The 770,499-nt window shown below is 65.8% G+C and carries 724 protein-coding genes, 8 tRNA genes, 2 rRNA genes, 4 pseudogenes and 2 riboswitches (2 of these 740 running past the window's edge); of the genes and pseudogenes, 378 read left to right on the top strand and 360 right to left on the bottom strand.

Features of this window, described 5'->3' with window-relative positions; translation table 11 throughout:
* Together ACN9MV_RS29195 and rrf are read left to right on the top strand one after the other, a co-directional pair.
* Positions 1-1,264 (top strand): 23S ribosomal RNA (locus ACN9MV_RS29195); it begins 1,609 nt to the left of the window's first position.
* Positions 1,265-1,391: 127 nt separating this feature from the next.
* A 5S ribosomal RNA gene (gene rrf, locus ACN9MV_RS29190) occupies positions 1,392-1,504 on the top strand.
* A gap of 74 nt (positions 1,505-1,578) precedes the next feature.
* Here rrf and ACN9MV_RS29185 read toward each other — a convergent pair.
* From ACN9MV_RS29185 to hppD, 5 genes are all read right to left on the bottom strand, one after another.
* On the bottom strand, positions 1,579-2,511 hold the full coding sequence (locus tag ACN9MV_RS29185; protein WP_426390559.1) for an MBL fold metallo-hydrolase: 933 nt from the start codon (positions 2,509-2,511) through the stop codon (positions 1,579-1,581).
* Positions 2,512-4,206 (bottom strand): AMP-binding protein, encoded by a 1,695-nt coding sequence (locus ACN9MV_RS29180; RefSeq protein ID WP_426390558.1) that lies wholly within the window; start codon positions 4,204-4,206, stop codon positions 2,512-2,514.
* A gap of 126 nt (positions 4,207-4,332) precedes the next feature.
* Positions 4,333-5,205 carry a phenylalanine 4-monooxygenase gene (phhA, locus tag ACN9MV_RS29175; protein WP_093078303.1) on the bottom strand — a complete coding sequence of 291 codons (873 nt, stop codon included), beginning with the start codon at positions 5,203-5,205 and terminating at the stop codon, positions 4,333-4,335.
* A 15-nt stretch (positions 5,206-5,220) separates the two neighbouring features.
* Positions 5,221-6,024 (bottom strand): transporter substrate-binding domain-containing protein, encoded by an 804-nt coding sequence (locus tag ACN9MV_RS29170; protein WP_093059824.1) that lies wholly within the window; start codon positions 6,022-6,024, stop codon positions 5,221-5,223.
* 32 nt (positions 6,025-6,056) lie between these two features.
* Positions 6,057-7,184, bottom strand: a complete 1,128-nt coding sequence (gene hppD / locus ACN9MV_RS29165; RefSeq protein WP_093059826.1) for a 4-hydroxyphenylpyruvate dioxygenase — start codon at positions 7,182-7,184, stop codon at positions 6,057-6,059.
* Positions 7,185-7,328: 144 nt separating this feature from the next.
* Here hppD and ACN9MV_RS29160 point away from each other — a divergent pair, with 144 nt between their 5' ends.
* The 4 genes from ACN9MV_RS29160 (at position 7,329) to lnt (ending at position 11,182) form a co-directional block, all read left to right on the top strand.
* Positions 7,329-7,802, top strand: coding sequence for an Lrp/AsnC family transcriptional regulator (locus tag ACN9MV_RS29160; protein ID WP_093059828.1), 474 nt, complete (start codon positions 7,329-7,331; stop codon positions 7,800-7,802).
* A gap of 108 nt (positions 7,803-7,910) precedes the next feature.
* On the top strand, positions 7,911-8,639 hold the full coding sequence (locus ACN9MV_RS29155; protein ID WP_093059830.1) for a GNAT family N-acetyltransferase: 729 nt from the start codon (positions 7,911-7,913) through the stop codon (positions 8,637-8,639).
* Positions 8,640-8,738: 99 nt separating this feature from the next.
* Positions 8,739-9,617, top strand: a complete 879-nt coding sequence (locus ACN9MV_RS29150; protein ID WP_007836122.1) for an HlyC/CorC family transporter — start codon at positions 8,739-8,741, stop codon at positions 9,615-9,617.
* Positions 9,617-11,182, top strand: a complete 1,566-nt coding sequence (lnt, locus tag ACN9MV_RS29145; RefSeq protein ID WP_426390557.1) for an apolipoprotein N-acyltransferase — start codon at positions 9,617-9,619, stop codon at positions 11,180-11,182. Before ACN9MV_RS29150 ends, lnt begins: the two co-directional genes overlap by 1 nt.
* A gap of 3 nt (positions 11,183-11,185) precedes the next feature.
* On the opposite strand, the gene ACN9MV_RS29140 is transcribed toward lnt, so the two are convergent.
* The 7 genes from ACN9MV_RS29140 to ACN9MV_RS29110 all read right to left on the bottom strand — a co-directional run bounded on the left by ACN9MV_RS29140 (position 11,186) and on the right by ACN9MV_RS29110 (position 18,051).
* Positions 11,186-12,568, bottom strand: a complete 1,383-nt coding sequence (locus ACN9MV_RS29140) for an FAD-binding oxidoreductase (protein ID WP_426390556.1) — start codon at positions 12,566-12,568, stop codon at positions 11,186-11,188.
* Positions 12,569-12,577: 9 nt separating this feature from the next.
* Complete coding sequence (locus ACN9MV_RS29135; protein ID WP_177142370.1) at positions 12,578-13,390, bottom strand: ABC transporter permease; 813 nt, start codon at positions 13,388-13,390, stop codon at positions 12,578-12,580.
* Positions 13,387-14,217 (bottom strand): ABC transporter ATP-binding protein, encoded by an 831-nt coding sequence (locus ACN9MV_RS29130; RefSeq protein WP_093078308.1) that lies wholly within the window; start codon positions 14,215-14,217, stop codon positions 13,387-13,389. Before ACN9MV_RS29130 ends, ACN9MV_RS29135 begins: the two co-directional genes overlap by 4 nt.
* Positions 14,218-14,233: 16 nt before the next feature.
* The gene (locus ACN9MV_RS29125) at positions 14,234-15,217 is read right to left on the bottom strand and encodes an ABC transporter substrate-binding protein (protein WP_093059838.1); all 984 of its coding nucleotides are present in this window, start codon (positions 15,215-15,217) and stop codon (positions 14,234-14,236) included.
* 87 nt (positions 15,218-15,304) lie between these two features.
* On the bottom strand, positions 15,305-16,168 hold the full coding sequence (locus tag ACN9MV_RS29120) for a creatininase family protein (RefSeq protein ID WP_093059840.1): 864 nt from the start codon (positions 16,166-16,168) through the stop codon (positions 15,305-15,307).
* Positions 16,169-16,192: 24 nt separating this feature from the next.
* A complete protein-coding gene (locus ACN9MV_RS29115) occupies positions 16,193-17,467 on the bottom strand; it encodes an amidohydrolase family protein (protein ID WP_426390555.1) in 1,275 nt (424 codons plus the stop codon).
* A complete protein-coding gene (locus ACN9MV_RS29110; RefSeq protein WP_093059844.1) occupies positions 17,464-18,051 on the bottom strand; it encodes an NAD(P)H-dependent oxidoreductase in 588 nt (195 codons plus the stop codon). The genes ACN9MV_RS29115 and ACN9MV_RS29110 overlap by 4 nt, the downstream gene beginning before the upstream one ends.
* A gap of 328 nt (positions 18,052-18,379) precedes the next feature.
* Between ACN9MV_RS29110 and ACN9MV_RS29105 the strand changes: the two genes are divergently transcribed.
* From ACN9MV_RS29105 to ACN9MV_RS29080, 6 genes are all read left to right on the top strand, one after another.
* Positions 18,380-18,895, top strand: a complete 516-nt coding sequence (locus ACN9MV_RS29105; protein ID WP_426390554.1) for a Csu type fimbrial protein — start codon at positions 18,380-18,382, stop codon at positions 18,893-18,895.
* A 13-nt stretch (positions 18,896-18,908) separates the two neighbouring features.
* On the top strand, positions 18,909-19,646 hold the full coding sequence (locus ACN9MV_RS29100; protein ID WP_426390553.1) for a fimbrial biogenesis chaperone: 738 nt from the start codon (positions 18,909-18,911) through the stop codon (positions 19,644-19,646).
* The gene (locus ACN9MV_RS29095) at positions 19,597-22,008 is read left to right on the top strand and encodes a fimbria/pilus outer membrane usher protein (RefSeq protein WP_426390552.1); all 2,412 of its coding nucleotides are present in this window, start codon (positions 19,597-19,599) and stop codon (positions 22,006-22,008) included. The genes ACN9MV_RS29100 and ACN9MV_RS29095 overlap by 50 nt, the downstream gene beginning before the upstream one ends.
* Entirely contained in the window at positions 22,005-23,024 is a 1,020-nt protein-coding gene (locus ACN9MV_RS29090) for a Csu type fimbrial protein (protein WP_354338736.1), read from the top strand. Before ACN9MV_RS29095 ends, ACN9MV_RS29090 begins: the two co-directional genes overlap by 4 nt.
* Positions 23,025-23,187: 163 nt before the next feature.
* Positions 23,188-23,661 (top strand): hypothetical protein, encoded by a 474-nt coding sequence (locus ACN9MV_RS29085; protein WP_426390551.1) that lies wholly within the window; start codon positions 23,188-23,190, stop codon positions 23,659-23,661.
* Between the two features lie 153 nt (positions 23,662-23,814).
* Positions 23,815-24,129, top strand: coding sequence for a hypothetical protein (locus tag ACN9MV_RS29080; protein ID WP_093078316.1), 315 nt, complete (start codon positions 23,815-23,817; stop codon positions 24,127-24,129).
* Between the two features lie 26 nt (positions 24,130-24,155).
* Here the strand turns inward: ACN9MV_RS29080 and ACN9MV_RS29075 are convergent, their stop codons facing one another.
* The gene (locus tag ACN9MV_RS29075; RefSeq protein ID WP_426390550.1) at positions 24,156-25,766 is read right to left on the bottom strand and encodes a carboxypeptidase regulatory-like domain-containing protein; all 1,611 of its coding nucleotides are present in this window, start codon (positions 25,764-25,766) and stop codon (positions 24,156-24,158) included.
* A gap of 155 nt (positions 25,767-25,921) precedes the next feature.
* Positions 25,922-26,599, bottom strand: a complete 678-nt coding sequence (locus ACN9MV_RS29070) for a TetR/AcrR family transcriptional regulator (protein ID WP_176929073.1) — start codon at positions 26,597-26,599, stop codon at positions 25,922-25,924.
* Positions 26,600-26,776: 177 nt separating this feature from the next.
* On the opposite strand from ACN9MV_RS29070, the gene ACN9MV_RS29065 reads away from it, so the two are divergent.
* On the top strand, positions 26,777-27,847 hold the full coding sequence (locus ACN9MV_RS29065) for an asparaginase (RefSeq protein WP_093059858.1): 1,071 nt from the start codon (positions 26,777-26,779) through the stop codon (positions 27,845-27,847).
* Positions 27,848-27,917: 70 nt separating this feature from the next.
* On the opposite strand, the gene ACN9MV_RS29060 is transcribed toward ACN9MV_RS29065, so the two are convergent.
* Entirely contained in the window at positions 27,918-28,733 is an 816-nt protein-coding gene (locus tag ACN9MV_RS29060; RefSeq protein ID WP_426390549.1) for a phosphatase PAP2 family protein, read from the bottom strand.
* 172 nt (positions 28,734-28,905) lie between these two features.
* On the opposite strand from ACN9MV_RS29060, the gene glyQ reads away from it, so the two are divergent.
* The 5 genes from glyQ to ACN9MV_RS29035 are packed head-to-tail and all read left to right on the top strand — an operon-like array spanning position 28,906 to position 34,343.
* Positions 28,906-29,829, top strand: coding sequence for a glycine--tRNA ligase subunit alpha (glyQ, locus tag ACN9MV_RS29055; protein ID WP_093059862.1), 924 nt, complete (start codon positions 28,906-28,908; stop codon positions 29,827-29,829).
* 15 nt (positions 29,830-29,844) lie between these two features.
* Positions 29,845-31,977, top strand: coding sequence for a glycine--tRNA ligase subunit beta (gene glyS / locus ACN9MV_RS29050; RefSeq protein ID WP_426390548.1), 2,133 nt, complete (start codon positions 29,845-29,847; stop codon positions 31,975-31,977).
* A gap of 37 nt (positions 31,978-32,014) precedes the next feature.
* Positions 32,015-32,593 (top strand): D-glycero-beta-D-manno-heptose 1,7-bisphosphate 7-phosphatase, encoded by a 579-nt coding sequence (gmhB, locus tag ACN9MV_RS29045; protein WP_093059864.1) that lies wholly within the window; start codon positions 32,015-32,017, stop codon positions 32,591-32,593.
* Positions 32,593-33,363, top strand: coding sequence for a lysophospholipid acyltransferase family protein (locus tag ACN9MV_RS29040; RefSeq protein WP_093059866.1), 771 nt, complete (start codon positions 32,593-32,595; stop codon positions 33,361-33,363). The genes gmhB and ACN9MV_RS29040 overlap by 1 nt, the downstream gene beginning before the upstream one ends.
* A gap of 41 nt (positions 33,364-33,404) precedes the next feature.
* The gene (locus ACN9MV_RS29035) at positions 33,405-34,343 is read left to right on the top strand and encodes a M48 family metallopeptidase (protein ID WP_426393211.1); all 939 of its coding nucleotides are present in this window, start codon (positions 33,405-33,407) and stop codon (positions 34,341-34,343) included.
* A gap of 595 nt (positions 34,344-34,938) precedes the next feature.
* On the opposite strand, the gene ACN9MV_RS29030 is transcribed toward ACN9MV_RS29035, so the two are convergent.
* From ACN9MV_RS29030 to ACN9MV_RS29015, 4 genes are all read right to left on the bottom strand, one after another.
* Positions 34,939-35,709, bottom strand: a complete 771-nt coding sequence (locus ACN9MV_RS29030; protein WP_093056769.1) for an SDR family oxidoreductase — start codon at positions 35,707-35,709, stop codon at positions 34,939-34,941.
* 79 nt (positions 35,710-35,788) lie between these two features.
* The gene (locus ACN9MV_RS29025) at positions 35,789-36,709 is read right to left on the bottom strand and encodes a pseudouridine synthase (protein WP_426390547.1); all 921 of its coding nucleotides are present in this window, start codon (positions 36,707-36,709) and stop codon (positions 35,789-35,791) included.
* Positions 36,706-38,016: a leucine-rich repeat-containing protein kinase family protein gene (locus tag ACN9MV_RS29020; protein WP_426390546.1), complete on the bottom strand. Its 1,311-nt coding sequence runs from the start codon at positions 38,014-38,016 to the stop codon at positions 36,706-36,708. The genes ACN9MV_RS29025 and ACN9MV_RS29020 overlap by 4 nt, the downstream gene beginning before the upstream one ends.
* A gap of 10 nt (positions 38,017-38,026) precedes the next feature.
* On the bottom strand, positions 38,027-39,091 hold the full coding sequence (locus tag ACN9MV_RS29015) for an MBL fold metallo-hydrolase (RefSeq protein ID WP_093056766.1): 1,065 nt from the start codon (positions 39,089-39,091) through the stop codon (positions 38,027-38,029).
* Between the two features lie 106 nt (positions 39,092-39,197).
* Here ACN9MV_RS29015 and ACN9MV_RS29010 point away from each other — a divergent pair, with 106 nt between their 5' ends.
* From ACN9MV_RS29010 to iaaH, 7 genes are all read left to right on the top strand, one after another.
* Positions 39,198-39,626 carry a MerR family transcriptional regulator gene (locus ACN9MV_RS29010; protein WP_426390545.1) on the top strand — a complete coding sequence of 143 codons (429 nt, stop codon included), beginning with the start codon at positions 39,198-39,200 and terminating at the stop codon, positions 39,624-39,626.
* A 29-nt stretch (positions 39,627-39,655) separates the two neighbouring features.
* Entirely contained in the window at positions 39,656-40,444 is a 789-nt protein-coding gene (gene can, locus ACN9MV_RS29005; protein ID WP_093056764.1) for a carbonate dehydratase, read from the top strand.
* A 33-nt stretch (positions 40,445-40,477) separates the two neighbouring features.
* Complete coding sequence (aceK, locus tag ACN9MV_RS29000) at positions 40,478-42,298, top strand: bifunctional isocitrate dehydrogenase kinase/phosphatase (RefSeq protein WP_093078329.1); 1,821 nt, start codon at positions 40,478-40,480, stop codon at positions 42,296-42,298.
* Positions 42,299-42,344: 46 nt separating this feature from the next.
* Positions 42,345-43,529 (top strand): acetyl-CoA C-acyltransferase, encoded by a 1,185-nt coding sequence (locus ACN9MV_RS28995; RefSeq protein ID WP_426390544.1) that lies wholly within the window; start codon positions 42,345-42,347, stop codon positions 43,527-43,529.
* 86 nt (positions 43,530-43,615) lie between these two features.
* Entirely contained in the window at positions 43,616-44,863 is a 1,248-nt protein-coding gene (locus ACN9MV_RS28990; protein WP_093056761.1) for a glutamate carboxypeptidase, read from the top strand.
* A 33-nt stretch (positions 44,864-44,896) separates the two neighbouring features.
* Positions 44,897-46,027 (top strand): acyl-CoA dehydrogenase family protein, encoded by a 1,131-nt coding sequence (locus ACN9MV_RS28985; protein WP_426390543.1) that lies wholly within the window; start codon positions 44,897-44,899, stop codon positions 46,025-46,027.
* 130 nt (positions 46,028-46,157) lie between these two features.
* Entirely contained in the window at positions 46,158-47,669 is a 1,512-nt protein-coding gene (iaaH, locus tag ACN9MV_RS28980) for an indoleacetamide hydrolase (protein ID WP_426390542.1), read from the top strand.
* Here iaaH and ACN9MV_RS28975 read toward each other — a convergent pair.
* On the bottom strand, positions 47,662-48,408 hold the full coding sequence (locus tag ACN9MV_RS28975) for a helix-turn-helix transcriptional regulator (RefSeq protein WP_354338716.1): 747 nt from the start codon (positions 48,406-48,408) through the stop codon (positions 47,662-47,664). The two genes, iaaH and ACN9MV_RS28975, sit on opposite strands and share 8 nt — an antisense overlap.
* A gap of 179 nt (positions 48,409-48,587) precedes the next feature.
* Between ACN9MV_RS28975 and ACN9MV_RS28970 the strand changes: the two genes are divergently transcribed.
* The 5 genes from ACN9MV_RS28970 to ACN9MV_RS28950 all read left to right on the top strand — a co-directional run bounded on the left by ACN9MV_RS28970 (position 48,588) and on the right by ACN9MV_RS28950 (position 54,091).
* A complete protein-coding gene (locus ACN9MV_RS28970; protein ID WP_426390541.1) occupies positions 48,588-50,360 on the top strand; it encodes a hybrid sensor histidine kinase/response regulator in 1,773 nt (590 codons plus the stop codon).
* Positions 50,361-50,416: 56 nt separating this feature from the next.
* The gene (locus ACN9MV_RS28965) at positions 50,417-50,851 is read left to right on the top strand and encodes a YchJ family protein (RefSeq protein WP_093177258.1); all 435 of its coding nucleotides are present in this window, start codon (positions 50,417-50,419) and stop codon (positions 50,849-50,851) included.
* A gap of 26 nt (positions 50,852-50,877) precedes the next feature.
* Positions 50,878-50,983: riboswitch (TPP riboswitch) on the top strand.
* Between the two features lie 90 nt (positions 50,984-51,073).
* A complete protein-coding gene (thiC, locus tag ACN9MV_RS28960; protein WP_426390540.1) occupies positions 51,074-52,957 on the top strand; it encodes a phosphomethylpyrimidine synthase ThiC in 1,884 nt (627 codons plus the stop codon).
* Between the two features lie 63 nt (positions 52,958-53,020).
* Positions 53,021-53,713: an HAD family hydrolase gene (locus tag ACN9MV_RS28955; RefSeq protein WP_093056755.1), complete on the top strand. Its 693-nt coding sequence runs from the start codon at positions 53,021-53,023 to the stop codon at positions 53,711-53,713.
* Positions 53,714-53,764: 51 nt separating this feature from the next.
* Complete coding sequence (locus ACN9MV_RS28950) at positions 53,765-54,091, top strand: thioredoxin family protein (protein WP_426390539.1); 327 nt, start codon at positions 53,765-53,767, stop codon at positions 54,089-54,091.
* Between the two features lie 70 nt (positions 54,092-54,161).
* On the opposite strand, the gene ACN9MV_RS28945 is transcribed toward ACN9MV_RS28950, so the two are convergent.
* Positions 54,162-55,190, bottom strand: coding sequence for an AraC family transcriptional regulator (locus ACN9MV_RS28945; protein ID WP_426390538.1), 1,029 nt, complete (start codon positions 55,188-55,190; stop codon positions 54,162-54,164).
* Between the two features lie 142 nt (positions 55,191-55,332).
* On the opposite strand from ACN9MV_RS28945, the gene ACN9MV_RS28940 reads away from it, so the two are divergent.
* From ACN9MV_RS28940 to yfcF, 10 genes are all read left to right on the top strand, one after another.
* Entirely contained in the window at positions 55,333-56,505 is a 1,173-nt protein-coding gene (locus ACN9MV_RS28940; RefSeq protein ID WP_093056752.1) for an isovaleryl-CoA dehydrogenase, read from the top strand.
* A 17-nt stretch (positions 56,506-56,522) separates the two neighbouring features.
* Entirely contained in the window at positions 56,523-58,193 is a 1,671-nt protein-coding gene (locus ACN9MV_RS28935; RefSeq protein ID WP_426390537.1) for an AMP-binding protein, read from the top strand.
* Entirely contained in the window at positions 58,190-59,812 is a 1,623-nt protein-coding gene (locus ACN9MV_RS28930; RefSeq protein ID WP_307615962.1) for a carboxyl transferase domain-containing protein, read from the top strand. The genes ACN9MV_RS28935 and ACN9MV_RS28930 overlap by 4 nt, the downstream gene beginning before the upstream one ends.
* Positions 59,813-59,834: 22 nt before the next feature.
* On the top strand, positions 59,835-60,698 hold the full coding sequence (locus ACN9MV_RS28925; RefSeq protein ID WP_426390536.1) for an alpha/beta hydrolase family protein: 864 nt from the start codon (positions 59,835-59,837) through the stop codon (positions 60,696-60,698).
* Positions 60,699-60,715: 17 nt separating this feature from the next.
* Positions 60,716-61,531 carry an enoyl-CoA hydratase/isomerase family protein gene (locus ACN9MV_RS28920; RefSeq protein WP_426390535.1) on the top strand — a complete coding sequence of 272 codons (816 nt, stop codon included), beginning with the start codon at positions 60,716-60,718 and terminating at the stop codon, positions 61,529-61,531.
* Positions 61,521-62,024: an SMI1/KNR4 family protein gene (locus ACN9MV_RS28915; RefSeq protein ID WP_093177268.1), complete on the top strand. Its 504-nt coding sequence runs from the start codon at positions 61,521-61,523 to the stop codon at positions 62,022-62,024. The genes ACN9MV_RS28920 and ACN9MV_RS28915 overlap by 11 nt, the downstream gene beginning before the upstream one ends.
* A 12-nt stretch (positions 62,025-62,036) precedes the next feature.
* Positions 62,037-62,711 (top strand): DUF4126 domain-containing protein, encoded by a 675-nt coding sequence (locus ACN9MV_RS28910; protein ID WP_093177270.1) that lies wholly within the window; start codon positions 62,037-62,039, stop codon positions 62,709-62,711.
* Positions 62,704-64,707 carry an acetyl-CoA carboxylase biotin carboxylase subunit gene (locus ACN9MV_RS28905; protein WP_426390534.1) on the top strand — a complete coding sequence of 668 codons (2,004 nt, stop codon included), beginning with the start codon at positions 62,704-62,706 and terminating at the stop codon, positions 64,705-64,707. The genes ACN9MV_RS28910 and ACN9MV_RS28905 overlap by 8 nt, the downstream gene beginning before the upstream one ends.
* 70 nt (positions 64,708-64,777) lie before the next feature.
* The gene (locus tag ACN9MV_RS28900; protein WP_426390533.1) at positions 64,778-65,761 is read left to right on the top strand and encodes a DUF4349 domain-containing protein; all 984 of its coding nucleotides are present in this window, start codon (positions 64,778-64,780) and stop codon (positions 65,759-65,761) included.
* Between the two features lie 57 nt (positions 65,762-65,818).
* Positions 65,819-66,451 carry a glutathione transferase gene (gene yfcF, locus ACN9MV_RS28895; RefSeq protein ID WP_307615955.1) on the top strand — a complete coding sequence of 211 codons (633 nt, stop codon included), beginning with the start codon at positions 65,819-65,821 and terminating at the stop codon, positions 66,449-66,451.
* Positions 66,452-66,466: 15 nt separating this feature from the next.
* On the opposite strand, the gene ACN9MV_RS28890 is transcribed toward yfcF, so the two are convergent.
* The gene (locus tag ACN9MV_RS28890; protein ID WP_093056743.1) at positions 66,467-66,781 is read right to left on the bottom strand and encodes an EthD family reductase; all 315 of its coding nucleotides are present in this window, start codon (positions 66,779-66,781) and stop codon (positions 66,467-66,469) included.
* Positions 66,782-66,875: 94 nt separating this feature from the next.
* Between ACN9MV_RS28890 and ACN9MV_RS28885 the strand changes: the two genes are divergently transcribed.
* The 14 genes from ACN9MV_RS28885 to ACN9MV_RS28820 all read left to right on the top strand — a co-directional run bounded on the left by ACN9MV_RS28885 (position 66,876) and on the right by ACN9MV_RS28820 (position 78,081).
* Complete coding sequence (locus ACN9MV_RS28885; protein ID WP_097197900.1) at positions 66,876-67,796, top strand: 2-hydroxyacid dehydrogenase; 921 nt, start codon at positions 66,876-66,878, stop codon at positions 67,794-67,796.
* An 89-nt stretch (positions 67,797-67,885) separates the two neighbouring features.
* Positions 67,886-68,635 (top strand): IclR family transcriptional regulator, encoded by a 750-nt coding sequence (locus tag ACN9MV_RS28880; protein WP_307615953.1) that lies wholly within the window; start codon positions 67,886-67,888, stop codon positions 68,633-68,635.
* Entirely contained in the window at positions 68,632-69,027 is a 396-nt protein-coding gene (locus ACN9MV_RS28875; protein ID WP_426390532.1) for a cupin domain-containing protein, read from the top strand. The genes ACN9MV_RS28880 and ACN9MV_RS28875 overlap by 4 nt, the downstream gene beginning before the upstream one ends.
* Positions 69,028-69,055: 28 nt before the next feature.
* Positions 69,056-70,072, top strand: a complete 1,017-nt coding sequence (locus ACN9MV_RS28870; RefSeq protein ID WP_093056739.1) for a Bug family tripartite tricarboxylate transporter substrate binding protein — start codon at positions 69,056-69,058, stop codon at positions 70,070-70,072.
* Positions 70,069-71,298: a CaiB/BaiF CoA transferase family protein gene (locus ACN9MV_RS28865; protein ID WP_426390531.1), complete on the top strand. Its 1,230-nt coding sequence runs from the start codon at positions 70,069-70,071 to the stop codon at positions 71,296-71,298. Before ACN9MV_RS28870 ends, ACN9MV_RS28865 begins: the two co-directional genes overlap by 4 nt.
* Positions 71,295-72,464 carry an acyl-CoA dehydrogenase family protein gene (locus ACN9MV_RS28860; RefSeq protein ID WP_426390530.1) on the top strand — a complete coding sequence of 390 codons (1,170 nt, stop codon included), beginning with the start codon at positions 71,295-71,297 and terminating at the stop codon, positions 72,462-72,464. The genes ACN9MV_RS28865 and ACN9MV_RS28860 overlap by 4 nt, the downstream gene beginning before the upstream one ends.
* 16 nt (positions 72,465-72,480) lie before the next feature.
* Positions 72,481-72,774, top strand: coding sequence for an acylphosphatase (locus tag ACN9MV_RS28855; protein WP_426390529.1), 294 nt, complete (start codon positions 72,481-72,483; stop codon positions 72,772-72,774).
* 138 nt (positions 72,775-72,912) lie between these two features.
* Positions 72,913-73,833: a hydroxymethylglutaryl-CoA lyase gene (locus ACN9MV_RS28850; protein WP_426390528.1), complete on the top strand. Its 921-nt coding sequence runs from the start codon at positions 72,913-72,915 to the stop codon at positions 73,831-73,833.
* 3 nt (positions 73,834-73,836) lie between these two features.
* Positions 73,837-74,475, top strand: coding sequence for a homoserine/homoserine lactone efflux protein (rhtB, locus tag ACN9MV_RS28845; protein ID WP_093056734.1), 639 nt, complete (start codon positions 73,837-73,839; stop codon positions 74,473-74,475).
* Positions 74,476-74,540: 65 nt separating this feature from the next.
* Entirely contained in the window at positions 74,541-75,029 is a 489-nt protein-coding gene (locus tag ACN9MV_RS28840) for a YbaK/EbsC family protein (RefSeq protein ID WP_093056785.1), read from the top strand.
* On the top strand, positions 75,026-75,292 hold the full coding sequence (locus tag ACN9MV_RS28835) for a DUF1289 domain-containing protein (protein WP_093056733.1): 267 nt from the start codon (positions 75,026-75,028) through the stop codon (positions 75,290-75,292). The genes ACN9MV_RS28840 and ACN9MV_RS28835 overlap by 4 nt, the downstream gene beginning before the upstream one ends.
* Entirely contained in the window at positions 75,289-75,945 is a 657-nt protein-coding gene (locus ACN9MV_RS28830) for a 2-hydroxychromene-2-carboxylate isomerase (RefSeq protein ID WP_093078364.1), read from the top strand. Before ACN9MV_RS28835 ends, ACN9MV_RS28830 begins: the two co-directional genes overlap by 4 nt.
* A gap of 172 nt (positions 75,946-76,117) precedes the next feature.
* Positions 76,118-77,812: an MFS transporter gene (locus ACN9MV_RS28825; protein WP_093056731.1), complete on the top strand. Its 1,695-nt coding sequence runs from the start codon at positions 76,118-76,120 to the stop codon at positions 77,810-77,812.
* 119 nt (positions 77,813-77,931) lie between these two features.
* Complete coding sequence (locus tag ACN9MV_RS28820) at positions 77,932-78,081, top strand: hypothetical protein (RefSeq protein ID WP_019656389.1); 150 nt, start codon at positions 77,932-77,934, stop codon at positions 78,079-78,081.
* 9 nt (positions 78,082-78,090) lie between these two features.
* Here ACN9MV_RS28820 and ACN9MV_RS28815 read toward each other — a convergent pair whose 3' ends face one another.
* Both ACN9MV_RS28815 and ACN9MV_RS28810 read right to left on the bottom strand, forming a co-directional pair.
* Entirely contained in the window at positions 78,091-79,203 is a 1,113-nt protein-coding gene (locus tag ACN9MV_RS28815) for an ABC transporter substrate-binding protein (RefSeq protein WP_426390527.1), read from the bottom strand.
* Positions 79,204-79,387: 184 nt separating this feature from the next.
* The gene (locus ACN9MV_RS28810) at positions 79,388-80,500 is read right to left on the bottom strand and encodes an ABC transporter substrate-binding protein (RefSeq protein ID WP_093078365.1); all 1,113 of its coding nucleotides are present in this window, start codon (positions 80,498-80,500) and stop codon (positions 79,388-79,390) included.
* Positions 80,501-80,686: 186 nt separating this feature from the next.
* Here ACN9MV_RS28810 and uvrA point away from each other — a divergent pair, with 186 nt between their 5' ends.
* Complete coding sequence (gene uvrA, locus ACN9MV_RS28805) at positions 80,687-86,437, top strand: excinuclease ABC subunit UvrA (protein WP_426390526.1); 5,751 nt, start codon at positions 80,687-80,689, stop codon at positions 86,435-86,437.
* Positions 86,438-86,480: 43 nt separating this feature from the next.
* Here the strand turns inward: uvrA and ACN9MV_RS28800 are convergent, their stop codons facing one another.
* The 7 genes from ACN9MV_RS28800 to gabT all read right to left on the bottom strand — a co-directional run bounded on the left by ACN9MV_RS28800 (position 86,481) and on the right by gabT (position 94,641).
* On the bottom strand, positions 86,481-87,959 hold the full coding sequence (locus tag ACN9MV_RS28800; RefSeq protein WP_426390525.1) for an NAD-dependent succinate-semialdehyde dehydrogenase: 1,479 nt from the start codon (positions 87,957-87,959) through the stop codon (positions 86,481-86,483).
* A gap of 50 nt (positions 87,960-88,009) precedes the next feature.
* Positions 88,010-88,969, bottom strand: coding sequence for an agmatinase (speB, locus tag ACN9MV_RS28795; RefSeq protein WP_093078370.1), 960 nt, complete (start codon positions 88,967-88,969; stop codon positions 88,010-88,012).
* A gap of 15 nt (positions 88,970-88,984) precedes the next feature.
* The gene (locus tag ACN9MV_RS28790; protein ID WP_093056725.1) at positions 88,985-89,803 is read right to left on the bottom strand and encodes an ABC transporter permease; all 819 of its coding nucleotides are present in this window, start codon (positions 89,801-89,803) and stop codon (positions 88,985-88,987) included.
* A gap of 34 nt (positions 89,804-89,837) precedes the next feature.
* Positions 89,838-91,094, bottom strand: a complete 1,257-nt coding sequence (locus tag ACN9MV_RS28785; protein ID WP_426390524.1) for an ABC transporter permease — start codon at positions 91,092-91,094, stop codon at positions 89,838-89,840.
* Between the two features lie 30 nt (positions 91,095-91,124).
* Positions 91,125-92,153, bottom strand: a complete 1,029-nt coding sequence (locus tag ACN9MV_RS28780; protein ID WP_093056723.1) for an ABC transporter substrate-binding protein — start codon at positions 92,151-92,153, stop codon at positions 91,125-91,127.
* A 61-nt stretch (positions 92,154-92,214) separates the two neighbouring features.
* Positions 92,215-93,318 carry an ABC transporter ATP-binding protein gene (locus ACN9MV_RS28775; RefSeq protein ID WP_097197911.1) on the bottom strand — a complete coding sequence of 368 codons (1,104 nt, stop codon included), beginning with the start codon at positions 93,316-93,318 and terminating at the stop codon, positions 92,215-92,217.
* A gap of 30 nt (positions 93,319-93,348) precedes the next feature.
* Positions 93,349-94,641, bottom strand: a complete 1,293-nt coding sequence (gene gabT / locus ACN9MV_RS28770; protein WP_093056721.1) for a 4-aminobutyrate--2-oxoglutarate transaminase — start codon at positions 94,639-94,641, stop codon at positions 93,349-93,351.
* Between the two features lie 170 nt (positions 94,642-94,811).
* On the opposite strand from gabT, the gene ACN9MV_RS28765 reads away from it, so the two are divergent.
* The 4 genes from ACN9MV_RS28765 to ACN9MV_RS28750 all read left to right on the top strand — a co-directional run bounded on the left by ACN9MV_RS28765 (position 94,812) and on the right by ACN9MV_RS28750 (position 99,623).
* Positions 94,812-96,221 carry a PLP-dependent aminotransferase family protein gene (locus ACN9MV_RS28765; protein WP_426390523.1) on the top strand — a complete coding sequence of 470 codons (1,410 nt, stop codon included), beginning with the start codon at positions 94,812-94,814 and terminating at the stop codon, positions 96,219-96,221.
* 149 nt (positions 96,222-96,370) lie between these two features.
* A complete protein-coding gene (locus ACN9MV_RS28760) occupies positions 96,371-97,420 on the top strand; it encodes an ornithine cyclodeaminase (protein WP_093056783.1) in 1,050 nt (349 codons plus the stop codon).
* Positions 97,421-97,456: 36 nt separating this feature from the next.
* Positions 97,457-98,497: a histone deacetylase family protein gene (locus ACN9MV_RS28755; RefSeq protein ID WP_176928824.1), complete on the top strand. Its 1,041-nt coding sequence runs from the start codon at positions 97,457-97,459 to the stop codon at positions 98,495-98,497.
* A 142-nt stretch (positions 98,498-98,639) separates the two neighbouring features.
* A complete protein-coding gene (locus tag ACN9MV_RS28750; protein WP_093056719.1) occupies positions 98,640-99,623 on the top strand; it encodes a Bug family tripartite tricarboxylate transporter substrate binding protein in 984 nt (327 codons plus the stop codon).
* Here ACN9MV_RS28750 and ACN9MV_RS28745 read toward each other — a convergent pair.
* A complete protein-coding gene (locus ACN9MV_RS28745; RefSeq protein WP_426390522.1) occupies positions 99,610-100,179 on the bottom strand; it encodes a TetR/AcrR family transcriptional regulator in 570 nt (189 codons plus the stop codon). The two genes, ACN9MV_RS28750 and ACN9MV_RS28745, sit on opposite strands and share 14 nt — an antisense overlap.
* A gap of 88 nt (positions 100,180-100,267) precedes the next feature.
* Between ACN9MV_RS28745 and ACN9MV_RS28740 the strand changes: the two genes are divergently transcribed.
* Positions 100,268-101,515 carry an MFS transporter gene (locus ACN9MV_RS28740; protein ID WP_426390521.1) on the top strand — a complete coding sequence of 416 codons (1,248 nt, stop codon included), beginning with the start codon at positions 100,268-100,270 and terminating at the stop codon, positions 101,513-101,515.
* A gap of 197 nt (positions 101,516-101,712) precedes the next feature.
* On the top strand, positions 101,713-102,924 hold the full coding sequence (locus ACN9MV_RS28735; RefSeq protein ID WP_426390520.1) for a porin: 1,212 nt from the start codon (positions 101,713-101,715) through the stop codon (positions 102,922-102,924).
* 53 nt (positions 102,925-102,977) lie between these two features.
* Here ACN9MV_RS28735 and ACN9MV_RS28730 read toward each other — a convergent pair whose 3' ends face one another.
* Complete coding sequence (locus ACN9MV_RS28730) at positions 102,978-103,835, bottom strand: HAD-IIB family hydrolase (RefSeq protein ID WP_426390519.1); 858 nt, start codon at positions 103,833-103,835, stop codon at positions 102,978-102,980.
* Positions 103,836-103,932: 97 nt separating this feature from the next.
* On the opposite strand from ACN9MV_RS28730, the gene ACN9MV_RS28725 reads away from it, so the two are divergent.
* The 3 genes from ACN9MV_RS28725 to ACN9MV_RS28715 are packed head-to-tail and all read left to right on the top strand — an operon-like array spanning position 103,933 to position 106,585.
* Positions 103,933-104,928 carry an ABC transporter ATP-binding protein gene (locus ACN9MV_RS28725; protein WP_426390518.1) on the top strand — a complete coding sequence of 332 codons (996 nt, stop codon included), beginning with the start codon at positions 103,933-103,935 and terminating at the stop codon, positions 104,926-104,928.
* On the top strand, positions 104,925-105,776 hold the full coding sequence (locus tag ACN9MV_RS28720) for an ABC transporter permease (protein WP_426390517.1): 852 nt from the start codon (positions 104,925-104,927) through the stop codon (positions 105,774-105,776). The genes ACN9MV_RS28725 and ACN9MV_RS28720 overlap by 4 nt, the downstream gene beginning before the upstream one ends.
* A 5-nt stretch (positions 105,777-105,781) precedes the next feature.
* Positions 105,782-106,585 (top strand): ABC transporter permease, encoded by an 804-nt coding sequence (locus ACN9MV_RS28715; protein ID WP_426390516.1) that lies wholly within the window; start codon positions 105,782-105,784, stop codon positions 106,583-106,585.
* A gap of 7 nt (positions 106,586-106,592) precedes the next feature.
* Here ACN9MV_RS28715 and ACN9MV_RS28710 read toward each other — a convergent pair whose 3' ends face one another.
* The 8 genes from ACN9MV_RS28710 to ACN9MV_RS28675 all read right to left on the bottom strand — a co-directional run bounded on the left by ACN9MV_RS28710 (position 106,593) and on the right by ACN9MV_RS28675 (position 114,879).
* Entirely contained in the window at positions 106,593-108,221 is a 1,629-nt protein-coding gene (locus tag ACN9MV_RS28710) for a peptide chain release factor 3 (protein WP_093056711.1), read from the bottom strand.
* 97 nt (positions 108,222-108,318) lie between these two features.
* Complete coding sequence (locus ACN9MV_RS28705; RefSeq protein ID WP_426390515.1) at positions 108,319-108,933, bottom strand: GNAT family N-acetyltransferase; 615 nt, start codon at positions 108,931-108,933, stop codon at positions 108,319-108,321.
* The gene (locus ACN9MV_RS28700) at positions 108,930-110,003 is read right to left on the bottom strand and encodes an alpha/beta fold hydrolase (RefSeq protein ID WP_426390514.1); all 1,074 of its coding nucleotides are present in this window, start codon (positions 110,001-110,003) and stop codon (positions 108,930-108,932) included. The genes ACN9MV_RS28705 and ACN9MV_RS28700 overlap by 4 nt, the downstream gene beginning before the upstream one ends.
* A complete protein-coding gene (locus tag ACN9MV_RS28695) occupies positions 110,000-110,425 on the bottom strand; it encodes a hypothetical protein (RefSeq protein WP_426390513.1) in 426 nt (141 codons plus the stop codon). Before ACN9MV_RS28695 ends, ACN9MV_RS28700 begins: the two co-directional genes overlap by 4 nt.
* A gap of 31 nt (positions 110,426-110,456) precedes the next feature.
* The gene (locus ACN9MV_RS28690; protein ID WP_426390512.1) at positions 110,457-111,386 is read right to left on the bottom strand and encodes an alpha/beta fold hydrolase; all 930 of its coding nucleotides are present in this window, start codon (positions 111,384-111,386) and stop codon (positions 110,457-110,459) included.
* 14 nt (positions 111,387-111,400) lie between these two features.
* A complete protein-coding gene (phaP, locus tag ACN9MV_RS28685) occupies positions 111,401-111,895 on the bottom strand; it encodes a TIGR01841 family phasin (protein WP_093056706.1) in 495 nt (164 codons plus the stop codon).
* A 152-nt stretch (positions 111,896-112,047) separates the two neighbouring features.
* Entirely contained in the window at positions 112,048-112,698 is a 651-nt protein-coding gene (locus ACN9MV_RS28680) for a hypothetical protein (protein ID WP_426390511.1), read from the bottom strand.
* A 147-nt stretch (positions 112,699-112,845) separates the two neighbouring features.
* Positions 112,846-114,879, bottom strand: coding sequence for a hypothetical protein (locus ACN9MV_RS28675; protein WP_426390510.1), 2,034 nt, complete (start codon positions 114,877-114,879; stop codon positions 112,846-112,848).
* 194 nt (positions 114,880-115,073) lie between these two features.
* Positions 115,074-115,144: riboswitch (S-adenosyl-L-homocysteine riboswitch) on the top strand.
* A gap of 66 nt (positions 115,145-115,210) precedes the next feature.
* Between ACN9MV_RS28675 and ahcY the strand changes: the two genes are divergently transcribed.
* The 4 genes from ahcY (at position 115,211) to ACN9MV_RS28655 (ending at position 118,958) form a co-directional block, all read left to right on the top strand.
* Positions 115,211-116,650, top strand: a complete 1,440-nt coding sequence (ahcY, locus tag ACN9MV_RS28670; protein ID WP_093078405.1) for an adenosylhomocysteinase — start codon at positions 115,211-115,213, stop codon at positions 116,648-116,650.
* A 10-nt stretch (positions 116,651-116,660) separates the two neighbouring features.
* Positions 116,661-117,443 (top strand): TlyA family RNA methyltransferase, encoded by a 783-nt coding sequence (locus tag ACN9MV_RS28665; RefSeq protein WP_093056702.1) that lies wholly within the window; start codon positions 116,661-116,663, stop codon positions 117,441-117,443.
* A 10-nt stretch (positions 117,444-117,453) separates the two neighbouring features.
* Positions 117,454-118,278, top strand: coding sequence for a methylenetetrahydrofolate reductase [NAD(P)H] (metF, locus tag ACN9MV_RS28660; protein ID WP_093056701.1), 825 nt, complete (start codon positions 117,454-117,456; stop codon positions 118,276-118,278).
* A 62-nt stretch (positions 118,279-118,340) separates the two neighbouring features.
* A complete protein-coding gene (locus tag ACN9MV_RS28655; RefSeq protein WP_093078408.1) occupies positions 118,341-118,958 on the top strand; it encodes a septal ring lytic transglycosylase RlpA family protein in 618 nt (205 codons plus the stop codon).
* A 19-nt stretch (positions 118,959-118,977) separates the two neighbouring features.
* Here ACN9MV_RS28655 and ACN9MV_RS28650 read toward each other — a convergent pair whose 3' ends face one another.
* Complete coding sequence (locus ACN9MV_RS28650) at positions 118,978-119,928, bottom strand: 23S rRNA (adenine(2030)-N(6))-methyltransferase RlmJ (RefSeq protein ID WP_093078409.1); 951 nt, start codon at positions 119,926-119,928, stop codon at positions 118,978-118,980.
* 197 nt (positions 119,929-120,125) lie between these two features.
* Between ACN9MV_RS28650 and rplM the strand changes: the two genes are divergently transcribed.
* The 4 genes from rplM (at position 120,126) to mdtD (ending at position 123,022) form a co-directional block, all read left to right on the top strand.
* Positions 120,126-120,557, top strand: coding sequence for a 50S ribosomal protein L13 (gene rplM, locus ACN9MV_RS28645; protein WP_028259766.1), 432 nt, complete (start codon positions 120,126-120,128; stop codon positions 120,555-120,557).
* 12 nt (positions 120,558-120,569) lie between these two features.
* On the top strand, positions 120,570-120,962 hold the full coding sequence (gene rpsI / locus ACN9MV_RS28640) for a 30S ribosomal protein S9 (RefSeq protein WP_093056698.1): 393 nt from the start codon (positions 120,570-120,572) through the stop codon (positions 120,960-120,962).
* A gap of 188 nt (positions 120,963-121,150) precedes the next feature.
* Positions 121,151-121,516: an iron-sulfur cluster insertion protein ErpA gene (erpA, locus tag ACN9MV_RS28635; protein WP_007827949.1), complete on the top strand. Its 366-nt coding sequence runs from the start codon at positions 121,151-121,153 to the stop codon at positions 121,514-121,516.
* Between the two features lie 81 nt (positions 121,517-121,597).
* A complete protein-coding gene (gene mdtD, locus ACN9MV_RS28630) occupies positions 121,598-123,022 on the top strand; it encodes a multidrug transporter subunit MdtD (RefSeq protein ID WP_093056697.1) in 1,425 nt (474 codons plus the stop codon).
* Positions 123,023-123,029: 7 nt separating this feature from the next.
* On the opposite strand, the gene ACN9MV_RS28625 is transcribed toward mdtD, so the two are convergent.
* On the bottom strand, positions 123,030-124,154 hold the full coding sequence (locus ACN9MV_RS28625) for an anhydro-N-acetylmuramic acid kinase (RefSeq protein WP_426390509.1): 1,125 nt from the start codon (positions 124,152-124,154) through the stop codon (positions 123,030-123,032).
* 39 nt (positions 124,155-124,193) lie between these two features.
* Positions 124,194-125,540 carry a peptidoglycan DD-metalloendopeptidase family protein gene (locus tag ACN9MV_RS28620; RefSeq protein ID WP_426390508.1) on the bottom strand — a complete coding sequence of 449 codons (1,347 nt, stop codon included), beginning with the start codon at positions 125,538-125,540 and terminating at the stop codon, positions 124,194-124,196.
* 184 nt (positions 125,541-125,724) lie between these two features.
* Between ACN9MV_RS28620 and tyrS the strand changes: the two genes are divergently transcribed.
* A complete protein-coding gene (tyrS, locus tag ACN9MV_RS28615) occupies positions 125,725-126,933 on the top strand; it encodes a tyrosine--tRNA ligase (RefSeq protein ID WP_426390507.1) in 1,209 nt (402 codons plus the stop codon).
* A 7-nt stretch (positions 126,934-126,940) separates the two neighbouring features.
* Here tyrS and ACN9MV_RS28610 read toward each other — a convergent pair whose 3' ends face one another.
* Together ACN9MV_RS28610 and ACN9MV_RS28605 are read right to left on the bottom strand one after the other, a co-directional pair.
* Positions 126,941-127,570: an OmpA family protein gene (locus tag ACN9MV_RS28610; protein WP_426390506.1), complete on the bottom strand. Its 630-nt coding sequence runs from the start codon at positions 127,568-127,570 to the stop codon at positions 126,941-126,943.
* Positions 127,567-128,112, bottom strand: coding sequence for a FecR family protein (locus tag ACN9MV_RS28605; protein ID WP_093078414.1), 546 nt, complete (start codon positions 128,110-128,112; stop codon positions 127,567-127,569). Before ACN9MV_RS28605 ends, ACN9MV_RS28610 begins: the two co-directional genes overlap by 4 nt.
* A gap of 150 nt (positions 128,113-128,262) precedes the next feature.
* Here ACN9MV_RS28605 and ACN9MV_RS28600 point away from each other — a divergent pair, with 150 nt between their 5' ends.
* Both ACN9MV_RS28600 and dtd read left to right on the top strand, forming a co-directional pair.
* On the top strand, positions 128,263-129,180 hold the full coding sequence (locus ACN9MV_RS28600; RefSeq protein ID WP_093177331.1) for a cation diffusion facilitator family transporter: 918 nt from the start codon (positions 128,263-128,265) through the stop codon (positions 129,178-129,180).
* Positions 129,177-129,620, top strand: coding sequence for a D-aminoacyl-tRNA deacylase (gene dtd / locus ACN9MV_RS28595; RefSeq protein ID WP_426390505.1), 444 nt, complete (start codon positions 129,177-129,179; stop codon positions 129,618-129,620). The genes ACN9MV_RS28600 and dtd overlap by 4 nt, the downstream gene beginning before the upstream one ends.
* A 17-nt stretch (positions 129,621-129,637) precedes the next feature.
* On the opposite strand, the gene ybeY is transcribed toward dtd, so the two are convergent.
* Entirely contained in the window at positions 129,638-130,105 is a 468-nt protein-coding gene (gene ybeY, locus ACN9MV_RS28590; protein ID WP_093056690.1) for an rRNA maturation RNase YbeY, read from the bottom strand.
* A gap of 1 nt (position 130,106) precedes the next feature.
* Positions 130,107-131,063, bottom strand: coding sequence for a PhoH family protein (locus ACN9MV_RS28585; RefSeq protein ID WP_426390504.1), 957 nt, complete (start codon positions 131,061-131,063; stop codon positions 130,107-130,109).
* A 20-nt stretch (positions 131,064-131,083) separates the two neighbouring features.
* On the opposite strand from ACN9MV_RS28585, the gene ruvA reads away from it, so the two are divergent.
* Positions 131,084-131,656 (top strand): Holliday junction branch migration protein RuvA, encoded by a 573-nt coding sequence (gene ruvA / locus ACN9MV_RS28580; RefSeq protein ID WP_093056689.1) that lies wholly within the window; start codon positions 131,084-131,086, stop codon positions 131,654-131,656.
* Between the two features lie 26 nt (positions 131,657-131,682).
* Positions 131,683-132,303, top strand: coding sequence for a hypothetical protein (locus ACN9MV_RS28575; protein WP_426390503.1), 621 nt, complete (start codon positions 131,683-131,685; stop codon positions 132,301-132,303).
* A gap of 12 nt (positions 132,304-132,315) precedes the next feature.
* On the opposite strand, the gene ACN9MV_RS28570 is transcribed toward ACN9MV_RS28575, so the two are convergent.
* From ACN9MV_RS28570 to ACN9MV_RS28540, 7 genes are read right to left on the bottom strand one after another with little or no spacing between them, the layout of a single operon-like run.
* Positions 132,316-132,912: a YdeI/OmpD-associated family protein gene (locus ACN9MV_RS28570; RefSeq protein WP_426390502.1), complete on the bottom strand. Its 597-nt coding sequence runs from the start codon at positions 132,910-132,912 to the stop codon at positions 132,316-132,318.
* Positions 132,909-133,865 (bottom strand): phosphatidate cytidylyltransferase, encoded by a 957-nt coding sequence (locus ACN9MV_RS28565; protein WP_093056687.1) that lies wholly within the window; start codon positions 133,863-133,865, stop codon positions 132,909-132,911. Before ACN9MV_RS28565 ends, ACN9MV_RS28570 begins: the two co-directional genes overlap by 4 nt.
* A complete protein-coding gene (locus ACN9MV_RS28560) occupies positions 133,862-134,587 on the bottom strand; it encodes a lysophospholipid acyltransferase family protein (protein ID WP_371127381.1) in 726 nt (241 codons plus the stop codon). Before ACN9MV_RS28560 ends, ACN9MV_RS28565 begins: the two co-directional genes overlap by 4 nt.
* Positions 134,584-135,033, bottom strand: coding sequence for a hypothetical protein (locus ACN9MV_RS28555; RefSeq protein ID WP_426390501.1), 450 nt, complete (start codon positions 135,031-135,033; stop codon positions 134,584-134,586). Before ACN9MV_RS28555 ends, ACN9MV_RS28560 begins: the two co-directional genes overlap by 4 nt.
* Positions 135,023-136,372: a phosphatase PAP2/dual specificity phosphatase family protein gene (locus ACN9MV_RS28550; RefSeq protein WP_426390500.1), complete on the bottom strand. Its 1,350-nt coding sequence runs from the start codon at positions 136,370-136,372 to the stop codon at positions 135,023-135,025. The genes ACN9MV_RS28555 and ACN9MV_RS28550 overlap by 11 nt, the downstream gene beginning before the upstream one ends.
* The gene (locus tag ACN9MV_RS28545; RefSeq protein ID WP_093056684.1) at positions 136,369-138,135 is read right to left on the bottom strand and encodes a bifunctional alpha/beta hydrolase/class I SAM-dependent methyltransferase; all 1,767 of its coding nucleotides are present in this window, start codon (positions 138,133-138,135) and stop codon (positions 136,369-136,371) included. The genes ACN9MV_RS28550 and ACN9MV_RS28545 overlap by 4 nt, the downstream gene beginning before the upstream one ends.
* Positions 138,136-138,166: 31 nt before the next feature.
* Positions 138,167-138,784, bottom strand: coding sequence for a CDP-alcohol phosphatidyltransferase family protein (locus ACN9MV_RS28540; RefSeq protein WP_426390499.1), 618 nt, complete (start codon positions 138,782-138,784; stop codon positions 138,167-138,169).
* Between the two features lie 87 nt (positions 138,785-138,871).
* On the opposite strand from ACN9MV_RS28540, the gene ruvB reads away from it, so the two are divergent.
* Positions 138,872-139,936, top strand: coding sequence for a Holliday junction branch migration DNA helicase RuvB (gene ruvB, locus ACN9MV_RS28535; protein WP_093056682.1), 1,065 nt, complete (start codon positions 138,872-138,874; stop codon positions 139,934-139,936).
* Between the two features lie 6 nt (positions 139,937-139,942).
* Positions 139,943-140,884 carry a CDF family Co(II)/Ni(II) efflux transporter DmeF gene (gene dmeF, locus ACN9MV_RS28530; protein WP_426390498.1) on the top strand — a complete coding sequence of 314 codons (942 nt, stop codon included), beginning with the start codon at positions 139,943-139,945 and terminating at the stop codon, positions 140,882-140,884.
* On the opposite strand, the gene ACN9MV_RS28525 is transcribed toward dmeF, so the two are convergent.
* The gene (locus ACN9MV_RS28525) at positions 140,881-142,635 is read right to left on the bottom strand and encodes a lysoplasmalogenase family protein (protein ID WP_426390497.1); all 1,755 of its coding nucleotides are present in this window, start codon (positions 142,633-142,635) and stop codon (positions 140,881-140,883) included. The genes dmeF and ACN9MV_RS28525 overlap by 4 nt on opposite strands.
* A 94-nt stretch (positions 142,636-142,729) precedes the next feature.
* On the opposite strand from ACN9MV_RS28525, the gene ACN9MV_RS28520 reads away from it, so the two are divergent.
* Positions 142,730-143,599 carry a UDP-2,3-diacylglucosamine diphosphatase gene (locus ACN9MV_RS28520; RefSeq protein ID WP_093056679.1) on the top strand — a complete coding sequence of 290 codons (870 nt, stop codon included), beginning with the start codon at positions 142,730-142,732 and terminating at the stop codon, positions 143,597-143,599.
* Between the two features lie 19 nt (positions 143,600-143,618).
* Here the strand turns inward: ACN9MV_RS28520 and ACN9MV_RS28515 are convergent, their stop codons facing one another.
* Positions 143,619-143,855 (bottom strand): hypothetical protein, encoded by a 237-nt coding sequence (locus ACN9MV_RS28515; RefSeq protein WP_093056678.1) that lies wholly within the window; start codon positions 143,853-143,855, stop codon positions 143,619-143,621.
* Between the two features lie 246 nt (positions 143,856-144,101).
* Here ACN9MV_RS28515 and ACN9MV_RS28510 point away from each other — a divergent pair, with 246 nt between their 5' ends.
* The 5 genes from ACN9MV_RS28510 (at position 144,102) to ACN9MV_RS28490 (ending at position 150,412) form a co-directional block, all read left to right on the top strand.
* A complete protein-coding gene (locus ACN9MV_RS28510) occupies positions 144,102-145,298 on the top strand; it encodes an acyl-CoA dehydrogenase family protein (RefSeq protein WP_426390496.1) in 1,197 nt (398 codons plus the stop codon).
* A gap of 9 nt (positions 145,299-145,307) precedes the next feature.
* Entirely contained in the window at positions 145,308-146,441 is a 1,134-nt protein-coding gene (locus ACN9MV_RS28505) for an acyl-CoA dehydrogenase family protein (protein WP_426390495.1), read from the top strand.
* An 85-nt stretch (positions 146,442-146,526) separates the two neighbouring features.
* The gene (locus ACN9MV_RS28500) at positions 146,527-147,639 is read left to right on the top strand and encodes a CaiB/BaiF CoA transferase family protein (protein WP_426390494.1); all 1,113 of its coding nucleotides are present in this window, start codon (positions 146,527-146,529) and stop codon (positions 147,637-147,639) included.
* A gap of 11 nt (positions 147,640-147,650) precedes the next feature.
* Complete coding sequence (locus ACN9MV_RS28495; RefSeq protein ID WP_426390493.1) at positions 147,651-149,210, top strand: long-chain-fatty-acid--CoA ligase; 1,560 nt, start codon at positions 147,651-147,653, stop codon at positions 149,208-149,210.
* A 41-nt stretch (positions 149,211-149,251) separates the two neighbouring features.
* Positions 149,252-150,412 (top strand): acyl-CoA dehydrogenase family protein, encoded by a 1,161-nt coding sequence (locus tag ACN9MV_RS28490; RefSeq protein ID WP_093056674.1) that lies wholly within the window; start codon positions 149,252-149,254, stop codon positions 150,410-150,412.
* Positions 150,413-150,428: 16 nt separating this feature from the next.
* Here ACN9MV_RS28490 and ACN9MV_RS28485 read toward each other — a convergent pair whose 3' ends face one another.
* The 4 genes from ACN9MV_RS28485 to ACN9MV_RS28470 form a co-directional block, all read right to left on the bottom strand.
* A complete protein-coding gene (locus tag ACN9MV_RS28485) occupies positions 150,429-150,809 on the bottom strand; it encodes a hypothetical protein (protein WP_093056673.1) in 381 nt (126 codons plus the stop codon).
* Positions 150,810-150,882: 73 nt separating this feature from the next.
* A complete protein-coding gene (locus tag ACN9MV_RS28480; protein WP_426390492.1) occupies positions 150,883-151,692 on the bottom strand; it encodes an AP2 domain-containing protein in 810 nt (269 codons plus the stop codon).
* 196 nt (positions 151,693-151,888) lie between these two features.
* Entirely contained in the window at positions 151,889-152,719 is an 831-nt protein-coding gene (locus ACN9MV_RS28475; RefSeq protein WP_093177351.1) for an AP2 domain-containing protein, read from the bottom strand.
* A gap of 180 nt (positions 152,720-152,899) precedes the next feature.
* On the bottom strand, positions 152,900-155,578 hold the full coding sequence (locus ACN9MV_RS28470) for a LuxR C-terminal-related transcriptional regulator (RefSeq protein ID WP_426390491.1): 2,679 nt from the start codon (positions 155,576-155,578) through the stop codon (positions 152,900-152,902).
* 105 nt (positions 155,579-155,683) lie between these two features.
* On the opposite strand from ACN9MV_RS28470, the gene ACN9MV_RS28465 reads away from it, so the two are divergent.
* The 4 genes from ACN9MV_RS28465 to ACN9MV_RS28450 all read left to right on the top strand — a co-directional run bounded on the left by ACN9MV_RS28465 (position 155,684) and on the right by ACN9MV_RS28450 (position 162,916).
* Positions 155,684-156,466, top strand: coding sequence for an SDR family NAD(P)-dependent oxidoreductase (locus tag ACN9MV_RS28465; RefSeq protein ID WP_093056669.1), 783 nt, complete (start codon positions 155,684-155,686; stop codon positions 156,464-156,466).
* 145 nt (positions 156,467-156,611) lie between these two features.
* Positions 156,612-160,406: a patatin-like phospholipase family protein gene (locus ACN9MV_RS28460; RefSeq protein WP_426390490.1), complete on the top strand. Its 3,795-nt coding sequence runs from the start codon at positions 156,612-156,614 to the stop codon at positions 160,404-160,406.
* Positions 160,407-160,508: 102 nt separating this feature from the next.
* Complete coding sequence (locus ACN9MV_RS28455) at positions 160,509-161,687, top strand: acetyl-CoA C-acetyltransferase (RefSeq protein WP_093177357.1); 1,179 nt, start codon at positions 160,509-160,511, stop codon at positions 161,685-161,687.
* Between the two features lie 59 nt (positions 161,688-161,746).
* On the top strand, positions 161,747-162,916 hold the full coding sequence (locus tag ACN9MV_RS28450) for a GGDEF domain-containing protein (RefSeq protein WP_426390489.1): 1,170 nt from the start codon (positions 161,747-161,749) through the stop codon (positions 162,914-162,916).
* 9 nt (positions 162,917-162,925) lie between these two features.
* Here ACN9MV_RS28450 and ACN9MV_RS28445 read toward each other — a convergent pair whose 3' ends face one another.
* The 5 genes from ACN9MV_RS28445 to ACN9MV_RS28425 form a co-directional block, all read right to left on the bottom strand.
* Positions 162,926-163,804 (bottom strand): DMT family transporter, encoded by an 879-nt coding sequence (locus ACN9MV_RS28445; RefSeq protein ID WP_426390488.1) that lies wholly within the window; start codon positions 163,802-163,804, stop codon positions 162,926-162,928.
* 36 nt (positions 163,805-163,840) lie between these two features.
* Positions 163,841-164,620, bottom strand: coding sequence for a helix-turn-helix domain-containing protein (locus tag ACN9MV_RS28440; protein ID WP_426390487.1), 780 nt, complete (start codon positions 164,618-164,620; stop codon positions 163,841-163,843).
* A 17-nt stretch (positions 164,621-164,637) separates the two neighbouring features.
* Positions 164,638-164,883 carry a hypothetical protein gene (locus tag ACN9MV_RS28435; protein WP_097197945.1) on the bottom strand — a complete coding sequence of 82 codons (246 nt, stop codon included), beginning with the start codon at positions 164,881-164,883 and terminating at the stop codon, positions 164,638-164,640.
* A gap of 64 nt (positions 164,884-164,947) precedes the next feature.
* A complete protein-coding gene (locus tag ACN9MV_RS28430) occupies positions 164,948-165,742 on the bottom strand; it encodes a phosphodiesterase (protein ID WP_426390486.1) in 795 nt (264 codons plus the stop codon).
* Positions 165,743-165,780: 38 nt separating this feature from the next.
* Positions 165,781-166,452, bottom strand: a complete 672-nt coding sequence (locus tag ACN9MV_RS28425; protein ID WP_426390485.1) for a nitroreductase — start codon at positions 166,450-166,452, stop codon at positions 165,781-165,783.
* A gap of 122 nt (positions 166,453-166,574) precedes the next feature.
* On the opposite strand from ACN9MV_RS28425, the gene ACN9MV_RS28420 reads away from it, so the two are divergent.
* Positions 166,575-168,215 (top strand): 3-(methylthio)propionyl-CoA ligase, encoded by a 1,641-nt coding sequence (locus tag ACN9MV_RS28420; RefSeq protein WP_426390484.1) that lies wholly within the window; start codon positions 166,575-166,577, stop codon positions 168,213-168,215.
* A gap of 218 nt (positions 168,216-168,433) precedes the next feature.
* Here ACN9MV_RS28420 and ACN9MV_RS28415 read toward each other — a convergent pair whose 3' ends face one another.
* The 4 genes from ACN9MV_RS28415 to ACN9MV_RS28400 all read right to left on the bottom strand — a co-directional run bounded on the left by ACN9MV_RS28415 (position 168,434) and on the right by ACN9MV_RS28400 (position 170,869).
* Positions 168,434-168,886: a hypothetical protein gene (locus tag ACN9MV_RS28415; RefSeq protein ID WP_426390483.1), complete on the bottom strand. Its 453-nt coding sequence runs from the start codon at positions 168,884-168,886 to the stop codon at positions 168,434-168,436.
* 335 nt (positions 168,887-169,221) lie between these two features.
* Positions 169,222-169,698 carry a copper chaperone PCu(A)C gene (locus ACN9MV_RS28410; RefSeq protein WP_093056659.1) on the bottom strand — a complete coding sequence of 159 codons (477 nt, stop codon included), beginning with the start codon at positions 169,696-169,698 and terminating at the stop codon, positions 169,222-169,224.
* Between the two features lie 33 nt (positions 169,699-169,731).
* Positions 169,732-170,349: an SCO family protein gene (locus ACN9MV_RS28405; RefSeq protein ID WP_426390482.1), complete on the bottom strand. Its 618-nt coding sequence runs from the start codon at positions 170,347-170,349 to the stop codon at positions 169,732-169,734.
* Positions 170,350-170,464: 115 nt separating this feature from the next.
* Positions 170,465-170,869, bottom strand: coding sequence for a DUF2946 family protein (locus ACN9MV_RS28400; RefSeq protein WP_426390481.1), 405 nt, complete (start codon positions 170,867-170,869; stop codon positions 170,465-170,467).
* A 191-nt stretch (positions 170,870-171,060) separates the two neighbouring features.
* On the opposite strand from ACN9MV_RS28400, the gene ACN9MV_RS28395 reads away from it, so the two are divergent.
* From ACN9MV_RS28395 to ACN9MV_RS28355, 9 genes are all read left to right on the top strand, one after another.
* On the top strand, positions 171,061-172,347 hold the full coding sequence (locus tag ACN9MV_RS28395) for a tyrosine-type recombinase/integrase (RefSeq protein ID WP_426390480.1): 1,287 nt from the start codon (positions 171,061-171,063) through the stop codon (positions 172,345-172,347).
* A gap of 269 nt (positions 172,348-172,616) precedes the next feature.
* On the top strand, positions 172,617-172,979 hold the full coding sequence (locus ACN9MV_RS28390) for a hypothetical protein (protein WP_426390479.1): 363 nt from the start codon (positions 172,617-172,619) through the stop codon (positions 172,977-172,979).
* On the top strand, positions 172,948-173,331 hold the full coding sequence (locus ACN9MV_RS28385) for a helix-turn-helix transcriptional regulator (RefSeq protein WP_426390478.1): 384 nt from the start codon (positions 172,948-172,950) through the stop codon (positions 173,329-173,331). The genes ACN9MV_RS28390 and ACN9MV_RS28385 overlap by 32 nt, the downstream gene beginning before the upstream one ends.
* 5 nt (positions 173,332-173,336) lie before the next feature.
* A complete protein-coding gene (locus ACN9MV_RS28380; protein ID WP_426390477.1) occupies positions 173,337-174,308 on the top strand; it encodes a hypothetical protein in 972 nt (323 codons plus the stop codon).
* Positions 174,309-174,379: 71 nt separating this feature from the next.
* Positions 174,380-174,646 (top strand): helix-turn-helix transcriptional regulator, encoded by a 267-nt coding sequence (locus ACN9MV_RS28375; protein WP_426390476.1) that lies wholly within the window; start codon positions 174,380-174,382, stop codon positions 174,644-174,646.
* Between the two features lie 66 nt (positions 174,647-174,712).
* A complete protein-coding gene (locus ACN9MV_RS28370) occupies positions 174,713-175,561 on the top strand; it encodes a hypothetical protein (protein ID WP_426390475.1) in 849 nt (282 codons plus the stop codon).
* A 544-nt stretch (positions 175,562-176,105) separates the two neighbouring features.
* Positions 176,106-178,361, top strand: a complete 2,256-nt coding sequence (locus ACN9MV_RS28365; protein ID WP_426390474.1) for a type I secretion system permease/ATPase — start codon at positions 176,106-176,108, stop codon at positions 178,359-178,361.
* Entirely contained in the window at positions 178,358-179,833 is a 1,476-nt protein-coding gene (locus tag ACN9MV_RS28360; protein WP_426390473.1) for an HlyD family type I secretion periplasmic adaptor subunit, read from the top strand. Before ACN9MV_RS28365 ends, ACN9MV_RS28360 begins: the two co-directional genes overlap by 4 nt.
* Positions 179,830-180,882: a hypothetical protein gene (locus tag ACN9MV_RS28355; protein WP_426390472.1), complete on the top strand. Its 1,053-nt coding sequence runs from the start codon at positions 179,830-179,832 to the stop codon at positions 180,880-180,882. Before ACN9MV_RS28360 ends, ACN9MV_RS28355 begins: the two co-directional genes overlap by 4 nt.
* A gap of 548 nt (positions 180,883-181,430) precedes the next feature.
* Here ACN9MV_RS28355 and ACN9MV_RS28350 read toward each other — a convergent pair.
* Positions 181,431-181,895, bottom strand: a complete 465-nt coding sequence (locus ACN9MV_RS28350; protein WP_426390471.1) for a hypothetical protein — start codon at positions 181,893-181,895, stop codon at positions 181,431-181,433.
* A gap of 132 nt (positions 181,896-182,027) precedes the next feature.
* On the opposite strand from ACN9MV_RS28350, the gene ACN9MV_RS28345 reads away from it, so the two are divergent.
* Positions 182,028-189,953, top strand: a complete 7,926-nt coding sequence (locus ACN9MV_RS28345; protein ID WP_426390470.1) for a calcium-binding protein — start codon at positions 182,028-182,030, stop codon at positions 189,951-189,953.
* 374 nt (positions 189,954-190,327) lie between these two features.
* On the opposite strand, the gene ACN9MV_RS28340 is transcribed toward ACN9MV_RS28345, so the two are convergent.
* Positions 190,328-190,816, bottom strand: a complete 489-nt coding sequence (locus tag ACN9MV_RS28340; protein ID WP_426390469.1) for an AbiV family abortive infection protein — start codon at positions 190,814-190,816, stop codon at positions 190,328-190,330.
* Positions 190,817-191,101: 285 nt separating this feature from the next.
* On the opposite strand from ACN9MV_RS28340, the gene ACN9MV_RS28335 reads away from it, so the two are divergent.
* Entirely contained in the window at positions 191,102-191,485 is a 384-nt protein-coding gene (locus tag ACN9MV_RS28335; RefSeq protein WP_426390468.1) for a hypothetical protein, read from the top strand.
* A gap of 89 nt (positions 191,486-191,574) precedes the next feature.
* Positions 191,575-192,129 carry a hypothetical protein gene (locus ACN9MV_RS28330; RefSeq protein ID WP_426390467.1) on the top strand — a complete coding sequence of 185 codons (555 nt, stop codon included), beginning with the start codon at positions 191,575-191,577 and terminating at the stop codon, positions 192,127-192,129.
* Between the two features lie 20 nt (positions 192,130-192,149).
* Here the strand turns inward: ACN9MV_RS28330 and ACN9MV_RS28325 are convergent, their stop codons facing one another.
* Positions 192,150-193,310, bottom strand: coding sequence for an IS30 family transposase (locus ACN9MV_RS28325; RefSeq protein ID WP_354339586.1), 1,161 nt, complete (start codon positions 193,308-193,310; stop codon positions 192,150-192,152).
* Positions 193,311-193,534: 224 nt separating this feature from the next.
* Here ACN9MV_RS28325 and ACN9MV_RS28320 point away from each other — a divergent pair, with 224 nt between their 5' ends.
* The 4 genes from ACN9MV_RS28320 to ACN9MV_RS28305 all read left to right on the top strand — a co-directional run bounded on the left by ACN9MV_RS28320 (position 193,535) and on the right by ACN9MV_RS28305 (position 196,088).
* A complete protein-coding gene (locus tag ACN9MV_RS28320; RefSeq protein ID WP_426390466.1) occupies positions 193,535-193,750 on the top strand; it encodes a hypothetical protein in 216 nt (71 codons plus the stop codon).
* Between the two features lie 172 nt (positions 193,751-193,922).
* A complete protein-coding gene (locus ACN9MV_RS28315) occupies positions 193,923-194,666 on the top strand; it encodes a hypothetical protein (protein WP_426390465.1) in 744 nt (247 codons plus the stop codon).
* A 120-nt stretch (positions 194,667-194,786) separates the two neighbouring features.
* On the top strand, positions 194,787-195,482 hold the full coding sequence (locus ACN9MV_RS28310) for a hypothetical protein (RefSeq protein WP_426393226.1): 696 nt from the start codon (positions 194,787-194,789) through the stop codon (positions 195,480-195,482).
* A 93-nt stretch (positions 195,483-195,575) separates the two neighbouring features.
* Positions 195,576-196,088, top strand: a complete 513-nt coding sequence (locus ACN9MV_RS28305; protein ID WP_426390464.1) for a hypothetical protein — start codon at positions 195,576-195,578, stop codon at positions 196,086-196,088.
* A 219-nt stretch (positions 196,089-196,307) separates the two neighbouring features.
* Here the strand turns inward: ACN9MV_RS28305 and ACN9MV_RS28300 are convergent, their stop codons facing one another.
* On the bottom strand, positions 196,308-196,805 hold the full coding sequence (locus ACN9MV_RS28300) for a hypothetical protein (protein ID WP_426390463.1): 498 nt from the start codon (positions 196,803-196,805) through the stop codon (positions 196,308-196,310).
* A 558-nt stretch (positions 196,806-197,363) separates the two neighbouring features.
* On the bottom strand, positions 197,364-197,738 hold the full coding sequence (locus tag ACN9MV_RS28295) for a hypothetical protein (protein WP_426390462.1): 375 nt from the start codon (positions 197,736-197,738) through the stop codon (positions 197,364-197,366).
* Between the two features lie 737 nt (positions 197,739-198,475).
* Between ACN9MV_RS28295 and ACN9MV_RS28290 the strand changes: the two genes are divergently transcribed.
* Entirely contained in the window at positions 198,476-198,868 is a 393-nt protein-coding gene (locus tag ACN9MV_RS28290) for an Imm7 family immunity protein (RefSeq protein ID WP_426390461.1), read from the top strand.
* A gap of 100 nt (positions 198,869-198,968) precedes the next feature.
* Here the strand turns inward: ACN9MV_RS28290 and ACN9MV_RS28285 are convergent, their stop codons facing one another.
* From ACN9MV_RS28285 to ACN9MV_RS28250, 8 genes are all read right to left on the bottom strand, one after another.
* Positions 198,969-199,298 (bottom strand): hypothetical protein, encoded by a 330-nt coding sequence (locus ACN9MV_RS28285; RefSeq protein WP_426390460.1) that lies wholly within the window; start codon positions 199,296-199,298, stop codon positions 198,969-198,971.
* Positions 199,299-199,376: 78 nt separating this feature from the next.
* Positions 199,377-199,670 (bottom strand): hypothetical protein, encoded by a 294-nt coding sequence (locus ACN9MV_RS28280; RefSeq protein WP_426390459.1) that lies wholly within the window; start codon positions 199,668-199,670, stop codon positions 199,377-199,379.
* Positions 199,671-199,819: 149 nt separating this feature from the next.
* Positions 199,820-200,392, bottom strand: coding sequence for a hypothetical protein (locus tag ACN9MV_RS28275; protein ID WP_426390458.1), 573 nt, complete (start codon positions 200,390-200,392; stop codon positions 199,820-199,822).
* 111 nt (positions 200,393-200,503) lie between these two features.
* Complete coding sequence (locus ACN9MV_RS28270) at positions 200,504-200,824, bottom strand: hypothetical protein (protein ID WP_426390457.1); 321 nt, start codon at positions 200,822-200,824, stop codon at positions 200,504-200,506.
* Between the two features lie 7 nt (positions 200,825-200,831).
* The gene (locus ACN9MV_RS28265; protein ID WP_426390456.1) at positions 200,832-201,035 is read right to left on the bottom strand and encodes a hypothetical protein; all 204 of its coding nucleotides are present in this window, start codon (positions 201,033-201,035) and stop codon (positions 200,832-200,834) included.
* A 685-nt stretch (positions 201,036-201,720) separates the two neighbouring features.
* Positions 201,721-201,936, bottom strand: a complete 216-nt coding sequence (locus ACN9MV_RS28260; protein ID WP_426390455.1) for a hypothetical protein — start codon at positions 201,934-201,936, stop codon at positions 201,721-201,723.
* 758 nt (positions 201,937-202,694) lie between these two features.
* Positions 202,695-203,096 (bottom strand): hypothetical protein, encoded by a 402-nt coding sequence (locus ACN9MV_RS28255; protein WP_426390454.1) that lies wholly within the window; start codon positions 203,094-203,096, stop codon positions 202,695-202,697.
* Between the two features lie 48 nt (positions 203,097-203,144).
* Positions 203,145-203,429: a hypothetical protein gene (locus ACN9MV_RS28250; RefSeq protein ID WP_426390453.1), complete on the bottom strand. Its 285-nt coding sequence runs from the start codon at positions 203,427-203,429 to the stop codon at positions 203,145-203,147.
* 501 nt (positions 203,430-203,930) lie between these two features.
* On the opposite strand from ACN9MV_RS28250, the gene ACN9MV_RS28245 reads away from it, so the two are divergent.
* Entirely contained in the window at positions 203,931-204,200 is a 270-nt protein-coding gene (locus ACN9MV_RS28245; RefSeq protein WP_426390452.1) for a hypothetical protein, read from the top strand.
* Positions 204,201-204,238: 38 nt separating this feature from the next.
* Here ACN9MV_RS28245 and ACN9MV_RS28240 read toward each other — a convergent pair whose 3' ends face one another.
* The 3 genes from ACN9MV_RS28240 to ACN9MV_RS28230 all read right to left on the bottom strand — a co-directional run bounded on the left by ACN9MV_RS28240 (position 204,239) and on the right by ACN9MV_RS28230 (position 205,826).
* Positions 204,239-204,745: a tyrosine-protein phosphatase gene (locus ACN9MV_RS28240; protein ID WP_426390451.1), complete on the bottom strand. Its 507-nt coding sequence runs from the start codon at positions 204,743-204,745 to the stop codon at positions 204,239-204,241.
* Positions 204,746-204,882: 137 nt separating this feature from the next.
* The gene (locus ACN9MV_RS28235) at positions 204,883-205,260 is read right to left on the bottom strand and encodes a DUF4288 domain-containing protein (RefSeq protein ID WP_426390450.1); all 378 of its coding nucleotides are present in this window, start codon (positions 205,258-205,260) and stop codon (positions 204,883-204,885) included.
* A gap of 173 nt (positions 205,261-205,433) precedes the next feature.
* Positions 205,434-205,826 (bottom strand): DUF5071 domain-containing protein, encoded by a 393-nt coding sequence (locus ACN9MV_RS28230; protein ID WP_426390449.1) that lies wholly within the window; start codon positions 205,824-205,826, stop codon positions 205,434-205,436.
* Between the two features lie 527 nt (positions 205,827-206,353).
* Here ACN9MV_RS28230 and ACN9MV_RS28225 point away from each other — a divergent pair.
* Positions 206,354-206,977, top strand: a pseudogene (locus ACN9MV_RS28225) (tyrosine-type recombinase/integrase).
* Between the two features lie 415 nt (positions 206,978-207,392).
* On the opposite strand, the gene ACN9MV_RS28220 reads toward ACN9MV_RS28225, so the two are convergent.
* Both ACN9MV_RS28220 and ACN9MV_RS28215 read right to left on the bottom strand, forming a co-directional pair.
* Positions 207,393-207,469, bottom strand: a tRNA-Met gene (locus ACN9MV_RS28220).
* 54 nt (positions 207,470-207,523) lie between these two features.
* The gene (locus ACN9MV_RS28215; protein WP_426390448.1) at positions 207,524-209,023 is read right to left on the bottom strand and encodes a VWA domain-containing protein; all 1,500 of its coding nucleotides are present in this window, start codon (positions 209,021-209,023) and stop codon (positions 207,524-207,526) included.
* A 135-nt stretch (positions 209,024-209,158) separates the two neighbouring features.
* On the opposite strand from ACN9MV_RS28215, the gene ACN9MV_RS28210 reads away from it, so the two are divergent.
* The gene (locus ACN9MV_RS28210) at positions 209,159-209,824 is read left to right on the top strand and encodes a sigma-70 family RNA polymerase sigma factor (protein ID WP_426390447.1); all 666 of its coding nucleotides are present in this window, start codon (positions 209,159-209,161) and stop codon (positions 209,822-209,824) included.
* A complete protein-coding gene (locus tag ACN9MV_RS28205; protein ID WP_426390446.1) occupies positions 209,821-211,053 on the top strand; it encodes a hypothetical protein in 1,233 nt (410 codons plus the stop codon). Before ACN9MV_RS28210 ends, ACN9MV_RS28205 begins: the two co-directional genes overlap by 4 nt.
* A 5-nt stretch (positions 211,054-211,058) precedes the next feature.
* Here the strand turns inward: ACN9MV_RS28205 and ACN9MV_RS28200 are convergent, their stop codons facing one another.
* Complete coding sequence (locus tag ACN9MV_RS28200; protein ID WP_426390445.1) at positions 211,059-211,838, bottom strand: enoyl-CoA hydratase; 780 nt, start codon at positions 211,836-211,838, stop codon at positions 211,059-211,061.
* A gap of 98 nt (positions 211,839-211,936) precedes the next feature.
* Here ACN9MV_RS28200 and ACN9MV_RS28195 point away from each other — a divergent pair, with 98 nt between their 5' ends.
* Both ACN9MV_RS28195 and ACN9MV_RS28190 read left to right on the top strand, forming a co-directional pair.
* Complete coding sequence (locus ACN9MV_RS28195; protein ID WP_426390444.1) at positions 211,937-212,272, top strand: SMR family transporter; 336 nt, start codon at positions 211,937-211,939, stop codon at positions 212,270-212,272.
* A gap of 73 nt (positions 212,273-212,345) precedes the next feature.
* Positions 212,346-212,930 carry a DUF2325 domain-containing protein gene (locus ACN9MV_RS28190; protein ID WP_426390443.1) on the top strand — a complete coding sequence of 195 codons (585 nt, stop codon included), beginning with the start codon at positions 212,346-212,348 and terminating at the stop codon, positions 212,928-212,930.
* Here ACN9MV_RS28190 and ACN9MV_RS28185 read toward each other — a convergent pair.
* From ACN9MV_RS28185 to ACN9MV_RS28175, 3 genes are read right to left on the bottom strand one after another with little or no spacing between them, the layout of a single operon-like run.
* The gene (locus tag ACN9MV_RS28185) at positions 212,927-214,774 is read right to left on the bottom strand and encodes a M61 family metallopeptidase (RefSeq protein WP_426390442.1); all 1,848 of its coding nucleotides are present in this window, start codon (positions 214,772-214,774) and stop codon (positions 212,927-212,929) included. The two genes, ACN9MV_RS28190 and ACN9MV_RS28185, sit on opposite strands and share 4 nt — an antisense overlap.
* Entirely contained in the window at positions 214,774-215,496 is a 723-nt protein-coding gene (locus tag ACN9MV_RS28180) for a DsbC family protein (RefSeq protein WP_093078462.1), read from the bottom strand. Before ACN9MV_RS28180 ends, ACN9MV_RS28185 begins: the two co-directional genes overlap by 1 nt.
* A 41-nt stretch (positions 215,497-215,537) precedes the next feature.
* Positions 215,538-216,665, bottom strand: a complete 1,128-nt coding sequence (locus tag ACN9MV_RS28175) for an FAD-dependent monooxygenase (RefSeq protein ID WP_426390441.1) — start codon at positions 216,663-216,665, stop codon at positions 215,538-215,540.
* Between the two features lie 118 nt (positions 216,666-216,783).
* On the opposite strand from ACN9MV_RS28175, the gene ACN9MV_RS28170 reads away from it, so the two are divergent.
* A complete protein-coding gene (locus ACN9MV_RS28170) occupies positions 216,784-217,665 on the top strand; it encodes an MOSC domain-containing protein (protein WP_426390440.1) in 882 nt (293 codons plus the stop codon).
* A 19-nt stretch (positions 217,666-217,684) separates the two neighbouring features.
* Here ACN9MV_RS28170 and rbsD read toward each other — a convergent pair whose 3' ends face one another.
* From rbsD to ACN9MV_RS28140, 6 genes are read right to left on the bottom strand one after another with little or no spacing between them, the layout of a single operon-like run.
* Positions 217,685-218,077: a D-ribose pyranase gene (gene rbsD / locus ACN9MV_RS28165; protein ID WP_307615869.1), complete on the bottom strand. Its 393-nt coding sequence runs from the start codon at positions 218,075-218,077 to the stop codon at positions 217,685-217,687.
* Entirely contained in the window at positions 218,074-219,042 is a 969-nt protein-coding gene (gene rbsK / locus ACN9MV_RS28160) for a ribokinase (RefSeq protein WP_426390439.1), read from the bottom strand. The genes rbsD and rbsK (ACN9MV_RS28160) overlap by 4 nt, the downstream gene beginning before the upstream one ends.
* Positions 219,039-220,130 (bottom strand): LacI family DNA-binding transcriptional regulator, encoded by a 1,092-nt coding sequence (locus ACN9MV_RS28155; protein ID WP_093056646.1) that lies wholly within the window; start codon positions 220,128-220,130, stop codon positions 219,039-219,041. The genes rbsK (ACN9MV_RS28160) and ACN9MV_RS28155 overlap by 4 nt, the downstream gene beginning before the upstream one ends.
* Positions 220,131-220,166: 36 nt before the next feature.
* Complete coding sequence (locus ACN9MV_RS28150; protein WP_093177402.1) at positions 220,167-221,162, bottom strand: ABC transporter permease; 996 nt, start codon at positions 221,160-221,162, stop codon at positions 220,167-220,169.
* A complete protein-coding gene (locus tag ACN9MV_RS28145; protein ID WP_307615866.1) occupies positions 221,159-222,751 on the bottom strand; it encodes a sugar ABC transporter ATP-binding protein in 1,593 nt (530 codons plus the stop codon). Before ACN9MV_RS28145 ends, ACN9MV_RS28150 begins: the two co-directional genes overlap by 4 nt.
* Positions 222,752-222,795: 44 nt before the next feature.
* Positions 222,796-223,749, bottom strand: coding sequence for a sugar ABC transporter substrate-binding protein (locus ACN9MV_RS28140; protein ID WP_093056643.1), 954 nt, complete (start codon positions 223,747-223,749; stop codon positions 222,796-222,798).
* A 208-nt stretch (positions 223,750-223,957) separates the two neighbouring features.
* Between ACN9MV_RS28140 and ychF the strand changes: the two genes are divergently transcribed.
* Together ychF and ACN9MV_RS28130 are read left to right on the top strand one after the other, a co-directional pair.
* Positions 223,958-225,049, top strand: a complete 1,092-nt coding sequence (gene ychF / locus ACN9MV_RS28135) for a redox-regulated ATPase YchF (RefSeq protein ID WP_093056642.1) — start codon at positions 223,958-223,960, stop codon at positions 225,047-225,049.
* A gap of 122 nt (positions 225,050-225,171) precedes the next feature.
* On the top strand, positions 225,172-225,846 hold the full coding sequence (locus tag ACN9MV_RS28130; protein ID WP_093056639.1) for a glutathione S-transferase: 675 nt from the start codon (positions 225,172-225,174) through the stop codon (positions 225,844-225,846).
* Here the strand turns inward: ACN9MV_RS28130 and ACN9MV_RS28125 are convergent, their stop codons facing one another.
* Positions 225,847-226,311 (bottom strand): YqaA family protein, encoded by a 465-nt coding sequence (locus tag ACN9MV_RS28125; protein WP_093056638.1) that lies wholly within the window; start codon positions 226,309-226,311, stop codon positions 225,847-225,849. It lies immediately after the preceding gene.
* A gap of 174 nt (positions 226,312-226,485) precedes the next feature.
* Between ACN9MV_RS28125 and dusB the strand changes: the two genes are divergently transcribed.
* Genes dusB through purH form a run of 3 tightly spaced genes read left to right on the top strand, consistent with a single transcriptional unit; the run spans position 226,486 to position 229,428 of the window.
* Complete coding sequence (dusB, locus tag ACN9MV_RS28120; protein ID WP_426390438.1) at positions 226,486-227,550, top strand: tRNA dihydrouridine synthase DusB; 1,065 nt, start codon at positions 226,486-226,488, stop codon at positions 227,548-227,550.
* 17 nt (positions 227,551-227,567) lie between these two features.
* The gene (locus tag ACN9MV_RS28115; protein ID WP_007838304.1) at positions 227,568-227,804 is read left to right on the top strand and encodes a Fis family transcriptional regulator; all 237 of its coding nucleotides are present in this window, start codon (positions 227,568-227,570) and stop codon (positions 227,802-227,804) included.
* A 16-nt stretch (positions 227,805-227,820) separates the two neighbouring features.
* Positions 227,821-229,428 carry a bifunctional phosphoribosylaminoimidazolecarboxamide formyltransferase/IMP cyclohydrolase gene (gene purH / locus ACN9MV_RS28110; protein WP_426390437.1) on the top strand — a complete coding sequence of 536 codons (1,608 nt, stop codon included), beginning with the start codon at positions 227,821-227,823 and terminating at the stop codon, positions 229,426-229,428.
* A gap of 33 nt (positions 229,429-229,461) precedes the next feature.
* Here purH and ACN9MV_RS28105 read toward each other — a convergent pair whose 3' ends face one another.
* Genes ACN9MV_RS28105 through thiD form a run of 3 tightly spaced genes read right to left on the bottom strand, consistent with a single transcriptional unit; the run spans position 229,462 to position 232,199 of the window.
* Entirely contained in the window at positions 229,462-229,953 is a 492-nt protein-coding gene (locus tag ACN9MV_RS28105; protein WP_426390436.1) for a hypothetical protein, read from the bottom strand.
* Positions 229,954-229,956: 3 nt separating this feature from the next.
* Positions 229,957-231,237, bottom strand: coding sequence for a glutamate-1-semialdehyde 2,1-aminomutase (hemL, locus tag ACN9MV_RS28100; protein ID WP_093078479.1), 1,281 nt, complete (start codon positions 231,235-231,237; stop codon positions 229,957-229,959).
* The gene (thiD, locus tag ACN9MV_RS28095; protein ID WP_093056633.1) at positions 231,237-232,199 is read right to left on the bottom strand and encodes a bifunctional hydroxymethylpyrimidine kinase/phosphomethylpyrimidine kinase; all 963 of its coding nucleotides are present in this window, start codon (positions 232,197-232,199) and stop codon (positions 231,237-231,239) included. The genes hemL and thiD overlap by 1 nt, the downstream gene beginning before the upstream one ends.
* 111 nt (positions 232,200-232,310) lie before the next feature.
* Between thiD and ACN9MV_RS28090 the strand changes: the two genes are divergently transcribed.
* From ACN9MV_RS28090 to ACN9MV_RS28065, 6 genes are all read left to right on the top strand, one after another.
* Positions 232,311-232,481 (top strand): rubredoxin, encoded by a 171-nt coding sequence (locus ACN9MV_RS28090; protein ID WP_007838397.1) that lies wholly within the window; start codon positions 232,311-232,313, stop codon positions 232,479-232,481.
* An 84-nt stretch (positions 232,482-232,565) separates the two neighbouring features.
* Positions 232,566-232,964 carry a response regulator gene (locus ACN9MV_RS28085; RefSeq protein ID WP_021012487.1) on the top strand — a complete coding sequence of 133 codons (399 nt, stop codon included), beginning with the start codon at positions 232,566-232,568 and terminating at the stop codon, positions 232,962-232,964.
* A complete protein-coding gene (locus ACN9MV_RS28080; RefSeq protein WP_093056632.1) occupies positions 232,964-233,329 on the top strand; it encodes a response regulator in 366 nt (121 codons plus the stop codon). The genes ACN9MV_RS28085 and ACN9MV_RS28080 overlap by 1 nt, the downstream gene beginning before the upstream one ends.
* Positions 233,330-233,348: 19 nt before the next feature.
* Positions 233,349-233,882 (top strand): chemotaxis protein CheW, encoded by a 534-nt coding sequence (locus tag ACN9MV_RS28075; RefSeq protein ID WP_093056631.1) that lies wholly within the window; start codon positions 233,349-233,351, stop codon positions 233,880-233,882.
* A gap of 42 nt (positions 233,883-233,924) precedes the next feature.
* The gene (locus tag ACN9MV_RS28070; RefSeq protein WP_093056630.1) at positions 233,925-236,240 is read left to right on the top strand and encodes a methyl-accepting chemotaxis protein; all 2,316 of its coding nucleotides are present in this window, start codon (positions 233,925-233,927) and stop codon (positions 236,238-236,240) included.
* 34 nt (positions 236,241-236,274) lie between these two features.
* Positions 236,275-242,388 carry an Hpt domain-containing protein gene (locus tag ACN9MV_RS28065; RefSeq protein WP_426390435.1) on the top strand — a complete coding sequence of 2,038 codons (6,114 nt, stop codon included), beginning with the start codon at positions 236,275-236,277 and terminating at the stop codon, positions 242,386-242,388.
* 54 nt (positions 242,389-242,442) lie between these two features.
* Here the strand turns inward: ACN9MV_RS28065 and ACN9MV_RS28060 are convergent, their stop codons facing one another.
* A complete protein-coding gene (locus tag ACN9MV_RS28060; protein WP_426390434.1) occupies positions 242,443-243,942 on the bottom strand; it encodes a cryptochrome/photolyase family protein in 1,500 nt (499 codons plus the stop codon).
* On the opposite strand from ACN9MV_RS28060, the gene ACN9MV_RS28055 reads away from it, so the two are divergent.
* The 6 genes from ACN9MV_RS28055 (at position 243,943) to ACN9MV_RS28030 (ending at position 248,656) form a co-directional block, all read left to right on the top strand.
* Positions 243,943-244,542: a YqgE/AlgH family protein gene (locus ACN9MV_RS28055; protein ID WP_093056627.1), complete on the top strand. Its 600-nt coding sequence runs from the start codon at positions 243,943-243,945 to the stop codon at positions 244,540-244,542.
* Between the two features lie 11 nt (positions 244,543-244,553).
* Positions 244,554-245,003 carry a Holliday junction resolvase RuvX gene (gene ruvX / locus ACN9MV_RS28050; protein WP_093056775.1) on the top strand — a complete coding sequence of 150 codons (450 nt, stop codon included), beginning with the start codon at positions 244,554-244,556 and terminating at the stop codon, positions 245,001-245,003.
* Positions 245,000-245,497: a bifunctional pyr operon transcriptional regulator/uracil phosphoribosyltransferase PyrR gene (gene pyrR, locus ACN9MV_RS28045; protein WP_426390433.1), complete on the top strand. Its 498-nt coding sequence runs from the start codon at positions 245,000-245,002 to the stop codon at positions 245,495-245,497. The genes ruvX and pyrR overlap by 4 nt, the downstream gene beginning before the upstream one ends.
* Positions 245,497-246,459 carry an aspartate carbamoyltransferase catalytic subunit gene (locus tag ACN9MV_RS28040; protein ID WP_093056625.1) on the top strand — a complete coding sequence of 321 codons (963 nt, stop codon included), beginning with the start codon at positions 245,497-245,499 and terminating at the stop codon, positions 246,457-246,459. The genes pyrR and ACN9MV_RS28040 overlap by 1 nt, the downstream gene beginning before the upstream one ends.
* 139 nt (positions 246,460-246,598) lie before the next feature.
* Positions 246,599-247,882 (top strand): dihydroorotase, encoded by a 1,284-nt coding sequence (locus ACN9MV_RS28035; protein ID WP_426390432.1) that lies wholly within the window; start codon positions 246,599-246,601, stop codon positions 247,880-247,882.
* A gap of 27 nt (positions 247,883-247,909) precedes the next feature.
* Complete coding sequence (locus ACN9MV_RS28030; RefSeq protein WP_093177416.1) at positions 247,910-248,656, top strand: lysophospholipid acyltransferase family protein; 747 nt, start codon at positions 247,910-247,912, stop codon at positions 248,654-248,656.
* A 180-nt stretch (positions 248,657-248,836) separates the two neighbouring features.
* On the opposite strand, the gene ACN9MV_RS28025 is transcribed toward ACN9MV_RS28030, so the two are convergent.
* Positions 248,837-251,773, bottom strand: a complete 2,937-nt coding sequence (locus tag ACN9MV_RS28025) for a hypothetical protein (RefSeq protein WP_426390431.1) — start codon at positions 251,771-251,773, stop codon at positions 248,837-248,839.
* 739 nt (positions 251,774-252,512) lie between these two features.
* Positions 252,513-252,884 (bottom strand): hypothetical protein, encoded by a 372-nt coding sequence (locus ACN9MV_RS28020; protein WP_426390430.1) that lies wholly within the window; start codon positions 252,882-252,884, stop codon positions 252,513-252,515.
* 216 nt (positions 252,885-253,100) lie between these two features.
* Between ACN9MV_RS28020 and ACN9MV_RS28015 the strand changes: the two are divergent.
* Positions 253,101-253,358 (top strand): annotated as a pseudogene (locus ACN9MV_RS28015) (helix-turn-helix domain-containing protein); the annotation flags it as partial.
* A 199-nt stretch (positions 253,359-253,557) separates the two neighbouring features.
* Here the strand turns inward: ACN9MV_RS28015 and ACN9MV_RS28010 are convergent.
* A tRNA-Arg gene (locus tag ACN9MV_RS28010) sits at positions 253,558-253,632 on the bottom strand.
* Positions 253,633-253,862: 230 nt separating this feature from the next.
* Here ACN9MV_RS28010 and ACN9MV_RS28005 point away from each other — a divergent pair.
* The 4 genes from ACN9MV_RS28005 (at position 253,863) to ACN9MV_RS27990 (ending at position 257,947) form a co-directional block, all read left to right on the top strand.
* Complete coding sequence (locus ACN9MV_RS28005; protein ID WP_093057507.1) at positions 253,863-254,882, top strand: Bug family tripartite tricarboxylate transporter substrate binding protein; 1,020 nt, start codon at positions 253,863-253,865, stop codon at positions 254,880-254,882.
* A gap of 124 nt (positions 254,883-255,006) precedes the next feature.
* Complete coding sequence (locus ACN9MV_RS28000; protein ID WP_426390429.1) at positions 255,007-255,528, top strand: tripartite tricarboxylate transporter TctB family protein; 522 nt, start codon at positions 255,007-255,009, stop codon at positions 255,526-255,528.
* Positions 255,529-255,552: 24 nt separating this feature from the next.
* Positions 255,553-257,088 carry a tripartite tricarboxylate transporter permease gene (locus tag ACN9MV_RS27995; protein WP_093057509.1) on the top strand — a complete coding sequence of 512 codons (1,536 nt, stop codon included), beginning with the start codon at positions 255,553-255,555 and terminating at the stop codon, positions 257,086-257,088.
* Between the two features lie 22 nt (positions 257,089-257,110).
* Positions 257,111-257,947 (top strand): cytidylate kinase family protein, encoded by an 837-nt coding sequence (locus tag ACN9MV_RS27990; RefSeq protein WP_426390428.1) that lies wholly within the window; start codon positions 257,111-257,113, stop codon positions 257,945-257,947.
* 291 nt (positions 257,948-258,238) lie between these two features.
* On the opposite strand, the gene ACN9MV_RS27985 is transcribed toward ACN9MV_RS27990, so the two are convergent.
* The gene (locus tag ACN9MV_RS27985; RefSeq protein ID WP_093057638.1) at positions 258,239-258,847 is read right to left on the bottom strand and encodes a Crp/Fnr family transcriptional regulator; all 609 of its coding nucleotides are present in this window, start codon (positions 258,845-258,847) and stop codon (positions 258,239-258,241) included.
* A 153-nt stretch (positions 258,848-259,000) separates the two neighbouring features.
* On the opposite strand from ACN9MV_RS27985, the gene oxc reads away from it, so the two are divergent.
* The 11 genes from oxc to ACN9MV_RS27930 all read left to right on the top strand — a co-directional run bounded on the left by oxc (position 259,001) and on the right by ACN9MV_RS27930 (position 271,102).
* Entirely contained in the window at positions 259,001-260,827 is a 1,827-nt protein-coding gene (gene oxc, locus ACN9MV_RS27980) for an oxalyl-CoA decarboxylase (protein ID WP_093177422.1), read from the top strand.
* Between the two features lie 31 nt (positions 260,828-260,858).
* Entirely contained in the window at positions 260,859-262,121 is a 1,263-nt protein-coding gene (frc, locus tag ACN9MV_RS27975) for a formyl-CoA transferase (RefSeq protein ID WP_093177424.1), read from the top strand.
* A 75-nt stretch (positions 262,122-262,196) separates the two neighbouring features.
* A complete protein-coding gene (locus ACN9MV_RS27970; protein WP_093079768.1) occupies positions 262,197-262,643 on the top strand; it encodes a PAS domain-containing protein in 447 nt (148 codons plus the stop codon).
* Positions 262,640-263,887, top strand: a complete 1,248-nt coding sequence (gene frc / locus ACN9MV_RS27965; RefSeq protein WP_093057514.1) for a formyl-CoA transferase — start codon at positions 262,640-262,642, stop codon at positions 263,885-263,887. Before ACN9MV_RS27970 ends, frc (ACN9MV_RS27965) begins: the two co-directional genes overlap by 4 nt.
* Before the next feature lie 238 nt (positions 263,888-264,125).
* A complete protein-coding gene (locus ACN9MV_RS27960; RefSeq protein WP_093057515.1) occupies positions 264,126-264,443 on the top strand; it encodes a hypothetical protein in 318 nt (105 codons plus the stop codon).
* Between the two features lie 32 nt (positions 264,444-264,475).
* Positions 264,476-265,648 (top strand): ADP-forming succinate--CoA ligase subunit beta, encoded by a 1,173-nt coding sequence (gene sucC, locus ACN9MV_RS27955; RefSeq protein WP_426390427.1) that lies wholly within the window; start codon positions 264,476-264,478, stop codon positions 265,646-265,648.
* Between the two features lie 220 nt (positions 265,649-265,868).
* Positions 265,869-266,768: a succinate--CoA ligase subunit alpha gene (gene sucD, locus ACN9MV_RS27950; RefSeq protein ID WP_093177427.1), complete on the top strand. Its 900-nt coding sequence runs from the start codon at positions 265,869-265,871 to the stop codon at positions 266,766-266,768.
* A gap of 51 nt (positions 266,769-266,819) precedes the next feature.
* Entirely contained in the window at positions 266,820-267,596 is a 777-nt protein-coding gene (locus ACN9MV_RS27945; RefSeq protein WP_426390426.1) for a fumarylacetoacetate hydrolase family protein, read from the top strand.
* Positions 267,597-267,643: 47 nt separating this feature from the next.
* Positions 267,644-268,660 (top strand): 2-dehydropantoate 2-reductase, encoded by a 1,017-nt coding sequence (locus ACN9MV_RS27940; protein WP_097198010.1) that lies wholly within the window; start codon positions 267,644-267,646, stop codon positions 268,658-268,660.
* Positions 268,657-270,075 carry a pyruvate kinase gene (gene pyk, locus ACN9MV_RS27935; protein WP_426390425.1) on the top strand — a complete coding sequence of 473 codons (1,419 nt, stop codon included), beginning with the start codon at positions 268,657-268,659 and terminating at the stop codon, positions 270,073-270,075. Before ACN9MV_RS27940 ends, pyk begins: the two co-directional genes overlap by 4 nt.
* A 79-nt stretch (positions 270,076-270,154) precedes the next feature.
* The gene (locus tag ACN9MV_RS27930; protein WP_354337969.1) at positions 270,155-271,102 is read left to right on the top strand and encodes a LysR family transcriptional regulator; all 948 of its coding nucleotides are present in this window, start codon (positions 270,155-270,157) and stop codon (positions 271,100-271,102) included.
* A gap of 42 nt (positions 271,103-271,144) precedes the next feature.
* Here ACN9MV_RS27930 and ACN9MV_RS27925 read toward each other — a convergent pair whose 3' ends face one another.
* A complete protein-coding gene (locus ACN9MV_RS27925; RefSeq protein ID WP_176928890.1) occupies positions 271,145-271,309 on the bottom strand; it encodes a hypothetical protein in 165 nt (54 codons plus the stop codon).
* A 208-nt stretch (positions 271,310-271,517) separates the two neighbouring features.
* On the opposite strand from ACN9MV_RS27925, the gene ACN9MV_RS27920 reads away from it, so the two are divergent.
* The 8 genes from ACN9MV_RS27920 (at position 271,518) to ACN9MV_RS27885 (ending at position 280,300) form a co-directional block, all read left to right on the top strand.
* Complete coding sequence (locus tag ACN9MV_RS27920; protein WP_426390424.1) at positions 271,518-271,772, top strand: hypothetical protein; 255 nt, start codon at positions 271,518-271,520, stop codon at positions 271,770-271,772.
* Positions 271,773-271,994: 222 nt separating this feature from the next.
* Entirely contained in the window at positions 271,995-273,278 is a 1,284-nt protein-coding gene (gene oxlT, locus ACN9MV_RS27915) for an oxalate/formate MFS antiporter (protein ID WP_371127396.1), read from the top strand.
* A gap of 108 nt (positions 273,279-273,386) precedes the next feature.
* Entirely contained in the window at positions 273,387-273,884 is a 498-nt protein-coding gene (locus ACN9MV_RS27910) for a gamma carbonic anhydrase family protein (RefSeq protein WP_426390423.1), read from the top strand.
* Positions 273,885-274,147: 263 nt separating this feature from the next.
* Positions 274,148-274,681, top strand: coding sequence for a formate dehydrogenase subunit gamma (locus ACN9MV_RS27905; protein ID WP_097198013.1), 534 nt, complete (start codon positions 274,148-274,150; stop codon positions 274,679-274,681).
* Positions 274,678-276,237, top strand: coding sequence for a formate dehydrogenase beta subunit (locus tag ACN9MV_RS27900; RefSeq protein ID WP_093177433.1), 1,560 nt, complete (start codon positions 274,678-274,680; stop codon positions 276,235-276,237). Before ACN9MV_RS27905 ends, ACN9MV_RS27900 begins: the two co-directional genes overlap by 4 nt.
* Positions 276,238-276,271: 34 nt before the next feature.
* Positions 276,272-279,145, top strand: a complete 2,874-nt coding sequence (gene fdhF, locus ACN9MV_RS27895) for a formate dehydrogenase subunit alpha (RefSeq protein WP_093079747.1) — start codon at positions 276,272-276,274, stop codon at positions 279,143-279,145.
* A 13-nt stretch (positions 279,146-279,158) separates the two neighbouring features.
* Positions 279,159-280,010 carry a formate dehydrogenase accessory sulfurtransferase FdhD gene (gene fdhD, locus ACN9MV_RS27890; protein WP_426390422.1) on the top strand — a complete coding sequence of 284 codons (852 nt, stop codon included), beginning with the start codon at positions 279,159-279,161 and terminating at the stop codon, positions 280,008-280,010.
* Between the two features lie 38 nt (positions 280,011-280,048).
* Positions 280,049-280,300: a formate dehydrogenase subunit delta gene (locus tag ACN9MV_RS27885; protein WP_093057526.1), complete on the top strand. Its 252-nt coding sequence runs from the start codon at positions 280,049-280,051 to the stop codon at positions 280,298-280,300.
* On the opposite strand, the gene ACN9MV_RS27880 is transcribed toward ACN9MV_RS27885, so the two are convergent.
* From ACN9MV_RS27880 to ACN9MV_RS27850, 7 genes are all read right to left on the bottom strand, one after another.
* Entirely contained in the window at positions 280,242-280,559 is a 318-nt protein-coding gene (locus ACN9MV_RS27880) for a hypothetical protein (RefSeq protein WP_307617011.1), read from the bottom strand. The genes ACN9MV_RS27885 and ACN9MV_RS27880 overlap by 59 nt on opposite strands.
* A 95-nt stretch (positions 280,560-280,654) precedes the next feature.
* Positions 280,655-284,716 (bottom strand): translocation/assembly module TamB domain-containing protein, encoded by a 4,062-nt coding sequence (locus ACN9MV_RS27875; protein WP_426390421.1) that lies wholly within the window; start codon positions 284,714-284,716, stop codon positions 280,655-280,657.
* An 8-nt stretch (positions 284,717-284,724) separates the two neighbouring features.
* On the bottom strand, positions 284,725-286,665 hold the full coding sequence (locus tag ACN9MV_RS27870; RefSeq protein ID WP_426390420.1) for an autotransporter assembly complex protein TamA: 1,941 nt from the start codon (positions 286,663-286,665) through the stop codon (positions 284,725-284,727).
* A 62-nt stretch (positions 286,666-286,727) separates the two neighbouring features.
* Complete coding sequence (locus tag ACN9MV_RS27865; RefSeq protein ID WP_093057530.1) at positions 286,728-287,915, bottom strand: vWA domain-containing protein; 1,188 nt, start codon at positions 287,913-287,915, stop codon at positions 286,728-286,730.
* Positions 287,916-287,931: 16 nt separating this feature from the next.
* Complete coding sequence (locus ACN9MV_RS27860; RefSeq protein ID WP_426390419.1) at positions 287,932-288,519, bottom strand: GNAT family N-acetyltransferase; 588 nt, start codon at positions 288,517-288,519, stop codon at positions 287,932-287,934.
* Between the two features lie 19 nt (positions 288,520-288,538).
* Positions 288,539-288,784, bottom strand: a complete 246-nt coding sequence (locus ACN9MV_RS27855) for a hypothetical protein (protein WP_093057533.1) — start codon at positions 288,782-288,784, stop codon at positions 288,539-288,541.
* Between the two features lie 4 nt (positions 288,785-288,788).
* Positions 288,789-289,643: an AAA family ATPase gene (locus ACN9MV_RS27850; protein WP_093057534.1), complete on the bottom strand. Its 855-nt coding sequence runs from the start codon at positions 289,641-289,643 to the stop codon at positions 288,789-288,791.
* A gap of 161 nt (positions 289,644-289,804) precedes the next feature.
* Here ACN9MV_RS27850 and ACN9MV_RS27845 point away from each other — a divergent pair, with 161 nt between their 5' ends.
* The gene (locus ACN9MV_RS27845; RefSeq protein WP_093057535.1) at positions 289,805-290,497 is read left to right on the top strand and encodes a c-type cytochrome; all 693 of its coding nucleotides are present in this window, start codon (positions 289,805-289,807) and stop codon (positions 290,495-290,497) included.
* Between the two features lie 66 nt (positions 290,498-290,563).
* Here the strand turns inward: ACN9MV_RS27845 and pcaG are convergent, their stop codons facing one another.
* Positions 290,564-291,172, bottom strand: a complete 609-nt coding sequence (gene pcaG / locus ACN9MV_RS27840; RefSeq protein WP_093079733.1) for a protocatechuate 3,4-dioxygenase subunit alpha — start codon at positions 291,170-291,172, stop codon at positions 290,564-290,566.
* A gap of 17 nt (positions 291,173-291,189) precedes the next feature.
* On the bottom strand, positions 291,190-291,915 hold the full coding sequence (gene pcaH, locus ACN9MV_RS27835) for a protocatechuate 3,4-dioxygenase subunit beta (RefSeq protein ID WP_093057537.1): 726 nt from the start codon (positions 291,913-291,915) through the stop codon (positions 291,190-291,192).
* A 104-nt stretch (positions 291,916-292,019) separates the two neighbouring features.
* Here pcaH and ACN9MV_RS27830 point away from each other — a divergent pair, with 104 nt between their 5' ends.
* The gene (locus ACN9MV_RS27830) at positions 292,020-293,009 is read left to right on the top strand and encodes a LysR substrate-binding domain-containing protein (RefSeq protein ID WP_426390418.1); all 990 of its coding nucleotides are present in this window, start codon (positions 292,020-292,022) and stop codon (positions 293,007-293,009) included.
* A 4-nt stretch (positions 293,010-293,013) separates the two neighbouring features.
* Here the strand turns inward: ACN9MV_RS27830 and ACN9MV_RS27825 are convergent, their stop codons facing one another.
* A complete protein-coding gene (locus ACN9MV_RS27825; RefSeq protein ID WP_093057539.1) occupies positions 293,014-293,448 on the bottom strand; it encodes a DUF1841 family protein in 435 nt (144 codons plus the stop codon).
* A gap of 314 nt (positions 293,449-293,762) precedes the next feature.
* On the opposite strand from ACN9MV_RS27825, the gene ACN9MV_RS27820 reads away from it, so the two are divergent.
* The 6 genes from ACN9MV_RS27820 to ACN9MV_RS27795 all read left to right on the top strand — a co-directional run bounded on the left by ACN9MV_RS27820 (position 293,763) and on the right by ACN9MV_RS27795 (position 307,023).
* Positions 293,763-298,100, top strand: a complete 4,338-nt coding sequence (locus ACN9MV_RS27820; protein ID WP_426390417.1) for a hypothetical protein — start codon at positions 293,763-293,765, stop codon at positions 298,098-298,100.
* A gap of 94 nt (positions 298,101-298,194) precedes the next feature.
* Positions 298,195-298,698: a peptidoglycan-associated lipoprotein Pal gene (gene pal / locus ACN9MV_RS27815; protein ID WP_426390416.1), complete on the top strand. Its 504-nt coding sequence runs from the start codon at positions 298,195-298,197 to the stop codon at positions 298,696-298,698.
* A 111-nt stretch (positions 298,699-298,809) separates the two neighbouring features.
* Positions 298,810-301,926: a glutamate ligase domain-containing protein gene (locus ACN9MV_RS27810; RefSeq protein WP_426390415.1), complete on the top strand. Its 3,117-nt coding sequence runs from the start codon at positions 298,810-298,812 to the stop codon at positions 301,924-301,926.
* 357 nt (positions 301,927-302,283) lie between these two features.
* Entirely contained in the window at positions 302,284-304,104 is a 1,821-nt protein-coding gene (locus ACN9MV_RS27805) for a peptidase domain-containing ABC transporter (RefSeq protein ID WP_258352953.1), read from the top strand.
* A gap of 31 nt (positions 304,105-304,135) precedes the next feature.
* Entirely contained in the window at positions 304,136-305,452 is a 1,317-nt protein-coding gene (locus tag ACN9MV_RS27800; RefSeq protein ID WP_093079720.1) for an HlyD family type I secretion periplasmic adaptor subunit, read from the top strand.
* A complete protein-coding gene (locus ACN9MV_RS27795) occupies positions 305,449-307,023 on the top strand; it encodes a TolC family protein (protein WP_426390414.1) in 1,575 nt (524 codons plus the stop codon). Before ACN9MV_RS27800 ends, ACN9MV_RS27795 begins: the two co-directional genes overlap by 4 nt.
* A gap of 15 nt (positions 307,024-307,038) precedes the next feature.
* Here the strand turns inward: ACN9MV_RS27795 and ACN9MV_RS27790 are convergent, their stop codons facing one another.
* From ACN9MV_RS27790 to ACN9MV_RS27715, 16 genes are all read right to left on the bottom strand, one after another.
* Positions 307,039-308,478: a sigma 54-interacting transcriptional regulator gene (locus ACN9MV_RS27790; RefSeq protein WP_093079715.1), complete on the bottom strand. Its 1,440-nt coding sequence runs from the start codon at positions 308,476-308,478 to the stop codon at positions 307,039-307,041.
* A 13-nt stretch (positions 308,479-308,491) separates the two neighbouring features.
* Positions 308,492-310,534, bottom strand: coding sequence for a TadG family pilus assembly protein (locus ACN9MV_RS27785; protein WP_426390413.1), 2,043 nt, complete (start codon positions 310,532-310,534; stop codon positions 308,492-308,494).
* Between the two features lie 16 nt (positions 310,535-310,550).
* A complete protein-coding gene (locus ACN9MV_RS27780; protein WP_426390412.1) occupies positions 310,551-311,060 on the bottom strand; it encodes a TadE/TadG family type IV pilus assembly protein in 510 nt (169 codons plus the stop codon).
* Positions 311,057-311,530 (bottom strand): TadE/TadG family type IV pilus assembly protein, encoded by a 474-nt coding sequence (locus ACN9MV_RS27775; protein WP_426390411.1) that lies wholly within the window; start codon positions 311,528-311,530, stop codon positions 311,057-311,059. Before ACN9MV_RS27775 ends, ACN9MV_RS27780 begins: the two co-directional genes overlap by 4 nt.
* Positions 311,531-311,557: 27 nt before the next feature.
* Positions 311,558-311,968 (bottom strand): DUF3613 domain-containing protein, encoded by a 411-nt coding sequence (locus tag ACN9MV_RS27770; protein ID WP_426390410.1) that lies wholly within the window; start codon positions 311,966-311,968, stop codon positions 311,558-311,560.
* Positions 311,965-312,939, bottom strand: a complete 975-nt coding sequence (locus ACN9MV_RS27765; protein WP_426390409.1) for a tetratricopeptide repeat protein — start codon at positions 312,937-312,939, stop codon at positions 311,965-311,967. The genes ACN9MV_RS27770 and ACN9MV_RS27765 overlap by 4 nt, the downstream gene beginning before the upstream one ends.
* Positions 312,936-313,895, bottom strand: coding sequence for a type II secretion system F family protein (locus ACN9MV_RS27760; RefSeq protein WP_426390408.1), 960 nt, complete (start codon positions 313,893-313,895; stop codon positions 312,936-312,938). The genes ACN9MV_RS27765 and ACN9MV_RS27760 overlap by 4 nt, the downstream gene beginning before the upstream one ends.
* The gene (locus tag ACN9MV_RS27755; RefSeq protein WP_426390407.1) at positions 313,892-314,890 is read right to left on the bottom strand and encodes a type II secretion system F family protein; all 999 of its coding nucleotides are present in this window, start codon (positions 314,888-314,890) and stop codon (positions 313,892-313,894) included. Before ACN9MV_RS27755 ends, ACN9MV_RS27760 begins: the two co-directional genes overlap by 4 nt.
* Entirely contained in the window at positions 314,883-316,205 is a 1,323-nt protein-coding gene (locus ACN9MV_RS27750; protein ID WP_093079695.1) for a CpaF family protein, read from the bottom strand. Before ACN9MV_RS27750 ends, ACN9MV_RS27755 begins: the two co-directional genes overlap by 8 nt.
* Positions 316,206-316,209: 4 nt before the next feature.
* Complete coding sequence (locus ACN9MV_RS27745; RefSeq protein ID WP_258352964.1) at positions 316,210-317,493, bottom strand: AAA family ATPase; 1,284 nt, start codon at positions 317,491-317,493, stop codon at positions 316,210-316,212.
* A gap of 43 nt (positions 317,494-317,536) precedes the next feature.
* Entirely contained in the window at positions 317,537-318,928 is a 1,392-nt protein-coding gene (locus ACN9MV_RS27740; RefSeq protein WP_426390406.1) for a type II and III secretion system protein family protein, read from the bottom strand.
* A gap of 39 nt (positions 318,929-318,967) precedes the next feature.
* On the bottom strand, positions 318,968-319,963 hold the full coding sequence (cpaB, locus tag ACN9MV_RS27735; protein ID WP_426390405.1) for a Flp pilus assembly protein CpaB: 996 nt from the start codon (positions 319,961-319,963) through the stop codon (positions 318,968-318,970).
* Between the two features lie 81 nt (positions 319,964-320,044).
* The gene (locus ACN9MV_RS27730; protein ID WP_426390404.1) at positions 320,045-320,479 is read right to left on the bottom strand and encodes an A24 family peptidase; all 435 of its coding nucleotides are present in this window, start codon (positions 320,477-320,479) and stop codon (positions 320,045-320,047) included.
* Positions 320,480-320,551: 72 nt separating this feature from the next.
* Positions 320,552-320,740, bottom strand: coding sequence for a Flp family type IVb pilin (locus tag ACN9MV_RS27725; protein ID WP_258352968.1), 189 nt, complete (start codon positions 320,738-320,740; stop codon positions 320,552-320,554).
* 425 nt (positions 320,741-321,165) lie between these two features.
* Positions 321,166-322,650, bottom strand: a complete 1,485-nt coding sequence (locus ACN9MV_RS27720) for a L,D-transpeptidase family protein (protein ID WP_426390403.1) — start codon at positions 322,648-322,650, stop codon at positions 321,166-321,168.
* Positions 322,617-323,720 (bottom strand): L,D-transpeptidase Cds6 family protein, encoded by a 1,104-nt coding sequence (locus ACN9MV_RS27715; protein WP_426390402.1) that lies wholly within the window; start codon positions 323,718-323,720, stop codon positions 322,617-322,619. Before ACN9MV_RS27715 ends, ACN9MV_RS27720 begins: the two co-directional genes overlap by 34 nt.
* Before the next feature lie 157 nt (positions 323,721-323,877).
* Between ACN9MV_RS27715 and ACN9MV_RS27710 the strand changes: the two genes are divergently transcribed.
* From ACN9MV_RS27710 to ACN9MV_RS27665, 10 genes are all read left to right on the top strand, one after another.
* A complete protein-coding gene (locus ACN9MV_RS27710) occupies positions 323,878-324,840 on the top strand; it encodes a LysR family transcriptional regulator (RefSeq protein ID WP_093057559.1) in 963 nt (320 codons plus the stop codon).
* A 130-nt stretch (positions 324,841-324,970) separates the two neighbouring features.
* Positions 324,971-325,492, top strand: coding sequence for a hydroxyquinol 1,2-dioxygenase (locus ACN9MV_RS27705; protein ID WP_093057560.1), 522 nt, complete (start codon positions 324,971-324,973; stop codon positions 325,490-325,492).
* A 36-nt stretch (positions 325,493-325,528) separates the two neighbouring features.
* Positions 325,529-326,536 carry a hydroxyquinol 1,2-dioxygenase gene (locus ACN9MV_RS27700; protein ID WP_093057561.1) on the top strand — a complete coding sequence of 336 codons (1,008 nt, stop codon included), beginning with the start codon at positions 325,529-325,531 and terminating at the stop codon, positions 326,534-326,536.
* Between the two features lie 83 nt (positions 326,537-326,619).
* A complete protein-coding gene (locus tag ACN9MV_RS27695; RefSeq protein WP_307617075.1) occupies positions 326,620-328,083 on the top strand; it encodes an aldehyde dehydrogenase family protein in 1,464 nt (487 codons plus the stop codon).
* A gap of 44 nt (positions 328,084-328,127) precedes the next feature.
* On the top strand, positions 328,128-329,381 hold the full coding sequence (locus ACN9MV_RS27690; protein WP_093079672.1) for an ABC transporter substrate-binding protein: 1,254 nt from the start codon (positions 328,128-328,130) through the stop codon (positions 329,379-329,381).
* Between the two features lie 5 nt (positions 329,382-329,386).
* Positions 329,387-330,106 (top strand): ABC transporter ATP-binding protein, encoded by a 720-nt coding sequence (locus ACN9MV_RS27685; RefSeq protein ID WP_426390401.1) that lies wholly within the window; start codon positions 329,387-329,389, stop codon positions 330,104-330,106.
* Complete coding sequence (locus ACN9MV_RS27680) at positions 330,103-330,819, top strand: ABC transporter ATP-binding protein (protein WP_426390400.1); 717 nt, start codon at positions 330,103-330,105, stop codon at positions 330,817-330,819. The genes ACN9MV_RS27685 and ACN9MV_RS27680 overlap by 4 nt, the downstream gene beginning before the upstream one ends.
* On the top strand, positions 330,812-331,675 hold the full coding sequence (locus ACN9MV_RS27675; RefSeq protein WP_426390399.1) for a branched-chain amino acid ABC transporter permease: 864 nt from the start codon (positions 330,812-330,814) through the stop codon (positions 331,673-331,675). The genes ACN9MV_RS27680 and ACN9MV_RS27675 overlap by 8 nt, the downstream gene beginning before the upstream one ends.
* Positions 331,676-331,689: 14 nt before the next feature.
* A complete protein-coding gene (locus tag ACN9MV_RS27670) occupies positions 331,690-332,697 on the top strand; it encodes a branched-chain amino acid ABC transporter permease (protein WP_426390398.1) in 1,008 nt (335 codons plus the stop codon).
* Between the two features lie 134 nt (positions 332,698-332,831).
* Complete coding sequence (locus ACN9MV_RS27665; RefSeq protein ID WP_426390397.1) at positions 332,832-333,839, top strand: Bug family tripartite tricarboxylate transporter substrate binding protein; 1,008 nt, start codon at positions 332,832-332,834, stop codon at positions 333,837-333,839.
* Between the two features lie 22 nt (positions 333,840-333,861).
* On the opposite strand, the gene ACN9MV_RS27660 is transcribed toward ACN9MV_RS27665, so the two are convergent.
* Together ACN9MV_RS27660 and ACN9MV_RS27655 are read right to left on the bottom strand one after the other, a co-directional pair.
* Positions 333,862-335,130: an esterase-like activity of phytase family protein gene (locus ACN9MV_RS27660; RefSeq protein WP_426390396.1), complete on the bottom strand. Its 1,269-nt coding sequence runs from the start codon at positions 335,128-335,130 to the stop codon at positions 333,862-333,864.
* Between the two features lie 268 nt (positions 335,131-335,398).
* Entirely contained in the window at positions 335,399-336,184 is a 786-nt protein-coding gene (locus tag ACN9MV_RS27655) for an IclR family transcriptional regulator domain-containing protein (protein ID WP_093057569.1), read from the bottom strand.
* A gap of 138 nt (positions 336,185-336,322) precedes the next feature.
* Here ACN9MV_RS27655 and ACN9MV_RS27650 point away from each other — a divergent pair, with 138 nt between their 5' ends.
* From ACN9MV_RS27650 to ACN9MV_RS27635, 4 genes are all read left to right on the top strand, one after another.
* On the top strand, positions 336,323-337,024 hold the full coding sequence (locus ACN9MV_RS27650) for a 3-oxoacid CoA-transferase subunit A (RefSeq protein ID WP_093177477.1): 702 nt from the start codon (positions 336,323-336,325) through the stop codon (positions 337,022-337,024).
* Positions 337,025-337,084: 60 nt separating this feature from the next.
* Positions 337,085-337,726, top strand: coding sequence for a 3-oxoacid CoA-transferase subunit B (locus tag ACN9MV_RS27645; protein WP_093057571.1), 642 nt, complete (start codon positions 337,085-337,087; stop codon positions 337,724-337,726).
* Between the two features lie 35 nt (positions 337,727-337,761).
* Entirely contained in the window at positions 337,762-338,967 is a 1,206-nt protein-coding gene (gene pcaF / locus ACN9MV_RS27640; protein ID WP_093057572.1) for a 3-oxoadipyl-CoA thiolase, read from the top strand.
* Between the two features lie 130 nt (positions 338,968-339,097).
* Complete coding sequence (locus ACN9MV_RS27635) at positions 339,098-340,102, top strand: Bug family tripartite tricarboxylate transporter substrate binding protein (RefSeq protein ID WP_093177480.1); 1,005 nt, start codon at positions 339,098-339,100, stop codon at positions 340,100-340,102.
* Between the two features lie 81 nt (positions 340,103-340,183).
* Here ACN9MV_RS27635 and ACN9MV_RS27630 read toward each other — a convergent pair whose 3' ends face one another.
* From ACN9MV_RS27630 to ACN9MV_RS27620, 3 genes are all read right to left on the bottom strand, one after another.
* Complete coding sequence (locus ACN9MV_RS27630) at positions 340,184-342,040, bottom strand: ATP-binding protein (protein ID WP_426390395.1); 1,857 nt, start codon at positions 342,038-342,040, stop codon at positions 340,184-340,186.
* Positions 342,037-342,645 (bottom strand): response regulator transcription factor, encoded by a 609-nt coding sequence (locus tag ACN9MV_RS27625; RefSeq protein WP_093079647.1) that lies wholly within the window; start codon positions 342,643-342,645, stop codon positions 342,037-342,039. Before ACN9MV_RS27625 ends, ACN9MV_RS27630 begins: the two co-directional genes overlap by 4 nt.
* Positions 342,646-342,746: 101 nt before the next feature.
* A complete protein-coding gene (locus tag ACN9MV_RS27620; RefSeq protein WP_093079644.1) occupies positions 342,747-343,148 on the bottom strand; it encodes a hypothetical protein in 402 nt (133 codons plus the stop codon).
* A 204-nt stretch (positions 343,149-343,352) separates the two neighbouring features.
* On the opposite strand from ACN9MV_RS27620, the gene ACN9MV_RS27615 reads away from it, so the two are divergent.
* The gene (locus ACN9MV_RS27615) at positions 343,353-345,032 is read left to right on the top strand and encodes an InlB B-repeat-containing protein (RefSeq protein ID WP_354338012.1); all 1,680 of its coding nucleotides are present in this window, start codon (positions 343,353-343,355) and stop codon (positions 345,030-345,032) included.
* 40 nt (positions 345,033-345,072) lie between these two features.
* Here ACN9MV_RS27615 and ACN9MV_RS27610 read toward each other — a convergent pair whose 3' ends face one another.
* Both ACN9MV_RS27610 and ACN9MV_RS27605 read right to left on the bottom strand, forming a co-directional pair.
* Positions 345,073-345,495, bottom strand: a complete 423-nt coding sequence (locus ACN9MV_RS27610; protein ID WP_256216909.1) for a ribbon-helix-helix domain-containing protein — start codon at positions 345,493-345,495, stop codon at positions 345,073-345,075.
* A 77-nt stretch (positions 345,496-345,572) separates the two neighbouring features.
* Positions 345,573-346,151, bottom strand: coding sequence for a DJ-1/PfpI family protein (locus ACN9MV_RS27605; RefSeq protein ID WP_426390394.1), 579 nt, complete (start codon positions 346,149-346,151; stop codon positions 345,573-345,575).
* Positions 346,152-346,508: 357 nt separating this feature from the next.
* Between ACN9MV_RS27605 and ACN9MV_RS27600 the strand changes: the two genes are divergently transcribed.
* A complete protein-coding gene (locus ACN9MV_RS27600; protein WP_093057575.1) occupies positions 346,509-346,925 on the top strand; it encodes a hypothetical protein in 417 nt (138 codons plus the stop codon).
* Between the two features lie 22 nt (positions 346,926-346,947).
* Here ACN9MV_RS27600 and ACN9MV_RS27595 read toward each other — a convergent pair whose 3' ends face one another.
* The gene (locus ACN9MV_RS27595) at positions 346,948-347,463 is read right to left on the bottom strand and encodes a DinB family protein (protein WP_097198038.1); all 516 of its coding nucleotides are present in this window, start codon (positions 347,461-347,463) and stop codon (positions 346,948-346,950) included.
* A gap of 124 nt (positions 347,464-347,587) precedes the next feature.
* Between ACN9MV_RS27595 and ACN9MV_RS27590 the strand changes: the two genes are divergently transcribed.
* Positions 347,588-348,190: a TetR/AcrR family transcriptional regulator gene (locus ACN9MV_RS27590; protein ID WP_426390393.1), complete on the top strand. Its 603-nt coding sequence runs from the start codon at positions 347,588-347,590 to the stop codon at positions 348,188-348,190.
* Between the two features lie 4 nt (positions 348,191-348,194).
* Here the strand turns inward: ACN9MV_RS27590 and ACN9MV_RS27585 are convergent, their stop codons facing one another.
* From ACN9MV_RS27585 to rtcR, 7 genes are all read right to left on the bottom strand, one after another.
* Positions 348,195-348,425 carry a hypothetical protein gene (locus tag ACN9MV_RS27585; RefSeq protein WP_093079631.1) on the bottom strand — a complete coding sequence of 77 codons (231 nt, stop codon included), beginning with the start codon at positions 348,423-348,425 and terminating at the stop codon, positions 348,195-348,197.
* Positions 348,426-348,565: 140 nt separating this feature from the next.
* Positions 348,566-349,516 carry an ornithine cyclodeaminase family protein gene (locus tag ACN9MV_RS27580; protein ID WP_426390392.1) on the bottom strand — a complete coding sequence of 317 codons (951 nt, stop codon included), beginning with the start codon at positions 349,514-349,516 and terminating at the stop codon, positions 348,566-348,568.
* Positions 349,517-349,524: 8 nt separating this feature from the next.
* Positions 349,525-350,385: an alpha/beta hydrolase gene (locus ACN9MV_RS27575; protein WP_093057579.1), complete on the bottom strand. Its 861-nt coding sequence runs from the start codon at positions 350,383-350,385 to the stop codon at positions 349,525-349,527.
* Complete coding sequence (locus ACN9MV_RS27570) at positions 350,382-350,957, bottom strand: exonuclease (RefSeq protein ID WP_426390391.1); 576 nt, start codon at positions 350,955-350,957, stop codon at positions 350,382-350,384. Before ACN9MV_RS27570 ends, ACN9MV_RS27575 begins: the two co-directional genes overlap by 4 nt.
* Positions 350,958-351,001: 44 nt before the next feature.
* A complete protein-coding gene (locus ACN9MV_RS27565; RefSeq protein WP_426390390.1) occupies positions 351,002-352,303 on the bottom strand; it encodes an SMI1/KNR4 family protein in 1,302 nt (433 codons plus the stop codon).
* A 23-nt stretch (positions 352,304-352,326) separates the two neighbouring features.
* Entirely contained in the window at positions 352,327-353,187 is an 861-nt protein-coding gene (locus tag ACN9MV_RS27560) for a 2'-5' RNA ligase family protein (protein WP_426390389.1), read from the bottom strand.
* A 16-nt stretch (positions 353,188-353,203) separates the two neighbouring features.
* Positions 353,204-354,811, bottom strand: a complete 1,608-nt coding sequence (gene rtcR / locus ACN9MV_RS27555) for an RNA repair transcriptional activator RtcR (RefSeq protein WP_093177499.1) — start codon at positions 354,809-354,811, stop codon at positions 353,204-353,206.
* A gap of 212 nt (positions 354,812-355,023) precedes the next feature.
* Here rtcR and ACN9MV_RS27550 point away from each other — a divergent pair, with 212 nt between their 5' ends.
* The 6 genes from ACN9MV_RS27550 to rtcA all read left to right on the top strand — a co-directional run bounded on the left by ACN9MV_RS27550 (position 355,024) and on the right by rtcA (position 362,179).
* Complete coding sequence (locus tag ACN9MV_RS27550) at positions 355,024-356,577, top strand: vWA domain-containing protein (protein ID WP_426390388.1); 1,554 nt, start codon at positions 355,024-355,026, stop codon at positions 356,575-356,577.
* Positions 356,578-357,362: 785 nt separating this feature from the next.
* Positions 357,363-358,586 (top strand): RtcB family protein, encoded by a 1,224-nt coding sequence (locus ACN9MV_RS27545; protein WP_093079613.1) that lies wholly within the window; start codon positions 357,363-357,365, stop codon positions 358,584-358,586.
* A gap of 81 nt (positions 358,587-358,667) precedes the next feature.
* Positions 358,668-359,318 carry a zinc-ribbon domain containing protein gene (locus ACN9MV_RS27540; protein WP_426390387.1) on the top strand — a complete coding sequence of 217 codons (651 nt, stop codon included), beginning with the start codon at positions 358,668-358,670 and terminating at the stop codon, positions 359,316-359,318.
* Positions 359,318-360,274: a ribonuclease Z gene (locus ACN9MV_RS27535; protein ID WP_426390386.1), complete on the top strand. Its 957-nt coding sequence runs from the start codon at positions 359,318-359,320 to the stop codon at positions 360,272-360,274. The genes ACN9MV_RS27540 and ACN9MV_RS27535 overlap by 1 nt, the downstream gene beginning before the upstream one ends.
* Before the next feature lie 26 nt (positions 360,275-360,300).
* Positions 360,301-361,149: a nucleotidyltransferase domain-containing protein gene (locus ACN9MV_RS27530; RefSeq protein ID WP_093079782.1), complete on the top strand. Its 849-nt coding sequence runs from the start codon at positions 360,301-360,303 to the stop codon at positions 361,147-361,149.
* Positions 361,142-362,179, top strand: coding sequence for an RNA 3'-terminal phosphate cyclase (rtcA, locus tag ACN9MV_RS27525; protein WP_426390385.1), 1,038 nt, complete (start codon positions 361,142-361,144; stop codon positions 362,177-362,179). The genes ACN9MV_RS27530 and rtcA overlap by 8 nt, the downstream gene beginning before the upstream one ends.
* A gap of 1 nt (position 362,180) precedes the next feature.
* On the opposite strand, the gene ACN9MV_RS27520 is transcribed toward rtcA, so the two are convergent.
* Positions 362,181-362,630 carry a MarR family winged helix-turn-helix transcriptional regulator gene (locus tag ACN9MV_RS27520; RefSeq protein ID WP_093079603.1) on the bottom strand — a complete coding sequence of 150 codons (450 nt, stop codon included), beginning with the start codon at positions 362,628-362,630 and terminating at the stop codon, positions 362,181-362,183.
* 140 nt (positions 362,631-362,770) lie between these two features.
* Here ACN9MV_RS27520 and ACN9MV_RS27515 point away from each other — a divergent pair, with 140 nt between their 5' ends.
* The 5 genes from ACN9MV_RS27515 (at position 362,771) to ACN9MV_RS27495 (ending at position 367,519) form a co-directional block, all read left to right on the top strand.
* Positions 362,771-363,700, top strand: a complete 930-nt coding sequence (locus ACN9MV_RS27515; protein WP_258353006.1) for a Bug family tripartite tricarboxylate transporter substrate binding protein — start codon at positions 362,771-362,773, stop codon at positions 363,698-363,700.
* Positions 363,701-363,707: 7 nt separating this feature from the next.
* Entirely contained in the window at positions 363,708-364,679 is a 972-nt protein-coding gene (locus ACN9MV_RS27510) for an amidohydrolase family protein (RefSeq protein WP_426390384.1), read from the top strand.
* A gap of 1 nt (position 364,680) precedes the next feature.
* Positions 364,681-365,895 (top strand): 3-hydroxybenzoate 6-monooxygenase, encoded by a 1,215-nt coding sequence (locus ACN9MV_RS27505; protein ID WP_426390383.1) that lies wholly within the window; start codon positions 364,681-364,683, stop codon positions 365,893-365,895.
* Between the two features lie 16 nt (positions 365,896-365,911).
* Positions 365,912-366,322, top strand: a complete 411-nt coding sequence (locus ACN9MV_RS27500) for a DoxX family protein (RefSeq protein WP_426390382.1) — start codon at positions 365,912-365,914, stop codon at positions 366,320-366,322.
* A 135-nt stretch (positions 366,323-366,457) separates the two neighbouring features.
* Positions 366,458-367,519, top strand: coding sequence for a maleylacetate reductase (locus tag ACN9MV_RS27495; RefSeq protein WP_426390381.1), 1,062 nt, complete (start codon positions 366,458-366,460; stop codon positions 367,517-367,519).
* Between the two features lie 24 nt (positions 367,520-367,543).
* Here ACN9MV_RS27495 and ACN9MV_RS27490 read toward each other — a convergent pair whose 3' ends face one another.
* Complete coding sequence (locus ACN9MV_RS27490) at positions 367,544-367,900, bottom strand: alpha/beta hydrolase (RefSeq protein WP_426390380.1); 357 nt, start codon at positions 367,898-367,900, stop codon at positions 367,544-367,546.
* 114 nt (positions 367,901-368,014) lie between these two features.
* Positions 368,015-369,679 carry an adenylate/guanylate cyclase domain-containing protein gene (locus ACN9MV_RS27485; protein ID WP_426390379.1) on the bottom strand — a complete coding sequence of 555 codons (1,665 nt, stop codon included), beginning with the start codon at positions 369,677-369,679 and terminating at the stop codon, positions 368,015-368,017.
* A 56-nt stretch (positions 369,680-369,735) separates the two neighbouring features.
* Between ACN9MV_RS27485 and ACN9MV_RS27480 the strand changes: the two genes are divergently transcribed.
* Positions 369,736-370,455, top strand: coding sequence for a Crp/Fnr family transcriptional regulator (locus ACN9MV_RS27480; RefSeq protein WP_426390378.1), 720 nt, complete (start codon positions 369,736-369,738; stop codon positions 370,453-370,455).
* Positions 370,456-370,467: 12 nt separating this feature from the next.
* Here the strand turns inward: ACN9MV_RS27480 and ACN9MV_RS27475 are convergent, their stop codons facing one another.
* Together ACN9MV_RS27475 and ACN9MV_RS27470 are read right to left on the bottom strand one after the other, a co-directional pair.
* The gene (locus tag ACN9MV_RS27475) at positions 370,468-370,941 is read right to left on the bottom strand and encodes a DoxX family protein (protein WP_093079583.1); all 474 of its coding nucleotides are present in this window, start codon (positions 370,939-370,941) and stop codon (positions 370,468-370,470) included.
* A gap of 131 nt (positions 370,942-371,072) precedes the next feature.
* Positions 371,073-372,002 carry a LysR family transcriptional regulator gene (locus ACN9MV_RS27470; RefSeq protein WP_093079581.1) on the bottom strand — a complete coding sequence of 310 codons (930 nt, stop codon included), beginning with the start codon at positions 372,000-372,002 and terminating at the stop codon, positions 371,073-371,075.
* Between the two features lie 157 nt (positions 372,003-372,159).
* On the opposite strand from ACN9MV_RS27470, the gene ACN9MV_RS27465 reads away from it, so the two are divergent.
* The 4 genes from ACN9MV_RS27465 (at position 372,160) to ACN9MV_RS27450 (ending at position 375,732) form a co-directional block, all read left to right on the top strand.
* On the top strand, positions 372,160-372,999 hold the full coding sequence (locus tag ACN9MV_RS27465; protein ID WP_426390377.1) for an intradiol ring-cleavage dioxygenase: 840 nt from the start codon (positions 372,160-372,162) through the stop codon (positions 372,997-372,999).
* A gap of 33 nt (positions 373,000-373,032) precedes the next feature.
* The gene (locus tag ACN9MV_RS27460; RefSeq protein WP_426390376.1) at positions 373,033-373,638 is read left to right on the top strand and encodes a nuclear transport factor 2 family protein; all 606 of its coding nucleotides are present in this window, start codon (positions 373,033-373,035) and stop codon (positions 373,636-373,638) included.
* A gap of 6 nt (positions 373,639-373,644) precedes the next feature.
* Entirely contained in the window at positions 373,645-374,625 is a 981-nt protein-coding gene (locus ACN9MV_RS27455) for a Bug family tripartite tricarboxylate transporter substrate binding protein (RefSeq protein ID WP_426390375.1), read from the top strand.
* Between the two features lie 348 nt (positions 374,626-374,973).
* Positions 374,974-375,732: a sulfite exporter TauE/SafE family protein gene (locus ACN9MV_RS27450; protein WP_093079571.1), complete on the top strand. Its 759-nt coding sequence runs from the start codon at positions 374,974-374,976 to the stop codon at positions 375,730-375,732.
* A gap of 15 nt (positions 375,733-375,747) precedes the next feature.
* Here the strand turns inward: ACN9MV_RS27450 and ACN9MV_RS27445 are convergent, their stop codons facing one another.
* The 5 genes from ACN9MV_RS27445 to ACN9MV_RS27425 form a co-directional block, all read right to left on the bottom strand.
* The gene (locus ACN9MV_RS27445) at positions 375,748-376,107 is read right to left on the bottom strand and encodes a DUF1428 domain-containing protein (protein WP_093057602.1); all 360 of its coding nucleotides are present in this window, start codon (positions 376,105-376,107) and stop codon (positions 375,748-375,750) included.
* Positions 376,108-376,177: 70 nt separating this feature from the next.
* A complete protein-coding gene (locus ACN9MV_RS27440; protein WP_093057603.1) occupies positions 376,178-377,650 on the bottom strand; it encodes a DHA2 family efflux MFS transporter permease subunit in 1,473 nt (490 codons plus the stop codon).
* Between the two features lie 37 nt (positions 377,651-377,687).
* Entirely contained in the window at positions 377,688-378,107 is a 420-nt protein-coding gene (locus ACN9MV_RS27435; protein ID WP_093057604.1) for a VOC family protein, read from the bottom strand.
* A gap of 17 nt (positions 378,108-378,124) precedes the next feature.
* Positions 378,125-378,652: an SRPBCC family protein gene (locus ACN9MV_RS27430; protein WP_093177530.1), complete on the bottom strand. Its 528-nt coding sequence runs from the start codon at positions 378,650-378,652 to the stop codon at positions 378,125-378,127.
* 40 nt (positions 378,653-378,692) lie between these two features.
* Entirely contained in the window at positions 378,693-379,130 is a 438-nt protein-coding gene (locus ACN9MV_RS27425; RefSeq protein ID WP_426390374.1) for a VOC family protein, read from the bottom strand.
* Between the two features lie 131 nt (positions 379,131-379,261).
* Between ACN9MV_RS27425 and ACN9MV_RS27420 the strand changes: the two genes are divergently transcribed.
* The gene (locus ACN9MV_RS27420; protein ID WP_426390373.1) at positions 379,262-379,915 is read left to right on the top strand and encodes a TetR/AcrR family transcriptional regulator; all 654 of its coding nucleotides are present in this window, start codon (positions 379,262-379,264) and stop codon (positions 379,913-379,915) included.
* A 15-nt stretch (positions 379,916-379,930) separates the two neighbouring features.
* Here ACN9MV_RS27420 and ACN9MV_RS27415 read toward each other — a convergent pair whose 3' ends face one another.
* The 10 genes from ACN9MV_RS27415 to ACN9MV_RS27370 are packed head-to-tail and all read right to left on the bottom strand — an operon-like array spanning position 379,931 to position 392,265.
* The gene (locus ACN9MV_RS27415) at positions 379,931-380,422 is read right to left on the bottom strand and encodes a MarR family winged helix-turn-helix transcriptional regulator (RefSeq protein ID WP_093079558.1); all 492 of its coding nucleotides are present in this window, start codon (positions 380,420-380,422) and stop codon (positions 379,931-379,933) included.
* 46 nt (positions 380,423-380,468) lie between these two features.
* Positions 380,469-382,226 (bottom strand): acyl-CoA dehydrogenase family protein, encoded by a 1,758-nt coding sequence (locus ACN9MV_RS27410; RefSeq protein ID WP_426390372.1) that lies wholly within the window; start codon positions 382,224-382,226, stop codon positions 380,469-380,471.
* Between the two features lie 21 nt (positions 382,227-382,247).
* Positions 382,248-383,993: a tannase/feruloyl esterase family alpha/beta hydrolase gene (locus ACN9MV_RS27405; protein WP_426390371.1), complete on the bottom strand. Its 1,746-nt coding sequence runs from the start codon at positions 383,991-383,993 to the stop codon at positions 382,248-382,250.
* 46 nt (positions 383,994-384,039) lie between these two features.
* Positions 384,040-384,774, bottom strand: a complete 735-nt coding sequence (locus tag ACN9MV_RS27400; RefSeq protein ID WP_426390370.1) for an ABC transporter ATP-binding protein — start codon at positions 384,772-384,774, stop codon at positions 384,040-384,042.
* A 1-nt stretch (position 384,775) separates the two neighbouring features.
* Positions 384,776-386,590 carry an ABC transporter permease subunit gene (locus ACN9MV_RS27395; protein ID WP_426390369.1) on the bottom strand — a complete coding sequence of 605 codons (1,815 nt, stop codon included), beginning with the start codon at positions 386,588-386,590 and terminating at the stop codon, positions 384,776-384,778.
* 1 nt (position 386,591) lies between these two features.
* Positions 386,592-387,632 (bottom strand): branched-chain amino acid ABC transporter permease, encoded by a 1,041-nt coding sequence (locus ACN9MV_RS27390; RefSeq protein WP_093079547.1) that lies wholly within the window; start codon positions 387,630-387,632, stop codon positions 386,592-386,594.
* Between the two features lie 22 nt (positions 387,633-387,654).
* On the bottom strand, positions 387,655-388,800 hold the full coding sequence (locus tag ACN9MV_RS27385; RefSeq protein WP_093057614.1) for an ABC transporter substrate-binding protein: 1,146 nt from the start codon (positions 388,798-388,800) through the stop codon (positions 387,655-387,657).
* Between the two features lie 55 nt (positions 388,801-388,855).
* Positions 388,856-389,620: an SDR family NAD(P)-dependent oxidoreductase gene (locus ACN9MV_RS27380; RefSeq protein ID WP_093057615.1), complete on the bottom strand. Its 765-nt coding sequence runs from the start codon at positions 389,618-389,620 to the stop codon at positions 388,856-388,858.
* 21 nt (positions 389,621-389,641) lie between these two features.
* A complete protein-coding gene (locus tag ACN9MV_RS27375; protein ID WP_426390368.1) occupies positions 389,642-391,495 on the bottom strand; it encodes a feruloyl-CoA synthase in 1,854 nt (617 codons plus the stop codon).
* A complete protein-coding gene (locus tag ACN9MV_RS27370) occupies positions 391,492-392,265 on the bottom strand; it encodes a crotonase/enoyl-CoA hydratase family protein (protein WP_093057617.1) in 774 nt (257 codons plus the stop codon). The genes ACN9MV_RS27375 and ACN9MV_RS27370 overlap by 4 nt, the downstream gene beginning before the upstream one ends.
* A gap of 104 nt (positions 392,266-392,369) precedes the next feature.
* Here ACN9MV_RS27370 and ACN9MV_RS27365 point away from each other — a divergent pair, with 104 nt between their 5' ends.
* On the top strand, positions 392,370-393,236 hold the full coding sequence (locus tag ACN9MV_RS27365; RefSeq protein WP_093177541.1) for an amidohydrolase family protein: 867 nt from the start codon (positions 392,370-392,372) through the stop codon (positions 393,234-393,236).
* Positions 393,237-393,251: 15 nt separating this feature from the next.
* On the opposite strand, the gene kefC is transcribed toward ACN9MV_RS27365, so the two are convergent.
* Both kefC and ACN9MV_RS27355 read right to left on the bottom strand, forming a co-directional pair.
* Positions 393,252-395,117, bottom strand: coding sequence for a glutathione-regulated potassium-efflux system protein KefC (gene kefC / locus ACN9MV_RS27360; RefSeq protein WP_093057619.1), 1,866 nt, complete (start codon positions 395,115-395,117; stop codon positions 393,252-393,254).
* A 2-nt stretch (positions 395,118-395,119) separates the two neighbouring features.
* Positions 395,120-395,869, bottom strand: a complete 750-nt coding sequence (locus ACN9MV_RS27355; RefSeq protein ID WP_307617067.1) for an NAD(P)H-dependent oxidoreductase — start codon at positions 395,867-395,869, stop codon at positions 395,120-395,122.
* 92 nt (positions 395,870-395,961) lie between these two features.
* On the opposite strand from ACN9MV_RS27355, the gene ACN9MV_RS27350 reads away from it, so the two are divergent.
* A complete protein-coding gene (locus tag ACN9MV_RS27350) occupies positions 395,962-396,582 on the top strand; it encodes a ParA family protein (RefSeq protein WP_093177544.1) in 621 nt (206 codons plus the stop codon).
* Between the two features lie 78 nt (positions 396,583-396,660).
* Positions 396,661-397,131 (top strand): MaoC family dehydratase, encoded by a 471-nt coding sequence (locus ACN9MV_RS27345; RefSeq protein WP_093057622.1) that lies wholly within the window; start codon positions 396,661-396,663, stop codon positions 397,129-397,131.
* Between the two features lie 27 nt (positions 397,132-397,158).
* On the opposite strand, the gene ACN9MV_RS27340 is transcribed toward ACN9MV_RS27345, so the two are convergent.
* The 3 genes from ACN9MV_RS27340 to ACN9MV_RS27330 form a co-directional block, all read right to left on the bottom strand.
* Entirely contained in the window at positions 397,159-397,455 is a 297-nt protein-coding gene (locus tag ACN9MV_RS27340) for a DUF4148 domain-containing protein (protein WP_307617068.1), read from the bottom strand.
* A gap of 125 nt (positions 397,456-397,580) precedes the next feature.
* Positions 397,581-398,042 (bottom strand): tRNA (uridine(34)/cytosine(34)/5-carboxymethylaminomethyluridine(34)-2'-O)-methyltransferase TrmL, encoded by a 462-nt coding sequence (gene trmL, locus ACN9MV_RS27335; protein ID WP_307617069.1) that lies wholly within the window; start codon positions 398,040-398,042, stop codon positions 397,581-397,583.
* Between the two features lie 31 nt (positions 398,043-398,073).
* Positions 398,074-398,817, bottom strand: a complete 744-nt coding sequence (locus tag ACN9MV_RS27330; protein ID WP_426390367.1) for a phosphoribosyltransferase family protein — start codon at positions 398,815-398,817, stop codon at positions 398,074-398,076.
* A 23-nt stretch (positions 398,818-398,840) separates the two neighbouring features.
* Between ACN9MV_RS27330 and ACN9MV_RS27325 the strand changes: the two genes are divergently transcribed.
* From ACN9MV_RS27325 to ACN9MV_RS27290, 8 genes are all read left to right on the top strand, one after another.
* On the top strand, positions 398,841-399,755 hold the full coding sequence (locus tag ACN9MV_RS27325) for a biotin synthase (RefSeq protein ID WP_093177548.1): 915 nt from the start codon (positions 398,841-398,843) through the stop codon (positions 399,753-399,755).
* Positions 399,756-399,991: 236 nt separating this feature from the next.
* Entirely contained in the window at positions 399,992-400,468 is a 477-nt protein-coding gene (locus ACN9MV_RS27320; protein ID WP_093057649.1) for a DUF2244 domain-containing protein, read from the top strand.
* Positions 400,469-400,529: 61 nt separating this feature from the next.
* A complete protein-coding gene (gene coxB / locus ACN9MV_RS27315; RefSeq protein ID WP_093079525.1) occupies positions 400,530-401,708 on the top strand; it encodes a cytochrome c oxidase subunit II in 1,179 nt (392 codons plus the stop codon).
* 46 nt (positions 401,709-401,754) lie between these two features.
* Complete coding sequence (gene ctaD / locus ACN9MV_RS27310) at positions 401,755-403,395, top strand: cytochrome c oxidase subunit I (RefSeq protein WP_093057627.1); 1,641 nt, start codon at positions 401,755-401,757, stop codon at positions 403,393-403,395.
* Positions 403,396-403,422: 27 nt separating this feature from the next.
* Entirely contained in the window at positions 403,423-403,536 is a 114-nt protein-coding gene (locus ACN9MV_RS27305; protein ID WP_019656111.1) for a cytochrome oxidase small assembly protein, read from the top strand.
* A gap of 33 nt (positions 403,537-403,569) precedes the next feature.
* Positions 403,570-404,196 carry a cytochrome c oxidase assembly protein gene (locus ACN9MV_RS27300; protein ID WP_093057628.1) on the top strand — a complete coding sequence of 209 codons (627 nt, stop codon included), beginning with the start codon at positions 403,570-403,572 and terminating at the stop codon, positions 404,194-404,196.
* Complete coding sequence (locus ACN9MV_RS27295; RefSeq protein ID WP_426390366.1) at positions 404,193-404,423, top strand: DUF2970 domain-containing protein; 231 nt, start codon at positions 404,193-404,195, stop codon at positions 404,421-404,423. Before ACN9MV_RS27300 ends, ACN9MV_RS27295 begins: the two co-directional genes overlap by 4 nt.
* Before the next feature lie 73 nt (positions 404,424-404,496).
* The gene (locus ACN9MV_RS27290) at positions 404,497-405,378 is read left to right on the top strand and encodes a cytochrome c oxidase subunit 3 (RefSeq protein WP_093057630.1); all 882 of its coding nucleotides are present in this window, start codon (positions 404,497-404,499) and stop codon (positions 405,376-405,378) included.
* A 77-nt stretch (positions 405,379-405,455) separates the two neighbouring features.
* On the opposite strand, the gene ACN9MV_RS27285 is transcribed toward ACN9MV_RS27290, so the two are convergent.
* The gene (locus ACN9MV_RS27285; protein WP_093057631.1) at positions 405,456-405,686 is read right to left on the bottom strand and encodes a twin transmembrane helix small protein; all 231 of its coding nucleotides are present in this window, start codon (positions 405,684-405,686) and stop codon (positions 405,456-405,458) included.
* A 27-nt stretch (positions 405,687-405,713) separates the two neighbouring features.
* On the opposite strand from ACN9MV_RS27285, the gene ACN9MV_RS27280 reads away from it, so the two are divergent.
* From ACN9MV_RS27280 to ACN9MV_RS27255, 6 genes are read left to right on the top strand one after another with little or no spacing between them, the layout of a single operon-like run.
* Positions 405,714-406,565, top strand: coding sequence for an SURF1 family protein (locus tag ACN9MV_RS27280; protein ID WP_426390365.1), 852 nt, complete (start codon positions 405,714-405,716; stop codon positions 406,563-406,565).
* Complete coding sequence (locus ACN9MV_RS27275; protein WP_093057633.1) at positions 406,552-407,232, top strand: hypothetical protein; 681 nt, start codon at positions 406,552-406,554, stop codon at positions 407,230-407,232. Before ACN9MV_RS27280 ends, ACN9MV_RS27275 begins: the two co-directional genes overlap by 14 nt.
* A gap of 8 nt (positions 407,233-407,240) precedes the next feature.
* Positions 407,241-408,473, top strand: a complete 1,233-nt coding sequence (locus ACN9MV_RS27270) for a COX15/CtaA family protein (RefSeq protein ID WP_097198070.1) — start codon at positions 407,241-407,243, stop codon at positions 408,471-408,473.
* Complete coding sequence (gene cyoE, locus ACN9MV_RS27265; protein ID WP_093057635.1) at positions 408,470-409,375, top strand: heme o synthase; 906 nt, start codon at positions 408,470-408,472, stop codon at positions 409,373-409,375. The genes ACN9MV_RS27270 and cyoE overlap by 4 nt, the downstream gene beginning before the upstream one ends.
* Before the next feature lie 10 nt (positions 409,376-409,385).
* Positions 409,386-410,003, top strand: a complete 618-nt coding sequence (locus tag ACN9MV_RS27260; RefSeq protein ID WP_093057636.1) for an SCO family protein — start codon at positions 409,386-409,388, stop codon at positions 410,001-410,003.
* A 16-nt stretch (positions 410,004-410,019) separates the two neighbouring features.
* Positions 410,020-410,841, top strand: a complete 822-nt coding sequence (locus ACN9MV_RS27255; RefSeq protein WP_426390363.1) for a DNA alkylation repair protein — start codon at positions 410,020-410,022, stop codon at positions 410,839-410,841.
* A 44-nt stretch (positions 410,842-410,885) separates the two neighbouring features.
* Here ACN9MV_RS27255 and rpoH read toward each other — a convergent pair whose 3' ends face one another.
* Positions 410,886-411,827, bottom strand: a complete 942-nt coding sequence (gene rpoH / locus ACN9MV_RS27250) for an RNA polymerase sigma factor RpoH (protein WP_093079510.1) — start codon at positions 411,825-411,827, stop codon at positions 410,886-410,888.
* Positions 411,828-412,165: 338 nt separating this feature from the next.
* A complete protein-coding gene (locus tag ACN9MV_RS27245) occupies positions 412,166-413,047 on the bottom strand; it encodes a competence protein CoiA family protein (RefSeq protein ID WP_426390361.1) in 882 nt (293 codons plus the stop codon).
* Between the two features lie 35 nt (positions 413,048-413,082).
* On the opposite strand from ACN9MV_RS27245, the gene ACN9MV_RS27240 reads away from it, so the two are divergent.
* Positions 413,083-414,123, top strand: coding sequence for a hypothetical protein (locus ACN9MV_RS27240; protein ID WP_426390359.1), 1,041 nt, complete (start codon positions 413,083-413,085; stop codon positions 414,121-414,123).
* 317 nt (positions 414,124-414,440) lie between these two features.
* Here the strand turns inward: ACN9MV_RS27240 and ACN9MV_RS27235 are convergent, their stop codons facing one another.
* Positions 414,441-415,373: a hypothetical protein gene (locus ACN9MV_RS27235; protein WP_426390357.1), complete on the bottom strand. Its 933-nt coding sequence runs from the start codon at positions 415,371-415,373 to the stop codon at positions 414,441-414,443.
* 129 nt (positions 415,374-415,502) lie between these two features.
* Here ACN9MV_RS27235 and ACN9MV_RS27230 point away from each other — a divergent pair, with 129 nt between their 5' ends.
* Positions 415,503-416,672, top strand: a complete 1,170-nt coding sequence (locus tag ACN9MV_RS27230) for an HNH endonuclease signature motif containing protein (RefSeq protein ID WP_426390355.1) — start codon at positions 415,503-415,505, stop codon at positions 416,670-416,672.
* A 28-nt stretch (positions 416,673-416,700) separates the two neighbouring features.
* On the opposite strand, the gene ACN9MV_RS27225 is transcribed toward ACN9MV_RS27230, so the two are convergent.
* Positions 416,701-418,128, bottom strand: coding sequence for a UvrD-helicase domain-containing protein (locus ACN9MV_RS27225; RefSeq protein ID WP_426390353.1), 1,428 nt, complete (start codon positions 418,126-418,128; stop codon positions 416,701-416,703).
* A complete protein-coding gene (locus ACN9MV_RS27220) occupies positions 418,118-419,848 on the bottom strand; it encodes an ATP-dependent nuclease (protein ID WP_426390351.1) in 1,731 nt (576 codons plus the stop codon). Before ACN9MV_RS27220 ends, ACN9MV_RS27225 begins: the two co-directional genes overlap by 11 nt.
* A gap of 439 nt (positions 419,849-420,287) precedes the next feature.
* On the opposite strand from ACN9MV_RS27220, the gene ACN9MV_RS27215 reads away from it, so the two are divergent.
* Both ACN9MV_RS27215 and ACN9MV_RS27210 read left to right on the top strand, forming a co-directional pair.
* Entirely contained in the window at positions 420,288-424,628 is a 4,341-nt protein-coding gene (locus ACN9MV_RS27215; RefSeq protein ID WP_426390349.1) for an AAA family ATPase, read from the top strand.
* Between the two features lie 36 nt (positions 424,629-424,664).
* Positions 424,665-425,639 (top strand): DUF4238 domain-containing protein, encoded by a 975-nt coding sequence (locus ACN9MV_RS27210; protein ID WP_426390347.1) that lies wholly within the window; start codon positions 424,665-424,667, stop codon positions 425,637-425,639.
* Between the two features lie 872 nt (positions 425,640-426,511).
* Here the strand turns inward: ACN9MV_RS27210 and ACN9MV_RS27205 are convergent.
* On the bottom strand, positions 426,512-426,859 hold the full coding sequence (locus ACN9MV_RS27205) for a hypothetical protein (RefSeq protein ID WP_426390345.1): 348 nt from the start codon (positions 426,857-426,859) through the stop codon (positions 426,512-426,514).
* Here ACN9MV_RS27205 and ACN9MV_RS27200 point away from each other — a divergent pair.
* The 6 genes from ACN9MV_RS27200 (at position 426,858) to ACN9MV_RS27175 (ending at position 432,535) form a co-directional block, all read left to right on the top strand.
* Positions 426,858-427,538: a TnsA endonuclease N-terminal domain-containing protein gene (locus ACN9MV_RS27200; RefSeq protein ID WP_426390343.1), complete on the top strand. Its 681-nt coding sequence runs from the start codon at positions 426,858-426,860 to the stop codon at positions 427,536-427,538. The two genes, ACN9MV_RS27205 and ACN9MV_RS27200, sit on opposite strands and share 2 nt — an antisense overlap.
* Positions 427,495-429,471 (top strand): integrase catalytic domain-containing protein, encoded by a 1,977-nt coding sequence (locus ACN9MV_RS27195; RefSeq protein ID WP_426390341.1) that lies wholly within the window; start codon positions 427,495-427,497, stop codon positions 429,469-429,471. The genes ACN9MV_RS27200 and ACN9MV_RS27195 overlap by 44 nt, the downstream gene beginning before the upstream one ends.
* Positions 429,468-430,424, top strand: coding sequence for a TniB family NTP-binding protein (locus tag ACN9MV_RS27190; protein WP_426390339.1), 957 nt, complete (start codon positions 429,468-429,470; stop codon positions 430,422-430,424). Before ACN9MV_RS27195 ends, ACN9MV_RS27190 begins: the two co-directional genes overlap by 4 nt.
* Positions 430,414-431,415 carry a TniQ family protein gene (locus ACN9MV_RS27185; protein ID WP_426390337.1) on the top strand — a complete coding sequence of 334 codons (1,002 nt, stop codon included), beginning with the start codon at positions 430,414-430,416 and terminating at the stop codon, positions 431,413-431,415. The genes ACN9MV_RS27190 and ACN9MV_RS27185 overlap by 11 nt, the downstream gene beginning before the upstream one ends.
* Positions 431,402-432,184 (top strand): TniQ family protein, encoded by a 783-nt coding sequence (locus ACN9MV_RS27180; protein ID WP_426393210.1) that lies wholly within the window; start codon positions 431,402-431,404, stop codon positions 432,182-432,184. The genes ACN9MV_RS27185 and ACN9MV_RS27180 overlap by 14 nt, the downstream gene beginning before the upstream one ends.
* Before the next feature lie 135 nt (positions 432,185-432,319).
* Positions 432,320-432,535, top strand: a complete 216-nt coding sequence (locus tag ACN9MV_RS27175) for a hypothetical protein (protein WP_426390335.1) — start codon at positions 432,320-432,322, stop codon at positions 432,533-432,535.
* Positions 432,536-432,695: 160 nt separating this feature from the next.
* Here ACN9MV_RS27175 and ACN9MV_RS27170 read toward each other — a convergent pair whose 3' ends face one another.
* Positions 432,696-433,457 (bottom strand): glycoside hydrolase family 75 protein, encoded by a 762-nt coding sequence (locus ACN9MV_RS27170; protein WP_426390333.1) that lies wholly within the window; start codon positions 433,455-433,457, stop codon positions 432,696-432,698.
* 622 nt (positions 433,458-434,079) lie between these two features.
* Between ACN9MV_RS27170 and ACN9MV_RS27165 the strand changes: the two genes are divergently transcribed.
* The 6 genes from ACN9MV_RS27165 to ACN9MV_RS27140 all read left to right on the top strand — a co-directional run bounded on the left by ACN9MV_RS27165 (position 434,080) and on the right by ACN9MV_RS27140 (position 440,570).
* A complete protein-coding gene (locus ACN9MV_RS27165) occupies positions 434,080-434,970 on the top strand; it encodes a M15 family metallopeptidase (protein WP_426390331.1) in 891 nt (296 codons plus the stop codon).
* Positions 434,971-435,000: 30 nt separating this feature from the next.
* Positions 435,001-435,801, top strand: a complete 801-nt coding sequence (locus ACN9MV_RS27160; protein ID WP_426390329.1) for a hypothetical protein — start codon at positions 435,001-435,003, stop codon at positions 435,799-435,801.
* 161 nt (positions 435,802-435,962) lie between these two features.
* Positions 435,963-437,924 carry an AAA family ATPase gene (locus tag ACN9MV_RS27155; RefSeq protein ID WP_426390327.1) on the top strand — a complete coding sequence of 654 codons (1,962 nt, stop codon included), beginning with the start codon at positions 435,963-435,965 and terminating at the stop codon, positions 437,922-437,924.
* 404 nt (positions 437,925-438,328) lie between these two features.
* Positions 438,329-438,811, top strand: coding sequence for a hypothetical protein (locus ACN9MV_RS27150; RefSeq protein WP_426390325.1), 483 nt, complete (start codon positions 438,329-438,331; stop codon positions 438,809-438,811).
* A 65-nt stretch (positions 438,812-438,876) separates the two neighbouring features.
* Positions 438,877-439,758, top strand: coding sequence for an AAA family ATPase (locus ACN9MV_RS27145; protein WP_426390323.1), 882 nt, complete (start codon positions 438,877-438,879; stop codon positions 439,756-439,758).
* A gap of 5 nt (positions 439,759-439,763) precedes the next feature.
* Positions 439,764-440,570 (top strand): HNH endonuclease, encoded by an 807-nt coding sequence (locus ACN9MV_RS27140; protein WP_426390321.1) that lies wholly within the window; start codon positions 439,764-439,766, stop codon positions 440,568-440,570.
* A 394-nt stretch (positions 440,571-440,964) separates the two neighbouring features.
* On the opposite strand, the gene ACN9MV_RS27135 is transcribed toward ACN9MV_RS27140, so the two are convergent.
* The 5 genes and pseudogenes from ACN9MV_RS27135 to ACN9MV_RS27115 form a co-directional block, all read right to left on the bottom strand.
* A complete protein-coding gene (locus ACN9MV_RS27135) occupies positions 440,965-443,031 on the bottom strand; it encodes a hypothetical protein (RefSeq protein WP_426390319.1) in 2,067 nt (688 codons plus the stop codon).
* Between the two features lie 370 nt (positions 443,032-443,401).
* Positions 443,402-444,504, bottom strand: a protein-coding gene (locus tag ACN9MV_RS27130; RefSeq protein WP_426390317.1) for an IS3 family transposase whose coding sequence is annotated in 2 segments (ribosomal slippage) — positions 443,402-444,246 and positions 444,246-444,504 — 1,104 coding nt in all. Because the reading frame shifts where the segments join, the coding sequence is not laid out codon by codon here.
* A 66-nt stretch (positions 444,505-444,570) separates the two neighbouring features.
* Positions 444,571-444,860 (bottom strand): annotated as a pseudogene (locus ACN9MV_RS27125) (transposase); the annotation flags it as partial.
* A 96-nt stretch (positions 444,861-444,956) separates the two neighbouring features.
* Positions 444,957-445,403, bottom strand: a complete 447-nt coding sequence (locus ACN9MV_RS27120) for a DUF6386 family protein (protein ID WP_426390315.1) — start codon at positions 445,401-445,403, stop codon at positions 444,957-444,959.
* Positions 445,404-445,534: 131 nt separating this feature from the next.
* Positions 445,535-446,314, bottom strand: a complete 780-nt coding sequence (locus ACN9MV_RS27115) for a hypothetical protein (protein WP_093180218.1) — start codon at positions 446,312-446,314, stop codon at positions 445,535-445,537.
* Positions 446,315-446,890: 576 nt separating this feature from the next.
* Here ACN9MV_RS27115 and ACN9MV_RS27110 point away from each other — a divergent pair.
* The gene (locus ACN9MV_RS27110; protein WP_426390313.1) at positions 446,891-447,937 is read left to right on the top strand and encodes a putative phage abortive infection protein; all 1,047 of its coding nucleotides are present in this window, start codon (positions 446,891-446,893) and stop codon (positions 447,935-447,937) included.
* A gap of 41 nt (positions 447,938-447,978) precedes the next feature.
* Here ACN9MV_RS27110 and ACN9MV_RS27105 read toward each other — a convergent pair whose 3' ends face one another.
* The 4 genes from ACN9MV_RS27105 to ACN9MV_RS27090 form a co-directional block, all read right to left on the bottom strand.
* Positions 447,979-448,548, bottom strand: a complete 570-nt coding sequence (locus ACN9MV_RS27105) for a TetR/AcrR family transcriptional regulator (protein ID WP_426390311.1) — start codon at positions 448,546-448,548, stop codon at positions 447,979-447,981.
* A gap of 75 nt (positions 448,549-448,623) precedes the next feature.
* On the bottom strand, positions 448,624-449,115 hold the full coding sequence (locus tag ACN9MV_RS27100) for a DUF302 domain-containing protein (protein WP_426390309.1): 492 nt from the start codon (positions 449,113-449,115) through the stop codon (positions 448,624-448,626).
* A 70-nt stretch (positions 449,116-449,185) separates the two neighbouring features.
* On the bottom strand, positions 449,186-450,640 hold the full coding sequence (locus ACN9MV_RS27095; RefSeq protein ID WP_426390307.1) for an amidase family protein: 1,455 nt from the start codon (positions 450,638-450,640) through the stop codon (positions 449,186-449,188).
* A 1,299-nt stretch (positions 450,641-451,939) separates the two neighbouring features.
* On the bottom strand, positions 451,940-452,404 hold the full coding sequence (locus tag ACN9MV_RS27090) for a DUF962 domain-containing protein (protein ID WP_426390305.1): 465 nt from the start codon (positions 452,402-452,404) through the stop codon (positions 451,940-451,942).
* 185 nt (positions 452,405-452,589) lie between these two features.
* Here ACN9MV_RS27090 and ACN9MV_RS27085 point away from each other — a divergent pair, with 185 nt between their 5' ends.
* Together ACN9MV_RS27085 and ACN9MV_RS27080 are read left to right on the top strand one after the other, a co-directional pair.
* A complete protein-coding gene (locus ACN9MV_RS27085) occupies positions 452,590-453,300 on the top strand; it encodes a response regulator transcription factor (protein ID WP_307616573.1) in 711 nt (236 codons plus the stop codon).
* Between the two features lie 2 nt (positions 453,301-453,302).
* On the top strand, positions 453,303-455,105 hold the full coding sequence (locus ACN9MV_RS27080; RefSeq protein ID WP_426393209.1) for an ATP-binding response regulator: 1,803 nt from the start codon (positions 453,303-453,305) through the stop codon (positions 455,103-455,105).
* Between the two features lie 132 nt (positions 455,106-455,237).
* Here ACN9MV_RS27080 and ftsY read toward each other — a convergent pair whose 3' ends face one another.
* The gene (gene ftsY / locus ACN9MV_RS27075) at positions 455,238-456,461 is read right to left on the bottom strand and encodes a signal recognition particle-docking protein FtsY (RefSeq protein WP_093079503.1); all 1,224 of its coding nucleotides are present in this window, start codon (positions 456,459-456,461) and stop codon (positions 455,238-455,240) included.
* 77 nt (positions 456,462-456,538) lie between these two features.
* Here ftsY and ACN9MV_RS27070 point away from each other — a divergent pair, with 77 nt between their 5' ends.
* Together ACN9MV_RS27070 and ACN9MV_RS27065 are read left to right on the top strand one after the other, a co-directional pair.
* Entirely contained in the window at positions 456,539-457,930 is a 1,392-nt protein-coding gene (locus ACN9MV_RS27070) for a M16 family metallopeptidase (RefSeq protein ID WP_371127429.1), read from the top strand.
* A gap of 17 nt (positions 457,931-457,947) precedes the next feature.
* Complete coding sequence (locus ACN9MV_RS27065) at positions 457,948-459,324, top strand: M16 family metallopeptidase (RefSeq protein ID WP_093059920.1); 1,377 nt, start codon at positions 457,948-457,950, stop codon at positions 459,322-459,324.
* A gap of 7 nt (positions 459,325-459,331) precedes the next feature.
* On the opposite strand, the gene ACN9MV_RS27060 is transcribed toward ACN9MV_RS27065, so the two are convergent.
* Positions 459,332-460,249: a LysR family transcriptional regulator ArgP gene (locus tag ACN9MV_RS27060; RefSeq protein ID WP_093059918.1), complete on the bottom strand. Its 918-nt coding sequence runs from the start codon at positions 460,247-460,249 to the stop codon at positions 459,332-459,334.
* Positions 460,250-460,324: 75 nt separating this feature from the next.
* Here ACN9MV_RS27060 and ACN9MV_RS27055 point away from each other — a divergent pair, with 75 nt between their 5' ends.
* Genes ACN9MV_RS27055 through pcp form a run of 7 tightly spaced genes read left to right on the top strand, consistent with a single transcriptional unit; the run spans position 460,325 to position 465,324 of the window.
* Positions 460,325-460,960 (top strand): LysE/ArgO family amino acid transporter, encoded by a 636-nt coding sequence (locus ACN9MV_RS27055; protein ID WP_093059916.1) that lies wholly within the window; start codon positions 460,325-460,327, stop codon positions 460,958-460,960.
* A gap of 33 nt (positions 460,961-460,993) precedes the next feature.
* Positions 460,994-461,644: an RsmD family RNA methyltransferase gene (locus ACN9MV_RS27050; protein WP_426390301.1), complete on the top strand. Its 651-nt coding sequence runs from the start codon at positions 460,994-460,996 to the stop codon at positions 461,642-461,644.
* 43 nt (positions 461,645-461,687) lie between these two features.
* The gene (gene coaD, locus ACN9MV_RS27045; RefSeq protein WP_081269908.1) at positions 461,688-462,191 is read left to right on the top strand and encodes a pantetheine-phosphate adenylyltransferase; all 504 of its coding nucleotides are present in this window, start codon (positions 461,688-461,690) and stop codon (positions 462,189-462,191) included.
* Positions 462,192-462,197: 6 nt separating this feature from the next.
* Positions 462,198-462,860, top strand: coding sequence for a 5-oxoprolinase subunit PxpB (gene pxpB, locus ACN9MV_RS27040; RefSeq protein ID WP_093079491.1), 663 nt, complete (start codon positions 462,198-462,200; stop codon positions 462,858-462,860).
* Positions 462,857-463,855 (top strand): biotin-dependent carboxyltransferase family protein, encoded by a 999-nt coding sequence (locus tag ACN9MV_RS27035; RefSeq protein WP_093079489.1) that lies wholly within the window; start codon positions 462,857-462,859, stop codon positions 463,853-463,855. The genes pxpB (ACN9MV_RS27040) and ACN9MV_RS27035 overlap by 4 nt, the downstream gene beginning before the upstream one ends.
* 34 nt (positions 463,856-463,889) lie before the next feature.
* The gene (pxpA, locus tag ACN9MV_RS27030) at positions 463,890-464,630 is read left to right on the top strand and encodes a 5-oxoprolinase subunit PxpA (RefSeq protein ID WP_093059908.1); all 741 of its coding nucleotides are present in this window, start codon (positions 463,890-463,892) and stop codon (positions 464,628-464,630) included.
* A gap of 31 nt (positions 464,631-464,661) precedes the next feature.
* Positions 464,662-465,324: a pyroglutamyl-peptidase I gene (pcp, locus tag ACN9MV_RS27025; protein ID WP_426390297.1), complete on the top strand. Its 663-nt coding sequence runs from the start codon at positions 464,662-464,664 to the stop codon at positions 465,322-465,324.
* An 18-nt stretch (positions 465,325-465,342) separates the two neighbouring features.
* Here the strand turns inward: pcp and ACN9MV_RS27020 are convergent, their stop codons facing one another.
* Complete coding sequence (locus tag ACN9MV_RS27020; protein ID WP_426390295.1) at positions 465,343-466,056, bottom strand: alpha/beta fold hydrolase; 714 nt, start codon at positions 466,054-466,056, stop codon at positions 465,343-465,345.
* 125 nt (positions 466,057-466,181) lie between these two features.
* On the opposite strand from ACN9MV_RS27020, the gene ACN9MV_RS27015 reads away from it, so the two are divergent.
* The gene (locus ACN9MV_RS27015; RefSeq protein ID WP_097198082.1) at positions 466,182-466,763 is read left to right on the top strand and encodes a Yip1 family protein; all 582 of its coding nucleotides are present in this window, start codon (positions 466,182-466,184) and stop codon (positions 466,761-466,763) included.
* A gap of 76 nt (positions 466,764-466,839) precedes the next feature.
* On the top strand, positions 466,840-467,538 hold the full coding sequence (locus ACN9MV_RS27010) for a histidine phosphatase family protein (protein ID WP_426390293.1): 699 nt from the start codon (positions 466,840-466,842) through the stop codon (positions 467,536-467,538).
* Positions 467,539-467,554: 16 nt separating this feature from the next.
* Here the strand turns inward: ACN9MV_RS27010 and ACN9MV_RS27005 are convergent, their stop codons facing one another.
* The 3 genes from ACN9MV_RS27005 to ACN9MV_RS26995 form a co-directional block, all read right to left on the bottom strand.
* A complete protein-coding gene (locus ACN9MV_RS27005) occupies positions 467,555-469,150 on the bottom strand; it encodes an N-acyl-D-amino-acid deacylase family protein (protein ID WP_426390291.1) in 1,596 nt (531 codons plus the stop codon).
* 138 nt (positions 469,151-469,288) lie between these two features.
* Positions 469,289-470,647, bottom strand: coding sequence for a tetratricopeptide repeat protein (locus ACN9MV_RS27000; RefSeq protein WP_426390289.1), 1,359 nt, complete (start codon positions 470,645-470,647; stop codon positions 469,289-469,291).
* Between the two features lie 39 nt (positions 470,648-470,686).
* The gene (locus ACN9MV_RS26995) at positions 470,687-471,085 is read right to left on the bottom strand and encodes a tautomerase family protein (RefSeq protein WP_093059894.1); all 399 of its coding nucleotides are present in this window, start codon (positions 471,083-471,085) and stop codon (positions 470,687-470,689) included.
* A 111-nt stretch (positions 471,086-471,196) separates the two neighbouring features.
* Here ACN9MV_RS26995 and ACN9MV_RS26990 point away from each other — a divergent pair, with 111 nt between their 5' ends.
* Together ACN9MV_RS26990 and ACN9MV_RS26985 are read left to right on the top strand one after the other, a co-directional pair.
* Positions 471,197-472,057: a LysR family transcriptional regulator gene (locus tag ACN9MV_RS26990; RefSeq protein ID WP_093059892.1), complete on the top strand. Its 861-nt coding sequence runs from the start codon at positions 471,197-471,199 to the stop codon at positions 472,055-472,057.
* Positions 472,058-472,097: 40 nt separating this feature from the next.
* The gene (locus ACN9MV_RS26985) at positions 472,098-472,724 is read left to right on the top strand and encodes a YitT family protein (RefSeq protein ID WP_093059890.1); all 627 of its coding nucleotides are present in this window, start codon (positions 472,098-472,100) and stop codon (positions 472,722-472,724) included.
* 69 nt (positions 472,725-472,793) lie between these two features.
* On the opposite strand, the gene ACN9MV_RS26980 is transcribed toward ACN9MV_RS26985, so the two are convergent.
* The 7 genes from ACN9MV_RS26980 to ACN9MV_RS26950 form a co-directional block, all read right to left on the bottom strand.
* Complete coding sequence (locus tag ACN9MV_RS26980; protein WP_426390286.1) at positions 472,794-474,188, bottom strand: amidase; 1,395 nt, start codon at positions 474,186-474,188, stop codon at positions 472,794-472,796.
* Entirely contained in the window at positions 474,179-475,666 is a 1,488-nt protein-coding gene (locus ACN9MV_RS26975) for an ABC transporter substrate-binding protein (protein ID WP_354338065.1), read from the bottom strand. The genes ACN9MV_RS26980 and ACN9MV_RS26975 overlap by 10 nt, the downstream gene beginning before the upstream one ends.
* 217 nt (positions 475,667-475,883) lie before the next feature.
* Positions 475,884-477,377 carry an ABC transporter substrate-binding protein gene (locus ACN9MV_RS26970; protein WP_093059884.1) on the bottom strand — a complete coding sequence of 498 codons (1,494 nt, stop codon included), beginning with the start codon at positions 477,375-477,377 and terminating at the stop codon, positions 475,884-475,886.
* A 111-nt stretch (positions 477,378-477,488) separates the two neighbouring features.
* Positions 477,489-478,316 carry an ATP-binding cassette domain-containing protein gene (locus tag ACN9MV_RS26965; RefSeq protein WP_426390283.1) on the bottom strand — a complete coding sequence of 276 codons (828 nt, stop codon included), beginning with the start codon at positions 478,314-478,316 and terminating at the stop codon, positions 477,489-477,491.
* Positions 478,313-479,302 carry an ABC transporter ATP-binding protein gene (locus tag ACN9MV_RS26960; protein ID WP_426390281.1) on the bottom strand — a complete coding sequence of 330 codons (990 nt, stop codon included), beginning with the start codon at positions 479,300-479,302 and terminating at the stop codon, positions 478,313-478,315. Before ACN9MV_RS26960 ends, ACN9MV_RS26965 begins: the two co-directional genes overlap by 4 nt.
* Positions 479,303-479,307: 5 nt before the next feature.
* The gene (locus ACN9MV_RS26955; protein ID WP_426390279.1) at positions 479,308-480,183 is read right to left on the bottom strand and encodes an ABC transporter permease; all 876 of its coding nucleotides are present in this window, start codon (positions 480,181-480,183) and stop codon (positions 479,308-479,310) included.
* The gene (locus ACN9MV_RS26950) at positions 480,180-481,130 is read right to left on the bottom strand and encodes an ABC transporter permease (protein ID WP_093179297.1); all 951 of its coding nucleotides are present in this window, start codon (positions 481,128-481,130) and stop codon (positions 480,180-480,182) included. The genes ACN9MV_RS26955 and ACN9MV_RS26950 overlap by 4 nt, the downstream gene beginning before the upstream one ends.
* Before the next feature lie 103 nt (positions 481,131-481,233).
* Here ACN9MV_RS26950 and ACN9MV_RS26945 point away from each other — a divergent pair, with 103 nt between their 5' ends.
* Complete coding sequence (locus tag ACN9MV_RS26945; protein WP_093059717.1) at positions 481,234-481,509, top strand: YfhL family 4Fe-4S dicluster ferredoxin; 276 nt, start codon at positions 481,234-481,236, stop codon at positions 481,507-481,509.
* Here ACN9MV_RS26945 and ACN9MV_RS26940 read toward each other — a convergent pair.
* From ACN9MV_RS26940 to ACN9MV_RS26905, 8 genes are all read right to left on the bottom strand, one after another.
* Positions 481,506-482,003, bottom strand: coding sequence for a hypothetical protein (locus ACN9MV_RS26940; RefSeq protein WP_426390277.1), 498 nt, complete (start codon positions 482,001-482,003; stop codon positions 481,506-481,508). The two genes, ACN9MV_RS26945 and ACN9MV_RS26940, sit on opposite strands and share 4 nt — an antisense overlap.
* A gap of 36 nt (positions 482,004-482,039) precedes the next feature.
* Entirely contained in the window at positions 482,040-482,672 is a 633-nt protein-coding gene (pth, locus tag ACN9MV_RS26935; RefSeq protein ID WP_426390275.1) for an aminoacyl-tRNA hydrolase, read from the bottom strand.
* A gap of 82 nt (positions 482,673-482,754) precedes the next feature.
* Positions 482,755-483,441, bottom strand: coding sequence for a 50S ribosomal protein L25/general stress protein Ctc (locus ACN9MV_RS26930; RefSeq protein WP_093059712.1), 687 nt, complete (start codon positions 483,439-483,441; stop codon positions 482,755-482,757).
* Positions 483,442-483,526: 85 nt separating this feature from the next.
* A complete protein-coding gene (locus ACN9MV_RS26925; RefSeq protein ID WP_081269883.1) occupies positions 483,527-484,501 on the bottom strand; it encodes a ribose-phosphate pyrophosphokinase in 975 nt (324 codons plus the stop codon).
* A 140-nt stretch (positions 484,502-484,641) separates the two neighbouring features.
* Positions 484,642-484,718 (bottom strand) — tRNA-Gln (locus ACN9MV_RS26920).
* A gap of 70 nt (positions 484,719-484,788) precedes the next feature.
* Positions 484,789-485,670 (bottom strand): 4-(cytidine 5'-diphospho)-2-C-methyl-D-erythritol kinase, encoded by an 882-nt coding sequence (gene ispE / locus ACN9MV_RS26915; protein ID WP_426390273.1) that lies wholly within the window; start codon positions 485,668-485,670, stop codon positions 484,789-484,791.
* The gene (locus tag ACN9MV_RS26910) at positions 485,667-486,200 is read right to left on the bottom strand and encodes a lipoprotein insertase outer membrane protein LolB (protein WP_093059709.1); all 534 of its coding nucleotides are present in this window, start codon (positions 486,198-486,200) and stop codon (positions 485,667-485,669) included. The genes ispE and ACN9MV_RS26910 overlap by 4 nt, the downstream gene beginning before the upstream one ends.
* Before the next feature lies 1 nt (position 486,201).
* On the bottom strand, positions 486,202-488,067 hold the full coding sequence (locus ACN9MV_RS26905) for a tetratricopeptide repeat protein (RefSeq protein ID WP_426390271.1): 1,866 nt from the start codon (positions 488,065-488,067) through the stop codon (positions 486,202-486,204).
* 80 nt (positions 488,068-488,147) lie between these two features.
* Here ACN9MV_RS26905 and mutM point away from each other — a divergent pair, with 80 nt between their 5' ends.
* From mutM to mutY, 3 genes are all read left to right on the top strand, one after another.
* Positions 488,148-488,960, top strand: a complete 813-nt coding sequence (gene mutM / locus ACN9MV_RS26900) for a bifunctional DNA-formamidopyrimidine glycosylase/DNA-(apurinic or apyrimidinic site) lyase (RefSeq protein ID WP_093081828.1) — start codon at positions 488,148-488,150, stop codon at positions 488,958-488,960.
* 112 nt (positions 488,961-489,072) lie between these two features.
* Positions 489,073-491,034, top strand: coding sequence for a dynamin family protein (locus tag ACN9MV_RS26895; RefSeq protein ID WP_093059704.1), 1,962 nt, complete (start codon positions 489,073-489,075; stop codon positions 491,032-491,034).
* Positions 491,035-491,068: 34 nt separating this feature from the next.
* The gene (gene mutY, locus ACN9MV_RS26890) at positions 491,069-492,103 is read left to right on the top strand and encodes an A/G-specific adenine glycosylase (protein WP_093081834.1); all 1,035 of its coding nucleotides are present in this window, start codon (positions 491,069-491,071) and stop codon (positions 492,101-492,103) included.
* A 27-nt stretch (positions 492,104-492,130) separates the two neighbouring features.
* Here the strand turns inward: mutY and rapZ are convergent, their stop codons facing one another.
* From rapZ to ACN9MV_RS26875, 3 genes are read right to left on the bottom strand one after another with little or no spacing between them, the layout of a single operon-like run.
* Positions 492,131-493,009, bottom strand: coding sequence for an RNase adapter RapZ (gene rapZ, locus ACN9MV_RS26885; protein ID WP_097198094.1), 879 nt, complete (start codon positions 493,007-493,009; stop codon positions 492,131-492,133).
* Positions 493,006-494,688, bottom strand: coding sequence for a DNA repair protein RecN (recN, locus tag ACN9MV_RS26880; protein WP_093081836.1), 1,683 nt, complete (start codon positions 494,686-494,688; stop codon positions 493,006-493,008). Before recN ends, rapZ begins: the two co-directional genes overlap by 4 nt.
* Before the next feature lies 1 nt (position 494,689).
* The gene (locus ACN9MV_RS26875) at positions 494,690-495,601 is read right to left on the bottom strand and encodes an NAD kinase (RefSeq protein WP_093059696.1); all 912 of its coding nucleotides are present in this window, start codon (positions 495,599-495,601) and stop codon (positions 494,690-494,692) included.
* Positions 495,602-495,632: 31 nt separating this feature from the next.
* On the opposite strand from ACN9MV_RS26875, the gene hrcA reads away from it, so the two are divergent.
* The 5 genes from hrcA (at position 495,633) to greB (ending at position 497,714) form a co-directional block, all read left to right on the top strand.
* Positions 495,633-496,640, top strand: coding sequence for a heat-inducible transcriptional repressor HrcA (hrcA, locus tag ACN9MV_RS26870; RefSeq protein WP_093059694.1), 1,008 nt, complete (start codon positions 495,633-495,635; stop codon positions 496,638-496,640).
* Between the two features lie 31 nt (positions 496,641-496,671).
* Positions 496,672-496,748: transfer RNA gene (locus ACN9MV_RS26865), tRNA-Ile, on the top strand.
* 62 nt (positions 496,749-496,810) lie between these two features.
* A tRNA-Arg gene (locus ACN9MV_RS26860) sits at positions 496,811-496,887 on the top strand.
* A 117-nt stretch (positions 496,888-497,004) separates the two neighbouring features.
* Positions 497,005-497,081: transfer RNA gene (locus ACN9MV_RS26855), tRNA-Arg, on the top strand.
* A 57-nt stretch (positions 497,082-497,138) separates the two neighbouring features.
* Positions 497,139-497,714: a transcription elongation factor GreB gene (greB, locus tag ACN9MV_RS26850; protein ID WP_426390267.1), complete on the top strand. Its 576-nt coding sequence runs from the start codon at positions 497,139-497,141 to the stop codon at positions 497,712-497,714.
* Positions 497,715-497,721: 7 nt separating this feature from the next.
* Here the strand turns inward: greB and ACN9MV_RS26845 are convergent, their stop codons facing one another.
* The 4 genes from ACN9MV_RS26845 to ACN9MV_RS26830 all read right to left on the bottom strand — a co-directional run bounded on the left by ACN9MV_RS26845 (position 497,722) and on the right by ACN9MV_RS26830 (position 501,873).
* The gene (locus ACN9MV_RS26845) at positions 497,722-499,977 is read right to left on the bottom strand and encodes a RelA/SpoT family protein (protein WP_093081838.1); all 2,256 of its coding nucleotides are present in this window, start codon (positions 499,975-499,977) and stop codon (positions 497,722-497,724) included.
* A gap of 93 nt (positions 499,978-500,070) precedes the next feature.
* On the bottom strand, positions 500,071-500,274 hold the full coding sequence (gene rpoZ / locus ACN9MV_RS26840) for a DNA-directed RNA polymerase subunit omega (RefSeq protein WP_007835875.1): 204 nt from the start codon (positions 500,272-500,274) through the stop codon (positions 500,071-500,073).
* Between the two features lie 40 nt (positions 500,275-500,314).
* Positions 500,315-500,935, bottom strand: a complete 621-nt coding sequence (gmk, locus tag ACN9MV_RS26835; protein WP_093059689.1) for a guanylate kinase — start codon at positions 500,933-500,935, stop codon at positions 500,315-500,317.
* A gap of 14 nt (positions 500,936-500,949) precedes the next feature.
* A complete protein-coding gene (locus tag ACN9MV_RS26830; RefSeq protein ID WP_093059687.1) occupies positions 500,950-501,873 on the bottom strand; it encodes a YicC/YloC family endoribonuclease in 924 nt (307 codons plus the stop codon).
* A gap of 91 nt (positions 501,874-501,964) precedes the next feature.
* Between ACN9MV_RS26830 and ACN9MV_RS26825 the strand changes: the two genes are divergently transcribed.
* From ACN9MV_RS26825 to ACN9MV_RS26790, 8 genes are all read left to right on the top strand, one after another.
* A complete protein-coding gene (locus tag ACN9MV_RS26825; RefSeq protein ID WP_042673779.1) occupies positions 501,965-502,972 on the top strand; it encodes a serine/threonine protein kinase in 1,008 nt (335 codons plus the stop codon).
* A 4-nt stretch (positions 502,973-502,976) separates the two neighbouring features.
* Entirely contained in the window at positions 502,977-503,885 is a 909-nt protein-coding gene (locus tag ACN9MV_RS26820) for a PP2C family protein-serine/threonine phosphatase (protein WP_093059685.1), read from the top strand.
* Between the two features lie 40 nt (positions 503,886-503,925).
* Complete coding sequence (gene rph / locus ACN9MV_RS26815) at positions 503,926-504,660, top strand: ribonuclease PH (protein WP_093059683.1); 735 nt, start codon at positions 503,926-503,928, stop codon at positions 504,658-504,660.
* 53 nt (positions 504,661-504,713) lie between these two features.
* Positions 504,714-505,313: a non-canonical purine NTP pyrophosphatase gene (locus tag ACN9MV_RS26810; RefSeq protein WP_093081840.1), complete on the top strand. Its 600-nt coding sequence runs from the start codon at positions 504,714-504,716 to the stop codon at positions 505,311-505,313.
* The gene (hemW, locus tag ACN9MV_RS26805) at positions 505,313-506,575 is read left to right on the top strand and encodes a radical SAM family heme chaperone HemW (RefSeq protein ID WP_426390262.1); all 1,263 of its coding nucleotides are present in this window, start codon (positions 505,313-505,315) and stop codon (positions 506,573-506,575) included. The genes ACN9MV_RS26810 and hemW overlap by 1 nt, the downstream gene beginning before the upstream one ends.
* Positions 506,576-506,607: 32 nt before the next feature.
* A tRNA-Ser gene (locus ACN9MV_RS26800) sits at positions 506,608-506,695 on the top strand.
* A 66-nt stretch (positions 506,696-506,761) separates the two neighbouring features.
* Complete coding sequence (locus ACN9MV_RS26795; protein WP_426390261.1) at positions 506,762-507,052, top strand: Arm DNA-binding domain-containing protein; 291 nt, start codon at positions 506,762-506,764, stop codon at positions 507,050-507,052.
* Positions 506,965-507,267, top strand: coding sequence for a Mor transcription activator family protein (locus tag ACN9MV_RS26790; RefSeq protein ID WP_426390260.1), 303 nt, complete (start codon positions 506,965-506,967; stop codon positions 507,265-507,267). Before ACN9MV_RS26795 ends, ACN9MV_RS26790 begins: the two co-directional genes overlap by 88 nt.
* 61 nt (positions 507,268-507,328) lie before the next feature.
* Here the strand turns inward: ACN9MV_RS26790 and ACN9MV_RS26785 are convergent, their stop codons facing one another.
* Entirely contained in the window at positions 507,329-509,143 is a 1,815-nt protein-coding gene (locus ACN9MV_RS26785) for an NACHT domain-containing protein (RefSeq protein WP_426390258.1), read from the bottom strand.
* 217 nt (positions 509,144-509,360) lie between these two features.
* Between ACN9MV_RS26785 and ACN9MV_RS26780 the strand changes: the two genes are divergently transcribed.
* The 3 genes from ACN9MV_RS26780 (at position 509,361) to ACN9MV_RS26770 (ending at position 510,572) form a co-directional block, all read left to right on the top strand.
* Positions 509,361-509,906, top strand: a complete 546-nt coding sequence (locus ACN9MV_RS26780; protein ID WP_426390256.1) for a hypothetical protein — start codon at positions 509,361-509,363, stop codon at positions 509,904-509,906.
* Positions 509,903-510,067, top strand: a complete 165-nt coding sequence (locus ACN9MV_RS26775) for a hypothetical protein (protein WP_426390254.1) — start codon at positions 509,903-509,905, stop codon at positions 510,065-510,067. The genes ACN9MV_RS26780 and ACN9MV_RS26775 overlap by 4 nt, the downstream gene beginning before the upstream one ends.
* Positions 510,068-510,128: 61 nt before the next feature.
* Positions 510,129-510,572 carry a hypothetical protein gene (locus ACN9MV_RS26770; protein ID WP_426390252.1) on the top strand — a complete coding sequence of 148 codons (444 nt, stop codon included), beginning with the start codon at positions 510,129-510,131 and terminating at the stop codon, positions 510,570-510,572.
* A gap of 271 nt (positions 510,573-510,843) precedes the next feature.
* On the opposite strand, the gene ACN9MV_RS26765 is transcribed toward ACN9MV_RS26770, so the two are convergent.
* Positions 510,844-511,812, bottom strand: a complete 969-nt coding sequence (locus ACN9MV_RS26765; protein WP_426390250.1) for a hypothetical protein — start codon at positions 511,810-511,812, stop codon at positions 510,844-510,846.
* An 816-nt stretch (positions 511,813-512,628) separates the two neighbouring features.
* Between ACN9MV_RS26765 and ACN9MV_RS26760 the strand changes: the two genes are divergently transcribed.
* Genes ACN9MV_RS26760 through ACN9MV_RS26750 form a run of 3 tightly spaced genes read left to right on the top strand, consistent with a single transcriptional unit; the run spans position 512,629 to position 516,866 of the window.
* Positions 512,629-515,022: a DNA polymerase II gene (locus ACN9MV_RS26760; RefSeq protein WP_426390248.1), complete on the top strand. Its 2,394-nt coding sequence runs from the start codon at positions 512,629-512,631 to the stop codon at positions 515,020-515,022.
* A 9-nt stretch (positions 515,023-515,031) separates the two neighbouring features.
* Positions 515,032-516,108 carry an ABC transporter ATP-binding protein gene (locus ACN9MV_RS26755; RefSeq protein ID WP_426390246.1) on the top strand — a complete coding sequence of 359 codons (1,077 nt, stop codon included), beginning with the start codon at positions 515,032-515,034 and terminating at the stop codon, positions 516,106-516,108.
* Positions 516,105-516,866 (top strand): ABC transporter permease, encoded by a 762-nt coding sequence (locus ACN9MV_RS26750; protein ID WP_093059616.1) that lies wholly within the window; start codon positions 516,105-516,107, stop codon positions 516,864-516,866. Before ACN9MV_RS26755 ends, ACN9MV_RS26750 begins: the two co-directional genes overlap by 4 nt.
* On the opposite strand, the gene ACN9MV_RS26745 is transcribed toward ACN9MV_RS26750, so the two are convergent.
* On the bottom strand, positions 516,867-518,573 hold the full coding sequence (locus ACN9MV_RS26745) for a tannase/feruloyl esterase family alpha/beta hydrolase (RefSeq protein ID WP_426390243.1): 1,707 nt from the start codon (positions 518,571-518,573) through the stop codon (positions 516,867-516,869).
* A 379-nt stretch (positions 518,574-518,952) separates the two neighbouring features.
* Here ACN9MV_RS26745 and ACN9MV_RS26740 point away from each other — a divergent pair, with 379 nt between their 5' ends.
* Complete coding sequence (locus ACN9MV_RS26740) at positions 518,953-519,855, top strand: helix-turn-helix domain-containing protein (protein WP_426390241.1); 903 nt, start codon at positions 518,953-518,955, stop codon at positions 519,853-519,855.
* 26 nt (positions 519,856-519,881) lie between these two features.
* Here the strand turns inward: ACN9MV_RS26740 and ACN9MV_RS26735 are convergent, their stop codons facing one another.
* On the bottom strand, positions 519,882-520,151 hold the full coding sequence (locus tag ACN9MV_RS26735; protein ID WP_093059610.1) for a hypothetical protein: 270 nt from the start codon (positions 520,149-520,151) through the stop codon (positions 519,882-519,884).
* Positions 520,152-520,309: 158 nt separating this feature from the next.
* On the opposite strand from ACN9MV_RS26735, the gene ACN9MV_RS26730 reads away from it, so the two are divergent.
* Together ACN9MV_RS26730 and ACN9MV_RS26725 are read left to right on the top strand one after the other, a co-directional pair.
* Complete coding sequence (locus ACN9MV_RS26730; protein ID WP_426390239.1) at positions 520,310-521,593, top strand: amidohydrolase family protein; 1,284 nt, start codon at positions 520,310-520,312, stop codon at positions 521,591-521,593.
* On the top strand, positions 521,590-522,975 hold the full coding sequence (locus ACN9MV_RS26725; RefSeq protein ID WP_426390237.1) for an MFS transporter: 1,386 nt from the start codon (positions 521,590-521,592) through the stop codon (positions 522,973-522,975). The genes ACN9MV_RS26730 and ACN9MV_RS26725 overlap by 4 nt, the downstream gene beginning before the upstream one ends.
* 76 nt (positions 522,976-523,051) lie before the next feature.
* Here the strand turns inward: ACN9MV_RS26725 and ACN9MV_RS26720 are convergent, their stop codons facing one another.
* The 8 genes from ACN9MV_RS26720 to deoC form a co-directional block, all read right to left on the bottom strand.
* On the bottom strand, positions 523,052-524,095 hold the full coding sequence (locus ACN9MV_RS26720; protein ID WP_093059604.1) for an ABC transporter permease: 1,044 nt from the start codon (positions 524,093-524,095) through the stop codon (positions 523,052-523,054).
* The gene (locus tag ACN9MV_RS26715) at positions 524,092-525,681 is read right to left on the bottom strand and encodes a sugar ABC transporter ATP-binding protein (RefSeq protein WP_426390235.1); all 1,590 of its coding nucleotides are present in this window, start codon (positions 525,679-525,681) and stop codon (positions 524,092-524,094) included. Before ACN9MV_RS26715 ends, ACN9MV_RS26720 begins: the two co-directional genes overlap by 4 nt.
* An 11-nt stretch (positions 525,682-525,692) precedes the next feature.
* Positions 525,693-526,697: a substrate-binding domain-containing protein gene (locus tag ACN9MV_RS26710; protein WP_093059600.1), complete on the bottom strand. Its 1,005-nt coding sequence runs from the start codon at positions 526,695-526,697 to the stop codon at positions 525,693-525,695.
* Between the two features lie 8 nt (positions 526,698-526,705).
* Positions 526,706-527,758, bottom strand: a complete 1,053-nt coding sequence (locus tag ACN9MV_RS26705) for an ABC transporter permease (RefSeq protein ID WP_177192888.1) — start codon at positions 527,756-527,758, stop codon at positions 526,706-526,708.
* Positions 527,759-527,771: 13 nt separating this feature from the next.
* Positions 527,772-528,716, bottom strand: a complete 945-nt coding sequence (gene rbsK, locus ACN9MV_RS26700) for a ribokinase (RefSeq protein WP_093081843.1) — start codon at positions 528,714-528,716, stop codon at positions 527,772-527,774.
* Between the two features lie 4 nt (positions 528,717-528,720).
* Positions 528,721-529,173 (bottom strand): RbsD/FucU family protein, encoded by a 453-nt coding sequence (locus ACN9MV_RS26695; protein ID WP_093059596.1) that lies wholly within the window; start codon positions 529,171-529,173, stop codon positions 528,721-528,723.
* 123 nt (positions 529,174-529,296) lie between these two features.
* Positions 529,297-531,705, bottom strand: coding sequence for an aldehyde dehydrogenase family protein (locus ACN9MV_RS26690; protein WP_426390232.1), 2,409 nt, complete (start codon positions 531,703-531,705; stop codon positions 529,297-529,299).
* Between the two features lie 4 nt (positions 531,706-531,709).
* Positions 531,710-532,684, bottom strand: coding sequence for a deoxyribose-phosphate aldolase (gene deoC, locus ACN9MV_RS26685; protein WP_426393208.1), 975 nt, complete (start codon positions 532,682-532,684; stop codon positions 531,710-531,712).
* A 317-nt stretch (positions 532,685-533,001) separates the two neighbouring features.
* Here deoC and ACN9MV_RS26680 point away from each other — a divergent pair, with 317 nt between their 5' ends.
* From ACN9MV_RS26680 to ACN9MV_RS26650, 7 genes are all read left to right on the top strand, one after another.
* Positions 533,002-533,790, top strand: coding sequence for a DeoR/GlpR family DNA-binding transcription regulator (locus tag ACN9MV_RS26680; RefSeq protein WP_097200694.1), 789 nt, complete (start codon positions 533,002-533,004; stop codon positions 533,788-533,790).
* Between the two features lie 168 nt (positions 533,791-533,958).
* On the top strand, positions 533,959-535,170 hold the full coding sequence (locus ACN9MV_RS26675; RefSeq protein WP_093081849.1) for an MFS transporter: 1,212 nt from the start codon (positions 533,959-533,961) through the stop codon (positions 535,168-535,170).
* Between the two features lie 557 nt (positions 535,171-535,727).
* On the top strand, positions 535,728-538,184 hold the full coding sequence (locus tag ACN9MV_RS26670) for a phosphoesterase (protein ID WP_426390230.1): 2,457 nt from the start codon (positions 535,728-535,730) through the stop codon (positions 538,182-538,184).
* 157 nt (positions 538,185-538,341) lie between these two features.
* Positions 538,342-539,745 (top strand): cytochrome-c peroxidase, encoded by a 1,404-nt coding sequence (locus ACN9MV_RS26665; protein WP_426390228.1) that lies wholly within the window; start codon positions 538,342-538,344, stop codon positions 539,743-539,745.
* The gene (locus ACN9MV_RS26660) at positions 539,742-540,395 is read left to right on the top strand and encodes a hypothetical protein (RefSeq protein ID WP_426390227.1); all 654 of its coding nucleotides are present in this window, start codon (positions 539,742-539,744) and stop codon (positions 540,393-540,395) included. Before ACN9MV_RS26665 ends, ACN9MV_RS26660 begins: the two co-directional genes overlap by 4 nt.
* Positions 540,396-540,446: 51 nt before the next feature.
* The gene (locus ACN9MV_RS26655) at positions 540,447-541,118 is read left to right on the top strand and encodes a hypothetical protein (protein WP_426390225.1); all 672 of its coding nucleotides are present in this window, start codon (positions 540,447-540,449) and stop codon (positions 541,116-541,118) included.
* Between the two features lie 19 nt (positions 541,119-541,137).
* Positions 541,138-542,043: a 2OG-Fe(II) oxygenase gene (locus ACN9MV_RS26650; RefSeq protein WP_426390223.1), complete on the top strand. Its 906-nt coding sequence runs from the start codon at positions 541,138-541,140 to the stop codon at positions 542,041-542,043.
* 34 nt (positions 542,044-542,077) lie between these two features.
* Here ACN9MV_RS26650 and ACN9MV_RS26645 read toward each other — a convergent pair whose 3' ends face one another.
* Both ACN9MV_RS26645 and ACN9MV_RS26640 read right to left on the bottom strand, forming a co-directional pair.
* Positions 542,078-543,193, bottom strand: a complete 1,116-nt coding sequence (locus ACN9MV_RS26645; protein WP_426393207.1) for an ABC transporter substrate-binding protein — start codon at positions 543,191-543,193, stop codon at positions 542,078-542,080.
* A gap of 41 nt (positions 543,194-543,234) precedes the next feature.
* Complete coding sequence (locus ACN9MV_RS26640; RefSeq protein WP_426390221.1) at positions 543,235-544,941, bottom strand: tannase/feruloyl esterase family alpha/beta hydrolase; 1,707 nt, start codon at positions 544,939-544,941, stop codon at positions 543,235-543,237.
* Between the two features lie 213 nt (positions 544,942-545,154).
* Between ACN9MV_RS26640 and ACN9MV_RS26635 the strand changes: the two genes are divergently transcribed.
* Positions 545,155-545,781: a TetR/AcrR family transcriptional regulator gene (locus ACN9MV_RS26635; protein WP_093059564.1), complete on the top strand. Its 627-nt coding sequence runs from the start codon at positions 545,155-545,157 to the stop codon at positions 545,779-545,781.
* A 79-nt stretch (positions 545,782-545,860) separates the two neighbouring features.
* Here the strand turns inward: ACN9MV_RS26635 and ACN9MV_RS26630 are convergent, their stop codons facing one another.
* From ACN9MV_RS26630 to ACN9MV_RS26620, 3 genes are all read right to left on the bottom strand, one after another.
* Complete coding sequence (locus ACN9MV_RS26630) at positions 545,861-548,425, bottom strand: PepSY domain-containing protein (protein WP_426390219.1); 2,565 nt, start codon at positions 548,423-548,425, stop codon at positions 545,861-545,863.
* Positions 548,426-548,477: 52 nt separating this feature from the next.
* Positions 548,478-550,598 carry a TonB-dependent siderophore receptor gene (locus ACN9MV_RS26625; RefSeq protein ID WP_426390217.1) on the bottom strand — a complete coding sequence of 707 codons (2,121 nt, stop codon included), beginning with the start codon at positions 550,596-550,598 and terminating at the stop codon, positions 548,478-548,480.
* 130 nt (positions 550,599-550,728) lie between these two features.
* On the bottom strand, positions 550,729-551,760 hold the full coding sequence (locus ACN9MV_RS26620) for an MBL fold metallo-hydrolase (RefSeq protein WP_426390215.1): 1,032 nt from the start codon (positions 551,758-551,760) through the stop codon (positions 550,729-550,731).
* 109 nt (positions 551,761-551,869) lie between these two features.
* Here ACN9MV_RS26620 and ACN9MV_RS26615 point away from each other — a divergent pair, with 109 nt between their 5' ends.
* Both ACN9MV_RS26615 and ACN9MV_RS26610 read left to right on the top strand, forming a co-directional pair.
* Positions 551,870-552,478, top strand: a complete 609-nt coding sequence (locus ACN9MV_RS26615; protein ID WP_093059556.1) for a TetR/AcrR family transcriptional regulator — start codon at positions 551,870-551,872, stop codon at positions 552,476-552,478.
* Positions 552,479-552,747: 269 nt separating this feature from the next.
* Entirely contained in the window at positions 552,748-553,539 is a 792-nt protein-coding gene (locus tag ACN9MV_RS26610) for an alpha/beta hydrolase (RefSeq protein WP_426390213.1), read from the top strand.
* A gap of 46 nt (positions 553,540-553,585) precedes the next feature.
* On the opposite strand, the gene ACN9MV_RS26605 is transcribed toward ACN9MV_RS26610, so the two are convergent.
* Both ACN9MV_RS26605 and ACN9MV_RS26600 read right to left on the bottom strand, forming a co-directional pair.
* Complete coding sequence (locus ACN9MV_RS26605) at positions 553,586-553,798, bottom strand: hypothetical protein (RefSeq protein WP_093081869.1); 213 nt, start codon at positions 553,796-553,798, stop codon at positions 553,586-553,588.
* Positions 553,799-553,819: 21 nt separating this feature from the next.
* Complete coding sequence (locus ACN9MV_RS26600; protein ID WP_093059554.1) at positions 553,820-554,074, bottom strand: hypothetical protein; 255 nt, start codon at positions 554,072-554,074, stop codon at positions 553,820-553,822.
* Between the two features lie 337 nt (positions 554,075-554,411).
* Here ACN9MV_RS26600 and kdpF point away from each other — a divergent pair, with 337 nt between their 5' ends.
* From kdpF to ACN9MV_RS26550, 10 genes are all read left to right on the top strand, one after another.
* Entirely contained in the window at positions 554,412-554,510 is a 99-nt protein-coding gene (gene kdpF / locus ACN9MV_RS26595; protein WP_093059552.1) for a K(+)-transporting ATPase subunit F, read from the top strand.
* A 2-nt stretch (positions 554,511-554,512) separates the two neighbouring features.
* Positions 554,513-556,318: a potassium-transporting ATPase subunit KdpA gene (gene kdpA / locus ACN9MV_RS26590; protein ID WP_426390211.1), complete on the top strand. Its 1,806-nt coding sequence runs from the start codon at positions 554,513-554,515 to the stop codon at positions 556,316-556,318.
* 10 nt (positions 556,319-556,328) lie between these two features.
* Positions 556,329-558,431 carry a potassium-transporting ATPase subunit KdpB gene (kdpB, locus tag ACN9MV_RS26585; protein WP_093081877.1) on the top strand — a complete coding sequence of 701 codons (2,103 nt, stop codon included), beginning with the start codon at positions 556,329-556,331 and terminating at the stop codon, positions 558,429-558,431.
* Between the two features lie 13 nt (positions 558,432-558,444).
* The gene (kdpC, locus tag ACN9MV_RS26580; protein WP_093059546.1) at positions 558,445-559,026 is read left to right on the top strand and encodes a potassium-transporting ATPase subunit KdpC; all 582 of its coding nucleotides are present in this window, start codon (positions 558,445-558,447) and stop codon (positions 559,024-559,026) included.
* A gap of 217 nt (positions 559,027-559,243) precedes the next feature.
* Positions 559,244-561,988 (top strand): DUF4118 domain-containing protein, encoded by a 2,745-nt coding sequence (locus ACN9MV_RS26575; RefSeq protein WP_426390210.1) that lies wholly within the window; start codon positions 559,244-559,246, stop codon positions 561,986-561,988.
* Between the two features lie 5 nt (positions 561,989-561,993).
* Complete coding sequence (gene kdpE, locus ACN9MV_RS26570; protein WP_093179898.1) at positions 561,994-562,686, top strand: two-component system response regulator KdpE; 693 nt, start codon at positions 561,994-561,996, stop codon at positions 562,684-562,686.
* 125 nt (positions 562,687-562,811) lie between these two features.
* Entirely contained in the window at positions 562,812-563,711 is a 900-nt protein-coding gene (locus tag ACN9MV_RS26565; RefSeq protein ID WP_426390209.1) for a TorF family putative porin, read from the top strand.
* 427 nt (positions 563,712-564,138) lie between these two features.
* The gene (locus ACN9MV_RS26560) at positions 564,139-564,483 is read left to right on the top strand and encodes a hypothetical protein (protein ID WP_093057336.1); all 345 of its coding nucleotides are present in this window, start codon (positions 564,139-564,141) and stop codon (positions 564,481-564,483) included.
* Positions 564,473-565,183 carry a DUF1826 domain-containing protein gene (locus ACN9MV_RS26555; RefSeq protein WP_426390207.1) on the top strand — a complete coding sequence of 237 codons (711 nt, stop codon included), beginning with the start codon at positions 564,473-564,475 and terminating at the stop codon, positions 565,181-565,183. The genes ACN9MV_RS26560 and ACN9MV_RS26555 overlap by 11 nt, the downstream gene beginning before the upstream one ends.
* 25 nt (positions 565,184-565,208) lie before the next feature.
* The gene (locus ACN9MV_RS26550; RefSeq protein ID WP_426390205.1) at positions 565,209-565,724 is read left to right on the top strand and encodes a PTS sugar transporter subunit IIA; all 516 of its coding nucleotides are present in this window, start codon (positions 565,209-565,211) and stop codon (positions 565,722-565,724) included.
* Positions 565,725-565,760: 36 nt separating this feature from the next.
* On the opposite strand, the gene hpaI is transcribed toward ACN9MV_RS26550, so the two are convergent.
* Genes hpaI through ACN9MV_RS26530 form a run of 4 tightly spaced genes read right to left on the bottom strand, consistent with a single transcriptional unit; the run spans position 565,761 to position 570,690 of the window.
* Complete coding sequence (gene hpaI / locus ACN9MV_RS26545; RefSeq protein WP_426390203.1) at positions 565,761-566,570, bottom strand: 4-hydroxy-2-oxoheptanedioate aldolase; 810 nt, start codon at positions 566,568-566,570, stop codon at positions 565,761-565,763.
* 41 nt (positions 566,571-566,611) lie between these two features.
* Positions 566,612-568,084 carry an NAD-dependent succinate-semialdehyde dehydrogenase gene (locus ACN9MV_RS26540; RefSeq protein WP_426390201.1) on the bottom strand — a complete coding sequence of 491 codons (1,473 nt, stop codon included), beginning with the start codon at positions 568,082-568,084 and terminating at the stop codon, positions 566,612-566,614.
* Between the two features lie 31 nt (positions 568,085-568,115).
* On the bottom strand, positions 568,116-569,639 hold the full coding sequence (locus ACN9MV_RS26535) for a UxaA family hydrolase (protein ID WP_426390200.1): 1,524 nt from the start codon (positions 569,637-569,639) through the stop codon (positions 568,116-568,118).
* Positions 569,640-569,694: 55 nt separating this feature from the next.
* Positions 569,695-570,690, bottom strand: a complete 996-nt coding sequence (locus ACN9MV_RS26530) for a tripartite tricarboxylate transporter substrate binding protein (protein WP_093057342.1) — start codon at positions 570,688-570,690, stop codon at positions 569,695-569,697.
* Between the two features lie 130 nt (positions 570,691-570,820).
* On the opposite strand from ACN9MV_RS26530, the gene ACN9MV_RS26525 reads away from it, so the two are divergent.
* A complete protein-coding gene (locus ACN9MV_RS26525) occupies positions 570,821-571,753 on the top strand; it encodes a LysR substrate-binding domain-containing protein (RefSeq protein WP_093179277.1) in 933 nt (310 codons plus the stop codon).
* On the opposite strand, the gene ACN9MV_RS26520 is transcribed toward ACN9MV_RS26525, so the two are convergent.
* Positions 571,750-572,196, bottom strand: coding sequence for a universal stress protein (locus ACN9MV_RS26520; RefSeq protein WP_093057489.1), 447 nt, complete (start codon positions 572,194-572,196; stop codon positions 571,750-571,752). The two genes, ACN9MV_RS26525 and ACN9MV_RS26520, sit on opposite strands and share 4 nt — an antisense overlap.
* A gap of 132 nt (positions 572,197-572,328) precedes the next feature.
* On the opposite strand from ACN9MV_RS26520, the gene ACN9MV_RS26515 reads away from it, so the two are divergent.
* Positions 572,329-572,673: a FlxA-like family protein gene (locus tag ACN9MV_RS26515; protein ID WP_426390197.1), complete on the top strand. Its 345-nt coding sequence runs from the start codon at positions 572,329-572,331 to the stop codon at positions 572,671-572,673.
* A gap of 1 nt (position 572,674) precedes the next feature.
* Here ACN9MV_RS26515 and ACN9MV_RS26510 read toward each other — a convergent pair whose 3' ends face one another.
* Positions 572,675-573,223, bottom strand: coding sequence for a MarR family winged helix-turn-helix transcriptional regulator (locus tag ACN9MV_RS26510; protein WP_093057345.1), 549 nt, complete (start codon positions 573,221-573,223; stop codon positions 572,675-572,677).
* Between the two features lie 188 nt (positions 573,224-573,411).
* Here ACN9MV_RS26510 and ACN9MV_RS26505 point away from each other — a divergent pair, with 188 nt between their 5' ends.
* The gene (locus ACN9MV_RS26505; RefSeq protein ID WP_093057346.1) at positions 573,412-574,389 is read left to right on the top strand and encodes a tripartite tricarboxylate transporter substrate-binding protein; all 978 of its coding nucleotides are present in this window, start codon (positions 573,412-573,414) and stop codon (positions 574,387-574,389) included.
* Positions 574,390-574,401: 12 nt separating this feature from the next.
* Here the strand turns inward: ACN9MV_RS26505 and ACN9MV_RS26500 are convergent, their stop codons facing one another.
* Genes ACN9MV_RS26500 through ACN9MV_RS26485 form a run of 4 tightly spaced genes read right to left on the bottom strand, consistent with a single transcriptional unit; the run spans position 574,402 to position 578,264 of the window.
* Positions 574,402-575,568, bottom strand: coding sequence for a mandelate racemase/muconate lactonizing enzyme family protein (locus tag ACN9MV_RS26500; RefSeq protein WP_093057347.1), 1,167 nt, complete (start codon positions 575,566-575,568; stop codon positions 574,402-574,404).
* A gap of 35 nt (positions 575,569-575,603) precedes the next feature.
* Positions 575,604-576,305, bottom strand: a complete 702-nt coding sequence (locus ACN9MV_RS26495; RefSeq protein WP_426390196.1) for an SDR family NAD(P)-dependent oxidoreductase — start codon at positions 576,303-576,305, stop codon at positions 575,604-575,606.
* Entirely contained in the window at positions 576,295-577,266 is a 972-nt protein-coding gene (locus ACN9MV_RS26490) for a Bug family tripartite tricarboxylate transporter substrate binding protein (protein WP_426390195.1), read from the bottom strand. Before ACN9MV_RS26490 ends, ACN9MV_RS26495 begins: the two co-directional genes overlap by 11 nt.
* 59 nt (positions 577,267-577,325) lie before the next feature.
* Positions 577,326-578,264 (bottom strand): dihydrodipicolinate synthase family protein, encoded by a 939-nt coding sequence (locus ACN9MV_RS26485; RefSeq protein ID WP_426390193.1) that lies wholly within the window; start codon positions 578,262-578,264, stop codon positions 577,326-577,328.
* A gap of 108 nt (positions 578,265-578,372) precedes the next feature.
* Here ACN9MV_RS26485 and ACN9MV_RS26480 point away from each other — a divergent pair, with 108 nt between their 5' ends.
* Positions 578,373-579,308, top strand: coding sequence for a LysR family transcriptional regulator (locus ACN9MV_RS26480; RefSeq protein WP_093077630.1), 936 nt, complete (start codon positions 578,373-578,375; stop codon positions 579,306-579,308).
* A 5-nt stretch (positions 579,309-579,313) separates the two neighbouring features.
* Here ACN9MV_RS26480 and ACN9MV_RS26475 read toward each other — a convergent pair whose 3' ends face one another.
* Positions 579,314-579,985 carry an RraA family protein gene (locus ACN9MV_RS26475; protein ID WP_097198134.1) on the bottom strand — a complete coding sequence of 224 codons (672 nt, stop codon included), beginning with the start codon at positions 579,983-579,985 and terminating at the stop codon, positions 579,314-579,316.
* A gap of 30 nt (positions 579,986-580,015) precedes the next feature.
* Positions 580,016-581,224: an aspartate transaminase gene (locus ACN9MV_RS26470; RefSeq protein ID WP_426390190.1), complete on the bottom strand. Its 1,209-nt coding sequence runs from the start codon at positions 581,222-581,224 to the stop codon at positions 580,016-580,018.
* A 171-nt stretch (positions 581,225-581,395) separates the two neighbouring features.
* On the opposite strand from ACN9MV_RS26470, the gene nac reads away from it, so the two are divergent.
* The 12 genes from nac (at position 581,396) to ACN9MV_RS26410 (ending at position 591,365) form a co-directional block, all read left to right on the top strand.
* A complete protein-coding gene (gene nac, locus ACN9MV_RS26465; protein ID WP_176928866.1) occupies positions 581,396-582,334 on the top strand; it encodes a nitrogen assimilation transcriptional regulator NAC in 939 nt (312 codons plus the stop codon).
* A 136-nt stretch (positions 582,335-582,470) separates the two neighbouring features.
* Entirely contained in the window at positions 582,471-582,899 is a 429-nt protein-coding gene (locus tag ACN9MV_RS26460) for an acetyl-CoA carboxylase biotin carboxyl carrier protein (protein WP_426390189.1), read from the top strand.
* A gap of 13 nt (positions 582,900-582,912) precedes the next feature.
* Positions 582,913-584,265 carry an acetyl-CoA carboxylase biotin carboxylase subunit gene (gene accC / locus ACN9MV_RS26455; RefSeq protein ID WP_093057355.1) on the top strand — a complete coding sequence of 451 codons (1,353 nt, stop codon included), beginning with the start codon at positions 582,913-582,915 and terminating at the stop codon, positions 584,263-584,265.
* Complete coding sequence (gene pxpB, locus ACN9MV_RS26450; RefSeq protein ID WP_093077576.1) at positions 584,262-584,933, top strand: 5-oxoprolinase subunit PxpB; 672 nt, start codon at positions 584,262-584,264, stop codon at positions 584,931-584,933. The genes accC and pxpB (ACN9MV_RS26450) overlap by 4 nt, the downstream gene beginning before the upstream one ends.
* Entirely contained in the window at positions 584,930-585,913 is a 984-nt protein-coding gene (locus tag ACN9MV_RS26445) for a biotin-dependent carboxyltransferase family protein (RefSeq protein ID WP_426390187.1), read from the top strand. Before pxpB (ACN9MV_RS26450) ends, ACN9MV_RS26445 begins: the two co-directional genes overlap by 4 nt.
* A gap of 164 nt (positions 585,914-586,077) precedes the next feature.
* Entirely contained in the window at positions 586,078-586,473 is a 396-nt protein-coding gene (locus tag ACN9MV_RS26440; RefSeq protein ID WP_426390185.1) for an acetyl-CoA carboxylase biotin carboxyl carrier protein, read from the top strand.
* Positions 586,474-586,494: 21 nt separating this feature from the next.
* Positions 586,495-587,259: a LamB/YcsF family protein gene (locus tag ACN9MV_RS26435; protein ID WP_426390183.1), complete on the top strand. Its 765-nt coding sequence runs from the start codon at positions 586,495-586,497 to the stop codon at positions 587,257-587,259.
* A gap of 165 nt (positions 587,260-587,424) precedes the next feature.
* Positions 587,425-588,177, top strand: a complete 753-nt coding sequence (locus ACN9MV_RS26430) for an SDR family oxidoreductase (protein WP_093057360.1) — start codon at positions 587,425-587,427, stop codon at positions 588,175-588,177.
* Between the two features lie 37 nt (positions 588,178-588,214).
* Positions 588,215-588,916 carry an amino acid ABC transporter permease gene (locus ACN9MV_RS26425; RefSeq protein WP_093057361.1) on the top strand — a complete coding sequence of 234 codons (702 nt, stop codon included), beginning with the start codon at positions 588,215-588,217 and terminating at the stop codon, positions 588,914-588,916.
* Positions 588,917-588,928: 12 nt separating this feature from the next.
* Positions 588,929-589,687 (top strand): amino acid ABC transporter permease, encoded by a 759-nt coding sequence (locus ACN9MV_RS26420; protein WP_093057362.1) that lies wholly within the window; start codon positions 588,929-588,931, stop codon positions 589,685-589,687.
* Positions 589,688-589,740: 53 nt separating this feature from the next.
* A complete protein-coding gene (locus ACN9MV_RS26415) occupies positions 589,741-590,475 on the top strand; it encodes an amino acid ABC transporter ATP-binding protein (protein ID WP_093077570.1) in 735 nt (244 codons plus the stop codon).
* Positions 590,476-590,522: 47 nt separating this feature from the next.
* Positions 590,523-591,365 carry an ABC transporter substrate-binding protein gene (locus ACN9MV_RS26410; protein ID WP_093057363.1) on the top strand — a complete coding sequence of 281 codons (843 nt, stop codon included), beginning with the start codon at positions 590,523-590,525 and terminating at the stop codon, positions 591,363-591,365.
* A gap of 16 nt (positions 591,366-591,381) precedes the next feature.
* On the opposite strand, the gene ACN9MV_RS26405 is transcribed toward ACN9MV_RS26410, so the two are convergent.
* The 4 genes from ACN9MV_RS26405 to ACN9MV_RS26390 are packed head-to-tail and all read right to left on the bottom strand — an operon-like array spanning position 591,382 to position 596,298.
* The gene (locus ACN9MV_RS26405; RefSeq protein ID WP_093077567.1) at positions 591,382-593,766 is read right to left on the bottom strand and encodes an LPS-assembly protein LptD; all 2,385 of its coding nucleotides are present in this window, start codon (positions 593,764-593,766) and stop codon (positions 591,382-591,384) included.
* Between the two features lie 35 nt (positions 593,767-593,801).
* Entirely contained in the window at positions 593,802-594,491 is a 690-nt protein-coding gene (locus tag ACN9MV_RS26400) for a response regulator (RefSeq protein WP_093057365.1), read from the bottom strand.
* 4 nt (positions 594,492-594,495) lie between these two features.
* Positions 594,496-595,257, bottom strand: a complete 762-nt coding sequence (locus ACN9MV_RS26395) for a nuclease-related domain-containing protein (protein ID WP_307616688.1) — start codon at positions 595,255-595,257, stop codon at positions 594,496-594,498.
* Positions 595,258-595,275: 18 nt separating this feature from the next.
* Positions 595,276-596,298: a hypothetical protein gene (locus tag ACN9MV_RS26390; RefSeq protein WP_426390179.1), complete on the bottom strand. Its 1,023-nt coding sequence runs from the start codon at positions 596,296-596,298 to the stop codon at positions 595,276-595,278.
* A 306-nt stretch (positions 596,299-596,604) separates the two neighbouring features.
* On the opposite strand from ACN9MV_RS26390, the gene ACN9MV_RS26385 reads away from it, so the two are divergent.
* Entirely contained in the window at positions 596,605-597,765 is a 1,161-nt protein-coding gene (locus ACN9MV_RS26385; protein WP_426390178.1) for a porin, read from the top strand.
* Positions 597,766-597,921: 156 nt separating this feature from the next.
* Entirely contained in the window at positions 597,922-600,048 is a 2,127-nt protein-coding gene (pilQ, locus tag ACN9MV_RS26380) for a type IV pilus secretin family protein (protein ID WP_093057369.1), read from the top strand.
* Between the two features lie 21 nt (positions 600,049-600,069).
* On the opposite strand, the gene ACN9MV_RS26375 is transcribed toward pilQ, so the two are convergent.
* From ACN9MV_RS26375 to ACN9MV_RS26335, 9 genes are all read right to left on the bottom strand, one after another.
* Entirely contained in the window at positions 600,070-600,618 is a 549-nt protein-coding gene (locus ACN9MV_RS26375) for a hypothetical protein (protein ID WP_426390176.1), read from the bottom strand.
* A gap of 307 nt (positions 600,619-600,925) precedes the next feature.
* Positions 600,926-601,189, bottom strand: a complete 264-nt coding sequence (locus ACN9MV_RS26370; protein ID WP_143042626.1) for a hypothetical protein — start codon at positions 601,187-601,189, stop codon at positions 600,926-600,928.
* A gap of 113 nt (positions 601,190-601,302) precedes the next feature.
* The gene (locus ACN9MV_RS26365; RefSeq protein ID WP_426390175.1) at positions 601,303-605,361 is read right to left on the bottom strand and encodes a pilus assembly protein; all 4,059 of its coding nucleotides are present in this window, start codon (positions 605,359-605,361) and stop codon (positions 601,303-601,305) included.
* Entirely contained in the window at positions 605,358-605,972 is a 615-nt protein-coding gene (locus ACN9MV_RS26360; protein ID WP_354339494.1) for a pilus assembly PilX family protein, read from the bottom strand. The genes ACN9MV_RS26365 and ACN9MV_RS26360 overlap by 4 nt, the downstream gene beginning before the upstream one ends.
* Positions 605,966-607,150: a PilW family protein gene (locus tag ACN9MV_RS26355; protein WP_426390174.1), complete on the bottom strand. Its 1,185-nt coding sequence runs from the start codon at positions 607,148-607,150 to the stop codon at positions 605,966-605,968. The genes ACN9MV_RS26360 and ACN9MV_RS26355 overlap by 7 nt, the downstream gene beginning before the upstream one ends.
* Positions 607,151-607,158: 8 nt before the next feature.
* Positions 607,159-607,617, bottom strand: coding sequence for a type IV pilus modification protein PilV (pilV, locus tag ACN9MV_RS26350; protein WP_097198149.1), 459 nt, complete (start codon positions 607,615-607,617; stop codon positions 607,159-607,161).
* A gap of 2 nt (positions 607,618-607,619) precedes the next feature.
* Positions 607,620-608,294: a GspH/FimT family pseudopilin gene (locus ACN9MV_RS26345; RefSeq protein WP_426390172.1), complete on the bottom strand. Its 675-nt coding sequence runs from the start codon at positions 608,292-608,294 to the stop codon at positions 607,620-607,622.
* Positions 608,240-608,710 carry a type IV pilin protein gene (locus ACN9MV_RS26340; protein ID WP_093057377.1) on the bottom strand — a complete coding sequence of 157 codons (471 nt, stop codon included), beginning with the start codon at positions 608,708-608,710 and terminating at the stop codon, positions 608,240-608,242. The genes ACN9MV_RS26345 and ACN9MV_RS26340 overlap by 55 nt, the downstream gene beginning before the upstream one ends.
* A 179-nt stretch (positions 608,711-608,889) precedes the next feature.
* Complete coding sequence (locus ACN9MV_RS26335) at positions 608,890-609,120, bottom strand: hypothetical protein (protein ID WP_143042628.1); 231 nt, start codon at positions 609,118-609,120, stop codon at positions 608,890-608,892.
* A gap of 147 nt (positions 609,121-609,267) precedes the next feature.
* Between ACN9MV_RS26335 and ACN9MV_RS26330 the strand changes: the two genes are divergently transcribed.
* Together ACN9MV_RS26330 and ACN9MV_RS26325 are read left to right on the top strand one after the other, a co-directional pair.
* Positions 609,268-609,777: a hypothetical protein gene (locus tag ACN9MV_RS26330; protein WP_426393206.1), complete on the top strand. Its 510-nt coding sequence runs from the start codon at positions 609,268-609,270 to the stop codon at positions 609,775-609,777.
* 125 nt (positions 609,778-609,902) lie between these two features.
* On the top strand, positions 609,903-610,130 hold the full coding sequence (locus ACN9MV_RS26325) for a hypothetical protein (protein ID WP_426390170.1): 228 nt from the start codon (positions 609,903-609,905) through the stop codon (positions 610,128-610,130).
* A gap of 54 nt (positions 610,131-610,184) precedes the next feature.
* Here ACN9MV_RS26325 and ACN9MV_RS26320 read toward each other — a convergent pair whose 3' ends face one another.
* Both ACN9MV_RS26320 and ACN9MV_RS26315 read right to left on the bottom strand, forming a co-directional pair.
* Positions 610,185-610,673 (bottom strand): pilin, encoded by a 489-nt coding sequence (locus tag ACN9MV_RS26320; RefSeq protein ID WP_093057381.1) that lies wholly within the window; start codon positions 610,671-610,673, stop codon positions 610,185-610,187.
* A 225-nt stretch (positions 610,674-610,898) separates the two neighbouring features.
* Positions 610,899-613,118, bottom strand: a complete 2,220-nt coding sequence (locus ACN9MV_RS26315; protein ID WP_426390168.1) for an ATP-binding protein — start codon at positions 613,116-613,118, stop codon at positions 610,899-610,901.
* Between the two features lie 222 nt (positions 613,119-613,340).
* On the opposite strand from ACN9MV_RS26315, the gene ACN9MV_RS26310 reads away from it, so the two are divergent.
* A complete protein-coding gene (locus ACN9MV_RS26310) occupies positions 613,341-614,147 on the top strand; it encodes a response regulator (protein ID WP_426390167.1) in 807 nt (268 codons plus the stop codon).
* 20 nt (positions 614,148-614,167) lie between these two features.
* Positions 614,168-614,467 carry a hypothetical protein gene (locus tag ACN9MV_RS26305; protein WP_426390166.1) on the top strand — a complete coding sequence of 100 codons (300 nt, stop codon included), beginning with the start codon at positions 614,168-614,170 and terminating at the stop codon, positions 614,465-614,467.
* Here ACN9MV_RS26305 and ACN9MV_RS26300 read toward each other — a convergent pair.
* The 13 genes from ACN9MV_RS26300 to ACN9MV_RS26240 all read right to left on the bottom strand — a co-directional run bounded on the left by ACN9MV_RS26300 (position 614,412) and on the right by ACN9MV_RS26240 (position 626,732).
* Positions 614,412-615,008, bottom strand: coding sequence for a response regulator (locus tag ACN9MV_RS26300; protein WP_426390165.1), 597 nt, complete (start codon positions 615,006-615,008; stop codon positions 614,412-614,414). The genes ACN9MV_RS26305 and ACN9MV_RS26300 overlap by 56 nt on opposite strands.
* Before the next feature lie 42 nt (positions 615,009-615,050).
* Positions 615,051-615,449, bottom strand: coding sequence for a hypothetical protein (locus tag ACN9MV_RS26295; RefSeq protein WP_426390163.1), 399 nt, complete (start codon positions 615,447-615,449; stop codon positions 615,051-615,053).
* 139 nt (positions 615,450-615,588) lie between these two features.
* A complete protein-coding gene (locus tag ACN9MV_RS26290) occupies positions 615,589-617,724 on the bottom strand; it encodes a TonB-dependent siderophore receptor (protein WP_426393205.1) in 2,136 nt (711 codons plus the stop codon).
* A 148-nt stretch (positions 617,725-617,872) separates the two neighbouring features.
* A complete protein-coding gene (locus tag ACN9MV_RS26285) occupies positions 617,873-618,145 on the bottom strand; it encodes a hypothetical protein (RefSeq protein ID WP_093057387.1) in 273 nt (90 codons plus the stop codon).
* A 77-nt stretch (positions 618,146-618,222) separates the two neighbouring features.
* Entirely contained in the window at positions 618,223-619,014 is a 792-nt protein-coding gene (locus ACN9MV_RS26280; RefSeq protein ID WP_426390161.1) for a fumarylacetoacetate hydrolase family protein, read from the bottom strand.
* A gap of 165 nt (positions 619,015-619,179) precedes the next feature.
* Positions 619,180-620,556, bottom strand: a complete 1,377-nt coding sequence (locus ACN9MV_RS26275) for an amidase (RefSeq protein ID WP_426390160.1) — start codon at positions 620,554-620,556, stop codon at positions 619,180-619,182.
* A 21-nt stretch (positions 620,557-620,577) separates the two neighbouring features.
* Positions 620,578-621,330, bottom strand: a complete 753-nt coding sequence (locus tag ACN9MV_RS26270; RefSeq protein WP_426390158.1) for an SDR family NAD(P)-dependent oxidoreductase — start codon at positions 621,328-621,330, stop codon at positions 620,578-620,580.
* Positions 621,331-621,343: 13 nt separating this feature from the next.
* Positions 621,344-622,093: an SDR family NAD(P)-dependent oxidoreductase gene (locus ACN9MV_RS26265; protein ID WP_426390157.1), complete on the bottom strand. Its 750-nt coding sequence runs from the start codon at positions 622,091-622,093 to the stop codon at positions 621,344-621,346.
* On the bottom strand, positions 622,090-622,914 hold the full coding sequence (locus tag ACN9MV_RS26260; RefSeq protein ID WP_093057392.1) for a polysaccharide deacetylase family protein: 825 nt from the start codon (positions 622,912-622,914) through the stop codon (positions 622,090-622,092). Before ACN9MV_RS26260 ends, ACN9MV_RS26265 begins: the two co-directional genes overlap by 4 nt.
* A gap of 39 nt (positions 622,915-622,953) precedes the next feature.
* Complete coding sequence (locus ACN9MV_RS26255; protein WP_093057393.1) at positions 622,954-623,745, bottom strand: ABC transporter permease; 792 nt, start codon at positions 623,743-623,745, stop codon at positions 622,954-622,956.
* Positions 623,742-624,593, bottom strand: a complete 852-nt coding sequence (locus ACN9MV_RS26250) for an ABC transporter permease (protein WP_093057394.1) — start codon at positions 624,591-624,593, stop codon at positions 623,742-623,744. Before ACN9MV_RS26250 ends, ACN9MV_RS26255 begins: the two co-directional genes overlap by 4 nt.
* On the bottom strand, positions 624,590-625,678 hold the full coding sequence (locus ACN9MV_RS26245) for an ABC transporter ATP-binding protein (RefSeq protein ID WP_426390155.1): 1,089 nt from the start codon (positions 625,676-625,678) through the stop codon (positions 624,590-624,592). Before ACN9MV_RS26245 ends, ACN9MV_RS26250 begins: the two co-directional genes overlap by 4 nt.
* Positions 625,679-625,706: 28 nt before the next feature.
* Entirely contained in the window at positions 625,707-626,732 is a 1,026-nt protein-coding gene (locus tag ACN9MV_RS26240; protein ID WP_093179234.1) for an ABC transporter substrate-binding protein, read from the bottom strand.
* A 171-nt stretch (positions 626,733-626,903) separates the two neighbouring features.
* Between ACN9MV_RS26240 and ACN9MV_RS26235 the strand changes: the two genes are divergently transcribed.
* The gene (locus tag ACN9MV_RS26235; RefSeq protein WP_426390153.1) at positions 626,904-627,566 is read left to right on the top strand and encodes a MarR family winged helix-turn-helix transcriptional regulator; all 663 of its coding nucleotides are present in this window, start codon (positions 626,904-626,906) and stop codon (positions 627,564-627,566) included.
* Between the two features lie 7 nt (positions 627,567-627,573).
* Here ACN9MV_RS26235 and ACN9MV_RS26230 read toward each other — a convergent pair whose 3' ends face one another.
* Positions 627,574-628,800: an ABA4-like family protein gene (locus tag ACN9MV_RS26230; protein WP_426390151.1), complete on the bottom strand. Its 1,227-nt coding sequence runs from the start codon at positions 628,798-628,800 to the stop codon at positions 627,574-627,576.
* 133 nt (positions 628,801-628,933) lie between these two features.
* Here ACN9MV_RS26230 and ACN9MV_RS26225 point away from each other — a divergent pair, with 133 nt between their 5' ends.
* Positions 628,934-629,560 carry a TetR/AcrR family transcriptional regulator gene (locus ACN9MV_RS26225; RefSeq protein ID WP_426390150.1) on the top strand — a complete coding sequence of 209 codons (627 nt, stop codon included), beginning with the start codon at positions 628,934-628,936 and terminating at the stop codon, positions 629,558-629,560.
* 3 nt (positions 629,561-629,563) lie between these two features.
* Here the strand turns inward: ACN9MV_RS26225 and ACN9MV_RS26220 are convergent, their stop codons facing one another.
* Positions 629,564-630,007 (bottom strand): Lrp/AsnC family transcriptional regulator, encoded by a 444-nt coding sequence (locus ACN9MV_RS26220; RefSeq protein ID WP_426390149.1) that lies wholly within the window; start codon positions 630,005-630,007, stop codon positions 629,564-629,566.
* Between the two features lie 136 nt (positions 630,008-630,143).
* Between ACN9MV_RS26220 and ACN9MV_RS26215 the strand changes: the two genes are divergently transcribed.
* Positions 630,144-631,046: a DMT family transporter gene (locus ACN9MV_RS26215; RefSeq protein WP_426390147.1), complete on the top strand. Its 903-nt coding sequence runs from the start codon at positions 630,144-630,146 to the stop codon at positions 631,044-631,046.
* Between the two features lie 69 nt (positions 631,047-631,115).
* On the opposite strand, the gene ACN9MV_RS26210 is transcribed toward ACN9MV_RS26215, so the two are convergent.
* The 5 genes from ACN9MV_RS26210 to ACN9MV_RS26190 all read right to left on the bottom strand — a co-directional run bounded on the left by ACN9MV_RS26210 (position 631,116) and on the right by ACN9MV_RS26190 (position 636,621).
* Positions 631,116-631,658 carry an Rrf2 family transcriptional regulator gene (locus ACN9MV_RS26210; RefSeq protein WP_093057401.1) on the bottom strand — a complete coding sequence of 181 codons (543 nt, stop codon included), beginning with the start codon at positions 631,656-631,658 and terminating at the stop codon, positions 631,116-631,118.
* Between the two features lie 30 nt (positions 631,659-631,688).
* Entirely contained in the window at positions 631,689-632,387 is a 699-nt protein-coding gene (locus ACN9MV_RS26205) for a Bax inhibitor-1/YccA family protein (RefSeq protein WP_093057402.1), read from the bottom strand.
* 175 nt (positions 632,388-632,562) lie between these two features.
* The gene (locus tag ACN9MV_RS26200) at positions 632,563-632,928 is read right to left on the bottom strand and encodes a hypothetical protein (RefSeq protein WP_426390144.1); all 366 of its coding nucleotides are present in this window, start codon (positions 632,926-632,928) and stop codon (positions 632,563-632,565) included.
* Between the two features lie 79 nt (positions 632,929-633,007).
* On the bottom strand, positions 633,008-635,236 hold the full coding sequence (gene yccS, locus ACN9MV_RS26195; protein WP_426390143.1) for a YccS family putative transporter: 2,229 nt from the start codon (positions 635,234-635,236) through the stop codon (positions 633,008-633,010).
* A gap of 47 nt (positions 635,237-635,283) precedes the next feature.
* A complete protein-coding gene (locus ACN9MV_RS26190; RefSeq protein ID WP_426390142.1) occupies positions 635,284-636,621 on the bottom strand; it encodes an NUDIX domain-containing protein in 1,338 nt (445 codons plus the stop codon).
* Positions 636,622-636,752: 131 nt separating this feature from the next.
* On the opposite strand from ACN9MV_RS26190, the gene ACN9MV_RS26185 reads away from it, so the two are divergent.
* A complete protein-coding gene (locus ACN9MV_RS26185; protein WP_093057406.1) occupies positions 636,753-637,970 on the top strand; it encodes an acyl-CoA dehydrogenase family protein in 1,218 nt (405 codons plus the stop codon).
* Between the two features lie 36 nt (positions 637,971-638,006).
* On the opposite strand, the gene ACN9MV_RS26180 is transcribed toward ACN9MV_RS26185, so the two are convergent.
* Together ACN9MV_RS26180 and ACN9MV_RS26175 are read right to left on the bottom strand one after the other, a co-directional pair.
* Positions 638,007-638,867: a PhzF family phenazine biosynthesis protein gene (locus ACN9MV_RS26180; protein WP_426390140.1), complete on the bottom strand. Its 861-nt coding sequence runs from the start codon at positions 638,865-638,867 to the stop codon at positions 638,007-638,009.
* A gap of 2 nt (positions 638,868-638,869) precedes the next feature.
* Positions 638,870-639,850 carry a Bug family tripartite tricarboxylate transporter substrate binding protein gene (locus ACN9MV_RS26175; protein WP_176928876.1) on the bottom strand — a complete coding sequence of 327 codons (981 nt, stop codon included), beginning with the start codon at positions 639,848-639,850 and terminating at the stop codon, positions 638,870-638,872.
* Between the two features lie 103 nt (positions 639,851-639,953).
* Between ACN9MV_RS26175 and ACN9MV_RS26170 the strand changes: the two genes are divergently transcribed.
* Positions 639,954-640,811 carry a helix-turn-helix domain-containing protein gene (locus ACN9MV_RS26170; RefSeq protein WP_426390139.1) on the top strand — a complete coding sequence of 286 codons (858 nt, stop codon included), beginning with the start codon at positions 639,954-639,956 and terminating at the stop codon, positions 640,809-640,811.
* Here ACN9MV_RS26170 and ACN9MV_RS26165 read toward each other — a convergent pair.
* The 3 genes from ACN9MV_RS26165 to ACN9MV_RS26155 are packed head-to-tail and all read right to left on the bottom strand — an operon-like array spanning position 640,784 to position 643,507.
* Positions 640,784-641,521 carry an SDR family NAD(P)-dependent oxidoreductase gene (locus tag ACN9MV_RS26165; protein WP_097198176.1) on the bottom strand — a complete coding sequence of 246 codons (738 nt, stop codon included), beginning with the start codon at positions 641,519-641,521 and terminating at the stop codon, positions 640,784-640,786. The genes ACN9MV_RS26170 and ACN9MV_RS26165 overlap by 28 nt on opposite strands.
* A 15-nt stretch (positions 641,522-641,536) precedes the next feature.
* Positions 641,537-642,652 carry an enolase C-terminal domain-like protein gene (locus tag ACN9MV_RS26160; protein ID WP_426390138.1) on the bottom strand — a complete coding sequence of 372 codons (1,116 nt, stop codon included), beginning with the start codon at positions 642,650-642,652 and terminating at the stop codon, positions 641,537-641,539.
* 24 nt (positions 642,653-642,676) lie between these two features.
* A complete protein-coding gene (locus tag ACN9MV_RS26155) occupies positions 642,677-643,507 on the bottom strand; it encodes a transporter substrate-binding domain-containing protein (RefSeq protein WP_218137545.1) in 831 nt (276 codons plus the stop codon).
* Between the two features lie 318 nt (positions 643,508-643,825).
* Here ACN9MV_RS26155 and ACN9MV_RS26150 point away from each other — a divergent pair, with 318 nt between their 5' ends.
* Positions 643,826-644,197, top strand: a complete 372-nt coding sequence (locus ACN9MV_RS26150) for a glutaredoxin domain-containing protein (RefSeq protein WP_426390136.1) — start codon at positions 643,826-643,828, stop codon at positions 644,195-644,197.
* A gap of 7 nt (positions 644,198-644,204) precedes the next feature.
* Here the strand turns inward: ACN9MV_RS26150 and ACN9MV_RS26145 are convergent, their stop codons facing one another.
* Together ACN9MV_RS26145 and ACN9MV_RS26140 are read right to left on the bottom strand one after the other, a co-directional pair.
* Entirely contained in the window at positions 644,205-644,894 is a 690-nt protein-coding gene (locus tag ACN9MV_RS26145; protein WP_093057410.1) for a response regulator, read from the bottom strand.
* Positions 644,891-646,510, bottom strand: a complete 1,620-nt coding sequence (locus ACN9MV_RS26140; protein ID WP_093057495.1) for an ATP-binding protein — start codon at positions 646,508-646,510, stop codon at positions 644,891-644,893. The genes ACN9MV_RS26145 and ACN9MV_RS26140 overlap by 4 nt, the downstream gene beginning before the upstream one ends.
* A gap of 158 nt (positions 646,511-646,668) precedes the next feature.
* On the opposite strand from ACN9MV_RS26140, the gene ACN9MV_RS26135 reads away from it, so the two are divergent.
* Both ACN9MV_RS26135 and ACN9MV_RS26130 read left to right on the top strand, forming a co-directional pair.
* Complete coding sequence (locus ACN9MV_RS26135; RefSeq protein ID WP_426390135.1) at positions 646,669-646,830, top strand: hypothetical protein; 162 nt, start codon at positions 646,669-646,671, stop codon at positions 646,828-646,830.
* Positions 646,827-647,678, top strand: a complete 852-nt coding sequence (locus ACN9MV_RS26130; RefSeq protein ID WP_426390134.1) for an intradiol ring-cleavage dioxygenase — start codon at positions 646,827-646,829, stop codon at positions 647,676-647,678. The genes ACN9MV_RS26135 and ACN9MV_RS26130 overlap by 4 nt, the downstream gene beginning before the upstream one ends.
* 35 nt (positions 647,679-647,713) lie before the next feature.
* Here the strand turns inward: ACN9MV_RS26130 and ACN9MV_RS26125 are convergent, their stop codons facing one another.
* The 3 genes from ACN9MV_RS26125 to ACN9MV_RS26115 form a co-directional block, all read right to left on the bottom strand.
* Positions 647,714-648,400: a response regulator gene (locus tag ACN9MV_RS26125; protein ID WP_093057412.1), complete on the bottom strand. Its 687-nt coding sequence runs from the start codon at positions 648,398-648,400 to the stop codon at positions 647,714-647,716.
* Positions 648,401-648,416: 16 nt separating this feature from the next.
* Positions 648,417-650,831, bottom strand: a complete 2,415-nt coding sequence (bamA, locus tag ACN9MV_RS26120; protein WP_426390132.1) for an outer membrane protein assembly factor BamA — start codon at positions 650,829-650,831, stop codon at positions 648,417-648,419.
* Positions 650,832-650,920: 89 nt separating this feature from the next.
* The gene (locus ACN9MV_RS26115) at positions 650,921-651,589 is read right to left on the bottom strand and encodes a nuclease-related domain-containing protein (RefSeq protein WP_354339465.1); all 669 of its coding nucleotides are present in this window, start codon (positions 651,587-651,589) and stop codon (positions 650,921-650,923) included.
* Between the two features lie 211 nt (positions 651,590-651,800).
* Here ACN9MV_RS26115 and ACN9MV_RS26110 point away from each other — a divergent pair, with 211 nt between their 5' ends.
* The 4 genes from ACN9MV_RS26110 to ACN9MV_RS26095 all read left to right on the top strand — a co-directional run bounded on the left by ACN9MV_RS26110 (position 651,801) and on the right by ACN9MV_RS26095 (position 654,528).
* Entirely contained in the window at positions 651,801-652,961 is a 1,161-nt protein-coding gene (locus ACN9MV_RS26110) for a porin (protein ID WP_093057368.1), read from the top strand.
* Positions 652,962-653,054: 93 nt separating this feature from the next.
* On the top strand, positions 653,055-653,306 hold the full coding sequence (locus ACN9MV_RS26105; protein ID WP_101952286.1) for a hypothetical protein: 252 nt from the start codon (positions 653,055-653,057) through the stop codon (positions 653,304-653,306).
* Positions 653,306-653,917 (top strand): ATP-binding protein, encoded by a 612-nt coding sequence (locus tag ACN9MV_RS26100; RefSeq protein ID WP_177142459.1) that lies wholly within the window; start codon positions 653,306-653,308, stop codon positions 653,915-653,917. Before ACN9MV_RS26105 ends, ACN9MV_RS26100 begins: the two co-directional genes overlap by 1 nt.
* 80 nt (positions 653,918-653,997) lie before the next feature.
* The gene (locus tag ACN9MV_RS26095) at positions 653,998-654,528 is read left to right on the top strand and encodes a hypothetical protein (protein ID WP_093077511.1); all 531 of its coding nucleotides are present in this window, start codon (positions 653,998-654,000) and stop codon (positions 654,526-654,528) included.
* 10 nt (positions 654,529-654,538) lie between these two features.
* On the opposite strand, the gene ACN9MV_RS26090 is transcribed toward ACN9MV_RS26095, so the two are convergent.
* Complete coding sequence (locus ACN9MV_RS26090) at positions 654,539-656,119, bottom strand: hybrid sensor histidine kinase/response regulator (RefSeq protein ID WP_426390130.1); 1,581 nt, start codon at positions 656,117-656,119, stop codon at positions 654,539-654,541.
* Positions 656,116-657,597 (bottom strand): ATPase domain-containing protein, encoded by a 1,482-nt coding sequence (locus tag ACN9MV_RS26085; RefSeq protein WP_426390128.1) that lies wholly within the window; start codon positions 657,595-657,597, stop codon positions 656,116-656,118. The genes ACN9MV_RS26090 and ACN9MV_RS26085 overlap by 4 nt, the downstream gene beginning before the upstream one ends.
* 229 nt (positions 657,598-657,826) lie before the next feature.
* On the opposite strand from ACN9MV_RS26085, the gene ACN9MV_RS26080 reads away from it, so the two are divergent.
* On the top strand, positions 657,827-658,006 hold the full coding sequence (locus ACN9MV_RS26080) for a DUF3606 domain-containing protein (protein ID WP_093057417.1): 180 nt from the start codon (positions 657,827-657,829) through the stop codon (positions 658,004-658,006).
* 15 nt (positions 658,007-658,021) lie between these two features.
* Here the strand turns inward: ACN9MV_RS26080 and ureG are convergent, their stop codons facing one another.
* The 7 genes from ureG to ACN9MV_RS26045 form a co-directional block, all read right to left on the bottom strand.
* Positions 658,022-658,672, bottom strand: a complete 651-nt coding sequence (gene ureG / locus ACN9MV_RS26075) for an urease accessory protein UreG (RefSeq protein WP_093057418.1) — start codon at positions 658,670-658,672, stop codon at positions 658,022-658,024.
* A gap of 16 nt (positions 658,673-658,688) precedes the next feature.
* The gene (locus ACN9MV_RS26070; protein WP_426390126.1) at positions 658,689-659,366 is read right to left on the bottom strand and encodes an urease accessory protein UreF; all 678 of its coding nucleotides are present in this window, start codon (positions 659,364-659,366) and stop codon (positions 658,689-658,691) included.
* Positions 659,367-659,575: 209 nt separating this feature from the next.
* Complete coding sequence (gene ureE / locus ACN9MV_RS26065; protein ID WP_426390125.1) at positions 659,576-660,178, bottom strand: urease accessory protein UreE; 603 nt, start codon at positions 660,176-660,178, stop codon at positions 659,576-659,578.
* Between the two features lie 88 nt (positions 660,179-660,266).
* Positions 660,267-661,985: an urease subunit alpha gene (ureC, locus tag ACN9MV_RS26060; protein WP_093057421.1), complete on the bottom strand. Its 1,719-nt coding sequence runs from the start codon at positions 661,983-661,985 to the stop codon at positions 660,267-660,269.
* Between the two features lie 3 nt (positions 661,986-661,988).
* The gene (locus tag ACN9MV_RS26055; RefSeq protein ID WP_093057422.1) at positions 661,989-662,294 is read right to left on the bottom strand and encodes an urease subunit beta; all 306 of its coding nucleotides are present in this window, start codon (positions 662,292-662,294) and stop codon (positions 661,989-661,991) included.
* 8 nt (positions 662,295-662,302) lie between these two features.
* Positions 662,303-662,902, bottom strand: coding sequence for a HupE/UreJ family protein (locus ACN9MV_RS26050; protein ID WP_093057423.1), 600 nt, complete (start codon positions 662,900-662,902; stop codon positions 662,303-662,305).
* A 25-nt stretch (positions 662,903-662,927) separates the two neighbouring features.
* Entirely contained in the window at positions 662,928-663,230 is a 303-nt protein-coding gene (locus ACN9MV_RS26045; protein WP_093057424.1) for an urease subunit gamma, read from the bottom strand.
* Between the two features lie 196 nt (positions 663,231-663,426).
* Between ACN9MV_RS26045 and ACN9MV_RS26040 the strand changes: the two genes are divergently transcribed.
* From ACN9MV_RS26040 to ACN9MV_RS26030, 3 genes are all read left to right on the top strand, one after another.
* The gene (locus ACN9MV_RS26040; RefSeq protein WP_426390123.1) at positions 663,427-667,041 is read left to right on the top strand and encodes a hybrid sensor histidine kinase/response regulator; all 3,615 of its coding nucleotides are present in this window, start codon (positions 663,427-663,429) and stop codon (positions 667,039-667,041) included.
* A 23-nt stretch (positions 667,042-667,064) separates the two neighbouring features.
* Positions 667,065-668,072, top strand: coding sequence for a response regulator transcription factor (locus ACN9MV_RS26035; RefSeq protein WP_093057426.1), 1,008 nt, complete (start codon positions 667,065-667,067; stop codon positions 668,070-668,072).
* Between the two features lie 146 nt (positions 668,073-668,218).
* The gene (locus tag ACN9MV_RS26030; protein ID WP_426390122.1) at positions 668,219-668,887 is read left to right on the top strand and encodes a hypothetical protein; all 669 of its coding nucleotides are present in this window, start codon (positions 668,219-668,221) and stop codon (positions 668,885-668,887) included.
* A gap of 12 nt (positions 668,888-668,899) precedes the next feature.
* Here the strand turns inward: ACN9MV_RS26030 and ACN9MV_RS26025 are convergent, their stop codons facing one another.
* On the bottom strand, positions 668,900-669,820 hold the full coding sequence (locus ACN9MV_RS26025) for a LysR substrate-binding domain-containing protein (RefSeq protein WP_093057427.1): 921 nt from the start codon (positions 669,818-669,820) through the stop codon (positions 668,900-668,902).
* Positions 669,821-669,911: 91 nt separating this feature from the next.
* Between ACN9MV_RS26025 and ACN9MV_RS26020 the strand changes: the two genes are divergently transcribed.
* Together ACN9MV_RS26020 and ACN9MV_RS26015 are read left to right on the top strand one after the other, a co-directional pair.
* Positions 669,912-671,141, top strand: coding sequence for a threonine synthase (locus tag ACN9MV_RS26020; RefSeq protein ID WP_426390120.1), 1,230 nt, complete (start codon positions 669,912-669,914; stop codon positions 671,139-671,141).
* Positions 671,142-671,160: 19 nt separating this feature from the next.
* Positions 671,161-672,144: a Bug family tripartite tricarboxylate transporter substrate binding protein gene (locus ACN9MV_RS26015; protein ID WP_426390118.1), complete on the top strand. Its 984-nt coding sequence runs from the start codon at positions 671,161-671,163 to the stop codon at positions 672,142-672,144.
* A gap of 21 nt (positions 672,145-672,165) precedes the next feature.
* On the opposite strand, the gene ACN9MV_RS26010 is transcribed toward ACN9MV_RS26015, so the two are convergent.
* On the bottom strand, positions 672,166-672,792 hold the full coding sequence (locus tag ACN9MV_RS26010; protein ID WP_093057430.1) for a helix-turn-helix transcriptional regulator: 627 nt from the start codon (positions 672,790-672,792) through the stop codon (positions 672,166-672,168).
* 93 nt (positions 672,793-672,885) lie between these two features.
* Between ACN9MV_RS26010 and ACN9MV_RS26005 the strand changes: the two genes are divergently transcribed.
* Positions 672,886-674,040, top strand: a complete 1,155-nt coding sequence (locus tag ACN9MV_RS26005) for a threonine synthase (protein WP_426390115.1) — start codon at positions 672,886-672,888, stop codon at positions 674,038-674,040.
* Between the two features lie 56 nt (positions 674,041-674,096).
* On the opposite strand, the gene ACN9MV_RS26000 is transcribed toward ACN9MV_RS26005, so the two are convergent.
* From ACN9MV_RS26000 to ACN9MV_RS25985, 4 genes and pseudogenes are all read right to left on the bottom strand, one after another.
* Positions 674,097-675,641, bottom strand: a complete 1,545-nt coding sequence (locus ACN9MV_RS26000) for a YadA family autotransporter adhesin (protein ID WP_426393204.1) — start codon at positions 675,639-675,641, stop codon at positions 674,097-674,099.
* 15 nt (positions 675,642-675,656) lie between these two features.
* A pseudogene (locus ACN9MV_RS25995) lies at positions 675,657-676,298 on the bottom strand (ESPR-type extended signal peptide-containing protein); the annotation flags it as partial.
* Positions 676,299-676,814: 516 nt separating this feature from the next.
* Positions 676,815-677,801, bottom strand: coding sequence for an ornithine cyclodeaminase family protein (locus ACN9MV_RS25990; protein ID WP_426390114.1), 987 nt, complete (start codon positions 677,799-677,801; stop codon positions 676,815-676,817).
* A gap of 55 nt (positions 677,802-677,856) precedes the next feature.
* The gene (locus ACN9MV_RS25985; protein WP_093077492.1) at positions 677,857-678,165 is read right to left on the bottom strand and encodes a hypothetical protein; all 309 of its coding nucleotides are present in this window, start codon (positions 678,163-678,165) and stop codon (positions 677,857-677,859) included.
* 168 nt (positions 678,166-678,333) lie between these two features.
* Between ACN9MV_RS25985 and secA the strand changes: the two genes are divergently transcribed.
* Genes secA through ACN9MV_RS25955 form a run of 6 tightly spaced genes read left to right on the top strand, consistent with a single transcriptional unit; the run spans position 678,334 to position 687,656 of the window.
* Positions 678,334-681,120 (top strand): preprotein translocase subunit SecA, encoded by a 2,787-nt coding sequence (secA, locus tag ACN9MV_RS25980; protein WP_426390112.1) that lies wholly within the window; start codon positions 678,334-678,336, stop codon positions 681,118-681,120.
* Positions 681,121-681,151: 31 nt separating this feature from the next.
* On the top strand, positions 681,152-682,381 hold the full coding sequence (gene argJ, locus ACN9MV_RS25975; protein WP_426390111.1) for a bifunctional glutamate N-acetyltransferase/amino-acid acetyltransferase ArgJ: 1,230 nt from the start codon (positions 681,152-681,154) through the stop codon (positions 682,379-682,381).
* The gene (locus tag ACN9MV_RS25970) at positions 682,378-683,253 is read left to right on the top strand and encodes an ATP-binding protein (protein WP_093057437.1); all 876 of its coding nucleotides are present in this window, start codon (positions 682,378-682,380) and stop codon (positions 683,251-683,253) included. Before argJ ends, ACN9MV_RS25970 begins: the two co-directional genes overlap by 4 nt.
* Positions 683,250-683,705 (top strand): NUDIX domain-containing protein, encoded by a 456-nt coding sequence (locus ACN9MV_RS25965; RefSeq protein ID WP_093179193.1) that lies wholly within the window; start codon positions 683,250-683,252, stop codon positions 683,703-683,705. The genes ACN9MV_RS25970 and ACN9MV_RS25965 overlap by 4 nt, the downstream gene beginning before the upstream one ends.
* A 7-nt stretch (positions 683,706-683,712) precedes the next feature.
* Entirely contained in the window at positions 683,713-685,671 is a 1,959-nt protein-coding gene (locus ACN9MV_RS25960; RefSeq protein WP_097198194.1) for an acyltransferase family protein, read from the top strand.
* Between the two features lie 17 nt (positions 685,672-685,688).
* A complete protein-coding gene (locus tag ACN9MV_RS25955) occupies positions 685,689-687,656 on the top strand; it encodes an acyltransferase family protein (RefSeq protein WP_426390110.1) in 1,968 nt (655 codons plus the stop codon).
* A gap of 24 nt (positions 687,657-687,680) precedes the next feature.
* Here ACN9MV_RS25955 and ACN9MV_RS25950 read toward each other — a convergent pair whose 3' ends face one another.
* The 10 genes from ACN9MV_RS25950 to ACN9MV_RS25905 form a co-directional block, all read right to left on the bottom strand.
* On the bottom strand, positions 687,681-687,896 hold the full coding sequence (locus ACN9MV_RS25950) for a DNA gyrase inhibitor YacG (RefSeq protein ID WP_426390108.1): 216 nt from the start codon (positions 687,894-687,896) through the stop codon (positions 687,681-687,683).
* The gene (gene zapD, locus ACN9MV_RS25945; protein WP_093057441.1) at positions 687,893-688,648 is read right to left on the bottom strand and encodes a cell division protein ZapD; all 756 of its coding nucleotides are present in this window, start codon (positions 688,646-688,648) and stop codon (positions 687,893-687,895) included. The genes ACN9MV_RS25950 and zapD overlap by 4 nt, the downstream gene beginning before the upstream one ends.
* Positions 688,649-688,678: 30 nt before the next feature.
* The gene (locus tag ACN9MV_RS25940; protein ID WP_093057442.1) at positions 688,679-689,713 is read right to left on the bottom strand and encodes a hypothetical protein; all 1,035 of its coding nucleotides are present in this window, start codon (positions 689,711-689,713) and stop codon (positions 688,679-688,681) included.
* 1 nt (position 689,714) lies between these two features.
* The gene (locus ACN9MV_RS25935; protein ID WP_097198197.1) at positions 689,715-691,208 is read right to left on the bottom strand and encodes an MBOAT family O-acyltransferase; all 1,494 of its coding nucleotides are present in this window, start codon (positions 691,206-691,208) and stop codon (positions 689,715-689,717) included.
* Between the two features lie 69 nt (positions 691,209-691,277).
* On the bottom strand, positions 691,278-691,886 hold the full coding sequence (coaE, locus tag ACN9MV_RS25930) for a dephospho-CoA kinase (RefSeq protein ID WP_426390106.1): 609 nt from the start codon (positions 691,884-691,886) through the stop codon (positions 691,278-691,280).
* An 8-nt stretch (positions 691,887-691,894) separates the two neighbouring features.
* Positions 691,895-692,860 (bottom strand): prepilin peptidase, encoded by a 966-nt coding sequence (locus tag ACN9MV_RS25925; RefSeq protein ID WP_426390105.1) that lies wholly within the window; start codon positions 692,858-692,860, stop codon positions 691,895-691,897.
* The gene (locus tag ACN9MV_RS25920; protein WP_093077476.1) at positions 692,860-694,089 is read right to left on the bottom strand and encodes a type II secretion system F family protein; all 1,230 of its coding nucleotides are present in this window, start codon (positions 694,087-694,089) and stop codon (positions 692,860-692,862) included. The genes ACN9MV_RS25925 and ACN9MV_RS25920 overlap by 1 nt, the downstream gene beginning before the upstream one ends.
* Before the next feature lie 26 nt (positions 694,090-694,115).
* Positions 694,116-695,849, bottom strand: coding sequence for a type IV-A pilus assembly ATPase PilB (gene pilB / locus ACN9MV_RS25915; RefSeq protein ID WP_097198199.1), 1,734 nt, complete (start codon positions 695,847-695,849; stop codon positions 694,116-694,118).
* A gap of 113 nt (positions 695,850-695,962) precedes the next feature.
* Positions 695,963-696,039 (bottom strand) — tRNA-Pro (locus tag ACN9MV_RS25910).
* A 51-nt stretch (positions 696,040-696,090) separates the two neighbouring features.
* The gene (locus ACN9MV_RS25905; RefSeq protein WP_093057447.1) at positions 696,091-697,083 is read right to left on the bottom strand and encodes a polyprenyl synthetase family protein; all 993 of its coding nucleotides are present in this window, start codon (positions 697,081-697,083) and stop codon (positions 696,091-696,093) included.
* A gap of 191 nt (positions 697,084-697,274) precedes the next feature.
* On the opposite strand from ACN9MV_RS25905, the gene rplU reads away from it, so the two are divergent.
* The 4 genes from rplU to proB all read left to right on the top strand — a co-directional run bounded on the left by rplU (position 697,275) and on the right by proB (position 700,236).
* On the top strand, positions 697,275-697,586 hold the full coding sequence (gene rplU, locus ACN9MV_RS25900; RefSeq protein WP_007833243.1) for a 50S ribosomal protein L21: 312 nt from the start codon (positions 697,275-697,277) through the stop codon (positions 697,584-697,586).
* 12 nt (positions 697,587-697,598) lie between these two features.
* The gene (gene rpmA / locus ACN9MV_RS25895) at positions 697,599-697,859 is read left to right on the top strand and encodes a 50S ribosomal protein L27 (RefSeq protein ID WP_093057448.1); all 261 of its coding nucleotides are present in this window, start codon (positions 697,599-697,601) and stop codon (positions 697,857-697,859) included.
* Positions 697,860-697,930: 71 nt separating this feature from the next.
* A complete protein-coding gene (gene cgtA / locus ACN9MV_RS25890; protein WP_093057449.1) occupies positions 697,931-699,007 on the top strand; it encodes an Obg family GTPase CgtA in 1,077 nt (358 codons plus the stop codon).
* An 89-nt stretch (positions 699,008-699,096) separates the two neighbouring features.
* On the top strand, positions 699,097-700,236 hold the full coding sequence (gene proB / locus ACN9MV_RS25885; protein ID WP_093057450.1) for a glutamate 5-kinase: 1,140 nt from the start codon (positions 699,097-699,099) through the stop codon (positions 700,234-700,236).
* A gap of 44 nt (positions 700,237-700,280) precedes the next feature.
* On the opposite strand, the gene ACN9MV_RS25880 is transcribed toward proB, so the two are convergent.
* Positions 700,281-700,874, bottom strand: a complete 594-nt coding sequence (locus ACN9MV_RS25880) for a CNP1-like family protein (protein ID WP_177142457.1) — start codon at positions 700,872-700,874, stop codon at positions 700,281-700,283.
* The gene (locus ACN9MV_RS25875; protein WP_093057451.1) at positions 700,822-701,490 is read right to left on the bottom strand and encodes an RNA pyrophosphohydrolase; all 669 of its coding nucleotides are present in this window, start codon (positions 701,488-701,490) and stop codon (positions 700,822-700,824) included. The genes ACN9MV_RS25880 and ACN9MV_RS25875 overlap by 53 nt, the downstream gene beginning before the upstream one ends.
* 147 nt (positions 701,491-701,637) lie before the next feature.
* On the opposite strand from ACN9MV_RS25875, the gene ACN9MV_RS25870 reads away from it, so the two are divergent.
* The gene (locus ACN9MV_RS25870) at positions 701,638-703,383 is read left to right on the top strand and encodes a proline--tRNA ligase (protein ID WP_426390102.1); all 1,746 of its coding nucleotides are present in this window, start codon (positions 701,638-701,640) and stop codon (positions 703,381-703,383) included.
* Complete coding sequence (locus ACN9MV_RS25865; RefSeq protein WP_093057453.1) at positions 703,380-704,060, top strand: lytic transglycosylase domain-containing protein; 681 nt, start codon at positions 703,380-703,382, stop codon at positions 704,058-704,060. Before ACN9MV_RS25870 ends, ACN9MV_RS25865 begins: the two co-directional genes overlap by 4 nt.
* 22 nt (positions 704,061-704,082) lie before the next feature.
* On the opposite strand, the gene ACN9MV_RS25860 is transcribed toward ACN9MV_RS25865, so the two are convergent.
* From ACN9MV_RS25860 to hemA, 6 genes are all read right to left on the bottom strand, one after another.
* Positions 704,083-705,393: a hemolysin family protein gene (locus ACN9MV_RS25860; protein ID WP_093057454.1), complete on the bottom strand. Its 1,311-nt coding sequence runs from the start codon at positions 705,391-705,393 to the stop codon at positions 704,083-704,085.
* 55 nt (positions 705,394-705,448) lie between these two features.
* Complete coding sequence (locus ACN9MV_RS25855; protein ID WP_426390099.1) at positions 705,449-705,970, bottom strand: cupin domain-containing protein; 522 nt, start codon at positions 705,968-705,970, stop codon at positions 705,449-705,451.
* Positions 705,971-705,986: 16 nt separating this feature from the next.
* A complete protein-coding gene (grxD, locus tag ACN9MV_RS25850; protein WP_093057456.1) occupies positions 705,987-706,313 on the bottom strand; it encodes a Grx4 family monothiol glutaredoxin in 327 nt (108 codons plus the stop codon).
* A 30-nt stretch (positions 706,314-706,343) separates the two neighbouring features.
* Positions 706,344-707,198 carry a peptide chain release factor N(5)-glutamine methyltransferase gene (gene prmC / locus ACN9MV_RS25845; RefSeq protein WP_426393203.1) on the bottom strand — a complete coding sequence of 285 codons (855 nt, stop codon included), beginning with the start codon at positions 707,196-707,198 and terminating at the stop codon, positions 706,344-706,346.
* Positions 707,198-708,286, bottom strand: coding sequence for a peptide chain release factor 1 (prfA, locus tag ACN9MV_RS25840; protein ID WP_093057458.1), 1,089 nt, complete (start codon positions 708,284-708,286; stop codon positions 707,198-707,200). Before prfA ends, prmC begins: the two co-directional genes overlap by 1 nt.
* A 98-nt stretch (positions 708,287-708,384) precedes the next feature.
* The gene (gene hemA, locus ACN9MV_RS25835; protein ID WP_426390098.1) at positions 708,385-709,656 is read right to left on the bottom strand and encodes a glutamyl-tRNA reductase; all 1,272 of its coding nucleotides are present in this window, start codon (positions 709,654-709,656) and stop codon (positions 708,385-708,387) included.
* Between the two features lie 112 nt (positions 709,657-709,768).
* Here hemA and ACN9MV_RS25830 point away from each other — a divergent pair, with 112 nt between their 5' ends.
* Positions 709,769-710,047 (top strand): hypothetical protein, encoded by a 279-nt coding sequence (locus tag ACN9MV_RS25830; protein ID WP_426390097.1) that lies wholly within the window; start codon positions 709,769-709,771, stop codon positions 710,045-710,047.
* Between the two features lie 7 nt (positions 710,048-710,054).
* On the opposite strand, the gene ACN9MV_RS25825 is transcribed toward ACN9MV_RS25830, so the two are convergent.
* Genes ACN9MV_RS25825 through ACN9MV_RS25810 form a run of 4 tightly spaced genes read right to left on the bottom strand, consistent with a single transcriptional unit; the run spans position 710,055 to position 713,205 of the window.
* Entirely contained in the window at positions 710,055-710,567 is a 513-nt protein-coding gene (locus ACN9MV_RS25825; protein ID WP_426390096.1) for a GNAT family N-acetyltransferase, read from the bottom strand.
* Positions 710,567-711,361, bottom strand: a complete 795-nt coding sequence (locus ACN9MV_RS25820) for an ABC transporter ATP-binding protein (RefSeq protein ID WP_093077463.1) — start codon at positions 711,359-711,361, stop codon at positions 710,567-710,569. The genes ACN9MV_RS25825 and ACN9MV_RS25820 overlap by 1 nt, the downstream gene beginning before the upstream one ends.
* The gene (locus tag ACN9MV_RS25815; protein ID WP_093057463.1) at positions 711,361-712,257 is read right to left on the bottom strand and encodes an ABC transporter permease; all 897 of its coding nucleotides are present in this window, start codon (positions 712,255-712,257) and stop codon (positions 711,361-711,363) included. The genes ACN9MV_RS25820 and ACN9MV_RS25815 overlap by 1 nt, the downstream gene beginning before the upstream one ends.
* A 21-nt stretch (positions 712,258-712,278) precedes the next feature.
* Positions 712,279-713,205 (bottom strand): ABC transporter substrate-binding protein, encoded by a 927-nt coding sequence (locus tag ACN9MV_RS25810; protein WP_426393202.1) that lies wholly within the window; start codon positions 713,203-713,205, stop codon positions 712,279-712,281.
* 264 nt (positions 713,206-713,469) lie between these two features.
* On the opposite strand from ACN9MV_RS25810, the gene ACN9MV_RS25805 reads away from it, so the two are divergent.
* Positions 713,470-713,940: an Lrp/AsnC family transcriptional regulator gene (locus ACN9MV_RS25805; protein WP_093057502.1), complete on the top strand. Its 471-nt coding sequence runs from the start codon at positions 713,470-713,472 to the stop codon at positions 713,938-713,940.
* A 12-nt stretch (positions 713,941-713,952) separates the two neighbouring features.
* Here the strand turns inward: ACN9MV_RS25805 and ACN9MV_RS25800 are convergent, their stop codons facing one another.
* The 6 genes from ACN9MV_RS25800 to ugpB form a co-directional block, all read right to left on the bottom strand.
* A complete protein-coding gene (locus tag ACN9MV_RS25800) occupies positions 713,953-716,385 on the bottom strand; it encodes a DUF3772 domain-containing protein (RefSeq protein ID WP_307616269.1) in 2,433 nt (810 codons plus the stop codon).
* A gap of 77 nt (positions 716,386-716,462) precedes the next feature.
* A complete protein-coding gene (ugpQ, locus tag ACN9MV_RS25795; RefSeq protein WP_426390095.1) occupies positions 716,463-717,209 on the bottom strand; it encodes a glycerophosphodiester phosphodiesterase in 747 nt (248 codons plus the stop codon).
* A 3-nt stretch (positions 717,210-717,212) separates the two neighbouring features.
* On the bottom strand, positions 717,213-718,220 hold the full coding sequence (ugpC, locus tag ACN9MV_RS25790; RefSeq protein WP_093057466.1) for a sn-glycerol-3-phosphate ABC transporter ATP-binding protein UgpC: 1,008 nt from the start codon (positions 718,218-718,220) through the stop codon (positions 717,213-717,215).
* Between the two features lie 3 nt (positions 718,221-718,223).
* Positions 718,224-719,075, bottom strand: a complete 852-nt coding sequence (gene ugpE, locus ACN9MV_RS25785) for a sn-glycerol-3-phosphate ABC transporter permease UgpE (RefSeq protein ID WP_093057467.1) — start codon at positions 719,073-719,075, stop codon at positions 718,224-718,226.
* A gap of 1 nt (position 719,076) precedes the next feature.
* Positions 719,077-719,958 carry a sn-glycerol-3-phosphate ABC transporter permease UgpA gene (gene ugpA, locus ACN9MV_RS25780; RefSeq protein ID WP_093057468.1) on the bottom strand — a complete coding sequence of 294 codons (882 nt, stop codon included), beginning with the start codon at positions 719,956-719,958 and terminating at the stop codon, positions 719,077-719,079.
* Positions 719,959-720,057: 99 nt separating this feature from the next.
* Complete coding sequence (gene ugpB, locus ACN9MV_RS25775) at positions 720,058-721,368, bottom strand: sn-glycerol-3-phosphate ABC transporter substrate-binding protein UgpB (protein ID WP_093057469.1); 1,311 nt, start codon at positions 721,366-721,368, stop codon at positions 720,058-720,060.
* A gap of 236 nt (positions 721,369-721,604) precedes the next feature.
* Here ugpB and serA point away from each other — a divergent pair, with 236 nt between their 5' ends.
* From serA to ACN9MV_RS25675, 20 genes are all read left to right on the top strand, one after another.
* Complete coding sequence (gene serA / locus ACN9MV_RS25770; RefSeq protein ID WP_093077456.1) at positions 721,605-722,837, top strand: phosphoglycerate dehydrogenase; 1,233 nt, start codon at positions 721,605-721,607, stop codon at positions 722,835-722,837.
* Positions 722,838-722,984: 147 nt separating this feature from the next.
* A complete protein-coding gene (locus ACN9MV_RS25765) occupies positions 722,985-726,863 on the top strand; it encodes a DUF3683 domain-containing protein (RefSeq protein ID WP_426390093.1) in 3,879 nt (1,292 codons plus the stop codon).
* Complete coding sequence (locus tag ACN9MV_RS25760) at positions 726,860-727,300, top strand: HIT family protein (protein ID WP_426390091.1); 441 nt, start codon at positions 726,860-726,862, stop codon at positions 727,298-727,300. The genes ACN9MV_RS25765 and ACN9MV_RS25760 overlap by 4 nt, the downstream gene beginning before the upstream one ends.
* On the top strand, positions 727,300-727,713 hold the full coding sequence (locus tag ACN9MV_RS25755; protein ID WP_093057472.1) for a gamma-butyrobetaine hydroxylase-like domain-containing protein: 414 nt from the start codon (positions 727,300-727,302) through the stop codon (positions 727,711-727,713). The genes ACN9MV_RS25760 and ACN9MV_RS25755 overlap by 1 nt, the downstream gene beginning before the upstream one ends.
* A gap of 148 nt (positions 727,714-727,861) precedes the next feature.
* Positions 727,862-728,593, top strand: a complete 732-nt coding sequence (gene ubiE / locus ACN9MV_RS25750) for a bifunctional demethylmenaquinone methyltransferase/2-methoxy-6-polyprenyl-1,4-benzoquinol methylase UbiE (protein WP_093057473.1) — start codon at positions 727,862-727,864, stop codon at positions 728,591-728,593.
* A 41-nt stretch (positions 728,594-728,634) separates the two neighbouring features.
* Positions 728,635-729,657: a Tim44 domain-containing protein gene (locus tag ACN9MV_RS25745; RefSeq protein ID WP_258353249.1), complete on the top strand. Its 1,023-nt coding sequence runs from the start codon at positions 728,635-728,637 to the stop codon at positions 729,655-729,657.
* A 160-nt stretch (positions 729,658-729,817) separates the two neighbouring features.
* Positions 729,818-730,387: a ubiquinone biosynthesis accessory factor UbiJ gene (locus ACN9MV_RS25740; RefSeq protein ID WP_093057475.1), complete on the top strand. Its 570-nt coding sequence runs from the start codon at positions 729,818-729,820 to the stop codon at positions 730,385-730,387.
* Positions 730,384-731,949: a ubiquinone biosynthesis regulatory protein kinase UbiB gene (ubiB, locus tag ACN9MV_RS25735; RefSeq protein ID WP_093057476.1), complete on the top strand. Its 1,566-nt coding sequence runs from the start codon at positions 730,384-730,386 to the stop codon at positions 731,947-731,949. Before ACN9MV_RS25740 ends, ubiB begins: the two co-directional genes overlap by 4 nt.
* A gap of 13 nt (positions 731,950-731,962) precedes the next feature.
* On the top strand, positions 731,963-733,411 hold the full coding sequence (locus tag ACN9MV_RS25730; protein WP_093077449.1) for a sodium:solute symporter family protein: 1,449 nt from the start codon (positions 731,963-731,965) through the stop codon (positions 733,409-733,411).
* Positions 733,412-733,513: 102 nt separating this feature from the next.
* A complete protein-coding gene (locus tag ACN9MV_RS25725; RefSeq protein WP_093057478.1) occupies positions 733,514-733,849 on the top strand; it encodes an FmdB family zinc ribbon protein in 336 nt (111 codons plus the stop codon).
* A 9-nt stretch (positions 733,850-733,858) separates the two neighbouring features.
* A complete protein-coding gene (locus ACN9MV_RS25720; protein WP_093057479.1) occupies positions 733,859-734,491 on the top strand; it encodes a DUF502 domain-containing protein in 633 nt (210 codons plus the stop codon).
* Positions 734,492-734,529: 38 nt separating this feature from the next.
* The gene (aspS, locus tag ACN9MV_RS25715; RefSeq protein WP_093057480.1) at positions 734,530-736,335 is read left to right on the top strand and encodes an aspartate--tRNA ligase; all 1,806 of its coding nucleotides are present in this window, start codon (positions 734,530-734,532) and stop codon (positions 736,333-736,335) included.
* A gap of 15 nt (positions 736,336-736,350) precedes the next feature.
* Positions 736,351-736,827, top strand: coding sequence for a dihydroneopterin triphosphate diphosphatase (gene nudB / locus ACN9MV_RS25710; RefSeq protein WP_093057481.1), 477 nt, complete (start codon positions 736,351-736,353; stop codon positions 736,825-736,827).
* Complete coding sequence (locus tag ACN9MV_RS25705) at positions 736,824-737,597, top strand: endonuclease/exonuclease/phosphatase family protein (RefSeq protein ID WP_093178726.1); 774 nt, start codon at positions 736,824-736,826, stop codon at positions 737,595-737,597. Before nudB ends, ACN9MV_RS25705 begins: the two co-directional genes overlap by 4 nt.
* Positions 737,598-737,670: 73 nt before the next feature.
* Entirely contained in the window at positions 737,671-738,402 is a 732-nt protein-coding gene (gene folE, locus ACN9MV_RS25700) for a GTP cyclohydrolase I (protein WP_093057483.1), read from the top strand.
* A gap of 3 nt (positions 738,403-738,405) precedes the next feature.
* Complete coding sequence (locus ACN9MV_RS25695; protein ID WP_093057484.1) at positions 738,406-738,828, top strand: BLUF domain-containing protein; 423 nt, start codon at positions 738,406-738,408, stop codon at positions 738,826-738,828.
* Positions 738,829-738,838: 10 nt separating this feature from the next.
* A complete protein-coding gene (locus tag ACN9MV_RS25690) occupies positions 738,839-739,720 on the top strand; it encodes an EamA family transporter (protein WP_426390087.1) in 882 nt (293 codons plus the stop codon).
* A gap of 4 nt (positions 739,721-739,724) precedes the next feature.
* Positions 739,725-740,549 (top strand): DUF429 domain-containing protein, encoded by an 825-nt coding sequence (locus ACN9MV_RS25685; protein WP_426390085.1) that lies wholly within the window; start codon positions 739,725-739,727, stop codon positions 740,547-740,549.
* A 125-nt stretch (positions 740,550-740,674) separates the two neighbouring features.
* Positions 740,675-740,872, top strand: coding sequence for a CsbD family protein (locus tag ACN9MV_RS25680; RefSeq protein ID WP_093057487.1), 198 nt, complete (start codon positions 740,675-740,677; stop codon positions 740,870-740,872).
* A gap of 65 nt (positions 740,873-740,937) precedes the next feature.
* Entirely contained in the window at positions 740,938-741,456 is a 519-nt protein-coding gene (locus ACN9MV_RS25675; RefSeq protein WP_093057488.1) for a BON domain-containing protein, read from the top strand.
* Between the two features lie 98 nt (positions 741,457-741,554).
* Here ACN9MV_RS25675 and ACN9MV_RS25670 read toward each other — a convergent pair whose 3' ends face one another.
* The 6 genes from ACN9MV_RS25670 to ACN9MV_RS25645 form a co-directional block, all read right to left on the bottom strand.
* Entirely contained in the window at positions 741,555-742,109 is a 555-nt protein-coding gene (locus tag ACN9MV_RS25670) for a ferritin-like domain-containing protein (RefSeq protein ID WP_093058056.1), read from the bottom strand.
* On the bottom strand, positions 742,106-742,615 hold the full coding sequence (locus ACN9MV_RS25665) for a hypothetical protein (protein WP_426390082.1): 510 nt from the start codon (positions 742,613-742,615) through the stop codon (positions 742,106-742,108). The genes ACN9MV_RS25670 and ACN9MV_RS25665 overlap by 4 nt, the downstream gene beginning before the upstream one ends.
* On the bottom strand, positions 742,602-742,985 hold the full coding sequence (locus ACN9MV_RS25660) for a hypothetical protein (protein ID WP_426390081.1): 384 nt from the start codon (positions 742,983-742,985) through the stop codon (positions 742,602-742,604). The genes ACN9MV_RS25665 and ACN9MV_RS25660 overlap by 14 nt, the downstream gene beginning before the upstream one ends.
* A gap of 41 nt (positions 742,986-743,026) precedes the next feature.
* Entirely contained in the window at positions 743,027-743,404 is a 378-nt protein-coding gene (locus tag ACN9MV_RS25655; RefSeq protein WP_093058053.1) for a hypothetical protein, read from the bottom strand.
* A 53-nt stretch (positions 743,405-743,457) separates the two neighbouring features.
* Complete coding sequence (locus ACN9MV_RS25650; RefSeq protein WP_007837165.1) at positions 743,458-743,622, bottom strand: DUF1328 domain-containing protein; 165 nt, start codon at positions 743,620-743,622, stop codon at positions 743,458-743,460.
* A 199-nt stretch (positions 743,623-743,821) separates the two neighbouring features.
* Entirely contained in the window at positions 743,822-745,141 is a 1,320-nt protein-coding gene (locus ACN9MV_RS25645) for a CHASE3 domain-containing protein (RefSeq protein WP_093178720.1), read from the bottom strand.
* A gap of 131 nt (positions 745,142-745,272) precedes the next feature.
* Here ACN9MV_RS25645 and ACN9MV_RS25640 point away from each other — a divergent pair, with 131 nt between their 5' ends.
* On the top strand, positions 745,273-745,905 hold the full coding sequence (locus ACN9MV_RS25640; protein ID WP_007837167.1) for a response regulator: 633 nt from the start codon (positions 745,273-745,275) through the stop codon (positions 745,903-745,905).
* 52 nt (positions 745,906-745,957) lie between these two features.
* On the opposite strand, the gene ACN9MV_RS25635 is transcribed toward ACN9MV_RS25640, so the two are convergent.
* On the bottom strand, positions 745,958-746,371 hold the full coding sequence (locus tag ACN9MV_RS25635) for a response regulator (RefSeq protein WP_093077435.1): 414 nt from the start codon (positions 746,369-746,371) through the stop codon (positions 745,958-745,960).
* Positions 746,372-746,618: 247 nt separating this feature from the next.
* On the opposite strand from ACN9MV_RS25635, the gene ACN9MV_RS25630 reads away from it, so the two are divergent.
* Complete coding sequence (locus ACN9MV_RS25630; protein ID WP_426390076.1) at positions 746,619-748,637, top strand: AsmA family protein; 2,019 nt, start codon at positions 746,619-746,621, stop codon at positions 748,635-748,637.
* On the opposite strand, the gene ACN9MV_RS25625 is transcribed toward ACN9MV_RS25630, so the two are convergent.
* The 3 genes from ACN9MV_RS25625 to gpmA form a co-directional block, all read right to left on the bottom strand.
* Positions 748,634-749,398, bottom strand: a complete 765-nt coding sequence (locus tag ACN9MV_RS25625; RefSeq protein WP_097198215.1) for a HesA/MoeB/ThiF family protein — start codon at positions 749,396-749,398, stop codon at positions 748,634-748,636. The two genes, ACN9MV_RS25630 and ACN9MV_RS25625, sit on opposite strands and share 4 nt — an antisense overlap.
* Positions 749,399-749,411: 13 nt before the next feature.
* Entirely contained in the window at positions 749,412-750,854 is a 1,443-nt protein-coding gene (locus tag ACN9MV_RS25620) for a S41 family peptidase (protein WP_093058069.1), read from the bottom strand.
* Positions 750,855-750,979: 125 nt separating this feature from the next.
* Complete coding sequence (gpmA, locus tag ACN9MV_RS25615) at positions 750,980-751,723, bottom strand: 2,3-diphosphoglycerate-dependent phosphoglycerate mutase (protein ID WP_093058049.1); 744 nt, start codon at positions 751,721-751,723, stop codon at positions 750,980-750,982.
* A 105-nt stretch (positions 751,724-751,828) separates the two neighbouring features.
* Between gpmA and ACN9MV_RS25610 the strand changes: the two genes are divergently transcribed.
* The 6 genes from ACN9MV_RS25610 to nadA all read left to right on the top strand — a co-directional run bounded on the left by ACN9MV_RS25610 (position 751,829) and on the right by nadA (position 756,191).
* Entirely contained in the window at positions 751,829-752,212 is a 384-nt protein-coding gene (locus ACN9MV_RS25610; protein WP_371127403.1) for a rhodanese-like domain-containing protein, read from the top strand.
* A gap of 21 nt (positions 752,213-752,233) precedes the next feature.
* A complete protein-coding gene (gene grxC, locus ACN9MV_RS25605; RefSeq protein WP_093058047.1) occupies positions 752,234-752,494 on the top strand; it encodes a glutaredoxin 3 in 261 nt (86 codons plus the stop codon).
* 127 nt (positions 752,495-752,621) lie between these two features.
* Positions 752,622-753,086: a protein-export chaperone SecB gene (gene secB / locus ACN9MV_RS25600; RefSeq protein WP_093058046.1), complete on the top strand. Its 465-nt coding sequence runs from the start codon at positions 752,622-752,624 to the stop codon at positions 753,084-753,086.
* Positions 753,087-753,120: 34 nt separating this feature from the next.
* On the top strand, positions 753,121-754,161 hold the full coding sequence (locus tag ACN9MV_RS25595) for an NAD(P)H-dependent glycerol-3-phosphate dehydrogenase (protein WP_426390074.1): 1,041 nt from the start codon (positions 753,121-753,123) through the stop codon (positions 754,159-754,161).
* 25 nt (positions 754,162-754,186) lie between these two features.
* Positions 754,187-755,065, top strand: coding sequence for a carboxylating nicotinate-nucleotide diphosphorylase (gene nadC, locus ACN9MV_RS25590; RefSeq protein ID WP_093058044.1), 879 nt, complete (start codon positions 754,187-754,189; stop codon positions 755,063-755,065).
* A 7-nt stretch (positions 755,066-755,072) separates the two neighbouring features.
* Positions 755,073-756,191, top strand: a complete 1,119-nt coding sequence (gene nadA, locus ACN9MV_RS25585; RefSeq protein ID WP_426390072.1) for a quinolinate synthase NadA — start codon at positions 755,073-755,075, stop codon at positions 756,189-756,191.
* 33 nt (positions 756,192-756,224) lie between these two features.
* On the opposite strand, the gene ACN9MV_RS25580 is transcribed toward nadA, so the two are convergent.
* The 7 genes from ACN9MV_RS25580 to ACN9MV_RS25550 form a co-directional block, all read right to left on the bottom strand.
* Positions 756,225-756,587, bottom strand: coding sequence for a 6-carboxytetrahydropterin synthase (locus ACN9MV_RS25580; RefSeq protein ID WP_093077429.1), 363 nt, complete (start codon positions 756,585-756,587; stop codon positions 756,225-756,227).
* A gap of 38 nt (positions 756,588-756,625) precedes the next feature.
* Positions 756,626-757,264 (bottom strand): 7-carboxy-7-deazaguanine synthase, encoded by a 639-nt coding sequence (gene queE / locus ACN9MV_RS25575; RefSeq protein WP_426390069.1) that lies wholly within the window; start codon positions 757,262-757,264, stop codon positions 756,626-756,628.
* A complete protein-coding gene (gene panC, locus ACN9MV_RS25570; protein WP_307616252.1) occupies positions 757,261-758,100 on the bottom strand; it encodes a pantoate--beta-alanine ligase in 840 nt (279 codons plus the stop codon). Before panC ends, queE begins: the two co-directional genes overlap by 4 nt.
* 14 nt (positions 758,101-758,114) lie before the next feature.
* The gene (panB, locus tag ACN9MV_RS25565) at positions 758,115-759,011 is read right to left on the bottom strand and encodes a 3-methyl-2-oxobutanoate hydroxymethyltransferase (protein ID WP_426390067.1); all 897 of its coding nucleotides are present in this window, start codon (positions 759,009-759,011) and stop codon (positions 758,115-758,117) included.
* Between the two features lie 68 nt (positions 759,012-759,079).
* A complete protein-coding gene (gene nadB / locus ACN9MV_RS25560; RefSeq protein ID WP_426393201.1) occupies positions 759,080-760,654 on the bottom strand; it encodes an L-aspartate oxidase in 1,575 nt (524 codons plus the stop codon).
* A gap of 33 nt (positions 760,655-760,687) precedes the next feature.
* Positions 760,688-761,524, bottom strand: coding sequence for a segregation and condensation protein A (locus ACN9MV_RS25555; RefSeq protein ID WP_093058037.1), 837 nt, complete (start codon positions 761,522-761,524; stop codon positions 760,688-760,690).
* An 89-nt stretch (positions 761,525-761,613) separates the two neighbouring features.
* The gene (locus ACN9MV_RS25550) at positions 761,614-761,820 is read right to left on the bottom strand and encodes a DUF3460 family protein (RefSeq protein ID WP_093058036.1); all 207 of its coding nucleotides are present in this window, start codon (positions 761,818-761,820) and stop codon (positions 761,614-761,616) included.
* Between the two features lie 69 nt (positions 761,821-761,889).
* On the opposite strand from ACN9MV_RS25550, the gene ACN9MV_RS25545 reads away from it, so the two are divergent.
* Positions 761,890-762,366: an outer membrane protein assembly factor BamE gene (locus ACN9MV_RS25545; RefSeq protein ID WP_426390064.1), complete on the top strand. Its 477-nt coding sequence runs from the start codon at positions 761,890-761,892 to the stop codon at positions 762,364-762,366.
* Positions 762,367-762,378: 12 nt separating this feature from the next.
* On the opposite strand, the gene ACN9MV_RS25540 is transcribed toward ACN9MV_RS25545, so the two are convergent.
* Complete coding sequence (locus ACN9MV_RS25540; protein ID WP_093058035.1) at positions 762,379-764,058, bottom strand: SulP family inorganic anion transporter; 1,680 nt, start codon at positions 764,056-764,058, stop codon at positions 762,379-762,381.
* Between the two features lie 158 nt (positions 764,059-764,216).
* Here ACN9MV_RS25540 and ACN9MV_RS25535 point away from each other — a divergent pair, with 158 nt between their 5' ends.
* On the top strand, positions 764,217-765,935 hold the full coding sequence (locus tag ACN9MV_RS25535; protein WP_426390062.1) for an enoyl-CoA hydratase-related protein: 1,719 nt from the start codon (positions 764,217-764,219) through the stop codon (positions 765,933-765,935).
* Between the two features lie 27 nt (positions 765,936-765,962).
* On the opposite strand, the gene ACN9MV_RS25530 is transcribed toward ACN9MV_RS25535, so the two are convergent.
* From ACN9MV_RS25530 to ACN9MV_RS25520, 3 genes are read right to left on the bottom strand one after another with little or no spacing between them, the layout of a single operon-like run.
* Entirely contained in the window at positions 765,963-767,153 is a 1,191-nt protein-coding gene (locus ACN9MV_RS25530) for a CaiB/BaiF CoA transferase family protein (RefSeq protein WP_426390060.1), read from the bottom strand.
* Positions 767,153-768,127 (bottom strand): Bug family tripartite tricarboxylate transporter substrate binding protein, encoded by a 975-nt coding sequence (locus ACN9MV_RS25525; RefSeq protein ID WP_093058033.1) that lies wholly within the window; start codon positions 768,125-768,127, stop codon positions 767,153-767,155. Before ACN9MV_RS25525 ends, ACN9MV_RS25530 begins: the two co-directional genes overlap by 1 nt.
* A gap of 49 nt (positions 768,128-768,176) precedes the next feature.
* A complete protein-coding gene (locus ACN9MV_RS25520) occupies positions 768,177-768,932 on the bottom strand; it encodes an enoyl-CoA hydratase/isomerase family protein (protein ID WP_093058032.1) in 756 nt (251 codons plus the stop codon).
* A gap of 58 nt (positions 768,933-768,990) precedes the next feature.
* Here ACN9MV_RS25520 and ACN9MV_RS25515 point away from each other — a divergent pair, with 58 nt between their 5' ends.
* Positions 768,991-769,662, top strand: coding sequence for a GntR family transcriptional regulator (locus ACN9MV_RS25515; protein WP_093058031.1), 672 nt, complete (start codon positions 768,991-768,993; stop codon positions 769,660-769,662).
* Positions 769,663-769,710: 48 nt separating this feature from the next.
* Here ACN9MV_RS25515 and metG read toward each other — a convergent pair whose 3' ends face one another.
* Positions 769,711-770,499: the 3' portion of a methionine--tRNA ligase gene (gene metG, locus ACN9MV_RS25510; RefSeq protein ID WP_093178691.1), read on the bottom strand. It continues 1,302 nt past the right edge of the window; 789 of the gene's 2,091 nt are visible here — the last part of the coding sequence; its start codon lies off the right edge, out of view; its stop codon occupies positions 769,711-769,713.

Here is a 770,499-nt window from a genome sequence, read left to right as displayed (position 1 = left end):
GAGATGAGTATTCTAAGGCGCTTGAGAGAACTCAGGAGAAGGAACTCGGCAAATTGACACCGTAACTTCGGAAGAAGGTGTGCCCTATTAGTGTGAAGTGAACAACGGAGCATGAATGGGTTGCAAAAAATCGGTGGCTGCGACTGTTTATTAAAAACACAGCACTCTGCAAACACGAAAGTGGACGTATAGGGTGTGACGCCTGCCCGGTGCTGGAAGATTAAATGATGGGGTGCAAGCTCTTGATTGAAGTCCCAGTAAACGGCGGCCGTAACTATAACGGTCCTAAGGTAGCGAAATTCCTTGTCGGGTAAGTTCCGACCTGCACGAATGGCGTAACGATGGCCACACTGTCTCCTCCTGAGACTCAGCGAAGTTGAAATGTTTGTGATGATGCAATCTCCCCGCGGAAAGACGGAAAGACCCCATGAACCTTTACTGTAGCTTTGTATTGGACTTTGAACAGATCTGTGTAGGATAGGTGGGAGGCTTTGAAGCAGGGTCGCTAGATCTTGTGGAGCCAACGTTGAAATACCACCCTGGTGTGTTTGAGGTTCTAACCTAGGTCCATTATCTGGATCGGGGACAGTGCATGGTAGGCAGTTTGACTGGGGCGGTCTCCTCCCAAAGCGTAACGGAGGAGTTCGAAGGTACGCTAGTTACGGTCGGACATCGTGACGATAGTGCAATGGCATAAGCGTGCTTAACTGCGAGACTGACAAGTCGAGCAGATGCGAAAGCAGGACATAGTGATCCGGTGGTTCTGTATGGAAGGGCCATCGCTCAACGGATAAAAGGTACTCTGGGGATAACAGGCTGATACCGCCCAAGAGTTCATATCGACGGCGGTGTTTGGCACCTCGATGTCGGCTCATCTCATCCTGGGGCTGTAGCCGGTCCCAAGGGTATGGCTGTTCGCCATTTAAAGAGGTACGTGAGCTGGGTTTAAAACGTCGTGAGACAGTTTGGTCCCTATCTTCCGTGGGCGCTGCAGATTTGAGGAAGCCTGCTCCTAGTACGAGAGGACCGGAGTGGACACACCTCTGGTGTATCGGTTGTCACGCCAGTGGCATTGCCGAGTAGCTAAGTGTGGAAGAGATAACCGCTGAAAGCATCTAAGCGGGAAACTCGTTTCAAGATGAGATCTGCCGGGGCCTTGAGCCCCCTAAAGAGTCGTTCAAGACCAGGACGTTGATAGGTCAGGTGTGGAAGCGCAGTAATGCGTTAAGCTAACTGATACTAATTGCTCGTGCGGCTTGACCCTATAACTTTGATCAGTCTGATCAAGGTGTTATGCCAAGTTGACGCATTCAAAACAATTCGCCAAAGCTGATTCCAAACTCTATGAATTCGTTTGATTGATCGCGTGATCAGTCAGACAACCCTTTATGCCTGATGACCATAGCGACGTGGTACCACTCCTTCCCATCCCGAACAGGACAGTGAAACGCGTCAGCGCCGATGATAGTGCGGGTTCCCGTGTGAAAGTAGGTCATCGTCAGGCTCTTACAGCCCAGAAACCCCCAGTCAGAAATGACTGGGGGTTTTTGCTTTGGAGGGGCTCAATCAGGAAGCGAATTAGGTATTGCGAATACCTGGAGTGCTCATCTCAGCTGCGCCTGCAGCAACCAATTCCGCCAAGATCTCCTTAGTCAATTGATCTAAATCGACAACGCCGAAAAAGCGTGATCGAATGGCTTCGAGATAAGCGGTGCTTTGCAACCAGGCATTCCAATCCGCGGCAGAGATCGATTGCACCTCCAGCAGCTTGAACTTCATCAACACCTTGATGGCGTGCCGTGCGTGCTTCACGGGATCGCGCTGCAAGCCATCGAGCCGCCGACGCGCGACGGACAAGGCCTTATCGACGTCATCGAAAACAGCGCCATGCCCCGGAATCACCTGCTTCGGTGCAAGTTCCCCTATCAGATTCAGCGTCGCGCCCACTTCTTCGAACGACGGTTCGCCGGCCAGTTCGGGAAACGCAATGCCAAATCCGTTCTCCCACAGGGCATCCGCTGAAATCAGCGTCCGTGATTCCGCGTCGAACAGAATGACCGAATGAGGATCGTGGCCTGGTGCGGCATGCACCTGCCACGGCCTGTCCCCGAGCACGCATTCCGTCCCAGGCTGCAGCAACCCCGTAAAGCCAAATCGTGGACACGTCTGCCCCGTAGCCAAGAAACTCAACCCGCGTTGATCCCAACGCTCCACCAGTGCAGCCTCGCCTGGCGGAATGTCCGTGCGAGCCAATGGATAGCGCGCCTGCAGCGCCGCGTTCCCCCCGCAATGGTCGCTGTGAAGATGCGTATTCAGGATGCGATCGAGCGGCCGCTCCTTCAGTACCGATTCGACCAAGGCCAAGGTCTGATCGGCATGCGTCGCATACCCGGTATCGACCATGGCCGTCTCTTCATCGCCCACGAACAGAACATTGTTCGAAGACAACCATCCTCGCTCGAACACCATGACATTCGCCGGCAGCCCGGCGCTCGCCGACGAATGACTCATTCAGGCGACTGCAGCGGTGCGAAGCTCACGGCGCAGGATCTTCCCCACATTGGTTTTCGGCAGCGATTCCCGGAACTCGATGTGCTTCGGCCGCTTGTAGCCCGTGAGCTGCGAGTGACAGTACTGGAGCACGGCATCTTCGGTCAGCGTCGGATCCCTGCGGACCACGAAGACCTTGATGGCCTCGCCCTGCTTCTCATCAGGCACACCCACCGCCGCGCACTCCACAACGCCAGGGCACAACGAAATCACGTTCTCGAGCTCGTTCGGGAACACGTTGAAACCGCTCACCAGAATCATGTCTTTCTTGCGGTCGACGATGCGGCTGTAGCCGTCTTCCTGCATCACGGCGATATCCCCGGTGCGCATGAAGCCGTCCGTGGTGAACGCTGCTGCAGTCTCGGCGGGCTGGTTGTAGTAGCCCGTCATCACGTTCGGCCCCTTGATGCAGAGCTCGCCAGACTGGCCGATCGGCAGCGAATTTCCGTCATCGTCCTTGATCGCGATCTCAATGCTGGGCAACGGTAGCCCAATCGTCCCGGTGAACCTGGTGTTCGATACCGGATTGTTCGTCCCGATCGCGCAGGTCTCACTCATGCCCCAGCCTTCGATCATCGGACAGCCGGTGGCCTCGAACCACTTGCGCGCCGTACCTTCCGAGGCGGCCATGCCGCCCGCCTGCGAAACGAACAGCGTCGAGAAGTCGATCGATTTGAACTCTGGGTGCATCAATAGCGCATTGAACAGCGTGTTCACCGCCGGCAGCATGTGGAACGGCCGCTTCTTGAGCACAGCAATGAACTTGTTGAAGTCCCGCGGGTTCGGAATCAGCGTCATGTGCGAGCCCTGGCGGATCACCAGCAGGCACAGCGTCAGCGCGAAGATGTGATACAGCGGCAGCGCCGCGATGCTGTTGACCTTCGCTAGATCGCCGGCGCGCGACAGCGCCGGCGTGAACCAAGCCTCGGCCTGCAGCGTTGCCGCGACGATGTTGCGATGGGTCAGCACCGCGCCTTTCGACAGGCCGGTCGTGCCGCCCGTGTACTGCAGGAACGCGATCGAATCGAGCGTGCTTTGATTGGGGCCCAGCGTGCGGCCGCGTCCTTCGGAAATGGCCTGGGTGAAGGGCGTCACCGTGCGCCCATCGCTCAACGGCAACTTGTAGGCCGGCACGAGCTTCGCCAGATGGCGCACCGCCACAGTGATCCACGCGCCGTACAACCCACCCAGCAGGTCGCCCATCGACGTCATGACCACATGCTTCACGGGCGTACGCTCGATCACCTTTTCAAGCGTTGCCGCGAAGTTCTCGAGGATGACGATGGCCGTTGCCCCGGAGTCCTTCAGCTGGTGCTCCAGCTCCCGCGCCGTGTACAGCGGATTGACGTTGACGCAGGTGTAGCCCGCACGAAGCACGCCGCACATGGTGACCGCAAACTGCGGAATGTTGGGCAGCATGATCGCCACGCGCGCCCCAGGCTCGAGCCCGCGCGACTGAAGCCAGGCGCCCATTGCCTTCGACAGCGTGTCGAGCTCCCCGTAGGACATCCAGCGCTCCATGCAGACTGAGAACGGCCGGTCGGCATAACGGCCGAAGGCCTCGTCGAACATGTGAGGCAACGACCGGTACTGCTCGGGATTGATTTCGTGCGGTACGCCGGCCGGATAGTTTTGTTGCGCGGATGTTGTCTGCATGCAAGCTCCTTTGGCGCGGATTGTGGGAGGCAGTGCGCCTCCGCCGCCAGCGGGCTTGTCCTAGGGAGCGGACGTGTGCTGTCGCGCGCGCGATAGCTGCGCGGCTGCAATCATCCCTTCAGGAATTCAGGCCTTGCCCGATTCGCCCGGCAGCAGCACCCCAGCCTCGATGTCGGACTCGACCTTCAGCGACTCGTACAACGGCGTGAAGTCGGGTGCCGTGAAGTCGAACAGCTGCGCAAAGCTGTCGATCACGAAGTAGTTGGCCTGGTAGGTGTCGATCTTGTAGCGCGTGCGCATGGTGCGCAGCAGGTCCAGCGGCAGCCGGCGCGGCTCGTCGCTGAGCACCGCGTGCTTCAGCTCGCCCACCGAGCTCAGGATGCCGGCGCCGTAAGCGCGCAGGCCGTCTGGCTGGCGGATCAGCCCGAACTCCACCGTGTACCAGTAGAGCCGCGCGAGCTTCTCGCCAGCGCCCAGTTCGTGCGCCTTGATGCCGCCTGCGCCGTAGCGCTGCACGTAGTCGGCGAAGGTCGGGTCGAACAGCATCGGCACGTGGCCGAACAGGTCATGGAACACGTCGGGCTCGACGATGTAGTCGAACTCTTCGGGCTTGCGGATCCAGTCGGTCACCGGAAACTTGCGGTTCGCGAGCAGCGTGAAGAACGGCAGCTCCGGAATCAGCCCCGGCACCGCCACGATCTCCCAGCCCGTTGCGCGGTGCAGCCGTTCGTTGAGTTCCTCGAAGCGCGGGATGCGGTCCTTCACGCCGAGCGAAGGCAGTGCCTTGATGAAGGCGTCGCAGGCCAGCCCCGGCAACTGCGCTGCCTGGCGCTCATAGAGCCGGCGGTACGTGTCGTGATCGGCCTCTGTATAGCTGGCCCAGTCCTGCGGGCAGGTGTAGTCGGCCAGCACCGCGCCGCCGCGCGAGTAGTCGCCGCGGGGCGGGCGGTCCGAGGCGCCGTAGACGGCAGGGGTGACAACAGCGGCAGGGGTTTCCATGAGATCGGTCTTGAGTTACTTGAGCCAGCGGTCCATCGTGCGCTGGAAGTCGCCGCCGGCTTGCTGCAGGTGCAGCCATTGGTCGACATACGACTTGAAGGCCACGTCGTCGCGCGGCAGCATCCAGGCCATTTCGCCGTACTGCAGCGGCTTGTCGGGGTTGATCGCGCACAGGCCCGGCTTGAGCTTTTGCTGCGTGATGGCCTCGGCCGCTTCGGTCACGAACACGTCGGCGCGGTTGGCGAGGATCTCGTCGAAGATCGTCACGTTCTCGCCGTGCAGCGTGAGCTTGGCCTGCTTGAAATTGGTCCGGGCGAAGCGTTCGTTGCTGCCGCCCGGGTTGAAGATGACGCGCACCGACGGCTTGTCGATGGCGGCCACGCTCTGGTACTTGGACACGTCCGCGCAGCGCGCAATGGGCGTCTTGCCGTTGACCATGTAGGGGGCGCTGAAGAAGGCGCGCTTCTGCCTGTCGGTGGTGACCGACACGCCGCCCACGGCGATGTCGCACTTGCCGGCGCTCAGGTCGGGCAGCAGGTTGGCCCAGGTGGTCTTGACCCACTCGGGCTTCGCGCCGAGGCTGGCGCTGAAGCCAGTCATCAGGTCGACGTCGATGCCCTCGAAGGCGCCGTCCGTCTTCTGGAAGCTGAAGGGCTTGTAATCGCCCGGCGTGCAGATGCGCAGCACCGCGGCCTTCTGCACCGCATCGAGGTGCGAGCCGGCCACCGGCGCGGCCGCCGGAGCCATGGCACAACCCGAAAGAACGGCGGCAGCTGCCGCGATGAAGGTCAAACCGATTGAAGACGTAAAGCTGCGCATGCGGGCTCCAGAAGCAATAAGGGAAGGGGCCCTTATTTTGCGGCGCTCAGCACGCCGCGGCGCATCTGGTCAAGCTCGATGCTTTCGAACAGCGCCTTGAAGTTGCCGTTGCCGAAGCCGTCGTCGCCCTTGCGCTGGATGAACTCGAAGAAGATCGGGCCCAGTTGGTTCTCGCTGAAGATCTGCAGCAGCAGCGCGTCCTTCTTGCCGTCGATCAGGATCTTGCGCTTTTGCAGCTCTTCCACGCTCTCGCCGTGGCCAGGGATGCGCTTGTCGACCAGCTCGTAGTACGTGTCGATGGTGTCGAGCAGCGTCACGCCGTTGGTGCGCAGCGCGTCGACCGTGCTGTAGAGATCGTCCGAGCCCATCGCGATGTGCTGGATGCCTTCGCCTCGGTACATGTCCAGATACTCCTGGATCTGGCCAGCCTGTTCCTTGCCCTCTTCGTTGATCGGAATGCGGATCTTGCCGCAGGGGCTGGTCATGGCTTTGCTCTTCACGCCCGTCACCTGGCCTTCGATGTCGAAGTATTTGATCTCGCGGAAGTTGAAGAGCTTTTCGTAGAAGCCGGCCCAGACGTTCATGCGGCCGCGATACACGTTGTGCGTCAGGTGGTCGATGTAGGTCAGGCCGTTGCCGAACGGCGAAAGCGCCTGTTCCGGCGCAACGCCTGGCAATGCCTCGAAGTCGACGTCGTAGAAGCCGATGTTGCCGATGTCGCCGGGCTTCGCGCCGTTCTTGCCGGGCCAGCGGTCCACCAGATAGATCAGGCTGTCGCCGATGCCCTTGATGGCGGGAATGTTCAGTTCGCCGGGACCGGCCTTATCGGCAAAACCCCATGCGCCGAGTGCCGTGGCGCGTTCGTAGGCTTGCTTGGCATCCTGCACGCGGAAGGCGATGGCGCACACGCTCGGACCGTGCTCGCGAGCGAACTTCTGCGCGAAGGAATCGGGCTCCGCGTTCAGGATGAAGTTGATCGTGCCCTGGCGGTACAGCAGCACGTTCTTGTGGCGGTGCTTGGCCACGGCCTTGAAGCCCATGCGTTCGAACACCTTGCCCATGGCGACCGGATCGGGTGCCGCGTACTCGATGAATTCGAAGCCGTCGGTGCCCATGGGGTTCTCCCAGGGCGTGAAGGCGGGTGCGTCGGCTTGGCTCATGTGCGGTCTCCGGTGGGGTGGGGATTGAATGAATAAGGCGCTAAATCGGCCGGTCATGCAATGTAGGGTGGATGCCTCTCAGGTTTTCTGCGTTTCCGGGCGCTCATGGTGGCTCTTGCGCAGTAAAACTGCAAGAATGATGAAATGGAAGCTCTGGACAAGATTGATAGGATGATTCTGCGCACGCTGCAAGCAGACGGGCGCGCAACCTACGACCAGATCGCGGAGCAGGTGAGCCTGTCGCCCAGCGCCGTGCTGCGGCGGGTCAAGCGCCTGGAAGAACACCGCGTGATCGACCGCTACGTGGCCCTGGTCCAGCCCGAAGCCATCGGCCTGGGGCTGACCGCCTACCTCAACGTGCGGCTCGAAAAGCACACCGAGACCCACAAGCGCAACCCGATGGACCTGTTTCGCGCCAGCGTGCAGACCTGGCCGGAGGTGGTCGAATGCGCCGCGCTCACCGGCGACATGGACTACCTGCTGCGCGTCGTGGTGGCCGACATGGCCCACTACAGCCGCTTCATCATGGACACCCTGCTCAAGCACCCCAGCGTGGAGGATTGCAAGACCAGCTTCGTGCTGGACCGTGTCAAAGCCACAACAGCTGTTCCGGTTTAGCTACATCTGGTTGCGTGAGCGCCACGTCCCTCGGTACTGGTTCACGAATGTGTCCCGCGATTGACCCTGTGGACTTGTTGTTTAAGGGAAAACCCTTACATTTGAGCCATGCTTACCGCCAAGACCCTTCTCAAAGCGTCTCTCGGCCTCGGCTCTTTCCTGAAAGCGCCGATGGTTGAAGCGCAACCACGCGCCGTCAGCGCGCCTCAACCCGTCATGGTGCCGATCCGCTCGATCGGCCCGCGCGAACGGGAGCGCATCGCCCGCCACCTGCTCGAACTCACCCCGCACGACCGCTACCTGCGCTTCGGCTACGCGGCGGCCGACGAACAGGTCCAGCGCTACGTCGACAGCCTCGATTTCGAGCGCGACGAACTCTTCGGCATCTACAACCGCCGCCTCGACCTGATCGCGATGGCGCACCTGGCCTTCGCGCCCGGCGACGAGCACAGCGACTGCGCCGAATTCGGCGTGTCGGTTTCGGCGCACGCTCGTGGCCGGGGCTACGGCGCCCGCCTGTTCGAGCGCGCCGTGGTCGTGGCCCGCAACGAAGGCGTGGGCATGCTCTTCATCCATGCGCTGAGCGAAAACGCCGCCATGCTGAAGATCGCCCGCAACGCCGGCGCCACCGTGGTGCGCAGCGGCTCCGAAGCCGAAGCCCACCTGGAGCTGCCCAGCGCCACCTTCGACAGCCGCATGAGCGAAATCGCCCTGGAGCATTACGCCGCGGTCGACTTCGCGCTCAAGAGCCGCGCCAAGCAGTTCTGGGCCTTCCTGGCCAGCCTGCAGGAAGTGCGCAGCGGCATGCGCGACGCCCGAAAAAAATCGGCTCCCTGAGGGAACGCGGCGCCCCCAACCGGCTTATGCCGGCCGTGGGGTAGAGCGTGTCACACGCAATCCGGTATCCTTGTCCCTCCTCAACTAAGCCCTCCCGCAGTGGCCGACCCTCACCCTGAACGCGCTCCCGTTGAACGGGAAGACAAGCGCGGCTTTCTCCAGAAGCTCGCCGAATTCATCCACCCCGGTCCCGACTCGCGCGACGAGCTGATCGAAACCCTGGCGGACGCCGAGGACAACGAGGTGATCGGCGCAGAGTCGCGCGTGATGCTCGAAGGCGTGCTGCGCATGGCCGACATGACCGCCGGCGACGTGATGGTCGCCGCGCCGCGCATGGACCTGGTGAACATCGACGCGCCGTTCGATGCACTGCTGCACCTCATCATCGACACCGCGCACTCGCGCTTCCCGGTGTACGAGGGCGAAAAAGAAAACATCATCGGCATCCTGCTGGCGAAAGACCTGCTCAAGCTGCAGCGCGCGCCGGGCCTGAACATCCGCGCGCTGCTGCGCCCGGCCACCTTCGTGCCCGAGAGCAAGGGCCTGAACGACCTGCTGCGCGAGTTCCGCGGCAATCGCAACCATCTGGCCATCGTCATCGACGAGTTTGGCCGCGTGGCTGGGCTCATCACCATCGAGGACGTGCTCGAGCAGATCGTCGGCGAGATCGAGGACGAGTTCGACATTGCGGAAGATGAGGGCGACATCTTCGGCCTTGCCGACCACACCTACCGTGTTTCGGGCGACACGCCCATCGAGCGCGTGGCCGAGGCCTTCGGCATCGTCTTCGACGAAGAACAGCTCAGCGAAGACTTCGACACCATCGGCGGCCTGATCGCGCACGAGATGGGCCACGTGCCCAAGCGCGGCGAGCACCATGCGATCGGCGGCTTCGACTTCGTGGTGCTGCACACCAAGGGCGGCGCGGTGCGCTGGTTCAAGGTGTCCCCGGCCCGCGGCGGCGACGCGGCCGACTGATGCGCGGCGCGCCGGCTTCCTCTTCCGCCAACCTGTTCCGCCTGCTCGGCTTCGGTGTCGCCGGGCTCGCGCAGGCGCTTTCGATGGCTTCGCCCGTGGGCGGCAAGCCGCTGTGGTGGCTGCAGCTGCTGTCGCTCGGTGCGTTCGTGTGGCTGCTCGACGGCCTGCGGGCGCAGGGCGCGGGCTGGCGTCGGGCCGGCCTGCATGGCTGGCTGTTCTCCACCGCCTGGCTCACCGGCAGCTTCTGGTGGCTCTTCATTTCGATGCACACCTACGGCGGGCTGCCGGCGCCGCTCGCGGCCATCGCCGTGCTGGCGCTGGCCGCAGCGCTCGGGCTGTACTACGCCGTGGCTGCTGCCTGGTTCGTGGTGCGCGGTCCGAAGGGGCGGGTAACGGGCGCGCTCGTCTTCACTGCGCTGTGGACGTTGGCCGAGCTTGTGCGCGGCAGCTGGTTCACGGGCTTTCCGTGGGGCGCTGGCGGCTATGCGCATGTCGAAGGTCCGCTGGCCGCGCTCGCGCCGTGGGTCGGTGTCTACGGCATTGGTGCCGCGGCTGCGCTGGTCGTTGCGCTGGTCGCGCTGCATCGACCCGTTCGCGGCCTGGAGCTTGCGCAGGGGCTGGTGCTGATCGCGCTGGTGTTCGCGGTGCCGCATCTGGTGCCATCACTGAATGGCGACGTTCAGGGCGCCAAGGGTTCGACCGGCAAGCTTCAGGTCGCGCTCCTGCAGGGCAACATCCCGCAAGACGAGAAATTCATCCCCGGCGGCGGCATCGAAACTGCGCTGCGCTGGTACGGCGAACAGTTGCGCGATGCCAGGGCCTCGCTCGTCGTGACGCCCGAAACCGCCTTGCCGCTGCTGCCGCAGCAGTTGCCGGCCGGCTACCTCGATGCGATCCAGGCGCGCTACAGCCAGGGCACGCAAGCCGCCATCGTCGGCCTGCCGATGGGCGGGCAAGGCAGCTACAGCAACTCGGTGCTCGGCTTCCAGCCCGGCGCTGCGCAGCCCTACACGTACAGCAAGCACCACCTTGTGCCTTTCGGCGAGTTCATTCCACTGGGCTTCCGCTGGTTCATCCAGATGATGAACATCCCGCTCGGCGACTTCGAGCGCGGCGGGCTCGCGCAGGCGCCTTTCGTCTGGCAGGGCCAACGCATTGCGCCGAACATCTGCTACGAAGACTTGTTCGGCGATGAGATCGGCGCGAACTTCCGCAACGAGGCCACTGCGCCCACCATCCTGCTCAACGTGAGCAACATCGCGTGGTTCGGCGACTCGGTCGCCATCGACGAGCACCTGTCGATCTCGCGCATGCGCGCCCTCGAATTCGCGCGGCCGATGGTGCGGTCCACCAATACCGGCGCCACGGTCGTGATCGATGCCGAAGGTCGCGTGACGCACGAGCTGCCGCGCCTCACGCGCGGCGTGCTCGAAGCGAGCGTCGAAGGCCGGCGCGGGCTCACGCCCTATGCGCGCTGGGTGGCGCCATTCGGCCTCTGGCCGCTGTGGATATTGGCGATGGCCATCGTGGCAGCAGCCTTCGTGCAAGGCCGCCGCCGGCGCTGAATCTCAGGCGGCGGGCGCAGCCTTCACCGGCCAGTCGCGCAGCTTGCCCGGGTTCAGCAGGCCCATCGGGTCGAAGCGCTTCTTCACTGCGATGACTTCGGGCGGCAACGGCCCGCCGGCCTTGCCGTCTTCCACGATGTTCACGTGCGGGTTGTTGATGTGCACCTGATGCGCGCGGTGGATATCGATGATCTCGTTCAACCGCTCTTCAGTGCTGAAGCGCACCAGCTGCAGCCCGCTGCAGGTCATGAGCCCCGCCACGTTGCGCAGGAACTCGATGTGCATCATCACCTCGCCGCCCAGCAGCCTCTCCATCTCGATGACCTGTTCGACATGCTTGCCGGGAATGAACCCGCTCTGCAGGTAGGTCAGCGTCGGGTCGACCTTCAGCGCGTGCAGCGTCGTGTGGTTCCAGGTGAACTCCATCAGCGTGCGGTTGCTCTTCTGCACCTCGTCCGCCGTCTTGCGGTAGCTCACGGTGCCGCCGGACGCCTCCACCAGCAGCATCATTGCCGGCTCGCTCGACTCGGCCACCAGCGACAGCACCGTGTGGCAGCCCTTCGGCAGGTGCGCGGCCAGCTGCGCGAGGTGGTCGGAGATCGGCGCTGCGAAGAAGGAGATGCCGCGCTTGATGATGCCCGGCGCGTGCGCGAGCTTGTCCGCGAAGTTCAGCGCGTTCTCGAAGTCGTCGAAAGTCACCAGCGTTTCGAGCCATGGATGCGCGGGCGCCAGCGCAATTTCCAGCTCCAGCACGAGGCCGTTGGTGCCCCACAGGTGGTGCATGCGCATCGCCTCGGCGCCGCGCAGCTCGACCACCTGCGGCTCGGCCTCGATGGTCATCGCGCGAATGCCGAGCACATTGCCCGGCGCACCCAGCGGCCCATAGTTGATCGAGCCCACGCCGCCGAAGCCGCCGCCGAACAGGCCGCCCAGCGTCGCACTGCGGTAGGTCGAGGGCACGCAGCGCATCTCCTGCCCCGTGGGCTTCGTCTGCTTTTCCAGTTCGCCCAGTCGGATGCCGGCCTGCGCCCGCGCCACGCCGGGCCGCACCCACAGGCAGGTGTTGTAGCCCGTCATGTCGAGCACCACGCCGCCGGCCAGCGGCGTGGTCTGGCCGTAATTGCCGGTGCCGCTTCCGCGGATGGTGATCGGCACGCAGCGGCGCGCGCAGGCACCGACCACCGCGCGGATCTCTTCCTCGGTGCGCGGGCGCACGACCACGTCGGCGCGTTTGTCTTTCAGCTGGCGCGTGAGGACGGGGCTGAACCAGGAGAAGTCTTGCGACAGCCGCGTGACGCGGCTTTCATCGGTGATCCAGTCGAGATCGGGCAGTTCGAGCAGCAACTGCTCGATGGCGCTGTCGAGCGTGAGGGTAGGAGCATTCATGGTCAAGGTTCAATCCTGGGAAAGTTCGCTCGCATGCCACGAGCCCAGCGCCAGCTTGGTCAGCCAGGCCATCAGTACGAAGAGCGCGACACCGGTCAGAGAAATGAGCAGCAGGGCCGCGAACATGCGCGGAATGTTCAGCTGGAAGCCCGCCTGCAAGATCTGGTACGCGAGCCCCGCGCCCGAGCCACCTGTGCCGGCCACGAACTCCGCTACCACCGCGCCGATCAGCGCAAGGCCGCTTGAAATGCGCAGCCCGCCGAAGAAGTACGGCAGCGCGCTCGGAATGCGCAGCCGCACCAGCTGCTGCCAGCGCGTCGCGCGGTTCAGCTTGAAGTAGCTCTGCAGATCGGGGTCGATGCTGCGCAGGCCCAGCGTGGTGTTGCTGATGATCGGGAACAGCGCCACCAGCGCCGCGCACACCGTCATGGCCGCCACCGGGTTCTTCACCCAGATGATGATCAGCGGCGCCACCGCCACGATAGGCGTCACCTGCAGCAGCACCGCGTACGGAAAGAGCGCGGTCTCGATGCGCTTGCTCTGCACGAACAGGAACGAGATCAGCACCCCCGCCACGGTGGCCAGCAGGAACGACAGCACCGTGATCTTCAGCGTGACCAGCAGCGCATTGCCCAGCGGCGCCCAGTCGGTCACCAGCGTCTGCATCATCAGGTAGGGCGAGGGCACGAGGTAGGGCGGCAGCTCCATCGCCACCACCATCCATTGCCACAGCGCGACCAGCACCACGCCGATCAGCACTGGGTAAAGCACGCGTTGCACGCGCGGCTGGTTCAGCAGGGGCGTGGCTTTCACTTTCGTCATCGCGAGGTCTCCTCGTCGGTGCTGCTGGCGCGCAGCAGGCTGTCCTGCAGCCGCTTGGCGTAGCGCGCGAACTCGGGCGTCACCATGAAATCGGCGCTGCGCGGATAGGGTTCGTCGATGCGGAACTCTTCCACCACGCGGCCCGGCCGCGCGGCCATCATCACCACGCGGCTCGACAGGAACACCGCCTCGTGAATCGAGTGCGTCACGAAGATCACCGTGAGCTTCTTCTTGCGCCACAGCTCCAGCAGATCGGCATCGAGCTTGTGGCGCGTGATTTCGTCGAGTGCACCGAAGGGCTCGTCCATCAACAGCAGGTCGGGCTGCGTGACGAGGCCGCGCGCAATCGACACGCGCATCTGCATGCCGCCCGAGAGCGCACGCGGCAGCGCATCGGCAAACTTCTCGAGCCCCACCAGCGCGAGCGATTCCATCACCCGCGCATCGGCCTCCTTGCGCGGCACGCCGGCCAGGTCAAGCGGCAGGCGCACGTTGGTCCGCACGCTGGCCCACGGCATCAGCGTGGGCGACTGGAACACGAAGGAAAGCTTGTGCGGGCAATCGTGAAGCTGCGCCACGGGCCTGCGCCACACCAGCAGCCGGCCGTCGCTGGGTTCGAGCATGCCCGCCACCATCTTCAGCAGCGTGCTCTTGCCGCAGCCCGAGGGGCCCAGCAGCGTGACGAATTCGCCCTCGGCGATCGACAGGTCCACCGGCAGCAGCGCCTGCGTGCCGTTGGGGTACGTCTTCTCGGCCGAGAGCACTTCCACCGCGGGCATGGCAGGCGCCGTTGGCGGCGCGAGGGTGTGAGGTTCGATGCGATTCATGAAAGGCTGAGGCTTGTCAGGGCAGGACCTTGGCGTCTTTCACGAACTCGGTCGTGTAGGTCTTCGCCAGTTCGACCTTGGCCGGGTCGAGCAGCTTCGCAGTCACGAGGAAGTCGTAGCTCGCCTTGGATCGCGCATCCGTCATCACGCCGATGCCGAGCTTGGCCGCGTCTCCGCCGGTGACCATGCCCATCTCCTTGAGCTTGGCCACGCTGTAGGCCAGCTGGTCGTCGGTCATGTTGGGGTTGTCTTTCTTGATGAGCGCGTTGGCGGGCGCCGGGTCGGCGAGGTAGCTCTTCCAGCCCTCGGCCGAGGCCTTCACGAACGCGGCGACCTGCTTGCTGCGCTCCTTCACCGTCTTATCCATGCACGACACGGTGGTCGCGTACGCGGGGAAGCCGTGGTCGCTGAACATCAGCACCGTGCTCTTCACGCCTGCTTTCTGGATGGCGTAGGGCTCGGAGGTCAGGTAGCCCTGCTGCGCGGTGTTCTTGTCCGCCACGAAGGGCTGGATGTTGAAGGTGTAGGGCCGCGTCTGTTCGTCGGTGAAGCCGAACTTGGCCTTCAGCCAGGGCCAGTAGCCGCGCTGGGCCTGCGCGCCGATCAGCAGCGTCTTGCCCTTCAGGTCTTCGAATTTCTTCACGTCGTCGTGGGCGATCAGCACCTGCGGATCTTTCTGGAAGAAGGCCGCCACGTTGACCACCGGCACGCCGCCTTCGCGCACCTGCATCATCTGGATGTCGCTCGAACCCATGATGCAGTCGGCCTGGCCGGCGGCCATCATCTGCGTGATGTTGACCTGCGGGCCGCCCATCTTGATGGTCACGTCGAGGCCGTACTTCTTGTAGATGCCCTGCGCCACTGCCTGGTAGAAGCCGCCGTGCTCGGCCTGCGCGTACCAGTTGGTCATGTAGGTGAACTTGTCCTCGGCCTGCGCGGGCGCGGCGGCGAGGAAGGCGATGGCGGCGGCGCCGGCCAGGGACAGTGCGAAGGAGCGCATGGTGGAAACCTCTAGAGGGCAGGGAGTTGAAGGAAGAAGAAGCGAGAAAGCGAAGTGGCCGTTGCAAGAAGCGGGCTCAGGCCCACCTCAGGCCGGTTGGAAGCTCTGCTGGATGAAGCCCTGCTGATGGCCGCGCTCCCAGGTGGCTTCTTCGCGCACGACCCAGCGCAGCGCGTACAGCTCGGTCAGCGCCTGCACCCAGCTGTCGGAGAGCGTGTCGAGAATGGCTTCGCCCTGCTCGCGCGTGGCCGTGGTCGGGTCGCCGATCACGCCGCTGGGGCCGAAGTCGCGCGCGGTCCATGCGCAGGCCGGGCGGCCGTCGGCCGACAGCAGCTTGATCGGGAAGGGCGGCGGAAAGTTGGCGACCGCGCGCTCCATGTGCACCGTGTCGGGCGCGAGCGCGAGCATCAGCGCGGTTTCGGAATGGCCGGCGTGCATCGCGAGCTTTTTCTCCTGCTCGCTCACCTGTTTGCTCGCCGCACTCGGCAGGCGCGACACGCCATGCGGCACGATCACGAAGTCGCCGTGACGCAGGCGCAGTTCGCGCGCCGCCATTTCCAGCACCTGTGGCTGGCCGCCGTGGCCGTTGGCGAACAGCAGCTTGCGAAAGCCCGAGCGGTACACCGACTCGCCGATCTCGATCACCGTCGACAGCAGCGTGGTGCCCGTGAGCGTCATGGTGCCGGGGAAGTGCAGGTGCTCTTCCGACTTGCCATAAGTGATGGTCGGCAGCGCGAAGGCGCGCACCTCGGCGGGCAGCTTCTCCAGTGCCTTGCCCATCACGCCCGAGCAGATCACGCTGTCGACCGAGCACGGCAGGTGCGGCCCGTGCTGCTCGATGGCACCGCAGGGCAGCACGATGACGGTGTTCTCGCGGTCGGGCAGCGCGGCGATTTCAGTCCAGCTCAGGTAGGGCAGGAAGCGGTGGGGCGGGATGTAGCCGTGGAGCATGGGGAATCCTTGTGCGTTCGTTCGTTACCGGGGAAGGAAGGGCGTCGCGTCGCCGTGCGTCACGCGGCCATCGCGCAGCACCACGCGGGTGGCGGTGCGCGAAGGCCAGCCATGGCGGTCGGCCTGCGTGAACAGCACCAGGTCGGCGGCGCGGCCCACCAGCGTGGGCGTGGCGGGCGCTGGTGCGCGCTGCAGCCAGTCGCTGCGGCACAGCGCCTGCGACCAGGTGTCGAAGGGCTCGTCGAGCTGCGCCACCAGCGCGGCCGTGCCCAGCGCTTCGACAGGGTCGAAGCTGCCGAGCCGGCAGAAGGGGTCTTGCACGTTGTCGCTGGCAAACAGCAGCGGAATGCCGCGCTCGCGGGCTTCCTTCACCAGCGTGATGCCGCGCTGGCGCGGCGTGCGGCCGGTAACGGCGTCCTGCAGCAGCAGGTTGGTGGCGGGCAGCGAGACGACCGTGATCGGCGCACGCGCCACCGCATCGAGCGTGGCGAAGGCCTGCGCCTCGGGCTGGGCAGCGAGCGCGCAGATGTGTCCGCAGACCACGCGGCCTTCGTAGCCGATCTCGCGCAGGATGCGCGCCGTGGTCTGCAGGCCGAGCGCCGAGGCGTTGAGTTCTTCGTCGACATGCAGGTCGATGTCGAGATCGCAGGCCTGCGCCGACACCAGCAGGTTGCGCAGCGCGTTCTCGCTCCAGTTGGTGGAGTGAACGAAGCCGCCGAGCAACGCATGCGGCCCCGTGGCCTTCACCTGCTTTGCGAGGCGCATCGCCTGCGCCGCGTCTTCGAACAGCGGCAGCTTGATGAGGCTCACCTGTTCGAGCCGCACCCTGCCGGCCCATTCCTGCGCCAGTTCGGCCATCACGGGCCAGGCCATCGCCACCGAGTCGGGCTCCCACCAGTCGACGTGCGTGCGCACGTGCGTGGTGCCGCACTCCCATGCCCACTGCAGCCCGCGCGCGGCGCGCTCGCGCACGTCGTCGGGCGTCCAGTGCACGCGGTCGCTCAGCATCGCGTCGATGGCGCCGAGCAGGCCGGGCTGCACCTGTTTCATGCGCGGCAGGGTGAAGGCCTTGTCGAGGTGGGTGTGGGCGTCGACGAAGCCGGGCAGGGCCAGTGTGCCGGCAAGGTTCCAGGCTGACGGTGACGACGGCGCTGCGGACGTGGCGGGTTGCACCGATTGCACGCGGCCGGCTTCGATCGCAATGCGCGCCAGCATGGGAACGCCGTCGCGCTGCGGCCAGCCCGTGGGCAGCAGCCAGCGCGGCAGCCGCACGTTGTCGAGGAGCGAGGGCGCGTTCATGCGAAACGCGCCATGGCTTGCCCCACGCGCGCCATGAAGCGCTTGAGTTGGGGCTCGGTCGCGATGTTCATGTGGTAGTGGGCGTGGTAGTCCACCTTCGCGCGCTGCCCGGTCAGCCGCTTCATGTATCGCGTGACGATCTTGCGCGGCGGATCGCCCATGTAGATCGCCATCCAGCGCGGCCGGCCGTAGGTAACGACGGCGCTGATGCGCTTGATGTGCGTGAGCATCGGCTTCACGTTCGCCGGGTCGCTGATGTCGAAGGCCACGCCCGGCATGAAGAGCCGGTCGAAGTAGCCCTTGAGCATCGCCGGCAGGCCGAAGCACCAGGTCGGAAAGCAGAAAACGATGCCCTCGGCCCACTGCAGCCGCTCCACATAGGGCTTCAGCGGCAGCTGGTTGGCCGGCACGTCGTGGTAGCCCAGCCGCTCCTCTCGCGACAGCACCGGGTTGAAGCCCTCGGCGTAAAGGTCGCAGTCGTCCACCTCGTGCCCGGCGGCGCGCAGGTTCTTCAGCACCTCCTGGTGCAGGGCGGCGTGGAAGCTGGTTTCGACCGGATGGCAGTAGACGACGAGCACGCGCATGGTGTGTTTGACCGCTTAATCAGAGCAAGTGGTCAGGTTATGCAAGCGACGTGCCAGTGTGGATGCACCGGTTTGGTTCTACGTGGCGATCAGGCGACGTTAGGTCGAAAGGCCGCCTCCGAGGTCGATCGGATTCCGTAACAAAAGTCACGGAAGTCTGCAAAAACACAACGAGAAGAGCGAAGGCTCCACGCTTTACGTAACACTTGCACACCCATTCTTCTAATTGTTAACTAAAATTCACATTTCCAAGGTTGTGAACTTTGGACTTCATTTTCCGTTCGATTCACCAAGAGCTCCGTCTTACTTACACCTGTAGGCATTCCTCATGAAAAAACCTTCCCTCATCGTTGCAGCCGTCCTTGCCGCCATGGCCACCAGCGCGGCGGTAGCCGCAACGGCCACCTCCACGTTCCAGGTCCTCATCACCGTGACCAAGGCCTGTTCGGTCACGGCAGGTACGGCATCGAACATCGACTTCGGCTCGCAGCTTTCCTCCGCCACCGCCCTGTCGGCCAGCAGCAACATCAGCGTGACCTGCTCCAAGTCGACGCCCTACAACATCGGCCTGCTGCCCGCGAGCACCGCCGCCACTGGCACCTCCGGCGCCGGCTTTATGAGTCCCGTCGTGGCTGGCCCGGACACCATTGCCTACCAGCTTCGCTCGGTGAGCGCGACAGGTCCCATCTGGGGCAACACCGCCACGCCCACTGCGGTTGGCAATGGTGTGGCCGGCACCGGCACCGGCGCGGCCCAGTCGATCCCCGTGTTTGCGACGGTCGCGAGCGTCAACGTGACGCCTGGCGACTACCGCGACACCGTGACCGTCCAGGTCAACTACTGATCGATTGCCGACTGTGCACCGCTTGCTGCGCCGCACCCTTGTCCTCGCGTTCGCCTTGCTGGCGCACGCGGCCGCTTCGGCGAGCGGGCTGCAGGTTTCTCCTGTCACGCTGACCCTCCAGGCCACCCAGAACGCGGATGGCCTCTGGCTCAGCAACACTGGTGAAGACGTGGTGCACGCACAGGTGCGGGTCTATCAGTGGTCGCAGGAGAATGGTGGCGAAAAGCTGACGCCCTCGCGCGAGCTCCTCGTGAGCCCGCCGATGGTGCAGCTCGCCCCGTCCGAGCGGCAGTTGATTCGCGTCATCCGCACCGGGGTTCCCGCCGGCGCGGTCGAGAACTCGTACCGGGTCATCATCGACGAGCTGCCGGTCGAGATGAAGGAAAAGAAGGGCCTGCAGCTCGTGCTGCGCTATTCGGTGCCCATCTTCATCGCAGCCGCAGCCGCTGGCGCACAGCCGGCCGCGCCCCAACTCACGTGGTCGCTGCGCCGCGAAGGCAATCAGGCGGTGCTCGAAGTCGCCAACGGCGGCGGGATGCACGCCCAGCTTGCCGATCTGGATTTTGTCGATACCGCCGGCCGGCGCACCGCAGTGCAGGCCGGCCTGATGGGCTACGTCCTGCCGGGTGCGAGCATGCGTTGGCCTTTGAAGACACCCGCGGAAGCCTTTGCTGGCGGCGGCGTTCTGGAAACGAAGATCAATGGCAACGCGACGCAGGAAAAAATCCCGCCGCTTCAACGCGTCCGCTGAGCGCCTGTTGCCACTGCTGCTGCTGCCCGGTCTGATGCCGTTTGCTGCTCAGGCCGAGGGCGCCGCAGCCGGCCCGAGCTCATGGCTGGTCGCGTCCGCCGCGGAAAGTGACCTTACCGGCCCGACCGGCAGCGACCTCTATCTGGAGCTGAGCCTTAACGGCAACCCGCAGGGGCTGGTGCATTTCGGCCTGCGCGGCCAGGAGCTCTGGGCCAGTGCCACCACGCTGCGGCAACTGGGCTTCATCTTGCCGGCGGGCGCGTCCGATCCCGTGCGGCTCAAGAGCCTTCCCGGGGTGCAGGTGTCGTACGACACCGCAAGGCAGACCCTTTCGATCAACGCCCCCGACGACGTGCTGCGCCTGCCCAGGACCGTGGTCAACACGTCGACGGTCGTCTCGCCGAAGGCCAGCGCCTCGCCCGGCCTGCTGCTCAACTACGACCTTTATGGCACGCAGGGCCGGGGCAACAACTCCAGCCTCAACGCGCTCGCCGAAGTGCGCGCGTTCAGCGGAACCAGCGTGTTCAGCAGCACGATGATGTCGCGCGCGACCCGCGTCGACAGCGAAGGCTGGCAGCACGATTCGGTCCGGCTCGACACCACCTGGAGCCAGTCGTTCCCCGACGACATGCTGACGCTGCGCGTGGGCGACACCACCACCGCATCGTTGCCGTGGTCGCGCTCCACCCGGATCGGCGGCATCCAGCTTTCGCGCAATTTTTCGCTGCAACCCTATCGCACCACCACCCCGCTGCCGGCGTTCCTGGGGTCGGCCACGCTGCCTTCGCAGGTGGAGCTCTATATCAACGGCCTGCGCCAATACACCGGCCAGGTCCCGGCGGGGCCCTTCCAGCTCAACACGGTTCCGAGCATCAACGGCGCGGGCAACGCCCAGGTGGTTCTCACCGACGCCTTCGGCCGTGCCACGACACTCGATTTCTCGCTGTACGACACGCAGCGGCTGCTGGGGGAGGGCCTGTCCGACTGGTCCGTCGATCTCGGCGTGGTGCGCAAGAACTACGGCCTGCGCTCGAACGACTACGGCAGCGACCCCGCCGCCACCGGCGTCTGGCGCTACGGCGTGAGCAACAGCTTCACGCTGGAGGCGCACGGCGAGGCCACCAGGGGGCTGGTCAAGGGCGGCGTCGGCGGCGCATGGCTGCTCGGGCAGAGCGGCGTGTTCACTGGCGCCGTGGCGCGCAGCAGCTATCGCGGGGAGGGGGGCTCGCTGCTCAGCATGGGCTACAGCTGGCGCGACAACCAGTTCAATTTCGCGGTCGAGGGCACGCGCACGCGCGGCGAGTACCGCGACGTCGCATCCCTGTACGGCAGCGCGCCGCCGAGCGGTTCGGGCCGGGCGTCGATCGGCTACACCACCAAGGACTTCGGCAGCTTCGGCCTCAGCTACCTCTATCTGCGCTATCCGGCGCAGGAGGCGACGCGCTTGGCCAGTGTCTATTGGTTCAGGGCGATCGGATCCAGTGCCTCGATGAACGTGAGCCTCAACCAGAACCTGGACAACCGCCGGGAACGCAGCCTTTTCGTCGGCTTTACCTGGGCGCTGGACGGCAAGGTCACGGCCAGCGCCGGCATCCAGCGCGACCGCGGCCAGACCGTCTACACCGCCGATGCGCAGAGCTCCATGCCGGGCGACGGCGGCATCGGCTGGCGCGCCGGCCTGCGCCAGGGCGGCGGCCAGAACGGCGGACAGGCCGAGATCGACTACCTGGGCCGCTACGGCCGCGCCATGGCCGGCATCAGCGTGCTCGGCGACAACCGTTACGCCTACGCCGGCGCCACCGGTTCGATCGCGTTCATGGGCGGCCAGCCCTTCGCGGCCCGGCGCATCGACGATGCCTTTGCGGTGGTCTCCACCGACGGCATTGCCGGCGTGCCCGTGAGGCTGGAGAACCGGGACATCGGCACCACGGACGACAAGGGCATGCTGCTGGTGGCGCCGCTGCGGTCCTACCAGAGCAACCAGCTGTCCATCGATCCGATGCAGTTGCCCGCCGACGTGAAGATCGAGCGCGTGAAAACGGTCGCCACGCCGAGCGACCGCTCCGGCACGATGGTGCGATTCGGCATCACGCCGGTCAGCGCGGCCGCGCTGCTGCTGGTGGACGAGGCGGGCAAGCCCCTGCCGCTGGGCAGCCGCGTGCGCGCCAATGGGCAGGATGGCGAGCCGGCGCTGGTCGGCTTCGATGGCGCGGTGTATCTCGAATCGCTCCAGGCCCACAACACGCTCGATGTGCAGACGCCCGGCGGCGCCTGCCGGACCAGCTTCGACTATCGCAAGGACGGCGTGGCAATCCCGCAGATCGGGCCGCTGCGCTGCGCCAGGGAGGCCAAGACGCCATGAGTCTTCTGACCAGTACTTTGCGCGCCCTGCGCCTGCCTCTGTTCTGCGCACTGCTGTGGCTGCTGTCGGCGGGCAGCGCGCAGGCGTCAATCAATTGCACCGCGACGATGACGGCCGTGGCTTTCGGCACGGTCGACCTGGTCGCCGGCGGCACGCCCACGCCCGCCACCGCCACGCTGAGCTACACCTGCACCAAGACCGGCAACACCAACACTACCGAGTACGCGAGGGTCTGCTTCAACATCGGCGATGGCAACGAAGGTCTCACGAACTTCAATCCGCGCGTCATGAAGAGCGGCGCGGGCGACTCCTTGAAGTTCCAGCTCTACCAGGGGACGACCAGCACGATCTGGGGCTCGAGCGGCAACGCCGCGGTGCCGAACCCGTACACCATCAACATCGCCATTCCTGCCCGGTCCACCACCTCCTCGGGAAGCACCACGATGCGAGGGGAGCTGATTGCCCTGCAGACCACCGTGCCTCCGGGCGCGTACCAGGACAACTTCGCCGGAATCCATACCTCGATCACGCTGACGTCGAGCACGAACGCCCCGCCGACGACATGCGGCACAGCGGTGGCGGACCAGTTCGCCTTCATCGTCAGCGCGACCATCGCCAAGAGCTGCCTGGTCACGGCCGATCCGCTGAACTTCGGCTCCGTCGCGGGCCTCCCGGGCGGGGCCAACATCGACCAGATCAGCACCATCAACGTCACCTGCACGACGCCCACGGCCTACACGGTCGCGCTGACGCCATCCAACAACGCGACCACCGGTGCAGGGGCGATGACGCCGACCGGAGGCGTGCCCGGCAACACCGACACGGTGGCCTACCGGCTCTACAGCAATGCCGCCCGCACGAGTCCCTGGGGCGGCGTCACGGGAACCAACACCGTCGCGGGCACGGGCACCGGCCAGGTCCAGGCGCTGACCTTGTATGGCCGCGTTCTGGGCGCCAGCGTCAACGTGCGGCCGGACAGCTACCTTGACGTCGTGACGGTCGGCGTGACCTACTGAGCTGCACCGGCGGCTTTGCCGACACGGAAAAGCCTGCTGGCAAATTGCAGGCAATGCGCGAAGAATAGCGCCCGGACTGCCTTCATTTTCCCGAGACTCTGCCGATAAACCGGGTTGGGCATCGATGCGATGCCTCCCATCCAGGTTGCGAGGAGGAGTTCCCATGTCCGGAAACAGGCGCTTTGCAAGGGCGGCTGCGCTGCAATCACCGCGAACGGTGCCACCGCTGGCCGCCGTCGGCGTGCTGCTGCTCCTGCTGCCATTGCCGCTGCAGCTCAGTTCCGCGGAGCCGACGCGCGGCATGAACAGCGCCACGGGCCGCTTCGACTTGACGATAGTCGTTCTCCCGACTTTCAAGGTGCTCGAGGTCACGCCCGTGAAGGGAGGGCATGAATACCGTGTCTGGACCAACATGAAGTCGGTGCTCATCAAGGGGCGCGAGTACCGGTTCGACAAGGTCGGAGAAACGACGTTCATGGTGGCTGGCACCGATGCCGATGGCCGCGACAGCCTCGGCTCCGCCTGGCGCGGCGCGATCGGTGCGATGGCGGCGACCACGGGCGGCGCTGCGCCGCAGGCCGCAGCCGCTCCGGCCGGCGACGGCAGCAACGCGACGCGGGTGACGGTGACTTACTAGGGGCCTTGCCCTGGATGTCGCCTTCCGGGTCCGGAAGGACCGCTGAGAAAAAAGCCGCCTGAGCCCTGCACTTCTTCCCGTTTCCGCCGATATCCGGAGGTCGGGCGCCGATGCAGCGCCCGAAGCTCATGTTCTTCGGACGGATCGGGCCTTATGACGGGAAATTGGCTTCAATCGGCGCGCTGCGCGCTGGCCGCGTCGTTGCTGCTCGCGCCGATGCTGTGCGTGGCGGAGAGCGGCTTCGGCAGCAATTCCGCGACGGCGCGGGTGCGCATCACAGTAGTCGTGCTGCCGGTGTTCCGCGTGCTGCAAGTCACGCCGACCGCCGAGGGGTATGACTACCGCGTCTGGACCAACATGAAGTCGATCGTGCTCGGCGGGCACGAGTACCGCTTTGCGCGCGTCGGCGAGAACACGCTGCGCGTGCCTACAGCGCCGGGCGACACCTGGGTCGTGCACGGGCTGTAGGACGGGCGCGTGCTCGCGCCGTCGCGTCAGTTGCAATACTGCGCGTTGCCGCTCGTATCGAGCGACACCGGCGGATCGGCCAGGAACTGCTGCACTGGAACGATCGACGCATTGCAGGCTTCATCCGTACGCACGTCGAAGACATGCCAGTAGTCCGTGCTGCTGCTTTCACCGGCGGGTGGCGAAAACACCGTCTGCGCACCCCGGTTGCTCACCTCGACCCGCGCAGGAGAGCCGGTCTGTCCCGGATCGAAGGTGCCGGAGAAGTTGCGGATGTAGAAGCGGTAGGTGCGGTTCTTGGCCAGCTTGGCGAAGGTCGTCACTTCGGGGCCGAAGCTGTCGACGTCGTCCACGTCGAGCGCGATGAAAGGCGCGGCCGCGAGGCTGCCCTTGTCGCTGTAGTAAACGTGTTCGTCGGCGTTGGCGCCCAGCGTGTGCGAGTCGAGGTCGCGCGGGCGCTCGCCCCAGGTCAGCTTGATCGACAGCGCGGAGCGCGTGAGTTCGAGGCAACTGCCCAGCGGCACGTCCTCGTCCGCGACGTTCACCGTCGGCGCATTGGAGATCTCGCTGGCGGTGGTGGCGACCACGAAGGCCGAACTGGTGCGCTTCACGGCCACCGAGAACTCGCCGTTCGCATTGGTCAGCGCAGTTGCCTGGCCGGTGTACGACTTGCCTTCGGAAGCCACCAGTGCGCCTGCGACTCGCGCACCCGTCGCATCCTGCACGCAGCCATTGATTCGCACGGTGTTGTAGATCTGGTCCGCGTTCCAGGTGGTGAAGTGCGTCACCGTGCCTTCGTAGTACTGGTTGGGCGCGGTGCCTTGCAGCGTGGCCGAGCCTTCCTGCACCCACAGCCCCGTGGCCGTGTTGTAGAAGAACAGCGGCACCGACGGCGGCAGCGTGCCGGCGCGCGAGGACGGGGCGATGCGCACCGTCGCGCTGGTGCCCGCGGCCAGGTTCAGCGGCGTGCCGTCGGCATCCGTGAAGCTGGCGTCGAGCGCGCCGAAGCTCTCCATCGGCGCGCTGCCGCCGTCCGTGGCGGCGAGGTAGTTGCCGGGCATCACGTTGACGTCGCTGGCCGGCGCGATGGGCGTCACCCGTGCGGTCACCAGTCCGCCAGGCGCGCTGCCGTCGGGGCGGCGAAGCGAGTTGGCGCTCAGGCGGACCATCGCGGTCGAGCCCGGAACGACAACGTCGTGCGCCGATTGCCCGTCGAAGGTCTCGGTCACCGCCACGGGCAGCATCGGCACGTTGACGACCGTCGATGCGCCCGAGCCGCTCAGCGCGGCCGTGGCTCGGCTCTGCGGCACCATGCCGGCCTTCGAGAAGCTCAGCAGCACCGACGCATTCGGCGGAATCTCGGCGAGCGAATAGCTGCCGTCGTCGCCTGTGACGGCGGAGACGCCGGCGGCCGCGACCGTGACCTGCGCGACGCCCTGGCCGTCGAGTGCATTCGTCACGCGGCCGCTGACCTTCGCGTTGGTCTGCTGCGGCGGTGGTGGAGGCGGTGGCGGCGGCGGCGGTGCGTTCTGGTCGGGTGGGGGCAGGGTGACGAAGCCCGCGCCTCCGTCGCTTCCGCCGCAGGCCACCAGTGCCACTGCTGCCGCAAGCGCGGCAAAAAACATCCTCGTTTTCATGATCCCTCTCTCCTTTGTGTTCGTGATTCGCCGCAACCGGACAACCCGGGCAGCGAGCGTGCGAAGGTAGGCGCGCAGGCGCGGCGTCGCCAGTGCCGAAAGTCACCGCGTCGCGGGAGTAAGAAGAAAGGATTGGCCCAGACAGGGCCGCTTGCTCAGGCCTTGATGCCGCAGCCGTTGAGCACGAAGGCTACGAGCTCGCGCGCGATCGGTTCGCGATCGATGGGCGCGTCGGGCGGCAGGCCGAGCATCACGCGCGTCTGGATCGCGTAGTCGGCATAGCTCTGGGTCATGGCCCAGATGTGCATCAGCAGGATGCGCGCGTCGAGCGGGCGCATCAGCCCGCGCGCGATCCAGCCGTTGATGATGTCCACCTTCTTCTGCGTCCAGGCCCGTGCGTTGGGCCAGTAGCGGTCGAGGTTGCGGCCGCCGTCGAGGATCTCGCGCGTGAAGATGCGCGACATCTCGGGGCTGTCGATGGCGTGGTCGAGCTTCTTGCGGATGTAGTCGCCGAGCACCGTGGCAGGGTCGTTCGCGTCCTCGAACGAGAACACCACCTTCCACGCATGCAGCACCTGCATCAGCAGCTCTTCGTAGAGCTCTTCCTTGCCGGCGATGTAGTAATGAAGCTGGGGCTTGGTGAGGCCCGCGCGCGCCGCGATGGCCTGGGTCGAGGTGCCCTTCAGGCCGTGCAGGCTGAACTCGGCGACCGCCGCGGTGCGGATCGCCGCCATGATGCGTTCGCGCCCGGGCCGCGCGCGCGACAGCGGGCCGTCGGGGGCGGGCATTTCCTGGGCGGTCGAGACGGGGAGGGCGGCGGGATCGGCGTTCATGATGGCGGTGGGCGGCAGGGCGCGCGGTCGATGGTAATACCTCGCCCTTGTCCGGGCCGTCCCGGCCCTCGTGCATGACCGCATGCCATGCCGGCATGGGCAGGCAGGGCATGCGGGCACGGTTCATGTATCTTCCTCGCCGCCCCGAAAAATTCCACCTCAACACAGGAGTTCTCCATGTACCTCTCTCCCCGTTTCCGTGCCTTCGCGGCCGGCGCCGCTTTGCTGGCTGCCAGCGCGCTTGCGCAGGCGCAGCAGGCACTGCCCAACGTGGTGATCCTCGCCACTGGCGGCACCATCGCCGGTGCCGGTGCCTCGGCCGTCAACAGCGCCACGTACGCGGCCGCCAAGGTCGGCGTCGAGAAGCTGATCGCAGGCCTGCCGGAGCTCTCCAAGGTGGCCAACGTGCGCGGCGAACAGGTGTTCCAGGTCGCATCGGAAAGCCTGACCAACGACAACCTGCTGACGCTGGCCAAGCGCGTATCGGCACTGTCGAAGCAAGCGGACGTGGACGGCATCGTCATCACCCACGGCACCGACACGCTTGAAGAAACCGCCTACTTCCTGACCCTGACCGTGCACACCAACAAGCCGATCGTCGTGGTCGGCTCGATGCGTCCGGGCACTGCGCTGTCGGCCGACGGCGCGCTCAACCTGTACGACGCCGTGAACGTGGCGGGCAGCAAGGACGCGATGGGCAAGGGCGTGCTGGTGACGATGAACGACAACATCGACAGCGGCCGCGACGTGAGCAAGAACGTCAACATCAAGACCAATGCGTTCTCCAGCCAGTGGGGCCCGCTGGGCATGATCGTCGAGGGCAAGAACTACTGGTTCCGCGCACCGGTCAAGCGCCACACCATGAACTCGGAATTCGACATCGACAGCATCACCGCGCTGCCGCCGGTCGAGATCGCGATGGGCTACGAGGGCGTGTCGTCGGTGGCCATCGACGCCATCGCCAAGAGCGGTGCCAAGGCGCTGATCCACGGCGGCACGGGCAATGGCTCGGTGGCCGACCGCATCGTTCCGAACCTGCAGAAGGCGCGCTCCGACGGCGTGATCGTGATTCGCAGCGCGCGCGTGCCCGACGGCTTCGTCATTCGCAACGCCGAGCAGCCCGACGACAAGTACGACTGGGTGGTTGCGCACGACCTGCGCCCGCAGAAGGCGCGCATCCTGGCCATGGTTGCCCTGACCAAGACCAACAACACCAAGGAACTGCAGCGCATCTTCTGGGAGTACTGATCTCCCCTCGGGTGCATTCGGCACCCTTCCCGGATCGGGCCGCAGCGGTGCAAGCCGCTGCGGCCTTTTTTCATGTGCGTGTGCCGCGATGGTGCCGTGCGTACTCGATGCTCGCGATGCAGATCGCCAGCCAGGCACCGCCCGAGCACAGTCCCGCGAGCACGTCGCTAGGAAAGTGCGCCCGCACGAAGATGCGGCTGCAGGCCACGGTGACGACCACCGCCGTTGCCGCCATCACCGACGGCACCCGCCAGCGCGGCGGCAGCATGCGCAGCCCCAAATAGCCCAGCATGCCGTAGAGCACCATCGAGCCCGAGCTGTGGCCGCTCGGAAAGGAATAGCCCGACACCTGCGCGAAGCCGAAGTCGTGCACCGGCCGAGCGCGCTCGAAGATGAGCTTGAGCACGTGGTTCAGCACCCCGTTGCCGGCGATGGCTGCGACCCAGCCAGCCGCGAAACCGCGGTGCCCGCGAAGCCACAGCGCCACCGCCACGCCGACGCATAGCAGCACTGCGACGATCGGGTCGGCCATGTGGGTGAGCCATGAGAACGCCTCCCTCACGACCAGCGGCGTGTGCGCGCCCACGGCGCGGCTGATCGTCTCGTCCAGCAGGCCCATTGGCCGACCGTCGCCGAGGCCTTCCGCCACTTCGGCGAACAGCCAGGCCAGTGCGACCACCGACGCAGCACCGATGGCCAGTCCGCCGAACAGCAGTCCGGCGCCTGGCTCGGGCTGCGCCGCATGCCGGCGCCGCAGGTGCTCGAAGCCCCAGGCCGCGAGGCCGGCGGCCGCGGTCAACGCGACGAGAAGAATCAGGAATCCGGGCCAGGCCTGGGCGCCGAGGCGCTCTCCCAGGGCGATCAATGCGGCATCTTCAACGGGCATGGGCGAGGCGGGCGGACGGCAGGAGCAGGCGAATCACGGCGTGTCGGCAGGAGTTCCAAAAGGGGAGGCCGAGCATAGCGGCCCGTTCCTGACCGCCCGCTGCCTCGTAAAATAGCCGGTTCGTTGCGCCGCGGGTTCTTCTCCCACCGGGCGGCCGCCTTCACGCAGAGCCATGCTGACCTTCCAACAAATCATTCTCAAACTGCAGTCGTACTGGGCCGACAAGGGCTGCGCGCTGCTGCAACCGTACGACATGGAAGTGGGCGCGGGCACCTCGCACACCGCCACCTTCCTGCGCGCGCTCGGCCCCGAACCCTGGAAAGCCGCCTACGTGCAGCCCAGCCGCCGGCCCAAGGACGGCCGCTATGGCGAGAACCCCAATCGTGGCCAGCACTACTACCAGTACCAGGTGGTGCTCAAGCCGGCGCCCTCGAACATCCTCGAGCTCTACCTCGGCAGTCTCGAAGCCCTGGGCTTCGACCTGAAGAAGAACGACATCCGCTTCGTGGAAGATGACTGGGAGAACCCCACGCTCGGCGCTTGGGGCCTAGGCTGGGAGGTCTGGCTCAACGGCATGGAAGTGACCCAGTTCACCTACTTCCAGCAGGTCGGCGGCCTCGACTGCAAGCCGATCACCGGCGAAATTACCTACGGCCTCGAGCGGCTGGCCATGTACCTGCAGGGCGTGGAAAACATGTACGACCTGGTGTGGACCGAAGGCCATGGCGGCAACAAGCTCACCTATGGCGACGTGTTCAAGCAGAACGAAGTCGAACAGTCGGCCTACAACTTCGAGCACAGCGACGCCGAGTTCCTGTTCACCGCCTTCAACGCGCACGAAAAGCAGGCCAAGCACCTCATGACCGAACAGCTCGCGCTGCCGGCCTACGAACAGGTGCTGAAGGCCGCGCACAGCTTCAACCTGCTGGACGCGCGCGGCGCAATCAGCGTGACCGAGCGCGCGGCCTACATCGGCCGCATCCGCAACCTGGCGCGCAGCGTGGCGCAGAGCTACTACGACAGCCGCGAGCGCCTGGGCTTCCCGATGGCGCCGCGCGAATGGGTCGCGCAGATCCCCCCGAAGAAGGCCGCCTGAGCGATGACGACCCCCATGAACAAGAACTCCCTGCTGGTCGAACTGTTTGTCGAAGAACTGCCGCCGAAGGCACTGAAGAAGCTCGGCGATGCTTTCGCGGGTGTGCTGCGCGAACAACTGGTGGCGCAAGGCCTGGCCGAAGCCGGCTCGGTGCTCACCGCCTACGCCTCGCCGCGCCGCCTGGCCGCGCACCTCACGCACGTGGCCGAGCGCGCCGCCGACAAGGCCGTGTCGCAAAAGCTCATGCCCGTGGCCGTGGGCATCGACGCCTCGGGCCAGCCCACGCCCGCGCTGCTCAAGCGCCTGGGCGCGCTCGGCGCCGACGCCTCGGCCGTGCCTGGCCTGAAGCGCGCGATGGACGGCAAGGCCGAAGCCCTGTTCTACGAAAGCACCGCCAAGGGCGCCACGCTGGCCGAAGGCCTGCAGAAGGCGCTGGCCGAGGCGATTGCCAAGCTGCCGATTCCCAAGGTCATGAGCTACCAGCTCGAAAGCGGTTGCGAAATGCCGGGCTGGAGCAGCGTGAGCTTCGTGCGCCCCGCGCACGGCCTCGTGGCGCTGTATGGCGACGCCGTGGTGCCCATCGAAGCGCTGGGCCTGAAGGCCGGCCGCGAAACGCACGGCCATCGCTTCGAGGCGGCGGTCGATCCGGTCGTGCTGCGCGACGCCAACAGCTATGCGCTGCAGATGCAGGAAGACGGCGCCGTCATCGCGAGCTTCGAAGCCCGCCGCGCCGAAATCTCGCGCCAGCTTGCAGCGGCCGCGGTGAAGGTCGGCGGCGGCTCGGTGCCCATCCACGACGACGCGCTGCTCGACGAAGTGACCGCGCTGGTCGAGCGCCCCAACGTGCTGGTCTGCAGCTTCGAGCGCGAGTTCCTCGAAGTGCCGCAAGAGTGCCTGATCCTCACGATGAAGGCCAACCAGAAATACTTTCCGCTGCTCGACGCATCGAGCAGGCTCACAAACAGGTTCCTGGTCGTCAGCAACATCAGCCCCGACGACGCGAGCGCGGTCATCGGAGGCAACGAGCGCGTGGTGCGCCCGCGCCTGGCCGACGCCAAGTTCTTCTTCGACCAGGACCGCAAGAAGTCGCTGGCCTCGCGCGTCGAGTCGCTGGGCAAGGTGGTCTATCACAACAAGCTGGGCACGCAGGGCGAGCGCGTGGAGCGCGTGATGCGCATCGCGCGCGGCATTGCGGAGAAGATCGGCGACACCGCGCTGGCCGCGCACGCCACGCAGGCCGCCCAACTCGCCAAGGCCGACCTCGTGACCGACATGGTCGGCGAGTTCCCCGAGCTGCAGGGCACCATGGGCCGCTACTACGCGCTGCACGACGGGCTCGACGCATCGGTGGCCGACGCCATCGAAGACCACTACAAGCCGCGTTTTGCCGGCGACGAGCTGCCGCGCAACAGCGTGGGCCTCGTGGTCGCGCTGGCCGACAAGCTCGAAACGCTGGTCGGCATGTTCGGCATCGGCAACCTGCCCACCGGCGACCGCGACCCGTTCGCGCTGCGCCGCCACGCGCTGGGCGTGATCCGCATGCTGATCGAGAAAGACCTGCCGCTGGGCCTCGACGCCTTGCTGCAGGACACGGCCGCGCAGTTCAGCGGTATCGCCGGTTTCGAAAGCAGCCGCGCCACGGGCGAGTTGCAGGACTTCATCCTCGATCGCCTCGCCGGCAGCCTGCGCGAGCAGGGCGCCAGCGCACAGGAAGTCGATGCCGTGCTGGCCCCGCGCCCGCAGCGCCTGGGCGAAGTGCCCAAGCTGCTGGCCGCCGTGCGCGCCTTTGCCGCCTTGCCCGCCGCCGCCGCACTGGCAGCTGCGAACAAGCGCATCGGCAACATCCTCAAGAAGGCCCCCGAAGCCGACGCGCACGTCAGCGAGCTGCTGCTGCAGGAGCCGGCCGAAAAGGCGCTGCACGCAGCCATGGCGCAAGTCGTGCCTGCTGCCAACGCCCAGTTCGAAGCTGGCGACTACACCGCCTCGCTGCAGACGCTGGCCGTGCTGCGCGAGCCGGTCGACGCCTTCTTCGACGGCGTCATGGTCAACGCCGAACAGGCCGACCTGCGGCTCAACCGCCTGGGCCTGCTGATGTCGCTGCACACTGCGATGAACCGCGTGGCGCAGCTCGAACGGCTGGCCGTCTGAGCTCATTCACGACGCCTCCCCCAGGAGTGGCACCACCATGAAACTCGTCATCCTCGACCGCAACGGCACGATCAACGTGCACCGCGAAGACTTCGTGAAGAGCGACATCGAGTGGACGCCGCTGCCCGGTGCGCTCGAGGCCGTGGCGCGGCTCAACCATGCGGGCTGGCACGTGGTGATTGCATCCAACCAGTCGGGGCTGGGCCGGGGGCTGTTCGACATGGCTTCGCTCAACGCGATGCACGCCAAGATGCACAAGATGCTCGCGGCCGTGGGCGGCAAGGTCGATGCGGTGTTCTATTGCCCGCACAGCCCCGACGAGGGCTGCGAGTGCCGCAAGCCCAGGCCCGGCCTGTTCCTGCAGATCGGCGACCGCTACGGCATCGACCTCAAGGGCACCCCGACCTGCGGCGACAGCCTGCGCGACCTGCAGGCGGGCGCGGCTGCCGGCTGCGAGCCGCACCTGCTGCTCACGGGCATGGGCGCGGCCTGCCGCGGCGTCGATCCGCTGCCTTCCGAATACCCGGCGAACACGTTGGTCCACGACGATCTCGCCGCCTTTGTCGACTTTCTGCTCGCGCGCGAAGCGCGGGCCGCACTGCAGGTGGCTGTCTGATGGCGTTTTTCCGTTCCGTTCTCCACGCGCTGTGGATGCTCGTCACCGTGATCCCCTGGGGCATCATCATGTGCGTCAGCTCGCTCTGGAAGCGCGGCATTCCGCTCTACTGGATGGCGGAGCAATGGCTCAGCTGGGCCATCGGCGGCGCGCGCGTGCTGCTGGGCATCAAGACCCGCGTGAGCGGCATGGAGAACCTGCCGACCGACAAGCTCGCCGGCGCGGTCCTGCTGGTGAAGCACCAGTCCACGCTCGAGACCTTCCTGATGCCCACGCTGATGCCGCACCCGCTGGCCTACGTGTTCAAGAAGGAGCTGATCTACATCCCCTTCTTCGGCTGGGCGATGGCGCGGCTGGACATGATCCACATCGACCGCAGCCAGCGTGCGCAGGCCTTCAACAAGGTGGTGAACCAGGGCCGCAAGCTGCTCGCGCAGGGCATCTGGATCATCATGTTCCCCGAGGGCACGCGCATTCCGCGTGGGCAGAAGGGCACCTACAAGAGCGGCGGTACGAGGCTCGCCTGCGAGACCGGCGTGCCGGTGATCCCCATTGCCGTGACCTCGGCCAAGGTGTGGCCGCGCAAGGCCTTCATCAAGCGCCCGGGCGTGGTCGATGTGTCCATCGGCCCGGCGATTCCGAGCGTGGGCCGCAAGCCTGATGAGTTGATGCGCGAGGTCGAGGCCTGGATCGAGGCCGAGATGCGCCGCCTCGACCCCGAGGCGTATGTCGACAGCCCTCTGCAGCCCACGCAAGAAGCGGTGAGCTGAAGAGGAAAAGAGAGCCCGTCATGGGATTGCTTCGGTTCACGATGGATCTTTTCGAGGGGCTGGGCAGCGAGTTTGCGCCGCCAGCGCCCGCACCTGCGCGGCCGCGCAGGGTGAAGAAGCCGAAGCTGGTGGCACCGCCGGCCGTGCCTTTGGCTCCGCCCGCACCCGTCGACCCGCATGCGCCACCCGCGGTGCCGCTGGCCGACACGCTGACGCTTGCGAACTTCGCGCATCCGCAGGCCACGCGCGAAGTGGTGCTCGGCTCCGCGCGCGTGGCCTATGAATTCAAGCGCGGCAAGCGCAAGACGATCGGCTTTCTCGTCGGGGCCGAAGGGCTGTCGGTGCGCGCGCCGCGCTGGGTGGCGCTGCGCGATGTCGATGCGGCCATTCATGAGAAGTCGGACTGGATCCTGCGCAAGCTGACGGAAACGCAGCAGCGCCATGCGCGCGTCGAGGCCACTCGCATCGAATGGAAGGATGGGGCCGGATTTCCGTTCTTGGGCGAGCCGGTTGTGATGCGGCTTGATCCGAAGCATGGCTTTGCGAGTGTTGGCGGCACGCTTGACGACGTTGTTGAAGAAGGTGGGCCGCGGGTGCTGCGGCTGGCTGTGGCGCAGAACGCCGAGCCTTCGCAGATTCGTGATGCGGCGCAGGCGTGGTTGATGCGGCAGGCGCGCAAGCTGTTCATCGAGCGGTTGGATCACTTTGCGCCGCTGCTTGGGGTGCAGTGGCAGAAGCTGTCGCTGTCGAATGCTTCGACGCGCTGGGGTAGTGCCAGTGCGGATGGGTCGATTCGGCTGAACTGGCGGTTGATTCACTTTCGGCTGTCGGTGATCGATTACGTTGTTGCGCATGAGTTGGCGCATCTGCGGGTTATGGATCACTCGCATCGGTTCTGGGAGACGGTTGAGAGTGTTGTGCCTGACTACGACTTGCTGCGGCGGCAACTGAAGGATGAAGCGGTTCCTCGCTGGGGCTGAATTTGTCGTTGGTATGGGTTTGCTTCCCGGGGCCGGGACTCGCCCCGGCGGGCGACCTACTTTTCTTTGCTTCGCCAAAGAAAAGTAGGCAAAAGAAAGGCGACCCCACTGTCTGCGACCCTTCGCTTCGCTACGGGCAACCTGCGGTGCTCGCGTTTCGCGGGGTCTCGCCCAAACTCGCTTCGCTCAGACAAGGGCGAGCCCTGATCCGCGAAACGCTGCGCTCCTCGGCGCAGCCAGAGGGGAGGGGAGACGGAACGGGCCTTTGCTTCGCTCGGCCCCGGTGCCACTGCAGGCGCGCAGCGCCTGCAGTGGTTGGTATTGGATATTCGGCCGAGCGAAGCGAAGGCCTGTTGGGTTCCCCATCCCTTCTGGCTGCGCCGAGGAGCGCAGACGTAGACGGGATCAGGGCCGCAGCTGTTTGAGCGAAGCGAGTTCTGCGGACCCCCGTCTACGTCGAGCACCGCAGGTTGCCCGTAGCGAAGCGGAGGGACGCAGACAGCAGGGTCGCCTTTTCTTTGCTTACTTTCTTTTGGCGAAGCAAAAGAAAGTGAGTCGGCCGCCGGGCCGAGACCCGGCCCCGGAAAGAAAAAACTCAACGAGCGTGAGTAACCCCCCCATCCACAACCAACGTAGACCCCATCACATAGTCCCCTGCACGCGAGGCCAAGTAGATAGCCGCCCCAGCCATATCTTCAGGCACCCCGATGCGCCCAGCCGGAATCCGCCCCTTCACCTCATCCCCATGGTCCCGCGCCAACTTGTTCATGTCAGAAGCAAACGCACCAGGCGCAATAGCACTAACCACGATCCGATCCTGCGCCAACCGCAGCGCCATCCGCCGAGTCAACTGAATCAGCCCAGCCTTGCTCGCCGCATACGAATAAGTCTCCTGCGGATTGACCGAAATCCCGTCGATAGAAGCGATGTTGATCACCTTCGCCAGATGGTCCGTCGCCGCCTTCTTCAGCATCGGCGTCAACGCCTTGGTCAGAAAGAACGGCGTCTTCAGGTTCAGGTCCACCACCTTGTCCCATCCACTCTCGGGAAACTCTTCATAAGGCGCGCCCCAGGCCGCACCGGCGTTGTTCACGAGGATGTCCAGCGAGCCTTCGTGCTTCGAATAGGCATCGACCAGCGCCTGCGCACCTTCGAGCGTCGACACGTCCGCAGGCAGCGACACGCAATGCCCAAAGGCCGACAGCTCCTTCGCGGTTTCGTCGCAGGCTGCGGCCTTGCGAGCCGAGATGTACACGCGCGCGCCTTGGGCCAGGAAGCCCTCTGCGATCATGCGGCCGATGCCGCGCGAGCCGCCGGTGATCAGCGCCGTGCGGCCCTTCAGCGAGAAGAGTTGGGTGGTGTCCATGGTGCGGGTGTCTCCTGAATGAAAGATCGGCAATGCAAGTTCAGGAAACGAGCTTAGTGCGCGCCGCGCCGCGCGCGCGTCACCTCGGTGTCAGCGACAGGCTCCGGGGGCTCGTGAAGCTGCGCAGGTCGCCGGTCACCGGATCGAGGAAGGCCAGCGACCGGGCCAGCAGCTGCAAGGGCTTGCCGAAGTCGTCCGCGCCCTCGGGCAGCAGTACGGGGTAGATCGGGTCGTTCACGATCGGCATGCCCAGTGCCATGCAGTGCACGCGCAGCTGGTGCTTGCGGCCCGTCACCGGCGAGAGCTTCAGCAGTGCATGGCCGTCGCGCACCTCCTGTACCTCGATGCGGGTTTCGGAGTTGGGTTCACCGGGCTCTTCCCGCACGCGCATGAAATGTTCGTCGTCGACCAGACGGCTGCGATAGACCTCGGGCACAGACGACACGCCCTCGCGCCACGGCACGACGGCCTCGTAGTGCTTGGCGATGCGGCGCTCGGGAAACATCGCCTGGTACGCGCCGCGCGTGGCGTGCCGCACCGAGAACAGCACCAGCCCCGAGGTGCTGCGATCGATGCGGTGCATCGGCACGAGGTCGTCGAGCTTCAGCTTGCGCTTGAGGCGTACCAGCAGGCTTTCCTGCAGGTACTTGCCGGTGGGCGTGACGGGCACGAAGGGGGGCTTGTCCACGACCAGCAGATCGTCGTCCTGGAACACGATCTGCTCTTCGAAGGGGATGGGCACTTCGTCGTCGAGCGTGCGGTAGTAGTACACGCGCAGCGGCGACTGGTAGCGTCGCGTCGCGGTCACGGGCACGCCATGCTCGTCGATGACGTCGTTCGCTTCGATGCGCTCGAGCCAGGCCTGGCGCGTGATCGCGGGAAAACGCTCGATCAGGAATTCGGCAATGGTCGGCCAGGGGCCGGAAGACAGGCCGACGCAGCTCGGGCCTACGCCGTCGCGCGTGGGTAGCGGCAGCTGCGGCGGTCGGCGCCGGGTCATGGCGATGAAGATGCCTGCTGCAGCAACGACAGCGCTTGGGCGAAGGTCGGGCGCGCGGCGGCGTCGGGCTGCAGGCAGCGGTCTTTCAGCGTGGTCACCGATGCGGGCACCGCGTCGGTGCAGCGTTCGAGCAGTTCTTCCAGCAGGCAGCCGAAGGCGCGCATTTCCAGCGCCTGGAACGCGCGCGTCTGTGCCGCGTCGAGCGCGCCGGTCATCCAGGCCGCGCCGAAGTCGCCGAGCCGGCCGCCGCGCTGTGCGTGCCACAGGATGTTGTGCGCGTAGAGGTCGCCGTGAAGAATCCCTCGCGCATGCAGGTGCTGCATGGCGGAGGCGATGTCGCGTGCGATGCGCAGCGCCACGCCGGACGTCCAACGCGCTTCCTCGGCATAGACGTCGCGCGTGCATGAAGCGAGGCTCGGTGGCCCCGCGAGGGTGACGAATGACGGATCGACCAGCCACATCACCAGGCCTTCCGTGCCTTCGGGGTGCCCGTCGATGCGGCTCTGCGCAGCGATCAGCGTGGGGTGCACGCCGGCCGCGATGCAGGCGGCCATTTCACTGTGCGGCCAGCCATCGCTGGTGACTGCACCCTTGAAGAGCTTGACCGCCACCTGCTGTGCTTTGCCGAGCGTGGCTTGATGGATCACACCCGACGCGCCTTCGCCGAGCTTCCTGCCCAGCGCCAGTTCGCGCCAGTCGATGTGCGGCACCGACTGCGCGGTGATCGCCGCGTCTTCGGCCTGCGTGTCGAAGGGATTGCCCGCGCAGGCGAGCCACGACAGGCGCGGCAGCGAGGGCAGCCATGCGGGCAGCGTCTCGAAGCGGTTGGCCGAGATGCGCAGCAGTTCGAGCTGCTTGAACGCGGTCATCGACTGCGGCAGCGCGCGCAGGCGGTTGCCCGCCAGCATGAGCTTCTGCATCCGCGTGCATTCGCCGAGGGAGTCGGGCAGTTCTTCGATCTGGTTGTCGGTGAGGATCAGCCAGCGCAACGAGGCCGGCAACGCTGCGGCCGGCACCGTGCGGATCTGGTTGGCCTTGAAGCCGACGATGTCGAGGTCGTGGCACCGGCCGATCGACTCGGGCAGCGTGGTGAAGCGGTTGTCCGAGCAGAACAGCACGCGCAGCCTGTGCAGGCGGTTCAGGTCGTCGGGCAGCGTGTCGAGCGCATTGCCCGACAGGTTCAGCACCTCGAGCGAATCCGCGAGGTCGAAAAGCTCGCGCGGAAACTCGGTGAGTCCGCACGAGAGATCGATTCTTTTTGCGCCTGCCAGCCGGCCCGCGCGCAGCTGAGCCAGCATGTCGTCCATCCGGGGGAGTTTAGGCGGCCTTCGCGCCGAAGCGGTAGATGCCGTCCTTGCCCAGTTCGCGCTTCACCTGGCCGGAGAACCACAGCAGGTGCAGGTGGGCCACCGTTTCGCCCATGGCGAAGGTCATCTGGTGCAGGTCGAGCTCGCGCTTGAACAGAATCGGCAGGCCTTCGGCCGCCGTCAGCGCGCGTGCCGTACAGGCTTCGAGCAGCTCTGCCAGCCGGTCGCGGTGGTGCTCCTGCAGCTGGTCTACGCGTCGGTGGATGCCTCGGAAGGGCTTGCCATGCGAAGGCAGGCCCAGCGTGTCGGCCGGCAGGGCCTTGAACTTGTCGATGCTGTCGAGAAAAAGGCGCAGCGAGTTCGCCTCGGGTTCGCCCGCGTGCACGCTCACGTTGGTGGAAATGCGCGGCAGCATCATGTCGCCGCCCAGCAGCAGCTTCAGGTCGTCGCAGTACAGTGCGATGTGCTCGGGTGCGTGGCCGTAGCCGCTGATGCAGCGCCAGTCGTGGCCGCCGATGGTGACGATGTCGCCGTCGAGCATGCGCACGAAGCTCTCGGGCACCGAGGGAACCATGTTCGCGTAGTAGTTGGTGCGCGCGCGGATCTTGGCGATGGATTCGGGGTCGGTCAGGCCGTGCGAGGCAAAGAAGCGCGCCGCCGGTTCGCCGCCCGCCAGGGTGTCGCCGGCGGTGCTGAGCACGCGGGCCACGTGGTAGTCGGTCGAGCTGATCCACAGCGGTGCGTTCCAGCGCGTGCAGAGCCAGTCGGCCAGTCCGATGTGGTCGGGATGCATGTGCGTGACGATGACGCGCAGGATCGGCATGCCCTGCAGCTGCGTCTCGAACACCTGCTCCCACTGCGCGCGCGCCTCGTCGCGGGCGATGCAGCAGTCGACCACCGTCCAGCCCTCGACGCCGTCGAGGGTGTCGCGCAGCAGCCAGAGGTTGATGTGGTCGAGCGCAAAGGGCAGCCGCATTCGAATCCAGCGCACGCCGGGCGCCACTTCCAGGGTTTCACCGGGCTCGGGGAGCGTGTCGCCGAGGGGGTAGTGGAGTTCGCGTTCGAGGAGGTTCATGTAAGATTGACGTTTACGTAAACGTCATGGAGTAGTGGCACCATTGTAGGGATCGCGGCGCAAACCTGCTGTCGCGCCCGTAACGCCCCTTCTCCAGACCCCCGCCATGCCTGCGCAAACCTTCACCATCAGCCAGCTCGCGAAGGAATTCGACCTCACGACGCGGGCCATCCGCTTCTACGAGGACATGGGCCTGCTCACGCCCGAGCGGGCCGGCCTGCAGCGCATCTACAGCGCACGCGACCGCGCCCGGCTCACGCTCACGCTGCGCGCCAAGCGCCTCGGCCTGAGCCTGACGGAGGCAAAAGACATCCTCGACATGTACGACAGCCCGCGCGACACCGTGCCGCAGCTGGAAAAATTCCTCGGCGTGCTGGGCGCCCACCGGGCCCAGCTCGAGGCGCAGCTGGCCGAGCTGCAAGCCAATCTCGTGGAGGTGCGGGAGCACGAAAAGAAGGGGCGGGCCACCCTTGCCAAGGCGCAAAAAGCGAAAGAGACAAACAAGACGCGCAAGCCCGCCGAAGCCAGAGCCTGAAAAACACGACTCATCGACAATAGCCGCCTATGCCCGACAACACCGATAACCTCGACGACCTCTTTGCCCACAACCGCGCCTGGTCTGCCCAGATGGAGCGCGACCGGCCCGGTTTCTTCACCAGCCTGGTGAAGCAGCAGACGCCGCGCTACATGTGGATCGGCTGTTCCGACAGCCGCGTGCCCGCCAACCAGATCACCGGCCTGGAGCCGGGTGAAGTGTTCGTGCACCGCAACGTCGCCAACATCGTGGTGCACTCCGACCTCAATGCGCTCTCGGCGATCCAGTTCGCGGTGGAGCACCTGAAGGTCGAGCACATCATGGTGGTCGGCCATTACGGCTGCGCCGGCGTCAAGGCCGCGCTCAGCGGCAAGCGCATCGGCCTGGCAGACAACTGGATCCGCCACATTCAGGACGTGCGCGACCGCCACAGCGTGATGCTCGAAAGCCTGCCCGAAGAAGCGCGCGTCGATGCGCTGTGCGAGCTCAACGTGGCCGAGCAGGTGGTCAACGTGGCCGTCAGCACCGTCATGGTCGACGCCTGGGCGCGCGGCCAGAAGGTGCGCATCCACGGCTGGACCTTCGGCGTGCACGACGGCCTGCTGCAGGACCTGGGCCTGAGCGTCGACGGTGCCAAGCCGCTCGACGCGGTGTACAAGGCTGCGGTGCAGCGCATCCGCTACAAGTGGAGCAAGCCCGGCGAGGTGATCCAGTCGCTGACGCTGCAGGGCACGCAGGTGAACCAGTCGGTGCAGGAGGCGCAGGCCATGACGCCGCAGCCCGAGGCTGACGGCACGACAGACGCCGCCGCTGCCTGAGCGGCCCGGGCGCCTCCAATTGCCTGCCCGCCCATGTTCCCGCAGCGCCTCGATTCGCCGCTGGCCTACGACATCGCGAAGGCGATGATGGACGGCTTCAACCGGCACTACCGGCTGTTCCGCGCCGAGTCGGCGCGCGCCAAGCACCGTTTCGAAACCGCTGACTGGCACGGCCAGCAGCGGGCGCAGCGCGAGCGCATCGAGTTCTACGACCTGCGCGTGAGCGAGGCCGTGGCCCGGCTCGAAAAAGAGTTCAAGGCCGGCGACCAGCCCATGGACGTGTGGCACCAGATCAAGCTGCACTACATCGGGCTGCTGGTGGACCACCACCAGCCCGAGCTGGCCGAGAGCTTCTTCAACTCGGTGACCACGAAGATCCTGCACCGCGCGTACTTCCAGAACGACTTCATCTTCGTGCGCCCGGCCATCAGCACCGAGTACATCGAGCCGCGCGGCGCGCCCACCTACCGGCCGTATTACCCGGAGCCCGACACGCTGGCCGACACCCTCGAGCAGATGCTCGACGACTTCGCTCTGCTCGGCAGCTTTGCCAACAAGCGGCGCGATGCGGAGCGCGTGGCGCACGTCATCCTGAACCGCTTCCACCAGGTCAAGCTGCGCGCCAACTTCCAGCTGCAGGTGCTGTCGGGCCTGTTCTTTCGCAACAAGGGCGCGTACGTGGTCGGCAAGATCATGAACGGCTTCACCGAGATTCCGTTCTCGCTGCCGATCCTGCACGACAGCCACGGCAAGTTCTACATCGACGCGGCGCTGTTCGGCGAAGACGACCTGCAGATGCTGTTCAGCTTTGCGCGCGCGTACTTCATGGTCGACATGGAGGTGCCCTCGGCCTGGGTGCAGTTTTTGCGCTCGCTCATGCCGCGCAAGCCGCGCGCCGAGATCTACAACGCGCTCGGCCTTGCCAAGCAGGGCAAGACGCTGTTCTACCGAGACTTCCTCTCGCACCTGAACTATTCGAGCGACCGCTTCCGCATCGCGCCCGGCATCAAGGGCATGGTGATGCTGGTGTTCGACCTGCCGTCGTTCCCCTTCGTGTTCAAGGTCATCAAGGACTTCTATCCGCCGCAGAAAGACACCACGCGCGAGCAGATCAAGGGCAAGTACATGCTCGTGAAGCAGCACGACCGCGTGGGCCGCATGGCCGACACGCTGGAGTACAGCGACGTGGGTTTTCCGCTCGATCGCTTCGAGCCCGAGCTGATCGAGGAAATCCGCAAGTTCGCGCCCAGCCAGCTCGAGATCGGCGACCGCGACGGCAACGGGGAAATGGAAGTCGTGGTCAAGCACGTCTACATCGAGCGGCGGATGATCCCGCTCAACATCTACCTGCAGGAAGCCTTCGACACGCTGGCCCACCCCGAGAGCCCGGCGCATGCCAGGCGCGCGAAAGACCAGCTGGAGCACGCGGTGATCGAGTACGGCAACGCCATCAAGGACATGGTCGCAGCCAACATCTTCCCCGGCGACATGCTGTGGAAGAACTTCGGCGTCACGCGCGGCGGCAAGGTCGTGTTCTACGACTACGACGAAATCGAATACGTCACCGACTGCAAGTTCCGCAAGGTGCCCACGCCGCGCAACGAAGAAGACGAGATGAGCGGCGAGGTCTGGTACTCGGTGGGGCCGAAGGACGTGTTTCCCGAAACCTTCGAGCCCTTTTTGCTGGGCAACAAGGACGTGCGCGAAGCCTTCATGGCGCACCACGCCGACTTGCTCGACGCCGCTTTCTGGCAGCACCACAAGGAACGCATCCAGGCCGGGCAGATGCTCGATGTGTTCCCGTACGAAGAATCGCAGCGCTTCCAGCACGAAGGGCACGCGACGCATTTCTGACCGATCGCTTCTTGATTCCGCTTTCACACTTCTGAAGGAGACCTCCATGTCCGAATCCATCGTCATCGTCGGCGCCGCCCGCACCCCCATGGGCAGCTTCCAGGGCGACTTCTCGTCCCTCTCCGCGCACGACCTCGGCGGCGCAGCCATCAAGGCCGCCGTCGAGCGCGCCGGCATCGCGCCCGAGAGCGTGGGCGAAGTGCTGTTCGGCAACTGCCTGATGGCAGGCCAGGGCCAGGCCCCGGCGCGCCAGGCGGCCTACAAGGGCGGCCTGCCCGACAGCGCAGGGGCAGTCACGCTCAGCAAGATGTGCGGATCGGCCATGAAGGCCGCGATGCTCGCGCACGACCTGCTGCTGGCCGGCACGCACGACGTGATGGTGGCCGGCGGTATGGAAAGCATGACCAACGCGCCCTACCTCATGCTCAAGGGCCGCGGCGGCTACCGCATGGGCCACGACCGCATCTTCGACCACATGATGCTCGACGGCCTCGAAGACGCCTACCAGCCGGGCCGCTCGATGGGTACCTTCGGCGAAGACTGCGCGGCCAAGTACAAGTTCACGCGCGAGCAGCAGGATGCGTTTGCCATCGCCAGCGTCGAGCGCGCCAAGAAGGCCACCGACACCGGCCTCTTCAAGGACGAGATCGTGCCCGTCACGGTCAAGGGCCGCGGCGGCGACACCGTCATTTCGATCGACGAAGGCCCGGGCAAGGTCAAGCTCGACAAGATTCCCACGCTGAAGCCCGCGTTCAAGAAAGAAAACGGCACTATCACCGCCGCATCGAGCTCGTCGATCAACGACGGTGCGGCCGCGCTGATCATGATGACCGAGTCGCACGCGAAGAAGATCGGCGCCAGGCCCATCGCCCGCATCGTCGGCCACGCCACGCACGCGCAGCAGCCCGAGTGGTTCTCGACCGCGCCCGTCGGTGCCGTCGCCAAGCTGTTCCAGAAGACCGGCTGGAAGGTGAAGGACGTCGACCTGTGGGAAGTGAACGAAGCCTTCGCCGTGGTGCCGATGGCACTGATGCACGAGCTCGACGTGTCGCACGAGATCGTCAACGTGCACGGCGGCGCCTGCGCGCTGGGCCACCCGATCGGCGCCAGCGGCGCTCGAATCATGGTCACGCTGATCCATGCGCTGAAGGCGCGCGGCAAGACGCGCGGCGTGGCGACGCTTTGCATCGGTGGGGGCGAAGGCACCGCGGTGGCACTCGAATTGCTATAAAAACAATGGCCGGGGCGTCCGAGGGATGGGCGTTTGCCGGCTTTTTCATTCAGACACTTCAAACAATGCGTAGAGCAGGAGATTTCATGCGCCCATCCATCCACCGTACCGCCATCGCCGCCGTGCTGGCCACCGCCTTCGTGGCGGGCGCCACCTGGGCCCAGAAGCGCGACAACGTGCTGTTCCAGGCTGCCACCGACGAGCAGCCCGCGGTGATCAAGACGCTGGAAAAGCTGGTCAACATCGAGACCGGCACCGGTGACGCCGAAGGCATCGCCGCCGCCGGCAGCTACCTCGAGGGCGAACTCAAGAACCTGGGCTTCACCGTCACGCGCAGCAAGTCGGCCGGCATCGTGGTGGGCGACAACATCGTGGGCAAGATCAAGGGCCGCGGCGGCAAGAACCTGCTGCTGCTCTCGCACATGGACACCGTGTACCTGAAGGGCATCCTCGCGAAGGCGCCGTTCAAGATCGAAGGCGACAAGGCCTACGGCCCCGGCATTGCCGACGACAAGGGCGGCAACGCCGTCATCCTGCACACGCTCAAGCTGCTGAAGGACTACGGCGTGCGCGACTACGGCACCATCACCGTGCTGTTCAACACTGATGAAGAAAAAGGCTCCTTCGGCTCGCGCGACCTGATCCAGGAAGAAGCCAAGCTGGCCGACTACGTGCTCTCCTTCGAGCCCACCAGCGCCGGCGACGAGAAGCTCTCGCTCGGTACCTCGGGCATCGCCTATGTGCAGGTCAACATCACCGGCAAGGCCTCGCATGCGGGCGCGGCGCCCGAGCTGGGCGTGAACGCGCTGGTCGAGGCTTCCGACCTCGTGCTGCGCACCATGAGCATCGACGACAAGTCGAAGAACCTGCGCTTCAACTGGACCATTGCCAAGGCCGGCAACGTGTCGAACATCATTCCCGCCAGCGCCACGCTGAATGCCGACGTGCGCTATGCGCGCAACGAAGACTTCGATGCCGCGATGAAGACGCTGGAAGAACGCGCGCAGCAGAAGAAACTGCCCGAGGCCGACGTCAAGGTGATCGTCACGCGCGGCCGCCCGGCCTTCAATGCCGGCGAAGGCGGCAAGAAGCTGGTCGACAAGGCCGTGGGCTACTACAAGGAAGCCGGCGGCACGCTGGGCGTGGAAGAGCGCACCGGCGGCGGCACCGACGCAGCCTATGCGGCGCTCTCGGGCAAGCCCGTGATCGAGAGCCTGGGCCTGCCGGGCTTCGGCTACCACAGCGACAAGGCCGAGTACGTGGACATCAGCGCCATTCCGCGCCGCCTGTACATGGCCGCTCGCCTGATCATGGATCTGGGCGCCGGCAAGTAAGCACGAACAGAAGAAAAGACAGGAGACAACGCCATGCTGCTCAGCACCGACCAGGAAGCCATCCGCGACGCGGTGCGCGATTTCTCGCAAGCCGAACTCTGGCCCAACGCGCCCAAGTGGGACCGCGAGCACAGCTTTCCGAAGGAGGCCCACCAGGGCCTCGCGGCGCTGGGCGCCTACGGCATCTGCGTGCCCGAAGAGAACGGCGGCGCCGGCCTCGACTACCTCACTCTCGCGCTGGTGCTGGAGGAAATCGCGGCCGGCGACGGCGGCACCAGCACCGCCATCAGCGTGACCAACTGCCCGGTCAACGCCATCCTCATGCGCTACGGCAACGCGCAGCAGAAGAAGCAGTGGCTCGAACCGCTGGCGCAGGGCCAGATGCTCGGCGCCTTCTGTCTCACCGAGCCGCAGGCAGGCAGCGATGCCTCGAGCCTGCGCACCACGGCGCGCAAGGACGGCGACGCCTACGTGATCGACGGTGTGAAGCAGTTCATCACCAGCGGCAAGAACGGCCAGGTGGCCATCGTCATCGCGGTAACGGACAAGGGCGCGGGCAAGCGCGGCATGAGCGCGTTCATCGTGCCGACCGATGCGGCGGGCTACAACGTCGCGCGCCTCGAAGACAAGCTGGGCCAGCACAGCAGCGACACAGCGCAGATCAACTTCGACGGCTGCCGCATCCCGCGCGAGAACCTGATCGGCGCGGAAGGCGAGGGCTACAAGATCGCGCTCGGCGCGCTCGAAGGCGGCCGCATCGGCATTGCCGCGCAGAGCGTGGGCATGGCACGCAGCGCCTTCGACGTGGCGCTGGCCTATGCCAAGGAACGCCAGGCCTTTGGCGGCTCGATCTTCGAGCAGCAGGCCGTGGGCTTTCGCCTGGCCGAATGCGCGACGCAGATCGAGGCCGCGCGCCAGTTGATCTGGCATGCCGCGAGCCTGCGCGACGCCGGCTTGCCCTGCCTGAAGGAAGCCGCCATGGCCAAGCTGTTCGCCAGCGAGATGGCCGAGCGCGTGTGCAGCGCGGCCATCCAGACGCTGGGCGGCTACGGCTACGTGAACGACTTTCCGCTGGAGCGCATCTACCGCGACGTGCGCGTGTGCCAGATCTATGAAGGCACTTCGGACATACAGAAGCTGCTGATTCAACGCGCGCTGGCGTGAGCGACATGCGGCCGGGGCGGGTGATGTTCCGGTAGCGCCGCAACCCCCACCCGTCTGTCATCGGTTTGGATGACAGACAGATACGCGCAGCAGGCGCAGCATGGTGGCCTCTTTGTCGGAGGTCTTTGCCATGTCCATCTTCAGAACCGCTTCCCCCGCATTGGCACTCCTGTGCATCGGTGCCGTGGCCCTGCCGGCGCGCGCGCAGCTCGCAGCCCCTGATATTTCCACTCTGAGCGCGACCGAAGCCGTGCAGCAACTGTGCGCCGGCACCGTCACCAGCGAGCAGTTGGTGACGGCGTATCTCGCCCAAGCCAGGGCCAAAGCCAACCTCAACGCCTTCATCACGCTAGACGAAGCCGGCGCGCTGAAGGCCGCGCGCGCCGCCGATGCACTGCGCAAGCGCGGTGGCGCCTGCAAGCCGCTGGCCGGCCTGCCGGTGGCCATCAAGGACAACATCCAGGTGCAGGGCCTGCCCGCGACGGCCGGCACACCCGCGCTCAAGGGCTTCGTGCCCTCCGCCGACGCCCCGGTGGTGGCCAGGCTGCGTGCGGCCGGTGCGGTGGTGCTCGGCAAGACGAACATGCACGAACTGGCCTTCGGTGTCACCGGCTACAACCCCGCGTTCCAGACCGGCCCCGAGGTGGGCGTGCGCAATGCCTACGACGCGACGCGCATCGCGGGCGGCTCGTCGTCGGGCAACGGCACCGCGCTGGGTGCGCGCATGGCGCCGGCCGCGCTGGGCACCGACACGGGCGGGTCGGTGCGCATTCCGTGTGCGTTCAACGGCTGTGCGTCGCTGCGTCCGACAGTGGGGCGCTATCCGCAGCAGGGCATTGCGCCGATCTCGCACACGCGCGACACGGCGGGGCCGATGGCGCAATCGATGGCCGACGTGGCGCTGCTCGACGGCGTCATCGCGGGCGGCAAGCCGCTCAAGCCTGCCGACTTGAAGCGCCTGCGCCTTGGCGTGGTGCCGGCCATGCAGGCCAATCTCGACGCCGACACGCGCGCCGCCACCGATGCCGCGTTTGCGAAACTGCGCGCGGCCGGCGTCACGCTGGTCGATGTGGAGATGCCGAAGCTGATGGAGCTCAACGGCGCGGTCGGCTTTCCGCTGGCGCTCTACGAGGCGCACGACGACATGGTGACCTACCTCGCGAAGTACCGCACGGGCATCGACATTGCGCAGCTCACGGCCGGCATCGCCAGCCCCGACGTCAAGGGCACCTTCGAGACCTTCGTCATCCCGCGCAAGCTGCCCGCAGCCAGTGGCGTGGTCGATGCGAAGCCGGTCTACGAGAACGCGATGCGCGTCGCGCGCCCCGCTCTGCAGAAGCTCTACCGCGACACCTTCGCGAAGAACAGGCTCGACGCACTGGTGTTCCCGACGGTGCCGCGCGTGGCACTGGCCGCGGGGGCCGAAGCCAGCAGCCCCAAGAACTTCGACTCGCTGATCCAGAACACCGACCCGGGCAGCAACGCCGGCATACCGGGCGTGCAGTTGCCATCGGGCCTCGGCGCAACCAGCGGCCTGCCCGTGGGCCTGGAGCTGGACGGCTCTGCCGGCAGCGACCGCAAGCTGCTGGCCGTGGGCATGGCGGTGGAGCAGGTGCTCGGCCGGCTGCCGGCGCCTAAGTGAGCGCGAGCGGCATGGCCCAGCCTGCGAGCGCCGAGCGGCGCTCGATGCCCAGCTTGTCGAAGATGCGCCGCAGGTAGGTGCGCACGGTGGGCACGCCCACCGCGAGGCGCCGCGCGATCTCCTTGTCGGTGAGCCCTTCGCGCACGCAGCGGGCCACTTCCTGCTCGCGCACGCTCAGCAAGGCCCACGCGGCTTCGCGCGCCCCGGACGCCGGAGCAGTCGCGCGCTGCGCCCGTTGCAGGGCGCCCGCGAACGCCGGCTCGATCAGGTCGAGCAACGCCTTCTCGTGATCGCCGAAATCGCTGCGCCCCTTGCGGCGCCAGATGCGCAGGTCTCCCAGCGCGCGTTCGCCCTCGAAGGCATGCAGGTTCATGCCCCAGTGCAGCCCGTCGCGCGCGAGAAAGTCGTTGAAGAAGGCGGTGCGCATCAGCTCGCGCTGCGGCATCACTTCGGTCACGCGTGTGGCGCGGCGCCGCGACTGCAGCACGAATGTGATCGGGTCGTGGTGCTGGTGCCACTGCGCATAGCTGTCGAGATTCGCGGGGTCCATGTGCAGCGCCACGCGCGCGCCGAAGCTGCCGCTGGCGGCGTCCCACACGAACGAGGCGAACTGGTCCGCATGCAGCAGGTCGAGCAGCGCCCAGCCCAGGCGCTCGCGGATCTCCTGCTCGCCGCGGTCTTCCGCCAGCAGCGTGAAAACGCCGCGCAGTGCGTGCTGTTCAGAGCCTGTGAGGTACATACATCGCCGACTTTCTCGAGGGAGCCGTTGTAACGCTAACGTTTAGCAAGCGCCGCGCCAAGGGTGGATGCCCGCAGGGGATGCGCTCTGGCAGGCAATGCGCGCAGAATCGAAAGCCGGTTTCTTCGCCCATGCAGTCGTCTTCCTCCAGCTCCAGCCGCCCCCCTTTTCCGGGGCAAATGCTGCGCCGCCTGCGCGACTACTGGGTCGAGTCGCCCAACCCCAATCCACTGGTCGACCAGAGCCTCGCGCGGGCCTACGTGGACGACACCTACGACACACCGCTGATGGCAGCCACCGTCGCGGCCATCTTCTGGATTACTTTTCTCGTACTCACGCGCAACCCCGGTGCGATGGTGTGGGGCCTGCTGGTGCACACCTCGCAGTGGCAGCGGCACCGCCACCTTCGCCGCGTGGATCCGGCCAGCATCGACGTGGCCACGGCAGTGCGCACGCGCCGGCGGCTGGAGGTGCGCATGCTGGTGCCGGGGCTGATCTGGGGGCTGGCGCCGTGGCTCTTCTTTCCGCACGACAACCTCACGCTGATTTTGCTGATGTATTTCTTCATCAGCGGTGTATCGAGCGTCGTCATCGCGGCGCTCGCGCAGTGGTGGCTGGCCGCGCTGTGCTTCAGCGTGCCGATGTTCCTCGGCATGGCGCTGCGGCTGGTGGTGGAGCCGGGCAGCGTGACCATCCTCATGGGCTGCCTGGTGGTCTCGCAGATGTTTGCCGCGCTGTACTACGCGCGCAAGCAGAACCGGCTGATCGTGCGTTCCATCGAGCACGGCTTCGAGAACGCGCGTCTGGCCGATGCGCTCGCGCGCCAGCTCGACCACGTGGCGCAGCTCGCGGCGCAGCGCGCGCGCATCTTCGCGGCAGCCAACCACGACCTGCGCCAGCCGATGCATGCGCTGGCGATCTTCGTCGACGCGCTCAACACCCGCAGCGCGCCGAGCGCCGACAACCTGCGCTTCATGCGCGACAGCGTCGATGCATTGCGCGCTTCGGTCGATGCCCTGCTCGACATCGCGCAGCTCGACGGCGGCGTGGCCCCGGTGCGGCTGGAGCCCCTGCACCTGGACCCGATCTTCGAGGCGCTGAACGGCCGCTTCGCCGCGCTGGCCGATGCCAAGGGGCTCGATCTGCGCGTTCGCCCGACCGAGGCCGTCGTGCGCGCCGATGCGCGCATGCTCGCGCGGCTGCTCGGCAACTTGGTGGACAACGCCATCAAGTACACGCCGGCGGGCACCGTCTTCGTCTTCGCGCGGCGGCTGCAGCGCCCGCCCAGCGGTGTGCCCGCGTGGCGCATCGAGGTGCGCGACTCGGGCGTGGGCATCGAGGCGCAGCACCAGACGCATGTGTTCGAGGAGTTCTTCCAGGTCGACAACCCGGGCCGCGACCGCAGCCGCGGCCTCGGGCTGGGCCTGTCGCTGGTGGCGAGCATGGCGCACGTGATGGGTTCGCGCATCGAGGTGCGCACCGCGCCGGGCCGCGGCAGCACCTTCTCGCTGGTACTGGAAGAGGCGGCCGCGCCGCCGGGATCCGAGGTACAGGCCGGCGAGGCGCTGCCGGAGCCTGTCGGCAATGCACCGCTGGCGCCGATCCGCATCCTCGTGCTCGACGACGAGCAGCCCGTGCGCGAAGCCATGCGTTCGCTGCTCGTCGGCTGGGGCCACGAGGTTGCGGTGGCCGCAAACCCGCGCGAGGCGCTGCAGCACGGCGGCATGTTCGACCTGATGCTGAGCGACCTGCGCCTGGGCAGCGGCCTCTCGGGCCTGGCCGCCGCGCAAGCCCTGCAGGCGGTCGGCAAGGCGCGCAACGTCGTCATCCTCACCGGCGAAACCGCGCATGCGACGCGGGCCGAGGTCGAGCGCGCGGGCTATGCGCTGATCTACAAGCCGGCGGGCGCGCAGGCCCTGCAGGAAGCCATTGCCGCAAGCCGGCCTGCCTAGCCTCGGGGCTTGCCCTGTCCGCGCCCGGCCCGCAAGGTGTTCCAATAGCGGTCTTCATGAGCGCCAACGATCCCACCACCGGACCTTGCCCCTGCGGCCGTACAGACCGCCGCGACAAGCCCATCGGCTACGCCCTGTGCTGTGGCCGCTATCTCGACGATTTCGGGAACACGCCCGCGCCCGACGCCGAATCGCTGATGCGTTCGCGCTATTCGGCCTTCGTGCTGGAGCGCGGCGAATACCTGCTCGCCACCTGGCACGCGTCGAAGCGGCCGGCCTCGATCGAGTTCGAGCCGGGCGTCAAGTGGCTGGGGCTGGACATCCGCTCGCGCTCGGTGCTCGACGCGGACCATGCCGAAATCGAGTTCGTCGCGCGTCAGCGCAGCGCGGCCACGGGTGCCGCCACGCGCCTGCACGAGCGCAGCCGCTTCGTGCGCGAAGGCGACCGCTGGTACTACCTGGACGGCGACCTGCAAGTACCCCTGGGTTGACGCACCGGGCCGAGGCCCGCACAATCGGCCCCGCTCCGGGGTGCACGCATGTGGCGTGCTGAGATGGCAAAGCAGCCGACCCGCGAACTTGATCCGGGTCATACCGGCGTAAGAAGAGCTGCACTCCCTGACTTCGGTCCGTCACTCCCCCTTCCGTGACGGGCTTCCCGAAGCCCACCGAGCGATTGCGGAGCACCCTTTCCTCAACAAGGAGTGCCTCCGATGAATGCCCCCGACAAGTTCACCACGCTGCTTTCGCTGACGCGCGAGCCTTTTCCCGCGTCGCACAAGTGCGTCATTCCGGGCAGCCGGCCCGACCTGTTCGTGCCCGTGCGCGACGTTGCGCTGACCAACGGCGAGACCGTGTCGCTCTACGACACCTCGGGCCCGTACACAGACCCGAAGGTCGAGATCGACGTGCGCCGCGGCCTGCCCGACGTGCGCGGCGCCTGGGTGCTGGAGCGCAACGACACCGAAAGTTACGAAGGCCGCACGCATCACGCGCTTGACGACGGCGCCAAGAACGAAGACCGCGACGCGCAACGCCTGGCCGAACTGCGCGCCGGCGCCTCGGCACTGCAGCGCACGCCGCGCCGCGCGAAGTCGGGCGCCAACGTCACGCAGATGCACTACGCGCGCCGCGGCATCGTCACGCCCGAAATGGAGTACGTGGCCTTGCGCGAGAACGGCAAGCGCGAGTGGATGGCCGAGTACCTCGCCAACGAAGAGCGCGCCAGGCGCGTGATGGGCAACCCGATGGGCGCGACCATTCCGCGCATCATCACGCCCGAGTTCGTGCGCGACGAAGTGGCCCGCGGCCGCGCGATCATTCCCGCGAACATCAACCACCCCGAAGTCGAGCCGATGGCCATCGGCCGCAACTTCAAGGTGAAGATCAACGCCAACATCGGCAACTCGGCCGTCACCTCGAGCATCGAGGAAGAGGTCGAGAAGCTGGTGTGGGCCATTCGCTGGGGCGCCGACAACGTGATGGACCTGTCGACCGGCAAGAACATCCACACCACGCGCGACTGGATCGTGCGCAACTCGCCGGTGCCCATCGGCACGGTGCCCATCTACCAGGCGCTCGAGAAGGTGGGCGGCGTGGCCGAAGACCTGACCTGGGAGATCTATCGCGACACGCTGATCGAGCAGGCGGAGCAGGGCGTCGACTACTTCACCATCCACGCCGGGCTGCGCCTGCCGTTCATCCACCTCACGGCCGACCGCATGACGGGCATCGTGTCGCGCGGCGGATCGATCATGGCCAAGTGGTGCATCGCGCACCACAAGGAGAGCTTTCTCTACACGCACTTCGAAGACATCTGCGACATCATGAAGGCCTACGACGTGAGCTTCTCGCTCGGCGATGGCCTGCGTCCCGGCTCGGGCGCCGACGCCAACGACGAAGCGCAGTTCGCCGAGTTGCGCACGCTGGGCGAACTCACGCAGATCGCATGGAAGCACGACGTGCAGACCATGATCGAAGGGCCGGGCCACGTGCCGATGCACATGATCCAATCGAACATGGACGAGCAGCTCAAGCACTGCCACGAGGCGCCGTTCTACACGCTCGGGCCGCTGACCATCGACATCGCGCCGGGCTACGACCACATTGCCAGTGCTATCGGCGCGGCCATGATCGGCTGGGCCGGCACCGCGATGCTTTGCTACGTGACTCCGAAGGAGCACCTGGGGCTGCCGGACCGCGACGACGTGAAGCAGGGGATCATTGCCTACAAGATCGCCGCGCATGCGGCGGATGTGGCCAAGGGGCACCCTGGGGCCCGCTCGCGCGACGATGCGCTGAGCAAGGCGCGCTTCGAATTCCGCTGGCAGGACCAGTTCAACCTGGGCCTCGACCCCGACACCGCGCGCGAATTCCATGACGAGACGCTTCCGAAGGATTCGAGCAAGGTGGCGCATTTCTGTTCGATGTGCGGGCCCAAGTTCTGCTCGATGAAGATCACGCAGGAAGTGCGCGAATACGCAGCGAAGAAGGGCGTGGCCGAGGCAGCCGCCATGGCCGAGGGCATGGAAGAGAAGTCGAAGGAATTCATGGCCGGTGGCGGCGAGATGTACATCCCGATCCGTCCGATAGCCTGAGCTTCCTCCTGCGAAAAGGGGGCGTTGCTACCATGGGGCCAATCACCGAACTCCGGCACCGCAATGACCCCCTTTCCTTTTTCCGCCGTTCTCTTCGACTGCGACGGCGTGCTCGTCGACTCCGAACCCATCACCAACCGCGTGCTCGCCGAAATGCTCGGCGAGCTCGGCTGGCACATCACGACCGAGGAATCGATGAACACCTTCACCGGCAAGGCGGTGAAGGACGAGGCGGCGCTCATCGAGACGAAGACCGGCGTCAGGATCACCGACGACTGGCTCAAGACCTTCCGCGCCCGCCGCAATGAGGCGCTGGAGCGCGACCTCGTCGCCATTCCCCACGCGCCCGCCGCCATCCGCGAAATCCATTCAAGGCTCAAGGGCCGCATCGCCTGCGCTTCCGGTGCCGACCGCCACAAGGTCGAACTGCAGCTTGCGAAGGTCGGCATGCTCGACTATTTCCAGGGCCGCATCTTCAGCGGACACGAGATGCCGCGCTCCAAGCCGCACCCCGACGTGTATCTCGCTGCGGCGGAAGCCCTCGGCGTCGACCCGAAGCGCTGCGCCATCGTCGAAGACACCGTCACCGGCGCAATGGCCGGCGTGGCTGCAGGAGCCACTGTGTTCGGCTACAGCACCGGCGAATCGGGCCACAGCGGCCCCGGCCCTCTGCTCAGCGTGGGCGCGGTGAAAGTGTTCAGCGACATGGCCGAACTGCCGGCGCTGCTTTCGGGCTACGGGCTGCAGGCGGCCTGAGTTTCTGGTGGAATGCAGGGCGCAACTCCCGAGCAGCAGGAACCACTTCCCATGACTTCCGAATACAAAACCGAGCAGCCCGACCGCAGCGAGATCGACGCGCTCACCGGCCCTGCCGTGGTCGAGTTCGGCACCAACTGGTGCGGCATCTGCAAGGCCGCCCAGCCGAACATCGCCGAGGCCTTTGCCAAGTACCCGGACATTCGCCGCATCAAGGTCGAAGACGGCAGCGGGCGTCCGCTGGGTCGTTCGTTCAACGTGCGGCTCTGGCCTACGCTGGTGTTCATGCGTGACGGCAAGCAGGTTGCGAAGCTGGTGCGGCCTGAGGACAGTCAGTCGATTGCCGACGCGCTTGAGTTGATCGCGCAGCCTAGCTGACGCGTCATTCCCGGAGGGGAGTACCCGGTGTCATTCGCACGCACCCCGAACGTGCCCCAAACGCCCTCCGCTACAGCCCCTGCTGCCGAAAGTCGCGAGGCGCATACCCCGTCCACTGCAGGAACGCCCGCGAAAAACTCTTCTCGTTGCGAAACCCCACGGCCAGCGCCACCTGCTTGACAGGCCGCGTGGTGCGGCGCAACAGGTCGACAGCCATCTCGTGGCGCACCTCGTTCTTCAGCGCCTGCAGCGAAGTGCCTTCCTCGTGCAGTTGCCGGTGCAGCGTGCGGCTCGACACGTTGAGCAGCCCGGCCAGCGCCTCGGCGGTGGTGGCCTCGCTGGCGCGCGAACGCAGCAGTTCGCGCACGCGCTGGCCCAGCAGGCGGTCGCGCCGGTACTGCAGGATTGTGAGCGGCAGTGCGCGCCTGAGCATGGTGCGCAGCGCGCGTTCGTCTCGCTGCAAGGGCAGGGCGAGATAGCGCTCGTCGAAACTGATGCCCGCCTGCGGCGCGTCGAAGCGCACGTCTGGCGTGAACATCAGCGGATAGGCGTCGCTGTGCGGTGGCGCGGCAAACGGAAAGCTCGCGTGTCGCAGCGAGATGCGCGAGTCGATGGCCCAGCACATGTAGCCGTGCACGAAGCGCAGGGTGGTCACCAGGCAGAACTCGCGGAAGGCGTCGTCCAGCGGGACGTTCTCGGCGATGCGCAGCGTGGCCACGCCGCCGGCCACTTCGAGCGACAGGCCGATGTCCTCGGTCAGCAGCCGGTGGTGGCGGCACCAGCGCTTGATGGCCACGCCCAGGTCGGGCGAGCTCAGTGAGGCGCGGCACAGCAGGCCGTAGGTGCCCCAGGGCAGGCGCCGCGAGAACCAGCCGAGTGTTTCGTCGTCGAGCTCCTGCATGGCGTGGCCCGACAGCACCTCGAACTGCGCGGCCGTCACCCGCGCGCCCGGCCGGGCCAGTTCGCGCGGCGTGATCTGTGCCGCCTTCAGCGCCTCGGCGGGGTCCATGCCGTAGCGCTCGTAGCCCTGCACGATAGCTCTCACGAAGGCCATCGGCGTGACGGCGCGGGCGGGTCTGAGGAACGACGGGGGCGACATGGCTCGACGGATCGGTCGTGGCGTAATTTGCAACCATTGTGGCGCCAATTGCGGCACGACGAGGCGTAAGCTGCGATCTTTCGCAAGCGCCACCCAGCGCGGGTGGCATTGCGCGCAGACCCCTTCAGAGGAGACAAACCCCATGCACGATCCCGGCCTGAACTTCGACCTGGGCGACACCATCGACTCGCTGCGCAGCGCCATCCAGGACTTCGCCGCCAACGAAATCGCTCCCCGCGCCGCCGACATCGATCGCGACAACCTGTTCCCGCACGACCTGTGGAAGAAGCTCGGCGACCTCGGCCTGCACGGCATGACGGTGAAAGAGGAATTCGGCGGCACCGAGCTGGGCTACCTGGCGCATATCGTGGCCATGGAAGAAGTCTCGCGCGCCTCAGCCTCGGTGGGCCTGTCTTACGGCGCGCACTCCAACCTGTGCGTGAACCAGATCCACCGCAACGGCAGCGACGCACAGAAGAAGAAATACCTGCCCAAGCTGGTGAGCGGCGAGCACGTCGGCGCGCTGGCCATGAGCGAGCCCAACGCCGGCTCCGACGTGGTGAGCATGAAGCTCAAGGCCGAGAAGAAGAACGGCTACTACGTGCTCAACGGCGGCAAGATGTGGATCACCAACGGCGGCGACGCCGACACGCTGGTCATCTACGCCAAGACCGAGCCCGAGATGGGCGCGCGCGGCATGACGGCCTTCATCGTCGAGAAGAACTTCAAGGGCTTTTCCGCCGGCACCAAGCTCGACAAGCTCGGCATGCGCGGCTCCAACACCTTCCCGCTGTTCTTCGACAACTGCGAAGTGCCGGAAGAGAACGTGCTCGGCGGAGAAGGCCAGGGCGCAAGGGTGCTGATGAGCGGCCTCGACTACGAACGCGCAGTGCTCTCGGGTGGCCCGCTCGGAATCATGGCTGCGTGCATGGACGCGGTGCTGCCCTTCATCCACGAGCGCAAGCAGTTCGGCCAGAGCATCGGCGAGTTCCAGCTCATGCAGGGCAAGCTGGCTGACATGTATTCGACCTGGCAGGCCACGCGTGCTTATGTGTACGCCGTGGGCAAGGCCTGCGACCGCAACGACCATGCACGCACTTTCCGCAAGGATGCGGCCGGCGCCATCCTGTACTCGGCCGAGAAGGCGACGTGGATGGCCGGCGAGGCAATCCAGGCGCTGGGCGGCGTTGGCTACACGAAGGACTTTCCGGTCGAGCGGCTGTGGCGCGATGCCAAGCTGTACGAGATCGGCGCGGGCACCAGCGAAATCCGCCGCATGCTGATCGGCCGCGAGCTGTTCTCCGAAACCGCCTGAAGGAAGGACGCATCGCCATGGCGCTCTTGACCCAAAGCATGGCGCAAGGCGCCACCGATGTCCCCCTCATCGAACAACCCATCGGCGACTTCTTCGACGACATGGTCGGCAAGCAGCCCGACCGCGAGGCGCTCGTCAGTCGCCACGAAGGCCAGCGCTACACCTACCGCGAGCTGCAGGCCGAATCGAACAAACTCGCCAGCGCGTTGCTGAACCTCGGCCTTGCGCCCGGCGATCGCGTCGGCATCTGGTCGCACAACAACGTGGCGTGGGTGCTGATGCAGATCGCCACCGCCAAGGTCGGCCTGATCCTCGTCAACATCAATCCCGCTTACCGCACTTCAGAGCTCGAGTACGCGCTCAACAAGGTCGGCTGCAAGGCGCTGGTGACGATGGCGCAGTTCAAGACCAGCGACTACCTCGGCATGCTGCGCGAACTGGGCCCGAAGCGTGTGCCACAACTGGCCCATACCTTCTGGATCGACAAGGCCGGGCAGGGGGGGGAGCAGCCTGGCATGCAGCGCTTCTCGCAACTGCTCGCAAGCGGCGATGCCAGCGATCCCCGCATCGCCAAAGTCCAGAAGACGCTGAAGGCCACCGACCCCATCAACATCCAGTTCACCAGCGGCACCACGGGCTTTCCCAAGGGCGCGACGCTCACGCACCGCAACATCCTGAACAACGGCTTCTTCATCGGCGAGTGCATGAAGCTCTCGCCCGCCGACAGGCTGTGCATTCCAGTGCCGCTGTATCACTGCTTCGGCATGGTGCTGGGCAACCTGGCCTGCCTCACGCACGGCTCGGCCATCGTGTACCCGAACGACGGCTTCGACCCGCTCACCGTGCTCGAGACCGTGCAGGCAGAGAAGTGCACCGGCCTGCACGGCGTGCCCACCATGTTCATCGCCGAGCTCGACCATCCGCGCTTCAAGGAGTTCGACCTGTCGACGCTGCGCACCGGCATCATGGCCGGCTCGCCTTGCCCTATCGAGGTGATGAAGCGCGTGGTCAGCGAGATGCACCTGAGCGAGATCACCATCGCCTACGGCATGACCGAGACCAGCCCCGTGAGCTGCCAGAGCAGCACCGACACGCCGCTGGACCGCCGCGTGTCGACCGTGGGCACGGTGCAGCCGCACCTCGAAGTGAAGATCGTCGACCCCGAGACCGGTGCCGTTATGCCGGCCGGCCAGTCGGGCGAGCTGTGCACGCGCGGCTACTCCGTCATGCACGGCTACTGGGACGACGAGGTCAAGACCCGCGAAGCCATCGACGCCGAGCACTGGATGCACACCGGCGACCTCGCGACCATGGACGGCGAGGGTTACGTCAACATCGTCGGCCGCATCAAGGACATGGTGATCCGCGGCGGCGAGAACATCTACCCGCGCGAGATCGAAGAATTTCTGTACCGCCACCCGAAGGTGCAGGACGTGCAGGTCGTCGGCCTGCCCGACAAGAAATACGGCGAAGAGCTTTGCGCCTGGATCATCGTCAAGCCCGGCCAGAGCGCCACCGAAGAAGAAGTGCGCGAGTTCTGCAAGGGCCAGATCGCGCACTACAAGGTGCCCAAGTACATCCGCTTCGTCAGCGAGTTCCCGATGACGGTGACCGGCAAGATCCAGAAATTCAAGATCCGCGATGCCATGACCGAGCAACTCGGCCTTAGCCAAGAAAAAACAGCATGAGCCAACTCGAAACCAAACTCAACGCCCGCTCGGCGGACTTCCAGGCCAATGCAGCAGCCATGCGCGCGCTGGTCGATGACCTGCGCACGCAGTTCGCGAAAGTGGAGCAGGGCGGCGGCGAGGCAGCGCGTGCCAAGCACACCGCGCGCGGCAAGCTGCTGCCGCGCGATCGCGTGGCCGAGCTGCTCGATCCGGGCACGCCCTTCCTCGAGATCGCACCGCTGGCCGCGCATGCGATGTACCTCGATGCCAAGGGGGCCGAGTCGGCGCCGGGCGCCGGCATCATCGCGGGCATCGGCCGCGTGAATGGCGTCGACTGCATGATCGTGTGCAACGATGCGACGGTGAAGGGCGGCACCTACTATCCGATGACGGTGAAGAAGCACCTGCGCGCGCAGGAGATCGCCGAGCAGAATCGCCTGCCCTGCATCTACCTCGTCGACTCGGGCGGCGCCAACCTGCCGAACCAGGACGAGGTGTTTCCCGACCGCGAGCACTTCGGCCGCATCTTCTACAACCAGGCCAACATGAGCGCCCAGGGCATTCCGCAGATCGCGGTGGTCATGGGCTCGTGCACGGCTGGCGGCGCGTACGTGCCGGCGATGAGCGACGAATCGATCATCGTGAAGAACCAGGGCACCATCTTCCTGGGCGGCCCGCCGCTCGTGAAGGCGGCCACGGGCGAGGTCGTGACGGCTGAAGACCTGGGCGGTGGCGACGTGCACACGCGCCTGTCGGGCGTGGTCGACCACCTCGCGCAGAACGACCTGCATGCGCTGGCGCTCGCGCGCTCGGCGGTGGCCAACCTCAATGCGAAGGCGGCCGATGCCCCGGCCAAGGCCGAGGTGCGCGCGCCGGCGTTCCCGCGCGAGGAGCTCTACGGCGTGATCCCCACCGACACGCGCAAGCCCTTCGACGTGCGCGAGATCATCGCGCGCGTTGTCGACGGCAGCGAGTTCCACGAGTTCAAGGCGCGCTTCGGCGCCACGCTGGTCTGCGGTTTTGCCGAGATCGAGGGCATGCCCGTGGGCATCGTCGCCAACAACGGCATCCTGTTCAGCGAGTCGGCGCAGAAGGGCGCGCACTTCATCGAGCTGTGCTGCCAGCGCAAGATTCCGCTGGTGTTCCTGCAGAACATCACCGGCTTCATGGTGGGCCGCAAGTACGAGAACGAGGGTATCGCGCGCCACGGCGCCAAGATGGTGACGGCAGTGGCTACCGCCAACGTGCCCAAGTTCACCATCATCATCGGCGGCAGCTTCGGCGCCGGCAACTACGGCATGTGCGGCCGCGCGTACAGCCCGCGCTTCCTCTGGATGTGGCCCAACGCACGCATCAGCGTGATGGGCGGCGAGCAGGCCGCAAGCGTGCTGGCCACGGTGAAGCGCGACGGCATCGAACTGAAGGGCGGCAGCTGGAGCAAGGAAGAGGAAGAAGCCTTCAAGGCGCCGATCCGCCAGCAGTACGAAGACCAGGGGCACCCTTACTACGCCACCGCGCGGATCTGGGATGACGGGATCATCGATCCGGCGGATACGCGGCGCGTGCTGGCGCTGGGGTTGGCTGCGGCACGGAATGCGCCGATTCCAGAGCCGAAGTTCGGCATCTTCCGCATGTAAGGCTCGGGACGGAAACGCTCTCATGACGCTGCGCCGACTCACACTCATCGCCGCCTTGCTTTGCTCAGCGTTGGGCGCGCACGCGCAAAGCGTGGCGCGCCGCGACATCGAGATACCGATGACGGTCAAGGGCTTCTTCGGCGAGTCGCACATCAAGCTGGCCGCCACCGAATACAGGCCCGAGGGCGACGGACCGTTCCCGGTGCTGGTGATCAACCACGGCACGCCGCGCTCGCCCGCCGACTTTCCCAAGACGCAGGACCGTTACGCGCGGCAGGCCGAGATGTTCGCGAAGCACGGCTTCCTGGTCATCAATCCGCTGCGGCGCGGCTACGGCAAGTCCGATGGGCCGTGGGCCGAGAACTACTTCAGCTGCGCCAACCCCGACTACGTGCAGGCGGGCCTCGAAACTGCGAAGGACATCAGCGCCGCGCTCGACTACGCGCGCACGCTGCCGTATGCCGACGTGCAGCACATGGTGCTGCTCGGCAAATCGGCCGGTGGCTTCGGTGTGCTGGCGTTGTCGAGCCTGAACCCCGAGGGCGTGGTCGGCACCATCAACTTTGCAGGCGGGCGCGGCTCGCGCGGGCCGGACGACGTATGCAACGAAGCGAAGCTGGTCGATGCCTTCGGCCGCTACGCATCGACCACCAAGGTGCCGATGTTGTGGGTCTATTCGGAGAACGACCACTTCTTCGGCCCCGCATTGGCGAAGCGGCTGCTGGAGGCCTACAAAGCCAAGGGCGTCGACGTGCGTTTCGAGGGCGTGCCGCCCTACGGCAGTGACGGCCATGCCTTCTTCGAAGGCCGCGACAACGCCGCCATCTGGGTGCCGATGGTGGATCAGTTCCTCGCGAAGCTCGGCCTGCCCCGGCACTTGCAATGAACGAAAAGACAAGCAACATGAGCGCATACACCAAGCTGAAACTGACCCTCGAAGGCGCCATCGCCCGCATCTGGCTCGACCAGCCCGACGCACGCAACGCTTTCGACGACGCCGTCATCGCCGAGCTGACGCAGGCCTTCACCGAAGCCGGCGCCGCGCCACAAGTAAAAGCCATCGTGCTCGGTGCCAACGGCCCGGCCTTCTGCGCGGGCGCGAATCTCAACTGGATGCGCCGCATGGCCGACTACACGCGCGACGAGAACGTCGCCGACGCGGGCAAGCTGGCCGCCATGCTGCGCACGATTGCCGAGTGCCCCAAGCCCACCATCGCGCGCGTGCAGGGCGATGTGTATGCGGGTGGCATGGGGCTGGTGGCCGCGTGCGACATGGCCGTGAGCGTGGACACCGCGTGGTACTGCCTGAGCGAAGTGAAGATCGGCCTGGTGCCCGCGACCATCAGCCCGTACGTGTTGCGCGCGATGGGCACGCGCGCCTCGCAGCGCTACTTCCTCACGGCCGAGCGTTTCACGGCCGCCGAGGCGCACCGCGTCGGCTTCGTGCATGAAGTGGTCGCAGCCGATGCGCTCGATGCCAAGGTCGACGAACTCTTGAAGGCGCTGACCGGTGCGAGCCCTGCTGCCGTGCGCGCCTGCAAGCAGCTGATTGCCGACGTTGCCGGCCGCGAGATCGACGACGCGCTGATCGCGAAGACCGTCGAGGGCATTGCCGACATTCGTGCGAGCGACGAAGGCCGCGAGGGCGTGCAGGCCTTCCTGCAGAAGCGCAAGCCCTCGTGGCTGGAAACGACAAGGCCTGAACACCATGACGCATGACGCCCTCATCGAACGCATGGACGCGTGGCTGGCTGCCCATCGCGCGGACTACCACGCGGTGCTGCAACCCGGTGTGAGCGACGCTGACCTCGATGCCTTCGAGGCGAAGTTCTCGCTGAAGCTGCCGGAAGCCTTTCGCGCGCTCTACCGCTGGCGCAACGGCCAGCCGAACAGCAGCTTCGACAGCCTGCAGGACAACCGCATGTTCAGCGCGCTCGAGGACATCGCCGACACCAAGGAGATGCTCGACGACATGATCGGCTCCGACTTCGAAGACCCGTCCACGTGGCGGCGCGGCTGGGTGCCGTTTCTGTCGAACGGCGGCGGCAGCCACTTGTGCGTGGACATCGATGCCGAGGGCGGCGGCGAGCCGGGCCAGCTGATCGCCTTCTGGAAGGCGGACGAAGACCGCCCCGTCGAACATGCGTCCGTCGAGGCATGGCTTGCGGACCTCGTCGCTTCCATGGAAGCCGGCACCATCGAATTCGACTGAGGACTGATCGCCATGAACACCAGCCTCGACATGCCCCAGCTGATCGCACTGGCCGCCGCCATCGGCTGGGCCAGCGGCGTGCGGCTCTACCTGGTCGTGCTGCTGACCGGCGTGGTGGGCTATTTCGGCTGGGTGCCCCTGCCGAGCGGGCTGCAATTGCTGGCGCATCCGGTCGTGATCGCGGCCAGCGGCTTCATGGTGTTCATCGAGTTCTTCGCGGACAAGATCCCGGGCCTGGATTCGCTGTGGGACGTGGTGCACACCGCCATTCGCATTCCCGCGGGCGCGGCGCTCGCGGCCAGCGTCTTCGGCGCCGACCACGGCGCGATGGCCGTCGTCGCGGCGCTGGTGGGCGGCAGCTTCGCGGCCACGGCGCATGCGGCCAAGGCCACGACGCGCGCGGCCATCAACACATCGCCCGAGCCGTTTTCTAACGTAGGCGCTTCGCTGGTCGAAGACACGATGGTGCCGGCGGGCCTGTGGCTCGCGGTGGCGCATCCCTTCGTCTTTCTCGTGCTGTTCGTGCTGGTGCTTGTGCTGAGCGTGTGGCTCATCCGCAAGAGCTGGCGTTTCCTCAAGGCGCTGTTCGCCCGCGTGGCCCGCATCTTCAGCGGCCGACCCGATCCGGGCGTGGTGCCCGCGTTCCAACTGAAAAAGAATCCTCCGGGAGACACTCCGAATGTTTAAGAAGATCCTGATCGCCAATCGCGGCGAAATCGCTTGCCGGGTTGCCGCGACGGCGCGCCGCATGGCCATTCGCACGGTCGCCGTGTACTCCGATGCCGACGCGCATGCCAACCACGTTCGCGCCTGCGACGAGTCGGTGCACCTCGGCGGCAGCGCCCCGAAGGACAGCTACCTGCGCTGGGAAAAGATCCTCGAAGCCGCCAAGGCCACGGGCGCCGAGGCCGTGCATCCGGGCTACGGTTTCCTCAGCGAGAACGAAGAGTTCGCGCAGGCCTGCGCCGACGCGGGCCTGGTCTTCATCGGCCCGCCGCCTTCGGCCATCAAGGCCATGGGCCTGAAGGCCGAGTCGAAGCAGCTGATGGAAAAGGCCGGCGTGCCGCTGGTGCCGGGCTATCACGGCCATGACCAGAACCCGCAGCTGCTGCAGCGCGAGGCCGATCGCATCGGCTACCCGGTGCTCATCAAGGCCAGCGCGGGTGGCGGCGGCAAGGGCATGCGCGCGGTCGACAAGGCCGAAGACTTCGCCGCCGCGTTGGCCTCGTGCCAGCGCGAGGCCATCAACAGCTTCGGCGACGATGCGGTGCTGATCGAAAAGTACGTGCAGCGCCCGCGCCACATCGAGATCCAGGTGTTCGGCGACACACACGGCAACTACGTCTACCTGTTCGAGCGCGACTGCTCGGTGCAGCGGCGCCACCAGAAGGTGCTCGAAGAAGCGCCCGCGCCCGGCATGACCGAGGCGATGCGCAAGCAGATGGGCGATGCCGCCGTGGCTGCGGCGCGCGCCGTGAACTACGTGGGCGCTGGCACGGTGGAGTTCATCGTCGAGCAGCGCGAGGGCGGCGAGATGAACTTCTTCTTCATGGAGATGAATACGCGCCTGCAGGTTGAACACCCTGTGACCGAAGCAATCACCGGCCTCGACCTCGTCGAATGGCAACTGCGCGTGGCATCGGGCGAGACGCTACCCGCGAAGCAGCAAGAGCTGCAGATCCACGGCCATGCCATCGAGGCACGCATCTGCGCCGAGAACCCCGACAACAACTTCCTGCCCGCCACCGGCACTCTGCGCGTGTACCGCAAGCCGCAGGCGACGGCCTTCCAGCGCAGTCGCGTGCGCATCGACGATGGCGTGCGCGAGGGCGGCGAAATCTCGCCCTTCTACGACTCGATGATCGCCAAGCTCATCGTGCACGGCACCACGCGCGAAGAGGCGCTGGCCCGGCTCGACGCCGCGCTGGCGCAGGTGCAGATCGTGGGCGTGTCGACCAACGTGCAGTTCCTGCGCGGCATTCTGGCGACGGAGTCGTTCTCGAAGGCCAACCTCGACACCGCGCTGATCGAGCGCGAGCGCGCCGTGCTGTTCGACCGCGAAGCTCTGGGCCTGCCACTGGCGGCCGCTGCCGCGATCACGCGTACGCTGGTCACCGAACGGCCGGTTGGGGTGCCCGACCCGTTCGAACGCCGCGACGGCTGGCGCTCGCACGGCGAATACCTGCGCCGCTTCGACTTCGAATTTCGCGGCGCCGAACAGATCGCCCTGCTGACCTACAAGCGCGACGGCAGCCTGTGGCTCCAAGCCGGCGGCGCCGAAGGCCCGCTGGTGGTCGGGCAGTTCCCGTCGGGTGAGTTCGAGGTCGAGTTCGCGGGCAACCGCCAGACGCTGGATGTGCACCTCGACGGTGCCACGGCCCACGTGTTCGCTTCGAAGGGCGCCACGAAGATCACCGCCATCGATCGCCTCGCCCACGCCGGCGACACGCAGGCCGAAGGCGGCCGGCTCACTGCGCCTATGCCGGGCAAGGTCGTGTCCTTCGCGGTCAAGGCCGGCGACAAGGTCAGCCGCGGCCAGCCGCTGGCGGTAATGGAGGCCATGAAAATGGAGCACACCATCGCAGCGCCGGCCGACGGCACGGTGGAAGAGCTGATGTTCGCGCCGGGCGAGCAGGTGGCCGAAGGCGACGAGTTGTTGCGAATGGGTGCCGCGGCCGCCTGAAAAAACTTAACCCCGTTCCGGGCGCCTGCCCGTATCAGCTGCGGTAGTCATCATTCAAGGGAAACTCTCCATGACCTATCGCACGCCTTCCGGTTCGCCCCGTTTCCTCTCTGCCCGCCACCGCGCGGGCATCGTCCTGTTGGCCCTGGCGGCCGCGCTGTCGCTCGCCGGTTGCGACCGCAGGAACAACGAGACTGCCACGCTCGCCGAGCCGGCCTCGCCGCCGCCCGCGCCCATGCAGGCTGCAGCTGGCTATGCCGGTGGCATGGCCATGAGGAAGGAGGCGCGGATGCGTTCTGCCGAGCCGGCCTCCGCACCGTCGGCCACCGACCAGTCGCAGGACAACACGCCGCTGCAGCGCTTCCTGGCCGTGCGGCAGGACTTGAACGTCGAAGTGCCGGCCGAGCAGTTGGCCGATGCCTGGGGCAAGGTGCGCGACCTGTGCGGTTCGCTGAAGTGCGAGCTGCTGTCGTCTTCCCTGTTGCGCGAGACGCCGCAACAGCCCGGCAGCGCCATGCTCGAGATGCGCGTGGAACCCGCCGATGTCGACAAGCTGCTCGGCGGCCTGGCCGGCGTGGCGAACGTGGTCTCGCACACCACCACCAGCGAGGACAAGACCGCCGAGGTGATCGACGTCGAGGCCCGCATCAGGAACCGCACCGAGTTCCGCGACAGCCTGCGCACGATGCTGCGCGACACCGTCACCAAGCGCACCATGGCCGACCTGCTGGCCATCCAGCGCACGCTGTCGGACACGCAGGCCGAGCTCGACGCCGTCGCCACGCAGCGCAAGGTGCTGGCGCAGCAGACCAGCAAGCAGCACATCCAGATCCAGTTCACGCCCAGGCGCGCGCTGGTGAGTGGCAGCGATGGGTACAGCCCGATGGGGCATGCGCTGCGTAACGCGGGCTCGGTGCTGGCGGAAAGCGTGGGCTCGCTGATCACCTTCATCGCGGCGGTGCTGCCGTGGCTGGTGCTGGTGGTGCTGCCGATGGGATGGCTGGTGCGCGTGCTGTGGCGTCGTCGCCGCGCCACAGCCAGGGAAGCCAAGTAAGTAAGATCGCGGGAGGGTCGTTTTGAGGCCCTTTTTCTTACGCAGGAGCCTTTCTCGATGCCGGATCCGCTACGTCTCTACGTGGATGCCCAGTTCACCAGCCCCTATGCCATGTCGGTGTTCGTGGCGCTGCATGAAAAGCAGCTGGACTTCGACTTGTCCCCCGTCGACCTTGGGGCGCTGGAGCACCGGGCGGCCGGCTTCTCGCAGCTCTCGCTGACGCAGCGCGTGCCGACGCTGGTTCACGGCAACTTCTCCCTGTCGGAGTCGTCCGCGATCACCGAGTACATCGACGAGACCTTCGCGCAGGGAACGGCGCTGTACCCGGCCGAGCCGCGTGCCCGAGCCCGCGCTCGCCAGCTGCAGGCCTGGCTTCGCAGCGACCTGATGCCGATCCGCCAGGAGCGCTCGACCGAGGTGATCTTCTACGGCCCGGCGAGCGCACCGCTGTCGGCGGTGGCGCATCAGTCGGCGAAGACGCTCTTCCAGGTGGCGCAGGCGCTGCTTCCCGATGACGCGGAGAACCTGTTCGGCGAGTGGTCCATCGCCGACGTCGACCTGGCGCTGATGCTGAATCGCCTGGTCATGAACGGAGACGCCGTGCCGCAGCGGCTGGCGTCGTACGCGGACCGGCAGTGGCAGCGGCCGTCCGTCCAGAGTTGGGTGGCGCTGGAGCGGCCGCTGCGCTGAGGGCGAGGCGGCCCGTCAGCCCACCACCACTTCGCTGATCTGTATCACCGGCGCGATGTCGGTGTAGTTCTTCACGTCGCCCCTGATCTCCTTCGCGTGCGGACCGAACGCATTCTGGAAGGCCTCGACCGATTCGGCGAACACGTGGCACATGGCGACATAGGTGGGCGCGGAGTCCGGTGCGCCGCCGGTAAGGCCCTTGTCGATGGTGTACGAGAGGCATGCGTCGCCCATGCGGGCCTTGATCAGGGGCATGTGCTTTTCGCGGTAATAGTCGTGATCGAACCGTGCGCCGGGGGCGTGGGGATACATCACGCTGAATTTGATCATTTAGGGGTCTCCTGAGGTGAGCGTTCGAGGATAGGAGATGGCCAGTGCCCGCACAAGCCGAGGGCGACGCGGGCGCGACCTAAGATGCGTGCCCATGCGAATCACCGTCTACCTCACCGACAACCGCCCAGACCCCTGGATCGAAGGCCTGAAGGCCGAACTCCCCGACGCCGTCATCGAAGCATGGAAGCCCGGCGCGCCGCAAGCCGACCATGCCGTGGTCTGGGCGCCGCCGCAGGAGTTTCTCGATGAGCAGCCCAAGCTGCGCGGCATCTTCAACATCGGCGCGGGCGTCGACGCGCTGCTCAAGCTCAAGGTGCCGGCGCACACGCGCATCGTGCGGCTCGACGACGCGGGCATGTCGGTGCAGATGGCCGAGTACGTCTGCCACACGCTCATTCGCCATTTCCGCGAGTTCGACGCCTACGAGGCCGATGCACGCGAAGGCAAGTGGAGCTACCGCAAGCCGAAGCTGCGGCGCGACTTTCCGGTCGGCATCATGGGCCTGGGCGTGCTCGGCGAGCGCGTGGCCAAGGCCGTGGCGCAGTTCGAGTTTCCGGTGCTGGGCTGGAGCCGTTCGCCAAAAGAGATCGACGGCGTGCGCGTGTTCAGCGGCGAGGCGCAGTTCGACGAGTTCCTGTCGTCCACGCGCGTGCTGGTCAACCTGCTGCCGCTGACCGAGGCGACGCGCGGCATCCTCAATCGCAACACGCTGGGCAAGCTGCGGCCCGAGGGCTATCTCATCAGCATCGCGCGCGGTGGCCATCTGGTGGAGGACGACCTCATTCCGATGCTCGACGCGGGCCAGCTCGCGGGCGCGACGCTCGATGTGTTCCAGGTCGAGCCGCTGCCGGCGGAGCATGCCTTCTGGCGGCATCCCAAGATCACCGTGACACCGCACGGCTCGGCGCGCACGCTGCGCGAGGAGTCCATCACCCAGATCGCCGGGAAGATCCGTGCGATGGAGCAGGGCCTGCCGGTCGCCGGCGTGGTCGATCCCGCGCGCGGCTACTGACGGCACAAGCTGCGTCGGGCCCGCCGGAATAGGGTGCGGGCAGGGGAAACCCCGAAGCGCAAGTTTTTCACAAGTATGAAAATCTTTTCATGACTGTGAAAACCGCGTTTCGGGTGATCGAGATCGTCGAGCTCTTCGCCCGCGAGAAGCAGCCGCTGGCGTTGTCCGAGATGGCGCGCCTGCTCGACATGCCGGTGTCGAGCTGCCTGGGCCTGATCCGCACGCTCGAAGAGCAGGGCTACATGTACGAAACCGGCCGCCGCCAGGGCTACTACCCGACCGGCCGCCTGCTTGCGATGGCGCAGGTCATCGCCGCCCACGACCCGGTGCTCGACCGGGTGAAGTCCACGCTCGAAGAGCTGCGCGACGCGGCGCGCGAGACGGTGGTCTTCGCCAAGTTCCGCGATGCAGGCCTGGTGGTCTACCTGGAGGTGCTGAGCGCGCCGCAGAGCATCCGCTACACGGCCGAATCGGGCGAAACGCGCCCGGCCTACGCCAATTCGCTGGGCCGCGCGCTGCTGTCCACGCTCGACGCCGAAGCGCGCCGCAAGCTGCTGGGCGGCATGACGCTCGCGCCGCTGACCGAGGCCACGCTCACCACCGCCGACGCCATCGAGGCCGAGCTGCAGCGCTCCGCCGCGCGCGGCTGGTACGGCAACCTCGGCGAAAGCATTCCCGACCTGATTGGCCTGGCCTGGCCGCTGCGCATCGGCGGCGAGGCCTATGCCATCTCGGTTGCAGGCCCGCGCTACCGCATGGAGGCGCGCATCGAGGAGATCGCCGCAATGCTGCGCTCGGCCTGCCTCGCCATCGAACCCAAGACAGAAAGCCCCCGATGACTGCAACGACCGCTGCCCCACGCTACTTCATCCGCGAGGACGAGATCGCCGGCTACCACCCCGCCAACCACACCGGCACGCTGAACAAGCGCCTGATCGGCCCCGAGACCGTGGGCGCCAGGCAGCTCGAAGTGCTGGTCGGCCACATCCAGAAGGGCAAGGGCGCGCTGCCGCATGCGCACCCGGGCATCGAGCAGGTCTGCTACATGCTCGAAGGCCGCGCGGTCGCCGAGGTGGGCGGCCAGCGGCAGGAGCTGCACCCCGGCGACAGCTGCTTTTTTCCGGCCGACGCGATGCACACCTTCATGGTGGTGAGCGACGAGCCGGTGCGCGTGCTGGTGATCTACAGCCCGCCGTACGAGGAATCGCCGGAGCGCGTGATCCGGCCCTGAACCGACACAACAACCGGAGACAAACCACATGCAGACGACGAAGAACGCGACAGGTCAAACGGTCGCGGTGGCGAACCGCCGCCGTTTCATTTCCATCGGCGCGGCCGCGGGGCTTGCCGGCACCGTGCCATGGGCCTTCGCGCAGGACGGCTACCCGAAGCAGCCGATCAGGCTCGTCGTGCCCTTCGCGGCCGGCAGCGGCACCGATGCAGTGGCGCGCATCACCGGGCAGATGCTCGGCGAGGCGCTCAAGGCTTCGGTCATCGTCGACAACAAGGCCGGCGCCAATGGCGTGATCGCGGCCGAGTTCGTCGCCAAGGCGCCGCCCGACGGCTACACGCTGTTCATGACGACCAACACCACGCACTCGGCCAACCCGAGCCTGATGAAGTCGCTGCCCTACGACCCGGTGAAAGACTTCGCGCCCGTCAGCCGCATGGGCAACCTGCCGTTCATGCTGGTGGTCAACAACGACCTGCCCGTCAAAAGCGTGGCCGAGCTGCTGGCCTGGGGCCGCGCGCACCCCGGCAAGCTGACCTATGCGAGCGGCAACAGCACCGGCATCGTGAGCGGCGCCACGCTGTCGCGAATGAGCGGCGTGCCGATGCTGCACGTGCCCTACAAGAGCACGCCACCAGCCATTGCCGACCTGATCGGCGGTCAGGTGTCGATGATGGTGGTCGACCTCGCAGCGGGCCTTGCCACGGTGAAGGCCGGCAAGATGCGCGCGATTGCCGTCACCACGCAGGAGCGCACCAAGCTCTTTCCCGAGCTGCCGCCGCTGGCCGACACGCCGGAGCTGAAAGGCTTCGACATCACTTCGTGGAACGGCGTGTTCGCACCGGCCGGCACGCCGCGCGACATCGTGCTGAAGCTCAACAAGGCGCTGTCCGAGATGGCCAATGGCGCGGCCTTCCGGGAGCGCGTGGCGAAGCTGGGCTTCGATGCCTTCGGCAGCACGCCGGAAGAGCTGGGCGCGTTCACCGTGTCGGAGCTTGCGAAGTGGAAGAAGCTGATCCAGGCCGCGGGGATCCAGCCCGAATGAGTGCGACCGGACCTCTGGAGGGCATCCGCATCCTCGACCTCACGGCCGTGGTGATGGGGCCGTATGCGACGCAGACGCTCGGCGACCTTGGCGCCGACATCATCAAGGTCGAGCCGCCCGGCGGCGACAACCTGCGTGCCGTCGGCCCGATGCGCCACCCGGGCATGGGCGCGATGGCGATGCACCTCAACCGCAACAAGCGCTCCATCGTGCTCGACCTCAAGCAGCCCGAGGGGCGCGAGGCCTGCCTGAAGCTGGCGGCGGGGTGCGATGCGCTGATCTACAACACGCGGCCGCAGGCGATGGCGCGGCTCGGGCTGGGCTACGAAGCCGTGGCTGCGGTCAACCCGAAGATCGTCTACCTTGGCGCCTTCGGCTATGGCGAGCAGGGGCCCTATGCCGGCAAGCCCGCCTACGACGACCTCATCCAAGGTGCAGCAGGCGTCGCCTCGCTGTTCGCGCAGCAAAGCGGCGGCGCGCCGCGCTACGCACCCGTCACGCTGGCCGACCGCGCCGTCGGCCTGCAAGCCGCCATCGCATTGCTCGCCGCCGTGCTGCACGCCCAACGCACCGGCAAGGGCCAGGCCGTCGAAGTGCCCATGTTCGAAGCCCTGTCGCAGTTCGTCATGGGCGACCATCTCGGCGGCCACAGCTTCGAGCCGCCGCTCGGCCCCACCGGCTATGCGCGCCTGCTCGCACCGCATCGCAAGCCCTACGCCACGGCCGACGGCTACCTCAGCGTGCTCATCTACAACGACAAGCACTGGCAGGCCTTCTTCGACGTGATCGGCCGGCCCGAGCTGCGCAGCTCGCCGATGTTCGGCACGCACACCGCGCGCGCCGCGAACATCGGCGCGGTCTATGCCTTCGTGGCCGAGGTGATGGCCACGCGCACCAGCGACGAATGGTTTGCCGCGCTCGATGCCGCGGACATTCCCGTCGCGCGCCTGCACAGCACCGACAGCCTGCTCGACGACCCGCACCTGCGCGCCGTCGGTTTCTACCCCGAACTCGACCATCCGACCGAGGGCCGCATCCGCACCCTCGCGCCGGTCGGTCGCTACAGCGCCACGCCCACCGCCATCCGCCGCCCCACGCCGCGCATCGGCGAGCAGAGCGTGGAGTTGCTGCGCGAAGCGGGCTACGGCGACGAAGCCATCGAACGCATGCTCGAAAGCGGCGTCACGCTGCAACCGGACCCATTGAAGAAAGACGGCGAAGAATGAATTTCTCCCTGAACGAAGACCAGCGCTCGCTCGTCGCGGCCATCGAACGCCTTTGCGAAGACTTTCCCGCCGACTACTGGCGCGACCACGACGACCGTGCCGTGTTCCCGCACGAGTTCCACCGCGCCGTGGCCGAGAGCGGCTGGCTCGGCATCGCCATGCCCGAGGCGCAGGGCGGCGCGGGGCTCGGCATTACCGAGGCGGCGCTGATGATGCGCGCCATCAGTGCCTCGGGCGCGGGCATGTCGGGCGCGTCGTCGGTGCACATGAACATCTTCGGGCTCAACCCGGTGGTGGTGTTCGGCAGCGAGGAGCAGCGCCAGCGCTTCCTGCCGCCGCTGATCGCCGGCAAGGAGAAGGCCTGCTTCGCCGTGACCGAGCCCGATGCGGGGCTCGACACCACCAGCCTCAAGACGCAGGCGGTGCGCCAGCCGAACGGCAGCTACCTGCTGCACGGCCGCAAGATCTGGATATCGACCGCGCAGGTGGCCGACCGCATGCTGATCCTCACGCGCACCACGCCGCTCGACCAGGTGAAGAAGCCCACGCAGGGCCTCACGTTGTTCTACACGCCGCTGGACCGCAGCAAGGTCGAGGTGCGCGAGATCCACAAGCTGGGCCGTGCGGCAGTCGACTCGAACATGCTCTTCATCGACGGGCTCGCAGTGCCGGAAGAAGACCGCATCGGCGAGGAAGGGCGGGGCTTCGAGTACATCCTGCACGGCCTCAACCCCGAGCGCATATTGATCGCGGCGGAAGCCATCGGCATCGGCCGCGCGGCGCTGCGCATCGCTTCGCAGTACGCACAGGAGCGCGTCGTGTTCGGCCGGCCCATCGGCCAGAACCAGGGCGTGGCGCATCCGCTGGCGCGTGCGTGGGCCAACCTGGAAGCGGCAGATCTGATGATGCTCAAGGCCGCCACGCTGTACGACGCGGGCGAGCCCTGCGGCATCGAAGCCAATGCCGCCAAGTACCTCGCGGCAGAAGCGGCGCACGACGCCTGCCAGAACGCCGTGCTTACGCTGGGCGGCATGGGCTATGCGAAGGAATATCACGTTGAGCGCCTGCTGCGCGAGAGCTACATTCCGCGCATCGCACCCGTGAGCCCGCAGATGATCCTGAACTTCATCGCCGAGAAAGCGCTCGGGCTGCCCAAGTCGTACTGATCTGCACCACCACGCCATGAACAACGACGCCATCGTCACCCGCCACCTCGGCATCCGCGGCCGCGTGCAGGGCGTGGGTTACCGCTGGTCGATGGTGCAGGCGGCGAAGCGGCTCGGCGTGCGCGGCTGGGTGCGCAACCGGCGCGACGGCAGCGTGGAGGCGCTCGCGGCTGGCGAGGCTGCGGCGGTGGAGGCGTTGATCCGCTGGGCGCACCAGGGGCCGGACGGTGCGCGCGTGGATGCGGTCGACGTGAGCGATGCGGCTACGCACGGCGTGCCCGAGGGCTTCGAGCAGCGCGAAACCGCCTAGTACCCGCCGGCTGGCGCCATTTGCAACCCCGCAGGCGGGCATTGCTACCTTCCGCGGCTTGTGTACCAAGCAGGGCCATTGCATGTGTCGGACAATCGAAGGCGGTTTCTCATCCTCCCGCGACACAAGAGACATCCCATGAAACTCCCCACCAAAGTCAAGATCGTCGACGTCGGCCCGCGCGACGGCCTGCAGAACGAAAAGCAGCCGGTCTCCGCTGAGGTCAAGATCGGCCTCGTGCACCGCCTGCAGGACGCGGGGCTCAAGGAGATCGAGGTCACCAGCTTCGTCAGCCCCAAGTGGGTGCCGCAGATGGCAGACAACGCCGAGGTGATGCACGGCATCAGGCGCAAGCCCGGCGTGCGCTATTCGGTGCTCACGCCCAACATGAAAGGCTTCGAGGCCGCCATCGCCGCGCCGCGCGAAGAGTGGCCCGACGAGATCGTAGTGTTCGGCGCTGCGAGCGAGGCCTTCAGTCAGAAGAACATCAACTGCTCCATTGCCGAGAGCATCGAGCGCTTCGCGCCCGTGGTGGCCGCGGCGCGCGAGAAGGGCATCCATGTGCGCGGTGCCATGTCGTGCACGGTCGGTTGCCCCTATGAAGGCGAGATTGCGCCGGCCAAGGTCGCCTACCTCGCGCAACTGATGAAGGGCATCGGCGTGCAGCGCGTGGACGTGGCCGACACCATCGGCGTGGGCACGCCGCGCAAGGTGCAGGCGGCGATGGAGGCCACGCTGGCGCACTTCGATGTCGACGCCATTTCCGGCCACTTTCACGACACCTACGGGCAGGCGCTGGTCAACACGCTGGCGGCGCTCGAACTGGGCGTGTGGAACTTCCAATCGTCCTCGGCCGGCCTGGGCGGCTGCCCGTACGCCAAGGGCGCGACCGGCAACGTGGCGACCGAAGACGTGGTCTACATGCTGCACGGCATGGGCATCGAGACCGGCATCGACCTCGACAGGCTGATCGACGCGGGCGTGTACATCAGCGAGGCGCTGGGCCGCGAGCCGAACTCGCGTGCCTCGAAGGCCATCCGCACCAAGCGGGCGGGTTGAAGCATGGACTTGCAAGTCTGGCTCGCATTCCTGGTGGCGAGTTGCGTCATCGCCGTGTCGCCCGGTTCGGGCGCGGTGCTCAGCATGAGCCATGGGCTCAGCTACGGCGTGCGGCGCACCACGGCGACCATCGTGGGGCTCCAGCTGGGGCTCGCCGTGATCTTGCTGGTGGCCGGGCTCGGCGTGGGCGCGGTGCTCACCGCCTCGGCCACCGCGTTCACGGTCATCAAAGTGGTCGGCGCTTGCTACCTTCTGTGGCTGGGCTGGCGCCAGTGGCGCGCGCCCGTTGCGAAGATCGACGGCAACGCGCAGGAGGCGGCTTCCGAGCCCGACCTCACGGCGCCGCAGCGCGTGCTGCGCGGCTTCCTGACCAACGTGACCAACCCCAAGGGCATCGTCTTCATGGCGGCCGTGCTGCCGCAGTTCATCCAGCCGACGCGGCCGCTGTGGCTGCAGCTGCTGGTGCTGCTGGCCACGACGGTGATGGTCGACGTGACTGTGATGCACGGTTACGCCTGGCTGGCCGCGCGGCTGCAGGGCGTGCTTCGCAGCGTGCGCGCCCGGCGTGCGCAGAACCGCGTCTTCGGCGGCGTGCTGATGGCGATGGGCGCATTCCTGTTTGCATTCAAGCGCAGCGCGTAGAGGCTGCGGACCCGTTTCCTCATTCCCCCGGCACCACGGTGCCTGATAGATTCGAATCCATGTCCATGTGCGGCTCTGAACTCCACTCCCTCCCCGAAGGCGTCCAGCGCGTCTCCCGCGTGCTGCAGGACGCCGGCCATCCCCATTCGCCACGCATGCTCGACGACGCCTGCCGCACCGCGCAGCAGGCGGCCGACGCGCTCGGCATCTCCGTCGGGCAGATCGCCAAGAGCATCATCTTCCGCCGCAAGAGCGACGAAGTGGCGGTGCTGGTCATCACCTCGGGCGACAAGCGCGTGGACGAGAAGAAGGTCGATGCGCTGGTCGGCAAGACCGGCCGTGCCGATGCCGACTTCGTGAAGGCGCGCACCGGCTTCACCATCGGCGGCGTCTCGCCCGTGGGCCATGTGACCAAGCCCGTGGTGCTGATCGACCGCGAGCTGTTCCGCTTCGAGGAAATCTGGGCGGCCGCGGGCCATCCGCATGCGGTGTTCCAGCTGCGCCCGCATGACCTCGAGAAGCTCACCGGCGCGCCGGTGGCGGACGTGGTGTGAATTTCGACGAGGCGGAAACGCTCGCCGAACGCGCCGTGGCCGTGCAGGCCATGGCGCAAGACGTGCCCTCGCCGTGCTCCTCGGTGTGCCGCATGGACCGCCTGAGCGGCTTCTGCGAAGGCTGCCTGCGCACCATTCCCGAGATCGCGGGCTGGAGCAAGATGGAAGACGAAACGCGGCGCCATGTGTGGCGAGCGATAGAGTTGCGGGCCAAGGCCGGCATCTGGCGGGCTCCAGCCGACACAGGAGACAGGCACGCATGAAGCACATCGACTTCTATCTCGACTTCATCTCGCCCTACGCGCATCTCGCGTTCGAACACCTGCCCGAGGCGCTCGAAGGCCTGAACTACAGCGTGGCCTACAAGCCGGTGCTGCTGGGCGCGCTGCTCAAGCAGCACGGGCAACTCGGCCCGGCAGAGATTCCGTCGAAGCGCAGCTGGACGTATCGCCACGTGCTCTGGCTGGGCCATGCGAACGGCATCGAGATCGAGATGCCGGCCTCGCATCCTTACAACCCGCTGGCCCACCTGCGGCTCGCGCTGTCGACCAGTGACGACGGCAGCATCAGCCGCCTTGTGGCAGAGACCGTCTTCCGCCACGTGTGGCGCGGCGGTGAAGAGCCTGGCGACGCCACGCGCCTTGCTGCGCTCACTGCACAGCTGAAGCCGAAGCGCGAAGCGAACAGCGACGAGAGCAAGGCCCTGCTCAAGCGCAACACCGACGAGGCCCTGCAGCTCGGCGTGTTCGGCACGCCGGCCTATGTGGTCGATGGCCGCCTGTTCTGGGGCTTCGACGGCCTCCAGATGCTGCGTGCCTATCTGATGGGCGACGCATGGTTCGACGGCCCGCAATGGACCTTGGCCGACCAGCGCCCATCCCTGCTGCGCAGCAGCAAGAACCAGGCACCTAGGTAAAACCCGGTAAGGGCCGAATTTCTTACAGGCTGAAACGCGCTGCGCGGGTTTCACCCTAATCCGTAAGCGTCGGTTCAGTTTCGCGCAAGGCTCGGGTCAGTCGCGCCTCCAAGAATGCCTCACGGTCCCGAATGCCGGGAACCGCAACGAACGCATACACAGGAGATGACCAATGGCAGCCACACTAGATTCGAGGGGAGTGCCGCATCCGGCCCCCCGGCCCATGTCAGCGGAGGAGAAGAAAGTCATCTTCGCCTCCTCGCTCGGCACCGTGTTCGAGTGGTACGACTTCTACCTCTACGGTTCGCTGGCCGCGATCATCGCGAAGCAGTTCTTCAGTGGCCTGGATGCGGGCGCGGCCTTCATCTTCGCGCTGCTGGCGTTCGCCGCCGGCTTCCTGGTGCGTCCGTTCGGCGCCATCGTGTTCGGCCGCCTGGGCGACATGATCGGGCGCAAGTACACCTTCCTGGTCACGATCCTGATCATGGGCCTGTCGACCTTCATCGTCGGCCTGCTGCCCAGCTACGCGACCATCGGCGTCGCGGCGCCGGTGATCCTGATCGCGCTGCGCATGCTGCAGGGCCTGGCGCTCGGCGGTGAATACGGCGGTGCCGCCACTTACGTGGCCGAGCACTCGCCGCACGGCAAGCGCGGCGCCTACACCTCGTGGATCCAGACCACGGCAACGCTCGGCCTGTTCCTGAGCCTGCTGGTGATCCTGGGCGTGCGCGAATGGCTCGGCGAAGCGGTGTTCAACGACTGGGGCTGGCGCATTCCGTTCCTGGTGTCGATCCTGCTGCTGGGCATCTCGGTGTGGATCCGCCTGTCGCTGAGCGAATCGCCGGCCTTCCAGAAGATGAAGGCCGAGGGCAAGACCTCGAAGGCGCCGCTGTCCGAGTCGTTCGGCGAGTGGAAGAACCTGAAGATCGTCATCCTGGCGCTGGTCGGCCTCACGGCAGGCCAGGCGGTGGTCTGGTATTCGGGCCAGTTCTACGCGCTCTTCTTCCTGACTGCGCAGCTGAAGGTCGATGCGACCACGGCCAACCTGATGATCGCCGCCGCGCTGCTGCTCGGTACGCCGTTCTTCGTGGTGTTCGGCACGCTGTCGGACAAGATCGGCCGCAAGCCGATCATCATGGCCGGCTGCCTGCTGGCCGTGGTCACCTACTTCCCGGTCTTCAAGATGCTGACCGAAGCCGCCAACCCCGACCTGGCCCGCGCACAGGCCACGGCCGCCGTCACGGTGACGGCCGACCCGGCGACCTGCTCGTTCCAGGGCAATCCGGTGGCTCGCGAGATCGACTTCCGCAGCTCGTGCGACATCGCCAAGCGCTACCTCGTGCAGAACTCGGTGAGCTATGAGAACGTGGCCGGCGCGCCGGGTTCGAAGGCCATCGTGAAGATCGGCGACAAGTCGGTCGAGGCGCCGGTCGGCAACGTCGCGAACTCCAAGTTCGACGAGAACTCCGCCAAGGAAATCGCTGCCTTCAAGAAGGGCGTGGCCGAAGACCTGAAGGTTGCGGGCTACCCGGCCAAGGCCGACCCAGCCAAGATCAACAAGGTGATGACGGTGCTGCTGCTGTTCTGGCTGGTGCTGCTGGTGACCATGGTCTACGGCCCGATCGCCGCGATGCTGGTCGAGCTGTTCCCCACGCGCATCCGCTACACCTCGATGAGCCTGCCGTACCACATCGGCAACGGCTGGTTCGGCGGCCTGCTGCCGACCACTGCCTTCGCCATCGTGGCCTCCACCGGCAACATGTACAACGGGCTTTGGTATCCGATCATCATTGCCGGCATCACGCTGGTGGTGGGCACGATCTTCATCCGCGAAACCAAGAACGTGGACATCTACGCGAACGACTGAGCGTCGCTCGCACAGGAGGGCGCCATGCCCTCCGTTCAACAAAGAGGCTTCATGCCAACCGCATGAGGCCTTTTTCTTGAACCCCTCGAATCAATCAACCTCGTCAGGAGACAACACCCATGTGGAAACTCGTCGTCGGCTTCGTCATCTTTGCCGCCATTGCTCTGTACGTGATCTCCAAGGCCGGCGACAAGGTCGACATGTCGGGCGAGAAGCACGGTGGCGATACCACCACGCACGAGCCTGCGCCCGCCGCTGCGCCCAAGTAAGGCGCAGCCTTATCTCTTGAATTTGCCGTCGCTGACGATCGACAGGTCTACGAAGTCGATGCCCGTGTGGTCCGTCGGCGAGTAGCTCACGTCGAGCCCGCCGCCCACGTCGTACTGGAAGTTGTTGAGCGTGGCGATGAGCTTTGCGCGCGTGGGCTTCGGGCCCGTGCGGCGCAGCGCCTCCACCATCACCTTGGTGGCGACGAAGCCTTCGAGCAGCGCGGGCGACAGGTCGTTCTGGCCCTTGGCCTTGGCCAGCGCCAGCGCTTCCTTGATGAGCGGGTGGCCGAAGGAGCGCTCGTAGGGCAGCACCTGCGTGATGATCACGCCGGCACTCGCCGAGCCCAGTTCCTTGATGAAGCCCGAGGCCGCGTTGTTCGACAGCGTGATGATCTGCGCCGCCGAGCCCGCGGCGCGCAGCGCCTTGATGCCGTCGGTCACGGCAGTGCCCGAGCCGATCCACAGCACCGCCTGTGCGTTGGCCTTGGTCAGCTGCGGAACGATCGCCGCGAAGTCGGGCTTGTTGCGGTCGGCCAGCGCGACCACGGCCGGCTTCAGGTTCGCTTTCTCGAAGCCCTTGTTCGCGCCTTCCATCGCGTCCTTGCCGAAGGAGTCGTCGGCCTGCACCACGGCGATGCGCTGGATGCCGGTGGTCTGCAGGTGCTGCACGGCCTTCTCGGCCTCGCGCTGGTAGGTCGAGCGCACGTTGAAGATGTTCTTCTGCAGCGGCTTGTGCAGCGCCATCGCACCCGTCGAAGGGCCGACCAGCGCTACGCCGTACTTGTCGAGCAGCGGAATCACCGCGAGCGTGTTGGGCGTGCCGCGGTTGAGCAGCAGCGCGACGACCTTCTTGTCTTCGATGAGCACGCGCGTGTTCTCCAGCGAGCGCTTGGCGTCGAGGCCGTCGTCCATGCGGATCACCTCGATCTGCTCGCCGTTGATGCCGCCCTGGGCGTTGACCTGGTCGATGACCAGTTGCGAGCCCAAGATGGTTTCCTTGACGCTGGCCGCCACCGGCCCCGAAAGATCGGCCGACTGGCCGATCAGGATCTGGGCCGATGCGCCCGGGGCCGCCATGGCCAGGAGCAGCGCCACGGCGCAGGACGTGAACGTCTTTTTCATCGAGCAAAGCCTTTCCACGAAGCGGAGTGCTTCTGTCAGCAGGTGTGTAATGTGTTGCTGAACGTCACTTGCCGCCAGTTCGCGGAAACCCTGTCAAACCAAGGTTTGCAGAATGCCCAGAGCCAACGGCCCGCCGGTTTTGCCGGCGGGCCGTTGGTTCGAAAGGCGTAGTCGAGGGCGGGGCTCAGCGCTTGAAGCGCCCGTCGCTGATGATCGAAAGGTCCGCGAAGTCGATGCCGCTGTGGTCCTGCGGCGAATAGCTCACTTCAAGCCCGCCGCCCAGGTCGTAGCCCTTGAGGCCTTCGAGCGCAGCGACCATCTTCGCGCGCGTGGGCTTGGGGCCCGCGCGGCGCAGCGCCTCCACCAGCACCTTGGCCGAGGCGAAGCCTTCGAGCATGGCTGGCGACAGCTCCGCCTGGCCCTTGGCCTGTGCGAGTGCCTGGGCTTCCTTCACCATCGGCTGGCCGAGCGAGCGCTCGTTCGGGAACACCTGCGTCACGATCACGCCCTTGCTCGCGTCGCCCAGCTGCTTGATGAAGCCCGAGGAGGCGTTGTTCGACAGCGTGACCACCTGCGCCGCCGAGCCGCCCGCGCGCAGCGCCTTGATGCCGTCGACCACGGCAACGCCCGAGCCGATCCATACCACGGCCTGCGCATTGGCGTCCTTGATGGCCGGCACGATGACCTTGTAGTCGGGCTTGTCGCGGTCGGCCGGAATGGTCACGACCGGCTTGGCCTTGCCCTTGGCGAAGCCGGTCATCGCGCCTTCGAGTGCGTCCGTGCCGAACGAGTCGGTCACGTGCACCACCGCGATCCGCGTGAGGCCGATGGTCAGCAGGTGCTGCACCGCCTTCTCGGCCTCGCGCTGGTAGGTGGCGCGAACGTTGAACACGTGCTTCTGCAGCGGCTTGTGCAGCACCATCGCGCCGGTGGAGGGGCCGATGAGCGCCACGTCGTACTTGTCGAGCCACGGGATGATGGCCTGCGAATGCGGCGTGCCGCGGCTCATGAACAGAGCCAGCACTTTCTTGTCTTCGATCAGCACGCGAGCGTTTTCGCTGGCGCGCTTCACGTCGAAGCCGTCGTCCATGCGCAGTATTTCGATCTTCTCGCCGTGGATGCCGCCCTGGGCGTTGACCGAGTCGATCAGCAGCTGCGCGCCGCCGATGGTCTCGTTCACGCTCGCGGCCACCGAGCCGGTCACGCCGGTGGTCTGGCCGATCAGGATCTGGGCCGACGCACCCACGGCGCTGAGGGCCAGCAGGGCGGCGGCGCAAAGCATGCGCGTCTTTGTCATGGAAGTCTTTCGAGGGAATGCAGGAACTGGCCCGGGAACATGTGAAAACAAATGTCGTATTTGTTTCTGAAAGTGTCTGAAACTCCATCCGGACAAACCCCTGTGCGGCCACCGACCTTGTGACGCAGTGCGCAAACCCGTCATGTAGCACTCCCTAGAATGTTTGCCCCACCCCCCAAGGCACTCATGACACAGGGCTCCATCCGGATTCGCGGCGCGCGCCAGCACAACCTCCAGAACCTCGACCTCGACATCCGCACCGGCGAGATGACGGTGGTCACCGGGCCCAGCGGCTCGGGCAAGTCCAGCCTCGTTTTCGACACCCTCTACGCCGAAGGCCAGCGGCGCTACGTGGAGACCTTCTCCGCCTACGCCCGCCAGTTCCTGGACCGCATGGACAAGCCGGCCGTCGACAAGGTGGAGGGCGTGCCGCCCGCCATCGCCATCGACCAGACCAACCCGGTGCGCTCCTCGCGCTCCACGGTCGGCACGATGACCGAGCTGAACGACCACCTGAAGCTGCTCTTCGCGCGCGCGGCCAACCTGTTCGACCGCGAAACCGCGCTGCCGGTGCGCCACGATTCGCCCGACAGCATCTACGCGCAGATCGTCGAGCGCGCGGCCGCGGCGGGCGATCCGCGGCTGGTCGTCACCTTCCCGGTCGAGCTGCCCGCGAGCACCACGGCCGAGGAAGTCACGCAGTGGCTGTCGGCCAGCGGCTTCACGCGCGTGCAGGCCGAGCGCGAGGTGGCCACGCCCACCGGGCCGCGCAAGGTGCTCGACGTGGTGGCCGACCGCTTCCGCGCCTCGAGCGCCGAGCGCTCGCGCGTGGTCGAGGCCATCGAGGTGGCGTTCAAGCGCGGCAGCGGGCGTGTCACGGTGCACGCCACGGGCGCCGAAGAAAACGCGCCGACGGACGTCTGGAAGTTCTCCACCGGCCTGCACTGCCCCGAGAGCGACATCCGCTACGCCGACCCCATCCCGTCGATGTTCTCGTTCAACTCGGCCGTGGGCGCCTGCGAGACCTGCCGCGGCTTCGGCCGCGTGATCGGCGTCGACCTGGGCCTGGTGATTCCGAACGACAAGCTCACGCTGCGAGCCGGCGCCATCAAGACCATCCAGACGCCCGCCTGGAAGGAAGCGCAGGACGACCTCATGCGCCATGCCGAAACCGCCGGCATCCCGCGCGACACCCCCTGGAACAAGCTCACCGACGAGCAGAAGCACTGGGTGATCGAAGGCACGCCCAACTACAAGGAAGGCAACTGGAACAAGCAGTGGTACGGCGTGCGGCGCTTCTTCGGCTACCTGGAGAGCAAGGCCTACAAGATGCACATCCGCGTGCTCTTGTCCAAATACCGCAGCTACACGCCATGCCCCACCTGCAGCGGCGCGCGCCTGAAGCTCGACAGCCTGCTGTGGCGCATCGGCAGCAAGGAAGACGCCGACGCCGTGCTGCCGCCCGAAAAGCGCTTCATGCCCACGGGCGCCAAGTGGACGCGCGCGCAGCTCGAAGCCCTGCCGGGCCTATGCCTGCATGACCTGATGCTGCTGCCCATCGAGCGGCTGCGCAGGCTCTTCGACCGCGTCGAGCACCACGGCAACGGCCACACGGTGAGCGAAGGCGAAACCCAGGCCCTCAAACTCCTCTTCGAAGAAATCACCACGCGCCTGCGCTACCTGCACGACGTCGGCATCGGCTACCTCACGCTCGACCGCCAGAGCCGCACGCTGAGCGGCGGCGAAGTACAGCGCATCAACCTCACGACCGCGCTCGGCACCTCGCTGGTCAACACGCTGTTCGTGCTCGACGAGCCCAGCATCGGCCTGCACCCGCGCGACATGAACCGCATCACCGAGGCCATGCTGCGCCTGCGCGACGCCGGCAACACGCTGGTGGTGGTCGAGCACGACCCGGCCGTGATGCTCGCCGCCGACCGTGTGATCGACATGGGCCCCGGCCCCGGCGCGCGCGGCGGGCAGATCGTGTTCGACGGCACCACCGACCAGCTGCGCGACGCCGACACGCTCACCGGCCAGTACCTGGGCGGGCGCAAGAAGATCGGCATGGGCTTCAAGCGGCTCGTGAGCGAGAACACGCACCGCCTCATTCTCGAAGGCGTGCGCGAGCACAACCTGAAGAACATCGCGGTCGAGTTCCCGCTGGCGCGCCTGGTGTGCGTCACCGGCGTCAGCGGCTCGGGCAAGTCCACGCTGATACAGGACGTGCTGGCGCCCGCGCTGATGCGCCACTTCGGCAAGGCCACCGAAACGCCCGGCGCGCACGACCGCATGCTCGGTGCCGACCACCTGGGCGACGTGGTGTTCGTCGACCAATCGCCCATCGGCAAGACAGCGCGTTCCAACCCCGCGAGCTACGTGGGCGCGTGGGACGCCATCCGCGAAATATTCGCCACCGCGGCGCTGTCGCGCCAGCGCGGCTACACCGCGAGCAAGTTCAGCTTCAACTCCGGCGACGGGCGCTGCCCGACCTGCGGCGGCTCGGGTTTCGAGCACGTCGAGATGCAGTTCCTGTCCGACGTGTACCTGCGCTGCCCCGATTGCGACGGCAAGCGCTACCGCCCCGAAATCCTCGAAGTGCGCGTGGAGCGCAAGGGCAAGAGCTACAACGTGGCCGACGTGCTCGACCTCACCGTGGCCGAAGCGGCCACCGTGTTCGAGGCCGACCGTGACGTGCTGCGCGTGCTGCAGCCGATTTCCGACGTGGGCCTGGACTACGTCAAGCTCGGCCAGCCCGTGCCCACGCTGAGCGGCGGCGAGGCGCAGCGCCTGAAGCTCGCGGGTTTCCTGGCCGAGGCCGCCAAGAGCGCGACCTCGAGCAAGCAGTCGGTGGCGCGCAAGGGCACGCTCTTCCTGTTCGACGAGCCGACCACCGGCCTGCACTTCGACGACATCGCGCGGCTGATGCGCGCACTGCGCAAGCTGCTCGACGCCGGCCATTCGCTGATCGTCATCGAGCACAACCTCGACGTGATCCGCGCGAGCGACTGGCTCATCGACCTCGGCCCCGAAGGCGGCGAGGGCGGTGGCCAGGTGGTGGCAGAAGGCACGCCGGAGCAGCTGCGCGAGAACCGCGCTTCGCTCACCGGCGCCGCGCTGGCCGACTACGAGCTGGCCATCGGCCCCGACGCCTACAAGGTGGCCGAGCGCGCCGCGCGCCGCTACATCGCCAATGCGAAGACGGCGCCGGGCAGCAACGCGATCGAGATCGTCAACGCGCGCGAGCACAACCTGAAGAACCTCAGCGTCGACATTCCGCGCGGCAAATTCAGCGTGGTGACCGGCGTGAGCGGCTCGGGCAAGTCGACGCTGGCCTTCGACATTCTTTTCAACGAAGGGCAGCGCCGGTACCTCGAATCGCTCAACGCCTATGCGCGCAGCATCGTGCAGCCGGCAGGCCGGCCCGAGGTGGACGCGGTGTACGGCATTCCGCCGACCGTGGCCATCGAGCAGCGCCTGTCGCGCGGCGGCCGCAAGAGCACGGTGGGCACCACCACCGAGGTGTGGCACTTCCTGCGGCTGCTGTACGTGAAGCTGGGCATCCAGCACTGCATTCACGACGGCGCGGCCGTGCAGCCGCAGACGCCCGACAGCATCGCCGCGCAGCTCATGCGCAACTTCAAGGGCCAGCACATCGGCCTGCTCGCGCCGCTGGTGAGCAACCGCAAGGGCGTGTACACCGAACTGGCCGACTGGGCGCGCCCGCGCGGCTTCACGCACCTGCGCGTGGACGGCGACTTCCTGCCGACCACCGGCTTCCCGCGCATCGACCGCTTCAAGGAGCACAGCATCGAGCTGCCCGTGGCCAGCCTCGACGTGCTGCCATCGAAGGAGACCGAGCTGCGCGAGGCGCTGACCAAGGCGCTCGAACACGGCAAGGGCGTGGTGCACGTGCTGAGCCAGCTCGACGGCCTGCGCGCCGCGATGATGGCGGGCGTGTCCGCCGCCGGCATCGGCCGCGTGAACGTGTTCTCCACGCTGCGCGCCTGCCCGGTGTGCAGCACCAGCTACGCCGAGCTCGACCCGCGCCTGTTCAGCTACAACAGCAAGCACGGCTGGTGCCCCGATTGCGTGGGCACGGGCGTCAAGCTCAGCAAGGACCAGCGCAAGGTGTTCGACGACTCCGTGCTGGCCGACGACAACAAGGGCCGCGAGCAGACCTTTGCAGAGCCCGAGGTCGAGGACCTGGCCGACGTGGTCTGCCCGACCTGCGAGGGCACGCGCCTGAACGCCACGGCCCGCGCCGTGGGCTTCGGCACCGCGGCCGACGGCTCGGGCGGCATCGGCATCACCGAACTCGCGCGCATGAGCGTGACCGAGGTGCGGCAGTGGTTCGAGGGGCTGACGCTCACGGGCCGCGAAGCGGAGATCGCGCGCGATCTCGTGCCCGAGATCAAGAGCCGGCTCGAATTCCTCGAAGAAGTGGGCCTGGGCTACCTCACGCTCGACCGTGGCGCGCCCACGCTTTCAGGCGGCGAGGCGCAGCGCATCCGCCTGGCGGCGCAGCTCGGCAGCAACCTGCAGGGCGTGTGCTACGTGCTCGACGAGCCGACCATCGGCCTGCACGCGCGCGACAACCAGATCCTGCTCGACGCGCTGCACAAGCTCGGCGACAAGGGCAACACGCTAGTGGTGGTGGAGCACGACGAAGACACCATCCGCCGCGCCGACCACATCATCGACATCGGCCCGAGCGCGGGCAAGCGTGGCGGCCGGCTGGTGGCCGAGGGCTCGGTGGCCGACATCCAGAACGCCGGCGATTCGCAGACCGGCCGCTACCTGCGCGATGCCATCAAGCACCCGCTGCAGGCGCGCCGCCTCGTGCCTTCGCCCAACCCCAAGGCCACGGACAACGGCGAATGGCTCACCGTGCACGGCGCCGACCTGCACAACCTGCAGGACGTGACCGCCACGCTGCCGCTGCATCGCCTGGTGGTGGTCACGGGCGTCAGCGGCTCGGGCAAGTCGACGCTCGCGCGCGACGTGCTGCTGGCCAACGTGCACGGCATCGTGGTGCAGCGCATGACCAAGGCGGGCCGCGACGCCGACGCCGCCGGCAAGCGCCCGGCCTGGGCCGGCTGCAGCAAGGTCGAGGGCTACGAGACCATCGACCGCGTGCTCGAAGTCGACCAGACGCCCATCGGCAAGACGCCGCGCAGCTGCCCGGCCACCTACATCGGCTTCTGGGACACCATCCGCAAGCTCTTCGCCGACACGCTCGAAGCCAAGGCGCGCGGCTACGGCCCGGCGCGCTTCAGCTTCAACACCGGCGAAGGTCGTTGCCCCGGTTGCGACGGTGCGGGCGTGCGCACCATCGAGATGAGCTTCCTGCCCGACGTGAAGGTGCCCTGCGAGGTGTGCCACGGCGCGCGCTTCAACCCCGAGACGCTGGCCGTGAGCTGGCGCGGCAAGAGCATCGGCGACGTGCTGAAGATGGAAGTCGACGAGGCCGTCGAGTTCTTCGCCAGCATGCCCAACATCGCCCACCCGCTGCAGCTGCTGAAGGACGTGGGGCTCGGCTACCTCACGCTGGGGCAGCCCTCGCCCACGCTATCGGGCGGCGAGGCGCAGCGCATCAAGCTGGTGACCGAGTTGAGCAAGGTGCGCGACGACATCACCCGCCGCGGCCAGAAGGCGCCGCACACGCTGTACGTGCTCGACGAGCCGACCGTGGGCCTCCACATGGCCGACGTCGAGAAGCTGATCCACGTGCTGCATCGGCTGGTGAACGGCGGCCACAGCGTGGTGGTGATCGAGCACGACCTCGACCTGATCGCCGAGGCCGACTGGATCCTCGACCTCGGGCCCGAGGGCGGCAACGCCGGTGGGCGCATCGTCGCGGCGGCGCCGCCGGAAGAAGTGGTGCGGCTCGGCACGCACACCGGCGTGGCCTTGGCGCCAGTGCTGGCGCGATAGACAGGGCAGGGCGGGGCTTGCCTCCGCCTTCCTCCTCCTCCTCTTATTTCTGGATATCGCCCAGGCAGAGGTACTTGATCTCCACGTAATCGTCCATGCCGTGGTGCGAGCCTTCGCGCCCCAGGCCCGACTGCTTCACGCCGCCGAAGGGCACGTGCTCGGTGGCGATCACGCCGGCGTTGATGCCGACCATGCCGTATTCCAGCGCTTCCGCCACGCGAAAGATCCGGCCTACGTCGCGTGTGTAGAAGTAGCTCGCGAGGCCGAACTCGGTGTTGTTTGCCGCGTCGATGCCGTCCTGCTCGGTCTTGAAGCGGAACACGGGCGCGAAGGGGCCGAAGGTTTCTTCGCGTGCGCACAGCATGTCGGGGGTGGCTTCGGCAATCACGGTCGGCTCGAAGAACTGGCCCTGCATCCTGTGGCCGCCCGCCAGCACCTTGCCGCCCTTGGCGATGGCGTCGGCTACATGGCGCTGCACCTTGTCGATGGCCGCATCCTCGATCAGCGGGCCCTGCATCACGCCGTCCTCGAAGCCGTTGCCGACCTTGAGTGCCTTCACCTTGGCCGCGAACTTCTCGACGAAGGCGTCATAGATGCCTTCCTGCACATACAGCCGGTTCGCGCACACGCAGGTCTGGCCGGCGTTGCGGTACTTGCTCGCGATGGCGCCTTCGACAGCCGAATCCACATCCGCATCGTCGAACACCAGGAAAGGCGCGTTGCCGCCCAGCTCCAGCGACAGCTTCTTGACCGTCGGCGCGCACTGGCTCATCAGGATGCGGCCCACTTCGGTGGAGCCCGTGAAGCTCAGGTGGCGCACGACGTCGCTCTCGCACAACTCCTTGCCGATCGCGATGCTGTTCTGGCTGTCGGCCGTGAGCACGTTGAGCACGCCCGCCGGAATGCCGGCCCGCACGGCCAGCTCCGCAGCGGCCAGCGCGGTCAGCGGCGTGAGTTCGGCCGGCTTGATGACGACCGTGCAGCCCGCGGCCAGTGCCGGCGCCACCTTGCGGGTGATCATGGCCAGCGGAAAATTCCACGGCGTGATCGCCGCGCACACGCCGATGGGCTGCTTCATCACCAACAGGCGGCGGTTGTTGTCGAACTGCGGCAGCACCTCGCCGTTCACGCGCTTGGCTTCTTCGGCAAACCACTCGATGAAGCTCGCGCCGTAGGCGACCTCGCCCTTGGCTTCGGCAAAAGGCTTGCCCTGCTCGGCGGTCATCAGGCGGCCCAGGTCTTCGGTGTTGGCGATCAGCAGATCGAACCACTTGCGCAGCACGATGCTGCGCTCCTTGCCGGTCTTGCCGCGCCAGGCGGCAAGCGCCTTGTTGGCGGCGGCGATGGCGTGCGCGGCGTCCGTACGCGTGAGGTTGGCCACGTCGACCAGCTTCCGGCCGGTGGCCGGGTCGTTCACGTCGAAGCGGCTCGCGCCCGCAATCCACTCGCCTGCGATCAGCGCATCGGTCTTGAGCAAGGTCGGGTCGTTCAGCAGCGCGAGGGGAGATGTCTTCGTGTCCATGGTGTCATGTTGTCTCTAAAGAAATGAGTAGCCGGTGCAAGCACCCGGTGTCAGCGGAAAGGTACGCCCGGAAGCACGCAGAGCATTTCGTAAAGCAGATTGGCCCCGAGCAGCGCAGTGTTTCCGCTCGTGTCGTACGGCGGGCTGACCTCTACCAGGTCGGCGCCCACCACGTTCAGCCCGCGGCAGCCGCGCACGATCTCCAGCGCCTGCGGCACGGTAAGGCCACCGATCTCCGGCGTGCCGGTGCCGCCGGCGAACGAAGGATCGATGCCGTCGATGTCGAAGCTGATGTACACCGGATGCGTCGGCCCGATGCGCTCGCGCACCTGCGCCATCAGCGGCGCCAGTGACTGGTACCAGACCTCGTGCGCCTGCACCACTGTGAAGCCCTGTTCGCGCGGCCAGTCGAAATCGTCCGCCGCATAGCCGGTGCCGCGCAGGCCGATCTGCCAGACCTTGTCGCAGGCCAGCAGGCCCTCTTCGACGGCGCGCCGGAACGGTGTGCCGTGCGCGATGCGCTCGCCGAACATGTCATCGTTCACGTCCGCATGCGCATCCACATGCACCAGCGCCACCGGGCCATGTTTGCGCGCCAATGCGCGCAGGATCGGCAACGCGATGGTGTGGTCACCGCCCAGCGTCAGCGGCGCGCAGCCGGCGGCCAGCACCGTGTCGTAGAAGTCCGAGATGATGTCGATCGATTTTTCGAGCGAATAGGTGTTGATCGGCACGTCGCCCAGGTCGGCCACGTTCAGCTTGTCGAAAGGCGCCGCGCCGGTGGCCATGTTGTAGGGCCGCAGCAATGCCGACTCCGCACGGATCTGGCGCGGCCCGAAGCGCGCGCCCGGCCGGTTGGAAGTGCCGATGTCCAGCGGCACGCCGATGAACGCCGCATCCAGCCCTGCCGGAGACGTTGCAGCGGGCAGCCGCATCATCGTGCCGGGGCCGGCGAAGCGCGGCATCGTGTTGCCGCCCAGCGGCTGGTTCGGTGTTGTGGTGGTGGGCATCGTGCGTGTGCGGGTTCAACGCCGCCGGCCGCGCAGCCATTCGAGCGCAAGCAGCAGCGTGGTGGTGAAGATGATCAGCAGCGTCGCCACGGCGGCGATGGTGGGCGAGATGTTCTCGCGGATGCCGGTGAACATCTGGCGCGGCAGCGTGACCTGGTCCGGCCCCGCGAGAAACAGCGTGACCACCACCTCGTCGAATGAAGTGGCAAAGGCGAACAGCGCGCCCGAGATCACGCCTGGCGCAATCACCGGCAGCGTGACGCGCATGAAGGTCCTGAACGGTGTCTCCCCCAGGCTCAGCGATGCGCGCACCAGGTTCTGGTTGAAGCCGGCCAGTGTGGCGAGCACGGTGGTCAGCACGAAGGGCGCGCCCAGCGCCGCATGCACCACGATCAGCCCGAAGTAGGTGTCGGCCAGTCCGATGGGGGCGAAGTAGAGATACGTGGCGACGCCCACCACCACGATCGGCACCACCATCGGCGAGATCAGCACGCTCATGAGCAGGCCCTTGAAGGCGAAGCTCGTGCGCGACAACCCCACCGCCGCCAGCGTGCCCAGCACGGTGGCCAGCACCGTGGCGGCCGGCGCGACGATGAAGCTGTTGCGCGCCGCGCGTGCCCACTCGGGCGATTCGAAGAGGTTGCGATACCACCGCAGCGACCAGCCGGGAATCGGGTAGGCCAGGAACGAGCTGTCGGAGAACGACAGCGGAATCACCACCAGGATCGGCGCCAGCAGGAAGGCCAGCACCGCGACACAGCCGCCGCGCACCAGCCACCAGCCGAGCTTGTCGGCGAAGGTGGCATAGGCCGGGAATTGGGGAAGCTTCAACATGTTCGTCTGTCTTTCGTGCAGCTTTTCGTGCGGCTCATCCGAGGCTCAGCTCGGCCTTGCCGATGCGGCGGTACACGGCATACAGAATCAGCGTGGCGACCAGCAGCACGGAGCCCAGCGCGCACGCCATGCCCCAGTTGATTTCGACGTTGGTGTAGCGCGCGATGTAGTAGCTCAGCATCTGGTCGTCCGCGCCGCCGAGCAGCGCCGGCGTCACGTAGTAGCCGATAGCGAGGATGAAGACCAGCAGCGCGCCGGCGCCGATGCCCGGGTAGGTCTGCGGCACGTACACGCGGAAGAAGGCCGCCAGCGGCGAACTGCCGAGCGAGACGGCCGCGCGCAGGTAGGTGGGCGGCACGCTCTTCATGACGCTGTACAGCGGCAGGATCATGAAGGGCAGCAGGATGTGCACCATCGCGATGATCACGCCGGTGCGGTTGAACAGCAGCGCCAGCGGATGGTCGATCAGGCCGATGCCCATGAGGCCCCGGTTGACCAGCCCCTCGGACTGCAGCAGCACGATCCACGCCGCCACGCGCACCAGGATGGAAGTCCAGAACGGCACCAGCACCAGGATCATCAGCACGTTGGCCTTGCGCGCCGGCAGCGTCGACAGCCACCAGGCCAGCGGATAGGCCAGCAGCAGGCAGAAGAAGGTGACGACGGCGCTGATCTGGAAGGTGCGCAGCAGGATGCCGGCAAAGGCGCGCTGGTCGGCGGGCATGCGCTCGACCTCGCCGGCCACGTCGCGCCGCAGGTCGACCGAGGCGAGCAGGTAGTCGGGCGTCCAGCGCGAGCCGTTCTTGGCAATCGCCTGCCAGTACGGCGCCTCGCCCCAGCGCGGGTCGAGCTCCAGCATGCGCGCCTTGACCTCTTCCGGCGTGCCGGCGATCGGCAGCGCACGGAAGGTGCCCATCACCAGCGAGCGGGCGCCGGCGATCTCGGTGTTGAGGCGGCGCGCCAGGGCGCCCGCGTCGGAGCTGTCGGGCAGCTGGCCGAGATCGGCCGCGATGGCTGCAAAGGCCGCCGGCGCGGGCGCCTCCTTGCGGTTCCAGCCGTCGAGCGCACGTACGGTGCGCGGCAGCGCGTTGGCCACCTCGGGGTTTTCTACCGCACGCTGCAGCAGCGCCACGATGGGCACCAGCAGCGTCAGCAGCAGAAACACCAGCAGCGGCACCGTGAGCGCAAACGCGCGCCACTTTCGGCGGGCTTCGGCGCGCGCCAGCGCACGCCGCAGTTCGCCGGGCGGCGCTTCTGCTGGAACCAGGGGGACAGACGTTGCCGCGTGCATGGACTCTTTCGCGCTCGCTCGTTTGCTCGTTTACTGCGTGGCCCAGGATGCGAAGCGCTTCTCGAGCGCCTCGCCCTGGTCGGCCCAGAAGCCGACGTTGAACTGCAGCGCATCCTTGGCGTTGGTCGACGAGGTCGGCAGGTCGGCCAGCACCTTGCTGCTCAGCGAAGTCAGCGCCTTGGTGTTGGTGGGGCCGTAGGCGATGTTCTGGGCATAGACCGCCTGGTTGGCCGGCTGCATCGCGAACTGGATGTACTTCAGCGAGGCTTCCTTGTTCGGCGCGCCCTTCGGGATCACCAGGTAGTCGAGGTCGTAGATGCCGCCCGGCCAGTAGATCTTGAGGTCGCGGCCTTCGCGGTTGGCCGCGTCGATGCGGCCGTTGTAGACGGTGGTCAGCACCACGTCGCCGGCCACCAGGAACTGCGGCGGCTGCGCGCCGGCCTCCCACCACTGGATGTTCGGCTTGAGTTCGGTGAGCTTCTTGAATGCGCGGTCGGCGCCTTCCTTGGTGCCGAGCACCTTGTAGACATCGGCCGGCTTCACGCCGTCGGCCATGAGCGCGAACTCGAGGTTGTAGCGCGCGCCCTTGCGCATGCCGCGCTTGCCGGGGATCTTCTTCACATCCCAGAAATCGGCCCAGCTGCTGGGCGCGGTCTTGAGCTTTTCGCCGTTGTAGGCCATCACGGTCGACCACACGAACAGGCCCACGCCGCAGTCGGTGACGGCGGCCGGCAGGAAGTCTGCCTTGCTGCCGATCTTGGAATAGTCGAGCTTCTCGAACAGGCCCTCGTCGCAGCCGCGTGCTGCGTCAGGCGACTCGACCTCGACCACGTCCCAGGTGACCTTCTTCGTCTCGACCATGGCCTTGATCTTGGCCTGCTCGCCGTTGTATTCGACCGGAATGATCTTGGTGCCGGTCTTCTCGAAGGGCTCGTAGTAGGCCTTCTTCTGCGCATTGGCGTTGGCGCCGCCGAAGTTGACCACGGTGAGCTGCTGCTGGGCAAAGGCCGGCAGTGCGAAGCTGGCGGCGACGGTGCAGGCGAGGAGAGTCTTTTTCATGGTGGAAGTCTTCCTGGGTGATGAAAGCAAAGAAAGGAAACGAGGGAACAACAAGCCGGATTCAGGAGGCATAGATGCGCGCATGCGCCGTCGGAAATTCGAGCACCACCGCTTCGCCGGCCTGCGGCGCGGCGGCACCTTCGAGGCCGTTCAGCGGCAGCTTCACGGTGGCTTCGGCCTGGTCGCCGCCGACGCTGCACAGCAGCCGCAGGTGGTCGCCGAAGTAGATGACGCGCGCCACCTGGGCGGCGAGCATGTTGGCGCGCGGCGCGGGCGGACTGCGGTGCAGCACCACCCGCTCGGGGCGGATGCAGGCCTCGACGGTCGCGCCCGCGGCAGCGCCGCTGACGTTGAGCCCGTGCAGCACGCGGCCATCGGGCAGCTTCATCTCGGCGTGTTCGCCACTGTGGCCCTGTTGGCCCAGCTGGCCCTTCAGCACCGTGTTGTCGCCGACGAAGCCGGCCACGAAGCGGTTGGAAGGCGTCTCGTACAGCCGGTCGACCGTGTCCAGCTGCTGGATCACACCTTCGTTGAACACCGCCACGCGGTCGCTCATGGTGAGCGCCTCGCCCTGGTCGTGCGTCACGTAGACGAAGGTCACGCCCAGCTGGCGGTGCAGGTCCTTGAGCTCGATCTGCATGTGCTCGCGCAGCTGCTTGTCCAGCGCGCCGAGCGGCTCGTCCATCAGCACGAGCTGGGGTTCGAACACCAGCGCGCGCGCCAGCGCCACGCGCTGCTGCTGGCCGCCAGAGAGCTGGCCGGGCAGGCGGTCGGTCATGCCGCGCAGCTGCACCATGTCGAGCGCGCGCTGCACGCGGCGCTGCTGCTCGTCCTTGGGCACCTTGCGCACGGTGAGCGGATAGGCCACGTTCTGGCCCACGCTCAGGTGCGGGAACAGCGCGTAGTTCTGGAAGACCATGCCGAAGTTCCGCTTGTGCGGCGGCGTGCCGGTGATCTGCTTGCCGTCGAGCAGGATCTCGCCCGAGGTCGGTGATTCGAAGCCCGCCAGCATCATCAGCGTGGTGGTCTTGCCCGACCCCGAAGGCCCGAGCAGGCTCAGGAACTCGCCACGGTGAATGTCCAGATCGAGCTGGCGCACCACCAGGTGTTCGCCGTCGTAGGTCTTCTGGACGCGCTGGAAGCGCACCAAGGGTTCTGCTGTCATGGAGGAGGAATTAAGGAAAGGATCTGTCGATCAGCGCAGTGCGGCGAAGCTGTCCGCGAGAAGCGCCAGGCCTTCGTCCACAAGCAAGTCGGATGCCGTGAGCGGCACCAGTACGCGAATTACATTGCCGTAGGTGCCGCATGACAGCAGGATTAACCCGCGCCGCGCCGCCTCCGCGACCACCTTGCGGGTCAGCGCGGCATCGGGGCGCGACGTGTCGCCCTGCTCGAACAGCTCGACGGCCACCATGGCGCCGAGCCCGCGCACGTCGCCGATGGCAGGCACGTCTGCCGCGATGCGGCGCAGGCCGGCCGTGAGCCGCTCGCCCAGCGCCCGGCTGCGCGCCAGCAGTTGCTCGTCGTCGAACACTTTCAGCACCGCGAGCGCCGCGGCGCAGCCGATGGGGCTGCCGGCATAGGTGCCGCCCAGGCCGCCGGGCGCGGGGGCGTCCATTACCTCGGCGCGGCCCACCACGCCGGAGATGGGGAAGCCGCCCGCCATCGACTTGGCGGTGGTGATCAGGTCGGGTGCCACGGGCCACTGCTCGCTGGCGAACCAGGTGCCGGTGCGGCCCGCGCCGGTCTGCACCTCGTCGGCAATGATCAGGATGCCGTGGCGGTCCGCCAGCGCGCGCAGGCCTTCGACGAAGTCGTTGGGCGCCACGTAGAAGCCGCCCTCGCCCTGCACCGGCTCCAGGATGAAGGCCGCCACGCGCTCGGGCTCGATGTCGTTCTTGAACAGCAGCTCGACCGAATGCAGTGCATCGTCCACGCTCACGCCGTGCAGCGCATTCGGGTACAGCGCATGGAACACCTCGCCCGGAAACGGGCCGAAGCCGATCTTGTAGGGAGCCACCTTGCCGGTGAGGCCGAGCGTCATCATCGTGCGGCCGTGGTAGCCGCCGGTGAAGGCAATGACGCCGGGGCGCCGGGTGTGGGCGCGGGCGATCTTGACGGCGTTCTCCACCGCCTCGGCGCCGGTGCTCAGGAAGATCGACTTCTTCGCGAACGCGCCCGGTGCCAGTGCATTCAGGCGCTCGGCCAGCTCCACATAGGGCTCGTAGGCCACCACCTGGAAGCAGGTGTGCGAATAAAGATCTACCTGCGCCTTGACGGCGGCGCTGATCTCCGGGTGGCAGTGGCCGGTGTTGAGCACCGCGATGCCGCCGGCGAAGTCGATGTAGCGGCGGCCCTCGACGTCCCACAGTTCGGCGTTGGCGGCCCGGCTGACGAAGATTTCATGGGCTTGGCCGACGCCGCGGGCGACGGCCGCGTTGCGGCGGGCCATGAGGGCGGCGTTGCTGAGGTGGGGTTCGCGTTGCATGGTACGACCTGTGCTTTGGTGCTGTGAAGAAGGAATCCCGGCACTCTAGGTCGCGCGATTCGATCCAGCCATGTACACCGGAAGTGATCGCCCGGAAGACTGTACTGGTCTTGTATCCTGTACATACTTTCCTCAATATGGTGCAGGCCGGACTGCCGGAGACACCCCCGATGCTCATTCTTCGCCCCGAACAGCCGACGCCGCTGGTAAGCCAGATCGTGGAAGGGCTGCGCGGACTGATAGGCGCCCAGAAGCTCAAGGCCGACAGCAAGCTGCCGTCGATCCGCGCCTTTGCCGCGGCCCACGGCGTCAGTGTCTTCACGGTGGTCGAGGCCTACGACCGGCTGGTGGCGCAGGGCCTGCTGGTCTCGCGCGCCAACGCGGGCTTCTTCGTCAAGCGGCGCAGCGAAGACAGCGCCTCCGGCACCACCAGCGTGCCCCGCCCGGACCCCCGCTTCGACGCCCGCTGGTATCTGCAGCAGATCTTCGAGAACCGCAACCTCCCGCTCAAGCCCGGCTGCGGCTGGCTGCCGCACGACTGGCTGTTCGAGGACGGCATGCGCCGCAGCCTGCGCCACCTGGCCTCCGAAGGCACCGACATCGGCGGCTACGGCCTGCCCTTCGGCCACATGGCGCTGCGCATGGCAACGGCCGAGGCGCTGTCGGAGCAGCAGATCGTGGTCGAGGCCGCGCAAGTCTTGCTGACCCAGGGGTCCAGCCAGGCGCTGGACCTGGTCGCGCGCCGCCTGCTGAAGCCGGGTGATTCGGTGCTGGTGGACGACCCGGGCTATCCGAACCTGATGTTCATGCTGCGCTTCCTGGGCGTGGAGATCATCGGCGTGCCGCGCACTCCGACGGGCTACGACATGCCCGCGCTCGAGGCGCTGCTCGCGGTGCACCGGCCCAAGTCCTTCTTCACCCAGCCCCGGCTGCAGAGCCCGACCTGTTCTATGGCTTCACTGCCGCAACTGGTGCAACTGCTCCAGTTGGCCCAGACGCACGACTTCACGCTGGTAGAGAACGACATCTACGCCGAGATGGACGCATCGATGCGCCCCTCGCTCGCCAGCCTGGGGCAGTTGCGCCGCGTGGTCTACGTGGGTAGCTACTCGAAGACCATCTCGCCGAACATCCGCGTCGGCTACGTCGTTGCCCAGCCGGAACTGCTCGAAGAACTGGCGCAGCTCAAGATGGTTTCGGGCCTCACCTCGTCCGACATCACCGAGCGCCTGGCCTTCGGCACCGTGACCGACGGCCGCTGGCGCAAGCATCTCAAGGCCCTGCGCGACAGGCTCGCGCAGGCGCAAGGCAGCGTCGCGAGGCGGCTGGACGGGCTTGGCTTCGAGCTGTTCCATGAAGCCGCGGCCGGCATGTACCTGTGGGCCCGGCACCCGGACATTGCCGACAGCGCCGAGCTTTCGCGGCGCGCCGCGGCGGAGGGAATCATGCTCGGCCCGGGCCAGCTGTTCCTGGTCAACCCGCATCCCACCGGCTGGCTCCGGTTCAACGTGGCCTTCAGCGAAGACGAGCGGCTGTGGCGCTTTCTTGAGCGCAACATCGAAGAGCACAGGCACGACTGACTGCTGGCACGGCCGGGGCTCGCAAAGGCCAGCAAGCAGGCGCACAATGGCTCGAACCCTTGGCGCAGGCGCATCCTGAATCAGCCATGGTGGAGTGAACATGTGAGGGGATGAAGCGCCGTGCCGGGGGCTACGCAAGGAGCCGCGCCATGACCCGCTTCATCGATGTTCACAGCCTGGTCCGCCTGGTGGACGAGACCGGCATTCCCCAGTTCCTCACCGCGCTGGCCGACGCGCTGCGCGACGACTTCCTGCGGTGGCGCGAGTTCGACAAGAAGGCGCGCGTGGCCAGCCATTCGCACCTGGGCGTGATCGAGCTGATGCCCGTGGCCGACGACGGCGCCTATGCCTTCAAGTACGTCAACGGGCATCCGCACAACACGCAGGTCGGGCTGCCGACAGTCATGGCTTTCGGCGTGCTGGCGGAAGTCGATACGGGCTATCCGGTGCTGCTGTCAGAACTTACGCTCACCACCGCGTTGCGCACGGCTGCTACCTCGGCGATGGCGGCGCAGGCCTTGGCGCGGCCCGATTCGCGCAGCCTCGCGCTGATCGGCAACGGCTCGCAGAGCGAATTCCAGGCGCTGGCCTTCCATGCGCTGCTCGGCATCGAGGAAGTGCGCGTGTTCGACACCGACCCGCACGCCACCGACAAGCTGGTGCGCCACCTGTCGGCCTGCACGTCGCTGGACATCGTGCGCGCGCACTCCGTGGCCGATGCGGTGCGCGGCGCCGACATCGTCACCACCGTTACCGCCTGCCAGGGGCGCGCGACCGTGCTCACGCCCGACATGATCGAGCCGGGCATGCACATCAACGCCGTGGGCGGCGATTCGCCCGGCAAGACCGAGCTGCACCCCGACGTGCTGCGCAAGGCGCGCGTGTTCGTCGAGTACGAGCCGCAGACCCGCGTCGAGGGCGAGATCCAGCAGATGCCCGCCGACTTCCCGGTGCACGAACTGTGGCGCGTGCTGCTCGGCGAAGTGCCCGGCCGCGAGACCCCCGCACAAGTCACGCTGTTCGATTCGGTGGGCTTCGCGCTGGAGGACTACACGGCGCTGCGCTACATCCAGCGCCTTGCCACGGAGCGCGGCATCGGCCAGCAGATCGCGCTGGTGCCCGAGCTCGACGACCCGAAGGACCTGTTCGGCCTCACGGCCTCGGGCCGGCGACGGGCGGTGCTGCGGCGTGCGGCATGATGGGCGGCTTCATCACCGCCGATCCTGCTTTTCTCCATGCTCACCATCTACAACGACCAGCACGTTCTTCACCAGGGCAAAGTCGAGATGTTCCGCGGCGAACTCGTGCCGTGCTTCGAGGTGCCCGCCCGCGTCGATCATGTGAAGCATGAGCTGGAGCGCAGGGGCTTCGGCACGCTGCAGGCACCCGATGCATTCGACGAGGCGCTGCTGGCCAAGGTGCATGCACCGCGCTACCTGGACTTCATCGCGCATGCATGGGACGAGTGGGTCGCGCTGGACCCGACCAACGTCTCGCGTGATGCGCTGCCTTCGTACTGGCCCACGCGCGGCATGCGCACCGACGTGCTGCCGAAGAGCTTTCCGGCGCGCATGGGGCTGTTCTCGTTCGATGCGGGCACGCCGCTGATGGCAGGCAGCTGGGCGGCGGCGCGGCATGGCGCGGCCTGTGCGTGGACCGCGGCGCAGCGCGTCATTGGCGGCGAGCGCGCTGCCTTCTCGCTCTCGCGGCCGCCGGGCCACCATGCCGGCGCCGATTTCTTCGGCGGCTACTGCTTCCTCAACAACGCCGCCGTCGCGGCGCAGGCGCTGCGCGACGCGGGCGTCGAACGCGTGGCCGTGCTCGACGTGGACTACCACCACGGCAACGGCACGCAGGCCATCTTCTATGAGCGCAGCGACGTGCACTTCGCGAGCCTGCACGGCGACCCGCTGACCGACTACCCGTATTACCTGGGCCATGCCGACGAGCGCGGCGCGGGGCAGGGCGAGGGCTTCAACCACAACCTGCCGCTGCCGCGCGGCACGGACTTCGCCGCCTGGCGCGCGGCGCTGAAGACCGCGCTCGACCGCATCGCCGCGGTGAAGGCCGGCGCGCTCGTGGTCTCGCTCGGCGTCGACACCTTCGAGGGCGACCCGATCTCGGGCTTCAAGCTCAAGAGCGACGACTACCTGCGCATGGGCGAAGACCTGGCGCGCGCGGGGCTGCCGACGGTGTTCGTCTTCGAGGGCGGCTATGCGGTGGCTGAAGTGGGGGTGAATGCGGTGAACGTGCTCGAAGGTTTCGGGCAGGCGTAGCCGGCCAGTGCTGCGCTGACGCGCAGGCGACTCGGATGCCGCGAATGGCCCTGTTTTCCCCGGGAAATCAGGGGAGCCCCGATTGCCTTCCCCAACGGGGCGGGGCCCAATCGGCGCTTTCAAAGTCAGGATCCAGTCAGCCATGCTCCGCCGCACCACATTTCTCCGCGCCGCCGTCGCGCTTGCCGCTTGCGGCCTTGTTTCTCCCATGGCGGCGTTCGCGCAGAGCTTTCCCGCCAAGCCCATCAAGCTGGTGATCGCCTTCCCGGCCGGCGGCCCGACCGACATCACCATGCGCCAGCTTGCGGAGAACGCGAGCAAGATCCTCGGCCAGCCGGTGATCATCGACAACAAGCCCGGCGCGGGCGGCACGCTGCCCGCGCAGGCGCTGCAGACCTCGCAGCCCGACGGCTACACCGTCGCGCAGATCCCGCTCGGCGTGTTCCGCCTGGGCTACACCACCAAGATCAACTGGGACCCGCTGAAGGACATCACGTACGTCATCAACGTCACGGGCTACGCCTTCGGCATCGTGGTGCCGGCCAACAGCCCCTTCAAGACCTGGGCCGACTTCGTTGCCTACGCCAAGGCCAACCCCGGCAAGCTCACCTACGGCTCCACCGGCACGCTGACCAGCCCGCACCTGACGACCGAGATCGTCGCGCAGAAGGCTGGCATCGAGCTGCAGCACGTGCCCTACAAGGGCAGCGCCGACCTGATGCTCGCGGTGGTCAGCGGCCAGCTGATGGCTGCCGCCGACAGCACCGGCTTCGCGCCGCAGGTCGAGGCCGGCAAGCTGCGCGTGCTGAACACCTGGGGCGAAAAGCGCCTGGCCAAGTTCCCCGACGCGCCCACGCTGAAGGAGCTGGGCTACGACGTGGTGCAGAACTCGCCCTTCGGCATCGGCGCGCCCAAGGGCACGCCGCCCGAGGTGGTGAAGAAGCTGCACGACGCGTTCAAGCAGGCGATGGAAGAGCCGAGCTACGTGACCGCGCTCGGGCGCTACGACATGCTGCCGAACTACATGAGTTCGGCGACGTACACCAAGTTTGCGCAGGAGACGGTGGTGAGGGAGAAGGTGATCATCGACAAGCTGGGGCTGGCGAAGGAAGTCAAGACGAACTGAGCACGAACAGCTCGTCCACCAGCCGCGCCGCCAACTCCGGCTTCACTGGATCCGCCCCAAACACAAGGCGAAACACGATCGGCGCAATCAGGTGATCGATCACCTGCTGCGGCTCCGGCGCGCGCTCTCCGCGGGCGCGCGCCTGTTCCACCAGCGTCAGTGCTTCCTTGCGGCGGTTGCGCAGGCAGTTGGTGTCCGAATCCCCGTTGGCCAGCGCGGCCGCGGCTTTCAGCAGCGAGGTGTTGCACGGCTTGGCCAGGTGCTCGATGAGTTCGCGTGCCCAGGCTTCGAGGTCGGCCCGAAGTGCGCCGGTGTCTGGCAGTGGGCGGTTCGGGTCCAGCCGGTGGGTGGCCGTCTCCGCCAATAACCCCTGCAGATCGCCCCAGCGCCGGTAGATGCTGGAGGCGCTGACGCCAGCGCGCTCGGCCACTGCCGGCACCGTCACACGCTCCCGCCCTTGTTCGGCCACGAGTTCTTCGAGGGCGGTGCGCACCAGCGCCTGCACCTGCGCGCTGCGGCCACCGGGACGTTTGTGGGGAAGGGCGATGTCGTTCATGGCTGGACTTTAACGCAAAGATATTTGCTTTAGTTGATTCCCAGGTCTAGAATTACAAAAGCAAAAAAAGTTGCGTTAAGGATTCGCCATGCCATCCACCTGCCCCGACCTCGCGGTCAGCACCTCCGACCTCGCCGCCCGCGCCAAGCCCTGGCGCTTGCCGGCACGCGCGGCTTTTCCGTTGCTGGCCGCCGTGCTGTTCGCCTTCTTCTTCGCGGCGGCTGCACCGTCGCCGCTGTTCGTGGTGTTCCAGCACGCCTGGCACTTTTCGTCATCGCTGCTCACGGTGGCTTTTGCGATCTATGCGATTGCGTTGCTGATCTCGCTGCTGGTGGCGGGTTCGCTGTCTGACCACATCGGCCGGCGGCCGGTGGTGCTGGCGGCGCTGGTGCTGCAGGCGGTGGCAATGGGGCTCTTCCTGCTGGCGCACGGCATCGGCGGGCTGATCGTCGCTCGCGTGGTGCAGGGCGTGGCCACGGGCATCGCGAGCGGCGCGCTGAGCGCGGCGGTGGTCGAGGCCGCGCCGGCTTCGCGCAAGCGGCTGGGGGCGCTGATCACGAGCGTGTCTCCGCTGGCCGGCCTGGCGTTGGGCGCATTGCTGACGGGTGTGGCGGTGAAGTTCTCGGTTCAGCCGGTGATGCTGGTTTTCGGCGTGCTGGCCGCGGTGTTTGCGCTGGGTGCGGCGGTGGTGCTGTGGATGCCCGAGACCGTCACGCCGCGCGCCGGTGCGCTGGCCTCGCTGGTGCCGCGCGTGTCGATTCCCGTGCGCGCACGGGCCGAGTTCACGCGCGGGCTGCCGGTGTTCGTCGTGGTGTGGGCGCTCGGCGGGTTGTATCTGTCGCTCGCGCCGTCGTTGATGCTGCATGTTTTCGGCATCGACAACGGCGTGGTCAACGGACTCACGGTGGCGGTGCTCTCCGGTATGGGCGCGATCGCGCCTACCTTGCTTGGCCGCTTCGCTGCACCTCGTCCAGCCATCCTCGGCATGGCCAGCATCGCGGTCGGGCTGGGGCTGCTGCTCGCCTCGCTTGCCACTCGTTCGCTCGCGCTGTTCTTCGTCGGCACCGCGGTGGCGGGCATCGGCTTCGGCGGTGCGTTCTCGGCGCTGGTGCAAACGCTGGCGCCACTGGCGCAATCGCACGAGCGCGGCGAACTGTTCGCGGCGATCTTCGTCGTGAGCTATCTCGCGTTCAGCCTGCCCGCGATGCTGGCGGGCTTCCTGGTGGCGCCGCTGGGGTTGCTGAACACGACGGAAGGCTATGCGGCGGTGCTGCTGCTGATCGCTGCTTTCGGCGTCTGGAGCCAGTGGTCGGTGTTGCACCGTGGCGCGCATTGACGCGCATTGACGCGCAATGGCGCGCAGCTCACACATGTCAAGTGCGGTATCCCTTCGTCAATTAAGCGTTAACCCTATGTAATTCATTCGTCTTCTAACGAAGAAACACTCGGATGCAGTCCTGTGGCGCAAAGGCCCGGACTTCTTAACTGTCGCCCGATACGGAGCGACGAATTCCCCATCCTGGAGTGATACGAATGAAAAAATCCCTGCTTGTTCTGGCCGCCCTCGCGGCTTGTGGTGCCGCGTCGGCGCAATCGACCGTAACGCTGTTCGGCGTGGTCGACGCCGCCTACCGCAACGTATCGAACAAGAGCGAATCGACGAACCCCTTCGGCCCCTTCTACAGCGTGAAGGCCAGCCGCACCGAACTGGCCAATTCGGGCCTGAGCTCCAGCCGCCTCGGCTTCCGCGGCGTGGAAGACCTGGGCGGCGGCCTGTCGGCCAGCTTCTGGCTCGAATCCCCGATCACCAACGACGACGGCGCCACTGGCCTCAGCAACTTCAGCCGCCGCTCGACGGTGAGCCTTGCCGGCAGCTTCGGCGAGATCCGCCTCGGCCGCGACAAGACCGCCACCGTGCTGAACGAAGAGCAGTTCGATCCGTTCGCCGACACCGGCATCGGCGGCTCGCTGATCATCGACGCCAACGAAACCAGCGTGTCGGGCACCGGCTACGGCAGCAACAGCACGTACAAGCGCGCCGGCAACATGGTGCAGTACTTCCTGCCGCGCAACCTGGGCGGCTTCTACGGCAACGTGGGCTACAGCCTGCATGAGCTCACCCGCACCTCGCCGGACTCCGTGGCCGGCGCCGACAAGACCAACACCGGCCGCCACATTGGCGGGCGCGTCGGCTATGCAGCCGGCCCGCTCGACGTGGCCGCCAGCTATGCGCAGAACGACACGAGCTTCACGACCGGCACTGGCGCCGCGGCCGTGGCGCGCCCGGGCAAGATCAAGACCTTCAACCTCGGCGCAACCTACGATTTCGGCGTGGCCAAGCTGTTCGGCGAGTACTCGCGTTCGAAGGACCAGCGGGACCCGCTGAATGTCTTCACCCGTGTGCCGGACGTGGACCTGACCGGCTACCTGATCGGCGTGACCGTGCCGATCGGCCCGGGCCAGATCCGTGCTTCGTACTCGCAGGTCAAGTACGACTTCAACCGCGTGCCGGTTCTCGGCGTCGTGAACGCCCCCGATCCGAAGTCCAACAAGCTCGCGCTGGGCTACGTGCACAACCTGTCGAAGCGCACCGCGCTCTACGGCACGATCGCGCGCGTCAGCAACAAGAACGGCGCGGGGCTCACGGTCGGCGCCGGCCCGTCGTATGTCGCCGCGTACAACCGCGTCGCGCTGCAGCCCAAGTCGTCGATGGGCTACGAGTTCGGCATTCGCCACGCGTTCTGAGCCGGGTAGTCAGTCCTGTCGAGTTTTCTCCAAGGGTCTTCAGACCGATCCTTTTAGCCCGCCTCGTGCGGGCTTTTTTTATTTCCTTGTTGCATTCGTGCCGACAGCACGGCGCGCGCCGCCTCTGCAAAACCCGAGCCGCGCTCGCCCTGCGTCACGTAGCGCGGCAGGTGCTCCAGCTGCGGTACGAAGCGCGCGACGTTCGCCACGCCGATGCTGTGCGCGAAGGTGCGAAACATCAGCTGGTCGTTGGTGGAGTCGCCCACGTAGGCCCAGCGGTCCATTTCGTCGTCGAGCGTGCGGCCCCACAGTTCGCGCACGATCCAGCGCGCGCCTTCGAGCTTGTCGTTGTCGCCGTACCAGCCGTTGATGTGGATGCTGCTCACGGTTGCGTGCATGCCCTCGCCGCGCATCAGCGCTACCACCTGCGCGATGGTGGCGTCGCTGAGTTGCACGAACTCGCTGTGGTCGATGGCGATGTCGGTCTCGCGCCCCGGCGAATCGGTGGCGCGCCCGACGCCCGGAAATTCGCGCTCGATGCGCGCCAGCACGGTCTGCATGCGCGCGAAGTTGGCGGCGCGGGTGGTCGCATCCTGCTGGTAGCGCTTCCAGACCCGGCCGCCGGCCGCGGGCAGCAGCGCCACTGCACCGTTCTCCGCCACGATGGCATCGACGGGCCAGGCGTTGACGAAGGGCAGGCTCCAGCCCACCGGCCGGCCGGTGATTGCCACCACCGACAGCCCCGCGGCCTTGAGATCGCCCAGCGCCTGCAGCGCATCGGGCGTGATCGCGCCTTCGTGGGTCAGCGTGTCGTCGATGTCGGTGAAGACGCCGACGAGCGCGCTGCGTGCTGTCGCCTCCCAGCGGGTCAGCGGCAACAGGTGGTGGGGCGAGGCGGGCAGCGAGGGCATGGCGAGGAATGTTGGGGAGAGTCGGTGATCGTACTTGTGCCTTCTTCGTGTAGCATCCCGCCCCCGCCGCGCCATCGAGGCCGGCGCGGCGCCCTTCATGCCTCACATCCTCGTCGACCACCTCCGCAAGACCTACCGAATCTCCGAGCGCGACCCGGGCGTGATGGGCGCGCTGCGCGGGCTCGTGCAGCGCCGCCATCGCACGGTGGAGGCGCTGTCGGGCGTCTCGTTCTCGCTCGAGCGCGGCGAGTTGCTCGGCTTCATCGGGCCGAACGGCGCGGGCAAGTCGACCACGATCAAGATCCTCTCGGGCATCCTGCGGCCCGACGGCGGGCGCGTGGAAATCGACGGGCGCGACCCGTTTGCAGACCGCGAGCGGCACGTGGCCCGCATCGGCGTGATCTTCGGCCAGCGCACGCAGCTGTGGTGGGACCTGCCCGTGGGCGACGGCTTCGACCTGCTGCGCGACATCTACCGCGTGGACCCGGTGCGCTATCGCCGCACGCGCGACGAGCTGGTCGCGCTGCTGCATCTGGAGCGTGTGCTCGACCAGCCGGTGCGCCAGCTCTCGCTGGGCCAGCGCATGCGCGCAGAAATTGCTGCGGCGCTGTTGCACGAACCCGACATTCTTTTTCTCGACGAGCCGACCATCGGTCTCGATGCGCCGTCGAAACTCGCCGTGCGCGACTTCGTGCGCCGCGCCAACCGCGAGCGCGGCACCACCGTGCTGCTGACCACGCACGACATGCATGACATCGAGGCGCTGGCCCGGCGCGTGATCGTCATCGGCCACGGCCGCGTGCTGGCCGACAGCCCGGTGGAGGCGCTGCGCGCGCAGGTGATGGCCGAGCGCCGGCTGGTGGTCGACTTTGCGCAGGACGCCGAGTTGCCCGTGGAAGTGGCCGGCGCACGCGTGCATTCGCGCGACGGACAGACACTGGTGCTCGACTTCGACCCGGCGCAGACCGCCGCGCCCGCGCTGATCGCGCGCATCGCCGCCGCGCATGCGGTGGAAGACATCCGCCTCGAAGGGCTGGCGATCGAAGCCGTTATCGCGCGCTTCTATGCCATGCATGGAGCGGCCGAGGCATGACGGCGACCAGCCCGCGCGATCTTGCGAGGCCCTACTTCGCGGCCTTCGCGTCGCGCTTCCTGCAGATGCTGCAGTACCGCACCGCCGCGCTCGCCGGCTTCGCCACGCAGTGCTGGTGGGGCGGCATCAAGGTGATGGTGTTCGCGGCCTTCTACGGCCACGCGGCCACCACGGGTGCGAGCAACTCGATGTCGCTCGCGCAGGCCATCACATACACGTGGCTCGCGCAGGGGCTGCTCGTGCTGCTGCCCTGGCTGGGCGATCCGGAAGTGGGGCAGGCGGTGCGGACCGGCGCCGTCGCCTACGACCGGCTGCGGCCCGTCGATGCCTATGCGCTGTGGTTCGCGCGCAGCGTCGGCTGGATCGCCGCGCGCGTGCTGCCGCGCGTGGCGCTGATGGCTGCGTTCGCGATGGTCGTGCTGCCGCTGGCCGGCCTCGGCGAGTGGGCCTGGCAACTGCCGGCGGGCGTGGCGGCGGGACTCGCATTCATGCTGTCGACCGTGCTCGCGCTGCTGCTTTCGACGTCGATGGTGATGCTTCTGAATGTGGCCGCCACCGCCGCGCTCAACGAACGCGGCATCAGCGCGGTGGCCACGCCGGTGGTCATCGTGCTCTCGGGCAACCTGTTGCCGCTAGCGATGCTGCCCGATGGCTGGCAGACCGCGCTGCTGATCCAGCCGCTGGCCGGTTTGATGGACATTCCGGCTCGCCTGTACTTCGGGCAGCTGCAGGGGTGGCAGGCCGTCGGCGGCTTGGGGCTGCAGGCTTTCTGGATCGCGGTGCTCGTGGCCTTCGGCCATTTCGCCATGGGCCGCACCATGCGCGGCCTGCAGGTGCAGGGCGGGTGAACGCGATGGGATCGCTTCCGCTTTTCTTCCGCTTGGTCGGCGCCTCCCTCGGCGGACAGGCGCGCTATCCGGCCTCGGCGCTGATGCTGACCGTCGGCCAGTTCCTCGGCTCCGGCATCGAGGTGGTCGCCGTCTGGGCGCTGTTCCATCGCTTCGGCGACGTGCAGGGCTGGCACATCGGCGAGGTGGCGCTGTTCTACGGGCTGGTGAACTGCATGTTCGCGCTCGCCGATGCGCTGGGCCGCGGCTTCGACGTGCTCGGCACGGAGTTCCTGCGCACAGGTGCCTTCGACCGCCTGCTGCTGCGCCCGCGTTCGCTCGCGCTGCAACTGATGGGCAACGACTTCCGCATCAGCCGCGCAGGGCGCTTGCTGCAGGGTGTGGCGGTGATCGTGTTCGCCACGCATCAGGCGGCCATCGCATGGACTCCAGCCACGGTGGCGATCGCCCTGTTCGCCGTTGCCGGCGGCGTCGCACTGTTCCTCGGCATCCTGGTGCTGCAGGGCACGCTGTCGTTCTGGACCGTCGAGAGCCTGGAGATCGCCAATGTGCTGACTTACGGCGGCGTGCAGGCGGCGCAGTATCCGTTGGCGCTGTATGCGCAGTGGTTCCGCCGCGTGCTGACCTTCATCGTGCCGCTGGCCTGCGTGGCTTATTACCCGGTGCTGGCAATTCTGGGCAAGGCCGATCCGCTGGGGGCGCCCGGGTGGGTGGGCATGGTGTCGCCGCTCGCGGGATTCGTGTTTCTCGCGGCGGCGTTCGGGGCGTGGCGCTTCGGGTTGCGCCACTACGCTTCGACCGGCAGCTAGCGTGCCATCAACCGGCGCTCTGCAGCGCCAACCCCGCATGCTCCCGCAGCGGATGAAAGTGGATCTTCGGAAATCGCTCCTGCGCCAGCCGCACGTCGTACGGCGAGGTGCACAGGAAGGCCAGCGTATCAGCCGCGTCCTTGGCCATGCGCACCGGGTACGCGTTGACGAACTCGCGCAGCTCGGCCGGGGTGTCGGCCGTGATCCAGCGCGCACCGGTGTACTGGCAACCTTCGAGCCGCACGTCGGCGTCGTACTCGGCCTTCAGGCGGTGCTGCACCACTTCGAACTGCAGTTGGCCGACCGCGCCCAGCAGCATCGGGCCGCCGACCTCGGGGCGGAACACCTGGATCGCACCTTCCTCGCCGAGCTGGGCCAGGCCCTGCTGCAGCTGCTTGGTGCGCAGCGGGTTCTTCAGGATTACGGTCATGAACAGCTCGGGCGCGAAGAACGGCAGCCCGGTGAACTGCAGGCTCGCGCCGTCGGTGATGGTGTCGCCCAGCTGCACGCCGCCGTGGGTGGTAAAGCCCACGATGTCGCCCGCGTAGGCCTCTTCCACCGCCTCGCGGCGCTGGCTCATGAAGGTCACCACGCTGGTGGGGCGCAGTTCCTTCGAGGTGCGCTGCACCTTGAGCTTCATGCCCGGCGTGTACTTGCCCGAGGCCATGCGCACGAAGGCGATGCGGTCGCGGTGGTTGGCGTCCATGTTGGCCTGCACCTTGAAGACCACGCCCGCGAAGTCCTTGTCCTCGGGCTGGATCTCCTTCACCACCGGCTGGCGGTTGACCATGGTGGTGCTGGTGCGCGACTGCGGCGAAGGCGCAAGGTCGACCAGCGCGTCGAGCACTTCCATCACGCCGAAGTTGTTCACGCCGGAGCCGAAGAACACGGGTGTCTGCTTGCCGGCCAGGAAGGCTTCGCGGTCCCAGGTGGGCGATGCGCCGGTGGCCAGCTCCATGCTGTCCATGGCGGTCTCGAAGTCGGCGCCGAAGCGCTTGGTGAGCGTGTCGCGCTCGCTCAGCGGGATGGTCTCGAAGTCCTGCGGCAGACGTTCGCTGCCCGACTCGAACACCGTCATCGCCTGCGTGCGCAGGTTCATGATCCCTCGGAAGGTCTTGCCCTGGCCCACGGGCCAGGTCATGGGCACGCAGGGCATGCCGAGCTCGCGCTCCACCTCGTCGAGGATGTCCAGCGGCTCGCGCACTTCGCGGTCCATCTTGTTGACGAAAGTGATGATGGGCGTGTCGCGCTGGCGGCAGACTTCGATCAGCCGCCGCGTCTGCGCTTCCACGCCGTTGGCCGCGTCGATCACCATCAGGGCCGAGTCGACGGCGGTGAGCACGCGGTACGTGTCTTCCGAGAAGTCCTTGTGGCCGGGCGTGTCGAGCAGGTTGATGACGTGGTCGCGATACAGCATCTGCATGACCGACGAGGCCACCGAGATGCCGCGCTGCTTTTCGATTTCCATCCAGTCGGAGGTGGCATGGCGCGAGGCCTTGCGCGCCTTCACCGAGCCGGCGATCTGGATCGCGCCAGAGAAAAGCAGCAGCTTTTCGGTCAGCGTGGTCTTGCCGGCGTCAGGGTGGGAAATGATCGCGAAGGTGCGGCGGCGGCGGGTTTCGGCAACAAAAGACAAGGTGGGCAATCTGCGGGGGAATGCCGCGATTTTAGAAGGGCGGCGGTTTGCGCCCCGTCCGGCCCTGGCAAAGCACCCCCGCAGACGCCTGCTTCTTTCAGGCTCCGAGCGCTTCGTTCATCCCATAAGCCCGCATCTGCGCCTCGAACCGCGCCACGTCGTGGCTCAGCACCACGAGGTCGTGCGTCACGCCCTGCCAGTCCTTCACGTGCTTGCTCAGTAGCGCCTCGGGGCGGAAGCCCAGGGCCTGGAAGACGGCGATGGCGCTGCGCTGGTCGACGGTCATGCGGGCGACGAGTTTTTCCGCTCCGCGCTCGATGGCCAGCGAGCAGGCCTCGCGCGCGAGCCGCTGGCCCAGGCCGCTGCCGCGCTGCTCGGGCGCGGCCAGCACGCGCAGTTCGGCGACGTGACTGGACCACGAGTGCGGATCGCGGATCACCGCGGCGCAGCCAAGTACCGCGGCTTCGCGCACCGCGAGCACGCTGTCGATGTCGCCGCGCTCGATGGCACGCACCCAGGCGTTCATCACCTTGGGCTGGGTGATGTCGCGCGGCAAAAAGAGCAGGTCGTGCGCGGGCAGGGCCTGTGCGAAGGCCAGCACGGCGGGCGCGTCGTCCGCGGTCATCAGGCGCAGGACGATGTTGCCTTCGCTGCTCGTCACGGTGCGCGGATAGGTCCGCGAAAAGGAATCGGAAACGGCGGTGATGGTCATGTCGATCGCACTCCAAGCCATTCGTCGAGTTTGGGCCACAGCCTGCGCACTGCGTTGGGGCCGGCGGCAAGGCTGACGTGGCCGCCCTTGAGCACCACTTCTTCCTTGTCGGCCGAGCCGATGCCGGCAATCAGCGGCTGCCCCGCTTCATACGGAACGATGTGGTCGTGCTGCGCAAGTGCGTGCAGCACCGGCACCTTGATGTTCTTCAGCAGCACCTTGCGCCCGCCGAGCGTCAGTTCGCCCTTGTGCAGCTTGTTGCCCCACATGAGCTCCTTCACGGTCTGGCGGAAATACTCGCCGGCCAGCGGAAGCATCTCGGTGCCCCAGCGGTCGAACATGCGGTACGACTTGACGAACTCGTCGTTGTCCATGTTGTCCCACAGCTGCACCACGCCTGCGCTGCGGCCCGCCGGGCGCAGCATGTCGAAGGAGGCGAACAGCATCTCGGGCGGCACGTTGCCCACGGTGTCGACCAGCCGGTCGACGTCGAAGTAGCGCTTGTCCGACCACGCATGGAACATCTTCATGTGGCTGAAGTCGATCGGCGTGGTGAAGAGCGCAAGGTTCTTCATTGGCCCGCCGGGGTGCAGCGCCGCATAGAGCGTGGAGAGTACGCCGCCCATGCAGTAACCGATGAGTGTGACGTCTTCCTCGCCCGAGCGTTCCTGCACGCGCCGCAGCGAATCGGGGATGAAGTCGAGCACGTAGTCTTCGATGCGCAGGCGCTTCTCGTCGGGGCGCGGCGCGTTCCAGTCCATCATGTAGACGTCATAGCCCTGCAGCAGCAGGTGCTCGACCATGCTCTGGCCTGGCGCAAGGTCGAGGATGTAGCCGCGGTTGGTGGTTGCCATGACGATCAGCACCGGCACGCGGTAGATCTCGTCGACCATCGGGCGGTAGTGGTACAGGCTCAGCGTGCCACGCCGGTGGATCTCGTCCTTCGGCGTCTGGCCGACGGTGGGCGTGGCCGAGGTGAGGAAGTCCAGGCCCTTGATGTTGCGCTGGATCGCGCGCTCGATCTCAGCGCCGATGTCGGGCAGGGCGAAGGCATCGAGGGCGGTGGTCATGCCGGGCGCTTTCCTGCTGGCTTGCGCGTGCGGGCCGGCTTCGCTGTTGCGGCCGGCGGCGGGCTCGGCGGCTGGCGCGTGCGGCGCGGCTTCGGTTCAGCGGCTTGCGCAGTCGGCGCGGGGCCGGAGCCGCCTTCCACCGCACGGGCGATGCGCGCAAGGTGGTCGTCGATGCGCTGCAGTTGCTCGCCCAGCACCTGGAGGTCGGCGCGCGTGGGCAGGTTCAGCAGCGTCAGGTAGCGCGCCATCAGATCGCCCAGCGCCTTCTGCGCGGTGAGCGAGGCGTTCATGCCGCCGTGCATGCCCTGGCGGAAAGGGTCGGAGGCCATGGCTTCGTTGGCGAACTCGTTGGTGCTCTTTTCCCACTGGGCGGTGAGCTCGCGCCACATCGCCATCGGGTCGAGCGGGGAGAACTGGTTCATGGCAGGTGCTCCCTTGTCTGTCGTTCTTGTCTCAGGTGTTCGGGTGCCGCGCCGTGTGCGCCGTGTGCGCGGCAATGGCGTCGACGATCTGCGGCCACATCGGAATGGGCAGCGCGTGGCCCATGCGCGGAATGCGCAGCAGCTGCGCGCCCGGGATGGCATCGGCCACGTCGACCCCGCAGGCCACCGGCACCAGCGGGTCGGCGTCGCCGTGGATCACCAGCGTTGGCACGCGCACGTCGCGCAGCGCGGGCTTGCGGTTGCCCGAGGCCAGGATGGCCGCGAGCTGCCGTGCCACGCCGGCCGGGTTGAGGCCGCGCAGGAACACGAGCTGGGCCTTTTCGGCGTCGCGCGCCTCGTCGAGCGGAAAGTCAAACGGGCCGCGCAGCACGCGCCACACCCTGGCGTAGTGCGGCAGGTAGGCCTCGAAGGTCGTCGGCGAAGGCGTGAACAGCACGGCCATCGCCTCGGGCGTGGGCGGCGGCAGGCCCGGAGCGCCGGTGGTCGACATGATGCTGGTGAACGACAGCATGCGGTGCGGGTGGTGGATGCACAGCTCCTGCCCGATGGCGCCGCCCATCGAGGCGCCCACGATGTGGGCACGCGCGATGCCCAGCGCGTCGAGCAGCCCGACGCAGTCGGCGGCCATGTCGCGCAGGTTGTAGGGCGTTCGCAGCGGCTGGCCCGCCATCGCCTGCGCCATCAGTGCCTGGATGTCGGGCACGCCGAGGTGCGAGAGATGCGTCGAATGGCCGATGTCGCGGTTGTCGAAGCGGATCACGCGGTGCCCGCCGGCTTCGGCGAGCCGGGCGCAGAACGCGTCGTCCCAGGCCACCATCTGCGCGCCGAGGCCCATGACCAGCAGCAGCGGCGGTGCACCGGCGTCGCCGAAGCTGTCCCAGGCGAGCTCGATGCCGTTGGCGCGCGTGCGCTGCTCGACGCGGGGCGGGACTGCGGTCATGGCTGCGGCCCGGCTTACTTGCGCTGCAGCAGCTTCGTCACTTCGTCCACGTTGGCCTGGATGCGCTGGCGCACCACGTCGAAGGCGTCGGCCTGCGACTTGGCGGCGAGGTTGGCCAGTTCCTTGATGTCGTCGATGGCGCGCTGGAAAGACTGGCGGCCGAGTTCGTCGAGCTTGGCCAGGTTTTCCTTCGGGTCCTTGCCCGGCATTGCCTTGGCGGCGGTCTGCCATTCGGCAATCGCGCTCTTGATCATTTCGGTCTGCCGCTGCACGACGGTCTGCAGGCCCTGGTAGGACTTCTCGTTGGCCTGCATCAGCGCCGCCAGGTCCTTGCGGCCGCTCTCCAGCAGCTTGCCGGCACCGCCGGTCAGGTTGAGGTTCTGCAGCTTGTCGGCCATGCCCTTCAGCGGATTGAGCATGTCCGCGGCGGTCGGCATCGCCGTCTTCGCGCTGGCGGTGCTGCTGCTGGCGGTGGTCTTCTTGGCGGCGGCTTTCTTGGCAGTGGCCATGGTGCGGAATCTCCTGTGACGGTGAACGGTTGGATGGCAGGGACCAGCCTGGCGGCAAAAGTCCCTCGCCACGATACGCCGCACAGATGCACCGGAGGTTGCCGCAGCGACAAAAATGCCTGCGGGATTTCCCTTGGGTGCCGGGCTTCTTCTTACATCGGCGGCGCGAAGCCGTTGCGGCCGGCCGTGACGCGCAATGCCGTGGGCGTGCCGTTCTTCTCCTGCGCATTGACCAGCACGTGGGCGCCGGGCACCAGCAGCGCGTCGGTGCCGGGGCGGAAGGTGACCACGGGCACATCGGGCGGCACGATGACGGTCTTCTCGCCACCCTTGTAGGTCAGCTGCAGCTGCTGGCCGCCGCGCACCGACTTCGGCGCCGCGGCCAGGTCGGCGACCGTGGCGTTGGTCATGGTGCTCTGGGGCAGCAGGTCCCATGGGCGGTGGCCTTCGCCCGTGCCGCGCGCGGCCTCGGGGAACACCACCACTTCGAGCGCCTTCTGCGTACCGTCGGCCTGCGGCATGGCGGCGGTGCCGATGAAGCTGCCGCGCTTGATGTCGGACAGCTTGATGCGGTAGACCTCGGACACGGCCATCTCGGCCGGGCGTGCGAGCGAGACGACCTCGCCGCCGCGGTCCTGCACGACGAGGGTGTTGGCATCGACGCGCACGATGGTGCCGCGGATGCGTACGGTGTCGGGGCTTTGCGCCGATGCGGTGACCGGCAGCACGGCGGCGGTCAGGCAAAGGGCGGTGGCGGTGGTGGCGAGCAGGGCTTTGGACGCGCTGGACAGGGAAATCGGCATGGTGGCTTTCGGGGGCGATGGGAGTCCGGCCAATGTACGTCGCGGCGGCGAATCGTGCAGACCCCCGACTTAGGCCTGAATGAGCAAGAAAAAAAGCCGCACTCCGCGCGATGCGGTGTGCGGCCTTTTTACGAAGAGCCTGGAGCGTCAGTCGATCAGGCCGATTTCAAGCGCGCCGGCCGTGGCCGGGTTGCGCGAGCCGACCATCGCGAAGAGCTTGCTGCTCTGGCTTGCGAAGTGGAACGCGGTGCCGCCGAACGTTGCCGCGCGCATGTTGAGCGGGCCGATCGTACCCATCGAACCCAGCGTCGCACTGAGCGTGGCCGTGGTGCCGTCGGGTAGCACCTGCGCGCGGGCGTAGTTGACGGCGTCGATGGACGTGCCGCCCCAGCTGCCGTTGGTAGCGCCACCGCGTGCGGCGATGGTGGGCCATGTAGAGCGCTCCGGCAGGCCGATGCGGAACTGCGAGATCGTGGGCGTCGAGGAGCTGACGCCGGCCCCGAGGTAGACGTTCTCGCCACCGATGCGTGCGATCCCGAAGTTGCCGTTGTCGGAGGGATTGGTCACGCTCACGATGTGCCAGGTGTCGACGGTCGGGCCGGCCGACACGGTGTAGGTCCGCAGGGAGGCTGCAGGGCAGTTGTCGATGCGGTAAATCCCGTTGTCATTGCACAGGTAGAGCGTGGCGCCTCCGTTGGCGATCTGGACCTGCGTGATCGACGAATCGCCGGTGGTGGCCGTCAGGTTGATGCCCAGACGGTTGTAGACGCCGTCGAGAGCTGCCTGCGTCTTCACCAGCGCACGCGATGCCACGAACGGCCGCACGCCGTAGCTCACCGGCGTGACCTGCGCGACAGCGAACGGGAACGATCCGACCACCGTGTCCGTCGCGAGGCGGAAGCGCGCCGTGTTCACCGGGCTTGTGATGCGGCTGCTGTCGAAGATGAAGCTGCCGGCTTCTGCCGCGTCTTCGGCGAAGCTGCCGGAGGCGATGGCGCCGGTCTCGTCGGTCATCTCGTAGTGCTTGCTGTCCAGGTTCAGCGCCAGCGTCTGCCGCGTGCCGTTGGTGGCGTAGACCTTGTAGCGGCCGTTGCGTGCGTCGGGCGCGGTGCCGGTGTCGATCAGGTTGATCTGGATGTAGCCCTGCGTGTTGGGGTTGCGCGAACCGACGACCACCGAGAGCAGACCGTTCTGCATCGCGAAGTAGCTGCTCGCGCCGCCGCTGTTGACGGTGCGGATGCCTTCGGGCGGCAGCGGAAAGGTGCCGCCTATCGGCATCGTCAGGGTGCCGTAGGTGCCGTCCGTGCTGGTGGCTGTGCGCACCGAGTTGGCGGTGTCGATCAGGTTGCTGCCCCAACTGCCCGTGGTCGATGCGCCGATGCCGCGGGTGGTGGGCCAGTTCGAAGAGTCGGGCAGACCGATCCTCAAGAGCTGGGTGGTTGGCGCAGTCGGGCTGGTGCCCGCCGCCAGATAGACGTTCTGGCCGCCGATGCGCGCCATCCGGAACCTCACTGTGTCAGCGGCATCGGCAATGTTGGTCGCAACCCACGCGCTGTCGATGTCTGCGGCGATTGTGTAGGTTCGCTTCGACGTGGCGGGACACAAGGCGATTCGGTAGACCACGTTGTCGAGACAGATCTCGAGCGTCGTGCCGGTGCCGGAGACGCGCATGGACAGGATTTGCGAGTCCGAAGCGCCGGCGCCGTTGCGTGTTATGCCGAGGCGGTTGTAGTCGCTGTCGAGCAATGCGGCGTCAGTCACGAAATCGCGCGCGGCGATGAAGGGCTGCGCGGCATACGCAGCGGGGCTCGAGTACGCGTTCTGGAACGGGAAGGCACCGACGATGGCGTCCGTCGTCACCCTGAAGCGCGAGGTGTTGGCCGCAGTCGTGATCCGACTGCTGGCAAAGACGTAGGTCCCCGGCTCGGTGAAGTCTTCGCTGAAAGTGCCGGACTCGGCCAGGCCGAGGTTGTCCGTCATCGTGTAGCTGCCGGCGTCGAAATCGACCGCCAGTTGCTGTTGCGTGCCATTGGCCGCGTAGACGCGATAGCTGCCGTTGCGCGCGTCCGCGCCCAGGGTCTTGCCGGCCGCGACCTCCGGCTTGCCGCTGCCGCCCGACGACAGCGAAAGGCCACCGGAGCCGCCTCCTCCTCCCCCGCAAGCCGCCAGCAAGGCGACCATGCACCAACTCGCAAGATTCCTCGTCATCCTCATTTTTGTGCCCTTTTGTTTTCAGATAGGCTCGACAACAGGCCGGTTGGCTGCTGAACCAAACCCGAGGAAATCGTAACCAGAGGTCAATGTCACTCCGAGGGTGACAAATGTCAGCCAAGCCCCGAGCATTGGCGCAGGCTCTTGCCCCGTCTACAATCCGCCGTTCCGAGGAGCGTTGCAGCGCCGTCAGGCGTGAGGCTCGGACCACACATCGCAACCACGCTCACCCGCTGTTCTTGCGGTGAGTCCGTTCCCCGTACGCAGCGGCATCTTTCAAACCAGTTTTGTTGGAGTTCCCATGAGCGCTGTTCTCAAGCCCACCCCCGTTTCGACCGCCGACCAGGCGATCGCCGACCTGTCCCTCGCCGCCTGGGGCCGCAAGGAAATCAAGATCGCGGAAACCGAGATGCCCGGCCTGATGGCCATCCGCGAAGAGTTCTCGAAGGCGCAGCCGCTGAAGGGCGCGCGCATCACGGGCTCGCTGCACATGACCATTCAAACGGCCGTGCTGATCGAGACGCTGCAGGCGCTAGGCGCGACCGTGCGCTGGGCCTCGTGCAACATCTTCTCGACGCAGGACCACGCCGCCGCCGCCATCGCCGCGGCAGGTACGCCGGTGTTCGCCATCAAGGGCGAGTCGCTGAAGGATTACTGGGACTACACCCACGCCATCTTCGACTTCGGCCCCAAGGACTCGAAGGGCGAAGGCCCGAACATGATCCTGGACGACGGCGGCGACGCCACGCTGCTGATGCACCTGGGCCAGCGCGCCGAGAAGGACCTGGGCGTGCTCGCCAACCCGGGCAGCGAGGAAGAGCGCATTCTTTTCGCTGCCATCAAGGCCAAGCTGGCCGTCGATTCGACCTGGTACACCCGCAAGTCGGCCGAGATCATCGGCGTGACCGAGGAAACCACCACCGGCGTGCACCGCCTGAACGAGATGAGCGCCAAGGGCACGCTGCTGTTCCGCGCCATCAACGTGAACGACTCGGTCACCAAGAGCAAGTTCGACAACCTGTACGGCTGCCGCGAATCGCTGGTGGACGGCATCAAGCGCGCGACCGACGTGATGATCGCCGGCAAGGTGGCGTGCGTGGCCGGCTACGGCGACGTGGGCAAGGGCTCGGCTCAGGCGCTGCGCGCACTGTCGGCGCAAGTGTGGGTCACCGAGATCGACCCGATCAACGCCCTGCAGGCCGCGATGGAAGGCTACAAGGTCGTGACGATGGAATATGCCGCCGACAAGGCCGACATCTTCGTGACGACCACCGGCAACAAGGACGTCATCACGCACGACACGATGGCCAAGATGAAGGACCAGGCCATCGTCTGCAACATCGGCCACTTCGACAACGAGATCGACGTCGCGTCGATCGAGAAGTACGAGTGGGAAGAAATCAAGCCGCAGGTCGACCACATCAAGTTCCCGGACGGCAAGAAGATCATCCTGTTGGCCAAGGGCCGCCTCGTGAACCTGGGCTGCGGCACGGGCCACCCGAGCTTCGTGATGTCGTCGTCGTTCGCGAACCAGACCATCGCCCAGATCGAGCTGTTCACCAAGCCCGACGCCTACCAGGCCGGCAAGGTCTACGTGCTGCCCAAGCACCTGGACGAGAAGGTCGCGCGCCTGCACCTGAAGAAGGTCGGCGCCATGCTCACCGAGCTGACCGACGCGCAGGCCGCCTACATCGGCGTGAGCAAGAACGGTCCATACAAGCCGGACACGTACCGCTACTGATCGACAACGGATGCGCGCTGATCAACTGTTGGTGGAGCGCGGCCTGGCCGCGTCGCGTTCGCAAGCGGTGCGGCTCATTGCCGGCGGCCTGCGCTGGCGCGACGCGGGCACGAGCGACGCGTGGCGCTCGGTCGTCAAGAACAAGGACGACGTGCCCGAGTCGGCCGAGCTCGAGCTCGCCGATGCGGCCGAGGCGCGCTACGTGTCGCGCGGCGGGCTCAAGCTCGAAGGCGCGTTGGCCGAGAGCGGCATCGATCCTTCCGGCAAGCTGTGCCTCGACGTGGGCCAGTCGACCGGCGGGTTTACCGATTGCCTGCTGCAGCGCGGTGCCGCGAAGGTGGTTGGCGTCGATGTCGGCCATGGGCAACTGCATGCGCGGTTGCGCGATGACGAGCGCGTGGTTGCCATCGAAGGCGTCAATGCGCGTGCGTTGTCGCCCGATGACCTGGAAGAAGAAGGCGAGTCGCGTTTCGACCTGATCGTTGGCGACCTCTCGTTCATTTCGCTCACGCTGGTGCTGCCGGCGGTGGTCGAATTTCTGGCGGACGACGGGCGTCTGCTGATGCTGGTCAAGCCGCAGTTCGAACTGCAGCCCGGCCAGGTCGGCAAGGGCGGCATCGTGCGCGACGAGTCGATGTATGCGGTGGTCGAGAAGCGCCTGCACGATGCCTGCGAGGCGCTCGGCCTGCGGGTGCTGCAGTGGTTCGACAGCCCGATCGCCGGAGGCGACGGCAACCGCGAGTTTTTCATTCACGCCGTTCGTGCCGTCCAGGACGCGAACGACGGTTCCTAAGGAGACGCAGGTGCGCCTTCCGCTGAGTTTCGAATTCTTCCCGACCAAGACGCCCGAAGGCGCGGTCAAGCTGCGCGCCGTGCGCCAGCAGCTGTATGTGCGCAAGCCGCAGTTCTGCTCGGTCACGTACGGCGCGGGCGGCTCCACGCACCAGGGCACTTTCGGTGCGGTGCAGGAGATCCTGTCCGAAGGCGTGGACGCCGCGAGCCACTTCTCGTGCATTGGCGCCACGCGCGCCACGGTGCGCGAGCAGCTCGCCGAGCTGAAGGCCATGGGCGTCAAGCGCCTCGTGGCCCTGCGCGGCGACCTGCCGAGCGGCTATGGCATCGGCGGCGAATTCCTGTATGCGAGCGACCTCGTCGCCTTCATCCGCGAAGAGACCGGCCGAGACTTCCACATCGAGGTGGCCTGCTACCCCGAGATCCATCCGCAGGCCCGTTCGCCCGAGGCTGATCTGCAGGCCTTTGCCGCCAAGGTGAAGGCGGGCGCCGATTCGGCAATCACGCAGTACTTCTTCAGCCCCGAGGCCTACTTCCGCTTCGTCGACGACGCGCGCAAGCTGGGGCTCGACACGCCGATCGTGCCGGGCATCATGCCGATCACGAGCTCGACGCAGCTCATGCGCTTCTCGGACGCCTGCGGCGCCGAGATTCCGCGCTGGATCCGCCTGCGTCTGCAAAGCTTCGGCGACGACACGGCATCGATCAAGGCCTTCGGCCTCGATGTGGTGACCGACCTGTGCGCACGTCTGCGCGACGGTGGCGCCCCGGCGCTGCACTTCTACACAATGAACCAGTCGGCGGCCACGCTGGCTGTACTGGAGCGCCTCGATTGAGAGGGCGCGCGGGGCTTCGTGCAGTCCTGGTCGCTGCGACCTGCGTTCTCGCCGGTTGCGCCATGCCGCCGGCCACGGACGCCGAAGGCGGAACGGGGAAGCTGCTGCCCTTGCCCCGCGCCATCGCGGTGCCGCCGGGCGCGGCGCCGCGTTCGAGCGTGCCGTCGGTGCGCTATGACCTGGCGGTGTCCGGAATGGGCGAACAGACGCCGGACGACGGCGTGCCCGGCGACGACGGGCCGCGCGAAATCTTCGAGCGCGGCGGCGCCTCCTGGTACGGCATCCAGTTCCACCAGCGCAAGACCGCCAGCGGCGAGCGCTTCGACATGACCGCCCTGACGGCGGCCCACAAGACCCTGCCTTTCAACACGCGCGTGTGCGTGCGCAGCCTCGTCAACGGCAGCGAGGTGCTGGTGCGCATCAACGACCGCGGGCCCTATGCAGCGGGCCGGGTGATCGACCTGAGCCGCGCGGCGGCCGACCGCATCGGCCTGACGGGCCTGGGTATCAAGCAGGTGGCGCTGTCGATCGTCGACCGTGAAGGGATGCGCTGCGGTGGTTTGCCGGTGGAGGCAGGCGATGCGTCGGCGCCAGTGGCGGCTGCGGCCGTGCAGCAGCGAGCCAAGTCGCCGGTGCCCGCGCGGCGCAAGGTGATCGTGCCGCCTCGTCGCCGTAAATAAGAAACGAAAAGGCGGAGGCTCAGCCGCCCGAATCGAGCGAGAAGGCGGCGTGCCGGTCTTGCGCCAGGCGCTCCACCAGCTGCGGCAGCGCAGCCGCCAGCAGCGGCTTCAGCGTGTACGGCGGATTGATCAGGAACATGCCGCTGGCCGGCAGCCCCGGCCGGTGGGTTTCGCCCGACGCATCCGTCGTGATCTTGCTGGACTTGACCGTCAGCGTGGCGTGCAGCCACGACTTGCCGGCCTTGGTCGCCATCGTCTTGAGCCGGCGCGGCAGGTCGTGCGCCTCGGGGCGCGGAATGATCGGATACCAGATCGCGTAGGTGCCGGTGGCAAAGCGCTTGAGCGCCTCGGCCGCGAAATCGAGCACCCGGCCGTAGTCGGTCTTCATCTCGTAGCTGGGGTCCATCAGCACCAGTGCGCGGCGCGACGGCGGCGGCAGGAACTTGGTGGCGCTGCCGAAGCCGTCTTCGCGCAACACCGCGATCTGGCGGCCGGCCTCGAGCTGGGCGATGTTGGCGTCCAGCGTGCGGGCGTCGGTCGGGTGCAGCTCGAACAGCTTGAGCTTGTCGTGGTCGCGCAGCAGGTGCTGCACGATGAACGGCGAGCCGGGGTAGACGCGCGCGCCGCCCTTGGGGTTGAAGTCGTGGATCACGCTGAGGTAGCGCGCGATCGCATCGGCCAAGGGGGCTTCGGCTTCGGGCGCTACCTTTTTGGTAGCGGACTTCGCCGCGGGGGCGGGCGTGGTGGGCTCTTTCTTGTCTGAAAGAAGGCGCAGGATGCCGTCTGCCGCTTCGCCGCTGGTGCCGGCGTAGTCGCCGTCGAGCCGGTACAGACCGGCGCCGGCGTGAGTGTCGACGACCGTCAGGGCTGCCTCTTTTTCAAGCAGATGGTCGAGCGTGGCAATCAGCACCGTGTGCTTGAGCACGTCGGCGTGGTTGCCGGCATGGAAGGCGTGGCGGTAACTGAACATAGGGGGAGGATGGTAACGGTGTTGGGCCGCACATATGCGAATTTGCCAGCACAGGGCCATTCTTTATATAATCGCGGGCTTCGCAGCGTTTTTGTGGCCCCGCGGCGAAGACTACCTTCCCACCTAAGAGATTCCCGTCAGAGGAACGCCGACCGTGGAAAAGGGCCCGACAAACCCTCTTTTCAAGAGAAAAACTCATGACCAAAACGTTCAGCGCCAAGCCCGCTGACGTGACGCACGAGTGGTTTGTGATTGACGCGACCGACAAGGTCCTCGGACGAGTAGCCAGCGAAGTTGCTCTCCGTTTGCGCGGCAAACACAAGGCCATTTACACGCCTCACGTCGATACCGGTGACTTCATCGTCATCATCAACGCCGCGCAACTGCGCGTCACCGGCGCCAAGTCGATCGACAAGGTGTACTACCGTCACTCGGGCTACCCGGGCGGTATCACGGCGACGAACTTCCGCGACATGCAATCCAAGCACCCGGGCCGCGCCCTGGAAAAGGCTGTCAAGGGCATGCTGCCCAAGGGCCCGCTCGGTTACGCGATGATCAAGAAACTCAAGGTGTACGGTGGTGCTGAGCACCCGCATACCGCCCAACAGCCCAAAGTGCTGGAACTGTAAGGAGCCTTGAGAATGATTGGTGAATGGAACAATGGCACCGGCCGTCGCAAATCGAGCGTCGCCCGCGTGTTTCTGAAAAAAGGCACCGGCAAGATCACGGTCAACGGCAAGGACATCCAAGAGTTCTTCGGCCGCGAAACCTCGATCATGATTGCCAAGCAGCCCCTCGCGCTGACCAACAACCTCGAAGCTTTCGACGTGATGGTGAACGTGAACGGTGGCGGCGAATCGGGTCAAGCCGGCGCCACGCGCCACGGCATCACCCGTGCGCTGATCGACTACGACGCGTCGCTCAAGCCCGTCCTGAGCCAAGCCGGCTTCGTGACGCGCGATGCACGTGAAGTCGAGCGCAAGAAGGTCGGTCTGCACTCCGCCCGTCGTCGCAAGCAGTTCAGCAAGCGCTGATCCACTGTTCGCTGCGAACAAGAAAAGCCGCCTTCGGGCGGCTTTTTCATTGGAAGCCCTCTTGGCACAGGGGCCTCCAACCCCACTTGCATTGGGGTGCACGCCACACCCAGCCTGCCGAGAATGCGGCATTGCAGTAGCATTCGTTCCATTGGCCGCATGTCCGGCCCCCTAGGAGTTATCACCCCATGAGCGCCGTTGCCGAAAACATCCAGACCCAGATGCCCGAGCCGATCGTCTTCACAGACAGCGCGGCCGCCAAGGTGGCCGACCTGATCGCCGAGGAAGGCAATCCCGACCTGAAGCTGCGCGTGTTCGTGCAGGGTGGCGGCTGCTCCGGCTTCCAGTACGGTTTCACTTTCGATGAAATCACCAACGAAGACGACACCACCATGACCAAGAACGGTGTGTCGCTGCTGATCGACGCCATGAGCTACCAGTACCTGGTCGGCGCCGAGATCGACTACAAGGAAGACCTGCAAGGCGCCCAGTTCGTGATCAAGAACCCGAACGCCACCAGCACCTGCGGCTGCGGATCGAGCTTCTCGGCCTGATGCCTGAATGCTGCTGACCCAGCTTCCCCAATAAGCCGCCTCCGGGCGGCTTTTTCGTTCCTGCTTCTCTTTTCCCTGCCTATGAACTCCGAGGCTGACGCCGCCGTCAATCCCGTTCGCAAGAGCCTGCTGTGGCTCGTCGCCGTCGGCTTCTTCATGCAGACGCTCGACGCCACCATCATCAACACCGCACTGCCGGCGATGGCCGCGAGCCTCGGCGAGAGCCCGCTGCGCATGCAGTCAGTGGTGGTGGCATATGCGCTCACCATGGCGATGCTGATCCCCGCTTCGGGCTGGATTGCCGACCGCTTCGGCACGCGGCGCATCTTTTTCTCGGCGATCGTGCTGTTCGCCGCCGGATCGGTGCTGTGCGCGCTCTCGCACGGGCTGGGCCAGTTGGTGGCCGCCCGGGTGGTCCAGGGCCTGGGCGGCGCGTTGCTGCTGCCCGTGGGGCGCCTGGCGCTGCTGCGCACGGTGCCGCGTGGGGAATTCCTGCAGGCGATGAGCTTTGTCGCCATTCCGGGCCTCATAGGGCCCTTGCTGGGCCCTACGTTGGGCGGCTGGCTGGTGCAGTACGCCTCGTGGCACTGGATCTTCCTGATCAACGTGCCCGTGGGGCTGCTGGGCTGCATCGCCACGCTCAAGTACATGCCCGACCTGCGCGGCGTGGTGCAGAAGCGTTTCGACAGCGTGGGCTACGCGATGCTGGCCTTCGGCATGGTGGCGATTTCGCTCTCGCTCGACGGCGTGGGCCTGCGCCAGGGCGGCGTGATGGTCGTGCTGATCTTCGGCTTCGCGAGCATCGTCGCCTACTGGCTGCGCGCTTCGCGTACGCCCGAGCCTCTGTTTGCGCCCTCGCTGTTTCATGTGCCGACGCTCAGCATCGGCCTGATCGGCAACCTGTTCTCGCGGCTGGGCAGCAGCTGCATGCCTTTCCTGGTGCCGCTGCTGCTTCAGGTGTCGATGGGCTATTCACCGGTGCGCGCCGGGCTGATGATGCTGCCGATCGCGTTGGCCGGCATGGCCATGAAGCGCTTCGCCACGCCGCTGATCACGCGCCACGGCTACCGCAAGGTGCTGGTGGTCAACACCATCCTCGTGGGCTGCACGATGGCCAGCTTCGGGCTGACGGCGCCGGGCCAGCCGATGGCGCTGCATGTGCTGCAGCTGCTGGCTTTCGGCGCGGTCAACTCGCTGCAGTTCACCGCGATGAACACGATCACGCTGAAGGACCTGGACGGCAGCATGGCCAGCAGTGGCAACAGCCTGCTGTCGATGGTGCAGATGCTGGCAATGAGCCTGGGCGTGGCCGCCGCGGGTGCCGTGCTGGCGGGTTACAACGGCATCTTCGGCACCGAAACGCCTGCGCACACGCTGGATGCCTTTCAGGCCACCTTTGCAAGTATGGGGCTGATCACGGTGGCTTCAGCGATGATCTTCTGGCATCTTCCCTCGGAAGTACGAGCGCCGCACCCCGCGCAGCCGGAGGTTTCCGGCCAGGGCTGAGGGCGAATCAGGCGGGGTAGATCGCGCCGAGCACCCGTGCCCCGCGCGCGCCAGTCACGCTGGCCAGATTGCCGGCCTCGCGCCGGACGGTCGCGCGAGCAAGCCATGCAAACGCCGCCGCCTCGACTTGTTGGGGCGGCAGGCCGTGATCGGTCGAAGCCGCCACATGGATGCCAGGCAGCAGGGCGCGCAGGCGGTCTAGCAGATGGTCGTTCAGCGCGCCACCGCCGCAGACGATCAGCAGCTTGCTATCTTTTCCATAGCTCTTCACGTCTACCGCACAGACCTGTGCGGTCAATTCGGCCAGCGTCGCCTGCACATCGGCAGGCGCCATCGTCGTGGTGCCGAGTTGCGCGGCGAGCCAGGTCGGGTTGAACAGGTCGCGCCCGGTGCTCTTCGGCGGCGTCTTGGCGAAGTACGGGTCGGCCAGCAGCTGCGAGAGCAGGGCGGGCAGCACCTGCCCGCTGGCGGCCCATTGGCCGCCACGGTCGAAGGGCTGGCCCTGGTTGGTCTGGCACCAGTGGTCCATCAGCGCGTTGCCTGGGCCACAGTCGAAGCCGAGCACGGTGGCGCCGCCCACCGTATTCGTCGCTGGCAGCAGGCTCAGGTTGGAAATGCCGCCGATGTTCAGCACGGCGACCGTCTCGTCGGCCCGAGCGAACAGCGCGCGGTGAAAGGCCGGCACCAGCGGCGCACCCTGGCCGCCGGCCGCGAGGTCGCGGCTGCGGAAGTCGCCGACCACGTCGATGCCGGTCAGTTCGGCCAGCAGCGAGGGATTGTTGACTTGCAGGGTGTAGCCGACCTCGTCGAACTCGAGCGGCCGGTGGCGCACCGTCTGGCCGTGCGCGCCGACGGCGGTGACGGCCTTGGCGTCGGTGCCGCTGTCCGCCAGCAACTGGGCGACGACACCGGCATACGCACGCGCCAGCCCGTTGCCGGCAAGTGCCGCGCGATGCAGTTCGCTGTCGCCAGGAGTGTTGAGTGCGAGCAGTTCGGCGCGCAAAGCCACGGGAAACTGCGCCGTGGCGTAGGCCTGCACCGCGATGCGGCCACCGGAAAAGTCGGCGAGCACGCCATCGACGCCATCGAGCGAGGTGCCCGACATCAGGCCGATGAAAAGTTCGGCGGCCATCTTTGGATCAGGGCTGGAGAGGCCGGCCGCGCGACGGAATCAGTCGGCGCTGGCCTGGATGACCGAGAAGGCAGCCGCCAGCTCGGTGCGCGCACCCACGGCGACACGCTCGAAGGCCGGGCGCATGGCGGCGGTGATCGGCGCGCCGCCTTCCTGTGCGATGGAAGCCGGGTCTTGATAGACGCCGCCCACGCGGAATTCGAAGTGCAGGTGCGGGCCGGTGGCCCAGCCGGTGGAGCCCACCGCGCCGACCGTCTGGCCCTGGCTCACTGCCTGGCCGGCCTTGACGTCGATGCGGCTCAAATGCGCGTACGCCGTCTGCTGGTTGTTGCGGTGATTGATGATGACGATGTTGCCGTAGCCGTTCTGCGTGCCCGCGAAATCGACCGTGCCGTCGCCGACCGAACGCACCGAGGTGCCGGTGGGTGCTGCGTAGTCGATGCCGTTGTGTTGGCGCCAGCTGTTCAGGATCGGGTGCATGCGCATCGCGAAGCCGCTGGACACGCGCGAGAACTCGACCGGTGTTGCCAGGTAGGCCTTGCGCAGGCTGTCGCCGTTCGGGCGGTAGTAGCTGCCTTTCTGGCCCGCGCCCGGAGGCTGGAACCAGACGGCCTGGTGGATCTTGCCGTTGTTCTCGAACTCGGCCGACAGCACGCGGCCGCTGCGCAGCGCCTGTCCGTCGGCTTCGAAGGTTTCGTACACCACGGCGAAGCGGTCGCCCTTGCGCAGGGCGCGCACGTCGACGTCGCCCGCGAAGATGTCGGCCAGCTGGCTTGCCACCGCGTCGGGAATGCGCGAGTCGTCGGTGGCGGCGAACAGCGAGGTGCGGATGGTGCCGCTCGCCAGGCGCGTGCCCGGCGTGAGCATGTCGCGCTCGGTCACGCCGGCAAAGCCGGTGGGCGTGCGTTCGATGACGAAGCGCTTGAAGCCGCCGTCGCCATCGGGAATCCAGCGGGCGCTGAGCTTCTTGAGCTGGTTTTCCTGCGTGGCCTCGGCCGTCACGGTGCGGCCGGCGCGAGAGAACAGCGCGTTGCGGGCTTCCACGCTGCTGCGCACGAAGGCGGTGGCGGCCGGGTCGGAAATGCCCAGGCGCTTCATCAGGGCCTCGGCCGTGTCGCTCGAACGGGTGACGTCGGTGCGGAACAGGGTGAAGCTGAAGTTTTCGAGCGATTCGCTCTGGTCGGCGAACGAGGTTGGCGTCGTCGCTTCGAGAATCTGGTGGACCGGGAGGTCGGATGCGTCAGGACCGAGCGATGCCACCGCGAGGGTGCCGGCGCTCAGCAGCGCGGCAGCAATGACCGCGGTGATCTGCTTGGGGTACGTCCGGAATGTATAGGCCACGCGAGAAGCAAGTAGCTCCTCGGCGGCAAGAATGCCGTTGATCAAACTGTGAATTCCAGCTCAGGTTCTGCAAATCCGTGCTGCAAGGCCCAGTACGTTCAGGGCGGCAGCAGACGGTGCGGAAAAAAGCGCCGCTTAGAATTCGGCGCTTGAAAAGTCGGGCTGAGTATAGCTTCGGCACCCCCAAAGTCAGCTAAAAAAGCCCGTAAAGGCCGAATCTGTTACATCCATGAGCCTCTCAAATAGTGTAGGACGCGCGCTAGAAATATCCCTCCGCGGCGCTGACGAGCTGCTGCCGCAGGACGAGTGGGTGCGCAAGCTCCAGCGCTCCGAAGCCACCGGGACCCCCCTGCGCATCAAATTCGGTCTGGACCCGACGGCGCCGGATATTCATCTGGGTCACACGGTGGTTTTCAACAAGATGCGCCAGTTGCAAGACCTGGGCCACACGGTGATCCCGCTGATCGGCGACTTCACCACCACCATCGGCGACCCGTCCGGGCGCAACAGCACCCGGCCGCCGCTGACCCGCGAGCAGATCGAGGCCAATGCGGCGACCTACTTCGACCAGCTGCGCCTGGTGCTGAACGTCGATATCGCCGAAGTCCGCTACAACTCCGAGTGGAGCGACCCCCTGGGCGCGCGCGGCATGATCCAGCTCGCCGCCAAGTACACGGTGGCCCGGATGATGGAGCGCGACGACTTCAACAAGCGCTTCAAGGGCGGCCAGTCGATCTCGGTGCACGAATTCCTCTACCCGCTGATGCAGGGCTACGACTCGGTCGCGCTCAAGAGCGATCTCGAACTGGGCGGCACCGATCAGAAATTCAACCTGCTCGTCGGTCGTCATCTCCAGCAGGAATATGGCCAAGAACCGCAGTGCATACTCACTATGCCATTGTTGGAAGGGCTCGACGGCGTCGAAAAGATGTCGAAGAGCAAGAACAACTACATCGGCATCAGCGAAGACGCCAACACCATGTTCGCCAAGGTGCTGTCGATTTCCGACGACCTGATGTGGCGCTGGTACACGCTGCTGAGCTTCCAGTCGCTGGAGCAGATCGCAGCGCTGAAGGCCGAGATCGAGGGCGGCCGCAATCCGAAGGACGCCAAGGTCGCGCTGGCCAAGGAAATCACCACGCGCTTCCACAGTGCGGCGGCGGCGGACGCGGCCGAGCAGGATTTCATCAACCGCAGCAAGGGTGGCGTGCCGGACGAGATTCCGGAGGTGTCGCTGTCGGGTGCTCCGCTGGGCATCGCCCAACTGCTCAAGCAGGCGAACCTGGCGCCTTCGACGTCGGAAGGCAATCGCTTGATCGACGGTGGCGGCGTGCGAGTCGATTCCGCCGTGATTAGCGACAAGGGGCTGAAGCTGGCCGCCGGTACTTATGTCGTCCAGGTCGGACGACGCAAATTCGCCCGCGTGACCCTGAGCTGAGGGTTTTTCAGCGAACCTCGATGGTGACGCGCCGGTTCCGCGGCTCGTCCACCTCGTCGGCAGTCGGGACGGCCAGGTCGCGCTCGCCGCGGCCCACGGCCTCGATGCGGTTGGCCGGGAACTGGCGTTCCACGAAGAGCTGGACCACTTCCTGCGCCCGACGACGCGACAACTGGTCGTTCTGCTCGCCGCTGCCCTTGGTGTCGGTGTGGCCCGTGACCACGATGTCGCCGCCGCTGCGCGCCAACGCCGCAGCCAGCGCCTCGGTCATGATCTGCTGCGAAGCCGGCGTCAACGTGGTGCCGCCGAGCTCGAAATACACCGTGTAGCGCTGCGGCGGAGGCGGGCGCATGTCGAACAGCGGCTTGTTCTCTGCCTGCACCTTGGCCGGATCGGCCTGGTCGACCACCGGAGCGCCCTTTGCGCCCACTGCGGCCGTGGCGCGCTGGTAAGGCGTGGAAAGCACTTCTTCTCCGTCCTTGGCGCGCACCACCACTGCCGATGGCTTGCCGTCCGCCTGCGGCAGCAGCACCACCCGCGTGCCGGGCGTCGAGCATGCGGCCAGCAGCAGGGCGGCCAGCGCGGCCGGAAGAAGGAATGCGAGGCGGGACTGTTGGGGGTTGGGGGTCTTCATCATGGCTGGCCGTCGGCTTGCACGATGAAGTCGGTGCCGCGAATGCCGATGGTGGCCGTCTGCGTCTCGACCCGCACTGCGTCGGGATTGGTCTTGCCGATCAGGCCGGTGATCATGCGCATGGAGCCTCGCAGCAGCGAGACCAGCATGCCGCCTTCGTGCGTCGTGCCGTCGAAGTGGAATTCCTTCAGGTCGAGCCGCGACGAGGGGCCGACCACCAGTGTCGTGTCGTCGCGCAGCACCACGGAGGCCGAGGAGTCGGGTCCGGTCACGATGCGGTCCACGGCGCCCAGCGCGTCGCCGGGGCTGGCCGCGCGGGTGGCGCCGGCGCCGTTGAGCAGTTGCACGTTGCCGCGCACGAACTTCACGAAGCCCGCCTGGGGATCCGCCTTGGCGGCGGGGGCGGCTGTAGCAGGCGCCGGTGCGGACGCGGCTGCGGCAGGTGGCGCCGCCACGGGAGCGGCCGATGGCGTCTGGGCTTGTGCCAGCGCGGCCGAGGCCACAATGGCGAGGCCGCCCAAGGCGATCACGAGGTTTTTCATCATCTGGGCTCTCTGCGAAGGACAGTTTCGCGTTGGTCGCAAATTATTAATGCGAAGGCGTTACATGTAGACACGGAGCCGATAATTCAGGCAGTTCTTGCGGCCTTTTACCGCTTTTTGCGTTGCCTTCTGCCCAATTCCCATGGTTTTTGCATGACGTTGACCCCCAAGACGCTGCTGCGTGTGTCCGTTGCCGTGGCCTTGATCACGATTGTGCTCAAGGGCCTGGCTGGCTACATGACGAATTCGATGGGCCTGATCTCGGACGCGATGGAGTCCTTCGTGAACCTGGCGAGCGCCATGTTCGCGCTGGCCATGGTGACCATCGCCGAGCGGCCCGCCGACGACGACCATCCCTACGGCCACCACAAGGCCGAGTACTTTTCCTCGGGCTTCGAAGGCATCCTGATCGTTGGTGCGGCCATTGCGATCCTCTGGGTGTCCATCCAGCGCCTGCTGTCGCCGCAGCCGCTGGAGCAGCTGGGCTGGGGCCTGGCGCTGTCGGTGCTCAGCTCGGGCTTCAACGCAGGGTTGGCTTTCATGCTCTTCCGCGCGGCACGCACGCACCGTTCGATCGCGCTGGAGGCCGACGGCCGCCACCTGATGACCGACGTCTGGACCTCCGCCGCCGTGGTGGTCGGCATCGTCGGCGTGCAGCTCAGCGGCTGGCTCTGGCTCGACCCGTTGCTGGCCATTGGCGTAGCGCTCAACATCGTGCGCGAGGGCGTCAAGCTGGTGTGGCGCTCGTCGCAGGGCCTGATGGACGAAGCCCTCGACCCCGAAACCCTCGCCACCGTGCGCGCCACCCTCGACGCCTTCGCCGCCCGCATGCCCGAAGGCACGCGGCTGCGCTTCGACGACATGGTGACCCGCAGCGCCGGCCAGCGCCGCTTTGCCGACCTGCACATGCACGTGCCTGGCGACTGGACCCTGCAGCATGCCGCCAACATGCGCGACCAGCTGGAGCAGGCCCTGATGGACGCCGTGCCCGGCCTGCGCGTGACGATCCAGCTCCTGCCCCTGACCATGGAAGCCCGCGCCACCCAGGCCGGCGAACATCACGCCTTATGAAAGCTGTTCTCCAACGCGTGGCAAATGCACGCGTCGACATTGCCGGCCGCACCGTCGGCGCCATCGACGCGGGCCTGCTCGTGCTGCTGTGCGCAGAGCGCGGCGACGTCGACGCGCTCGCCGACCGCATGCTCGCCAAGATCCTCAAGCTGCGCATCTTCTCGGACGAGGCCGGCAAGATGAACCGCAGCGTGCAGGACATCGGCGGCGGCCTGCTGGTGGTGAGCCAGTTCACGCTGGCGGCCGACGCGAGCGGCGGCAACCGCCCCAGCTTCACCCAGGCCGCGCCGCCCGACGAAGGCCGCCGGCTCTACGGGTACTTCGTGGCGCAGGCGCGCGCCGCGCACCCGGTGGTTGCCACCGGCGAGTTCGGCGCCGACATGCAGGTGCACCTGCTGAACGACGGGCCCGTCACCATCCCGCTGCAGATGACGGCGTAGCGGCGGCGGCCGCTTATTTACTTGCCGTACGGGCTGCGAATGCCCAGGCCCGCAAGAATCTCGATTTCGTACGCTTCCATCTCGTCAGCGTCGGCCTCGCTGGTCTCGTGGTCCCAGCCCTGCGCATGCAGCGTCCCGTGCACCAGCAGGTGCGCGTAGTGGTCGGCCAGCGTCTTGCGGTTTTCCTTTGCCTCGCGCGCCACCACCGGAGCGCACAGCACCAGGTCGGCCATCACCAGCGGGCTTTGCGCGTAATCGAAGGTCAGCACGTTGGTTGCGTAGTCCTTGCCGCGAAACTCGCGGTTCAGTCGCTGGCCCTCGTCGGCGTCGACGATGCGCACTGTGATCTCGCCGTCGATGTCCAGCGCATGGCGGATCCAGCGCGTCACGCTGTGGCGCGGCAGCGCGGCGCGATGGCGCTCCACGCCCTTGAAGCGGCCGAACTGCAGCGAGAGCGAAAGTGCGGGAAGTGCGGATGCGGCCATCTCAGTGGGCTCCCGCGCGCTTGCGCTGGCCGTCGTAGGCATCGACGATCTTCGCCACAAGCGGGTGGCGCACCACGTCCACGCTCGTGAAGTGCGTCATGGCGATGCCGTTCACTCGCTTGAGCACGCGTTCGGCGTCGATCAGCCCGCTCAACTGCTGCTTGGGCAGATCGATCTGGCTCACGTCGCCCGTCACCACCGCGCGCGCGCCGAAGCCGATGCGTGTGAGGAACATCTTCATCTGCTCGGGCGTGGTGTTCTGTGCCTCGTCGAGGATCACGAAGGCGTTGTTCAGCGTGCGCCCGCGCATGAAGGCCAGCGGCGCGATCTCGAGCGCATTTCGCTCGAAGGCCTTCTGCACCTTCTCGTAGCCCATCAGGTCATAGAGCGCGTCGTACAGCGGGCGCAGGTACGGGTCGACCTTCTGCGTCAGGTCGCCCGGCAGAAAGCCCAGCCGCTCGCCTGCTTCCACCGCGGGCCGCGTCAGCACGATGCGCTGCACCGCGGCACGCTCCAGCGCATCGACCGCGCAGGCCACTGCGAGGTACGTCTTGCCGGTGCCGGCTGGGCCGATGCCGAAGGTGATGTCGTGCTTGGCGATGTTGTCGAGGTACAGCGCCTGCGTGGGTGTGCGCGCGCGCAGGTCGGTGCGGCGGGTGACGAGCATCGCGATGTCGTCGTCACCATCGAGCATTCCGCCGTCGCCGGCCAGCGTGAGCTGCACCACCGCCGCGTCGATGGGCCGCTGGGCAATTTCGTACAGCGCCTGCAGCACGTCCATTGCGCGCTGCGCGGAGGCCTTGGGGCCGTCGACCTTGAACTGTTCGTGACGGTGCGCGATCTTCACGCCCAGCGCTTCCTCGATGCGGCGCAGGTGGGCGTCCAGAGGTCCGCACAGGTGGCCGAGGCGCGAATTGTTCAGTGGGGTAAAGGTGTGTCGCAGAATCACGCCGGACATTTCAAGGAAAAAGGGCACCCATGATAGGCAAACTGACCGGCACGCTGGCCGAACGCAACCCACCGCAGGTAGTTGTGGACTGCAACGGAGTCGGCTATGAGGTCGACGTGCCGATGAGCACGTTCTACAACCTGCCGAACCTCGGCGCGAAGGTCTCGCTGCTCACGCACTTCGTCGTGCGCGAGGACGCGCAGATTCTCTACGGCTTCGGCACTGCGGAGGAAAGGGCAGCCTTTCGCCAGCTCATCAAGATCACCGGCGTGGGGCCGCGCACCGCGCTGGGCCTGCTCTCGGGCATGAGCGTGGGTGAGCTTTCGCAGGCGATCACGACGCAGGAACTCGGCCGGCTCGTGAAGATTCCGGGCATCGGCAAGAAGACCGCCGAGCGGCTGTTGCTTGAACTCAAGGGCAAGCTCGGCGCTGACATCGGCCTGCCGGCGCATGCGGCTTCCGATGCGCAGGCGGACATTCTCCAGGCGCTGATCGCGCTGGGGTACAGCGACAAGGAGGCCGCGCTTGCGCTCAAGGCGCTGCCGAAGGATGCGACGGTGAGCGAGGGGATCAAGATGGCCCTCAAGTCGCTCGCGAAGTAGGTCGCAACGGCGCGAGGACCGACGACATGCCCAACTGCGACTTCTACGCCACGAAGGACGACCACGAGGGCCTGCTCTCGTGGCTGTTCGCCGAAGAAGCCTGTGATGTGTACGAACTCGCATCCGACTTCGAGCAGCCGCTGAAATGCTTCCGCTCGGCGACCGAGGTGCTCGCGCAGTTCGAGCGCAGCTACCCCAATGGCAAGAGGTGGCGCGCCGTGCATCTCCAGCTGTATGTGCGCGGCGCGGGCCCCACCTTCGTGCCGCGCCGCGTGACTCTGAACCCGCAGGCTTGCGGTGGTGCCACCTTCCGCTACAACGCCGATGGCTGGGGTTTGGTGCAGCTGTGCCTGGGCTCGGCCTCCGAGGGCGATGCGCGACTGGAAAACTCGCACACCAATCACAACTCGATGAAGCGTGCACAGACGTGGTCGGATACTGTGGACATTCTCGGCGGTGTCGAGGCCTGGGACTTCGGCAGGATCACGTCCTTCTCGTCCCGTCTCAACCGCGAAATCCGAAAGCGCGGTGTTGCCAAGGTTGGCAGCCAGGCCGTGTTGCCTGGTGCGCTGAAGCTGTGGGACATCGGCGTGGCCATGGGCCCCTACAAGCCCGGCGAGTACGAACTCCAGCGGACGGGCGCGTAGCGTTCGCGCCGCTCAGGGATAGATCTTCTCGCCCTTCGCCAGCATCTCGACGAACTTCTCGATGCGCCGCGCCCGGGTCTCGGGCTTCTTCGCCCCCTGAGTACGAAACAGCACCGCAAAGCGGTTGCGCGCATCCAGCGTGGCGAAGAACTTCGCAGCTTTCTTGTTCGCGTCCAGCGCGGCCTGAAGATCGGGCGGCACTGTCGCCACGCTCGCGGCTTCGTAGGCCGCGTCCCAGCGCCCGTCGGCCTTCGCGCGCTCGATCTCGACCTGTCCGGCCGGCTGCATGCGGCCTTCGTCTATGAGCTTGAGCACCTTGGCGCGGTTGATCTGCGACCAGATGCTGCGCTTGGTGCGCGGCGTGAAGCGTTGCAGGAAATACTGCGCGTCCTCGCTCTTGCGCTGGCCGTCGATCCAGCCGTAGCACAGCGCTTCCTCGAGTGCGGCGGGGTGGTCGATGGAGGCGATGCCGCTGTCCTTCTTCGCGATGCGAAGCCATACGCCGGCGGCGGTCGCGTGGTGGCGCTTGAGCCAGCGTGTCCACGACGCGGCATTGGTGCACTCGATCGGCGTGTCGTGCGGAACGCGCTCTGCCGTCTTCGTGGTCATGGCACCCACCAGTAGCGCAACGCGTGAAAGTAGATCGGCGCCGCGAAGATCACCGAGTCGAGCCGATCGAGCATGCCGCCGTGGCCTTCGATCATCGAACCCCAGTCCTTCACGCCGCGGTCGCGCTTGATGGCCGACATCACCAATCCGCCGAAGAAACCCATCAGGCAGATCGTGAGCGCCATCAGCGCCGCCTGCCACGGGTTGAACGGCGTGGCCCAGTACAGCGCGGCGCCCAGCGCGGTGGCGCTCGCCACGCCGCCGATCAGGCCTTCCCAGGTCTTGGAGGGCGACAGCTCGGGCGCCACCTTGCGCTTGCCGAAGAGCTTGCCCCACACGTACTGCAGCACGTCGCTGCCCTGCACCACGATCACGAGGAAGGCGATCAGCAGCAGGTTGCGACCTTCGAAGCCGGGAATCTGCAGCGTGAGCAGGGCCGGCACATGGCTGATGCAGAACACGCACACCATCAGCCCCCACTGGATCTTCGAGGTGCGTTCCAGGAAGCGGCGCGTGTCGCCGCCGACCGCCGCCAGGATCGGCAGCAGCAGGAAGGCATAGACCGGGATGTAGATCGCGTAGAGCCCGTACCAGTCGATCCAGATCAGGAAATACTGCCCCGGCAGCGCGAGGTAGAAAGCCAGCGCGATCGGCGCATGGTCGCCGCGCCGCGTGTAGGCCAGGCTGATGAACTCGCGCAGCGCATAGAACGAGATCAGATAGAACAGCACGATCACACCGCCCTTGCCGAAGGCAAAGGCAATGCCGATCACCGCCACCATCACCCACCACGCATTGACGCGCGAGTTGAGGTTGTCGATTACCGAATGCGGCTGGCCGTGCGCCACGCGCCACTTGAGCAGCGCGCCGATGGCCGAGGCCAGTATCAGCACGCCGGCCACGCCGCCGAAAAGTTTGAGCGTGGTCCACGCGAAGGGAGAGAGTTCGATCACGAGGCGCTCCCTCCGTTGCTTTGTTCGTTCTGTTGTTCGATGCGGTCGTATTCGGGGCGCAGGTCTAGCATCGCCGTGCGCGCGCGAGCGATGAAGGTGTTCTTGTCTTCCCCTTCGGCCAGCTTGATCGGCGCGCCGTAGCGCACCGTGCACGCGAGCGGAATAGGCACCAGCGTGCCCTTGGGCAGCACGCGCTTCAGGTTCTCGATCCACACGGGCACCAGCCGCACGTTGGGGCAGGCGCGCGCCAGGTGGAAGAGCCCGCTTTTCAGCGGCAGCAGGATCTCGTCGCCCGTGTTGCGCGTGCCCTCGGGGAACATGATGAGCGAGTCGCCGGCGTCCAGCGCCTCCTTCATCTGCTCGACAGGGTTCTCGCCCTGGCCCGATCCGTCGCGGCGGATCATCAGCGCATTGAACACGTCGGCGCCGATGAACTGGCGCGTCTTCGAGGCCATCCAGTAGTCCTGCCCGGCCACCGGCCGCGTGAGCGCGCGCAGATCGGGCGGCAGCGTGGCCCACAGCAGCACGAAGTCGCCGTGGCTCGTGTGGTTGGCGAAGTACAGCGTCTGCTCGGCCTTCGGCGTGGTGCCCGACCAAATGGCGCGCACCCCGGTCAGCAGCCCGGCCGCGCCGATGATCAGCTTGCCCGCCACGATGGCGAGCCCGCGCCGCAGCACGGTGCTTTCGGGCTTGTCGTTGTTCTTGTTGTTTTCTTCGGTCAAGAGAGGTCCTGTGTCATCAAGGCAAGGAGGAACAAGGCGCTCTGGCAGGCCACGACGATGGCATGGCGCTGCATGAGCTGTCGGGTGCCCTGCACGCGGTCGTCGAGCGGGCGCGTGGTGTTGTGTTGCGACGGCGGTGGCTCGCGCAGTCCGAGCGTGGAGAGCGCTTTGTCGAGCGCTTCGAGCGAAGCGACGGTGTTGCGCGCGAGGCCGTCGAACAGCGCTTCGTCGAAGCGCAGCCGGAACGCGAAGTAGCGCTCCAGCGCGCCGAGGATCACGACCGCGCCGAAGCCCATGGTGGCCGTGGTCGAGAGCGAGCGCAGCGTCAGCGCAAGCACCAGCGCCGAGATGCAGGTGAGCGCGAAGCCCCAGAGGCCCAGCAGCGCGATGGCGCGCAGAAGGCCCGCCAGCGCGGCGCAGGTGGTTCGGTCGGTGTCATCGGTCATGGGGCGGTACCTCCGGCAAAGGTTTGAACGGCTCCAGTGACACCCGCCAGGCAGCCCGCAGCACGATCTGCGGCCGTGCGCGGCGCACCGTGTCCTCGGCCTGGGCGACGCTGCCGGCCGGGCCGTAGCGGCCCAGCCAGGCGATCACCGCCGCAGCGCTGCGCGAGAAGCCGAGCGCGCAGCAGACCCACACTGTGGCACCGTCCGCGTTCCGGCGCTGGCCTTCGATGACGGCCGCCGCGCGCTGCAGGCGCACGGTTGGCGGCACCGTCAGGTCGAGCAGCGGCACGCAGCGCGCATGCGGCACGCCCGTGGGCATCTGCAGCTCGGCGCACAGGCTCACCAGCCGGGGCTGCCCGGCGGCCAGCCATTCGGCGTGCGTCGGCCGGCGGCCCAGCCGCAGGCCCGGCACCACTTCGACCGAAGCCGGCAGCTTGCGCGTCCAGAGCCAGGCGTTGATGGCGGCGGCGAGCCGATAGGGCGCCAGCATCCAGCGCGCGGCCCAACCCATGCGACCACGGCCGTCCATCTGGAAGCCGCGTGCGCCGAAGCCGGCGTAGTTCAACGCCACCAGCGCCAGCGACGCGGCCGGCCATGCGAGCCACAGCGCGACGCCACCGCCGTACAGCGCGGCCGCCAGGAACAGCGCCGCGCCCACTGCATAGAAACCCGCCAGCTTCCAGCGCTGCGCATCGCGCGTGATGCGCCACGCGCGCGGCATCGACACCACGCGCTCCAGCGGCCACAGCCATACGCAGAACAGGCCGAGCAGGGCACCGGTCGGAATGTCGATGAAGTGGTGCTGCCACGTCGTGAGCACCGACGCGCAGATGGCGAAGGCCCACACATGCAGCACCAGCCGCGCCCAGAGGGGCCGGATGAACTGCCGATACCAATCCCACAGGATCACGGCCAGCGCGATGTGCAGCGAAGGCGCCTGGTTGAACGGCTGGTCGAACCCGCGCAGCGCGTTGAACAGAAAGGCCGGCGCCCCGTCGACTGGCGGCTGCCCGAAGCTGAAGTGCAGCGGCCAGAGGATGAAGCAGCTGCAGGCGACGAGCGTGGCCGTGACCAGCCGCAGCGCGTGCCGGTCGAGCGTGTGCCGGCTGCGCGCCAGGAACAGCGACAGCGCATAGAAGACGTTGATCGTCCAGTAAGGAAAGATCGTCCACGGCCAGAACGGCACTTGCCGCTCCCACTCGAAAGCCATCGACGGCACGTTCGCCCGCGTGGTCGCCCACCAGTTGGCGAAACCATAGGTCGCATAGAACAGCGGCCCCAGAAACACCAGCCATGCCGCGGCGCGCTTCCAGGGCCGTTGCGCCAGCCAGGCGGTCATTGCGTGACGCGCACTGCCAGCGACACCGTGAAGATGCCCCACTCGTCGACCCGCTGGTCGATCTTGCGGAAGCCCGCTTCTTCCACCAGCTGGTCCATCTCGTACTGGGTGCGACGGCGCATCACCCAGGCCTCGCCCTGGCGATGGCTGGTGAGGGCGCGCGCGATCATCTCGAGCTGCGGGTGCCACGGCTGCCCGGTGTAGACGAGGTAGCCGCGGTCTTCCACCGCGTCGCCCACGCCCGCGAGCGAGCGGCGCACCATCTCGTTGTCGGGGAACAGCTCGTACAGGCCAGACACCACGGCCAGCGTGGGCCGCGGCAATACGCTCGCGAGGCTCATGCGGTCGAAGGCGTCGGCCTGCACGAACTGCGCGACGTCCTCCAGGCCCTTCTCGGCGATGAGCGCCCGGCCATCGCGCACGTTGATGTCGCTGTAGTCGCGCAGCAGGATGGAACTGGCCTTGACGGGGCTGGCCAGTACCGCGTCGAGCACGTAGCGGCCGTGGCCGGCGGCGATGTCCATCACGCGCACCTCGCGGTGCATGTCGGCCAGGCGCTCCATCGCGATGCGCAGAAGCTCCTCGACATGGATCTTGCGTTGGCGGATGCCGCGCCAGCCGATGGAGTCCAGGTACGTCTTGTCGATGGAGCGGCCGATGGCCGAGCTGCCCTGCGGATGGTTGCGATACACGTAGTCGAGCGTGCTGCCCGAGTCGAAGCCGGTGGCGTGGCCGAGCTTGATGCCTTCAGACATCGTGCCGCCCAGCTTCAGGCTTGCGCGGGTCATGGCCCAGTAGGCGCCGCGCGGTGACAGGGGCGACAGCGGCTCGGCCAGCGCACGCGACTCGTCGGCCGTATCGCCGCTCAGGTGCGCCTCGCGGCGGTCCACCGGCACGGCCGGCTCGTCGAAGCGCTGCAGGATGAATTCGCGGATCTGCGCCACGGCCGGCGCCCGGTCTTTCTCGCCCAGCGTGTCGTGGAAGAAGCCCGGCAGTTCGGTCTTCGTCTTCACCGCGCTGCCCAGCCGCTCGAAGAACTGGTGCTGCGGCTTGTGGTGCACCACCCAGTCGGCGCCCGAAATGAGCAGCTGCACCGGCAGCGTGATCGCATTGGCGTCGGCCACCACGCGGTCGGCGGCTTCGTACAGGCCCAGCAGGATGTTGACCGCGATGGGCCGAGAGATCAGCGGATCGCTCTCGTAGCTGGCGATGCGTTCGGGGTCGTGCGTGAGGAACTTCGCCTTCACGTAGCTGTTGACGAAGAACAGGCCGCGCAGCTTGTGCATCAGCCCGAGCCCGGCGCGCGCGAACGGCACGTAGAGCTTGACCTTGAAGGCCGGCGAGGCGAGCGTGAGCCCGCGCACCTTGGGCGCGTAGTCGTGCGCCCAGGTGGCGATCAGCACCGCGCCCACGCTCTGCGCGACCACGTGGATGTCCTGCTCGGGCACGCCGTGTGCCGTGCCGATGTGCTGCACGAAGGTCTGCACGTCGCGCACCGAGGTGCCGAAGCTCGGGCTGTAGCCGCGCTGCCCGGGCGAGCGGCCGTGGCCGCGGGCGTCCCAGGCGAAGAAGTCGAAGTCGGGCAGGTTCAGCTCGTCGACCAGGTGCGCCATGCGCGCGCCGTGTTCATGGCCGCGATGGAACAGCACGATGGCGCCGCGCCGCGTGGCGCCGGTGGCTGGCCAGTGGCGGTAGAAAAGCGATTCGCCGTCGTGCGTCTGGAAATGAAGCTCGTTCGGAGCGCGTGGAGTGGTGTCGTTCATTGAATCCCTGTGAAATCTTGTAGGAGCTTGTTCAGTGGCGGCCTGCGGCGTCGGCCTCGGCCAGCGCGCGGCGGATGCGGTTGACGGTGGTCCATGCCACCAGCACAGCAAGCAGCGGCATCAGCCAGGCCGTCCAGCCCGGCAGCGGCAAGCCCAGCGCCACGTAGAGGCCGAGTGCGCCGAACACGAAGGCCCGGTCGCTCTTGCCCAGCGGGCCGTCGTAGCGGCGCGAGGCACCCACCGTGGCGCCCAGCGCGCCGGCGAATTCGCTCAGCCCGGCCAGCACGATCACCGTGCCGACCCAGAAGCCGCTGAAAGGCAGCACCAGTGCAAAGGGCAGGTACAGCGCCGCGTCGGAGACCACGTCGGTCAGTTCGTTGAGGAAAGCGCCCAGCTTGCTCTGCTGGTTGTGCTCGCGCGCCAGCATGCCGTCGATGGCGTTGAAAGCCATGCGAAGGAACATCCAAAGTGGAATGAGCCCGAAGGCCGCCAGCGAGGGCGCCGCGAAGAAGAGCCAGAGCCCGAGCGCGACCGAAACGACGCATGCCGCCATCGTGACCTGGTTGGCGGTGACGCCCATCGCATGCAGGCGGACCACCAGCGGCCGCAGCAGGGCCTGGAAACGCGGCTTCAGTTCGTAGATCGACACGTGTTGGCTTCCCCTCGTTTGTTATGTGCCGAAGCATTCTGCCAGTCTGGCCCAAGGACTAAACTTGCCGACGCAGACCCTTACCCAATGACCATCCAGACAGACGACTTCGCGCCCGCCCCCCAACGCGTGGTGTCCGCAGCCCCCGCATCGCCCAACGAAGAGGCGATCGAGCGGGCCCTGCGCCCCAAGCTGCTCGACGAGTACGTCGGCCAGGCCAAGGTGCGCGAGCAGCTCGAAATCTTCATCGGCGCCGCGCGCAAGCGCAAAGAGGCGCTCGACCACGTGTTGCTGTTCGGCCCCCCGGGCCTGGGCAAGACCACGCTGTCGCACATCATCGCGGCCGAACTGGGCGTCAACCTGCGCCAGACCTCCGGCCCCGTGCTCGAAAAGCCCAAGGACCTGGCGGCGCTGCTGACCAACCTGGAGCCGAACGACGTGCTCTTCATCGACGAGATCCACCGCCTGAGTCCGGTCGTCGAGGAAATCCTGTACCCCGCGCTGGAGGACTACCAGATCGACATCATGATCGGCGAGGGCCCCGCGGCGCGCAGCATCAAGCTCGACCTGCAGCCCTTCACCCTGGTGGGCGCCACCACCCGCGCCGGCATGCTGACCAACCCGCTGCGCGACCGCTTCGGCATCGTCGCGCGGCTGGAGTTCTACACGCCCGAAGAGCTGGCGCTGATCGTGACCCGCAGCGCCCGCCTGCTCAAGGTGGAGACCGACGAAACCGGCGGCTTCGAGATCGCCCGCCGTTCGCGCGGCACGCCCCGCATTGCCAACCGCCTGCTGCGCCGCGTGCGCGACTACGCCGAGGTCAAGGGCAATGGCCGCATCACCGAAGAAATCGCGCACAAGGCGCTGGCCATGCTCGACGTCGACCCGCAGGGCTTCGACCTGATGGACCGCAAGCTGCTCGAAGCCGTGATCCACCGTTTCGACGGCGGCCCGGTGGGCCTCGACAACGTGGCGGCCAGCATCGGCGAGGAGCGCGACACCATCGAGGACGTGATCGAGCCCTATCTCATCCAGCAGGGCTACCTGCAGCGCACGCCGCGCGGGCGCATTGCCACGCTGGCGGCTTACCGCCACCTGGGCGTGACTCCGCCTTCGAGCCGTTCCGACGGACAAGACCTCTTTGGAGCCTGAAGACATATGCACACTCATGACCTGAGTGCCTGGCAGCACGACCACCATTTCGGCGCCGACACCGCCTCCGCCGAGCGCAGCACCCGCCTCGTGATGTGGATCACCGCCGCGATGATGGTCGTCGAGATCGGCGCCGGCTGGTGGTTCAACTCGATGGCGCTGCTGGCCGACGGCTGGCACATGAGCTCGCATGCGCTGTCCATCGGCCTGAGCGCCTTTGCCTATGCGGCCGCACGGCGCTACGCACGCGACCCGCGCTTTGCCTTCGGCACCTGGAAGATCGAAGTGCTCGGCGGCTTTGCGAGTGCGCTGGTGTTGCTGGGCATCGCGGCGCTGATGGTGGTGGGCTCGCTCGAGCGGCTGTGGTCGCCTTCGGCCATTCACTACCCCGAAGCCATCTCGGTCGCGGTGCTGGGGCTGGTGGTCAACCTGGTCTGCGCGCGGTTGCTGGGCGGGGCGCATCACCATCATCACGGGCATGACGATCACCACGCGCATGGCGACCATGGCCACGACCTGAACCTGCGTTCCGCCTACATGCACGTCGTGGCCGATGCCGCCACCTCGGTGCTGGCCATCGCGGCGCTGCTGGGCGGTTGGTTCTACGGCTGGGCCTGGCTCGATCCGGCGATGGGCATCGTCGGCGCGGTGCTGGTGGCGGTCTGGGCCAAGGGGCTGCTGAAGGAAACCGGCAAGGTGCTGCTCGACCGCGAGATGGACCACCCGGTGACGCAAGAGATCCGCGAAGGCGTCGAGACGACGCTGGCCGATTCGGAAACTTGCGTGGCCGATCTGCACGTGTGGCGCGTGGGGCGCGATGCGTACGCCTGTGCGCTCACGGTGGTGACGCATTCGATGACGCTGACGGCCGACCAGGTGCGGGCGTGCTTCTCGATGCACGAGGAAATTCGCCACTCCACGGTGGAAATCCAGCGCTGCGTCGACTAGCTCCCGCTTCTTTCTGCGGGCCGCGTGTGCCGCACGATCAGAATCTGCGCCGCGTAGTAGGTAGCCAGCACCCACAGCGACGCCAGCGGCAGCGGTGACACGAAACGGTTCGTTGCCAGCAGAGAGTCGCTCAGCATGAAGAAGCAGGCGCCCACCGCAACCCACAGCGCGGCAGGGTCTGCGCTTCGTAGCACGGCGGCCCGCCCGATGGCCTGTGCCGCCATGCAGGCGATCACGATCACATAGACGCCGACCGGCACCCGCAGGGCGACGGGCAGCCCACCTTGCCAGAGAAACGCGTACATCCCCGCGCCGATCAGCAGCGTCGCCGCGAGCACGCCGCGGCGCGGAAACAGGCCGACCCCGATGCGGAACAGCGCGATGTAGGCCAGGTGCGCCAGCAGGAAGCACACGAGCCCGGGTACGAAAAGCTTGGCCGGCCCCATCAGCAGCACGTCGCCGGCCAGCGATGCCACCAGCCCCGTCAGCAGCAGTCCGTCGAAGGTCGTTACGGCACCGGCCGCCATCGCCCGCCGCGCGGCGAAGAAGATCGCGATCGACAAAGCCAGCGGCTTGAAGACGAGGTGCAGCCAGCCGATGCCCAGCGCCGCGCTCGCCGTGGCCAGGGCCGCTGCCTCGATCAGCAGCACCTCGGTCATCGACAACCGCCCCTGCAGCACACCGCCGATGGCCCACAGGCTCGCCGTCAGCGCGGCCAGCCAGACGGCGGCCTGCGGCAGCGGCATGGTGTCGGAGAACCACAGGAAGAATATGGCCCCCGCCAGCATCAGCATGAACTGCACGCCCGCGAACCACTGCACGGCCGGGCTCACCACCGGTTCGTAGCGCGTCACCTTCGAAATGTCGAAGGCCGGTTTCGGAAATCGCGCTGCCACGTCGGCCGGCCGCCAGCCCGGCGGCTTGAACCACACGCGCAGCTTGTCGGCCCAGCTGCGTGCATGCCATGAATCCTTCGCCAGCGCCCAGTACACCTCGGCGTTGGCCCACAGCGGGTCCCAGCTGCGCAGCTCGCCGCGCGTGCCGTAGACGCAGCGTTCGTCTTCCTCGCGGAAGCTGCCGAACATCCGGTCCCACACGATCAAGATGCCGCCGTAGTTGCGGTCGAGGTACTTGTCGTTCACCGCGTGGTGCACGCGGTGGTTCGAGGGCGAGCAGAACCAGCGGTCGAACCAGCCCAGCTTGCCCACCTGCTCGGTGTGCACCCAGAACTGATAGAGCAGGTCGACCAGAGCCACCACGCCGAACACCAGCGGTGGCACGCCCGCCACCGCCATCGGCAGATAGAACACCCAGCCCAGCAGTGCGCCGCTCGATGTCTGCCGCAACGCGGTCGACAGGTTGTAGTGCTGGCTCTGGTGATGCACCACGTGCGCCGCCCACAGGAGGGCCGACTCGTGGCCCATGCGGTGCAGCCAGTAGTAGCAGAAGTCGTAGAACACCAGCGCCAGCAGCCAGCCGTACCACGTCGTCCAGAAGTCGCGCGCTGCCTCTTGCGGAAACAGCGCCACAGCCGAATACACGGCCGTGTAGATGCCGATGCGCAACAGCCCCGTGAGCACCGCGCTGATCTGGCTCAGCATGCCCAGGCCGATGCTGTTCACCGCGTCGGCGAGGCGGTAGGTGTCATGCCCCGTGCCGCGTCGTGCGCGCATGCGGCCGACCGCGAATTCGATTGCGATCAGCAGGAAGAAAACGGGAGTTGCGAGAACGATGATCTGGCCGGGGCGCATCGCGCGATTGTGGCGTTGCCGTTGGGCCACAAGTCACCGGGATGTCACGGAGGCGCCATCGTATGGTCACGTGGCGGTGGGAGCCTACCCGTCCATGCAACGCGACGACGCCTTCCTTCGTGCATGGCACGACACCGCGACCCGGGCCCTCGACCCCGAGGACGATGATCGCGTACGTCCACCCCTGCAATTCCGCACCCTCTGGATTTCCGACCTGCACCTGGGCACGCCCGGCTGCCAGGCTCGTGCGCTGCTCGACTTCCTGAAGCACACCGAGTGCGAGACCCTGTTCCTGGTCGGCGACATCATCGACGGCTGGCAGCTCAAGCGCCACTGGTACTGGCCGCAGGCGCACAACGACGTGATCCAGAAGCTGCTGCGCAAGGCGCGCAAGGGCACGCGCGTGATCTTCATTCCGGGCAACCACGACGAGTTCGCCCGCAAGTACCTGCATCACAACTTCGGCGGCATCGACGTGGCCGAAGAATGGATTCACGAGACGGCCGACGGCCGCAAGCTCTGGATCATCCATGGCGACCTGTTCGACGGCGTCATCCAGTGCGCCAAGTGGCTCGCCTACGTGGGCGATTCGCTCTACGAGTTCACGCTCAAGCTCAACCGCCACCTCAACTCGCTGCGTGCGCGCATGGGGCTGCCGTACTGGTCGCTGTCGAAGTACCTCAAGGGCAAGGTCAAGCGCGCGGTGAGCTACGTGGGCGACTTCGAAGTGGCCGTGGCCCGCGAAGCCCGCAAGCGCGGCGCACAGGGCGTGGTCTGCGGGCACATCCACCATGCCGAGATGCGCGACATCGACGGCATCCTCTACTGCAACGACGGCGACTGGGTCGAGAGCCTGACGGCACTGGCCGAGCATGCCGACGGCACGCTGGAAATCATCGACTGGGCGCAGCACATGCCCGTGCCGACGAAGGCGACGCCGCAGCGCGAAGCCGTCGCGGCCTGAGCCCATCCGAGCAGGCCGGTCAGCCCTTGCGGCCGGGGTCGTTCGTCGTATGGCCGAGTTGCTCGCGCCAAGCGTCGTAATGCCGAAGCATGCTCTTGCTCATTTCGTCCATCCATAGCCACCAGGCCAGTGCGAAATTCTCGGGGCCATCGGGCTCCGGTGACGTCTGGAAAAGGCTGGCGGGCGGTTCCGGCAGTTCGTAATCGCACAGCCGCTCGACGCTGCTGTGCGGGAAGCCGGGAATGACAGTGCTCACTGCTGTGCTCCTTCGAGGGCGGCGCGTTCTCGGGCGCCCGGAACAACTCCCGCACGCATTGGAGCAGGAACCGGGACGCCGACGTATCGGATTATCCCGAATGAAAACAAAAGACTACGGAAGGCGGTGGCTTTCGAGGCGCCATGCCGCGCGTGGCCGCGTTCGTCCGATCCGACGATGCCGCCGGGCCTCCGGGGGCCTCACACTCGGCCGGTGTTATTCCGACAGCAGGAGACGACAAACACCATGGCCTGGGCACTCACGGCGGCGGAGACCGCATTCCGCGACGAGGTTCGAGACTTCCTGGCGCGTGAGCTGACGCCCGAACTGCGTGCCGCGGGCCGGCGCTGCTCCGGTATCTTCACCGACTACGAATACGGCAACCGCTGGCACCGCGTGCTGGCAAAGCGCGGCTGGAGCGTGCCGCAGTGGCCGGTCGAGCACGGCGGCACCGGCTGGACGCCGATGCAGCACTACCTCTTCGCGGCCGAGCTTGCCGCCGCCGATGCGCCACCGCGCGCACCCATGGGGCCGGGCATGGTCGCGCCGGTGATCATCGCCTTCGGCACCGAGGCGCAGAAGCGCGCGTGGCTGCCCGGTATCCGATCGGGCGAGGACTACTGGTGCCAGGGCTACTCGGAGCCGCAGTCGGGCTCCGACCTGGCCTCGCTTCAGTGCAAGGCGGTACGCGACGGCGACCACTATGTCATCAACGGCACCAAGATCTGGACCACCCACGCGCAGTACGCCAACCGCATGTTCTGCCTTGTGCGCACCACCTCGGGCGGCAAACCGCAGCAGAGCATCAGCTTCCTGTGCTTCGACATTCCCGCGCCGGGCATCACCATCCGGCCGATCATCAGCATCTCGGGCGACCACGAGCTCAACCAGGTGTTCTTCGACGACGTGCGCGTGCCGGCCGACGGGCTCATCGGCGAGGAGAACCAGGGCTGGACCATCGCCAAGTACCTGCTGCAGCACGAGCGCGGCGGCGCATGGGCGCCCATGCTGCGCGCACGCCTGTGCCGGCTGACAACCGCGGCAGATGCAGCCTTTTCAGCTTCAGGCGGCGACGCACACGAAGCCGACGACATGGCCCTGCGCCTGGCCGAAGCCGAGTGCGCCATCGACGCCCTCGAGGCCACCGAGCTGCAATCGCTGCGCGCGCAGGCCCGCGGCGAGCAACCGGGCATCCGCCCGTCGATGGGCAAGGTGCTGGGCTCCGAGCTGCGCCAGCGGCTGACCGAGCTCGGCGTGGAAATCGCCGCCCACTACGCCGCCGCCGATCTGCCGCTGGACGACGGCCTGCAAGGCGAGCTGCCGATTCCCGAAGACGCCGTGTTCTCGATGTCGGCCTACCTCAACGACCGCGCGGCCTCCATCTACGCGGGCTCCAACGAGGTGCAACGCAACATCGTCGCGGCCCATTTGCTGGCGAACTGAGGTCCTTCCATGAGCACCCTCACCGAGCAGGACGAAACCCTCGCGATGCTGCGCGACAGCCTCGCGCGCTACCTCGACGACAACCACGGCTTCGAGCAGCGCCTGTACGCGCTGCGCAAGGCCGACGATGCGCCTCCGCCGTTCTGGCGGGGCCTGGCCAGCGAGCTCGACCTGCTGGGCGCGGCGCTGCCCGAATCGCAGGGCGGCCTCGGTGGCGGCATGGCCGCCCACCTCGCGATGATGGAAACGCTGGGCGGTGCGCTCGCTGCCGAGCCGTACCTGTCGACGATGGTGATCGGCGCGGGCCTGCTGCAGCGCCACCCCGGCGCGCAGGCCGATGCGCTGCTCAAGCGCATCGTCGCCGGGCAGGCCGTGCTTGCCTTCGCGCACGGCGAGCCGCAGAGCCGGCACGACCGCGCCGATGTGCAGACCGAACTCGCGCGCGACGGCGGCGGCTTTCGCCTGAACGGCCGTAAGGCCGTGGTGCACGCCGCGCCGTGGGCCAGCCACTTCATCGTGAGCGCGCGCAGCGGCGCCGGTCTCTCGCTGCTCGTCGTGCCCAGGGAAACAGCCGGCGTGCGCCTGCGCGCCTACCCAACCCGCGACGGCGGCCGCGCCGCCGACATCGCCTTCGACGACGTGCGCCTGCCCGCTGAAGCGCTGCTCGGCGCCGAGGGCAGCGCGCTGCCGCAGATCGAGCGGGCGCTCGACGAAGCCACGCTCGCGGTCTGCGCCGAGTCCATCGGCGTCATGCGCCGCCTGATGCGCGACACGCTCGACTACGTACGCCAGCGCAAGCAGTTCGGCGTGCCGATCTCCAGCTTCCAGGTGCTGCAGCACCGCCTGGCCGATATGCACATGGCGCTGGAGCAGGCAGCCGCGCTCACTGCGAGCGTCGGCGAGCACGTCGACACAGCCGACCACAACGAGCGCGCCCGTGCCGTGTCGTCCGCCAAGGTCGCAGCCGCCAAGGCCTGCAAAGCCGTGGGGCAGGGCGCGGTGCAGCTGCACGGCGGCATGGGCATGACGGAGGAACTGGCGGTCGGCCACTACGTGCGACGCGCCACGCTCATCGAAGGCCAGTTCGGCCCGCCCGCGTGGCATTTGCGCCGCGTGGCGAAGCTGCGCCCGGTCGCAACGTAGACATCGGGGGCTCGCATTCGTCGCTTTGGACGATGCAGCCCCGCCGCCCCCGAGCCAAGATGCCTCCACAAACAGGAGACAGACCATGGCAGGTCCATTGCAAGGCCTTCGGGTGATCGAGATGGCGGGCATCGGCCCCGGGCCCTTCTGCGCGATGCTGTTCGCCGACATGGGCGCGGAGGTGGTCCGCATCGAGCGCCCCGGCACGCGCACCGCGCCGCACGACATCCTCGCGCGCGGGCGCAGCACGCTGCAGGTCGACCTGCGCGCGGAAGGCGCGGCGCAATCCGTGCTCGACGCCATCGCCAAGGCCGACGTGCTCATCGAAGGCTTCCGTCCCGGGGTGATGGAGCGCCTGGGCCTCGGCCCCGCCGAATGCCATGCGCGCAACCCGCGCCTGGTCTATGGCCGCATGACAGGCTGGGGCCAGCACGGCCCGCTGGCGCATGCGGCAGGCCATGACATCAACTACATCGCCATCAGCGGCGCGCTGCACGCCATCGGCCGCGCGGGCGAGCCGCCGGTGCCGCCGCTCAACTACGTGGGCGACTTCGGCGGCGGCGCGATGCTGCTGGCCTTCGGCATCCTCGCCGCACTGCACGAGGCGAAGAACTCCGGTCAGGGCCAGGTGGTCGATGCCGCCATGACCGACGGCGCGGCGCTGTTGTCGGCCATGATGTACGGCTTCAAGTCGGCCGGCCAATGGAGCAACCAGCGCGGCGAGAACATGCTCGACGGCGGCGCGCACTTCTACGACACCTACGCGTGTGCCGACGGCAAGTACGTGGCCGTGGGTGCCATCGAGCCACAGTTCTACGCGCTCATGCGCGAGCGCTGCGGCATCGCCGACGACACCGCCTTCGACGCGCAGATGGACGCCGACCGCTGGCCGCTGCTCAAGCTGCGCATGGCCGACGTGTTCCGCACCCGCACGCGCGACGAGTGGTGCGTGCTGCTCGAAGGCAGCGACGCCTGCTTCGCGCCCGTGCTCGACTGGGACGAGGCCCCGGAGCATCCGCACAACGTGGCGCGCGGCACCTTCGCCAACGTGGGCGGCGTGGTGCAGCCCGCGCCCGCGCCGCGCTTCAGCCGCACCGCGTCCGTGGTGCCACAGGCCACGGCGCGCGATGACGGCTCCACCGTGCTGCGCCGCTGGGGCATGGCGGCCGATGCCATCGCACCCCTGTGCGGCGCCTGAAGGAGCCCCGCATGTTCCTCACCCAACCCCTGCTCAAAGGCCGCCGCGAAAACGCCCGGGCCACCGCCGTGGTCTGCGGCAACACGCGCCTGGACTTCGGCGCCTTCACCGACCGCGTCGCGCGCCTGGGCGCCGTGCTGAAGCAGCTCGGCATGGCGCGTGGCGACCGCGTCGGCATGATGAGCCTCAACTCGCACCGCTTCGTCGAATACTTCTTCGGCACCTGGTGGGGCGGCGGCGTCATCAACCCGGTCAACATCCGCTGGAATCCGAAGGAGGTCGCGTACTCGCTCGACGACTGCGACACCCGCATCCTGCTGGTCGACGACCTCTTCGCGCCCATGGTGCCCGCGCTGCGCCAGCTGTCGAAGTCGCTGCGCACCGTGGTGTATTGCGGCGACGGTGCCGTGCCCGAGGGCATGGCCGGCTACGAGGCGCTGCTGGCGCAAGCGCAGCCCATCGACGACGCACCGCACAGCGGCGACGAGCTCGCGGCCATCATGTACACGGGCGGCACCACTGGCCAGCCCAAGGGCGTGATGCTCACGCACGGCAGCCTGTGCATCAATGCGCTGGGCACGGTGGCGGCATTGCCGCGCGACACGCACGACGCGGCCGCCATCGTCGCGGCGCCCATGTTCCACGTGGCCGGCTGCGGCGTGGCGTTGCAGAGCCTGCTGCGGCAGATGCCGGTGCACGTGGTGCCGATGTTCGACGAACTGGCCGTGCTGCAGACCCTGCAGTCGGCGCGCATCACAGAGATGTTCCTGGTGCCGACCATGATCAAGCGCGTGATCGAGCATCCACGCTTCGCCGAGTTCGACCTAACGAGCCTGCGCCTGCTGTCGTACGGCGCGGCGCCCATCGACGCGGCATTGCTCGACCAGGCCATGCGCGCCTTTCCGGGCACCGCGTTCGCGCAGGTGTACGGCATGACCGAGCTGTCGCCCGTCGTCACCGCGCTGCCGCCGCACTGCCACCTGCCCGGGACCGACCGCGAGCGCCTGCTGCGCTCGGCGGGCACGCCGATCTCCATTGCCGAAGTGCGCATCGTCGACGGCGAAGACAACGAGCTGCCCCACGGCCAGGTCGGCGAGATCGTCGCGCGCGGCCCCATGGTCATGAAGGGCTACTGGAACAAGCCCGAGCAGACCGAGGCCGCGCTGCGCGGCGGCTGGATGCACACCGGCGACGGCGGCTACATGGACGAGCAGGGCTTCGTGTACGTGGTCGACCGCATGAAGGACATGATCGTGAGCGGCGGCGAGAACGTGTATTCGGCCGAGGTCGAGAACGCCATCGCGCAGATGCCGCAAGTGCTGATGTCCGCCGTGATCGGCGTGCCCGACGACAAGTGGGGCGAGCGCGTGCATGCGGTGATCGTGCGGCGCGAAGGCATGGCGCTGGAGGCAGAGGCAGTCATCGCCCACTGCCGCGAGCAGATCGCCAGCTACAAGTGCCCGCGCAGCGTGGAGTTCCGCGACGCGCTGCCGCTCTCGGCGGCCGGCAAGCTGCAGAAGTTCCAGCTGCGCGAACCCTTCTGGGCCGGCAGGGAGCGCCGCGTCGGCTGAGCCCCGCCAAGACCGCAAGACAACAAACCAAGGAAGACAACATGTCCATCGATTTCCGCCGCTCCTGGAGCGACGAAGACCTGGAGCTGTACCGCGACAACGTGGTGCGCTTCGTCGAGACCGAAGTGCTCCCGCACGACGAGGAAGCTCGCAAGCGCGGCCACGTGGGGCACGAGGTGTGGCGCAAGGCCGGCGCCCTGGGCCTGCTGTGCGCCGACATTCCCGAGGAATACGGCGGCGCGGGCGGCGACTTCCGCCATGAGGCCGTGGTCTACGAGGAGATGTCGCGCCGCGCGCTCACCGGTATGGCCACATCGGTGCACGCCATCGTGGCGCATTACTTCCTCAACCACGGCACCGAGGCGCAGAAGCTCCACTACCTGCCGCGCATGGCGCGCGGCGAGCTGGTGGGCGCCATCGCCATGACCGAGCCCGGCGCGGGCTCCGACCTGCAGGGCGTGCGCACCCGCGCCGAGAAAACGAAGGATGGTAAGGACGGCGGCTACCTCATCAACGGCTCCAAGACCTTCATCACCAACGGCTTTCTCGCCGGCGTGGTGCTGGTGGTGGCCAAGACCGACCCGACGCAGGGCGCCAAGGGCACGTCGATCCTCATCGTCGAGACCGAGGGCTGCAAGGGCTTTCGAGTGGGCCGCGTGCTCGACAAGATCGGCATGAAGGCGCAGGACACCTCCGAGCTTTTCTTCGACGACGTGCGCGTGTCCGCCGATGCTCTGCTGGGCGGCGTGGAAGGGCAGGGCTTTTTCCAGCTCATGAGCGACCTGCCTTACGAGCGCACCATCATCGGCCTGAGCGCGCTGGCCACCATGGAAGGCGCCTACCAGGCCACGCTCGACTACGTGCGCGACCGCAAGGCCTTCGGCAAGCCGATCGTCGAGTTCCAGAACACCAGGTTCAAGCTGGCCGAGATCGCCACGCAGATCAAGGTGGGCCGCGCCTTCATCGACCGCTGCGTGGAAGATCTCGTGGCCGGCAAGCTCGACACCGCCACCGCCTCGATGGCCAAGCTCTGGGGCTCGGAGGCGCAGGGCCGCGTGATCGACGAGTGCCTGCAGTTGTTCGGCGGCTACGGCTTCATGAACGAGTACATGGTGGCGCGCATGTACGCCGACGCCCGGGTGCAGCGCATCTACGGCGGCACCAACGAGATCATGAAGGAAGTGATCGCCAGGGCGCTTTGAGCCGCAGCGTGTTCAGTCAGGACAGCCGCCGGATCTCCGCCCGTGCAATCTCGCGGTGGGGGTACGACGGCGAGAGGCCGATGAACTGGGTGTATTTCTCGCGCGCCGCGTCGGTGTGGCCCGCGTCTTCCAGCTCCAGCGCCTCCAGCGTGAACTGGGTGAAGAGCCGGTTGGCATCGTTCTCGCGCGCCGACGCGGCCAGCGACTTGGGCTGCAGTTCGGGTTGCGCGGCGTAGATCTGCCGCTGCACTTCGATCACTTCGATCAGCGCGCGGCCGATGCGCTGGATGTTCTCGTCCACGGGGTCGAGGCCGGTGGCCCGTACATCCGCAGCGGCCTGGTCCAGCAGATGCGAGGCCACGCGCAGCAACTGGTGGAGCTGTTTGTGCGTCGTCATGGGTGGGCCGCTCCGCGCACGCAGCAGCTTTCGGGCTTCGCCGCTTCGGCGAAGCCGGTTTCGTGCAGGGCCCTCATCCGTTGTTCCGCTTGGCGCTGGATGCCGCCGTCCGCGCGCGCGGCTTGCGCTGCGAGACTGGCTGGGCCGCGGCTTCTTCCTCGGCACGCAGTTTGTCGGCGAGCTGGCTTGCCCGCTCGGCGATGGCCAGGCTCTTGGCCATTTCGGCGCCGTGCACCTTCACCGAGAACGCCTTGCTCACGCTGCCCTTGCCCGTGGTGTAGGTAATGGCCAGCCAGTAGCCGGGATGGCTGGGGTTGGGCGTCTTGAAGTGAACGCCGCTCACGCCGCTGGTGTTGTTGCGCCGGGTGATTTCCGATTTGGAGCGCTTGGCCGTGCGCGGCCCGGGCGGATGGGCCGACAGCCCCATGCGGATCGCCTCTTCGGCCGGATGAATGCGCGCCAGCCCCGTCATGCGCTTGAGCTGCTGCGCGCGCTCCTGGATCGCCAGCGCCTGCGCGTCGTCGCCCAGGTCCGCGACAGAGAAGTCGGTGCGAAGAATTTCGTCGGGCGCGATGTAGGTCTTGGCCATCCACGCCCGCACACGGCCGCCCGGCGCGAGATGGTGGAACACGCCCGTCACGCCGGTGCTGTTGTTGGTGCGGTGTTTTTCGGCCCGCTCGCGGCGCGCCTGCGGCGGCACGCTGCGCACGATGAAGTCGCGCCAGTCCTGCGCGTGGAGCAGGGCCTGTTCCGCGCCGCCGTAGCTGGCCTTGCCGAACAGCCTGTGATGGCGAACGCCATTGCGAACTATGGAAACCTCGAAACCCCAGGACCTGGAGTAGATGCCGTACATGGCTGCCGGGTTGGGGATACCTTTGGGCATTCTCGACGTGATGCTGCTGCTTTTGCACTCAGTTTTGCTGAGTCTGATGGGCTCCCCGATTCGCTCGTCGCTCATCGGCGCGCGCATTTCGCAGCTATTTTGGCCCAAGCGCCATGACGATTCCGCGGAAGCGGTCATGCCCGGGACAACGCGGGGCATAGCGCCGGGGATGAGGCGTGCGTTTTCGCCGGCCCTTTCACTGCTGCGGCCTTGCCTCGGCGGTGGCCAGGCCGTGCTGCCGAGCGCCTTGCTGGGCGCCCTGCCGGAAGGGAATGGTGAGCGGGTCGTTGGCGGGGGCGGTGTTCGACATCAGCTTCTGCTCGAGCTGGCGCTCGCGCTCCTCGATGGCCAGCAGCTTGGCCTTCTCTGGCCCGTGCTCCTTGATGGAGAAGGCCTTGCTCACGCTGCCCTTGCCCGCGGTGTAGGTGATGGCGAGCCAGTAGCCTGGGTGGCCCGGGTTGGGCGCCTTGAAATGCACGCCGCTCACGCCGCTGGAATTGGTGCTGCGCCTTATCTCGGACTTCGAGCGCTTGGGCGCCAGCAGTTCGGAGTGGGTGGCCGGCGGGCTCTTGCGGATCGTTTCCTCGGCCGGATGCAGCTTCGCCAGCCCGGCCATGCGCTCCAGCTGCCGCTCACGCTCCTCGATGGCCAGCGCCTGCGCGGCCTCGCCCACCAGGTTCACGGGAAAGTCGGTGCGCAGGATCTCGTCCTGCCCGATATAGGTCTTGGCGACCCAGGCGCGCACCCTGCCGCCCGAGGCGACCTGGCAGAACACGCCGGACACGCCGGTGGTGTTGTTGATCCGCAGCTTCTCGGCCCGGGTGCGCCGAGGCACCGGCGGCACGCTGCGCACCACGCCGTCGCGCCAGTTCTGTGCCTGCAGCAGCGCCTGCTCCTCGCCGCCGTAGCTGGCGCGGCCGAACTGCTTGTAGTAGCGCGTGCCATTGCGCACGATCGACACCTCGAAGCCCCAGGCACGAGGGTAGATGCCATACATGGCGGCGGGGTTAGGAATACCTTTGGGCATGGTGGCTCCGTCTTGCGTCGCTCTCTGTTGCTTGCGGTACCGCAGCGTTCGGAAGGCGCGGTTCCTGAGAGGGATGCTAGGGATTGCGAGGCGGCCGGGGTATCACCGGAATCCGTAGTAATCGTGACTGTCGAAGTCACCATTGAAGAACTAAGTTCTACATCGGGGCCGGGCAGGCTGCTACCTGATCACCCCGAGCCTGCGTGCAATGGCCACGGCCTGCGTCCGGCTCTTCGCGTCCAGCTTCATGTTGATGTTGCGCAGGTGCGTGCGCACCGTGCTGTCCGACACGAACAGCTTCTCCGCCATTGCGTTGTTCGAATAGCCCTCGGCCAGCAACTGCAGCACGCGGATTTCCTTGCGCGTCAGCGGCTCCTTCATGGCGTTGTCACCGGCCGGCGCTTCCGCTTCGCCTGTTGCCGCCGGTCCCACGGCTTGCAGCAGCCGCTGCAGATGGTCCGCCAGGATCGGGTCGTTGGTGCTGCCGCTGCGCGCGCCCTCATGCTGCGCTGCCGCATACCGATGCACCAGCATTCCCACGGCCGGCCCCTCGTCGAGGATCAGCCGCATGAACCCTTCCTGGCTTGCCGTCTGCAGCACTTCGCCGAATTCGTCGACGGCGGCGGCCACATCGCCCACGCGCTGCAGCGCCAGCGCGCGCAGCACCTTGAGCTTGAGCACGCGCCGGTTGCGGGCCGAGGCCAGCGCGGCATGCAACTCTGCGTCGAGCACGCCCAGCGCGCCGCGTGCGTCGCCGAAGGTGATCTCCCAGCGTGCCTTCGCCAGCGCGAGGTAGTCGAGGTCGTGCGCCGGCAGGCGTTGCCGCTGCTCGCGCTCCCACAGCGCGGGGTCGTCGGCGCGCAGCAGTTCGTCGTGCGATGCGGGCCCGTTGCCCTGCAGCAGCAGCATGCGCGAGCGCTCCAGCTTGGCACCCGCCACCACGCGCGGCAACTGCCGGTGGTGGCCCAGGTATTCGAGCTCGGTCAGCGCCTGGAAGGCCGCGTCGATGTCGCCTGCATGGAACGCGAGCCGCGAGCGCATCACGTGGCTCAGGATCATGTGGTCGGGCAGGCCCACGTCGCGCGCCAGCGGCAGGTACACGTTCAGCAGGTGCTCGGCCTGCACGAGCTGGTTGGTCTCGTACACGGCGCCCGCGTACAGCACGCCGGCCCATGCATTGCCGTGGCTGTGGTTGTACGACACCGCATGCGTCGAATCGACCGCCATGCGCAGCCGCGCGGTGGCCTGCCGCAGGCGGCCTTCGTGCAGGTCGAACAGGCCGGCCAGCGACTCGGTATACATGCGGTTGAAGGTGCTGTTGCCCTGCTCGCGCCGAGCCACGTCGAGCAGGCGCCGGGCCTCCTGCTGGTCGCCGCGCACGGCCAGGATGTGGGACATGGCGTTGAGCAGCACGCTGTCGGCAAAGGCCAGGCCGGTCGGCAGGCGCGCCAGGCTCGGCCGGCCGGCCTCGTAGGCCTCGTCGTGCCGGTCCTGCATGGCCAGCAGCAGGGGCACTAGCGTGTGGGCGCTGGCGCGCACTTCGGCAATGGGGCTGTCCAGGCAACCCGACTGCTCCAGCTGCCGCATCGCGTCCCACGGGCCGTGCGTGAAGCAGGTGGCCCACAGCGAGATGGGCTGCAGGAACGGGTGTTCGCGCAGCTGATGTTCGGGTATGGCCGAGAACCAGCGCGCCAGCATGCGCATGCGACCCTGTTCGAGGAACTGCGCCGCGTAGCTGTCGAGCAGGGTCAGCGCATACGGATGGTCGCCGCCCTCGATGGCGTGGTCGATGGCGGGCACGGGGCGGTCGTGCGCTTCGTACCAGCCCGCTGCTGCGAGGTGCAGGCGCTCCAGCTCGCCGGGTTGCTCGCGCGCCAGCTGCGCGCGCAGGAAGTCGGCAAACAGGCTGTGATAGCGCCACGCATCGCCATCGCCGCTCACGGGCGTGACGAACAGGTTCGACGCGGCCAGCCGTTCGAGAATGGCTGCGCAGTCCACGCGCGGGCACAGCGCCTGGCACACCGATGCGTCGAGCTGCCGCAGGATGCTGGTGCGCAGCAGGAAGTCGCGTATCTCCTGCGGCTGGTGGGCGAGCACGTCTTCGGCCAGGTAGTCGGCCACGGCGCGGTCTGAGCCTGAAAAGCGTTCGACAAAACCGCTCGTGGTGCCATGCCGCTCCAGCGCCATCGACGCGAGCCAGATCGCGGCCACCCAGCCTTCGGTCTTGCGGTACAGCTGCGACAGCATGTCGGCCGGCAACGCCTGGGTTGCCTGCGCCTGGCGCAGGCTGAAGAAGGCGCTGGTTTCTTCGAGGCTGAAGCGCAGGCGGTCGGTGTCGATCTCCATCAGCTGGCCGCGCGCGCGCAGCCGCCCCAGGCCCAGGTCGGGCAGGCTGCGCGAGCCGATCACGATCTGCCCGCGTCGCGGCAGGTGCTCGATGATCTCGCGCACCAGCCCCAGCACGGCCGGCTCCTGCACTCTTTCGAAGTCGTCGAGAAACAGCGTGAAGGGCGAGTCGTGGGCGGCCAGCGCAGCCACGGCATCGAAGGGTGCATTGGCGAGCGGCTCTTCCACACCCAGGCGCTGCACGGCCTCGGCCAGGCATGCGAGAAAGCGCGAGACGTCGTTGTCGGCGCGGTCCAGCGTGAGCCACGCGGTGGCAATGCCCTGCGCCTCCATGCGCTCGCGGATCTGCGCCATGGCCGTCGTCTTGCCGAAACCGGCCGGCGCCCGCACGAGCACCAGCTTCACGGCTGCCGAGGCGATCTCCTCGCTGATCGCGGTGCGCAGCACCTGCGTGGCGACGAAGGCCGGGGGGTTGAGCTTGGTTTCGAGAATCCGGGGTGTGGGGGACTGCATGCGGTGCTGCTGAAATCCCGTCGTTTCCGACGATGTGTGCGGCTGATTCTGCTTCCTAAACTGGCTGTGGACAAACCCGTCAAGACACCTCAAGGACACCAGCAGATGCAACTCGATTCCAGCATTGCAGCCGTCGTCACCGGCGGCGCCTCGGGGCTCGGCGCCGCCACCGCGCGCCGCCTTGCCAGCCACGGCGTGAAGGTCGCGCTGTTCGATCTCAACGCCGAGCAGGGCGAAGCCTTGGCCAAAGAGCTGGGCGGCGTCTTCTGCAAGGTCGACGTCACATCCGAAGAACAGGTCGATGCGGCGTTCGCCAAAGCGCGCGCGGCGCACGGGCAGGAGCGCGTGCTCGTCAACTGCGCCGGCACCGGCAATGCGGTGAAGACCGCGAGCCGCGACAAGGCCACCGGCGAGATCAAGCACTTTCCGCTCGCGAATTTCGACCGCATCATCCAGATCAACCTGGTCGGCACCTTCCGCTGCATTGCCAAGTCGGCGGCCGGCATGCTCACGCTCGACATGCTGCAGGACGGCGAGCGCGGCGCCATCGTCAACACCGCCTCGGTGGCCGCGCAGGACGGCCAGATGGGGCAGGCCGCCTACACCGCGTCGAAGGCCGGCATCGTCGGCATGACGCTGCCGATTGCGCGCGACCTCATGAGCGAGGGCATCCGCGTGAACACCATCCTGCCGGGCATCTTCGACACGCCGCTGCTGCAGGGCGCACCCGACAACGTGAAGGCCGCGCTGGCGGCGTCGGTGCCGTTTCCGAAGCGGCTGGGCAACCCCGCGGAGTACGCGACGCTGGCGGAGCTGATGATCACCAACGGGTATTTCAACGGCGAAAGCGTGAGGCTCGACGGCGCTATCCGCATGGCGCCGCGCTGAGCGGTTCGACCCTCCGCACGCTCGCGCACGGACATACCTCTTATGGGGGATGTGCAGGCGCGCACCTTCCGATTGAATTCGCAGCCAGAGGCAGCATGGCCGGGCGATGCATCGGCCGTACCAGGTGCCACTGGAGGGGAATTCGATGAGCGCTATCGACGAAGAGGTGACCAGGCGACGCGACGCGCTGGGCGATCCCGCTTTGACAGGTTCGACCCGGAAGTGGGGGCTTGCGCTTTCGGGCGGTGGCATCCGCAGCGCAACTTTCTGCCTCGGCGTCTTCAGCGCGCTCGCGCGGCGAGGGGCGCTGCTGCGCTTCGACCTGATGTCCTCGGTGTCGGGCGGCGGCTATGCAGCCTCCATGCTCGGGCGGCTCTTCAGCAGGGCGCGCAATCGCGCGGATCTCGATCGCATCCAGGACGAAGTCGGCAAGGCAGGGTCGAGCTGGTTCATCTGGTGGCTGCGCGCCAACGGTCGCTACCTGATTCCGCGCGGGCCGCTCGACCGCACCTTCGCGGTGGCGCTGTACCTGCGCAATCTGCTCGGCGTGCACGTGGAACTGGGCCTGGTGTCCGTGCTGGCGGGGCTCGCGCTTGCAGCGCTGAATCTGGTGGCCTGGTGGGGCATGGCGGAAGTGGGGTACCTGCCCGGCATCGCGGGCTACTTCCAGTGGCTGGCCGAGTGGCTGCCGTCGTGGACCCCGGTGGTCTGGCTGGCGCTGCCGGTGGTCGGAGTGTTCGTGCTGGTCCATGCGTCGGCTTATTGGGCCGTGCCGTGGGTGGAGGCCACGCGCCAGCAAGGCGGCGTCTGGAGGATCTGCCTGGCCGTGCTGGTCGCGAGTGCCCTGCTGCTCGGGCTGGGCCTGACATTCGGAGATGTCCGCAGCGAGACCGGCGACGATCTCAGGAACTTTCTCTGGAGCGGTTTCGGCGTGCTGATCGCCGTCTGGTTCTTTGCCGTGCGCCTGGCGGACGGCGTGTTGACGGAGTCCGAAGACCGCGGCACGCACCAGCCGCAGTCCGACAAGGCGCGCAACCTCCTGACGAACAAGCTCGCCTTCAGTTTTCGCGTGCTGATCGTCGTGCTGGCGGTCGGTCTGGCCGATCGGCTCGCATGGCATGTGGCGTTCCAGCAGATCGGGCTGGCGAGTGCGGGCATTTATCTCGCGATGGCAGCGGCAGTGTTGCGTGCGGTGCTGCCGCTGGCGTCGAACCTGGTGCCGGGGCGGTCGACGTCGAAGGCCCTCATGGCCATTGCGCATCTGCTGGGCTATTTGCTGGCCTTCCTGCTGTTCGCGTGGTGGGTGTCGCTGGTGTACAAGGCCGTGCTGGGCGGGCTGTTCGTGCCGCGCCAGGACCTGGCTTTTTCCGATGCATGGCACATCTGGGGGCTGCTGCTGGTGCCGGTCGTGAGCTATCTCTGGTGCACGGGCAAGACGCCGGCGTTCCTGAACCTCTCGTCGCTGCATGCCTTCTACCGGGCACGGCTGATCCGCAGCTATCTGGGTGCGGCCAACGCGCAGCGTTTCGGCCAACCTTCGGCGCAGGGCGCGTACGGGGTTCTGGGGGCGTTGGACTCCGTGCCGGCCGTGTTCCCGCCAAACCTGGACACCGCTTCGGTCAACACGATCGTTGCGGACGATGACGCCGATCTTGCGCACTACAAGCCGCAGGCCCCTGGAGGACCGGTCCACCTGCTCAATGTGTGCCTCAACCAGACCAAGGACCCGAGGGGGCAGCTCTTCAACCAGGACCGCCGCGGCCTGTCGTTGACCGTGGCATCGGGCGGCTTCATGCGGGTGGGGCAGGAAGAGTGGAAAGAGCTGAAAGGCAGCGACACGCCGATGACGCTCGGCAGCTGGATGGCGGTGTCGGGTGCCGCTGTGGCACCGGGCCTGGGCAAGCTCACGCGCGGCGGGGTGGCTGCACTGCTCGTGTTCGCGGGCGTGCGGCTGGGCTACTGGTGGCGCCAGCCGGAGAAAGACAAGAAGCATTGGTCGGATTTCCTGACCAAGTCGTGGGGCCTGATGCGCGAGACGCTGGCGATCTTCGAGGGCAAGGAGGGCCGCGACTGGTTCATGACCGATGGCGGGCATTTCGAGAACACCGGCGCCTACGCGTTGCTCTCGGAACGCGCGGAAGTCATCGTCGTGGTGGATTGCGGAGCCGACCCCGACTACACCTTCGGCGATGTCGAAAACCTGGTGCGCAAGGCACGCATCGACTTGCAGGCCGACATCGAGTTCCTGCGGCCCCGGCGGGCATTGCCGGGCGAGGTTCCGCGCGGGCTGGCGTCGGAGCCCCCGGGCTTCTACGGTGCGCTGCACGCATTCGGCTCGCTGCAGGAGCTGGCCTCGAACGCGAGCAATGCCTGCCTGGCGGTGGCCCGGATCAATTACTCCGACAGGGACGGGGTTGTGGAGGTGGGGCCGAAGCTGAAGCGGGAGCGCGGAATCCTGCTGATCGTCAAGCCGAACATGTGCAAGGGCCTGCCCATCGATCTTCAGAACTTCAAGCGGGCAGCGCCAACCTTTCCCCAGGAAACGACCGCCGACCAGTTCTTCTCGGAAGCGCAATGGGAGAGCTACTTCCGGCTCGGGCAGGTCCTGGCGCAGGACCTGAGCCCGGCATTCATCGAGGCTCTGCGCGCGGACTGCGTCAAGAACGAGCCGGTGCATTTCGTGCCGGACGACTGCTCGGTGGCCCTGTCGGGCGCTGCGCTGAACGGCGACGAGAAAGCGGCGCGCGGGCGCATCATCGGCAGCGTGGGCGCAACGGCGGTGGGTGCGTCGATCGGGCTGGGCGCGGCGGCGACGCTGGGGGTGTCCGCCTGGCAGGCGATCGACAGTGTGAAGGTGGGGAGCGCCAGCCGCGTGGACAGGGAGCGCAAGGCGCTCGATGAACTGAGCGATCTCTGGAGCAAGCTGCCTGCGGCTCTTCCTGCGAATGCCAGGCCGACGCAGGTCGCCCCCCAGCTCGAGGCGCTGGCCAGCGAGCTTCTCAAGACCGCAGACACGCTGTGCCCGGCTGGCGAGGTGGACTGGTTCAAGCGCTCCGAGCTGGCCAGGCGCATCTACGCCGACACCCTCAGCGAGTGCCGCAAGGTGGTGCCCTATGTCTTTTCTCGCGCTTGCAAGGGGCTTGTGGAGGCAGAGCATCCGGAGGCGCAGAGCAGGCTTGCCGTCTGCCTCAAGCAGGAGCCGGGCAAGACCTCCAAGGAGCCGCTGCCGCGCTATTGGGGCTATGACTATTCGGCCGTGGCGCCGCTCGATGGCATGCACCTTTGCAGTCCATTCCGCGCCGAATTGCTTAAAGCCCGCAATCGGTATCTGGCTGATTACGGAGAGGCCGACGATCAAAGCGCTTCGCTGTCCGGGAAGGATGCAGGAGCGCCGGAGTCGAACGACCTTGGCGCGCGACGCGCATGTCCCAAGGTAGAGGCGACGCCAGCCGGGGCCCCGCCGCCGGCGGTTTCTCCTGCCGCGATTCCACCAGCACCAGCTGCGTCGTCGCCCGCATCTGCCGCATCGTCGCCTTCTGTTGCACCACCAGCGCCAGTCGCTCCCGCTGCGACGCCTCGCAGCGAGGCCGCGAGGAGCGAGTCCTGCAAGGGCGAGAGGGTCTACATCCAGATTTACGACGGCAGCCAGAGAGACAGCGTACGTACCTATCGTGAGCGTTGGCAGCAAATAGGCGCCAGCGTGCCGCCGATCGAAGACGTCACGGAGTCGGCGCGCAAGAACAGCCTCCCGCCGCCGAGGCAGGTGAGCCAGCCCACGGTGCGCTATCACGACAAGGCGTCGATCGGTTGTGCCTACGCGCTGCTTCGCGAGGTGGGCTATCCCAATTGGCTCGTGGAGCAGCTGTCCCCCCGACTCAAGCCGAGCAATCGCACCGTCGAGGTCTGGATTCCGACCTCGGCATCACTTCCCGCGAAGTAGGGGACGGAAAGCGGGAGTCCAAAATCGTCCGTTCCGACGACGCTGCGCCGCGGCACGGGGCCAACAATTCTCCAAACCCCAGACCCCATTGGAGAACTCCCCATGCCCGAAGCATTCATCGTCGCCGCCGCACGCACCGCCGGAGGCCGCCGCAACGGCCGCCTTGCCGGCTGGCACCCGGCCGACCTCGCCGCGCAGGTGCTCAACGCCCTGGTGGAGCGCACCGACGCCGACCCCGCACTGGTCGAAGACGTCATCATGGGCTGCGTCGACCAGGCCGGCGAGCAGTCTTCCAACATCGCGCGCAACGCGGTGCTGGCGTCGAAGCTGCCCGAATCTGTGCCGGCCACTTCGGTCGATCGGCAGTGCGGCTCGTCGCAGCAGGCGCTGCATTTCGCGGCGCAGGCCGTGATGTCGGGCAGCATGGACATCGTCATCGCCGCCGGCGTGGAAAGCATGACGCGCGTGCCGATGGGCATGCCCAGCACGCTGCCGCTGAAGAACGGCCTGGGCTTCTACGTGAGCCCGCTCATGGCACAACGCTACCCCGACATCCAGTTCAGCCAGTTCACCGGCGCCGAGATGATCGCCAGGAACTACGGCATCGAGAAAGACGAGCTCGACCGCTACGCATTCGAAAGCCACAGGCGCGCCATTGCCGCCACCCAGGCCGGCCTTTTCGAGCGCGAGATCGTGCCGATTGCGGTGCGCATGGCCGACGGCACCGAGCCCGGCGAGCTGCACACCACCGATGAGGGCATCCGCTATGACGCCACGCTGGAGAGCATTGCGGCCGTCAAGCTCATTGCCGAAGGCGGGCGCTGCACCGCCGCCACCGCCAGCCAGATCTGCGACGGCGCGAGCGGCCTGATGGTGGTGAACGAGCGCGGCCTGAAGACGCTGGGCGTGAAGCCGCTCGCGCGCATCCACCACATGAGCGTGATGGGGCACGACCCGGTGATCATGCTGGAGGCACCGCTGCCCGCCACGCAGCGCGCGCTGAAGAAGGCGGGCATGAAGATCGAGGACATCGACCTGTACGAAGTCAACGAGGCCTTCGCACCGGTGCCGCTGGCCTGGCTGCAGGCGCTGGGCGCCGACCCGGCCCGGCTGAACGTGAACGGCGGCGCGATCGCGCTGGGCCATCCGCTGGGCGCCTCGGGCACCAAGCTGATGACCACGCTGGTCCACGCGCTCGGCCAGCGCGGCAAGCGCTACGGCCTGCAGACCATGTGCGAAGGCGGCGGCATGGCCAACGTGACCATCGTCGAGCGGCTCTGAGCGCGGCGCGCCTGCGCTGCGGGGCGCCCGGATCGGCGATGCCAACATAATCGGGCCCCATGGGCGCCCTGCCAGCCATCCTCGATCCCCGCTCCGTCATCATTCTTGCGGGGCTCATGGGCGTTGTGATGGCGCTGGTTGTGTTCTTCATGCGGCGCAGCTACCCGGCCACCATCCAGGGGCTGGACGAGTGGTCCCAGGCGCCGCTCATGGCATTCGTGAGCACCATGCTGTTTGCGGCGCGCGGCTTCTTTCCGGACTTCCTCACGATCGTCGTCGCCAACTTCGTGCTGTACCAGGCCTGCATCCTGTACTACGCGGGCAGCCAGAAGTTCCTGCTCGGGCGCCGCGACACCCGGGGCTGGACGGTGCTCAACGGCTGCCTGGCGCTGGCCATGTTCTGGTTCAGCAGCGTGAAGCCCGACTTCGAGACCCGCCTGCTGCTCATTACCCTGGCGGTGTCGGCGCTGTTCTTCTTCCACGCCCAGCTGTACATGCGCCACGAGGGCCGGGTGTTCGGCAAGCGGCTGATGATCGGGCTGCTGCTGGCGCAGGCGCTGGTGGCCGGCCTGCGCTTCTTGTCGGTGGTGGCGGGGCTGGCTGGCAGCAGCCTGATGGACGGCACCTGGATCCAGTCGCTCTACATCAGCATGTACTCGTTCACCGTGCTGCTGCTGTCCATCGCCGTCATCCTCATGGCCACCGACCGGGTGCACACCGAGTTCGAATACCTGGCCACGCGCGACCCGCTCACCGGCGCGCTCAACCGGCGCGCGGTGCTGGACGCCTGCGGCGCCGTGTTCGCCTCGGGCCGCCGGCGCATGGCGCTGCTGATGGTGGACCTGGACCACTTCAAGGACATCAACGACCGCTTCGGCCACCAGATGGGCGACGCGGTACTGCGCGAGGCCGTCGGCCGCATGCAGCGCGCCATCGGCGACAAGGGCCTGCTCGGGCGCTACGGCGGCGAAGAATTCGTGGTGCTGCTGCCCGATGTGGGCAAGGCCGAGGCGATGGATATCGCCGCGCGCCTCAAGCAGAACATCGACGAACCGTTCCCGGCCGATTCGCCGATGGCTGCCGTCGGCTCGATGGCGGTGAGCATAGGCGTGGCGGCCAGCGAGAGCGGCACGGGCAGCATTGGCGTTGACGACGTGCTGGCGCTGGCTGATGCTGCGCTGTATCGCGCGAAGGCGATGGGGCGGGATCAGGTGATTGCGGCTGCCTGAGGGTTGTTGTCAGCGCCGCACCGCACCGCTGGCCAGCACGATCCCCGGCACCACCAGCGCCAGGGCCAGCAGCACCGCACCGGTGATCGGTTCGTTCATCCAGGCCGCCGCGCCCAGCGTGGTCAGCACTGGCACCAGCGCCGCCGAGAGCGACGCGCGCGGCGCGCCGAGCCGTGCGACGGCCACCATGTAGACCACCAGCCCAAGCACTCCTGCACCCACACCTTGCGTCGTGGCCTGCAGCGCGACATCGGGCCATGGCACGCTGAGCAGTCGCGGTGCACCGACGATCAGCATCACAGGCAACAGCATCAGCGCCGACCACCCGTTCACGAACGCCGCGCCTTGCCACGGCGTGAGCCCGCAGTGCGCGAACGCGAGCGAGTGCACGGCCCACAGCATGGCCGCCGCAAGAAAGAGCAGATCGCCGCGCCAGTCGAGCGAGCCGCCGCGAAAGCTCCCCGCAGCGAACAGTGCCATGCCGATGGCAATGCAGGCCAGCCCGACAAGCCTGAGGCCCTCGACCTTCTGCCTCTTGTGAAGCCATGCGCCGATGGCGGTGAAGAGCGGCAGGCTGCCCGCCATGAAGATGCCCATGTGGCTCGCAGGCGCCCATTGCGCGCCGGCCAGCACCAGCAGTCCGAAGGGCAGGCCGCCGCCGATGACGAGCAGCGCGAGCACCAGCGGCGAGGCCTTCGGCGCGATGCGCTTGCTGCCGAACCACAGCGGCGCGAGCAGCAGCGCCGGAATGCCGTAGCGCATCAGCGCCAGCTCCATCGGCCCGAGCGTGGTGGTCACGCCGTGGCGCGAGACGAGTTGCCAGGCGCTGCCGATGAAGGCTGCGGCCAGCGCGGCGAGCAGGCCTGCAGAAAGGTTGCGATCCATCATCGCGGCGAGTCTCGCGACCGCGCCGCGCGACGGCTATCAAATTCGTGCGCTGCCGGCCAGCACGCGGCGGGCTTCGCCCAGCGTCACGCCCACTTCGCGGCGGAACACCGCGCCCAGGTGGCTCTGGCTGCAATAGCCGAGGTCGTGCGCGATGCCCGCAAGGTCGCTGTCGCCATCGACGAGCCGCTCCATGGCTGCTGCGAGCCGCAGGTGCTGGCGGTACTGATGCAGGCTCAGGCCAGTCTGCTGCCGGAAGCTGCGTGCCAGATGAAATGGCGAGCGCGAGACTGCGTCGGCGACTTCGTGCATCGGGAGCTTCACCTCCCGGTCGGCGGTTTCCGCGAGCAGCCGCTTTGCGCGCGCGACCGCGCCTGTCAGTGGCAGTTGCCGGCGCGACATGCCGAGTTCATCGACCAGTGAAGTGATGGCATCCGCACCTGCATCGCCCGCACGCAGTTGCCGCTGTGCCGCATGAACCCGGTACAGCGACCGTGGTGACAGCAGGCAGAACACAGGTGCCGCATCGGTGTGAGACGGCCGGTGTCGGCTCACGACCATGCTGTGTCGGGCCGCGTGTGCCACCGGCCGCAACTGATAGACCATGGCGTCGCAGAACTGCATGGCGGTGAGCCCGTCGACCAGCCAGGTGCCGTTGCCTGTGCGTACATCGAGCACCGTACGGCCCACCGGGAAAATGATGCGCCGCGATTCCAGCGTGTAGGGGCTGCTCCAGTCAGGCCCCTGGTGCGCGTGGGCGCGCACGTGCTCGACCATGAACTCGTGTCCGGTGTAGAGGAGAGTGCGTTCCTGTGGCATGACTGGATGGCCGTCGACTACTTTTCGCCCCAGCGCCAGCGCGGTGGCTCGCCCTTGATCCAGCAGACGGCGACAAGCGCGATGGTCAGGCCCATGAGGGCCGCGAAGAACAGCAGGGGTTCCCGTTCGGGGCGGATGGACAACACAGCCGTCACCACCAGCAGGCCGTACACGGCCATCACCGCCCAGCCTTGCCAGCAGTTGGGCAGGCCCCAGCCCCAGCCGTAGCGCTTGGCGGGAAACCAGTAGGGTTGCTTTTGCATCACGTCTCCTTGTCGATTTGCCGGATTCTGTCCGCTCTGCCTGAAGGGATGCTGAGCCCCGGTCTCACGCAAATGGGTAAGGCCCTTGCATCTTCCCGATGTGGCTGACATGGCTCACCATGCCGTGCGCTTGGTTCCACAGGTGCAGCATGCAGCCGGGCCGGCCCATGAAGGAGGCCGGCGCCGCATCGGCGGCCAGCTGCAGCGCGATCTCGGTCGTGCTGCTCGGGCATGAACACACAACCGTGCCTGCCCAGCGCCGCAGCATGGTGCGGTGCACGTGGCCGCACAGCACCAGCTCGATGTTGGAGGCGCTGCGCACGATGGCTTCTAGCGGCGCCGTGTCCATGTAGCGGTACGTATCCATGTAGGGAATGCCGCTCATGAAGGGCGGGTGATGCAGCATCAGCAGCGTTGGCTTGATGCGATCGGTTTCGAGCGTGCGCTGCAGCCACGCCAATCCTTGCGCATCGATGCCGCCATGGTGAAGCCCGGGAATGCACGAGTCCAGCGCCACGATGCGCACCGCATGGTCGTTGATGCAGTAGTGCAGCGCGCCCTCGGCCGGCAGGTACGCGTGGTCCACGAAGGCTGCACGAAAGTTCTCGCGGTGGTCGTGGTTGCCGGGAATCACGAGGTACGGAATCGTCAGCTTCGCGAGCAGGTGCCGCACCTGTGCGTATTCATCGGGCCGGCCGTCGTCGACAAGGTCACCGGTCAGCAGCACCAGGTCGGGCTTGCGGTCGAGCGCGTGCAGGTGGTCGATGGCTTCCTCGAACATGCGGTTCGAGTCGGCCACGCCCTGGTAGAGCTGGCCGGCGGGGCGAATGTGGGGGTCGGAGATCTGTGCGATGAGCATGCCGCATCATCAAGCACGATCCGTTCCCTCCGGTGGACTCAGATGCCGACGAACTCGGCCACGTCGGCCAGCGGTGCGCGCTCGGTCACCAGCGCATCGAGCGGCCGGGTGCGGTCCGCATAGCCGATGGACATGCCCGTGAACAGCATGCGCTCGGGCGGCAGCGCGATGAACTGGCCGATGGTCTGCGGATAGATCGCCCAGCACTCCTGAGGGCAGCTGTCGAGCCCTTCGCCGCGCAGCAGCAGCATCACGTTCTGCAGCATCATCCCCAGGTCGGACCACTGCGGCGGGCCCATGCGGCGGTCGACGCTGCAGAACAGCGCGAGCGGCGCGCCGAAGAACTGGTAGTTGCGCGCAAACCATTCGCGGCGCGCGGCCTTGTCTTCGCGCGGAATGCCCAGGCGCGCATACATTGCCTCGCCCACGGCGAAGCGGCGGTCGCGATACGGCGCTGCAAGCTCGCGCGGGTAGATGTCGTACTCGCTGCCTTCGCCGGTGGGCGCCTCCTGCACGCGCGTGCGCATGATCGCCTTGAGCTCGGCGAGTTTTTCTCCGCCCACCACATGCAGATGCCATGGCTGCAGGTTACCGCCGGAAGGCGCGCGCAGCGCCTGCTCGACGACGCGGCGGATGACGTCGCCGGGCACCGGCGTGTCGAGAAAGTCGCGCACCGAGCGGCGGGTGGCGATCGCGTCCTGAACGTTCATGCAAAAGTCCTCTTGAAAGGCCATGCTAGGGGCAACCCTCGAACGACCTCAATCGTCCGTTCCGACGATGCGGCGCTGAGTGGCGGCTGCCTAGCATCGCCCCAGCGTACAGGAGACAAAACATGTTCGGATTGATGCAAGACCGCCCGCTGCTGATCTCGTCACTCATCGACCACGCGGCCACCTTCCACCCACACGCCGAAGTCGTGGGTCGCACGGTGGAGGGGCCGGTGCATCGCACCAACTACGCGGAGATACAGCGCCGCGCCAAGCAGGTGGCCAACGCGCTGACGACGCTGGGCATCGAACCCGGCGACCGCGTGGGCACGCTCGCGTGGAACACTTATCGCCACCTGGCGCTGTACTTCGGCGTGTCGGGTTTTGGCGCGGTGCTGCACACGGTGAACCCGCGGCTCTTTCCGGAGCAGGTCGACTACATCGTCAACCACGCCGAAGACAAGGTGCTGTTCTTCGATGCCAACTTCGCTCCGCTGGTCGAGAAGCTCGCGCCCGGCCTGAAGTCGGTGCGCGCCTTCATCGCGATGACCGACCGCGCCCACATGCCCGCCATCGACGTGCCCAACCTGCTGTGCTACGACGAGCTCATCGGCGCGCAGAGCGAGAGCTACGCCTGGCCCGAGTTCGACGAGCGCACTGCCTCGTCGCTTTGCTACACCTCGGGCACCACCGGCAACCCGAAGGGCGTGCTGTATTCGCACCGCTCGACCGTGCTGCACTCGCTGATGGAGTGCGCCCCCGACACCTTCGGCGTCAACTCGCAGATGACGCTGCTGCTCGCGGTGCCCATGTTCCACGCCAACGCATGGGGCATGCCATATGCAGCCGCGATGACCGGCATGAAGCTCGTCATGCCCGGCCCGCACATGGACGGCCAGAGCCTGTACGAGCTGATGCGCGACGAGAAGGTCGGCTTCTCGCAGGCCGTGCCGACCATCTGGCTCATGCTGTTCCAGTACTTCGACGCGCACCCCGAAATCGACACGCGCGCCATCGGCCTCAAGCGCATCGGCGTGGGTGGTGCGGCCACGCCGCGCAGCATGATCGAACGCTTCGAGCGCGACTTCGGCGCCGACTTCGTGCAGGGCTGGGGCATGACCGAGACCAGCCCCATCGGCGTGATCGGCAACCTGCTGCCCAAGCACCTGTCGATGCCGAAAGAAGAACAGATGCGCGTGAAGATGCGCCAGGGCCGCGGCGTGTGGGGCGTGGAGCTGAAGATCGTCGGCGAGGACGGCCAGCGCCTGCCGCACGACGGCAAGGCCTTCGGCCATTTGCACGTGCGCGGCCCGTGGATTGCGAGCGGCTACTTCAAGAGCGAGGGCGGCCCGGTGCTCGACGCCGAAGGTTTCTTTCCGACCGGCGACGTCGCCAACATCGACGAAGACGGCTACGTGCAACTGGTCGATCGCGCGAAGGACGTCATCAAGTCGGGTGGCGAATGGATTTCTTCCATCGACCTGGAGAACGCCGCGAGCATGCACCCGGCCGTGGCCGAAGCGGCGGTGATCGGCATCGCGCATCCGAAGTGGCAGGAGCGTCCGCTGCTCATCGTGGTGAAGCGTGCTGGCGCCGAAGTCACTCGCGAGGAACTGCTCACTTTCCTCGCGCAGCGCGTCGTGAAGTGGTGGCTACCGGAAGACGTGGTCTTCGTCGACACGCTGCCGCATACAGCCACCGGCAAGCTGCTGAAGACCAAGCTACGCGAGCAGTTCAAAGGTTACGTTGCGACGACATCTGTTTGACGGTTTGATGACTTGTTAGATTTTTCTGTGGACAACTCTGTGAGTTGTGGGTGGAGGCGCAGAGGCGAAGCGAGGATTGGCGTGGCTTCCCATCACGTTGCCTGTTGAATAGGCAGCCCTTCGATGGGGGAGGCCGAAAGGCATAGGGTGGGCGCGTATGTATACAAACAGGAGGGGCAGCCGGCATCGACTCTCTCCGAAAACTAGACACCGCGAAACTAGCTGGTGCCCCGCGCCAACTGAGCCCGCCCGAACGGTGTGATGCGCCGGATCACCGCCAGCTCCTGCGGCTCGCGGCTCTCCTTCCACGCCAGCACCGGGCTGATCGCGGCATCGACGAACCCGGCCTGCTTCAGCGCCTCGATGCAGTTGATCTCCTGCGCGTCGTCCACGCGAAGCGGGAATGTCGAACGTTCGATCATGCGCAGGTAGTGCATCGGTTCGATGCCCGTGCGTGCCGGCTTCGGTGGTGCGTCGGTGTTGCTGGCGTTGCGACCGCGCAGGTTGTCGATCTCGGCATGCCCCTCGTCGGTGATGCAGACCACCAGCGCCGCCTGCGCCAGCCTGTAGCTGCCCCCGGTGTCGAAAGCCGGGTCGATGGCGGCCTCGATCAGGCCGGTTGCTTTCAGGACGGAAACGCGTCGCACGTCCTGCGCGTCCGTCACGTGCATCGGCAGGCGAGCATGCTCCAAATGAAGAAGGTAACTGAGCGGCACCGAAGATCCCCTGTCTACGTATCCCTCGGCCCTCATGCCGCGTCATGCCGTCCAGCCAAAGCAGGGGCAAGCAAGAACGCCCCCGACTTCCTGGACAACTCATGCGCCCCGGACCAATCCAGCCCGCGAGGGTGTTGGTCGAGAAGGGTGTGAATTGTGAATATTTGTCAACAATTCTTGTAGGACGGCCGGTCGAGCGCCATCACCGAAACAGGGTATTTCCTCTGGCCGGGTTCTGGGGTTTCAGGATCGGCTGCGTTGGCGCGGCCGACCCTCGACGCATTCGCTCCTCAGTGCTTGTGGCTGCCGTGCCCCGCGGGTTGCGCAGAGGCATTGAGCGCCCGCACCGGCGCCTTCACCTCGACCGATTCGCGCTTGCCGTCCTTGCCTTCGAACACCAGCGTGAGCGGCACGGTGTCGCCTTCCTTCACCTGCTGCTTGAGGTCGAGCAGCATCACGTGATAGCCGCCGGGCTTGAGCTCGACGGTCTTGCCGGCGGGCAGGTCGAGCGCAGGGATCTGGCGCATGCGCATCACGTTGTCCTGCATGGCCATTTCGTGCACCTCAACGATGGGCGTGACGGGCGAACTGGCCGAGACCAGTTTGGTGTCTTTCGCGGCGCTGAGCTGCATGAACGCGCCGGTGGCCTTCTGCTGCGGCACGGTGGCGCGCACCCACGCGTCCTTGATGGTGACCTGGGCGTGCGCGTGTGCGGCGAGCAATGTGGCGATGGCGATGAGGAGGGTGCGTGCGATGGGGTTTTTCATGGATGAAATCTCCTGGAGTTGAAACGATGGAAGTCAGGCGGATGCGGTCTGAAGAATCTGGCGGAGGTCTTGCGCGCATTCCTCCGCGCTCTGTTCGTGGCGCAGCACGAGGCGGATCTTTCCCTTCGGGTCGAACACGTAGCTGAAGGCCGAGTGGTCCATGGTGTACGAGGAGCCCGTGGGCACTTTCTTGTAGAACACCTTGAAGTCTTTCGCGGTCTCGCTGGTTCGCTGCATGTCGCCATAGAGGCCTATGAAGCTGGGGTCGAAGGCCTGCGTGTAGGCCTTGAGCACGACGGGCAGATCGCGCTCGGGGTCGACGGTGACGAAGATCACCTGAAGGCGCTCGCCGTCGGCACCGAGCAGCCGCTTGATCTCTGCCGCGCGCACGAGTGCTGTGGGGCACACGTCGGGGCACTGGGTAAAGCCGAAGAACATCATCACCGCCTTGCCCTTGAAGTCGGCCAGCGTGCGTTCATGGCCGTCCGCGTCGGTCAAACGGAAATCCTGCGCGTATCTGGCGCCGGTGATGTCGACGCCGTTGAAGCTGGCGGGCAGCACCTTGTCGCAGGCTGCGAGGGTCGTGAGCGCGGCGAGGCTACCGGCGGACAGCAGCAGGAATCGCCTTGTTGGATGGGGTGTGTGGATCATGGAAAAGCTCTCTTCGGCACGGGTGCGTGTGCCGACGAATTCATTGCAGGAACGCACGCGACGAGCGAGCCTCGACCGAGGCGGCAGCATCACGCGCGCAAGAACTGAAGAAGCGTCAGGAGAGCGAAGGAGGCCCGCGCGCCGGCAGGGGCGCTGCGGTGACCGCGGCGATGTGCGCGGACGGAATCGGCTGGACTGCGCGGGCCAGCGGCATGAGCACGGGCAGCTCGACAGTTGGCGTCGTTGCGGGTGGAGCGCCGTTGAGCACGCACAGCGGGCAGTCCATGTGGCCCGCGCCCAGCTCTTGTGCGCCGTCGTCGGTGTGCACGATGGCTTTCACCGAACCGGCGTTCGAGCAGACCAATTCCACGGTCTGCGGATGTACGACCGGAGAAGCGATGGCCACGCCAAGCGACAGCGCGAACCACAGCAGCACCCAGCGGATCAGGCCCACGCCCGGACGCCGCAAGCCCGCGCGGGCGGCGGGCGGGTTCGGTGTGGCGAGGGAAGGCGCGAGCATCGGCGCGGATTATCGGTCAGCATGCCCGGCAAAGAAAAAAGCCTTGTAAGTCGTTGACTCACAAGGCTTTTTCGTTTTGTTGGTGGCTCTTCACTGGATCGAAAGACGCCTTGGAAGCCGCGCCAACCCTAGAATTTGGTCCGGGTGTGAATCTGAGTTCCTGCATCAGTTACTGCACCTGAAAGCTCACTATGCCACGCAATCTAATCGGTTCCGACACGTCCCTTCGATCCATCAAACCCGGCGATCCGCGCAGGCGCATTTCCGACGGCGATGGCCTCTACATCCTGCTCTTCGTGAACGGCGGCGCCCACGGATGGCGCTTCGACTACAGCATCGCCGGCAAGCGCAAAACGCTCTCGCTTGGCACCTACCCCACCATCGGGATCGGCCTGGCCCGCGAGCGCGCCGAGGATGCCCGCAGGAAAGTGGCCCAAGGCATCGATCCCAGCGAGGCCAGAAAGGCCGTCCGTGCTGCGCATGTCCAGGCCCGTGAAGCTGCGACACGCGCCGAGGCGGGCCTGCCTGTGCTCGACAGCTTCGAGCACGTCGCGCGCGAATGGTACGAGGTGCGCCGCGCCGACTGGGCCGACAGCTACGGCGTCAAGATCATCGGCCGGCTGGAGAACGACGTGTTCCCCTACGTCGGCACGCGACCCATTTCGCAGATCGACCCGCCTGAGCTGTTGGCGGTTATCCGTCGCATCGAGTCTCGCGGCGTGGTCGAAACCGCACACCGCGCGCTGGAGAACTGCGGCCAGGTCTTCCGCTTCGCCGTCGCCACAGGCCGCGCGACGAGCAATCCGGCCCGTGACCTGAAGGATGCCTTGCGCAAGCCACTCGTGCAGCACTTTCCGGCCATCACCGACCCCAAGCGCCTGGGCGAGCTGCTGCGCGCCTGCGATGGCTACAAGGGGACGCACGTTGTGCGGACTGCACTGAAGCTGGCCCCCATGGTCTTGCTGCGTCCGGGCGAGCTTCGGCATGCGAAGTGGGAAGAGATCGACCTCGACGCCGGGCTGTGGACCGTGCCTGCCGCGCGCATGAAGCGAAAGAAGGTCGGCAAGCTGCACGGCGCCCCCCACTTGGTGCCCCTGGCAACGCAGGCCGTTGAGGCCTTGCGCGATCTGTACCCACTCACGGGGCGCAGCGCCTACGTGTTCACGGGAGAGCGCAGCCACGAACGCCCGATGAGCGATGCGGCGATCAACGCCGCGCTGCGTGCGATGGGCTTCGGCAAAGACGAGGTAACCGCCCACGGGTTTCGGGCTACCGCCCGCACCATCCTGGCGGAGCGCCTCAACGTCGACGAATCGGTGATCGAGGCCCAGCTCGCACATGCCGTCAAAGACAGTCTCGGCCGCGCCTACAACCGCACAGAGTTTCGCGTGGAACGTTTTTCGATGATGCAGAAATGGGCCGACTACCTCGATGAATTGCGCCGTGGTGCCGACGTGGTGAAGCTGCGCGCAGCTTGACGGGAGCGGTCGAGACGGCGTACATTGGAATCTGCCTCGTGATGAGCGAGGCCGGGATTGGTCTCCCGATGAATCCGCTGCGACGAAAGCCGCAGTCACCGCACATGGTCTGCGGCTTTTTCGTTCGCGCCCCTTTTTTGGTGGTTCGACGAGCAGGCGCAAGCCTGGCCGGTTCGCGCAAGCGGGTTCCCGGTAGACCAACTCGTCGAGCCACCGCCCCGATTGGTCTCGGAGCAGTGGTTTAGCAAACTGAACCTGCTTGGAGGCCCATGGCCGATTCTTCTCACGCTGGCGCCGACGCCAGCGGCTCTTTCGCGAGCTATCGCCCCACCGCTCAATTCAAACCCTTCGAATGGGTTCGCGGGGAAGGGCTGAGCCTGCCCCAGCAACGGCTCGCCGAATTCCTCAACGATGCGCGCGACGTGCTGCAGGGCACCCACATGCTCGCCCAACTGCTTTCCTGGGACGAAGACCGGCGCGAAGCGGCTTGTTCCGACGCAAGCCCTGCGCCCTTCTTCAACGCATGCCACCGCGGCGCGCTGGAACGGCTCATGTCGGTGTCGCTGGGACTGCTCAGCGCTCAGATCGAGCGCCAATGCGATGCGCTGGACAGCGCACGCCGCCATGGATGAGGAGCCGGTGATGACATCTTGGGCCTCCTCAATGTCACCTCCTCTGGGTGATCCTTATCCCATGTTCACTTCCGAAACCGTCCGCATGGAGTCGCCAACCCCTCTCAAAGTCGCGCCAGGCGACTGCTTTCTCAGGATTCAAGAGGTCGAGCGCCGTGTGTGTCTGAAGAAAAGCGCGATCTACGCGCGCATGGCAACCGGCGCATTCCCGCGAAGCATCTCGTTGGGCCGTCGATGCACGGTGTGGCTGAAGTCTTCCATCGACGGATGGATTGACGAGCAGATCGAGAGGGCCAATACCCTGGCCGTTTCGCCCGCAGCCCATGGCGCAAATCAAGCTCGGAGGGGTTGAGCGCTATGGCGGACATGCATTGGTTCCGGTGGCATCACGGGACGGTCACCGATCCGAAATTCGGGTTGATCGCGAAGAAGGCGGGCACGTCTGTGGCCGAGGTCATCGCGATCTGGGCGTACTTGCTGGAGGCGGCCAGCGCATCCGAGGAGCGCGGCCATCCGGGCACACCGGACTTCGAATCTATCGACTTCGCTCTCGGTGTGGATGAGGGCGCCACGGCGCGCGTGTACGGGCTCATGCAGGACCGGGCCTTGATCGACAGCGACACAGGGCGCCTTGCCGCATGGGAGAGGCGACAACCCAAGCGTGAGCGCGACGACGAGACCAGCGCGGACAGAAAGCGCAAACAACGGGAGCGAGAAGCCTCGGGCGTGACGGCTGGCGTGAGCGCAGGTCACACCGAATCGATCAGTGTCACGCCATGTCACGCCACGTCCCGCCAAGTCACGCCCAGAGGAGAGGAGAGGAGAAGAGATAAGAAAACACCCCCCTACCCCCCGCAAGCGGGGGAAGTGGGGGGCGAGGAATCTCAAATCTCCACGAAAGCGGGAACCGTCTGCCGGGCAATCAGGGCCAAGGGAGTGACCGATGTGAGCCCGTCGCATCCGAAGCTGCGCGCGCTGATCGACAAAGGCGTCGGCGTGGAGACCTTCGTGCAGGCCGCCGAGATTTGCACCAGGGCGCACCCCGCCAAGAGTGTGGAATACCTGCTTGGCATTGTGGAGCGCCAGTTGCGGGAGGCTGTGGACATCGGCGAGCGACCGGGGATGCCGCAGGCTGCCTGGGACCAAAGCCGGGCCAGCATCGATGCCAAGGCCGAAGCGCTTGGCATCGGGCGGTGGCGCGAGTTCAACCTCGGTCCCGATCACGAGCACTGGCCGGCGTATTTGCGGCGCGTCAAGGAGGCGGTCGAGCGCGAAGCGAGGGTGCCTGAAGGCCGTTGCGCAGCCGATCTGGAGATGGTGTCGAGGTGACATCGCTTGCCTTGTCGATGTCAGCTTTACTGCGCGATCCTCGCTCCATGTTCAATTCCGAATCTGTCCACATGCAAGCCCCACCCGTCCTCAAAGCAGCGCCAGGAGATCGCTTTCTCCGCATCCAGGAGGTCGAGCGTCGCGTGTGTCTGAAGAAGAGCGCGATCTACGCGCGCATGTCAGCCGGCGCCTTTCCGCGCAGCGTGTCCTTGGGCCGGCGATGCACTGTGTGGCTCAAGTCGTCCATCGATGCCTGGATCGTCGAGCAGGTCGACTCGGCGAACGGCGTGAATGCACGATCCCCCAAGCTCACCGAGACGCAGGCATCGGAGGTCTGACGCGTCATGGCGGATATGCATTGGTTCAGATGGCATCACGGGACGGTCACCGATCCGAAGCTCGGCTTGATCGCCAAGAAGGCTGGCGTGTCCATGGCGCAGGTGATCGCCATTTGGGGCCATCTGCTGGAGGCGGCGAGCATGTCCGAGGACCGAGGTAATCCCGGGGTGCCGGACTTCGAATCGATGGACTTTTACCTCGAGGTGGAGGAAGGTGTCGCGCAGCGGGTCTACGGACTCATGCAGGACAAGGGGCTGATCTCCAAAGAGACGGGCCGTCTGGTGGCTTGGGAGCGGCGTCAGCCCAAGAGGGAGCGCGAAGACGAGGGAGGCGCGGAAAGAAAGCGTCGGCAGCGGGAGCGCGAGACCGGGAATGCGGCCACTGGCGGCGAAGCCTCTCGCAGTCGTCGAGGCCTGCCTATCGCGGCACCCACAGCCGAGGGGGAGAACGAGACGCAGAGAACGACGTCGGACGCGACGGCCAGTGCGGAGCGTGAAGCCCGGATCTCAACGAAAGTGGCTGCTGTTTGCAAGGCCATCCGGGCCAAGGGCGTGACTGACGTGACCCCGTCGGATCCGAAGCTGCGCGAATTGGTCGAGGCAGGTGTCGGCGTGGAGATCTTTGAGCAGGCCGCGGAGGTCTGCGTCAAGGCAAGTCCGCCGAAAGGGATGGCATACCTGCTTGCCATCGTGACGCGCCTGGTGCGGGAAGCGAGGGAGATCGGCCAGAGTCCCGATTTTTCTGATGTCGCGTGGGACCAGACGCGCAGCGGTATCGATGCGAAGGCGTGCGCCCTCGGCCTCACTGCATGGGACGAAGCGGCGTTCTCGGTGGGGCAAGGCGAGAGCTATCTCGCGTTCACTGCACGGGTCAAGCGCGCCGCTGAGAAAGCAGCGGAGACCGAATGCGCGTGAGTGAGGGCTTCAATAGCGGCGGCCTCGCGAGCGTGCTGTTGCGCTAAACGAGGTGTCGGGCAGGCAGACCAACGGCACGGGTCCTTCCGCAGAGGTATGCGTTACGGGTAATTCGAACCGCGACCTCAGACTGTTCGGAGATTGGCCTAAGGGGGTTAAGTGAATCTCGTCTACTGTGCACAAGAAACCTTGCCCTTGCCCTACCGCAGCATGGGGCATTGACCAAGATGAGCGATCACTGATAGCTCAGTCGATGGCATTGCGAGAGAGCAGGTCAGCGCCGCGCAAGAAGGACCGCCGCGGCAGTGTGATCCTTGACACGAGCAGGTACTCGGCGTTGGATGAGGTCCTCTTTCAGTCAATCAACGCCTAAGGACAACGCTTCCAGGAGCAGTCTGCGCAATGAATTGGCAGTCCTTCCAAATTGGAACTTTGGAATCAATTTAGCCAAAGTAACACCAAAGTGTGTCGTGATATTGCAATTGTTAGTCAGCCCGTGATCAGGTATCTTAATGTTTCAATAAAAGCCTGATGAGGGATCGAAATGGGAGTGGGGGAGACAACCGTGCAAGTGCACGGAGAGGGTGGCGTGCCGCCGCAAAAAGCCCTTGGCGGAGCGGCTGCGGCGAATCCGTCGCTTATTGCGCTTTGCACCGTCGCTCGCTTCCATCAGATCGCAGCCGACGCATCTTTGCTGGCGCACCAACTGGGCCTGACGCCTTCCGAGCCCGTCGACACTTCCACGCTGCTGCGCGCGGCCAAGCACTTGGGCCTCAAGGCCAAGTCTTCCCGCACCACGGCTGAACGCCTTTCCCTGACACCGTTGCCCGCGCTGGCGGTTCTGCGCAACGAAGACGGCAGCGAACGCTTCGTTATCCTCGCCCAATGCGATGCCCAGCGCGTCCTGCTGCAAGACCCGACCGCAGAAACCGCGCGCCCCGTCATCGAACCCCTGGACGTCTTCGCCGCCCACTGGACCGGCGAACTCATCCTCATCACCAGCCGCGCCAGTCTCGCGGGCGAACTCGCCAAGTTCGACTTCTCCTGGTTCATCCCCAGTCTCGTCAAGCACCGCAAGTTGCTGGGCGAGGTGCTCTTCATCTCCTTCATCCTGCAGCTCTTCGCGCTGGTCAGCCCGCTGTTCTTCCAGGTCGTGATGGACAAGGTGCTCGTGCACCGCGGGGTGACCACGCTCGACGTGCTCGTCATCGGCCTTGTGGTCGTCGTCATCTTCGAGTCGCTGCTCAATGGCCTGCGCAGCTACGTCTTCAGCCACACCACCAACCGCATCGACGTCGAACTCGGCGCGCGTCTGTTCCGCCACCTCGTGCAACTGCCACTGGCCTACTTCCAGGCAAGACGCGTCGGTGACTCGGTCGCCCGCGTGCGCGAGCTCGAGAACATCCGCAATTTCCTCACCGGCAACGCGCTGACGGTGCTGCTCGACGTCGTCTTCTCCATCGTCTTCGTGGCGGTCATGCTGTTCTACAGCGTGCCCCTGACCCTGATCGTGCTCGTGAGCATGCCGTTGTACTTCGGCCTGAGCCTCGCTGTCGTGCCCATTCTGCGCCGGCGCCTGGACGAGAAGTTCGCGCGCGGTGCCGAGAACCAGGCCATGCTGGTGGAGACCGTCAGCGCCATCCAGACCGTCAAAGCCACCGCGCTCGAACCCGCCTTCGGGCGCCGCTGGGACAACCAGCTCGCCGCCTACGTCTCGGCCAGCTTCCGGACCCAGAACCTTGCCAGTTGGGCGCACGAAGGCGTCAACCTCATCGGCAAGCTCGTCAATGCCGCCACCCTCTGGTACGGCGCCCATCTCGTGATGAACAACGATTTGACCGTCGGCCAGTTCGTAGCCTTCAACATGTTCGCGCAGCGTGTGAGCCAGCCCATCATGCGCATGGCCCAACTGTGGACCGACTTCCAGCAGACCGGCATTTCCATGGCTCGGCTCGGCGACATCCTGAACACCCGCACCGAAGTGGCGCCGAGCACCGCTGCGCAACTGCCCGCCCTCAAGGGCCGCGTCACGCTGGACAACCTGACCTTCCGCTACCGCCCCGAAGCGGCTCCGGTGCTCAACGGCGTCAGCCTCGACGTGCGACCCGGCGAAGTCATCGGTATCGTCGGGCGCTCGGGCTCCGGCAAGAGCACGCTCACCAAGCTCGTGCAGCGCCTCTACAGCCCCGAGCAGGGGCGCCTCCTGGTCGACGGCATCGACATTAGCCTGATCGACGCCGCACAGCTCAGACGACAGGTGGGCGTGGTGCTGCAGGAGAACACGCTCTTCAACCGCAGCGTGCGCGAGAACATCGCCGTCGTCGATCCGGCGGCGCCGCTCGATGCCGTGATTCATGCAGCCCAGTTAGCCGGTGCGCACGAATTCATCAGCGAGTTGCCCGAGGGCTACGACACCATGGTCGGCGAGCAGGGGGCGAGCCTCTCGGGTGGGCAGCGCCAGCGCATCGCCATCGCGCGCGCGCTCTTCACCCATCCACGCATCCTGATCTTCGACGAGGCCACCAGCGCGCTCGACTACGAGAGCGAGGCCATCGTGCAACGGAACATGGCGCACATCTGCAAGGGCAGGACGGTCTTCATCATCGCCCACCGGCTCAGCGCCGTGCGGCATGCCAACCGCATCATCGTGATGGACAAGGGGCGGATCGTCGAAGGCGGTACGCACGAGAGCCTTCTCACCAGGCCCAAGGGCATCTATGCCCACCTGTGGGCGATGCAGGACGGCGGGCTTCCGACCGAAGGGGATGCGGCAGGGGCTGGTGCGGGAGCGACGGTATGACAACGGATGTCTCGACCACGGCACCTGCGGCCAATGCACCCTGCGTTCGTCATCCGGTCCTCGAACTCCTGGGGCGCTACCGCGCGATCTTCAAGGCCACCTGGAAGCACCGCCATGAACTGGCGGGGCCGCGGCGCCTGTCCGATGAAGCAGCCTTCCTGCCGGCGGCCCTGAGCCTGCAGGACACCCCTGTCCACCCGGCGCCCAGACGGCTGGCCTACGCGCTGATTGCGCTTTTCCTCATTGCGCTGACCTGGTCCATCTTCGGGCAGATCGACATCGTCGCCGTCGCGCCTGGGAAGATCATCGTGAGCGAGCGCACAAAGGTCATCCAGCCGCTGGAGGTGAGCGTGGTCAAGCGGGTGCTGGTGAGGGACGGGGATCATGTGGAGGCCGGGCAACCGCTGGTCGAACTCGACCCCACGACTGCGAATGCGGACAAGACCAGCATCGACGAGCAGTTGAAATCGATGCAGTCGGAAGTGCTGCGCACGCGGGCGTTGCTGCAGGCACTCAACGCGTCAGCACTGTCGCGTGTGCCGGAACTGGGCAAGAGCATTCCCACCGGCTGGACGGATGTCGACATCGCCGCAACGCAGGCTCAGCTGAGTGACGAGTGGAGCGACATCACGGCCAAGCTCGCCAAGGCGGCATCCGAGATCAACCGACGCCAGGCGGAGATCGCGACCGTGCGCGAGATGGTCAACAAGCTTGAGACGACGGTGCCGATTGCCAGACAGAGAGAAGCCGACTTCCATCAGTTGGCCAACCAGGGCTTCATGTCGAGTCATGCGAACCAGGACCGCACAAGGGAGCGCATTGAGCTGGAGCGCGACCTGGCAACTCAGCGCGCCCGCTTGGCTGAAGCCAACGCCACGATGCGCGAGAGCGAGAACACAAGGACTGCCTACATCGCCGAGACCAAGCACAGCCTGCGGACGCGTGAAGCGGCTGCCGAACTCAAGCGCCAGCAAGGCACACAAGATCTGGCGAAGGCCGGCCAGCGTGAGCGGCTGACCACGCTCAAGGCGCCAGTGGCAGGCACGGTGCAGCAACTGGCCATGCACACCGACGGCGGGGTGGTCACGGAAGCTCAGCCGCTGATGGTGATCGTGCCCGACGGCGCGCAGGTAACGGCCGAGGTGACGCTGGACAACAAGGACATTGGCTTCGTCAACACCAGCCAAGAAGCCTCGATCAAGTTGGAGACGTTTCCGTACACACGCTACGGCACGGTGAACGCGACGGTCAAGACCGTGACGGCGGATGCAGTGAATGACGAGAAGCGCGGGGCGATTTTCCCGGTGACGCTGAACCTGAACAACACAACCATCGATGTGGATGGCAGGCCAATCAAGTTATCTCCGGGGATGAACCTCACAGCGGAGATCAAGACGGGCAAGCGGCGGATTATTGAATTTTTGTTAAGCCCTGTTCAGCGGGCAACAAGTGAGGGCTTAAGGGAAAGATGACCATCATGAATTGTGAAAAATTCTTTACTAGTACTCTTAATTTTGCGTACTGCACTGCTATTTTATTGCGGCGATTCGTACTTGCCATGGCAATGAATCCATTAATCTTTGCAAAAAATTTGATGAATTTGATTTTTGCAGTGATGCTCTTTTTGCAATGGGATTTTGCTTGGGCGCAGAAAGAGGAGTATGACTATCAATATATTTTGCAAAATACAAAATTATCAATTGATCCTTTGGGCTCCAAGATTTTGGTTATTCAAGGCCTGAAAACTGAGAGTCCAAATGCCCTAATTGTGCAACGAAAGAGTGAAAAATTTTCTTTGACTAGAGAATTTCCGGTTCGTGCTGACCTTCGCCATCTCAGTTTTTCCTCCAGTGCGCAGTATTTGTTGGAGATATCGCGCATCGAAAATCTCACCACTTTGGCGCGAGTCAATGTCGAAACAAATCAGCGGCAGGTGATATATAGAGAATCCAAGGAGATCTGGCTTCCTAAGGAAATAGGTGTTGATGACTATGTGTATTTTCAGGCAACAGCACAGACCTCATCTCAGGGTGTTTGGGTTCGCCAGAAAAGCAATTTGCAAAAAGTCTTGTTTTCAGTTCCTAATCGAATATCGTCCAGAATGAATTTGGCGGGGGATTCTTTGTACGTCATGAATTGGACATCTCCAAGAACTTTTTTTGCGTTAACTGGGAAAGTTCCAGCAGAAGCCGAGCGATTGGCTAAAGAGGACGATGTGTGGGAGATTTTCTGCTCCGATTCTGCGCCTTTGCAGTGTGCGAGGCACAAACTGAAATTAACAAGGCACGGTTATCTTGCAACAGTCGAAATGACGAATGGCTTGCAAAAATGCGTGGTTCCTGGCCAATGGTTCGATTTGCGAGAGCTTCAAATCTCTGCAAGCGGAGAGTATGCCATTTTTCACGCGAAAGCCTCCGGGGAAAATGGAATTAGAAGTATTTATTTGACTCGGTATGCCGAGGAAAAATGCGCGCTTGATGTCGTTTTTTCAGAAAGGGATGGGAAATGGGAACTCCAGTAAATATGAATAGGCATATCGGATCGAATATTCCAATTCGATATGGAAACTATTATGGGCCTGGTTATACAGGTGGGGAAATTGTGAAGCCGGGTGAAAGAGGCGATTACGGTGTTGCACCAATCAATCCTACTGATTCTGCAGCAAGAGATCATGATTGGCGTTACGCAAACGCCGACGATGCCCTGGCAGCTGGAAGAAAAGACATATCTGATTGGATAAAAAATGATGCCGATCGAGAAATGGCGAAAGCGCTTTCTGATCGAATTAGAGATCTTAGAGGAAGACAGGATCGAACATTTGAAGAAGATATGGAGCTTGCGCGCGCGCAAAACGCAAAAACAATTTTTGATAAAAAACCTTTACCTGAGCTTCCTGATCCCATAGAAAGATTCCAGTGGGACGTGCCGGGTCCTCCAGCACTTCCCGGTGACGCCTCAGAAGGTCCATCCTGGCACGATGTCGACGATTCCACCAACATGTGCTATCGCGACGCGAAAGGTTGGCGGCAGCCTGTCGATCCGCTGATGCTGGATCTGGATGGTGATGGGCTAGAACTGAAGGCTGCCGATGGCTCGGTTCTGTTCGACCACAACGCCGACGGCATCAAGACGGGCACCGGCTGGATTGGCTCTGACGACGGTATCCTTGTTCGTGACCTCGACGGCAATGGCAATATCCAGACCGGGCGAGAGTTGTTCGGTGTTGACACCGTCAAGCGCAACGGGGAGAAGGCAGCCAATGCCTTCGACGCCTTGGCCGATTTGGATAGCAACGCCGATGGCAACTTCACTGGTGCGGACTTCGCCTGGAGTCAAGTTAAAGTCTGGCGCGATCTCGATCAGGACGGAATCTCTGATGCGGGCGAACTCTTCTCGCTGGATCAGTTGGGCATCACCCGAATTGGGGTAAGCGGCAGTACCACCAACACGACCGGTGGCAGCCAAGCAGGCACGACCATCAACGGCAACTTTATTGCGCAAAGCGCCAGCTTTACGCGCAATGGTGAAACCCACAGCGTGGCATCCACCAACCTTTCTGCAGGTGCCATCGATTTGGACTCGAGCAATTTCCACCGCGAGTTCACCGACCACATCCCGCTCACCGATATCGCCAAGGCACTGCCGACAATGCAAGGTTCTGGTCGGGTGCGTGATTTGGCTGAGGCAGTGAGCCTGAGCACGGAGTTGGCGGCAGCGCTCACGATCTTCGGCTCCGCTACGACGCGCGAGGCGCAGATTGAACTGATTGACGGCCTGATCACGACGTGGGCTAAGAGCAGTGACTTCTGGAGCAGCATCGAGGACAACCTCGGCGGCAAGGACAACATCAGCCTTGGCATCACAGTGCCGACGGGGATGACTCAAGAGCAGTTTCGCAATCTGATTGGGGTGCTGGAGGTGTTCAATGGTGAACGCTTCTACGAGGGCGCAAATTCAACGCCGACGACACGACCTGTGGCCGGCTTCACCACCAGCACCGAAACGATCACTTCGGGTGGAGTGACCCTCGTGCGACCGGCTTATCACATCAACCCGCCCGCGGCCCAGTTGGCATTGCTGCAGCAGAGCTACGAGGCACTGAAGGAGAGCATCTATGGTGCACTGGTTTTGCAGACCCGGCTCAAGCCCTATTTGGAATCCATCGATCTGACGATTGACGAAAGCGGAGCAAGTTTTGACGTCACCGGGCTGGCAGCGAAACTGGATGCACTGAAGGCCAGTAACGAGCGTGCCGCTTTGGTTGATCTTGTGGAGCTCAATCGCTACGCGCAGGATACGTTGCAAGCAGTAGGGTTCGATGGGTTGGAGCGTTTGCGCGGTTGGATCGAATCGCTTCCGGCGGACTCTGCACTGCGGACGGAGTTCAACAGCTTGAGTGTCTATGCGGGCAGCTCGACCTCGGGTAGCTCCAAGGACGACATCTATGTCGGCAGCGCGAGCGCGAATAGCTTCAGCGGGGGCACTGGTGCCGACATTGTTGACGGTGGGGCAGGCAACGATGTCCTCGCTGGCGGGAGTGGAGACGACACCCTGATCGGTGGCGAAGGCGCGGACTCGCTGTCGGGCAATGCCGGCAACGACACGCTGCTGGGCGGCACGGGTAACGACAGCCTGTATGGCGAGGCCGGCAACGACATCCTCGACGGCGGTGTGGGCAGCGATTCCCTGAACGGTGGTGACGGTTCCGACGTCTATCGCTTCGCACGTGGCTGGGGCCAGGACACGGTCAACAACTACGACGTGAGTGCCGGCAAGACCGATGCGATCGAGTTCGCTGCCGACATCGTTCCCGGCGACATCGTGGCCACGCGATCGGGCGACAGTCTCATCCTGAGTCTGAAGGGCACCACCGACACCGTCACCATCAGCAGCTACTTCAGCGCCGATGGCACCAGCGGCTACAAGCTCGAGCAGATCCGCTTTGCGGACGGCACCAGCTGGGACGTCGCTGCGGTCAAGGCCCTGGTGCAGCAGAGCACCTCGGGCAACGACACGCTGTACGGCTACGCCACGGCGGACACGCTCTCGGGCGGCGCAGGCAATGACTCCATCAGCGGCTACGCGGGCGATGACACGCTGGACGGCGGCGCGGGCAACGACACCCTCACCGGTGGTGACGGTGCGGACACCCTGATCGGTGGCGAAGGCGCGGACTCGCTGTCGGGCAATGCCGGCAACGACACGCTGCTGGGCGGCACGGGTAACGACAGCCTGTATGGCGAGGCCGGCAACGACATCCTCGACGGCGGTGTGGGCAGCGATTCCCTGAACGGTGGTGACGGTTCCGACGTCTATCGCTTCGCACGTGGCTGGGGCCAGGACACGGTCAACAACTACGACGTGAGTGCCGGCAAGACCGATGCGATCGAGTTCGCTGCCGACATCGTTCCCGGCGACATCGTGGCCACGCGATCGGGCGACAGTCTCATCCTGAGTCTGAAGGGCACCACCGACACCGTCACCATCAGCAGCTACTTCAGCGCCGATGGCACCAGCGGCTACAAGCTCGAGCAGATCCGCTTTGCGGACGGCACCAGCTGGGACGTCGCTGCGGTCAAGGCCCTGGTGCAGCAGAGCACCTCGGGCAACGACACGCTGTACGGCTACGCCACGGCGGACACGCTCTCGGGCGGCGCAGGCAATGACTCCATCAGCGGCTACGCGGGCGATGACACGCTGGACGGCGGCGCGGGCAACGACACCCTCACCGGTGGTGACGGTGCGGACACCCTGATCGGTGGCGAAGGCGCGGACTCGCTGTCGGGCAATGCCGGCAACGACACGCTGCTGGGCGGCACGGGTAACGACAGCCTGTATGGCGAGGCCGGCAACGACATCCTCGACGGCGGTGTGGGCAGCGATTCCCTGAACGGTGGTGACGGTTCCGACGTCTATCGCTTCGCACGTGGCTGGGGCCAGGACACGGTCAACAACTACGACGTGAGTGCCGGCAAGACCGATGCGATCGAGTTCGCTGCCGACATCGTTCCCGGCGACATCGTGGCCACGCGATCGGGCGACAGTCTCATCCTGAGTCTGAAGGGCACCACCGACACCGTCACCATCAGCAGCTACTTCAGCGCCGATGGCACCAGCGGCTACAAGCTCGAGCAGATCCGCTTTGCGGACGGCACCAGCTGGGACGTCGCTGCGGTCAAGGCCCTGGTGCAGCAGAGCACCTCGGGCAACGACACGCTGTACGGCTACGCCACGGCGGACACGCTCTCGGGCGGCGCAGGCAATGACTCCATCAGCGGCTACGCGGGCGATGACACGCTGGACGGCGGCGCGGGCAACGACACCCTCACCGGTGGTGACGGTGCGGACACCCTGATCGGTGGCGAAGGCGCGGACTCGCTGTCGGGCAATGCCGGCAACGACACGCTGCTGGGCGGCACGGGTAACGACAGCCTGTATGGCGAGGCCGGCAACGACATCCTCGACGGCGGTGTGGGCAGCGATTCCCTGAACGGTGGTGACGGTTCCGACGTCTATCGCTTCGCACGTGGCTGGGGCCAGGACACGGTCAACAACTACGACGTGAGTGCCGGCAAGACCGATGCGATCGAGTTCGCAGCCGGCATCGCAGCCAGCGACATCGTGGCCACGCGATCGGGCGACAGTCTCATCCTGAGTCTGAAGGGCACCACCGACACCATCACCATCAGCAGCTACTTCAGCGCCGATGGCACCAGCGGCTACAAGCTCGAGCAGATCCGCTTTGCGGACGGCACCAGCTGGGACGTCGCTGCGGTCAAGGCCCTGGTGCAGCAGAGCACCTCGGGCAACGACACGCTGTACGGCTACGCCACGGCGGACACGCTCTCGGGCGGTGCAGGCAATGACTCCATCAGCGGCTACGCGGGCGATGACACGCTGGACGGCGGCGCGGGCAACGACACCCTCACCGGTGGTGACGGTGCGGACACCCTGATCGGTGGCGAAGGCGCGGACTCGCTGTCGGGCAATGCCGGCAACGACACGCTGCTGGGCGGCACGGGTAACGACAGCCTGTATGGCGAGGCCGGCAACGACATCCTCGACGGCGGTGTGGGCAGCGATTCCCTGAACGGTGGTGACGGTTCCGACGTCTATCGCTTCGCACGTGGCTGGGGCCAGGACACGGTCAACAACTACGACGTGAGTGCCGGCAAGACCGATGCGATCGAGTTCGCTGCCGACATCGTTCCCGGCGACATCGTGGCCACGCGATCGGGCGACAGTCTCATCCTGAGTCTGAAGGGCACCACCGACACCGTCACCATCAGCAGCTACTTCAGCGCCGATGGCACCAGCGGCTACAAGCTCGAGCAGATCCGCTTTGCGGACGGCACCAGCTGGGACGTCGCTGCGGTCAAGGCCCTGGTGCAGCAGAGCACCTCGGGCAACGACACGCTGTACGGCTACGCCACGGCGGACACGCTCTCGGGCGGCGCAGGCAATGACTCCATCAGCGGCTACGCGGGCGATGACACGCTGGACGGCGGCGCGGGCAACGACACCCTCACCGGTGGTGACGGTGCGGACACCCTGATCGGTGGCGAAGGCGCGGACTCGCTGTCGGGCAATGCCGGCAACGACACGCTGCTGGGCGGCACGGGTAACGACAGCCTGTATGGCGAGGCCGGCAACGACATCCTCGACGGCGGTGTGGGCAGCGATTCCCTGAACGGTGGTGACGGTTCCGACGTCTATCGCTTCGCACGTGGCTGGGGCCAGGACACGGTCAACAACTACGACGTGAGTGCCGGCAAGACCGATGCGATCGAGTTCGCAGCCGGCATCGCAGCCAGCGACATCGTGGCCACGCGATCGGGCGACAGTCTCATCCTGAGTCTGAAGGGCACCACCGACACCATCACCATCAGCAGCTACTTCAGCGCCGATGGCACCAGCGGCTACAAGCTCGAGCAGATCCGCTTTGCGGACGGCACCAGCTGGGACTATGCAACGACCAAAGCAAAAATCACCACAGTAAATCCACCCTCGGGTGTCACGCTTCAAGGCACTACCGCTGACGACGCTCTCTCCGGTGGAGCTGGCAATGACACGCTCAACGGCGGTGCAGGCGCTGACTTGCTGCAGGGCGGTGAAGGCAACGACACCCTCAACGGTGACGCGGGCAACGACACTCTCGATGGTGGCGCAGGCAACGACACCCTGAACGGAGGTGCCGGCAGCGACACCTATCTGTTCGGGCGTGGCTCGGGCCGTGACACTGCCTATGACTACGACACCGTCGCAGGCAACGTGGACACCATCCAGTTGGGCGAAGGCGTCTCGGCCTCCGACGTGCAGGTGCTGCGCAGTGGCGACAGCCTGTACCTCTACATCGATGGCCTCACGGGCGACCGTCTGGAGCTGCAGAACTACTTCTACCAGGAAGGCGTCTCGGCCTATGCCATCGAGAACATCCGCTTCGCCGACGGCACCAACTGGGATCTGGCCGCCATCAAGGCCAAGGTGATCGTGCCCACCGAGGGCAACGACAGTCTCATTGGCTACGTTGGCAACGACGCCCTCACGGGCCTGGCGGGCGACGACATCATCTACGGCCGTGCCGGCGACGACACGATCGATGGCGGCGCGGGTGCCGACACGCTGTACGGCGAGGACGGCAACGACACCCTCATCGGCGGTGCGCAGGACGACACGCTCAACGGCGGCGCAGGCGCTGACTTGCTGCAGGGCGGTGAAGGCAACGACACCCTCAGCGGTGACGCGGGCAACGACACTCTCGATGGTGGCGCAGGCAACGACACCCTGAACGGAGGTGCCGGCAGCGACACCTATCTGTTCGGGCGTGGCTCGGGCCGTGACACTGCCTATGACTACGACACCGTCGCAGGCAACGTGGACACCATCCAGTTGGGCGAAGGCGTCTCGGCCTCCGACGTGCAGGTGCTGCGCAGTGGCGACAGCCTGTACCTCTACATCGATGGCCTCACGGGCGACCGTCTGGAGCTGCAGAACTACTTCTACCAGGAAGGCGTCTCGGCCTATGCCATCGAGAACATCCGCTTCGCCGACGGCACCAACTGGGATCTGGCCGCCATCAAGGCCAAGGTGATCGTGCCCACCGAGGGCAACGACAGTCTCATTGGCTACGCTGGCAACGACGCCCTCACGGGCCTGGCGGGCGACGACATCATCTACGGCCGTGCCGGCGACGACACGATCGATGGCGGCGCGGGTGCCGACACGCTGTACGGCGAGGACGGCAACGACACCCTCATCGGCGGTGCGCAGGACGACACGCTCAACGGCGGCGCAGGCGCTGACTTGCTGCAGGGCGGTGAAGGCAACGACACCCTCAGCGGTGACGCGGGCAACGACACTCTCGATGGTGGCGCAGGCAACGACACCCTGAACGGAGGTGCCGGCAGCGACACCTATCTGTTCGGGCGTGGCTCGGGCCGTGACACTGCCTATGACTACGACACCGTCGCAGGCAACGTGGACACCATCCAGTTGGGCGAAGGCGTCTCGGCCTCCGACGTGCAGGTGCTGCGCAGTGGCGACAGCCTGTACCTCTACATCGATGGCCTCACGGGCGACCGTCTGGAGCTGCAGAACTACTTCTACCAGGAAGGCGTCTCGGCCTATGCCATCGAGAACATCCGCTTCGCCGACGGCACCAACTGGGATCTGGCCGCCATCAAGGCCAAGGTGATCGTGCCCACCGAGGGCAACGACAGTCTCATTGGCTACGCTGGCAACGACGCCCTCACGGGCCTGGCGGGCGACGACATCATCTACGGCCGTGCCGGCGACGACACGATCGATGGCGGCGCGGGTGCCGACACGCTGTACGGCGAGGACGGCAACGACACCCTCATCGGCGGTGCGCAGGACGACACGCTCAACGGCGGCGCAGGCGCTGACTTGCTGCAGGGCGGTGAAGGCAACGACACCCTCAGCGGTGACGCGGGCAACGACACTCTCGATGGTGGCGCAGGCAACGACACCCTGAACGGAGGTGCCGGCAGCGACACCTATCTGTTCGGGCGTGGCTCGGGCCGTGACACTGCCTATGACTACGACACCGTCGCAGGCAACGTGGACACCATCCAGTTGGGCGAAGGCGTCTCGGCCTCCGACGTGCAGGTGCTGCGCAGTGGCGACAGCCTGTACCTCTACATCGATGGCCTCACGGGCGACCGTCTGGAGCTGCAGAACTACTTCTACCAGGAAGGCGTCTCGGCCTATGCCATCGAGAACATCCGCTTCGCCGACGGCACCAACTGGGATCTGGCCGCCATCAAGGCCAAGGTGATCGTGCCCACCGAGGGCAACGACAGTCTCATTGGCTACGTTGGCAACGACGCCCTCACGGGCCTGGCGGGCGACGACATCATCTACGGCCGTGCCGGCGACGACACGATCGATGGCGGCGCGGGTGCCGACACGCTGTACGGCGAGGACGGCAACGACACCCTCATCGGCGGTGCGCAGGACGACACGCTCAACGGCGGCGCAGGCGCTGACTTGCTGCAGGGCGGTGAAGGCAACGACACCCTCAGCGGTGACGCGGGCAACGACACTCTCGATGGTGGCGCAGGCAACGACACCCTGAACGGAGGTGCCGGCAGCGACACCTATCTGTTCGGGCGTGGCTCGGGCCGTGACACTGCCTATGACTACGACACCGTCGCAGGCAACGTGGACACCATCCAGTTGGGCGAAGGCGTCTCGGCCTCCGACGTGCAGGTGCTGCGCAGTGGCGACAGCCTGTACCTCTACATCGATGGCCTCACGGGCGACCGTCTGGAGCTGCAGAACTACTTCTACCAGGAAGGCGTCTCGGCCTATGCCATCGAGAACATCCGCTTCGCCGACGGCACCAACTGGGATCTGGCCGCCATCAAGGCCAAGGTGATCGTGCCCACCGAGGGCAACGACAGCCTCATTGGCTACGTTGGCAACGACGCCCTCACGGGCCTGGCGGGCGACGACATCATCTACGGCCGTGCCGGCGACGACACGATCGATGGCGGCGCGGGTGCCGACACGCTGTACGGCGAGGACGGCAACGACACCCTCATCGGCGGTGCGCAGGACGACACGCTCAACGGCGGCGCAGGCGCTGACTTGCTGCAGGGCGGTGAAGGCAACGACACCCTCAGCGGTGACGCGGGCAACGACACTCTCGATGGTGGCGCAGGCAACGACACCCTGAACGGAGGTGCCGGCAGCGACACCTATCTGTTCGGGCGTGGCTCGGGCCGCGACACCGCCTATGACTACGACACCGTCGCAGGCAACTCAGATAGCACGCAATTCGGTTCCGGCGTTTCTGCGGAGCAGTTGTGGTTCACGAAGAGCGGAAACGATCTTTCAGTCAGCATCATCGGTACGATCGATCAACTTACGATCAGCAATTGGTATGCAAGTGGTAGCTATCGCGTTGAGCAATTCAAAACCAGCGATGGAAAGGTTTTGCTGGACAGTCAGGTGCAAAATCTAGTCGATGCAATGGCCGCTTTTTCGCCGCCGGCCGCCGGCCAGACCACGTTGCCAAGTAGTTATCAAAGTAGCTTGAATACAGTGATCGCCGCAAATTGGCATTGAGTCGCTACGCGAACGAAGCTAATGAGGGCGATGCTCGTAAAAGGCATCGCTCTCATTAACTAAGAATTTCGCCCGTAATACTGCAATCCTCCACCAAGGCAATCGCGAGTTCGCCTTCTGCCGCGGGTGGACCGCAAGCGAAAAACTTGATGCGATCCATCACCGGACGCAGTTAAGAGTAATTTGACCAGCGCCTCAGCAAGACACGCAAAATTAAAGTCTATGGACGGAAGATTCGCGTGCCCGGAGGTCCGCCTGGGCGGGCGGAAGCGGACTGTTGCTGGCCGAGTTTAGACTTTCACCTTCGGGCACAAGGTGCCGGTGGCCGCAGGAAGAGGCAGTGATTCAACGTTGGACATGAGTGGCTGCAGAAATCAGTCTGTCGATGGACGGGGTAGAAGGCTCTTGGCATGCTGCGATAGGGCCTCCGCGAGTTGCACGTATTTTTCGACATCAACATCTGTGACTCTATCAATTGGACTCACGACTGACTCAGCCTTGCATGAGACATACATCGTGTCATTCTTGAGGTCGTTGATGTGATCTATCAGGTCTGCTTGCAGATTGCCAAGGCTCTTCTGTAGTTCTTCAGAAAGGGCTACTGCATAGGTTACGAGAAACTCAATCTTCTTCTTGTGGTCGCGGACAAGCTTGGAGACCTTTGAAATTTCTGTTTCAGGCGTTCCTGAGATGCCCATAGTTTTCAGAAGAATGCTCTTCGCTGACTCTTCCGTTGCCATGTGGGAAAGATAGTAAGCACGCGGCAAATGCTCTGCATCGAAGAGAAGGCGAGACTCCGTTGCGAGCGCAACGGCATTCTCTGCTGCCTTCTCTCCCCAGCGCTGATAGATCGAATGGGTCATGTGATTTTTCATGTTCACGGTAAGCCGCGCTGAAGTGCGAAGCACGGAGCCTGCTCAGTTTGATTGCGAAGCCTCAGGAGACATCGGTGCCGGCAAGATTCGAGACGAGTTTTTCAACACAATCGGCCGATAGTACCCCTCCACATATCGCCGTCGAACGCCAGTAACCAGTCTGCAGCGGGCTTGCCTGACGGGCGGCTATGCAGCGATTGCCGACATCCCCCGGCCTAGCGCGAATGGGTACTATCGGCCAGAACCAGTCACTCCGATCAGAGAAGCCGCACGATGAGCCAAGAAGCAGTGCCAAACGAGGTTGAATGGTTCCATGATTTGGCAAAGCTGCCTGACGAGGAACTTGTCCAGCAAGCGACTGACGTCAACCGCACGAGGTTCAAGAAGTTTGTGACTGCGAGCCTGCCGGGCCACGTGCCACCGGATAACCAACCACCCGCCGAATTTGCGACGACGGTCCTCGAGCTCAGGGCCAACCAACGTGGGTGGAATCGAGCCCTCGGTGAAGCGCTAATACATGCGGACGACCAACGGTCCGAAGGAAACTTGCAGGCCGCGATCTCGGCATTGCGATCTTTTGCCAGCTCATGCCCTTGGAAAACCTTTGGGGATATCGCGCGCGTCCAAGCCGACAATCTCGAGAAAAACCGGCAGTAGAAAAAGGGCGCATCCGGCCACAACCAGACACTCAGGCCAACCGCCCAACTTGAAGGAACACGATGGGGTACGACTTGAACTTGTGCTCCGTGAGCGATGAGCAGTTGGACCATTTGCGAGCCAACACCTCGCACACGCGCGATTTCATCGACGGCCGGCGCCCAAAGATGACCTTGACTGAGAAGGTCGGCTCTTGGTTCTCGAAGCGCGACGTGACGAAGGAGGTCGATGTCGAGGTCGGCTGCGCCTGGCCGGAATCGGAGGCCGCCTGCACGCATCTGTACTCGAGGGGCGGGCTCTATTTAATCCTCAACGGAACGAATGCCCAGGTTGACGGAGTCACGAACTTTCCCAACGTCGGGGGAAGGTACCGCGGAGAGATGCTTGGGCTCGCAGTCGAGCTTGGCGAAGTAGCGCTTGGACATGCGCACGGGTTTCGAGCGGCGCAGGTAGCCGAGCTCAGAGCAGCATTGCGCGGCTTGGATGTGGCCACAGTCGAGGCACGGGCGCGTACCCACGCTGATGAGATGGGGAGCGACGAACAAGAACTCGTGCAGGATGCTGTTGCAGACGTCAGGGCCTTGAATGAGTTTCTCGACCGCGCTTGCAGCGCGCACCTCGGCATGATGTGGTTCTGGGCCTAGAGCGCCTTGCGGCGGCGGATTCAACCGGTCGATGCAACACATTCGCTGAACATCTCAGCGGGTGTCTGGAAACCGAGCGTCTTGCGCGGCCTCTCGTTCAATTGTCTCGCGATCGCGTTGAGCTGGCGCTGTGAGAAGCCTGCGAGGCTCACGCCCTTGGGCATGTACTGCCTAAGCAAGCCATTGGTGTTCTCGTTGCTTCCGCGTTGCCATGGGCTTTGCGGATCGCAGAAGTAGACCCGGATGTCGGTGGCCATCGTGAATTTCTTGTGCGCGTGCATCTCCGTGCCTCGATCCCAAGTCAGTGACTTGTAGAGCTCCTGCGGCAGTTTGCGGGCGTTCTTGATGAGTGCATTGACGACCGTCTGCGAGTCCTTGCCATCCAGCTTCACCAACATCACGTATCGCGTTTGACGTTCAACCAATGTCGCGATCTGGCTGTTGCCACTGCCAAAGACCAGGTCGCCCTCCCAGTGACCAGGCACTGCTCGGTCTTCAACGCAGGCGGGCCGCTCACTGATCGAAACAGCATCGACGATCTTCCCGTGAATTGCCGTCTTCTGCGTGTAGTGGCGTGACCGGCGCATTCCACGGGTGCGCCGCAGGTGCTCCAACAACTCTTTCTTCAAGGCGCCACGCGCTTGAATGAACAGACTGCGGTAGATGGTCTCGTGTGACACGTGGTGGCTCTCGTCGCACGGATAAGTATGCCGGAGCCAACCTGCGATCTGTTCCGGCGACCAGAGCACGCGCAGCTTGTCCATCACGATGCGAGCCAATGTGCGGTTCTCACTCAGCTTGCAACGCTTGGGACGTCGCGCTCGATCCCAAGTCGCTTCATCGGCCAGGCTGGCACGGTAGCCATCGCTACCACCGTTGCGCTTGATCTCTCGACTGATCGTCGATGGTGCTCGCCCCAGTCGCGCTGCAGTGGATCGAATCGACTCGCCTGCCACCATCGCCCGCGAGATCTCCTCGCGCTCGGCCAACGTCAATGCAGTCGATGCGCGCGATCGCTGAGGCGGCCGGAATCCGCCCGTTTCCGCAAGTATTCGATGGATCGACGTGTGAGGCCGATCGAAGAGTTTGCCGATCTCATGCAACGTCCAGCCTTGCTTCCAGCGCTCCCACATCAGTGCCTTCTGACTGCCTGAATAGTAGATTCTTGGTCGCCGCTTCATCTGCAACACTCCTTCCGCCTATGCGGTGGTTAGTGTGTTGCATCGACCGGTTGAATCCGCCGCCAAAAGCCGACGCTCATCTCGAAGAATGGTTTTAAGGAGTAGTGGTGGTTGTACGACCGTGGACAGAGATCTCAAGCCGGCCAATCTCAGAGCAGCTCATTCGAGAGTTGTTTCCCTTTGCAGAGGGCTACAGATTCTTCCCGAACCGGTACGACTGCCGAGTGACGTTTCCATCAAGCGTCGGCCAGCCGTTCAGACTCTATGTGTTTGAAGGAAAGTGCACCTATCGCAGCGATGCAGGGCTGGTCACGGTGCAGGGCGCCGAGTACGTGGATCTGCTTCCGAATCGATATGAATTCGCTGTATCGAATGAGGCCGATGTTCGGTTGATGAAGGTCTACAAGCTTCCAGCGGCTCTCACATCGATGGCAGATTGAACGCCGCCTAGGCTCACACCGGACGACTACTTCGGGCCAACTCGAAATGGCAGCGCGACCGGCTACAGTCGGCCAGAACCCGACGTTCGACACGGACTTTCAGCTTTGCTGCCGCAACGGTCGCAGGTACGCTCATGCTCGAAATAGTTGGCCAGAACCGACCCTTTGACCGATGACGCAAAAAGAAAATCACCTCGACAGCACTCAAGCTCTCGTCTCTGAGTTGTTCGATTCAAATGAGGCCATCAAAGCGAAGTTTCAGGAGCATGTCTCGACGGAGATTCTCCTGTTCGGCGAGGCGCTCGTTCCGGCATTCAAGCGGTTCCCCAGCTTCGCCGAAGCCTGCGCTCACAACGTGCAGACCAGTTTGGTTGGCGCATTCGTTCACGGTGTGCTCGATGACCTAGTGGTGTCTGTGAAGCTCTTGCTAATGGGAAAGCTTGGGCCCTCGGGGAATGCGTACCGTCAGGCGTTGGAAGGCATTTGTATGTCGGCCATGTGTGCCCACGCAGATACTCTGCTCATCGGAGAAAAGGAGCAAACGTACTGGCAACTGGTCGCTGATGACAGCAAATCCGCGACCGGTGACTTAGCAGCGCGTCAGTTTCTGAAGAACTGGGAACGTCTCGGCTTGAACTTGCCTGGCGCTGAGCAGTTGAAGGAAGCTCTCGCCGCGCATCATGAACACAGCCACGCGGGCCGGCTTGCGTTGGCGAACAGAATGGACTTGGGGCCTGATGGACGTATTCACTTTGGGGGCCATTTCGACCCCGCAAAGCTCGAAGGCTATGGCTTGGAGATGAAGCAACGAATCAACGGCGCTCGGTGGGCCGTGGAGTTAATCGATGGGCTGTTGCCGCACGTTAAGAAGCTGTCGGCAACCACTCCTGCCGCCGCTCAAGCCAAACCAGCGTAGCAGGCTGCCGTGCTGGGAATGCCCCAGGCCTTCTGGCCGGCGACCGGCTACAGTCGGCCAACTGCGGATCTTCGCGGTCGGGGCAGAATCCGAGCAAAAAAGTCCCATACAACTTGAAGAATGACTCAACGCAGCTTTATCCACGCGCTAGACCTGCGAAACTTTTTTGCATGCCACAACATCAGTTTGGATGGTTCACTTTGGACACCGAACTTCTTGGGTCTCGCGGACGAAGGGTTGCGTGCGACGCATCGCCATATCGGCGAGATTCCCATTGAAGAGCTTCGAAGTACTGGCCCGACCGGAAACGTCCTGGCGCCTCGCGTTGCCGCCTATTTCATCCCCGGGGCGATATGGGGAGCCGGGCAGAAGCTTGCCAACGGATACGGACAAGAAATCCAGATATCCGAGGGGAAAAAGGCGAACATGATTGACGTAAGGGATGCTGAGCTGGCCTTCGAGGCTGGTCGACGCAGGTACTCCCCCAACAGCACGTCACGCCTTTCATGCATTTGGCTGGCGGAACATTCAGCAGAGGGGGAGGCGGTCGTTCGCCACATGTTTGGCGACAACAGTCACATTGTCATTGTTGGGATGAGAATCACGCATCAGCTCTCGCTTAGCCGTGCCGATGCGAGATGGTTCGAGGAGTATTGCTACTCACCCAGTGAAAGCAAGGTGGAAAACTACTGGAAAGAGGTCCCTCACCCCGACGGACCCCGATGGGAGTGGATGCTGGATGGGCGAGTTGAGTTGAGTAACGCCGACGATTTGGAACTCATTCGAGCCAAAAGGGCGACGTCGCCAACGCAGTAAGCAATCTGTCTACCGTCTCCCGGCCACAACCAGTCGTTCGCTGTACCAGCAAAATACGACGGAGAGATGCTGCGATGACCCTGGGAAGTGAACATGATCAACACAGAGATGCTGTCTTACATAGGCGCCCTAACCGGTGTCGTTGGCGCAATCGCGGGTATTGCTGGTTCGATCATGGGGTACTTCAGTCTCAGGCGAACCGGTGAGATCAAGGCACTTGAGCTTCGTCTAGAACTTGTGAAGGCTGCGACGGACGTCTTTCAGAAAATTGATAGCGTCGGCGATCTTCTCGCTCGGGCCAGAAAATCGCGGGATGCCGTGGCCGCCGCAACAGGTATGTATCATTCCGGCGCCAGGCAAACTTGGCAGCGCCAGTTCGAGGCAGACTACGAGTCACTGAATTCGATTAACGAATCTTTCGACGAACTGAACGTTGATTTCTCAAGCTTCAGTTTGCGCGAACTCGAGAGGTCAATTAGTGAGTTGTATGGGCTTCGCACTTTCCTCGAAAACATCGCCCAAAGAAATGCTCAGTTAATCGCCGAAGACGATCTCAGTCGCGAAGCAATCCGCAGTCGGATGGGTGGCGTTTCGCTTAACAGCTAGATTGACGCCTGACCGCATTCGGCCGATTGTGTTGAAAAACTCAGCTTCTGTTGCGCTCGATTGCTCGTGAGAAAAATTGACCTCTCAGATCGCTCCAGGATCGACGATCGTGATGTGGCGAAGGGTTCGAGTACCTCTGAAAATCTGCTTGAAATGCCATGAGCGATTTTTTCAACACAATCGGCCAAGACCGGCCTTTCATGGGCGCGTTCTAAGCACTCAGTCGCAGAGTTGCGGTACGCCGTGGTGTACCAACCGTGCGGGCTCGGAGATCGCCTCTAGGTGCAGGTGGATGTCTTGGTCATCACCCAAAATTCCACTGTCTGGGAGCGACGTAAACGCGGTGATTCGGTAGAACCCATCGCTCAACTGAATCACCTGGTCATCATTGCAATCTGCATCCCAGGACATCAGTTCAAAAAGGTCTCGAATTTGCAAAATGCCATCACGTACCTCGACGCCGAGTCGGACCTTGTAATCGGCTTGAACTAGGGCGGCGTCATCAGGCGGGTCAGTGCGTAGATGCAAGCGCCATGCACCAGGGGAACCGGTGCAAAACGCGGCGATTCTGGAGGAGTTGACCAAGTCCGCAACATTTTTCGGATTGCTGAAGCTGTTGGTGAGGAAGTCCTCTCCCTGCTCAATATCCGCAGTGGCCCACGGGGAGTGAAGAACTATCCCCATACCCGAGGTTACGAGGCGGATGATTTTTGGCATGGCAGTCCAAGAATGCTTGAGCGGAAACCGACTCTACTTGAGCGGCAGCTTTTGGATTTCGCGACCGGCAGCTCAGGGCCCTAAGCGGCTGTACGCATCGCTCCGAAACGGTCACTCATAAAAGGCCCTGGCTTGCTTCTGCGGCTTCTATGGACATAGTTATCCTCACAAACAGGACATCCTCGGTTCCACGTGTACAGCGAATGAACGGCGCAGTATGGCGCTTGCTCGATTGGAGCGAATGAAGTCACCGTCAGTTGCTCGGTTCCGGCTTCGACGAATGCCGGTAGCCTTCCAAGCTCGACGTGCACGTCCTCCCATCCCAGGAGGTGGAAGAGTTCAATTGGCCGACCCGCATCCACCGCTGCACCTAGCAGTCGGTGAACGTCGATTTCTCTCCACCCGGTCTGGGCGGCCATCCACCGTCGAAATTCTCGTTTTTCGTCTCGGCGAATCTTGGCCCACACCGAGAACTCAGCTACCTCAGTCATGCATTTGATCCCTATGGCTTCGCGCAGGCGCCTCTCCCGGCAGACCGCTTCTGGCCGACAGTCGCCTCTACTTCGGATTGACCGACGTCGACTTTATTGAGCCGTCAGCGCTGACGACGATAGAGATCTGGCCTCCCAATTGGGACTGCCGAGCACCAACATACCATTCCCCAGATTTGCGGCCGATAGAAAAAGCGGGGCCCCATCGGAGGCCCTCGCGCAGGGCGTGGCTTCTTGCCGCGAGAAAGGCTGCCACTGCATCCAAACCATCGGTATCGTCAATCAGATGGCCATCGCTCTGACGAAATCGGAACGTCACTTCAGAATCAAATGTCACATTCCATTCGCCGCCTTCAAGACTCCACCAAAAGGTCGGTAGTGTGTCGCCCCAGCGGGAACGGCCCATCTCGATGGCTTTCGATAGCGCTTCTACTTCATCCATAGTGACTGTCCGCTCTTGATCTACATCGTGCCGTCACGACAAACGGCTGGTTCTGGCCGCTAGTCGACGGTGTGAATCGACTCAGCTGAGTACAGATCGTTAGATTGAATTCGCACCCGTGAGCCCGCACTCCAGTCTCGAAGCGTGAGGGATCGCGTCTGACGACTGCAATCAGAAGCGACAGTGCCGATGTACTGATATCCCATGGTCACTATTGCTCCTGCAGCGGGCTCTTTTCCAATGGATTGCAGCACGCGAAACCTCAGTGCGGCGACTATCGTCTTACCCGGCCGGTTAGGGTCGGCGGCCGACTCCTCATCGATGACGGACGCGACAAACTCGTACCGAAAACGCGCTGTTTGGTCTTGATTGCTCGATTCGCTATGAATTGGCGAACATGCCAAAGCACTGCTTTGAACAAGCGCGCTCGATATGACCGCTATCGCCCCTGCATTCCAGGTTTTGAGCATCGTGTTGACCCTACGATTGAATGATGGCTGCTGGCCAAATTCTGCTGCAGTCGCGAAAGACCGCTGTTGGCCGACTGTAGCCGGACGCGCCGCCGTCGTGAACGGAACCGAAGCGGTCTGTTGGGTTGACAATAATCTGTCGTTGCTTGACTCAATCTACACGCATTGGCCTGAAAGCTCATCATGATTATCGGAATTGGCTGGTGTGTCCTTCGCACATCCCGTAGTGCTTACGCTGAGACAGTTGGCGAACCTGCGATCAGTGACATGAACGAAGCCGTACGCGAGGCTGATGCGGCACTGTGGGCCGGATTTCGTGAATGGATGACTGCGAATTCGTCGCCTATGTTGCTATGGACACTGCATGAACAGCACAACAATCACAAAGGTGTGCTTCAGGTATTCCTATCCAGAAACCATAGAGGCTCGCCGTTCTGGGACATGCTGAGCTGGATAGCGGAGCACGGTAAAGGAAGCTATGGGCTTTTCTATGTCGACGATGACGAAGACACCAACCGCGAGGATTTCAGCAATGTCTTCCGAGTGCATCGCCTCATGAATGGCAACGTTCAAGAGTTAGCCGATCCTTTCTTTGGGTCAATCATTCCCAATCTTGAACCGATGCATCCTTATGGCCGTGATACTCCCGACGAGAGTTGAGAAGGTGGCGATAGGTCGCCCAAAGCCCGTGTGACCGACAGCTTTCAGCGTTGTCGCTGACCGGCCGCTTTTGGCCGGCTGCGGCCGGACGCGGCGGTCGTCAGTAGGCGCCGCCCCTAGGTACGCAGCCATCCGAGTCAGGCAGCTTACCTTCAGCGAGCACGTTTTCCGTCTTGCAGACCTCGTTGAAGCTCCAGACCTCAAAAGCATCACCCGGAATTGCATGCTGTTCCAGATAGGCTTCAAATTCTTCGAGGTCCTCGAACGAAACGACGCATGGACAACTTGCCCCTCGATAGAACCAGTGCTGAACAATGACAGGACCTTTAGCCAATGCATTCTTGATTTTGGCAAGGCTTGCTTCGGAAAGAATCTTGGCTCCGTCCTCAGTCCAATCGTCAGGGGCGTGGCGATCAGGAATTCGTTTCATAGGTTATCGCGATAAGTGATTTTCTGGAATCGACCACTCCGAGAATAGACGGTGCTGAGCGGCTGCTCTTGGCCGCGCTCAGCCTTTAGGGGAACCATCGCAGCTCGCCGAAAAACCCAGCCAGCTGGGATGGCTCAGCGTCAGGTCAAAGAAGTCGTCGACATAGACAAGCCCGAGAGACTCCAAGCGCCGGACGAACTCATTGCATGCCTCCCCACCGAAGGACGGCCCGAACGACAACAACTTTCTGTCCTCGGCCAGCGGACGGTCGGTCTCAAACACTTCGAGCACTCGCGCTCTTGTGATGCCACGAGCAGCCAAGGCGCTTTTGCGTATCACGATACCGTAGGAGAAGGTGACTTCGATACTCATCTCAGAAGAGGGCGTGGCTGTGCTGTTTGAGGAACGCGCTTTCGGTCAACGAAATTGGACCGACATGGGCAAGGACCGCTCCTGGCCGATAACCGAAATGGAAGGCAGCCTCACGGTGATCATCTTCTTCACGGCAGAGGATACCGTCCTCAAATTCCGAAAACACCCCACCAAAGCCCTCGCGTCGGGTCGGGCTTGGGTTCCAGTCGAGAGTAGCTACAAGGATCGGCCGAAAGGCGGACTTCGATCGGTGCGGCCTGACGAAAGGTCACGAATGCGTCACTCGCCTCCACCTGTTGCACGAACTCATTGAGTGAGGTACCCGACCAACTCACAAACGCCTGACCGACTCCATAGGCTTGGTGTCGATTCAAATACTGGATTCCCATCATGTCCAGCGTGTACTGCAAGCGAAGAGACAGTCGTACAGCGGGCCACCGGCCTGCCGACGCATCTTCTGGCAGGAGGCGAAAGAGACGATTGATCGCGACTTCAAATCGAACGCCCCTGTCTGCCGTCCCAAGATGCGCATCGAATGTGACCCCTTCGCCTTCCGGGGTCAGAACCGAATATTTATCAACCGACTCGCGGTGAAAATCCATTACCGCAGGCCATGCGTCGCATAACTTCATGGACTTGAGCAGCAGTCCTTGCTTCCGCAGGAATGCTCGGAAGTCCTTCTCTGACTGGAGTGGCGGAGCAGCTTTCGACTCTGTTTTCATCGATTTTCGATTGTGTTGCTGATCAGCGTCCTACATATCTTGCCGCAGCAGCGAGTGACCGGTCCTGGCCGGACTCGGCCAGAGTGACGAGGCGAGTCCATGAGCGCCCCTTCACGTGTCCCGCCTCCACACTCTGGTGACGTTCATGGTTTCATCCAGTTCGACCCAGAGGAGCGTGTTTGGCATGTGAAGACCTGCCGGAAATTTGACCGCGGGCACATCACGCGAAGCACCGCTAGCAGCAAGTCCATTGCCAGGATGCAGAAGGATCCGTATCTCCCCCTTCGTCAGCGAGCCGAAGACAACGGCAGGAACCTTTTTCAGCCAATCGGTCGGGTACTTCTCTTCTATCAAATGGTCCTCCCCGTCCCTACTCAATACTTCGATCCACACCGCGGTCGCGAAGGTCGGCTTCTGGCCGAACTTCGCCATATCAGCTTCATATCCCAAGGTCAGGAAAATACTGAAGCAGGGGAGCATTGATGTGCATCTCGATGGCCCCTATCGAAAGCCCAACCCCCTTCTTGAGCTTCTCGAACTCTTCGGCCGTGACAGTCTCCTTCATGACCTGCAGGACGGATGTCAGGGCTTCAACAGCGGCCAGTGCCTTCTCGTGGATTTGAACTGCTTGGTCTCTGTTCATGCAACCTCAATCAGTTAGAAGTCCGGGGTGCGATGGTGCGGCTCAAGAGCAGCGAGGCTGGAGGCGTCGTTCCAAGGTCCGCATTTGGCCGAACGGGGCTGACCTATGCTACTTCGGAGTCGCTCCTCACAAGGGACTCCAAGAGGAAGAGCGCCTCTTCGGCGTTGAGAGCCCTCGAGCGATGCGCCGTGCTTCGCGCGCTTCGGCCGGTAGAGCGCTGTGTCAGTCTTGCGCAGCTTTCTGTGTGGTGGATCATGTTGCTATCTACTGCGAACTCATGCCTGAAATATTCTGTCGAGATGTCCTCAGAGTTGAGGGCGAAGTTTGCCGGTGAGGCTCCCCTTATCAGCCAGGTCGACACGCCTTGGGGGCAAGTCGCCTGAATCTCCTCGGGTAGGCGCTGGATGGTTTCAGGGGTCAACTGTTCGCAGATCTTCAAGATGACGCCAGAGAGATCGCCGGTAGCGGTCGCCTGTTCCTCATCGATGATCTCGATAGATCTCGGGTTGATCTCCGCCCTATGACAAGCGCGGAGAACCTCTGCCGTCCAGCGTCCGCTATGGGCGTTGGACGCTTGAGCGAAGAGGTACGTTTGAGGAAGTCGAACTCGATATGGCATACCGCAATATAAGGTCCGCCGACCCATTCTGCCGCTGCGACGAAGATCCGCTATTGGCCGACCTGGTCAGCGAGCGATGTCGCCAGCATCGCTAATTGGAATGGTCAGATGCTCCTCGAGACGCTCCGTTTGCAGATGGCTAGGGCCGTAGGCAATAGCGGTAACTCGAACGGACATCCTCTTTGCCGAAGCCCACGCGGCTTGTACTTCAAGCAGCAGTTCCTCACCGTCGACGACAATGACTTTCGAGGCTGGCTTTGAGCCAATCAGTTCGACAAGCATGGGCCGAGGTAGCCGGCGGCATGCCTCCAACTCGTCCGAAAGTGCTGCGTAGGCGCTGGCTCGATTCACTTCATACCTCGGTTGATTCCCGCTACGGATGCTTTTTGTCGGCGAGGTAGACCGGCCGGTCATGGCCGACTGTAGCCTCACGCACTGTTGGCGCGAAGGGCCCAAAACGGCCATACAGAAATCCCAGGAGCGGTCTCTCAGGGCATCCACACCGACGGCCGAAATCACACTGGTTCTGCGTCGACTACTCGGGCGAGAAGCCCAATACTCATGTCGTGGCCCTGAACGACAAAGTGCTTCACCCCCTTGACTGCAACCACCCAAAGTTTCGGCCCGTGCTCTTCAAGATACCTTTGTCCGAAATTCTCGAGCCACTGCCCGTCATTTCGCTCTCTCAATGCGCGACGAAACTCAGAGGGCGTGTCGGCAGGGTCGTTCACGCGTGCTTGCACGAAGCCGCGAAAGTGGAGGCGAATTCTTAAGGCTGCAATATCCCCTGGCCGACTTGCATCAATCTCGACAGTGCAACATCCGCCCTCCTGCACGGTGAAGGCCGTATGAGTTCCGCGAGCGCATGGCTCCATTGCATATATGTTCATGCTGAGTCGAATATATAGAGCGAACTGGGGCGACCGCTGTTGGCCGACTGTAGCCTGTCGCGCCGCCGTCGTGGACGGGCCCAAAGCCGTCTGTGGCCCCACTCCAAAGCGGACGCCGATTGCTACGAACTCAGCAGCTCCAAGCTTGAATCACTTGGGCGCAACGTGGGGAGGCACGCCGTTAACCCAGGGCACCTCGAGCTCTTCCTCCAAGGCACTCACTTCTTCCACGGTGAACCACACGCCGTGAGCGTCCACCCAGTATTGCTTGCCGCCAACAACGTGAACCGATTTCGAGATGCCATTGAAATCGCGACGCAGCAGCAAGTCTGTGGGCACAACTTCAGTTAGAAAAACCGTGTTCTCCGGGGGGACGCCATGCTCGAGAGGATGCAGTGCATGTGACCTACTGCCACTTGGCGACGCGCAAAGCGCGACCTGGTACTTCTTGCTCGGGTCAACCTCAGACCGTTTCCACATGCCAGTCCTCCATTGTTTGCGGCGGCAAGACAGGCCGCCCGCCTCCGGGAAATGTCCGGTTCTGGCCGACATTGGCCGGTCGCCTGGCGGTTTCGATGCAAGCATCTCAGATGCTTGGCTTCAGCGGTAATCAGAAAGACGGGTTGGATTGCCGGCCTTGATAACTCGGCCTCTGAATCTGACGTGCCAATCCGGGTCCCACTCTTTGTGTGCGTGTATGTGGAGACCGTCCCCCACGGGGGCCACGTCGAGAGGCAGCAGGTTGTCAGTGGGTTGTGCAAGCAGTTCCACCTCATCGCCAGGCTCAAGGATTACCTCTTCAGGGACCATCTCAAGATACAGCGTCATAGCGAAAGCGGTTTCGTTCTTGAATCTGCCAACCACTGGGTAATTTTCTGGCGTCATGGCGAAGGTCTGGTTGTGGCCAGCTTCAGCTGTATGAGTGCGTCTCTCAGCCTATGTCCCTGGGGCTTTCGCCGCGCGCCATTCGGAGACAGTCTTGCAGGCGCTGGATGAGGGCCTCCACTTCTTGCTCTCCCAGGTCAAGCGGGTCCCCATGCGAGCCGACCGCGATGAGGCAGACGGCGGACCCATCAACCCAGACATCGAGGCGCTCTTGGGCTCCAGAAGCGGGCTGCTCATTCAACGGCACAGGGGCTCCTTGCTCATACGTTGACCAGATAAATTTCGGTATTCATCTTGATGGGGCACTCAGCGTACCGCCTGAATCAGCAGCTCCGTGGGAATGGCGGCTTCTGGCCGACTGTAGCCGGTTGCGACCGGCGGAGCTTTGGGCCCAAGCCGGAAGTAGCCGCGACTCGACGAAACGCCGCCAAGCGGGCATTAGTTCGGACTGAGGCCGGTGACGAACGCTATCCTCTCACTCCCAACTGAGGAGCTACTGACATGGGTGCTAGCAAGATTCGCTTGAACGATGTTCGCTATCGACAGGGATTCTTGGAAGTCACAAATATTCACCCTGGTCACATCAACATCGAGACCTGGGAAATTCATCCTGATCTCGACATCTCCGAAAAGCAATTCGACGACAAAGCGATCACCGACGAGTGTGTAGTGGCGAACACGGAGATCGAGTTGAGCGTCGAGCAGGCGAAGGCATTGGTTGCAAGCCTTGAAGCCGCTATCGCGAATGCCTTAGAAAGCGGACGTGGTTGAGCGGCAGGTAGTGGCCGCGTGCCGACGTGGTTACACGGCTAAAGCTCTTTGGGGTGTGCACGGACGTACCTCTCAACCCACTCGGCCTGCTCCGCAGTGTCAGGGACCGCCACGCCGCGAGAGCGGCTGAGCACGCGAAAAATGTCTTTGCCGGGCACGCCAAGCAAGTGAAGCAGGCAGCCAGCTACCAACCCGGTGCGGCCGATACCTGCGCGGCAATGAATGGCGACCGCCTTGCCTTGAAGGATCTCGGAGTGCAATTGATCGAGCAAGACGGACAGCTCGCGTGTTGATGTCGGCGTGCCGCGGTCAGCAATGGGGAAGGACCAGAACCTAATGCCATGTTCGGCACACAGGGAGGGTTCCGATTTGAGCTCCAGTTCGCGAACCTCGTGAGACTCGAGCAGAGAGACGACCCACTCGACTTTTGCACCGCGCCATGCCTCGACCTCTTCACGAAGCCATTCGCCACCACGTGGGCGCGGCATTAGGGCCAAGCGATGAGGATTGATGCCGCCGACCCAGCGAAGCGATGGCTCAAACATGAATGAACGCTCCAACGTGTTGTAGGGACCGATCTGCCTCGCGAGCGTCAGCTACCAGCCGAATTTTGCCCGTCGTGGCGACCGACCGGTTTTGGCCGACTGTAGCCGGTCGCCGCCTCGGGCATTGGGGCTAGCGGCTACTGTCGGAACGACCCCTTTGGCCCAACCATTTGCTTGAGATTCTTGAGCTTTCGAGGGGCGCGCTCAGTCCATAGGATTTCCGCCCCGTCTCTCAGCTTCTCGTAGATTGGAAGCACATCGGTGATACCCACCAACTTCCATTGAACAGGTACGCCATCCGGTCCACCTGTGTATGGTTTCACATTCTCGCGAGCAACCGTCATGCCCTTCTCGTAAGCATCGTCAAGGTTCCGCGCACGTACAAGAATTGTGTTCTCCCACGATAGAAATCGAGCTTCGTCATCGTCCTTTCTGTCGTCATTCAGCTCCACAAAGCGAAGCAGGTACGAAACCACGTACCAGCCTACCGGTGAGAGATTCTTGTCGTGTTTCATACAAGGGTTTTCGCCTCGGCGGCCCGGAACGAGTAGAGCGTCAGCCGTTCACCGAAGCCCTGAACGACGGGTTGTGGCCGACTGTAGCCGAAGGGCAGTCGGCGCCACAGGACCCCAAAGAGACTTCCCCGATCCTCGATAACAGACATCCGAAAGACGTTGTACTGGCCTACTCAGGTGGCGTTCTCCGCTAGGATCCTTCGAGCAATCTCATCAACCCCTTCCTCGCTTTCTCGCGGGCTCGGGTTCAAGGCCAGGCGCAAAAGGTACGGCCCGACGGCCACTGCGAGCCTGGGTGACGGAGCGACAAGTTTGTCGAGCACCCAGTACTTCCAGATGTGGTCTTCAGACTCGAAGATCATGCGCAGATGAGGTGCCAGTGGTTCACCGATGCCAGCCAGAAAGGGAATCAAGACCTTCGCGACAGGCCAGTTGATGTCTTGCATCCAGGCGATCAACTCAGGTAGAAGCGCGTCGACAGCCGGATAACCAAGAGCGACGATCGCTTCGGCCTTCGGCAGGTCGTGCTTGTCGACTGGCAGTAAGTGGGCCATCTTCTTAGGCAATGAGTTCTCCCGCATGTTCAACAGCCACTACTGGTTGGCAACAGTAGCTCGACCGAACTGGAGAGCAATCACTCGACCCCCTGCGACCATTTAAGAGATCCTGCGGCCCAGGCCGTGCCTTCCGCATACGCGACGGCCTCGGCAAGCGTGGGGAATACCGCGGATGCGTGTACGGGATATGTACTTGGTGACGTTGGAGACGCCCACTGGACATCGAAACCAGCGACCAAGGAGTCGTTGCAGATTTCTGGCGGATCTTGGCGATCTCCTGTTCCGTAGCGGACGCTGCACTGCACAACACGAACACCCGTAGGAACTTGTCCGTCGTACAGCCATGTACCCTCTCGTGCAATTGCCTTCATGATCAGTTTGGATGTCTGCTCGTGGCCGATTGTGCCCCTTGCCACCGTAGGTCAAACATAGCCGCGAAAGCTGATTCCTAATCCGGTGAAGCAGGCGCGGCGTTAAGGACGGCTCCAACCCGGCGCGCGCATGCTCAGGCTCCCTCAACTCGATGGGAGACCATCATGGGATCTGCAAACACTGCAACCTGCCGCGCGCCCTGGAACAAGGGCAAGATCGTCGGCCAGAAGGCCCCTTTCAAGCTCAAGGACATTTGGGCGCTGCGGGTGCGGCTGCAACTGGAGGGCCGAGTGCGCGAGCTGGCTCTCTTCAACTTGGGCCTGGACAGCAAGCTGCGCGGCTGCGATCTTGTCAGCCTGAAGGTCAGGGACGTCTGCCACGGGGAGCAGGTTGCACCACGGGCGACGGTGATGCAGCACAAGACCCAGCGTCCGGTGCAGTTTGAGCTCACGCCCGGGACCCGAGAGGCTGTGCATGCGTGGATCCAGCGCACCGGCCTGCGATCGGACGACTTCCTGTTCCCGAGCCGAATGCACGGCTCGCCGCACCTCGGCACCCGGCAGTACGCCCGAATTCTGGGTGGCTGGGTCAGACAGCTTGGACTAGATCCTGCCGACTATGGAACGCACTCGATGCGACGGACGAAGGCGACGCTGATCTAGCGGCGGACGAGGAACCTCCGCGCGGTGCAGTTGCTGCTCGGCCACTCCAAGCTTGAGTCGACCGTCAGATACCTGGGCATCGAGGTGGATGATGCCCTGGAGATCTCGGAGCAGACAGAAATCTGAGCGAGCGTCGATTGAGCAGCGCAGATCAGTCCGCCTTGCTGCGGCGGTGAGGCGGATCAATGCGCTGTCGGATGGCTCGATTGCGGCGCACAGTAGACATTCAGCGGGCCGCGCCGACTGACAGCAACCAGTCTCAAGCTGACCGGATCTGTGAACGGAAAGGCTTGCCTGATTGGCAGCCCAAGGAATCTGACCAGCAGCGGCAACGCTGCGCATGAGCAAATCGACGATCCGGGATCGCGCAGCAGTAACTTTCATTAGCTTCCAGTCGCAAAAGAGAGGTTACTGATCTAGTTACTGCACAATGCCTCGGAAGCACCCGGACCAATGCGGAAGCAAGGACAATAAAAAAAGCCCTAAGTAGTTGATTTACTTAGGGCTTTCGAACTTAAGCGGAGAACCGCAGAAGTAGTGTTGGTGGCTCTTCACGGACTCGAACCGCGGACCTGTGGATTATGATTCCATCGCTCTAACCGACTGAGCTAAAGAGCCGTCAGTGCTGATTTGCACCGAGCCCAAAATTATAGCCCAGGCTGAGGGCCCAGTTCAACTACCCGCGGGCAACTTGCCCAATTCTTCGGAAACGAGCCGCACGATCAGCTTGTCCAGCGTCTGCACCGAGTAGTTGCCGACGTCATGCACGGTCTGCGTTCCCGGGCCGCTCGCCGGGTTCGTCGCTTCCTTGTAGGTCAGGAACACGAAGCGCCCGCCGGTGTATTGCGCGATCTGGCGCTGGATGTATTCGCCCTGCTTGTCGAGCCCCGATGCGCCCACGCTCAACACCTTGATGCCCTTGCCCAGCGCGGCGACCATGTCGTCGTCGTATTGCGGGCCGCCGTAGTCGAGGTGCGGCGGGGCGTCGGCCAGCAGCACCACGAGGCGCGTGGTGCCGTTGCCGCGCCAGCTCATCTTGTGGATGGTTTCGTTCAGGGCCTCGTTCATCGCCTCGGGGTAGTCGCCGCCGCCTGCAGCACGCAGCGCATCGAGCACGCCCTGGAAGGCGTTGAGGTCGTTGGTGAAGTCGTGGCGGCGCACGAGAAATTCGTCGGTACGGTCGCGGTACGCCACCAGGCCGAAACAGGTGTCGGGGCGGCTCGGCAGCCTGGCGACCTGGTCGGCGATGGTGCGCAGCGTGGTCTTGAGCTTCGCGATCTCGTCGTCCATCGAGCCGGTGGCGTCGATCAGGAAGACCAGGTCGAGCCTGGCGCGCGCGGGGGCAGCGCCGGGCTTGCCGTCGAGCACGACGTCGACGGCGTTCTTCTGGCCGCGCTGCAGGAAGGCGGTGCTCTGGCGGCCGTTCTTGCGCACGGTCACTTCGTACACCGGGCTCTGCGCCTTGTCGAAGGCGTTCGGATGCAGCCAGGCGCGCCCGCCCGCGTCGGTGCGGGCCCACATGGCAGCGCCGTTCGCGGCCTGCACCGCCACTTCGGCATCGGGCACGACCGCACCGCGGGCGTCGCGCACCTGGAGGAGGTAGCGCGCGCTGATGTCGCGCTCGCGGTGGACGACCTGCGTGCGGCCGCGGAAGGCCAGGTATTCGCTGAAGTCGGCGTTGTCGTCGACCATGCCGGCGGTGACGGGTTCGTTGGCGGGGCGCGGGGCCTGGGCTGGTGGCTGAAGGCCGCCGCTTATGCGCGGCGCTGCGGGCGCGGCTGGCGCAGCAGCTTCAGCGATGGCGCTGGCAAGGGGCTCGGCGGCGGGTGCCGGCATTGATTTCGCGGCCGAGACCGACGGCGAGCCGGGCCGGCGCAGGCTGTAGTCCTTCATCGCGTCGGTGTCCGCAAGCTCGCGCCGGTCGCGTGCGACGCGCGCCATGCCCGGTGTCTCGTAGGTCTGGACTGGCCTTGCGCAGTGCGTGGCTGACGGCGCCTCGAAGTTCGGCACCGTCTGCGCCACCTGCAGGCGGCTGTCGGGTGCGGGCGTGGGCCAGCGCGTGGCGCCGGCAACGGCAGGGGGCTCGGTGGCGCCGCAGGCGGTCAGGAGCAGTTGAGCGCACAGCAGTACGACGAGCGGGCGGCGAAACCTGGGAACGAAAGCTTGGGTCATGGAAGCACTCCGGGTGGTTGAGTGCAGGCTGATACGGCCGACCACCGCCAGCGGGGTTGAGCTCGCCGACTTTCTTTGCCGCCCCGAACCCCGGTGCGGTCCGCCGCCCGTACAAGCTGGGGTGAAAATCCTTCGATGTCCGCGCTTCCCCGCGCCCCTTCCGCCAAGAACGCCCCCGAGCGCCAGGCCATGCCCGACGACCAGTTGATGCTGGCCTACGCGCAGGGTGACGCCGCCGCGTTCGACGTGCTCTACGCGCGCCACGAAGGCGGACTGTTCCGCTTCGTCAAGCGGCTGCTGGGCGCGCGGCTCGTGGCGCAGGCCGACGAGGTATTCCAGGACACCTGGGTGCGGATCATCTCGGCGCGCGACAGCTTCTCGCCGCAGGGCGCGACGTGGCGCACCTGGGCCTTCACCATCGCGCACAACCTGGCGATGGACCGGCTGCGCGTGAGCGGGCGCGAAGTGACGCTCGATGCGCACCCGGACGATGACGGCGAACCCGTGCCCATGCTCGACCGCGGCGTGCGCGGTGCGGTCGATGCGGCGGCGCACCCGTCGGCCGAAGAGCTGGCGTTCTGGCGTGCCGCGGGCCGTCGCCTGCTGGCTTGCCTCGACGAACTGCCGGTCGATCAACGCGCCGCGTTCCTGCTGCACCATGAAGACGGCCTGACCGTCGAGGCGCTGGCCGCGAGCCTGGAGATCGGTTTCGAGACCGTGCGCAGCCGCCTGCGCTATGGCTTGCAAAAACTGCGCGGCTGCATGGAGCGCTATCTGTCGGTGCTGGAGCAACGGGCATGAGCGGCAATGACACCGGGTTCGACGACAACAACGGCGATCTGCGCGACCCCGCGCTGCGCCGCGCGCTGGACCATGCGCCCGACAGTGATGCCAGGCCCGATCCGCGCACGCGCGACGCGATCCTGAAGATGGCGCACAACCTTGCCGAGGCGCCGGTGACAGCGAGCCCTGCCGCCAACAGCGCGAGCGCCGCGCCGTGGTGGCGCCGCCTCTTCGGCGGTGGCGGCGAGCCGCGTGCGCGCATGCCGTGGAACGCGGCTTTCGCGACGGTGCTGGTGGCTGGTTTCGCGGCGGTGCTGTGGCATCGCGAGCCTGTGCCCGATGCGCGACTCGATGGTGAAGCCCGCGTGGGCGGGGCGACTGCGCAAGCGCCGGCGCCGGTGGCGCCGCCTGCAACGGCTCCGGCGCAAGCGTCCGCGGAGGCCGCGCCTCCAGCCGAAGCGCCGGCAGCCGCCGCCGCGCCGCCACCAGTCGTTGCGCAAGCCCCCGCAGCGCCTGCCGCGGAGCAACGCGCCAAGACCCCGGCCCCGCGCGATTCTTCTTCCCCGAAAAAGGCCGCCGATGCGGCGAGCGCAGATGCTCTCCAGCGTGCTGCGCCGAAGCCATCTCTCAAGCAGGCGGCTCCTGCGCCCGTCGCGCCCGCCGAGCCGGTCACACCTTCGACACCGCCTGCCATCGTGGCCGAGCAATCCGCACCCGCACCCGTCTTGCGCGATGAACGCCGCGAAGCCCGCGTGGAAAACGAACGGCGAAGCGCTTATGCAGCAGGAGCGCCCGCGCCGGCAGCGCCACCGCCACCAGCCGCCGCACCCGCGAACCAGGACAGCGCCAGCGCCGAACTTTCCGGCGGACTGAGTTCGACCGCGCCGGGCGCTGCCGCCAAGGCCATGACAAGGCCTCGGAGCGCAGCGGCGTCCTTCTCGGCGCTGGAGCGATGGACGTCCTTCAACTTCACGCGTTCAGGCGCCAGCGTGCGCCACGAGCGCGGCGATATCGAAGGCCTGCCGGCGCTCGTGAGCACCGTGGCGCGTTCGGCCACGTCGCCCGATGAACCGCTCGCCGCACCGGTTGAGGCGCGGCTCGAGCTGTACCGGGGCAATGCGCTGGTCGCCGTGCTGGAAATCGCCGGCGGCCAGGTGCGCTGGACATCGCAGCCCGGCGGCGCGGCTCTCGTCGGCACGCCACCAGCGCAGGCGCTCGATGCGCTGCGCTCGCTGCTTACGCGCTGATCAGATCAGGCGTTCTTGAAATCCGGCGCGCGCTTGTTGAGGAAGGCGTCCATGCCTTCCTTCTGGTCGACGGTGGCGAACAGCGCGTGGAACAGCCGGCGCTCGAACATCACGCCGTCGCTCAGGCCGCTTTCGAAGGCGCGGTTGACCGATTCCTTCGCCGCCATCACCGAGATCTGCGAGTAGCTGCAGATGATCAGCGCCGCGCCCAGCGCCTCGTCGGCGAGCTTTTCGAAAGGCACCACGCGGCTCACGAGGCCGGCGCGCTCGGCTTCGGCGGCGTCCATCATGCGGGCCGTGAGCACCATGTCCATGGCCTTGCTCTTGCCCACTGCGCGTGGCAGGCGCTGCGTGCCCCCGGCGCCGGGGATCACGCCGATCTTGATTTCGGGCTGGCCGAACTTCGCGTTGTCGGCCGCGATGATGAAGTCGCACATCATCGCCAGCTCGCAGCCGCCGCCCAGCGCGAAGCCGGCCACCGCGCCGATCACGGGCTTGCGGATCGAGCGGATGGTTTCCCAGTTGCGCGTGATGTAGTCGCCTTTGTAGGTGTCGATGAAGCTGTACTTGGCCATCGCCGCGATGTCTGCGCCGGCCGCGAAGGCGCGCTCGCTGCCCGTGAGGATGATGCAGCCGATGGCGTCGTCCGCATCGAAGGCCTTCAGGGCCTGGCCCAGCTCGGTCATGAGCGCGTCGTTGAGCGCATTCAGGGCCTTCGGGCGGTTGAGGGTGATGATGCCGACCTTGCCTGCTTCGGTCCGCACTTCGATGTTTTCGTAGCTCATGGTGTCTCCGGGGGAAGGGGAAGAAAAACGCGCTTCACTATACCCAGCATGGCCGGCGCGGGTGGCGGGGCATTGCGAGTTCCCATAGAGTGCCCGCCATGAGTTCCAACTACGCCTACCTGTTCGTCGCCATCGTGGCCGAAGTGATCGCCACCAGTTTCCTCAAGGGGTCCGAGGGCTTCACCCGGCTGTGGCCCACGCTGGCCTCGGTGGTGGGCTATGTGATTGCGTTCTTCTTTCTCTCGCTCACGCTGCGCACCATCCCCACGGGCATCGCCTATGCGATCTGGTCCGGCGTGGGCATCGTGCTGATCTCGCTGGTGGGCTGGCTGTGGTTCGGACAGAAGCTCGACGGGCCGGCCATTGCGGGGCTCGCGCTGATCATCGCGGGCGTGGCGGTGGTGAACGTGTTTTCGAAGTCGGTTTCCCACTGAGCGACCCTGCTCGGCACATGTGGCTTTCAGTTGAGAACTATTCTCATCTAGAATGCCCGCCATGGAGTTCCCGATGCAAGAACATGCCGTGTTGCTGCGGGCCTATGCCCGCGTGCAGGAGCGCTGCTCGCGCCTGCTGGTCGAGCAGGCCGCGCTCGTCGAAAGGCTCGAAGCGCAGATCGTGCGTTTGCGCGGCGCCTTGGTGGCGCGCGACTCGGCCATTGCCATCGTGAGAGAGGAGCTGGCCGCGCGCGCCGCCGCGGGCGGGGCGCTGCCCAAGCGGCTGAATGCGCTGCTGTCACCGGGCAGCCGGCGGCATTTGCGACCGCCCCGGCTGGAAGCACCCGCCGATCTGCGCGAGAAGGCCGTGCTGTGCGTCGGCCATGAAGACGAGGCGCCTTCGCTCGCGCGCCAGCTGGTCGAGATTGCCGGCGGCCGCTACCTGCACCACGACGGCGGAGACGATGCGGACGATCCTGCGCTCGAAGCCAGCCTGCGCGCGGCCGATCTCGTGATCTGCCAGACCGGCTGCGTGAGCCATGGTGCCTACTGGCGCGTGCAAGACCACTGCCGACGCACCGGCAAGCCCTGCGTACTGGTCGGTGAACCGCAGCCGATGCTCTTCGTGCGGCAGCCGGCAGCGGCGGAAAACGCCTAGCCGGCCAACCAGCCCGCCACCTTCGTGGCGTCGTGCGAGAACAGGCGCCAGGTGGTCACTCCGACAGGCAACACCAGCGGCAGCCTGATCAGCTTGCGGTCGCGCGCCACGATGGCCGTGCACTTCGTCGCATCGCCCAGGTACAGCGCCAGGTCGTCGAGCTTGGCCATGCGCCAGGCCTGCGCAGCCTGCTGCTGGCCCTTCTTGCCGGCAGCAGGCAACTCGATGCCGATCCACTCGTCGTTTGCGGAGAAGCCGGCCTTCTCGGCCGCCCCGCCCCGCAACACCACCTTCACCTGAACGCTGCCGCTGGCCTCGGCCACGCGCAGGCCCAACGCCTGCGCCTGCTGCGACGGGTCCTCCAGCGTGGCAACGCCGTGCGCGCGCAGCAATTGCGCGAGCGGAAGCTCCTCGGTCGAATGCACCCAGCGCGCCAACTCCGCCGTGTACGAGCGGCCGCTCACGGCCTCGAGCGCCGCTGCAATGTCGGCCTCGCTGATCGGCCCACCACTGCTGTGCGTCCACAGGTGGCGCATTACGTCGTCGAGCGAGCCCTTGCCTTCATGGCGCAGCGTGAGGTCGAAGCAAAGCGCCACCAGCGCGCCCTTGGTGTAGTAGCTCACCGTGCTGTTGGGCGTCTGCTCGTCCTGGCGGTAGTACTTGACCCAGGCGTCGAAGCTCGCGTCGGCCACCGGCTGCACCAGTCGGCCCGGCGTCTGCATGACCTGGTTGATGGTCTTGTTCAGCAGGCGCAGGTAGGCTGCGTCGTCGATGCGACCGGCGCGGCGCAGCAGCAGGTCGTCGTAGTAGCTGGTGAAGCCTTCGAAGAACCACAGCAGCTGCGTGTAGTTCTCCTGGCTGTAGTCGTAGCGCGCAAACTCGGCCGGCCGCATGCGCTTGACGTTCCAGGTGTGGAAGTACTCGTGGCTGATGAGGCCCATCAGCGTGGTGTAGCCGTCGGGCTGCTTCTTCTTTTCGCCGCGCTGCGGAAGGTCGCGGCGGTTGCAGATCAGCGCGGTCGAATGGCGGTGTTCGAGTCCGCCATAACCGTCGTCGACGGCGTTGAGCATGAACACGTAGCGGTCGATCGGCGGCTTCGGTCCGCCGCGCTTGCCGACCTTGTCGCCGTGCCAGAAGCGCATCTCGGCTTCGCAGATCGCCTTTGTGTCGGCGATCAACCTCTCGCCATCGAAAGATGCAGCGGCACCGGCAATCACGAAGCGGTGCGGCACGCCGCAGGCTTCGAATTCGGCACTCCAGAAGGTACCCAGCTCGACCGGGCTGTCGGCCAGCTCGTCGTAGCCTGATGCGTGGTAGTTGCCGAAGCCATGCTTGTCGGCCTTCAGCGGCACGAGGGCGGTGGCGCACGACCAGCGCGCGGCGTCGTCGGCCAGCTTGGGTGCGACGATCTCCAGCGCATGCGGCGCCTCGGTCTGGCCTTCTACGCGCAGGCAAACGCTGGTGCCGTTGAAGAAGCCGCGCTCGGCATCGAGCCAGGCGGTGCGCACCGAGTTGTCGTACGCGCAGACCTGGTAGTGCAGTACCAGCGGCTGGCCGGGCGTGCATTCGACGAGCCAGCTGCATTTGTCGAGCTGCATCAGCGCCGGCTTGCGGCGGCCCTGCGTGGCGCGCAGGCCCTGCAGGTTCTTGGCGAATTCGCGGACCAGGTAGCTACCGGGAATCCACACCGGCAGCGACACGTGCTGCTGCGCGGCGGGCGCGTCGATGGTGAGCGTGACACTGAATAGATGCGCGTGCAGGTCCGCGCATTCGACGCGATAGCGCACGCCCGCCACGGGTGCGGCGACAGCGGCGGCGCGCCGCGAAACGGTCTTCGTCGCCATCAGCTGGACGAAGCGGCGAGTTGCTTCTCGACCTGCTCTGCGGGAATGGCGCCGGGCGTGCGGGTACCGTCGCTGAAGATCAGCGTGGGCGTGCCTGTGATGTTGTACTTGCGGCCGAACTCGACGTTGCGCTGCAGCGCGGTCACGTCGCAGCCGTTAGGCGCGGTGGTGGGACGGGTGCTCGACTCCATCCAGTCGCCCCAGGCCTTGCCCTTGTCCTTGCTGCACCAGATGTCGCGCGACTTGATGTTCGAATCGGGGCCGAGCACCGGGTACAGGAACAGGTACACGGTGACGTTGTCGACCGTCTTCATGTCCTTCTCGAAGCGCTTGCAGTAGCCGCAGTTCGGGTCTTCGAACACCGCGAGCTTGCGCTTGCCGTTGCCGCGCACGATCTTGATCGAGTCCTTCAGCGGCAACTGGTCGAAGGCGACCGCGCTGAGTTTTTCCACGCGCTCTTCGGTCAGGTTCTTGCGCGACTTCACGTCGATCAGGTTGCCCTGGATGAGGTAGTTGCCCTGCTCGTCGGTGTAGAAGATCTGCGAGCCGTTCACGCGCACTTCGTAGACACCCGGAATCGGCGACTTCGACACTTCGTCGATGGCCGGGAACTGCGGAATGCGTGCGGGCAGGTTCTTGCGGATCTCGGCTTCGCCGGCTGTGGCGGCCACGACCGCGCCCAGCGTGCAGGCGGCGAGTAGGAGGTTGCGTACGAGTGTCATCGGGAGATCCGTTGGTTCGGTTCTAAAAGAGGGGCGGGGTGTCAGGCCTTCAGGCCCATGGCCTGCGCCGTGATCCAGCGCTTGACGAGGCGCGTGCGGTCGAAGCCGCGCATGCCCCAGTTGCGCAATGCAGGAAGCGGACCCAGGTTGTGCGCAAAGAGTTGCTGCAGCCCGTCGGTCGCCAGGCTCATCTGCAGTACGTCGGCGCGGCGGGCGCGTTCGTAGCGGCGCAGCAGGCGCGCATCGCCCACGCTACGCCAGTAGTCGCGGTTCTTGATCACGTCGGCCAGCGCGGCCGCATCGGCCAGGCCCAGGTTCAGGCCCTGGCCCGCGAGTGGGTGCACCGTGTGGGCCGCATCGCCCGCCAGTGCCCAGGAGCGAGTCGGCTGCCCGGGCATGGCGCCGGTCCAGCGGTCGGCGATGGCGCGGGCCAGCGGCCAGGCGCCGCGCTCGCTCGTGAGCTTGAGCGCGCCGAGCGCGTTGTGGCTGGCTTCGGTGATGGCGGCGTTGAATTCGTCGTTGCCCTGCGCGAGCAGTTCTGGCGCGCGCAACTGATCGACCGACCACACCAGCGCGACCGTCTTGCCGTGCGCGCCGCCGAGCGGCAGCAGCGCGAGCACTTCGCCCTTGTCGTTGAACCACTGGCGCGCGATGCCGTCGTGCGACTGCTCGGCCTCCAGGCGCGCCGCGATCGCATGCTGCGGATAGCGCGTGACCTCGTAGCTCACGCCGAGGGCTTCTCGCGTGGTGCTGGCCTTGCCTTCGCACACGACGGTGAGCGGAGCGGTCACCGGCTCGGTCACCACTTCGATCAGGGGCTGGAAGCGCACCGCGTCGGCCAGTTGCTGTTCGAGCGCGGGCACGTCGACGATCCAGGCCAGCGCGTCGACCTTCTGGCGCGCGGCGCTGAACTGCACCCGCCCGCCTTCGTCGCCATGCACGAGCATCTCGCGCACGGCCGTGGCATGGGCCCCATCGGGCCAGGCGCGCAGCGATTCGAGCAGCGTGCGGGAGGCGGTGTTGAGCGCGTAGGCGCGGATGTCTTCCTTGCCCTGCGTGGCCGGCGGCACCACCAACGCGACGCGCACACGCTCGCGCGCGAGCAGCAGGGCCAGCGTACGGCCGACGATGCCGGCGCCGCGAATGCAAACTTCTGGGGGGAGGGCCATGAATCGATTGTAGGAGTTGCCCGCCAGCCCGCGCCCGGCGCCTTTCCCCCGGGGTGCCAAGGTCTTCCGGCTGCCGCGATGCGGGACAATTGCGGCCGAATTCCAAGGAACCCCCACCGTGTCCCAGCCCGCTTTCGACCTCGAAGCCACCATCGCGCGCCTGTTCGTCTATCCGGTCAAGTCCTGCGCCGGGGTCGAGCTTCCCGAAATGCTGCTGACCGAGACCGGCCTGGAGTTCGACCGGGCCTGGATGGTGGTCGACGCCCAGGGCGAATTCGTCTCCCAGCGGCAGCTGCCGCGCATGGCGCTGATCAAGCCGCAGATGAAGCACATGGAAGTGGTGCTGCGCGCCCCCGGCATGCTGGCGCTGCACCTGGCCTTCGACCGGGTCGAGGAGCCGGTGCGGGTGCGCGTGTGGAAGGACGACGTGGCCGCCTACGACATGGGCGACATCGCCGCGCAGTGGTTCAGCGACTTCCTCTCCGAGCCCGGCAAGCCGCAGACCCTGCGCCTCGTGCGTTTCGACCCCGAGCACAAGCGCCTGTCGAGCATGAAGTGGACCGACGGCGTCGAAGCGCAGACCCAGTTCGCCGACGGCTACGCGCTGCTGGTGGCGAGCGAGGGCTCGCTGGCCGAACTCAACGAACGCCTCGCGGCTCAGGGCCACGGTGCAGTGGGCATCGAGCGCTTCCGCCCCAACATCGTGCTGGCGGGTATCGAGTCGCACGACGAAGACCGGGTCGACGCCCTGCACATCACGACCGGCGAAGGCGAGGCCGAGCTGCGCCCCGTCAAGCCCTGCACGCGCTGCCCGATTCCCGACATCGATCCGGCCACGGCCCTCAGCAGCCCCGAGGTCGGCGACACGCTGCGCACCTACCGCGCCGACGCGCGGGTGGATGGCGGCATCACCTTCGGCATGAACTGCATCGTGATCCAGGGCGTGGAGCACATGCTCAAGGTCGGGCAGGCGGTGGGCGCGAACTACAAGTTCGAATGACCGGCGCCAGGCCGGCGCTTCAGAACTTCACTCCGGCGATCAGGATGATGTTCGCGTAGGGCGTGCACTCGCCCGTGCGCACGACGGCGCGCGCCTTTGCCGTGCGGCGCTTGAATTCTTCGTGCGACACCGTCTGCGGCGCGATCCCCAGCGACTGCGGATACCAGCCCGGCAGCTTCTTCGCATCGCCCAGCGCCTCGTCGGCCACCACGATGCTTTCCACCTGCATTTCCGACAGCACGGCCTGCAGCACGTCGGTGAGCTGCGGCACGCCGCGCGCCACGGCGAGGTCGATGCGGCGCGGGCCGTCGGGAATCGGCAGGCCGGCGTCGCCGAGCACGAGCATGTCGCCATGGCCCAGCGAGGCGATCACATGGGACAGTTCGGCATGCAGCAGGGGGGAGCGTTTCACAGCTTGATCCAGTCGGGAGGCAGGGGGCTGCGCAGCACGGCGTCGCGCTGCGGAATGGAAGGTTGGGCGCCGGGCTGCTGGATGCACAGCGCGGCAGCGCGGATGCCCAGGCGCACGGCTTCGTCGAAGGGCTGGCCTTCGCCCAGCGCGACCGCGAGCGCGCCCAGGAAGGTGTCGCCGGCGGCCGTGGTGTCGACCGCCTGCACCTGCGGCGCGGGATGGTGACGCGCGCCGTCGGCATCGACTGCCACGGCGCCGCGCGCGCCGAGCGTGACGACCACGCGCTCGATGCCCTTGGCGCGCAGGGCCTGGCCGGCCTGGGCGGCTTCCTGTGGACTGTCTGCGGACTGGCCGCACAGCGTCTGCGCCTCGATTTCATTGACGACCAGCGTGTCGATCTGCGGCCACAGCGGTTCGGCAATCGCCTGCACCGGCGAGGGGTTGAGCAGCACCTTGCAGCCCGCACCATGCGCCACCGCAATGGCGCGCGCGACCTGGTCCATCGGTGTCTCGAACTGCGTCACGAGGAAGGCCGCGCCCTGCACCTGCTGTTTCAGCGCAGCCTCGTCGATCTCGACCCGGGCGTTGGCGCCGGGAATCATCACGATGCGGTTCTGGCCGCTGTCCTCCACGAGGATCAGCGCCGTGCCGGTCGGCTCGCCCGCCACGGTGCGCAGCGCGGCGGTGTCGATGCCGTCGCGCTCCAATGCCTGGCGCAGCGACTGGCCGTGCGCGTCGTCGCCGACGCAGCCGATCATTTGCACCTGAGCGCCTTCGCGCGCGCAGCTCACCGCCTGGTTGGCGCCCTTGCCGCCGGGAATGTTGGCAATCGAATGGCCCAGCAGGGTTTCGCCCGCGGCCGGCGCGTGCGGCACACGCAGCACCAGGTCCATGTTGAGGCTGCCGAGCACCACGATGCGCGGCGCCTGGATGGAACTGGTGGAAGAAGAAGGCTTCAGGCTCACGGGGTGCGGGACTTTCGGGTTTCCGTTGAAGGCGTTTCGGTCGCGACGGGTGCGGCGGGCTCGCGGAAGCTCGCGTGCCGCGCGGTCGAGGCGCGCACTCGCAGCTCGGGCTGCAGTACCACCTTGCGCGCGTCGCGCCGCTTGCCGCCGACGCGTTCGAGCAGCATGTCGACCGCCAGCGCGCCGATGCGCTCCTTGGGCTGCGCCACGGTGGTGAGCGGGGGGCTTGTGTAGGCCGAGAGTTCGATGTCGTCGAAGCCGACGATCGAGAGTTCGTCGGGCACCCGCACGCCGCTTTCATGCGCGGCACGCAGCGCGCCGATGGCCATCAGGTCGTTGCAGACGAACACGGCCGAGGGCTTGCGCTCGGTGCGAAGAATGGCGTGCATTGCCTCGTAGCCGCCCTGGCTCGTGAAGCCGCCGCGCCACAGCAGCGCCTCGGCATTCGCGATGTCGGGTGTTGCGCCGGTCTCGGCCAGCGCCATGCGCCAGCCCTCGATGCGCTGCTCGCTGGGCATCACGCCCACCGGCCCGCCGATGCAGGCAATGCGCTTGTGGCCCAGCGACAGCAGGTGCCGCACCGCGAGCAGGCCGCCCTGCATGTGCGCGGTTTCCACCAGGTCGCAGGCCGGGTCGGCGATCTCGCGGTCGACCAGCACCGTGGGCATGCGCAGGCCGCGCAGCTGCTTCATGAGGGAGTCGTCGTCACCCGCGCCGGTCGACACCACGATCAGCCCGTCGATGCGGCGCTCGGCCAGCACCTGCAGGTAGACGCTCTGGCGGTGGGGTTCGTCGTCGGTGTTGCACAGCACCAGCGTGTAGCCGGCGCCGAAGCAGCGGTCTTCCACGATGCGCACGATCTCGGCGAAGTAGGGGTTCGAGCTGTTGGGAATCAGCATGCCCAGCGTCGAGGTGGTGTTGCTCTTCAGGCTGCGCGCCATCGCGTTGGGCACGTAGCCCAGCTCGCGGATGGCGAGCTCCACGCGCTCGCGCACCTTGGCGCTCACGTGGCGGGTATCGTTGACCACGTGCGACACGGTGGTGACGGACACATCCGCCTTGAGTGCGACGTCCTTGATGGTGGCCATGGCTTTTCCTGTTCCTGGTGGGGCGGGATGCTGTCGTCAGGCCAGACGGCGGTCGGCGCGGCGCTGGCGGAGGGTGTCGATGATCACCGCCACCACGATCACGGCGCCGGTGATGATGCGTTTGCTCGGCTCGCTCGCGCCAACCTGCGCAAGGCCGGCTTCGAGCACCGCGATGATCAGCACGCCGAAGAAGGTGTTGATCACCGAGCCGCGCCCGCCCATGAGGCTGGTGCCGCCGATGACCACGGCAGCGATCACCTGCAGCTCGATGCCGACGCCGGCATTGGGGTCGGCCGCTTCGAGGCGCGCCGATTGCATCAGCCCCGCGAGGCCGGCCAGCAGGCCGGTCACGGCGAACACGATGATGCGGATGGGGCGCGGGTCGATGCCCGCCAGGCGCATGGCTTCTTCATTTGTGCCGATGCCCACCACGTGGCGGCCGAACACCGTGCGCGTGAGCACCATCTGCCCGATGACCACCAGCACCACCGCCAGCACGAAGGCGGCCGAGATGCCGCCGATCCACGGCGCGGCCAGGCCCGAGATGGCGTCGCCCACGTACTGCGTGCGCGAATCGGTCACGAGGTAGGCGCCGCCGCGCACTGCTTCGAGCATGCCCAGCGAGACGATGAAGCTCGGCAGCCGCCATGCGACCGACACCGCGCCCGTGACCGTGCCGCAGATGAGCCCGGTAACGAGGCCGAGCACCGCGGCCACAGGCACCGAGAGCTTCCATTCGAGGATGGCCGCCGCCGTGACGGCCGCGCTCAGCGCCAGCACCGAGCCGACGGACAGGTCGATGCCCGCGATGATCAGCACGAAGGTCATGCCGACCGCCATCACGGCCAGCGCGGGAATTTCATTCGCGATGGAGACGAAGGTCTCGCGCGTCAGGAAGTATTCGCTCAGCGAACCGAAGAGCGCGACCATGCCCACGAGCACGACCGTCAGGCCCAGGTAGGTGCCGAGCTGGCCTTTGAGTGCGGAGGGCGAGGCCGGCGGGTTTTGTTTGGTGGAGGCTTCGGCGTTCATTGTGTGTCGGCGGTGACCGGGGTCGAATCGGAAACGGGAGATACCGTCGGCGGGCTGGCGGCGCGTCCTGTCGCGTCGCTGAATGCTGCGGCCAGCAGCGATTGTTCGGTCCACTCGCCGCGCTCGAACACCGCGACCAACCGGCCGGCGCTCATCACGCCGATGCGGTCGCACATGGCCATCAGTTCGCGCAGGTCGCTCGACACCATCAGCAGCGCCTTGCCGGCGTCGGTCATGCGGTCGAGTTCGGCGTACAGGTCGGCGCGCGCGCCCACGTCCACGCCGCGCGTGGGTTCGTCGAGCAGCAGCACCTTGCATTCGCGGTGCAGCCAGCGCGCGAACACCACCTTCTGCTGGTTGCCGCCGCTGAGCGTGGCAACCGGTTGTTCGATGCTGCGCGAACGGATGCGCAGCAGTTCCACCAGCTTCTGCGCAATGCTGCGCTCCTTGGCGCGCTGCAGCCAGCCGGCGTGCGAGATAGCGCCAAGATCGCTCAGCGTGGCGTTGACGCGGATCGATTGCGTCAGCAGCAGGCCCTGCGACTTGCGGTCTTCGGTGACGAGGCCGATGCCCGCGCGGATGGCCTGCATCGGCGAGCGCCAGCCCTTGCGCGCGTGCTGCGTGGGCTGGCCGTTTTCATAAAGGGTGATCTCGCCGCGGTCGGCGCGGTCGGCGCCGAACAGCAGCCGTACCAGTTCGGTCCGGCCCGAGCCGACCAGGCCGGCCAGGCCCATGACTTCGCCCGCGCGCAGGTCGATGTCGACGTCGCGCACGACCTGCGCCCGGCCGATGCCGCGCGCGCTCAGCAACACGGGGCCGGCCACGCGGCGGTCGCGGCCCTCGTGCTCGTGCACCGCACGGCCGACCATGCGCTGCACCAGTTCGGATTCGCGCACGCCGGCCATGGCGCGCACGTCCACCAGCCGGCCGTCGCGCAGCACCGCCACGCGGTCGGCGATGCGCTGCAGTTCCTCGAGGCGGTGCGACACGTACACGATGGCCACGCCGCGCGCCTTCAACAGTTCGATCTGCTCGAACAGGTGCGAGGTTTCGCGCGGCGTGAGCATGGCGGTGGGCTCGTCGAGCACCAGCACGCGCGTGTCGTCCTGCAGGTTGCGCGCGATCTCCACCATCTGCTGCTGGCCGATGCCCAGCCGCGCCACGGGCGTGGCCGGGTCGATGTTTTCCATGCCGATCTTGGCGAGCTGGCGCGCGGCCAGCTCGTGCAGCTTGCTGCGGCGGATCCAGCCGGTCTTGTTGGGCAGCCGGTCGAGTAGCAGGTTCTCGGCCACCGACAGCGTGGTGACGAGGCCGAGTTCCTGCATGACCATGCGCACGCCCAGCCGCTCGGCGTCGCGGCGCGAGCCAGGCGCAAAGGGCTTGCCGTCGAGCAGCATCTGGCCGCGCGTGGGCTGCACCAGGCCGCAGACGATCTTCGACAGGGTGCTCTTGCCGGCGCCGTTCTCGCCCGTGAGGGCCAGCACTTCGCCGGCGTTGAGCACGAGCGAGACGTCGTCCAGCACCGGCGCCGCATAGTCCTTGCCCATGGCGCTCAGCGAGAGCACGGGCATGGCCGTTGTGAGATTCATGGCGGCGGATGCTGTCAACGTCTGTACTTTCTCTTGCTGCGTGCTTACTTCGAGTCTTTGGTGACCAGCACCACGTCGGTCTTCACTTCGGCGGGCATCTCCGACTGCTTCTTCTTGTCGGCGATGGCCTTCAGCGCGGTCTCGATGCCGAACACGGCCTGCTTGGCGGCGAACTGGTCGGCCGTGGCGAGCACGCGGCCGTCCTTCAGCATCGGCTTGATGGCGCCGATGTTGTCGTAGCCCACCACCAGCACCTTGCCGGTCTTGCCCGCGGCCTTGACCGCAGCCACGGCGCCCAGCGCCATGCTGTCGTTGCCGGCGAGCAGGGCCTTCAGGTCGGGGTGCTCGCGCATCATGCCGGCGGCCACGGTGTTGCCCTTGTCGATTTCCCACTGGCCGGACTGCACGCCCACCACCGTCACGCCGGCGGCCTTCATGGCGTCTTGATAGCCCAGCGTGCGCTGCTGCGCATTGAAGGTGGTCGACACGCCTTCGATGATGCCGACCTTGTCGCCCGCCTTCAGCTCCTTGGCGAGCGCGTCGCCCACCAGCTTGGCTCCGGCGCGGTTGTCGGGGCCCACGAACGGCACCAGGATGCCCTTTTCCTTCAGTGCGGCACCGTCGAGCTGGTTGTCGATGTTGACCACCAGGATGCCCTTGTCGATGGCCGCCTTGATCACCGGCACCAGCGCCTTCGAATCGGCCGGAGCGATGACCAGCGCGTTGATCTTCTGCGCCACCATCTGCTCGACCATCTTGATCTGGGCGGAGGTGTCGGTCTCGTCCTTGATGCCGTTGGCCACCAGCGTGTATTCGGCGGCATGGGCCTTCTGGTGCGCCTTGGCGCCGTCTTCCATGGTGCGGAAGAACTCGTTGGCCAGCGACTTCATGACCAGCGCGACCTTGGGCTTGTCCTGGGCGAGGGCGGGTGTTCCGGCCATGGCGCCCAGCAGCGTGAGTGCGGCGGCGCTTTGCAGGGTACGGCGGGTGAACTTCATGGTGAATGTCTCCTGAGGTGGTTGATCAGAACGGTGCGCCGGTCTTTGCCGGGGGCTCCGATGTTAGCTGAGGGAAACGTTTGCGCAAACGTTTGCCGGTCGGTGCTAACCCTGAGGTTTTGAGCAAGCAAATGCGAGCTCGAAGACCTGCCGGACGGGCCTGCAACCATGCTCGCCTAAAATCGCGGGTTACCCAAGAGGACCTCCCATGAGTTTGCAATGCGGCATCGTCGGCCTGCCCAACGTCGGTAAATCCACCCTTTTCAATGCGTTGACCAAGGCCGGCATCGCGGCGGAAAACTATCCGTTCTGCACCATCGAGCCCAACGTGGGCGTGGTGGAAGTGCCCGACCCCCGTCTCGCGCAACTGAGCGAGATCGTCAAGCCCGAGCGCGTGGTGCCCGCCATCGTCGAGTTCGTCGACATCGCTGGCCTGGTGGCCGGTGCCAGCACCGGCGAAGGCCTGGGCAACAAGTTCCTGGCGCACATCCGCGAGACCGACGCCACTGTCAACGTGGTGCGCTGCTTCGACGACGAGAACGTGATCCACGTGGCCGGCAAGGTCGACCCGATCTCCGACATCGAAGTGATCCAGACCGAACTCTGCCTGGCCGACCTGGCCACGGTCGAGAAGGCGCTGCACCGGCACACCAAGGTGGCCCGTTCCGGCGACAAGGACGCGCAAAAGCTGGTCGGCCTGCTCGAGCGCTGCCAGGCCGCGCTGAACGAGAACACGCCGGTGCGCGCGCTCGACTTCACCAAGGAAGAGCTGCCGCTGGTCAAGAGCTTCACGCTGATCACCGCCAAGCCCGCGATGTTCGTGGGCAACGTGGCGGAAGACGGCTTCGAGAACAACCCGTATCTCGACCGCTTGCGCGAATACGCGGCCAAGCAGGGCGCGCCCGTGGTCGCCATCTGCGCCAAGATCGAAGCCGACCTGGCCGAGATGGACGACGAAGACAAGAAGATGTTCCTCGCCGAGATCGGCCAGGAAGAGCCGGGCCTGAACCGCCTGATCCGCGCGGCCTTCAAGCTGCTGGGCCTGCAGACGTATTTCACCGCCGGCGTGAAGGAAGTGCGTGCATGGACCATCCACATCGGCGACACCGGCCCGCAGGCGGCCGGCGTGATCCACGGCGACTTCGAGAAGGGCTACATCCGCGCCCAGACCATCGCGTTCGAGGACTACATCGCCTTCAAGGGCGAGCAGGGCGCCAAGGACGCGGGGAAGATGCGTTCTGAAGGCAAGGAATACGTCGTGAAAGATGGCGACGTGATGAACTTCCTGTTCAGTTCGTAGGGGGCAACACCTGAGGCCCGGCGGGGCCGGTTCCTCGGTGTCTCGCGAAAAGAGCTTCGCGATTTTCTTGATGTTGTTGGGTAGACTGCGCGCGCCCTATTTCTCCTCCAAGGCCCGCCTTCATGCTCACCGTCCACCACCTCAACAACTCGCGCTCGCAGCGTGTGCTCTGGCTGCTCGAAGAACTCGAGCTGCCGTACGAGATCGTCCACTACCAGCGCGATCCGCAAACCAGTCTGGCGCCCGCTTCGCTGCGGGCCATTCATCCGCTGGGCAAGTCGCCGGTGGTAACGACGGATGACGGACTCACGCTTGCGGAATCGGGCGCGATCATCGAGACACTCGTCGAGCGCTACGGCCACGGCCGCCTCGCGCCCGCGGCCGGTTCGCCGGAGGCGCTGCGCTATCGCTACTGGCTGCACTTTGCCGAAGGCACGGCAATGTCGCCGTTGCTGCTCAAGCTGGTGTTCGACCGCATCGAGACGAGCAAGATGCCTTTCTTCGCGAAGCCGATCGCCAAGGCCATCTCGGCCAAGGCGAAGTCGGCGTTCATCAACCCGAACATCGCAAGCCATCTGAACTACATGGAAGCCGAACTCGGCAAGAGCGAGTGGTTCGCCGGCGACGAGTTCACGGGCGCGGACATCCAGATGAGCTTCGTGGTCGAAGCCGCGCAGGCGCGCGGCGGGCTCGATGCGAAGCGGCCGAAGCTGATGGCGTACCTGGAGCGCATCCACGCGCGTCCCGCGTACAAGCGCGCGCTCGAACGCGGCGGCCCCTACGCCTTGTTGAACTGATCAGAAGATCTGCAGCAGCGCCACCGTCATGGTGATGTAGCGCAGGAACTTGCCCACGGCCATGTAGGCAACGCATGGCCAGAACGGCAGCTTGAGCCAACCCGCGACCGCGCACAGCGGGTCGCCCACCAGCGGCAGCCAGCTCAGCAGGCAGGCCTTCGGGCCGAGCCGCTCCAGCCAGCCCAGAACGCGCACATGATGTTTCGAGTGCGAGTATTTGTCGGCCACCTTGTGCGCGCCGTAGCCCATCCACCAGTCGACTGCGCCCCCCAGCGTGTTGCCTATGGTCGCCACCGCGATGGCCGGCCAGAACATGTCGGGGTTGAGCTTGAGCAGCCCGAAGAGAAAGGGCTCGGAGCCCACCGGCAGTAGCGTCGCGGAGACGAACGCCGCCACGAACAAGGTCGAGAGACCGTACTGCGGCAGCGCCAGCAGCGCCATGAGGGAGTCGAGCCAGGCTTGCATAAGGTCGGCGCAGTATAGGCAGCGCGTGCTTCGCAACCCCGCAGGAGAAAGCCCCGGAATGCACCGGTGTTTGTACGGGTACCCAGGGCGCAAATCGTTTCAGTCGCTGAAATGCGGCGTGGCTACAATCGTGCCTCATTTTTCAGCAGCCGAACGCGCACGCTCCTCTTTCCAATGACCTTGCAGATCGGCACCCACACGCTGGAAAACCGCCTGTTCGTCGCGCCCATGGCCGGCGTGACGGACCGGCCCTTCCGCATGCTGTGCCGCGAACTCGGCGCTGGCTACGCGGTCAGCGAGATGGTCACGTCGCGCAAGGAACTCTGGGGCACGCTCAAGACGTCGCGCCGCGCGAACCATGATGGCGAACCGGGCCCCATTGCGGTGCAGATTGCCGGCACCGATGCGGCCATGATGGCCGAGGCCACGGTCTACAACATCGAGCGCGGTGCGCAGATCATCGACATCAACATGGGCTGCCCGGCCAAGAAGGTCTGCAACAAGTGGGCGGGTTCTGCGCTGATGCGCGACGAGCCGCTGGCGCTTGAAATCGTGCAGGCCGTGGTCGATGCCGCGCAGCCTTTCGGCGTGCCGGTCACGCTCAAGATGCGCACCGGCTGGAGCCAGGAGCACCGCAATGCGGTGAAGCTCGCGCGCGATTTCGAATCGGCCGGCGTGCAGATGCTCACGGTGCACGGCCGTACGCGCGAGCAGGGCTACAAGGGCTTTGCCGAGTACGACACCATCGCCGCCGTGAAGGCCGCGGTGCGCGTGCCGGTGGTGGCCAACGGCGACATCCGTTCGCCCGAGAAGGCACGCGACGTGCTTGCGGTCACCGGCGCCGACGCGGTGATGATCGGCCGCGCCGCGCAGGGCCGCCCGTGGATCTTCCGCGAGATCGCGCACTTCCTGGAAACGGGCACGCACCGCGCGCCGCCGCTGGTGGCCGAAGTGCGCCGCTTGCTGCTCGACCATCTCGTGGAGCACTATGCGCTTTACGGCGACTACAGCGGTGTGCGCACGGCGCGCAAGCACATCGGCTGGTATGTGCGCACGCTGCCCGACGGCGAAGCGTTTCGCGCACGCATGAACACCATCGAGGACTGTGCCGAGCAGCTGCGCGCGGTCGGCGACTATTTCGACGGGCTGGCGGACCGCATGGACCGCATGCCCGTGCAGCACCTGGCGGACGAAGAGGCGTCGCCAGGTGAAGAGGAGGCGGCTTGCGCCGTCGATTGAGAAAAAGAGAAGAAGCAATGAGCAAGAAACATATCGAGGACTGCGTGCGCACCAGTCTGGACAGCTACTTTCGCGATCTGCGTGGCACCGAACCCGACGGCATGTACGAAATGCTCGTGCGCGTGGTCGAGAAACCCCTGCTCGACGTCGTGATGACGCGCGCGGAAGGCAATCAATCCAAAGCCGCGCAATGGCTGGGCCTGAATCGCAACACGCTTCGCAAGAAGCTCGTTGAACACAAACTTTTGAAATAACTCCACGGCATATCCAATGGCCCAGACCGCACTCATCTCCGTTTCCGACAAGACCGGCATTCTCGAATTCGCCCAGGCGCTGCATGCGCTGGGCATCAAGCTGCTGTCCACCGGCGGCACCGCCAAGCTGCTGGCCGATGCCGGCCTGCCCGTCACCGAAGTTGCCGACCACACCGGTTTTCCGGAGATGCTCGATGGCCGCGTGAAGACGCTGCACCCGAAGATCCACGGCGGTCTGCTCGCGCGCCGCGACCTGCCCGCGCACGTGGCGGCCATCAAGGAACACGGCATCGACACCATCGACCTGCTGGTGGTCAACCTGTACCCGTTCGAAGCCACCGTGGCCAAGTCCGGCTGCACGCTCGAAGACGCGATCGAGAACATCGACATCGGCGGCCCGGCCATGGTGCGCAGCGCGGCCAAGAACTGGAAGGACGTGGGCGTGCTCACCGACGCATCGCAGTACGCGGTGGCGCTTGCCGAGCTGAAGGCCGACGGCAAGCTCAGCGACAAGACCAAGTTCGCGTTCTCGGTGGCCGCGTTCAACCGCATCGCCGACTACGACGGTGCCATCAGCGACTACCTCTCGGCCATCGACTTCGACGCCAGCATCGGCCAGCCCGCGCCCAAGCGCTCGCTGTTCCCCGCGCAAAGCAACGGCCGCTTCGTGAAGGTGCAAGACCTGCGCTACGGCGAGAACCCGCACCAGCAGGCCGCGTTCTACCGCGACTTGTATCCGGCGCCCGGGTCGCTCGTGTCGGCAAAGCAGCTGCAGGGCAAGGAGCTGAGCTACAACAACATCGCCGACGCTGATGCTGCATGGGAATGCGTGAAGAGCTTCGATGTGCCGGCCTGCGTGATCGTGAAGCACGCCAACCCCTGCGGCGTTGCCATCGGCAAGGATGCTGCCGAGGCTTACGGCAAGGCCTTCAAGACCGACCCGACCTCGGCCTTCGGCGGCATCATTGCCTTCAATCGACCGGTCGACGGCGCGACGGCCCAGGAGATCTCCAAGCAGTTCGTCGAAGTGCTGATGGCGCCCGATTACACGCCCGAGGCACTGGAGCTGTTCCAGGCGACCAAGAACCGGCAGAACGTGCGCATTCTCAAGATATCGCTGCCGCCGGGCGGCGCGAGCGACTGGGACAACGGCCGCAATGCGATGGACGTGAAGCGCATCGGCTCAGGCTTGTTGATGCAGACCGCCGACAACCACGAGCTCGCGGCCAGCGACCTCAAGGTGGTCAGCAAGAAGCAGCCTACGCCGCAGCAGCTGCAAGACCTGCTCTTCGCATGGAAGGTCGCGAAGTACGTGAAGAGCAACGCGATCGTGTTCTGCGCCAACGGCATGACCATGGGCGTGGGCGCGGGCCAGATGAGCCGCCTCGATTCGGCGCGCATCGCCAGCATCAAGGCCGAGCACGCCGGCCTGTCGCTGAAGGACACTGCCGTCGCCAGCGACGCCTTCTTCCCGTTCCGCGACGGCCTCGACGTGGTGGTCGATGCGGGCGCGAGCTGCGTCATCCAGCCGGGTGGCTCGATGCGCGACCAGGAAGTGATCGATGCCGCCGACGAGCGCGGCGTGGTGATGGTGCTGTCGGGCGTGCGTCACTTCCGCCACTGATCGGCGGAACGCAGGGTTCGGCGGCCGCGAGACTTACTCGTGGTTGCCGAACCTGTATTTCAGCTGGAAGGTGATGGCGCCATACAGCCGGTTCTTGATCGTCGGCACGTAGGCGATGTTGAGGCCCCAGTTCTTGCCTTCGATGGCAGCCACCGGAAGGATGGCCGGGAACCAGTTGCCGTTGCGGTAATTGGGGTAGCCGTCGAAGCCGCCCACCACGGCGCCGAACTTCACGCCGTAGAACTCGACTGGCAGCACATACAGACCCACGTAGTTCGACTGCCGGCGATCGCTGTTGCGGAAGGTGCCCGCCGTGAGGCGGTAGGTGTCGTTCAGCGGGTACTCGAAACCCAACCCCTGGTTGACGTTCTCCAGGCCCTTGCCACTGTCGAAGTGCGCCGAATAGAAACCCGGGTTGATCCAGATGTTCTTCGGATCGAAGGAGGACTGCGCAGTTGCCAGGTCGGGTAGAAGAAGAGCAAGAAGAGGAATGCTCAGCACCGGCAACGTGCGCAGGGGGTTCATGGGCTAGGGCGTCCTGAAGATTTGTCTTGCGGCTTCGATGGTGGCGGCGATGTCGTCGTCGCTGTGGGCTGCGCTCACGAAGCCTGCCTCGTAAAGCGCGGGGGCAATATACACGCCGCGATCGAGCAAACCGTGAAACAGCGCATTGAATTTCGCGTTGTCGGTTGTCATCACGGTGGCATAGTTTTGCGGCAGGTCCTTCATCAGGAAGAAGCCGAACATGCCGCCTTCGCTGTCGGCATTGAAGGGCTGGCCTTCGGCTGCTGCGGCGGCCTTCAGGCCATCGACCAGCGCGCGCGTTTTCTTGCCGAGCGCTTCGTAGAAGCCGGGCTTTGCAATTTCCTTAAGCGTGGCGAGGCCACATGCCGTGGCCACCGGATTGCCCGACAGCGTGCCGGCCTGGTAGACCGGGCCTAGCGGCGCGAGCTGTTCCATGATCGCGCGCGGGCCACCGAAGGCCGCGAGCGGCATGCCGCCGCCGATGACCTTGCCGAGCACCGTGAGGTCGGGCTTGATGCCCAGCACGCCCTGTGCGCCGTGCAGGCCCACGCGAAAGCCGGTCATCACTTCATCGAAGATCAGCAGGGCGCCGTGCTGCGTGCAGAGCTCGCGGCAGCGCTTGGCGAACTCGGGCGTGGCGCGCACGAAGTTCATGTTGCCGGCAATGGCTTCGATCATCAGGCAGGCGATGTCGCTGCCATGCAGGGCGAAGGCTTCTTCGAGCTGCTGCAGGTTGTTGTACTCGAGCACGATGGTGTGCTGCACTACCTCGGGCGGCACGCCGGCCGAGGTCGGGTTGCCGAAGGTGGCGAGGCCGGAGCCGGCCTTCACCAGCAGTGCGTCGGCGTGGCCGTGGTAGCAGCCCTCGAACTTGACGATGCTCTTGCGGCCGGTGGCGCCGCGCGCCAGGCGCAATGCGCTCATCGCGGCTTCGGTGCCGGAACTCACGAGTCGCACCATCTCCATCGACGGCACCAGCGCGAGGATGGCCTCGGCCAGTTCGATCTCGCGCTCGGTCGGCGCGCCGTACGAGAAGCCTTCGAGCACGGCCTTCTGCACCGCCTCGACCACGGCAGGGTGGCCATGGCCCAGGATCATCGGACCCCAGGAGCCGATGTAGTCGATGTAGCGTTTGTCGTTGGCGTCCCAGAAGTAGGCGCCCTGTGCGCGCTGGATGAAGCGGGGCGTGCCGCCCACGGCCTTGAAGGCGCGTACGGGCGAGTTGACGCCCCCGGGGATCACGGCGCGGGCGCGCTCGAAAAGAATGTCGTTGCGGTCGGTCATCAGTGTCGGGTGTCGTGTGGGGGGAGGGCGAAGTCCGGCGCGGCGTCCGGGTCTTCATCGTCTTCGTCGTCCTCGGGCTCGGCCCAGAACAGGCGGTCGGGCAGCACGTGGCCCATGCCGGGGCGAAAGCCCGCGTCGAGGCAGCGGTCCATATAGGCCAGCGCCTCGGTGGTCGCGGCCACGAGGTCGGTGCCGCTTGCGAGCAGGGCGGCCAGGGCGGCCGACAGGGTGTCGCCGGCGCCGGCGAAGACGGCTTCGAGCCGTTCGTACTTCTCGTTGGCGAGCACCGACTGCGGCGAGGCCAGCACGTTGTCGATGAACTGCTCGGGCAGCACCATCCCGGTTACCAGCGTGTAGGGCACGCCGAACTCGCCGGCGGCCTTGGCAATGTCGCGCGCACCGGGCGGACGCTCGCCGTTCCAGTCCGGAAGCAGCCAGCGCCACAGAGTACTGTGGTTTCCAACCAACACCGTTGTCTGAGGCAAAACCAGCTCCCGAAAAGCGTCCAGATAGGGCTCGATCAGGTTCTCGTCCCACCACGAAAGGTTGGGCATGTAGGCCACCACGGGCACCTCGGGATAGTCGGCGGCGGTCTCGGCGATGGTGCTCAGGGCCTCGGGGGTGCCGGCAAAGCCCACCTTGATCAACTGGACTTCCACGTCCTCCAGGATGGCGCGCGCCTGCTCGGCGATGGCTTCCTCGTCGAAGGGAAAGTGGTCGAAAATCTCGGCCGTGTCCCTGGCGTAGGCGCCTGTGACGACGGGCAGGACGTGTGCGCCCACCGACGCCATGGCGAGGGCATCGGCGCCCAGCCCGCCCGCACCGCTGGGGTCGCTGGCGTTGAACACCAGCACGCAGGGAGGATTCAGGTCGCGCTCGGCCAGCTCGCCTTCATCCTGCGAGGGGTCGTTAAGATCGCCCGGTTTGCGGGTTTTGTCTGCTGGAAGTAAGTAGATGGTCATACGCCGGGCGGAATCCCCTGGATGGTGGCATAGGCGCGACGTTTACCGTCTGCCAGTGAGATACGCATAGATACACTCGTTGCATTTAATGAACAAGGACTTTAAGCTCCGATGAATACGAAAACTTGGATGTGCCTGATTTGTGGGTGGATCTATGACGAAGCGGTTGGTGTACCGGAAGACGGCATCGCGGCAGGCACGGCCTGGGCCGATGTGCCGATGAACTGGACCTGTCCTGAGTGCGGTGCGCGCAAGGAAGACTTCGAAATGGTTGAAATCTGAAAGCATGGCATAGATAGAGCTACGCGGTCTGCGTCGATGTTCGGCGCGGCGGGCTTCCAAGTCTCATGAGCAGGAGCGTTTGCAATGGGCCCGAATGGATCAGGTTACAAGGTGCTTGTCATCGACGACAGCAATACCATCCGGCGCAGTGCCGAGATTTTTCTGAAGCAGGGTGGGCACGAGGTTCTTCTTGCGGAGGACGGCTTCGACGCGCTCTCCAAGGTTAACGACCACAAGCCGCATCTGATTTTCTGCGACATCCTGATGCCGCGGCTCGACGGCTACCAGACCTGCGCCATCATCAAGCGCAACGCCCATTTTTCCAACGTTCCGGTCGTCATGCTGTCTTCGAAAGACGGTGTATTCGACAAGGCCCGCGGCCGTATGGTCGGATCGCAAGACTACCTGACCAAGCCTTTCACCAAAGACCAGCTGCTGCAGGCCGTGCAGCAGTTTGGCATCGTTCAACAGGAAGTGCAGTAATGCCTATTCGCAAAATCCTCGTCGTCGACGACTCCAAGACGGAACTGGTGTTCCTGACCGACCTCCTCCAGAAGAACGGCTTTGCCGTCAAGACGGCTGAAAACGCCGACGACGCCATGCGCCGCCTGGAAGAAGACCACCCCGACCTGATCCTCATGGACGTCGTGATGCCCGGCCAGAACGGCTTCCAGCTCACGCGCGCCATTGCCCGCGACCCGAAGTACGCGGCGATCCCGATCATCCTGTGCACCAGCAAGAACCAGGAAACCGACCGCGTCTGGGGCATGCGCCAGGGCGCACGCGACTACATCGTGAAGCCGGTCAACGCAGCCGACCTGATGTCCAAGATCAGCGCGCTGAACTGAGCGAAAGCCTGCCGAGTCCATGGCGAATCGCGATGCTCTGAGAGCCTTCCAGTCCCGGTTGGCGAGCCGCCTGCAGGCCGCTCGCACGACGGGCGTGGCTGCCACGTGGCTGGCGGTCGAGGCGGGCGAGGGCAAATACCTCTTTCCGCTGGGACACGCCGGCGAAATCTTTCCCTGGACGCCGCCACAGCCCGTGCCCTACACGGAGCCGTGGTTCCTCGGCGTTGCCAACCTTCGCGGCGGCCTCTATGGCGTCGTGCAGCTGTCGGCATTCGCCTCCGGCGTCCCGGTCGCGCTGGCCGCCACCGAGGCGGCGCGCATCCAGTCGCGGCTCGTTGCTTTCAACGAGCTGCTCGAAGTCAACTGCGCATTGCTGGTCGATCGACTGGCGGGGTTGCGGGGGGCGGAGGCCTTCACGGCGTCCGAGCCTCCTGGCGCAGAAGCACCTGCCTGGCATGGGCATCTGTTTACCGATGCAGCGGGGGAGCGCTGGCAGGAAGTCAACCTGCAAGCGCTTTCGCAGCAACCCCAGTTTTTGAGTATTGGTGCGTAGTGCTCCCGCACGCCGTACCGGAAACCACCTGAAGGACCGACCGTGAGCTCGATCGCCGACAAGTTCAAGAAATTACTGCCCGTGAACAACGGGAACGACAAGGCCCGCGTCGATGGCTCCGGTTCCACGATATCGCTTGACGATGTCGATACCGTCCAGGTTCCGGACGAGAAAACCGTGCGCCTCGCCAGGAAAGGTGCCGTGACCACGGACACCAGCTTCGGCGAGCTCGACCTGCCGGGCGGCGGCGGCGACGCCGCCAACGAGCCGGGCGCCACGGTTGCCGAAGCGGCGCCCGACACCACCGGCGGCCGCGCGGGCTCCAACCCGGCGAGGCAGCAGCGGATCCTGGCCATCCTGCTGGCCGTCGTGGTGCTGTTGCTGCTGCTGGTTGCCGGCTCCGCCATTCTTCGCGCGGAACGCCTGGCGCAGCAGGTGGCGGCCACCGGCCAGTCGCTGATGCAGTCGCAGCGTCTTGCCAAGTCGATCTCGCAGGCCCTCGTCGGCAGCGCCTCGGCGTTCGTCGAAGTGAAGGACAGCGCCGACGACCTCTCGCGCCGCGTGCAGGGCCTGACCAACGGCGACGACTCGTTGCGCCTGGAGCGCGTGGGCAACCAGTACGACGAGGAGATGAACAAGATCAATCCTCTCGTCACCCGCGCCGACGCCAGCGCCAAGGCCGTGCTGGCCCAGCGCCAGATCCTGACGCAGGTGGGCGCCGCTCTGCGCGACATCAACCAGCAGTCGTCCACTCTGCTCGAAATGACGGAAACCGTCGCGTCGCTGAAGATGCAGCAGAACGCCACGCTGCCTGAAATCTCGGCCGCCGGCCAGCTCGTGATGCTGACGCAGCGCATCGGCAAGTCGACCAACGAGTTCTTCACGGTCGAGGGCGTGAACCCCGACGCCGTGTTCCTGCTGGGCAAGGACCTGAACACCTTCCAGGAAACCACCCGCGGCCTGCTCGACGGCAACGCGCAGCAGCGCTTCCCCGGCTCGAAAGACCCGCAGACCCGCCAGCAGCTCGAAGCCATCCTGAAGACCTACGAGCAGATGCGCACACAGGCTTCGGCCATTCTGGGCAACCTGCAGGGCCTGGTGGCTGCGCGTGAAGCGCAGGCTTCCATCCTGACCGACAGCGAGCCGCTGCGTAAGTCGCTCGGCGACCTGCAGGAAAAGCTCTCCGCACGCACCGGCCTGGGCGCCGGCACCATCGTGCTGCTGTTCGTGCTGTCGCTGGCCGCCCTGGCACTCGCTGGCGCCATCGGTTTCGTGCAGGTGCGCGAAGGCCGTGAACGTGCCGCCGTCGCCGAACGCGAACGTCTGGCTGCCGAACAGGCTTCCGACGAAGCCGGCCGCGTGAACAACGCCAACCAGGCCGCCATTCTTCGGCTGATGAACGAACTGCAGACAGTGGCCGAAGGCGACCTGACGCAGGAAGCAACCGTGACCGAGGACATCACCGGCGCCATCGCCGACTCGGTGAACTACACGGTGGAAGAACTGCGACTGCTGGTGGGCAACGTGCAGAACACGGCTACCCGCGTGGCGCAGACGACGTCGCAGGTGGAAAGCACCTCGACCGAGCTGCTGGCCGCCTCGACCGAACAGCTGCGCGAAATTCGCGAAACCGGCCAGTCGGTGCTGACCATGGCCGAGCGAATCAACGGCGTGTCTACCCAGGCGCAAGAGTCCGCCACGGTGGCGCGCCAGTCGCTGCAGGCTGCATCCTCGGGTCTGCAGGCCGTGCAGAACGCCATCGGCGGCATGAACTCCATCCGCGACCAGATCCAGGAAACCTCCAAGCGGATCAAGCGCCTGGGCGAATCCTCGCAGGAGATTGGCGAAATCACCGAGCTGATCTCGGACATTACCGAACAGACGAACGTGCTGGCCCTGAACGCAGCCATCCAGGCCGCATCGGCCGGTGAAGCCGGGCGAGGCTTCTCGGTGGTGGCGGAAGAAGTTCAGCGACTGGCCGAACGCTCCGCAGACGCCACGCGCCAGATCTCGGCGCTGGTGAAGGCGATTCAGACCGACACGCAGGATGCCGTGGGCGCCATGGAGCGCTCCACGCAGGGTGTGGTCGAAGGGGCCAAGCTGTCCGACAACGCGGGTACCGCGCTGTCCGAGATCGACCGCGTGTCGCGCCGACTCGCTGACCTGATTGAGCAGATTTCGCAATCCGCCTCCCGCGAAGCCGATTCGGCCAACGTGGTGGCCGCGAACATCCAGCACATTTTTGCCGTGACGGAACAGACCGGAGAAGGTACGCGCACCACCGCTCAGCAGGTGCGCGAACTGTCGCAGATGGCCGAAGAACTGCGTCGTTCGGTGGCTCGTTTCAAGATTGCCTGACCCACAAGATAGATAAGAACGGCGAGCACCCAACGTGTCGATTCAAACCCCTGCCACGGCCCCCCTCGCCGGCAATGTGCCGGCCACCGAAGACCTCGGGCCGCTGGCCTGGGTGCTGGGAGAAATCCAGAAATCCCTCGACGGTGTAGGCAAGTCGCTGCGGCGCTTCGTGCGCGACGTGGACGCCGCAGCCGAGCCTGAGGCCGGCCCGCTGCAGATGGCCCGCCAGCAACTGCACCAGGCCGTTGGCGCGCTCCAGATGGTGGGGCATTCCTCGCCCGCGCTGGTGCTCGGCGCCATCGAGTTCGCGGTGCAGGGCTTCATCGCCGAACCGCAGCGCTGCACCGACGCCGCGGTGGTCAAGATCGAGCGTGCCGGCTTCGCCGTCACCGATTTCCTCAACGCCCTGCTGGCCGGCAAGCCCGTGTCGTCGGTGGCGCTGTTTCCCCAGTACCGCGACGTGCTGGAGCTCGTCGGCAACGAGCGCGTTCACCCGGCCGACCTGTGGAGCACCGCCTGGCGCTGGGTAGAGGTCAAGCCCGCGCTGACGCAGGCCGCCATCGCCTATGACCCGACCGTGCGCTCGAAGCTCGACCGCGAAGTGCTGCAACTGGTCAAGACCGGCGACGTGCAGGCCGCCCGGCGGCTGCATGCGCTGTGCCTGGGGCTCGGCCGCGGCGCATTGCTGCCCCGCGTCGCCAGCTTCTGGACCCTGGCCGCCGGCTTTTTCGAAGCCCTGGCCACCGGGCTGATCACGCCCGATTCCTACGTCAAGCGCGCCGCCTCGCGCGTGCTGCTGCAGTACGCCACGCTCGCGCGCGGCGACAGCCTCGTGTCCGACCGTCTCGGACAAGACCTGTTGTTCTTCTGCGCGCAGGCCGTGCCCACCGCCAGCGACGACGCCGCCACACTGCGCACCGTGCGCAGCGCCTGGGGCATCGCCGGCGAACAGCGCATCGACTACACCGTCGAGCAGTTCGGCCGCTTCGATCCGCTGGTGCTGCAACAAGCGCGCAAGCGTATCGAGACCGCCAAGGAAATGTGGTCGGGCCTCTCGGGCGGCGACATCACCCGCACGCGCCAGGTGGCCGACACCTTCGCGCAGCTCGGCGAATCGCTGCAGAAGCTGCACCCGCCGAGCCTGCCGATGGTGCAGGCGCTGACCCATTCGGTCGAAGCCTCCGTGCGTTCCGGCCAGGCCCCGGGCACCGAACTCGCGATGGAAGTCGCCACCTCGGTGCTCTACCTGGAAGCCGCGCTCGAAGACCTCGACCCGAGCGATCCGCAGCTCACCTCGCGCACCCTGCAGCTGGCGGGCCGCATCGAACGCGTGCGCGCGGGCGGCCATTCCGAGCCGCTTGAGCCGTGGATGGAAGACCTCTACCGCCGCGTGAGCGACCGCCAGACCATGGGCACCGTGGTCGACGAGCTGCGCAGCCACCTGAGCGAACTCGAGAAATCGCTCGACCAGTATTTCCGCCGCCCGGCCGAAAAGGGCCTGCTGCGCACAGTGCCGACGCAGCTCCTGCAGATGCGCGGTGTGTTCTCCGTGCTCGGCCTCGACCAGGCCGCGCTCACCGTTCAGCGCATGCGCGATGACGTCGAGGCGATGCTCGTCAGCACCTCGCCGGCCGAAGAAATGGCCGGCTTCGACGCGCTGGGCAACAACCTCGGCGCGCTCGGCTTCCTGATCGACATGCTGGGCTACCAGCCCGCATTGGCCAAGCGCCTGTTCGTGTTCGACGCCGAAGCCGGCGAACTCAAGCCGCTGATGGGCCGCCAGGCCACCGACAGCACTGCTGCCGACGGCGCCGCCCCGAGCCCGGCTCCGGTCGCCCAGGCCGTGCTCAGCATCGAGGAAGTCGACGCACAGATCGCCTCGAAGCTCGCCGCGCTCGCCACGCCCAACCGCAAGGCCAAGGTTTCGCCGATCGAGGAGTTCAGCAGCAAGGCCGACAGCTGGACGAACAAGATTTCCGGTCCGTCCGCGCTGCCCGACACCGAAGTCACCGAGCTCGAAGAAGACGACCTGCAGAACATCTTCCTCGACGAAGCCCGCGAGGTGGTGCAGAACGGCCTGGCCGCCATCGCCGAACTCGCCAGCTACCCGGACGACACCGAAGAGCTCACGATCCTGCGTCGTGCCTTCCACACGCTCAAGGGCAGCTCGCGCATGGTCGGCCTCACCGACTTCGGCGACGCCGCCTGGTCGCTCGAACAGGTACTCAACACCTGGCTGGCCGACCAGCGCGCCGCCACGCCGGAACTGCTGTCGGCCACCGAACGCACGATGAAGGACTTCAGCCAGTGGGTCGAGGCCATTGCCTCGGGCTCCGCGCACGGCTGGCAGTCGGCACCGTTCAGCCGCGTGGCCAACGCGCTGCTGGCCGGCGAGCCCGTGCCCCCGCCGGTGCGCGTGGCCGATGCGGAGGCCCTGGCGGTCGCCGCGCGCCACATCGCGGCCGAAGCGCCTCATTCCGCGCCAGCGCCGCTCGAGGTTGCGGCGCAGCTGCCGCCCCTGCAATTGCCCGATTTGCCGGACCTGTCGCTTACCTCGGAAGCTCCCGCACCGGCTGCGGCACCCGAGGTGCCGTTCGAAACTGTGGCATGGCAGGAGCCCGAGAAGGCTGTCACGCCCGAGCCCGACGACGATTTCGCATCGACCGACTTCATCGATTTCGAAGCGAAGCAGACCACCGAGCCTGCAGCGCTGGAAGCCTTGCCGAGCGGCGAGGAGTTCGATTTCCTGGCGCCCCCTGCGAAGACACCAGCGGCCGCCGAACCGGAGCCGGCAGAGCCCGCTCCAGTCATCGAATCGATCGAGGCCACCGTGCCGACCACGGCCGGCCTGCCCGACCTGGACTGGGAGCCCGAGCCGCTGCCCGTGCAGGCTGCTGCCGTTGTTGCAGCCGAGCCCGAAGTCATCGAAGCCGCGGCGCTGCCGCTGCACGAAGAAGAACCGGAAGAGCCGGTCGCCGCACCCGAGCCGCAACCGGTGGCTGAAGCAGAGCCGGAGCCCGAGCCCGAACTGCCCGCCCCGGCGGTTGCCGAAGAAGTGCTCGTGCCCATCTTCGAAGCACCCCCGGTGCCCGAAGAACCGCAGATCTTCGTTGCCGACAAAGCAACAGAAGCAGAAGCGCCCGAACCCGTCGTGGCCGCTGCGCCAGCCGCGCAGCAGGAAAGCGCCGAAGACCAGGTCAAGGTCATCGGCCCGCTGCGCATCGGCATCCAGCTCTACAACGTCTACCTCAACGAGGCCGACGAATGGTCGCGCCAGCTCGCCACCGACGTCGGCGAATGGGCGCTCGAATCGCACGAACGCCTGCCCGACTCGACCGTTGCGCTGGCCCACTCGCTGGCCGGCAGCTCGGCCACGGTCGGCTTCCACAGCCTGTCGGGCATGGCCCGCCTGTTCGAAGCCGCGCTTCAGCATCTGCAGATGCAGGGCAGCGGCACGCGTGAGCAGGGCATGGTGCTGGTGGCCGCGGCCGACGAGCTGCGTCGCCTGCTGCACCAGTTCGCCGTCGGCTTCCTGCGTGATCCGGCCGAAGGCACGCTGCAGGCACTGCGCGACATCGCCAATTCGCCGATGCCGACCGAAGTTGCCATGCGCGCCGAAGTTCGGCCGCTGCAGCAGGTGGTGGTCAGCGATTCCGTCGCCGACGTGGCGCTGGACGATTCCGAAGACGCCATCGACCTGGCCGACGCGGTCGACGTCGACCTGTTCCCGATCTTCGAGGAAGAGGCGGCCGAACTGCTGCCCCAGCTCGGCGAGGCACTGCGCCAATGGGCGCATCACCCCGACGACAGCGCGCCGCGCGCCTCGGTGCTGCGCACGCTGCACACGCTCAAGGGCAGCGCACGACTGGCCGGCGCCATGCGCCTTGGCGAGCGCGCGCACCGCATGGAGTCCGAGATCGAAGTCCTGGGCTCCCAGGGCGCGGAACGGGCCGACATCGAAAAGCTGCTGACGCGCCTCGACGCCCTGCAGGCCACCTTCGACGCACTGCGCGCGGCCGACGATGCCACGCAGGTCGAGCTGGCCCAGATCGTAGCCGCGGCCACCGCGACCGCATCCGCCGCCCAGCTGCTACAGGTGGCGCCCGAAGCCGGCGTGCCGGCGAACGACGAAACCGCCACCCCCGTGGCGAGCCTGGAAGACGAAGAATCCGTCGCTGCCGCACCGGCCGCACCCACGACGCTGCAACCGCGCCCCGCGCCCGCACTGCTCACGCCCCTGCGTGCCGCAACGGGCCAGGCCGTACGCATCCGCACCCAGCTGCTCGACCGCCTGGTCGCGCAGACCGGCGAGGTCATCATCACGCGTTCGCGCCTGGAGGCCGAACTGGGCCAGCTGCGCGGCTCGCTGTCCGACCTCACGGGCAACCTGGACCGCCTGCGCCAGCAGCTGCGCGACATCGAAGTGCAGGCCGAAAGCCAGATGCAGTCCCGCCTGGCGCAAGCCAAGGACTCGCAGCAGGGCTTCGACCCGCTGGAGTTCGACCGCTTCACCCGCGTGCAGGAACTCACGCGCATGATGGCCGAGTCGGTGAACGACGTGGCCACCGTGCAGCGCACGCTGCAAAAGACGGTGCAGGCGACGGAAGACGACCTCAGCGTGCAGGCACGCCAGACGCGCGAACTGCAGCGCGGCCTGCTGCGCACGCGCATGGTGGAGTTCGAAGGCATCTCCGACCGCCTCTACCGCGTGGTGCGCCAGGCCTCGAAGGACACCGGCAAGCAGGTGCGCCTGGACATCGTCGGCGGCTCCATCGAAATGGACCGCGGCGTGCTGGACCGCATGACGCCCGCCTTCGAGCACTTGCTGCGCAACTGCGTGGCCCACGGCATCGAGGATTCGGCCGTGCGCGAGAAGGCCGGCAAGGATGCCAGCGGCCTGATCGTCATCGACCTGCACCATGAAGGCAACGACGTCTCGGTGAGCTTCCGCGACGACGGCGCCGGCCTCGACAACAAGCGCATCGCCGAGCGCGCCCGCGCCCTCGGCCTGCTCGGCCACGACCAGGAGCTGTCGGCCGAAGAAGCCACCGAGCTGATCTTCAAGCCCGGCTTCTCGACGGCGGGCCAGGTCTCCGAACTGGCCGGCCGCGGCATCGGCATGGACGTGGTGCGCGCGCAGATCGCGGCGCTCGGCGGCCGCATCGAAACGCATAGCAATCCGGGCCAGGGCACCACCTTCAAGCTGGTGCTGCCGCTGACCACCGCCGTGACGCACGTGGTGATGCTGCGCGCGGGCGAGGTGTCGATCGGCGTGCCGTCGAACCTGGTGGAACTGGTGCAGCGCGTGGGCGGAACCGACCTCGAGGCCGCCTACCTGCACAACAGCCATCCCTTCGGCCACGAACAGGTGCCGTTCTACTGGGCCGGCGCGCTGCTGCAGGCCTCGACCCGCAGCGAGCATGCGGGCGCCAAGAACAACACGATCGTGGTCGTGCGAAGCGCCGCGCAGCGCGTGGCCCTGCACGTGGACGAAGTGCTGGGCAACCAGGAAGTCGTGGTCAAGAACCTCGGCCCGCAGCTCGCGCGGCTGCCCGGCCTGGCCGGCATCTCGGTGCTGGCTTCGGGCGCGGTGGCGCTGATCTACAACCCGGTGGCGCTGGCCGCGGTGCACGGCGAACAGGCGCGCGAGCGCCAGGCCGCCGCGCTGGTGGCGCCGGCGCATGCCGCATCGGCCACGGCCGAGCAGGGTGGCGCACCGCAGGAGCCGTTGCCGGTGCTGGCCCCGGTGGCACCGCAGATTCCGCTGGTGCTGGTGGTGGACGACTCCATCACCGTGCGCCGCGTCACGCAGCGTCTGCTGCAGCGCGAAGGCTATCGCGTGTCGCTCGCGGCCGACGGCCTGCAGGCGCTCGAACGGCTGCAGCAGGAACGCCCGGCGGTGGTGCTGTCGGACATCGAGATGCCGCGCATGGACGGCTTCGACCTGGCCCGCAACATCCGCGCCGACGCCGCATTGGCCGAGCTGCCGATCATCATGATCACCTCGCGCATCGCCGAGAAGCACCGCGACTACGCGCGCACGCTGGGCGTGAACCACTACCTCGGCAAGCCGTACTCGGAAGAGGAACTGCTGCGCCTGGTGCGTGCGTACACGAGCGAGTCGACGACGCTGGCTGCCGCCGCCTGACGCGCGGTTTTCAGGCAGCGACAAAGAAAAGGGCCTTCGGGCCCTTTTCTATTTCTATTTCTGCAGTGCCTTCGCCCGCGCCACGCCGTAGCGCTGCAGCGTCTTCTCGCGTGCCTCCGCATGGTCCACCACCGGCTTCGGGTACGTCTCGCCGAGCTTGATGCCGGCCGCCTCCAGCTCCACCGGCGACGCCATCCACGGCGCATGGATCGCCGCATTCGACAGCCCCGCCAGCTGTGGCAGGTAGCGGCGGATGAACTTGCCCTCGGGGTCGAAGCGCTCGCTCTGCGTCACCGGGTTGAAGATGCGGAAGTAGGGCTGCGCGTCGCAGCCGCTCGAACTGGCCCACTGCCAGCCGCCGTTGTTCGACGCCAGCTCGAAGTCGTTCAGGTGCAGCGCGAAGTAGGCCTCGCCGCGCCGCCAGTCCAGCCCCAGGTCTTTGCACAGGAAGCTCGCCACCACCATGCGCAGGCGGTTGTGCATGTAGCCGCTCTGGTTGATCTGCAGCATGGCCGCGTCCACCAGCGGGTAGCCGGTGCGGCCCTGGCACCAGGCGTCGAACAGCTGGTCGGCGTGCTTGCCGTGGTGCCAGGCGATCTTGTCGTACTCGGGCCGGAAGCTCTTCGACTCGCCGCCCCTGTGCACGTGCGGAAAGTGCACCAGGATCTGGAAGTAGAACTCGCGCCAGATCAGCTCGCTCAGCCAGGTCGCCGCCCCGGGGTTGCCCTGCAGCGAGAGCTGGTGCGCCAGGCTGGCCATCTGACGGATCGACACCGTGCCGAAACGCAGGTGCACGCCCATGTAGCTGGGCCCGCGCACCGCAGGGAAGTCGCGCGCCTCGTGGTAGCGGTCGATGCGCTCGAAGAAATCCTCGAACAGCAGGCCCGCGCCGCGCGTGCCCGTGGGAATTTCCAGCGCCGAGAGGTTGCTCTTCTCGAAGCCGATCTCCCGCAGCGTCGGCACCGGCTCCCCGTAGGCCTGTGGCGAGGGCGCCAGCGCGTCGGCGTGGCTGCGCACCGGGTACGACTTGAGGAAGAACGCATCGACCTTCGCCAGCCAGGCCCGCTTGTAGGGCGTGAACACCGTGTAAGGCTGGTCGGTCTTGGTCATGACCTCGTCGCGGTCGAAGACGGTGGAGTCTTTGTAGGTGTGGAAGGTCACGCCGGCATTGGCCAGCGCGCCGAACACCTTGGCGTCGCGCTCCAGCGCGTCGGGCTCGTCGTCGCGGTTGGCAAATACCGCCTGTACGCCGAGTTCGCGTGCCAGCGCCGGAATTTCCTGCACCGCCGCGGCATGCCGCACGATCAGCCCGCCGCCCAGCGCGCGCAGCTCGGCCTCGAGCTCCACCAGCGATTCGCGGATGAATTCGACCCGGCGGTCGACCGTGGGCAGGGCGTCGAGGATGGCCTTGTCGAAGACGAAAACGCAGACCACCTGGCGGCAGGCCCGCAGCGCGCGATACAGGGCCGCGTTGTCGTCCACCCGGAGATCCCGGCGGAACCACATGAGCCCTTTGGGATAGGTCTTGTCAACGGCCAGTAAAATCGGAGGCATATGGCCGCCGATTCTGCCCCGATGAACCTTACGCATCACTTTTTGATAGCGATGCCCGGGATGGAAGACAAAACTTTCAACCGCAGCGTCGTGTACCTCTGCGAACACAGCGAGCGCGGTGCGCTCGGCCTGGTAATCAACAAACCCAGCGACATCAACCTGAGGGTGCTGTTCGAGAAGATCGAGCTCCACCTGGCCCGCCCCGAGCTGGGCGAAGCTCCCGTCTTCCAGGGCGGCCCGGTGCAGACCGAACGCGGCTTCGTGCTGCACGAGCCGGTCTTCACCCAGGCCGAGAAGCCCGAGGAATCGGTCTACGCCTCGACCATGACCATCCCCGGCGGGCTCGAAATGACCACCTCCAAGGACGTGCTGGAGGCCCTGGCCACCGGCGCGGGCCCGCGCAAGGTGCTGGTTTCGCTGGGCTATGCGGCCTGGGGCGAAGGCCAGCTCGAATCGGAACTGGCCGAAAACAGCTGGCTTACCGTGGGCGCCGACCCGGCCGTGATCTTCGACACCCCGATCGAGCAGCGCTACGACAGGGCACTGCTGCTGCTGGGCCTCGAGGCGTGGAAATTGTCGCCGGACGCCGGACACGCATGAGCGCAGCCGCCATGCCAGACGCTCCCGCTCCCACTGCTTCTTCTTCCGTTCCCGCTGCTGCCGTTCCCGTCCCAGCCCATTTCCAGACCTTCCTGGCCTTCGATTTCGGCCTGAAGCGCACGGGCGTGGCCAGCGGCAACCGGCTGCTGCAGACGGCCACCCCCCAGCCCACCATCAAGGCCGAGGGCGACGCCCGCTTCGCGCAGGTCGAGGCGCGCATCAAGGAATGGCAGCCCGACGCCCTGGTGATCGGCGTGCCCTACCACCCCGACGGCGCCCCGCACGAGAACACCCGCCGCGCGCAGAAGTTCGCGCGCCAGCTGCGCGGCCGTTTCAACCTCCAGGTGTTCGAGGTCGACGAGCGCTACAGCACCACCGAGGCGCTGGCCTCCGGCGCGCGCGATGCCGATGCTGCCTCGGCCTGCATCATCCTGGAGCAATTCTTGAGGAGTCTCACGTGAGTTCAATTCCCGATGCCGAAGCGCTCTACACCAAGCTGCTTGCCGGCGTTAAGACGCTGGTGCGCCCTGAAACCAGGCTGGTCGGCATCACCTCCGGCGGCGCCTGGCTGGTCGAGCGCCTGCAGAAAGACCTGGGCCTGAGCGGCGCCCCCGGCGTCATCTCGTCGGCCATGCACCGTGACGACTTCGCGCGCCGCGGCCTCTCGGCCAGCGCGCAGACCGTGCTGCCCTTCGACGTGAACGGCACCGACGTGCTGCTGCTCGACGACGTGCTCTACACCGGCCGCACCATCCGAGCGGTGCTCAACGAGCTGTTCGACTTCGGTCGCCCCGCCAGCGTGCGCCTGGCGGTGCTGGTGGACCGGGGCGGACGCGAACTGCCCGTGGCCGCCGACTTCGCCGCCACCACGCTCACGCTGCCGAACACCCAACTGCTTGCCCTGGCCCGCGCCGCAGACGGCGCCTTCAGCCTCAAGGTGGAGGAAAGCAAGTAATGCTCTACAAGCGAAATCCGCAGCTCAACAAGAACGGCGAGCTGATCCACCTGCTGTCGATCGAAGGCCTGCCCAAGGACATCGTCACGCACATCCTCGACACCGCCGCCAACTTCACGAGCGTGAGCGACCGCGAGGTGAAGAAGGTGCCTCTGCTGCGCGGCAAGAGCGTGTTCAACCTGTTCTTCGAGAACAGCACCCGCACCCGCACCACCTTCGAGATCGCGGCCAAGCGCCTCTCGGCCGATGTCATCAACCTCGACATCGCGCGCTCCTCGGCCACCAAGGGCGAATCGCTGCTCGACACCATCGCCAACCTGAGCGCGATGGCCGCCGACCTGTTCGTGGTGCGCCACAGCGAGTCGGGCGCGCCGTACCTGATCGCGCAGCACGTGGCGCCGCACGTGCACGTGGTGAACGCCGGCGACGGCCGCCACGCGCACCCGACGCAGGGGCTGCTCGACATGTACACGATCCGCCACTACAAGAAAGACTTCTCGAACCTCACGGTCGCCATCGTCGGCGACGTGCTGCACTCGCGCGTGGCGCGCTCCGACATCCATGCGCTCACCACGCTGGGCTGCGCCGAAGTGCGCGTGGTGGGCCCGAAGACGCTGGTGCCGAGCGACATGGCCGGCATGGGCGTGCGCGTGTGCCACACGCTCGAAGAGGGCATCAAGGACTGCGACGTCGTCATCATGCTGCGCCTGCAGAACGAGCGCATGAGCGGCGCGCTGCTGCCGTCGTCGCAAGAGTTCTTCAAGACCTTCGGCCTTACGCCCGAGAAGCTGCAGCTGGCCAAGCCGGACGCCATCGTGATGCACCCGGGCCCGATCAACCGCGGCGTGGAGATCGACTCCGCCGTGGTCGACGGCAAGCAGAGCGTGATCCTCCCGCAGGTCACTTTCGGCATTGCGGTTCGCATGGCCGTCATGAGCATCGTGGCAGGTAACGAAGCATAGACATGTTGCTCGCCCCCAGTCTTCGCGCACTTCGTGTCGCTTCGCCAACCCCCTACCGGGGGCAACACCAGTGGCCCGGCAAAGCCGGTTCCACGGTGTTTCCCGAAAAGGCCATGACTGTCACCGGAAGTACAGACGCATGAACATCCACATTACCAACGGCCGCGTCGTCGACCCTGCATCGGGCATCGACAAGAAGGCCGACATCGCCATCGCCGACGGCAAGATCGCCGGCATCGGCAGCATCCCTGCCGGTTTCAAGGCCGAGCGCACCATCGATGCCGCGGGCTGCATCGTCGCCCCTGGCCTCGTCGACCTTGCCGCGCGCCTGCGCGAGCCCGGCTACGAACACGAAGGCATGCTCGAAAGCGAAATGGCCGCGGCCATTGCGGGCGGCGTCACCAGTCTCGTGTGCCCGCCCGACACCGACCCCGTGCTCGACGAACCCGGCCTGGTCGAGATGCTCAAGTTCCGCGCCGAGAAGCTGCAGTGCGCTCGCCTGTTTCCGCTCGGCGCGCTCACGCGCAACCTCGCCGGCGGCGTGCTGACCGAGATGGCCGAGCTCACCGAGGCCGGCTGCATCGGCTTCAGCCAGGCCGACGTGCCGCTGGCCGACACGCAGGTGCTGCAGCGCGCGCTGTCGTACGCCAGCACCTTCGGCTACACCGTGTGGCTGCGTCCGCAAGATCGCGACCTCGGCAAGGGCGTTGCGGCCAGCGGCCCGCTCGCCACGCGGCTCGGCCTCGCGGGCGTGCCCGTGTCGGCCGAGACGATCGCCATCTTCACCATCCTCGAGCTGATGAAGGCCACCGGCGCACGCGTGCACCTGTGCCGCATCTCCAGCGCCCGCGGCGTGGCGCTGGTGCGCGAAGCCAAGGCGCAGGGCCTGCCGCTCACCTGCGACGTCAGCATCAACTCGCTGCACCTGGTCGACACCGACATCGGCTACTTCGACAGCCGTGCACGCCTGAACCCGCCGCTGCGCCAGCAAGGCGACCGCGAGGCGCTTTCTGCCGCGCTGGCCGACGGCACCATCGACGCGCTGGTGTCCGACCACACGCCGGTCGAGGCCGACGCCAAGACGCTGCCCTTTGCCGAGAGCGAAGCCGGCGCGACCGGGCTCGAACTGCTGCTGCCGCTCGCGCTGCAATGGGGCGAGCGCAGCGGCGCGGGCGTCGCGCGCGCCATCGAGGTCATCACCTCCGCCCCCGCTCGCCTGCTGGCCGTCGAAGACGCGGGCACCGGTATCGGCCGCCTGGTGGAAGGCGGCGTGGCCGACCTGTGCATCGCCGACCCCGGGCTCGAATGGCAGGTGCTGCCCGATGCGCTCAAGAGCCAGGGCAAGCACACGCCGTTCGCCGGCTATCCGATGCAGGGCCGCGCACGGCACACGCTGGTGGCGGGCCGGGTCGTGCACGGCTGACAGACAGAAAGAAAGAACGACGCCCCGATGGTTCATTCGTTGAAAGCCTGCTGGCGCCTGCTGCACGCGGTGGGGCATGCGCTGGTCGGCTGGTGGACGATTCGCTTCACCTTTCCCAGCCTCGAGCAGGCAGAGCGCAATGCGCGCGTGCAGGCATGGTCGAAGCGCATGCTCGAGATCATGGGCATCACGCTCAAGGTGCAGGGCACGCCGCCGCCCGAGGGGCCGGTGCTGCTCATTTGCAATCACCTCTCGTGGCTCGACATCACCTGCCTCCATGCGGCACGCCATGTGCGCTTCGTGTCGAAGTCGGACGTCAAGAACTGGCCGCTGATCGGCACGCTTTCCAACGGCTCCGGCACGCTCTACATCGAGCGCGAACGCCGCCGCGACGCACTGCGCGTGGTGCACCACATGACCGAGGCACTGCGCAACGGCGACCTGATCGGCGTGTTTCCCGAAGGCACTACCAGCGACGGCCGCGGCCTGCTGCCGTTCCACGCCAACCTGCTGCAGGCAGCCATTTCCTCGGGTGCACCCGTACTGCCCGCCGCGCTGCGCTTTGCCGATGCTGCTACCGGCGAGACCAGCCAGGCTCCGCGCTACATCGACGACGACAGCCTCGCCGCGTCGCTGTGGAACACCCTGCGCGCGCCGCCACTGCTGGCCATCGTGCGCTTCGGCGAGCCACAGGACCCGCACGGCCGCGAGCGCCGCGCCTGGGCGCAGTCGCTGCATGAAGACGTGCAGCAGTTGCGCCGCGAAACACACTGAAGTCAAAAAAAAGCGCTCCTCGAGGGAGCGCTTAACGACGCAGGAATGCGCCGTGAGGAGGAACCGGGAGCCCTTCGGCAAATGCTGCCTGCCGAAGACCTTCAAGCCTCCACTTTGACCGCGTGCGCGGCCCGTGCCTGCGGGATAAGGCAGGCCGGGCGCGTGGGTGCTTGCCTACAGTCAGCCCAGCAGGCCGTGCAGGATGTTGGTGACCGGGCTCACGACGTGGTTCACCGTCTGCTCGACCTGGCTGGTGATCGGCGCCACCACTTCGGTCAGGCCCGAGCCGACGGCATGGCCCGCGCCTTCGACCACGCTGGCCACCGTGTCGACCACCGGCGCCACGACACCCGTGGCCCCTGCCAGGATGTCCGTTGCCGGAGCCGCGGCGTGGGAGACCGTGCTGCCCACGGTCTCGACTGCCGGAGCGACTGCGTCGCCCGCCGGCTGCAGGACGTTGGCCACGGCGCCGTCGCCGCCCAGCGCGCCGAGCAGACTGCCGACGAGACCGTCCGCGCCCAGCAGACCGCCGACCAGGCCGTCGCTGCCCAGGAGGTTGCCCACGATGCCGTCCTCGCCGAGAACACCACCGAGCAGGCCGCCACCGCTGCCACTGCCGCCGCCGAGTACGCCGCCAAGGAGGCCGCCGTCGTCACCCAGGACGCCACCGAGCAGTCCGCCGTCGCCGCCGAGCACGCCACCCAGCAGACCGTCGTCACCCAGGACGCCACCGAGCAGTCCGCCGTCGCCGCCGAGCACGCCACCCAGCAGACCGTCGTCACCCAGGACGCCACCGAGCAGTCCGCCGTCGCCGCCGAGCACGCCACCCAGCAGACCGTCGTCACCCAGGACGCCGCCGAGGAGACCACCATCACCACCGAGTACGCCGCCAAGCAGTCCGTCGTCGCCCAAGACGCCGCCGAGGAGACCACCATCACCACCGAGTACGCCGCCAAGCAGTCCGTCGTCGCCCAGGACACCGCCAAGGAGGCCACCGTCCCCGCCGAGCAGACCGCCCAACAGACCACCGTCACCCAGTACGCCACCGAGCAAGCCGCCGTCACCGCCCAGCAGGCTGCCGAGCGGGCCTTCGGCTCCGAGAAGGCCGTCGTCGGCCAGAACGCCACCCAGCAGGCCATCGTCACCGAGAAGGCCGCCCAGCAGGCCGTTATCGCCCAGCACGCCGCTGAGCAGGCCGCCATCTCCCCCGAGCAAACCGGCCAGGGGTGTCTCGCTCAGCAGGTCGCCGACCACGCCGTCGGGTCCGAGCAGGCTGTCGACCAGCCCGCCTTCGCCAAGCAGGCCGCCGGTGAGGCCTTCGCTGCCCAGCAAGCCGGCGAGCGAGCCGTCGCCGCCGAGCACGCCGCCCAGTACGCCATCGTCGCCGAGGAGGCCGTCAACACCGCCGAGCACGCCGCCAAGCAAGCCACCATCACCGCCGAGCAGGCCACCCAGCAGGCCGTCGTCGCCCAGCACGCCACCGAGCAAGCCGCCGTCGCCGCCGAGCAGACCGCCCAGCAGGCCGTCGTCACCCAGCACGCCACCGAGCAAGCCGCCGTCGCCGCCGAGCAGACCGCCCAGCAGGCCGTTGTCGCCAAGCACTCCGCCAAGCAAACCGCCGTCGCCGCCGAGCAGACCGCCCAGCAGGCCGTTATCACCCAGGACGCCACCGAGCAGCCCGCCGTCACCGCCGAGCAGGCCGCCAAGGAGCCCGTCATCGCCAAGCAGTTGCCCGATCAGACCGTCTTCGCCGAGCACGTTGCCCAGCAAGCTGCCGTCGCCCAGCAGACCTTCGAGCACCTGCCCGACCACGCCGTCGGTGCCGACTAGTTCGTCCACGAGGCCGTCGATGCCAAGGCCGGTGGTCACGCCGCCGAGCAGGCCTTCGCTGCCGAGCACGTTTTCGAGGATGTTGCTCAACGCATCGGTCAGGTAGTCGACCTGGCCGATCAGCGACCCGACGAGCGCGTCAGTCAAGCCGTCGCCCAGCAGCCCGTCCACCACGGGGGTGAGCACGCCGCCGATGTTGACGGCCAGGTTGTCGACGGTGTTGTCCAGCGGATCGAATGCGTTCGGATCGTCGGGCCTGAACTCGTTGCCCGCGATCGGCGAGAGCACGTCGTCCAGCAGATCCGTGAGGCCGTCGGCCGCGGGCATCAGCGATGCCAATGTGCCGGATGAACTGGCGGCGACGCTTCTGGCCGCGGCGGCGCTGCCACCTCCGAGGCCGAGGACGTTGTCCAGGGAGCCGAGCAGATGGCCGGCGAGGCTGTCGCCTGGATCGAGCAAGTGGTCGGCATCAGCGTCCGCATCGGCGTCTGCGTCTGCATCCGCGTCGGCATCAGCGTCCGCATCTGCATCTGCATCTGCATCGGCATCGGCATCGGCATCGGCATCGGCATCGGCATCGGCATCGGCATCGGCGTCGGCGTCGGCGTCGGCGTCGGCGTCGGCATCACCGTCCGCATCCGAGTCGGCATCTGCATCCGCATCTGCGTCGGCATCGCTGTCGCCAACGCCCGGAACGAAGAAAGGAACCGCGCCGCCGTCGCTGCCGCCGCCACCGCTCAGCGCGGCGCCGAGCGCGACGGCACCCAGTGCGCCGAGCGCGAATTCACCCAGCCCGATGCCGCTGCCGGCAGCGGTCTTCTTGCTCACCGCAAGCGCCGCGGCTTCCGCGTCGCTGTCGGGCGAAGTCACTTCCAGGTCGCCCGAGGCCACGTCCACATTCACCTGCTCGAGGCCGCTGGCCAGCTTGGTCGTGCTGATGGTGGCGTCGGTGCCGCCCGTGAAGACGCCGGACAGCGGTGCCTTGTTGGTGGCCGATCCGGGGAAGAGAACATTGGCGTGGCCGTCCTGCGGAACGATCACGCGGTCGCCGGCCATCAGCGCCTGGCTGCCGTCGACGGGAATCGAGACGCCGTCGCGCATGAGGACCGTGCCGGGCGTGGCGTTCGACAGTGATCCGATGCCGGCCGGCGCCGCGGGCTGAACTGCGGCGGCGGTAGTGCCCATGGAGGCAATCGGCTTCACTGTCGCCTGGGCGATGACCACCGGCGCAGCACCGTTGTCGGTGCCTCCGGCGATCGAAGAAATCGATGCATTGGCATCCGTCATGGCAGTCTCCTCGGTGGTGGGACTTACTGACGGGGCAACTTGCGTGCCGCATTCTCGCGATGCATCGAGCGCGCATGCGCCGAATGTGCAAGCTATTGATTCATATGAGTTTTTTGCCGGATCAGTGCCGCGATGGAGATCGGCGAAAGCCCTTGGCTGAGCGCTCTTCGGCGCTTGTTACGTAGCGTTGTTACGCGCTGGGGTCGTAACGAGTGCTCGCGCAACGGCAGTCGCCGAAGGCTTCGGCAACGGGTATCTGAACAGGGGCTTGCTGGTTCGACAGGAATCGAAAATCATCCTGCAGGCCGCATGAATACTAGATGTCTTGATTTTTTGTTCCAAAGATACCGACAAAAGTACCGGCAAATTCTTTAGTGTCGTGCTTGCGCAACTACGGGATGGGGTTGGATTTTCTCATCGCGAGGCGCTGGGAGCGTTGCGACCGTGCAGCACTTGCGGAGCTACAAGAGGCGAGCCTATTGGTATCGGTGCCATCTCTACGGCGTGCGTTTTCCCTGCTCGCAACGGGAATTGGGCCAACACCATCGCCGCTCGCGGCGCTTCAGAGGAGATGCAACTGCTTGTCGTTGGCCCCCTTCACCTGGCCGAACCAGATAGCCGACTTGATCGGTTGGCTGCACGTGGTTTGGCGGTCCATTGGCTGATTACGTGATCGCCCAAAGAAAAGCTTTCTGTAGAGGGTCAGTCACTTGAGCCGGTGCGCAATGCTGAGCCAAGGCTACTTGCGCTTCTGGCTTTGATACATCGCGGTTAGCGTGTTCGCCAAATCGTCTGCAACCGCAAAAATCAGTGCATCCGGCATCAGCGCGCACCCTCTGTCCAAGACCATTTTTATTGATGTGGGGTCTGGGACTTCCAAAACCATCTTGACTGTGGTGCCAGTGGAATTCTTGCTTGATAGGTAACCCTGCACCCAAGAGGTCATCATTGCCTCCGTGATGGTTTCCATAGCCAGCCCTGCCGGGGCCTTGCGAGCCTTGATCCAAACATCGCATGAACTGTTGCCGACGCCACCGATTGCGACCTGCGCCTGCAGCAGACCAGTCGCACACAGCATGATTGCCAGGATAACGTATCGAATAGATTTCATGAGCCCATTTTCCACGAGGCGGCGGGCCTCTAAGAGCGCTCGTAAGTACCTACTATGTGCTGCAGCGATGTGGCCGATGCCTGAGTCGAAGCTGAATTGAAACTCGCGGGTGTTGATTGCCGCCGAAAATTGACCCTCTAAAGCCAGTAATTTCCGTCTAAGACTGACCCACGTAAAACTCTACCCTGCTCATTTTTAAAGCAGGGGATCCTAGGAGTGATAGACGTGGCGACATTGAGTGTCATCAGACGCTGGGCCCTGCGCGAGCAGATGTCCATTCGCGAGATAGCCAGGCGTACAGGCCTGTCTCGCAACACCGTAAAGAAGTATCTGCGTGCGGGCGAAGAAATGCCGCGCTACGCCAAGCGGACGGGCTCAAGCAAGCTCGATCCCTATGCCGAGAAGCTCGCGACCTGGCTCGCGATCGAGGCAACCAAATCGCGGAAACAGCGGCGCAATCTGCGGCAGATCCACACACTCAACCTAAAAAGGAGAACACCAAGCACTTATCCACACCGTGAAGCCTTCAGGCTCACAAAGCGAGTGGGTCAGTATTCAATGGAAATCTAGGGTCAGAGATCGGCGGAATCCAACAGTGAGGCAAAGAAAAACCCGCTACGCTGGAGAAACGTGCGGGTTTTGATGCCTGGTGAGACACCGTGATGTCGGTATTTGGTGCCTTCGACAGGAATCGAACCTGTATCTGAGTCTTAGGAGGACCCCGTTCTATCCATTGAACTACGAAGACGGATTGAGGCGAGAGGAGAGGAGACCCCGCTGCGCGCCGCGATTTTATAGGCTTGGCGATGACAGGACGCGCAGGGCCCGCCAGCGCGGGCTAACCCGAATACGAAATCTGCGAAAAGTTGACCGCGATCAAGCAGGCGTGAATCAGTGGCGCGCACCATCGTGCCGGTCCGTATCTCTGCTCAGATCCAAGAACAAAAAAGAGCGAAACACTACACAGGAGACAACCTGATGAAGAAGATCGCTTCGCTCGTTCTGGGCCGTACGAAGGTCGTTGCCGCGGCCGTCCTGGCGCTGGCAGCCGCCACGCCCGCCCTCGCATGGGAACCCACCAAGCCGGTGGAGTTCGTGATTCCCGCCGGCACGGGCGGAGGCGCCGACCAGATGGGGCGCCTGCTGCAGGGCATCGTCATCAAATACAAGCTGATGAAGGAGCCGCTGATCGTCGTCAACAAGTCGGGCGGGGCGGGTGCCGAGGGCTTTCTGGCGGTGAAGGAAGCCAAGGGCGACCCGCACAAGATCGTCATCTCGCTGTCGAACCTGTTCACCACGCCGATGGCTACGGGCGTGCCTTTCAACTGGAAGGACATGACACCGGTCGCCATGCTGGCCCTCGACCAGTTCGTGCTGTGGACCAACGCGACCGAGCCCTACAAGAACGCCGGCGAGTACATTACCGCGGTGAAGACCGCGGGGCCGAGCAAGTTCAAGATGGCCGGCACGGGCTCGAAGCAGGAAGACCAGATCATCACGGTCGCGCTCGAGAAAGCCACCGGCACCAAGTTCATCTACGTGCCGTTCAAGGGTGGCGGCGAGGTGGCGGTGCAGCTGGTGGGCGGCCATGTGAATTCGACGGTGAACAACCCGATCGAGGCGGTGGCGCAGTGGCGTGCGGGCAAGCTGCGCGCGCTGTGCGTGTTCGACGACGAGCGCATGCCGTTCAAGGCCAAGGTCACGGACACGCAGTCGTGGAACGACATTCCCACCTGCAAGGAAGCGGGCGTGCCCACCAAGTACACGATGCTGCGCGGCATCTTCATGCCGCCCGGCGTGACGCCCGACCAGCTTGCGTTCTACAAGGACCTGCTGGTCAAGGTCGCCGCCACGCCGGAGTGGAAGGAGTACATGGAGAAGGGTGCCTTCAACCCGACCTTCATGACCGGCGACGCCTTTGCGAAATGGCTCACCGAGGCCGAGGCCACGCACCGCACGCTGATGGCTGACGCGGGCTTCCTCGCAAGCAACAAGTAGCCGACAGGTCGCGACGGCGGCGCGCGCTGCGCGGCACCCACAGAGTGCCGGCGGCCCGACGGACGGCGTGCGCGCCGCATCCGTCCCTTCCTTCTTTCTCACACACAACCACGATGGGGGCTCCATGGAGCACGACGAAACATCCGAGGGCCCGGCGCGTTCGGGCATCTCCACCCACCTGGTCGAAGCGGCGGTGGCATTGGCGCTGCTGGTGATCGGCCTGGTGGTGGTCTTCGAGGCGCGCAAGCTGGGCGCGGGCTGGACCACCGACGGCCCCGGCGCGGGCTACTTTCCGTTCTTCATCGGCGTGATCATCACGATCTCGGGCGCCGGCATCCTCTACCAGGCACTGCTCGGCAAGAGCCGCAACACCGCGGTGTTCGTCGATTCGGTGCAGCTCAAGCGCGTGCTGTCGGTGCTGGTGCCGGCCACGGTCTACGTGCTGGCGATCACCTTCCTCGGCATCTACCTGGCTTCGGCGATCTATATCGCGCTGTTCATGGTGGTGCTGGGCAAGTACGCGTGGCTTAAGAGCGTGCTTGCCGCGCTGGCGGTCAACACGCTGTTTTTCTTCATGTTCGAGGTCTGGTTCAAGGTGCCGCTGTTCAAGGGCACTCTCGATCCGCTTCGATTCCTCGGCTACTGAACCTACTCACGGAGCACAAGCGAAATGGAAGAAATCAGTGCCCTGATGCAGGGCTTTTCAGTGATCCTCACGCCGATGAACATCGGCCTGATGTTCGTCGGCATCATTCTCGGCGTGTTGATCGGCGTGCTGCCCGGCCTCGGCGGCGCCAACGGCGTGGCGATCCTGCTGCCGCTCACCTTCACGATGTCGCCGACCTCGGCCATCATCATGCTGTCGTGCATCTACTGGGGTGCGCTGTTCGGCGGGGCCATCACCTCGATCCTGTTCAACATACCGGGCGAGCCGTGGTCGGTGGCCACCACCTTCGACGGCTATCCGATGGCGCAGAACGGCCAGGCCGGCGCGGCACTCACGACAGCCTTCACATCGTCGTTCGTGGGCGCCTTTCTCGCGGTGGTGATGATCACCTTCCTCGCGCCGCTGGTCGCCAAGTTCGCGCTCAAGTTCGGCTCGCCCGAATTCTTCGCGGTGTACTTGCTGACCTTCTGCAGCTTCGTCGGCATGGGCAAGGGCTCGCCCTTCAAGATCCTGGCGTCGATGGCGCTGGGCTTCGCACTTGCGAGCGTGGGCATGGACACCGTGACCGGCCAGCTGCGCCTGACCTTCGGCCAGCCCGAGCTGATGCGCGGCTTCGACTTCCTGATTGCGGTGATCGGCCTGTTCGGCATCGGCGAAATTCTGCTGTCGATGGAAGAGGGCCTGAAGTTCTCCGGCAAGAGCGCGAAGATCGATCCCAAGGTCGTGTGGCAAACGTGGAAGCAGCTGCCCAAATACTGGGTGACCTCCATCCGCAGCTCGCTCATCGGCATCTGGATGGGCATCACGCCCGGCGGCGCAACGCCGGCCTCGTTCATGAGCTACGGACTTGCCAAGAAGATGTCGAAGAAGGGCGCCAAGTTCGGCACCGGCGAAATGGAAGGCGTGGTCGCACCCGAAACCGCCGCGCACGCCGCCGGCACCAGCGCACTGCTGCCCATGCTGGCGCTGGGCATTCCTGGTTCGCCTACCGCTGCCGTGTTGCTGGGTGGCCTGCTGATCTGGGGCCTGCAGCCCGGGCCGCTGCTGTTCGTCGAGCAGAAAGACTTCGTCTGGGGCCTGATCGCCAGCATGTACCTCGGCAACATCGTCGGCCTGATCGTGGTGCTCAGCACCGTGCCGCTGTTCGCGTCGATCCTGCGTATTCCGTTCTCGATCATCGCGCCGGTGATCATCGTGATCTGCGCGATCGGCGCCTACACCGTGCACAACGCGATGCTCGACATCTGGTTCATGCTCGGCTTCGGCGTAATGGGCTATCTCTTCAAGAAGCTCGACTTTCCGCTCGCGCCGCTGGTGCTTGCGCTGGTGCTCGGCGACAAGGCCGAAGACTCCTTCCGCCAGGCCATGCTGGTGTCGCAGGGCGACGTGATGGTGATGTTCTCGAACCCGTTGGTCGGCGGCATCACCACACTGGCGCTGGTGCTGCTGTTCTGGCCGCTGATCTCGAAGGCGCTGGCGCTGCTCAACAGAAAGCCGAAGAAGCCCGACGAGTTCGCGGTCGAACGGCCGGTGGACTGAAACACAACGAGGAGCCAAAGACATGCCTGTGATCGCACTGACCCAGGAGATGGGTTCCCTCGCGAAAGACGTTTCGCTGAAGCTCGCCGAAACGCTCGGCCTCGCCGTGATGCGACATGAAGTCATCGAGCACGTGGCAGACCGCATGCAGGTCTCCACGAGCCTGATCGGCCGGCTGCGCGGCGGCAAGGCCGGTCTGGTGGAGCGCCTGACCACCGACTCGCGCAGCGTGGCGCTCTACACGGCCGAGGAACTGTTCGCGTTGGCCGACCGTGGCAATGTGGTGCTGCGCGGCTGGGGTGCCACCTGCCTGCTGCGGCCGGTGCCGCACGTGGTGTGCGTGCGCATCACGCGCTCGCTGAAGAGGCGCGTCGAGTGGCTGATGAGCGACCTCGAAACCGACGACGCCGAATTTGCCGAAGCCGAGATCCGCCGCAGCGACCAGGCCCATGCCGCGCGCATGCACGCGCAGTTCGGCGTGACCTGGGGCGACCCGGTGCTCTACGACCTGGTGCTCAACACCGACCGCCTGTCGATCGAGAGCTGCGTCGAGCAGATCCGCCTGATGGTGAACCGCCCCGAGTTCGCAGAAACGCCGGCGTCGCGTGCGCTGCTTGCCAACATGGCGCTGGAAGCGCGTGTGCGCGCCGCGCTGAAGGAGCATGAGGCAACGCGCGACATCAACGTGACGATCACCGCGAACCAGGGCGAGGTGATGCTGCGCGGCATCGTGCTCAACAGCGATGAGCGGGCGCAGGCCGAGGCGGTTGCTGCGGAGGTGTCGGGAGTCAGTGGTGTCCACAACCAGCTCAGGTTGATGGCGAGCACGCGGCGTTTTGCTTCTGCCAAGCAAACGTGAGTTGGTTCGGGGTGCGCTCACGCCGACGGGGTACCTTGCTCCGCGAATGTCCCCCGGCCTTCGGCCTCCTCCTTTATTTCGCTGCGCAAGGCACCCCATCGGCGTGATCGTTCAGCGCAGCGCTTAAACCTCCGGCACAACGGCAGCGTCCATGTGCGAATGGCATCGGGTGCTCCCCGCAGCGAAATAAAGGAGGAGGCCGAAGGCCGGGGGACATTCGCGGAGGGGAGTACCCGGTGTCATTCGCACGCACCCCGAACAAACCCGAACGAACCTGAACGAATACAGGAACTAGATCTTCCCGCGCTTCCGAAGCCGACTAAGGGTTTCTGCTGAGAGATTCAGATACGAAGCCAGCTCCTTGCTCGGAATCCGGTCCTCGAGCTCCGGATGCTTTCGGATGAACCGATGCACGCGTCCCGCCGCATCGAGCAAATGCAGCGTGATCGTGTGCGCCATGATCTCGCTCATGCCCCGCATCACCAGGAACTCGAACAGTTCCTTGGTTTCCGCATGCCGGTTCAGAAAGGCGATCCATTCCTTCAGCGGAAGGCTCGCCACCCGCGCCTTCGTCACGCAGACGATGCCGTAGGGCGTGGGCGTGCCCAGCCGCAGCGCGGCATAGCTCGTTTCCATGTCGTTCTCGTCGGCGAAGCGAAGGATCATTTCCTTGCCCTCCGGGTTGCTCACCACCCGCTTGAGGATGCCGTCGAGGATGAAGTATTGCTCCATCTCCCGCACGCCCTGATGCAACAGGAATTCGCCCTTGTTGCCGTCCACGATGACGAGATGGGTTTCCAGTTCGGCGCGGTCGGCTTCGCTCAGGTCCTTGAGAAGGATGTTCTGCCGGAGCTGGGCACGAATGATGTTTTTCTCCGGGTGGTTTTCCAACAACGTCATGGTCACCGTCTTGCTCGATTTTTTCGCTGCCGGCGCCATTCATCGGGGCGCGCCGTTTTCGGGAAAGTTGACCGAGGTCAACGGCCGAAAGCTTGAGCCCGAATCATAGTCTTGGCTCGGGCCTTGGCCATTCACCCATGCAGAAGGAGAGACATGTCTTCAGTCAGAACAGAGAAAGAGGCAACCACCACGCTGGACGATGCCCTCAAGCCCGTGAAAACCCGCGATGCCGATGGCGAACAAGTGGTTCGCGCCATCAAGAGCTTGACGGAAGACGCGCCGGCCGCCGAGACCATCGACGGCTTCCATCTTGTCATCGATGCGCTCAAGCTCAACGACATCGACACCATCTTCGGCCTGCCCGGCATCCCGATCACCGACCTCACGCGCATGGCCCAGGCCGAAGGCCTGCGCGTCATCTCGTTCCGCCACGAGCAGCACGCCGGAAACGCCGCAGCAGCAGCAGGCTTCCTCACGCAGAAGCCCGGCATCTGCCTGACCGTGTCGGCCCCCGGTTTTCTCAACGGCCTCACCGCGCTGGCCAACGCCACCACCAACTGCTTTCCGATGATCCTCATCAGCGGCTCCAGCGAGCGCGAGATCGTCGACCTGCAGCAGGGCGACTACGAGGAAATGGACCAGCTCGCCATCGCCAAGCCGCTGTGCAAGGCCGCCTTCCGCGTGCTGCACGCAGAAGACATCGGCGTGGGCATTGCACGCGCCATCCGCGCTGCGCTGTCGGGCCGCCCGGGCGGTGTGTACCTCGACCTGCCCGCCAAGCTGTTCGCTCAGACCATGGACGCAGCAGCCGGCAAGAAGTCGCTCATCAAGGTCGTCGACCCCGCGCCGCGCCAGATCCCGGCTCCCGATGCCGTCAAGCGCGCGCTCGACCTGCTCAAGGGCGCAAAGCGCCCGCTGATCCTGCTCGGCAAGGGCGCCGCCTATGCACAGGCCGATGCCGACATCCGTGCATTCGTCGAGAAGACCGGCATTCCCTACCTGCCGATGTCGATGGCCAAGGGCCTGCTGCCCGACACCCACGTGCAGTCGGCCGCGGCCGCGCGCTCCTACGTGCTGCAGGAAGCCGACGTGGTGCTGCTGGTCGGCGCGCGCCTGAACTGGCTGCTCTCGCACGGCAAGGGCAAGACCTGGGCGCAGGAAAAGGGTGCCAAGCAGTTCATCCAGATCGACATCGCACCGACCGAGATCGACAGCAACGTCGCCATCGAAGCGCCCGTGATCGGCGACATCGGCTCCTGCGTTGCCGCGCTGCTGGCCGGCATCGATGCCAAGTGGGCCAAGCCGCCGGCCGAGTGGACCGGTGCCATTGCCGAGCGCAAGGACAAGAACCTGTCGAAGATGGCCGTCACGCTGGCCGCGCGGCCCTCGCCGATGAACTTCCACAGCGCGCTCAGCGTGATCCGCGACCAGGTGAAGGCGCGGCCCGATGCCATCGTCGTCAACGAAGGCGCCAACACGCTCGACTTCGCGCGCAGCATCGTCGACATGTACGAGCCGCGCAAGCGCCTCGACGTGGGCACCTGGGGGATCATGGGCATCGGCATGGGCTTCTCGGTGGCCGCGGCCGTGGTCACCGGCAAGCCGGTGATCGCCATCGAGGGCGACAGCGCCTTCGGCTTCAGCGGCATGGAGGTGGAAACCATCTGCCGCTACAACCTGCCGATCTGCGTCATCGTCTTCAACAACAACGGCGTCTACCGCGGCACCGACGTGAACGCCAGCGGCACACCCGACGTGGCGCCCACCGTGTTCGTCAAGAACGCGCGCTACGACAAGCTGATGGAAGCCTTCGGCGGCGTCGGCGTGCACGCCACCACTGCCGATGAACTCCAGAAGGCCCTGGCCGAGGCCGTCGCCTCGGGCCGGCCGACCCTGATCAATGCCGTCATCGACGAGACCGCGGGCACTGAAAGCGGCCGCATCACGAGCCTGAACCCCAGCACGGCGAAGAAGAAGTAACCCGAGTTCCACCATTCAAGGAGATATCCAAATGAGCAGCAGCAACAACAAACCACTCAGCGGCATCAAGATCATCGACTTCACGCACGTGCAAGCCGGTCCCGCCTGCACGCAGATGCTGGCCTGGTTCGGCGCCGACGTCATCAAGGTCGAGCGCCCCGGCGCCGGCGACGTCACGCGTTCGCAGCTGCGCGACATTCCCGATGTCGATGCGCTGTACTTCACCATGCTCAACAGCAACAAGCGCTCGCTGACGCTGGACACCAAGCAGCCCGAAGGCAAGGTCGTGCTGGAGAAGCTGATCCGCGAGTCCGACGTGCTGGTCGAGAACTTCGGCCCAGGTGCGCTCGACCGCATGGGCTTCACCTGGGAACGCATCCAGGAACTCAACCCGAAGATGATCGTCGCCTCGGTCAAGGGCTTCAGCGACGGCCACCACTACGACGACCTGAAGGTGTACGAGAACGTCGCGCAGTGCGCAGGCGGTGCCGCATCGACCACCGGCTTCTGGGACGGCCCGCCCACCGTGAGCGCTGCTGCCCTTGGCGACAGCAACACCGGCATGCACCTGGCCATCGGCATCCTCACGGCCATTATCGGCCGCCAGCAGACCGGCAAGGGCCAGCGCGTGGCCTGCGCGATGCAGGACGCAGTGCTCAACCTGTGCCGCGTGAAGATGCGCGACCAGCTGCGCCTCGACAAGCTCGGCTACCTGGAGGAATACCCGCAGTACCCGCACGGCACCTTCAGCGACGTGGTGCCGCGCGGCGGCAACGCCGGCGGCGGCGGCCAGCCGGGCTGGGTGCTCAAGTGCAAGGGCTGGGAGACCGACCCGAACGCCTACATCTACTTCACGGTGCAAGGCCATGCCTGGGCTCCGATCTGCGACGCCATCGGCAAGCCCGAGTGGAAGACCGACCCCGACTACACGACCCCGAAGGCACGCCAGCCGCACATCACCGACATCTTCGCGACCATCGAAGGCTGGCTGGCCGACAAGACCAAGTTCGAGGCGGTCGACATCCTGCGCAAGTTCGACATTCCCTGCGCGCCGGTGCTGACGATGAAGGAACTGCTGCACGACCCGTCGCTGCGCGCCAGCGGCTCCATCGTCGAAGTGCCGCACAAGGAGCGCGGCAGCTACTTCACCGTGGGCAGCCCCATCAAGTTCTCGGACCTCAAGCCCGAGATCACCGGCTCGCCGCTCCTGGGCGAGCACACCGACGAAGTGCTGGCGGAGCTGGGCTACAGCAAGGACCAGATCTCCAACCTGCGCGAAGCCAAGGCTGTGTAGGCCGGGTTCGCTGCGGGGGGCTTCACCCCCTGCAGTGAACGACGACATGTAGACAGGTAGCGCCGGGAGGCACGTATGCAAACGAACCTGGATTTCAAGCAGCTCGTCGAAGGCGCCGGCGACGCGATCATGGTGTGCGATGCGGCAGGCGCGATCACGTTGTGGAACCGCGCCTCCGAGCGCATCTTCGGCTTCACCGAAGCCGAGGCGCTCGGCAAGTCGCTCGACCTGATCATTCCCCAGCGCCAACGCCAGCGGCACTGGGACGGCTACAACAAGACGATGGAAACCGGCGTCACCAAGTACGGCGCCGACCTGCTGCGCGTACCGGCGCTGCACAAGGACGGGCACACGCTGTCGATCGCCTTCACGGTGTCGATGCTGTTCTCCGCCGATCACGAGGTCACGGGCATCGTTGCCATCGTTCGCGACGAGACCGCCCGCTTTGCCGAGGAGCGCAAATTGCGCGCCCGTCTGGTAGAAGTCGAAGCCACGATGATCAAAGAAGGAGACAGTCAATGAGCAAAGCACTCGAGGGCGTTCGAATCCTCGATTTCACCCATGTGCAGTCCGGCCCCACCTGCACCCAACTGCTGGCCTGGTTCGGCGCCGACGTCATCAAGGTCGAGCGTGCAGGCGAAGGCGACGCAACGCGCGGCCAGCTGCGCGACATTCCCGGTGCGGACAGCCTCTACTTCACGATGCTGAACCACAACAAGCGCTCGATCACGCTGGACACCAAGAAGCCCAAGGGCAAGGAAGTTCTCGACAGCCTGATCAAGACCTGCGACGTGCTGGTCGAGAACTTCGCGCCCGGCGCACTCGACCGCATGGGCATTACCTGGGCCCACATCCAGAAGCTCAACCCTCGCATGATCGTGGCTTCGGTCAAGGGCTTCGGCCCCGGCAAGTACGAGCACTGCAAGGTTTATGAGAACGTGGCCCAGTGCGCCGGCGGCGCGGCATCGACCACCGGTTTCGAGGACGGCCCGCCGCTCGTGACCGGCGCGCAGATCGGCGACAGCGGCACCGGCCTGCACCTGGCGCTCGGCATCCTCGCCGCGCTGTTCCAGCGCAACAGCACCGGGCGTGGCCAGCAGGTGCTCGCGCCCATGCAGGACGCCGTGCTCAACCTGTGCCGCGTGAAGATGCGCGACCAGCAGCGCCTGGAACGCACCGGCACCATGCACGAGTACCCGCAGTACCCCGACGGCAAGTTCGGCGACGCGGTGCCGCGCGCCGGCAATGCATCGGGCGGCGGCCAGCCCGGTTCCATTCTCAAGTGCAAGGGCTGGGAGACCGACCCCAACGCATACATCTACTTCATCACGCAGGCGGCCGTGTGGCCGGCGGTGTGCAAGGTCATCGGCGAAGAGGGCTGGATCAACGACGAGGCCTACGCCACGCCGGCCGCGCGCCTGCTGCACCTGAAGCCGATCTTCGCGCGCATCGAGCAATGGACCATGACCAAGACCAAGTTTGAGGCCATGGACATCCTCAACGAGTACGACATTCCCTGTGGGCCGATCCTCTCGATGAAGGAGATCGCCGCGGACGAATCGCTGCGCGAGACCGGCACCATCGTCGAGGTCGACCACCCGGTGCGCGGCAAGTACCTGACGGTGGGCAACCCCATCAAGATGTCCGACAGCCCGACGGTGGTGACGCGTTCGCCGCTGCTCGGCGAACACACCGAGGAAGTGCTGCGGCAGCTCGGCTACGGCGCGGACGAGCTGGAGACATTGCGGGCCGAACGCGTGATCTGAGGCACGGCGGGCGCAGACCCGCCCGCCTGCCATCGTGAGTTGAAAGAAAAAGCGCTGCCTGCGGGTGGCGCGGAAGGCCCTTGGGCGCGTGGATTTGGCGCCTTCCATGCATAACTCATGGCGAATGGTTTTTATAAATTCATTTAATTTTTATTTATTGTCCATCGACCCTACATTTTGAACTCGCCGGGATTTTTCATCCGATTCATCAATTCGGCATTCATTCAAGGAGAAGGTCATGGAAAACCATTCACCCATTCAGTACTGGCGCGACGAAATCGAGCGCAATGCCTATAACGCAGCATTCTTCGAATTGGGGCTGCGCTGGCATTGGGACGGCGAAACCTACGACCGCCTGATGGGCCTGAGCCAGAGCGCCAACGAGCGGATCGGCCATTACCTGAAGACCCATCAGCCGCATCTGCTGAAGGCCTACGACGCCGAATTCCTGGCCGAGGCAATCGAGCAGAAGAAGGAATTGCACAGAAAGCGGGAAATGGCTTCGTCGAGCTATTTCAATTGGGCGGAAAGCCACGGCGTCGAGCTTGGCGCCTGAAATTTCTTGCAAATAAAAAGCCTGCTCCGACCATGAACATCCACGAATACCAGGGCAAGGACGTGTTGCGCCAATACGGCGTGGCGACACCCCGTGGATTCGTCTGCCGTTCGCCCGACGAGGCGGCAGACGCCGCCACCCGCCTCGGTGGCCGGGCCTGGATGGTCAAGGCGCAGATTCATGCGGGCGGCCGCGGCAAGGGCGGCGGCGTGAAGCCCGCATGGTCCGTCGCCGAAGTGCGGCGGCACGCGGACCAGATGCTCGGCATGACGCTGAAGACGCCGCAGACCGGCCCCGAAGGCCGCGTGGTGAAGCAACTCCTGGTCGAGGAGAGCGTCGAGATCGACAAGGAGCTGTACCTCGGCTTCGTGGTCGACCGCAATTCACAGCGCGTGGCGCTGATGGCGTCGAGCGAAGGCGGCATGGACATCGAGGAGGTGGCCGCACGCACGCCCGAGAAGATCCACAAGCTCTTCATCGATCCGGACACCGGCCTGCGGATTGCCGATGCAGACGGCATCGCGCGCCGCATCGGCATCTCCGAGCGCTCGGTGGTGCAGGCGCGCGTGTTCATGCAGAACCTCTACCAGGCCTTCGATGGCAGCGACGCTTCGCTGGCCGAGATCAATCCGCTGGTGCTCACACGCGACGGCCGAGTGATTGCGCTTGACGCGAAGTTCGACTTCGACGCCAACGCGCTGTTCCGCCAGCCGGAGATTGCCGCGATGCGCGACTTCGACGAAGAAGATCCGGTGGAGGTCGAGGCCTCGAAGTTCGATCTTTCATACATCGCGCTCGACGGCGACATCGGCTGCCTGGTCAACGGCGCCGGCCTTGCGATGGCGACGATGGACGCAATCAAGCTCTACGGCGGCTCGCCCGCCAATTTCCTCGACGTGGGCGGCGGTGCAACGGCGGAGAAGGTGACAGAGGCCTTCAAGCTGATGCTGCGCAATCCGAAGCTCAAGGCAGTGCTCGTCAACATCTTCGGCGGCATCATGAAGTGCGACGTGATCGCGCACGGCGTGGTCACTGCAGCGCGCGAGACCGGCCTCACCGTGCCGCTCATCGTGCGCATGAAGGGCACCAACGAAGACCTGGGGCGGACCATCCTCGCGCAGTCCGGACTGTCGATCATCAACACAGACGACATGGCCGAGGCTGCACAGCGGGCCATTGGTGCGGCTCGGAACTGGATGCGCTAGGTATGAAAGCCTGCTCCCTCATTCGCTGCGTCGTTTCGGGGCACGCTCACGCCGACGGGGTGCCTTGCTCCGCGAATGTCCCCCGGCCTTCGGCCTCCTCCTTTATTTCGCTGCGCAAGGCACCCTATCGGCGTGATCGATCAGTGCGGTCGTTGATCGGCCAGGGCCAGAGCTGTGCACGCACCCCGAAGCCAAGCAACCCCAAGATGGAGCAAATGAAATGTCCATCCTGATCAACAAGCACACCCGCGTCATCACGCAAGGCATCACCGGCAAGACCGGCAGCTTCCACACGCAGGCCTGCCTCGAATACGGCAACGGCAAACACTGCTTCGTCGCAGGTGTGAATCCGCTGAAAGCAGGCGGCTCGCTGGCCGGCATCCCGATCTTCGGCACCGTGCAAGAAGCAAAGGCCGAGACAGGCGCCACCGTCTCCGTGATCTACGTGCCGCCAGCCTTCGCCGCTGCAGCAATCGACGAAGCAGTCGATGCTGAACTCGACCTCGTCATCTGCATCACCGAAGGCATCCCTGTGCGCGACATGATCCGCACCCGCCACCGCATGCAAGGCCGCAAGACGCTGCTGCTCGGCCCGAATTGCCCCGGACTCATCACGCCCGGCGAAATCAAGATCGGCATCATGCCGGGCCATATCCATCAGCGCGGTCGCATCGGTGTCGTCTCGCGCTCGGGCACGCTGACCTACGAGGCCGCGAGCCAGCTCGCGAGCTTCGGCATCGGGCAGTCGACCGTGGTCGGCATCGGCGGCGACCCGGTCGGCGGGCTGCGGCACATCGACGTGCTGAAGATGTTCAACGACGACCCGCGCACCGACGCCGTGATCATGGTCGGCGAGATCGGCGGCGATGCTGAAGAGGAGTGCGCGCGCTGGATCCGCGACCACATGCGCAAGCCCGTGGTCGGCTTCATCGCGGGCGCCAGCGCGCCGCCCGGCAAGCGCATGGGCCATGCGGGCGCCATCATTTCCGGCGGCCGCGGCACTGCCGAGGAAAAGCTCGCGGTGATGAAGGAATGCGGCATCCACGTGACGCGCAATCCGGCCGAGATGGGAAAGCTGCTCGCCTCGCTCGTCATTCCCGACTACCTCCCGTTCGACTGACTGACGGTAGGCCGCCCAGAATTTTCATCAATCCAGAAAGCAGATAACAACATGGAACAGCAGCAGAAAAAATGGGTCCGCTTCGAGCATGCCGGTGGCATCGGCTTCGGCACACTGGAAGGCGATGCCGTGCACGAGCGCCAGGGCGACATGTTCGGCAGCTCGGAGCTCACGGGCCGCGTGTTCGCACTGGCCGGGCTGCAACTGCTCACGCCGACCGAGCCGACCAAGGTCATTGCGCTGTGGAACAATTTCCACGCATTGGGCGCGAAGCTGAGCCTGCCGGTGCCGGCCGAGCCGCTGTACCTGCTGAAGACGCCCAATTCATATCTCGCCCCCGGCGCTCCCATCCGCAAGCCGCTGTGCGACGGCAAGGTGGTGTTCGAAGGCGAGCTCGGCATCGTGATCGGCAAGACCGCCACCGCCGTTTCCGAAGCCGACGCGCTCGACCACGTGTTCGGCTACATCTGCGCCAACGACGTGACGGTGGCCGACATCCTCAACCGCGACGCATCGTTCGCGCAATGGGTGCGCGCCAAGGGCTTCGACACCTTCTGCCCCATGGGCCCGGTGGTTGCCACCGGCCTCGATCCCGCAACGCTCACCGTGACCACGCTGCTCAACGGCGAGGTGCGACAGAACTACCCGATCGGCGATATGCGCTTCTCGGTGCAGCAACTTGTGAGCCTCATCTCGCAGGACATGACGCTGCACCGCGGCGACGTGATCCTCTGCGGCACCTCGGTCGGCGTCGGCTCCATGAAGCCCGGCAGCCTTGTGGAGATCGAGATCGACGGCATCGGCAAGCTCAGCAACCGCTTCGGCTGACCCACCGCCGAAGGGTCGCGCAACGAATTCAACTCTTGGGGATCGACATGAAGATTGCAATCATCGGCGCGGGCGCCATCGGCGGACTGGTCGGCGCAAAGCTCGCGCTGGCCGGCGAGGACGTGACGTTCATCGTGCGCGGCGCCAACCTCGATGCCATTGGCAAGAACGGCATCAAGCTGATCTCGGCCGAAGGCGAAGAGCAGGTGGCGCGCAACGTCAAGGCCACCGACCGCTATGACGAGGCCGGCCCGCAGGACATCGTCGTCCTCGCGATGAAGGCCCACCAGGTCGAGGCGGTGGCCAACGACGTGCCAAAGCTGTTCGGGCCCGAAACGGTGGTCGTGACGATGCAGAACGGCATCCCGTATTGGTACTTCCACCAGCACGGGGGCGCGCTCGCGGGTACGCCGGTGCGCAGCGTCGATCCCTCGGGGCTCGTTGCCACGAAGATCCCCGCGCAGCGCGTGATCGGCTGCGTGGTGTATCCGGCATCGGAGCTGATCGCGCCTGGCGTGGTCAAGCACATCGAAGGCGACCGCTTCCCTGTTGGCGAGCTCGATGGCTCGGCGAGCGAGCGTGTGAACCGTGTCTCTGCCTGCTTCACCGGCGCAGGCTTCAAGGCACCCGTGCTCGACAACATCCGCGCCGAGATCTGGCTCAAGCTGTGGGGCAACCTGACCTTCAACCCGATCAGCAGCCTCTCGCATTCGACCCTGGTCGACATCTGCCAGTACCCGCCTTCGCGCGAACTTGCCGCCGCGATGATGCGCGAGGCCCAGGCTGTCGCGCACAAGCTCGGCATCGAGTTCCGCGTGACGCTCGAAAAGCGCATTGCGGGCGCGGAGAAGGTCGGCAAGCACAAGACATCGATGCTGCAGGACGTGGAAGCAGGGCGCGCACCGGAGATCGACGCGCTGGTGGGCGCGGTGGTCGAGCTGGCCCGGCTCACCGAGACCCCGACGCCGCACATCGACACCGTCTACAGCCTGGTCAAGCTGCTCGCGCGCACCATGGAAGACCAGCGTGGCCGCGTCAAGCTCCATGAAATGACAGCAGCATGAGACGCACACGCAGCGCAAAGATCGTCGCCACGCTCGGCCCGGCCACCACCGACGAGCCAGCCATCCGCGCGCTGTTCGAGCGTGGCGTGGACGTGTTCCGGCTCAACTTCAGCCACGGCACGCAGCATGACCACGCACGGCGTCTGGAAACCATCCGCCGCCTCGAGAAGGAATTCAACCGGCCCATCGGCATCCTGCTCGATTTGCAGGGGCCCAAGCTGCGGCTGGGCACTTTCGAAGGCGGTCGCGCGCAGCTCGATGCGGGCGCGCGCTTCCGGCTCGACATGGACAAGACCAGCGGCAGTGCACGCCGCGCGCCTCTGCCGCATCCGGAAATCTTCGCCGCGCTGCAGGACGGCACCGAGCTGCTGCTCGACGATGGCAAGCTGCGGCTGCGCGTGGACAGCCACGGCGCCGACTTCGCAGAGACCACGGTGCTGGTCGGCGGGCCTATCTCCGACCGCAAGGGCGTGAACGTGCCGAGCGTGCTGCTACCGATCTCGCCGCTGACGCCGAAGGACCGCGACGACCTCGACTTCGGCCTGTCGATGGGCGTCGACTGGGTTGCGCTCTCGTTCGTGCAACGGCCGGAGGACATCGAGGAGGCGCGCGCCATCATCGGCACGCGCGCCTGGATCATGGCCAAGCTGGAGAAGCCCGCGGCCATCGAGCATCTGGATGCGATCGTCGCGCTGTGCGATGGCCTGATGGTGGCGCGCGGCGACCTCGGCGTGGAACTGCCGCCCGAGCAGGTGCCCGAGCTGCAGCGCCTGATCGTGCGCGCCTGCCGCAAGGGCGGCAAGCCGGTGGTGGTGGCGACGCAGATGCTCGAATCGATGATTGCCTCGCCGGTGCCCACGCGCGCCGAGGTGTCGGACGTTGCAACCGCCATCTACGACGGCGTCGATGCGGTGATGCTCTCGGCCGAATCGGCCTCGGGCAAGTACCCGCTCGAAGCGGTCGCGATGATGGACCGCACCATCGTGCGCGTGGAGGCCGATCCTTCCTACCGCGCGGGCATCGACGCCACGCACGATGCGGCGCTGTCGACCACGGCAGATGCTGTCTGCGCCTCGCTGCGCCAGGTGGCCGCGCTGCTCGCGCCGGCCGCCACCGTGACGTACACCTCCTCGGGCTTCACCAGCCTGCGCGCGGCGCGAGAGCGCCCGGCGGTGCCGATATTGAGCCTCACGCCCGACACCGTCGCGGCGCGCCGCATGGCGATGGTCTGGGGCGTGCATGCGGTGCTGGTCGACGACGTGCACGACGTGGGCGAGATGATCGAATGCGCCTGCCGCACGGCACGCGCCGAGGGCTTCGCGAAGGCGGGCGACGACGTGGTGGTGGTCGCGGGCCTGCCCTTCGGGCAATCGGGCACCACCAACCTGCTGCACGTCGCGCGAATACCGGACTGAAGCGGACTGAGCGCGCGGCGCCAGCGCAGGCGTTGGCGCGCTGTACGATGCCGCTCGACTGCAGCCACCCTCTTTCCCGATGAAGCATGCGACCCTGCGCCAGTTGAAAGTCTTCGAGGCAGTGGCGCGGCTGCTGAGTTTTTCGCGCGCGGCCGAGGAGCTTCACCTCACGCAGCCCGCCGTCTCCACGCAGGTGCGCAAGCTCGAGGAGCACGCGGGCAATGCGTTGTTCGAGCAGTTCGGCAAGAAGATCTATCTCACGCCTGCGGGCACCGAGCTGCTGCAGATCAGCCGCGCGATCATCCAGCAGTTCGAAGCGGCCGAGAACGCGATGATGCAGTTCAAGGGCGTCTCGGGCGGCAAGCTCAACGTGGGTGTGATCAGCGCGGGCGACTACTTCTTTCCGCGCCTGCTGGTGGAGTTCGCGAGCCGGCACCAGGGCGTGACGCTGAACTTCACGGTGCACAACCGGGCGGGGCTGCTGACCCACATCGCAGAGAACCTCACGGATCTCGCGATCATGGTGCGGCCGCCGACCGACCTGGACACCGTCAACCAGCCCTTCGCGCCGCACCCTTACGTGATCGTCGCGGCACCGAGCCATCCGCTGGTGGGTGTGAAGAAGATCCCGATGGCACGGCTGATGCGCGAGCCCTTCGTGGTGCGCGAGAAAGCATCGGACACCTGGCATTCGATGGAAGACGGCTTTGGCGGCGATCTGAGCGGCATCAACATCGCAATGGAGATCCGCAGCACCGAGACCATCAAGCAGGCGGTGATCGCGGGCATGGGCGTGAGCTTCGTGTCGGCCCACACGGTGAGCCAGGAGATGCGCGCGGGCAGTCTCTGCGTGCTCGACGTGGAAGGCTTTCCGCTGATGCTCAACTGGTACGTGGTGCACCGCCGAAGCAAGCGCCTGCCGCCGGTGGCGCAGGCCTTCAAGGACTTTCTGCTGAGCGACGGGCCGTCGCTGATCTCGCAGATCGTGCCGTTCGGGAACCACAAAGAAAAAGAGCGCGGCGAGTAACTCGCGCGCGCTCTTTGTGGGGGAGGGATCCGGTGCGGCGGCTCAACGCTGCACGGCCGCCCTGCGGCGTTGCATCAGCGCGGCACGTGCGGCCTTGTAGAAGATCACGATGGGCATTGCGGCGAACAGTTCGCGCATTGCGTCGTTGGCGGTGGACGACGAGGCCGGGGTACGGAGGCTGCTGGAATTCAGTGTGGTGTGGCTCATTGAGGGCTCCAAAGGATTGAATCTAAAAGACCGAAGGGATTACCCTGAATTTTAGGGTTTACCCTAGACGAGAGCAAACGCCATTTTTGCGTTTCTTGACCTAGGTCAATTTTTTCGGAGGCAGACAGGTTCTTGCGTAGGCCTGCAACCCGTCTGCAGGAGCGCTTCCGGAGCACATGAGCGAGCGCGCAACGCGCATCGCAAATTCATGAAGGCCATCGCACTGGCCATCGAAAGTTCGCGCGAAGACTTCCGCGATTTTTTCTTCATCGCACCATGCCGCCGCAATGTTGCTGCAATGCCGTCGCATCGCGCGATGCACATCGCATGCAGCGCGATGCACGCACGCATCGCGGTGTGTTTCGAGCGGCATCGAAACGCGCAAAGCGCGCGTGCAACGAGGCCTCGTGCTAGGGATATCACGGGGGTCTCACGAGGGCGCGATTCGTGTGAACTTGACTGAGGTCAAGAGTTTTTGAGTCGCTCAGTCCGACAGTCATTCACGCGCAGAAAACTGGTGATCCCAATGCCGTGTAGCGATGCCAAGGAAACCTCGTCGCCTTTCGATGCGCACCGATCGCTCGACTGATTGCTCTGTATTCGCAGCCTGTCGGATTTAAACGAAAACACCAAGGACAACTCCATGACTCGGCCCACCTCCACGACCGCGGGTTCCAACCCCGCGATGTATCCCCCGTCCGAAACCTATGGCGCGACCGCGACGCGATCCGAGGCTTACCGATGGGGGCAGTTGCTGATCGGCATCGTCTGCATGGCGATGATCGCCAACCTGCAGTACGGATGGACGCTCTTCGTCAATCCGATCGCAGACAAGCACGGCTGGAGCCGCGCCGCGATCCAGGTCGCGTTCACCATCTTCGTGCTCACCGAGACATGGCTCGTGCCCATCGAAGGCTACCTGGTCGACCGCTTCGGCCCGCGTCCCGTGGTGCTGGTGGGCGGCGTGCTGTGCGGCCTGGGCTGGGTGCTCAACTCGGTGGCCGACTCGCTGCCGCTGCTGTACATCGCGGCGGCCGTTGGCGGTATCGGCGCCGGTGCTGTCTACGGCACCTGCGTGGGCAATGCGCTCAAGTGGTTCCCCGATCGCCGGGGGCTTGCCGCGGGCATGACCGCAGCGGGCTTCGGTGCGGGCTCGGCCCTCACGATCATTCCGATCTCCGCGATGATCAAGTCGAGCGGCTATGAATCTGCGTTTCTGTATTTTGGGATCGGGCAGGGACTCATCGTGTTCCTGCTCGCATGGATGCTGACCCGCGCGCCAAGCCACTCCAAGGCATCGAACAGCCGCAACGTGCAGCAGGCTGGCCGCGACTACGCACCGTCCGAGGTGCTGCGCTCGCCCGTCTTCTGGGTGATGTACGCGATGTTCGTGATGGTGGCCGCCGGCGGCCTGATGGCCACGGCGCAGCTTGCGCCCATCGCCAAGGACTTCAAGATCATGGACGTGCCGGTCAACATCATGGGCCTGGTGCTGCCCGCGCTGACCTTCGCGCTCGCCATCGACCGCGTGCTCAACGGCCTCACGCGGCCCTTCTTCGGCTGGGTGTCCGACAAGATCGGCCGCGAGCAGACCATGTTCATCGCCTTCGCGATGGAGTCGGTCGGCATCCTGATGCTCTACCACTACGGCCAGAACCCGATCCTCTTCGTGATCCTGACCGGCATCGTGTTCTTCGCCTGGGGCGAGATCTACAGCCTGTTCCCGTCGACCTGCGCCGACACCTTCGGATCGAAGTACGCGGCGTCGAACGCAGGCATGCTCTACACCGCGAAGGGCACGGCCTCGCTGCTGGTGCCGCTGTCGAGCGTGCTCGCGGCTGCCACCGGCAGCTGGCAGGCGGTCTTCATCGTGGCCAGCGCGGTCAATGCGCTCGCGGCGCTGATGGCGTGGTTCGTGTTGCGGCCGATGCGCCGCAAGCACATCGAGGCGAGCCGCGTCGTCGAATAAATAGACCACCATCGGCTTTCCGTCAGCCGGTACCATCCGGCTTTCTTCCGCCCACGCAGCCCTGCCATGAAGATGGCAGGGCTTTTCGCCGATGCACAGGAGCCCGCAGTGACCATCTACCGACTTGACGCGCATGAACCGGTCATCGACGCCAGCGCCCGCGTGGCCGAGAGCGCCAGCGTGATCGGACAGGTCGTGCTCGCAGCCGGCAGCCGCGTCGGCGCGAATGCGGTGCTGCGTGGCGACAACGAGCCCATCACCATCGGCCGCGGCAGCCATGTGCAGGCCGGCGTGATGCTGCATGCCGACCCGGGCTATCCACTGACCATCGGCGACGACGTGACGGTGGAGCCGCACGTGATGCTCCATGGCTGCACCGTCGGCGACGGCGCCGTGGTCGGCGAGCACACCATCGCGCTCAACGGCTCGGTGGTCGGCCGTGCGTGCATCGTCGAGTCCGGCTCGCTGCTGACCGAAGGCAAGGTCTTTCCCGACCGCTCGCGCATCGCGGGCAGGCCCGCGAAGGTCACGGGCGAGGTCGACGACGCCGAGGCCGAAGCGCTTCTGCTCAGGGCGCGCGGCAGCGCCGATCCCTTCGCTCGCTAGGGCCTTTCAGCACCCCTCCCGAAACCCTGCGCGCCCGCAGGGTTTGTGCGCATTGGCACCGTGCTTGTTTCGGCGGAAATTGACTTGCGTCAAGGCCCCCGGCGCCCGATTCATCGACATTGATCCTCAAGCGGATGGCCGCGGGATTCACGTCGAATTTCATGACGTTGGTCCCGCGACAGAACCACGATGAAAACAGCTCCGCTTGCAAGCAGACAGCAATGCAGCAGCGGCGCCGGAAACGGACCAGATCGGACGGGATCATGAAACTACAACAAGCGCAGCAGGGGCACGAGGTACCGCATCCGGCCTCCGGCCCCACCGACAAGGAAGACGAACTCGCCGCCGTGCATCGCAGCCTGCTGCAGCATGCGGACGAACCAGGCGCGCTGCTGCCGATCCTGCACGACGTGCAGGACGCGCTGGGCTACATCCCCGCGCACACGGTGCCGGTGATTGCCGACGCGCTGAACCTCTCGCGTGCGGAGGTCCATGGTGTCGTCACCTACTACCACCACTTCCGTGCCGAGCCGGCTGGCCGCCACGTGATCCAGATCTGCCGCGCCGAGGCCTGCCAGGCGATGGGCGCCGACGCCTTGCTCGCCCACGCCGAACTGCGCCTGGGTTGCAATGCGCACGGCACCTCGAAAGATGGCGCCTTCACGCTGGAGCCCGCGTTCTGCCTCGGCCTGTGCGCCTCGTCGCCCGCGATGACGCTCGACGACCAGCCGCATGCGCGCATGACGGCCAAGAGCTTCGATGCATTGGTCGCGCAGACCAGCGGAGGCCGCGCATGAGCACCATCACCGTCTACGTGCCGCGAGATTCGGCCGCGCTCGCGGCAGGCGCGGATCGCGTGGCCCGATGCATCGCGAAGGAAGCTGCGGCGCGTGGCCTCATGCTCGAACTCGTGCGCAACGGTTCGCGCGGCATGTTCTGGCTCGAACCGCTGGTCGAGGTGAACACACCGAGCGGCCGCATCGCCTACGGACCGGTGACGCCCGACGACGTGGCCGGCCTGTTCGATGCCGGCTTCCTCACCGGCGGCAAGCACCCGCTGGCTCTAGGCCTGACCGAAGACATTCCCTACCTGAAGAAGCAGGAACGCCTGACCTTCGCGCGCATGGGCATTACCGACCCGGTGTCGCTGACCGACTACCAGGCCTACGAAGGCTTTGCCGGCCTGCGCCGCGCGCTGGCCCTCGCACCCGAGGAAATCGTGCAGCAGGTGCTCGACTCGGGCCTGCGCGGTCGCGGCGGCGCGGCCTTTCCGGCCGGCATCAAGTGGAAGACGGTGCTGGGCACGGCGGCGGCGCAGAAGTACATCGTCTGCAATGCCGACGAGGGCGACTCGGGCACCTACTCCGACCGCATGACGATGGAGGGCGACCCCTTCATGCTGATCGAGGGCATGACCATCGCCGGCCTCGCCACCGGCGCCACGCAGGGCTACATCTACGTGCGTTCGGAATACCCGCACGCGATAGCGACGCTGAACGAGGCCATCCGCATTGCCGAGGCCGCGGGCTTTCTCGGCGACAACATCCTGCGTTCAGGCAAGCGCTTCTCGCTCGCGGTGCGCAAGGGCGCGGGCTCGTATGTGTGCGGCGAAGAAACGGCACTGCTCGAAAGCCTCGAAGGCAAGCGCGGCATCGTGCGCGCCAAGCCGCCGCTGCCGGCCATCGAAGGCCTGTTCGGGCAGCCCACGCTGATCAACAACGTCATCACGCTGGCAAGCGTGCCGCTGATCCTGGCGCGCGGTGCTGCTTTCTACCGCGACTACGGCGTGGGCCGTTCGCGCGGCACGCTGCCGATGCAACTGGCCGGCAACATCAAGTACGGCGGCCTGGTGGAGAAGGCCTTCGGCGTCACGCTGCGCGAGTTGCTGTACGACTACGGCGGCGGCTCCGCCTCGGGCCGGCCGATCAAGGCGGTGCAGGTGGGCGGGCCGCTTGGTGCCTACCTGCCCGAATCGCAATGGGACCTGCCGCTCGACTACGAGGCCTACGCGGCCGTCGGCGGCACGGTGGGCCATGGCGGCATCGTGGTGCACGACGACACGGCCGACCTGTCGAAGCTCGCGCGCTATGCCATGGAGTTCTGCGCGCTCGAGTCGTGCGGCAAGTGCACGCCATGCCGCATCGGATCGACGCGCGGCGTCGAGGTGATCGACAAGATCCGCAACAACCAGAACCGTCCGCAGCAGGTGATCTTGCTGCGCGACCTGTGCAACACGATGGTCCACGGCTCGCTGTGCGCCATGGGAGGCATGACGCCGTTCCCGGTGCTCTCGGCACTCGACCACTTCCCGCAGGACTTCGGTCTCGTGGTTCCCGATCGCGAAGCTGCCTAGGCGGTTGCGGCGCAGCAGCAGGAGTAAGAAAGACATGTTGGACCATCTCAAGGAAACCGATTACGGCACCCCCAAGCGCGAATCCACGCGCGAGGTGACGCTGGAGATCGACGGCAACGAAGTGACGGTGCCCGCGGGCACTTCGCTGATGCGCGCGGCGGTGGATGCGGGCATCCAGGTGCCCAAGCTCTGCGCCACCGACAGCCTGGAGCCCTTCGGCTCCTGCCGGCTGTGCCTGGTCGAGATCGAGGGCCGCAAGGGCTTTCCGGCCTCTTGCACCACGCCCGCCGAAGCCGGCATGAAGGTGCGCACCCAGACGCCCAAGCTGCAGGACCTGCGCAAGGGCGTGATGGAGCTCTACATCTCCGACCATCCGCTGGACTGCCTCACCTGCTCGGCCAACGGTAACTGCGAGCTGCAGGACATGGCGGGCGTCACCGGCCTGCGCAACGTGCGCTACGGCTTCGACGGCGCCAACCACCTGAAGAGCGAGAAGGACGAGTCGAACCCGTACTTCAGCTACGACCCGTCGAAGTGCATCGTGTGCAACCGCTGCGTGCGTGCCTGCGAGGAAACGCAGGGCACCTTCGCGCTGACCATCAGCGGCCGCGGCTTCGAGTCGCGCGTGTCGCCGGGCCAGGACGAGGCCTTCATGGATTCGGAGTGCGTGAGCTGCGGTGCCTGCGTCGAAGCCTGCCCCACCGCCACCCTGCAGGAAAAGTCAGTGATCTGGCTCGGCCAGCCCGAGCACAGCGTGATCACCACCTGCGCCTACTGTGGCGTGGGCTGCGCCTTCAAGGCCGAGATGAAGGGCAACGAGGTCGTGCGCATGGTGCCGTGGAAAGACGGCAAGGCCAACGAGGGCCACTCCTGCGTCAAGGGCCGCTTCGCCTGGGGCTATGCGACGCACCAGGACCGCATGCTCAAGCCGATGATCCGCAAGAACATCACCGACCCGTGGCAGGAAGTGAGCTGGGACACCGCGCTCAACTACGCCGCGGGCGAGTTCAAGCGCCTGCAGGCCAAGTACGGCAAGGACTCGATCGGCGGCATCACCTCGTCGCGCTGCACCAACGAGGAAACCTACCTGGTCCAGAAGCTGGTGCGCGCCGCCTTCGGCAACAACAACGTCGATACCTGCGCACGCGTGTGCCACTCGCCCACGGGCTACGGCCTGAAGCAGACGCTGGGCGAATCGGCCGGCACGCAGACCTTTGCCTCGGTCGACAAGGCCGACGTCATCATGGTGATCGGCGCCAACCCGACCGACGGGCACCCGGTGTTCGCATCGCGCATGAAGAAGCGGCTGCGCCAGGGCGCGAAGCTGATCGTGGTCGATCCGCGCCGCATCGACATCGTGAAGTCGCCTCATGTAAAGGCTTCGCACCACCTGCAGCTCAAGCCCGGTACCAACGTGGCCGTGGTAACGGCGCTGGCCCACGTCATCGTCACCGAAGGGCTTATGGCCGACGACTTCGTGGCCGAGCGCTGCGACACGGCTTCGTTCAAGGAATGGAAGTCGTACGTCGAGCAGCCCGAGCAATCGCCCGAAGCCACCGAAAAGGCGACCGGCGTGCCGGCGGCCGAGCTGCGCGCCGCTGCGCGTCTGTTCGCCACGGCCGGCAACGGCGCCATCTACTACGGCCTGGGCGTGACCGAACACAGCCAGGGCTCGACGACGGTGATGGGCATCGCCAACCTCGCGATGGTCACCGGCAACGTCGGGCGCGAAGGCGTGGGCGTCAACCCGCTGCGCGGCCAGAACAACGTGCAGGGCGCGTGCGACATGGGCTCGTTCCCGCACGAACTGCCGGGCTACCGCCATGTGTCGGACAGCACCACGCGCGCCTCGTTCGAAGCCGCCTGGGGCGTGCAGATCAACCCCGAGCCGGGCCTGCGCATTCCCAACATGTTCGACGCCGCCATCGGCGGCAGCTTCAAGGGCCTGTATTGCGAAGGCGAGGACATCGTGCAGTCCGACCCGAACACGCAGCACGTGGCGGCCGCGATGATGGGCATGGAGTGCGTGGTGGTGCAGGACATGTTCCTCAACGAAACCGCCAAGTACGCGCACGTGTTCCTGCCGGGCTCCTCGTTCCTCGAGAAGGACGGCACCTTCACCAATGCCGAGCGCCGCATCTCGCGCGTTCGCAAGGTGATGCCGCCCAAGGCCGGCTATGCCGACTGGGAAGTGACCGTGAAGCTGGCGCAGGCCCTCGGCTATCCGATGGACTACAAGAGCCCCGAAGAGATCATGGACGAGATCGCCGCGCTGACGCCCACCTTCCACGGCGTGAGCTACAAGCGCATCGACGAGCTCGGCAGCATCCAGTGGCCCTGCAACGACGAGGCGCCCGACGGCACGCCCACGATGCACATCGACCACTTCGTGCGCGGCAAGGGCAAGTTCATCGTCACGCAGTACGTGGCGACTGACGAGAAGGTCACGCGCAAGTTCCCGCTGCTGCTGACCACCGGGCGCATCCTCTCGCAGTACAACGTGGGCGCGCAGACGCGCCGCACCGACAACAACCAGTGGCACAGCGAAGACCGGCTGGAGATCCATCCGCACGATGCCGAGGAACGCGGCGTGAGCGACGGCGACTGGGTGGGCATCCAGAGCCGCGCTGGCGAGACGGTGCTGCGCGCCACGGTGTCAGAGCGCATGCAGCCGGGCGTGGTGTACACCACCTTCCACTTCCCCGAGTCGGGCGCCAACGTCATCACCACCGACAACTCCGACTGGGCCACCAACTGCCCCGAATACAAGGTCACAGCCGTGCAGGTGATGCCGGTGATGCAGCCTTCGGCCTGGCAGCAGGAGTACAGCCGCTTCAACCAGACGCAGCAGGACTTGCTTGCCGCCGCATCGGCGCAGCAAAGCGGCGAGACGGTACCGGCCAAGTGAGGCTGCTCGCCGCATGAACCTGGTCACTGACGCCGTTCAGTTCTGCGAAGGCGCGCAGCTGCTGCCCGTGCGCGGAGTGCGGGGCGGCCGGCCGTTCGACGTGCAGGACTGGGTGGCCGAGGAAGTGCCCGTGGCGCTCGAATACAACGGCATCTCGCATGCGGTGATGCTCGCGACGCCGCTCGACCTGGAAGACTTCGCGCTCGGCTTCTCGCTCAGCGAGGGCATCCTCGAAGCGGCGCACGAGCTTTATTCGGCGGAAGCCGAGCCGTCGGCGCTCGGCGTCACGGTGCATCTGCAGGTGTCGGGCGCGGCCTTCGCGCGCCTCAAGCTGCGCCGCCGCTCGATGGCCGGGCGCACCGGCTGCGGCCTGTGCGGCACCGAAAGCCTGACGCAGGTGTCGCGCGAACTGCCCGTGCTGAGCAGCGAGGGCGCCGCGCAGTTCGACCGCGAGGCCATTGGCCGTGCGATGTCGCAGCTGCCATCGCAGCAGACGCTGCAAGAGGCTACCGGTGCCGTGCACGCGGCCGCCTGGTGCTCGGCGGAAGGCGAAGTGATGTGGCTGCGCGAGGACGTGGGCCGCCACAACGCGCTCGACAAGCTGGTGGGCGCGCTCGCGGCCAATGATGTCGATGCTTCCACCGGCTTCATCGCAGTGACCAGCCGCGCGAGTTTCGAGATGGTGCAGAAGGCCGCGATGGCCGGCGCGCCGCTGCTCGCCGCGGTGTCGGCGCCGACCTCGTTCGCGGTGGCCACGGCGCAGCGCGCGGGCCTCACGCTGGTGGGCTTCGTGCGGCAGCAGGACCTGGGCGTCTACAGCCATCCGCAGCGGCTGCGCACGGCGGACCCGCAACGCGTGCGCTGACGCTTCATCAACAAACAACTCAATTTCTCGAAGGCCCCATGGAGCACGATCATTCGGCACAGCTGGTCAAGATGGCCAATCAGATCGGCACCTTCTTCCAGGCGCAATCGCCGAGCGATGCCGGCGCCGCCACGCAGGCGATTGCCGGGCACCTGAAGTCGTTCTGGGCGCCGAGCATGCGCATCCAGCTGATACGCGACTTCGACGCCGGCAAGACGCCGCTGCTGATGCCTATCGTGGCATCAGCGATTCGCGGCCATCGGGCGACGCTGCTGCCTGCTGCGCCATGAGCAGCGACTCGTAGTACAGGCACAGCGGCATCGCGACGAACACCATGCCCGCGACGTAGATCACGAGGCTGGTGACCGGGAACTGCATCTCGTCCCAGTACGGTATGGAAGCCACCGCCGCGATGACGGCGATCAGCGTGATCACGCCGCGCAGCGTGCCGCGCATGAACGCGATGCGCGAGAGCCCCGGTGGGGCGTATGTCCGAGGGCCTTGAGCAAAGCTCTGAAGGCCCTCGCCCTTGTCTCCATCTTTTTTCATCGTCGTCGCTCCTCGGTGAAGGCGAAGACGGTTCTTATCACGCGCGCAAGACGCGGGTCAAGACCGAAGTCCGGCTACTGCGGGACAACCCGCGCTCAGTCGTACTTCACGGTGTAGATCAGGTCGAGCCCGCTCGTCTGCCCCGCCTGCCCGCGCAGCGTGAGCCGCGTCGTCAGGTCGTAGAAGATGAAGATCGTGCCGAAGGTGCCGCCCAGGCTGCGTTCGTAGGTGAGGTAGAAATCTTTCGACAGCCGCTTGCCCAGCGTGACCGCCGACTCGCGCAGGTCGCCGCCGCTGCCCGGCCCCTTGAAGCCGAGTTCGTCCAGCCCGAAACGGCTGGCCAGGCTGCCGCCGCTGCCACTGCCGCCGATCTTGCCGAGCAGCGACAGCGCGGCCTGCTGCAGCAGCGCAGACTCGCCGCCGCTGGTGGCCGAAGCACGGCCCAGGATCACCCATGACAGCGTTTCGGCATCGGACAGCGCGGGCTCCGAATAGAGCTTTACGCGCGGCGATTGCGCGGTGCCGGTGATCTGCACGCCCGCGCGCTGCGACAGGTTCGGGCGGATCGCCAGGACGTCCAGCGCCGGGTTGTCGAACGGCCCGTTGAAGCGCGCCACGCCGGTTTCCACGTCGAGCTGCTGGCCGTAGGCGCGGTACTGGCCTTTCACGGTCTTCACCTCGCCGGTGATGCGCGGCGGGGCATTCAGCCTCGTGCTGCGGATCTCCAGGTCGCCTTCGAGCCGCGTGGTGATGCCGCGGCCCTGCACCGCGAAGTCGTCGCCAAGGTCGAAGTTGATGACGATATCCGGCGGCTTGGCGGTCTGCGGCTTGGCAGCCTGCGCGTCGGCCTGGGCGGATTCGCGCTGCGCCGTCTCGGTGGCCTCGCGGTCCTTGGCGGCGGAGCGCACGACGACGTCGCTGCCCAGGCTGGGCGCGGTCTCGTCGGGCAGGATGATGACAGCGCGGTCGGTCTTGAGCTTGCCGCGCACGTTGAACTGGCCGTTGTCGAGCCGGGCCTGCACATCGCCCGAGAGCGTGACCTGCCGGTCGGTGCGCACCAGCACGCGCAACGCGCGCAACTGGCCCTGCAGGGCCATGCGGATGCCCGAGGCCGTGCCGCTGGCGGGGCCCCAGCTGAGGTCGCCGCTGGCCGAGAGCGTGCCGCCGTCGCTGCGGGCCTCGCTGGCCGAGGTGCTGCGGTTGCCGCTCTGGCCGGCGATGCGCGTGGAGCTGCCAGTGCCGCCCTTGAGCGTGAATTCGGTGATCTCGATGCGCTCGCCGCTGAGCGTGGCGCGCAGGCGGCCATCGCGCAGGTCCAGCCCTTCGACCGGTGCGCGCAGCGCGAGCTTGTCGGCGCCCAGCGTGCCGTTCCAGCGCGGCACGGCGCGGTTGCCCGACAGCGTGGCGCCGGCGTCGAGCGTGCCGGCAATGCGCCAGCCCGGCGGCGCGAGCATCGACCACACGCCGAGGTTCGGCAGCGCGGCCTTGATGGTGCCGCCCAGGGGTGCGTCGGGCGCCCACTGCCAGCCGCCGGCGCGCTGCTGCACGCGGGTGTTGATGTCGGCGTCGATCTTGCCGGCGCGTTCGCTGTCCCACGCGAGAACGGCGTGCACCGCGTCGCCTTCGGCATCGAGCCGCAGTTCGGCCTGGCGCAGGCCGGCCGGCGTGCTGGGCGCGTCGCCGTTCCCGGAGGAGGAGTTCATCGTGCGTTCGCTCGCAGTGCCCGTTCCGGTGCTGGTGATGCGCGTGACGAGCGCGGCCTCGCCGGCCTGCACGCGGATGTCGCCGCTCTGGCGCCCGATGCGGGCCTTGGCGCGCAGCGTGTCGCCGGCGTCGATGTCCCAGTCGCCGTTGAACATCAGGTCGCCGCTGATGCCGTATTCGCCCAGCGTGGTATTGGCGCCGAACGCGCCGGCCCAGGCCATCGGCAGGCCCTGCAGCTGGCCCTTGGACTGCACGCGGAACACGCGGTTGGGCGCCGCGCCGCTCTGGCTGAAGCGCAGTGGCTGCCAGTCGATGCGCACGGTGCCGGGCACCGGGCCGCGCAAGGTGGCCGCGGCGGCGGATGCTTCGACGTCGAGGCGGGGTGCATTGCCGCTGGTGGTGCGGATGGTTGCGGTGACTTCGCGGCTCAGCTCCAGCACCCACGGGTCGCCGGGGCGGGCGCTGTCCTGTGCCTGCAGCTTCAGGCTGGCCAGCGCTGCGCGCCATTGGCCAGCGCCGGCGATGCCGCCGCTGGCGCGTGTGTCGATGTTGAACTTCTGCGTGCCGGTGGCGGCTTCGCCCTTCAGCGTGAGCGAGGCCTGCGCGAGGCTGCCTTCGAGATCGGCGCGCAGGTCGCGCAGTTGCACTGCGGTTGTCGTGCCGCCGGGCGTGGCCGAGGGCAGGCTCAGGTCGAGCCGCGGCACGCCGAGCACGGCCTTGAGGCTGGGCTCGGCGCCGCGCTGCGCGGGCGCGTTGGCGTTCTGCAGCCGGCGCTGGATGGTCTGCCAGCCGCCTTGCCAGCTGGCGTCGAGCTTCGCCGAGCCCTTTGCGCTGGCGTTCGCGAATACGCCGGACAGCCCGGGCAGGCTTTGCACCCAGCGCTGTACGACGTCGGCATCGTCGATGCTGACCTTGATGTCGCCGCCACCCGCAGACGGTGCAATGCGGCCATCGACCTGCGCGCTGCCGCCCGGCAGCACTAGGTTGAGCTTGCCGCTGGCGGCCTGCTCGGCCACGCGCACCTGCAGCCGGCCGTCGACGCTGGCGCGCTGGGCCTCGATGCGCAGCGTGCGCAGGTCGAGCACCTGGTCTTTCCACTGTCCCTGGGCCAGCGCGCGGTCGAGCGCGAAGCCGGGCAGGGCCTTGCTGCCGGCGCCGCCCTCCGCGCGCAAGGCACCGTCGAAGGTGACGGTGCTTTCCTTCTGCTCGGCCTTGAGCTGGCCGCTGACGGGCGCGCCCGAGAGCTCGGTGTACAGCGCGCCGGGCCGCACGCCGCGCACGGTGGCCTGCGCCTGCCACGGCGACGGCGCGGGGCTCCACTTGCCGGCCGCGTCGATGCGCCCGCCGCCCGCGCGCACGGTGGCCTCGGGAACGCTCCAGCTCGTGCCGTCGAAGCCGACCTTGGCCTGCACCTGTTCGAGCGGCAGTTTCTCTTTGTCCCACGGGCCGGGCACGGCGTTGCGGATGTCGGCCGAGGCCTTCCATGCGGTGGGCCCGGTGTCGGCGTCGGGCTGCAGTTCGACCGTGCCGGTGAGCTGCGTCTGGGGCGCGCCGGGCCACAGGCTCGACGCATCGACGTTGCGCAGGTCGGCCTTCGCGTCGATCACCGGCTGGGGCAGCCAGGGCGCGATCTGCGCCTGCAGGGTGGCTTCCATGGGCGCATCGGCGTTCTCTTCGGCCGGCTTCAATTCGGCCGCTACCTGCAGCCGCGCAGCCGTGCCGGCGAGCGTGCCCTTCACGGTGGCGGTGGCCAGCACGTCGATGTTGTGGTCCTCGGCCAGCGGCGCCTTCACGCGGCCATCGAGCGATGCATCAATCGCCATGGGCGCGGGGCCTTGCAGCTTCACGCGGGTGCTGTAGTGGCCGTCGGCGATGTCCACGCCCTTGACCTCCAGCACGTGCTCGGCGGCCTTGTAGCTGTAGCTGCCCGAGAGGTTGAGCGCCTGCAGCGCGGGCGGGCCGGCCCAGCGCACTTCGTCGATGCGGAAGGGCAGCTCGACCTCGATCGGCAGCGCGAGCTGTTCGAGCGGCTCGGTGGGCTTGTCGCTGGGCGGGCCGCGCTTTTCGATGAGCACCTGCTTCGCGTGCACCTCCCCCAGCTGCACCTTGCGTTGCAGCAGCGGCGCGAGCTGCCAGCCGATGGTGGCCTCGTTCACTTCGACGGCGATGCTTTCGCTCTGGTACTTGAGCCAGCCGATGTGGCCGCCGGTGCGCAGCGAGCCGCTCACGTCGCGGCTTTCGAGCGTCTGCCCGGCCGGCAGGCGCTGCGCCGCCTGCGCGATCGCGAAGGCGAGCGAGGTGTTCGAGCCCAGCCACCACCACGCGCCCGCAACCAGCAGTGCCACGGCGAGCAGCAGCCCGGCCACGGTCCAGGCCAGGGCGCGCATTGCCCGGCGCGCGCGCGAGCGGCGGGGGGCGAGGGGCATTGGCGTGGGGTCTGCGTCGGTCTGCATCGAAAAAATCAGAAGGTGAAGCCGAGGCGGAAGTGCAAGCGGAATTTCTTCGAGTCCACGCCGTAGGCCAGGTCGGCCTGCACCGGCCCCACGGGGCTGCGCCAGCGCGCGCCCACGCCCACGCCCACCTTGGGCTTGAGCTCGCCGGGCTTGTCGGCCACGGCACCGGCATCGGCGAACACCACGCTCTCCCATTCGGTGAGCTTGCCGTTGTAGACGAAGGGGCGCTGCCACTCCACGCTGGCCACGCCGAGGTAGCGGCCCGCGACGGTCTGGCCGTCGGCGCGCACGGTGCCGATCTGCTTGTAGCTGTAGCCGCGCACGGTGGTGTCGCCGCCGGTCAGGAACATCAGCGTGGACGGGATCTGCGCGCTGTCTTTTGCCGAGACCGCGCCGGCCTCCACGCGCAGCTGCAGGCGGCTGCGGCGCGCGCGTGCTTCCTTGTCGTCCGCCGCGCCCAGCGGCAGCACGCCGAGCCAGCGTGCGTAGGTGCGCGTGAAGGGCGTCTGCTCGCCGGTGAGCGTGTAGCCCGCGGCCACCTCGAGCGCGAGGCCGAAGCCGCGCGAGGGCGACGCGTTGTCGTCGAAATAGCGGCCGGTCCAGCCCCAGTTGGCCGTCACGGCAGAGGCCGAGGGCGGTGCGTTGATGCCGCGGTTCTGCGCATAGTCGTACTGCAGGAAGTAGCTGCGGTCGATGTGGTCGCCCGACTTGCTGCGCCCGCCTCGCAGGCGTCCGCTGTCGACCACGTAGCTGCCCGATTGCTCGCTCTTCAGTTCGGCGCCCGAGAACCATTGCCAGCCCCGGTCGTCGGGAATCGCCTTCCACTCGGTGCCGAGCGACTTGATGTCGTTGTCGACCGACAGCCGCGAGACGGAGCGCCAGCCCAGCAGCGGAATCTGGTTGTGGATGTGGTCGATCGACAGGCGCGGGCCGTTGTCGGTGGTGAAGCCCACGCCCATCACCACCTTCTGCAGCGGCGCCTCGCGCAGCTGCGCGATCACCGGCGCGGCCAGCGGGTTGCCGCTCTCGGTGTCGAGCGTGAGGAACACCGAGTCGTAGTAGCCGCTGCTGGCCAGGCGCTGCTGGGCATCGAGCAGCTTCTGCTGGTCGTAGTCGGTGCCGCTGGGCAGGCGGGCGATGCGGCGTGCGCCGTCGGGGTCGTAGCGCTGGATGCCGTGCAGCATGAGCGGACCGAATTTGTAGGCCGGGCCCGACTGGTAGGTGACGCTGAGGCGGGCCTCGCTGCGGTCGGCGTCCACTTCGGCGCGGCTGATCTCGATGCTGCCGGTGGGAAAGCGCTTGGCCGTCAGGCTGCGCAGCGCGGTGGTCTTGGCATCGTCCCAGGCCTGCTGGGTGAAGGGTTGGCCGGCGCGCAGGGCCCAGTTGGTGCGGATCGAATCGCGCTGCGCCTCGGCGGTTGCGTCGTTTGCGATCGGGCCGCCGTAGCTGATCTGCACGTTGCTCACCTTGGTGCTCTCGCCGGGCGAGACGGTGATGACGATTTCGCGCGGGGCCTTGGTGCTTTCGGGTGTCTCGTTGAGTTCGAGCGTCAGCGTGGGCGAGAAGTAGCCCATGGTGCCGAGCAGCTCGCGTGCATTGGCTTCGGCCGCCACCATGAGGCGGGAGATTTCCGTGGCGCCGAGGTCGTCGAGCTCGCGGTAGCGCTGGATCTCGAGGTGCAGCTTGAGGTAGTCGCGCACGGCCTCGGGGCCGCGCACGTCGACGGTGAAGGCGTCGCGCTTGTCGGTTTTTTTCTTGTCGTCGTCCTTGCCGTCGTCAGTGGCGGCAGTGCTGTCGGCGGCACCGCTGCGCACGAGGCCGGCCGCGGGCTTGTTGTCTTCGGGCGCCTCTTTCTTCGGCAGCAGGCTGCAGCCTTGCAAGAGCAGGACGCCGGAAAAAAGCAAAGCCGGCCACCATGCCGGCGAAGAAACTGAAACCACCCTGACCATGGGCGGATTCTGACAGCAAGATTCGCCGGTTCCTGAAGCGTCCGGATACAGATGGCTTCGTCCTACTTGGACAGCATGCGCATCGCGTCTTCGAGGCCTCGCAGGGTCAGGGGGTACATGCGGTTCGACATGAGCTGCTGCATCACCGCGATGCTCTGGCGGTACTGCCATACGCCTTGGGGCTCAGGGTTGATCCACGCGAACTTCGGAAAGGTGTGCGTCAGGCGCTGGATCCACTCGGCGCCGGCTTCTTCGTTGTTGTATTCGACGCTGCCGCCGGGCTGCAATATCTCGTAGGGGCTCATGGTCGCGTCGCCGACGAAGATGAGCTTGTAGTCCTTGTTGTACTTGCGCAGGATGTCCCAGGTGGCGAACTTCTCGGAGAAGCGGCGCTTGTTGTTCTTCCACATGAAGTCGTATACGCAGTTGTGGAAGTAGAAGAATTCAAGATGCTTGAACTCGGTCTTCACGGCCGAGAACAGCTCTTCCACGCGCTGGATGTGCTCGTCCATCGTGCCGCCCACGTCCATCAGCAGCAGCACCTTGACGTTGTTGTGGCGCTCGGGCCGCATCTTGATGTCGAGGTAGCCGGCATTGGCCGCGGTCGAGTGGATGGTGTCGTCGAGGTCCAGTTCTTCGTCGTGGCCTTCGCGCGCGAACTTGCGCAGCCGGCGCAGCGCAACCTTGATGTTGCGCGTGCCAAGCTCCTGCGTGTCGTCGTAGTCCTTGTAGGCGCGCTGGTCCCACACCTTCACTGCGCTCTTGTTCTTGCCCGCGCCGCCGATGCGGATGCCCTGCGGGTTGTAGCCGCCGTTGCCGAAGGGCGAGGTGCCGCCGGTGCCGATCCACTTGCTGCCGCCCTCGTGGCGCTCCTTCTGCTCCTCGAAGCGCTTCTTGAGCGTTTCCATGAGCTCGTCCCAGCCCATCTTCTCGATCTTGGCTTTTTCCTCGGCGGTGAACTCACGTTCGAGCGTCTTCTTGAGCCAGTCGAGCGGCACTTCCTTCGTGAAGTCGGTCAGCATCTCCACGCCCTTGAAGTAGGCGGCGAAGGCGCGGTCGAACTTGTCGTAGTGCTTCTCGTCCTTCACGAGCGCGGTGCGCGAGAGGTAGTAGAAGTCGTCGATGCCGTAGGCGCCGTCGGAGTTGGGGCCCACCACGTCGGCCTGCAGGGCCTCCAGCAGCGTGAGGTATTCCTTGACCGACACCGGCAGCTTGGCCGAGCGCAGGGTGTAGAAGAAGTCGATGAGCATGGGCGCTCCTTGTGTTTCAGCCGCGCGGCTTGTCGAGCAGGTACAGCAGCTGGGCCTTCACTTCGGGCCATTCGCCCGCGCGCAGGCTGTACATGACGGTGTCGCGGATGGTGCCGTCGCGGCGCATCACGTGGCCGCGGATCACGCCGTCTTTCTTCGCGCCCAGGCGCTCGATGGCGCGCTGCGAGGCGAAGTTGAAGTTGTCGGTGCGCCAGCCCACCACGTTGCAGCCGAGTGCGTCGAAGGCATGCGTGAGCATCAGCAGCTTGCAGGTGGTGTTGACGTGCGTGCGCTGGCAGCGCGCGGCGTACCACGTGTAGCCGATCTCCACGCGCTTCACGCCCGGCAGGATGTCGTGGAAGCTGGTGCTGCCGAGCACGGTGCCGGTGGCCTCGTCGGTCACTGCGAAGGCGAAGCGGTCGGCGGTCTTCAGCGCGGTCTCGATGTAGGCGCGCGTGTCCTGCGGCTCGGGTACTGAGGTGACGCGCAGCTTCCACAGTTCGCCGTCGGCGGCCGCGGCGCGCAGGCCTTCTTCATGAGCCGGCGACAGCGGCACCAGCGCGATGCCGCGGGCCTTCAGCGTGACGGGTTCGACGAACGCCATTTCAGACTCTCTTGTGTTTTCAGCCTTTGGGATCGCCATACTTGCGCACGTACCAGGCGCGCGCCAGTTGCACCCCGCCACCGCCGCCCAGGCCGATCAGCAGGATCCCGAAGATTTCCTTGTTGCCGTAGCCGGCGGCGCCGAAGGCATCGAGGCCCAGCAGCAGCCCCAGCCCGCGGCCGAGCAGCGCACCCAGCACGAACAGCACTGCCTGGGCAATGCCCAGCTTCATCAGCTGCCCCGTGGGATGCGGCGTCTGGCTCATGGACTCAGCGGTTGTTGCGTTGCATGAAGACGAGCTTCTCGAACAGCGTCACGTCCTGCTCGTTCTTGAGCAGCGCGCCCACCAGCGGCGGCACGGCGACCTTGTCGTCCTTGCTCTGCAGCGCTTCGAGCGGAATGTCTTCGGCCACCAACAGCTTGAGCCAGTCGAGCAGCTCGGAGGTCGAGGGCTTCTTCTTCAGGCCGGGCAGGTTGCGCACGTCGTAGAAGGTCTTCATCGCGGCCGTGAGCAGCTCTTGCTTCAGGCCAGGGAAGTGCACGGCGACGATGTGCTTCATCGTCTCGGCATCGGGGAACTTGATGTAGTGGAAGAAGCAGCGGCGCAGGAAGGCGTCGGGCAGTTCCTTCTCGTTGTTCGAGGTGATGAACACCACCGGACGGTGCTTGGCGCGGATGAGTTCGCGCGTCTCGTAGCAGTAGAACTCCATGCGGTCGATTTCGCGCAGCAGGTCGTTCGGGAATTCGATGTCGGCCTTGTCGATCTCGTCGATGAGCAATGCCACCGGCTGGTCGGCCGTGAAGGCCTGCCAGAGCACGCCCTTGATGATGTAGTTCTGGATGTCCTTGACGCGCTCGCCGCCGTCGACGTCCTTCAGTTGCGAGTCGCGCAGGCGGCTCACGGCGTCGTATTCATACAGGCCCTGCTGTGCCTTGGTGGTCGACTTGATGTGCCACTGCAGCAGCGGCAGGCCGAGCGATTGGGCCACTTCCTCGGCCAGCATGGTCTTGCCCGTGCCGGGCTCGCCCTTGACGAGCAGCGGGCGCTTGAGAGTGATGGCCGCATTGACCGCGAGCATCAGGTCTTGCGTGGCGACGTAATTGTCTGAGCCCTGGAATTTCATGAGTGAGATGAGTGAGACGGAGGCTGGGGTGGAGAAAAGAACACACTCGACACGCGTTGTGCAGCCTCAGGGTTGGCCTGCACAGGGTTCCAGGGGGACCCCTGCATATAATCGAATGTTGATTCGAAAAACTGTACTCTCCACGAGATTGTGCGCGCAAAATGAACAAGTTGTTGACCACGATGTTTGCCCTTGCTGTCGCTTGCGTGACGGTCTCGGCTGAAGCCCAGCAAGTCACTGGCAAGGCCCAGGACGGAGCAAAGAAGGTTGCGATGTGCGTGGGCTGCCACGGCATCATTGGCTATCAGGCCAGCTTCCCGGAGATCCACAAGGTGCCGATGATCGCCGGCCAGAGCGCCACGTACATCACGGCCGCGCTCACCGCGTACAAGGGCGGCGACCGCAAGCATCCCACCATGCGTGCCATTGCCGACACGCTCACCGACCAGGACATCGCTGACCTCGCTGCCTACTACAGCCAGTTGGGTCTGAAGGACGGCAGTGCACCGCCGGCCACGCTGGCCAAGGCCACGCCCTCGAACGTCGAGGCGCTCATCACCCGCAACGCCGACAACAACTGCACCAAGTGCCACGGCGCCAACTTCAACACGCCGAACGACGGCACCGTGCCCAAGCTGGCCGGCCAGCATGCCGACTACCTGTTCGTCGCGCTCAAGTCGTACCGCGTGAAGAACAACCCGCACCTCGGCCGCTCGAATGCGGTGATGGGCCAGCAGGTCGAAGACAAGAAGTTCACCAACGCCGAGCTCAAGACGCTGGCCAGCTACATCAGCTCGCTGCCCGGCGAACTGAAGACGGTGCCCGAATCGCGCATTCACCACGGCGCCGAATAAGCGCTTCGCTCATAACAAAAAAGCCCGCTGCGAGCGGGCTTTTTTGCGTCCGGGATTTCCCTGAGATCAGACGTCGAAGAAGGCAGTCTCGTCAGTGCCCTGCATGCGGATGTCGAAGCGATACGTCACTGCGCCGCCTTGCTCCACGCGCTCGGCGATCAGCGTGTGGCGGCGATCGGCCGGCACGCTCTGCAGCACTGCGTCTTTCGCGTTGGCTTCGGCTTCGTCGCTGAAGTACACGCGCGTGAACGCATGCAGCAGCAGGCCGCGCATCAGCACGATCACGTTGATGTGCGGCGCTTCGCCGGGCGATTCGGCGCCGGGCTTCACGGTGTGGAACACGAAGCGGTTGCCTTCGGCGGTGCCCGTGCCGACGCGGCCGAAGGCGCGAAAGCCCATGGCGCGCGCCTCGTCGGGCGTCTGCGGGTAGCGGCCTTCGCCGTCGGGCTGGCTGATCTCGACCAGCGCGTCGTTGATCGGGTTGCCGTCGCCGTCGATCACCCGGCCTTCGAGGCGGATGCGCTGGCCTGTGGCCTTGTCGAGCGCCAGCACGGCGTCGAAGGGCTGGTCGAAGTCGTAGCCGTACTGCGTGGCGGTGAGGCCGTAGGCGAAGTAGGGGCCCACGGTTTGCGAGGGGGTCTGGCCGAAGTCGGCTTCCTGTGCGGTCATCAACATGGTGTGTGTCTCCTGGCTCAGCGGTTCTCGAAAGGCGTTTCGTCTGCACCGCGCAGCACGATGTCGAACTGGTAGCCCAGTGCGTAGCCCTCTTCGGTGATGTCGAGGCTGAAATCGGCGATGAGCCGGTTGCGGTAGCGCTCGGGCGTGCCGGTGATCATCGGGTCGTACTGCATCAGCGGGTCGCCGGGGAAGTACATCTGCGTGACCAGGCGGCTCGCGAAGCTCTGGCCGAACAACGACAGGTGGATGTGCTGCGGGCGCCATGCGTTCGGGTGATTGCCCCAGGGGTAGGCGCCGGGCTTGATGGTGAGAAAGCGGTAGCGGCCTTCGCTGTCGGTCAGGCAGCGGCCCGCGCCCAGGAAGTTCGGGTCCAGCGGCGCGTCGTGCTGGTCGACCTTGTGCACGTAGCGGCCTGCGGCATTGGCCTGCCACAGTTCGACCAGCGTGTTGGCCACCGGGCGGCGGCGCTCGTCGAGCACCTGGCCGGTGAGGATCATGCGTTCGCCCAGCGGTTCGCCGTTGCGGCGCGCGTTGCGCGTGAGGTCGTTGTCGAACTCGCCGATGCTGTCGTGGCCGTACACCGGCTGCTGCAGTTCGCCGAGCGAGGCCTTCAGCGGAATCAGCGGCTTCTGCGGGCCACGCTTCACGGTCGACTTGTAGCCGGGGTAGACATAACTGGGGTGAGCTTCCCAGTCGCGCGGGGTGAGGATGGGCGAGGGGCCCTTGGTCTTGGTCAACATGTACGTTGTCTCCTGTCGTGGGACGAATCCGGAAGCCGCCACTTTAGAAGCGGCATCCGATGATGTAAATTGAAGATTGCTCTGTTCTCAATAACCAAAAGGCATTGAAAGACTCCGCCGATCTTCGCCAGGACTTCGTGCGCAATGTGCAGTTGCGGCACCTGCGCTGCCTCGTTGCCGTAGCGCAGGAGCGCCACCTCGCGCGCGCGGCCGAACGGCTGGCGCTGAGCCAGCCGGCCGTGTCGAAGACGCTCTCCGAGCTGGAGGCGATTGTCGGCACGCGGCTGGTCGAGCGCAGCAAGGCCGGCCGGCGCGGCGTGCAGGGCCTCACGGCCGCCGGCGAGCAGCTGCTCGCGCATGCGCTGCGCGTGCTCGAAGCGCTCGACGCCAGCGCGCAGGCCGTGGCGCCGGCGGCTGGCGGGCGCATCGAGCGCTTGCGCATCGGCGCGCTGCCGAGCGTGGCGCCGGCCCTGCTGCCGATGGCGCTGGCACGGCTGCGCGACAGCCGGCCTTCGGTGCAGATCGTGGTGAAGAGCGCCGCCAACCCCACGCTGCTCGACGAGCTGCGCGCCGGCGAGCTCGACCTGGTGGTCGGCCGCATGAGCGATCCGCGCCTGATGGGCGGCCTGAGCTTCGAGCTGCTGTACACCGAGCCGCTGGTGTTCGCCGTGCGCGCGGGCCATCCGCTGGCGCTGAAGGCGGCGTCGGTGCAGGCGGTACTGGCCTATCCGCTGGTGGTGTACGGCGAGGGCACGATCCCGCGCCACAACACCGAGAGCTTCCTGTCGGCGCGCGGCCTCGTGTTGCCGGCCAACGCATTGCAGACGCTCGACGTGGCGGTGGCGCGCGCGCTGGTGGCGGTGTCCGATGCGGTATGGATCACGCCACTGGGCGCCGCGCGCGGCGAGCTGGCGGACGGGCGCCTCGCGCGGTTGCGCATCGAGACGGCTGGCACCGAAGAGCCGGTCGGGCTGCTGCAGCGCAGCGATGCCGAGCCTTCGGCGCTGCGCGGCGCCATGGCCGCGTTGCTGCGCGAGGCTGCGAAGCAGCAGGGCGCGGTGCCGCAGCGGCCCAGGAAAACCTCCCGCGGCTAACTGGCTAGTCTTTCGTGGCCCTGCGCTGCACGCAGGCCACGTAGCCCTCGCCATCCGGCGGCCGGCCCGCGCGCTGGCTCTCCCACATCATCTGTCCCAGGCAGTCCATCGCCTCGTGATGCGCATGCAGCAGCGAGCCGCGGCGCGCCGCCAGCAGCTCGACGGCCTGGCGAATGCCTCGCGGCTGGTCGATGGAGCACTGCTCGCTGATCGACAGATGCATCGATAGATGAAGGAACGGGTTCTCGCGCCCGTTCGATCCGTCGTACACCCGCGCCACCGCCGCGTCGGCATCGACGAGGTCCTCGTGGTACTCGGGGTGCTCGTCGATCCAGCCGGCCGCGATGGTCTCTAGCGCTTCCATCGGCAGGCCCTGCCGGTGCTTGGCGTACACGTCGCAGAAGAAGCGGCGCACGTCTTCCTGGGAGGGGTTGAACATATATAGATAGAGCAGAAGAAAAAGAGGGATGGGAGCCGTGTGTGGGGGCCGTGTGTGCGAGCCGTTTCGCAGGCGGCTTCGGGAGCTTGGGATGTGTCGGATGTTCCGGGTACAGGGCGTTACATCGTTACGTAACGAATCGCCAAATGACCTTCTTACGAGCTGTTTCCACACCCCGGTGGAAACCCCCGCTTAAAGAAAAATCTCCATACAAATCAACAGGTTGCATTGCTCTGGACCGCTTTGGCATGGGGCGCGAAAAAAGCGGCACGCTAGTTGCCCCTTAGTAGGCATCTTTTGTCACAGAGGCTGCCATGACCGCTCAACAAGCATCGACCAATTCGACCGAAGGACTTGCCGCCGCTGGCGTCGCTCCTGTGGTCATTGCCCAGGCCACCGTCACTCCGCTGGGCGCTCCTGCCTCGCTGAGCTCGGCGGCGCCCGCCGCAGCTGCTGGCCCGTCCAGCATCGGCACATTATCGAATGCCACGCCGGGTGTCGCAGTGATGCGCGACGGTGTCAGCATTCCCGTCGATGGCAATCAGACTCTGATGGCCGGCGACCGCGTGATCGTTCCGCAGGACGGCCACGCCAATGTTCTCTTCCCCGGATCGGCCACCAACAAGGCCCCGCTGGCCGGTGTGTTCACCGGCGGCACCGACGCCACCATCGGCTCGACCAAGCTGCCGGGCGGCCTCGAACAAGTGAATGTGGATGTCGCCTCGGGCGACCTGCAAGTGACCCCGCCGGACAGCGACGCAGATGCCGCGGCCCTGGCCGTGACCAAGAAGCTCGCTGCCGGCAGCGGCATCGGGCTGGGTGAATTCGCACTCGGCGCCCTGGGCGCCGCAGCGCTTGGCGCCGCCCTCAGCGGCGGTGGCGGCGGCAGCGACAGCGTTGTTCCGCTGCTCGTCGGCTCGGGCAATCCGACCACGCCCACCACGCCGGGCGACTCCGACGCGGATGCCGACTCGGATGCAGATGCTGACGCCGATGCGGATGCGGACGGCGATGCAGATGCCGATGCAGATGCCGATGCCGATGCCGATGCAGATGCCGATGCCGATGCTGACGCTGATGCCGATGCCGATGCAGATGCTGACGCCGATGCCGATGCCGATGCCGATGCCGATGCCGATGCCGATGCTGACGCTGATGCCGATGCCGATGCAGATGCTGACGCCGATGCCGATGCCGATGCCGATGCCGATGCCGATGCAGATGCCGATGCAGATGCAGATGCAGATGCAGATGCTGACGCCGATGCCGATGCCGATGCCGATGCCGATGCCGATGCCGATGCCGATGCCGACGCTGATGCTGATGCTGATGCTGATGCTGATGCTGATGCTGATGCTGATGCGGACGCTGATGCCGACGCAGACGCAGACGCAGACCACCTCCTCGATCCAGGCGACGGCGCCGTCGGTCACGTCACCGACAGCCTCGGCAATGCGCTCGGCCTTGGCGACTCGCTCACGCCGGTCAACAACGTGGTCGACGGCCTGACCGACACGCTCGACGACGTGCTCGCTCCGGTGCTCGGCAGCGAGTTCACGCCGAACGATCCCAACCAGTTCGACCCTATCGACAACACCGTCGGCAGCGTGACCGGCCTGCTGGGCGACTCCCTGAGCCCGACGCTCGACAACCTGCTGGGCGAGGGCGCCACGACCGCCATCCTCGGCACGGTGCTGGGCCAGGTCGACTACCTGACCGACGCGCTGGACAACGGCCTGACCAACCTGATCGGTGACCACGGCATCATCAGCGGCCTGACCGACGCCCTCGGCCTCGGCGGCCTCACCGACCAGCTGGTGGGCGACGACGGCCTCCTGGGCGGCGTGCTCGGCAACGTGCTCGGCGACGGCAGCCTGGTGTCAGGCCTTCTGGCTGACGATGGCCTTGTCGGTGGCCTGCTCGGCGAAGACGGCCTCGTCGGCGGCCTGCTGGGCGAAGACGGCGCCGTGGGCGGCCTGCTCGGCAATGTGCTGGGCAGCGACGGTCTCGTGGGCGGCCTGCTTGGCGACGGCGCGGTGGGCAGCCTGACCGGCGGCCTGCTGGGTGACGAGGGCCTGCTGGGTGGCCTGCTCGGCGATGGCAGCGCACTGGGCGGTGTTCTGGGCGACGACGGCCTCGTGGGCGGTCTGCTCGGCGGCGACGGCGCCCTCTCGGGTCTGCTGGGCAGCAGCGGCCTCACCGGCGAGCTGCTGGGCCACGGTGGCCTGGTCGACAGCCTGCTCGGCCAGGACGGCGCGATCTCCGGCCTCATCTCCGACAGCCCGCTGGGTGGCCTGCTCGGTGGCGAAGGCGGTCTCCTGGGCGGCGCGCTCGACGGCCTGCTCGCTGACGACGGTCTGGTCGGCGGCTTGCTGGGTGACGATGGCCTCGTCGGCGGTCTGCTCGGCGGCGATGGACTCCTGGGCGGCGTGCTGGGCGGCGACGGCCTGCTGGGCGGTGTGCTCGGCGACGACGGCCTGCTCGGCGGCGTGCTGGGCGACGATGGTCTGGTGGGTGGCCTGCTCGGTGGCGATGGCCTTCTGGGCGGCGTGCTGGGCGATGACGGTCTGGTCGGCGGCCTGCTGGGCGGCGACGGCATCGTGGGCGGCCTGCTCGGTGACGACGGTCTGGTGGGTGGTTTGCTGGGCGACGATGGCCTGCTGGGCGGCGTGCTCGGCGGCGACGGCCTCGCTGGCGGCCTGCTCGGGCCGGATGGCCTGGTTGGTGGCCTGCTTGGCGAAGACGGTCCGGTCGGTGGCCTGCTGGGTGATGACGGCCTGCTTGGCGGTCTGCTCGGCGATGTGCTGGGTGGCATCGGCGGTGGCGGCACCCCGGGCACCGGCGCGGCGCTGCTCGACCCGGCCGACGGCGTGCTCGGCAACCTGGCCGACGGCCTGAACACCGGCCTGCTGGGCGGGCTCGGCCTGGGCAACGTACTCGGGCCGGTTGTCGGCGTCGCGGACGGCCTGACCGACACGGTCGACGGCCTGCTGGGCCCGGTGCTCGGCACCAGCTTCACGGAGAACGACCCCAACGTGCTCGACCCGGTCGACGGCCTCGTTGGCCAGGTTGCGGGCGGCGTGAGCGGCCTGCTGAGCCCGCTGACAGATCAACTGCTCGGCGCGAACACGACGGCCGCGTTGCTGAACGGTGTCACGGCTCAAGTCGACTACCTGACGGATGGTGTGGCCAACCTGCTGGGGGGCGATGGCCTGCTCGGCGGCGTCTTGGGTGACGACGGCCTGTTGGGCGGCGTCCTCGGCGGTGACGGCGGCCTCCTTGGCGGCGTCCTGGGTGATGACGGCCTGCTGGGCGGTGTGCTCGGCGGCGACGGTGGCCTCCTTGACGGTGTCCTGGGTGATGACGGTCTGCTGGGCGGTGTGCTCGGCGGCGACGGCGGCCTCCTTGGCGGCGTCCTGGGTGACGACGGCTTGCTGGGCGGCGTGCTTGGCGGCGACGGCGGTCTCCTTGGCGGTGTCCTGGGTGACGACGGCCTGCTGGGCGGCGTGCTCGGCGGTGTTACCGGCGGCGACGGCGGCCTGCTCGGCGGCATCCTCGGCGACGACGGCTTGCTGGGTGGTGTGCTCGGCGGCGTGACCGGTGGCGACGGCGGTCTTCTCGGCGGCATCCTCGGTGACGACGGCTTGCTGGGTGGTGTGCTCGGCGGCGTGACCGGTGGCGACGGCGGTCTTCTCGGCGGCATCCTCGGTGACGACGGCTTGCTGGGTGGCGTGCTCGGCGGTGTTACCGGCGGCGACGGGGGCCTGCTCGGCGGCATCCTCGGCGACGACGGCTTGCTGGGTGGCGTACTCGGCGGCGTGACCGGTGGCGACGGCGGCCTGCTCGGCGGCATCCTCGGTGACGACGGTCTGCTGGGTGGCGTACTCGGCGGTGTGACCGGTGGCGACGGCGGCTTGCTCGGCGGCATCCTCGGTGACGACGGCTTGCTGGGTGGCGTACTCGGCGGTGTGACCGGTGGCGACGGCGGCGTGCTCGGCGGCATCCTCGGTGACGACGGCCTGCTGGGCGGCGTGCTCGGCGGTGTGACCGGTGGCGACACCGGCGGCGTGCTCGGCGGCATCCTCGGTGACGACGGCCTGCTGGGCGGCGTACTCGGCGGTGTGACCGGTGGCGACACCGGCGGCGTGCTCGGCGGCATCCTCGGTGACGACGGCCTGCTGGGCGGCGTACTCGGCGGTGTGACCGGTGGCGACACCGGTGGCCTGCTCGGCGGTGTGCTCGGCAACGACGGCCTGGTAGGCGGTCTGCTCGGCAACGACGGCCTCGTCGGCAGCCTCCTGGGTCAGGACGGTCTGGTGGGTGGCCTGCTCGGCGGCCTGACCGGCACCGACAGCCCGGTGGCCAACATCCTGCAGCCGGTGACCTCGGTCGCCAGCGGCCTGACCGACACCGTGGCCCCGATCGTCTCGAACGCGACGAGCGCGGTGCACGACGTGACGGCTCCGGTGACCGACATCCTGGCCGGTGCCACGACGGCGACCGCTCCGGTGGCAGACGCTGTCAGCAGCGTGGTGAACGGTGTCGAACATGCAGTCACCCCGCTGGTGACCGATGTCGTGACTCCGATCACCAGCCTGGTCGAGCACGCCGCGTCGCCCGTGACGAACATCCTTCACGGTCTGCTGGGCTGATCACTAAAAGACAAAGAAGGAAGAGGGGCGAGGGAGCTAGTAGCTGCAGCACCAGGGACAGGCCACCACCGGCCTGTCCCTCGAAAGGACCGATATGAAAAAGAATTTCCGCACACTGACCATCGTCGCCCTCGGCGCAGCCCTCGTGGGTTGCGCGGCCCCGAAAGCGGGCCGCGACGATGCAACGTACTACTACTCGAACAAGGCCGCCACCGCGGTGCCGAAGGTGGAGCCGGCACCGCCGCTGCCGCCGCAGAACGGACCGGTCGGCGTGCCGAAGATCGTCTACTTCGACTTCGACAAATACAACATCAGGCCGGGCGATCGCAACATCGTCGAGGCGCATGCGAGCTTCCTGCGCAACCGGCCGGCGAGTCGGGTCGTGATCGAAGGCCACACTGACCAGCGCGGCGGCCGCGAGTACAACCTCGCGCTGGGCCAGCGCCGTGCCGATTCGGTACAGCGCACGCTCACGCAGCTCGGCGTACCCGCCGAGCGCATCGAAGCCATCAGCTGGGGCCTGGAAAAACCAGCGTCGCTCGAAACCACCGAGGAGGGCTATCAGCTCAATCGCCGAGCCGAATTCAGCTACCGCTGAACCGGATCACCGCGATGACTTCGACGACGGCGGTTTCCGGCCCACGCACACGTCATCAAAGCGAGAGCAGATGACGGGCGCGGCCGGTCTCCCGCATTCGTCCGGAGCCGAATGATGTCCTTCCCAGACCAGCTCCACGCCTGCCACGAACGCCTGGTGTCGGTGTGCGCGGCGCTGCCTGCCCCGTACCCGGCGTTCACGCTGTTCTTCTCCGTGAGCGATGGCTCGCAGCGCGCACACGTCGTGCACGCGCGGGCCGCCGATTTCGAGACCGCCTGGCGCGAAGGCGCCGAGCATGCCGAGCGCTGGGTGCGCGAGCGCGGCATCGTGTCGCCGTGGCTGCGCATCGACTGGGTCGAGGGCGCGAGCCCGATGGACTGGGCACAGTTCAAGACACAGCTCACCGCCGTCAAGCGCAACTACTTCCGCCTCGGCCTGGCCTTCGACAAAGATTTCGCGCTGGCCTTCACCGAGCAGGAGCTCAACGCCAACGCCATGCTGTGCGGCGATTCGACCATTCCGCACTCGGTGGTGAACGCGCGCAACTTCGAGGTCTACGGCCAGGCGCGTTTCCAGAGTTCGCCGCCGCTGGACATGCCCTCGGACCAGCCGGTCTACCTGCTCGCCACGGTGGGCGTGTTCTGCCAGCCCGACGGCGTGGTGCACAAGCTGGTGGGCACGGGGCTCGACGCGGGCCGCCGGCAGCTGCCGGCACTCAACCCGCAGTCGGTGCTCGACCTCGTGCGCAGCGGCTCGTCGTACCTGGCGCGCCAGGTGCAGAGCGACGGCCTCTTCGTGTACGGCTACTTTCCGTGCTTCGACCGCCGCATTCCGACCTACGACGCGATGCGCCATGCGAGCGCGCTCTACGCAATGATCGAAGCGTGGGAGCTCACGCGCGACGAAACGCTGCGCGCGGCGATCGACCGCTCGCTCGACCATCTCACGAGCTCGCTGATCCGCGACTACACGCTGGTGGACGGGCGCGCGGTCGCGTTCCTGGTAGACACCGGCGGCGAGATCAAGCTCGGCGGCAACGCGGCCTGCGTGCTCGCGCTGGTGAAGTACTGCGAGCTGACGGACACGCGCCGCTGGCTGCCGCTGCTGGAAAAGCTCGCGCTCGGCATCGCCTCGCTGCAAGACCCGTCCACCGGCCGCTTCAACCACGTGCTGCATGCGGCCGACCTCACGGTCAAGCAGGCCTCGCGCATCATTTACTACGACGGCGAAGCGGCCTATGGCCTCATGCGCCTGTATGCCCTCACGCGCGACCCGCAATGGCTGGCCGTGGTCGAGAAGGCGTTCGATCATTTCATCTCCAGCCAGCACTGGCAGGCGCACGACCACTGGCTCAGCTGCTGCGTGTACGAGCTCACGCACTGGAGCCCGCAGGAGAAGTACTTTCGCTTCGGCCTGCAGAACGTGGCGGGGTATCTGGACTTCGTGCTCGACCGGAAGACCACCTTCCCGACGCTGCTCGAACTCATGCTGGCTGCGCAGCAGATGCTCCAGCGGCTCGAGGGCATGCCCGCGATGCGGCACCTGCTCGACGAGCTCGACGTCGAGAAGTTCTACCGCGCGCTCGACTACCGCGCGCACTACCTGCTCAACGGCTTCTTCTGGCCCGAGATGGCGATGTACTTCCGCCGGCCTTCCACCGTCGTCGGCTCGTTCTTCATCCGCCATCACTCGTTCCGCGTGCGCATCGACGACGTCGAGCAGTACGTGTCGGGCTTCGTCGCCTATCACCGCTACCTGGTGGAGCGGCGCGCCTCGCCCGGAGCGGCCGGCACGGGCGGCGGCGGCAGCACCGGCGTGGGCGGCGCGCGCGACGACGGCGCCGTCTGGACCGCGAGCGAGATGGCACGCGTGACCGGCGGCGAATGGGTCGTCAAGCCCGAGGACGGCTGGCGCGCCACCGGCGTGGCGCAGCGCTCTTTCATGCGCAAGGGCCGCGTGGTGTTCGACCACCAGGCGCGGCCGTCGAAGACACCGCTGGCGGCCGTCACGCTCAAGGGCGTGCTGCAACCGGCGGCAGCCGTGCTGTGCACCGACCCCAAGCCGCACCTCGACAAGCGCGTGCCCGTGCTCAAGGTGTCGAACGTGCTGCAGGCCGTGCTGGAGCTGGGCGACCATGCGCGCGCCGAGTTCACCGGCCGCGTGTGCGGCGTGCTCGGCAGCGGCGCGACGAACGGCGCGGCAAGCGGCACCGTCGTCGCCATGCTGGCCGGCGCGCTCACCGTGTGGGGCGAGGTCGGCCAGCCCGAGGGCAACGTCAGCCTGCCATCGGGCATCGCCTGGAACATGACCTGCATGCCGCGGCACGCGGCCTACTGGGTGCTGGAGATGGGCACCTCGCACATGCCGGCGTCGGCGCAGCTGGTGCGGCCTTCGCTGGCGGTGGTGACGGGGCTGTCGGCCGCGTCGCAGAAACACCGCGGCCCGTCGGAGGCCGCAGCGCGGCTCGACAGCCGGATCTTCCAGGCCATGGCCCCGGGCGACAGCGTGGTGCTCAACCGCGACATGCCCGAGTTCGCGACCTTTGCCGAAGCGGCGATGGCGCAGCAACTGCAGATCGTGACCTGCGGCGAGCACAAGGACGCCGACGTGCGCCTGCTCGCCTTCGACCATGGCGAAGTGCAGGCGATGGTGGCGGGCGAGCCCTTTCAGCTGCGGCTCAATGCGCCTGGGCGCCACATGGGCGCGAGCGCAATCGCCGCGCTCGCGGCCCTGCAGGCCATGCGCCTGCCGCTGGCGGCCGCGGTCGAGCCCTTCGCGCATTTCGAGCCGCCGGGTGGACGCGGTGCGCTGCACACCATTCACATCGGCGGCGGCAGCTTCAAGCTGATCGACGAGACCTACGACGCCAACCCGAGCTCGATGCGCGCGGCGCTGGAGCTGCTGTCGCAGGCGCCCTGCGAGCCGTCGCGCCGCGTGGCGATCCTCGGCGACATGCAGGAGCTCGGCCCCGCCGCGCAACGCCACCACCTCGACCTCGAAGCCGAGCTGCTGGCCTCCCAGCCCGACCGCGTGCTGCTGTGCGGCCCGCTGATGCGGGCGCTGCACACGCGCATTCGCACCAAGGTGCGCTCGCACTGGTTCGTCGACGTGTCCGATCTGTCGACCGCGCTCGGCAGCCTGCTGCAGCCCGGCGACTGGGTGCTGGCGAAGAGTTCAGCGGGCGTCGGCCTGTCCCGGTTGGCCCGGGTTTTGAAAGCACTGCCATGAGATGGAACGTACTTGCGAACTCGCCCTTCGAACATGAGGTGCCGCTGCGTCGGCAGCCGTTGCGCCGCTGGTGGCTGGGCTGGCTGCAACTGCTGTGCGCATGGGTGCTTTGCATGCTGCTGTGCGCCAACATCGCATTGGTGTTCGCAGAGGGTTTGCCCCAATCAAACAGGGAGGCCAAAGCAGGGAGTCCGGCCGGTTGCGCGGTTAAGGGAAGCGCCGCGCAACCGGAGCCGGTTCATGGGAGGCGAAAGCTGTCGTGTTGATGTGCACGGCGAGTGAATTTTTGCCTTGTAACAGCCGGGTAACAGTTGATAATGACGCAGGCGTCATTGCACGACGGATCGGCTCTTTCCCATGATCAAGTTCCTCTTGCCCAGTCAATTGGTTGCCGACACGCCAGACGAACCTGGCGCCAGTCCCTATGCGGGCGCCTTGAACGCCGCATTCCGAGCGGCCTATCCGCTGGTGAAGAGCGCGGCATGGCGCTCGCTACCCATCAGCCTGTTCGGGCTGCTGCCCTCGATCTTCCTGCTGCAGGTGTATGACCGCGTGCTCTCGCGCAGCGGCACCTCGACGCTTGCCGCGCTGGTCAGCGGCATTCTGTTTTTCCTGTGCATCGAGTTCTGGCTGCGCACGCGCCGCTCGCGCCTGCTGCGCAACGCGGGCGCGATCATCGACCACGGTGTTTCTGGCGCGCTGCTGAACTCGATGCTGGGCCGCCCGCTGCGCGCGCTCGAAGCACGGCCTGCTTCTGTGTGGCACCTGTACTTTCGCGACGTGGCCTCGGTGCGCGGCACCGTCACCGGCGGGCTCGCGCAATCGATCTTCGACCTGCCGATGGCCATCTTCGCGCTCATCGTCATCGGCATCGTCGCGCTGCCGGTGTTGCCGGTGGTGGCGCTGTTCCTGGCCATCATGTCTTTCCTGGCGTGGTGGTGGGCCGACGAAGTGCGCTCCGGCCGCGTCGAGGAAGTGCAGCGCGGCCGTGGCCTGGAGCGCGTCACGGCCGAGATCTGCAACGCGCGCGAAACCCTCAAGGCCCAGGCCAACGACGCGCCGACCATCGAGATGTGGCGCAAGACCTACAACTCATGGCTCACCGAGAGCTTCAGCAAGAACGGCCAGATCGAAACCGCGCGCGACGGCACCACCGTGCTGCTCACCGTGTTCTCGGTCGTCGTGGTGACCGTTGGCGCGGTCTCGGTGATGGAGCAGTGGATGACGGTGGGCGGCCTCGTCGCATCGAACATGCTGGCGCTGAAGGCGCTGCAGCCGGTGGCGGGGCTGGTGTCGAACTGGCGCTCGCTGGCCACCGCGAAGGAAGCCGCGAAGCGGCTCGAAACCGTTCTGCGCGAACCGGTCGAGAAGCCGCCCACGGGCATGACGCTGCCGCAGCCGCTGGGCCGCATCACCCTGAAGGACGTGAGCTTCAGCTTCACCGAAACGGCGCAGCAGCCGGTGCTGGAAAACGTCGACCTCGACATCGGCCCGGGCGGGCTGCACGTGATCGTCGGGCGCAACGGCGCGGGCAAGTCCACGCTGGTGAAGCTGCTGTCGGGCCTGTACACGCCCACGCGCGGCATCGTCAGCATCGGCGAGTACGACCTCTCGCAGTTCGGCCGCGAAGAGCTGTCGCACTGGATCAGCTATCTCTCGCAGGAGGTCTACTGGTTCGGCGGCTCGCTCATCGACGTGATGCGCCGCACGGCCCCGGGCCAGAGCGACGAGCAGATCGTTGCGGCCTGCAAGCTCTCGGGCGCGCACGACTTCATCTCGCGGCTGCCCGACGGCTACCGCACCATGGTCGGCGAAGGCGGCACCGGCGTGTCGGTGGGCGAGCGGCGCAAGCTGGCGCTGGCCATGAGCTTCCTGCGCAAGCCCTCGGTGCTGGTGCTCGACGAGCCCAGCAACGACCTCGACTTCCAGAGCGAGCGCAACCTGCTCGCCACGCTGCTCGCGGTGGCCAAGGTGCGCACCGTGGTGGTGGTCACGCATTCGCTGCGCATCGTCTCCGCCGCCAGCGTGGTCTACCACGTCACGGGGCTGGGCAATGTGGAGCAGGGCACGGCCGCAGTGATGGTGCCGAAGCTGTTCGGCGTGAAGAAACCGCTGGTCGCGCTGGGCGATGCGGAAGACGGTGCAGCGGGGGCCACGGCCTCCCGCTCGATGGCGTGATGCGCGAATGACGAGTGACCGGGGACGCGATTTGAAATCAGATTTGCCGCAGATTCTTCAGGACGAGAACGACAAGCGCGCGGCCCAGACCTCGCCGCAGGGGCGGCGGCGCCAGTGGATCATCGGCGGCGCGATCGGCGTGCTGGCCCTGGTGGGCCTTGGCTTCCCGATGGAGACCGTGGTGGTCGCGCCCGGCCGCGTGATTCCTTCTGACCGCGTCAAGTCGATCCAGCATTTGGAAGGCGGCATCGTCAGCAACGTGCTGGTGAAGGAAGGCGACAAGGTCAAGCAGGGCCAGTCGCTGGTCGAGATCGACCTTGGCGGCAGCGGCCTCAACCTCGAAGAACTCACGGCCCGCTATGCCGCCACGCAGGCTACCCGCGTGCGCCTCATCGCCGAGAGCCGCGGCCAGCCGCTCAAGCGCGAATCTTTTGCCACCGACATCGACGAGGCCGTGTTCGAAGGCGAGACCGGCGCCTACCAGGCGCGCGCGCTCGAACAGCGCGGCGTGATGGCAGGCGCCGTGTCGGGCCTGGAGCAGGCGCGCAGCAAACAGCTGGAGCAGCAGGCCAAGGTCAAGGGCTTGAGCGACCGGCTGGTGCTGGCGCAAAAGGAACTGGAAATTTCCGAACAACTGCTCAGCGAGAAGCTGGTCGGCCAGGTCGAGGTGCTGGAGAAGCGGCGCCAGGCAGAGAGCGCGCGCAGCGAACTCGCGGTGGCGCGCCAGGGCGTGATTTCAGCCAACGCGTCCATCACCGAGGCGCAGGCCAAGATGGCCGAGGCCGAAGGGCGCTTTCGCCGCCGCGCATCGGATGAACTGGCCACGGTGGAGCGGCAGTTCGCCAGCCTGAGCGAAGACCTGGCGCGTGCCCGCACCCAGCGTTCGCGCACGGTGGTGAAGGCGCCGTCGGACGGCATCGTCAAGGGCCTGCGCAACTCCAGCCCGGGCTGGGTGGTGAAGCCCGGCGAGTCGATTCTCGAAGTGGTGCCCGACGAGGACGAAATCATGGTCGAGGCGCGGCTCAACCCGAACGACCGCGGCTTCATCGAAGTGGGCCAGCAGGCGCGCGTGAAGATCACCGCCTACGACTACCTGCGCTACGGCGCGGTCGACGGCAAGGTCAAGCTGGTGGCGGCCGATGCTGACCGCGACCCCGCCATTTCCAGCGGTGCGCCGTACTACCGGCTGCTCATCAGCATGTCTCAGTCCCACGTGGGACGCGACGAGAACCGCATTACCGCCGGCATGGAGTCCGAAGTGGACTTGCGTGTGGGCACCGACCCGTTCATCTGGTACATCCTGCGACCTGTGCTCAAGCTGCGGCGCGAAGCCTTCCGCGAACCATGAAGTACCGCAAACCGGTCGACCTGCGCCGCATGGGCTCCGGCGCTGTCTGCGCAGCGTTGTGCGCGAGCTTCGCGCTGCCGCCCGCTGCCTTTGCGCAGGAGCAACAACAACAGCAGCAGGAGGCAGGTGCCACGCTCATGCTTGCGCGCCGCCTGTCCCCGCCGTCGCTCGGCGCCGCGAGCTACACCCAGCAGGTGAAGCAGGCCCTGATAACGCTGTCGCAGGAATACCCTGAAGTGCAGACCGCGCAGGCGGCAGCCAACACCAGCAGCTACAGCGTGGACGCGGCCAAGCAGGCGCGCTACCCGCGCTTCAAGCTCGGCACTTCGTCCGGCAACTACAACAGCGGCGCGGAAAACGCCAAGACCCAAAGCTACACCGTGCTCACCGCCGAGGCACGCATGAGCCTGATCGACGGCGGTGCCATGAACGCCGCACAGCGCGCCGCCGAAGCGGGCAACCAGGCGGACGACGAAGCCGTCATCACCACCTCGCAGAAGGTGGTGCTGGACGCGCTCACCGCCTACCTGCAGGTGCAGCGCTTCGACCTCAAGAAGCAGATCGCGCACAAGGCCACTGAAGTGGTGGCCGAAATCTCCAAGGCCGAGGCCCGCCGCGTGGCGCTGGGCGTGAGCGGTGACAACGACCTGAACATGGCGGCCTCGCGACGCGCGCTGGTGGCCGCGCGCGAGTCCGACTTCGAGGCGCAGCGCGACGAGGCGCTCGCCAAGTTCCGCAACTACTTCAAGTTCTCGCCCAATCCCGAGTCGCTGCCCGTGCTCGCGGCGCCGACGCAATGGCGCATCGGCTCGCAGGAAGAGGCGCTGCGCCGCGCAGAGTCGCGCAGCACCGAAATTGCAGAGGCGCAGGGCCGCATCGACCGCGCCAAGGCGCTGGCCGACCAGCAGGACGCGAGCCTCTACCCGTCGCTCGACGCCGTGCTCGTGAAGAGCAAAGACCCGCGCGGCGTGTCGCCGCAAGACCCGACGCGCGCGGCCGTCGAACTCAACTGGAACTTCGGCAACGGCTTCGACCGGCAGCTGCGCCTGAAGTCGGCGCTGGCCGAAGTCGCCAACCAGGAGGCCAAGCTCGAAGGCGTGAAGCTCAACCTGTTCGAGCTCACGTCGGCATCGTGGTCGCGCACCGTCTCCGGCCGCGAGCGCGAGAAGCAACTGATGGAAGCCGTCAGCACCGCCGGCCAGGCCTTCCGTGGTCGCCGCCGCCTGATGGAGTTCGGCCGCGAGACCCTGCCCAAGGTGCTCGACGCGCAGCTCGACTACTACACGCTGCTGTTCGACTACGTCGATGGCGTGTTCGACCTGCGCATCTCCGAACTGCGCCTGGCGCGCACCACCGGCGAACTGCGCATCGACCCGGTGGGCACCAACGGCTGGATCGACCGCCTCTTCGGCGCGCCCAGCCGCCAGGTGCTGACGGAAGACGGCCTGCTGGCAAAGCTCTGCATCTCGAGCAACACGGCCTGCGCGAGCGAGCCGGTGGCCGAGCGCAGCGTGGACGCGGCTGGAGCGAACCCGCCGCTGCGCAGGACCCCGCGCCTTTCGACGCCCTGAGGCCGCTGTCGTCGGTCAGGCGTCTTCGGGGATGCCTGGCTCGCCGTCGAGGATCTGGTACTTGCGCATCTTCTCCCACAGCACCTTGCGGCTGATGCCCAGGTGCTGCGCGGTGTCCTGGCGCTTCCAGTCGTTGATCTCCAGCGCCGCGATGATGCGATTGCGCTCGCTGCTGTTCCAGCCCTTGCGGTCGGCGCTGCCATCGAGCGAGCTGCCATTGCCGTTGCTGCTGCCGCCGCCCATGCCATTGCGATCGGCGAAGATCGCCGGCGCGGGCGTGCCGCGCGTGAGTGCGATGGCGCGCTGGATCAGGTTCTGGTCCCATGCGTGCAGTTGCCGCGCGATCACGCCCACGCGCTCCGCGAGATTGCGCAGCTGCCGCACGTTGCCCGGAAAGTAAGTCTCGGCCACCGCGTCGCTGAGCCAGTGCGGCGTTTCGCCGAGCGTTTCGAGCTCGTCGCCCAGCACGTTGGTCAGCAGCGCCTTGAAGATCGCGATCTTGTCGACCTCGCCGCGCTCTTCGAGGCTGGGCACGTGCAGCTCGATCACAGCGAGCCGGTAGAACAGGTCGGCGCGAAACTCGCCGCTCGCCACCATCTCGCGCAGGTTGCGGTTGGTGGCCGCCACCAGCCGGAAGTCGACGCGCACCGGCGCCGTCGCGCCCAGCCGCGTGACCGCGCTGTCTTCCAGCACGCGCAGCAGCTTCACTTGTTGGTAGCGCGGCAGGTCGCCGATTTCATCGAGGAACAGCGTGCCGCCCGTGGCCTGCTCGAAGTAGCCGCGATGCGCGTGCACAGCGCCCGTGAAAGAGCCCTTGGTGTGGCCGAAGAACAGCGACTCGAAAAGCCCGTCGGGAATCGCGCCGCAGTTCACCGCCACGAACGCGCCCTTGCTGTAGTGCTGGTGCCCCAGGTGCAGCTGCTGCGCGATGCGCTCCTTGCCCACGCCCGTTTCGCCGCGCACCAGCACGCTGTGGTCGCAGTCGGCAAAGGCGCCCACCTCGGCCAGCAGCGCCTTCATTGCTTCGGAGTGCGCCACCAGCACATCGGGCGGCTGCGGCGCAACCTCGCGCGCGCGCAACTGCCGCACCAGCTTGGCGACCATCGTGCGCAGCTCCGCGCAGGTGAAGTCGTACGGCAGCACGTGCAGGTACTCGGGCGGATAAGTGCGCGAATCGCGCTCGCGCGACCCCGCCGCAACCCAGATCACCGGCATGCCCTGCAGCAGCTCGGTGGCATGCGCCAGCCCGCCGCTGTCGATGACCGTGACGCTGATGATCGCCACCGAAGGACGCAGCGCGGCACCGCGATCCTGCGGCGGAGGCGGCAGGCCATCGGCCCGGATCACCTCCACGTCGAAGCTCGCCATGCACCGCGCGATGCGGTCGAGGATGTCGGCTTTGCCTTCCCAGACAAAGAGGTCGAGTTCGTCGAAGTTGGAGGCGGGGGAATTCATCGGAGGGGGAGCGTCAATACACAAGCATGGGCAGGCCCTTGCAGTCGAGCGACTTCAGGTTCACGTCGATCTGGCCGAGGTTGATGCCGAGTACGTTTGTCAGGAGAGGGGTGAGGACCGATGTACCGACGGCGTCGAGCAGCGGCTTGAGCAGGCCGGCCAGGACAGAAAGTGCGTTTGAAACCTTCCCTCCCGTATTAGCGTCCGTCGTCTTGCTTAGGGTGTCTTTGATCATGCTCTTGCACCCATTGACATCACCGCCGCCGAGAAGAATCACGCCTGAACATGGGTTGGCAATACTTGTGAGCAGGCCAGCAAGCCCATTTAGCAATCCCGTAAGTAAGCCGCTTGCTTGTGAGTTCTGGTTGATGACGGCGCGCGCCTGATCGAGTCGCAGGGCACGGCAGGAAGACGTATCCACCGAACAGACACTGGCTGTGTTGTCCCAGATCTGGGTGGTAATTTTGTCTAAATCTCCACTGCTGGGGGTGCCCGTTGGCGTAGGCCCACCGAAGAGCAAGTTGGTCAATTGGGTTACGAGGTCCGCCACCAGTGTGCCCACCTGTAGGTTGTTGACTGGCGTCGTACCAGTCTCACCTTCTGCGAGTGTCAGTTGAGAGTCGGGCCCGGGCAGCACGCCAAGATTGAGGTGATTGGTCACCTTGAGCAGCCCCAGAACGTTGATGAGTTCCGTGTCTTTCAGCGTGGACGGATAGCTGCAGACAGTCGACTTGGAGAACAGGTCCGTCGACGCGATCTGTCCTACGCATATGTTCGCAATCTTGCTTGTCACCTGGAACTTCACGCGATCCTTGCCGCTCACGGGGTCCTGGAGCGCTGGGGTACACATGTCGGTGATCGTGCCGGTGCCCGTCACTGCGTCGAGCACGATCGGCAGGTCGAGCTTGACCAGCGGCGCCAGCAGCGAACCGAGCAGGCCGGCATCGGTTGTCACGTGGATGAAGGTGCGTACCTGCGCGTTGTAGGCCGTGGCGCCAATGCCGCCGATGGCCACCGAAGGTGGCTCGATCACCGTCACTTGGGTGGTGACTTTCGCCAGCCCCAGCAGGTTGATGTTGAGCCCCGCGTCGACGGCATGCTGCGAGGTCGCCACGCCGATCGAGGAGTAGAGCAGGTCCAGCGCGCCCACACCCACGTTCAACGCTCCGCTTCCGCTGCCGCCCGGCGAGACGATCTCCGCGAACAGGCCGCGGGGACCACCGGCGACGGAGCCCAGCTGCACCATGAGGTTGGTGATCCCGAGCTTGGCCTGGATGGCCTGCAGCAGCGCGATGTTGCTGCTCAGCAGGCTGTTCTGGCCCGCCACCGTCACGATGGCGTTGAGCAGGTCGCCCAACGCCACGGAGCGGCCCGCGAGCAGCGTGTTCAACTCGCCCACGCCAATGTCAGCGGAGACCGGGATGCCCAGTGCGGCCAGCAGTCCGCCCGGCGTGATCTTGGCCTGGGCGAGGCCGTCGTAGGCCACCAGGGAGGTGCCCGACAGGTCGAGCCCGATGCCCTTGAGCAGCCGCCCCAGCGTCGAGTCGCCGCTGACGGTGATGAGCTTGCTGCCCACGGAGAACTCGGCGAGCGGCGCGCTAAGTGCTGCCACGGCGCTGACGCTGATGAGCCGGTTGCCCGTGAAGAACGACAGCAGCGTGGGTGAAGCCTTCTGGAAGGCCACGCGCACTGCATTGGCCGGGCCCGTGACGGCGGGCGTCTGGAAGCTCGTGTCCTTGTCCCAGTAGCCGCACTGGACTTCGCCCGCGGCCAGCGTCAGCCCCACCGGCATGTTGGCGCTCGAGCCGCCCGGCGCACCGTTGGCGTTCAGTTGCGCCGCCGTGATTGCGGCCGCGCAGCCGCCACGGATCTGCTGCGCACCTGCCAGCGCGGCAAGGTCCGCCGTCTTCTGGAACTCCCGCTTCATGAAGTAAATGAAGCCGATCTCGGTGCCGATCAGCGTGATGACGACCAGACTCATCGCGATCGCAGTGTTGATGAGGACCGACCCGCGGGATCGCGTGCGGCGGGAGTGGCTCCGGAATGCGGCGTTCATGGCGATGGCGTCCTCTTCAGGACGATCGAAGCGCGGCGCTCGTCCGGCTTTGGAGTTGGGTGGGCATCCACTGCTCCACCAGTGGAATCTTCGGCAGCAGCTGGTTCGCGCTGTACGGATAGCTCACGGTGACGTCATAGCGGATGTAGGCCCCTGGGCCGCTCGGGTTGCTGCGGGCCACGTTCACCGGAACATTGGTGACGATCCAGCTGCGCCGTGTCGCCACGCTGCTGTTGGCCGATGCGGGCACCACGAGCGAGTTGGCCAGCGAGTCGTACACGGCGTCCTTGACCCGCTGGTCGCCTGCCGTCGGCGCCGGCGTCAGCAGGCCCACGGCCCGCGCTCCCTCCTCCGATGCGCGCGTGACCGACTGCTGCAGATAGAACACCGCACCGAAGGTCACGAGCGCGTACAGCACGCTGAACAAAATGATGAAGACCATCGCGAACTCGATGGCAGCCACGCCGCGCTGCCGGTCGCGCATGGCCGCACCCTTGCTGCCGTTCGAACGGCGTCCGGTGCTCATGGCGCCCTCCCGTCAAGAAGCATGCTGGCCTTGCCGACGATCTGGTCGGGCATGGCGAAACTGGGAAAGGGCGGCAGCAGGAGCTTCAGGTTGGTGGCCGTGACGGTCACGACCATCTGGCAACGGGTGTCCCAGGTGGCGCCGCAAGTGGGGGCGGCGCAGTTGTTGGTGACCACCCCGCACACGGTGGCACTGACGCTGCGTGTCACGGTGGTCGGCATCCAGCTGCTGCTTGTCGTGGCAGTGGTCTGGGCCAGGGTGGCGCGTGCCGGCAGGGTGGGCTGGTAGCGCAGCGCTGCGCGCGCCCCGTCTTCCGCCGCGTTCTGCAGCCCCAGGCGAAACGCGAACAGCATGCCGTAGCTGATGATTCCGTAGAGCAAGGAGAAGGAGATCAGGAACACCATGGCGAACTCGACCGCGTACGCGCCGCGCTGGGCGTGCGCTCGGGTGCGAAGGCGTTGGGTGTTCATGGCGATGCCTGGCGTGTCTGCCTCTGCCTACTTCGTCGGCGCAGCGCCGCCGCCAACCGCCGTCTGCTTGACGATCGAGCCCATGCTTTCCGGAATCGGGAACTCGAAGCTCTTCAGATAGCGTTGGTAGCTGCGACTCGCGATCTCGCCGGCAATGGGCCGCGGCGTGGCGGATGCGATCTCGCCGCCGCGCTGCCATGCGAGCAGGTCCTGCGTGGCGTCGCCCACCTGTGGCGACCCGTACACGAACTCTCCTTCTGCCCCAGCCATTTCTTCCTGGCCCTGCGGCGGCACGGGCACTGGCGCCGCCGCAGGTTCCGGCGCCTTGGGCGGCGTCGCCTGCTGTGCGAGCGCGGAGGGGGCGGCTGCCATCAGCGCGGCCGTGAGGCCGACTGCGGCCGACAGCGCGGCGAGACGGGTGGCGTGTGCTTTTCTCATGGGGTGCCTTGTGAGGTCGAGTTCGGCGAAAGGGAGACCGCGGCATCCGCGGTGGATGGATTGCGCTGGCTGGTCGTGCGGATGCCGCCCGTGCCGGACCAGCGCGAGGCCTTGAGCATCAGGGGAGGCTGTTGCGGCGCCAGGTCTTCGCGCGCCAGTTCCGTGGTGGTGTTGGGAAGCGGACGCACTGCCGCAACAAGAGGCGGCATGGCGCCGGCTGCCGCGAGGGGCACCGCGCCGCCTGCGCGCAGTTGCTGCGCGGCGTCCCGCACCGCTGCGCGCGCAGCGGGGGACATGCGGTTGGCTTCCATCAGGCTGTTCGCCTGCTCGCCCTGGCCCGTGACTTCGAGATAGAGCGCGAGGTTGGACTGGGCCTGGGTGCTGTCGGGGCGCAGTTGCAGCGCCTGCATCAGCGGCAGTCGGGCGTCGGCGATCTGTCCCGCGCGCAGGTTGGCATAGCCCAGGTCGCTGAGCAGCAGGGCATCGGTCGGTGTCAGGCGCTGGGCCTGCTTCAACAGCTGCACGGCTTCAGGGTAGCTGCCGCGCGCGCCTGCCAGCAGGCCGAGGCCACGGTAGCCGGCGCTTTCGAGCGGTGTGTCCAGCAGGCGCTTGTAGGCCTGCTCGCTCAAGTTGGCCTGGCCGGTCTGGCGCAGGGCATCGGCGCGCATGCGAGTGGACTCGGGCGACACGCCCCAGCGCTGCTCGAGCGCGTCGATGTGCGCCAGCGATGCGAACCACAAGCCTTCCTTCTGCATCTGCTCGACGAGCTTGAGATAGGTGGCCTTGGTGTCGACGGCGGCACCGGCCTTGGTGTCGGCGGCGGCTTCGGCGGACGCGCGCTGCTGCGCATCGGCAGCGGCTGCGTACTGGTCCTTAAGTGCGCCGCATCCGGTGATGGCCATGGCAGCGACGGTACAGGCCAGCAAGCGAATGGCAGGGCCCGCGCGCTTGGGAAGAACTAGTGTTTTCATTTGCCGATGGCTCCCAGTGAACGGAATATGGCGATGAAGCCCGGCCCCGCGGTGACGATGACCAGCGCCGGCAGCAGCGTGACCACCATGACGCCGGTCATCTTCACGGTGATCTTTCCGATGCGTTCCTTCATCTCCGAGCGGCGGCTTTCGCGCAGCCGGTCGCTGAATATGCGCAGCGGCTCCTGCACCGCGCCGCCGTGCCGGTCGACCTGCACCAGCAGCGAGACGAGGCCGCGCATGTTCTCGTTCTTGTGCAGCGTCGCAAGGCGATGCAGCGAATGCTCGCGGGTGCGGCCCTGGCTGTATTGCGAATTGGCGATGCCCAGCTCGTAGCCCAGCACGCGCAGCACGTGCGAGAAGTCGGTGGCCATGATCTGCAGGCTCTGGTCCAGGCTCAGGCCCACGCCCTGCAGCAGCCGCAGCAGGTCGATGAACAGGGGAAGCTCCCGGGCCGCGCGCTCGCGCCGGCTGGCGGCAAAGCGGCCGAGCACCCACTTGGGCGCCATGAAGCCGACGGCCGCTGCCGTCGCGAGGACGATGGTGACTGTGCTGCGCATGTGCCCGCTGCTCCAGAACACGTAGGCCAGCAGCGGGAGCGCCAAGGCAAGGGAGATCCGCGTGATCAGGAAGACCAGCTGCGCCCGCTTCGACCGAAGGCCGCACTGGTCGATGAGGTTGCGGTCTTCGTCCGCCACCAGTGCCCGGCCGAGACGCGAGTCCAACCAGTGGAAGGGCAGGTCGAGCTCGGGCTTGGGTGGTGCATCCGGGTCCGCGAGTTCGACGGCGGATTTCGGATCGGGCGCGACGACTGCCTGCCGGATTGCCCGGCCGATGACCTGCCCGCTGCGCGTGCGGCGCAGCTCGGCCGCGACGAGCGCGCCAGCGCCGACCAGCAGGCCCAGCGCCAGCAGCACAAGGCTGAAGATGGCAAGTTGATTGGGTGTCAACGTCATGCCAGCCTCGCCAGCCGGTATAGGAGCGCAGCGCCCGTCAGCTGCAGGCCCACCGCGGAAAAGATCAGGATGCGGCCCGTGCCGTCGTTCCACATTCCCATGAAATAGCTGGGGTTGGTGAAGATCAGGAAGGCGCCCACGCCCACCGGCAGCAGGCCGAGGATCCAGGCCGACAGGCGCGTTTCCGAGGACAGGGCGCTGAGCTCCTGCTCCGCCTGCTCGCGGTCGCGCATGAAGTTGCCAACGCGCTCCAGCAGCAGGTCGGCGCGGCCACCGTAGCGCACGCCCAGGCCAAGAATGGAGGCAAGCAGGTACATCTCTTCGATGCGCACGTTGTCCGCCGTCTGGTGCAGCGCGCGGTCGAGGTCCACCCCCGCGCGCACCAGGGCCGCCGAGCGATCCAGATGACCGCGCAGCGGCGCCTGCGTGGTGGCAATTGCCAGCTGGAAAGCCGCCTGCGTGGAGTTGCCGATGGTGATCAGGCGCACCATGGCATCGATGTAGCCGGGGAGCTGGTGAATCAGCTTGCGGCGGAACTTCTGCAGTTGCAGCCACAGGGCGAAACTCGTCATCAGCAGAAGAAGAAACAGCACGCCCAGCGCCGCGAGCCATCCGACGAAAACGCCGACCAGCAGGCAGATGGCGACGATGGCGATCAGCGCGAAGACGATGGTGCGCGGCTCGATCACGCCCACCATCCACCCAGGGACCGCGCGCTCGAGCAGGCCGGTGCGAGCGGGCGTGGCGGACCCCGCCCCACCGTCGAACCACGGGTCCGTGGTCAGGCTGGAGGCAAGGCCCTCGCCGGGGAGATCCCGCAGGGGCATCGGCACGGCGGTTGCCGTGGCCGCCGTGCTGGTGGCCAGAATCTGCTGATTCAGATGCCGTTCCGTCGCCTGCCGCGCCTGCCGGCCCTTCGCCCATTGCCACAGCAGCACCCCTGCGGCTGCCAGCAGCAGCGCCACGCAGGCGACCGCGAGCAGGACTTCACGCACGGTTGTCTCCCCCGTGTTGCGACGCACGCTGCAGCGACTGGCGGAAGCGCGTGATCTTGGGCGAGTGCGGCGCGATGCCCAGCGACACCCAGCGGTCGCGCTCCTCGCCGTCGGGCGAGGCGACCGGCTCGTAGCGGTACAGCTCCTGCATCGCCACCACGTTGTCGTTGACGCCCGTGACCTCGCTCAGCGAGATGATGCGACGCTGGCCGCTGGACAGCCGCCCGATCTGCACGATGAAGTCGATGGCGTTGGCGATCTGCCGACGCAGGCTCACTTCGCTGCCCTGATAGCCGGCGAAGCCCGCGAGCATCTCCAGGCGGTAGAGGCATTCGCGCGGCGAACTGGCGTGGATGGTGCCCATCGAGCCTTCGTGGCCGGTGTTCATGGCCTGCATCATCTCGATCACTTCGGCACCGCGCACCTCGCCCACGATGATGCGGTCGGGCCGCATGCGCAGGCTGTTGCGCAGCAGGTCGCGGATCGACACCACGCCCGTGCCGTCGAAGCCGCCGGGGCGGCTCTCGAGCCGCACCACGTGGCTGGTGCCGAGCGAGAGTTCGGCCGTGTCCTCGATGGTGATAACGCGCTCGCGCGCCGGGATGAAGCTGGCGAGTGCGTTCAGCAGCGAGGTCTTGCCCGAGCTGGTGCCACCGCTCACGAGGATGTTGCAGCGCGCGCGCACCGCGATCTCCAGCAGCTGCGCCATGCCCGCGTCGAAGGTGCCGAGCTTCACCAGGTCGGCCGGCGTGAGCGGCTCCTTGCGGAACTTGCGGATCGACACCGACAGGCCGTCGATGGCCAGCGGCTCGATGATCACGTTGATGCGGCCGCCATCGGGCAGGCGCGCGTCGACCATCGGGTTCGATTCGTCGAGCCGACGGCCCAGCGGCGCAAGGATGCGGCGCACGATGCGCATCACGTGCTCCGCATCGGCAAAGCGTACGGTCTCGCGCTCCAGCATGCCGTGGCGCGACACGTACACGTTCTGGTAGCCGTTGATCAGGATGTCTTCGACCGCCGGGTCGTTGAGCAGGTCTTCCAGCGGGCCGAAGCCCGCTAGCTCTTTCGTCAGCGCATCGGAGATGAGCTGCATCTCTCGGTCGTTGATCGGCACGCGGCGCAGGCGCACGAAGCTGTCGACTTCCAGTTCGACGAACTGCTGGATCGAGGCGCGCGACCAGCGGCCGAACTCCGCGCCCAGCTCCTCGATGCGACTGAGCAGGTGGTCATGCGTCCAGCTCTTGATGTCCTGGAACTGCTGGGAGTTGATGAACGCCTGGTCGTCGTCGGCAAATTCGATATCGGTGGACATGGGCTCAACCTTCGTGTGAACTCTTCCAGAGGCCGGTAACTTGCGACATGAGCGCAACCCAGCGTGGATCCTTGGCCGGGGGTTGGCCCGTGGCAGACATGTATTCCTGGTGCAGGCTGCGGGCGAGTCCCGTCACGGCCTGCGCATAGGGGTCGCTGCGCGCGGTGCGCACCAGCATCTCGCCGCGGCTGGCTGCAGCGAGCAATTGCGCGCTGCGCGCCGGCAGCACATGCCGCAGCGGAAGTTCGAGGCGCTCGGCGATGTCCTTGGCCGACAGGCCCACGTGGCCGTCGAACTTGTTGACCACCAGCGACAGGCGTTCGATCTCGACGCCGCGCGCGCGCAGCTCCTTGAGCATGTTGGCTGTGGACACGATGCCGCCGATGCTCTGGTCGCACACGACCCACGCCTGCTGCGCTTCGCGCACGGTCTGCGCCATGAAGTCGATGGTCGAGAAGCCGCCGAGGTCGGCGATCTGGAAATCGAAGAAGTCGGCCAGTCGCTTGATGAGTGCGACCGAGTCGGCATGCGAGATCTCGCGCACCTGCGCCAGGCTCGCGGGCAACGGCAGCACGGCCACGCCGCTGGTGTGATGCGCGAGCGCGGTGTGCAGCAGCGTCTGGTCGAGCCGGCGCAGGTTGCGCACGCCATCGACAAAGCTGAAGCCGCTTTGCGTGTCGAGGTAGAGCAGGCCGTCGCGCGCTGGCAGGCCCAAGTCGAGCAGTGCCACGCCGTGCCGCGTGCTGCGGCCCGGCGGGCGCGCGGGTGCCTGCGTGAGTTGGTCGTTCAGCGTCAGTGCAAGGCTGGTGGCCAGCGTGGTCACGCCGAGGCCGGCGCGCGCGCCGAGCAGTGCCAGCGTGCTGCCGCGCGTGCCGCCCTGCAGGGTGCTGCGCCGCTCCAGCAGTGTGCGCAGCGTGGTCACTGCATCGGAGGGAGGCGCGGCAATGTCGATGAAGTCGTCCACGCCCGCGCGCAGGGCCGAGAGCATGGCGGCGGGCTCGGCCGACACGCCGGTGGCCAGCACGGGCAGCGTCGGCCAGTCGCGCTTGAGGCGCTGGTGGAGCTGGTTGGCGGCCGCGGCCTGGTCGGGCGAGAAGTCGATGAAGACCGCCACCGGCCCCAGCAGGGCGATGCGCTCGTCGATCGACTTCGTTTCCGGTGGCAGGACCACCACGGAGCCGAGGGTGCCGAGCGCATCGGTCAGCCAGGTGATGTGGCCGCCATTGCTCGAAGCGAACAGGTAGGTTTCGCTGCCTGTTTCAGGGATGCTGTCGCGTGGTGCGTTCATGGTGCCAGCCTGCGATGCATGTTCCGGGTCATCGTTGTTGCTGTCAGCGGGAGAAGCCGGGCACGGGTGTGTCGACTGCGCCGCCAAGGAAATACGAGCGCCACACTGCGCCGTCGCGCTGTTCGGCGCCGCCGGGCAGGTACGGTGTGAGGTCGGTGCCGCGCGCAATGGGCTTGACCAGGTGCGGGGTGACCAGGATCACCAGTTCCTTCTCGTTCATCTTGTAGTTGGTCTTGCTGAAGAAGGTGCCGATGATCGGCAAGTCGCCCAGCAGCGGCACCTTGTCGGCGTTCGAGGTGGTGGTGCGGCTCACGAGCCCGCCGATGATGAAGCTCTCGCCGTCGCCCAGCTCTACCGTGGTGTCGGCACGGCGTGTGGTGATCGCCGGCACGGCGACACCGTTGAGGCTCAAAGAGTTGGTGTAGTCGAGGTCGCTGGCTTCGGGGGCGACTTTCAGCACGATGCGTTCGTTCGACAGGACCGTGGGCGTCAGCGTGAGGCCGATGCCGAAGGGCTTGTATTCGATGCTGGTGGTGCCCAGGCCCTGCGGCACTGGAATCGGCAGTTCGCCGCCGGCCAGGAAGCTCGCACTCTGGCCAGACAGCGCCACCAGCGTGGGCTCGGCGAGCACGCGCGCCATGCCGTTGCCTTCGAGGAAGCCCACATTCAGGCCGATGCCGGCCTTGCTGAAGTTGAAGAGAAGACTGAAGGCCTGTGCCAGGGGGTTGCTGTACTCGCCACTGATCTGTCCGTTGGCCGCGAAGGTCGTGCTTCCGAGCGAGGAGGGCGAGAACACGCCGAAGCTGAAACCGTTCGAATTGGGGCGCGTGCTGAAGATGTTCAGGCCGGCCTGCTTGAGCACGCTGCGGTTGAATTCCACCACCTTCACTTCGACCTGCACGGTATTGCTTCGCACGTTCACGACGGAGCGGTCGATCAGTTCGGCCTTGTCGCTGGCGCTGCTTGCCAGCGCGGTGTCGCGTGCCTGCTGGTGAGCGGGCATGCTGTCCATCGACCCCGCGAGCGTGGACGTGCGGCGCCGCACTTCGACGATGTAGGTCGTGGCTGCGGAGTTGCCCTTTTCCCAGACCATCAGCGAGGTGCGTCCCGCGGCCTTGCCGGTCACGATGAGTCGTGCCCCCGGCGAATTCTGTGTCTTGCGCGTGATGGTGACGCCGGCCACCGCCTCGTCGCCGATGGCCATCCGGTCGATGCCCTTGTCGATCAGCAGCTCTTGCTGCGTGCCGGCGGTCATCACCAGGGGGCGTTGCAGCTGTGGGCGCACCGGCTGTGCGTCCGCGGCCGTCGATGCCACCGGCCAGACGATTTGAGCCATCGCGCACAGGGCGATCAGGGACGGGCGCAGCAGCCGCGACGAGACATTCATGGGGCTGCGAATGGCACGGGTCGACTGCTCGCGAGGCTTATAGGGCATTTGTTTTTCCTGGATGACGGGTGTCGGCTGGCTGCGTGCTCAGTAGTTCACGGTTTCGCTGCGTTCGCCGCGAATGACCTCGACCTGGAGCCCGCCTCGCGCAGGCCCGGCAGCGCGTGGCGCGCCGGCGGCGGTGCGGACTTCGGCGGCTTGCGGACGGACGCTGGGGCCCTTGCCGCCGGTGACGAGGTCGGCGGCGGTCAGGCCGGCCTGGGCGCGGTCGAGTCCTTCGAGCGGCGCACGGCGCGATTCGCCCGCCTTGGGCGGTGGCAGTTGCAGGGCCGTAGGCAGTTCGGCGAAGAGCTTCGGATCGGGCTCCGACAGATCGGTCGGGTTGCGCAGGGCGAGCATCAGGCGGCCGCTGGCGTCGCCGATGGTCAGGCGGTTCACGTCGTCCAGAGGTACGGCAAGTACGGCCGTGCGGGCCTGCTCGCCGCGCTGGGCCTGCTGCGCGGCCGCCTTGTCCGGCGACTTGGATGGCAGCCCATCGACGGAGGCGCTGCCGAAGGCCAGCACGCGCTTGCGTGCGAGCAGCAGGCGGGCCTGGCTGCGGTCCACATCCTTGCCGTCCGACTTGAGCATGATGAAGACGTCGACGAAGTCGCCGGGCTGGATCTTGTTGCCTACGCCCATGACTTCGTCGGCCTTGATCGCCACGGCACGTTCACCTTCGCCGATGCGCAGTGCGAGGCCGGAGACCAGTTGGTTCTCCATCACCGGAGTGCCTTCGGCGAGGTCGAGCACCGGCACGCGACCGGCGGCGACAGTGACGTCCTGGAAGGCGCCGGTGGGGTTGATCGTCAGCCGCTCCACGCGCAGCGCGTCTGCCGGAATCGCCAGGCCTGCGGGCAGCGGCTTGGCCGCCACCACGACCGGGTAGACAAGCACCTGCTGGGCCTTGGTGGGAGTTGCCGTAGTGCCGGTAGCCGCTGTTGCCGGTGCGGGCGCCTGGCGGCTCAGCATCCAGGCATAGACGCCCAATGCAATGGCCAGGAGCACCAGGATGGCTGCGAGGATTTTTGAGAGATTGATCATGGGCGGCGGACTGAGGGATGAGGGCAAGCAATCATGAAAAGTGAGGGATGAATGGCCTGCATGGACAGAGGCAGCTGTCTGCTAGCTCTGTCGGCCCCAGAACATCCAAGCCACCGTGGCCAACGCAAGGTAGGCCGCATAAGGAATGAAGCGAGCCCGGCTTTGCGAAGCGCCGCCGGCGGCTGGAGAGGGCTGGCCCGACAGGATCAGGGCAAGCCGTGGGGAGACGGGCCAACGCTGCAGGGCGTACCAGAGTGCGCCATGCGCCCCGGCCAGCAGACCCGCGCCAATCCAGATCGGCGCCAGTGCCCACAGGCCGACCCAGAGTCCGAGAGCGCCAGCGAATTTCACGTCGCCTGCTCCCATGAGACCCATTGCATAGAAGAGCAACAGGAAACCGAAACCCGATGCGGCGCCTGCGAGTGCCGCTGTCCAGCTGACGCCGAAGGGCTGTGCCTCGAAGCCGATGACTGCCAGGGCCGCGATGGCTCCGGACAGGACCAGCCAGTTGGGCACACGCCGCTCTCGGAAGTCATAGACAGCGACACAGAGCAACCAGAGCAAACAGGCTAATGCCGGCATTTACTTTTACGGAGTGACAGTCGATGTGAGCTTGTTGGTAATGTCTTGGAAGACTTTGGCCAGTCGTTTGCCAAGGCCGTCGTCTCCGGCCAAAACAGCCACGATCGCAACAGAAATAAGCCCCGCAATAATTCCATATTCAATTGCGGTTGCACCTTCTTCGTCGCGCAGAAAACGAGTAATAGAGCTAAGCATGATTTCCCCTTTCAGGAAGTGTTAACAAAGGCTTGCAAGGTGGATGTTATACAGCGTAACTCCGTGTATCAACAAGGCAAACCCGCAAGACTTTCGCCCAGGTGTGCTAGCCAAAAGGAGTAAAGCAGGGTGGCTGCAAGCCTCCTGCCAGCCCGAGCCAGGAAGAGACCTGGTCAGCTGGTGGACAGTTTGGAAGTGAATTTTTCCCTCTGTAGGGCGCGCGGCGCCTCCCATGAAGAGGGGATGCGACGTTACGTCGCCGGGAACGCGCGAAACGGGGGTGTTACGGGAACAAGTGCGTTACGTGTTACGTAGCACGAAGCCCCAAAGGGCCAGATGTAACAGTGAAAAAAGGCTAAACCCGTGAGCAAAAAGTCACGGGTTTGAGGGGGTGACCCCGTCGCCGAGAGGGATTCGACCGGGCCTCAGCCCAGGATTTCTTCGTGAAAGAGCTTCCAGTCGGTACCCTGGCGTAACCAGTACTGGCGCCGGGAACGTCCGCTCTTCTCGCCTTCGAACACTTCGCCGAAGGTAACAATCATGGTGTCGTCACCGTCCCGCCAGTGGAGGTACGACATGTCCTTGAATTGCACGCGCTTGCCCTGCGCGTATTTCACTTCTTCGTCGACAGCCGAAATTCCTTCAGTGGATTTCTTGCTGCTGCGCTGGAAATCGGGCAAATAGAATTTCTTCAATTGCGCTTCATTTCCATTGGCTCGCGCATCTTTCCAGCCATTGATGGCGCTTGTAATTGACTGGGTTTCTTTTTCAGCCTGCGGTTGTGAAATCCATTGCAGGCTGCGCGCGGTCACCACCGGGGTGGCGCCAATTTGCACTTTTCGCAAAAGCTGCTTCAGGTCAGGGTTTGCCATGACCACGCAGCCGTCGCTTGCCAGTGGCGCCCGGGCGAACTGCTGGGGCGGGGTGCCGTGCAGCCAGATGCCGCCGCCGGTCTTGCCGCGCCGCACGTCGTACGGGTTTGGGTAGTTGATGGGCAGGGCGCCCGCGCCGTAGAAGTCTTTCAGCGACTTCGGATCGAGGCTGCTGGTGATGTAGTACACGCCCAGCGGGGTGCGCGCATCGCCTTCGGTGACTTTGTCGGTGCCCGACTTGCCGACCGAGATGTAGTAGTCGGCCGTGAGCTTCAGGCCCTTGTCCGAGTTTTCGAACAGGTACAGCCGCGAGCGCGAGGCGTCGACGGCAATGGCGTAGCGGCTGCGGGTCGAGAGCGTCAGGAACTGCGACGGCACGGTGTTGGCCGGCGGGCGCTCGCGCAGGGCCTGCAGGCGGCGCTTCGATTCCTCGTGCAGCTCGGCCATGGCGGGGTTGCCGCGCATCTTCGCGATGCTGGCGGTGTCGGGCAGGGCATTCGATGGGGGTACTTGTGCCGCGAGCAGGTCGCCGTAGACGAGCTGTGCAAGCTGGAAGTTCGGATAGTCGCGCACCAGGTCGCGGGCCTTGGCCAGCGCAGGGCGGGCTTGGCCACGGCCGAACATTTCATAGACCGCGATCAGGCGGGCTTCGGCGTTGCTGGCTTCCTGGATGGAGGAGGCGGATGCCGATCTGCGTGTGGGCCTTGTTGCCGTCGCGGCAGCTGTTCGGGCCTCTGCAGCGGCCACGCCCTTCTTGCCCTTGGCGGAGGCAGACCGGCCGTTCGCACCGCGCGCGGTGGAACGGCTGCTGTTCGCTGCCTTGGCCTTGGTGCTGCTGCTGGCGGCTTTGGCGCTGCCCGCCTTGTGGGTGCTGTTCGACGCCAGCGCCGCACCGGGCGCTGCCAGCATCAGCGCCGATGCGGTCATCAGCGCTGCGAGCAGTTGTCCGCTGCGCAGACGAAACGGGGGATTCTGAAGCCGGCCGAGCCGGACGATGTCTGCCACTAGCCGCCGACGCTTTCCTTGCGAATGTGCCATTGATTGCCGGAGCGCTGCAGGTCCAGCGTCTTGCGGCTCGAAACGTTGAGGTTGTCCGCGCGATAGATCTGGCGGAACTTGGCCGTCGCGTTCTGCCCGTCGACCTTGATCGCGAGGTTCTCGATGTTCACGCTGATGCTCGACTTGCCGACGATGCGGGCGCGGCGGTCTTCTTCCCAGCCCTTGCGGCTCTGGCCGCCGGTGGGCGTGAAGTCGGGGCCGTAGGCCGCGAGGTAGCGGTCCATGTCCTGGCTGGCCCAAGCCGAAGCCCAGGCGCGCACTGCGGATTCGACTTCGGCATTGGAAGCGGTGCTGGCGGCGGGGGCCGGTGCGGGGGCTGGAGCCGGCGCCGCTTCGGGCGCCTTTGCCTCGGGCGCCTTGGGCGCGGCGGCCACCGGTGCGGGAGCGGCAGCAACCTTGACTGGTGGAGGCGGCGCAGCGGGGGCTGGCGTGGGCGCCGGCGCCTTTGCCGCGGGAGCAGGCGCTGCCGAGGCCACCAGGGCTGTTGGCTTGGCGCCCGGCGGCGTTGGTGTGAAGAGCGTGCGGATCACCGCCAGCTTGGGCTGCACGGCCGTGTTGTTCTGGTCGAGCTGCAGGGCCTTGCTGTAGGCCTGGCTGGCCAATCGTGCATACACGTCGCCGAGGTTTTCCTGGGCGGTGGCGTAGCTGGGGTTGGTGCGAATGGCGCTTTCGAGCGCGCTGCGTGCCTTGTCGAACTGGTTCTGGCTCGCGTAGATCACCGCGAGGTTGTTGTACGGCTCGGGCAGCTCGGGCGCGTCCAGCGTGAGCTGCGTGAATGCGGCGATGGCCTCGTTGCGCTTGCCGGTGTCGAGCTGGATCACGCCCTTGAGGAAGCGCATCTGCGGGTCGCGCGGCTTGTCTTTCAGGAAGGCGTCGGCCTTCGTCAGAGCCTCGTCGAGCTTGCCGGCCTGCATGAGCTTGTCGACCTCCTCATGCTCGATGGCGGCCAGCGCCGGAAGCGCGGCGCCACAGGTTGCCGCGGCCAGGAACAGGGCGCGCACGGTGGGGGAGAAGCTGAAACGGGCGCGTGGCCGGGGGCTCTTGGGCATTGCGGACAAGACCTCGTAGGGGTGGGTGATGCGGCAGGGATTGTAAGTGGGGCACGTAACTCCCCGACACAGGGATAACGGTCTTTCGCGGCCTTTAGGCTTGCCCGCAACGTCCCGTGGCGCCCCGCGCCGACCGGCCCCGCAGTACAGTGCCGCCGTGGACCGCCTCCAAAGCATTGAAACTTTCGTTCGCGTCGCGCAGACCCAGAGCTTTGCGGAGGCGGCGCGGCAGCTGCGCGTGGCCAATTCGGTCGTCACCACGCGGGTCAAGCAGCTCGAAGAGTTCCTGGGCGCGCCGCTGTTCCACCGCAGCACGCGCGTGGTGAGGCTCAGCGACATGGGCCAGGCCTTTCTGCGCGACTGCACCGAGCTGGTGGGCCGCGCCAACGACATCGTCGACCAGATGCGCGATGCGCGCGGCACGCCCTCGGGCATCCTGCGCGTGCATGCACTCACCGGCATGGTGCTGGGCCGCTTCGCCACGCTGCTGCGCGAGTTCCAGACGACCTACCCTGACATCCACCTCGAGCTGATCGTGAGCGACGCGGTGGCCGACCCCGTGAAGGCCGGCGTCGACTGCGCGCTGCAGATCTTTCCCGCGGCCTCGCAGGAGCTGGTGTCGCGGCCGCTCTTTCCGGTGCGGCGAGTGCTGTGCGCCACGCCGGCGTACCTCGAAGCGCACGGCACGCCCGCTGCGCCGCGCGACCTGCACCGGCACAAGCTGGGCCTGTACTCGGGCTACCCCACGCGCGACCGATGGACCTTTCACCACGAGGGCGAGCAGACCACCATCTACCTGAACGCCGCGCTGCTGACCAACAGCGTGCACCTGCTGCGCGAATATGCACTGGAGCATGCGGGCATCGTCTGCCTGCCCACGCTCGTGGCGGGCGACGCCATTGCGCGCGGCGAGTTGCGCGTGGTGCTGGCCGAGCACCAGCTGTCGTCGTTCTCGCTGAGCGCGGTTTATGCGGGCACCTCGCGCAATGCGCTGAAGCTGCGCCTCTTCATCGAGCACATCGCCACCCGCTTCACGCGCGTGCCGCCGTGGGACGCCACGCTGATCGAGCGAGGCCTTATTCCTGCCGAGCTCATCGAGTTCAGCCGCTCCAGCGGATAGCGCCCGAACGGGGGTAAACCCCTGCGATTGTTCGGAAGCTCCGAATAATCCTCTTCCAAACTGGTCCCTACCGGTGCCGCCGCTTGACTCCTAGAGTTCACCCATCACTGGAGACAACAGGAGACAAGCCATGACAGCCACCACTGCGACCGCCTACAAGACCCGCTTCGGTTCACTCAAGCACTTCGAGAAGGGTCATGTCGAGCCCATCGACGACGACGTTCGCCACTACGCGTTCTCCAACTGCTTCGAGATCGCGAGCATCAGCAAACCCTACGAGAAGGTCGTGTTCGGCCAGAACCAGATCTACGTATTGGAGACGCTGCGCGCCGAAGGCACCTCGCCCTGGTACACCTGCGCGCACGACGAATTCGCGCTCGTGATGGACGGCGACGTCGAAGTGCACCTCGTGCAGCTCGACGACGGCCAGGCAGTGGCCGACAAGGAAAAGAACGGCGCCGTGCTCGTCAAGGGCGAGCCCAAGGGCAAGAAGATGGGCTGGATGAAGCTCTCGCGCGGCCACCAGGGCCTGCTGCCGAAGAACACCGCCTACCAGTTCCGCAGCGCCGGCGAGCCGGGCGTGATCGTCCTGCAAAGCTGCAAGGGCGACCTCTCGGTCGAGAAGTGGGCCGACATCTGCCAATCGCACTGAGTGCATTGACCGCACCCGAACCAGGAGCCACACACCATGAACGCACCCGCAGAACTCGCCAAGGTGATCGCGTCGCAGCCCGACGCCACGCTCGGCTACAAGGACTTTTCACTCGGCAGCTTCAGCTTCCGCCGCGACGAATACTTCGTGCATATCGGCTGGAAGACCCGCGACGGCCGTCCCATGAGCCACACCATGGACGCCGGCAGCTATCTGCGCGCACTGATGCGCGACGTGGCCTGGGGCTTCTTCTATGGCTGGGTCAACTTCGACGACGTGTTCGGCACCGTCAACCACTACGAGTCGGTCGACCTGTACGCCGGCAGCTTCAACGGCACCATGAAGGACGCAGGCATCGACCTGCTCGAGAACTTCCCGACCGCGCAGATCCGCGCCACCTTCGAGGCCATGCTCGACGACTGGACCAACGAGAGCTTCGACCCCTTCGCCGCGCCGCAGGAAACCGGCTCGCCCTACGGCCGCAAGAACGGCAACAACACCGCCAAGATCACGAGGGCGCGTGAACTTGCCAAGCGCTGCGTGGGCCTGAAGGGCGACCTCGACCTGCGCAGCGACGAACGCGGCGCTCCGGTGAACCGCGCCTTTGCCGACGTGCCGCAGGGCCAGCCCGAGTTGCACCCCGAGCCCGGCTTCGAGAACGATGTGCACGCCTTCAATCTCTTCGGCTTCCTGAGCCGCTCGCAGGTCACCTGGAACCCGAGCTTCACCTCGGTGGTGAAGCACAGCTACATGTGCCCGACGACCGAGGAGCACATCCTGCCGATCATCCACGGCAACGACCGCGTCGAGTGGTTCTTCCAGATGACCGACGAAATCCACTGGGACTGCGGCGACAAGAACACCGGCAGGCCCATGGCCCGCGTGATCATGAAGGCCGGCGACATGGCAGCCATGCCCGCCTACTGCCGCCACCAGGGCTTCAGCCCCAAGCGCTCGATGCTGCTGGTGTGGGAGAACGGGTCGCCGAGCCTGGTGTACGAAATCCAGAAGGGCGAGAGCCCGGAGATTCCGGTCGAGTTCTGACCGGCTTTTCTCTCCCTCCCGACGCCCTTCCATCCAACTCTCCCCAAGCGGGGAGGGAGAGGAAACTCATGCCTGCTCTTTCCATTCGCCACCAACTCTTCATCGACGGCCGCTTCGTCGACGCCGAATCCGGCGAGACCCTCGCCACGCTGAACCCGCACGACAACACGCCCATCGTTAATGTCGCGCTCGCCGGCAGGGCCGACGTCGACAAGGCCGTCGCCGCGGCGAAGCGTGCCTTCCCCAGATGGAGCCGCATGGCCGCCGCCGACCGTGGCCGCATCCTGCTGAAGCTCGCCGACCTCATCGAAGCCAACGGCGAAGAGCTCGCGCGCCTCGAATCGCTCGACACCGGCCACCCGATCCGCGATTCGCGCCGGCTCGACGTGCCGCGCACGGCAGCGTGCTTCCGCTACTTCGGCGGCATGGCCGACAAGTTCCAGGGCGAGACCATTCCGGTCGAAGAGGGCTTTCTCAACTACACGTTGCGCGAGCCCGTCGGCATCGTCGGCCAGGTCGTGCCGTGGAACTTTCCGCTGATGTTCACCAGCTGGAAGATGGCGCCCGCGCTCGCGGCCGGCAACTGCATCGTGATGAAGCCGGCCGAGATCACGCCGCTGAGTTCGCTGCGCATCGCCGAGCTGATGGCCGAGGCCGGCCTGCCGCCAGGCGTGGTCAACATGCTGCCGGGGCTTGGCAGCGTGGCGGGCCAGTACATCGCCGAGCACCCGGAGATCGCCAAGATCGCCTTCACCGGCAGCACCGCCACGGGCCGGCGCATCGTGCAGGCCAGCGCGGGCAACCTGAAGAAGGTGCAGCTCGAACTCGGCGGCAAGGGGCCGAACATCGTCTTCGAAGACGCGAACCTGCAGGCCGCAGTCAACGGGAGCGCGTGGGCCATCTTCCACAACCAGGGGCAGGCCTGCATTGCGGGCTCGCGGCTGATGCTGCACGAGAAGATCGCCGATGCCTTCCTCGAGCAGTTCATTCCGCTTGCGAAGTCGATCCGCCTCGGCAACCCGCTCGACGAGGCGACGGAGATGGGGCCGCTCACCAGTGCACAGCATCGCGAGCGCGTGCTGAGCTATGTGGAAGTGGCGCAAGGCGAGGGCGGCGAACTGCTGGCAGGCGGCAAGTCGCCAGGCGGCGATCTTGCGAAGGGCTGCTACGTCGAGCCCACCGTGATGCGCGCCAGGTCATACAAAGACCGCGTCGCGCAGGAAGAGGTGTTCGGCCCCTTCGTCACCGTGCTCACCTTCAAGAACGACGAAGAGGCGATGCAGATCGCCAACGGCACCGACTACGGCCTCGGCAGCGGCCTGTGGACCAACAACCTGCAGCGCGCCCACAAGGTCGCGCGCGACCTGCACGCCGGCATGGTCTGGATCAACAGCTACAAGCGCGTGAACCCCGGCTCGCCCTTCGGCGGCGTCGGCCAGAGCGGCTACGGCCGCGAGATGGGGTTCGATGCGATGCGCGAATACACGCAGGTCAAGAGCGTGTGGGTGAACGTCGACGCGCAGATACCGCCGCACTTCGCGCGCTGACCCCTGATCGGGCGGCACAAAAAACACAAGAGACGGAGACAACCATGACATTCAATCGCAGACAGTTCACGCAGGCCACGGCCGCGCTGGTGGCCTCGGGCGCAACGCCACTGGTGTTCGCGGCCGACACGCTGAAGATCGGCTACGTGTCGCCTCAGACCGGTCCGCTCGCGCCCTTCGGCGAGGCAGACAAATGGGTCATCGACCAGATGAAGACCGCCTTCAAGGACGGCATCAGTGTCGGCGGCAAGAAATACGCGGTGCAGATCGTGCTGAAGGACAGCCAGTCGAACCCCAACCGCGCGGGCGAGGTGGCGAACGACCTGATCCTGAAAGACAAGGTCGCGCTGGTGCTCACCGCCGGCACACCCGAAACCGCCAACCCCGTGAGCGATGCGTGCGAACTCAACGAGGTGCCCTGCATCTCCAGCGTGGTGCCGTGGCAGCCCTGGTTCTTCGGCCGCAAGGGCGACCCGGCGAAGGGCTTCAACTGGACGTATCACATGTTCTGGGGCCTCGAAGACGTCATCGCCAACTTCACCAACGGCTGGAAGACGCTCGCCACCAACAAGAAGGTGGGCGGCCTGTTCCCGAACGACGGCGATGGCAACGCCTGGGGCGACAAGGAGCTGGGCTTCCCCAAGCCGCTCGCGCAGATGGGCTTCACGCTCACCGACCCTGGGCGCTTTCAGAATGGCACGCAAGATTTCAGCGCGCAGATCGCGGCCTTCAAGAAAGAGGGCGTCGAGATCGTCACGGGCGTGGTGATTCCGCCCGACGCCAAGACCTTCCTCACCCAGGCGCGGCAACAGGGCTTCAAGCCGAAGATCATCACGCTCGGCAAGGCACTGCTGTTCCCCGGCGCGATCGAGGCACTGGGTGACCTGGGCGATGGCCTGTCGACCGAGGTGTGGTGGAGCCCATCGCATCCGTTCACCTCGAGCCTCACGCAGCAAAGCGCCAAGGCGCTGGCCGATGCCTACGAGGCAGGTGCGAAGAAGCAGTGGACGCAGCCCATCGGCTTTGCGCATGCGCTGTTCGAGGTGGCGGCGAATGCGCTCGGGCGTGCCAAGTCGCTGAAGGCTTCGGACGTGCGCGACGCCGTGGCATCGACCTCGATCAACTCCGTGGTCGGCCCGGTGAAGTGGGGCGGCCAGGGGCCCTTCAAGAACGTCAGCAAGACGCCGCTGGTGCTCGGCCAGTGGGGCAAGGGCCAGAAGTACAAGGTGGAGCTGACCATCGTGAACAACGAGGCGGCGACGAACATTCCTGCCGGCGGCAAGCTGCGGCTGCTCTGACCGTCATGACGCTGCTGGCACTGCATGCCGTGAGCAAGTCCTACGGAGCGCTCAAGGTCACGGACGACATCACGCTGTCGGTGACCGAGGGCGAGACGCTGGGCATCCTCGGGCCGAACGGCGCGGGGAAGACCACGCTGTTCAATCTGATCTCGGGAGACGTGCGCGTCGATGCGGGGCGCGTCGAGTACGCGGGCCGCGACGTGACGCGGCTGCGGCCGCACCAGCGCTGTCATGCGGGCATCGGGCGCAGCTACCAGGTGCCGCAGCCCTTCGGCAACATGAGCGTGTTCGAGAACCTCGTCACGGCCGCCTGCTTCGGCGGGCAGCAGACCGAGCGCGATGCATGGCAGACGGCGCACGAGGTGCTGGAGCAGACGGGCCTGATGCCGCATGCGAACAAGCCCGCAGGTGGGCTGACTTTGCTCGACCGCAAGCGGCTGGAACTGGCGCGCGCGCTGGCGACGCGGCCGCAGTTGCTGCTGCTCGACGAGATCGCGGGCGGGCTGACGGAGCCAGAGGCCGCGGTGCTGGTCGGGGAGCTCAAGCGCATCAAGGCACGGGGCGTGACGATGATCTGGATCGAGCACGTGGTGCATGCGCTGCTGTCGCTGGCGGACCGCTTGTTCGTCATCAACTTCGGGCAGAAGCTGGCGGAAGGCGAGCCGCGCGCGGTGATGAACGACCCGGAGGTGCGGCGCGTGTACATGGGGATGGAGGCATGAGCGCGCTGCTTTCCACCCACGCCCTCAAGGCTTTCTACGGCGACGCCCAGGCCTTGTTCGGTATCGACTTCTCGCTGGCCCGTGGTGAGCTCGTGGCTATCATCGGTGCCAACGGCGCGGGCAAGTCGACCTTTCTCAAGAGCCTTACGGGCCTGGTGCGCGCGCCTCGCGAAGCGATCAGCTTCAAGGGTGAGCCCATCGGCGGGATGCCTCCCGGCGACATCGTGCGCCGCGGCCTCGCCACGGTTCCCGAAGGCCGCCGCTTGTTTCCCAGCCTCAGCGTCGAAGAGAACCTGCTCATGGGCGCCACCGCCGCACGCAAGGGCCCGTGGAACCTTCAGCGCCTGTACGCGCTGTTTCCCATCCTCGCAGAGAAGCGAAACCAGCCCGGCACGTCGCTATCGGGCGGCCAGCAGCAGATGGTCGCGCTCGGCCGCGCGCTCATGAGCAACCCCGAGCTGCTGCTGTGCGACGAGTTGTCGCTCGGCCTCGCGCCCATCGTCATCCGAGAGATCTATGCCGCCATGCCCACGATCACCGGCGAGGGCATGACTGTCGTCATCGTCGAGCAGGACGTGACCATGGCGCGCCAGGTCTCTCAGCGCATCTACTGCTTCCAGGAAGGTCGCGTGTCGCTCGAAGGAAATTCCGCCGACCTCACGCGCGAACAGATCTCGCAGGCCTACTTCGGCATCGAGGCCGCCCATGCTTGAAACCATCGTCCAGGGCGTGCTGCTCGGCGGCCTCTACACGCTGTTCGCGCTGGGCCAGTCGCTGATGTTCGGCGTGATGCGGCTCACCAATACGGCGCAGGGTGACTTCATCATCCTCGGTGCGTTCGCGGTCATCGTGGGCGTTTCGCTCACGGGCGATGCCATGCCCTGGCTCGTGGCGCTCGCGGTGCTGCCGGTGGCCTTCGGCTTCGGCTATGCGCTGCAGCGCTACGTGCTCAACGGCACGCTCGGCAAGGACCCGCTGCCCTCGCTGGTCGTCACTTTCGGCCTGTCGATCGTCATTCAGAACCTGCTGCTCGAACTGTTCTCGGCCGATCCGCGTGCCATCGAGACCGGCGGGCTCAACACGCAGGGCATTGCGCTGGGCGATGCGATGTCGCTCGGTGTACTGCCTCTGGTTGTGCTGGCCATCGCGGTCGTTGCGACGGGCGCTCTGCAGTGGCTCTTTGCGCGCACGGCGCTGGGCCGGTCGTTTCGCGCGGTGTCCGACGACCGCGAGATCGCGGAGCTCATGGGGCTGAACGCGAAGAAGGTCTACGCGCTTGCCGCTGCGATCGCCTTCGTGCTGATCGCCATCGCGGGTGCGCTGCAGGGCATGCGAACAACCGTCTCGCCTTCCGACGGGCCGCTGCTGCTGCTCTTTGCCTTCGAGGCCGTGATCATCGGCGGCATGGGCTCCTTCTGGGGCACGCTGGCCGGCGCGATGATTCTCGGCATCACGCAGCAGATCGGCTTCAGGCTCGATCCGGGTTGGGGCATATGGTTCGGGCACATCGTGTTCCTCGTGGTGCTGGTGCTGCGCCCGCAGGGGCTCTTTCCGAAAACGCGTGGATGAACCGAATGACGAGCATGCCCCCACCCCTCATCGCCGTCGAGCGTGCCACCGCCGCGAGCCGCGTCGCACTCTTCGTCGGCATCGCCCTCGTGCTCGTTGCCGCCAGCCTCCCGTGGTGGGGCGAGTCGAGCTGGATGCGCGAGTTCGTCGAGATCGCCTGCTACTTCATCTTCGCGATGATGTGGAACCTGCTTGCCGGCTACGGCGGCATGGTGAGCATCGGGCAGCAGGCCTTCTTCGGCTTCGGCGGCTACGTGATGCTGATGCTCGGCAACTTCGCGGGCATCAATCCGTTCATTGCGATTCCGCTGGGCGCGCTGGCGGCGGGGCTCATCGCCATTCCCGTTTCCTTTGTCGCGTTTCGTCTGTCGGGTGGCTACTTCGCGATCGGCACATGGGTCATCGCGGAGGTGTTCCGCCTGAGCTTCGCCAACGTGTCGGCGGTGGGCGGCGGCTCGGGCACTACGCTCACCGCGCTGCGCGGCATCGAGAAGGCCACGCGCGAAAGCACCACCTACTGGATGGCGCTGGCCTGCGTGGTCGCGGCCATCGCGCTGGTGTACCTGTTCCTGCGCAGCAAGCGCGGCCTGGCGTTGCTGGCGATACGCGACAACGAAGTGGCGGCCGAGTCGCAAGGCATTCCGGTGGCGCGCATGAAGCTCGCGGTGTATGTGGTCGCGGCCTTCGGCGCGGGGCTCGCGGGGGCGCTGTACTTCGTGGGCAATTTGCGCATAAGCCCCGATGCGGCCTTCAGCGTCAACTGGACGGCTTTCGCCATCTTCATGGTGGTCATCGGCGGCATCGGCCGCATCGAGGGGCCGCTGGTGGGCGCGCTCATCTTCTGGGCGCTCAACAAGTTCCTGAGCGACTACGGCACCTGGTACCTGCTGGGCCTGGGCATGCTCGCGATCCTCGTCACGCTGTTCTTCAAGCAGGGGCTGTGGGGCTATGCGCAGCAGCGCTGGGGCTGGTCGCTTTTTCCGACGCAGAGGCGGTTGCTGGGGGCTTCGTCGCGAAGGTGAAGTGCTGTCGCGTCCGACGCGAAAAAGGCCCTGTGCAAACCTCCTTCTGACTTGCGCAGCAGAGCATGATCCTGTAACGTTTGAAACAAAGTGGTGACATTTCACCGCTTCTTTTCATCGCTCTGGAGCCTCCCTTGACGATCACCAAACGCCGCTTGCTCGAAGGCGGCGCTGCAGCCGTTGCCACTTCGTTGTTCGCACCGGGCTCCTGGGCCCAACAACGCCCGGCAGCCGGTGCCGACGCCTGGCCGACCAAGCCCGTCCACATCCTCGTGGGCTTTCCCGCCGGCGCATCGCCCGACCTCGCGACTCGCGCCATTGCCGAACCGCTGTCGAAGATCCTGCGCCAGCCGGTGGTCGTCGAGAACAAGCCCGGCGCCAGCGGCAACACCGTGGCCGACCTGGTGGCCAAGGCCACCGACGATCACACCATCGGCGCGCTGATCAACGGCAACCTCACCATCGCCAAGCTGCTCAATCCGGCGCTGCCTTTCGACCCCGAGAAAGACTTTGCGCCCGTCGGCCTCATCGGCACCGCGCCGCTGGTGTTGGCGGTCTCGGGCAGCGCCACGGGCAAGACCGCGGCCGACCAACTGCTGTGGGTGCGCAACTTGGGCAGCGGCGGCAAGTACGGCACGCCGGGCGTAGGCACCGTGGGCCACCTGGGCATGGAACTAATCAAGAGTCGCGCGGCCATCACCGCGCAGCACAAGCCCTACACGGGCAACCCGCAGGTCATTGCGGGCCTGCTCGCCAACGAGATCCAGCTGGCGTTGCTGCCGCCCGGCCTCGCGTTGCCGCACATCAAGTCGGGAAAGATCAAGGCCATTGGCGTGACCTCGCCCGAGCGCAGCCCGCTGGCCAGCGAGCTGCCCACGATTCGCGATGCGGACGTGCGCGGCGCCGACCTCGAAATCTGGACCGCGCTGGCCGCGCCCGCCGGCATGAAGCCCGCGGTCGTCGCCAAGCTCAATGCAGCGCTGGTCGAAGTGATCAGCTCTCCCGACGTGAGCGAGGCGCTGCTGAAGACCGGCTGGCAGGCACAGCCCGGCTCACCTGACACGCTGGCCAAGCGCATGCGCGCCGACACCACGCGCCTGGGCGGCGTGATCATCATGAAGGGCATCCACTCGGAGAGCTGACCGAGGGGAGCCCCGGCTCTCCTTACGTCTTCGACGCGACGCGTTTGAACAGAGCCTGATCGAAGCGGATCGTGATGACCTCCGTGTCGTCCGGCTTGCCGGGAACGCGACCGTCTTCCGTCGGGAAGTTGGTGTCGATCGCAACGGCCAGGGTGTTGTCGTCCACCACCTCGACACTCTCGACCGAATCGAAGGGCATGCTGAACTTGCCGGCCACCACGCTGGCCAGCGGACCGCCGATGTCCGTCGGGTCGGAGATGTTCAGCAGGTCGACCAGCAGCGTCTTCTTCAGCACACCGTTGGCATCCTTCACGTCGAGGTCGACCATGTACAGGCGCTTGACCACTGCCTTCGAGCCGTACAGGCTGTCGCGCTCGATCAGCACGAACTTGTTGCCGCCCACGTTGGTCATGTCGCCGATCACGATCTGGTTGTCCTTGGCGGGACCGTCCTTCTTGTAGACCGGGTTCTTGCCGGTGTAGAGCATCGAGGCGGGGTCGAACTCGAAGAAGTTCAGGTAGCGCTCGTCGTCTGCCACCGGCCGCAACGAGGCCAGCGAGGGCGCTGCTTCGGGCACCGCGTAGAGGCGGCTGCTGTCGCCGTTGAAGGCCAGGCTCTCGAAGCCCCGGCTCGAGAGCGAGGTTGCGGTGGCGCCGTCGTTCATCACCAGCGGGTTGGACGGGCTGCGCAGGAACGGATGCGGCACCGGGTCGCCCATCAGCGTGCCGTTCTTGTCGAAGTGCAGGATGTAGGGGCCGAACTCCTCGCCCACGAACCAGGTGCCGTCCTTGGCGCGGGCGATCGACTCGACGTCGAGGTCGAAGCCTGTCAGCAGCCGGCCGCTGACGATGCGCGCATCCACCGGCTTACCGCTGTCGACCAGGTTGTTGCCGGACACCGTCTGGTAGTTGGCGTAGTCGGCGGTGATCTTCAGGTCGACGCCCTTGCCGTCCTTCAGGAAGCCGTTGGCGTCGTTGAAATTGACGTGGCTGTTCACCTTCACGGTGCCGGGCACCGTCGTGCCGTTGGCCGCGGTGCGGAAGTCGATGTTGACGTTGTAGAAGCCGACCACGAAGTCGCCGGAGTTGCCTTTGCTGCCGTAGCCGTTGTCGGGCATGGCGGTCCAGGTGCCGTCATCGTTCTTCAGCAGTGCCGAGAAGCCCGGCAGCGGCTGGCCGTCGACGAAGGGTGGCGTCACGCCGAGCGCGGCGGTAATGAACTGGCCAGTGGTCGGGCCGGGCCAGCGGAACGTATCGGCCAGGGAGGCCCAGCCGGTCAGCTTGTGAGGCAATCCTGCCGAGTCGTCTTGTGACGGCTGGGGAGCAGGTGCTGGCGCGGGAGGCGGAGCGGGCGTTGCCGCTACCGGGGGAAAGGCAACACCGCTGCCGTCACTGCCGCCGCACGCGGCGAGAACAGCAGAGGAAACGACTGCCAGCATTAGGTGACGCGGCAAGTTGGACGAGGCGAAGCGAACGGACATGAATGGACCCTCCCATGGTTTTTAGTGCGAAGCGCAATCTAAAAAGCCGGTGTGACGTGTCCATGAATACCCATTCGGGTCAGAGCATGCGCGAGATCCGCTCCGCCGCTTCGCGCAGCGCGGGCAGCATCGTCTCCTGCATTGCCTTCGCGCTGGTGCGGTTCGCTTGTCCGCTGATGTTGAGTGCGGCCACCATGCGCCCTTGCCGATCGACGATAGGTGCGGCTACCGAGATCAGGCCTTCCTCGAGTTCCTGGTTCACCAGGCACCACTGCTGCTTGCGTGCCTGCGCCACCTTGGCCATGAGCGCATCGATGTCGGTCACCGTGTGCTTCGTCAGCGCCTCGATGTTCGAGGCTTCGAGTCGCGCGCGCGCCTCGTCGTCATCGAGGTCCGCCAGCAGCAGCCGGCCGAGCGACGTGCAATAGGCCGGCAGGCGAGAGCCCACACCCAGGTTGATGTGCATGATCTTCTTCGTCGGCACGCGCAGCACGTAGACGATGTCCGTCGCGTCGAGCACGGCGGCCGAGCACGACTCCTGCACCTGCTGCACCAGCGCTTCCATCACCGGCTCGGCGCGGTTCCAGATCGGCATGGACGAGAGATACGCGAACCCCAGGTCGAGGATGCGCGGCGTGAGCGTGAAGAGCTTGCCGTCGGTCACCACATAGCCCAGCGTCTGCAGCGTGAGCAGGATGCGGCGTGCCCCCGCGCGCGTGAGCCCGCTGCCGGCCGCCACCTCGCTGAGCGTCTGGTGCGGCGCATTGGCGCTGAACGAGCGGATCACCTGCAGCCCCCGCGCAAAAGACTGCACGTAGCTGTCGCCGGGCGCGGGTGTATCGGGTTGTGTGGGGTGGGTTGCCATGGTGCGCGATCCTCTCTAAAATTCATTATACGAACAAATGTTCTTTAGACGAACAAATCGGCGATTCGCAGAATCGGTCGGCGTGTTCAGGCGGTTCGCTTCCTCGCTTTCTTTTCTTCACTCCCGGAGACAGGCTTCATGATCAACAAGATCGCGCGCTCGGTCGCCGATGCCCTGGCAGGCATCCCAGACGGCGCCACGGTTCTCATCGGCGGCTTCGGCACGGCCGGCATTCCCAACGAACTCATCGAGGGCCTCGTCGAACAGGGCGCCAAGGACCTCACCGTCGTCAACAACAACGCGGGCAACGGCGAGACCGGCCTCGCGGCGCTGCTCAAGGCCGGCCGCGTTCGCAAGATCATCTGCAGCTTCCCGCGCCAGGCCGACAGCCAGGTGTTCGACGGGCTCTACCGCAGCGGCAAGCTCGAGCTCGAACTCGTGCCCCAGGGCAATCTCGCCGAGCGCATCCGTGCGGCGGGCGCAGGCATCGGCGCCTTCTTCTGCCCGACCGGCTACGGCACGCAACTGGCCGGCAACCGCGAGACCCGCGAGATCGATGGCAAGCAGTACGTGCTCGAGTACCCCATCCACGGCGACGTGGCGCTCATCAAGGCCGAGCGCGGCGACCGCTGGGGCAACCTGGTCTACCGCAAGGCCGCGCGCAACTTCGGCCCGGTGATGGCGATGGCCTCGAAGAAGACGGTGGCCACCGTGCACGACATCGCAGAACTCGGCACCCTCGACCCCGAAACCATCGTCACCCCGGGCATCTTCGTGCACCAGGTGGTGCGCATCGAACGTGTCGCCACCCAGGCCGGCGGCTTCAAGAAGGCAGCTTGAGCTGCCGGGCCGCCCCAAAGCGAAAACCGTAGCGCGAAAGCGCGGAGGAATCTAATTCTCATGACTTACCAACGTCGCACCAAGGACCAATTGGCCGCCCGCGTGGCGCAGGACATCTTCGACGGCGCCGTCGTCAACCTCGGCATCGGCCAGCCCACGCTGGTGGCCAACCACCTGCCCAAGGGCCGCGAGGTCATCCTGCAGAGCGAAAACGGCATCCTCGGCATGGGCCCCGCGCCCGAAGCCGGCGAAGAAGACTATGACCTCATCAACGCCGGCAAGCAGCCCGTCACGCTGCTGCCGGGCGGCTCGTTCTTTCACCACTCCGACAGCTTCGCAATGATGCGCGGCGGCCACCTCGACATCTGCGTGCTCGGCGCGTTCCAGGTGTCTGCCACCGGCGACCTCGCCAACTGGCACACCGGCGAGAAAGATGCCATTCCCGCCGTCGGCGGCGCAATGGACCTCGCCATCGGCGCCAAGCAGACCTGGGTCATGATGGACTTGCTGACCAAGCAGGGCGTGAGCAAGCTGGTGAAGGAATGCACCTATCCGCTGACCGGCATTGCCTGCGTCAAGCGTGTGTACTCCGACCTCGCCACGCTCGAATGCACGCCGCAGGGTCTGAAGCTGGTCGACCTCGTCGACGGCCTCAGCCGCGAAGAACTCGAAAAGCTCGTCGGACTCCCGATCGCAGCCTGATCCTTTTTTCAAGCAATCAAAGAGAGACAGCTTCCATGACCAATCAAGCCTTCATCTGCGACGCCGTTCGCACTCCCTTCGGCCGCTACGGCGGTTCGCTCAGCAGCGTGCGCACCGACGACCTGGGCGCCGTGCCGCTCAAGGCGCTGATGGAACGCAACAAGAACGTTGATTGGCAGGCCGTGAGCGACGTGCTCTATGGCTGTGCCAACCAGGCTGGCGAAGACAACCGGAACGTCGCGCGCATGTCGGCGCTGCTGGCCGGCCTGCCGCTCGAAATCGGCGGCGGCACCATCAACCGCCTGTGCGGCTCGGGCCTTGACGCCGTGGGTACCGCAGCGCGCGCCATCCGCGCAGGCGAAGCCGGTTTGATGATCGCCGGCGGCGTGGAAAGCATGAGCCGCGCCCCCTTCGTCATGCCCAAGGCCGAGAGCGCCTTCAGCCGCAACAACGCCGTGTACGACACCACCATCGGTTGGCGCTTCGTCAACAAGCTCATGAAGGCGCAGTACGGCGTCGACTCCATGCCCGAGACGGCCGAGAACGTGGCCACCGACTACAAGATCGAGCGCGAAGCACAAGACCTGATGGCGCTGAACTCGCAGCTGCGCGCCGTGGCCTCGCAGAAGTCGGGCTTTTTCGACGCCGAGATCGTGCCCGTGAGCGTGCCGCAGAAGAAGGGCGACGCGATCATCGTCAACAAGGACGAGCATCCGCGTGAGACCAGCCTGGAATCGCTCGCCAAGCTCAAGGGCGTTGTGCGCCCCGACGGCACCGTGACGGCCGGCAATGCCAGCGGCGTGAACGACGGTGCCTGCGCGCTGCTGCTGGCTGATGAAGCCAGTGCCGCGAAACACGGCCTCACGCCGCGCGCCCGCGTGGTCGGCATGGCCACCGCCGGCGTCGCGCCGCGCGTGATGGGCATCGGCCCCGCGCCCGCCACGCAGAAGGTGTTGGCGCTCACTGGCCTCACCATCGACCAGATCGATGTCATCGAACTCAATGAGGCCTTTGCCGCGCAAGGCCTTGCCGTGCTGCGCCTGCTGGGCCTGAAGGACGACGACGCCCGCGTCAACATCAACGGCGGCGCCATTGCGCTGGGCCATCCGCTGGGCGCCAGCGGTGCGCGCCTGGCGACCACCGCAGTCAACCAGCTGCACAAGGGCGGCGGCCGCTACGCGCTGTGCACGATGTGCATCGGCGTGGGCCAGGGCATCGCGGTGATTCTCGAACGCGTCTGACCGCGCCACGAACACACGACGACAAAAAGATAACCAGAGAAGCAAGAAGACAAGGCCATCGGAAGCCGCAGGCATAGCGGCCCGATGGCATTTTTTTAACCCAAGAGGACAGAGAGAAATGGATCAGAGGATGAAGAACTACACGTCGAAGACAACGCGCCGCAGCGCCGGCCTGGCCGCGCTTGCGCTGGCAACCGCAGCCCTGCTGCCTGCAACGGCACCGGCGCAGCAGGCCTTTCCCAGCAAGCCCGTGCGCATCATCACGCCGTTTCCCGTGGGCGGCGGCCCCGACGGCGTAGCGCGCCTCGTGGCCGACAAGCTATCGCGTGCCTGGGGCCAGCCCGTGGTGGTCGAGAACCGCCCGGGTGGCAACGGCTTCATCGCCATCGACGCCTTCAAGCGCGGCGCCAAGGACGGCCACGACATCATCGTGCTCGACAACGTGCACCTGGCCGCGTACCCCGCGCTGTTCAAGAAGCTGCCCTACGACTCGGCCAAGGACTTCGACGCGCTGCTGCCGCTGTTCAAGACCTACTTCTTCTTCACCGTTGCCACCAACAGCAAGTACAAGACCGTGGGCGACCTGATCGCCGACGCCAAGGCCAACCCCGGCAAGCTCGACTACGGCTCGTGGTCGGTCGGCAACCCGGTGCACCTGGGCTCCGAGCTCTTCGAGTCAGCCACAGGCACGCAGATGGAACACGTGATCTACAAGGAGACCACGCAGCTGTACACGTCCGTGGCAACCGGTGAGCTGGCATTTGCTTTGGGCAGCAGCGCCACCGCCGGCCCGCTGCAGCGCGCGAACAAGCTGCGCTTCCTGGCGGCTGCCGCGCCGCAACGCGTGGCAGCCTTCCCCGACGTGCCGACGGTGTCCGAGTCAGGTGGTCCGAAGGGCTTCGAGGTCATCGGCTGGAATGCGATCGCGGTGCCCAAGGGCCTGCCTGCATCGGTCACCGAGAAGATCAAGCGCGACATCGAGAAGGGGCTTGCCGAACCCGACGTGCTGGAGAAGTTCAAGAGCTTCGGCTATGAGCCGTTCCCGACCACGCGGCCGCAGTTCGACGAGTTCGTGGCGAGCGAGACGAAGCGGTTCACCGACGTGATCCGCAAGGCGAACGTTTCGCTGGATTGATCGGGTTGCGCAGGCAGCCTGCGCCGATCTGACCGCCATGCGGCCCCCGCGAAAGCGCCGGGGCCGCTTTTGTTTGCGGCATCACTCGGCAACGCCTTGCCGACCGAGTGCCTGAATGTGACCCAGAAACGCCCGGAGCTGGGAGGGCCGCACCGGCTTCACGATGACCGGCAGCCCCGCCGCGCGCGCCGCATCCAGATAGTCACCTCCCACATCGCCGGTGACGATCAACGCGGGCAGTTCGGCCTCGTTCAGTGCTGACCGCAGATCCTCGATGGCCTGGATGCCGCTCACTTGCGGCCCCAGTCGCAAGTCCACCACCAGCGCGTGGGGCCTGAAGCCGGCGTGGAGCACGTCCAGTGCGCCCCCGACATCGCTTGCGGACCGGACGTCCATTCCCCATGAAGCGAGCAGCCCGTCAAGCGCCTGCAACGAGCTCGGGTCATCGTCGACCACCAGTATTCGCACCGCCAATGGGGTGGCCGATGACGATGCGGCGGGTCGCTCGACATCCTCCCTCTGTTCGCTCATGGTGGCATCGGCCAAGGGGAGATGAAGTTCGAACACGCTGCCTTGCCCCTGTACCGAGCGGGCAGTCACCCGAAGGTCCAGCAGTTCGCTCAGCCGCTTGACGGTGGCCAGCCCCAGGCCGTAGCCCAGCCGCCGGTCGCGCGCCGGATTGTCGACTTGGTAGAACTCCTCGAAAACGTGCGGCAGATGCTCGGAAGAAATGCCGATGCCCGTGTCCTCGATGGTCAGCTTCAACCGGTCGCCGTCGATTTTTTGGCTGCTGATGCGCACCTGTCCCTCGCGCGTGTAGCGGATGGCATTCGCCAGCAGGTTGGTGACCACCCTGGCCAGCAAGGCCCGGTCGCTGCGCACGGCCACATGGCCGGCGGAGATTTCGAAGCACAGCCCCTTCGCGATGGCCACCGCCTGGTGCGGCCGGCAGCAGTCGCCCAGCAGTTCGTCGATGGCAAAGGTCGACCACTGCGGGCTGAGCGATCCGGCGTCGGCGCGCGTGATGTCGAGCAGGTCGTCCACCACGTCGGTCATGCCGTCGGCGCAGGCCACCAACTGCTCCGACATCTCCTTCACGCGGTGCTCGGTGCTGACGGTGTGCACGGTCTGCGCCAGCAATGCCATCGCATTGAGCGGTTGCCGAAGATCGTGGTTGGCCGAGGCGAAGAAGCGCATGCGCGCGGCCACGGCCTCTTCGGCTGTTCGCCGGGCCGAGCTGCTGCGCTCGTTTTCGGCACTCAGAGCAATCACCAGTTCGGCATTGCGCCGGCGCTGCGCCTGGATCTCGTGAAGCGCTGAGGACAGCTCCCTGGCGCTGAGCAACGTGTAGACGCCGATGAGCGACACGATCGAGGCCATGGCCACGTGATAGCTGCCGCCGAACCAGATGTCGCGCAATACCAGCGGCCCAAGAATGAGCACCACATAGACGGTGGCCGCTCGGCCCATCGTGGAGAGCCGGATCGCTCCGCCCAGCGAGACCGTGACCATGGTGATGTGAAGAATGGCCTCGGCCTGCGCCGGCCCGTCGCTTTGCAGCAGCACGCACAGCACACCGAACGAGAAGGCCATGAGCTGGTTGGTGGCCATGATGGGCAGCACCATCGTCGGCAGGTTCGCGCGAAGCCCCGGCCGCAACGCCCAAGCCAGCCAGATGCCCATGCGCGCGGCGACGATGACGCAGTAGACGGCGAACCATGCCTTCACGCGCTGGCCGTCCACGCCGTCCTTGTATTCGAGGTAGCACAGAAACCCCGCGGCGGCGGCCAGGATCCACGCCCAGGGCGTGGAGCGGATCATCTGCTCCAGTTGCTGGAACTGAAGATCCGAGAAGGACAGGCGCGAGGCGATGAAGCCGCGTGCGCGCGGCGTTTGCGCGGGAGAAAAAGAGTCGGAAGTGGAGGGCTGCGGCCTCATCGCAAATTCAGCATCAGCCCCGCGCGCCGCGCCTGCACCAGCAGGTGGGTGCGGTTGCGCGCGTCCATGGTGTCGAGCAGGGCCGTGATGTGGAGCTTGACCGTGCGTTCCGCGATGTTCAGCTCGGCGGCGATCTGCTTGTTCTGCCGGCCTTGGGCGACCAGCAGCAGCACTTCGAGCTGCCGCGGCGTCAGGTTGGAAGCAGGCAGGCCGGCGCGCGGCTGCAGCACATCAAAAGCCTCGCCGCCCGCCGCCACTTCGTCCAGCGCGGCGGCGATGCGCGCCACCGACTGCGACTTTCCGATGAAGCCGGCCGCGCCTGCAGCACGTGCGCGCGCGGCGAGTGCCGGTTCTTCGTCGCCCGAGATCATCAGGCGGGACACGAGGGGGTGCCGGGCGCCGAACAGGCGCAGCCCTTCGAGGCCGTCCTCGCCGCCCAGGCGGTAGTCGATCAGCACGATGTCCGGCGGGCACTGCGAGGCGCGTTCCACGCCCTGCCCCAGCGACAGGGCGGTCTCCACCTCGAAGTCGGGCCGCGCGTGCGTCAGCGCATGCGCAAAGCCGACACCGAACAGCGGGTGATCGTCGACAAGCAGGAGTTTCATGGTGCCGTGATCCTCGGCGCGAGCCCGGCAGGCCACGCCATCTCCTCGTAGGGTGCCATTGTCCACACCGGTGGGTGTGGCGCGAGCCCGCGCCTCAGTTCTCAGTTGCAACGACCGGCGGCGCGCAGCAGCGCGTTGCAGGCAGGAGCGGGTGCTGGTGCGGTGCCGGTCGCCGGCCTGGCATTGGAACGACGCGCGGACGCGGGCGCATCGCTCTGGCGCATCTCCTGGCAGATGGCGTCGCTGACCACCCGGCCCACCACCGACACTGACCCTTCCACGTAGCAGTTGTACGTGCGGCCGCCGTCGGTCTTGGCCAGGAAGGTCGTTTGCACGCCGCTGTCGGCCCGGTTCGAGATGGTGAACGCAGAGGGCGGCAGGCCCAACGCACGCGAGGTGTTGGTGACGATGGCGTCGTCGGTCACGGCATGCGATGCGCACCCACCCACGAGGACGGTGGCAGCGAGAAGCACGAAGAAGAGGGAGGTGGGTGAAGGTGTCATGCAACGCCGGGAAGTTCAGGGATGCGAGCGAACCCGCACTGGAACCCCCAGCCTAGCCAAACACCGCCCTCCGGGAAACAGCACCATCGGGCAGGTGCCCGATGGTGCTATGGCCCGCGCCGAACCTCCTTCCTACGATCCGACCCTCTTGAACGAGCACAGAAGGCGCCGGGCCCCGGTGTCAGCTAACGAGGAATGGCAGTTATGACGAAGAAGAGCGCCTGCAGGCGATGGATGGCTTGTGTGTGGAGCCTGGCCCTGTTGACGGCCTGCGGGGGCGGCGGCGCAGGAGGGGCCGGTGGCGGCTTGCTTCCACCCATCGGCTTTCCGCCGCCCGTCGCGGTGACGCATCGGATGGACGTGAGCATCACCGGCGCCGGTCGTGTCGCGTCGCAGCCTGCGGGCATCGACTGCGCCGACAGCTGCGGCGCGGACTTCGCATCGGGCACGCAGGTCACGCTCACGGCCACGCCGGCGGCGGGGCAGGTGCTCGGCAGTTGGGGCGGCGCGTGCAGCAGCAATGCCGGCACCTGCACCGTGCGCGTGGACGCCGCGCTCACCGTCACGGCCGCGTTCGTCGCCGCACCGCCGGTGGTCGGCTGGGGCGATGCGGTCACGCTGTCCGCCGCCGGAGCCAGCTTGCCCAAGGTGGGGGTCGATGCGCAAGGGCGCGCGCTGGTCGTGTGGCGTCAACTCGAGGTCAATTCGCTGACGGACAGGCTGTGGGGCAGCCTCTACCAACCCGGCGGCGGCTGGAGCACGCCGCAGCGCCTCGAGGCCAACAACGGTGCGGTGCGCGACGTCCGTGTCGCCATCGACAAGCCGAGCGGCCGTGCCGTCGTGGTGTGGACGCAGTTGAGCTCGGTAACGGGCTATGACCTGTGGGCGCTGCAAGTCGATCCATCGACCGGCTGGGGCACGCCGGCGCTGCTGGAGACCGGCACCGGCACGGTCGGCTTCGCGAGCGCGGGCATCGACGCCAACGGCAATGCCGTCGCCGTGTGGTCGCAGATCGGTCCCGCCACCCGCTTCAGTATCTATGCCAACCGCTACACGCCGGCGGGTGGCTGGGGCACGGCCGCGCTGATCGAGACCGACGAGGTTGTGGGCACCGTGGACGGCGACCCGGCGGTCGTGGTGGCGGGCTCGGGCGAATCGTTGGCCGTGTGGAAGCGCTCCACCGGCAGCAGCGCCTCGCTCTGGACCAATCGCGCCGATGCGGGCGGCACCTGGGCCGCGGCGGCTGAACTCGTGCCGGACGCCGGCACCGCGCAGTCGATCGGCGCGCACGATCTGGCAATCGATGCCGGCGGCAATGCGCTGCTGGCCTGGGGCCAGGTCGACCTGCCCGGCGGCGGCAACCAATGGGAGAGTGCCGTGTGGTTCAAGCGGTTCTCGGGAGGCGCCTGGCAGGGCGACACCGCACGCGTGGGCGCGCCGTTCATGTCGACGCAGGCCTTGCTGAGCACACCCGTGCTGCGCATGAACGCGGCCGGTGCGGCCGTGGTGAGCTGGGGGCGGCTGGACAACGCGCTCATGGCCGCAACGGCGGCGCCGGGCGCGGCATTCGGTGCGGACACCGTGGTCCGGCCGGCAGCTTCACAGGCGCTGACGAGCCTGCCCGCGCTGGGCGTGGATGACGCGACGAATGCGCTGGCAGCGTGGACCCAGGCCAACGGCGCGGGGACCGGTGACCTCTATGCAGCCCGCCACACGCTGGCCGGAGCTTGGGGCGCGCAGGCGCTGCAGGAAAGCAGCGATGAAGCGGCCCAGACGCCCGACATCGGCATGAACGAACTGGGGAACGCGGTCCTGGCCTGGCAACAGTTTGACCCGGCTGCGGGAACGCGCATCTACATCCGCCAGTACGGTTCTGGCAGATAGGCCTCGCGCTGCTGTGTGCAGTCGCGGGCCGGGGCGGCGACTAAGCCCGCCGCCGCGCGGCCACGTGGAGCGTGCGCACGCGCGTCTCGTCTTGCGGCTGCGCAGGCGTCGATCTTCCCCACCCCTGCGGCAGCTCATGCAGCACGGTTTCCGCATCGAGCGAGCGAATGGCCACCGATGTATCGGCCGGAATCCGCCCCTGCGCCACCATCGCCTCATAGCGCAAGGCGCACACCCGCAAGAACGACGCGAAGTTGCCGACTTCGCCGCGTGCCGCAACCAGCTCGTCATACAGCCGCTCGATGAGCTGCACCACGACCATGCCGTCGCGCTGCGCGATTTCTTCGAGCACCTGCCAGAACAGGTTCTCCAGGCGGATGCTGGTGACGACGCCGTGCAGCCGCACCGAGCGCGTGCGCGCGTCGTAGCTCTGCGGATCGGCACTGATGAAGACTTCGCACATGGGCGGCCTCCTTGTGAGGGATGAGGTGGGGACGCACGCACTGTAGCGCCGCCCGTGGCGCAGCGGGCGCCGGTCGATCAGTGTTCGATGCGCGTGCCCAGCACAACCAGGAACTGCGAGAGCCACGCCGGGTGCGCCGGCCATGCGGGCGCGGTGACCAGGTTGCGATCGGTCACGGCCTGGTCGACCGGAATGCCCATGTACTCGGCGCCCGCCAGTTCCACCTCGACCTGACAGGCCGGGTAGGCGGAGACCTTGCGGCCTTTGAGCAGCCCCGTGGCCGCGAGCAACTGCGCGCCGTGGCACACCGCCGCCAGCGGCTTGTCGGTGGACAGAAAGTGCCGTGCGATCTCGACCACCCGGCTGTGCATGCGCAGGTATTCGGGCGCGCGGCCACCGGGAATGACGAGGGCGTCGTAAGCCTCGGGGCGAACGTCGGCGAAGTTGGCGTTCAGCGTGAAGCGGTGGCCCGGTTTCTCGCTGTAGGTCTGTGCGCCCTCGAAGTCGTGGATGGCGGTGTGAATCCAGTCGCCGGCCTTCTTGTCCGGCGCCACGGCATGCACCGTGTGGCCCACGGCGAGCAGCGTCTGGAAGGGCACCATGGTTTCGTAGTCTTCGGCGTAGTCGCCGCAGAGCATCAGGATCTTGCGAGCCATCTCTTGTCTCCTTCGAATGAGGTTGGAATGCGGCTTGGCGCCGGGGCGCCTGCCGTCGCCGCATTATTCGAAGGGGGAGTGCCCAGCGGGTAGCAGCCGGCTGTGACTCCGCTGCACCGGCCTCAGATGAGCGTCGCGCGCACGCCGCGCGCCATCGCGGGCGCGCCTGGTTGAGGGAAGGCGCTGGTGCAGTTAACAGAAGTTCGCAAAGATTGCAGGGCGTGCCAAAGAGCTGTGCCGCGCCACAGGGTCGTCATTGACCTGCCTTTTCGCCTGAATAGTCTCGCTCAGGGTTTTCCCGCATCTCCGGGTCGACCTCATCCGGACAGACAGACAACTTACAGAAAAGGCCGAATCATGAAGACCACCCAACTCGCCCTCGCTGCTGCGCTCACCGTGCTTGCAGTCGCTTCCGCCAATGCCCAGCAACGCACTCGCGAAGCTGTCGAAGCCGAAGCCATTGCCGCCGCTCATGCGCCGGACCAGAACGTCACGCGCGGCTCGCGCGGTGCCGATCCGTTCAAGTCCGTGGCCGATCCTGAAGCCGTGTACAAGCAAGCCGTCGAAACCGCCAGCGCGCCCAACCAGAACGTGACGCGCGGCTCGCGTGGCGCCGATCCGTTCACGTCCAGCCGCGACCCGGCTCAGGTCTATCAGGAAGCCATGGCCACCGCCGCAGCGCCCGACCAGAACGTGACCGGCGGCTCGCGCGTCAACAGCCGGGTCATCTCGACCATGCAGAACCCCGTGCTGCAGTCGGCACAGGGCAAGTAAGCAAGCTCCGAAAGCGCCGCCGCTACGCACTGCTCCGCGCGCGGCGCGCGGGCTCGGCCTGATGCAGATAGCCGGTGAAGGTGTCGGGCGGCGACGAGCCCGTGAGCCGGGTCAGGATGCGGCCGACTTCGCCCCGGTGATAGCCCGCATGGGTCGCCACGTGGGCCAGCATCTCCTCGCGCGACATCCGCCCCGGGGCTCCGTCGGTGAACGTGAACTCGATGCTTTCCTCGAGCTCCTGAGGGTTCAGGCGCGCGACGTAGTCGATATACCAGCGATCGGTTTCCTTCACTGACTCGGCCAACGCTTGCAGCAGCGGCGGCTCTTGCGCACCCGTCGCGGTGTAGGCATGCGTCATGCGCTGGACATTCGCGACGAAGATGCGGTCGACGATGCAGGCGTGGTTGAAGACGCGAAGCGCCATGCGGTATTCGTCGGGCGGGCCTTGCCTGGCCAGGTCGGCCAAACCCGCGAGCAGCCCCTCGTCGGCCCAGGCCTTGTACTGGAACAGCGAAGTCAGAAGCGTCTGCGTACTCATCACAATCTCCCCTTGAACCATGAAATGCACGCCTCGCGTTTCATCGGATGGCCGCCAGCGTGCGGTCCTATTCTTGAGTGGAGCCTCGAACTTGGGTACTCGCATTCCCCCGCCGCGCAGGACCATGCGCAAAGCGCCGCGCCAGCAGCGTTCGCGCGTCACGGTGGACGTGATCGTCGAAGCCGCAACTCGCGTTCTGGCGCGCCGCGGATGGGCGCGGTTCACAACCAACGAGATTGCGGCCGTCGCGGGCGTGAGCGTCGGCTCGCTCTACCAGTACTTCCCGAACAAGCTGGCGATTGCCGAAGCGATCCGCCAGCGTCATCTCGACGAGGTGCTCGTGGCGTTGTCCGGCGCCGGGGACGACAGTGAAGCCGTCGCACTCGACCAGCGGGCGGCGCGGTTTGCCGACGGTGTCATTGCCGCCCATTCGGTCGACGAGGCGCTGCACCGGGTTCTGCTCGACGAGGTGCCGCTTGTGGCGCGGTCGAGCTATGCGGAGTTCGAGGCGGAATACCAGCGACGCTATCGGGCGCTGATCGCCGCGAGCGCGAGCGCGAACGGTGCCGCTGGTGACGACGAGACGGCCGCCCGCGTGCTCTCATCCGCCGTCGAAGGGGTCGTCCACGCGGCGGCGCATCGTGGCGACCTGGGCTTGCCCGCGCTCAGAAGCGAACTTGTCAGGTTGATCCTTGCCTACCTGCGCGACCGCCAGCAGGCAGCGTGAACGCTCAGGCGTAGGCCTTGGTCGAGCGCAATTGCAGCAAGGCCAGCATGCGCGCTTCCTCCGCATCCCGCAGGCTCTTGGCGGCCCGGCTGGCGGAGTACGACACGTAGAGCGTGTCGATCGCTTTCTCCCAGCACTGGGCCGTCTGGTAGATGCTGTCGGCACTTCCCGGCTTGGCCGGCACGGCGTATCCGGCCTTGCGAAGGATGTTGGCTTTGTGGTCGGTGCTGAGCATGACGTGGTCCCCCCAGTCGATGGTGTGAGGAGCACGATATCCGCGATGCAGCATGTGCGCTATTGGCTACACGACGTATCCAGATGTAGGAAAAACCCGCCCTCAGGGGGCTTTGGCGGCCAGAAACTAGGCCATAAGGCTTAGGTCATGTCTCTCGATTGCCACACGAGGGTGGCGGCAGTCAGGTCTTCCAGGGCACTGCCGACGGCCTTGAACACGGTGCGTTCTCCGGCGGCCGAGCGGCCCGGATGCTCTGCGCGGCACAGCGTGGCCAGCGTGCCCCGGACCTCTTCCGCACGCAGCGTGCCGGCGGCCATCGCGTCGAGCAGATCGCCGGATTTCTGCAGCGCCTCTTCCGTGTCCACGAAGGTTTGTGCGCCTGCAAAGCACTGCACGTCGGCCTCGCGCATCGCGGGTGTGAAGCTGCCGATCAGGTCCAGGTGTGAGCCCGGCGCCAGCCATTCGCCGCGCACCAGCGGCGCGGTGGCCAGCGTGGCGCAGCTCACGATGTCGGCCCGGCGCACGCCTGCTTCCAGGTCGGTGGTTGCCCGCGCGTTCCAGCCCTCGGCGCGCCACTGCGCGGCCAAAGCTTCGGCGCCTTCGGCCCGGTGGTTCCACACCCACAGTTCGTCGATGGGCCGCACGCTCGCGTGCGCGGCCGGCAGCATGCGAGCGATGCGGCCGGTGCCCAGCACCAGCAGCCGATGCGCGTCCTGCCGTGCCAGAAACGAGGCCCCAAGTGCCGACGCCGCGGCCGTGCGGCGTGCGGTGATCTCGTTGCCGTCCATCATCGCCAGCGGCACGCCGGTGTGCGCGTCGTACAGCACATAGGTCGCATGCAGCCCGGGCAGGCCGCGCGCGCTGTTGCCGGGAAAGATGTTGATGGTCTTGATGCCCAGGAAACCCGCGTCGCTCCACGCCGGCATGATGAGCACGGTGCCGTTGCTGCTGCCGTCGCTTCCCGCGGTCTCGATGCCGTGCACATGGCGCGGCGGAACCTGGGCCCCGGCCGCGAAGGCCGCGTGCAGCGCGGGCACCAGCCGCTCGAAGCTCAGCGGTGCGCGGGTGGCGGCTTCGTCGAAATGCTTCATGGCTGTCGTCATTGCTGTAGCGGATGCTGCGCGGACTCGAAGAACGCGGTCAGCGCCTTGCGATAGGCGGCGCCGTACCGCAGGGCCGTCATCGGTTCGAGGTGGCTGGCGCCCGGCACTTCGATCAGCCGCTTGGGCTCGCGCGCTTCGGCCAGCAGGCGCCTCGAATGCGTGGGCGAAATCACCTGGTCGGCCGTGCCATGGATCAGCAGCAGCGGAATGGGCGACACGGCCGCCACGTACTTCGACGCCGCGTACTCGTCGCTCACCAGCATGCCCGCACCCCACAGCTTGTCGTTGGCAATCGATGAGTAGGAATAGAAGGTCGACTCGATGGCCGCCGCCCTCACGCCCGCCCGGTTACCCGCACCGACCACCGCAATGGCATTGGTGCCGCCCAGGCTCTGCCCGAAGACGAACAGCCGCTGCGCATCGACATCGCTGCGCGAGCGCACGTAGTTCAGCGCGGCGTTGGAATCCTCGAACACGCCCTTGGGCTCCGGCTTGCCTTCGGACTGGCCGTAGCCGCGGTAGTCGAACACGAACACGTTGTAGTCCTGCTTCGGCAGCCAGGCCGCGAAGCGCCAGTGCGTGCTCATGTTCTGCGCGTTGCCATGGAAGTGCACCACCGTGCCCTTGGCTTCCTTCGGATTCCGGCGGTTCTCCGCGGGCAGGAACCAGCCGCTCAGGCGCGTGCCGTCTGCGCTGGTGAACTGCACGCTCTCGTAGCGCAAGCCCAGAACGTCAGGCGTTTCATAGGCCACGCTGTCGGGGTAATAGAACATCGACTGCACGCAGCCCGTCAGCATGAGCGGCAGCGCGCACAGCGCCAGCTTCTTGCACCACCGGCGGACAGCGCTGTTCGTCATGTCAGCTCGCTGCCCGCGGTGGCCGCGCGGTTCTCCGCGAGCATGTTGCAGAAGAGGGCGCCTTGCTCGATGGCGTCGTCCAGCGCGATGTGCGTGTGCGGCAGCTTGTCGAACCAGCGGCGCGGCATGGCGCGCTTGGTGCTGCCGCGGTAGTCGAGCTTGAGCATTGCCATGGCGAACGACTTGACGTCGAGCGCCGAGTGGCTGAACGGACTCTCGCCCGCAAAGCGCATCAGGTACCAGTAAACAAAAAGAAAGTCGAAGCCCGCCGGGTAGGCGACGAACACCGGCCGCGCGGGCAGGCCCTTGAGCCAGCTCACGTAGTTCTTCATCGCGTGGGCTGGGTCCTGCAGATCGGTGCGGCATGCGGCCCAGGCCTCGGGCTGGGTCTTCCACCAGGCAGCGGTCTTGGGGTCGGCCTCGGCGCCGGGCAGGGTGTGCAGGTTGGCGCTGAAGGTGGAGACGAGTTGCTTGTCGGCCGTGTAGGCGGCCGAGCCGAAGCTGAGCATCGAGTTCGGGCCCGGGATGGGGCCGTCGGATTCGACGTCTGTGCTTATGTAGATTTCTGACATGGGGGTTGGAGTCTTTCTTGGCTGCAGATGTGCTGCATGCCTCTTCAGTTCGGGGCGGTGGAGAGCCAGCGCTTCCACCACGGATGTTTTGCCGATGCGATTGCCGATGGAGCATCCGGCTCGGACGCATCCGGCGACAGGAATATCTTGCAAGCCTTTGCGCGATTCCTGAGGCTTTCGACGGTGCTTGCAGGTGCCCATTCCGACGGCTCGCTTTCGAGCTGGTCGAGTGCCCAACGGAGTTCGGACTCCGCTTCGTCCAATATGGAGTCACCAGTAACTGCGCCCTGTATAGCGGCCAGCAGTTGCTGCGGGCTGCCTTTGTCGAACCAGAATGCGCATGCGGCGATGTACGAAAAAATCGCGGCCTTCATGCCGACGTCGCCAGGGCTGGCGGTCTTTGTTGACGACAGGTGCCGTGCCAGGTCGTGCTGTACGTTGAGCATGCCGTCCACCATTTCGTCGCATCCAACTGGTAATTCGAAGTGCTGCTGCAGCAGTTGTGCCCACAGCACCTCATCCAACCGATCCTGCAGCGCGAACTCCGTGCCGAAGCCGATGGCCGAGGCGTAAGCCTCGAGGTTGGGATAAAGGGCCTGGGCGCAGAAGATCGCAAACGCCGCGGCCTTTGGGTTCGAGAGATTTGAGAGCCTGGGAGAGAAGGCCTTGGATAAGCGGGCCCGTGCTTGCGACTCGGAGACTTGCTGGATGTTCTGCTCGACCCAGTGCAAGTACCAGTCGTTGAAACCCATGGGGGTTCCGTCCTTGTTCAGGAAGGGCTCGATGCCGCCGTAGTCCGCGCGCAGGTCGCGCCAGACGGTGCCTGCCAGCGGGCCGCTGACGACCAGCCAATTGCGCAAGGCGCATCCTTCATGACAGATGGGGATGGCTCCGTCGGTGATGCTTGTTGCGTAGTAGTCGCTTTCAAGCCGTTTGTCCCAGGCTTCATGCAACCGGTCTTGTTCGTCGACGGGCATATCTTCTGGCGGATCGGGTTGTTGACTCCAGAAGTCATCAGGGAGGTTCCATGCGCTGCGCAAGGGGAACGGTTTCGACAAGTCTCCGACGAGCTTGTAGCCGTCGTCCCAACTGGAGAGGTCGTGACTCTGGTCCTGCATGCCGAGAGGAAACACGCCATACGCCGGGCCTGCACCGCCATTCCCGATCTCGGTGATGAACCTGCGGTACTCATCGGGAAACCTGCACTGGTGCTTTGCCTCCACCTGCGCGACCTCTTCTTCGGAAAGCGGCGGATTCAGGTCGTACCAGTGCGCTTTCGCCGCGAAGCAACTGCAGTCCAGGTCGAGCCGCTTGAGCGTTTGAAGGTGGGACAGGATATCGGTCACGACGGGCTCATTCCTCTTGCTTGTTATTCGATTCCGAGAATCGATGGAGCCGAGCGTTGAAGTTCCTCGACCAGTTCGGGGTCCATGTATTTGTATTCATCGGGAATGTCGAGCACATGGATCGGCTTGCCTTCCAGCATCCGCGTGAACTCGGCCACCAGCCGCGACTTGTGCTTTTCTTCCATCACGAGGATCACGTCGGCCCATTCGATGTCGTCGACGGACACCTTGTGCCGCGCGTTCGGGCTCGTGCCGGCGGAGCGTGCGGAAATCAGCGGGTGCCGGCGCCAGAGTTGTTCCGCGGTCGGGCTGCGCCACTGGTTGCGGCTGCAGATGAAGAGGACGTTGCGCATGAATCGGGTGGAGGCTTGGGGCAGCTGGAAGACATGCATGTCTTGCCAGCGCCCGGACGAGTTTTCTATCAGCGTGACTTCGGCGCACGTCGCATGCACGGCGCCAGATGCGAGGAGGCGAATCTGCAGTTCGGCGGCTGCCGCATCCGCGTCGAGCGTGTTGCCGTGCGCCACCGTCAGATGCGGAATGACGCCTTGGTGCTCGCCGCCGTACGGCGGGAAATCGGGGAAGGCTTCCACGAGCGCCATCGTCATTTCGATGAAGGGCGCGGCCGGCTCCGGTGCGAGGTAGGCGGTTTCGGGGAAGCGCTCGACCTTGGCCAGGGAAAAGTCGAACGACGGCGTCTTGTTCAGAACCTGCTGCGCACGCTCCAGCACTTCGGGTGTGATCAGGGCAGGGTCCATGAAAGGCACGAGCACCGTGATGTGTGCCGGCACGCCGAGTGCGACAGTCGCGTCGTAGCGGCGGCGCAGGTCCCCGACAAGAGCCTCGGCAGCGGGGACTTTCACGGCGAATGCGGAGATGGCCATCGCGGCGGAGGATAGCTCAGGCGTTGGCGGTCTGGCCCCAGTCGAGCCCGTGCTTGACGAGGTACTTGCGCAGCCTGTCCGCATCGTTCACCACGCTGCGTTGCGCGCGCGAGGCCTGGAAGAGCTGGCGGCCCGCATCGGACAGGCTGCGCGATTGCCGGCAGACGCGCACCACCGCTTCGAGCTGCAGGCGGTCGAACAGGTCGAGCGCTGCTGCGCGCTCTTCGCCGAGCAGCGCATCGAGATCGACGTCGCCGCCCGCGACTGCCGACGGCCCCTGGTGCTTCCACAGCCACCGCAGCCGCGCAATCTCCGCCTCTACCAGTGCCACTGGAATGCGCCCGCCATCGGCCAGTGTCGCCAGCCGCGTCACGCTCGCCGACAGGTCGCGGAAGTTGCCGCTCCAGATCGCCTCGCCGCTCTGTGCAAAGCGCAGGTAGGCAGCGCGTGCCTCGGCGTTGAAGCGCACCACGCGATGGTTCTCCGTTGCGTGAATGGCCAGCAGGTGATCGACGTTGGGCTCGATGTCCTCGGGGCGCTGCGCGAGGCCCGGCAGGTCGTAGGTCCAGAGGTTGATCCGTGCGAACAGGTCCTCGCGGAATCGGCCTTCGGCTACGTCGCTGCGCAGGTCGCGGTTGGTGCCGGCGATGAGCTGGAAATCGCTCTCCACTTCCTTGTCTGCGCCCACTGGAAAGAAGCGCTTCTCTTCGATCGCCTTCAGCAGCATTGCCTGCTCGTCGAGCCCGAGTTCGCCGATCTCGTCGAGGAAGAGTGCGCCCTGGTGCGCAGTGCGCAGCAGGCCCGCGCGGTCGCTTGCCGCTCCGGTGAAGGAGCCCTTCTTGTGCCCGAACAGCGTGGACGCCGCCCCGTCCCCTCGCAGCGTCGCGCAGTTCACTTCCACGAATGGCCCCGTCATCTGGTGCCGCGCCTGCTTCAGCTCGAACATGCGCCGCGCCAGGAACGACTTGCCAGCGCCCGTCGGCCCGATCAGCAGGATCGGCGCGCGCGATCGCACGGCCACGCGTTCGATTTCGTCGATCAGCGCATTGAAGCGCGCGTTGCGCGTGGCGATGCCGCTCTTCAGGAACGCGACCGCATCGCGCTGCTCTGCATCGAAGCGCCGCGCGATCACGTCGTAGCGCGACAGGTCGAGGTCGATCAGCGTGCACTTGCCGGCCTCGCCTTCGCGCTGCTTCCTGGGCGGCGAAGTCTGTGCCAGCACGCCGGGCACCACGCGCGATTCCGACAGCAGGAACATGCAGATCTGCGCAACGTGCGTGCCGGTGGTGATGTGCGTCCAGTACTGCTCGCGCTCGGTGTCGAAGCTGTAGCTGCGCGCCCAGTCGTACAGGCGCGTGTAGACCTCGCCGAAATCCCACGGGTCCGCAAGGTCGAGCGGCACGAGGTTGACGGTGGTCTCGGGGGACACGGTGGCGATGTCGGCCTTGACCACTTCCGCCAGCGCCTTGTGCCGCAGCGTGTAGAGCAGCTCCATGCGCGAGACGACCATGTCCTCGTGCTGGGCGAGCGAGACGGTGGGACGCCACTTGTTCCAGCGGCCCGCGCCCTGGCCGGCATCGAGCTGGGTGCCGAGGAAGCCGATGACGACGATGGGTTTTTTCATTTATTCGCTAAATAGCTAGCAAAAATTATAAGAAAACTGGATAAGTCTTCTGGGATTTTTGAGATCAATCAGGTCTGAGGTGGAAAAAGCTCAACCAAATCAAGGACTTGAAATATTCAAAGCCGAACAGGCCACCACTGGCACACCCATTGCAATAAGGATCACACACAAGAAAACAACTGAACAAAAAGAACCTCGCAAGGAGCAATCAAATGGCCAACCTGCAACTCTTCCAGACCCTGCGCGGCGCACTGCAGCCGCAAGCCGCAGCCCGCAACGAAGCCGGCGGTGCCGCCTACGCGCTGTCGCCCAAGCACCAGCTGGCGCAACTCGCAGCCACCGGTTGCCTGAACAACACCTTCTACGCACAAGCGCAGGATCAACTCGACGCCGTGCTGGCCCTGGCCCGCGAGGTCGATCCGGTGTTCGTGGCCAAGACGGCTGTGTACGCCCGCCGCGCTGGCCACATGAAGGACATGCCGGCGCTGCTGGCCGCCACGCTGGCGGTGCGCGACGTGTCGCTGCTCGCCAAGGTGTTCCCCCGCGTGGTGGACAACGGCAAGATGCTGCGCAACTTCGTGCAGATGCTGCGTTCCGGCGCGGTGGGCCGCAAGTCGCTCGGTACGCGTCCGAAGAAGCTCGTGCAGCAATGGCTGCTCGAAGCGACTGAAGCGCAGCTGTTGAACGCCTCGGTGGGCAACACGCCGTCGCTGGCCGACGTGGTGAAGATGGTTCACCCGAAGCCCGCCGAAGCCTGGCGTGCCGCGTGGTTTGCGTGGTTGATCGATCGTCCGTACGTGCTGGAGGCACTGCCTCCGGTGACGCAGGCCTTCGAACGCTTCAAGCGCGACCGTGCGCAAGAGGTGCCCGACGTGCCGTTCCAGATGCTGACTGCGCTGGAGCTGGATACGCAGGCATGGGTGCAGATCGCACAGCGTGGTTCGTGGCAGATGGTGCGTCAGAACCTGAACACCTTTGCCCGCCACGGCGTGTTCGCACTGCCGGGCCTCGCGGAAGCGGTGGCTGCCAAGCTGCGTGATCCGCAAGCGGTGGCCAAGGCCCGCGTGCTGCCGTACCAGTTGATGGCGGCCTACACCGCAACCGGCACCGAGGTGCCGCACGTGGTGAAGGAAGCGCTGCAGGACGCGATGGAACTCGCGCTGGCCAACGTGCCGGTGTTCGAGGGCCGCGTGGTGGTGTGCCCTGATGTGTCGGGCTCGATGAGCTCGCCTGTGACGGGCCGCCGCGGCTCGGCGACCACTGCGGTGCGCTGCATCGACGTGGCCGCGCTGGTTGCTGCCGCTGTGCTGCGCCGCAATGCGGATGCGCGTGTGCTGCCCTTCGAGACGAAGGTGGTGTCGTTGCAGCTGAATCCTCGCGATTCGGTGATGACCAACGCAGCCAGGCTGGCGGCGGTGGGCGGTGGCGGTACTTCGTGCAGCGCGCCGCTGGCGTTGCTGAACCGCGAGAAGGCGCAAGCCGATCTGGTGGTGCTGGTGTCGGACAACGAATCGTGGGCCGACCCTGCACGTGGCCGCGGTACCGCGACCATGCAGGAATGGGCGGCGTTCAAGGAGCGCAACCCGAAGGCCCGGATGGTCTGCATTGACATCCAGCCATACGCGACCACCCAGGCGCAGGAGCGTGACGATGTGCTGAACATCGGCGGCTTCAGCGACGAAGTGTTCAAGCTGCTGGCGGTGTATGCCGCGGGTGGCCTGGGCGCCGACCACTGGGTGGGTGTGATCGAGGAGACCTCGATCTGAAAGAAAGGAGGGTGTCGCGGGCTCGGCTCGCGGCACCACCCGAGAAATTGATTGATGTCGTCGTCCGGCGAATGCAGATGTGAGTACATCCAACCATGTTTCCCTCACATCGAACGTTAGTCGCCGGACGGGGGCAAAGGGTTGAAGTGCGAATGCAGGCAGGACTACATCTGGACGCCCGGGGGTCGAACCCCAACACCAGTTCGCTGGTGGGCATGTCTTGCCATCCTCGTCGCACTCTTTTTTTGCAGCGAATGCTGACGGAACTACAGACTCCTAATCTCGTGGTCGCGGGTTCGAATCCCGCCGGTCGGAAGACCGTAGCTCAGTGGTTAGAGCACGCCGTTTCGTCGATTCTTGTCGCTGCTTTTTGTTTTGAGGTGAATGCAGGCGGGTTTACAGGTAAGAGCGTCATGGTCTTGGCCATGAAGGTCCCGGGTCCGAGTCCCGGTCTGTTTCGGCAGATAGCTCAGTTCACAACCCGCCGCTCCTGGTCACCTCTTTTTGTTTCGGGCACGCAGGCACAGAAGGGAGCGCCACTGCCAAAAATGTTGATATTGCCGGCAGCCTGGGTAAGACCAGGTACGGCGGGAAAGTCGGTTGACGAGCAAGGTTGAGGATGCAGGTGCTGGCTCCGATGACGGGTCTGTCACTGGCGCGCGTTTCCAATCGTCGACTGGGCCATCGGACTCAAGAACCATGGTCGCCGTATTGATGCGGGTTCGAATCCCGCCGTGTCCACCAGTTGGTCGTAAAGAAGAGATAGACAGACAGAAAGAAAAGAAATGGAACAGAACTACAACCTCCACGAAGTCGAAAACGGCGTGCCCGTGAAGATGTGGACCCGCGGCGTGCCCGTGGAAGCCGAAGCGCAGAAGCAGCTCGAGAACGCCGCGCGCCTGCCTATCGTGTTCAAGCACATCGCGGCCATGCCCGACGTGCACTACGGCATCGGTGCGACCGTGGGTTCGGTGATCCCGACCTTCAAGGCCATCATCCCGGCCGCGGTGGGCGTGGACATCGGCTGCGGAATGATGGCGTGCAAGACCACGCTGCATGCCAACGACCTGCCCGACAACCTGGGACCGCTGCGCGGCGCGATCGAGAAGGCCGTGCCACACGGTTCGAACCCCAAGCGCATGGGCCGCGATAAAGGCTCGTGGGAAACGCCACCGAACGAAACCGACGTGGCGTGGGGTGCGCTGAAGGACGAGTTCGACGCAATCTGCGAAGACTACCCGCGCCTGAAGAACACCAACAACCACAAGCACCTGGGAACGCTGGGTACGGGCAACCACTTCATCGAGGTGTGCCTGGATGAAGCGGGTTCCGTGTGGTTCATGCTGCACTCGGGTTCGCGCGGCGTGGGTAACGCCATCGGTACGCACTTCATCGAGCTTGCCAAGAAAGACGCCGAGCTGCACCAGCGCAACCTGCCCGATCAGGACCTGGCGTACTTCGAGGAAGGCGCCCAGTACTTCGGCGACTACGTGCGTGCGGTGGGCTGGGCCCAGAAGTTCGCGCGTGCGAACCGCGAAGTGATGATGCAGCGCGTGGTCGCGGCCGTGCGCAAGGTCATCACCAAGCCTTTCGAGGCGCATGTGGAAGCGGTGAACTGCCACCACAACTACGTGAGCCGCGAAACGCACTTCGGTGAAGACGTGCTCATCACCCGCAAGGGCGCGGTGAGCGCAAAGGCCGGTGAGCTGGGGATCATCCCCGGCAGCATGGGCGCCAAGAGCTTCATCGTGCGCGGAAAGGGCAACCCCGAGAGCTTCATGAGCTGCAGCCACGGCGCCGGTCGAAAGATGAGCCGTACCAAGGCCAAGAAGCTCTACACGGTGGCCGACCAGATCGCCGCGACCGAAGGCGTTGAGTGCCGCAAGGACGCCGACGTGATCGACGAGATTCCGATGGCCTACAAGGACATCGACGCGGTGATGGATGCGCAGAAAGACCTGGTGGAGGTGGTTTACACGCTCAAGCAGGTCGTTTGCGTGAAAGGTTGAACGCGATGCTGTAGGAGGGGAAAGGGTCCGCGACAAGCGGGCCCGCCTTCGTAGCGTCGCAGTACGAAGGTTCGAAGAAAAATGAAGAGCAACAAACAACGCCGCGCCGAGATCAAGGCGCATCGCCTCAATCGCGCTGTCGCACAGGCTGCACGCCTGCGCGCGCAGGATGTCCGACCGCTGCGGGCCGACGACGAATACTCGCCTGGACGAGAGCTGGCGGATCGGCTCGTTTTGCAGCTGCATAACAACACGTATGGAATGCTGCCTGCCTTCTACGTAGCGCGCCCTTTCACCTGCCGCGATTGCGGTGCCGAAGAGGTGTGGACCGCCAAGCAACAGAAGTGGTGGTACGAGGTAGTGCACGGCGCCATCGATAGCCGGGCGGTGCGTTGCCTTGCATGCCGCCGCGCGCGTCGCCAGTGCTTGCGGAACACCGGGCCGGGCGCGAACCTTCTGCGCGAGCAGACGGATCGCCTGCGTGCGTTGGGCGCAACGAAGCCGAATGCGCAAGCCGAAGCCGAAATCGAAGCCGCACTGCAAAGCAAGTGGTGGAGCCTGCGTGTCGTAGCGATTCAGACGCTCGGTCGTTGGGGAGGCGCGGAGAATCTCGCAAGGCTCCATGCGTTCATGGCGGCCCGTCCGGAAGGCGGACGCCGATACTTTGGTTGGGAGCGGGTCGCTGCGGACGCCGCGAGAAGCGCACTGATGTACAGGGAACGATCGACGTGATGATGAAACTGACTTTCCTGGGGACCTCCTCAGGCACCCCCACGCGCCACCGCAACGTCTCCGGACTCGCCGTGCAGACGGGGCTCAACGCCGACTGGTTCCTGATCGACTGCGGCGAGGGCACGCAGCATCGCGTGCTGCAAACGCCGCTGTCTCTGAACGACCTGGTCGCCATCTGCATCACGCATGTGCACGGCGACCATTGCTACGGCCTGCCGGGCCTGCTCGCGAGCGCGGGCATGGGCAAGCGCACGAAGCCGCTGAAGCTGATCGCACCGCTGCCGGTGTGGGAGTGGTTCGAAGCCACGCGCGCGTTGACCGACCTGCATCTGCCCTACGAGGTCGAGCACGTGGATCTCGAAGACCAGCCGCTGGTATACGAGGCGCCCGGCGTGCGCATCGACCGCCATGTGCTGCGGCACCGGGTGCCCAGCCACGCCTACCGCGTGCAGGTCGAGACTCGCCGCTCGCGGCTGAAGGCCGATGCGCTGCGTGCCATCGGCCTGCCGCCAGGGCCCGCATGGCGCGCGCTGCAGACCGGCGAAGACGTGCCCTTCAACGGCGAGGTGCTGCGCAGTGCCGACTATGCAGACACGCAGGTGGACACGGCCACCGCGGTGCTGGGCGGCGACAACGCCGAGCCCGCATTGCTGCACGACGCCTGCAAGGGCGCGCAACTGCTGGTGCACGAAGCCACCTTCACGCAGGACGCACTCGACAAGGTCGGCCCCGGGCCGATGCACAGTTCCGCGCGCCTATTGGCCGAGTTTGCGCAAACCGTCGAAGTGCCGAACCTGATCCTTACGCATTTCAGCGCGCGCCACCAGAACGAAGAGGGCATGGCAGCGCTGATGGCCGAGACGCAAACGCACTACCGCGGCCATGCGTTCCTGGCCAACGACCTGGACGTCTACGAACTCGACAGTGCCGGCCATGTGATCGTCACCCGAGACTGATGGAAGAGAAAGAAAAGAAGATTGTCATGAGCACCGAAGAAGAATTCCTGCGCTCCGCCCACCCGATCGAGCCCGCCATGCGCGCGCAGATCATGGAGGCCCTGCGCGACATCGAAGCGAAGCACGACGTGACTGTGCTCTTCGCCTGCGAATCCGGCAGCCGCGGCTGGGGCTTTGCCTCGCCCGACAGCGACTACGACGTGCGCTTCATCTACGTCAACCGCCTGCCGTGGTACCTCACGGTGACGCCGCGCCGCGACGTGATCGAGGTGCCGATCAGCGGCGATCTCGACATCAACGGCTGGGACCTGCGCAAGGCGCTGGGCCTGATGCGCGAGTCGAACCCGACGCTGCTCGAATGGCTGCGCTCGCCCATCGTGTACCGCGACGACGCGGTGGCGATGCCGCGTTTCCGCGCCCTGTCGGAGGCGGTGTTTTCCAACGCGCGCGGCTGGCATCACTACAGCTCGATGGCGAAGAAGAATTTCCGCGAGCACCTGCAGGCTGACGAGGTGCGCTACAAGAAATACCTCTATGTGCTGCGCCCGCTGCTGGCCGCGCGCTGGATCCGCTCGCAGCCCGGCGTGCCGCCGATGCGCTTCGCCGACCTGGCGCAGCGCACGCTCGACCCGGTGCGCGATGCGGCGCTGATCGACGAGATCAACGCGCTGCTCGAGGTGAAGATGCGCGCGGGCGAAGCCGCGACCAGCCCGCGCTGGCCCGGCATCCATGCGTTCATCGAATCCGAGCTGGCAGCCAATGCGGCGGAGCCGGTGACGCCGCTGCCGCAGGCCGAAGAGGCCGGCCTCGATGCATTCCTGCACGAGACGGTGCTGCGCTTCGAGAAGGCAAAGACGGAGGCCGCGCATGATTGAACTCGACGGTTCGCAAGGCGAGGGCGGCGGCCAGATCCTGCGCACCAGCCTTGCGCTGTCGGTGGTCACGGGCCAGCCGCTGACCATCGAGAAGATCCGCGCAGGCCGCGCCAAGCCGGGGCTGATGCGCCAGCACCTTGCGTGCGTGAACGCGGTTGCCGAAATCAGTGGCGCGCAGGTTGAAGGCGCGGAGCTGGGTTCGCAGTCGCTGCGCTTCCAGCCCGGCCCGGTGCGCGCGGGTGAGTACCGCTTCGCGATCGCCAGCGCGGGCAGCTGCATGCTGGTGCTGCAGACCGTGCTGCCACCGCTGCTGCTTGCTGGCGCGACCAGCCGTGTGCATCTGAGCGGCGGTACGCACAACCCGATGGCGCCGCCCTTCCATTTCCTGGAACGCGCCTTTGCACCGCTGGTGCGTCGTCTGGGCGCGGACCTGCAACTGACGCTGCGCCGCTGCGGCTTCTATCCGGCCGGTGGCGGCGAGGTCGAAGCGACCATCGTGCCGGCGGCCGGCGCGCTGCAGCCATTCGACCTGATGGCGCGCGGCGCGCACCAGTCGAACTACGCCGAATGCCTGGCGCCCGGCCTGCCGCGCCATGTGCCGACGCGTGAGCTCGACACGCTGGGCGGCGCGATGGGTTGGTCTGGCGAGCAGCTGCGTTTCGGCACGGTGCGCCAGAACGAAGGCCCCGGCAATGCGCTGATGGCCACGCTGGCGTACGAGCACGTCACCGAGGTCTTCACGGCCTTCGGCGAGAAGTCGCTGAGCGCCGAGCAGGTGGCGCACGGTCTGGTGAAGGAGCTGCGCGCGTTCCAGAAGAGCGAAGCCGCGGTCGGCCCGCACCTTGCGGATCAGCTGGCGTTGCTGCTGGCGCTCGCGGCGTGGCAGAGCAAGAAGGCCTGCGCCTTTACCTGCAGCGAGGTGACGGAGCACACGCGCACCAACTGCGCGGTGATCGAGCGCTTTCTGCCGGTGCGCTTCGCGATCACCGAGAGCCGCCAGGCTTCGACGGTGCAGGTCTCGCCGGCCTAGCTCAGGCCAGCGGCGTCGCGTTGGCGTACAGGCGCAGCAGCATCGCGCGCAGCGTCTTCACTTCCGCCGCGCTGAAGTCCGAGGTGGCCACCGCCTCGTAGTGCTGCGCGAGCGGAATCAGCTCGCAGGTCAGCGCGAGGCCGCGCTCGGTGAGCGCGATGCGCACCGCGCGCTTGTCGGTGTCGCACTTCTCGCGCGCCACCAGTTCATTCGCCGCCAGCCGGTCGACGATGCGCGACAGCGCCGACAGGTCGGTCGATGCGTGCATCGCCAGTTCAGACAGCGTTTGCCGCGGCGTGTGCTGCAGCGACGCACACACGCGCCATTCGCTGAGGCTGAGTCCGTAGGGCTTCAATGCCTTCGCAAAGGCATTGCCCATGCGCGCGCCGGCGCGTGCCAGCAGGAAGGGAATGGCCTTCTCGAGGTCGTGATCTTGGGGCAGGGTTTTCATCTAGACATGCTTGAACAATCAAGTATATAGTCCGCCGCAATTACTTGAATAATCAAGCAAATGCGGAGACGATCATGAGCCTGAAGCCTTTACGCCGAGCTACCGTCGCATGTGCCGTTGCACTGTCTTTCCTGGGAACGATGCCGCTGGCAAACGCTCAGGGAACGGCTGCCAAGTGGCCCCAGCAGGCGGTGCGCTTCGTGGTGCCGTTCCCCGCAGGGTCGGCGCCTGACGTGCTGATCCGCCATGTGGGCGCCAAGCTCGGAGAGAAGTGGGGACAGGGCGTGATCGTCGACAACAAGCCCGGCGGCAGCGGCGTGATCGGCATGAACGCGATCCTGGCCGCGTCCGCCGACGGCTACACCTTCGGCTTCGTGCAGGGCTCGGCCATCTCGGTGGCGCCGAGCACCATCAAGGGCGTGACCTACGACTTCAACCGCGACTTCGTGCCGGTCACGCTCGCGGCTGTCGCGCCTTTCATGCTCGCGGTACCGGCCAATTCGCCCTACAAGACGCTCGCGGACTTCATCGCCGCCGCACGCGCCAAGCCGCAGGGCATCGAGGTGGCAGACAACGGCCGCGGCACCGCGCCGCACCTGGCTTCGGCATTGCTTGGGCTGCAGTCGGGCGCGCAGTTTCTCGAAGTGCACTACCCGGGCGGTGCACAGGCCATGCAGGCCACGCTGGGCGGGCAGACCCAGATGATGGTCGAGACCTACAACGTGGTCGCCGGCAACGTGCAGGGCGGGCGCATGCGCGTGCTGGCCAGCATGGGCGACCGCGTCGAGGCCGGGCTGGAGCAATTCCCGCTCGCGAGCAAGACAGTGCCTGGCGCGGTGGCCCACGGCTGGTTCGCCGTCATCGCGAAGAAGGGCGTCGACCCGCAGGTGCTCGCGAAGCTCAACAAGGACATGAACGAGGCGCTGCTGTTGCCCGACGTGGTGGCCAAGTCGCGCGAGCTGGGCACCTACCCGCGCCCTGGCACTCCCGAACAGCTGGCGCGCTACATCGCCGACGACCGCAAGACCTGGCAGGACGTGCTGGACAAGCTCAACATCAAACCGGAGTGATTCATCGATGAAGAACAAGATTGCGCTCGAAGAGCATTTCGCGATCGACCTGACGATCGCCGACTCGCAGGTATACGCCCGCCCCGAGGTGTGGCAGGGCCTGAAGAACAACCTGCTCGACTTCGAGCAGCAGCGCATCGATCAAATGGACGAGTGGGGCACCGAGCTGTCGATCCTCTCGCTCAACTCGCCGGCGGTGCAGGCCATTCCCGATGCGAAACGCGCCGTCGAAGTCGCGCAGCGCGCCAACGACGTGCTGGCCGAGCAGACGAAGCGCCATCCCACGCGCTTTGGTGGGTTCGCGGCGTTGCCCATGCAAGACCCCGAGGCGGCCGCGCGCGAGCTGGAGCGCTGCGTGACGCAGCTGGGCTTCCACGGCTTCCTGGTCAACGGGTTCTCGCAGGTGGGCGACGAGAACACCGTCGTCTACTACGACGACCCGCGCTTCGCCGACTTCTGGGTTGTCGCCGCTGCATTGAAGAAACCCTTCTACATGCACCCGCGCGACCCGCTGCTGAGCCGCGAGCCCATCTACGAAGGTGCGCACTGGCTCACCGGACCCACCTGGGCCTTTGCGGTAGAGACCGGCCTGCATGCGCTGCGCATCATGTCGAGCGGCCTGTTCGACCGGCACCCCGACCTGCAGATGATCCTTGGCCACTTCGGCGAGGGCATTCCCTTCAACATCTGGCGCGTCGACCACATCCTGCGCAAGGGCCGGCGCGGCATGCCCTGCGACAAGGAAATCGGCGACTACCTGCGCAGCAACGTGCACATCACGACCAGCGGCAACTTCCGCACGCCCACGCTGCTGTCGACGATGCTCGAGGTGGGGGCGGACCGCATCATGTATTCGGTCGACTACCCGTTCGAGAAGCATGAAGACGCGGCGCGCTGGTTCGACAAGTGCGAGATCAGCGAGAACGACCGCCAGAAGATCGGCCGCGACAACGCGCGCAAGCTGTTCGGATTGAAGTGACATGCGCACCGTGAAAAACACCCGCCCCGTGCTCGTGGCCGGCGGCGGCATCGGCGGGCTCGCCGCTGCGCTGGCGCTGGTGCGCGAGGGCTATCGCGTGAAGGTGATCGAGCAGGCCGGCCAGATCGGGGAGATCGGCGCCGGCATCCAGCTCAGCCCCAACGCCTTCGCGGCTTGCGACGCGTTGGGCGTGGGCGAGCATCTGCGCGCCAAGGCGGTCTACACCGAAGAGATGGTGATGTTCGACGCCATCGACGCGAAGCGCGTGGCGAGCATCTCGTTGTCCGATCGCTTTCGAGAGCGCTTCGGCAACCCCTATGCGGTGATCCACCGCGCCGACATCCATGGTGCGTTGCTCGAAGGCGTGAAGGCCACGACAGAAGGCATCGAGTTCCTCACCTCGACCAAGGTCGTGCACATCGAGCAGGACGACGCAGGCGTGACGCTGATCGATGCACAAGGCGGCCGTCACGAAGGCCAGGCCGTGATCGGCTGCGACGGCGTGCGCTCGGCGGTGCGCCAACAGTACGTGGGCGACAGCATCCGCGTATCGGGCCATGTGGTGTTTCGTGCCGTGATCGACACGGCCGACTTCCCCGGGGCGCTGCGCTTCACCGCGCCATGCATCTGGGTCGGGCCTAACTGCCACCTGGTGCACTACCCGTTGAAGGGCGGCGACAAGTTCAACATGGCCGTCACCTTCCATAGCGACCAGCCTGAGGAGTGGGGTTCGATGGACGGCGACCCGGCGGAGGTGCAGCGCTACTTCCGCCCGACCTGCGAGCAGGTGCAGCAGCTGCTGCGCATTCCGAAGGCGTGGAAGCGCTATTCGACAGCCGACCGCAACCCCATCGAGCAATGGACATTCGGCCGCGCCACGCTGCTGGGCGATGCGGCGCACCCGATGGTGCAGTACCTGGCGCAGGGCGCGTGCATGGCCTGCGAGGACGCCGTGACGCTGGGCCTCGCGCTGCGCCGCGAAGAGGGCGACTGGCCGCGCGCGCTGGCGTTGTACGAACGCTCCCGCGTTGCCCGCACCGCGCGTGTCGTGCTCTCGGCCCGCGAGATGGGCCGCATCTACCACGCAAAGGGCGTCGAGCGGCTGGTGCGCAACAGCATGTGGACGGGCAGGCCGCAGGAGCGCTTCTACGACGCGCTCGAATGGCTCTACGGCTGGACGGCCGCCAACTGCCTGGGCGACGAGAAGGCCGCGTGAAATTCAAGGAAACGACATGACGACAAACGAACCCTTTCGCGGCTGGACCGTGGCCGCCCGCGTGCTGATGGCAGTGATCTTCCTGGTCGCGGGCGTGCGCAAGCTCATGACCTATGGCGCAACGCTCGGCTACTTCGCCAAGCTCGGCATCCCGCTGGCCGACGTGGTGCTGCCGTTGACCATCGCGCTCGAGATCGGCGGCGGGCTGCTGCTGATCGCCGGCTGGCGCGTGCAATGGGTTGCCGGCGCGCTGGCCTTGTTCACGCTGGCCACGGCCTTCGCAGCGCATGCGTTCTGGGCCGCCGACGCGGCGCAGTTCAACGCGCAGCTCAACAATTTCCTGAAGAACGTGGCCATGGCCGGCGGCTTTCTGCTGCTCATCGTTCAGTCGGGCGCTGGCGAGAGGGCTGCTGGCAATCGGGGCTGAGCGGAAAACTCCTTTCCGTTCGTGTCGTTGAATGAGTAGGCGGCCCGGCGGGACACTCGCCCGGCGGGCCGCCGGCGTATCGTGATGCCCGGCATCGGTCGTTCATGAACATTCGAGAGACAGACAGGAAAAGCCATGACCACACCATCGTTCGTCTACACCAGCGTGCCCCAGCGGGTGGTGTTCGGCGCGGGCTCGCTGCAGCACCTGGCGCGCGAGATCGACCTACTAGGTGCGCGCCGGGCCCTGGTGCTGTCCACGCCCGAGCAGCGCCCGCAGGCCGAGCGCGTGGCCGACATGCTGGGCGCGCACGCGGCCGGTGTGTTCGACCGTGCCGTGATGCACGTGCCGATCGAAACGGCGCGTGAGGCGCGGGAAGTGGCCGCCCGGCTGGGCGCGGATTGCGCCGTGGCCATCGGGGGCGGTTCCACCACCGGGCTGGGCAAGGCCATCGCGCTCGATTCGGGCCTTCCGATCCTCGCCATCCCGACCACCTATGCGGGCTCCGAGATGACGCCGATCTACGGCATCACCGAAGCCGGCATGAAGAAGACGGGCAAGGATTTCAAGGTGCTGCCGCGCACCGTCATCTACGACCCCGAGCTTTCGCTGGGCCTGCCCGTGGGCATGAGCGTGACCAGCGGCATCAACGCCATCGCGCATGCGGCCGAAGGGCTCTACGCGGTCGATTCGAATCCGATCATGGACCTGATGGCGCAGGAAGGCATTGCAGCACTGGGCCGCGCGTTGCCCGCCATCCGCGCCACGCCCAAGGATGCGAGTGCCCGCAGCGACGCGCTCTATGGCGCCTGGCTCTGCGGCACGGTGCTCGGCAATGTCGGCATGGCGCTGCACCACAAGCTGTGCCACACGCTGGGTGGCAGCTTCAATCTGCCGCATGCCGAGACCCACACCATCGTGCTGCCGCATGCGCTGGCCTACAACGCCGAAGCGGCGCCGCAGGCCATGGCGCGTATCGCGAAGGCGCTTGGGGGAAGCACTGCCGCGCAAGCCGTGTACGACCTTGCACGCGACAACGGTGCGCCGGTTGCGTTGCGCGACATCGGCATGAAGGAATCCGATCTCGACCTGGCCTGCGAGCATGCGCTGAAGAACCAGTACCCCAATCCGCGCCCTCTGGAGCGCGATGCGATTCGTGCCTTGTTGCAGAACGCGTGGGAAGGTGTGCGGCCCTGAGTTGCGGCAGGGCCGCGTCGCCGCTTACAGGCCGGCCTGGCGCGTGAACGACACCGTCGGCTTGCTGTAGGCCGAAGGCACCTGGTCGCGGTAGAACGCGCGGCGGTCCAGGCTTTGCAGCGGGTCGTGAGCGGTGGCCACGGCCTGGTCGCGCACCGCATTGCGGTCGAGCGTGGAGTTGACGGCCACAGTGCCTTCAGCGGCGCTGTCGGAGTAGGGGTTGCCGGCGCGCGCGGCAGCCAAGGCTTCGGCCTGCACGTCCATGCGGCTGGCGGACGAGGTGATGGCGTGCACGCCTTCGTAGGTTTCAGCGTGCGCGCCTGCTGCGCCGAGCATGGCGAATGCGGCGGCGGAGATGGCGATGAGTTGCTTGGTGTTCATGATGCGAGTCCCTTTGACTGTCAGTGTGGGCGGCGGACATTCGTCGTTGCCACGGGATGCAGTGTGAAATCGCATCGTGGTTGGCGCTGTGCGTTTGCGCACCGCTTTCGGCAATTACAGCGGGGCGGCGGCGTGCGGCGCGTAGAGCACCGCAAGAGGTTCGGAGCGTCCCCGCACGGTGAGCGTTTCGACCGCGCCCATGGCATTCGCAACGCCGGCCTGCTCTGCCGCGAAGAGCGAGACGACGAGGCGCGATGCGGCCGTCTTCGAGTGGTCCTGCAGCCGGCTCGCGGTGTTGACCACTTCGCCTATAGCGGTGAAGGTGGTCGTCTCCAGGTAGCCCACTTCACCCACCGCCGCACGGCCCGCATGCAGGCCCATGCCGAACTCCAGCCGCTGGCCGAACTGCGCCTCGAAGCCTTCGCTCCATGCATCCATGCGCTGGCCGATCAGCTCCGTCGCGTGCAGTGCCTGCCTGCAGGCGGTGGGCAGGTCGCATTCGAGCCCGAAGATCGCCATCACGCTGTCGCCGATGAACTGGTTCGGCACGCCGCCGCTTTCGCGCACTGCCGCACCGACGGTGGCGAAGTAGCGGTCGAGCACATAGGCCAGGTCGAAGGGCCACTGCCGCTCCGACAGGCCTGACCAGCGCCGAAGGTCGACGAACAGGATCGCCACGTCGCGCTCGCGCCCGAAGCTGCCGACCGGCGCGGGCCGGCCTTCATTGGGCAGCGGCGCGAACAGCGGCGTGACCTCGACGTCGCCGCGTGGGCGCAACTGGCAGGCCAGGCGCACGTCGGCCGGCGCGCGCACGCGTTCGAGCGTGCGCTGCTCGTCGCGGCCGGGTTCGCCGATGTGTTCGACCGGGCCGGCCACGCGCACGCGGCAGGTCGAGCAGCGCGCCCGTCCGCCGCAGATCGACACATGAGCGATGCCGTGCGAGCGGCTCGCTTCCAGCACGCTCCAGCCGCGCGGCACCTGCACCGTGCGGCCGGGGTAGCGCAGCGTGACCGATGGCTGCCGCGACCAGCGCGCAAAGCTGTTGCGCCCCCAGCGCGCCCCCAGCAGCGCGACCAGCGCCAGCCCGTAGAACCACTTGATGTTGCCTTCGGCCGTATTCAGCGCCTTGCCCTGTTCGGGCGTGGGAAGCACGGTCGGCGGCACGCCGCTCCACTGGAACTCGCGCCCCATGGAGACGAAGCCCATCGCCGCCGTCAGCGGCAGCACAACCGCAATGGCCAGCAGCAGGTAGGAAAAGCGTCGCCAGGCCGGCTGCGCCCGCAGTGCGAAATGCAGGCCCAGGCAGCCGTGGACCCAGGCCGCCAGCATCATCAGCAGCTGTGCGGCCGCGCCCTGCCAGTCCCACAGCCCCCAGACCACGCGCACATACGAGCCCTCGATGCCATAGGCCAGGTAGGCGCCGCGCATGGCAGTGAGGTGCGTGGCCAGCAGCAGCGGCAGCGCAAAGCCCAGCAGTACGCGCAGGCCTTCGAGCGGCGGCATGCGCAGGGTGCGGCGCTCCCACAGGGCGACCACGGCCAGCGCCAGATGGGTGGCGGCCGCGCCGTACAGCAGCACGGTGCCTGGCAGGCTGTGCCAGAACTTCTGCACGCCGCGCAGTACGGTCTCGGCCGCGGCAAAGGAATAGATGCCCAGCGAATGGTTCAGCAGATGCGCCGTGATGTAGGCCATCAGCACCAGCCCGCTCGCCCAGCGGAGATTGCGCCGTGTCGGCGGTCTCAGGGAAAAAGGGGGGGCGTGAGGGGAACGTCTGTCCATGAACGGGTTCGAAGCGGCACCCGAGCATAATCCGCGCGCCCCTACCTAGCCTTGGCATGGCCAAACCTGAACTCACCCCCCGCTCCAGCCTCGCGCTGCGCCAGATCGCGCTGCTCGAAGGCCTTTCAGACCAGCGCCTGGACCTGCTGGCCCAGCAATGCCTGTGGCACAGCGTGGAGGCCGGCAAGCCCCTGCTGCTGCGCGCCGAGCAGCAGGGCGACCTGTTCCTGCTGGTCTCGGGCCGCGTGCGGGTGACGACCTACTCGGCCAACGGCCGGCAGGTGACCTTCCGCGATTCCGAAGCCGGCGAGCACTTCGGCGACATCGCCGCCATCGACGGCGGCCCGCGCTCCGCCGACGTGGTCACGCTCGAACCCAGCGTGGTCGCCAGCCTCGACCGCGCTGCCTTCATGACCCTGCTGCACGACGAGCCGCTTGTGGCCCAGCGCGTGATGCTGCGGCTGGTGTCGCTGGTGCGGCAGCTGTCGGAGCGCGTCATCGACCTGAGCACCCTCGGCGTGCAGAACCGGCTGCATGCCGAACTGCTGCGCCTGGCCCGCACCGCCGGTATCGTCGGCAACCAGGCCCGGCTGGACCCGGCTCCCAAGCACGCGGCGCTGGCCAGCCAGATCAGCACCAACCGCGAGCAGGTCACCCGCGAACTGAACGTGCTGGTGCGCAACTGCGTACTGCGCAAGGACGACAAGGCCCTGCTGGTGGCCGACGTCGCCCGCCTGGAGCTGATGGTCTCCCAAGTGCGGGGCGACGCCGGCTGAGCCGGAAGACGCTCAGTTCCAGCGACCCTTGACGCCGCCCACGCTGAAGCGGCCGGCACCCAGCAGCACCACCGTCAGCGCGCCGAACAGGTACAGGCCCTGCAGTTCCAGCGCCCAGCCGCCCTGCTTGGTCAGCGAGAACAGGTCGGCCATGTGCACCAGGCCGAAGGCCACCAGCATGTTGATGACCACCACGGCGGCGGCCGCGCGGGTGAAGACGCCCGCGATCATCAGCAGCGGCGCGACGATTTCGCCCACGTACACCAGGTAGGCCAGCCCACCCGGCAGCCCGGCCTTGGCCAGCATGCCGCCGATGAAGCCCACGCCGGCCGACAGCTTGAAGATGCCGTGCAGCAGCACCAGGAAGCCGATCGTCACGCGAATCAGCAGCTTGCCGGAATCGTCCAGCGCGGCGGGGGAGAGGGCGGAAAGCGGCGATGCGATCGGCGCACGCGGGGTGTTGGCGGCTGCGGCCTGGGTGTTCATGGCAGATCCTTGCTTGGTGGAAAACGGTGGTCCGCCGCGGAATGCGACGGTTGCGGTTCCAGTTTGCGAGGCCGCCGAAATGCGGGATGTGCGTTTACGCACATGTTTTGGCGAAAGGCCGTTTTGCCCGGTCAGTGGCTGCCGAAGTGGCCTGTCCACTTTCTTTCGTAGTCCATTTTTGCGAAATGCGCCGCCATGAAGTCGATGAAGCTGCGCACCTTCGCCGACAGGTGCTTGCGGCTCGGGTACGCCAGGTTGATGGTCAGGTGCGGCAGGTCCCAGTCGTCCAGCGTGGGCACCAGCCGGCCGGCCACGATGTCTTCGTAGACGATGTAGGTCGGCTGCACCAGGATGCCCATGCCGTCCAGCGCGGCGGCGCGCAGCACCTGGCCGTCGTTCGATTCGAGCAGGCCCGTCACCGACACCGTGTGCGTCTCCCCGCCACGGCTGAAGCGCAGCTCGTTCGGGTTGTTGGCGTAGGTGTAGATCAGCAGCTTGTGCTGCTTCAGATCGTCCAGCGTCTTCGGAAAGCCGTGCTGCGCAAAGTAGCGCGGCGACGCCGCCAGGATGCGCCGCGTTTCGCCGAGCCGGCGGATCGTCACGTTCGAATCGGGCTCGTACTCGCGCGTGCGGATTGCCACGTCGATGTTGTTGTCGATCAGGTCGAAGTAGCGGTTGGCCGCCTCCACGTGCACTGTCACGCCCGGATAGCGCTGCGTGTATTCGCGCAGCAGCGGCGCGATGTGGTGGATCGAGAAAGAAAGCGAGGCCGTCACGCGCAGCGTGCCCGTCGGGTTGAGCGCGGTGGCGTTCACCGTCGATTCGGCGTCCGCCAGGTCGGCCAGGATGGTGCGGGCGCGGCCGCAGAACTCGCGGCCGGTGTCGGTGAGATACAGGCGACGCGTATTGCGCTCGACCAGCCGCGCGCCCAGCCGTTCTTCGAGCGCGCTCAGGTGGCGGCTCGCGGCGGCGTTGGAAAGGCCCAGCGCCTCGGCCGCGCGGCTCAGGCTGCCGGCATCGGCGATCTGCACGAGCAGGGCGATTTCGGTCCAGCGGTCCATGGGGTGGTGTCTCCGGGCTTGTTTTTCAGGGCCGGACGATTTTGGCGCAGGGCAGGCTCGACCGTTCCGCTGGGCGGAAAAATCATTTGCACCCTGGTGCTTTCGTGCGAACGGCGTGCGGCCTACAGTGCGCCGAGACAACATGGAGACAGCCACGATGCGCAACCTCAACCAGGACAACATCACCCAGGCCGTGCTCGCGCGCTTCGCCGATACCCCCAGCCCGCGCCTGCACGAGATCATGACCAGCCTGGTGCAGCACCTGCACGCCTTCACCCGCGAGGTGAAGCTCACCGAGGACGAGTGGTTCCAGGGCATCCAGTACCTCACCGCCACCGGCCAGAAGTGCGACGACAAGCGGCAGGAGTTCATCCTGCTGTCCGACGTGCTGGGCCTGTCGATGCTCACCATCGCGATGAACAACGACAAGCCTGCCGGCTGCACCGAGGCCACCGTGTTCGGCCCCTTCTACTTCGAAGGCGCGCCCGAATACGAGCATGGCGACGACGTGGCCAACGGCGCTGTAGGCGCGCCCTGCGACGTGTTCGCCACGGTGCGCGGGCTCGACGGCGAGCCGGTGGCCAATGCGGTGGTCGACGTGTGGCAGGCCGACGAAGGCGGCCACTACGACGTGCAGCACCAAGGGCTGGATCACGCAGAGAACCGCGGCCGCCTGCGCACGGCGGCCGATGGCTCGCTGCATTTCCGCAGCGTGCTGGCCGAGGCCTATCCGATCCCGGTCGATGGGCCCGTGGGCGACCTGCTGCGCGCGACCAAACGCCACCCGTGGCGGCCTGCGCACCTGCATTTCAAGATCGAGGCGCCGGGCTACGAACGGCTCATCACCCACGTGTTCCGCGACGGCGACCAGTGGCTCGACTCCGATGCGGTGTTCGCGGTGCGGCAGTCGCTGGTCGCACCATGGAAGAAGCAGGACAACGGCCGCTGGCGGCTGGACTTCGACTTCGTGCTCAACCCGTTGAAGCAGCCTGCCTGATCCAAACAAAAAACAATGAAGGAGACAACGCAAATGACAGACATCCTGCAGCAGGAGCTGCTGATCCGCCGGATGATCGAGCGCTGGGCCGTGTGGCGCGACGCTGGCGACTGGGAGCGCTTCGCCACTGTGTGGCACCCCGATGGCGTGATGATGGCCACGTGGTTCCAGGGCCCGTACTCCGAATTCATCCGCGTCACGCAGGAGGGCTGGGCCAAGGGCGTGAGCATCCTGCACTTTCTGGGCGGCTCGGCCATCGAGGTGGCTGACGAGCGCGCCATCGCGCAGACCAAGATGACCATCTCGCAGCGCGGCATGGTCGAGGGCGTGCTGTGCGATGTGGTGTGCACCGGCCGCTTCTACGACTTCGTGGAAAAGCATGGCGGCGAATGGAAGCTGCTGCACCGCCAGCCGATCTACGAGAAGGACCGCATCGACCCGGTGGACCCTGCCGCCACGGTGAAGCTCGATGCAGCCGTGCTGGCCGACCTGCCCGAGGGCTATCGCCACCTTGCGTACATCCAGCAGCGCATCGGCTACACGGTGAAGCTGGACATGCCGATGCTCAAGGGGCCGGCGGTGGAGGCGCTGTACCAGCGCGGCGCGCGCTGGCTCGCTGGCGGCGCACTCGAGCGCTGAACGGCCATGGACACCACACTCGACCGCCGCAGCGTCATGGCTGCGGCGCTGGCGATGCTCGCCATGCCGAAACTCGTGCTTGCACAAGACTGGCCTGCGAAGCCGCTCAAGCTCGTCGTGCCGCAGCCACCCGGCGGCGGCTTCGACTTTGTCGGCCGGCTGCTTGGCGAGCGTCTGTCGCGCGCACTGGGCCAGCCCGTGATCGTCGACAACCGCTCGGGTTCCGGCACGGTGGTCGGCACCGACTTCGTCGCCAAGGCGCCGGCCGATGGCTACACGCTGCTGGTCGGCTCGGTGTCGAACCTCGCGCTCAACATGGGGCTGTACAAGAACCTGCCCTACGACTCGCTGCGCGACTTCGAGCCGCTGGGGCTGGCCGTGGCCTACAGCTACACGCTGATGGCGCGCAAGGATCTGCCGCAGGGCACGCTGAAAGACGTGGTGGCGTTTGCCAAAGCCAACCCGAAGAAGCTCAACTACGCATCGGCGGGCAACGGTTCAGGGCAGCATGTGATCGCGGCGGCGCTGTGGCAGCAGGCCGGTGTGGAGCTGACGCACGTGCCGTACCGCGGTGCGCAGGCGGCTTACCAAGACCTGCTCGGCGGTCGGGTCGATCTGTTCTTCGACCTTTCGCCGACGGCGCGGCCGCAGGTGATGGCTGGCAACGCGAAGGCGCTTGCGGTGTCGGGTGCATCGCGGCTGCCGACGCAGCCTGACGTTCCCACCATTGGCGAGACTGGCGTGGCGAAGCTGGAGCTTGAATCTTGGTTCGGCCTCTTCGCACCGGCGAAGACACCGCCGGCGGTGCTGGAGCGACTGCGTGCCGAGCTTGCAAAGGTCATCGCAATGCCTGAGGTGATGGATTCGTTCGTGAAGGCCGGTGGCAAGCCGCTCGCGCTGTCGCAGGCTGACACGCACGCGCTGGTGCGCAAGGACGTGGAGCGTTGGAGTCGCACGGTGCGTGAGCTGGGTATTCAGCCGGAGTAGATCGTTTTGGTTGCTCGGCTGTGTGTCGTGTTCGGAGTGCGTGCGAATGACACCGGGTACTCCCCTCCGCGAATGTCCCCCGCCTTCGGCTCCTCCTTTATTTCGCTGCGGGGAGCACCCGGTGCCATTCGCACATGGACGCGGCTGTCGTGCTGGCCGATCAACGACAGCGCTGAACGACCACGTCGATGGGGTGCCTTGCGCAGCGAAATAAAGGAGGAGGCCGAAGGCCGGGGGACATTCGCGGAGCAAGGTACCCCGTCGGCGTGAGCGCGCCCCAATCTAAAGGCCTGCTACGCTAGCGAAGCCCGCCGCCCCGGTGGGCTTTTTTCTGCGCTTCTTCTGCCCATGGCCTTTCCCCTCATCACCGACCCGCATTTCTATGCGGTCGCTATTCCCGCCGTGCTGCTGCTCGGCATCAGCAAGAGCGGTTTCGGCGCGGGCTTCGGTTCGCTCGCGGTGCCGATGATGGCGTTGGCCGTCACGGTGCCGCAGGCAGCCGCCATCCTGATGCCGCTGTTGCTGCTGATGGACGTGCTGGGCCTGGCGGCGTTCCGGCGCGACTTCGATCGCTCGCTGCTGAAGTTTCTGATTCCGTTCGGGCTGCTGGGCACGGTGATCGGCACGCTGCTGTTTCGCATGCTGTCGGCGCACACGGTGGCGGGCATCGTCGGTGTGTTCACGTTGCTGTTTCTGGCGCAGCGCCTGCTGCTTCCACCCAAGCCCAATGACCCGCTGCCTTCGCGCGGCGTGGGCGCGGTGCTGACCACGGTGTCGGGCTTCACCAGCTTCATCGCGCATGCGGGTGGGCCGCCCATCAATGCCTATGTGATTCCGCTGCGGCTCTCGCCGGTGGTCTTCACCGCAACGATGGCCTACTTCTTCTTCGTGGTGAATCTCAGCAAGTGGATTCCCTACGCGTGGCTCGGCCTGCTCGACTTTCGCACGCTGGCCACGTCGCTGGTGCTGATGCCGCTCGCGCCCCTCGGCGTGTGGGTCGGCATCCGCATCGCTCGTCGCATCGATGCGACGTGGTTCTATCGCTTCGTGTACCTGGGGATGTTGCTCACGGGCCTGAAGCTCGTCTATGACGGCTTCCTGGCCTGAGCGTGTCGGGCGAGGTCAGAGCTCGACGATGCTCTTGAAGCCACCGAAGATCATCCGCTTGGCATCGAAGGGCATGGTCTTCGGGTCCATTGCCGCGATGCGCGGGTCGGCCATGACCTTCGCGTTCACCGTGTCGCGGTGCTTGCGCGACTTGTAGACGATCCACGAGAAGGCCACGGTCTCGTCGGTCTTCAGCTTCACGCTTTGCGGAAACGAGGTCAGCTTGCCGGGCTTCACGTCGTCGGCAATGCACTCCACGTATTCGATCGCGCCGTATTCCATCCAGACCTTGCCGGCCTTGCGCGCCAGCTTGCGGTAGGCCTCGACGTTGGCGGTGGGAATGGCGACGATGAAGCCGTCTACATAACGAGCCATGGGTGTTCTCCTGAATAAAGAGTGGAACCGTTGAAGAAAGAAAACCGGCGGTTGCATGGCGTGTTGCCGCTCACGATGCCGCCGTCCCCCGGGGTGCTCCTTTTCCGTCAGCCTTTTCGTTGTTCTCCATTTGCCCAGGCATGACGGTGCGAAGCAGCAAGGCCCCGATCAAACCCGCCGCCGCCGCGAACACGGCACCGACGAGAAACGCAAGGTTGTAGCCACCGGTGAGGGCCAGCGGCATCTGCGCGCCGGCCGCTTCCATCGACGCGCTGCGGGCTGCGGCGGCGCTGGCCAGCACGGCCAGGCCCAGCGCACCGCCCATCATGAAAGAGGTGTTGACTACGCCCGAGGCCAGGCCCGAATCGGACGGGCTCACCTCGCTCATGGCCGCCAGCAGCACCGGGTTGAAGGCCATGCCCGCGCCAAGGCCGAGCAGCATCATCCCGGGCAGCACGTCGGTCACGAAGCTGCCGTTGACCGGCGCGCGCGCGAACAGTGCCAGCCCGATGGCCGCGAGCCAGAGCCCGGCGGCCAGTGGCTTGCGAATGCCGAAGCGCATCACGATCTTGGCCGACAGGCCGAGCGAGAACACCGCCATGATCACGTTGGCCGGCAGGAAGGCCAGGCCGATCTGCATGGGCGTGTAGTTCAGCACCAGCTGCATGTACAGCGCCGAGATGAAGAACCACGCGAACATTGCCGCGGCCCACAGCACGCCGACCACGTTGGAGACCGACACGCTGCGCAGCTTGAACAGGCCCAGCGGCATCAGCGGATGCTGCACGCGCGACTCGATGCCGATGAAGATGGCCAACAGCACCACGGCCGCGCCGAGCAGGCTCACCGTTTGCGTGGAGCCCCAGCCGGCCTCGTTGCCGTTGACCACGCCGTACACCGCGAGCATCAGCGACAGCGTGACGGTGATGGCGCCCGCAACGTCGAGCTTCTCGCCATGCGCATGGCCACGCGCGCTGGGCAGCAGCGCCACGCACAGCGCGTATACCGCAACGCCGATGGGCAGGTTCACCAGGAAGATCCAGTGCCAGCTCAGCGTGCTGGTCAGCAGGCCGCCCAGCAGCACGCCGATGCTGCCGCCGCCCGCGCACACGAAGCCGTACACGCCCATGGCTTTTGCGCGGTCGGCCGGTTCGGTGAAGAGATTCATGATGAGCGAGAGCGACACGGCAGAGACCACTGCGCCGCCCAGGCCCTGCACCGCGCGCGCCGCCACCAGCAGGCCCTGCGAGGTCGAGACCCCGCAGGCCAGCGATGCCAGCGTGAACAGCACCAGGCCCGCGAGGAACACGCGGCGGTGGCCGTACAGGTCGCCGAGCCTGCCGCCCAGCAGCAGGAAACCGCCGAAGGTCAGCATGTAGGCGTTCACCACCCAGACCAGCGAGGTCTCGGTGAAGCCCAGGTCGGTACGGATCGAGGGCAGCGCCACATTCACGATGGTGGTGTCGAGCACGATCATCAGAACGCCGAGGCACAGCACCATCAATGCGAGCCAGCGCTTTCGGCTGTCGAGTTGGTTGGTCATGGGAAGTGCAGTTCCTGTAGAGCGATGGGAGGAAGGGTCAGACCAGCGGCTTCCCGCCGTTGATCAGCCACGGCGTGCCGAAGCGGTCGGTCACCATGCCGAAGCCTTCGACCCAGAAGGTCTTCTCGAAGGGCATGGAGACCTTGCCGCCGTCGGCAAAGGCGTCGAACACGCGGCGTGCTTCGGCGACGGTATCGAGCGTCAACGCAACGCCGAAGCCCTTCATGCCTTCGTACGGCTGGCCGGGCATGGAGTCGGAGGCCATGAGCATGCCGTCGCCGTAGGCCAGGGAGGCATGCATGATGCGCTTCTTCGCCTCGGGCGGGAACTGCTCGGTGTCGGGTGCTTCGCCGATGGTCATCATCATCTGCATGGTGCCGCCGAGCGTCTTCTCGTAGAAGCGCATGGCCTCTGCTGCATTGCCGTCGAACGTGAGGTAGGCGTGGATGGGGGACATGAGGTTTCCTTGTGGGGTTACTTTTCGGTGGCCGTCTTGAGATTGGCAAGGCCTGCTTCGAAGTCCTTGCCGATCATCTGGTCCATGTTGAAGAAGATGCCCATGAGCTTTGCAACGTAAGGGCTGGGGCCATGCATGGCCCAGGTGACCTGCGTCGCATTGCCCTGAGGCTGGAGTGTGAATTCGGCCGTGTTGTGGCCTTCGAAGGGCTTGATGAAGTCGAGCTTGATCGCGACCTTCGACGAAGGCGTCGACTCCACGATCTCCATGCTCCCGGCGCCCGCCTTGTCGTTGCCCTCCCAGGCGTAGGTTGCGCCCTTGCCGCTCGCCGTGCCGCCGAAGGTGCGCTTCATGGCGGGGTCGAGCTTCTCGTAGGGCGACCATGCGCTCCAGCGGTGGAAGTCGTCGATCAGCGGAAAGATCTTGTCGGCCGGCGCGTCGATGCGCGCAGTGCGTTCCACGCGGAAGGTGTCGGGTCGGGTGGCGGCGAAGATCAGCAGTGCGGCGATCGCGAGCACGATGACGAGGGCGATTTTCTTGAGCATGTCGGGTGCTTTCTCGGGCGATGGATGGAGCGTGCGGGAATCAGGTGGGGTGCGCGACGACCAGCAGCCAGCCCACGCCGAAGCGGTCGGTCAGCATGCCGAAGTTCGAGGTGAAGAACGTCGGGATCAGCGGCTGCATGACCTGGCCGCCTTCGGCGAGTGCGTTGAACCACTTGACGACTTCGGTGTCGGTGCTGGCGGTGAGCGCGAGCATGATGCCCTCGAACTTCGCTTGTCCCGAGCAGCGGCCATCGGAGGCCATCAACTCGGTGTCGCCGATGCGGAACACCGCGTGCATCACCTTGTTTGCATCGGGCGTGCCGCCGGCACAACCGGCTTCGGCGTTCTCTGAAGGGGCTCCTGCAGGCGCTTCGCTGTAGCGCATGAGCTGCACGACCTCGGCGCCTAGCGCCTTCTTGTAGAAGCCGAGCGCTTCGTCGCAGCGGCCTTCGAACGAGAGGTAAGACTGGACTTTCATGGCGATTCCTTTGGATTGGAGAGGTGACTCGGAGGCCCCCGGTGTCATGGGCCGCAAACAATCGGATTACTTTGTGTACACCGTCCACAAAGAATAACAGGGATAATGGACAGTGTCCACATGGAATTGCAATGAAGCTCAACAACGCCCCCGACAGCCTGCCGCCCGCCCGCAGCACTTATCGCCACGGCGACCTGCGCCGGGCGCTGCTGGACGCGGGCATTGAACTGGCGCGCGACGGCGGCCCCGGCGCGGTGGTGCTGCGCGAGGCCACGCGGCGCGCGGGCGTGGTGCCCAACGCGGCGTACCGGCATTTCGGCAGCCGGCAGGAGCTGTTGCTCGCGGTGCGCGAGGCGGCCCTGGCCGCGGCGGCGACCGCGATGGAAAAGGAGCTGGCGGTGCTGCCCTGCGACCAGCCGCCGGCAGACTTCGCACGGGCGCAGGTGCGCGCCGTCGGCACCGCCTATCTGCGCTTCGCGCAGGCCGAGCCGGGTTTGTTCCGCACGGCCTTCGTGATCTCCGATGAGGGCAGCGGCGAACTCGGCCCGGGCAAGGCGGGCGCCGGTGGACTGGACCCGTTCCAGCTGCTGGGCAAGGCCATCGACCGGCTGGTGGATGCCGGCGTGCTCGACCCGGCGCGGCGCCCGAATGCCGAATACCTCGCGTGGAGCGCGGTGCACGGGCTGGCGCTGCTCATCATCGACGGGCCGCTGCGCGAGATGCCGGCCGAGGCTGCCCACAGCCTTGGCCAGCAATTGATCGATATGGTCGAGCGGGGCCTCTGAGCCCCCTTCAAAACGCTAGAAATAGATCTTCTGCAGCAGCCGGATCAGCGTCTCGCGCTCCCGCGCAGTGAGCTTGGCGCTGGCATCGGCTTCGAGCTGGATCACGGTCTGCTCGGCCTCGCGGACCAGCGCCTCGCCAGCCGCCGTGAGATGCAGCCCGACGGCGCGGCCGTCATGCGGGTGGGGGCGGCGTTCGATCAGGCCCCGGCTGTCCAGCGTGGCCACCAGGCTCACGAGGTTCGGCGGCAGGATGTCCAGAGCGTTGCACAGCTGCCGCGACGTGGCGCCCGGGTTGTGCGCCAGCAGCGACAGCACTGAAAAGTCGATCTGCTTGAGCCCGTAGGGCGCCATGCGCTCCGCGAAGAAGGCGCTGACGATCAGCCACGCTCGGCGCGCGTTGTAGCCGACCAGGGTTTCGAGCATGCGTGCGTCGAGCCGGTCCTGCTTGCCTTGCGGCACTACGGCCTGCTCGCCTTTCGCGGGGGCGGATTTCGGGGAGGGTGGCATGGCCCGAGCGTAACCGCGAGTGGATGCATGCGAGCGCTTCGAGTGGCTAGTTGGCGACACCCGGGGGCGTCGCGGCATGGTGGCTCAGGGCCACCGTCTCGCAGGCCCGCTTGACGATGCCCAGGCGCATTTCGAACTCGGGCAGCACCCAGCGGCGAAAGGCGGCCGCCGCCCGGGCCTTGTCAGCGTCCTGCGGCGCCACTGCCTCGATGCGCGCCCAGGCCCACGCCATCATCGCGAGCATCGTCACGCGCAGGTAGTCGTCGGCCACCTCGTAGGGCAACACGGGGTTGGCATGCGCCGCCATCGCGACGGTGGTGCCCAGGTAGCGCAACTGCGCCAGCCGGCGCTGCACGTCGGCATCGGCCTCGCGCGAGGCGTCGAGCGTGTCGCGCAGTTCGAGCAGCACGGCCGACATGCCCACGCCGCCGTCAGGCAACACCTTGCGCACCAGCAGGTCGATGGCCTGGATCTCGTTGGTGCCCTCGTAGATCATGGTCACGCGCGCGTCGCGCACGATCTGCTCGATGCCCCATTCGCGCACGTAGCCGTGGCCGCCGAACACCTGCAGGCATTCGCTCGCCCCGTAAAAAGCCTGGTGCGTGCACGCGGCCTTCAGCACCGGCGTGACGAACGAACACCAGCGCTGCGCTCGCTCGCGTGCCTTCGGGTCGGCGTCATGCGCGGCGACGTCGAGCATCAGCGCACTGCGGTAGGCGAGGGTGCGCGCACCGTCGATCCAGGCGCGCTGCGTATCGAGAATGCGGCGCACGGCCGGGTGTTCGGCGATCAGGTCGGCCAGCTCGCTGCCGCGGCTGGCGGGCACGGGGCCGGGGGCGCGCATCTGGCGGCGCTCGGCGGCGTAGGCGTCGGCCTTCTGCCAGGCGGCGTCGAGCAGGCCGATGCCCTGCAGTGCCACGTGCAGGCGCGCCGAATTCATCATCACGAACATCGCGGCCAGGCCGCGGCCGGGCTCGCCGACCAGCCAGCCGGTGGCATCGTCGAAGCGCATCGTGCAGGTGGGGCTGCCGTGCAGGCCCATCTTTTCTTCTATGCGTTCGCAGTGCACCGCGTTGCGCGTGCCGTCGGGCAGCAGCTTCGGGACCAGCACCAGCGACAGGCCCTTGGGGCCGGCCGGCGCATCGGGCAGGCGACACAGCACGAGATGCACGATGTTCGGCGTCAGGTCGTGTTCGCCGCCGGAAATGAAGATCTTGCCGCCGTTGACCCGCAGGCTGCCGTTGGCCTGCCCCATCTGCGGTGTGGCGCGCGTGCGCACCTGCCCCAGGTCGCTGCCCGCATGGGCTTCGGTGAGGCACATGGTGGCGAGCCACTCGCCGGTCGCGATCTTCGACAGATAGCGCTGCTTCAGCTCCTCGCTGCCGTGGTGCTTGAGGCAGGCATACGCGCCATGCAGCAGGCCGGGCGCCATCGTGAGGCCATGGTTGGCGGCGGCCAGCCATTCGTAGAGCACCGCTTCGAGCACCGCGGGCAGGCCCTGGCCGCCGTCTTCCGTCGCGGCCGACAGCGCAGGCCAGCCGCCGTCAACGAAGGCCTGGTACGCCTCGCGAAAGCCCGGCGGCGAGACCACTTCGCCGTCGACAAAGCGGCAGCCGATCTCGTCGCCGCCACGGTTGATGGGTGCCACCACCTCGCCGACGAAGCGGCCTGCCTCTTCGAGCACTTGCGATTGCAGGGCCTCGTCGACTTCGGCAAAAGGCGCGAGCGTGGCCAGGCAGGCAGGCGCGTCGAGCACGGCATTGAGCAGGAAGCTGACGTCTTCGGGGCGGGGCTGGTAATCCATCGGGGGCTCGGTAACTCGGTATCAAGGCGTCGGGAGCTTGCACGCGAAGCTGCTCGCGCGTTCGGTATCGCCGCCGGTGTAGGTTGCGACTTGCGGGTAGGGGCACAGCGGCCGCGTGCGTTGCGCCGACCAGTTGGCCGGCACCTCGGCGTTGGGCATCGGCGTGCCCGCGCCGCGCGCCGAGGCGGTGACCGATGCGGGCGCCTTGCCCTGCTCGACCCAGTCGACCAGCGCGCTCAGCATGTCGAACTGGTCGGTGGCCGGGCCGCCCGCGCAGTGGTTCATGCCGGGCACCGGGAAGTAGCGTGCGAACGACGAGGCATCGCCGCCATTCGCGGCCTGCACACGGTCGTACCAAGCCTGCGTGTCGTCGGACGAGAACACCGGGTCGCTGGTGCCGTGGTAAACGATCATCCGGCCTCCGCGGTTGCGCAACGCGCCCAGGTTGGCCGCGTCGGGCGGCGTCATGAACGACAGGGCCGATTCGCGGAACACGCCATCGGTGGCCGCGATGCGCGGTGCGTCGCGGTCCATGTCGAAGCCCAGCGCAAAGGGCAGGCCCTGCGGCCGGTCGGCCAGTGGCGGCGTGCTGAAGATGAAGCCAACGGCACCCGCGTCGCGCGTCGGCGGGCTCGCGAACTTCCACTCACGCCAGTTGGCGCCGCTCACGCCTGCGTCGAACGGGAAGCTGCTGTAGATCGGCTGGCCCGCGCTGTTGCGCGCGCCCTTGAACACGTCGGCAAGCGCCTTCTTCTGCGGCGCGCTGAGGCACATGCCGTCACGCGTACCCGCCGCGCAGGTGGGCACCGCCGTCTGGATGTCGAAGCGCGTCTTGCAGGCATTGACGTTCGACACGATGCCGTCGGCAAGGCCGTCGAGAGCGTCGCAGCGCTGCAGCACCTTGTCGGCCACCAGCTTCAGCTCGGCCGGCGTGAACGCGCTCTGCAGGTCGGGCTGGCCGGCGGGTGTCTTCGCGCTGGCCACCGCCGCGTATTGCTGCGCGCCGTAGAGCTGCGCGACTGCCGCCTTCGGCAGGTTGAAGCCGGGGTCGCCCGCGAGGATGCCGTCGTACTGGTCGGCCGAGCGCACGGCAGCCACCATTGCATGCCGCCCGCCGTTGGAGCAGCCACCGAAGTAGGAGCGGTCGGGTCCGCGGCCATAGGCCTTGGCGATCAGGTTCTTGGCCATCGGCGTGAGCTGCGAAACGGCGTTGTAGCCATAGTCGAGCCGCGCCTGCGGGTCGAGCCCGAAGCGCGGGCCCATCGAACCCGCATGGCCGGCGTCGGAACTGATGACGGCAAAGCCCATCTGCAGCGCGCTGCTGCGCGGGCCGCCACCGCCGATGCCGCCGAGCGCCGGCACCACGACGCCGTCGAGCCCGCCGTTGGCCTGGTAGAAGAAGCGGCCGTTCCACGCAACGGGCAGCCGCATCTCGAAGCCGATGGCATAGCGCTGGTTGTCGACGGGGCTCGTGCGCTCGTTCATGCGACCCTGCACGAGGCAGTGCGCGGGCGCGCTCATGGCCACGCCGCCGACCGTGACGGTGCCGGCCGGTACGTCAGTGACCGAGGTGTAGACCGTGCCCGGCAGCGCGGCGCGGGCGGCAAGGTCGGTGCAGGCCTGGAGCGTGCCGGGCCGCGCGGCGGCCAGCGGCGCATGCGGTGCCGTATTCGGTGCCGCGGGCCGGCCCGCGCAGGCCGCGAGCAACGCGGCAACGCCGAGCGCGGTTGCGCACAGGCCGAGGTGGACGTGGCTCTGTCGGGTCATCAAGTTGTCTCCTTGCCGCGCATGCCGCGGCTTTCTTTTCTTCTCGTCAGGCGGCTTTTCTTGCCGCGCCCAGGTAGGTGTCGATCACGCGCGAATCGACCGCGAGTTCTTGCGCCTTGCCTTCCAGGCTCACGCTGCCCATCTCGAGCACGTAGCCGTGGTCTGCCACTTCGAGCGCGGCGCGCGCGTTCTGCTCCACCAGCAGGATCGTCACGCCCGTGGCGCGCAGCGCATCGACCGTGCGGAAGATCTCCTGCACCACCAGCGGCGCCAGGCCCAGGCTGGGTTCGTCGAGCATCAACAGCGTGGGGCGCGACATCAGCGCGCGGCCCACTGCCAGCATCTGCCGCTCGCCGCCCGACAGCGTGCCGGCCAGCTGAGCGCGGCGCTCCTTCAGGCGCGGGAACAGCGCGTACACCTCGTCGATGCGGTCGCGCCACTGCCTGTTGCGCAGTCGCACCTGGCGGAATGCGCCGAGCACGAGGTTGTCTTCCACCGGCATGGTGCCGAACAGCTCGCGCTTCTCGGGCACCAGCGCGATGCCGAGCATCACGCGCTCCTCGAGCGACAGCGCGGAGATAGGCTGGCCCTTGAACTCGATGACGCCCTTGGCGGGCAGCACGCCCATCAGCGCATTGAGCAGGGTGGACTTGCCGGCGCCGTTCGGGCCGATCACAGTGACGACGCTGCCCTGGTCGGCCTGCAGGTCAATGCCGTGCAGCACTTCGGCGCGGCCGTAACCGGCGTGCAGGTCGCGGATGCGGAGCAAGGGGGTTGTCATTTCAGTGCTCCGTGCCCAGGTACGCGGCGCGCACCTTGTCGCTGTTCTGCACCTCGGCGGGCGTGCCCTCCATCAGGTGCGTGCCGAATTCCATCACCACGATGTGGTCGCAGATGTCCATCACCAGTCCCATGTCGTGCTCGACCAGCAGGATGCTCATGCCTTCGCCGCGCAGTTGCCGCAGCACCTTGCCCAGCGCTTCCTTTTCCTTGTGGCGCAGGCCGGCCGCGGGCTCGTCGAGCAGCAGCAGGGCCGGGTCGGCGCACAGCGCGCGTGCAATCTCAAGCAGGCGCTGCTGGCCCATCGCGAGGTTGCCAGCGAGTTCGTGCAGCAAGGCGCCCATGCCCACGCGCTGCAGCTGGCGCTCGGCCTCGCGGAACAGCGCGCGCTCTTCGGCGCGGTCGATGCGCAGCATGGCTGCAATGGCGCCCTTGCGCCCGCGCAGGTGCGCGCCCAGCGCCACGTTCTCCAGCACCGTCATGTCTGCCACCATCTTCACGTGCTGGAAGGTGCGAGACACGCCGCGCTGCGCGATCTGCCGTGCACCGAGCCCGCCAATGCCTTCGCCACGGAAGCGCACGGCGCCGCCCGACAGGCCGAGCACGCCGGTCACCAGGTTGAAGGTGGTCGACTTGCCCGCGCCGTTCGGCCCGATCAGGCCGACGATCTGGCCGGCGCGCGTCTGGAAGCTGATGTCGTTCACGGCCACCAGCCCGCCGAAGGTCTTGCGGATGGCCTGCACGTCGAGCACGACTTCGCCGGCTGCCGGCTTGGCGCGCGCGGGCAGGTCTTTCGCGCCTTGCCAGTCGACGCTGCGGCGCGGACGCGGCAGCCGCCGGTCGACGAATGCCCAGAGCCCTTCGGGCAGGTACTTGAGCACCAGCACGATCATGATGCCGAACACGATCAGCTCGTAGCTGCCGGCCGTGCCGATCAGCTTGGGCAGCAGCACCTGCAGCTGGTCTTCGAGCAGCTTGACCACGCCCGAGCCCGCGATGGCGCCCCACACATGGGCCGCGCCGCCGAGCACCGCCATGAAGAGGTACTCGATGCCCATCTTCAGGCCGAAGGGCGAGGGGTTCACCGTGCGCTGGAAGTGAGCGAACAGCCAGCCCGAGATCGACGCGAGCATGGCCGCCAGCACGAAAATGCCGATTTTGAAGCGCAGCGTGTTCACGCCCATGGCCTCGGCCATCTGCGAGCCGCCCGCCAGCGAGCGGATGGCGCGGCCGCTGCGCGAGTCGAGCAGGCGGATCACCGCGGATGCGGCAAGCAGCGCGAAGATCCACACCACCGCATAGAACATGCGCTGCTGCCCGACCTCGAAGCCGAATACGGTGAGGCCCTTCACGCCCAGGATGCCGTCGTACTTGCCGAGTGCATCGAGGTTGCCCATGAGGTAGTACAGCGACAGCGCCCAAGCGATGGTGGCCAGCGGCAGGTAGTGGCCCGACATGCGTAGCGTGATCGCGCCGATGATCGCGGCGCTGGCTCCGGTAAGCGCCAGCCCGATGAAGAGCGTGACCCATGGCGAGAGACCGGTGTTCACCGTGAGGTAGGCGGTGGTGTACGCACCGATGCCCACGAAGGCCGCCTGCCCGAAGGAGGTGAGGCCGCCCACGCCGGTGAGCAATACCAGGCCGAGCACGGGCAGCGTGTAGATGCCGATGTAGTTGAGCTGGATGATCCAGAAGTCGGGCAGCGGCAACAGCGGCAGCGCGATCAGCACCAGGATCAGCGCGAGCGGGCCCCAGGTGCGCAGCGCGCTCTTGTCGGGTGCCGGTGCCGAAGAGGAAGGGTTCAGGAGCGCTTCCATCTCAATGCTCCTCGTCCGAATGGCCGCTGGTCAGCGAGCGCCACAGCAATACAGGCAGGATGATGGTGAACACGATCACTTCCTTGAACGAGCTGGCCCAGAACGAGCCGAACGCCTCGATGACGCCCACTGCCAACGCACCGAGCAGCGCACCCGGGTAGCTGGCGAGACCGCCGATCACACCAGCCACGAAGCCCTTCAGGCCGATGAGAAAACCCGAGTCGTAGAACACCGTGGTGGTCGGCCCGATCAGCAGGCCCGAGAGGGCACCGATCAGCGCCGCCATCGCGAAGGTGAGCTGCCCGGCCGCCTGCGTCGAGATGCCCATCAGCCGCGCGCCCAGTCGGTTCACCGCCGTGGCCCGCAGCGCCTTGCCGTACAGGCTGCGCTCGAAGAACAGCCACAGCAGCACGATCAGCGCGGCCGATACGCCGAAGATGATCAGCGCCTGCCCGCTCACGTTGAGCGGCCCGAGCGCCATGCGCTCGTCCCAGAACGGTGGGTTGCGAAAGCCTTCCGCGCCGAAGAACAGCAGGCCCAGCCCGGTCATCGCAAAGTGCACGCCCACCGAGACGATCAGCAGCACCAGCGAACTCGCGCCAGCCAGCGACTGATACGCCACGCGGTACACCAGCGGCCCGAAGGCCGTGACGATGAACACCGTGAGCAGGGCCTGCACGCCGATCGGCAGGTTGCGCGGGCCGGCCCAGGCCGACACCGCGCAAATGATGGCGGGGAGGGCGAATGTGCGCAGCGCCGCCTTCAGCCCGCTCGCCGCGCTGCCGCTGTGGCGCCAGGTGGTGGCCAGGTCCATCAGCGCGGCAACGCCGGCCAATATGAGCAGCAGCCACACCGTGCCCGGCGTCTTGCCGGTCTGGAAGATCGCCAGCGTCAGCGCGCCGTACGCCACGAATTCGCCCTGCGGGATGAAGATGACGCGGGTCACCGTGAAGACGAGCACGATGCCCATGCCCAGCAGGGCATAGATCGCGCCATTGGTGAGTCCGTCCAGCGTCAGGATGCTGGCGATTGAAAGATCCATGGCGTGAGGTCGTGGCGAAGGATTACTGTTCGACCTTGAAGGCGCCGTTCACCACCTTGAGCATCACGCCGGTCTCGGTCGTGTAGCCCCAGTGGTCCTGTGCCGTCCAGTTGAGCACGCCGTGCGCGAGCACCGTGCGGCCCATGCTTTCGAGCGCGTCGCGCAGCGCGGCGCGGAACTCCGGCGTGCCGGGCTTGGCCTTCTTGAGCGCGACCGGCACGGCCTTTTCGAGCACAGTGAGCGCATCGGCCGAATGGCCGGCGAACTGGTTGCGCGAGCCGGGGCCGTAGACCTTTTCGTAGCCCTGAACGAAAGCGACCGCGGCGGCCTTCGACGGGTGGCTGTCGGGCAGTTGCTCCGCCACGGTGGCGGGGCCCGACACCACGAAGGTGCCCTCGGCGTCCTTGCCGGCGGTGCGCATCAGGTCTTGCGTGGCGGCGGCGTGCGTCTGGTAGACCTTGCCCTTGTAGCCGCGCTCCATCACTGCCTTTTGCGGCATGCCGGCGCCGCTGCCCGAGGCCACGATCAGGATCGCATCGGGGTTGGCGGACGTGAGCTTCAGCACCTGGCCGGTCACGCTGGTGTCGGCGCGCGCGAAGCGCTCGGTGGCGACGATCTTGATACCGTTCTTGGCGGCCTCGGCGGTCAGCGCCTTCAGCCACAGCTCGCCGTAGGCGTCGGTGTAGCCGAGGAAGCCGACCGTCTTCACGTTCTGCTTCTTCATGTGCGCGACCACCGCGAAGGCCATCACGTCATTCGACTGCGGAAGGCGGAAGAACCACTTGTCCTTGCCCGGCGGCAGGCCGGCGGGCGCGGTGGAGATCTGCGGCGTGCCCGCTTCGGCCGTCACGTCGGCCATCGGGATGGCGACCGGCGTGGCGCTGGAGCCGACGATGACGTCGGCCTTGTCTTCGGTGACGAGGCGCTGCGCGTCCTTCACGCCGGTGGTCGGGTCGGTGGCATCGTCGAGCACGACGACCTTCAGCGTTTCGCCCGCGATGGTCTTGGGCCAGATCATGATGCCGTTCTTCACCGGAATACCCAGGCCCGAGGCGGGGCCCGTGAGCGGCTGCACCACGCCGATGGTGATGTCGGCATGGGCCATGCCGACCATGCCGGTGGCCATGAGCGCCAGCACGGCGGCGAGGGTGGTCTTCTTGAAGGTCATCGATGTCTCCTGATACGTTGTGAGGCGGGAACTTGGGAACGCGAAAAGGTGCGGCTCAGCGCGGCGCCATGCGCAGTGCGCCGTCGAGGCGGATCACCTCGCCGTTGAGGTGCCCGTTGGTGACGATGTGGCAGGCCAGCTCGGCGAATTCCGAGGGCTTGCCCAGGCGCGGGGGGAAGGGAATGGATGCTGCCAGCGAGTGCTGCACCGCCTCGGGCAGCTCCAGCAGCAGCGGCGTGGCGAACAGGCCAGGCGCCACGGTGCACACGCGAATGGCGTGCTGCGCAAGGTCGCGCGCCATCGGCAGCGTCATGCCGACCAGGCCGCCCTTGGAGGCGCTGTAGGCCTGCTGGCCCACCTGGCCGTCGAAGGCGGCGACCGAGGCGGTGAAGAGCATCACGCCCTTTTCGCCGTTGTCGAGCGCATCGAGCTTCGCGCAGCGCGCGGCGAAAAGGCGCGCCATGTTGTAGCCGCCGATCAGGTTGATGTTGACCACGCGCACGAAGTCTTCGAGCGGCGCGGGGTTGCCGTCCTTGCCGACGATGCGCTTGGCGCTGCCGATGCCGGCCACGTTCATCAGGATGCGCGCGGTGCCGTGCGCGGCCTCGGCCTTGTCGAGCGCGGCGTTCACGCTGTCGGTGTCGGTGATGTCGCAGACGCAGGCGACGCCGCCGATCTCCGCTGCGACTTTCTCTGCCAGCGCGGCATTGCGGTCGAGCACGGCGACCTTGGCGCCCAGGCGTGCGAGTTCGCGCGCGGTGGCTTCGCCGAGGCCCGATGCGCCGCCGGTGACGAGGGCGGCTTGTCCTTCGATCTTCATTCTTGTGTCTCCTGGATGGGGTTAGCGGGGCTTGACGGTGAAGGGCAGGGTGCCGTCGTGCATTGCATCGGCCAGCGCGGCGCGGTGCTTGAGCACGGAGCGCTGGTTGATGGAGCCCTTGTCGGTCACTTCGCCTTTGTCGATGGACGGCGGCTCGGCCATCAGGTGCAGTCGCGCGATGCGGTTGGCACTGCCGGTGGCGCTCGCAGCCAGCGTGTCGGCGACCTGCTGGAAGTGCGCCTGCACCGGTGCGCTCTCGAGCACCTGCTGCATGGTGGCGTCGGGGGCCAGGCCGGCGAGCTGCCGCACCTTCTGCGTAGGGAAGATCAGCGCGCCGACTTCCTTCAGGTTGATGCCGGTCAGCACCGCGTCCTGCACGTATGGCGCGCCGGCCGCGATGATCTTCGCGCGCATGGGGCCCACGCTCACGAAGGTGCCGGTGGCGAGCTTGAAGTCTTCGGCGATGCGGCCGTCGAAGCGCAGGCCGCGGTGGATGTTGCCGTCGTCTATCCACTTCACGGCGTCGCCGGTGGAGAAGAAGCCTTCGTCGTCGAAAGCCTCGGCCGTGGCATCGGGCGCGCGCCAGTAGCCGGGCGTGATGTTGGGGCCGCGGTAGCGCACCTCGGTCTTGCCGTCGACGTCGATCAGCTTGAGCTCGATGCCGGGTGCGGGCAGGCCCACGTCGCCCGACTTCACGTCGGGGCCGGTCACGTAGAGCGCGAAGGGGCCCGACTCGGTCATACCGAGGCCGGTGCCCATGACGATGCGCTCGCCGACTTCCGACTCCTGCGTCTTGTGCAGGCTGTCCCACACGGGCTGCGACAGCGCGGCGCCCGAGTAGAAGAACATCTTCACGCGCGACAGCAGGTTGCGGCGCAGCACCGCGTCGGTTTCCATGGCGTGCGCGATGGCCTCGAAGCCGGTGGGCACGTTGAAGTAGATGGTGGGCGCGATCTCGCGCAGGTTGCGCAGCGTCTCGGCCATGCCGCCGGGCGTGGGCTTGCCGTCGTCGACGTAGAGCGTGCCGCCGTTGTCCAGCACGATGCCCACGTTGTGGTTGCCGCCGAAGGTGTGGTTCCAGGGTAGCCAGTCGACGAGCACCGGCGGCTCTTCGCCCAGCGCTGGAATCGACTGGCGCAGTTGCTGCTGGTTGGCGCACCACATGCGGTGCGTGTTGATCACGGCCTTGGGCATCTTGGTGGAGCCCGAGGTGAAGAGGAACTTGGTGATGGTGTCGGGGCCGGTCGACTGCATGACCGCGTCGATGGCCGGCGTGGCGAGTGTCGAGGCCAGTGCGTCGAGCGAGGTGGTGGCGCGGCCTTCGAGCTGGCCTTCTGCAATGACGACTTCGGTTTCGGCGGGAACGACGGCTGCGATGGCGCGGCCGTAGCGCGCGGCATCGGTGGCGAACACGAGGCCCGGCGTCAGCGTGTCGAACACGTGGCGCAGCTTCTCGAAGTCCTGGCTCACGAGCGAGTAGGGCGGCGACACGGGGCAGTAGGGCACGCCGGCGTAGAGGCAACCGAGTGCGAGCAGCGCGTGATCGATGCCGTTCTCGCTGAGGATGGCCACAGGGCGCTCGGCATTCAGGCCGCGGTTCAACAGGGCTTGTCCGATACCGCGGGCCTTCTGCAGCGCCTCCGCGTAGCTCACGCGGATCCAGTCGCCGGTGCTGCCGTCGGCCAGCCGTTCGCGGCGGGCGATGAAGGTGCGATCGGGTGTGGTCTCGGCCCAGTGCGCGAGGCGGTCGGTCATGCGCTCGCGGTAGGTTTCGAGCTGCGTCTCGGCGGTCAGGTACTGCGTGCCCGGTGCGCCGTCGCGCAGCACGGCGCGCGTCACGCCGAAGGCCAGGGGGCGGTATCGGATGGCGGTCATGTCTTGCTCACCTTCGCGCCCCGGCCTTCGAGGAAGTCGCGCACGCGTTCCTTGGCTTCGGGGGCGGCCTGTGCGATGCCGGCCATCAGCGCTTCGGTGAAGAAGCCGTGGTCGGCCGACTGTTCTGCAATGCGCGGCAGTGCGTGCATCAGCGCGTAGTTGGTCAGCGGCGCGTTGGTGGCGATGCGCTTGGCGAGTTCGAAGGCCTTGTCGAAGGCCGTGCCTTCGTCGACCAGGTACTGCGCGAAGTTGGCGCGCTCGCCGTCCTCGGCGTTGTAGACGCGGCCGGTCATCATCATGTCGGTCATGCGAGCCACGCCGATCAGCTTGGGAATGCGCACCGAGCCGCCGCCGCCCACGAAGATGCCGCGCGAGCCTTCGGGCAATGCGTAGAAGGTGCTGCGATCGGCCACGCGGATGTGGCAGGCGCTGGCCAGTTCGAGCCCGCCGCCGACCACCGCGCCGTGCAGCGCCGCTACTACCGGCACCGGGCCATGCTGGATGAGATCGAGCGCCGCGTGCCACATGCGCGAGTGCTGCAGGCCCTGGCCGGCGTCGCGCTCTTTCAGCTCGCTCAGGTCGAGGCCGGCGCAGAAATGCGGGCCTTCGCCGTCGATCACCGCGGCGCGCACCGTGGAAGGCAGTTTCTCGAAGGTGTCGCGCAGCGCGAGGATCAGGCCGTCGGACAACGCGTTGCGCTTAGTGCCGCGCGTCAGGCGAACGATGGCGACTTCGTCGCGGAGCTCGATGTGAAGGTCTGGATTGGTCATGATGGTGTTCGGGGTTGCGTTGGATTATGGTTATGAGAAATAATCAATTCAAGGCATTTGGACCTGCCCGATGCTAGGGACTTACCCGTACTGGAGACAAACACATGGACCACCAGAACCTGATTGCGATCGACATCCACACCCACGCCGAGGTGAGCTGCTGGAACCCTTTCGACAACTACGGCGAGGAATACGACCGCGCCGCCGACAAGTACTTCGGCTCCAGCGGCCGGCCCACCATTGCGGAGAGCGTGGCGTACTACCGTGAAAGAAAGATCGGCCTGGTGATGTTCATGGTCGACGCCGAATCGAACATGGGCCGTCGCCGCATCCCGAACGAGGAAATCGCCGAGGCCGCGCAGAAGAACAGCGACATCATGATCGCCTTCGGCAGCATCGATCCGCACAAGGGAAAGATGGGCGCACGCGAGGCGCGCCGGCTCATCGAGGAGCACGGCGTGAAGGGCTTCAAGTTTCACCCGACGGTTCAGGGCTACCACCCCTACGACAAGATGGCCTGGCCCATCTACGAAGTGATTGCCGAGTACGGCCTGCCGGCTATCTTCCACACCGGCCACAGCGGCATCGGCTCTGGCATGCGCTGCGGCGGCGGGCTGCGGCTCGAATACAGCAACCCGATGCACCTGGACGACGTGGCCATCGACTTCCCCGACATGCAGATCGTGATGGCGCACCCCAGCTTCCCCTGGCAGGACGAGGCGCTGAGCGTGGCCACGCACAAGCCGAACGTGTGGATCGACCTGTCGGGCTGGAGTCCCAAGTACTTTCCGAAGCAGCTGGTGCAGTACGCCAACACGCTGCTGAAAGATCGCATCCTGTTCGGCAGCGACTACCCGCTGATCACGCCCGACCGCTGGATGCGCGACTTCGAGGCGGCGGGGTTCAAGCCCGAGGTGATGCCGGGCATCCTGAAGGGCAATGCGGTCAGGCTGCTGAAGCTGGCGGCCTGACCGGCGGCGCGGGCGCTACGCGTCCGCTTCTTCCTTCGGCGCGGTTTCCTCGCCGTCCAGCCGGTCCCAGTCGCGCCCCGAGCGGCGCTGCCGCTCCTCGCGCTCGCGCGCCATCTGCTCCTCGAACTGCTGTCGGCCAGCCTTGTTGGCGGCGATCAGCTTGGCGCGGTCTTTGTAGTGCGGATAGATCTCGTCGCTGAGCTTGATGTTCCGGCGGCGAAAGCGCATGGTCGATTCGCGCGCTTCATGCGCCGGCCAGCCCAGCGCTTCGAGCGTCGCACGGGCGCTGCGCAGCGACGATTCGAACACCTCGCGCTCGACCTCCGTCACGCCGCGGTCGCGCAGCTGGAACAGGTGCGTCACGTTGCGTGCCCGCGCGATGATGCGGGCCTGCGGAAAGTTCTCCTTCACGAGATCGACGATTTCGAGCGACTGCTCGATGTCGTCCACCGCCACCACGATGGCTTTTGCCGTGCCGGCTCCCGCGGTGCGCAGCAGGTCGAGCCGGGTGGCGTCGCCGTAGAACACGCGAAAGCCGAACTGGCGCAGGCCTTCGACGGTGTCGGCGTCGTGGTCGAGCACCGTCACGCGCAGGCCCTGCGACATCAGCATGCGCCCGACGATCTGGCCGTAGCGGCCGAAGCCGCAGATCAGCACCTTGGCGTCCTGCTGCTCCGAAATTTCTTCGAGCTGCGGGCCCTGGTTGCGGCTGTAGCGCGGCAGCACGAACTTGTCGAGCAGCACCAGCAGCAGCGGCGACAGCAGCATCGACAGCGCCACTGCGCCGATCAGCAGCGATGTGATCTCGGGTGGCAGCACATCGGGCCCCGCGGCCTGGAACACCACAAATGCGAACTCGCCGCCCTGCGCGAGCAGCAGCGTGAACACGGGCCGCTCCTGGTAGGCGATGCCCATCGCCTTGGCGAGCGAATAGATCACCACCAGCTTGATGACCATGAAGCCGACCACCAGCATCGCCATGACCCACGGGCTCGCGATCAGCACGCCGAAGTTGATCGACATGCCCACGGCAATGAAGAACAGGCCCAGCAGCAGGCCCTTGAAGGGCTCGATGTCGGTTTCGAGCTCGCGCCGGTATTCGCTTTCTGCCAGCAGCACGCCGGCGAGAAAGGCGCCGAGCGCCATCGACAGGCCCACCAGCTGCATCAGCGCCGCGATGGCCACCACCAGCAAGAGGGCGGCGGCGGTGAAGATCTCGGGTGTGTCGCTGCGCGCGATCCAGCGCAGGATGGGGCGCAGCAGCAGCCGGCCGCCGAGGATGATGCCGCCGATCACGCCGAGGATCTTCGCGGCTTCCAGCGCCCGCTCCAGCCCGGTGATCGACTGTTCGGCCGCGGTGGCGCCGGCAAGCAGCGGCAGCAGCGCGAGGATGGGGATGGCCGCCACGTCCTGGAACAGCAGGATCGAGAAGCCGGCCTGCCCGCTGGGCGTTTTCAGCAGGTTGCGCTCGCCGAACACCTGCAGCGCGATGGCGGTGGACGACAGCGCCAGGCCCAGCGCGGCCACCAGTGCCACGCGCCATTCGGCGCCCACGGCCCAGCCCACCGCGAACAGCACCACGGCGCAGCTCAGCACCTGCGCTGCGCCCCAGCCGAAGATGGGACGGCGCAGGCTCCACAGGCGCTTGGGTTCGAGTTCGAGGCCCACGAGAAACAGCATCAGCACCACGCCGAACTCGGCGAAATGCAGCACGTCTTCGACGCTGGACACGAGCCCCAGCCCCCAGGGACCGATGGCGATGCCGGCCACGAGGTAGCCGATGATCGAGCCGAGGCCCAGGGCCTTCGAAAGCGGCACCACCAGCACGGCGGCGCCAAGATAGATAAGGCTGCTGGTCAGCCAGGCGGGTGCGTGTTCCATGCTCAGGCCGCCTTCTTGCCGTGGTTGTCTGCGGAGGCGTTCGCAAGGCCGTGGGTCACGGCGGCATGGAAGGCGCTGGCCGCCGCCTTGTCGAGCTCATCGACCTCGGCCGGCCGGTCGCTCTCGGGCACGGGGCAGGCCACGCAGGCGTCGATCTCCTCGATCTCGGGCCAGTCGGGGTAGCTGCCCAGGCGCTGGGCGAAGGTTTCGACATGCGACTTCACATCCGCCTCGCTGGCGCTGCGCGCGCCGTAGAAGATCAGCGGCGGCAGAAAGCGCATGCCGCACAGCGCAGCGGTCTGCTCGTAGGGCGGCAGGAAGGCGTCGAAAAAGTAGCGGTGGTAGTTCTGCGGGTGGTAGCTCGCTTCGGGGCTGCCCGTGGTGGCGACCAGCCACAAGTCCTTGCCCTGCAGGGCCGTGCCGCCGGGACCATAGGCCCAGCCGTAGCTGAGCACGTCGTCGACCCAGAGCTTCTGCAGCGCAGGCATCGAGTACCACTGGATCGGGTGCACCAGCACCACGAGGCTGGCCTGGGCGAGCCGGGCCTGCTCGGCCTCGACGTCGATGGCGAAGTCGGGGTAGCTGCCGTAGAGGTCGTTCACGTCGACGCCGGGCACGGCGCGCGCGGCGGCGAGCATGCGGCGGTTGACTCGGGAGTCGCGCCAGTGCGGGTGCGCCGCCAGCACGTAGATGCCGCTGGAATTGCCGCCGGAGCTGTCGGCGGGATTTCCCATGGATGTTGTTGTCGTCATCCCGCGAACATATCTCAGTCGGGGCCGGTGCGTCGGGCAAAAACGCGCCAGCGACTACCATTCCAGCTGTCCCAGTTCTGGAGGAGAGCTTTATGCCGGTGGTTCTGGTCGCCAATCCCAAGGGTGGGGTCGGCAAGTCGACGATCGCGACGAATGTTGCGGGCTATTTCGCAAGCCGTGGTCATGCCGTGATGCTGGGCGACGTGGATCGCCAGCAGTCTTCGCGGCTCTGGCTGGGCCTGCGCCCGCCGCTGGCCCGGCCCATCGCCACCTGGGAGGCCACGGGCGAGAGCACGGTGGTGCGGCCGCCGCGCGGCACCACGCACGCGGTGCTCGACACGCCGGCCGGCCTGCACGGCTGGCGCTTCAAGGAGGTGCTGGCACTGGCCGACCGCGTGATCGTGCCGCTGCAGCCGAGCATCTTCGACATCTACGCGACACGCGATTTCCTCGACCGGCTGCAGGAGAACCGCCGCGCCGAGAAAACGAAGATCGGCCTCGTCGGCATGCGCGTGAACGCCCGCACGCTGGCGGCCGACCGGCTCCACGAGTTCATCGCCGGGCTCGGCGTGCCGGTGATCGGCGAGCTGCGCGACACGCAGAACTACGTGCAGCTCGCGGCGCGCGGGCTCACGCTGTTCGACATCGCTCCCGGCCGTGTGCAGCGCGACCTGGAGCAGTGGCAGCCGATCTGCGAATGGCTCGACGCCTGAGCCGCCAGCCTGCTCCCGGTTTTCCCTGAGCCCGGTTGTCGCCCGCCCGACAGCCGTGCGGGCGCCCCAGACGCCAGAATGCCTCGCATGACAAAAAAGACATTCCAGACCCTTCAGGATCTCGCCGCCTGCGTCGGCCAGGAAGTCGCCGTGAGCGACTGGATCACCATCACGCAGGAGCAGGTCAACCAGTTCGCCGAGGCGACGGGCGACCACCAGTGGATCCATGTCGATATCGAACGGGCCAAGGCCGGCCCCTTCGGCGGGCCGATTGCCCACGGTTTCCTGACGTTGTCGCTGCTGCCGCGCTTCTACGAAACGGCACTCGACGTGGTCGAGTCGCGCATGGGCGTGAACTACGGCTTGAACAAGGTGCGCTTCATGTCGCCGGTGCCGGTGGGCAAGCGCCTGCGGGCTCGCATGAAGCTGCTGACCTCAGAGGCGATTGCCAACGATGGCTTCCAGATGACTTGGGAAACCACCATCGAACTCGAAGGCGCCGCCAAGCCGGCTTGCGTAGCCGAGTCGGTGGTGCGCCGCTACCGCTGAGGAAGCGGCGGCCCTCCCTCTTTCTTCTTACATCCGGCGGTCGGTCACTTCGCCGTAGGCCGCGGCGCCCTGGCGGGTGATGCTCCGCGCGTTGGCGCGCACCGCGTTGCGGTCGACGTTGCCGCTCCTGGCCTGCTGCACGCCGGTGCCGCCGTTGCTGATCTGCAGCGGCTGGCGCGCTTCGGCCTGCACTTGCGCGCGCGACAGCGTCGACTGGAAAGGCGCGGGCGGCAGCGGGTTCTGTTCACCCTGGAAGGCCTGGGCGCCGCTGGCGAGGGCGAGCGTGGCGAAGGCGGAAAAGGCAATCGACTTGATGGCATTCATGGCAAGACTCCTTGGGGCAAGGCGGTGGATGGACCAGATGCCGGGTCGCTTCGCGGCCGGCATGTCTTCCATACGGCGCGTCTTGCCGATCGGATGTGCCCCTGATGTTCGAAGGGGCGACCGCTTCAGCCGAAGCCGTTCTGCCGCCAGGCCTCGAACACCGTCACGGCCACCGCATTCGAGAGGTTCAGGCTGCGCTGTCCTTCGCGCATCGGCAGCCGCAAGCGCTGCGGCTCGGCGAAGCTGTCGCGCACGGCGGGCGGCAGGCCGCTGGTCTCCGAGCCGAACACCAGCCAGTCGCCGGGCTGGAAGCGCACGTCGTGCACGGCCCGCGTGCCGCGCGTGGTGAGGGCGAACATGCGATCGGCGGCAGGCCGCTCGGCGGCGAGCAGGGCCTGCCAGTCGGCATGGCGCTTGACCTCGGCGTACTCGTGATAGTCGAGCCCGGCGCGGCGCAGCAGGCGGTCGTCCATCGAAAAGCCCAGCGGCTCGACCAGGTGCAGCGTGCAGCCGGTGTTGGCTGCGAGCCGGATCACGTTGCCGGTGTTCGGCGGGATTTCGGGGTGGACCAGGACGATATGGAACATGCGCCCATTGTCGGCGCGCCGCATCGAAGGCTCAGCGCGGCGGATCGGTCCGGGCCAGCACGACGGCGGTGATGTGGGCCGCACCAGCCAGCCGCAGCATCTCGGCGGCCGTGAACAGCGAGGCGCCGCTGGTCATCACGTCGTCGACCAGCACGAGGCGCCGGCCGCGCAGCTTTTCGGCGCGCAGCGGCTCCACCGCGAAGGCGCCGCGCAGGTTGCGTAATCGGTCGGCGCGCGAAAGGCCGCTCTGGGCGGGCGTCTCGCGGGTGCGCAGGAGCAGGGTGGCGTCAGTCTTGGAAGGTGCCAGCCGCCGTGCCAGTTCGTGCGCCTGGTTGAAGCCGCGTTCGCGTAGCCGGCCGGGCGCCAGCGGCATCGGCAGCACGGCGTCGCAGGCCTCCAGAGCCGGCTCTACCCAGGGCGCGCTGCGCAGCAGCGTGGCGAACGGCCCGGCCCAGCCTGCCTCGCCACGGAACTTGAAGGCTGCGATGGCGTCCGGCCACGGCCACGCGTAGGTGCAGGCCGCGAGGCAGGCGTCCAGCGGCGGCGGGTGCTTCACGCAATCGCCGCAGCGGCTCACGCCCTCAGGCACGGGCAGGGCGCAGCTGCCGCATCGCGCTGTGGGCGGTGCGAAGCGGGCCACGCAGGCATCGCACACCGGGCGCGAAGGCCAGGCGCGGCAGACCGCGCACTGGCTGGGCAGCCGCGCAAGCAGCGAAGTGAAGGCCCCGAGAGGCCTGAAAGGCAGGAAAGGCCACAGGGCCCGATGGCTGAGCATTGCCTCAATATACTCACGGCCCCATGGCCACCGACCCCTCACGACGACCGCCGACCATCGATGCCACGGCGGCGGCCCGCTGGCGCCGGCTTGCGCCTGCCGACGGCTCCCCCTGGCTGCACGAGGAAATCGGCCGCCGCATGGAAGACCGGCTGCAATGGATCAAGGCCCAGCCCCGCACCTGGGCCGACTGGGCGCCGCTGCGCAGCGGCCTCGAGGCGCACGAGCTCGTCGCCCGCCGCTACAAGGACGCCGCTTCTTTCGTGATCGAACCCGAGCCCGGGCTGGCCGCCGCAACCGGCCAGGCGCTGAGCGCGCCGTGGTGGAGCGCGCGCCGCTGGCAGGCTGGCAAGGCGCGCTTCGACGCACCGCCCGAAGACGGCGTCGACCTGCTCTGGGCCAACATGTCGCTGCACATGGCGGCCGATCCCGAAGCGCTCATTTCGCACTGGCACAAGCTGGTGGCGACAGACGGCTTTCTCATGTTCTCCTGCCTCGGGCCCGATACGGTGCGAGAGCTGCGCGCACTGCATGCCCGCCTCGGCTGGCCGGCCGCGGGTCATGAGTTCACCGACATGCACGACTGGGGTGACATGCTGGTGCACGCCGGCTTTGCCGAACCCGTGATGGACATGGAGCGCATCGTGCTGACCTGGGCCACGCCCGAGGCGGCGCTGGCCGAGCTGCGCACGCTGGGCCGCAACCTGCACCCGGCGCGCTTTGCGGCGCTGCGCGGCAAGGCCTGGCACCAGTCGCTGAAGAAGGCGCTACCCGAGCTCGCGCCGGCCGAAGAAGGCGGCGGGCGCATCGCGCTGACCTTCGAGGTTATCTACGGCCACGCGTTCAAGCCGGCGCCGCGCGTGTCGTTGTCGGCTGAAAGCGCGGTGTCGCTGCGCGAGATGCGCTCGATGCTGCAACGGGGTCGTCCAGGCGCTTGATCGCCCGTTCGATCGCCTGTTGATTGCGCGGCAAAAACGCCTGGCGCACGAGCCGTTTTTTGCCTACTAGTAGTGACCCGTAGGCGTCCCATAGGGCACTCGGGCGCAGATATCTACCCGCTACAATCCGCCGTTGCGTGAAACTCGCGGGTATTGTCCCGCGATCGAGGGGTGTCGAATCCTGTTTGTACGAGGGGTTTGGCGACCGTCGACGCACCGATTTGCTGAACTCGCCCGTGTCGAATTCCGTGTTTCGATTTGCCACCGTTTCAGGCCAGAGCATCCACTGGTTCCTGAAGCGGAATTGCTCGGTGACGCCGAGCCAGCTGGGCTGGCTCTACGCCTCGCTGTGCGTGGTATCGCTCGGCATCGGCACCCTGTTCTGGCTGCACGGTGCGCCGCTGGTACTGCCTTTTGCCTGGCTCGAACTGGCCGCTGTCGGATTTGCGTTCATGGTCTATGCACGGCATGCGACCGACGGCGAAAAGATCGCGCTGCAGGAAGGGCGGCTCGTCGTGGAGCTCGAGAACGGCGGGCACTACGAACGCACGGAATTTCTTCCGCACCAGGTGCGGATCGAACCCCAGACCGGCGATCGCTCGCTGATCGAGGTCTCGGGGCAGGGTCGATCGGTCAGGGTGGGGCGCTATGTACGCCCGGAGTTGCGTGCGGCGTTGGCCCGCGAGATTCGCATGGCGTTGCGTGGCGCCTGAGGGGGCTCGCGCAGTGCTGCACGGTTGGGTTTGTCGAAAAAATTGAAGAAACGTGAACACGATGAAGAGCATTTGGCGCAATAAGTACAGGCCGGCGAATCTGTTGCTGGCGGCCGGCGCGGCTTTCAGCAGCGCGGCGCACGCAGTCAACGATCTGCCCGGCGGCCCCTCGGTGCGCCAGTTGAATCTTCCGGTCGGCGTGACCAAGATCGCGCAGGAGCAGCATCTGCTCCACACGATCATGATGATCCTGTGCACGGTCATCTTCGTCGCCGTGTTCGCGGTCATGTTCTATTCGATCTGGAAGCACCGCAAGTCGGTCGGCCACAAGGCGGCCAACTTCCATGAATCGGTGGTGGTCGAGGTCATCTGGACCATCGTGCCCTTCCTCATCGTGATCGTGATGGCGCTGCCCGCCACCAAGGTGCTGGTGGCCCAGAAGGACACCACCAACGCCGACCTCACGATCAAGACCACGGGCTACCAGTGGAAGTGGGGCTACGACTACCTGAACGGCGAAGGCGAGGGCCTGGCCTTCATCTCCACGCTCGACAGCTCGCAGCGCGCCATGTCCGATGCAGGCGCCAAGGGCGCGATGCCCGACGACTACCTGCTCAAGGTCGACAACCCGCTGGTGGTGCCGGTCAACAAGAAGATCCGCATCATCACCACCGCGAACGACGTGATCCACGCCTTCGCCGTGCCGCAGCTGGGCCTCAAGCAGGACGCGATCCCCGGCTTCGTGCGCGACACCTGGTTCCGCGCCGAGACCGTGGGCGACTACTACGGCCAGTGCCAGGAACTGTGCGGCAAGGAACACGCCTACATGCCGATCCACGTGAAGGTGGTCTCGTCCGCCGACTACACGACCTGGGTGGCAGCCAAGCGCAAGGAAGCCGCCGCCAAGCTCGACGACCCGACCAAGGTCTGGGCGCTGCCCGACATGCTGGTGCGCGGCGAGAAGGTCTACGCCGCCAACTGCGCCGCCTGCCACCAGGCCAACGGCAAGGGCGCTGGCCCGATCAAGCCGCTCGACGGCTCCCCGAAGGTGACCGACGCCGATCACAAGATCCAGCTGACGGTGCTGCTCACCGGCCAGAACAACGGCGCGATGCCCTCCTGGAAGCAGCTGAGCGATACCGATCTCGCGGCAGTGGCCACGTACACCAAGAACAGCTGGTCGAACAAGACGGGCCAGCTGGTGCAGCCGGCCGAAGTGCTGGCCCTGCGCGCCAAGTGATGCGGCAGCAGCGCCCCGCGACGAAGAAATTGCAAGGAACAACGAAATGAGTGCAGTCCTCGACCCCCACGGTCACGCAGTCCCCGGCGACCACGCACACGACGAGCATCACGATCACCACGCGCCCACCGGCTGGCGCCGCTGGGTGTTCGCGACCAACCACAAGGACATCGGCACGCTCTACCTGCTGTTCAGCTTCACGATGCTGATGGTGGGCGGCGTGCTCGCGCTGCTGATCCGCGCCGAGCTGTTCCAGCCCGGCCTGCAGCTGGTGAACCCCGAGCTCTTCAACCAGTTCACCACCATGCACGGCCTGATCATGGTGTTCGGCGCCATCATGCCGGCCTTCGTGGGCTTCGCGAACTGGATGATCCCGCTGCAGGTGGGCGCCTCCGACATGGCGTTCGCGCGCATGAACAACTTCAGCTTCTGGCTGCTGATCCCGGCGGCGCTGATGCTTGTGGGCTCGTTCTTCATGCCCGGCGGCGCACCCGCTGCCGGCTGGACGCTGTACGCGCCGCTCACGCTGCAGATGGGCCCCTCGATGGACGCCGGCATCTTCGCGATGCACATCATGGGCGCCTCGTCGATCATGGGTTCGATCAACATCATCGTCACCATCCTTAACATGCGCGCCCCCGGCATGACGCTGATGAAGATGCCGATGTTCTGCTGGACCTGGCTCATCACCGCCTACCTGCTGATCGCCGTGATGCCCGTGCTCGCCGGCGCCATCACGATGACGCTGACCGACCGCCACTTCGGCACCAGCTTCTTCAACCCCGCAGGCGGCGGCGACCCGGTGATGTACCAGCACATCTTCTGGTTCTTCGGCCACCCCGAGGTCTACATCATGATCTTGCCGGCCTTCGGCATCATCAGCCAGGTGGTGCCGGCCTTTGCCCGCAAGCGCCTGTTCGGCTATGCCTCGATGGTGTACGCCACCTCGTCGATCGCCATCCTGTCGTTCATCGTGTGGGCGCACCACATGTTCACGACCGGCATGCCGCTCACCGGCCAGCTGTTCTTCATGTACGCGACCATGCTGATCGCGGTGCCCACGGCCGTGAAGATTTTCAACTGGATCGCGACCATGTGGCAGGGCTCGATGACCTTCGAGACGCCCATGCTGTTCGCGGTCGGCTTCATCTTCGTGTTCACGATGGGCGGCTTCACCGGCCTGATCCTGGCCGTTGCGCCCATTGACACGCAGCTGCAGGACACCTACTACGTGGTGGCCCACTTCCACTACGTGCTGGTGGCCGGCTCGCTGTTCGCCATGTTCTCGGGCTTCTACTACTGGGTGCCCAAGTGGACCGGCGTGATGTACAACGAAACGCGCGGCAAGGTGCACTTCTGGTGGTCGCTGATCTCATTCAACGTGACCTTCTTCCCGATGCACTTCCTGGGCCTGGCCGGCATGCCGCGACGCTATGCCGACTACCCGATGCAGTTTGCCGACTTCAACGCGGTGGCTTCGGTCGGTGCGTTCTTCTTCGGCTTCGCTCAGGTCTACTTCTTCCTCTTCATCGTGCTGCCCACCATGCGCGGCAAGGGCGAGAAGGCCACGCAGAAGCCGTGGGAAGGCGCCGAAGGCCTCGAATGGGAAGTGCCTTCGCCGGCACCGTTCCACACCTTCGAGAACCCGCCCAAGCTCGACGCGACCGCCACCAAGGTGATCGGCTGATCGCCCGGTGACTGAATCGAAAGCACGATGACACCCGAACAGAAAAGGAACAACCGTCGCATGGGGCTCACGCTGGCCTCCATCGCGGTGGTGTTCTTCATCGGCTTCATCGTTCGCATGGTCTGGTTCAGCGGCCGCTGAACCGCCACCCACGCAACGAACGGGAGCACATGCATGAGCCTCGGTCCACGCATCCGCCGCGCCAATGTCCGCATGGTCGGCAAGCTGGCCGTCGTGGCCTGCGGCATGTTCGCGTTCGGCTATGCGCTGGTGCCGATGTACCGCGCCATCTGCGAGATGACCGGCATCAACATCCTCGCGCTCTCCGAGCTCGAGGTGCCGGGCGGTGCCAGCGGCGGCAAGAACGTGCGCGTGCCCGACAACACGCAGGTCGACATGACCCGCACCATCACGGTCGAGTTCGACTCCAACGTGCGCGGCGGCCTCTGGGACTTCAAGCCCGCGGAGCGGACCATCCAGGTGCACCCGGGCCAGCTCAACACGGTGATGTACGAGTTCCAGAACGTGCAGAACCGCCGCATGGCTGCGCAGGCCATTCCGAGCTACGCGCCGCAGCAGGCGGCGCCGTACTTCAACAAGCTCGAGTGCTTCTGCTTCAACCAGTACACGCTCGATCCGGGCGAGAAGAAGCAGTGGCCGGTCGCGTTCGTGATCGACCCCAAGATTTCCAAAGACGTGAAGACCATCACGCTGTCGTACACCTTCTTCGAAGTGGGCGGCAAGACACCCGCGGCGCCTGTGGCGGCCGTTTCGAACACCGCCAATGAGCCGCGCTCGTGACCGATCCACTGAACCAGCCGGGGCCCCGGCCGAAGGCTTCGCTGTGGGACACAGTGAAGGCGGTGGGCTGGTCGTTCTTCGGCGTGCGCAAGAACAGCGCCTACCAGGAAGACCTGGGCAAGCTGAACCCGCTGCACATCATCGCGGTGGCGTTCGTGGCCGTGATCGTCTTCGTGGTCGCACTGGTGCTGCTGGTGCGCCACGTGGTCGCATCGACCGCAGCCTGACTGACGAAAAAGCATTCCGCGACAGCAAGCAGAATCCATTGAATCGAGAGAAGAAAGAAAGCCAGGAGCTGATATGAGTTCAACCACCCACGGCACCACGCCCTACTACTTCGTGCCCGGACCGTCGGCCTATCCGGTCTCGGCCGCGATCGGCCTGTTCTTCGTGATCCTGGGCGCCGCGCAATGGATCAATGGCCACGAGTGGGGCGCGTGGTCCCTGCTGGCGGGCATGGTGATCTGGCTCGGCACGCTCTTCGTGTGGTTCCGCACCGCCATCGGCGAAAGCGAGAGCGGCCAGTACGGTCACAAGGTCGACCTCTCGTTCCGCTGGAGCATGAGCTGGTTCATCTTCTCGGAAGTGATGTTCTTCGGCGCGTTCTTCACCGCGCTGTGGTGGGCCCGCACCCATTCGCTGCCCGCGCTCGGCAGCCTGGACAACGCGATCCTCTGGCCCGACTTCAAGGCTGTGTGGCCCAGCGTCGCCGCAGGCGCGACCGCTTCGCCGGCCGGCATCGTCGAGCCGTTCCAGACCGTCGGCCCGTTCTGGCTGCCCACGATCAACACCGCGCTGCTGCTGAGCTCGGGCGTGACGCTCACCATTGCCCACCACGCGCTGCGTGCCGGCCACCGCGCACAAACGATCCGCTTCATGTGGCTCACCGTGCTGCTCGGCATGATCTTCCTGGGCGTGCAGGGCTACGAGTACCACCACCTGTACACCGAACTGAACCTCAAGCTCAGCTCGGGCACCTACGGTTCGACTTTCTTCATGCTGACGGGCTTCCACGGCCTGCACGTGTTCATCGGCATGCTGATGCTGCTGTTCATCACGCTGCGCCTGCGCAAAGGCCACTTCACGCCGGAGCGCCATTTCGGCTTCGAAGGCGCGGCCTGGTACTGGCACTTCGTGGACGTGGTCTGGCTCGGCCTCTACATGCTGGTCTATTGGCTTTGAGCGAAGAACCTCGCGGCATTCCACGAAAAAGGCGCCGTAAGGCGCCTTTTTCATGGTTCTCGTGGAACGAGCACCATCTACTTGCCGAGCGGGAGTCCGGTGGGCTGGATGTAGCCGAGTTTCCAGGCGAGCAGCATGCAGAGGAACAAAAACACCGACAGGCCGATCCGAAAGGTGAGCGCTCGCGCCATGCCGCCGCTCTTGGCGCGCCCGTTGCGCCCGTCCTTCAGCATGAAGTACAGGGCGAACGCGAGGCTCGCGAAGATGCCCAGGAACACCAGGGCGACGAAATATTTCATGACCCGCATTATCGGCCGCACGCCCCGTTCTCTCCAGTGACCCCTGAACCCCTGTATTCCGAAGACCGGCGCCGTCCGGGCCGTTTCTGGCTGATCACCATCGCCGCCGTGCTGACCGTGGCGGCCACCGTTTCGCTAGGCCGCTGGCAGCTCTCGCGCGCCGCGCAGAAGGAAGCGCTGCAGGCCGACATCGACGCCCAGAAGCTCAAGCCGGCGCTGACCCAGGCCGAATTCCTGGCGCTGGAGAAAGCCTCCGACTCGCTGCACCGTCCGGTGCGCCTGCGCGGGCTCTGGCTGCCAACGCAGACCGTGTACCTCGACAACCGCCAGATGCACGGCACGCCCGGCTTCTACGTGCTGACGCCCTTCGCCCTCGAAGGCACCGAGCAGGCGGTGATGGTGCAGCGCGGCTGGATCCAGCGCAATTTCGTCGATCGCACGCAGCTGGGTGCGGTCGAGACGCCAGCCGGCATCGTCGAGGTCACGGGCCTGATCGAGCCGCCGCCGAGCCATCTGCTGGAGCTGGGCACGTCCGCACCGACGCCCGTGCCCGCCGCCTCGGCGCCCGCCACGGCAGCCTCCGCGCCGGCCGCCCCGGCACCGGCTGCCGAAGGGTATTCGCCCATCCGGCAAAATCTCGACCTGGAGGCCTTCCGTGCCGAGACCAAACTGCCGCTGCGCACCGACGTGTCGCTGCAGCAGAGCGGACCGGCTTCCGAGGGCCTGCAGCGCGACTGGCCGGCCCCGGCGCTGGGCCTGGAGAGGCACTACGGTTACGCATTCCAGTGGTTCGGCCTGTCGGCCCTCGTCGTCATCCTCTATGTCTGGTTCCAATTCATCACACCCTTCCGCCGTTCAAGGCGCTGCGCACGCGATGGCCGCTTCTGACGAGCCGCTGGGCCTGACGGTGCATTCGATGCCGTCGCCCAACCAGGCGCTCGACGGTGCGGAGGGCCGGCGCACGGTCGTCGGGCGCTGGAAGATGATCGCCGTGATGCTGATGTGCGCGGCGCCGGTCATTGCCTCGTACTTCACCTACTACGTGATCCGGCCCGAAGGCCGCAGCGTCTATGGCGAGCTGATCGATCCGCAGCACGAGCTGCCGAAGCTGATCGCCACCGACCGCAACGGCGCTCCGGTCGACTTCGCCACGCTCAAGGGCCAATGGCTGCTGGTGGCCGTGGCCGATGCCGCCTGCGACGCGCTGTGCGAGCAGCAGCTCTACCTGCAACGGCAACTGCGTGAAAGCCTGGGCCGCGAGAAAGACCGCATGGACCGCGTCTGGCTCGTGAGCGACGCCGCTCCCGTGCCTGAGCGCCTGAACAACGGCCTGCACGGCGCCACCGTGCTGCGCGTGCCGGCCGACCAACTGGCCAAGTGGCTCGCGCCTGTGCAGGGCCACTCGCTGGCCGAACACCTGTACGTGGTCGACCCGATGGGCAACTGGATGATGCGTTTCCCCGCCCGCATGGACGCCGCCGGCGCCGGCCGCGCCAAGCGCGACCTCGATCGCCTGCTGCGCGCCTCGGCGTCGTGGGACGAACCGGGCCGCTGAGACCTCGCATGGACACGAGCTCGCTCTACGATCTGACGCCCATCGCCTGGCTCATGGCCGCCGGCGTGCTGATCGCGCTCGGCCCGCTGGTGTGGGTGTGGCGCCGCAACGCGGGCGCAGGCCCGGCGCGGCGGCTGCATGCGCTGACCGTGCTCACGCTGTTTCTCACTTTCGATCTCACGCTGTTCGGCGCCTTCACGCGGCTCACCGACTCGGGCCTGGGCTGCCCCGACTGGCCCGGCTGCTACGGCAATGCCAGTCCGGCCGGCGCGCGCCACGAGATCGCGATGGCGCAAGCCGCACAGCCGACCGGCCCGGTGACGCACAGCAAGGCCTGGGTCGAGATGGTTCACCGCTACCTGGCAACGGGTGTCGGCGTGCTGATCCTCGTGCTGGCCCTGGCGACCTGGCTGGTGCGCTGGTGGCCTTCCATTGGGCCCAAGGCCGGCAACGCGCCGCAGCCTCCACCTGCCATCGCGCAAGTTGTGCTGAATCCTTGGTGGCCGACGGCGACGCTCGTTGGCGTGAGCTTGCAAGGCGCATTCGGCGCGCTCACCGTCACCTGGAAATTGTTCCCGGCCATCGTCACCACGCATTTGATGGGCGCCATCGTGCTGCTGGCGCTACTGTGCATCCAAGCGGTGCGCTACCAGCAGAGCGCGGCGCAGCGACTGCCCACGCCCGTGTCGCCCGCACTGCGCAACGGCCTCATCGCGACTACTGTGCTGCTCGTGCTGCAGATCGCGCTCGGCGGCTGGGTCAGCACCAACTATGCGGTGCTGGCCTGCACGCAGTTCCCGACCTGCCAGGACAGCTGGTGGCCAGCCATGAATTTCGCGCAGGGCTTCGAGATCTGGCGCCATCTCGGCGTGACCGGCGAAGGCCAGCCGCTCGATTTTTCCGCGCTCACCGCGATTCACTACGCGCATCGGCTGATGGCCTATGCCGTGTTCGTCGCGCTCGGCGTGCTGGCATGGCGCCTGCGCCGCATCGAGACACTCCGCCCGCAGGCGCGATGGCTCGCGGGCCTGGCGCTGCTTCAGCTGGCCACGGGCCTTGGCAACGTGCTGCTCGGCTGGCCGTTGGCCGCGGCCGTGCTTCATACCGGCGGCGCCGCAGCGCTGGCCGTTGTGCTCACCTGGGCACTGTGCGAGAGCCGGCGCGACCTGGCGGCTCAGACTGCGCGCGCCAGTGACAATGCACCAGGTCACAACAACAATCAAAGGAAGGCCGCCGCGTGAGCACCCCGATCCCCGTTCAGCAAACCAGTACCGCGAATGTGCTGCGCCAGTTCTACGCGCTGACCAAGCCGCGCGTGGTGCAGCTGATCGTGTTCTGCGCGTTGATCGGCATGGTGCTGGCCGTGCCCGGCCTGCCTTCGTGGGCCGATGTGCAGCGCGCCGTGCTGGCCTGCATCGGCATCTGGCTGGTGGCGGGTGCAGCGGCGGCGTTCAACTGCCTGGTCGAGAAGGGCATCGACGCCAAGATGAAGCGCACCGCCTGGCGCCCCACGGCGCGCGGGCAACTCAGCGATCTGCAGGCGCTGATTTTCTCGGCGCTGCTGTGCGCTGCCGGCTCGGTGCTGCTGTGGTTCACGGTCAATCCGCTCACCATGTGGCTGACCTTTGCCACCTTCGTCGGCTACGCGGTGATCTACACCGTGATCCTCAAGCCGCTGACGCCGCAGAACATCGTGATCGGCGGTGCGTCGGGCGCGATGCCGCCGGTGCTGGGCTGGGCCGCGATGACAGGCGACGTGGGGCCCGAGGCGCTGATTCTTTTCCTCATCATCTTCCTGTGGACGCCGCCGCACTTCTGGGCGCTGGCGCTCTACCGCGTGGAGGACTACCGCAAGGCCGGCCTGCCGATGCTGCCCGTCACGCACGGCAACGAGTTCACGCGGCTGCAGGTGCTGCTCTATACCTTCATCTTGTTCGCGGCCTGCCTGATGCCCTTCATCTACGGCATGAGCGGCTGGCTGTACCTGGCGGTTGCCGTTGCCGTGAGCATCGGCTTCACCGGCTATGCGTTCGCGCTGTGGCGCAACTACTCCGACACGCTGGCGCGCAAGACTTTCCGCTTTTCGCTGATCCACCTGAGCGTGCTGTTCCTGGCGCTGCTCGTCGATCACTACATTCACTGACCACGTTTCCATGAACAAGCGCAACGCTCTTCGACTGATTGCCGCGGGCGCCGGCTGGGTGGGCGTGACCGCCACCCTCGGCCTGGGCCTCTCGGCATGCAGCGAGACCAAGCAAAGCTTCACTGCGGTCGACATCACCGGTGCCGACTACGCCAAGGACTTCTCGCTGAAGGACGCGGACGGCAAGGTCCGCACCATGGCCGACTTCAAGGGCAAGGTGGTCGTGCTGTTCTTCGGCTATGCGCAATGCCCCGACGTCTGCCCGACCACGATGACCGAAATGGCGCAGGTCAAGCAGCAACTCGGCAAGGACGGCGACAAGCTGCAGGTGCTGTTCGTCACGGTCGACCCCGCGCGGGACACGGCCGAGGTGCTCAAGGCCTACATGGGCGCGTTCGACCCGAGCTTCGTCGCGCTGATCCCGACGGCCGACGAGCTGGTCGCGCTCGCGAAGGACTACAAGGTCTACTACAAGAAGGTCGACGGCAAGACGCCGACCAGCTATTCGATGGACCACTCGGCCGCCAGCTACGTCTACGACACGCAGGGGCGGCTGCGGCTCTATGCGCGCTACGGCGCCGGCGTGCCGTCGATGGTGTCCGACCTGAAGACGCTGCTGGCTTCCTGAGAAGGGCTCCGGGCACATGGACGCCGGCTCGGTCGAGCACCTGAAAGGGCGCAAGGGAGCCTTCCGCATTGCGCTGATCCCGCCCGAGGTGCTGGGCGCACTCAACGACGGGCTGCTCGAAACCGTCAACCTCAACGAATTCATGGCGCTGGAGCTGCCCCGGCTGGCGCGCAGCGTGGCGGGGCACATCGGTCTCGATGCGCAGAGCGAACGGCTGGCAGACACGATCGCGATGCTGAGCGCCTTCAAGCCGATGCAGCGGCACGGGCACATCGCGCGTGCGCTCTACGACCTGACGGCGCTGCATGGCGAGCGCGATGCCGTCGCCCACCGGCTGGCCACGCACGCGAGCGACGTGGCCCGCTGCTGGGCCGCGCAGTGGGTCACGCTCTCGGGCCTGCCGCTGCCGGCGCAACTGGAGGCGGTGCGCCGCTTCGCCGCCGATCCGCATTTCGGCGTGCGGGAAATCGCATGGATGGCGGTGCGCGACGCGGTCATCGAGTCGCTCGACGAAGCGTTCGCACTGCTGCAGCCGTGGGTGCTTGACGCCGACCCCAACATCCGCCGCTTTGCCAGCGAGCTCACGCGTCCGCGCGGCGTGTGGTGCGCGCAGATCGATGCGCTGAAGACCGAGCCGTGGCGCGCGCTGCCGCTGATCGAACCACTGCGCGCCGACCCCAGCCGCTATGTGCAGAACTCGGTGGCGAACTGGCTCAACGACGCGAGCAAGAGCCAGGGCGAGTGGGTCGAGAAGCTCTGCGCGCGGTGGGTGGCGGAGTCGGACACGGCTGAAACCCGCTACATCGCCAAGCGGGCGATGCGGACGCTTTCCAAATGAAAAAAGCCCGGGATACCGGGCTTTTTCCTTGGAGGGCGACAGGCTTACGCGTAGTCCGCGAGCGCCTTCTTCATTTTCTTCATCGCCGCGACTTCAATCTGGCGGATGCGCTCGGCGCTCACGCCGTACACAGCGGCCAGGTCGTGCAGCGTCATGCCGCCCGAGCCGTCGTCGTTCACCTTGAGCCAGCGCTCTTCCACGATGCGGCGGCTGCGGTCGTCCAGCGCTTCGAGCGCCGTGGCGATGCCGTCGCTCGACAGGCGGTCGCGTTGCTGCGATTCGAGCAAGGCAGTCGGTTCCTGCGTGGCGTCGGCCAGATAGGCGATCGGGCCGAAGGTTTCGTCGCCGTCGTCGGACGGGCCCGGATCGAGCATGACGTCGCCGCCCGACAGGCGGGTTTCCATCTCGAGCACTTCTTCAGGCTTGACGTTGAGCCGGGTCGCCATCTGCGACACCTCGTCGGGGCTCAGCGTTTCGCGGTGCGTGCCGTTGTCGGCCGCAGCCGAGTCGGCCTTGAAGCCCTGCTTCATCGAGCGCAGGTTGAAGAACAGCTTGCGCTGGGCCTTGGTCGTCGCGACCTTGACCATGCGCCAGTTCTTCAGGATGTACTCGTGGATCTCGGCCTTGATCCAGTGCATGGCGTAGCTCACGAGCCGCACGCCCTGGTCGGGGTCGAAACGCTTCACGGCCTTCATCAGGCCGACGTTGCCTTCCTGGATCAGGTCGCCGTGCGGCAGCCCGTAGCCCAGGTATTGGCGGGAAATGGAAACGACGAGGCGCAGGTGCGACAGCACGAGCGCGCCAGCGGATTCGAGATCGTTCTGGTCGCGCAGCTTGCGTGCGAAGCCCTGCTCTTCTTCGAGCGTGAGCATCGGCAGGCGGTTGGCGGCCGAAATGTAGGCATCCAGGTTGCCCAGCGGCGGAACCATCGACCATGGATTGGCGACGGCCAGCTGGTTGGCAGAGACTCCAGACAGCGTTGTCATCAGGGGAAACTCCTTTGTGTGGGCCATATTAGCACTCGGTTAGAGGGAGTGCTAAACCAAGGGTTCCCTTGAATTTCTATCGCCGGAATAGCCGGTGGCTACTGTCGGTTTTCACTGAGTTTGGAATTTTTTTCACTGGGAATGGAACCCCAACTCCTTTGAAATCAACAGCTTGGCGCTACTTTGGCCTCTTGCGGCACCGACGAAACGATGTTTTCGACTGTCGCAATCGGTCAAAAATTCCGGATTTTTCTTATTTAGTCTGAAATATATTTATCCGGATAAAATTAAAGCAGATTGAAATTTTGTGGAGCCGTCGTCGAAGGTCTGCATCGTGGCTACATGGCTGAGGCGATTGCCCGCAGTTGTGCGCGAGCGGCCTCTGCCCGAAAGCGAGGAATCACCCAGTTGTGATGCGTCTCGCGGTATCGCCCATAGTGAGCCCGGGCGACCGTTCGCACTGCTGAGACTATTTCGGGGTCGAACCGCACTGCCTTGATGGCGATGTCGCCACTGGGGAGTTCCTTGATCGAGATCCAGCGTCCACGGATCGTCACGATTTCTTCGGGCAGGAACTGTCGCTGCGCTGCCAGTGCAGCAGGTGGCAACGTCGGTAGTTGCTCGGCCATCGCCGTGCCCTCTAGGCGTTCTGGCCAGAGCCAATACTTGCAAGCCGTATCTTCCAGGACGACTCGCTTGACCTGTGTCACATCAAAAGCGGAGGGTGTGAACGCCCGCAGATCGATCTCGAGCGCGGGTAGTTGCATGTTCTCGTATGCCCGACGCTTCTCCATGTCGCAGAAGGAAGAGTAGGCGATCTCGATGGCCACGCCGATACCATCCGTTGTGGTCGCAAGCAAGTCGGGTCGCCGATCGTCAACGGCGATTTCCTCTTTGATGTCCGCGCACGCCAAGAGGATGGAAGACGCACGGTCGTCGCTAACGCCAAGAGCTTGTGCTGCGGCCGCAGTCATTGGCACAACAAGGCCACCTGCCTCAAGAATCACGCGTTTAGCAAAGCGGTGCAGATCCGACTCGTAGTTGGATGCACACGGCTCGATGTTGGAGCTGTGTGCGAAGTGGTGTTCGCGCTTGTCCCCCTGGCGTGCAAGGACGACCTCGCCGCAAATTGCGCATCGGCAGTTGCAGGCAAGGCCACGCTCGACTTCTGTGATGTGGACGAAGCGATTCGAGGCGTGCAGTGCAAACAGTGACAACATAGGGGCTCCAAGAGTTGAGTTGAGGTGCCTCAGTGTTGCGATCCGAACTCTCACCAACCAGCCACCAACGGGTTGCCAACGGGTTGCCGGCTGTGCGGGAATTGCTGCCGTGTTTTCGCGATTGGCTTGCAACTCAGCGTGACGAGGCCAAGGCGCTGACGCTGCTGCGGGCTTTGGCGGATGAGTCGATCAAGGTCGCGGGCTCCACTGATTTGCAGCAGTTGGAGTTCGATGCGCTTGATCTGGCCCAGGCATGCCAATGGCCAGAGTGCGATGACTTCGACGCCGCCTCCAAGAAGATCAAGAGTGCCAATCTGGAGAAGTACCTCTCAAGTCGAGCTGCAGACCAGGAGGCATTCTTTTTGCGGCACGGCCTTCAGCACGCGTTGCGAGTCTGCAAGCGCTCACCCTCGGGTCGCCATCGCGCGCAGTGGTCTTTGGAGCCGTATTCGTTGGCGTCCCCGATGGAGGTTATTGACGCGCAAAGCGGCAACGAACCGGTTGAGACGAGGCTGAGTACGGATGACGCGCAGATAGAGTACGACTACGCGGTAGCCGGTACTGTGAGTCCGTCATGGCTGGCGCGCCCGCTCTTTGGGAGTGGTTGGTTTAGAACGAGGTCGCTTCGAGGCCTGTTGTTTGCGTGCACTGGCCTCGCGCCGATGGTATGCGTGGCCGGCTTGGTGGCGACTGTATGGCTGATGCTTTTTGTAAGGCGGCAGGTCACTACGGCGGATCTAGCCTTCTTGGTCTTCGGTGCCGGGCTAGGCTGGATGCTCTGGAACTCGATTCGCAGTCTTTGGTGGCTACTGGCGGATCGGATCATTCCTGTCGCGGACGTTCTGCTGGAGTGGAGCGAGGCACCAGCCCAGTTGGAGAGCTTCAAGGACGGCAACGCGCGCGTCATCGGCATGGTCCGATACAGCGCCACTTGCCCCGTATGCGCTGCTGCGATTGAGCTGCGCTATGGCGAGGGTAACGAGCGACGCAGACTCTTCGGCTGCTGCGTCGAGGCGCCTCAGGACCATGTCTTTACTTTCGACCGGGTGACGAGGCGCGGCAGGCGCGTCAGATAGTTCAGCTGACTAGGTTTTCATCACCAAGAACCGACAGAAGTTCTTAGTGGCGCGTTGTCGCGGTACTCGTCGTGCAGTTGTCGTAGACGACCGCATCAGACTGATTGCCGACGCTCAGTACAAATAACTCCAGCAGCGGCTACGCGCCTGAAGCAGACTCTTGAGCATGCTCCCTTATGAATCACGCAGGTAAACGGTTGGCACGTCGGACTTTGCCAAAGGCCCTTAGCGTCGAACTCGATTGAACTGCCGCGTCAACCGGGTACAGCTCCAGCAGCCCGCGCCGGGAGAGGTCGTACGCCGTTAGCAAGCTCAGATCACTTGAGCGCGAAGAACGATTGCTGCAACACCAAGTTATCGAGGCACCCGGCCAAGATGGCATGCGATGTCACGCTCTTGCCGGGGAAACGCAAGACCAAGGTCCCCAGCGCGAAAACGTACGCCGTGAGCATGAGGTAGTAGTAGCTTTCATACCGCTCCTGGTTGGCTTTGCTGGTTCGGAAGGGACTGATCACAGCACCATGCGCGCGCTCGTTGCGGACCGTGAAGAGGAGCAGAGAGAGGATGACCTTCATCCGCGTCTGGGCCGGAATTGCATTGGTGGTCAGGTTAAGAACCGCTGCGGACGCCTTCTTTTTGCGAGTGCCGGGCTTACCAGAAAGGTACAGTCGCAGAAAAGATCCGGCATTAGGAATGTTGACGCCGAAGTCTTGCAGCGTGTTTCCGCTGGAGTCAGTCGAATACTTCTGGCAGAAGGCGTTGTAGAGCGCCTGCCCCATCGCGGTCTCAGCCCGATCTTTCAGCTGGTTAGGCTTCTCGCCCTGCCCAAGATAAGCCTGAAGAAGACGCTTTGCCAGGAAATCCACCGTGACACGCGGGATGGCTTGGCCTAGCTGCTTGGCGATTTCTTCCCATGAAGTCGAGTCCTGTGCGAGCAAGGCAGCAGGCAGGTTCTCCATCACGCCACGCAGGCCCCTACCCTGCGCCAGGTGCCTCTGAGCGAGATCCATCACCTTGACGCAATGATCGAACAGGTAGTCGGGCCGGTTCGGCAAAGCGTCCAAGCCGTCGATCAAGTGACCAACGCACCGCTGGTAGGCCGGATTGGAGTCGGTGGCGAGCGCAATCGTCTTGAACGGAGCCAAGCCGTTCTGGGAAGCGATCTTGTTCTTGAACTCGGCTTCTGCCCGGAACTCTGTGGCGACCGGCCAAACGTTATGCGCTACAACACGACGCCCTTTGAAGTCCATGCTTCCTCCCTACTTGTTTGTTCGAGCATACCGCACAGCTTGGTTGGAATTGACGCGTCGAAGGCTGTCTGTCGTGCGGATGCCCAGCGTGGCTGGCATCTGGCCGACTGCTCTCATATAGTTATCAGGATGAATGGAAACCGGACCGAGATTGCGCTGATCGCGCGCGGCATGCCAAGCGACCAGGCCGCTCACTTGCGCGCCCGCGGTTGGACTGCTGCCAAGCTCCAAACCGCGACCAATGCGGAACTGAGCGCGCTGGGCATCTCCGAGGCGGTCATGAGAAATCTGCGCGCCGGGGCCAGGCCCGCGATCCCATCCGACATCCTGAATCAGGTGCTGTATGCAAACCGTTGGGCCTGCTGTGTCTGCCGCACCCCAGGTCGGCCAGTCATCGTGCACCACATCGAGCCTTGGGCGAAGACTCATGACCACACGGCGGGGAATCTGGCCGTGTTGTGCGCCGAGCACCACGGTGAAGCCCACTCAACACGCGATCTGCAGATCTCACTGACCGCTGCTCGGCTGCGCGACTTCAAGCGGCGTTGGGAAGAACAGGCTGGGCGAGACGACGCACAAGCGATCCAGATGGGCACGCAGCTGCAGTCCGATCAGTGGAACTACTTCAATCACCTGCGCCTAGCCGAGCTTGCACGTGCAAACGGTGTCGATCTCGCCGGCTTGCCGGGGCGAGTACAGGCCGAGCGCGCCGGCGTGTGCAACGAGGACGGCGACATCACCGCGACAGCGCCAGACGGCGGCTACATCTACGACGGCTCGCATTGCATGGCACTCTACCGGTACGCCAAGGCGATGCTCTATGAGCTGCTCAGCTGTACGGCCGTCAGGAACATTTCCAACGATCTGGATCGTGGGCCCTTGAAGGCGGCCGTGCTGCCGGGCGACCTTATCTATGTTCAGGGGCGCCACATCTTCGAAGACATTCTGCAAGCGCCAGCGAACATGCAGGCTGTCCGCGCGCGGCGATCAGCGAACCGCGTGGAGATCACTTTCGACTTCGACCGCCGAGAGGCAACCTCCAATTCGGCGTGGACCGGCTGGCTGCGCGGCGCGCAAGACATCGGCAGCCTCGTGCAGGTCAAAACGTTAAAGCGTGAGGACGGGGGCAAGCTGCACATCATCGGTACTGTGATCGGCATGCGGAATGCCCTGGAGGGTCTGAAGACGCGCACCTATGAAGCGGGGCTCTACAAAGCCGGCTTGATCAGGCCCTTCGGCGGCTGGGACGATGAAGAGTCCGATGACATCGGTGAATGGGACGACACCGATACCGAATAGATCCAGCGCAGAAAGGGTGCCCGCGGCTTTAATTGCCCGGGCGTGGCATAAGCATGCCGGTGGGCGAGCAAACCACGAGTTGCCGTGCGCCTCGCGTCAGCGCAACATACAGGTGTGAAGCCGTCATTGCTTGTGGCTCAAGTACAACCGCAACATCGGCCTCCAGTCCTTTGAGCAACAAGGTGCTGCCAACTGATCGTCGAGCAACCGGCCGGCTCATATGACGTTGACGCTCGCGCGCTTGAAGTGCCGCTGCGTGAAACGTGCCAGTCCCACGAGCGGCGACCTGCATGGCAACCTGGCAGCAGCGCAGCACTTCGGGACGGTACACATGAGTGCCCGGCTGCCGAGCGAAGGCCTGCAGCAAACGAGAAGCCTCCGCGACGCTGGGACCTTGAGCAAACGCCAAGGCTGCAGCCTCGATCGGCGTCGGTGGATTGCGAGGCCTGCCATGCTGCAGAACGCGCACACGCTCCAGTAGCGCGACCGCCCCCACGCCGGTCATCAGGCTTGCGGCAAACTCGACCACTTGCCCCAGCGGATTGGCGCCTGCGGGGTCAAAGACTCGTGCGAACTGGATGAACTCCACAAGGTCGACGCGCTCCACCACCGTCGCGCCAGGTGTCTGGCTAGTCAGCTGGTAGCGCCCGCGGACATTCATCGCGTCGCCGATGATGAGCACGCTGTCCTGCGCGTTGCGCCCTCGCGTCCTTGCGGCGGCCCGGCGCTGCTCTTCGGCCGTCGCCGCGACCAGGTGCACCCATTGCACTTCAGCTGGCGCGCCCTGCAGGTCTACGGGCTGTCCGGCTTGAAGCAGCGCCCGCGCGTTCAGTAGCCATTGCCCTAACTCCTCGGTGCCAGCCAGCCGCCAGCGCCAAGGTGTCTGCAGCATGCCGACAGAAGGAAACTGCGCCTCGACATCGACTTGCCAGTTGACCAGGCGATTGCCACCGAACCCGAAGATCGCTTGCATGGGATCGCCAAGCACGCATGTTGGCAGGGTCTGCGCAGCCCAGGCCACCAGGCGATGCTGCGCCGCATTGCAGTCCTGGTATTCATCGACCAGGAGCCTCGCGTAAGTAGCCCGCAGCGCCGCGTTGATGTGTCCGGCCTCAAGCAGGTTGGCCGCTGCTTCTCGAATCGCTGGATAGTCCTGGCCTGGATTGGCGAGCTCCAGCGTCTGGGCAGGAAGGCCACTGCGCAGTGGAAACTTCCCGGCGAGTCGCATCGCGAACCCATCGATCGTCGAGATCCGGTAGACCGAGCTGGGGATCGCCGTTCTAGCCATGCGAGCGCGCAATGCCGCGACACCGGCATTGGTGTGGGTCAAGACCAGGATGGGCTTGCTACCGGTGTGCGCAGCCAACGTATCGGCGATGAGCTGCGTTTTTCCACAGCCCGCCGGTGCAGTGACCGACCCGCGTGCGACTGCGAACAGGTCGAGTTCAGGCGGCATGGGTCCATGCCCACAGCCGATTCATCACATCCACGAACCCGGCTTCAGAGTTTTGGCAATGCGGTCCCACGATCCTGCGGCCGACATGCTGATAGGCAGAGACGGACTTGAACCAGCCGTTCTTGCTGACCCGGGATGCGCGGCCCAAGAGCTCACGCGTCGCCGCCGAATAAACGCCCTGCGCTGCTCTCTCCGCCTCGAGGGCTTCGAGGGTCCGCTGACCTTCGGACTTGGACCGAATGTGCTCGGCCACGTCATCGCGACCGATGCGTTCGATGGCGTAGCCCAGCAGGGCGTCGATCGCAGTGTCCGTCATGCAGATGAACAGTTCATCCTCCAACGCGCGGCCTGCCCGCCAGGTGAGGAGACCAACACCCTCGGCGGCGAGGGTTGCGAGGAGCGCCGGTGTCGGCGCCTTGTCTGCATCGATGAATGCAGTCACGTTGTAGCCCAGCCGGCGCAAGACGAGCGCTTTCTCCAGACACTGGTCTGGCGTGCTGCCGCCTGCGTTTACGTATGCGCCGCCGAGCGCGAAGAACGAGGTTAGGTTGCGATCCTCCACGCCGTACTGGTCGAGGCCTCGTGCCAGTCCGATCTCACTGGCTCCTTCGCAGACCAGGATCGACTTCGCAAGGAACGCCTCCGGGTCCGTGCGCAGGATGCTTTGCACCTGATCGGTCACGTCCGCAGGGCGCACGACATGGCCATCACCCTCGCGCCGGACGATAAACAGCTGGTTGCCGGAGAGTTCGCGCAGCGCAACGGGCGAGTGCGTGGTCATGAATGCCTGCAGGGGCAGGTTCGCGTCCTTGGCTCCCAGGGAATCGAGCAGGCGCTTGAGCCGGTGAGGCTCCAGGCCGAATTCGACTTCGTCCACGAGTGCAATGGTCGCTGCCTGAGCGGCTTCGCGCTGCAGCCCCGCCATTAGCAGGCGTGCCGACCCCGTCCCCAGCGAGCGCAGAGGAATTCCGGTTTCGCTGTGCAGTGCGATCGCACCATCGCCAATGGAGACCGCATGCGCGTCCAGCATCGCCTGCGCCTGGCCCACCGGCACACCCAGCGTGGTGGCGGTACGCGTCACGACCTGTAGAGTCCCGGCCAGTTGGGCTCCTGCCTGGTTGCCGAACCCTGTCCTCGCGTCCCGCGCTGCACGAGCCAACTCGGCTCCAAGATCGGGGCGTTCGGCAGTCAGCCGGTTGAGCACAGAACTACGGCTCCAAGACAGATGAGTGCTGGCGTAGTTGCCGATGCGCGCCGGCGCCAGCGCGGCGCGATGCTTCCAGGCGAGCCCACGTTCCAGACCTTGCTCTTGCGCCCTCTCTGAGTACAGCAGCCACGACGGTTCCAGGTCGGCGCCGATCTCGAGGCGTAGCGTCAATGCGGTCTCGATGTCGGCCCTTGGTTCCGGCTCGATCTGTCCTGTCATTGCGTCATGCCCCCGCAGAAACTCGCCGTAGGCCTCCAGGCTTAGTAGCTCGTCGGACAGGCCACCCAGCGTCACCGTGATGACGATGGGCTCGGTGACGACAAGCCCATAGAAGTCGGTGTCGGCGATGGCAATGCTGCGCCGCGCGCCCAGACATAGATCAATGGCGTCGAGGATGGTCGACTTGCCACTGTCGCCTGGACCAATGAGGCAATTGATGCCGGGTGAAGGCGCCCAATCGAGCGACTTGATCGAGCGGAAGTTGCGGATTTCCAGCCGTCGGATGCGCGCCATGTCTCTCCCAAAGTCGCATGCACTATGCGACCAAGTATCCGTTCTATTCGGCCCTAGGTGCATGACCGCAATCAGCCTTCAACCATCTTTCGTGATTCGAGTGTGAACGTCCGCTTCTGGCCCCATTGCAGCCTCCTGTGCACGACCTTACATCGGCAGCAATCGCTGGATAGCGGTCCTTTTCCTACTGAGTGCTGCCAGCGGACACCAATGATTGAGTAGCAGCTCCGCCGGTCAACTCTGACGCCTACTGGAAACCTCCGACAATGCAAAACTTGACGAACGCGCATGTCAGTCTCGAGAGTTTGCGAGCAGCTAGCGCCGGACCGAAATACATGATCAATAGGACGGGGGCGATTTGCCAGTCTTTACAGCAATTATTGAAGGTGGCATTGGTTGGGCTATAGGTAGGGTGGGAGACACAGCCACTGGCGCCGTCATGCGCCGATGGAACGAGAGGGAAGCGAAGGCGGAGTTGATCAAAGCCATCGACGAAGCCATGGAAGGCGCGATAGCCGATGTGCCGATCCTGGCAGAAGACTTTCGCTCGGAGACTTTCGTCCATCGCGTGGTCGCACCGGCAGTGCTGCACTTCCTGCGTGATCCAACCGTCGACAAACCCGAAGCAGAGATCGCCCGGAGTTACATAGAGCGATTCGTGGAGCCTTTTCTGCGCGGACGCTCACTGGAGGAGACCTTGTCGCAGTTGTTCCACACCCGGCGGGGCGAGTTGGAGCGCGCGTTCTCTCTGTTTCTGACGCGCCTACGTCCGGCTCTCTACGCATCCAAGCACTGGCGAGACCCGATCCGCGATCAATCTCTCGAAGAGGTTCGATCCACAGTCCTCCGCATCAAGAAGCAGCTCGTTCCGGCCACGGTTGCCGATGTGGTCGACATTGACGAGGCACGGGCCGATGCGAAGGTGGCCTCCCAAGCTCTCCGGTCCTGGCCGCAGACGATCCGCGGCGAGCATATCGACCGGCCCGAACTGGAGGTACTTCAGCAGCGCATTCGTGAGCATCCCTATGCTTGCACCCTAGTCATCGGCGAATCTGGCTCCGGGAAGTCGGCGCTGTTCGCTGAGCTGGTTGAGCGTCTCCAGTCGCAAGGAGTGGTCGTCTTCGCCATCAAGGCGGACCTTCTTCCCACCCATGTGAGAACGCTGAGCGATGTGTCGGAAGCGCTGGGATTGCGTGGCCACTTGCTCGGTGAGATCGAGGCCTTGGCGTGGACCGCCCCCGTCGTCGTTCTGATTGATCAATTGGATGCGGTCAGCGAGGTCATGGATCGGTCGTCGGAGCGGATGCGGCTTCTGCTTCAGATCGCCCATCATTTCCAAGACAAGAAGCGTGTTGAACGGGTTGCACCGCCCGTGCACATTCTCGTTTCTTCAAGACCCTTTGAGGCGGACTATGACGCCCGTTTTCAGTCCCTAGGTGCCAAGGTCGTCCAGTTGGCATTGCCCAGCCAAGAGCAGGTCCACGCACTTTTGCAACGTTTGCACATTTCAGTGAAGGAGATTCCGGAGGCGTTGAGCGAAACGCTGAGACGTCCTTTTGCTTTGCGCGTCTTCGTTGACATCCTCCGCCGGGGCGTTCTCGGTCGCGAACTGATCGCCTCGCAACTGCTCAACACTTGGCTGACATCCGCAGACCTCGGCGACTCCGTCATTCGACAGCAGGTGCTCAAGTTCTTGGAAAGGCTGGCCACCGACATGACCGAGAGCGAGTCTTTATGGCGGCCTGCAGATGTCTACGAATTCCAAGATCCCCAAGCGATCCAAGTCGCCGTGGCGTCCGGTATCGTTGTGAGACAGAACGGTTTGGTGGGATTCAGCCACCAAGCCTGGTTGGATGATTTTCAGGCCAAGAATTTTTCAACCGGCCAGTCTTTGGCGAACTATGCCTGGCAGCGGCAGGATGGGCTTTTCGCACGGGCGACCGTGCTGCGGGCTTTGCAGCGCCTGCGGGCGTTCGATCTATCCGCCTATGAACAGGCGATTGATGCGCTGCTGGGGAACGCCAGGACGCGGCGGCACCTTCGCCATCTCGTCGTGGACATGGTGGCTGGTCAACAGCAACCCTCTAAGCGAGAGCGGGGCTGGCTGCAACACCTTGTGCGCAGCGATGTGCCGTTGGCGCGCCGAGCCCTCGCGCGAATCACTTCACATTGGACGGATTGGCGCGAGCATCTTCTCCCGTTGATGCCTGACATCATGAGCAATGCGAAGCTACGGTGGAGCGCCGTCCAGTTGTTGATTGCGGAAGCCCCGCTCGATGACGATTTCGTGGTCCGTTCGATTGCGGTGCATTGGGGTGTGCCCGAACGCGATATCGAGGCGTTCGAGGTGTTTTCCAAGTCGGGCCAATGGTCTCCTGCAGTTGTCGAGCGCCTCCGGCTGGTGTTCGCGCGGCAGAAAATCGACGGCTACATGATCGTTGGCTATGCGGAAAAACTGGGCGACGACCGTGCCGCGGATCTATTCAAGATTCACCTTGATCGCGTGGAGGTCAGCGACGAGGACCGGTTGCAATTTCACGGCTTGGGAAAGCTCGCGGAGCGATCAATACGAGCCTATGCGAACGCCTTCCTGTCATGGTTCGTGCACGTGGCAAGCCGAGATGCACATGGATCACGAGGCCTGCTGGATGCCTACCCGTCTTCGACAAGTCTGCCCTACTGGTGGAATCACGAGCACGCTGAGGACGGCATCTTCGGGATCACGAAGTCTGTGCTCCTTGCCTGTGCCAAGAAGCATCCGCATGAATTCATGCGCTTGATCGAGCCATTTAAGGACGTCGAAGTGGCGGAAGTGCAGGCGCTGATTGCTGAAGGCCTCGCCGCCGGAAGCATGGTGTTGGCAAACGAAGGTGTCGCGTACTTGCTTGGGGACTCGCGTCGGCTGCACGTCGGCATGGCCTTCCCTCAAGACGCCGACGGTGTGGTTCATCTGATAGATGGATGGTCGACGCAGGTGCTTTTGCGCGCCATCGTTCCGCAGCTCGGCGCAGAGCAAGTTGAACTTCTTCGGGCAAACATCGAATCCTGGGACCCATACCTGCATGAAGCGCGGGAAGACTCCGATGCGTCAACGAGACGCCAGCGTCGCATTTGGGCTCAGGAGAGGCGGTTCAAGCTGCTGGGGCTATTGCCTGCGCAGGTTCTGGAGCCACGCCGGTACCGGCAGATTCAGGAATGGGGTGCCACGCAGCCAGATCTCAGAGGTGGACCTGGTCCGACAATGGCATCTTTTGTTGGATCACCGATGTCCGAGCAGCAGATGGGCAATGCCTCCGACGATGACGTTTTCAGGATGATCGACGAGGTTGCGGACGACACCGACCGTCGGCCAGGGCGGCGTGGGGTGCACCGCGACGGTGGTTCGGTGGAGTTGGCGCGCGCCTTCGCGGCATTTGGCAAGGCTCATTCGGACCGCGCTTTGCGCATCGCGGAGACTCGCTTTCTGCCTGGTCGACACGAGAATGCCGCAGGCGAGTTGCTTCGTGTCGTTGCCGAGGATTCGAACGTGGATGCTCAGCGTGTTCGTACCCTTGTCTGGAAATGGCATCGAGAAGGTTTTGCCAGCAAGACCTGGAGAAGGGACACGTCCTGGGCCTTGCAGCGCTTGGCAGAACGTGACGCGGGCTCGGTTGCCGAGGATGTTGCGTTGCTGGAGTCGTGGATCATCAACGATCCGCAGCGTACCAATGAGCGGATTGCGGCAAGGCTCGACCTAGAACAGCGCAATCGCGCAGCGAACCGTGGCCACAAAACTGAAGCGGCACCAATCGTGTTCCGTCGAGTTCCAGGAGGAATGCGCATCCTTCCGCAAGACAACTTTACTTTGCTTACAGCGATGGCGGCCGGCTTGCTGGGCCGCACAGAGCCGGACTGGAATGGGTGGTTGTCTGCCTTGGAACGACATGTAGATCGTTCTGAAGACCCTGCCATCTGGACAGCCTTGTTGATCTTTCGCGGGCGACCGTTGTTTTGGTCGGACCGCTCGCGTGCAATGCGACTCATACAAGCGATCTGGGACAGGTTCCCGGACGCGTTTTCAGACAAATATGTCGCGGACTTCCTGTGGCGCAACCGCGATCTAGTTGCCGGCGAGGTGATGGAGGCGGTGCGGAATCGTTGGTTGAAAGGAGACGATGCCGGAAATCGGCAAGCCGCAGGCGAGTTACTGATGGCGACAGTGCTCCTTGATTCCGAAGACAAGACTGCATCCGAGCAACTGGAGCAAATTCTCGAGGGGCCGGACACACCGGAACGTCTAGGCGCGCTCTTCACCGCGTCCATCGTCTGGCATGAGGATTCTCGTGCGCTCCGGCAAGGGGCGCATCGTGTATTGATGCGTTTTGCGCCGCAGGCCAACGGTCACGATGCGTTGGCGATTGCTGGCGCCGTGTCTCATCGGGATTCGCTGACAGCGGACGCATTCACCAAAGAGATGTTGAGCGCTATAGCTAACAATCCTGCGGTGCTGCGGGTTTGTCTCGACAGGAGCTTCACACGCGACTTACAGGAGCTACTTCTCAACCCAGACTTCGAGGAACTGGTCCTTGAGTTGGCAGAACGCAGTACGGAACTCATGTTTGCGAAGGGCGAGTCGCGCGTGCGGATGCCGTACGGCGAAAGCTTCGTATCCATTGCCGTCGCACTTCAACGGTCTATGGATCCGCTTCGCAGCCGAGCGATGGATCTGTACGAACGATTGTTGGACGGAGCCGCGTACGGGGCGGAAGAGGCGGCTACAGCTTCGCTTGCGCGTACCTAGTTGAGCACTTTGCTGCTCTGACATACGCTTCCCGACATGCAACAGACCAAGCGCCACCACTACGTACCGAAAGCCTACCTGAAGGCTTTTTGCGACCCGCAGGGGAAATTGCGCGTGTACCGAAAGGATTGTCCAGCGGAACCGCTGTACCAGGTACCGGACGCGACTCAGTTCCGCAAGTACTACTACTCGCAACCGATCCCCGAAGGTGGTCAGGACAACAACGCGCTCGAAGCCGTGTTCTCAGAAATTGAAAGCCATTGGCCCGAGACCGTAGCCAAGCTGCACCAACGGGGTGATGTGAACGACCGGCTCGAGAACATCTTCCAGTTCATGGCATTGCAGCGCGTGCGGGTGCCAGCCAGCCGCGACGCCGCCGAAGCGATGCTGGCGCAGACGGTCAAAGACACGATGAAGGTCATGCTTGCCAACGGCAAGCTGCCGCCGCCACCGCCGGGCCTTGAGAACCTGCCGGACCTCGTTCAGGTTTCTATCGACCCGCACCAGTCCATTCATTCGATGGTCGCCATGATGCAGGGAATGGGGCAGCTCTTCTCGATGGTTGGCTTCGCGGCAGTCCACAACGAGACTGAGCGCCCGTTTCTCACGAGTGATAACCCGGTGCTCTGGTTCGACCCGTCACTGTCATTCGAGGAGCAACGGCCGTACACCATTCAGCCAGGCGGCCCAGTGTTCCTCGTGTTCCCGGTTAGCCCGAAACTAGCCCTCGTTGGCTCGACTCACTACAAAGAAGTCTTCAGAGTCCATGGTTTGCAGCACAGCGATGTGCCTGATACCGAAATGGTGGATCACATCAATGCGATGGTCTGCCGCTTTGCTTACGAAGCAGTCATCTCACAGAGCCTCGGGCAGGAGGATGTGATTGCAGCGTTTGCCGGGGTATCCCCTGTGCATGAGGCTGTTCCCATTCCGCTGGCCAAGGGGATGGTAACCATCCACAGGTATGCCTTTGGTCCGCGCGCAGCGAAGCCGAAGTGGCGTGACAGGTAGCCCACGGGGCCACAGCGTAAACATGTCGTCAGAATTCGAAGCTGAAGCGCTCGAACTCAGCCTAGAAAATCAAGGACCTACGAGAGCGACGGATTCTCTTCTTGCGCAACTGAAGGGCGGACTGCTAGGTGTAGCTTGCTCACCTAGCCGGCGCACGTTGTAGAGGCTCGCCGCTGCGCATATTTGCGGCCATCGCGCGTGCGCTCTCAAGAGCCTCTATGTCCGACTGAACAGCACTGTCGAACGACTTGGCGATGAACTCGCGGCGGGCGCGGGAATCGCCGGCCCAGCTTTGAGCTGTGGTGGCGGTGGGCGTTTCTGTAGCCATCCCGGCATTTTCCCCCTTATTTGTACAGGATGCCGGTCGATGGGAAAGCCCAAGCGGTGCATCGCGTAGTCGCGGATTAGCCGAGCACTTGCCCGCTAGGAATGTCTCTTCAGACTGTTTTCACTTTTCGAACTGCACGTCAGTTTTGTCTACCTCGTGGGTCGCTGCATGGACGTAGGCTGCAATCTTCAAAGAAGCTTGCTTGTGGGCATCGAATTTAGCGGCTAAATATCAATTGATATATGCGATGAAATTTCCCGCCCATGGGGGAAAGTAATCCTCAATCTTCGATATATCCATTGCTGGCTGGTTGTTTGTATTTTCCCTTGGGAGAATCAATGATTCGGCGTGCTGCTAGATGCACCTAAATCACATAGACAGCTTGAAAATTTTGAGAGAACATTGAAGAAAGAAGGACTCTCTCGATCTTTGATTTTTAGGTTGAATCGTGCCTACGAGCTTAAAACAGCGACTGTGGTCTGAATTTGGCCCCGTGATGGATGCCGTCGCACTTTGCAAGGTGCTGCACTATCGATCGACGACGTCACTCAATGCAGCGCACAGTCGAGGGCTGCTCCCTTTTTTGGCGTTCAACCTCCCTGGGCGGCGGGGGATCTTTGCTTGGACTGAAGAGATCGCCGACATGCTCGAGCTTTCGGCTGAGCGCGCTGCTAGCACGCAAGCCGGGTTCAATGATCCCAATAGCTCTCGCAAAAACGAGGAGGTAGCTATGTAAAAAAACGCCGCTCAACCTTTCGGCTGGCGGCGCTTCCGCTGAAGAGACCTCAACGGCGTAGACAACCGCAGTTTCTTCCGGCGAAGCCCCCCTGTCAAGAATTGACTCGACTTTTTTGAAGGTCGGGATGGTCTTCTTTTGGCTGGAGAACTCCATGGACTTTGATTCCCCTGCGCCCGCGCGCAGGGTGGTCTCGCGTTCGCCTATTCGAACCGTGCGCCGGCTGAATTTGCCGGGCATCTTCGAAGAACCGGTGGAGTGCGAGTCTTCCCTTGAACGCGACTTTGTATTGCGCGCCGCGCTCAGTCCGAGCGTTGTTCGACTGCGGCATCAGCCTTTCCAGCTCAAGCAGCCGTCAGGTCGCCGGTACACCCCGGACTTCCTTGTGACGCACGCTGACGGAACCCGTGTCGTCGTAGAGATCAAGCCGAGAGAGCGCGTCGAGCGCTATCGAGGCGTCTTTGACTTTGCGCGCGCCGAGCTGAAAGCGCATCAGGTGGATTTTCTGGTGCTGGACGAGACATCGATCCGACGTGCCAAAACGCACGAACGGGCAGCGCTGGTCCTGCGTTACCGCAAATCCGGAATAGATCCGGCGGCTCGTCTTCGCCTTCTTGCCTGCGTGGGTGAATGTCCGCGCGGCCTGGCAATCGGGTCGCTCGCGAAACGAAGCGCCGCATCGCGTGTTGATGTGCTGCACCTGATCGCCACCCGTGCGGTGCGGGTTTCCAGGTCGGTGGCCATCGATGACTCCAGTCTTGTCTTTCCGTTGAATCCTTTGGAGGCTTCACATGAATTTCGCACTGACCGTTGGTTTGACGCTGCGCTGTGGTGAGCGCAGTCTGGAACTTGTCAGGGTGCTGCCCGATGGGGTTGTGCAACTCGAGGAAGTGCTGACGCGTCGGGTCCAGAACATGCGTGAGGCCGAGCTGGTCCGCCGGGTGTGGAGCGGTCGAATGAAGATCGTTCTTGATCCGGCGAGAACCGACTCGACCCAGACGTTTGAGGAAGCATCGGCCGCAATAGCCGATGTGTCGGCGCTCAAATTGGCGTGGCAACAACAAATCGACTACCGGCTTCGCTATGTCCGGGCAGTACGGGCTGCACACGTGAGTCGAGGTCAACGCTCCCGCGTCGCCAAGGCCATTCGCTGCGCGGCAGAGGCTGAAGGAGATGCTTCCCCGCCTTCGGCATCGGCTGTCATGCGCTGGATTCGCGCGTATGAGAAAGCGGAAATGAACCCTGTTGCGCTAGTGAGCCAGGGCAAGGTTCAGGTCCGTCAGCGCCGACTTCCCAAGGTCGTGGAAAAGCTCATCGCACAAACTCTCGTGGCGAACTATCTCACCCGAGATCGTCACTCGCTGCGTCACGCGCACGACTGCCTAAGGCGGGAGTTGAAGATGGCGGTGTGCAACGGGCAGTTGCAGGAGGCAGAAGCAAAAGTCAGTTTTACGACCCTTTCGCGACGCGCCAAGGATGTTGACGCCTACCGGCGCATTGCTGCGCGCGATGGAGATGCGCGAGCGCGGATGGTTTGTCGGACAAGCATGGAGGGGGCGGGCGCGGCGTATCCGCTCCAGCGAGTCGAGGTGGATCACACGCCGCTGAACTATGTCGTTGTCTGCGTCCGCACTGGCTTGCCGCTCGGCCGACCATTGCTGACCGTTGCGATCGATGCTTACTCGAGCTACATCCTCGGCTTCTATCTCAGCTTCTACGGCGCCGGCGTGAGCAGTGTTTCTGGTGTGCTGCGAAGCTCAGTCCTTCCCAAAGATGAATTGACGACCGAACTCGGCCTGGCGCGCCCCTGGTTGTCCTATGGGTTGGCAGACGAATGGGTCCTCGACAACGGCCTTGAGTTTCACTCCCACGCCTTCAAGCGGATGTCTTGGGAGCTTGGGATCGACATGACCTATTGCCGGGTGCGCACACCTTGGCTCAAACCACACGTCGAGCGCTTTTTCGCCGAACTCAATTTTCTGACGCTGGCGCGTGGACGAGTGCATCGAAAAGTCGCCAACGCAACCCGCGTCGATCCTTACAAGGATGCCGTGATCAGTTTCGATGACCTGGTCAAGGGCCTCACGATGTTTGTCGCGGAAGAGCATCCGCTGACGATCAATGCGCGAAAGCTGGCGCGACCGTTGGATCTATTTCAAGAGGGATTAGAACGCTGCCCTCCAGCGGTCTACCCGGGAAGCATGGAGAACTTGCGCCTCGTTTCCGGGCTATCCAAGCATCTGACCGTTTCTCAAGGCGGCGTGGAGCTCCGCGGTATCCGTTACGGTTCGAAGGAGCTGCTGCCCTGGCGGAGCGAGCTTGGCGGCAACTTCAAGACGCTGTGCAAATGGGATCCCGACGACATCGGTCACCTGTACATCCAGCACCCCAAGCGTCCGACCGAGTGGGTGAAAAGTCCGTCTCGCCAGCTCGACTACGCGAATGGGTTGTCGTGGAATCAACATCTGACGATCCGGCAGTTCGCACGCGACGCGCTATCCAAGAAAGGGGCCATAGACGATCTTTGGGAAGCGCGCATGCGGCTGCATGATCATTGGATGGATGCGAGTCGCCCCAAGAGCCGCAAGAGCTCGTTGCTGGCCGCTCGCGCGGCAGGTCTGACTTCTGTAGGGTTTCCGAAATCCACCGAATCGAGCCTGGCCAAATCTCAGGACGCTCCTCTCATCGAAAACATCGTGCTCGCGTCAGGAGAGGCGGGTGCCAGCGATATCCCGGAGTTTGATGCCTTCGACATGGAGGTCCGATGAGCGCGCGCGACAGCAACGAAAGCGACGTCGATTGCCCCGACGAAGAGGAGCGGCATACCATCGCGAGGCGGTTGTTCACTTACTCATCTCAGGCCTTGACCGCCGCCGTGCCGGTCGATCGCATCATGGTCAGTCACCCTGGCTTCAAGGACATCCTGGCCAGCTGCGATCGCGTATTCCAGCTCAGTCGAGAGTTTTCTACACAGCAGGGTGTCGTCGTGAGCGGTCCCACAGGCTCGGGAAAGACCGCCTTGATCCGATATTTCCGCAGCTCGTTGCCGAGGTCCAACCTGTTTGAGTCCGGACACGGAGCGCTCGCGGTCCGACTTTCCAAACGGCCAACGGTCGGCCAGCTCGTGGGTGGTCTGTTGCGCCAGATACGGTACCCCTTTCCCAATGTCAGCGCGCAGACCTTGGGAGTGAAACGCAACGTGCTGATCGACGCGCTCAAGCAAAAAGGGACACGCCTCCTGTTTGTCGATGAGGCGCACCACCTGTTGCTGCAGACCCGGATGCGCATCCGCACCGAAGAAGGCAACAACGTCACCGACTGTCTTCGGGAACTGATGGACGAAGTGCCTTTGGGAATCGCCTTGTTCGGTGGGGAAGAGCTCGCCGATCTGACCGGTGTGGATCTTCACCTTGCAAGTCGAATCAGTGCACGTCACCTCCTTCAGTCATTCGAGGCCGGATCTATGTGGCAAGGTTTCGTCAGGGCATTTGTGAGGCAGAGCAAAGGAATGGACCTCAGCCTGCTCGCCGAGAAGGACGAAGCCATGCGAATGCAGAAGGCCACCGCCGGCAATCTGCGGGCGTTCAAGCGACTCGTGACCGAAGCCGTCTTGATCGCCGCTGAAGGCGGCTTCGCTCAGATCGGGGTGGAACACTTGCGAACGGCCTTTGATCGCGTCTACGGAAAACACGCCAGCCTGGGCAATCCGTATGCTGAATGAGTTCCAGCCTCTGCCGGTGGTCGTTCCGGCTCGGGAAGACGAGTCCGGTCTGAGCTTTCTGCTACGGTGTTCGTACGCCAACGGGGTAACGCTCCCTGAGCTTGCAAATCACGCGGGTGCGCGATCGATCCGCTGGATGACGAACCGTGACATGGAAGCGTTCGCCTTCTTGACCGGTGTATCGCCAGAGTGGTTGATCACGCGCCTGAAAAACCGGCGGCATGTGGATCGACGAAGACGGTACTCCTATCTCGGGTGGGACTGGGGCTCCGTTGCTTCGCTGCGAATCAAACATGCTCAGGTTTGCCCGGAGTGCCTGCTCGAATGCTTAAGCTGCAAAGCGGAGTGGGAGGTTACGGTTGCCCCTGCCTGTCCTATTCACCGAACGATGCTGATGGACCGATGCCCGCACTGCGGCACCGCATTGTCATGGCTGCGTCCCGCCGTAGAAATTTGCAGTTGTGGCCGATATCTTCGGCGCTCGGCGGCATCGGCCAAGCCGTCCGCCCGGATTCTGGCGTGGTGCGGGGCAATGCGAGGCCTCTTGGGCCGGGATGGCGCGATGCTCCTCACGAGCATGCGCACCTCCGCGCTACCAAGTTGGGTTTCTCACGTCAGTCCAGACGGCGCATCCCGTCTCATTCATGCACTCGGCGCACTGAGTCGACCTGGAGAGCGGATGTCTTCGGCGCAGGCAGTGGAAATACCGAGTCCTGGTGAGATGGCGGAGATCGTCGAGCGAGGCTTGGATCGCACGAACATGATGCTGGATCAAGCCGTAGGAAGACCCCAGACGCTGCGCCTCCTAGTCTATGAACCTGGACTACAACGGTTGGCGAAACAGGGGGTTGAAGCAGCCGACCAAAAAGTAGCTCTTCAGCTGCTCCAAATGCTGGGCGGTGAGCTGTCGGATTCCATCCGACCTGCTCGGCGGCGCGGAGGACGGCCGTCCAAAGGGCAACTCGAGCTCTTTGACTATGCCGAAATCTAAAAGTACGCACGCACTGGCCGGGCTGCCCGTACTCATGCCACTAGAAGCCCCCGCCTCTTGGTTGACCCGCGCAGCCCTCTCGCAAGGAGAAACGGTCGCTTCGCTGCTAGCCCACTTGAACCTCTTCAAAATCCGAGATTTTGACTTGGCGATTGCCTCCGATGCCGGGCGGCAAGCGGCCATGCGAAGCGGCGTGCATTTGCAGTTCGTGCTTGCCGCCAAGATTTTCGATCGAGTCAAAGGGCTTGGGACCGACGGATCCCGTTTGCTGCTCACAACTCAAGCGGGTCGGCCACGCTATAGGTTCTGTCCGCAGTGCTTGCGCTCCCAAAGGGAAAACTACATCGAGGTGCACTGCCGGTTCGTTCCCTGGCGCTTTTGCCCGGCCCATCACTGTTTGCTGGAAGATGCTTGTCCGCATTGTCAACAGCCGGTCGTGTTGCCATTCGACATGATTTGCGCGGGGCCAAAAAGATCGGGTGTCGCCTATCTGAGGCAATGTCAATCTTGTGCCGGGTCCCTGACCGCTGTTGAGCCTGTCGAAATCGATGACTTGTGCCTATCCGAATGGGACTTCATGTTGTTGGCGAATGGACGGGCGACGCTGGCCGCCTTGCGCGATGGATGGGTCTGCGTTGACGATCGCATAGAAAGGCCCCTGTCCCACCTGAAAGGGCTCGCCAAGATGGGACTCATCCCGATGCGAGAGGATTGGCTAACCGCGAGCGCAGCGAGACAAACGCTCGCCATCCGCCGAGCGGTCGATTGAGAAAGTGAGTAGCAGGCAATCTATTTTTCTCTCCTCCGGCCGCTCGGTTCGAAATCGCTTGGCGCTTTCAGCATGTTGGGGTAGATGTCGTAGTTGTCATCCGACTACAGCCGCACGAGTTAAAGGATCTTCACCATGGACAAGTCAGTGCTTCATTTGACGCAAACGCCTAAGTTCAAGGGCCGTCTGATGGATCGGTTTAAAAAGATCGCCGAGGAGCGAGAGAGGCTTGGGTTGCCGAAGGCCGTACTCATAGACGGTGTGGTGCACAAGCAGTTCCCCGACGGAAGACTTGAGCGCGTGGAATTACAGAAAAATCACGCCAGCCTAAAGAGCCCGGATCTCCGCTAGGACGTTGGTCGCACGGAAACAGTCCGAAACGCCAATGCAGGAGAGGCCGCCGGCCGGTCCGCCCTATGCCTAGAGTCTTAGTGCCGATGCAATCTTGACCAGCTAAACCGCGCAACTTTCGATCAGCACCCACAAGGCTTTGATCGACTTCAACGCGATCTCACCTTGCGTAAGTAGAGAGAAATTTGAGCACCCGATCACCTGCAGCTTTATCTGCGACCGCATTGACCGTTTGGCTCTCCAGCGGCTTTGGACGTGTGCCTGGAAAGACAATGAAGGTCACCCCCGATGGAATACCCACTCCGCTGCCTTTCTTTAGGGCACGACAAGGTGACTGTCCCTGAACGGCGCACTGTGGATTGCCGAGGTCCTCATGGGTACGCAACGAGGCCTCGCCGAGCCGAAAAAATGGACCGGCGTCGCCGACAATGGCCAGGGAGCATCGATCACCTTTTACGACAACCGCTAGGTCCCCTTTGCCAACACCGGTGTCTTTCATCAGTGATAGGTCGGGCTTGTCGCGCGGTGGTAGCGGCATGACGATGAATGGCACCAACTCCGCGTTGACGAAGTGATCTCTCGAACTCTTGTCAAAAGTAAGCCAGGTCTCTACGTTGTTGGGCCAGCCGCTGCCGCCGATCACCGGAGAGCCATCGGCATCGACCGCGGCCTTCGAATTAAAGACCACCGTACCGTCGGAATAGCGAGAGACAAATGCGACCCGGTTCGCGTCGCTCGAGCACCGCAGCTGCTTCCCTTTGTGCTTTGGCAGAGCGAAGCCGGCGAAGCGGTCAGTACGGTCACAGTCATCGTATAAGGCCTTCCAAGTCTTGCCTTTTGCGGCTTGGGCAACCAATGGCTCCCCAGGCTTTAGTTTGGCAAGGCCCGCAGAGATCGCGCTGCACATCTGCGTCGGCGACATGGGCGGTGATGTCGCGGGTACCGTCGGTCTGGATTCAACCCTCAATACGGCCGACACCGCTGGAACTTTGGTTGACGAGTCCTCGATAGGCGTGTTGCCTACTGGGTTGGGAGGCGGTGATACACAACCGGCCAAGTTGATGGTCAGAGCCATCCCAGCAAGCCAACGCATATTCGTGCTGCCTCGGCGGGTGTTGTCTGAGTGAATCATGGTTCCTCTCGCTCCAATCGATCTTGCGTATGTAGCTATGACGCCTCTCAGATACGACCGCCGCGATGACGGTATACGCACGTTATGCGTACTTTCCGGGAGCGTCACTTCGCACTGCCAACTGATGTATCGAGGTGACCCTACCCATTCAGCGACGCGAAATCTCGCTATGTCCCTTCATAGTGGTGAACAGTCGAAATGCAGATCATGAACAAAGTTTCCTACTGCTATATGGCATTCACATCCCGCTCGGAGAGATGTATCAGGAACACGGAATTTATTGACCGCAGCGATTGCTTATACATACCGCAAGATTCAAAAGTTGGCAAGGCTCTTTTGTGGTATCGCTTTGAATCGCGAAGCTCGGTAGGCTGAGCTGCTCAATGTCATGCCGACCTCGGGAGTTCAGCATATGCCTACGCTTCGAGTCAACGATCCGGGCCCTCTTGCGCAGCTGTGGAACCGCTTCTTGCGTGAGAAGGGGTTTCTCTCCGAGGCGGACTGGTGGACTAGCCCGGGCGTCTTCACGGAGGCATCCAAGCAAGCCACGCAGGCGTTTCAGGTCATGCTCGCGGATGCGGCGAAAAGAAACAACTCGAGCGTACGAATTGCTGTCGACGGCATCCCCGGCAATCAGACCTTCGGCTACGCGTGCGCCATCACCGACCAGGACTGGTTGAACCCTCAAGCGATCGCTGCAGCGATGGACGTTGATTACCCGAAGCGGGATTCATCCTTGCCGGATGCTGGTGAAAAGCTGCAAGTTGCCCTTTTCGGCGAGATTGTGGCCGATCCGGCACCTGAGAAGGGGAAGGATGCGATCCGCATCGTCAACGGCTTTGACAAGGAATGGATTGCTCCGTTCGAGGTGCCTGAACTCGCGACGATCACTGGGTCGAAGGCGGCGACCACACAGCTGATGCACAAGAAGGCTGCTAGACAGATTCAAGCGGTCTTTTCTGCATGGGCAGCACTAGGATTGCTTGCTCGGATCACCACTTTCGATGGTCTCTGGGTCCCTCGATACAAGCGAGGGCTTGCCCCTGAACTGAGCAACCATGCATGGGGTACGGCATTCGACATCAACGCCAGCGCGAACTGGCTGGGGCATCTGCCGGCCTTCCCCGGTGAGAACGGGAGCCTACTTCCGTTGGTTCCAGTCGCTCAGGACTTTTGTATGGGGTGGGGTGGCCTCTACCGCCGACGATTGGATGGCATGCATTTCGAGGTGCTAAAGCTGATGTCCATTGAGGAAATTAACGCTGCCAGGACTAAATACGGGCTGAGCAACACTCTGCCATAGCGCTCGCGGATCGCTCGGTGGTATTCGCTCGTGCATGCGTTGATGCAATGCTCTAAAAGTCGTTCGCCGGAGAACTCAATGGGAAGAGGTTGCATCTTTGCCGCACTCGCATGCGGTGTTTTGACTGGATGTGCGACGCCCCTGCCGATAGTTGACTATGCAAGCACCCAAGAGCGGGCGCAAGGTCCATATGCTCGCTATCAGCCACAGAACAACTTCTCTGATCTCCCGAAGGCAGTTGAAGAGTTTGAAGCCTACTACTTTCTCTACCAGCATACATCCGATCAACTGAACCTGCGTAAGCAGAGTGCTGGAGAGGTGGGCTTCTTCTCGTCTGTACTTGCTATCCTTGGTGGTGCAGCGAAGTCACCCGGGGCCGTTGTGACAGGCGGGCTGGGGACCGTAGGTAGCAGCATTTACAGCGAACGTTACAGGCTTGATGTGCAGGCTGCCAACTATGATCAGGCGGCCAGAGCCATGCGATGTCTGTCCCTGGAAACTCGGGATCTAGACGCCGCCGCGTTGCCCGCGGCTCAATTCACTGCGGTGGGTCAGCCCAGCCTTGATGCACTACCTGAAGTACTGCGTGTTGCACGTGACGCCTTCATCGAAGTGCGTGACCGGCTGCGTAGCCTACAGATCAAGATCACACTAGGTTCCCCCGATCTCGGGAAACTGAAAGAGGTCGCACAGGCAAAGCGTGACAGTGTGACGCCGAAGGCCATCGCTCCGGCAGCGGCTCTCGCCGCATTGGCCGTAACCGCTTCAAACGAGAAAATCGAACTGTACAGGGGACGCGTTAAAGCCTGCACAGCACTTCTCGGATCTTAGAAGGTGTTGTATCGACTGGTCGGATCCACCGCCCTTTGCTGACCATCCGATTCTCTCCTAAGCCGCCATCGCATCGACCGTTCCTAGCGGGCCCCCGGCCTCCTGCTAGCCGAAGTGGAGGCTCTAGCGTGTGTCGAATATCTGACCGTAACGAGGTAGCCATGAAGCTCATCAAAGCGCGCATCCAGAACTATCGGTCCGTGGAGGACAGCGGGGATGTCGAGATCGGCGACCTTACTTGTCTAGTGGGCAAGAATGAGGCAGGTAAGACAGCGTTGTTGAGCGCTCTGCGCGGGCTTCGCTCCACGGATGACTTTAAGTTCGATAGGACTAACGACTACCCCCGCAGATTCCTCAACCGCTACGACGAACGACATGAGGATGGCCAGTCCGAGGTGATCCGAACGTGGTGGCGGCTGGACGCGATTGACGTCGCTAAGGTCGAGGCGCGCTTTGGCAAAGGCGTGCTCTTGGGGGATGAGTTCGAAGCGCACTTCGGCTTCGGCTACAAAGAAGACAAACGCATTTGGACAGTCCGTGTGGACCATGCGAAGTGTCTCGATTACCTCGTTAGCGTCCACGCGCTCGACGCAACTGAGCGTAATGTCCTTCATGGCGTATCAGATGGGCGCGGCGCTGACAAGGCGCTCTCAGCGCTTGCCACGCGCTCGCCAAAGCAGGAGGCTCTGCTGCAGGACATCAAGAAGTGTCGCGACTCGGATTTTGGTCTCTCTGCGATCGACATCCTGTCGCCTCGTATGCCAAAGTTCTTCTACACGTCGCACTTCGAGCGTATGTCCGGCGAAGTGTCCGTTGAGCAACTCCAGCGTGACGTGGCGCAGACTAACGTAAACGTCGGCGACCGAATCTTCCTAGACTTCCTAGCCTACGCCGGGACCGATATTGACGAACTCGTGTCGACGGTCAAGCGCACCGCACTGAAAGCTCAACTCGAAGCGGCCGGCAACGAGATCACAGAGGAGATTTTCCAGTTCTGGTCGCAGAACAACGCGCTTGAGGTCACAATCGACTTCGATGCCGGCAAGCCGGGCGACCCACCACCCTTTAATGCAGGGACGGTTGCCTCTATCCAAATTCGCAATACGAACCACAAGGCGAAGATTGCGCTCTCTGAGCGCAGCGCCGGTTTCGTCTGGTTTTTCTCGTTCCTCGCCCAGTTCAAGCAACTCAAGAAAACTAAAGGCAAGGCCATCTTGCTGCTCGACGAGCCAGGCCTCACGCTGCATGGGAAGGCGCAGGCGGACCTTTTGAAATACATCGAGGAGCGTCTACTACCCGACCATCAAGTAATCTTCACGACCCACTCGCCGTTCATGGTTCCCATAGGCCGGCTCGCAGACGTGCGCATCGTCGAGGATGTGATCGAATATGGTGGTCCGCGCCCTGTCGTCAAGGGCACAAAGGTGCGTTCGGACGTGTTGCAAGTCGATGATGACACGCTCTTCCCGCTGCAGGGCGCATTGGGGTATGAGATCACTCAGTCGCTATTCATTGGCGAAAACACTTGGCTCGTGGAGGGGCCCAGCGACATCGTCTACCTCAACGCGCTCTCCGAAGCCTTGAAGCGCCGCGGCCGGGTCGGCCTGGACAGGCGCTGGGTTATCTGTCCCTCCGGTGGCATCGACAAAATTGCGCCGTTCGTGCGGCTGTTTGGCGGCAATCGGATGAACCTAGCCGTGCTCTCCGACATCGGCAAGGGCGACGTGAGCAAAGTTGAGAAACTGAGACGTGAGGAGATCCTCAAAGCGGGCCATTTCTATACGGCTGCCGACTTCGCGGGACAAGCTGAGGCGGACGTAGAGGATCTTCTTGACCCGGCGCTTTACGTCGAAGTCCTCAACGCTGCCTACAAGGTGCCCGCGAGCCACACGGTCACGATCAAGAGGCTGCGGGATGCGGACAAGACTACATCCCGCATGGTGAAGCAGGCCGAGGCGCTCTTTCGGGTTATGCCACCCGAGCTGCCGGAGTTTGGTCACTGGCGCGCGGCGGAGTGGCTGCTGAAGCATCCGGAACTGTTGGATGCGGAAACTGACGGGGTGGAAGCGACGCTTGTGAAAGCGGAGAAAGTGTTTCTTACCTTTAACGCCCTGCTGCGTTAGAAGTCCGCTTTCGTGCTGCCGCCAGCGTCGTGATTGATGGATGCACGTACGTTGATGACATGCTCTACGCTGACACGCCCCCTTCAGGATTCCATGGAAATCAACACAGTTGGGCTGATGTTGGCGGCTTTTCGCCATGTGTGCGATTCCCTCCTTCGATTCGGGAGCATTCGGGATTATTGCTAACCGTCGGCGATCCGCTTCCTATGTTTAATTCTCTAATTGCACGAGAAAATAAAACGCATATCTCATGATCCGCAGTTCAGAAAACCTCTTAGTTAAGCTAAGTTGAGTTGGTTTGGATTTTGAATATATGGTGTTGTCCTGAATTTTTGAATGGGAGTTCGCGCGGATGACTCATTGCCCAGATATTTTTAGAATTCTAAATCCGTTGAAGAATCGCCATGAAACTCGTTGAAGTCAAGCGCGTTAGCGTAATTAAAACTACAGCGCCAATAAAATATGGCGACATAGAGATCGCTCAGCCAATTCAAACAGATGGAAATTGGAAAACGATATTGGTTGGTCAAAACGGTTCTAGAAAAAGCTACTTACTGACGATGATCCTCAACGCCGCGGTGGGCCGGACAACAGTTTTTTCAGGAAAGGTGCTACGCCATCAACTAGAAACTGTAGGCGGCAAGATATCGAAGGTAATAGCGCTTTCTGCAACTCCATTTGACAGATTTCCTCGAAAAACGATATACGCTGCGCCAGGAATATCTGCTATTTTGGCGAAAAACGACAAATACATATATTTGGGGCCTAAAGCCCCAAATGGAGCCTTGAGTACAATTCATGGCATGAAAACGTTGGCGGCGTTGCTATTTATGGCCTCAAGTCAAAATAGAAATTACGATGGATTGGTTGCTCCCTTTGATTTTTAAACCTCAGTCCAAAAATTTATGTCAGCTTGCGGAGGAATACTTCGTTTAATTGGTCGAGGACGGATGTGCAGAATAAGCCTAGTAGAAAATATGGATCGATTGGTTTAATACCATATAAAAGATATAAAAAACTACTTCTTGATCAAATCAAAGAACTGCCAGTCACGGATGACGCTGAAGTATTGAGAAATCTTTTTGATATGGAATCCGATCGCATAATGGTGAGGAAGCTTGATGGTTTTCCGTTTCAATTTTCTTTTTCTTTCAATGATGGAAGCGTGAGATATGAAAATCAATCTCAATTTTCGACAGAGGAGATTTTGGCGCTTTTGCGTATTGGAGTCCTGACTCCTTCTTCGATTGATGTTAACTTTTTAAACAATCCCAGTCCAAAGCCAATTTCCGTCGAGTCTGCACTGAGTTCTGGTCAATGGAGTCTGCTAAGCACACTTATTCCGCTTGCGCTAACGGTGGAAAATAATTCTCTGATTTTGATTGACGAGCCCGAAAATAGCATGCACCCTCAATGGCAGCGCTCCTACCTCAATCTCTTGAATGATGTCCTAGAGGGTAGAACTGGTTGCCACGTGCTTATTGCAACTCATTCGCCGCTCATAGCAGGAGGTGTTAGCGATGATGATGGCAACGTCGTAAGAGTCATCGCGAGTGATACAAACAGCTCTGGCATTGAGACTGAAGTCGTTTCTGCCGCTTTTGGTTGGGATGCAAACGATGTTTTGAATGAGATATTCGAAACACCTTCTGGGCGCGATGCTTCTTTTGTCGCGATGGCTGATGAAGCACTCAAACTGTTTCGTGAAGACAAATCAAAAAGCAGACGTTTCAAGGAGTTATTGGGCGTGTTGATAGATGCCGCTGAAAAATTACCAGAGAGCGATCAGATGCGAGTCGTAGTCAAGGCCCTTGTCGACAACACTCAGGATTGAATTTGATGCTACCAGGATCAATTCCCACGAAAATATCTGATGCTCTTCGTGCCGTTGTCGCGGACGAGTGGTCCTCAGCACGCGTTGAAGTAATTGCATACCGGGATGCTGCACTTGATGCGCAAAACTGGCAATGCGCATATTGCTTGCGCGAAATTTTGCGAAATGAACTGGGCCATCGCGAACTAGATCACGTTCTTCCTAAATCTCAAAAACCAAAAGACGGCTTTGACGCTGCACGGTCAATTAGCAATAATTTTGAAGATAGAAGACACACTGCCGGATATGGATTGTTTAGGTACGAGCCCAAAAATCTAGTCATCGCTTGCAAACGCTGCAATAGCTTCAAGGGATCTCACGACTGTTTGGCAGACAGATCAATGACCCTCAAATCTTATCCAATTCGCGGTCAAGATTTTGAATGGATTCATCCTTATTATGATGACCACAGTGAGCATATTAGTCTAGTCAATGGAGCATTGTTTAAAGTGGTCAATGCTTCAAAGAAAGGTCAAGCAGTAATAAGGGCATGCGGGCTCGATCGAACAGAAGAGTTGACTCGTCGCCTCATCGATAAACATGTAGCTCGCGCCATCGACGTAGGATTGGCTATGCTGAATATTGTGATGATTGAGAGGATATTTGATCTCGAAAAAGTATCTTGCTCAATTCATGAAAAATTTAACGTTGGCCCCGTGGAATTAATTGAGGATCTATTTGTTGACTTGCAGGCAGGCCTTCAAACAGGTTCAATGGCTGTGAGGAATTGTTTGGATGATTTGATGAGAAAGCTTATGCCGGATGGCCAATAGAGGAAGGCCGATGTCTAAATTAATGGGTTCAATTTTCGGCTTGCGCCAATACCGAGCCGCCGGAGGAGAGTTCGGCGAAGCCTTTCATCGGCTTGCTTAATCGCTGTGCTGGCGCCTCAGCCCAATGGTGTTGATTTCCACGCGGAGGTGACCCGCATTTCTGATCCGCCAGTATCCCTGAGCGCGTCTCTGATCCTGTGCGTCGGTGCGCAGAAATGCGGCAATGACTGTGGAAATTCACACTCGCAAAAACAACGTAGCCTGCGAAGACGCTAGCGAAGCGCTGTACTGAACTTGCGAGCACGACTGTTTTAGGCGCCAGTTCAAAAGCGCCGGGTCCGCATAATCTAAATTCGTCGATACATTCAATTTAATAAGCTGATGCTCGATGTTTTCAGAGCAGCCCTCGGCGCGATCCACCTCCCGTAAGCTCCCTCAAGACTTCGCGGTCTGCCCAGTAATTTACGTGACCGCGTGGCCCCAACTCCGTGTTGCTTGGACGGACCGCGCTCTCCGACATCTGAACGGCTCGCCCAACGAAGTCATCGACACGATAAAGGTTGATCCAGCCTGCGATCGCCAGCGGCGGGGCATTCGCGGCGGTGTACTTGAAAGGCAAGTAATGGTCGTACAAATAGCTCAGAGGACATCCCATCGTGACCAGTGTCAGTGGCGCGGATGTTTGGACGCTTTCCGCACGTAAAGCCAATTCAGGGCCCTTGCGACCAACGACGACGATGCCAAGTGCCTCCAGCGCGATCATGGTGCCCTGGCTGTGTGAGACGACGATCACTTCATCAAAGTGCCGCTCCCGTTGCGCCAGCCTCATCACGGTACAGAACCGTTGAATCATAAAATTCCAGGGAGGCACAGAACTCGCCGCCGATGTGCGTTCTGCGCCGCTTGCCCGATTGTCGCGACGGTGGGGATTTTCAATATGCACTTGCTTGGCTCGAGCATGACTTTCCGGAAGTTTGAAATGAGCAATCACGTCCAGCACGATGTCGAGTGCTGTTCCGACGTGAGCCCGTATCACAACTAGCCCGGAGACAACAAACGCTGCAAGCACGATCGACGGCGCTTGTAGAGCTTCGATCCGTTGAATCAGTTCGGACCAAAAGAGACCAATCTCACCACCTCTGCATATGCCGAGCTCTCGCCAAGGGAGAAAGGAGAAATCATCAACAATAGGTCCTCGGTATGGGCCATAGCACTCGAGGTCGTACACCATTGGAAAGAACGGCATCGGCCATAGCAACCCGCACCCCAGGATGAGTAGAACGACGGGCTTTCCCACGATGAAGCGCGGATAGACGAGCCCCCTACCAATCGTTCTTTGCCGCGTTAACGTGATGATCCACGACCAGACGACAAGCCCTAGATAGACGAGGAGGAGGCAAACAAACGGCAGCCAGACAAGTGCAAACAGATGCAGAGATTGTTTGATTCGACTACTGTTAGGAAGACCCTCGAGCCGGGTTGCGACGAAAGCCCACGCAATCATGATGAGAAGTACAAATAGCATCATGCTCACGATCGCACCAACATTCATGACGAGCAACGCACGATAGATAACCCGAAAATCGTCGAGCGCGGCGGCAGCTTTCGGGGAGTTCAACTTGGCCAATGCACTGGCCGCAATCAGAACGGCCGATAAGTACAACATAGCCAGCACCGCAAATCCGGACAGTGCAGAAAAAATCGAAAGCATTGTCGTGACGAACTCGATAAAGACTTCATAGTTCGGCGAGCGACCATATCGCATTCGGACAAAGGCGTAACCTGTGAGAATGGCGAGGCCGCACCAGATCAATGACTTCGCGGTAGTGAGTGACCATCCTGAACGTTTTCCTACACGCGTAAAGGTCACTCCAAGACATACAGCAAGGGCGCCAGTAGCAAGCATTCCAAAAGTTGCGCTTATCTCTCGAAACGCCGCATCTCCGCCGTGTAGTGCATACATTTCGAGATAGAACAGAAGCACACCAACGGCTGCAATCAGGTTGACCGCCAGCAAAGGGCCCCTCGCAAGCCACAGTGCGATCGTGGACGAAATGCTGATCACTCTTCCTAAGAAACTTAGCGCGAGATTGCCCTGAGTTTTGGCTTGCAACTCTCGGGCAGCAGCAAACAGAACGTGCCGTAGTCCGAAGACAAGGTCAACGAGGCCTTCGACGAGTCCCACGAAGGTGCCCTTGACTCGCGATAGATCCCCCCAATAGACTTCAACAAAACGAGTTTCTACGGACTGATCGCTGGAAAGTGTGTCGATTTGATGGACCGGAAACGTACTAACGAACTCTGGATCCGGGCCGGAGTTATCTTCACAGTGACGAATCAAAGTTGCTCCCTCCGGCTTCGCTCCGGTGAGAGCGCACACACCGCTGACCAAGGTTGTTAGCGCGTCCCCTGGTTTGGGGTCTCCCACACCGTGGACAACGATAACCAACTTGCTTGTCATAGAGATACTCCTGAGGCACTCACCTAGCAACGATCAGTAGCGCTTCCAATAGCTCGCCGGAGGATGGCGTCCGGCAGCATGAGCGCTTTCCGCGAGAGACATATGCCCGCCCAGCGTCGCAGCGAGAGGCGAAACCTGGCCGCGGCATGGCAAGGTCCCTACCAAGTCAGCCTCGAGTCCGCACGTGGGAGATTTTCATGTTCCCTCGCAGTGCTGGCCAACAGTCTTGGTTGATGCTCTGCCTTTCGTGATTGGCCTTTCGCATCGGCCTCCCTCAACGACGACAAGCGGCAGTCTCAGAGAAACTAGATCACCTGCGCAATCCCCTATTTTGGGGGTGACCTGCTCGGTTTAGTCGAGACAGTTTTTCCTAGAAGACGGCGGGTTGCAGTTCTAGGCGGAGTTCCTGTTTGAACTCTGCCGGGGTCAAGTATTGCAGGCTGCTGTGGGGACGTACCTCGTTGTAGTGATTGCGCCAGGCTTCGATCAGGACAGCGGCTTCGCGGCGCGAACGGAACCACTCGATGGACAGACATTCGTCGCGGAACTTGCCGTAGAAGCTCTCGTCGGTGCCGTTCTGCCAAGGCTTGCCGGGATCGTTGAGCACGGTGGCAATGCCCGAGCCTGAGATCCACTCCAGGATGGCTTGGCTGACAAACTCCGGCCCGTTGTCCGAACGCATGAACAGCGGCGCACCATGCAAGCTCACCAAGCGCGAGAGCACCTCGATCACCCGCTTGGAGCGGATGGCCCCGGCCACATCGATGGCCAGGCACTCGTGGGTGTATTCGTCCACGACAGTCAGGCACTTGATCTGCTGGCCGCTGGCCGTGGTGTCGAAGACGAAGTCGTAGGCCCAGACCATGTTGGCCTTGAACGGCGTGTGAACGCGCGGGCGCACCGAGGCGATGCGCTTGCGCGGCCGTTTCCGGGGCACCAGCAGGCCCGCCTGGCGCCACAGCCTGTGCGTGCGAGACCAACTCAGCTCGAAGCCCTTGCGGCGCAGAAACACGCGGATGCGGCGATAGCCGTAGCGCGGATACTGAGCCGAGAGTTCCTTCATCGCCGCAAGCACCGGCGCATCCTTGGCGGGCAAGCGCAGCTCGTAGCTGGGCGTGGCGCGTGACATGCCGATGAGCCCGCAGGCGCGGCGCAGACTCAAGCCACGTGCGCGCACGAAGGCCAGTTGCTCGCGCCGAGCCAGCGGGCTCACCATTTTTTTGCGTTGATCTCCTTGAGGATCTCGAGGTCCAGATCTCGCTCGGCAAGGAGCTTCTTCAGCCGGCTGTTCTCAAGCTCCAGGGCCTTCAGACGCTTGACGTCGGCCGCCTCCATCTGGCCGAAGTGTTTGCGCCAGGCATAGATGGTGGCGTCGCTGACCTTGTGCTTCTTGGCAGCCTCGGCCACCGTCGTACGATCTGCTTCGCGCAGGATCGTGACCATTTGCTCTTCTGAAAATCGACTCTTCTTCATGGGCTCCTCTTCGGGCGGGAGCCATCTTCCTAGAAATCAATGTCTCGGAGAAACCGGGCAGGTCAACACCAACTCGACGTTGCGCTGGGCCTCGCGTTCCAAACGCCGGCTGGACTGGATGCGGTTCAGGTACCCGTAGATGTAGAGCTTGAGCAGCACCGCCGGGTGGTACGCCGGCCGGCCGGCCGGCCGGTCGCGGCTGGATCTGCTCCTTTGAAGCCGAGTGCTTGAAGATCAAGTTCATCGACAAAAACGTCGACAACGCGCACCGGGTTGTCTTCGCCGATATAGTCATCAAGACATTCCGGCAGTAGTGCAACCTGCTGTCGGTCTTCGCCTTCGATGAATCGCTTCATGGGCACCTCGCTGGGAACGGGTGCCATGATTTTATTTGGATGAGTGCCGACGGCGAAGCGTTTTCACACAGCCTCGGCCGCATTCTGCCGCCGCGCTCAGGCGCCCAGCCGAACCAGGTCGCCGAACGAATTTGACGCGTCAAGGGTCGTCGGCGTCAGTGAAACGGTGACCGTGCCACCTCGCTGACGTGCACGAACCAAGTACGAGCCCGGCACGGCATCGAGGAACACATTTCCATATTCCGCTTCCGGTTCCAGGCCAGCGGAGCTCATCATTTCGCCGGCGCCGAAGAAGAATCGCCCGCTGGTGTTCCGCACGACCAACTCCACGTCTGCGTCCCCTAGTTCTTTGTGTGCCGCGACCTCGAGCTCATAGCGCCCGTCGGCGCTGACGTTCATGAACGCAGCGTTCGCCCGGTTGACTTCGAGGAGTTCCTCCTGAGGCAACGACCACCAATCGGCATCCTCGTTGAGGCGATGCCGCATGCATTCCGGGTCGAAAAGGACGATGGTGGCGGTGTCGGTTGTTACAGTTGTGCGCATCGCTCAATGTCTGGTGTTGGCCGAATGTAGCTGGACAGGTCGCCTGCGCAAAGGGCCCGAAGCGGACTTCCACGAGTGCGCCCCATCATGAGCCGGCCACTTACTCGAAGTAATGGCAACCGAGGCAACATTCAGGCGAGATTTTTGAAAAGCACTGGGTCGTTCAGGTGAAAGCGTGGTGGGTTGCGAACCCCATCCCTGAACAGGTTCATGATTGCTATTAACGGTTTCCCAGCTTGCTCGACGTGATAAATCAGCAACCCGCCCCCAACAAGGAGTTGCGCGTAAGCCGCGCCAATTACATTCCCAGAAGCGATCCCTTCTTCCCACTGTCGCTTGGCCTCCTTGCCCGACTTGACCTTCATTTCGTGGATGGAGCCGTCGTTCTGCATGGCCCAATAGGTCTTGAAGCCAGCGGACTCTTCAAGTTGAGCCGATGAGATCCGGTCAGCGTGCTTCCACAAAAGGCGCTGAACATCTCCCAGGTCCTGCTCAGTGCCTTCATACGGGTAAGGGGAAATCACCACGTCTTTGAAGAGGAGCAAATCGCCAAAGGCACGGCGCTCCGCTTCTACGGCGTACTTGACCGGCAACTGCCGCCCCTTCCAGATCAGCCCCTCGCACTCTTGGAGGGTGTGAGCGCCAAGCTTCGCGTCGCCCGATACATACGCCTCATAAGACATATCTAAGAGCTCGCGACAGATCCGGCTCATACGAGCGTCTTTCAGCTTCTTTTCAGCGAAGTGGAAGCCATCCCTTAGGTCTGAGAACTCGCTGTCGAGGCGCGCGCGCTGATCAATCGGCTTCTCATCGACGTCGAAGGAGCGAAAATCATCTGGTGCAAAAAGAAGCACCGTGCTCCATGCGTCGTGATACTGGCCCAATGTCTGGAAGCGAGGTATGGATAGCATGGCAAATCATATTCTCTGGTGCCCAGCGGCGCTTGGTGCTTTCAGCAGGTCGGGATAAATGTCGTCGTTGCCCACCGACTGCAGCCGCGAGGTAAAGGATCGTCATCATGGACAAGTCAGTGCTTCATTTGACGCAAACGTCTGAGTTCAAGCGCCGTCTGATGGATCGGTTCAAAAAGATCACCGCGGAGCGAGAGAGGCTTGGGTTGCCCAAGGCCGTGCTCATAGACGGTGGGGTGCACAAGCGGTTCCCCGATGGAAGACTTGAGCGCGTGGAATCCCAGAGAAATCACACCGGCCTAAAGGACCCGGACCTCCGCTAGGCCGTTGATCGCACGGAAAGAATTCGAAACACCAATGCAGGAGATACTGCTACATGCTGCACAAAGGCCTGCCCAACTCCAGCATGTTTATGAGATTCATGACCGCCCGGGGCAAAGGACGGTTCCGGCGCGGCGGAAACCGGCGTGCGCTATGACGTTTCCTCGCTTCTAGAGTGACTAGAGGTTAGATGGCTCGTCTTCTACGAGCTCATTCGACACTTGTGGTCAGCGGTTGCACGCGAGGAGCTTGTTCTTGGCACGTTCTTCTAGAACATTTGTATCGCTAGAAAACTTAAAAAGATTGAGAGAATTTATGAGGGAAAAACCCAAATCGGAATCCCACTTCATTGAAAATCGGCTGTCCCCAGCACTAGCTTGGTCATTTGCTCTTGTTTCTACAGTCACGACACTGGCCGTAGTGCTCTACTATTCTAATTTTGGTGGACGCTCCCTTTCAGAAGATCCCGAGCAATGGGGGCAGTTTGGAGATTTTCTTGGTGGTGTTATCAATCCTGTCGTGGGTTTGGTGACAGTCTTCTTGGTCATCGTCTCCATCTCTGTGCAGCGCAAAGAACTCGCCGCTACGGTTGAGGAAATGAAGTCTGCCAACGAGGGCGCAGCACGAATGAGCTTCGAGCAGTCATTGTTTGCGTGGCTGGCCAGCTATCAAAATCTACTGGAATCGATTGTCGATCGAGACAGGAGTGGTAGAAAACTTCTCAAATGGTGGTCAAGCGCTTTTTCAGGGCCCGTTACCTTCAATAATTTTCGCAGCGATGGCACGTCAATTTATATTAATTCTTATGCTTCACTTGAAGCTTTGGTCGCGTCGGCAGCGACAGAGCCAGTTGCTCGAAATCAGGTCGGTGTTGTATTTGAGCGGGCTCTGAACGGCTTTATTAATCGATATAACCATCAACGCTCGGATCTGGATGCATTACTGCGAACGCTCTACCGACTCATTCGATGGATTGACTCTTCGGCGTGGTCAGCCAAGGACAAGTGGCACTATGTTGCGCTAGTTCGAGCTCAGCTCTCTTCCATAGAGATGGCCTACCTGCTCTACAACTCCCTCACCGCGCGAGGTGAAAAGTTTGCAGTGCTGATCAACAAGTATGCGCTGCTTGACAACTTGGCTTATGAAGATGATCTATTGGTTGATGAGATCGTTAATGTGTACTCGCAAGCTAAGACGTCGGCGCCTCCACCTTTTGGTTCTGCCAAACCTTGGCCTTTGAGGCCAAGTGCATTCTCTTCAGACATTGCCAAACAGCAGCTCGCACTGCCGATCGACACATAGTCGCTTGGTGCGCACAGTGGACCGGTTTTGCGGACACGTCCCTAACGTGACAATTTCAGTGCTGCTTGTACCCCATCCTCCAGAATCTCCTCCGCAAGCTGCGGATCTGACACAGCGCGAGCAATTTGGATAGTACCGACCATCAGGGCAAAAATAGTCGCTGCTTGCCGTCGACTATTGGCGGATTTAGGGTGAGGAAGCAACATTCCTAGACCTTCAGCATAAGAAGAATATGCCTCCTCATACATTTTCTTCGTCGGCTCGGACTGACGCCCAATCTCGGGCAACAACGCCGCGGAAGGGCACCCTTCATCACAACCTAACAGGTGCGCCTTGTTGAGATACCGACGAATGGCATCTTCAATATCAGTCGCACCGGTTTGCTCGTTCGTCAATGCAAGATGCTGCTCATTCAGTGCGCTTGAAAGGGCTTCTTTGACCAAGGCGTCCTTGGAGTCAAAGTGGGGATAAAAGGCGCCATTTGTCAGCCCTGACTCCGTCATGATTCCCGCTAGGCCGGAGGCTGTGATCCCATCTCGGCGAAACTTCCTTGAAGCGACATCGATGATGCGCTTGCGTGTACTTTCCTTGTGACCTTTTTCAAAACGCATGAATCTCACCAATCATTGAAAATCTGAGCACCGCCGCAAGAAGCCGTCTGCCGTACTCTCACGCCCGGCGTCAGTTCACGAGGCTGCTTCTTCCAACACGACGCGAAGGTCCGCATCCAGTTGCACGGCCACCAGATCGACCTCCGGGCTGGCGAACTGCCCAAACATCGAAACCGGACGGTCGTACTCAAAAGAAGCCGTGCCATTCACATCCTCACGAAGAAGGACACGGACAGGCGCATAGAGCCCTGCGGACATATCGTGCCGCGTCATTTTCGACGCGGTCAGAGGATTGCCGATGTCGTACTGAATCGAAGACCGACGCGGCCCCGCAATGCCCAGCAACGCACCATGATCCCGGAACCCAAAGATTGACAGCGCCGGCAACGCCTCAAGCTCTTTCAGCGCGCGTACTGTCTCGCCGTAGCGCAACAAGGTGAAGATGCCGTCATCGATACGATGGATCAAGTTCTCCAACTTGGTCTTGACTGTGGCGAACGAGTGATTCGAGCGAATGGTGATGTGCTCGACAGCAATCGTTTTCATTTCATAGATGGGCTTCGACATTTCAATTCCTTTTGACAACGCAGCCAGTTGAGACTGCGTCACCAGCAAACGTTCGGCGTTGAGGCTGCGATCAGACAGGTGCCGACAACGTACCCACCACGGCTTCCACCCTGCGAGCAACGTACAGCAACGCCCGGTCTCGACCGAAGGGAGCGTCAAGTTCAAGTCCGATCGGCAATCCCTTGTCGGACAGGCCGATGGGCAGACTGATCCCGGGAAGGCCCGCAGCACTTGCGGGAATGGTGTTGTTGGCAAGCACCATGTGGCTCATCTCCTGACCACCCAGAAGCACTTTGTCTTCTTGCCCGATCATTGGCGCCGTGGCCGGCGTCGTCGGCAAGATCAGTGCCTCTGCGCCCGTGCTCAAGAATGCGTAAGCGAACCGGCGCTTGATTTCCGCGCGTTCGCCCGACAGGGCCGTGTGATAGACCTCGTCGGAGATGTACCCTTGCCCGCTCGGGAGCACAAGGTGGGACCATCCACTCTTCAGGCCAGGCTTCAGACCATCGAAGATCTCATCGAAGGTCGTGGGCACATTGTTCTGACGGATGAATTTCTCGACCGCCGCCTTGGTCTCCCGGAAGAAGATATTCCACGTCGCGGACAGGGCTCGGCCAGAGAAGTCTGGCCCGAGGTCGACTTCCGTTACCTTGGCGCCCGCATCACGCAACTGACGAATGGTTTCCTCGAACCGCGCGGCAACTTCGGGGGCAACCAGCTCCAGATATTGACGCGGGGCGTAGGCGAACGTAACGCCCTTCAGATCAGCGTTCATACGGCTGTCAGGAGTTTCGTCCCGTGTGACAACGCGATCGATCAAGATGCAGTCTTCCACGCTCCGGGCAAACACACCGGTGGTGTCGAGCGTGTGGGAGATGGGGGCAACACCACTGCGCGGCCAACGGCCAGTGGTGGGCTTGAAACCGACCACGCCGCAGAACGAAGCCGGCACGCGAATCGAGCCGATGGTGTCGCCGCCCAAGGCCGCCGGCACAAGGCGCGCAGCGACGGATACACCGCCGCCGCTGGACGAACCGCCTGAAACGTGATTCACGTTGTGAGGGTTCCTCGCTTGACCGTGGGCTTCGTTATGGCCGGTCAGGCCGAAGGACATTTCCACCAGATTGTTCTTGCCGAAAACGACGCCGCCACCGTCCTTGATCGCCTGTACGGCATCGGCGTCATGCTCCGGCACAAAGCGATCCAGAGTGGAGAGGCCGATGGTTGAACGAAGCCCCTCCGTGAGATAGCTGTCTTTGATCGCAACGGGCACGCCAAGCAGCGGCGCGACCGCCCCGGAGGCAATCGCCTTGTCTGCTTTCCTCGCAGCTTCCAGCACCGCGTCCTCGTCGATCGTGATGAACGAGTTCAGGTCGGCATGGTCTCGAGCCCGCTGCAGCAGCGCACTCGCATACGACTCGGACGAAATCTCACCCTTGCGCATGGCTTCGGCGGCCGCGGCAACGCCGAGCGATGCAAGCGCGTCGGCCTTGGGTTCGTTGTGCGCTTTAATTTTTTCCTGCATGACATGACCTCACTTATCTAAAGATTCAGGACTGGGTTGGCCTCCGTGTTCTGAGGCACCCTTAAAATTACGATCATAATTTTACAGTACGATCATATTTCAAAAGATTCCGCAAGTGCAAGCCCCATGCAAAGTGAGTGGGCACAGAGATGCAGGAGCGGCCGTTGAAGGGCAGTGAACTGGGCAGCACGCCCTGGGTGTCGAAGCCAAACGCGCTACAGCAGCGCCAACTTCTTGCGCGAGCATCGCGGCAGAAACCTGCCTGAAGCATCGACATGCCGTTGATGCAGCGCGTAGCGGGGTACGCCGTCATGCTCAGCGGCAGGTGCTGCGCCGCGCTTGATGACGGCATTGACCCAGTCTAGGGATGGCTCGCCGTGCCCAATTCAATCCGCCGCGATCGCGAATCGTGTTCTGCAGACCATCCCTAGGCCCGCCTAGGGGCGTCGTGTTGTCTTGCGTTCGGCTGAGTAGCTCCAGTCCGGCAAAGCTTCCGCCAGTCCGGAAACATGCCTTGGTGCCAGCTCTAGCAACATCGTGCCGGCCAGCGCCTTCACAACGGTCGCACCATTTGAGCGCGCAGTTCTCTTTGCCGCGGACAGGACTCTGATGTCCTGAGCGTTACTGTTGAAGAAAACGTAGCGACCCATGAGGCGAATTATCTGGCTAAGCCCTCTATCTGCGTACTCGCGGGAAAATTGATGTCTTCGGCAGCCTGTAGAGCCAACTGCATGATCGCTTTTTACATATGCGGTGTCTGCGAAGGTCTGTCTTTGGCAGTCTGCTGATTGACACATGATCGATTGGTGTGCGTGACAGCCCTTGCCGTACTGACCGCGCATCATCTCTTTGCTCAGTCTGAGCCGCCTTAATCGAGATCGAGTGGCCGAAGCCAGATCTGTATGGGCGATGGGTCGAATTTAATGCCTTCCGTGTCGGGAGGCCCGCGTAGAAGATCCAGCAGAGATGGCTCGCTCGGTGCCTGCTCGGATGCGGCTTGACCGGACGAAGGACTAGCAAGGTCGCCAACCTCGTTTGCCAGTGGCCGGCGAAGACTTGGGAGAAGTTTGTCGACTGTGAAGTTGAATCTCCTAGAGGCCTTTCTATGGTATTCAGGAACTGCAGCTAACCTACCGGAAAAAGTAGAGTTGACGCGGATGGAAAATTCCAAAATTAATGATGCAAATCGCAAAGAATTCCATCATTAGCGAAACACGAGTTCCAATCCCAATGAGTGATTGCGGCATATGCCGTTGATTTCAAAGGGATAGCAGTTCCGCTATGAATTGAAACCTACAGCTACCAGCGCACGCCCAGCTTTAGGAAAAGCTTGGACAGCACGAACAGAGGGCCGACCCACAGATATTGGATGTCTTCGAAGAACGAAGGCTTCTTGCCTTCGATCTTGTGGCCCACGAACTGAAAGATCCAGGCCACCACAAAGATAGCGGCTGAAATCGGCAATACAAGTCCGCCCATCGCATGCACCAGCGCCAGGGCCAGGGCGGTCAGCGCGAGCATGGTCAGCAGGAAGGCCGGGGCGCGCAGCAGGGCGTAGTAGACGAGGCTGGCGGCCACGAAACCGTAGGCTACCCAGGGATGGAGCGCGAACAGCAGCCCGACGATGCTCAGCATGATGGCCGGGATGGCCACGAAATGGATCAGCTCGTTGGTCGGGTTGCGGTGGCTCTCTTCATAGTGAGCGAGCAGGCGGTCGACCTTGCGGTCGGTCGATTCAAGGGGGGCGGCTGCGGTGTGCGTCATGACAAGTCTCCGTGGGCGCCGTTCGGTGCGGCGAGACTTTCGATGGTGCCCACAGAGAAGCCCGATGGCAAGCGCACATGCGATGCGAAATTGCTATCAAAAAAGTAGCATAAAGCACTACAGCCACGGCGGCTGCCATGACTTTATGCACTGTCACCAGAAGGTTACATCGCTAAGATCGGCGCGTGGCATCCTTCGACTCCCCACCCGCACCTCTGTCACCGGCCGCGGAGACTGGCGCGCCCACCCGCACGCCCAGGGCGATCCTGGTTGTGGACGACCACGACCTGCTGCGCCTGGGTGTCTGCGCGCTGGTCCAGGCGCAGGCCACCCCGTCCGGCGCGAACATCGAAGTCTTCGAGGCCGCCAACGTCGCCGACGCGCTCGCGCTGTACGAAACCCACCAGGCTTCCATCGGCCTCGTGCTGCTCGATCTGGCCCTGCCCGACACGCACGGCCTGAGCGGCGTGGCCGAGTTCCGGCTGCGCTTTCCCGCCGCGCGGATCGTAGTGCTCTCGGGCACTGGCAACAGCACGCTGGCGCAGGGCGTGCTCGCGCTGGGCGCCGCCGCCTTCCTGCCGAAGTCGGCCGACCTGAAGGAAGTGGTGAGCTTCATCCGCGCCTGCGGCCTGCTCGATCCCGGCGCGGCGGAGGTGCCGCCACCGGCCGTGCCCAAATCGCTCACCGGCTATGCCGAGTTCGCCCACGCCAGCGCCTGGCAGGAACTCACGCCGCGGCAGATGCAGGTGCTGCAATGGGTGCTCGAAGGCAAGGCGAACAAGGAAATCGCGCAGCTCGCGAACCTGAGCGAAGGCACGGTGAAGAACCATGTCTCGACCATCCTGCTGCTGTTCGGCATGCGCTCGCGCGCCCAGTTGATCAGCACCCTGCATTGAGCGTGCAGCCCGACGCGTCGAACGACCCCTCCGCCGACCACGCACTCGGCCAGCGGGTGCTGCGGGAGCACGTTGCCTCGGTCTACAGCACCTACGGCGTCTCGACGCTGACGCACATGGCCTTCGTGGTGGTGTTCGGCAGCATCATCTATTCGCAGCTGAAAGACCCGAGCCTGCTGTTCTGGCTGGCCGGGCTGCTGATGGCCGACATCTACGTGTTCTTCACGCCGCGCTGGAATCCGTCCCGGCCCGTGCGTGAAAGCGCGTACTGGGCGCGCAAGATTTCGCGCATGGTCACGCTGGTGAGCATGGTCACGGCGGTGGTGCCGTGGCTCATCGTGCCGCACGACAACCTGCCGATGACCTCGCTGCTGATGGCCGTGATCGTCGGCAGTTGCGCGCGGGCGGCGCAGTCGCTCTGGCCGCTGAAGCCGGCGCTCTTCGGCTACACGATGCCGATGTCGCTGGGCATGATCACCGCGCTGGCGTGGCAGGGCGACGGGCTGCACCTGTTCCTGGCGGCAGCCGGCGCGGCCTACCTGCTGCTGACGCTGCACGCGGGCGTCGGCCAGCACAAGCTGCTGACCGCGTCGCTCATGCTGCGCTTCGAGAACGAGGCGCTCGCCGCGCGGCTCGGCGAGCAGATTGCCGCCACCGAGCGCGCGAGCGAAGAAAAAACCCGCTTCCTGGGCACCGCCAGCCACGACCTGCGCCAGCCGCTGCATGCCATCGCGCTGTTCGGCGCCGCGCTGGAGAATGAACTGCGCGACCGCCCCGAGGGCCGCAACGCCGAGCGCCTGATGCGCGCGGTGAACGCGCTGGGCGCCTCGCTCGACACCATGCTCGACGTGTCGCGCCTCGACGCTGGCGTGATCACGCCCGCGCCGCAGCCGGTGCAGCTCGACGCGCTGTTCCTGCCCCTCAACCACACCTTCGCGGCGCGCGCCGAGCAGAAGCAACTGCAGTTGCGCGTGCGCGCCAGCGGCCTGTGGGTGCACAGCGACCCGCAGCTGCTGCACCGCATGCTGTCCAACCTGATCGACAACGCCCTCAAGTACACGGCCCGCGGCGGCGTGACGGTGATGGCGCGCGAGCGCGGCGACGCGGTGTGGATCGAGGTGCGCGACAGTGGCATCGGCATTGCGCCCGAGCAGTCGGGCCGGATCTTCGAGGAGTTCTATCAGATCAACAATCCGGGCCGCGACCGCTCGCGGGGGCTCGGCATCGGGCTGTCGATCGTGCAGCGGCTGTCGCGGCTGCTCGGGCATCCGGTGCAGATGCATTCGCGGCTGGGGCGGGGTACGCACTTTCGCGTGGTGGTGCCGGCTGTCAGTGCGGCGGCGCGCGAGCTGATCGGGGCGCTGGCGCCGGCCGCCACGACCGACGCTGCCACCGGGCAGCGCCGCGGTCCGGCGCCAGTGTTGCCCGGGCGCGTGCTGCTGCTAGACGATGAACTGGAAATCCGCGAAGCCATGATGGGCCTGCTGCGCTCCCACGCAATCGACGCCCATGCGGTGGCGGACGAGGCCGGCGCTGCCGCTGCCCTGCGGCAGGCGAGCGGCGAGGGCCGCCCCTTCGATCTGTTGCTGTGCGACTACCGGCTGGCCGACGGCGCCGACGGGCTCGATGCGGGCCTGCGGCTCAGCCAGGGCCAGGGCGTGACGACGCCGCTGCTGCTCATCACCGGCGAGACCTCGCCCGACCGGCTGCAGCGGGTTCGCGAGTCGCAGGTGCCGGTGCTGTTCAAGCCGGTCGTGGCCGATTCGCTGTTGCAGGCGATGGCCGAAGTTGCCGTTGCCAGATGAGCCCATGACTTTCGGCACTGGCGAGCATTCGCTGCGTGCACTACCTTCGCTGCATTGCGTTCCCGCAAGAGAAGGAAAAGGGGAGAGGGAGAAAAAGCGAAGCGGTCCCGGCGCAAGCCGGGGCCGTTTTTTTTATCCGAGCAGCGCCTGCGCGAATTCGCGGGCGTTGAAGGTTTCGAGGTCTTCGAGCTTCTCGCCCACGCCGATGAAATAGACCGGAATCGGCCGTTCGCGCGCAATGGCGCACAGCACGCCGCCCTTGGCCGTGCCGTCGAGCTTGGTCACGATCAGGCCGGTGAGGCCCAGCGTCTCGTCGAAGGCCTTGACCTGCGCGAGCGCGTTCTGGCCGGTGTTGCCGTCGATCACCAGCAGCACCTCGTGCGGCGCCGTGGCGTCGGCCTTGGTGACAACGCGCTTGATCTTCTTCAGCTCGTCCATCAGGTGCAGCTGCGTCGGCAGGCGGCCGGCGGTGTCGACCAGCACCACGTCTTTGCCGCGCGCCTTGCCGGCGTTCACCGCATCGAAGCTCACGGCCGACGGATCGCCGCCCTCGTTGCTCACGATCTCGACCGTGTTGCGGTCGGCCCAGACCAGCAGCTGCTCGCGTGCCGCGGCGCGGAAGGTGTCGGCCGCGGCCAGCAGCACCGAGGCGCCTTCGGTGGCCAGATGCTTGGTGAGCTTGCCGATGGAGGTGGTCTTGCCCGCGCCGTTGACGCCGGCCACCATGATCACGGTGGGTGTGAACTGGCCGATGACCAGCGGCTTCTCGAGCGGCTTGAGCAGGTCGGCCACGGCCTCGGCCAGCAAAACCTTGACCTGCGCTGCGTCGGTGGCCATCTGGCGCTTGACGCGGCCGCGAAGGTCGTCAAGCAGGTATTCGGTCGCCTTGACGCCGGTGTCGGCCATCAGCAGGGCGGATTCGAGTTCTTCGTAAAGCGCGTCGTCGATCTGCGCGTTGACGAATACGGCCTGGATGCCGGTGCCGGTCTTGCGCAGGCCGGTCTTGAGCTTGTCGAACCAGCCCTTGCGCTCGGTGGCGACGGCGATTTCGGCGGCGGGTGCAGGAACCGGCGCGGGAGCTGGGGTCGGAACAGGCGGTGGAACGAATACGCGGGCTGGCGCGGGTGCCGCTACTGGAGTTGCGACAGGCGCTGGCGCCGGGGAGGGCGCTGGTGCTGGTGGCGCAGCAGGAGCCGGCGTTTCTTCGGCCGCCGGCTTCGAGCCGAACCAGCTCGAAGGCGAGAACACCGAGCGCGCCGGCGCGGCTTCGGGGGCAGGCGCCGGTGCGGCCGGCGGGGTGGGCGCCGGCGTATCGGGGGTTTCGGCAGGCGGTTTTTTCTTGAAGAAACTGAACATCAGGAGCTTTTTACAATCCGACCCATTCTATGAAACACCTCCCGCCACGCCGTGCTGCGTCTGGTGCGGTGCTGGCGATGGCGCTTCTGGCGCCATGGGCCATGCCTGCGCAGGCCCAGACTACCCAACCTTCCGCCGCCGCAGCCGCGGCGCCCGGCCCCCAGCAATTCACGCTTGCCAACGGCATGACGCTGATCGTCCAGCCAGACCGGCGCTCGCCCACGGCGGTGCAGATGGTCTGGGTCCGTGTCGGCTCCATCGACGAAGTCGACGGCACCTCCGGTGTGGCACATGCGCTCGAACACATGATGTTCAAGGGCACCAAGGACATCAAGCCCGGCGAGTTCTCGCGCCGCGTGGCAGCCCTCGGCGGCCAGGAAAACGCCTTCACCACCCGCGACTACACCGGCTACTACCAGCAGATTCCGGTCGGCAGCCTCGAACAGGTGATGAAGCTTGAATCGGACCGCTTCGCTAACAACCAGTGGCCTGACGACGAGTTCAAGCGCGAGATCGAGGTGGTCAAGGAAGAACGCCGCCTGCGCACCGAAGACCAGCCGCGCGCGCTGCTCGGCGAACAGCAGAACGCCGCCGTCTTCACCGCCTCGCCCTACCACCGCCCCGTGGTCGGCTGGATGAGCGACCTCGACGCGATGACGCCCGAGGACGCACGCGCCTTCTTCAAGCGCTGGTACGTGCCCGCCAACGCCGTGCTCGTGGTGGCCGGCGATGTCGACGTGGCCCAGGTGCGCGCCATGGCCGAGAAGTATTACGGCCGCATCCCGTCGAGTGCCGTGCCTGCGCGCAAGCCGCGCACCGAGCCGACGCAGCGTGGCATCCGCCGCATCGAACTGAAGGCGCCGGCCGAGCAGGCGTATGTGTCGCTGGCCTTCCGCGTGCCGCAGCTCGCCAGCATCGACGACGCGAACAGCGACGCCTGGGCGCTGGTGGTGCTGTCCGCCGTGCTCGACGGCTATGCCGGCGCGCGGCTCGACCGCGCACTCACCCAGGGGCCCGATCGCGTCGCCGATTCGGCCGGTGCCTATTCAGGCTTCATGGGCCGCGGCCCGCAGCTCTTCGTGCTCGACGGCGTACCAGCCGCCGGCAAGAGCGCCGAGGTGGTCGAGGCCGCGCTGCGCGCCCAACTGGCGCGCGTCGCCAAAGACGGCGTGGGCGAAGCCGAACTGGCCCGCGTCAAGACCCAGTGGGTGGCGAGCGAAACCTACAAGCGCGACTCGGTGATGGCGCAGGCGCGCGAACTCGGCAGCAACTGGGTCCAGGGCCTGCCGCTCGACGCCAGCGAGCGCATCGTCGCCCGGCTGCAATCCGTCACGGCCGCCCAGGTGCAGGCCGTGGCCGCCAAGTACTTCGGTGACGACCAGCTCACGGTCGCCACGCTGCGCCCCCTGCCGCCCGAAGCCAAGCCCCGTGGCCGCGGCTTCGCGGCGCCCGCAGGCGAAATGCGCTGAAAGACAGGTCCCGTTCCATGAAAACTCTCAAGAAGATCGCCCAGTGCGCCCTGCTCGCGGGCGTCACCGCCATCGTGGGCATCACCAGCGCGCAGGCCGCGCTGCCCATCCAGCAGTGGACGCTGGCCAACGGCGCAAAAATCTACCTCGTGTCGACCAACGCGCTGCCGATCGTCGACGTGCAGATCGACTTCGACGCCGGCAGCCGCCGCGACCCCGCACCGCAGGCTGGCCTGGCCAGCACCACCGCGACCATGGTCGAGAAGGGCGTGCGCGCCGGCAAGAGCGGCGAACCGGCGCTCGACCAGAACGCCCTGGGCGAAGCCTGGGCCGATCTGGGCGCCAGCTTCGACGTGAGCGCCGGCACCGATCGCACCAGCTACTCGCTGCGCACGCTGTCCGATCCGGCGTTGCTGAACAAGGCGGTGGCGCTGGCATCGCGCGAGATCGGCGAGCCGGCATTTCCCGACGACGTGTGGCTGCGCGAGCGCGAACGCATCAACGCGGCCATCAAGGAGGCCAACACCAAGCCCGCGACCGTTGCGGGCCGCGCCTTCGCGCAAGCCGTGTACGGCGTGCACCCCTACGGCCAGGAGGTGACGGAAGAAACGCTCGCGCGCATCGACACCGCCGCCATGCGCCAGCGCTACCAGCAGCTGATCGTGCCGTGCCGCGCCAAGCTCAGCATCGTGGGCGCCGTGACGCGTGCCGAGGCCGAGACGATCGCGACCACGCTGCTGTCGCGCCTGCCCGGCCCCGAGGCTTGCACGCCGCTGCCTGCCGTTGCACCAGTGGCCGCGCTCACCGCGCCGAAGGACGAGCGCATTTCCTTCGACTCGGCGCAGGCCCACGTCTTCATCGGCCAGCCCGGCTATCCACGCAAGGACCCGGACCACTTCGCGCTCACGCTCGGCAACTACGTGCTCGGCGGCGGCGGCTTCGTCTCGCGCCTGATGAACGAGGTGCGCGAGAAGCGCGGCCTGACCTACAGCATCTACAGCGGCTTCGCGCCGGGGCTTGAGGCGGGTGCCTTCCGCGTCGGCTTCCAGACCCGGCCCGACCAGGCCGAAGAGGCGGTGAAGATGTCGCGCGAAGTGCTCGCGAAGTTCGTGGCCGAAGGCCCGACCGCCAGCGAACTGAAGGCCGCGAAGGACAACCTGATCGGCGGCTTTCCGTTGCTGCTGGACAGCAACCGCAAGCTGATCGGCAACGTTGCCAACATCGCCTGGCACGACCTGCCGCTGGATTACCTCGACACCTGGACCGCGCGCATGAACGCGGTTACGGCGGCCGACGTCAAGGCGGCCTTCCAGCGCAAGCTGCAGCCCGAGCGCATGGTGACGGTGGTGGTGGGCGGCAAGGAAGCCAAGACGACCGCCAAGGCGCAGCCCTGACCGGCAGTCACACCACCAGGGCGTGCGGGCCGCTGCTGGCGGCAGCCCGCACCGCCGCCCCAAGCCGTTCGAGCAGCCGCGGCGCCGCCCGCGCCTGCTGCCAGTAGAGCGGCACCGGCAGCGTCGAGCCGGGCACCAGCTCCACCAGCCTGCCGTCTTTGATTGCACCGGCCACCATGCTGGCCGGATGCATGCCCCAGCCCATGCCTGCGCACGCCGCCTCGACGAATGCGTTGGGCGAAGGGATCCAGTGCCGCGGCGTCTCGACATTGCGGTGGCAGATGCGCCGTACCCAGCGCGTCTGCAGCCGGTCCTTGCGGTCGAACACCAGGCTCGGGGCGTCCGCCAGCGTGCGGGCGCCCACGCCCTTGGAGAAGTGTTCACGCACGAACGCGGGGCTCGCGGCCGCCACGTAGTGCATCGTGCCCAGCGCTTCGCTGTTGCACCCCGCCACCGGTTGCGCCAGCGCGGTGACCGCCGCGAACACCGCGCCGCTGCGCAGCCGCTCGGCCGTATGGTCCTGGTCGTCCACCGTGAGGTCGAGCAGCGCAGCCTGTTCCTGCGTGGCGAAGGCTGCGGCGGCGGCCACGAACCAGGTTGCGAGGCTGTCTGCGTTGACGGCCACCCGCACCGTGACGCGCTCGCCGCCCGCTTCGTCGCCGCCCATGCCGAGGGCGGGCAGGGCCTCGCGCAGCTCGTGCTCCAGCATGCCCACGCGCTCGACGTGCCGGCACAGCTGGAGCCCCGCTTCCGTTGCGACGCAGGGCTGGCCGCGCACCAGCAGCGCGCCGCCGGTGCGCTCTTCGAGCTGCCTGATGCGCTGCGACACCGCAGAGGGCGTGACGTGCAGCGCGCGGGCGGCGCGTTCGAAGCTGCCCTCGCGTACGACGGCGGCAAGGGCGTTCAGGGCGGCGTAGTCGAGCATGGTGATGAAGTAAAACTGAATCAGATTAAGAAAGTTTAGTTTGAATTAATCCTGCGCGGGCGGCATCCTCGAAGCATGCAAGCCGTACACGTCACCACTGCCTTCGCCAACGGGCTCTTCATGAGCCTGGTCCTCATCGTCGCCATCGGCGCGCAGAACGCCTATGTGCTGCGCCAGGGATTGCGCCGGGAACACGTGGGCGCGGTGGTGCTGTTCTGCGCGGCCAGCGACGCGGTGCTGATCGGCGCGGGTGTCGCCGGCATGGCGCAGGCGCTGCAGGGGCGGCCGATGTTGGCCACCGTGCTCGCGGGGCTCGGTGCGGCCTTTCTCTGCGGCTACGGGCTCAAGGCGCTGTGGCGCTCGCGGCAGCCCGCCGCGCTGCAGACCACGGCGCAGGGCGTTTCGCTGTCGCGCGTGGCCGTGGTGGCGCAGGCGGCCGGCTTCACGCTGCTGAATCCGCACGTCTACCTCGACACGGTGCTGCTCGTGGGCAGCGCGGGCGCGCAGTACGCGGGGCTGCTCAAAGTCTGGTTCGTGGCGGGCGCCGCCACGGCGAGCGCGCTGTGGTTCACCTCGCTGGGCTTCGGCGCGCGGCTGCTTGCGCCGGTGTTCGCGCGGCCGCGCGCCTGGCAGATGCTCGATGCGCTCATTGGCGGCACCATGCTTCTGCTGGCTGCCATGCTGGCACAGCGAGCGCTTGCAGGGCTCTGAAAGCGGGCATGCGGGCGGCGTTAAGCTCGCCGCATGCCCCAGAAAGCCGCCCCCGCCTCCCGTCCCGCAGCACCCAAGCCCAAGCGCCCGTCGAAGCCCAGCGAGGTGCGCATCATCGGCGGCGAATGGAAGCGCACCCGCCTCGCCGTGGCCGACAAACCCGGCCTGCGCCCCACACCCGACCGCGTACGCGAAACCCTGTTCAACTGGCTCGCGAGCCTGGCCGGCGCCGGTGGCGGCGAACTGCCGGGATGGCAGTGCGTCGACGCCTTCGCGGGCACCGGAGCGCTCGGCTTCGAGGCCGCCTCGCGCGGCGCGGCGAACGTGCTGCTGTGCGAGCAGGACGCCGCGCTGGTCGCGCAACTCCAGGCCGCCAAGACCAAGCTGAGCGCCGAGGCTGTGCGCATCGAGCGCGGCAACGGCGTCACGGCGCTCGAACGCGCGCCGGCCGGCAGCCTCGACGCCGTGTTCCTCGACCCGCCCTTCGACAGCACAGCCCTCTACGAACCGGCCCTGCGCGCCGCCGTGCGTGCGCTGCGTGCGGGCGGCTCGGTGTACCTCGAAGCACCGCGCCGCTGGAGCGATGAAGAACTGGCCGCCTTCGGCCTTGTCGGTTTCCGTTACCTGAAGGCCGGCGCAGTGCACGCCCATCTGTTGCGGCCGGCTGCCGAGGGGACTGCATAATCCGCCGAACAAGCCGCACCGGCAGCATGAGGAAGAAGCAACCATGGCCAGCAACGTCATCGCGGTTTACCCCGGCACATTCGACCCCATCACCCTCGGCCACGAGGACGTGGTGCGCCGTGCCACCCAGCTCTTCTCCAAGGTGATCGTCGCCGTCGCGGCGGGCCACCACAAGAAGGCGCTGTTCACGCTGTCAGAGCGCATGGACATGGCCCGCGAGGCCGTCAAGCCTTACAGCGACCAGGTCACCGTCGAGAGCTTCTCGGGCCTGCTGCGCGACTTTGTCGTCGCGCGCGGCGGCAAGGCCATGGTGCGCGGCCTGCGCGCCGTGACCGACTTCGACTACGAGTTCCAGCTCGCGGGCATGAACCGCTCGCTGATGCCCGATGTCGAGACCGTGTTCCTGACCCCCAGCGACAAGTACCAGTTCATCTCCAGCACCTTCGTGCGCGAGATCGCCATGCTCGGCGGCGAGGTCCACAAGTTCGTCTCTCCCAACGTGGAGCAGCAGCTGGCGGCCAAAGTCCGCAGCCTCGGCCGTGAATAAGCCGCGATGAGCGGCACCCCGCCGCCCCGACTGCATCTTCTGGGCGATGCAGCGCTGCTCTGCGAGTTGCCCGCGCCGGCCACGCTGGCGCAGCAGCAGCGCATCTGGGCCCTTGCGGAGCGCGCCCGGCAATGGCCCGGCGTCGGCGAAACGCTGCCGGGCATGAACAACCTCACGCTCACTTTCGACCCGACCGCGATCGACCTCGACGCGCTCACTGCGTACGTTCTCGAGGCATGGCCGAAGCTGCCGACTGGTGGCGTGGCGGGCCGGCTGGTCGAGATTCCGGTGGCCTACGGCGGCGAGCACGGGCCGGACCTGGCCGATGTCGCCGCCCACACCGGCCTCACGCCGGCCGAGGTGGTGCGGCGCCACAGCGCCGGTGAATACATCGTCTACCTGCTGGGCTTCCTGCCGGGCTTCGCCTTCATGGGCGGCCTGCCGCCCGAACTCGCCACGCCCCGCCGCGCCGAGCCGCGCACGGCGGTGCCCGCGCGCTCGGTCGGCATCGGAGGCGAGCAGACCGGCATCTACCCGCTGGTGTCGCCGGGCGGCTGGCAGCTGATCGGCCGCACCTCGCTCGAGCTGTTCGACCCCACGGCCGAATCGCCGACGCTCTTGCGTCCCGGTGACCGCGTGCGCTTCGTCGCAGAGAGCGTGCAGACATGATCGTCATCCGCAAACCCGGCGTGCTCGCGTCGGTGCAGGACCTGGGCCGGCACGGCCATCGGCAGCTCGGCATCTGCCCGGGCGGTGCGCTCGACGTGCTGGCGCTCACGCTGGCCAACCGGCTCGTGGGCAACGCCGATGGCGCGGCGGGCCTCGAACTCACGATGGGCGGCTGCGAGCTGCAGTTCGAAGCCGACACGCGCATCGCCCTCACCGGCGACGACTTCAGTGCCAGCCTCGATGGCGTGCCGCTGTGGCCCTGCTGGAGCGTGCCGGTCGTGGCCGGCCAGACGCTCAGGCTCGCGGGCGCCAATGCACCCGGCGTGAAGAAGGTCGGCCTGCGCAGCTGGCTGGCGGTGGCGGGCGGCATCGACGTGCCGCAGATCCTCGGCTCGCGCAGCACCGACCTCAAGGCCGGCTTCGGTGGGCACGAAGGCCGTGCGCTGCGCAAGGGCGACCGGCTGCCGACGGGTACTTCGCCGCTGAACGCAGCGCAGCGCGAACGCCGAGCCTTCGGCCTGCGCGGTCCCGATTGGGGCCCCAACGAAGACGACGGCGCCATCGCCCTGCGCGTGCTGCCCGGCCCCGAGTTCGAACTGTTCACGCTGGCCGCGCGCGAGCAACTGTGGGGCGAGCGCTGGCGCATCACGCCGCAGAGCAACCGCATGGGCAGCCGGCTCGCGGGCGCCGAGCTCAAGCGCAAGCGCGGCGGCGACATGCTCTCGTCGGGCGTGATCCCCGGCACGATCCAGGTGCCGCCCTCGGGCCAGCCGATCATCCTGATGGGCGACGCGCAGACCACCGGCGGCTATCCGCGCATCGGCGTGGTCATTCGCGCCGATCTCTGGAAGCTTGCGCAGGCGCCGCTCAACGGCAGGCTGCGCCTCGTGCAGGTCGACCAGCCGCAGGCGCTGGCCGCATGGGCCGACCAGCAGCGCTACCTGTCGCAGGTGGCGCAAGGGCTGGCTGCTGCAGGCTGGCCGAGCCCGGCATAGACTCCGCGGAACTCGCGGAAAAGGAAGCCCCACCATGCAAATCGACCTCAATGCCGACCTCGGCGAAGGCGCCGGCAGCGACGAAGCCCTGCTCGCACTCGTCAGCTCCGCCAACATCGCTTGCGGCTGGCACGCGGGCGACGCCAAGACCATGCAGCAGTGCGTGCGCTGGGCGATACAGAACGGCGTGGCCATCGGCGCGCATCCCAGCTTTCCGGACCGCGAGAACTTCGGCCGCAGCACCATGCACCTGCCGCCCGACGAGATCGTGGCCAACGTGCTCTACCAGGTGGGCGCGCTGGCGGCCATCGTGAAGGCCGAGGGCGGCAAGCTCTCGCACGTGAAGGCGCATGGCCAGCTCTACAACCAGGCCGTGAAGGAGCCCGAGCTGGCGGACGCGCTGTGCGAGGCGGTGCGCCGCTTCGACCCTTCGCTCAAGTTCTTCGGCCTAGCGGGCAGCAACATGATCGACGCGGCCCGTCGCGCCGGCCTCGCGCCGGTCGAAGAGGTGTTCGCCGACCGCGGCTACATGCCCGACGGCAGCCTCGTGCCGCGCAGCCAGCCTGGCGCGCTGATCGAGAGCGAAGAGCAGTCGATCGCGCAAACGCTCTCGCTGGTGCGCGACCACCGAGTGACCGCCATCGACGGCAGCGTCGTGCCCGTCAATGCGCAGACCGTGTGCCTGCATGGCGACGGCGCCCACGCACTGGCCTTTGCGCGCCGCATCCGCGAGCGGCTGCAGCAGGAAGGCATTGCCGTCCAGGCGATGGCCTGACGGACAACCTGAACACGCAACGGGCCGTGCCGTGGCAGCAAAGCCCATCAACGTCCTGCTGACCGGATTCGATCCTTTCGAGCAGGAGGCGATCAATCCGTCATGGGAAGCGGTGCATGCGCTCGACGGCTGGAAGAGCGGTCGCGCGACAGTGCATGCACGCCAGGTGCCCTGCGTCTTCGGCGATGCCATCGATGCGCTCGTCCGCGCGATGGACGAGCTCCAGCCGCAGCTGGTGCTGTGCATCGGCCAGGCCGGCGGGCGTGCGGAGTTCACGCCGGAGCGCATCGCCATCAACATCGACGATGCCCGCACGGCCGACAACAAGGGCCGCGAGCCCATCGACGTGCCCGTGGTGCCGGGGGCTCCCGCCGCGTACTTCTCGACGCTGCCGATCAAGGCCATGGTGCGTGACCTGCGCGCGGCCGGTGTGCCGGCCTCGGTGTCGAACAGCGCGGGCACCTTCGTCTGCAACCATATCTTCTATGGCCTGATGCACCGCATCGCGACGCATCCGGTGCTGGGGCAGCGCGGCGGCTTCATCCATATTCCCTACCTGCCGGAGCAGGCAGCGCGCTTTCCGGGTGCGCCGAGCATGTCGCTTGAAACGATGGTCAAGGCCTTGCGTATCGCCGTGACGACCGCGCTCGCGGTGAAGCGCGACGTTGCCGAAACCGGCGGCCAGCTGCACTGAGGCGGCCGGCCAGCGCGTTCAGGCGGCAGCCGGGAAGTGCTTCGCCAGCCAGCCGTTGAGCGCGGCGTTGACGAGCTCGGGCTTTTCCATCGTCAGCATGTGGCCGCATTCGGGCACCCACACGACTTGCGCCTGCGGCAGCAGCGCCGCCATCTCGCTCGTGCACTCGGGCGGCGCGAGCCGGTCTTCGTCGCCGCACACCAGCAGCACCGGCGCGCGCAGCGACGCGAGGTGCAGCCGCGCATCGGGCCGCCGCATCACCGCGCGGTTCTGGCGGATGAGCTGCTCGGCGCCCGCGCCCAGCACGATGTCGAGGTAGCGCTGAACCATCACCGGGTCGGCCGCCTGCGTGGGGTGAAAGGCGAAGTAGACGTTCGGCTCGATCACGTCGCGCACTTCGCCTCGCTCGAAGTATTCGATGGCGCCCTCGCGCAGCGTGAACATGTCGGGCGTCTCGGGCCGTGCGCTGGTGCCGAGCAGCGCGAGCCCGGCAATGCGCCCGGGCGCCTGGCGGGCCGCCTCCATGGCGACCATGCCGCCCATCGAGGCGCCGCAAAGAATCAGCGGCCCCTCGTTGTCGCGCAGCACGGCTGCGGCCATGCCCTCGATGGTGTCGTTGTGCCGCTGGACGTCGCTCACGCGGGCGCCGAAGGCGGAGGGAAGGGCGGGCAATTGGGCTTCCCAGATGCGCTCGTCGCAGGCGAGGCCGGGTAGCAGGATGAGATTGGGCATGGAGACGGATTTTGCGCGAATGCGGCAGCCAGCGTCGCGGCATGGCGCATGGCATAGGCTTCCTGGCCAGCAGTCATCCGGAAGCGACCTCGGCATACTTTTGAGACCCATGCCGAGGACTCTCAATGAACCTGGTTGAACGCGCGCAATCCATCCTGCTCAAGCCCAAGGCCACATGGCCGGAGATCGACGCGGAGCCGGCCGACGCTGCTTCGCTCTACAAGAACTACGTGATGATCCTCGCGCTGATCCCGGCGGTGGCGAGCTTCATCGGCCTGTCGCTGATCGGCATCGGCGCCTTCGGTGTGAGCTTTCGCGTGCCGATCGTCTCGGGGCTCGCGAACATGGTCGTGGGCTACGTGCTGTCGCTGGTGATGGTGTTCGTGCTCGCACTCATCATCGACGCAATGGCGCCGACCTTCGAGGGCACCAGGAGCCAGATCGGCGCGCTCAAGCTGTCGGCCTATGCCAGCACCGCGGCCTTCGTTGGCGGCATCTTCAGCCTGCTGCCTTCGCTGTCGGTCCTTGGTGCGCTGGCAGCACTGTACGGCGTGTACCTGCTCTACACCGGCCTGCCGGTGCTTATGAAGTGCCCACCCGACAAGGCCATTGCGTACACCGCAGTGGTGGTGGTCTGCGCCATCGTCGGTGGCTTCATCATCGCGTGGGTGCTGGCGTTGCTCACGCCGTCGCCGGTACGGCTCTAGGCGCGGTGGCGGTCGAGCAACAGCTTGCGGGCCACAAAAGCCCGAGCGTCACGCGCACGGTGGAAAATGGGCGTCAATGCCAACGCCCAAGCCCGACACCACCACCGACCTGATCCTCATCCGCCACGGCGAAACCGCCTGGAACCGCGAACTGCGCTTTCAGGGGCACGCCGATGTTCCGCTCAACGACATCGGCCACGAGCAGGCCCGCCGCCTCGGCCTGCGGCTGGCCGGCGAGACGGTAGTGCAACACATCATCAGCAGCGACCTCATGCGGGCGCAGCAGACCGCAGCGCCCGCGGCGTCGCAGCTGTCGCTGCCGGTGGTCACTTCTGCGGGGCTGCGCGAGCAGTTCTTCGGCGTGGTCGAGGGCATGCGCTCCGACGAAATCCAGAGCCTGCATCCGCGCGCCTGGGAAGAGTGGCTGGAGTTTCGCGAGGACCATGCCATGCCCGAGGGCGAGACGGCGCGCGAGTTCCACACGCGCATCATCGCGGCGCTGGGCAGCATCGCCGCCGCGCACAAGGGGCAGCACCTGATCGTCGTCACCCACGGCGGCGTGCTCGACATGGTGTGGCGCACTGCAAGGGGCCTGAGCCTGAGCGGGCCGCGCCAGAGCGACATTCCCAATGCGGGCTTCAACCGCATCCGCATCGTCGACGCGGCCCGGCCCGACGACATCGAGATCGTCGAGTGGGCCGACACGCGACACCTGGCCGACCTGCCGCCGCAGCCGACCTACGACCAGACGCGGCACCTGAAGAACAAGGATTGAGGAAGGGCCCTCGGCCTCAGCCGCAGCTGCCCGCCTTCGGCGTGCGCAGCAGCGGCTGGCCGGCGCCAACGCCTGTGGGCTTGCCGCCGTCGACGGCGAGCTGCCCGTTCACCAGCACCGTGCTCACGCCTTCCGACAGCAGCGTCGGCTGCGTGTAGGTGGCTTTCGCCGCATAGCGCGCCGGATCGAACACCACCACGTCGGCGTAGTAGCCCGGGCGCAGGTGCCCGCGCTGCTTCAGCCCCAGCGTGTCGGCCGTGAGCGACGAGCTGCTGCGGATGAACTGCGCCAGCGAGATCGTGTGCTCCTTCACCACGTACTGGTCGTACTTGCGCGCGAAGGTGCCGTAGGCGCGCGGATGGCCCAGCGACGAGTCGGACGAGGTCATGACCCACGGCCGCTTCATGAAGGCGCGCACGTCGTCGTCGCTCTGGTTGAACGAGGCGATCATCAGGTCGCCGTCGCGCAGCACCGCGATGGCGGCTTCCACCGGATCGGCGCTCGATGCCTTGGCCACGTCGGCCAGAGTCTTGCCCACGTACTTCGTGCTGCCGGCCGAGAACAGGATGGCCTCGGGGCCGCCGCGCAGCCGCAGGTTCTCGCGCATGTCCTTGCGCAGGCGCTCCTGCTGCGAGGCGTCGTCGAAGCGCTGCAGCGTCGCCACACGGCCACCCTCGTTGGCCCAGGGCGGCAGCAGCGCGGCCGAGAAACGCGTGCTCGACGCGGTCCACGGATAGTGGTCGGCCGTGATGTCCAGCCCGCCCGCGCGTTCCTTCTCGATGCGCTTGATGATGTCGCCGCTCTGGCCCTGCACGTCGACGCCCAGCGCCTTGATGTGCGCCACATGCACCGGCAGCTTCGCCTCGTGGCCGATGCGGATCGCCTCGTCGATGGAGCCCTTGAGGCCGATGTTGTACATGGACTCGTCGCGGATGTGGCTGTCGTACAGGCCGCCGTGCCGCGCCGCCACCTTCGCGAGCTCGATGACCTCCTCGGTTTTCGAGAAGTTCTGCGGCGTGTAGAAGAGCCCGGTCGAAAGGCCAAGCGCGCCTTCGCACATGCCCTGGCTCACGCGCTTCTTCATTGCCTCGAGCTGCTCGGGCGTCGGTGCCCGGTTGGCTTCGCCCAGCTCGCTCATGCGCACCGGGCCGAAGCCCACGTACATGGCCACGTTGGTGCCCACCGGCGCGGCACGCAGCTTCTGCGCCTGCGCCGCGATGTCGAAGCCGCCGAAGCCGTCGTTGCCGATTACCGCGGTGGTCACGCCCTGCGTGATGAACGGGATGTTCAGCCGCTTCTTCGGATCGTTCGAGTGCAGGTCGGCATCCGCATGCGTGTGGGCGTCGATGAAGCCCGGCGCCACCACCATGCCCGTGGCGTCGATGACGCGCCTTGCCGTGAACTGCGCTGGCGCCGCCTTGCCCGCGAACACGATGCGGTCGCCCGCGATGCCGACATCGCCCACCACCGGCGTGTCGGAGTCGCCCGTGTAGACGGTTCCGCCGCGCAGCAGCAGGTCGAGCGCGACGGGCGTTCCCTCGGCGGCATGCAGGGTGGGTGCGAAGGGTGCGAGGGCCGAGAGAACGGCCAGCGTGACGAGAGACTTGCGCATGGGCGATGGGGCCTTGAAGGCTTCTTGTCGATAGGGAGCGGCCAGTTTAGGAGCCGCCTCCGGGTCATCGCCAATTCCTTTTGCACCATGCCCCATGACCTGAAGGCATGGGCTGCCGGGCGGTGCTCGCAGATGCGCTCAGGCGTGCGTCGCAAGCTGCCCGAGGCCGAGGCGCTCGTACACCGCCGCCGTCTGCCGGCGCAGGCGCAGCGACTCGGGCTGGCCATTGAGCTGTTGCTGGAGGATGCCCTGGGCAGCGGACAGCGAAGCCTCCGTACCGCTGCGCACCAGCGCATCGAGATACACCTGCTCGAACAGGTCGCGCTGCGCGTGGCTGCCGCCGATCTCGATCATGCGCGGCAGGGCAGTGCCGAGCCCTTCGATGGCTGCCGCGAGATCGCTGCGCGCATGCGCCACCAGTCCGTGCGCGGCCGGCACGCACACGCGCTGCCATGCCGCGCGCGTCGATGCCGGCGCGTTCGGCGCGAAGGCCACTATGTTGCACAGCAGAACCTCCGCCTCGGGGCGCCCGGCGCGCGCCAGGCCGTAGAGGTACTGCAGGTCGAGAAAGGGCAGCACGTGGTCGGCCTGGCGCTGCCGCAGGTAGCCGGCCACGTCCTCCCAGCGCCTGCCCACGTCGATGCCCGCGAGCTCCAGCCGTGCGAGCAGCGAGACGGCGCCGATCTGGTCTTGCGAGTAGTCCTTCACCACGCCCCAGGCATGCTCGTCGTACACCGCGAGCGCTTCGGCATCGCGACCCAGGTCGATGAGGAACAGCGCCATGTGCCACCAGTTGTGCGTGACCATGAACGAGTTGAGGCCGGTCCAGGTGTCGCTCACGCTCTGCATGAACGCCAGCCCTTCGGCGAGCCGGCCCTCGGTGAGCATCACGTGCGCCAGCGCATGGTGCGCCCACGGCTCCTTGCGGCACATGGCGATGGCGCGGCGTGCGCTCGCCTCGGCCTCGCGCATCAGGTGGCACTGCTCGTAGCCGAAGGCCGCCATGCCGTGCACGTAGGGCACGTCGGCCGCGTGCGGCAGCACTGCCAGCGCGAGCTTGAGCATGCCCGGGCAGTCGCCGGTGTTGAAGCAGTGGTACTGGCCGAGCTTGACCGACACCAGGTCGCGCGGATGTTCGCGGGCCTGCTCCGCATGCAGTGCGATCGCGCGGGCAATGTCGCCCTCGGCCCAGGCCTCGATGGCCGCGATGTAGCGCTGCTCGCGCGGCGTGGCGCGTGCGGCGCCGGCGCGGGCCTTGTCGAGAAATGGCCGGGCGTTGGCCACGGCCTCGCGCGATTCGGCGAACAGGTGCAGCGTGGCGCAGTAGGCCTGCACGATGGGGCTCGCATCGGTGCCGGCCACGGCGATCAGGTTGACGGCGCGAGCCTCTGTCGAGATGAACCCCATGACGAAGTCGTCGACCAGCGGCAGGCTGGTGGGGTCGTCGAGGGTGAGCGGGTTGCCGAGGCTGTCGGCGAGCGGTTTTCCGGAGGGCATGGCGGCATGGTGCCATGCCCCCGGAGATGCTTCAACGACTCAGACGCCGGCCTGCTGGTGGCGGTACTCCTGCGTCTTGCCGCCGTAGCCGTAGGCCGCGCCGCGCGCGTCGATCACGTGGATGTAAGACACCTCGTGCAAGTCCGGCCGGATCTTCGCCATGGCCGCGTGCACCTCGCGCAGGTAGCGCGCCTTCTCGGCCTTGGTGTTGGTCTCGTCGGTGATGCTGATGTCGAGGTGGAAGGCCGACTTGCCCAGCGAGGCCAGCGTCTGGCCGCCTATGAACCAGGCGTCGGCGGCGATGTACTGCACAGTGATGGCGATCACCGGCAATTGCTTGCCGAGCACGCTCTGGGTGAGCTCGGCGACCGTGTCGACGGTCTTGCGGGTGAGGGCGGCGTCGGGTTGGCCGGAGAGGTGGACGACGATGTGGGGCATGGTGGACTCCTGGGTGAATGAGTGGTCGATGGGGTGATTGTGGGAACTCCCTATCAATCGGAAAAGCGGGAAGATATGATGGATTCCATCGGATTAACGGATGAGTGAGTCATGCAAGGCTTTGATCTGGAGCAGCTGCGCACGCTGGCGGCGGTCGTCGACGCAGGCAGCCTGACGGCCGCCGCGCCGCGCGTCTTTCTTTCGCAGTCGTCGGTCAGCGAGCAGATCCGCAAGCTGGAAGAGCGGGCCGGGCAGTCGCTGCTCACCCGCAGCAAGGCGGGCGTTTCACCCACCGAGGCGGGCGTGCGGCTGCTGGGCTATGCGCGGCGCATCCTGTCGCTGAGCGACGAGGCGTTTCGTGACCTGCATGGCGAGACGCTGCAGGGCGAGCTGCGCCTCGCCGTCACCGACTACTTCCGGCCCGGGGACCTGACGCGCCTGCTGGGGCGGCTCGGCGAGAGTTATCCGCAAGTGCGGCTGCACGTCACCATCCTGAAGAGCGACGATCTGCGCGCTGCATATGCGCGGGGAGATTTCGATGTGGGAGTGGCGATGAACATCGCCGGCGTTTCCGCCGCGCAACCCCGGGCGTCGGTGATCCGGCGCGAATCGCTGGTGTGGCTGGGCGCGGCGGGCATGCGGCTCGTGCGTGGCGAGCCGGTGCGGCTGCTGGCCTTGCCGGACACCTGTTCGCTGCACCAGTTCACCGTGGCGCTGCTGCGGCGCCGGCGGGTGCCCTACGCGCTGGCGCACGTGGCCTCGGGCGTGGCGGGGCTGCAATCGGCGCTGGCCGCCGGGCTGGGCGTGGCCTGCCTCAACGAATCGGCCATCAGCGATGGCGTGGCGCGGCTGGCCACCCCCCACGGGCTGCCGGCGCTGCCGCGTGTCGCCTTCGAGTTCTTGCCCGGTCGCAGGGGCGAAACGGCGTTCGTGACCCGGGCCCGGGAGCTGCTGGCCACCCATCTGGTGTGAGTCCGGCTAGGGGTGGCGCGGGATTTGCGTCACGTCTGCCATGGATGCGCCACCTCCCACCACCCCACCGGAATGGCTGCGCCATTCCCGTTTCGATGACGCGCAGGCGATCTTTTCGGGCACCTTGTTCGTTGCCATTGCCATGATGCTGTTCGGCCAGGCGGGCTTGCTCACGGGCGGCACGGCCGGCGTCGCGTTTCTGTTGCACTACGCAACTGGCGTGAGCTTTGGAAAGCTGTTCTTCCTGGTCAACCTGCCGTTCTACTGGTTCGCATGGCGCCATATGGGGCGGGCGTTCACGATCAAGACTTTCTCGGCCATTGCGTTGCTCTCGCTGATGACCGACTGGGCGCCGCGCTACCTGTCGATCGATTCACTGCACCCGGCTTTTGCGGCCGTGCTCGGTGGCTTGCTGCTGGGCACTGGCTGTCTGTTCCTCGCCCGCCACCGCGCGAGCCTGGGTGGTGCGACGGTGTTGACGCTGTACCTGCAGGAAAAGCGCGGGTGGCCGGCTGGCAAGGTGCAGATCGGGATCGACTGCACGGTGGTGTTGCTCGCGTTGTTCGTGATTCCACCGCAGCGTGTGGGGTGGTCGGTGCTGGCTGCGGTGGTGATGGGGCTCTTTCTCTGGATCAACCACAAGCCTGGGAGGTATGCGGCGACTTGAGCTTGCTGTTCTCCGGGGTGCGTGCGAATGTCCCCCGTCGGCGTGATCGCTCCCCGAACAACACCAGAGTCAAGGCGCAACAGGCCAGGGCCGCTGAGGCTCCCGAATCTGCTCGAACGCACGCGAAACGCGCAGCACCCCGAGGTCGTCGAAACGCTGCCCCGCAATCTGAAGACCGATCGGCAATCCACCCGCCGAGTACCCGCAGTTGACCGAAGCCGCCGGCTGCTCCGACATGTTGAACGGCACCGTGAACCCGATGTGCTCCAGTGGCCTCAAGGGATCGTTCGTGGGCGAAGGCGCCTCCGCCGCTGCGGGCATGTTCGGCGACACCGGCGAGATGACGTAGTCGAAGCGCGCGCAGGCGCTCACCGCCGCCACGCGCGTCGCATGGAACTGGCTGAAGCTGCGGAACACGTGCTCGCCGCTGAACTCCGCCGCGCTCTCGGCCCATTCACGGATGTAGGGCAGCACCTTCGAGCGCTGGTCGGCTCGCAGGCCCTTCATGTCCACCAGCGAGCGCATGCGCCACAGATGGTCCATGCCGTCGAGCATTGCCTGCGACATGAAAGGCTGCATCGGTTCGATGATGGCACCGGCCTTCTCCAGCAGGCGTGCCGCGTGTTCGACCGCTGCCTGGATTTCAGGCTCCACCGCCAGTCCGCAGCCCGCGTCGAGCAACAGGCCAATGCGCAGACCGCGCAAGTGATCGGGTGACACGTCGAAGCTGTCCCAGGCCATGTCCTGCGGCGGCAGGCTCATGCTGTCGCGCGCATCGGGCTTCGACAGCGCCTGCATCAGCAGAGCCGCGTCGCCCACGGTACGCGTCATCGGCCCTGCGGCACGGCCCATGTACGGCGGATCGATGGGGATGCGCCCCAGGCTCGGCTTGAGCGTGAAGATGCCGCACCAACTCGCGGGCAAGCGCAGCGAGCCGCCGATGTCGGTGCCCAGGTGCAGCGGGCCATAGCCGGCAGCGGCCGCAGCACCCGCACCAGCGCTTGAGCCGCCCGGCGTCAGGCGCAGGTCCCACGGATTGCGCGCCAGCGTGTGAAAGCTCGACAAGCCCGAAGACAACATGCCGTAGTCCGGCATCGTCGTCTTGCTCACGATCACCGCGCCGGCTTCCTTCAAGCGTGCGGCTGGCGGCGCATCGGCAGCCGCGGGCTTCAGGTCGACGGCGGCGGTGCCGGCCGGCATCGGGTCACCGCGTGTCGCGATGTTTTCCTTGATGGTGGCCGGCACGCCGTCGAGCGGGCCGAGCGCATCGCCGCGCTGCCAGCGCGCTTCCGAAGCGCGCGCCTGTTCGAGCGCGACTTCGGGCCTGAAGAGCCAGGTGGCCTGCAGGTGCGGCTCCCAGCGCTCGATCTGCGCGATCACGGCCTGCGTCACCTCCACCGGCGAGAGCTTGCGGTCGCGGTAGGCCGCGGCAAGCTCCTGTGCGGACAGGTCGTTCAACCCCACGACAGCGCCGACAGGTCGTTCACGAAGATCGGGTTGTCCTTCCAGATGCCCTTGACGTTCTTCTTTGCGACGGTCGGGAACTGCGGCTGGTACAGGAAGCCGTTGGCAGCGTCGGTGGCCAGCAGTTTCTGCGCGTCGCCCAGCAGCTTGTTGCGCTCGGTGGCGCTGGCCGTGGACTTGATCTTGTCGAACAGCGTGTTGAAGGCCTTCGACTGGTAGCCCCAGTAGTAGTCCGACTTGGCGTAGTTGCCGAGGTCGAAGGGCTCCACATGCGAGACGATCGACAGGTCGTAGTCCTTGTTGCCGTAGGTGCCGCTAAGCCACTGCGCCCACTCCACGTTCTGCACCTTCACCACGATGCCGATCTTGGCGAGCTGGGCCACGATCACTTCGCCGCCCTGGCGGGCATACGGCGGCGGCGGCAGCGTCATGGTGAGTTCGAGCGGCGTCTTCACGCCGGCTTCGGCCAGCAGCTTCTTGGCCTTCTCGATGTCGAAGGGGTTGATGCCGGTGGTGTCGACATAGCCCGCAGCACCCGGCACGTAATGGCTGCCGATGGGCACGCCGAAGCCGTCGGCCGCGCCTTCGATAACGGCCTTGCGGTCGATGGCCGCAAGAATGGCACGGCGCACGCGCACGTCGTCGAGTGGCTTCTTCTTGTTGTTGATCGAAAGAATCGTCTTGGCGCGCGAGCCCGCCAGGATCACCTGGAACTGCGGATTCGCCTTGAACTGCGGCACCACGCGCGTGCCGATGCGCGCGAACACGTCGACGTCGCCCGAGAGCATGGCCGCGGCCTGCGCAGCGGTGTCGGAGATGAAGCGGAACGTGACCTTGTTGATCTTCGCGGTGGCGGGGCTGCGAAAGCCCTCCCACTTGCTCAGCGTGATAGACGAGCCCTTGGCCCAGCTGTCGAGCTTGTAGGGGCCGGTGCCGACCGGCTTGGTGGCGTTGCCCTCGGCACTCTTGGGCTCGACGATCACGGCCGTGGCCTGGCCCAGCACGAAGGGCAGGTCGGGGTCGATCTCCTTGTTGATGATGACGACGGTGTAGTCGTCCACGACCTGCGTTGCGAGGTTGGCGAAGGTGCGCTTGTCCTTGTTGGTGCTCTTCTCGCCGCCTGCGCGGTCGAACGAGAACTTCACGGTGGCCGCGTTGAAGGGCTCGCCGTTCTGGTACTTCACGCCGCGCCGCAGCTTGAAGGTGTAGGTCTTCAGGTCGGGCGAGATTTCCCAGCTCTCGGCCAGCAGCGGCGTGACGCTGCCGTCGGCATTGATCTTGGTGAGCGTCTCGAGGATGTTGTAGTGCACCACCTCGGCGATGGCGGCGGCGGCGCCGGTGGTCGGGTCGAGCCCCGGCGGTTCGAGCGCCATGCCGATCACGATGGCGTCCTTCCGGCCCTGCGCCATGCCGGCGAGCGGGGTGGCCAGCGCAACGGTGGCGCCAGCGGTGGTGAGAAGGGTGCGGCGGTTCAACATACGTGTGATCTCCGGATAGACAACAAGCCAGGTTCGAATGACGACTGCTCCGGCGTGCGCCATGCCCCGAAGGGAGGCGCGACGCCGCGAAAGACACGACACGCAGCACGAAAGATGCCACGTGCGCAGCCGGTCATTCTCTCGCAGGGGGCGAGTCGGTGCGCGGCCCGCGGGGCGGTTTTTCCTCGGGACGTTCCCGTAGGCGAGAGAGCCCGGGTCAGCCCCAGGACAGGGCCGCGATGTCGTTCACGAAGATCGGCGTGTCCTTCCACAGCCCGCGCAGGTTGCGCGCCGCCACGGTAATGAACTGCGGCTGGTACAGGAAGACGTTGGCCGCGTCTTCCGCCAGCAGCCGCTGCGCGTCGCCCAGGTAGCGCAGGCGGTCGGAGGTGCGCGCGGCGTTGCGCGCCTTGTCGAAGACCTCGTTGAACCTGGCCGACTGGTAGCCCCAGTAGTACTCGGGCTTGGTGTAGTTCACCAGGTCGAAGGGCTCGACGTGCAGGATCAGCGAGAGGTCGTAGTTCTTGTTGCCGTAGGTGCCGCTGATCCATTGCGCCCATTCGACGTTCTGGATCTTCGCGACGATGCCCACCTTGGCTAGCTGCGCGGCGATCAGCTCGCCGCCCTGGCGTGCATAGGGCGGGGGCGGCAGCACGAGCTCGAGTTCGAGCGGCGTCTTCACGCCGGCTTCGGCCAGCAGCTGCCTGGCCTTCTCGACGTTGTAGGGGTTGATGCCGGTGGTGTCGATGTATCCCGGCGCGCCCGGCACGTAGTGGCTGCCGATGGGTACGCCCCGGCCGTCGACGGCGGCTTCGATCACCGCCTTGCGGTCGATGGCCGCGGAAATCGCGCGGCGCACGCGCACGTCGTCCAGCGGCTTGCGCTTGTTGTTGATGGCCAGGATGGTCTTGCCGCGCGAGGCGTTGAACACCACCTGGAAGCGCTTGTCGTTCTGGAACTGCGGCAGGCTACGCGACACCGAGGCATGCGGAAACAGGTCGATGTCGCCCGAGAGCAGCGCGGTGGTCTGCGCGGCCGGCTCGGAGATGAAGCGGAAGCTGGCCTTGCGGATCTGCACCGTGTCGGCATTGCGCCAGCCGTCCCATTTGGCGAGCACGATGCCCGAGCCCTTGGACCAGCTGTCGAGCCTGTAGGGCCCGGTGCCGACCGGCTTGGTGGCGTTGGTCTCTACGGTCTTGGGCTCGACCTGGATTGCCGAGGCCTGGCCCAGCAGGAACAGCAGGTCGGGCTCGATCTCCTTCGTGATGAGCACCACCGTGTGCTCGTCGACCGCCTGCGTCGCGATGTTGGTGAAGGTGCGCTTGTCCTTGTTGGTGCTGTTGGCCGCGGCCGCGCGGTCGAACGAGAACTTGACGCTCTGCGCGTTGAAGGGCTCGCCGTTCTGGAACTTCACGCCACGCTTGAGCTTGAAGGTGACGGTCTTCAGGTCGGGCGACACCTCCCAGCTGTCGGCCAGCAGCGGCGTGACGCTGCCGTCGGAGTTGATCTTGGTGAGGGTTTCGAAGACGGTGTAGAGCACCACCTCGGCGATCTCGGCGCCGGCCTTGGCCGTGGGGTCGAGGCCCGTGGGCTCCAGCGTGAGGCCGAGCACCAGCGAATCTTTTTTTCTCTGCGCCAGCGCGATGGTCGGCAGGGCCAGCGGTGTCAGGGCTGCGGCGCCGGTGGCGAGCAGGGTGCGTCGTTTGAGCATGAAGCGGTGTCCTCGGAACAGGGGGCAAGCATCATCCGCGAGAGCAGGGCGCCAGCGCAACCAGATGCTTATGACCCACTCATCCTAGAGACTGCGGGCGACGCTTCGGTGTCAGGCCGGCAGCAGCGTGCCGCCCGTGGGCGTGCGCGGCACTGCATCGAGCAGCGTGCGCGTGTACTCGTGCTGGGCGTGATGGAAGAGCTCGGCGGGCGGACCCTGCTCGACGATCTTGCCTTTCCACACCACGCAGACCTCGTCACACAGATGGTTGACCACCGCGAGGTCGTGACTGATGAGCAGGTAGCTGATGCCGAATTGCTGCTGCAGGTCTTGCATGAGGTTGAGCACTTGCGCCTGCACCGACACGTCGAGCGCGCTGACGGGTTCGTCGGCGACTATGAGCTTGGGGCGCGTGATGAGGGCGCGTGCGATGGCGATGCGCTGGCGCTGTCCGCCCGAGAACTCGTGCGGGTACTTGTCCATGTCGGTGGTGCGCAGGCCGACCGCTGCCAATGCTTCGGAAGCGCGTTCGCGCTGCACGGCGCGGCTGGTTTCGGCCAGCGCTTCGAGCGGTTCGGCGACGATGCGCGCCACGGTCTGGCGTGGGTCGAGCGAGCCGTAGGGGTCCTGGAACACCATCTGGAAATCGCGCCGCGCGGTGCGCAGCTCGGCCTTGGGCAGCGCATGCAGGTTTCGGCCTTCGAGCGAGACGGTGCCCGAAGTGGGCGTGTCGAGCGCCATCACGAGGCGAGCGATGGTCGACTTGCCCGAGCCCGATTCGCCGACGATGCCCACGCTCTTGCCGGCCTGCACCTCGAAGCTCACGCCGTTGAGCGCCTTCACGGTGGGTGGCGGGCCGAAGAGCTTTTCGCGCGGCAATGCGTAGTGGCGTACGAGATCGGTGACCTGCAGCAGCGGTGGAGTGGTGGCCGTGCTCATGGTGCGATGGCCCCTTCCGTGGCGATCTCTTCGAGCCGGATGCAACGCACAGCATGGTCCTGCGGCAGCATCGTGGCTGGCGGCCGGGTGGTCTTGCAGGCCTCGACGGTGTAGCTGCACCGGCCCGCGAAGGGGCAGCCCTTCGGCAGGTCGACCAGCTCGGGCACGCTGCCCTTGATGGTGGCCAGCCGCAGGCCGCGCGGTGCACCGATGGCGGGGCGTGCGGCGAACAGGCCCTGCGTGTAGGGATGGGCGCGGCGCGCGAACACCGCCTCCGTCGGGCCACTCTCGACCACGCTGCCGCCGTACATCACCAGCATCTTCGAGACCGTCTGCGCGATCACGCCGAGGTCGTGCGAGATCAGGATCAGCGCCATGCCGCGCTCGGCCACGAGGCTCTGGATCAGTTCGAGGATCTGCTTCTGGATGGTGACGTCGAGCGCGGTCGTCGGCTCGTCGGCAATCAGCAGGTCGGGCCCGCAGGCGAGCGCCATCGCGATGCCGATGCGCTGGCGCTGGCCGCCGGAGAACTGGTGCGGATAGGCGTCCAGGCGCGAAGCTGCATCGGGAATGCCCACGCGGTCGAGCAGCGCGAGCACTTCCTTGCGAGCGTCGGCCTTCGAGAGACCGCGGTGCAGCTGCAGCGGTTCACCGACCTGGCGCGCGATGGTGTGCACCGGGTTCAGCGCCGTCATCGGCTCCTGGAAGATCATGCCGATGCGGTTGCCTCGGATCTGGCACATGGCTTTCTCGTCGCGGCCGATGAGCTCGGTGTCGTCGAAACGGATGCTGCCCGTGACCTTCGCGGTCGAGGGCAGCAGGCCCATAAGCGACATCACGGTGATCGACTTGCCGCAGCCCGATTCGCCAACGATGCCCAGCGTTTCGCCGCGCTCCAGCGTGAAGCCGATGCCGCGCACAGCCTCGGCGGGGCCGCGCTGCGTCTGCAGTTCGATGTGCAGGTCTTTGACTTCGAGCAGGGGCATCTTGCTTACCTTGCGCGTGCCAGTCGCGGATCGAGCAGGTCGCGCAAGCCGTCGCCGAGCAGGTTCAGGCCCAGCACCGCGAGTGCGATGGCCATGCCGGGGAAGACGGCCAGCAGGGGCGACTGGAACATCATCGTCTGCGCCTCGCTGAGCATGCGACCCCACGAGGGTTGCGGTGGCTGAGTGCCCAGGCCCAGGTAGGAGAGAGCGGCTTCGGCCAGGATGGCGATGGCGAAGCGGATCGTGATCTGCACGATCAGCACGGCCGAGATGTTGGGCAGCACGTGCTGCATCGTGATCGCGAACGGGCCCTTGCCGCAGGCGCGTGCGGCGGCGACGTACTCGCGCGACCAGATCGCGTTGGCAGAAGCGCGCGTGATGCGCGCGAAGGTCGGGATGTTGTAGATGCCGATCGCGATGATCGCGTTGACGATGCCCGCTCCGAACACCGCCGTCATCATGATGGCCGAGAGGATCGCAGGGAAGGCGAGCGAGAAGTCGGTGAGCCGCATGATGGCTTCCTCGATCCAGCCGCGCTTCGCCGCCGCCAGCAGGCCCAGCGCGGTGCCGACCACGAGGCCGATGCCGACCGCGATCACGCCCACGAGAATTGATGCACGCGCGCCGACCAGCAGCAGCGAGGCCACATCGCGCCCGTAGGTGTCGGTGCCCAGCCAGTGCGCGCCCGTCGGCGGCTTCAGCTTGTTGGCCATGTCCATGTCGTAGGGCGACCAGGGTGTCCAGACCAGCGAAACGGCAGCGGCGAGCAGCAGGAGCAGCGTCAGCGCGCCGCCCAGCACGAAGCTGCGGTGGTGCAACGCGCGGCGCCAGAAGCCGGGGACCTTGAGCGCAGCAGCGCTCGGAGCTGTGATCGCGTTCATATGTCGCTGGCCTTGATGCGCGGATCGATCACGGCATACAGCACGTCGACCACGAAATTCACGATGACCACCATGGCCGCCAGCAGCATCACGCAGTTGCGCACCACGATCAGGTCGCGGTTGCTGATGGCCTGGAAGATCAGCCGGCCCAGGCCCGGCAGGTAGAACACGTTCTCCACCACGATGGTGCCGGCCAGCAGCTCGGAGAACTGCATGCCCATCACGGTAATGACAGGGATCATGGCGTTGCGCAGCACGTGAGTCCACAGCACCGCGCGCTGCGAGACGCCCTTGGCGCGGGCGGTGCGCACGAAGTCTTCGCGCATCACTTCGAGCACGGCCGAGCGCGTGATGCGCGCGAGGATCGCGGCTTGAACGACGGCGAGAGACAGCGCCGGCAGCAGCAGCGACTTGATGCCCGCGAAGATGCCTTCGCCCCATCCCTCGAAGCCGCCAGCGGAGAACCACTGCAGCTGCACCGAGAACACGAGGATCAGCAGGATGGCGAACCAGAAGTTCGGAATGGCGATGCCGACTTGCGCCATGCCCATCAGGCCGACGTCGCCGAGCTTGTTGTGGCGCGCAGCGGCCGTAACGCCGACGAGCAGCGCAATCACGACGGTGAGGGCCATCGCCAGCATAGCCAGCGGCACGGTGAGCGCGAGGCGCTCCAGGATCAGGTCGAGCACCGGCGAGCTGTAGGCGTAGCTGTCGCCGAGGTTGCCGGTGAGCAGGCCGCCGATCCAGTGCCAGTAGCGTGTCCATGCGGGCTGGTCGAGGCCGAGCTTGGTGGCCAGCGCTGCGACGGCTTCGGGTGAGGCGTCGGGGCCCATGAGCATCTGCGCGGCGTTGCCGGGCAGGATCTCGAGGACGAGGAAAACGATGACCGAGGCGCCGATCAACGTGCCGATCAGCGTGGCGAGGCGCTTGAATAGAAACAGACTCATGGGGCGGGGCGCAGCATAACTGACTCCTGCAACAAGTGTGCCGTGAATGTGGCCTTTGTCATTCACAGGCGGCCCGCCTGGCCGAGCCCGCGATAATCGGGGGATGGCCCTCATGATCACCGACGAATGCATCAACTGCGATGTCTGCGAGCCCGAGTGCCCGAACGATGCGATTTACATGGGCGCGGAGTTCTACGAGATCGATCCGCACAAGTGCACCGAGTGCGTCGGCCATTTCGATGAGCCGCAGTGCGTGCAGATCTGCCCGGTGGCCTGCATTCCCCTGAATCCAGAGCATGTGGAAAGCCGCGAGACGCTGATGCAGAAGTACCAGCGCCTCACGGCGATCAAGGTGACGGCTGCTTCGACCGGCGCTTAGTCGGCCGACTTCCGCTTCTTTTTCTTGCGCTCAGGCGCGTCGCCGGCTGCCTTCGCGTTCTGACCGCCGCTGAAACTCATGCTGGATTTGCGCGGCTCGCTGGCCGCCTTGCGTGCGCGGTCGTGCTCCCTTTGCTCAGCCATGGCGAGCCGTCTTTCCGCAAGGGCTGCGCTCCTGGCCTCCCGCGCAGCCCGCTGGTCGCGGTCGTAGGCTGCTTTCTCCAGCGACAGCCGGCTGCGTTCGAGGCGATCGGCCTGAGTCTGGGTGCTGCGTGTGCCGGCGTCGGCGGCCCGGCGGTCCTCGTCGCTGCGGTGGTCGTTCACCTTCACCGTCTTGCCGCCTTCACAGGGCTGGTCGGAATAGGTGCTGCCGCAACGCCAGGTTTGAGCGGCGTTCTGGGCTGAGGATCCCATGGATGCGGTGCAAATTGCTATTGAAAAGATAGCAATTGCCGTCGTTCCGCTTCTTTTTCTTCTTTTCTTCTCTTCGCTCATTTTTTATTTCTCTCCCTCCTGCACTGCGATGGCCGGCTAGGTGGCGGCAGGCGTGCCCCCGTCGCCGGGCTCCCGCCGCGGCGGTTTGGGCCGGGGCGGTTTGCTCGTGTGAATGACCAGGGTCGCCTTCTCCATCTCGCCCGCCACCAGCGCGGGGATCGCGTGCAGGGTGCGAATGATGGCGTCCTCTATGGCTTCACGTTGTTCTTTCAGCGGCTTCTTGAGCACCCAGTTGACGACCTCCGACTTCACGCCGGGGTGTCCGATGCCCAGGCGCAGCCGCCAGTAGTCGCCGGTGCCCAACTGCGCGTGGATGTCGCGCAGTCCGTTGTGGCCGGCATGGCTGCCGCCGAACTTGAGCTTGACCTGGCCCGGGACCACGTCGAGCTCGTCGTGCGCCACGAGGATTTCCTCGGGCGCGATCTTGAAGAAACGGGCGAGGGCGGCCACCGACTTGCCAGACAGGTTCATGAAGGTCTGCGGCTCCAGCAGCCAGATGCTCTGGCCGCCAATGTTGGCGCGTGCCGCAAGGCCGTGGTAGCTGCGCTCGGGCACAAGATTGAGTTTCCACTCGCGCGCAAGGGCATCGATCCACCAGAAGCCCGCGTTGTGCCGCGTGGCTTCGTACTCGGGGCCCGGGTTTCCGAGGCCGACAAACAGCTTGATCATGGTCGTGGATTATCCCGTCGCCGGAAAAGCAGAAGGCCCGCACGGGGCGGGCCTTCTGCAGCAACGAATGCGAAAAAGCGAATTACTTCTTGGCAGGCGTCTTGGCGGCGGGGGTCTTGGCTGCAGGAGCAGCCTTGCCACCCTTGCCAGCCGGCGCTGCTGCGGCGGCTGCATCGGCAGCGCCTTCAGCGGGGGCGTCGACTTCTTCAGCCGCTGGCGACACGGCCGAAGCCAGCACCGGGTTGACCTTGCCGTGGCTGACCCACTTCACGCCCTTGGGCAGCTTGATGTCCTTCAGCGTGACGGTGCCGTTCTTCTTCAGGCCCGACAGGTCGACTTCGATGAACTCCGGCAGGTCGGTCGGCAGGCAGTTCAGTTCGAGTTCGGTCGTCACGTGATTGACCAGGTTCAGGTCGATCTTGACGGCTTCGGATTCTTCTTCACCCTTGAAGTGCAGCGGCACCTTCAGGGTCATGCGGGTCTTGGCATCGACGCGCTGGAAGTCGATGTGTTGCACCAGCTGGCGGAACGGGTGGTATTGCACGTCGCGCAGCAGAACCTTGCTGACGTTGCCGCCCAGTTCCATTTCGAGCACGCTCGAATGGAAGGCTTCCTTCTTCAGGGCGTGCCACAGCGCGTTGTGATCGATTTCGATCAGTTGCGGCTGGGTGTCACCACCGTAGACGATGCCGGGGGTCTTGCCCGAGATGCGGAGACGGCGGCTCGCACCCGTGCCCTGCTTTGCGCGCTCAAAAGCGACGAATTTCATAACTAGCTCCTGTGAGAGTCCACCGCGACCAGTGCGACTCCGGTTCAAAAAGGCTTCAGAAAAGAAGCCCGCTCTTTGGCTCGGGTCAGAACAGGTTGTCCTGGTCCGAGAACAAACTCATCACCGACTCGCCCTTGGCAATGCGCTGGATCGTTTCGGCGATCAGCGGTGCCACGGAGAGCTGGCGGATCTTTCCGCAGGCATTGGCGCCGTCGGAAAGGGGAATGGTGTTGGTCACGACCACTTCGTCCAGGGCCGAGCCCTGCGTGATGCGCTCGATGGCCGGGCCCGAGAAGATCGGGTGCGTGCAGTAGGCGTAGACGCTCTTGGCGCCGCGCTCTTTCAGCACTTCGGCTGCTTTGACCAGCGTGCCGGCCGTGTCGATCATGTCGTCCATGATCACGCAGTTGCGGCCGTCGATCTCGCCGATCACGTTCATGACTTCGCTGACGTTGGCCTTCGGGCGGCGCTTGTCGATGATGGCGAGGTCGCAGTTCAATTGCTTGGCCAGCGCACGGGCGCGAACCACGCCGCCGACGTCGGGCGAGACCACGATCAGGTCTTCGTAGTTCTTGGCGCGCAGGTCGCCGAGCAGCACCGGCGAGGCGTAGATGTTGTCGACGGGGATGTCGAAGAAGCCTTGAATCTGGTCGGCGTGCAGGTCCATCGTGAGCACGCGCTCGACACCGACGGTTTCCAGCAGGTTGGCCACGACCTTGGCCGAGATCGGCACGCGGCTCGAACGCGGGCGGCGGTCCTGGCGGGCATAGCCGAAATAGGGAATCACGGCGCTGATGCGTTCGGCCGAAGCGCGCTTGAGCGCGTCGACCATGATCAGCAGTTCCATCAGGTTTTCGTTGGTCGGTGCGCAGGTCGACTGCACCACGAACACATCGCGCGCCCGGACGTTCTGGTTGATCTCGACGGTGACTTCACCATCGGAGAAGCGACCGACGCGAGCGGCGCCCAGCGAGGTGCCGAGGTTGTGCGCGATTTCTGCAGCAAGGCCCGGATTGGCGTTGCCGGTGAAAACCATGAAATCAGGGTGATTAGCCTGCATGAGCGCGTCCCGGCAGTGCAAATTGGCTTAGGAAGCCGCCAAAAGGTTTGTGATGCGTGGCGGCCGGTGAGCCGCCGATTATTGCAGCGGGTGGGCTGCAAAAGAAGACTGCGGCCGTTGGGCCGCAGTCGTTGAAGATTTGGCAGGGGAGAAAGGATTCGAACCTTTGCATGCTGGAATCAAAATCCAGTGCCTTAACCAGCTTGGCGACTCCCCTACACGGGTCGATGGCTTTCACCATCAACCGATATATGTCGCATCGAACCGAATGAACGGTCCGATTATCTTCAGGTTGCCCATCCCAAGAGCGGATGGACTTCCAGGTTGCTGCATTGACGAACCTGCCAGCCTTCGGGGGCTTCTAGCAGTTCCGCTTCCTGCGGCGCTTGCGGCATCTTCGCGAACACCGAACTTCCGGAGCCGGTCATCCGGGCCTTCAACCCTTGGGCACCGAGCCATTCGATGGCGTCGGTGACGGCGGGGCAAAGTCGCTGGGCAACCGGCTGCAGGTCGTTGTGGCCGAAGTCGAAAACCGAGTTTCCCAGGTTCGTCGCTTCCAGCGATTCGCTATCTGCAGCAAAGCCCGAGATTATAGCAACAGGTGTGGCGCGTTGAAGATCGGAAGCCGAAAAAATTAATCGGGTATCGAGTCCCTCGGGTGGTTTGACCACCGCGAAACGCGCCGACGGCAGTGTAACCGGTGTGATTTCCTCGCCGATGCCCTCGACCCACGCATTGCGGCCGCCAAGGAAGAAGGGCACGTCCGCGCCCAGCTTCAGGCCGATGTGCGCCAGCCGCGACAGAGGCAGATTCAGTCCCCACAGGCGGTTCAGCGCGAGCAGGCAGGTGGCGGCATCCGAAGAGCCGCCGCCCATGCCCGCCTGTGCCGGCACGTGCTTGGCCACGCCGATATGCGCGCCCTGGCCGGGCGCGGCGAAAGCCTGCAGGGCGCGTGCCGCGCGCAGGATCAGGTCGTCCGCGGGCAGCTCGGTCGTCAGGTCTTCGCGGCTCAGTTGCCCATCGCGCCGCAGTTCGACATGCAGCATGTCGCACCAGTCGATCAGCATGAAGACCGACTGCAGCAGGTGGTAGCCGTCGTCGCGCTGGCCGGTGATGTGGAGGAAGAGATTGAGCTTGGCCGGCGCGGGAAGGTCGTAGATCGCCTTCATGACCGTTCGAACACGATGCGCAGGTCGGCCCGGGGGCTCGGCGATTCGCGCACGGCCTGCAGCCGTCCGTTGCCGAGCTGCGCAAGATCGGGCTTCCAGCCGGGAACGGGGTCGTTGCGGCCCGCGAGCCAGCCGAACAAGGCGCCGACCGGAATTGCAGCGCCGGTAGCGGCCTCGATCAGTTCGTCGACGGAGTCGAAGCGACGTGTCTTGCTGCCGTCTTTCAGCAGGGCCTCGCCCGGTGCCCAGTGCAGTTGCGCCAGCGTGCTGCCGATGGGTGTCGTGAGTGTGAGGTCGCCCGAGTCGGCGGAGCCGCGCAGCTCGAACAGCGCAGCGAAGGTCTGCACCGGTTCACTCTCGATGCGCAGCGACATCCGGCCGCTCCAGCTGTCCGAAGTCTTCGGTGCGGAAGAGCCGCCAGACAGCTGCGCGCAGCCTGCCATCAGGAGAAAGGCGGCTCCACCTGCCGCCAAAAGGGTACGGCGGCCGTGGCCGGCCTGCGTTGGCACGAATGCCCCAGCGTGAGCCATGCTACGGCTTCACTCGCAGGCGCTTCAGCGTTTCCTGCAGCGTCTCGTTTTCGGCGTCGCTCAGCAGGGCCTCCTTCCAGATCGTGACCGCGCGGTCTTTCTGGCCGGTGCTCCACAGGACTTCGCCGAAATGCGCGCCGATTTCGGGATCGGGCCGCGTCTTGTAGGCCGCTTCGAGGATGCGGATCGCCTCGGCCGTGTTGCCGAGCCGGAACTCGACCCAGCCCAGGCTGTCGGCGATGAACGGATCTTCCGGCGCCAGCTGCACAGCCTTCTGGATCAGCGTGCGCGCCTCGTCGAGCCGGATCTTGCGATCGGCGAACGAATAGCCCAGCGCGTTGTATGCGTTCTGGCTCTCGGGCTTGAGCTGGATGAGCCGGCGCAGCAGGCGCTCCATGTCGTCGAGGCGGTTGAGCTTCTCGGCGACCATGGCCTGGTCATAGACGAGGTCGCCGTCGTCAGGTGCCGCCACCGAGGCCTGGGCGAGCATGTCGTAGGCCGCCTGGTATTGCTTCGCATCGCGCAGCAGTTGCACTTCGGCAAGGAATTTCTGCTTCTTGTCGTCTGGCGTGCGCTCGGGCAGGCCGCGGATGATTTCACGCGCCTGGGGCAGCTTGCCCTGACGGGCCAGCAGCGCTGCGCGGCGGGTTTGCGCGGCCACCAGTTCGTCCGGACCGTCGACGCGCGCGAGCCAGCGCTCGGCCGCCGTGAAGTCCTTGCGCCGTTCCGCCAGTTGCGACAGCGCGAAGTACGCCTGCGATACACCGCGCTTGCGGTCGGCGGCGTCATTGGCATCGCCATCGGCGTCCTTGTTGGCGCTGCGGCTGCCCGACAGTTCGATGAAGCGTTTGATCGAAGTCTCGGCTGCGGCGTCCTGTTTGGCCTGCATCTGGAGGCTGCCGAGCAGCAGCCATGGCTCGGCCAGCTCGGGCCGCGAGGTGGTCACTGCCTGGAGTTGCGTGGTGGCATCGTTGAAGCGCCTGTCCTCGACGAGCGCGCGGGCGTAGGCAATGCGCAGGTCGGGCGTGGCCTTCGGGTTGTTGTTCAGGTAGCGCGTGACGATTGGCTCGGCGAGCGGCTGGCCGGGGTCGATCATTTCGAGCGCCAATGCAGCGGGGGCATCGGAGCTCGGGTCGATCTCCTGGCCCTTGCGCGCGGCTTCCAGTGCGCCGGAAGCATCGCCTGCATTCAGGCGCAGCCGGCCGACGGTGGCCCAGGCCAGTCCGCCGGTGGTCGGGTTCTTCAGCTCGTCGACCAGGGCCTGCTCGACCACCGAGGCGGCCAGCTTCTTGTCGGCGGCGCGCGAGTAATTGCGCACGATCACGGCCATCAGCAGCGGACGTTCGATCTGCGACGTGGCCGCCACTTCGGCGCGCAGCGGCTCGACGGTTTCGCTGATGCGATTCAGCGCAATGAGGATCTGCAGTTCGATGCGGCGTGCGTCGCGCGAAGTCGGCAGGGCTTCCTGCCATGCGCGTGCGGCGGCGAGGGCCGCGTCGCCGGAGCGCGATTGCAGGGCGATCTCGACCGCGCGCTGGAACAGCTTGCCGTCGCGCAGCCGGCGGGCGGCATCGAGCACCAGCGCGTAGCCGGAGCCGGGATCTCCGGAGCGGGCGGTCATCTCGCCCATCAGGATTTCGTAGAACAGGTCGGCCGTCAGCGCGGAGGGCTGCGGCGCGGGTTCGCTGGCGGCCTTGGCTGTGATGGGCTTGGGCCTTGTCGAGGACTTCGGCTGTGCCGATTGTTCGATGGTCAGCGCGGGGCCGTTGGGGGTTGCAGGGGCGGAAGATTGTGCGTGAACCGCACAAGCCAGCAAGGCGAGAGACGCGGCCGCCGCAAGGCGGTGTCGGCGGGGCGAAAGATTCATCCGACCATAATAATCCAGGCTTTTGAACGAACCTTGCGTGGGGCTTAGTCAACGCCGCATTTGCCGGAGATTTACTTTTCATGCCTGAGCTTCCCGAAGTCGAAGTCACCCGTCGCGGCTTTGCCGATCGCATCGCGGGCGCACGCATCGACGCGGTGCGCATCGGCAAGCCCCTGCGCTGGGCCCTGATGGTGCTGCCCGAGGCGCTGGTCGGGCGGCAGGTGCGTGAGGTGCGGCGGCGCGGCAAGTACCTGCTGATCGATCTCGATCGCGGCATCCTGCTGCTGCATCTGGGCATGTCGGGCAGCCTGCGTTTCGACGCGGCATTGCCGCCGCCCGGGCCGCACGACCATTTCGACCTGGTCACCGATCGGGGCACGCTGCGGCTCAACGATCCGCGCCGCTTCGGCGCCGTGGTCTACGTGGAAGACGAGGCTGCCCCATGGGCCATCAAGCTGCTTGGTGGCCTTGGCATGGAGCCGCTGGGCGATGCCTTCGACCTCGACGCCTTCCACGCCGGCCTGAAGAAGCGCAAGAGCGCCGTCAAGCAGGTGCTGCTGGCGGGCGACGTGGTGGTGGGCGTGGGCAACATCTACGCGTCGGAGGCGCTGTTCCAGGCGGGCATCCGGCCAACGCTGTCGGCGGCACGTATCAGCCGTCCGCGGGCGGCCAAGCTTCATGCGGCCGTGCGCGAAATCCTGGCGCGGGCGGTGGAGAAGGGCGGCAGCACGCTACGAGATTTCTCCAATGTGGACGGACAGAATGGCTATTTCCAGCTCGAAGCGACCGTTTATGGCCGTGCCGGCGAGCCCTGTCGGGTTTGTGCAACGCCGATCCGGCAGCTGCGCCAGGGGCAGCGCTCCACCTACTATTGCCCCAATTGCCAGAAGTAGGCGCCTGGTCCGGATGTCGGATTCAGACGTGGATCTCAGGAGAAACAATTTGGAGACGTTGGTTGTTCGCCTCCCGATGCTATATTTGTAAATTGTTTCTTACATATTTCCCTTGAGCCGCTCCTTCAACCAACAACTCGATCAGCACGGTGCGTGGCGGAGCAATTTCGCCCACCGGCTGCAGTGGCTGTCCCGCTGGCTGACCGAGAACGAGCTGCTCGACCAGGCAGTGGCGGAGCGCCTGCGCGGGCTCGAAACGCAGATCCGCACCAGCAAGGTCATGGTCGCCTTCGTGGCCGAGTTCTCGCGCGGCAAGTCGGAGCTGATCAACGCGATCTTCTTCGCCGGCTACGGGCGGCGCATCATGCCCGCGAGCGCCGGCCGCACCACGATGTGCCCGACCGAGCTGGGCTACGACGCCGCGCTCGCGCCCAAGCTGCGCCTGCTGCCCATCGAGACCCGGCTGGAGCCGCATTCGTTGGCCCATTGGCGCGAAAAGCCAACGCGCTGGACCGAGATAGCTATCGACGTCGGCAACGCCGAGCATCTGGCGCAGGCCATGAGCAAGGTGGCCGAGGTGCGCTGGGTCGCCAAGGATGAAGCGCGCACGCTGGGCTTCTGGAACGACGACACCCCCGACGACAACCCGGTGCAGGACGCCGAAGGCCGCGTCGAAATTCCGCGCTGGCGCCACGCGGTGCTGAACATGCCGCACCCGCTGCTGGAGCAGGGGCTGGTGATTCTCGACACCCCGGGCCTGAACGCGATCGGCGCCGAGCCCGAACTCACGGTGAGCCTGATTCCGCAGGCGCACGCCGTGGTCTTCATCCTGGGCGCCGAAACCGGCGTGACGCGCTCCGATCTCTCGATCTGGCGCGAGCACCTGATCACCGAGGACGAAGGCAACGACACGCGCTTCGTGGTGCTCAACAAGATCGACACGATGTGGGACACGCTGAGCACGCCCTCGCACATCGAGCAGCAGATCGAACGCCAGCGCGAAGGCGCGGCCCGTTTGCTCGAAGTGCCGCTGGCGCAGGTGCTGCCGGTGTCCGCGCAAAAGGGGCTGCAGGCCAAGATCCAGCACGACGGCCAGTTGCTGCAGGCCAGCCGCCTGCCGGCGCTTGAATCGTTGCTGGCCGAAGGCGTGCTCGGCAAGCGCGAAACCATGCTGCGGCTCGCGGTCGACGCGGGCATGACCGCGCTGCGCGCCGAGGCCGAGCGCATCCTGAAAGTGCGCCAGCGCGACCTGGCCGAGCAGGCGCTCGAACTGCAGGGGCTGCGCGGCAAGAACGTCTCGGTGATCCGCCACATGCGTGCGCGCATCGACCAGGAACATGCCGAGTTCGAAGGCAGCAACACGCGCATCCTGGCGCTGCGCTCGGTGCAGGGCAAGCTGCTGCGCGAGGTGTATGCCGTGCTCGGCCGCACTGCACTCAAGGCCGACATGGTGCGGCTGTCGGCCGCGCTCAAGCGCCCGGGCGTCAAGTTCAACGTCCGCAAGGTGTACGGCGAGACTTTCGATTCGCTGCGCAACAACCTGCGCGAGGTGCAGGCGACCACGGCCGAGATCCAGTCGATGCTGCATGCCACCTTCCGCCAGCTGAATGCCGAGCAGGGCTTCACCCTGCAGGCGCCGGCCGAGCCCGACCTGACGGGCTTCGAGCAGGAGCTGGGACAGATCGAACGCAGCCACATCCACTACCTGGGCGTGGGCAACCTGCTGAAGCTCGCGCAGGCCGATTTCTGCGACAAGCTGGTTCGCGCGTTGGCCAGCCGGCTGCGGCTCGTCAACGAAGCAGCCATGACCGAGGTCGAGCGCTGGAGCAAGGGCGCGAGCGCGCAGATCGACGCGCAGCTCAAGGAGCGCCGCCGCAACTTCAGCAAGCGCATCGAGGCGATCGAGCGCATCCAGAGCGCGGCGGGCAACCTCGACGAACGGCTGATCGAACTGGCCGCGCAGGAAAGCAATCTCGCCGAGCTTCATGTGCAGCTGCGCGAGTTCACTTCGCTGATCGCGCAGCACGGAAAGCCGCAGGTCGCGGCGACTGTCGGCGAGCTGCGTGCGGCCTGAAGCTTCCGCCTCCACGGCGGTTGCTGGCTTGCAATTGCCCCCGGATTTCGCAGCGCAGATCGTGAGCTGGCAGCGCAGCCACGGGCGCAGCCAGTTGCCTTGGCAGAACACCCGCGACCCGTACCGCGTGTGGCTGTCGGAGGTGATGCTCCAGCAGACGCAGGTGACGACGGTGCTCGGCTACTTCGCGCGCTTTCTCGAACGCTTTCCCGACGTGAAGGCGCTGGCCGCCGGCACCGAGGACGAGGTCTTCGGGCTCTGGAGCGGGCTGGGCTACTACAGCCGCGCGCGCAACATGCATCGCTGCGCGCAAGAGGTGGTCGCGCGCTTCGGCGGCGAGTTTCCGCGCACCGCCGCCGAGCTCGTCACCTTGCCCGGCATCGGCCGCTCGACCTCTGCCGCCATTGCCGCCTTCTGCTTCGGCGAGCGCGTGGCGATTCTTGACGGCAACGTGAAGCGCGTGCTGACGCGCGTGCTTGGCTTTGCGGGCGACATGTCTTCGGCGGCGCAGGAGCGTGCGCTGTGGGACCTGGCAACGCAATTGCTGCCGCCGGCAGAGCAGAAAGAAGCCATCGCGAGCTACACGCAAGGCGTGATGGACCTGGGCGCCACGGTGTGCCTGCCGCGCAAGCCGAGCTGCATGATTTGCCCGGTCAACAAGACCTGCGCGGCCCTGCGGGAAGGCGCGCCGGAGCGCTACCCCGTCAAGACCCGCAAGCTCAAGCGCAGTGCACAGTCGCTCTGGGTGCTGCTGGCGCGCGATGCGCAAGGCCGCGTGTGGCTGGAGAAGCGGCCGTCGAAGGGCATCTGGGCCGGGCTCTATTGCCTGCCCGTGTTCGACAGCCGTGAAGATCTTCTGGCTGCACTGCCGACGGCCGCGCGACGCGGCGTGCAGGACCTGCCGGCCTTCGTGCATGTGTTGACCCACAAGGACCTGCATCTGCATCCGGTGCAGCTTCAGGGCGGCCAGCCACAAGGCGATGGCGCGCGCTGGGTCGAGGCCGAGGAGTGGGGCCGGTTGGGCCTGCCGGCGCCGATGCGCAAGCTGCTGGAAGGCAGCGAGGCTTAGTCAGCCGATCTTTAGTCGGCGGATCAGTCAGCTCGCGTCGAGCTCGCGGTGCCGCTTGAGCGCACCCCAGCGCGCACCGAACGACCGCGCCAGCTGCTCGACCAGGAACACCGAGCGGTGTTGCCCGCCCGTGCACCCGATGGCCACCGTCACATAGCTGCGATGGTCGCGCGCCAGTGCGTCGAGCCAATGCGTGAGGAACTGTTCGATGTCGTTGTACATGCGCGCCACGTCGTCGTGCTCGCGCAGCCATTCGATCACCGGCTCGTCGCGGCCCGTGAGCGGGCGCAGTGCGGGCACGTAGTGCGGGTTGGGCAGCATGCGCACGTCGAACACATAGTCCGCATCGAGTGGCACGCCGCGCTTGAAGGCGAACGATTCGAACACCAGCGTCAGCGCGCTTTGCGGTGCCGAAATCAGCGACTTGATGTAGCTCTGCAGCTGCGCCGGCCGGATCAGGCTGGTGTCGATCACGTCGGCGCCGTCGCGCAGGTCGGCCAGCAACTCGCGTTCGAGCTCGATGGCCTGCATCAGCACGCGGTGCTGTTCGGGCACGTCGGTACGGCCTTCCTGGCGCGAGAGCGGGTGGCGGCGGCGGGTTTCCGAATAGCGGCGCAGCAGGGCATCGGTGGTCGCGTCGAGGAACAGCGAACGCAGCGAGATCTCGCCGTCGCGCCGCAGCGCTTCGAGCTGCTGTGGAACGATCGGTAGCGAGACGCCGCTGCGCACGTCCATGGCAATGGCCACGCGCGGCGTCTGCTGTTCGTGCTGCAAGGCGATGAAGGATGTCAGCAGTTCGGGCGGCAGGTTGTCGACGCAGTAGTAGCCAGCGTCTTCCAGCGCATGCAGGGCCACCGACTTGCCGGAGCCCGACATGCCCGTGATGAGCACGAGGTCGAGGTTCATGGCGCGGTCACCGAGGTCTTGTGGCCGAGCATTTCGCGTGCGTGCGCGAGCGAGGTTTGCGAGACCTTCTCACCGCCCAGCATGCGGGCGATTTCCTTGGCGCGGTTGTCATCGTCGAGGCGCGACACGCCGCTCTCGGTGCGCGGGCCGTCCTTGCCGGCTGCTGCCGTCTGGCGCTTGGCCACAACGAGGTGATGGTCGGCACAGGCGGCCACCTGGGGCAGGTGGGTCACGGCGAGAACCTGGCGGTCGCGGCCGAGCTGCTTCATGAGGCGGCCGACGGTCTCGGCGACCGCACCGCCGACGCCGGCATCGACCTCGTCGAAGATCAGCGTCTGCGCCGCGCCGAGCTGGCTGGTGGTGACGGCGATGGCCAGCGCAATGCGCGACAGTTCGCCGCCCGAGGCCACCTTGCCGATGGCGCGCGGCGTGCTGCCGGTGTGGCCGGCCACGAGAAAGGCCACGTCTTCGAGGCCGGCACGGCTGGGCTGCGCCAGCGGCTGCAGTTCGACGTCGAAGCGTCCGCCCTGCATGCCGAGACCCTGCATCGCATCGGTGACGGCTTGAGCGAGGCGCGGCGCAGCTTGCTTGCGGACCTTGCCGAGCGCCTTGGCTTCCTTCATGTAGGCCTGCTGTGCGTTCTGTTCTGCGCGCTCAAGCCCTTCGAGATCGCTTTGCGCATCCAGCGCCTGCAGTTCGGCCTGCCAGCCGGCGAGCAGCGCCGGCAGTTCGGCGGGCGGGCGCTTGTAGCGGCGCGCGAGCGACATCCACAGGCCCATGCGCTCGTCCAGCTCGGCCAGGGTTTGCGGATCGGTGTCGGCATCGCGCAGGTAGCCGTGCAGCGTGTGGGCAGCGTCGGAGGCCTGGGCCACGCATGAGGCGAGCACTTCGCCCAGCGCGCGGAACTCGGGCTCGATGTGCTCGCAGTTCTGCAGCAGCGTGAGCGCGCGCGTAAGCGCGGGGAGGGCGCCGTTGTCGTCGTCTTCCAGTGCCTGGCTGGCACCCTGGGCCGCGTCGATCAGGGCCTGCGCGTTGGAGATGCGCGAGTGGTTGGTCGACAGCTCTTCCCACTCGTCGACGCCCGGTGCGAGCTTGGCGACTTCGGAAATCTGCCATTGCAGCCGCTCGCGTTCGCGCTGCAGCGAGTCCTGCGCCGAGCGCGCGTGTTCGAGTGCGGAAAGTGCCTGCCGCCAGCTTTGCCACGCGGCGTCGAGCGCATCGGTGCGCACGCCTGCGTAGGCGTCGAGCAGGCCGCGCACTGCCTCAGGCCGCGTCAGGCTTTGCCAGGCGTGCTGGCCGTGGATGTCGAGCAGGCGGTCGCCGAGCTCGCGCAACTGCGTGGCCGTGGCTGGGCTGCCGTTGATCCAGCCGCGGCTGCGGCCCTGCAGGTCGACGGTGCGGCGCAGCAGCAGCGCGTCGCCGGCTTCGAAGCCGCCTTCGTCGAGCCAGGTGTCCAGGGCGGGGTCGGCGTCGAATTCGGCACTCACGTCGAGCCGTTCGGCCCCTTCGCGCACCGCGCCAGCGTCGGCGCGGTTGCCCAGCGCCAGTTGCAGCGCGTCGATCAGGATGGATTTGCCCGCGCCGGTTTCGCCGGTCAATACCGTGAAGCCGCCGGACAGGTCGAGTTCGAGTGATCGCACGATCACGAAGTCGCGCAGTGCGATGCGTCGCAGCGCCATTTCAGGAGCCCCCTTCGTTCCAGTGAAGTTTCTTGCGCAAGGTGTCGAAATAGCTCCAGCCGCGCGGGTGCAAAAAGCGCACGCGGAAATCGGAGCGGCGCACCACCACGCGGTCGCCGATTGCGAGCGAGGCCAGCGACTGCATGTCGAAATTGGCGCTGGCATCGCGCCCGCCTACCAGCTCGATCACGATCTCGTCGGCGTCGGGCAGCAGCACGGGACGATTCGACAGCGTGTGCGGTGCGATCGGCACCAGCACCCAGCCCGGCACGGCCGGATGCAGCAGCGGCCCACCGGCCGACAGTGCGTAGGCCGTCGAGCCTGTGGGCGTGGCGATGATCAGGCCGTCGGCGCGCTGATTGGCCACGAAATGGCGGCCCACCGATACGCGCAACTCGACCATGCCGGAGGTGGCGCCGCGGTTGACGACCACGTCGTTCATGGCGAGCGCGTCGAACACCGAGGCGCCATCGCGCACGACCTGCGCATGCATCAGGCTGCGGTGGTCTTCCTCGTACTCGCCGGCCAGCATCGGGATCAGCGTGGCCTGGTAGTTGTCGAGCGGGATGTCGGTGATGAAGCCGAGCCGGCCGCGGTTGATGCCGATCAGCGGGATGCCATAGCTGGCGAGCTGCCGGCCGATGCCGAGCATGGTGCCGTCGCCGCCGACCACCAGGCCGAGGTCGCAGCGCTGGCCGATTTCCTCGACGCTCAGGGCTTCGTAGCGTGGATGGGCAGGGGCGCCGTCATCGTCTTCCTCGCAGGTCGAGCGCTCGACGAACACCGTGCAGCCTTGCGATTCGAGGAAGGCGCCAATGCCTTCCATGACGCCGTCGCGCGAGTCCGCCTGCGCCCGGGCGCCGGAAGCCTGGTATTTGCCGATCAGGGCGACGTGACGAAAGCGAGAGGTCATATCTCACAAATTACAACACTAAAATCTTGCAATGCTGGACGACCGTGCCAAGTTGCTGCTCAAGACGCTCGTCGAGCGCTACATCGCCGACGGGCAACCCGTCGGCTCGCGCACGCTGTCGCGTTCCTCGGGGCTCGATCTGTCGCCGGCGACCATCCGCAACGTCATGTCCGACCTCGAGGCGCTGGGGCTGATTGCCAGCCCGCACACCTCGGCCGGCCGCATTCCGACGCACCGTGGCTATCGACTCTTCGTCGACACCATGCTGACCGCGCAGCGCGAACAGATGAGCACGCCGAGCCTCGCGCCCGACCAGCCGCAGAAAGTGATCGCCAATGCGGCGCACCTGCTGTCGAACCTGTCGCAGTTCGTTGGCGTGGTGATGGCGCCGCGGCGCGCTTCGGTGTTCAAGCAGATCGAATTCCTGAAGCTCTCCGACCGGCGCCTGCTGGTGATCATCGTCTCGCCCGATGGCGACGTGCAGAACCGGGTGATCTTTCCGGAGGCCGACTATTCGCAATCGCAGCTGGTCGAGGCCTCGAACTACATCAACGCGCACTATGCGGGCCTGACTATCGAGCAGGTGCGCGATCGTCTCCAGTCCGAGGTCGAAAAGCTGCGTGGCGAGATCGCTGCGCTGATGCAGGCCGCGGTGCAGGTCAGCTCCGAAGTGCTGAACGAGGCGCAGGAAGACGACGTCGTGATCTCGGGCGAGCGCAACCTGCTGGCGGTGAGTGATTTCTCCAGTGACATGGGGCAATTGCGCCGAGCCTTCGAACTCTTCGAGCAGAAGGCCCAATTGATGCGCCTGCTCGACGTGTCGAGCAAGGCCGAAGGGGTGCGCATCTTCATTGGCGGCGAAAGCCAGGTGGTGCCCTTCGAAGAACTCTCCATCGTCAGCGCCAACTACGAGGTCGATGGACAGGTCGTGGGTACGCTGGGCGTGATCGGGCCGACGCGCATGCCCTACGAGCGCATGATCCAGATCGTCGACATCACGTCGCGCCTGGTGAGCAATGCGCTGAGCCATCGCAAGTAGGCGCCGCAGCGCGAATAGAATCGTGCCGCGTGGGCCGTTAGCTCAGTTGGTTAGAGCAGCGGACTCATAATCCGTTGGTCGATGGTTCAAGCCCATCACGGCCTACCACTGCTTCTTGTTTTTGCCCGTTTTCGGAACGAGCCTCAGAACAGGCTATAATCGAAGGCTCAGCGGCTGTAGCTCAGTTGGATAGAGTACTTGGCTACGAACCAAGGGGTCGTGGGTTCAATTCCTGCCAGCCGCACCATCTCCAGAAATGCCCGGAAGATTCATCTTCCGGGCATTTTTCTTTTGTGCCTTCGCGTGGATTCGGCCGGGCAAATGCAAAAAGGGTCGAAGAAAGCGGGCTATAATTGCAAGCTGTGCGGCTGTAGCTCAGTTGGATAGAGTACTTGGCTACGAACCAAGGGGTCGTGGGTTCAATTCCTGCCAGCCGCACCATTACAAGAAAAGCTCGCAACGAAAGTTGCGGGCTTTTTTCATTTGGAGGATTCTGCTTTGAGCAAGGCATTCACCAAGGAAACAGACTCTGACGGGGATGACGACGGCGCTGATGGCGCTTTGCCTCCGCTGCCCGCAGGCAGCAAGAACTACATCACCCCCGAAGGCTACGCGCGCCTGCGCGACGAGTTGCTGCAGCTGATGGACGAGGAGCGGCCGAAGATCGTCGAAACCGTGCATTGGGCGGCCAAGAACGGTGACCGCTCCGAGAATGGCGACTATCTCTACGGCAAGAAGCGCCTGCGCGAGATCGATCGCCGCATCCGTTTTCTCACCAAGCGCCTCGAAATCGCGGAGGTCACCGATCCTTCGGTGCACCACGGTCGCGATCAGATCTTCTTCGGCGCCACCGTTCGCTATATCGACGAGACCGGCGACGAGCGCAGCGTCACGATCCTAGGCATCGACGAAGCGGAGAGTGCGAAGTCGCAGGTCAGCTGGATTTCGCCGATTGCGCGGGCGCTGCTCAAGTCGCGCGAAGGCGACGTGGTGAAGCTCGTCACGCCGGGCGGGGCGCACGAGGTCGAGATTCTGTCCGTGAGCTATCCGGCGCCGCGCCCAACCGCGGCGTAACGGCGCCTCAGGGGGCGGGAACCGTCCTTGACGCGGTCAGCACCGACGCGGTACGCCGGGCGGCGCGCAACACGGCATCCAGATGCGTGCGGTCGCGCACGGCGATCACGAAGCGCAGGTCGGTCGAATCCTGCGGGGTCTCGTCGGCCATTTCCACGTGGGTGATGTCTGCTTCCGCATCGGCCAGCGTGGCTGCGACCCGCGCCAGCACGCCCTTGTCGTTGCGCACGGTGATGACCACGCCGGTCTCGAAGGCTCGTGTGGGTTCATCTGCCCATTCGACGGCGAAGAAGCGTTCGCTGTCTTTATGGCGCAGCCGCTGGCCGACACCGCAGTCTTCCGTGTGCACCACCAGACCTTCGCCATGGCCGAGGTAGCCGACGATCTGGTCGCCCGGAATCGGCCTGCAGCACAGCGCAAAGCGCACCGACGAGTTTTCGCTTCCATCCAGCGTGACCGCCCCCTGCGACACGGTCTCATGCGAGATGAAGCGCTCGCGGCTCAGCAGTAGTGCGTCAGGTCGTTCGCCCAGTTCGGAGAGCATTGCCACCAGCCGCTTCGCGACGATGCTGGCAATGCGCTTGCCCAGGCCAATGTCGGTCAGCAGTTCGGAGCGGGTGCGGTTGCCGGTGAAGCGCAGCAGCTTTTCCCACAGCGCCTGGTGTTCCTCGTCTTCCTCGGGCAGCTTGCTCAGGCCTTCGGCGCGCAGCGCCTGCGCGAGCAGCTTTTCGCCAAGGCCTTCCGACTCGGCGTGCGCCAGGGTCTTCAGATAGTGGCGGATCTTGGAGCGCGCCCGGCCGGTTCGCACGAAGCCCAGCCAGGCCGGGTTGGGCGTCGACACCGGCGCTGTGATCACCTCGACCACGTCGCCGTTCTTGAGCTCGGTGCGCAGCGGCACCTGGTCGCCGTTGATGCGCGCGGCCGAAGTGTGGTCGCCGATGTTGCTGTGGATGGCATAGGCAAAGTCGACCACCGTGGCGCCGCGGGGCAGCGCCATGATCTGGCTCTTGGGCGTGAACACATACACCGCGTCCGGAAACAGGTCGACCTTGACGTGGTCCCAGAACTCGGCGGCGTCGCGTGTTTCGTCCTGGATGTCGAGCAGCGACTGCAGCCACTTGGTGCCCAGCCGGTCGTTGCTGGCCGCGTTTGGTTCAGCGGCCTTGTACAGCCAGTGTGCAGCCACGCCTGACTCGGCCACCACGTGCATCGCCTCGGTCCGAAGCTGGAACTCGACGCTCACGCCGGCCGGGCCGACGAGCGTGGTGTGCAGCGACTGGTAGCCGTTGAGCTTGGCGATCGCGATGTGGTCCTTGAACTTGCCCGGCAGGGGCTTGTACATCTGGTGCAGGATGCCCAGGCCGGTGTAGCAGGCGATCACGTTCGGCACGATCAGGCGGAAGCCGTAGATGTCGGTCACCTGGGCGAAGCTCAGGTGCTTTTCTTCCATCTTGCGATAGATCGAATAGAGCGTTTTCTCGCGCCCCGCGATGCGCAGCGTCATGTTTGCTGCGGCAAAGGCGGTTTCGACCTCGCGCTGCACCTTCTGGATCAGGTCGCGGCGTCGGCCCCGCGCCTTGGCCACGGCTTTCGACAGCGTGGCATAGCGCCAAGGTTTCAGATGCCGGAACGACAGCTCCTGCAGCTCGCGGTAAGTCTGGTTCAGCCCGAGGCGATGCGCGATGGGCGCGTAGATCTCCAGCGTTTCGCGCGAGATGCGACCCCACTTCTCGCGCGGCGCATCGGCCAGCGTGCGCATGTTGTGCGTGCGGTCCGCCAGCTTGACCAGGATCACGCGCACGTCGCGCGCCATGGCCAGTAGCATCTTGCGGAACGACTCGGCCTGGTTTTCTTCGCGGGTGTTGAACTGCAGCTTGTCGAGCTTGGTCAGCCCGTCGACCAGTTCGGCCACCGGGGCGCCAAAGCGCTCGATGAGTTCGGGCTTGGTGACGCCGCAGTCTTCGATGGCGTCGTGGAGCAGGGCCGCCATCAGCGCCTGAGCATCGAGCTTCCACTCGGCGCATTGCGCCGCCACGGCGATGGGGTGGGTGATGTACGGCTCGCCGCTGTTGCGCAGCTGTCCGAGGTGGGCCTCGTCGGCGAAGCGGTAGGCTCGGCGGACCAGCTCGGTGTCTTCGGGGCTCAGGTAGTCGAGGCGCGCGGTCAGTGCGGCAAAGCTTGCGGCGGCCGCGTTCAGCGCAGCCGGACTCGGCTTCGGCGTGCCCTTGGGGGCATGGGACTGAGATTTGGCTACCGCGCTCATGGCTACCACTTTAGCGTGACCGCTGTATGGACGCGTTCAGGCATAAAAAAAGCACCGCTTTGCGGTGCCTTTTCGTTGCAGGGCTGCGTCAGATCAGCCCGGCACCTTCTTGAGCATTTCGAGGCCGATCTTGCCTTCGGCGATTTCGCGCAGGGCGGTCACGGCGGGCTTGTTCTTGCTCTCGATCTTGGGGGCATGGCCCTGGCTCAGCATGCGCGCACGGTACGTGGCGGCCAGGACGAGCTGGAAACGGTTCGGAATATTGACGAGACAGTCTTCGACGGTGATGCGGGCCATGATGAGAATCTTTCTGTCTGTGAGCGGATGAACTCGGATATCAGGGGATGTTCAGTGCGGCGAATGTGTCGGCACGTGCACGGCGCTGTGCGGAATACCGGAGCCGCTGAGCGTGGACGATCGCCTTGAGATCGAAAAGCGCGCGCTCAAATAACTCGTTGATTATAACGAAGTCGAATTCCCCCGCCCGGGCCATCTCTTCGGCGGCGTTCTTCAGGCGCAATTCGATGACCGAGGCGCTGTCTTCGCCGCGCCGTTCGAGGCGGGAGCGCAATTCTTCCCAGCTGGGCGGCAGGATGAAGATCATGACCGCGTTGGCGAAGGTCTTGCGGATCTGCAGTGCACCCTGGAAGTCGATTTCGAGGATGACGTCGGCCCCCTGGGCGATCCGCTCCTCGATGGCCCTCTTGGAGGTGCCATACCGGTGCCCGTGCACATGGGCCCATTCCACGAAGCCGTCCGCCGCGATCAGGGCGTCGAACTCCGTCGGCGAGGCAAAAAAGTACTCGCGGCCGTGCTTTTCCTGCCCGCGCGGCGACCGGGTCGTGTGCGAGACCGAGGGCTGCACGGCCGAATCGAGCTCCATGAGCGCCTTGACCAGGCTCGATTTGCCGGCCCCGCTGGGCGCGGCCACCACGAAGATATTGCCGGGGTAATCCATTCTTTCGCTCGTCGTCATTCGATGTTCTGCACCTGCTCGCGCATCTGCTCGATCAGGACCTTCATGTCCACGCCGATGCGCGTGAGCTCCAGCGCCGCCGACTTCGAGCCCAGGGTGTTGGCCTCGCGGTGCAGCTCCTGGATCAGGAAGTCGAGGCGCTTGCCGATTTCTCCGCCCTTCTTGAGCAGCCGCTCGATCTCGTCGAGGTGCGAGTTCAGCCGGGTGAGCTCCTCGGCCACGTCGATGCGGATCGCAAAGGCGGTGGCTTCGGTCAGCGCGCGGTCCTGGGCGGCTTCGGGCAGCGTGCCGCCCGTGCCGGCGGTCAGGCCCATGGCCTCCTGCCAGCGCTCCAGGAAGCGGGTGCGCTGCTGTTCGACCAGCTGCGGCACCAGCGGACCCGCCTGCAGCACCAGGGTGCGCAACTGGCCCAGATGGGCTTCGAGCATCTTGGCCAGCCGCGCGCCTTCGCGCTGGCGGGCCGACATCAGGCCTTCGAGCGCCTTGCCGGCGACGTCGAGCAGGTCGGGGCCCCAGTCGCCGCGGGCGGCGCTGTCGCCGCCGGCCAGGCGCAGCACGTCGGCTACGCTCAGGTCGCGGGCGCTGGGCAACCAGGCCTTGATGCTGTCCTGCACCCCGTTGAGCCGCTGGAGCAGCTTGACGGAGGGCTCGACCACACCGGCCTGGGCCGTGTTCTCGATGGCGGCCCGCACTTCGACCTTGCCGCGCTTGAGCTTGCCCGTGAGCAGCTCGCGCAGCGCAGTTTCATGCTGGCGCAGTTCCTCCGGCAACTTGAAGGTGAGATCGAGGAAGCGGCTGTTGACCGAGCGGATTTCTACCCCGAGCCGACCCGCGGCGGCAGGCCGTGCCTCGGCTTCGGAGTGGCTGCCTGCGGACCCGTTCTGGCCGCTGGCGTAGCCGGTCATGCTGTAAACTGGCATTGCGCCTCACTGTGGTTTTGCTTGCATGCACCGAGGCGTCGGCACGGCGTTCGCTTGCCGCACCATCGCCTTCGGGCGAAACTCCCGGATTATGTCAAAGGTCAAGCCTACGCCCCTGTTGCCCGATACGGTCATTGGTGGTTACCGCGTTGTACGCCGGCTTTCCGCAGGTGGGTTCGGTGTCGTCTATCTCGCCATCGACCCCAGCGGACAGCAGGTGGCCATCAAGGAATATCTGCCGTCCTCGCTTGCCACGCGGGGGCCGGGCGAGCTCGCGCCGCAGGTGCCGCCGGAGAAGCTGTCACTCTACCGGCTGGGGCTCAAGAGCTTCTTCGAAGAGGGCCGCTCGCTCGCGCAGATCTCGCACGCCTCGGTGGTCAGCGTGCTCAATTTCTTCCGCGAGAACGAAACCGTCTACATGGTCATGAACTACCTGGAGGGCGCGACCCTGCAGGATTTCGTGGTCACGGCGCGCGACCTGAAGAAGCAGAAGGTGTTTCGCGAGTCGACCATCCGTTCGCTGTTCGACGAGATCCTGCGCGGCCTGCGCATCGTCCACCAGTACAAGATGCTGCACCTGGACATCAAGCCGGCCAACATTTTCGTCACCGACGACGACCGCGCCGTGCTGATCGACTTCGGCGCCGCGCGCGAAGTGCTCAGCAAGGAAGGCATCTTCATCCGCCCGATGTACACCCCCGGCTTCGCGGCCCCCGAGATGTACCGGCGCGATTCGTCGATGGGCCCGTGGACCGACATCTACGCCATCGGCGCCTGCATCTACGCCTGCATGCAGGGCTATCCGCCCAATGACGCGCCGCGGCGCATCGAGAAAGACCGGCTCAGCCTGTCGCTGTCGCGCCTGCGGGGCGTGTACTCCGACAACCTGATCGAGGTGGTCGAGTGGTGCATGTCGCTCGACCCGCTGTCGCGCCCGCAATCGGTCTTCGCGCTGCAGAAGGAGCTCAGCCGCGAAGGCGAGCGCCGCTACACCAAGCTCACGGTGGGCGAGAAAGTGCGCCTGTCGATCGACAACATCCGCTCCTTCGACAAGAAGAGTCTGCCCAAGGCTGCTGCGCCCACCACGCGCCCTGCATGACATCATGAAATTCTCCGTCTTCCAGGTCAGCCGCAAGGGCGGACGTCTCAAGAACGAAGACCGCATGGGCTATTGCTACACGCGGGAATCGAGCCTGTTCGTGCTGGCTGACGGCATGGGCGGCCACCCGGAAGGCGAGGTTGCGGCGCAGCTGGCGCTGCAGACCATTGCCGCGCTCTACCAGCGCGAGGCGCGCCCGGTCGTGAAGGACGCGAAGGCCTTCCTGGCCGAGTCGGCCATGGCCGCGCATCAGCAGATCATGCGTTACGCGAGCCATAAGGCCATGCTCGACACGCCGCGCACCACCGTCGTCGCGGCCGTGCTCCAGGGCACGACCGCCACCTGGATGCACTGCGGCGATTCGCGCCTGTACGTCGTGCGCGACGGCCGCCTGCTGGTGCGCACGCGCGACCACTCGCATGCCGAACGCCCCAAGCCGCACGGCTCCGACATGCCCGTCAACCGCAATCTGCTGCTGACCTGCCTCGGCTCGCCGACCACGCCGCTGTTCGACGTCTCGGCGCCGCTGCAGCTGCAGCGCGGCGACCGCATCATGCTGTGCTCCGACGGCGTCTGGGGCGTGCTCGACGACGAACTGATCGTGCACACCCTCTCGTCCGACAAGCCCGTGTCCGACGCCGCGCCCGATCTCGCCGAGATGGCCTTGCGCAAGGGCGGCGCCCACAGCGACAACGTCACGCTGATCGCGCTCGAATGGGAAATGCCCGACAGCACGGGCGACGATCGCAGCGGCGTGTCCACCGAAACCATCGAAGACGGCGTGTTCGCCTCGACCATCCAGGCCGGCATGCCGTCGGACAACGAAATCGACGACCTCGACGAAGACGCCATCGAGCGCTCCATCGCCGAAATCAACGAAGCCATTCGCCGTTCCGCCGCACGCAAGACCTGAGCGCGCGCGGCTTTTCTTTTTCTTTCCGGTTCTCAAACAAATGACTGCTTTCACACGGAGCGGCGGCCGCGCCGCCGACCAGCTGCGCCCCGTACGCATCACCCGCGGCTTCACCATCCACGCCGAAGGCTCGGTGCTGATCGAGTTCGGCCAGACCCGTGTGCTGTGCACCGCTTCGGTCGAAGAAAAGGTGCCGCCGCACAAGAAGGGCAGCGGCGAAGGCTGGGTCACCGCCGAATACGGCATGCTGCCGCGCGCCACGCACACCCGCAGCAGCCGCGAGGCAGCCAAGGGCAAGCAGACCGGCCGCACGCAGGAAATCCAGCGCCTCATCGGCCGCTCGATGCGCGCCGTGTTCGACCTTGCCGTCCTCGGCGAACGCACCATCCATCTTGACTGCGACGTGCTGCAGGCAGACGGCGGCACGCGCACCGCGGCCATCACCGGCGCCTTTGTCGCCGCGCAGGACGCCGTCAACAAGCTGCTGGCCGCCGGCACCCTCAAGGCCTCGCCCATCAAGGGTCACGTGGCCGCCATCTCGGTCGGCATCGTCGAAGGCACGCCGCTGCTCGACCTCGAGTACACCGAAGACTCGGCCTGCGACACCGACATGAACGTCGTCATGACCGGCGCCGGCCATTTCGTCGAAGTGCAGGGCACGGCCGAAGGCGTGGCCTTCACGCGCGACGAAATGAACATCCTGCTCGGCCTGGCCGAGAAGGGCATCGGCGAGCTAGTGACCCTGCAGCAGCAGGCGCTGCTGCCATCGAACTGACCAACAGCTACTGGCGCTCGTCAATCGGGCGTCACAGCCACTTTTGACTTTTTATGAAACTGGTTCTGGCTTCCAACAACGCAGGCAAGCTCGCTGAACTCCAGCAACTGTTTGCCGAACTGGCCGTCACCCTGGTGCCTCAGTCGGCGCTGGGCGTGAGCGAGGCTGAAGAACCCTTCCGCACCTTCGTCGAGAACGCGCTGACCAAGGCGCGCCATGCCAGCGCCGCCACCGGCCTGCCGGCCATGGCCGACGACGCGGGCCTGTGCGTCGATGCCTTCGGCGGCCTGCCGGGCGTCGACACCGCCTTCTACGCCACGCAGTTCGGCTACACCAAGGGCGACGCCAACAACGTGAAGGCGCTGCTCGAACAGCTCGACGGCGTGGCCAACCGCCGCGCCGCGCTCGTGAGCACGCTGGTCGCGCTGCGCAGCCATGACGACCCCGAGCCGCTCATCGCCGTCGGCCGCGTGGTGGGCGAGATCGCGCCCGCGCCCGTTGGCGACAACGGCTTCGGCTTCGACCCCGTCATGTTCCTGCCGGCCTTCGGCAAGACTTTTGCCCAGCTGCCGCCAGAAGTGAAGAACGCCAACAGCCACCGCGGTCGCGCGGCGCAGGCCATGCTGGCGTTGATGCGCGAGCGTTGGCTGTAATGGCCACCACCTTCCCGATCCTGCCGGCGCAGCCCACGGGCGCGCCGCAGGCCAACGACGTGCTGCACTGGATGCGGCCCGGTCCGCTGCAGCTCAGCGCGCTGCCGCCGCTGTCGCTCTACATCCACCTGCCGTGGTGCCTGCGCAAGTGCCCGTACTGCGACTTCAACTCGCACGAATGGCGCGCCACGAGCGAGACCGAGATCGACGGCATTCCCGAAGCGGCGTACATCGACGCGCTGGTAGCCGATCTCGACGCCGCACTGCCGCTCATCTGGGGCCGCACGGTCCACACCATCTTCATCGGCGGCGGCACGCCCAGCCTGTTTTCGCCGCAAGCCATCGACCGCTTGCTGGGCGACGTGCGTGCGCGCCTCAAGCTCACGCCCGACTGCGAGATCACGCTCGAAGCCAACCCCGGCACCTTCGAGCGCAACCGCTTCCGCGCGTACCGCTCGGCTGGCGTCACGCGCCTTTCGGTGGGCGTGCAGAGCTTCAACGACGAGCACCTGAAGGCGCTGGGCCGCGTGCACGACCGTGCGCAGGCCATCGCAGCCCTGGAAGAGGCCGCGAGTACCTTCGACACCTTCAACCTCGACCTGATGTACGCGCTGCCGGGCCAGACCCTGGAAGGCCTCGACGCCGACCTCTCGCAGGCACTGGCGCTCGCGCCGCCGCACATCTCGGTGTACCACCTGACCATCGAGCCCAACACCTGGTTCGCCAAGTTCCCGCCCACGCTGCCCGAAGACGACATCGCCTACGCCATGCTCGACCGCATCACCGAGCGCACCAGCGCCAGCGGCATGTCGCGCTACGAGGTGTCGGCCTATGCGCGCGAGGGGCACCAATGCGCGCACAACCTCAACTACTGGCAGTTCGGCGACTATCTCGGTATTGGGGCCGGCGCGCACAGCAAGTTGAGCTTTGCGCACCGTATCGTGCGGCAGGTGCGCTTTCGCGAGCCGCGCCTGTACATGGAGAACGCGCGCGCGGGCGCCGCGGTGTCGCAGAGCGACGAAGTGGCACTGGCCGATCTGCCGTTCGAGTTCATGCTCAATGCACTGAGGCTGAAGACCGGCTTCACGCTGCCGCAATTCAGCGAACGCACGGGGCTGGCGATGACGTCGATCCAGCGCGGTTTGGAAGAAGCGGAGCGCAAGGGGCTCGTGGCACGCGACCTGTTCCGCGTGTGGCCGACCGAGCGCGGGCTGGATTTTCTGAGCGATCTGCAGGCGATGTTCCTGCCCGACGAAGAGTAGGGCGGCGCCGTCGGCATAAAATCGGCAGTTCCGGAGAGTTGGGTGAGTGGTTTAAACCAGCAGTCTTGAAAACTGCCGACGAGAAATCGTCCGTGAGTTCGAATCTCACACTCTCCGCCAAGATTGATCTTTGGCAGTTTCTGAAAGTCCCGCGCAGTCCCTGCGACGGGACTTTTTCATTGGGGGATGCGTCCTTTTGAGTCCGGCGGAGCCTTCCGCCAACCGTCTCCAGCCAAGCACCAATCGTGGCATCAGTCATGGTATTTTCGAGCCGATACCATGACCCTCACTGTTAAAGCTATTGACGCTGCCAAGCCGCGTGAGAAGGCCTACAAACTGGCCGATGCGCATGGCCTTTATCTCTATGTCTCGCCGACTGGTGCCAAGAGTTGGCGAACAACACGAACCGAAACGACATTGTTCTCGACATCCTCGGCCGAGTGCAGGAGGCACTCGCCGCCGCAAAGGGCGAGCTAACGTCCGAACTTGTGAAGAGCGTTGAGGCCGGCGTTCGCGCCGATTGGGGCGGTGACCGCGTGTTCATCGCGAAGCGCCGCGGCGAGGGCCACAGCACCCGCAATAGCCGGATCTTCCGAGACTACTTGAGCGGTGAACGGGTCAAGCTGCTTTCGCGGCGATATGAGCTTTCCGAGCGGCAGGTATTGCGCATCATCAAGGCCCCCTCAAAGTAAATCTACAGGTTCAAAGGGCCGCTACCGGGTAGTTGTCTGCATTCGGTCGGTAATTGGCGGCTTACGTTGCAGCCTTCTTTTCAAATATCAGTTTCTTCTTTTCTTGCGCCTCAACCACCTTTGAGGCTGCTTTGGCTAATAGATCAAGCCTGGCGGCGAAAATTTCAACCGCACCCCGAACGGTTTTGGTTCCGTATTTGGTTGCTAGAAGTGAATATTGGATACCCTTAGATAATATGGTTGAATCCATGTCCATCGGACCAAATTGCTCAATAAACTCTTCAATGCTCAAGCTGGGCAGCGTCTCTTGCAAAGCGTTCATAACTAGATGATCAAAATTCCCGACGTTGGATGCAAAACTCTTTCCCGAGCGACCAAAACCGGCCACGAGCATGCTCGGTGGCTCTGCTTGACGCGTATAGTGAACGCTAAATCCGGGATATACCTTCAACATGATACTTATGAAGGCTGCATCGTCTTTTGCCTCTAGAAGAGGTTCAATGATATGTTGTCGATGGTGCTGAACTGCCGGGAGAATAAAGTCTCTGCTATATCGGAAGGGGTCGATTGACTTCAAAAAGGTGAGAACTTCTTCCCAGTTCACATTGTCTTGTGCCGCTTCGTCATAGAAGCGCTTGGCGTTATCCTCGGAAAGAGATTTAACAAAAGAGGCGGCGTAATATTCAAGGATGCTTTTGTGGAGAAATGTTGTATCTCCTAGTCCTTCTTCCAGCATCAGGCAAGCCACTTTCGTGATGTCCTTTCGAAAACTATCAGCTTCGCATTCGCAATCTTCAGTGTAGCTCAATGCCATATCGAAAGCTTCATTGAATTGCTGAGTGCTGAGGCTGCGCTTGTGTCCAAGCTGCATTGTCATAAAGCAAAACGAGGAAAAAAGCTCTTGCAATCTACGCTCAGATAATCCGCTGTAATGCTTCCGATGAAAGGACGCTTTCATCCTGTCATGTCGAGTGAAGACTATTTGAAAAAGTCGCTCAAAGAATTCTGGAAGCGTCTCGGGAATTTCTGAGTCGGATTCATAAACAATAACCACTAATGTAAGCATTAGAGGTGTACTTATAAGATTTGCAACTTTGCTTGGACTGGTTTTTATTGCTTGGCGGATGGCTTGAGATTTTTCCGTGCTCACCTTCAGTCGATCAAGAAATGCGGCGAATTCAGCCTGTGTTAACGGGGCAATGTTAATAACCCGAAATGTTGGGCTTTTTTGTACCTCATGGCCTTGTCGGCTGGTAATTATTACCTGCAGCTCCGGATACTTCTGTGCCAATAGCTCGATTTCTCTAAGCGTGTCCTTCACCAATGACTCTTCGATCTCATCAAAACCATCTAGAAGTAGGGAGATCTTGTTAGATCTAAAAAGATAGCTCAGCGAATCTTCATCGACATCGATATCGAGTGCTTCAAGCTGCTTGTATAAAGCATCTGTGAAGCTCAGTTTGGGGCTTAGGGTTCTCAACTCAAAAAAGACTGGAAGTCGCGTCATTGAATTGCTAAGAATTTCGTTGACCGCGAGGCTGCGAAGCAGAATGGATTTGCCCTGGCCAACCATTCCCTGAATAACGAGATTTTCAATGCCTATCTCCGCAAGTCGATGAACTAACTGCGGTCTATCCTTCAACGCGAGTTTCGGTGGATGATAAAAATCCAGAAGTGAAACTCCGCCGTCTGGTTTCCATAGTGTTTTGACTTGCTCTAAACTGCGAAGTCGTTTAGCAAGTTTCTGCGGGAATTTCTGCTGATCCCAGCGTTGCAGTCCACGAATGCCTGCCTTCTTTGCTCCCGAATAAAGGTCGTTTATCACCGGTTGAAGGAGCTTGGCTGTTGATGCAATAGCTGTGGCGGTAATAATCATTTGAGTCTGCGCGTAAGGTCAAAGTATCTTTATGTATATCAGTTTAGGGAGGCGATGGCTTCACGCTTTCTGGGCATGCAGGCCGTGCCAGATTCAGATATAGCAAGGCATGTTCACGCAGGGGAAGAGGTTCGCAAGTGGCAGATGACATCGGTCGCCTTGCCCATGTCAGATTGCCGATCCGATAGTGCGGGCGATACCGACCAAAGGTCCGACCGTGGCTATCGACACTTCCAACACCGAACCCATCTCCATCATTCCCGGCGATACCGTCAAGTGGGCCCGAACGCTTGCTGACTATCCGCCTTCTGGCGGCTGGGCACTGAGCTACGAACTGCTCAACGCGCAGCACCGCGACGAAATCGCCGCAACGGCTGACGGCAACGCACATCGCGTCGTCGTGTCTGCGCAGACCACGCAGACCTATGCGCCTGGCTCCTATGACTGGAGAGCCCGCGCCACCAACGCCGATGAGGTCTACACAGTCGCCACCGGCCGACTGACAGTCACACCTTCATTCGGTGCGGCGGCAGATATCCGCTCGCACGCGCGGCGCACGCTGGAAGCCATCGAGGCGGTTCTTGAAGGCAGGGCCACCAGTGCGACAGCCGAATATGAAATCAACGGCCGACGCCTGAAGTACATCCCGCTCACCGAGCTGCACGCCCTGCGCACGAAGTATCAGCGCGAGGTCGCGGCAGAAGGGGGCAAGAGCGGGCCGCGCGGCGTGTCGGGTCGCATCATGGTGAGGTTTGGCCAATGAAGACGCTCGCCTTCCTGCGCCGCGTCTTCGGCGGCAAATTCGCGACCAAGAAGATACAGGTCCGCCGCTCCCATGCGGCCCGCATCGATCGGCTCGCCAATGCCGACGTGGGCACGCTGTCTACGACATCACCGGCCGCATCAACGGCAAGGCACGGCTGAAGCTGGCCGAGCGCAAGGCGGCCACGGCCCGGGCCTACAGGGCGCTGACCAAATGAGCCCGATGCAAGCTCTGTTGATGGCGCTCGGGCTGCGCGTGGCCGGCAACGCCGCGCTCGGCTGGGCGTGGATCGGCGCGCGCGAGAAGGCGGCCACCTCAGTGCTGCAGCGCGACGATGCGCGGGCGGCGGCATCCGCCTGCAGCGATGCGACGGAAGACCTTCGCCAACTGGCCGACAAGCGCGCGGCCGAGGCGAAGAAGGCGCAGGCTGCAGCGCGTTCTATGGCGCTAGGCCATGAGGCTCGAGCGCATACGATCCTCGCGACGCCGGCGGCCGTGCCCGGTGACGCCTGTGCGAGCGCACAGGCGCGGATTGATGGATGGTTGAGGGGAGGGCAGGGCAATGATGCTTTGGGCGCGTCTGTGGGGCGCTGCGGGCCTTGGCGCGGCGCTTGCCGGTTGCGGAGTGGCGCCGCTCCAGCAGGTGAAGACGCCGATTCCCGTTGAGTGCCGCGTGCAGCGGCCAGCGCGGCCGGCCATGCCAACCGAGGCGCTTGCGCCTAGTGTCGATCTTGACCGTTTCGCAGCGGCGGCGATGGCCGAGATTGAGCTGCGCGAGGGTTACGAGCTGGAGCTGAACGCGGCGCTCGACGTGTGCACTTCGGCCGCTTCCGCGCGGCATGGCACGTGATGTCTGCTTGTCATTGCAGCGCAGTTTCCGTCGTTGATTTCTACAGGCATGTTGATCTCCTCTTTGGACACGCTTTTGCCTGCGTTTCTAAATCATTTTTTCTCCGGGGAAGCCTCGATTTTCGAGAAATTTTTTAGCCATATATGTTTTTTCCCCAACCCAGTTGCCAACTACAACCTTGTCCAGATTGACGCCGTATACTCTCAGCCGATGCAGAAGCGTGACTAGATTTTTCCCTCGCGGAAAATAATGCCCGCTTGCATTGTTGATAAAGCTGATTTGGCCATTTTTGACTTCCATCTTGCCGGCGCACAGAACATAGTCTTTTTCTGCGAAGGCGCTATGAAAAAACGTCACGTCCTTCCGGTATCCGATGTAAATGCGTCCTCTCATGTCCATTGCATAGTGGACCAAGCCGTCATTCCCCTCTGCTTCATTACTTGCATGTGAGTCGTAAAGCGAAAACTCAAGCTCGTCGAGAGGTAGTAATGATTTGCTTCGCCAGAGTAAGCCGTGTCGAAATCTCGCCTTGTATTTGATCCTTGTCGCCTTTTCTGAGAATTTTGGCATGCCTTCTAGGTACGCCTGGTCATCAACTCCTTTATCTGACTTGTTTGATACGCCAATTGCTAATTCATCTTCATAGATGAGACTCCAGAGATAGTTGTTGTCTGCGAGATCTTCGTCCGAAATTTTCATCGGAGTTTTAAGAAAACTATTCCATTTATCGATTGATTGTTTGCGCAGTGTCATGATTGCATCCGTCAAGTATTCTCTTGGTGAGATGCGTAACTGGCCAATGAAATCAGTCGGCCCGGTTTTGAAAGTTTTGGAGTGTTTCCGAAGCCAAAAGTTTGTGGCGAAGGTTATATGTAAGGCCACAAGCGCTTTTGTAAGTTTTTGATCTTCGATGTCTGCATGGCGCAGCGAGTTGAACTGTTCAACCAGAAAATCGAGTGATTCAATTACAGCCCACTCTGGAGGGGAAAGAGGAGGTCCTTCCAAGGGGATAGCTCTGGAAAGTTTCCACTGCTGGACCGTTGGCATGGTGGACATGTGGTGCCTTTTACGTAGTTCAATAGAGATGACTTTGCCCGTCAACGCGACAATACATTCATTTACATCTCGCCTCAAGCGGAAGGAACTCTACTTAAACCTGATTTTTGTGCCGACAAAAGTCGGAGCACTGTGAAAGAAGAGGATGCCAGCAGCTATTGTGGGATGCTGGTCTTTGCTGCGAGTGTGGCGCGGGGAGCAGGCACGGACGTCTATGATTACCGTGCGGACTTTTGCGGTCATGTGCACATCAATCACGGCGTGTCGATGCCACCTCGCGGCGAAACGATGGACCCAAAGGAACGAGAGGCGCTCGATAAAAAGTGCAAGGCCATACTCGCTTCGGCAGCATTCCATCAAGATGCCTATGACGCCGGCCCCGGCTGGCACGGTGCCCCCTTGTAGCGGTGCCGCAGGGGAGCAACCTCTGTCCTCTCTGCTTTCATTCGTTCATTCAGCGGCTGCCGACTGCGATCCCCGGTTAGCGGCGCGACGATCAAGGCATTGATCATGGTATCCGAGAGGTAACTTGTTGACAGTAAATAAGTTACCGCTCTCACACTCTCCGCCAGCAACCCAGTATTCACGCGGGTTTGCGGGGCGGGGCGGATACTTTGCCCCTTTTTTGCCCCCTTTTATTGTTGTACTGAGCTGGTTCGTTTTGGACTGCTTTGCACAAGCGTGGTTGACCTCCAGCGGGGCAGATGACACGGGACTGCCTGGCCTCCGCCTGCGCAGACGGCAATTGGACATGCCCGGGCGAAAATCGGCCACGCCAAGCCCGCTCTCTTGCCCTATCCGATTCGCCAAGCTCTCGTGACGTCCACCGAACTCAAGGGCTTCATCCTCACTCGCCACTGGCGGGATGCTCCCGCCGGCACGGAGATCGAGTACTGGCTGGCAACAGATGCGGGGCCGGTGAAAGTGGTCCTGACCTCCCAGACCTCCGTCGCATTCGTCGCAACCCGGCACAGGGCGGCGGTAGAAGCGCACCTCATGGCCATGCCAGGCCTGCAGATGCGTGAGCTCGAGCTGAAGACTTTTCATCAGGAACCCGTCACTGGTGTCTATGCGAAGCACTTCCGCCAGCTCGGCCGGTTGATGCGCGCCCTCCAGGCACAGGGCGTTCCCCTGCTCGAAGCCGATGTGCGCCCGCACGATCGCTACCTGATGGAACGGTTCATCACCGCTGGCGTGCTGGTGGAAGGAGGGCGGGCAGACCGCTCCACCATCGTCGACTGCAAGCTCAAGCCAGCGCCCGAGTTCCGGCCGGTGCTGAAGGTTGTGTCGCTGGACATCGAGACCAGCCAGCACGAAGCGCTCTATTCGATTGCGCTGGACGGTACGCAAGACCGCGTCGTGTTCATGCTGGGCGAGCCGCCACCCGAGCCGAGCGAGCAGTCATCAGGGTCGGGTGGGCCCATGGACTTTTCGCTCACCTATTGCCCGACCCGCAAGGCCATGATCGAGAAGCTCAACGACTGGTTCGAGCGAAACGACCCGGACGTCATCATCGGCTGGAACGTCATCCAGTTCGACCTGCGAGTGCTTCAGAAGACAGCCAACGAGTGTGGGACGCAGCTCCTTCTGGGGCGGGAGCGGCGGCCCATCGAATGGCGCACCCATCCGGGCAAGCAGGGCTACCTGTTCGCGCCCATGCCCGGCCGGGTGATCATCGACGGCATCGACGCCCTCAAGGCCGCAGTGTGGAGCTTTCCCTCCTTCAGCCTGGAGACCGTCTCGCAAACGTTGCTGGGCGAGGGCAAGGCCATCGGCGACGAGTACGACAAGATGGCGGAGATCGAGCGGCGGTACCAGGAAGACAAGCCCGCGCTCGCGCTCTACAACATCCGGGACTGCGAGCTGGTCCTGCGCATCTTCGACAAGGCGAAGCTGCTGCAGTTCGTGATGGAGCGGGCCCAGACCACAGGCCTGCAGGCCGACCACTTCGGTGGCTCCATCGCCGCGTTCAGCCACCACTACCTGCCGCGGATGCATCGCCAGGGCTACGTGGCGCCGAACGTGGGCGAGATTGCGAGCAAGGCCTACCCCGGCGGCTACGTGATGGACTCGAAGCCGGGGTTCTACGACTCCGTCGTGGTGCTGGACTACAAGAGCCTCTACCCCTCGATCATCCGAACCTTTCTTGTCGATCCGGTCGGCTTCATCGAGGGCTCGAACGCTGGCGACGCGACCACACTCGTCAAGGGCCCGCAGGGAACTGTCTTCTCGCGCGAGAAGCACTGCCTGCCGGAAATCGTGACCACGCTCTGGCGCGCCCGGGACGAGGCCAAGCGGACGAAGAACGAGCCGCTGTCCCAGGCCCTGAAGCTGCTCATGAACTCCTTCGCCGGCGTGCTGGGTGCAGCCGACTGCCGTTTCTTCAATCCCAAGCTGGTGTCCGCCATCACCCTTCGTGGCCACGAGATGATGAAGCTCACGCGCGAATTCGTGGAAGACCGGGACTACGAAGTCATCTACGGCGACACCGACTCCATCTTCATCTGGCTCAGGCGTACCCACACCAACGAGAACGCGCACGCCGTCGCGACCACCTTGGTGAGAGACATCAATGCGTGGTGGACAAACTCCCTTCGCGAGGAGTACGGCCTGCAGAACTTCCTCGAGATCGAGTTCGACACCCACTACAAGAAGTTCTTCATGCCGACCATTCGCGGCTCGGACGTGGGCAGCAAGAAGCGGTATGCGGGCCTGAGCGTCGACGCCAACGGCAAGGAGGAGATGGTCTACCGCGGTCTCGAGATGGCCCGCAGCGACTGGACCCCGTTGGCGCGCCAGTTCCAGGAGGGCCTGCTTTCGCGCATCTTTCACGACGAGCCTTACAAGGAGTTCGTGACCGACTATGCAGAGGCGCTGCTGGCGGGCAAGATGGACGACCTGCTCATCTACAGGAAGCGCCTGCGCCACCGCCTCGATGCCTACCTGGTCAACGTACCGCCGCAGGTACGTGCGGCAAGGATTGCCGACGATCACAACAGTCGGGTCAACCGACCCAGGCAATATCAGAACGGCGGCTGGATCCGGTATGTCATGACTCGCAGCGGCCCTGAACCCATGGAGATTCGGCAGTCCCGAATCGACTACGAGCACTACCTGACCAGGCAGCTTCAGCCGATTGCCGATGCCATTCTTCAGCCCATTGGAGAAAGCTTCATGGCTTTGACGACGTCACAACGCGGGCTCTTCTAGCGAGATCGAATGGAAGTGCTCATGACCTCTTCAGCTTTTGAGGCGGCCGGTTGCCACTTCGACTGCGCGCTCCAGGAGGCAGCGAGTGCAGCCTCAGCCCCAGCGCGACCCAAGCGTAAGATTCCAGACTCCCCCTACAGACTCAAGAGAGGTCTCGTGCCTTCAATCGTCTCGGTCAATCAGCTTTCCAAGACTTACGCGTCGGGATTCCAGGCACTCAAGCGTGTCGATCTGGACATCCACCAAGGAGAGATATTCGCGCTGCTCGGCCCCAACGGGGCGGGCAAGACAACGCTGATCAACATCATCTGCGGCATCGTCAACCCGAGCGAAGGCACGGTGCTGACCGATGGGCACGACATCGTCACCGACTTCCGGGCCGCCCGCACGAAGATCGGGCTGGTGCCCCAGGAACTGGCCACCGACGCCTTCGAAACCGTATGGGGCACGGTGAGCTTCAGCCGCGGCCTGTTCGGCTATCCGCCGAATCCGGCCCATATCGAGAAGGTGCTTCGCGATCTTTCCCTTTGGGACAAGAAAGACACCAAGATCATGGCGCTTTCGGGCGGCATGAAGCGTCGCGTGATGATCGCCAAGGCGCTGTCGCATGAACCCCGGATTCTTTTTCTCGACGAGCCCACCGCCGGCGTCGACGTGGAGTTGCGGCGCGGCATGTGGGAGATGGTGCGCAAGCTGCGGGAAAGCGGCGTCACCATCATCCTGACCACGCATTACATCGAAGAGGCCGAGGAGATGGCCGACCGCATCGGCGTGATCCGCAAGGGCGAGCTCATCCTGGTGGAGGACAAGGCCGTGCTGATGAAGAAGCTCGGCAAGAAGCAACTGACGCTGAGCCTTCGGAACGCGCTGGCTGCCATTCCCGAAGCACTCGTCGGCCGCTACCAGCTCGATCTGGCCGACGACGGCCACTCGCTGATCTATACCTTCGACAAGCAGGGCGACGACAACCAGATCGCCGGCCTCTTGCGCCAGCTCGGCGAGCTCGGAATCGATTTCAAGGACCTGCATTCCTCCGAAAGCTCGCTGGAGGAAATCTTCGTCAGCCTCGTGAGGGGGCAAGCATGAACATGTACGCAATCCGCGCCATCTACCTGTTCGAGATGGCGCGCACGTGGCGCACGCTGATGCAGAGCGTGGCCTCGCCCGTGCTCTCCACGTCGCTCTATTTCGTCGTTTTCGGTTCGGCCATCGGCTCGCGCATGGTGGATGTCGACGGCATCGCCTACGGCGCCTACATCATCCCGGGCCTGGTGATGCTCTCGCTGCTGACGCAGAGCATCGCCAATGCCTCGTTCGGCATCTACTTTCCCAAGTTCTCGGGCACGATCTACGAGGTGCTGTCCGCTCCCGTCTCGTATGTCGAGGTCGTGTGCGGCTACGTCGGTGCGGCGGCGAGCAAGTCGATCATCCTCGGAGTCATCATCTTGATCACCGCCCGGTTGTTCGTGTCGTACGAGATCGCGCACCCGCTGTGGATGGTGGCGTTCCTCGTGCTCACCGCGGTGACGTTCAGCCTGTTCGGCTTCATCATCGGCGTCTGGGCCGACGGCTTCGAAAAGCTGCAGATCATTCCCTTGATGATCGTCACGCCGCTGACCTTCCTCGGTGGGAGCTTCTATTCGATCAACATGCTGCCGCCGTTCTGGCAGAAGGTCTCGCTGTTCAATCCGGTGGTCTACCTGATCAGCGGGTTCCGGTGGAGCTTCTATGGCGTCTCCGACGTGAGCCTGCCGATCAGCATGAGCGTGACGCTGGTTTTCCTGGCGCTGTGCCTGATCGCCGTGCGCTGGATCTTCAAGACCGGGTACAGGCTCAAGGTTTGACTACCGGCATGCGTAGCTGCCAGCGGCAAAAATATCCCCCGACTGGTAGGTCGCCTTCAGCGGATAGACGCAGAACGGCTGACCTTTGGCGGGCGCGGTAGCTGTCGCCGTGCTTGTCACATCGACGCGCCCGGGCTCGATGCCCTTTTCTACCCAGTCGGTCAACATCGCGTACTTGAGCGCCTCGCCCGGAACCGGTGGATTGGCGTCGACGTTGACGGTCCCATTCGTTCCGTAGTGACCCATCCCGGGAACGAGGTAGAGCTTGTAGAAAGAATTCACCGCAGCAAAAGTGCCGGCGGGTGGCGACTTCAATGAAGCGTTGAGTTGATTCGCCACGGCGGCGTAGTACTGGAGCAGCCCCTGATGGGGAATCAGATCGTCTGACTGGCCGACAAAGGTAATGAGCTTCCCGCCACGCGCTTGAAACGCCGTCAGATCCGGGTTGTCTGTGTTGATGCGGCTGAACTCGGTTTGAAGCGAATTTCCGCGATCGAAAATGCTGCCGAGGTCGGAATAGCTGAGGTTCTTCCAGCCGTCGACCCCGTTCCCCGTGGCATTGAGAAAACTCGGCGTTCCCAACGTGGGGTCCTGCCGAATAAGCGCAACCGTGTCCGTTGCCAGAGTCTGCGGATTCACCGGACCCAGAATCGCGCCGCCGCCAAATGGCGAAGTCGCAAGCGGCGCGCCGCGTGGATAGCCGTACCAAAGGTGCGACCCCGTCAGGCCGACGGCATATCCCGTGTCCGTCGCCGGAGCGGGCACCGATCCGTCCCGCGTCGGTCCGTACCAGACTTTATTGAGGCTCTGTGCTTGCGCACCTGAAATGCAGGTAGTCGGGTCCGTATTGCTGCCCCCGCTGCCAGTGCAAAGCACCTGCGGGTCTTGCTGCGGGTCGTATGTGCACTGAGAAGGGTCGATCAGGAATCCAAGATGTTTGCCACCGACCAGATCGCATGCGTTGAGCGCAGCAGCAGATACCGCATTGACCTGTGCAACGCTCATGGCGACACCGCCAAGATCGCGCTGCGTGATCAATTGGCCATAGAGCATGGCGGTGTTGAACCTGGTCCAGTTGATGGCCGGCGAGCTGGCAATGATTCCGTCGAAATCGCCGGGATACGCCTGAGCCTGCTTGAGCCCTTGGCGACCTCCCGTCGAACTGCCGTGCCAGTAGGTGTATTTCGCGTCCGATCCGTAGTAGGCCCTGGCGAGCGCCTTGGCCTTTACCGTCATTTCATGAATGCCGCGCTCCGAGAAATCGGACCATCCGACGGTGTTCACTGTTCCATCGGGGTTCATCAGGAAGTCGCCGTTCGACACGGTGTGCCCTGTATCGGTCGTTGCGGATACGGCGCCCTCCACGCCGGCCACGTCCCAGGGGCTGGCGAGTGGACTGAACGAGATCACGCCCGGGGTGGTTTGGGTTCCACCCGCCCAACCGGTGCCGCCGATCAAATGGATCTTCTTGTTCCAGGCGACCTTGCCAGGCAGCCATATTTCGATCCCGATTCCGGCCGAGGTGGAGGGGGCATCCGAAGGTCCGGTGTGCCCCGGCCCCACGATCAACTTCACCAGGCACAGGTCGCTTTGCGCAATGGGAGTCGTCGACGTTGCGGTGCCGGAAAGAAGGAGCGGGTCTCCCTTCTTGAATGACTTCGCCAGCAAGACCGAGGTGTTTGCGTCCGGCGTGAAGCCGGTCTTCATCGAGTCGTCGCATTCGAGGCCCTGAGCACCCGATACAGCGGCCGGAGGTGGCGCGGGAGGCAAGACCAGGCCGGGTGTCGAATTGCCGTCCCCGCTTCCGCCGCATGCCGTCAAGCCTGCAAGCAAGAGTGCGACCGCTGAAAGATGCCACTGATTGCAACGCCGATACCGCTCACTGGTCATTGTCTATCTCCGAGTTTCTTGTTCGGCGGGCAGAAATTGCACGGCCGCGCGGCGTGATTGACCGCCGCCGGCCGATTTCAATGTGCAAGCGAAATCCGGTCTTGCTCGTTCGACTCACTTTTGAACAAACGACCCTCATCGAAAACACTAGAGTGGCGGGGTTGTCGCGTCGGATCGCCCACGTCCTGGAGGAAATATGGTGTTCAAGCTAGGTCGGACTGCACTAGACGAAGCAGCGCGGAGTCGCGAGAACGCGAGTCTTCTTGCGCCATCGCTGACCGCCGCCTGGAACGGCCTGCCTTTCGCGTGGGTCGGTACCCCGGAGGGCCCCTGGACAAGCAGTTTCACCACGTTGGCTCCGACGCTGTCGCTGATCGAGTCCGGCGCCGTCACGTCACGCATGACCGTGGGCGGCCGCGGGTACGACCTCAATGCAAGCGCTGGCTCGTTGACGCTGTTCAATGCAGAAACACGAGTCCGCGTGAGCCAGGTCGACTGCCGGGACGCCCGCCGACTGCTGCTTCCGCTCGATCTGACCGCGCTCGAACATCAAGGCCTGGAGCGAGAAGACCTGCTCGTGAATCTTCGGCAGGCCGTCGAGTTCTACGATCCCGCCCTGACCGCTGTGCTCCGGGCGATGCTGCGGGAAGTCAAGCGCGGCTGCCCCAACGGGTCTCTTTACGCCGAGTCGCTGAGCTGCGGCGTGCTGGCACACCTGATTCGAAGCCGCGGGCAGGCCCCGGTAAGAGAGCGCGGGAAACTGACGGAATGGCAATGGTCGCGACTGAACGAACTGATCGCGGAAAAGCCGATGAGTGAACTGACTCTCATGGAACTATCGACAAGCGTCGGCATGAGCAAGTCGCAGTTTGTTCGCATCTTCAGGAAGTCCACGGGGACTTCCCCTCACCAGTTCATTGTTCACAAGCAACTCGAGGTCGCACGCGGGCTGATTCGTTCGTCGAACTCCACGTTGGTGGACGTGGTGGCGAAGGCGGGGTTTGCGAGCCAGAGCCACTTCACCCGTCTGTTCCGCGATACCTACGGAATCACGCCGGGAGAGTTCCGGCGAAGAGCTGGCAGTGCCCCCTCCCGTTGAGGCCTGCCAGCCTTGCCAGGGAAAACCTACTCGGCCGCCTCGTCTTCCTCTTCGTCGTCGGCTTCTTCAGCGCGACGAACCGTCACGAAGTTGGTAGCGTCTTCCACGAACGCCATGAGCTTTTCGTCGGGCGCCATACCGCGCACTTCGGTCTGGATGCCGTCGCCATTCTTGTAGTCGACCTGCACCAGCGCAAAACAGGCCAGCGGCTCTTCCATTTCTCCTTCATCGCCGCCGTCGTACACAGCGACCCACCCTTCGGCGGGCATGATCTGAAGGATCTTCACGTCTTCCATCGAGTTACTCCAAGTTCAAACAAAGATTGCGCGGCGCAGCATATCCCATGGAAAGGGCTCCGAAGGGCCCGGGATCGGCACGCAGGATCAATCGCCATGCATGCAGGGACAAGAGAAATGCCACCCCCATTTCTAGAATTGCCGCAAAAGGGGCATCCATGTCACCGCAGCTCGTTCTCACCCACGCAAGATTGTTCGACGGCGATCGCTACTTCGGTGACGACCACCACGCCATCGGGATTTCAAACGGGAAGATTTCTTCCGTCGAACGAGGTGACGGCGAGGGGGCTGCAGGCCCAGACGTCCGTCGCGTGAACCTCGGGGGCCGGCTGGTGATGCCGGGCCTCATCGACGCGCACACGCATGCCACCGGAGCCAGTCTCGACGTCGGCGGCCTCGACAAGCTGCAACCGTCCTACCTCGCCCACTATGCCGGGCGCTATCTGCGCAACATGCTGCAGCAGGGCTTCACCAGCATCCGTGATGCTGGAGGAGGCGAGCAGGGCCTGGTCCAGGCGCTGGAAGAGGGGCTGCTCGACGGCCCACGCTATCTGATTGCAGGCAAGGCGCTGTCCCAGACCGGCGGGCATGGCGACATGCGGGGACACCGGGCCGCCTCGCCTTGCAAGTGCGATCTTGTCGGGGCCTTCACGCGCGTGGTGGATGGAGAAAACCATGTTCGGGAGGCAGTGCGCGACCAGTTTCGCCAGGGCGCGAACCACATCAAGATCTTCGTCTCCGGCGGCGTGCTGTCGCCCACCGATCCCATCTGGTCGCAGCAGTTCAGCAACGCTGAAATCGCGGTTGCCGTGGAAGAGGCGGCGCGGTGGCGAAGCTATGTCATGGCGCATGCGCACACGAAGGAAGCCATCGTGCGGTGTGCCGAGCACGGCGTTCGCTCCATCGAGCACGCCAGCATGATGGACCGCGAGGCCGCGGAGATCGTCGCCCGCAAGGGCGCCTTCGTGGTCCCGACCCTGGGCATCGTCAAGCACATGCTTGACGGCGAGGTCCGGTTGCCCGCCGGCGCGCTCGACAAACTCAAGTACCTGGTGGACGCCATGTACGCAGCGATCGGGCACAGCGAAGAGGCGGGCGTCAAGGTCGGCCTCGGCACCGACTTGCTGGGTTCGCTACAGGGGCGGGAAACCCAGGAACTCGTCCTGCGCGGAGAACTGAGCTCATCGCTGAATGTGCTGCGCTCCGCGACGTCGGTGAATGCCGAACTGCTGGGCATCGGCGAGCAGGCGGGACGGATCAAGGCGGGCTTCGACGCCGATCTGATCGTCATGGACAAGAACCCCGTCGAAGACATCACGGTCTTTCGCGACCCCGCATCCACGGTGGTTCTGGTGATGAAGGCCGGTGCCGTGTGCCGCGACACATTGCGACTCTTTCCCGCCGATTCCGACGCCGGAATCGAGCCGTCGGTGGTGCCATGACCGTCTCCGCTGCAACCCCACAGGCCGACTTGTTGACCCCAGCCAGAGGCTGGTACGTCGTCTGCGTGTTCTGGCTGTGCGCGATCATTTCGTACATCGACCGGACCGTGGTCAGCATCCTCGTCGACGCGCTGAAGCACTCGTTCTCCATCGACGATGCGCAGATCGGATTGGTGCAGGGCTTTGCGTTCACGGTGTGCTACGCGGTAATGGGCATCCCGCTGGCACGGGCGCTGGACAAAGGGAACCGCGTGAGGATTGCCGGCGTCTGCGTGCTGGTCTGGTCCCTTGCGACCATTGCGTGCGGACTCGCTCCCAATTTCCACGCCTTCATGGCGGCGCGAGCGGTCACCGCGGTGGCGGAAGCCGGGCTGATCCCGGCCGCGCTGTCGATCTTCACCGACAGTTTCTCGCCGCGCCGGCTGGTGGGCAGAACATCCGTCTTCATGACCGCGCCCTTCGTGGGAGGCGGCCTGTCGCTCGTGCTGGGCGGCCTTCTGCTCAGGGGGTTCACGCAGTCCGGTGGTCTGTTGCTGCCGCTTGTCGGCGTGCTGCAGCCCTGGCAAAGCGTTCTGGTGTGCGTGGGAGCGCCCGGCCTGCTGCTCGGCGCGGTTCTTCTCGCGACCGTGCGCGAACCCGTTCGCCAGCAGCCATCGGTGCTGCCCACGGCCAGTGCCACTTTCCCCGGGGCTGTGAAAGACCGCGTCGGCTTCTTCGCGCCGTACCTGATCGGCGGCATGCTCGTCACGGTCGGCTTCTACTCGCAGTCGGCATGGGCGCCTTCGTTCTTCATTCGCGTTCATCACCTGGGCGCGGCCGATGTCGGGCGCATCCTGGGTCCCATCAACATCTTTTTCGGGTTGGGCGGTGCCTTGCTGGGCGGGGTGCTTGCAAGCAGGGCGCCCGACGAACTGGCTGCCCGGCGTATCGTCCAGATCGCAATGGGCGTGACGCTCGCGGTCGTTCCGCTCATTGCAGGAACCTACCTGGTGGCGAGCACGACATTGGCGATGGTGCTCTACGCCAGCACGGTGCTTTTGTTCGCGATGTACCTGGCGCTGTCGGCCATCCCGATTCAGGTGCTTGCGCCGAGGGCTTTCAGGGCGCAGGTCATCGCGGTGGCAGCATTCCTGAACACGGTGGGCGGGGGCGGGAGCGGTCCTTTCTTCACGGGCTGGGTCAGCGAGCGGATCGGGGGGCCGTCGATGATCGGCCATGGGCTGCTGATCGTCGCCATCCCCAGCGCGCTGCTTGCCGGTGCAACGTTGTGGATGGCGTTGCGGTGGCTCAAGGCAAACGAGGACGGCTTCAGCCGAGCCGGGCGCGGCGACATGGCCGCCGAGCCTTCACCCCCCGAGGTCCATCAGCCTGCTCGCGCATAGCGGCGGCTGTAGCCTGGTCGGTCGATGCCCGCCTCTGACAGTCATCGATCTGCCTTCTGGCATGAGCGTGAAGCCCTCAGCCCTGCTTGCGCATCGCGAAGCAAGCCCCGGCCACGAGGATGAAGGCTCCGATGATGACCTTCTGCCAGGTGCTGGGCACTCCCGCCAGGATCAGCACGTTATTGATCAGCGTGACCAGCACCACGCCGAGCAGCGTGCCGCCCACGGTGCCGCTGCCGCCGGTGATGCGGGCGCCGCCGAGGATCACGGCGGCGATCACGTCCAGTTCGTTGCCCACCAGGTCGAAAGGATTGGCCAGCCGCGTGCTCGACACATGCACGATGCCCGCCAGGCCCGACAGGAAACCCGCGTACGCGAACACGAAGACGTGAACGGTGCGCAGGTTGTAGCCCAGCCGCTCCGCGATTGCCAGGCTGCCGCCGATGGCGTACACCGCGCGGCCGATCAGCGTGCGGTTCAGCAGCCACCAGGTCAGCACCGCCGCGCCAGCCAGCACCAGCACGGTGGCCGGCAGCACCGCGTGCAGGCCCTGCGGCGTGTCGAAGCGCCAGAGCGCGAGCTTGCCGAAGGCATCCATCGGCAGCGGCACGTTCATGAAGAACACGGTGCCGACAAAGGTCAGCAGGATGCCGCGGTACAGGTACTGCGTGCCGATGGTCACGATCAGCGAGGGCGCCTTGAGCCAGTGCACCAGCAGGCCGTTGAGCACGCCGAGCACCGCGCCGCTGGCCGCACCCGCCACCAGCAGCAGCGCGATCGGCGCTTCCGGAAAGTAGTTCAGCACGAGCTTGGTGATGCTGTACATCGTGAGCGCGGCAATCGCCGCGAACGACACGTCGATGCCGCCCGCGGCCAGCACGATCAGCACGCCGAGCGCGAACAGGCCCAGCACCGTGCAGGCGCGCACGATGTCGAACAGCACCGGCAACTGGAAGAAGCTCGGGTTGATCGCGCCCACCACCAGGCTCACCAGAACGATCAGCGCCAGTGTGAAGACCGAGGGGCGCTGCGCGAGCCAGTGGCGCCAGGACGTGCGGGCCCGGGGCTCGGGCGCTGCGGGCACAGCGGTGGTGTGCGCTTGCATGGTGGAAGCCGTCATGAGAATGCGGGAGAGGGGGTGTCGGAAACCAGCGCGCGGTACAGCTCGCTTTCGGCCAGCCCTTGCGCGTCGAAGTCGTGGGCGATGCGGCCCTTGCGCATCAGCAGGATGCGGTCGCAGTTCTGCAGCAGTTCCTGCAGGTCGTCGCTGACCAGGATCACGCCCAGCCCCTGCTCGGCCAGCCGCTGCACGATGCGGTAGATGGTGTCTTTCGAGCCGACGTCCACGCCCACGGTCGGACCGTGCAGGATCAGCACCCGCGGATCGATGGCGAGCCAGCGGCCGATGAGCACGCGCTGCTGGTTGCCGCCCGAGAGCGACTGCACCGGGCGGTCCACGTCGGGCGTAGCGATCTGCAGGTCGGCCACGGTGCGTTCGGCCAGCGCCTGGCACTGGCGCGCATCGAGCGCGCCGAAGCGCCCGCGCAGGCGGCCGAGCACGGCCGTGACGATGTTGTCGCGGATGGGCTTGTCGAGAAAGAGGCCTTCGCTGAGCCGGTCTTCGGGCACATAGCCGATGCCCTGGCGGATTCCGTCGGCCGGTGTCTTCAGCGTGATCTCCTTCGCTGCGAGCGAGATGCGGCCGCGGTCCGCGGCCCGCACGCCCGCGAGCGCCATCGCCAGCTCGTTGCGCCCCGAGTCGAGCAGCCCGGTGATGCCCAGGATCTCGCCCTTGTGCAGCGTGAAGCCCACGTCGCTGAATTGCGTGCCGCGGCCCAGCGCCTCGACCTTCAGCAGCACGTCGCCGTCGTGCGAGCGGTGACGGTAGCGGGCGCCGTCGAGCTGCTTGCCGGTCATCCAGTGCGCGAGCTCGGCCTTGGTGAAACCCTTGATCGGTCCCTGCGCGACCTTGGTGCCGTCGCGGAACACGATGGCCTGGCCGCCCATGGCCATGCACTCGTCGAGCTTGTGGCTCACGAACAGCACCGCCACGCCCTGCGCGCGCAGCGCCTCGACCACGTGCACGAGGTTGTCCACTTCCTTCTGCGTGAGGGAGGTGGTGGGCTCATCCATGATGACCATGCGCGCGCGCGTGGCGACGGCGCGCGCGATCGCCACCAGCTGGCGCGTGGCAATGGGCAGTTCGTCGACGCGGCGCGCCAGGAAGGCGGCGTCGGTCGGCAGCTTCACCGTCTCCAGCGCACGCACGGCCGTGGCCGCGACCGCCTTGCCGTCGAAACGGCGCGCCAGCTTGCCGCCGGTGCTCACCAACTGCTCGCTGAGCGCGACGTTCTCGGCCACGCTCATGTTCGGCAGCAGGGAAAGGTCCTGGTAGACCGTCTCGATGCCGAGCGTGAGCGCCTGAAGCGGCGACAGTGCATCGTGCGGCCTGCCGTCGATCACGATGCGGCCCTGGCTCGGCGGCTGCGCGCCCGAGATGATCTTGATCAGCGTGCTCTTGCCGCAGCCGTTCTCGCCGAGCAGGTGGTAGATCTCGCCGGCCTCGATCGTCAGGTCGATGCCGCGCAGCGCGTGCACGCCCGCGAAGCGCTTGTGCACGTCCTGCACCTCGAGAAAGACGCGGCGCCCCGTCGGCGTGGCCGAGGCGTGCGTGGCCTGCATGGAGGGCGCTGCTGCAAGGGTCATGGTTCGCAGGCTCAGAAGGCGTACTTCTTGTAGTTCTGCTTGTCGACCTCGACCCAGGCCTGGCCCGTGACGACGATGCCGACGCCCGGTCCCTTCTTGACCGAGACCTTGTTGTAGCCCGGCACGCCCATGTCGGTGCCGTCGGTGATGGTCTTGCCGTCGATCAGCATCTTGGCTGCCTTGTTCATGACGAGGCCGGCGTCCTTCGGGTCCCAGAAGGCAATGCCGCCGACCGCGCCCGACTCGAGGAACTTGGCCGCTTCGCTGGGCAAGCCCGTGCCGAACACGCAGACCTTGCCCTGCAAGCCGGCTTCTTCCACCGCGCGGCCGATGCCCAGCACGTCGAGCGACGACGAGCCCTGGAAGCCCTTGAGGTCGGGGTGCTTGCGCAGCATTTCCTTGGCCTTGCCGTAGGCCTTCTCGGCGTCGTTGAGCGATTCGTTCTTGGCATCGACGAGCTGCATCTTGGGGTACTTCTTCGCGTTCGAGGCGCCGCCGTCGGCCCACTGCACCTGCGACTGGCTGCCCAGCGAACCCACCAGCGAGGTCCACTTGCCCTGCTGGCCCATGCAGGCTGCCAGGCGCTCGTTGATGCGCGCGCCGTAGGCCGTGTTGTCGAAGGCTTCGATGTCGACCATGGTGTTTTTCTGGTTGTCGGCCTCGTGCGTCACGACCTTGATGCCGCGCTCCATCGCGCGCTTGAGCACCGGCTCCAGCGTGGGCGGGTCCATCGAGACCACGGCGATGGCGTCGACCTTCTTGGCCACCAGGTCTTCGACCAGGCGCTGTTGCTGCGCGGCGTCCGACTGGGCCGGGCCGATCTGGCGCGTGGTCACGCCCGGCGTGCTCGCGCCGAATTCCTTCACCCCCACTTCCATGCGGTTGAACCAGCTGATGCCGGTGATCTTCACCACGGTGACGATGTCTTGCGGCTTGCCCTGCGCGTGCAGTGCCGAGGCAAAGGCCACGGTGGTGAGGGCGAGTGCGGTGCAGGCGATCTTTGTTTTCTTCAGCATGTTGTCTCCTAGCCCTCGGGGTTTCTTTGCGTCGCGCCAGGAGGGAGCTGGTGCGGCGGTGCGCTGGAGCGCGAAGTGGAAAGAAAGATGCGCAGGTCCTGCAGGCCGAAGCGCCCGTAGGCCAGGAAGAACAGCAGCAGCAGGCCCCAGGCGCAGTCGCGGAAGAAGTTGGAAATGCCCAGCAGGTTGAAGGTGCTCGACAGCAGCTGCAGCGCCACCGCCGAGAAGAACAGGCACACCATGCGTCCGTAGCCGCCCTGCGGCCGCACGCCCGCCATCACCGTGATGAGGATGGCGATCAGCAGGTAGGAGTTGCCGTAGTCCGACTTCACGCTCGCGGTCCGCGCGGCAATGATCACGCCGGCCACGGCTGCGAGGAATCCGCACAGCGCGTAGGTCGCGATCAGCATGCGGGCCTGCGAGATGCCGGCGTAGCGCGCCGCCTTGGCGTTGGTGCCGAGCAGGAACAGGCGGATGCCGAAGGGGCTTTGCCGCAGCAGCCAGCCGACGGCCAGCAGCATCACGAGGAAGATCACGAACGGAATCGGCACGCCCAGCACCATCTCGTTGCCGATGGCCGAGAGCGCCTCGGCATCGCCCACGCGCAGGCTGGAGCCACCCGTGAGCACCACTGCCAGGCCGGTGTAGAGCAACTGCGTGCCCAGCGTGCAGAGGATGGGCGTGAGGCCCGCCTTCGCGATCAGCACGCCGTTGAGCAATCCGCCGGCCAGGCCCACCGCCAGCGCGATGGCGGCGAACCAGCCGGTGTAGAGCCAGGGCGACACATCGGGCGCGACCAGCTGCGGCGCGAGGGTGGCGGCCACCACGCCCGCCAGGTTGGCCAGCGCCACGCCCGACAGGTCGATGCCGCCGTTGCCCGAGATCATCGACAGCGCCACGCCCATGGCCAGCAGGCCGAGTTCGGGCAGCTGGCCACCCATGGACTGGAAGTTGTAGACGTCGAGAAAGTCCCCCTTGGACAGCACCGTCGCCACCACGAGGATGAGGACGTTGATGCCGACCAGGAAGTTGAGTTCGCGGTCTGAAAACCTGAGCTTCATGGGCAGGGTCCTGTCAGGCGACGCGGGCCAGCAGCGCATCGACCTCGGCGCGCGTGGGCATCGAGGGCGCCGTGCCGGCACGTGTCACGGAGATGGCCGCGACCGCCGCGCCGAAGCGCGCCGCCTCGCGGGCGGTGGCGCCCTCGGCCAGCGCGGCCGCAAAGCCGCCGTTGAAGGCGTCGCCCGCGCCGGTGGTTTCCTTCACCGCGCCGGCGCGGAACACCGGAATGTGCTCGGAGCCGCTGGCGCTGTGCAGCAGGGCGCCCTTGTCGCCGAGCGTGATGAGCGCGCAGCCCACGCCCTTGGCGAGGAAGAAGTCGCCCGCGCGGCGCGCGTCCTCGATGGTTTCGACGGGCATGCCGCTCAGGGCTGCGGCTTCGTGCTCGTTGGGCGTGATGTAGTCGCACAGTGCGTAGAGCGCGTCGTCGAAGGGCAGGGCGGGCGCGGGGTTGAACACGGTGAGCGTGCCGGCCTCGCGGGCAATCTCCAGCCCGCGGCGCGCGGCGGCGGCCGGCTGCTCGAGCTGGGTGACGAACACGCGTGCGCCGCGGATCGCATCGGCTGCCGCGTCGACGTCGGCGGCGTCGATCAGCATCGCGGCGCCTGGCACCACGATGATGGCGTTGTCGCCGGTGACTTCATGAACGTAGATGAACGCCGCGCCGGTCGGCTGCGCCGTCACCTGCGGCGCGCGCGGCGTGATGCCCTCGCGCGACCACAGGGCGAGCGCGTCGTTGCCGAAGGCGTCCTGCCCCAGCTTGGAGATGAACGTGACCCCGGCGCCTGCGCGTGCGGCTGCCACGGCCTGGTTCGATCCCTTGCCGCCCGGGCCCATTGCGAAGCCAGAGCCGGCGATGGTCTGGCCTACGCCCGGAAGGCTGGACGCGCGAAACGCAAGGTCGGCAACGAAGATGCCGAGCACGGCGACGCCGTGCTGCCTGGAAGTGAGGACGGTCATGGGGTCAGGCCTGCGGCGCGAGCACGCCCTTTTTGAAGATGAAGCAGCCGTAGAAGCGGCGCTCGCCGGTGGCGATCACGCAGTAGGCGCGGCGCGCGGCTTCATAGAAGGCGAAGCGTTCGATCGAGCCCAGCGGGCGCGCGCGCCCCTCGGCGGCGTCGATCTCGCGCTGCATTTCCTGCTGCACCGGCGGGATCTCGTGCGGCTGGCCCATGATTTCCATGCGGCGCGCCGGATCGTCCACCGCCTCGTCGAGCGGCAGCACCGACAGGATGGCGCGCGCCGCTTCCGTGGTGCCCACGCCGTCGATGCGAAGCAGCCGGCCCAGCGTGGTCTGGCGCGCCACCGAGTCGGCCGGAAAGTTGGCATCGCACAGCACCAGTTCGTCGCCATGGCCCATGGCGCGCAGGGCGTACAGCACGTCGGCATTGAGCAGCGGATGGATGGACTTCAGCATGCGGACTCCTGGCGATGGAACGGTTCGGTTGGCTGCGATCTTAGGGAAAGAAAACGTTTGCGCAAACGTTTGCTATTGAGGGATTTCCCTTGGTTTTCGAGGCTTTGGAAGCACTGACAGCGCTCATTCGCCATAGGGAATCCAGATGTTCTTGACCTGTGTGGCATGCCGCAGGAACAGCGGGCCTTCGGCCGCCGCGCCGTCGTGCCAGTCGGTGGCCAGGCCGTGATCGACCAACGTGCGCTTGAGGTTGCCGATCGACAGCCGCTCCGCGGTGCGCGACAGCTCCTTCGCACCGAAGACCCACAGCGCATCGACGTCGTCGTGCTCGGCCAGCGTCTGCGCAAGGCCGGCGACAGGGCCGGTCACGAGGTTGACCACGCCGGCCGGCAGGTCGGAGGTTTCGAGCACCTGGTAGAAGTCGGTCGCGATCAGCGGATGCTTCTCGCTCGGCACGATCACCGTGCGGTTGCCCATGGCGAGCAGCGGCGCGAGCAGGCTCACGAAGGACAAGAGCGGCGCTTCGTCGGGGCACACCACGCCGACCACGCCGATGGCCTCGACGGTGGCCAGTGCCACGCCGCGCAGCGGCGGCACGTGCACCGTGCCTTCGTACTTGTCGGCCCACGCACCGTAGGCGAAGAGGCGGCTCACGGCGGCGTCGACTTCGGCCTGTGCGGCGCGCGCGGCCGCGCCGGTCAGGCTTGTGAGGCGCGCGGCGAATTCGCCGGCGCGCGCCGAGAGGTTTTCGGCCAGGTAGTAGAGCGCCTGCGCGCGGCGGTGCGGCGTGGCGCTCGACCAGCCCGTGGCGGCGCGCGCGGCGGCCACGGCGTTGCGGATGTCCTTGCGGTTGCCGGTGCCCACCTCGCCGAGCCGCTGGCCGGTGGCGGAGAACACGGGATGCGAGAGCTCGCCATCCGGGCGCACCTGCTTGCCGCCGATGAACAGCTTGGCCGTGCGATCGATGGCCGGAAGCCCCGCGGCGACCGGTGCCTTGTCTGCCTCGTTCGCAGCTTGGGCAAATGCAGTTGCCGAACGCGGCTTGCGCTCGGCCCATGCGTGCGGCTTCAGGTATTCGTAGCAGCCTTCGCGTCCGCCTTCGCGGCCATAACCCGATTCGCGGTAGCCGCCGAAGCCCACGCCCGCGTCGAACAGATTGGTTGCGTTGACCCACACCACGCCGGCCTGCAGCTGCGGCGCGATACCCAGCGCAAGGCCGATGGTCTCGCTCCACACGCTGGCCGCGAGACCGTAGCGCGTGTTGTTGGCCAGTGCCACGGCCTCGTCGGGCGTGCGGAAGGTCATGGTCACCAGCACCGGGCCGAAGATCTCTTCGGTCGCAACGGTGGAGGCAGGGTGCACACCCGTCAGCAGCGTGGGCGGAAAGAAGCTGCCGCCCGCGGGCAGCGCGCCCGGCGGCTGGTAGCAGACTGCGCCTTCGCGCACGCCGGCGGCCACCAGCGAACGCACGCGTTCGAGCTGCGAAGGGTCGATCAGGCTGCCGATGTCGATCGCCTTGTCCAGCGGCAGGCCCACGCGAAGGCTCTGCATGCGGCGCTTGAGGCGTTCGATGAAGTCGGCCGCAATGCCTTCCTGCAGCAGCAGCCGCGAGCCGGCGCAGCACACCTGGCCCTGGTTGAACCAGATGGCGTCGACCACGCCTTCCACGGCGGCATCGATGTCGGCGTCGTCGAACACGATGAAGGGCGACTTGCCGCCCAGCTCCAGCGTGAGCGACTTGCCCGAGCCGGCGGTGGCTTCGCGGATCAGGCGGCCCACGTCGGTCGAGCCGGTGAAAGCGATCTTGTCGACGCCTTCGTGCGCCACCAGCGCCGCGCCCGTGGCACCGTCGCCGGTCACCACGTTCAGCACGCCGGCGGGCAGGCCGGCCTGCGCCGCGAGTTCGGCGAACAGCAGGGCGCTCAGCGGCGTGAACTCCGCGGGCTTGAGCACCACCGTGTTGCCCAGCGCCAGCGCGGGCGCGATCTTCCAGGCCAGCATCAGCAGCGGGAAGTTCCAGGGAATGATCTGGCCGATCACGCCCAGCGGCACCTGGTCGGCGAACTCGCGCTCCTGCAGCTGGGCCCAGCCGGCGTGGTGATAGAAGTGGCGCGCCACCAGCGGCACGTCGAGGTCGCGGGTCTCGCGGATCGGCTTGCCGTTGTCCAGCGCCTCGACCACCGCGAGCAGCCGCGCATGGCGCTGCACCATGCGCGCCAGGGCGTACAGATGCCGTGCACGGCCGTGGCCGCCGAGCGCCAGCCAGCCGGGCTGCGCGGCGCGCGCCGCGGCGACGGCGGCGTCCACGTCCTGCGCGGACCCCTGTGCGATGCCGGCGAGCCGCTGGCCGGTGGCTGGTTCGGCCGTGTCGAAATGCGGGCCGGCCGATGCGGGGGTGAAGTGCCCGCCGATGAAGTGGCCGAAGCCTTCTGCATGGCGCGAGAGCCATTGGCGGGCGTCGGTGTCGCTCTCTGGCGCGGGGCCGTAGTCCATGGTGTCGAAATAGCGTGCGACGCTGCTGTTGCTGCTCATCGGGTCATCCGATCGGGTGGCGGTGGAAGGCCGAGTAGCGGCCCGTGACGTGGTGTTCCAGCTGGCGCTCGATGTCGGCCAGCAGGGTGGAGGCGCCGATGCGGAACAGGTCGGGCTCGAGCCAGGCGCGGCCCAGCTCTTCCTTCATGAGCACTTGGTAGTCGAGTGCGGTCTTGGCGGTGGAGACACCGCCGGCGGGCTTGTAGCCCACGCGAAAACCCGTGCGGGCTTCGTACTCGCGGATCATGCGCAGCATCACCAGCGTGACCAGCGGCGTGGCGTTCACGCCTTCCTTGCCGGTGGAGGTCTTGATGAAATCGGCGCCGGCCATCATGCAGACCATCGAGGCCTTGGCGACGTTGCGCAGCGTCTTCAGTTCGCCCGTGGCCAGGATGGCTTTCACGTGCGCATTGCCCGCTGCCAGGCGAAAGTCGCGCATCTCGTCGTAGAGCTTTTGCCACTGCCCGGTGAGCACGTGCTCGCGCGTGATGACGATGTCGATCTCGGCCGCGCCGTCGCGCACCGATGCTTCGATCTCCTTGAGCTTGAGCTCGTGCGGAATCAGACCCGCCGGAAAGCCCGTGGACACCGCCGCCACCGGAATGCCGGTGCCCGCGAGCGCATCCACGGCCATGGCCACGAAGCGGTGATAGACGCAGACCGCGCCGGTGTGCAGCGTGCGATCTGCAAAGCCCAGCGCGGCCAGCAGGTCGGGGCGCACGGGGGTCGCGGCCTTGGCGCACAGCCTGCGCACGCGCTCGGCCGTGTCGTCGCCGTTGAGAGTGGTCAGGTCGATGCAGGTGATGGCCTTGAGCAGCCAGCCGGCCTGCGCATCTTTCTTGACCGAGCGGCGACCGGGCAGCGTGGCCACGCGGCGTTCGGCGGCCGAGAGGTTGACGCGGATGTTGTCGAACCAGCCGGTGTCGAAGGGTTGCGCGGTGTTGCGCGCGATGGTGTGCGGCTTCTTGTCGGGCGCCATCGCCGCGGCGCCGGCAACGGCAGCCGGGGGCGAAGCGGCCGCGACGGTCGAAACGGGGCGCGAGCGCACCGCGCCGCTGGCGCGAACGAGGGAAGTGGAGGTCATGGAGTGAAGGGCGCCGGGGCGCGCAGGCGCCGCGTGAGCGGCAGGCAGGCAAGGGGCATGTCTTTGTCTCCGATCGTTGTGCAGACCGCCGTGCAGGGCCGGTGGCGCATTGGCGTGAATGTTATTTCAATAACATTTATCTGCGCAAGATGTTTTTGAAATAACATTTTCGATGCCCGATACTCGGGCTTGTGGACCAGAGGAACCAGAACATGCGAAAGACCGCCGGCGCCGAGGCCCGGGCCTTGCGCCTTGCAAAGATGCAGGAGCTCGTCGAGGCCGGCGGACCGTTGCCGATCAAGCAGGCCGCCCAGCGGCTGGACGTGACGGAAATGACGATCCGCCGCGACCTGTCGGCCGCCGATTCACCGCTCACCGCCCTCGGCGGCTACGTGCTTGCGACAACGCTGCCGGGCGCCGACAGGTACTCGCTCGACGAGGCCAGCGACCAGCACGCGGCGCACAAGCGCGTGGCCTGCGAACGCGCCGCCACGTGGGTGCAGGCGCACGACAGCCTGTTCATCGACTGCGGCACCACCATGGCCCATTTCGCGGAGGCCTTGCCGCCCGACATGCCATTGAGCGTGGTGTGTTACTCCACGAACATCGCGTCGATCCTCAGCCGCCGGCCGAACACGCAGTTGATGCTGCTGGGCGGGCTGTACCACGCGTCGTCGGCCACGTTCTTTTCCGACGAGGGGCTGCAATATCTCAACCGGCTGGGCGTGAACAAGGCCTTCATCTCGGCCGGCGGACTGGACCTGGAGCGGGGCGCGAGCTGTTCCAATTTTCACGAAGTACCGGTGAAGCAGGCGGCGATCCGCAGCGCGTCGCAGAGCTTCCTGATCGTGGATGAAAGCAAGCTCAATCGCCTGCGGCCCGCTTTCTTCAGTCCGCTCGATGCGTTTGCGCGCATCGTGGTGGGCGGGGCGCCCGTGCCGGGTCTGCGCAAGCAGTTCAAGGATTTGCCGATCGAGTTTGCGCGGCCCACAACCGCTTGAGATGCCGGGCATCGCAGGCCCGCAATCCACGTGGCCGCCGCGCAGGCTTTGCAGCGCAGGACGGAGTGAGGAAAGGAGAGGCCCTGCAGACATTCGGCATCGGCGAGACAATTGCCGCGCCTTTGTCCGCCCGGCGGGTGGCGGCAACAAATCCGAACCCTTCAGCGCATGTCAATCCCGCCCGCCGCTTCGACCTCTTCCCCCACGCCTTCGTTCTCTCTTTGGCGCATCGCCGTACCGGCCTTCGCCCCTTCGCTGTTGTTCGGGCTGGGTGAGGGCGCCATCCTGCCGATCGTGCCGCTGACGGCGCGTGGCCTCGGTGCTTCCGTGCCCATGGCCGCGCTGGTGATCGCGATGATCGGCATCGGCTCGCTGCTCAACAACATCCCGGCCTCGATGATCACCATGCGCTGGGGCGAGCGCTGGGCCATCGTTGCGGCGGGTGTGTGGAGCGGTCTTGGCATGCTCCTGTGCGTGCTGACTTCGCATCTCGGCCTGTTCGCCACGGGGTGTTTCATGGTGGGCATGTCGCAGGCGGTCTACAACCTCGCGCGCCAGAGCTACATGACCGAGGCGGTGCCCATCGAATACCGCGCACGGGCGCTGTCGACGCTGGGCGGCGTCATGCGCATCGGCATGTTCGCCGGGCCTTTCCTTGCTGCCGGGGCGGTGCACGTGTTCGGCCTGTCGGCGGCTTATGTGGTCGGCATCGTGGCGGTGATGGCGGCTGCGGCCATCGGCGCGCGCATCCCCGACCTCGAGGCGCCGCCGCTCCCGGCCGGGCAGGCGGCGCCGGCTTCGACGTCCGTTGTCTCGACGCTGCGGGATCACCGTCATGTGTTCCTCACGCTCGGTGTCGGCGTGGTGCTGGTCAGCGCAGTGCGCGCTTCGCGCCAGGCCGTGATCCCGCTGTGGGCCGACCACCTGATGCTTGCGCCCTCGGTGGCCTCGCTGATCTACGGCCTGGCCGGTGGTGTCGACATGCTGGTGTTCTACCCGGCCGGCAAGGTGATGGACAGGAAGGGCAGGCGCTGGGTCGCGGTGCCGTCGATGCTGATCATGGGGCTCGCAATGCTGCTGATGCCCCTGACGTCCGGCGTTCTCACGCTGTTGATCGCTGCACTGGCGATCGGCTTCGGCAATGGCATCGGCTCGGGAATGATCATGACCCTCGGCGCCGACCACTCGCCGCGTCACGGGCGCGCGCACTTCCTCGGCATATGGCGCCTGATGTCCGACATCGGCTCCTCGTGCGGCCCGGCGTTGCTGTCTCTGCTGGCGGGCGGCCTGTCTCTTGCCGCGGGAATCGCGGTGACCGGACTGATCGCCTTCGCTGCGGCGGGGACGCTGGCGTATTGGATTCCGCGCCACGGGCGCTGAATTCCACAAATTCGGCGGTGGTCAATTGCATGACCCGCCAACTCGCACCAGGCCTGAGGGTCTCTGATTCCGCGCTCGCAATCGGGTCGGGGTAGGGCCGTGCCTCAGAGGATTCATTGATTCCGTGAATCTATTGCTGCCGAAAAACGGCGCACCTGACGCAGAAATTTCCGTTCAGGACTTCCCCGGCAGAACTCCATCTCCAATTTCCAAAAAGGAAATTCCGGAGGCGAAGCCCTGCGCGAATCGATCTCCATTCGCTGGATGGCAAGGCCGAAGGTCTATCCGCAAGCTGCATTCCTAATTCTTTTCTAATTGGTTGCTAATCGTCTTCTAATTCTCCGGTCAGCTTGCGGTCAGTTAATTGCGGAAGCAGCGAAATTACGGGTCGGCACGTGCTCCATGAATTGGATATTCATCGCTCTTTTGACACATGAATGTCACCCGTTATTTCTACATTCCTCCTCGATCTGGCGCTTCTTGCTGAAAAAGACGATGCCCAGCTGTCCCTTGCCGGTCGGTAAAAACCATCCATAACTCACTGCCCCAGGATATACATGCCAATTCTCAATAAAAAGGCTTTGCTCACGTCATTGACGACGGTTGCAGCTTGCGTGCTCGCCGCTTGCGGCGGAGGAAACGACGGGGGCGGCGGCTTCTTCCCGATCACCACTCCGCCCGCCAGCACTCCCGGCACGACCTTCAGCGGCGTGGTGACCGCCAGCGGCTACGTGCCGGGCAGCACCACGGGCAACCCGACCCTGAAGCCTGGCTACTACCAGAAGGCCACGGTCTTCGTCGATGCCAACGGCAATGGCGTGCTCGACAGCGGCGAAGTCTCGACCACCACCGATGCCAGCGGCAAGTTCACGCTGACGACCACCCAGACCGGACCGCTGGTGGCCGATATCGGCACCGCCGCGATCAATACCGCGACCGGCGCTACCGTGGCCAGCCACCTGATCCTGCGCGCTTCGACCGCCCAGATCGCCGACCAGGGCGCGGGCAAGATCGTCATCAGCCCGTTGTCGAGCGAAGCGCAACGCCTGGTGGAAGCCAACGGCAGCAGCTACGCGGCCGAGAAGGCCAACCTCGTCGCACGCCTCGACGGCCCGGCCTTCAATCTGGGCACGGCCGCGTTCACCGATCCGCTGGCAGACGTCAACACCCTGGCCGGCGCGACCCAGTATGCGGCGCTGTATGAAGACAACCAGCTGACCAACCGCTACACCTACGCGACGACCAAGCTCGACCGCAAGGACCTGTTCCCCGACAACCTGGCCGTCTTGGGCGGCGACCCTCGTCTCGCAGGCCTGTCGAGCGTGACGCTCACCAACAGCGATGGCACCAAGGCCACCCCCACGGTGCCGACGCAGAAGCAGGCGCCCATCACCTTCGCGCAGGCGCAGCAGGCGGCCTTCAACGTGGAAGGCGTGCCGGCTTACGACAACATCTTCGTCATCGTCGAGGAAAACAAGTCGACCGACGTGATCCTCGGCAACCCGCGCGCGGCCAACATCAACTACATCCTGAACAACTACAACCAGCTGAAGACGTACTACTCGACCGGCAACCCGTCCGAGCCGAACTACACCGCGCTGGGCGGCGGCGACGACTTCGGCATCACCGACGACAACTGGTTCGGTTGCGGCGCCGTTCCCGGCAGCCCCTACGAAATCAAGGACGTCGCATTTGCCGGTGGTGCGGCCTCCGACGGCCAGACCATGCCCGCTCAGGGCAAGCTCCCGCCGGCGAACAGCCAGAGCCGCTCCCATTACTCCGCAGCCGATCCGACTTGCGGTGACAACCCGACCGGCGGCACCGTGCACAACATCCCGGGCAGCAACCTGTTCACGGCGATGTCCAAGGCGGGCCTGACCATCCGCACCTACAGCGAGTCGATGAACCCCGGCCAGGACGTGCGCGCCGACAGCATCCTCGACAACGCAGTGACCGCCACGTACGACTCGAGCAAGCTCAAGGGCGCCACCAGCCTCGACGGCTCCGCTCCGCCCACTCTCGTTGGTTCCCCTAACTTCGCCGCGCAGGGCGGCCTCTACAAGGTCAAGCACGGCCCGTCGATCGCCTTCCAGGGCGCCCGCAGCCTGCCCGATTTCGTGGCCAACAACCGCACCATCTTCGGCACGCAGTACCAGGAAGCGGACTGGCTCAAGTCATCGATCTTCCCGGTTCCGGGCGGCTGGATCTACGACCAGTTCGGCAAGGACCTGGACACGGGCGATGTGGGCAACATCAACTTCATCGTGCCGGACCAGTGCGACGACATGCACGGTGTCGGCTCCGACACGAGTTGCGCGAACACCAACAACGACGGCCAGGCCGCCGGCACCGTGCGCGCCGACATCTACCTGGGCATGGTGGTCAACAAGATCCGCAGCTCGGCGCTGTGGAAGAACCCGCACAAGCGCGTTGCGATCGTCGTGATGTACGACGAAGGCGAAGGCGGCAGCAACGGCTCCTGCTGCGGCTGGAACGCGGGCGGCCCGACTTCCGGCGCGGCGCCGGTGACCGTGGACGCGAGCGGCAAGGCGACGGCCACCACCCCGCCGGCCAACTACGCCGGAGGCAACTTCGGTCACGGCAATTCGATCTTCGGCATCATGTCCAACCAGCAGGACGTGGGCACGGCGAAGAAGCAGGTTGCGGACAGCGATGCTTACAGCCACTTCGCGTTCCTGCGCACGCTGCAGGACATGTTCCAGATCGCCGACCCGGCCGTGGATGCGTCCTACCTGAACCGCACCAAATACACGGAAGCGTTCATCACGGCCAACATCCTTGCGCTGCCGGAATACCAGAACAGCGCGGACACGCACTTCGACTCCGTACGGCCGATCAACCATGCCTATGTGATCCCGGCCAACTACACCCAGAAGCTGTACGCGAACGACATCGTGGGTGTACAGGACGCCCTCACGGGCAAGCTGGAAGGCCAGATCACCCCGCAAGTGGGTCCTGACGCGAGCCAGAACAACGTCTGGGCGACCAAGTAAGCAGAAAGCCGCCCGCCAAGAGGCGGCGTTCCAGGCGGAATCCTTCGCGGGGCCGCCTGGAACAGCTTTTTATGGCCTTCGAGCTCGCGCAAGGCGAACTCATCCAAGGCGACATGGCAGCTCTTGCGAGATGCAACGGTGAATGATGAATCTGGTAATGGACAAGGCAGTCCCGCTCATCATGGCGCTCTCGGTAGCGCTATTGGCTTTGGTGGCTTGCGATGGCAAGAGCACGGCAACGACGGCTGGCAGCGCCACCGGCCCGCGCAAGCCGCCCCTGAGCCTGGGCGCACAGGTCGGGCAGTTGGCCTTCTTCGACAAGAACCTGTCGAGCGGCAAGAACATGTCGTGCGCGAGCTGCCATGACCCGCAATACGCCTACGGTCCGCCGAACAGCATCTCGGTGCAGCTGGGCTCCGACATCAAGCAGACCGGCGCGCGCGCCGTGCCCTCGCTGCGCTACAGGGAATCGACGCCGGCCTACAACGACAACGCGCCGAACCCCGACGGCGTGACCACCAGTTCGCCCGGCGGCGGCTTCATGGCGGATGGCCGCGCGGCGACGCTGGCGACACAGGCCGGAATGCCGCTGCTCAACCCGCTCGAGATGAACAACGCCTCCAAGGAGGCGGTCATGAAGGTGGTCCAGAGCAGCACCTATGCCGGCTTGTTCAAACAGGCTTTCGGCGCCGATGTGTTCAACAACACCGACAAGGCTTTCGATGCCCTCGGCACCGCAATCCAGGCGCTGGAGACTGAAGACATCAGCTTTCACCCGTACAGCAGCAAGTACGACCTCCATGTCTTCAACAAGCTCGGCGGCACGCTGACGCCGGCCGAGCGGCGCGGCGAGGTTCTGTTTCACAGCACCGGCGTCACCAATTGCTCGGGCTGCCACTACACCGGCGCCAACTTCAACGGCAACACCGGCCTGATGACGGACTTCACCTACCAGGCCCTGGGTGCGCCGCGCAATGACAGGTCGATCCCGAACAATCCGGATCCGATTCCGGCCAACGACGACCCGAAATACTTCGACATGGGACTGTGCGGCCCCTACCGCACCGACCACATGCCCGCCACGCCGGACACCCCCAACCCGTACTGCGGCATGTTCAAGGTTCCCGGGTTGCGCAACGTGGCGACGCGGGGTGCCTTCTTCCATAACGGCGTGCTCCACTCGCTGGAGCAGGTCGTCAACTTCTACAACACGCGGGACACCAACCCGGAGTATTGGTACCCCGCCAACAATGACGGCTCCGGTGCGCCGCAGGCCAACCCGAGCTGGGCGTTGCAACCCACCCATGTGCCGGGCGCAACGGTCAACAAGTACAACGACCTACCGCGCTCGCAGCAAGGCAGCATCGACGAGGAAGTGCCGCTGGGCACCGGCGAGGGCGGCGAGAAGACGCTTGCCAGCGGCACGCGGCCGCGCGCGCCCGGCTCCCCGCCGGTCATGACACCGCAACAGATCGCCGACCTGGTCTGCTTCCTGGGCACGTTCAGTGACGGTTACCAGCCTCCCTCCGCCGCACCGACCACGGGCAGGTGCGTGAAGTGAAGACGAACACAACCTCAGTCCTTGCCCGACGCGTCGGCGGCGTCGCGTCCCTGCTGGTGTTGCTGGCCTCGCTGGCCTTGCTCGCCGGCTGCGACAACGAACAGGCGCGCTTTCCGGATCGCGACAACTTCACGGCGACGGTCAACGACTATCTCGCGCAGCGCGGGCACGTCTGCCTGGCCAAATACGCCTGGCCGATCACGGTGCCGGCCGGATCGCACGAGCCCGATGCGCAGCAGATGCCGGTGCTCGAAAAGCTGGGCCTGGTGACCGGCAAGGATGTCGCCATCACCGTGCCGGCCCGCGAATACGCGCTGACCGATGCGGGGCGCAAGTACTACCTCCAGGTGCCCGTGGTGATCCGCACCACGGCGCAGACGGTCACGCACCCGGCCGACTTCTGCGCGGCCACCCTGAGCCTGGATCGCCTGATCGGCTGGGACCCGCCGCAAACACGCGATGGCCGCACCGCGACCTCGTTGCTCTTCACCTACCGCATCGCGCCCGATCCCTGGGCAACAGCGCCCGAAGTGCAGCAGGTCTTTCCGTTGCTGGCGCGCGCCATCCAGCGCGAAGGAACGATGCAGGTGCGCCTTGGCGTTCACCTCACGCGGCGCGGCTGGGTCGCGGACGAACTGGATGCGCACTAGGTCCGCGATCGCCATGCACTGCCTGCTACCCGTAAATCAACCAGAGACCCCATGAATCTCCGCTCCATCCGCCCGGGCCGGCACACCCGGACTTCGATCAAGACCCTGACGGGCATCGCCATCGTCTGCGCGCTGGTCGCATGCAGCGCCAGCCACGACGCCAAGGCACCCACCGCCGAGAACCTCGCGGCTGCACTGGATGACCACCTGGCCCAGCGTGGCGACATCTGCCTTTCAATGTTCGACTGGCCGATCGACCTGACCGAAGCCGAGGCCGGCTCTGGTGCACGCCACGCCATCCAGTTTCCGGTGATGGAACAACTGGGCCTGGTGCACAGCACCATCGTCTCCGTACCGAAGAGCAGCGAGAACCCGGACGGCGCGGTCAAGCGATTCGAGCTGACCGACACCGGCCGCAAGTTCTACAAGCCGCATCCGTACGCAAACCATGGCACCGAGCACGCCAACGACTTCTGCGTGGCGCACCTCAAGCGCGAGAAGATCGTCGACGTCAAGGTCGATGCATCCGACGCAAGCCATCCGCTGGCGGTGGTGAGCTACACCTACCAGATCGACACGGCGCCGTGGATGCAGAACGCCGACGCGCAGCGTGTGTTCCCGATGATCACGCGCATCACGAATGGCGCGGGCGGGCAATTGCAACTGCGCCAGGGCTTCACGCTCGGCGACAAGGGCTGGGTCGCCCGGATGGGGCCGGTTTGACTCACACCTGTAGTGCCTCATGAGCACCGTCATCCGCTTCTCGCCTGACCTGGGCCGCTGGCTCACGCATAACCTCAATGCCGGCCAGGCGCCGCACGCGTTGGTGGCCACCATGCTCAAGCAAGGCATGAACGAGCGCGCGGCGCAGGCCATCGTCGCGGCTTATGTCGATGCGCGCCAGCGTGGCGCAGCGATGCCGGCCGACGCCATCGAACTGCCGGACGAAGCTCCGGCCAAGCCCGTGGCGCGACTTGCACCAGGCACGCGGATTGGAGCGGCCGACCGCGAGATCGTCGTGCACTCGCGCGGCGAAGACCCGGTCTTTGCCGCGCTCGGCAACGTCGTGGACGCCGACGAATGCAAGGGCATCATCGAAATGGCGCGCCCGCGCCTGAAGCCTTCCACGCTGGTCGATCCGATGAGCGGCCGCGATGTGGTGAGCGACAAGCGCGCCAGCTGGGGCATGTTCTTCCGCCTGGGCGAGAACGACCTGGTCGCCCGTCTCGATCGGCGCCTGTCGGCGCTGATGAACCTTCCGCTGGAAAACGGCGAGGGGCTGCAGGTGCTGTACTACCCGACCGGTGCAGGCAGCGAGCCTCACTACGACTACCTGGCGCCCACCAACGTCGCCAACCGCGAATCCATCGCGCGAAGCGGCCAGCGCGTGAGCACCCTGGTGACCTATCTCAACGACGTGCAGGACGGCGGCCAGACCGTCTTTCCGCAACTCGGCCTGGCGGTTTCGCCGATTCGCGGCAATGCCTGCTACTTCGAGTACGCCGATGAAAACGGCCGCGTCGACACGCGCTCCCTGCACGCCAGTGCGATCGTGACCCGGGGCGAGAAGTGGGTCATGACCAAGTGGATGCGCGAGCGCCGCTTCGTGGCCGCCGGCGAAGTCGCGAGGCCCTTCGCGGGACTTTGAAGATCGTCTTCGTGCCCATCCGGATTTCCGCAGATCAGCGCAAGACCCGTTTCGAGGCACCGACGATCGTCAGCTCGACATAGCTCGATCCGTTGTGGTTGCGGTCGGAGAAGCGCACCGCATATCCGCCGAGGTCGAGTTCGCGAAGCCCTTCGAGGCCTCGCACGAGGCTCTCGCGCGTCGGGGACGGACCGGCCTGCTGCAATCCTTCGACGAGCACCTTGGCGGAGACGAAGCCTTCCATGTGGTTGTAGCCGACCTCCACTGCCTTGCGGCTTGCAAGGTCGGAGAGCTCGCGCGCAAGCTTTGTGGCGTTGCCCCACGGATAGGGCATCACCTGGGCGATGGCGACTCCCTTGCTGCGATCGCCAAGGGCCTGAATCAATTGCTGGGAGCTGACCACGGACAAGGCATAGAACTGCGCGCTCGCCCCGGACGATTGATAGGCCGCGATGAAGTCGCTCGTGACCTTGCCCGCCGTGGCCAGGATGATCACCGGCGGCCTGGAGCGCGCGAGATCTTGCGCCGCCTCTTGCAGCCTGCTGCCGTCGATCTCCAGCGGCGTTGCCGCCGCAAGCGCCACGCCACGTTTGGCGGCTGCGCTCTTGACGGCGTCGAGTCCTCCCGCGCCGAACGAGTTGTTCAGATAGGCCACGCCCACGCGATCGATGCCCAGGACGCTGAGGTGCTGCACGATCTTCTCGATCTCGTCCGCATAGCCCGCGCGCACGTTGAAGACGTATTTGTCGAGGCTGCTGCGCAGGACATCGGTTCCGGTGAAGGGCGCGATCAGCGGCACCTTGTACTCCCGCAATACCGGCAGCGCGGCCAGAGTGGTCGGCGTGCCCGCGAGATTGAAGAGCGCGAAAACGCCATTCTTCTCGATCAGCTGCCGCACGTTTTCTGCCGTGCGCTTGGGGTCGTAGGCATCGTCGAGCGCGACGAGCCTGATCTGCCGCCCGTGCACACCGCCCTTGGCATTGACCTGCTCGAAGCACCACCCGGCGCCTTCCTGGAGTTCGCGCGTCAGCGGGGCGAGCGGGCCGCTCAGCTGGCACGACTGGCCGATCAGGATCTCCGTGTCTGCCTCGGCGCGTGGAGCCGGCGACGCCCATGGTGCGGCAATCAGCGCCGCCGCACCCGCCCCCATGGCTTGCAAGGCTCGACGTCGCGTTGCCGTAGCTGCGGCCGTCACGGCGTGCAGGTGAAGCTGGCCGCAGAGTTGACGTCGCCCGTCCCGTTGTAGCGCGGATACTTCGGCGCCTCGCAGACCGGCATCGTGCGGGCCGTGGCGCCCGCCCTGAAGTTGTAGGTCAGCTGATCCGGCGCCTTGCTGTTCTCCACCCAGTCGACGATGGCGCCGAGCCAGTCGACCTCGGCCAGGTTGCCGCCCGCCCCGTGGGTCGAAGCGGGAACGATGAACATGCGGGCGTTGGTGCGAGGGTCGGTCAGCCCGAACGTCTTGGCGACACCGGACATGGTGGTGAAGTTGCGAACGTGATCGTTGACCGACAGCAGTGGATCTCCTGCATCGTGCCAGGAGAGCAGCTTGCGGCCCGATGCCACGTAGGCCGCGATGGCGTTCTTGTCATGGTCGGCGCCGATGCGTTGAAGGCCGCTGCTGAAGACGTAGTAGTCGCGGTTGATGTCGAAGGTTGCCAGGTTGGGGGCCGGCGCCGTGCCCGGGGGAGGCGCACCGAACCACAGCGGATCGTTCGTTGCCAGGAACGCGAAACCGCCACCCAGGCCGCCATAGCTCGTGACGCCCAGCGCCGGCACGCCGGGAATGGGGGACGCAGGAGCGAAGTTGGTCCAGTTGTACTTGCTGTACGCAGTGGCGCCGGTGGCCAGCGTCAGGTCGCTGAGCAGGCCCGCGAGCGTGGGCACCTGCGCAGCCGACAGGCACAGGGTGGGGTCGGCATTCGCGCCGGGTTGGCCGCATTGCAGCGATGCGGCGGGGAGGGTGCACGCGCCGGGGTTGGCGAGGTAGCCATCGGTCGCGCCGTCGCTGGCGTCGCAGGCTGTCACTGCGGCTGTGTAGGCGGCGGCGTACTGGGCAGGGGTGATTTCGGCCGGCGTGGCCGCCTTGGCGGCCGTGTTCATCAGGCCGGTGACGGCCCCACCCATGTCCATGGTTTCACAGCCCGCGACGATGCCGTCGAACTCCTGGGGCCAGCGCTGCGCGGCGATGTAGGCGTTGCGGCCTCCGTTGGAGCAGCCGTTGAAGTAGCTGTGGGTCGGCGCCTTGCCGAAGAAGACCTTGGCGACGGCCTTGCCGAAACGCACCGTGGTGCCTCCCGCGGCGTACGCATAGTCGACGGCCGACTGCTGGCCATCGGGCGTGCCGCTCACCCACACGCCCGGCGCTGCCTGCGCGGGAACGCTGGCCCGGTTGCCTCCGTTGGATGCCGCGTACACCGCGCCCTTCAGGGCGAGCGTGGGGTCGACCGCGGTCACGGCACCGCCCGCGTCCTTCGTCACCGCCGAGGGGATGCGTCCGTCGAAACCGCCGCCGCCCTGCTGCCAGTAGCGTCCGGTCCAGTTGTCCGGCACATCGATCTCGATGTCGAGGAAGGGCGCGCGCGTGCCGAGCACCTGGCAAAAGCCCGACGAATAGATCGGCGCCTTGGCCTCGAAGCGCGCAGTGCCCGTGACGGTCACGCCCTCGATGACCTGCCCGGTGAGCGCGTTGCAGGTGGCCTTGAGCTGCTCGGCGGTGGGACCCGCAGGCGGCGGCGGTGCAGGAGGAGCCGGTGCAGGCGCGGGCGCAGGAACGATCGGCAGAAAGCCACCGCCTCCTCCCCCGCCGCCTCCTCCGCAGGCCTGCAGGGCCAGGCCCGCAGCCAACAGCAAGCCCTTGGGCAGCAGGGCTCGGGGGACACGTTTTTCGTCGCGCATGGTCGTCTCCAATGTTTGTTTTGTGCACCGGATATCCGGTGCATCTCGTTGGGTCGGGGTGATTGTCAAGGTACCGACCGACCGGTCGGTATTGGGCTGGGCGAGACTAACGCAGGAGCGCGAATACAGGCAAGCGGCGAAAGCTCGGGACTAACCCCTAAGATCGGCGATCGCGCTGCCGCCGCCTGGCGCAGGGCTCATCCATCCCGACCCATGACCGTTGACTCCCCCTCTTCCCGCCCGGGCGACCAGCGCAGCCTGATCGCCAGGAGCGCCGCCGAGCTGTTCGCCCGCAAGGGCTACGCAGCAACGTCGATGAACGAGATCGCTGAAGCCAGCCATCTGTCCAAGCCCGGCCTGTACCACCACTTCAAGGACAAGGCCGAGGTGTTGTTCTATATCGCGCACGGCCATGTCTCGCGCCTGGTCGACATCGTGACGGGGGTGGAGGCGCTGGACCTCGCTGCCGAGCAGCGGCTGCCCGAGCTGATCGAGGCGTTCATGCTCGAGTACGCGGAGGCGCAGAACGAGCACCGCGTGCTCACCGAGGACGTGCGCTTCCTGGACCCTGAGGCGCAAGCCCGCGTGCTCGACAAGGAGCGCACGGTGGTGCAGGTGTTTGCCGACGCCATTGCCGCGTCGCGCCCGGACCTGCACGACGCGCAGCTTCACAAGCTGCTGACGATGTTCCTGTTCGGCATGCTCAACTGGATGTTCACCTGGTTCAGGCCTGAAGGGCGCTTTACCTACGAGCAGATGGTGCCGATCGCGACTCAGCTGTTCGTCAACGGCATCTCAGGGATGGACATCGAGCCACGGAAGACAACCCGCAAGCAGTAGCGCGAGCAACTCGAGACCAATCTCTTCGGGATGCTTCGCATGAGCAGGGCCTTCGCCGGATACGGCGTCCCGCCGTGACTCAATAGACATCGCGGCGATAGCGGCCCTGCGCGACCAAGTCGTCGAAGACCTGCTCACCCAGAGCCTCGCGCAGCGCCGAATCGACGCCCGGCGCCATGCCTTCGAGGCTGCCGCAGACATAGATCACGGCACGCTCGGCGACCCATTGCCGCAGCGCGTCGGCAGCTTCGCGCAACTGGTCTTGCACGTACCGGCGTTGGGCCTGGTCGCGGGAGAACACCAGGTCGACGCGCTCCAGCGCTCCGGCGGCCTGCCATTGCGCGATGTCCGTGGCGCAGAAGGAATCGTGCGCGGCGTTCCGTTCGCCGTAGACCAGCCAGTTGCGCCCGTGTCCTCGCCGCGCGCGTTCGCGAAGATGCGCGCGCAGGCCCGCGAAGCCGGAACCGTTGCCGATGAAGATGCACGGCACCTCGTCGTCGACCAGCGCAAAACCGGGATTGGGCAGCAGGCGTAGCTCGATGGTGGCGTCAGCGGGGGCCGAGGCGGTCAGCCAGCCCGATGCGATGCCCAGCCCGTCATCGTGGCGGACCTGGCGCACCAGCAATTGCACGCAACCGTCCGTTGTGATCGATGCCACCGAGTAGCTGCGCGGCGCCAGCGGCACCAGTGTGTCGGCCAGCGCCTGCGCGGTTGCGGCGGATGTCGCTGTCGTAAGCGTGCTGCGAGACAGGGCATCTTCGAGCGTGCGCTCATGGCCATCGAAGCGGACGAGCGTTCGTCCGTCGAGCCCGGCGCTGCGCAGGAACTGTTCAACCGCAGGGCCAGCCTGGCGCGGCAGCAGTTCGACGAGTGCGCCTGGCTTCCAGGCTTCCGAATCGGGGCGGGCCAGCTCGATCTCGAAGAGGGGGGCACCTTGACTGCCTGCGTTGAGCAGGGTGCGGCGCACGAGGCGCCACGGCTCGAAGGGTGCCACCTTCGGCTGGTGCGTTTGCCAAGTGTCGACCTGCACGGCGAACGTGTCGGCCAGCGACTGCTGCCAGCGCGCGAGGGCGCCGGCATCGCCGTTGCTCACCTCGATCATCGGGAACAGCGCCTGCGCGCCATGGCCGCGCAGATCGTGGTCGAGCGCCCTGCCGAAGCCGCAGAAGTTGGCGTAGTGCCTGTCGCCCAATGCGAGCAAACCGTAGTGCACGTTTTGCAAGCCGGAACCGGTCTGTCGCGCGAACTGGCGTGCAAAGGCGCGCAGGCTGTCTGGCGGATCGCCGTCGCCGAAGGTGCTGGCCACCAGCAGCACCTTGCGGTAGCGCTGCAGCGCATCCACGCTCAGGCGCACCAGTGGCTGCAGCACCACCGCGACGCCAGCCGATTGCAGCACCGCCGCCGTCTGCAACGCGATGCGCTCTGCATGGCCGGTCTGGGTCGCGAAGGTGAGCAGCACGGGCTCGGCGCCGTGGCTGTCCGGTGGCAGGGCCGGGCTGAGGCGTGCGCGTTCGTCGCGTACCGCGCGCTTCGTGCGTCGGCGCCCGAGATAGAGCATCCATCCGGTGATCGCGAACAGCGACAGCCCCAGGCTGCTGAGCGTCATCACGATGCGGCCCGGCAGGCCCCAGTAGGTTCCCATGTGCAGCGGATAGATGCTGTTGACCAGCCGGCCCGCCAATGGCTTGTCGGCATAGCGTTCATGTTGCGTGGCTTCACCGGTGACGGCGTCGAGATAGAGACGGTTGCGCGCGCGCTCGTGCTCGGGGTTGGCACGCAGGTAGGTCGCTTCGATCTGCGTTGCGTTGCGCGTGGGCATGCGCAGCGTGACCAGGCTCCAGTCGCCGTTGGTTTCCTGCAGGAAGGATTGCCACACTCGTTGCAGGTCGGGCTTGGGCGCCGCAGTTGCCTTGGCAGCCGCGCCGCCGGCCTGCATGCGCTGCGTGCGGACCATGCGACCTTCGCCTGCTGCGTTGTCGACCAGCGTTCGCACACCATCGAAGCCCCAGTAGAGGCCCGTCAGGCTGGAGGCCAGGTACGCCAGCAGTGCAATGGTGCCGACCACCGCATGCAGGTTCCAGAGGAATGCGCGACCGGTGAGCGCGAAGTCCAGCTTCAGCCAGGCCCGCCAGGCAAGCGGCCGGCGCGGCCAGCGCAGATAGAGGCCCGACAACGCCAGGATCAACAGGCCCGTGGCCAGGGTGCCGGTGACGGGCTTGCCTGTGTCGCGGGGCAGCAGGAGCCATCGGTGCAGGCTTTCGACAATCTCGAAGAAGGCGTCTCCCTTCGGCTCGGGCAGCAGCTTGGCCGTCCATGGATCGACCAGCCGCACTTCGCCCTGGCGCTGGCCTTCCGGTGGGGCGAAATTGACGCGCGCCGGCCGCCCGGGTTCGGCAAACACGGTGAGCGTGACGATCCGGCGCTTCGGATGCGCCGCCTGCAGCTGCTGTGCCAGTGCCGCGGGCAACAGCGCCGTCGCGCCGCCCGGGTTGGGCGCATGGCGCAGTTCGGGATTGATCGCGTCGATGATCTCGGCGCGAAAGGAGAGCGTGGCACCGGTCAGCCCGATCAGCACGAGCACGGACCCGGCCGTGATGCCGATGAACCAGTGGATCTGGAACCAGGCGCGCCTCAGGAGGGCCATGTCGGGAAGTGGGGGTGGGGCCGCCGTGGGCGCGGCTGGGTTGTTGTTGGTGTCAGAGATCGATCTTCAGCGTCGCCTTGACCGAGCGCGGCGTTCCAACGGCCAGCCGCGTGCCGGCCGCCGCCCAGTAGCGCTTGTCGGCGACGTTGTCGATGTTGATCTGCCACAGGGTGCGCTTGCCGAACAGTTGCGTGACGTAGCGGGCGCCCAGGCCGAAGATGGTGCTTCCGCCGATGAACGCCTGGTTCAGGTCGTCCACCGGGCGCCGCCCCGTGTAGTAGGCCCCGCCATTGACCGACAGGCCCGGCACTGCCGCGATGTCGTACGAGAGGAAGGCGCTGGCCGTTTGCTTGGCGGTGTTCTCGGGCATCTTCCCGTTGTACTGCGGGTTGATGTCGCGGAACTCTGCGTCGAGCGATTGGGCCGAGAGTTGCCAAGCGAGTGCGCGGGTCAGGCGGCCCTGTGCCGAGAGTTCGAGACCGCGGTAGCGCTGCCGGCCGTCGGCCACGAAGGTGTTGGCGCTGTTGGTGTAGGCACCCGGGCGTTCGATGTCGAACAAGGCGCCGGACAGCAGCATGCCGCCGCTGGTGAGCCAGCGCAGGCCGATTTCTTTCTGCTTGCTCACGCCGGGCGGCATGTGGGCGTTCTGGTTGGTGGTGCCGGCGGGTGCGATTTCGCCTTCCTCGACACCTTGCGCGTACGACACGTAGCCCACCAGGTCGGGCGTGAACTTGTAGCTGAGCGCCGCGAGCGGCGTGGTCTTGCGCACGTCGAAGGCGATCAGGGGGATCGTGGCGCTCGCGCCCTGCGTGCTCTCGAAGTGCGTATGGCGCGCACCGACCACCAGTTGCCATTGCGGCGAGAGGGTGATGCGGTCGAGTGCGTAAAGACCCAGTTCCTTGCTGTCCTGTGCCCCGGTGGTGGGCCGGGTCGGGAGCGCGGTCAGCGGCAGGTAGCCGATGACGACCGGGTTGTACAGGTTCTGCGCGGTACTCGCGCCGCCGTAGTTGCGCTGGTAGATCGGATCCTGAGTTTTCTTGCTCTGCGCGGCGCCGATGGTGAGTTCGTGCTGCACGCTGCCGGTCGAGAAGGTGCCGAAAAGCTCCGTGCGGAACAGGTCGGAGGTCTGCTTCAGGCTCTGGTCGTTGCCGGTGATGCGGCCTGCGCCGGTCAGCACGTTGTAGTTGCTGAAGCTGGCGAGCCTGCGGTCGCGCTCGGCTTCGGAGTGACCGGCTTCCACCGTCAGTGCCCAGTTGTCGCTGAGCGAATAGTCGGCGCGCAGCTGGGTGTTGGTGACTTCGGCGTCGAAGACCGCCCAGGCCGGGCCCAGCAGCCTGTTCGGGTCGGGCAGGGCTGGCAGGGTGATCACGCCGTTGACGGCCGCCGGCCTCGTGATGCCGGCCTGCTCGGTGATGCGCTTGCGGTAGTTTTCGACGTCGGCCTTGAGGGTGAGGCGGCTGTTGACGCGCCAGTCGAAAGCGGCCGACACGAACCTGCGATTGCCGTCTATGCCGTCGATGTTGGAGCCGACGCGGCCGCCGGCCGCGTTGATTCGCACCCCGAACTGGTTCTGGTCGCCGAACTGGCGCCCGATGTCGGTGGAGGCCTGCAAGGAGCCCTTGTCGTCGACGGTGAGGCCGACGGAAGTCACCGGCGTGCTGCCGGCGCGCTTGGTCACCAGGTTGATGATGCCGGCCGGCGTGGTGAAGCCGTAGTAGAGCGCCGAGGCCCCCTTCAGCACCTCGACACGCTCCTTGTTCTCCATGGGGATCTCGGAGACGTTGGGAATTGCGAGGGAGCCGTTGAGCCGGTAGTTCGTCCGGTTCTCGACCGCAATGCCGCGGATCACGAGCTGGTCGAAGGTGTCGCCGCCGTTCTGCTGGCGCGTCACGCCGGCGGTGTTGCGCAGCACGTCGTAGATACCTGTCGCGCCCTGGAGTTCGAACACGTCGCTCGTGACCGTGTTGACCGTCGCGGGAACCTCCAGGATGTTGGCGCCCCGGAATGTGCCGGCCTCCACGGTGTTCGCGACGAACCCGTTGGTCGCGCTGGATTGCACCGTGACTGTGCTGAGCTGCCCGGACGCATCGGAGGCGGAATCGGGCGTTTGTGCGTGAGAGTAAGAAACGGCGCCCGCGAGCGCGAGTGGCGTTGCCAGAAGGAGCTTGTGCATGGGAGCGTGCGAGCCCGCGCCGCGTGCAAGCGCGCAGTACTCAAAGAGAATTCACGCGAAGTTTATCTCATGCGTACGGATGAGAATCATTCTCCATTTTGTGCGGGTGCCTTCGATGCGGAGTTTGCTGCTAGAGCTCGCGCCACCAGCGCCGCCCCGTGTGCGGCTGGGTCAGCGACAGTTGTTCGCCCATGGCCGGTGTGGCCAGTTCGATGCCGGCTGCTTCAGCCAGTGCCTGGATGCGGTCGAAGGGCTCGTGCCAGGCGTGCATCGCCAGGTCGAAGGTGCCGTTGTGCACCGGCATCAGCCAGCGGCCCTTGAGGTCGAGATGGGCCTGCAGTGTCTCTTCGGGCTGCATGTGCACTTCGGGCCACTGTGCGTCGTACGCGCCGGTTTCGAGCATCGTCACATCGAAGGGGCCGAAGCGCTCGCCGATGGTCTTGAAGTCGGCGTGGTAGCCGGTGTCTCCGCTGAAGAACAGGCGCAGGTCGCCGGCCATGATCACCCACGACACCCACAGGGTGCGGTCGCTGTCGGTAAGGCTGCGCCCGGAAAAATGCTGCGCCGGCACCGCCACCAGCCGCACGCCCGCCACAGCCGTCTGCTGCCACCAGTCGAGCTGCTGCACCTTGGCCGCGTCCACGCCCCAGGCGATCAGGCGGTCGCCCACGCCGATGGGCGTGATGAACACATCCACCTTCGGCGCCAGCTTCACGATGGCTGCGTGGTCGAGATGGTCGTAGTGGTCGTGCGACAGGATCACGCCCTTGATCGGCGGCAGATCGTCGATGGCAATGGGCGGTGCATGAAAGCGCTTCGGCCCCATCCACTGGAACGGTGATGCGCGTTCGGAGAACACCGGGTCGGTAAGCCAGAACTCGCCGGCGAGCTTCAGGAGCAGGGTGGAGTGCCCGAGACGGAACAGGCTCGCGTCGGGTGCGGCGGCCAGTGCTGCCGCGCTGAGGGGCTGCACCGGAATCGGCGCGCGCGGCACCGTGGTGTCGGGCTTCTGCGTCAATATGCGCCAGGCGATGGCGAGCGTCTTGGCGAAGCCGGGTTCCTCGCGCGGCACGACGTTGCGGAACTTGCCGTCAAGCTGTCGCGGCGACGAGGCGCGAACGACGGGCTCGCTACGGCGAAGGCAGAGGGACTGGTTGGTCATGCGGAGCACTCCGATCAAGAGGGAGGATAAAAAGTACACCACGCGGTGTAATTTTTCGGAGTGTACAGCGAAATTCAAAAAAGTAAACTCAGCGGTGTAAAATCCGCCCATGACCCAGGCTATACGTCTTACCGACCGCAAGCGCGAGGCGATCGTCCAGGCCGCCATCGCCGAGTTCCGCGCCAGCGGCTTCGAGGCTACGAGCGTCGACAAGATCGCCGCCCGCGCCGAGGTTTCGAAGCGCACGCTGTACAACCACTTTCCGAGCAAGGACGAACTCTTCGCCGAGATCCTGCGCGTGCTGTGGGAAAGCGCCGCGAGCCAGGAAGAGCTGCCCTATCGCGCCGATGCGCCGGTGCGCGAGCAGTTGCTCGCGCTGCTGATGCAGAAAATGTCCCTGCTGGCCGACGACAACTTTCTCGACCTCGCACGCGTGGCCATCGCGGCCGCCATCCATTCGCCCGAACGCGTGCAGGAGATGATGAATCGCCTGGGCCAGAAGGAAGGCGGGGTGCTCGGCTGGATTCGCGCCGCACAGAAGGATGGCCGCCTGAAGGCAGGCGACGCTTCACTGGCCGCGCAGCAACTGGAGAGCCTGGTCAAGGGCGTGGCCTTCTGGCCGCAGGTCGCGCTGGGCCAGCCCAAGCTGGCGCCGCGTGCGCAGCGGCAGATCGCCAATGCGGCGGTAGACCTGTTCCTCAGCCACTACGAGGCATAAGCCAAGACTCGCGCTGCACGCGATTACGGCCGTCCGCGCCCGCAGGGTGCCGACGGCCGTAATTTCGTGCGTCACTTTCATCCCCGCCAACGCGGCTGCCGTCAACCCTCAAGAGCGGAAAACAGCTTCACCACTAAATACTTGACACTTAAACTATTGAGTCATAAATTTACGCCACCACGAGAGTTCGTGTGCGGCTTTCGGTGGCATCGCCCGTAACGCACTTGTTCAATCAGCAGCGCGCTGATGCGCGCATTCAGGAGTTGCAAATGTCCATGCTCAAGATCGCAAAGCTCTTCACCGCCGCTTTCGGCGCCGCAGTCATCGCAACGGGTGCGGCCAGCGCTGCCACCGCCACGACGGCAAAGCCCGGCATCGTTCTGGTGCACGGTGGTTTCGTCGACGGTTCCGGCTGGGAAGGCGTCTACAAGATCCTCACGAAGGATGGGTACGACGTCACCATCGTCCAGAACCCGACCATCTCGCTGGCGGACGACGTCGCCGTCACGAAGCGCGCAATCGCCGCCCAGAAGGGGCCGGTCGTTCTCGTCGGTCACTCGTACGGCGGTGTCGTCGTCACCGAGGCAGGCAACGATGAAAAAGTGGCGAGCCTGGTCTATATCGCTGCGTTTGCTCCCGACAAGGGCGAGTCGGTCGACTCGCTGATCAAGAACCCGCCGCCTGGCGCGCCGGTGCCCCCGATCCTCCCGCCGGTCGACGGCTTCCTGATGCTCGACAAGACGAAGTTCGCTGCCTCTTTCGCAGCGGACGTGAAGGGCGAAACGGCCGCGTTCATGGCGAATTCGCAGGTGCCATGGGGTGTTGCAGCCCTCGCCGGCGCGGTGAGCGAACCGGCATGGAAGTCGAAGCCGAGCTGGTACCTCGTGGCCAAGGACGACAAGATGATCCCGCCGCCTGCGCAGCGCAACATGTCCAAGCGCGCGGGTTCCGTCGTCACGGAAGTCCCAGGCAGCCACGCCGTCTACGTTTCGAATCCCAAGGCTGTTGCAGCGTTGATCAAGCAAGCCGCGAACAAGGTGTCTGTCGCCGCCGCCAAGTAATGGATCCGGGTGCTGCCTGGTGCGACGCACCGGGCAGCACCGTCAGTCAACGCTTGTGCTCGCGCGCCAACTCCTTCAGCGCGAGAAAGCCGTCTTCCAATGCAAGATCGAATTCAGGGAAGTTCTTCGGAGAGCGCGCCACCTGCACATCGATGATGTCCGTCTCCTTGCGCTCCATGAGCGTCCAGGAAAACGCGTGAGGTTCAACCTCGTCGATGATGACCCGGAGCTGGCTTGCCGGGACCATGGTGCGTTCCAAGGTGCGGCCTCTGGCGGAGTTTCAGTGTGCTGCCAGGACCTGCGCCTGATAGGACACATCCAGCAGCTTTCCCTTTCTCGCGTAGTAGCGGTCGAGCCGCCACTCCTTCAGGATTTCCATTGCAAGACTGAAGGTGCCGAGGCTCAGCGTGTAGAGGCTGGCAAGAGGGAAGTCGCCCTCGGATTCCAGGGCCAGCACGAGTCGAGCCAGAGTCAGGGACTCCTCGCCGTTCGGGTCGGCCGTGATGATCTGGCGTGCTTCTTTGATCGCGTTCATCGGGGTCCTTTGTGGGGTCTTTCGAGCGCTGTCACTGCGGCGAACCGCAGCCTTGGCCTACCGGCAGCCGTCAAGGGGCACGTGCTTTCGCTTGTTTCAAAGCGATGCGTCGTTCCTTCGCATACCGCGCTCTCCGGATTTTTATATTCTTTTTACAGCCCGCTCCCAAGATTTATCCCTGTTTTTACGCGCGCCTGCAGAGACTCACTGACTTGTTTCGTTTGCAGGAGTGATGAATGGACATCGTGTGGATTGCCGCCATTGCGGTCATGTGGGTCGTAGTGGCCGAACTGGTAGTCGGGCTGCACAAGCTCGATACGCCCAAGGGAGAACGGCCATGATCGGACTTGAAGTCCTCTACGGGTTCGCCGGGCTTATCGCCGTGATCCTGTTTGCCTACCTCGTCTTTGCGCTCATCTGCGCCGAGGAGTTCTGATCATGAGTAGCTCGGCCTGGGGGCTTCTGGCCTTCTATCTCGTCGTGCTGCTGTTGCTTGCATGGCCGCTCGGACATTTCCTGGCGGCGATGTGCAATGGCCATATGCCGCGTTGGACTCAACGCGTCGAAGCACCTCTCTACAAGCTTGCCGGGGTCTCGCCCGACAGCTCCATGCACTGGCGCAGCTACGCCTTTGCGCTGCTCGCGTTCAACGCGGTCGGTGCACTGGCTGTCTATGGCCTGCAACGACTGCAGGGCTGGCTGCCGTTCAACCCGGCGGGCATGACGGCCGTGTCGCCCGACTCGGCCTTCAACACCGCGGTGAGCTTCGTCTCCAACACCAACTGGCAGGGCTATGCCGGTGAATCGACCATGAGCTATCTCACGCAGATGCTCGGCCTCACGGTGCAGAACTTCTTCTCCGCGGCCACGGGCATTGCAGTGGCCTTCGTGCTGGTGCGCGGCTTTGCGGCGCGCCGCACCGACGGCAAGGGCTTCGTGGGCAACTTCTGGGTCGATGTCACGCGCATCACGACCTGGCTTCTGCTGCCGATCTCCTTCGTGCTCGCGATGCTCCTCGCGGGCCAGGGCGTGATCCAGAACTTCGACGCCTACAAGACGGTGGACACGCTCGAGACCACCGCCTTCCAGCAGCCCAAGAACGACGCCAACGGCCAGCCGCTGAAGGACGACAAGGGCCAGCCGGTGATGGAAGACGCCACCACCAAGACGCAGACGCTCGCCATGGGCCCGGTCGCTTCGCAGGAAGCCATCAAGATGCTCGGCACCAACGGCGGCGGCTTCTTCAATGCCAACTCGGCGCATCCGTACGAGAACCCGACGGCGTTTGCGAACCTGCTGCAGATGCTCGCGATCTTCGTGATCCCGGCGGCGCTGTGCTTCACCTTCGGCCGCGTGGTCGGCGACATCCGCCAGGGTTGGGCCGTGCTCGCGGCCATGACGGTGATCTTCGTCATCGCCGTGGTCGTGCTCACCCCTGCCGAGCAGGCCGGCAACCCGCTGCTGACGCCGCTGGGCGTCGACCAGGTGTCGAGCGTGCTGCAAAGCGGCGGCAACATGGAAGGCAAGGAAGTGCGCTTCGGCATCGACGCCTCGGCCCTCTTCGCCGCCATCACCACGGCCGCCTCGTGCGGCGCGGTGAACGCCATGCACGACTCGCTCACCCCGCTCGGCGGCATGGTGCCCATGGTGCTGATGCAGCTCGGCGAAGTGGTGTTCGGCGGCGTGGGCACCGGGCTCTACAGCATGCTGATCTTCGCGATCCTGGCGGTGTTCATCGCCGGCCTGATGATCGGCCGCACGCCCGAGTACCTCGGCAAGAAGATCGAGGTCTATGAGATGAAGCTCACCTCGGTCGCCATTCTTGTGACGCCGATCCTGGTGCTGGCCGGCACGGCCGTTGCCGTGATCGCCGATGCGGGCAAGGCCGGCATCGCCAACCCCGGCGCGCATGGCTTCTCGGAGATCCTGTACGCGCTGACCTCGGCCGGCAACAACAACGGCAGCGCCTTCGCGGGCCTGTCGGCCAACACGCCGTTCTACAACGCGCTGTTGGCGATTGCCATGTGGTTCGGCCGCTTCGGCGTGATCGTGCCGGTGCTCGCCATTGCCGGCGCGCTCGCCGCCAAGAAGCGCCTTCCGGTCACGGCCGGCACCATGCCCACGCATGGGCCGCTGTTCGTGACGCTGCTGATCGGCACCGTGCTGCTGGTGGGCTTGCTCAACTACGTGCCGGCGCTCGCGCTGGGACCGGTCGTCGAGCACCTGATGCTGTGGGCGAAGTGAGGCCCGGACCATGACTACAAAGACCAATACTTCCCTTTCGCTGTTCGATGCAGCGCTCCTGCGGCCCGCCCTCTGGGCCTCCGTCACCAAGCTGAGCCCGCGGGTGCAGTGGCGCAACCCGGTGATGTTCATCGTCTACATCGGCAGCATCCTGACGACGCTGCTCTGGGTGCATGCGATGAGCTTCCCGGGCGACACCGGCATGAAGCCCGCCTTCGTGCTGGCCGTGACCATCTGGCTGTGGTTCACCGTGCTGTTCGCCAACTTCGCCGAAGCACTGGCCGAAGGCCGCAGCAAGGCGCAGGCCGCCTCGCTGCGCGGCCTGCGCAAGGACACCTGGGCCAAGAAGCTGCATGAGCCGCACCATGGCGCGCAGTGGCTGCCCGAACAGGCGCCCAACCTGCGCAAGGGCGACGTCGTGCTGGTCGAGACCGGCGACGTCATTCCGCTCGACGGCGAAGTCATCGAAGGCGTGGCCTCGGTCGACGAAAGCGCCATCACCGGCGAATCGGCGCCCGTGGTGCGCGAATCGGGCGGCGACTTCTCGGCTGTGACTGGTGGCACCCGCGTGCTGTCCGACTGGCTGGTGGTGCGCGTCTCGGTGAACCCGGGCGAGTCGTTCCTCGACCGCATGATCACCATGGTCGAGGCCGCCAAGCGCCAGAAGACGCCCAACGAAATCGCGCTCACCATCCTGCTGGTTGCGCTCACGCTGGTGTTCCTGATCGTCACCGCCACGCTGCTGCCGTTCTCGATATTCAGCGTCGGTGCATCCAATGCGGGAACCGTGGTGTCGCTCACCGCGCTGGTCGCGCTGCTGGTGTGCCTGATCCCGACCACCATCGGCGGCCTGCTGTCGGCCATCGGCGTGGCCGGCATGAGCCGCATGATGCAGGCCAACGTGATCGCCACCTCGGGCCGCGCGGTGGAAGCCGCCGGCGACGTCGACGTGCTGCTGCTCGACAAGACCGGCACCATCACGCACGGCAACCGCCAGGCCACTTCGTTCCTGCCCGCGCCCGGCATTCCGAAAGCCCGCCTGGCCCGCTCTGCGATGCTCGCATCGCTGGCCGACGAAACGCCCGAAGGCCGCAGCATCGTGGAGCTGGCCCGCCGCGACGGCCTCGACGCAGCGACGTCGGTCGAGGGCGCGCATTTCGTGCCCTTCACCGCGCAGACCCGCATGAGCGGCGTCGACCTGCCCGCTGCGCCCAACAGCCTCGACACTGATGCCGTCCAGCTGCGCAAGGGCGCGGTCGATGCAGTGCGCCGCCACGTCGAGGCGCTAGGCGGCAGCATGGCGCCCGAGGTGCTGCGCGCGGCCGAAGAAGCGGCCCGTCGCGGCAGCACGCCGCTGGCCGTGGCCGAAGGCAACCGCGTGCTTGGTGTGGTCGAGCTCAAGGACATCGTCAAGACCGACATCAAGGAGCGCTTTGCCGAGCTGCGCCGCATGGGCATCAAGACGGTGATGATCACCGGCGACAACAAGCTCACGGCCGCGGCCATCGCAGCCGAAGCCGGCGTCGACGACTTCCTGGCCGAAGCCACACCCGAAGACAAGCTCGCGCTCATCCGCCAGTACCAGGCCGAAGGCCGCCTCGTGGCCATGACCGGCGACGGCACCAACGACGCCCCCGCGCTCGCGCAGGCCGACGTGGCCGTGGCCATGGGCAGCGGCACGCAGGCTGCGAAGGAGGCCGGCAACATGGTCGACCTCGACTCCAACCCGACCAAGCTGCTCGAAGTGGTGGAAACCGGCAAGGCGCTGCTGATGACGCGCGGCTCGCTCACCACCTTCTCGATTGCGAACGACGTAGCGAAGTACTTCGCCATCATTCCGGCGATCTTCGTATCGACCTATCCGCAGCTGGGCGCGCTCAACGTGATGCGGCTCGCGAGCCCGTCGTCGGCCATCCTGAGCGCCGTGATCTTCAACGCGTTGGTCATCGTGTTCCTGATTCCGCTGGCATTGAAGGGCGTGCGCTACCGGCCCGTCGGCGCCGCCGCGCTGCTGCGCCGCAACCTTGCCATCTATGGCCTGGGCGGCCTGGTCGTCCCCTTCATCGGCATCAAGTTGATCGACTGGCTTCTTGTAGCCGTCCATCTCGTCTGAGGAGTTCCCAATCATGAACAACAACGGCAATATCGTTCGTCCCGTGCTCGTGGTCTTTGCGCTGCTGAGCGCACTCACCGGCCTGATCTATCCGATGGCCGTCACTGGCGCCGCGAAGGCGGTGTTTCCTTCGCAGGCGGCGGGCAGCCTGATCGTGCTCGACGGCACGACCGTGGGCTCCAGGCTCATCGGACAGAACTTCAGCGACCCGAAGCACTTCTGGGGTCGTCCGTCGGCCACCGCGCCGCAGCCCTACAACGCGACCGCCTCGGGCGGCTCCAACCAGGGCCCGCTCAACCCCGCGCTGACCGATGCGGTGAAGGCGCGCGTCGAGGCGCTGCGCGCGGCCGATCCGGGCAACACCGCGCCGGTGCCGGTCGACCTCGTCACGGCCTCGGCCAGCGGGCTCGACCCCGACATCAGCCCCGCCGCCGCGCAATACCAGGCCGCGCGCGTGGCGCGCGTGCGCGGCGTGCCGATCGAGCAGGTCAACGCGCTGATCGCCAGCAACACCCAGGCTCCGCTGTTCGGCTTGCTGGGCGAGTCGCGCGTCAACGTGCTGTCGCTCAACATTGCCCTCGACAAGGTGAAGTAAGGAGCGACGACTCCCGCGTCGCGCGAGCTGCACCATGGTGACTGACCTGTTCCACGTCCTTTGCGCGATGGCGGCGCTGTTCATTCCTCTGGGGTTCGCGTGGTTCATCGTGTCCCGCACTGCGCGCCGGCATGCGCGTGGAGCCAGGCGCAGGGAGTCCAAGGCAAGCAGTCCTGCCTCGCGCAAGGGCCCCACGCAACGCTAGCAGGCCTTGTCCATGCAAGATGTCATTCGCCCGGACCCCGATGCCCTGCTGGCCCAACTGCGAAACGACGAAGCGCGCGCACTGCGCGGCAAGCTGCGCATCTACTTCGGCGCCAGTGCCGGTGTCGGCAAGACCTGGGCCATGCTGAGCGCCGCGCAGCGCGAGCGCGCCACCGGGCGCGACGTGCTGATTGGCGTGGTCGAAACCCACGGCCGCACCGAGACCGCCGCGCTGCTCACGGGGCTCGACACACTGCCGCTGCGCGAGCTGGACTACCGCGGCCGCACCCTCGCCGAATTCGACCTCGACGCCGCGCTCGCCCGCAAGCCCGCTGTGCTGCTGGTCGACGAACTGGCTCACACCAACGCTCCCGGCTCGCGACACGTCAAGCGCTGGCAGGACGTGCAGGAACTGCTGGCCGCTGGCATCGAGGTGTGGTCTGCGCTCAACGTGCAGCACCTCGAAAGCCTCAACGGCACGGTCGGCGCGATCACCGGCGTGCGTGTGCACGAGACCGTGCCCGACACCGTGCTCGACGAGGCCGACGAGGTGGTGCTGGTCGACGTCACGCCCGACGAACTCACGGCGCGGCTCGCGGCCGGCAAGGTCTATCTGCCGCAGCAGGCCGAGCGCGCTGCGCAGAACTTCTTTCGCAAGGGCAACCTGATCGCATTGCGCGAGATCGCACTGCGCCGCACCGCCGAGCATGTGGAAGACGACGTGCGCGGCTGGCGCGTGGAGCAGTCGGGCGCTGGCGGCAACGGGCAGGGCCGCGAGCTGCAGGCCTGGAACACCTCGGGCGCGATCCTCGCCTGCGTCGGCCCGCATGAAGGCGCGGCGCAGACGGTGCGCACGGCGGCGCGTCTCGCGGGTCAGCTCAATGTGCGCTGGCATGCGGTGTATGTCGAAACGCCCAGGTTGCAGCGGCTTGCCGCGGAGGAGCGCGATCGCATCCTTGCAGTGCTGAAGCTGGCCGAGGAACTGGGCGCGGTGACTGCGGTGTTGACTGGCGTCGACGTCGCGGTGGAACTTGCCGGGCAAGCCCAGCGGCTCAACTGCGCAACGCTGGTCGTGGGGCGCGCCGAACCGGCCGAAGGCTGGTTGCGATGGTGGCCTTCGGCCGTGCTGACGCGTGAACTCGCCCGCCACGCTCCAGGCCTCGACATCGTCGAGGTCGCGCGAGCCGAAAGCTCCCGGCGCATTGCGCATGGGCGCCCCGGTCGGCTTGCCGACGACAACGTGGAAGACACGGACCGGCCACGGGCGCGATGGCCCGGCTACGCCTTTACCGCGGCGATCAGCGTGGGCATCACGCTGGTTGCCATGCCGCTGTCGAATGTGCTGGAGCTGACCAACATCGTGATGCTGTTCCTGCTCGGCGTGGTCGGTTCGGCGCTGCGCTTCGGGCGCGGACCGGCGGCATTCGCCGCGCTGCTCAACGTTGCGGCCTTCGACTATTTCTTCGTGCCGCCGCGGCTGTCCTTCAGCGTCAGCGACGTGCAGTACGTCCTGACCTTCGTCGTCATGCTCGGCGTTGGCCTGCTGGTGGGGCAGCTCACGGCCGGGCTGCGCTTCGCGGCCGGCGTGTCCGCCAGCCGCGAGCGACGGGCGCAATCGCTGTTCGAACTGACGCGCGAGCTGTCGGCTGCGCTCGAGAGCACGCAGGTCGTCGAGCTCGGAGCAGCGGCGGTCGAAGGCCATTTCGGCGGCCGTGCGCTGGTGCTGGTGACGGACGCGAACGACCGTCTCGTGATGCCGTCGCAGGCACCCAAGGGATTCGACGCCTCCGTCGCCGATTGGTCGTTTCGCCAGGGCCAGCCGGCCGGACTCGCAACCGCCACGCTGGCGGCGCAGCCCTGGCACTACGTGCCGTTGCAGGCGCCGATGCGCATCCGCGGCGTGCTCGCGCTGTCGCCGGCGCAGCCTCGATGGCTGCTGATTCCCGAGCAGGCGCAGCAACTCGAGACGCTGGCGCGGCAGATCGCCATCGCGCTGGAGCGCGTGCATTACGTCGAGGTGGCCCAGCAGGCGGTGGTCGAAATGGAATCGGAGCGCCTGCGCAACGCCTTGCTCGGAGCAATTTCGCATGACGTACGCACTCCGCTCACAGCGTTGATCGCACTGGCCGAGTCGCTGCAGAACCTGCCGTCCGACGAGCACGTGGAGGCCGCTCGCGCAATCGTCTCGCAGGCACACCAGCTCCACGCGCTGGTCAGCAATCTGCTGGACATGGCGCGCCTCGAAAGCGGCATTGCCGGCGGCGCGGTGAACCTGCGGCGCGACTGGCAGTCGGTGGAAGAAGTCCTCGGGTCGGCGATCCGGGCGGCCGAACCGGCGCTGGGCGGCGTGCATGTGCAGACGGTGCTGCCGGTCGACTTGCCGCTCGTCGAGTTCGACGCCGTGCTCATCGAGCGCGTGCTCGTCAACCTGCTGGAAAACGCCGCGAAATACGGCGCGCCGCCGATCGTGGCGAGCGGCTCCGTCACCGACGCCGCCCTGGTGCTCACGGTGCGCGACCACGGGCCCGGCCTGCCCGACGTCGTGAAGGGCCATGAGCAGACGCTGTTCGACAAGTTCACGCGCGGGCAGGCGGAATCGGCCACGCCCGGCGTCGGCCTGGGTCTTGCCATCTGCAAGGCCGTGGTCAATGCACACGGCGGAGACGTGACTGCCTCGAACGCGCAGGACGGTGGCGCCGAGTTCGTCGTGACATTGCCGCGGCGGGCCCCGCCGGTATCCATGGAAGCCCAGCTCTGAAGAACATGTCCTCACACACAGCCGTTGTCATTGAAGACGAGCCGCAGATCCGGCGGTTCGTGCGTGGTGCGCTCGAAACCGAAGGCTGGCAGGTGCACGAGGCCGGCACGCTGCGCGAAGGCCTGACGGCCGCAGGAACCCGCAGGCCCGACCTGCTCGTTCTGGACCTTGGACTGCCGGACGGCGACGGCGTATCGCTCATCCTCGACGTTCGCCGCTGGTCCGCCGTGCCGATCATCGTGCTGTCGGCACGCACCAGCGAGGCCGACAAGATCACCGCGCTGGATGCCGGCGCCGACGACTATCTGACCAAGCCCTTCGGCGCCGGCGAGTTGCTGGCGCGCGTGCGGGCCACGCTGCGCCGGCCGCGCCCGATCAGCGGTGCGGAGGAGGCCGAAGCCGTCTTTCGCTTCGGCGAGGTGGAGGTCGACCACGTTGCCCGGGTGGTGCGGCGCGCCGGTGTCGAAGTGCACCTCACGCCAACGGAATATCGCCTCCTGTCGGTGTTGATTGCCAACGTGGGGCGCGTGCTGACGCAACGCCAGTTGCTGATCACTGTATGGGGTCCGGCGCAGACGGAGCAGAACCACTATCTGCGCATCTACATGGGGCATCTGCGCCAGAAACTGGAAGTCGACCCTGCGCAGCCGCGCCATCTGCTGACTGAGACGGCGGTGGGTTACAGGCTGTCCGTCTGACCAGGTCCGGCAGCGCCGAAGCATGAAGCCGCGATGAAATCTTTATGCGCGCGGCGCTACTTTTTACAAGGCTTTTATGAGGCGGCTTCTAGGCTATGCGCTTCCGTTTTTTTAACTATTGCCTCATGAAAAAAATCCCCAGCAGGGCCGCTTCCACCATCGCAGCCAAGCACGCGCTCGTGTTGATCTCTGCATTCGCCGCTTCGGGCGCAGCCCTGGCGCAAACAGCAACGACGGATGCCGCAGCAGCACCGGCAGCCGCTCCCGCCCCGAATCTCACGGGCAACGTGTCTATCACCACGAACTACAAGTTCCGTGGGCAGGACCAGGACATGATCGGCAAGAACGACTACGCCAAGACCAAGGGCTTCAAGCCCGCCATTCAAGGCGGCCTGGACTACGCCTTCGGCGACAGCGGCTTCTACGTGGGCAACTGGAACTCCAGCGTCAACTGGCTCAAGGGCAACAGCATCGAGATGGACGTGTACGGCGGCTACAAGTTCAAGGCCGGCCCGCTGGACATGGACGTCGGTGCGCTCACCTACATCTACCCGGGCAACTCCGCGGGCAACACCACCGAGCTGTACGTTGCGGGCACCTACGCCAACGAAACCCTCGGTTCGTTCACCGCCAAGTACTCGCACACCGTGTCGAAGGACTACTTCGGCTACGCGGGCAACAAGGCCGGCTCGGGCCTGAAGGGCACCAACACCGGCTACCTGAACCTGTCGTACAGCAAGGAAATCGTGCCCAAGGTCACGCTGAAGGCGGCGGTGGGCTACACGAACATGTCCAGCGACATCCGCAGCCTGGGCTACAAGAGCTACGTCGACTACAACGTCGGCGCGAGCTATGACTTCGGCAACGGCCTGTCGCTGACCGGCTCGGTGCAGGGCGCCAACAAGAAGAGCTCGTACCTGGCAGTGGCCAACCCCGGCGTCGACCTCGGCTTCGGCACCTTCGGCCAGACGACCTACTCGCCGAACAAGGCGCGCTTCATCCTCACGCTGACGAAGACGCTCTGATCCCCAAGGCGACAGGCGGGCCGCGGCCCGCCTTCGTGCACACCATGCCTCCAGGAGAAACGCTCTGGTCCCGCGCTGCTGCGTGGGTTCGGGCGGCTCGCGCCTTGCCTGACATGAGCCTGCATTGGTCCTGCTGCGGCACGCCCATGCTCGATCCCGCGCAGGAGAGCCTGGAAAGCCAGGACGGCGCCGAAGTTCTCCTGGCTTCCTGCGGTCATTGCGGAGCGCGCTGGTTGAGCGTTGTTCCGCAAGAGGGCTGCCCGGGTTGCTGGGAAATCTCTTGCTCGTCCACGGCCGGTTCCAGATCGGGCCAGCGCTGAAGCCAGCATATTTACGCGGCATTTCCACCGCAGGGTGCATTGTTTACACCGTTTTCACACGCGCCTGCCGATACTGACACTGTGTTCTTTTCCATTGCAGGAGTTTCATGGCTTACGCCGCTTATCGGGAATACGCAGGCACTGTGCGTGCCAAGAGCGAGACGGTTTTCAAGGTGCTCGACGTCACGGTGCCGTCGGTCGACGCGTGCCGCGTGCGGCGCGGCATCGCCGCATGCAAGGGTGCCGGCGTGCTGCGCTGCGAGCCCCTGATGCGTGTGAATGCAACGTGCGCAAATGGCGCTCCGCGCGCCCGCCTCATGATTCGTCTGCCCCTGGAGAGCTATGCCTCCGTGGTGCACTGTCTGCTCGAATGCGCGCCCGATGGCGAGATCGGCCACCTCACAAGCTGGCGCGAGCATCTCCAGCGTTGTGGTCTGGCCAATGGCGGCTGACCTGGAGAGCGCGGTCGCCGATGCGACGGCCGATTCCGGCAAGACCTTCGTCCACGATTGCCTGAGTCGGCCAGCGCCCTTGCGGCTCCCGCCGGAGATCCTGCTCGGCCAGGACATCGACGTGCTCGAACGCATTCTGGAACCGGGCATCGACCTGGCGCTGTGGCGGCGCGAACCGCAGGCTCCGATTGCTGCATGGCTGGATGCCTTGCCTCCGGCCAGGCATCCCACGGCGCAACTGCAATTGCGCGCGGCCGATGTAGCGGCTGCGTTGCAGGCAGCGTGCAAGACCTCGCGCACGCCGCGTGGACCCGGGCGAGACGCTCTGCTGGCAGACATCGACATGCTCGCCACACGCTTCGCGCTGATCACTGGCAGCCCCCGGATGACCCTTACGCTGCAGGTTCGCGGCTGTGACATCGATGAAAACTGGCACCTTGACCATGCCGGGCTGCATCTGCTGTGCAGCTACAGCGGCCTGGGCACGGAGTGGGTGGCATCTCCGCACGCAGACACGGCACTGCGGATGCCGAAGTGCTTTACGGGACCTTTCGAGCGCATGCCGCTCCAGGCCGTCGCGCTCCTTCAGGGACGTGGCGTGGATGCGCAAGGCGGTGATCGAGGGCTGGTGCACCGTTCGCCGCAACTGCGCTACCTCGGATCGCATCGCTACGTGTTGCGTCTGGACGAACTGCGGTAGATGCGCTCCAACCGGGCGCATCTTCATGAAATTCGAGGAGACGATTTCGATGACACACGACATCGCGCAGATTGCCGTCTGGCTGCAACCGCAGGACATCCTGTTCGACGCCGATGTCCGGGATCGAACGCACGCGCTCGATCTCGTTGCGGCGACGATCTGCGGTGCTCGCGGCCTCGACCCGGCACCAGTCTTTCGCGCGTTGTGTCGACGTGAACAGGCTGGATCGACCGCCCTCGGCGACGGATTCGCGATTCCGCACGCACGCATCGACGGCATCGAACGGCCCGTCACCCTGTTCATTCGCACCAGGCGGCCGATTGCCTTCGATGCCCCGGACGGCAAGCCGGTCTCCCAAATGCTGGCCATCACGGTGCCGGAGGATGGCGCCAAGGACGATCATCTGCAGTTGCTCGCGCTGATGGCCCGCCTGTTCTCCGAACATCGTTTCCGGGCGCAGCTCGATGGCGCGCCGAACGCGGCGGCGGTCGAGGACGCGTTTCGGGCGGGGACTGCGCGCGTGGCTTCTGCTTCCTCGTAGCGAGGGGTTCTCTATCTCGCTAGCTGCCGCCGTGACTCAGTACGCCCCGCGCGATTCAGGCGGCACGGGAGTAGAAACCGGCGCACCGAGGAAGTCGGCCGCCAACTTGCGCGAGGCGCCCGCGTACAGCAGCACGTCGACGCCGACGGCGACGAAGGTGCAGCCGAGTTCGAGGTAGCGGCGCGCCAGCTTCGGATCTGAAGTCAGCGTGCCGGCGGCTTTGCCTGAGGCCACGATAGTCCGCATCGCACCTTCGATGGCCGCCTGCACTTCGGGGTGGCCGGGCCTGCCGCGATGGCCCATCGAGGCCGCGAGGTCGGCTGGGCCGATGAACACGCCGTGCACGCCATCGACCTCGCAGATCGACGCGAGGTTGCCCAGCGCCTGCACCGTCTCGGCCTGCACCAGCAGGCAGACTTCGTCGTCGGCTGCGTCGAGGTAGTCGGTGCGCGCGCTCCACTGCGACGCGCGTCCGACTGCGCTACCCACGCCGCGAATGCCGAGCGGTGGATAGCGCGTGGCCGACACCAGCGCACGCGCCTGCCCGGCGGTGTCGACCATCGGCACCAGCAGGTTCTTCGCGCCGATGTCGAGCAACTGCTTGATGAGCGCGGTGTCGCCCTGCACGGCGCGCACCACCGGCTGAGCCCGATGCGGCGCCACCGCCTGCAGCGCGGCCAGCGTCGAGCGCAAGTCGTTGGGGGCGTGTTCGCCGTCGATCAGCAGCCAGTCGAAGCCGGCGGTTGCGCTGACCTCGGCCATGTACGGATCGGCCATCGAGAGCCAGAGGCCGACCTGCGGCTGGTTTGCGGCCAGGGCCGCCTTGAAGGGGTTGTGAGCGGGCATGTGGGATCTGTCGAAGAGTGGTGATGAATGGGCGCCGGCCGTCAGTCCAGCTGCCCCTGGCACACGTACTTGGTGTGCAGGTAGTCGTCCAGCCCGTGGACCGAGCCCTCGCGGCCGTAGCCCGAGTCCTTCACGCCGCCGAAGGGCGCAGCCTCGGCTGCCAGCGCGCCTTCGTTGATGCCGACGATGCCGGTCTCCAGCGCATCGGCCACGCGCCAGATGCGGCGCACGTCGCGTGAATAGAAATACGCGGCCAGGCCGAAGGGCGTGTCGTTCGCCTGCGCGATCACCTCGGCCTCGTTCGAGAAGCGCGTCAGTGGCGCGACCGGGCCGAAGGTCTCTTCGCAGGCGCAGGCCATGGTGGCGTCTGTATCGGCGAGCACGGTCGGTGCGAAGTAGTTCGAGCCGAGCTCGGGCAGTCGTGTACCGCCGGTGAGCACGCGCGCGCCACGCGCCACCGCGTCCTGCACATGGCGCTCGATCTTCTCGACCGCGCGCGCATTGATCATCGGCCCGATCTGAGAGGCCGCGTCGGCGGCAGGTCCGACGCGCAATGCCGCCACGCGTGCAACCAGCAGTTCGGAAAAACGTTCGTGCACTGCCTCATGCACGAAGACGCGGTTCGGACACACGCAGGTCTGGCCGCCGTTGCGGAACTTGGCGGCCATCAGGCCTTCCACCGCGGCCTCGATGTCTGCATCTTCGAACACGATGAACGGAGCATTGCCGCCGAGTTCGAGCGACAGCTTCTTGAGCGTGTCGGCCGAACGGCGCGCGAGGTGCTTGCCGACGGGCGTGGAGCCGGTGAAAGTGATCTTGCGCACGCGCGCATCGTCGAGCCAGGCATCGACCACTTCGGGCGTGCGCTCGCGCGATGCGGTCACGATGTTCAGCACGCCCGGCGGTACGCCGGCTTCCGCGGCAAGGGCCACCAGCGCGAGCGAAGTCAGCGGCGTGTCCTCGGCCGGCTTGCACACCACGGTGCAGCCCGCGGCAAGCGCCGGCGCGATCTTGCGCGCGATCATCGCGGCCGGAAAATTCCACGGCGTGATCGCAGCGACCACGCCGACCGGTTCGCGTAGCGCGAACATGCGCCGGCCCGGCACGGGCGCCGGAATGACGTCGCCGTTGGCGCGTGTGGCTTCCTCGGCAAACCACTCGATGTAGCTGGCCGCATAGGCAACCTCGCCGCGGCCTTCGGCCAGCGGCTTGCCTTGCTCACGCGAGATGAGCCGGCCCAGGTCTTCCTGGTGCGCGAGCACAAGGTCGTTCCAGCGCTTGAGGATCTGCGCGCGCTGCTTGGCGGGTGTTTTGCGCCAGGCGGGAAAGGCGGCATGCGCGGCATCGACGGCTGCGTGCGCGTCGATTGCGCTGGAGTCGGGTACCTGCGCGATGAGGGCGCCGGTGGCCGGGTCGGTCACGTCGAGCGTGCCGCCGGAAGCGGAGCGCAACCATTCGCCGGCGATGAAGTTGGCCGTGCGTTGCAGGTCGGGGCGCGAAAGGGTCAGGGGCATGGAGAGAAGGAGAAAGGGGGAAAGAAGGCAGTCAGCTCACGATGCCCAGGTGCCAGGGCACGAACTCGTGGTCGCCCAGTCCGAGTGTCTCGCTCTTGGTCGGCTCGCCCGAAGCGTGGCGCAGGATCTGCTCGAAGATCTGCTGGCCCAGTTCGGGCACGGAGAGTTCGCCGTCGATCACCACGCCGCAGTTGATGTCCATGTCTTCCTCCAGGCGGCGAAACATCGGAGTGTTGCTCGCGAGCTTGATCGTCGGCGCGGGCTTGCTGCCGAACATCGAGCCGCGTCCGGTGGTGAAGCAGATCAGCTGCGCGCCGCTGGCGATCTGCCCCGTTGCGGCCACCGGGTCGTAGCCCGGCGAATCCATGAAGACGAAGCCGGGTTCCTCGATCGGCTCGGCGTATTCGTACACCGCGCGAAGCGGCGTGGTGCCGCCCTTCATCGCAGAGCCCAGCGATTTCTCGAAGATGTTGGCCAGTCCGCCGGCCTGGTTGCCGTGGCCCACCACGCCGTTGAACTGCGCGTTCTGGCCGGCCGCGTAGCGCTCCCACCAGGCCAGCCGGTCGAGCAGCTTCTGCCCGACCTCGGGTGTTACGGCGCGGCGCGTGAGCATGAATTCCACGCCGTGAATCTCGGGCGTTTCCGACAGGATGGCTGTGCCGCCGTGGCGCACCAGCACGTCCATCGCCGCGCCGAGCGCGGGGTTGGCGGTGATGGCCGAGAAGCCGTCGGAGCCGCCGCATTCGAGCCCTATCTTCAGATGGTGCGCGCCGACGCGCGTGCGCCGTGCGGCATTGGCCTCGGGCAGCATTTCTTCGATTGCGCGGATACCGGCCTCGATGGTCTGGCGCGTGCCGCCCACTTCCTGCATCACCAGCGTGCGCATCAGGCGGCCCGTTTCGAGCCCTTGCGAATCGACCAGCGCATCGACCTGGTTGCGTTCGCAGCCCAGGCCGACGATCAGCACGCCGGCCAGGTTCGGGTGGCGCGCATAGCCCGCCAGCGTGCGGCGCAACACGTCGAAATGCTCGCTCGGCGACGACATGCCGCAGCCGCTGGTCTGCGCGAAGGAGGCCACGCCATCCACGTTGGGAAAGGCGGCCATGCGCTCGGGCGTGAAGTGCGCGGCGATGCGCTTGATGACCGTGGCCGAGCAGTTCACCGACGACAGGATGCCGATGAAGTTGCGCGTGCCGACGCCGCCGCCGGGCCGCTCGAAGCCCATGAAGGTCGCGCGTTCGGCAACTGGCACGAAATCCACCGGGCGCACGTCTTGGCAGAAGGCCGGGTCGCGGTAGCTGTCGACCAGCGTGAGGTTGTGGCTGTGCACGTAGTCGCCAGCCTGCAGGTCGCGCGAGGCTACGCCGATCACCGTGTCGTACTTCTTCACTTCCTCGCCGGCCGCGATGGCGCGCGACGCGATCTTGTGGCCGGCGGGAATCTGCGCCCTGGCGCGCACGCCGAACTCGGCGATCGTTTCGCCCAGGGCAATGGCGCTCTTGGCGACCAGCACGTTGTCGTTCGAGTGCAGGCGAAGCAGGGGACTGTCGTTCATGGCGTGGCGTGGGGTTGCTTCGAGCAGGGTCGGATGCCGGTGGGCGAGGGCTTCATCAGCCCTTTTCCATCAGCTCCTTGAGGTTGAGCTTGCGGATCAGGTCGGTCTCTTGCCGGTACACGGTCTGCACGTACTTCTGGTATTCGGGGCCGTCCTGGTACATGACCGGCGCATCGATGCTTTCCGCCACCTTGCGGAACTCTTCGCTGTTGACGGCCGTGCGGAACGCATCGCGCAGCCGCTTCTCGACTGCGGCAGGCAGGCCCTTGGGCGCACCGATGCCGTTGGGCGCTTCCACTACCACGTCGAAGCCGAGCTCCTTGAGCGTGGGCGTGTCCTTGAAGCGCGGCGTGCGCGCCTCGCCCCAGGTGGCGAGCAGGCGCAGCTTGCCGCTTTCGACGTGCGGCGCCCACGAACTGCTGTCGGCCAGCATGTCGACCTGTTCGCCCAGCACGTCCTGCAGCGCGGCCGAGCCGCCCTTGTAGGCGATGGCGTTGAACTTCACGCCGGCGGCCTGCGCGAACTGCTCCATGCCCACGTGCGTTGCGCCGCCGATACCGGCGTGTGCGTAGGTGACGGTGCCGGGATGGGCCTTGGCCTGCGCCACGGCGTCGCGCAGCGACTTGAACGGCGAGCGTGCCGGCACCGCGATGCCGAAGGTCTGGCCCGAAGTGCGCGCGAGGTAGGTGAGGTCTTTCAGTGGATCGAGCTGCACCGTGCCGATCTGGGAGAAGCGCGTGACCGAAATCGGTATCTGGCCGATCGTGTAGCCGTCGGGCCGCGCCGAGGCCAGCGCCTTGGTGCCGATCATTCCCGAGGCACCTGCGCGGTTCTCCAGCGCAATGGGCTGCCCGAGTTCGCGTGCGGCGATCTGGCAGATGATGCGCATCGACCGGTCGGCCGTGCCGCCCGCGGGCCACGGGCAGATGAATGTTAGGGGGCGTTCGGGGTAGTCGGCGGCCAGCGCGCGAGCGGGGGCGGTGGCGAGAGCTGCGGCGCCGAGGCCGCCCAGCACGAGCTGGCGCCGCGCCATGTTGCGAGGGGTTTTCATCGTTGTCTCCAGAAATCGTTGTTCGGCAAGCAAGGCGGATTCTTCCGGAGACAATCATTGCCATCCAATGAAATAGCGGACTCTCTTCATGAGCTCCAGGTTATGAAGAAGAAAGCCCGCTCAAAGCGCCATGAGCCAGATCGATCGCGTTCTTCGTTCCAACCTCAAGCTGCGTCATCTGCAACTGCTGGTGGCGCTGGATGAGTTTCGCCACCTGGGGCGGGTCTCGGAGTTTCTTTCGATCACGCAGCCGGCCGTTTCGAAGATGCTGGCAGAGATCGAGCGCATGTTCGATCTGAAACTGTTCACGCGCTCCACGCGCGGCACCGAGCCCACGCCCTTCGGCGTCACGGTGGTGCGCTTTGCGCGCTCGGTGCTGGCCGACTACCAGCGCACGCGCGACGAGATCGACGCCGTGGCCAGCGGCGGCGCCGGCCGCACCAGCGTGGGCGCGATGGTGGTGGCGACGCCGAGCCTGCTCGTCAAGGCCATCCAGCAGCTCAAGAAGCAGTCGGCACTGACCACCGTGATGGTGGAAGAGGGCGATCTCACGCGGCTGCTGCCCCGCCTGCGCGTGGGCGAACTCGACCTGATCGTCGGCCGGCTGGAGCCCGGCTATGCCTCGCCGGACCTGGAGACCGAAGCCCTCTACACGGAGCCGATGTGCATCGTGGTGAGCCCCGGCCACCCGTTGGCGGAGGCTTCCAGGCCAAGCTGGAAGATGCTCGCCGAGCTGCCCTGGGTGGTGCCCCCGCCGTGGGCTTCATCGCGCTCGAAGCTGGCCCAGATGTTCTACAAGCACCGCCTCGTGCCGCCGGCGGACATCGTCGAGACCGCTTCGTTTCTCGTCACGCTGTCCGTCATGCATGAGAGGCCGGCCGTCGGGTTCCTCGCGCGAAGCGTCGCACGGCACTTCGCGAAGCAGGGGCAGCTGTGCATCCTGAAGATCAACGTGCCGATCGAGCTTCCGCCGGTGGGCATCATCACGCTGCGGGGGCGTTCGCAGACGCCCGCCAGTCAGCTACTTATGGAATGCCTGCGAAAGGTCGCGCCGCCGCGTTAGCGCAGCACCAGCACCGGAATGTGCGAGTGCGTCAGCACGTGCAGCGTCTCGCTGCCCATCAGCAGGCGCGCCAGGCTGCGCCGTCCGTGCGAGGCCATCACGATCAGGTCGCACTGCTGGTTCTTCGCGGTCGTGATGATGGCCTCGGCCACCTGGTTCGACTTCATGACGATGGCCTGCGGATTGCGAACGCCCTTGGCGACCGCTGTGGCCACGACCTTGTCGACCAGTTGCTGCGCGGCGCGGTCCGTATGCTCCTGGGAGGCCTGGATGTCCCGCTGGCTCAGCATCATCGAGCCTTCGAAGTAGCCGACCGGCTCGATGTGCGCGACGGTGACGCTCACCAGTTCCGCGTTGGTCAACAGGGCCAGGTCGATGGCGGCGTTGACCGCTTGCTCCGACAGCGCGGAGCCGTCGGTTGCGACAAGAACACGCTTGTACATGGCAGGCTCCTTGGCCCCCGGCACCGCGGGTGCCCTCATGTTCAGTCTAGTTCGCGATCGCGGTCATGCAAGGCCCTTCAGTTTTCGCCTCGGTTGCCGATAACCCTCCTGAGGACACAACAGAGGACCCAGATGCTGAATGCCATCAGTGCGACCGGCAGCGCCAGAAGCGGAGGCGACGTCAACGCCGAAATCGCGAAGATCCAGCGCCAGATCACGACGACTCAGAAGCAGATCGCGGAAACGCAGGGCCAGCTGCTCGGCACGCCCGAGGGCGATGCACGCGATGCGATCCGGCTGCAGCTCGAAGCGCTGGCGGCCCGGCTTGCCATGCTGCAGCAGCAGATGAACGCGCTGCGCACGGCCAGCGTTCAAAAGAGCGCGATGGCTTCAATGGAAGAGAGCAGCAGCAGCACATCGCAGCGCGCCAACGCTGGTAGCACTTCGATCGGCAGCATGCTGGACGTGAAGGCCTGACTCAGCCTCCGCGTTCCGGCCACCGGTGCCGCGTGCCCCCCGAGCGCCGGTCCGCCTTCTCCATGACAACGCCCTGCACGAGCAACTGCTCTCCGCGTTGCTCCAGGTGCTGCAGGCAGCGAAGAAAGACATCGAGATCCGCAGGCTCGATGCCTTCGAGCAATTCGGTGTTCAGCCCCGCGATCCGGGGAAACAGCCTGCCGAACAACTGCTGGCCCGAAGCGCTCAGCCGCACGTGCACTTCGCGGCGGTCCTGAGCGTCCTGCCGCCGCACCACCAGCTTCTTCTCGACCAGGCTGCGCAGTCCGCGCGAGGTGCGCACGCGGTCCAGGTGCAGGTGCGTGGCCAGCGTCGACGCAGTCATCTCGCCCTCCTGCGCGAGCGTGGCGATCATTCCCCACTCGCGGCGCGTGATGCCGAAGCCTCCTTCGACCAGGCGGGTCGCCATGCCGTTGCCCGAGCGCATGGCTCGTGCCAGGCGGTACAGCAGCAGGTCGTTCAGGGAACGGGGCGCGCGCAACGCTGCTGCATCGGGAAAAGCTTGTTGCATACGTATGAAAAATGGGATGAGGAGTGTGGTTCGCCCGCCTCGGAGCACTGGTAGTTGATTAGATCAACTGTTTGCCCATACGTATAAACCGGTAACAAATTTGAACGAACGGAAACAGTCTTGGCGCGCGATTTTCGCCGTGAAAACTCGCGCGCCCCCGTTCACGACAACCGCTCGCAGGAGATCCGATGCCCGCATTCCTTTCCAGGCGCAAGCTCATCATGGCGTGGGGCATTGCCCTGGCCGCTTGCGCTCCCATGGTCCACGCCCAGGCGCTGGACGGCGGGCCGCTCACCCTCGTGGTCGGCTATGCGCCGGGCGGCAGCACCGACCGCATCGCGCGCCTGATCGCCGAGCGGCTGACGCCCAAGCTCGGCGTTCAGGTGAGCGTGGAAAACCGCCCGGGCGAGGGCGGCCGGCTCGCGGCCAAGGAAGTAAAGCGCGCCCCCGCCGGGCAGAACGTGCTGATGCTCGGCAACCCCGCCGTGATGGTGGTCGCGCCGCTGGTCTTCAAGGACGCGGGCTATGACCCCGACAAGGACTTCGTGCCCGTGTCGCAAGTCAGCAGCTACGACTTTGCGCTGGCGGTCGGCAACAAGCTCCAACTCGACCGCGCGATGTTTCTCGTGAGCCGGCTGTGGGCACATCCGGAAGAGGCGATTTTCGGCGTGCCCGCCACTGGCAGCCTGCCTCACTTCTTCGGCCTGATGGTGGGCGATGCGCTGAGCGTGCAGCCGCAGATCAAGGGCTACGGCGGTTCGGCGCCTCTGGCGGCCGACCTGAGCGGCGGCAGCCTGCCCATTGCCATCGACACGCTCGATTCGCTCTATCCCCAGCACGTGGCCGGCAAGATCCGCATCCTGGCCACCTCGGGCAAGAAGCGCGCGAGCTTCGCGCCCAACATTCCCATCTTCCGCGAGGCCGGCATGAAGATCGATGCCGACGGCTGGAACACCTTCTTCGCGCCCAGCACCATGCCGAACGCCAAGGTGCAACTGCTGGCCAACGCGATCCGCGACGTCATGAAAGACCCGGGCCTCCAGAAGGCGGCCGACGCGCTCTACATCACGCCCGTGATCAGCAATGCGGCCGAGACGGCTCAGATGCTGAAGGCCTTTCGCGCGCAGTGGGAGCCAGTGGTTCGGCGCTCCGGCTTCCAGCCCTGAGACTTTCTTTCGTCAGCTCGCAAGCGCCCGCATCTCCGCAATGAGATCGGCCTTGCCCTCGAAGCCGATGCCGGGCAGCGGCGGCAGCGTGACGTAGCCGTTGTCCACCTTCACGCCATCGGGGAAGCCACCATAGGGCTGGAACAGGTCGGGGTAGCTCTCGTTGCCGCCGAGCCCGAGGCCGGCCGCAATGGCGAGCGACATCTGGTGGCCGCCGTGCGGAATGCAGCGCGAGGGTGACCAGCCGTTCTCCTTCAGCATGTCGAGTGTGCGCAGGTACTCCACCAGCCCGTAGCTCAGCGCGCAGTCGAACTGCAGCCAGTCGCGGTCGGGCCGCATGCCGCCGTGGCGAATCAGGTTGCGTGCGTCCTGCATCGAGAACAGGTTCTCGCCCGTGGCCATGGGGCCGGCGTACACCTCGCCGAGCTTCGCCTGCAGCTCGTAGTCGAGCGGATCGCCGGCTTCCTCGTACCAGAACAGCGGGTACTGCGAGAGCGCGCGGCCGTAGTCGACGGCGGTCTTCAGGTCGAAGCGGCCATTGGCATCCACTGCCAGTTGCTGGCCGGGGCCGAGGATCTTCAGCACCGACTCGATGCGCTCGCAGTCTTCAGCGAGCGTGGCGCCGCCGATCTTCATCTTCACCACCGAGTAGCCGCGCTCAAGGTAGCTGGTCATCTCGCGCTGCAGGCCTTCCACGCCCTTGCCGGGGTAGTAGTAGCCGCCCGCTGCGTAGACGAACACGCGCGGGTTCGGCGTGCCGTTGCCGTAGCGCTCGGCCAGCAGCTGGTAGAGCGGCTTGCCCGCGATCTTGGCGGTGGCGTCCCACACCGCCATGTCGATGGTGCCCACGGCCACCGAGCGTTCGCCGTGGCCGCCGGGCTTCTCGTTGATCATCATGCGGGCCCAGATCTTGTGCGGATCGAGGTTGTCGCCGGTTTCGTCGAGCAGCGACGCGGGCTCGGCTTCGAGCAGGCGCGGCAGGAAGCGCTCGCGGATCAGCCCGCCCTGGCCATAGCGGCCGTTGGAGTTGAAGCCATATCCGATGACGGGCTTGCCGTCGCGGATCACGTCGGTGACCACGGCCACGAGGCTCAGGGTCATCTTCGAGAAGTCGATGTAGGCGTTGCGGATGTCCGACTTGATGGGACGGGTGGATTCGAGGATGTTGACGATTTTCATGGTCGGGTTCGGGGGATGGAGAGAGCAAAAGACGTTCAGCGGTGCAGCGACGAGCCGCCGCAGATGGCGACGTCCTGCCCCGTGATGGCCGCCGCCGGCGGCGACAGAAGAAAGCCCACGAGCGCAGCGATTTCCTCGGGCTGGATCAGCCGGCCGATAGGCGGCATGCGCGGCGCGCTGCCCGCGCGGGCCGGGTCCTGCAGCATCGAGGTTTGCGTGGCGCCGGGCGACACCACGTTGACAGTCACGCCCTGGGCCGCGACCTCCGCCGCCCAGCTGCGCGCGAGCGCGATCAGCGCGGCCTTGGTCGCGGCGTACTGGCCGCGACCGGGCAGGCCCTGTGCGACGCGGCTGCCGACGAACACGACGCGGCCGTGTCCGCGCGCAGCCATCGCGGGCACGAGGGCATCGGCCAGCCGCGTGGCGGCGTCGACGTGCAGGCGCCACATGAGTTCGCCGCCCGCGTGGTCGAGCGCGCCCAGCGGGCCGACGCGCAGCACGCCGGCCGCATGCACCAGTGCATCGGCGTCCTGGAGCGCGGAGGCCGTGCGCGCGATGGCGTCGGCATCGCACAGGTCGACGGCTACGTGCACGAAGCCCGCGTGAGACAACGTGGGTGCGGCCAGGTCGAGCCCGCTCACGCGCCAGCCCGCTTCGAGCAACTGCGACGCAATGGCGCGGCCGATGCCTCCGCTGCTGCCCGTCACCACTGCATGCGGGGCAGCCTCATTCGACATGGATGTTGCCCTCCACGATGATCTTCTTCGAGCGCGCCATGTCGTCGGCCTGGAACTTCGCGAAGTCCTCGACACTGCCCGGCGTCAGCAGCAGGCCCTGCGCACCCAGCGTCTCGCGCATGTCGGTGCCCAGCGCCTTGTTGACCTCGGCATTCAGCCGCTGCGTGACGGCGGCCGGCAGCTTCGCCGGCCCCCACAGGCCATACCAGCTGTAGAACTCGTAGCCCGGGATGCTCTCGCCCACCGTGGGCACGTTCGGCAGGCTGGTGGCGCGCGTGGCCGAGGTGACGGCAATCACCTTCAGCATGCCGCTCTTGTGGTACTGCAGCGAGCCGAGGATGGGGTCGATGAAACCGTCGATCTGCCCGCCGATCAGGTCCTGGAACGCGGGCGCCGTGCCCTTGTACGGCACGATCAGGTAGTCGAGCCCGCCACCTGCGCGCTTGAGCAGTTCGGTCGACAGATGGCCGGCCGATCCGATGGAGCCCACCGCGAAGGTCATCTTGCCGGGGTGCGCCTTGGCGTACGCGATGAGCGACTTCACGTCCGTCACAGGCAGGTTCTTGTTGACGGCCACCGACAGCGGCGCCTTGGCCACCAGGGCCACGGGGGTAAAGTCTTTCACCACTTCGTAGGGCACCGCCTTCATGGTCATCGGCGCCGTCGTGAAGGTCGATGCGTTGAACAGCAGCGTGTAGCCGTCGGCCGGCGCCTTCGACACCACGTCGGCGCCGATGACGCCGTTGCCGCCCGCGCGGTTCTCCACGATGAAGCTCTGGCCCGTCTGCTCGCCGAGCTTCTGCGCCAGCAGGCGGCCGATGGTGTCGAGCGTGCCGCCCGGCGGAAACGGAATCACCATGCGCACCGGGCGGCTGGGCCAGGTCTGGGCGAAGCCGGCGGTGGATGCCGCGGCCAGCGCGAGGGCGGCCAGCGTGGCCCGCAGGAAATGGTTGCGTTGCATGTCTCTTGTCTCCTTGTGTTTTTTCATCGGGGCATCGCGGGTGTCGCGGCCCCGTGGGCTCAGCGCTTCGACAGGCCGGCCTGCTGCACGGCGGCGTGCAGCGCATCCATCTCGCGCGCATTCGGTGCTTCGGTCGGCGGGCGCACGGTGGCGTTGTCGAGCACGCCGGCCAGGAACATGCCGCCCTTCATGCGCGCGTGCGCCTCGCCGGTCGGCTCGCCGCCGCCGTACACCGCGTCTTTCAGCGGCGTGATGAGCGCCTGCACCGCCATCGCCTTCTTCAAATCGCCGGCCTTCACCGCGTTCCACAGGTCGATGATCAGTTGCGGAATGAAGGTCGCGAAGCCGACCAGCGCGCCGTCCACGCCCTGCACCATCGAGGCCAGCAGGTACTCGTCGTGGCAGGTCAGGATGGCCTTCGACGCATCGGCCTCGCGGATCGCCTGGATGTCGCGGGCGTACTTGTTCATGTCGCGCTGGCCTACCTTGAAGGCCTGCAGGTAGGGCAGGCGCGCCAGCTCGGCCAGCAGCTGCGACGAGTAAGAGGCGCGCGTCCAGGCCGGGTACACGTGGCAGACCAGGTCCAGCTCCGGCGCGGCGCGGTGGATGGCCTCGAAGTACTGCAGCGCATGGCCGGGCGTGAAACCGAAGCGCAGCCAGTGGTGCGGCGGCATCACGTCGAGCGCCACCGCGCCGGCAGCCTGCGCGGCGCGTGCATGCTCGGCAGCCTCGGCCAGGCCTTCGCACACGATCGACGAAATCACCGGCATGCGGCCGCGCAGTTCGTCGGCGACGATGCGCGTCACCTCGGCGCGCTCCGAGGGCGTCAGCGAAAACACTTCGCCGGTGTGGCCATTGGTCATGATCGCCACCACGCCGTCATGGCCGGCCAGCCACGAGGCCAGCTTGCGCAGCGCCGGCTCGTCGATGCGGTGGTCGGCCGTGAAGGGGCAGGAAATGGCGGGGATGATCCCGCGATAATTCGCGATGGAAGGCATGCTGTGTCTCCGTTGTGGTTCAAGGTGCAGGAATGGGTGCATCTTTTGCCGGCGGGGCGCGAGCCGTCCAATACTCGAATCGCATACAACTATTCAACTGCGCTGCGCATGGGCCCCGGCAACCGACCCCTCGACCTCGAATGGCTGGAAGATTTCCTGGCCCTGGCCGAGTCCGGCAATTTCTCGCGTGCCGCGCAGGCGCGCTCCATTGCGCAGCCCGCCTTCAGCCGCCACATCCGATCGCTGGAGGAGTGGGTGGGCGTCGACCTGTTCGACCGCAGCGGGCACCCGACCGCGCTCACGGCGGCGGGCAAGCGCTTTCAGCCCCTGCTGCAGGAAGTGCTCGCGGGCCTCGAAGCCGCGCGCATCAAGGCCCGCGCCGCGCACGACCTGGACGCCGCCAGCCTGAGCTTCGCCGCCACGCATGTGCTGTCGCTCACCTTCTTCCCGCGCTGGCTGGGCAGCGTGGAATCGCGCCTGAGCATGGGCCCGATCCAGACCGTTTCCGACAGCTCGTACGCCTGCGAAGACCTGATGCTGCAGCGCCGCGTGCAGTTCGTGCTGTGCCACGGACACGCAGGCGCACCGGGGCGGCTCGACGACACCGGCTACCCGGTCCAGCGATTGAGCGAAGACGTGCTGGTGCCCGTGAGCGCGCCCGATGCAAATGGCGCTCCGCTGCATGTGCTGGGCGCAGGCCAGTCGCCTTCCGTGCTGGCCTACAGCGATGCCTCGGGACTGGGCCGGATCATGCGGGCCATGCAGGACAGCGAATTCGGCAAGGACTTCGCTGCGTCGCTGTCGATCGTCTTCACGGCCCACCATGCCGCGCTGCTGCGCACCATGGCGCTCGAAGGCCGCGGCCTTGCGTGGCTGCCGATGAGCCTGGTGGCTGAAGACCTGCGCAGCGGCACGCTGGTCGACGCCGGCGCGGGCGGCTGGCGCGTGCCGGTGGACATCCGGCTGTACCGCCAGCAGGCGCACATGGCGCCGGTGGCGGAAGCGCTGTGGGCGCTGGTCAGCGGCGGCGCCTCAGGCGCCTGACCGCTTCAATTGGCGCAGCGTGCCTCGAGAGCATCGAGGAACGAGCGGTCCCAGCGTCCTTCCTTCATCGCCTGGATCGTGCGCGCTTCCGTCTCCAGGTGCGCGCGGGCCTTCTCGATCAGCAGCTCGGCCTCGTCGGGCGAGAAGGCCAGCAGCCCGTCCTGGTCGCCCACCACGATGTCGCCCGGGTTCACGATCATGCCGCCGACCGACACCGGCACGTTGATCTCGCCGGGGCCGTCCTTGTAGGGGCCGCGATGGTTCACGCCGCGCGCATACACCGGGTAGTCGCGCTCGCGGATCTCGGCCACGTCGCGGATGGCGCCGTCGAGCACCAGGCCCGCGGTGCCGATGGTCGCGGTATAGAACGACAGGATGCCGCCGATCACGGCGTTGGTGATGTCGCCGCCCGCATCGATCACCAGCACGTCGCCGGGCCGGCAGAACTCGAAGGCCCGCATCGGCGTGAGGTTGTCGCCGCCGCGCGTCTTCACGGTGACTGCCGTGCCCGCCATGGTCTTGTGCCCGGGGCGGTGGTAGGGCTGCAGGCCGACGCTGCCGATGTTGCGGTGCAGGTTGTCGCTGAGCGCGGCCACCGGAATGTCCTGCAGCGCGGCGATGATGGCCGGCGCCACTTGCGGGGCCGACGGGTTCTTGCGGATGGCTTTGTAGGGCATGACTGGTCCTTGTGAGTTCTTCGGCGCGCGTCAGCGCAGTGCGGCCACTGCACGGGCGATGCGCGTGCAGCCTTCTTCCAGCGTCTCGATCGACGTGGCAATGGAAAGACGGAAGTAGGGCGACAGGCCGTACGCGGTGCCCGCGACCACGGCAACGCCTTCGCTTTCGAGCAGGTACATCACCACGTCGCCGTCCTCGTTCAGGCGCTTGCCTTCGGGCGTGGTCTTGCCGATGAGGCCGCCGCAGTTGATGTACAGGTAGAAGGCACCGGGCGGCGTGGCGCAGCTGAGGCCGGGAATGTCGTTGATGAGCGCCAGCGTGCGATCGCGCCGCTGCTTGTACACGGCCACGCTCTCGGCCACGAAGCCCTGGTCGCCATTCAATGCAGCAGCCGCGGCCGCCTGGCTCACCGAGCAGCAGTTGCCGGTGGACTGCGACAGCAGCGTGTCCAGCGCCTTGATCAGGTCCACCGGGCCGGCCGCATAGCCGATGCGCCAGCCCGTCATCGCATAGGTCTTGGAGACGCCGTTCACTATCAGCGTGCGATCGCGCAGGGCCGGTGCCACCGAAAGGATGTGCGGCAGCGGCTCGCCGTCGAAGCGGATGTGCTCGTAGATCTCGTCGGTCATCACCATCACGTGCGGATGGCGTTCCAGCACTTCGGCCAGCGCGCGGTATTCGGCGGCCGTGTAGCTCGCACCGGTCGGGTTGCTCGGCGAATTGATCAGCAGCCAGCGCGTGCGCGGCGTGATGGCTGCCTCGAGCTGCGCGGGCGCGAGCTTGAAGCCCTGGGATTCGGGGCAGGCCACGGTAACGGGCGTGCCCTCGCAGGCGAGCACCATGTCGGGGTACGACACCCAGTAGGGTGCGGGAATGATCACCTCGTCGCCCGGCTCCAGCGTGATCGCGAAGGCGTTGTAGATCGCGCTCTTCGCGCCGCTGGTGGCGATGATCTCGTTCATCGCGTAGCGCAGGCCGTTCTCGCGTTCGAGCTTGGCGACGATGGCTTCGCGCAGCTCCACCGTGCCCGCCATCAGCGTGTAGCGCGTGGCGCCGCGCTCGATGGCGGCGGCCGCGGCCTGGCGGATGTGGGGTGGCGTGTCGAAGTCGGGCTCGCCCACCACGAGATTCACGATCGACTTGCCCTGCCTGCGCAGTTCGTTGGCACGATCGGCGGCCGAGGTGCTGGGCGAGGGCTTGATGCGCCGCACGCGGGCGGCAATGCGGGACGTGGTCACATGACTTCCTGTTCTTGCTGTGCAGAGGCTTGCATGGACCGAACGGTACGCACATCGAACAGCCGAGGCCAAGACGACTTTTCACTGGTTGTATAGGCGCAGCTTATGGTGAGCCCTGATACCGGCTGTGCAGGGCCGGTGCTAGGCTTGGCTTTTGCTTGGGGACAAGGCGTGAACCTGCGACGCCTCAAATATTTCGTGAAGATCGTGGACATCGGCAGCCTGACCCAGGCCGCCGAGGTCCTTTTCATCGCCCAGCCTGCGCTGAGCCAGCAACTGGCCACGCTCGAGGGCGAAGTGCGCCAGCAACTGCTGGTGCGCACCAAGCGCGGCGTGACGCCCACCGAAGCCGGCAAGGTGCTGTACCGCCATGCGCAGATCATCCTGCGCCAGTGCGAGCAGGCCCGCGTCGACATGGAGGCTGCGGGCGAAGGGCTCTCCGGTCAGGTTTCCGTGGGGCTCGCGCCCGGCACGGCGGCCTCGGCACTCTCTTTGCCGCTGCTGCGCACCGTGCGTGCGCGCCACCCGGGCATCCTGCTCTACCTGAACGAGAACTACGGCACTACGCTGAGCGAGCTCATCATGAATGGCCGCATGGACCTGGCCGTGCTCTATGGCGACAAGGCGATTCACGGGCTCACGTTCTTGCCGCTGCTCAAGGAGCCGCTGTTCCTGGTCGGCCCCGCATCGATGCCGGCGCCCTCGCAGCCTGTGAAGCTGGCCGACCTGCGCGACATCGAACTCTTTTTGCCGCGCCCGTACAACGTGGTGCGCAAGCTGGTGGATGCGGCCTTCGTGCGTGCGGGCATGGTGCCGCGCGTGGTGGCGGAGATCGAATCGGCCTTTACCCTCACTGCGGCCATTGCCGACGGGCTGGGCGCCACCATCCTGCCGGCGTCGATGGCGCGCGAGGTGGTCGCGAGCTGCGGGGCCTGGCAATTCCCCATCGTCGACCCGGTCATCGAGGCGCCGCTGGCGCTGTGCCAGTCCGACCACCTGCCGCTGTCCGAGCCCGCGCAGGCAGTGAAAGACATCCTGCTCGAACTCGTGGTCGACCTGGCCCGCACTGTCGCATCGACGCCTGAACCTGAGCTCGCCGCCTTGTCTTGAACTGATGGGCCGCCCGTCATAAGGCGCCCTTATCCCGGCACAGCCAATCCGTCTTTGGCTTCGGGCTCGCGGCCCGTTACCTTTCATGCATGCCGTCACGCGTTCGCGGAATGCGTCGGCCATCACAGCCATCGGCATGAAGCAGGAACAGATCAAGACGCTCATCGACGCTTTGGCCGCATCGGACCTGGCGGAACTGGAGTACAGCGAGAACGGCAGCACGCTGCGGCTGGTGAAGCTGTCGGCGCTGGGCGTCGCAACTGCCGTGCGAAGCCCGTCCGCTGCACGCAAGGCTCCGCGACAGGCCCTGGAAGAAACAGCGGCAGTTGCCAGCACCGAGTGCCTTGCACCGCTGTTCGGCGTGGTGCACCTGCAGCCCGCGCCCGGCGAGCCGCCCTTCGTGCAACCGGGGCAGGTCGTCGAGGCCGGCCAGCTGCTGTGCGTGATCGAGGCGATGAAGATGTTCAACGAAGTCCGCGCCGACCGTGCAGGCACCGTGCAGCAGGTGCTCGTGCATTCGGGCCAGGAAGTGGAAGCAGGGCAGCCCCTGTTCCGCTTCGGTTGAGGAGACACGCGCGATGTTCGACACCGTGCTCATTGCCAACCGGGGCGAAATCGCCTTGCGCATCCAGCGCGCCTGCCGGGGCCTCGGCCTGCGAACGGTGGTCGTGCACTCCGAGGCCGACCGCGACGCGATGTACGTCGCGCAGGCCGACCAGGCGTTGTGCATCGGGCCCGCGGCGCCGCGCCTGAGCTACCTCAACCAGTCCGCCATCCTGTTCGCCGCCGAGGTGAGCGGCGCACAGGCCATTCATCCCGGCTACGGCTTTCTCTCGGAGAACGCGGGCTTCGCCGCGCGTGTCGAGCAGGCCGGCCTCGTGTTTGTCGGCCCCAGCGCCGCCTGCATCCGCACCATGGGCGACAAGGTCTCGGCCAAGCGCGCGATGCGCAAGGCCGGCGTGCCCTGCGTGCCCGGTCCCGACGAGGCGCTGCCGGACGACCCGGCCGCGGTGCTGGCCCTGGCGCGCGACATCGGCTATCCGGTGATCGTGAAGGCCGCGGGCGGCGGCGGCGGGCGCGGCATGCGCGTGGTGCACGAAGAGGCCGCACTGCTCGATGCCATGGCGCTCACGCGCGAGGAAGCGCGCCAGGCCTTCGGCAACCCCGAGGTCTACATCGAGAAGTTCCTGCTGCATCCGCGTCATGTCGAGATCCAGGTGCTGGCCGACAGCCACGGCAACGCCGTGTGGCTGGGCAGCCGCGACTGTTCGCTGCAGCGCCGCCACCAGAAGGTGATCGAGGAAGCGCCCGCGCCCGGCATCGACGACGCATTGATGGCCGAGGTGGGCGAGCGCTGCGCGGCCGCGTGCCGGCAGATCGGTTACTGCGGCGTAGGCACCTTCGAGTTTCTCTACGAGAAGGGCGCGTTCTATTTCATCGAGATGAACACGCGCCTGCAGGTGGAGCACCCGGTGACCGAGATGACCACCGGCATCGACATCGTGCAGCAGCAACTGCGCATGGCGCTCGGCGAGCGCCTGTCGCTGGCGCAGGCCGACGTGCGCTGCCAGGGCCATGCCATCGAGTGCCGCATCAATGCCGAGAACCCCGACACCTTCGCGCCCGCGCCTGGCCGCATCACCGGCTGGCAGGTGCCTGGCGGCTTCGGCGTGCGCGTCGATTCGCACGCGGGCGCCGGCTACCGTGTGCCGCCGTACTACGACTCGATGATCGCCAAGCTCATCGTGCACGGCGACACCCGCGCCGATGCGCTCGATCGCATGCACCTGGCGCTGGCCGAGACGCATGTGGAAGGCATTGCCACCAACGTGCCGCTGCACCGCGCGCTGCTGCGCGACGACGGCTTTGCCGCCGGCGGCGTCGACATCCATCACCTCGAACGCTGGCTGCAGCAAAGGAGCGCGGCGTGAGCGCACAGGCATCCCGTACCGAACCGTCCATCAGTCTTCTGGGCACCACGGCGTTGCTGTTCGAAGCGCCCGGCGACATGAACCTGCCGTCTCAGCAGCGCATCTGGGCCCTGGCGCACGAAGCCGAGAGCTGGCCCGAAGTGCGCGAGGCCGTGCCGGGCATGAACAACCTGATGCTCACCTTCACGCGCGCGCCGCGCCATCTCGATGCGCTGTGCGAGCGCCTGTGCGACGCCTGGAGCGCTGCCACCGCCGTGCCGCGCGAAGGCCGCGTGGTCGAGCTCCCCGTGGTCTACGGCGGCGAGGGCGGCCCGCACATGGCCGACGTGATGGCGCACACGGGCCTGAGCGTCGAGGCCATCGTCGAGCTGCACAGCGCGCCGCTCTATCCGGTGTATGCACTCGGCAGCCATCCCGGCTACTGCTACCTGGGCGGCATGGACCCGCGCATTGCCACGCCGCGGCGCAAGACGCCGGTGCTGAGCATCCCGGGCGGCGCGGTGTCGATCGGCGGCGCGCAGACGGGCGTGTCGGCATCGGCCGGCCCCAGCGGCTGGAACACCATCGGCAGCACCTCGATGGTGTTCTTCGACCCCGCGCAAGATCCGCCCGCCATGCTGCAGCCGGGCGACATGATCCGTTTTCGCGTGGAGGGCATCGTCCGATGATCGAAATCCTTTCGTCCGCCGCGCTCGCCACCGTGCAGGATCTGGGCCGCACCGGCAGCCTGCGCTGGGGCGTCGGCACCTCGGGCGCCATGGACAACCTGGCGCTGGCCGCCGGCAACCTGCTGCTGGGCAACGCGCTTGGCGCGGCTGCCATCGAGGTGCCGGTGTTTCCGTTCAAGGTGCGCTTCGACGAAGACTGCGCCTTCGCACTGACCGGCGCCGACTGCGCAGCCAAGCTCGACGAGCAACCCCTGCTGCCCTGGTGGGTACATCAGGCACGCGCCGGCCAGGTGCTCACGCTGGGCCTGCCGCAAGGCGGTGCGCAGCGCGGCAGCCGCGCAGTGTTGTGCGTGGCCGGCGGCATCGACGTGCCCGAGGTGCTGGGCTCGCGCAGCACCCAGCTGCGCGGTGCCTTCGGCGGGCATGAAGGGCGCGCGCTGCGCCGTGGCGACGTGCTCCGCGCAGTCGACGCAGGCAACGCGTGCCGCACCGGTTTCGGCCTGGTGCCGCCCGCGCTCGCACTGCCGCTGGAGCGCGATGGCGTTGCCGCCGTACGTGTGCTGCCCGCTGCCGAGTACCTGGCCTTCGAGCCGACTTCGCGCGAAGCCTTCTGGGCCGGCGAATGGAAAATCACCTCCCAGAGCGACCGCTACGGCTACCGTCTCGACGGTGAGGCGCTGCGGCCCATTGCACCAATGGAACTGCGCTCCCACGGCATCGTGCCCGGCGTGATCCAGGTGCCGCACAACGGGCAGCCCATCATCCAGATGCGCGACGCCCAGCCTTCGGGCGGCTACCCCAAGTTCGGCACCGTGATCGAGGCCGACATGTGGCGCCTCGGCCAGGCGCCCATCGGCAGCCGCATGCGCTTCATCGAAACCACCTGGGACGAAGCCCTGACCGCGCTCGACGAAGTGCGCGCGTGGCTCGACAAGGTGGCGCGCGTGGTGGAACTGCATCGGGGGGCGCCTCATGTCTGAGATTCGTTGTTCAGGGCGCTCATGTGGCCGGCACCACGGCAGCGCCCATTGTGCGAAGAGCACCGGGTGCTCCCCGCAGCGAAATAAAGGAGGAGCCGAAGGCGGGGGACATTCGCGGAGGGGAGTACCCGGTGTTCTTCGCACGCATCCCGGAAAGAACTGACATGCAGGAAACCACACTGCGCACCCCACAGCTGGCCGCCTGGCTGGCAGGCACCGACATAGGCCTGCTTGAACTGCGCACGCCACAAGGCACTCTGCGCCTCGGAAGGCAGGGCGACGAAATCATCGAACTACCGGATGAAGAAGCCGAGCCCGAACTCCTGGCAATCCGCGCCCCCTCGCTCGGCGTATTCCTGCATAGCCACCCGCTGGCCACCACACCACTGGTGCGCACCGGCCGGCGCGTGGAAGCCGGCCAGACCATCGGCCTGTTGAAGATCGGCCCGCTGCTGCTACCCGTGACCGCACCGCAAGCCGGCATCGTCGACAGCATCCACGCGGCCGATGGCCTCGCAGTCGGCTACGGCGCCCAACTGTTCGACCTGCACCCCCTCTGACGAACGAGACAAGGATTCACGATGGACATCGATCTGAATGCAGACCTCGGCGAAGGCTTCGGCCCCTGGCGCATGGGCGAGGATGAAGCCCTGCTCGACATCGTCTCCTCCGCCAACGTGGCCTGCGGTTTCCACGCGGGCGACCCGGTCATCATGGACCGCACCGTGCGCATGGCGCGCCAGCGCGGCGTCGACGTCGGCGCGCACGTGGGCTTTCCCGACCTCATGGGGTTCGGGCGCCGGCCGATGCAGATGGAGACGAAGGAACTGGTGGCATACGTGCTCTACCAGCTGAGCGCGCTGGAGGGCATGGCCCGCACCGCCGGCCACCGCATGACGCACATGAGCTTCCACGGTGCGCTCGGCAACATGGCCGCGGCCGACGCCGCGCTGGCCGAACCGCTGGTGCGCGCCGTGGCCGATTTCGATCCCTCGCTCACCGTCAGCACCTCCGCCAGCCGCGCCATCGAAGGTGCGGCCGAGCGCTGCGGCCTGCGCGTGCGCACCACCTTCCTGGCCGATCGCGCCTGTGGCGACGACGGCCTGCTCGTGCCGCGCAAGCTGCTCGGCGCGGTCATCCACGAGCGCGACGCGGTGCTGGCGCGCGTGCGCCAGCTTCTCGAAGAGGGCACCGTCACCAGCAGCACCGGCAAGAAGATCCCGATGCGCGTGCATTCGATCCTCCTGCACGGCGACACGCCCGGCGCCGTCGACCTGGCTCGCGCCGTGCGTGGCGTGGTCGAGCAAGCGGGGCGCGTGGTGCCCATCTCAAAACAATCAACCTGATGCATCGGGGCACGAACATGGTGCTTACCCTTACTCATATGCACAGATGCCGGGCGACATAAGGGGGGCTTATCGCTCCACAGTCAATCCGTCTTGGCGCCACTCGAAGGCGCTGGCTACAGTGAAATCCAGGCAGTCATCTGCCCCTTAACGAAAGAACCCGATATGCCGTTTTCCGACTACAAGACCGCGCTGGTGACCGGAGCCTCTTCAGGCATCGGCGCCGCCGTCGTCGAACGCCTGAGCAAGGAAGGCCTCAAGGTCCACGCGCTTGCGCGCAGCGCCGACAAGCTGGCCGACCTGGCCGCGCGCACCGGCTGCATTCCGCACGCCATCGACGTGAGCGACCTCGCCGCCGTCACGCGCCTCGCGAAGGAAGTCGAGTTCGACGTGCTGGTCAACAACGCCGGCGTGGACCGCCCCGGCTCCATCCTCAAGGCCGACGCCGAAGGCATCGACCTGCTGGTGGACGTCAACCTGCGCGCCGTGCTGCACCTGTGCCGGCTCGTGGTGCCCGGCATGGCGGCGCGCGACCGCGGTCATGTGGTGAACATCAGCTCCATTGCCGCGGCCTACAACTTCGGCGGCAACAGCACCTACCACGCGACCAAGGCGGCCGTGAGCATGCTGTCGCGCCAGCTGCGCATCGACTGCTTCGGCAAGCGCGTGCGCGTCACCGAAATCTGCCCGGGCCGCGTGGCCACCGACATCTTCGCGCACGTGCACGGCGACTCCGAAGACACCTACAAGCGCTTCGTCGAAGGCTATGAACTGCCGCAGGCCGAAGACATCGCCAACGCCATCGCCTTCGCCATTGCTGCGCCCATCGCGGTGAACGTGGGTCACATGGAAATCACGCCCACGCTGCAGGTGCCCGGCGGCCTCTCGACCACGCGGCCGGAAACGCCGCGCGACTGAGCCCCAGCTCCATGCACGCCACGCAAAGGAACAGCGCATGAAGGACTTCGACCTGCTGGCGATCCTGCTGAAGCCGGAGTTCGGCGACATGCTGCTGCACGGCCTGCTGGAGACGCTGAAGATCGCGGCCGGCTCCTGGCTGCTGGCGATGACCATGGCCGTCGTGCTGCTGGTGGTGCGGCTCACGCCGAACCGCATTGCCGAGCGCATCGTGGCCGGCTATGTCTCCTACCACCGCAACGTGCCCACGCTGGTGCAGCTCATGTTCTGGTACTTCGGCATCTTCAGCCTGCTGCCCGATGCGCTGCAAGGCTGGCTGTCGGTGCACAACGCAGAGAGGCTGCTGTCGATCGTCGCGCTCGGCCTGTGCCAGGCCGCCTACTTCAGCGAAGACATGCGCTCGGGCCTGCGCGCCATTCCGTCGGGGCAGGCCGAGGCCGCGCGCGCGCTCGGCCACGGCTACATCGGCTCGATGCGCCACGTGATGCTGCCGCAGGCCATCCGCAACGCGGTGCCGGCACTGGTGAACCACAGCGTTTCGCTCTTCAAGAACAGCAGCCTGGCCATGGCCATCGGCGTGGCCGAGCTGACGCACGCGGTGAAGGAAATCGAGAGCCAGAGCTTTCGCACCTTCGAGGCCTACAGCGTGGCCACCGTGCTGTACCTGGTGTGCTCGCTGCTCATCATGGCGGTGGGCGGCTGGCTGTCGCGGCGCTATCGCATCGTCGGTGCACGTTAAGCAGGAGCCACGATGTTCAGCGTCTACGAAATCCTCCGCGACAACTGGCTGCTGCTGCTGGTCGGCCAGTACCCGACCGGTCCGCTCGGCGGCATCGTCGCCACCCTGATCCTGTCGGTGCTCGGCATCGTGCTGGCCTTTCCGCTGTCGGTGCTGCTTGCGCTGGCACGGCTCTCGCCATGGCGCCTGCTGCGCTGGCCCGCCACCGTGCTGGTGTACGTGGTGCGCGGCGTGCCGCTGCTCATGGTGATTTTGTGGGTCTACTTCCTGGTGCCCATCCTCATCGGGCGCGAGGTGTCGGGCTTCACCACCATGCTGTGCACGCTGGTGATCTACGAAGGAGCCTACCTCTCGGAGGTGGTGCGCGCCGGCATCCAGTCGCTGCCCAAGGGCCAGAGCGAGGCGGCGCGCGCGCTCGGCCACAGCCACCTGGGCACCATGTGGTTCGTGATCCTGCCGCAGGCGCTCTACAACATGCTGCCGAGCATGCTGAGCCAGTTCATCTCCACCATCAAGGAGACCACGCTGGGCTACGTGATCAATGTGCAGGAACTCACCTTCGCGGCCAACCAGATCAACAACCAGCTGCTGACCAAACCGTTCCAGGTGTTCTTCATCCTGGCGATGACGTACTACGTGGTCTGCTTCAGCCTGACGCAACTGGCGCAATGGCTGGAGCGGCGCATCGCGCACAAGCGGCTCGGCGCCGCGCCTGTGAAGGCCGCCGAAGACGGCGTGCCGCTTCCAACCCCTGTGGTGACCCAGCCATGACAACGCCCGCTCCACACCCCGCAGGGCGGCCCGCTGCCGCCAAGGACGACACCATGATCCTGTTCTCGAACATCAACAAGTGGTACGGCGACTACCAGGCGCTGGCCGACATCAATGCCGAGGTGAAGAAGGGCGAGGTCGTCGTGGTCTGCGGGCCCTCGGGCTCCGGCAAGTCCACGCTGATCCGCACCGTGAACCGGCTGGAAGAAGTGAAGTCGGGGCAGCTGCTGTTCGACGGCCACGACATCCATGCGCCCATGGGCAGCGCGGCGCTGAACAAGCTGCGCAGCCGCATCGGCTTCGTGTTCCAGAGCTTCAACCTGTTTCCGCACCTGTCGGTGCTGGAGAACATCATGCTGTCGCCGATGCGCGTGCTCGGCGTGAAGCGTGCCGACGCGAAGGCCAAGGCCGGGCAGCTGCTCGAACGCGTGGGCCTGTCGAACAAGGCAGGTGCGTACCCGGCGCAGCTCTCGGGCGGCCAGCAGCAGCGCGTGGCGATTGCCCGCGCGCTGGCGATGGAGCCGCCGGCCATGCTGTTCGACGAACCCACCAGCGCGCTCGACCCCGAGATGGTGGGCGAGGTGCTGTCGGTGATGCGCGGGCTTGCCAACGACGGCATGACCATGATGTGCGTCACCCACGAAATGAACTTCGCCCGCGAGGTGGCCGACCGCGTCTGGTTCATGGACGCGGGCCGCATCCTGGAGAAGGCCGACCCCGAGACCTTCTTCGGCAGTCCGCAGCATCCGCGCGCGCAGCGCTTCCTGTCGGACCTGCGCGCGCATTGAGTCCAGTCCCCGTCGTTCACTTTTTCGCAATCTCCCAGGAGCTCACCATGTCGAACAAGACCGTCTTCCGCCTCGCCATTCTTGGCACCTGTCTCAGCGCGGCCTCGCTGCTCGCGCACGCCGACCAGTGGAGCGACATCAGCCAGCGCAAGGAGCTCAAGTGCGGCACCTTCGCCGACGTGCCCCCCTTTGCGGCACCCGACCCGAAGACGCGCGAGATGGTGGGCCACGACGTCGACCTGTGCAATGCGCTCGCCAAGGAGCTCGGCCTCACCGCCAAGGTCACGCCGCTGTCGGTGGAGGCGCGCGTGCCCGAAGTGAAGCTCGGCCGCGTCGACGTGACCATCGCCAACCTGGCCTACACCAAGAGCCGCGGCGAGCAGATCCAGTTCAGCGACCCGTACTACGTGGCCAAGGAAATGCTGGCCGTCAAGGCCTCCGACCCCGGCACGGCCAAGGCCGACTTCAAGGGCAAGCGCCTGAGCTCGACCAAGGGCTCCACCTCCGAGATGTCGATCAAGATGAACGGCTCGGAACCGGTCACGTTCCAGGACACCGGCTCGGCCTTCATGGCGGTGCAGCAGAACAAGTCGGTCGGCATGGTCGCCAACACCATGACCATCACCAAGCTGGTCAACCAGTCGAAGACCGAAGGCGTCGCGCTGAAGATGATCAAGGACCCGATGGTGCTCCAGCCCATCGGCATCGGCATGAAGAAGGACGAGCCCGTGCTGCTGTCCAAGGTGAACGCTGCCCTCTACGCGCTGGAGAAGTCGGGCGAGCTCGACCGCCTCTGGGCCAAGTGGCTGGGCCCGAACACCGAATACAAGATGGTGCGCGAAGAGAAGGTCACGCCGCTGGCCGACCTGAAGTTCGAACTGCTGCCCTGAACCGACCTGAAGCCCCTCAGTCGTAGTTCGTGAACCGGCTCGGCTCCTGCGTAGGGGCATTCAACGGCTGATAACCCTGAATGTTCTGCAGCAGCGTGCTCGTCGGGTTCGAGCCGACGTTGCCGAAGCCGTTGAACTGGATCTGGAACATCAGCCGTGTGTCGGGCGTCGTGCGGCCCGACACGAGGCGCTCGAGCACGACGCGGCCCACCCAGCAGCAGGCGTTGTACTCCGCGCCGATCAGGCTGTCGGACATCGCGTGGTCGTGCAGGCTGTAGCTCAGCCGCCCCACCGCATACCAGCGCCCCGGGTCCGTGGGCGACTTGTTGCCGAAGAGGCCTCTCGTCAGCTCGCTCAGCGGCCACTGCCAGTTGAAGTCCACCGTCTTCGTGCCGTCGTCCGCGGTTGAGCTGCTGTCTGCCTGGTAGCGGAAGGCCGCGGTGAGCGTGTGGTACGGCGCAGGCGTGTAGCGCAGCGTGAGCGCGTCGCGCGAGCTCTTGCCGGTATCCATGTTGTATTGCGCGATGCCGTCCACGCTCCACTTCGGGTTCCAGTGCACCAGCCCACCGACGATGAAGTCGCCCGTGCGGTCGGTCACGGCGGTGCCGCTGGGCAGCGTGACGTTCTGGTCGCTGAAGCGAAAGCGCTGCGCGATGCCGAAGCGCGCCGACTCGGCACCGGTGGTGGGGTCGATCAGGCGCGTGCTCACGCCTGTGGTCAGCGTGTTGGTGTCCGAAACGCGGTCGTTGCCAGAGAACGCGTTCTCTGTATAGAGCGTGGCAAAGCTGATGTCATTGGCGGCCGTGTCGTACACGGGCAGCTGGCTCTGGTCGCGGTAGGGCGTGTGCACGTAGAAGGCGCGCGGCTCCAGCGTCTGACGCCATGCGCGCCCGAAGAGGTTGGTGTCGCGCTCGAACACCAGACCGCTGTCGAGGCTCACGGTCGGCACCACGCTGGTGATGGAGGTCGCGCCGCTGGCCAGCGCCGAATCGAGCTGGTAGGCGGCGGTGTGCAGCAGCAGCTTCGGAATTACGTAGCCGCCCGGTGTGACCCACGGTCGGCTGATCTGCAGGTTGCCGACCATGCGCTCGCCGTTGGGCTGCTTGATGCCGTTGAGCGTGGGCGAGTAGGCCGAATCGATCTCGAAGCGTGTGTAGTCCAGCGTGCCCGACACGTCGAAGCCGTGCCAGTCGTACTTGTTGTAGTTGGCCGTGATCTGCGGCACACGGTTGTACGAAGGCGTGATGGGCGAGGCCGCGTACTGCAGCGTCTGGTAGGCGAGGGTGCGCGCCTGGCCGCTCCAGTCGCCCTTGGTCCAGTTGAGGTCGAACTCGTTGGTGAGCGTGCGCGAGGTCAGCGTGGGCGTGTGCGAGAAGTCGCGCCAGTAATCGTCGTCGCTCACGCGGTTGATGTTGAACGAGGTGCTGAGCGAATCGAGCCCGAAGGGCTTGGGATCCAACTGCTGGTTGTGCTGAGCCCACAGGCCCCAGCGGTTGATGCCGCGCAGGCTGTCGCTGGGCATCTCGTCCACGCGGATCTGGCCGCTGTAGGTTTTTTCGAGGTAGCGGAACTCGGTGCCCAGATTCACGCCGCGGCTGGTCATGATCTCGGGGTACAGCGTGAGGTCGCGGTTGGGAGCGATGTTCCAGTAGTAGGGCTGCAGGTACTCGAAGCCGTTGGTGGTGTCGTAGCCGATCACCGGCGGCAGCAGGCCGCTCTGGCGTGCGTTGCTGAGCGGAAAGCTCACCGACGGTATCGAGGGCGTGGTCACGCCGAGGAAGCTGATCTGCGCATCGGTGGCGGTCGCGAGGTTGGTATCGGTGTCGGTGGTCATCGTGACCGCCGTGAGCATCCACGCAGGCACCCAGCTCGAATAGTTCTCGCGCAGGCAGGTGGTGTAGGTGGCGTGCCGCGCGATCGACACCTTCGGGTCGACGAAGTCGATGCGATCGGCCTCGCCATGCCCACCATTTGCCAGCAGCGTGTAGCGCACGTGGTTGAAGAAGCCCTCGAAGCTCTCGACCTTCAAGTGCAGCTCGGGGCCTTCGTACACGTTGCCGGCCTGGTTCAGGTGCACGTTGCCTGTGGCCGTGGCCAGGTCGCCCGGCGGCTGGTATTCGAGCCGGTCAGCCGTGATGCGCGTGTCGCCGCGCCGCAGCGAAGCATTGCCCTCGACCACCACTTCGAGGTCGGGCCGACCGCTGAGCTTGTCGCCGTCGACCAGGCTCGGGCGCGTGCTGCGCTCGGTTGGTGCGATGGTCTCCGCGAGCTCTGGCGTGCGGCGCAGCGTCATCGGCGCCTCGGTCCATGTTTCCTGTGCCGGGGCCGTTTGCGCGCGCAGCAGAAGCAGCGACAGCAACACCATCGGCGGCCGCGGAAAACCGCGCCAGCGTAATTTCATGTGAGAGGATTTCCAGGAAGCAAGCGGGCGTCGGGTCAGGCGTCTTGCCTGGCCTGCGATTCCCATGCAAAGCCGACGCCATAGACCGAGCGGATCCAGTCGTGCTCGGTCGAGACGGTGGCGAGCTTCTTTCTGAGGTTCTTGATGTGGGTGTCGACCACGCGTTCGTTGACGTCGAGCGCCTCCGGGAACGCGGCTTCGAGCAGCTTCGAGCGCGTCAGTACCCGCCCGGGCTCCTGCGAAAGCGCGCGCAGCAGCAGCGACTCGCGGCGCGTCAGGGGCAGGTAGTGCCCGTCGAGAATCGCGCAGCCGCGCACGGCCCCGAAGGTGATCGGCACCGAAGGCCGCGCGACGATGCGGCGCTGCGCATAGCGCCGCAGCACCGTGTGGATGCGCACCACGACTTCTCTCGGAGAAAAGGGCTTGCACACGTAGTCGTCCGCGCCGAGCTCGAAGCCGCGCAGCCGGTCGGCCTCGTGCGCGAGCGCCGTCAGCATGATGATCGGGTGGTCGCTGCGCGCGCGGATCTTCTCCAGGATCTGCAGGCCGTTGACGTGCGGCAGCTGAACGTCGAGCAGGGTGAGCGCGGGCGGCGAGGTCAGGATGCGATGCAGCGCGACCGCGCCGTCGTCGATGTGGTCGACCTCGTGCCCGGCGCGATGCAGTTCGTCCAGCAGCACCGACGCGGCGTCGCGCCCTTCCTCCACCAGCAGGATCCGGCTCATCGCGTCATTGCAGCTTCAGGACGCCCGGATGCGCCGGCCTGACCGGGGCCTGCGCGCTCTTTTCGCGACTGTTCCTCATGTGGTCGTCGACCGTCAGGTTGCCCTGCAGGCCGGTCAGCAGCCGCAGCGTGCGGTCGATGGCGTTGTCGTCGAGCATCGGATAGCCCTGCTCGGTGCGCCCGTTGTTGCGCGCCACGCGCGCGATGTAGGGCAGGTCCTGCGGCGTGATGACGACGGACGGCATCACGCCCTGCAGTTCCACGCCCTCGAACGGCAGCAGCACGAAGTACTGCACCCGCAGGTCGGGCGGCAGCAGGCTGCGCAGGTGCGTGGTCTTGCGACCGCACTGCCAGGCCGGGTCTTTCACCTCGCGCGCCAGCGAATGCCCGTTCTGGCGCAGGAACCAGCGTGGCAGCGCCTGGGCTGCGGTCTTGCGATACACCACTGCGTTGCGCCAGCCCTTCACCTCGAACAGGTACACGCCGGCCTCGCACACCAGTGCCACGTCGAAGCGCGCCGTAGGCACGGCGCTGCCTTCGTACATGGGGATGACGAGATCCCGCAGCACATGCATCCGATCGAATGCGGGCTGGAACGCACTGACGAGTTGCTGGATGGCCAGCGTGGTCGCCGTGGTGTTGTTCGCTTGCTCGCCGTCCGCCGGGCACGCGCGGCGCACGGGTGCGGCAGTGTCGGGCTTCGGGTGTCCGTGGCCGGCCAGCTTCAGCACGGGGCGGGTGGGGACTTTATGCAAGGCAGTGGTCATGTAAGGCTCCTTCGAACTTCAAGGATTGCGCAACTTTCGGGAGACTTTGTGCAGAAACGGCAATTGATCCGTTTGTTCGGCCTGCGCGGATTGCGGGCCCGCGATCGAGTCGATCGACGGGCTGTTTCCGATGCTTCCCATGAAGACGACCCACGCAAGCGCCAGCTCGCCGTTGGCTGCGGCCAGCACGTGCAGGTCGAGCAGCAGGCCCTGGAAGTCCTCCATCAGCTGCACTTCGGAGATCTCGCCGCGGTCGCGGCGCTGCTTCGACGATTCGAATTCGGCCCTTGCATTCGCGACGCGCGCGTACGCGGTGTTCGCGATGTCGCTCTGCGCTTGCAGGCGGCGCAGTGCCTCTGAAACCTGCTCTCGTGCCTGCGCGACCGCGTGCACGTAGAAGGGATTGCCGGGCATGTCGATGTTCTGTTGCCCTTCGTTCGACGCTTCGTTCGTCGCCTCGTTCGTCGCCTCGATCACGCCGTCGGGCATCGCGCTCGCGTCGGCGCCGTAGAGTGCGGCGGCCAGGTTGATGTCGTTCCTGTTTGAAAGCACCGCCATCGGGAGCTCGCGCGGCACCTCGGCTGCGAAGCGGGGCAGCGACTTGTCCTGCAATGCGTCGGCGAGCATTTCGTTCAATGCAGCTTCCGACATGTGGCACTGCTTTGCCAGATAGGAGATGTAGCTCGCACGCTGCGCCTGCAGCTTGCCGATGGTCGTTTCCGCGCTGGCGTGCCGCGCCGCGAGCTGCTTGGCAAAGTCGTCGTACGGTTGCGTGGTGCCCTGGATGAGCATGGTTTGCCGCACGACGGCAGAACGCGTGTTCTCCAGATAGAGCAGCTCGAGCGTCTTTACCTTGAGCGCGATGTAGGTCGCGGCCACGCCCGATTCGTTGGCGCCGCCCGATGCGGCCATCAGCCGGTTCATTGCCGTGTCCTCGAAGCTGGCCCACCAGTGTTGCTGCTGCGTGTTTGCCGACGCCTGCGTGCGCACCTTGTGGTCGACGAACATGCTCGCCGCAAGCACGGAGGTGGAGTGAACCATCGCGATGCTCGTGCTGGCGCATGCGATGGTCAAGGCGCCGCAAATTGCCGCTATCAGGATTCGTGAGCGCTTCACCTGTGAGTCTCCAGCTTCGTCATGCGTGGATCTTTTCAGGCGATCTGGGAGAAATTTGAAGGACGCTGCAATGGCCCTGCCGCATGAGGCCTGCGCGTGTGTGATGTACGCGCACAACACTCGAAGCCGCAGAAAACGGAACCACCAAATTCCTCCTGATTTGGGCGAAACCATGCGTACAGCCGGTCGATACCGAACGGCCGCATCAGACCTGAAACTGGAGAACCCTGAATGAAGAAAACCCTCACGGCATTCGCTGCCCTGGCCGTCTGCGGCCTGGCTTCTGCCCAATCGTCCGTCACGTTGTTCGGCGTCGTGGACGCTGGCCTGACCTACCAGTCGAGCACCTCGCGCGACACGACCACCGGCGCGTCGGTCAAGCAAAGCAAGACGAGCCTGGGCAACTCGGCCTACAACTCCAGCCGCATCGGCTTCCGCGGCACCGAAGACCTCGGCGGCGGGCTGGCAGCGAGCTTCTGGCTCGAAGCGCCCATCACCAACGACGACGGCGCCACCGGCATCTCCACCTTCGCGCGCCGCTCCACCGTGAGCCTGTCGGGTGGCTTCGGCGAGCTGCGCCTGGGCCGCGACTACACCGCCACCTTCTGGAACGACACCGTGTTCGATCCGTTCGGCACCAACGGCTCGGGCACCAACGTCATCAGCACCGTCAGCGGCAACACCACCATCAACAACGCCAACTACGTGCGTGCCAGCAACTCGATCGGCTACTTCCTGCCGCCGAACCTGGGCGGCTTCTACGGCCAGGTGCAGTACAGCCTGCACGAGAACGCCAGCACCGACGCCACCAGCACCACGGCAGCTTCCAGCAGCACGGCTGGGCGCTACGTCGGTGGCCGCTTCGGCTATGCCAACGGTCCCCTGGACGTGGCACTGGCCGTGGGCCAGAGCACCGTCGTGGACACCACCGCGCTGGAGCGCAGGGTGCAGACCATCAACCTGGGCGCTTCGTACGACTTCGGTCCTGTGAAGCTGTTCGGCGAGCTGTCGAACGTGAAGAACAAGTTCGACTACGCGGCAGCGGCTGACACGCACGACACCTACAACGGCTACCTGATCGGCGCGACCGTGCCGGTGGGCGCAGGCCTGATCCGCGTGGCGTACTCGCAAGTGCGCTACAACGAAGGCACGGCCGGCATCACGGGCGAAGACCCGATGGCACGCAAGTTCGCAATCGGCTACGTACACAACCTGTCCAAGCGCACGGCGCTGTATGCGACGGTGGCGCGCGTGAACAACCGCAACGACGTGAACTACACGGGCAGCCTGGTGTCGGCCAGCACCACGGGCTACGGCAGCACGGGCACCAGCTACACGGGCCTGCCGCGCTCTTCCACCGGCTACGACTTCGGTATCCGCCACGCGTTCTGATGACGTGAGGACGTGAAGGGAGCAGCGCGGCCAGCAAGCGGCCGCGCTGCTCGCCCCCGCTGCGCAGCATGGACTGCGCGGCGCCGGGGCATCGCTGCGCTCGGGAGGGACCTCAGGGCAGCGAGGAGATGGAGCCGCAGTTTCAAGGCAGGTGAAATGAAAAAACAGTCATTCGTGCTCGCGCGCTGGTTGCGCGCGTCCGTCTTCTTGCTCGTTGCCTTCGGGTCGCTCGCAGCGGCGCAGGCACAGGCACAGAACAGAATCGAATCAGTCACGGGCTCCGTGCAGGCAGGCAGCGAAGTGCTGCGTGTCGATTTTTCCGAACCGTTGGCCGCAGCGCCCAACGGCTTCGCCATCCAGTCGCCGGCGCGCATCGCGCTCGACTTTCCTGGCATGACCAGCCGCCTGGGCCGGGAAGCCATCGACATCAGCCAGGGCAACCTGCGCTCCGTCAACGTGGTGCAGGCGGGCGAGCGCTCGCGCCTCGTGCTCAACCTGAAGCAGGCGACCGCCTATACGACCGAGCTGCGTGGCAAGTCGCTGCTGGTGGTGCTGCAACCCGCGGCGGGCCCCGCGCTGGTGGCTTCCACACCCTTCGAGTTTGCCGAGAACCGCAACCGCGACGTGCTGCCATTGCGCGACGTCGATTTCCGCCTGGGCACCGAGGGTGCCGGCCGCGTGATCGTGTCGCTGCCCAACGACCAGGTGGGCGTGGACATCCGCCAGCAGGGCAAGGGCCTCGTGGTCGAGTTCACCAAGTCGTCGCTGCCCGAGGGGCTGAACCGCCGGCTCGACGTGTCCGACTTCGGCACACCGGTTCAGTCGGTGAGCATGCAGCAGTCCGGCGACCGCGTGCGCATGGTGATCGACCCGCGCGGCGAATGGGAGCACAGCGCCTACCAGAGCAACAGCCAGTTCGTGGTGGAAGTGCGTCCGCGCAAGGAAAACCCCAACAAGCTCGCGCAAGGCACGGGCTACAGCGGCGAGAAGCTGTCGCTGAATTTCCAGAACATCGAGATCCGCTCGCTGCTGCAGGTGATTGCGGACTTCACCAACTTCAACATCGTCACTTCGGACTCCGTCAGCGGCACGCTCACGCTGCGCCTCAAGGACGTGCCCTGGGACCAGGCGCTCGAGATCATCCTGGAGGCGAAGAACCTCGGCATGCGCAAGAGCGGCAGCGTGCTGCGCATTGCGCCGGAAGACGAGCTCAATGCCAAGGAAAAGATCAAGTACGAGGCGCAGGCCACGCTGCAGGGACTGGAGCAGCTGCGCACGCAGTCCTTCCAGCTCAACTATGCGAAGGCCGCTACCGTGGCGCAGGGCCTTACGGGCACCGGAAGCAGTGGAGGCGGCGGTGGCAGCTCAGGCTCGACCACCCGCATCCTGAGTTCGCGCGGCAGCGTGCTGGCCGAGGTGCGCACCAACCAGCTCTTCGTGACCGACATTCCCTCGCGGCTGTCGCAGGTGGCTGACCTCCTGCAGAAGCTCGACGTGCCGGTGCGTCAGGTGCTGATCGAGGCGCGCTTCGTCGAGGCGACCGACACCTTCAGCAAGTCGCTGGGTGTCAAGCTCGGCGGCGGCTCCGTCAATTCGAACTCGTCGGTGGGCGTGACGCCTTCCGTCAGCTCGACCACGACCGGCGGCGTGACCACCACCACCAGCACCAACACTTACTCGAGCACCAGCTTCGTCAACCTGCCGGCTACCAGCACGACCGGCGACGCGGTCGGCACCTTCGCGCTGTCACTGTTCAATTCGAGCCTGACGAAGATGCTCAACCTCGAAATCTCCGCGCTGGAGGCGGACGGCAAAGGCAAGGTGGTTTCGAGCCCGCGCGTGGTGACGGCCGACCAGACCAAGGCGCTGATCGAGCAGGGCACCGAGCTGCCCTACCAGGTAGCGACATCGAGCGGCGCCACGTCCATCGCGTTCCGCAAGGCCAACCTCAAGCTCGAGGTAACGCCGCAGATCACGCCCGAGGGCAACATCATCCTGGCGCTCGACGTCAACAAGGACACCGTGGGCCAATCGACCACCGCGGGCTACGCCATCAACACCAAGCACATCCAGACCGAAGTGCTGGTGGAGAACGGCGGCACCGTCGTCATCGGCGGGGTCTTCGAGCTGACGGACACCAACTCGGAATCGCGCGTGCCGGTGCTGGGCGAACTGCCGATGGTCGGCGCGCTGTTCCGCACCCGCAGCCGGGTCAACAACAAGACCGAGATGCTGATCTTCATCAGCCCGAAGATGATTTCGGATCGGAACGCGGCGCGTTGAGCCTGATCGCTACAGGCGCATCTACAGGCGCATCAGGGATCGCTTCTGGCTCTCGGCCTTCTTCGCGGCCTGCAGTCTCAGGCCCAACGCTGTCGCCTGTGCTGCAATCTGGTCTCTCAGGGCCCTCACCCGGTCCCTGAGCGCGACGAGATTCGCCGTGATGGTGGCTCGGCGCACGGTGTCGGCTCCGTCGATCAGGCGGCACACGTTTTCTATGCCCGACAAGAGGCCTTCCAGCTGGGTGATGAGGAACAGGCATTCCTTGCGCAGCAAAGTGAGCTTCTTCACCAGCGCCTTGAGGGTCCCCAGGTTCCCCGTCAACCCGACCGCGAGCTGTTGTGTGATCTCTGCCGCATGTGGCTGCCACTGCGTCTTGAATCTGAAGAGCATGTTGGTGAAGATCGGTACGGTCGCCAGATGCATGTCGGACCCCAGGGCCAGCTGGGTCAGGTGGTGCGTCCGATTGCTCGTTCGGTGCAGCGCACCCAGTACCGGCACCAGCCCGGGCCCGATGTTGGTCAGGATCAGGTGGAGTATTTCCACGGGCATCGACAGCAGGCCGACCGGCATGGGCTGGTGTGCGATGGGAACTATCGTGATGGTGTTGGAGGCAGACTGAACGGCCACTGAGCCGCCTGGGGGCGGTGGCAGATCGGGAGGCGGGTGAGGAGAGTCAGGCGCCAAGTTCTCCGGCAGAGTGCCTTCGTCAACAAAGGGGCCGCACCTTGGGCGCTGGGTGCAATAGACCGGGGGAGTGTGCGGGTCCCAGCATTTCAGACCGCAGCTGCAAACATAGGGTGGCATCGCTGTTCTCCTCGAAGTGCGATGGAGGCCGTCGTCCCGCTCGCGATTCTCGAAGAGTGCCGTCCGGCTGCAATCACCCGATCATGTGATCCGCCCCTGGCGCCTGCCGGATGGCCGTCCTGTCCGGCGCCGCCTCGGCTTCTTCCTGCTCCATCCAGTGCGTCCCGGCGCCATGTGCCTTGTTGCCGGCCTCCACGGCCGCCTGGAATGCGGCACGCACCGACGGCGTGTCAGGCTCCCACAGCCAGTGGCCCTCGACGGGGTGCCCGAACAGGCCCACGCACGGCAATCGCCAGCGCAGGCGGATCCATGGGCGCGAAGCTGCGGGAGTGCACATGCCGGCGAGTCTGCGCGGCGATGTGGGAGACATCTTGAGGGGAGCGCCTTGTGTGCAGCCGGCGTTGTCTTCCAACGCCGATTGTCAGGTAGGCAATGCCCTTGTGCCCTTCCTCACTGCCCATCGGTCAGCCGCCGCCACGAGATGCGGCGTGTGCTGCTTGAAGAGGAAACCGGAATGGTGGTCGTCGTCACGGTACCGGTGGAGTCCTTGGTGGTGGCGACGGTCTTGCCGCTGCTGGTCACTGCGAGCGCAGCCGAACTCGACAAGCCCGAGCTCGACAGCAGAACGCCCGTATTGCTGGCGCCCGACACCGCCAGGCCGGTGGCGTAGTTGACGTAGTTGATGTAGCTGGAGCCGCCGGTGCTGCAGGCGCCCGAGGTGCTGGGCGTGTTGGAGACGTAGACCAGCGTGCCGGAAGAAAGCACCGGGTCCTCGTCGACGCGTTCGCCCGACTCGGGCATGTCCACGAACCAGCCGTACATGGTGCTGAAATTGGTGGTGTAGCTCACTGAACTGGCAGCCGTGCGCACCCCGGAGGTGTCGGTGAGCGTCAGCTTGACGAAGCAGTTGGTCACCGTTCCCGTGCTGCACGCATTGCTGCGCGGGTTGCTGTAGATGGCGCTGGTGGTGGAGCTGCCGCTCAGCGAATCCTTGATGGCGTACATGGACTGCACCTGTGTCGTCGTGATGTCGGTCACGCCCAGGTATGAGCCGGTGCCGACGAAGACCACGTGCTGGCTGCTCACCAGCCCCAGTTCCGGCGCGGTGGTGATGGGCTGGCGGTTGCCCGAGCTGTCCGACAGCGTGGCCAGAAGTTGCACCGTGGCGCTGCCGCTGCTGGAGGCCAGGGCGCTGATGTCGAAGCGCCAGAGATTGCCGAACAGGTCGCCGCCGTAAAGCTGTGTGGTCGTGTTGTCTGTGGAGCTGTTGGTCCAGCCGCTGATCTTCGCCAGGCCGCTGGGGCAAGGCGCGACGGAACAGCCGGTCACCGTGCCACCGCTGGAGGTGGTGCCCATGCCGTTGTCTATTTTCTTGATCAGCGCGCCGGTCATGGCGTTTCTCACCCACAGGTGGCCTTCGCCGTCGCCGTCGGAGACGTTGTTGTAGCCGGAGCTGAGGATGACCGCCCAGGTCCCGTCCGACAGCTTGGTGATCACCGGGGCGCCATAGGTGTAGCCCAGGTCCACGTCGTACAGATTGGGCGTGAGCGTGCTGCTCGAACTGAACTCCCACAGTACCGTCGGGGAGGCCGGGTCTGTCACGTCCAGTGCGAAGTACGCGCGGCCGCCATCGCCCAGGCCGCCCACGATGATGGTGTGCCAGGCACTGTTGTAGTAGACGTCGGCCTGCGTGATCTGGCCGTCCACGAAGTAGACGTGGTTGGACGCATAGTTCTTGTCCGCCAGCTTGTACAGGTTGGGCAGCAGAACCGAGGGGATGTACGCCCAGGTCTCGGCGCCCGTGTCGGCGTTGAAGGCATGCAGCATGCCGTCGTTGGAGCCCACATAGACCATGCCCTGGCGCGAGGCGTAGGTGGACTTGAAGGTGGCATAGCCCGAGTCGCTGTAGCTGCGCGAAGGGGCCTTGATGTACACCGGCGTGGAGTTGACGACGTCGCCCAGGACGTGGGTGCGCGAACGGTAGTACTTGGTGTTGGTGGAGCCTTCGTTGCTGCGGTCGCCACGCAGGTAGTTCACCAGGTTCACCGCGCCCGCGCCGGTGGTGGTGCCGGCGGTGGAACTGTTCACCTGGGATGCCGTCGCCAGACAGGCGCTGCCCGAACTGCACAGCTGGGACAGCGAGCTGATCGACGCGATCTTGAAGTAGCCCTGCATCGTTGTCGTGAGCGCATCCCAGGAAAAACTGAGCTTCGTCGCGGTGCTGGGGTCGTAGGTGAAGATGGTGCGCGAGGCGTAGCCGACGTTGTCCAGCAGTGCCGTGGTGGTGAGGCTGCCCGAAGTGCTCGAGCAGTCGGAGCCCGCGCCCGACTCGGCCCAATCGGCGGTGGTGGAGGTGACCCCGGTGCTGGAATCGACCGCGTAGCGCGCCAATTCACCAAACCATTTGCCGGAACAATAGGTGGTCGAGAAGGTGTAGCCGGCCGTGGTGGAGGTCAGCACGGGCGCGCTTTGCGCAACGGCTGCGGAACTGCTGGTCGTGGCGTCCACGGTATTGAGGAAGTTGGTCAGGCCGGTCTTGATATCGGCCGCGTTGGACGCGCTGTAGTAGCTGCCCCGGCCGTTGACGGCGGCATGCCACAGGTCGTCGATGGCGGTTTGCGTGTCGCTGACCGGCGTGGGCCAGTTGCAACTGCCGGAGCTCTGCCAGCCGCACACTCCGGAAGTCTGCGTCGTGCTGCTGGTGGTGGTTCCGTTGGCGACGTCGTAGTAGTCGCCGCTCGTGGCATTTGCATAGTCCGCATCGAACAGCATGTAGCCCGAGGCACCCAGGCCGATGGTGGATGTCACCATGTTCTGGCGCTTGTTGGAATAGCTGTTGCTGGAGACATCCGTGCCGCTCGAATTCGTCGTGTTGCTCAGGGAGGATGAGCGCAGGTCGGTGACGTAGTAGTACTCCGCCACGTCGGCCAGCGTGTTGGACACTTTGTTGCCATCGAGATAGGGGCGGGACTCGCTGCTGTCCTGGTCGCCGATTGCGGTGGAGCCGTCGGCCTTGTAGGGTGTCGCGGTCTCGTTCCAGTAACCGTCGGTCGACAGCAGTGTGTAGTTGCGCTGGCAGGCGTACTGCATCGGATCGGTGGTTGTGACTCCATTGATGGAGGAAACCTTGGCGGCGAAGTAGCGCCCGGCATTCGACAGTGCAGTGCGAAGCGGCGTGGTGCTGCTGGCCTGGGCGGCCACGAGCTTGCCGTACCACAGCGACTTCTGCCCGCCGCTGGTGGTGGTGTTGTCGGCGATGTTCAGGAAATCCGTCGAACTGCTGACTTTGTTGATGGTCATGTAGCCCAGCCGGTAGCTGGAGGTCAGCCCGCTGAAGGCGAGCGTCGTGGCGCTCTTCATCGTTTGCATGCGGGTGTGGTAGTAAGCCCACCAGTTGGCGAAGTTGGTCATCTCCTCCGCATAGGTGCAGGTGGTGCTGTTGGTGGTGCAGTCGGTGCGCGTCGTGGAGCGGGCGCTCGTGCCGGGGTAGGCATAGGTCGATGTGCTGCTGCTGATGGTGGTCTGCACCCAACTGCCCGGCGTGCCGCCGCTGAAGGCGGTGACGGTGGCCGTCATGCTGCCGGATTGCGTGACCACGGGCGAATAGCCATAGGCATCGGTGCCCTTGGGCGAGGTGATGGTCACGGTGCTGCCGCTGCGGCTGGCGCTGTAGCCGGCAATGCCGCAGTTGCCGGTCTTGCTGCTGGTGCAGTTGTTGATGGCCGTGACGATGTTGGTGGCCACCGTGGTGGACGACGTGCTGGCCGTGGTCGTGGCCGAGAGAATCTGCACGCCGTTGACAGTGATGCCGCTGATGCTCGTGCTGCTCGATCCGCTGATGACGATCGTTGCGGTGGAGCTTATGCCCGGATACCGCGGGTACTTGTAGGTGGCCGGCGCGGAGGCGCTGTCGATGTATGCGGCCTGGCAGGTGCTCAGTGCGGACGTGGTGCACCAGCGCAGGTAGGCCGGGTAGGCATAGGCGGTGGTGGCCGCACTCTGCTTGTTGCAAGTGCGCAGGTTGGCCGAGGAGCAGTACTCGCCCGGAATGAAGGTGTAGTACGTGGCGGGGGTGGTTGTTCCCGTGAGGTCGGTCGTGCCCGTGGAGATGATGCCGAAGCCGTCGGTCGGCACCTTGGCCCATGCCGACGTGTTGGCAGAGGTCATGCTGGTGTAGCTGGTGCCGGCGTAGTTGACAGGCGGCGAATAGGTGACCGACGGGTCGTAGTAGATGCCGTTGAAGCGGCTGTTGCGGTAGAGGTACGGATAGCTGCTGGCGCTGTAGTCGTCTGCCCAGTCCGGCAGGTAGGCTGACGCCATGCTGCCGGAGTTGTCCAGGATGAACATGATGTTGGGCTTGACCAGCGTGGCCGAGGACGTTTCCAGCGGGGCCGTGGCCAGGTCGGTGAGAGCACCGAAGGCGGGTGCTCCGAGGATCAGCGCCAGGGCGCCCATGCAGGCACGCCAGCGGCCGGCGATCGACCTGCGGCCGGGAAGGAACATATTCATAGGGCGACCATGGCTTGCGTGAAGGAGACGGTGTTGCGCGGCCCGCTCACCTTGACGGTGATGCGGTAATAGACCTGGGTACTGGACGTTTGGGTGCTGCCGGACTTCTTGCTTCCACCGGTGTTCACGGTCAGGGGTGAACTGCCACAACCGTTGGTGGATGACGCATCGCCTGTGTTGGCGCACATGCGCTGGATCAGGTAGGCAGCGGTATTGCCCGAGCTGTCCTGGCTCAGCTGGATGGCGGTGTAACCCGCACTGGCCAATTGGGTCCACAGCTGCGACCAGGACTGCGTGCTGCCGGGGTCGGTGCGCGTGGCGGCGTAGCCATGGCTCGCCTGGTCGCAGGCCAGCACGGAGGTTCCTGTCGAACAAGTGCTGGCGGTGCTGGAGCTGGTCTGTCCGCTGTTGTTCTCCAGCCAGGTCACCGCCGTCTCCACCGCCTGGTCGGCAGAGGTGGCAGCCGCCTGTTCGAAGGCCAGGTTGCCGGCGATGCTCGCCGAGCTGGAGACGGTGCGCATGAGGCCGATAGCGGCCATGCTCATGATCGCCAGCGCAATCAGGACGATGATCATGACGAAGCCACTCTGCCTGCGCTGCGGGCTCAGCATGCGATGTCTCCGCTCTGGTAGGTGACCTGGTTGCCGTTCCAGATGATGTCGCGCAGCGGCACCGTGGTCTCGATGGTCTTGTAGCGGTAGTGCTTCCAATCCGAGTTGGTGCTGAGGTCGATCGCCAGAGCGGTGGGCGTCACGGTGGTCAGCGTGCTGGTGGTGCTGGTGTTGGCACTGCTGCCGGACCAGGTGGGTGCGGTGGTGGTGACCGAGTCCTTGTCGTATTGCTGGCTGCGCGCGACCACCGCGAGCCGCAGGCCAACCACCCGCAGCCAGCCACAGTAGCTGGACAGGCCCGAGGTATCGCTCGTGCTGCCGGGGGTGGTCTGGTCGTAGCTGTCGACCACGCCGTCCATCTTCGGGGTGCTCAGGTCGCTGGTGTCGCGGCCGTACTGGGCCCGCAGGCTGGCGACGTGACTGGCCACCGGAACCCAGACGCTGCTGTTGAGCGTGGTGGTGTAGCTGGTGTCGCCGCAGTTGTAGGCCGCGTAGTCGCACACGGTGAGGTTGCCGTTGCGGATCGCATAGGCATGGATGACAGGGGCGGCCCCCAGGTTGTAGACGGCGGCCTCCGCTGACGCCAGGCCCGCGGTGCCGCTGGACACAGTCAGCACATAGCTTGCAATGGCAGTCACCTTGCCCAGAGTCATGGCGCATGAAGAGGTGCTGTCGCGCGTGGTCGAGGCGGCCATCACCCAGTCACCCGTGGCGAAGGACGACGGGGTGGTCACGGTGTAGCTGGTTGCGGTGCTGGTGCCCGCGAGAGCGTCCCCCTCGGTGGGGCTGGCTGAACTGCCGCTGACGACCAGCAGCGTGTCGGTGCCGGTGTCGCCCGCGGGCACCAGCGAAGTGCCGGGATTGACCGTGACCGGGGCCAGCGACGACAGCGTGACGCTCTTGCTGTCGGAGGTCGTGGTGTACGTGAGACTGCAGCCCAGCAGCGTGTAGGCACTGATGCCCAGGCCGGCCTGGCTCAGTTCACGCGTCAGGATGTGGGTGGCCGTGGCGGCGTTGATTTCAGCGTCGCCGCTGGTGCTGGTCAGCCGCTGCTGTGTGCTTGTGGAGTACAGCAACTGCACAACGATCAGCACCGCCAGCATGCCGACCAGCAGGCCGACCATGAGTTCGATGATGCTGAAGCCGTGCTGGCTGCGAATGGGGCGTGGGGCGGGCATGAAGGTTCTCACGGCTTCATCTGGGCCATGGCCACGTACTGGTGGGCGCTGCTGTCGCCTGGGCCTTTCCAGTAGATGGTGATGGTGGCCAGACTGCTGCTGACGGCCGAGCTGCCGCCGCCGGCTACCGTGCTGAAAGTGACGGTCGGCGGCAGGCTGCCGATGCCCGGCAGGTTCGATTTGTCGACGGTGGCCTTCCAGCTCGTGTAGCCCGTGCCGGCGGCCGTGCTCCCGTAGTTGGCCTGGAGGGTGGCCGCCGTGCGGTCGCTCATCCACATGCGGCTGATCAGGTCGCTGGCGAGCATGGCGGCGGTCGTACGGAATTCGGCACCGGTAGCGGTGCGCGCTGCGCTGGCATAGAGGCCGGTGATGCCCAGCAGGCCGATCGCGAAGATGAGCAGCGCGGCCATCACCTCGATGAGGGTGAAGCCGCCCATGGCGGATGAAGGTGTTTGGCGGTGCGGCATGGTCAGCAGGTCATGGGGTCGGTGCTCCCGCTGCGCGCGGGGTCGCAGATGCGGGCATCACCGCCCGGCGAGACGATCACGTTCAGGCAGCGCACCGAGCCGCCGGAGGCGACGCAGGTGCTGCTGGCGCTGGTCAGCTGCACCGTCAGCGTGGCGACCGACGTGGTCGGGTTGCTCGTGGCCGACTGGCGGCCCAATGCATCGAAGCCCACGGTGCTGCGCGTTGCGGTGAGCACCAGATCCGAGCTCTTGCTGGATTCGATCGGGCTCTTGCTGATCAGGTAGGGCGTGCTGGTGGCGCTCGGGGCATTGCCGCAGGCGCCGGCCGGTGTCTGGGAGATGCCGGCGTTCACCACCCAGATCGCCGCGCTGGTACTCAACGCGCAACTGGCGTCCAGTGAGCTGACGAACTGCAATCGCGTGCCGGTGTTGCGGCGGATGGCTTCCGCCCTGGCCGTCTGCAGATCGGAGCGCAGCGACTCGGCCGTGCTGCGCAGGCGGTTGTTGCGTGTCCAGTCACTGAACCCGGGTGCGGCCAGCAAAGTCAGGATCGCCAAGAGCGTGATAGCCACCATCAACTCGATCAAGCTGAACCCCGCCGTCGAAGGCTGCCGCGTGCGCATCAGCAACTCCCGCCCCTGGTTGTGATCCAGCAGCTCGACGAGGTTGCGGTCCATCCGGACACGCCGGTGATGGTGGTAGTCCGCGTGCCGTCCTGGTCGATGGTGTAGACGAAGCCGGCCATGGTGGACGTGCCGGTGGCAGTGATGGTGTAGCTCGTGGACGAACTGGGCGAGCAGGTGAGCGTGAAGTACTTCAGGTTGGTATTCGAGATGCTCACGCCGCATGCACTGGTGGAGCCGGTGGCGTAGTAGCTCTTGGCATCCTGGAACCACTGCTCCATCTTTGCGTTGCTGGCAGATAGATTGGAGGTCGCCTCCGGGATGCGGCCGCGCCGGACGTAGTCCGTGTAGGAGGGCAGGGCGAGGGACGCCAGGATCGCCACGATCGCCACGGTGACCATCACCTCGATCAAGGTGAAGCCGGGTGCTCGCGCACGGAGCTCTGGAGGCTTCTTCTGCAGCCGCGTCATGGTGGTTCTTCTCCTCGTGTACCGGAAGCAATCAGAAACTTCCTGGACGCCGAGTCGAACATGCAATTTGGGAGAAAGCTGGCTGATGCGTTGGGGTTTGTGTGCGCGTGGGTGCAGTGAATCCGACGTTTCTCCGACTTTGTTGCCCAGCATCACTGCTGTATCGGATCGACCGATGTTCAGGAGAAGTGATCGATGAAAAAGAAGATGTTGCTGTCCCTTGGGATGGCGTGTCTGGTGGGATGTTCGGCCGCGGCTTGGGCTGCGTCGACGACCACGGAAAGCAACAGTGCAAGCACCGGCAGCACTGGCGGCAATTCAGCTGTTGATGCAGCGTTGAAGACCTGCGCGGCCAGCGTGGCCAAGGATTCGAACGGCGGCCCCGACGAGACCGCGATGACAGCGTGCATGACCAAGGCAGGCTTCACCAAGCCCGCGCAGGACGGCGGCAGGCCACCACCACCCCCTGGCAGTGCATTCCGGAAATGACGGTACGGCAGCGGTTGCCTCGCAGCAGCCGACGCCGGAAGGCGACTGAGAGCGAGACGTTGCCGCATGTGCACGACGGCCTCGAGCCCGAGGGCGGCCCGGAGCTGAGGTCGGACGCCATCAGCCTCGAGGCCGCCATCGCGATGACCGGCATCAGCAAGCGCACGCTGTGGCGTCGCGTGTCCGACGGCACCATCGCCAAGCACAAGGAAGACGCACGGGGACGGGCGATGCTCGCCTTCGCGCAAATCGTTAGTCTGATCAAGCTCGAGCTGTCTGACGAAGACCTGCACATGATCGTGAAGGCCGACAGCGGCGATGCGAACTCGCAGGCCGATGTCGGCGGGATGTTCTTCGTCGCGGGCCACTTCGATGCGGCGGTCTACTGGTTCGACCTGGCGGCTGCGCAAGGCAATGCCGACGCAATGCAGTGGCTAGGCAACTGCCATGCATCGGGCCTGGGCGTACCGAAGGACGACAGCCTCGCCATCATGTGGATTGCCAAGGCCGCGTCGTTGGGGCATCCGGTGGCTTGCCAGCAGATTCAGGGCATGAGGGCGGGATGCAGCGAGCCGTAGGCGTGCGGTTGGCTGCATGGATTGTTTGCCCTGCACTCGTGCTCACAGCACTGGCAGCTTGCGGAGGCTCACGTAGGCCTGGTGATGAGCCGGCCGATTTCGGTGCGGATGTCGCGGTGCGCAGCATGATCGTCGCGCAGCAGAAATGCAATGCGGCGGGAGTGCCGGATCTCTACGAGTGTGCTGAAGCGCCGCCTTCGTCAACAGGTGAGCGACTGGCGGCTCGCGCGGCGCTCGATATGTATCAGCTCTTTCAGCGAGGCTGTCTCGATACCACGGATGCGGGGCAGTGCGAGGCGCTGGTGGAGGCCGCATACCGCAAGGCCAGCGCGCAACAGATCTCGTCGCCCTGACGCAGACGCAAAAAAGCCGCCAGAAGGCGGCTTGCGTTAAGCGATGCGGCTGAATCAGGTGCCGTTAGGGCAGCCCGCCGGTGCGTACTTCGAGTCAGCCGTAGTCTTGCAGCTCCAGCTGCCTTCGGCGGTACGAGTCCAGGTGATCGTGAAGGGGGTCGTTTTCAGGATTGCAGCCGCTTGGCCGGCGAAGCTGCCTGCAATGGTGCCGGTGGTAGTCAGAGCGACAGTATTTGTGGTGGATGTGCCGAGTGACGTGCCAGCCGTCGAAACCAGGGGCGAGGTCAAGCTCAAGATGCCGGAGCTGGTGGCGCCAAGGTCGCAGGCAGCCACAGCAGTCATTCCATTGTTCAGGCAATCTTCATACGCCGTCTTCAGGGCGCCGGTTTCCCCCATGGCGCGGGCTACTTGTGATTTCGCGACGTAGGTCTGGTACTGCGGAATCGCAATAGCAGCCAGAATGCCGATGATCGCCACGACGATCATCAACTCAATGAGGGTGAAACCCTTTTGCACGTTGCGTGCGAAGGAACGATGGTTCATTGTGAAACTCCTGCTGTTGAGAAAAGTGCGCCCGGAAAAACTCACCGGGACGAGCTTCTTTCTGCAGTCCGCATGCCACCCGTCCTGCGGTGGTTCATGCGTGTTTCGACAGGTGTTTCAGGAGGTAAAGGCGCGGACCCGTTCGTGCCGCTTCGTTATGACGCGCGGCGGCGCGTGCCATGGCATCTGAAGGGTGGTGTCATCGCGCGTATGCGCCGGCGTTGCTCAGTGCGCCGCAGACGCCAGCCGTTGCGCCTCGAGCGCCAGCGGCACGCGAACCTGCGCAACAAGCCCGTGTGAGCCTGACTTCAGCACCACGTCACCGCCATGCGCGCGCGCGATGGAGCGGCATACCGCCAGACCAAGGCCGCTGCCCGCAGCACGCGAGGACCGCGCCTGCGCAGTGCGATAGAACGGCTTGAACACCTGCTCGATTTCGTTTGCGGGCAGCCCCGGCCCACGATCGCCTATCTCGACCACGGCGTCATGCCCATCGGTGAACAGCCGCACGCGTGCCAGGTGCCCGTACTTGACGGCGTTCTCGATCAGGTTGTCGAGCACGCGGCGCATGCCGATGGGGTCAACCTCCACCTGCGCGCTCTCGACGCGTCGCAGCTGCACGTTCTTGCCGATGAAGATGGCCTGCTCGACCACGTCCTCGACAAGGCTCGCGAGGTCCATGCGCTCTCGCGCGCTCACCACCGAGGCATCGCGGATGAAGCTGAGCACGGAGCCGATCATCAGCTCCATCTCCTGGACGTCTTCGAGCATGCCGGCGCGCACGTCGTCGGGCACGTCCTCGATGCGAAAGCGCAGCCGCGTGAGGGGCGTGCGCAGGTCGTGGCTGATGGCGCCGATCATCACCGTGCGGTCGTCGACGAAGCTGCGCAGCCGCGCCTGCATGCGGTTGAAGGCCTGTGCTGCGCGGCCGATCTCGGCGGGGCCCTCCAGTGCCAGCACCGGCGCCGCAGGGTCGCGCCCCAGCTGGTCGGCCGCGCGCGCGAAGCCGGCAATCGGCCGCACCAGCCGGCGCGAGAACAGCCAGCCCGCGGGGGCGACGATTGCCGCGGCGATCAGGAACCACAGCAGCACGCGGCGCTGCCATGCGTTCGGAAAAGACTCGGGCACCGGCTGCACGACCACCCAACTGCCTTCGGGCGTGTAGACCGCGGCGATGAAGTCGCCTTCGACGAACGGCGCGGGCGCGAGCCCGAAGAGGCCGCGTGCGGCGGGGCGTTCGTTGTCGGTGGTCGCAATGGGCGTCGTGATCGTCGTGTCGGTGTCTCTGGACGCACGGGGCGGTTCGGCGGGGGTGACGACGCGTGGCGGTGCAGCCGCAGTCGCCGGTGGCGTGCTGGCCGAAGACGGGCGCGTAGCGGGCTCGGCGCGCGGCGACTGCGCGATAGGGGGCGCAACTGGTGCTTCAGCCCTGGCAGGGGCTTCGCGGCGCGGGGGGCTTTCGATGACCGGCGGCAAGGCTCGCATGGAGGGGCCCGACTGAATGGAAGGGGCTCCGGGCTGGCCTTGGGCGGGGCCCGATGGCGGCGCCGTGGGCGAGAGGCCTGGTGGAGGGGCGGCACCGGGCGCGCCCGGCGCGGTCGTTGAGCCTGGTGCAGTCGCCGAGCCCGGCGTGGTCGCCGTGTTCGGTGCCGCCGATCCGGGCGATGGCGGTGTGCCGACAGGGCCTGCGCCGCTACCAGGGGGCGCCGCTACCGTGCTGCCTGGAGGGTTTCCGGCCGCGGGCGTGGGGGCGGATGTACCGACTGGTGCATCCGGGGCAGTGGCCGGCGCGTTGCCCGGCGCGGAATTCGTTGTCGTGCCGCCAGGCGGCGGCGGCGGAGTGCCTGTGGTGTTCCCTCTCGGGCCCCTGTCAGTGCCGAAGCCGCCGCCCGAGGGACCCATCCCACCCGGAAACGCCATGCCTCCAGGCCCACCGGGTCCTCCCGGTCCGCCACCGCCGCCCCCCGGCCCACCCCTCGCCTGGACCCGCAGAAAGCCGGCTCCGGCGAAGGTATCGGCGATGCGGCGCGGCACCGGCTGCGCTGCGTCATGCCCGTTCTCCGTCGCCGCGACAGGCCCCGTGGCGCCCGCGAACGGCAGCGGCGTGAAGAAGTACAGCCGCACCTCGGCTTCGTCGCGCGTCAGCAGCTGCGCGAGGTCGCGCCGCGAGCGTTCGGATGTCAGCCAGCCTTGTCCCTTGGGTTGGGGCGCATTCGCCTGCAGCGTGCGCTGCAGCAGGTTCGCGTTGCGGCCTTCGGCGCTCCGGCCAGACAGCACGCGCGCGATGTCGCCCATCTCCCATTGGCGCTGTGGTTGCGGCGGGAGAAGCACGGTGAGCGCCAGTGTCACGACTTGCGCCACCACCAGCCCGCCCAGCAGCAGGCCCATGATTTGCCACGCGAGCGGCGGGCCCGACCAGCGGCGCGCGGTACCTTGGGAGTTCATGGGTTGATGCTGGCACGGACGGGAAGCGATGTCACGCCACCGTGGCTCGATCTTTGCGTTCCCATCTTTTTTCTCCCAGCTGTCAGCGCGAATGCGCGAGGCCAGGGCATGCGCAAACGTTCGAGCGCACGAGTCTGTGAAGCGGATGTTGCAGCCGGATTTCAGCGCATTGCAAATTATTTCAAGGCTCGCGGGGCTTCGGGCGGAGGCCGCGCCCGGCCTATGATCCGCTACCCGATCCGCCGTAACGTGAACCTGTCTACCCGAATCCTCATCGTCGACGACGACGCCGGCATCCGCAGCCTGGTGGCGTCTTTCCTGGAGAAGCACGGCTTCCATGTCGATGCGGCAGGCCATCCCGCGGAGATGCGCGAGCGGCTCGCGCAGGCCGACTACGCGCTGATCGTGCTCGACGTGATGATGCCCGGCGAAGACGGCCTGAGCGCGCTGCGCGAGCTGCAGCGCATCGGCGGGCCGCCCGTCATCATGCTGTCGGCCGTGGGCACGGACATCGACCGCATCGTGGGCCTGGAGATCGGCGCGGAAGACTACCTGGCCAAGCCTTGCAATCCGCGCGAACTGCTGGCGCGCATCCGCACCGTGCTGCGCCGCACTGCGCATGCGGCCGCTGTCGGATTGCCGGCGCAACAATCCGTGCCGCCGCCTTCTGGCACGCCTGCGGCGCAAGAAGCGCAGCAGCCGGAGGTGCTGTACTTCGCAGGCTGGCGCATGGACCTCGAAACCCGGCTGCTGCATGACCCGCAAGACCGCCCGGTGGACCTCTCCGACGGCGAGTTCCGCCTGCTGCGCGCGTTGGTGCAGCACCCGCGGCGGGTGCTGACGCGCGACCAGCTGGTGCAGTACGCGCTCGGCACCGAGAGCGATTCGTACGACCGCGCCATCGACGTGCAGATCAGCCGTCTGCGACGCAAGCTGGCCTCCGGCGAGACGCGCGCCGACCTGATCCGCACCGTGCGCAACGAGGGCTACATGTTCGTGCCCGCCGTAACGCGCACCCGCGAAGCCTGAACCGCGATCACCGTAACACGGTGAAATTCGCAGGCAATGCGAAGACCTCAATCTCGGGGCTTCGCATTCATCACCTCTACCGACTCATGACTTCGTTCGACTGGCTGTGGGACTGGCGCACCCTGATCGCGCTGGCCGTGTGCGACGTCGCGTTGCTGGCGATGTTCCTGGCCTGGGATGCCCGGCGGCTGGCGTTCCTCCTTGCCCGGCGTTGCATCGTCGAGCACGAGCTGCCGCGCGAGAGGAAGCGCCTTCGTGTCGGTGTCAGCCTGGAAGACCGGGGCGTGTTCCCTCGGGAATCGCCGGAGTCAGGGATCTGAGCTCGAGCTTGCGGAAGGTACTTTCCGCACGGAAGTCGACGGCGTGGGTCGACGGCTCCGCCAGCGTCTCGGCGAACATGGCCACCACGTGGCGCGCCACGCGCGGGTCCAGCACTGCGCCGCCGTTCGCCAGGGCGCGCAACGCGTAGGCGATCTCGGCGTCTTCCGCCTCGCTCAGCAGGTAGCCCGTCGCCCCGGAGGCGAATGCGGACAGGGCCAGCTCACGATCGTCCGTGTCCGACAGGGCAATGATCCGGGCGCGTGGTTGTACTGCACGCACGTCGGCGATCAGCGATGCGCCGTCGCCGATCGGATAGAGCTGCATGTCGACGAACACCAGGTCGAAGGACAGCGTGTCCAGCATCGCATCGGCCTCTTCGCGCGTGGGCACTAGCACCACGCACCGTCCCGGCGCGAGGACCCCCAGGACGCTATTCAGGCGGCTCGCCACGGCGGGATCGCTTTCCACTACAAGCGCACTGAAGAAAGGCTGTGGCCGGAACACCCGCGAGGCGCCACCGGGCAGCTTGGTATCGAACACGGATGTGCTTTCTTCTGAAGTGGGCTGTCGCAAGTGGGCGTGTTAGAGCATCGTCTTCGGATGCTCGAGGCGGCCGGGCTCCTGCTTGCGCTTGCAACTGCCGCTGGTGGCTGTGCCCGTGCCGGCCGATGTGATCGGCGCGAGTGTCGATTGGCTGTAGTTGCCCGAAGCGCCGGCTTCACGCGCTGCGCAGCCGGTGTCGCTTGCGGCCACGAGGACGCCGAACGCCAGCGCGCCGAAGGCCAGCAGGCCCGTGAGAAGCGACAGCCAGAAGGACTTCTTCAGCCGCGGCGCAGCGACGAGGGCGGGCTGTGTTCTGCTCCAGCGTGCTTGCATGGTGAGTTCCGGGAAGTGGCGATCCGCATGCGCCAACGCCGGCAGGCCGGTGAAGCGCAGCGCGTGCGATGCGCCGTGCGGGTTGCGATGCGGGATGGTGTTCATGACCCGTATCGTGAACTTCAAAGGGGGAGAAAAATTGGATGACGGCTCCCCCGACGGCCATCGGCCGCTGCAGAAATTCAAAAGCCGGCGCGCCGTCGAAGACGGCGGCCGGCCAAGGAAGCAGAGACTGCGAGAAGGCCTAGAAGTCGAGCTTGGCGCTCAGGCTGAAGGTGCGCGGGTCGCCGGGCTTGATGTAGTTGTCGTACTGGTATTCCCAGTACTTCCGGTTCGCCACGTTGTTGATGGCCGCGCGGAAGGTCGTGTTGCGCCCGCCGATGCGCGTCGTGTAGCTCGCGCCGATGTTGGCGATGGTGTAGCCGGGCACGGTCAGCTGGTTCGCCGCGTTCAGCATGGTGTTGCCCGTGTACTTCATGTCGGCCGACAGCTTGAGGCCCGGCACCTGAGCCACTGCGTACGACACCTGCGCCGTTGCCACCAGCTTCGGCGCACCCGCCACGCGGTTACCGACGTAGCTGCTGCCGCGCTCGTAGGAGCTGTCGAGCAGCATCAGGTTGCCGCCGATCTGCCACTGCGAGCCCAGCCGCGTGGAAGCGCCGAGCTCCAGGCCCTGGTAGATCGACTGGCCGTCCTGCACCAGCACGTTGGAGCTGTTGGCGTATTCGGCGCCGCGCTCGATGCGGAACAGCGCGGCCGTGGCGCTCCAGCGTTCACGCTCGGTCTTTACGCCCAGTTCGTACTGGCGGCTCTTCAGCGGGTTGAGCAGCGCGCCGTCGTTGGCGTAGAGGTTGCTCACCGTGCTGCCGGGCTCCAGCGATTCGACATAGCTGGTGTACAGCGTGGTGTCGGGCGCGGGCTTGTACATCAGCGCCAGCGTGGGCGTGATCACGCCGCTCTTGCGGTAGGTGGAGTTCTGCAGGCCGGTGGTGTCGTAGCCGACCTGTTCGTAGGTGGTGCTGCGCAGGCCGGCCAGCACCGACCACTTCTCGGACAGCTTCATCGTGTCGCTCGCGAATATTGCGCGCTGCGTGATGTCGCTGTTGCGGTAGGGCGTGAGGTTCGTCACGCTGTTGTAGCTGTTGGTGTTCTGACCGAAGATGCTGCCGGTGCCCACCAGTTGGTAGACGGCGTTGCTGCTGTAGTAGTTGACCTGCTTCTGCCACGACGCGCCCAGCGTCACCTGGTGCTCGAAGTCGCCGGTGCGCAGCTTGCCCGTGGCCATGGCCTGCCACTGGTTGAAGCGGTGGCCTTCTTCGCTGTCGGAGCGGTAGTCGTCGTAGCTGCCGCTGGCGTCCTGCAGGTAGGAGATTCCTTCGTTGCGGCTTCGCGTGGCGCTGCTGTGGCTGTAGCTGGTGCTGAGCGTCCAGTCGGGCGACAGCTGGTATTGCAGACCGGTCGAATAGAGCCTGAAGTCGGTGGCCAGGTGCTGGCCAGGGCCCACCAGGCTTGCGTTGTTGGCGCTGATCGTGGACGGCAGGCTCGTGCCCGTGTAGCTGCCCAGGTAGATCGATGGCGTCTGGCCGGTGGAGGTGCGCTTCTGGTAGAGCGAGTCGAAGGTCCAGGTGAGCTTGTCGGTAAGCTTCGCGTCGAGCCCGAGCGACACCGAGTCGCGGCGGATGTTGCCGTCGTTGTAGGTCTTGCCTTCCTCGTGCGTGGCGTTGAGCCGGTAGCCGAAGCGGTCGTCGGTGCCGAAGCGCCCGCCCAGGTCGACGTGCTCGCTCCAGATGCCGGCGGTCTTGTAGCCGACCTCGATGCTGCGCACCGGCGTTTCGGTCGGCTTCTTCGTCACGTAGTTGACGATGCCGCCCGGCGAGCCGAAGCCGTACATGAAGCCCGACGAACCCTTGAGCAGCTCGATCTGCTCGAAGTGCTCGTAGGGCATGGTGATGGCGTAGCTCAGGAAGGGCTGGCCATTGATGCGGTAAGCGTTCTGCCAGTCCAGCGGCAGGCCGCGCACCGTGATGTAGCTGGCCCAACTGCTGTAGGCGCCGCTGTTGTCGGACACCGACGCGTCGAGCGCGAACACGTCGCCCAGCTTCGACACCTGGCGCTCGGCCATGTCCTCGCTGGTCACGACGGTGGTGGAGAAGGGCGTTTCAAGCTGCGAGCGCGCACCGAGCGCGCCGCTGCTCACCTTGGCGCCGAGGTGCTGCTGCGAGTCGTCCTGCGATTCGGCCGTGACAGTCACGGTCGGCAGCGAGGAGGTTTCTTTGTTTTGCGCCTCCTGTGCATGCGCGCGGCCGATCTGGGCGGCCGCCCACAGCACCAGCAGCGTGGCGCGCGCGGGCGGGCCGAATGCGCTGCGCCTGAATGAGATCGGGGAGGGGACCGTGACGGTGCCGGCGGTGTTCTGGCGTCCAGGATTCAACGTTGACTCACTTCGCAAATAAGAATGCTTCTCATTTTAAAGTTGAATCTCGGAGAAATCTTGGAGGCTACCCGCCGCCGGGTGCTGCTTGCCCTCGTCAGTGCCCGTTGCCAGGCGCCGGCGCCAGCCCGCGCTGCTTCAGGAAGTCATAGAGGCTGACCGCGAGCACCTGTGCAATGGGTATCGGCAGCGTCACGCGCAGCACGGCGGCCCGATGGACTGGGCACCGGTCGGAGCTGTGGTCGACGCGGCTGGCATCGAAGGTGATGTGCACACAGCCCGCGTTGACCCAGTATCCCGAGACTTCGTCCGCGAACACCTGCGGGGCGTGCAGATCGTCGATGTAGGTGGCTTGCGGAGGCTGGGACATGGTGGCTCTGGAGATGCAGGAGCCCCGATGATCGGCACCAATCTGGTAGGAAAAATGGTGCGTCGGCCTCCGCGCCCTCAGACGATCCGCACCGACAGCTCCGGCAGCCGGTCGATGTGGATCTCGATCAGGTCGCCGCGCACCACGGGCCCGACGTTCTCCGGCGTGCCCGAGTAGATGATGTCGCCCGGCTTCAGCTCGAAGGCCTGCGACAGCCGGCTGATCTGCTCGGCCACCGACCAGATCATGTGCTTGAGCGTGGCGCTCTGCTTCGTCTGCCCGTTCACCTTGAGCCAGATCGCGCCGTCGGTGAAGTGCCCGACCTTCGCCACCGGGTGGATCGGTCCGATGGGCGCCGAATGGTCGAAGCTCTTGCCGATTTCCCATGGCTTCTTCTGGTCGCCCATCTCGCGCTGCAGGTCGCGGCGCGTCATGTCGAGACCGAGCGAATAGCCGTACACGTAGTCGAGCGCCGAGCTCGCCGGGATGTTTCGCCCGCCCTTGGCCAGCGCTACCACCAGTTCAACCTCGTAGTGGTAGTTCTTCGTAAGTGTGGGATAGGGATGGTCGGCCACCACGCCGGGCGTCACGACCTGGATCGCATCGGCCGGCTTCTGGAAGAAGAAGGGCGGCTCGCGGCTCGGGTCCGAGCCCATCTCGCGCGCATGGGCCTCGTAGTTGCGGCCGATGCAGTAGATGCGGCGCACCGGATAGACCTGCTCGCTGCCCACGATCGGGATGGTCGATGCGGCGACATCGAAAGGCGTTGCCTGCGTGCGGCTGGCGCCTGCGGGCAATGCACAGCCGGCAATGGCGCCCGTGGTCATGGCGGCGGAACCGGCCAGCAGGCCGCGACGGGAAGTGATCATGAGGGTCTCCTTGTTCTATGAAGAAATGCGCGTGCCGTACCCCGCACGGCCGGTTCATTCTGGGACGGCGAACTGCTGCCCAACCGTACGCATCTACGCAAAAACAGGACAGAACCCACCCGGCGCCCGCCAGGCCTCGTGCGCGAGGCGGAAGAGAAGAAAACTTCAGCCGAGCGCGCGCTCCACCAGCCGTGCAATGGCCAGCAGGTGGTCGTCGTCGTACCAGCGGCCCGCCAGCTGCAGCCCGATGGGCAGGCCGATCGCGCTCTTGCCGCAGGGCATCGAGAGCGCGGGATGGCCCGTCAGGTTCATCGGGTAGGTGTACGGATACCAAGCGCCGCGGATGGTGCCGGCGGGCCGACCGCCGATCTCCACCTCGCCGCTCACGTCCATGTCGATGGGCAGCGGTGGCGCCGAGACGGTGGGCGACACCAGCACGTCGAAGCGTTTGAAGAGCGTCTGCAATTCAGTGAAACAGCGGGTCTTGGCGAAGGTGGCGTCGTGCAGGTCCACCGCGCTGTGGCGGCGGCCCTTTTGCACGGCGTCGATCAGCGTGGCGTCCAGCCGGTCGCCGAAGCGCTCGAGGTTGGCGCTCACGCGTGCGGCCAGCATCGACTGCAGCACCACGAGGAAGTGGCGTTCGAGCGCCACGAAGTTCAGCTGCACGGTTTCGACGACGGCACCTTCGCGTTCCATCGCCTGCACGGCGGCCGTCGTCACGGCCTCGACTTCGGGGTCGATCGGGTTGCCCGCCGTGGGCAACCACGCCACGCGCAGGCCGCGCAGCGACATGGGCATCGCAGGCTGCGGCACCGGCCCGCCCAACCCATAGGGATCGCGCGCGTCGAAGCCCTTGATGACATCGAACAGCAACTGCGTGTCGGCCACGTCGCGCGCCATCGGACCGGTGAAGGAATTGGCCGAGAACAGGTCGGGCGCCTGCAGGTTCGGCACCACGCCCAGCGTGGCCTTGAGCCCGACGATGCCGCAGCACGAAGCCGGAATGCGGATGGAACCACCGCCATCGGTGCCGAGCGCGAGCGAGCCGAGGCCCGCCGCCACCGCCACCGCCGCTCCGCTGCTCGACGCACCGGGCGTGTAGCGCGCGTCGATCGGGTTCAGCGTGCGGCCGAAGATCGGTGCGGTCGCCACCTGCTTGTGGCCGAACTCGGGCGTGGTCGTCTTGCCGATGAGGATGGCGCCAGCGGCCTTGGCGCGCGCCACGGCCACGGCGTCTTCCTTCGGCACGAAGTCTTCGTAGATTGCCGAGCCCATGGTGGTGCGCACGCCGGCCGTGAGCGTCAGGTCCTTCACCGAATACGGAACGCCGTGCAACGGACCGAGCGTCTCGCCGGCCATCACGGCGGCTTCGGCGCGGCGCGCGGCTTCGAGCGCCTGCTCGCCCGTCACGGTGATGAAGGCATTGAGCTCGCGGCGCGCCTCGATGCGCGAGAGCGCGTGGCGCACCGCCTCCACGGGCGAGGCTTCCTTGGTGCGGATCAGTGCGGCAAGTTCGCGTGCGCTGTGGTCCATCAGGTCCATGGTCGTGTCCTTGAAAAGAGGTCAGAGCATCCAGCGGCCGCCGTCGATCAGCAGCGTCTGGCCGGTGATGAAGCGCGCTTCGTCGCTCGCGAGGAAACGCACCGTGGCGGCCACGTCCTCGGGCGAGCCGACGAAGCCGGCGGGCGTGTCGGCCACGATCTTCGCGAGCACCTCGGGGCGCAGCCTGTCGTGCGCGCGCGTGCGAATTGCGCCGGGGCACACCGCATTCACGGTCACGCCATGCGGCGCGAGCTCCCGCGCCAGCGAGCGCGTGAAGCCCACCACGCCCATCTTGGCGGCGGCGTAGTCGGCCAGGCCCACGTCGCCGGCAAAGGCTGCGTCGGTGCTCATGTTGACGATACGCCCGAAGCCGCGCGCCTTCATGCCAGGCGCGATGCGGCGCGCGGCGCGCATGGTGGTGAGCAGCGACACCTCGATGACGAAGCGCCACACGGCCTCGTCCGATTCGGTGAACAGGCCACCGCGTTCGCGCGCGCTCTGGCCCACGTTGTTGAACAGGATGTCGACCGGGCCCAGTTCCTTTTCAACCCGGTCGAAGAACGCCGCGACGACGGCGGCATCGGTGCAGTCGCCCGTCACGCAAAGGCAGCGCGCGGCGGCTGCGGGCCTGGTCGCGAGTTGCTGCGCGAGCGGGGTGCAGTCGAGGTCCAGCACGGCAACGCGCGCACCCTGGTCCAGAAAGTCGAGCACCGTGGCGGCGCCTATGCCCTGGCCACCTCCGGTGACGACCGCGATGCGATGGTCGAAGCTCATGGCATCTGATCCTTCAGTGGAAGGTGCGCCCGCCGTCGACGGCCAGCGCGGTGCCCGTGATGTAGCTGGCACCCGCGCCGCTCAGGTAGAGCACGGCCTCGGCCACTTCCTCGGGCGCGGCGACACGGCCCAGTGCATAGCGCTGGCGGATCTCGTCGAGCGTGCGTGCCGGGTCGTCGCTGTGCTCGTAGCTGGTGCGAAACAGAGGCGTGTCGATGGCGCCAGGGCACACGGCGTTGACGCGGATGCCGTCCGCCGCCGCTTCAATGGACAGTGCCTTGCCGAACATGATGACGGCCGCCTTGGTGGCGCAGTAGGCGGTGCGATTCGGCAGCGGCCGCAGGCCTGCGCCCGACGCGATGTTGACGATGCTGCCGCCGCCCGCCGCGCGCAGGTGCGGCATGGCGGCGCGGCACATCAGCATCGGCCCCGTGAGGTTGACGGCCAGCGTGCGGGCCCACTCGGCGTCGTCGGTCTGCTCCAGCGGTTTCAGCGAATCGACGCCGGCCGAGTTGACCAGCGCGTCGATGCCGCCGAGCCACTGGGCGGCATGGTTTACCGCAGCCTTCACGGCCGGTGCGTCGGTCACATCGCACACCAGTGGCAGCGCTGCGTCGCCCAATGCCGCGACGCATGCCTGCAGCCGTGGCGCATCAAGGTCGAGCAGTACGACGCGCGCGCCACGTTCCACCGCGAGCCGTGCCACCGCGAAGCCGATACCGCTCGCGCCGCCGCTCACCACGAAACGCAAGGCGGTGGTCATGCCTTGACCGCCGCCTTCAGGCGCGGGCGCATGTCGTCGGAGATGCGGTCGCAGCGGTCGATCCACACACCCGAGTGCGCCAGCGCATGCTCGATGAGCCCTTCGAGTACCTTGAGCCGCGATGGCTGGCCGATGATCTGCGGGTGCATGCCGACCATCATCATCCGATCTTCGGCGTACAGCATGTCGAACTCGCTCGTCCACGCCTCGAGCACGGCAGAGGGCGCCTGCAGCGTGCGGCCCGGCAGGGTGATCGAGTACTGGAAGAAGGGCGCGTCGTCGAGCACCCAGCGAAAGGGCAGTTCCACGATGTCGGTGCGCTGCCCGCCGATTTCCAGCAGGTAGGGTGAGTCGTCATCGAAGAAGTTCGACGAGTAGTCGAAGCCGTACTCCTTGAGCAGGTCGAGCGTGATGCTGCTGAACTCCGCCGCCGGCGAACGCCAGCCGCGTGGGCGGGTACCGGCCAGGCGGGTGAGCGTCTCCATGCCGCGCTCCATCTCCTCGCGTTCTTCCGCGGGGCTCAGGTTGACGATCCAGCGGTGGCTGTAGCTGTGGTGCGCCACCTCGTGGCCCTTGTCGACCACCTCGCGCACCAGGTCCGGGTGCTTGTCGGCCACTTCGCCGGGAATGAAGAAGGTGGCGCTGATGTCGTAGCGCGCCAGCAGCGCGAGGATGCGCGGCATGCCGACCTTCCAGCCGTAGGCGCCCTGCGACATGAGGATGGGGCGCTGCGCGTTGGCGGGGTCGCGGCCGGTCCACATGGTCTCCGCGTCGAGGTCGAAGGTCAGCATGAGCGGGAAGCCTTTGCTCGTGGTCGGCATCAAGAAACTCCTTGGCGAATGAGGTGGAAAGCGGGGTGCTCAGACGTGCTTGTGGAAGCCCGTCCATCGCTCGGCCAGCAGCAGCACGACGCCGGTGGTTACGATCAGAAGGGTGGAGACGGCGGCCACGCTTGGGTCCACGCCCTGCTCGACCGAGGTGAAGATCTTCACGGGCAGCGTCGTTTGGCTCGCGGAGAGCAGGAACACCGACACCGGCACGTTGTCGAGCGAGGTGATGAAGGCGAAGAGGCCGCCAGCGACGAGGCCGGGCTTCACCAGCGGCAACGTGACCAGGCGAAAGCTCGTGAAGCCGTCGGCTCCCAGCACGCGCGCCGCGTCCTCGAGCGACTCGTCGACCGCCGACAGGCTGCCCAGGCTCGCGCGCACCACGTAGGGCACGGTAATGACCACGTGTGCGAGCCACAGGCCCAGCGAGTTGCCGCGCAGGCCGGTCATCGTGTAGTACTGCAGCAGCGCCACGCCGAGCACCACCGAAGGCAGGATCAGCGGCGCCATGAAGAGCGAGGTGAGCGCTCCCGCGCCGGGCACCATGCGGCGGTGAATGGCGTAGGCGGCAATGAGGCCCAGCACCAGCGCGGCGGCGGTCGATGCGGCGGCGAGCCACAGGCTGGTCCAGGCGGCGCTGAGGTACTCGGGGTCGCGCAGCACCACCTCGAACCAGTGGAAGGTCAGGCCCTTGGGCGGGATCGTGAGGTAGGCCGTCTTGCTGAAGGCCGCGAGCATTACCACCAGCACGGGAATCTGCAGGAACACGACCACCGCGATGGCCGTGGCCGCGAGGAACGGCGCCTTCTTGCCTTCGATGCTCATGCGTTGCCTCCCCAGCGCCTGAGCACGCGGCTCGACAGGCCGATGACCACCAGCGTGAGCGCGGTGAGCGCGAAGGACATCGCGGCGCCTGCGGGCCAGTCGAGCGTCTGCAGGAAGTCGTCGTAGATCAGCGTGGCCATCACCTTGTAGGTGGGCCCGCCCAGCATGCGCGGCGTGACCAGTGCGCTGATGGTCAGCACGAACACCAGGATCGAGCCCGACAGGATGCCCGGCGCGCTCATCGGCAGCGTGATCGACCAGAACACGCGCAGCCGGCTTGCGGCCAGTGTGTACGCGGCCGCCTGCACGTCCTTGGAAATCGCCTGGATGGCCGGCACCAGCATCAGCACCATGAACGGCAGGAAGATGTGCGACATGCCGACCAGCAGGCCGAACAGGTTGAACATCATCTTGATCGGCCGCTCGATCAGGCCGATGTCGATGAGCAGGTTGTTCACCAGCCCGCGGTTGGCCAGCAGCGCGATCCAGCCGAACGAGCGCACCACCAGGTTCAGCAGCATCGGGAAGATGACGAGCATGGTGAGCGTGAGGCGCATCTTCGGGCCCGCATTCGCGATGTAGTAGGCCAGTGGGTAGCCCAGCAGCAGGCAGATGGCGGTGACGCCGAAGCCCAGTACCAGTGTGCGCACGACCACCTCGCGGTAGTACTCGTCGGTGAGGATGCTGGTGTAGTTCTCGAGCGTCCAGCCGGCGGCGATGCCGGTGCCGGGCACGTAGGGGTGCAGGCTCAGCGGCACCATCAGCAGCACTGGCGCGACGAATGCCAGCAGCAGGAGCAGCAGCAGCGGCGACGCCAGCAGAGTGCCGGTGATCTTGCGCGGCGTCATGCGGTGGCCTGGCTTGCCGTGGGTGTCACGTACACGTGCTGCGGCTCGACGCTCACCCGAACCGGTGCGTCGACCGCCAGGCCCGCGTGCGGGCCATTGGTGAGCGCCTCGGCGATGAGCTCGGTGCTACCGAAGGCCAGCAGGTATTGCACGCGCGACCCGACGAAGGAGCGCATGGCCACGCGGCCCGAGAGCGTCGGGCCGTTCGACGCCACCGCGTCGGCGAAGCGGATGTCCTCCTGGCGGACCACCACGTCGACCGCCGTGCCCTGTGCCATGCCATCGGCAGCCGTGGCCGCAAGCACCGGGCCATCGTTCAACTGCACTGCAGCCGCGCCTTCGGGCGAGCGCACCACGCGGCCCGCGAGACGGTTGGGGCGGCCGATGAAGCTCGCGACGAAGCCGGTGGCGGGACGGTGGTAGATGGCCTCGGGCGTGTCGAACTGCTGCACCACGCCGTGCGCGAGCACGCACACGCGGTCGGACATCGACATCGCCTCGCCCTGGTCGTGCGTGACGAACAGCGTGGTGATGCCCACTTCGCGCTGCAGGCGCTTGAGCTCGATCTGCATCTCGTCGCGCAGCGAGGCGTCGAGGTTCGACAGCGGCTCGTCGAAAAGAAGGATGCTGGGGCGCGGCGCGATCGAACGCGCCACTGCCACGCGCTGCTGCTGGCCGCCGGAGAGCTGGCGCGGCAGTCGGTCGCCGAGCGCGGAAAGCCGCACGCTGGCCAGCGCCTGGTCGACGCGCTGCTTCAATTCGCTGCCCTGCAGGCCTTGGCGGCGCAGGCCGAACGCGACGTTCTCGAACACGCTCATGTGCGGGAAAAGTGCGTACGACTGGAAGACCAGGCCGATGTTGCGCTTGTTGGTGGGCAGCGCCGTGACGTCGCGGCCATCGACGAGGATGCGCCCACCCGTCGGCTCGATCAGGCCGGCCACCATGCGCAGCACGGTGGTCTTGCCACAGCCCGAAGGGCCGAGCAGTGAGATGAACTCGCCGTCGTGCACCGACAGCGACACGGACTGTGCGGCAATGTGGCCCGGGTAGCGTTTCTCGAGGCGGTCGAGCGCGAGTGCCGGCATGTCGTTCGGTCCTGGAGGTTGCGGCGGCTCAGCGAGCCACTTCGCGCTGCCAGCGCTTGGTCCATTCGGGCAGCGACTTGGCCACGGCCTCGGGGTCGGGCAGCCAGAGGTTGTCGAAAGTCTCCTTGTAGGGAACGATCTTCGCGGCCTTGTCGCTGAGCTTGACCTGCGTGTTGACCGGGCCCGCGTACTTGCGTTCTGCGAAGCAGGTCTGGCCTTCCTTGGACAGCACCTCGTCGATGTACTTGAGCGCGAGCGCAGGCGACTTCGCGCCCTTCGGGATCACCAGCGCAGGCAGGATGCCCACCGCGCCTTCCTTCGGATAGACGATGGCCAGCGGCAGGCCCTTGTCGATGGCCGAACCGGCGCGGTCGGGGTACCACACGGCGGCGGCGATCTCCTGGCGTTCGAAGAGCGACACGATCTGGTCGGCCTGCGTGTAGAGCGTGACCGACGATTTCGCGATCGGCTTGATGGCCGTGAACCCCGCGTCCATGTTCGCGAGCGTGCCGCCCTTCATGCGGTTGAGCGCCATCAGGAACTGCGAGCCCGAGGTGCCGCTGATGTCGCCGATGGCGAGCTTGCCGTCGTACTCGGGCTTTGCAAGGTCGGACCAGGAGGTGGGCGGTGTCTTGATCTGCTTGGTGTCGTAGACGATGACGGTCGCACCGGTCATGAACACGACGTACTGGCCGTCCTTGTCGAGTGCGCGCGGCGACACTTCGGCGGCGTTCGTGAGCTTGCTCTTGTCGATGGTCTCGAGCAGCTTCTCGTTCTTGAGCTGCGCGGCGAGCGAGTTGTCGATGTAGACCACGTCGAAGTCCGACTTGCCGCCGGTCGCGCGGATCGCGGCCGCGAACTGCGAGGAGCTGCCCAGCTTGAGCGCGACCTTGGCTCCGGTCTTCTTCTCGAACGACGCAATGTGGCAGGTCTTGGAGTCGTCTGCGAAGGAGCCGCCGAAGATGCCGACCACCAGCTCCTCGGCCTGTGCAGCGCCTGCGAAAAGAGCGGCCACCAAGCCGGAAACGAGACAGCGCGAGAACATGGTTTTCATGAAGAGCTCCTGTGGGGAAAACCCGGAACGAAGGGCCGGATGGCTGCGTTGGAATTCACTTTATCTTTCATAAAAGATAAATGCAAGGCATTTAAGATAGAGACCAACCCGCGCCATCGCGCCGCACCACAATGGCAGCGCATGGGCATCAACCTGGATGGAAAGCACGTCATGCCGCAAAAAAAAGAAGCGTCGAATCGACGTCCGCCCCAAGGCGATGCAAGGCATCGCGACGATGCCGCTGAGGCCGCTGAGGCCGCCAAGCCCGTTGCACCGGCCGATGAAGCGCCGATGGAAGGCGGCGCCGACCTGGTCGAGCGCGGCATCCAGCAATGGAGGCGCGAGCGGCCTGACATCGACAGCAGCGGCAAGTCCGTGGTCGGCCGGCTGCTGAGGCTCGAAGAGGTGGTACTGCGCACGCTGAACCAGGTGCTGGAGCCCTTCGGCATGAAGTACCAGGAGTACGCGGTGCTCGCTACCTTGCGCGTGGCGGGCGCGCCCTACAGGCTGTCGCCGTCGCGCCTGCAGAGCACGCTTCTCTTCACTTCGGGTGGCTTGTCGAACCTGCTGAAGCGGCTCGAGAAGGAGGGCTGGATCAAGCGCTCGATCGATCCGAACGACGGCCGCGGCGTGCTGGTCAAGCTAACCGCCAAGGGCATTCGCCTGGCCGATGAAGCGATGCCGCGCCACGCGGCCGCCGAATTGCATTTGCTGCGCATGTTCGATGCGCCGCAGCGCGACGTGCTCTCGAGCCTGCTGAGCCAGATGATGACGGGCAATGCGCCCGAGACTGGCCCCGAGCCCGGCCCGGCGCTGCGCACCAAGAGCGACTGACCGAGAGCTATACCGCGGCCTGAACGCCGAGCGCAATCAGCGGCACGCCCGCATAGGCCAGGCTGAACATCCGCAGAATCAGCGCCGCGTAAAGGCCCGTCAGGAGCCAGACTGCCGCACGGCCCCATGGCATGAGCGACACGCTGATGAGCGCGCCCGCCAGCGGCAGCAGTTGCTGTGCGTGCACGCCGAGGAAGTGCGGCACGCGCAGATCGCCGCCGGTGGCTGACCAGCCGAACAGGGGGAGCATTGTGCCGCCTGCAATGGCGCCGATGGTCGATCCCCCGTGCTGGCTGATCGCGATGCCCGCGCCCGCTCCGGCTATGAAGGTCAGCCCCAGCCCCAGCACCACGGCCAGCCTGTAAGGCGCTGCCAGCGCGTCGCCGTGGCGCGCGAACAGCCACGCGAGCGGCAATGCCGTGGCGTTGAGCGACAGCGCACCCACGCCCATCAGGCTGTACATGACGATGTGGAAGGTCGAGTCTTCATTGAAATGCGAGGCCTGCCCGAGGGCACCTTGCAGCGTGATGTAGCCGACCTCGAAGACGCCCGTGGCGATCACTACCGCGACGATGGCACGTTCGATGCGGCTGCCGCGTCGCTCGCGCGGCAGGTCGCCGAGCAGCCATGCAGTGGTCAGCGCGTAGAGGCTGACCGAAGCCATGAACTTCAGCGGCTTGACCCACACGCCTACGCCGTTCAGCGTGCGCGGATCGAGCCAAGCAGCCACGAGGGCAGGCACCATCACTGCGAGCAGCAGGCCGCCGAACCAGGCCAGCTGCGGTTGCCGCCGATGCACTTCGCGCGCCAGCGCCATGCATGCGGGCGCGACCCGCAGCGCCAGGAAGGCCAATAGGCCGACTGGCCCGAACAGGAAGGTGAGAGCGAAGCAAGGAATGAGCAGCACCGGCGCGATGCCCGCGCGCTCTCCCTCGCGTGCGATCCACGTGCCCACGAACAGGTCGAAGGCGAGGTAATGGAACCATCCGGCGGTGAGCAGGCCCGGATGCTGGAACAGCGCATGCACCGCCGACAGCGAGCTGTAGCCGCCACCGGCCGCGGACCAGTACGTCGCCATCAGCCACCAGTACGCCAGCCCGAGGCCGACGGGAATGACGATGCCCGTCGTTGCCCATATCACCGGCTTGGCACGCCCGAGCCACGGGGCTGCGCCGAGCGCGGCCCAGGCAGGAAGGGCGACGGTGCTGCCTGCGCTGAAAAGTGAGTCGAACATGCAAGGCCTTCAGCAAGAAATGGGGCTCGCCAGGATTGGCATGGCGCAATCTTGACAGTGTTTAGATAAAAACGCCAGCAGATTCTTTAAAAGGTAGAGTCGCCCCTTTGAAGACCGAAAGCAGCAACCAGCCATGGCGGCAAAGAAAACAGAGGAAGCCCCCGCGCCCTATCACCACGGCGATCTGCACGCGGCGCTGATCGGGGCTACCGAAGCCCTGCTCGCCGAGCGCGGCATCGAGGGCTTCACCCTGCGCGAAGCGGCGCGGCGCGCCGGCGTATCGGCGGCCGCGCCCATGCATCATTTCGGCAGCGCAGCCGGGTTGTTGACCGAGGTGGCGATCCTGGGCTTCGAGGAGCTTACGCGCTGCCTGCGTGCTGGCACGGAAACGGGTGGCACTGACCCCGCGCGTCGCTTGCGTGGGCAGGGCATGGGCTATGTGCGGTTCGCGCTGGCCTACCCGGCGCGCTTTCAGCTCATGTTCCGCAAGGACCGGTTGACGCAAGACCCGCGGCTGCAAGCGGCCGGCGATGCGGCATTCGCCGAACTGGAGCAGGCAGTGCGCGACTACAACGGCTGGAGCAGCAAGAAGCCGCCGAACCGCGCGATGCAGGCCGCCGCGCTGGGCGCCTGGTCCGTCGTGCACGGCTTTGCGCATCTTGCGCTGGACGAGAAGTTCGGCGAGCAGGCCGGCAGCGCGTGCACGAACGATTTTGTCGAGAGCATGCTGCCGGAAATACTGAAGCAGTTCTGGCCCTGACCTTCACTGAGCCAGAAAGGGCGGCAGCCGCCTGCGGATCGTCTGCGCCTTCACGATGGAGGTGTTGGTCTCGGCCTTGCTCGCGATGCGGTCGAGAATGCCGTCGAGCTGTTCGAGCGATTGCAGGAACAGCCGCGCGACGAAGCAGTCTTCGCCTGTGACCTTGTCGCACTCGCAGAACTCGGGCGTGGCCTCGATCAGCTTCTGCACTGCCTGCAGTTGCCCCGGCAATGGGCGGATGCGCACGATGGCCTGGAACTGGTAGCCCAGCGCCTTCGGGTTCACGTCCAGCGTGTAGCCGCGGATCACGTCGCGCTCTTCAAGTCGTCGCAGCCGTTCCGACACGCTGGGCGACGACAGCCCCACGTGGTGGGCCAGCTCTTTCAGGGACATCCGCGCGTTGCCGGCCAATGCCTGCACGATGGTTTCGTCGATTGCGTCGAGCATGTTGCCGATCTCCGGTGAATGGGCCGCGATGGCTTGTTTTGAAAGGTCATCAGCGGTATTTGCCTTATTCAAAGCATATCCAATCCGCGCCGGACGTGGCACGCTTGCTCCTTCCTTTCTGCCGTTCGAGACAGACATGCAGACACAGCTTCGCGGTGCGCTGGAAATGAGCGTGGCCATGGTGATTTCCGGAACCATCGGATGGTTCGTCGTGCGATCCGGACAGCCGCTGCCCGACCTGCTGTTCTGGCGCTGCGTGTTCGGCGCGGCCACGCTGCTCATCGTGTGCCTCGCTCTGGGCCTGCTGCGGCGCGGCCTGACGTTGCGCAGCTTTGCGCTGGCCGCGTTGGGCGGCGTGGCGCTGGTCGTCAACTGGGTGCTGATCTTCGCTTCCTTCTCGCGCGCGTCGATCTCGATTGCCACGGCGGTCTACAACACGCAGCCCTTCATGCTGGTCGCGCTCGGCGCACTGCTGCTGTCGGAACGGCTGACCGCGATGAAGGCCGTGTGGCTGTGCATCGCGTTCGCCGGCGTGGTGCTGGTGGCGCAGGCCAAGCCTGGTGGCGGGGCCGACGGTTCGGCCTATTTCGTCGGCGTGCTGATGGCACTGGGCGCGGCCTTCTGCTACGCGGTGGCCGCGATCATTGCGAAGAAGCTCGACGGCATCGCCCCGCATCTCATCGCGCTGATCCAGGTCTGCGTGGGCATCGTGATGCTCGCGCCGTTCGCGCATCTGAAGATGCTGCCCAGCGATGCGGCCACGTGGGGCGTGCACCTGGCCATGGGTGTGGTCTACACGGGGCTGGTGTTCGTGCTCCTGTACGGGGCGCTGCAGAAGCTGTCGACGCCCGTGGCCGGCGCGCTGTCGTTCATCTATCCGCTGGTGGCCATCGGCGTCGACTATGTCGCCTTCGGCCAGCGGCTGGGCGCATTGCAGGTGGTGGGCGCCGCGGCCATCCTGATAGCCGCGGCGGGCATGACTTTCGGATGGACCCTGCCCGGCGTGCCGAGGCGCTCGCCCGCCACCGAAGAGCGCTGAGTCAGGACGTCGTCGCGTGCGGCCGCGCCGGGCGACCGCATGGTCCGTGATGGCGTTGACCGGCTGAGGCTAGCTGGCGCTCTGCTGACGCCGTCCCAGTGCGAACACCGAGTTGGGCGCGTCGACCACAAAAGGCTTGCGCGTGGCCGGCTGACCGGTCGGCGTGCGCCGGGTTTCGGTCCGTACTGCGGCTTGCACGCCCTTGGCCTTTTGTTCGTCGACCAGGCTTTGCAGCGAGATCGACTTGAGGAACTCGACCGCCCGCAGGTTCACGGTGGCCCAGAGTTCGTCGATTTCGCAGCGGCCGGTCTCGCCCGGGGCGTCGGCGTCGCGCCGGCGGGTGGATTCGGCATCGTGTTCCTCGATCGAGAGAACGATGTCGGCCACCGAAATCTCCGCCGCCTTGCGGCTGAGCGAATAGCCGCCGCCGGGGCCGCGGGTCGATTCGACCAGGCTGGCGCGCCGCAGCTTGCCGAACAGCAACTCCAGGTACGACAGCGACACGCGCTGACGCAGGCTGATCGAGGCCAGCGTGACGGGGCCCGACCGGCCGTGCAGGGCGATGTCGATCATCGCGGTGACCGCGAAGCGGCCCTTGGTGGTGAGACGCATGGGATGTTCCTTTCCTTCCTTCGTGGGGAATTACTCGTCCCGGCCGCCCGCGATGCCCAGCAGGGCCAGCAGCGACTGGAAGACGTTGTAGATGCTGAGATACACACCCAGCGTGGCGGAGATGTAGTTGGTCTCCAGGCCGTCCTTCACGCGCTTGAGGTCGTGCAGGATGAAGGCCGAGAAGATGCCGATGGCCGCGACCGACAGCGTCATCATCAGTGCGCTCGACTGGATGAAGAAGTTGGCGATGCCAGCCACCAGCAGCAGGATGGCGCCGATGAAGAGCCACTTGCCCATGGCCGACAGGTCGCGCTTGATGACCGACGACAGCGTGGCCATGCCGAAGAAGATCGCGCCGGTGCCGGCGAACGCCGTCATCACCAGGCTGGCTCCGTTGGCCAGGCCGAGCACGGAGCCCACCAGGCGCGAGAGCATCAGGCCCATGAAGAAGGTGAAGGCCAGCAGCACCGGCACGCCGGCGGCCGATTCCTTGGTTTTCTCGATGGCGTACATGAAGCCGAAGGCGCCGCCGAGGAACACCATCAGGCCGATGCCCGGCGACATGGCGCGCGAGAAGCCGGTGGAAACGCCGATCCAGGCGCCCAGAACGGTGGGCACCATCGACAGCGCGAGCAGCCAGTAGGTGTTGCGCAGCACGCGGTTGCGCTCCTGCGGCGAGGCGAGCGGGAGGTCGAAGCCGTCGTGATAGGTGGAGGGACTGTTGTTCATTGTGTTGATTCCTTGAAACTGGACCAGTGCCGGCTGCACGCAATGGCGCGCAAGGGGCACAGGGCCGGAAATGAGAGATGTCGTTGCTGCGATGCGGGTGCCGCCGGATGGCGGGGGCCCGGATCGAAAGGGCGGGAGCCATGGCGGCTCCCGGTCGCGCAAGGCCTTGAGGGGCCTAGGCGACGAAGGACGCGGCGCGGGGTGGCCGCTTGGGTCGCGCTAGGAACGGCGCGACTGAGGTGGTCAGGCCGAGCTTCGGCGGCTGTTCCGTAAAGCGCAGCAGCGCGGGGGCGCCGTTGCGTGCGTCGACCAGTTCGGCGTGCTCGGAGCCGGCTTCGTCGACGGAAAGGGAATCGTCCGACGCCTTGTCGGCATCGCTTGCCGGCGTTGCTGCATCGGAGAAGTCAGCACTGACAACCAGCGCGGACTCCTGTTGTTCGCCGTGCGAATGGCCGCCACCGATCACGCTGTGGGCAAGCACGGCAAAGCCGTAGCAGGACAGCATGATGGACAGGACAGTGGCGACAAACCAGCGGGACATGTAGGGGTAATCTTACCTGCCGCGCTACGAGGTGTTCACGGCGGGTGCTTTCAACCGACCGGATCGCATGGATGTTCGCTCAGGCTGGCGCGGTCGTGGTTTCGCTGCCTTCGGACTGCAGCCATTCGCGTGCATGGGTGCGCAACGCGTCTATCTGCAGCCAGATCAGACCGAGTTCGGTGTGAAAAGTTCGCGCCTGCGGGTCGCTGCCGTCCCCGTTCTCGCCGCTGGCGGCAACGGCCTGCGCCAGTGCGGCGCGCGCGGTTGATTCCGCAACTGCATCGCCCGGCGCCTCGATCACGCCCTTTTCCAGCCCGGCCGCCAGCCCTTCCAGCGCCGCGATCGCACCTTCGGCCGCCGTGCGCAGCACCGCCATCTGCGCCGAGTCTGGCAGCGCCGCACGGTGGGCGCCCAGGGCCGAGAGGTAACTCAGCAGCGTGTGCGACCGGATCAGGAAGCGCAGCGCCACCCCCGCGCGCGGGCGCACGTAGCCCGGCTCGCGGAACATGTCCGACACGGCCGTGGACAGCGCTGCATCCGCGTTGTGGTCGTTGCGCCGCGCCAGCCGGTAGTCGAGGTGGTCGCGCGCGCCGGTGCGGTACTGCCCGACGATCTGCCGCAGGTAGCCGGCATGGCCGCGCATGGCGGCCGCCGCCAGTTCGTTGATGCGCCGCGCCTGCCAGTGCGGCAGCACCAGCAGCACCGCCAGCCCGGCGATCGCGCTGCCGATGGCGGTGTCGACCAGCCGCGGCACCAGCAGCACGCCGCTGTCGCCGACCTGGTTGAAGCACATCAGCACCAGCAGCGTCATCGAGGCTGTGGCCAGCAGGTAGCGCGTGGCGCGGGTCGCGAAGAACAGCACGCCCGCCACCACCGCGATCACCGACTGCACCAGCGGCTGCGGAAACAGCTGCAGCAGCGCCCAACCGGCCACCACGCCGAGCGCGGTGCCGGCAATGCGCTGCCCCATGCGCGAAATGGTGTCGCCATAAGTCTGCTGGCAGACGAACAGCGTGGTCAGCAAGATCCAGTAGCCCTGCGCCGGGTGAATGGCGCGCATCACGCCGTAGCCCGCCACCAGCGCCACCGACAGGCGCAGCGCATGGCGAAACAGCGGCGAGCGCGTGGTGAGCTGCCGCCGCACGCGCTCGACCGCATCGCGCCACGAGCGCGGCGAGCGGTCGAACAGGCCCATCTCCGTACGGCCCGCGCGCGCCGACGGCTGGCTGGCCCCGGCGAGCTGCCCGTCGAGCAGCGCGAGGTTGCGCGCCAGCGCCTCGACGGACGCAAGCAGCGCCAGCCGCCCGGGCGTATCGGCCCGCGCGCGCTCATGCTCGATGGCGCTGCGCAGGTCGGCCAGCGCCTGCACCGTCTCCGTGCCCACCTCGAAGGGCTCGCGCCGAGCGATCGAATCGGCCAGCCGCTGGCAGGCCAGGCCCTGCAGGCCCAGCAGGCGCTGACAGCGGTAGAGCAGGTCGCTATGGAAGAAGGCGTCGGCCAGCGCGTTGTAGTCGTCGTGCGAGGAGCTGGCGCGCTCGTGTACGTCCTGCGCGATCAGGTAGAGCCCGCGGTAGCGCGAGAGGCGCCCGGTCGGCGCGCGCGCGCCGATGCGCAGGAAGATGCTTTCCTTCGCGGCGTTGAGCTCCGCCACCACTTCGGCATTGAGCTGCGCCAGTGCGAGCCGCTTGCGCTCGATGTCGATGCCGCGCAGCGGCTCGAACAGCGAGGCCTTGAAGCGCACGAAATTGCCCAGCACCGCGAACAGCGTCACGAGCCGCGCCTGCACAGGCTGCGCCGGAAAGGCCGCGCACCACAGCACCGAGAACACGCCGTACCACGCAGCGCCCGCCAGCAGCAGCAGCGGTTCGCGCCCGCGATGAGCCACACCGTGCGCGCCCATGTTCTCGATGCCGAGCGTGGCGTACATCGCGAGGATCAGCGTCGCATAGGCAATCGCCTTGTAGCGCGCCCCCACCGCCCCGAGCATCGTGAGGCAGAAGGCCGCGAGCGCAAGCCCGGTGATGAACAGCAGTGGCAGGCCGAACGCCGCCTCGACCGCGAACGCGATGGCCGCGAAGCAGCCCAGCGTGACCACCTGCGCGCGCAGCCGGCCGCGCCAACTGTCGTCGGTCTCGGCGAGCGCGCTGGCGATGGCGCCGAGGAACAGGGGAATCACCGCATCAGGATGGCCGGTCCAGGCGCAGGCCGCCATGAGGCTGCCGAGAGTGAGAAGAATGCGAACGGGTTGCGCGCGGGAAGCGAAAGACCGCAGCCGCTGGCGCAGCGCGTCGGGAGACAGGGGAAGCATGGGCTGATCTTGCACGATGCATGCCACGGCCGTGTGGCGCCTTGTGGCTAGGGCGCAGGCCGGCTGCGCAGGAAGCCGTGGCGCGGGGCTATCCACCGGGCTCGGGCGTCGTCGGCTGCGGGGGCAACCCCTGTGAGCAGCATCTCGTCCTCGACCTGCAGGAACTGACGGGATTGCGCCCCGTCCGGGCCCGGCAGCACGCGCAGCGTGGCGCCGCCCAGGTCGATCCGTTCGCCCGGCGCGGGCGACACAGCGGAGGCCTCGGGCCAGATATCGCGCAGGCCGTCGAAGGCGCTCATGGCTTCTTCCGACGACGCCTGCGTCGACAGGATCCATCGCACGCGCCCGGGTGCCGCTGCAACGAGGGCCGCGATGTGCCCGGGGCTAGCGGGCAACGCATCGATCAACGCGCAATCGCCGCCCTCAGCTCCCACGAAGTAGCTGTGCGCCAGTTCGCCCGATGCTTCGCCCGTAACCCGCAGAACCCGCGCCGACAGCCGCGTCACCAGCCCGGCTTCGTGCGCATAGCGGCCACCGCCCTTGCCGTCCGGGTCGAGATGCGCCACTTCTTCGTATGCCGGTTCATCCATGTTCACCGGCCGTCGTCCCGCGGGCCCGTCCGCCAGCCGAGGCATGACGCGCGGAATGTGCTGCAGGCCGCGTGCATGAGTCATGAGTTCGGCCGTGCTTGCGAACTGCGCGAGTTGCTCGAGGATGCGGCGCGTCACGTTCATCAGCTTGAGCCCGCGCGCCGGGTCCACGGCCTCGGCGGGGCGCAGCCACATGTGCTCGACCGTCTCGCGGCCATCGGGCTGCACGCGCTGCGCTTCGGGCATCGGCGCGATGAAGAAGCGGGTGTCGAAGCGGCGCGGCATGCCCGGCGGTGTGAGCCAGTAAGCGAAATAAGCGAGCCGGTCGGCCGCGAGCCGCCAGCCGTGCCGCTCGCACAGCGAGAGCAGCGCATCGGTGCCTTGCTCCGCCGCATGGCGCATGGCGGCGAGCTGGTCGGGCGGCAGGCTGTCCAGCGACACCAGCCGTTCGGTGCCGCCGTCGGTCGCAAACAGCACGCCGGCTTCCTCAAAGCATTCGCGGATCGCGGCGGCGTAGTAGTCGAGCCCGCCATCAGGCACCGCGAGGCGTTCGCTCGCGGCCCTGTCGTCCATGCCGGCGCAGTGCACGTGCAGGCCGCGGTCGTGCGCATCGATCACGCCGCCCGGAAACACGCTGGCGCCGCTGTTCTGGTCGTTGGCCTTCTCGGCCCGCCGCAGCATCAGCACTTCGAGGCCGTGGCTTGCGTCGCGCAGAACGATGAGGGTGGCCGCCGAGCGCACGGGGCGCGGCGGCGAAGCGGGTTGTGGCGTGGCATCCGGAGTGCTGGCTGTCATGCACGCATTGTCGCGCCGGTGGCTGCTGCGAAGGCGACAGCAGGGGCCTCGGGCTGTCGCGCGGAAGACCGTCCGGAATGCGGTGCGCGACGTACCTTCAAGGCACATCGACTGTTGCTGAAGGACGCACCATGCATTTCGAATTCACACCCAGGGTGACCGCGCTGCGCGAGGAACTGCTCAAGTTCATGGACGAGTTCGTCTACCCGAACGAAAAGCGCCATGAAGAAGAACTGGCCGCCAACGCCCGCGCGGGCCGCCCCTACGCCGAGCTGCCGATGATGGCCGGCCTCAAGGCCAAGGCGCGCGAGCGCGGGCTGTGGAACCTGTTCCTGCCGGAGTCGGAGCACGGCCCGGGGCTGAGCAACGTCGAATACGCCCCGCTGTGCGAGATCATGGGCCGGCGCTACTGGTCCTCCGAAATCTTCAACTGCTCTGCGCCCGACACCGGCAACATGGAAGTGCTGGCGCGCTACGGCACCAAGGCCCAGCAGGAGCGTTGGCTCAAGCCGCTGCTGGCTGGAGAGATCCGCTCGTCCTTCGCGATGACCGAGCCCGAGGTGGCGTCGAGCGACGCCACCAACATCCGCTGCAGCATCCGCCGCGAAGGCAATGAGTACGTCATCAACGGGCGCAAGTGGTACATCACCGGCGCGATGAACGAGCGCTGCGAAATCTTCGTGCTGATGGGCAAGACCGACCCCGACAACGCAGATCGCCACAAGCAGCAGTCGATGATCCTCGTGCCGAAGAACACGCCCGGCGTGACCATCGTGCGCGACATGGCACTGCTCGGCGTCTACGACCCGCCGTTCGGCCACCCCGAGATCGTGTTCGACAACGTGCGCGTGCCGGTCGAGAACATCCTGCTCGGCGAAGGCCGCGGCTTCGAGATTGCACAGGGCCGCCTCGGGCCGGGACGCATCCATCACTGCATGCGTGCCATTGGCATGGCCGAGGCCGCGCTGGAAATGATGTGCCAGCGCCTCGTGTCGCGCGTCGCGTTCCACAAGCCGCTGTCGGAGCAGGGCGTGTGGCGCGAGCGCATTGCCGAGTCGCGCATGCTCATCGAGCAGTCGCGCTGGATGGTGCTCAACGCGGCCTACCGCATGGACACCGTGGGCAACAAGGTCGCCGCAAAGGAGATCGCAATGATCAAGGTGCTCACGCCCAACAACTGCGTGAAGGTGATCGACTGGGCGATGCAGGCCTTCGGCGCCATGGGCCTGAGCCAGGACACGCTGCTCACGCATTTCTACGCCTACGAGAGGCACCTGCGCGTGGCCGACGGTCCCGACGAGGTGCACCGCAACGCGATTGCCAAGCAGGAGCTGGCGGCGTACCAGTAAGGCAGGACCGACCAGCCGCGCGTCGGCAACGCTGCTTCAGCGGAGATCTTCTGCCGCAGCGTCGCCGCCTACCCAGCAGCCTTCCTGTGCCATCGCTTCCGGGGGCAGCCCCACGTGGATGGCAGAGGGCGACCCCATGGCCTCGCCCTGGCGAACCGTCACTGACAGCGCGCCGCGGCCGACCAGGCCCAGATGGCGTAGCCCCCACGCGAGCGCGGCCGCGGCGATGCCCGTGGCAGCGTCTTCCGGATAGCCCGAAGACTTTGGAAACTGTCGCGCGCTGACTGTGTCGGCTGCGTCCTGTGACATCGCGAAGGGATAGAGCCCGGTGGACCCGAGCCGCTCGCACAGCGATTCGACGCGCGAGAAATCCACGCGCAAGCCATGCAGCTGCGCCGTGTCCGCCAGCCGCACCAGTGTCTTCACGCGGCTGGTGGCGGCATTGAGCACCGGCCCCGCGATCTGCGACGCGTCGATGCCCAGGCATTGCGCGATCTCTTCGACCAGCGCTTGCTGCGTCACTTCCTGCACCACCGCGCGCGGCTGGCTGATCTGCACCGTGCCATCGACACGCCGTCCCGTCACGGTGCCGCTCAGCGTCTCGATGGCGACCGGTGCGCCGTTCCATTCATCGCGCTGGTGCAACAGCCACAGCGCGCCGACCGTGGCGTGGCCGCACATTTCCATTTCGTGGTTCGGTACGAAGTAGCGCATGCGCAGGGCATGAGTGGGCGTCGCGGGCTTCAGCACGAAGACCGATTCATGCCCGCTGCGCCGCGTGTATTCCTGCATCTGCGCGCTGGAGAGTGCATCGGCATCGAGCCAGACCGGCGCGGGGTTGCCGCCGACCTTCGGGTCGGGCCCCACGAAGACGCGGATGTTGTGAACGCTGGCCATCGTCAATCGGCCCTCGCGTTCACCGAGCGCGCGATGCCGCCCCAGAGCTTGATGTCGCCGCGGATCTGCGCCTGGAACCCGTCGGGCTGCACGTTCCACGGCGTCACGCCCTTGGCGAGCATGTCGGCGCGCAGGGCCGGGTCGTTCATTGCCGTGTCGAGCGCGGCGCGCAGGCGCTGCATCACCGGCTGCGGCGTGGCTGCCGGAGCCATCAGGCCGTACCAGAGCTGGGGCTTGAAGTCCTTGATGCCGGCCTGCTCGAAAGTGGGCACGCCGTCGAAGCCGGCCGAGGGCTCGCTGATCGCCAGCGCCCGCATGCGGCCGCCGCGCACCTGCGCCAGCAGCGCGGGCGGGTTGTCGAACAGCGCCTGGATCTGCCCCGCCATCAGGTCGGCCTGCGCGGGCGCTGCGCCGCGGTAGGGCACGTGCGTCATCTCGATGCCGGTGCGCTGCTTGAAAAGTTCACCTGTCAGATGGCTCAGGCTGCCGTTGCCGATGCTTCCGTAGTTGAGCGCCTGTGGATGCGCCTTGGCGTAGTCGATGAAGCCTTTCAGGTCGCGTGCCGCCAGCGAAGGCGTCACCACCAGCACGAAGGGCGTGGTGCCGATGGTGCCGACCGGCATCAGGTCCTTGATCGGGTCGTAGGGCAGCTTGGGGTACACCGCGTCGGCCGATGCGATGGTCGAGGTGGTGGCGGCCACCAGCGTGTAGCCGTCGGGGTTCGCCTTTGCGCCGAAGCCCGTGCCCACGGTGCCGCCCGCGCCGGAGCGGTTGTCGATGATCACCGACACGCCGAGCGCGGCCTGCAGCCGCTGCTGCACCGAGCGGAAGATCACGTCCGTGCCGCCGCCGGCGGGGAAGGGTACGATGATCGTGACCGGCTTGCCCGGATAGTCCGGGGCCGCCCAGGAGGCTGCAGGGCCGTACAGAAGCCCGGCGGCTGCCAGACCGAGGAGTGCGCGGCGCAGAGGTTTTGGGGTCATGCTTCTTGCTTGCGGGAGTGGTGTTTCCCGATTCTGTTGAGCGTGCACAAATGCGCGCGACCGATTGCGACATGCACGAATCCAAATGCGACAAGGAGTGGCCATGCACCTGAACAACGCGCCCTCGACGCCCCGCCAGTCGCTGTTCGTCGAGCGGCTGTCGCACCACGCCACCATGGTCGCGAACACCCGCGACCGCTATGCCACCGACACCCACGTGCACGATTGCGACATGCTGTTCGTGCCCCTCGCGGGACGCTTCAGCGTCGGCGATGCGCAGGGCGAGGCGCAGCGCCTCGGTCCCGGGCACTTCGTCTGGTTTGCGGCGGGGAGCGCGCATTCGACGACCACGCTTACGTCAGGGCAGACGCACATCGCTGTCTATGTCGATCCCGCGCTGTGGGCCACCGCCTTGCAGGCGCAGGGTGTCTCGGGGCCGCCGCAGGGCATGCGCGCGGGCAGCACCGCGCTGCGCGCGCTGTCGCAGCGGATGTTCGAATCCGCGAAGACCGGCGCTGGCGAAAACTACGCGCTGTGCGGCGCGCTCGTCATGGAGGCGGCGCGGCTCAGCGGCAACCCGCTGTCTGACGGCGATCCGTCATCGGCCCTGCTGGTGGCCGAACTGCTGGCCGAAGCCATCGAAAGCGACCTGGCAGAGCCTCTGTCGCTGGAAGCCTTTGCCCAGCAGCACCGCCTCTCGCGTCGCCAGGTGGAGCGCATCTTCCGAGCGAAGTACGGCGTATCGCCGCTGGCCTGGCTGCAGCGCCGGCGCCTGGAGCGCGCGGCCTACCTGCTGGCGCACACGCGGGAGTCGGTGCTGTCCATCGCCCTGCAGGTGGGCTGGGAGTCGGGCTCGTACCTGTCGCGGATGCTGGAGAAGACCTGGGCGAAGACCGCGACGCAGATCCGTGCCTCGGGACCCGGCTCTAGCCTTTACAGCGTCATTCCCCCGTCCACATGAATCACCTGCCCTGTGATGAAGGCTGCCGCCGGACTCAGCAGGAAGGCAATCGGGGCCGCGATGTCGTCGGGGGTTGCGAGCCTGCCCATGGGCACCTGTCCCAGGGCCGCCTTCCATTGCTGCTCGTTGAGCGCGCCGGCCTTCGCGCTGTCTTTCCGCACATAGCCCGGCGCCACGGCATTGACGGTCACGCCGCGCGGCGCCATTTCGGCGGCTGCGGCTTTCACCAGTGCTTCCACGCCCGCCTTGGCAGCGGCCGTCGCGGGAAATGTGGAACTGCCCAGACGGAAGCGATGTGCGACGAACGAACTCACCGCAACGAAGCGACCCTGCCCGCTCGCCTCCAACAGAGGCAGGCTCCTGCGCAGGAGGTGCGCTAGCGAAACGACCATGACGTGCAGCGAGCGCTCGACGATGTCGTCATCCAGCTCAGCGAGCGAACGCCTGTCCGCGAAGCCGGCATTGGCCACCACGCCGCGAAGGCCGCCTTGGGCTTGTGCGGCATCGAGCAGGGCGTCTATCGTCTGCGGCGTGCCGATATCTCCGACCACGACGGTGCTTCGCACCGCGCCGCATTGCTGTGCCACCGCTTCGGCCGCCGCACGGTTGCTGCCGGTGTGAATCACAAGGTCGACGCCCTGCGTTGAAAGGAGCCGGCAGGTTGCGGCGCCGATGCCCGAGCCCGCGCCGGTCACGATGACGGTGTTCATGCCAAAGCCGGCGCTTCAGGCCGAGAACGCGATGCGTTGCTTCTCGACGATCTTCCAGTCGATCTCGACACCGATGCCCGGGCCGCTCAGCACATGCACGTGCCCCGCTTCCGCCGGCGTCATGCGGACCAGGATGTCTTCCTGGAAAACATACTTCGGCATGTAGAACTCGCAGCCCAGAGAGACGTTGGAACTTGCCGCAATGAAGTGCGACGCGGCCGCCAGTGCAACGCCGCCCTCCCACAGCGTGCCGCCGTAGCAGGGAAGACCCGCCGCTTCGGCGATTGCGTTCACCTTCATGGCCTTGCCGATGCCACCGGCCTTCATGAGCTTGATGCTGATGATGTCGGCGGCGCGCTCCTGCACCGTGCGCAGCGCCTCGGCCGGGGAGAACACGCTTTCGTCGGCCATGATCGGCGTGTCGAGTGCCGCTGCAATCTGCGCCATGGCCGCGATGGCATCGCGCGGCACCGGTTGTTCGATGAAGGTGGGCTTGAACTGCTCGACGTCACGCAGCTGCTGCAGCGCGTTGTAGGGCTGCAGGCCCTGGTTGTAGTCGATGCGCAAATCGAACTCGAAGCCCAGATGCTCTCTCAGCAGCGAGAGCCGGCGCATGTCTTCCGCATGCGAAGCAAAGCCCGTCTTCACCTTGAAGATGCGATGCCCGGCGCCGAGCATCTGCTTCGCGAGCTCGATGTCGGCGTCGATGTCGGGATTGGCGATGGAGAAAGAAAAGGGAATCCTGTCGCGCACCTTGCCGCCGATCAGCGAATACAGCGGCAGGTTGGCCGCCTTGCCGCACAGGTCGAACAGGGCCATCTCCACCGCGGCCTTGGCTTCGGGGCTGCCGACCAGCGCCCGGTCGCAGTCGGCCATGCGCTGCGGAATGTCGCGCGGGTCTGTGCCCAGGAGCACGGGGCGCAGGTATTGCGCAATGCCGTGGAACAGGTTCTCGTTGGTGCCCGAGAACACCTCCCACGCCTGCCCCTCGCCGATGCCATCGATGCCCTGGTCGGTTCGCACGCGGACCACCACGCGCTTGATGGAGGCCTGGATGCTTCCCACGCCCTGCGATCGCTTCATCTTGATGGGCGATTCGAGCAGGTGCACTTCGATGTTCTGGATCTTCATGGTGATGGTGCCTGGGAGTGATCGTCAGACCTTGATTTGCGGCGGGATCTTGTCTTCGCTGACGCCCCCGACGGACTTGAGGTTCGAGATGAAGGTCTTGCGGATGTTTCCGCTTGCGCGTTCGCTGGCGAGCCATCCGTTGACGTGCTTGAGCCAGCGCGTGTCGGCCTCCTTGCGAACGCCGCCATTGGAGGTTGCGACTTCTTCAGGCGTCAGGATGACCACCTGGCCCACCGCGGGATTCTTGCTGGCCAGGCTCAGGGCCAGCGGCAGGACGAGGATCTGGGCGTCGGCGCGCCCGACCTGCAGCGCAAGCGTTGCATCGACGGCGCTGTCCAGCCGGGTGATCTCCGCGTTCTTGAGCAGGCGCGTGGCGAGCGTGTCGTGCGAAGAGCCCTTGTCGACCACGACGCGGATCGTGGGCTGGTCGAGCTCTGCCCAGGTCTTGGGCGCATAGCCCTTCTTGCAGACCGCGGCAAAGGCGATGTTCAAAACCGGGTCAGTGAAGTCGATCACCTGCAGGCGCGCGGGCGTCGGGTTCAGGCCGAAGAAGATGTCGATCTTTTGCGACTGCAACTCGAGCACCGAATTGCCCCAACTGGTGGGCGTGATGTCGAGCTTTGCGTCCAGGCTCTTGGCCAGGCCGCGATAGAAATCGGCCATGCAGCCGAGCCACTCCCCGCTCACCATGTCCTTCTTGTAATAGGGCAGTCCGCCATCGACCGCGCCGACGCGCATGACCTTGGTGCGCGTTACGCGCTCCCATGTCGATTCGCTCGCCTGCGCCAACGCGGTCGCCCACGAAGCGGCACCCGCCGCCAACATTGAACCAGCAACAAAATCGCGACGCTTCATGATGAATACTCCGTTTTCAGGGCTCGGGGGGAAGGAAAAAACAAGGCATCGGCTTCGACTTGAAGCGATGACAGTCTTCGGTGGATGTGATCGTAGGTACGACAGGAGACCGAAGGTAGAGACCAGATCGTCGAAAGAACACTCGATCTCGTCGTTTCGACGACGGCGGATGCCGATATGCGATCCCTGGGGATGAGCAAGTCACAGGGGCGTCGAGCAAGAAGCTTGCCATTGCAACGATGGATTACTGGCTGGCTGGCAGTCAGGAAGCGCCGCCCCCGGGCCCTTACATTCACACGAACCACTGAAAGCTCCCCAATGCCCCGCCCCGTCCTCGAAGAAGCCCGCATCCACCCCGCCATCCGCGCAAGGCTGGCCGACAGCCGCCAGACCTTCGTGCGCGAAGTCATGGCGGCAGTTGCCGAGCACGACGTGGTCGTGGTCGGCATGGGCATCAACCCGTTCCCCAAGAAAGCGCGCCAGGCCCTCGACCGGATCGGGCAGCCGTACAAGTACCTCGGGTACGGCAGCTACCTGAGCCGATGGCGCGACCGCAACGCGCTCAAGATGTGGACCGGGTGGCCGACCTTTCCGATGGTGTTCGTCAAGGGCATGCTGGTCGGCGGCGCCACCGACTTGCAGAAGCTCATCGACAGCGGCGAGCTCAAGACTCTTCTCGCCAGCCGATAGCCACCGGCTAGCCCGGCACTTCCCACGCAAAGCCGACGCCGTACACCGACCGTATCCAGTCGTGCTCGGGCGTGACCGAGCCGAGCTTGCGGCGCAGGTTCTTCACGTGGCTGTCGATGGCGCGTTCGGTCACGTCCACCGTGTCGTCGTAGGCCAGTTCGAGCAGGCGGGAGCGCGAGAAGATGCGCCCCGGGTGCCGCGACAGCACCTGCAGCAGCCCGAACTCGCGCCGCGTGAGGTTCAGCGGCGTGCCTTCGAGCGAGGCGCGCCAGTGCACGTCGTCGAGCACCAGCCCCGGAGCATCGCTCTGCGAGGCCGAACCCTGCGCCAGCCCCGGCGCGGTGCGCCGCAGCACCGCGCGCACGCGCGCCACCAGCTCGCGCGGCGAGAAGGGCTTGCACACGTAGTCGTCGGCGCCCAGCTCCAGGCCCAGCAGCCGGTCGACCTCCTCGATGCGCGCGGTCAGCATGATGATCGGGTGCGCCGTGTGCTCGCGCGCGCGGCGCAGCACCTCGATGCCGTCGAGCCGCGGCAGCATGATGTCGAGCAGCGTGAGGTCGGGCGGTGCGGCGACGATGCTTTCCAGCGCGCTTTGCCCGTCGGTGAAGTGCTCGGTTTCGTAGCCCGCGTGGCGCAGGTAGTCCTGCACCACCGAGGCGATGTCGGTTTCGTCTTCGACGATGACGATGCGTGTCATGAGGATGTCCCCAGTGGAAGGGTGATGGTCACGCGCAGCCCGCCCAGGGGCGAGGCTGACGCATCGATGGTGCCGCCGTGCGTCTCGATGGTCGCGCGGCAGATCGAAAGGCCGAGCCCGGAGCCACCGTGTTCGCGGCTGCGCGAGGCTTCGCCGCGGAACAGGCGGTCGAACAGGCGCGGCAGTTCGGCCTCGGGCACGCCCGGCGCGCTGTCGTCGAACAGCAGGGTGAGGCAGTTGCCGGTCCATGCGCCCTCGACCGTGACGTCGATGCGCAGCTGTCCGCCCTGGTCGGTGTAGGCCAGCGTGTTCTCCAGCAGGTTCATGAAGACCTGGTGCAGCCGGTGCGCGTCGCCGTCGATGGTCGGCTGCGCGGCGGCGCCGATGAGGTCGATGGCGCGCCGGTCCACCGTGATGCCACGCGCGGCGAAGCGGTCGCGCGTGTGGTCGAGCGCTTCTTTCAGCAGCGACAGCGGAAACACCGTGGCCGTTAGCAGGTCGCTCTGCGGCTCGCGCATGCTGCTGCGCAGGTCGTCGACCAGCTGGCCGAGCCGTATCACCTGCCGGTGCAGCCGCAGCGCGGTGCGTTCGTCGAAAGTGCGTACGCCGTCCTGCAGCGCCTCGATTTCCGCACGCATGGCGGCCAGCGGCGTGCGCAGCTCGTGCGCCGCATCGGCCAGCCAGGCGCGGCGCGAGGCCTCGACCGTGTCCAGGCGCTGTGCCATGTCGTTGAAGGTACGCCCGAGCAGCGCCAGCTCGTCCGAGCCCTGCACCGCGACGCGGGTGGAGAGCCGGCCGCGCGCCAGGTCTTGCGCGGCCTGCGTGAGTTCGTCGATGGGCTTGAACCAGCGGCGTGCCAGCAGCCACGACAGCACCAGTGCGAAGCCGAGGCCGCACAGGCCCGTGAGCACGATCACGCCCGACTGCCGCGCCACGAAGGCGCGGTCGGCCTCGCTTTCGAGGCCCTGCAGCGGCGTGAGCGCCAGATAGCCGATGACCGTGCGGTCGCGCCGGATCGGCGTGCGCGCGGCGTTCGCCAGGTCGACGTCGGCGCCCACCACGCGCGCGCCGTGCGCGTCGAGCACGGCCAGCCGCTGGAAGATGGAGTCGGGCGATTCCCGTGGATCGCGAAAGAACCACGGCGGCGGCATGGTCGGCAGCCGGCGCGGCATCAGGTCGAGCTGTGGCGACGACAGCGTCGTCTCCGACGGCGGCGGGGGCGGCGGGCTGCCGTCGGCACCGTTGTCGTGCTGTGGAGGGGCGGAAGGATTGCCGCCGCGCATGGCGCGGTAGTCGTACCAGGGCGGCAGCCGCCGCTCGTCGCCGGCGTTGCTGCCGTTGCTGGTGCTGTCGAGCAGGGCAGCCATCCGGCCCATCTGCAGGCGGCGCCAGGCGTCGTCGTTGTCGCGCAGGCTCTTCCAGTCGCCGTTGGCGACGTAGTGCTTCAGCAGCAGATCGGTGAGCCAGTCCATGCGCCGGATCTCGATCTCGGCCACGTAGGAGCCCAGGCCGCGTTGCAGCGCGATGATCGACAGGCCCGCGAAGCTGATCAACAGCACGATCAACAGGGCGGCCAGCGCCAGGAAGATCTTCCTGGAAAGTGTCAGGTGAGGCATGGACTGGGGGGAGGCATGGCCGCATTCTGCGGCATGCATGGCGGGCAGGCGAAGGGGTACTTCATGGGCAAGCGGCCGATCATTGCGGCCGAATGTGGAGGAAATTGGGAGGAAATTTCTCCACCATTTCTCCTGAATCGGCCCGCACGATGCAGGCCATGAACCCTCCTCACATGGGCCTGCCGCTGCAGCTGGCGATCACGGTGTTTTTCTGGCTGATCGCCCAGGCGTGGACGCTGTTCGTCTTCTGGGCGGAGGGATGCGCCACGCGGCCCGCCGCGTCCGGCACCGGACTGATCGACAAGGAAAAGACGCCATGACACCCCCCGATTCGCTGCTCCCCGGGCGCCGCGGCCTGCTGGCCGCCTTCGGCGCCGCGGGCCTGTCGGCATCGGCACGCCCGGCACTTGCCGCGCCGCGCCGCCTGCCGCTGACTGCGCAGGCCACCGAAGGGCCGTACTACCTCGACCTCGCACTGGAGCGCCGCGACATCACCGAAGGGCTCGACGGCGTGCCGCTGGACGTGCGCTTCACTGTGTGCGACGCGGCCGGCCGGCCGCTGCCCAGGCTGCGCGTGGACCTGTGGCACTGCGACGCGCAGGGGCGCTACTCGGGCTTCGGCGAGCAGGGCGACGACCGCGCCCAGTCGTTCGAAGGCAAGACCTTCCTGCGCGGCAGCCAGCACACCGATAGCGAGGGCGCCGTGTCCTTCGGCACCGTGTACCCGGGCTGGTATGCAGGGCGCACCACGCACATCCATTTCAAGGTGATCAAGGGCGCGCACGCCGTGCTCACCTCGCAGTTCTTCCTGCCCGATGCGCTGAGCGAGTTTCTCTACACGCAGATGCCGCTCTATCAGCGCGCGCGGCTGCGCGACACGCTCAACAGCGTGGACGGCATCGCATTGAAGGCCGGCGCAACGGTGCTCGGCGCGGTGCGCGAGGAGCGGCAGCGCTACGTTGCCGCGCTCGCGCTGGTGGTGGACCCGGCGGCGAACCCGGTGACTGACCGGCCGCCGCGGCCGGGTGCTGGCTTTGGGGGTGCTGGTGGCCCGCCGCCCGGCGGGATGCCGCCCCCCGGTGGCGGTGGCATGCGTCCGGTGCGGCCCCGCGCGCTGGAAGGCACGGCGCGCGCCCGCGCGTTGGTGCCGCCGCGCGCCGAAGGCTAAGTGCCGCAAGCCACGCTTGCAGCGGGCGTGCGGGCTCAGGCCGGCCGCTCCGCGAAGCTGAAGCCTACGCCGTAGACCGAGCGGATCCAGTCGTGCGAGGGCACGGCGGCCGCGAGTTTCTTGCGCAGGTTCTTGATGTGCCCGTCGACCGCTCGTTCGTTGACGTCGAAAGCCTCCGGAAACGCGGCTTCGAGCAGCTTGGAGCGCGTGAATACCCGGCCGGGGTCGCGCGACAGCGCCCGCAACAGCAGCAGCTCGCGGCGCGTCAGCCTCAGTGCGCGCCCCTCCAGGCAGGCGTTGCCTCGCGGATCGTCGAAGCGCACCGCTGTCGAGGGCCGGGCGGCCGTATCGCGCCACTGCGCATGCCGGCGCAGCACCGTGTGGATGCGCGCCACCACCTCGCGCGGCGAAAAGGGCTTGCAGACATAGTCGTCGGCGCCCAGGTCGAGCGCCAGCAGCCGGTCGGCTTCCTGCGCGCGCGCCGTCAGCATGATGATCGGGTGGTTGCCGTACGAGCGCACCGTCTCCAGCACCTGGATGCCGTCGATGCGCGGCAGCACGATGTCGAGCAGGGTGAGCGCCGGCGGCATGCTCAGGATGCGCTCCAGCGCCGCCGAGCCGTCTTCGACCTGCTCGACCTCGTGGCCTGCGCCTTGCAGGTGGCCGAGCAGCAGCGGGGCGCTGCTGTCGCGTCCGTCTTCCACCAGCAGGATGCGAGCCATGGCCAGGGTACTCCGCTCAGAAGGAGGTTCCGATCTGGAACTGGAAGCGCTGCGTGCGGTCGGCCGAGATGCCGTTGGCCGTGTCTTCCTTCTGGTAGATCAGCGGCACCGCGTAGGCCAGCCGCAGCGGGCCGAGCGGCGAGATCCAGCTGATGCCGATGCCGGTCGACGCGCGAATGCGGTTCTGCGCCTTCCATTGCGCGTCCGTCATGCTGGCGGTGCGGTCGGCGAACACGTTGCCCGCGTCGAAGAAGGTGTACAGGCGCAGCGTCTTGTCGTTGCCCGCACCCGGGAAGGGCGTGCTGAATTCCATGTTGAAGATCGCCTTGCGCGTGCCCCCGAGCGCGCCGTCGGTGACCGAGTCTTTCGGGCCGAGCGAGTTCTGCTCGAAGCCGCGGATCGAGCCCAGGCCGCCGGCGTAGAAGTTCTTGAAGATCGGGTAGGTGCTGTCGCCCAGTGCCCGCGCATAGCCGAGCTGACCGTTGATGGCCAGCGTGTACTGCTTGGACAGCGGAAAGTACTGCTGGTACTGGTAGTTGGTCTTCAGGTAGCGCAGCTCGCTGCCTACGCCCATCTCGAGGTTGGCGCTCTGCAGCCGGCCGCGCGTGGGCACCAGTGCGCTGTCGCGGTCGTCGCGCGACCAGCCCAGCGTGGCCGGGATGCCCACCACGCTCGACTTGGCGCAGGTCACGCTCGGCGCGGTGCCCGTGCACTTGAAATAGTCGAGGTAGGCCTGCGGCGTGGCGGTGTACACGTACGAGCCGTCGACCAGCGTGTAGGTGCCGTTGGTGCCGGGCGTGAAGGACCAGCGCTCCAGGCCGATGCCGAGAAACACCGTGTCCTGCTCGCCCACCGGAAAGCCGAAGCGGATGGAGCCGCCTTCGCTCGCGAGCTTGTAGTTGCCGTCGGCCTCGTAGTACGGCCGCGTGGTGGTATGGAACACGTTGATCGTGCGCGAGATGCCGTCCTTGGTGAAGTACGGGTCGGTCGCCGTGACCGAGATGGTGCGGTTGTACGAGCTCGTGTTCACGTTCAGCCCCAGGTAGTTGCCGCTGCCGAACACGTTCTCCTGCGTGATGCCGAAGCTCAGCGAGACCTTGTCGGTGGACGAGTAGCCCGCGCCCAGCTGCAGCGAGCCGGTCGGCTTCTCGGCCACGTTCACTACCAGGTCGACCTGGTCGGGCGAGCCGGGCACGTCGACGGTGTCGACGTTCACTTCGGTGAAGAAGCCCAGGCGGTCGACCCGGTCGCGCGAGGCGCGGATCTTGTTGCCGTCGTACCAGGCGCCTTCGTACTGGCGAAACTCGCGGCGGATCACCTCGTCGCGCGTACGCGCATTGCCGCCGATGTTGATGCGCCGCACGTACGCACGGCGCGAGGACTCGGCCTTCAGCACCAGCGTGACGCGATTGTTCTCGCGGTCGATCTCGGGCTCGGCCTTCACGCGTGCGAAGGCATAGCCGAAGGTGCCGAAGTAGTCGGTAAAGGCCTTGGTGGTGGCGGCCACGTCTTCGCCGTTGTAGGGCGCGCCGGGGCGGATGGTCACCAGCGTCTTGAACTCGTCCTCGTGGCCCACGTAGTCGCCCGCGAGCTTCACGCCGGCCACCACGAACTTCTGGCCTTCGATGATGTTGATGGTGAGGGTCAGCGTCTGCCGGTCCGGCGAAATGGCGACCTGCGTCGACTCGATGCGGAACTCCAGGTAGCCGCGCGTGATGTAGTAGGAGCGCAGCGTCTCCAGGTCGCCGTTGAACTTGGTGCGCGAGTACTGGTTGGACTTGGTGTACCAGTCGAGCCAGCCGCCGGTGTCCTGGTCGAACAGGTCGAGCAGTGTGCTTTCGCTGAAGGCCTTGTTGCCAACCACGTGCACTTCCTTGATGCGCGCGGACTCGCCTTCGGTCACGGTGAAGGTCAGGTTCACGCGGTTGTTCTCCAGCGGCGTGACGGTGGTGATGACCTGTGCGTTGTAAAGACTGCGGCTGATGTACTGCCGCTTGAGCTCCTGCTCGGCTCGGTCGGCCAGTGCCTTGTCGTAGGCCTGCCCTTCTGCGATGCCCACCTCGCGCAGCGCCTTCTGCAGCGCGGCCTTGTCGAACTCCTTGGTGCCCACGAAGTCGACGTCGGCGATGGAGGGGCGCTCTTCCACCACCACCACCAGCACGTTGCCGTTCACGTCGATGCGCACGTCCTTGAAGAGGCCGAGCTTGAACAGCTCGCGGATGGCGGCGCTGCCGCGCTCGTCGCTGTAGGTGTCGCCGGCGCGAAGGCCCATGGTGGCGAAGACGGTGCCGGGCTCGACGCGCTGGAGGCCCTCCAGCTTGATGTCCCTGACGGTGAACGGTTCGACGGCCCAGGCGGGAAGAGCGACGAGAGGGGCGACGAGAGAGGCAAGCAGCGCGCCGGCCGCTGCGAGGGACTTGGGAAAGTGCATCGACGGATGGTCTTTGCCAATGTCGGAGAAATTTGGGACTTTTCTCCGGCTGCCCCGGGCCGCTCGGGGTCTTTACCTTGGTCTTTACATTACTGCAACCCCATGGCGTTTGAGACCGGCCATGCCGGCGCCGCCTGTTCGCCCGCGACGAACCCGGCTCTTTCGCGGCAGTTCTGCAGGTGCTCTTCGAGCGACAGGGACCCTTGTATCTGCAGCAGGCGCTCCACCGTGCGGTCGACAGCCTCTTCGTCGAGCAGACGGTAGGTGCGCGCGGTACGGCCGTTGTTGCGCACCAGGCGCGCGATGTAGGGCAGGTCCTGCTGGGTGATGACGGCTGCCGGCATCACGCCTTCGAGCTCGATGCCTTCGCACGGCAGCAGCACGAAGTATTGCAGCCGCAGGTCGTCGGGCAGCAGGCTGCGCAGCTGGGTGGTCTTGCGTCCGCCCTGCCATGCGGGGTCTTTCACCTCGCGCGCGCTCTTGCCGCCGTTCAGGCGCAGGAACCAGCGCGGCGGGGACTGGTCCGACTTCTTGCGATAGACAAAGGCGTTGCGCCAAGCCTTGATCTCGAACAGGTAGAGGCCGGTTTCGCACACCACCACGGCGTCGATGCGCGCGGTGCGCACCGCATGCCCCTCGGGCATCGGAATGATGAGGTTGCGAAGAATGCGCAGGTAGGAAAAGGCGGGGCTGAATGCGCTGGTCAGCTGCTGCACACCCAGCGAGGTGGCGACGGTGCTTGGCATGGCAATGGTCATGGATGACTCCTTCGGTCGCCGAGCATTGCGCTGCTTTTGGGAGACTTCTTGTGTGAGGTGTTTCCTCCGGTTGTACGGGGCTTCTCCCGGCGCAGTGCACGCAAACAACAGTTCACGCAAAGCAGAGGCATTCACAAGATTCCTCCGAATTTGAACGAGACGATGCGTGCCTGCTGCTCGATGGAGAGCCGCTGCAACTGGAGAACCCTGAATGAAGAAAACCCTCACGGCATTCGCTGCCCTGGCCGTCTGCGGCCTGGCTTCTGCCCAATCGTCCGTCACGTTGTTCGGCGTCGTGGACGCTGGCCTGACCTACCAGTCGAGCACCTCGCGCGACACGACCACCGGCGCGTCGGTCAAGCAAAGCAAGACGAGCCTGGGCAACTCGGCCTACAACTCCAGCCGCATCGGCTTCCGCGGCACCGAAGACCTCGGCGGCGGGCTGGCAGCGAGCTTCTGGCTCGAAGCGCCCATCACCAACGACGACGGCGCCACCGGCATCTCCACCTTCGCGCGCCGCTCCACCGTGAGCCTGTCGGGTGGCTTCGGCGAGCTGCGCCTGGGCCGCGACTACACCGCCACCTTCTGGAACGACACCGTGTTCGACCCGTTCGGCACCAACGGCTCGGGCACCAACGTCATCAGCACCGTCAGCGGCAACACCACCATCAACAACGCCAACTACGTGCGTGCCAGCAACTCGATCGGCTACTTCCTGCCGCCGAACCTGGGCGGCTTCTACGGCCAGGTGCAGTACAGCCTGCACGAGAACGCCAGCACCGACGCCACCAGCACCACGGCAGCTTCCAGCAGCACGGCTGGGCGCTACGTCGGTGGCCGCTTCGGCTATGCCAACGGTCCCCTGGACGTGGCACTGGCCGTGGGCCAGAGCACCGTCGTGGACACCACCGCGCTGGAGCGCAGGGTGCAGACCATCAACCTGGGCGCTTCGTACGACTTCGGTCCTGTGAAGCTGTTCGGCGAGCTGTCGAACGTGAAGAACAAGTTCGACTACGCGGCAGCGGCTGACACGCACGACACCTACAACGGCTACCTGATCGGCGCGACCGTGCCGGTGGGCGCAGGCCTGATCCGCGTGGCGTACTCGCAAGTGCGCTACAACGAAGGCACGGCCGGCATCACGGGCGAAGACCCGATGGCGCGCAAGTTCGCAGTTGGCTACGTGCACAACCTGTCCAAGCGCACGGCGCTGTATGCGACGGTGGCGCGCGTGAACAACCGCAACGACGTGAACTACACGGGCAGCCTGGTGTCGGCCAGCACCACGGGCTACGGCAGCACGGGCACCAGCTACACGGGCCTGCCGCGCTCTTCCACCGGCTACGACTTCGGTATCCGCCACGCGTTCTGATGCAGGACGCGCGCCGCGCGGGAGAAAGGGGCCTCAGTGCTCTTTTTCTCCCGCGCGGCTTTTTCGTTTCTACCCAGCAGTGAGCTTCTTCCAATGAACCGAATTGCACTCCTCGCGGGCGTGCTGGCTGCCACCGGCCTGACCGGCTGCATCATGCTGCCCCCGCCGCCCATGCCCTACCGTCCGCCACCGCCGGGCTTTCGCGGTGAAGGGCCGCCGCCGATGTTCTATGGCGCCCGCAGGCCGCCCCCTCCAGGATGGGACGCCTGCGATGGCGTACGGGACGGCTGCGCGCGCGGCATGCCGGGCGAACCCGGGATGCAACAAGCCCCGGGAGCACGCTGATGAGCGGGGGACAACTGCATTCCGGCAACCTGGGCGCCATCATCGCCGGCGTGATCCTTCTCGGCCTTGGTGGCGTGGTCTGCTTGATGGCCTCGCTGTTCATCGCCAACATGCGGAACGGCGCAAAGGCGCGCGAGCTCGCGGCACAGGCCCGCAGCGAGGCGCGGCAAAGAATGAGCGCGAGCCGCGTGCAAGACCTGCGACCGCTGCTCGATGCCGCCCCGGACTGCCAGGGCATCCGTCTCGACATCCAGCTGCCGGCTGAAGCCGTGCCCGTGCTGGCGATCGAGGCCGAGCTGCGCGAGCTGCTCGCCAAGGTGACGGACTACGCGGCCAGCGTGATGCGCGCGGGCGCCACGCTGCAGGTTCGCGCGCATGCGGAAGGCACGCAGGCCGTGATTCACTGGCGCGACCTCGATGCCGTCGACGTGCGCCCTCCGCTCGCGCGGTTTTTCGACACCGCGCAGGCCGCGATTGCGGGGGCCAGCGCCAAGGCCTGCGAACGCATTGCCGGCCATCATGGTGGACGCATCTATTCAGCCCCGGATGCCGGCGGCGTGCTGGGACTGACACTGCGCCTGCCATTGCTGGCCGACGAGCGCGCTCACTGATCGACGCAAGGCCGGCAGGGCCGGGCCTCGTGGAACTCCGCGTCATACTCGCGGTCCCACGGTGCCGCCGCTTTTCCCCGATGCCAGACGTGCGATCTCTTGCTTCCCTGACGACTTTTCTCCGTGCGCTCGCCGCGAGCGCGACCCTTCTCGCCGCCGGTGCGCTGCATGCGCAGGCCCTGCCGCCGGGCGTGCGGCTGGGCATGACGGCCGAAGAGCTGCAGGCCGCATTGCCCGCAGCCGAGCGCGTGCAGCGGCCGCAGCGCCTCGGCGGTGGCCTCGTCGGCAACTGGCGCGCGGCGCCCGTCGAGATCGCAGGACTGCTGTTCGAGCCGACCTTCTTCTTCGCCGCCTCGGAGCTGCGGCGCGTCGAATACGTCGCGGCGGCGCAGGCCACGCCCGACAACGGCGCCGCGGCCTTCGCGGCGCTGGTGCAATGGGGCCGCGGGGCGTTCGGCAACGAACTCGCATCGCGCGACCCGGGCAGCGCATACGCCGCCTGGGTGAGCAACGACACCGACGTCTACGTGCAGCAGGTCAGCGACCCGCGCCGTGCGAGCGTGCGGCTGGTCTACAAGGCGCGGCAGCTGCGCGACGGCAGCGAGCTCTGAACGGGGTGCCTCAGGCGGCGCTGCGCTGATCGAGCTTTTGCAGCGCCACCGCCAGTTCCTCTACATCGACCGGCTTCAGCAGGTGATGGTCGAAGCCGGCCTGCGCAATGCGCAGCCGGTCGTCGGGCTGGCCCCAGCCCGTGAGCGCGATCAGCCCGATGCCATGCAGCCGCGGATGCGTCCGCAGGCGGCGCGCCAGTTCGCAGCCGTCCATGCCGGGCATGCCGATGTCCAGGATGGCGACCGAAGGCTGGAAGTGCTCGGCCTTCGCCAGTGCATCCAGGCCGCTGAAAGCCACGGTCGCCTGCGCGCCGAGCAGGCCCAGCAGCGCCCCGAGTGACTCGGCCGCGTCGCGGTTGTCGTCCACCACCAGAATGCGGTGCTGCACCGCCATCGTGGCCTCCGAGGCTCCGGCCTTCGCGCCGGCCTGCAACCCGTGGTCGAGCAGCGGCAGGGACACGGTGAACTCGCTGCCCTGGTTCGCGCCGTCGCTCCTGGCACTGACCGTGCCGCCGTGCAGCTCCACCATGCTCTTCACCAGGGTGAGGCCGATGCCCAGGCCGCCCTGCGCGGCGCGCGCGGTGCCGCTCACTTGCACGAACATGTCGAAGATCGCGCCCAGCATGGCGGATGGAATGCCCACGCCGCTGTCTTTCACGCGCACCACCGCATGGCCGTGGCCGTCGTGCTCGACGAACACGTCGATGCGTCCGCCCTCGGGCGTGTACTTGGCGGCGTTGTTCAGCAGGTTCGCGAACACCTGCGTGAGGCGCACGCCGTCGCCCTTCAAGGCCAGCGAGGCATCGGCGACGTGCACCCCGAGCGTGTGGCGGCCGGCGTCCATCAGCGGGCGGCTGAGCTCCACCGCGCCGCGGATCACCTGGTCGAGCGCGAGCTCGTCCAGTTGCAGTTCGATCTTGCCGCGCGTGATGCGCGAGACCTCCATCAGGTCGCTCACCAACCGGACCATGTGGTCGAGCTGGCGGCCCATGAGGTCGTAGTAGGGCCGGGCGGCTTCCGACGTGAGCGGCTTGCGCTTGAGGATGGCCAGCGCGGTGCTCAGCGGTGCCATCGGGTTGCGCAGCTCGTGCGCCAGGGTGGCCAGGAATTCGGTCTTGCGCCGGTCGGCCTCGTTGAGGTCTTCCAGGATGCGGCGCAGCTCGTACTGCCGCCGCCGTGCGCGCAGCGCGCTGCGCAGTGCGCTCACCAGCGAGGCCACGCGGATCGGGCGCTCCAGCACGGTGACGTTGGCCATGCCTTCCATGGCGGTGGTGATGGCGCGCGAATCGGCGCCTTGCCGCGCGAGTATCAGCACCGGCAGGTCGGACCAGGGGGACTGGGTCGCCACGGCCGCGGCGAGTTCGGTGGCGCCGCTGCCCGTGAGCATTTCTTCGGACACCAGCAGCGCGCCGGCGCCGCGTTCGGTTTCGCGCAGCAGTTCGGGGAGGTCGGCGCACACCTGCGTCTCGATGCCCGCCTGCAGGAGCACGGCGGCGGCCATCACGGCGTCCTTCGCGGTGGCCGTTCTCATCAGCACGCGCAGCTGCGGGTCTCGCAGCTGCGGCAGCTGGATCGTGGGGCCGTCGGTCACTGCGGGGGCGTGGCAATGCCGTCGATCGGCACGGGCACGCCAGTCAGGATGCCTCTGAAATGGCGCAGCGGCTCTCCTACGTTCAGGCCCCGCCGGTCCATCGAGAACGCACGGATGGAGCGCTCGTGCGCGCCGCCGCGCTTCTTGAGCACCGAGATGGCCTGGCGCACTTCGCCTTCGGCCTCGTAGTAGCGCAGCAGCACCACGGCGTCGGCAAGGTAGCTGGCGTCCACAGGTGTCTGCATCTGCATGCCGATGAGCCCGTGCTGGGCGCCGACCAGCAGCGTGGCCACACCGGACTGCCCGAGGTAGGTGAGCAGCTCGTGCAGCTGCACAATGAGAAAGCGCTCGTCGGGCATCGCGTTGAGGTAGCCGTTCAGGCTGTCGATGACGATCACCTTCGCGCCGTGCTGCGTCACGGCCTGGCGGATCTCGTGCACCAGCTCGCCGGGGGAGAGTTCCGCCGGGTCGACCTGCTTGATGCGGATGCGGCCCGATTGCAGGTGGGGATCCAGCGCCATGCCCAGGCCGGCGCTGCGCGTGCGCAGGGTGTTGACGCTCTCGTCGAAGACGAAGAGCGCGGCCGTCTCGCCGCGCTCGGCCGCCGCAATGGCGAATCGCACCGCCACGGACGACTTGCCCGTGCCCGGCGCGCCGACGAACAGGGTGCTGGTGCCCTTCTCGAGGCCGCCGCCCAGCAGCGCGTCGAGCGCCTTGATGCCGCTGGGCAGCTTGGTCAGTGCGGTGTCGTTGACGTGTTCGGCCGCCACCAGGCGCGGAAACACCTGCAGGCCGCCGCGGTGAATCTTGTAGTCGTGGTAGCCGCCCCGGAACGACTGGCCCCGGTATTTCACGACCAGCAGCCGGCGGCGCGCGGAGCCGTAGTCGGAGTTCGACTGCTCCAGCCTCACCACCGCGTGCGCGATGCTCTGCACCTGCAGGTCGTGCTCGGTGGCGGTCATGTCGTCCAGCAGCAGCACCGTGCACTGGCGCCCCGCGAAGAACTGCTTGAGCGCCAGGATCTGCCGGCGGTAGCGCAGCGAGGTGCCCGAGAGCAGCCGCAACTCGGAGAGCGAATCGAACACGATGCGCGAGGGCTTGATGGCCTCCACGTCGCTCAGGATGCGCAGCGTGGTTTCGCTCAGCTCCACCTCGGAGGGGTGGAACATGGTGTATTGCTCCTCGGGCTGCAGGCTGTCCTGCGTGGGCAGCATCTCGCGCACGTGGACGCCGGAGATGTCCCAGCCGTGCGAGACGGCCACGCCACGCAGCTCGTGCTCGGTTTCGGACAGCGTCACGTACAGCACCGACTCGCCGCGCGCCGCGCCTTCGAGCAGGAACTGCATCGCGATGGTCGTCTTGCCGGCGCCCGGCGTGCCTTCGAGCAGGTAGAGCCGGTTGGGCTCGAGGCCGCCGCCGAGCACGTCGTTCAGGCCCGGTACGCCCACGCTCAGCAGTCGCTGGTGATCAGGCTCCATGGTGGCTTCTCCATTCCATGAGTGAATGAGGTCAATGCCAAATTCAAACATCGAAGCCGTGGGGCCGCGTGCAGGACGGCGCCGCATGGCGCGCCACGGAGAGCGACTATGGGAAATGTCCTGCACGGGGCAGCGGAATCGTCCGGCTGGCCGGGTAGGGCGGATGGAGAAACTGCCTTACCGGCTCCCGCCGCCCTTCCTTCTTAATTTGGCTCTTCAGGAGAAGACGATGCGCGAAGACACAGAGATCCGCATTCCCCAGGACGATGAACGGATCGACGTCACGGACCTCAAGGAGGTCGACTACTGGACCCAGTGGTTCGGCGTGAGCGAAGAGCGCCTGCGCATCGCAGTGGCCTCGGCGGGCACCGGCAAGGACGACCTGCGGGTCTACTTCGGCCTGCCTTGATTCTTTCCGGAGGCCTCAGCCCGCGGCGAGCATGCCGCGCTCTTCGATGAACGCGACCACCTCGGCCACGCCCGTGAGCGTCTTGAGGTTGGTCATTACGTAGGGGCGCTGGCGGCGCATGCGCTGCGTGTCCTGCTCCATCACGTCAAGGTTGGCGCCAACGTAGGGCGCAAGGTCGGTCTTGTTGATCACGAAGAGGTCGCTCTTGGTGATGCCGGGGCCGCCCTTTCTCGGAATTTTCTCGCCGGCGGCCACGTCGATCACGTAGATCGTGAGGTCCGAGAGCTCGGGGCTGAAGGTGGCCGCGAGGTTGTCGCCGCCAGACTCGACGAACACGATGTCGGCATCCGGAAAGTCTTCGAGCATGCGGTCGATGGCTTCGAGGTTGATCGAGGCGTCTTCTCGGATCGCGGTGTGCGGACAGCCGCCCGTCTCCACCCCCATGATGCGTTCGGCCGGCAGCGCGCCGGCCACGGTCAGCAGGCGCTGGTCTTCCTTGGTGTAGATGTCGTTGGTGATGGCGATCAGGTCGTACTTGTCGCGCATCGCCTTGCAGAGCATTTCGAGCAGCGTGGTCTTGCCCGAGCCGACCGGGCCGCCGATGCCAACGCGCAGCGGGGGCAATTTCTTGGTGCGATGGGGGATGTGGTGCAGGGCGGAGGTCATGGAGGAGGTGTCCGGTTCAGCTTCGGAAGAGGCGGGAATATTGTGTTTCATGGCGGGCCGACAACACAGCCAGCAGGGGCGCGAAGGCCTGGCGTTCGTCGTCGCCGAGGGCCATGGCGCGTGTCACGGCCTCGGGAATTTCCTGCGCCAGCCGCCCGAGGATGCGCTGGCCCGCGCTCTGGCCCAGCGGCACGGCCTTGACGGCGGCGGCGACCATGTTCTCGGCCCAGCCGAAGGCGAAGGCCAGGCAGCCATCGTGCACGCTGGCGTCGGTGCGGCTGGCCGCAAAGGCGAAGGCGATGGGGTAGCTGGCGGGCAGGTCGGCGAACACTTGAGCCGTGTCGGCGTGGTGCAGCTTGAGCCATTCGACGAAGGAGCGGCCCATCTGTTCGGTCTGCAGGAAGAACTCCGCCGATTCACGGGTGGTCATCACCCACTCGTTGAGCTGGCGGATTCGTTGCGTGTCGTTGGCGCGCCAGGCCATGACGGCTTGCGCGAAGGCTGCGAGGTCGCCGCGAGCGAAGCTCAGATGCAACTGGTCGGCGAGCCATTCGGCGGCGCGCGGTTCGGAGTCGATGCCGGCCCATTCGACTGCGGCCTCGACGCCTTCGGAGTACGAGAAGCCGCCTACGGGCAGGGCTGGGGAGGCCAGCCAGATTAGCTGGAGAAGGCTTTGAGCGGCTGGGTCTGGCATGTCAGCTTTTCAGCGCGCGCTGTATTTGCGTGTCCGGGGTGCGTGCGAATGACACCGGGTGCTCCCCTCCGCGAATGTCCCCCGCCTTCGGCTCCTCCTTTATTTCGCTGCGGGGAGCACCCGGCGCCATTCGCACATGAGCGCAGTCGTTGTGCCGCGGGATCAACCGCTGCGCTGAATGACGGACAACGCATCGACGCAATTTCATCTCAGTGCGAGTGACCGTGATGACTGTGGTCGTGACCGTGCGAGTGGTCATGGTCGTCGAGCAACTCCGGCGCGAGCACGAGCGGCTTCGGGCCATTGCTGTGGGAATGTCCGTGCTCATGACTGTGACCACCGCCGTGCGAATGCTCGTGCGATCCGTATGCACCGCCCTCGGGCTCGAAAGCCTCCTCGACCGCCACGACGATCAGGTGCATCGAACGCAGCATGTCGGCCAGCACGTGGTCGGGCTCGATTTTGAGGTGGTCGGGCTTCAGCTCGATCGGCACGTGCCGGTTGCCCAGGTGATAGGCCGCGCGCGTCAGGTCGAAGGGCGTGCCGTGGGCCGTGCAATGCGTGATGCGCAGCACCGGCTGCGGCGCAGCGATCACGCGCACCAGCGAACCGTCTTCCGCCACGAGAACGTCACCGCCCCGCACGGCGGTGCCGCGCGGCAGGAACACGCCGATCTGGCGGCCCTGCGAGTCGGTGGCGTCGAAACGGCTCTTCTGACGGATGTCCCAGTCGAGCTCGATGGTGGCGGCGCGCTTGAGCAGCACGGGCGCAAGGCCGCGGCCCTGGGGCATGAGTTTGTTGGCGGTGAGCATGGTGCGAAGGGAGCGCCCCGGGGCGCTCGTTGGCTGAATGAATACCTTCGAGGATACGCAGCCTGTCAAGCAGGCGCATACCCCGGCTTCAGAACAGGAAATACCGCTGCGCCATTGGCAGCAGCTTCGCCGGCTCGCAGGTCAGCAGATGCCCGTCGGCGCGCACTGCGTAGGTCTGCGCGTCGATCTCCATCTTTGGCGCATAGCCGTTGTGAATCAGGTCCTTCTTGCGCACGTGGCGGATGTTCTTTACAGCGCTCAGGTGCTTGCTTAGGCCGTAGCGCTCCTTGATGCCCGATGCCAGCCCGGCCTGTGAGACGAAGGTCAGCGAGCTCTTCGCCAGCGAGCCGCCGTACGCGCCGAACATCGGGCGGAAGTGCACCGGCTGCGGCGTCGGGATCGACGCATTCGGGTCGCCCATCGCTGCCATCGCAATCGTGCCGCCCTTCAGGATGGTGAACGGCTTCACGCCGAAGAAGGCCGGCTTCCAGATCACGATGTCGGCCCACTTGCCGACTTCGAGCGAACCCACTTCGTGCGCGATGCCGTGCGCAATGGCAGGGTTGATCGTGTACTTGGCGACGAAGCGCTTGGCTCGGAAGTTGTCGTTGCGCTCGTTGTCTTCGGGCAGTTTGCCGCGCTGCAGCTTCATCTTGTGCGCGGTCTGCCAGGTGCGGATGATGACTTCGCCGACGCGGCCCATGGCCTGGCTGTCGGAGCTGAACATGCTGATGGCGCCCAGGTCGTGCAGCACGTCTTCGGCGGCAATGGTTTCCTTGCGGATGCGCGACTCGGCGAAGGCCAGGTCTTCTGCGATGCCGGCGTCCAGGTGGTGGCACACCATGAGCATGTCGACGTGTTCGTCGAGCGTGTTCACGGTGTAGGGCATCGTGGGGTTGGTGGAGGAGGGCAGAAAGTTGGCCTCGCCCACCACGCGCAGGATGTCGGGCGCATGGCCGCCGCCCGCGCCTTCGGTATGAAAGGCGCAGATGGCGCGGCCGCCCACGGCCGCAATCGTGTTCTCGACGAAGCCCGATTCGTTGAGCGTGTCGCTGTGGATGGCCACCTGCGTGTCGGTGGCGTCGGCCACGTCCAGGCAGTTGCTGATGGCTGCGGGCGTGGTACCCCAGTCTTCGTGCAGCTTCAGGCCGATGACGCCGGCTTCGATCTGCTCGTGCAGCGCGTGCGGCAGGCTGGCGTTGCCCTTGCCGAGAAAGCCCAGGTTCATCGGAAACGCGTCGGCCGCCTGCAGCATGCGCTCGATGTGCCAGGGGCCGGGCGTTGCGGTGGTGGCGAAGGTGCCGGTGGCGGGACCGGTGCCGCCGCCGAGCATGGTGGTCACGCCGGAAGACAGCGCCTCTTCGATCTGCTGCGGGCAGATGAAGTGGATGTGGCTGTCGATGCCGCCGGCGGTGACGATGTTGCCCTCGCAGCTGATGATCTCGGTGCCGGGGCCGATGACGATGTCGACGCCCGGCTGCACGTCAGGGTTGCCGGCCTTGCCGATGGCGGCGATGCGGCCGTCCTTCAGGCCGATGTCGGCCTTGACGATGCCCCAGTGGTCGAGGATGAGCGCGTTCGTCAGCACGGTGTCGACGGCGCCTTGTGCGCGGGTGCGCTGCGATTGCGCCATGCCGTCGCGGATGGTCTTGCCGCCGCCGAACTTCACCTCTTCGCCGTAGCCGCCGGCTCGCAGGGTGTAGTCGGCTTCAACCTCGATCAGCAGTTCGGTGTCCGCAAGACGGACGCGGTCACCCACGGTGGGGCCGAAGATTTCTGCATAGGCGCGTCGCCCGATGGTGGCCATGTTTCAGAGCTTCCCTTGAACGAGGCCGCGAAAGCCGTAGACGATGCGATCGCCGGAAAAATCGACCAGCTCGACCGTGCGCTGCTGGCCCGGCTCGAAGCGCACTGCTGCGCCCGAGGCAATGTTCAGCCGCATGCCACGCGCGGCCTCGCGGTCGAAGCCGAGCGCGCCGTTGGTCTCTGCGAAGTGATAGTGCGAGCCGACCTGGATCGGCCGGTCGGCGGTGTTCTGCACCACCAGCGTGAGGGTGCGGCGGCCGGGGTTGAGCGCGTGCTCGCCGTCGTCGGTGAAGAGTTCGCCGGGAATCATGGCCGGCCTCAGATGGCTTGGGCCAGCAGCGTCGCGCCCAGGCCGAGCACCGCGGCGCCGGCCACGCGCGGCAGCCATGCGTTGGCGTGGCGCAGCGCCCAGCCCATTGCGATGCCGGCGGCGTGCAGCAGCACCGTGGCGCAGACCATGCCGGCCAGCGTGAGGGCCGCGCCTTGTTCGCTGGCCAGTTCGTAGCCGTGGGCCACGCCGTGGAACACCGCGAACACGCCGACCACCGCCATGGCCACCACCGCCGGCAGATGCACGCGCGTAACGACCAGCAGGCCCAGCACCAGCAGCGAGGCCGCGATCATCGGCTCGACCGCCGGCAGCTGCACGCCGGCCAGACCCATCAGCGCGCCCACCAGCAGCATGCCGGCGAAGGCGAGGGGCGCCCAGAGCAGATCGGGCCAGGCACGGCGCGCGGCCAGTGCGCTCCAGAAGCCGACCGCAACCATCGCGGCCAAGTGGTCGGCGCCGGTCAGCGGATGCAGGAAGCCGGTGGTGAAGCCGTGGTGCAGGCCGCCGTCGACGCCGGTGTGGGCGCTGGCTGCGAGTGGCAGCAGGAGGGCGAGCAAGGCGAGGGTTCTGGAGGCGTTGTGGCGCATGGAAAGTCCTTTTGTTCTTTGAATTTCAGACGATGGGCTGGTGCACGGTGACCAGCTTGGTGCCGTCGGGGAAGGTGGCTTCGATCTGGATGTCCGGAATCATCTCGGCGATGCCGTCCATCACGTCGGCGCGGGTGAGCACGGCGCGCCCGTCGCTCATGAGCTCGGCGACGCTCTTGCCGTCGCGGGCGCCTTCCATCACGGCGGCCGAAATCAGGGCGATGGCTTCGGGGTAGTTGAGCTTCAGGCCGCGGGCCTTGCGGCGTTCGGCGAGCAGCGCCGCGGTGAAGATCAGCAGCTTGTCTTTTTCGCGCGGAGTCAGTTCCATGGGGTCGGCATCGGGTGGCAGAGAGTGGCGGCCATTATGGGCAAGCCGGCTTCTTTGCAACAGTCGTGCCGTTGAACGTCCCAGGGGGCCGCCGCGCACGGCCGCCCGAAGCGGCCGGCCCGCCCCCGGTAGGGGGTTGGCGAAGCGACACGAAGTGCGCGTAGCCTGGGGGCGAGCAACGATTCAGGCACGAAAGATGCACCGAAACGGTGTGAGCCCCGACGCCGTACCCACCACCCCCGACGACGCGCCGCAGCGCATCGTCAAGGTGCGGCGCGACTACAACAGCTGGGTGGCCAGCGAGACGCTGGAAGACTACGCGCTGCGCTACACGCCGCAGCGCTTTCGCAAGTGGTCCGAATGGCGGGTGGCCAACACGGCCTTCGGGGCGGCGTCGTTCCTGATCCTGGAGGCGGTGGGCGCCACGCTGCTGGTGCAGTACGGCTTTGCCAACGCCTTCTGGGCGATCCTGGCGACGGGGCTCATCATCTTCCTGGCGGGCGTGCCGATCAGCGTGTACGCGGCGCGCTACGGCGTCGACATGGACCTGCTCACGCGCGGCGCGGGCTTCGGCTACATCGGCTCCACGCTCACCTCGCTGATCTACGCGAGCTTCACTTTCATCTTCTTCGCGCTCGAGGCGGCTGTGATGGCCTACGCGCTGGAGCTGGCGCTGGGCATCCCGCCGGTCTGGGGCTACCTGGTGTGTGCGCTGGTGGTGATTCCGCTGGTCACGCACGGGGTGTCGGCCATCAGCCGGCTGCAGTTGTGGACGCAGCCGCTGTGGCTGCTGATGCTGGTGGTGCCTTTTGCCTACGTGCTGGTGCGCGATCCTGGTGCGTTTGCAGGCATCGTGCACTACAACGGGGTTCGATCCGGCACCAAGGGCTTCGATCTGCACCTGTTTGGCGCTGCCCTCACGGTCGGCATCGCGCTCATTACGCAGATGGGTGAGCAGGCCGACTACCTGCGCTTCATGCCCGCGCGAACCGCGACCACGGCGCGCCGCTGGTGGGCCGGGGTGCTGGCCGGCGGCCCGGGCTGGGTGGTGCTGGGGGTGCTCAAGATGCTGGGCGGGGCGCTGCTGGCCTACCTGGCGATCACGCACATGGTGCCGGCCGACCGTGCGGTCGATCCGAACCAGATGTACCTCGCGGCCTACGAGTACGTATTTCCGAACTACGGCTGGGCGGTGGCGGCCACGGCGCTGTTCGTGGTGATCTCGCAGCTCAAGATCAACGTGACCAACGCTTATGCGGGCTCGCTGGCCTGGAGCAATTTCTTCTCGCGCGTGGCACACAGCCACCCGGGGCGCGTGGTGTGGGTGGTGTTCAACGCGCTCATCGCCTTCATGCTGATGGAGATGAACGTGTTCGAGGCGCTGGGCGACGTGCTCGGCCTGTTCGCCAACATCGCCATTGCCTGGATGATGGCCGTGGTGGCCGACCTCGTCATCAACAAGCCGCTGGGGCTGTCGCCGCCGGGCATCGAGTTCAAGCGCGCGCACCTGTGGGACATCAACCCGGTGGGCGTGGGCGCGATGGCGCTTGCGTCGGTGCTGTCGATCACCGCGCACCTGGGCGTGTTCGGGCCGCTGGCGCAGGCCTTCTCGGCGCTGATCGCACTGGGCACGGCGCTGGTGGCATCGCCGCTGCTGGCCTGGGCGACGGGCGGCAAGTACTACCTTGCGCGCGGCACCGACGAGGCGCATGGCGCGGTGGCCTTCGCGCCCGCCGAGGGCCCGCGCGCGGTGCGCTGGGCGAAGGTCGAAACGGGCAGCTACCAGCGCCTGAAGGTGCAGCACTGCGTGATCTGCGAGCGCGAGTACGAGGGGCCGGACATGGCGCACTGCCCGGCGTACCAGGGTGCGATCTGCTCGCTGTGCTGCACGCTCGACGCGCGCTGCGGCGATTTGTGCAAGCCGCATGCGAGCCTGTCTTCGCAATGGTCGACGGTGCTGCGCTGGCTGCTGCCGCGCCGCAGCTGGCGCTACCTCGACACGGGGCTCGGGCACTTCCTGCTGCTGATGCTCGTCATCGTGCCGCTGCTGGCCGTCGTGTTCGGCGTGCTCTACCAGCAGGAGCTGCGTGCCTTCGGCGAAGGCGCACTGGAGCTGGCGTCGGAGGCCGACGTGGCCGCGGCGCTGGCCGGCGTGCAGAAGCTGTCGCTGCGCTCGGGCTTCCTCAAGGCGTACATGGCGCTGCTGGTCATCGCGGGCATCGTCGCGTGGTGGCTGGTGCTGGCGCACCAGAGCCGCAAGGTGGCGCAGGAAGAATCGAACCGCCAGACTCATCTGCTGGTGCGCGAAATAGAGCTGCACCGCGAGACCGACCGCGCCCTGCAGGCCGCCAAGCAGGCGGCCGACGAAGCCCGCGAGATCGCGGAGCAGGCCAAGCTCGCGGCCGAGCTGGCCAAGCAGGCTGCCGACCAGGCCAACCAGGCCAAGAGCCGCTACATCAGCGCCATCAGCCACGAGCTGCGCACGCCGCTCAACAGCATCCTGGGCTATGCACAGCTGATGGGCGAAGACCACTCGGTGCCGCCGCACCGCCAGCAGGCGGTGGCGGTCATCAAGCGCGGCGGGGAGCATCTGCTGTCGCTCATCGAAGGCACGCTGGCCATCGCGCACATCGAGGCCGGCAAGCTCACGCTGCATGCGCGGCCGATGCGCTTTGCCGACACGCTGCGGGAGCTGGCCGACATGTTCGAGCTGCAGGCTGCGGAGAAGGGGCTGCAGTTCCGCTTCGAGGCGGCGGGGCCGCTGCCCGAGGTGGTGCGTGCGGATGAAAAGCGCGTGCTGCAGATCCTCATCAACCTGCTGGGCAATGCGATCAAGTTCACGGCGGCGGGGCAGGTCACGCTGCGGCTGGCCTATGCGCGGGAGTTCGCATCCATCGAGATCGAGGACACCGGCCCTGGTATGCCGGCCGAGGACATCGAGCGCATCTTCGAACCCTTTGCGCGCGGCAATGCGGCAGGCATGTCGGCCGCACCGGGCGCGGGGTTGGGGCTCACCATCGCCAAGATGCTCACCGACCTGATGGGCGGCGAGATGAAGGTGCAGAGCACGCCGGGCGAGGGCTCGCTCTTCTGTGTGCGCCTGTTCCTGCCGCGCGTGCATGACACGGTGGCCGGCACCGGCCGCCCGATGCCGGTGCAGCGCGCGCGGCGCGGCTACGAAGGTCCGCGTCGCCGCCTGCTGGTGGTCGACAACGAGGAGGCCGACCGCGACCTGCTGGGCCATGTGCTCGCGCCGCTGGGCTTCGAGCTGCGCAGCGCGGCCAGCGGGCACGATGCGCTCGACCTCATCGCGGCCGGCTATAGGCCCGACGCGATGTTCGTCGACCTCGCGATGCCCGGCATCGACGGCTGGGAGACCATTCGCCGCGCGCGCAAGCTGGGGCTGACCGAGGCCTCGGTGGCCATCGTCTCGGCCAACGCCTTCGACAAGGGGCTCGACAACGACGTGGGCATTGCGCCGGAAGATTTCTTCGTCAAGCCCGTGCGCCACACCGAGCTGCTCGACTGGCTCGAACGCCGGCTCGGGCTGCAATGGACCGATGCCGCCGCGAAGCCGGTTGCCGCCGTGGCGCCGCGCGTGATGCAGGCGCCTTCGCTGGCCCGCCTGCGTGCGCTCGACGAGGCCGTGAGCCTGGGCTACTTTCGCGGCATCATGAACCAGCTCGACGACATCGACGCCGCGCAGCCCGAGTGCGCGTCGTGGACCGAAGCCCAGCGCGTGCTGGCCCGCCAGTTCCAGTTCGAGGCCATGAGCCGTGCACTGGCCGAAGCCGTCGAAAGCGCCGCATGACTTCGACGACGCCACCTCCCGCCATGGAAACATCACCGCTCGCCAAGACCCTGCGCGAGCAGCAGGGCGCCAACAGCGACCTCGTGCTGATCGTCGACGACGTGCCCGACAACCTCGCGGTGCTGCACGACGCGCTCGACGAGTCGGGCTACACCGTGCTCATTGCCACCAATGGCGAGCAGGCGCTGCAGCGCGCTGCGCAGGCCCGGCCCGACATCGTGCTGCTCGACGCGATGATGCCGGGCATCGACGGCTTCGAGGTCGCGCGCCGGCTCAAGGCCGATGCGGCGACGGCGCACATTCCCATCGTGTTCATGACGGGACTCACCGAGACCGAGCACCTTGTGGCCGCGCTCGAAGCCGGCGGCGTCGACTACGTCACCAAGCCCATCAAGCCGAAGGAAGTGCTGGCGCGCATGAACGTGCACCTGCAGGGCGCGCGCCGCGCACGGCAGGACGCGCGGCAGGCCGGTCAGGCGCGCAATGCGCTCGATGCCTTCGGCTACGCGAGCATCACCGTGCGCCTGCCCGAAGGCCGGCTGATCTGGCAGACCGCGCTGGCGCGCGACCTGCTGCAGCGCTACTGCGACACGCGCGCGCCCGAGACGCCGCCCGCCGTGCTCGAATGGCTGCGCAGCCACACGCCCGATGCGCGCCAGCGCGGCATCGAACCGCCGGCGCTGTCCATCGTGCAGGGCGCGAGCAGCCTCACGCTGAGGCTGCACCAGCAGACCAGCAGTGACGACGACGGCGACGAGTGGATGATCATCATGCGCGAGGTGTCCGACACCGCCGTCATCGAAGCCATGAGCCTGAGCCTGAAGCTCACGGCGCGCGAGGCCGAAGTGCTCTACTGGGTGGTCAAGGGCAAGACCAACAAAGACATCGGCGAGATCCTGGGCAGCAGCCCGGCCACCGCCAAGAAGCACCTGGAGCGGGTGTACGTGAAGCTCGGCGTGGAGACGCGCACGGCCGCGGCCGGCGTGGCCATCAAGCGCATCCGCGAGCTGCAGCCCCAGTTCGAGATCTGAAGAAGGCCGGTTGATTGAGGCCGGCGCCGCCTGCGTCATGGCGACTACTTTCGGCGTCCCTAGAATGGTTCGAGGGCTCCGGGACGCGCACGATGAAGAACAACAGGCACGACAGAACGACAACCCGACCGCCAAGCAGCGGCTGGATGCTTGCTGCTTCCTGCCTGTTCGCGAACCTGGCCGCGAGCCCGGGCGCACACGCCGCAGGGCATTTCGACGTGGACGACGCGAGCACGCTCGACCCGGGCCAATGCCAGTACGAGACATGGTGGGGCCGCACGGGCGTGGAGCCTGTCATGGGGTTTCATTTCGGGCCCGCCTGCCGCGTCGGGCCGGTCGAGCTGGGCCTGAACTTCGACCGCACCTCGGTGAGCGGCGTTCATTCGGTCACCGGCGGACCGCAGCTCAAGTGGAATTTCTACGGACAGGCGGCCGACGCGCCGTTCAGCGCCGCAGTGTCGATGGGCGCGGTGTTCGACCTGAAGCGCGGCGGCCGCGCGGGCGGGCAGTTCGTGGTGCCCCTGACGTGGCGGCCACTCGAGAGTCTGCAGATCCACGCCAACGCAGGTGCCGACTGGGCCAACGGAACCGGTGCGCGCACGCCGCGCGGCGGCATTGGCGTCGAATGGGCGCTGAACGACACCGTATCGCTCATCGCGGAGCGCAACCGGGCGGCGGGCCTGTGGACCTCGCGCATCGGCGGGCGCTTCAGCATCACGCCGCTGATCAGCGTGGACGTGAGCACATCGCGCACCGGGCCGCAGGGCGTGCGCGGCTTCGTGATCGGGCTGAACCACGAGTTCACCTGGAAGTGAACCGTGGGGGGATCAGCGCAGGTAGCGCTGTATCCGCTTCTCGTCCTCGGCCAGCTGCTGGCGCATCAGCGAAATGAAGTCCCTCGCCGTGGCCGAGAGCACCTTGCCTGCCGGCAGCGCCAGCAGGCAGGTGAAGTACACGTCGACCGAGAATTTGCGCACAACCAGCCCGCGCTCCGCGTAGTCGAGCGCGGTGATCGGGTTGACCAGCCCCACGCCCAGGCCGCGCAACGCCATCTCGCACACGCTGGCCGCATAGGGCGTCTGCACCAGCACCCGCAGCGCCACGCCGTGCGGGGCCAATGCGGCTTCGAGCCGCTGGTGCGAAGGGTCTTCGGGGTTGAGCGAGAGAAAGGGCGCTTCGGCCAGTTGCTCCGGCTTGATGGTCTTGAAGCGGGCCAGCGCGTGGCCTGCCGGCATCACCACCACGCCGGGAAAGCGCGAGAAGGTGGAGTGGTCGATGCCTTCGAGCGAAAGCTCGTCGGCCATCAGCCCGAAGTCGGAGATGCCCATAGCCACGCGGTCGCGCACGTCCTTGGAGCTCAGCACCTGCAGCGACACCTGCGGCCAGGGGCTCGCGCCGCGGTGCGCCTTCAGCCGTGCCAATGCGCGCGGCATGAAGCCCAGGCCGTAGGCGGGAAAGCTGCTCAGCTCCAGCTGGCTGACGCCGAAGTCGCGCAGGCTGCGCACGCGGTGCTCGATGGCGTCCATGCCGATGAACACCCGCTCCACCTCGACCCACAGCGCGCGTGCCTCGGGCGTGGGCACCAGCCGCCCGCCGGTGCGCTGGAACAGCAGCATCCCCGCTTGCGTCTCGAGGCGCTTGAGCGATTGGCTGATGGCGGGCTGCGTCACATGCAGCAATGCAGCGGCCTTGCGGGTGGAGCTGCCGCGCATGAGAGCCCGGAAGGTTTCGATCTCGCCGAATCGCATCGATAAGTCTTGTTATCGGTTGAGTATCTGAGGCTGCATAATTTTATTTCCGATTGCATAAGATTTGGTCACAACTTCTGACGCATGCCCCGTGACGACATTGCCCGTTCTGGACTTCAAGTTCGCCGCTCCTCCCCCGGATCCCCTGGCTCATCCTCCGGGTAATCCCGAGGGGCTGGTGCGTGACCAGGCACCCAAGCCCGTGCGCAACCCGAACCTGCGCGGCCTGCAATGCCTGCGATGCGATGCGCTCTACCCGGTCACGCTGGCGCACGACGGCTGCCCCGCATGCAAGCGCACGGGCTTCCACGTGGCGCTGCGCGCCAGCTACCTGCCCGACAGCACCGAGGCGATGCCCATGCCCTACACCTCCGGCTTCGCGCTGGGGGAGGGGCAGACGCCGCTGGAGGACATGCCGGAGCTGGCGCAGCAGTTCGATGTGGCGCGCCTGGCCCTCAAGGACGAATCGCGCAACCCCACCGGCTCGCACAAGGACCGCATGACGGCGGTGGGCGTGGCGCAGGCGCTCGACTTCGATGCCCACACGCTGGTGCTGGCCTCCTCGGGCAACGCGGCCGTGTCGGCGGCGCACTACGCATGGGCCGCGGGCCTGGGCTGCGAGGTCGCAACCTACGAAGGCATGCCGGCCACCTACGCGCGACAGCTCGATGCACTTGGCGCGCGGCGCTATGTGTTCGCCGACAACGCGGGCCGCTGGGCCTTCGTGCGCGAGCGTTCGCAGCACCCAGGCTACTTCGCACTGACCAACTATCGCCTGCCCGCGCTGGGCAGCGCGCCGCTGGCCATCGAGGGCTACAAGCCGATCGCACTCGAATGCGTGGCCGATGGCGGCTTGCCGGACCACATCGTGATTCCCACCGCGCGCGGCGATCTGGCCTGGGGCATCTACGCGGGCTTTCGCGACCTCATGGCCGCGGGGCGCATCGGGCGCCTGCCCAGGCTCTGGCTGGTGGAGCCGTTTCCGCGCCTGACGCGCGTGCTCGCGGGCGGCGCCATCAACGGCAGCTACCCGGGCCACACCGCGCAGTTTTCCACCGCGGGGGCCACCGTCACCTACCTGCAGTGGCAGGCCGCGACCGCCACGGGCGGCGGCGCGGTGGTCGTGGGCGACGACGAAGCGCGCGCCGCGCGGCGGCTGCTCAGCTCGCTCGGCGTCAGCGCCGAGCTCTGCGCTGCCGGCGGCCTGGCCGCATTGCGCCAGCTGCGCGAGAGCAACGCCATTGCGGCCGATGCGCACGTGGTGCTGATGCTGACCGCCAATGCGGCCGGCGACCCGAGCTGGCCCGACCGCCCGATCTAACTTCCTTCAGGAATTCACCATGCCGACGATGCAACGCCGGGCCTTTCTGGCCGCCGGCTCTACGGCCCTGCTCGCTTCGTTTCGACCGGCGTGGGCGGCCTACCCCGACAAGCCCGTGAAGCTCGTCGTGCCGTGGGCGGCCGGCGGCAGCACCGACGCGATTGCTCGCGCCGTGGCGCAGCGCATGAGCCAGACCATCGGCAGCCCGGTGATCGTGGACAACCGGCCCGGTGCTGCCGGCATGATCGGCACCGACGCGGCGGCCAAGGCCGCGCCCGATGGCTACACCATCGCCATCGTCGAACTGCCGCACGCGATCGCGCCGGCCGTGACGGCGAAGCTACCCTACGACCTGCTGCGCGACTTCACGCCCGTGACCATGATCGGCACCTCGCCGCTGGTGTTCTTCGCGGGAATGGACGACGGCAGCAAGGACTTCAAAACCTTCCTGAAGACCGCGGCTGCAAAGAGTGCTCCGCCGGCCATCGCGCACAGCGGCGCGGGCACGGTGAGCCACCTTGCCGCCGAACTGCTGGCGAGCCGCACGAAGATCAGGTTCAACATGGTCCCGTACCGCGGCTCGGCGCCTGCGCTCACCGACGTGGCGGCGGGTACGGTGGCAGGACACTTCGCGACGCTGGCCAGCGGCTCCAGCCTGCTGGGCGCCAACCGCATCCGCCCGCTGCTGGTGACGAGCACGCAGCGCGTGACGAACATCCCCGGCCTGCAGAACGTGCCCGCACTCGCGGAGAACGGGCTCAAGGGACTGGAGATCGATCAGTGGTGGGCCATGGTCGCGCCGGCCACCACGCCGCTCGACGTGATCGAGAAGCTGCGCCGCGAGGCCATCGCTGCGCTCGACCATCCGTCGGTGAGGGAGCGCCTGTCGGTGCTGGGCGTGCAGATGAAGGGCTCGACGCCGGCGGAGTTGCGAGCCTTCCTGCGCTCGGAGGCCGAGCGCTGGCAGAAGGCCGCGCACGAGATCGGCCTGCAGCCGCAGTAAGCGGGCTGAACAGGTTGGGCCTTACTTCGCGTCGCTGTAGACCGTGGCGCGCGACACGCCCATGTGCGCGGCGGCAATCTCGGCGCCGCGGCGAACCTCCAGCAGGCCCGCCTTTTTCAGTTCCTGCACCAGCTGCTTGCGGTCGGCCGGCTTCAGCGAGCGCGAGGTGGTCGCGCGCGCGGCCGCGAAATCGTCGATGCGCGCGTGGATGCGGTCCGAGTGGTTGCCGCCGGCCTCGATGTGCTCGTGCACTTCCTTGTCGTCGATCTTGGTGAACTGCGAGATCGCGGCCTGGAAGCTCTGGAACAGCGTCAGGTCGACGTTCAGGCACAGCGCGGCCACGTACTCGCCGCTGTCGTCCTTGACGCCGATGGATGTGCTCTTGACCTTGCGCCCGTCGGGAAAGGTGTTGGCGTAGTTCGCGATCACCGCCGGAAACTCCGGGTCTTGGATGCGCGCGAGACCCAGCTCCGTGACTGACTGGCCGACCTCCCGGCCGCTGAGGCTGTTCTCGATGGCGTAGATCGCGTTCTTCGGATTGCTCAGGTCGTGCACCACGACTTCGCAGAAGGGCGCAAAGGTCTGGCCCAGGCCTTCGGCCATGTTGCGCAGCATCTCCAGGACCTGCTTGTTCGACTTTTTCTTCATGCCGGGGAATGTATCCAGCTCTGGACGAACAATCCAATTTGTACAAAAAGTACAGTGTTGGATGTATTATCCAATTTTGACCAGGAGCCTCGAATGACCGCGAGAGAACGCGCACGCTATGTCGACCCACGCACCGGCAGGCACTACGACCTGTCCGAACGCCGATGGCGCTCGGACGACGGCCATCCGATGATGGTCACGCCGCTGCCCGGCATCTCGCGCGACGACATCGATTCGCGCACCCGCTCGCTGTGGCGCTACCGCGCGGCGCTGCCCGTGGCAATCGACAAGCCCGCGAGCATGGGCGAAGGCTGCACGCCGCTGGTACAGAAGCGCTGGGGCAGCCTCGAGCCGTACTTCAAGCTCGAGTGGTTCAACCCGACCTGCAGCTTCAAGGACCGCGGCGCGGCGGTGATGATGTCCTTCCTGCGCCAGATCGGCGTCGACGCGGTGCTGGAAGACAGCTCGGGTAACGGCGGCGCAGCCATTGCCGCGGCAGGCGCGGCGGCTGGCATGCGCGTGAAGGTGCTCGCGCCGAGCTACACGCCCGCGCCGAAGGTGGCGCAGATCCGGGCCTTCGGCGCAGAGGTGCAGTTGGTGCCGGGGCCGCGCGAAGAGTCGGAGTACGAGGCGGTGCGCCAGTCGGAGTCGATCTTCTATGCGAGCCACAACTGGCATCCGTTCTTCCTGCAGGGCACGAAGACGCTGGCGTATGAGCTGTGGGAAGACCTGGGCTTTGTCGCGCCCGACAACGTCGTCATTCCGACTGGAGCGGGCAGCAACGTGCTCGGGTGCTGGATCGGCTTCAAGGAGCTGCTGGCGGCGGGGCAGATCAGCAAGCTGCCGCGCATTTTTGTCGCCCAGCCGTTGAACTGCTCGCCGATCGATGCGAGCTTCACCGCCGGAGTCGACACGCTGGTGGACCGTGTCGTGCAGCCGACCATTGCCGAAGGCACTGCGATCAAGCGGCCCGTGCGGCTTCAGGAAATCCTGCAGGCGCTGCGCGAGACGAAGGGCAAGACCGTTGCGTTGACCGAGGAGCAGATCGCGGCTGCGGTGCGCCGGCTGGCAGCAAGCGGGCTCTATGCGGAGCCGACCTCCGCCTCGGCCGCGGCGGCCATCGAGGTGCTGGCGCAGCGCGGCGACATCAAGGCCGGCGAGACGACTGTCGCCTTGTTGACCGGCACCGGTCTGAAGTCGACGCAGCTCATGACCGAGCTGTTTGGCGGCGCTGCCGCCGTCGCCTAGCGAACTGCTGTCTATCGAAACCAGGCGCCGGTACTGCTGGCTGATTCAGTGGCTTGTTACTTCCACTTCCAGCCGACGCCGGCGTTGACGCCCCATTCCTTGCCCGTGGTCGACAGGCCTGCACCCCAGGACATCTTGCCGTCGTCGGACAGTGCCTTGAAGGTCAGCGCCACCGCGCTGTAGCCCTTGTAGTTGCCAAGGCCCACGCCCACCGTCTTCTCGCCGGGAGACAGCGTCGGCAGGTAGGTGCCCGACATCGCGAAGGCCATCGCCGTGCCCGAGTAGGCAATGCGGGCCACGTCGCCGACCTGGCTCTGCACCTGATTCAGCTGCTGCACGTTGACCGCGTCGCCCGGCAGGATGCCCGGCGCCACGTTGCCGATGCGCGTGCCGCCAGTTGCCTGGCCGTTGCCCAGCGTGATCTGGTTGTAGTTGACCGAGCCGTCCGGGTTGGTCGCGTACTGCACGCTGCTGGCCTTCACGGTGGCTGCAGATGCCTTGAGCTGTGCGACGTTGGTCGCATCGCTGTCGGCCGTACCCGCGGCCACGGCCGTGATCTGGCGGTACTGGCCGTTGGCCACGTCGCCCACCGACGCTGCGGCCTGCGTGCTGGTGGTCGCCTGAACGGCCACCCGGTGCTGCGCTGCTGCGCCAGCCGGCACATAGCCGGCCACGCCCGCCGCGGTGGAGGCCACCGAGCCCGCGCCCAGTGCGACGCCGCCGCTTTGCTGCGCGATGGCGCCGAAGCCGATGACCGTGCCCTTGGAGATGTTCGGCGCCTGGCTCAGCGGCGTGCCGCCGGCGTCCGCGTTGTCACCCAGCGCCACGCCACCACCACCCGCTCGGGCATTGGCGCCGATGGCCTGCGAGCCCGTGGCCAGCGCCCCGGTGCCGATTGCGATCGCGTTCAGACCCGTGGCCTGTGCACCGCTGCCCGCTGCGAAGGAGTTGGTGCCGCTGGCCACGGACAGCGGGCCGATCGCCACCGCTTTCTGGCCGCTGGCCACCGAATCGCCAGCCGTCGAATTGGTGTGGAAGTACTTGGTGCCCTTGTCGTTGATCGTGTTGACCGTCGTGCTCAGGCTGCCGAGGTTGCCATTGGTTGTGTTCAGGCTCGTCGAGAGATTGCCCACACCGGTCGAGAGACTGCCGATGCGGCTGGTCGCAGTGCTCAACCTAGCCGAGGTGGATGTAGACAGGCTGTCGATGTTGCCGGCAACGATGCCCAGCCCTGTGGAAGTCGATGTCGACAGGCTCGCAACGGAGTTGTTCGTTGCGGTCAAACTGGTGGACAGGCTGGCCACGTTGCTGTTCGTCGTGTTCAGGCTGGTGGACAACGAAGCAGTCGCCGTCGACAACTGGCTGACATTGACGGCATCCGTCGGAGCGCCGCCTGCGGCGACGTTGGTGAGCCTGCGTTCGCTGCCGCTGGCCCCGACAGACACTTCACCAGCCGGCGTCGCAGCGGAGATCGCAGCACCCGGGGAAGGTGTGTAGCCGGCTACGCCTTGCAATGCGGCGAGCGAATCCGCCGTCTTGCTGGTCGCTCCGATGGCCACGCTGTTGTCGTATTTCGCGTCAGCCCCATTGCCAAGAGCCATGCTGCCTTGGCCGGCAGCGGTAGCGGCCCCGCCAATCGCGATGCTGTCCGTGGCGGTCGCTTGAGCCCCTCTGATCGAGTTGCTGCCGATGGCAATGGCCCCGGCGCCTGAAGCGGTCGTTGAATTGGCGGCCGATAGCGCCGTGCTTCCGTCGCCACCGGCTCCGCCGATTGCAACCGAGTTCAGGCTTTGAGCTTGTGCGCCAAAGCCAAGCGCGGTGCTTCCGGTGCCGGAAGCATTTGCCGAGAGGCCAAGCGCGCTGGCCCACTGGCCGGCTGTGCTGGAGAACCCGAAAACGGCCGCTCCGTTTCCAACCCCTTGGGAGTAGGTTCCGAACACCGATACGGCATCCAGACCGTTGCCACTCGTATTGCAGCCAAGGATGTTGGACCATGGCCCGGTTCCATCGACCGGTTGAGCGTTTGTTCCGCTAACAGCTACCTGCCCGATGGTCGCCGTGGTTGTGGAGTTGCAGTTGGCCGGTGCGTAGGTGGATGCGCTGGCATCCGATGCCGTCATCTGCAGGCCGGCAGCCAGAATTGCGGCAACTACTGCCGACAGTCTGAAGCTGCCTTTGCCATGAGTCCTGGTGATTTCGGTGGCTGCTAGCCATGCGCCGGGCGAATCGCTCCAGATACCACGATACAAATTATTCATAACAATTGATGAGGGAAAAGAAATCTAAAAACATGAGATCAAAGACGGATTTGCGTGCGCGCGAAATTGCGATGCGATTTGCGGCATGAATTCCGGAGAGCCCGCGCCTCGTGCTTCCAGGCGCAAGGCGTGCTGCCGTACTCCGCCAGGACCTCTCAGGCCGCGGAATGTATCGACTGACGCTCGAGTTGGACAATGACGTTTGCTGTCAATTAATGACCGCCGTCAATGGATTCAACGGCCCGCTGAGGGGCGAGCTTTTATCTCGGACTGGGAAGAATTTCGCGCTTTCCAAACGGCATTCGCGTAAGGCCGTTGTGCGCGCTCTTGTTCGTTGCCGATTAATGACAAGAATTGGCAAAAAATGTCATTCGGCGGCGCTGAAAACGTTTTCTTCTTTGAATCGAAAAGTTCACGCTTTCAGCGCAGGAGCCCCGATACCGTGGTGCTTCGGGAACTGCGGTGGCTCCGAACAAGCCACCTCGGCACGTTCACGGAGTTCGTGCCGGTTTCTTGCTACCAGGGCCAGGCGATGCGTGTGCCCGTTCCCGCTTCAGCCGCACGCGCATGCAGCAGGCGCGCGACAGTCAGGTCCTGCAGCGCGAGGCCTGTCATGTCGAAGACGGTGATGTCGTCGGCGGCTCGTTCGACAGCCGTCTTGCCGCTCAGCAGGTCGCCCAGTTCGACGCATGGCGTGTCGGGCGACCACTGCGTTTCGCCGATCTGCTGCGCCTGCGTGCGATCGTCGACGAACAGGCGCACGCGTGGCAACAGGCCTTCGGGAAGCTCGCGTTTGCCGCGGGTGTCGGCGCCGACGCAGTTCAGGTGTGTGCCGGGCCGCACTGCTTCGAGGTCGAAGAGGGCGCCGCCGCCCGGGGTGGCGGTGATCACGATGTCGCTTTGGGCAACAGCGGTGTTGCGGTCGTTGGCCGGCGCGATGTCGCAGCGGCCGGTGAAGTGGGCCTCGAACGCCGCATTGCGCTGGCCGTTCGTACTTATATAAAGAACTTCGCGCAGCGATGGCACCAGGCGCAGCGCGAAGTCGAGCTGGATGCGCGCCTGCACGCCGGTGCCGAAGACGCACAGCCGCGTGCTGTCGGGCCGTGCAAGCTGCTGGAGGCCGAGCCCGCCTGCCGCGCCCGTGCGCACTGTCGTCACCGTGTTGCCGTCGATGACGCACAGCGGCCGGCCCGTCGCTGGGTCGATCAGCAGGATCGTCGCTTGATGGGGTTCGCCGCCGCGTTGCCGGTTGGCCGGCCAGAAGCCCGCGGCCTTGAAGCCAAGCAGGCCTTGGGCCTGCACGTCACCAGACTTGATGCCGAACACCCCGCCCGTGCGCAGCGGCTCTCGTACGACCGGGAAGACGCGGCCCTCGCGTTCGCTGTGCAGCACGAAGGCTTCGCGCACGGCCTGAAGAACGTCGTCGGGGGAGAGGAGGGCGTCGACCTGGTGCTTGTCGAGCAGCAGGAGTTGGGCGTCCGAAGGCGCGGGGGATGCTGTCATCTGGAAATATTATCTACTTTCAGACGAAAAATCAAAGGCAATGCAGACTGGCTGCTCAGCGGCCGGTATGCACTTTGATCCGGATCGTCGCCACGTCCCATCCCCGGTTCTTGAGCCGCGTCACCAGCATCGGCGACAGCTGGCGCAGCTTGGCGGCCGCGGCGCTGCCCTTGACCAGCAGGCACCACACGTCGCCTTCGGCCGGCCCGGCCTGCACGGCACCGCGCATGGCCGGCGGAATCAGCCCTTCCACGGCCTTGAGCCGCTCCGCGGTGTCGCGTGCGCGCGCCATCAGGCTGCCCAGGGTGGGCGCGCCTTCTGCAGCTTGCTGCAGTGAAATGGCGGGGGGAAGTCGGCGATACATGCGTAATCCAGGGGTTAGAAACAAGACAGCTAAAATGCCCGGTTTGCCGGCGTTCGCGCCGGAAAAAGGCTGCTTGCTTTCATTGAAAGCGCGCCCAACTGCTTTCACCATATCTTAGGGAATCCGGTCGAAGTGCCTGCCGTATCAGGTGCCCGCCCATCTCCACCCATGGCAACCAACTTCCTGACCCAGATTTTCGGCAGTCGCAACGACCGGCTCCTCAAGCAGTATCGCAAGACGGTGGAACGCATCAATGCGCTCGAACCCGAGTTCGAGAAGCTCAGCGACGATGCGCTGCGTGCCAAGACGCAGGAATTCAAAGAACGCGTCGCCAAGGGAGAATCGCTCGACGACCTGCTGCCGGAAGCCTTCGCCACGGTGCGTGAAGGCTCCAAGCGCGTCATGAAGATGCGCCACTTCGACGTCCAGCTGCTCGGCGGCATGGCGCTGCACAACGGCAAGATCTCCGAAATGCGCACCGGCGAAGGCAAGACGCTGACCGCCACGCTGCCGGTGTACCTGAATGCGCTGTCCGGCCAGGGCGTGCACGTGGTCACGGTGAACGACTACCTGGCCAATCGCGACGCGACCTGGATGGGCCGCCTCTACAACTTCCTCGGTCTCTCGGTGGGCATCAACCTGCCGCAGATGCCGCGCGAGGAAAAGCAGGCCGCCTACCGCAGCGACATCACGTACGGCACGAACAACGAGTACGGCTTCGACTACCTGCGCGACAACATGGTCTACGAGCCCGGCGACCGGGTGCAGCGCGGCCTGAACTACGCCATCGTCGACGAAGTGGACTCGATCCTGATCGACGAGGCCCGCACCCCGCTGATCATCAGCGGCCAGGCCGAAGACCACACCGACCTCTACCTTGCCATCAACAAGGTGGTGCCGCTGCTCAAGAAGCAGGAAGGCGAAGCCGATCCGCGCACGGGCGAGGGCGTCACGGTGCCCGGCGACTTCACGGTCGACGAGAAGACGCACCAGGTGTTCCTGACAGAAGACGGCCACGAGAACGCCGAACGCATCCTGGGCGAGTTCAAGCTGCTGCCCGAGGGCGCCTCGCTCTACGACCCGGCCAACATCACGCTGATGCATCACCTGAATGCGGCGCTGCGTGCACGTCACCTGTATCACCGCGACCAGCACTACGTGGTGCAGCAGGGCGAAGTGGTGATCGTCGACGAATTCACCGGCCGCCTGATGACGGGCCGCCGCTGGAGCGACGGCCTGCACCAGGCCGTGGAGGCCAAGGAAGGCGTGGAGATCCAGGCCGAGAACCAGACGCTGGCTTCCATCACCTTCCAGAACTACTTCCGCCTGTACGGCAAGCTGGCCGGCATGACCGGCACGGCCGACACCGAGGCCTACGAGTTCCAGGAAATCTACGGTCTCGAGACCACGATTATTCCGCCCAACCGCATCAGCAAGCGCGAAGACCAGCTCGACCGCGTCTACAAGACGACGCGCGAGAAGTACGAGGCGGCCATCCAGGACATCCGCGAGTGCTACGAGCGCGGCCAGCCGGTGCTGGTGGGCACCTCGTCCATCGAGAACTCCGAAATCATCGACGGCCTGCTGACGCAGGCGGGCCTGCCGCACCAGGTGCTGAATGCCAAGCAGCACGCACGCGAAGCCGACATCGTGGCGCAGGCCGGCCGCACGAAGATGATCACCATCGCGACCAACATGGCCGGCCGCGGCACCGACATCGTGCTGGGCGGCAACATCGAGAAGATGATCGAGGCGATCGAGGCCGACGAAGGTCGCGACGAAGCCACCAAGAAGGCCGACATCGAGCACGTGCGCGCCGAATGGGCCAAGGACCACGAGTTCGTGAAGTCGCTCGGCGGCCTGCGCATCATCGCGACCGAACGCCATGAGTCGCGCCGCATCGACAACCAACTGCGCGGCCGTTCGGGCCGCCAGGGCGATCCGGGTTCGTCGCGCTTCTACCTGAGCCTGGACGATCCGCTGATGCGCATCTTCGCGGGCGACCGCGTGAAGGCGATCATGGACCGCCTGAAGATGCCCGACGGCGAAGCCATCGAAGCCGGCATCGTCACGCGCAGCATCGAGAGCGCGCAGCGCAAGGTCGAGGCGCGCAACTTCGACATCCGCAAGCAGCTGCTCGAATACGACGACGTGTCGAACGACCAGCGCAAGGTGATTTATCAGCAGCGCAATGACATCCTCGATGCGGGCGACCTCACGGCGCAGATCGCGGCGCTGCGCGAAGGCTGCTTCACCGACCTCGTGCGCCAGTACATCCCGAGCGAATCGGTCGAAGAGCAATGGGACCTCGACGGCCTCGAGAAGAGCCTCTTCAACGAGTGGGGCATCGACATGCCGCTCAAGAAGGAAGTCGAGGCCTCGGACGCCATCGCCGACGAAGACATCGTCGAGAAGGTGCTCAAGAACGCCAACGAGACTTTCGATGCCAAGGTCGCGCTGATCGGCCAGGAAAACTTCACCCAGTTCGAGCGCATGGTCCTGCTGCAGAGCATCGACACCCACTGGCGCGAACACCTGGCCTCGCTCGACTACCTGCGCCAGGGCATCCACCTGCGCGGCTATGCGCAGAAGCAGCCCAAGCAGGAATACAAGCGCGAAGCCTTCGAACTCTTCGGCCAGTTGCTCGACTCAGTCAAGAACGAAGTCACGCGCCAGCTGATGACGGTGCGCGTGCAGTCGGGCGAGCAGCTCGAAGAGGCTGCCGAAGCGCTCGAAAGCCGTGGCGAGAACGTCGCCAACATCACCTACAGCGCGCCGACCGAAACCGGTGAAGTCGAGGTGCGTGTCGACGAGGAAAGCCAGCGCCGCCTGGCGGCCGCCGGTCTGGGCACGCTGAGCGCCGAAGCCCTGGCCTTCGCCCGCGTCGGCCGCAACGATCCGTGCCCTTGCGGCAGTGGCAAGAAGTACAAGCAGTGCCACGGCAAGCTCAGCTGAAGTCCGCAACACATTCACCGAGAGAAACCCCATGCCCGTGAACCTGTCTGCCCCTGATCCCGCCGCCTTGTTCGCGGTGCCCGGCGTTCGCATCGGCGTGGCCGAAGCGGGCGTGCGCAAGGCCAATCGCAAGGACCTGACCGTCGTGCTGATAGACGAAGGCTCGGCGGTCGGCGGGGTGTTCACCCAGAACCGTTTCTGCGCCGCGCCGGTGCAGGTCTGCCGCGACAACCTGGCCGCGAACTACGGCATCCGGGCGATGGTCATCAACACCGGCAACGCCAACGCCGGCACGGGCGAAGACGGGCTGATGCGCACGCGCTCCACCTGCATCGCGCTCGCGCGCAAGCTGGAGATCGCGCCCGAGCAGATCCTGCCGTTCTCGACCGGCGTGATCATGGAGCCGCTGCCCGTGGACCGCATCGAAGCGGGCCTGCCGGCCGCGCTGGCCGATGCCGACGCGAACCACTGGGCGCGCGCGGCCGAAGGCATCATGACCACTGACACGATCCCCAAGGCCTTCAGCCAGCAGGTTCAGATCGGCGGCGTCACCGTCACCATCACCGGCATCAGCAAGGGCGCCGGCATGATCCGCCCGAACATGGCGACCATGCTGGGCTTCATGGCCACCGACGCGAAGATCGATCCATCGCTGATCCAGCCGCTGGCCAAGCTGCTGGCCGATGCCTCGTTCAACCGCGTGACCATCGACGGCGACACCTCGACCAACGACTCGTTCGTGGTCATCGCCACGCAGAAGGCGTCGCACGCGACCATCACTTCGCTCGATTCGGCCGACGGCAAGGCGCTTGTGGCCGCGATGCAGAACGTGGCCCGCCAACTGGCGCAGGCCATCGTGCGCGACGGCGAAGGCGCGACCAAGTTCATCACCATCCAGGTCGAAGGCGGCCGCGATGCCGCCGAGTGCAAGCAGGTGGCGTATGCCGTGGCGCATTCGCCGCTGGTCAAGACGGCTTTCTACGCCAGCGACCCGAATCTGGGCCGCATCCTGGCGGCCGTCGGCTATGCGGGCATTGCCGACCTCGACCAGACCGGCATCGACCTGTTCCTCGACGACGTGCACGTGGCCGTCAAGGGCGGACGCAACCCGTCGTACCGTGAAGAAGACGGCCAGCGCGTGATGAAGCAGAGCGAGATCACGGTGCGCATTGGCCTCGGCCGCGGCACGGCCAGCGAGACGGTGTGGACCTGCGACTTCAGCCACGAATATGTGACCATCAACGCCGACTACCGGTCATGAACGAGCAGTTCCAGAAGCTGATCGAGCGCGCCGAGCAGCTCATTTCCCGCATCGAATCGATTCTTCCGCAGCCGCTGGCCGCGCCCGCCGACTGGAACGCATCCATCGCCTGGCGCTACCGCCGCCGCAACTCGGGCCACGGTGTGCTTGAGCCAGTGAAGCACGTGGCCGCGATGGCGCTCGATTCGCTGAAGGAAATCGACGTCCAGAAGGAAAAGATCGCGCGCAACACGCAGCAGTTCGTCGAAGGCAAGCCGGCCAACAACGTGCTGCTGACGGGCGCGCGTGGCACGGGCAAGTCGTCGTTGATCCGTGCTTGCCTGCAGGCTTATGCGCCGCAGGGCCTGCGCCTGATCGAAGTGGACAAGGCCGAACTCGTCGACCTGCCCGACATCGTCGAAGTTGTGTCGCAGCGTCCCGAGAAATTCATCGTGTTCAGCGACGACCTGAGCTTCGACGAAGGCGAGCCGGGCTACAAGGCGCTGAAGTCGATTCTCGACGGATCGATTGCGGCCTCGACGCCCAACGTGCTGATCTACGCGACCAGCAACCGGCGCCACCTGCTGCCCGAGTACATGAAGGAAAACCTCACGTACACGCACACTGACGATGGCGAAGTCCATCCCGGCGAGGTGATCGAGGAAAAGATCTCGCTGTCGGAGCGCTTCGGCCTCTGGGTGAGCTTCTATCCCTTCAGCCAGAACGAATACCTGACGATCGTGGGCCAGTGGCTCTCGTCGTTCGGCGTGGACGACGCAGCCATCGCGGCGGCGCGGCCCGAGGCGCTCGTGTGGGCGCTGGAGCGCGGTTCGCGCAGCGGCCGCGTGGCCTACCAGTTCGCGCGCGACTACGCGGGCCGGAGCGCCGCGTGAGCGAGCCTCGCAAGCACACGGAAGTCGCGGTCGGCGTGCTGATTCGCCTGTCCGACGACGCGCTGCTGCTCTCGAGCCGGCCCGAAGGCAAGGCCTACGCGGGCTTCTGGGAGTTTCCCGGCGGCAAGATCGAGGCGGGAGAGACGGTCGAAGAGGCACTGCGGCGCGAGCTGCAGGAAGAACTCGGCATCACCATCGACGGCGCCGAAGTCTGGAAGATCACGGAGCATGACTACCCGCATGCGCTGGTGCGCCTGCACTGGTGCAAGGTGACGGCCTGGAGCGGCGAGTTCGAGATGCGCGAAGGCCAGCAGATGGCCTGGCAACAGCTGCCGCTGGACGTGACGCCGGTGCTCCCGGGCGCGTTTCCGGTGCTGCAATGGCTGTCGGAAGAGCGCGGCCTGCCGTTCGTGCCGCCTCCGGTCGTCGCGCCTGTTGCGCCGGCCAACTGACTGATTGATGCATCCCAAGTACCGTCCGGACATCGATGGGCTGCGCGCGATCGCGGTCGGGTCCGTGCTGGTGTATCACGCCTTCCCGACGGCACTGATGGGCGGCTTCGTCGGGGTCGACATCTTCTTCGTGATCTCGGGCTTCCTGATCACGACCATCATTCTCCAGAGCCTCGCGGCGGGTGACTTCAGCTACCGCGACTTCTATGCGCGGCGCATCCGGCGGATCTTTCCGGCGCTGATCGTGGTGCTGCTGGCGACGCTGTGCGCCGGCTGGTATCTGTTGTTGTCCGACGAGTTCGCCGAGCTCGGCAAGCAGACCGTGGGCGGCGCGGCGTTCGTCGCCAACCTGGTGTTCTGGGGCGAGTCGGGCTATTTCGACACGGCTGCCGAAACCAAGCCGCTGCTGCACCTGTGGTCCCTCGGCATCGAGGAGCAGTTCTACATTTTCTGGCCGCTGCTGCTGGGGCTCGCATGGCGCAAGCGCTGGCCGATCGTGCGCGTGGTGCTGGTGGTCGCGGTGGTCTCGTTCCTGGTGAATGTGACGACGGTGCATCCGTTGCCGGCGGCGTCGTTCTACTCGCCGGCCTCCCGTTTCTGGGAGCTGATGGTGGGCGGCATCCTGGCCTGCATGCGGCTGAAGCCGCCGACGCCGAGCGCGTGGCGCAGCCACTTGCAGTCGGTGCTGGGCGTCGGGTTGATCGTGCTCGGGCTGGTGATGATCCGCAGCAACAAGGCGTTCCCGGGCTGGTGGGCGCTGCTGCCCACGCTGGGCGCGGTGAGCTGCATCGCCGCAGGGCCGAACGGCGTGCTGAACAAGTACCTGCTGTCGAACCGGGTGATGGTGTGGCTCGGGCTCATCAGCTATCCGCTGTACCTGTGGCACTGGCCGCTGCTTGCGTTCGTGCGCATCGTGGAGGCCGACCCGCTGCATCCGTCGCCGGTCTACCGCGCCGGCGCGATGGTGGCCAGCGTGCTGCTCGCGTGGGCCACGTACCGCTTTGTCGAGCGCTATGCGAGAAATCGCCCCGGCGCGGGCACGCTCAAGGCACTGGGCGCGGGGATGGTGCTGCTGGCCGCCGCAGGCACGGCGATCTTCTTCGGCGTGCCCGAGCCGCGCAACAACAGCGCTCAGTTGCAGATCGTCGCCAACGCCGGGCTGGATGCCGACTATTACCAGGGCTTCAAGCTCGACATGATCGGCGACCAGCTGGTCTACAAGGTTGGCGGTGGGCCCAAGCGGGTGCTGTTCCTGGGCGACAGCCACGTGCAGCAGTACGCGCCGCGCGTGATGGAACTGGCCCGCACGCTGTCGATGGAAGACAAGTCGGCCTGGTTCGTGACCCAGGGCGCGTGTCCGGCGGTGCCGGGGGTCTTCGCGGACAAGAACATCGGATGCGCCGAGCGGCGCACTGCGTTGCTGGCCTATGCACTGAGCCCCGAGGTCGATTCGGTGGTCATCGGCGGTTGCTGGAACTGCTACTTCGTCGGCCACGGCGCCCTGGAGTACTACTACCGCGGCGCGGACAACGTGGTCCATCCGTTCCAGGGCGGCGACGGTATCGAACGCTCGCTGGCCTCGCTGGAGGTCACGCTGCGCGAGCTGGCACGCCACAAGAAGGTCTACCTGCTGCTCGACAACCCCGGTGGTCCCGAGTTCACGCCGAAGCGCCTGATCGAGGGCAGCCGCCTGACGCACATGGAGGCTTCGGTCTCGACGCCGACGACGCCGCTGCCGGCCGACCAGAAGCAGCTCAATGACCGGCTGCGCGCGATCGCGCAGGCGAGCGGAGCCGAGGCCATCGATGCGATGGCGGTGCTGTGCAAGGACGACCAGTGCATCCGCACGATGCCCGACGGTTCGCCCGCCTACAAGGACGCCGACCACCTGCGCCCGCGCTACACCCGGGAAGAGGCGAGCTACTTCGACCGCACGGTGCGCGCCGTGCAACAGCCGTCGCGCTGAGCGAGGCTGAGCGAACGATGCATCCCAAGTACCGCCCGGACATCGACGGCCTGCGCGCCATCGCAGTGGGCTCGGTGCTGGCGTACCACGCCTTTCCGAGCCTGCTGCCGGGCGGCTTCATCGGGGTCGACATCTTCTTCGTGATCTCAGGCTTCCTGATCACGACCATTCTTCTGCAGAGCCTGGCGGCGGGCGATTTCAGCTATCGCGACTTCTATGCGCGGCGCATCCGGCGCATCTTTCCGGCGCTGGTGCTCGTGCTGCTCGCTACGCTGGCCTTCGGCTGGTACGTGCTGCTGCCGGGCGAGTTCTCGCAGCTCGGCAAGCAGACCACGGGCGGGGCCGCCTTCTTTGCCAACCTCGTCTTCCTGGGCGAAGCCGGGTACTTCGACGCCACGGCCGAGACCAAGCCGCTGCTGCACCTGTGGTCGCTGGGGATCGAGGAGCAGTTCTACATCTTCTGGCCGCTGATGCTGGGGCTGGCCTGGCGCAAGCGCTGGCCCATCTTGCGCGTGACCCTGGCGGTGGCCGCGATCTCGTTCCTGGTCAATGTGCTGACGGTGCAGCCGCATCGCGCAGCTGCGTTCTATTCGCCGCTGTCACGCGCCTGGGAACTGATGGCCGGCGGGTTGCTGGCGGCGATGCGGCTGCAGGCTGCCAGCGGTTCGGCCCAGCCGCGTGCGTGGACGAAGCATGTGCAGTCCGTCGTTGGCGTGAGCCTTATCGTGCTCGGCCTCTTCATGACGCGCAGCACGAAGGCGTTTCCGGGCTGGTGGGCGCTGCTGCCGGTGCTGGGGGCGGTGAGCTGCATCGCGGCCGGGCCGAACGGCGTGCTCAACCGTTATCTGCTGTCGAACCGTGTCATGGTGTGGATCGGCTTGATCAGTTACCCGCTCTACCTCTGGCACTGGCCGCTGCTTTCGTATGCGCGCATCGTGGTGGGCGGAGAGCCTTCGCTGCAGGTGCGCATCGCGCTGGTGGTGGCATCGGTCGTGCTGGCGTGGGCCACGTATCGCTTCCTCGAGCGCTTCGTCAAGCTTCATCTCTCGCAGACGATGCTGCGCGGGCTGGCGGGCAGCGGCGCCGCGCTGGCGCTGGCCGGGGTGCTGGTTTTCCTGGGCACGCCGCCGCCGCGCAACGACAGCCAGGCCCTGCAGGCGGTGGCGGATGCAACGCGCGAAGACAACTACTACAACGGCTTCGAAGAGGCTGCGCTGGGCGGGCAATTCGTCTACCGCACCGGCAGCGGCAAGCACAACGTGCTGCTGATCGGCGACAGCCACGTCGAGCAATACGCGCCGCGCGCGCTCGAAATGGTGCGCACGCAGCCCGGCAAGGCCCGCACGGTGTACTTCGCGACCAAGGGCTCATGTCCGCCTGTGCCGGGCCTGTTCAGCGGCGCCGATACGGCGTGCGAAGAGAGGCGCACAGCAGTGCTCAACCTGGCGCTGAAGCCGGAGATCGATTCGGTGGTGCTCGGGGCATGCTGGAGCTGCTACTTCACGGGGGCCGGACCCACGATGAACTACTTTGTCGACGACAAGAAGGCCGTGCACCCGTTCCTCGGCGGGGACGGTGTCGACCTGTCGCTGAAGTCGCTGGGCGAGACGCTGAAGCGCCTGTCGGCGCACAAGACGGTCTACCTGGTGCTCGGCAATCCGGTCGGCATGGATTTCGATCCGCTCAAGCAGATCCAGGGTAGCCGGCTGGGCGGCATGACGGCGGCCACCGGGCAGCTCAAGGCGCCGATGCCGCAAGACCAGGCGCAGTTCAATGCGCGGCTGAAGCAGGTGGCCGAGGCCAATGGCGCGAAGGTCATCGAGCCGTTTGCCAGCCTGTGTGCCGATGGCCAGTGCATCCGCAGCATGCCGGACGACGGTTCGCCGGCCTACAAGGATATCGGGCACTTGCGGCCCCGGTACGCGCGCAGCTTCGCGACCTACATCGACCCTGCCTTGCTCGACGAAGACGCGGGCGGCAAGTAGCCAGCCCCGCGGCTGCCCGGCTGCCTACTGGTGGATCTTGGGGTCGCCGAAAGGCTCGTCGTCAGGCGGCGCTTCGGCCGGCATGCGGAATTCTTCGCTGGCCCAGGCACCCAGGTCGACACCCTTGCAGCGCGCGCTGCAGAAGGGCCTGTAGGCGTTGCTCGGTGCGTAGATGCTGTCGCCGCCGCACGTGGGGCAGCGGACGATCCGTTCGCCCTTGCTGTTCAACCGTGTCGTCATGCGCAGAGGGTCAGCTCGAAAGGCGCGTCGTCCGAGCTTTGGTGGAGGCGGTCGTCCGCGTCATGGCGCATCAGGCGCACCGAGACCATGAGGCGGTTGCCGCTGATTTCAGGGATCAAGCCGAGCTTGGGGTCGATGCGCAGGCGCAGCAACTGGAAGCTGCGGCCCTGCGGCAGGTTCTGCTGGAACTGGCCGTTGGTGGCGATCACCTTGTAGGGCACGTCGGCATCGCGCAGCAGCTTGAGCAGCAGGTAGATCGACGAGGCCAGCGGCGAGAGGGTGTTCGACCAGCGTTCGAGGTCAGCGCGGCGGCTGGCGGCGGGGCGGTGCTGCCAGGCGTAGTAGGCGGGCAGGTCGAACTCGCAGGTGCCGCCCGGAATGCCGGCGCGGCTGCGGATGCTCATGAGCCACTCGTTCTCAGTCAGCGCCTGCCCGGCCTTGCCGGCCACGCTGTTGAGGGTGGCGAAGTTGCCTTCGAGCTGGCCGACGACCTGGTCGAGCACGGCCTCGGCGATGGCCGGATTGCCCCGGTAGCTGTTGAAGACGTTCTTGTGCTTGTCCAGGTCGCGCAGCACGTCGGCCTTGAGGTCGGCGCGCGCGGCGACGTCCATGATCTCGAAGATCGTGACCAGGGCGTAGTGGTGGGACAGAGGCGATTCGGCGGGCACCAACTCACCGAGGCGGCGAAACAGGTGCTCCAGCCGCAGGTACGTGCGGATGCGCTCGTTGAAGGGGTACTCGTAGAGGATCACGCGTATCGTTTTTTCACGTCGGGTTCGAGCTCATTGTGATTTGGCAACCGGGGTGGGCATCACCTGGCGCACAGCCTCCAGCATACGCTGCCCGAAAAGAATGTAACCCCGGGTCGAGACGTGGGTCTCGTTGGCGGGGAAAAGATCCATCATCTTGAAGCGGTTCTCTTCTGCCAGCGCGAACAGGTCCGGTCCGATATTTTGCGGGTTGAATTCGGCCCGGAACGCATCGGCATGGTTTTGTTGCAAATACACGGTGCTCTTGTTGGGGACCACCATCCACACCACCTTGTAAGGCGCGGCGGTGCTTTCGAAGCGCTTCATGAACTGCGCGGACTCGGCCGTCAGCGCCGCGTTGACGCGGTCTTCGGCGGTCATGAGCAGCTTGTCGCAGGCGCGGTGGCTGAACTGCTTGCAGCCGTCGGGCACCACGCGCGCGTCGATCAGCGGGCCCCAGCGGTCGGGCGTGTTGGTCCAGCTGTCGGAGGCCATGATGGCCTTGGTGTTTTGGTATGTGAACCAGCCACTGAGCAACTGGGCATCCCAGTTGAGCTGGAAGCCGGGGGCGGGCTTGGCCGGGTTCTCGAAGGGCGGCGGCGTCGGCTTGAAGGCGTGCTTCATCGTCTTGCAGCTCTCGGACTTCTCGATACGGTCCTGCAGCAGGCGCTCGATGCTCTCGACGATGACCACTTTGCCCTTGAAGCCGGATTTATCGAGCCAACCAGAGAAGTCGTCGCACAGGGTGCCGCCGAGGTTGTCCCAGTGCGTCGTGGTGACCTTGTAGCCGGCGCCCACGAGCGCCGATTGCCAGGCGTAGCGCACGGAGAAGCTGTCGCCGATCACCAGGATGTCGGACTCCTGGATCGGCCACGTCTTGATGTCCGCATCGGGAATAGGTGGTGGCGGCACGTGCCAGCCGAACTCGCGTTCCGAGATGCGTCCGATGCGGGTCAGGTCGCCGTAGGGAATGGGGGTGAAGAGGCTGGCGACCAGCAGCGCGCAGCACACCAGATAGCCCGCTACAAAGATGCGTAGCCAGGTCCTGGCCGATTTCGTGTCTTCCATGTCAGAACTGGAAATAGAGGAACGGGCTGTAGTTGCCGAACTTCGACACGCACAGGCCAAAAAGATAGATGCAGCCCAGGCCCGTGACCCAGGTGGCCAGGCGCTGGAGGCGGGGGCGGCCGGCCAGCCCCGCGACGTTCGGGATCCAGCGGTCGAGCGTGATGGTGGGCGGCAGCGCCAAGCAGATCACCAGGCCGACGAGGATGGTCTGGAAGAACTCGGGCTTGCGGAACGGCACGCGGAACTCGCTGAAGGCCGACACGGGCGCGCCGTGCATGCCCAGCATGCCCTTGTAGATCTCGACGGCGGCTGTCATGCTGTCGGCCCGGAACACCACCCAGGCGATCATCACGCACAGGAAGGTGATGAACCAGCCGACCACGCGGCCATACCACGTGGTCTTCGTGTTGCCCCGGCGCACCTTGGCGTTCCAGAAATGGTTGACCATCAGGTAGGCGCCATGCAGTGCGCCCCAGATGACGAAGGTCCAGGCGGCGCCGTGCCACAGGCCGCCCAGCAGCATTGTCAGGAAAAGGTTGATGTAGCGCCGGGCCGGCCCCTTGCGGTTGCCTCCGAGCGGCACGTAGAGGTAATCGCGCAGGAAAGTCGACAGCGAGATGTGCCAGCGGCGCCAGAACTCGATCATGTTGGTCGACTTGTAAGGCGACCTGAAATTGAGCGGCAGCTGCACGCCCACGCACAGAGACAGGCCGACCGCCATGTCCGAGTAGCCGGAGAAGTCGAAGTAGATCTGCAGCGTGTAGGCCAGCACCCCGAACCAGGCCGTGTACAGCGAGGGCAGCACGCCTTCGTGCACGCCCTTGAACATCATGTCGGCGTACTGCCCCAGCGGGTCGGCGATCAGCATCTTCTTGGCCAGGCCGAATACGAAGATGCCCAGTCCGAGCGCCATGTTGTTGGCGTTGAACCGGTAGGTGGCCGGGTTGTTGAACTGCGGCATCATCTGCGCGTGATGCAGCACCGGGCCCGCGATCAGGTGCGGGAAGTAGGTGACGAACAGCGCGTAGTGCACGAAGCTGCGCTCCCGCACCTTGCCCTGCCAGCAGTCGACCAGGAAGGCGATCTGCGTGAAGGTGTAGAACGAGATGCCGATCGGCAGCACGATGTGCACCAGGTCGATCTGCGCGAAGCCCGCGGCGGCCAGGCCGGCATCGATGTTTTCCAGGAAGAAGTTGGCGTACTTGAAGACGGCCAGCACCCCGAGATTGACCACCAGCGCGATGATCAACAGGGCCTTGCGGTGCTTGTCTTCCCGGCCAGGCGAGGGCGTGAGCCGCAATCCGAACCAGTAGTTGATGCAGATCGACCCCAGCAGCAAGGGCAGTGCCTTGACGCTCCACCATCCGTAGAAGAAGAGCGAAGCCAGTGCCAGGAAACCCGCCGCCGACCGGGGGCTGCGCGCACCGATCAGGAAGAAGCCGATCAGGACCAGCGGGAAGAAAACAAAGATGAAAGGGTACGAATTGAAAAGCATCGTGAGGGGCGCTGAGGCGTGCGCCGTTTGACGTGATCGTCGTGTAGCCGTCGCGGCGTCAACCCCAAATTATCGCGTGCCCGGCCGAACCCACCGTTCCCAGAGACCCCGTACCTGCTGAGCGAGTTCCTCCAGCGTCAAAGACTCGTTGAAAACGACCGCGTCGGCGGCGGCCCGGCGCGCCCGGCGCGTGGCCTGCTGGGCGATCACTGCCTTGACCGCTTCCGGCGTCCAGCCCGAGCGTGCGACGACGCGCTTGAGCTGCGTTTCCTCGGTGGCGTCGACCACCAGCACCCGGTCGACAGTGGCGCGCCAGCGGCCGGATTCGACGAGCAGGGGGACATCGAACACGACGACCGCATCCTCGCCCGCTGCTGCGGCCTGGCGCTGGGTTTCGGCGCCGATCAAGGGGTGGAGGATGGATTCGAGGCGAGCCTTGGCTCCCGCATCCGCGAACACGATCTGTCGCATGGCGGCCCTGTCCAGGCCTCCGTCCGGGGCGATGACCCTGGGGCCGAAGGCTGCCTCGAGGGCCGGCATGGCGATGCCGCCTGGGAGTGCGATGGCGCGCGCGATGGCGTCGGTGTCCACCAGCACAGCTCCCTGGGCCACCAGCAGCCTTGCGACGGTGCTCTTGCCGCTGCCGATGCCGCCCGTCAGACCGATGCGCCGCACCATGCGGTGTGTCAATGGATCAGTGCGCCAAGGGGGAAGGCGAACGGAATCCATTGCCTCACGACTTCCGGGCCCGCCACCAGGCAGACGAGGCCCGCTCCGGCCAGGAAGGGGCCGAAGGCGATGGGAATGTCCTTGTGCGCCAGCTTGCCGGCGATGCGCAGCGTCACGCCGATCACCGCGCCCACCAGCGAGGAGACGAGGATGATCGCGATGAGATAGTCGGCGCCGAGCCAGGCACCCAGCGCGGCAAGCAGTTTGAAGTCTCCATAGCCCATGCCTTCCTTGCCCGTGACCAGGCGAAAGCCATGGTACACAAGCCAGAGGCTCAGGTAGCCGAACACCGCGCCCCAGACCGCCGAGCTCAGCGGCACGCCGGTCCAGCCCATGGCCGCGCCGATCAGGCCGAGCCAGAGCAGGGGGTAGTTGAGCGAGTCAGGCAGGAACTGGGTGTCGAAATCGATCAGGAACTGGCAGATCAGCAGGGCGCCGAACGCAGCCCACAGCGCCCCGGCTGGTGTGATGCCGAAGCGCCAGGCACAGAGGGCGAACAGGGCGCCCGTGACCAGTTCGACCATCGGGTAGCGCGGGCTGATCGCGGTCTTGCACGACGAGCAGCGCCCGCGCAGCACGGCGTAGCTCAGCACGGGGATGTTCTCGTACCAGCGGATCTTGTGCCCACAGGCTCCGCAGCGCGACGCGGGACGGGCCAGGTCGAAAGGAGGCTGCGCTTCGATGACTGCAGCCGCCTTGTCAGCAACTGCTTCCAGCCCCGCGGGGGGCGCGACCTTCGGGCCGAAGGCCAGCGACCACAGCGAGGGTGCGTCCTTCGAGGGCATGAGATTGGCGACGGCGTCGGCTAGCCAGTCGCGGTACATCATCACCGGCGTGCGGTAGATGACGACATTCATGAAGCTGCCGATCAATAGCCCCAGCACACCGGCGAAAACGGTGTCGAACTCCCGCGAAACGAGCATCAAACGACCTGGCCGAGCTTGAAGATAGGCAGGTACATCGACACCACGATGCCGCCGATGATGGTGCCGAGGAACACGATGATGATGGGTTCCATCAGGCTGGCGAGGCCTGCGACCATGTCGTCCACTTCGGATTCGTAGAAGTCGGCGGCCTTGCCCAGCATGTGGTCGATGGAGCCGGATTCTTCGCCAATGGCGGTCATCTGGATCACCATGGAAGGGAACAGGTTGGCGTTGGTCATGGCCGTGGTGAGGCTGGTGCCTGTGGAGACCTCCTGCTGGATCTTCGTCGTGGCGTCGCCGTAGACGGTGTTGCCCGAGGCGCCACCCACCGAATCGAGGGCTTCGACCAGTGGCACGCCGGCGGCGAACATGGTTGCAAGGGTGCGGGTCCAGCGGGCTACGCAGGATTTTTCGATCAGGACGCCGAAAATTGGTACCTTCAGCAGTGCCCGGTCCATGACTCTTTGAAAGCGCTCATTGCGCCTCCAGGCCTGCATGAAGAAGTAGAGTCCGCCGCCAATGCCGCCGAAGATCAGCCACCAGTAGGACACAAAGAATTCGCTGATGCTGATCACGATCAGCGTCGGCGCGGGCAGGTCAGCGCCGAACGACGTGAACACTTCCTTGAACGCCGGAATGACGAAGATCATGATGATGGCGATGACCACGAAGGCCACCACGATCACCGAGATCGGATACATCAATGCCGACTTGATCTTGGACTTGATCGCCTCGGTCTTTTCCATGTAGGTGGCCAGCCGGTCCAGCAGTTCTTCGAGAATACCGGCCGCTTCGCCGGCCTCCACCAGGTTGCAGTACAGGTTGTCGAAGTACTTCGGGAACTTGCGGAAGGCGGCCGACAGCGAGGTACCGGTTTCCACATCGCTACGGATGTCGTTGAGCAGCTTGGCCACGCTCGCGTTCGCATTGCCGCGCCCGACGATGTCGAAGGACTGCATCAAGGGCACGCCGGCCTTCATCATGGTCGCCAGCTGGCGCGTGAAGATGGCAATGTCCTTGGGCTTGATCGCCTTGCCGGAGCGCATGCGGCGCTTCTTGATCTTGGACGCGAGCACGCCCTGGCGACGCAGGGCAGCCTGCACCTGGTTTTCGCCGGCGGCACGAAGTTCGCCGCGCACCATCTTGCCGTTGCGATCTTTGCCTTCCCATTCGAAGACAAACTCCTTGAGCCCATCACGTGAGCGGGTGGATGCCACTGTTGCCATTCGATCTCCGGTTTTCAGTGTGTTCGTTATTCGTTGGTGCAGGCCACGACTTCTTCCAGAGAAGTGAGACCTTGCATCACTTTGCGCAGACCCGACTGGCGCAGCGAGCGTACGCCCTCTGCCTCGGACTGCTGTGCGATGTCGAGCGCGCTGCCGTCCCGCAGGATGATTTCCTGGATGGCCTCGGTGATCGGCATCACCTGGTAGATGCCCACGCGGCCCTTGTAGCCGCCGCTGCAGGCGGAGCAGCCGACGGGGCGGTAGGGCTTCCAGGTGCCGTCCAGGTCTTCTTCCCTGAACCCTGCGTCGAGTAGCGCTTCGCGCGGGACGTCGGCCGGCACGCGGCAGACGGTGCACAGCCGCCGTGCAAGGCGCTGCGCCGTGATCAGGATCACGCTGGACGCGATGTTGAACGGCGCGATGCCCATGTTGCGCATCCGCGTGAGCGTGGTCGGCGCGTCATTGGTGTGCAGCGTGGAGAGCACCAAGTGGCCCGTTTGCGCGGCCTTGATCGAGATATCGGCGGTTTCGAGGTCGCGGATTTCGCCGACCATGATGATGTCGGGATCCTGGCGCAGGAAGGCGCGCAGCGCGGTCGCGAAGGTCAGGCCGGCCCGTTCGTTGACGTTGACCTGGTTGACGCCGGGCAGGTTGATTTCCGACGGGTCTTCTGCCGTCGCGATATTGACGCCCGGCTGGTTCAGCAGGTTCAGGCAGGTGTAGAGCGACACCGTCTTGCCCGAGCCCGTGGGGCCGGTGACGAGCACCATCCCGTAGGGGCGGCCGATGGCATGCAGGAGCCGCGCCTTTTCATCCGCGTCGTAGCCCAGGGCATCGATGCCCAGACGCGCGCTGCTCGGGTCGAGAATACGAACGACGATCTTCTCGCCGAACAGCGTGGGCAGCGTGCTCACGCGAAAGTCGATCACGCGGTCGGGCCCGATCTTGAGCTTCATGCGGCCGTCCTGCGGCACGCGCTTCTCGGAGATGTCGAGCCGGGAAATGACCTTGATGCGCGATGCCAGCTTGTCCTTGATGACTGTGGGCGGGCTGGCGATCTCGCGCAGTTCGCCGTCGACCCGAAAGCGCACGCGGTAGTGGTGCTCGTAGGGCTCGAAGTGAATGTCCGAGGCCCGCATGCCGACGGCGTCGAGCAGCATCTTGTGAAGGAAGCGCACGACCGGTGCGTCCTCGACTTCGGCGATCGCCTGCTCGTTGCTGTCGCCTGAGGTGTCGGCTGAGACATCGTCGAACTCGAACTCGCTGCCGACGATGTTGTTGATGCTCTCCGCTGCCGTCACTGCGGCGGCTTCGATCATTCGGGACAGCTTGTCGTATTCCGCGATGACCCAGTCGACACCCATCTGGGATGCGAACTTGATCTTCTCCGCCGCCTGCTGGTCTGAGGGGTCGGCTGTTGCAACAATCAGACGGTTGTTGCGTTTGCTCAGGACAACGATGCGGTACGCGTGGCACAGCTTCGCGTCGAGCAGATCCTTCGGCAGGCGCTGGGGATCGATGGCGTCGAGATCGAGCAGCGGCGCGCCGAAGGCGGTGGAAAGGGTGTGGGCGAGATCGGCGGCCGAGACGGCGCCGGAGCCGGTCAGCTCCGCGATGAAGCTGGTGCGGCCGCTCAGGGACTTCTGGTAGATGTCTTCGGCGGCCCTGGCAGGAAGCTTGCCGGCCGACACCAGGGCGCGCGCGAGCCCGGGGAGGGCAATCTGCGAGGGTTCTTTAACTGGAAGTTCGGCAGCGGCCATTCAGCGAATGAAAAAGATGTGAAAAAGTGCTTCACGATCATCGCTGAACAGCCCAGTGCTGTAAATCGCTACACAGCAACAGGCATGGCCATTTATTTATGCCAGCCAAAGGCTGGTCGGGGTGAGAGGATTCGAACCTCCGGCCTCTACGTCCCGAACGTAGCGCTCTACCAGGCTAAGCTACACCCCGATGGTTGCAAGAAAAAAGAAATCGTCCTAGATGCCAACTCAGGAGAGGTGTTCAGGCACGTCGCTCAAGCAACTGAGCCGCCAATTGTAGCAAACCTGAAGCGTGCGAATTGGACGGGAAGCCGTTCAGCGCATGAATTGCGCGTTGTGCTTCGGCGGCAGCCGCCGCGCGGGAAGCATCCAGGGCTCCAGTTTCGCGAACGATCTCGACGACCTTGCCCAACTGGGCGGTATCGCCCGCCTCGATGGCGGCGCGCACCAGGTCGCTCTGAGCCGAGGTGCCGCGCTGCATGGCGAAGATGAGCGGGAGCGTGGTCTTGCCTTCGCGCAGGTCGTCGCCGACGTTCTTTCCTGTCTCGTTGGCATCGCCCGCATAGTCCAGCACGTCGTCGATCACCTGGAAGGCGGTGCCGAGTGCCTGTCCATAGGTTGCGCAGGCTTCTTCCACTTCGGGTGTGGCGCCTGCCAGCACGGCCGCGAGGCGGGTGCTGGCCTCGAAGAGCTTCGCGGTCTTCGAGCGGATCACGCGCAGATACGCTGCCTCGTCCAGCGATGCGTCGTGCATGTTCATCAGTTGGAGCACCTCGCCCTCGGCGATCACATTGGTGGCTTCGGCCAGGATCTGCATGACGCGCATGTTGTTGGCATCCAACATCATCTGGAATGCGCGCGAATAGAGAAAGTCACCGACCAGCACGCTGGCCGGGTTGCCGAACGATTCGTTGGCGGTCGCCCGACCGCGCCGCAGGGTCGATTCGTCGACCACGTCGTCGTGCAGCAGGGTGGCCGTATGGATGAATTCCACAACGGCCGCCAGATTGAAGCGCTGCTCGCCGGTGTAACCCAGCGCGCCCGACATCAGCAGCAGGAGCGCCGGCCGCAGGCGTTTGCCGCCAGCGGAAATGATGTACCTGGAAACCTGGCTGACCAGCGGCACGCCCGTGTCGAGGCGGCGGGCGATCACACGGTCGACTTCGACCATGTCGCCGGCAATCAGGTCCAGCACGGTGGCGGTGGGGGAGGTGTCGGCGGCGGGAACTGGCAAAGCGGAGGCGCGGAGCGCTGCTGAGGATGATGGCGACCCAGGCGGAGGAAGGGCCGGAAGGCGCAAATTATAGGGAGCCGCGGCGGTTTGCCGGGATTGCGCTGGGCCGAAAGTGGTTAGCAACCACAAACCGCGCTATAATCTTGGGCTCTGCGGAATTCGCTGCGGAGACTCATTTCTAAGAGGTTTACATGTACGCGGTCATAAAAACCGGTGGCAAGCAGTATCGCGTTGCTTCCGGCGAGAAAATTAAAGTAGAACAGATTGCTGCGGACGTAGGCCAGGAAATCGTGATCGACCAGGTTCTGGCCGTCGGAAACGGCGCTGAAATCAAGGTTGGCACGCCCCTGGTGTCCGGCGCAACGGTGACAGTCACGGTACTGTCGCACGGCAAGCACGACAAGGTCCACATCTTCAAGATGCGCCGTCGCAAGCACTATCAGAAACGTCAAGGCCATCGCCAGCAGTTCACCGAACTGCAAATCGGCGCGATCGCCGGCTAAGGAGCAGATTCCATGGCACAGAAAAAAGGCGGCGGCTCAACGCGAAACGGGCGCGATTCCAAGCCCAAGATGCTCGGCGTGAAGGCTTTCGGCGGCGAACTGATCAGCGCAGGCTCGATCATCGTGCGCCAGCGCGGCACCCAGTTCCACCCCGGCGTGAATGTCGGCGTGGGCAAGGACCACACGCTGTTTGCCCTGGTCGACGGCCACGTGTCGTTCGGTACCAAGGGTGCACTCAACAAGCACACGGTCAACGTGACCCCCGCGGCGTAAGCCTCGAGTCACTTCGACCTGCCCGAGGCCCCGCATTGCCGGGGCTTCTTCATTTGTAAACTGGACATCCCATGAAGTTCGTCGACGAAGCCTTCATCGACATCGCCGCCGGCGATGGCGGCAACGGCTGCGTGTCGTTCCGTCATGAGAAGTACAAGGAATTCGGCGGCCCCAACGGCGGCGACGGCGGCCGTGGCGGCCACGTGTTCGCGGTTGCCGACTCGAACCTCAATACGCTGGTCGATTTCCGCTACTCCCGCCGCCACGAGGCAAAGCGCGGCGAGCACGGCATGGGCTCCGACATGTTCGGCGCCGCGGGCGACGACATCACGCTCAAGATGCCGGTCGGCACGATCATCTCCGATGCCGAAACCGGCGAGGTGCTGTTCGAGCTGTTGAAAGAGGGCGAAGTCATCACCATTGCCAAGGGTGGCGACGGCGGCTTCGGCAACATGCGCTTCAAGAGCGCCATCAACCGCGCGCCGCGTCAGAAGACGCCCGGCTGGCCCGGTGAAAAGCGCAGCGTCAAGCTGGAGCTGAAGGTGCTGGCCGACGTTGGCCTGCTCGGCATGCCGAATGCCGGCAAGTCGACGCTGATCAGCGCCATTTCCAATGCCCGCCCGCGCATCGCCGACTACCCCTTCACAACGTTGCACCCGAACCTCGGCGTGGTGCGCGTCGGCCCGGAGCAGAGCTTCGTTGTGGCCGACCTTCCCGGTCTGATCGAAGGCGCATCCGAAGGTGCGGGCCTCGGCCATCTCTTCCTGCGTCACCTGCAACGCACGCGCCTGCTGCTGCACGTGATCGACATGGCACCGTTCGACGACAACATCGACCCCGTCGCTCAGGCCAAGGCCATCGTCGGCGAGCTCAAGAAGTACGACGCCGCGCTCTACGAAAAGCCGCGCTGGCTCGTGCTCAACAAGCTCGACATGGTGCCGACCGAAGAGCGCGCGGCGCGCGTCAAGGACGTCGTGAAGCGCCTGCGTTTCAAGGGCCCCGTGTTCGAAATCTCGGCACTCACCCGCGAAGGCTGCGAACACCTGGTGCAGGCTGTTTATCAGCAGGTCAAGGCGCAGCAGGTGGCCGAGCACGCGCCGGTCGTCGTCGATCCGCGCTTCACGCCGTTGCCTTCCGAGGGCGCCTGAGCGGCGTTGCCGCATCCCCCGCGGCCCTGCCAACAGATAGATAGACAGACAGCAACCCACGCAGCATCCAAGACCGTTACAACCCGAAAATGACCTCGAACTCCGGATCCACTGCCTTGCGGGATGCCCGCCGTATCGTCGTCAAGGTGGGTTCCAGCCTCGTGACCAACGAGGGGCGCGGTCTCGACGAGGCCGCCATCGGCGAGTGGTGCCGGCAACTGGCTGCGCTGGTGCGCGAAGGGCGCGAGGTCGTGATGGTGTCGAGCGGGGCCATTGCCGAAGGCATGAAGCGCCTCGGCTGGCGCACCCGACCGCACGAAATCAACGAGCTTCAGGCCGCTGCGGCCGTCGGACAGATGGGTCTGGCCCAGATGTACGAAACCAAGCTGCGCGAAAACGAAATCGGCAGCGCGCAGGTGCTGCTGACCCACGCCGATCTGGCCGATCGCGAGCGCTACCTCAATGCCCGCTCGACACTGGTCACGCTGCTCAAGCTGGGTGTGGTGCCGGTCATCAATGAGAACGACACGGTCGTCAACGACGAGATCAAGTTCGGCGACAACGACACGCTCGGTGCGCTCGTGGCCAACCTCGTCGAGGCCGACGCGCTGGTCATCCTCACGGACCAGAAGGGCCTGTACACGGCCGACCCGCGCAAGGACCCGGAAGCCAAGTTCGTGCACGAAGCCGCCGCGGGCGATCCGGCGCTCGAAGCGATGGCGGGTGGGGCGGGGTCGAGCATCGGCAAGGGCGGCATGATCACCAAGATCCTCGCGGCCAAGCGCGCCGCGGGCTCGGGCGCTTCTACCGTCATCGCCTGGGGTCGCGAGGCCGATGCCCTGCTGCGCCTGGCGCGGGGCGAGTCCATCGGCACGCTGCTGGTGGCGCAGACTGCCAAGCACCAGGCCCGCAAGCGCTGGATGGCCGACCACCTGCAATTGCGCGGCGCCGTCGTCGTCGATGCAGGCGCGGCCGCGAAGGTGCGAGCCGAGGGCAAGAGCCTGCTGCCGATCGGCATGACCAGCGTTTCAGGCGAGTTCTCGCGCGGCGACGTGATCGCGGTGCGCGACGTCGATGGCGTCGAGCTGGCCCGGGGCCTTGCCAACTATTCGAGCGTGGAGGCGCGCCTGCTGTGCCGCAAGCCCTCGAGCGAATTCGAGCGCCTGCTGGGCTATGTTGCGGAACCCGAGATGGTCCACCGCGACAACATGGTGCTGATGCCCAGCTGATGATCCAGACAACAACGGGGCGCAAGGCCCCGTTGTTGTTTGGATTACTGCACTTCCCGCACCGGGTTGCGCATGTTCTGCACCATTTCCCCGATCGAGGCGCGCGGCGCATTGCCGCGACACAGGGCCTGGGTCGACAGCGCCCGGGTGTAGCTGGAGTTCAGGTCGTTCAGGCGTTTCCACTCCGGCTTTGCGACGTCCTGCCAGGCGCCGTTGTTGTAGCGCGCATAGCTCTTCATTTCCGCCGTAGAGCAGCGCACGCCCTCGTAGAAGGCGTTGACGGCACCGCCGTTGCGGTTGTGTGCCACCACCACGTAACGCACGATCCCGTCGCCAGTGATTGCGATCGTGTTCGGGTCGACGCCGAACTTCAGGCTCATGTAAGGCGGCATCTCGATCGGCAGCAGACGGCTTTCGCTGAAGGCCGGCGGCGGCGGCGTTACCGTTTCTTCCCATTCCTTGTCCGTTTCGGACCGCTTCGGCGGCGGCGGGCTGCCGGCCTGCGCCCAGTCGGGGTTGTCGGTGTCGTGCTGGCCCGAGGCGCAGCCCGCGAGGACGCCGAAGCAGATCAGAAGAAGGGCGCGCTCAGCGTTGCGTCGGAAGGAACGGCGCTTTGTTGTTGTGGACAGGAGGTTCATCGCTCGCAGAAGGAATGTCGGGATGCGGATCGAAACTGCCGCCGGGCGGCAGGTCCAGTCCGGGAGGCGCCCCGGCGTCTGGCGAATGGCGCTCGAATTCTCGGGCGCGCACGTTGCTGCGCAGGAAGCGGTTGCGGAAATCCTGCCTTGGCAGGTAGCGAGCAAGCTCGGTGAGCGCCATCTCGTAGACGCCGCGCTTGAACTCGACGACCACGTCGAGCGGCACCCAGTAGTCGTGCCAGCGCCAAGCATCGAATTCGGGATGGTCGGTGGCACGAAGGTTGAGATCCCAGTCGTGGCCGACGAGTTGCAGCAAATACCAGATTTGTTTCTGGCCCTTGTAGTGGCCCCGTGCGTCACGGCGGATGAACCGATCCGGCACCTCGTAGCGCAACCAGTCGCGGGTACGGGCCACGATGCGCACGTGCTCCGGGTGGAGCCCCACTTCCTCGTGCAGTTCCCGGAACATGGCTTGCTCGGGACTTTCGCCGCGGTCGATGCCGCCTTGCGGAAACTGCCAGGAATGCGTGCGTATGCGTTTGCCCCAGAAAACCTGGTTTCTCTGGTTGAGCAGGATGATGCCGACGTTGGGCCTGAAGCCGTCCCGGTCGAGCATAATCAAACCCCAATTTTTGAACTGAGTCGATTATGCATGCCGGGTTGCCCTCGGCAAGCTGCCGATGCCAGGCTCTCAGGGTCTCTCCGGGGGAGCAGTCCCCCACTTCCCATTTTCGAATCCAGCGAATCCATCACACCGATCCCGATGAAAGCTTCCCGATTTTTTGTCTCCACTCTCAAGGAAGCGCCTGCTGACGCAGAGGTCGCGAGCCACCGGCTCATGATGCGGGCCGGCATGATCAAGAAGCTCGGCACGGGCATCTACACCTACATGCCCATGGGGCTGCGCGTGATCCGCAAGGTCGAGGCCATCGTGCGCGAGGAGATGAACCGCGCTGGCGCCGTCGAGATGACGATGCCCGTGGTGCAGCCGGCCGAGTTCTGGCAGGAGACCGGCCGCTTCGAGAAGATGGGCCCCGAGCTGCTGCGCATCAAGGACCGGCATGACCGCGACTACGTGATCCAGCCGACCAGCGAAGAGGTCGTGACCGACATCGCGCGCCAGGAGATCCGCAGCTACAAGCAGCTGCCGAAGAATTTCTACCAGATCCAGACCAAGTTCCGCGACGAGCGCCGTCCGCGTTTTGGCCTGATGCGCGGGCGCGAATTCATCATGAAGGACGCCTACAGCTTCGACCGCGACCTCGACGCGGCCAAGGCCAGCTACCAGACCATGGCGCAGGCATACCGCAACATCTTCGACCGCTTCGGCTTGCGCTATCGCGCCGTGGCGGCCGACAGCGGCGCCATCGGCGGCGACCTGAGCGAAGAGTTCCAGGTGATCGCCGCGACCGGCGAAGATGCCATCGTCTACTGCCCCGACAGCGAATACGCCGCCAACATGGAAAAGGCCGAGGCGCTGGCCCCGGCCGGCCCGCGCCTCGCGGCCACCAAGGCGCTCCAGAAGACTCCGACCCCCGGCAAGAGCACCTGCGCCGACGTGGCCGAGCTGCTCGGCGTGCCGCTGTCGACCACCATCAAGTCGCTGGTGCTGGCCACCGACATCGTCGATGAGGCCGGCAATCCGAAGGGCTCGCAGGTCTGGCTGCTGCTGCTGCGCGGCGACCATGACATGAACGAGATCAAGGTCAGCAAGCTGCCCGGCCTGAACCAGGGCTTCCGCTTTGCGACCCTCGCCGAGATCGAGGACCACTTCGGCTGCAAGCCCGGCTACCTGGGCCCGCTGAACCTCAAGAAGCCCGTCAAGCTGGTGGCCGATCGCGAAGCTGCCGTCATGGCCGACTGGATCACCGGCGCCAACGAAGTCGACTTCCACATGACCGGCGTCAACTGGGGCCGCGACCTGCCCGAGCCCGACCTGATCGCCGACATCCGCAACGTGGTCGCGGGCGACGCCTCGCCCGACGGCAAGGGCGTGCTGGCCATCGAGCGCGGCATCGAAGTCGGCCACGTGTTCGTGCTGGGCACCAAGTACAGCAAGGACATGAACGCAACTTACCTCGACGAAGGCGGCAAGCCGCAGTTCCTCGAAATGGGCTGCTACGGCATCGGCATCACCCGCCTGCCGGCCGCTGCCATCGAACAGAACCACGACGAGCGCGGCATCATCTGGCCCGACGCGCTGGCTCCGTTCACGGTGGTGGTCTGCCCCATCGGCATGGACCGCAGCCCCGAGGTCAAGGTCGCGGCCGAAGCGCTCTACGAAGAGCTGCTTGCCAAGGGCGTCGACGTGCTGCTCGACGATCGCGGCGAGCGCCCTGGCGCGATGTTCGCCGACTGGGAGCTGATCGGTGTGCCGCACCGCGTGGTCATCTCGGATCGCGGTCTCAAGGAAGGCCAGCTCGAATACCAGGGCCGGCGCGACACCGCGGCCACCAAGGTGCCTGCGGCCGGCATCGCCGACTTCATCACCGGCAAGCTCGCCAAATGAGCCTCGAGGGCGGCCTCTCGCGACGCCAGTGCCTGGGCGGCGCCGTGACGGCGGGCGCCCTCGCAATGCTGTCGCTGCCGCAGACCGCCCTGGCCGGTGCGCAGATCGAGGAGCCGCTGATCGACTCGGTGCGCACCGCACTGAGCTCGGCCATCCACAACAAGGCGCCGCCGGTGCCCCAGTTCGCGAACACCGAAGCCCGCCTGGCCTACCTGCGCTGGCTCGGCGAGATGAGCGAACGCCTCAAGAAGAAGATCGCCGACGCGCCCTCGCGCATCGAATTCCTGCAGACCGCCTGGTACGAAGCCAAGCGCTCGGGGCTCGAGGTGAGCCTGGTGCTCGGGCTGGTGCAGGTCGAGAGCAATTTCCGCAAGTTCGCGGTGTCGAGCGCCGGCGCGCGCGGCTACATGCAGGTCATGCCGTTCTGGACGCGCGTGATCGGCGACAGCGATTCGGCCAAGCTCTTCCACATGCAGACCAACCTGCGCTTCGGCTGCGTGATCCTGCGCCACTACCTCGACCGCGAGAACGGCGACCTGTACATGACGCTGGGTCGCTACAACGGCAGCCGCGGCAAGTCGCCTTACCCGAACGCGGTGTTCGCCAACCAGCGGCTCTGGGTGTTCAACGACAAGGAACGCGAGAAGGAAAAGGACAAGGACCGGTCGGCGGCCTGAGTCTGCAAGCCAGCCAGTCCAGTCAGTTCGCCGGCGCCTTGGCGGTGCCCGAGCCCTTCGTGACCATCACCTGGTCGATGCGGTAGCTGTCCACGTCCATCACCTCGAAGGTGTAGCCGCCCCAGGTCACGTTGTCGGTGCGCTTGGGCACGCGACGCAGCATCACCATCAGGAAGCCCGCGAGCGTTTCGTATTCCTCGGCATGCGGCAGCTCGTCGATGTGCAGCGCGCGCTGCACGTCCTGAATGGGCGTGATGCCGTCGATGAGCCACGAGTTCTCGTCGCGCTGCACGATCTGCTCTTCGTCGGGCATCGACACAAGGTCGCCCATCACCGTGCTCATCACGTCGTTGAGGGTGATCACGCCCACCACCAGGCTGTATTCGTTGACGATGATCGCGAAGTCTTCATGCGCCTGCTGGAACTGCTCGAGCACCTCGGTCAGCGATAGCCGGTCGGGAATGACCAGCGCCTTGTGCAGCGGCAGGCCCTGGTCGAAGGCAAGCGGCTGGCCGCTGAGCACGCGCTGGAACATGTCCTTGGCGTCCACATAGCCCAGCACGTGGTCGATGTCGCCGTCGCACACCGGATACGCCGAGAAGGGCTCGGCCACGATGCGCGCGCGCAGCACCGACTCGGGGTCGTCATGCAGGAACCAGGCGATGCTGTCGCGCGCGGTCATCACGCTGCTCACCAGGCGTGTTTCCAGCTCGAACACGTTGGCGATCACCTGCTGCTCGCGCACAGCGAGCACGCCGGCCCGGGCGCCGGCCTCGGTCATCGCGAGGATGTCGGCCGAGGTGATCTTGTCGTCGCGCACCATCGGCATGCCGAGCAGCTTGAACAGCAGGTCGGTGCAGCGCGTGAAGAACCACACCAGCGGCTTGAAGGTGGTGATCAGCAGCTGCATCGGCCCGACCATGCGTACCGCCAACTGCTCTGGGTTGCTCATGCCAAGCCGCTTGGGGAACAGGTCGGCGAACACCAGGAACACCGCGATGATGATGATGAACGAGCACAGGAAGGCCGCGCTGGCCGAAGCCTCGACGCTCAGCCACTTCTCGAAGAAGACTGCGAAGTAAGGGCTGAGCGAGCCTTCGCCCACGACGCCGCCGAGGATCGCCACCGCGTTGAGCCCGATCTGCACCACGGTGAAGTAATGGCCGGGCTGCTCCTGCACGCGCAGCACCTTCTCCGCCCGAGGGTCGCCTTCGTCGGCCATCTGGCGCAAACGCAGGCGGCGCGAGGCGGCCAAGGTGATTTCGGCAAGGGAGAAGAAGGCGCTCAGCGCGATCAGTAACGCGATGATGAGCAGGCTTTGGGTCAGGGTCATGGTGGCACGTCGAAGACGGCCACCATGGTGCCATGACTCGGCACCGGAAAAACGCTCAGACCCCGCCGTGCGGGTGAGTCGGGTCGACCCAGAGCACCGATTCAGGTTTTTCCACGGGCTCGATGTCGAGGTTCACCGCCACGGCCTCGCCGTCGCTGCGGCACAGCACGCATTCGAGCGTCTCGGTCGCGCTGGCGTTGATTTCCTGGTGCGGCACGAAGGGCGGCACGTAGATGAAGTCGCCCGGCCCGGCCTCGGCAGTGAATTCCAGTTTCTCGCCCCAGCGCATGCGGGCCCGGCCGCGCACGACGTAGATCACCGATTCGAGGTGCCCGTGGTGATGGGCGCCGGTCTTGGCATCGGCGTAGATGGTCACGGTGCCGGCCCAGAGCTTCTGTGCACCCACGCGGGCGAAGTTGATGGCGGCCGCCCGGTTCATGCCGGGCGTCTGCGCGGTGTTGACGTCGAGCTGGTTGGCTCCGATCACCCGCACGCCGTCGTGCTTCCAGGCCGGGGCGCCTTCGCCGTCATCGCCGTCATGCGAATGGCCGTGATCCGCATCGTGATCGTGGCTCATGACCGGCTTCGTTGGTTCAGGCGGCGGCGCCGTTCACCACTTGCTGCAGCTCGCCCGATTCGTACATCTCCATCATGATGTCCGAGCCGCCGATGAACTCGCCCTTCACGTAGAGCTGAGGGATCGTGGGCCAGTTGCTGTATTCCTTGATGCCCTGGCGGATGCCGTCGTCTTCGAGCACGTTGACGGTCTTGAGCGTCTTCGTGTCGACGCCGACCGCCTTCAGGATCTGGATCGCGCGGCCAGAGAAGCCGCACATCGGAAAGCTTGCATTGCCCTTCATGAAGAGCACGAGGTCGTTGGTCTTGACGAGGTCGTCGATGCGTTGCTGGGCGTCGGACATGGGGACTCCTGAAAAAATAGGCTGGGGGGATTATTTCACCGTGCGCCAGATTCCGCCGGAGCAGCGCTGGATGCCGGCGAGGTCGTCGCGGCTTTGCACTTCGGCGAAACCGCGCGCGGCGAGCAGTTGGCGCACGGCGGCGGCCTGGTCATGGCCGTGTTCGAGCAGCAGCCAGCCGCCCTCCGCGAGGTGGGTGGGGGCGTTCTGCACGATCTGGCGGATGTCGTCGAGCCCGTCGGTGCCCGCGACCAGCGCGGAAGAAGGCTCATGGCGCAGCGCAGGCAGATGCGGGTCGCCAGCGGCGATGTACGGCGGATTGCTGGCGATGACCGTGTAGCCGTTGCCGGCGCCGTCGAGCCAATTCGCCTGGGTGAAGCGTACGGGTAGGCCGAGGCGCCGGGCGTTGGCCTGGGCGACCGTGAGCGCATCGGCGCTTGCATCGACCGCGTCGACCTGTGCATCGGGGCGGGCGTGTTGCAGGGCCAGCGCGATCGCGCCGCTGCCCGTGCCGAGGTCAAGCGCGCGCGGGGCGGCATGGCCTTCGAGGCACTGCAGGGCCCATTCGACCAGCGTTTCCGTGTCGGGGCGCGGCACCAGCACGCGGGCATCGACCTGCAGGTTGAGGCCATGGAATTCCTTCTCGCCCAGCAGGTAGGCCACCGGTTCGCCAGCGCGGCGCCGCGACAACTGCGCAGCCAGCGTGGACCACGCTGCATCGGGCATCGCATCGGTGTCGTGCGCCAGCAGCCAGGCCCGGTCGTGCGGCGCGCGACCCAGCGCGTGCAGCAGCAGCAGCTGGGCGTCGAGCCGGTCGATGCCCAGGGCGACAGCCGCGGTCAGCGCTTGCGCCACGGTCGACGGCAATGGGTTCTCGGTGGTGGTCATCACGCCGGCAGGCTCGATTCGAGCTCGGCCAGCTGCTCGGCCTCGCGTGCGGCGCGCAATGCGTCGAGCACGTCGCCGAGGTCGCCTTCCATGATGGCGAGCAGCTTGTAGAGCGTGAGGTTGATGCGGTGGTCGGTCAGGCGCCCCTGCGGAAAGTTGTAGGTGCGGATGCGGTCCGAGCGGTCGCCGCTGCCGATCAGCCCCTTGCGCATCGCCGCGTCCTTGGCGGCGCGTTCGCTGCGCTCCTTTTCCTGGATGCGCGCCGACAGCACCTGCAGCGCCTTGGCCTTGTTGCGGTGCTGGCTGCGGTCGTCCTGGCATTCGGCCACGATGCCGGTCGGGATGTGCGTGATGCGCACGGCCGAGTCGGTCTTGTTGATGTGCTGCCCGCCGGCGCCGCTAGCGCGGTAGGTGTCGATGCGCAGGTCGGCCGGGTTGATCTGCACGGCCACGGTCTCGTCGGGCTCGGCCAGCACGGCAACCGTGCAGGCGCTGGTGTGGATGCGGCCCTGCGTCTCGGTGGCCGGCACCCGCTGCACGCGATGGCCGCCCGATTCGAAGCGCAGGTGACCGAACACGTCGTCGCCGACGATGCGGATCACCACTTCCTTGTAGCCGCCGAGTTCGCTCTCGCTTTCGCTCACCACCTCGCAGCGCCAGCCGGCACGCTCGCAGTAGCGCGTGTACATGCGCAGCAGATCGCCCGCGAACAGCGCCGATTCGTCGCCGCCCGTGCCCGCGCGGATTTCGAGGAAGGCATTGCGCGCGTCGTCGGGGTCCTTGGGCAGCAGCAGGCGCTGCAGTTCTTCTTCGAGCTGCACCAGCTCGGCTTCGGCGCCTGCGATTTCTTCCTTCGCCATCTCGGCCATGTCGGGGTCGTCGAGCATCTCCTTGGCGCCTGCAATGTCGGCCTCGCGCTGGCGGTAGCGCTCGTAGCGGCCGGCGATCTGCGTGACTTCGGCGTGCTCGCGCGAGATGGTGCGGTACTGCGCCATGTCGCTCATGATGTCTTCGCGCGAGAGCAGGAAGTCGAGCTCGCCCAGGCGCTGGGCGTAGCGTTCGAGTTGATGGCGCAGAAAGGATTTCACGGGGAAAGAGGCTCGAAAAAATGGGAGGGTGCTGCCGAGCGAGGGCAGGGCGCATGAAGAAGATCGCGGCCGGTCGGGCCAGGCGATGACGAGCGTCGCTAACGCTCTTTGCGCAGGAACAGGCGCGAGATCGTCTGAGCCGTCTGCTCGCGCGAGGCGGCATCGCCCGCGTGCAGCTCGGCCATGGCGCCGTGCATCATCTTCTGCGTGAGCCCGCGCGACATCGCTTCGAGCACCGCATCGACCGATTCGCCCTTGGCCAGCAGCTTGCGCGCACGGGCCATTTCGGCGGCGCGCCACTCGTCGGCCTGCGCGTTGAGCTGCTGGATCAGCGGCACGGTGCCGCGCTGGCCCAGCCAGTGCATGAAGCTCTGCACGCCGGCGTTGATGATCACTTCGGCCTGTGCCACCGCGGCCTGGCGGTTGGCCTGGCCCTGTTGCACGACCTGGGCGAGGTCGTCGACGGTGTAGAGATAAATATCTTCCAGAGCCTTCACTTCGGGCTCGATGTCGCGCGGCACGGCCAGGTCGACCATGAACATCGGGCGGTGCTTGCGTGCCTTGAGCGCCCGCTCGACGGCGCCCAGGCCGATGATCGGCAGCGTGCTCGCGGTGCAGCTCACCACGATGTCGAACTCGGCGAGCCGCGAGGGAAGGTCGGCCAGCCGCATCGCCTCGCCGCCGAAGCGCGAGGCCAGCTTTTCGCCGCGTTCGAGCGTGCGGTTGGCAATGGCGATCGACTTGGGCTCCTTGGCCGCGAAGTGCGTGGCCGCAAGGTCGATCATTTCGCCCGCGCCGACGAACAGCACGCGCGTTTGATGCAAATCTTCGAAGAGCTGGCCGGCCAGCCGGACCGCCGCGGCGGCCATGCTGATGGAGTGCGCGCCGATCTCGGTGGCGGTGCGGACCTCTTTCGCGACGGCAAAGGAGCGCTGGAACAGCTGGTTCAGCGTGCTGCCGAGCGCGCCGGCCGTCTCGGCTGCGCGCACCGCGTCTTTCATCTGGCCGAGGATCTGCGCTTCGCCGAGCACCATCGAATCGAGCCCGCTGGCCACGCGGAAGGCATGGCGCGCGGCTTCGTCGTCGTGCAGGGTGTAGGCGTGCGAGCGCAGCAGGGCAGGGGCCACGCCGCCGCTGGCTGCCAGCCAGCCGAAGGTGTGGTCCAGCGCGATGTGTTCCGAGGCGCAATAGATCTCGGTGCGATTGCAGGTGGAGATGATCGCGGCCTCGACCTGGGGGTGGCGGCCGGAGGCAAAGGAACTGCGCAGGCTCTGCAGCGTGGGGGCTATCTGGTCGAGCGCGAACGCGAAACGACCGCGCAGATCGAGCGGCGCGGTCGTGTGGTTCAAGCCGAGAGCCCAGACTGACATGGCCGTGATTATAAAATCAGCAGCCGCACGAGGCTTGCGGAAGGACAAATGGCTTTCCCTATGACAGCCATAACCTTCCGCGCATGTTCCGGCACGTGCGCAACCCCTCCCGATGGACCTGCTGGCCCTCTTGAATCACCTGCTTAATTTTGTAGCACCCGCGGCCTTCCTGGCCCTGGTGCTGGCCTTTGTCGGGCGGTTCCTGGGCGGCAACCGCGCCGGCGTCCCGCGCTGGTGGGTGCAGTGGGCGCTGACCTTCGGAGCCGGCGTGGGGGTGCTGGTGGTGGGGCTTGCCGTGTTCGGGCGCGACGGAGCGATGGTGACCTACGCCGCGCTCGTGGTGGTTTGCGGCACTGTCCAGTGGCTGGCGATGCGCGGCTGGCGCCGCTGAAAACCAGTCAGCCGAGCCGGCGGATCATGTAGACCGACTCGCCGGGATAGGTGGCGAGCCGGGCCTGCTGCCCGGTGCCGGCGGGCTGCGTGGCCGCATAGCCCTGGCGCAGCCAGAAACCCACCGAGGATTGCACCGACACCAGCGTCGAATGCCGCCAGCCGGCCTGTGCCGCGTGAGCCCAGGCATGGCGTACCAGCAAGGGCCCCAGCCCCAGGCCCGAGGCGTCCGGGTGCACAGCCAGGTCGTGCAGGTATAGCGAATCGGGCTGTTCGGCCACTTCGAACTCCCCGTGCAGCGGAGTGAGCTTGCCGGCCACCGACGGATACCCCGCCAGATAGGCCCGCACACCGCCTTCATGCTCGGCCACCCAGCCCGTATGCGGCGCGGCAGCGAGCCGCCGGGCGATCAGTGCGCCGTCCTCCACGAACCCCGCGCCATAGCAGGCGAGCTGGATCGCGAGCACGGCGTCGAGGTCGTCGGCGCGCATGCCGCGCACGAAGGGGGCGTCCGACACCATCAGGCCAGCAGCAGCTTGTCGTCGTCCAGTTTTTCGCCGCGTGTCTGCTCGAACATGCGCAGCAGGTCGGGCACGTCGAGCCCCGAGCGCTCCGACCCGGCCACGTCGAGGATCACCTGGCCCTCGTGCAGCATCACCGTGCGCGAGCCGTAGTCCAGCGCCTGGCGCATGCTGTGCGTCACCATCATCGCGGTGAGCTGGCTGCCTTCGACGATCCTGGCGGTCAGCTCCAGCACGAAGGCGGCAGTCTTCGGGTCCAGCGCGGCCGTGTGCTCGTCCAGCAGCAGGATGCGCGAGGGCTTGAGCGAGGCCATCAGCAGGCTCACCGCCTGCCGCTGCCCGCCCGAGAGCAGCCCGATGCGGTCGGCCAGCCGGTTCTCCAGCCCCAGCTTCAGGATCGACAGCTTCTCGCGGAACAGCTCGCGCAGGTTGCGGTTGAGCGCAAAGCCGAAGGCCCGGCGCTCGCCGCGCTTCCAGGCGAGCGCCATGTTCTCCTCGATGGTCAGCGCCTCGCAGGTGCCGGCCATCGGGTCCTGGAACACGCGGGCCACCATGCCCGAGCGCTGCCAGGCGTTCAAGCGGGTCACGTCCTTGCCGTCGATCTCGATGCTGCCTTTGTCGACGATCAGGTCGCCGCTCACCGCATTCAGAAAGGTCGACTTGCCCGCGCCGTTCGAGCCGATCACGGTGACGAACTGGCCGGTCGGAATCTCCAGGCTCAGGCCGCGCAGCACGCGGTTCTCGATCGGCGTGCCCGGGTTGAAGGTCATCTCGAGTTGTTGGGCGCGCAGCATCAGTTCTTCCCCTTGAAAAGCCCGCCCAGCTTGCGCTTGTAGGCTGGCACCAGAAGCGCGAACGCCACCAGCACGGCAGTCACCAGGTTCAGGTCTTGCGCCTGCAGGCCCATAAAGTCGGTGTTCAGCGCCATCGCGATGAAAAAGCGATACAGCAGCGCACCCAGCACGCACGCCAGGGTGGTGATGACCATGCTGCGCGCGGGCAGCAGCGTCTCGCCGATGATCACCGCGGCCAGGCCGATGACGATCGTGCCCACGCCCATCGAGATGTCGGCCGTGCCCTGGCTCTGGGCGAACAGCGCGCCGGCCAGCGCCACCAGCGCGTTCGACAGCGCCAGGCCTGCCATGGTGTGGAAGTCGGTCGAGATGCCCTGGGCCCGTGCCATGCGCGCGTTGCCGCCGGTGGCGCGCATCGCCAGGCCGGCTTCAGAAGCGAAGAACATGTCGACCAGGATCTTCGCGACGATCACGATCAGCAGCAACAACAGCGGCTTGGCCCACTGCTCAGGCATGCCGCCGAAGTCGACCATGCTGAACACAGTCGGCTCGGTGATGAGCGCCACGTTGGGCTTGCCCATCACGCGCAGGTTGATGGAGTACAGGGCAATCATTACCAGGATGCTCGCGAGCAACTGCATGATCTTCAGCTTCACGTTGAGCCAGGCCGTGACCCAGCCCGAGACGGCGCCGGCCACGCAGGCCACCGCGGTGGCGGCCACCGGGTTCCAGCCCGCGACGATCAGCGTCGCGGCCACGGCGGCGCCTAGCGGAAAGCTGCCGTCCACCGTGAGGTCGGGAAAATTGATGATGCGAAACGACATGAAGACGCCCAGCGCGACCAGTCCGAATATCAGACCGATCTCGATGGCGCCCAGCGAAGCGATGAGCGACATGAGAGAAAAAGGCTCGCGTGCTTACTTCGTGCTCACGACCTTGGCGGTCTTCAGCAGCGATTCGGACAGCGTCACGCCCTGCAGCTTGGCTGCGCCGGGGTTCACCACCAGCTCGAAGTTGGTGCTGGTCTGCGAGGCGATCGTGCCGGGCTTTTCACCCTTGAGGATGCGCACCACGATCTTGCCGGTCTGGCGGCCGATGTCGCTGTAGTTCAGGCCCAGGGCAGCAACGGCGCCGCGCTCGACGGTGGCCGTGTCGGCTGCCACCACCGGCAGCTTGGCCTGCTGCGCCACCTTCACGATGCCTTCGAAGGCCGAGACCACGTTGTTGTCGGTGGGCGTGTAGATCACGTCGGCCTTGCCGACCAGGCTCTGGGCAGCGGTGGGCACGTCCACCGTGCGGGCGGCGGCGGCTTCGACCACGGTCATGCCGGCGTCGGCGGCGGCCTTCTTCAAAGAGGCAACGATGGCCACCGAGTTGGCTTCGCCGGGGCTGTAGATCACGCCGATGCGCTTGGCGTTCGGCACCACCTGCTTGATGAGGCCGACGTGCTTTTCGAGCGGCGACAGGTCCGACACGCCCGTCACGTTGGTGCCCGAGGGCTCCCAGTTCTTCACCAGCTTGGCGGCCACCGGGTCGGTGATTGCCGAATACACCACCGGAATCGTCTTGGTGGCGGCCACCATGGCCTGCGCCGACGGCGTGGCAATGGCGACGATCGCATCGGGCGCATCGCCCACGTATTTGCGGGCGATCTGGGCTGCGGTGCCCACGTTGCCCTGCGCGCTCTGATAAGTGAACTTGAGGTTCTTGCCTTCTTCGTAGCCGGCCGCCTTCAGCTCGGCCTTCACGCCGTCGCGCACGGCGTCCAGCGCCGGGTGCTCGACGATGGCGGTCACGGCCACCGACTTTGTGTCGGCCGCGAACGAAGGCGCGGCGGCCAGCATGCCGAGGGCCAGGGCCACTGCGCTGAAGGGTGTGCGAAGCAAAGCGTTTTTCACGGGAAAGGGTCTCCGGGTGGGGGTGTGGATGCGTCTGAAGCCGCCGGCGGGCGCCGGTGGCGAGGAATTCAGCGGCCCTGGATCGCGGCATGCGTCCCGGGCGCCTCGGAGTCTAGATCGTACTTTGCACAATTAAGGTGCATGAACGGCTCGGGCTTACCCCGCTTTGCGCCATAAAATTGCATGAATTTGGTGCATTGGGAGAAGAAATTGCATGAGATCGAACTCGACCGGATCGACCGGAGGATTCTTGAGCACCTGCAGGTGCATGGCCGTGCATCCAACCTCGAACTGGCCGAGGTGGCCAATCTCTCGCCGGCGCAGTGCCTGCGGCGCCACCGGCGGCTGGAAGAGCTGGGGCTCATCAACGGCTACGCGGCGCGGCTGAATGCGCGCCACATCGGGCTGGGCGTGATCGCCTTCATCCACGTGACCATGGCGCGCGGCCATGTCGACGAGCTGCCCAAGTTCCAGGACCTGATCGCCGACCTGAAGCAGATCCTGGAGTGCTACTCGGTGACGGGCGACTTCGACTACGTGCTCAAGGTCGTCGCGCAAGACCTGGAGGCGCTCTCGCAGTTCCTGATGCACACGCTGATGCACATGCCCGGCGTGTCGGCGGTGCGTTCGAGCGTGTGCCTCAACGAAGTCAAATTCACCACGGCGCTGCCGCTGGAATGACTGCTGGAGTGATCAGCTCGGCATGCCGGGAATCGGCGAGGCGGGCGAAGAAGGCACGGAGGGCGTCGCGAGCGCTTCCGGCGCGGTAGCCGTCATCACCATCGTCGGCACGGCCAGCGGCAGCGAGGCCTTCTTCAGTTCGTCGAGGATCACGAACAGCAGGTCGCTGCGCACGCCGCCCGCGAGCCGGGGGCTCGCCACATAGGCGATCGCCTGGAAGATCAGCAGCCCGTTCTCGATGCCCTCGAGCGTGAGCGACGGCGCCGGGGTTTCCAGCACGCCTTCGTGCGCCTTGCAGGCCGCGAGGATCAGATCGCGCACGCGCTGAGCGTCGGTGGTCAATGGCATCGGCAGGCGGATCAGCACGCGTCCCTCGGCGTTGGCCAGCGTCATGTTGCGCACGGTCTTGGTGATGAACTCCGAGTTCGGCACGATCAGCGTCGAGCGGTCGCCCAGCTGGATCTCGGTGGCGCGCACGTTGATGCGCCGCACGTCGCCCTCGGCCGTGCCCAGCACCACCCAGTCGCCAACCTTCACCGGCTGCTCGGCCAGCAGGATCAGCCCCGAGATGAAGTTCTGCACGATCGCCTGCAGGCCGAAGCCGATACCCACCGACAGCGCGCTCGCCACCCACGCGATGCGCTCGATGCCGATGCCCAGTGCGGAAAGCGCAAACGCCACCACCAGGATGCCGCCCACATAGCCCAGCAGCGTGGTGATGGAGCTCTGCATGCCCGGCTCGAACTTCGTGTTCGGCAGGTAGGCTCTTTCGAGCCAGCGCTTGAAGATCCGCAGCACCACGAAGCCCACCACCGCCACCGCGATCGCGCTCAGGATCGCTCCCGGCACCAGCTGGAACTCGCCCACCTTCACGCCGGTGCCGAACTTGCCGCTGCGCTGGAACACCTCGCCCGGCCCCGTGCCCAGCGGCGCGGCCAGCGCTATCAACATGTAGAAGAACAGCGCCACCCGGCTCAGCGCCGACAGCACCGTGGCGACCTGGTCCAGCGTCTGCGGCGCGAGGTTGAAGCTCTTCTGCAGCCGCTGGCCGAAGGCGGCGCGCGACGACACCGTGGCCATGAACACGTCGTCCGCGAACTTGAACAGCACGTAGAAGGCGGCAGCCACGATGCCGCTCCAGGTGAGCTGCGAGGCCAAAAAGCTCGCCAGCGCCACGTAGCCGACAGCCACCAGCACCCAGATCGCGATCATCAGCGCGCCGATCAGCGCCACCAGCAGGCCGACCCACATCGGCCGTTCGGGCAGGCCGGCCTCGGCCGCATCTGCGCGCAGCGGCTTCACGACGTAGAGCACCGTGGCGACCAGCGCCGTCAGCACCAGCGCCGTGAGCACGTGCGTGGCCACCACGGCCGCGAAGCTCGCGTCGATCAGCGCGTTGACCTCCGCCGGGGTCCACGCCAGCGCGGCCACCAGCGCCACCAGCCAGGGCAGGGCGGCGAGCCGCGTGGCCATGGCGTCAGGAATCGGCGGCAGGCGCCACGAGGGCCGGCGCGTGGCCAGCAGCCCGCGGCCCAGCCCGATCACGAAGGCCATGAACACCAGCGCCTGGGCCGTCGAATTGAGCACCTTGCGCGCCTGCGGCTCCCAGGTGGCGAATTCTTTCAGCACCTCGACGAAGCCGTGCGCGGCCACGGCCACGAGCAGCACATGGCTCGCGACGATGCCGATCACCAGCACCGAACGCCGCAGCCGCCCCGCCGGCAGGACGCGCGCGGCCAGCCGGGCGAGCAGGACTTCGGCCGCCCAGTTGCCGAACACCGCGAGCAGCAGCGCCCCGATCAGGGCCGCGATCACCTGCAGGCGCGTTTCGGGCTGGGTCGCCGCCACCAGGCCGTCGTTCACCGAGGACACCATCGATTTCAGCCGTGCCTGGTCGTCGGGCCAGGCCTCGCGCAGGTCGTTCCAGAACTCGGCGGTCAGCGGCGAGGCCGCGCGCTCGGTGAGCTGCGCCTCGAACAGCGCCCGGCGCTGCGTGACCAGTTCGGTGCCGCGCTGCCGTACGTCGACCGAGAGCAGGCGCGCAAGGCGGATGTCGGCGTCGAGTGCGTTGCGCTCCTTGGTCAGGCGCGCGCGCTGGCGGGTGATGTCGGGGTCTTCGGTGGCGCCAGCGGCGGGCGGGTTGCCGAGTTCGCCGAGCCGGGCGTTCAGATCGGCAAGCTCGCCGGTGCGCGCGGTGACGAACTTGTCGGCCTGGGTGCCGATGTCGTTGATCTGCGCGAGCAGCTTGCGCGCGTCCTCGTCGGTCTCGGCGGCGGTGCTGAGCTTGGTGAACTGCTCGCGCAGTTCGGCCACTGTGGGGGCGGGGGCTGCTGCGGCCGCGGCAGCACTGTTGGCGTTGCCGCCGAGGTCTGGCTGCGCCGAGGCGCCGCCGCACATGCACAGGGCTGCGAAGCAGAAGCTCGCGAAGCGTAGGGTCCAACTCATGGCCGCATCATAGAAGCCGCCATTTCGTAAGGGCCGGTAAGAAGTAAGTGCGTAGGTGCAGCCTCAGCCGCGCAGCTTCAGCCGGCGGGGCTGAACAGGTCCACCCTGTCGGTGATGATGCCGTCGGTGCCCAGGTCGATCAGCCGCTGCGCGGCCCACTCGTCGTTCACCGTGTAGCTCAGTGCGCGCAGGCCTGCGCCGTGCACTTGCGCCACCACCGCCGCGTCCCACAGCGCGTGGTTGCAGACGATGGCCACGCAGTCCAGCTGCTGCGCGGCCTCGAGCCAGCCGTTCCACAGCGTGTCGAGCAGCAGGCCGCGCGGCAGCTCGGGCTGCACCGCCTGCGCGCCTTTGAGCGATTCGACCTGGAAGGACGTGAGCAGCGGCGGCACGGCCGCGCCCTGCCACAGGCGGGCGGTCTCGCGCGCCACCACTTCACCGGTTTCGCGCTCGACGCCGGGCGTCGGCTTGATCTCGATGTTGAGCAGGTGCCCGTTGGCCAGGCAGAAGCGTGCGATGTTCCCCAGCGTGGGCAGCGGCTCGCCCGCGTAGGCGCGCGAGTGCCAGCCGCCCGCGTCGAGCTGCGCCAGCGCGCTCCAGGGCTGCGCGCCGCCGATGCCGTGGCCGCTGGTGGTGCGGCCGAGCGTGGCGTCGTGCATGAGGAAGACCACGCCGTCGGCGCTGAGCTTGGCGTCGCACTCGAACATGCGGTAGCCGTGCGAGGCGCCGAGCTTGAAGGCCGCAAGCGTGTTTTCGGGTGCCAGCTTGCCGGCGCCGCGATGCGCGACCCAGCGGGGATACGGCCAGGGTGTCGACAAGGCCATCGTTCAGTCTGCGCGCTTGCCCGAACCGGCGTCGAACCAGTGCAGCTTGTCTTCGCGCGCCGCGATCTTCACCGTGTCGCCCGCGACCGGCGGATGGTCGCCTTCGTCGGTGCGCATGATGATCTGCTCGTCGCCGATGCGGCCGTACACCAGGCGCTCGGCGCCCAGCAGTTCGACCTGCTCGACCTGCACCGTCCAGCCGCTTTCGTCGAGCTTCAGGTGCTCGGGGCGAATGCCCAGGATCTGGCCCGGGCGCACGCCCGGCGCGTGCCGCAGCAGGTTCATCGGAGGAGAGCCGATGAAGCTCGCCACGAAGGTGGTGGCGGGGCGCGAGTACACCTCTTCGGGCGTGGCGAACTGGTCCATCACGCCGCCGTTCATCACGATGATGCGTTGCGCCAGCGTCATGGCCTCGACCTGGTCGTGCGTGACGAACAGCGAAGTGATGCCGAGCTCGCGGTGCAGCTTCTGGATTTCGAGGCGCGTCTGCGCGCGCAGCTTGGCGTCGAGGTTCGACAGCGGCTCGTCGAACAGGAACACCTGTGGCTGGCGCACGATGGCGCGGCCCATGGCCACGCGCTGGCGCTGGCCGCCGGAGAGTTCGCGCGGCTTGCGTTCCAGCAGGTGGCCGAGCTCGAGGATCTTCGCGGCCTTGTCGACGCGCACCTTGATCTCGTCGACCGGCACCTTGGCGATCTTCAGGCCGTAGGCCATGTTTGCGAACACGCTCATGTGCGGGTACAGCGCGTAGTTCTGGAACACCATGGCGATGTCGCGCTCGGAGGGTTCGAGCTGGTTCACCACCTTGTTGCCGATGGCGATCTCGCCGGCCGAGACTTCCTCCAGGCCGGCCACCATGCGCAGCAGCGTGGACTTGCCGCAGCCCGAGGGGCCGACGATGACGATGAATTCATGGTCGGCGATCTCGGCGCTCACGCCGTGGATGACCTGGTTGGCTTTCGGCCCGTGGCCGTAGCGCTTGATGACGTTGCGTAGGGAGAGAGCAGCCATAACTTATTTTTCAGTGTCCACGAGGCCCTTGACGAACCACTTTTGCATCAGCACCACCACCAGCGCGGGCGGCAGCATGGCTAGGATGGCGGTGGCCATCACGACGTTCCATTCGTTCTGGCCATCGCCGCCGGCAATCAGCCGCTTGATGCCGACGACGATGGGGTACATGTCTTCGTTGGTGACCGCCAGCAGCGGCCAGAGGTACTGGTTCCAGCCGTAGATGAACTGGATCACGAACAGCGCGGCGATCGAAGTCTTCGACAGCGGCAGCAGCACATCGAAGAAGAAGCGCATCGGACCGGCGCCATCCATGCGCGAGGCCTCGGTGAGCTCCTCGGGCACCGTCAGGAAGAACTGGCGGAACAGGAAGGTGGCCGTGGCCGACGCGATCAGCGGCACCGTGAGGCCCGCGTACGAGTTCAGCAGGCTCAGGTCCGACAGCACCTTGTAGGTGGGCAGGATGCGCACTTCCACCGGCAGCATCAGCGTCACGAAGATGGCCCAGAAGCAGATCTTCTTGAACGGAAAGCGGAAGTAGACGATGGCGAAGGCCGACAGCAGCGAGATCGAGATCTTGCCGATGGCAATGACCATGGCCGTCACCAGGCTCACCCACATCATGTGCGCAACAGGCGCGTTCGATCCGGCGCTGGTGGCGCGGCCGAAGAGCGCGGCCTTGTAGCTGTCCAGCATGTGGCTGCCGGGCAGCAGCGGCATGGGCCGCTGCACGATCTCCTGCGCGGTGTGGGTGGACGCCACGAACGCAAGGTAGATGGGGAAGGCGACGATGATGACCCCCAGGATCATCACCACGTGGGCCAGGATGCCCTGGGTGCTTCGTTTTTCAACCATGTCAGTACTGCACCTTCTTTTCGACGTAGCGGAACTGCACGATGGTCAGCGCGATGACGATCACCATCAGCACCACCGACTGTGCGGCCGAGCCGCCAAGGTCCAGTGCCTTGAAGCCGTCGTGATAGACCTTGTAGACGAGGATTTCGGTGTCCTTGCCGGGGCCGCCCTCGGTGGCGGCGTGGACGATGGCGAAGGTGTCGAAGAAGGCGTAGACCACGTTCATCACCAGCAGGAAGAACGTGGTGGGCGACAGCAGCGGGAACTGCACGGTCCAGAACCGGCGCCACGGGCGCGCGCCATCGATGGCTGCGGCCTCGATCAGCGATTTCGGAATGGACTGCAGGCCGGCCAGGAAGAACAGGAAGTTGTAGGAAATCTGCTTCCACACGGCCGCCATGACGATCAGCGTCATGGCATGCCGCGAATTGAGCAGATGGTTCCAGTCGATGCCGATCTTGCCGAGTGCATAGGCCACCACGCCCAGCGACGGCGAGAACATGAAGACCCACAGCACGGCCGCCACGGCGGGAGCCACCGCGTACGGCAGGATCAGCATGGTCTTGTAGAACATGCCGCCGCGAACGATGCGGTCGGCGAACACGGCGAGCGCCAGCGACAGGCTGATGCCGATGCCGGCCACCAGCACCGAGAAAACGGCGGTGGTCTTGAACGACTCGGCGTAGGCCGGGTCGTGGAACAGCTCCTTGAAGTTCTGCAGCCCGACGAACTCGACCGATGTGCCGAACGCATCCTGCTGCTGCAGCGATTGCAGGATGGCCTGCCCCGCCGGCCAGAAGAAAAACACGAGGATCACCGCCATCTGGGGTGCCAGCAGCAGCCAGGGCAGCCAGCCCGAGCGAAAGAAGACGCGTTTTTCCATGAACCCTCTACGTAAAAAATCCCGCCGCGCCCACTCTTGTAGAAGAGTGAGCGGGGGCGGGCGATATTAGCCGGACACGAGGGGCCCGGTCGTCAATCGTCAGCTCTTGTTTGCCTTCTGGAAGCGTTCCAGCTGCTCGTTGCCGCGGGTCACGATGGCGTCAAGGGCTTCCTTGGCCGTCTTCTTGCCGTTCCAGACCTGTTCGAGCTCTTCGTCCTCGATGGCGCGGATCTGCACGTAGTTGCCCAGGCGGATGCCGCGGCTCTTGTCGGTGACCTTGCGGATCATCTGCGTCACGGCCACGTCGGTGCCGGGGTTCTGCTTGTAGAAGCCCGACTCTTCGGTGAGCTTGTACGAAGCGGTGGTCACGGGCAGGTAGCCCGTGCGCTTGTGGCTGGCGGACTGCACTTCAGGCGTCGAGATGAAGCTGAAGAACTTGGCCACGCCCTTGTATTCGGCCGGCTTCTTGCCCGACATGACCCACAGGCTGGCGCCGCCGATCACGGTGTTCTGCGGTGCGCCCGGCACGTCCGGGTAGTAGGGCAGGGGCGCCAGGCCGTAGGCGAACTTGGCGTTCTTTGCCACGTTGCCGTAGAAGCCCGAAGAGGTGTTGATCATGGCGCACTCGCCCGATACGAACGAGGCCTCGGGCACGTTGCCGCGGCCCTTGTAGATGAACAGGCCCTGCTTGGCCATGCTGGCCAGGTTCTCGATGTGGCGCTGGTGCAGCGGCGAGTTCACCTTCAGGCGCGCGTCCAGGCCCTGCAGGCCGTTGGCCTTGCTGGCGAATTCCACGTTGTGCCAGGCCGAGAAGCTCTCCACCTGCGTCCAGTTCTGCCAGGCCGTGGTGAACGGGCACTTGTGGCCGCTGGCCTTGAGCTTGGCGGCGGCGGCAACCACCTCGGGCCAGGTCGACGGCGCCTTGTCGGTGGGCAGGCCGGCAGCCTTGAAGGCGTCCTTGTTGAAATAGAAGATGGTGGTCGAGCTGTTGAACGGGAAGCTCAGCATCTGGCCATTGGGGGCGGTGTAGTAGCCGGCCACGGCAGGGATGTAGGCGGCCGGGTCGAACTTCTCGCCCGCGTCCTTCATGACCTGGCCGACCGGCACGATGGCGCCCTTGCTGGCCATCATGGTGGCGGTGCCCACTTCGAACACCTGCAGGATGTGCGGTGCGTTGCCGGCGCGGAAGGCCGCGATGGAAGCCGTCATCGATTCGTCGTACGTGCCCTTGAAGGTCGGGATGACCTTGTATTCCTTCTGGCTCTCGTTGAACTGCTTGGCCAGATCGTTGACCCACTCGTTGTTGACGGCGGTCATGGAATGCCACCACTGGATCTCGGTCTGGGCCTGTGCCACGTTGAACAGCGTGGCGGCCAACGCCGATGCCAGCGCAAGCGTCTTGAATCGCATGAAGACTCCTGAAGGGAAAAATGGAAAGCGCGGATGCTAGGGCATGTGCATGACACAGCCGCGTCACATTGGCGCATGGAGCGCGGGTTGCTTCCAATCGGGGAAACCCCTTTGGCCCTGTTTGCATCAGGCCCGGCGCGGGCTGCGGCCCTGCTTGCTGCGCCGCACCATGCTAGCATCGCCCTCCCTTTTTTGGCCTAGCCTGTCGCCACGGCCGGGACTTCTGCGAGAGCGCCATGAGCAGCAAAACCTCCCTCGACAAAAGCAGGATCAAGTTCCTCTTGCTCGAAGGCATTCACCCCTCGGCCGTGGAGGTGCTGCGCGCCGCCGGCTACACCAACATCGAGTCGCTGCCGGGCGCGCTGCCCGACGCCGAGCTCAAGGCGAAGATCGCCGACGTGCATTTCCTGGGTATCCGCTCGCGCACCCAGCTGACGGCCGAGGTGTTCGCCGCCGCCCACAAGCTGGTGGCCGCCGGGTGCTTTTGCATCGGCACCAACCAGGTCGACCTGGAAGCTGCCCGCGAGCACGGCGTGGCGGTGTTCAATGCCCCGTATTCCAACACCCGCTCGGTGGCCGAACTGGTGCTGGCCGAAGCCATCCTGCTGCTGCGCGGCGTGCCCGAGAAGAGTGCGGTGGCGCACCGCGGCGGCTGGCTCAAGTCGGCCGACAACGCGTTTGAAATCCGCGGCAAGACGCTGGGCATCGTGGGCTACGGCTCCATCGGCGCGCAGCTGTCGGTGCTGGCCGAGGCGCTGGGCATGCACGTGGCCTTCTTCGACGTGGTCACCAAGCTGCCGCTGGGCAATGCGCGCCAGGTGCGCGAGCTGCACCAGCTGCTGGCCCAGAGCGACATCGTGACGCTGCACGTGCCCGAGACGCAGGCCACGCAATGGATGATCGGCGCGGCCGAGATCGCGGCCATGAAGCCCGGCGCCATCCTGATCAACGCCTCGCGCGGCACGGTGGTCGAGATCGACTCGCTGGCCGAGGCCCTGAAGACGAAGAAGCTGCTGGGCGCCGCCATCGACGTGTTCCCGGTGGAGCCGCGCAGCAACAAGGACGAGTTTCAGTCGCCGCTGCGAGGCCTCGACAACGTGATCCTGACGCCGCACATCGGCGGCTCGACCATGGAGGCGCAGGCCAACATCGGGCTGGAAGTGGCGGAAAAGCTGGTCAAGTACAGCGACAACGGCACTTCGACGTCTTCCGTCAACTTCCCTGAAGTGGCGCTGCCTGCGCACCCTGGCAAGCACCGGCTGCTGCACGTCCACCGGAACGTGCCTGGGGTGCTGTCCGAGATCAACAAGATCTTTTCGGACAACCAGATCAACATCTCCTCGCAGTTCCTGCAGACGAACGAGAGGATCGGCTATGTGGTGATGGACATCGACGCGGCATCCTCGGACCTGGCGCTGGAGAAACTGGCGAAGGTGGGCGGGACGATTCGCAGCCGCGTGCTGTTCTGAGTTTCCTTGAGAAGGGGCGGGGAGCCCTCCGGGAGCCATGCTTAGCACAAGGCCGTAGCAACCGTCACGAGGCAAGTCCCCAGGCGCTGCCCTAAAATCCCCAGCCCGGCTATGGGCGCGCAGCGCCCGGCCGAGGCGCCCCACCCGATGAATGCTCCGACTGCGTTGAACACGCTGTTGGCACAGGCCGCAGAGCCTGTCCGACTGCGCGAGATCCCGTACAACTACACCAGCTTCTCCGATCGCGAGATCGTGATTCGCCTGCTGGGCGAACGCGGCTGGGAACTGCTCCAGACCTTGCGCGCCGAGCGCCGCACCGGCCGATCGGCCCGCATGCTCTATGAAGTGCTCGGCGACATCTGGGTGGTGCAGCGCAATCCGTACCTCGTCGACGACCTGCTCGACAATCCGCGCCGCCGCGGCCAGCTGGTCGATGCTCTCAGGCACCGCCTGACCGAGGTGCAAAAGCGCCGCACCCCCGACAGCGACCTGCCGCGCGACCAGCTCGTGGGCGAGCTCACCGGCCTCGTGGGCGAGGCGGTAGCCGCCTTCGACACCAAGTTCCGCGACGTTGCCGCCCTGCGCCGCAAGGCCACGCGCGTGCTGGGCCGGCTCACGGCCAAGGACAACATCAAGTTCGACGGGCTGTCGCGCGTGTCGCACGTCACCGATGCCACCGACTGGCGCGTGGAGTACCCCTTCGTCGTGCTGTGCCCCGACACCGAGGTCGAGATGGCGCTGCTGGTGAAAGGCTGCATCGAGCTGGGCCTGACCATCATTCCGCGCGGAGGCGGCACCGGCTACACCGGCGGCGCCATCCCACTGACCTGGAACAGCGTCGTCATCAACACCGAGAAGCTCGAGGCTATGACCGAGGTCGAGCACGTCTCGCTGCCCGGCCTGGCCGACCCCGTGCCCACCATCTGGACCGAAGCCGGAGTGGTCACGCAGCGCGTGGCCGATGCGGCCGAGCGCGCGGGCTTCGTCTTCGCGGTCGATCCGACGTCGGCCGAGGCCTCGTGCGTCGGCGGCAACGTCGCCATGAACGCCGGCGGCAAGAAGGCCGTGCTATGGGGCACGGCGCTCGACAACCTCGCCTCGTGGCGCATGGTCACGCCGCAGGCCGAATGGCTCGAAGTCACGCGCATCGGCCACAACCTCGGCAAGATCCACGACGCCGAGAGCGCCGTGTTCGAGCTGCAGTACTACGCTGCCGACGGCAAGACCAAGCTGCGCACTGAGCGCCTGGACATCCCTGGCCGCACCTTCCGCAAGGAAGGCCTGGGCAAGGACGTGACCGACAAGTTCCTCTCGGGCCTGCCGGGCATCCAGAAGGAAGGCTGCGATGGCCTCATCACCAGCTGCCGCTGGGTGGTGCACAAGATGCCCTCGCACACGCGCACCGTGTGCCTCGAATTCTTCGGCAACGCCAAGGACGCGGTGCCCAGCATCGTCGAGATCAAGGACTTCATGTTCGCCGAGCAGAAACGCTCGGGCGTGCTGCTGGCCGGCCTCGAACACCTGGACGACCGCTACCTCAAGGCGGTGGGCTACGCCACCAAGTCGAAGAAGCACGGCGGCCTGCCGAAGATGGTGCTGTTCGGCGACATCGCCGGCGACGACGCCGATGCGGTGGCCCGCGTCACCTCCGAAGTGGTGCGCATCGCCAACTCGCGCAGCGGCGAAGGCTTCATCGCCATCAGCCCCGAGGCGCGCAAGAAGTTCTGGCTCGACCGCAAGCGCACGGCCGCCATCAGCAAGCACACCAACGCCTTCAAGATCAACGAAGACGTGGTGATTCCGCTGCCGCGCATGGCCGAGTACAGCGACGGCATCGAGCGCATCAACATCGAGCTGTCGCTGCAGAACAAGCTCGCGCTGACCGACGAGCTCGAAGCCTTTCTCGTGCGCGGCAACCTGCCGCTGGGCAAGACCGACGATGCGCACGAGATTCCGGCGGCCGAGCTGCTCGAAGACCGCGTGGCACAGGCCGTGGCGCTGGTGCAGGAAGTGCGCACGCTCTGGGCCGGCTGGCTGCAGAACGTCGATGCGCTGTTCCCGCAACTGCAGGACCACAGCCTGCGTGCGAGCTGGAAGACGCAGCTGCGCCAGCCGCTGCAGGAGATTTTCTCGGGCGCCGAGTTCGCGCCGATCCTGGCCGAGTGCACGGCCATCCACAAGCGAGTGCTCAAGGGCCGCGTGTGGGTCGCGCTGCACATGCACGCGGGCGACGGCAATGTGCACACCAACATCCCCGTCAACAGCGACAACTACGACATGCTGCAGACCGCGCATGCCGCGGTGGTGCGCATCATGGCGCTGGCGCGCAGCCTCGACGGCGTGATCTCGGGCGAGCACGGCATCGGCATTACCAAGCTCGAATTCCTGAGCGACGAAGAGCTGCGCCCGTTCACCGAATACAAGGCCAGGGTCGACCCGGAAGGCCGCTTCAACAAGGGCAAGCTGCTGCGCGCGCCTGCCGGCGAGGCGCAGACGCTGCACGCCGACCTGACCAACGCCTACACGCCGAGCTTCGGCCTCATGGGCCATGAGTCGCTGATCATGCAGCAGAGCGACATCGGCGCCATTGCCGACAGCGTGAAGGACTGCCTGCGCTGCGGCAAGTGCAAGCCTGTGTGCGCCACGCACGTGCCGCGTGCCAACCTGCTGTACAGCCCGCGCAACAAGATCCTCGCGACCTCGCTGCTGGTGGAGGCCTTCCTCTACGAAGAGCAGACCCGGCGCGGCATCAGCATCAAGCACTGGGAAGAGTTCGAGGACGTGGCCGACCACTGCACCGTGTGCCACAAGTGCCTCACGCCGTGCCCCGTGAAGATCGACTTCGGCGACGTGTCGATGAACATGCGCAACCTGCTGCGCAAGATGGGCCAGAAGAGCTTCCGTCCTGGCAACGCTGCTGCGATGTTCTTCCTCAACGCGACCAATCCGCAGACCATCAAGGCGGTGCGCGCGGGCATGGTGGGCATCGGCTTCAAGGCGCAGCGCATGGCCAACGACCTGCTGCGCGGCCTCGCGAAGAAGCAGACGGCGGCACCGCCAGCCACGCTGGGTCCGGCGCCGATCAAGGAGCAGGTGATCCACTTCATCAACAAGAAGATGCCGGGCAACCTGCCGAAGAAGACGGCGCGTGCGCTGCTCGACATCGAGGATGCCGACTACGTGCCGATCATCCGCAACCCGAAGGCGACCACCTCCGAGACAGAGGCCGTCTTCTACTTTCCGGGCTGCGGTTCGGAGCGGCTGTTCTCGCAGGTCGGCCTCGCTACGCAGGCGATGCTCTGGCACGCGGGCGTGCAAACCGTGCTGCCGCCGGGTTACCTGTGCTGTGGCTATCCGCAGCGCGGCAGCGGCCAGTTCGACAAGGCCGAGAAGATGATCACGGACAACCGCGTGCTCTTCCATCGCGTGGCTAACACGCTCAACTATCTCGACATCAAGACGGTGGTGGTGAGCTGCGGTACCTGCTACGACCAGCTGCAGGGCTACCAGTTCGACAAGATCTTCCCGGGCTGCCGGATCATCGACATCCACGAGTACCTGCTCGAAAAGGGCATCACGCTTGCCGATGCGGGCGGTGGCGGCTACCTGTACCACGACCCCTGCCATTCGCCGATGAAGCTGCAGGATCCGATGAAGACCGTGAAGGCGCTGGTCGGCGACAACGTGCTCAAGAACGACCGCTGTTGCGGCGAATCGGGCACGCTGGGTGTGTCGCGGCCCGACATCTCGACGCAGATCCGCTTCCGCAAGGAAGAAGAGCTGAAGAAGGGTGAAGCCGCGTTGCGCGACTCCGGCAAGGTCGGCGCACAGGACAACGTGAAGATCCTCACCAGCTGCCCGAGCTGCCTGCAAGGCCTCTCGCGCTACGGCAACGACCTGAACAACGGCCTGCTCGAAGCCGACTACATCGTGGTCGAGATGGCCAACAAGATCCTCGGTGCTGACTGGATGCCGACCTATGTTGCTGCAGCCAATCAGGGCGGGATCGAGCGGGTGCTGGTGTGACGAGGGTACAGGGCTGCGTGCTGTGCGAGGGGCCGGGTGGCCGCCTCGTGTTCGAGGGCGCGAAGCTGCGCGTCATCCATGCGGAAGAGGCGGGCTTTCCGGCCTTCTATCGCGTGGTGTGGCGTGACCATGCGGCGGAGTTTTCCGACCTCGATGCCGCAAATCGCACGCTGTGCATGGAAGCAGTGGCGGTCGTCGAGCAGTGCCTGCGCGAGCACCTGAAGCCAACGAAAATCAATCTCGCCGCGCTCGGCAACATGGTGGCGCATCTGCACTGGCACGTGATCGCGCGCTTCGCCGACGACAGCCATTTCCCGGGCTCGGTGTGGGCGCCGGTGCAGCGCGAACGCAATGCGGCGCAGGAAGCGGCTATCGCCGCGCGCCTGCCAGCCCTCGAGGCTGCGATGATCGAACGCTTGGGCAACAGGAGTTTCTGATGGCAGGCTTGAAACCGGGCGCACCGACGCCGCAATCGATCACCGTGCACGGCCAGTCGCGCGTGCTCGAAGTGGGCTTCTCCGATGGCGCAACCTTTCGAATCCCTTTCGAGCTGATGCGCATCTACTCGCCGTCGGCCGAGGTGCAAGGCCATGGCCCGGGTCAGGAAATCCTTCAGACGGGCAAGCGCGAGGTCGAACTCGTCGACCTCGAAGCGGTCGGCAACTACGCCGTGCAGCCGACCTTCAGCGATGGCCACAACACGGGCATCTACTCGTGGGACCTGCTCTACGAACTGGGCGAGAAGCAGGCGGAGCTGTGGGCCACCTACGAGCGCCGCCTTCTCGAAGCGGGCGTCGACCGCGACACGCCGATGATCGACAAGAGCGGCCACGCCTGCGGCAGCCACTGAGCGCGCGAATTCGCCTGAAAATCCGCGCCGCGCTATTGAAAAGATAGCCCTACCCCCAGGAAGGGCGGGACGAAAAAAGCAACAAATGCCCGCCGTGCGCGCGGGGTCGTCGGCTTGATGTGAAGGCTTCCGGCCTAACATCGGTTGCATGAGTACCACACACTTCGGCTTCGAAACAGTCGACGAAAGCGAGAAGGCCCGCCGCGTTCGCGGTGTCTTCGATTCAGTTGCCTCGCGCTACGACGTCATGAACGACCTGATGTCGGCCGGCCTGCACCGCGCCTGGAAGGCGTACACCGTGATGGTCGCGAACGTGGGCGAAGGCTCGCGCGTGCTCGACATCGCTGGCGGCACCGGCGACCTCGCGCTGGCCTTCGCAAAGAAGGTCGGCGCCAGCGGGCAAGTGGTTCACACCGACATCAACGAGGCCATGCTGCGCACTGGTCGAGACCGCCTGCTCGATGCCGGCGTGGTGCTGCCCACCATGGTCTGCGACGCCGAGAAGCTGCCTTTTCCCGACAACCACTTCGACGTTGTCACGGTGGCCTTCGGCCTGCGCAACATGACGCACAAGGACATCGCGCTCAAGGAAATGAACCGTGTGATCAAGCCGCGCGGCAAGTTGCTGGTGCTCGAATTCTCGAAGGTCGCGAAGCCGCTCGCAAAGGCCTACGACTGGTACTCCTTCAACGTGCTGCCCCGCCTGGGCAAGCTCGTGGCCGGCGACGACGCGAGCTATCGCTATCTCGCCGAATCGATCCGGATGCACCCCTCGCAAGAGGAGCTCAAGACCCTCATGAAAGAGGGCGGTTTCGGACATGTGGACTATCACAACATGACGGGTGGCATCGCTGCCCTGCATGTTGGAATCAAGTGTTGAAAGTGTTGATCAAGCGAATCTTTCGCTCAAGAGGAGACGACATGAAAAGTTTGGGTTCTTTGTTTTTGGCAGCTGCATTGGTGCTGGTCAGTGTCCAGGCCGAGGCTGCCCGCATGGGCGGTGGCAAGTCGGTGGGGCGCCAGTCGTCCAACGTGACGCAGCGCGAGTCCGCATCGCCCAGCGCGCCTTCGCAGCAGAGTGCGACCAACGCGGCGGCAGCGAAGCCCGCAACGCCTGCACCCGCCGCCGCTGCACCGAAACGTCCGTGGGGCGCGATGCTCGGCGGTCTGGCCGCTGGCCTTGGCCTCGCATGGCTCGCAAGCTCGCTCGGCCTCGGTGCCGGCTTCGGCAACATCCTGCTGATCGGCCTGCTCGTGCTGGCCGGCGTGGTGGTGTGGCGCATGATCAAGTCGCGCTCGCAACCTGCCGGCAATCGCCAGGGCGGCTTCGCGTTCCAGGGCGCGGGCGGCAGCCCCGCCAATGCCAGCGCGCCGGTGCAGTACAGCCCGGCCAACGTGGGTAACGACGCCTCGGCACGTCCGTGGGAGCGCAATGCAGCGGCCTTCGACGCCACGCCTTCGAACGACGCACCGCATGGCAGCAGCCTCTCGGCAGCGGGCGCCGCGGCCGGTGGCAGCATGATCGGCTCGGCACTCGCCGGTTCGCAGTCCTGGGGCATTCCCGCGGGCTTCGACATCGACGGCTTCCTCGGCGCAGCCAAGCGCAACTTCGTGACGCTGCAGGACGCATGGGACCGCGCCGACGTGTCGATGCTGCGTTCGATGATGACCGACGGCATGGTCGACGAGATCCGCGCGCAGCTGGCCGACCGGGCCAGCCACACCGGCGGTGCCTCGAACAAGACTGAAGTCGTGATGCTCGACGCCAAGCTGCTGGGCATCGAAGAGCTGCCCGACGCCTACATGGCCAGCGTGGAGTTCTCCGGCATGATCCGCGAAGACGCCTCGGCCGGCCCGGGTCCGTTCCGCGAAGTGTGGAACATGACCAAGCCGACCAGCGGCAACAGCGGCTGGCTGGTGGCTGGCGTGCAAGCACTGCAGTAAATAAAGGCTCGCCCCCAGGCTTCGCGCACTTCGTGTCGCTTCTCCTACCCCCTACCGGGGGCAACACCAGCAGCCCGGCAAAGCCGGTTCTGCGGTGTTTCTGGAAAAGGGCATGCGGTCCATGAGTCGCGGGGCGCTACAGTGACGGGATAATGGGGACATGGCCACACCATCGTCCCCATTTTCTTTTCTCGGCGACCTCTTCAACCGCATCGGCGAGCGCCTGCAGCCGCCGGACTGGGCCGTTCACGAGATCCAGCACCGCGCGGTCCTGTTCCTGAACCATGTGCTGCAGCAGGAGCCCGAGGCCCAGCAGCGGCTGCTGCGCCAGCAGGGGCGGGTGGTGCGCTTCCAGTGGCGCTTCGTGACCATGGAACTGGTGGCCACGCCGGCCGGCCTGCTCGACCTGGCTCCCGCCGGTTCGGTGCCCGAGCTCACGCTCACCGTCACCGACGATTCCCCCTTCGATATCGCCCGCGCCACGCTGCGCGGCGACAAGCCAGCCGTGCAGATCATCGGTGACGTGCAGCTGGCAGCCGAGGTCAACTGGCTGGTCGACCATGTGCGCTGGGATGTCGAGGACGACCTTGCCCGTGTGATCGGCGACGTGCCTGCGCACACTCTGGGCAACGGCGTGCGGCGTGTCGTAGGCGCGCTGCGCCAGTTCGTCGGCGACCGCACGGCCAAGGCTGGCGGCTCGACGGCCGGCTCGGCGAGCACGGCCGAATGAGGCGCTTCTACCGCGGACTGTTCATCGTCTGGGTCGCGCTGCGCTACGGCCTCGACGAGCTCGTGCTCACGAGCTTCCGGAAGCCCTGGCTGCTCGTTGTGGCGCGTGTCGTTTCGATCGGGCGCAACCTCGACGCGCCGCGCGGCCAGCGGCTGCGCGAGGCGCTCGAGCGCCTCGGCCCCATCTTCGTGAAGTTCGGCCAGGTGCTGTCGACCCGGCGCGACCTGCTGCCGCCCGACATCGCCGACGAACTGGCCTTTTTGCAGGACCGCGTGCCGCCGTTCCCGTCGTCGGTGGCCATCGCCACCATCGAACGCGCATTCCGCCGCCCGGTGGGCGACGTGTTCGTGCAGTTCGACGAAACGCCCATTGCCAGCGCGTCGATCGCGCAGGTGCATTTCGCGACCATCCGCACCAACCAGGGCGATGTACGCGAAGTGGCGGTCAAGGTGCTGCGCCCCAACATGCGCGGCGTGATCGAGAAAGACCTGGCGCTGATGGCCATGATGGCCGGCTGGCTCGAAAACCTCTCGGCCGACGGCAAGCGCCTGAAGCCGCGCGAGGTGGTCGGCGAGTTCGACAAGTACCTGCACGACGAGCTCGACCTGGTGCGCGAGGCCGCCAACGCCGCCCAGCTGCGCCGCAACATGGCCGAACTCGACCTGGTGCTGATCCCCGAGATGTTCTGGGACTTCTGCCATCCCGAGGTCATCGTTATGGAGCGCATGAAGGGTGTGCCCATCGCGCAGATGGACCGCCTGCGCGCGGCCGGCGTCGACATTCCCAAGCTGGCGCGCGACGGCGTCACGATCTTCTTCACGCAGGTGTTCCGCGATGGCTTTTTCCACGCCGACATGCACCCCGGCAACATCCAGGTGAGCCTGGAGCCCGAGACCTTCGGGCGCTACATCTCGCTGGACTTCGGGATCATCGGCACGCTGACCGAGTCGGACAAGGAATATCTCGCGCAGAATTTCGTGGCCTTCTTCCGGCGTGACTACAAGCGCGTGGCCGAACTGCACCTCGAAAGCGGCTGGGTGCCGGTGGGCACCCGCATCGACGAGCTGGAGGGTGCCATCCGCACCGTCTGCGAGCCGTACTTCGACCGGCCGCTGAAAGAGATTTCGCTGGGCATGGTGCTGATGCGCCTGTTCCAGACCTCGCGCCGCTTCCACGTCGAGATCCAGCCGCAGCTGGTGCTGCTGCAGAAGACGCTGCTCAACATCGAGGGCCTGGGTCGCAACATCGACCCAGAACTCGACCTCTGGGCCACAGCCAAGCCTTTCCTCGAGAAGTGGATGGTCGACCAGATCGGCCCCAAGAAGCTGCTGCAGCAGCTCAAGGCCGAGGCGCCGCGATACGCCAAGCTGCTGCCCCAGCTTCCTCGATTGCTGCACGATTTCCTGGAAAATCGCCCCTCCGACAACCGCCGCGAGCTGCTTGAACTGCTGGCCGAGCAGAAGCGCACCAACCGGTTGCTCCAGACCATCGTCTACGGTGGCATAGGTTTTGTATTGGGGTTGCTCGCCATGCAATTGCTGGTGCGCGTGCGCTTGTTCTAGAGGAGTTTCCGCCGTGTTGTTGACGCTGGTCATCGTCTATCTGCTGGTCACCATCGCAATCGGCCTCTATGCCGCCAAGCGGGTGAAAAACACCACCGACTTCGCCATTGCCGGGCGGCACCTGCCGCTCTTCATGATCGTCACGACCACCTTTGCCACATGGTTCGGCTCCGAAACGGTGCTCGGCATCCCGGCCAAGTTCATCGAGGGCGGGCTCAACGGCGTGGTCGAGGACCCGTTCGGCGCGGGCACCTGCCTGATCCTGGTGGGCCTGTTCTTCGCGGGCAAGCTCTACCGCATGACACTGCTGACCATCAGCGACTACTACCGCGAGCGCTACGGCCGTACGGTGGAAGTGGCCTGCTCGCTGATCATCATGCTGAGCTACCTGGGCTGGGTGTCGGCGCAGGTCACGGCGCTGGGGCTGGTGTTCAACCTGCTGTCGGGCGACGCCATCAGCATCCCGGTGGGCATGGTGATCGGGGTGGTCTCGATCCTGGCCTACACGCTGTTCGGCGGCATGTGGTCGGTGGCGGTGACCGACTTCATGCAGATGATCATCCTGGTGGCTGGCCTGGCCGTCATCGCGGTGTTCGCGGGCAACATGGCCGGCGGCGCCGACAAGGTGGTGGCCTTTGCCGTGAGCAAGGACCTCTTCAAGTTCTGGCCCGAGCCGAGCTGGCACGACATGGTGTTCTTCTTCGCGGCTGCCATCACCATGATGCTTGGCTCGATTCCGCAGCAGGACGTGTTCCAGCGCGTGATGTCGGCCAACAGCGTCAAGGCGGCCCAGCGCGGCCCGGTGATCGGCGGCGTGGCGTACATCCTGTTTGCCTTCGTGCCGATGTTCCTGGTGGCCAGTGCGTTGCTGATCATGCCGGAGCAGACCGCCACGCTGCTGAAGGAAGATCCGCAGAAGGTGCTGCCCACGCTGGTGCTGCAGAAGATGCCGTTCGTGATGCAGGTGCTGTTTTTTGGTGCGCTGCTGTCGGCCATCAAGTCGACCGCCTCGGCCACCTTGCTGGCGCCCAGCGTCACTTTCACCGAGAACATCTGGCGCCAGTTCCGCCCGGCCGGCACCGACCGCCAGAACCTCATGACGATGCGCATCACGGTGCTGCTGTTCAGCGCCGCCGTGCTGGCCTACGCCATTCGCATGCAGGGCACCCCGATCTACGAATTGGTGTCGGGTGCCTACCAGGTGCCGCTGGTGGGGGCCTTCGTGCCGCTGGTGTGCGGCCTGTACTGGCGCCGCGCCAGCACCCAGGGAGCAGTCGCCTCGATCGTCCTGGGCATCGGCGTGTGGCTGCTGTTTCTTTGGATGCCCTGGGGCAGCGCGTTCCCGGCCCAGCTGGCGGGCGTGCTGTGCTCGTTCGTGGGCATGGTGGCCGGCTCGCTGCTGCCGCAATGGTTGGCGAACACTCACACGCCGCACCGCCCGCTGGCCACCGAGCCAGCCTGAAGCCCGGGCTCGGCGGTCGGGCTGGGCGCCCTTTGGCAGGGGCGCCCCTATAATCGAGGGCTTTGCGAGCGGCAGCTGCGCCGCTTTTTGACCTCATTTCCCATGCCCATCTACGCCTACAAGTGCAGCGCCTGCGGCTTTGCCAAAGACGCCCTGCAAAAGATGTCCGACGCGCCCCTGACGGTGTGTCCGGCGTGCGGTGCGAGCGCATTCGAAAAGCAGGTCACGGCCGCCGGCTTCCAGCTCAAGGGCTCGGGCTGGTACGTGACCGATTTCCGTGAAGGCGGCGGCAAGAAGGCCGAGCCTGCCACGGCGCCCGTGTCGAGTGACGGTGCCAAGTCCGCCGAATCTTCCTCTTCCGCCGCCACGCCGAGCCCCGCTCCGGCGCCCGCGGCACCGGCCCCAGCGCCGGCTGCTGCCGCCAAGAGCGGCGACTGATCGATCACCATGCTCGCCCTGCGCAAATGGTTGCTGTCCGGCCTGCTGGTCATCGTGCCGCTGGTCATCACGCTCGGCGTGCTGAACTGGATCATCGGCACGCTCGACCAGACGCTGTGGCTGCTGCCTGAGCAATGGCAGGTCTGGCTCAGCGACCACAAGGTGCGCGGCCTGGGCGTGCTGCTCACGCTGGCGATCCTGCTGGTGGTGGGTGCCACCGCCAGCAACTTCGTCGGCAAGCGCCTGCTCGGCTGGGGCGACGCCGTGGTGCGCCGCATTCCGGTGGTGCGCTCGATCTATTCCAGCGTCAAGCAGGTGTCGGACACGCTGTTCTCCGAGAACGGCAATGCCTTTCGCACTGCGGTGCTGGTGCAGTGGCCGCGCGAAGGCGTGTGGACCATCGCCTTCGTCACCGGTGCGCCCGGCAACGAAGTCGCTGAACACCTCGGCGAAGAGGAATTCCTCAGCGTCTACGTGCCGACCACGCCCAACCCCACGGGCGGCTACTTCGTGATGCTCAAGCGCAGCGACTGCATCGAACTGAAGATGAGCGTGGACGAAGCGCTCAAGTACATCGTCTCGATGGGGGTGGTCGTTCCAGGCGGCCCCACCACGGTGGCGGTGAAATCTTCCAACTCATAAAAAACGAACGCGCCGACAAGGCGCCGGAATGGATTCCTATGGCCATGCGTACTCACTATTGCGGTCTCGTGACCGAAGCCCTGCTGGGCCAAACCGTCACCCTGTGCGGCTGGGTCAACCGTCGTCGCGACCACGGCGGCGTGATCTTCATCGACGTGCGTGACCGCGAAGGCTACGTGCAGGTGGTGTGCGACCCCGATCGCGCCTCCACCTTCGCCGTGGCCGAGAACCTGCGCAACGAGTTCTGCGTGCAGATCACCGGCCTGGTGCGCGCGCGCCCCGAAGGCACGACCAACGACCAGCTCAAGAGCGGCAAGATCGAAGTGCTGTGCCACGAACTGAAGGTGCTGAACCCCTCGGTCACGCCTCCGTTCCTGCTGGACGACGACAACCTGTCGGAAACCACCCGCCTCACGCACCGCGTGCTCGACCTGCGCCGCCCGGCCATGCAGCGCAACATGATGCTGCGCTACAAGGTGACGATGGAAACGCGCAAGTTCCTCGATGCCAACGGCTTCATCGACATCGAGACGCCGATGCTCGGCAAGTCCACGCCCGAAGGCGCGCGCGACTACCTCGTGCCCAGCCGCGTGCACGACGGCAGCTTCTTCGCGCTGCCGCAGTCGCCCCAGCTGTTCAAGCAGCTGCTGATGGTGGCCGGCTACGACCGCTACTACCAGATCGTGAAGTGCTTCCGCGACGAAGACCTGCGCGCCGACCGCCAGCCCGAATTCACGCAGATCGACATCGAGACCTCGTTCCTCGCCGAAGAGGAAATCCGCGAGATGTTCGAAGGCATGATCCGCAACGTGTTCCGCAACGCCGCTGGCATCGACCTGCCGGTGTTCCCGACCATGACGTATGCCGACGCAATGTTCAAGTACGGCTCGGACAAGCCCGACCTGCGCGTGAAGCTCGAATTCACCGAACTGACGGAGCTGATGAAGCGCGTCGAGTTCAAGGTGTTCTCGAATGCCGCCACCATGACCGGTGGCCGCGTGGTGGCGCTGCGCGTGCCCGGCGGCGGCGCCGAGGGCGGCCTGTCGCGCGGCGAAATCGATGCGTACCAGGAGTTCGTCAAGATCTACGGCGCCAAGGGCCTGGCCTACATCAAGGTCAACGACGCACAAGCCGGCCGCGAAGGCCTGCAGAGCCCGATCGTGAAGAACCTCGACGACAGCACGCTGGCCGAGATCATCGCCCGCACGGGTGCGCGCAATGGCGACATCCTGTTCTTCGGTGCCGACAAGGAAAAGGTCGTCAACGACGCTATCGGCGCACTGCGCGTCAAGATCGGCCACAGCGCCTTCGGCAAGAAGGCGGGCCTCTTCGACGACCGCTGGGCACCGCTGTGGGTGGTGGACTTCCCGATGTTCGAGTTCGACGAGGAAGGCCAGCGCTGGAGCGCCGTGCACCATCCGTTCACCGCGCCGAAGGACGGCCATGAAGACCTCATGGACACGGCTCCCGAGAAGTGCATTGCCAAGGCCTACGACATGGTGCTCAACGGCATCGAAATGGGCGGCGGCTCGGTGCGTATCCACCGCGAGGAAGTGCAGAGCAAGGTGTTCCGCGCGCTGAAGATCAGCGCAGAAGACGCGCAGCTCAAGTTCGGCTTCCTGCTGGACGCGCTGCAGTACGGCGCGCCGCCGCACGGCGGCATTGCCATCGGCCTGGACCGCCTCGTCATGCTCATGACCGGCGCCGAGTCGATCCGCGACGTGATCGCCTTCCCCAAGACCCAGCGCGCACAAGACCTGCTGACGCAGGCGCCGAGCCCGGTCGACGAGAAGCAGCTTCGCGAGCTGCACATCAAGCTGCGCAACACGCCTCAAGCTGCCTGATGCTCTGAGGCTCCCATGACGACCAGCCCTCGACCCTGGAAGATCCCGGAGTCGGTGCTGGTCGTGATCCACACGCCGGCGCTCGATGTGCTGCTGATCCGGCGTGCGGATGCCGAGACCGACTTCTGGCAGTCGGTCACGGGCAGCAAGGACGCGGCCGATGAGCCGCTCGCGCTCACCGCGGCGCGCGAGGTGGCCGAGGAAACCGGGATCCAGTGCGGCGAAGGCACGGCGCTGGCCTCGCAACTGGTCGACTGGCAGCTGCGCAACGTCTACGAGATCTACCCCCGCTGGCGCGCCCGCTACGCGCCCGGTATCACCCACAACACCGAGCACCTGTTCGGCCTGTGCGTGCCTGAACGCATCACGCCCACGCTGGACCCGCGCGAGCACACCGACTGGCGCTGGCTGCCGTACCACGAAGCGGCAGATGCCTGCTTTTCCCCATCGAATGCCGAAGCCATTCTGTTGCTGCCAGAATTTGCGCGATGAACCAGCCGGCAGCAGCAGTAGCAGCAACGCAGAACCTCCGGGTCGCGACCTACAACATCCACAAGGGTGTTCAAGGCATCGGACCCGCACGGCGGCTCGAAATCCACAACCTCGGCCACGCCATCGAGCAGCTCGACGCCGACATCGTCTGCCTGCAGGAAGTGCGCAAGATGAACCGGCAGGCGGCCGCCCGTTTCGCGCGCTGGCCCGAGTTGCCGCAGGCCGATTTCCTCGCGCCCGAGGGCTACACCGCCGTCTACGAGACCAATGCCGTCACGCGCCACGGCGAGCACGGCAATGCGCTGCTCACGCGCTGGCCGGTGCTGCGAATCAACCATCAGGACATTTCCGATCACCGCTTCGAACAGCGCGGGCTGCTGCACGTGGTGATCGACGTGGAGGGCCGGCGGGTGCACACCATCGTGGTGCACCTGGGGCTCATCAAGGGCAGCCGGGTTCGGCAGATTGCCCGCCTGCGAGAGTTCATCGACCGCGAGGTGCCGCCCGACGAGGCCGTTGTGGTGGCCGGCGATTTCAACGACTGGGGCGCGCGCATGCGCTACGCTATGAACGCCATGGGCCTGCGCGACACCAGCGACCTGCGCGGTCCGCGCACGCTCACTTACCCCTCGCGCCTGCCGGTGGCACAGCTCGACTTCGTCTACGGACGCAGGCTGGAGCCGCTGGCCTGCACGGTGCCGCGCGGCCCCATCTGGGCTCGCATGTCCGACCACCTGCCGCTGGTGGCCGATTTCACGCTCCTTAATTGATAGCATTGCTCCAAGAAGGGACGGGCGTTGCGGGCCCGAATGTCTGGAGCCATTCACTGGTACGATCCCCGCCATGCTGAGGAAAACCGACGTCGACCCGCGCCCCGATCGAAACGACGATGACGAGGGTACGCCCGTCTCCGTGAAGATCCGTGAGCGCCTCACCGCGGCGCGCAAGCGCTTCAACGCCAACGACAACATCGCCGAGTTCATCGAGCCCGGCGAACTGGAGGCCTTGCTCGACGAGGTCGAGGTCAAGATGAAGGGCGTGCTCCAGAGCCTGGTCATCGACGTCGAGAATGACCACAACACCGACAACACAGCACGGCGCGTCGCCAAGATGTACCTGAACGAGGTGTTCCGCGGCCGCTACGTGGCGCCGCCCTCGCTCACCGAGTTTCCCAACGCCGAGCATCTGAACGAGCTGATGATCGTCGGCCCGATCACCGTGCGCAGCGCCTGCTCGCATCACTTCTGCCCGATCATCGGCAAGCTCTGGATCGGCGTGATGCCCAACGAGCACACCAACGTGATCGGCCTGTCGAAGTACGCGCGCCTGGCCGAGTGGGTCATGGGCCGTCCCCAGATCCAGGAAGAAGCCGTGGTGCAGCTGGCCGACCTGATCCAGGAAAAGACGCAGCCCGACGGCCTCGCGCTGGTCATGGAAGCCGAGCATTTCTGCATGGCCTGGCGCGGCGTGAAGGAAATGGACAGCAAGATGATCAACTCCGTGATGCGCGGCGTGTTCCTTAAAGACCCGAGCCTGCGCCGCGAATTCCTTTCTCTCCTTCCCCGAAAGAGCTGAGCCATGCTGGTCCGACTTCTCTACGCCAGCCGCGCCGTCGACACCAGCCCCGAGGCCATCGAGGCGATCCTTGCGCAATCGCGCACGCACAACACGACCTGCGGCATCACCGGCATCCTCTGCTACGGTGCCGGCACCTTCCTGCAAGCCATCGAGGGTGGCCGCATGGCCATCAGCGAGCTCTACGGCCACATCCAGCGCGATGCGCGCCACAAGGACGTGGTGCTGCTGCACTACGAAGAGATCTCCGAGCGCCGCTTCGGCGGCTGGACGATGGGACAGGTCAACCTGTCGAAGCTCAACGCATCGACGCTGCTGAAGTACTCCGAAAAGCCCGAGCTCAACCCGTACGCGGTGTCGGGCAAGGTTTCGCTGGCGCTGCTCGAAGAGCTGATGGCCACCGCCGCCATCGTCGGCCGTCACTAGTCCGGCAGGGGTGCCGCTCTCCGCATTCGCGCTGATCCTGCTCGCCGGGATCGTTCACGCAGGCTGGAACATCGCCGCCAAGAAGGCGAACGGTGATGCGCGCTTCAGCTTCCAGACCAGCGTGTTCAACATGCTCATCTGGGCGCCCGTGGGCATCACGCTGGGCTGGAACGTAGTGCCCGGCTGGGGCGTGACGGAGTGGGGCTTCGTCGTGCTCAGCGGCGTGCTGCACATCTTCTATTTCATCGTGCTGCTGCGCGGCTATCGCAAGTCGGACCTCACCGTGGTCTACCCGCTCGCGCGCGGTTCGGGGCCGCTGCTGTCGTCGCTGGTGGCGGTGCTTTTCCTGGGCGAGAAGATCAGCCTGGTTGGCGTGGCAGGCATCGCTGGCGTGGTGGGCGGCGTGTTCCTCGTTGCCGGCGGGCCCAAGCTGTGGCGCAAGGCGCATGACCCGGCGCAGCGCGAGCGCGTGCACAAGGGCATCCGCTACGGCGTGCTGACCGGCGGCTTCATCGCGGCGTACACCGTGGCCGACAGCTACGCGGTCAAGTTCCTCGCGATGTCGCCGATCCTGCTCGACTACTTCGGCAATCTCGTGCGCATGGTGCTGCTGGCGCCTGTCGCGCTGAAGGACCGTGCGACCACCGCGCGCATGTGGCGCGAGCAGTGGAAGTACGCGCTGCTGGTGGCTGCGGTCAGCCCGGTGTCGTATGTGCTGGTGCTGTATGCCGTGCAGCAGGCGCCGATCTCGCACGTCGCGCCGGCGCGCGAGGTGTCGATGCTGTTTGCCGCGTTGATCGGCGGCCACCTGCTGCGCGAAGGCGACCGGCTGCTGCGGCTGCTCGGCGCGCTGTTCATCGCCGCCGGGGTGGTGGCGCTCGCGAGGGGCTGAGGCGATGGTGCTGTTCGGCTGCGACTTCTCCAGCGCGCCGACGGCACGCAAGCCGATCGTGATTGCGGTTGGTGAACTGGCCGGTGCCGACCGCGTCAGGCTGACCAGCCTGCAGCGCTTCGCGACGCTTCAGGCGTGGGGCGAATGGCTGTGCGCCACGCCGTCCTGGACCGGTGGTTTCGACTTTCCGTTCAGCCTGCCGCGCGAACTCGTCGAGCATCTGCGATGGCCGCTGCAGTGGAAGCCGCTGATGGCCCACTACGCCAGCCTGAGCCGTGCCGAAATCCGCGAGACCTTCGCTGCGTTCTGCGCGGCGCGCCCGGTCGGCGGCAAGTTCGCGCACCGTGCGACGGACGGGCCTGCGGGCTCCAGTCCGTCGATGAAATGGGTCAACCCGCCAGTGGCCTACATGCTCCATGCGGGCGTGCCGCGCCTGCTGGCGGCCGGTGCGCACATTCCAGGCCTGCACGCAGGCAGCGGTGCCGACCGTATTGCGCTGGAGGCCTACCCCGGCCTGCTGGCGCGCGAGCTGATCGGGCGCCGCAGCTACAAGAGCGACGACCTGCAGAAGCAGACGCCCGAGCGGCACGCCGCACGCGCCGACCTGCTGGCCGCGCTCGAGGCGGGCACGACTCGCCTCGGCCTGCGGCTCTCCATCACCAGGCCGCAGCGCGCTGAACTGCTGGCCGATGCCCGCGGCGACGACATCGACGCGGTGCTGTGCCTCCTGCAGGCGGCCTGGGGCCTGCAGCGCGCCGGCAGCCCCGGTCCGGGCCATGGCCTGCCGGAAAGCGTCGACCCGCTTGAAGGATGGATCGTCAGCGCCTGAGCCTTGTTGTCCTACACCGCTTCGGGCTTCCGTCGGCATTCGCCGTCACCGGTCGGGGCCTAGATTGAAATCAGTGGGTCATTCCGGCCCACGGATTTCACTACCCCGAACAGGAAGGAAGCGACATGAACAAGGACCAAGTGGCAGGCCGCGTCGAGGAAGCCAAGGGCAAGCTGAAGGAAGTCACCGGCAAGGTCGTCGGCAACGAAAAGCTCGAGGGCGAGGGCATTGCCGACCAGGCCGCCGGCAAGGTGCAGAAGACCTACGGCGACGTCAAGGAAAAGGCCAAGGACGCGATCAAGTCGGGCGCCGACAAGTTGTGACCGAACAGGGCGGCGGGCACACCCCGCAGCCCTTTTCCATCTCCGTGAGTGACTGGAGGATTCCCATGAACAAATCGAATCAATACATCGCCATGCCGCATTCGCGTGCGTGGCTTGCCGTGCTCGTGGCCGGCGCAGCGCTGACGCTGGCCGCCTGCGACAAATCCGACAACCGCACCGCGGGCGAGAAGCTCGACAGCGCTGTGGCGAAGACCGAGCAGGCCGCCGATACCGCGGCCGCCAAGACCGGCCAGGCTGTCAAGGACGCCACGGCCAAGGTCGAGTCGTCCAGCACCACTGCTGAGGTGAAGGAAGGCATGGCCAATGCCAAGGAAGCGGCCAAGGATGCCGGCGCAGCGATGAGCGCGACGGTGAACGATGCCGCCATCACGGCTTCCGTATCCGCGGGCCTGGCCAAGGATCCGGACCTGAGCGCGATCAAGATCAACGTCGACACCAAGGGCGGCGCGGTGAGCCTGAAGGGCCCGGCGCCCACGGCGGCAGCCAAGGCGCGTGCCGAAGAGATCGCCAAGGGCGTGCAGGGCGTGACGTCGGTGAGCAACCAGCTCGAAGTGAAGGGCTGATTGATCGCCCCGGCGAGCTTTACTCGTTCACCCATGAAAAAGCCCGGTTCTACCGGGCTTTTTCATGGGCGGGGCACGCAGCCCCCGATTGGTTCAGTTCAGTGACCGAGCCAGTCCTTCAACTCGTCGGCATGCTCTTCCTCGTCCGAGAGGATGTCTTCGAGCATGCGGCGCGTGGTCGGGTCCTTGTCGCCGATCAGCGCGATCATCTGGCGGTACGACTCCACTGCGATGCGCTCCGCGATCAGGTTGGCGCGCACCATCGATTGCAGGTCGGTCGACTCGTCGTATGCCGCATGGCTGCGCTCCAGCAGGTGCGAGGGCGCGAAGTCGGGCTCGCCGCCGAGCTGCACGATGCGCTCGGCAATGCGGTCGGCATGGCCCGACTCTTCGTTGGCATGCACCAGGAACTCGTCGGCGATGGCGGGCGATTCGACGCCGTTGGCGGTGAAGTAGTGGCGCTTGTAGCGCAGCACGCAGACCAGCTCGGTGGCCAGCGCATCGTTCAGCAACTGGACGACGTCGTCGCGCCAGGGGCCGTAGCTGGGGGTGACGGCGCCGTCGTCGAGGCTCTTGCGCGCGGCATCGAGGCCGCCCTGGTCGAGCACCAGGTGCTTGTGTCCGTTGGTCTTGGAGGAAACATCGGCTTTCATGGAGGGTCCTTTCGTGGGGGGCTTGGGGTCTTCTGCATCAACGTGTTGACCAGGTCAGCCACGTCGGATGTCTTCAGTACCGCCGCCAGCACGGCCGTGGCCGACAGCAGTCGCCATGGCCTGACGAGCACCAGCACCGCGCCGGTGGCCGCGGCGGCCGCCATCAGCTTGGCCGGCTCCTTGCGCGCGTAGTGCTCGAGCAGCGGACGCGCCAGCTGGCCGACCGCATGCGCGGGGTGCCGGCGCCACCAGCGTTCCACCACGCTGCGGCCCACACCGAGCCACACGTTGTTTCTTCCTCCTCCTTCTCTTCTTCCTCTTTCTCCTCGCGGGTTGTGCGGGTGCTGGTCATGCGGCGGCGCAGCGGCCGAGGCTTCGTGCTGCGCGTATTCCAGATCGTCGTTGTCGGGTGCGTCCGCGCCGTCGTTCAGCTGCCGCACAAGCGCGCGGCGCGAGAGGGCCAGGCGCTGCTGCGGGGTGAGGAGATGACGTTCAGCGCTGGCCATGGCGGGCTCCGGTGTCGCGCAAGGCCTGCAGGTCGGCGTCGAGCTGCGAGCGCAGGTCGTCGAAACCGTGGCCCGGCACGGGCCGTGTCGCATACCACGCGCAAATGGCCGCGATCACCACGGACACGGCCGGCACGGCCACCAGCACCCAGTGAAAGCTGCCGTGCATCACGCCGAGCAGCACGGCCACGCCTATGAGCCCGAGGGCCAGCGTGGCGCTGGCCACCGCCAGCAAGGCCGCGACGAGCCGGGCGACGAGGCCGCGCCCCGCCTGCGCGGATTCCTGGCGGACGAGGGCGGCGTAGTTGGCGAGATGTTCAGCAACGAGATCCGGATGCCCGAGCACCGTGGAAAAAATCGGATGAAGCATGGTGCCGGGAACCGGTGCAGCGACGGAAATTCAGCGGCGAATCAATAGTCGTCCCGGCTGCGGCGGCTGGCCAGCACGATGAGTGCCGTGATGGCTGCGCCGGCGGCTGCAGCCAGCAGCACGGAGCGCACAGGCTGGTCGGAGATGTAGCGGCCGGTGACGTCGGCAGCCTGTTCGATGCGGCGCTGCGCACGTGCGCTGGTGGTGGACGCGGCGTCCAGACCGCGCTGAACGGCTTGCTGCACGCGGGCTGCCAGCTGCTCGACACCCGGTTCGGCATCGCGTTGCAGGTCGCGGACCTTTTCGCCCGCCGCATTCACCGCGTTCTGTGCGTAGGCGCGGGTGGTTTCGACCGCTTCACGCGCGGTCTGGCGCACGTCGTCGGCGAGTTGCGAGGGAGTCTTGGTCGTCGTGTTCATGTGAGGTCCTTTCCGGAAAAATGAAATGCGCAAGCCTGTTGATCGTAACGACGCTACTTGCGTCGAAGCAAGCCGGCAAGGAAGCTCGCAATCGCGAGGATCGCGAAGATCACGAAAAGGATCTTGGCAATGCCCACCGCGCTGGCGGCGATGCCGCCGAACCCGAACAGGGCCGCGATCAGGGCGATGACCAGAAACACCACGGCGTAATGCAGCATGTGGAACTCCTTCGAGGCTTGCCTCGTCGTTATGAAAAACCATCGCATCCGCAACCTCGCGCAGAGGCTTCGGATGGCATGGGTGCAACCTTAAGTGGGGGCGTGCCCCCGACCTGTCAGCGGCCAGGGGCGGGGTGCGTAGGAGATGGCCGAGTCGCTCTGCGCCCGCGCGTGCAGAAGTGCCGCTCCTGCAGGCAGCTCAGGCCGGCTTGACGACGGGGAGCATGGCGCTCAGGCGGGTGCCCTTGCCCGGCGTCGAGGAGACCGTGAGCTTGCCGCGCGCTGCCTCCACCCGGTGCCGCATGCCCGCGAGGCCATGCGTCGACGGGCGCATGCGCTGCGTGTCGAAGCCCTTGCCGTTGTCGGCCACTTCCACGATGACGTGGTTGTCGTAGTTCTTCAGCACGATGGTGGCTTCGCTGGCCTCGGCGTACTTGCTGATGTTGGTGAGGCTTTCCTGGACCATGCGGTAGATGGTGAGCTGGCGCGACTCGTCCATGGTTACCGGCTCCAGCGCCATCTCGATCTGCAGGCCCGAGCGTTCCCCGAACTCGCGCCCCAGGATCTCCAGCGAGGCGACCAGCCCCAGGTTGGAGAGCGACGACGGCCGCAGGTCTTCGATGATGCGGCGCTTGAGCGCGATGCCGCTGTTGAGCAGGTCGGTCAGGTGCTGCAGCCGCTGGATCGCGTCGGGCGAGTCCGCCAGCCGCGACTTCAGCCGCGCCACGTCCAGCTTGGCGGCGGTGAGCAGAGAGCCCAGTTCGTCGTGCAGCTCGCGCGCAAGATAGCCGCGCTCGGTCTCGCGCACGTCCTGCAGGTGGGTGGCCAGCTCGGCCAGCGAGGCGGTGCGCTCGCGTACTTCGTCTTCCAGCGCATTGCGCTCGCGCTGCAGGGCCTCCTGCTGGCGCTCGCCGATGGAGTGCAGCGCATGCGTCTGGCGCAGGTACAGGAAGAAGGCGAACAGCGCGGCCAGCGCCACGATGGCGGTGCCGATGCGCGCCAGCTGCAGCGAGCGCAGCACCTGCTCCTGGCTCTGGTGCAGGGTGACGTTGCTGATCTTCACCAGCTCGCCCGCCGTCGCGCGGATGGAGTCCATCTCCTCGCGGCCCACGTCGGTCGTGATGACGAACTTCCAGGCGTCTTCCTTGCCGTCCTGGCGCAGCCGCACGCTCATGTCCATCTCGGCCACCTTGCGCAGCACGTGCTTCGACAACTCGGCCAGCTGGGTGAGTTCAGCAGGCCGGCCGGCGTACAGCCGGCGAAGGGTCGCGAGCTGGCCGTCGACCTGCTTGACCGCGTCGTCATAGGGTTTTCGGTAGTTCGCCTCGCCGGTCAGCAGGTAGCCTCTCTGGCCGGTCTCGGCATCCAGCATGTTCTGCAGGATCTGGTTGAGCGCGCCCCGCATCTGCTGCGCCTCGTCGATGTCGGCGAGGGCGCGGCTCGACTGCCGGTAGCCGGCCTCGTTGATGCCGACGAGGGCCAGCGCAGCCAGCGCCGCGAGCAGCAGGCTCACGGCCATTCTTGGAGGAGCTAACCAGTGCATGAAACTTTCGAGGCTGCGTACTACGCAAGTTCGTGAATAATTGATAACAATCAGGGACCCGGTATGTTGCGACCCGCATGTCCGCAACACAACGAAGAAAGTAACAGATGATCAAAATCGGAATTGTGGACGACCACGCCATCGTGCGATCGGGCCTCCGGCAGTTCTTCTCCGAGCACGTGGACCTGCGCGTGGCGGGTGAAGCAGCCAGCGGCCGAGAGGCAATCGAGCTGGTGCGCACCACGGAGCTGGACGTTCTGGTCATGGACCTTTCGATGCCCGGTCAAAGCGGTATCGATGCGCTCGCCATGATCCGCGCCAAGGCGCCGGACGTGGGCATCCTCATATTGAGCGGATACCCCGAAGAGCACTACGCGATGAACCTGATCCGCCAGGGCGCGAGCGGCTACCTCAACAAGGAGTGCGATCCCATCGAGATCGTCAACGCCATCCGCACCATCTCGCTGGGCCGTCGCTACATCACGCCCGCCGTGGCTGAACTGCTGGCCCGCCAGCTCGACCGCAAGGACGACGCCGCGCCGCACGAGCAGCTCTCGGAGCGCGAGTTCCAGGTGTTCCTGAAGCTCGCCAAGGGCGAGACCGCCGGCGACATCGCCAAGACGCTGTCGCTGTCGGTGAAGACCGTGAGCACCTACCGCACGCGCCTGATGGAGAAGATGAACCTCTCCTCCAACAGCGACCTCACCTACTACGCGCTGAAGAACAAGCTGATCGACTGAGATCGGCCAGGGAGCGGAAAGAGTGGGGAGGGGGCCCAACGCGGCTTCTTCCTCAACCCGCCTCGGGAGCCCCGGGCGCGGGGTGCAAGGCCTTGGCCTGCACGATGCAGAAGTCGACCAGCGCGTCGATTTCGTTCGACTTGTCGAACACCGCGTCGACCCCGAACTCGGCGCAGCGCCGCCGGATGTCGGGCGTCGCATAGTTGCTGAGCACCACCACCTTCTGCAGCGGCTTGCGCGACTGGCAGGCCTGGAGCACGCCCAGACCGCTGCCCTGCTTGAGAAAGAGATCGACGATGACGAGGTCCCACTCGCCATCGTGGCCGAGCAGCCACGCGCGTGCGCCGCTTTCGGTTTCGGCAAAGCCGACGACCGTGGTGGAGGTGAGTTCTTCCAGCGTGCCAATGAGGTTTTCACGGATCGTGAGGTTGTCTTCGACGACGTAGGTCTGCAATCTGGAATCCATGCCGAACCGCGCTTCCTCTGAGGTTGGCAGACGCATTTGCAGCGCCTCTCTGGTGCAAATGCCTGCCAGCATGGACTTTGAGGCGTTGCGGTGGCAGATCATGCAAGCTTCGGCGCGTGGCTCTTGTAGGCGAGGTCCGACGCGTGCATCCGTCGAAGCCTGCAAGGTGCATTCGTAGGCAATGCCTCACGGTTTCTGCGGCCCATCGCCGACCCGGGCGGCGCGATCATTCGAGTTACAAGGACCCATGGCAACGAACGCAACGAACATCCTGCGCAACCGACCGCTCTGGCAGAAGCTGGTGGCCGGCGTCGTGCTGCTGTTCGCGGCGCTGGTCATCGGGCTTGCCTTCTTTCCCTGGGACATGCTGCGCGAGCCGGTCAACCGCTATGTCAGCGAGAAGACCGGGCGCAAGTTCGAGATTACGCGCCGGCTCGACGTGGGCCTTGGCTGGCGGCAGGCCACGGTCAAGTTCGACGGCATCGAGTTCGCCAACCCCTCGTGGGCGCGCGACCCTTATCTGGTCAAGGCGGATCGCGCCGAGTTCGACATCCGCATCTGGCCGCTGATCGCCAGCAAGATCGTCATTCCGCGGCTCGCGCTCTTCTCGCCCGCGCTGGGCCTGCAGATGGAGGCGGACGGGCGCCGCACCTGGGCGCTCGGCAAGGACACCTCCGATGGCGGCACCGTGCCCAGCATCGGCCTGATGCAGGTCGACACCGGCGCGGTCGACTTCCTGGCCAAGCACCTGGGGGTCGATCTGCACGCCGACCTGAGCTACGACAGCAGCCGCGGCGAGATGCCGCTCAGCTACCGTATCAAGGGCCGCTACAAGGGGCAGCCGCTGACCGCCAGCGGACGCACCGGCAACGTGCTGCAGATCAACGCCGCGGGTGCACCGCCGTTTCCGATGGAGATCAACGCGGCCGCCGGGCAGACCCAGCTGAAGGCTGCCGGCACGGTGGCCGAGCTGTCGGGGCTCGACGGCATCGACGCCAAGTTCGAAATCAAGGGCCAGACGCTTGGCGCCTTGTTCCCGCTGCTGGGCATCGCGCTGCCGCAGACCTCGCCCTACGCCCTGAGCGGCAACCTGGGCAAGCGCGGCAAGCTGTGGCAAGCCAGCGGCCTCAAGGGCAGGCTGGGCCTGTCCGACATCGCCGGCGACATGCGCTTCGACCAGGCCGGCCAGCTGCCACATCTGGCGGGCGACCTGCGCTCACGCGTGATGGACATGGACGACCTCGGCCCTCTGATCGGCCTGCCGCCCACGGCGCGCACTGCCGCCACCGTGGAAGGCGTGGCTCCGCCGCCGACCATCACCCAGGTCAAGCGCCCTGGCGGCAAGGTGCTGCCCACGGCGCCGCTCGACTTCGAACGCCTGCGCGCCATGAACGCCGACGTGAAATACACGGCAGACCGCATCCGGAACGTGCGCGACGTTCCGCTGGACAGCGGCAGCGTGCAGGTCAAGCTGGCCAACGGCGTGCTCACGCTCGACCCACTCGACCTGGGTGTGGCCGGCGGCAAACTGAGCGGTGCGATCCGCATCGACGCCTCGAAGAACCCGGCGGACATCCGCGCCTCGCTCGACGTGCGGGCGATGCAGCTGGCCCGCCTGTTCCCCAAGCTCGAGACCACGGGCAACAGCGTGGGCCGGCTGGATGGGCGCATCAACCTGTCGGGCTCGGGCAGCACCGTGGCCAACTGGCTGGGGGGCGTGTCGGGCGACGTGGCGGTCATTTCGGGGCGCGGCCAGTTCGGCAACCTGCTGCCGGTGTTCGCGACGCTGGTGGGCGGCGACATCATCAAGTTCATGCTGCGCGGTGACCGCAACGTCGAGCTGCGCTGCGCGGCCCTGGCCTTCGACGTGAACAAGGGGCTGATGACCGGGCGCACGCTCGTGGTGGACACGACCAACGCCGTGTTCATTGCCACCGGCCAGGCCAACCTGGCGACCGAGGGGCTCGATTTCGTGGTCCGGCCGGAGCCCAAGAGCAAGAGCATCCTGTCGATTCGTACGCCGTTGGTGGTGAGCGGCACCTTTGGCGATCCGAAGGGCGGTGTGGAGGTCGTTCCCCTGGCGGGGCGCGGGCTGGCTGCGCTGGCGCTGGGCGCCATCAATCCGCTGCTGGCGCTGGCCGCGACCATCGAGCCCGGCCCGGGCGTGGATTCCGATTGCAAGGGCGTGCTGGCGCAGGCCAACAAGCCCACGGCCGGGGCGGCCGCCAACGGCGCTGCCCGCGCTAAAGGGGCAAAGCAGCCTTAGAGGGGAAGGGCGGGGCGCTGCGCGCAGACGCTGCAGTGCGGGTCGCGCGCCACGCGCAGCGTGTCGAAAGAGGTGCTGCGCCCGTCGAACATCAACAGCTTGCCCGCCAGCGACGGGCCGATGCCGGCCAGCAGCTTCAGCGCCTCGCTGGCCTGCAGCGTGCCGATGGTTCCGACCACGGGGCCGAACACTCCGAGCACCGCACAGCGCGTTTCCTCGAAATCCGCATCGGGTGGGAACAGGCAGGCATAGCAGGGCGAGGTGGCGTCGCGGGTGTCGTACACGCTCAGCTGGCCATCGAAACGGATTGCCGCGCCCGCCACCAGCGGCTTGGCGTGAGCCACGCAGGCGCGGTTGACGGCCTGTCGGGTGGCGAAGTTGTCGCAACAGTCGACCACCACGTCGGCCTGCGCGACCAGGCGCGACAGCAGCGCCTCGTCGGCGCGCAGGGCGTGGGTTTCGATGGCGATGTCGGGGTTGATGTCGCGCATGGCCTGCGCGGCGGATTCGACCTTGGCGAGGCCCACTCGCGCGTGGGTGTGGGCGACCTGGCGCTGGAGATTGGTGAGATCGACTTCGTCGTCGTCGACCAGCACGATGTGGCCGACCCCCGCTGCCGCAAGGTACAGGGCCACCGGCGAACCCAGTCCGCCGGCGCCTATGACGAGAACCCGTCCCGCACTGACGCGCTCCTGCCCGTCGATGCCGAACTCCTCGAGAAGGATGTGGCGCGAATAGCGCAGCAGCTGGCTATCTTCCATGCGCCACCGGCTCTCAGTTCTCTTTCTTCTCTTCCTTGTTGTCGACGATGATCTGCGTCTTGCTGACCAGCACCGGCTGGCCCTTCAGGCGGTTGAGCGCCTGCACCAGCGGGAAGTCCTTGTCGGTGCCGAACTCGGGTACCTTGCGGTCCTGCGGCGGCTTCTTGGCTTCTTCCTCGAGGCGCTTGCGGGCTTCGTCGCGGGCCTTTTCGCGTTCCGGGTCCTTGACTTCGGGGCCCTGGCCGCTGGCCAGGTGCTTCTCGAGGTCGGCCTCGCGCATGCGCAGGGCGGCAAACGGGCTGCCTTCGGCGCTTTCGTCGATCAGCACGTTGGGCACGATGCCCTTGGCCTGGATCGAGGTGCCGCTCGGCGTGTAGTAGCGCGCCGTGGTGATCTTCAGGCCGGTGTCGGGGCCGAGCGGGCGCACCGTCTGCACCGAGCCCTTGCCGAAGGTCTGGCTGCCCATGATGGTCGCGCGCTTGTGGTCTTGCAGCGCGCCGGCCACGATCTCGCTGGCCGAGGCCGAGCCTTCGTTCACCAGCACCACCAGCGGCACGCTCTTGAGCGCGGCCGGCAGGCTGCGCAGCGGGTCGCTGCCCGAACGGCGCTGGTAGAACTCCGGCGCAGCCTTGTAGACCGACTTGCTTTCGGCCAGCTGGCCGTCGGTGGTGACCACCGTGACGTTCTCGGGCAGGAAGGCCGACGACACCGCCACCGCCGCGTCGAGCAGGCCGCCCGGGTCGTTGCGCAGGTCGAGCACCAGGCCCTTGAGGTTCGGGTCTTCCTTGTACAGGTCGTCGATCTTCTTGACGAAGTCGTCGACGGTGCGCTCCTGGAACTGCGACAGGCGGATCCAGCCATAGCCGGGTTCCATCATCTTGCCGCGGACCGACTGCGTGCGGATTTCTTCGCGCGTGATCGTCACCGGGAAGGTGCGGCTCTCGTCCTTGCGGAAGATGGTCAGCAGCACCTTGGTGTTGGCCTCACCGCGCATGCGCTTGACCGCCTCGTTCAGCGACAGGCCGCGCACGGCGGTGTCGTCGATCTTGGTGATCAGGTCATTGGGCTTCAGGCCGGCGCGGAAAGCAGGGGAGCCTTCGATGGGCGAGACGACCTTGATGAGGCCGTCTTCCTGCGAAATCTCGATGCCCACGCCGACGAAGCGGCCGGTGGTGCCTTCCCTGAATTCCTTGAAGGACTTCTTGTCGAAGTACTGGGAATGCGGATCGAGGCCGGCAACCATGCCCGAAATGGCGTCGGAGATGAGCTTTTTCTCGTCGACCGGCTCGACGTAGTCGCTCTTGACCATGCCGAAGACGGCAGCGAGCTGCTGCAATTCCTCGAGCGGCAGTGGCGCAAGCGAACCGCGTGCGACTGTCTGCAACGAGACGGTGGTCAGGACGCCTGCTACGGCGCCGGCGGCGACCCAGCCGGTGATCTTCAGTTTCTGGCCCATCATGAGTGGTTGTCCTTGTCGGCGGCTGTCGAATCAATATACACAGCTTGGAAGCAATTTGTTTGCCGGGGTTCCACGGATGGAGCGCCGGGCAGGGGCTTTCAGGGCGGTCTTTACCGGTCTTTTCAGCCCTTGCCTTGCGATGCCACCGCTGCGGCTGCCTTTTCGGCGGCTGCGGCATCGCCGAGATAGTAGTGGCGCAGGGGCTTGAGGTCGTCGTCGAGCTCGTAGACCAGCGGAATGCCGTTCGGGATGTTCAGGCCGACGATGGCGTCGTCGGAGATGCCGTCGAGGTACTTCACCAGCGCCCGGATCGAGTTGCCATGGGCCGCCACGACCAGACGGCGGCCGGTGCGGATGGCCGGCGCCATCGACTCGTTCCAGAAGGGCAGCACGCGCGCCACCGTGTCTTTCAGGCACTCGGTCAGCGGAATCTGTTCGGGCGCCAGCTTGGCGTAGCGCACGTCGCTGCGCTCGCTGCGCGGGTCGTCGGCTTCCAGGGGTGGGGGCGGGGTGCCATAGCTGCGGCGCCAGACCAGCACCTGCTCGTCGCCGTACTTCTTGGCGGTTTCGGCCTTGTTCAGGCCCTGCAGGCCGCCGTAGTGGCGCTCGTTCAGGCGCCAGGAATGGACCACGGGCAGCCAGGTGCGATCGAGTTCGTCGAGCGTGTGCCACAGGGTGCGGGTGGCGCGCTTGAGCACGCTCGTGTAGGCGACGTCGAAGTCGTAACCTTCGGCCTTGAGCAGCCGGCCGGCCTGCTTGGCCTGCTCCACGCCGGTCTCGGTCAGGTCCACGTCGGTCCATCCGGTGAAGCGGTTTTCGAGATTCCAGGTGGATTCGCCGTGACGGATCAATACCAGTTTGTGCATGTGGGAGGCCTTTGGCTGCGCTTGCGAAACCTCGCATTCTAAAATCCCCGGTTTGCCATTCAAGGAACCCCCGTGAAATTGATCGAATTCGTCACCGCGAACTGGATGCTGATCCTGATCGCGCTCAGCTCGGGAGCCATGCTGGCCTGGCCGCTGGTGCGGGGGGCGGGCGGCGGAACGCTCACGGCGCAGGGTGCCGTGCAGCTCATCAACCGCGAGCGCGCGGTGCTTGTCGATGTGCGCGAGGCGGAAGAATTCGCCACCGGCCACATGATCGGCGCCAAGAACATTCCCCTGAACCAGCTCGAGGAAAAGCTCACCGGCGCGGTCAAGAACAAGACCGTGCCGCTGCTGCTGGTATGCGCCACCGGCGCCCGCGCCCAGCGCGCCGTGGCCATGGCCAAGAAGCTGGGCTACGAGCAGGCCCAAGCCGTGGCCGGCGGGCTGAAAGCCTGGAAAGACGCTAACCTGCCCGTTGAAAAGGCCTGAAATCTCCCCGAGATAGAGCGTATGCAAGCAGTCAAGATGTACACCACCGCCGTTTGCCCCTACTGCACGCGTGCGAAGCAAATCCTGAAGTCCAAGGGCGTCGAGCAGATAGAAGAGATCCGCATCGACACCGACCCCCAGGCCCGCAACACCATGATGGAAATCACCCAGCGCCGCACGGTGCCGCAGATCTTCATCGGCGACACCCACGTGGGTGGCTGCGACGACCTGATGGCCCTCGACAGCCGCGGCGGCCTCGTGCCCCTGCTGCAGAGCGCCTGAAACACAAAGCAACCGGCGTCACGGAAGTGGCGCGGTCGCCGGGCGATAATCGTTCGCTCATCCATCTGCAGCCCGCTGCGGGAACCTCTCCCCGGCGGGCATTGTTTTGATCCTCGAAAGTTCAGCCATGGCCGACCAGCAAGCCCAAGATCCCGTTTTCCAGATCCAGCGCGTCTACCTCAAGGACCTGTCGCTCGAACAACCCAATTCGCCCGCGATCCTGCTGGAGCAGGAGCAGCCCACCGTCGACATCCAGCTCGGCGTGGACGCCCAGCCCGTGACCGACGGCATCTTCGAGATCACCGTGTCGGCCACCGTGCAGACCAAGATCGGCGACAAGACCGTGTTCCTGGTCGAAGCCAAGCAGGCCGGCATCTTCGAAATCCGCCACCTGCCGGAAGAGCAGATGGGCGCCATCCTGGGCATCGCCTGCCCGCAGATCGTCTACCCGTACCTGCGCGGCAACGTGGCCGACGTGATCCAGCGCGGCGGCTTCCCGCCCGTGCACCTGGCTGAAATCAACTTCCAGGCGATGTACGAGCAGCAGCAGGCGCAGGCCGCCGGCCAGGCTGCGCCGACCCTGGCGCAGTAAACAGCGCCCAACGCCCTCGATGTCGCCAACGCCGATGAAGATCTGCGTTCATGGCGCCGGTGCCTGGGGCACGGCAGTCGCTGTCAACGCGGCGGCTCGCCACGAGGTCACGCTCTGGGCGCGCGATGCCGCCCAGGCCGACACCATGTCGGCCGCGCGCGAAAACACCCGCTACCTGCCCGGGCTGGCACTGCCGGCCTCGCTCGCCGTGCGCGCGGGCGACATCGGCCAGGCACAGGCCGGCGCCGACCTCGTCATCGTGGCCACCCCCATGGCTGCCCTGCGTGAACAACTCATTGCACTGCGTGGCACTACTGCGGCGGTGGCGTGGCTGTGCAAGGGCGTTGAGCCCGCACTTGACGCCTCACCCGCATCCTTCGGCCTGCTCGCCCACGAAATATGGATGCAGGTTGCTCCTGATTTGAGAGCGGGCGTGCTCAGCGGCCCCAGCTTCGCGCAGGAGGTTGCCGAAGGGCGCCCGACCGCGCTGGTGGCCGCCAGCCCGCATGCCGCCGTGCGCGACACGCTGGTCGACGCCTTCCACGGCCCCGCGCTGCGCGTCTACGCCAACGAGGACATCGTGGGCGTGGAAGTGGGCGGCGCGGTGAAGAACGTGCTGGCCATCGCCACCGGCCTGTGCGACGGCCTCGCGCTCGGGCTCAACGCTCGCGCGGCGCTCATCACCCGGGGCCTCGCAGAAATGACGCGCTTCGGCCTCGCGCTGGGCGCCCGCGCCGAAACCTTCATGGGCCTTTCGGGCCTGGGCGACCTGGTGCTGACCTCCACCGGAGACCTGTCGCGCAACCGCAAGGTCGGCCTGCTGCTGGCCCAGGGCCGCACGCTGGCGCAGGCCGTCGATTCGCTGGGCCATGTGGCCGAAGGCGTGTACTGCGCCCGCACCGTGGTGCAGCGCGCGCGTGGCCTCGGTATCGAGATGCCGATCGCCGAAGGCGTGGTCGCGCTGCTCGACGGCCGCGTGAGCCCGCAAGACGCGGTGGCCGCCCTGACCGGCCGCGACCCGGTGCCGGAATCCGTGCCGCCCGGCGCTGCGGCTTCTCCTCGCCATTCCTCTTAATAAAAAAACGCAGAGACAAAGAGCCATGAGCCTTCGCTTTGATTTTTCAGCGTCGGCCGTGGCCGCGCTGGCCCTGTCCGATGCCACCCGCGCATTGCAGGAAGACGTCGCCGACGGCGACCTCACCGCGTCGCTGGTCGACCCGGCCCGCACCGCCCGCGCCCGCGTGCTGGCGCGCGAATCCGCCGTCGTGTGCGGCGCGCCCTGGGTCGAGGCCACGCTGCGGCAGCTCGATCCGCAAGTGCGTATCCACTGGCTGTGTGCCGAAGGCGAGCGCTGCGCGGCCGACCAGACCGTGCTCGAAATCGAAGGTGCCGCCCGCGCGCTGCTGACGGCCGAGCGCACCTCGCTCAACTTCCTGCAGTTGCTGAGCGCGGTCGCCACCAAGACCGCCCTGTACGCCGACGCCGTGCGCGGCACGCGCGCCCGCATCGTCGACACCCGCAAGACCATTCCGGGCCTGCGCCTCGCGCAGAAGTACGCGGTGCGCACCGGCGGTGGCCTGAACCACCGCATCGGCCTTTACGACGCCGTGCTCATCAAGGAAAACCACATCGCCGCGGCCGGTGGCGTGGCTGCGGCCCTGCGCGCGGTGGCACCGGTTGCCTCGCAAGCCGCCTTCGTCGAAGTCGAGGTCGAAACACTGACCCAGCTGCGCGAAGCGCTGGAAGCAGGCGCGCGCATGGTGCTGCTCGACAACATGGACTTGCCCACGCTGCGCGAGGCCGTGCGCATCAACGACGAAGCCGGCGAAGACCGCAAGGCCGTGCTGGAGATATCCGGTGGCGTCACACTGGACGGTCTGCGCGCACTGGCCGAAACCGGGGTAGACCGTATTTCGGTCGGCGCATTGACCAAGGATGTCAAAGCCATCGACTACTCGATGCGTTTTCTGGAAAGCTGATCCGCCCATGTCGTCTCCGGTCATCGACGTCGACTACGAGCAGCCCGCCGCAAAGGCCGGCGCCGTCTGCGACACGCGCCACGCCTGGGCCCGAGTGCCGGCCGAGCCTTCGCCCGACGAGCGCATCGCGTTGAAGGAGCGCATCCGCCGCCTGCTGCGCGAACGCAACGCGGTGATGGTGTCGCACTTCTACGTGCACCCCGACCTGCAGGACCTTGCCGAGGAAACCGGCGGCATCGTGAGCGATTCGCTCGAAATGGCGCGCTTCGGCCGCGACCACGCCGCGCAGACGCTGGTGGTGTCGGGCGTGCGCTTCATGGGCGAGACCTCGAAGATCCTCTCGCCCGAAAAGCGCGTGCTGATGCCCGACCTCGACGCGAACTGCTCGCTCGACCTGGGCTGCCCGGTCGAGCAGTTCAGCGCCTTCTGCGACCAGCACCCCGACCGCACCGTGGTCGTCTACGCCAACACCAGCGCGGCCGTGAAGGCGCGCGCCGACTGGCTGGTCACCTCCAGCTGCGCGCTCGACGTGGTGAACGCGCTGCACGCGGCGGGGCAGAAGATTCTCTGGGGCCCCGACCGCCACCTGGGCGACTACATCCAGCGCCAGACCGGCGCGGACATGGTCAGCTGGAACGGCGCCTGCATCGTGCACGACGAGTTCAAGGCGCTGGAGCTCGAACTGCTCATGAAGGAGCATCCGAAGGCGAAGGTGCTGGTACACCCCGAGTCCCCGTCTGACGTGATCGCGCTGGCGGATGCGGTGGGCTCCACCTCGGCCATCCTGAACGCGGCACAGCGTATGGATGCCAGCGAATTCATCGTTGCCACCGACAGCGGCATGCTGCACAAGCTGCGCACGCTGAACCCCGGCAAGGTCTTCATCGAGGCGCCCACGGCCGGCAACGGCGGCACCTGCAAGAGCTGCGCTCATTGCCCTTGGATGGCGATGAACGGGCTGGTCGAGCTGGCGAATGCGCTGGAAACGGGCGCGGGCGAGATCCATGTCGACCCGGCGCTGGGCCTGCGGGCGCGCGTGCCGATCGACCGGATGCTGGCGTTTACTGCCGGGCTGAAGAACGGGCAGGCGCCCGGCAGCTTGGTAGCAGGCATGGGCGCCGCCTGACCCTGTCTTGCTCCTTCCCGCTCTGGGGGGAACCTAGAAGTCCACGGTGCAGCTGTCGCCCAGCGCCTCGCGCCACACACGCACGCGGGCCAGCGAGGGCCGCAAGTCCGGCAGCGCATCCGCAATGAACACGCACAGGTTCTCCAGCGTCGGCGGATGCAGCCCCGGCACGTCATCCAGCAGGTGATGGTCGAGCTTCTCGCGCACATCTTCCAGCCGCCGACGCAGCAACCCCAGGTCGATCACCATCCCCGTCACTGGATCGCGCTCGCCCGCAAGCCACACCTCCGCGTGGTACGTGTGGCCGTGGATACGGCGGCTGCCTTCGACTTCGATCTCGCGCTTCAGTGTGTGGGCGGCGTCGAAGAAAAAGCGTTGGCTGATGGTGAATCGCATCGTCAAAAAAGAAACTCAGAGGAAAAAGGGCCGCAGTCTCAGCGGATCCCGGTGATCTTGTGCGTCTGCACGCTCAGGCGCCAAACCGGCTGCTTCATGCATTCGGCAATGCAAAGCTCGGTGTTCGCGACCCGGTCGGGCCCGTCCATCGGCTGCAAAAAGCGGTGCGTGAACTCGCCTGTGCGCGCCATCGTGTCGAGGTCGAACTCGGTCTGCGGCCACACCAGCTTCAACTCCTGGCCGCGCTGCTGCACCCATGTCGCGCCGGCCTTGGGGCTGATGCACAGCCAGTCGATGCCTTCGGGCGCCTCGACCGTGCCATTGCTCTCGACTGCGATGCGGAAGCGCCGCGCGTGCAGCGCGTCGACCAGCGCGGCGTCTACCTGCAGCAACGGCTCGCCACCGGTCAGAACCACGAGGCGATGGTCGGCATCTGCGGCTGGCCATTGCGCGGCGATGGTGTCGGCAAGCAGGTCGGCGGTCTTGAACTTGCCGCCCCGCGTGCCGTCGGTGCCGACGAAATCGGTGTCGCAGAAACGGCAGACGGCGGAGGCTCGATCTTCCTCGCGGCCCGTCCAGAGGTTGCAGCCTGCAAAGCGACAGAACACGGCCGGCATGCCCGCCTGGCCGCCTTCGCCTTGCAGGGTGTAGAAGATTTCTTTGACGCTGTAAGTCATGAGGCCGGTGTGTCGATCTCGAGGTTGTCGATCAGCCGCGTGCTGCCCAGGCGTGCAGCGGCCAGCGCCACGAGCGGTTCGCCCGCGGCCGGTGCCTGCAGGTCGGCACGGCGCCGCAGCACCAGATAGTCAGGCTGCCAGCCGCGTTGCGTGAGCATCTGCATGGCCCGCGCTTCGATCGCGGCCAGGTCGCGTTCGCCCGCGCGCACCGCCTCGGCCATTGCCTTCAGCGCCTTCGACAGCTGCACGGCCTCGGCGCGTTCGCTCTCGCTCAGGTAGCCGTTGCGCGACGACAGCGCGAGGCCGTCGTCGGCGCGGAAGGTCTCGCTGCCCACGATCTCGATGGGCAGCGCGAACTGCCGCACCATGTGCCGGATCATCATCAGCTGCTGGTAGTCCTTCTTGCCGAACACGGCCACGCGCGGCTGCACGCACTGGAAGAGCTTCATCACCACCGTGCACACGCCGATGAAGAAGCCAGGGCGGAAATGCCCTTCGAGGATGTCGGCCAGCGCCGGGTCGGGGTGCACCTTGCAGGTCTGCGGCTCGGGGTAGAGCGCTTTCTCATCCGGCGCGAACAGCACGTCGCAGCCGGCGGTGCGCAGCTTCTCGCAGTCGCTGTCCCAGGTGCGCGGGTAGGTGTCGAAGTCTTCGTGCGGCAGGAACTGCAGGCGGTTCACGAAGATGCTGGCCACCGTCACGTCGCCCAGTGGCTTGGCCTGCTTCACCAGGGCCAGGTGGCCGTCGTGCAGGTTGCCCATGGTGGGGACGAAGGCGGGGCGCTTGAAGGCGGCCAGGTGGTCGCGAAGTTCGGCGATGGTGTGTGCGATGTACATGAGGGTTTCCTTCCTTACCAGGCGTGGAGTCGGTCGTCGGGGAAGCTGCCGTCCTTGACGGCCTGCACGTAGGCCCTGAGGGCGGGCAGCACGCCCGGCGCGTCGGCCATGAAGTTGCGCACGAACTTCGGCATCTTCCCGAGGTTGATGCCAAGCATGTCGTGCAACACCAGCACCTGCCCGGCGGTGGCCTTGCCGGCGCCGATGCCGATGGTGGCGCAGTGCTTCAGCTCGGCGGTGAGCTCGGCGGCCAGCGCGGCCGGCACCATTTCGAGCACCAGCATTGCGGCGCCCGCGTCCTGCAGCGCGTGGGCCTGCTGCTTCAGCAGCGCGCCAGCGGCGTCGCCCTTGCCCTGCACGCGGTAGCCGCCCAGTGCATGCACCGTCTGCGGCGTCAGGCCGAGGTGGGCGCACACCGGGATGCCGCGCTCGACCAGGAAGCGCACCGTGTCGGTGGTCCAGCCGCCGCCTTCGAGCTTGACCATGTGTGCGCCGGCCTGCATCAGCACGGTGGCGCTGCGCAGCGCCTGTTCGCGCGATTCCTGGTAGCTGCCGAAGGGCAGGTCGGCAATCAGCCAGGTCGTGCCTTGCACGCGGCGCAGGCCGCGCGAGACGCTGTCGGTGTGATAGCGCATGGTGTCCAGGCTCACGCCCACCGTGCTGTTCAGGCCCTGGCAGACCATGCCGAGCGAATCGCCGACCAGCAGGCAGTCGATGCCCGCGGTGTCGGCCATGGCCGCGAAGGTGGCGTCGTAGGCCGTGAGCATCGCGATCTTCTCGCCGCGCGCATGCATGTCGGCCAGGCGCGGCAGGCTCACGGGCTTGCGCGAGGCAGGCGGGGAGGCCGGCGGCAGCGTGCCGTAGGGCGAAGCGGGCGGCGTGTCGGTGATTGGGGGCGTGGTGTTCGACATGGTTGGGTTTCTCCCTGCGGGCGTCGGTGGCCGGGCATCCTTGAGTGAAGAAAACGAAGCGGGTAGGGCTATCGGCCGTCCGGCGGCACCAGCACCGTGGGTGCGGTGGGCTCGGCGAGCGAAGGATAGTCGCGGCTGAAATGCAGGCCACGGCTCTCGTGGCGGGCCTGCGCGGAACGAACGATCAGCTCGGCCACCTGCACCAGGTTGCGCAGTTCGAGCAGGTCGCGCGTGACGTGAAAGTTCGCATAGAACTCCTGGATCTCGGCCTGCAGCAGCGCGATGCGATGGCTCGCGCGCTCCAGGCGCTTGTTGGTGCGCACGATGCCGACGTAGTCCCACATGAAGCGGCGCAGCTCGTCCCAGTTGTGCGAGATGACCACGGCTTCATCGGCGTCGGTGACGCGGCTGTCGTCCCAGGCGGGCAGCTCGGCGCGCTCGCGTGCTGGAGCCGCGGCAATGGCGCTGGCCGCGGCGCGCGCGAACACCATGCACTCGACCAGCGAGTTGCTGGCCAGGCGGTTGGCGCCGTGCAGGCCGGTGCAGGCGGTCTCGCCGATGGCGTAGAGGCCCGGGATGTCGGTGCGCCCGCTCAGGTCGCTGAGCACGCCGCCACAGGTGTAGTGCGCGGCCGGCACCACGGGAATGGGCTCGCGCGTGATGTCGATGCCCAGCTCCAGGCAGCGCGCGAGGATGTTGGGGAAGTGTTCCTTCAGGAACGCTGCCGGCTGGTGCGAGATGTCGAGGTGCACGCAATCGAGGCCATGCTTCTTCATCTCGAAGTCGATCGCGCGGGCCACCACGTCGCGCGGTGCGAGTTCGGCACGCTCGTCGTGCTTCGGCATGAAGCGGGTTCCATCGGGCAGCTTGAGCAGCCCGCCTTCGCCGCGCACCGCCTCGCTGATCAGGAAAGACTTTGCATGCGGGTGATACAGGCAGGTCGGGTGGAACTGGATGAACTCCATGTTCGACACCCGGCAGCCCGCGCGCCACGCAGCGGCAATGCCGTCGCCGGTGGCGGTGTCGGGGTTGGTGGTGTACAGGTACACCTTGCCCGCGCCGCCGGTGGCCAGGATGGTGTGCGGCGCGCGGAAGGCCAGCACCTCGTCGGTCTCGTCGTCGAGTGCGTAGAGGCCCAGGCAGGCCGGGTCATCGAGCCCGATCTTGGGCCCGGTGATCAGGTCGACCAGCGTGTGATGCTCGAACAGCGTGATGTTCGGCGTGCGCCGCACCCGCTCGATCAGCACCTGCTGCACTGCCGCGCCGGTGGCGTCGGTCACGTGCACGATGCGGCGCTGGCTGTGGCCGCCCTCGCGCGTCAGGTGCAGGCTGCCGTCTTCCTCGGAAAAGGGCACGCCCAGCTCGCGCAGCCAGCCGATGGCCTCGGGTGCGTGCTCGACCACGAAGCGCGTGGCCTCGGGGTCGCACAGGCCGGCGCCGGCCACCAGCGTGTCTTCCACGTGCGCATCGAAGCTGTCGCCCGCCGCCAGCACGGCCGCGATGCCGCCTTGCGCCCATGCGCTGGAGCCGTCGTTCAGCGCACGCTTGGTCAGCACGGCCACGCGGTGCGTGGGCGCCAGGTGCAGCGCGGCCGAGAGGCCGGCCAGGCCGCTGCCGACGATGAGGACGTCGAAGTCGCGCACGACGGAAGTCACTGGGTATGGGGACCGGTTGGGTCAGGCTGGCGAATAAGCCAATCTGACATAGATAGGGGCGAAGGCCTCGGCCTGCGTGATTTCGATCAGCGTTTCCTTCGCGAGCTCCAGCATCGCGATGAAGGTGACGATGAGCACGGGCGTACCGCGCGACACGTCGAACAGCTTCTCGAATTCGACGAAGCGCTGCCCCTGCAGGTGGCGCAGCACGATGCTCATGTGCTCGCGCACGTTGAGCTCTTCGCGCGAGATCTTGTGGTGCTGCACGAGCTTGGCGCGCTTCATGATGTCGGCCCACGCATCGCGCAGCTCGACCACGTCCACGTCGGGGAAGCGCGGCTTCAACGACTGCTCGATGTAGACCTGCGCCTTCCAGAAGTCGCGTCCGTACGTGGGCGTGGCGCTGAGGGCGGCGGCCTGCAGCTTGGTCTGCTCGTATTCGAGCAGGCGGCGCACGAGCTCGGCGCGCGGATCTTCGGCCTCTTCGCCGTCGGCCACCTTCTTGGGCGGCAGCAGCATGCGCGACTTGATCTCGATCAGCATCGCGGCCATCAGCAGATATTCGGCCGCGAGTTCGAGGTTGGTCTGGCGGATCTCGTCGACGTAACTCAGGTACTGCCGCGTGAGCCCCGCCATCGGGATGTCGAGGATGTTGAAGTTCTGCTTGCGGATCAGGTAGAGCAGCAAGTCCAGCGGGCCTTCGAAGGCCTCCAGGAACACCTGCAGCGCCTCGGGCGGGATGTACAGGTCCTTCGGCATCGCGAACAGCGGCTCGCCATAGAGCCTCGCGAGCGCGACCTGGTCGACCACGTCGGGCATGTCGACCACCAGCGTGCCGTTGTCCTCGTCGCTCTTCATTGGGCTATTGCTATCGTTTCAATAGCGACCGGCGCAATGCGGACGGGAGCTTGCTGTCAAATCGGCATCGGGAAATCGGCATCGGGGAATTACTTGGCCTGGGTCTGGTAGACGTACGGCTGCATCGGAACGCGGGCTTCGCTGTACTCCTCCAGCAGGCTGCGGTCGAGGTGCTTGTCCCAGAGGAGGGCGCGGCCGGCGCGCTGTTCAGCTTCCAGCGTTGGCTTCTTTTCCTTCATCTCCTCGATGAAGTTCGTGATCTCGGAGGTGTAGTGGGGGCGGCGGAAGATGGACATAGACTGGACCTTTATGACGCGAATTTTACCGGGGACGGCATGAAGCAACGGCGAGGATGGCAGATCGGCATGGCAACAGGGTTTCTGGCGGCGGTGATGGCTCTCGTGGGATGCGACTCGAAGAACATCTCCGAGCTTGAAGAGGGCGTGTCCACAGAGGCCGACGTGCGGGCCCGTTTCGGCCAGCCCGAGAACGTCTGGGACGCCCCCGGCGGTGGCCGGGTGTTCGAGTACAACCGCCAGCCAGCGGGCCAGAAGAACTACATGATCACCATCGGTGCCGACGGCAAGATGAGCGCGCTGCGCCAGGTGCTCACGCCCGAGAACTTCGCCAGAGTGCAGCCCGGCATGATGATGGAAGACCTGCGCAAGATGCTGGGCAAGCCCGCCAAGGTCACGCCCTATGCGCTCAAGCGCGAGACCGAATGGGAATGGCGCTGGGTGCAGCCGCCGAACTCGGCCATGGTCTTCACCGCCACGCTGAACGACGACCAGCGCGTGGTGCGCAGCGGCTCTTCGCCTGACCGGGGTACCGAAGCCCCGTAGTCTCCATGGCGGCTATGCGCCGTGCGACGCGCCGGGCTGGCCCGTCGTCAATTCCTCGGCAAAGCCCGAACGCACCAGCACCTCGAGCGGCTGCGGCTGCAACGACTCGATGCGCAGCAACCCGTCGCGCGCCAGCACCGCCCGGTGCAGTTGCCGCAGCGCATCGACACCGGTGGCGTCGATGTAGATCAGGTGCGTGGCGTCCAGCACCACCGTCATGCCGCGCGGCGCGCGCTCGGCGGCATTCACCGCCTCGTCGAGCTTGGCCGCCGCGCCGAAGAACAGCGCGCCGTAGAGGCTGTAGGTGAGCACCGGCGGCTGCAGCGTGACCAGTTCGACGCTGAACAGCCCGTTCATGCGCCGGATGAAGAGGGCGCAGGCCAGCACGATGCCCACCTGCACCGCCACCGTCAGGTCGAATACCACCGTGAGGAAGAAGGTGCCCAGCATCAGCAGCCGGTAGTGCCGGCTGAAATGCCGCAGCTGCGTGGGCGTGAACTCGCGCCATTCGCCCATGTTCAGGCCCACGAACACCAGGATGCCCGCCAGCACCGCGAGCGGCACGTGGCGCGCCAGCGGCGCGGCCAGCAGCACCACCGCCAGCAGCGTGATCGCATGCACGATGCCCGCGATCGGCGAGGTGCCGCCCGAGCGGATGTTGGTTACGGTGCGCGCGATGGTGCCGGTGGCCGGCATGCCGCCGAAGAAGGGCGTGACGATGTTCGCGATGCCCTGCGCCATCAACTCCTGGTTGGGGTCGTGGCGTGGCTGGCCGCTGAGCTGGTCGGACACGCGCGCGCACAGCAGCGACTCGATGGCGCCGAGCAGCGCGATGGTCAGCGTGGGCGTCACGAGCTGCTTCACCGTCTCCCACGAAAAATCGGGCAGCGCGAAGGCCGGCACGCCTTCAGGAATGCCGCCGAAGCGCGTGCCGATGGTTTCCACCGGCAGCTCGAAGCCCCATGACACCAGCGTGAGCGTGACCAGCGCCACGATGGGCCCCGGCATGCGCGCGCCCACCTGCACGGCGCGCGTGCGCGCCACCCGGCCAGCGACGCGCAGCACCGCGGTGCCCACCTTCGAGTCGCTGCTCAGCAGCAACGGCCACAGCAGCAGCCCTGCCACGCAGGCGATGCCGAGCGCGAACGCATAGGGGTTGAAGGTGCCGATCTGCAGCGCCATCGCATGCAGCTGCGAGAACACGTCGGCCGGCATCTTCGCCACCGTCAGCCCGAGCAGATCTTTGAGCTGCGACAGCAGGATCAACACCGCGATGCCATTGGTGAAGCCCACCACGATCGACAGCGGCACGAAGCGCACCAGCCGCCCCAGCCCGAACAACCCCGCCATGAACAGCAGCACGCCCGCGCACGCGGTGGCAATCAGCAGGTTCGCCACGCCGTAGCGCTCGACGATGCCGTAGACGATCACGATGAACGCCCCCGCCGGCCCGCCGATCTGCACCGCCGAGCCGCCCAGCAGCGAGATCAGGAAGCCCGCGATGATCGCCGTCCAGATGCCCGCCTCGGGCTTGAGCCCCGAGGCGATGGCAAAGGCCATGGCCAGCGGCAGCGCCACGATGCCGACCGTGGCGCCCGCGCCCAGGTCCTTGAAGAAGCGCTCGCGGTCGTACCCCGCGAGCGCATCCATCAGGCGTGGGCGGAAGCGGGTGAGGTTCAGCGGGGAATGCATGAGTCGTTCATTGTGGACTGCCCCCTGCCGTGCGGCAGGCCGCGGACGGGTGAGTCATACCGATGCGAACTTTCGCTCAACTTATCCGGAGCAAGGGATCCCGATACATTTTTGACATTCATTGACATTTCGTCACCGAAATTACCGAGGTCCGTCCGATGCACATCCTGCTTGTCGCAAGCGCGTTCAACAGCCTGACGCAACGGGTTCTCGCCGAACTCCAGGACCGCGGCCACACCGTCGGGGTGGAGCTGGCCCTCGGTAATGACGAGGCCCTGCGCGAAGCCGTGCGGCTGCATTCGCCCCAGCTCATCGTGGCGCCGATGCTGACCACCGCCATTCCCCAGGACATCTGGACCGCCCACACCTGCCTGATCGTGCATCCCGGCCCGCCGGGCGACCGAGGGCCTTCGTCGCTCGACTGGACGCTGCAGGGCGGCGTCGAAAGTTGGGGCGTCACCGTGCTCGAGGCCGTGGCCGAGATGGATGCGGGCGATGTCTGGGCATGGTCGCCGCTGAAGGTGCCGCCGCTGGCCGGCAAGAGCGACCTCTACCGCGGCGAGGTGGCCGACGCCGCGCTCGACGCGGTGCTGCTGGCGGTGGAGCGCTTCGCTTCGGGCAAGTACAAGCCCCAGAAGCAGAAGACCGCAGCCCTTGCCGCCGGCTGGCGGCCCTTCATGAAGCAGGCGCAGCGCCGCATCGACTGGGCGACCGACACGACCGAGTTTGTGCTGCGCCAGTTGCGCGCGGCCGATTCGCAGCCCGGCGTGCTCGATGAACTGCTGGGCGCGCAGTGGTACCTGCACGGCGGCCATCCCGAAGACGAGCTGCGCGGCAACACGCCCGGCGAGCTGATCGCCACCCGCGCCGGTGCCGTCTGCCGAGCCACTGTCGACGGTGCGGTATGGATCGCGCAACTGCGCCCCTGGCGCGAGCCCGGCTCACGGCTGCCCAGCTACAAGCTGCCGGCCGTGCAGGCGCTCGGCGAGCTGCTGCCCTTCGAAGTGCCCGAGGTGCCGGCGCCGCTGCAGTTGCCGGCCGGACGCCGCACCTGGTCCGACATCCGCTACAGTGAGCATGGCGCGGTCGGTGTGCTGAACTTTTCATTCCCAGGCGGCGCGATGAGCACCGTGCAGTGCCGCCGGCTGCTGCAGGCCTATCGCTTCGCCTGCACCCGTCCGACCTCGGTGCTGGTGCTGGGCGGCCTGCGCGATTTTTTCTCCAACGGCATCCACCTCAACGTGATCGAGGCGGCCGACGACCCGGCCGAGGAATCGTGGGCCAACATCCACGCGATGAACGACCTGGTCGAGGCGGTGCTGAGCACCACCGACCGACTCACCGTGTCGGCACTCGGCGGCAATGCGGCGGCTGGCGGCGTGATGCTCGCGCTGGCGGCCGACGAAGTGTGGTGCCGCGACGGCGCCGTGCTCAACCCGCACTACACGCTGATGGGCCTGCACGGCTCCGAATACTGGACTTACACCCTGCCGCGCCGCGTCGGCGCCGCCGAGGCGCAGCGTTTGACCCAATCGGCCCTGCCCGTGAGCGCCAGGCGCGCCGTCGAACTCGGCATGGCCGAGCGCGTGCTGCAGGCCGCGCCGGAAGAGTTGGGCGATGAAGTGACGCGGCTGGCCGCGCAACTGGCCGCCTCGCCGGACCTGGCCGCGCGCATCGCGAAGAAGCAGGCGGCGCGCGCGCAAGACGAAGCCGCAAAGCCGCTGCAGCAGTACCGCGATGAAGAACTGGCGCACATGCGCCGCAATTTCTTCGATGCCAGCGAGCCGCACCGCGCATTGCGGTCCGCGTTCGTGCGCAAGGAGAAGGCGCTGCACACGCCGCCGCATGTCGCCCGATTGGGGCTCGCCGCGGACTGAGCGGGCGCAGGCCGCGGCCTTCCGTCGTCAGGGTTGCGCCAGCTCCGCAAGAATCGCTTCGCGGTCCTGGTCCAGCCGTGGCGGCTGCCGCAGCACCTGCGTGCGGTGGCCACCCACGTGCACCGGGTTGCCCGCCACCGTGAGCGGCCGGCCGCTCTGCGTGCGCACCTGCACCAGCATCTCGCGCGCCTGCACCTGCGGGTCGTTCACCACCGCGGCCACGTCGTTGTAGGCGCCCGTGGGAATGTTGTGCTGCATCAGCAGCGCCTGCCAGTGCGCGCAAGTCGCCGACGCCAGGCGCTCTTCGAGCAACTGCTTCAGCACCTCGTGGTGCTGGCAGCGCCCGGGGTTGGTGGCAAAGCGCTCGTCGTCCTGCAGTGCCGGCAATTCCAGCACCGTGCACAGGCGCTGGAACAGCGCGTCGTTGCCCGCCGCGATCACGAACCAGCCGTCGGAAGCACGGAACACGTCGAAGGGCGTGATCGACGGGTGCCGCGAGCCGATGGGCCCCGGCGCGCGGCCATCGGCCTCCATGCGCGAGATCGCGTTCTCGAGCAGCGCGACCTGGCAGTCGAGCATCGCCACGTCGACCCTGTCTCCCAGGCCGGTGCGCCCGCGCTGCAGCAATGCGGCCTGCGTGCCGATGGCCGCATACAGGCCCGCGCCCAGGTCGCCGATCGAGACGCCCACGCGCGTCGGCGGCGCGCCGGGGTGGCCGGTCAGGCTCATGATTCCGCCCATCGCCTGCACCACCATGTCGTAGGCGGGGCGCCTGCTGTAAGGCCCCGTCTGTCCGAAGCCCGAGACCGAGGTGAACACCAGTTTCGGAAAGCGCGCATGCAGCGTCGGCCAGTCGTAGCCCAGCTTTTCCATCGTGCCGGGTCGGAAGTTTTCGACCAGCACGTCGGCCGTGGCCAGCAACGACTCGAAAACCGCCCGGTCGGCCGGCGCCTTCAGGTCCAGCGCAATCGACTCCTTGTTGCGGTTGACCGACATGAAGTAGGCCGAGTCGCCCTCGACGAACGGGCCGATCTGGCGGGCATCGTCGCCCAGCCCCGGCTGCTCCACCTTGATGACGCGCGCGCCCAGGTCGGCAAGCAGCAGCGTGCAGTACGGGCCCGCGAGCACGCGCGTCAGGTCGATGACGGTAAAGCCGTGCAGCGGGCCCGCCGTGGCTGCGGCTGTGGCTGCGGACGCGTTGGAAGAAGTGCCCGGCATCATTCGACGGTCGCGCCCGAGCGCTCGGTGAGTTCCTTCGATTTCGCGCCTTCGGCCGTGGCCCAACTGCGGAACTCGGCGAGCGATTTCGATGGCGCCGATTCGTTGCCCGACTTTTCCATCCGCGCCTTCACGTCGGGGTCGTTCAGTGCCGCCACGCTGGCGTCGAACAGCTTCTGCGCCATTTCAGGCGGCAGGCCGGCCGGTGCGAACAGGCCGAACCAGAAGGTGTAGTCGTAGCCCTTCACGCCGGCCTCGGCAATGCTCGGCACATCGGGAAAGAGCGGCGAACGCTGGCCTGAGGTCACGGCCAGCACGCGCAGCTTCTGGCCCTGGGCCATCGGCAATACCGACGGCGGCGTGCCGAAGGTCAGTTGCACATCACCCGCGGCAACTGCCTGGATCGACGGGGCGCCGCCCTTGTAGGGCACATGCAGCATCGTCACGCCGGCCGCCTTTTCGAACGACAGGCCCGCAAGGTGGGTCACCACGCCGGTGCCCGACGACGAATAGGCCAGCTTGCCCGGGTTCTGCCGCGCTTCGGCAATCAGTGCCTGCACGGTCTTTGCGCTCACGTCCTTGTTGACGGCGAGCAGCATCGGGGCCGAGCTCCAGCGCGAGATGGGCACGAAGCTCTTCGCGCCGTCGTACTTCACGGCTTTGTAGAGCAGCTTGTCGCTGCCGTATAGGTTGGCGCTGCCCAGCAGCAGCGTGTAGCCGTCGGGCGCCGCGCGCGCCACCTGGTCCGACGCGATGGTGGTGCCCGCGCCGGGCTTGTTGTCGATGATCACCGGCTGCCCCAGCAGCTTGGCCATCTTGTCGCTGACGATGCGTGCCACCGTGTCGGCCCCGCCGCCGGCGGGAAAGCCCACCACCAGCGTGATCGGCCGCGTGGGGTAGCTGTCCGCCAGGGCGCCGGCCGAAGCCAGCAGCGCCGCGGCGGCGAATGAAATGGCGCGAAGTTGTTGCTTCATGTCTTTGTCTCCGGTTTCTTGTCGTATCGATGGGGAGGGCGGCGCCCGGTCAGCGGCCCTTGAAGACCGGCAGGCGCTTCTCGCGCCAGGCACGGCCGCCCTCGGCCAGGTCTTCGGAAGCGACGGTGCGCTGCACTTCGCGCTGGATCGAAGCGGCGTCGGCACTGCCGCGCGCAATCTGGTTCAGGTGCTTCTTCATGCCGAGCAGCGCCAGCGGCGCCATGCCGGCGAGCGTGGTGCGCAGGCGCAGTACTTCGGCGTCGAGCGCCTGTGCGTCGTCGACCAGTTGCGTGAGAAAGCCGCAGTCGCGCATGGCGGGACCGTCGAGCTTTTCGGCGGTCAAAAAGAGCCGCTTGGCCGTGTCCAGCCCGAGCCGCGACACATAGCGCTCCATGCCGCTCTGGTAGTAGTGCAGGCCGAGCCGGGCGGCGGGCATGAATATCTCGGCGCCGCGCACGCCCACGCGGAAGTCGCAGGCCAGCACCAGGTCGGTGGCGCCGCCGAAGACGCCGCCATGCACCGCCGCGATGGTGACGGCGCGGCAGTTTTCGAGCGCATCGACCATGTCGCCGAAGCTGCGCCCCTCGGTCTGGCTGCTGGAGGCCACCTCTGATATATCGTAGCCGCTGCAAAAGTACTTGCCCTCGGACCGGAGGACCAGCACCAGCACTTCAGGTGAGCGATTCACCGTCTCCACGAGGCGAACCAGCTCGGGCAGGTCCTCCGGCACGAGCTTGTTCGCGGCCTGCGGGCGGCGCAGCGTCAGGAAGGCGACCGGGCCTTCGATGTGGAGTGTTGGGAGCATTGATGTACCAAATGACTGAATTGATATATCTGTAAGGTTAGCTAATATCGCGATTCCCATGCAACCCGCGAAAACCCTCGACACCCCCAGCCTGCAGGACCAGATCCGTGGCCGGCTCGAAAAAGACATCCAGCAAGGCACGCTGTCGCCCGGCATGCCCATCGACGAAAAGGCGCTGGCGCTGAGCTTCAACACCTCGCGCACGCCGGTGCGCGAGGCGCTGCTGCTGCTGAGTGCGCGCGGCCTGGTCGACATCGTTCCGCGCACCGGCATCTACGTGCGCCAGCTGCGGGCGAACGAACTGGTCGCGATGATGGAAGCGCTGGGCGAGCTTGAAGGCGTGCTGGCGCGGCTGGCGGCGTTGCGCATCGGCCCGGCGTTGCGCGACGAGTTGCTGCGCGCGCTGGCCGGCACCGCCGCGCAGGCGGAGGCGAACGACGCGGAGGCCTACCAGCAGGCCAACGCCGTGCTGCACGACGTGATCTACCGTGCCAGCGGCAATCCGTTCATCGTCGAGCAGGCGCAGACGGTGCGCCTGCGCATCGCGGCTTACAGGGGGCGGATGTTCGAGAAACCCGGGCGCCTGGCCGCTTCACAGCGGGAGCACGAACGGGTGGTGGAGTGGATCCTGAAGGGCCACGCGGACAACGCCGCGGAGGCGATGCGCGACCACATCTCGGTGGGCGGCAAGGTGTTTGCCGACCTCGTGCTGAACAACAAGTTCGGCTAGCCCGGCCAGTCGCCCGGCCGGACCTGGTTTTCTTTTTCTTCTTCTCTTTCAGCGAACGCGCATGCCCGGCGTCGCGCCCGGCCACGGCTCGAGCACATGGATGCCCGGGTGGGCCTTTTCGTCGCCATGGCTCGCAGCCAGAACCATGCCTTCGCTGACGCCGAACTTCATCTTGCGCGGCGCGAGGTTGGCGACCAGCACCGTGAGCTTGCCCACGAGCTGCTCGGGCTGGTAGGCCGATGCGATGCCGCTGAACACGTTGCGGGTCTTTCCCTCGCCCGCGTCGAGCGTCAGGCGCAGCAGCTTGGTCGAGCCCTCGACCTTTTCGCAGGCCACGATCTTCGCGATGCGCAGGTCGATCTTCGCGAAGTCGTCGATGGTGATGGTGGGCGCGATGGCTTCGCCGCCCGGCAGCGCTTCTTCCGCCGCGGCTGCAACCGGTGCGGGCTCGGGTGCGTCGAACAGCTTGTCGACCAGCTTGGCGTCGGCGCGCTGCATCAGGTGCTTGTACTCGCCGATGGCGTGGCCCGCGGGCAGTGACTGCGCGGCGTCCGCCCAGACCAGCGGCGAAATCTTCAGGAAGGCCTCGACGTTCACAGCCAGCGCAGGCAGCACCGGCTTCAGGTACAGCGTGAGCAGGCGGAAGGCCTCGATGCACACGGTGCACACGTCGTGCAGCCGCGCCTCGGCACCTTCCTTCTTGGCCAGCTCCCAGGGCTTGTTCTGGTCGACGTACTCGTTCACCTTGTCGGCCAGCGCCATCACCTCGCGCAGCGCGCGGGCGTAGTCGCGGCCGTCGTACAGCGAATGCAGCTGCGGCGCTGCATCGCGCAGCGC

The sequence above is a fragment of the Variovorax sp. R-27 genome, assembly GCF_049913215.1.
In the GTDB taxonomy this organism is placed as follows: domain Bacteria; phylum Pseudomonadota; class Gammaproteobacteria; order Burkholderiales; family Burkholderiaceae_C; genus Variovorax.
This window is presented reverse-complemented; position numbering and strand designations above follow the sequence as displayed.

Excerpts from the sequence above, each read along its gene's own strand:
- ACN9MV_RS29185 (WP_426390559.1), bottom strand. The coding sequence starts at position 2,511 with ATGAGTCATTCGTCGGCGAGCGCCGGGCTGCCGGCGAATGTCATGGTG.
- ACN9MV_RS29180 (WP_426390558.1), bottom strand. The coding sequence starts at position 4,206 with ATGCAGACAACATCCGCGCAACAAAACTATCCGGCCGGCGTACCGCAC.
- phhA (WP_093078303.1), bottom strand. The coding sequence starts at position 5,205 with ATGGAAACCCCTGCCGCTGTTGTCACCCCTGCCGTCTACGGCGCCTCG.
- ACN9MV_RS29170 (WP_093059824.1), bottom strand. The coding sequence starts at position 6,024 with ATGCGCAGCTTTACGTCTTCAATCGGTTTGACCTTCATCGCGGCAGCT.
- hppD (WP_093059826.1), bottom strand. The coding sequence starts at position 7,184 with ATGAGCCAAGCCGACGCACCCGCCTTCACGCCCTGGGAGAACCCCATG.
- ACN9MV_RS29160 (WP_093059828.1), top strand. The coding sequence starts at position 7,329 with ATGGAAGCTCTGGACAAGATTGATAGGATGATTCTGCGCACGCTGCAA.
- ACN9MV_RS29155 (WP_093059830.1), top strand. The coding sequence starts at position 7,911 with ATGCTTACCGCCAAGACCCTTCTCAAAGCGTCTCTCGGCCTCGGCTCT.
- lnt (WP_426390557.1), top strand. The coding sequence starts at position 9,617 with ATGCGCGGCGCGCCGGCTTCCTCTTCCGCCAACCTGTTCCGCCTGCTC.
- ACN9MV_RS29140 (WP_426390556.1), bottom strand. The coding sequence starts at position 12,568 with ATGAATGCTCCTACCCTCACGCTCGACAGCGCCATCGAGCAGTTGCTG.
- ACN9MV_RS29135 (WP_177142370.1), bottom strand. The coding sequence starts at position 13,390 with ATGACGAAAGTGAAAGCCACGCCCCTGCTGAACCAGCCGCGCGTGCAA.
- ACN9MV_RS29130 (WP_093078308.1), bottom strand. The coding sequence starts at position 14,217 with ATGAATCGCATCGAACCTCACACCCTCGCGCCGCCAACGGCGCCTGCC.
- ACN9MV_RS29125 (WP_093059838.1), bottom strand. The coding sequence starts at position 15,217 with ATGCGCTCCTTCGCACTGTCCCTGGCCGGCGCCGCCGCCATCGCCTTC.
- ACN9MV_RS29120 (WP_093059840.1), bottom strand. The coding sequence starts at position 16,168 with ATGCTCCACGGCTACATCCCGCCCCACCGCTTCCTGCCCTACCTGAGC.
- ACN9MV_RS29115 (WP_426390555.1), bottom strand. The coding sequence starts at position 17,467 with ATGAACGCGCCCTCGCTCCTCGACAACGTGCGGCTGCCGCGCTGGCTG.
- ACN9MV_RS29110 (WP_093059844.1), bottom strand. The coding sequence starts at position 18,051 with ATGCGCGTGCTCGTCGTCTACTGCCATCCGGTCGAAACCAGCTTCCAC.
- ACN9MV_RS29105 (WP_426390554.1), top strand. The coding sequence starts at position 18,380 with ATGAAAAAACCTTCCCTCATCGTTGCAGCCGTCCTTGCCGCCATGGCC.
- ACN9MV_RS29095 (WP_426390552.1), top strand. The coding sequence starts at position 19,597 with ATGGCAACGCGACGCAGGAAAAAATCCCGCCGCTTCAACGCGTCCGCT.
- ACN9MV_RS29090 (WP_354338736.1), top strand. The coding sequence starts at position 22,005 with ATGAGTCTTCTGACCAGTACTTTGCGCGCCCTGCGCCTGCCTCTGTTC.
- ACN9MV_RS29085 (WP_426390551.1), top strand. The coding sequence starts at position 23,188 with ATGTCCGGAAACAGGCGCTTTGCAAGGGCGGCTGCGCTGCAATCACCG.
- ACN9MV_RS29080 (WP_093078316.1), top strand. The coding sequence starts at position 23,815 with ATGACGGGAAATTGGCTTCAATCGGCGCGCTGCGCGCTGGCCGCGTCG.
- ACN9MV_RS29075 (WP_426390550.1), bottom strand. The coding sequence starts at position 25,766 with ATGAAAACGAGGATGTTTTTTGCCGCGCTTGCGGCAGCAGTGGCACTG.
- ACN9MV_RS29070 (WP_176929073.1), bottom strand. The coding sequence starts at position 26,599 with ATGAACGCCGATCCCGCCGCCCTCCCCGTCTCGACCGCCCAGGAAATG.
- ACN9MV_RS29065 (WP_093059858.1), top strand. The coding sequence starts at position 26,777 with ATGTACCTCTCTCCCCGTTTCCGTGCCTTCGCGGCCGGCGCCGCTTTG.
- ACN9MV_RS29060 (WP_426390549.1), bottom strand. The coding sequence starts at position 28,733 with ATGCCCGTTGAAGATGCCGCATTGATCGCCCTGGGAGAGCGCCTCGGC.
- glyQ (WP_093059862.1), top strand. The coding sequence starts at position 28,906 with ATGCTGACCTTCCAACAAATCATTCTCAAACTGCAGTCGTACTGGGCC.
- glyS (WP_426390548.1), top strand. The coding sequence starts at position 29,845 with ATGAACAAGAACTCCCTGCTGGTCGAACTGTTTGTCGAAGAACTGCCG.
- gmhB (WP_093059864.1), top strand. The coding sequence starts at position 32,015 with ATGAAACTCGTCATCCTCGACCGCAACGGCACGATCAACGTGCACCGC.
- ACN9MV_RS29040 (WP_093059866.1), top strand. The coding sequence starts at position 32,593 with ATGGCGTTTTTCCGTTCCGTTCTCCACGCGCTGTGGATGCTCGTCACC.
- ACN9MV_RS29035 (WP_426393211.1), top strand. The coding sequence starts at position 33,405 with ATGGATCTTTTCGAGGGGCTGGGCAGCGAGTTTGCGCCGCCAGCGCCC.
- ACN9MV_RS29030 (WP_093056769.1), bottom strand. The coding sequence starts at position 35,709 with ATGGACACCACCCAACTCTTCTCGCTGAAGGGCCGCACGGCGCTGATC.
- ACN9MV_RS29025 (WP_426390547.1), bottom strand. The coding sequence starts at position 36,709 with ATGACCCGGCGCCGACCGCCGCAGCTGCCGCTACCCACGCGCGACGGC.
- ACN9MV_RS29020 (WP_426390546.1), bottom strand. The coding sequence starts at position 38,016 with ATGGACGACATGCTGGCTCAGCTGCGCGCGGGCCGGCTGGCAGGCGCA.
- ACN9MV_RS29015 (WP_093056766.1), bottom strand. The coding sequence starts at position 39,091 with ATGAACCTCCTCGAACGCGAACTCCACTACCCCCTCGGCGACACGCTC.
- ACN9MV_RS29010 (WP_426390545.1), top strand. The coding sequence starts at position 39,198 with ATGCCTGCGCAAACCTTCACCATCAGCCAGCTCGCGAAGGAATTCGAC.
- can (WP_093056764.1), top strand. The coding sequence starts at position 39,656 with ATGCCCGACAACACCGATAACCTCGACGACCTCTTTGCCCACAACCGC.
- aceK (WP_093078329.1), top strand. The coding sequence starts at position 40,478 with ATGTTCCCGCAGCGCCTCGATTCGCCGCTGGCCTACGACATCGCGAAG.
- ACN9MV_RS28995 (WP_426390544.1), top strand. The coding sequence starts at position 42,345 with ATGTCCGAATCCATCGTCATCGTCGGCGCCGCCCGCACCCCCATGGGC.
- ACN9MV_RS28990 (WP_093056761.1), top strand. The coding sequence starts at position 43,616 with ATGCGCCCATCCATCCACCGTACCGCCATCGCCGCCGTGCTGGCCACC.
- ACN9MV_RS28985 (WP_426390543.1), top strand. The coding sequence starts at position 44,897 with ATGCTGCTCAGCACCGACCAGGAAGCCATCCGCGACGCGGTGCGCGAT.
- iaaH (WP_426390542.1), top strand. The coding sequence starts at position 46,158 with ATGTCCATCTTCAGAACCGCTTCCCCCGCATTGGCACTCCTGTGCATC.
- ACN9MV_RS28975 (WP_354338716.1), bottom strand. The coding sequence starts at position 48,408 with ATGTACCTCACAGGCTCTGAACAGCACGCACTGCGCGGCGTTTTCACG.
- ACN9MV_RS28970 (WP_426390541.1), top strand. The coding sequence starts at position 48,588 with ATGCTGCGCCGCCTGCGCGACTACTGGGTCGAGTCGCCCAACCCCAAT.
- ACN9MV_RS28965 (WP_093177258.1), top strand. The coding sequence starts at position 50,417 with ATGAGCGCCAACGATCCCACCACCGGACCTTGCCCCTGCGGCCGTACA.
- thiC (WP_426390540.1), top strand. The coding sequence starts at position 51,074 with ATGAATGCCCCCGACAAGTTCACCACGCTGCTTTCGCTGACGCGCGAG.
- ACN9MV_RS28955 (WP_093056755.1), top strand. The coding sequence starts at position 53,021 with ATGACCCCCTTTCCTTTTTCCGCCGTTCTCTTCGACTGCGACGGCGTG.
- ACN9MV_RS28950 (WP_426390539.1), top strand. The coding sequence starts at position 53,765 with ATGACTTCCGAATACAAAACCGAGCAGCCCGACCGCAGCGAGATCGAC.
- ACN9MV_RS28945 (WP_426390538.1), bottom strand. The coding sequence starts at position 55,190 with ATGTCGCCCCCGTCGTTCCTCAGACCCGCCCGCGCCGTCACGCCGATG.
- ACN9MV_RS28940 (WP_093056752.1), top strand. The coding sequence starts at position 55,333 with ATGCACGATCCCGGCCTGAACTTCGACCTGGGCGACACCATCGACTCG.
- ACN9MV_RS28935 (WP_426390537.1), top strand. The coding sequence starts at position 56,523 with ATGGCGCTCTTGACCCAAAGCATGGCGCAAGGCGCCACCGATGTCCCC.
- ACN9MV_RS28930 (WP_307615962.1), top strand. The coding sequence starts at position 58,190 with ATGAGCCAACTCGAAACCAAACTCAACGCCCGCTCGGCGGACTTCCAG.
- ACN9MV_RS28925 (WP_426390536.1), top strand. The coding sequence starts at position 59,835 with ATGACGCTGCGCCGACTCACACTCATCGCCGCCTTGCTTTGCTCAGCG.
- ACN9MV_RS28920 (WP_426390535.1), top strand. The coding sequence starts at position 60,716 with ATGAGCGCATACACCAAGCTGAAACTGACCCTCGAAGGCGCCATCGCC.
- ACN9MV_RS28915 (WP_093177268.1), top strand. The coding sequence starts at position 61,521 with ATGACGCATGACGCCCTCATCGAACGCATGGACGCGTGGCTGGCTGCC.
- ACN9MV_RS28910 (WP_093177270.1), top strand. The coding sequence starts at position 62,037 with ATGAACACCAGCCTCGACATGCCCCAGCTGATCGCACTGGCCGCCGCC.
- ACN9MV_RS28905 (WP_426390534.1), top strand. The coding sequence starts at position 62,704 with ATGTTTAAGAAGATCCTGATCGCCAATCGCGGCGAAATCGCTTGCCGG.
- ACN9MV_RS28900 (WP_426390533.1), top strand. The coding sequence starts at position 64,778 with ATGACCTATCGCACGCCTTCCGGTTCGCCCCGTTTCCTCTCTGCCCGC.
- yfcF (WP_307615955.1), top strand. The coding sequence starts at position 65,819 with ATGCCGGATCCGCTACGTCTCTACGTGGATGCCCAGTTCACCAGCCCC.
- ACN9MV_RS28890 (WP_093056743.1), bottom strand. The coding sequence starts at position 66,781 with ATGATCAAATTCAGCGTGATGTATCCCCACGCCCCCGGCGCACGGTTC.
- ACN9MV_RS28885 (WP_097197900.1), top strand. The coding sequence starts at position 66,876 with ATGCGAATCACCGTCTACCTCACCGACAACCGCCCAGACCCCTGGATC.
- ACN9MV_RS28880 (WP_307615953.1), top strand. The coding sequence starts at position 67,886 with ATGACTGTGAAAACCGCGTTTCGGGTGATCGAGATCGTCGAGCTCTTC.
- ACN9MV_RS28875 (WP_426390532.1), top strand. The coding sequence starts at position 68,632 with ATGACTGCAACGACCGCTGCCCCACGCTACTTCATCCGCGAGGACGAG.
- ACN9MV_RS28870 (WP_093056739.1), top strand. The coding sequence starts at position 69,056 with ATGCAGACGACGAAGAACGCGACAGGTCAAACGGTCGCGGTGGCGAAC.
- ACN9MV_RS28865 (WP_426390531.1), top strand. The coding sequence starts at position 70,069 with ATGAGTGCGACCGGACCTCTGGAGGGCATCCGCATCCTCGACCTCACG.
- ACN9MV_RS28860 (WP_426390530.1), top strand. The coding sequence starts at position 71,295 with ATGAATTTCTCCCTGAACGAAGACCAGCGCTCGCTCGTCGCGGCCATC.
- ACN9MV_RS28855 (WP_426390529.1), top strand. The coding sequence starts at position 72,481 with ATGAACAACGACGCCATCGTCACCCGCCACCTCGGCATCCGCGGCCGC.
- ACN9MV_RS28850 (WP_426390528.1), top strand. The coding sequence starts at position 72,913 with ATGAAACTCCCCACCAAAGTCAAGATCGTCGACGTCGGCCCGCGCGAC.
- rhtB (WP_093056734.1), top strand. The coding sequence starts at position 73,837 with ATGGACTTGCAAGTCTGGCTCGCATTCCTGGTGGCGAGTTGCGTCATC.
- ACN9MV_RS28840 (WP_093056785.1), top strand. The coding sequence starts at position 74,541 with ATGTGCGGCTCTGAACTCCACTCCCTCCCCGAAGGCGTCCAGCGCGTC.
- ACN9MV_RS28830 (WP_093078364.1), top strand. The coding sequence starts at position 75,289 with ATGAAGCACATCGACTTCTATCTCGACTTCATCTCGCCCTACGCGCAT.
- ACN9MV_RS28825 (WP_093056731.1), top strand. The coding sequence starts at position 76,118 with ATGGCAGCCACACTAGATTCGAGGGGAGTGCCGCATCCGGCCCCCCGG.
- ACN9MV_RS28820 (WP_019656389.1), top strand. The coding sequence starts at position 77,932 with ATGTGGAAACTCGTCGTCGGCTTCGTCATCTTTGCCGCCATTGCTCTG.
- ACN9MV_RS28815 (WP_426390527.1), bottom strand. The coding sequence starts at position 79,203 with ATGAAAAAGACGTTCACGTCCTGCGCCGTGGCGCTGCTCCTGGCCATG.
- ACN9MV_RS28810 (WP_093078365.1), bottom strand. The coding sequence starts at position 80,500 with ATGACAAAGACGCGCATGCTTTGCGCCGCCGCCCTGCTGGCCCTCAGC.
- uvrA (WP_426390526.1), top strand. The coding sequence starts at position 80,687 with ATGACACAGGGCTCCATCCGGATTCGCGGCGCGCGCCAGCACAACCTC.
- ACN9MV_RS28800 (WP_426390525.1), bottom strand. The coding sequence starts at position 87,959 with ATGGACACGAAGACATCTCCCCTCGCGCTGCTGAACGACCCGACCTTG.
- speB (WP_093078370.1), bottom strand. The coding sequence starts at position 88,969 with ATGCCCACCACCACAACACCGAACCAGCCGCTGGGCGGCAACACGATG.
- ACN9MV_RS28790 (WP_093056725.1), bottom strand. The coding sequence starts at position 89,803 with ATGTTGAAGCTTCCCCAATTCCCGGCCTATGCCACCTTCGCCGACAAG.
- ACN9MV_RS28785 (WP_426390524.1), bottom strand. The coding sequence starts at position 91,094 with ATGCACGCGGCAACGTCTGTCCCCCTGGTTCCAGCAGAAGCGCCGCCC.
- ACN9MV_RS28780 (WP_093056723.1), bottom strand. The coding sequence starts at position 92,153 with ATGAAAAAGACTCTCCTCGCCTGCACCGTCGCCGCCAGCTTCGCACTG.
- ACN9MV_RS28775 (WP_097197911.1), bottom strand. The coding sequence starts at position 93,318 with ATGACAGCAGAACCCTTGGTGCGCTTCCAGCGCGTCCAGAAGACCTAC.
- gabT (WP_093056721.1), bottom strand. The coding sequence starts at position 94,641 with ATGCAACGCGAACCCCACCTCAGCAACGCCGCCCTCATGGCCCGCCGC.
- ACN9MV_RS28765 (WP_426390523.1), top strand. The coding sequence starts at position 94,812 with ATGCTCATTCTTCGCCCCGAACAGCCGACGCCGCTGGTAAGCCAGATC.
- ACN9MV_RS28760 (WP_093056783.1), top strand. The coding sequence starts at position 96,371 with ATGACCCGCTTCATCGATGTTCACAGCCTGGTCCGCCTGGTGGACGAG.
- ACN9MV_RS28755 (WP_176928824.1), top strand. The coding sequence starts at position 97,457 with ATGCTCACCATCTACAACGACCAGCACGTTCTTCACCAGGGCAAAGTC.
- ACN9MV_RS28750 (WP_093056719.1), top strand. The coding sequence starts at position 98,640 with ATGCTCCGCCGCACCACATTTCTCCGCGCCGCCGTCGCGCTTGCCGCT.
- ACN9MV_RS28745 (WP_426390522.1), bottom strand. The coding sequence starts at position 100,179 with ATGAACGACATCGCCCTTCCCCACAAACGTCCCGGTGGCCGCAGCGCG.
- ACN9MV_RS28740 (WP_426390521.1), top strand. The coding sequence starts at position 100,268 with ATGCCATCCACCTGCCCCGACCTCGCGGTCAGCACCTCCGACCTCGCC.
- ACN9MV_RS28735 (WP_426390520.1), top strand. The coding sequence starts at position 101,713 with ATGAAAAAATCCCTGCTTGTTCTGGCCGCCCTCGCGGCTTGTGGTGCC.
- ACN9MV_RS28730 (WP_426390519.1), bottom strand. The coding sequence starts at position 103,835 with ATGCCCTCGCTGCCCGCCTCGCCCCACCACCTGTTGCCGCTGACCCGC.
- ACN9MV_RS28725 (WP_426390518.1), top strand. The coding sequence starts at position 103,933 with ATGCCTCACATCCTCGTCGACCACCTCCGCAAGACCTACCGAATCTCC.
- ACN9MV_RS28720 (WP_426390517.1), top strand. The coding sequence starts at position 104,925 with ATGACGGCGACCAGCCCGCGCGATCTTGCGAGGCCCTACTTCGCGGCC.
- ACN9MV_RS28715 (WP_426390516.1), top strand. The coding sequence starts at position 105,782 with ATGGGATCGCTTCCGCTTTTCTTCCGCTTGGTCGGCGCCTCCCTCGGC.
- ACN9MV_RS28705 (WP_426390515.1), bottom strand. The coding sequence starts at position 108,933 with ATGACCATCACCGCCGTTTCCGATTCCTTTTCGCGGACCTATCCGCGC.
- ACN9MV_RS28700 (WP_426390514.1), bottom strand. The coding sequence starts at position 110,003 with ATGACCACCGCCCTCGATGCCTTCGCCCTGCCCGACATCGGCGCTGAG.
- ACN9MV_RS28695 (WP_426390513.1), bottom strand. The coding sequence starts at position 110,425 with ATGAACCAGTTCTCCCCGCTCGACCCGATGGCGATGTGGCGCGAGCTC.
- ACN9MV_RS28690 (WP_426390512.1), bottom strand. The coding sequence starts at position 111,386 with ATGACCGCAGTCCCGCCCCGCGTCGAGCAGCGCACGCGCGCCAACGGC.
- phaP (WP_093056706.1), bottom strand. The coding sequence starts at position 111,895 with ATGGCCACTGCCAAGAAAGCCGCCGCCAAGAAGACCACCGCCAGCAGC.
- ACN9MV_RS28680 (WP_426390511.1), bottom strand. The coding sequence starts at position 112,698 with ATGCCGATTTCCCTGTCCAGCGCGTCCAAAGCCCTGCTCGCCACCACC.
- ACN9MV_RS28675 (WP_426390510.1), bottom strand. The coding sequence starts at position 114,879 with ATGGTCGCCTTGCTGGCGGCTTGCGGGGGAGGAGGAGGCGGCTCCGGT.
- ahcY (WP_093078405.1), top strand. The coding sequence starts at position 115,211 with ATGAGCGCTGTTCTCAAGCCCACCCCCGTTTCGACCGCCGACCAGGCG.
- ACN9MV_RS28665 (WP_093056702.1), top strand. The coding sequence starts at position 116,661 with ATGCGCGCTGATCAACTGTTGGTGGAGCGCGGCCTGGCCGCGTCGCGT.
- ACN9MV_RS28655 (WP_093078408.1), top strand. The coding sequence starts at position 118,341 with ATGCCGCCGGCCACGGACGCCGAAGGCGGAACGGGGAAGCTGCTGCCC.
- ACN9MV_RS28650 (WP_093078409.1), bottom strand. The coding sequence starts at position 119,928 with ATGTTCAGTTACCGCCACGCCTTCCATGCCGGCAACCACGCCGACGTG.
- rplM (WP_028259766.1), top strand. The coding sequence starts at position 120,126 with ATGACCAAAACGTTCAGCGCCAAGCCCGCTGACGTGACGCACGAGTGG.
- rpsI (WP_093056698.1), top strand. The coding sequence starts at position 120,570 with ATGATTGGTGAATGGAACAATGGCACCGGCCGTCGCAAATCGAGCGTC.
- erpA (WP_007827949.1), top strand. The coding sequence starts at position 121,151 with ATGAGCGCCGTTGCCGAAAACATCCAGACCCAGATGCCCGAGCCGATC.
- mdtD (WP_093056697.1), top strand. The coding sequence starts at position 121,598 with ATGAACTCCGAGGCTGACGCCGCCGTCAATCCCGTTCGCAAGAGCCTG.
- ACN9MV_RS28625 (WP_426390509.1), bottom strand. The coding sequence starts at position 124,154 with ATGGCCGCCGAACTTTTCATCGGCCTGATGTCGGGCACCTCGCTCGAT.
- tyrS (WP_426390507.1), top strand. The coding sequence starts at position 125,725 with ATGAGCCTCTCAAATAGTGTAGGACGCGCGCTAGAAATATCCCTCCGC.
- ACN9MV_RS28610 (WP_426390506.1), bottom strand. The coding sequence starts at position 127,570 with ATGATGAAGACCCCCAACCCCCAACAGTCCCGCCTCGCATTCCTTCTT.
- ACN9MV_RS28605 (WP_093078414.1), bottom strand. The coding sequence starts at position 128,112 with ATGATGAAAAACCTCGTGATCGCCTTGGGCGGCCTCGCCATTGTGGCC.
- ACN9MV_RS28600 (WP_093177331.1), top strand. The coding sequence starts at position 128,263 with ATGACGTTGACCCCCAAGACGCTGCTGCGTGTGTCCGTTGCCGTGGCC.
- dtd (WP_426390505.1), top strand. The coding sequence starts at position 129,177 with ATGAAAGCTGTTCTCCAACGCGTGGCAAATGCACGCGTCGACATTGCC.
- ybeY (WP_093056690.1), bottom strand. The coding sequence starts at position 130,105 with ATGGCCGCATCCGCACTTCCCGCACTTTCGCTCTCGCTGCAGTTCGGC.
- ACN9MV_RS28585 (WP_426390504.1), bottom strand. The coding sequence starts at position 131,063 with ATGTCCGGCGTGATTCTGCGACACACCTTTACCCCACTGAACAATTCG.
- ruvA (WP_093056689.1), top strand. The coding sequence starts at position 131,084 with ATGATAGGCAAACTGACCGGCACGCTGGCCGAACGCAACCCACCGCAG.
- ACN9MV_RS28575 (WP_426390503.1), top strand. The coding sequence starts at position 131,683 with ATGCCCAACTGCGACTTCTACGCCACGAAGGACGACCACGAGGGCCTG.
- ACN9MV_RS28570 (WP_426390502.1), bottom strand. The coding sequence starts at position 132,912 with ATGACCACGAAGACGGCAGAGCGCGTTCCGCACGACACGCCGATCGAG.
- ACN9MV_RS28555 (WP_426390501.1), bottom strand. The coding sequence starts at position 135,033 with ATGACCGATGACACCGACCGAACCACCTGCGCCGCGCTGGCGGGCCTT.
- ACN9MV_RS28550 (WP_426390500.1), bottom strand. The coding sequence starts at position 136,372 with ATGACCGCCTGGCTGGCGCAACGGCCCTGGAAGCGCGCCGCGGCATGG.
- ACN9MV_RS28545 (WP_093056684.1), bottom strand. The coding sequence starts at position 138,135 with ATGAACGACACCACTCCACGCGCTCCGAACGAGCTTCATTTCCAGACG.
- ruvB (WP_093056682.1), top strand. The coding sequence starts at position 138,872 with ATGACCATCCAGACAGACGACTTCGCGCCCGCCCCCCAACGCGTGGTG.
- dmeF (WP_426390498.1), top strand. The coding sequence starts at position 139,943 with ATGCACACTCATGACCTGAGTGCCTGGCAGCACGACCACCATTTCGGC.
- ACN9MV_RS28525 (WP_426390497.1), bottom strand. The coding sequence starts at position 142,635 with ATGCGCCCCGGCCAGATCATCGTTCTCGCAACTCCCGTTTTCTTCCTG.
- ACN9MV_RS28520 (WP_093056679.1), top strand. The coding sequence starts at position 142,730 with ATGCAACGCGACGACGCCTTCCTTCGTGCATGGCACGACACCGCGACC.
- ACN9MV_RS28510 (WP_426390496.1), top strand. The coding sequence starts at position 144,102 with ATGGCCTGGGCACTCACGGCGGCGGAGACCGCATTCCGCGACGAGGTT.
- ACN9MV_RS28505 (WP_426390495.1), top strand. The coding sequence starts at position 145,308 with ATGAGCACCCTCACCGAGCAGGACGAAACCCTCGCGATGCTGCGCGAC.
- ACN9MV_RS28500 (WP_426390494.1), top strand. The coding sequence starts at position 146,527 with ATGGCAGGTCCATTGCAAGGCCTTCGGGTGATCGAGATGGCGGGCATC.
- ACN9MV_RS28495 (WP_426390493.1), top strand. The coding sequence starts at position 147,651 with ATGTTCCTCACCCAACCCCTGCTCAAAGGCCGCCGCGAAAACGCCCGG.
- ACN9MV_RS28490 (WP_093056674.1), top strand. The coding sequence starts at position 149,252 with ATGTCCATCGATTTCCGCCGCTCCTGGAGCGACGAAGACCTGGAGCTG.
- ACN9MV_RS28485 (WP_093056673.1), bottom strand. The coding sequence starts at position 150,809 with ATGACGACGCACAAACAGCTCCACCAGTTGCTGCGCGTGGCCTCGCAT.
- ACN9MV_RS28480 (WP_426390492.1), bottom strand. The coding sequence starts at position 151,692 with ATGCCCAAAGGTATCCCCAACCCGGCAGCCATGTACGGCATCTACTCC.
- ACN9MV_RS28475 (WP_093177351.1), bottom strand. The coding sequence starts at position 152,719 with ATGCCCAAAGGTATTCCTAACCCCGCCGCCATGTATGGCATCTACCCT.
- ACN9MV_RS28470 (WP_426390491.1), bottom strand. The coding sequence starts at position 155,578 with ATGCAGTCCCCCACACCCCGGATTCTCGAAACCAAGCTCAACCCCCCG.
- ACN9MV_RS28465 (WP_093056669.1), top strand. The coding sequence starts at position 155,684 with ATGCAACTCGATTCCAGCATTGCAGCCGTCGTCACCGGCGGCGCCTCG.
- ACN9MV_RS28460 (WP_426390490.1), top strand. The coding sequence starts at position 156,612 with ATGAGCGCTATCGACGAAGAGGTGACCAGGCGACGCGACGCGCTGGGC.
- ACN9MV_RS28455 (WP_093177357.1), top strand. The coding sequence starts at position 160,509 with ATGCCCGAAGCATTCATCGTCGCCGCCGCACGCACCGCCGGAGGCCGC.
- ACN9MV_RS28450 (WP_426390489.1), top strand. The coding sequence starts at position 161,747 with ATGGGCGCCCTGCCAGCCATCCTCGATCCCCGCTCCGTCATCATTCTT.
- ACN9MV_RS28445 (WP_426390488.1), bottom strand. The coding sequence starts at position 163,804 with ATGATGGATCGCAACCTTTCTGCAGGCCTGCTCGCCGCGCTGGCCGCA.
- ACN9MV_RS28440 (WP_426390487.1), bottom strand. The coding sequence starts at position 164,620 with ATGCCACAGGAACGCACTCTCCTCTACACCGGACACGAGTTCATGGTC.
- ACN9MV_RS28435 (WP_097197945.1), bottom strand. The coding sequence starts at position 164,883 with ATGCAAAAGCAACCCTACTGGTTTCCCGCCAAGCGCTACGGCTGGGGC.
- ACN9MV_RS28430 (WP_426390486.1), bottom strand. The coding sequence starts at position 165,742 with ATGCTCATCGCACAGATCTCCGACCCCCACATTCGCCCCGCCGGCCAG.
- ACN9MV_RS28425 (WP_426390485.1), bottom strand. The coding sequence starts at position 166,452 with ATGAACGTTCAGGACGCGATCGCCACCCGCCGCTCGGTGCGCGACTTT.
- ACN9MV_RS28420 (WP_426390484.1), top strand. The coding sequence starts at position 166,575 with ATGTTCGGATTGATGCAAGACCGCCCGCTGCTGATCTCGTCACTCATC.
- ACN9MV_RS28415 (WP_426390483.1), bottom strand. The coding sequence starts at position 168,886 with ATGCACGTGACGGACGCGCAGGACGTGCGACGCGTTTCCGTCCTGAAA.
- ACN9MV_RS28410 (WP_093056659.1), bottom strand. The coding sequence starts at position 169,698 with ATGAAAAACCCCATCGCACGCACCCTCCTCATCGCCATCGCCACATTG.
- ACN9MV_RS28405 (WP_426390482.1), bottom strand. The coding sequence starts at position 170,349 with ATGATCCACACACCCCATCCAACAAGGCGATTCCTGCTGCTGTCCGCC.
- ACN9MV_RS28400 (WP_426390481.1), bottom strand. The coding sequence starts at position 170,869 with ATGCTCGCGCCTTCCCTCGCCACACCGAACCCGCCCGCCGCCCGCGCG.
- ACN9MV_RS28395 (WP_426390480.1), top strand. The coding sequence starts at position 171,061 with ATGCCACGCAATCTAATCGGTTCCGACACGTCCCTTCGATCCATCAAA.
- ACN9MV_RS28390 (WP_426390479.1), top strand. The coding sequence starts at position 172,617 with ATGGCCGATTCTTCTCACGCTGGCGCCGACGCCAGCGGCTCTTTCGCG.
- ACN9MV_RS28385 (WP_426390478.1), top strand. The coding sequence starts at position 172,948 with ATGCGCTGGACAGCGCACGCCGCCATGGATGAGGAGCCGGTGATGACA.
- ACN9MV_RS28380 (WP_426390477.1), top strand. The coding sequence starts at position 173,337 with ATGGCGGACATGCATTGGTTCCGGTGGCATCACGGGACGGTCACCGAT.
- ACN9MV_RS28375 (WP_426390476.1), top strand. The coding sequence starts at position 174,380 with ATGCAAGCCCCACCCGTCCTCAAAGCAGCGCCAGGAGATCGCTTTCTC.
- ACN9MV_RS28365 (WP_426390474.1), top strand. The coding sequence starts at position 176,106 with ATGGGAGTGGGGGAGACAACCGTGCAAGTGCACGGAGAGGGTGGCGTG.
- ACN9MV_RS28360 (WP_426390473.1), top strand. The coding sequence starts at position 178,358 with ATGACAACGGATGTCTCGACCACGGCACCTGCGGCCAATGCACCCTGC.
- ACN9MV_RS28355 (WP_426390472.1), top strand. The coding sequence starts at position 179,830 with ATGACCATCATGAATTGTGAAAAATTCTTTACTAGTACTCTTAATTTT.
- ACN9MV_RS28340 (WP_426390469.1), bottom strand. The coding sequence starts at position 190,816 with ATGACCCATTCGATCTATCAGCGCTGGGGAGAGAAGGCAGCAGAGAAT.
- ACN9MV_RS28335 (WP_426390468.1), top strand. The coding sequence starts at position 191,102 with ATGAGCCAAGAAGCAGTGCCAAACGAGGTTGAATGGTTCCATGATTTG.
- ACN9MV_RS28325 (WP_354339586.1), bottom strand. The coding sequence starts at position 193,310 with ATGAAGCGGCGACCAAGAATCTACTATTCAGGCAGTCAGAAGGCACTG.
- ACN9MV_RS28315 (WP_426390465.1), top strand. The coding sequence starts at position 193,923 with ATGACGCAAAAAGAAAATCACCTCGACAGCACTCAAGCTCTCGTCTCT.
- ACN9MV_RS28310 (WP_426393226.1), top strand. The coding sequence starts at position 194,787 with ATGACTCAACGCAGCTTTATCCACGCGCTAGACCTGCGAAACTTTTTT.
- ACN9MV_RS28305 (WP_426390464.1), top strand. The coding sequence starts at position 195,576 with ATGATCAACACAGAGATGCTGTCTTACATAGGCGCCCTAACCGGTGTC.
- ACN9MV_RS28300 (WP_426390463.1), bottom strand. The coding sequence starts at position 196,805 with ATGCCAAAAATCATCCGCCTCGTAACCTCGGGTATGGGGATAGTTCTT.
- ACN9MV_RS28295 (WP_426390462.1), bottom strand. The coding sequence starts at position 197,738 with ATGGATGAAGTAGAAGCGCTATCGAAAGCCATCGAGATGGGCCGTTCC.
- ACN9MV_RS28290 (WP_426390461.1), top strand. The coding sequence starts at position 198,476 with ATGAACGAAGCCGTACGCGAGGCTGATGCGGCACTGTGGGCCGGATTT.
- ACN9MV_RS28285 (WP_426390460.1), bottom strand. The coding sequence starts at position 199,298 with ATGAAACGAATTCCTGATCGCCACGCCCCTGACGATTGGACTGAGGAC.
- ACN9MV_RS28280 (WP_426390459.1), bottom strand. The coding sequence starts at position 199,670 with ATGAGTATCGAAGTCACCTTCTCCTACGGTATCGTGATACGCAAAAGC.
- ACN9MV_RS28275 (WP_426390458.1), bottom strand. The coding sequence starts at position 200,392 with ATGAAAACAGAGTCGAAAGCTGCTCCGCCACTCCAGTCAGAGAAGGAC.
- ACN9MV_RS28270 (WP_426390457.1), bottom strand. The coding sequence starts at position 200,824 with ATGGCGAAGTTCGGCCAGAAGCCGACCTTCGCGACCGCGGTGTGGATC.
- ACN9MV_RS28265 (WP_426390456.1), bottom strand. The coding sequence starts at position 201,035 with ATGAACAGAGACCAAGCAGTTCAAATCCACGAGAAGGCACTGGCCGCT.
- ACN9MV_RS28260 (WP_426390455.1), bottom strand. The coding sequence starts at position 201,936 with ATGCTTGTCGAACTGATTGGCTCAAAGCCAGCCTCGAAAGTCATTGTC.
- ACN9MV_RS28255 (WP_426390454.1), bottom strand. The coding sequence starts at position 203,096 with ATGTCGGCCAGAACCGGACATTTCCCGGAGGCGGGCGGCCTGTCTTGC.
- ACN9MV_RS28250 (WP_426390453.1), bottom strand. The coding sequence starts at position 203,429 with ATGACGCCAGAAAATTACCCAGTGGTTGGCAGATTCAAGAACGAAACC.
- ACN9MV_RS28245 (WP_426390452.1), top strand. The coding sequence starts at position 203,931 with ATGGGTGCTAGCAAGATTCGCTTGAACGATGTTCGCTATCGACAGGGA.
- ACN9MV_RS28240 (WP_426390451.1), bottom strand. The coding sequence starts at position 204,745 with ATGTTTGAGCCATCGCTTCGCTGGGTCGGCGGCATCAATCCTCATCGC.
- ACN9MV_RS28235 (WP_426390450.1), bottom strand. The coding sequence starts at position 205,260 with ATGAAACACGACAAGAATCTCTCACCGGTAGGCTGGTACGTGGTTTCG.
- ACN9MV_RS28215 (WP_426390448.1), bottom strand. The coding sequence starts at position 209,023 with ATGACCCAAGCTTTCGTTCCCAGGTTTCGCCGCCCGCTCGTCGTACTG.
- ACN9MV_RS28210 (WP_426390447.1), top strand. The coding sequence starts at position 209,159 with ATGTCCGCGCTTCCCCGCGCCCCTTCCGCCAAGAACGCCCCCGAGCGC.
- ACN9MV_RS28205 (WP_426390446.1), top strand. The coding sequence starts at position 209,821 with ATGAGCGGCAATGACACCGGGTTCGACGACAACAACGGCGATCTGCGC.
- ACN9MV_RS28200 (WP_426390445.1), bottom strand. The coding sequence starts at position 211,838 with ATGAGCTACGAAAACATCGAAGTGCGGACCGAAGCAGGCAAGGTCGGC.
- ACN9MV_RS28195 (WP_426390444.1), top strand. The coding sequence starts at position 211,937 with ATGAGTTCCAACTACGCCTACCTGTTCGTCGCCATCGTGGCCGAAGTG.
- ACN9MV_RS28190 (WP_426390443.1), top strand. The coding sequence starts at position 212,346 with ATGCAAGAACATGCCGTGTTGCTGCGGGCCTATGCCCGCGTGCAGGAG.
- ACN9MV_RS28185 (WP_426390442.1), bottom strand. The coding sequence starts at position 214,774 with ATGGCGACGAAGACCGTTTCGCGGCGCGCCGCCGCTGTCGCCGCACCC.
- ACN9MV_RS28180 (WP_093078462.1), bottom strand. The coding sequence starts at position 215,496 with ATGACACTCGTACGCAACCTCCTACTCGCCGCCTGCACGCTGGGCGCG.
- ACN9MV_RS28175 (WP_426390441.1), bottom strand. The coding sequence starts at position 216,665 with ATGGCCCTCCCCCCAGAAGTTTGCATTCGCGGCGCCGGCATCGTCGGC.
- ACN9MV_RS28155 (WP_093056646.1), bottom strand. The coding sequence starts at position 220,130 with ATGGCCACCATCAAGGACGTCGCACTCAAGGCGGATGTGTCCGTCACC.
- ACN9MV_RS28150 (WP_093177402.1), bottom strand. The coding sequence starts at position 221,162 with ATGAACGCCGAAGCCTCCACCAAACAAAACCCGCCGGCCTCGCCCTCC.
- ACN9MV_RS28145 (WP_307615866.1), bottom strand. The coding sequence starts at position 222,751 with ATGAATCTCACAACGGCCATGCCCGTGCTCTCGCTGAGCGCCATGGGC.
- ACN9MV_RS28140 (WP_093056643.1), bottom strand. The coding sequence starts at position 223,749 with ATGAAGTTCACCCGCCGTACCCTGCAAAGCGCCGCCGCACTCACGCTG.
- ychF (WP_093056642.1), top strand. The coding sequence starts at position 223,958 with ATGAGTTTGCAATGCGGCATCGTCGGCCTGCCCAACGTCGGTAAATCC.
- ACN9MV_RS28130 (WP_093056639.1), top strand. The coding sequence starts at position 225,172 with ATGCTCACCGTCCACCACCTCAACAACTCGCGCTCGCAGCGTGTGCTC.
- ACN9MV_RS28125 (WP_093056638.1), bottom strand. The coding sequence starts at position 226,311 with ATGCAAGCCTGGCTCGACTCCCTCATGGCGCTGCTGGCGCTGCCGCAG.
- dusB (WP_426390438.1), top strand. The coding sequence starts at position 226,486 with ATGACCTTGCAGATCGGCACCCACACGCTGGAAAACCGCCTGTTCGTC.
- ACN9MV_RS28115 (WP_007838304.1), top strand. The coding sequence starts at position 227,568 with ATGAGCAAGAAACATATCGAGGACTGCGTGCGCACCAGTCTGGACAGC.
- purH (WP_426390437.1), top strand. The coding sequence starts at position 227,821 with ATGGCCCAGACCGCACTCATCTCCGTTTCCGACAAGACCGGCATTCTC.
- ACN9MV_RS28105 (WP_426390436.1), bottom strand. The coding sequence starts at position 229,953 with ATGAACCCCCTGCGCACGTTGCCGGTGCTGAGCATTCCTCTTCTTGCT.
- hemL (WP_093078479.1), bottom strand. The coding sequence starts at position 231,237 with ATGACCGACCGCAACGACATTCTTTTCGAGCGCGCCCGCGCCGTGATC.
- thiD (WP_093056633.1), bottom strand. The coding sequence starts at position 232,199 with ATGACCATCTACTTACTTCCAGCAGACAAAACCCGCAAACCGGGCGAT.
- ACN9MV_RS28090 (WP_007838397.1), top strand. The coding sequence starts at position 232,311 with ATGAATACGAAAACTTGGATGTGCCTGATTTGTGGGTGGATCTATGAC.
- ACN9MV_RS28085 (WP_021012487.1), top strand. The coding sequence starts at position 232,566 with ATGGGCCCGAATGGATCAGGTTACAAGGTGCTTGTCATCGACGACAGC.
- ACN9MV_RS28080 (WP_093056632.1), top strand. The coding sequence starts at position 232,964 with ATGCCTATTCGCAAAATCCTCGTCGTCGACGACTCCAAGACGGAACTG.
- ACN9MV_RS28075 (WP_093056631.1), top strand. The coding sequence starts at position 233,349 with ATGGCGAATCGCGATGCTCTGAGAGCCTTCCAGTCCCGGTTGGCGAGC.
- ACN9MV_RS28060 (WP_426390434.1), bottom strand. The coding sequence starts at position 243,942 with ATGCCTCCGATTTTACTGGCCGTTGACAAGACCTATCCCAAAGGGCTC.
- ACN9MV_RS28055 (WP_093056627.1), top strand. The coding sequence starts at position 243,943 with ATGGCCGCCGATTCTGCCCCGATGAACCTTACGCATCACTTTTTGATA.
- ruvX (WP_093056775.1), top strand. The coding sequence starts at position 244,554 with ATGCCAGACGCTCCCGCTCCCACTGCTTCTTCTTCCGTTCCCGCTGCT.
- ACN9MV_RS28040 (WP_093056625.1), top strand. The coding sequence starts at position 245,497 with ATGCTCTACAAGCGAAATCCGCAGCTCAACAAGAACGGCGAGCTGATC.
- ACN9MV_RS28035 (WP_426390432.1), top strand. The coding sequence starts at position 246,599 with ATGAACATCCACATTACCAACGGCCGCGTCGTCGACCCTGCATCGGGC.
- ACN9MV_RS28030 (WP_093177416.1), top strand. The coding sequence starts at position 247,910 with ATGGTTCATTCGTTGAAAGCCTGCTGGCGCCTGCTGCACGCGGTGGGG.
- ACN9MV_RS28025 (WP_426390431.1), bottom strand. The coding sequence starts at position 251,773 with ATGACGGATGCCAATGCATCGATTTCTTCGATCGCCGGAGGCACCGAC.
- ACN9MV_RS28020 (WP_426390430.1), bottom strand. The coding sequence starts at position 252,884 with ATGAAATCTATTCGATACGTTATCCTGGCAATCATGCTGTGTGCGACT.
- ACN9MV_RS28005 (WP_093057507.1), top strand. The coding sequence starts at position 253,863 with ATGAAGAAGATCGCTTCGCTCGTTCTGGGCCGTACGAAGGTCGTTGCC.
- ACN9MV_RS28000 (WP_426390429.1), top strand. The coding sequence starts at position 255,007 with ATGGAGCACGACGAAACATCCGAGGGCCCGGCGCGTTCGGGCATCTCC.
- ACN9MV_RS27995 (WP_093057509.1), top strand. The coding sequence starts at position 255,553 with ATGGAAGAAATCAGTGCCCTGATGCAGGGCTTTTCAGTGATCCTCACG.
- ACN9MV_RS27990 (WP_426390428.1), top strand. The coding sequence starts at position 257,111 with ATGCCTGTGATCGCACTGACCCAGGAGATGGGTTCCCTCGCGAAAGAC.
- ACN9MV_RS27985 (WP_093057638.1), bottom strand. The coding sequence starts at position 258,847 with ATGACGTTGTTGGAAAACCACCCGGAGAAAAACATCATTCGTGCCCAG.
- oxc (WP_093177422.1), top strand. The coding sequence starts at position 259,001 with ATGTCTTCAGTCAGAACAGAGAAAGAGGCAACCACCACGCTGGACGAT.
- frc (WP_093177424.1), top strand. The coding sequence starts at position 260,859 with ATGAGCAGCAGCAACAACAAACCACTCAGCGGCATCAAGATCATCGAC.
- ACN9MV_RS27970 (WP_093079768.1), top strand. The coding sequence starts at position 262,197 with ATGCAAACGAACCTGGATTTCAAGCAGCTCGTCGAAGGCGCCGGCGAC.
- frc (WP_093057514.1), top strand. The coding sequence starts at position 262,640 with ATGAGCAAAGCACTCGAGGGCGTTCGAATCCTCGATTTCACCCATGTG.
- ACN9MV_RS27960 (WP_093057515.1), top strand. The coding sequence starts at position 264,126 with ATGGAAAACCATTCACCCATTCAGTACTGGCGCGACGAAATCGAGCGC.
- sucC (WP_426390427.1), top strand. The coding sequence starts at position 264,476 with ATGAACATCCACGAATACCAGGGCAAGGACGTGTTGCGCCAATACGGC.
- sucD (WP_093177427.1), top strand. The coding sequence starts at position 265,869 with ATGTCCATCCTGATCAACAAGCACACCCGCGTCATCACGCAAGGCATC.
- ACN9MV_RS27945 (WP_426390426.1), top strand. The coding sequence starts at position 266,820 with ATGGAACAGCAGCAGAAAAAATGGGTCCGCTTCGAGCATGCCGGTGGC.
- ACN9MV_RS27940 (WP_097198010.1), top strand. The coding sequence starts at position 267,644 with ATGAAGATTGCAATCATCGGCGCGGGCGCCATCGGCGGACTGGTCGGC.
- pyk (WP_426390425.1), top strand. The coding sequence starts at position 268,657 with ATGAGACGCACACGCAGCGCAAAGATCGTCGCCACGCTCGGCCCGGCC.
- ACN9MV_RS27930 (WP_354337969.1), top strand. The coding sequence starts at position 270,155 with ATGAAGCATGCGACCCTGCGCCAGTTGAAAGTCTTCGAGGCAGTGGCG.
- ACN9MV_RS27925 (WP_176928890.1), bottom strand. The coding sequence starts at position 271,309 with ATGAGCCACACCACACTGAATTCCAGCAGCCTCCGTACCCCGGCCTCG.
- ACN9MV_RS27920 (WP_426390424.1), top strand. The coding sequence starts at position 271,518 with ATGAAGGCCATCGCACTGGCCATCGAAAGTTCGCGCGAAGACTTCCGC.
- oxlT (WP_371127396.1), top strand. The coding sequence starts at position 271,995 with ATGTATCCCCCGTCCGAAACCTATGGCGCGACCGCGACGCGATCCGAG.
- ACN9MV_RS27905 (WP_097198013.1), top strand. The coding sequence starts at position 274,148 with ATGAAACTACAACAAGCGCAGCAGGGGCACGAGGTACCGCATCCGGCC.
- ACN9MV_RS27900 (WP_093177433.1), top strand. The coding sequence starts at position 274,678 with ATGAGCACCATCACCGTCTACGTGCCGCGAGATTCGGCCGCGCTCGCG.
- fdhF (WP_093079747.1), top strand. The coding sequence starts at position 276,272 with ATGTTGGACCATCTCAAGGAAACCGATTACGGCACCCCCAAGCGCGAA.
- fdhD (WP_426390422.1), top strand. The coding sequence starts at position 279,159 with ATGAACCTGGTCACTGACGCCGTTCAGTTCTGCGAAGGCGCGCAGCTG.
- ACN9MV_RS27885 (WP_093057526.1), top strand. The coding sequence starts at position 280,049 with ATGGAGCACGATCATTCGGCACAGCTGGTCAAGATGGCCAATCAGATC.
- ACN9MV_RS27880 (WP_307617011.1), bottom strand. The coding sequence starts at position 280,559 with ATGAAAAAAGATGGAGACAAGGGCGAGGGCCTTCAGAGCTTTGCTCAA.
- ACN9MV_RS27875 (WP_426390421.1), bottom strand. The coding sequence starts at position 284,716 with ATGCAGACCGACGCAGACCCCACGCCAATGCCCCTCGCCCCCCGCCGC.
- ACN9MV_RS27870 (WP_426390420.1), bottom strand. The coding sequence starts at position 286,665 with ATGGTCAGGGTGGTTTCAGTTTCTTCGCCGGCATGGTGGCCGGCTTTG.
- ACN9MV_RS27865 (WP_093057530.1), bottom strand. The coding sequence starts at position 287,915 with ATGCTCATCGACTTCTTCTACACCCTGCGCTCGGCCAAGCTGCCGGTG.
- ACN9MV_RS27860 (WP_426390419.1), bottom strand. The coding sequence starts at position 288,519 with ATGGCGTTCGTCGAACCCGTCACGCTGAAGGCCCGCGGCATCGCGCTG.
- ACN9MV_RS27855 (WP_093057533.1), bottom strand. The coding sequence starts at position 288,784 with ATGAGCCAGACGCCGCATCCCACGGGGCAGCTGATGAAGCTGGGCATT.
- ACN9MV_RS27850 (WP_093057534.1), bottom strand. The coding sequence starts at position 289,643 with ATGAAATTCCAGGGCTCAGACAATTACGTCGCCACGCAAGACCTGATG.
- ACN9MV_RS27845 (WP_093057535.1), top strand. The coding sequence starts at position 289,805 with ATGAACAAGTTGTTGACCACGATGTTTGCCCTTGCTGTCGCTTGCGTG.
- pcaG (WP_093079733.1), bottom strand. The coding sequence starts at position 291,172 with ATGTTGATGACCGCACAGGAAGCCGACTTCGGCCAGACCCCCTCGCAA.
- pcaH (WP_093057537.1), bottom strand. The coding sequence starts at position 291,915 with ATGTTGACCAAGACCAAGGGCCCCTCGCCCATCCTCACCCCGCGCGAC.
- ACN9MV_RS27825 (WP_093057539.1), bottom strand. The coding sequence starts at position 293,448 with ATGTTCAACCCCTCCCAGGAAGACGTGCGCCGCTTCTTCTGCGACGTG.
- ACN9MV_RS27820 (WP_426390417.1), top strand. The coding sequence starts at position 293,763 with ATGACCGCTCAACAAGCATCGACCAATTCGACCGAAGGACTTGCCGCC.
- pal (WP_426390416.1), top strand. The coding sequence starts at position 298,195 with ATGAAAAAGAATTTCCGCACACTGACCATCGTCGCCCTCGGCGCAGCC.
- ACN9MV_RS27810 (WP_426390415.1), top strand. The coding sequence starts at position 298,810 with ATGATGTCCTTCCCAGACCAGCTCCACGCCTGCCACGAACGCCTGGTG.
- ACN9MV_RS27805 (WP_258352953.1), top strand. The coding sequence starts at position 302,284 with ATGATCAAGTTCCTCTTGCCCAGTCAATTGGTTGCCGACACGCCAGAC.
- ACN9MV_RS27795 (WP_426390414.1), top strand. The coding sequence starts at position 305,449 with ATGAAGTACCGCAAACCGGTCGACCTGCGCCGCATGGGCTCCGGCGCT.
- ACN9MV_RS27790 (WP_093079715.1), bottom strand. The coding sequence starts at position 308,478 with ATGAATTCCCCCGCCTCCAACTTCGACGAACTCGACCTCTTTGTCTGG.
- ACN9MV_RS27785 (WP_426390413.1), bottom strand. The coding sequence starts at position 310,534 with ATGAACGCCGCATTCCGGAGCCACTCCCGCCGCACGCGATCCCGCGGG.
- ACN9MV_RS27780 (WP_426390412.1), bottom strand. The coding sequence starts at position 311,060 with ATGAGCACCGGACGCCGTTCGAACGGCAGCAAGGGTGCGGCCATGCGC.
- ACN9MV_RS27775 (WP_426390411.1), bottom strand. The coding sequence starts at position 311,530 with ATGAACACCCAACGCCTTCGCACCCGAGCGCACGCCCAGCGCGGCGCG.
- ACN9MV_RS27770 (WP_426390410.1), bottom strand. The coding sequence starts at position 311,968 with ATGAGAAAAGCACACGCCACCCGTCTCGCCGCGCTGTCGGCCGCAGTC.
- ACN9MV_RS27765 (WP_426390409.1), bottom strand. The coding sequence starts at position 312,939 with ATGAAAACACTAGTTCTTCCCAAGCGCGCGGGCCCTGCCATTCGCTTG.
- ACN9MV_RS27760 (WP_426390408.1), bottom strand. The coding sequence starts at position 313,895 with ATGACGTTGACACCCAATCAACTTGCCATCTTCAGCCTTGTGCTGCTG.
- ACN9MV_RS27750 (WP_093079695.1), bottom strand. The coding sequence starts at position 316,205 with ATGTCCACCGATATCGAATTTGCCGACGACGACCAGGCGTTCATCAAC.
- ACN9MV_RS27745 (WP_258352964.1), bottom strand. The coding sequence starts at position 317,493 with ATGAACGCACCACGCGACAGCATCCCTGAAACAGGCAGCGAAACCTAC.
- ACN9MV_RS27740 (WP_426390406.1), bottom strand. The coding sequence starts at position 318,928 with ATGCCCTATAAGCCTCGCGAGCAGTCGACCCGTGCCATTCGCAGCCCC.
- cpaB (WP_426390405.1), bottom strand. The coding sequence starts at position 319,963 with ATGATCAATCTCTCAAAAATCCTCGCAGCCATCCTGGTGCTCCTGGCC.
- ACN9MV_RS27725 (WP_258352968.1), bottom strand. The coding sequence starts at position 320,740 with ATGCTTAGCTCTATTACTCGTTTTCTGCGCGACGAAGAAGGTGCAACC.
- ACN9MV_RS27720 (WP_426390403.1), bottom strand. The coding sequence starts at position 322,650 with ATGGCACATTCGCAAGGAAAGCGTCGGCGGCTAGTGGCAGACATCGTC.
- ACN9MV_RS27715 (WP_426390402.1), bottom strand. The coding sequence starts at position 323,720 with ATGCCCAAGAGCCCCCGGCCACGCGCCCGTTTCAGCTTCTCCCCCACC.
- ACN9MV_RS27705 (WP_093057560.1), top strand. The coding sequence starts at position 324,971 with ATGACAGCCACCACTGCGACCGCCTACAAGACCCGCTTCGGTTCACTC.
- ACN9MV_RS27700 (WP_093057561.1), top strand. The coding sequence starts at position 325,529 with ATGAACGCACCCGCAGAACTCGCCAAGGTGATCGCGTCGCAGCCCGAC.
- ACN9MV_RS27690 (WP_093079672.1), top strand. The coding sequence starts at position 328,128 with ATGACATTCAATCGCAGACAGTTCACGCAGGCCACGGCCGCGCTGGTG.
- ACN9MV_RS27685 (WP_426390401.1), top strand. The coding sequence starts at position 329,387 with ATGACGCTGCTGGCACTGCATGCCGTGAGCAAGTCCTACGGAGCGCTC.
- ACN9MV_RS27680 (WP_426390400.1), top strand. The coding sequence starts at position 330,103 with ATGAGCGCGCTGCTTTCCACCCACGCCCTCAAGGCTTTCTACGGCGAC.
- ACN9MV_RS27675 (WP_426390399.1), top strand. The coding sequence starts at position 330,812 with ATGCTTGAAACCATCGTCCAGGGCGTGCTGCTCGGCGGCCTCTACACG.
- ACN9MV_RS27670 (WP_426390398.1), top strand. The coding sequence starts at position 331,690 with ATGCCCCCACCCCTCATCGCCGTCGAGCGTGCCACCGCCGCGAGCCGC.
- ACN9MV_RS27655 (WP_093057569.1), bottom strand. The coding sequence starts at position 336,184 with ATGGCAACCCACCCCACACAACCCGATACACCCGCGCCCGGCGACAGC.
- ACN9MV_RS27650 (WP_093177477.1), top strand. The coding sequence starts at position 336,323 with ATGATCAACAAGATCGCGCGCTCGGTCGCCGATGCCCTGGCAGGCATC.
- ACN9MV_RS27645 (WP_093057571.1), top strand. The coding sequence starts at position 337,085 with ATGACTTACCAACGTCGCACCAAGGACCAATTGGCCGCCCGCGTGGCG.
- pcaF (WP_093057572.1), top strand. The coding sequence starts at position 337,762 with ATGACCAATCAAGCCTTCATCTGCGACGCCGTTCGCACTCCCTTCGGC.
- ACN9MV_RS27635 (WP_093177480.1), top strand. The coding sequence starts at position 339,098 with ATGAAGAACTACACGTCGAAGACAACGCGCCGCAGCGCCGGCCTGGCC.
- ACN9MV_RS27630 (WP_426390395.1), bottom strand. The coding sequence starts at position 342,040 with ATGAGGCCGCAGCCCTCCACTTCCGACTCTTTTTCTCCCGCGCAAACG.
- ACN9MV_RS27625 (WP_093079647.1), bottom strand. The coding sequence starts at position 342,645 with ATGAAACTCCTGCTTGTCGACGATCACCCGCTGTTCGGTGTCGGCTTT.
- ACN9MV_RS27620 (WP_093079644.1), bottom strand. The coding sequence starts at position 343,148 with ATGACACCTTCACCCACCTCCCTCTTCTTCGTGCTTCTCGCTGCCACC.
- ACN9MV_RS27615 (WP_354338012.1), top strand. The coding sequence starts at position 343,353 with ATGACGAAGAAGAGCGCCTGCAGGCGATGGATGGCTTGTGTGTGGAGC.
- ACN9MV_RS27610 (WP_256216909.1), bottom strand. The coding sequence starts at position 345,495 with ATGTGCGAAGTCTTCATCAGTGCCGATCCGCAGAGCTACGACGCGCGC.
- ACN9MV_RS27605 (WP_426390394.1), bottom strand. The coding sequence starts at position 346,151 with ATGGCTCGCAAGATCCTGATGCTCTGCGGCGACTACGCCGAAGACTAC.
- ACN9MV_RS27600 (WP_093057575.1), top strand. The coding sequence starts at position 346,509 with ATGAAGACCACCCAACTCGCCCTCGCTGCTGCGCTCACCGTGCTTGCA.
- ACN9MV_RS27595 (WP_097198038.1), bottom strand. The coding sequence starts at position 347,463 with ATGAGTACGCAGACGCTTCTGACTTCGCTGTTCCAGTACAAGGCCTGG.
- ACN9MV_RS27590 (WP_426390393.1), top strand. The coding sequence starts at position 347,588 with ATGCGCAAAGCGCCGCGCCAGCAGCGTTCGCGCGTCACGGTGGACGTG.
- ACN9MV_RS27585 (WP_093079631.1), bottom strand. The coding sequence starts at position 348,425 with ATGCTCAGCACCGACCACAAAGCCAACATCCTTCGCAAGGCCGGATAC.
- ACN9MV_RS27580 (WP_426390392.1), bottom strand. The coding sequence starts at position 349,516 with ATGAAGCATTTCGACGAAGCCGCCACCCGCGCACCGCTGAGCTTCGAG.
- ACN9MV_RS27575 (WP_093057579.1), bottom strand. The coding sequence starts at position 350,385 with ATGACGAACAGCGCTGTCCGCCGGTGGTGCAAGAAGCTGGCGCTGTGC.
- ACN9MV_RS27570 (WP_426390391.1), bottom strand. The coding sequence starts at position 350,957 with ATGTCAGAAATCTACATAAGCACAGACGTCGAATCCGACGGCCCCATC.
- ACN9MV_RS27560 (WP_426390389.1), bottom strand. The coding sequence starts at position 353,187 with ATGGCCATCTCCGCATTCGCCGTGAAAGTCCCCGCTGCCGAGGCTCTT.
- rtcR (WP_093177499.1), bottom strand. The coding sequence starts at position 354,811 with ATGAAAAAACCCATCGTCGTCATCGGCTTCCTCGGCACCCAGCTCGAT.
- ACN9MV_RS27550 (WP_426390388.1), top strand. The coding sequence starts at position 355,024 with ATGGCCAACCTGCAACTCTTCCAGACCCTGCGCGGCGCACTGCAGCCG.
- ACN9MV_RS27545 (WP_093079613.1), top strand. The coding sequence starts at position 357,363 with ATGGAACAGAACTACAACCTCCACGAAGTCGAAAACGGCGTGCCCGTG.
- ACN9MV_RS27540 (WP_426390387.1), top strand. The coding sequence starts at position 358,668 with ATGAAGAGCAACAAACAACGCCGCGCCGAGATCAAGGCGCATCGCCTC.
- ACN9MV_RS27535 (WP_426390386.1), top strand. The coding sequence starts at position 359,318 with ATGATGAAACTGACTTTCCTGGGGACCTCCTCAGGCACCCCCACGCGC.
- ACN9MV_RS27530 (WP_093079782.1), top strand. The coding sequence starts at position 360,301 with ATGAGCACCGAAGAAGAATTCCTGCGCTCCGCCCACCCGATCGAGCCC.
- rtcA (WP_426390385.1), top strand. The coding sequence starts at position 361,142 with ATGATTGAACTCGACGGTTCGCAAGGCGAGGGCGGCGGCCAGATCCTG.
- ACN9MV_RS27520 (WP_093079603.1), bottom strand. The coding sequence starts at position 362,630 with ATGAAAACCCTGCCCCAAGATCACGACCTCGAGAAGGCCATTCCCTTC.
- ACN9MV_RS27515 (WP_258353006.1), top strand. The coding sequence starts at position 362,771 with ATGCCGCTGGCAAACGCTCAGGGAACGGCTGCCAAGTGGCCCCAGCAG.
- ACN9MV_RS27510 (WP_426390384.1), top strand. The coding sequence starts at position 363,708 with ATGAAGAACAAGATTGCGCTCGAAGAGCATTTCGCGATCGACCTGACG.
- ACN9MV_RS27505 (WP_426390383.1), top strand. The coding sequence starts at position 364,681 with ATGCGCACCGTGAAAAACACCCGCCCCGTGCTCGTGGCCGGCGGCGGC.
- ACN9MV_RS27500 (WP_426390382.1), top strand. The coding sequence starts at position 365,912 with ATGACGACAAACGAACCCTTTCGCGGCTGGACCGTGGCCGCCCGCGTG.
- ACN9MV_RS27495 (WP_426390381.1), top strand. The coding sequence starts at position 366,458 with ATGACCACACCATCGTTCGTCTACACCAGCGTGCCCCAGCGGGTGGTG.
- ACN9MV_RS27490 (WP_426390380.1), bottom strand. The coding sequence starts at position 367,900 with ATGAACACCAAGCAACTCATCGCCATCTCCGCCGCCGCATTCGCCATG.
- ACN9MV_RS27485 (WP_426390379.1), bottom strand. The coding sequence starts at position 369,679 with ATGGACAGACGTTCCCCTCACGCCCCCCCTTTTTCCCTGAGACCGCCG.
- ACN9MV_RS27480 (WP_426390378.1), top strand. The coding sequence starts at position 369,736 with ATGGCCAAACCTGAACTCACCCCCCGCTCCAGCCTCGCGCTGCGCCAG.
- ACN9MV_RS27475 (WP_093079583.1), bottom strand. The coding sequence starts at position 370,941 with ATGAACACCCAGGCCGCAGCCGCCAACACCCCGCGTGCGCCGATCGCA.
- ACN9MV_RS27470 (WP_093079581.1), bottom strand. The coding sequence starts at position 372,002 with ATGGACCGCTGGACCGAAATCGCCCTGCTCGTGCAGATCGCCGATGCC.
- ACN9MV_RS27465 (WP_426390377.1), top strand. The coding sequence starts at position 372,160 with ATGCGCAACCTCAACCAGGACAACATCACCCAGGCCGTGCTCGCGCGC.
- ACN9MV_RS27460 (WP_426390376.1), top strand. The coding sequence starts at position 373,033 with ATGACAGACATCCTGCAGCAGGAGCTGCTGATCCGCCGGATGATCGAG.
- ACN9MV_RS27455 (WP_426390375.1), top strand. The coding sequence starts at position 373,645 with ATGGACACCACACTCGACCGCCGCAGCGTCATGGCTGCGGCGCTGGCG.
- ACN9MV_RS27450 (WP_093079571.1), top strand. The coding sequence starts at position 374,974 with ATGGCCTTTCCCCTCATCACCGACCCGCATTTCTATGCGGTCGCTATT.
- ACN9MV_RS27445 (WP_093057602.1), bottom strand. The coding sequence starts at position 376,107 with ATGGCTCGTTATGTAGACGGCTTCATCGTCGCCATTCCCACCGCCAAC.
- ACN9MV_RS27440 (WP_093057603.1), bottom strand. The coding sequence starts at position 377,650 with ATGACCAACCAACTCGACAGCCGAAAGCGCTGGCTCGCATTGATGGTG.
- ACN9MV_RS27435 (WP_093057604.1), bottom strand. The coding sequence starts at position 378,107 with ATGTCCCCCATCCACGCCTACCTCACGTTCGACGGCAATGCAGCAGAG.
- ACN9MV_RS27430 (WP_093177530.1), bottom strand. The coding sequence starts at position 378,652 with ATGCTCAAGAAAATCGCCCTCGTCATCGTGCTCGCGATCGCCGCACTG.
- ACN9MV_RS27425 (WP_426390374.1), bottom strand. The coding sequence starts at position 379,130 with ATGAAAGTCCAGTCTTACCTCTCGTTCGAAGGCCGCTGCGACGAAGCG.
- ACN9MV_RS27420 (WP_426390373.1), top strand. The coding sequence starts at position 379,262 with ATGAAGCTCAACAACGCCCCCGACAGCCTGCCGCCCGCCCGCAGCACT.
- ACN9MV_RS27415 (WP_093079558.1), bottom strand. The coding sequence starts at position 380,422 with ATGCCACCCTCCCCGAAATCCGCCCCCGCGAAAGGCGAGCAGGCCGTA.
- ACN9MV_RS27410 (WP_426390372.1), bottom strand. The coding sequence starts at position 382,226 with ATGGATTACCAGCCCCGCCCCGAAGACGTCAGCTTCCTGCTCAATGCC.
- ACN9MV_RS27405 (WP_426390371.1), bottom strand. The coding sequence starts at position 383,993 with ATGACCCGACAGAGCCACGTCCACCTCGGCCTGTGCGCAACCGCGCTC.
- ACN9MV_RS27400 (WP_426390370.1), bottom strand. The coding sequence starts at position 384,774 with ATGACAACCCCCTTGCTCCGCATCCGCGACCTGCACGCCGGTTACGGC.
- ACN9MV_RS27395 (WP_426390369.1), bottom strand. The coding sequence starts at position 386,590 with ATGGAAGCGCTCCTGAACCCTTCCTCTTCGGCACCGGCACCCGACAAG.
- ACN9MV_RS27390 (WP_093079547.1), bottom strand. The coding sequence starts at position 387,632 with ATGGATCTTTCAATCGCCAGCATCCTGACGCTGGACGGACTCACCAAT.
- ACN9MV_RS27385 (WP_093057614.1), bottom strand. The coding sequence starts at position 388,800 with ATGACCTTCAAGAAGACCACCCTCGCCGCCGTGCTGGCGCTCATGGCC.
- ACN9MV_RS27380 (WP_093057615.1), bottom strand. The coding sequence starts at position 389,620 with ATGAAGATCGAAGGACAAGCCGCCCTCGTCACCGGCGGCGCATCGGGC.
- ACN9MV_RS27375 (WP_426390368.1), bottom strand. The coding sequence starts at position 391,495 with ATGACCGCCATCCGATACCGCCCCCTGGCCTTCGGCGTGACGCGCGCC.
- ACN9MV_RS27370 (WP_093057617.1), bottom strand. The coding sequence starts at position 392,265 with ATGACCAATCCAGACCTTCACATCGAGCTCCGCGACGAAGTCGCCATC.
- ACN9MV_RS27365 (WP_093177541.1), top strand. The coding sequence starts at position 392,370 with ATGGACCACCAGAACCTGATTGCGATCGACATCCACACCCACGCCGAG.
- kefC (WP_093057619.1), bottom strand. The coding sequence starts at position 395,117 with ATGGAACACGCACCCGCCTGGCTGACCAGCAGCCTTATCTATCTTGGC.
- ACN9MV_RS27355 (WP_307617067.1), bottom strand. The coding sequence starts at position 395,869 with ATGACGACAACAACATCCATGGGAAATCCCGCCGACAGCTCCGGCGGC.
- ACN9MV_RS27350 (WP_093177544.1), top strand. The coding sequence starts at position 395,962 with ATGCCGGTGGTTCTGGTCGCCAATCCCAAGGGTGGGGTCGGCAAGTCG.
- ACN9MV_RS27345 (WP_093057622.1), top strand. The coding sequence starts at position 396,661 with ATGCCTCGCATGACAAAAAAGACATTCCAGACCCTTCAGGATCTCGCC.
- ACN9MV_RS27340 (WP_307617068.1), bottom strand. The coding sequence starts at position 397,455 with ATGAATGCCATCAAGTCGATTGCCTTTTCCGCCTTCGCCACGCTCGCC.
- trmL (WP_307617069.1), bottom strand. The coding sequence starts at position 398,042 with ATGTTCCATATCGTCCTGGTCCACCCCGAAATCCCGCCGAACACCGGC.
- ACN9MV_RS27330 (WP_426390367.1), bottom strand. The coding sequence starts at position 398,817 with ATGCTCAGCCATCGGGCCCTGTGGCCTTTCCTGCCTTTCAGGCCTCTC.
- ACN9MV_RS27325 (WP_093177548.1), top strand. The coding sequence starts at position 398,841 with ATGGCCACCGACCCCTCACGACGACCGCCGACCATCGATGCCACGGCG.
- coxB (WP_093079525.1), top strand. The coding sequence starts at position 400,530 with ATGAAGAGCATTTGGCGCAATAAGTACAGGCCGGCGAATCTGTTGCTG.
- ctaD (WP_093057627.1), top strand. The coding sequence starts at position 401,755 with ATGAGTGCAGTCCTCGACCCCCACGGTCACGCAGTCCCCGGCGACCAC.
- ACN9MV_RS27305 (WP_019656111.1), top strand. The coding sequence starts at position 403,423 with ATGACACCCGAACAGAAAAGGAACAACCGTCGCATGGGGCTCACGCTG.
- ACN9MV_RS27300 (WP_093057628.1), top strand. The coding sequence starts at position 403,570 with ATGAGCCTCGGTCCACGCATCCGCCGCGCCAATGTCCGCATGGTCGGC.
- ACN9MV_RS27290 (WP_093057630.1), top strand. The coding sequence starts at position 404,497 with ATGAGTTCAACCACCCACGGCACCACGCCCTACTACTTCGTGCCCGGA.
- ACN9MV_RS27285 (WP_093057631.1), bottom strand. The coding sequence starts at position 405,686 with ATGCGGGTCATGAAATATTTCGTCGCCCTGGTGTTCCTGGGCATCTTC.
- ACN9MV_RS27275 (WP_093057633.1), top strand. The coding sequence starts at position 406,552 with ATGGCCGCTTCTGACGAGCCGCTGGGCCTGACGGTGCATTCGATGCCG.
- ACN9MV_RS27270 (WP_097198070.1), top strand. The coding sequence starts at position 407,241 with ATGGACACGAGCTCGCTCTACGATCTGACGCCCATCGCCTGGCTCATG.
- ACN9MV_RS27260 (WP_093057636.1), top strand. The coding sequence starts at position 409,386 with ATGAACAAGCGCAACGCTCTTCGACTGATTGCCGCGGGCGCCGGCTGG.
- ACN9MV_RS27255 (WP_426390363.1), top strand. The coding sequence starts at position 410,020 with ATGGACGCCGGCTCGGTCGAGCACCTGAAAGGGCGCAAGGGAGCCTTC.
- rpoH (WP_093079510.1), bottom strand. The coding sequence starts at position 411,827 with ATGACAACGCTGTCTGGAGTCTCTGCCAACCAGCTGGCCGTCGCCAAT.
- ACN9MV_RS27245 (WP_426390361.1), bottom strand. The coding sequence starts at position 413,047 with ATGTTGTCACTGTTTGCACTGCACGCCTCGAATCGCTTCGTCCACATC.
- ACN9MV_RS27235 (WP_426390357.1), bottom strand. The coding sequence starts at position 415,373 with ATGGACTTCAAAGGGCGTCGTGTTGTAGCGCATAACGTTTGGCCGGTC.
- ACN9MV_RS27230 (WP_426390355.1), top strand. The coding sequence starts at position 415,503 with ATGAATGGAAACCGGACCGAGATTGCGCTGATCGCGCGCGGCATGCCA.
- ACN9MV_RS27225 (WP_426390353.1), bottom strand. The coding sequence starts at position 418,128 with ATGCCGCCTGAACTCGACCTGTTCGCAGTCGCACGCGGGTCGGTCACT.
- ACN9MV_RS27220 (WP_426390351.1), bottom strand. The coding sequence starts at position 419,848 with ATGGCGCGCATCCGACGGCTGGAAATCCGCAACTTCCGCTCGATCAAG.
- ACN9MV_RS27215 (WP_426390349.1), top strand. The coding sequence starts at position 420,288 with ATGCGCCGATGGAACGAGAGGGAAGCGAAGGCGGAGTTGATCAAAGCC.
- ACN9MV_RS27210 (WP_426390347.1), top strand. The coding sequence starts at position 424,665 with ATGCAACAGACCAAGCGCCACCACTACGTACCGAAAGCCTACCTGAAG.
- ACN9MV_RS27200 (WP_426390343.1), top strand. The coding sequence starts at position 426,858 with ATGGACTTTGATTCCCCTGCGCCCGCGCGCAGGGTGGTCTCGCGTTCG.
- ACN9MV_RS27205 (WP_426390345.1), bottom strand. The coding sequence starts at position 426,859 with ATGGAGTTCTCCAGCCAAAAGAAGACCATCCCGACCTTCAAAAAAGTC.
- ACN9MV_RS27195 (WP_426390341.1), top strand. The coding sequence starts at position 427,495 with ATGAATTTCGCACTGACCGTTGGTTTGACGCTGCGCTGTGGTGAGCGC.
- ACN9MV_RS27190 (WP_426390339.1), top strand. The coding sequence starts at position 429,468 with ATGAGCGCGCGCGACAGCAACGAAAGCGACGTCGATTGCCCCGACGAA.
- ACN9MV_RS27185 (WP_426390337.1), top strand. The coding sequence starts at position 430,414 with ATGCTGAATGAGTTCCAGCCTCTGCCGGTGGTCGTTCCGGCTCGGGAA.
- ACN9MV_RS27180 (WP_426393210.1), top strand. The coding sequence starts at position 431,402 with ATGCCGAAATCTAAAAGTACGCACGCACTGGCCGGGCTGCCCGTACTC.
- ACN9MV_RS27175 (WP_426390335.1), top strand. The coding sequence starts at position 432,320 with ATGGACAAGTCAGTGCTTCATTTGACGCAAACGCCTAAGTTCAAGGGC.
- ACN9MV_RS27170 (WP_426390333.1), bottom strand. The coding sequence starts at position 433,457 with ATGTCGCCGACGCAGATGTGCAGCGCGATCTCTGCGGGCCTTGCCAAA.
- ACN9MV_RS27165 (WP_426390331.1), top strand. The coding sequence starts at position 434,080 with ATGCCTACGCTTCGAGTCAACGATCCGGGCCCTCTTGCGCAGCTGTGG.
- ACN9MV_RS27155 (WP_426390327.1), top strand. The coding sequence starts at position 435,963 with ATGAAGCTCATCAAAGCGCGCATCCAGAACTATCGGTCCGTGGAGGAC.
- ACN9MV_RS27150 (WP_426390325.1), top strand. The coding sequence starts at position 438,329 with ATGAAACTCGTTGAAGTCAAGCGCGTTAGCGTAATTAAAACTACAGCG.
- ACN9MV_RS27140 (WP_426390321.1), top strand. The coding sequence starts at position 439,764 with ATGCTACCAGGATCAATTCCCACGAAAATATCTGATGCTCTTCGTGCC.
- ACN9MV_RS27135 (WP_426390319.1), bottom strand. The coding sequence starts at position 443,031 with ATGACAAGCAAGTTGGTTATCGTTGTCCACGGTGTGGGAGACCCCAAA.
- ACN9MV_RS27120 (WP_426390315.1), bottom strand. The coding sequence starts at position 445,403 with ATGCGCACAACTGTAACAACCGACACCGCCACCATCGTCCTTTTCGAC.
- ACN9MV_RS27115 (WP_093180218.1), bottom strand. The coding sequence starts at position 446,314 with ATGCTATCCATACCTCGCTTCCAGACATTGGGCCAGTATCACGACGCA.
- ACN9MV_RS27105 (WP_426390311.1), bottom strand. The coding sequence starts at position 448,548 with ATGCGTTTTGAAAAAGGTCACAAGGAAAGTACACGCAAGCGCATCATC.
- ACN9MV_RS27100 (WP_426390309.1), bottom strand. The coding sequence starts at position 449,115 with ATGTCGAAGCCCATCTATGAAATGAAAACGATTGCTGTCGAGCACATC.
- ACN9MV_RS27095 (WP_426390307.1), bottom strand. The coding sequence starts at position 450,640 with ATGCAGGAAAAAATTAAAGCGCACAACGAACCCAAGGCCGACGCGCTT.
- ACN9MV_RS27090 (WP_426390305.1), bottom strand. The coding sequence starts at position 452,404 with ATGACGCACACCGCAGCCGCCCCCCTTGAATCGACCGACCGCAAGGTC.
- ftsY (WP_093079503.1), bottom strand. The coding sequence starts at position 456,461 with ATGTTCAGTTTCTTCAAGAAAAAACCGCCTGCCGAAACCCCCGATACG.
- ACN9MV_RS27070 (WP_371127429.1), top strand. The coding sequence starts at position 456,539 with ATGGCGCTTCTGGCGCCATGGGCCATGCCTGCGCAGGCCCAGACTACC.
- ACN9MV_RS27065 (WP_093059920.1), top strand. The coding sequence starts at position 457,948 with ATGAAAACTCTCAAGAAGATCGCCCAGTGCGCCCTGCTCGCGGGCGTC.
- ACN9MV_RS27060 (WP_093059918.1), bottom strand. The coding sequence starts at position 460,249 with ATGCTCGACTACGCCGCCCTGAACGCCCTTGCCGCCGTCGTACGCGAG.
- ACN9MV_RS27055 (WP_093059916.1), top strand. The coding sequence starts at position 460,325 with ATGCAAGCCGTACACGTCACCACTGCCTTCGCCAACGGGCTCTTCATG.
- ACN9MV_RS27050 (WP_426390301.1), top strand. The coding sequence starts at position 460,994 with ATGCCCCAGAAAGCCGCCCCCGCCTCCCGTCCCGCAGCACCCAAGCCC.
- coaD (WP_081269908.1), top strand. The coding sequence starts at position 461,688 with ATGGCCAGCAACGTCATCGCGGTTTACCCCGGCACATTCGACCCCATC.
- pxpB (WP_093079491.1), top strand. The coding sequence starts at position 462,198 with ATGAGCGGCACCCCGCCGCCCCGACTGCATCTTCTGGGCGATGCAGCG.
- ACN9MV_RS27035 (WP_093079489.1), top strand. The coding sequence starts at position 462,857 with ATGATCGTCATCCGCAAACCCGGCGTGCTCGCGTCGGTGCAGGACCTG.
- pxpA (WP_093059908.1), top strand. The coding sequence starts at position 463,890 with ATGCAAATCGACCTCAATGCCGACCTCGGCGAAGGCGCCGGCAGCGAC.
- ACN9MV_RS27020 (WP_426390295.1), bottom strand. The coding sequence starts at position 466,056 with ATGCCCAATCTCATCCTGCTACCCGGCCTCGCCTGCGACGAGCGCATC.
- ACN9MV_RS27015 (WP_097198082.1), top strand. The coding sequence starts at position 466,182 with ATGAACCTGGTTGAACGCGCGCAATCCATCCTGCTCAAGCCCAAGGCC.
- ACN9MV_RS27010 (WP_426390293.1), top strand. The coding sequence starts at position 466,840 with ATGCCAACGCCCAAGCCCGACACCACCACCGACCTGATCCTCATCCGC.
- ACN9MV_RS27005 (WP_426390291.1), bottom strand. The coding sequence starts at position 469,150 with ATGCGCAAGTCTCTCGTCACGCTGGCCGTTCTCTCGGCCCTCGCACCC.
- ACN9MV_RS27000 (WP_426390289.1), bottom strand. The coding sequence starts at position 470,647 with ATGCCCTCCGGAAAACCGCTCGCCGACAGCCTCGGCAACCCGCTCACC.
- ACN9MV_RS26995 (WP_093059894.1), bottom strand. The coding sequence starts at position 471,085 with ATGCCCCACATCGTCGTCCACCTCTCCGGCCAACCCGACGCCGCCCTC.
- ACN9MV_RS26990 (WP_093059892.1), top strand. The coding sequence starts at position 471,197 with ATGCAAGGCTTTGATCTGGAGCAGCTGCGCACGCTGGCGGCGGTCGTC.
- ACN9MV_RS26985 (WP_093059890.1), top strand. The coding sequence starts at position 472,098 with ATGGATGCGCCACCTCCCACCACCCCACCGGAATGGCTGCGCCATTCC.
- ACN9MV_RS26975 (WP_354338065.1), bottom strand. The coding sequence starts at position 475,666 with ATGTTGAACCGCCGCACCCTTCTCACCACCGCTGGCGCCACCGTTGCG.
- ACN9MV_RS26970 (WP_093059884.1), bottom strand. The coding sequence starts at position 477,377 with ATGCTCAAACGACGCACCCTGCTCGCCACCGGCGCCGCAGCCCTGACA.
- ACN9MV_RS26965 (WP_426390283.1), bottom strand. The coding sequence starts at position 478,316 with ATGAGCACGGCCACCACTCCACCGCTGCTGCAGGTCACCGATCTCGTA.
- ACN9MV_RS26960 (WP_426390281.1), bottom strand. The coding sequence starts at position 479,302 with ATGCCCCTGCTCGAAGTCAAAGACCTGCACATCGAACTGCAGACGCAG.
- ACN9MV_RS26955 (WP_426390279.1), bottom strand. The coding sequence starts at position 480,183 with ATGAACGCGATCACAGCTCCGAGCGCTGCTGCGCTCAAGGTCCCCGGC.
- ACN9MV_RS26950 (WP_093179297.1), bottom strand. The coding sequence starts at position 481,130 with ATGAGTCTGTTTCTATTCAAGCGCCTCGCCACGCTGATCGGCACGTTG.
- ACN9MV_RS26945 (WP_093059717.1), top strand. The coding sequence starts at position 481,234 with ATGGCCCTCATGATCACCGACGAATGCATCAACTGCGATGTCTGCGAG.
- ACN9MV_RS26940 (WP_426390277.1), bottom strand. The coding sequence starts at position 482,003 with ATGAGCGAAGAGAAGAAAAGAAGAAAAAGAAGCGGAACGACGGCAATT.
- pth (WP_426390275.1), bottom strand. The coding sequence starts at position 482,672 with ATGATCAAGCTGTTTGTCGGCCTCGGAAACCCGGGCCCCGAGTACGAA.
- ACN9MV_RS26930 (WP_093059712.1), bottom strand. The coding sequence starts at position 483,441 with ATGAAATTCGTCGCTTTTGAGCGCGCAAAGCAGGGCACGGGTGCGAGC.
- ACN9MV_RS26925 (WP_081269883.1), bottom strand. The coding sequence starts at position 484,501 with ATGCAGGCTAATCACCCTGATTTCATGGTTTTCACCGGCAACGCCAAT.
- ispE (WP_426390273.1), bottom strand. The coding sequence starts at position 485,670 with ATGAAGGCGATCTACGACCTTCCCGCGCCGGCCAAGCTCAATCTCTTC.
- ACN9MV_RS26910 (WP_093059709.1), bottom strand. The coding sequence starts at position 486,200 with ATGGCTCACGCTGGGGCATTCGTGCCAACGCAGGCCGGCCACGGCCGC.
- ACN9MV_RS26905 (WP_426390271.1), bottom strand. The coding sequence starts at position 488,067 with ATGAATCTTTCGCCCCGCCGACACCGCCTTGCGGCGGCCGCGTCTCTC.
- mutM (WP_093081828.1), top strand. The coding sequence starts at position 488,148 with ATGCCTGAGCTTCCCGAAGTCGAAGTCACCCGTCGCGGCTTTGCCGAT.
- rapZ (WP_097198094.1), bottom strand. The coding sequence starts at position 493,009 with ATGAACCTCGACCTCGTGCTCATCACGGGCATGTCGGGCTCCGGCAAG.
- recN (WP_093081836.1), bottom strand. The coding sequence starts at position 494,688 with ATGGCGCTGCGACGCATCGCACTGCGCGACTTCGTGATCGTGCGATCA.
- ACN9MV_RS26875 (WP_093059696.1), bottom strand. The coding sequence starts at position 495,601 with ATGACCTCTCGCTTTCGTCACGTCGCCCTGATCGGCAAATACCAGGCT.
- hrcA (WP_093059694.1), top strand. The coding sequence starts at position 495,633 with ATGCTGGACGACCGTGCCAAGTTGCTGCTCAAGACGCTCGTCGAGCGC.
- ACN9MV_RS26845 (WP_093081838.1), bottom strand. The coding sequence starts at position 499,977 with ATGAGCGCGGTAGCCAAATCTCAGTCCCATGCCCCCAAGGGCACGCCG.
- rpoZ (WP_007835875.1), bottom strand. The coding sequence starts at position 500,274 with ATGGCCCGCATCACCGTCGAAGACTGTCTCGTCAATATTCCGAACCGT.
- gmk (WP_093059689.1), bottom strand. The coding sequence starts at position 500,935 with ATGGATTACCCCGGCAATATCTTCGTGGTGGCCGCGCCCAGCGGGGCC.
- ACN9MV_RS26830 (WP_093059687.1), bottom strand. The coding sequence starts at position 501,873 with ATGCCAGTTTACAGCATGACCGGCTACGCCAGCGGCCAGAACGGGTCC.
- ACN9MV_RS26825 (WP_042673779.1), top strand. The coding sequence starts at position 501,965 with ATGTCAAAGGTCAAGCCTACGCCCCTGTTGCCCGATACGGTCATTGGT.
- ACN9MV_RS26820 (WP_093059685.1), top strand. The coding sequence starts at position 502,977 with ATGAAATTCTCCGTCTTCCAGGTCAGCCGCAAGGGCGGACGTCTCAAG.
- rph (WP_093059683.1), top strand. The coding sequence starts at position 503,926 with ATGACTGCTTTCACACGGAGCGGCGGCCGCGCCGCCGACCAGCTGCGC.
- ACN9MV_RS26810 (WP_093081840.1), top strand. The coding sequence starts at position 504,714 with ATGAAACTGGTTCTGGCTTCCAACAACGCAGGCAAGCTCGCTGAACTC.
- hemW (WP_426390262.1), top strand. The coding sequence starts at position 505,313 with ATGGCCACCACCTTCCCGATCCTGCCGGCGCAGCCCACGGGCGCGCCG.
- ACN9MV_RS26795 (WP_426390261.1), top strand. The coding sequence starts at position 506,762 with ATGCGTCCTTTTGAGTCCGGCGGAGCCTTCCGCCAACCGTCTCCAGCC.
- ACN9MV_RS26785 (WP_426390258.1), bottom strand. The coding sequence starts at position 509,143 with ATGATTATTACCGCCACAGCTATTGCATCAACAGCCAAGCTCCTTCAA.
- ACN9MV_RS26775 (WP_426390254.1), top strand. The coding sequence starts at position 509,903 with ATGAAGACGCTCGCCTTCCTGCGCCGCGTCTTCGGCGGCAAATTCGCG.
- ACN9MV_RS26770 (WP_426390252.1), top strand. The coding sequence starts at position 510,129 with ATGCAAGCTCTGTTGATGGCGCTCGGGCTGCGCGTGGCCGGCAACGCC.
- ACN9MV_RS26765 (WP_426390250.1), bottom strand. The coding sequence starts at position 511,812 with ATGTCCACCATGCCAACGGTCCAGCAGTGGAAACTTTCCAGAGCTATC.
- ACN9MV_RS26755 (WP_426390246.1), top strand. The coding sequence starts at position 515,032 with ATGGAAGTGCTCATGACCTCTTCAGCTTTTGAGGCGGCCGGTTGCCAC.
- ACN9MV_RS26750 (WP_093059616.1), top strand. The coding sequence starts at position 516,105 with ATGAACATGTACGCAATCCGCGCCATCTACCTGTTCGAGATGGCGCGC.
- ACN9MV_RS26745 (WP_426390243.1), bottom strand. The coding sequence starts at position 518,573 with ATGAAGACCGGCTTCACGCCGGACGCAAACACCTCGGTCTTGCTGGCG.
- ACN9MV_RS26740 (WP_426390241.1), top strand. The coding sequence starts at position 518,953 with ATGGTGTTCAAGCTAGGTCGGACTGCACTAGACGAAGCAGCGCGGAGT.
- ACN9MV_RS26735 (WP_093059610.1), bottom strand. The coding sequence starts at position 520,151 with ATGGAAGACGTGAAGATCCTTCAGATCATGCCCGCCGAAGGGTGGGTC.
- ACN9MV_RS26730 (WP_426390239.1), top strand. The coding sequence starts at position 520,310 with ATGTCACCGCAGCTCGTTCTCACCCACGCAAGATTGTTCGACGGCGAT.
- ACN9MV_RS26725 (WP_426390237.1), top strand. The coding sequence starts at position 521,590 with ATGACCGTCTCCGCTGCAACCCCACAGGCCGACTTGTTGACCCCAGCC.
- ACN9MV_RS26720 (WP_093059604.1), bottom strand. The coding sequence starts at position 524,095 with ATGACGGCTTCCACCATGCAAGCGCACACCACCGCTGTGCCCGCAGCG.
- ACN9MV_RS26715 (WP_426390235.1), bottom strand. The coding sequence starts at position 525,681 with ATGACCCTTGCAGCAGCGCCCTCCATGCAGGCCACGCACGCCTCGGCC.
- ACN9MV_RS26710 (WP_093059600.1), bottom strand. The coding sequence starts at position 526,697 with ATGCTGAAGAAAACAAAGATCGCCTGCACCGCACTCGCCCTCACCACC.
- ACN9MV_RS26705 (WP_177192888.1), bottom strand. The coding sequence starts at position 527,758 with ATGAAGCTCAGGTTTTCAGACCGCGAACTCAACTTCCTGGTCGGCATC.
- rbsK (WP_093081843.1), bottom strand. The coding sequence starts at position 528,716 with ATGACCGTCCTCACTTCCAGGCAGCACGGCGTCGCCGTGCTCGGCATC.
- ACN9MV_RS26695 (WP_093059596.1), bottom strand. The coding sequence starts at position 529,173 with ATGCTGAAGTCCATCCATCCGCTGCTCAATGCCGACGTGCTGTACGCC.
- ACN9MV_RS26690 (WP_426390232.1), bottom strand. The coding sequence starts at position 531,705 with ATGAGCAGCAACAGCAGCGTCGCACGCTATTTCGACACCATGGACTAC.
- deoC (WP_426393208.1), bottom strand. The coding sequence starts at position 532,684 with ATGGCGCCCGACAAGAAGCCGCACACCATCGCGCGCAACACCGCGCAA.
- ACN9MV_RS26680 (WP_097200694.1), top strand. The coding sequence starts at position 533,002 with ATGCGAAAGACCGCCGGCGCCGAGGCCCGGGCCTTGCGCCTTGCAAAG.
- ACN9MV_RS26675 (WP_093081849.1), top strand. The coding sequence starts at position 533,959 with ATGTCAATCCCGCCCGCCGCTTCGACCTCTTCCCCCACGCCTTCGTTC.
- ACN9MV_RS26670 (WP_426390230.1), top strand. The coding sequence starts at position 535,728 with ATGCCAATTCTCAATAAAAAGGCTTTGCTCACGTCATTGACGACGGTT.
- ACN9MV_RS26665 (WP_426390228.1), top strand. The coding sequence starts at position 538,342 with ATGGACAAGGCAGTCCCGCTCATCATGGCGCTCTCGGTAGCGCTATTG.
- ACN9MV_RS26655 (WP_426390225.1), top strand. The coding sequence starts at position 540,447 with ATGAATCTCCGCTCCATCCGCCCGGGCCGGCACACCCGGACTTCGATC.
- ACN9MV_RS26650 (WP_426390223.1), top strand. The coding sequence starts at position 541,138 with ATGAGCACCGTCATCCGCTTCTCGCCTGACCTGGGCCGCTGGCTCACG.
- ACN9MV_RS26645 (WP_426393207.1), bottom strand. The coding sequence starts at position 543,193 with ATGGGGGCGGGTGCGGCGGCGCTGATTGCCGCACCATGGGCGTCGCCG.
- ACN9MV_RS26640 (WP_426390221.1), bottom strand. The coding sequence starts at position 544,941 with ATGCGCGACGAAAAACGTGTCCCCCGAGCCCTGCTGCCCAAGGGCTTG.
- ACN9MV_RS26635 (WP_093059564.1), top strand. The coding sequence starts at position 545,155 with ATGACCGTTGACTCCCCCTCTTCCCGCCCGGGCGACCAGCGCAGCCTG.
- ACN9MV_RS26630 (WP_426390219.1), bottom strand. The coding sequence starts at position 548,425 with ATGGCCCTCCTGAGGCGCGCCTGGTTCCAGATCCACTGGTTCATCGGC.
- ACN9MV_RS26625 (WP_426390217.1), bottom strand. The coding sequence starts at position 550,598 with ATGCACAAGCTCCTTCTGGCAACGCCACTCGCGCTCGCGGGCGCCGTT.
- ACN9MV_RS26620 (WP_426390215.1), bottom strand. The coding sequence starts at position 551,760 with ATGACCAACCAGTCCCTCTGCCTTCGCCGTAGCGAGCCCGTCGTTCGC.
- ACN9MV_RS26615 (WP_093059556.1), top strand. The coding sequence starts at position 551,870 with ATGACCCAGGCTATACGTCTTACCGACCGCAAGCGCGAGGCGATCGTC.
- ACN9MV_RS26610 (WP_426390213.1), top strand. The coding sequence starts at position 552,748 with ATGTCCATGCTCAAGATCGCAAAGCTCTTCACCGCCGCTTTCGGCGCC.
- ACN9MV_RS26600 (WP_093059554.1), bottom strand. The coding sequence starts at position 554,074 with ATGAACGCGATCAAAGAAGCACGCCAGATCATCACGGCCGACCCGAAC.
- kdpF (WP_093059552.1), top strand. The coding sequence starts at position 554,412 with ATGATCGGACTTGAAGTCCTCTACGGGTTCGCCGGGCTTATCGCCGTG.
- kdpA (WP_426390211.1), top strand. The coding sequence starts at position 554,513 with ATGAGTAGCTCGGCCTGGGGGCTTCTGGCCTTCTATCTCGTCGTGCTG.
- kdpB (WP_093081877.1), top strand. The coding sequence starts at position 556,329 with ATGACTACAAAGACCAATACTTCCCTTTCGCTGTTCGATGCAGCGCTC.
- kdpC (WP_093059546.1), top strand. The coding sequence starts at position 558,445 with ATGAACAACAACGGCAATATCGTTCGTCCCGTGCTCGTGGTCTTTGCG.
- ACN9MV_RS26575 (WP_426390210.1), top strand. The coding sequence starts at position 559,244 with ATGCAAGATGTCATTCGCCCGGACCCCGATGCCCTGCTGGCCCAACTG.
- kdpE (WP_093179898.1), top strand. The coding sequence starts at position 561,994 with ATGTCCTCACACACAGCCGTTGTCATTGAAGACGAGCCGCAGATCCGG.
- ACN9MV_RS26565 (WP_426390209.1), top strand. The coding sequence starts at position 562,812 with ATGAAAAAAATCCCCAGCAGGGCCGCTTCCACCATCGCAGCCAAGCAC.
- ACN9MV_RS26560 (WP_093057336.1), top strand. The coding sequence starts at position 564,139 with ATGGCTTACGCCGCTTATCGGGAATACGCAGGCACTGTGCGTGCCAAG.
- ACN9MV_RS26555 (WP_426390207.1), top strand. The coding sequence starts at position 564,473 with ATGGCGGCTGACCTGGAGAGCGCGGTCGCCGATGCGACGGCCGATTCC.
- ACN9MV_RS26550 (WP_426390205.1), top strand. The coding sequence starts at position 565,209 with ATGAAATTCGAGGAGACGATTTCGATGACACACGACATCGCGCAGATT.
- hpaI (WP_426390203.1), bottom strand. The coding sequence starts at position 566,570 with ATGCCCGCTCACAACCCCTTCAAGGCGGCCCTGGCCGCAAACCAGCCG.
- ACN9MV_RS26540 (WP_426390201.1), bottom strand. The coding sequence starts at position 568,084 with ATGCCCCTGACCCTTTCGCGCCCCGACCTGCAACGCACGGCCAACTTC.
- ACN9MV_RS26535 (WP_426390200.1), bottom strand. The coding sequence starts at position 569,639 with ATGAACGACAGTCCCCTGCTTCGCCTGCACTCGAACGACAACGTGCTG.
- ACN9MV_RS26530 (WP_093057342.1), bottom strand. The coding sequence starts at position 570,690 with ATGAAAACCCCTCGCAACATGGCGCGGCGCCAGCTCGTGCTGGGCGGC.
- ACN9MV_RS26525 (WP_093179277.1), top strand. The coding sequence starts at position 570,821 with ATGAGCCAGATCGATCGCGTTCTTCGTTCCAACCTCAAGCTGCGTCAT.
- ACN9MV_RS26520 (WP_093057489.1), bottom strand. The coding sequence starts at position 572,196 with ATGTACAAGCGTGTTCTTGTCGCAACCGACGGCTCCGCGCTGTCGGAG.
- ACN9MV_RS26515 (WP_426390197.1), top strand. The coding sequence starts at position 572,329 with ATGCTGAATGCCATCAGTGCGACCGGCAGCGCCAGAAGCGGAGGCGAC.
- ACN9MV_RS26510 (WP_093057345.1), bottom strand. The coding sequence starts at position 573,223 with ATGCAACAAGCTTTTCCCGATGCAGCAGCGTTGCGCGCGCCCCGTTCC.
- ACN9MV_RS26505 (WP_093057346.1), top strand. The coding sequence starts at position 573,412 with ATGCCCGCATTCCTTTCCAGGCGCAAGCTCATCATGGCGTGGGGCATT.
- ACN9MV_RS26500 (WP_093057347.1), bottom strand. The coding sequence starts at position 575,568 with ATGAAAATCGTCAACATCCTCGAATCCACCCGTCCCATCAAGTCGGAC.
- ACN9MV_RS26495 (WP_426390196.1), bottom strand. The coding sequence starts at position 576,305 with ATGTCGAATGAGGCTGCCCCGCATGCAGTGGTGACGGGCAGCAGCGGA.
- ACN9MV_RS26490 (WP_426390195.1), bottom strand. The coding sequence starts at position 577,266 with ATGCAACGCAACCATTTCCTGCGGGCCACGCTGGCCGCCCTCGCGCTG.
- ACN9MV_RS26485 (WP_426390193.1), bottom strand. The coding sequence starts at position 578,264 with ATGCCTTCCATCGCGAATTATCGCGGGATCATCCCCGCCATTTCCTGC.
- ACN9MV_RS26480 (WP_093077630.1), top strand. The coding sequence starts at position 578,373 with ATGGGCCCCGGCAACCGACCCCTCGACCTCGAATGGCTGGAAGATTTC.
- ACN9MV_RS26475 (WP_097198134.1), bottom strand. The coding sequence starts at position 579,985 with ATGCCCTACAAAGCCATCCGCAAGAACCCGTCGGCCCCGCAAGTGGCG.
- ACN9MV_RS26460 (WP_426390189.1), top strand. The coding sequence starts at position 582,471 with ATGAAGCAGGAACAGATCAAGACGCTCATCGACGCTTTGGCCGCATCG.
- accC (WP_093057355.1), top strand. The coding sequence starts at position 582,913 with ATGTTCGACACCGTGCTCATTGCCAACCGGGGCGAAATCGCCTTGCGC.
- ACN9MV_RS26445 (WP_426390187.1), top strand. The coding sequence starts at position 584,930 with ATGATCGAAATCCTTTCGTCCGCCGCGCTCGCCACCGTGCAGGATCTG.
- ACN9MV_RS26440 (WP_426390185.1), top strand. The coding sequence starts at position 586,078 with ATGCAGGAAACCACACTGCGCACCCCACAGCTGGCCGCCTGGCTGGCA.
- ACN9MV_RS26435 (WP_426390183.1), top strand. The coding sequence starts at position 586,495 with ATGGACATCGATCTGAATGCAGACCTCGGCGAAGGCTTCGGCCCCTGG.
- ACN9MV_RS26430 (WP_093057360.1), top strand. The coding sequence starts at position 587,425 with ATGCCGTTTTCCGACTACAAGACCGCGCTGGTGACCGGAGCCTCTTCA.
- ACN9MV_RS26425 (WP_093057361.1), top strand. The coding sequence starts at position 588,215 with ATGAAGGACTTCGACCTGCTGGCGATCCTGCTGAAGCCGGAGTTCGGC.
- ACN9MV_RS26420 (WP_093057362.1), top strand. The coding sequence starts at position 588,929 with ATGTTCAGCGTCTACGAAATCCTCCGCGACAACTGGCTGCTGCTGCTG.
- ACN9MV_RS26415 (WP_093077570.1), top strand. The coding sequence starts at position 589,741 with ATGATCCTGTTCTCGAACATCAACAAGTGGTACGGCGACTACCAGGCG.
- ACN9MV_RS26410 (WP_093057363.1), top strand. The coding sequence starts at position 590,523 with ATGTCGAACAAGACCGTCTTCCGCCTCGCCATTCTTGGCACCTGTCTC.
- ACN9MV_RS26405 (WP_093077567.1), bottom strand. The coding sequence starts at position 593,766 with ATGAAATTACGCTGGCGCGGTTTTCCGCGGCCGCCGATGGTGTTGCTG.
- ACN9MV_RS26400 (WP_093057365.1), bottom strand. The coding sequence starts at position 594,491 with ATGAGCCGGATCCTGCTGGTGGAGGAAGGGCGCGACGCCGCGTCGGTG.
- ACN9MV_RS26395 (WP_307616688.1), bottom strand. The coding sequence starts at position 595,257 with ATGACCACTGCCTTGCATAAAGTCCCCACCCGCCCCGTGCTGAAGCTG.
- ACN9MV_RS26390 (WP_426390179.1), bottom strand. The coding sequence starts at position 596,298 with ATGGTTCACTCCACCTCCGTGCTTGCGGCGAGCATGTTCGTCGACCAC.
- ACN9MV_RS26385 (WP_426390178.1), top strand. The coding sequence starts at position 596,605 with ATGAAGAAAACCCTCACGGCATTCGCTGCCCTGGCCGTCTGCGGCCTG.
- pilQ (WP_093057369.1), top strand. The coding sequence starts at position 597,922 with ATGAAAAAACAGTCATTCGTGCTCGCGCGCTGGTTGCGCGCGTCCGTC.
- ACN9MV_RS26375 (WP_426390176.1), bottom strand. The coding sequence starts at position 600,618 with ATGCCGGTCGGCCTGCTGTCGATGCCCGTGGAAATACTCCACCTGATC.
- ACN9MV_RS26370 (WP_143042626.1), bottom strand. The coding sequence starts at position 601,189 with ATGTGCACTCCCGCAGCTTCGCGCCCATGGATCCGCCTGCGCTGGCGA.
- ACN9MV_RS26365 (WP_426390175.1), bottom strand. The coding sequence starts at position 605,361 with ATGAATATGTTCCTTCCCGGCCGCAGGTCGATCGCCGGCCGCTGGCGT.
- ACN9MV_RS26360 (WP_354339494.1), bottom strand. The coding sequence starts at position 605,972 with ATGCTGAGCCCGCAGCGCAGGCAGAGTGGCTTCGTCATGATCATCGTC.
- ACN9MV_RS26355 (WP_426390174.1), bottom strand. The coding sequence starts at position 607,150 with ATGCCCGCCCCACGCCCCATTCGCAGCCAGCACGGCTTCAGCATCATC.
- pilV (WP_097198149.1), bottom strand. The coding sequence starts at position 607,617 with ATGCCGCACCGCCAAACACCTTCATCCGCCATGGGCGGCTTCACCCTC.
- ACN9MV_RS26345 (WP_426390172.1), bottom strand. The coding sequence starts at position 608,294 with ATGGACCGCAACCTCGTCGAGCTGCTGGATCACAACCAGGGGCGGGAG.
- ACN9MV_RS26340 (WP_093057377.1), bottom strand. The coding sequence starts at position 608,710 with ATGACGCGGCTGCAGAAGAAGCCTCCAGAGCTCCGTGCGCGAGCACCC.
- ACN9MV_RS26335 (WP_143042628.1), bottom strand. The coding sequence starts at position 609,120 with ATGCACGCTGTCATCGCGGTCTCGTCGGGGCCGCCGTTCGAATCCTTG.
- ACN9MV_RS26325 (WP_426390170.1), top strand. The coding sequence starts at position 609,903 with ATGATCGTCGCGCAGCAGAAATGCAATGCGGCGGGAGTGCCGGATCTC.
- ACN9MV_RS26320 (WP_093057381.1), bottom strand. The coding sequence starts at position 610,673 with ATGAACCATCGTTCCTTCGCACGCAACGTGCAAAAGGGTTTCACCCTC.
- ACN9MV_RS26315 (WP_426390168.1), bottom strand. The coding sequence starts at position 613,118 with ATGAACTCCCAAGGTACCGCGCGCCGCTGGTCGGGCCCGCCGCTCGCG.
- ACN9MV_RS26310 (WP_426390167.1), top strand. The coding sequence starts at position 613,341 with ATGATCCGCTACCCGATCCGCCGTAACGTGAACCTGTCTACCCGAATC.
- ACN9MV_RS26295 (WP_426390163.1), bottom strand. The coding sequence starts at position 615,449 with ATGAACACCATCCCGCATCGCAACCCGCACGGCGCATCGCACGCGCTG.
- ACN9MV_RS26285 (WP_093057387.1), bottom strand. The coding sequence starts at position 618,145 with ATGTCCCAGCCTCCGCAAGCCACCTACATCGACGATCTGCACGCCCCG.
- ACN9MV_RS26280 (WP_426390161.1), bottom strand. The coding sequence starts at position 619,014 with ATGATCACTTCCCGTCGCGGCCTGCTGGCCGGTTCCGCCGCCATGACC.
- ACN9MV_RS26275 (WP_426390160.1), bottom strand. The coding sequence starts at position 620,556 with ATGGACCTGATGGACCACAGCGCACGCGAACTTGCCGCACTGATCCGC.
- ACN9MV_RS26270 (WP_426390158.1), bottom strand. The coding sequence starts at position 621,330 with ATGAGCTTCGACCATCGCATCGCGGTCGTCACCGGAGGTGGCCAGGGC.
- ACN9MV_RS26265 (WP_426390157.1), bottom strand. The coding sequence starts at position 622,093 with ATGACCACCGCCTTGCGTTTCGTGGTGAGCGGCGGCGCGAGCGGTATC.
- ACN9MV_RS26260 (WP_093057392.1), bottom strand. The coding sequence starts at position 622,914 with ATGCCGACCACGAGCAAAGGCTTCCCGCTCATGCTGACCTTCGACCTC.
- ACN9MV_RS26255 (WP_093057393.1), bottom strand. The coding sequence starts at position 623,745 with ATGAGCATCGAAGGCAAGAAGGCGCCGTTCCTCGCGGCCACGGCCATC.
- ACN9MV_RS26250 (WP_093057394.1), bottom strand. The coding sequence starts at position 624,593 with ATGACGCCGCGCAAGATCACCGGCACTCTGCTGGCGTCGCCGCTGCTG.
- ACN9MV_RS26245 (WP_426390155.1), bottom strand. The coding sequence starts at position 625,678 with ATGCCGGCACTCGCGCTCGACCGCCTCGAGAAACGCTACCCGGGCCAC.
- ACN9MV_RS26240 (WP_093179234.1), bottom strand. The coding sequence starts at position 626,732 with ATGAAAACCATGTTCTCGCGCTGTCTCGTTTCCGGCTTGGTGGCCGCT.
- ACN9MV_RS26235 (WP_426390153.1), top strand. The coding sequence starts at position 626,904 with ATGCCGCAAAAAAAAGAAGCGTCGAATCGACGTCCGCCCCAAGGCGAT.
- ACN9MV_RS26230 (WP_426390151.1), bottom strand. The coding sequence starts at position 628,800 with ATGTTCGACTCACTTTTCAGCGCAGGCAGCACCGTCGCCCTTCCTGCC.
- ACN9MV_RS26225 (WP_426390150.1), top strand. The coding sequence starts at position 628,934 with ATGGCGGCAAAGAAAACAGAGGAAGCCCCCGCGCCCTATCACCACGGC.
- ACN9MV_RS26220 (WP_426390149.1), bottom strand. The coding sequence starts at position 630,007 with ATGCTCGACGCAATCGACGAAACCATCGTGCAGGCATTGGCCGGCAAC.
- ACN9MV_RS26215 (WP_426390147.1), top strand. The coding sequence starts at position 630,144 with ATGCAGACACAGCTTCGCGGTGCGCTGGAAATGAGCGTGGCCATGGTG.
- ACN9MV_RS26210 (WP_093057401.1), bottom strand. The coding sequence starts at position 631,658 with ATGCGTCTCACCACCAAGGGCCGCTTCGCGGTCACCGCGATGATCGAC.
- ACN9MV_RS26205 (WP_093057402.1), bottom strand. The coding sequence starts at position 632,387 with ATGAACAACAGTCCCTCCACCTATCACGACGGCTTCGACCTCCCGCTC.
- ACN9MV_RS26200 (WP_426390144.1), bottom strand. The coding sequence starts at position 632,928 with ATGTCCCGCTGGTTTGTCGCCACTGTCCTGTCCATCATGCTGTCCTGC.
- yccS (WP_426390143.1), bottom strand. The coding sequence starts at position 635,236 with ATGCTTCCCCTGTCTCCCGACGCGCTGCGCCAGCGGCTGCGGTCTTTC.
- ACN9MV_RS26190 (WP_426390142.1), bottom strand. The coding sequence starts at position 636,621 with ATGACAGCCAGCACTCCGGATGCCACGCCACAACCCGCTTCGCCGCCG.
- ACN9MV_RS26185 (WP_093057406.1), top strand. The coding sequence starts at position 636,753 with ATGCATTTCGAATTCACACCCAGGGTGACCGCGCTGCGCGAGGAACTG.
- ACN9MV_RS26180 (WP_426390140.1), bottom strand. The coding sequence starts at position 638,867 with ATGGCCAGCGTTCACAACATCCGCGTCTTCGTGGGGCCCGACCCGAAG.
- ACN9MV_RS26175 (WP_176928876.1), bottom strand. The coding sequence starts at position 639,850 with ATGACCCCAAAACCTCTGCGCCGCGCACTCCTCGGTCTGGCAGCCGCC.
- ACN9MV_RS26170 (WP_426390139.1), top strand. The coding sequence starts at position 639,954 with ATGCACCTGAACAACGCGCCCTCGACGCCCCGCCAGTCGCTGTTCGTC.
- ACN9MV_RS26165 (WP_097198176.1), bottom strand. The coding sequence starts at position 641,521 with ATGAACACCGTCATCGTGACCGGCGCGGGCTCGGGCATCGGCGCCGCA.
- ACN9MV_RS26160 (WP_426390138.1), bottom strand. The coding sequence starts at position 642,652 with ATGAAGATCCAGAACATCGAAGTGCACCTGCTCGAATCGCCCATCAAG.
- ACN9MV_RS26155 (WP_218137545.1), bottom strand. The coding sequence starts at position 643,507 with ATGAAGCGTCGCGATTTTGTTGCTGGTTCAATGTTGGCGGCGGGTGCC.
- ACN9MV_RS26150 (WP_426390136.1), top strand. The coding sequence starts at position 643,826 with ATGCCCCGCCCCGTCCTCGAAGAAGCCCGCATCCACCCCGCCATCCGC.
- ACN9MV_RS26145 (WP_093057410.1), bottom strand. The coding sequence starts at position 644,894 with ATGACACGCATCGTCATCGTCGAAGACGAAACCGACATCGCCTCGGTG.
- ACN9MV_RS26140 (WP_093057495.1), bottom strand. The coding sequence starts at position 646,510 with ATGCCTCACCTGACACTTTCCAGGAAGATCTTCCTGGCGCTGGCCGCC.
- ACN9MV_RS26135 (WP_426390135.1), top strand. The coding sequence starts at position 646,669 with ATGAACCCTCCTCACATGGGCCTGCCGCTGCAGCTGGCGATCACGGTG.
- ACN9MV_RS26130 (WP_426390134.1), top strand. The coding sequence starts at position 646,827 with ATGACACCCCCCGATTCGCTGCTCCCCGGGCGCCGCGGCCTGCTGGCC.
- ACN9MV_RS26125 (WP_093057412.1), bottom strand. The coding sequence starts at position 648,400 with ATGGCTCGCATCCTGCTGGTGGAAGACGGACGCGACAGCAGCGCCCCG.
- bamA (WP_426390132.1), bottom strand. The coding sequence starts at position 650,831 with ATGCACTTTCCCAAGTCCCTCGCAGCGGCCGGCGCGCTGCTTGCCTCT.
- ACN9MV_RS26115 (WP_354339465.1), bottom strand. The coding sequence starts at position 651,589 with ATGACCATTGCCATGCCAAGCACCGTCGCCACCTCGCTGGGTGTGCAG.
- ACN9MV_RS26110 (WP_093057368.1), top strand. The coding sequence starts at position 651,801 with ATGAAGAAAACCCTCACGGCATTCGCTGCCCTGGCCGTCTGCGGCCTG.
- ACN9MV_RS26105 (WP_101952286.1), top strand. The coding sequence starts at position 653,055 with ATGAACCGAATTGCACTCCTCGCGGGCGTGCTGGCTGCCACCGGCCTG.
- ACN9MV_RS26100 (WP_177142459.1), top strand. The coding sequence starts at position 653,306 with ATGAGCGGGGGACAACTGCATTCCGGCAACCTGGGCGCCATCATCGCC.
- ACN9MV_RS26095 (WP_093077511.1), top strand. The coding sequence starts at position 653,998 with ATGCCAGACGTGCGATCTCTTGCTTCCCTGACGACTTTTCTCCGTGCG.
- ACN9MV_RS26085 (WP_426390128.1), bottom strand. The coding sequence starts at position 657,597 with ATGGAGCCTGATCACCAGCGACTGCTGAGCGTGGGCGTACCGGGCCTG.
- ACN9MV_RS26080 (WP_093057417.1), top strand. The coding sequence starts at position 657,827 with ATGCGCGAAGACACAGAGATCCGCATTCCCCAGGACGATGAACGGATC.
- ureG (WP_093057418.1), bottom strand. The coding sequence starts at position 658,672 with ATGACCTCCGCCCTGCACCACATCCCCCATCGCACCAAGAAATTGCCC.
- ACN9MV_RS26070 (WP_426390126.1), bottom strand. The coding sequence starts at position 659,366 with ATGCCAGACCCAGCCGCTCAAAGCCTTCTCCAGCTAATCTGGCTGGCC.
- ureE (WP_426390125.1), bottom strand. The coding sequence starts at position 660,178 with ATGCTCACCGCCAACAAACTCATGCCCCAGGGCCGCGGCCTTGCGCCC.
- ureC (WP_093057421.1), bottom strand. The coding sequence starts at position 661,985 with ATGGCCACCATCGGGCGACGCGCCTATGCAGAAATCTTCGGCCCCACC.
- ACN9MV_RS26055 (WP_093057422.1), bottom strand. The coding sequence starts at position 662,294 with ATGATTCCCGGCGAACTCTTCACCGACGACGGCGAGCACGCGCTCAAC.
- ACN9MV_RS26050 (WP_093057423.1), bottom strand. The coding sequence starts at position 662,902 with ATGCGCCACAACGCCTCCAGAACCCTCGCCTTGCTCGCCCTCCTGCTG.
- ACN9MV_RS26045 (WP_093057424.1), bottom strand. The coding sequence starts at position 663,230 with ATGGAACTGACTCCGCGCGAAAAAGACAAGCTGCTGATCTTCACCGCG.
- ACN9MV_RS26040 (WP_426390123.1), top strand. The coding sequence starts at position 663,427 with ATGCACCGAAACGGTGTGAGCCCCGACGCCGTACCCACCACCCCCGAC.
- ACN9MV_RS26035 (WP_093057426.1), top strand. The coding sequence starts at position 667,065 with ATGGAAACATCACCGCTCGCCAAGACCCTGCGCGAGCAGCAGGGCGCC.
- ACN9MV_RS26030 (WP_426390122.1), top strand. The coding sequence starts at position 668,219 with ATGCTTGCTGCTTCCTGCCTGTTCGCGAACCTGGCCGCGAGCCCGGGC.
- ACN9MV_RS26025 (WP_093057427.1), bottom strand. The coding sequence starts at position 669,820 with ATGCGATTCGGCGAGATCGAAACCTTCCGGGCTCTCATGCGCGGCAGC.
- ACN9MV_RS26015 (WP_426390118.1), top strand. The coding sequence starts at position 671,161 with ATGCCGACGATGCAACGCCGGGCCTTTCTGGCCGCCGGCTCTACGGCC.
- ACN9MV_RS26010 (WP_093057430.1), bottom strand. The coding sequence starts at position 672,792 with ATGAAGAAAAAGTCGAACAAGCAGGTCCTGGAGATGCTGCGCAACATG.
- ACN9MV_RS26005 (WP_426390115.1), top strand. The coding sequence starts at position 672,886 with ATGACCGCGAGAGAACGCGCACGCTATGTCGACCCACGCACCGGCAGG.
- ACN9MV_RS26000 (WP_426393204.1), bottom strand. The coding sequence starts at position 675,641 with ATGGCTCTTGGCAATGGGGCTGACGCGAAATACGACAACAGCGTGGCC.
- ACN9MV_RS25990 (WP_426390114.1), bottom strand. The coding sequence starts at position 677,801 with ATGACAGCATCCCCCGCGCCTTCGGACGCCCAACTCCTGCTGCTCGAC.
- ACN9MV_RS25985 (WP_093077492.1), bottom strand. The coding sequence starts at position 678,165 with ATGTATCGCCGACTTCCCCCCGCCATTTCACTGCAGCAAGCTGCAGAA.
- secA (WP_426390112.1), top strand. The coding sequence starts at position 678,334 with ATGGCAACCAACTTCCTGACCCAGATTTTCGGCAGTCGCAACGACCGG.
- argJ (WP_426390111.1), top strand. The coding sequence starts at position 681,152 with ATGCCCGTGAACCTGTCTGCCCCTGATCCCGCCGCCTTGTTCGCGGTG.
- ACN9MV_RS25970 (WP_093057437.1), top strand. The coding sequence starts at position 682,378 with ATGAACGAGCAGTTCCAGAAGCTGATCGAGCGCGCCGAGCAGCTCATT.
- ACN9MV_RS25960 (WP_097198194.1), top strand. The coding sequence starts at position 683,713 with ATGCATCCCAAGTACCGTCCGGACATCGATGGGCTGCGCGCGATCGCG.
- ACN9MV_RS25955 (WP_426390110.1), top strand. The coding sequence starts at position 685,689 with ATGCATCCCAAGTACCGCCCGGACATCGACGGCCTGCGCGCCATCGCA.
- ACN9MV_RS25950 (WP_426390108.1), bottom strand. The coding sequence starts at position 687,896 with ATGACGACACGGTTGAACAGCAAGGGCGAACGGATCGTCCGCTGCCCC.
- ACN9MV_RS25940 (WP_093057442.1), bottom strand. The coding sequence starts at position 689,713 with ATGGAAGACACGAAATCGGCCAGGACCTGGCTACGCATCTTTGTAGCG.
- ACN9MV_RS25935 (WP_097198197.1), bottom strand. The coding sequence starts at position 691,208 with ATGCTTTTCAATTCGTACCCTTTCATCTTTGTTTTCTTCCCGCTGGTC.
- coaE (WP_426390106.1), bottom strand. The coding sequence starts at position 691,886 with ATGGTGCGGCGCATCGGTCTGACGGGCGGCATCGGCAGCGGCAAGAGC.
- ACN9MV_RS25925 (WP_426390105.1), bottom strand. The coding sequence starts at position 692,860 with ATGCTCGTTTCGCGGGAGTTCGACACCGTTTTCGCCGGTGTGCTGGGG.
- ACN9MV_RS25920 (WP_093077476.1), bottom strand. The coding sequence starts at position 694,089 with ATGGCAACAGTGGCATCCACCCGCTCACGTGATGGGCTCAAGGAGTTT.
- pilB (WP_097198199.1), bottom strand. The coding sequence starts at position 695,849 with ATGGCCGCTGCCGAACTTCCAGTTAAAGAACCCTCGCAGATTGCCCTC.
- rplU (WP_007833243.1), top strand. The coding sequence starts at position 697,275 with ATGTACGCGGTCATAAAAACCGGTGGCAAGCAGTATCGCGTTGCTTCC.
- rpmA (WP_093057448.1), top strand. The coding sequence starts at position 697,599 with ATGGCACAGAAAAAAGGCGGCGGCTCAACGCGAAACGGGCGCGATTCC.
- cgtA (WP_093057449.1), top strand. The coding sequence starts at position 697,931 with ATGAAGTTCGTCGACGAAGCCTTCATCGACATCGCCGCCGGCGATGGC.
- proB (WP_093057450.1), top strand. The coding sequence starts at position 699,097 with ATGACCTCGAACTCCGGATCCACTGCCTTGCGGGATGCCCGCCGTATC.
- ACN9MV_RS25880 (WP_177142457.1), bottom strand. The coding sequence starts at position 700,874 with ATGAACCTCCTGTCCACAACAACAAAGCGCCGTTCCTTCCGACGCAAC.
- ACN9MV_RS25875 (WP_093057451.1), bottom strand. The coding sequence starts at position 701,490 with ATGCTCGACCGGGACGGCTTCAGGCCCAACGTCGGCATCATCCTGCTC.
- ACN9MV_RS25870 (WP_426390102.1), top strand. The coding sequence starts at position 701,638 with ATGAAAGCTTCCCGATTTTTTGTCTCCACTCTCAAGGAAGCGCCTGCT.
- ACN9MV_RS25865 (WP_093057453.1), top strand. The coding sequence starts at position 703,380 with ATGAGCCTCGAGGGCGGCCTCTCGCGACGCCAGTGCCTGGGCGGCGCC.
- ACN9MV_RS25860 (WP_093057454.1), bottom strand. The coding sequence starts at position 705,393 with ATGACCCTGACCCAAAGCCTGCTCATCATCGCGTTACTGATCGCGCTG.
- ACN9MV_RS25855 (WP_426390099.1), bottom strand. The coding sequence starts at position 705,970 with ATGAGCCACGATCACGATGCGGATCACGGCCATTCGCATGACGGCGAT.
- grxD (WP_093057456.1), bottom strand. The coding sequence starts at position 706,313 with ATGTCCGACGCCCAGCAACGCATCGACGACCTCGTCAAGACCAACGAC.
- prmC (WP_426393203.1), bottom strand. The coding sequence starts at position 707,198 with ATGACCACCACCGAGAACCCATTGCCGTCGACCGTGGCGCAAGCGCTG.
- hemA (WP_426390098.1), bottom strand. The coding sequence starts at position 709,656 with ATGTCAGTCTGGGCTCTCGGCTTGAACCACACGACCGCGCCGCTCGAT.
- ACN9MV_RS25830 (WP_426390097.1), top strand. The coding sequence starts at position 709,769 with ATGGACCTGCTGGCCCTCTTGAATCACCTGCTTAATTTTGTAGCACCC.
- ACN9MV_RS25825 (WP_426390096.1), bottom strand. The coding sequence starts at position 710,567 with ATGGTGTCGGACGCCCCCTTCGTGCGCGGCATGCGCGCCGACGACCTC.
- ACN9MV_RS25820 (WP_093077463.1), bottom strand. The coding sequence starts at position 711,361 with ATGCTGCGCGCCCAACAACTCGAGATGACCTTCAACCCGGGCACGCCG.
- ACN9MV_RS25815 (WP_093057463.1), bottom strand. The coding sequence starts at position 712,257 with ATGTCGCTCATCGCTTCGCTGGGCGCCATCGAGATCGGTCTGATATTC.
- ACN9MV_RS25810 (WP_426393202.1), bottom strand. The coding sequence starts at position 713,205 with ATGCTGGCCGCCGCGCCTTCGTTCGCGGCCGACACAAAGTCGGTGGCC.
- ACN9MV_RS25800 (WP_307616269.1), bottom strand. The coding sequence starts at position 716,385 with ATGAGTTGGACCCTACGCTTCGCGAGCTTCTGCTTCGCAGCCCTGTGC.
- ugpQ (WP_426390095.1), bottom strand. The coding sequence starts at position 717,209 with ATGGCCTTGTCGACACCCTGGCCGTATCCCCGCTGGGTCGCGCATCGC.
- ugpC (WP_093057466.1), bottom strand. The coding sequence starts at position 718,220 with ATGGCTGCTCTCTCCCTACGCAACGTCATCAAGCGCTACGGCCACGGG.
- ugpE (WP_093057467.1), bottom strand. The coding sequence starts at position 719,075 with ATGGTTGAAAAACGAAGCACCCAGGGCATCCTGGCCCACGTGGTGATG.
- ugpA (WP_093057468.1), bottom strand. The coding sequence starts at position 719,958 with ATGGAAAAACGCGTCTTCTTTCGCTCGGGCTGGCTGCCCTGGCTGCTG.
- ugpB (WP_093057469.1), bottom strand. The coding sequence starts at position 721,368 with ATGCGATTCAAGACGCTTGCGCTGGCATCGGCGTTGGCCGCCACGCTG.
- serA (WP_093077456.1), top strand. The coding sequence starts at position 721,605 with ATGAGCAGCAAAACCTCCCTCGACAAAAGCAGGATCAAGTTCCTCTTG.
- ACN9MV_RS25765 (WP_426390093.1), top strand. The coding sequence starts at position 722,985 with ATGAATGCTCCGACTGCGTTGAACACGCTGTTGGCACAGGCCGCAGAG.
- ACN9MV_RS25755 (WP_093057472.1), top strand. The coding sequence starts at position 727,300 with ATGGCAGGCTTGAAACCGGGCGCACCGACGCCGCAATCGATCACCGTG.
- ubiE (WP_093057473.1), top strand. The coding sequence starts at position 727,862 with ATGAGTACCACACACTTCGGCTTCGAAACAGTCGACGAAAGCGAGAAG.
- ACN9MV_RS25745 (WP_258353249.1), top strand. The coding sequence starts at position 728,635 with ATGAAAAGTTTGGGTTCTTTGTTTTTGGCAGCTGCATTGGTGCTGGTC.
- ACN9MV_RS25740 (WP_093057475.1), top strand. The coding sequence starts at position 729,818 with ATGGCCACACCATCGTCCCCATTTTCTTTTCTCGGCGACCTCTTCAAC.
- ubiB (WP_093057476.1), top strand. The coding sequence starts at position 730,384 with ATGAGGCGCTTCTACCGCGGACTGTTCATCGTCTGGGTCGCGCTGCGC.
- ACN9MV_RS25725 (WP_093057478.1), top strand. The coding sequence starts at position 733,514 with ATGCCCATCTACGCCTACAAGTGCAGCGCCTGCGGCTTTGCCAAAGAC.
- ACN9MV_RS25720 (WP_093057479.1), top strand. The coding sequence starts at position 733,859 with ATGCTCGCCCTGCGCAAATGGTTGCTGTCCGGCCTGCTGGTCATCGTG.
- aspS (WP_093057480.1), top strand. The coding sequence starts at position 734,530 with ATGGCCATGCGTACTCACTATTGCGGTCTCGTGACCGAAGCCCTGCTG.
- nudB (WP_093057481.1), top strand. The coding sequence starts at position 736,351 with ATGACGACCAGCCCTCGACCCTGGAAGATCCCGGAGTCGGTGCTGGTC.
- ACN9MV_RS25705 (WP_093178726.1), top strand. The coding sequence starts at position 736,824 with ATGAACCAGCCGGCAGCAGCAGTAGCAGCAACGCAGAACCTCCGGGTC.
- folE (WP_093057483.1), top strand. The coding sequence starts at position 737,671 with ATGCTGAGGAAAACCGACGTCGACCCGCGCCCCGATCGAAACGACGAT.
- ACN9MV_RS25695 (WP_093057484.1), top strand. The coding sequence starts at position 738,406 with ATGCTGGTCCGACTTCTCTACGCCAGCCGCGCCGTCGACACCAGCCCC.
- ACN9MV_RS25685 (WP_426390085.1), top strand. The coding sequence starts at position 739,725 with ATGGTGCTGTTCGGCTGCGACTTCTCCAGCGCGCCGACGGCACGCAAG.
- ACN9MV_RS25680 (WP_093057487.1), top strand. The coding sequence starts at position 740,675 with ATGAACAAGGACCAAGTGGCAGGCCGCGTCGAGGAAGCCAAGGGCAAG.
- ACN9MV_RS25675 (WP_093057488.1), top strand. The coding sequence starts at position 740,938 with ATGAACAAATCGAATCAATACATCGCCATGCCGCATTCGCGTGCGTGG.
- ACN9MV_RS25670 (WP_093058056.1), bottom strand. The coding sequence starts at position 742,109 with ATGAAAGCCGATGTTTCCTCCAAGACCAACGGACACAAGCACCTGGTG.
- ACN9MV_RS25665 (WP_426390082.1), bottom strand. The coding sequence starts at position 742,615 with ATGGCCAGCGCTGAACGTCATCTCCTCACCCCGCAGCAGCGCCTGGCC.
- ACN9MV_RS25660 (WP_426390081.1), bottom strand. The coding sequence starts at position 742,985 with ATGCTTCATCCGATTTTTTCCACGGTGCTCGGGCATCCGGATCTCGTT.
- ACN9MV_RS25655 (WP_093058053.1), bottom strand. The coding sequence starts at position 743,404 with ATGAACACGACGACCAAGACTCCCTCGCAACTCGCCGACGACGTGCGC.
- ACN9MV_RS25650 (WP_007837165.1), bottom strand. The coding sequence starts at position 743,622 with ATGCTGCATTACGCCGTGGTGTTTCTGGTCATCGCCCTGATCGCGGCC.
- ACN9MV_RS25645 (WP_093178720.1), bottom strand. The coding sequence starts at position 745,141 with ATGGCCGTGAGCCTGCTGCTCGCGGCGCTGGCTGCGCTGGCCCTCGTC.
- ACN9MV_RS25640 (WP_007837167.1), top strand. The coding sequence starts at position 745,273 with ATGATCAAAATCGGAATTGTGGACGACCACGCCATCGTGCGATCGGGC.
- ACN9MV_RS25635 (WP_093077435.1), bottom strand. The coding sequence starts at position 746,371 with ATGGATTCCAGATTGCAGACCTACGTCGTCGAAGACAACCTCACGATC.
- ACN9MV_RS25630 (WP_426390076.1), top strand. The coding sequence starts at position 746,619 with ATGGCAACGAACGCAACGAACATCCTGCGCAACCGACCGCTCTGGCAG.
- ACN9MV_RS25625 (WP_097198215.1), bottom strand. The coding sequence starts at position 749,398 with ATGGAAGATAGCCAGCTGCTGCGCTATTCGCGCCACATCCTTCTCGAG.
- ACN9MV_RS25620 (WP_093058069.1), bottom strand. The coding sequence starts at position 750,854 with ATGGGCCAGAAACTGAAGATCACCGGCTGGGTCGCCGCCGGCGCCGTA.
- gpmA (WP_093058049.1), bottom strand. The coding sequence starts at position 751,723 with ATGCACAAACTGGTATTGATCCGTCACGGCGAATCCACCTGGAATCTC.
- ACN9MV_RS25610 (WP_371127403.1), top strand. The coding sequence starts at position 751,829 with ATGCTGATCCTGATCGCGCTCAGCTCGGGAGCCATGCTGGCCTGGCCG.
- grxC (WP_093058047.1), top strand. The coding sequence starts at position 752,234 with ATGCAAGCAGTCAAGATGTACACCACCGCCGTTTGCCCCTACTGCACG.
- secB (WP_093058046.1), top strand. The coding sequence starts at position 752,622 with ATGGCCGACCAGCAAGCCCAAGATCCCGTTTTCCAGATCCAGCGCGTC.
- ACN9MV_RS25595 (WP_426390074.1), top strand. The coding sequence starts at position 753,121 with ATGAAGATCTGCGTTCATGGCGCCGGTGCCTGGGGCACGGCAGTCGCT.
- nadC (WP_093058044.1), top strand. The coding sequence starts at position 754,187 with ATGAGCCTTCGCTTTGATTTTTCAGCGTCGGCCGTGGCCGCGCTGGCC.
- nadA (WP_426390072.1), top strand. The coding sequence starts at position 755,073 with ATGTCGTCTCCGGTCATCGACGTCGACTACGAGCAGCCCGCCGCAAAG.
- ACN9MV_RS25580 (WP_093077429.1), bottom strand. The coding sequence starts at position 756,587 with ATGCGATTCACCATCAGCCAACGCTTTTTCTTCGACGCCGCCCACACA.
- queE (WP_426390069.1), bottom strand. The coding sequence starts at position 757,264 with ATGACTTACAGCGTCAAAGAAATCTTCTACACCCTGCAAGGCGAAGGC.
- panC (WP_307616252.1), bottom strand. The coding sequence starts at position 758,100 with ATGTACATCGCACACACCATCGCCGAACTTCGCGACCACCTGGCCGCC.
- panB (WP_426390067.1), bottom strand. The coding sequence starts at position 759,011 with ATGTCGAACACCACGCCCCCAATCACCGACACGCCGCCCGCTTCGCCC.
- ACN9MV_RS25555 (WP_093058037.1), bottom strand. The coding sequence starts at position 761,524 with ATGAAGAGCGACGAGGACAACGGCACGCTGGTGGTCGACATGCCCGAC.
- ACN9MV_RS25550 (WP_093058036.1), bottom strand. The coding sequence starts at position 761,820 with ATGTCCATCTTCCGCCGCCCCCACTACACCTCCGAGATCACGAACTTC.
- ACN9MV_RS25545 (WP_426390064.1), top strand. The coding sequence starts at position 761,890 with ATGGCAACAGGGTTTCTGGCGGCGGTGATGGCTCTCGTGGGATGCGAC.
- ACN9MV_RS25540 (WP_093058035.1), bottom strand. The coding sequence starts at position 764,058 with ATGCATTCCCCGCTGAACCTCACCCGCTTCCGCCCACGCCTGATGGAT.
- ACN9MV_RS25535 (WP_426390062.1), top strand. The coding sequence starts at position 764,217 with ATGCACATCCTGCTTGTCGCAAGCGCGTTCAACAGCCTGACGCAACGG.
- ACN9MV_RS25530 (WP_426390060.1), bottom strand. The coding sequence starts at position 767,153 with ATGCCGGGCACTTCTTCCAACGCGTCCGCAGCCACAGCCGCAGCCACG.
- ACN9MV_RS25525 (WP_093058033.1), bottom strand. The coding sequence starts at position 768,127 with ATGAAGCAACAACTTCGCGCCATTTCATTCGCCGCCGCGGCGCTGCTG.
- ACN9MV_RS25520 (WP_093058032.1), bottom strand. The coding sequence starts at position 768,932 with ATGCTCCCAACACTCCACATCGAAGGCCCGGTCGCCTTCCTGACGCTG.
- ACN9MV_RS25515 (WP_093058031.1), top strand. The coding sequence starts at position 768,991 with ATGCAACCCGCGAAAACCCTCGACACCCCCAGCCTGCAGGACCAGATC.